This window comes from Micromonospora inyonensis (assembly GCF_900091415.1).
Taxonomy (GTDB): Bacteria; Actinomycetota; Actinomycetes; order Mycobacteriales; family Micromonosporaceae; genus Micromonospora; species Micromonospora inyonensis.
In genome coordinates this window covers 224,239-1,146,984 of the sequence record NZ_FMHU01000002.1, presented here as the reverse complement: position 1 = coordinate 1,146,984, position 922,746 = coordinate 224,239, and the positions used below count along the sequence as shown (strand labels likewise).

Sequence of the window (922,746 nt, the reverse complement as noted above, 5' to 3'; positions counted from 1 at the left end):
GTCCGGTCGGCGAACCAGGCCAGCAGCTGGGGCTTGATCTTCCGTTCGTAGATGTCGGGCTTGAACCGCTTCGCCATGGTGTCGGTCTCGGGATCGTCGGCCATCTCCGGCTGCCCGAACATCGCACAGGTCAGGCGCCAGAACTTGTCGGTGTAGCCGCCGAAGAAGACGAAGCCGTCCTTGCACGCGTAGAGTTCGTAGGGCTTGACGAACGGGTGGTTGTTGCCCAGCGGCGTCGGCACCGTGCCGTCCACGGTGTATGAGACGACTGCGTTCTCGGTGAGGCTCAGGACAGAGTCCTGCTGCGAGACGTCGACGAGCTGCCCTTGCCCGGTCGCCTCCGCATGGCGGAGCGCCGCGAGCGTACCGATGACGCCGTACATGGTTGCGGCGAGGTCTCCGATGATGGTCCCGACCCGGATCGGTGGCCGATCGGGGTAGCCGTTCATGGACCACAGACCGCCGGTGGCCTGCGCGGAGTTGTCGTAGGCCGGCCTGCGCCGGTACGGCCCTGTCTGCCCGAACCCGGACAGCGCCGTGTAAACGAGCGCCGGGTTGATCTTGTGCAGTTCCGCGGCGCCGACACCGTGTTTGTCCATCGTGCCGGGGCGGAAGTTCTCGACCAGGACGTGTGCCCGCTTGACCAGCGTGCGCAGCACCTCCTTCCCCTGCTCCTGGGACAGGTCCAGGGTAAGCCCGAGCTTGTTGCGGTTGAACTGGGCGAAGAATGCGCTGAAGCCGCTGTGTTCGTCACCGCCGAAGAACGGGGGGAAGCCGCGGGCGTAGTCCGGATCTTTGGGGTGTTCGATCTTGACGACCGTCGCGCCGAGGTCCGCCAGGATCTGCGAGCAGAAGGGGCCGGCGACCACGCGGGTGATGTCGAGGACGACCACGCCCGCGAGTGCGCCCGACGCGTTCCGTCCTGCCAGCAAGCCGTCCAGGCCGGCGAGCGGAGATGTCATGGGAGTTCTCCTTCTGCAGGGCCCCGGTCTGGTCGTACGCGGGGAGCTGGATCTGACGGCGGTGCGAGTGTCACCGACCGGCTCGGCGGAGGCTGCCGACCGCTGCCGGGCCGGAGCCGTCCGACGGCTCGCGCGAGCAGGATGGTCATGCTCGCGCGACGCGATCGGTCAGGTGGACGGCAGTGGCTGCTCGTCGGCGACGCGGATCCGCGTCTCGAGCAACGTTCCGCAGGTGGGGCTATAGTACTCGTCGATCAGGACCGCGGGGGCGGCGCGTCGATCGCGGACCCGGACCCCGAGCTCGCCCAGCCGCGCGGCGGCGTCGGTCGTCCGCTGGACAGCGTCGGTACGCCAGTCCTCTGCCTCGCTGATGCGTGATCCGCTGGCCGGGCAGTACCACCCGTCGGCGTCCCGTCGCGGCGCCGACGCCGAGGTGCCGATCGCCTCTGGGCGTACGGGCGCGCTCGGCTGAACGCCGCCGAGCCGGTCTGCTCGCAGCTCGGCCCGGCAGGCGGCGGTGCGAGCCTCGTCGACCTTGCCGTCGGCGATGATCACCCCGTAGACGTCCCGGGCCACTGCGGCGGTGATGTAGGCGTCGTCGAGATCGGCGGCGACGCGGGCGGGGTCGCGCAGAAGTGGATCGCCGTATCCACCGCCGCCGGCGATCCACTGCACGAAGACGTCTCCTGCCCGGATCGTCACGCCTGACTGGTTGATCGCCAGCAGGTCCTGGCTCCTCGACCTGAGCTCACCCGGGCTCGGCACGACGGCCTGATCCAGCAACTGACCGACGTTGGTCTCCCGCCAGATCTCGTGCCCGCAGCCGCCGGCGGGCAGTCCGCCACCGAATCCGTCCGGTGGGACCTGGGCGCTCGGAGAGAAGACGGTCTGGGTGACGGTTTCGGCACCGTGCAGGGTCCATGCGAAGTCGAGACCCAACCCACCGCGGAATGCGCCGTGCCCGGGGCTGGCCAGGTTGAGGCGCTTCCACAGGTAGAGCACCGGGTAGAGCATCTCATTCATCTCGACGTCCGGCAGGGCGTTGTTCACCTGGGTCATCATGCCGGCGCAGTCGAGGCCGTCCCGCTCTGGCTGGGCACCGGCGCCGATGCCGCCGCCGTCCATGTTGAACAGCACGAAGAAGTCGCCGGCGTTGGTGTTGCCGGCTGAGATGCCGCCGGTCCAACTGTCGGCCCAGACGCCCTGGCTGCGCTGCCGCATCTGCGGGTCGCTGCTGTGCTGGCATGCCTGGTTGAACAGCTTGGTCACCAGGCGGCTGACCCGAGCTCCGGTCGTGAGGTGGCCGTTGCTGATCGGGGCCGGCGGGGACGGGTTGACGATCGAGTTGTCGTCGACCAGGACGTCGAAGGCGGTCATGACACCTTCGTTGAAGGGGACGTCCCAGGCGATGATCGGCACGACGGAGGTGGCGATGCTGCCGACCAGCGCGCCGTAGCTGCAGTTGATGAAGCCGCCGGTCTGCGGGCTGGAGCCTCGGAAGTCGAGGGTGATGTGGTCGTCCTGCTTCGTCATCGTGCAGTGGACGCGGAACAAGTCGTCGTCGTGCCCGTTGTGTTCGGTCCACTCGTCGTCGGTGTATACGCCGTCGGGCAGCCGCCGGATGCGTTCGCGCACCACCTGCTCGGCTAGTTCGAAACTCAGCCGGGTGTACTCGCGGAATCGGTCGAGGCCGAACTCCTGCACCGTGGCCAGCAGTCGCTTGATCCCGGTGTTGTTGCTGGCGACCAGGCTGCGCACGTCGTTCCAGTAGAGGACCGGCACGCGCACGTTGTTGAGCAGCAGCCGGCGCACCGACTCCACGGGCTGGCCCCGGTCGTAGATCTTCACGCCGGGGGGCAGGCGCAGCGCCTCGGCGTAGCAGTCCAGTGCTGAGGGCGCGAAACCACCGGGCGTCATGCCGCCGACGTCGACGAGGTGGGCCTGGGACTGGGCCCAGCCGATCAATTCATCGCCGTAGAAGATCGGGGAGATGACGTTGGTGTCCGGTGGGTGGCTTGCACCGGCGGTGTGCGGGTCGTTGCTGATGAAGGCGTCGCCGGGGTGAAGCGGCTCTCCCTCGACAGCCTTGATCAGGTTCTGGACGGCCACGCTGCCGGACCCGATGTGAAACTGGACGTAGTCGGAGTAGGACCAGATCCGGCCCTGGGCGTCGAAGAGGGCGGTGTTGAGGTCCCCGGCCTCGGTTATGACTGGTGATCCGGAAGAACGGATCATGGCGATTCCCATCTCCTCGACGATGGAGTCGAGGCGCATGCGCACGACCTCGAGGGTCACGGGGTCGTAGCCGGCGGGGATGCTGGTCGGTGCCACGGTCTCTCCTTCGGGCGGTCAGGCGTTGTCGAGGCGGATGAGGAAGTGGCCTCCGTCGACCACCTCGACGGTCGCTCGGGCGGGGACGAAGACGGTCGTGTCGGGCTCTTCGAGCAGGCAAGGGCCCTTGGCCTTGCCGACCGTGCGGAAGCCGCGGTGCACCTCCACGGTCATCAGCTCTGCGGTGGCCGGGTCCACGATCTGCCTGCGGTCGACGCGGTGTTCCTCGACGTCGGTGTCATCCAGGATTTGCTGGGAATCGGTACGGCCGATGCCGCGAACCCGGCTGTTGACCAGGAGGATCTCCGCCTCGGTCCAAGCGGTGCCGGAACCGAACTCTGCCTCGTAGTCGGCGATGAAACGGCGCCGCAGATCGTCTTTGTGGTGCTCGCCGAAGCGGTCACCGGACAGCCGGGTGGTGACCTCGAAGATCTGACCGGCGAACTTCATGTCCGCCTCCCGGTAGAGCTCGCGCCGATCGTGCGGGATGCCCTCGGACTCAAACCACGATCGCGCGCGTTCCTCCAATGCCTGGAACGACTCCTCGAGAAGTTCGGCCGGTTGGTCGAAGGTCCACGGCGAGGTTTGGACGGCGGAGAAGACCGAGTCGGCGTGCATCAGCCCGAAGGCGGAGAAGACCGCCGCGTTGCGCGGCAGCACGATCTCGCTCACGCCCGTCTCGGCCGCGATGGCCGCCGCGAACAAACCGCAGGCGCCGCCGAACCCGACGAGCGTGAACTCTCGCGGGTCGTGACCGCGATTGACCGTGACTTTGCGCAGTGCATTGGCCAGCTGCGACGCGGTCAGCCGGTAGATGCCCGCCGCGGCCTCTTCCTCGGTCAGGCCGAGCGGTCCGGCAACCTCGGCACGCAGGGCCTCCCGGGCCTTCTCGGGGTAGAGCGGCACCGACCCGCCGAGGTAGTAGCCGGCGTTGATCAAACCCAGGACGAGCGCGGCGTCGGTGACGGCCGGCCGGTTGCCTCCCCTGCCGTAGCAGGCGGGACCGGGTGTGCTGCCTGCCGAGTGCGGGCCCACGCGCATGACCCCGCGGCCGTCGACCCAGACCAGGCTGCCGCCGCCGGCGCCGATGGTCTCGATGTCGACGGCGGTGAGGCTGGTCTGCAGCCCACCGATCTGCGCGCGGGGAAGGACCCGCAACTGGCCGTCGATGATGGCCGCCGCGTCGAGGCTGGTGCCGCCCATGTCGGCGGTGAGAATGCTGCGTCGGCCCAGTCGCTGGCCGAGCAGCCGCGCGCCGGTGACGCCACCGACCGGCCCGGAGTTGAACATGGCGATCGGCGCCTTGCCGGTCTCCTCGACGGACAGGAAGCCACCGTGTACCTGCATGATCTGTATCCGCTGCTGCAGGCCACGCGCGGCCAACTCTTTGGCGAGTTGGTCGAAGTGCTCGGCGACCAGCGGCTTCACCGCGGCATCCAGCGCGGTGGTGACCATGCGCTCGTACTCGCGGTAGACCGGTGTCAGCTCGCTGGACAGGGTATAGGGCACGCCGGGGTGGTGGGCATCGAGGTATCGGGCGATGGCCTGCTCGTGGGTCGGGTTGCGGAAGGACCACAGCAGGCAGACGGCGAGCGACTCAGCGCCCGCGGCGAACACCTTGTCCACCGCTGCGGCAATGCTCGCCTCGGCCAGCGGCACCAGGACGTTCCCTCGTGCGTCGACCCGTTCGGGCACCTCGACGATCCGGCGACGTGCGACGATCTCAGGTGCCGGGGCCATGGCGTGGGGGTTGCGCTCATCAGTGCGCGCCGAGCGGGCGATGCGCAGGGTGTCGCGGAAGCCCTGCGTGGTCAGCAGGCCCACGGGTGCGTACTTCTGCTCATCGACGGCGTTGGTGACGATCGTGTTGCCTAGCACCAGCCGGTCGACGGAGGTGTAGAAGGCCCGCTCCTGCATGCCGAGGCGCTGCTGGAGAACGCTCAGGGCGGCGAGGATACCGCTGGTGATGTCCTTGGTCGAGAAGGCCTTGCCACGCACGGCACGGCCGTCGATGACGGCGACAGCGTCCGTGAAGGTCCCGCCGACGTCGATACCCACGTACAGAGTCATGTCTCTCCTTCGGGAACGGTGCTTGGCGGAGCCGACGGTCGGGTCACTGAGCGGCGCGCAGCTCGGCGAGGACCATCTCGGCGTGCTCGCTGCGAATGGCGCGGTCGCTGATCAGCCGCGCAACGACCTTGTCGACCTCGTCGCCGCTCGCGCCCGCGGTCACCGCGATGTTGCGGGCGTGCAGCGACATGTGGCCGCGCTGAATGCCCTCGGTGGCGAGGGCCCGCATCGCGGCGAGGTTCTGCGCCAGCCCGGTGGCGACGATGACGTCAGCCAACTGCTGAGCGGTGGTGACGCCGAGGATGGCCAGGGCGGCCCGCGCCACCGGGTGGGCTTTGGTGGCGCCTCCGACGAGACCGACCGGCATCGGTAGTTCGAGGACACCGACGAGGTCGCCGTCGGCGTCCTTCTCATAGTGCGACAGCGAGGTGTACCGGCCGTCCGGGCCGACGGCATGCGAGTGCGCGCCGGCCTCCACCGCGCGTGTGTCGTTGCCGGTCGCCAGCACGACCGCGGTGATGCCGTTCATGATGCCCTTGTTGTGCGTGGCAGCCCGGTAGGGGTCGGCCTCGGCGAGCGCGGCGGCGTGCACGAGGTTGTCGACGATTTCGGGGCCGCCGAGGCTCTCGGCATCGAAGACGGCACGGGCCCGTGTGACGCGAAGATCGGCCTTGTTCGTAAGGATGCGCAGCAGCGGCCGTCCGCCAGCGATCTCACCGACGCGGCTGGCGACGGCCTCCGCCATGGTGTTCACCGCGTTCGCGCCCATCGCGTCCCGGACATCGACCACGAGGTGCGCGACCACGTAGGTCTGCACCTGGGAACGGACCAATCGGACGAGCAGCTCACGCGCGCCGCCGCCGAGCCGGATCAGCAACGGGTCCTGATCGTTGGCCAGTCGGAGGATCTCGTCTGCGGCCTCGAGTAGCCGAGCGCGAGCGGCCTCGGGGTCGACGACGTCGAGCACTTGCACCTGGGCCTGCATCAGCGGTGCCGTGCTCGAGGTGGTGAAGCCTCCTCGTACGCGGGCGATGCGGGCGGCGTTGCTGGCCGCCGCGACCACCGACGCCTCCTCGGTGGCCATCGGCACGAGTACGTCACGGCCATTGATCGTGAAGTTGGTGGCCACGCCGACCGGGAGGCTCATCACGCCGATGACGTTCTCGATGAGGTGATTGGCCTGTTCCACCTGCAGCCCAGACACGGGTTCCAGCACGTCAAGACGCGCCAGTTCCACGCCGGTGTTCTCTGCGATGAGCCGGCGCCGCTCCGCTACCGTACGGTCACGCAACCCGGCCAGCCTGCTGGTGGTGGAGGTGGTGGTCATCGTTCCTCCTCGCGCAGCGAAGGCCGCGCCTGTGGTTTGCCGACAGCGAACTGGTTCCGCCTGTCGACCCACGCTAGAAGCGAGTGATTCGCACCACCATAGATCAGAAATCCAGTGTCAAGCAGCAACAGGTAGATGTTTCATCCATGCAGGGGCGGTCAGGTGGTCACCAGGCGGTGCAGCCGCACGGCGATGGCGACGCGGAACCGCCGCTCCGGCGTCCGCCAGTCCGCGCCCAGGAGCTCGTCGACCCGATCCAGCCGCTGCAACACCGTGTTCACGTGGACGCCAAGCGCGCGGGCGGTCCGGGCCGGGCTGCCCTGCTGATCGAGGTACAGGGCCAGCGTTTCCAGCAGCTCGGTGTGCCGTTCGGCGTCCCAGGTGAGCACCGGGCCGATCAGTTCGCGGGTGAACGCCTTGACGGCCACGGCGCTGTCACCGAACAGCGCGAGGTAGGGCGTGTAGGCGTCGACGCTGGTGACGCCGGACGTCACGCCGAGACGATCCAGCAGCCGCACGCAGTCGGCAGCCTGGGACCACCGGTGCGCGAGATCACTCAGCGCGCCGGGCCGGCCGACGACGACAAGGGGCTCCCGGCCGGTCGCGGTACGCACCCGCCGAGCCACGGCCGCGCCGGCCCGCTTACCGCTCTCGTCGGGGGACAACACGGCGACCAGCGGGCCCTGCTCGCCGGCGAGCAGGGCGACAGCCGGGTCCTGCAGGGCCCGCACAGCCGCCGACCGGTCGTCGTCGCGGACCCACACGGCGATGGGCACGCGCGCGGCCTGCAGATCGACATGGCGGGCGCGGGCCCGTTGGCGCAGGTGCGCATCGTGTGGCCGTGACGAATCCAGCAGGTCGGCGAGCAGCTCACCACGGACCTGCTCCTCGGCGCGTACGACGGCGTCCTGCTGCAGGGTTTGCAGCGCCAGGATGAGCCCGGCACGCTCGACCGTGCGCTTGTCGACCGCGCCGAAGTCTTCCGCACCCGAGCCGACGATGATGGCGCCCAGCGTCGACCGCCCCGCCACCGCCGCCGCCACGCCGTACACGTCGGCCGAGGACACCTCGACGAGCTGACCCGACCAGCTGCTCTCGTCGAGCGCTGCGGCGATCGCGGTGGTGGATTGGAAGGACAGCGGGACCGGGCTGCCGTTCGCGTCGGTCGCGGCCACCGCCATCAGTGAACGGTCGGTGATCACCACGGCGCGGCGCAAGGCGCGGCTGAGGGTTACGGCGATGCCCCCGGCGTCCCCGCCGCCGACCACCACAGCAGTGAGCTCCTCGTGCACCTGCGCGGCCCGCTCCACCGCAGCCGCGTGCCGCGCGGCCTCGGCCGACGCCTTCTCGGCCTCCCGCGCCGAGCGATGGGCAATCTCCAACAGCTCGACGGTCTGCAACACAACCGCCGCGTGATCGGCGAAGGCGGACAGCAGCGCCACCTCGTCGGCGGTGAAGCGGTGGTCGCTGCGATAGGCGGCGAACAGCACGCCGAGCACCTCGTTCCCGGCCAGCAGCGGCACCCCGAGCAGCGAGACCAGTCCTTCGCCCGCCACCGCGGCGTCGATCTGCGGGTCGTGGCGGACCTGGGCGGTCGGGTAGCCGCTGATCCAGCGCGGCGCCCGGGTCTGCGCCACCTCGCTGGCCAGGCCCGCGCCCGGCGGGACACGCAGCCGCCGAAACGCGTCGGTGATCGCCCCCAACGTCGAGCTGACCCGCAGCTCACCAGTTTCTTGGTCGAACTCCGACAGGTACATCACGTCGCTGCCCACCAGATCGTGAGCGCGTTGCACCAGCCGATCCAGCAGCGGGCCGACGCTGCGCAGCTCGGCCAGCTCCCGGGCGCTGGAGAACAGCGCCGACAGCTGCTGGTCGCGGCGCCGCCATCGGCTGACCGCGGCGTGAACCTCGCCGACCCGGCGTCGCAACTCGGCGCCCTGCGCCGCCGTGCCACCCTCACTCAACCGGTCCAACACATCCGCTGGGATCTCCTGGCCAGCCGTCAACCCGTCGAGCAGGGCCAGCACGGCGTCGACGCCGCCGGCCTTTGGCCGCCGGCCCTGCCCCACCGCCAGCTTGCTAGACGGATCAACCATTAGCTGTCCCTCCCGACTGGATGACTCACACATGGTCGCACACGTCATGTCATTTCAACGTGTCCCGAAATCCGCCATCAGCCTGGGCCGCTGCTGCACGCGGTGGACAGCATCAAGCAGGTCCTGGTACTGGTGTTCCAGTGCACCGGCACCGCCCGGCAGTACGTCGAGGGCCATTCAAAGGTAGGCCGGCGTCCATGGATGTCACGGTGAGTAGGATCGGTGTGCGCTCGCGACCGGGTTCGGTCTCTTCCGGCGCCGGGCCGGTCACCGGGGCCGCGGTAGCCGTTGCGCCAGCGCGAAGCCGGCGCTGCTCAACAACAGCAAATCGGATCACCTCAAGCCGGGATAGCTGCGTGACCTCGTCACCGAGGGACTCGGGCTTCCCCGGGAAGGCTGCATCTGCTGAAGAGGTGCGTGGATGAGCGGGAGATCGCGTGGGCGCTGCTGTCGCTGCCGGCTTCGTCATAGTGGGCTTTCTGGCCTTCGCTGTGCCTGCGGCAGCGTTGTGCTGGGGAACCGCGCCGGGGTCCGGGGTGTGGCCTGGGGGTCCAGAGACGCCGCGCGCAGCGCCAAGGCCGCAGCCCGGTAGTGGGCCGCGTCGACCCGCTCGGCGGTCTGCATCCGCGGCCTGAACCCCCTCGGCTACCGGGTCACCCTCCAACCCGCCGTATAACCACATCAGCAACCCTCATCCCAGCTCCGCCTCGCTGCGCCGGGATGCTGCCGCGCGTCCAGGAACGGTCATTTTCGGATTAGGATTCGCGGCCGGGACCGGCCAGCACGAGGCGGCCCGGCCCCCGCATCGACAGGCCTTTTGCGTCGGCCAGGTAGGCGGCCTGGCCCGGGCCGAGCTCGAGCCGGCCTTCGCCGTCGATGAGTTCGACCGGCCCTTCGACACAAAGGGCGATCTGCTGTCCGGCCAAGGAGAGCGGCACGGGCTCCGGGCTCGCCGCCGTGGCGTCCAGAAGCGCGAATTCCGTCACCGCAGGGGTATAAAGCCGTCCTGCGTCGTGGTGCCGCGAAACCTCGACGGCCGCTTCGCTGTCGAAATTGACACACCGCATGAGCGCGTCCACGTCGACGAGTTTGGTCGTCAGCCCGGCCCGCAGAACCGTGTCGGAGTTGGCCATGACTTCCAGTGCCAGGCCCGAGGAATAGGCGTGGATCATTCCGGAGGGCACGAATACCACCTCCCCGGGCGCCAGGACGAACCGGCGCAGCAGGACGGCTGCGGCGACTCCGGCGTCCCCGGGGTATTGCTCGGCGAGGTCGGCCAGCCAGGGAAGCTCGCCGCCGAATCCCTCTACCTCGTCGGCGGACGCGCCGAGGGCAGTCTGCAACGCGCGGCGCCGTCGGTCGCCATCGGGTCCCGGGCCAGTGAGCTCGGCCCGCATGCGGCGAGCGAGGTCCGCGTCGAGCCGGTCGAGGTCGCGAACGCATTCGGCGACGGGGCGAAAGCCGACCAGGCCGGTGAACGGCGTCAGGGCGAAAACCATCTCGGGCTTGTGGACCGGGTCCTTGAACCGCCGCCGGGGATCGTCCCGCGGAATGCCCCACGCCTCGTCCTCGCGGAAGCCGGCCTCGGCCAGGTGCTGCTCGGGGTGGACCTGCAACGAGACGGAACGAGCCGGGGCGAGCAGCTTCACCAAGAACGGAAGCCGGTCGCCGACCAGGTCGAGAAGGGTCTTGTCACTGTCGGCCACGGGACTGGGCGCGTCCTCGTGGGCTCCGAACCACACCTCGGCCACCGGCTGGTCAGGATCGGGCGGATCGCCCAGGAACGCGGGGATGGCGGTCGGCGATCCCCAGTCGTAGTGCCGGGTGACGCCCAGGATGCGCTGCACTGCCGTGTCCTTTGAGGTTGTTGGGGTGACCGGTCTAGCGGCGGCGGACGACGTTGAAGGCGATCTCGCTGCTGCGGTGGTAGTCGATGGCGTACAGCAGCCGGTTGCCCTCGCGGGTCACACAGGTCTCCTCGACCAGCAGCCAGGGGTCGTACCGGGCCAGATCGTAGGCCTTCGAGTACTCGGCCGGGAGGTTCGCGGCGGACAGCCGGGCGATCGAGAAGGCGATGTAGTGCCCGTGCCCTTCCAGGCTCTTGGTGACGGACGCGCCCCAGTTGCGGAACTTCAGCGGTCCGGGCAGGGCATCCCGCCGGACGATGTTGATGCTGAAGACCATGGGCTGGTCGTCGCCGAGCCGCAGGCGCACGAGCCGGATGACCGGGTCGCCCTCGTTCAGCTGCAGCTCGCGGGCGACCCGGGCGTCCGCGGTCCCCTCTTCCACGCTCAGCACCACATTGGTGACCTTGTAGCCGAGTCCCTGCAGCAACGCGGTGATGCTCTCGTAGATGTTCACCGGCCGCTCGATCGGCACTGAACCCAGGGCCGACACGAACCGACCCCGTCCCTGGATCGCGGTGACCAATCCGTCCTGCTCCAGCAACTTCAACGCTTCCCGGATCTTGTTGCGGGAAACTCCGAAGTGTTCTGACAGCTCGGGTTCGGTGGGCAGCTGATCGCCCGGCCCCATCTCGTCCCGAGTGATGAGCTGGCGGATTGCCTCTTTGAGCTGGGGAGCCATGGTCGAGCGCTTGGCGGGGCCAGTGCCGGCTGGAGGCGTCAAGGTTCTCTCCTCGTAAGAGCGCGGCCACGGGGATGGACGCGTGGGCCACTGTACGTTCAGTGGCCGAACCGCCCGTCTGAAGACTGCTGCTGACTGTTGCACCAGGCCAGCGCGGCGCGGGCGAGGAAGGCAGCGGACAGGGCGATGTTCTCCAGCAGCACGCGCTCGTCGGCCGCATGAGCACGACGGACGTCGCCGGGCCCGCACACCAGGGCCGGGATCCCCATCGCCTCGTAGAAGTTGGCGTCGGACTGCGCCGCGGCCGTGACCGGCGCGGCCAGCGGATTGACCCGCGCGTCGGCACTCGCCAGACGCGCCCGCTCGGCCATCATCTGGCGGACGAAGTCGCTGTCGGGGTCGGTGTAGGCCGGGGGCCAGGTGTCGGTCCAGGTGAACTCGACCGGGTGCTCGCGCAGCCACGGGTCGAGCTCCGAGGCCGTACGGATGTGATGCTCGATCTCCGCGCGGATCTGCTCGGAGGTGTTCCCGGGCGGGAAGGACAGCAGGTAGTCGATGCGCGCCCGGTCGGGGAAGAACGGCGCCGCCTCGACGCCCACGTCCGCGCGCAGGACACCGGGATGAATGATGAAGGCGCCCGGCGGAAAGGCCGGGTGCGTCTTGCTGAAGGCCCACTGCTCCTCGAGCTGGCGCATGGCGTGGTAGACGTAGACCGCCTTGTCGATGGCGTTGACGCCGATCGCGTCGCCCGAGCCGCCGGCCCGGATGGCGAGATTACGCGCGGCCCAGTGCGCGGACTTGCCGCGAACGGTCAGCGAGAAGAGGTAGTTGCCCGCCGCGACGTTGGAGATGTCAAGGACCCGTGGCTCTGGCGACGTGGGCTCCGGCACCAGAGCACCGTCCACCGTGTAGCCGGCTTTCAGCACAGCGGTCGTGCCGATTTCGTGGCTCATCGTCTCTTCGCCGACCACAGAGTGGATGTGCAGGTCTCCGGCCAGCGTGACGCCGGTGTCCCGGAGGGCCTTGGCGGCGAGCCACATGGCCGCGTGCCCGGCTTTCATGTCGGTGGCGCCGAGTCCGTACAGGTAGCCGTCCTCGATGACCGCCTTCCAGGGGTCGTCGAAGCGGCCCTGCTGCGGGGCCACGGTGTCGATGTGCCCGTTCAGCGCCAGGGAGCGACCGCCACCGCGGCCGGGCCGCACGGCGACCAGGTTGGGCCTGCCCTCGGCCTCCTCGACCCAGTTGAGGTCGAAACCCAGGGGACGCAATGCCTCGGCCAGGACCTGGTTGGCGCGACGTTCCCCGCCCTCGTAATCAGCTGCGTCGACGCCGGGCTGCAACGGGTTGACGCTGCGGCAGGCGACCAGGTCGACGAGCAGCTGTTCGGCGTCTCCGGCGGAGGCGGCGATCGAGGCGTCGATCGCCGCCAGGGTGCCGTCAAGGTCGTTCACCGTGACTCCTTGTCCAGTGGCAGGTGGGGCCAGCCCGAGCGGTACGCGCAGGTGGCCGCCGCGAAGCGGGCCCCCGTCTCCAGCGCCTCGGGCAGGGGTCGGCGGCTGAGGCGGGCCGCGATGAAACCGGCGATGAAGCTGTCGCCGGCGCCGGTGGTGTCGACGATGATCGCCGGTAGGGCGGCCTGCTCGTACCAGCGGTCTCCGCTGAGACAGACCGAGCCCTCGGCGCCGCGCGTCGCGACGGCCACTCCCACTCCGGCGGCGGCCGCGCCGGCGGCGAGCTCGCGGGCGTCGCCGGTCTCACCCGCCGAGAGGAACGCGACATCGAGGTCGGTCAGCCCGGCGGCGACCGCGCAGTCCTGGCTGACGGTGGTCCGGCCAGCCAGCGCCTTCCGCAGCCGGGTCGCCTCCGGCAGCATGCCGATGTGCACCCAGCCGGCCTCGGCGATCTGATCGAGCTGCGCTTCCGTGGGGAAATAGTCGGCGGTCACGCCGAAGTCCTCCCGATCGAAGGTGCGGTCGCCGTTGGCGGCGACGCTGATCTCCGTGACCGCCGTGGGGCCGTCGAGCACGGTGAGGTCGTCGGTGGAGATACCGTTGACCTCGAGCCCGGACCGGATGACCGCTTGCCGCGCGTCGGTGCCCACCGCGCCGAAGTAGCGCACCGCCACTCCGGCCCGGGCGAGGTGGACCGCCACGTTAAAGGCGTTGCCCCCGGAGTAGTCGCGGTCCTCGCTGCCCCGGTAGCGGTCGACGCAGTTGTCGCCGACGACCGCGACCCAGGGCTGTCGTCCGGTGCTCATAAGGTCTGCGCTCCGGTCATGATCGCGACGGCGTCGGTCATCGAGTGGCTCTGCGGGGTGATGGTGCCGGCGCACTTCCCCAGGCGCTGAATGTGGATGCGGTCGGCGACCTCGAACACCTGGGGCATGTTGTGGCTGATCAGAATGACCGCGGTGCCCCGGTCGCGCAAGGTTCTGATCAGCTGGAGCACCTGGTTGGACTCGCGCACCCCGAGCGCGGCGGTCGGCTCGTCCAGCACGACGACTTTCGATCCGAAGGCCGCGGCCCGGGCCACCGCGACGGCCTGACGCTGGCCGCCGGAGAGGTTCTCGACCGGCACGGTCACGTCCTGCAGCGTCGAGATTCCCAACGCGGCCAATTCGGCCCGAGCCCGCTCGCGCATTCTCTTGACGTCGAGGGCCCGCAACATCGTCCCGGCGAGGCCCTTGCGCCGGATCTCCCGCCCGAGGAAGAGGTTGGAAGCGACGTCGAGCGTCGGGGAGACCGCCAGCGTCTGGTAGACCGTCTCCAGTCCCGCGTCCCGCGCGTCCTGGGGCCGCTTGAAACTGACCGGCGAGCCGTTGACGAACAGCTGACCCGAGGTAGGGGTCTCCGCACCGGTCAGGCACTTGATCAGCGTGGATTTGCCGGCGCCGTTGTCGCCGACCACGGCGAGGATCTCGCCCGGGAAGAGCTGGAGCCCGACTCCGTCAAGGCCGACCACCCGTCCGTACGTCTTGACCAGGTCCCGTGCCTCGAGGACGGGCATGCGGGCAACTGTCTCGGCCGTCATGACTTCGCCTTCCGGATCCACTGGTCGACTGCCACGGCCGCGATCACCAGGATTCCGACCGTCAGGGTCTGATAGAGGACGTCAAGGCCGGCGAGTGCCAGGCCGTTGCGGAACACACCCACGATGAGGGCGCCCAGCAGCGTGCCCCAGATGACGCCCCGGCCACCGAACAGGCTCGTCCCACCGATGACGACCGCGGTGATGGAGTCCAGGTTGAGGTCGATGCCGGAGTTCGGGCTGGCAGCGTTGGTACGCCCGATCTGGATCCACGCGGTGACCGCGATGATCGCCCCGGCGACGAGGTAGACCGAGGCGAGCACCCGGTCCACGCGGATACCCGAGAGCCGCGCGGCTTCCTTGTCGTCGCCCACGGCGTAGACGTGCCGTCCCCACGCCGTCCGGTTCAAGACGTACGCGATCAGGATGTAGAGGGCGAGCATGATGAGCACGCCGATGCTGATCTTGATGCCGAGCACCGGAAGAGTGTTGCCGGTGAGGGTGAGCGTGTCGGACAACTGCGAGCCGCGCACCGTGTTGCCGCCGCTGTAGAGCAGTGTCAGAGCGGTGAAGATGCTCAGCGTCCCCAGTGTCACGATGAACGGCGGAAGCTTGAGACGGGTCACGAGCAGCCCGTTCAGGCCGCCCGCGGCGATGCCGGCGAGGAGCCCGAGCACCAGGCTGAGCGTCGGCGGTACACCGGTGGACGACGCCGACTGAGCCATCACCATGGCTGCCAGGATCATGGCCGCGCCGACCGAGAGATCGATCCCCGCGGTCAGGATGACCAGGGTCTGCGCGATCGCGAGGGTGCCGACGACAGCGACCTGCTGGGTGATCAGGGAAAGGTTGGCCGGAGCCAGGAAACGGTCGTTGAGCAGTCCGAACACGAGCACCGAGACGACGAGGACGACGGCGGGGCTGATGGCGGGATGCCGGTGCAGCAGGTCGCGCAAACGAGAAAGAGGTGTCGAGCGGTCGAGAAAGGCCGAAGACAGATCTGGTGCCGCGGTCGGCGGCGGTACCGTGTTGGTCATCTGAGTTCTCCAGAACTGAGCCGGGCGGGGGTGCTCACGCAACCCCGCCCTCCCGCCGTCAGAAACAATCCTTGAGGCCCTCGGTCGTGTCGATGCTCTTCACGCCGTCCTGAGGGTCTTGGGTCACGAGGTTGACGCCGGTGCTGACGAAGTCCTTGCCCTCGTCCGACTTCGGCTCCGTGCCGTTGACCACCAGGTCGTGGATGGCCTTGACGCCCATCTCCGCCATCTTCAGCGGGTACTGCTGGGCGGTGGCCTGCAGGATGCCGTCCTTGACGTAGTTCACGCCGTCGCAGGCGCCGTCGATCGAGACCGTGATCAGGCCCTCGGTCTTGCCCGCCGCCTTCAGCGCCTGATAGCCGCCGTACGAGGCCGGCTCATTGATGCCGTAGATGACGTTGATGTTCGGGTTCTTGCTGAGCAGCGTCTCGGTCGCGGTGCGGCCGCCGTCCTCGGTGCCCTTCGTCGGCAGGTTGCCGACGATGGTGTACTTGCCGCCCTTCCCGCCCGTGTAGTTGCCGGTCTTGGCCTCGTCGCCGTTGACCTTGCGGTCCGCCACGTCGATGCCCATTCCGGTGAGGAACCCCTGGTTCCGGTCGTAGTCCACGGTCAGCACCTTGTCGCCGAACAGGTCGAGAAGGGCGATGGTCGCGTCCTTGCCGTCGAGCTTCTTCGCCGTCCACTCGCCGACCAGGCGGCCCGCCTCGAAGTTGTCGGTGGCGTAAGTCGTGTCGACCAGCGACGCCGGGTCCGGCACCGTGTCGAGGGCGATGACCTTCACGCCGGCGTCCCGCGCCTTGGCGATGGCGTCGAAGACTCCCGGCCCGTTCGGGGTGATGAGGATGCCCTGGTCGCCGCGGGAGATGGCGTTCTCGATGGCCTGGATCTGGGTTTCCTCATCGCCGTCGACCTTGCCGGCGGCGACGGTCAGGTCCACGCCCAGGTCCTGCGAGGCCTTCGTGGCGCCGTCGGCCATCTTCTTGAAGAAGGAGGTGCCCTGGGTCTTGATGATCAGCGAGACCGACACCTTCTTGTCGTCACCGTCGGCTGAGGAGCCGCTCTCCGACGAGCAGGCCACGAGGCCCATCATGAGGAGCGCCGCGCTGGAGGCGGCGAGGGCCTTCCGATTAACCATGGGGGTTCCTTATCTGGGTCAGTAGTCGATGCGGCGGTAGTACCGTCGGGTCGTCAGAGGGTGGTTGCGGACCTTCTCGAGGTGGGCGCTGAAGCGCTCGAGAACGGTCGCGTGCACGACGTGGCTCACGAGGGCGCGCAGTCCGGCGCCGACGCCGGGCATCGCGAAGTCGGCCGTGTCGATGACGGTGAACGTGTCGGTCACGGTCGGGACGAAGCGCTCGACCCGCTCGGCGAGCTCACGGGTGGGGCCTTCTCCCTTGAGCAGAAAGACGCTGACGCCCTTCTCGACGAGTTCCAGCGTTCCGTGGAAGAAGTCCGAGGCGTGCACCGGCCGCGTCCGGATCCACTGCATCTCCTCCAGGATGCAGGTGGCGAAGTACCACGACTCGGTCCAGGACGGGCCGGCCCCGGTGAGGATGTGGTAGCGCTCGTCGGAGAACTGGATGGCCAGCTCGGCGGCGCGACCCTCGAACGCGCGCTTGATCTCGAGCAGGTGGCCCGGCAGTGACTTCAGTCCGCTCACCAGCTCGGCGTAGTCCTCCCGCTCGCCGCGGTGCTTCTGGATCGAGAGGGCGATCAGCAGCGACTGCAGATAGAAGGACTCGGACGAGGTGTCGTCGGCGGCCCGGACGGTGAAGTTGTGATCGGCCGCCTTCGCCAGCGGGGACTCGTCGTTCCCCGTCAGCGCGACGACCGTGGCGCCCCTCTTCTGAGCGAACTCGCTGATTGCCAGGGCCTCCCTGGTCGTGCCCGACAGCGAGGGGATGACGACGATGGACTGCGGGCCCAGGTTCTTCGAGTCCACGGCCAGCAGCTCCGCCGCGTTCTCGAGGAACGTGGGGAACGCCGACTCACGCTGCATGAGCTGCGCCGCCGGTTGCATGAGGACACCGGCGCCGCCGGCACCGAGGAAGAAGAGATTCTGGGCGCCCATGTTCAGCAGCCGGCCGACGAGGGCGTCGATCGACTCGGCCAGGGCGACCGCGGACGCCTGGATGGCCACGAAACGGGCTTCGTCGAAGTTCAGCAAGGCTCTGGCTCACTTTCGTGCGGAACGCGTGGTGCTCGCGCTGAGCGATCGGGCTTCCGCCCTGTTGTCCCTGACTTGCAATGCATCACCGACCTCAGTTGTCTGATGACTCGGCAAGTCGATGGACGATAGTTTCGTGTTGTCTGATGAGCATGTCAAGAGTGTGAACGAGCTCGTAATTGGATCTAACAGATGGGCAATGCTCCGTTACGCACGGTGCCCCCGGAGCCGGAGATTTGCTCCGCAACGACGAGGGCTCTCAGCGCACACCCGGGGAACTACCGTAGACGTGGCGCCATCCGTCCGATACGACCATGTTTGGCGTCTTCAGTGCGCTCTAGATGCAACGCCGCTCGGTTAAGGCGTTGTGGTGGCTGTCGAGGGGTGTGTCGTTCGGGCATGAGGAAGCGGAGTTCCGGTATTGAGGTGAGTCACTCCAAGACACCCTCGAGACCAGGAACTCCGCTTTGGTCGATCAGATTGCCATAACCCGTACGGTGAGGGTAGCCGCGGGTGTGTTCGCACCGGGTCATCTGGGTGAGTTGACCCAGTTCATACCCTTCGAGATGGTCGATGAGATCCTCGCTGCGACCCGCCGTACGCAGCAGCGGATCCGACTGCTGCCGGCCCGGGTGGTGGTCTATCTCGTTCTGGCAGGTTGTCTGTTCGCCGAACTCGGCTACGGGCAGGTGTGGCAGAAACTGACCGCCGGTCTGGCCGGGCTGGGCCTGGCCGAGCCGTCCTCGGGGACGTTACGTGAGGCACGGCAGCGGCTCGGGTCCGCGCCGCTGCGGGCGTTGTTTGATCTGCTCCGTGGCCCGGCCGTCACCACGGCGAACCATGCCGTGCGCTGGCGGGGGCTGCTGGTGACCGCGATCGACGGGACCATGATGTCGGTAGCCGACGCCGAGGCGGTCCGGGACCGTTACCGCAAACAACGGGGTAACCACGGCGGGGCCGGCTACCCGGCAGTGAGGCTGAGTGTCCTGCTGACCTGCGGCACCCGCTCGATCATCGACGCCGTGTTCGGCCCGGTCAGCACCGGTGAACTCGACCAGGCCCGCACCCTGGCCCGTAGCCTGCGGGCCGGGATGCTGTTGCTGGCCGACCGTAACTATGCCGCCGCCGACCTCATCACCACACTCGCCGCGACCAGGGCCGACCTGCTGATCCGCTGCAAGAACGGCCGCCGCCTGCCCGTGATCACCCGCTACCGCGACGGGTCCTGGCTCTCGACCATCGGCACGGTACGGGTGCGGGTCATCGACGCCCAGATCAGCGTCACCACCACCGACGGCATCCGCACCGGTGGCTACCGGCTGATCACCACCCTGCTCGACCCGCACACCCATCCCGCCGGCGAATTGATGAAGCTGTATCACCGCAGATGGGAGATCGAAACCGCCTATCTGGAGCTGAAATCCAGCATCCTCGGCGGCCGGGTCCTGCGTGCCCGCACCCCCGGCGGCATCGACCAGGAGATCTACGCCCTGCTCACCGTCTACCAGGTCCTCCGCACCGCTATGACCGATGCCACCGACAGCCAGCCCGCCACCAGCCCCGACCGGGACAGCTTCACCATCGCCCTGAACACCGCCCGCGACCAGATCACCAACGCCGCCGGCGTCATCGCTGACACGGTCATCGACCTGGTCGGCGCCATCGGCCGCGTGGTCCTGGCCCACCTGCTACCCGACCGCCGGATCCGGGTGAAAACCCGGATGATCAAACGCTCGAACTCCAAGTACCAAGCCCGCGGACCCAACATAGACCGGCGCAGCTACAAAGCCACCATCGCAATCGACATCATCACAAACCATTGCGAAACACCCGCCGGACCTTAACCGAGCGGCGTTGGTCCTAGACCTCATCCGGCAACGCCGCCCCGCTGGTTCCGCCGTACCGGTCCGTCGCTTGCTCGGTTACGTCCCCGCAGGTGGTGTAGGAGACGGCCACTGAACCTGGAGTGGCGGCAGTCGGCTCAGGCTGCGTGATCGCGTGGCAACGCCTCTGCGGGCAGAACCAGTACCTTCCCGTCCGCCCGCTGGACGAGGCCGATCTCGACATCGGAAAGCTCCGAGGCGACCACCGACTCCTCGGCCGCCAGTTGTCGCAGGCGTCCCGGCCAGGCGAGCAGGTTGTTCACTTCGCCTTGCGTCAGCAGGCGGTCCGTGAAGCTCTTGGTGGGAGCACGGAGCCGGAGCTCCGCCAAGTCGACCAGAAGCCCGCGCAGCTCGCTCTGGAGTTCGTCCACGCTTCGCTGCTCGTCCTGCAGCATCGCCGTGAAGCGACGGAAGTCGAGCTCCGGAGACTTCTGGGCGTGCTCCACGGCTTGGAGAACCGCGACACGTCGCTTCGTGGCGATCGCCAGCGAGGCGAGCCGGAGCTCGACGCGGAAGGCGCCGTTGGGCTGGTCGATCCCGGGGAAGGCCTTGACGAGGTCAGCGATCTCCACACCTTCGGACGAGAACGCTGCGAGTTTCGCCCGCCACGCGCCGGCCCGGCGGGCGGCCGCAGCGATGGCGGTGTCCACGGTGTGCACCGCGGGTTCCAGGCCCAGGGAATGTCCAACCTCACCCTTGTCGAGCAGAAGCGCCGTCGCTCTCTCGACGGCTGTCGTCGCGCCGTTGAGGCGATCGCGCTCCGCGTCGAGATTGTCGGCGGTCAGCTCCTCGAGAAGCTCGGTGACTCTCTCCATGGCCTTACGGCGCTGCTCTTCGGCGTACACGCTCGCAGCGGTGGCGACGGCGAGGAGAGGCACACCGACTGCCGAACGGGGCGAGCGGGGCGGAGCCGCCGTAGTACTCCGAGCCGGGGAGAGCCCGGTGCATGGGGAAGGGCGGCAGCGGATTTGCGAAGGGAGGAGGCTGTAATGCCGAAAGATGCCTCGGTGAACACCGGGGCCGCGCAGGAACAGGGCTCGTCAGGGCCGTCCCGGCGGGTATCGGAGATGCAGGCCAAACTTCACCGTTGGGCGGTGGCCGACTGTGGCCGCCGGTTCGACGACTTGTTCAACCTCGTGCACGATCCGGCGACGCTGATCATGGCATTTGACCGGGTCGCCGGCAATCAAGGAGCACGAACCGCCGGCGTGGACGGCCTCACGGTCGCCGACGTCGAAGAGCGGATCGGTGTTCCGGGGTTCCTGGACGATCTGCGGGCCCAGCTGAAGGTGGGCACGTTCCGGCCGCTTCCGGTGCGGGAGAGAAAGATTCCCAAACCGGGTGGGTCGGGGAAGGTACGGCGGCTGGGGATTCCCACGATCGCCGACCGGGTTGTTCAGGCCGCGTTGAAGCTGGTGCTGGAACCGATCTTCGAGGCCGACTTCAAGCCGGTCTCTTAGAGACTGTCGGGTAACCAGACAGCTACACGGCGAGAAGTCGTTCAGCGTTGATGCGTCGGGCGGCTTCGCGGTCGATGGCGTTGTTCCACCGGATCGTCTGTCCGGCCAGGCGTATCGTCATGAGTCGAATCATCGCGACCTTGATCATGGCCTCTGAGTTGACGGTCAGCCTTTCGTAGTCCCGGGCCAGGCGCCGGTTACGGACCAGCCAACCCAGCGTCCTCTCTACCACCCACCGGCGCGGTAGGACCTTGAAGCCCTTGACGTCGTCGTTGCGCTTGACGATCTCCACCAGGATGCCGAGCTGCTCTTTCGCCCAGGTCAGCAGAGTGGAGTCGATGCTGTTGGCGTAGCCGCCGTCGGCCCACACGAGGGCGATGGTGGTGAACGCCTCGGCCAGCCGCGCCAGGATCCGCCGGCCACCGGGACGGTCGTTGACGGAGGCGGAGGTGACCATCACCACCAGGATCAGCCCCATCGTGTCAACGACCAGGTGCCGTTTGCGGCCGGTGGTCTTCTTCCCCATGTCGAACCCACGGCATTCGCCACCCTCACTGGATTTGATCGACTGCGCGTCCAGGACCGCCGCGGACGGCTCTGGCTCACGACCAGCGGCCACCCGCACCCGCCGGCGAAGCTCGTCATGGATCGCATCCCACGTCCCGTTCTTCCGCCACGTCGTGAACCAGCGATGCGCCGCGTCCGGCGGCGCCAGATCGCGAGGCATCATCCGCCACGGACAGCCCGACCGCAGCACATAGAAGATCGAATCCAGGATCAGCCGATCGCCGTACTTGCGGGGCCGGCCGCCTTTACGCAGGTCGCGTACCGGCATCAAGGGCGCGAGGACCGCCCACATCGCATCGGTCAAGCTCGACGGATAGCATGAACGAGCGTCATCCCCGCCACAGTCGCAGTTGCGCACACAACGCGATCATGGCGGGGATGATCCATTTGTCGAGCACTTGACATCGACGTGTCTCGCCGTAACGCAACGCCCCGAACTGGTTACCCGACAGTCTCTCAGTGAAACGCCCCGGGGCAAACGCGATCCCGGGGCAAGCCCGATGAGACAGATCTCAGCCACCTGTCTCACTCAACCTGCTCCAGCGCAGATCAGCGCCGACTCACCGGGGCAACTTCACTGAGACAGGACACGGGCCGCCCGGTCCCGGCCGGCGAGCACAGCCGGGGAAGCCGGCACGGAAGCCCCCGGGGAAGCCCTCACGGAAGTCTCCGGCGTGATCTGTCAGCGGGCCACCGGGGTCAGGGCGGACCTGACCCCGGCCGGTGTCGTTGGACAGGCCATGACGGATCGAGTGCGACAGACAGACCCGGGCCGCTACTACGAGGCGTTGGGGCGGGTCATGGCCGCCCTGCGCGACAGCCGGGCCCTCGACGGCGCCCACTCCCTCGACTGGTGGCCGGGCCTGGGCGGGATCACCTGGGAAGTCGAGTGGCAGGAAGGCCCGTTCGCGTACGAGGCCGTCGACGTGGTGCTGCGCGCCATCGACGGCGAGGAGGGCCCGGCCGGGCACGCGCTGCGCGGCGTCGTCCAGGAAGGGCCCGAACCGGACCGGCACTACGCGCAGCACCTGCTCGTGCTGGGCGTGCCGGTGACGCTGCGCGCGTTGACCCCGGTCGGCTCCCGGGAAGTCCTGCGCCGCATGGCCCAGCCGTCCGGGTAGCGGCCGAGTTCCGGGACTTTCGAGACGCGCCTACGCGCGCGAGGGCTGGGCGGTCATTCGCACGTGCGAACCACAAAAACGCGCGCGCGACCGGTGCCGGCCACCACCGCGGCCCCGGTGTGACCGGTCGAACCGCAAAACGCGCGTGCGCGGGGAGCTGCTCGCCGCTCCTGGGTGGTACGTCGGCCGCCACGGCGGCCCGCTCGAGGAACCGGGGCGACCGCCCGCAGTGGAGCCCGTCCGGCCGGCGACACCCGCCCCGGTCGGCCGGCTGCTGACCGAGTTTTGCGAGTTTCGCGAGGCGCTTACGCGCGCGTGCGCGAGGGCCTTGGCGCTCGTGGACCCCCGGGCCCCGGGCCCCTCCCCCGGTGCGTCGGCGGCCACCGGGACGGTCGGGCACCCGCTGTCCGTACGGGTTAGAAAACTTCGGGGGCAGGGTTTCCGGAGTTTCCGGAGCCGCCCTCCCGCGCGCGGGCGCCCGAGGAACCGAGGACGCCGCCGGCACCCCTGAGGTAAGCCGTGGAAATTCTGACTGCCGAACGGTCGGCGGCTGGTCCGGACGACCGCCAAACGCGCGCGGACATCCTTCCCACGAGGAACACATCCTCACAGGTCAGGAGTCAACCGAACCGGGGGCAGTCCCGTCCCTGCGCACAGTCCCCGGTGGTGAACCCACTGCCAGGATTCAGTCGTGGGGTAACGGGGGGGTGGTGGGATGAGCGCGTTGAGCGATGAGGAGCTGTTGGTCGAGGTGTGTGCGGCCCTGGATTTCAGGGCGAGGCGGTGGGCCTCTGTCGTTGTGTCTGGGTGAAACGGAGGCCATCGGTTCCGAGCTGGTTGCGGACATGAGTGGCGGTGCGCGGGGCTGCTTCGCGTGGGAACGAGATGGCCGAGGGCCGAGGCGTTGGTGCGCTGCTGGGTGATTGGCATTGAGTGCCCCTGGTGGGGGTGGGGAGGGGGCGTTGGCGGTGGCTGAGGCCGCGGTTCCTTCCGTGGGTCTCAGTGAGTCGTCGAAGCAGGCCCTGGAAGCGTTCACCGGGATGCGGTTGCACCGGTCGAATCTGCCGGTGTTGGCGTACGACCTGAACGCGTTGGAGGTGCTGGCGGATCGGGTGCGGACCCTGTTGGTTCCGGAGCTGATCCAGGTGATCAAGGCGGTTCGGGCGGCGGGAGAGGGTGAGGTCTACGACCGGTTCGTGGCGCAGACCGCTCCGTTCGTGGAGTTGTTGGACGGGGTCGCCGACGTGAAGGTCAACCTGGCTCAGGCGATGCGGGGCTTCCTGAACCAGATGGAGCTGACGGATCGTCAGGCGCTGGTCATGTTCATCTTCATGATGACGGAGTTGGCGGTCGCGTTCGCGATGGCGTTTGTCCTGCCGGTGGAGGCGGCGGCGCACATCGTGAAGACCCGGACGATCATCCAGACGATCCTGCGGTCGTCGATGGTGCGGGCGGCGGCGAGCAGCACGGCGATCCAGATGTTGTTCATGCCGGGGTCGTCGTTGTTGGCGCAGATCAGCATGCTGGCTGATGGTCTGGTGCCGGGGGTCGACTGGGCGCAGGTCGGTAAGCAGGCGTTGTACGGGTTGGCGGTGGCGGGTGTGACCACGGCGGCCGGGCCGGCGTTGGGCCGGTTCGCCGGGGTCGTGGGTGGTGCTCTGGCGAAGTTCGAAGTGTCGGATGCCACGCGTGACCTGCTGACCCGTTTGTGGATGGTGCCGGTGTCGGAGGTCGGCCTGGAGGTGGTCGGCGACGTCGCCGCCAGCTACATGGTCGACGGGACCTACGACCCCGGTGGTCTCGGTATGGCCGTGATTTCCGGGGCGTTGTCGGGGTCGGGTGAGTTGGGCGCGTCCGGGGCGGGGGCCGCTGCGCGTCGCGTGGCTGTCGGTTTGGGGTTCAATCCGACCCGGCCCCGGTGGAACATGCCCGCCGGTACCGGTTTCACCGCCGACGGCAGGCCGGTCGCTCCGGTCACTCCGGCACCGTCCACGTATCAGCCGGAGGTCGACGATCCGGCGGGTGCGGGCTCTGGCGGGCCGGCCCCGGTGCCCGTCCCGCCGGTGCCGGCACCGGCCCTTTCGGCACCGGACCTGTCCGCGCCGGCGTGGTCGGCACCGGACCTGTCCGTGCCGGCGTGGTCGGTGCCGGACCTGCCGGTGCCGTCGTGGTCCGTGCCGAACTTCTCGGTGCCGACGGTGCCGGTGCCGGAGTGGGTAGCGGCCGCTGGTGCGCTGGTGGTGGAGCAGTGGCAGCGGTTCCAGCGGGAACTGGTGGACCACTATGGTGGACTGCTGGCCGGGATGGGGCAGGCGCGGCAGTTCCTGGCCGCGCTTCCCGTGTCGGTTGAGCGGGTGTTCGCCGGGTGGGTCGACGCCCGGCGGGGTGATCGGGCTGTTGCGGCTTTCCTGTCCGCTGTCGCGCTTCCTGTGCCGGTTGAGCGGGTGTTCGCCGGGTGGGTCGACGCCCGGCGGGGTGATCGGGCTGTTGCGGCTTTCCTATCCGCTGCCGCGTTGACCGAGGGGTATCTGACGGGTGTCCGGCAGCGGGCGGTGGCCCGGGTGGTCGAGGCGTTGGCGTTCTCCGGTGGGCGGATCCCGGCCGAGGTGCGGGCGCGGCAGGTGATCGCCGGGCTGCCGGCGGAGTTCGACCGGCAGGCGCTGCGCTCGCTCGCGCACCTGGCCGTTCAACACCACATCGACCAGTACCTCGCCGCCGGCCTACCCACAGGCCCCGGCACGCCGACAGGCGCTGGCACGCCGACAGGCCCCGGCACGCCGACAGGCGCTGGCGTGTCGGGAGGCGCTGGCGTGTCGGGAGGCGCTGGCGTGTCGGGAGGCGCTGGCGTGTCGGGGGGCGTGGGGGCGGTGGTGCCGTCCGCTGGCGTGCTCAGGGCGGTCGAGGGCGGCGTGTGGAGCCAGGTGGACCGTGGGGTCGATGTGATCCTCGGTGCCCCTGCCGTGCTGCCGGGTGTGGTGGCGGGTCCCGACGCCGGGCAGGTCAGTGCCGTGGCGAGGGTGGTCCGGCAGGCGGTTACCGACCTGTCCGCCCGTTTCTCGGCCGTGACGGTCCCCGGTGTCACCGGGGCGGCCGCCGGTGTGGCTACGGTCGATGTCGAGGAAGGCGGGCGTGTCGGCGGGCCGACGGTGCCGGTGATGTCCGAGCGGCACACCGCGGCGGCGGCTGGTCTGGCGCAGGCCCAGTTCACCGCGCTGGCCCGCCGCTACGGTGTCGATCCGGCCGGTCATGCGGCGTTGGTCACCTCGTTCCAGCGGGAGTGGGTGGACGGGTACCACAAGGTGCTCGTGTCGGCCGGCGGCAGCGTGACGCCCGGGACGGCGGATGTGGTCGGGGCCCTCGGTACGGTGCCGGGTGGTGTCGGCTCCCGTGTCGGTGGCATGTCGATCGTCGACGTCGTCAGCGTCGGTGATACGGCGTCGGTCAGTGACGTGTCTGTGGCAAGCGGTGGAGTGTTCAGCCCCGATCTCGGCTCCCGGGACACGGATTCGACCGGTTTCAGGGACTCGGGTTCGATCAGTGGTGTGTCGTTGCTGGACGAGTCGATCAGTGCCGGCTCTGGCGGTCTCGGCGAGCGGGCCGTCGCGGCGACTGGGCCGGCCGTGGAACGAATCCACGATCTCGCCAGCGGCGGCTACGGCCGTGCCAGCGACGCTCAGCTGCGCCGGCTCGCTGCGGACCTCGGTATCCAGGCGGCGTCGCCGGACGGGGTCCTGCCGCGGCTGTTCGAGGTGTCCAGGGATGTCGTCATGGCGGACACGTTCAGCGGTGTGTACTTCGCCGACCCGGTGGTGGCGGATCTGGACGCGGCGGCGGATCGCACGGCGGCGCAGGCGCTGCCGTCGGTGGAGGGATGGTTCACCATCGCCGGGCACCGGAACCTGGCCGAGCGGCTGGCCGACGATCCGGTGCGTCAGGCCTTGTTCCTCCGGATGATCACCGCCTCGCCCGCCTGGCAACACGCCGTCGCGCAGGCGCGACAGCGGGGCGGCGGCATACCTGACATCTTGCTGGTCTGGTGCGACGGGGCATGGCGGGGACCGGGGCAGGCCACCTCCTTCGGTGGATGGTTGCGCACCCAGCTCCGTGCCCGGCGGTTGATGTCGTCCACGCACGAGGTGGACCAGATACCCGGCGAGCTGCGGCCACACGGGGACGAGCCGGTGCGGTCGGTGTTGTTCTCGGATGGTTCGGTGGAGTTGTTCGGGCCGGATCTGGTGGAGGCGGTACGGACCGCGGACATCGTCGAGAACGGTCAGGAACCCGGCGTGCGCTGGCCGGATCAGGAGGACTTCGCCGCCGCTGGCGGCCGGCACCGGTGGGCCGGCAACACCTCAGGCGGGCAGTCGCCCGATCCAGCGGAAGGCGGCGACCCGTCTGGTCCTGGCCCGGTGTCCGCCGCCCAGTGGGTGTGGGGCCCGTCGCGGGATCCAGGGGCGCAGTTGCCGGTGCCGGGCCCTGCCCTCGGACCGGACCACCCGCAGGGTGAGGACCTGTCCTGGCTGGACGACTGGGGTATGTTGCCGATGTCCGGGCTGGTACCTTCCCCGCCGGCGGGCACGGGTCTGCCAGGGCTGCCCGGGCCGTTGGACGACCCGTACGCCCCCACCGCATCGTCCTGGCCGGCAGGGCCGGCCGCGTCGTCCTGGCCGGCGGGGTGGGCGGAACCGGGGTGGCCGGTACCCGGCATGGGCGTGACCGACGGGCACGGTGCGGCGATGTCCACCGACTTCGACCAGCCGAGCATCGACAATCAGGCCAGCGACGGCGGGAACCTCGGCGACTGGGCCGGCGACGGCGGGAACCTCGGCGACTGGGCCACCTACCAGGGGCCGGACATGGACTGGCAGCCATACCTCGCGTCCTGGCCAGCGGTGGCCCGCACCGACGCCGGCACTGTCCACGCCGGCGACACCCTCCATCACCCGGCCGACGAGCCACCCACCACGCCCGCCTCGCCGCAACCCGACCAACCCCAACCCCAACCCCAACCCGCTGCGGGCAGCCGGCGGGTGCGCGACCCGGGCGAGGCCCGGGCGCTGTTCGACCAGCACGCCGGCCACATCGCCACCACAACACGGCAGCGGGAACAGCTGCGGCAGTTGTGGAACGCCCTGATCGACCGGATGGACGACAACGGGATCATCACCGCCAGCGAGTCAACCCTCGCCGAGGCGACATTCACACAGCAGCAGACGGTGCATGCCCGGATCGGGGTATTGCGCGGCAGTGCTCTGCTGCAGCTGGTGCAGGAAGGTCACGGTGGCGTGGCGGCGCGGTACGGGGTGAGCGATCCGGGTCAGCCCCAGCAAGCACCACTGCCGGCCCCTCCCGAAGGCAGCCAGTGGCTGCGCGACCCGGGCGGGGCCCGGGCGCTGTTCGACCAGCACGCCGACCACATCGCCACCACAACACGGCAGCGGGAACAGCTGCGGCAGTTGTGGAACGCCCTGATCGACCGGATGGACGACAACGGGATCATCACCGCCAGCGAGCCAGACCTCGCCGAGGCGACATTCACACTGCAGCCGACGGTGCATAACCGGATCGGGGTATTGCGCGACCGTGGTCTGCTGCAGCGGGTCCAGGAAAGTCGCGGTGGCGGGGCGGCGCGGTACGGGGTGAGCGATCCGGGTCAGCCCCAGCAAGCACCACTGCCGGCCCCTCCCGAAGGCAGCCAGTGGCTGCGCGACCCGGGCGGGGCCCGGGCGCTGTTCGACCAGCACGCCGACCACATCGCCACCACAACACGGCAGCGGGAACAGCTGCGGCAGTTGTGGAACGCCCTGATCGACCGGATGGACGACAACGGGATCATCACCGCCAGCGAGTCAGACCTCGCCGAGGCGACATCCGCACCGCAGCCGACGGTGCATGACCGGATCGGGGTATTGCGCGGCAGTGCTCTGCTGCATCTGGTGCAGGAAGGTCGCGGTGGCGGGGCGGCGCGGTACGGGGTGAGCGATCCGGGTCAGCCCCAGCAAGCACCACTGCCGGCCCCTCCCGAAGGCAGCCAGTGGCTGCGCGACCCGGATGAGGCCCGGGCGCTGTTCGACCAGCACGCCGGCCACATCGCCACCACAACACGGCAGCGGGAACAGCTGCGGCAGTTGTGGAACGCCCTGATCGACCGGATGGACGACAACGGGATCATCACCGCCAGCGAGTCAGACCTCGCCGAGGCGACATTCACACTGCGGCAGACGGTGCATGCCCGGGTCGGGGTATTGCGCGGCAGTGCTCTGCTGCATCTGGTGCAGGAAGGTCGCGGTGGCGGGGCGGCGCGGTACGGGGTGAGCGATCCGGGTCAGCCCCAGCAAGCACCACTGCCGGCCCCTCCCGAAGGCAGCCAGTGGCTGCGCGACCCGGGCGGGGCCCGGGCGCTGTTCGACCAGCACGCCGGCCACATCGCCACCACAACACGGCAGCGGGAACAGCTGCGGCAGTTGTGGAACGCCCTGATCGACCGGATGGACGACAACGGGATCATCACCGCCAGCCTGTCAGACCTCGCCGAGGCGACATCCGCATCGCAGCCGACGGTGCATAACCGGATCGGGGTATTGCGCGACCGTGGTCTGCTGCAGCGGGTCCGGGAAAGTCGCGGTGGCGGGGCGGCGCGGTACGGGGTGAGCGATCCGGGTCAGCCCCGGCAAGCGCCGTTGCCGGGCCCTGCCCTCGGACCGGACCGCCCGCAGGGTGAGGACCTGTCCTGGCTGGACCACGGGGCTACGGTGCCGATGTCCGGGCCTGCACCTGCCTCGCCGGCGGGTACGGGTCTGCCAGGGCTGCCCGGGCCGTTGGACGACCCGGACGCCCCCACCGCGTCGTCCTGGCCGGCGGGGTGGGCGGAACCGGGGTGGCCGGTACCCGGCATGGGCGTGACCGACGGGCACGGTGCGGCGATGTCCACCGACTTCGACCAACCGGGCATCGACGATCAGGCCAGCGACGGCGGGAACCTCGGCGACTGGGCCGGCGAGGGCGGGAACCTCGGCGACTGGGCCACCTACCAGGGGCCGGACATGGACTGGCAGCCATACCTCGCACCCTCCCCAGCGGTGGCCCGCACCGACGCCGGCACTGTCCACGCCGGCGACACCCTCCATCACCCGGCCGACGAGCCACCCACCACGCCCGCCTCGCCGCAACCCGACCAACCCCAACCCCAACCCCAACCCCAACCCCAACCCGCTGCGGGCAGCCGGCGGGTGCGCGACCCGGGCGAGGCCCGGGCGCTGTTCGACCAGCACGCCGACCACATCGCCACCACAACACCGCAGCGGGAACAGCTGCGGCAGTTGTGGAACACCCTGATCGACCGTATGGACGACAACGGGATCATCACCGCCAGCGAGTCAGACCTCGCCGAGGCGACATTCACACTGCAGCAGACGGTGCATAACCGGATCGGGGCATTGCGCGACCGTGGTCTGCTGCAGCTGGTGCAGGAAGGTCGCGGTGGCGGGGCGGCGCGGTACGGGGTGAGCGATCCGGGTCAGCCCCAGCAAGCACCACTGCCGGCCCCTCCCGAAGGCAGCCAGTGGCTGCGCGACCCGGGCGGGGCCCGGGCGCTGTTCGACCAGCACGCCGGCCACATCGCCACCACAACACCGCAGCGGGAACAGCTGCGGCAGTTGTGGAACGCCCTGATCGACCGGATGGACGACAACGGGATCATCACCGCCAGCGAGCCAGACCTCGCCGAGGCGACATTCACACTGCAGCCGACGGTGCATGACCGGATCGGGGTACTGCGCGGCAGTGCTCTGCTGCAGCGGGTCCAGGAAAGTCGCGGTCGCGTGGCGGCGCGGTACGGGGTGAGCGATCCGGGTCAGCCCCGGCAAGCACCACTGCCGGCCCCTCCCGAAGGCAGCCAGTGGCTGCGCGACCCGGATGAGGCCCGGGCGCTGTTCGACCAGCACGCCGGCCACATCGCCCCCACAACACGGCAGCGGGAACAGCTGCGGCAGTTGTGGAACGCCCTGATCGACCGGATGGACGACAACGGGATCATCACCGCCCGCCTGTCAGCCCTCGCCGAGGCGACATCCGCACCGCCGCCGACGGTGCATGCCCGGATCGGGGTATTGCGCGACCGTGGTCTGCTGCAGCGGGTCCGGGAAAGTCGCGGTGGCGGGGCGGCGCGGTACGGGGTGAGCGATCCGGGTCAGCCCCGGCAAGCACCACCACTGCCGGCCCCTCCCGAAGGCAGCCAGTGGCTGCGCGACCCGGATGAGGCCCGGGCGCTGTTCGACCAGCACGCCGACCACATCGCCACCACAACACCGCAGCGGGAACAGCTGCGGCAGTTGTGGAACACCCTGATCGACCGGATGGACGACAACGGGATCATCACCGCCAGCGGGTCAGACCTCGCCGAGGCGACATCCACACCGAAGCAGACGGTGCATAACCGGATCGGGGTATTGCGCGACCGTGGTCTGCTGCAGCTGGTCCGGGAAGGTCGCGGTCGCGTGGCGGCGCGGTACGGGGTGAGCGATCCGGGTCAGCCCCGGCAAGCACCACTGCCGGGCCCTGCCCTCGGACCGGACCACCCGCAGGGTGAGGACCTGTCCTGGCTGGACCCCGGGGCTACGGTGCCGATGTCCGGGCTGGTACCTGCCCCGCCGGCGGGCACGGGTCTGCCAGGGCTGCCCGGGCCGTTGGACGACCCGGACGCCCCCACCGCGTCGTCCTGGCCGGCGGGGTGGGCGGAACCGGGGTGGCCGGTACCCGGCATGGGCGTGACCGACGGGCACGGTGCGGCGATGTCCACCGACTTCGACCAACCGGGCATCGACGATCAGGCCAGCGACGGCGGGAACCTCGGCGACTGGGCCGGCGACGGCGGGAACCTCGGCGACTGGGCCACCTACCAGGGGCCGGACATGGACTGGCAGCCATCCCTCGCGTCCTGGCCAGCGGTGGCCCGCACCGACGCCGGCACTGTCCACGCCGGCGACACCCTCCATCACCCGGCCGACGAGCCACCCACCACGCCCGCCTCGCCGCAACCCGACCAACCCCAACCCCAACCCCAACCCGCTGCGGGCAGCCGGCGGGTGCGCGACCCGGGCGAGGCCCGGGCGCTGTTCGACCAGCACGCCGGCCACATCGCCACCACAACGCGGCAGCGGGAACAGCTGCGGCAGTTGTGGAACGCCCTGATCGACCATATGGACGACAACGGGATCATCACCGCCAGCGAGTCAGCCCTCGCCGAGGCGACATTCACACCGCGGCAGACGGTGCATGCCCGGATCGGGGTATTGCGCGGCAGTGCTCTGCTGCAGCTGGTCCAGGAAGGTCGCGGTGGCGGGGCGGCGCGGTACGGGGTGAGCGATCCGGGTCAGCCCCAGCAAGCACCACTGCCGGCCCCTCCCGAAGGCAGCCAGTGGCTGCGCGACCCGGGCGGGGCCCGGGCGCTGTTCGACCAGCACGCCGACCACATCGCCACCACAACACCGCAGCGGGAACAGCTGCGGCAGTTGTGGAACGCCCTGATCGACCGGATGGACGACAACGGGATCATCACCGCCAGCCTGTCAGACCTCGCCGAGGCGACATCCGCACCGCAGCGGACGGTGCATGCCCGGATCGGGGTATTGCGCGACCGTGGTCTGCTGCAGCTGGTCCGGGAAGGTCGCGGTCGCGTGGCGGCGCGGTACGGGGTGAGCGATCCGGGTCAGCCCCGGCAAGCACCGTTGCCGGGCCCTGCCCTCGGACCGGACCGCCCGCAGGGTGAGGACCTGTCCTGGCTGGACCACGGGGCTACGGTGCCGATGTCCGGGCTGGTACCTGCCTCGCCGGCGGGCACGGGTCTGCCTGGGCTGCCCGGGCCGTTGGACGACCCGGACGCCCCCACCGCGTCGTCCTGGCCGGCGGGGTGGGCGGAACCGGGGTGGGCGGAACCGGGGTGGCCGGTACCCGGCATGGGCGTGACCGACGGGCACGGTGCGGCGATGTCCACCGACTTCGACCAGCCGGGCATCGACGATCAGGCCAGCGACGGCGGGAACCTCGGCGACTGGGCCACCTACGAGGTGGACCCAGCCCGTTCGCTCGATGTGGACCCGGCCGATCTGCTCTATCTGCTTGAGGCCGTGGGCACGGAACCCGACCCCGCGCCGCAACCGATGGATCCGCCCCGGCCGCAGGCCCCGCCCGGCCCGGCATCATGGTCGCCGCCCAACGGCGACCAGCCCAGCCAGTTCCCAGGGACTCAGTCGTTCCCGCCCGGACCGGGCATGCAGGATCCGGCACCTCAGTCGCCGATGTCCGGGCTGGTACCTGCCTCGCCGGCGGGCACGGGTCTGCCAGGGCTGCCCGGGCCGTTGGACGACCCGGACGCCCCCACCGCGTCGTCCTGGCCGGCGGGGTGGGCGGAACCGGGGTGGGCGGAACCGGGGTGGCCGGTACCCGGCATGGGCGTGACCGACGGGCACGGTGCGGCGATGTCCACCGACTTCGACCAGCCGGGCATCGACGATCAGGCCAGCGACGGCGGGAACCTCGGCGACTGGGCCGGCGAGGGCGGGAACCTCGGCGACTGGGCCACCTACGAGGTGGACCCAGCCCGTTCGCTCGATGTGGACCCGGCCGATCTGCTCTATCCGTTTGAGGCCGTGGGCACGGAACCCGACCCCGCGCCGCAACCGATGGATCCGCCCCGGCCGCAGGCCCCGCCCGGCCCGGCATCATGGTCGCCGCCCAACGGCGACCAGCCCAGCCAGTTCCCAGGGACTCAGTCGTTCCCGCCCGGACCGGGCATGCAGGATCCGGCACCTCAGTCGCCGATGTCCGGGCTGGTACCTGCCTCGCCGGCGGGCACGGGTCTGCCAGGGCTGCCCGGGCCGTTGGACGACCCGGACGCCCCCACCGCGTCGTCCTGGCCGGCGGGGTGGGCGCAACCGGGGTGGCCGGTACCCGGCATGGGCGTGACCGACGGGCACGGTGCGGCGATGTCCACCGACTTCGACCAGCCGGGCATCGACGATCAGGCCAGCGACGGCGGGAACCTCGGCGACTGGGCCGGCGAGGGCGGGAACCTCGGCGACTGGGCCACCTACGAGATGGACCCAGCCCGTTCGCTCGATGTGGACCCGGCCGATCTGCTCTACCTGCTTGAGGCCGTGGGCACGGAACCCGACCCCGGGCCGCAACCGATGGATCCGCCCCGGCCGCAGGCCCCGCCCGGCCCGACATCATGGTCGCCGCCCAACGGCGACCAGCCCAGCCAGTCCCCAGGAACTCAGTCGTTCCCGCCCGGACCGGGCATGCAGGATCCGGCACCTCAGTCGCCGATGTCCGGGCTGGTACCTGCCCCGCCGGCGGGTACGGGTCTGCCAGGGCTGCCCGGGCCGTTGGACGACCCGGACGCCCCCACCGCGTCGTCCTGGCCGGCGGGGTGGGCGCAACCGGGGTGGCCGGTACCCGGCATGGGCGTGACCGACGGGCACGGTGCGGCGATGTCCACCGACTTCGACCAGCCGGGCATCGACGATCAGGCCAGCGACGGCGGGAACCTCGGCGACTGGGCCGGCGAGGGCGGGAACCTCGGCGACTGGGCCACCTACGAGGTGGACCCAGCCGGTTCGCTCGATGTGGGCCCGGCCGATCTGCTCTATCCGTTTGAGGCCGTGGGCACGGAACCCGACCCCGCGCCGCAACCGATGGATCCGCCCCGGCCGCAGGCCCCGCCCGGCCCGGCATCATGGTCGCCGCCCAACGGCGACCAGCCCAGCCAGTTCCCAGGGACTCAGTCGTTCCCGCCCGGACCGGGCATGCAGGATCCGGCACCTCAGTCGCCGATGTCCGGGCTGGTACCTGCCTCGCCGGCGGGCACGGGTCTGCCAGGGCTGCCCGGGCCGTTGGACGACCCGGACGCCCCCACCGCGTCGTCCTGGCCGGCGGGGTGGGCGCAACCGGGGTGGCCGGTACCCGGCATGGGCGTGACCGACGGGCACGGTGCGGCGATGTCCACCGACTTCGACCAGCCGGGCATCGACGATCAGGCCAGCGACGGCGGGAACCTCGGCGACTGGGCCGGCGAGGGCGGGAACCTCGGCGACTGGGCCGGCGAGGGCGGGAACCTCGGCGACTGGGCCGGCGAGGGCGGGAACCTCGGCGACTGGGCCACCTACGAGGTGGACCCAGCCGGTTCGCTCGATGTGGGCCCGGCCGATCTGCTCTATCCGTTTGAGGCCGTGGGCACGGAACCCGACCCCGCGCCGCAACCGATGGATCCGCCCCGGCCGCAGGCCCCGCCCGGCCCGGCATCATGGTCGCCGCCCAACGGCGACCAGCCCAGCCAGTTCCCAGGGACTCAGTCGTTCCCGCCCGGACCGGGCATGCAGGATCCGGCACCTCAGTCGCCGATGTCCGGGCCTGCACCTGCCCCGCCGGCGGGCACGGGTCTGCCAGGGCTGCCCGGGCCGTTGGACGACCCGGACGCCCCCACCGCGTCGTCCTGGCCGGCGGTGGCCCGCACCGACGCCGGCACCGGCACCGGCACCGGCACCGGCACCGGCACCGGCACCGGCGACACCCTCCATCACCCGGCCGACGAGCCACCCACCACGCCCGCCGCGCCGCAACCCGACCAACCCCAACCCCAACCCGCTGCGGGCAGCCGGTGGGTGCGCGAGCCGGGCGAGGCCCGGGCGCTGTTCGACCAGCACGCCGACCACATCGCCACCACAACACGGCAGCGGGAACAGCTGCGGCAGTTGTGGAACGCCCTGATCGACCGGATGGACGACAACGGGATCATCACCGCCAGCGGGCCAGACCTCGCCGAGGCGACATCCGCGCAGCAGCCGACGGTGCATGACCGGATCGGGGTATTGCGCGACGGTGGTCTGCTGCAGCGGGTCCGGGAAAGTCGCGGTCGCGTGGCGGCGCGGTACGGGGTGAGCGATCCGGGTCAGCCCCGGCAAGCACCACTGCCGGCCCTTCCCGCAGGCAGCCAGTGGCTGCGCGACCCGGGCGGGGCCCGGGCGCTGTTCGACCAGCACGCCGGCCACATCGCCACCACAACACGGCAGCGGGAACAGCTGCGGCAGTTGTGGAACGCCCTGATCGACCGGATGGACGACAACGGGATCATCACCGCCAGCGAGTCAGCCCTCGCCGAGGCGACATCCGCACCGCAGCCGACGGTGCATCACCGGATCGGGGCATTGCGCGACCGTGGTCTGCTGCAGCGGGTCCAGGAAAGTCGCGGTGGCGGGGCGGCACGGTACGGGGTGAGCGATCCGGGTCAGCCCCGGCAAGCACCGCTGCCGGGCCCTGCCCTCGGACCGGACCGCCCGCAGGGTGAGGACCTGTCCTGGCTGGACCACGGGGCTACGGTGCCGATGTCCGGGCCAAATATTTGATCTTGCAGGTAGCAAGGCGGACCCGGTCCCCTGGCGTTGTCCGGGTACGGGGTTGAGGAAGATCGATCAGCCTGCTTAGCGTTGTTTTTGGTCTGGAAACTACAACCGCCGCGTATTCGATCTGATGCGAATACAAGACAGTTCGCGTGCGAACTGCGGCTGAGGTTTGCGCTGCTGGTCGCGTGAGTAGCGGTTTCGCCGGCTGTAGACCTCGTGGATGCGGTTCCTTGCTGCAAGGGTGCGAATCCGCCCCTCCTGACCTGCACGTTTGACAAGCGTGTCGCATTGGATGCGAAGATCTCGCATCCAATGCGAGTGGCGGGAGGTCACTGTCGGTGGACGTGGAACGCGCCGCGCCGGGATCGGCGGCCCTGCAACTGGCCGACGGTGTGCGACTGCTGCGACCGGACGAGCAGGTCTTCACCGCGATGCTCGACGGGTGGCGTAACCAGCAACTCGCGCGGAACCTGTCCTTCGGCACCGTGGAGAGCCGGCAGCGGGCGGTGCGGGCGTTCGCCGAGCACGCGCAGGCGTTGCCGTGGCGGTGGACTCCGCAGCTGGTCGACGAGTGGTGCACCGATCTGCGGGCTGTGCGCCGGGTGCGCCGCTCGACGCTGCGTGGCTATCAGGAGGCGGTCCGGCTGTTCTGCGCGTACCTGACTGATCCGGCCTACGGCTGGGTCGGTGAGTGCGAGAAGCGCTTCGGTACGCACCCGGTGCAGGTGGGCCACGAGTGGAACGCCGCCGTTCACGTCGCCGCGGCCGAGGGCGACCCGGCCAAGCGCGCGTTCACGCTCGACGAGATGCAGGCCCTGCTGGACTACGCCGACGAGCAGGTCACCCGGATCCGGGCGGCCGGGCGCAAAGGCTGGCTGCCGGCGTTCCGCGACGCCACCCTTGTTCAAGGTTGCCTACGGCTACGGGCTGCGGCGCAACGAGACCCGGATGCTCGACGTGGCCGACTTCGGCCGCAATCCGCACGCCGACGAGTTCGGCGAGTACGGCGTGCTCTACGTGCGCCACGGCAAGGCGATGAAGGGCTCGCCGCCGAAACGGCGCAGTGTGCTGACCGTCTGGGCATGGGTGCCGGAGGTCCTCGCCGAGTGGGTCGAGGAGATCCGGCCGCTGCTGGCCGTCGAGGGCAACCCTGCGCTGTGGCCCTCGGAGCGGGTGTCACGGGTCGGACTGGCCCAGCTCAACGCGCGGCTGTCGGCCTACCGTGACGCCCTCGGCCTGGACGCCGCGCTGGACTTCCATTCCCTGCGCCGCTCGTATGTCACTCACCTGATCGAGGCCGGTTGGGATCCGTTGTTCGTGCAGCAGCAGGTCGGTCACGAACACGCCTCCACCACGGCGATCTACACCTGCGTGTCGTCGGACTTCCGCACCCGCACGTTGCGGCAGGCTCTCGACGCGACCATGAACGCGGCACTACGACCGGCACGGAGGGCCCGATGAGTATGAAACGCCAGGTCAGCTACCGGTGGCGGCTGCGGGAGATGATGGCCGCCCGCGGCGTGTTCACCGCCACCGAACTGGTGCCGTTGCTGCACGAACGCGGCATCGACCTGTCCTCCTCCCAGGTTCACCGTCTCGTCACCGGCACACCCGAGCGGCTGTCGCTGCCAGTGCTGGCCGCGCTGTGCGACATTTTGGAGGTCACCCCCGCCGACCTGGTCGTCACGACGGCGGCCAACGTCGCGCCGCGCAAGGCGGTCGCTGGCGCCGCCCCGGCGCCGGTGGACCTGGCCACGGTCCGGCCCCGCCGGGCCCGCGTGCGCCCCGACTGATGGACCGCCCCTACGCCACCGCCGAGCAGTACGAACGCTGGTTCGTCCGCGACTGCGCCCGCTGCGGCCGCCGAAGCAGTTCCACCGCCCGGTGGCCCGACGGGCAGGTCTGCCGCACCTGCCAGGACCGGGCGTTCCGCGCCCACGGTCGCTGCCCCGGCTGCGGCGACGACCGGGTCCTGGCCGGACGGCGCACCGAGGACCAAGCTCCGATCTGCACCAGCTGCGCCGGATTCTCCATCTCGTATGCCTGCGCCGAGTGCGGGCAGGAGGGCAAGCTGCACGCCGGCCGCCGTTGCACCCGCTGCACGTTCACCCGGCGCGTCGCCGAACTCCTCGACGACGGCACCGGCCGCATCCGCCCTGAGCTGGCACCGCTGACCGAGCTGCTGACCAGCATGAACAACCCGCTCACCGGCCTGGCCTGGATCTCTTCCCGGCACGGCCGCTGCGCCCCGGCCGCTGATCTGCTACGAGGTCTGGGCTGCGGTGACATCGAACTGAGCCACGACGCGTTCCACCGTCTGCAACCATGGCGGGCCGCCGCTCACCTGCGGGAACTGCTCATGCAGTGCGGTGTCCTGCCCCTGATCGACAAGCAGATCCTGCTGTTCGACAGATGGTTGCTCGAGCAACCTGGACACCACCACCGACGCCGAACAGCGCCGACTGCTGCGCCAGTACACCACCTGGTATCTGATGCCCTGGCTGCGCCGCCGCGCCGAACGCGGGCCCGTGAGCCGCCACACCCGCAGCGAACTCGGGCAGCAAGTCTTGCGGGTTGGTGACTTCCTCGCCGGGATCCAGGAGCAGGGACTCACCCTTGCCCGGCTCCGGCAGGACGACCTGGACCACTGGATCGTCACCCACCAGCCGCGTCAGCGGCAGCTCCTCAAACCGTTCCTCACGTGGGCCGCCAACGCTGGACACATGCCGCGGCTACACGTTGCTCCGCACCGGTCCGGCCAGCGATCCCCGATCACGCAGCACCGACGCATCGGACTACTGCGCAAGCTGATCACCGACGACACCGGCGAGCTCCGCGCCCGCGTCGCCGCGATCCTTCTCCTGCTCTACGCCCAACCGCTCGGCCGCATCCTGCGCCTGACCATCGACGACATCGACACCACCGGCTCCGACGTCCTGCTCCGGTTGGGCGACCCGCCGACGCCGGTCCCGGAACCTGTCGCCGAACTATTGCTGACGCTACGTGACCAGCGCACCAACATGCGCACCGCCACGAACCGCGACGCCCGCTGGTTGTTCCCCGGCCGCCGCGCCGGCCAACCGTTGACCACCCGCACGATCGCCCCACTCATCCGCGACCTCGGCGTCCCCACCGTTCCCGGCCGCCTGGCCGCACTGCACCAACTCGTCCTCCAATCCCCGGCACCGGTCGTCGCCCAGGCCCTCGGCTTCCACCACACCACCACCCACCGCCACCACGCCGCTGCCGGTGGAACCTGGAACCGCTACAGCCCTAGCCGCAACACACTGTGATCAGCGGACAGGGAATACAGGACAGTCGGATTACCGCACCCTGCCAGTCGGGCGGTCCTACTTGGCCGGGGCCGGCTGGCATGGGAGATGGCGCGATGAGCGAGGACGTGGTCCGGGCGGCTACGGAAATCCCACTCAGGCACCACGCTGCTGCCCCCCGGGATCGGCGGGCAGCAGCGGTCAGGAAACTAAGTGCTTCAGTTCGCAAGTCCTTCGGGGGTTGACGGTTCGGTGCTTGGATGCGGCCAGTCGGTGATCGGGCTGATGAGGACGTCGCAGACGAAGTCGAGTGCTTCTTCGGTGGTGCCGCTGAACCAGTACTGGTCTTCGTAGCTGTTGTTACTGGCCCGGTAAGTGGCGAGGCTCCAGCGGTGGGCGGATCCGCTGTAGCGCAGTCGCATCACCGGCAGTTGCTGGCCGCCGGTCAACTCGACGGTGACGTAGGCGAACTGACCCTGGTAGCGCACGTGCACCGCGGCCAACTGCGGCCAGTTCGCCCTGGCCCGTGCCCGCAGTCGCTGCGGCAGGGACGTCTTCGTGGAGGCAGGGATGACCGGCATAGGTTCACATCCTGCCGCCTCCGGCGTGTCCTGTCGGGTTGCGGCCCGCCTGACCGGCATCCTCGACCAGCCCTGAACGAGATCATCTCCAACGGAAGCTGGCCGGTGCCTGCCCCTCACGCTCGCCCGATTACCCTGACCGCCGCCGAACGGCGCGGGCTCACCGCTCTGGCCTACTCCCACACCGCCGCATATCAGCAGGTCGTCCGGGCCCGGATCGTCTGCGATGCGGCCCGTGGGCACTCCAACGCCGCGATCGCCCGCCGACACGACCTCACCGTTGATACCGTGCGGCGCTGGCGCGGCCGGTTCGCCGACGAAGGCCTCGCCGGCCTCACCGACCGGCCCCGCCCGGGACGGCCACCACGGTTCACGCCGGTCCAGGTCGCCGAGGTCAAAGCCCTGGCCTGCCAGTTGCCGGCCGAGACCGGCACACCACTGTCGAAGTGGACGTGCCCGGACCTGGCCGCTGAAGCCGTCGACCGGGGCATCGTCGCGGCGATCTCGGCGTCCACCATCCGCCGGATCCTGGCCCGCGACACGCTCAAGCCCTGGCAGCACCAGTCCTGGATCTTCATCCGCGACCCGCAGTTCGCCGTCAAAGCCGCCCGCGTGCTCGGCCTCTACGCCCGCACGTTCGACGGCGTCCCGCTCGGCGATGACGAGTACGTGATCTCCAGCGACGAGAAGACCAGCATCCAGGCCCGCTGCCGCTGCCACCCCACCCTGGCACCCGGCGTCGCCCGGATGATGCGGGTCAACCACTTACGCCCCGAACCACTAAGTACGGGTCATCGGGCATGAGGTCGCGTACGTCGCCTGGTTCTGTCTGCCGTGCGGTGGGCTGCCGGTCACGCCACGTGCAGAACCCCGACTGATTCAACCCGCGCGCCCGGCAGGTCACCGCGTGCGGCACGGCGTGCTCGGTCCTCTGGGAGGAGGCGATGAACGCCGCGACACCCACGTCGTCGCCTCCTGGGGAGCACCGCATGCAACCGGTGAATGACCTTGGGAGCGGGTACCTTCCCAGGGTTGGCCGGGACAATATCAAACAAGGCCGGCCCGGGCGGCCCGGGCATCGACGATCAGGCCAGCGACGGCGGGAACCTCGGCGACTGGGCCGGCGAGGGCGGGAACCTCGGCGACAGTTGATCTTGCTGGTAAACGACGGCGGGAAAATCTCCCCAGGGCCGGGGAGCCGGCTGGTTGACCGCACGGGTCAGCCGGTGACCGTGCCGATCACTGTCCGGATCACCAGGGGGTGTCAGGTCGGGCCTGACCCCCGCATCCCTGGGGAGAGAGTGTCCCTCCCCCGTGGAGGGTGTCTGACTGTCGCCGGTCGCGGTGACAGACGTTGACAGAGCCGGTGACCTGCGCGGTGAGCCCACGGTCAACGGCGCCCGGAATCCGGCGGCAGGCACGGCCGGGGAAGCCCTCACGGAAGGCCCAGGGAAGCCCGCACGGAAGCCATTCGGGACTTTCGAGACACGCCTACGCGCGCGGGCGCGAGGAGCCGTGGCCTGCGGTGTGAACGTCCTCGTGATTGCGCCAGGAGATGAGCTGGCTGGTCGAGTGACAGACGTGCCGGGCGTTGGACCTGTTCCCACTCCCGCCGCCGGCCGTCACCGTCACCGTGCTCGAACACTTCTTCTGCCGCCAGGTGTTGTCGGTGTACCACTCGTACAAGCAGTTGTAGACGTTAGCCGTGTTGTTGGTGCACGTTCCCTTGCCGTAGGTTCCATGACCCGAGACGTCAGGCGTCGTGTAGTGCGGATTGTCAGCTCCGTTGCCCGGTGTGCAGCCAATGAGCAGGGCACGGCCTGCTACTCGGTCGGCGTCCACCCCCCCCGCATCGACAGAACGTTGCCCTTCTCGTCGAGGTACGTGCCTTCCGCGCCGGGGGGCGCCAGTCCTGGTCGAGCCGCAGTGGGCGACGGATCCGATGCCGGTGGAGAGGCTACGGCGCTCGCTCCAGTCGACAGCAAGGCGACGGCCAGGGCGATGGCGAAGCTCCCTCCACGCATACTCCTGATCAAGGTCATTCCTCCCGTTGCGGCGCACGCGCCGTGACCGGCGCATGCATCAATGGCGCGACGATCACCGAATTTAACGAGATGAATTCCTTCAGTCAATGAATCCCAAGTGTTTCATGATAGATGCCAGCCGATATTTGCGCCACAAGTTGATTGGCGCATATCGGTCGTCAGTGATCGCTGCCCGGCCGCGATTCGCGCTGACGGTGACAGAGCCAGCAGCCTGGACAGGGCATGCCACCCGCGCCCCGCGGTTCCTCGAGAGCGGGGCCGCCGTGGCGGCCGACGTACCCAGGGAGCGCGAGCAGCTCCCCGCACGCGCGCGCGTTTTGCGGTTTGACCGGTCACACCGGAGGCCGCGGTGACGCCCCGGCGCGGTCGCGCGCGCGTTTTAGGGGTCTGAACGTCGACGTCATCGACGAGGTCGACGACGGCAACAATCCCTACAGGCAGGCCGACGTCTACTGCTTGGTCAACTAGCGGGGGGTCTATCATTGAGACGATGGCACTTCAGCCCACTGACGATCTCTCTGCTGCGGCGTGGCTGTATGCGACCGATGTCGACCCGACACGGTTGATCACGTTCGGGCCGGCCTCGTTCCCCGCGTACGCACGCCTTCGCTACCTGCCCGATCCGGGCCGTCCGAATATGCGCGAGTCGGACGTGCGGCTGCCATCCCGCCGAACCACCGAGATCGACATGGCCCGAACAGCGTTGGAAGCCCTCGCCGACTACAGCTCCTCCACGCGCGACTGCTATGTCTGCGTGTGGGAGGGCGGCGCGACGTTCCGGAATCCTGCTCTGACTGGTGGACACATGGTGGACCTTCAGCACCGGCGATACGTCCTGTTCACCGGCACCCTGGGCGACTTGATGGGGTGGAGCGACCTGTTCGACTCCGAGGTCCACTCAGCGCCGGCATTCGTCTGGCCGGCGGATCATGCGTGGTGTTTCGCCAGCGACGTCGACCCTCATTGGGCCGGCATAGGAGCCGACTGTGGGGTTGTCGACCGCCTCGTCGCGGACAGGAACCTCGACGTCGTGCATGCGGACCCGGAAGAGCGGCAGCCGACGTATTACTAATTCAGGTCGGTCCGTCGGTCAGGGCCTCTGCAGGATAGAGGTTTGACCGTTTCACGCTATTCCGAGGAAATGTAGCGGTCGGCGGGGGTTGCGGCTGTTGCGGCGTAGGACTTTGCTCCTCGCCTGGTGCGCCGGCTGCGGCGCCGTGAACAAGGCGGCCCGTGCGGGCCGGCGCTTGAGGACTAACGTTCGGGAAAGTCACGCTAACCTCAGTCTTTCATTTGGGCGGCCGTTCATGGCTGCTATTCGATGAAGTCGGTTCGGGGTTCGGGCGTCAGCTTGGTTGGCATGCTGACGGCCCGGCGCGGGGCCGGGTTCCTCCGTGTTGCTGGTCGGGGCGTGGGGTGTGGGGTCAGCCGGCGGGTCTCGGTAGTCCGGCGAGGCGGTGGAACGCGCTGGTCAGCAACGCGGCGCCGTCTTCGAGGCGCACCATGGTGCGCGAAGATTCGGCGCCGGTTGCTGGTTGTGGTCCGGCTGTGTTCGGGCGGATGGTGGTGGGGTTCGTCGTGGTCGACCCCGAATGCTCTGTGGTGCTGATGAGCCTGTAGGTCAGCATGGTGGCGGAGGGCTTCCACGGGAACCGTGGATTGGTGCCAGTGAGCCCGTGCGTCAGACTTTCGAATCTCCCTGCCCTCCCCGCGACGGACGCTGTGGTCCGCGTGTGAGGAGGCTGGTCATGGAAGTCGTTCACGCCCGCTGTGCAGGGATGGACATCTCGAAGAAGGACGCCAAGGTGTGCGTCCGGATCGCTGGGGCTGGTCGTCGTAAGACGACTGAGACGGTCACGACCTGGGGGTCGATGACCAGCCAGATCCTCACGTTGCGTGAGCACCTGGTCGATCAGCAGGTGACGTGCGTGGTGATGGAGGCGACCAGCGACTACTGGAAGCCGTTCTACTACCTGCTCGAAGACGCCGGCTTCGAAGTCATGCTGGTCAACGCCCGGCATGTGAAGACGCTGCCAGGACGCAAGACCGATGTAGCGGACGCGACCTGGCTTGCCCAACTCGGTGCGCACGGCCTGGTGAGGGGCTCGTTCGTGCCGCCCGAGCCGATCCGCCAGTTGCGGGACCTGACCCGGACACGTGCGGCGATCACGAGGGAACGTGGCCGAGAGGTCCAGCGGCTGGAGAAACTGCTGGAGGACGCCGGGATCAAGCTGTCCGCGGTCGCGTCCGACATCCTCGGGGTGTCCGGGCGGGCGATGTTGGAGGCGTTGATCGGTGGTGACAGGGACCCGGCCGCGCTCGCGGATCTGGCCCGGCGTCGGCTCCGGTCAAAGATCCCGCAGCTGACCGAAGCGTTGAACGGCCGCTTCACCGAGCACCACGCGTTCCTCGCCCGTGTGCACCTGGACCTGATCGACCGGCATACGGCAGCGATCAACATGCTCACCGAGCGGATCGAGGTGATGATGGAGCCCTAATGAGTTCTGGGAGTGAGCCATCCGGCAAACTCCTGGTGGGTAGGTAGCCGCCGGCAGGCGAGCACTCGTGGTGCCTGGACGTGGAGTCCTGATGAAAGAGCGTGCCGCTGTCGGTCGGTGTGGAGAGTTGATCGCTGATGGGATGTCGTGCCCGCCCGGTCGCGGCGTGAGCACTGCTTCATTAGGTCGCTGATGGTTCTCCTCCTGGCTACCGAAGGTGATCGGCTCGGAAGGTGGGAGACGTGTTGCTGTTCGTGGGAGATGACTGGGCGGAGGACCACCACGACGTCGAGGTGATGGACGCGTCCGGTCGCCGGCTGGCCAAGGCCCGACTGCCGGAAGGCATGGCGGGCATGACGAGGCTGCACGCGATGATCGGTCAGGCGCTCGGTGACGACATCGATGCCGAGGACGTGTCCGGGCGGGTGAGGATCGGTATCGAAACCGATCGGGGTCCGTGGGTACAAGCGCTGGTCGCCGCCGGATACACGGTGTATCCGGTGAATCCGTTGCAGGCGGCCCGTTACCGGGAGCGCCTGGCGGTGTCCGGGGCCAAGAGCGACGCGGCGGACGCGCACATGCTGGCGGACATGGTGCGTACCGACTCGCACCAACTGCGCCCGATGGCCGGTGACAGCGCTGATGCGGAGGCGGTCAAGGTCGTCTCGCGGATGCACAAGACGCTGATCTGGGAACGTACCCGCGCCGGCCAGCGGCTGCGGCATGCGCTGCGGGAGTACTTCCCGGCCGCCCTCGCCGCGTTCGAGGACCTCGACGCCGCCGACACCCTGGAACTCCTGGCGAAGGCGCCGGACCCGGCCAGCGCCGCCCGGTTGAGCCTGGCGCAGATCAGCGCGGCCCTCAAACGGGCCCGCCGGCGTGACATTCCGGCCAAGGCGGCCGCGATCCAGACCACGCTGCGCGCCGAGCACCTCGGCCAGCCCGCCGTGGTCACCGCCGCCTACGCGGCCTCGGTCCGCGCGCTGATCGCGCTGCTGTCCACCCTCAACGAGCAGGTCAAGGTCCTGCAGGGGCAGGTGGAGGCCCATTTTGGCCGGCACCCGGACGCTGAGATCATCCTGTCCCAGCCCGGACTGGGCACGGTTCTCGGTGCCCGGGTGCTCGCTGAGTTCGGTGACGACCACGCCCGCTACGTCTCGGCGAAGGCCCGCAAGAACTACGCCGCGACCAGCCCGATCACCCGCGCGTCCGGGAAGAAGAGGACCGTCGCGGCCCGGTTCGTGCACAACGACCGGCTCATCGACGCGCTGATGACCCAGGCGTTCTCCGCGTTGAAGGCCTCCCCGGGCGCCCGCGCCTACTACGACCGGCAACGCGCCCGCGGCGCCAGCTACAACGCCGCGCTGCGCCAGCTCGCCAACCGACTCGTCGGCATCCTGCACGGATGCCTCAAAACCGGCACCCCGTACGACGAGGCAACCGCCTGGTCGCATCACCTCAACGAGGCTGCTGCTTGACATTCAAGCTCCTGGGATGTCTTTCAGGGCTTCCGTGACCTGATCCGCTCCATCCCTGGCATCGGTGTCCTCACCGCCGACGTGATCATCGCCGAGACCGGCGCCGACATGACCCGCTTCCCGACCGCCAAGCACCTGGCCTCGTGGGCCGGCACGACACCAGGCAACAACGAATCGGCGGGCAAGGTGAAGTCCAGCCGAACCCGCCCCGGCAACCCCTACCTCCAGGGAGCGCTAGGAGCCGCGGCCATGGCGTGCGCCCAGAACCCCCGGACCTATCTCGGCGCCCGGTACCGGCGTATCGCCTCACGTCGCGGACCGCAGAAGGCCAACGTAGCCATCCAACACTCCATGCTCATCGCGATCTGGCACATGGGCACCACCGGCGCCTTCTACGACGACCCCGGCGCTGACTACTTCACCCGCCTGCACCCGGACCGATCCAAGAAGCGAGCCATCCATCAACTCGAAGCCATGGGGTACCACGTCACCCTGGAAAACGCATCATGAAACTACGCAACCACCTCTGACGCGAAGGGGAATCTTCGCGTCAGATCCTTTGTGATCTTGCGCGCCCGAAGGGACTCCAACCCCTAACCTTCTGACTCAGACTCCGCTCTCGCCCTGTCCGGCCGTGTCGGCTGGCGGCAAACCGATTATCGATGCTCTCCGGGGCCAGCAGGCCCCCGTCCAGCGGCTACCAGGGCAACGAGGGCGACCAGGGAGCCGGCGATCATGTATACCGCGACCGGCCACGAACTGTTCGCCCAGGCGTACAGCCCGGCCGCCACGAATGGTGCGGGACCGCTGGTCAACACGGCGTTCAGCTGGTACGACAGGGCAATGCCGGAGTAGCGTACCGGAGCGTCGAACAACTCGGCGAGAAAGCTCGTTAGGACGCTGAAGGTCACTGCCGTGCCGACTGCCAGCACCAACAACAGCGCCAGGCCAATCAGCACGGGTTCGCCTGTTTCGAACAGCCAGAAGAACGGGAACGCGATGAGTGCCATGTAAACCGCGCCAGCCTTGAGCACCCGGATCCGGCCCAGCCGGTCGGACAAGGCGCCGAGCAGCGGGATCAGCGGTACCGCCACCAGCGCCGCGACCACCGTACCGGCCAGGATCATCTGCGGCGACATGCCGAGTTGCTTCGGTCCATAGGACAGGGTGAACAGGGTGGCGATGTAGAACGGGATGGTTGCCGCCGTCAGCGCGCCCATCCCGATCAACAGGGCCCTCTTGTGGTGCCGCAGGATGACGGCGATCGGGACGCCGGCCCGCTGCCCCGACTTGCGGATCTTGTGGAACTCCGGCGTCTCCAGTACCCGCAGCCGGACATAGAGTCCGACCAGCAGCAACACTGTGCTAGCCAGGAACGGGATGCGCCAGCCCCAGCTCAGAAGCGAATTCCCGGTCAGGTGAACCACCGACAGATAGGCCGCACTGGCCAGCGCTAGGCCTGCGTTCACCCCCTGTGTTGGCCACGAGCCGTAGTAGCCGCGACGCTTGGCGGGCGCGGGTTCGACAGCTATGAGGATGGCGCCACCCAGTTCGCCGCCGGCCGACAGCCCTTGCACCAACCGAGCGATCAGCAGCAGGGCTGGTGCCCAGATCCCGATCGCACTGTAGGTGGGCAACAGGCCGATGACACTCGTGCCGACGGCCATTATCAGCAGCGTGAGGATGAGCGTCGCCTTTCGCCCGATCCGGTCCCCGATATGCCCGAACAGCACGCCGCCTAGCGGTCGGGCGATGAAGGCCACGGCGAAGGCTGCGAAGGAAGCGAGGGTGCCCGCCGTCGGATCGAGTCGGGGAAAAAACAGACGGTCAAACACGGTCGCCGTGACCAGCCCGAACAGGAAGAAGTCATACCATTCAATAGCGGTCCCGACGAAGCTTGCCGCGGTCGCCCGCCGTAGTTGCGCGGCGGTCGACGCGGACCCGCTGCGCGCGGCGGTCGACTCAGCGGGCATGCCCGAATTGTCGCATGTTAGGTAGCTTGCCATATCGCTTTTGTGGAAGGTCCCACACGTCGCGCAACCTGGCGGCGAGGCCCAGGACCCCGGCGCTGTTCCGCCGCCGACGCCGCCGAGTTCGTCCGCGCCAGCCTCGGCAACCTGCCCCGCCCGTACCGCCGGACGAGTTGGCGGTGTCGTAGAGGTTACGTGCAACCTGGGGTGGAGGCGTTAGTCGACGCGGGTAGTGATCGCCCTGCAACTCGCTCAGTACGGTCGCGTCTACCCCGACCTGGCCCGCCACGCCGACCGCGCCATGGAATGGACCCAGGCCGCGATCGGCGCGTTCGGCCCCCAGAATGTGCGCAGTACCGTGCTCAACACAGTCGGGCTGTGCAGTGCGCTTGCGCTGGCCGGCGAATCAGACCGGCCATCACCGTCGGCTCCACCGTGATCCGCCAGGGCAGCGGTTGACGTCGCGAGAACCTGCGTCGGCCAGCCACCTTCGGACAGCCGGTGTCAGGTCGGGTGCTCGTCGTGTCCTGGTCGAGATCACCGTGGCGTCGGCAGCGCAGAGCTGCGGCAGAGCGTGAATGGTGCTTGGGCGTCGGCGTCGCTGATGTTGCCCCGGACGCCGGCCATGATGACCAGGTCGGCGGGCACCGCCTGCCGGTATGAGGCGAGGTCAACGGCGTCGGTCGGCGCAACGGTCACCGTGTCGAGGCCCTCGACGATTGCTCGGGTCCAGGCCGCAGCGACGTTGCGCGCTTCATACTCGACCAGCGTGGCGCTGACTTCCCTGGCGTCCGAGCGCGACGCCGGCACGGCCAGAATGTCGTGACCTTGGCCTGCGCACATGCTGACCACGGACACCGGTTCGCCAGATCGCTCATCGAGCCACGCGGCGATGTGCTGCTGGACCAGCCTCAGTCGGCGTGCCAGGGGCGCGCCGGGACCGCGGTACTTGTCAAGGCCGGTGAGACCAGTGGGTGTTACGCCGCTTGGGGTAGTGGTTGATCGGTTGCTGGTTCGGGCGGGTTGATCCAGACGGCGTCGGGCAGTTGCAGCGCTTTCGGTCTGGGCCGGCGGGAGAAGCGTTCGGGGTGGGCGGTCCAGGCGGTGTCGAGGGCCTGCTCGCGTTGCTTTTGTTGGGTCGCGGCGTGGCCGTAGTGGATGTCGGCGGGGGTGTGCAGCCCGATCCCGGCGTGGTGGTTGAGTCGGCCTGGAGCGCGGTGCTGGTGTTGCCACCAGCCCGTCTCTCCAGGCCGCTCGCCGAACCCGCCGTGCGCCTCTCAACGCAACGGGCTCTCCACAAGTCACGTGGTCGTGTGGTCTGTCCTCATCCGCCCGCCGGCCAGGGGGTTGGGATGGCTGTTCCCCGGTAGCGGTAGCGCGTGGTGCGTACCTTCGCCGGATCGAACAGTTCCCGTTCCTGGCCGTGTGGCCACCACCGTCCGTCGCAGTAGCGGCGGCGGAGGTCCTTCCAGTTGGTCTTGGGGTGCTTGCGGCGCAGCCATCCGATAACCCGTGCCCAGGTGTAGTGGCTCAGGTAGTGGAAGGCGGCGTGCGAGACCCCGGGCCGGAAGTATGCGCACCAGCCCCGCAGTTGCCGGTTGAGTTGCAGCAGCAGGGCGTCGAGCGGCTGGTTGATGTCCAGTTCCCGGCACCACGTGCGCACCTTGTCCATTGCGGCCTTGACGGCCTTACGCGAGGGATAGGTGTAGATGTAATGCCGGTCGGTTCCTCGCTTGCGGTGGCGCTGGATGTGCCATCCGAGGAAGACGAGGCCGTCGTCGATGTGGGTGATCAGTGTCTTCTCCTCCGACAGGCGTAAGCCCATCGGTGCCAGCACCTCGGCGACGTCGCCGCGTATCTGCTCGGCGTGTTCCCGGGTGCCGGAGACCAGCACGAGGAAGTCGTCCGCATACCTCACCAGCCGGTAGTTGGCCTTCCCGTGCCGTCGTCGCTTGGCCCGCTCCACGCGGGGTGAGCTGGGGCCGCCGGGGATCTGGGCGAAGTGCTCGTCCAGGACCGACAAGGCCACGTTGCTCAGCAACGGCGAAAGGATCGATCCCTGCGGGGTGCCGGTGTCGGTGGCTCGCAGTTGGCCGTCCTCACTGAGGATGCCCGCCTTGAGGAACGCCTTGACCAGGGCCAGGACGCGCTTGTCCGCGATCCGTGCACGCACCCGACCCATCAGGGCCGTGTGGTCGATCTCGTCGAAGCACGCCGTGATGTCGCCCTCCACGATCCACTCGTAGCTCTTGGATGTGAGCAGGCGAGTCTCGGCGATCGCGTCATGGGCCCGGCGCATCGGGCGGAACCCGTAGGAACACGGGTGGAAGTCCGCCTCGAAGATCGGCTCCAGCACCAGCTTCAGGGACGCTTGGACCGTCCGGTCGGCCACGGACGCGATCCCCAGACGGCGGAGCTTGCCGTTCGCCTTGGGAATCATGCGCTCGCGCACCGGGATCGGACGGAAACTGCGGTCCTTGACCTGCGACCGTAGTTCGTCGAGGAAGTCCTCGACGCCTCGCACGTTCTCGACGTAGAAGACGGTGCGACCGTCCACGCCGGGCGTGCGCGCCCCCTTGTTGCCACGCACCCGCATCCACGCGGTCAGCAAGAACGCGGGGTCAGCAACGAGATTGAAAAGGTCATCAAACCCGCGATGAGGGTCTTCACGTGCCCAACGGTGCAGCTTGGCCTGGATCTCCAGTACCCGGCGCTCCGCCCGGTAGGCGGCGGCCTCCAGATCGTCGGTGTTCACCAACGTCCTCCCGGCATTCCAGCATCCTCACTGCCGACTTGCTGGCCCCCTTCGCCATGTGACCGGCTTTCCCAGCCTCGGACTACTACGGGGCCTCCGCCCCGCCCCACGGCCACCAGTCGGCGACAGACCTGCCCCCGAGACGGACTGGATGCCCGCACCAGGGGCGACCAGGGACGGTTCCCACGTTCACCACATGACCGATCGATCAGCACGGTGCCCAGCTCTATCCCGGCAGCATCGCCGCGGCTACGCCGCAGTCCTTCACCGCGGCCTCCGGACCGGCCGACGCATCCGGCCTCGGAGACGTCCCCTCGAACACCCAGGGGTACGAGCGCTGCAAACCGGCCCAGATCCACCAGGTTCGAGCCGGCACAACCATTACGGGACTTCAGCCGCTGGTTCACTCGCATTACACCCTCTGATCTCGCTTGCCGAACCCGGCCCGTCTGGCAGTTCCGAACCGTTCCGGCGTTGTCGGGGCCGCTTCCCGCCCTCCCCGGTGTCCCCCGGCTCAGGCTGCCCCCAGCTTCTACCGAGCCGCTGCGACGGCCCGGCGACGGTGGTCTTTCACCTCCGTACGGTCATATGGCGCCTCGTGGCGCACGTGTTCGTGGTTGTACCAGCCGAAGAACGTGTCGCAGAACGCGCGGGCGTCGGCCAGTGACCCGAAGCGTTCGGGGAACGTGGGGTGGTACTTCACGGTCTTGAACGCGGCTTCGGAGAATGGGTTGTCGTTGCTCACGCGCGGGCGGGAGTGCGATCGGGTGACGTGGAGGTCGGCCAGCAGCGCCGCGACGCGTTTGGAGGTCATCGAGGTGCCGCGGTCGGCGTGCACGACCTGTGGGACGCCGTGCATGGCGATGACCTCGGTGATGAAGTCGTGGGCGATCTCGGCGCTTTCTCTGGCGGCGACGTGGTGCCCGACGATGTACCGCGACCAGATGTCGATCATGACGTAGGCGTCGTAGTAGACGCCCTTGGTCGGGCCGGGCAGTTTGGTGATGTCCCAGGTGAACACCTGCCCCGGCCCGGTGGCGGTCAGCTCCGGGCGGGCCCGGGTGGGGTGTCGGGCCTGGCGGCGCCGGTCGACGACCTGATTGTTGGTGCGCAGGATGCGGTAGAGGGTGGAGATCGAGGCCAGGTAGACGCCTTCGTCGAGCAGCGTCGCGAATGCCTCGGTCGGGGTGGTGTCGACGAACCGGTCGCTGTCGAGCACGGACAGGATCCGGGCGCGTTCGGCGTCGGACAGTCGGTTCGCCGGCACCGGCCGAGGTGTGGGTGCGTACGTCACCGGGGTGCGGGAGCGTCGGTGCGCGGTGCTGCGGGCGATCCCGGTCAGCCGGGCCGCTGCACGCGTCGACGTCCGCGCGGCCAGCAACGCCGTGTGGGCATCGGTCAGGGCTTGGTCGGCGTGGTGTCGGTGTCCGCGCTCTCGGAGATCTCGGCCAAGAGCGCGTGTGCTGATCCGAAAATGGACGGTGAGTGGGCAGGCGGCAGCGTCCCGGCGGAGCCGGGACGGGTTCCTGATCTGGGGCGGATGCTCCTCTGGATGTCAAGCTGCGAGTTCAAGATCGTTTGATGTGATGATCTGGTAGAGCTCGCGGGCGACGTAGCGCTTCAGGCATCGAATGATCTCTTTCTTGGCAGTCCTTCTTTGGTGCGTCGCTCTGCGTAGGCGCGGGTGCGGGGATCCCAGCGCAGGCGGCAGAGCACGACGCGGTAGAGGGCGGCGTTGGCCTGCCGGTCGCCACCGCGGTTGAGGCGGTGCCGGGTGGTCCTGCCGGACGAGGCGGGGATCGGGGCGACGCCGCAGAGCATGGCGAACGCCGGCTCGGAGGTGAGCCGGTCGTGGTTCTCGCCGGCGCTGACCAGCAGTTGGCCGGCGGTGTCGGCGCCGACGCCGTTGGCCCCTCGGCCTCGCCCGCCACGTAGCCGGCCGGCTTCGGCGCCTGGTTCCCACGCCGACGTGGGAGGATGACCGCGCGGCTGGTGTGAAGCGCCAGCGGAGCAGCCAGCCGCACGGCCCCGGACGACGGCGCGAGCGGGCCCCGTGGGGCCACGCAGCCGCACTCCAACCTCAGTGAATCATCTACAAGCGGATCCGTGAGCAGCGACAGTCGAAGAGGACAAGACATGCCGAGCAGTAAAAAGCGTAAACGTCGGGACGGCTCAGTCGTGAAGTTCCGGGGAGCCGCGAGTATGACGACGAGCGTGCCACCACAGAGACGGTCTCATGAGGTGGACGAAGATGACGACTATTTCGTGGTGAGCTCCGGCGGGGCCGCGCACACTCGGTCTGCTCGACCGGCGGTCAGCATTGGCCCTGACACCCGCCGGACCCACCTCGAGAACACGGTGGTGCGCTTGACGAATCAAGCCAGAGCTAAGGCTGGCGTGCCCCCACTGAAAATCAATGAACTGCTTCGCCAGGCGGCGCGCAGCCACAGCACCGACATGGCGCGGCGCGGCTTCTTCTCCCACAACGACCCAGATGGCGTTACGCCCTTCGACCGGATGCGGTCCCACGGGTACGCCCAGCCCGCCGCAGAAAATATTGCCAAGGGTCAGCGGCAGCCGCACGAGGTGATTCATTCCTGGCTGAACAGCCCTGGACATCGCGCTAATCTACTGAATCCTGAATTCTCCGTTATTGGCGTCGGCTTGCACCTCGACGGCGGCCCCTGGTGGACACAAAACTTCGGCTACCCGGCCCAGGCGTAATTTTCAGCCCCGAGCCAACGGTAACGCTGGTCAACTGGTCGTCGGCACTACAGATCGGGAAAGACATCCCACGAGCTTGAATGTCAAGCAGCGGCCTCGTTGAGGTGATCAGACCAGGCGGTCATCTCGTCGTAGAGCGCGCGGCCGGCGCGGCCACACGCCGGTCGTGCCGGTGTCGGGCAAGGGCTCCGGTCGGGTCTCGATCCGGGGTTTGACCTGCTACAAGCCCGGCCGACGTCCTCGGTTGATCTACCGCACCGTCACCCACCGCGGCCGCAAGGGTGAGCGGCGCAGTTTCGCCGAGGCCGACTACATCGCCCTGCTCGATGCCGCGCACCAGCAACTCGGCGGCCCGATCGTGTTGGTCTGGGACAATCTGAACACCCACATCAGCGCAGCGACGCGCCAGATGATCGCCGGCCGGGACTGGCTGACCGTGATCCGGTTGCCCGCCTACGCCCCGGACCTCAACCCCACCGAGGGCGTCGCAGCCGGGCGCCCAATCGTGCGGAACTCAGCAGCGTGCCGGGAGCGGCGCCGGGGAACAGCCACCGGTTGGGTGCGGTGCGGCCGGTGGCCGCGTGTCCGACACGGCGGTCGACGGTTTCGGTGACGAGGCGGTCCAGCGGTGGTGGGAGCCGGACGGGACTGCTGCCCAGGTGGAGGTGGATGCCGTCGCCGTTGGCGTCGACGCAGTCGACGGTCAGCGCGGTGATGCGGTTGAGGGGTTGGGCGTAGAGGAGCACGACCCGGTCGACGATGTGCAGGTCCTGGTTGTGCAGCAGGCGGCGGACGAGTTGCCAGCGTTGGTCGGTCAGCGGGAGATCTCGGCGGGCCACCCGGCGTGAACCGGGGGGCGAAAGCATCGGGCTGAATACCGCTGTCGGCTGCGGTGGCGGCCGTCGTTGCAGGCGCCCGGTCGGAAGGCCGGGATACGGGCGAGCGGTCAGCCCTACCAGGGCGGTCACTCAGGACAGGATTCTCGGGTCGGGCACGAGACGCGGGGGCGACACCGTCCACTCGACGTCGGGCAGCCGCAGCCCGGTCTCCTCCTCCAGCTCCCGCACCGCGGCGGCGGGCAGCTCGCCCGGGTCGATCCCGCCGCCCGGCAGCGCCCAGCCGTGGCCGTCTTCGCGTTCGACCAACACGATCCACCGGCTGCCGTCCGGGCCGGTCGCGGTGACCAGCGCGTCGGCGGCCCGGCCCTCACCCCAGTGGCCCAGCTCGCCCCGCCCGTACCGGATGCCGGTCGGTGCACCCGGGTTGACCGGCCGCCCGTCGACGACCTGGAACGGGATCGCGGCGTCCGCGAGCCGCGCCCTCCAGTCGATCCGGGTGGGGTCGAGTGCTACCTGCCCGAGCGGGCCGCGGTGGACTCGGCCAGGTTGCGGCACCTGGGTGCGCGGCGGGCTCGGCTGGTCACCGAGGCGACCGCAAGTGTCCAGCAGATCACCGACCTGCTGGCTGCTGCTGGCCGGCGGTCCTCGCCGCCGCGGCCAAGCCCCTGGACTCCACGACGTGGCTGGCCTGCCTGCGGGTGGTCGTCGACGCCGGCGGTGACCTGCCCGGCCTGGCCCGTGGTGGGCTGGACGCGTTCACCGCCGCCGCCCGCGCCCAGCTGCCCCGTCTGGGCGCCACGCGGCTGTACTACGCCATCGTGCGTGGGTTCTTCGCCGCGTTGGCCGATCCGGCCGGGGCGGCCACGCAGCGACCCGGCGCGTTGGAACGCGTCGGGTTCCTGTTCGACGACTGGGAGCACACCGCCAGCAGGCTGGCCGAGGTCGAAGCGCGCATGGTCGGCGTGCTGGACGCAATAGGCCTGACCGCCCTGGTCACCTCGATTCCCTGACCGTCCGCGGTCGGCGCGGCGATCATCCTGGCCGAAACAGGGGACCTGACCCGATTCGCCTCGGCGCGCAGCGTGGTCAAACACGCCGGGCTCAGCCCGGCCGAGCACACCTCGGCCACCCTGCGCGGGCAGACCACCATCAGCCGCCGGGGCCGGCCAGCCCTACGACTGGCCGCCTGGCGGACGGTGTGGGGCGCCCTGCCGCACAACCCGGTCCTGGCCGCCCGGTTCGCCCACCTGACCCGCCGCGACCGCGACCGGCTCACCCCCGCCGCCGCCCGCGCCGCGTGCGCGGCCAGCCTGCCGCGCTGGCTGTACGCGGTCGTCACCCGACGCGAGGCGTTCAATCCCGACATCGCCGCCGACCGCACCCGTCGTGAGGTCCTCGCCCCGGCGGCCTGACCAGCACACCTGCATAACTACACAGACCCCCTCCCCGGCGGGGCGAGCCCGACATGACGTAGAGCCACCAAGCTCGTAACTGACCAAGGGCCGCCCCGCCCCGCCGCGCCCCGCCCAAGCTCGGTTACACGCTGTCGGGCCCCCGCACCAGCTGGGGACGAACCCGTTTGATGATCTACGTAGAGACGCGGGACGCGCGGCGGAGCCCCCACCACCCAGCAGTGGTCACCCCAACGTCGGCACAGCTGACCGGCGTCACGCCGGCCGGCTCGACCCGCAATGCCGACCAGCGTGAAACACCCAAGCCCAACCAAGCCGACAACGCCAAACCCCTGGTCAACCACCCTCACCAGCCGAGCTTGACAACCGCTGCTTACGTTGGTCAGCCCAGTCGGAGGGTGGCCGTGTACATCGGAAACGTGTCGTCCTCGTCGAGGTCGCAGAGCGTCCAGCCGGTGCCCTCGGCCAGTCCGCCCAGCTCCTGCGGGGAGAGCAAGAGCAAGTCGAACCAGTCGCTGCTGACATCCTCGAAGCGGGCCCGCATCCGGTACTGACCAAACATCCGGCCGGCGGCGACGTTGCCTTCGCCGTACCGCTGGTGGGCGGCGTGGGTGAGGCGGTACGGGTTTATTCCGGTTCCGATTATCCGGGCGCCGGACCGTGCCAGCCGGGTCAGCGAGGAGAGGATGTGACGACCCGCGGCGCGGCTGCCCAACAGACCGAGGTTGCCGCCCAGCAACAGGAAGGTGTCAAAGGTGCCCAGATCGGCGGGGAGCGCGCCCAGATCGGCGAGTTCGACATCAACGCCGAGGGAATGGGCCACGGCGACCATACCGGGCGAGTTGTCGACGCCGCGGACGTCGAGTCCCCGCCGCATCAGCGCCCGCGCATGCCGCCCGGCTCCGCAACCTAGGTCGAGGACCATCCCGGTAGCCGCCAGCGGGGCACGCCGCTCGACCTCGGACCAGGTGGTGTCCTCAGACAGGTAGACCGCGGCGTCGTTGACGGTCAGCATCCCGTCGTCGCGCTCGAGCACCGCATGGGCGATCCCGGCAGAGGACCCTGCGCGGTGACACGCCTGGACCGCCGCCCCGATGGCGTCACCGCCGGCGGGCGCGACCGTCGTTGTCGTCGTTGTCATGGCGACCTCTCTCAATCCGGAGTGGAGGTGCCAGGGCGCGCTCAGTCGCGCCCTGGCACCAGCGGGCCGCCATGATGGTCAGTGCCCGCACCTCGGCTCGGTTGTCGGACCGGACTCGGATGAGCCGGACTTAGCCGTCGATGAGGTCCTCGACCGAGGCGCTCACCTCGTTGGTCACGTAGTACTTGGCGATCTCCTCGGCGCGCCTGTCACCGGAAAAGATCTCGTCGAGTTCGGCGTCCGAGGGCGTACCAGTCGTCTTGATCATGGATCTTCCTTTCGTAGCGGCGGCCGCCGTCCGATTCCGGGGCCAACTGTTATGTGATTACTGCGTGGTGCCGTTTTTGGTAGAACCCGTGGCGGCTGGTTCCCGGCACCAGCCGGGTGACCAGTGCCGGAGGCGTCACCTGTGCGACAGGTGCGCGCCGTGAGCGCCATCGTCGGACCGAAGGGAAGTGCCGTCGCCATACCGGAAGAAGAGGTAGTACGGCTTGGCCGCCGCGATCACGCTGTCGACGGCGCCGAGACCGCGGTCCAGGGCCGCCAGAGGCAAGTCCTCGCGCGTGGTCTCCCAGCATGTGGCCACCATGTCGAGCACAAGATCGTCGTTGATCGCTGCGATGCTGAGACCGTCCCGCTGTGCGGTGATCCTGTCGTTGATCTCCCAGGCCCGGTCGTTGATGTCTCCGGCGTTCGCCCAGGCGGGCTGCGTCCGAGCCCAGGCCAGCGCCGCCTCGTCCGGCAGCACTCCCGGGCCCCAGCGATAGCTACGCACCAGGAACCTGACGAGCTGTTCCCGGACGGACAGCCGGGACCTCTCCCCCGCGGTAGTCCACTCCTTGAGGAACGGCAGCTTGGCGGCACCCCCGGGCCATCGATAGAAGCCCCGGTGCGCACCGTGCCGCAGCGCGGTCTCCGTGGTGTCGCCGGCCGGCTCGGCTCCTCGATCGCCGCACTGTGCACGACATTCTGCCTCGATCCTCTCCAGCACGAGCTCTTCGTAGCGGCGGGGATAGTCCTCCCCCATAAGCTGCATGACTCGCAACCGGTTGATATCGGCCGTACGCGCGCCCGGGTCGCCCGCCGCACGGCCGGCCGCGGCGATCTCCCAGACGTGCAGGTAACTCGTCCGTGCGCAGCGCTCCGGCAGCACCGGAGCGGTGGTGTCACGCTCCGGCATCCCGGTCATAACCTTGATCAGGGCCCAGGCGTCGTCCCGCTTGGGATCCTGGCGGTGGCTTCTGCAGAACCGCATGAGCTCCTCCGCCCGCGCCGCCGGCATCCCTATCGAGGTGGCGAGCGACGGAAGCAGGCCGTAGGACCGATCCGAGAAGTGCCGCCGAGACAACGCACTGACCAGATCGTCGCACTCCGCTTGATCGCACACGCCGTCCCCGACCGCCAGTGCGAGCGTAGCCCTCATCGCCACGAGCGTCTCGGATAGCGGCCGGAAGTCCTCCTCAGCCGGGCTGTGCAGGAGGCAGACTTCGTCGTCGGCCTCCAGCTCACCGTCCCGGTATGCGGCGAATATCCCACCGATCCCGACCATCCCGAAGGGATGCAGCTCCACGGCGCGCAGGGCGCCCATGCTCGACGCGCCGAAGACACGAACGCCGCGGTCGAGCAGTAGCAGAATCTCCTTGTGCCGGACAGCACCGACCTGGTGAAAATAGCCGTCGATAATGCCTACGACGTCGCCGGCGCGCAGGTCGCTCCGGAGCAGATCGCCGGCGACGACCGGCGGCAGCACTTTTATACCGGTGTCGCGCAACAGATCGGCCGCGCCGGGCAGGGTAGGCCCGACATGAAGAATACGTTGCACTCTTTCCTCGTCTCTCAACGTTTCCGAGACAGTTCAGTGAAGTGCCTTGTATCGCATTCCAGGGCACACCGCCAGCACCACGGGGACACCCATGTCGTCGCGGGTGAGATTCACGTAGACAGGCGGGGCGCCAGTCGAATTCAGGATTCGACTGGTGAGCTCGCGCACCTCTTCGGCGGTGTCAGAAATGCGCACAGATTCCACGGCGGTGAAATCTAGCCGGTCACTCTCGTATGACGGTCGCGCCGCCGGCGGCGTGCCTGTCGATCGGTAAGGCTTCTTGCCAAGGTCGTCGCGCGATCCGGCTATGGCGGTCGTCCGCGATTGAGCCGCCTCCGTCAGTGCCCGGGAAAGCGCGACCGCGGCGTCGAGATGCGAACCGATCCCACGAAACGATACGGGGAGGGCATCGTCCCAGATAATCGCGTCGAAGGTCGGCACGGCAACCTGACTCGGCAGCCGGCGCACGCTGACGTTCACACCCGCGACGCCGAACAGCTCCAGCGTGGTGCGGACAGACGGCGCATCGACCGTGGACAGGTCCAGCTTCTGTGGCCGCGACCCGTCGCCGCCGAACGCCGCCCGGACGATCGCGTCGCGCTCGATCACTTCGTACATGCCGTGCAGCAGCGCTTCGTCGAGCGTGTTCCCGCTGGCCAGGCCGTTGCTGCTCGGGTAGAACAGGGGTGGCTCCCAGGTCCGGGAAACCCGTCCGTCCAGGACGAGTAGTTGCGCCGGCACATGGGTGGGAGTCCCGGTGTCCACGCTCTGGGCCGGCAGCCAGGTCACGCGGCAGTCGTCGTGCAGGAAGTGCCGCTCGGCGAGGGTCAGCTCCTCCGGGTCATAACCGAGCCCCGGACGCATTTCCCCGACAGTGGCCTCCGTGGACGGCAACGCGGGGCGCTCCGCATGCCATACCTCAATGCCTTCCATGACTGCGGAGATTCGCGCGAGCAATGGAGTGACGCCTTTTCCCTGAGAAACCGACAGCGACCAGCTGTTGGGCCGTATAGCCTGATAGACTGAAATGCCGATGGTATCCAGCCAGGTTACGTCGGCAATCCTGGTGATGCCCACTCTGGGTAACACCGGCTTAATCCATTCCCAGGTCTCCTCGGGCGCCCGAGTCCGATGAGTTCCCTCTACTATGACCTTTTTTGTTCGCGCAGCCGGGACAAGCAAGTGGCCTCTCCCCCCACGTCAATGCAAGAACGAAAAGGACCCTTACGGCCGATGTTCAAAGACTATTGGCTGCGATGCGAATCCGTCAAGGGGTGTTGCTACGTAACGAACGTGCGACCAGGGATCAAAAAGTTGATCAATGTCGGCGGGATGGTCTTGGGACAATGCCACGTAGCCTAATTTGATCATGTTGTTGTGCTGGTCGTTTGTGCCCGGACGGGCTTCCGGCGGGTGTGGTGCGGCGGGCGGGTCAGCGTGTCCGGGCTGTGGTGTTGACGCCGGCTGGCTGGGCGGGTCTGGCCGGGTGTTTCTGGTAGTCCTTTCTGGCTGGTGGCGGCGGGCGGGTCCGCCGGTGGTGGGGGTTTGAGGCCCCAGAACCGGATGGTCGCTGGGCCGTCGTGGCGGATGCTGGCCGGTTCGTGGTGTTTCTTGACGCGGTAGCTGTTGTGGCGGGCTCGTTTGACCGCCCGGGGGCAGCTGCGGTGCCGGCGGGGCGGTAGCGGCTTGCGGCCCAGCTCGGCGAGTGCGTGGGGCAGGTGGTCAGTCCAGTCTCCAGGGGGGAATGCCCGCCGTCCCGGTGGCGGTACGGCGGGCGATTCGCAGCGCGCGGGTGAAGCTGATCCGGTCGGGGTCGAGGTCGGCGGCTTCGGCCGCGCGGGTGATCAACGCGGCGAGGGCGTGGTGGACGATCAGCCAGGCCCAGATTTCCTGGTAGGCCAGCTCCGGCAGCCTTGAGCGCAGCAGACGGCCCGGGCCGCGTAGGTGCGTCTTGAGCTGGTCGTTGCTGGTCTCTTCTTCCCAGCGCAGGTGGTAGGCCTCGGCCAGCTCGTCCGCGTGGGCCTCGGCCGGGTCGAGGACGGTGGTCAGCAGCACGATCAGCTCGCCGGTGCCGTCGCCGTCGCGGTCGGGCACGTCGTACTCGACCACTCGTACCAGATACGCCAGCTCAGGGGCCAGATCCTGCCCAGCGCGGGCAGCGGCGACGACGCGGTCCCGGCGGGCGCCGCGGATCTTCGGGTTGATCACCACGGACACATACGTGCCGTCGGCCAGCACCCGCACGACCGGCAGCCGCAGCCCGGTCGGCGCCCGCCACAGCAACGCCGCCCCGGTGCCCGCCGCAGCAGACCAGGCGTCGAAGGAGTAGAACCCCCGGTCGGCGGTCAGCAGCTCATCGCGGCGCAGCCGCGGGTACAGCCGCATCGCCAATGTCTGCTCCCCGGTGCCATAGCCGGACACCTCCCCGGCCAGGAACGCGTGCGTGCCGCACTCGGCCAACGCCACCACCCGCGCCTTCGGATACGCCGACCGGTTGCCCCCCGAGCCGGCGTAGCCAAACTCGGCGGCGTTACCCGGCGTGTCCGGCAGGTCCACATCGAAGCCGTCAATAGCAAGGACTCGCCACCGCCGCAGCCACGCCCCCCGCGTATCAGTCGTGCCCACCGGCTGCACCACCGACTCGAAGATCTCCTCCATGACCGGCGCGCCCAGCCGCTGCCGCGCCTGGCTGATCCCCGACGCGGTCGGCACCGACCAAGCGGCGTCCCAGCAGCCGAACCGGGTCAACGCCCCGGTGACCTTCGTGGCGACCTCTTCGTAGTCATCCTCACCGAACAGGCACAACGCCATCGTCAGATAGGCCACCACATGCGGCGGAAGCTTCCCATCCGACCGCTTGGCCCCAACCCCAAACCGGGCCACCGCCGCGTCCACCGCATCCCGCGGCACCGCGGACACCAGCACCCCCAACGACACCTGATCCGCCGTCACCGCCACCGTCTCGGACATGACCGGCAAGCACACCAGCACCCGACCTGCCGGTCACGCCACCACGCCGACCATCCACAAAGACCCAGCACAACAACATGATCAAATTAGGCTACGTGGCATTGGGTCTTGGGATGATCGTGACGGAATGATGTCGGCCTGTGTCGCGCCTTCCGGAAAGCGGCGAGGCCGGACGGCAGGGTCTTCGCAAGGTTGAGATATGACCGGATAGCCGGTTGTGGGGTAGTCACGCCGGTTCTGGTGGGTGCATAGAAGAACGCGGTCTTCTGGTGATCATTCAGGGTGTCTAGGCTGGATGATCGAGAAGGACCGCGTTCGTGGAAGCATCATCGTTGATCGGCGGGCTGTCCGCACGTCTGTCCGGCGTGTCGCCGCTGTCGGAACAGGACGCGCCGGGGCTGTTGCAGGCCCTCGCCCAGGTCCCGGACCCGCGAGACGCACGGGGTCGGATCCATCCGCTGCCGGGGCTGCTCGCGATGGCGATCGCGGCGGTGGTATCGGGTTCCAGCCGGGTCGTGGAGATCGTCGAGTGGGCCGCTGACCTGCCGGACGTGGTGTGGGACCGGCTCGGCGCCACTCGCGACGCGTTCACCGGCGTGCGGCGGGTGCCTGACGACAGCACCCCGTCGCGGGTGCTGACCGGCATCGACGCCGACTCTCTGGACGCCGCGGTGTGTCGCTGGCTGCTGGAGCGGGCGGGTCTGACCGGCGCGGGCCGACGGGTGATCGCGGTCGACGGCAAGACACTACGAGGCAGCGGCCCGGCCGGCGCCCAGGTGCATCTGCTGGCCGCGCTGGATCAGGCCGAACAGATCGTCCTGGCGCAGATCGACGTGGACGGGAAGACGAACGAGTCACCCTGTGCCGAGCACGCCGCTATGGCGTGAAAAACTGCGCTTCGGTCGCCCGCCGACGCCGATGGGATCTTGGCACTTGAAGCCGTTAACGAGTCTGGCGCGGGGCCCGACCTGGATGGGTCGCACACTGTTGCTTCGAGCACGCCGGTCAGATTTCTTGGTTCCCGACCGTGGCCCACGGGCGACCTCCCACCCCCTTCTACTCATGGAGCCCGGTGGCATGTCACGAGAACCTGAAGAGATCCACGACCCTGACCATGAGATCCGGCTCGAGCGGGTCGCCGCCATCGACGTCGCGAAGGCGTCCGGAAAAGTCTGCACCCGGTTGCCGCATCCGACTCAGCCGCACCGCAGGGTGACGCTGGTCTGGGACGTCGTGTCCACGACCAACGAGCTCTGCGCCTTGGCCCAGCGGTTGGTCACCGATCAGATCGAACGTGTCGTTCTGGAGTCGACCGGCGACTACTGGCGGCCGTTCTACTACATCCTGGAAGCCCACGGTGTGACCGTATGGCTGGTCAACGCCAACGACGTCAAGCAGGTCCCTGGCCGACCGAAGACCGACAAGCTCGACGCGGTCTGGCTGGCCAAGCTCAACGAGCACGGGATGCTGCGGCCCTCGTTCGTCCCGCCCAAGGCGATCCGGGACATCCGCGACTACACCCGACTGCGCCACGATCTCGTCGCGGACCGGACCCGATACAAGCTGCGCTTGGACAAGCTGCTGGAAGACGCTCTGATCAAGCTGTCCACGGTGGCCACGAACTTCCTCGGGCTGTCCGGGCGGGCGATGATCGACGCCCTGGTCGCGGGTGAACGTGATCCCCACCGGTTGGCCGAGCTCGCCCTGGGCAAGCTGCGGGTCAAACGTCCCGCCCTGGTTGAGGCGTTGACCGGCCGTTTCGACGACCATCACGCCACGATCGCAGCCGTCCTGCTGCAGCAGATCGATGCCCTCGACGCCGAGATCGACAAGCTCACAGTCAAAATCGATCAGCTGATCGTCGCTCTGCCTGCGGCTGGCACCGATGAAGGCCGCCGTGCCGCTGCGGCCATGATGCCTTCGGTCTTGGAACGGCTCGACGAGATCCCCGGCGTCGGGTCTCGAGTCGCTCAGATCATCATCGCGGAGACCGGCGGGAACATGGCCCAGTTCCCCACGGCTGGCCACCTGGTGTCCTGGACGAAACTGTCCCCTCGCACCATGCAGTCCGGGCCGAAGACCCGGCGCGGACCGACCGGCCACGGCAGTCCTTACCTCAAAAGCGTGCTCGGCGACGCCGCCGCCGCGGCCGCCCGCACCAACACCTTCCTCGGCGAACGCTACCGACGCCTGGTCAAACGCCGAGGCAAGGCCAGAGCCCTGGTCGCGATCGCCAGATCCATCCTGACGATCGTCTGGCACATCCTGGCCGACCCGACGGCCAGATTCATCGACCTTGGCCCGGATCACTACGCCACTCACATCAACAAGCACCGCAAGACCCGTAGCCTCATCCGCCAGCTCGAAGCCCTCGGCCACATCGTTCAGCTCCACCCCGCCTGACCAGCACCGCACCCGCCGGACAAGTTCACAACCTCGTCGGGGCTCCGCCCCGACGCTGCCGCCTGCCCACTCACGGTTGTTTTTCCGGTCAGATCAGCCGGTTCGTGCCACTGCTCGACGGTCTGGACCTGGCCGGGGCGATCGTCACGGCGGATGCGTTGCATACCCAACGTGAGCATGCCCGCTGACTGGTCGAAGAGAAGAAGGCCGGCTACGTCTTCGTCGTCAAGCGCAACCAGCCGCGACTGTATCGGCAGGTCAAGTCCCTGCCCTGGGCGAAGATCCCGGCACTGGACGAGACCCGCGAGCGTGGGCACGGCCGCTACGACATCCGCCAGTTGCGGGCCGTACCTGCCTCGGGCCTCTCGCCCTGGACTTTCCGCACGCGGTTCAGGCGTTACGGATCCGGCGCCGACGGTACAACGCGGCCACCGGCCGGTGGTCCACCGTCACGGTCTACGCCATCACCAGCCTCACCGCAGCCCAGGCCAGCCCCGACGAGCTGACCGATTGGCTACGCGGACACTGGGCAATCGAGGTTCTTCACCACATCAGGGACACCACCTACCGCGAGGACGCCAGCCGGCTACGAACCGGCAACGCACCCCGCGCACCCCGCGTACTGGCCACCCTCCGCAACACCGCGATCAGCCTTCTCCGCTTGGACGGCGTCACCTCGATCGCGCCGACCTTACGCCGAAACGGCCGAGCCCCGTACCGATCCCTACGCCTCCTCGGACTCACCTAAAACGGGCATACCTCGACCTTGCGAGAGCCCTGGGGGCTGACCTGACCCGCGCTACCCAACGGATCGCCAAGCATCAGGGCCAGATCGAGGTAGGCGTCGCGGCTCACCGGCTATCCCGCACGATCACCGCCGCTGCCCGCCGACGCTGCTTCACCGCCTCATCAGCCCAAGGCCAACACAACCGTCGTGCCCGCCATGCCCGCCGCGGCGACGGCGGAGCGCCCGGATCAGGCCGCGACCGCCGTCGCAACAGGCCAACTGATGCCGCCGCCATCACTGCTGAACCCGATCTCACAAGCCGATGACCTGCGGAAACTCGGGACTCGCGGAAAACAGGGTTAGCTAACCGCCCTGGAGAAACGTACCGGCTGGCGGTACTCGATCGTCGCCACCAACATCCGCCGCATCCACGGCGTGGCCGGCTCCCACCAGCCGCAATGGCTCGACGTGCTGCACCGTTCGCACGCAGGAGTGGAAGATCGGGTACGCACCAACAAGGCCATGGGCCTGCGAAACCTGCCCTCGAAAACCTAGACCGTCAACCGCGGCTGGGTCCTGGCCGCGAACATCGCCGCCGATATGGCCGCCTGGACCCGACTGCTCGGCCTGCACGACCAGCCCGACCTCGCCGACGCCGAACCCCGCACCCTGCGCTACCGGCTGCTGCACCTACCCGCCAAGCTGACCAGCCCCTCCCGCCGGAAGATCCTGTCCATCCCCGACACCTGGCCCTGGGCTGAGGCGTTCCTACTCTGCTGGCACCGCCTTGGCCTGATACCCCCGCCGACCTGACCCGCCACCCCGGCCCTACCAGCAGAGAGATCACCCGGACCCGGAGACCCGGCGCCCACGCAGCGACACGCGCCGACCCCGCCCCCCATCGCATGAGACAAAACGGTCAAGCTAAAACGGACGACGAGGGATCAAAACCCTCTGACGAATCGAGGCTGAAATGATCTTCAAAATGCCAGGCCAAAGCCACTAAACGAGTTTTGGCACGGTACAGCGGTCAGGTCGGTGGGGACGTGGTGTCGGGTTCTTGTTTGATGGGTTTGATGGATGGGAAATTCTCTTCCTCGTCGTAGTAGCGAGGGCCGTAGTCGGCGATGACGATGCGATGGGGGTTGATAGTGGGGTCGAATAGGTTGTTCAGACCGAAGAGCACCATGATTTCTTGTCGGCGGATTCTGTTGTTGTTGTCGGGGATCCTGGCGGTGAATTGCAGGTACACCGAGTTGGTGCGGTAGATGTCGGGTTCCCTGGCGTGGGGTTTGAGTGCGGTGTTGGCGAAAACAATGGAGTTTGCGAAGCCTTCGGCGCTCATGGAGATGGTGCGCTTGACTCGTCGTGGAGCCACAAGTCGCCGACCGCGAGACCGACGACCATGACCTCCGTAGGAAGGGCGGGAGGTTTCGAGGCTAATCGAATAGGATGGGTACAGCCGGTAGTCTCGTTCCCAGGTCGACATTTGTCGCGCATTTTCGAGTACGGCGCCGGGGTACACGCCGAGCAATTCCATAAGGAATCGTTGCGGGAGGGCGCCCAGGGTCAATCCGAACTTGCCTTCGAGTACGTCGGGTCCGCGTTCGTGAGGCTCCAGAAGGTCTGCGGTCATGCGGAGGACTTCGACTCGTGGGTTTTCCAATGATTCGCCGAGGACCAGTCGGCGGATCTCCGCTGCGACCATCTGCTCGAGCAGGGGCCACAGGCGCTCCAACTCCTCGTCCGGTACGTCGGGTAGCCGGGGATCGTCCGGGTTTCTGGCGATGTCCCTCAGGAACTGTTTGTCCGAGTCCATGCTGGCGGTGATGCGGTCGGCGTTGGCACGGACGACGGGGTGTACCTGGCCGTTCTCGTCGGCGAAGGGCGCATAGACCCGTCCGCGCGGGTCGTCAGAGTCGCGCCAGGGAAAGGCGTCGTCCATTCCCGGGACTGGTTGGACGCTGTCTGTGATCTCTCGCAACAGCACGAGGTCTCGTTCGGCCGACACTTCCGCGGGCGTGGCCCAGATGATCTCGGTCCGTACCTTGTCGAGGTGACGCCGCTGCAGTGGTGTGGTGCGTGGTTCCGGGTTCGGTTGGTCGGGGTCGGGCCGCGACCTGATAGTGGCCGTCAGCCGGGGAGGCGACGAGGTCCGCGCTGCCGGCGGCCCCTGACCGACCTGCACCTGCCACGGCTGGGTGTCGACCGGCGCGGACGTCGCGGGGGAAGCCCCGGCGCCCTGTCGACCGTCATTGACCGCGGCCGCGTTGTAGTGGTTGACGATGGTCGGGTTGTTCGGGTCGGCCGCGACGTGGTACAGGTCGGCCGGCCGGCCGGCGGCCGGACCGTACTCGTCGCTCATCGTCGGTTGCGCCCCCCACCCGGATTCCCGCCAGATGGTGACCCGGCGGCCGGTGGCGTGGGCCAGCAGGGGGCCTAGAAACTCCCCGGCCGGGGCGCTCCACTGCTGTTTCCAGTTGTCCACCACTGCTCGGACCACGGCGAGCTCGTCGGGTTCGAGCTGACGGTCGGACTGGCTCAACACGACGACCAGATAGTCACGGGCCGTGCCCGGTTCCAGGACGTCCACCGGGAAGCCTTGGCCGTGCTGCGTGAGGAAGTCCAGTTGCCGCTGCGGCGCGTCCGTCGGCTCGCCGAGATCCAGCGGCCCGCCGGACAGCATCGCCGCGGCACGCACCGCCTGGTACCGGTGCTCGATCACGGCCGTAGGCAGCATCCCGGCTTCGGTGACGTAAGGGCTGTCAAGGTAACGCAGCCAATTCAGCACCTGCTGGTCGTCCAGGGCCGCCACCTGCCGCACACGCTCTTCGCGGAAGTTGATCCGCTGCCTGGTCACATCGGCGGGCAACCGCCCGGCGTTGCTGTCCAGGTACCCCCGGACGTGGGCCTGCAACAGCGCGCTCACCCGCGTCAGCGCAGACTCGCGGGGTACCTCCGAGCCGACCAGCCCCACCACGCTGGTACGCACCCGGCCGGGATCGGACAGGAACTGGGCCAGGTCCACGGGCAGGTGCGGGTGCAGCACGTCACGGACCCCGATCGGATCGGTGGCGATGAAGGCGTACAGCATGCAGTACCCGTCACCCGGCACCGGCAACATCGGATCCGGGCCGGCCACCGACGCGACGGCCGGCCGCTGGACAGACACCAACGACGGCCTGTCCACCACCACATCCCAGAACGCGTCGGCTGGTCTCTGCGTAGCGCCAGCCTGCCCGGCCGCCTGCGGCCAACCCTCCAGCGGCTGCGGCGCGGGGGCGGCCATCGGAGTCCGCACTGCCGGTTGCCCCCGGTCGACCTGCGCGCTCGCCACCCCTGGCCGCTGCTGGCCCTGCGCCGGATTCCCGACCGCCGGACGGGCCCACGACCCGTCAACCGGTGGGATCGGGTCGTCTGTGTGGGATCCGGGGACAGGTACCGCGTCGTCCCGCACCGCCTGGTATGCCATGCCCACGGATCCGGTTGACGCGGGTATCACCGCGGCGGCATTGTCGCTGGACCCACCGGTCAGCAGCGGCGGGCCCCCCGCCGTCCACCCGGCCGCACGCTCGGTCGTGCTCTCGTAGTTCTTCAGCCTGTTCAGGTCGTCCTCGGTGGGGGCCGGGTCCAGCCACCGCCAGAACGGGCCGCCGTCCCGGTCGTTCAGGCTCCCGACCTTGATCCACGCGGCCGGCTCACCCTCAGGCGACCCGTCCGTGCGGCGGCGGCCGAACCAGACCGTCGCCTCCCGGCCCGCAGCGACCACACCGACACCCGCCGTCTTGCCGCCCAGCCTCATCGCCAGCCGCCCATACCGGTCGACCTGGACCTCTTTGGTGTACCCGCCGGTCAGCTGCGGCGGGCTCCCCGCCGTCCACCCGGCCGCACGCTCGGTCTTGCTCTCGTAGTTCTTCAGCCTGTTCAGGTCGTCCTCGGTGGGGGCCGGGTCCAGCCACCGCCAGAACGGGCCGCCGTCCCGGTCGTTCAGGCTCCCGACCTTGATCCACGCGGCCGGCTCACCCCCAGACGACCCGTCCCTGCGGCCGAACCAGACCATCGCCTCCCGGCCCGCAGCGACCGCACCGACACCCGGCATCTTGCCGCCCAGCCTGATCGTCAGCTGCCCAAGCCGGTCGACCCGGACCTCTTTGGTGTACCCGCCGGTCAGCTGCGGAGGGTCCCCCGCCGTCCACTCGCCCGCACGCTCGGTTTTGCTCTTGTAGGTCTTCAGCCTGTTCAGGTCGTCCTCGGTGGGGGCCGGGTCCAGCCACCGCCAGAACGGGCCGCCGTCCCGGTCGTTCAGGCTCCCGACCTTGATCCACGCGGCCGGCTCACCCCCAGACGACCCGTCCCTGCGGCCGAACCAGACCATCGCCTCCCGGCCCGCAGCGACCACACCGACACCCGGCATCTTGCCGCCCAGCCTGATCGTCAGATGCCCATACCGGTCGACCTGGACCTTTTTGGTGTACCCGTCGGTCAGCTGCGGAGGGTCCCCCGCCGTCCACCCGGCCGCCACATCAGCTGGGAGTCTTGCCCGATCGCCTGAATCCTGGACCATCGACTCGGAGCCGAACTCACCGGAGTCGGGCCCGCCGTGCGCTGCCGCCGGTCCCCGGCCCGCAGACCGGCGCAGGCGCCCCTGACCGGTGCCGGCACGAGCAGGACCAGCACCCTGATCGTGCCTGACGGTCTCGCTGCCGAACACCGCGATCAGGTCGTCCTCGGTGGGGGCCGGGTCCAGCCACCGCCAGAACGGGCCGCCGTCCCGGTCGTTCAGGCTCCCGACCTTGATCCACGCGGCCGGCTCACCCTCAGGCGACCCGTCCGTGCGGCGGCGGCCGAACCAGACCGTCGCCTCCCGGCCCGCAGCGACCACACCGACACCCGGAATCTTGCCGCCCAGCCTGATCGCCAGCCGCCCTCGCTGGTTGACCTGGACCTCTTTGGTGTACCCGCCGGTCAGCTGCGGCGGGCTCCCCGCCGTCCACCCGGCCGCACGCTCGGTCTTGCTCTTGTAGGTCTTCAGCCTGTTCAGGTCGTCCTCGGTGGGGGCCGGGTCCAGCCACCGCCAGAACGGGCCGCCGTCCCGGTCGTTCAGGCTCCCGACCTTGATCCACGCGGCCGGCTCACCCCCAGACGACCCGTCCCTGCGGCCGAACCAGACCGTCGCCTCCCGGCCCGCAGCGACCACACCGAAACCCGGAATCTTGCCGCCCAGCCTGATCGTCAGATGCCCAAGCCGGTCGACCCGGACCTCTTTGGTGTACCCGCCGGTCAGCTGCGGAGGGTCCCCCGCCGTCCACTCGCCCGCACGCTCGGTTTTGCTCTTGTAGGTCTTCAGCCTGTTCAGGTCGTCCTCGGTGGGGGCCGGGTCCAGCCACCGCCAGAACGGGCCGCCGTCCCGGTCGTCCAGGCTCCCGACCTTGATCCACGCGGCCGGCTCACCCCCAGACGACCCGTCCCTGCGGCCGAACCAGACCATCGCCTCCCGGCCCGCAGCGACCACACCGACACCCGGCATCTTGCCGCCCAGCCTGATCGTCAGATGCCCATACCGGTCGACCTGGACCTTTTTGGTGTACCCGTCGGTCAGCTGCGGAGGGTCCCCCGCCGTCCACCCGGCCGCCACATCAGCTGGGAGTCTTGCCCGATCGCCTGAATCCTGGACCATCGACTCGGAGCCGAACTCACCGGAGTCGGGCCCGCCGTGCGCTGCCGCCGGTCCCCGGCCCGCAGACCGGCGCAGGCGCCCCTGACCGGTGCCGGCACCAGCAGGACCAGCACCCTGATCGTGCCTGACGGTCTCGCTGCCGAACACCGCGATATTGATCCCGAACGCCTCCAGGACCAGGTGCGGCAAAATCTGCGTCAGGCCGGGCACAGACCTCTCCCTGGAATCCAACGCCTGCCGCAGCACCTCCAAGGAAGGACTGGACAACTGCAGACGCTGCCGGATATCCGTACGCTGGACGATCCGGTCAAGCTCGATGGCCAGATAATGGCGGACATCATCAACCTCCACCGTCGGCAGACCGAGCGTCTCCGCCACCTGGCCCCCCGCCCTGTCCAGCACCTGCTGAAAGAAGCCATCCCACGCCCGGGATGCCACGATCTCGGGCGGGGCCAGGGCAGTCGTCACCGGCGGTGGCACCGGCGTCCACGGTTCGGCGTCCACCTCCATCACAACAACCCGCCCGGCGCCGGTCGGTGGCTCACCGCCGGGATTCAACGGCGCGTCAGAAACCCCCGACTCGTAACCGGGGAATCCCGGTGGCACGGCGTAACCATCGCCGTCCGACAGCTGCCCGCCTGCGTCGGAGTCGGCGTCGGCCGCGGGGTGCCATTCCATCGCCGCCGGCCGGCCCGGCAGCGAATCGGAGACCTGCTCCGACGACCCCGAGTCCGACTCGGGCGACCGAGCCGGCCGGGGCGCGACCGTGGGAGCCACATACGAAGCGGCCGTCGCGCGGATCTGGTCGAGTTCCCAGCCGGTGAACCCCGGCTCGTGCAGATGGTCGTCACCCACGCTCCTGGACGTCCTGAGCAGATCATCCGGCGAACCGTCGTGCGGGACCCCGGCGAAGTGCTTCAACTCATGCCCGTAGGCGCGGGACGGAAGACCCGCAAGCCAGTGCAACTGGTCGATCCGACCCGCCGAGCCGTCCCTGCTGACCCAGACATCATCACTGTCCCGCAGGTCACTGCCGTAGGAGCTGAGCCGAACCTCCGTCCCAGCCTCCGGGTCGAACACCACCGCCACCGCCTGCGGCCCGCGCTCCGGCCGCACCCGCTGGTTGGTCTGCACCACCCACTGCTCGACCGCACGCAACGTGCCCAGGATCGAGTCCCGATCCACGTTCGGGTCAGGATTCAACCGGAGACGGAACACCACCGTCCCCGACTCACCGTGCACCCAATGGTCGACGTGGACCCGTACCCCCGCATTCTTCCCCGCCGTCTCCACCCGGAACGGACGCTGCTCCCCCGGCGTCGGCACAAACCGCAGCGGCTCCGGGCCCTGCCACGTGAACCGATCGGAATGCACCCGCGTCATCTCGCCCCACGAAGGCAAACCCTCCACGCTGCGATACGACACACGCCAACCACCGTCAACCCGCTCCACCGACGGCGCCACCCCAGCCGCCCAACCCGACGACGACCCGGCCTCCACGCCCACACCAGCCGAGAACGAGCCCACCCCAGCACCCCACCGCAACGCCGCCGGCCCGGTCGCCGCGACCGCCGGCTCCGGTGCCGTGCTGGCCGGCTCGCCGCGTCCGACCGGGTCACCACCGACCGAGTCGCCCAACGAGGACACGTCACTGAACGGAGCCCTGTCCCCGACATCGCGCCCGACCGGGGTCCCGCTGATCAACCCGTCCCGCGAAGAGGCGTCACCGAACGAGTTCGTGTCCCAGAAATCGCGCCTGACCGGCTCACCATCGACCGAGTCGGCCAACGAGGACACGTCACTGAACGGATCCCTGTCCCCGCTGTCGGGCTTGCCCGGGCCGCGACTGATCGGCCCGTCCAGTGAGGACAGGTCACTGACCGTGAAGGTGTCGTCGGGCCTGCCATCGCGGCTGAAGATGCTGTCGTCGCCGGAGGCGGACATGTCACTGACCGGCGTCCTGTCGCTGGTGTGGTCGTGGTTCGGCGTGCCGTCGGTGCGGGGGGCAACACCACCCGGCACCCTACTGGAGGCGCCGGCCGCCTCCGGCGTGGCCGGCGTCCCAGCCGTGCCCGGAGTGCCCGGCGCGCTGAGGGTGCCCGGAACCCCGGACGTGCCCGGCACGCTGGGGATGGCGGGCGCGGCGTTGCCGGTGGCCTGGGCGAGTACCTGGTGGTATCCGTTGGCCCAGTCCCGTTGGAAGGAACCGGCGAGGGTGTCGTGGCTGGCCGGGGCGACGCCGTACTTGCGGGCCAGGGCGGTGAACTGATCTTCTGCCTGGCTGGTCGCTGCTGCGGTGTGCTGCTCGGGAGTCACCGGCGGCAGGTCAGCACGCCGGTGTGCCGAGGTGTCCGTGCCGGAAGGGGTGGTGTCCGGTGCGGTGGTGTGCGGTGCGGTGGCGTCGGGGATGGCCGCGGCCGTGACACGGGCCGGCAGGTCGGTGACCGCCTGCCGGACCACGTCCGCCACGGCGCTCACCTGCGCGGCGTCGGGCCTGACCACCGCCGCCGACGGCACGGTCACTGGTGCGGTCAGTGGTGCGGCGGGTAGTGGGGTGGCGCCGAGGATCGCGTCGAGACTCCGGTCCACGTGGGCCCGCACCTCCCGCTCGACCGCGGCCCGCACGGCGTCCGACGGCGGCGCCGCCGCCCCGGAACCCCCCGGCACGCCAGCCACCCCCGGCGGGACGACGCCCCCTGGCGGGACGACGCCGCCTGGCAGGACGACGCCCCCGGGCAGGACGACTCCGCCGGGCAGAGGGGCGGTCGCCGGTGCGCCCGTGGTGAAGTACTGATCGAGGTGATGCTCGACGGCCAGGTGCGCGATCGAACGCAACGCCTGCCGGTCGAACTCCCCGGGCAGCGCCGCGACAACCTGCTCCGGGCGTACCGCCGCCGGGATCTGCCCGCCCGCCGGGATCGACCCCGCGAGCGTCTCGGTGATCCGGGCGACCGCCCGGTCCCGGACACCGAACAGGAACTGACTGGTCAGGGCGGTGGCGGGCAGACCGACCTGAGACAGGAAAACGGGGACGGCCGGGTCGTTCTGCCGGGCGTCGGCCCACTCGGTGAACACCTGCTCGACCGGCACGGGAAGCCCGGCCAGGAACTGCCGCGCCTGCCCCGTCCCGGCCAACAACCCACCGTAACGGTCCACCAGTTCCCGCTGGAACCGCTGCCACTGCTCCACCACCGGCGCACCAGCGACCGCTACCCACTCCGGCACGGGCACCACCGGCACCGTCGGCACCGTCGGCACCGAGAAGTTCGGCACAGACCACGACGGAACCGGCAGGTCCGGCGTCGACCACGACGGCGCGGGCAGGTCCGGTGCCGACCACGACGGCGCTGGCATCGGTTCAGGCGCCGCAGGTGCCGGTGGCGACAGCGACGGTGCCGGTGGTGACAGCGCCGGTGCCGGCACCGGCGGGACGGGCACCGGGGCCTGACCGCTGGAGCCCGCACCCGCCGGATCGCCGACCTCCGGCTGATAGGCGGACGGGTCCGCAGTGACCGGGATGGGCGGCGGCACCGGCGCGACCGGCTTGCCGTCGGCGGTGAAACCGGGACCGGCGGGCATGTTCCACCGGGGCCGGGTCGGATTGAACCCCAGACCGACAGCCACGCGACGCGCAGCGGCCCCGGCCCCGGACGCGCCCAGCTCACCCGTCCCCGACAACGCCCCGGAAATCACGGCCATACCGAGACCGCCGGGGTCGTAGGTCCCGTCGACCATGTAGCTGGCGGCGATATCGCCGACCACCTCCAGGCCGACCTCCGACACCGGCACCATCCACAAACGGGTCAACAGGTCACGCGTGGTATCCGACACTTCGAACTTCGCCAGACCACCACCCACGACCCCCGCGAACCGGCCCAACGCCGGCCCGGCCGCCGTGGTCACACCCGCCACCGCCAACCCGTACAACGCCTGCTTACCGACCTGCCCCCAGTCGACCCCCGGCACCAGACCATCAGCCAGCATGCTGATCTGCGCCAACAACGACGACCCCGGCATGAACAACATCTGGATCGCCGTGCTACTCGCCGCCGCCCGCACCATCGACGACCGCAGGATCGTCTGGATGATCGTCCGGGTCTTCACGATGTGCGCCGCCGCCTCCACCGGCAGGACAAACGCCATCGCGAACGCGACCGCCAACTCCGTCATCATGAAGATGAACATGACCAGCGCCTGACGATCCGTCAGCTCCATCTGGTTCAGGAAGCCCCGCATCGCCTGAGCCACGCCGACCTTCACGTCGGCGACCCCGTCCAACAACTCCACGAACGGAGCCGTCTGCGCCACGAACCGGTCGAAGACCTCACCCTCCCCCGCCGCCCCAACCACCTTGATCACCTGGGCCAGCTCCGGAACCAACACGGTCCGCAACCGCTCCGCCAACACCTCCAACGCGTTCAGGTCATACGCCAACACCGGCAGATTCGACCGGTGCAACCGCATCCCGGTGAACGCCTCCAACGCCCGCTTCGACGACTCACTGAGACCCACGGAAGGAACCGCAGCCTCAGCCACCGCCAACGCCCCCTCCCCACCCCCACCAGGGGCACTCAATGCGAATCACCCAGCGGCGCAGACCACCGCCCCAGCCCTCGGCCATCTCGCCTCCGCGGATCAACCCCGCGTGCCACCACTCATGTCCGCAACCAGCTCGGCACCGGTGGCCTCGGCGTTCACCCCGACACAGCGAACCGGGTCCGCCTCCTCGCCCTGAAATCCACCGCCGCACGCATCTCCGCCAACAGCTCCTCGTCGGTCAGCCCGATCATCCCCGTCACCCCCCTCTGTTGCCTCACGACTGAATCGCGGCAGTGGGTTCACCACCCCGACCGCACGTAGAGACCAATGGCCAAGGGTCCGCCCGAGGCCGGGACGGCAGGCTGACCTGCGGTGACCGCTCGGGCAGCAGCCGGCCTCGCCGTCGAGGTTGGCTGCCCCGTCCGACAAGATCACGAAGTATCACCGCCGTACTAGTGTGCTGAGTCGTTAATTCGTTGGTAGATTGCGGGTATGGGTGATGGCCGTGGTCCGAAGCTGGCGCCGCTGGAGTTGACCGCCGAGGAGCGGGAGGCGCTACGAGGGCTGGCTCGGCGGCCGAAGACGGCGCAGGCGTTGGCGGTGCGGGCGCGGATCGTCCTCGCCTGCGCGGAAGGCCTGTCCAACAGCGAGGTGTCTCGCCGGCTTGGGGTGTCGCTGCCGACGGTCGGCAAGTGGCGTAAGCGGTTCGTGGCCGATCGGGTGGACGGGCTGCGCGACGAGCCGCGACCGGGCGCGCCACGGAAGATCGGCGACGCCCAGGTCGAGGCCGTGATCACGAAGACGCTCGAAGAGCTGCCGCCCGATCAGGACAGTCATTGGTCGACGCGGTCGATGGCCACGGCGGTGGGGCTGAACCAGACCGCGGTCTCGCGGATCTGGCGGGCGTTCGGCCTCAAACCGCACCAGGTCCAGAGTTGGAAGCTGTCGACCGACCCGCTGTTCATCGACAAGGTCCGCGACATCGTCGGGCTGTACCTGGACCCGCCGGAGGCCGCCATGGTCCTCGCCGTGGACGAGAAATCGCAGATCCAGGCCCTGGATCGGACCGCGCCGATGCTGCCGATGATGCCCGGTGTCCCCGGCCGGGTGACCCACGACTACGTCCGCCACGGCACCACCAGCCTGTTCGCCGCCCTCGACGTGGCCACCGGCAAGGTCATCGGCCAAACCCAACGCAAACACCGCCACCAGGAGTTCCTGCGCTTCCTGCGCACCATCGACCGGGCAACCCCGCCCGACCTGGAGCTGCATCTCGTGCTGGACAACTACGCCACCCACAAGACGCCCGCCATCGGGCAGTGGCTACTCAAGCACCCCCGGTTCCACCTGCACTTCACCCCGACCTACTCGTCCTGGCTCAACCTCGTCGAGCGCTGGTTCGCCGAGCTAACCAACCGCAAACTCCGCCGATCGACCCACCGCAGTATCGCCGCACTGGAAGCCGACGTCACCGCCTGGATCGAGGCGTGGAACGCCGACCCGAAACCGTTCGTGTGGACCAAGACGGCAGACAACATCCTCGAAACGATCGCCGCATATTGCCAACGAATTAACGACTCAGCACACTAGCTTGATCTTTAACCTGGGGTCGGTTGCATCGCCCCCCGGGCGATCATGGCCGCAGCCCTTGATCGATCATTCCTCTTGTCTAGGGAAGAAGATCAGGACCAAGGGCTGCGGGATGATCAGTGTGCATGACGCCGCGCGTGGAAGCGCGGTTGGGGACCTCGCGACGTTCCGTACGGAACTGCATCGCTGTCTGAGCGCCAGAGCTGATGCGCTGTTCGAGTTGGCCGACGCGGTGTTGTGCGCGGACGGGCCGGTACGGTCGCTGCCGGCCTTGTCCCTGGTGGCGGAGCACCGTCGAGGTCACGGCGCGTTGTACGACGCGCTTGGCGCCGGTCGGATCGATGTGGAACGGTTGCGGACCGTGGTGGCCTCGATGCCGATCCCACGGGCCGCCGACGGGCGGATCGTCCTGGCCGTGGATGTCACCTGCTGGCTGCGGCCGGAAGCGCACACCGTGCCGGAGCGGATCCTGTGCCACACCTACGGCCGTGGCAAAGACCAGCACATCGGTGTGCCGGGCTGGCCGTACTCGTTTGTGGTGGCCCTGGAGTCCGGGCGCAGTTCGTGGACCGCGCCGCTGGACGCGGTCCGGCTGGCCCCGGGCACCGAGCTGGCCGCGGTCACCGCCGAGCATCTGCGCGCGGTGGTGGACCGGCTGATCACCGCTGGGCACTGGCACGCCTCGGACGACTCACGCCCATCGAGTTTGAGACAATCAACAGGCACGCACACGCGGCCTGAACCACTCAACCCCGCGAGTCAACCAAACCCGGGGCAGTCCCGTCTCGGACCAGACGGTTTCGCAGATGGCGTGGTGTCGGTGGGTGATGTCGGCGTCGGCGACGGGTGCGGGGTTGTTGGTGAAGAACGGGTGGTACCGCCAGACCGGGAACAGGGGGTCCTGGGTGTTGGCGTCGGGGACACGGCGGACGATGAGCCGGCCGGTGATGCGGTGGCGGATGTCGGCGAAGGCGGTGTAGGGCACTTCGGCGACGTGGGCGTCGGAGATCAGCTCGCCGGTGTCGGGATCGACGACCGCGCCCGGGTAGCGCACCGGCGTGTAGGCGTGGTCGCCGATGGTGGCGATCGCGGCGGCGACGGCCGGGTTGCGGGCGATGGCGAACGAGAACCGCGCTCCGGCTTTGACGACTGCGGTGATGACCTTGCCGCTGCAGGATGCGGAGTCGCCGCGTACCAGGATCTTCGCCGGGTCCGCGCCACAGGCGATGGCGGTGTTGATGCCCTCGGTGAGCATGGACGCGGCACCTTTGCCGGAGCCGGCGCGGCCGGCCCGCAACCGCACACCGGCCAGCACGGGTGCCGCCGTCGCGGTGCAGATCGTGACCGCCAGTGGGGACAGGCCCCGGCGCAGGATGGTCTTGCCCGCGATCTTCGTGTGCCCGAACGAGGCGCCCTGCTTGGCGTGCCCGTACACCGGACGCAGCAGGGAGTCGATGTCGATGAAGGTGCGGTCGTCGATGCCGTCCAGCACCGGCGTGCGCTGGGCGAGGGCGACCAGGTGCCGGCGCAGTACCGCCGACAGTTGCCGGGTATGGCCGTGGGTGAACTCCCGCAGGAAGATCCCCAACGTCGCGGCCGCGTAGACCCCGCCGAACAGTTTCTTCATCCCACCGGCCCGGATGGTGTCCAGGTCGCTGATGCTGTCCGCGCCGGCGGCCATCCCGGCGATGATCGAGGTCAGCTTCGGCGTCGGCTTCGCCGCACCGGATTTGACCCGCTCGCAGGCGAACTGGACGTGCTCGTCCAGCAACCGGGACAACCCGGCCTGCTCGGCCAACTCCAGCACGGGCACCAGCCCCGCACACGACACGAGATTGTCCTCGTCGAACACCGCGCTGTCCGCACGCCAGGCATGAGATCCTCGCACCGAGAGTGCCCTTCTGGGTTGGTGTGATCTGAGTTCTTGACAAACCCGATCATCCCAGCTCAGAGGGCACTCTCGTCACATATTCGCGCTGTTCCGGCCACAGTGGATCCCCCGTCGTCCACGGATCGAGGCTGAGTCCCTGGGGACTGGCTGGGCTGGTCGCCGTTGGGCGGCGACCATGATGTCGGGCCGGGCGGGGCCTGCGGCCGGGGCGGATCCATCGGTTGCGGCGCGGGGTCGGGTTCCGTGCCCACGGCCTCAAACGGATAGAGCAGATCGGCCGGGCCCACATCGAGCGAACCGGCTGGGTCCACCTCGTAGGTGGCCCAGTCGCCGAGGTTCCCGCCCTCGCTGGCCTGATCGTCGATGCCCGGCTGGCCGAAGTCGGTGGACATCGCCGCACCGTGCCCGTCGGTCACGCCCATGCCGGGTACCGGCCACCCCGGTTCCGCCCACCCCGGTTCCGCCCACCCCGCCGGCCAGGACGACGCGGTGGGGGCGTCCGGGTCGTCCAACGGCCCGGGCAGCCCTGGCAGACCCGTACCCGCCGGCGAGGCAGGTGCAGGCCCGGACATCGGCACCGTAGCCCCGTGGTCCAGCCAGGACAGGTCCTCACCCTGCGGGCGGTCCGGTCCGAGGGCAGGGCCCGGCAGCGGTGCTTGCCGGGGCTGACCCGGATCGCTCACCCCGTACCGCGCCGCCACGCCACCGTGACTTTCCTGCACCCGCTGCAGCAGACCACGGTCGCGCAATGCCCCGATCCGGGCATGCACCGTCGGCTGCAGTGTGGATGTCGCCTCGGCGAGGTCTGACTCGCTGGCGGTGATGATCCCGTTGTCGTCCATCCGGTCGATCAGGGCGTTCCACAACTGCCGCAGCTGTTCCCGCTGCCGTGTTGTGGTGGCGATGTGGCCGGCGTGCTGGTCGAACAGCGCCCGGGCCTCTTCCGGGTCGCGCAGCCATCGGCTGCCTTCGGGAGGGGCCGGCAGTGGTGCTTGCTGGGGCTGACCCGGATCGCTCACCCCGTACCGCGCCGCCCCGCGACCGCGACCTTCCTGGACCAACTGCAGCAGACCACTGCCGCGCAGCAATGCCCCGATCCGGCGATGCACCGTCGACTGCTGCGCGGATGTCGCCTCGGCGAGGTCTGGCTCGCTGGCGGTGATGATCCCGTTGTCGTCCATATGGTCGATCAGGGCGTTCCACAACTGCCGCAGCGGTTCCCGCTGCCGTGTTGTGGTGGCGATGTGGCCGGCGTGCTGGTCGAACAGCGCCCGGGCCTCGCCCGGGTCGCGCACCCGCCGGCTGCCCGCAGCGGGTTGGGGTTGGGGTTGGGGTTGGTCGGGGTGCGGCGAGGCGGGCGTGGTGGGTGGCTCGTCGGCCGGGTGATGGAGGGTGTCGCCGGCGTGAACAGTGCCGGCGTCGGTGCGGGCCACCGCCGGCCAGGACGACGCGGTGGGGGCGTCCGGGTCGTCCAACGGCCCGGGCAGCCCTGGCAGACCCGTACCCGCCGGCGAGGCAGGTACCAGCCCGGACATCGGCGACTGAGGTGCCGGATCCTGCATGCCCGGTCCGGGCGGGAACGACTGAGTCCCTGGGAACTGGCTGGGCTGGTCGCCGTTGGGCGGCGACCATGATGCCGGGCCGGGCGGGGCCTGCGGCCGGGGCGGATCCATCGGTTGCGGCGCGGGGTCGGGTTCCGCGCCCACGGCCTCAAACGGATAGAGCAGATCGGCCGGGCCCACATCGAGCGAACGGGCTGGGTCCACCTCGTAGGTGGCCCAGTCGCCGAGGTTCCCGCCCTCGCCGGCCCAGTCGCCGAGGTTCCCGCCGTCGCTGGCCTGATCGTCGATGCCCGGCTGGTCGAAGTCGGTGGACATCGCCGCACCGTGCCCGTCGGTCACGCCCATGCCGGGTACCGGCCACCCCGGTTGCGCCCACCCCGCCGGCCAGGACGACGCGGTGGGGGCGTCCGGGTCGTCCAACGGCCCGGGCAGCCCTGGCAGACCCGTACCCGCCGGCGAGGCAGGTGCAGGCCCGGACATCGGCACCGTAGCCCCGTGGTCCAGCCAGGACAGGTCCTCACCCTGCGGGCGGTCCGGTCCGAGGGCAGGGCCCGGCAGCGGTGCTTGCCGGGGCTGCCCCGGATCGCTCACCCCGTACCGCGCCGCCCCGCCACCGTGTGCTTCCTGGACCCGCTGCAGCAGACCACGGTCGCGCAATACCCCGATCCGGGCATGCACCGTCGGCTGCAGTGTGGATGTCGCCTCGGCGAGGTCTGACTCGCTGGCGGTGATGATCCCGTTGTCGTCCATCCGGTCGATCAGGGCGTTCCACAACTGCCGCAGCTGTTCCCGCTGCCGTGTTGTGGTGGCGATGTGGCCGGCGTGCTGGTCGAACAGCGCCCGGGCCCCGCCCGGGTCGCGCAGCCATCGGCTGCCTTCGGGAAGGGCCGGCAGTGGTGCTTGCCGGGGCTGACCCGGATCGCTCACCCCGTACCGCGCCGCCACGCCACCGCGACCTTCCTGCACCAGCTGCAGCAGACCACTGCCGCGCAGCAATACCCCGATCCGGTCATGCACCGTCGGCCGCAGTGTGAATGTCGCCTCGGCGAGGGCTGACTCGCTGGCGGTGATGATCCCGTCGTCGTCCATCCGGTCGATCAGGGCGTTCCACAACTGCCGCAGCTGTTCCCGCTGCCGTGTTGTGGGGGCGATGTGGCCGGCGTGCTGGTCGAACAGCGCCCGGGCCTCATCCGGGTCGCGCAGCCACTGGCTGCCTTCGGGAAGGGCCGGCAGTGGTGCTTGCCGGGGCTGACCCGGATCGCTCACCCCGTACCGTGCCGCCCCGCGACCGTGACTTTCCTGGACCCGCTGCAGCAGAGCACTGCCGCGCAGCAATGCCCCGATCCGGCGATGCACCGTCGGCTGCGGTGCGGATGTCGCCTCGGCGAGGTCTGACTCGCTGGCGGTGATGATCCCGTCGTCGTCCATCCGGTCGATCAGGGCGTTCCACAACTGCCGCAGCGGTTCCCGCTGCCGTGTTGTGGTGGCGATGTGGCCGGCGTGCTGGTCGAACAGCGCCCGGGCCTCGCCCGGGTCGCGCACCCGCCGGCTGCCCGCAGCGGGTTGGGGTTGGGGTTGGGGTTGGTCGGGGTGCGGCGAGGCGGGCGTGGTGGGTGGCTCGTCGGCCGGGTGATGGAGGGTGTCGCCGGCGTGGACAGTGCCGGCGTCGGTGCGGGCCACCGCCGGCCAGGACGACGCGGTGGGGGCGTCCGGGTCGTCCAACGGCCCGGGCAGCCCTGGCAGACCCGTACCCGCCGGCGAGGCAGGTACCAGCCCGGACATCGGCGACTGAGGTGCCGGATCCTGCATGCCCGGTCCGGGCGGGAACGACTGAGTCCCTGGGAACTGGCTGGGCTGGTCGCCGTTGGGCTGCGACCATGATGCCGGGCCGGGCGGGGCCTGCGGCCGGGGCGGATCCATCGGTTGCGGCCCGGGGTCGGGTTCCGCGCCCACGGCCTCAAACGGATAGAGCAGATCGGCCGGGTCCACATCGAGCGAACGGGCTGGGTCCACCTCGTAGGTGGCCCAGTCGCCGAGGTTCCCGCCGTCGCTGGCCTGATCGTCGATGCCCGGCTGGTCGAAGTCGGTGGACATCGCCGCACCGTGCCCGTCGGTCACGCCCATGCCGGGTACCGGCCACCCCGGTTCCGCCCACCCCGCCGGCCAGGACGACGCGGTGGAGGCGTCCGGGTCGTCCAACGGCCCGGGCAGCCCTGGCAGACCCGTGCCCGCCGGCGAGGCAGGTACCAGCCCGGACATCGGCGACTGAGGTGCCGGATCCTGCATGCCCGGTCCGGGCGGGAACGACTGAGTCCCTGGGGACTGGCTGGGCTGGTCGCCGTTGGGCGGCGACCATGATGTCGGGCCGGGCGGGGCCTGCGGCCGGGGCGGATCCATCGGTTGCGGCGCGGGGTCGGGTTCCGTGCCCACGGCCTCAAACGGATAGAGCAGATCGGCCGGGTCCACATCGAGCGAACGGGCTGGGTCCACCTCGTAGGTGGCCCAGTCGCCGAGGTTCCCGCCCTCGCCGGCCCAGTCGCCGAGGTTCCCGCCGTCGCTGGCCTGATCGTCGATGCCCGGCTGGTCGAAGTCGGTGGACATCGCCGCACCGTGCCCGTCGGTCACGCCCATGCCGGGTACCGGCCACCCCGGTTGCGCCCACCCCGCCGGCCAGGACGACGCGGTGGGGGCGTCCGGGTCGTCCAACGGCCCGGGCAGCCCTGGCAGACCCGTGCCCGCCGGCGGGGCAGGTGCAGGCCCGGACATCGGCGACTGAGGTGCCGGATCCTGCATGCCCGGTCCGGGCGGGAACGACTGAGTCCCTGGGGACTGGCTGGGCTGGTCGCCGTTGGGCTGCGACCATGATGGGCCGGGCGGGGCCTGCGGCCGGGGCGGATCCATCGGTTGCGGCGCGGGGTCGGGTTCCGTGCCCACGGCCTCAAACGGATAGAGCAGATCGGCCGGGTCCACATCGAGCGAACGGGCTGGGTCCACCTCGTAGGTGGCCCAGTCGCCGAGGTTCCCGCCGTCGCTGGCCTGATCGTCGATGCCCGGCTGGTCGAAGTCGGTGGACATCGCCGCACCGTGCCCGTCGGTCACGCCCATGCCGGGTACCGGCCACCCCGGTTGCGCCCACCCCGCCGGCCAGGACGACGCGGTGGGGGCGTACGGGTCGTCCAACGGCCCGGGCAGCCCTGGCAGACCCGTGCCCGCCGGCGAGGCAGGTGCAGGCCCGGACATCGGCACCGTAGCCCCGTGGTCCAGCCAGGACAGGTCCTCACCCTGCGGGCGGTCCGGTCCGAGGGCAGGGCCCGGCAGCGGTGCTTGCCGGGGCTGACCCGGATCGCTCACCCCGTACCGCGCCGCCACGCCACCGCGACCTTCCTGCACCCGCTGCAGCAGACCACGGTCGCGCAATACCCCGATCCGGGCATGCACCGTCGGCTGCAGTGTGGATGTCGCCTCGGCGAGGTCTGGCTCGCTGGCGGTGATGATCCCGTTGTCGTCCATCCGGTCGATCAGGGCGTTCCACAACTGCCGCAGCTGTTCCCGCTGCCGTGTTGTGGTGGCGATGTGGCCGGCGTGCTGGTCGAACAGCGCCCGGGCCTCGCCCGGGTCGCGCAGCCATCGGCTGCCTTCGGGAGGGGCCGGCAGTGGTGCTTGCTGGGGCTGACCCGGATCGCTCACCCCGTACCGCGCCGCCCCGCGACCGCGACCTTCCTGGACCAACTGCAGCAGAGCACTGCCGCGCAGCAATGCCCCGATCCGGCGATGCACCGTCGACTGCTGCGCGGATGTCGCCTCGGCGAGGTCTGGCTCGCTGGCGGTGATGATCCCGTTGTCATCCATCCGGTCGATCAGGGCGTTCCACAACTGCCGCAGCGGTTCCCGCTGCCGTGTTGTGGTGGCGATGTGGCCGGCGTGCTGGTCGAACAGCGCCCGGGCCTCATCCGGGTCGCGCAGCCACTGGCTGCCTTCGGGAAGGGCCGGCAGTGGTGCTTGCCGGGGCTGACCCGGATCGCTCACCCCGTACCGCGCCGCCCCGCCACCGCGACCTTCCTGCACCCGCTGCAGCAGACCACGGTCGCGCAATACCCCGATCCGGTGATGCACCGTCGGCTGCGGTGCGGATGTCGCCTCGGCGAGGTCTGACTCGCTGGCGGTGATGATCCCGTTGTCGTCCATCCGGTCGATCAGGGCGTTCCACAACTGCCGCAGCTGTTCCCGCTGCGGTGTGGTGGTGGCGATGTGGTCGGCGTGCTGGTCGAACAGCGCCCGGGCCCCGCCCGGGTCGCGCAGCCACTGGCTGCCTTCGGGAGGGGCCGGCAGTGGTGCTTGCTGGGGCTGACCCGGATCGCTCACCCCGTACCGCGCCGCCCCGCCACCGCGACTTTCCTGGACCCGCTGCAGCAGACCACGGTCGCGCAATACCCCGATCCGGTTATGCACCGTCGGCTGCAGTGTGAATGTCGCCTCGGCGAGGTCTGGCTCGCTGGCGGTGATGATCCCGTTGTCGTCCATCCGGTCGATCAGGGCGTTCCACAACTGCCGCAGCTGTTCCCGCTGCCGTGTTGTGGTGGCGATGTGGCCGGCGTGCTGGTCTAACAGCGCCCGGGCCTCGCCCGGGTCGCGCACCCGCCGGCTGCCCGCAGCGGGTTGGGGTTGGGGTTGGGGTTGGGGTTGGTCGGGTTGCGGCGAGGCGGGCGTGGTGGGTGGCTCGTCGGCCGGGTGATGGAGGGTGTCGCCGGCGTGAACAGTGCCGGCGTCGGTGCGGGCCACCGCCGGCCAGGACGACGCGGTGGGGGCGTCCGGGTCGTCCAACGGCCCGGGCAGCCCTGGCAGACCCGTGCCCGCCGGCGAGGCAGGTACCAGCCCGGACATCGGCGACTGAGGTGCCGGATCCTGCATGCCCGGTCCGGGCGGGAACGACTGAGTCCCTGGGAACTGGCTGGGCTGGTCGCCGTTGGGCTGCGACCATGATGCCGGGCCGGGCGGGGCCTGCGGCCGGGGCGGATCCATCGGTTGCGGCCCGGGGTCGCGTTCCGTGCCCACGGCCTCAAACGGATAGAGCAGATCGGCCGGGTCCACATCGAGCGAACCGGCTGGGTCCACCTCGTAGGTGGCCCAGTCGCCGAGGTTCCCGCCGTCGCTGGCCTGATCGTCGATGCCCGGCTGGCCGAAGTCGGTGGACATCGCCGCACCGTGCCCGTCGGTCACGCCCATGCCGGGTACCGGCCACCCCGGTTCCGCCCACCCCGCCGGCCAGGACGACGCGGTGGGGGCGTCCGGGTCGTCCAACGGCCCGGGCAGCCCTGGCAGACCCGTACCCGCCGGCGAGGCAGGTGCAGGCCCGGACATCGGCACCGTAGCCCCGTGGTCCAGCCAGGACAGGTCCTCACCCTGCGGGCGGTCCGGTCCGAGGGCAGGGCCCGGCAGCGGTGCTTGCCGGGGCTGACCCGGATCGCTCACCCCGTACCGCGCCGCCCCGCCACCGTGTGCTTCCTGGACCCGCTGCAGCAGACCACGGTCGCGCAATACCCCGATCCGGGCATGCACCGTCGGCTGCAGTGTGGATGTCGCCTCGGCGAGGTCTGACTCGCTGGCGGTGATGATCCCGTTGTCGTCCATCCGGTCGATCAGGGCGTTCCACAACTGCCGCAGCTGTTCCCGCTGCCGTGTTGTGGTGGCGATGTGGCCGGCGTGCTGGTCGAACAGCGCCCGGGCCCCGCCCGGGTCGCGCAGCCATCGGCTGCCTTCGGGAAGGGCCGGCAGTGGTGCTTGCCGGGGCTGACCCGGATCGCTCACCCCGTACCGCGCCGCCACGCCACCGCGACCTTCCTGCACCAGCTGCAGCAGAGCACTGCCGCGCAGCAATACCCCGATCCGGTCATGCACCGTCGGCCGCAGTGTGAATGTCGCCTCGGCGAGGGCTGACTCGCTGGCGGTGATGATCCCGTCGTCGTCCATCCGGTCGATCAGGGCGTTCCACAACTGCCGCAGCTGTTCCCGCTGCCGTGTTGTGGGGGCGATGTGGCCGGCGTGCTGGTCGAACAGCGCCCGGGCCTCATCCGGGTCGCGCAGCCACTGGCTGCCTTCGGGAAGGGCCGGCAGTGGTGCTTGCCGGGGCTGACCCGGATCGCTCACCCCGTACCGCGCCGCCCCGCGACCGCGACCTTCCTGCACCAGCTGCAGCAGAGCACTGCCGCGCAGCAATGCCCCGATCCGGCGATGCACCGTCGGCTGCGGTGCGGATGTCGCCTCGGCGAGGGCTGACTCGCTGGCGGTGATGATCCCGTCGTCGTCCATCCGGTCGATCAGGGCGTTCCACAACTGCCGCAGCTGTTCCCGCTGCCGTGTTGTGGTGGCGATGTGGCCGGCGTGCTGGTCGAACAGCGCCCGGGCCTCGCCCGGGTCGCGCACCCGCCGGCTGCCCGCAGCGGGTTGGGGTTGGGGTTGGTCGGGTTGCGGCGAGGCGGGCGTGGTGGGTGGCTCGTCGGCCGGGTGATGGAGGGTGTCGCCGGCGTGAACAGTGCCGGCGTCGGTGCGGGCCACCGCCGGCCAGGACGACGCGGTGGGGGCGTCCGGGTCGTCCAACGGCCCGGGCAGCCCTGGCAGACCCGTGCCCGCCGGCGAGGCAGGTACCAGCCCGGACATCGGCGACTGAGGTGCCGGATCCTGCATGCCCGGTCCGGGCGGGAACGACTGAGTCCCTGGGAACTGGCTGGGCTGGTCGCCGTTGGGCGGCGACCATGATGCCGGGCCGGGCGGGGCCTGCGGCCGGGGCGGATCCATCGGTTGCGGCGCGGGGTCGGGTTCCGCGCCCACGGCCTCAAACGGATAGAGCAGATCGGCCGGGTCCACATCGAGCGAACCGGCTGGGTCCACCTCGTAGGTGGCCCAGTCGCCGAGGTTCCCGCCGTCGCTGGCCTGATCGTCGATGCCCGGCTGGTCGAAGTCGGTGGACATCGCCGCACCGTGCCCGTCGGTCACGCCCATGCCGGGTACCGGCCACCCCGGTTCCGCCCACCCCGCCGGCCAGGACGACGCGGTGGGGGCGTCCGGGTCGTCCAACGGCCCGGGCAGCCCTGGCAGACCCGTGCCCGCCGGCGGGGCAGGTACCAGCCCGGACATCGGCGACTGAGGTGCCGGATCCTGCATGCCCGGTCCGGGCGGGAACGACTGAGTCCCTGGGAACTGGCTGGGCTGGTCGCCGTTGGGCTGCGACCATGATGCCGGGCCGGGCGGGGCCTGCGGCCGGGGCGGATCCATCGGTTGCGGCCCGGGGTCGGGTTCCGCGCCCACGGCCTCAAACGGATAGAGCAGATCGGCCGGGTCCACATCGAGCGAACGGGCTGGGTCCACCTCGTAGGTGGCCCAGTCGCCGAGGTTCCCGCCGTCGCTGGCCTGATCGTCGATGCCCGGCTGGTCGAAGTCGGTGGACATCGCCGCACCGTGCCCGTCGGTCACGCCCATGCCGGGTACCGGCCACCCCGGTTCCGCCCACCCCGCCGGCCAGGACGACGCGGTGGAGGCGTCCGGGTCGTCCAACGGCCCGGGCAGCCCTGGCAGACCCGTGCCCGCCGGCGGGGCAGGTACCAGCCCGGACATCGGCGACTGAGGTGCCGGATCCTGCATGCCCGGTCCGGGCGGGAACGACTGAGTCCCTGGGGACTGGCTGGGCTGGTCGCCGTTGGGCGGCGACCATGATGTCGGGCCGGGCGGGGCCTGCGGCCGGGGCGGATCCATCGGTTGCGGCGCGGGGTCGGGTTCCGTGCCCACGGCCTCAAGCAGGTAGAGCAGATCGGCCGGGTCCACATCGAGCGAACGGGCTGGGTCCACCTCGTAGGTGGCCCAGTCGCCGAGGTTCCCGCCCTCGCCGGCCCAGTCGCCGAGGTTCCCGCCGTCGCTGGCCTGATCGTCGATGCCCGGCTGGTCGAAGTCGGTGGACATCGCCGCACCGTGCCCGTCGGTCACGCCCATGCCGGGTACCGGCCACCCCGGTTGCGCCCACCCCGCCGGCCAGGACGACGCGGTGGGGGCGTCCGGGTCGTCCAACGGCCCGGGCAGCCCTGGCAGACCCGTACCCGCCGGCGAGGCAGGGGCAGGTACCAGCCCGGACATCGGCACCGTAGCCCCGTGGTCCAGCCAGGACAGGTCCTCACCCTGCGGGCGGTCCGGTCCGAGGGCAGGGCCCGGCAGCGGTGCTTGCCGGGGCTGACCCGGATCGCTCACCCCGTACCGCGCCGCCCCGCCACCGCGACTTTCCTGCACCCGCTGCAGCAGACCACGGTCGCGCAATACCCCGATCCGGGCATGCACCGTCGGCTGCAGTGTGGATGTCGCCTCGGCGAGGTCTGACTCGCTGGCGGTGATGATCCCGTTGTCGTCCATCCGGTCGATCAGGGCGTTCCACAACTGCCGCAGCTGTTCCCGCTGCCGTGTTGTGGTGGCGATGTGGCCGGCGTGCTGGTCGAACAGCGCCCGGGCCCCGCCCGGGTCGCGCAGCCATCGGCTGCCTTCGGGAAGGGCCGGTAACGGTGCTTGCCGGGGCTGACCCGGATCGCTCACCCCGTACCGCGCCGCCCCGCGACCGCGACCTTCCCGGACCAACCGCAGCAGACCACTGCCGCGCAGCAATGCCCCGATCCGGTGATGCACCGTCTGCCGCAGTGTGGATGTCGCCTCGGCGAGGTCTGGCTCGCTGGCGGTGATGATCCCGTTGTCGTCCATCCGGTCGATCAGGGCGTTCCACAACTGCCGCAGCTGTTCCCGCTGCCGTGTTGTGGTGGCGATGTGGCCGGCGTGCTGGTCGAACAGCGCCCGGGCCTCATCCGGGTCGCGCAGCCACTGGCTGCCTTCGGGAAGGGCCGGCAGTGGTGCTTGCCGGGGCTGACCCGGATCGCTCACCCCGTACCGTGCCGCCCCGCGACCGTGACTTTCCTGGACCCGCTGCAGCAGAGCACTGCCGCGCAGCAATGCCCCGATCCGGTGATGCACCGTCGGCTGCTGCGCGGATGTCGCCTCGGCGAGGTCTGGCTCGCTGGCGGTGATGATCCCGTTGTCGTCCATCCGGTCGATCAGGGCGTTCCACAACTGCCGCAGCTGTTCCCGCTGCCGTGTTGTGGTGGCGATGTGGCCGGCGTGCTGGTCGAACAGCGCCCGGGCCTCATCCGGGTCGCGCAGCCACTGGCTGCCTTCGGGAGGGGCCGGCAGTGGTGCTTGCCGGGGCTGACCCGGATCGCTCACCCCGTACCGCGCCGCCCCGCCACCGCGACCTTCCTGGACCCGCTGCAGCAGACCACGGTCGCGCAATACCCCGATCCGGTTATGCACCGTCCGCTGCTGCGCGGATGTCGCCTCGGCGAGGTCTGACTCGCTGGCGGTGATGATCCCGTTGTCGTCCATACGGTCGATCAGGGCGTTCCACAACTGCCGCAGCTGTTCCCGCTGCGGTGTTGTGGTGGCGATGTGGCCGGCGTGCTGGTCGAACAGCGCCCGGGCCTCGCCCGGGTCGCGCACCCGCCGGCTGCCCGCAGCGGGTTGGGGTTGGGGTTGGTCGGGTTGCGGCGAGGCGGGCGTGGTGGGTGGCTCGTCGGCCGGGTGATGGAGGGTGTCGCCGGCGTGGACAGTGCCGGCGTCGGTGCGGGCCACCGCTGGGGAGGGTGCGAGGGATGGTTGCCAGTCCATGTCCGGCCCCTGGTAGGTGGCCCAGTCGCCGGGGTTCCCGCCGTCGCCGGCCCAGTCGCCGAGGTTCCCGCCGTCGCTGGCCTGATTGTCGATGCCCGGTTGGTCGAAGTCGGTGGACATCGCCGCACCGTGCCCGTCGGTCACGCCCATGCCGGGTACCGGCCACCCCGGTTCCGCCCACCCCGCCGGCCAGGACGACGCGGTGGGGGCGTCCGGGTCGTCCAACGGCCCGGGCAGCCCTGGCAGACCCGTGCCCGCCGGCGGGGCAGGTACCAGCCCGGACATCGGCAACATACCCCAGTCGTCCAGCCAGGACAGGTCCTCACCCTGCGGGCGGTCCGGTCCGAGGGCAGGGCCCGGCACCGGCAACTGCGCCCCTGGATCCCGCGACGGGCCCCACACCCACTGGGCAGCAGACACCGGGCCAGGACCAGACGGGTCGCCGCCTTCCGCTGGATCGGGCGACTGCCCGCCTGAGGTGTTGCCGGCCCACCGGTGCCGGCCGCCAGCGGCGGCGAAGTCCTCCTGATCCGGCCAGCGCACGCCGGGTTCCTGACCGTTCTCGACGATGTCCGCGGTCCGTACCGCCTCCACCAGATCCGGCCCGAACAACTCCACCGAACCATCCGAGAACAACACCGACCGCACCGGCTCGTCCCCGTGTGGCCGCAGCTCGCCGGGTATCTGGTCCACCTCGTGCGTGGACGACATCAGCCGCCGGGCACGCAGCTGGGTGCGCAACCATCCACCGAAGGAGGTGGCCTGTCCCGGTCCCCGCCATGCCGCGTCACACCAGACCAGCATGATGTCAGGTATGCCGCCGCCGCGCTGTCGCGCCTGCGCGACGGCGTGTTGCCAGGCGGGCGAGGCGGTGATCATCCGGAGGAACAAGGCCTGACGCACCGGATCGTCGGCCAGCCGCTCGGCCAGGTTCCGGTGCCCGGCGATGGTGAACCATCCCTCCACCGACGGCAGCGCCTGCGCCGCCGTGCGATCCGCCGCCGCGTCCAGATCCGCCACCACCGGGTCGGCGAAGTACACACCGCTGAACGTGTCCGCCATGACGACATCCCTGGACACCTCGAACAGCCGCGGCAGGACCCCGTCCGGCGACGCCGCCTGGATACCGAGGTCCGCAGCGAGCCGGCGCAGCTGAGCGTCGCTGGCACGGCCGTAGCCGCCGCTGGCGAGATCGTGGATTCGTTCCACGGCCGGCCCAGTCGCCGCGACGGCCCGCTCGCCGAGACCGCCAGAGCCGGCACTGATCGACTCGTCCAGCAACGACACACCACTGATCGAACCCGAGTCCCTGAAACCGGTCGAATCCGTGTCCCGGGAGCCGAGATCGGGGCTGAACACTCCACCGCTTGCCACAGACACGTCACTGACCGACGCCGTATCACCGACGCTGACGACGTCGACGATCGACATGCCACCGACACGGGAGCCGACACCACCCGGCACCGTACCGAGGGCCCCGACCACATCCGCCGTCCCGGGCGTCACGCTGCCGCCGGCCGACACGAGCACCTTGTGGTACCCGTCCACCCACTCCCGCTGGAACGAGGTGACCAACGCCGCATGACCGGCCGGATCGACACCGTAGCGGCGGGCCAACGCGGTGAACTGGGCCTGCGCCAGACCAGCCGCCGCCGCGGTGTGCCGCTCGGACATCACCGGCACCGTCGGCCCGCCGACACGCCCGCCTTCCTCGACATCGACCGTAGCCACACCGGCGGCCGCCCCGGTGACACCGGGGACCGTCACGGCCGAGAAACGGGCGGACAGGTCGGTAACCGCCTGCCGGACCACCCTCGCCACGGCACTGACCTGCCCGGCGTCGGGACCCGCCACCACACCCGGCAGCACGGCAGGGGCACCGAGGATCACATCGACCCCACGGTCCACCTGGCTCCACACGCCGCCCTCGACCGCCCTGAGCACGCCAGCGGACGGCACCACCGCCCCAGCGCCCCCCGACACGCCAGCGCCTGTCGGCACGCCAGCGCCTGTCGGCGTGCCGGGGCCTGTGGGTAGGCCGGCGGCGAGGTACTGGTCGATGTGGTGTTGAACGGCCAGGTGCGCGAGCGAGCGCAGCGCCTGCCGGTCGAACTCCGCCGGCAGCCCGGCGATCACCTGCCGCGCCCGCACCTCGGCCGGGATCCGCCCACCGGAGAACGCCAACGCCTCGACCACCCGGGCCACCGCCCGCTGCCGGACACCCGTCAGATACCCCTCGGTCAACGCGGCAGCGGGCAGACCGACCGCGGACAGGAAAGCCGCAACAGCCCGATCACCCCGCCGGGCGTCGACCCACCCGGCGAACACCCGCTCAACCGACACGGGAAGCGCGGCCAGGAACTGCCGCGCCTGCCCCATCCCGGCCAGCAGTCCACCATAGTGGTCCACCAGTTCCCGCTGGAACCGCTGCCACTGCTCCACCACCAGCGCACCAGCGACCGCTACCCACTCCGGCACCGGCACCAGCGGCACCGAGAAGCTCGGCACGGACCACGACGGCACCGGCAGGTCCGGCACCGACCACGCCGGCACGGACAGGTCCGGTGCCGACCACGCCGGCGCGGACAGGTCCGGTGCCGACAGGGCCGGTGCCGGCACCGGCGGGACGGGCACCGGGCCCGGCCCGCCAGAGCCCGCACCCGCCGGATCGTCGACCTCCGGCTGATACGTGGACGGTGCCGGAGTGACCGGAGCGACCGGCCTGCCGTCGGCGGTGAAACCGGTACCGGCGGGCATGTTCCACCGGGACCGGGTCGGATTGAACCCCAAACCGACAGCCACGCGACGCGCAGCGGCCCCCGCCCCGGACGCGCCCAACTCACCCGACCCCGACAACGCCCCGGAAATCACGGCCATACCGAGACCACCGGGGTCGTAGGTCCCGTCGACGATGTAGCTGGCGGCGACGTCGCCGACCACCTCCAGGCCGACCTCCGACACCGGCACCATCAACAGGCTGGTCAACAGGTCACGCGTGGCATCCGACACTTCGAACTTCGCCAGACCACCACCCACGACCCCGGCGAACCGGCCCAACGCCGGCCCGGCCGCCGTGGTCACACCCGCCACCGCCAACCCGTACAACGCCTGCTTACCGACCTGCCCCCAGTCGACCCCCGGCACCAGACCATCAGCCAGCATGCTGATCTGCGCCAACAACGACGACCCCGGCATGAACAACATCTGGATCGCCGTGCTGCTCGCCGCCGCCCGCACCATCGACGACCGCAGGATCGTCTGGATGATCGTCCGAACCTTCACGATGTGCGCCGCCGCCTCCACCGGCAGGACAAACGCCATCGCGAACGCGACCGCCAACTCCGTCATCATGAAGACGAACATGACCAGCGCCTGACGATCCGTCAGCTCCATCTGGTTCAGGAAGCCCCGCATCGCCTGAGCCACGCCGACCTTCACATCGGCGACCCCGTCCAACAACTCCACGAACGGAGCCGTCTGCGCCACGAACCGGTCGAAGACCTCACCCTCCCCCGCCGCCCCAACCACCTTGATCACCTGGGCCAGCTCCGGAACCAACACGGTCCGCACCCGATCCGCCAGCACCTCCAACGCGTTCAGGTCGTACGCCAACACCGGCAGATTCGACCGGTGCAACCGCATCCCGGTGAACGCCTCCAGGGCCTGCTTCGACGACTCACTGAGACCCACGGAAGGAACAGCGGCCTCAGCCACCGCCAACGCCCCCTCCCCACCCCCACCAGGGGCACTCAATGCCAATCACCCAGCAGCGCACCAACGCCTCGGCCGTCGGCCATCTCGTTCCCACGCGAAGCAGCCCCGCGCACCGCCACTCATGTCCGCAACCAGCTCGGAACCGATGGCCTCCGTTTCACCCAGACACAACGACAGAGGCCCACCGCCTCGCCCTGAAATCCAGGGCCGCACACACCTCGACCAACAGCTCCTCATCACTCAACGCACTCATCCCACCACCCCCCCGTTACCCCACGACTGAATCCTGGCAGTGGGTTCACCACCCGGGACTGCGTAGGATTTCGGCCCTGTCTCACATTCGGTGGTGACGGAGAGTCGTGAGGGTCGTCGACACTGGCGTGAAGGATGTCGATGAGCTTGCGCGGACGGTGTTTTCGGGTCTTTCTCCGCTGGTCGTAGCGGACGTGGCCGACGAGGGCGAGCGGATCGTGGTGCGGGCCCCGACGCCGCAGGACACCGCGGTCTGCCCGACGTGCGGGGCCTCGTCGGAACGGGTCCACGGCTATCACTGGCGGACGGTGGCCGACGTTCCGGTCGACGGGCGTCGGGTGGTGGTCCGCGTGCGGGTGCGGCGTCTGGTGTGCCCGACGCGCGGCTGCCGCCACACCTTCCGCGAACAGGTTCCCGGGGTGCTGGAGCGATACCAGCGACGCACGGCCCGCCTGTCCCGGCACGTCAAGGCCGCGGCCAAGGAGTTAGCGGGCCGGGCAGGAGCCCGTCTGCTGGCGACACTCGCCATGGGCCTGTCCCGTCACACGGCCCTGCGCGCCCTGCTACGCATCCCGTTGCCCACCGGGCGGACACCCCGCGTGATCAGCGTGGACGATTTCGCTCTGCGCCGGCGGCACCGCTACGCCACCGTGCTGATCGACGCCGAAACACGAGCGGATCGACGTGCTGCCCGACCGCACCGCCCACACCCTCGAAGCGTGGCTACGCGAACATCCGGGCGTGCAGGTCGTGTGCCGTGACGGCCCCGCCACCTATGCCAAGGCCATCCGCCGCGCCCTGCCCGACGCGGTGCAGGTCGCCGACCGGTGGCACCTGTGGCACAACCTGTGCGAAGCCGCCCTGAGCGAGGTGAAGGCATCCAGCACCTGCTGGGCCGCCGTGCTGGACGCGCCCCTGTATGACGGGCCCCGCGCGCGGACGACCCTGCAACACTGGCACCAGGTCCATGACCTGCTCGACCAGGGCGTGGGCCTGCTGGAGTGCGCCCGCCGCCTGCAGCTGGCCCTGAACACCGTCAAACGCTACGCGCGCACCGACCGGCCCCAGCGGATGCTCCGCGTCCCCAAGTACCGGGCCAGCCTCGTCGACCCCCACCGCGAACACCTGCGCAAACGCCGAGCCGAAGACAGCGGTGCGGGCGGTCGCGGTGATGAACGCCGGAGCGACCGGGTCGATGTGTGAGCTGTCGTGTTCGCGCAGCACAATCCGACGCAGGTGGTCCTGCTCCAGGAGTGCGATGCCCCGGCCGTAGCGTCGGCGGGCCTCACGGGCGGCGGTCGTCTTCCCGCTACCGGAGTTCCCGCGAACGACGACAAGGGTCGGCTCGGTAGCGGTCACCGCTGATCCCCGGCGGTCCAGGTGATCGCGGCGGTGGTGTGGTGGCGAGGAACGAGTAGTTGTGGTTGGGCGGTGGGCGGAATGGTGACGCCGGTGGGGTACACCCTGATGTCCGGGCCGGGCTGCTTGCGGTGGTCACGGTCCCAGACGGTGATGAGGTCGACGACGAGCTGGGTCAGTGGTGCGGCGTCGGATCCGTAGCCACGGGCGCCGAACTCCCAGGTGCTGTCGTCGAGCTGGCGGATGGTGAGGTAGGCGATGCTGTCGCCCGTGAGAAGGGCAGGGCAGGAGACCCAGTTCTGCGGGTCCATGTCCGCAGCGCGGTCCCGGTCCACGGCGAGGAGACCGTACGGGTGGGGTTGGCTGGCCAGCCAGAGGTGCAGCGACTCGAACGGCGTCGCGGGTGCGATGGTCACCTCGGACCAGGCATCGACCCCGGGACCGTCCAGCGCCGGGGTCAGGGCGTCGAGGTCGAGGGCTCGGGTCTCGGGGTCGTCGATGCGCAGGGTCACGTCGTCACCGCGCAGCGCCCGCCGCGTCACGGGGTTGGCGCCAGCGCCTTGCATGGGCACGAAGCCGCAGAGGATCGCATCGGTGGCGGTGAGATGGTCGCCGTCGCGGGCGAGCGTGAGGCATCGGGTGTTGCCGCGCATCCGAAGCGGTACGACGAGGACCCCGTCGGAGGCGAGCTGATCGGTCCAGGCGGGTGGGATGTCGCTGGCCTCGACGGTAACGACGATCGCGTCGTACGGCGCCCTTGCCGGCCAGCCAGTGTCCGCGTCGGCCTGCACCACGTGGACGTCCGGGTACCCGGCGATGTCGAGGGCGGTCCGGGCATTGGCGACGATGTCGGAGTCGATGTCGATGCTGGTGACCATGCCGCGCGGGCCAACGGCCTCGGCGATGAGCGCGGCGTTGTAACCGCCGGAACCGATCTCCAGCACACGCCCACCGGGGCGTAGGCGGGCGGCTTCCAGCATCATGGCCTGCAGCCACGGCGCGGAGATGGAACTGGTCGCGCGCCCGTCCGGACCACGTTTCGTGATGACCACGTCGTCGGCGTACGCGGCGTCGACGCTGACCCCGCCGGGGGCGAACAGGTGCCGCGGCACCCGACGAAACGCCGCCTCCACCTCCGGTGAGGTGATCCGGCCGTCAGCGAGCAACAGGTCGACCAGCCGGGCCCGGGCCTCCTCCGGGCTACTGTCGATTTCCGAGATGGTGTCGAGCGCGGAACCAGCCATGATCAAAACCTCCGGTCGGTGGGGTCTCTGCACGAACGGCGCGACAATATAGGGCGCATGCGACATAAAGCGCCTTTCCCGTCGGGTCGTGGCGCTCACGTCGATGTGCCGGCAGTGAGTGCTACCCGGATGACGGCTTCGGCGGTGTCTAGGGCGTCGGCGATTTCGGTCAGCAAGCGCGCGGGTATATGGCCGGCGTCGAGTCCGCAGGCGGTGACCTGCTCGGTGAGTTGTTCGGCCTGTCGTTGGTTGAGGATGGCGCGGCATCCGGGGTGGGCGAGGACGTCTCGGGCGGCGTATCCATCGCCGTTGGCCCGCTCGATGAGGTCGGCGGTGATGGCCTGTACCGCAGGCTGCTCGACGCCGCCGAGCGCGTCGGCGAGGCACATCCCCAGGCGGGTGTGGAACACGACGAGGTTTGCTGCTGTGGTGTCCAGCCTCTGGTAGGCGGCGACGGCGTGTCGTTGGGTGGTGCTGGTGATGGCGGCTTGCTGGCACAGCAGGGTCAGGGATGCGGTGACGGCGCGTTCCCACGGTTCGCCTGGCTCGGTGTCGTGCAGTAGCTCCAGGGCGCGGGCACGTCTGCCTGCGGTGGCGTGGGCTATGACAGCGACCTGCCGGCCGTCGAGCATGCGGCGGCCGATGCCGTTGTGTTGTTGGAGCCGGCGGTAGGCGTCGTCCCATCGGCCGGCGGCGGCGAGGGCGTGCGCGCCGCTGGACAGCAGGACCGTCCAGAGCCATTGGCGGAGTTTGCGGTGTGCGGTGGGCTCAGGCGTCAGGTGTGCGGCGGGGACGGTGATGCCGTCGATGGTGGTGTCGGTGCGGGATGCGATGGCCCGGTAGAGGGTTTCGAGGAGCCGCCATGCTCCGGTGCCGTCGCCGGCGCGGGTGCGTAGCCGGGCGAGGTTGATGATGGGTTCGAGGCTGTGACTTGCTGTTTGGAAGTCGGGTGCGGGGTGGACGAGCGCGGAGCGGGCGAGCCGTGCTGACCATTGCCGGGCCAGGTCGGATCGTCCGCAGTCTGATGCGAGCAGGGCGGCGAGGTTGACCACGGCGGTTGCGGCGGCAGGGTCGTCGTTGCGGGTGGCGGCGGCAGCGCGGCGGGTCAGGTCGGTTACCCGCTCGGGCAGTGGGGTGCAGGCGGGTCGGGGCCGGGCGACGAGGGGGAATCTACGGGCTTGCGCGCCGGTCGGGTCCATTAGCCGGTTCCCGCTCTGGCTGCGGTGACCGTCGCGTGGGCGTGCTGGTAGGTGGCGTTTGTGGCTGGTTGGACGGTGGGGTCTGGGCCGAAGATGACGGTGGCGGCGTGGGTGGCGAGGACGGCCTGGGTGGTCGCGGGGAGGCCGATCCGGTTCATCGCGAAGATGACGTGGTGGGCGAGGATGTCGCGCAGCCCACGGCGGAGGTTGCCGGTGCCGGCGAGGTGGGCTAGGTCGTGGCCTGCGGTGGTGAACGCGGCAGCCCAGTCGGCACCCATCAGGTGCGGCGATGCCGGTTGGTTGAGGTTGGTCAGGTCCGTGCTCATCAGCCGGCGCAGCCTTGCCTGGAAAGCCGGGGTCTTGTCGGGGCTGGGGTTGTCGGGCGGGGTCCGGTGGTGGGCGATCTTGGACCAGACGTCGCCTTGCTCGTACCAGTCCAGGCCGGCCGCGCGTAGCAGGGTGCTGGCAAGCAGGATCGCGAGTTCGCGGCGGCGGCGGGTGGTGGGGTCTGCTGCGGTGGTAGCGAGGTAGCCGAGTACGTGTCGGCTGTCGTCGTGCCACAGTTCATGCGCGACGGCCATCGCTTGGTCACCGCCGAAGGCGCGGGTTTCGGGTTCGTAGACGGCCTCAACCGCGCGGGTGATGTGCCGTTCACGGATGAAGGCGTCGAGGCGGGTGAAGAGGTGCTCCCGCGCGAGGGTGGTCTCCTCGGTGGGGAGGTAGCGCAGCCGCCACTGGGGTGTCTTTCGATGAAGAACCAGCCAGCGATGCGCCTGTCGGCTTCCGCCTTCATGAGTACGGGGGCGAGGTGGGTGACGGCGGTGTGCTCGGCCCGGTCCGGATCGGGCAGCTCGATGGTGATCTGGAGCCATGGCGACGGCATCATCGCGTTCCTTTGGCGGTGAGTGCGGTTTGCGGGTCGGGTGTTGTTAGGCGAGTAGGAGGACTGCGTCCCACGCGGACATGGGTGGGGTGCCGGTGCCGACGGCGTGCAGCGCGAGGGCGGCTCCGGCCGCGCCGTCCATGAGTTCCGGTTCGGTTATCGGCTCGCGGAGTAGTTGGGCGGCGAGGTGGCCGGCCAGGTCGGGTAGTTCGGCGGCCAGTACCGGGCTGCGGGCGTCGACTGCCATGCGGAATGCGGCGTGGAGCAGGCCGGCTTTGCCGTGGCACAGGCCGATCTCAGGGAGTAGGGCGGGTCGGGTCGGTTCGCGCAGTGCGGCCAGGATCCCGCGTTCGGCCGTTGCCTGTCGGCGGGCGTCGCCGAGCGCGATGCCGGCCAACTGTTGGGCCCGGGCGGTGCCCGCGATGCCGTAGCACCAGGAGGGCCGGGGACGAAGCGACGGTTCGAGGCGGCCAGTGTGGTCGATGGTGAGGTAGCCGGGCCACCACGGGCCGGCGTCGTCGTCCCGGCGCCACTGATCGGTCCAGGCGCAGAGCCGGGCGAGAGCGTCGCGCAGGCTGGTGGTGGTCAGGTCGTGAAGGACAGCGAGGGAGAGCAGCGCGATGACGGCGCTGATGCCGTGGGCGACTCCCAGGTTCCCGTGCCCGTTTGGGTGGTCGGAGTCGGGTTCGCCGGACAGCCCGACCGGCATCCACCACGGCGGCAAATTGGTGGTGCCGCGTTGGCCGGGGAGAGGGCGGGTGAGGCGGACCAGGTAAGCGAGTACGTCGCGGGTGACGGGGTGGCCGGGGTGGCGGTGCAGGTGGTAGACGCCGAGTCCGGTCAGGCCGTGGATCAGGTCGAACTCGCGCATCAGCAGCGGGTCGCCCCGGTCGATGCGGGCGTTAGCGTCGGCCAGGCGCCCTCGGGTGAGGGTGATGGTGGTGTCGTCGAGCGCGGCCAGCGCGCGCCGGTACCGGGTCGTGCCGGCGGCGTGCAGGGCGAGGCCGAGGGCTGGTGTGCCGTGGAACAGGTTGGCGTTGCCGCCGGCGCTGATCGGCTGGGACGCGGCGAGTTTCAGCCAGGTGTGGGCTACGGTGTCGTCGCCGTGGCCGGTGCGGGCGCGTTCGATGTGCAGCAATGCGATACCGACCGCGCCGCCCGCGAGGGATTGTGGCCTCGCTCGCCCCTGGAATGCGGGCTGGATGGCTTGTGGGTCGGCCAGTGCCTCGGCGATGGCTGTCGATGCCGCGAGCGCGCTCGGGTCCGTGGGGCTCATGGTTGGCTCCGGGCGCGGGCGGTCCAGCTCAGCGCGGCGGCACGGGCCAGGTGCAGGCAGGCGCGTTCGCTGTCCGGATCGGGGCCGATCATGCGGGTGTGGTGCAGGTGCAGCAGGTCAGGCAAGACACTGTCCACGGCGGCTCCTGCGGTGTGCAGGGCGTCGCGGTAGGTGTTCAGCGCCTCGCGGCGACGCTGCCAGACAGTCCGCAGTTCGGTGCCGTTGCCGAGTATGTCCAGGCCGGTCTGGTCGGGGTTGGCGAGCGCGACCGTGCGCTGGTAGACGTCGCGGGGTGGGGCGGGCCGGTGCGGGCGCGTGTGGTCGATCAGCCATCGCATACCGGTCCTGGTATCGCCGATCACTGCGGTAGTGATATCCAGCAGGCTCGCCGCGGTCACCGCACGGACAGCGGGTGCCAGCCTGCTATCGATGGCGAGCAACTGCGTGAGCGCGGCTGCGGAGTCGGTGGCGAAGACCTCGTCGGCGGCGGTGCCGGCGGTGGGTCCGCCGAAGCGAGCGGTCTCCGGGTAGTCGGTGTCAACCTGTACCCGCGCGAGCAGGCCGACGCGGCGCAGGTCGCGTGTCCACTCGGCGAGCGTCGCGGTGCTCGCGTCGCCCGTCAGTCTCAGCCTCAGGTGCGGTTCCGGGTCGCCGTAGCGCAGAAACCACCACCGTGCCTGTGGGCTGAGCTGGCGGATCAGGGACGGAAGGTGTCGGGTAAGGATCGGTGTCTGCCGGTCGGGATGGCCGTACAGCTTGACGAAGAGGCGGTCACCGCCGCCGGGGAGGTGTCCGTATTCGCGGACGTCAACCACGGGTGCGGTGGCAAGCGTGCGTGGTGGTGCTGCCGGGTCGACCGTCGCGGCCAAGGAGACGACGATCTCGTGGGCGTGCCCGCCCATCCAGCCAGCCGTGTCAGGCGGAGGCGCGGCGCGCAGCACGGCGGTCGGGGTGCGACGCAGGTGGTCGCGCAGCAGTGCCTGATGAGCCGGCTCGGCGAGATCCAGGTGGATGCGTTGGTCGCTCTCGCCGAGGTACACCCCCGGCGGGCAGCCAGCCGTGTCGCGCCAGGAGGCCAGGGCCCGGCTCCACTCCTGCCAGCTCGTGGCGGGGGCGGGTAGGGCGCTTGCCGGTAGCAGCCAGCGTGCTGGCGACAGGATGCTCCGCTGGTAGCGCAAGGCGGGTAGGAACGGCAGACCGCTGGCAGCACCCCAGTCGAACCCGCCACACGGTGTCGTGAAGGCGGTGGGGGCCTCGGTGAGGAACCGCACGATCGGCAGGGTGTAGTGCACCTGCTCGACCGCGTTGAGCACGGTCGGCTCCACCACACACCGCTGGGAGACCGACACCAGGTAGACCCGGTCGGCGTTAGCAGTGACCGCGATGTCGTCCAGCGCGATCCGGTTGGGTGCGTTGACGTGGTACTCCCCGAGCGAGACATGGTGCGGCATCACTTGTGGGGCGCGGGCCACGTCCTCGGTGACCGTGTAGGGGGTCACCGCCGACACCTGGACACGCAATGCACCACGGGTCACGCCAGGTAGGGCCGCGTACTGGCTGGCGATGCGCTGCCGATCCGCAGGGTCGAGCAGGTCGATGAACCGGCCGGTGACGGTGCCGGCGTTGCGGGACACTCCGACCACCTCCAGCAGAAACTCACCCCGGTCGAGGTCCTGCGCGGTACGGGCGTGCACGGTGACGGTCAGCTCGGTGCTCGGCTGGACGTGCCTGACCGGTGCGCTGTCGGCGAGGTCGGTGATGGCGGCGTCATCGAGCACGATCTCGCGTTCGCGTCGCAGCGCCGCTTCCTGGGCAAGGGTCAGCAGCTTCCGATCACGCGTGGTCAGGGCCGGTGGCGGTGTGGGAGTGGTGCCGTGGTAACCGGCGGGGTAGCCCAGGCCAAGGTCGGCGTCCACCGCGTCACGGACCGGCACGACCGCATGGGGTCCGTAACGCTCGAGGAAACGGCGGTGCCAGGCCGCCCACCCTCCTCGACCGACAGTCGCGAGACGCACCAGGGCACCGGCCGCGCTCGCCGCCTCTACCGCGACGATCTCAGGAACACGTACGTCGGCGTCCAAGCGCAGATCGACTGCGACAGGTGACTCGTCGGCGGGGTGTAGACCGGTCATCGTCTCGGCCACCTGCGCGCGCTGCCGTGCGCCGGTCGTCGCGGTGTCCGGCGCAGCCCGCTGCGCGAGGGTGTGCAGTACGCCGAGCGTCGCACGTGCCCGGGCGAGCGCGCCGTCGTCTGGGGTGCTGTCGGCGGCGTCGGCCACCGCCTGCTGAAGGGCGGCGGTGACGGCGGACAGGGGATCAGTGCAGGTAGTCGCCGGCCGTAGCGCGCTCAGCAGGAGCCGTTGCGACACCATCTGCGCGAGCAGCGCGTGCACAACGTGAATGGGCACGGCGTGGTCGGTGGCGAGTTTGCTGGCCAGATCGTCCAGTCGAATCGGGTCCGCCGCTGCCGTCAGCGCCGCGAGTACCGGGCCGGTGGCGCGTACCTGTACCTGGGTGGGCGGCTCCCCGAGATTCTGGTGGGGGCGGTGCTCCAGCACGATCTGCCCATCCCGGCGCGCTAGGAGGTTGTTGGCGCGGACCGTCAGATGCGGCCGAAGCACCGGATCGGCCTCCAGCCGGTCGACCAGGCCCGAAAGCCACGCCGCCCGTACCCGAAGCACCGCTCGGTGTCCGTCACCGAACCGGACGGCGGCGGTGGGGGCCAAGCGGGCGGCGGCGACCCCGGCGAACAAGCCGTACGGCGTCGCCCGGCCACGCGCCCGCAGCAGGTACCGCAGGACCGACACGACTACCCGCCGCGCCTCCCCCTCCCCGACGCGGCCGGCACAGACCGCGCGGACACGGTCGGCGAGCACGGGGCTGGCCAACTCCACCGCCGCCGCGAACCGCGGCACCGCGGACACCTGCTCCAACCATCGCTGCCACGACCCTGCAGCCTCCGCGCCGGTCAGGTCCGGCCAACCGCCGACCAACCAATCGGGAGAGCAGGTCGACGCGCGCACCACCAGCGCATCCAGGTACCGGTACACATGTCCTCCCCTGGGAACGGGAGGCGTCTGGCCACGCGGACGAAACCCACCTGGCCAGACGCCCCAGGTCTCCGGCCTACGCCGGGCAGGTGGTGCTGCAGGCGGACTGGCAGGTCTTGCCGCACCCGTCGTTCGTCATGTAGATCAGCTTGTCGACGCTCTCGCCGGACTCGACGAACGTGATGTCCAGCTCCCAGTCGTCCGGCCCGAACTCGTCCTTCTTCCCGTCCACCGCCACCGGCGACGCCAGCGGAGCGGTCCGCTCCTCGGTCATGATCGACACGACAGCCTCCTTCGAAAGGGTTGTGATCCATCCGGTGCCCCGGCTGGGACGCCGGTAGCTGTCAGCGCCAGGACACCGCGACGGCACCGTGGCGCTTCGGCACGTACCAGCCGTCCGGCACGCCTGCGCTGGTGGGCAGGTACTCGATCCGCGCGGCCCCGCGACGGCGGAAGTCGGCCGCCCAGCGGCGCAACAGCCCGACATACCTGTCAGCGACCGCCTCGGCCTGCGGGCCGTAGGCGTAGACACCGCTCTCCCATCCGCCGAGGCCCTCGTTCCCGCGTTTCGTCCGGTAGGCGAAACTGCCGCCCTCGACCACGGCGGCCGTGCCGTAGGTCACCGCCGGGCTGAACACACCCTGGTCCACCAACTGCTGGCTCGCGTACAGGAACGGAACGTGGGACGCGCTGGTCACCACGAACAACTCCAGCTCGTCGGGCATGTCGAACGCCGCCCCGGACCACCGCTCGATCCTCGGTGCGTGAACCGCCTTGCGTAGCGCTGGCACGTCGAAGCCCGGGTCCGGCCCGTCCACGCGCAGCGTCGCCTCTCCGTTGATCGGCACCAGCGTCTCGGAATAGGCGCCCGCGCCCTGCATCGGCACGAACCCGCCAAGGCAGTAGCTGTGACTGACGAGGTGCCCTCCGGTCAGGTCGAAGGCGACGCAGCGGGACAGGCCGGCAAACCGCAGTGGCACCACGATCCGGCCCCGTTCGGACAGCTGGGCGATCCAAGCCGGTGGGATGTCCCACGCCCCGACCGTGACGATGATCCGGTCGTACGGTGCCTGCTCCGGTACACCGTATTCGGCGTCGGCCTGCACGACCCGCACCCGGTCGTAGCCGGCGGTCTGCAAGCAGGCGCGGGCCCGAGCGACGATCTCCGGGTCGATGTCCACCGACGTCACCGCACCCTGCGGACCGACCAGCTCCGCGATCAGCGCCGCGTTGTACCCACCCGAACCGGTCTCCAGAACCCGCATCCCCGGCTCGATCTCGGCCTGCTCCAGCATCACCGCCTGAATGTGCGCCGCCGACACCGAACTGAGCGCCGTACCGTCCGTACCGGTCTTCGTCACCAACGGGGTGTTCGAGTCGTACACCACGTCCAGAGACTCGCCAGGGGCGAACAGGTGACGCGGCACGACCGAGAACGCGGCAGCCACCGCCTCCGACCTGATCGTGTCCTCGCTCAGCTCCGCCACCATCGCCGTCCGCAGCGCCATGGGATCCCGTGCACCTCTCCCACTTGCGGTAGTCATGTGGCTCCTATCCTGGTTATGGGTTGTTGCCGTCGCCGGCCTAAGCCGACCTGCAGGCGGCTTCGCCAGAGGTTGCGAAGCAGTCGCCGTCGCACCGGCCACTTGGCATACCTCCTCCGCCCGAATCCCGGTGCGGCATCCGTAACGCAGGAACCAGTAGACGCAACCAGACGCATGTCGAACACCCTCGACATCGGTTTTCGACACGGCCCCATCGGCCCTCGAACGCCTCAACCACACACGCTGGGTTGAGCGCGGCGCGCTGGCTGACTCGCACCGCTGCATCGGCTAAGGTCAGGTCGCCGTACGTCGACCCGTTGCATTCCAGGCGACGCGCCGCGGGAATGACCGTGCGGAGGAGGGCTATCGGGGGCGATGCACGCTCGGGTGGCGGGAGGGCTCATGATCGATCGCCAGCAACTCCAGGAGGCCAGGGAAGCCCTCGGCAGAATGCTCGCCACGCGGCGCAAGGCACGCGGAATGATCCAGAGCGAGGTCGCCCGAGCCGTTTTCACCACCCGCAGCACAGTGGGGATGGTGGAGCGGGGGAGACAGATAGTTGACCGGGTGTTCTGGCAGCAGTGCGAGTCGGTGTTGAGTGCCGGGGGCGAGCTCGTCGCCGCCTATGACGCCTACCGGCAGCTCGAACGACAGTTCCGGGCAGAGCAGGAGTCGGCCGCGCGCAAGGCCCGGTGGGGTGCGCTCGCCAACACGGACGTGCCCGGACCCGTCCTCACCACGGCATTGCCTGATAAGGCCGACCTGCGCCAGCCTCCGGCGGACGCTGACCGTCGCGACGACGCGCCGTCGCGTCTGCTGGCCGAGCTACGCCGTCACCTGCTCGCTCCTGCCGCATCGAAACAGACGGTCGAGCCCACCACGCTTTCGGAGGTCCGTCAGCGGGTAGCCCACGTCCACAGCCTCTATCAGCGTGGCAACTACGCCGAGACGGTCCGCGCGCTGCCCGACACTCTGGAGCAGGCGCACCTCCTGACCCGCACCTGCACCGACACGCAACGGCTCCGAGCTGCCGCCATACTGGCGGCAGCGAACCTCGCCGCTGCCAAGCTCGCCGTCAAACTCGGCGATCCCAGCCTCGCCTGGGTAGCCGCCGACCGCGCCGCGTGTATCGCGGCCGACCAGACCGAGGACGCTGCCCTCGTCGCGGCTACAGCATTCTCGGTGGGCACTGCGCTACTGGCCATGCCGAACCGCGTCGACGACGCCGAGGAGGTGGTGCTCTCCGCCCTCGGCCGGGTCAGAAGAGACCCAGTATCGACGCGACCACGTGTCCTGTCGACCCGCGGAGCGTTGACCCTTCTCGCGGGACTGATCGCCGCTCGCCAGGCCCAGCCCGCCGCAGCCGGTCAGCACCTCGACGACGCCTACGCTCTGGCCCGGCTACTCGGCAGTGATCGCAACGACCTGTGGACCGGGTTCGGACCGACAAACGTCATGATCCACCGCATCTCCATCGCTGCGCGAACGGACAGGCCGCAGCTAGCCATCCATCTTGGAGAACGACTCGACACCTCGTCGCTGCCGGCAGCCCTGGTCAGCCGCCGCGCCCAAGTCCACCTCGACCTCGCGGCCGCCTACGCGACATCGCCCGACAACGACCCCGCAGCCGTCCTGCACCTTCTCGAAGCCGAACGAATCGCACCCCAGAAGGTCCATACGCACGGCAGGACGCGCCGCATGATCGGCGACCTACTCGCCCGCGAAAGGCGTGCCATCACTCCCGGCCTGCGGGCACTCGCTGAGCGCGCCGAGGTCACCGCCTAATGTCCGGCTCCGCGGACACCCGTCTCCTCCACCTGGTGGTCTGCGCCGCTCCACCGGCCCGGCACATCGCCGAGCTGATCGAGCCGGTACAGCACGACAACTGGAACGTGCACATCATCGCGACGGAAACCGCACACACCTGGCTTCCCACCGAACGGCTGGCCACCATCACGGGGCAGCCCGTCAGCTACCGACAACGGCACCCCGACGAGCCGAGCGTCCTATCACGCGCCGACGCCATCGCCGTCGTCCCGGCCACCTTCAACACCATCAACAAATGGGCCACCGGCATCAACGACAGCCTCGCCCTCGGCATCCTCAACGAATCCTTCGGCGCGGGCCTACCGATCATCGCCTCCCCCTACGTCAAACCCACCCTCGCCCGCCACCCCGCGTTCACCACCAACCTGCGACTACTCGCCGACCACGGCGTACGCCTCACCCCCACCCAAGCGCTACGCCCAACCCAGGACGATCAACCCTTCCGCTGGGAGATCATTCTCGACGAACTCCAGAAACTGACCGCTCCGTAGGAACAGCGCCGGTTGGCAGTCTGCCGACTTGGCCAGTCGTTGGCCGCAGGGCATGGAGGTCGGCGGGCAGGTGCTGCTGGACGAAGCAGCCGACGGTGACGACGGTCTTCTACCCCTACCCCTACCCCTACCCCGGCTACCGCTGCGGTGTCACGGCCGAGCATCCCTCAAAGCGGGAACGGCCGTCGTCCCACAACCGGAGAACCAGCCCCACCCGTTCGGCAGCATCGACCCCTAACCGGCCCCAGACAGACGGGACCGGACGAGGCGGGACGCAGGGGATGCTCGTCGCACGAGCACCCATCGAGCACTCAAACGTCCACAAGGGACGGAAAAGCAGAGGGGCCTGACCCGCGTTTCCACAGGTCAGGACCCTTGCATCTTGCGCGCCCGAAGGGACTCGAACCCCTAACCTTCTGATCCGTAGTCAGATAGGCCAACAGCGAGGCGCCTCTCAACAACCGGCGGTCCAACGTGCCCTGCTCAATGAGTGGCCAGTGCCCAATGCACTGGCCACTTCTCTTTGCCCACCAGAACGACCGGCACACGGCCAACTCTCGGAGGACATCCACCAATGGCGGCCCACCAATCCGCTACGGCACGACTCGCCGACGCATCAGACAGCCTCGCCGCCTCGCCCGCTCGCGGTGCCGGCACCAACATCCCGCCCACTCCCTTGCCCACCGGGACAGCAGAGGCTCAGGAGCGAATCACGTGCAACCACCGACCTGCCTCCCGACTGGGTCAACCGCCGGATGGAGGCGAATGAGAACGCCTCCCAAACATCAAAACCCCAGGAAGGCCAGTCTGGCAACGGCTGCGACCCACGACAAGCGACTTGACCGGACGACCGAAGACACCGGTTCATGGACGGTCGACAACGACGACCATGCCGCAACCAACGGGGTCATCTCCGTGGTGACACCCAGCGAACCAGCCGAACTGCACCCCGGGGCAGCCGCCGCCCTACTGAACCTGCTCAGACGAGTCAACGACCGCCGTACCAACACCACCGACCAGGAGAACCAATGACCACCCCTCGACCAAAACCCTTCGCCTTCTACGGCCGTGTGTCGACAGAGGACAACCAGGACCCCGAATCGTCCCGAAGCTGGCAACTCAGCCGGGCGACCGCACTCATCCAACCCCACGGCGGCCGCATCGTCGCCGAGTACTTCGACATCGGCCAGAGCCGCTCCCTACCCTGGCAACGCCGCGTCCAGGCCAGCCAACTCCTCACCGCGCTACGCACCCCGCAACGAGGATTCACCGCCGTCGTCGTCGGCGAACCCCATCGAGCCTTCTACGGCAACCAGTTCGGCCTCACCGTGCCACTGTTCGCCCACTACGGCGTCGAACTCTGGGTACCCGAGATCGGCGGCCCCATCGACCCCGACAACGAGGCCCACGAACTCGTCATGTCCGTCTTCGGCGGCATGAGCAAGGGCGAGCGCAACCGCATCAAGCTCCGCGTCCGCACCGCCATGGCCGCCCAAACCCTCCTCGAAGGCCGCTACCTCGGCGGCCGCCCACCATACGGCTACACCCTCCGCGACCTCGGCCCTCACCCCAACCCTGCCAAAGCCGCCGACGGCAAACGTCTACGCGCGCTCACTCCAGACCCCGACACCGCGCCGATCGTCCGCCGGATCTTCGATGAATTCCTCGCCGGCTACGGACTCTTCGCCATCGCCGAAGGGCTGACCGCCAACCACGTCCCGTGCCCCTCAGCCCACGACCGCGCCCGCAATCCACACCGCAGCGGCATCGCCTGGTCCAAGAGCGCCATCCGCGTGATCCTCACCAACCCCCGCTACACCGGACGGCAAGTCTGGAACAAACAACGCACCGACGAGGTGCTCCTCGACGTCGACGACGTCGCCCTCGGTCACACCGGCGTCATGCGCTGGAACACGCGCGACAAGTGGATCATCTCCAAAGAGGTCGTCCACCCGCCCCTCATCGACGACGCCACCTTCGAACAGGCACAGACCCTGCTCGGCCAACGCGCGCGACGAGAATCCGGCAACCAACGGCTCCGACGCGCCCGCAACCCGTACGTGTTCCGCGGACTCGTCTACTGCGCCGCCTGCCAACGCCGCATGCAGGGCCAACACAACCACGGCGACGCCTACTACCGCTGCCGGATCCCCCAGGAATACGCCCTGGCCAACGACGTCGACCACCCCCGCAACGTCTACCTCCGCGAAGACGCCCTCATCGCGCCACTCGACACCTGGCTCGCCACCGCCTTCACCCCCGGCCGCATCGCGGACACCATCACCGCGATGGCCAACACCGAGCCGGACCACACCCCCACAGCCACCGCCGCCGCCCGCGCCGCAATTGCCGACTGCGACGCGAAACTCGAACGCTACCGAGCCGCCCTCGACTCCGGAGCGGACCCCGCAGTGGTCACCGGATGGATAGCCCAGACACAAGCCGAACGAACCCGAGCAGAAGCCCACCTACAGATGATTCAAACGACCGGACCGCGTCCCATGAGCCGAACAGAGATCACCAACCTGGTCCACGCCCTGGGCGACATCACCACCGTGCTCCGCGACGCCGACCCCGCCGACAAGGCTAAGGTCTACCGACAACTCGGCCTCCGCCTCGTCTACCATCCAGAAACACAAACGGCCCGCGCTGAAGTGAAACTCAACGCGGACCGTGGGTGTATGGATCGTGTCCGAGGGGGGACTTGAACCCCCACGCCCTATACGGGCACTAGCACCTCAAGCTAGCGCGTCTGCCATTCCGCCACCCGGACCTGCTCGTCCAGCCTACCCTGGCTGCCGGAGGGGTCTTCGACCGCCCTCTGGCTGCCCGGCGGGCCGCACGGGGCATTACTTTACACCGCCGGACTCGATCATGCACATCGCCTTCTCCCCGACCCTTCGCACACACATTTTCCCAGCTCAGGTGCTTGAGGTCCGAGATCTTCTACGGGAATCCCACGTGACCGGAGAATCGCGGACAGGACGTCGCACACCCGGGGTGGCGTTACACGGCCGGCTACCGGCAGCATGACGGAGTGTCCCAGCCGTCTCCACTGTCCGCCGTCCGCAACCGGGCGCTCGCCCTGCGCGCCGGGGGCGACCTCGCCGGTGCCCGCCAGCTTCTCGCGGACACCGTCGAGGCGGCCCGTCCACAACTTGGCGAGGACCACCCGGACCTGCTGGGCACCGCCCACCTACTCGCCCGGTTGCATCGGGAGGCCGAAGACCCGACCGGGGCACGGCGGGTCCTGGAGGAGGCGTTCGCCGCCGGGGAACGCCGGTGGGGGCACAACGACCCGTTGATGGTCGCGATCGCGTTCGACCTCGCCTGCGTCGCGGAGGAACTCGGCAACCGCCACGAGGCTCGCCGCAACTACCAGCGGGTGGCCACCCACGGTCCCGGTGTACTCGGTGACGACCATCCGGCGGTCCACACGGCGCGTGCCTACCTGGGCCTGGCCACGGCCACTCCGGCGATACCGGGCCGGGGGGAGCCGACGGTCGCCCTGCCATCCGTTCCCACCCCCCGCCAACCCGAGGTCGCCGTCCCGGCTCCGGCCGGCGTCGCGTGGCCGCCCCCGTCTCCGACTTTTCCCGTACCTCGGCCACCGGAGCTACCGACGACGCCGATCCCTGCCCGGCACCAGGGAGAGCCGACGCCGGACACGCCTCCCGCGCACCCCGTCCCCCCGCCCACGCCGCCCGCGCCGCCCGTACCGCCCGCCGGGGATTCCACCGGCCGGACCGTCCCGCGCCCCCGCAGCGCGCCGCCGGCGCCGTCCGGGCCCCCGGCGGCGCCGTCCGCTCCGCTCGGACCACCTGCCCCTGTCCCGGCGACGGGCAGTGGGCCGGCATCCGGTGGGGCACCGCGCCACCCGACGACGTCACCGCACGCGCCGGCTGGTCCGGCCGACAGCCCACCACGGCCAGAGCCGGCGCACGGAGCGCCCCGGCCCTTGCCGGCCCGGGAGTGGGACGAGCCGACGGTGCAGGTTCGGCAGATCAGTACGTCGGATGAGGTACCACGGCCGGTGGACGGGGCGTCGGGCGGCAGGCAGGCGTCCGTACCACAGCAGGCGGCCGGGATCTCGCCGGTCAGCGGCCCGCCGAACCTTCCGACCAGCGGGGCACCGTACGCGTCGCCGGTGAGCGGTGCCCCGTACGCGCCGGTCGGTGGTCCGCCGCACCTGGACCCGGCGGGCGAGCCGCCGACGAGCGGGCCGCCGCACCTGGTCTCCCCGGTCAGCGCACCGCCCGCCGGTGTGCCCCCGCGCACCGGCGTCCCGCCCGGCGCCCCGCCGCCCGCCGCTCCCCTTCTCGGCCCACCAGCGCACGGCGTTCCGCCCGAACCGGCGGACGGTGAACGTGTCGTAGACCTCGTCGACCGTCTCGCCGCGCAGTGCCGCCCGCAGGAAGCGCAGCATGTCCCGGGTGCGCCGGAACGGCTCGGTGAAGGGCACCGCGTTCCAGTCCCGCACCACCGTCGGGGAGGACGCGCCGATGCCGAGGCTGAACCGTCCGGGTGCGGCCTCCGCCAGCGACGCCGCGCTCATCGCCAGCAGCCCGGGCCCCCGGGTGAACACCGGCGTCACCGCCGTGCCGAGGCGTAACCGGGGTTGCCAGGCGGCGGCGAGCGCCAGCGGCGTGACCGCGTCGGTGCCGTTGACCTCGGCGGACCACACGTCGGTGAACCCGGCCCGGTCCAGGGCCGCGTAGACCGCGGCGTGGTCGGCCAGCGGCACACCGGTGAGCGGGACCGTCATACCCCATCGATTCGTCACCGGACGATCGTCCCGCCGAGACCCCGGTGACGGCAAGATCCTCCGAGGGCCCGGAACGGCACCGACCGGGCCGGTCAGCCGGCGAAGAGAAGCCTCCGGAACCCGGCGGCGGCCAGCAGGGCCCGTTCCGGTTCGGTCAGCGGGGACCGCCCGGCAAGCCGCTCGACCAGGGTCAACCGGTCCCAGGCCAGACCTGCGGGGATCTCCCGGCCGCCGGTGAGCAGCCCGGCGACGACCTCCGCCGCGGTGGGGGTCAACCAGGGGGTACGCCCCAGCGCGGCGGCCAGGTCGAGGCCGTGCACACCGACTTCGACCACCCGGGTGGTCAGGAAGTCGGCCAGGGTCATCGCGTCGCCGTGCCGGGTGCGGACCAACCGTCCGGGCGGCTGCGCACGGACGGCGGCGTCGGTGGCCCGCCAGGCCCGGTCGAAGTCGGCGGCCAGGACGTCGCGGCCGGGCAGCGCCGCGGCCTCCCGACGGGCGTCGGCGACCCGGTCGGCGTCCACCGACGGGGTGAACTTGGCCGCCCCGAAGTAGTCGGCGGCGTCGACCTCCGCCCGGGGCGGGGCGGGAGCGGCGAGCATGCCGGTGAGCCGGCCGACGCCGGTGCGCACGTGCGCGAGGAGTTCCCGGACGGTCCAGGGCGGGCAGCCGGTGGGCCGGTCGAGGTCGCCGTCGTCGAGCGTGCGCAGGACCGCGCCGAGCTGCGCGCACTCGTCGCGGAACGCCATCTGCGCCGGGGTCACCGGCGTACCCTCTCACGCCGTTTCGGCGGGGACCTGGCGGGTACCCGCGGCCGGACGAGGAAGGGGAGGTGCGATGGCCGGCATCATGCTGCGCAGCACGGCGTTCAACGACCACGACCTGTTGCCGGGGCGGTTCTCCCGGGACGGCGGCAACGTGTCGCCGCCGTTGCAGTGGGCCGAGGTCCCCGACTCGACGCGTGAGTTGGTGCTGCTGGTGGAGGACCCGGACGCCGGGAGGACACCGTTCCTGCACTGGCTGGTGACCGGGATCGACCCCGCCTCCGGCGGGACGGACGAGGGCGCGGTGCCGGTGGGCGGCCGGGAGTGGCCGAACGACTTCGGCGAGACGGGCTGGTCCGGGCCGCACCCTCCGCCGGGCGAGGAGGCGCACCGGTACTTCTTCCGCCTGTACGCGCTGGACCGGGCGCTGGAGCTGCCGGCGACCCCGCACGCGCCGGACGTGCACCGCGCGCTCGCCGGTCAGGAGATCGCCAGCGGAACGACGGTCGGCACCTTCTACCGCTGATTCGCGTCCGTCCGCGACACCGCCGGGCGGGTCGGCCCGGCGGTGGTCAGCCCTTGACCCGGGGCACCAGCCGGTGCACCGAGGCGAGCACCAACGCCATCACCACACCCATCACCCCGACGATGCCGGCGGCGCTGCCGGCGTACCCGACGAAGAGGGGCCGCCGGCTGAGATCGCTCACCGGCGCCTCAGGCTGGCCGTCGAGCCAGGCCAGCGCGACCGTCGCGACGATGATCGCGACCAGGCCGGCGATGCCCAGCACCAGGGCCGGCGTGCGGTGTGAGTCGGCCGGTTCGACCTGGGCCTGCTCCCGCTGGGTGAACAACAGCAGCAGCCCGCCGAGAGCCGCCCAGCCGCCCACGACCAGGAACGCGGCGACCGCGTCGCTGGGGCGGTGCCAGCCGGCCGAGAGGGTGGCCACCCCGTTCACGGCGGCGTACCCGGCGCCGAGGAACGCACCGAGCACCCGGACCTTGCGGGGCAGGACGAGGACCAGCGCGACCGCCACCGAGGCGGCCACGCAGGCGTGCCCGCTGGGCAGGCTGTTGCCGACCTCGGCCCGCTGCGGGTCGATGCCGTACTCGGGCCGGTCGAGGCCGTACTTGAGCAGCTGGGTGGTGACGTTCGCGCCGACGACCAGCGCGGTGGCGGTGACCGCCAGGGCGATCCGCCGGCGCAGCAGCGCGATGAACCCGATCACCGCGGTGGCCGCCAGCAGGGACACCACGGACACCGCGTCGAGCACCCGGTCGACGGGCTCGTCGATGCGGTCCTGCCCGATCTGGTTACCGGTCAGCGCGACCGTGTCCAGCCACTGGCCGGTCTGGGTGTGCAGGGCGAGCCGCCAGATCGTGAGCAGCGCCAGGACGTGCATGACCGCCAGCAGCACCAGCCACGCCCCGGTCCAGACCCTCGCCGACCCTCGCACCCGGACACGGTAGCGCCTCGTCCGGTCGGCCCGACCGGTGGGCCGACGACGGCTCGGCGCTAGGTTGGGACGGTGTCGAGCAGGAGGTGACGGTGACCGGTACACCACAGACCGATCGGCCGCCCGCGCCTGACCAGCCGGGGCCGGAGTCCCTGGCCGACCTGCTCGGCGGGCGCCGGGGAGCGGTGGACGCCACCCTGCCCCCGCTCGCCTTCGGCGTGGGATGGCTGCTGGGTGGGGACTCGCTGTGGGGCGGCGTCCTCGCGGCGCTGCTCACCGGGACGGCGGTCGCCGGGTGGCGGCTGCGCCGGGGCGACCGGCCCCGGTCGGTGCTCATCGGGCTGCTCGCGGTCTGCGTGGCCGCGCTGATCGCCCTGCGGACCGGTCGGGCGACCGACTTCTTCCTGCTCCAGGTGCTCGCCAACGTGTCCAGCGCGCTGGCCTGGGTGGTCAGCATCGTGGTGCGCTGGCCGCTGCTCGGCGTGCTGGTCGGCTTGGCGCTGGGGCAGCGGACCCGCTGGCGGCGGGACCCGGCGCTGCTGCGCGCGTACGGTCGGGGCAGTTGGGCGTGGGCGGCGTCGTACGCGCTGCGGGTGGCCGTCTTCCTGCCGCTGTACCTCGGTGGGCAGGTGGTCGCGCTGGCGGTCGCCCGGGTGGTGCTGTCCTGGCCACTGGTGGCCGCGGTGCTGGCGGCGAGCTGGTTCGTGGTGCGCCGGTCGTTGCCGGCCGGGCATCCGGGGCTGCGGCACCCGGTCGTACCGCCGGACGCGGGCCCGACCCGTCCCTGAGGCGTCCTCCCCGGTCCCCGGTGGACCGGGCGGCGATCTCGCGGTCAGGGGTTCGTGAGGAGGCCGGTGACCGAAAAGGGAGAGGCCGCCACGGGGGGAGCGGCCTCTCCGCGACCTACGGTACTCCGTCGCGGGCTTCCTGTCCCCCCGCATCCGGCAGGTTTTCCGCCCCGCGGGAAGGACGCGACGCCTCGGGACGGGTGTGGCGGGCCGGCACTGTGCCGACCGGCCGGCCCACCACCGCCCGAGGGGTGGAAGTCGGGCGTCCCGCGTGGACCGGGCCGCTGTTCCCCTCGTCGGCCCGGTCCTGCTCCCGGGTGGACACCGTCCACCCGGGAGAGCCGGTGACCCGGGCGGACGCCAGAGCGCCCACCCGGTGGATCAGCCGTTCGGGAACAGGTGGCCGTAGTCGGCGTACGCCATGGCGACGTCGGCCTGCGCCCAGAACCGGTGGTAGTTGAACGTGAGCTCCGGGCCGCCCTTCAGGTACGCCTCGACCTTCGGCCAGTCGGGGTCGTTCTTGCCGATGGTGCCGTCCGGGTCGCTGGCGGTCGCGCTCAGCGGCACGTCGGCCGGCGCCTCGAACGGCCCGGCCGGCACGGACAGCGCCACCGTCGGCGGCTGCGGGTTGCCGACCCCGCCGCAGGTCACCCCGTTGATCGAGAACGACGTGGGCTTCGTGTCGGTCCCGGTGTGACTGCCGTTGAAACCGATGCTGGTGGACGCGGCGGTCGGCAGACTGCCGTTGTACGACTCGTTGGTGGCGGTCACCTCGGTGCCGACTGGCTCCACCTGGCCGACCAGCCCTGGAGGAGCTGCTGGCCGGAGGGGAAGGTGAACTTCAGCGTCCAGCCGTTGATCGGGTCACCGAGATTCTTGATGGTGACGTTGGCGGTGAAGCCGTTGTTCCAGTCGCTGGTCGCGTAGACCACGTCGCAGGCCGGAGCGGCCTGCGCGACGCCGGCCGGCAGGGCGACCCCGCCGATGGCCAGCGTGGTGGCGGCGAGCATCGCCAGGCGGCGACGTCTGGCCAGTTGTCTCATGAGCGCGATGTCTCCTCGGACCAGGCCGGGGCCGGTGGGGCCCGCGGCGGGCGCCTCCACGCGACAGGTGCGCGGGGGTGGGAGGCGCGGTGATGGGGTCGGCCCGCCCGGACCGGGCTACGGGGACGGAGAGCGAGTCGCCCGTCCCGCCGTCGGGGTGCCGTCCGGTCGATGACCGGCTGCCCTCGGCGACCCGCTCGCGCGTTCTGGCTCCGCGTAGTCGCAGTGTGGCATGGGAGCGCTCCCGTAACAAGACCGGGAGTGAACGGCCGATGGCCGGCACGCATCGCCGCAGCCAGGCGCCCCACATTGTGTCGATCTCATTTGGGGACTTTCACAAAGCGGTGACGAGCGTTACAGTCGGCATTATCGATGGGAGCGCTTCCATCGATAATGCTCACCCGCTACTCGTCCACTCCGGACCACTCTCCCGGGAATGGTCCGGCACAGCCCGACGGCTGACGGCGGGCCAGCCCGGACTCCGCCGCCAGCCGGATCTCATTCACAGTGAAGGGAGGTGAACCAGAGCCACTCGCGTCGCCCGGCTCCCGCGCGGCACGTACGACAGGACGCCCATTCCGCTCGTACGTGCACATGCACCAGAAGTGGGGACGGGGGTTGCCCTCCCCGTCCCCACACACTAGACCCCCACCCACGCAGGGAAAAGAGGCCGACGGGACTGGCGCGCGCGCCGCCCGGACGGCCTCGCTCGCTGTTGCCGCCCGGATCGGTTCCCGCACGATCCGCCACGCCGCGATCCCGCCCCGCCCCCACCTGCCGCGACCGGCACCGGAGCCATCGGGCGCAGCGCGGCCGACTCACCCTGCCCTACGCTGGGAGCGCTCCCGGTCGCTCGGTGGCGGGGCCCCATCCACGAGGAGAACGTCCTATGTCGATAGTCACGCAGTGCCCGTCGCAAAGCGTCGCCCCCGCCGGTGTTCCCGCCGGAGCCGAGCTGACCGCGACCCCGGTCGCCCCGGCGGCCACCGAGCCCGCCGGGGACGTCCCCCTCCCGGATCCCGCACCGGGCACCGCCGCGCTCACCGACACCCACCCCACGCGGCACACGGCGGCCGACGCCCGGCTCGGCCTGGAGTTCCCACCGGACTTCGGCTGGGGCGCGGCGACCTCGGCGTACCAGATCGAGGGCGCGGCCAAGGACGACGGCCGGGGCGAATCGATCTGGGACACCTTCAGCCGCACGCCCGGCCGCACCCACGGCGGCGACACCGGTGACGTCGCCGCCGACCACTACCACCGCTACCCCGCCGACCTCGACCTGATGGGCGACCTCGGGCTGCGCAGCTACCGCTTCTCCGTCGCCTGGCCACGCGTCCAGCCCGACGGCACCGGCGCGCCCAACCAGCGCGGTCTCGACTTCTACCGCCGCCTCGTCGACGGCCTGCTCGAACGCGGCATCACGCCGATGGCCACGCTCTACCACTGGGACCTGCCGCAGGCCCTCCAGGACACCGGCGGCTGGGAGAACCGGGACACCGCCCACCGCTTCGCCGACTACGCCCGTACCGTCTTCGACGCCCTCGGCGCACAGGTGCCCACCTGGCTGACGGTGAACGAGCCGAAGACCGTGGTGCAGAACGGCTACATCATCGGTCACCACGCCCCCGGCCGGCGGGACACCGACGCCGCCTACCTGGTCGCCCACCACCTCCAGCTCGCCCACGGCCTCGCCGTCCGGCAGCTGCGCGACACCGGCAGCCGCAGCCGGATCGGCCCCGCGCTCAACCTGCACCCGTGCTACCCGGCCGACGACTCGGTCGCCACCGCCGAGGCGACCCGCCTCTACGACGGGTACGAGAACCGCCTCTACCTCGAACCGATCTTCACCGGCAGCTACCCGGCCGACGTCCTCGCCGACCTCGGCCCCGACAGCCGGCTCGCCCGCGGCATCCGCGACGGCGACCTGGCGGCCATCTCCAGCCCGGTGGATCTGCTGGCCGTCCAGTACTACACCCCGATCTACGTCACCGCGACCGGGGGAACCGAACGGCGCTGGCCCACCTCGGTGGCCGCCTGGCAGCAGATCTTCCCCGACGGGATGTACGACATCCTCACCCGGGTCACCCGCGACTACGGCCCGGTGCCGATCACGGTCACCGAGAACGGGCTGCCCACTCCCGACGCCCTCGCCGCCGACGGCACCGTCGACGACGCCGGTCGGGTCTCGTTCCTCCGTGACCACCTCGCCGCCGCCCACCGGGCCATCGCGGCCGGGGTGCCGCTGGAGAGCTACCACGTGTGGTCGCTGATGGACAACTTCGAGTGGGAGCAGGGCTACGCCCAGCGCTGGGGCCTGATCTACGTCGACTACGCCACCCAGCGGCGGGTCCTCAAGCGCAGTGCCCACTGGTACCGCCAGGTGATCTCCGACAACGCGATCTGAACGCGTCTCCCGGGGACGGGTCCGGCGAACCGGCGACGGGCCCGTCACGGCCGCCCCGGCCCACGGCCACGGGCCGGGGTACGGCACCCACCGACGCCGGCCCACCGCCCCTCAGCGCGGCAGTGCCTGCTGCAACTCCGCCCGCAGCGCCGGGGTCAGCATCTCGCCGGCCTGCTTGGCCAGCCGGGCCATCTCGTACCCGACCACGCCGATGTCCGCGTCCCCCGCCACCAGAGTGGCCAGGATCGAGCCGTCACGGATCTGCATGACGAGGAAGTAGCCCCGGCCCATCTCCACCACCGTCTGCTTGACGATGTCGCCGTCGAACATCTGGGCCGCCCCGGCCGTGATGCTCATCAGTCCGGAGGTCACCGCGGCCAGCTTGTCGGCGTTGTCCCGAGGCAGGTGGTCGGAGATCGCCACCAGCAACCCGTCGGAGGAGACCACGATCGCGTGCGCGACACCGGGCACCCGTTCGGTGAACGCGCTGACCAGCCAGCTCAGGTCACGTGCCTCTTGACTCAGCGTCATCAATGTTGCTCCCCTTCGCTGCGCACGCCGGTCGGCGGCACGGGAATCTCCCGGGTGTCGTCCGGCATGGTGATCTCCCTGGTGTCGTCCTCGGCCTCGGCCCGGCGCACCCCGCGGTAGAGCCGGGACAGCATGCCGCCGACCGCCTCCGGATCCGGATCGTGCCGGGGCGGCGGCGCGGCCGGTTGCGCCGACCGGGTCACCGCGGCGAGCTGCGCCATCGGCACCCGCACCGGCAGGCCGCGTGCGTTCACCCCGCCGGTCACCGGAGTGGCCGGCTGCGTCGGCGTCCCGACGCCCGAGGTGGCGGCCGGCGGCCCCTTCCGCGACCACCAGCTGCTCGTTCCCGACGCCGCCGCACCGTTCGCCGGGGCGAGGACGTCCTCGGCCCGCGTCGGCACCGGTCGTGGCCCGGTCGCCGGGTCCGGCAGCCGTCCGGCGACCGGAAGCCCGGCCGAGCGGGGCTCGCCCCCCGGCTCGATGCCGGCGGTGCGGGTGGGACGCAGGGCCGCACCCGCGCCCCGGCCGGTGCGCCGGGTCACCGGGGCCGCGCCCGCCGCGCCGGCCACCGCGGCGGTCAGCATCCGCCGCGACGCCGGGGCGTGCACGTCCCGCTCGGGAGCCGGCGCCAACAGCACCGCGGGCAGCGTCACGCGGGCGACCAGCCCTTCCCGCCGTCCGTCGCAGAGCCGCACCTCGATGTCGTGGCGGGCGGCCAGGTGCCCCACCACGAACAGCCCCATCCGCTCGGACGCCGCCACGTCGGCCAGCGGTGGGCTGGCCAGCAGCCGGTTCGTCTGCGCCAGCACCGACGGGCTCATGCCCAGTCCCTCGTCGGCGATCTCGACGACCGCGCCGTCGGCCACCGCGCGGGCGTTCACCCGCACGACGGTGTCCTTCCGGGAGAACGCGGTGGCGTTCTCCAGCAGCTCGGCCAGGAGGTGCACCAGCTCCCCCACCGCGTGCCCGACGACGTACAGGTCGGCCACGGACTCGTGCCGCACCCGCTGGTACTGCTCGATCTCGGCGCCGGCGGCGAGCAGCACCGCGTCCAACCCGACGGGCTGTTTCCAGCGGCGGCGCGAGTCCGAGCCGGAGAGCACCAGCAGGCTCTCGTCGTTACGACGCATCCGGGCGGCCAGGTGGTCCAGCTTGAACAGGTTCTCCAGCTGGTCCGGGTCGCTCTCCTCCCGTTCCAACTCGTCCAGCAGCTCCAACTGCCGCTCGACCAGCACCTGACTGCGCCGGGCCAGGTTGACGAACATGGCGTTGACGTTGCGGCGCATCGCCGCCTGCTCCATCGCGACGCTGACCGCGCTGCGGTGCACCGCGACGAACGCCTCGGCCAGCTCACCGATCTCGTCCAGCGAGCGGACCACCGCCGGGGCGACCTCGATCTCGGGTACCCCACCGGTGACAGTCCGCAGGCGTTCCAGCGTCTCGGGGAGTTCGAGCTGGGCGATCCGCAGCGCCTGGCCGCGTAGCAACCGCATGGACCGGGCGATCGACCGGCCGATCAGCATCGAGATCAGCAGTGCCACCAGCAGCACCGCGACGATCGCACCGAGCACCAGCAGGGTCTGCCGCAACTGCGCCCCGCGCGCCTCGGCGGCCTGGGTCACCGCGTCCTCCAGCACTCCCGCCTCGACCTGCCGCAGCAGCTCGTGGCGCTGCTCGCTGGCCGCCCACCACTGGGTGGCCGGCAGGACGGCCGGATCGGCGCCGCCCACCGGCAGACTCTGCTCCTCCAGCCGGGTCGCCGACACGAAGGCCGGGTCCAGTGAGGTCTGGTCGTAGCGGCGGATCTGGTCGGGGGTCGCCGCCACCCGGAAGGCACCCAACGCGGTGAGCTGTTGGGCCCGCAGGTCGGTCAGGAGGACCTGGTCCTCCACCCCGTACCGGCCGGCGCGGCCGGCGACGTAGAGCTGGGCCCGGATCCGGGAGGCCAGCTCCTTGACCCGGGCGAGCTGTACGTAGCGCAGCACCGCGTCGCTGAGCGCGGGCGCGTCCGGACCCGGCGAGGGCTCGGCCAGGAGGTTGAGCAGCTCGTCGATGAGCCGGTTGTAGTTGCCCAGGATCGTCTCGCTGCTTAGCACCCCCGGGGCGATCGCCGATCGGATGTAGGCGACCTGCTCGTACGCCTCCAGGACCTCCGAGTACGTCACCCGCCACGCCGCGTCGGAGTCCGCAAGCGGTTCGGCGGCCCGCCGGAGCCGCTGCATCGCCGCGTCCGTCGCGGTCTGCAACGGCTTGAGCGTAACCACCGGGTCGCTGCGCACCGTCTCCGCGCCGTTCACGCGGGTCCCCGCCAGCTCGCCCGCGGAGTGGTCCCGCTCCTGCTGGAGCTGGTGCACCATGTCGGTGATCTCCCGACCGATCGTCACCTGCTCGGCGAACCCGTTGAGCACGCCGGCCTGACCGACCAGACCCCGGCTCTGGACGCCGGCCAGCACGAGGAACGCCACCGACGGGATGATCAGCACAGTGGTCAGTTTGGTCCCCATCCGCCAGTCCCGCAGACGGAACGGGGACCGACGTCGGTGTGGTACCACCCGGACGTCGAGTCGGCGTCGCCGGTGGTTCGACACCGCGCTGTCCGCCGGGTCCGGACCGGTCCCCACACACGCCTCCTACGTACCTCGCGTCCGCCGCGAGCCGGGGAGCGGAGTCCATCCAACCAGGCCAGAACCTACTGTCAACGGTCCAGCCTGACGACAGACTCAGGGACGTGATCCTCCTGCCGGCCCCGGTGACGGCTGATCATCCGTCCGGCCGATGCCCGTAGGGTCGGCCGGATCAGCCAACCGGCCGAGGGCGACCAAGGCAGCCCCCGTCGCGCCGATCTCCGGGTTCGGTTCGTGCCGGACCGTACGGGGAGCCAGCGCGGAGGCGAAAGCCCGCCGCCACCAGGGCGACGCGGTCACCGCTCCCCCACCGAGCACCACCTCGACCGGCTGGTCCACGGTGGACTCGATCGCGGCGAGGTCGTCGGCGACCCGAGAGCAGACCCCGGCCATCAACCCGGCCAGGATCTCCACGGCGGTCGTCGAGAAAGCCAGGCCGTGCAGTTTCCCCGAGGCTGCCGGGGCGAGGCCGGGCGGCCGGTCGCCGCCGAAGCGGGGGTCGGCCGGCACGCCGCCGTCGGGCGGGACCCGGTCCAGGGCGGCGTCCAGCTCCGCGCCCGACGGCAGCCGCAGCTCCCGGTTCGCCCAGGCGAACAGGTTGCCACCGGAGGAGTACGCGGCACCGGTGACCACGTGCTCGTGGTCGACCCGGTAGCGCCACAGGCCGCCGGGCAGGGGCGGCAGCGGTACACCGGCCGGAGCCGGCTGGATCAGTCGCACCGCCGCGGACGTCCCGACCGTGACCGCGGCCCGGCGGGGGTCGACACAGCCCGACCCGACGTTGGACGCCGCGCCGTCACCGATCGGCGCGCTCCACGCCGCACCGGTCAGCCCCGGCCAGCGCCGGACGAACTCCGGCAGCAGCCCACCCCGCCAGCCGGCCGGGGCCAGGGGTGGCAGTTCCCCGCCCCGCACGCCGGCCAGCTCGCACGCCTCGGCGTCCCAGTCGAGGGTGCGCAGGTCGAGCAGGCCCGTGCCGGACGCCTGCGACACGGACATCGGCGCCTCGCCGAGCAGCGCGCCGAGGACGTACTCGGCCAGCCCGACGAACCGGACCGCCGGCACCCGGGCCCGTAGCCACGGCAGGCGCACCGTCCAGTAGCAGCGGTGCCACCAGGTGCCGGTGCGCTGGTGGAACGCCTCGGCGTCGGCCGGTCCGGACCGGTCCGCGGGTGGCTCCGGGCGGGTGTCCAGCCAGGTCAGCACCGGCCCGAGCGGCGCACCGGCGGGGTCCAACGGCAGCACCGAATGCCACTGCGCGCTCACCGCGACCATGCTGACGTCGCGAAGGTGCCCGGCGGCCTGCAACTCGTCCAGACACTCCACGAGGCAGGCCAGGTAGCCGGGGCCGTCCAGCGTGCCCGCGCCGTCGTCGTCGACCGCGAGCCGCATCTTGCGCCGGGCCAGCGCGCCGGGCAGCGGGACGGTCCGCTCGTCGAGCACGAGTCCGCGCACCGACGAGGTGCCCAGGTCCAGAGCGAGAATGTTCATCGCCGGTCACCGTACCCGCCCGGCCGCCCGCCGACGCCAGACCACGTCCGCCGGGGAAGCCCGAGCTTCCCCGGCGACGCCGTCACCGCGTAGGCTGACGGGCGTGACCGCGCACCTGACCTCCTGGTGGCCGCCGACCTGGCGGTCCCCGAGCGCGGGTAACTAACTTCCCACGTGGCCGCCCCCGAGGCGGCCACCGGTGCTCCCACCGGCCCCGGACGCCCACCGGCGGCCCCCGGCCCGAGGAGCCCACCCCGATGACCGATCTCACCACCCTCACCGCTGTCGTGGCCGCCGGCGGTGATCCCGGCCCGTTCGCCCTCCTGCGCCGCGCGGGCGGCGACCACCTCGAGTTGTTCACCGGGCCGGTACGCCCGGTCGGGCGGCTCGCCGACATCCCGCTGCCCGACGACGGCCCCGGCCCCCGGACCCTCGCCCTGGTCCCGTACCGGCAGATCGTCGAACGGGGTTTCGCCTGCGTCGACGACGGCACGCCGCTGGAGTGTCTGGAGATCACCGGAAAGGGGCGCAGCACCCTGACCGAGGCGCTGCGCACCCTGCCGGACACTCCGGTGGTCACCTCCGGGGCGGCGTTCGACCTCGACGACGACGAGTACGCCGCGATCGTCGACCGGGTGCTTCGCGACGAGATCGGGCACGGCGAGGGGGCGAACTTCGTCGTCCACCGCACCCTGCGGGCCCGGGTGCAGGGGCCGCCCCTGGTGGCGGCCCTGGCCGCACTGCGCCGGCTGCTGGTCGCCGAACGGGGCGCGTACTGGACCTTCCTGGTGCACACCGGCACCCGGATCCTGGTGGGCGCCACCCCGGAACGGCACGTCAGCGTCGACGACGGGCTGGTGATGATGAACCCGATCAGCGGCACCTTCCGGTACTCCGGCGGGGTCGCCGACCGGGACGCGCTGCTGCGGTTCCTCGCCGACGACAAGGAGGTCGAGGAGCTGTACATGGTGCTCGACGAGGAACTGAAGATGATGGCCACCGTGGCGGAACGGGGCGGCCAGGTGGTCGGGCCGTACCTGAAGGAGATGGCCCACCTCGCGCACACCGAGTACCTGCTCGCCGGCCGGGGCACCCGGGACGTCCGGGAGGTGCTGCGGGAGACGATGTTCGCGCCGACCGTCACCGGCAGTCCGATCGAGAACGCCTGCCGGGTCATCGCCCGGCACGAACGCACCGGCCGGCGCTACTACGCCGGCGTGCTCGCGCTGCTCGGCCGGGACGCCGAGGGGCGGCAGACACTGGACGCGCCGATCCTCATCCGCACCGCCGAGTTCACCCGTGACGGCGAGCTGCGGGTGCCGGTCGGGGCCACGCTGGTGCGCCACTCCACCGCCGCGGGTGAGGTGGCCGAGACGCACGCCAAGGCCGCCGGGGTGCTCGCCGCGCTCGGCCTGCGCCCGGACGCCCCGACGCCCGGCCCGGAGCCGGTGGCCCGTCTCGCCGACGACCCCGACGTCCGCGCCACGCTGGCCGCCCGCAACGGCCGGCTGGCCCGCTTCTGGCTCGACCAGCGCGCCCCGGCGGCGACCCCGCCCCGCCACCGGGCGTTGATCGTCGACGGTGAGGACACCTTCACCGGCATGCTCGCCCACCAGCTCGCCGCGCTCGGCCTCGCCGTCGAGCTGCGTCCCTGGCACCGACCCGGCCCGGTCGACGGCCACGACCTCGTGGTGGTGGGGCCCGGCCCCGGTGACCCGCGCGCCGACGGCGACAAGATGGTGGCGCTGCGGGCCACCCTGGGCACCCTGCTGGACGCCGGCCGCCCGACCCTGGCGGTCTGTCTCGGCCACCAGCTCCTCTGCGGCCTGCTCGGGCTCCGGCTGCACCGCCGCGAAGCCCCCTACCAGGGGTTCCAGCGGGAGGTGGGGCTGTTCGGCACGGTCGCGCGGGTCGGGTTCTACTCCACGTTCACCGCGCTGGCCGACACCGACCGGCTGGACACCGCGTACGGGCCGGTGGAGGTGGCCCGGGACCGGGCGGACGGTGCCGTGCACGCGGTGCGCGGCCCGGGTCTGGCCGGGGTGCAGTTCCACCCGGAGTCGGTCCTCAGCACCGACGGCCTGACGGTGCTGGCCGACCTGCTCGGGCACCTGCTGCCGGCACCGGCGCATACTTCGCCGCGACGGGGGTAGGGCAGGACCCGACCGGTGGTTCCGGACGGGTCGAGAGCCCCCGTCCGGGCCACCGGTCACCGGTCATCCCGCCGTGCCCTGGCGCAGCCGGGCAGCCACCTGCACCGCCCGCTTCGCGGTGAGCGCCGTCGCGGTCAGCGCGACGTCGTCCGGGGCGGTCTCGCCGTTGTTGCTGGTGTGCGAAGCGCCGTAGGGGTTCCCGGCGACGAACTGGCTGGGATCGGTGTAGCCGGGGGTGACCACGATCCCACCCCAGTGGTAGAAAACGGTGTACAGCGACAGCAGCGTGGCCTCCTGGCCCCCGTGCGCGGTCGCGGTGGAGCAGAACCCGGTGTAGACCTTGTCGGCCAGCGCGCCCTGCGCCCAGAGCGGGCCGCTGCTGTCGATGAACTGCTTGAGCTGTGCGGCGACCATGCCGTACCGGGTGGGCGAGCCGAAGATCAGGACGTCGGCCCAGGAGAGGTCGTCGAGCTGGACCTCGGGCACGTCCTGGGTCTCCAGGTGGTGGGCGTGCCAGCCGGAGTTCGACCGGATCGCCTCCTCGGGCGCCAGCTCACGCACCTTCCGCAGCCGCACCTCGGCACCGGCCTCACCGGCAGCCTCGCACGCCGCCTGCGCCATCTGGTACGTGACGCCCGTCGCGCTGTAGTAGATCACCGCTGCCTTGATCCGGCCGTCCATCAGGGGCCCCTCCTTCTGCTGATCGGCGCGGGCGACTACCCGGTGGTCCCGGCACAAAACGCCGTGCGGGTCCCCGGGTGGGGCTGGCATGCTCGTCGCCATGCTGATCAGGGACGCCGACACCGGGGACTGGCCGGGGATCTGGCCCTTCCTGCGGGAGATCGTCGCGGCCGGGGACACCTTCACCTGGCCCCGGGACGTGACCGAGGAGCAGGCCCGGCAGATGTGGATGCCGCCGCCACCCGGCCGGACGGTCGTCGCGGTCGGCCAGGACGGCACGGTGCTCGGCTCGGCGAAGCTCCTGCCGAACCAGGCCGGGCCGGGGGCGCACGTGGCCAATGCCAGCTTCATGGTCGACCCGGCCGCCGCCGGTCGGGGGGTCGGCCGCGCCCTCGGCGCGCACGTGCTCGACCTGGCCCGCGCCGACGGCTACCGGGGGATGCAGTTCAACGCGGTGGTCTCCACCAACACCCGGGCGGTCGGGCTGTGGCGGTCGCTCGGTTTCGAGGTGGTCGGCCGGGTGCCGGAGGGCTACCACCTCCCCGACGGCCGTTACGTGGACCTGCTGGTGATGTACCGACCCCTCGGAACGCACCTCCGGCCTTGACCTTCATCGATGGAATTGTGCTCAAGTCTTGCGCACGTTCCGCCCCGCGCGGCAGTCGGCCGGCACCTCCGGCGCGATGCTTTCTGCATCGACGTCGGTGAACGTCACCCACCAACCGCACGTCGGCAAACCTGAACGGGGGATCGCGCTCCGCCAGCCCGGGTGCCGGCGGAGCGCGATCAGGGGACGCCCGCGGCCACCCCGCCCGCTCAGGTCCGCGTCGACCAGAGCCTGGGCCGGTTGACCGGACCGTCGACGGCCGCCATCGCCAGACCGATCGCGAAGAACATCACCGACAGGTTGATGTCGGTGTAGCCGTAGAACGGGGTCACCCCCAACGCCACCACGGGCACCGCACTGAGCCAGACACCCCCCGGCGAGACGGCGGTGGCCAGCCGCCGCGCCACGACGAGGAAGAACAGCACCAGCGCCAGGAGCGCGGGAATGCCGTGGCTGTACATGATCAGCCAGATCTGGCCCTGCGTACCGAGTGGCTCCGCCACCTTGATGGTGTCCACGAACTGCGGGGCGCCGTACCCCAGCAGCGGTGACTCCGCGACGGCGACGAGCGTGCGGCGGTAGATGTCCAACCTGTCGGTGGTCGAGTCGGTGTTCTCCACCCGGTTGCTGATCAGGTCGCCGACCGGCACGAAGAACGTCACCAGGACGGCCAGGACCGCCACCCCCGCGATGGAGGCGATGATGCGCACGTCGCCACGGAGCAACGCGCGCACGCCGACGTAGCACAGCCCGATGCCGACCCCGACGAACATGCCCCGGTTCAGGGTGAGGAAGGCCGGCACCAGCGCCAACGGCAGCGACACCATCAGCGCGGTCCGCATCAGCCCCCGCCGGAAGGACGTGATGTACGCCAGCACACACGGCACCATCACCGCGAAACCGGTGCCCCAGTTGTTGGTGTACGGGTACGGCGCCGCCGTCCGGTAGTACGGGTTACGACTCAACGGGTTGTGCTCGGTGGCCTTGAGGTGGGTCAACGCCTGCACCATCCGCTCCGCCGAGATGCTGCGGGGCAGCAACATCTCGACCGGGGTGGTCAGGGAGAGTTTAGGCGCGATCACCGCGAGCCAGCCCAGAGCCACCACCGTCAGCCAGAACAGGCAGAGCGGATGGAACAACGCCTGCCACGACACCCCGTTCCGGGCGGCGTTGTAGACGTAGAGGTAGACCACGAACGCCGCCACCACGAACCCGAACCGCAGCACGTAACCGACCAGCCCGTTGCCGCCGAGCCGGAGGAAACTGAGCGCGATCAGCGCCACCAGCAGCATCCAGAGCGCGGACCCGGTGGGCAGGCGTACCCGGCCGTGGACCAGCAGGACCGCCGCCAGCACCACCGCCAACGGCGCCCAGAGCAGGTAGAGCCCGCCGAGCAGCCACCAGACCAGCGCCAGCCCGAACATCAGGTACAGGGGCCAGACCGGCAGGCCGGGACGACTGGACGGCTCGGCGTCGGGGTCGACCGGGGGCCGGGCCCCGATCGGCGGCGTCGGACGGGGAGCGGTCACAGGAGGCAACCTATCCCGCGCCCGACAGCCGGACCACAGTGCCGGTCGTCGGGCGGGCGTACCGGGACGTCCCGCCGGGCGTGGGTGCCGCCACGCCCCGGCGACGTCGACTCAGCGGGGCAGATCGTCCCGCAGGTCGGTGACCCGCCGTTCGAGGCGGTCGACCGCGTTCTCGTTGTTGAGGAAGGTGCTGATGCCGGCGGCCAGGGCCAGGGCGAGCAGCACGGCCAGGATGCTCAACACCAGGCCGCCGATCGCGACCCCGCGTCCGGTCACTCCGGGTCGCGTGGCCATCCGCAACCCGACCACACCGAGGACGATGCCGATGATGCCGAGCACCAGACCGACCGTCGCCAGGATCGCGGTCAGCACGCTGATCAGCGCGGAAACGCCGAACACCAGGGCGAACGTCGCCGCCGCGCTGGTCTTCACGCCAGCCGCGGGCTGGGCCTGTATCGGGTGGTCGGGCGGTCGGGGAGCGCCACGGACGGGTCGCTTGGACGTGGTCATGTCTGTCCTTTCCTCGTGTTCACCGCAAGCCTCTCGGCGCGGCGGATCCCCGTTGCGGTGACGCTTATGCGTCCGGGCCCCGGGTGCGCCGCCACCAGCAGCGGGGCCGATCCGGCGGCGTCGGCGGGTGTGGCCCGATCCGGCGGCGTCGGCGGGTGTGGGCCGGGGCCCGCCGGGTACCCGGGCCGTGAACCCGAGAGGAGGACGACCAGTGAATCTCACCGAACAGCAGATCCGTTCGCTGTACGGCCAGGACGTCCAGGACCGGTCGGGCGCCCGGATCGGCAGCGTGGGCCAGGTGTGGGCCGACGCCGCCGGGGAGCCCACCTGGGTCAGCGTGAAAACGGGTGTCATGGGGCATCACGAGTCGATGGCCCCGCTCACCACGGCCCGGATGCAGGAGGGCCGTCTGTCGGTGCCATACGACAAGGCGACCGTCAAGAGCGCGCCGACGGTCGACGCCGGCACCGACGAACCACTGGGCGCCGACCAGATCGCCCAGCTCTACACGCACTACGGCATGGGCCAGCAGTCGGCGCCGAAGCCGAAGCCGCAGCCGCCCAAGCCGGGACCGCAGGGGCGTCGTGCGGCGCACGACCAGCAGGACCTCATCCGCTCCGAGGAGCGGCTGCGGGTCGGCACGGAGAGCGAGCCGGCGGGCACCGCCCGACTGCGCAAGTACGTCGTCACCGAGGACGTGCACACCACCGTGCCGGTCGAGCACGACGAGGTGCGGGTGGAGCGCACGCCGATCACCTCGGCCGACCGGGACGCGCGCCCGGACATCGGCGAGGCGGAGCGGGAGCTGACGCTGCGGCGTGAGCACCCGGTGGTCCGCAAGGACCAGATCCCGGTCGAGCGGGTCCGGCTGGCCCGGGACGAGGTCGTCGAGGACCAGCCGATCGACGAGCGGGTACGCCGCGAGCGGATCGACGCCGAGATCCCGCAGGCAAGTCGCCGGCGCGCCTGACCGACGCCGGCACCTCGCGCCCTGAGTCGGGTGTGAGGAGGGGCCCCCTGCTCACCAGAAAGCGTGAGCAGGGGGCCCCTGCAGGCACCTCAGCCACCGAGCACGCGCAGGGCACCTCAGCCGCCGAGCGCACCCCCCGAACGCCCCTCGTGCAGGGTGAGGTTGCGCCCGTTCGTCGGGTCGAACAGGTGGATCTTCTCCAGGTTGAACCAGACCCGCCGGTTCTCCCCCTCGGTCACCGTCGACTCGGCCGACAGCCGGGTCACCAGACTGGAGCCGGCTCCCGCGAAGTCCGCGCCGCTGTCGGCGGCCAGCTCCTCCAGCTCGGCCGCGCTGGCCCGCTCCCCCTCGACGGTGAAGTAGACGTACTTGTCGGAGCCCATCGACTCGACGATGTCGACCGGCGCCTCGAACTCCATGCCCCGCTGACGGGTGTCGTCGTCGACCAGTTCGGCATCCTCGAAGTGCTCCGGTCGGATGCCGAGGTTGACCTGGAAGGCGCCGTTGCCGGACTGGAACTCCAACCGGACCGGGTCCTCGGTGGCGTTGCTGAACGACGCGGAGACCACCCCCGAGGTGGCCAGCCGCTTGAGCTGTTCGAGGGCGCGCACCGCGCCGGCGTCCAGCACGGCCTTCTCGCCGTCGGAGCTGACGATCTCGCCGCCCGCGCTGGCGACCATGGTGTTGTAGAGGACGACCAGGCCCTCGTACTGCGCGCCCATGGTGAGCACCTGGTACGGCTTGCCCTGGTCCTTCAGCGCGCGGGCCTGCTCGATCATCTCGTCCCAGGTTCTCGGCGGCTGCGGCACCAGGTCGGCGCGGTACCACAGCAGCTGGACGTTGGTGTTCTTCGGCGCGGCGAAGAGCTTGTCCTCGTAGCGGGCCGTCGCCAGCGGGCCCTCCAGGGTGCCCCGCTCGACCTCGGCCCGGTCCTCGCCGGTCCACTCCCGGATCCAGTCCGCGCTGGCGAACTCCTGGGTCCAGGTCACGTCGAGGCCGAGCACGTCCATGCCGCTGTCCTGCGCGGCGAGCCGCCGGACCATCTGCACCCGCTGCTCGTCGGCCTGTCGCGGCAGCACCTGGTACGCGATGCGGTACCGGCCCTGCGCCTGGGCGTTGCAGTCGTCGACCACCTTCTGCAGGTTCTGCTCGGGCGGGTAGTACAGGTTGATCGTCGGCGGTCCACCGTCCCCGCCGGAACTGCACGCGGCGGTCGGCGCCAGCAGCGTCAACGCGGTGGCCACCGCCACCGCGCGGGCCCGGGACCGGCGCCGGACGCCGGCACCGTCAGGCTCGCTCATTCGCCCCTCCCCCTCTCCTACGGCCGTACCGGGGAGGGAAACCGCGCCCCGGCGCGCGGCGAGACGATGCGGGACGGCAGCGGTTGCGGATCGCAGTCGCCCCGCGGGCGTTTCGTGGCCCCTCACTGCCCGTAACGTCGCGTAGCGAAACCTGAGTGATCCCGGTCCCCTGATAACCGGACAGGAGCGGACGAAACCTCAGACCTGCGGGGCGTTCCGGAGGCGTCTACGCTCGGCCGATGGACGTCACCTTCTTCTTCGACCCGGCCTGCCCGCACACCTGGCGCACCTCCCGGTGGCTGGTGACCGTGGGTCAGGCGCGCGACCTGCGGATCGAATGGCGGGCGTTCAGCCTCGCCATCCTCAACGAGGGGCGGGTCGCCCTGCGGTTCGCCGAGGCGCTCGCCGCCTCCGGCCGGGCCCTGCGGCTGGTCGAGGCGCTGCGCGCCGAGGGACGCGGCGACGACATCGCCCGCTTCTACGCCGAACTCGGCGCGCGTAGCCACGACGTCGGCAGCCCGCTGGCCGACCCGGCGGTCACCGGGGCGGTCGAGGCGGCCGGTCTCCAGGCGGACGCGCCAGCCCTCGACGACGACCGCTGGGACGAGGCGGTACGGCAGTCGCACGCGCTGGCGTACGCGTCGGCGGGCCCGGACATCGGCTCGCCGGTGCTGACCCTGCCGGACGCCGACCGGGGCGTGCACGGGCCGATCGTGACCGAGGTCCCCGGCACCGACGAGGCCCTGCTGCTGTGGGACTCGCTGCTCCCGCTGGTGCGGATGCCCGCCTTCCACGAGATCAAGCGGGGTCGGCGGTGACCGCCGCCCCCGGCCGGGCCCCGCAGCGGGTCTCCGGGGGAGGCGAGTCGCCGCTCGCCCGGTTCAAGGACCTCTGCCTGGACGCCGTCGACCCGCACGCCCTCGGTGACTTCTGGGCCCGGATCCTCGGCGGCGACCTGGTCGACCTGCGCGACGGGGACACCCGCGTCGACGGACGACCCGGCCGTCCCGGACCGGAGTCGATCTGGGTCAACCGGGTCCCGGAACCGCGTACCGGCACGACACGTGTCCACCTGGACCTGCGGATGGACCGGCCCGACCCGGGCGGCCTGCTGGCGGCCGGGGCGCGGCTGGTCCGGGAGCCCGACGACGAGGTCGCCTGGTGGGTGCTCGCCGACCCGGACGGCAACGAGTTCTGCGCCTTCGCGCCCCGGCCGGACACCGCGCCCGGTCCGTTCGAGAGCACGCCCGGCCCGTTCGAGCTGGTCGTCGACGCCCGGGACGCCACCGCCCAGGCGACCTGGTGGGCGGGGGTGCTCGGCGGACGGGTCGACCACGACGGCGACGGAGCCGCCTCGGTCGTCGGCGCTGCCGGCTTCCCCTGGGAGTACTGGGTCTTCGCCCCGGTGCCCGAACCGAAGTCGGTCAAGAACCGGCTGCACTGGGACGTCGACCTCACCGGCGCCGACTGCACGGCGCTGCTCGACGCCGGGCGACCCTGCTGCGCGAACCGGACGACGACATCGACTGGTGGATCCTGGCGGACCCGGAGGGCAACGAGTTCTGCGCCTTCGCCCCGCAGCGCTGAGCGGCGCCCCCTCGCCGGCCCGAACGGTGGATGATCGCGGAATCGTCCGTCCCGCGCGCCTCCGGTTGGGCAGGATCCCAGCAGAGGAGGTGCCGACGTGCAGGACACCCGCGCTCTCGCCCTGACGTTCGAGGTGAGCGGCCTGCCTCCGGTCCGGGCCGAGGCCCTCTCGATCCTCGCCGCCGGTCACCGGCAGGCGGTCCGGGTACGCACCCTGCTCCAGGCCGCCTGCGCCGCCGCGCAACGCACCGGCTGGACGCCCCTGACCGGGCCGGTGGAGGTCGACCTGGCCCTGCGCTGCCCACCCGGGCACCGCACCGCGGACGTCAGCACCCTGCTCGGTGGGGTCTGCGCCGTCCTCGCGGACAAGAAGCGCGTCTCGACCATCGGCCTCGCCCACCTGGGTGTGCTGGTGGACGTCGCCCTCTACACCGACGACCGGCAGATCCGTCGCCTGGCGTACACCGAGGAGCCGGCGGAGGATTTCTCCTATCGGGTACGGGTCGCCGAGATACCGACCGTGGTTTGACCGACGCCCGCGGTGGGGTACCGCGGACGCCGACGAAGGGAGCGCCGATGTCGGAGCCACACGTCACCCTCGACCCGAGAGGGCTGGACCCGGTTCAGCAGAAGCTACGCGGGCCGCTGGAGGAACAGCTCACCTCGGCGTTGCAGGCCGCCACCGGACGGGTCCGCGCCGACTACGCCGGTGAGCCGGTCGAGCAGGTCTGCCAGCGGCTGCTGGACGAGACCCGCGCCGGGCTGCACCCGGACATCGCCGCCGGCTTCAACCCGGACATGGACGAGTTCTGCCGGGTCGCCGTGGCGATCGTCCGCGGCGACGAGGGCTGACCCTCAGCCCTCTGACCCTCAGCCCTCGATCGGCGTGGGCTGAGTCCGGCACCGGGCAGCGGCGACCGGCAGGGCCAGCCCCGGCTCCCCGCGCCGGTCGCGCCGCCGCTGCCCGGGCACCGTGGCCACCTCCACCGCGTACTCGCGTACCAGGGCCGGTAGCCGGTAACCGTCCGACCCGGCCCGGCTCGCCAGGTGGGTCTCGACCAACTCCTCCAACGCCCGTCGCGCCCGCGCCGGGGAGACACCGAGCTGCGCCGCCGCCCCGTCCGGCACCGCCGGTTCGTCCGGCGCACCGCCCAGCATCTCGACGATCCGGCCGGCCACCTCGTCCCCGGCCCGGACGGCGGCACACGCGGTGGCCAGCCGCTCCCGCACCGACAGGTCGTCACAGGCCAACCAGTCGAGCCGGTGCCGGCCGTCACGAAGCCGCTCCACCAACGCCCTGACCGGCGACTCCGGCCGGCCAGTCAGGCGCGATCCGACGATCCGCACGGCCAGCGGCGACCCGGCGCAGATCCGTAGCAGGCCAGTGGTGGCCTGGGGATCGTCGTCCAGCCGGTCGCGGCCCACGAGTGCGCCGAGCAGGGTCCGCGCCTCGTCGGGCAGCAGGCCGTCGACGGTCACCTGCGGTACCCCGTCGAGACTGGGCAGGTGCCGCTGCCCGGCCACGATCAACGCCGGGCCGGGCCCTGCGGGCACCAACGGGCGTACCTGGGCGGCCCGGGTGACCCCGTCCACCACCAGGAGAATCCGCCGGTCGGCCACCAGCGAGCGGAACCGGCCGACCCGCTCGTCGGCGCACTCCTTGACATCGGCGGGCGGGACACCGAGCGCCCGCAGCACCCGCCCGAGCACCTCCTCCGCACCCACCGTCGGCCGGTAGCCCAGGTCGACGAAGACCTGACCGTCCGGGAAGTCGGCGGCCACCGTGTGGGCCGCGCGTACCGCGAGGGCCGACTTGCCGTAACCGACCGGCCCGGAAACGACCACGGCGGCCGGCGTCCCGCCGGTCACGGCCGCCACCACGGCCGCGACCTCAGCGGTACGCGCCACGAAAGTCACCAGGTCCGCCGGGAGTTCCCTGGGCACCGGAGCGCCCCTTCCGACCGGTGGCGACTCGCCAGTCGGGGCGGGCATCGCGCCGGCCGGCACCGTCAGGTCCGGTGACCGGTCGAGCATCGCCCGGTGCAGGGCGACCAGCTCCTCGCCCGGCTCGAGACCGAGCTGCTCGTCGAGGATCGACCGGGCGTCCCGGTACGTTGTCAGCGCCGCCGTAGTGTCGCCACAGCGGTAGAGGGCCAGCATCAGCTGCGCCCAGGCGCGTTCCCGGAGCGGGTGGGCGGCCAGGTGCTGACGGAGGCCGGCGAGGAGGTCGGCGTGCTCGCCGAGATCCAGCCGGGCCTGGGTCAGCTCCTCGAAGACCTGGAGGCGCTGCTCCTCCAGGGTCGCCCACCGGTTGTCCAGCGCCGTGCCGGTCGGCAGGCCGGAGCCGGCAGGCCCACGCCAGAGGGCGAGTGCCTCGGTGAGCTGCCGGACCGCAGTCACCGGATCTGCGGAGGCGAGACTGGCCCGCCCCTCCCCGGCCAGGCGCTGAAATTCCGTCACGTCCAGCCCGGCGAGCCGCAGTTCGTACGCGTGGGAACGGGCGATGATCCGCTCACCGAGGGCCTGGCGGAGCGCGGAGATGTGCGAACGCAGGTTCGCCACCGCCGAGGCGGGCGGAAAGTCGCCCCACACCATCCGGGCCAGCCGGTCCAGTGGCACCGGACGATTGGCCTCCAGGGCCAGGGCGGCGAGTGTCGCCCGTTGCTTGGCACCGCCCGCCTTGACGGACTGGCCGTCAACGCTCAGCTCCACGGTGCCCAACAGTCGAATCTGAAGTTGCATGTCACCGCTCCCCCGTTGAACCTTGAAAGCGAGCGGCGCCGGCGGCCGGTGCAGGACGATCTTCTCCTTCACCGCGGTGGCGGTGACGTCGTAGACGACGTCCGCGCCACCGGCCACACCCGGGTAGGTGACCGTCGAGCCGGCGACCCGGGGCGTGACGCCCTTCGCCGCGCCCACCAGGCCCAGCTCGACACTGCGGCCCTGCTGCTCGAACCGCACCAGATCGTCGGAACTGTTCCCGAAGAGACTGGTGAAGCTGTTCGTCGTGTTGCCCTGCACGTAGCCGTCACGTCCGGTCGGCCGGACCCGGGTGTCGATCGACTGCCAGCGGCCCTTCGCGTCCCGGTAGTGCAACGGCGCGGCCGAGATCTCCGCCTGGAGGCGACCGTCGGAGAGCTGGTACACCCGGCTCGTGGCGGTACGCCGGTCGGTGATCTCCCGGACGCGCTTCTGCGCCGGCCACACCTTCCCCGGCAGGGCCTTCTCGTGCACCGCCAGCCCGGCGGTGACCGGCTCGGTCCGGCCCCGGGAGCCGCCGTCGACCAGGTTCCGGGCCGCCTTCCCGAGCTGGTCCAGAAGGCCCTCGTCGTGCCCGTCGGCACTCGCCGTGCTCTGCGGCCGGTCCCGGGCCGCCATGGTCACCACCCCGCCGAGTGTGGCCACCAGGGCCAGCACCAGCACCAGCACCAGGATCAGGGGTCCCCGAACCCTCGCCCTCACATCACTCTCCGTCCACCAGCCCGTTACGACGAGTGGAGAGTAGGAATGACGTATATACAAGCACCTATGGCCGCACTATGGGCACCGGGAAAAGAGGTCGCCTTCGCGCGCCGCCGCGGCAGGAAATCCGGAAAGGAGATTCGGAAATAGAATCGGTCAGGACCGGGTCCGCAACTCCCCGGTCCTGACCTCAGCCGTCCGGCGTGGCAGCGGTTTCCGCCTACCGGACCCACGGGTGTGGCACGACACCCGGTGCAGGGTCCTGTGGCGAGCCGGCCCGCATGCACTCAGCTCCACGGTGCTCCACCACCGGACTGCTGTCGCGTCTCCGGCTCACCCCGACGAGCCGTCAACGCGGCCCCAAGACTAGGCAGAGAACGATTCATCGGACAAGGAGATCCGATCGCGTGAAATGGTGATCGACGTCTACCGCGAAAACCGGCAGGTCGATGTAACAAAATCGGTCGCCCCGACGCTGCTCGTGGTTGGGAACAGCACCCGTGACAGTTCTGAAGAAAGTGGCCAGCGATTCTACGATCGCACGTCCCCGGCCGGGAACCGCCACCATCCCGGAATTCAGAAGTGCCGGAGCAGGTCGGGAAAGGCGGTGAGGTGCAGCACCCGGTCGTCGGCCGGGTCCACCTCGTCGTGCTCCAGCACCCAGGTGTTGTCGTTCGGGATGAACACCGCGCTCATCCCGGCCGCCCGGGCCGGCAGGATGTCCGACTTCGGCGAGTTGCCGATCATCCACGCCACCGCCGGGTCGAAGGGGTGGTCTCGCGCCAGCCGGCGGTAGGTCTCCGCGTCCTTCTCCATCACCACGTGCGCGGCGCGGAAGTGGTGCAGCAGGCCGGAGGCGTCCAGCTTGCGCTGCTGCTCCTCCGGGTCGCCCTTGGTGAGCAGGAGCAGTTCGTGCCGCCCGGCCAGTTCGTCGAGGGTCTCGGCGACGCCCGGCATCAACTCCACCTCGTGGTGCGCCAGGGCCGCCGCGAGGTCGTCGATCTCCCGGCGCTCCCGCTCGGTGGCCGGACGCTCCCGCAGCCGCTCCAGGCACTCGGCGAGGCTGCGCAGGAAGACCTTGCTGCCGTACCCGTGGACCACCGTGTTGGCCCGCTCGATGTCGTCGAGGATGGCCCGGATCTCGACCCGGTCGAGGGTGGGATGGTCCACCCAGCCCAGGAAGTCGTCGATGACCCGCTCGAACAGGACGTTGTTCTCCCAGAGTGTGTCGTCGGCGTCGAAGACGAGCACCCTGCCGTGGTGACGCTGTCCCTGGTCCACGTTCCACCCCTCCCGCATGCGGCCCGGACACCGTACTAGCCGGGACCGACCCGACTCATCCCCGTTTCGGGCCGCACGCGGGTCCTCAGCGGCGCAGGGTGAGGATCAGGTCGGCGACCAGGGCCGTCCAACCCGTCTGGTGCCACGCGCCCAGCCCCGCGCCGTTGTCGCCGTGGAAGTACTCGGGGAAGGCGATCAGGTCCCGCCAGTCGGGGTGGGTCTGGAAGAGCTGGCAGGCCCCGTAGATCGGTCGCCGTCCCCAGCCGTCCCGGGTGAACAGCGCGATCAACCGGGCGGAGAGGTCGTCGGCGATCTCGTCGAGAGTGCGCTTCACCCCGGAACCGGTCGGGTACTCGACCTGGAGGTCGTCGCCGAAGAAGCCGGCGTAGTCCCGCAACGCGCTGATCAGCAGGAAGTTCGTCGGCATCCAGATCGGCCCGCGCCAGTTGGAGTTGCCGCCGAACAGTCCGCTGGTCGACTCGGCCGGCTCGTAGCCGACGCTGAACTCCTGCCCGCCGAGGGTGACCGAGAACGGGTGGTCGGCGTGGGCGCGGGAGAGGGTGCGCAGCCCGTACTCGGAGAGGAACTCGTCGGGATCGAGCATCCGGGTCAGCAGCCGGACCACCTGCTCCGGACCGACCATCGACAGCAGGCGCTGCTGCCCGCCGTCCGGGCCGATCCGGCGGGCGCCGACCACGTCGGCGTACTCGGGGCGGTTGGTGAGGAACCAGCGCAGCCGCGCGTTCAGTTCCGGCAGGCGGCGCAGGGTCCGCGCGGTGAGCCGGGTGGTCGCCGCCAACGGCAGCAGCCCCACCACCGACCGGACCTTCAGCGGCACCTTCGTGCCGTCGGCCAGCCGCAGCACGTCGTAGAAGAACGCGTCCTCGGCGTCCCAGAGCCCCTGGTCGTACGCGGCGGCGGCGATGTAGGCGAAGTGCTCGAAGAACTTCGTGGCGACGTCCACGTAGGCCCGGTCCCGCTCCGCGAGGATGATCGCCATGTCGAGCAGGTTCAGCGCGTACATGCCCATCCAGCCGGTGCCGTCGGACTGTTCCAGCACCCCGGCCACCGGCAGCGCGGCCGACCGGTCGAACGGGCCGACGTTGTCCAGCCCGAGGAACCCGCCCTCGAAGACGTTGCTGCCGCCGGTGTCCTTGCGGTTGACCCACCAGGTGAAGTTGAGCAGCAGCTTGTGCAGCACCCGGGCGAGGAACTCGTGGTCCCGGCTGCCGTCGATCTCGAACACCTTGAGCGCCGCCCAGGCGTGCACCGGCGGGTTCACGTCGCCGAACGCCCACTCGTACGCCGGGATCTGCCCGTTGGGGTGCATGTACCACTCGCGCAGCAGGAGCAGCAACTGTTCCTTGGCGAAGCCGGGGTCGACCCGGGCGATGCTGACACAGTGGAACGCCAGGTCCCAGGCGGCGTACCAGGGGTACTCCCACGGGTCCGGCATGGAGATGACGTCGAAACTGTTCATGTGCCACCAGGCGCTGTTGCGCCCGTGCCGCCGTCCGGCCGGTGGCGGGGTGGAGCCCGGGTCGCCGTCGAGCCACCGCTTCACGTCGAAGTGGTAGAACTGCTTGCCCCACATCAACCCGGCGATGGCCTGCCGGGCCACCAGGGCCTCGTCCTCGCTCGCCCCGGCCGGGATGACACCGGCGAAGAACCGGTCCGCCTCGAACCGCCGGGTCCGCAGCGTCGCCTCGAAGTCGGCCCCGAGGTCGAGGGCCGGGACGGGGGTGCCACCGGGCGGCGGCGCGGTCCGCGTCAGCCGCAGCCGGATCTGCCGCTGCCCGCCGGCCGGCACGTCCAGCACGTAGTGCAGCGCGCCCTTGGTGCCGGTGCGGTCGGGGTTGACGGTGTCGGCCCCGTCGACCACGTGGTCGTTGATGCCGTCCTTCGGGTAGCGGGACCGGCCCGGCAGTCCCCAGAGCCGCTCGGCGTTGCTCTCGTTGTCGCAGAGCAGCGGGGTGGGCGTGCCGTCCCCGGCGAGCACGAGCTGACCGAGCACCCGGTGCTCACCGACCAGCCGGCCGTCCGCGCCGGCCATGGTCGGCATCCGGTCGCTGCCGGGCAGCCCCCACGACCAGGTGTTACGGAACCAGAGGGTGGGCAGCACGTGCAGCTGGGCGGCCCGGTCGCCCCGGTTGGCCACCGTGACCACCATGCACAGGTCGGTCGGGGACGCCTTGGCGTAGTCGACGGTCACCGCCCAGTACCGGTCGTCGTCGAAGATGCCGGTGTCGACCAGCTCGTACTCGGTGTCGTCCCGGCTGCGCAACGCGTTCACCGCGACCAGTTCGTCATACGGGAAGGCGGCCTGCGGGTAGTGGTAGCGCCAGCGCATGTAGGAGTGGGTGGGGGTGGAATCCTCGTACCACCAGTAGTCCTTGGCGTCCTCGCCGTGGTTGCCGCCGTCGCCACCGAGGCCGAACATCCGCTCCTTGAGGATCGGGTCCCGGCCGTTCCAAAGTGCCAGCGCGAAGCAGAACGTCTGCCGGTCGTCGCAGACGCCCGCCATGCCGTCCTCGCTCCACCGGTACGCTCGGGACCGCGCGTGGTCGTGGGGAAAGTAGTCCCACGCCGTACCGTGTTCGCTGTAGTCCTCCCGCACCGTCCCCCAGGCCCGTTCGGAGAGATAGGGACCCCATGCGCGCCAGTCCTGCTCCCCCGAGTCGGCCCGGGTCAGGCGGCTCCGCTCGGCGTCGGGAGACGGCGGGATGGGAGGGGACACGTCAGTGATCACCTGCACATCTTTAACGCCGCGCGGCCACTTGACCACCGCGGCCACCGTCGTCGTGGCGTGTAGCACGTCGCTGCTGGAGGAAAGTTGATCGACATCGGTTTCGGTCCGCAGGTCTGTGGCGACCTCACCGGCGGGGCCACCCGCGAGTGGCTGGTGCCCGACGGCCGGGGCGGGTACGCCATGGGCACCCTCAGCGGGCTGCGTACCCGCCGCTACCACGGGCTGCTGGTGGTGGCCGGCGAGACCCCGGCGACCCGGCGGGTCGGGCTGGCCAGCCTGGACGCGTCGGTGCTGCTCCCCTCCGGCGCGCGGGTGCGCCTCGGCACCCACGAGTGGTCCTCCGGCGAGGTCGACCCGCGCGGGTACGAGCTGCTGGAGCACTTCGCCCTGGTCGACGGCCTGCCCCGCTGGCGCTGGCGGATCGGCGACGTGGTGGTCGAGCGGGAACTGGCCATGCTGCCAGGTCAGCCCTGCGTGGCGGTGGTGCACCGGTTGGTGTCCGGTCCGCCGGTCCGCCTGGAGCTGGCGGCGGTCTGCACCTGGCGGGACGCACACGGCGAGCGCCGCGCGGACGGCCCCGCGCCCCGGATGGAACCGGTCGACGGCGGGGCCGTGATCGAGGGCGCGTTCCGCCTCGCCGGTCCGGACTGGACGCCCGAGGGCCAGTGGTGGCTGGGCGTGCACCACCGGGAGGAGGCCGCGCGGGGCCTGACCTGCGAGGAGGACCTCTGGTACGCGGGCCGGTTCGCCGGGCGGTTCGAGCGCCCCGGCGACACGGTCTCCGTGCTGGCGTGGGCCGACCAGCTCGACTGGCAGCCGCCACCGGCGACCGAGGTGGTGGCGACCGCCCGGCGACGCAACCGGCGGGTGGTGTCCGCCGCCCGACCGGCCGACGCGGTGGAGGCGACGCTGACCCTGGCCGCCGACGCGTTCGTGGTCCGCACCGACCGGGCACCGGTCGACGTGGTCGCCGGCTACCCGTGGTTCGGGGCGTGGTCGCGGGACACGATGATCTCGTACGAGGGGCTGTTCCTCTGCACCGACCGGGCCACCGAGGGCCGGGAGCTGCTGCGGTCGTACGCGGCGACCCTGTCCGAGGGGATGTTGGCGAACACCGCCGACACCGGGCGGGTCGAGTACAACACGGTCGACGGGACGCTGTGGTTCCTGCACGCGGTCGCCCGGCACGTCGCCGTCACCGGGGACACCGACCTCGCCGACGAGCTGCTGCCGGCGCTGCGCGGGGTGGTCGACGCGCACCTGGCCGGCACCCGGTACGGCATCGCGGTTGATCCGGCCGACGGGCTGCTCACCCAGGGTGGCACCCCCGGCACCGCGCTGACCTGGATGGACGCCCGGGTGTACGGGGTGCCGGTGACCCCGCGTACCGGCAAGCCGGTCGAGGTGAACGCGCTCTGGGTCAACGGGCTGGCCGGGCTCGCCGAGCTGACCGAGCTGGCCGGGCAGGACGCCGGGGAGCTGCGGCGACTGCACGAGCGGGCGAGGACCGCGTTCCGGGAGCGGTTCCCCGCCCCGACGGGCTGGCTGTACGACGTGGTGGACGGGCCCGCGCCGACCTACCCGTTGGGCGGTGCACCGCACCACGACGACGACCTGCTCCGCCCGAACCAGCTGCTCGCCTGGTCGCTGCCGTACGCGCCGCTGGAGCCGGACGAGGCGACGCTGCGCCGGGTGGCGGCCGGGCTGCTCACGCCGCTGGGCCTGCGCAGTCTCTCCCCCGACTCCACCGGCTTCTCCGGGCGGCACCGGGGCGGACCGGCCGAGCGGGACGGCGGGTACCACCAGGGGACGGTCTGGCCGTGGCTGCTCGGCCCGTACGTGGACGCCTGCCGGCGGAGCAAGCTTTCAGTTGATGAGGTTTTCATGGCTATTGAGGCACATTTGACCGAATATGGCCTAGGCTCGGTCAGTGAAACGGCTGACGGCCTGCCGCCGCACGGCGCGACCGGCTGCCCGTTCCAGGCATGGTCGGTCGCCGAACTGCTGCGCTGCCGGCGCACCCGATAGGGCCGCTTTACAGAGCCGCAACGGCGATGTCGCCGCGGGTTATCGAGCCGGCGGCAGGATTGGCTCCGACCAGGGCGCGGTGACGGGATTCCGGGCAGCGGAGGCCGTCGCCGCGCGCAGGGGACAACTCCAGGGGGCAGCATGTCACCGAACGCCGATGTGATCGACATCCACCCCGCCCGGCAGCAGCGGGTGCTGATGCTCTCGTGGGAGTACCCGCCGGTGCTCGTCGGTGGACTCGGCCGGCACGTGCACGCCCTCTCCGTGGCCCTGGCCGCCGCCGGTCACGAGGTCACCGTGGTCACCCGGCACGCCGAGGGCGCGCCGTTGGAGGAGTACGCCGAGGGGGTCCGGGTCCTGCGCGCCCCCGAGGACCCGGTGGCCTTCCCCCTGGCCACCCCGGCCCTGCTCGCCTGGACGATGGCGTTCAACCACACGCTCACCCGCACCGCGCTGCGCGCCGCCGAGTCCGGCGAGTACGACGTGGTGCACGCCCACGACTGGCTGGTCGCACACACCGCCGTCACCATCAGCGAGCACCTCGACCTGCCCCTGGTCACGACGATCCACGCCACCGAGGCCGGCCGGCACCAGGGCTGGCTGCCCGAGGAGATGAACCGCACCATCCACGGCGTCGAACACTGGCTCAGCACCTCGTCGGCCCGGGTGATCGCCTGCTCGGGCTACATGCGCGACCAGGTCACCACCCTCTTCGACGTCCCCGCCGGCCGGGTCGACGTGGTCCCCAACGGCGTGGACGCCCGCGCCTGGCAGGCCCGCCCCCGCGCGGTCACCGCCGCCCGTGCCCGGTTCGCCGCCGACGGTCCCCTGGTCGGATACGCCGGCCGCCTCGTCTACGAGAAGGGCGTCCAGCACCTGGTGGAGGCCGTGCCGCACCTGCGCCACCGGCACCCCGGCCTGCGGGTGGTGATCGCCGGGGACGGCCCGTACAAGGACGAGCTGCGGGCCAGAGTGGACGACCTGGGGCTGACCGACACGGTCCGCTTCACCGGCTTCCTCACCGAGTCGCAACTGCCGGCGATGCTCGGGGCCACCGACGCGACCGTGGTGCCCAGCCTCTACGAGCCGTTCGGCATGGTCGCGCTGGAGGCGGCGGCGGCCGGCGCGCCCCTGGCGGTGGCCGCCACCGGCGGGCTCGCCGAGATCGTCGAGCCGGGCGTGACCGGGATGACCTTCCCGCACAGCGACCCCGACGCCCTGGCCGGGGCGGTCGACCGGCTCGTCGGCGACGAGGTCTTCGCCCGCCGGGTGGCCCGCCGCGCCCGCACCATGGTCGGCGAGCGCTACGGCTGGCAGACCATCGCCGCCTCCACCGCCGCCAGCTACGCCACCGCCTGCCGGGAACACGTGCCGCTGCGGGTCCGCCGGACCGCCACCCCGCTGCCCGGCGTACGGCCGAAGTTCGCCATCCCGGAGGGCAACCTGCTCGCCGTCTGACCTCCTCGGCAGGGGGCCGTTCAGCCGGACGCGCGCGGGTCACCGTCGCAGGTACGGTTCGGTGCCGGCCGGCGCAGGTGCTCGACGTAGGCCATCGCGACGGTCACCGCCACCGGCACGGCGAGCGCCCACCACGTGCCGTACACGGCTCCGACCACGATGGCCACCGGAATGCCGAGTCCCAGCGCCAGGCAGCCCGCCAGAACTCCGGGTGGCATGTCCTCGTCGGCTTCGGCAGGAGCCTCGGCGGACGGCAACTGCGGACGGGGCGCCGGAAGGTCGGCGAAGATCCTCAGCAACTCGGTCTGGTCGACCGCCTGCTCACATGCCGCGACCCTGCGCGCGAACCCGTCGGCGTCCAGTCGTTCCGCGTCGAGATGAACCTGGAGGGCGTCCCGGGCCACCTGACGCTCGGGGCACCGATACGCAGGGCCGGTGGGGGGTAGGTTCCGGGCCCGTCGGCGTTGGTCACGGCGGGAGCGTAGCGACGCGACCGGGCCGGGGCGAGGGGAGTCCGAGGGCCCCGCCTGGCAGCGACAGGGCGCGCCGGATCGCGGCGCGGGCCGTCACCCGCCCCGGGACCTGGGCGGGGCGACCAGTTCCACTGACGACGGACGAGAACCCGACAGGCACAATGTCACCCGGGTGCCGTAACTTGTCGATCACGATCTCCGGGGAGGATGACCGACATGATGGGACCGTCGCACGCGCTGTCCGGCGCGGCGGTGTGGCTGACCGGGTCGTTGGCGCTGGAGCACTTCGCCGGCTACGAGCAGTCCACCCTGGCGCTCGCCGTGGGCACGGCGGTCTGCGCGGGTGGCGCGCTCTTCCCCGACCTCGACCTCTCCGGCAAGGTGACCCGTAACCAGGGTGGCGCGACCGTCGCCCGCACCTTCGGGGTCTTCTCGCTCTTCGTGGCCGAGGTGATCGAGAAGCTGTCGCTCGGCGTCTACTACGCCACCAAGCTCAGCCGTGACCCGAAACGCAGCAACGGGCACCGGACGCTGACCCACACCCTCCCGTTCACCGTGCTGGTCGGCTGGGGCACCACCGCGCTCTGCGCCGCGTACGGCAAGTGGGCCGTGGTCGGCATCCTGTTCTTCATGATCGGCCTGGCGCTGCGCGGTCTCTTCGACCGGTGGGCGGAGCGGGCCGGCTGGGTGATCGTCACGCTGACCTCGGCCGCCGCCGCCTGGTACACCTTCGCCAACCTGCCCGGCGACCGGGGGTACCCGCTGATCGGCCTCGCCGTCGGGGTCGGCTGTTTCGTGCACATCCTCGGCGACATGGTCACCAAGGCCGGGGTGCCGATCCTCTGGCCCATCCCGATCAAGCGCCGGATGTGGACGATGATCGGCCTGCCCAACGGCATTGCACTGCGCGCCGGCAGCAAGACCGAGGTCGTGGTGGTCCGCTCGGTGCTCACCGTGATCTCGGTCCTCGCCGCCATCGGCCTGGTCGCCCCCTCGGTGCTGGACCGCTTCACCACCGAGGTCTGAGCCGAGGACCGCGTCAGCGGCCGCCGATACCGTGATTTCTGTCGAACGGGCACGCGCCGCTTGCCCCTTGGTTAGATAACTGTCAAGCTAGGCGCATGTCGGCTCCTTCCGCCCGCGAAACCACGGTGACGCGCGACTGCTGCCCCTCACTGGGGGCACAGGCGCTCGCACCGCAGGTCGCCGGCGAACTCGCCCCCCTGTTCAAGGCGCTCGGCGATCCGGTCCGCCTCCGTCTGCTGTCGCTGATCGCATCTAACCCCGAGATCTGCGTCTGCGACCTGACCGGCGCGTTCGACGTCACCAGCGCGACCATCTCCCATCACCTGCGGGTGCTCCGCGAGGCCGGCATGGTCGACACCGAGCGGCGCGGCACCTGGGTCTACTACCGGGCCCGCCGGCAAGCGCTCGCCCTGCTGGGCAACCTGCTCACCGGCACCGCGCCGACGCCGGCCCCCTCCGGCGTTCCCGGCCCCCTCCCGGCGGACGACAGCCGTCCATCCGCAGATCAGGTTCCACTGATATCAGCCAAACCTGATGTTGTGCGGCTGCTGGCCGACCCGCTGCGGGCGCGGATCGTGCAGATCCTCGCCGACGGCCCGGCCACCACCTCGCAGCTGGTCGCCGACACCGTCGCCAAGCAGCCGAACGTGTCCGGGCACCTCAAGCAGTTGCGCGAGGCCGGTGTCGTGGTCGCCGAGCCGCGCGGCCGGTTCACCTACTACCGCCTCGTCCCCGAGGCCCTCCAGGGCGCCGCCCTGCGCCTCGCCGACCTCGCCGCCCACGCCCGGGCCACCTCCGACACCCTCAGGACCTGCTGACATGACCCACACCGCCACCGCCAGCGGCGAAGCGCCACCGGCAGTCGTCGCGCGCCTGTCCCGCCTGGACCGGTTCCTGCCCCTGTGGATCGGCCTGGCCATGGCCGCCGGGCTGCTGCTCGGCCGGCTCGTGCCCGGTCTGGACACCGCGCTGGAGGCGGTGGCGATCGGCGGCATCTCCCTGCCGATCGCCGTCGGCCTGCTGATCATGATGTACCCGGTCCTCGCCAAGGTCCGCTACGACCGGCTCGACACGGTGACCGGCGACCGTCGCCTGCTCCTGTCGTCGCTGCTGCTCAACTGGGTGCTCGGTCCGGCCGTCATGTTCGCCCTCGCCTGGACCCTCCTGGCCGACCATGCCGAGTACCGCACCGGCCTGATCATCGTCGGGCTCGCCCGCTGCATCGCCATGGTCATCATCTGGAACGACCTGGCCTGCGGCGACCGGGAGGCCGCCGCCGTCCTCGTCGCGCTCAACTCGGTGTTCCAGGTCCTCGCGTTCGGCCTGCTCGGCTGGTTCTACCTCTCGGTGCTGCCGGGCTGGCTCCACCTCGACGGTGCCCGGCTGGAGGTCTCCGGCTGGGAGATCGCCGGCAACGTGCTGGTCTTCCTGGGCGTCCCCCTGCTGGCCGGCTACCTGACCCGTCGCCTCGGCGAACGGGCCCGAGGCCGCGCCTGGTACGAGTCGTCCCTCCTGCCGAGGATCGGCCCGGTCGCCCTCTACGGCCTGCTGTTCACCATCGTCATCCTGTTCGCGCTCCAGGGCGACGCCATCGCCGACCGACCGTGGGACGTCGCGCTGATCGCGGTGCCACTGCTCGCCTACTTCGCGATCATGTGGGCCGGCTCCTACGCCCTCGGCCGCGCCATCGGCCTGGGTTACGAACGCACCACCACGCTCGCGTTCACCGCCGCCGGCAACAACTTCGAACTCGCCATCGCCGTGGCGATCGGGACCTTCGGCGTGACCAGCGGCCAGGCTCTCGCCGGGGTGGTCGGTCCGCTCATCGAGGTCCCCGTGCTCGTCGCCCTCGTGTACGTGAGCCTCGCCCTGCGCCAGCGCCTCTTCCCCGCCACCAACCGATAGGGAGCCCCGGTGTCCGACAAGCCCAGCGTCCTGTTCGTCTGCGTCCACAACGCCGGCCGTTCCCAGATGGCCGCCGGATGGTTGCGCCACCTCGCCGGGGACCGCGTCGAGGTGCGCTCCGCCGGATCCGCCCCCGCCGACCAGGTCAACCCCGCCGCCGTCGAGGCCATGCGCGAGGTCGGCATCGACATCACCGACCAGAAGCCCACACTGCTCGGGTACGACACCGTGGAGTCCTCCGACGTCGTCATCATGATGGGCTGCGGCGACGTCTGCCCGGTCTTCCCGGGCAAGCGCTACGAGGACTGGAAGCTCGACGACCCCGCCGGCAGGGGCGTCGACGCCGTCCGTCCGATCCGCGACGGGATCAGGGCCCGCGTCGAGGAGTTGCTCGCCGGCCTGCTCCCGGCCGACCGGCCGTGACGGCTCCCCCCGCTCAGGCCGGGCAGCCGCAGCTGGCCCGGATCACCATCTCGGTGTCCAGCTGCACCGTTGCCGGGGTCCGGGCTCCACCGATCTGCTCGAAGAGCAGCCGCGCGGCGGCCGCCCCCAGCTCACGCATCGGCTGACGCACCGTGGTCAGGCGCGGCGAGAGGTGGGCGGCGTGGGTCACGTCGTCCCAGCCGGTGACCGCGAGGTCCCCGGGGACGGTCCGCCCGACCTCGGCCGCGGCCCGGTAGACCCCGGAGGCGAGTTCGTCGTTGGCGCAGAACACGGCGTCCACCTCCGGGTCACGGAGGACATCCAGGCCCGCCCGGTAGCCGCTCTCCGCTTCGAGGCGCTCGCAGGCGACCGGCCCGGCGGTCAGCGGGACGCCTGCCGCGGCGTGCGCCCGGCCGAACCCGGTCCACCGTTCCTGCACGTCCGGGGTGCCCTCCGGGTCGCCGACGAAGCGCAGCCGACGCCGCCCGTGGTCGAGCAGGTGCCGGGTCAGCGCCTCCGCCGCCTGGACGTTCTCGCAGCTCACCGTGGTGACGGCGGGCAGCGCCGGCCGGGCCAGCAGCACCACCGGCACCTGCGCGACCACCTCGTGCAGGGTCGGCTCGGGGACGCTCTCGCCCATGACGACCAACCCGTCGATCCGGGACGCGAGTTCACGCACCAGGCGCTCGGAGGCGGCCCGGCCGTGGGTGGCCAGCACCATGACCACGCTGTCCCGTCCGACCACCTCCGACTCGAACCCCGCGACCACCTGGGCGTAGTAGGGACCGGCGAGGTCGGGCATGATGATCGCCACCGCGTCGTGCGCCTCCCCGGCCAGGGTCTGCGCGGCCCGGCTCGGCCACCAGTTCAGAGCCCGGGCGGCGGCCAGCACCCGTCGCCGGGTCTCCGGTGCCACCGGCTCGTCGGCGCGCAGGGCACGGGAGACCGTGGCGATCGACACTCCCGCCCGCTCCGCCACCTGGTAGACCGTCGGGCGACGGCGGTGCGGGCCATCCGCCCGTCCGACCGCCTCGTTCTCCGGTTTCGTCACCCAGCACTCCGCGTCGTCGAACACTCCCGTCGTCCAGGCTACGGCGTCCCGCCGGGTCCGCCCCGGTCACGGTGGCCACCGGACCAGCCGCCGGTGCGGCGGTCGCCGGGACCGGGGAGCCGTCGTCGTACGTTCAGTCGAGCGGCACGAGTTCCAGCAGCGAGAAACCCGGCATGGGCAGCGGGAAGGCCCACTCGAGGACGCCCCCGGCCGGGCGTGCCTCGGTGTCCGGCTCGTACCGCTCGAGGCCGTCGGCCGCCCGCAGCAGCGGCCACTGGGCGTCGCCGGGCCAGTCCCCGCCGCCGAGTCGCGCCCAGATCGCCTCGATGTTGGAGTGCGTGGCGTCGACCCGCCGGTGCGTCATCCGGTACGGTCGGTCGGCCAGCCCACCGACGTCGACGCGTACGTCCCGGTCCAGCACCGGCGCCCCGTCCGCCTTCGACTGGTCCAGGGTGCCGTTCCAGACCAGCACGTGCACCCGGCCGTCGGGGTGCCGGGCCGCCCACGACTCGACCAGGGAACCCGCCCCGTCGCCGTCGACGGTCACCGGCAACTGGTCGTCGCCGAGCCGATCGAGCGCGGCCAGCGCCCAGAACCGGGGCTTGCGGAGATTACCCACGGTCAGCAGGCCGAAGCCGCCGTGGAACAGCCGGGGCGGCCGGCCCAGCTCCTCGAAGTGGTCGGAGACCACCCAGTAGGCCAGCGCCTCGATCCGGCCGGCTGCCGAGCGCATGCCCCGCAGCAGGAAGGTCGCGGCGAACACTCCGTCGGTAACCGGGTCGAAGTGGGTGGGGGTGATGCCCCACTCGGTCCAGAGCAGCTCCAGGTCGGGCCGGCCGGCGGCCGCACAGAGCGGGCGCAGGTCCAGCGGTGGGCTGCCGTAGGTGTGGGTGGAGAGGAAGTCGATCGGGGCCCCGGTACGGGCGACGTGCTCCAGCAGCGCGCCGTTCCCCGCGGCGGCGGCCGACCCGGGGCCGCCGACCCGCAGTGCGGCGTCGACGTCCCGTACGGCACGGGCGGACACCTCGTACAGGCGCAGGTACTCCTCCCGGGTGCCGGCCCAGAACACCTCCAGGTTCGCCTCGTTCCACACCTCGAACTCCCAGCGGCGGACCTCGGCCAGCCCGTACCGGTCGACAAGGTGCGTGACGAGGGCGCGGACCAGGTCGGCCCAGCGGTCCCAGTCCCGGGGCGGGGAGATGATCGCGCCGTAGGCGAACACCGTCCTGGCCGGGTCGCGGGCCAGGTCGGCCGGCATGAAGGACAGCTCCACGACCGGACGCAGGTCGAGGCCGAGCAGTGCGTCGTAGATCTCGTCGACACGGGAGAAGTCGTACACCGGTTCGCCGTCGACCTCCCGGTAGACCCCGACGTCGTCGTGCAGGATGGCGTGCGCGCGGACCGACTCGACGCCCAGTTCCCGGCGCGCGATCGACAGGGCCTCGGCGAACTCCACGCCGATCGGCCGTCCACCGGTGGTGTCGGCGCAGCGCAGGTGGCTGAGGCGTTCGGAGCCGACCATGCGTCGCCACGGGCGGTGCACCGGTCCGTCGGAGCCGGCGGCGTCGACGGTGACCCGGACGGCGGCCGGACCGTCGGGGGTCGACGCCCCGGCCACGCCGGCTCCCGGCTGCCCACACACGTCCACGTCGGCGAGCGCGGCCACCGCGTAGTGGTAGGTGCGGCCCGGCTCACCCGTGGTGTCCGCGTACGGCGGGTGCGGCACCGCCAGCACGTCACCGCCCTGGTGGTCCAGGGGCAGGTACGGCCCGTCCGGCCGGTCCGACCGGTGGACGAGGTAGCCGACCGCGCCGGGCACCGGCTCCCAGTCGAGGGTCACCTGCCCCCGCCCACCGGTGGCGCGCAGCCCGGTCGGCGGCGGCAGCGGGTCCCGGTCGCCGCCGCCCTGCCGGCGCAGGCCGACGCGGGCCGCCCAGTCGGCGCGGGCGTTCCCGGCCGTCGTGGCCACCTGCTCGTCGCCCATCCTCGTCCTCTCCCTCGTGGTGGTGTGCCGTCAAACTCCGGATGCGTCCTCCCTCGGGTGGTGGTCACCCGACCGGTACGGCGAACTCCTCGATCCCGAGCAGCGGGCGGAGCCGTTCGGTCGCCGGGCCGGGTGCGAACCGACGCCGCAGCACGTCCCCGGCGAGCAGGTTGCCCAGCGCGCCCAGCACCATGCCCTGGTCCAGGGCGAGGTGCCGGTGGGCGACGGCGCCGCTGCGCACCGCCACCGCGTCGTGGAAGCCGCCGGGGCCGTAGCAGTCGAAGTCGGCGCGGAGCCGGGCCAACTGGTCCACCGCCTCAGCCGGCGCGTACGGCAGGGCGAGGAAGACCGCGTGCGGGGTCACCACGCCGTCGCCGTAGCCGGTCGGGAGCGGTTCGGCGTCGCGGCACCCGTCGAACCCGAGGTTGACCCGGGTGCGCTCCTGGTCGCTGGGGTAGCCGTCGGGGTCCAGGCCCATCGGGTCGACGCCGTACTCCCGGTAGCCGCCGGCCGGGTTCGACGACGGCGAGAAGCCCCAGTGCCCGTACCGGGCCTCGTGCAGGCCGTGGTCGATCTGCCCCTGAACGAACACGGGGTGGTTGCGCCCCCAGCTGTCCGGGGCCCACCGGGCCTCCGGCACGAGCAGGTCCGGCATCAGCGCCTCGAACATGGAACCACCCCAGCTCGGCACGTACTGCCGTCCCCGGTGCCGGTACGCGCCCTCGAAGACCCGGATGCCGAGCAGCTCGCGGTCCTCGCCGACCGGTTTCAGCTCCTGCCACGACCAGTCGCAGTTCGGCTCGAAGGTGCGCCACATGGCGAAGTAGTGCTCCCGGGGCACCTGGCCGAGCGCGATCGCGACGTAGCTGCCGATCCGGGTCTCGCTGTTGAGCGTGCCGTAGTGATGGCCGGTGTACCAGACGTTCGGGCCCCGCCCCCGGTAGTTGTCCTCGACGCCGCCGTTCGGCGGGCGTTCCGGCCAGAACCCGCCGCGCAGCAGGCCGGCGCCGAACTCGGCGCCCCGGGCGTTCGCGTCGTAGTAGAAGCCGAAGTCCATCCCGGCGAGGAGCCGCCCGGCCGACGCGCGCAGCGCCGGGTCGTCGTTGCCGGCCACGATCAGCGCGGCGGCGAGCCAGGCGTTGTCCACGCTGGACAGGAAGGGGTGCACGGTCGAGCCGTCCACAGGCCAGGTGCGCAGCAGCTGCCCGGTGGCCGGGTCGTACCAGTTGTAGAACATCCCGGAGTACGGGTGCCGTTCCAGGCAGGCCAGCGCCTCCAACGCGGCGCGGACCCGACGCCGGGTCTCGCCCCGGGAGACCAGGCCCAGCTCGCGCGCGACGACCGCCGACCAGATCAGGCAGCCGATGTTGGTCGGCGAGGTGTACCGGGACCGGCTGGTCGCGCTGAGGTCGGCGTCGACGTTGTCCGCCGGCAGCCCGGTGCCGGGGTCGACCATGGCGGTCATCGAACGCCAGGTGTCCTCGGCGTACCGCAGCAGCAGCTGTCGGGGCGGGTCCGCGAGCGGCGGGGCGGGAACCCCGACGGGCGTGCCGGCGCGGGCGGCGGGCGGGGTGAGCAGCGCCGCCGGCACTCCGGCCGCCAGCGTCAGTACGGACCTGCGTCTCATCGCGGACCTCCGCTCGAAGGGGTACGGGGTCATTTCAGGCCGGTGGTGGCGATGCCCCGCACGAAGTGGCGTTGCAGGACCAGGAACACGAGCAGGACCGGCAGCACCACCACGACCGAGCCGGCCAGCAGCAGGCCGTACCGGGACTGGTTCTGCCCGACGCTGTAGAGGGCCAGGGCGACCGGCAGCGTGTACTTGTCCTCCGTGGTCGCCACCGCGAGCGGCCAGAGGAAGTTGTTCCACGAGCCGAGGAAGGTCAGGATGCCGACGGTGGCCATCGGGGCGCCGGAGAGCGGCAGCACGATCCGCCAGAAGACGCGCCACTCGGAGGCGCCGTCGATCCGGGCCGCCTCGAGCAGGTCGTCCGGGATGGAGAGCATGAACTGCCGCATCAGGAAGACGTTGATGGCCTGGGCGATGTTCGGCAGCACCAGTCCGGCGTACGTGTTGACCAGGCCGAGGTTGCTGACCAGGACGAAGACCGGGATGAACCACACCACCGGCGGGACCATGACGGTGCCGACCACGGCGGCGAAGAGCCCGCCCCGGCCCCGGAAGGGGAGCTTGGCCAGGGCGTAGCCGGTGGCCGCGCAGATGAGCACGTTGCCGACGGTCACCCCGACGGCGACCAGCGACGAGTTGGCGAAGTACTGCGGGAAGTCGAGCCGGCTGAACAGCTCCCGGTAGTTCGCCAGGGTCGCCGCCTCCGGCCACCAGGTCGGGGGCACCCGGCGGACCTCGGCCTCGGGCTTGAACGACGAGACGAGCATCCAGACGAACGGGCCGATCATGAGCAGCAGTCCGCCCCCGAGGAGCAGGTGCAGCAGGCCCGCCACGAGCCGGTCCCGACGCCGGCCCGGATGCGGGACGGACGCCGCCGGCGCGGGGGTGCGCCGCCGTCGGTGCGGGGCGTACGCGGGCAGGGCCACCGTTCCTCCTCACCCGTCGCTTCGCAGCAGGCGGAACCACCCCACGCCGAGCACCGCGACGGCGAGGAAGAGCACGTAGCTCATCGCGGAGGCGTAACCGTAGTTGCCGAAGCCGAACTGGCTGTAGACGTACTGGGAGACCGAGACGGTCGAGTGCAGCGGACCACCCCGGGTCATCACGAAGGGTTCCTCGAAGACGAGCATCAGGCCGACGGTCCCGATGACCGCGGAGAGCAGCAGCGTGGGCCGCAGCGACGGCAGGGTGATGTGGCGGAACTGCTGCCAGGTGCTGGCCCCGTCGAGCCGGGCGGCCTCGTACAGGTGGGCGGGGATGGCCTGGAGGCCGGCGAGGAAGATCACCATCTGGAAGCCCAGGCCCCGCCAGACGATCATCACGATCAGGGCGGGCAGGGCCAGCGTGGTGTCGGCCAGCCAGTTCGGCCCGTCCACGCCGACCAACCCCAGCGCCCCGTTGAGCAGCCCGGAGTCCTGCTGGTAGACGAATCGCCAGACCACCGAGATGGCCACGATGCTGGTGACCACCGGCAGGTAGTAGCCCACCCGGAAGAGCGCGGTGAAGCGGGTCAGGCCGGAGTTGAGCCCGAGCGCCACGGCCAGACCGAGCCCCACCGTCAGCGGCACCCCGACGAGGACCACCACGGCGGTGTTGCGGACCGCCCGGCCGAAGAGCTCGTCGTCGAGCAGCCGCAGGTAGTTGTCCAGGCCGACCAGCTCCACCGCGAGCGGGTCACGCAGGTCGGCGCTGCGGATGTCGGTGAAGCTCATCGCCAGTGAGACGAGCACCGGGCCGACCATGAAGATCGTGAACGGGATCGCGAACGGCAGTGCGAAGCCCCAGCCGGCGAGGGTCCTGCCGGGACGCCGCCCGGGTGCCCGCCGCTGGTGCGGGGAGCGGACTTTCACGTCAGGACCCCGCGCCGATCGCGGTCGCCTTCCGTTGCATCTCCCGGGCCGTGTCCTGCGGGCTCGCACCGGTCCGGGTGAGGCGCTCGATCTCGCTCTCCAGGCCGGCGGCGACCTGCTCCCAGGTGGCGATCGCCGGGGGCGACTTGGCGTCCTCGAGTTGCGCCCCGAAGGCACGCAGCTGCGGGTCGTCCCGCAGGACCGGGTCCTCCCAGGCCCGCTTCACCGACGGCAGGTCGCTCGCCGTCCGGTACCAGGTGACCTGCACGTCCGGCCGGGACAGGTAGGAGACGAACTTCCAGGCGCCCGCGCGGTTCTTCGCGTCGGAGAAGACGGCGAGGTTGCCGCCGCCGACGAAGGAGGTGGCTGCCTTGCGGCGGGGCATGTGCCAGAGCTGGAAGTTGTCGCCGGCCCCCTGCTCCTTGAGGACCCCGATGTGCCAGGGGCCCGAGACGAAGGCACCGATCTCGCCCTTGACGAACCCGGGTTCCAGGGCACCCTGCGCCAGGTCCTTCGGGGCCAACCCCTCGTCGAAGAAGGACCGGTAGTAGGCGAGCGCCTCGACGGTCTCCGGGCGGTCCAGCGTGAATACCCCGTCGGCGCGCACGTCCCCGCCGTTCTGCCAGACGAAGGGCAGGACGGCCTGCCAGGAACCGGGGCCGCCCGGCGGGAGGGAGACGGCCCACTTCGCCCCGCCCCGGGTGCGCAACGCGGTGAGGGCCGACTTCAGCTCCTCCCAGGTGGTCGGCGCGTGGGTGATCCCGGACCGGGCGGCGACGGCCTTGTTGACGTAGAGCAGCCGGGTCTCGACGTACCACGGGACGCCGTGGGACGTGCCGTCGACGACCGTGGTGTCCCAGGCGCCGGGGAAGAAGGCATCCTTGTCGACCAGGTCGGCCGGGGTCGGGTCCAACCCGCCGGTGCCGGCGAACTCCCCCATCCAGGTCGTGCCGACCAGGCTGACGTCGGGGGTCTGCCGTCCGGCGATGGCGGTGGCGATCTTGTCGTGCGCCCCGTCCCAGGGAATCGGCGTCACCGTGACCTTGGCGTCCGGGTTCTCCTTCATGAAGGCGTCGGCGAGGACGGAGAGCTTCTCCCCCTCGGTGCCCATCGCCCACACCGTGAGCTCTCCGGTGGCCGGGCCGTCGCCGATGCTCCGGCCCGGGCCCGTCGGGCCGTCACTGTCGTCACGTCCGCACCCGGCGGCCATCACGACGGCGGCCAGGCCCAACGCGACCAGGGATCGTGTCCACTTCGCCATTGGTTCGTCCTCCCGGGGGACCGCCCTCGACAGGCGACCCGGACCGGGCCGTGAACTGCGGTGAGAGCGAGGACTGAAAGCGCTTACAGGATTCTGGAATAATGGTAAAAACATCTATCGATGTCAAGGCTTGCAATCAGGAAAATCGATGCGGATGGTCGAGGTGCCGGGATGCCTGCGACTCCGCCGGGGCGGCCGGACGTCAGCCTGCGCGGCTGAAGTGCTGGTAGTCGGGGTTGGACCAGACACCACCCCACGACCATCCGACCGCCGCGAAGGCCCGGACGAGCACGCCGTCCGGCACCGCCATCCCCGGCCGGTACGCGCCCCGGTCGACGTACGCGACGCCGGCCGGTGGGAGCACCCGGTCGCCGAGCAGGTACGGATTCTCCACCGGGTTGACGTCGATCGCCCGCCCGTACGCGTGGGTCGACCAGCTCGCCGCCCCCTCGGTCACCGCACGGCGGCAGTTGAACCCGGAGGTGTTGTCGGCCGCCATCGACGCGGCGTCGTCCCCGTCATAGACGTCCACCGGGCGCATCTGCCGGATCGGGAACCGTTGCCGGAAGAGGGCGTCGAAGACGGTGACCACGTCGACGGCGACCGCCTCGTGCACGACCAGGGTGCCGGTGCGCGACTGTCCCGCGAAGTCCCAGTGGGTCAGCCGGACGAGCCGCAGCCGGTCCGGGGCGACCGGGCAGCCCGGCCGCCAGCTGCCCGCCAGGTCCGCCCCGGTCACCGGCCGGATCTCGCTGGCGAAGGCGGGTGGGGTGGGCGACGGCACCGGGGCCGGCGGCGGCCGGCGGGTGCAGGCGGCCACGGTCAGGACGACGACCAGCGGCACCGCCCCGCGGACGGCCTCAGGCACCCATCCGCTGGGGCGGGACGGTGAGGCCGTAGAGCGTCATCAGCTCCGGGGAGTCGACCCGACTGCCGTCGGCCACCGCGTCGCAGGCGATGTCGACGATCAGGTCCTTGTGCGCGAGCAGGTACGGCCGCGCGCCGACGTCCGCGCGGGCCAGGGTGGCGATGCCGGCCCAGTGCCGGCGACCGAAGAGCATCGGGTAGCCGCGCAGACCGCCGTAGGTCGCGCAGACCAGCACGTCCGGGTACGGCAGGGCGACCACCCGGCGCACCGCCTCGACGGTGAGGCCGGGCATGTCCACCGGGACCACCACGACGGCCTCGATGGCGTCGTCGGTGAGCGCGGCGAGACCGGCCCGGATGGAGGATCCGACCCCGGTCCCCCATGCCCGGTTGACCACCACCGTCGCCCCGTCCAGGTCGGCGGTCCGGCGCACCTCGTCGGCGGCCGCGCCGAGGACGACCACGGTCGGGGCGCAGCCCGCCTCGGTCATCGTGTCGATCATCCGGTCCACCAGGGGTCGCTTTCCGAGCCGCAGCAGCGCCTCGGGTCCACCGATCCGCCGTCCCCCGCCTGCGGCGATGATCATTCCTGCGATTCGCACACCGGGTGCAACGACCGCGCCGGCCGATCGGTGGCGGGAGCGAATAGGATATTTAGTACAACGCAGGCAGATTGGCCCCCGATCGACCCGCCGGCACGCCCGCCGCGGCCCTAGCGCTCGCCCACCACCGTCACCGCGTGCACGACGACATCGGCGCAGCCGGACCCGTACCCGCCGCCGGGCACCGGGGCGTCGACCGGGACCATCAGCGGGCCGTACCAGCTGATCCTGCCGCCGGCCGGATCGGCCGGACACCTCATGCTGGGTGCGACCTGGCCGGAGCGGTTCGCCGTCCGCGACGCGGAGCGGCTCTCGGCCCGGACCGGTGGGCCCGTGCTGGTCTGTCGCGTGCTCGACCACCAGCACTGGCACTGACCGTCGACCCCGTCACCATGGCACCCGGCACCCGGCACCCGGCACCCGGCCGACGGTCAGTCGGCGTCGGCGTAGCAGTCGACCACCGACAGGTCCAGGGGGAACCGGACCGGGGTGTCCCCGAACAGCAGCGCTCCCGCCCGGGTGCCCGCCTCACCCACCGCCTGGACGACCGCATCCGCCTGATCCGCCGGACAGTGCACGACCACCTCGTCGTGCTGGAAGAAGACCAGCTCCGCATCGGTGCCGGCCAGCGCGGTCCGCAGCATGGCGAGCAGGGTGGACGCCCACTCGGCGGCGGTCGCCTGGATGACGAAGTTGCGGGTGAACCGCCCCCGTGACCTCGCCGCCCGGGACCGGGGACTCTGCGGGTCGCCCCCGGGCTCCTCCCCCGGCCCCTCCTCGGCGAACCCCGTCGACCCGGGCGGCGGGCAGGTCCGGCCCAGCCAGGAGCGGACCAGCCCGCCGGCCTCGCCGGTGCGCGCCGCCGCCTCGACGTACCCGAAGGCGGTGGGATAGTGCCGACGCAGGGCGGCCAGCGCCGGGACCGCCGCCCCGCCGGTCTGCCCGTACATCGCGCCGAGCAGGGCCAGCTTGGCGCGGCCCCGGTCTCCGCCGAAGGCGTCCCGGGCCAGGGCGGCGTAGAGGTCACCCGCCCCGCCGGCCGCCGCCAGCCGGCGGTCGCCGGAGACCGCGGCGAGGACCCGGGGCTCCAGCTGACCGGCGTCGGCGACCACGAACCGCCAGCCCGGGTCGGCCACCACCGCCCGGCGGATCACCTTCGGGATCTGCAACGCCCCGCCGCCCCGGGTCGCCCAGCGGCCGGAGACCACGCCGCCGGGCACGTACTCGGGGCGGAACCGGCCGTCGCGTACCCAGGCGTCGCACCAGGCCCAGCCGTGCGCCGTCCAGATCCGGTAGAGCTCCTTGTGTTCCAGGACCAACGGCACCGCCGGATGCTCCACCCCGCGCAGCACCCAGGCCCGGGTGTTCGGCAGGTCGATGCCGGCCCGGGCGAAGGCGCGCAGCAGCTCGGCCGGGGAGTCGGCGTGCAGCTGGCGCAGCCCGAACGCGTCGGCGATCCGGGTGGCCAGCTCGGCCAGCCGGCGCGGCAGCCCGCCCACCGGGGACGGCTCGCCGAGCAGCGCGGTGAGGATGGCGTCGTGCACGTCGACCCGCCAGGGCAGGCCGACCGCCGCCATCTCCACCGCGATCAGCGCGCCGGCCGACTCGGCGGCCACCAGCAGCCGGAACCGGCCCGGATGGGTGGTCGCGGCGATCCGGGCAAGCTGGTCGGCGTACACCCGGGTCAACGCGTCGATGCCCGGACCGGGCGGCCCGGACGGCGCGTCGAAGAGCGCACCCTGACCGTCGCCGGGCGGCGCGGCCTGACGCGGCGGCGGGTCGGACGGCACCTGCGCGCCGGTCAGCCGGGCCCAGGCCGCCGCCAGCGAGCGCGGCTCGCCCCAGCGGCCGGCGTAGCCGAGCAGCAGGGCCTCGGTCAGCTCGACGTCGTGGCAGCGCTCGACCCGGACCCCGGCGCGCAGCAGCGCGGGGTAGAGCGTCGCGCCGGACGCCCAGACCCAGCGGGGCCGGGCGGCGGCCTCCCGCGCGGCGACGGCGGCGGCGAGGTCATCGACCGGCTCGGGCGGCCCGGCCGGCTGCCCGTCGGGGCGCAGCGGGCAGAGCACGCCCGCGCCGTCCTCCCCCGCCGTGACCGCAACCAGCACGCCCCCATCCTGCACCCGCCCACCGACACGCCTTCCGGTCCGGTGGGGTGGCCCGCGTACGGCGGCACTTCGACACCGGCCCTAACGATTTGCGGGGGTGGCGCATGTGACCACCCATGCGCCAGGTCAGGGCTTGCTCGGGGCCGGCGCCGACCAGCATGTAGGGCCAGTTCCAGTAGCGCGACACCCTGGGAACGTGGGGGAAGACGACGTCGTGGGCTCCGGCGGTGAGGATGACCCCGGACGAACGCCGCCGGTACCCGGGGGGGCGGCGAACCACTGGGAACCAGGGTGAACCCATCGCCACGGCCAGCCGTGCAACAACTAAGGAGGTATTGGAATGAGCACCTTGTTGAGCGAAGAGGAACTGTTGGCGGAGATGCGATCGGCCCTGGCGGACGTGGAGGCCACGGCCGATCAGGTAGGCCGACGCGGAGCCCGGGGGAAGACCGCCGTGGAGGACAAGAAGAAGCTGCTGTCGGTGACCGTGGGCGGGCACGGCGTGACCCGGATCACCTTCAACGGGGACGCCTACCGGGAACTCGCGCTGGCCGAGCTGGCCGAGCTGGCCGATCTGATCGTGACCACGGCGCGTACCGTCCGCGAGGAAGCCCAGCGCAAGACGGTGGCCGGTGCCGCCGAGTTGATGGGTGACCTTTCCGGGCTCGGCGTAACCGTCGAGGTGCGGTAGGGCCAGACGGGATGCCCACCCCTCGGCGACGGCCTGCGGACCTGGCTGCGCGACGGGCGACAGTCGGTCGCACCTGGCGGCGATCGGGCAGCCGCCGCCGCGACCACGGTGGACTACTTGACCGCCCCGGCCGTGAGGCCGGACTGGATCTGCCGCTGGAAGAAGGCGTACACGATGATCATGGGCAGGATGGAGAGGGTGAGCGCCGCGAAGAGCGCCGCCCAGTCGGCCTGGTAGCCGGCGGACGTGGAGATGCTGGCGATGCCCTGGGTGAGCACCCACTTGCGGTCCGCCCCCTCGCCCTGCATCAGCGCCACCGGCAGCAGGTACTGGTTCCACTGCCCGATGATGTTGAAGATCGCGATGCTGACCAGGGCGGGCCGGGCCATCGGCATCATCACCTGGAAGAACAGCCGGGTGTGCGAGGCGCCGTCCATCATCGCGGCCTCGGCCACCGACTGCGGCAGCGTCTTGAAGAACGCGGCCAGGAAGAACACCGTGAACGGCAGCGAGTACGCGATGTAGACCAGGATCAGCCCGGTGTACGTGTTGAGCAGCCCGAGGTTGTTGACCACCAGGAAGAGCGGCACCAGGGCGAGGAAGACCGGGAACGCCAGCCCGGAGACGAACAGGTAGTAGATCACCCGGTTGCCCGGGAACGGGTAGCGGGCCAGCACGTACGCGGCCATCGCACCGAGCAGCATGGTGCCGGCGGTGCTCAGCGTCACCACGAACACGCTGTTGAGGAAGTACCGCCCGACGTTCGCCTCGCTCCACGCCCGGCGGTAGCTGCCGAAGGTGAACTCCCCGGGCAGCGCGAACGGGTTGCCGAGGAAGATCTCGGTGTTGCTCTTGAACGAGGCGAGAACCGTCCAGAGCAGCGGGGCGATCACCAGGATCGCCCAGACCAGCAGGGCCAGGTGGCCCAGCCCGGTCAGCAGCCCCACCTCGGAACGTTGCCGGCGGGCGGCGGTGTGCTTACGGCCCGCCGGGGCGGACCCGGCCGGGGCGGCCGGCGCGCTGGGTGCGATCTCCGTGGTCATCGGTGCCGCCTCTACAGCTCGATCGTGTCACGCTTGCTGACGCGCAGGGTGAGCGCCGCGAACGTGATCGTCAGGAAGAACAGCGCCACGCCCATCGCCGAGGCGTAGCCGAACTGGGAGTAGCTGAACGCGTTGCGGTAGATCTCCATGCCGAGCACGGTGGTGGCCCCGTCCGGGCCACCCTGGTCGACCGAGAGCACCTGCACGATGGCGAACGCGTCGAAGGCGGCGATGCCCAGGTAGACCCAGGCCACCTGGAGGGTGTCCCAGAGCAGCGGCAGGGTCACCCGGAAGAACATCGCCGCCCGTCCGGCCCCGTCGATGGTGGCCGCCTCGTAGATGTCCTTCGGCACCGAGGACATGCCGGCGGAGAAGAGCACCACGTAGAAGCCGACCGCCTGCCAGACCAGCACCGCGATGATCGACCAGAGCGCGATGTCCGGATCGGCCATGAAGAGCACCGGGTCGATGCCGACCGCGCTCAGCGCACCGTTGAGCAGGCCGCTGTCGTCCGGGGCGTAGACCCGACTGAAGATGACCCCGACGATGACCACGGCCAGGACCTGGGGGAAGAAGAACACCACCCGGTAGAACCTCGACCCCCGGACCCCGGTCATCACCCCGCCCCGGCTCCCTCCGCCGACGTTGAGCATAAAGGCGAAGAAGAGCGCGATGGCGATGGTGAGCAGCGGCAGGGCGAGCAGCAGGAGCCCGTGGTGCCGGATGGCCTTCCAGAAGACGTCGTCGTCCAGCAGTCGGCTGAAGTTCTCCAGACCGATGAACTCCGGGTTCGCGCTGACCCCGCGCCAGTTGGTGGTCGCGAGGTAGAAGGCCTGGGCGTACGGCCCGAGGACGAAGGTCACGTAGATCGCGACCGGCGCCGCCAGGAAGCCGACGATGAACGGGTACCTGCCATGCCGCATGGTTGTCTCGTCTCCGCTCGCCTCGCTACGCCCGGGTCACCGCTTGAACTTCTCGATCGAGGAGTCCTTCTTCACCGCGTCGGCGGCCTTCTGCATCCGGTCGCAGAACTTCTGCGCGGAGCCCCCGGAGAACATCAGCTCGTTGGTGGCGGCACGGGCCTCGTCGTCGAGCTTCTTGTACCAGGTGTCGAAGCGGTAGCTGAAGTAGTCCTTGCCGGCGGCGCCGAGCATGGCGTTGCCGCTGGTCAGGCCGGGCGAGATGTCGAGGCCGTCAACGGCGCCCTGGACCACGGTGAGCACCTTCGTCAGCTCGGTGAAACCCTTGGCCCCGGCCTTGGAGAGCATGTGCCGCAGGTACTCCATGCCACCGCGCGGGTTCTTGCCCTTGGCGGGCACGAAGTACATCTCGCCGGCCGCCGCGTAGATCGCGGTCTGCGGCAGCGCGTCGGAGGCCGTCACGCTCGGGACCGGCGTCACCGCGTACTTGAAGCCGGGCGGGGTGTCCTTGGCCTGCTCGTTCTCCAGCCAGGACCCGCTCGGGTAGAAGGCGACCTTGCCCTGGTTCTGCTGGAGCTGGACCTCGGTGTGCTTCAGGCCGAGGTGCGCCTTGTTGCCGTACTTCGCGCCGATCTCGGCCCACGCGGCGGCGGCCTGCTTGACCGGCTCGGCCTGCCAGGCACCGTCCTCCAGGTTGTCGATGTTCTTGAGGACGTCCGGCCCGCCGATCTTGGCAGCGCTGGTGAGCAGGACCAGGTACTGGTAGTAGGCGGCGTTCGCCCCCGCGTACGAGTACGGGGTGATCCCGGCGGCCTTGATCTTGTCGCAGAGAGCGGTGAAATCGGCCCAGGTCTTCGGCGCGGCCCAGCCGTTCTTCTCGAACAGGGCGGCGTCGTACCAGAGGCCGAAGACGGTGAAGGCGTAGTTCAGCACGAACGGCTTGCCGTTGAAGGTGCCCTGCTCGACGGTGCCGGGGACGAGCAGGTCCCGCACCTTCTTCGACGGGTCGTTGAGCGACGGGGCGTCGAGGAGATCGGTGAGGTCCTGCACCTGGCCGGCCTGCACCAGGGCACCCTGGTCGAGCAGCTTGGAGCCGGCGTTGTTGACCATGTCCGGCGGGGTGTTGCTGGTGAACCGGGGCTGGAGGACGGTGCCGACCTCCTCGGTGGCCGAGTGCTTCACCTCCGCCTTCGGGAACGCCTTCTTGTACGACGGGATGTGCACGTCGGTGGCGTACTTGGTGCCCAGTCCGCCGTTGAAGATGACCACCTCCAGCGGGGCGTCCTCCTTGACGCCCAGCGGGTTGGTGGCGGACTTCTCGCCGGCGGCCTGCTCGACCGGCTCGTCGTCGCCGCCGCCGACGCAGCCGCTGAGCAGGCCGACGGCCGGAGTGGCCAGCAGGCCCGCGGCGGCGGCGCGGCGCAGCACGGTACGGCGGCTCAGCTCGGCCGGAAGCTCGGGGGTAACGGACATCGTCGTCTCTCCTTGACATGGGAGTCGGATCGGGCCTGGCGTGGAAGTCGGATCGGGACGAAGGGTCGATCGCCCCCGGGTCGGGTCAGTCGGTGCGGCGGGCCGGCCCGGTGGGGCACCGGTCGTGGGTCATGGCAGGGCCCCCCGCGCGGCCTTGTGCCCGTCGACCGCCTGCGCGGTACGTCGGAACGCCGCGTGGGCGCGGGCGTGGGTGCGTTGCGCGACCGCCACGTAGAGCAGGTCGAGCACGACGAGCTGGGGGTGGCGGGCGGACAACGCGTCGGGACGGAAGGTGGTGGCCTGGCTGGCGGTGAGCAGCACCACGTCGGCCAGTTCGGCCAGGGGTGAGCGGGGGAAACCGGTCAGCGCGACGGTGGTCGCGCCCCGGCTGCCCGCCTCGGCGAGCATCTCGATGGTCTCCCGGGTCTGCCCGGTGTGCGAGATGCCCAGCGCCACGTCGCCGGGGCGCAGCAGCGCGGCACTGGCCAGCCCTTCGTGCACGTCGTTCCAGGCCCACGCGGCCACGCCGATGCGGTGCAGGCTGAACTGCATCTCCTCGCCGACCAGCGCGCTGCCGCTGGCCCCGAAAATGTTCACCCGATCGGCTCCGGCGACGGCGACGGCGGCCCGTTCCACCTCGGCCAGGTCGAGCCGGGCGGCGGTGTCGTGCATGGCCCGGGTGTCGGCGGCCATGATCTGCCCGAGCACCCGTTCGAGCGGGTCGCCGGGCTGGATCTCCCGGCCGATGTCGACCGTCCAGCCCGCGGAGCGGGCCCGGCCGGTCTCGGCGGCGATGCCGAGCCGCAGGTCGGCGTAGCCCTCGAAGCCCATCGCCCGGCAGAACCGGGTGACCGTGGCCGGTGAGGTGCCGCTGCGTTCGGCGAGTTCCACGATGGTGGCCCGGGCCGCCGCCTCCGGGTCGCTGAGCACGTGCTCGGCGACCCGGCGCAGCGCCCCGGTCAGCTCGTCCACGCCGGTGCGGACGCGGGCGAGCACACCGTCGGAGGCGACCCCGAGCGGAGCCCGGCGGTCGGGCCCCTCGGTGTCGACCACCGCGGCCGCGGTGGCGTCCACCTCGTGACCGACCATCGGAGCCCGCCTTTCCGAAAAGAGTGTTAACTGTTATTGGTAAAAGTTCTTACTAAAGGGCCCTCCGTGTCAAGACCGTGGGCGAAGTTTTCAAACTGTTACCCGGGCCACACGCTCCGTGGCCCGGCCGCCCCTTGCCAGCCGCACGCCGGTCGACCAGCATGAATCGCCCCCGTCACGATCTCCCGGAGGTTCATCGGCATGTCCGCCAGCGTCGTGGTCGGTCTGGACGTCGGCGGCACCTCCACCCGGGCCACCGTGGTCACCACCACCGGTGATCGCCTGGGCACCGGACGTGCCGGCGGCGGCAACCCCACCAGCCACGGCGCCGACCGCGCCGCCGCCGAACTCCGCACCGCCCTGCGCGCGGCGCTGGCCGGCACCGACCCGGCCGGGGTCGCCGCCGGGGTGATCGGGCTGGCCGGGGCGGGGCGGCTCCTCGCCGACCCCGCCGGGCGGGACGCCTTCGACCGGGCCTGGCACGACGTCGGGCTGCGCTGCCCGTACACGGTGCACAGCGACGCCCTGATCGCCTACGCCTCCGGCAGCCCCGACCCGGACGGCACGGTGCTCATCGCCGGGACCGGAGCCATCGCCGCCCGGGTACGCGGACTGCGGCTGGACCGGGTCGCGGACGGACACGGCTGGCTGCTCGGCGACGCCGGCTCCGGCTTCTGGCTGGGGCGTGAGGCGGTCCGGCGGGTGCTGGCCGACCTGGACCGGGCCCACCGGCCGGGGCCCCTCGGCGTCCGCGTCCTCACCGAACTGCTCGGGCACGCCGAGATCGCGCCCCGCCCCCGGGACACCGTCGACGCGCTGGTGCAGGCGGTCACCCGACGTCCCCCGGTCGAGCTGGCCCGGCTGGCCCCGCTGGTCGTCGACGCCGCCCGGCGCGACGAGGCGACCGCCGTCGCCCTGGTCGGCGAGGCCGCCGGGCACCTGGCGGAGAGTGCCTCACGGATCCGCCCACCGGACGCCACCGGTCCGCTCGTCCTCGGCGGCGGACTCCTCACCGGGGACACCCCGCTGGCCACCGCGCTCCAGGTCGAACTGCGCCGCCGCTGGCCGGAGGCGCTTCTGCGCCGGGCCGGCGACGGCGCGGGGGCCGCCGCCTGGCTCGCCGCCCGCGACCTGCCCGGGGTGACGGATCCCGAGGCGCTGCACGGGCTGCTTGTGCCACCGGTGGCGGGACCGGGTTTCGGCGCACCGGACCGGTGTCCGGTGGCATAGCCTGACGCCATGCGCCGCCTGCGGCAGCTCGCGGAGCGGACGCCGGCCGACCGGGAACGCCTCGTCGACCTGCTCCGGGCCGTGGCGATCGCCATGGTCGTCCTCGGCCACTGGACGGTCACCGTGCTCGGCCACGACGCGGCGGGCCGCCCGACCGCGCGTTCCGCCCTGCCGGAGCTGCCCTGGGCGTACCCGCTGACCTGGCTGGCCCAGGTGATGCCGGTCTTCTTCCTCGTCGGCGGCTACGCCAACGCCGCCTCGCTGGCCGCCCGCCGGGCCCGGGGTGGCGACGCCACCGACTGGTTGCTCGACCGCAGCGCCCGGCTGATCCGGCCGACCACCCTGCTGCTCCTGGTGCTCACCGGCGGGGCCCTGGTCGGCCGGCTGGCCGGTGCGGAGCCCTCAACGGTGCGTACGGTGGTGTGGTTCGCCACCGTGCCGCTGTGGTTCCTCTCCGCGTACCTGGCGGTCGTCCCGCTCGCCCCGCTCACGTACGCCCTGCACGAGCGCTCCGGCTTCGCCGTGCCGGTGGCGCTGGCGGCCCTGGTGGCGCTGGGCGACCTGGGCCGGGCCACCGGTCCGGCCACCCTCGCCCTCGGCAACTACCTGCTCGGCTGGCTGGCCGTGCACCAGCTCGGCTACGCCTGGTACGACGCCCGGCACGGCGTCGACCGGCCACTGCGCCGGCTACCGCCGACCCCACGGGTGGGCTGGGCGCTGCTGCTCGGCGGGGTGGCCGTGCTGGTGCTGCTGACCACGGTCGGTCCGTACCCGGTGAGCATGCTCAACGTCCCCGGCGAGCGGCTCGACAACGCCGCACCGCCGAGCCTGGCGCTGCTCGTCCTCGCCACCGCCCAGCTCGGGCTGATCATGGTGCTCCGCGCCCCGGCCGAACGCTGGCTGCGTCGCCCCGGCCCGTGGCAGGCGGTGATCGCGGTGAACGCGGTGGTGCTGACCGTCTTCCTCTGGCACCTCAGTGCGGCGATCCTGCTGGTCGGCGGGCTCGACGCGGTGGGTCTGCTGCCCACCCCGCCGGTCGACTCGCCGGCCTGGTTGGCCTGGCGGGTGCCGTGGCTGCTGATGCTCGTCGTGGTGCTGGCGGCGCTGGTCGCGGTCTTCGGCCCGGTGGAGGCCCGCGCCGGCCGGCGCGGCGGCGGCCCGACCGGCGCGCGGCACCGGGCCGGCCGGGGCCTCGTGGGCCGGCGCGTCCGGGGCGGATTGACGGTGGCCGGGTACGGGGCCGTGGTCGCCGCCCTCGTGGTCAACGCGGTGACCCCGAAGGACGCGCCCGAGCCGCTGGGCCTGCCGGTCACCGCGCTGGTGGCGTACCTGGTGGGGGCGGGGCTGCTGCGGCTGCTCCGCTCCGCGACAAAGCACCGTACGTAACATCCCGGACAATTAGAGTGGAGGCGTGTCGCGGCTCAGGCAGATGATCGGGGCGCGGATCCGGCGGGCGGCGGCCGACGACCACGACCTCGTCCGACTGGCCGCGGTCCGGTGGCTGCGACCACACGAGCTGACCCGGACCGGCACCAGAGCGCTACTCGCCAGCATCTTCGGCCAGTACGCCGACAAGCGGGAGGCGCAGCAGGGGGCGGCGTTCGACCAGCCGGTCTTCCGGCACGACCAGGGCACCGGCGACTTCTGGTTCGACTACGTCGCCGACCTGGGCGACGGCTTCGACGCGACGTACTCGGTGGCCAGCCTGATCGCCAGCGACCTGCCGCTGGACACCGACGGCGGCGTCCTGCCCCGGGGCACGGCGCTGATCATGGGCGGCGACCAGGTCTACCCGTACGCCGACGCGACCGGCTACGAACAGCGCACCACCCGGGTCTACACCGCCGCGTACCCGTGCCCGCCGGACGGTGCCGACGGCCACCGTCCCTGGCTGTACGCGGTGCCCGGCAACCACGACTGGTACGACGGCCTCACCGCCTTCCTGCGGGTCTTCGGCCAGCAGGACCAGATCGGCGGCTGGCGGACCCGGCAGAGGCGCTCCTACTTCGCCCTCCGGCTGCCCCACGGCTGGTGGCTGCTGGCGATCGACATCCAGCTCGACACCTACATCGACCGGCCGCAGCTGGAGTACTTCCGGCAGGTCGCCGCCGGCATCGAGCCGACCGCGTCGATCATCGTCTGCACCGCCGTGCCGAGCTGGTACCAGGGAACGGGCACCTCCACCGACCGGCTGGCGCACTTCCTCAGCGCCGGCCTGGGCGACCGGGCCCGCCAGGTCCGGGTCTTCCTGACCGGGGACACCCACCACTACGCCCGCTACCAGCGGCGCAGCGGCGACGGGCCGATGCTGATCACCGCCGGGATCGGCGGCGCGTACACCGCGGCGACGCACCTGCTCCCGGAACGGATCGCGGTGTCGGCCCGCCTGCTGGATCCGGACGCCGACAAGACCGCGCAGATCGGCTACGTCCGGGTCGGCGGGACCTGGCCGTCACCGGCGGACTCGCGCCGGGAGGCCCGCCGGGTCCTCTGGCGACTCCCGCTCCGCAACGTCGCCCTGCTACCGGTCTTCGCCACCCTCTACGGGCTGCTCGGCATCTCCGGCCTGACCCGGTCCTGGCTGTGGAGCGGGGCCCTGCTCGCGGTGGCGTTCGCCGGCTGCCTCGCCTTCGCCCGGCCCCGGTCGGGCGGGCGGCTGCGCCGGCTCGCCTTCGGCACGACCCTGGCACTGGTCCAGGTGCCGCCCGCGCTGGCGGCGGTGGTCGGCTTCGCCACGGTGGTCACCGACTGGCGGTGGCCCGCCCGGGCCTGGGCGGTGGCCGCCGTCACGGTCGTCGGCGCGGTCCTCGCCGCGGTCCTGCTGGCCGCCTGGCTGCTGGCGGTCTCCGCGTGGCGGGTCAACGAGAACGAACTGTTCGCCGCCCAGGCCATCGAGGACTACAAGGGCTTCCTGCGGCTGCAGGTCGGCACGGACGGCCTGCTCACCGTCCACCCGATCGGGGTACGCCGCTCGGTCCGCGCCTGGCGTCCGGCAGACGGGGACGCCGGGCCCCGGCTGGTCCCCGCCGGCCCCGGGCGGCTCGAACCCCAGCTCATCGAAGCCCCGGTACGGATCCCGCCCACCCCCGGCCGGCCGCACTGACCGGTCGGCCGTCCACCCACTCCCGGCCGGCCGCACTGACCGGTCGGCCGTCCACCCCCGAGCCGCCACGCTGACCGGTCGGCCGGCGGGGGCCGACGTGCCGCCGGCCCGTCCCGGTCAGGCAGTCCGGCCGACCGTCACCCGGTCGCCGTAGACCTCCCACAGCTCGCCGAGGAAGAGCCGCCCGAAGCGGGCCAGCGCGGCGGCCGGCTCGGGGCCCTCGGTCCGGAAGGTCGTCAACTGACGCAGGAAGTCCGGCAGGTGCAGGGCCAGCCGCCCGGCGGCCAGCACGTCGCCGTCGTCCCGGCCGGGCCCGACGTGTCCGCGTACCAACCGGGTCGCCAGCGTCGAGGTGTCCCGCCACACGTCGAAGCCGGCGTCGTCGTGCACGTCCTTGCGGCCGAGCAGGGTGAGCGGCATGTCGTCCGGGCCGCGCAGGTGCAGTCGGTAGCACATGCTGCGGCGCCCCGGCCCCCCGTCGGACACGAAGAGGTTGAACCAGCCCTGTAGCACCGGCAGCCGGCCGCCCAGCGCCGGCGCGTCGACCCAGCCGGTGGCACGCGCCTCGTGACCCGGGTCGGCGACGAACCAGTCGATGTCGTCGGCGGTGATCGTCAGATGGAACCCGAGCGACTCGTCCCGGGCCCGACCGACCTGCTCGCCCCGTACCGGGTCGGCCACGCCGCGGGCGACGTGGCCGCGCATCTCCTCGGTGAAGGAGAGGCTGGTCGCCACCCGACCGGTCAGCGGGGTCACCGGACCCGGCGCCCCGGGCCCGGCGGCCACCGACCGGCCGGCGGGCGCCAGGGCCCGCTCGGCGAGCCGGTCCGCCCAGGCGGCGATGGTCAACGAGGGGTTCGCGCCCACCGCACCGGGCATCGCGGCCCCGTCGGCGACGTACAGGCCGGGATACCCGAACACCTGGCCGTCGGCGTCCACCACCCCCTCGCCGGGGTGCCGGCCCATCGGCGCACCGCCCAACGGATGCACGGTCACGGTCTTGCGCAGCAGGCTCAACGGGTTGTCGTGGAAGTCACCGCGCAGGGCGTCGGCGATGTCCCGCATGGTGGCGCGCAGCGCCGTGAAGTACCCGGTCGACGTGGCGGTGGTCCAGTCGACGTCGAGGTGGCCCCGGCGCAGGCGCATCACCCCGTCCGGTACGTCGCGTCCCATGCCGAGCAACGGCAGCGACCCGTCGGACAGCTCACTGAGCCCCATCAGCGCGGCCAGTCGGGCCGACACGTTGGTCCGGGCCGAACCGAGGACGAACGCGCCGAGCCGGTGCAGCGCGAAGACCACGGCCCGCCGGACCTGCCCGGAGAGCTGGCTGGACTCCGCCAGCCAGTCGGCGAAGACCGGGTAGCCGGCGTCCTCGACGTAGTAGCCCCGGCCGGGCGGCCCGCCGTCGAGCTGGTCCGGCACCCGGATCCGGCTGGTGATGACCGGGCCGTTCGAGCCCTCCAGGGACCGGTGCCCGTCGCCGACGTGGTGGGCCCGGGTGACGAAGCTGAGCAGGTCGCCGTTGCCACTGAACCGGGTGCCCAGCGCCCGGCTCAACCCCGGAAACGCCGCCCGGTTGCGCAGCAGCAGCCAGGTGGTGCCGAGGGTGCCGGCGGCGAGCACGAGACGGTCGCAGGTGAGGGTACGCAGCGGCAGTCGCCGGGTCGCGGTGCGCCGCCCCTGGCGGGCCGGGTCGTGCACCACGTACGACACCCGGTAGCCACCCTCCGGGCGGGGGGCGAGTTCGCGCACCTCGCACCGGGTCCGCAGGTCCGCGCCGTGGTGCCGGGCGGCGGAGAGGTACGTGTGGTCCAGGGAGTTCTTCGCGCCCTGGTTGCAGCCGATGTCGCACTCGCCGACCAGGGTGCAGGTGCGCCGGGGCAGGCCGTGCAGGTTGCCGTACGGCGGGTCGGGGATCGGCGCGCCCGGCACCGGAGGGTCCCCGGGGCGGGGAGCGAACAGCACGGCCAGCGGCGGTAGGTCCCAGTCCAGTCCCAACCGGGCCGCCGCGTCCCGCATGGCGACCGTCTTCGGGGTGTCGTGGTACGGGGCGACGGCCAGCGGGTAGCGCTGCGGAGCGAGCATCCGCTCCACCTCGTCGTAGTGCGGGTCCAGGTCGGCCCGGCTGATCGGCCAGTGCTCGTAGCCGCCCCGGGGCAGCGGGGACTCCTGGACGAACCACTTCTCGTCCTTGCGCAGCAGCACGTTCGCGTAGATCAGTGATCCGCCGCCGAGCCCGCTGCTCACCACGGCGTCCAGCCCCCGGAAGCTCCACACGTCGAACAGGCCGTGCAGGCCCTCGCTCGGGTCCCACAGGTTACGGCCGAGGCCGGCAGGCGCGCGGGGGAAGCTGCCCGGCGGGTACGCCCGGCCGCGTTCCAGCACCACCACCCGCCGGTCCGCACGGGCGAACCGGTAGGCCGCCACCGCGCCGCCGAATCCGGACCCGACCACGACGACGTCGACGTGTTCGTCCTGTCCCATTCCCGCCCACCCGCCCTCTCCGGCCGCGTCCGGTCACCGGTGCCCGTTCCGCTGCCCGGTGACACCATTCGGCGGGCCGCCGGATCTCCTGTTGTGCCGGTACGGACAACGACCACAGAATATGGTTGGCAGCAGCCCCGAGTGGCGATTTCCGACACCTCCGGGAGTGACTGTGCCGCACCTCAGGACCACCGATCACGTCGTGCCGTTCCAGGCTGACGACGGCCGTCCACTCAATCTCGTCAACGTTCGTGGCGACCGCCCGCCCAGCCGAGGCCCGGTGCTGCTGGTGCACGGGGCCGGAGTCAGCGCAGAAATCTTCCGCGCTCCGATACGCACCACGCTCGTCGATGCGCTGATCGCCGCCGGATACGACGTGTGGTTGGAGAACTGGCGGGCCAGCACCGCCCTGCCACCCTGCGAGTGGACGCTCGACCAGGCTGCCCGCCACGACCACCCGGCCGCCGTCCGAACGGTCGTGACCAGGACCGGAGCGGACCGGATCAAGGCGGTCATCCACTGCCAGGGATCGACGTCGTTCATGATGTCCGCCTGCGCCGGGCTGGTCGGGCAGGTGGACACGATCGTGGCCAGTGCGGTCAGCCTGCACACCGTGGTGCCGGCCTGGTCGCGGGCCAAGCTGCGGTGGGCCGTGCCGGTGGTGCGCCGGTTCCTCGAATACCTGGACCCGTCGTGGGGGCGCGTCCGCCCCGACGAACCGCTCGCCCGACTGCTCACCGCACTCGTCCGGCTGACGCACCACGAATGCGACAACCTGGTGTGCAAAATGGTGAGCTTCACCTACGGCAGCGGTTTTCCGGCACTGTGGCGACACGAGAACCTCAACGCCGCCACCCACGACGAGTTTATTCCGTACGAATTCGGAAAGGTGTCGATGGCGTTCTTCCGGCAGATGGCCCGCTGTGTCGAACGGGGACACCTGGTGTCGTACGAGCGGCTGCCCGGCCTGCCCGAGGACTATCTGCGGCAGCCGCCCCGGACCGACGCCCGGATCGTCTTCATCGCCGGGGAACGCAACCGGTGCTTCCTGCCCGAGAGCCAGATCCGCACCCACGCGCTGTTCTCCCGCCGGGACCCGGGCCGGCACGCGCTGCACGTGCTGCCCGACTACGGCCACCTGGACCTGTTCTTCGGCCAGGACGCCGACCGGGACGTCTTCCCGTTGATCCTGCGGGAACTGGCGGCTCCGATCCACGTCTGACAAGGAGGCACGATGTCGTTCTCCCGCCGGGAACGCCGGCTGCGCGGCCGGTACGCGAACGTCGACGGGATCCCGTTCCGGATGCCGGTGGCCACCGGGAGCAGCCCGTCGCTGACCGCGCTGTTCCGGGCCGACGCCGACGCGGTCCGGAAGCTGCTGCCCGGCCGGGAGCTGCGTCCACTGCGGATCGGCCGGCACGCGCTGCTGCTCGTCACCGTGGTCGACTACCAGGACACCGACATCGGCCGGTACATCGAACTCTGCGTCGGCGTGCCCTGCCGACGCGGCCTGACCGGTCTCGGTGTCTACATCCACGACCTGCCGGTGAGCACGGAGATCTCGGTCAAGGGCGGCCTGGGCATCTGGGGCATGCCCAAGCGACGGGCCAGCCTCGACTTCCTCGTCGACGCCGACACGGTGAGCAGCCAGTACGACCTGGACGGGCGGATGGTGCTGCGGATCGACGCGCCCCGCCCGGCGCGTACGCCGCTGCCGGTCCGGTTCCGGACGGTCGGCTACGGCTCTTTCCGCGGCCTGCTCGTCAGGTCCCGGATCCGGCTCGCGGGCCGGGTCGGGCTTCGGCGGGGCGGCCGGCTGACCCTCGGCGATCATCCGCGCGCCCGCGTACTGCGCGACCTCGGCGTCGGTTCCCGGCCGTTGGTCACCGCGTTCCTGCCGGCGATGGTCGGGGTGCTGGACGACCACGTCGAGTCCTGGTTCCTCACCTTCGACGCCCCGGTGCCGCCCGCCGTCCCCGGCCTGCGCGACGTGGTGGACCTGGGGTTGGGCCAGGAGTGGCCGCCGCCGCCGGACCGGGCCGCCGCCGACCGTCGGCGGCAACCACCCGTCGGGCAGGTGCCGGGCCGGTGAGACGTCCCCGTGCCGGCCGGCCGCGTGGCAGGCGGAATAGGGCTCGCGGGCGACGACCGGCCGGGCCTAACATCGGCCGGTGATCGACCACGGGCTCCACGACCGGACCGGACGACGCGTCACGCTGCGCGACGTCGACGACGAGAACTGGCGCGCCGTCGCCGACATCGCGCCCCGGGACGACCAACGTGCCTACGTCGCCGCCCTGGCGGCCCGCTACCTGCTGCTGTCCACGCGCGAGAACGTCTGGACCTCGTTGGCGGTCTGTGCCGACGACACGGTGGTCGGGCACGTCATGTGGGGCGTGGACGACGAGGACGGTGCGTACTGGCTCGGTGGCATGCTGATCGACGCGGCCGAGCAGGGCCGGGGACTCGGGCGTGCCGTCCTGCGGACCGTCACGGCCTGGCTGGCCGCGCAGCCGGAGTGCCGGGTGATCCGGCTGTCGTACCACCCGGAGAACACCGCCGCGCGACGGCTCTACGAGTCGGCGGGCTTCACGCCCACCGACGCGGCCGAGGGCGACGAGGTCGTCGCCGAGTTCACCCCGGCCGCCACGCCCGCCCGACCCTGAGGTCGGCGTCCACCGGCTCAGGTGAGCAGGCGCAGCAGCGCGGCGGTGCCCGCGCCGAGCGCGACCACCAGCAGGAAGGGCGCGCGCAGCAGCACGGCCACCAGGGCGACCGCGAAGCCGGCCGCCCGCGCGTCCAGCACCAGGTGCCCTCCGGTGGCGAAGGTCTGCACGGCGACGAGGGCGGCGAGCAGCGCCACCGGGAGCACGGCGGAGGCCTCCTCCACCTGCGGCTTCTCCAGCACCGACCGCGGGACGGCGAGGCCGGCGAGTTTGAGCAGGTAGACCCCGAGGGTGCCGAGCAGGATCGCGGTCCACATCAGCGGTCACCACCGCGACCCGCGCCCGGTACCGGTGCAACCTCGGCACTCTCGCGCGAATCCGCGCGGCGGGTGGCAGCGTCAGGCCGGTCCCGCCGGCCGCGCAGGGCCACGACCACCGCGACCAGTCCGGCCGCCAGGACCGGAAGACCCGCGGGCAGCACCGGAACGGTGAGCAGCGCCGTCGCCGCGGCGGCGACGGCGACCGCCCACAGCCGCCGGTCGCGCAACCGGGGCATCAGCAGGGCGAGGAACGCCGCCGGAGCGGCCACGTCGAGCCCGAGCGCCTCCGGGTCGGGCAGGACCTGCGCACCGAACGCACCGGCCAGGGTGGCCAGGTTCCAGAGCACGAAGACCGAGACGCCGGTGGCCCAGAACGCCAGCCGGGCCTGCCGGGGCTCGTCGCGGGCCAGCGCCATCGCCGAACTCTCGTCGATGACGAGTTGCGCCCCGAACAGCCGGCGCAGGCCGCGTACCCGCAGCAGCGACGAGAGGTTCAGCCCGTACAGCGCGTTGCGCACGCCCAGCAGGGTGGCCGTGGCCGCGCCGGTGAACGCTCCTCCGCCGGCCGCCAGCACACCGATCACCGCGAACTGCGACGCCCCGGAGAACATCAACAACGACAGCGCGCACGCCTGCCACACCGAGAACCCGGACACCACGGCCAGGGCCCCGAACGACAGCCCCAGCGCACCGACCGCCACCCCGACCCCGGCCGCGTCGGCCAGCACCGCCCGCCGGGCCTTCGGCCAGTCCTGGTCGACCACCGCGACGCCCACACCGTCCCCCTCCCGCCGGAACCGCCAGGTCTCCCGGCGCCCGACCGCGCCCATCATGCCGGAGGGCGGAAAGGGCAGGTCAGGCGGTGTCTCGGACGGCCTCCGCGAAGACCTCGGAGCGGTGTTCGAAGTTACGGAACCGGCCATAGCTGGGCGCGGCCGGGGACAGCAGCACCACCCCGTCGGCGGGGGTGAGCTTGCGGGCCAGCCGGACCGCCGCGACCAGGTCGTCGGCGAGTTCGGTACGCACCCGGGGCAGCCCGGCCAGGGCCTCGACGATCCGGGGACCGCTGTCGGGAATGCCGATCACGGTGATCTCCCGCTCGGCCAGGTGCTCCCGCAGCGGGGTGTAGTCCAGTCCCCGGTCGGTGCCGCCGACGATTACGGTCAACGGGCGGGCCTCGTACGCGTCGATCGCGTGCATCGCCGCGTACGGGCTGGTGGCGAGGGTGTCGTCGACGAAGGTCAGCCCCGACGGGTCGGCGATCTCGGTGAGCCGGTGCGCGAGTCCCCGGAACGCGGCGACCGCCGCCGCGACCTCGTCGGACCGGGCCGGCACGTCCACGCCGAGCGCGTCGAGCACCGCCAGGGCCACGCACAGGTTGCCCTCGTTGTGCCGCCCGACCAGCGGCAGCGTCGTACGGCCGAAGAGCGGACGGTCGGCGGCGTGGAACCACGGCGTGCCGTCCGGACCGGGGGCGACGTGGAAGCCGTCGGGACGGCCGGCGCGCACCGCCGGACGGTCGCCCAGCTCGGCGGCGAGCCGCTCGTCGGTGCCGTTGACCACCACCGTCTCCGGGCCGTGGGCGAGCAGGTTGAGCTTGTCCCGGTAGTACTCCCGCTCGCCGCCGTGCGCGTCGAGGTGTTCGGGGAACAGGGCGGTGACCACCGCGACCCGGGGCGAGTCGGTCAGGTCGCTGCACTGGTAGCTGGACAGCTCCAGCACGTACAGCTCGGCCTCGGGCAGGTCGAGCAGGGGCACCCCGATGTTGCCGCCGAAGACGTTCGGCCGGCCGAGCGCGGTCAGCAGGTGGCTGATCAGACTGGAGGTGGTGCTCTTGCCCTTGCTGCCGGTGACCCCGACGGTGCGCGCGGCGTGGTCGGCCATCCAGAGCGCGCTGCCGCCGGTGACGGTCACCCCCCGGCGGCGCAGCTCGACCAGCCACGGGTGGGTCTGTGGCACACCCGGCGAGCGGACCACCACGTCGGCGGCGGCCAGCCGGGCGAAGCCCTCCTCCCCGGTGACCAGCGGCGCGGCCTCGGCCAGCGGCCCGGACCAGTCCAGCGAGAGGAAGTTCGCGCTGTCGTCGACCGCGACCAGCTCCGCCGGGCCGTGGGCGGCGACGGCGGTCACCGCCGCCCGGCCCTCCCGGCCGGTGCCCCAGACGGCGACGGAACGTCCGCGCAGGTCAGACAGGCGCACAGGGGATCTCCTCCAGCCGGGTACGGGCTCATTTGTCACGGCCTAGTATGGCGTGTGCCCAACGAACAGCTCCGGCGGATGGACGCCTTCACCTTCCCGTCCCGCTCGATCGACCCGGCCACCGGCGAGGTACGGCTGGACTACGCGCTGACCGGCCCGGACGGCGAGCTGCGCTTCACCGAGGTGATCACCCTCCCGCCGCCGCCCGAGCCGCCGTCGCAGGCCACCCTCGCCACCCTCGACCGGGTGCTCGACCTGCTGCACCTGGCCGCCGGGGTGAGCTACTACAAGGCCGCCGCCCCGCCCCGCCTGGTCGCGCCCGCGCCGCTCGGCCCGGCCGCCGCCGCGCTGCTCACCGCCGTCTACACCAAGGGCCTCGCCGAGTACGCCTACCGCAACCAGCTGCCGTACGTGCTGGAGCTGGCCCCGGAGATCCCGACCGGCTCGGTGCCCCCGGTGGCCACGGTGGACACCACCGACCGGCGTCCCCTCTCGGCGGTCGGCGGCGGCAAGGACTCCATCGTCAGCCTGGAGGCGCTGCGCCGGGCCGGCATGGACCCGGTGCCCTTCTCGGTCAACCCGAACCACGTGATCGACGCGGTGAACGCGGCGTCCGGCCTGGCCCCGGTGGCCGCCCGGCGGCGGCTCGATCCGGCGCTGTTCGCGCTGAACAAGGCGGGCGGGCTCAACGGCCACATCCCGGTTACCGCGATCAACTCGCTGATCGCCGTCGCCACCGCCGTCCTGCACGGACTCGGGCCGGTGGTGATGTCGAACGAGCGCTCCGCGTCCGACCCGAACCTGGTCTGGAACGGTCACGAGATCAACCACCAGTGGTCCAAGGGCGTCGAGGCGGAGGGGCTGCTCCGCGCCGCGCTCGCCGAGCACGCCGGGCTCACCGAGCCGTACTTCTCGCTGCTGCGCTCCCTGTCGGAGCTGCACATCGCCCGGCTCTTCGCCGCCTTCACCCGGTACGACGACGTGGTGACCAGCTGCAACGCCGCGTTCAAACTGCACGACCCGAGCGCCCGCTGGTGCCGGAACTGCCCGAAGTGCCGGTTCGTCTTCCTCGCTCTCGCCCCGTTCGTGCCCCGGGAGCGGATCACCCACATCTTCGGCGGCGACCTGCTCGCCGACGACACGCAGATCCCCGGCTACCGGGAACTGCTCGGCGTGGACGGGCACAAGCCGTTCGAGTGCGTCGGCGAGGTCGAGGAGTCGGTGGTGGCGTTGAGCCTGCTGGCCGAGCAGGAGCAGTGGCGGGACGCGCCGGTGGTCCGCGCTCTGGTCGAGGCGGTCCCGGAGACCGCCTGGTCGGCGGCGGCGGACTCCGACGTGTTCACCCCGGGCGGGCCGAACTTCGTCCCCCCGGCGTACGCCAAGGCCCTGGACGCGCTCACCTGATCAGGTGCGGTCGGTCAGAAGGTCGTCGAGGGCGGCGATCGACTCCCGCCAGCCGGCGGGACGGTCGTAGGCGACCCAGTTCCGCTCCGCCAGCGCGTGTAGTACCTCGTGGACATCCAGCCGCCGGTGCTCGTCAGGGCCGTCGACGCCGTACCCCTCGACCAGGACGGTGGTGTCGGCGGGTCGGTGCTGGCGTACGTGCAGCCGGGTCTGGGCCAGGTCGCTCAGCGGGTCGTTCCAGGACGCGCGTTCCAGGTCGACGGCTCCGCAGAGCAGGGGCTCGCCGGTGGCCGGGACCAGCAGGTTGCTGTCGATGAAGTCGTTGTGGCACAGCACCGGCCCCGGGCATGAGGCCATTGCCGGCCGGTGGCGCTCGACGAAGCGTCGGATCCGGTCGGCCAGGTGCGGCGGGCCGCCGGAAGCCAGGTGCTCCGCGATCAGGTCACCGGTCCGGGCCGCCACGCGGTCCCACGCGGTGGGCCACCACGGGCCGTCGTCGAGCAGGTCACCGAACTGTCGACCGGCCACCGTGTGCAGCCGTCGTAGCGCCCGGCCCACCTCGCGGGTCAGCGCCGTCGTCTGCGCCGGGTCGAGATCCGCGCGGCGGTCCGCCCACCGCACCCCGTCCAGGCGGGTCATGAGCAGGAAGCTGACCCCCGCCGCTCCGTCGAGCTGTCCGTGCCCCACCGGTCGAGGCCCCACGATCCCCGGTACGTCACCCAGCAGTCGCTGGGCCAGCAGCTCGGTGTCCCGTCGTCGCCGGGCGGTCGCGGGATAGACCTTCAACACGTACGGCGACCCGACCCCGTCGCGCACGCCGACGACCTTCCCCACCGCGCCCTGCACCGACGGCGCCCACCCGTCCCCTCGAGGCCCGGCACCTCCGGACGTAACCGGTCCAGAACGTCGGCGAGCACCAGCGGATCAATGGCCATTGGCACCATCCTGCCGCTCGGCCCGCCGGCCGACCCCGCCAGCCCGCGCACACATCGACGGATGCCAACGACCCACATGGCATTGACAGCATCCGAAACATGGATGAAGTTTCTGCGAAACAGGACGTCAATTCGCTGGCAGTCGAGCGGGGCGGGGTCTTGTGGATGCCATTCTCATGTTGATGCCGCCGGGGACGCGACTGCGGCCGCCTGCGCCGTCGCGGTCGGTGTCGCACCGCCGCCGCGCCCGCAGTCCGCGTCGTCCCGGTTCCGTCCCGACCCACGTGAAGGAGAATTCGTGGAAAGAGTGAACCGGCGGGCCGTGTTGAAGATCGCGGCGGCAGGGACGTTCGGTGTCGCCGCAGCGCCATGGATCGGCGCCGCCACGATGGCGGGCACGACAGCCGCCTCCCCGCAGCAGCCGCAACCGCGCACCGAAGCAGTGAGCCGGCCGGACCAAGGCCCTCGACCAAGATCCGACTGGCTCAAAACTGCTCTACAGGATTCAAGAGCGGCCCCGGCCGAAGCCGGGGCCGCGCGCACGCGCTACAGGCCTACGGCCCCGCGCGCACGCCCGCCACTACCGAGTCGATCAACTACTGTAGCCGGGGACGACCCACAGGTAGTGGCCGTAACGATCCCTTCACAATGCAACCTGGACGAGTGGTTCCGGGGATCGACGCCGCACCGCTACGCGGCACGGCACCGCACGCCCCTCGGGCAGTCGACTCCGGCGACTTCCCATCGCTAGATTTAGATGCATGCGATGTGTGTGACGGCAACCCTGACGGCAACCGGGACAAGCATCGGCAGACGTGAGCGCCCGTGCAGGCACCCTGGGTAAGCAGCGCCAGTGCGAGTTCAACGTCAATTTCTTGCGATCGGCACCCACTCCGCTCGCAAGTCTCGGCACGCCACCACTATTGTTCCACCCGTCATCTGCACCTCATGCAAGCATCCGTTAGGCGCTGGCAGCACTTCATCAAGCTGTACGTCTCCTAGGCGACGACTCTCTGGCCAGATACGCACACCCTCGCCGAGAATGCCTACTGATATCTCCCACCGGGTCACGTCCGCATACCGAATCAGTAGAGATGCATCGTGCTTGAATTCGTTAGCCTTGAAATCAATATCGATGCTGATCTGCGCATGCCCAGCTTCCCGCAGAGCTATAGACCCTATCCTAAGATCCTTAACACAGCGCAGCGAGGCGAAGTCGTAGTGGCCCGGGTCCGATGCATAAGCACGTGCACCCGCGGGGAGCTGCGGCAGGAGCTCCGGCAGAGCCTCTAGGTACGGAGCCGGATCGAGAACATTAGAAGGCCAACCCTCGGGCTCTGATCGGATGTTCACGAACTGCATCAGCAGCCACCACCCGTTCCGATCATCGGGCGCTTCCAAGCATCACCCTTGATGTCAGCCCCAGGAGGAAGCTGGCCAAGCTTCCGCATCTGGTATACCGCGATACCCCTTGAGTCGATTGTGCACCTGATCGGGCACATTGACCTTGCTGGCATCTACTCCATGCTTATTGAAGAACCCGTTACTGCCATAGATGCCAACTTCAGAGCCGCAGTGGTATACGTGAACTCCAAAAGATGCCTGTCCTCGCACGTTAAATTGATCCACTCGCGCCGTGTAATCGCCGTAGAGGCGGATGTCGTCGCCGAGGCCCCCGCCGCCCGCGTTATGTACCAACACCGGCGTGTTGCCGGCCATCACATAGTACGTGTGGCGTTGTTACGGCGGCTGCGGCGATGTCATGGCTTCGATCTTGGCAGGGAGCTGGGCTTTCGCTTAACCACCTGCCGACACCTCATCGATGGTCGGCGATTTTGACAGCAGTCGTGACAGCAACGTGGGCGGACGTCGGGCTGAGCGCGGCGTCGGTCGGCCGTCTACTCGGTCGATCGTCTCGTGCTGGTTGCGTGCCTCTTCTGTGCATGGCGGTCGATGAGGCGGTCGACTGCGGTGATGCGGCGGTGGAGGCGTGCGGACCCGGTGTCGATGGCGGTGGCGTCGATGCGGTGCAGGACCTCACGGGCGGCGTCGAGGTTGCCTGCTCTGGCGTGGCCTTCGGCGAGCCAGGTTTGGTAGAGGGCGACTTCGCGGGCGTGGTCGTGGTTGTAGCCAGCGAGGGCTCTTGTCAGCAGGGGTTCTGCGGTGGCGGGTTGGCCGAGTTCGATGAGGCAGCGGGCGGCCATGACGTCGATCTCGGTGCGGTTGAGCCAGTACACCCATTCGGGTTCGACCAAGCCGTCGGAGCGCTGGTCGTAGACGTCGTTGACGGCGTCGAGGGCGCGGCGGGTGGTGTCGGTGTCGCGAAGGCGGGCGGCGGCCCAGGCGAGGCGTTCCAGCAGCAGGGCCCGCACAAGTGGACTGGCATCGGGGACACCGGTGACGGCGGAGCGGGCGATGAGCAGCGCGTCTTCACGTTTGCCGACGTTGGTGATCTGGTAGGCGAGGCTGGACAGCAGTTGCGCGCCCAGCGCCCTGTCTCCTGCCGATTCGGCGGCGGTGACGCCGGACAGGTAGAGCCGTTGGGCGTCGGGGTAGCGGCCGGCGTCGCTGGCGACCCAGCCGGCGAGTTGGGCGAGTTCTCCGATCACGGTGTACAGCCGTTTACCGGCGGCATCGGTGTAGGAGGCGGTGCGGGCGAGGTGTTCGGCCTGGTCGAGTTCCGTGCGGATGACGGGGAGCAACATGCGGCTGCCGACGGTGTCGTCCAGGTGCCGAAGTTCGATCACCCGGGATTCCAGCGTCTCGATGAGCCCGGTGCCGATACGACGGCCGGCGCGTAGCTGCCTGGGGACGGGTGGGTCGCCGATGAGCCATTCGTGGGTAAGCCGGACCGGGTCTGATGGGGTGCCGATCGGCACGCCGAGGGCGTGTTCGTAGCGTTCGACGACGTCGGGGGTGGCGGGGCGGCGGCCGGTTTCGACGAGACCGAGATAGGGCTTGCTGAAGTGGGTGAGCGCGGCCATGCCGGCAAGGCTGTGCCCGGCGGCCTCGCGGGCGGCCCGCAGCTTCGCGCCGAGGTCGGCGGTGTCGGGTGTAGACGGGGGAAGACCCTGCGGTGGTTCCATGGTCATCTCATTCCGCTGATCCTGGTGGCAGGCCCAGCGGGGACGTGCATCGAGTCCGGACCTGGCTGGTGCTGTTCCGGGAGGGCCGGGACGGGCACGAAGATCGGCATTCTTCATACCCGGGTGCGTGCCCGGCCCTCCCACCGTAGACCACGTACGTTCCGGAGGGTTGAGCAGCGATGTCGATGCACCTGCCGGTTCGCCCGGCCTGGACCTGCGCGGGGTGTGGGCAGGCGTGGCCGTGCCTTACCCGCAAACGTCAACTGTTGGCCGAATTCGCCGGGGCGCGGGTGTCGCTGATGCTCTACCTGTCGCGGTTCTTCGTCGCGGCGTGCGTGGACATGCCGGCCACCACGTCGGGGACCCTGTATCGCCGGTTCTTCACCTGGCCGTACGAGCCATCCGACGGCCGCCACAGTAGCGAGAGCGCCCCGCCGGGGCGGTGATCCCGGCGGGGCGCGTTCTCGGTTGGTCGGGTTCAGTCGTCGGAGCCGTTGTCGGGGTCGTCGTCGGGCTGGTCGGATTGCAGCGCCTGGTCCATGGATTCGACGGCGTGGCGTTGCAGGCGGAGCCGGACGTGGGAGTAGATGTCGGCGGTGGTGTGGATCTGCGCGTGGCCGAGCAGGTCCTTGATCGTCACCAGGTCCACGCCCTGTTCAAGCAGCAGCGTGGCGCAGGTGTGTCGCAAGTCGTGGAACCGGATGTAGCGGACGTCGGCGAGTTCGCAGATGGCCTGGTGGTGGCGGTGCACCGCGGCCGGGTCCATCGGCCCGCCCGTGCTGGTGGTGAACACGAGCCCGGTTTCGGTCCAGTCGTCGGCGGCCTCACGCCGGTCGATGTCCTGCCGTGTGCGGTAGCGCTTGAGCGCGGTGATGCAGTCGCGGGGCATGACGATGCGCCGTGCGGAGCGGTGGGTCTTGACTGGTTGGAAGGTGGGGCCGCCTCGGGTGCGGGCCAGGGTGCGCCGCACGTACAGGTGGCCGGCGTCGAGGTCGATGTCGTCCCAGCGTAGGCCGAGCAGTTCGCCCCGACGTAGTCCGGTGCGTAGTGCCAGTTCGAACAGGGGGCCGTGGCGGTGGTAGGCGGCGGCGAGGAGGTAGCGGCGGGCCTCGCCGGCGGTGAACGGTTGGAAGTCGCTGCGCGGGGTGGGTAGCCGTACCGAGCTGGCGACGTTGCGGCCAAGGAGGTCTTCGCGGACGCCGTCGGCGAGGGCGGCCGAGAGGACTGCCCGGATGTAGCGGACCGTTGCCGGGCGGATGTGCTTGCGGCAGCAGTTGCCGATCGCGCAGCAGCGCGGCCGGCGGGCCTTGACCGGATGGTCCGGGTTCCGCTTGGCGTCCCAGCCCTGCGCGCAGCACTGGCACACGCCCGGAAGCCGGTCAAGGAAGGTCCGCACGTCCCGGACCGTGAGCGTGCCGAGTTTCCGCGCGCCGAGACCGGGGATCAGGAACCGACGGACCAGGGATTCGTAGGTGACGTACGTGGTGGCCCGGAGCCGGTGCCGGGCCAGGCCGGTCAACCACGCGGTCAGGTAATCGCCGACGGTGAGGTTGGGGTCGGCGGCCACGACCAGGCCCCGGTTCGAGTCGGCCAGCTTCTCGGCAAGCTTGTCCGCCGCCTGGCGGCGGGTGGCGCCGTAGACGTAGATGCGCTTGCGGCTGCCGTCGGCGGCGAGGACGTAGCCAGCGCCGCACCAGCGGCCATCGGCCCGCTGGAAGATGGTGCCTTCGCCGTTGGCCTTTCTACCGGCCATGGTCGGCCTCCTTGTTCAGTGAGTCGAGGTAGCCGGCCAGGGACCGGGCCGGGATGCGGCGGCAGCGGCCGATGCGGACGGAGTGCAGCCGGCGGGAGCGGATCAGGTCGTAGACGGTGTGCCGGCCGACTTGCAGACGGGCCATCACGTCGGTGACGGTCAACAGGTCGGGGCTGCTCACGCGTCCTCCCCGAGTTGGCCGGTGTAGCGCCAGTCCCCGACGGCGAGCAGGTCGGTGGTCAGGTCGACACCGACAGCGGCGGCGTGTCGGGTCAGCCGCCACCGGCGCCGTTCACCGCGTAGCGCGGCGAAGGTGGTCGAGTAGGCCAGTGACTTGCTGGTGACGTGGCCCCGGTAGCCGAGCTGGTGCGCCCAGCGGCGCAGCCGCAGCCCTCGCAGTTCGGGCAGTCCGCCGAGCCGCCAGCAGGTTTCCACCAACAGGCGGCCGTGCGCCGGGAGCTGGTCGAGGCTGACGCCGGGACGTCTGCCGGTGCCCGAACACACCCGGCACCAGAGTCGGAGCCCGTCGCCGGGGCGTAGGCCGTCGCCTCGGCAAGCGCGGCAGAACAGCGGCGGCAGGTCGACGCCGACGGCCTCGGCGGTCTTCATGGCGTACTTCGCCACATACCGGGCCACCACCACATCCCCTGCGGGAAGCGGCTGAATGTCAACCTGCCGGCCCCACCGCAATACAGGCCCGCCGACCACCGCTGGCATGGGGACGGCGACGACGGGGACCGCCCGGCGGATCGAGCTTTCCAGCACGTCGCTGGTCGCCCAGGTCGGCGGCGGGGTGGGCAGGCCGTCCGGTCCGTCGAGCCGGACGATCGCGTGGAAGTGGACCACTCCCCGCGCCTGGAACTCGGCGACCTTGGCGAAGGCCATCCGGACCTGCCGGGCCGCCTCGCGCCGGGACAGGCCAGCCACGGCGTTCATGAACAAGGACACGGCCGCCGCCTGGCAAGCCACCGAAGAACTCGCCACCCTCCAACAGACACACACCGACCTCGCCGACGACCTCGCCGCCTACGAAGCCAACCTCGGACGAGCCGCCGGCACCACCAGCAGCGCCCCTGCCGCCGACAGGCCAGCAGTGAAGCGACGCCGCAACCCCAAGGCGTAGCCCAGCAGCCCCGCCACCGACGGAGCCACTGGGCTAAGAACTGCTTCACCAGATCAAGACGGCCCGGCTGACGCCGGGCCGCGCGCCCGCGCTACAGCCTTCGGCCCGCGCGCACGCGGCCGCCGCGAGCGGAGCGGCCAATCGACGCCTCCCAGCCGACGCGATCAAGGCCGTGACGATCCCTTCACGGGCCAACCACGGCGATGGGTTCCGGGGATCGACGCCACGCCGCTACGCGCCGTGCCACCGGAGCCCTGCGCCGGCAAGGTGTCGCTTGAACGAGCTTCACGCCTCGGAAGGACAACCCGCAGCTTCATCGAGATACTTGCATGTATGCCAATTGCCTGACATCGACAGTGACAGCAACGCAGGCAAACGGCCGCACCCTTCAGCGCCCACCGCAACGACGAAAACACGTTCCGCAAGAGGGCTCAACCAAGCTGACGCCCCTCCTTATCACACGAGGTCGATGTTAATGCCGTAAGTCTGACTCAGCTCTTCAACCAAACGCGCGCCAGCGTAACTTACGATTCCACGATTCCACCATTCATCCATAGGGGCCCTTGGAAAAGCATCAGTGCGCAGGATTCTGCGGAACTCTTCATCTATTTCTAAGACCGCCCGCCGCAGATCATCCAGTTCAGGAAAATGAGCAAGGGCCGATTCTCGCATCGCGCGCTCCAGGCCATCACGCGCCGTCAAATCATTGAAATAGTCTTCAGCGTCACCTTTATAGCCACGGATACAGGACTCTACGAATCCCGACCATCGCGCTAGGAGGGCATCCGGCTCGCAGTCTCGCCAGCGCCCTGTGTCACGCATGAACTGGGCGAACACCTGGGCGAAGCTCGCATCTCGCACCGTCATCTGGCAGCCTCGCGAGCGAAGTACGCCGCTGGGTCATCAGGACGGAAGTATGTAGTAATCACGTTACCTTGCCTAATTCCGACCCTGCCGGACGAGTCAAGTCGAATGATGGCTCCGTCGCTGCTTCGTACAGCCTGCCGCGCTCCCGCTGGGCAGGAATTGCCGCACATCAGCTTCTGCGCATCGGATACGAAGTCCTCGAATCCGCCGTCATAGTCATACTCTGACATATCCGGCTTGCGCGTTGCATTGCCGGCATCATCGAGGCCAAGAACATGCTTGTCGTATTTCTCGTCAGCCACCCCGGGCTTGAAATTGCAGTTGTGAACGAGCACCGGAGTTTCGCCGGCCATCACATAGTACGTGTGGATGTCGTCGATGGTGAGGTTGTGGACCTGTTGGGGTTGGGTCCATCGGGCGATGGAGGTGATCTGGACGTGGGTGCCCGCTGAGGTCTGGAGGAGTTGGCCGGCGTGGAGGTTGGTGGCGTCGATCCACTGGTGGAGTTCGGGCACCCAGAACGGGTGGTTGTCGGTGGCCACGACGGACGCGGTAGCCGTGCCGGCCTCGCCGTCGAGGTCGATCGTGACCTTGACCAGGTGCTTCTCACCATCACCGGTGATCGTGGCGACCACTGTCTTGGCGACGGTCTCGCCGGTTTCGGGATCGGTGGCGAGCACCTGCTCCCCGGTGGTGATCTCCTCGATGGGTTTGCGTGAGCCGTCGGCCATCAGTACGAGGGTGCCGGGGAGGAAGCTGTTCTTGCATGATTTCGCCGTGATGAGTTGTCTGACTCCGCTGACGAGGTCGCCGAGCAGGCCCTTGACCTTGTTGCCCAGGGCGACCCCGTCGTCCCACTTCCACGGGGGCCCGTACTTGCGGGCGAATTTGGCGACCAGGCCGCCCACGAAGGAGGTGGCGAGGTCGATGGCGGTGTTGAGACAGCCGTCGAGGTCGCCCTTGGTGAGGCAGTTCAGGGCGTCGGTGATGCCGAGTTCGTCCATGGCCACCTTGGCCAGGGACTTCGCGGCCTCGAGGATCTTCTGTTTCGCTCGGGCGATCCGCGCCTGACGCTCCCGCTCCGCCGCTTCGGCCGCCGAGTCGTTCCCGCCGTCGTTTCCACGATCGCGCTTGGTGGTGGAGGCTGGGGGGAGGTTCAGCGGCTTCCCGGTCACGGTGATGCCGGTGTCGGTCTGGTAGCCCTGCTGTCCGTCGCCGTCGTTGCCTTCCTCGTGGTAAAGGCCGGTCGGGTCGGAGAAGGTTGCCGGGCTGTTGTTCGCGTACGCGTACCCGTGCATCTGTTGCGGGTCGTTGACGTCGATGACCGGGTCGACCGAGATGAACCGCCCGATCTTCGGGTCGTACTCGCGCGCCCCGATGTTGATCAGACCGGTCGTGGGGTCCAGGTTGCCGCCGACGAAGCCCTTCTGTGTGGGCCACTGCCCCGGTGCCGGCTGGGTGCCGCGTGGATTGCCGAACGGGGTGGAGCGGCGGTGGACGATTGCGCCGGTCTTGTCGATCGTGGCCTGTCCGGTGCCGTGGTGGTCGGGCTGGACGTAGTGCAGGCCGTTGAGCTTCCGGACCATCGTCCCGCCGCCGGGCAGACCGTAGAAGTGGGTTCCCTCGGTAGCGCGGGTGGTGTGGTTGAGGCGTACTTCCATGCCCGGCAGGTAGAGCGTCGTGGCGTCCGGCTCCTTACGGAGGATCCGGGACCCGTCGACGTCGTAGACGAAGCTCGTCTTCGCACCAGCGGCGTCGGTGACCGAATCGAGGTTGCCCTCGGCGTCCCAGACCAGGGTCTGGTCCTCACCCACCTCGGTACGCGTCGTGGTGTTCCCCGCGTTGTCGTACTGGTAGGTGTGGAGCCGCGTCCCTTGCACGGTGGTCTCGGTCATCTGGCTGAGCGTGTGCGGCCGGGGCTGGCCGGGCGCAGGGTACTTGTACTCCCGCTCGGTGAGCAGGCTGCCGCCGACCGCGTGCTGGGTCTCGGTCTTCCGGTTGCCGACCACGTCGTAGGTGTACGAGTGGCGGTAGGGGGCGATCCCACCGACACCGGTGGTGGCCGCGCCGCCCGCGCAGGGATCGGTCGCCGTGCTCGCCGAGGTCCACGCCTCGGTCATCCGGCGCAGGTAGTCGTACGTGAAGCACTGCACGTCACGGACGTTGCCCGGAGTGTCCGCGATCTGGGTGACGTTGCCCGCCGGGTCGTACGAGTAGAGAGCGTCGACGTCGTAGGTCGGCCCGCTGGTGCGGCTCAGGGTGTGGCGGCTGAGCCGCCGCGTGCCCTCCTCGTACGCGTAGGTGGCGAAGACGTTTCCGGTGCCGAGTGGTGCTTGCACCCGGGTCACCTCACCGGTCGCCTCGTACTCGGCGCTGAGGAGGTACGCGGTGGAGCCCTCCATGGCGGTCAGTCGCTCAAGGTTGTCGTACGTGTAGGCGATCGACTCGAAGGGCAGGCCGCCGCCGTCGGACACCCCGATAGCGTTTACGGTGCCGTCCGGGTTGTACTCGGTGCCGAAGGCGTACATGGTGGCGAGTTCGGCACCAGCGTGCGGTGGTACGTAGTACTGGGTGCCGTGCGGCCGGTAGAACTCGTCATACCCGACGTAGTACGTGGAGTAGACGGCATCGTCGACGTACCGGTTGGTGCCGGAGAGCGTCCCCAGCAGCTCCAGATCCCAGGTCCAGTCGCTGAGCAGCTCACCGGTGGCCGCCGAGCCCTCGTAGGTGGCGAGCTTGCGCCCGATCAGGTCGAAGGAGTGACTGACCGTGGCACCGGCCCCGTTCGTCGTGCTGGTCAGGCGGTCGAGGTCGTCGTAGCTGAAGGACGAGGTGCCGGCGTCCGGGTCGACGGATCCGGTCTTCCGGCCCCGCTGGTCGTACGTGTGCCGCCACACGTTGCCCGCAGGGTCGGTCACGGTCTGCAAGTGACCTGCCGGGGTGTACGTGTACGTGGTCGTGTCGTAGGCGGTGCTGGGGTCGGCACCCTTGTGCTGCCGCAACTCGGTGACCTGGCCGAGGGCGTTGGTGACGGTGGTGCGGGGCGTGCCGCCCTGCGGCGGGTCGACCGCGACCCGGTCTCCGCCGTAGGTGGTCGTGGTCCGCCACTTCTCAGCGCCCCGGACGATGAAGACTTCGGCCTTGACGCGGTCCGCGCCGTCGTAGAGGTATTTCGTCTGCCGCTCCACCGAGCTGAGGACCGTGCCGACGATCTGGTCGCTCGGGGCTCCGGCAGCCTGGTACGTGGCGTACGTCCGGTCGAGCTTGCCGGTCCCCGTGTAGAAGGTGTCGGCGACCATGCGGGTCCCGGTTGGCCCCTCGTTCTGGATCTGCCGGGGACGCAGGAATCCGTCGTAGAGCGTGTACTGCACGCTGTAGGACTGGTCGTTCTGCCTCTTCTCGGTCTTCACCGCGACCGGCTGGTCGGCGCGGACCAGGTAGGTGTACTTGATGTTCGGCGCGGCGGCCCCGCCGACTCCGCTGGTGTCCGGCAGCCAGACCTTGGTCAGCCGGCCGAGCGGGTCGTACTGCAACTCGGTGAGCAGGTCGTTCGGGTCGCTCTGGCTGACCGGGCTACCCCAGGCCGGGGCGTACCGGGTGGTGGTCTCGTGTCCCAGCGGGTTGCGCTCGACCAGCGTCGTGGTCAGACCGTTGGTCTCCGTGTAGGTCATGTGGGTGACCGAGCCGACGGCGTCGGTGGCGGTCTTCGGGCGGCCGTACTGGTCGAAGGTGCCCTCGGCGACCCGGACGTAGGTCGCGGTGGTGCCGTCGTGGCTGGCCAGCCGCTCGGTGCGGGTCGGGTTCCCCAGGGTCGGGGACACGCCGAACGCGTTTCCGTCGTACCGGGTCCGGTCGTCGGAGATGACCTGCGTACTCCGGTCCGGGGTGGCCGAACAGAGCACGGACACCGACTCCACCCGCGAGACGAGCGCGTAGAGGTAGACGGTCGAGCTGTCGGCATAGCTGGTACGGACGCAGGACTCGTCGCCGGTCTTGCCGACGTCGCCCTCGTGTTCCGTGCGGATCGGCCGGCCACGGACGGAGTCGAAGGTCGTCGAACTCTTCGTCTGCCTCCATCCGCCGGCGGCCAGCGCGGTGAAGTTCCGGGTCGTGGCGGTGTTGACGAAGGCCGCCGTCTTGCTACCCCACGGATGCGACTCGGTCGCGCTGACGTAGCGCCAGGGCGTCGTGATCGTCTTGTTGACCTCGGTGGGGCCGTCGAAGGTCGTGCCCTCCAACTGGAAGCCGACGAGCTGGTCGTGATCCGTGTAGCTGGCATTGGTGGAGTCGCTCACGGTCACCGAGCGGGTACCGCCGGTCGGTGACTTGTCGCCGTGCATGCCGCGGAAGTACCGGAACTCGTCCTTGGTGGTCATCACCGCGCCGTCGCCCCGGATGACCTGGACCCGGCCGTAACCGCGCCACTCGCTCCACGTCTGGTCCTCGACCTTGCTGATGCCGTCCGGCTCCGCGTGCCGCCAGGCGGCACCGTCGAGGTAGTCGTACTGGGTGACCATGTTCGGCGCGGCACCGGTGCGGTCGACTTCCTTGACCTCGGCGACGACGTACTTGTGGAACCAGTCGGTGGTCTGGCCGGCGCTGCCGAGCGGGTTCCACTTGACCGGGAAGCAGCGCCGGGTGCTGTTGCCCTCGGTGGGCAGGGTGCTCTCCGTGCAGTCGGGATCTTCGTAGAGGATGTCGATCTGACCGCCGGTGTCGGTGTAGATCGTGCTCATCCGGGGGCGGATCAACGGCGCGATGAAGTCGCCGGTACGGTCGATGCGATTGGGCAACTGTTGCGCCTCGAGCTTTACGACCGGCATGGCGGCGCTGCCGTTGACCAGGCCGGTGTGCGTGATCTTCTCCAGCCAGAGGCTGCGGCTGCCATCGGAGTTGTCGAGGAAGATGTGGCCGAGCTTCCACTGGTCGACCGGGATCCAGGCGGTCGCACCCCGGATCTCGGTGGTGATCGTGGTGAGCCGCTTCCGGGTCCAGAAGGTCGGGGTGATCTGGTCGGCCCGGCAATGGGTGTTCGCCGCGCAGTTCCGGTCGAACGGCACGTCCGGCCAGTGGGACGCGGTGGCGTCGGTCAGGTCCGCCGGGTCGCAGTCGACGCCGGTGGTGGGCAGGCAGCGTTCGTCGGTGCCGAACTGCACCCGGGCCGGGGCGTTACTCGTGTAGACCGCGCCGTCACGCTGGCCGTAGTCGATCCGCTTGAGCCACCCGCCACGGTGATAGGGCACCCCGTTGACGTCCGTCCGCTTACCCCGGGCGTAGTGGTTCGTCTCGCGCCCGTAGAAGTAGGAGGTGACGTTCCCGTGGCGGTCCTTGACGTAGTCGAGGTTCCACCGCCAGCCCTGGTCGCAGTACGACTCGGTGAAGGTCGCCTTCTTGCAGGGTTCGTCGGCATCGTCGCCGTAGATCGGGACGGTCCAGGTGGAGCTGGTCTCCTCCTTGCCGGATGTCCAGCCGGGCAGCCGGTTGAGGCCGAAGTAGTACTGGGTGCCCTCGGGGGTCGTCACCCGCCAGTGCTCGCCGGTGTCGCCAGCGTCGCCGACGTTGGGGCTACCGCTGTCCCCGTTGACCGCGCCGCGCAGTCGTTCGACCTTCGAGTTGTCGTCGTCGGCGAACCGCCAGGTGTGCGCGCCGACCTTGACGAGTTCGGTCGACTTGCCGTTGATCAGGATGGTGGCGTTGTCGTACGCCCAACACTGGTCGGCGTACTGGGTCTGGCCGTCGTCCGCGCAGGGCTTGTAACGGCGCTCGATGTATCCGGGTTCGTAGGTGAACCCCTCGCCGATCCAGGAGCCCTGGTTGTTGGTGGTGGTGGTGCGGCCGTCTACCGCCTGGGAGGAGTAGCTGAGCGCGGTCCCGGGTCCGCCGCCACCAGGCACCGGGGGCGTCCGCATCGGGTACGACCAGGAGAATCCGCCGGTCGACGGGGCGACGGACCACTTCGAGGAGGGCGCCAGGCTGGTGGCCGCGTAGCTGCCCTGGGCCGACGAGTCCGTGGCCGTCAGGGCGAGGAGGGCGTTACCCGTCGCGGGGGTCGTCAGGTCGGCCGAGACGGTCCGGTTCTCGCCGTCGTTCACGGTCGGCAGGGACTGCGCGGCGCAGTCCGGGCGGTCCGGGGTGCTGAGCGCGCACTCCGGGAGGCGGACCAGGCGCAGCCGGGCGCCGAAGTCACCGCCGTAGGCACCCGCGATTCCCGCGTATCCCGCGCCGAACCGGATCGCGCCCGCATCTTCCCGACCGTCCGAGCGGCTGACCCGGAACACCGGACCGTTCACTCCGGCCCGTGCCGACCACGCCCGGTCCAGGACCTGAACCCGAACCTTGCCCGGAACCGACGGCTCCCGGTCGGTGGTACGCGGCGACCGCTGTTCACCGGGCACCGTCACCGAGACGGCGAGACCGCCGACCGTGGCACCGGTCGAGGTCGGGACGGCGATCTCCTCGGTGGCAGGAGTTGGCCAGGTTACCTTCACCGGCGGGGCGGCCGTCGCACCGCTGGCTGGTGTGCGGGGCTTCACCGGCAGCGGCGGAAAGGCGGGGGGAGGTTTGCGGTCCGTGGCCTCCGGACGGCCTGGGCGGTCCGGGGTGGCGTCGGCGGGTGGAGCAGTGACCTGCATGAGGCTGACCGCCATCACGGTGGCCATCGACCAGGCAACCGGCCGGACCAGCCGACGGCGGAGCATCCCGGGCACGGTCATGACGCGGGAGAACATCAACCCTCCAAGGGGTCCACGACGGGATGAAGGTTGAGGGCGTCCGGGACAGGGGGCCCCGGACACCGGTCGTCAGATGGTCGGCTGTTCCCTGATCGAGATGGTCAAGCGCTGTACGAGGGTGGTGTCGGCGACGCCGTCGTAGACGCGGACGTCGTCCACTGCCGCGGAGAGGTGTTCGCGGTAACCGTCGTCGACAAAGGCCCGGCCCAGTTGCAGTCCGCCGGTGGCGGTGAACGGCGTGATCAGTTCGATCGCGTCGGTGGGCACGCCGTTGACGTAGAGCAGCATCTCACGGGTGTAGCCGTTGTAGACCAGTGCGAGGTGGTCGCCCTTGCCCAGGGTCCTGGGCCTGGTTCCGGTGTCCACCGCCGTCGAGGTCGCGCCGACCGTGTCCGTGCCCGGAACCGCCATCTCCCAGGTTCCTGCCGCGTTGCAGCGGACGATGACGGAACTGTTGTGCGTGCCCTTCTGGGACAAGACGGTCATGGGCGTACCAGCACAGTTGCTGGTCAGCTTCACCCGAGCCGCGATGGTGAAGCTGCCGGCCATGTCGGCGGAGGTCGGCGTGCTGGCGTAGCTTCCCGGCTTGGCGGTGAGGGCGAGGTGACCGCCACCGAGCAGCGACAGCGCCGGGTGCTGGTAGATGGTCGCGTCGACGCCGAGGGTCATACCGGCACCGTTGCCGTGTTCCGGGCTGACCTTGCCGGACTCCGCGTTCAACCGCCAGTACGCCTTCCGGCTGGGCGCGGTCTTCTTCAGGCCGGTGACCTCGCTGGCCAGCACCAGCCGGTCGAACACCGAGATGTCGGCCATGTCCCCGGCCCAGTAGTCGGCATAACCACCCTTGACGATCCGTCGGCCGAGCTGGACCGGACCCAGCGACCGGGCGAGGGAACGGCGCTGCGCGGTGACCGGGGCCGCTGCCCCCACCTGCAACGACATGACCTTCTGGACCGCGTCGAAGCTGGCTGCCACATACGTCCACCCGGTGGTGGCACCCGGCGCGGTGACCTTCCACTCGCCGAGGGAGTCGACGGCGGTGACCGGCATCCGGAACACCCAGGAACCCGCCTCGACGCCGAGGGTGAAACCGGGTTCACCGACGCCGTCCTGGCTCACCGCCGTCTGTCGCCGGGTCGTGTCGTCGACCTTGAACCAGCCACTGACGGCGAAGCTCGCCGAGGTGTTGAGGACGTTCGTAGTGGTGGCCAGGTAGCCGTTGGCCGTTCCGTCGAAGCTGGCGGCGGAGTCGGAGGCGCCGCCCGGCCCCTCCACCCCGAGGGTGACGCCGCTGCCCACGGTCGCGTCGTGGCCGCCGAACTGGTCGTCGGCGACCGGGTCTCCGGCGACATCCGACAGGGACCACTGCGCGGCCGGCGGACGCTTGCCGACCCGGAAGGTGCAGGAGGCGATGCTGCTGAGCCGGCCGGCCCGGTCCACCGCCTGGACGTTGATGCGCTGCGGCCCCTCTCCGGTGGGCGTCCAGTTCGCGAGGGTCACCGGACCGCCATCGGTGGCTGGGCGCAGCACGTTGGTGGGCGATGGGTTGACGTTGAAGCCGTACCGGTACTCGACCACGTCGGTGGCGGCGGAGTCGAAGGTGAAGCTGCCCGGCACGCCGATCGACCCGTGCCAGTCGTCGTCCTCGATGCATGCGGACGCGTTCGCGGTTCCGTTGTCGGCCGTGTCCGCGGGCAGGTAGGTCACGGAGTCGACGTCCGGCGCGCTGGGGTTGGTGGTGTCGTACCGGAACTGGCAGACCTCCCGGGACCCGTCCGAGCTCCACGGTCCCCAACTCGTGCCGTCGCTGGCGCGGACCTCCCAGGAGATCGGAACGTTCTGGGCGATACCAGGTGGTGCGGTGACGGTGAAGGGCGACCCGCTGCTCAACAGCCCGGTAGTCAGGGTGTGACTCTGCAACGTGCCGCCAGCCGGCGTCCAGGTGACCCGGAACTCGGCTTTGATCTTCTCGGTGTGTGCCGAGGAGTGGTCCGGGTCACGGAGCACCGCGACGAGCTTCGGCGGCACGTCGACGTACGGCGCCGCAGAGCCGTAGACGCACTGGCCACCGGGGGAGGTGGTCAGCTCTGACTGGTTCGCGATCAGCGGTGCGCGGTTGTAGCGGACGGAGAGCAGACCGTTGTCGCAGAACCGCTTGCTGTGGGTCGAGTCGGACTCGTTGGCCGCTCGCAGGCCAAGTGTGATCGTGCTCCACCGGTTGACGACGGCGAGGTCCACGGCGGCCTTGACGTTCCAGGCGACGTTCTGGTTCGTAGCGGTGCAGGTCGACTGGGTACTCGTGGGAGACTTCGTGTCCTGGAGGATCGCCCCGCTCCAACTCGCACCGCCCGGCTGGTTGCTCCAGTTGGTAGCGGTGCTGATGCCGGACGACATCAGGTAGACGGCCGCCGCCCGGGCGGTGGAGTTGTAGGCGTGCTGCATGGTCACCCGGAACTCGGCGCTGAGGATGGTGGTGCCGGCGTACGGGGTGGCCAGGCGATAGAAAAGCCGCTTCACCTGGGAGTTGTCGCAGAGGCTCGGGCACCGGCCGATTCGTTCGTGCCGCTTTCCGTCGAACTTCCAGTACTCCTCGGACGGGTAGCCGCTGTCCACCATCGCCCACGCGCTGTTGGTGCTGCTCTGCCATACCGGGTCGATGTACACGGGGAAGGTGGTTTCCGGATCGTCGAGCATCCCGGCGTCCGGTGTAAGGGTGAGATTGCCGCTCGCGTACTCCAGATCCACCGAAGCCACCGCCGAGCTGTCGCCGGGACCCCGTGGCGAGGCATCCTCCGGGTCGGACGCGGTCGACAGAGACCGCAGCGTCCCACCCTCGCCGCTGCCGCTGTCCCACATGGTCGGCGCGTCCGCCTCCAGCACCGGGTTGCTGGTCGCCGGGTCGAGCGCCACGACCCCGCCGCCCTCGGTCTCCTCGACGGTCAGTCCGTCGGCGGTCACGCCGAGCCGGAGATCCTGCAACTCCGGCAGGTTGGCCGCCTCCGGGGTCTTCAGCACGAGGACGTTGGAGAAACCCTCCACCGACACGTTCGTGACCAGGTCGACGTCCTGGAGGACGTCGGGATAGACAGCCTGGTCACCGCTGAGGACTGGGGTCGGCAGCGGGCCGTGCGGCCAGGTGAGGGTCATGCTCTGCTGGTCCCGCATGACCACCATCAGGGGCGTGGTGCCACCTGGGGAGAGCCGCATGTCGATGAGCGCCGCAGTGGGGGTGATCGAGCCGTCCGGCTGCGTGACCAGGGCCGCGTCCGCCGGTACCCAGGCGTCGCCGCGAGTCACGCGGACCGGCTGCGCGTGGTCGTTGGCGATCAGTGTGCCGTCCGGCTGTGCGAACACGTCCCGGTACTCGCTGCGGTGCGCGAGCACCTCGACCGGCTGGTTCAGCGCGGCGGCGGCGACCAGGGCCTCGGCCTCGGTGTCCCGGACCGGATTCTCCTCGACCTGCGCGATCGGGGTGGTGGCCGGAGACGTGTGTTCCGGTACGAACGCCACCGTGAACATCAGGCCGGTGAGACCGACCATGAGGCCGAACGTGACGAGTCGACCTCGCTTCCGGCTACGACTGGCCACGACCTGGTCGCCTCCACTGGAGATGTGTGTGTTCATCCGTCTCATCACCCGATCGCCGCGCCAAAGGCAGTTTCCCCGGCCGGAATGCCTCCGGAACCGGGTGCCCAGGTCAGCACCGGAACCACCGACCCGCCGGCCAGGTCTGCCCAGGTGAATCCGTAGACGGCCGGGGTGCCGTACGGCGTGCCGACGTAGAGGCGTTGGCTGGTGCCGGCGAGTGACGTGCCGATCAGTTCGTGCTGACGGGGCTGGCCGGGAATGCTCGACGACCGACGGTGGATGCTCAGCGGTGTGCCAATCGGGTCGGCCAGGGCCGGGATGACCCTGATCTGCCCCGAGTCGGGCACGGACCAGACGTCATCCCCGGGTACGCCTACCGCGATGAACATCGTCGACAGGTTCGCCTCGCTGGCCGGTGCGGTGTTGATTACCAACACCCGCTCACCGAGGTAGGTTCCGTCCTGTGAACCGTAGATGGACGGCAGTTCGGTGACAGTGTTGTCCGGCTTGACGTGGAAGCGGTGGACCAGGCCGGCGTCGATCCGGGGACTGCCGCTTGACGCGGTCAGGTCCTCGCCGGGCACGCCGACGACCACGAGTGACTCCGCCTGCCCAGCCGGCGTCCCGGCCGGACGGTAGGGCGCGATCGAAACTGCCTTGCCGAAGGTGTCATCGGCCTCGGCGGCGTTGGATACGTTCACCGCGTCCTGGTGCAGTGCGCCGACGGCGGTGGGCTGCCCGGAGGCCAGGGTGTGACTGAATACGCTCACCGCTCCGGCGAAGCCCGCGCCTCCGATCGACTCGCCCGGCGAACTCGCCGCCCAGTGGTACGTCGACGCCGCCACCGCGTACCCGGCGCGGTCATCGGTCTCCGCCGTTCCGGGAATTCCTGCACCCTGAGCGAGGGCCACGCTGACCGGTCCCCGAAGGTAATGCGCCAAGCCGGCATCCGTGACGGTGCCGACGTCCTCACCGGGCACACCGACGACCAGGTAAGGCTGCCCGGTGACGGTCCGGTTGCCAGCGACCGAGAAGCCGAACCAGTCGCCGGGCTCCGCGACGTCGGGTACCGAGGAGACGCCCTGGTGGTAGACGTGCGAGGCCGGACCCTTGGCGAGACCGGACGGAGTGCCGAGCAGAACGTAGGCCAGCCCGGCATCTGCCTGACCGTTGACATCCTGGTATGGGACGCCGACGAGGAGGTCGCCGCAGCCGTCGTTGTTGGCGTCGTAGGCGGAGACCGAGGTACCGAAGCCGTCATCAGGCTCGGCGGTTCCCGGTACCTGCTCGACGCCTTCGTGGAGGGTCTGGACCGTGCCGGTGCCGCCGTACGTGACGTGGATCAGGCCTGCCTTTGCCTGCCCGCTCGCGGTGGCCTGCGGGTCGGCGATCGCGATGTCGCTGACGCCGTCACCGTTGAAGTCGCTGTCCGCGCCACTGGTGCACCCCAGGACGGGCGGAACCGTTGCCCAGACGGTCATCTCACAGAACGACGACCAGCGGTCGCTCCCGGCGACGCCATCGGCGGCCTTGACCCGCCACTTGTAGGAGCCGCCTTCGGCGAAGGAACCGGCCGTCACAGTCGCGCTCGCGGTCGCCCCGGATGCCACACCGGTGAAGGTACGAGCTCCGATGGCGGAACCGCCGTCGAGCGCCCACCACTCGAAGACGACCGACATCGCCGTGCCGTCGGCGTCGTTCACCGTCGCCTTGAGCTGCGGGGTCAGGGTGTTCACCACCGGCCGGCCGGCACCGGTCGCGCAGGTGGTGGCCGGGACGGTCTCCCGAGCGGTGACTGTCGGCCAGGAGTTGTAGGTGACCGACGCCCTCGGATCATGGGACGGGTCGGTCCCCTCCCGGGACGCGAACTGCGTGAAACCCGTGGGCGACGCCTCGTCGGCGGCGCGGAGACCCATGCCGGCACGCGTCTTGTTCTCGTCGGACGCCCGTTGGAAGAACGCGACGCCGTTGATGGTGGCCCACCCGTCGGCGCAGTCGGTGGAACCGTGCGTGGCTGTCGAGCTCGCTTCGGGTGCCGTTCCCCACGTTGGTTGGTTGGCGAAAGTGGTCGTGTACGTAGCGGGATCCGTCGACCAGATCTCCCATGCCGTGGGAGCGCAGGTGTGCGACCACCAGTTCCACAGCGAGACCGTGGCGGCCGTAATGTGCTTGCCGGCGAACAACGTCGTGTCCCAGGTGATGAACGACCTGGTCAGTTTCGCTGGTGATTCCGGGAGGAGACCGATCCGCAGATCCTTGGCCCCGTTCAGGTCGGCGGAGACCCCCTCCTCGACGTACGTGTCGAAGGTGGTGCCCACCGGGTCGACCGTCGGGTCGATGGTGACCGGAAAGGCCGTGGAGCGGCTGTTCAGCCAGGCTGCGTCGGGGAGGAGTGCCAGCTCCGTCCGCCCCTCGCCGTGCGTCAGGTCAGTGCGGACGGACCTGCGCGCCAGCGGCTCACCGAGTTGGTTCTTCTTCGCATCCCACATCAACGGCGCCGGGATACGGAAGGTGACCTGGCCAGTCCGCCCGGTCAGGGTGATCGCACCGTCCGGCTCCCGGCTGGCTCGGGCCGCCCCGGGTCCAGTGAGCGGAAGCGTCACCTGTCGGACCTGCGCGACAGCGGCGCGCTCCTTCACCACGAGGAACTGCTCGAAGCCGAGTCGGGTCGCCTCGACGACAAGGTCCACACCCGGTAGGGCGTCCACGTAGACAGCCCGGTGCTCGTCGAGCACCGGGGCCGGAAGCGGGCCCCGCCACCCCATCGCGATCCTTCGGTCATCGGTGCCCACGGACGCCAACTCGTGCCCGCCTGGCCCCTTCGCGCCGGAGACGCGCAGGTCGTTCGGGTGCGCCACCGGTGCCACCGAGCCGTCGGGAGTGGACCGAAGGGTGAGGTCCACCGGCACCCATTCGCCTGCGCGGCGGAAGCGCTGCACGCCGGTCGAGATGTCGGCACGGAACTGTCCGTCGGGCAGTGCCCACACCTCGGTCGTCTCCGAGGTCAGGCTGTCGATCCGGACCGGCTTCCCGGTGGACTGGGCGATTCGCAGCGACCGGGCCTCATTGGACCGGTTCTCGACGCCGCCCGCCACTCCATCGGGCCCAGCCGCCAGGTGCACCCGCGGCTCACCCGTTATGCCACCCAATGTCACTGCCGTCAGCACGATCGCGCCCACCGCAAGGCACGAACGAACCGTGGCAGTCCTACGACTGGCCACCGATCCTCCCCCGCGTATCCATGTATCGAGCTTCATCAATCTAGCGGCACCGAGACTGTTTGCACAAGATTGACTACATTCGGTGGAAAAGAACACACCCGAGGCCGCCACCTCGGCTTCGCCGGCAGGAGGACCGATCTCCCAACCGGCGTAACGGTCCGTACATTTTGGTGATGAGGGGTGCCCGGCGGTCAGCGGGTGCGGACGGCGTCCAGGGCGAGCAGGGCGACGTGCAGGGAGAGGCAGGCGTCGACCGAGTCGAGATCGGCGTCGAGGATCCGGGCGATCCGGGCCAGCCGTTCGTAGAACGCCGGCCGGGACAGGTGCGCGGCGACCGCCCCGGCGGACTTGTTCCGGCCCTGCTCCAGATAGACCCGGAGTGTCCCGAGCAACTGGTCCCGGGGGTGCCGGGCGTCGTACGCCAGCAGTGACCCGAGTTCCCGCTCCACGAAGACCTGCACCCGGGGATCCTCCCGCAGCAGGTGCAGCAGCCCGGCCAGGCCGACGTGCGGCAACCGGAACACCGGCAGGTCCCGCCGGTCCCGACGGGCGGCGTCGGCGACCTGCCGGGCCTCGACCAGTGACCGGTGGGCCTCGCGGAGGCTGCCCACCCCGGAACCGGCCGCCACGATCACCGCGCCGGGCGTGCCGGGGGCGGGACGGGCGTCGACGCGTGCCCGGCGCAGCGCGGTGGCGAACGCGGCCAGGGCCTTCGCCTCGGCCGCCGGGCCGGCGAGCGCGAGCAGCGCCCCGACCGAGCGCACGGGCCCGCAGGGCCACCTCGTCGACCGGTCGGGAGTGGTCGAGCAGGGCGGTGAGCAGGGTCCGGTGCAGCTGCCGTTCCAGCCCTTCGGCGTCCCGGCGGATCAGCCGACCGAGCGCGAGGGTGGAGGCGGCCCGTTCGACCAGGATGGTCAACCGGGTCGGCGGAGCGGTTCCGCCGGGCGGGGCGGTGGCCGCCTCCCCACCGGGCCAGCGCAGCAGCAGCCGACCCCAGTCCTGTTCCCGCGCGCCGACCGTGGTGACCAGCCAGCCGCTGTCCACGTCGTACGCGGTCCGCCCGGCGGGCTGGATCCGCCGGGAGTGCTGTTCCCAGCCGTCCAGCAGCAGCTCGGCGCTCTCCCCCGCCGGGTCGTACGCGAGCACCTGGCGGGCCAGGTTCTCCAGCACCACCGGGCAGCCGGCCAGCTCGGCGGCCTGCCGGACCACCTCCTGCGGCCCCGCCCCGGAGACCGACAGCTCGGTGAACCGCTGGTGGATCTCCTCGGTGGCGCGCAGCTCGTGCAGCTGGGCGTCGACGATCAGCGCATGCACCGCCTCGGTGATCCGGACGAACGGGGTGGCCCGGCGCAGTTCCACCAGGGGCAGTCCACGCCGCGCGGCGGCGGCCACCATCACCCGGGGGACCCCGCCGAAGTACCGGCGGCCCAGCTCGACGACGAGGCCGGAGACCTCGACCTCGGCGAGCGTGTCGATGAACGCGCGCAGGCCCGCGTCGTCGGCGGGCAGTCCGATGCCGGTGGTCAGGACCAGCTCGCCGCCGCGCAGCAGGGTGGCGATGTCGGGCACCTCGGCGACGTGCACCCAGCGCACCCGCCGGTCCACCGCCCGCTCCCCGGCGACCAGGCGCGGCGCACCGTGCCGGACCGGGTCCAGCGCCAGAACCTCACGGACGGTAGGGAACACGGGCGACACGCTACCGTGCGTGACACGGCCCGGCTGGCCAGGCCCGACGGCCTCAGAGCGGGTCGTCGCGGCCCAGTTCCCAGCAGGCCACCGCAGTGGCGGCGGCGACGTTGAGGGAATCGACGTTGCGGCGCATCGGGATCACCACCCGGACGTCACTGGCGGCCTGCGCGGCCCGGCTCAGCCCCGGGCCCTCCGCGCCGAGCAGCAGGGCGGACCGGGCACGCTGGTCGGCGGTGAGCCGCTGGATCGGCACCGCGTCCGGCGCGGGCGTCATCGCCAGCACCGTGAAGCCGGCCGCCCGGACCTGCGCCAGGCCGTCCGGCCAGGGCTCCAGCTTGGCGTACGGGACGGCGAACACCTCGCCCATGCTGACCCGGACGCTGCGCCGGTAGAGCGGGTCGGCGCAGGACGGGGAGAGCAGTACCCCGTCCACCCCGAGCGCGGCCACCGCCCGGAAGATCGCCCCCAGGTTGGTGTGGTTGTTGACGTCCTCGAGGATCACCACCCGCCGGGCGGCGGTGAGCAGCTCCGCCGGGCTGGGCAGGGGCAGCCGCCGGAACGAGGCGAGCACCCCCCGGTGCACGTGGAAGCCGGTGGCCCGTTCCAGCACGTCCGGGGTGGCCGCGTAGACCGGGGCGTCGCCGGTGTCCAGGTCGGCGAGCTGGTCGACCCGCTTGGCGTCGACCAGGAACGACCGGGGCGGGTAGCCGGCCCGCAGCGCCCGGCGCAGCACCAGCTCCCCCTCGGCGATGAAGAGCCCGTGCGGCGGCTCCCACCGGGTGCGCAGCTCGACGTCGGTCAACGCCCGGTAGTCGGCGATCCGGTCGTCGTCGGGGTCGGTGATCTGGTGGACGGGCACCGGAGGATTCTGCCCAATTCCCACGCCGGCCCGGTCACCGGGCGGTCACCGGACATCCGGGAATTGAAATGCGTTGCCGGCGACGGCATGATTGCCAGCCACGCACCAAGGGAAGCGGGATCGGGTTGGGCGCACCAGCAGAGGTGGACCGGGCGTGGGGGGACCTACGGCTCGTGGCCACCGCACACGCCGTGTCGACCTTCGGCAGCTTCCTGAACCTGGTGGCGCTGGGCCTGTTCGTCCTGCACCTGACCGGTTCCACGGTGCAGACCGGCGCCTTCATGGCCGTCCGCCTCGCTGCCGGGTTCCTCACCGGGCCGGTCGCCGGGCGGCTCGCCGGCCGCCACCGTCGCCGTACCTGATGATCGGTGCCGACCTGGTCCCAGCCGGCATGCTCGTCCTGCTGGTCACGGCCCCCGCCGACGCGCGGACCGCCGTCCTGTACGGACTCGCGGTGGCGCTCGGTGCCGGCCAGACGCTCTGGGGTATGGCGATGCGCGCGCACCTGCCCACCATGGTCGGTCCGGACCGGTTGACCCGGGCCAACGGCCTGGTGGTCACGCTGCGCTCGGCGGGGATGCTGCTCGGGTTCGCCTCGGCGGGCGTGCTCGTCGGATGGCTCGGCTACCACGTGGCGTTCCTGGTGGACGCCGCCACCTACCTGCTCTCCGCCCTGCTCCTGCTGCCGGTGGCCCGGCGTACCGCCGCCGTCGGTCGGCCGGCCACCGCCGGGCGTCCCGCCGTCGAGGGCCGCGCACCCGGTCGGTTCGGGCTGCTCCGGGCCGTCGCCCCGGTGGTGCCGGCGATGATCGCGGTACGCGCCGCGGACGCCCTCGGCTCCGCGTCGCACAACGTCGGGCTGCCGGTGTACGCGACCCTGGTCCGCCCCGACTCCCCCGCCACGTTCGCCGCCGTCTTCACCACCGCCTGGGCGGCGGGCAGCCTGCTCGCCGGCCGCTGGGCCGCCCGGCGGGCGAAACGCGCCGGGCGGGGCCCGACGGAGCTGCCCTTCGGCGTGGCCACCTGCCTGATGTCGGTCTGTTTCGTGCTCGCCTTCACCGGCCTGCCGGTCTGGCTGCTGGTCCCGGTGACCCTGGCGGCCGGCGCGGCCGACGGCTACGCCGAGATCAGCTACACCACCCGCCTCCAGGCGGTCGACGGCGACCTGCGGCCCCGCCTGTTCGGCTTCGCCAGCGCGGCGCAGAACGCCGGCTTCGGGCTCGGCATGATCATCTGCGCCGTGCTGCTGGACCGGTTCCCGCCATTCCCGGTCGTCGGGGTCGCCCACGGGCTGGCGCTGGCCGCCGCGCTCGCCTTCCTCGTCGTCCACGTCCGCCTCCGGGCCGCTGCACGCCGACCACCAGCCGAGGTAGCCCCGTGACCGTTCCCCACCCGTCCGGCCGCCGTCCCGCCGTCAGCCACGGGGGTGACCTGCCCGACGACCCGGAGCATCCGCGGACGCTGGGCGAGGCGCTGGCCCGCGCGGCACAGCGGTTCCCGGACGCCGGTCTCCACCTGGTCGCCGCCGACGGCGGCACCGACTTCCTGGCCCACCCCGACCTGCTCGACCGGGCCCGCGCGGTCCGCGACGCTGCGGGCCCGGGGCGTGCCGCCCGGCGGGTACGCGATCCTGCGCGTCGGCGCGGCCGTCGAGTACTGGCCGGCGTTCTTCGGCTGCGTGCTGGCCGGGGTGGCGCCGCTGACCACCGCCGCCCTGCCCGAGGGCACCGGGCACTCCTCCCCGGCGCTCGACGCGCTCCGGCACGCGTGGCGGACGCTCGGTGAGCCGGTCGTGATCACCGGGAGCGCCGACGCGGCGGGGCTGCGCCGCCTGTCGCTGGCCGGGCGGGTGGTCACCGTGACCGAGCTGGCCGACGGCCACCGGCCGGTGCCGGACGCCGACCACCGCGCGGCGCGCCGACCCGCCCGGCTACCGGCTGCCGCCACCATAGAGCCAGCCGGGCGACGTCCGCGAGAGCGGGGGATGCTCTCCAGCCGCTCCTCGACGACGCTGGTCCGGTCCGCCAGCGGGCGGCGCCGAGCAGGCGCGGAACTCCGTTCAGCGGGGCGTACGGAGACGGTCGAACCACTCGCGGAGGTCGAGGTCGTTCTCGTCGTCGCCGGAGCGGGTGGGCGGTGCGCGCCGCTCGGGTTCGTCGCCGAGGGCGAGATCCCGGCTCGGCGGGGTGAAGTCCGCCTCCGGTCTGCCCTCGGTCGCGGCGACGATCACCCGGGCCACCGCCTCCACCACGCCGGACTGCGCCGCGATGCCCACCCGGTCGGTGGGGTCGTCGGGGTTCGCCGCGATGCCGGCGACGGCGACCTGCGGGGTGTACGCGACGAACGACTTGGTGGCGTCCTGGTCCGAGGTGCCCGACTTGCCGGCCAGCGGGCGGCCGTCGACGATCCGGTCCGCAGCGGCGGCGGTGCCGCCGGTGCACCGACCGTACGCGGGATCCTGGCCGACCGGACAGCGGGCCGCGTCGGTGGCCGCCCGCGCCACGTCGGCGTCGAGCACCCGGCGGCAGGACGGGTCGCCGACCGGCAGCTTCGTGCCGTCCGGGCCGGCGACCGAGAGCACCGGCAGCGGAGCGCAGTACGTGCCCTCGGCGGCCACGGTGGCGTACGCGGCGGCCAGGTCGAGCGGGGTGGTGGCCGACACGCCGAGGGTGAACGCCCCCCAGTCGGCGGCGTCGGTACGGGCCAGCTTCTCGTCGAGGTCCGAGCGGAACGTGATGCCGAGCCGCTGCGCCATCTCGACCACCTTCGCCGGGCCGACCTGCTCGGAGAGCCGGACGAAGTACGTGTTCACCGACCGGCCGAAGGCGTCCCACATGGTCCGGTAGCCGTTCATGCTGGCCGGGTCGGCGTTGGCCGGGCACCACCGGTCACCGCAGACCGCCGTCGACCCCTCCGCCGGGTACCGGGTGGGCAGCCGGGTCGGCGCGTAGTACTCGGTGTCCAGCGGCAGCCCCGACTCCAGGGCGGCGAGCATGGTGAACAGCTTGAACGTCGACCCGGCCTGGTAGCCGTCGATGGCCCCGCCACCGGCCACGAGCTGGTTGACCGTGTTCGGGCGGTTGTCCTGCCCGGCGGGATTGGCGGCGAGGCTGTAGTTCCGGTTGACCGCCATCGCCAGCACCCGGCCGGTGCCCGGCTCGACGGCCGCGATCGGCAGGGCCCGGGGTTCGTCGGAGTCGAAGACCGCCAGCGACTGGCGTAGCGCGCTCGCCTGCACCGTCGGGTCCAGCGAGGTGACGACGGTGTACCCGCCCCGACGCAGGGCCTGTTCGCGTTCGGCGACGGTGCCGCCGAACGCCGGCTGCGCCAGCCACCAGCTGCGCAGGTAGTCGCAGAAGAAGCCCCAGTCCGCGTGGCTGCCGGGGATCGCGGTGCAGCCGTTGGGCTGCTCGGTCGGGTCGAGCGTCAGGTCCTCGGCGCGGGCCCGGTCCGCCTGTGCGGTGGTGATCGCGCCGGTGACCACCATCGAGTCGAGCACGTACGAGCGGCGCACCAGGGCCGCGTCGCGGTCGCCGTCGATCGGGCTGTACTCGTTCGGCGACTGCACCAGACCCGCCAGCAGGGCGGCCTGGGCGAGGGTCAGCTCGGCCGGGGTCACGCTGAAGTACCGTTCGCTGGCCGCCGCGATGCCGTACGCCCCGGAACCGAAGTACGCGATGTTGAGGTAGCGGGCGAGGATCTCGTCCTTGTCGAGGGTCTGCTCCAGCGCGGCGGCGTACCGGATCTCCTGGAGCTTGCGCCCGGCGCTCACCTCGGTCGCGCTCTGGCGTTCCTCGGCGGTGCGCTCCGGGTCGCTCTTGAGCACGTTGCGGACGTACTGCATGGTCAGCGTCGAGGCGCCCTGCGTCGTCCCCTCCTTGGCGTTGGTGACCAGTGCGCGGGCCACTCCCCGCAGGTCCACCCCGCCGTGGGAGTAGAAGCGCCGGTCCTCGGCCGCCACGATCGCCTGGCGCATCACCGGAGCGATCTCCGTCAGCGGCACGTCCCGGCGGTCGACGTCGTAGAAGTTGGTGATCAGCGTCCGTCCGTCGCGGGCGTAGACCGCGGTGCGCTGGGCGGTGGCGGGAGCACGCAGTTCCTGCGGCAGGCCACCCCAGGCGTCGCTGGTCGCCTTCACGGTCAGGCCGAGGAAGAGGTTGCCGGGGAAGGCGGCAGCGGCCAGGACGAGCCCGGCGAGGACACCGCAGAGCACCACGGCGGCCAGCCGGCCCACCAGCGATCGGGAACGCATTTCTCCAGGTTGACGCGGTTTTGCGAGCATCGCCCACTCCCTGGCGCGGGTTGCCAGGAAACTCACGGCGACCCGCCGGTGCCGGCCCCACCGGTCGGGGCGCGGGGCGGGGCGGTGTCCGGTCCGTCCCGGATCCCCGGTCATCGGGTGCCGGCCGGGGGCGTGGGGGTGGCCAGACTCGCGGCGGCGGCGTCCCGGACGATCTGCCGGGGCACCAGCCGGCCCGCGCGGTAGGCGACGCCGATCCCGGCCACCAGCGCGAACATCGCGCCGAAGGTCTGCAACGAACCGACCAGCGCGCCGCCGAGGCCGAGCAGGGGCGCGGCGATGACCAGCATCGCCCCGTCCCCGATGCTGAACACCCCGGAGCGGGCGACCGCCCATCCGGTCAGCGCCCAGCCGGCGCTGTAGCAGGTCGCTCCGACCAGGACCAGACTCCGCGCGGTGGTGCCGAAGACCGGGGTCTGCTCGGTGAGCCCGGCGAACGGCAGCATCAGCACCGTCCCGGCCAGGCTGACCAGCAGACCGGCGGCGGCGCTGCGCCGGCTGCGGGTGGTCACCAGCAGACCGGCCAGCGCCAGCAGGGCGAGCAGGCCGATCCACACTGCGCCGACCCAGCCGATCAGGTAGAGCGGTCGGCCGTCAGCCGGGTACGGATCGTTGCCGGCGCCACCGTCGCTGGCCAGCGCCACCGTGCCGTAGAGGATCGCGTACGCCGGCAGCAGCCACACCGACGCACGGGCGAGCCGTCGCATCGACCAGGCCCAGGTGGCGTCGGTGGCCGGGCCGGCCGGGGTCGGTTCGACGACGAAGGGCAGCACCCCGAACCCACCACCGGTACGACGCGAGCCGATGGGTCCTGTCGGGTCGTGCGCCCCGGGCACCGCCGCGCGGGAACGGACCGGTCTCGTCGGATCGTTCATGCGTCACCTCGCTCACTGCTCCGGGGCCGGCGGGCCCACCGACCATACGGTCGGCGAGATGGACCGGCCCGGCGGCCAGGGACGCGTACGGCGCCCCGGCACCTGGTCACCTTCGGTCCTCGAACCGATCGTGGCAGGCACCGGAGCGCCGTATGAGCGATATTCGCTTTTTGCCCCCGGAGCCGGAGGCGGCGCCGTTCGCCCTGGTCAGCCCCGTTCGCGCTGGTCGGCCGGGTCCTGGAGCAGGCTGTTCGGGGACACCGGCTCCGGCGCGGGCAGCCCCTGCGGGCCGTGGCCGCCGGTGGCCTGCGCCTCGGCGACGCGTACCTCGTCGTGGATCTGCCGGGCGGCGGCCGCCGCGGCCTGCGCGGCCTCGGCGGCCTCCCGCTCCACGTCGCTCGCCCCGGACGAGGCCTGCGCCGTCGGGGCGTCACCGACCATCTGGCTCAGCCCGCCGAGCGCGCCGCCCATGCCCTCCAGGGCCTTGGTCAACTCGGCCGGAACGATCCAGACCTTGTTGGCGGTGCCGTTGGCGATCTGGGGCAGGGCCTGGAGGTACTGGTAGGCGAGCACCTTCTGGCTCGGGTTGGCCTGGTGGATCGCGTCGAAGACGGTCCGGATCGCCTTCGCCTGCCCCTCGGCCTGGAGGATCCGCGCCTGCCGGTCACCGTCGGCCCGCAGCACCGCCGCCTGCTTCTCACCCTCGGCGGTGAGGATCTGCGACTGCTTGTGCCCCTCGGCGTTGAGGATCGCGGCCCGGCGGTCCCGCTCGGCGCGCATCTGCTTCTCCATCGAGTCACGGATGCTCGGCGGCGGCTCGATCGCCTTGATCTCCACCCGGGTCACCTTGATGCCCCAGCGGCCGGTGGTCTCGTCCAGCACACCGGACAGGTGCCGGTTGATCTCCTCCCGGCTGGTCAGCGCCCGCTCCAGGTCCAGCGAGCCGATCACGTTCCGCAGCGTGGTGACGGTGAGCTGCTCGATCGCCTGGAGGAAGTTCGAGATCTCGTACGTGGCCCGCGCCGAGTCGATCACCTTGAAGTAGAGCACGGTGTCGATCGAGACGACCAGGTTGTCCGAGGTGATCACCGGCTGCGGCGGGAAGCTGACCACCTGCTCGCGCATGTCGACCTTGGTACGTACCGCGTCGATGAACGGGACCAGCAGGTTCAGCCCGGGGTTCAGGGTGCGCTTGTACTTGCCGAGCCGCTCGACCACGTCCTGACGCTGCTGCGGCACGATGCGCACCGCCTTGGCCAGAGCGATCACCGCGACCAGCGCCATGGCGCCGAACAGCACCGCGATCACCAGTTCCATACGTTCTCCCTTTCGACTGGGGAGAGTTCCCCGAAGAAATGTCGTCCTGCCGGGCCAGGGCGGTCGCGCCCCGTGGCCCGGGTCACCTGGATGCCGTCCCCCGCACCGGGCGGGAGGACGCGGACCCGCCCGTCACCGTCGGCGCGCATCTGCTTCTCCGTCGCGTGAGGGATGCGCGGGCGACGGCTCGACCGCCGTGATCTCCACCCGGGTCACCGTGACGCCCTACTGGCCACTTTGACCAGAGCGACCAGCGCCACCGCGCCGAGCAGCACCGCGATCACCCGGTCCATACCCTCACCCTCCCGACCGGGGAAGCTCGCCGGGGGAGATGTCGTCCTGCCAGACCAGGGCGGTCGCGCCCCGGACCTGGATCACCTGGACGCGCTGCCCGGGCACGAAGACGTGCGTCGCGTCGTACGAGCGGGCGCTCCACAACTCGCCGTCGATCTTCACCAGGCCACCCTCGGCGTCGACCTGCTCCAGCACCAACGCGTTGGTCCCTTCCAGGGCCTCCACCCCGAACGGCTGCTCGCCGGTGGAGAGCGCCGAGCGGCGGTGCCGCTGGATCGTGGGACGGGCCGTCAGGACCGTCAGTGCGGAGACCGCCGCGAAGACGATCGCCTGCACCCCGACCGGCGCGCCGAGCGCCGCCGCACCCGCCGCGGCGAAAGCTCCGGCCGCGAACATGATCAGGAAGAGCGTCGTCGTGAAAATCTCCGCGACAGCGAGCAGCGCACCCAGCACGATCCAGAGCAACGTGTCCACGTCACCGATCGTGCCACGTGCGTGCACCCCACCACGAACGACGAAGATCAGTAAGCTCGGGCCAGCCGGTCAGACCGGCATGTCCCCACCGAAAAGGAGCGAAATGTCCCTGCTGCCGGAGACCGCCCGCCAGGTGGATGCCCTCGTCACCACGGCCCAGTCCACCGGGCGCACCCCCTCGCTGGTGATCGGCGTGGTACGGGGCGGGACACTGGCCCATCTCAGCGTGGCCGGCGAGCATCCCCGCCCCGACGCCGACCTCCAGTACCGGATCGGCTCGATCAGCAAGACCATGACGGCGGTCCTGGTCATGCAACTCCGCGACGCCGGGCGACTCGCGCTCGACGACCCGCTGGAACGGCACCTGCCCGGCACCGGAGTCGGCACCCTGACCCTGCGTCAACTTCTCGGCCACGCCAGCGGCCTGCAACGTGAGCCGGACGGGCAGTGGTGGGAGCGCGCCGAGGGCAGCGATCTGGCGACCCTGCTCACCGGGGTGACGGCGGAGAAGCTGGCCTACCCGCCGCACCGGGGCTACCACTACTCCAACCTGGCGTACGGGCTGCTCGGTGGGGTGCTGGAGGCGGTCACCGGTACGCCGTGGTTCGCCCTGCTGCGGGAGCGGATCCTCGACCCGCTCGGCATGCGCCGCACCACGTACCAGGCCACCGAGCCGTTCGCCCGGGGCTACGTGGTGCATCCCTGGCACGACACGCTGCGGGAGGAACCGCGGACCGACACCGGGGCGATGGCCCCCGCCGGGCAGCTCTGGTTCACCGCGACGGACCTGGCGACCTGGGCGGCCTTCCTCGCCGACCCGGCACCGGAGGTGCTCGCCCCGGAGAGCCTGACCGAGATGTGCGCCCCCGTGGTGATCAGCGACCTCGACTCCTGGCGTAGCGGGCACGGCCTCGGGCTGGAGCTCCACCGCCAGGGCGACCGGGTGTACGTCGGGCACGGCGGCTCGATGCCGGGGTACGTCGCCGCGCTGGCGGTGCACCGTCCGTCCCGCACCGGCATCGTCGGCTTCGCCAACTCGTACGGCTTCCGGAACGGCGGGATCGGCACGCTCGGCCTGGAGGTGCTCACCACCGTGCTGGACGCCGAGCCGACCCCGGCGGCGCCGTGGCGGCCTGCCGCCGCACCACCGCCAGCGGAGGTGGCCGAGCTGACCGGGCGCTGGTGGTGGATGGGGCACCCGACCGACGTCACCTGGGACGGCGGCGCGGGTCACCTGGTGGCGTACCGGCGGGGCGAGCGGATGCTCCGGTTCGCGCCGGAGGCGCCGGACCGCTGGCGGGGCTGCTCCGCCGAGGAGGACGGCGAACTGCTCACCGTGCTGCGCGACGGCAGCGGACACGCGGTCGCCCTGGACGTGGCGACCTTCGTCCTCACCCGCAGTCCGGACGAGGAGCCCTGATCGTCGGCTGCGCCCGGTTCTGGTGGAAGCAGGGGACCCCTGCACGACAAAAAGCGGTAACAAGGGGCCCCTGCTACCACCCCAACCCAGCCCAGCCCGCCCCACCCCAGCCAGCCGACGCCTCAGCCGGGCTCGGTGACGAAGTCGATGAGGCGTTCCATCGCGTTGATCAGTGGAGTCTCCACGTCGGCGAAGCTGTCGACCCGGGAGAGGATGTGCCGCCACATGTCGGCGGGCCCGGCCACCCCGAGCGCGGCGCAGACCCCCTCCTTCCAGGGCCGCCCCGGCGGCACCACCGGCCAGGCCCGGATGCCGAGCGCCGCCGGTTTCACGGCCTGCCAGACGTCGACGTAGGGATGCCCGGTCACCAGCACGTACGGCGAGTCGACCCGGGCGACGATCCGGCTCTCCTTCGAGCCGGGCACCAGGTGGTCGACGAGCACCCCGAGCCGTCGGGTCGGGCCGGGGGCGAAGGCGCGCACCTCGGCGTCGAGGGCGTCGATGCCGTCCAGCGGCTCCACCACGACCCCCTCGATGCGCAGGTCGTCGCCCCAGATCCGCTCCACCAGGGCGGCGTCGTGCACCCCCTCCACCCAGATCCGGCTGGCCTTTGCCACCTGGGCGCGTACCCCCTCGACGGCGATCGAACCGGAGGCGGTGCGGCGGCGGGCGGCGGGCACCGGCGCGCGGGTCGGCCGGCGCAGCGTGACCGGTTCGCCGTCGAGCAGGAACGCCGCCGGCAGCAGCGGGAAGTTGCGCCGTCGGCCGTGCCGGTCCTCCAGCACCACCGCGCCGGCCTCGAACCCGACCACCGCGCCGCAGAAGCCCGAGTCGGCCTCCTCGACCACCAGGTCGGGTTCGGCGTCCACCTCGGGCACCGCCCTGCGCCGCCGCCAGTCCCCCGACAGCACGTCCTCGCCGTATCGCCTCCCCATGGTCGTGACGGTAACCGCCGGTCCGCCCCGGACGACGCAGGCACGCCGCCCACCGCCCGGGTCACCGCGGGTCGGAACGGGGCAAGCTGGGGCAGGCGGTACGGCCCCCGCGACGGTCGAGACAGAGCCGCCGTCACGACGTACCCTTCTCTGCATGTCTCCCGCAACGGGCGCGGTCGCTCTTGCTCCGCGCCGGTCGAGCCGGTTCGTGGCCTGGGTGCGCGCGTGGCGCGCCGGGCTGGTCCCGTTCGACGAGGTGCCCGACGCGGTCGCCGGCGACGAGGAACATCTCGTCGCCGACGCCCCCGGCACCTGGACGGACGTGCCGTTGCGCGACGCGCTGCCCACCCTGGCCCGGCTCTCCCCGGACGAGATCCGACTGGTGCTGCCCGCACCGGGCGACCCACGGGGCCTGCCCGGCCCGGGCGACTTCACCGGTGCGGCGCTGCTCGCCGGTGAGGCGGTGGTCGCCGGTGGGCTGGGCCTGATCCCCCAGGTCCGGACGCACACCTCGGGCTCCGGGATGACCTGGGAGACGGTGCTGTGGCGGTTCTATCCGCTGCCGGCCGAGGCCCCCGCCGCGTCGCTGACGATGCCCTGTGCCGCCGAGGCGGAGGCGGAACTGGCCACCGCGCTGGCCGAGACCACCGCCGCGCTGACCCGGCTGGACGTCGCCCAGTGGCGGCCCGAGCTGGCCGGCGCGCTGGCCGCGCTGCGCCGTCCGGATGGCGCGACCGACCTGCCACCCGGCTTCGACCCACGGTCACGGCGACTGTTCGCCCGCGCCGCCGTGCTCGACCGGGTGCTCGCGCTGGCCGAACACGCCGCACCGGGCGGAGCGGTCAACGGGTACGAGGCACAGCAGCGCGACGCCGCCCTGCGCCCACTGACCACCGCGTGCCGGCGCGCCCTGGTCGCCGCCTGCAACGCCCCACTGCGTCCCTGATCCGGGACGCACGGCCCCACCGACCGCCGGCGGATCAGATCTCGTCGATCAGGTCGACCACCGAGCCGACGATCCGCGACGGCCGGTACGGGTACCGCTCCGCCTCGGCCCGGGTGCTGATGCCGGTGAGCACGAGGATGGTCTCCAGCCCCGCCTCCAGGCCGCAGAGGATGTCGGTGTCCATCCGGTCGCCGATCATCGCGGTGCTCTCGGAGTGCGCCTCGATGGTGTTCAGCGCCGACCGCATCATCATCGGGTTCGGCTTGCCCACGAAGTACGGCTCCACCCCGGTCGCCTTGGAGATCATCGCCGCGACCGAGCCGGCCGCCGGCAGCGCCCCCTCCACCGACGGGCCGGTGACGTCCGGGTTGGTGCAGATGAAGCGGGCACCGCCGTTGATCAGCCGGACCGCCTTGGTGATCGCCTCGAAACTGTAGGTGCGCGTCTCCCCCAGCACCACGTAGTCCGGCTCGAAGTCGGTGAGCACGTACCCGACCGCGTGCAGCGCGGTGGTCAGCCCCGCCTCACCGATCACGTACGCGGTGCCGCCGGGGCGCTGGTCGGCCAGGAACTGCGCGGTGGCCAGGGCCGCCGTCCAGATCGCGTGCTCCGGCACCTCGAAGCCCATCCGGTTGAGCCGGGCGCACAGGTCGCGGGGCGTGTAGATGGAGTTGTTGGTCAGCACCAGGAACGGCTTGCCCGAGGCGCGCAGCCGGTTGACGAACTCCGGGGCGCCCGGCACCGGCTGGCCCTCGTGCACCAGCACGCCGTCCATGTCGGTGAGCCAACTGGCCACCGGCTTCCGCTCGATCATCGGGTTCCTCACGGCTGGTCGGGGCTGGCGTCGGTGACGGGTCGGGGGCGGCGGGGCGGGACACAGCACGCCGTCGGGCAGGTGTCCCAGCAGGGCACCTCCCCGAGCCGGCGGCGGGCGGTGGTGTCCGGGTCGAGCCGCTCGGTGACCAGTTCGCGGACCATGGCCACGAACCGGGGGTCGGTGCCGGGGGTACCGGCCCGGACGAAGTCCAGGCCGAGCTGCCGGGCCGTGCTCAGGGCCTCGGTGTCGAGATCCCAGACCACCTCCAGGTGGTCGGAGACGAACCCGACCGGGCTGACCACCACGCTGGTGACGCCCTCTCCGGGGAGCTTGGCCAGGTGGTCGTTGACGTCCGGCTCCAGCCACGGCACCTGCGGCGGCCCGGAGCGGCTCTGCCACACCAGGTCGTACGCCAGGTCCGGGGCCGCCGCCGCGGCGACCAGCCGGGCGGTCTCGTGCAGTTGGGCCTCGTACCGGCCGCCGTGCGGGCCGGCGGTGGCCGCCATCGAGGTGGGTACCGAGTGCGCGGTGAAGACCACCCGGGTGGTGGCCCGCTTCGCCGGGTCGAGCCGGTGAAGCGCCGCGGTGACCGCGTCGGCGTGCGGCTGGACGAAGCCGGGATGGTCCCAGAACTGGCGGAGCTTGTCGACCACGGGCGCATCCGGGCCGACCGCCGCCCGGGCCGCCGCGATGTCCTCCTGGTACTGCCGGCAGGAGGAGTAGCCGCCGTACGCGCTGGTGACGAACGCCAACGCGTGGCGCACCCCGTCGTCGCGCATCTGCGCGACGGTGTCGGCGAGCATCGGGTGCCAGTTGCGGTTGCCCCAGTACACGGGCAGGTCGAGCCCGTGGGCGGCGAAGTCGGCCCGGACGGCGGCGAGCAGGTCGCGGCACTGCTGGTTGATCGGGGAGACCCCGCCGAAGTGCTGGTAGTGCTCGGCCACCTCGGCGAGCCGCTCCGGGGGGATCCCCCGGCCCCGGGTCACGTTCTGGAGGAACGGCATCACGTCCTCGGGCCGCTCCGGACCACCGAAGGAGACCAGCACCACCGCGTCGTACGCCATGGCCCCATTGTTCCCCGAGCACCGGGGCGACCTCGCGACGGCCCCTCGTGCCCCCGCGCGACGACGTCCCCGCTGTGGCGCAGCCGACAGCGGGGGCGTCGTGCGAAGGGTCAGGCGGCCCCGAGGGCGTGGTACCCGCCGTCGACGTGGACGATCTCGCCGGTGGTGGCCGGGAACCAGTCGGAGAGCAGGGCAAGGCAGGCCCGCGCGGCCGGCTCCTGGTCGTCGAGGCTCCAGCCCAGCGGTGCCCGCTCGCTCCACGTCGTCTCGAACTGCTCGAACCCGGGGATGGACTTCGCCGCGATGGTGCGCAGCGGGCCGGCGGCGACCAGGTTGCTCCGGATGCCCTTCGGGCCGAGGTGCAACGCCAGGTAGCGGGAGGCGGACTCCAGCCCGGCCTTGGCCACGCCCATCCAGTCGTAGACCGGCCAGGCCTTGGTGGCGTCGAAGGTGAGGCCGACCACCGCACCGCCCGGGGACATCAGCGGCAGCGCCGCCATCGCCAGCGACTTGTAGGAGTACGTGGAGACGTGCAGCGCGGTGGCCACGTCCTCCCAGGGGGCGTCGAGGAAGCCGCCGCCGAGGCAGCTCTGCGGGGCGAAGCCGATCGAGTGGACCACCCCGTCCAGGCCGTCGACGTGCTCGCGGACCTTGTCCGGGAGGCCGGCGAGCTGCTCGGCGTTGGTGACGTCGAGTTCGATCACCGGGGCCGGCTGGGGCAGCCGCTTGGCGATCCGTTCGACCAGCGAGAGCCGGCCGTACCCGGTGAGCACGACCTGCGCGCCGTTCTCCTGGGCCAGCTTCGCCACCGAGAAGGCGATCGAGGCGTCGGTGATGACGCCGGTGACCAGCAGCCGCTTACCGGCCAGCAGTCCGGACATGGGGATATCCTCCGTCGTTGTGTCGGTGCGGGTGGCCGGTGTCAGTGGCCCATGCCCAGGCCGCCGTCGACCGGGATGACGGCGCCGGAGACGTAGGCCGCGCTGTCGCCCGCCAGCCAGGTGACCACCCCGGCCACCTCCTCGGCGGTGGCGAACCGGCCGGCCGGAATGGCGCCTAGGTACTGGTCGCGCCGCTCCTGCGGCAGCGCCGCGGTCATGTCGGTGTCGACGAACCCGGGTGCGACGACGTTGGCGGTGATGTTGCGGGAACCCAGCTCGCGGGTGATCGACCGGGCCACGCCGACCATGCCGGCCTTGCTGGCGGCGTAGTTGACCTGGCCCATGCCGCCGTAGAGGCCGACCACCGAGGAGACGAAGATCATCCGGCCCCAGCGGGCGCGGAGCATCTTGCGGGAGGCGCGCTGGGCGCAGCGGAACGCGCCGGTCAGGTTGGTGTCCAGCACCCGGGTGAACTGCTCCTCGGACATCCGCATGAGCAGCGTGTCGTCGGTGATGCCGGCGTTGGCCACCAGCACCTCGACGCCACCCAGTTCCGCCTCGACGGCGGTGAACGCCTCGTCGACCGAGGCGGAGTCGGTGACGTCGCAGCGGACCCCGAACAGCCCGTCGGGAGCGTCGCCGGAGCGGTGGGTCACCGCGACCCGGTCGCCCTGCTTGGCGAAGGCCTGCGCGATGGCCAGGCCGATCCCCCGGTTACCCCCGGTCACCAGCACGGTACGGGCCACGAGTCCCCCTTGCGCGAAAAACGAGTGCACAGACGGGTTGGAGACTAGGGGTTACCGGCAGGTAAGCGTGAACTCGGGAGGGGCCCTGCGCGTGGCGCGACCCGGCGGGGACCACACCGGACGCGGGTGTAAGATGATCCGCGTTCCGGGCCCCGTCGACCGCTGGAGGTGATCGCTGTGCGAGATAGCGATCCTCCCAGTCGTGGCCGGGCCCCTCGTCGGCTCCACTGAGTCACGACTCAGTTCACGCTGACCCGCTTTCGCTCCCCGCGTTCCGCACCACCGCTGCGGCCCATCCGGCCATGGCACCGGTCGCTCCGCCCTTCCCCGGGCGGTCGCGGGTAGAGTCCCCCGGTCACGACTGGTGTGCGCGTCCTGTCCCCCTCCCCCGGTCCGGCCCCCGCCGCCGACCGTCGAGTCGCCACCGGAGTGCGTCCATGAGCCGCTACGTCGCCCCGCTGGGCTTCACCCTCGCCGCCGTCTGGGTCGCCGTCCTCTTCGTCCTCACCAGCGGAAGTCACTGAACCCACCAGCCGAACCTCCGCCACCGGCGCGTGATCGCGGCACGGTGGCGGGACCGCCGTCGGCGCACCGCGTCGACGGCGGTCCCGCACCGGCGTGCGTGGCCCGGTTCAGAAGATGCGGGAGGTCCAGAGCAGACTCGCCCCGGCCGCCACGAGGGCGAGCAGCAACGCCACTCCCGCGTACCACTGGGTGATCTCCCGGGGTTCGGTCCGGAAGCCGATCGAGCTGCCCATGTCCTGGTACACCTGCTTCAGCTCGGTCACCGACGCCGCCTCGTAGAAGTACCCCTCGGTGGTCTCCGCGAGGTCCGCCAGGGCCAGCCGGTCCACCGGCACCCGCTGCACCTGGCCGCCGATGTCCACCTGCCCGGAGTCGGTGCCGAAGGCGATCGTGGAGACCGGCACGTTCGCCGCCTGCGCCGCCGCCGCGGCCTCCTCCACGGACCGGCCGGCGGTCCGGAAACCGTCGGAGAGCAGCACGATCCGGGCCGGCGGGATGCCCGCCGCACCGTCGGCCGGCACCGAGCGGATCGCCTCCAGACAGGTGAAGACCGCCTCCCCGGTGGCGGTCGCCTCGGCCAGCACCAGCCCGTCGATGGCGGCGGTCACCGCCGACCGGTCCTTCGTCGGCGGCACCAGCACGTTCGCCGACTTGGCGAACGAGACCAGCCCCAGGTTGTACGTCTCGGGCAGTTCGCTGACGAACTGCTTCGCCGCCTCCTGGGCCGCCTGCAACCGGTTCGGGGTCACGTCGTCGGCCTGCATGGACAGCGACACGTCGATGGCGAGCATGACGGTCGCCCGCTCCAGCGGCTCCCGGGTGTCGATCGCCGGCCGGGCGGTGGCGGTGGCCAGGGTCAGCAGGCAGAGCAGCAGCGCGACCGCCCCGACGTGCCGCCGCCAGCCCAGCCCCCGGGGGGCGAGGGTACGCAGCAGGTCCACGTTGGTGAACCGCATCGCGTACGCCCGGCGGTGGCGTTGCCGCCAGACGTACAGCGCGGCGAGCGCGAACACGGGCAGCAGGGTCAGCAGCCACCACGGTTGCAACAAACGGATCATCGAGTCGTCCCCCGGGTGCGGGCGTGCCGCTGCGCGGCCACGAAACGCACCATGTCCAGCAGCCAGTCGGTGTCGGTACGCAGACGCAGGTGGGCGGCACCAGCCGCCCGCAGCTCCCGGGCGATCGCCGCGCGCTGGGCGGCGGCCGCCTCGGCGTACCGGCGGCGCAGCCGGGGATCGGCGGTCTGCACCTCGTGCAGCTCCCCGGTCTCCGGGTCCACCACCGGCAGCACCCCCACGTCCGGCAGGTCCAGCTCACGCGGGTCGACCACCTCGATCGCCAGCACGTCATGCCGGACCCGCAGCTTACGGATCGGTCGTCCCCACTGCTCCGGCGGTGCGAGGAAGTCGGAGATCACCACCGCCACGCCCCGCCGCCGGGGCGGCCGGTTGAGCACGTCGACCAGGGCACCGAGGTCGGCGCGGCCCGGCCCGATCTCGATCCCGGCGACGGCGCGTACCAGACCCTGGGCCTCCTTCCGCCCGCTGCGGGCCGGCAGCCGCCGCACGACCGGGACGGCGTCGGGCGTCCGGCCCCACCGCCGGGGCGCGGAGGGCGCGCCGCCGGTGCCGACCACCGCGCCGATCCGGTTGCCGCCCCGGACGGTCAGGTGTGCCAGGGCCGCCACCGCCGCGATCACCACCTCGCGCTTGAGCCACTGCCCGGTGCCGAAGTCCAGGCTCGCCGAGAGGTCCACCGCGAGCCACGTCTCCAGCTCCCGGTCGGCCACCGTACGCCGCACGTGCGGCGTCGTCGTCCGCGCGGTCACCGGCCAGTCCATCCGACGGACATCGTCACCGGGGCGGTACTCGCGGGACTCCCCCGCCTCGCTGCCCGGCCCGGGCAGCAGCCCGGCGTAGTCGCCCTGGAGCAGACCGTCGAGTTTGCGGGTGACCAGGAGCTGGAGCCGGGAGAGGACCGCCTCGCTCCGTCCGGGGGTGGCGCCGGTCGACCGGCGGGCGGGTGGGGTCACGGCCGCTGCCCGGGCCAGCCCGCGCCCGGCGCCGGGCCGGCGGGCGACTGCGCGCCCGGCGGAGGACCTGCCGGCGGCGTGGCCTGCTGCCGGGGCGCCACCGACGGCAGCGGGATGGTCGACATCACCCGGTGCACGATGTGGTCGGCGGGGACGTCGTCGGCGAGGGCGTCGTAGCTGAGCACCAGCCGGTGGCGGAGGATGTCCGGGGCGATGTCCTGCACGTCCTGGGGCAGCGCGTAGTCCCGGCCCCGCAGCAGGGCCAGCGCACGGGTGGCCCGGACCAGGCCGAGCGACGCGCGGGGGCTCGCGCCGTACTGGATGAGCTGGGCGACGTCCGGCATCCCGTGCTCGGCCGGGGTACGGGTGGCCAGCACCAGCCGGACCGCGTAGTCGACCAGCGCGTTGTGCACGAACACCTGGTCGGCCTTGCGCTGGAGGGTGAGCAGGTCGGTGGTGGTGAACACCGGCGCCGGTACGGGCGGCGCCACCCCCATCCGATAGACGATCTCCCGCTCCTCGGCGTCCGTCGGGTAGCCGACGACGATCTTCATCAGGAAGCGGTCCCGTTGCGCCTCGGGCAGCGGGTAGACGCCCTCCTGCTCGATCGGGTTCTGGGTGGCCATCACCAGGAACGGGTCCGGCACCCGGTGGCTCTCCCCACCGATCGACACCTGGCGCTCGCTCATCACCTCCAGCAGCGCCGACTGCACCTTCGCCGGGGCGCGGTTGATCTCGTCGGCGAGCAGGAAGTTGACGAAGACCGGTCCCAGCTCCACATCGAACTTCTCGCTGGACTGCCGGTAGATGCGGGTGCCCATGATGTCGGCGGGCACCAGGTCGGGGGTGAACTGGACCCGGGCGAAGGAGCCGCCGACGACCTTGGCCAGGGTCTCCACGGCCAGGGTCTTGGCCACCCCGGGCACTCCCTCCAGCAGGCAGTGGCCCCGGGCGAGCAGGGCGACGAACATCCGCTCGACCATCCGGTCCTGCCCGACGATGACCCGCTTGATCTCGAACAACGCCCGCTCCAGCAGGGTCGCGTCCTCGGCGGGTGTGCTCGGTGGCGCCGGGGCGGCGTCGGTCGCGGTCGGTTCGGGCGTGGTCGGCTGGGCCACCGGTCCTCCACAGCGTGCTCGTGATCTCGGGCGACGTGGTGCGGGTCAAGCCTCGCATGCCCGGCTGAACGTCAACCGGGCGAGAAGCCGATTGTCACCACGCCGCGTCCGGCCACCGAATCGCCGGCCAGGGGTGTCCGAACACCGCCACCGCGTGTACGATTGCGCCGTCGCCGGGCGGCTCCCCCCGTGGCCGCCCGGCGCTCATTCTCCCGGTGCGCGCCGCCTAGACTGGCACCGGTGACCGACTCCCCCGCTCCCACCGATCCACCCGTCTGTTCGGCGCGCGGCTGCCGGGCGCCGGCGGTTTGGGCCCTGCGGTGGAACAATCCCCGGTTGCACGACCCCGACCGACGCAAGACCTGGCTCGCGTGCGCCGAGCACCGGAGCACCCTCGGTGACTTTCTCACCGCGCGGAGCTTTCTCCGGGAGGTCGAACCGCTGCCCGGATCGTTACGCTCGTGGGGTGAGTGATCGCAGCGGGGCAGACCGGTGAACACGGAGAACGCCGACGGGCCCGTCCCCACCCCGGCCGACCCGCTCGAACCATGGCCGGAGACAGTCGCCTGGCAGCGGGTCTCCACCGACCTGATCCGGGTGGAACTGGTCCGGCTGGGCATCGGTGTCCTCGTCGTGGTGGTCGGGCTCGCGGTGGCCTGGGGCTTGAGCGGACACTGGCTGTTCGGGGCCGGACTGGCGCTGGTCGTGCTGCTGAGCCTCTGGCGGTCGGTGGCGATCGTGCGGGCCGTCCACGCCTGGGGGTACGCCGAACGCGACGACGACCTGCTGGTCCGGCACGGGCTGCTGGTACGCCGGCTGTCGATCGTGCCGTACGCCCGGATGCAGTTCGTCGACGTCACCGCCGGCCCGCTGGAGCGGGCCTTCGGGCTGGCCACCGTGCAGTTGCACACCGCCGCCGCCGCGAGTGACGCCCGGGTGCCCGGGCTGCGTCCGGCGGAGGCGTCCCGACTGCGCGACCGGCTCACCGCGCTGGGCGAAGACCGCGCGGAGGGGCTGTGACCGGCGGCCCGGCCGAGGAGTCCGGGCCGGACGCAGCGCACCCCTGGCCCGTCCCGGCCGCCCCGGTGCCGGAACACGTCGAGCCCCGGCAGCGCCTGCACCCGTTGAGCCCCGTCCTGCACGGGGCGAAGTCCCTGGTGGTGGTGATCGCCGGGCTCTCCTGGTCGACCCTGTCCCGGGTCGGTCTCGGCACCTTCACGGCGATGGTCGCGGTGCTCGCCCTCGGCGCGACGGTGCTCTCGGTGGTCAGCTGGTACAACACCGGCTACCACGTGGTCGGTCGCGAACTGCGGGTCCACGAGGGTCTGCTGTGGCGGCGCACCCGGGCCATCCCGCTGGAGCGGTTGCAGGCCGTGGAGGTGGTCCGTCCGCTGCTCGCCCAGCTCACCGGTCTGGCCGAACTACGGCTGGAGGTGGTCGGCGGTGGCAAGACCGAGGCGCCGCTGGCGTTCCTGAGCGTGGCCGACGCGACGGTCCTGCGGACCCGCCTGCTCGACCTGACCGGCCACGCCCCGCGTGACGTGCCCGCGCCGGAGACCGCGACGGCCGCGTTACCGGTGCCGCCCGGCCGGCCACTGCACACCGTCGGCAACCGCGACCTGCTGGTCAGCCAGCTGCTCACCCCGCAGGCGTTCATGCTGCCGGTGGGCGTGGCGTTCGTGGTGGCACAGTTCCTCTCCGAGGGTTCCTGGTCGTTCATCGCGGTGGCGAGCACGATCACTGCGATGGCCGGCGTGCTGCTGCAACCGATCCGGCGGGTACTCGACGACTGGAACTTCCGGCTCGACCGGGACGGCGACCGGCTGCGGATCGGCAACGGACTGCTGGAGACCCGGGCGCAGACCGTCCCGCTCAACCGGGTGCAGGCGGTCGGGGTGACCTGGCCGCTGCTGTGGCGGGCCAAGGGCTGGCTGCGGCTGCGGCTGGAGGTCGCCGGCTACTCGGCGGCCGAGCCGGACGACCGCAACCGCCCGGACCGGCTCCTGCCCGTGGGTGACCTGGCGACCGGCGAGATGATCACCGCGGAGGTGCTGCCCGGCGTGGTCGTCTCCGCGCTGCCGCTGACCGCACCGCCGCCGCCGGCCCGCTGGCTGCGGCCGCTGAGTCGGCGCGTCCTCGGCGCCGGCCTGGCCGAGCGGGTCTTCGTGGTCCGCTCCGGCCTGGTCACCCGACAGCTCGCCATCGTGCCGTACGCCCGGATCCAGAGTGTCCGGGTGGTCCAGGGGCCGCTGCAACGGCGGCTGGGCCTGGCCACCGTGCACGCCGACACCGCGGGCGGTGCCGGCGCGGCGGCGGTGCACCGGGACCTGGCCGAGGCGTGGGCCCTCGCCGACGAGCTGACCTCGCGGGCCCGCGCCGCCCGGCTCAGCGGCTGACCGGAGCCGTCGGCTCCTCGGTCGGGGACGGCCCGGTGGTCCCGGCCACTCCGGCGTCCGCCCCGGTCCCGGGGCCGGCGGGCGCCGGCCCGGTCGGGGCGCGACGGGCCCGCCGGGCCGCCCACCGCCGCTCGGCCAGGCCGACCACCAGGAAGGTCATCCCCACGTACGCCCAGCCGACCAGCACGTCGATGATGTAGTGCTCGCCGGAGTAGACCAGGGTGAAGGTCATCGCCAGCGGGTACGACAGCAGCAGCGGCCACCAGCGGCGGCGGGTCGAGGTGAGGAAGAACAGCACCACGAACAGCGCCCAGGCAGTGTGCAGGGAGGGCATCGCGGCCACCGGGTTCGAGGCGATCTGCCCGGCGTTGAGCATGTTGCCCGCGCCGTGCATGCCGAACTCCTTCCACCCCCGGGTGGAGATCCGGGCGACCTCGCCGAGCAGCCCGTTCTGCGCCGCCCACCACGGCGGGGCGGCCGGATAGAGGAAGTAGGTGGCCAGGCCGGCGGCGCAGAGGAAACCCCACCGCCGCATGTAGGCCCCCCAGCGGGCGCGGTCACGCATCCAGAGCACCACCGCCGCCGCCAGCGTCACCACGAAGTGCGAGAAGTAGACCCACGCCGCCACCACGTCCCACCACTGCACCTGCGGCCGGTATAGCCGCTCCTGCAACCAGATGGTGGGGACCTCGCCCCCGGTCGCCCAGCCGACCAGGAACCGGTCGGCGACGATCAGGTCGTAGGAGTACGGAATTGCGCCGTTGTCGGCGAAGCCCCGGGAGAGGTTGTAGGCGGCGAGGAGCAGCACCACCGGCAGCCAGTCCCGGGCGAAGCCCAGGTGGCTGCGCCACGGGCGACCCCAGTTCCAGGCGATGACGGCGGACCAGATCCAGACGAAGGCGTACGCCGGGTCTGTCGGCAGGCCGATCGTCAACCAACCGGCGACGAACAGGGCGCTCCAGATCGACATGGCGACCACGCGGGGGCGTCCGCCCTCGGGTGACGACACCGGCGGACCGGACGGGGCAGGGGGCTGGGGGTCAGTGACAACGGCCATCACCGTTCAGGTTAACGGCGGCCGGCGCATCGACGAACGCCGACCGGCGCTCCGGTGGTCGGCGTAGGCTGTCGCCATGCCGGAGCAGACTGTCACGCCCGGGCTCAAGGCCCGGGTCGAACTCACCGTGACCGACGCCGACACCGCCCAGGCGGGCGGCTCCGGTGACGTGCCGGTGCTGGGCACGCCCCGGGTCCTCGCGCTGGCCGAGGCGGCCACCGTCGCGGCCACCGCGCGGCACCTGCCGCCGGGGTCGACCACCGTCGGCGTCCGGGTGGAGCTGGAGCACCGGGCACCCACCCCGGTGGGCCGGACCGTCGCCGCCGAGGCACGGCTGGACGAGGTGGACGGCCGGCGGCTGCTCTTCACCGTCACCGTCACCGACGGTGCCGAGACGGTGGCCCAGGGGCGCGTCGAGCGGGTGCTGCTGGACCGGCAGCGCTTCGTGGAACGCGCCGCCGGGGCGTCATGACCAGTCGATTCGTCGAGATCGGCACGGGCGTGCACGTGCTGCGCGAGCCGCTGCTCGACGTCAACGTCACGCTGGTCGTCGGCGACGGGGCGGCGCTGCTCGTGGACACGCTCTCCACGGCGGCGCAGGCCACCGCGCTGGCCGCCGCCGTCCGGGCGGTCACCCCGCACCCGTGGACGCTGGTGAACACCCACCACCACTTCGACCACTGTTTCGGCAACGCCACGCTCGCCGAGGACCCACCCCGCCCGGTCTACGCGCACGAGCTGACCGCCAGGTGGCTCCGCGACCGTCCCGACGAGCTGCGGCACCTCGCGTACGAGGAGATGCGCGCGGAGCAGCCGGCGCTCGCCGCCGCGTTGGCCCGGACGCCGCTGCTGGCACCGACCCACACCGTGCACACCGAGACGGTGCTGGACGTGGGCGGTCGCCGGGTGCTGCTGCGCCACCCCGGCCGGGGACACACCGCCGGTGACCTGGTGGTGTACGTGCCGGACGCCGACGTCCTGGTCGCCGGGGACCTGGTGGAGCAGAGCGGTCCGCCGGCCTTCGAGGAGTCGTACCCGTTGCAGTGGCCGGAGGCGGTGGCGGCCCTGCTGCGCCTCACCACGCCGGCCACGACGATCGTGCCCGGCCACGGCGACCCGGTGGACGTCACGTTCGTCCGGGCCCAGCACGGGCAGCTCGCCGACCTGGCGTGGCTGATCCGGGCCGGGCACACCGGCGGTGCGCCCCCGGAGCGGGTCGCCGCCGAGGCGCCGTTCGGAGCGCGCGCCGCGCTGGTCGCCACCCGGCGTGGGTACGCCGAACTCGACGGCACCGCCTGACCGGCGGACCGACAGGCCCGCGACCGGCGCCGGTCGCGTCCTGGCGCGCGGTGGCCTGCGTCACCGGGCGGCCCCGCGCCGTCCTCCCACCGCCACCGGCCGTCCTCCCACCGCCACCGGCCGCCCGGCCGTCCTCCCACCGCAACCGGGCCGGGCCGCCATGCCCCGCCCTGCCACCGCCACCGGGCTGCCGCCGCGCGGAGGACGGACCAGCCGCGCGGAGGACGGACCAGCCGCGCAGAGGACGGACCAGCCGCGCGAAGGACGGACCCACCGCACGGAGAGCGGAGCAGGTCGACCGGGCCGGCCTGGCGGCAGCGCCGCCAGGGGCAGGAGCCCGTCAGGCGGGAAAACGGCGGGCGACCTCGGCCCGGGTGGGCATGGCGACCGCACCGCCGGACGATTCGCAGGCCAGACCGGCCACCTGGAGCGCGAAGGCGGCCCGGTCGGTCCAGCCGGCCGGTTCGGTGGGCGGGCCGTCGACCAGCAGGCCGGCGACGAGGGCCGCCATCACCGAGTCACCGGCACCGGTGGCGTCGACCGCGCGGATGGTGGGAGCGGGTACGCGTACCGGCTCGGCACCGGCCGCCACCAGCGCACCGCGCGGGCCGAGAGTGACCACGACGGTGCCGGCACCCAGCTCGCGCAACCGGGCGGCGACCCGCTCGACCGGTTCGCCGGGGTAGAGCACGTCGGCGTCGGCGGCGCTGAGCTTGACCAGGTGCGCGGTGGCGGCGAACTCGGCGGTCGTGTGGCGGACCGCGTCGAGCGCGTCCGGCCCGGACAGCAGCCGGGGGCGGATGTTCGGGTCGAACACCCGCACGCCGGTGGCCAGACGCCAGGCCCGGCGGGCGGCGGCGAGGGTCGCCGGGCAGAGCAGCACGATCGACCCGCAGTAGAGCACGTCCGCGCCCTCGACCAGCGCGACGTCGAGGGCGTCGGCGGTGAGCTGCCCGTAGGAGGGCGGTTCACCGTAGAAGCGGAAGTCCGGTTCCGCCCCGGCGAAGGTGGCCACGGCGAGCGCGGTCGGCGCGGGCACGGTGACCGTTCCGCTGACGTCGACCCCGGCCGCGGTGAGGAACTCCCGGATCCGGTCGGCGAGCACGTCGTCGCCGAGGGAGCCGACGAACCGGGCGTCCCCGCCGAGGCGGGCCACCCCGACCGCGACGTTGAGCGGCCCGCCGCCGATCGCCTGCCGGAAGACCGGCTCGCCGGCACACTCGGCGTCGAGCAGGTCGACCAACGCCTCACCGAGCACCACCGCGTACCCCACGCCCCCTCATCCCTCTCCGCACCGTCGGGAGGTGCCTCGACCGTGGTCAGCGCACCATGGAACCGACCACGGGCTTGGTCAGCAGCGCCGACTGGTTGCGCTGGATGCCCGGGTCGAGGGTCTTGGCGACGAAGATGGCGTGCCAGATGCAGAAGATCAGCACCGTCCACACCTTGCGGGAGTGGTCCGCCTCCTCGCGCTTGTGCTCCTCCAGCAGCCGCATCGCGTACGACAGGTCGAGCAGCTCACCCGCGCCGGAGGTGGAGAGCACCCAGCGCGCCCACTCGTACATCTCGCCGCGCAGCCAGACCCGGGTGGGCGTCGGGAAGCCGAGCTTGCGCCGGTTGACGATGGCCGGGGGCACCACGCCCTGCAACGCCTGGCGCATGGCGTACTTGGTGGCGTCCGAGCGGGGTGGCAGCTTCAGGTCGACCGGGATGCCGGCGGCCACCTCGAAGACGTCGCGGTCCAGGAAGGGCACCCGGACCTCCAGCGAGTGCGCCATCGAGATCCGGTCCGCCTTGACCAGGATGTCGCCGCGCAGCCAGGTGTAGAGGTCGACGTACTGCATCTTGGTGACGTCGTCCAGCTCGGTGCACTCGGCGTAGATCGGCGCGGTGACGTCGGTGTAGCGCACCGAGGGGTCGTACCGGCGCAGCAGGTGCTGCTTCTCCTCCTCGGTGAACATCCGGGCGTTGCCGTAGTAACGCTGCTCGATCGGGGTGGTGCCGCGTTCCAGGAAGCTCTTGCCCTTGACGCCCTGCGGGATGGCCTTGGAGACCGCCCTCAGGCCCTTCTGCACCCCGTCCGGCAGTCCGTTGACGCTGCTCAGGGACAGCGGCTCCCGGTAGATGGTGTACCCACCGAAGAACTCGTCGGCGCCCTCGCCGGAGAGGACCACGGTGACGTGCTCGGCGGCCTTCTTGGCGACGAAGTAGAGCGGCACCAGCGCCGGGTCGGCGACCGGGTCGTCCAGGTGCCAGACGATCTTCGGCAGCGCCTCGATCATGTCCTGCGGCCCGATCTTGGTCGGGATGGTGGTCACCCCGAGGTGCCGGGCCGACTCCTGGGCGACATCGATCTCCGAGTAGCCGGGGACGTCGTACCCGACGGTGAAGGTCAGGATGTTCGGGTTGAACTCGCGGGCCAGGGCCACCACGGCGGTGGAGTCGATGCCGCTGGACAGGAAGGAGCCGACCGGCACGTCCGACCGCATGTGCATCCGGACGCTCTCCCGCAGCGTCTCCCGGATCTGGTGGTAGAGGCGCTGCTCGTCGGAGACCGGGGCGGGCCGGAACACCGGCCGGTACCACCGGCGCACGTCGATCCGGCCGCCCGGGGTCCAGCTGAGGTACTCACCGGAGCCGATCCGGCTGATGCCCTGGTGCAGGGTGCCGGGCTCCGGCACGTACTGCAACGTCAGGTAGTGCGAGAGGTTGGCGGTGTCCACCCCGGCGTCCCCGGCGTACGCGGACTGCGCGAAGGGCAGCAGCGCCTTCTTCTCGGAGGCCAGGTAGAGGCCGTCCATGGTCTCCAGGTAGTGCAGCGGCTTGATGCCGAAGTGGTCGCGCGCGCCGAAGGCCCGCCGCTCCTGCCGGTCCCAGATGACGAAGGCGAACATGCCGCGCAGCCGGGTGAGCACCTGCTCGCCCCAGTAGTGGTAGCCGGCGACGATCACCTCACCGTCACCGGCGGTGGCGAACTGGGCGCCGAAGTTGCGGATCAGCTCCTCGCGCAGCTCGATGTAGTTGTAGATCTCGCCGTTGAAGGTGAGCAGGTACCGGCCGCCCGCGTACGGCAGCGGTTCGTGGCTGGAGGCCACGTCGATGATGGCGAGCCGCTTGTGGGCGAACACCCCGTCCGCGTACCGGCCGGTGGCGTCACCGACCAGCTCGACACCGGTCTCGTCCGGCCCGCGGTGGTGCAGGCATTCCAACGCTCCGGCGATGGCATCGCGGTGCGCGCCGGCATCGCCGCGCGCGCTGAAAAAGGCCAGGAGTCCGCACATGTTGGCCATCTTTCCACGCGCCCGAACGCTCCGTCGCGGCACCACGGGCTCTCGCCGCGCCACCCCCGCGCGGTACCGTCTGCACCAGCGACGCCACCGGAGGGAGCGGATCATGGCTGAGAAGCGGACCGACACGAAGCCGACGGACGGCACCGAATCGCACGACCCGGATTTCCCGGAGGCCTTCCTGGCCTTCATGCGCCAGGGCTGGCGGGACACCACCCTGCCGGTGGGTCCGCGCCCCGAGGTACCCAACTACGCCAAGCGGCGGGCCGCGCTCTCCGCGGCCTTCGCCGGCGAGACGCTGGTCATCCCGACCGGTGGCGAGAAGGTACGCGCCAACGACACCGAGTACCGCTTCCGCGCCGGCAGCGACTTCGCCTACCTCACCGGCGACCACGACCCGGACAGTGTGCTGGTGCTGCGGCCGAACGGGTCCGGCCACGACGCCGTCCTCTACATGCGGCCCCGCTCCTCTCGGGAGAACGACGAGTTCTTCCGCAGCCGGCACGGCGAGCTGTGGGTGGGCCGGCGGCACACCCTGGCCGAGAAGTCGACCGAACTCGGCCTGCCCACCGCCGACCTGACCGAACTGGACGCGGTGCTGGCCGACCTCGCGCCGGGGCGTACCCGGGTGCTGCGGGGCTTCGACGCCCGGGTGGACGCGGCGGTCCGGCAGTGGGACGGCGCGCGCGCCGAGGGGCAGCCGGCGCGGGACCGGGAGCTGGCCATCGCCATCTCGGAGCTGAAGCTGGTCAAGGACGAGTGGGAGATCGCGCAGCTCCAGGACGCGGTCGACGCCACCGTGCGGGGCTTCGAGGACGTCGCGCGGGCGCTCCCGGCCGACCGGGGCGTGTCCGAGCGACTGCTGGAGGGGATCTTCGCGTTGCGGGCCCGCCACGACGGCAACGACGTGGGGTACGGCTCGATCGTCGGGGCCGGCGAGCACGCCACGATCCTGCACTGGGTGCACAACCACGGCACCACCCGACCGGGTGAGCTGCTGCTGATGGACATGGGGGTGGAGAACCGCCACCTCTACACCGCCGACGTCACCCGGGTCCTGCCGGTGGGCGGCCGGTTCAGCGCCCTCCAGCGTCAGGTCTACGACGTCGTGTACGCCTCCCAGCAGGCGGGCATCGACGCCATCCGACCGGGCGTGACGTTCAAGGACGTCCACCGGACCTGCATGCGGGTCCTCGCCGAGGGGCTGGCCGACCTGGGCCTGTTGCCGGTGAGCGTGGACGAGGCGATGGACGAGAAGTCGACGGTCTACCGGCGCTGGACGCTGCACGGGTTCGGGCACATGCTCGGCATCGACGTGCACGACTGCGCCAACGCCCGCAAGGAGATGTACCGGGACGGCACCCTCGGCGAGGGGTACGTGCTCACCGTCGAGCCGGGGCTCTACTTCCAGCCCGAGGACGACCTGGTCCCGGAGGAACTGCGCGGCATCGGCATCCGGATCGAGGACGACGTCCTGGTGACCGCCACCGGCGCGGTGAACCTCTCCGCGGGTCTGCCCCGCCGGGCGGACGAGGTGGAGACCTGGCTGGCCGAGCAGCGCGAGGCGGGTCCGCGCCTGCCGGGCTGACCGCCCCGTACGACCTGCCCGGTTCGCCTGTCCGGGAACTCCCCGTCCTGTGGACTTTCCCCGGAAAAGGGGCGTGCCGGGGGGATCCTTCTCCTACGGTGTGTTCGGAAACTTCTTCCCCTTCGTGGCGGTCCGGAGGCTTCGCCCGCGAGGCGTCCCGACCGTCCCGGTCCATCCCGTGTCGGCGCGTCCGCGCGGGTCCTCCGCCGGCAGACCGGCTGATCCACATAGATGACGACGGCCCCTTCCCCGATCGGCGGGGAGGGGCCGTCCGCCGCTCGGGCCGTTTCGCGCCGGTTGGGTCGGACGTCCCCTCGTCACCGGAAATCGCGCTAATACGGGCAAGTTTCAGATTTCGCCTCAGAGCGAGGAAACTTCTCATACGGTGTGGTTCAGCAGCTACAACCGATTTGTAGCGAAGGGCGCCTCGCATGGCGGAGCGACCTTGTCTGGTACGAGGAGAGGGCAGAGAGCTCCGATGTCCAACTACCTATCGAACAACGAAGCCTCCGACCGGGCGGCGGTGGCCCGGCGCCGCCGCCGGCTCTGGCTCGCCAGTGGTGTGGCGGGGTTGACGGGTGTGGTCAGCATCGCCGCGGTGGGCGTCGCCGCCACCGCCGGGGCGGTCGGAGCGGGTGGGCTGAGCTGGTCCGCCGCGCAGCAGGCCATCACCGGGGGCGACCAGGGCCAGCCCGGCAAGGGCAGCAAGGAGAGCCCGGAGGGCAGGAACGGCAAGGACGACAAGAGCGGCAAGGACGACAAGAAGGGGTCCGGGCGGGACCACGAACGCGGGAAGGAGGTGCCCTGCGACACCGACAAGCTGATCCAGGCGATCGTCCACGCCAACAGCAGCGACGGTGGCCTGCTGAAGCTCGCCAAGGGGTGCACCTACGACCTGTCCCGCAACCAGGACGGCAACGGTCTGCCGGTGATCACGGAGGACATCACCCTCAAGGGTGACCACACCACGATCAGCCGCGAGGCCACGGCCGACTACTTCCGGATCCTCAACGTCGGCGCCGGCGGTCACCTCACCCTGAAGGGCCTGACCATCAAGGGTGGGCAGACCTCGCAGTACCTGACCGCTCCGACACCCGAGGCGGTCTGGTCGCTGTACTCGAACTCGGTCGAGATGACCAGGGCTGCCGCCGCCGGGAAGCCGGTCGAGCAGGCGGCCGTCGGCGCGGACAAGGTCAGGACCACGAAGAAGGCCGTGGTCAAGGCCACCCCGCGCGCCGGTGTGGCCCGGCCGCTGGTGGAGGAGCCGGGCGTCGCCGACGGTGCCGGCATCCTGGTCCAGCCGGGCGGCAGCGCCGACATCGTGGACACCGCGATCGTCCACAACCACTCGGGTGGCAACGGTGGTGGCCTGGCCAACTTCGGGACCACGAAGCTCAGCCACAGCACCGTCGCCCACAACAGCGCCTTCTTCTTCGGCGGCGGCATCCTCAACGCCGGCCTGCTGAAGGTCACCGACTCGAAGGTCTCGGACAACAGCGCGATCATCGGCGGTGCCGGTATCGCCAACGGCGCGCCGCGCATCTTCGACGAGGACATCGACGCCGGGACCATCCTGCTCGAGAAGACCAAGATCACTGAGAACGAGACGCTCGGCTTCGGCGGCGGCCTGCTCGACATCGGGGGCACCACCAACGCCCACTACACGCAGTTCAGTGGCAACTCGGCGCTGCTGGCCGGTGGCGGCGTGGCCGCGATCGACGCCCAGGTGACCCTGAGCCACACCACGGTGGACAAGAACAGCACCGCCGGTGTCGGCGGCGGCCTGGCCGTGGCGTTCGACAGCGCGGTCACGCTGGACAACGTCGCGGTCAAGGAGAACAAGGCCGGATTCTTTGGCGGCGGCATCTTCAACACGCTGAGCGTCGTCACCATCCGGCACAGCCACATCACCGGCAACGAGGCCGTCGGGCCGTTCGGTGTCGGCGGCGGAATCTTCAACATCTTCGGCCGGGTGACGCTGGACTCGTCGAAGGTCACCCACAACTTCGCCCGGCTCACCGGCGGCGGGATCTTCACCTTCCCGAACGGCGTGGAGGTGGACGAGGAGTCGGCGATCACCGCCAACCGTCCGAACAACTGCGCGGGCTCTCCCGTGCCGAACTGCTTCGGCTGAGGCGGTCTGCGCCGTACGGCCGGCACCGGCGGCACGACGGGGCGAAACCGGAACCGGCCCCCTTTCGCGAGACGCGGGAGGGGGCCGGTTCACGTCGTCTCACTTCTGGACGAAGACCGCCACACTGCGGGCCGGGACGGTGAACGTCCCGTCGGCCGGGTCGAAGGCCGCGGTGCGCAGCGCCGGGTCCGCCGAGTCACGCAGCACCGGGTGCAGCGACACGTCCGCCCCACGCAGGCCGGTGACCTGCTGCTTCGCCGCCTTCGGTGTGGTGTTGAAGACCACCGTCACCGACGTCCACTGTCGGTCCAGGCCGCGACCGTCCAGCGTCATGGTGAGCACACCGGGGGTCTCCCGCGGGCCGGAGAGCGGGAAGGCGACCCGCTTCTGCACCTCACTGGCGTCGGTCAGCCCGAACACCGGCGAGGAGGCCCGCACCCGCAGCAGCTCGGCGTACCGGGTGTCGGTCAGGTTCACCGCCGCGCAGTCCGGCACCAGCGTCGCGTCCGCCAGCAGCGGCTTGGCGTACGACCACTTGTCCTGGTTGTCCTGTGCCGGGGGCAGGCCGGCACCGAACCCGTTGCCCTGGGCGCAGTCCCACCGGATCTGGTTGAACCAGTCACCGGAGTTGTACGAGTTACGGTCCAGCGACTTCGACCGCAGCCGCTCGGTGCCGGTGGTGACGAAGCCGCTCCCCTGCCCGAGGACCACGGTGGAGAGGGCGAGCACCTGCATCCGGGCCCGGTCCGTCATGCCGGTGCCCTGCGGCAGCTTGTACGCCAGCGCGTCGTACAGGATCTCGTTGTCGTGCGCGTCGACGTAGGTGACCGCCTCCCCCGGCGCGGCGGTGTAGCCGGCGGGCGAGCCGTTGTAGTCGACCTGCGCGCCGGTCACCGTCCGGCCCGAGGTGTCGGTGAACCGGTAGCCGGCGAGGTTGCCGACCAGGCCGACCTTGATCTGGTCGTGGGCGTGCAGCAGCCGGGCGCACTGCTGCTCGGCGGTGCCGTTGACCGGGTCGCCGTTCGGGTCGGTGAACAGCCCGGAGGCGAAGCCCTGCACGCGCGGGTTGGCGTCGAACGGGCCGCCGCCGCGCACCGCGTCGCGGAGCCGGTCGTTGAAGGTGCCGATGCCGGTGCCGGCCATGTTGGCCTGGGTCGCCTGGACGAACCGGGCGTCGTTCGCCACCTCGCCGAAGTTCCAGCCCTCGCCGTAGAGCAGGATCGAGCGCCCGTCCACCCCGTCCCGGGCGACGGTGAGCTTGTCCAGCGCCGCCCGGACGGCGAGCATGTTCGCCTTCGGGTGGTGACCCATCAGGTCGAACCGGAAGCCGTCCACCTTGTAGGCCCTCGCCCAGGTGACCACGGAGTCGACCACGAGCTTGCCCATCATGGCGTGCTCGGGGGCGGTGTTGGCGCAGCAGGTGGAGTTGGCGACCGTGCCGTCGTCCAGCAGCCGGTGGTAGTAGCCGGGCACCACCTGGTCGAGCACCGACTTCGGGTCGGTGCCGGCGGCCGAGGTGTGGTTGTAGACCACGTCCATCACCACCCGCAGGCCGGCGGCGTTGGCCCCGGCGACCATCTGCCGGAACTCGGTGGTCCGCTTCGCCCCGGTCGGGTCGACGGCGTACCCGCCCTCCGGGACGGTGTAGTGCAGCGGGTCGTACCCCCAGTTGTAGCCGTCGGTGTCGGCGACCGCCGCGACGCACTTCTGCTGCTGGTCGGAGTCCGGCGGCAGCTTCGCCAGGTCGCAGGCGGGCTGCTTCTGCTCGCCGCGCCGCTCGGGGATGGTGGCGAAGTCGAAGGCGGGGAGCAGGTGCAGGTGGGTGACCCCGGCGGCACCGAGCTTGCGCAGGTGGGTCATCCCGGCGGTGGCCGGGTCGGTGAAGGCGAGGAAGGTGCCGCGCCGCTCGGCCGGCACGGTGGTGTCGGCGATCGAGAAGTCCCGCACCGACAGCTCGGTGATCTGCACCTTCGACGACGGCACCGCCGCCGGCTTGCGCAGCGTCGCCCACCCGGCCGGGGCGAGCGCCGGGTCGGTCAGGTCGACGATCTGGCTGTGCGTGGAGTTCGGCGCCAGCGCCACCGAGTACGGGTCGGTGACCGACGCGGTGACCAGTTTCTGTGCCGCCGGCTGCCAGGTCCGGACCCGGTAGCGGTAGTACTTCCCGGTCCACTCCCGCGCCCCGCGCACCGACCAGACGCCGGTGCGGTCGTCCCGGCGCATCGCCACCGTGGTGGGCTGCGCGGTCGGCGAGTCGGACAGTTCGAGCGCGACGGTGTGGGCGGTGGGTGCCCAGACCGCCAGGGACGGGCGGGTGCCGTCGAAGGTCGGGCCGAGCTTCGCAGACGTGGCGCGGGCGTAGACGTCGTCGAGGACACCGGGGATCTGCACGCCGGTCGCGCCGAGCAGGGTGCCCTCGTGGTCCCGTTCGGTCACCAGGAGCTGGCCGCGCAGCGCGGCCGGCACCTTCGCCAGGTCACGGTCGGCGAGGGTGAACGCCCGGTGGGCCCACAGGTGCGGGAACCGCGCCCGCTGGGCCTCGGTGAGCCCGTTACGCGCCGCGGTCAGCGGCAGTGAGGTGTACGTCCCGGACAGCTCGCCGTCGACCACGGTCACGCCGCCAGCCGCAGCGGTGACCAGGGCGTACGTCTTCCCGTCGGTCGGGCCGGTCGACCACGCGACGGTCGACCGGTCGATCCAGTGCGCCTTCTGCTTCGTGATGTCGACGTCCTTCGCGGTGCCGCTGGTGGTCGCCGGGAGCAGCCGGCCCGGGGTGGCGGCGAGCAGCCACACCTCCCGTCCGGCGCTGGCGAAGTCGAGCCGCTGGTCCTGCGGGAGGTCCTTCTCGTCTCCGGAGTGGATGATGTAGCTCAGCCCGGTGGCTCCGGCCGCCAGCGGCACCCGGAACACCGCGCCGAACGCGTCGACCGTCGTCGGGGCGAGCGGCGACGCCCAGTCGGTCGGGTTGGCCGCGCCGTCCCAGAGGTGCAGGCCCCAACCGCCGTAGTTGTTGTCGGCGCGACGGTAGTGGAGGACCGCGACGCCCTCCTCGACCGGCGGGGCGGGCTGCCCGGTGGCGTCGGAGTAGCTGGTGTGGACCGTCGGGTCGCCCTGTTTGATCCAGATCTCCCCGGTCCGGGTGACGTCGATGGTCCGGTCCTGGGCGACGTCCTTGTTGCCGTCGGAGTCGACCACCAGGAAGCCGACGGACTTCGCGCCCGGCTTGAGCTTCACCCAGGCGAACCGGCCGTAGGCATCCTGGCCGGCGAACGGCTGCCCTTTGGGCCACTCGGTGACGTACGCCGGGTCGATGTCGCCCCAGGCGTAGATCCCCCAGTCGGCGTAGTCACCGTCGGGGCGCTGGTAGTGCACGATCGCCCAGTCCCGGGAGGCTCCCTGGTCGGGGGTGCCCACGGTGGCGGTGGAGCGGGTGCTCGCGGTACGGCCCCTGCTGTCGCGGACCACGGCCTTGTACTCGATCCGCGTGCCGCCGGGCAGCCCGGTCAGGTCGTGGTGCAGCGTGTACGGGGCCTGCTCGGCGGTGCCCAGCAGCGTCCACTTCCCGCCGTCGACCCGGGCGGCCACCGCGACGGTGGCGAGCGGGTCCCCGGTGACCGCGGCGCTGACCGCGGCGCGGGTGACCACGGCGGCGTCGTCGGCCGGGGCGGTGATGGTGATGCCCGGGGCGGCGGCCGGCTGGGGGATCGGCGTGCCGGCCCGGTGCACCACCGCCGACAGCGGCGGCACGGTGAGGGTCAGCTTGCCGTCCCCGGTGGCGGTGGTGGTGCCGGTGGCACCGTGGACGCCGGTGAAGGTGGCGTTCGCCGACCAGGTGTCCACGATGACGGTCTGCGGCGTGGCCGCGTTGTTGACCGCGACGACGTACTCGACACGCTGCTTCGGGTCGATCCGGGAGAACGCGAAGACCCCCGGGCCGTCGGCGGCGTGCCGGGTGACCTGGATGCCGTCGCGCAGTGCGGGGTGCGCCTTCCGCAGCGCGCCCAGCTCCGCGATGGTGCGGTAGAGCGGGTGGTCGCGGTCGTACTGGTCGGCGGCGTGCGTGCGGTCGGTGCCGATCAGGTCGTCGTCGAGGTAGTCGGGGGTCTTCGAGGCGAACATGTCCTGCCGGGCGTCCTTGTCGCCGCCGGGGCCGGTGAAGCCCTGCTCGTCACCGGAGTAGACCACCGGCTGTCCCCGGGTGAGGAACATCAGCTGGTGGGCGAGCTGGTCGCGGCGCAGGTGCGTGCCCGGGTCGGTGCCGGCGCCCGCGATGAACGAGCCGATCCGACCCATGTCGTGGTTGCCGAGGAAGGTGGGCAGCCGGTCGGCGTCGGTGTCCCGGGAGGAATAGAGGTCGTCGCGGGCGTACACGTCGGCGAGGGCCTTCGCCGACCCGTTGCCGGCGGTGTAGCCCCGGGCCGCCTCCTGGAAGGCGAAGTCCAGGGTGGCCGGCAGGCCGCCCTGCCGGACGTAGCCGGAGGTGATCTCCGGGTCGGCGCTGTAGACCTCACCGAACATGAAGAAGTCCTTCTTGCCGGCCTGCTCGGCGGCGCGCTCCACGCCCCGGCTGAACTGCGGCCAGAAGTCGAGGTTGACGTGCTTGACGGTGTCCAGCCGGAACCCGTCCACCCCGGTGCCGGCGATCCAGTCGCCGTAGACCTTGGTCAGCCCGCGCACCACCTCGGGACGCTCGGTCCACAGATCGTCGAGGCCGTAGAAGTCACCGTACTCGCTGTTCTCGCCGGCGAAGGTGGAGTCGCCCCGGTTGTGGTACATGGTCACGTCGTTCAGCCAGGCCGGGACCTTGACGGTCCGGTCCGCCCCGCTGGCGAAGGTCGGGGTGTACGGGCCCGCGTCCGCGTTCACCGTCGGGAAGTCACGGGTCCCGTCGGCGTAGTTGCGGTCCTCGAAGGCACGCCCCCGCGCGTCCGTGTACGGGCTGGTCTTCTTGTCGACGTACGCGTACTTGTCCTCGGCGTACTTGATGACGTCGGCGGTGTGGTTCACGATGATGTCCAGGAAGACCCGGATCCCCCGCTGGTGGGCGAGGCGGACCAGCCTCCGCAGTTCCTCGTTGGTGCCGAAGTGCGGGTCGACCTGGGTGAAGTCGGTGATCCAGTAGCCGTGGTAGCCGGCGGAGACGTCGTCGCCGGTGCCCTGCACGGGACGGTTCTCGAAGATCGGGGCCAGCCAGATGGCGGTGGTGCCGAGCCCCTGGATGTACTCAAGCTTGTCGATCAGGCCCTTGAGGTCGCCGCCGTGGTAGAAGCCCTTGTCGGCCGGGTCGAGGCCGGTGTTCAGCCGGTCCCCGGTCAGGCCGCCACGGTCGTTGCGCGGATCGCCGTTGGCGAACCGGTCCGGCAGGACGAAGTAGAACTGCTCGGCGCGGGTGGAGTCGGCACCGGCGCGGAGCATCGCCTCGGCGGAGGGCTCGCTGCGCCACTGTGGCGCGCCGGCCGCGGCGAGAGGGTCGGGACGCGCGGTGGCGTCGGCCCCGAGCTGGTCGACGACGACGGGGGTGCCGACGAGAGCCAGGGCGAGCAGGGAGAGCAGGCCGAACCGGGCCTTGCGGGATGTTGGCGGGGGTTTCATCGACGGCCTTTCCGTGGTCGTAGATTGGCCCGCACGCTAGTCCTTGCCGAAACGTTCTGCAATACCTTGCAAACCACGTCGAAATATTGCGGTCACCTTGCAGAACCACGGTCCCCCACAGTCGACCGCAGCGACGCGGAGGCACCGGAGGCCAGGCCCGCACCGCTGGTGAAGGTTGGTCAACCGCACCTCGCCGATGAACGCTCCGCGTCGTAGGTCTCCACCGGCCGGTAGGTCCCCGTCACCCGCGCCGGCGAGGGCTGCTGGTTCTCCGGCCGGGGTCACCCGGTCCGACGGTTGGACCGTCCGACCGGTCCGGCCGCCGACGGGTCAACCGGCCCGGACGACCGTGCAGATCACCAGTCCGTCATCGGTGGCGCGGAGCAGGTAGCGGTACCGCTCACCCGGCACCGCCCGCCCCAGGCTGTCCAGGAACTCCCACTGCACCGCCACCAGGGTCAACAGCGGGGAGAGCGGTTCCACCTGGAGGATCACCGCGTTCGCGGCGACCAGCTCACGCTCCCGGTAGTCGGGGGCGGCACCCACGAAGGACAGTGCCACCGCGGCCGGCGAGCTGAACGAGAAGCTGTAGGTGTCGGCCACCACCAGGCCGGGCAGGGCATAGCAGCCGGCGATGGCGGAGACGTCGCCGGTGGTCAGCGCCACGCCGTACCGGTCGAAGAAGTCGCTGAGCGTGCCGAGGTCGGTGGAGGCTGTCACGGCGTCAGGAGTTGCCGCCCGGACGTCCGAGCAAACCTCAGCGGGACGGGATCCGCACCTCGATCTCGGCGCCGAGCGTGGCACCGGCCTCGAGGCCGAGGTCGTCGCCGCTCCAGAACCGGCCCGGGTCGTACCAGTTCGGCCGCCGTCCCGGCGGGAGCAGCCCCATCGCCTCGTAGGTCACGGCGACCACCTCCGCGCAGTACGCGGTCTCCAGGGACCGGTCCGTGACGCCCGCCGGCTGGTCCGGTGGGCCGGCGGGCACGGGCGCGGGTCCACGCCGACCGGGCAGCGCCGGGCGGGGGATCGCCGGCACCCGGCCGCGCAGCCAACGCCAGGCCAGCTGCGCGGTGGACGGGAAGGGCGTGCCGTCGAGCCGGGCGACGGTGCGCAGCACGGCGTCCTCCATCGCCGCGTCGGCGGGCGGTTCGAGCTGCCGCAGCCAGCCCCGCTGGCCGTACCGGTTGGCCCAGACGCAGACCGCGTCCCGCAGGTCGTGCAGCTGCACGCCCCGCTGGTGGGTGCCGGTCCACAGGTCCGGCAGCGAGCGCCCCAGCTCCGCGTGCCACATCAGCGGGGGCAGGTCGTCCAGCACCACCGCCATGCCGACGTGGTTGACCGGACTGTTGGTGGTGAGTTGGATGGCCCGGTCCGGCACGCTGCGTCCCCGGAACACCCACACGTCGCCGGTGCGGGTCAGCTCGACCGCCTCGTCCAGGCTGATGCTCATGTGGCACTACCCTAGGCCCATGCGGCAACGGATGCAGTGGTGGAAGCTCCTCGGGCTGGCCGGTGTGGTGGGGGTCGCGGCGACCGGGGTGGTCGTCGCCCGCGCGGAACGGCGACGCCGGGCGTACACCCCGGAGGAGATCCGGGCCCGGCTGCGTGACCGGCACGCGGAGGCGGCCACGACTCCGCCGGCCGACGCGGAGAGCTGAGGCGGACCCGGCCGGCCGGCCGTCCGCCGGTCCGGATCCGTCAGTCCGTCAGTCCGTCGTGGCGGCGCGCCGTACCGCGTCGGTCAGCGCCTCCGGGGTACGGCCGACCACCGCCCCACCGTCGTCGAGCAGCAGGATCGGACGCTGGATCAGCTCCGGCGCGGCCACCATCGCCTCGATCCAGCGAGGTACGGACGCCTCGTCGCGCGGCCAGTCGGCCATGCCCCGCTCGACGGCGGCGCGCTCGCCGAGCCGGCAGACGTCCCAGGGCCGGGCGTCCAGCCGGCGCAGCACCTCGGCCAGCTCCTCCGCGCTCGGCGGCTGCTCCAGGTACGCCCGCAGCCGGTAGGGCACCCGGGCGGCGTCCAGGCTCTGGCGCGCACCGGCGCACTTCGAGCAGGACGGGTTGTGCCACATCTCCATGCCCGGAATGGTGACATGCGACCGCCCTGCTTCGGCGGTACCCCCGCACGCACTCGCCACCGGTGCCTCAGCCACCTCGCCGCCCGGGGCGCACCTCGGCGAAGAACGCGCGCAGTGCGTCGGCTGCCAGGTCGGGGGCACTCGTCGTCGCGAAGTGCGACTGGCCCGGCCAGATCACCCGGCGTACGGCGGGAAGAGCCGCAGCCAGGGCATCCATCGTGGTCGGCATCGGCTCCCAGGTGTCGGCGCCCTGCATCAGCAGCGTCGGGACGGTGACAGACGACCAGCGGGCCGGGTCGGTGCCGTCGTCGGCCAGCGCCTCCAGGTCGTGCAGCCAGCCGATCGCCGCGCGCCGGGCCTCGGCCGGGTCGGGCCGTCGGTCGCCCGCCGCGGCCACGAACGCCGCGACGACCGGGGGTGGCACCCGGGTGACCTCGTTGAGCACGGCGAACATCTCGCCCGCGTCGTCCCGCTCGAAGGCCGCCCGGTAGCGGTCGAGCAGCGGCCCAATCGACTCCCCGGCCGCGTAGAGCGGCGGCTCGAAGACGGCCAACGAGCGCAGCCGGCCCGGCTCGGCTGCCGCAGTGTGCAGCGCCAGCGTCGCGCCGTAGGAGCCGCCGACCAGGTGCACCGGCTGCCCCACCGCCTCGATCACGGCGACCACGTCGGCGACGTCGTCCTTGAACGACTTACGGCCGGGCGAGACACCGCTGGGGCCGTACCCACGCCGGGCTGGCATCCACAGCTCGTACGACCCCGCGAGCCGCTCGGCGACCGGAGCCCAGGAGTGCAGGCCGCCGCCCGAGCCGTGCAGAAGGACGACGGGGTCGCCCGCACCCACCCGCCGAACCACCAACCGGGTGCCGTCCGCCGACCGGATCTCCTGATCGGTGCTGTTCAACGTTGCTCCCCCTCGGTCGTGGGCCAGTTGTCGAGTGCCCTGTGGACGGCGTCGATGACGCAGCGCCAGGACGCGTCGAGGTCGCGGGGATGCCCGAGCCCCTCGGCCGTCTCGAGCGTCGCGAACCCGTGGAGCGTGCTCCGCACGAACCGGATCGCATCGGTCAGGACGGGCTCGTCGAGCCCGTACCCACGCAGCGTCGCGTAGCTCAGCTCGATCAGGCGCAGGTGCCCCGCCGAGTTCCTGCCCACGTCGGGCGGGAGTTGGAGCTGGGTCGCGGCGTACTGCCCGGGGTGGGTGACCGCGAACGCCCGGTATGCGTCGGCGAAGCCGATCAGTGCCTGGCGTCCGGAGCAGCCGGCCACCGCGAGCCCGAGACGGTCGGCGAACGTCGCCGCGGCCCGGACCGCGACCTGGTGCAGCAACGCCTCCCGGCTGCGGACGTGCCCGTAGACGCTGGCGTCGGCGACCCCGAAGTGGCGGGCGACGGCCGCGACCGTGAGCCGTTCCAACCCGAGCGAGTCGGCCAGCTCGGCTGCGGCCGCCACGACGCGAGCGGTCGTCAAACCCTGTCGTGGCACGGCGCATCCTTTGGCGTATCGGCTGAATGCTAGGACCCCTAGGATAGCGGTCGGAATCCGACCTCGACGCGGTGGGTCGGGGAAACCCGCCGAGCGACGGCGAGCGGGCATGCGACCGGTCCGTCCGTGCCGCCCGCGTCGTCGCCGGCAGCGACGCCTGTCCGGTTTCGCCCGGGGGATCCCCGGCGTCCGGATGCACGCGCGGGCACCGGCCCGTGGCGTGCGGTGCGGCCTGCCCGGTGCGCTCTGCCGGTGCGGCCTGCCGCCGGGAATCGGGTGGGGGTCGGTGGCGTTGGACCCGGCTCACCCCCGAGCACCACCGCTTCGCCCCCGGGGCCGGGCCCACCGGATCCGGAATGCGGGCCGGGTCGGCGGCGTTGTACATGGCTGGCGCACCCGCAAGGGCCGAGCCCCGGGTCCGCCCCACACTTTGCCGCCCGTGCCACCCCCGTGCCACGCGACGGAACCCCCGCGCCCCACCCGGTGGACCCTCCCCCGCCGTGGCGCCCCCGCGCCGCGCATCCCCCGAACGGAAAGGCAGGACACCCCCATGACCACGCTGATCCGTAAGGCCGCCCTGACCATCGCCGGCGCCACCCTGACCGCGGGCGCCCTCGCCGGCCCCGCCACCGTCTTCGCCGATCCCGCCTCGGCGGCCACACCCACCTCGGCCGTCTCCGTCACCGCCGACCGCGACAACGACCGCGGCAACCGCGACGACGACCGCCGCGACGAGCGCAACGACCGCCGTGACGAGCGTCGTGACGACCGCCGAGACGACCGTCGTGACGACCACCGCGACGACCGTCGTGACGACCGCCGCGACGAGCGTCGTGACGAGCGTCGTGACGAGCGTGGCGACCGTGGGAACGGCCGTAGCGAGCGGGAACTGCGCGTGCGCTACGAGGCGCAGCCGAACTTCTACTACTGCGGCCCCGCCGCCGCCCGGAACGCCCTGTCCACCATGGACCGGAACCTCTCCCAGGACGACCTGGCCAAGGAGATGGGCACCACCGAGAACGGCACCGACTCCGCCCACCTGATCACCAAGGCCCTCAACGCCAAGACCAGCAGCGGCACCTACCGCACCATCGAACTGCCCACTCCGACCGCTGACGACAAGCAGACCGACCAGATGCGCCGGGACATCGTCACCGCCATCGACAACGGCCGCGCCATCGTCGTCAACATCGCCGGCACCGCCACCGACACCGACGGCACCCCCCACTCCTTCGAGGGCGGCCACTACATCAGCGTCGTCGGCTACCGCGACAACGGCGACACCGTCAAGATCGCCGACTCCGCCAACCCCGCCCAGGCCTCCTACTGGATCACCACCGAGGCCCTCGCCGACTGGACCGCCACCCGCGGCTACTCCGCCTGACCCACACCGAACACCCACCCACACCACGACGGGCCGGCCCCCACACCAGGGGACCGGCCCGTCGTCGCGTTTCCGTCGGAGGCCGCGGGCGGCCCGTCGGCCGCTGGCCCCCGCACCCCGGCGGAGCGCGGGCCGCCTGCTCACCCCCGGTTCCGCGACCCGCGTGAGCCCGACGGCCCCCGGTCGTGGATCATGGGTGACCTCCCGTCCCAGAGCCTGACACCCGGTTGCACGAATAGCAAGACGGACGTACGGTTTTGTAGGACTGCGGAATCGCTGGTTAGTGTCGCCTAACCGGGGCGGCACCCCGACCGGTGCGACAGACTGCTCAGGACTACTCACGGTCGCTGGTGTGAAGGAGTACGACGTGGCGAGCCTCGACACCTTCGGTGCGAAGACCCAGCTACGCGTCGGAGACGCGAGCTACGAGATTTTCAAGATCAGCAAGGTGGAGGGCCACGAACGACTGCCCTACAGCCTGAAGATCCTGCTGGAGAACCTGCTGCGGACCGAGGACGGCGCGAACATCACCGCCGACCACATCCGCCAGCTCGGCGCGTGGGACGCCGCCGCCGACCCGAGCGTGGAGATCCAGTTCACCCCGGCCCGGGTGCTGATGCAGGACTTCACCGGCGTGCCCTGCGTGGTCGACCTGGCCACCATGCGGGAGGCCGTCCGGGACCTGGGCGGCGACCCGGCCAAGGTGAACCCGCTCGCCCCGGCCGAACTGGTCATCGACCACTCGGTCATCGCCGACCTGTTCGGCCGCGAGGACGCCTTCGCCCGCAACGTCGAGCTGGAGTACGAGCGCAACCGCGAGCGCTACCAGTTCCTGCGCTGGGGCCAGACCGCGTTCAACGAGTTCAAGGTCGTCCCGCCGGGCACCGGCATCGTGCACCAGGTCAACATCGAGTACCTGGCCCGCACGGTGATGGAGCGGGGCGGTCAGGCGTACCCGGACACCGTCGTCGGCACCGACTCGCACACCACGATGGTCAACGGCCTGGGCGTGCTGGGCTGGGGCGTCGGTGGCATCGAGGCCGAGGCGGCCATGCTCGGCCAGCCGGTCAGCATGCTCATCCCGCGCGTGGTCGGCTTCAAGCTCTCCGGTGAGATGCCGGCCGGCACCACCGCCACCGACCTGGTGCTGACCATCACCGAGATGCTGCGCAAGCACGGCGTGGTCGGCAAGTTCGTCGAGTTCTACGGCCCTGGCGTGGGCGCGGTGCCGCTGGCCAACCGGGCCACCATCGGCAACATGTCCCCGGAGTACGGCTCCACCGTGGCGATCTTCCCGGTCGACGCCGAGACCGTCCGCTACCTGGAGCTGACCGGCCGGAGCCCGGAGCAGGTCGCGCTGGTCGAGGCGTACGCCAAGGAGCAGGGCCTCTGGCACGACCCGGCGGCCGAGCCCGACTACTCCGAGCGCCTGGAGCTGGACCTGGGCACCATCGAGCCGTCCCTGGCCGGGCCGAAGCGCCCGCAGGACCGGGTGCCGCTGGGCAACGCCAAGACGCTGTTCCGCTCGGCGCTGACCGACTACGTGGCCGCCGACGAGACCGGTGGCGACGACCGGAAGCCGGGCGTACCGCAGCAGGAGAAGCCGTTCGGCGTGCAGGGCCGCGCCGACGAGGCCAGTGCCGAGTCCTTCCCGGCCAGCGACTCGCCCGCCGTCGACGGCACGAACGACCCCGCCGACGCTCCCCGCGAGCTGGTCAACGGCGCGGTCGGCTCGGGCGGCCGGGCCAGCAACCCGACCCGGGTGACCGGGGCCGACGGCACCGAGTTCGAGCTGGACCACGGCGCGGTCGTGATCGCCGCCATCACCTCCTGCACCAACACCTCCAACCCGCAGGTCATGATCGGCGCGGCGCTGCTGGCCCGCAACGCGGTGGAGAAGGGGCTGACCCGCAAGCCGTGGGTGAAGACCACCCTGGCCCCCGGCTCCAAGGTCGTCATGGACTACTACGAGCGGGCCGGCCTCACGCCGTACCTGGAGAAGCTCGGCTTCCACCTGGTCGGCTACGGCTGCACCACCTGCATCGGCAACTCCGGCCCGCTGCCGGAGGAGATCTCCGCCGCCGTCAACGAGGCCGACCTCGCGGTCGTCTCGGTGCTGTCCGGCAACCGGAACTTCGAGGGCCGGATCAACCCGGACGTCAAGATGAACTACCTGGCGTCCCCGCCGCTGGTGGTCGCGTACGCGCTCGCCGGCACGATGGACATCGACCTGGCCAACGAGCCGATCGGCGAGGACAGCCAGGGCAACCCGGTCTTCCTGCGGGAGATCTGGCCGAACAGCGCCGAGATCCAGGACGTCATCGCCTCCGCGATCGGCGCGACCGGGTTCAGCGCGGCGTACGCCGACGTCTTCGCCGGTGACGAGCGCTGGCAGTCGCTGCCCACCCCGACCGGCGACACCTTCGCCTGGGAGGGCGAGTCCACCTACGTCCGCAAGCCCCCGTACTTCGAGGGCATGGAGAAGGACCCGAAGCCGGTCGTCGACATCACCGACGCCCGGGTGCTGGCCAAGCTGGGCGACTCGGTCACCACCGACCACATTTCCCCGGCCGGCTCGATCAAGGCGGACTCCCCCGCCGGGACGTACCTCGCCGAGCACGGCGTGCCGCGCCACGAGTTCAACTCGTACGGCTCGCGCCGGGGCAACCACGAGGTGATGATCCGGGGCACCTTCGCCAACATCCGGCTGCGCAACCAGCTCGTGCCGGGTGTCGAGGGTGGCGTCACGGTCAACCACCTGACCGGTGAGCAGACCTCGATCTACGACGCCTCGGTGGCGTACCAGGAGGCGGGCGTCCCGCTGGTCGTGCTGGCCGGCAAGGAGTACGGCTCCGGGTCGTCGCGGGACTGGGCGGCCAAGGGCACCATGCTGCTCGGCGTCCGCGCGGTCATCGCCGAGTCGTACGAGCGGATCCACCGGTCGAACCTGATCGGTATGGGCGTGCTGCCGCTCCAGTTCCCGGCCGGCGAGACCGCCGACAGCCTGGGCCTCACCGGCACCGAGACCTTCTCGATCGCCGGGGTGACCGCGCTGAACGACGGCGAGACCCCGCGCACGGTGAAGGTCAGCACCGACACCGGCGTGGAGTTCGACGCCGTGGTCCGGATCGACACCCCGGGCGAGGCGGACTACTACCGCCACGGCGGCATCCTCCAGTACGTGCTGCGCCGGATGATCGCCAGCTAGCTCGTACCCGCTCTTCGTGGTTGCAGGGGCCCCTTGTTCATCGTGTTTGGTGAACAAGGGGCCCCTGCAGTGTCCGGGGCGCGGTGCCCGGAGGCGGACGGGTGGCGGTCGCCTGAAGGTCAGATCCGGCCCACAGCGGCGCCGACGGTCACCAGGGCGGGCACGTTCGCCGCAGAGTCGAGGGTGTACGGGTACGTCCGCGGCTCGGTCACCGTACCGGCGGTCTCCGGGGTACCCGAGTTGGCGAAGACGTTGCTGCGCTGCACCGCGCGGCCCGGACCGCTGTCGGCGTAGCCGCTGGCCGAGTACATCGGGTGCGGTACGTCGCGGGAGTAGGTGCCCTCCACGACGACCCCGGCGTTCTCGGTGGAGGCGATCCCGTGCAGCTCGCCGTCACCGGCCCGGCCGAGATCCTCGCGGTGTCACGGCACCTCACCGCCGACGGCGGCGCGGCGGTGAGGTCCAGCGGCGGCACCACCGGACGACCGGAGTTGACCTCCGTCGCCCACCACCAGGCCAACGTCGATGCAGGTGCGCCCGGTGGTGGGCACCGCCGTGATGGGCGCGGTAGCCGCCCCGTGAACCCCGGTTCCGGTCCCCGTCACGGCACCCCTGTTCCCGGTCAGCGGCCTGCGGTCAGCCCCCCGGCGGCGCTGCGCGCGGCCCGGACCTTCATGGCGTGCTCCAGCAGGGTGATGAGCACCTCCTTGCTGGACTGCCGCTGCCGGGCGTCGCAGAGCAGCACCGGCACGTCCGGGTCCAGGTTGAGCGCCGCCTGCACCTCGTCGAGCCGGTACCGCCGGGCCTCCTCGAAGCAGTTCACCGCCACCACGAACGGGGTGCCCCGTCCCTCGAAGTAGTCGATCGAGGGGAAGCAGTCGGCCAGGCGACGGGTGTCGGCGAGGACCACCGCGCCGAGCGCGCCGAGCGCCAGCTCGTCCCAGACGAACCAGAACCGGTCCTGGCCCGGCGTACCGAAGAGGTAGAGCACCAGGTCGTCGCTGATGGTGATCCGGCCGAAGTCCATCGCCACGGTCGTGGTCGCCTTGTCCTCCACCCCGGACAGGTCGTCGATGCCGACCCCCGACTCGGTGAGGACCTCCTCGGTACGCAGCGGCCGGGTCTCGCTCACCGCGCCGACCATGGTCGTCTTGCCCACGCCGAAACCACCCGCGATCAAGATCTTGATAGCGGTGGGCACCGTCTCCACCGGCTGCTCAGAGTGCCCGTAGTCCATTGATAACCGCCTCGAAAATGCTGTCGTCGGGAAGGCCGCCGGTGGCCCGCGGCTCACGGACCTGCACCAGGTTGCGGGCCACCAGGTCACCCAGGAGCACCCGGATGGTGCCCACCGGCAGGTCGAGATGCGCCGCTATCTCCGCGACGGACTGCATCCGTTGACAGAGCCCCACGATCGCGAGGTGCTCCGGCCCGAGACCCGCCTCCGGCGTGACATCCGACTGGATCGCCGTCACGAGGGAGATCAGGTCGAACGTGCCGGTGACCGGCCGGGCCCGTCCGCGAGTCACCGCGTACGGGCGCACCACCGGTCCCGCATGATCGTCCACCCACTGCTCTTCCATCGGCCCCCCGGTAACGGTCATGACGGGCTACTTCTCGACGGTGGCCGACTGCTCGGACAATCGGGACGGCGAGGCGACGTACTTGCCGACCCGGGTCACCAGCATCGCCATCTCGTACGCGATCAGCCCCACGTCGGCGTCCTCCGAGGCGAGCACGGCGAGACAGGCGTTACGACCGGCCGCCGTGACGAACAGGAACGCCGACTGCATCTCGATGATGGTCTGCTGCACCTGCCCGCCACCGAACCGCTTGCCCGCCCCACGGGCCAGGCTCTGGATGCCGGCCGCCATCGCCGCCAGGTGCTCGCCGTCGTCCCGGCTCAGCCCCCGGGACGAGGCCATCATCAGGCCGTCCGTGGAGAGAGCGATAGCGTGTTCGGCCTGCTTCACCCGGCCGACCAGATCATCCAACAACCACGTCAGGTCGGCACTCGAAGCCGTCTTCTGCGCCACTCGTCGTCCTCTTCTCAACCCGGCTGGTCGCCGTGCTCGTCTGGGCTCACTCCAGGGCCGGTGGACGGGTTCGCCCGCCACCGCGCCCCGCTCACGTCGCTTGCCGGTCCTCGTCGTCCGGCGCGTCCGCCGGCTCCGGACCGCGGGCCGGACCACCCAGCAGCCGGGCCGCGTCGGTACGGCCGCGCCGGGTACCGGTCTGGTACGAACTCATCATCCGCCGGACCTGCTCGGGCGGGCGAACCGCCTCGTCGTCCTCCGGGGTGTCCACGACGGGCGTCTCGTCCCGCAACTCGGGTGCGAGGTTCGCCTGGCGGACCCGCATCGGCAAACCGGACTCCGTGCGAGGCGGTTCCGCCGCCGGGCACGGGGTCGGACCACCGTGCTCCGCCTTCCGCGCGGGCTCGGTACGCGGGACGGCCATCGGCAGGCCGGTCGGGAAGGTGGGACCGTCCAGCGCGGACTGCTCCGACCAGAGTCGGGAGCGGGTCGGCAGGCCGGTCCCGCTCTCGGCCGGCGTGTCCTGCCGTGCCAGGGGGCGCTCCAGCGTCGTCCGTACCCGGGTGGGGAGCTGGTCGGGCTCGTCGCCGGTGCCCTCGGGCACCCGGCGCGGCGACCCCGGCTCGGCCAGCGCCGCCGGCAGGGCCGGACGCGGACCGGACGGCTCGGTCCCGGTCAGGGCGGGCCCGACCGGCGGCTCGACGGCACCGGCGTGGGGGGTGCCCGGCCCACCGGGCTCCTCCTCGTCGGCGGTGACCAGCGCCAGCGGGATCAGCACGACCGCCGTGGTGCCGCCGTACGGGGACTCCTTCAGGTGCACCCGGATCCCGTGTCGTTCGGTCAGCCGGCTGACCACGTAGAGGCCGAGCCGGGTGGCGTTGGCGAGGTTCAGCTCCGACCGGTCGACGATGCGCTCGTTGGCGGCGGCCAGGTCCTCCTCGCTCATGCCCAGGCCACGGTCCTCGACCTCGAGGGCGAAACCGTTGGCCACCAACTGCCCGCGCACCTCCACCGTGGTGTGCGGCGGCGAGAACGACAGACCGTTCTCGATCAGCTCGGCGAGGAGGTGGATGATGTCACCCACCGCGCGACCGGCCAGCGAGACCTGCCCCAGCGGCAGCACGTTGACCCGCGTGTAGTCCTCCACCTCGGCGACCGCGCCCCGGACCACGTCGACCATCGGGACGTTGCGTCGCCACGCCCGGCCGGGCGTGGAGCCGGAGAGGACGATGAGGTTCTCCGCGTTACGCCGCATCCGGGTGGCCAGGTGGTCGACCCGGAACAGGTCCTCCAGCTCCTCGGCGTCGTTCTCCCGCCGCTCCATCGCGTCGAGCAGGGTGAGCTGCCGGTGGACCAGGGCCTGGGTCCGCCGGGCCAGGCTGAGGAAGACGTCGCGGACGTTGCGCCGCAGCTCGGCCTGCTCGACGGCGGTCCGGATCGCGGTCTCCTGCACGACGTTGAAGGCCTGGCCCACCTGCCCGATCTCGTCGTCGCCGAACTCCAGCGGAGGCGCCTCGGCGGCCACGTCGACCTCCTCGCCCCGGCCGAGCCGCTCGACCACGTTCGGCAGCCGCTCCCGGGCGAGCTGGAACGCGGCCTCCCGCAGGCGCTCCAACTGCCGCAGCAGCGCCCGCGCGGTGGTGATCGAGACGATGATCGAGGCGACGACGGCGAGCAGACCCAGACCGGTGGCCAGCACCAGCCGGGTGATGACCCCGACGGCCACCGGCGTGGCCCGGTCCACCACATCGTCGCCGCCGGCACCCACGACGTCGTTGAGCTGCTGCAACGCCGGGTCGACCGCACCCCGCCACGCCTCCAGCTCGACCGGGGCGCGCGACTCGGTGTTGCGGGCCCCGATGACCCGGTCCTCCAGGGTGCGCAGGCGCTGGTGCGCCTCCCCCTGGGACATCTGCTGGTAGCGGTTGCGGTCCGCCACGGGCAGGGCGCTGATGGTGCTGGCGGCGATGTACCGCTGAGCGCCCACCATCTGCGCGAACCGCGCCTGCTCGGCGGACGTGACCCGACCTGCGGCGAGGGCGCCGTGCAGCAGCGCGTCCTCCTGGGACAGCAGTTCCCGGGCGCGGTTGAGCTCGATCAGGGCAGCGGTGTCGTGGGCGACCTGCTGGTCGTCGAGACCACCCAGCTCGTCGTAGAGCCGGAACATCGCGTCGACCACCTCCACGTAGGAGGTCAGGGCCGTTGCCCGGTCGATGCTCTTGTCGTCGATCGCCGTCCGGGTCCGGGAGAGTTCGTCCAGGCCGGTGAGCACGTTGTCGACCGCCCGCTCGACCTCGGTGCTCGCCGGGATCTCGGTACGCCAGTTCACCGCGGACGCCTCGAACGCGCGGGCCAGTTCGTCGGTGCGGTCCCGCTCCGCGCGCAACGCCTCCAACTGCCCGGCCTCCGGCCGTCCCAGGTACGCCAGGGAGAGACGACGTTCCTTCTGCAACTGCAGCAGTAGCGGTTCGCTGGGCGCGAAGACCCGGGCGTTGAGGGTCTGGACCCCGAGCAGGTTGAAGCCGTCCCCGACGGTCACCCACGCCGCGAAGGCCCAGAGCGCGACGAGCGACGCGAGCAGTGCGACGACTTTCGTACGGAGATTCGTACTGCGGGAACCCATTACACCGTCCTGGCCGGGTATTCGATTGACGTGCCCGAGCGTGGGCGGTCGACGCACCGATCGACCCCGGCGCACGCTAGCAGCGTCGGAAGGTTCACTCAAGCGATCCTGATCATGGCGCTACGGGAAGACGGGCCCGCCTCGACCGGATCCGGACCAGCCGACGCGCGTCCCCACCAGGTCACCGCGAGCGCAGCCGCGCGGACGATCAGTGACGGACGATACAGATCCTTGTCGTGCCAGAGCGCCGGTCCACCGTCGGAACCGTCCATCGTGACCAGCCACCGCCAGCCCCGTGCGATCGCCTGGGCACACTGGTCGGACGAGGTCTGCCCGGCCGCGAGCAGCACCTGGAGGGCGTACGAGGTCTCCTCGGCCGTACCGCCCCACCGCCCCCAGGAGCCGTCGGGGTGCTGACCGGCGAGCACCCAGCGCACCGCCCGCCGTACCACCGGTCCCACCGACGCGCCGACGCCGTACCCGTACAGGGCGAGCACCGCGCAACTCGTGGCGTAGTACGGCGACGCGTGCCAGCGGTCGGAACTCCACGAGCCTTCCGGTGCCTGCCGTTCGGCGAGCCAGGTGGTCAGCCGGCGCACCACCGGGGCGAGGTGGTCCGCCCGCGCACCGCCGTGTCGCAGGTGCCAGCCGACGGCGTCCAGCACGTGCGCGTTGGTGGTGATGGAGGCGCCGTCCTCCTTCGGCCAGGTGCAGAAGTGCTCCCCGGTGTCGAAGGACCGGAGACTCGACGGGTCGACCGGCTGACCGGCGCGGGCGAGCGCGTAGAGGGTCACCGAGGTGGTGTCGGCGTCCACCGGCAGACCGGGGGCGGTGGCCGTGCCGGCCGGGCCGAGCGCGTCCCGCAGGCTGGCCAGCACCGGCGGCGGGGCGCTCAACGGCACCCCGGCCCTCGACAGCGCACTGAGCACCCACGACCGTTCGAAGACGCTGATCGGGCTGGTGCACGGCACCGGCCCGCCGTGCTGGCGGACGACCCCCTCCAGGTACGCCCGCGCGGCCGAGGTGGTGGCGTCGGGGACGCCGAGCCAGGCGGCCGTCGCCGCTGGTGAGGCGCCGACCGTGCCCGGCCCGACCGGGACGACCCCGGCGGCCCGGCGGGCCGCCGGACCGGCGACCTCCAGCGCGTGCATCAGCTTCTCCGGCAGCGGGTGGCCCGACGTCAGAGCCGCGCGGACCCGGGCCAACCGGGTGGGCGTCATACCCGGCGGCAACGGCAACCGGGGCGCGGTGCGCCACCGCTCCAGTCCGTTCACCGGGTCGTCCCGCATCGCGTCCAGGTGGACGGTGAGCGCCTCCACCAGGGCCGGTACGATCAGGTCGATCGCCGGCATGTCCGGCAGGGCCGACGCGGGAACGGCGGCGAGCCGCTCACCGAGGACGGCCAGTCCCCGGTCCACTGCGGCGACCGCGCCCCGGTGGAGCGGATCCGACGTCCCGGCCAGGTCACCTCGGCGCAGCGCGGCGAGCAGTCCCTCGGTGGCGCTGAGCGTCGGTGCCAGCCCGTAGCCGCCGGGGCCTCCCCAGCCGCCGGTCGGGTGTTCCGCGTCGAGCAGGTAGCGGATCCGCGCGGCGTGCAGCGTCAACCACGGCGACAGGCTGACCAGGCGCCCGGTCTCGTACACCGACACCGAGGACTGTCCCGTCGGTGTCGCCGTCATCTCGCCGAGCAGGTCCCCAACGGCGGCGAGGATGCTCACCGAGCCTCCCCTCCGTTCGCGACTGCGGGGCTCCGCTCCGCTGCACTCCTCGCGCTCACCACACCACCACTGTTCGCGACTGCGGGGCTCCGCTCCGCTGCACTCCTCGCGCTCACCGAGCCCCCCAGAAGTCCGTGGAACCGTAGAAGCCGCTGGTGAAGCCGAGCTGCCGGGCGAGGTACGTCGCCTGCCGGGGGCACTCCTCCGTCAGGGGGGCCAGCAGCTCGTGGCATCCTCCGGTAAGAACCTCGACCCGCTGCTCGACCTCCGCCCGGTCGGCCACCAGCATGATCGCGTTGAGGTCGCCCCACTCCAGGTCCCGCTGGTACGTACCGAGGTCGTTGACCAGCCGCAGCACCCGCTGCACCTCGTCGCTGGCCTCGACCAGGCGGGGTAGCGAACGGTGGGTCCCGTCGTCGCCGGTGTGGATCCAGTGTGCGACGTTGACCACCGTGCAGGCCAGGTTGTCGGCGTTGGCGAGGTACTCCTCGAAGGTCGGCAGCGTGCCGGTGAGGTCCCGCCGGGCCGACCGCCACTCCCACTCGACCGCCATCGCGGCCAGCGTCCGGTGCACCGCGGCCCGCCACGCGTCACGCAGGCGCGGGTAGGCCGGCGCGGCGGCCAGGTCGGCGCAGAGTTCGGCGAGGAACCGGGCGAACGGGTCGTCCGATGCCGGGGTGGCACCGTCGACCACCGCGAGGCTGGTCTCGGTCAGACGGTCGATCTCCGTCCGGGACTTAGCCAGGTAGTCCACCTGCCAGTCGAGGGCGAACCCCCACAGCACGGCACGGTTGGTGACCCGCAGTTCCTCCAGGCTGCACCAGGGCGCGCTGAACGCCATGGCCATGGCGATGTTGCCGAACAGGGCGGCGTCGAAGGGCGCACCGGAGAACAGCTCCGGGTACCCGGCCGCGAGCTTCTGCAGATCGCGCTGCCCCCGGGCGGCGAGGGCACAGATCCGGCCCTGCTCGACGGCCTCCGCGGCCTGGGTGGTGAGGTCCATTCTGTCCGCTCCGCTCAGGCGGCGGCCGAGGGCGCCGCGCCGGTGAGGGTCAGTTCCACCCGGCGGCGGGGACGCAGCGCGGCCGCCAGCCGCAGCCCGGGCACCCCGGGCTGCGCGAGCCGGAACCGGTACCGGCTCAGCATCGTGGCGACGATGAGCTGCGCCTCCAGGTAGAACAGGTACATGCCGAGGCACTGGTGCGGGCCACCGCCGAAGGGGAAGTGGGCGTAGCGGTGCCGGGCCCGGACGCGCTCGGGGCGGAACCGCTCCGGGTCGAACTCGTCGGGCCGGTCCCAGAACGCCGACATCCGTTGGGTGATCAGCGGGCTCGCCACCACCGTCGCGCCGGCCTCGATCCGCACGCCGCCGACCACGTCGGCGGCGACCGCGCGGCGGGGAATCAGCCACCCGATCGGGTACAGGCGCAGCAGTTCGTCGAGGACCATCCGGGTGTAGCGCAGTTCGCCGAGGTGCTCGCGGCGGACCGGTTCGTCGCCCACCACCCGGTTGATCTCCTCGTAAAGTTGGTCGGCGACCTCGGGGTGCTCGTCCAGGTGCGGCCAGAGCCAGGTCAACACGTTGATGGTGGTTTCCGTGGTGGCCGCGAACATCGCCACCGTGTCGTTGCGGACCTGCCGCTCGTCGAGCTGCCGGCCGTCGTCGGTACGCGCCCGCCACAGGGTGGAGATGACGTCGTCGCCCTCCCCCGCCGTGGCCCGGGATTCCCGCACGATGGGCACGAGGACGTCGTCGACGACCCGGACGGCCCGGCGGAAGGTCCGGTCGCCGGGCATGGGCAGCGACAGCGGCGCGAAGGGCACCACGATCCGGGGGATCACCGCGCTGGCGATGGCGTCCTGCGCGTCGACGACCCGCATGGCGTCGGCCACCGAGATCTTGTCGGCGAAGAGCACCTTCATGATCGCCCGGCAGACGATCCGGGCCTGCTCGGCACCGATGTCGACCGGTCGTCCGACGCGGGACGGGGTGCCCAGCTCGTCGACGGCGTCGGAGATCGCCTCGGCCATCCCGTCGATCATCGACTCGACCCGCTTGGCGGTGAACATCGGCTGGAGCATCCGGCGGCTGGCCGACCAGATCTGCCCCTCGCCGAGGATCCCCTCGCCGAAGAGCCGCTTGACCGGTCGCCAGAACAGCCCGTCACCGGCCCGCTCGTAGTTCTCCGCCCGTTCCCGCAGCACGTGCTGCACGTGTTCGGGATGGGTGACCAGATAAGGGCGGAACGAGCCGAGGTTGATGCGGGCGAGGTTGCCCCCGGTCCGGTTACCCGCGTCGATGAGCGCGCGGGCCGGATCGCGGACCAGAGCGGGCAGCATCCGGCGCAGGGGGACCCTCGCGGGACGACTGACATGCGCCGGGGAGGGATGCGGTGTTCCCACCTTAGGGGCTCCTCCCGGTATCACCACTGAGTCGCGGAACCGTCATTCCGAGTCACAGGACCCGCTGAGCATGCCATCACGATGTCCGATTCACCAGAGCGGGGGCGAGAAATTTTCGTTGACAACAATTGCGGCATCCATAAAGGACAATTACGCAGGTCCTCAGCGGAACAGCGTCCGCCGGTACCGCCACTCGGCGGCCACGGGGACGTACCCGAGCCGGCGATTGATCGCCAGCATCGCCTCGTTTCCCGCATCGTTGCTGGTCAGAGCGGTCGCAAGGCCCGCCTCGGCAGCGCGGCGCAGGGCGGCGCGCTTCACCGCGCCGGCCAGCCCGCGCCCCCGGTACGCCCGCCGTGTCCCGGTCATCCCCGACTGGAAGCGGTTTGAGCCATCAGTCAGCGCAAAGGTGAACGCCGCCACCACCCCGCCGCAGATCGCCACCGTCGTCAGTGTCCGGTCCAGGTCCGGACGGTCCCAGTAGGCGGTCCGCCAGTCGGCATAGCCGGCCGCGTCCATGCCCACGTCACCCGGCTCGTCCCGGGAGGCGTCCAGGTCGGCCTCGTACAACGGACGTGGGTCCCCGGCCAGCGTGGCCGCGCTGGCAATCCGTACCCCGGGCCGGGCCGGCGGTGCGGGCAGCGCCCCGGTGGTCAGGTCCAGCCGCAGGTGGGTGGTGGCCCGCCCGCGCCGGTAGCCGTGCCGCTCGGCGAAGCCCACCGCCGCCGGGTCGTCGGTCACCTTGGCGTACGCCACCCGCGCGCCGATCGCCCGCAGTCGTTCCTCGGCGGCGGCGAGCAGGGCCGAGCCCACTCCCCCGCCCCGCCGCTGCGGCAGCACGTTCAGGTTGGCGTAACCCAGTCCCGGCTCGGCGCTCTCGTGCAGCAGTCCGGTCCGGGCGACCCCGACCACCTCGCCGCCGACCTCGGCGAGCAGCATCCGGTGCCGCGCCGCCGGCGCCCCGTTGGCCGCCTGCCAGCGCAGCGCCGCCGCGCTGAACACCCAGTACGGCGCGGCGACCCGGAGCACCGCGGCCACATCGGTGGTGTCCTCGGGCCGGAACCGGCGGATGGTGACGGTCATCGGCTGGCAACCTACCCGAACCGTCGCCGACGCGTGGGAAGCCGGGCGCGGCCCGGCGGCCTGTGCCAGGCTCGACACATGGACGACAAGACCATCCTGAACCGCATCGCCGAGCTGGTCGACGAGGAGCACCGGCTCCGGGCGGACGCGCAGTCCGCGCAGGCCGGCACCGACGACGACGCCCGCGCGCGGCTGCGCGAACTGGAGGAGGGACTGGACCAGTGCTGGGACCTGCTCCGTCGCCGCCGGGCGGCCCGGCAGACCCACAACGACCCGGAGAGCCAGGGCGTCCGGCCCGTGCCGGAGGTCGAACGTTACCTCCAGTGACCCGGTGTGGGCCGGCCCCGCCCGGTCGGCGGGGCCGGCCCGTGCACCGGTCGGCGCGGTCCGGCAGCACGTGACGACTGCCCGGTCAGCGCAGTCCGGCCTCCCGTAACAACTGCCCGGTCAGCGTGGCCGGATCGGCCAGCTCGGCCGGGAGTCCCCGGGCTGCGAACCAGGTGCTCACCACGCGGACGTCCCGGGCCAGGAACTCCGCCCCCTGCGGATTCGCCACCACGTCGACGGCCTGCGGCAGGTCGATGAGGACCAGCCGGCCGTCGTGCACCAGGAGGTTGTACGGCGACAGGTCGCCGTGGGCGTGACCGGTGCGGGCCAGCACGACCAGCACGTCCACCAGCTGCTCCCAGAGCCCGCGCAGCTCGTCCGGCTCGGGCCGCAGCTGGGCGAGCCGGGGAGCGGCCTGCCCCTCGTCGACGTCGCCGATGAACTCCAGCATCAGCTCGGTGCCGATCAGTTGCACCGGGTACGGCACGGCGACCGTGCCCAGGGAGACCCCGATCTCCCAGAGCCGGGAGAGCACGGCGAACTCGGCTGCCGCCCACTGCCCGGCGATCATCTGCCGCCCGAAGCTGGTACGGCCGGCCATCGCCCTGGTCTCCCGCGAGCGCCGCACCCGGCGGCCCTCCAGGTAACCGGCGTCCCGGTGGAAGAGCCGGTGCTCCGGAGCACGGTAACGCTTGACCGCCAGCAGGCAGGAGCGGTCGGTGTCGGGCACCGCACGTCGGACGAGGTGGACGTCCGCCTCCTTGCCCGTCTTGAGCACCCCGAGTTCGGTGTCCTGGGCGGCGAGTTCGGTGACCACCCAGTCCGGGTACGGCTCGGGGCCGTGGACCGCCTGGTCCCAGGTCGACCAGCGGTCACCGACCAGCGGATGGTCGGGGTCCCCGTCGTCGGAGACGGGTGCCGGCCGGGGTTGCCGGCCGTGCTTCAGGAACGGTGTCTCGTCGTCGTCGAAGCGGCGTTTGCCGCGCGGTCGGCGCTCGCGCGCCGACGGGTCGATGTCGTGTTCACGCACTGGGTCGGTGATCCCTTGATCGAGGCTGATTGAGGCAGGTGGATGGACCCTGCAAAGACGGCCATGACCGACCCCCCTCCTCGACCGGGCGACGCCCGGAGTGCGTTCTGCGCGGACCATGCTCGCCACCGTGCGCCCGGATGGCAACCGATTTACCGCCGCCGGATTGCGGGCGGTTTGACGGTCGTGGGCTCAGCCGGCGACCAGGTTCCGCTCGGGTCCCTGGTCGGGCAACCGGTCGACCAGCATCGGGTGGTCGGCGCGGGTCCGGGCCAACTGCTCCGGATCGAGCGTCGCCGGCAGGAAAAGCTCGGGCAGGACCACGAGCCGGGCGGCGGAGTCGACCGCCCGACGCACCAGCCGGGCGGCGCTCGACGCGTTGCCGGCCACGTCACCCGGCACGGGGTCGGCCTGGACGGCGGCCACGGTCAACGTGGCGGAGGGCAGGGACGTCATCCCGCGATCGTAGGCGGCGCTCCGGCGGCCGGACAGGGTCTCAAGCCGTACGTACGGTTTGCATCAGGGCGGGGCACCTGGAACGATCGGGACGTGCCCAGAGTAAGCCAGGACCAGCTCGACGCGCGCCGCCAGGAGATCCTCGCCGCCGCGCGGGCCTGCTTCGCCCGGCACGGCTACGAGGGAGCCACCGTCCGCCGGCTGGAGGAGGCCACCGGTCTCTCCCGGGGGGCGATCTTCCACCACTTCCGGGACAAGGACTCCCTCTTCCTCGCCGTCGCCGAGGACGACGCGGCGGCGATGGTGGAGACCGTGGCCCGCAACGGCCTGGTGCAGGTCATGCGGGACCTGCTCGCCCGCGCGATGTCCCCGGACACCGCCGGATGGCTCGGCAGCCAGCTGGAGGTCTCCCGCCGCCTGCGGACCGACCCGTCCTTCGCCCGCCGCTGGGCCGAGCGCTCCGCCGCGATCGCCGAGGCGACCCGGGAGCGGCTGGCCCGCCAGCGCGAGGCCGGCGTGCTCCGCGAGGACGTGTCGATCGACGTACTCGCCCGCTTCCTCGAACTGGCCTACGACGGCCTGGTGCTGCACCTGGCGATGGGGCGCCCCGCCGGTGACCTCGGTCCGGTTCTCGACCTGGTCGAGGAGGCGGTGCGTCGCCGCTGACCGGCTCCGGCGCGCTCCGCCGCTACCCGACGACCCACCCCGACGACCCACCCCGACGACCCGCCCCGGCGTACCCGTCGCGACCGGAGCGTCGGCATCGCCGGATCGGCGCATGACGGCAGCTCACCGGCGGTTCCCTCGCTGGCGGGCCTACTCCACAATGGGGCCGCCACCCCTCGCGGACAGGAGCAGAGACGATGACCCTACTGGCGGCACCGGGCGACACCTGGGGTATCTCCGGCCCCACCTTCCTCGCCGGCTACCTCCTGGTCGCCGCGCTGGTGGTGCTCGGCTCGGCCCTCCACCGCGCCTGGCTCTTCGACGGTCGCCGGCCGCCCGGCTTCGACCACCTCCGCCCGGAGCAGGCGGCATACCTCAACGGCGGCGCGCGGCTGGCCGTCTACAGCTCCATCGGCGCGCTGCGCAGCGTCGGCGCGGTCGGGGCGGACCGGCGCAAACTGCTACGGGCCACCGGTCCGCTGCCCGCCGGTGCCACCGCGCTGGACCAGGCGGTGCACCACGCGGCCGGGCGGGGCATCCGCACCGGCGACCTGCCACAGGACCACTGGGTGGCCACCGCGCTCGGCCAACTGCGCCGGGACCTGGAGAACCGGGGGCTGGCCCTCGACGCCGACCGGCGTCGTGCCGCACGGTTCGGTCCGGCGCTGCTGTTCCTGCTGCTCCTCGTTGGCGTCCTGCGCCTGTTCGCCGGGATTCGGAACGACCGGCCGGTGGGCTTCCTCGTCGCCGCCATGGTCGTGCTCGCGGTGATCTTCGTGGTGCAGGCCGCCCGGGTGCCGTACCGGACCCGCGCCGGTCGGACCGCCCTGAGCAACCTGCGGGCCCACTACCGGTACCTGACGCCCTCCGCCTCGCCCGCGTACGCCACCTACGGCGCGGCCGGGGCGGCGATGGGCGTGGCGCTGTTCGGCGCAGCCACGCTCTGGGCGTTCGACCCCGACTTCGCCGACGCCGCCGCGATCCAGCGGCAGGCCGCCAGCAGCGGCACCAGCGCCGGGGGCGGGGACAGCGGCGGCGGGGACAGCGGTGGCAGCAGCTGCGGTGGTGGGAGCAGCTGCGGTGGCGGTGGCGGGTGCGGGGGCGGGTGCGGGGGATGACCGCACCACCCCGCGCGTCCGGACGCACCGGCACGAGCCGGGCGGCGGACCCGGCCGGTGTCGGCATCGGGTGGCGGCCGGAGATCGCCGGCTTCGTCGCCGGCCTGCCCGGCCTGCGCTTCGTCGAGGTGATCGCGGAGGGTGTCGCCCCGGCCGGGCCACCGCCGGCCGGGCTCGCCGAGTTGCGGGCGGCCGGCGTCACCGTCGTACCGCACGGGGTGCGGCTCTCCCTCGGCGGCGCGGACCCGGTCGAGCCGACCCGGGTGGCCCACCTGGCTGCGGTCGCCGACCTGCTCGACGCCCCACTGGTCAGCGAGCACATCGCCTTCGTCCGGGCCGGCGGGGTGGAGGCCGGTCACCTGCTACCGCTGCCACGCACCCGGGAGGCGGTCGAGGCGGTGGCGACCAACGTCCGGCGGGCGCAGGAGGACCTGCCGGTGCCGATCGCGCTGGAGCCGATCGCCGCCCTGTTCGACTGGCCCGACGACGAACTGGACGAGGGGGCGTTCGTCACCGAGATCCTCGAACGCACCGACGCCCTGCTGCTGCTCGACATCGCCAATGTGTACGCCAATGCCCGCAACCGGGGCACCGACCCGGTCGCGCTGCTCGACCGGCTCCCACTCGAACGGATCGCGTACGTGCACGTCGCCGGGGGCGCGGAGCACGACGGGCTCTACCACGACACGCACACCGACCCGGTACCGCCGGAGGTCCTCGACCTGGTCGGCGCGCTCTGCGCCCGGCACCGCCCGCCCGCGCTGCTGCTCGAACGGGATGGGCGGTATCCCCCGGCAGCGGCGCTGCGCGCCGAGTTGGACGCCCTGTCCACGGCGGCCGGCTGGCCGGTGGTCACGTGAGCCGGGACGCCGCCGCACCGTCCGGTGCCGAGCACGCTCCGGCCGCCGCTGAGGTGGAAGCAGGGGACCCCTGTTACCGCTTTTTGTGTAGCAGGGGTCCCCTGCTTCCACACGACGGTGCGGGCGAGGTGGCCCGGACGGGCGTACGCGGGGACCTGGCCGCCCGGCAGGCAGCGCTGGTCGCGGCCCTGGTCGCCGGTGCCGACCCGCCGCCCGGCTTCGACGCCCGCCGGCTCGGTGCGGCCCGGGCGGCGTTGCTGCGCAAGCGCGCCGGAGAGGTCGCCCGGCACTGGCCCCTGCTCGCCGCCGGACTCGGCGGCGACTGGCCGGCGGCCTTCGTCCACTGGGCGGCGACCCGTCCCACCCGGGGCGGGTTGCGCGACGGCTGGGACCTCGCCCGCGAGCTGCGAACCGAGGGTGGGCTGCCGCCGATGGCCGCCGGGGAACTCGCCGCCCGCGAGGCCGCGAACCGCTACGACGGTGAGCGGTCCCCGCGTCCGCGCCGACTGCCGGCGGTCGTCCGGATCGGCGACGCCGTCGCGGTGCAGATCGCCGGCCGGGTACACCTGCGCGACGCCCGGCGGTGACGACGCCCGGCGACAGCGACAACAGCACCGGCGGCACCGGCGGCACCGGCCCCAGCGACAGGACAGCAGCACCGGCGACAGGACAGCAACACCGGCGGTAGCAGCCCCCACGACAGCAGCGGCCGGCGGTGGTGACGGCACCCGGCGCAGCGGTCCTCGCCGGCTGCGGCAGGATCGACGGCATGGATCTCGGACTCACCGACCGGGTGTACGTGCTGACCGGCGCCTCCCGTGGGCTCGGCTACGCCACCGCCGAGTGTCTCGTCGCGGACGGGGCGAAGGTGGTGCTCTCCGCCCGGGACGCCGAGGCGGTCTTTGCCGCCGCCACCCGGCTCGGTGGCCCGGCGTACGCTGTGGGGATCGCCGGTGACCTGGCCGACCCGGCCCTGCCGCAGCGGTTGGTCGACACCGCCCGGGAGCGCTTCGGCCGACTGGACGGCGCGCTGGTCTCCGTCGGCGGACCGCCCCCGGGCACCGCCGCGAGCGTCCGCGACGAGCAGTGGCGGGAGTCCTTCGAGACGGTGTTCCTCGGCACGGTCCGTGCGGTCCGGACGGTCGCCGCCGCGCTGCCGGCCGGCGGCGCGATCGGGCTGGTGCTCTCCACCTCGGCGCGGTATCCCATCGCCGGCCTCGGCATCTCCAACGGGCTGCGCCCCGGCCTCGCCGGTGTGGCCAAGGACGTCGCCGACGAGTACGGTCCCCGGGGCGTCCGGGTGGTCGGGCTGCTGCCGGGACGGATCATGACGGACCGCAGCCGCCAGCTCCTCGCCGCGAGCGGCGACGCCGAACGGGCCCGCGCCGAGGCGGAGGCGGGCATCCCGCTGCGCCGCTTCGGTGATCCGGCGGAGTTCGGCCGGGTCGCCGCGTTCGTCCTCTCCCCCGCCGCCGGCTACCTGACCGGGGTGACCGTCCCGGTCGACGGCGGCGCGACCCGCGACCTGTGACCGGCGCGCGCAACGGCGACCGACGCGGTTTCCGGTCGTCCCGGAGCGGTGGCCCGGTGACCGCACCGCCGGTGCCGTCCCCCCGTCCGACCCGGGAGCAGCTCGCCGCCGCGGCGGACCTGACCATCCCCGACGTTCTCGCCGACGGGTTGGACGTGCTCTTCGTCGGCATCAACCCGGGCCTGTGGTCGGCGGCGACCGGCTGGCACTTCGCCCGCCCCGGCAACCGGTTCTGGCCCGCCCTGCACCGGGGTGGGTTCACCCCGCGCCAACTGCACCCCAGCGAGCAGGACGAGCTGCCCGCCCTCGGTCTCGGCATCACCAACATGGTGGCCCGGGCCAGCGCCCGCGCCGACGAGCTGACCGCCGCCGAGCTGCTGGCGGGGGCACGGATCCTCACCGACAAGGTCGTCCGGCATCGGCCCCGGTGGGTCGCGGTGGTCGGGGTGACCGCGTACCGGACCGGTTTCGCCCGGCCGAAGGCCACCTTCGGTCCGCAGCCGGAACCCCTCGGCAGCGCGCGGCTCTGGGTGCTGCCGAACCCGAGCGGCCTGAACGCCCACTTCACCGCCGAGACGCTCGGCGCCGCCTTCGGCGAACTGCGGGCCGCGGTACGCGAATCGGCCTGACCGACGGCGGACCGGCCGGACCAGCGGCGGAACCACCGACGGGCAGCCGATCGGCCCGACCGGTGGGGTCCCTCCGGCCTGACCGGCGACGTACCCGCCTGATTCAGTTGGCGGCGGACGGCGGCAGGGCCTGCTCGGCGACGTACGCGGCCATCGGCACCGTGGTGACCACCGGCTCCGGGCCGGTCGCGTCGACGTACGGGCTGGGCGAGTCGGCCACCGCGAACTGCGTGCGGTACAGCTCGGCGTAGAGACCGCCCACCGCGACCAGCTCGTCGTGGCGGCCACGCTCGACGATCCGCCCCTCGTCGAGGACGAGGATCTGGTCGGCGTCCCGCACGGTGGAGAGTCGGTGGGCGATCACCAGCGCGGTACGCCCGGCCAGCGCCACCGACAGCGCCCGCTGCACCGCCGCCTCGCTCTCCGAGTCGAGGTGGGCGGTGGCCTCGTCGAGGATCACGATCGACGGGGCCTTCAGCAGCAACCGGGCGATGGCGATGCGCTGCTTCTCGCCGCCCGAGAAGCGGTAGCCCCGCTCCCCGACCATGGTCTCCAGCCCGTCGGGCAGGGCGCGCACCAGGTCGGCCACCTGCGCGCCGGCCAGCGCGTTCCAGAGTTCGTCGTCGGTGGCGTCCGGCTTGGCGTAGCGCAGGTTCTCGGCGATCGTCTCGTGGAACAGGTGGGAGTCCTGGGTCACCACCCCGATCTCGTCGCGCAGCGAGGCGAGCGTGGCGTCGCGGACGTCCACGCCACCGACCAGCACCTGCCCCTCGGTGACGTCGTAGATCCGGGACATCAGCATCGACAGGGTGGACTTCCCGGCACCGGAGGGCCCGACCAGGGCGACCATCTGACCCGGCTCGACGGTGAACGAGACGCCCCGCAGCACCGGCTCGTTGGCCCGGCGGTCCAGCGCGGCGACCTCCTCGAGGGAGGCCAGTGACACCTCGGCCGCGCTCGGGTAGCGGAACCGCACGTCGCGGAACTCGACCCGCCCGTTGTCGCGCGGCACGGCCACCGCGTCCGGCTTCTCCTCGATGCCCGGCTTCAGGTCGAGCACCTCGAAGACCCGGTCGAAGGAGACCAGCGCGCTCATCACGTCGACCCGGACGTTGGAGAGCGCGGTCAGCGGCCCGTAGAGGCGGGTGAGCAGCAGGGCCAGGGTGACCACGGTGCCGGCGCTGACCGCGCCGGTGACCGCGAGCCACCCGCCGAGGCCGTAGGTGAGCGCCTGGGCCAGCGAGGCGACCAGCAGCATCGCCACGAAGAAGGTCCGCGAGTACATCGCCGACTGGATGCCGATGTCGCGCACCCGCTCGGCCCGGCCGGCGAAGCGCCGGGCCTCGACCTCGGGCGCGCCGAAGAGTTTGACCAGCATCGCCCCGGCCACCCCGAACCGCTCGGTCATGGTGGCGTTCATCTGGGCGTCGAGGTTGTACGACTCACGGGTGATCTCGGCCAGCCGCTTACCGACCCGGCGGGCCGGGATGATGAAGATCGGGAGCAGAACCAGTGACAGGGCGGTGATCTGCCAGGAGAGGGTGAACATCACCGCGGCGGTGAGGACCAGCTGGATGACGTTGCTGACCACGCCGGACAGGGTCGACGTGAACGCCCGCTGGGCGCCCATCACGTCGTTGTTGAGCCGGCTGACCAGTGCTCCGGTCTGGGTACGGCTGAAGAACTGCAACGGCATGCGCTGGACGTGGTCGTAGACCCGGGTGCGCAGGTCGAGGATGATGCCCTCGCCGATCCGGGCGGAGTACCAGCGCTGGGCCAGGGAGAGCAGCGCGTCGGCGACGGCCAGGCCGGCGATGAACAGGGCCAGGCGGACCACGGTCGCGCCGGCCCCGGTTCCGCTCCCGGTGATCGCGTTGATGACGTCACCGGCGAGCACCGGTGTGGCGACCCCGATGATCGCGGCGAGGACCACGGTGACCAGGAAGACCGTGATGTCCCGGCGGTACGGCCGGGCGAACGCGACGATCCGCCGCCCGGTGCCCCGGTTGAGCCGGTGGGCGGAGACGTCGTCGGAGTTGCGCATCGACCGGAGCATGCTCCAGCCGCCCATGCCACCCATGCCACCACTGGGATTCACGCGTCACCTCCGGGTCGCGCGGGACCGTCCGCGCTGTCAGGTCGATTCTCCCGACGCCTACGACAACCTCGGCGGTAATCCGATTCTTCCCGACGGGTCCTTACATCATGCTCCGCGTCCGGTCCTGGACATCATTCCCCGCGCCCCGCCAGGTCCCGCAGCCGCCGGACCTGTGCCTCGCGCTCGGCACGCTGCTGGTCCGCCGGGGTTCGGCGCGCCGCGCCGGCGAGCAGGGCCTTGATCTCGACCACCGCGTCCCGGTTGCCGGTCAGCAGAGCGGCGGTCAGGTCACTCGTCGCGTCCGCCAGCTCGGCGGTCGGCACCACCACGGTGGCCAGGCCGATCCGGTCGGCCTCGGCGGCGTCGATCCGGCGACCGGTGGCACAGATCTCCAGGGCCCGGGAGTAGCCGACCAGGTCGACCAGACGACCGGTGCCGGCCAGGTCGGGCACCAGCCCGAGGGTGACCTCGGCCATCGACAGTCGCGCGTCCTCGGCGAGCACCCGCAGGTCGCAGGCGAGCGCGAGCTGGAAGCCCGCACCGATGGCGTGCCCCTGCACCGCCGCGATGGAGACGACGTCCGGCCGGTGCAGCCAGGTGAACGCCGACTGGAACTCGGCGATCCGGTCGGCGCACTCCGGCTCGGGCAGGGTGGCCAGCTCGGCGAAGGAACCCGGCCCGGTCGCGTTGGCGACCGACAGGTCCAGCCCGGCGGAGAACGCCCGGCCCTCGCCGCGCACGACGACCACCCGGACGTCGCCGGGGAGGCTTCGGGAGAAGTCGCTCATGGCACGCCACATGGCCGGTGTCTGGGCGTTGAGCACGTCGGGACGACACAACGTCACGGTGGCCACCGGGCCGGCGCACTCCAGCCGTACCCCGGGCCCGGTCGTCACCGGGCGGTCCGGGGCTTGGCGGGACGGAACGACGTTGGCGGGCGGATCACGCCTTCTTGCGGCGACGGGCGCCGCCGCGCTGCCGGAGCTGCACCCCGGACTCGGTGAGCACGCGGTGGATGAACCCGTAGGAACGGCCGGTCGAGGCCGCGAGGGCGCGGATGCTCTCGCCCCCGGTGTACCGCTTTACGAGGTCCTTCGCGAGTGTCTGACGCTCGGCTCCGACGATCCGGCGACCCTTCTCAGTGCTGGTGGCTGTGCCAGTGGCTGCCATGCTGATTCCTCACGTCGCAGACTGTGCGGTTCGGATAACGGTCCAACCTATTAGACCGCCTCGAACGATCATGCGCCAGATATCAACTCTTCGCCAATCGACACGCTATGCAGTGTCAGGTTCCCGATAGAGTCATGACACGGCCGGGTGACCGCACGTCTACCGCGAACGCCCACCCACGCTGACCAGGGTGGATGTCGGTGCGCACCGGAAGCGGGACGGAGCGCGTACCCTGCCCCCGTGACCGACCCCCTCGGCACCGCGGCCGGCGCGGCCGTGGTGTTCGCCGCGACCAACGTCGACGACATCGTGGTACTCACCGTGCTCTTCGCCGCGGCCCGCGCCACCGGTCGCCCCCGCCGGTGGCAGATCGTCGCCGGCCAGTACGCCGGCATCGCCGCGCTGGTCGCGGTCGCCGTGGTCGTCGCCGCCGGCCTGCTGGTGCTGCCCGAGCCCTGGACCGGCCTGCTCGGCCTGCTCCCGGTCGCGCTCGGCGTGCGGGCGCTGCTGCGCCGGGACTCCGACGAGGCTCCGGCGGTGGTCGGCGGCGCGGCGGGGGTGGCCGGCGTGACCATCGCCAACGGCGCCGACAACATCGCCGTGTACGTGCCGGTGTTCCGTACCCTCGCACCCGCCGAGGCCCTGGTGTTCCTGCTGGTCTTCGCGGCCGGGGTCGGGCTGTGGTGCCTGGCCGGGGCCCGGCTCGGCGGGCACCCCCGGGTGGTCCGGCTGGTGGAACGGGCCGGACACTGGCTGGTGCCGGTGATCTTCGTGGTCATCGGTGTGGTGATCCTGGCCGGTTCCGGGGTGGTCGGCCACCTGGTCGACCGGCTCGGGTGAGAGGAGAGAAACGTGTTCGCCGTCCCGCTCACCGAGGACGCCCAACTCCGCCCGCTGGAACCATGGCAGGCGGTCGAGTTCCTCGCGCACATGGACCGGGCCCGGGAGTACGTCGACCCGTGGGTCCCGTTCGCCGGGCTGAGCACCGACCTGGAGTCGGCCCGCGCGGTGCTCCAGCGACACGCCGACCGTCGGGCCGCCGACACCGGCGGGATCTACGGCATCTGGCGCGACGGCGTCCTGGTCGGCGGGACGCTCTTCGTCAGCCTCGACGCCCACAGCGGCACCTGCGAGGTGGGCTGCTGGCTGGAACGCTCCGCCGAGGGGCACGGACTGGTCACCCGGGCGATCCGCCACATGATCGACTGGGCGTTCCACGAGCGCGGCCTGCACCGGGTGCAGTGGGTCAACGCGGCGCACAACGTCCGCAGCGCCGCCGTCGCCCAGCGGCTCGGCATGCACCTCGACGGCGTGCTGCGCTCGGCGTTCCCCTACCGGGGCCAGCGGCACGACAACCAGGTCTGGTCGGTGCTCGCCGACGAGTGGCCGAAAAAGCCGACGGCAGCCGGCGCGATAAGCCCCGAGGACGTACGCGTACCCGCCGAGCGTGACCCGGCGGAGCCCACGCCCGCCTGACCGCGCACACCGGCGGCCGGAGCCCGTACTCCGGGCCCGGCCGCCGGCCAGGGCAGCTCGACCAGCCGCCCGCTCAGGCCAGCTCGACCAGTTCGAGCAGGTCGTCGCTCAGGCCAGCTCGACCAGTTCGAGCAGGTCGTCGCTCAGGCCAGCTCGACCAGTTCGAGCAGGTCGTCGCTCAGGCCAGCTCGACCAGTTCGAGCAGGTCGTCGCTCAGGCCAGCTCGACCAGTTCGAGCAGGTCGTCGCTCCAGGCGTCCTCGTCGCCGTCGGGCAACAGGATCGCCCGGTCCGGCTTGAGCGCGGTGACCGCCCCCGGGTCGTGGGTGACCAGCACGATCGCCCCCGGATAGCGGGCGATGGCGTCGAGGACCTGTTCCCGGCTGACCGGGTCGAGGTTGTTGGTCGGCTCGTCGAGCAGCAGCACGTTCGCCCCGGAACAGACCAGGGTGGCCAGCGCCAGCCGGGTCTTCTCGCCACCGGAGAGCACGCCGGCCGGCTTGTCCACGTCCTCGCCAGAGAAGAGGAACGCGCCGAGGATCTTTCGTAGGTCGGTGTCGGACTGCTCGAACGCGGCGCTGCGCATGTGCTCCAGCACCGTCCGGTCCACGTCCAGGGTCTCGTGCTCCTGCGCGTAGTAGCCGAGTCGCAGGCCGTGGCCGGCGTCGACGGAGCCGGTGTCCGGCTCCAGCAGGCCACCGAGCATCCGCAGCAGGGTGGTCTTGCCGGCACCGTTGAGCCCGAGGATGGCCACCCGGGAACCCCGGTCCACCGCCACGTTCACGTCGGTGAAGATCTCCAACGAGCCGTACGACTTCGACAGGCCGGTGGCGGTCAGCGGGGTCTTGCCGCACGGGGCCGGGGTGGGGAACCGCACCTTCGCGACCCGGTCGGAGACCCGTACCTCCTCCAGCCCGGAGAGCAGCCGTTCGGCCCGGCGGGCCATGTTCTGCGCGGCGACGGTCTTGGTGGCCTTGGCCCGCATCTTGTCGGCCTGGGCCATCAGCGCGCCGGCCTTCTTCTCGGCGTTGGCCCGCTCCCGGCGGCGGCGGCGCTCGTCGGTCTCCCGCGCCTCCAGGTACGCCTTCCAGCCCAGGTTGTAGACGTCGACCACGCTCCGGGTGGCGTCGAGGAACCAGACCTTGTTGACCACCGCCTCCAACAGTGAGGCGTCGTGGCTGATCACGATCAGGCCGCCCTTGTGGTTGGCGAGGAAGCTGCGCAGCCAGGTGATCGAGTCGGCGTCGAGGTGGTTGGTGGGCTCGTCGAGCAGCAGGATGCCGCCGCCGTTCTCACCCGCGTCCCGGAACAGGATCCGGGCCAGTTCGATCCGGCGTCGCTGGCCGCCGGAGAGGGTGCCGATCGTCTGGGCGAGCGCCCGGTCGGGCAGGCCGAGGTTGGCGCAGATCCGGGCGGCCTCCGCCTCGGCGGCGTACCCGCCGAGGGAGGCGAACTGGTCCTCCAGCGCGCCGTACCGGCGGACCATGCGCTCGTCGGCGCCGTCGGCGAGCTTGGCTTCGATCTCCTGCATCTGGGTCATCAGCACGTCCAGGCCGCGCGCGGAGAGCACCCGGTCCCGGCCGGTGACCTCCAGGTCGCCGGTACGCGGGTCCTGCGGGAGGTAGCCGATGTTGCTGCGCCGGTCGATCTGGCCGGCGTACGGCTGCCCCTCCCCGGCGAGCACCTTGAGGGTGGTGGTCTTGCCCGCGCCGTTCCGGCCGACCAGGCCGATCCGGTCACCCGGCTGTACCCGCAGGGTGGTGTCGGACAGCAGGATCCGGGCGCCGGCGCGCAACTCCAGGCCGGTGGCAGTGATCATTGTGGCGAACTCGCTCTCAGGGGCCAAAGGGCTGACTCAGGGCACGCGAAAGCGCCGGCGGGATCGATTCACCCGTCGGCGCGGGGCGGTTCAGCCTTCGCAGAGCAGCACGATCCGATTGTACCGGGCGGCCCGTTCGGCCCGGCCCGGATTACCTCACAAGATCATCGGGTACCGGAACCTCGTCCGTCACCTCATCCCGGAGCTGGCAGAGATCGGGGTCACCATGGAGCTGAACGAGAACGCGCGCATCGACACCAGTCAGGTCGACGACCGGCGAGGGTCCGGCGGCGGAGGCGGCCTCGGCATCCCCATCCCGGTCGGCGGCGGGGGCAGGGGCGGGCTGGTCGGCATGATCATCGCGGTGGTGGTGGCCCTGGTGGGTGGCGGCTTCGGGCTGAACGCGGCCATCGACGGCGGCGGGTCGGAGCAGGGTGACAACTCGTCGCTGGAGCAGAAGTGCTCCACCGAGAACGCCCTCGACCAGCTCGACTGCCGCAACACGCTCTACGTCAACTCGATCCAGGCGTACTGGCAGACGGCGCTGCCGGAGCGGTTCGGCGAGCGGTACCAGGCGGCCGACACGGTCTTCTTCAGCCAGGCCGTCTCCACCGGCTGCGGCAACGCCGACTCCGGCGTCGGCCCGTTCTACTGCCCCGCCGACAAGCAGGTCTACATCGACCTCACCTTCTACCAGGTCCTCGCCGACCAGCTCGGCGCCTCCGGCGAGTTCGCCCAGCCGTACGTGCTGGCCCACGAGTACGGCCACCACGTGCAGACCCTGCTCGGCACCGAGCAGCAGGTGCGCCGCCAGCAGCAGCGCGACCCGAACAACGCCAACGCGCTCTCGGTGAAGATGGAACTCCAGGCCGACTGCTACGCCGGGGCCTGGGCGAAGAACGCCACCGGCACCGCCGACGCGAGCGGCCAGAAGATCTTCACCAGCATCAGTGAGCAGGACATCAGCCAGGCCATCGACGCCGCCGAGAAGATCGGCGACGACGCCATCTCGAAGCGGGCGAACCGGCCGGTGAACCCGGACGAGTTCACCCACGGCACGTCGGAGCAGCGCCGCGAGTGGTTCACCCGGGGGTACGAGTCCGGCGACCCGAAGCAGTGCGACACCTTCAGCGGCAGCGTGTGATCCACGCCGGTCGGCAACCGGTCATCCTGCCCGTCGTCCGTACCGTAGCGGCGTGAACACTCGGCGACACTGTCGCCGCGCGGGGTGTCGGACCTGTATCAGGTAATTCGTCGGCCCATGTCACGTCAGCCGGACATGGGCCGAATGCCGTCGAACGGGACCCGGAACTGCTCACCGGACAGCGGCCGACGGACGCCATGTCATAGCGCGTTGACAAGACGGGCGAGGGGCGGCCTGGGACCGTTCATCATCGATTCCCGCCCCTCGGCATTTCTCGATCTTGCGCTTGGCTACGACGATGTCCCGCTCCCACTCCAGCACGTGCCACCGGATCGCGCGGGTCAGGAACTGCCGCGGGCGACCGCTCGAGATCTGCAGCCCGACCTCTATCCGCTCGAAACACCACAGCAGGGTGAAGTAGGCCCGAGTAGCCTCCACGCTGGACGTGGCGTCAAGAGCCCTGTCACTACGCACCAGACCGCCAAGGATGTCGCGAGCCTGCGCCACTTCACCGCTGGTGAGATCCTGGTGCAGGGAGCGGGCCAGTTCGAAGTCCTCCCGGCGGCGCTGGCCCCACTGCACCACGAGAGAGACGCCCAAGGCAACCAACGACACCGCCACTGAGGCTACGGCTACCAGATCCCTGAGCATGCGCCTCCGGCTCCGATGCAATCACTCTGGACAGAGACGTGCGGGTCGAACACGCCAATCTCCTCAGCAGATTCGTGCAGCACCAAACGACCGCCCGGCTCCTCGCGGCCTTCGCCACGCCTACCAGACATCAGGAACCACCAGGCTCACGGTTCCCGCATCCAGAACGCAGGATCGTTGACGAACACACCCTTGCCCTGGTGTCGCCAGATCACCCGTAGAGCTTCGAGCCGCACGTAGACCTGCTTGACCGTCGACGGACTGACCTTGTACGTCGCCGCGAGCTGCGTGATCGAGGGCAGCTTCTCGCCCGGCTTGAGCTTCTGGGCTCGAATGTCGGCGACGATGTCGTCGGCGATACGGATGTAGTCGGCGGTGATCGGCATGACTCCCCCTGCGCGGCACACCAATTCGATCACGCATGGACACGCCTCGACAACTCTGGGTTTGACTCAGGCGACTGGGACAGCTAAGTTGGCTCGTGCCTCTCCCCTTGCGTGGCAACGAGGAAGGAGGGGTTTCCGCTGGTCGGGGTTGGCTGCCCGTGCCTGCCCCGACCCCGGACCGCGCTGTCTCCGTACCGGTCCCCTGCGCCACGAGGATCTGTCCTTAGTGGAAAGATGGACGTCATGGCTGAGAGTCTGCGCCAGCTGGCGGAGTTGCTGCGGGCCCGCGAGGAGCTGGACGACCAGATCACGGCACTGATCGGGCGTCCCGCCCACCCCGGCAACATCGGCGAGTTCATCGCCGCGCGGGTGTTCGACATCGATCTCGCCAGCAACGCGGTGCAGGCCGGCTACGACGGCGTCTTCCGCTCCGGTCCGCTCGCCGGTCAGACGGTGAACGTAAAGAACTACGGCGACGCCCTCTCCGGCCTGGACATCAGCTCCCACCCGTGCGATTACTACCTGGTGCTGAGCAGCCGGCCCCAGCCGCTGGGCAACACGCGGCACCACCGTTGGGGGATCGCGGCGGTGTACCTCTTCGACGCCCACCAACTGCGCGAGACGTTGACCGATCGGGGCGTCAAGATCGGCACCGCGACGAGCATCCGGCTCGCCGACCTCCACGCGGCACAGGTCTTTCCCGCCACCAACCCGGCCGGCCCGCTGCTCCTGTCGCCCGAGCAGGCGGCCCTGCTCTCCCTCTTCGCCCGCCAGGCGTCACCGGCGCCCGGCTGACCAGCCGTCCTGGGGCCTCTCAGCCCCAGAAAATCGCGGTGGGGTCCCGCTCCACCTCGGTGAGCAGGGTGCCGATGTCGCCGCTCGGCGGGGCCGGAGAGTAGCGGTGGAAACGGAGATCGCGGTCGCGGTGGTACAGCGCCCAGGTGTCGGTGCTTCGGGTGTAGTGGAAGCGGGCCACCGGCAGCCTCGTCCACTCGGCTTCCGGATCCGCGTCCCAGGGCGGTCGGCACTCCACCACGGTCAGGTGGCGGGGCGCCTCCTCGCACTCGATGCGCACCTGGTCACGGACATGCTCGGGCACCCGCTCCGCGCACCAACGGCGCACCTGAGCCACCGCTGCCTCGGGTAATCCTCGTGCTGCCATGGTCAACCACCCTCCGAGCCCACGATGTCACCCGCGACCGAGTATGACGGTCAGGTCGCGATCCTGGGCCGTGTGGGGTGCGCCCGGTCCAAAGGCGTCATCCAAGGGGCGCGATGCCGGTCAGGTCGCGCGGCTGGCAAGGATGGCCAGGGTTTCCCGGCGTACCTGGTCGACCTCGTGCACGAGGCGGCGGTGGGCGAAGCGGACCACCAGGATGCCGATGGTCGCCAGCAGGGCGTCCCGGCGCAGGTCGACCTCCCGCTGTCGCGGGTCGCCGTGCGTGGTCGCGCCGTCGAGTTCGATGTTGACGCGTTCCCGCTCCGCGAACATGTCGAGGTACATGGTGCGCTGCCCGACGGTGATGCGGACCTGCCGCTGGAAGGGTGGCATTCCGGGGACCGTGAAGACGTGCTCGTGTCCCCAGATCTCCAGCGGGCTGCGGCAGCCCTCGGCGAGCCGGGTCAGCAGGGTCCGGAGGGCGGCCCGGTCGGTCAGTTTCGGTGTGCTGTCCAAGGCGTGGCGCAGCCGTTCCGGGGTGGTGTGGCGGTCGTTGACCGCTCGGATCACCGGTGCCCGTCGGTCGTCCGTCGGCAACAGGGGCCACGAGTCGACCAGGGTCTGGTCGAGGCGGGTGACCGGCAGGCCGTTCCTTTGCACCACCTGAGGCGACTCGACGACAAAGCCGTGCCGTCGGTGCACGCGTACGCCGGCACGGGTGCGGATGGTGGGGTTCAGTGCTGCGCTCAGGTGCAGGACGTCGCCGGTCGTCTGCTGACGCAGGCCCCACACGTGGAGCGCGCTGAGGTGGCTGAGCGCGGCCCTGCCGCCGGCCCAGGCGCAGACCGCCCGGTGCCCGAGTGCGGGGTGGAGGCGGCTGAGGGTGGGAAGCCCGGGGTGCGGGCCCAGCAGGTGCGCTGCGGCGAAAACCTCGGGCAGCACCCGTACCAGGTGTCCGGTGGCGCACGCGTACTGGAGCGTCCACGGCGGCACCACCTGCGTCGCCACTGCGCGGGTGACCAGTCCGCCGCTCCGCTCCACCAGGTCCCGCAGCACCTCGTTCACGCCGTCGACCCTGCTGACTCGTGCGGCACGGTGCAACCAACCACCGCGTGTGGCTGAGCTGTCAGGAAGTGGGGTGGCGGCGGCTCCGGCGCGCGTGTCCGATCGAGGACAGCCGAACGTCTTCCCCCGTTCCCGCCCTTGCCCCTGCTCATTCCACCGGACGACGCTGGAGCCACACTTTGCCCGACTTGAGGGGATACCACCGGCATGAGAGCTATGCGAATTTTGCTCACCACGACAGTCACCGCGGCAGTGGTCCTCGCAGCCGCCCCACCGGCCGCCGCGAAGTGGGCCACCACCACCCGGGTCAGCGTCTCCACCACCGGCTTCCAGAGCAATGACCGTAGCGACGACCCGGCGATCAGCGCCGACGGCCGCTACGTCACCTTCGACTCGGACGCCTCCAACCTTGTACCCGACGACACCAACGGCGTCAGCGACATCTTCGTTCGGGACCGGATCACCGGCACCACCACCCGCGTCAGCGTCTCCACCACCGGCGACCAGGCCAACCAGTTCAGCCGGGCTTCGGCGATCAGCGCCGACGGCCGGTACGTCACCTACCAGTCCCTGGCGACCAACCTCGTACCCGACGACACCAACGACGAGATCGACGTCTTCGTCCGGGACCGCGCCACCGGCACCACCAGTCGCGTCAGCGTCTCCACCAACGAATACCAGGCCAACCACTACAGCGAACTCCCGGCGATGAGCGCCGACGGCCGCTACATCACCTACCACTCCCTGGCGACCAACCTCGTACCCAACGACACGAACAGCGCCTACGACGTCTTCGTCCGGGACCAGATCAACGGCACCACCCGCCGTGTCAGCGTGTCGACCGCCGGCGACCAGGGCGACGGAGACAGCTTCGATCCGGCGATCAGCGCCGACGGCCGTTATGTCAGCTACACCTCGGGTGCCTCGAACCTCGTCCCGGACGACACCAACGGCGACCTCACCGACGTCTTCGTCTGGGACCGCACCACGGGCACCACCCGCAGGATCAGCGTCTCCACCACCGGCAACCAGGGCGACAACAGCAGCTTCACCTCGGTACTCAGCGCCGACGGCGGCTATGTCAGCTACGCCTCGGACGCCTCGAACCTCGTCGCCGACGACAGCAACGACGCCACCGACATCTTCGTCTGGAACCGGGCCACCGGCACCACCCGCAGGATCAGCGTCTCCACCACCGGCAACCAGGGCGACAACGTCAGCCGAAGCCCGGCGATCAGCGCGAGCGGCCGCTACGTCACCTACCAGTCCCTGGCGACCAACCTCGTACCCGACGACACCAACGGTGTCACCGACATCCTCGTCCAGGACCGGATCACCGGCACCACCCGCCGCGTCAGCGTCTCCACCAGCGGCAACCAGGCCAACCAGCACAGCGAATTCCCGGCAATCAGCGCCGACGGCCGCTACATCAGCTACCAGTCTCCGGCGACCAACCTCGTACCTGACGACACCAACGGCGTGACCGACATCTTCGTCCGGAACCGGGGCGGCTTCTAGGTTCCGGAGTCAGGGTCGCGGACGAGGACGTGGACGGCGTGGGCGGCGGGGATCGCGGCGAGCAGGACGGCGTGCCGGGGTTCGGGGACGTCGAGCAGGCGCTCGGCGCGCAGCGCCGCCAGCGGGGCGAGGCGACGGTCGGCGAGGACGGTGTCGATCGCCCGCCGGTCGCCGCCGGTCACCAGGGCGGTGAGTCTCGACGCCTCCGGGAGCAGAAGGCGGACGGCCAGGTCGGCGGCCTCGTCCAGGACCGCCTTGGCCTGGTTGTCGCGGCGACGGGCGAAGCGCTGCTGCGACCAGCCCCCGGCGGCGGTACGCCCCTGCACGTAGCGCGTGTCGACCTTCGAGGCGGTCAACGTGTCGCCGTCGGCCACCCCGATCGCCACCCCGCCCTTGCGCACCAGCAGCAGGCCGACCCGGCGGGACGTGGTGGCCGCCGCCGCGAAGCCCGGCACGTCCGGGGTGGGGGGCGCGCCGGGCGGGGCGTGCAGTTCGGCGGTGGCGCCGTCGGGCGCGGTGAGCAGGAGGCCGTACGGCTGGGGGCTGACATCCGGTGTGCCGTGCCGGGTGGTGAACCCGTCGACCCAGCGGGTGATCCGGGCCGGTTCGACCTCGACCCAGCGTCCCCCACCCGCTGCCGGCCAACTGCGCATGCCGCCGTCCCTCCGCTCGCGTCCGTCCCGTCGACCGGGCTCCCCCAGGAGACCACCTAAGCACGCCCGCGGCACCGCCCATCGCCCCGCTCTCAGCCGAGCAGCATCACGACGGCGAGGACGGCGATGATCGTGCTCGACGCGAGGGCGGTGACCAGCCGGCCACGGGGGCCGGTCAGCGCGCGGCCGACGAGGCTGCCACCGGCGGCGACGAGGAGTTGCCAGCTCGCCGAGGCGAGGAACGCGCCGAGCACGAAGAGTCCGGCGGCCAGCGGTTCGGCGGCGTCGGAGCGGCCGAGGACGAGCGCCGCGAAGTAGACGATCGTCGCCGGGTTGAGCAGGGTCAGCGCCAGGACGCCGAGGAAGGCCCGCGACGGGGTGTCCAGTCCGCGCCGGGCCGGTGCCGTGGTGGCCGGCGCGCGCCGGCGCAGTGCCCGCCACGCGCCGTGGACGGCGAGGGCGAGCAGGACCCCGGCGGCGACCAGCCGCAACGGGCCGGCGACCGGAGTGACCAGCCCGGCGACCACGGTCCCGCCCAGCGTGGCGACGGCTGCGTAGAGCCCGTCGGCGGTGGCGACACCGAGCGCGGCGGCGGCTCCCACCCGGAACGAGGTACGCGCGGTCAGGCCGACGACCAGCACCGCGATCGCGCCGACCGGTACGGCCACGCCGTAGCCGGCGACCAGGCCGGCGAGGAAGGCGGTCACGACGGCAGGTGGGGACACGGGCCGGAGCACAGCGGCGTGCGCTGTCGGCCGGCGGCGAGCGCCGGAGCGACAGGGGCACTGCTGCGGTACGACTCGTGCATCCGGTCATCGTCGGCCCCGGAGTGCCGTCCCCGCGACCGCTTTTACGCCAGAATCGTCGAGGGTGCCGCCCCGGTGCGGGGCGACACCCTCGACGACGAGTGGTCGGTCAGACGTTGAAACCGAGTGCGCGGAGCTGCTCCCGGCCGTCATCAGTGATCTTGTCGGGGCCCCATGGCGGAATCCACACCCAGTTGATCCGGAAGTCGTTGACCAGTCCCCCACCGGGCCCGGTGGTCAGCGCCTGGCGGCACTGGGCCTCGATCTCGTCGGTCAACGGGCAGGCCGCCGAGGTCAGGGTCATGTCGATGGTGGCGATGTTGTCGTCGTCGACGTGCACCCCGTACACCAGGCCGAGGTCGACCACGTTGATGCCCAGCTCGGGGTCGACGACGTCCTTCATCGCCTCCTCGATGTCGGCGAGGGCGGCCTTGCCGCCGGTAGCCCCGGCGGTCGTGACCTCTCCGGCCGACGCCGTGGTGGCGTCCTCGGCCGACGAACCCGCAACCCCCTCGGCCGACGCCGTCGCGGCGCTGTCGGGCGGCGTCACGGCCGCCTCGGGCGACGGCGTGGGGGCCGTCGCGGTGTCTTCGGAACTCATGCCTTCACCTCCGGGCTCGCGCCCACCCCCGCGCGTGCCGCGGCGTCCTTGAACGCCATCCACGGCAGCAGCGCGCACTTGACCCGGGCGGGGTAGCGGGCGACACCCGCGAACGCTACCCCGTCACCGAGCACGTCCTCGTCCGGCGTGACCTGGCCACGACCGGACAACAGCTCGACGAACGCCTCGTGCACGGCGAACGCCTCGTCGGCCGGGCGACTCGTCAGCAGCTCGTACAGCACGCTCGCGGACGCCTGGCTGATCGAGCAGCCCATGCCGTCGTACGAGATGTCGCGCAGCACCGTGCCGTCGGTCGCGACCCGGACGGTCACCTCGTCCCCGCAGGTGGGGTTGACGTGGTGCGCCTCGGCGACCCGGTCCCCCGGCTCGGCCGGGTCGCGCAGGCCGCGACCCTGCGGGTGTTTGTAGTGGTCCAGGATGATCTCCTGGTAGAGCTGGTCGAGCTGCATCAGGCGAACACCTTCCGTGCCTGCTCCAGTCCCGCCACCAGGGCGTCGATCTCCCCGGTGGTGGTGTAGAGGTAGAACGAGGCCCGGGTCATCGCCGGCACCCCGAACCGGGTGCACACCGGGCGGGCGCAGTGGTGGCCCACCCGCACCTGCACGCCGAGCGAGTCGAGCACCTGCCCGACGTCGTGCGGGTGCACGTCGCCGAGGGCGAACGAGATGGTGCCGCCCCGGCCCACCGGCACGGCCGGACCGAAGATCCGCAGCCCCGGCACGGTCGCCAGGGCGTCCAGCGCGTACGCGGTCAGTTCCTTCTCGTGCCACTGGATGGCCCGCATGCCGACGCCGCTGAGGTAGTCCACGGCCGCGCCGAGTGCCACCGCCTCGGCGATCGGCGGGGTGCCCGCCTCGAACCGGGCCGGCGGCGCGGCGAACGTCGACCGGGCCATCGTCACGGTCTCGATCATCGAACCACCGCCGAGCACGGGCGGCATCGCCGCCAGCAGTTCCGACCGGCCCCAAAGCACGCCGATGCCGGTCGGGCCACACATCTTGTGCCCGGTGAAGACGATGAAGTCCGCGTCGAGGTCGACCACGTCGACCGGCATGTGCGGCACCGACTGCGAGCAGTCCCAGAGCAGCAGCGCCCCGACCTCGCGGACCCGCTGGGTGATCCGGGAGGTGGGGTTGACCGTACCGAGGATGTTCGACACGTGCACCAGCGAGACGATCTTCGTCCGTTCGGTGACCAGGTCCGCCAGGCCGGAGTCGTCGAGCCGGCCGTGCTCGGTGACCGGGAACCAGCGCAGGGTCGCGCCGGTGCGCTCACAGAGCAGCTGCCACGGGACGATGTTCGAGTGGTGCTCCATCTCGGAGATGACCACCTCGTCACCGGGGCCCAGCCGGAAGCGCGGATCGGCGTCGGCGCGCAGCGAGGCGTTGGAGAAGGCGTACGCCACCAGGTTGATCGCCTCGGTGGAGTTCTTGGTGAAGACCACCTCGTCCACGCTGGGCGCGTTGACGAACCCGGCGATCTTCGCCCGCGCCCCCTCGTACGCCTCGGTCGCCTCCGTGCCCAGGGTGTGCACCGAGCGGGACACGTTGGCGTTGTGCATCGCGTAGTGCTCGGCGAGGACGTCGAGCACCTGGCGCGGCTTGTGCGAGGTGTTCGCGCTGTCGAGGTAGACCAGCGGGTGCCCGTTGACCTCCCGGTCGAGGATCGGGAAGTCCGCGCGCACCGCCGCGACGTCGAAGCGGGGCACGTCGTCGTACTGCGGCATGCCCGCCGGGATCGTCAGGGAGGTCATCGGTGCCTCAGACCCGCGCCGCGCCGGCTCCGGCGACGTACCGCTCGTAGCCCTCGTCCTCGAGCTTGTCGGCCAGCTCCGGGCCGCCCTGCTCGACGATCCGCCCGGCGACGAAGACGTGCACGTGGTCCGGCTTGATGTAGCGCAGGATGCGGGTGTAGTGGGTGATCAGCAGCAGGCCGGTGTCGCCGGTGTCACGGACCCGGTTGACCCCCTCGCTGACCACGCGCAGCGCGTCGACGTCGAGGCCGGAGTCGGTCTCGTCGAGGATCGCGATCTTCGGCTTGAGCAGTTCGAGCTGCACGATCTCGTGCCGCTTCTTCTCACCGCCGGAGAAGCCCTCGTTGACGTTGCGCTGGGCGAAGGCCGGGTCCATCTGGAGCCGCTCCATCGCGCCGCGCAGCTCGCCGCCCCAGGTGCGCAGCTTCGGGGCCGTGCCGTCGATGGCGGTCTTGGCGGTGCGCAGGAAGTTCGCCACCGAGACGCCGGGGATCTCCACCGGGTACTGCATGGCCAGGAAGAGACCGGCGCGGGCCCGCTCGTCGACGCTCATCGCCAGTACGTCGACACCGTCGAGGGTCACCGTGCCGCTGGTGATCTCGTACTTCGGGTGACCGGCGATCGAGTACGCCAGGGTCGACTTGCCGGAGCCGTTCGGGCCCATGATGGCGTGCGTCTCGCCCGACTTCACGGTCAGGTCGACGCCGTCCAGGATCGGCTTGAGCTCACCCTCGGGCAGCTTGACCGACACCTTCAGGTCGCGGATCTCCAGGGTGCTCATTATCGGGTCACTCCATTGCTCGGCGTGAGACTGACGTAGATGTCGCCGTCGCGGACTTCGACGGGATAGACGGGTACGGGTTCGGTGGCGGGCAGTCCGCTCGGCTCACCGGTACGCAGATCGAAACGCGAGCCGTGCAGCCAGCATTCCAGCGTGCAGCCGGACACCTCTCCCTCGGAGAGGGCCACGGCGGCGTGCGAGCACTCGTCGTACACGGCGTAGAAGACGTCGTCCTCGCCGTGCACGACGGCGAGCGGGGTGCCGTCGACGTTCGCGCTGATCACGGTGCCCTTCGGCACGTCCTCGGTCGAGCAGATCTTGATCATCAGGCGCCGGCCTTGGTCAGTCGCGCCTCGATCGCCTCGCCGAGCCGCTCCCGCAGCGACTCTACCGGGATCTTGTTGAGGATCTCGGCGAAGAAGCCCCGGACCACCAGGCGGCGGGCCTCGGCCTCCGGGATGCCCCGGGCCATCAGGTAGAACAGCTGCTCGTCGTCGAAACGACCGGTCGCGCTGGCGTGGCCCGCGCCGGCGATCTCGCCGGTCTCGATCTCCAGGTTGGGTACGGAGTCGGCGCGCGCGCCGTCGGTCAACAGCAGGTTCCGGTTGATCTCGTACGTGTCGGTGCCGGTCGCCTCGGCGCGGATGAGCACGTCACCCACCCAGACCGTACGGGCGCTGGCGCCCTGCAACGCGCCCCGGTAGCCGACGTGGCTGCGACAGTCCGGGATGCTGTGGTCGACCAGTTGCCGGTGCTCCAGGTGCTGCCCGGAGTCGGCGAAGTAGACGCCGTACAGCTCGGCCTCCCCGCCCCGGCCGGCGTACTCCACGCTGGTGAACTGCCGGACCAGGTCGCCGCCGAGGGTGACCTGCACGTGCGTCACCCGGGCGTCACGCCCCAGCCGGATCCTGAGGTGCTGGGCCTGCACCGCGTCGTCGGCCCAGTCGGCGACGGTGACCAGGGTGAGCCTCGCGCCGTCACCGACGGACACCTCGACGTTCTCGCCGAGCGTGCCGCTGCCCACCTGCTCCACCACGACGACCGACTCGGAGAGCGCGCCCGCCTCGACGAAGGTGTGCGCGAAGGAGAGCAGGTCGTGGGGGCCGCCCTGCACGGTGACGGTCACCGGCTCGCCGACCACGGCCTGCGGGGCGATGCGGATCAACCGGCCGGGGCCCGCCTCACCGTAGGCGCGGGCACTCACCCGGTCGAACGGGGTCAGCACGCTGCCCCGGCGCGGGTCGTCCTCGGCCAGCGTGCCGACGGTGACCCCGTCCGGCAGCGGGCCGACGTCGACCGCGGGCCAGTGCGCGGACTCGTCGGTGACAGTCCCGTCCAGCAGCCCCCGCAACCGCTTGAGCGGGGTGAAGCGCCACTCCTCCTCGAGGCCGGTGAGGGCCGGGAAGTCGGCGACGTCGTACGAGCGCAGCGCCTGCGACTTGGTGCTCGGCGGTGGCGCGGAAGCCTGGGTAGTCATTTCTTCCTTGATCAGTTCTCGCGTCAGCGGGGTCCGGTGTGAGATGGCGGACGGGCCGGTGTGGACCGGCCCGCCCGTGGGACGGGACGGCGTCAGCCGACCGCGCCCTCCATCTGCAGCTCGATCAGGCGGTTGAGCTCCAGGGCGTACTCCATCGGAAGCTCCTTGGCGATCGGCTCGATGAAGCCGCGCACGATCATCGCCATCGCCTCGTCCTCGCTCATGCCCCGGCTCATCAGGTAGAAGAGCTGGTCCTCGCTGACCTTGGAGACGGTCGCCTCGTGCCCCATCGACACGTCGTCCTCGCGGATGTCGACGTAGGGGTAGGTGTCCGAGCGGGAGATGGTGTCGACCAGCAGGGCGTCGCACTTGACCGTGCTCGCGCTGTGGTGCGCCCCCTCCATCACCTGGACCAAGCCCCGGTACGAGGTGCGGCCGCCGCCCCGGGCGATCGACTTCGACACGATGGTGCTGGACGTGTGCGGCGCGGCGTGCACCATCTTCGCCCCGGCGTCCTGGTGCTGGCCCTCGCCGGCCATCGCCACCGAGAGCACCTCGCCCTTGGCGTGCTCGCCGGTCATGTAGACCGCCGGGTACTTCATGGTGACCTTGGAGCCGATGTTGCCGTCGATCCACTCCATGGTCGCGCCCTCGTGGCAGACGGCGCGCTTGGTGACCAGGTTGTAGACGTTGTTCGACCAGTTCTGGATGGTCGTGTACCGGCAGCGGGCGTTCTTCTTGACGATGATCTCCACGACCGCGCTGTGCAGCGAGTCGGAGGAGTAGATCGGTGCGGTGCAGCCCTCGACGTAGTGCACGTACGCACCCTCGTCGACGATGATCAGCGTCCGCTCGAACTGGCCCATGTTCTCCGTGTTGATCCGGAAGTACGCCTGGAGCGGGATCTCCACGTGCACGCCCTTCGGCACGTAGATGAACGAGCCACCGGACCAGACGGAGGTGTTCAGCGCGGCGAACTTGTTGTCGCCGACCGGGATCACCGTGCCGAAGTACTCCTTGAAGACGTCCTCGTGCTCCTTGAGGGCGGTGTCGGTGTCGAGGAAGAGGACACCCTGCTCCTCGAGGTCCTCACGGATCTTGTGGTAGACCACCTCGGACTCGTACTGCGCCGCGACACCGGCGATCAACCGCTGCTTCTCCGCCTCGGGGATACCCAGCCGGTCGTAGGTGTTCTTGATCTCCTCGGGCAGGTCCTCCCAGCTGGCGGCCTGCTTCTCGGTGGAGCGGACGAAGTACTTGATGTTGTCGAAGTCGATCCCGGTGAGGTCGGCGCCCCAGGCCGGCATGGGCTTGCGGCCGAACAGCCGCAGACCCTTCAGGCGCAGGTCGAGCATCCAGGCCGGCTCGTTCTTCTTGGCCGAGATGTCCCGCACCACCGCCTCGTTGAGGCCACGCTGGGCGGTCGCCCCCGCGACGTCGGAGTCGGCCCAGCCGTACTCGTAACGACCGAGGGCGGCGAGCTGCTCCTCCTGGGTCAGGGGCTGGACGATCTGCTCGGTCATCTATCTGTCCTCACAGTGGAGACGGTCTTACCGGACGGAACACGCCCCGGTTGGCCCGGGATGTGCGTGGTGCACACCCCGTCGCCGTGGGCGATGGTGGCCAGACGCTGCACGTGCGTGCCGACCAGACGGGAGATCACCGAGGTCTCGACCTCGCAGAGCTGGGGGAACTCGGCGGCCACGTGCGCCACCGGGCAGTGGTGCTGGCAGAGCTGGCCGCCGGACGCGATCGTGGACGCGTTGGCCGCGTAGCCCTCGGCGGTCAGCGCACCGGCGAGCGCCTCGGCGCGGGCGAGGGGGTCCTCCCCGGCGCCCTCCATCGCCGCCCGGCACCGGCGCTCCAGCGCGGCGACCTGCTCGGCGGCGAACGCCTCGACCGCCTGGGGGCCGCCGGTACGGGCGATCCAGCGCAGCGCGGCGGTGGCCATGTTGTCGTAGTGGTGGGTGCCGCAGCGCCCCCGGGCGGCGTCGGTGAGCACGAAGACCTTGGCCGGACGGCCCCGGCCCCGGTGGGCCCGCACCGCCTGCTCGCGGGCGACCACGTCGCCGTCGGCGAGCATCGCGTCGAGGTGGCGGCGGATCGCCGCCGGGCTGAGGCCCAGCGCGTCGCCGAGCTGCACGGCGGTGGTCGCACCCCGCTCCAGCAGGAGCTGGGTGACCCGCTCACGGGTGGAGACGTCGGCCGCGGAAGCGGGCACCCCGACGACCGGACCGGCCGCCGGCCGCTGCCCGGAGAGCGCCGCCGTGTTTTTCACAACGCCCACGTTACGTAATTCGCGGGACGGCCGCAAACCCGGGTCCCGGTGATCCGAACCACCGCGCTCGTGGAGCCACCGGAGACCCGAGCACTACAGTGCGTAGGATTCGCGGTGTGATGCGACCCGCCCGGTTCCCGGTCTCCGCCGCCCTGCTGCGCCGACTCGCGCTCGCCTCGATCATCGCCAACGTCGGAATCGTGGTCACCGGCGGGGCCGTCCGACTGACCGACTCCGGTCTCGGCTGCCCCACCTGGCCCCGGTGCACCGACGAGTCGTACACCGCGACCGCCGAGATGGGCATCAACGGCGCCATCGAGTTCGGCAACCGGCTGCTCACCTTCGCGGTCGGGCTGATCGCGCTGGCCACCCTGCTCGCGGTGCTGCTGCACCGGTCCCGCCGGCGCAGCCTGCTCCCGCTGGCGGTCGCGGTCTTCCTGGGCATTCCGGCCCAGGCGGTGATCGGCGGGATCACCGTGCTGACCAACCTCAACCCGTGGGTGGTCGGGCTGCACTTCCTCGCCTCGATGGCGGTGATCGCGGCGGCGTACGCGCTCTGGCGGCGCACGAAGGAACCGGACGGCCCGACGGTGGCCGTGGTGCCGGCCCCGCTGCGCACCCTGGCCTGGCTCACCACCCTGGTGAGCGTCGCGGTGCTGGTCATCGGCACCTGGGTCACCGGCAGCGGCCCGCACGCCGGCGACCACGGCGCGGCCCGCAACGGGCTGGACCCGGAGTCGATCGCCCAGGTGCACGCCGACAGCGTCTTCCTGCTGATCGGCCTCTCCGTGGCGCTCGTCTTCGCCTTCCGGGCAGTCGGCGCGACCGGCGCGGCCCGGGCGGCGCTGGTGCTGCTGGCGGTGGAGCTGGGTCAGGGGCTGATCGGTTTCGTGCAGTACCTCACCCACCTGCCGGCGTTGCTGGTGGGCGCGCACATGCTCGGCTCGTGCCTGGTGCTGCTGGCCACCCTGTCGGTGCAGTGGTCGACCCGCGAGCGGCGCCCCGCCCCGGCTTCGGCAACCTCCACCGAGGCGACGGACGCCGAGCTGCACCCGGTCGCCGCCGCACACAGCTGACCCCCCGCCGCACCGGCTCCACTCCCCCGCTGCCGCCACCCGGCCGCTGTCTGCCCACCCGCCCCGCGCCTGCCCGCGTGTTTGCAGGGGCCCCCTGCTCCTCAAAAAGCGGCAACAGGGGGCCCCTCAGCGGCGGCAGCGCGCGTGCACGGGCGAGGGTGCGGGTACGGGGTGCGGGGTGCGGGTTCGGGGTGCGGTGGGGTGCGGGCGGTGGGACGCGCCGGTCAGGCGGTCGCCCGTAGGCGGGACACGACCGCGTCGGCGAAGCGGTCGGCGGCACCCTCGGCGGGACCGAGGAAGAGCGACGGCTCGGTCAGTTCCAGCTCGACCAGGACCGGCGTGCCGTCCGGGCCGGGGATCAGGTCGACCCGGGCGTAGAGCAGCCGCTCCGCACCACCGGGCACCGCCGCGAGCGTCCGCTCGGCCACCGCGAGCTGCTCTCCGGTGGCGGTGCGCGGATCGATCCGCTCGGTCCGGAACAGTTCTTCGGACGGCAGGTCGGGGCCGGCGAGCATGGCGCCCTTGCGGATCGCGTGACTGAACACGGGGCCGGTGGGCCCCCCGGCGAACAGCAGCGCGGTCTCCCCCGCCGTGTCGACCCCGTGCAGGTACGGCTGCACCATGGCGACCCGCCCCGCGGTGCCGAGCCGGGTCAGGTGGTCGGCGGCGAGCTGACGGTGCCCGGGGTCGCCCAGGTCGTACCGGCCGCTGTCCAGGCTGCCCGCGCTGACCGCCGGCTTGACGACGTACTCGCCCCGCTCAGGCAGCTGCCCGGTCTCTCCGGGCGCGACCCAGGTGGTGGGTACGGTCGGCACCCCGGCGGCGGAGAGCGCGTCGAGGTAGCGCTTGTCGGTGTTCCACGCGACCACGTCGGCCGGGTTGGCCAGCCGGGGCACGGTGTGCGCCCAGGCGACGAACTCGTCGCGACGGACGGCGTAGTCCCAGGTCGAACGGATCACGACCAGGTCGTAGCCGGCCCAGTCGACGTCCGGGGCGTCCCAGATGACGGTGTCCACGTGCACGCCGCGGGCGGCCAGCGCGGCCCGCAGGAGCCGGTCGTCGGGTTCGAGGTCGGGCAGGTCGGCGCAGGTGACGAGAGCGACCCGGGGTTCCCCCCGGGTCGGCTGGTGGTCGTGGGTCAAGGTCGTCCGACCGTCTATCGCGCCATGGTCCGGCGGGCCATCGACCGCCACAGGTCGTTGCTCGGCCGCATCTGGTCCATCAGCTCACGCTCCCAGGCGTTCTCCACGGCGACCCCCGCCAGCGCGCAGGCCTGTCGCGCCACGTCGGTGCCCTCGGCGAACTGGTCTCCCCACTCACCATCGGAGCCCAGCAGCACGATGCGCGCGCCCCGCTTGCCGACGTACTCGATGACCGCCGTCGCGCCGCCGTGCTCGGCGGCGAACGACCGGATGCCGGAGACCAGGCCGCCGTGCGGGGCCTCGCCGGAGGCGGTCTGATCAGCCGTCAGCGTCGTATCGGAACCATCTGCCATGCCCGGCAGCGTAAGCAGATGCGGCCACGGATGGGCGAGAACGATGAACTATTTGTGATGCCAATTACCCCGAGGTTTTAGAGGTCGCGCGGAATGGTGGGTTGATCGGCGCGCCTGAACGGATGCAGGCACAGAACTGGTGATCATGAAGTTGCTGACGCTCCGTGATCACGGGAGGTTCTGTGCCTGCCATTCCAGCATGGCTGATCGAGCCGTTGTGGGTCCAGTTCGCCGCGCTGCTCCCCGATCGGCCGACCTACCAACCGACACATCCGCTGGGCTGTCACCGCAAGCGGATCGATGACCGCATCGTGTTCGACAAGCTGGTCCAGGTGTTGCGGTTCGGCTGCGCCTACGAGGCGATCGCCGATGCCACCTGTTCGGCCACCACGATCCGCGGCCGCCGTGACGAGTGGATAGAGCTTGGGGTGTTCGCCCAGCTCAAACAGATCGCCCTGGACGCCTACGACCGGCTCGTCGGCCTGGTCCTCGACGACATCGCCGTGGACGGCTGCATCACCAAGGCTCCCGGCGGCGGCGAGGCCGCCGGACGCTCACCGGTCGACCGGGGCAAGCAGGGCATGAAACGCTCGTTGATGGTCGACGGCTACGGCATCCCCCTCGGCCGGGTCCTGGCCGGCGCGAACCGACACGACTCACCCCTGCTCGGCCCCACCCTCGACCACCTCGACGACCTCGGCCCACTACCCCAGGCCATCACGGTGCACCTCGACGCCGGATACGACTCCCAGGTCACCCGCGCCCTGCTGGCCGAGCGCGGCCTGACCGGTGAGATCGCCCACAAGGGCGACAAGGCGCCCATCCAGGCGAGCCAACGGTGGCACGTCGAACGGACGAACAGCTGGCACAACGCGTTCAACCGGCTGCAACGCTGCTACGAACGAACAGAGAAGGTCATCGACGCCTTCTTCGACCTCGCCGACGCGATCATCACCGTCCGCAGCCTCATCCGGCGTGCATGGACCCTCTACCGGTGGAACAACCGACCCGCCCGCCGCCGATGATCAACAACCATTCCGCGCGACCTCTAAGGTGAACCACAGACAATTCGACACGACATGTCATGATCTTTCGGGTAAATCAGGCGCGGAATATGACAACAAGATGACAGCGCCCTGACCCGCTGCGGGCCGGTGCCTACAGCAGCGCGTCGAGCGCGACGGCCGCCGCCAGGATGGTCAGGTACGTCGTGGACCAGTGGAACAGCCGCATCGGCTTCACCGCCTCGCCCCGGACGGAACGCCGGCACAGCTTGTGCGCCTCGACGATGAACACCGCCCCGACCACCAAGGCGACCGCGCCGTAGATCGGGCTCATGCCGAGCGGCCAGAGCGCCAGCGAGGAGAACACGGTGAGCCAGGTGAAGATGATGATCTCGGCGTTGACCCGACGGGTGGAGGCCACCACCGGCAGCATCGGGATGCCGGCGCGGGCGTAGTCCGCCTTGTACTTGATGGCCAGCGCGTAGAAGTGCGGCATCTGCCAGAAGAAGACCACGGCGAACAGGGCCCACGCCGCCGGGGCGAGCGAGTTGGTCACCGCCGCCCAACCGATCAGCACCGGCGCCGCGCCGCAGGCCCCGCCCCAGAACGTGTTCTGCGGGGTGGTCCGCTTCAGCCAGAGCGTGTAGACCAGGTCGTAGTAGACGATGGCGGCAAGGGTCAACCCGGTGGCCAGCCAGTTGGTGAAGACCGCCATCAGGACCACCGAGACGGCCGCCAGGACGAGCCCGAAGACCAGGGCGTTACGCGGGGTGACCGTGTGGGTGGGCAGCGGGCGGCGCTTCGTCCGCCGCATGACCTGGTCGATGTCCCGGTCGATGTAACAGTTGATCACGCTGGCCGCGCCAGCGGCGAGGGCGCCGCCGACCACCACGACCGCGATCAGCCAGAGCGACGGCATCCCCTCGGCGGCGAGCATCATCGCCGGGACGGTGGTGACCAGCAGCAGCTCGACGATGCGCGGCTTGGTGAGGGCGACGTACGCCGCGACCACCGCCCGCGCGTTCCGCCGCGCACCCACGCCCTCCGACGTCACCTCCGCCGCAGGCCGTGCGGCGGGACTGTTGACGGGGCGTTCGGTGATCATGCTCACGGACGGCCACCTTCCGGCATCGGCAGGAGATCGGCTCGGCGGCGGCCGGTTGGCGGACGCACACACCGACCGACAGCCTACGCGGCGTGATCCGCGCAGCCCGTTCACCCCGTCCCCCGTGCCCGTCATCACATCCGTACGGCGTTCCGGAACGCCGAACCCCCGCGCGCGAGCGACCCGGACGCCCCGGGCCAAACCGCATGCAGAGATCCCCGGGCGGGGGTTTACCCCCGCTCGATAGGGTCATCTGTCGAGGGTTCCGCCCATCTGCCGAGGAGCACAACCATCGTGGCTGCCAACCGACCCGAACAGACAACCCTGACCTGGTCCGATCTCGACCGGCGGGCCGTGGACACCGTCCGAGTGCTGGCCATGGACGCCGTGGAGAAATCCGGCAACGGCCACCCCGGTACGGCGATGAGCCTCGCGCCCGCGGCGTACCTCCTCTTCAACAAGGTGATGCGGCACAACCCGGCCGACCCGAACTGGCCCGGGCGGGACCGCTTCGTCCTCTCCGCCGGCCACTCCAGCCTCACGCTCTACATCCAGCTCTTCCTCACCGGCTACCCGCTGGGCCTGGACGACCTGAAGGCGCTCCGGCAGTGGGGCTCGCTCACCCCGGGCCACCCCGAGCACGGGCACACGCCGGGCGTGGAGACCACCACCGGCCCCCTCGGGCAGGGGCTGGGCAACGCGGTCGGGATGGCGATGGCGGCCCGCCGTGAGCGCGGCCTGTTCGACCCGGACGCCGCCGGCGGCGCGTCGGTCTTCGACCACCGCATCTGGTGCATCGCCTCCGACGGCGACATCGAGGAGGGCATCAGCCACGAGGCCAGCGCCCTCGCCGGTCACCAGCAGCTGGGCAACCTCACGCTGATCTACGACGACAACGAGATCTCCATCGAGGACGACACCCGGATCGCCAAGAGCGAGGACGTCGCCGCCCGCTACGAGGCGTACGGCTGGCACGTGCAGACCGTCGACTGGCGGCGCGGCGACGCCGACCAGGGCGAGTACCACGAGGACGTCGAGGCGCTGCACGCCGCGCTGCTCGCCGCGAAGGCCGAGACCGACCGCCCCTCGTTCATCGCGCTGCGCACCATCATCGGCTGGCCCGCGCCGAACAAGCAGAACACCGGAAAGATCCACGGCTCGGCCCTCGGCGCCGACGAGGTCGCCGCCACCAAGAAGCTGCTCGGCTTCGACCCGATGCGCACCTTCGAGGTGAGCGAGGAGGTGCTCGCGCACACCCGCACGACGCTCACCCGGGGTACGCAGGAGCAGCAGGAGTGGCAGGCCGCGTTCGACGGGTGGGCGAAGGCCGCCCCGGAGCGCAAGGCCCTCTACGACCGGCTGGCCACCCGTACCCTGCCGGAGGGCTGGGCGGACGCGCTGCCCACCTTCCCGGCGGACGCCAAGGGCGTCGCCACCCGGGCCGCCTCCGGCAAGGTCCTGGAGGCCCTCGCCCCGGTGCTGCCGGAGCTGTGGGGCGGCTCGGCCGACCTGGCGGAGAGCAACAACACCACGATGAAGGGCGAGCCGTCCTTCGTCCCCGCCAGCCACGCCACCAAGGAGTTCCCCGGCCACGAGTACGGCCGCACGCTGCACTTCGGCATCCGCGAGCACGCCATGGGCGCGATCCTCAACGGCATCGCCCTGCACGGCGGCACCCGCCCGTACGGCGGCACCTTCCTGGTCTTCAGCGACTACATGCGTCCGGCGGTGCGGCTCGCCGCGCTGATGAAGCTGCCGGTGGTCTACGTCTGGACGCACGACTCGATCGGCCTCGGCGAGGACGGCCCCACCCACCAGCCGGTGGAGCACCTGACCGCGCTGCGGGCCATCCCCGGCCTGGACGTGGTGCGCCCGGCCGACGCCAACGAGACCGTCTGGGCCTGGCGGGCGGCGCTGGAGCACACCGACCGGCCGACCGCGCTGGCGCTGAGCCGCCAGCCGCTGCCGACGCTGGACCGCTCGGCCCTGGCCGGCGCGGAGGGCGTGGCGAAGGGCGGCTACGTGCTGGCCGAGGCGAGCAACGGCAAGCCGCAGGTGATCCTGATCGGCACCGGTTCGGAGGTGCAGCTCTGCCTCACCGCGCGGGAGCGGCTGGAGGAGCGGGGCACCCCCACCCGGGTCGTCTCCATGCCCTGCCAGGAGTGGTTCCACGCGCAGGACGAGGCGTACCGCGAGTCGGTGCTCCCGCGCGGCGTGAAGGCCCGGGTCAGCGTCGAGGCGGGTATCGGCATGTCCTGGCGGGGCGTCGTCGGCGACAGCGGCGAGTCCGTCAGCCTGGAGCACTACGGGGCCAGCGCCCCGCACTCGATGCTCTTCGAGCAGTTCGGCTTCACCCCCGACCGGATCGTGGCCGCCGCGCACGCGTCGCTCACCCGGATCGGCGACATCACCGGTTTCACCACCGGCAACTGAGGGGAGCGTGAACGGTATGACTGACAGGTTGCGCGAGTTGACCGCCGCAGGTGTGGCGGTCTGGTTGGACGATCTCTCCCGGACCCGGCTCAGCTCGGGTGGGCTGGACCAGCTCCGGCGGGAGAAGCACGTGGCCGGGGTGACCACCAACCCGACCATCTTCGCGAAGGCGCTCAAGGACGCCGACGAGTACGACTGGCAGGTGCGGGACCTCGCCGCGCGGGAGGTGCAGGTCGAGGAGGCCGTCCGCATGCTCACCACGTACGACGTGCGCTGGGCGTGCGACGTGATGCGCCCGTCGTACGACGGCAGCGCGGGGGTGGACGGCCGGGTCTCCATCGAGGTGGACCCGCGGCTGGCCCACGACACCCTGAAGACCGTCGCCGAGGCCAAGGCGCTCTGGTGGCTGGTCGACCGGCCGAACCTCTTCATCAAGATCCCGGCGACCGAGGCCGGACTGCCGGCGATCACCGCCACCCTCGCCGAGGGGATCAGCGTCAACGTCACGCTGATCTTCGGGCTGGACCGCTACTCGCAGGTGATGGAGGCCTTCCTGGCCGGGCTGGAGCAGGCGAAGGCGAACGGCCACGACCTGTCGACGATCGGCTCGGTCGCCTCGTTCTTCGTCTCGCGGGTGGACAGCGAGATCGACAAGCGGCTGGAGAAGATCGGCTCCGCCGAGGCGAAGGGGCTGCGCGGCAAGGCCGCCGTGGCGAACGCCCGGCTGGCGTACGAGCGCTACGCGGAGGTCTTCGCCTCCGACCGCTGGCGAGCCCTCGCCGACGCCGGAGCGCACCCGCAGCGCCCGCTCTGGGCGTCCACCTCGACGAAGAACCCGGACTACCGGGACGTGATCTACGTCGAGGAGCTGATCGCCCCCGGCACCGTCAACACCATGCCGGAGCCGGTGATCCACGCGTACGCCGACCACGGCGAGACCCGGGGCGACACGGTCACCGACGGGTACGACGAGGCCCGGCAGGTCTTCGCGGACCTGGAGTCGATCGGCGTGGACATGGCCGACGTGATCGCCACCCTGGAACGTGAGGGTGTGGAGAAGTTCGAGGCGAGCTGGCAGGAGCTGCTCGACGGGGTCCGGACGTCGCTGGAAGCGGCGCAGCGAGGAGGCAAGGCGTGAGTGACCTGCTGGACGGCCCCGTGGAGGCCGCTGCCGGATTGGCCGTGTACGGCGCTGCGGCGGTGGACGCCGCCGGCGCCGCCTCCACCCGGGACGCGCTGGTGCGCGACGGCGTGCCCGGACGACTGGCGCAGAAGGACGCCACCATCTGGGGTCCGGACGCCGAGCAGGAGGCCAAGATCCGGCTCGGCTGGGTGGACACCCACCGCCGCAGCCGCGACCTGCTCCCCCAGCTCGCCGAACTCAAGACCGAGCTGGGCGACCTGGACCACGTGGTCCTCGCCGGCATGGGCGGCTCCTCGCTGGCCCCCGAGGTGATCGCCCGGACCCTCGGGAAGCCGCTGACCGTGCTGGACACCACCGACCCGGGTCAGGTCCGGGCGGCGCTGGCCGACCGGCTGGAACGGACGGTGGTCGTGGTGGCCAGCAAGTCCGGCTCCACGGTCGAGACCGACAGCCACCGGCGCGCGTACTGGCAGGCGTTCCTCGACGCGGGGATGACCGAGGCCGAGGCCGGGCGGCACTTCGTGGTCGTCACCGACCCGGGCTCCCCGCTGGAGGCCACCGCCACCGAGATGGGCGCCCACGTGGTGCTCGCCGACCCGGAGGTGGGCGGCCGGTTCTCCGCGCTGACCGCCTTCGGGCTGGTGCCGTCCGCGCTGGCCGGGGTCGACGTCGCCGCGCTGATCGACGAGGCCGACGCGCTCGCGGAGAGCTTCGGTGGCGAGCGCGACAACCCGGGCCTGGCGCTCGGGGCCGCGCTCGGCGCCGCCGCCACCCAGGGCCGGGACAAGGTCGCCCTGGTCAGTGACGGCACCGGCATCGAGGGGCTCGGCGACTGGGCCGAGCAGCTCGTCGCCGAGTCGACCGGCAAGGCCGGCGTCGGCATCCTGCCCGTGGTGGTGGAGGCACCGGACAGCCCTGGCGTGACCGGGGACGACGTGCTCACCGTCAGCTACGGCGGGGCGCTGCCGGCCGGGGCGATACCCGGCGGCGGGGCGCAGCCGCACGTCGCGGTCAACGGCCCGCTCGGCGCGCACTTCCTGACCTGGGAGTACGCCACGGCGGTGGCCGGGGCGGTGCTCGGCATCGACCCGTTCAACCAGCCGAACGTGACCGAGAGCAAGGAGAACACCAACCGGATCCTGGCCGCCGGCCCGGTCACCGAGGAGCCGTCGTTCACCTCCGGCGCGATCGAGGTGTACGCCCCGGCGGGTGCCCCGGGCGACGTGACCGGCGTGCTGCGCTGGCTGCTCGACGGGCTGGCCGACGGCGGCTACCTCGCGGTCATGGCGTACCTCGACCGGTTCGCCGACACCGACGCGGCCGAGCTGCGGTCGCTGCTGGCCGGGGCGGCCGGACGGCCGGTCACCTTCGGCTGGGGACCGCGCTTCCTGCATTCCACCGGCCAGTACCACAAGGGCGGCCCGCAGGTCGGCAGCTTCCTCCAGCTCACCGGAGCGGTCGCCGAGGACCTGCCGGTCCCCGGGAAGCCGTACACCTTCGGGGAACTCCAGGCGGCGCAGGCCGCCGGTGACCGGCAGGCCCTGGCCGGCCGGGAGCGTCCCCTCCTGCGGCTGCACCTGACCGACCGGGCGGCGGGCGTGGCCCAGCTGCTCGACGCGGCCCGACGGCTCCGGACGTGACGATGACCAGAAAGGATCCAGCGGAGCGAGGAGGCGGCGTGAACCCGCTGCGCGACCCGCAGGACCGGCGGCTGCCGAGGATCCCGGAGCCCTGCGCTCTGGTGATCTTCGGCGTCACCGGCGACCTGGCCCGCAAGAAACTGCTGCCCGCGGTCTACGACCTGGCCAACCGGGGGCTGCTGCCCCCGGGGTTCGTGGTCCTCGGCTTCGCCCGCCGGGACTGGGGCGACGGCGACTTCGCGTCGCTGGCCCACGAGGCGGCCAAGAAGCACGCCCGGACCCCCTGGCGGGAGGAGGTGTGGGCGCGGCTGGCCGGCAACATCAAGTTCGTCGGCGGGTCGTTCGACGACGACGCCGCGTTCGACCAGCTCGCGGCCACGCTCGACGAGCTGCGCGACACGCACGGCATCACCGGTAACGCCGCCTTCTACTTCTCCATCCCCCCGGCGGCGTTCCCCGTGGTGCTCAAGCAGCTCGCCCGCACCGGGATGGCTGACAACGCCAAGTCCGGCGGATGGCGGCGGGTGGTGGTGGAGAAGCCGTTCGGGCACGACCTGCCCTCGGCGAAGGAACTCAACGACCTGGTCGACGACGTCTTCACCAGCCAGGACGTCTTCCGGATCGACCACTACCTGGGCAAGGAGACGGTCCAGAACATCCTCGCCCTGCGCTTCGCCAACAACCTGTTCGAGCCGCTGTGGAACTCCCACTACGTCGACTCGGTGCAGATCACCATGGCCGAGGACGTCGGCATCGGCAGCCGGGCGGGGTTCTACGACTCCGCCGGGGCCGCCCGCGACGTGGTCCAGAACCACCTGCTGCAACTGCTGGCCCTGGTGGCGATGGAGGAGCCGACCAGCTTCGGCGCCGACGAGATCCGGGCCGAGAAGCTCAAGGTGCTCCGGGCGATCACGCTGCCGGAGGACATCAGCCGGGGCACCGTGCGGGGCCAGTACCTGCCCGGCTGGGTCGGCGGCCAGCGGGCGGTCGGCTACCTGGACGAGGAGGGCGTCCCGGCGGACTCCACCACCGAGACGTACGTCGCGGTGCGGCTCGGCATCCAGAACCGCCGCTGGGCGGAGGTGCCGTTCTACATCCGCGCCGGCAAGCGGCTCCCCCGGCGGGTCACCGAGGTGGCCATCATGTTCAAGCGCGCCCCGCACCTGCCGTTCAACGACGCCGACATCGAGATGCTCGGCAACAACCAGCTCGTCATCCGGGTCCAGCCGGACGAGGGCGTGGTGCTGAAGTTCGGCTCCAAGGTGCCCGGCACCACCATGGAGGTCCGGGACATCGCCATGGACTTCCAGTACGGCGAGGCGTTCACCGAGGCCAGCCCGGAGGCGTACGAGCGGCTGGTGCTGGACGTGCTGATCGGCGACCGCACCCTCTTCCCGGACGCCGCCGAGGTGGAGCAGAGCTGGCAGGTGGTGGACCCACTGGAGCGCGCCTGGGCGGGCACGAAGCCGGAGCCGTACCGGGCCGGTGAGTGGGGTCCCCGGGCGGCCGACGAGATGCTGGCCCGCGAGGGCCGGGCCTGGAGACGAGCATGATCGGGCTGTGGGACACCACCGGCAACGAGGTGGTCAAGGCGCTCGCCGCCGAACGGCGCAGCGCGGGCGGGGTGGCCAGCGGTATGGCCCTCACGTTGATCGTGGTGGTGGACGAGAAGCGCGTCCGGGAGGCGGAGGCGGCGGCCACCATCGCCGCCGCCGCCCACCCGTGCCGGCTGCTGGTCGTGGTCCGATCGGACGTGGAACGGGAGCACAACCGGCTGGACGCCGAGATCGTCGTCGGCGGCCGGCTCGGCCCGTGCGAGGCGGTCGTCACCCGGATGTACGGCCGGCTCGCGCTGCACGCCGAGTCCGTGGTGATGCCGCTGCTGGTGCCGGACGTGCCGGTGGTGACCTGGTGGCACGCCGAGCCTCCCGAGGAGATCGCCACCGACTTCCTCGGGGTGGTCGCCGACCGGCGGATCACCGACGCCGCCCAGGCGGCGGACCCGATCGAGGCGCTGCGGCAGCGGGCCCGGGACTACGCCCCGGGCGACACCGACCTGGCCTGGAGCCGGATCACCCCGTGGCGCACCCTGGTCGCGGGGGCTTTCGACACCACCCAGGCGCGGGTCACCGAGGCAACCGTGGTGGCACCCCGGACCGACCCGACGGCGGCGTTGATGTGCGGCTGGCTGGGTGGCCGGCTCGGCATCGAGCCGCGCTGGGAACACGCCGACGACCAGCCCCGCATGCGCGAGGTGCAGCTGCGCTGCGCCAACGGCGACGAGCTGACCCTGACCCGGGAGGACAGCACGGCGAAGTTCCGACGTACCGGCCAGGCCGACCGGGACCTACCGCTGGTGCGGCGGCCGCTCGGTGACGAGCTGGCCGAGGAGCTGCGCCGGCTGGACGCCGACCAGGTGTACGCCGAGGCTCTCGGCGCGGCGGCGGGGCTCTCCGGGCTGGACGACCGTCCCGCCCAGCGGGTGCACGTGTGGAAGGACCCGGCCACCGCGCGCCGCGCCGAGGCGGGCGTCACCACGCACGCCTCGACCAACGCGCCATCCTGACCACCGGGCTGTCCCGCCCGTCACGCGATCCGGGTGACGGGCGGGACGGCCCGGCCACGACCACCACGGGCGGGGCCGCCCGGGCGACGAGACGTACCGTCGGGCGGGATGCCCTGCGGTCGACGAGAAAAAGGCACGTGATGAGTGAGGCGAGTGTCGCCGTACACGCCGACGCCGACCTGCTGGCGCAGGCGGTCGCGGCCCGGTTGCTGGTGAAGCTGCTCGACGCGCAGGCCGACCGGGGCCAGGCGTCGGTGGTGTTGACCGGGGGGCGGATCGCCGCCGCCGTGTACCGGGCGGTGGTGGCCCTGCCGGCCCGGGACGCGGTCGACTGGGCACGGGTGGACGTCTGGTGGGGCGACGAGCGTTTCCTACCGGCCGGACACCCGGAGCGCAACGAGACCCAGGCGCGGTCGCAACTGCTCGACCTGCTCCCCCTCGACCCGGCCCGGGTCCACCCGATGCCGGCCTCGGACGGCCCGGACGGGGCGGACCCGGAGGCGGCAGCCGCCCGGTACGCCGAGGAACTCGCCGCCGCGGCCCGTCCCGGGCACGCCACCCTGCCCCACTTCGACGTGCTGCTGCTCGGCGTCGGCGAGGACGGCCACGTGGCGTCGGTCTTCCCCGAGCACCGGGTGCACTACGAGAGCCGGCCGGTCAGCGCGGTCCGGGGCAGCCCGAAGCCGCCGCCGGTGCGGATCACCCTGACCCTGCCGGCGATCAACACCGCCGAGGAGGTGTGGCTGGTGGCCAGCGGATCGGACAAGGCGGCGGCGGTCCACATGGCGCTCGACGGCGCCGGCCCGGTGCAGCTGCCGGCAGCCGGGGCGGCGGGCGTCAGCCGTACCCTCTGGCTGCTCGACCGGGCCGCGGCGGCGGACGTACGCCCCCGCTTCCGCAGCCTGCGCTGAATGGTTGCCGGGGGCCCTTGCTACCGCTTTCCGCACGGCAAGGTGCCCCGGCAACCAACTGGAGCGCAAAAAACTGCGCGCGGCCCGTGGGTACGGGCCGCGCGCAGGTGCCTACGACGGGAAGGCTCGGTCAGGCGGCAACCGCCAGCTTGAGCCAGAGCCCGAGGCCGATGATGCAGGCGAACCAGACGATGCCCACCAGGACGGTGTAGCGGTCGAGGTTCTTCTCGGCCACGGAGGAGCCGGCGAGGCTGGAGCTGACTCCGCCGCCGAACATGCTCGACATCCCGCCGCCCTTGCCCCGGTGCAGCAGGATCAGCATGGTGAGCATGGTGCTCGTGATCGTCAGCAACACGATCAACGTGTATGCGAACCAAGTCGGCATGGCTGGGGTCAGTCCTCTCGTTGCGATCCTCGCCCCGCGCGTGTCGGGCGTGCGGCACCGACCGACGGACGGGCGGAGTCAAGGATAGCGAGCGATCAGCGGGTGATGTGCTCCGGGAAGCGGCAGATCTGTGCGAATTCCTCGGCGTCGAGGCTGGCGCCGCCGACGAGCGCGCCGTCCACGTCCGGCTTGGCCATGATCGCGGCGACGTTCGACGCCTTGACCGACCCGCCGTAGAGGATCCGGACCTGGTCCGCGGTCGCCTGGTCGTACAGCTCGGCCAGGCGCTCACGCACCGCCCCGCACACCTCCTGGGCGTCCTCCGGGGTCGCGGTCTTGCCGGTGCCGATCGCCCAGACCGGCTCGTACGCGATCACGACCTTGGTGACCTGCTCGGCGCTGAGCCCCTTCAGGCCGGCGGTGAGCTGGTCCTGGCAGTGCACGACGTGCCGCTGCTCGTCCCGGACGTCCAGTCCCTCGCCGACGCAGAGGATCGGGGTGAGCCCGTTGCCGAGCGCCGCGGTGACCTTGGCGTTGACCAGGGCGTCGTCCTCGTGGTGGTACGCGCGCCGCTCCGAGTGCCCGACCACCACGTACGAGCAGCCGAGCCTCGCCAGCATCGCCCCGGAGATCTCCCCGGTGTACGCCCCGGACTGGTGCGGGGAGAGGTCCTGGGCCCCGTAGCCGATGAGCAGCTTGTCGCCGTCGACCGCGGTCTGCACCGTCCGCAGATCGGTGAAGGGCGGCAGGACGACGCACTCGACGTCGGTGAGCTGCTTCTCGTCGAGGCTGGCCGCCAGCTTCTGGAGCAGGAGGTTCGCCTCGAAGTGGTTCAGGTTCATCTTCCAGTTGCCGGCCATCAACGGCCGGCGGGTGACCGCCGCCATCAGTCCTCCAGTGCCGCGATGCCGGGGAGGGTCTTGCCCTCGAGGTATTCCAGCGAGGCGCCCCCGCCGGTGGAGATGTGCCCGAACGAGGACTCGTCGAGCCCGAGCGCCCGCACCGCGGCGGCCGAGTCACCGCCGCCGACGACGGTGAACGCGTCGGTCTTGGTGATCGCCTCGGCGACCCCTCGGGTGCCGTTCGCGAACGCCGGCATCTCGAACACGCCCATGGGGCCGTTCCAGAAGACCGTCTTCGCGTCGGCGAGCGCGGCGGCGAAGCCGGCGACCGTCTCCGGGCCGATGTCCAGGCCGAGCCGCTTGGCCGGGATCGCGTCGGCGGCGACGGTGTCGTGCGCCGCGTCCGGGGCGAAGGCGTCCGCCGCCACCACGTCGACCGGGAGCATGATCTTGCCCTCGGACCGCTCCAGCAGGTTGCGGCAGGTCTCGACCATCTCCTCCTCCAGCAGCGAGGTGCCCACCTCGTGGCCCTGGGCCTTGAGGAAGGTGAAGCACATCCCGCCACCGATGAGCAGCCGGTCGACCTTCGGCAGCAGCGCCTCGATCACCGCGAGCTTGTCGGAGACCTTGGAACCGCCGAGCACGACCACGTACGGGCGCTCCGGCTCGCCGGCCAGCCGACCGAGCACCTCCACCTCGCGCAGCACGAGGCGGCCGGCCACGTGCGGCAGCCGCGCCGGGACGTCGTACACGCTGGCGTGCCTGCGGTGCACCGCGCCGAAGGCGTCGTCCACGTAGGCCTCGCCGAACCCGGCGAGCTGGTCGGCGAAGGCGGCCCGCTCGGCGTCGTCCTTGCTGGTCTCCCCCTTGTTGAAGCGGAGGTTCTCCAGCAGCGCGACCTGGCCGTCGGCGAGGGCCTCCACCGTCGAACGGGCGGAGTCGCCGACCGTGTCGGTGGCGAAGTGCACCGGCGCGCCGAGCAGCTCACCGAGCCGTCCGGCGACCGGACGGAGGCTGTACTGCGGGTCCGGCGCGCCCTTCGGACGGCCCAGGTGCGAGCAGACGACCACCTTCGCGCCGGCCCGCACCAGCGCGTCGAGGGTCGGCAGCACCGCGCGGATGCGCCCGTCGTCGGCGATCCTCATTCCGTCCGGAGTGCCGTGTCGCGGCGCGGAGGCGGAATTATGATCGGCGATCTGGCCGGTCTGCTTGTCGAGTGGCACGTTCAGGTCGGCGCGTACCAGGACGCGCCGACCCGAAACCCCCTCGGCGAGCAGGTCATCGAGGGTACGGATGGTCACAGCGACGAACCCACCAGCTTGACCAGGTCGACCAGGCGGTTCGAGTAGCCCCACTCGTTGTCGTACCAGCCCACGACCTTGACCTGGTTGCCGATCACCTTGGTCAGCGGCGCGTCGAAGATGCAGGACGCCGGGTCGGTGACGATGTCGGCCGACACGATCGGGTCCTCGTTGTAGACCAGGACACCCTTGAGCGGACCCTCGGCCGCGGCCTTGATGGCGGCGTTGACCTCGTCGACGGTGGTCTCCCGGCCGACCTCGACGGTCAGGTCGGTGGCGGAGCCGGTCGGGATCGGCACGCGCAGCGCGTACCCGTCGAGCTTGCCCTTGAGCTCGGGCAGGACCAGGCCGATCGCCTTGGCGGCGCCGGTGGAGGTCGGCACGATGTTCAGCGCGGCGGCGCGGGCGCGGCGCAGGTCCGAGTGCGGCGCGTCCTGGAGGTTCTGGTCCTGCGTGTACGCGTGGATCGTGGTCATCAGGCCCTTCTGGATGCCGAAGGTGTCCTGGATGACCTTCGCCATCGGGGCCAGGCAGTTGGTGGTGCAGGAGGCGTTCGAGATGATGGTGTGCTTGGCCGGGTCGTAGTCGTCGTGGTTGACGCCCATGACGACCGTGACGTCCTCGTTCTTCGCCGGGGCGGAGATGATGACCTTCTTGGCCCCGCCGTCGACGTGCGCCTTGGCCTTGGTGGCGTCGGTGAAGAACCCGGTGGACTCGATGACCACGTCGACACCCAGGTCGCCCCAGGGCAGCTTGCCCGGGTCGCGCTCGGCGTACGCCTTGATGGTCTGGCCACCGACGGTGATCTCGTCGGCGGTGGCCTTGACCTCGTGCGGGAGGCGACCGAGGATGCTGTCGTACTTGAGCAGGTGGGCGAGCGTCGCGTTGTCGGTCAGGTCGTTCACGGCGACGACCTCGACGTCCGCGCCGGACGCCAGGACTGCCCGGAAGAAGTTGCGGCCGATGCGGCCGAAGCCGTTGATGCCAACCCGGATGGTCACAGGTCCCATCTCCTCGCGTTCTGGTCCGCCGGCGCCAGACGGCGGCCGGCGAGTTGATGTGCGCCGACCGTTGGAGCCGGCCGTTGACAGTTCATCTCGGCCACCCCGCCGCGGTCCGACGGACCAGACCGCCGAGGCGGTGGATACGGCGGGGGAAGCCAGTTGCCGGCCCCCTTGCCGTACGCTGCGACCCTATCCGAGCGCACGACGGCGCGCTGCGCCGGGGCGTGGCCCGGACCCGTCAGCGCCCCACCGTCCTATCAGACCACGAGCATGTCGGGCGTGACGGCCGCTTCGGTATCGGGGATACCGAGGTCGCGGGCGCGCTTGTCGGCCAGCGCGAGCAGCCGGCGGATCCGGCCGGCGATGGCGTCCTTGGTCAGCGGCGGGTCGGCCAGCGCGCCGAGCTCCTCCAGGGAGGCCTGCCGGTGCTCCAGGCGCAGCCGGCCGGCGGAGGTGAGGTGATCCGGGGCGTCGTCGGCGAGGATCTCCAGCGCCCGGGTCACCCGGGCGGCGGCGGCGACCGCCGCCCGCGCCGACCGGCGCAGGTTGGCGTCGTCGAAGTTCGCCAGCCGGTTGGCCGTCGCCCGGACCTCACGCCGCACCCGGCGCTCCTCCCAGGCCAGCACGCTGGAGTGGGCACCGACCCGGGTGAGCAGCGCGGCGATCGCGTCGCCGTCCTTGACCACCACCCGTTCCACGCCGCGCACCTCACGGCTCTTGGCGGTGATCCCGACCCGGCGGGCCGCGCCGACCAGCGCCATCGCCGACTCCGGGCCGGGACAGGTGATCTCCAGTGCGCTGGACCGGCCCGGCTCGGTCAGCGAGCCGTGCGCCATGAACGCGCCCCGCCAGGCCGACACCGCGCAGCAGGCGTTCGCGGCCACCACGTGCGGGGGCAGGCCGCGCACCGGACGGCCCCGGACGTCCAGCAGCCCGGTCTGCCGGGCCAGCGACTCGCCGTCCTTGACCACCCGGACGATGAAGTGACTGCCCTTGCGCAGGCCGCCGGAGGCGAGCACGTGGATCTCACTCGAGTAGCCGTAGACCTCGGCTATCTCGCGGCGCAGCCGTCGGGCGACCGCCCCGGTGTCCAGTTCCGCCTCGACCACCACCCGACCGGAGACGATGTGCAGCCCACCGGCGAACCGCAGCAGGGCGGTCATCTCCGCCCGCCGGCAGCAGGGCTTGGGCACGTCGACCCGACTCAGCTCGTCCTTGACCGCAGCCGTCATCGCCATTGTGCGTCCCCTCACGGACCGGTTCCGGCGTGCCGCCGGTGATTACGTAGGTGCTTAACGACCGGTGATTACGTAGGTGCTTAACGAGCGGCGCCCAGGACAGGCACCAGGGCGGCGCCCAGGGCGGCCGGATCGTGCCGGGGACTGCCGTCGGCGACGGCGACCGGGGCGAGCACGAGCCGGGCACCCAGCGATTCTGCCGCACGGGCCAGCGACTCCGGATCCGTCACCACCCGGTCGTCGGCGAGCACGCAGTCGACGACGAGTTCCGGGAGGTAGCGACGCAGCGCGGCGAGGTGGCCGGCGGCGGAGAGCCCCTGGGTCTCCTTCTCGGCGGAGAGGTTCAGGGTGACCAGCCGCCGGGCCGGGCTGGCGACGACCGCCTCGGCCAGGCCGGGCACCAGCAGGTGCGGCAGGACGCTGGTGTACCAGCTCCCCGGTCCGAAGATCAGCCAGTCGGCGTCCCGGATCGCGGTCACCGCCTGCGGGCAGGCGACCGGTACGGCCGGGGTGAGCCGCAACGCCTCCACCCGACCGGTGGTGACCGCCACCTGGTGCTGCCCGCGTACGGTGCGCACCTCGTCCGGGCGGGTCGGATCCACACCGCGCACCTGCGCCTCGATGCCGACCGGCTCGCAGGACATCGGCAGCACCCGGCCGACCGTGCCGAGCATGGTGCCGGCGTGTTCCAGCGCGACCACCGGGTCGCCGAGCAGTTCCATCAGGCCGAACAGCACCAGGTTGCCGACCGCGTGCCCGTCCAGGCCGTCGGCGCACCCGCCGGGCCCGTCCCCGTTCCCGGCGGCGGCGAACACCCCGGTCGACGCGCCGCGCCGGGGCCGGGTCACCGGGGCCTCGGCTGCGGGCGTACCGCCGGCCACCGGGACACCGGCACCGACCGCGACGTCGGCCGGAGCGGCGACGACGTCGGCACCGGTACGCGCGAACCGGTGCTGGAACAGCCGCGCGCTGCGGCGGGTGGCCGGGTGGTCCCCGGCCAGCGCGACCAGCGCCTGCCGGAGGTCACCGGGGGGCAGCCCGCCCCGGGCTGCGCGCAGCCGGCCGCTGGAACCGCCGTCGTCGCCCACGGTCACCACGGCGGTGATGTCGAGATCGAGTTCGGGAGCGCACCGGCGCAACGCCCGCAGCGACGCGGACAGGCCGTGCCCGCCGCCGAAGGCCACCACCTTCGTCGCCGTCATTCGCGCCCCAGGTCCCGGTGCTGGGCGTTGGCGGCGAGACCGGACTGGCGCAGCCGGGCGGCCAGCTCCTCGGTGATCGCGACGCTGCGGTGCTTGCCTCCGGTGCAGCCCACCGCCACCGTCAGGTACCGCTTGCCCTCCCGCTCGAAACCGGCGGTGGTGGCGTTGACCAGGTCGGCGTAGGCCGACACGAACGCCTCGGCACCCTCCTGGCCGAGCACGTACTCGCTGACCGGCGCGTCCCGGCCGGTCTGCTCGCGCAGGTCCGGCACCCAGAACGGGTTCGGCAGGAAGCGGGCGTCGAGCACGAAGTCGGCGTCCGGCGGCAGGCCGTACTTGAAACCGAAGGAGAGCACGGTGACCCGCAGCCGCCGGGCGTCCTCCTCGCCGAAGAGCTCCTCGATGCGCCGGCGCAGCTGGTTGACGTTCAGGTGGCTGGTGTCGATGATCACGTCGGCCTGGTCGCGGGCCTCCTCCAGCAGGCTGCGCTCGACCGCGATGCCGTCGGCCAGCCGGCCGTCGCCCTGCAACGGGTGCGAGCGGCGGACGCTCTCGAACCGTCGGATGAGCACCTCGTCGTCGGCGTCGACGAAGACCACGCGCGGGGAGAAGCCGCGCTCCTTCAGCTCCCGGATCGCGCCGGCCAGGTCGGTGGAGAAGGCCCGCGAACGCACGTCCAGCACCATCGCGGTACGCCGGGCCGCGCCGCCCGCCTTCGACGCCAGCTCGGCCATGTCGAGCAGGAGCGCCTGCGGCAGGTTGTCGACCACGTAGTAGCCGACGTTCTCCAGGGCCCGGGCCACGGTGCTCCGACCACCGCCGGAGAGCCCGGTGACCACGACCAGGCTCGTCTCCCCCTCGGCGTACGGCTGCGCCGGTGTGGCGCCCTCCGCCACCGGAGCCTGGCCTGTCAGCGCCTCGTTCACCTGCTACCCCCCGGTGGTGGCCCCGCGGCCACCACCGACCGCGAACGTCAGTGAGCGACTCTATCCCGCCCCCGGCCTGTCGACCCCGGACCGTTCCTCGGCCGGCCCGGCGTGCCTTGGCCGCCGTGCCGGGTTCACCGCCGTGCTGGCCGAGCCGTCCGTCGGCCCGGCCAGCACGTACGGGTGGTTTCGCCGTGACGGGTCGCACGCCACCTGTCAAAACCCGATGTAACGTCTACGGAATCCGGCGGAGCCCACTTCGTGGCCCCATTCGTGGCGGTGGCGCCCCTTCACCCCGCCGACCCACTTTTTCCGGACTTGCCTCCCGGCCCCTGACCCACTCGGCGGGCAACCCCTCTCAGATCTGATGCGCCCCCGGCCGCCCGGATTCGACGAAGAACGATCCGAACGTCGACTCCGGCGCGTCCGCCCGGCTCACGGTGGTCACCATCTGCAGGTCCGTCCGCATGCCCGACGCGTCCAGCTTGCAGCGCACGTAGCCGCGGCGGTCCCCGTCGAAGAACTTGATGTGCGGATTGAAGCCGATCATCGGACCGTAATAGGGGCCGTAGACCTTGCCGTCGCCGTTGCTGGAGATCGACGTCCCGACGAACTCGGTCGCCACCACCGGCGACTGCGGGTCGTCGAAGTCCCGCAGGACGTCGTTGACGAATGTGGAATGCCAGTCACCGGTCACGACGACGGGGTTCGACACCTGGTGGCGTACCCACGCGTCGGTCAGCCGGTTCCGCGCGGCCGGGAAGCCGTCCCACGCGTCGTGCCACAGCCGGTCGCCCGCGGGCCCGTCGTGGTCGAGACGCGCGAGCATCACGTTGCTCGCTAGCACGTTCCACTGCGCCGACGACGCCGCCAGGCCGTCATAGAGCCATCGCTCCTGCTCCCCGCCCAGCATCGTCACCTCCGGGTGGTACGCCTCGGGGCCGGCGTCCGCCTCACCCCACCCACGCGGCGGGATGCTGCGGTACTGCCGCCCGTCGACGACGTCGATCTGCGCCAGCCGGCCCCACCGAAGCCGACGGTAGATCCGGGGACCGTTCGGGCCGGGAGCCGCGGGCGCCCGCACCGGCTGATGCTCGTACCAGGCCTGGTAGGCGGCCGCACGCAGGGCGCCGATGTCACCCTCGTACTGCGACTGCGTGTTGGCGTAGTCGTTCTGCACCTCGTGGTCGTCCCAGGTGACCGCCCACGGGAAGCGCGCGTGCGCGGCCCGCAGATCCGGATCGCTCTTGTAGAGCGCGTACTGCATCCGCCAGCGCTCCAGGTCTCGGGGCGCGGCGCGCAGGATCGACGGCGTGGGCGTACGCCGATAGCCGCCGTTGGCGGGAATGCCGCCCTCGTAGACGTAATCCCCGAGGTGCAGGACGAGGTCGAGGTCCTCCCGCGCCATGTGCCGGAAGGACGGGTAGTAGCCGGCGGTCCAGCTCTGGCAGGACGCGAACGCGAAGGCCAGCGACCCGACTGCGGCGCGGACATCCGGCGCGGTCCGGGTGCGACCCACCGGGGACACCTCCCCGCGGTAGCGGAAGCGGTAGAAGAACTCGCCGTCCGGGCGCAGGCCGTCGACCTCGACGTGCACGGAGTGCGCCAGCGACGGCAGCGCCCGCGCGGCGCCCGCCCGGACGATCCGGCGGAACTGGGCGTCCTCGGCGACCTGCCAGTCGACGGAGACAGCCTTCGGCGGCATGCCGCCGCCCGGCTCGAACAGCAGCGGGACGAGGCGGGTCCAGAGTACGAAGCCGGAAGACGTCGGGTCGCCGCTGGCGACGCCGAGCTGGAACGGATAGTCGGCCGGGCGGGGCGCGGCAGTGGCCTCGCCCGCGGACAGCTGAGCGAACGCGGCGGCGCCCGCCACGGTCGCGACACCCGTGAGGAAACGTCGCCGGTCGACGGACGCGGCCTGGTCATGCAGGTAAGAACGGCTCATGCCGGCTAGGTGTAGTGGGGCGTTGTGGCCAACGCGTGGCCGTCCGGTGAGCAGCCGGCGGTCCCAGCATGGCGGCTGTCTGCAGCAGGTACGAACTCGGCGACCGTGACCAGTTCACACACGGGGAAAGGGGCCGGGCCCGGCAGCCCGGGCCGTCCGGTGAGCGACCGGCCGGACGAGCCGGACGACGACACCGGCCCCGACGCGGACGACGACCAGAAGCAGCCGTTCGGGACCAGCCGGCACGCGCGAGCGCAAGGCGTCACCCGGCGCTCGTACAATCCCCCGATGGACTTCCCCGCCGCGCTGCGTACCGAGACCCCGCTGGACGTGCTGCGGCGGGTCTTCGGCTACGACTCCTTCCGGGGTTTCCAGCAGGAGGTCGTCGAGCACGTGGCCGGCGGCGGCGACGCGCTGGTGCTGATGCCCACCGGTGGCGGCAAGTCGCTCTGCTACCAGATCCCGGCGCTGCTACGCGACGGCGTGGCGGTGGTCGTCTCGCCGCTGATCGCGCTGATGCAGGACCAGGTGGACGCGCTGCGCGCGGTCGGCGTCCGGGCCAGTTTCCTCAACTCCACCCTCGACCCGGACACCCGCCGCCTGGTCGAGGCGGAGTTCGTGGCCGGCGAGATCGACCTGCTCTACCTCGCGCCGGAGGCGCTGGGCAGCCGGGCCACCCTGAACCTGCTCGACCGGGGCCGGATCGCGTTGTTCGCCATCGACGAGGCGCACTGCGTGGCGCAGTGGGGGCACGACTTCCGCCCCGACTACCTCGCCCTGTCGATGCTGCACGAACGCTGGCCGGGGGTGCCGCGCATCGCGCTCACCGCCACCGCGACCTCCGCGACCCGGGCCGAGATCGCCACCCGACTCGACCTGACCGACGCCCGGCACTTCGTCGCCAGCTTCGACCGGCCGAACATCCAGTACCGGATCGTGCCGAAACGGGAGCCGCGCAAGCAGCTGCTGAGCCTGCTCCGCGACGAGCACCCCGGCGACGCCGGCATCGTCTACTGCCTCTCCCGGGCCTCGGTGGACAAGACCGCCGAGTTCCTGGTGGCCAACGGGATCGCCGCGCTGCCGTACCACGCGGGACTGGACGCGGTGACCCGCGCCGCGCACCAGCGGCGGTTCCTGCGGGAGGAGGGGCTCGTGATGGTGGCGACCATCGCCTTCGGCATGGGCATCGACAAGCCCGACGTCCGCTTCGTCGCCCACCTGGACCTGCCGAAGTCGGTGGAGGGCTACTACCAGGAGACCGGCCGCGCCGGGCGGGACGGGCTGCCGTCCACCGCCTGGCTGGCGTACGGACTCCAGGACGTGGTGCAGCAGCGCAAGATGATCGACACGTCTGAGGGCGATGCCACGCACCGGCGTAACCTCGCCGCCCACCTGGACGCGATGCTCGCCCTCTGCGAGACGGTCCGCTGCCGACGCGGACAGTTGCTGGAGTACTTCGGCCAGCCGGCGACCGGGCCCTGCGGCAACTGCGACACCTGCCTGACGCCCCCGGAGTCCTGGGACGGCACGGTGGCCGCGCAGAAGCTGCTCTCCACGGTCTACCGGCTCGACCGGGAACGCAACCAGCGCTTCGGCGCGGGGCACTGCATCGACATCCTGCTCGGGCGGAGCAACGACAAGATCGTCCAGCACCGGCACGACGCGCTGAGCACCTTCGGCATCGGCACCGACCTGCGCGAGGCCGAGTGGCGGGGCGTGGTGCGCCAACTGCTCGCCGAGGGGCTGCTGGCCGTCGAGGGCGACTACGGCACCCTCGCACTGACCGAGGCGAGCGCCGAGGTGCTGGGCCGGCGGCGCACGGTGATGATGCGCCGCGAGCCGGAGCGGCCGGCGTCGACCGGGAAGACCGCGAAGGCGGCCCGGGGCGGGGCGACCGCCGTCGTCGAGCTGTCGCCGGAGGCCGCGCCGGTCTTCGAGCGGCTGCGGGCCTGGCGCGCGGCGACCGCCAAGGAGCAGGGCGTACCCGCGTACGTGATCTTCCACGACGCCACGCTGCGCCAGATCGCCACCGACGCGCCGACGTCCCTGGCCGAGCTCTCCGGGATCAGCGGCGTCGGGGAGAACAAGCTCGCCAAGTACGGCGAGCAGATCCTGGCCATCCTCGCCGAGTGACCCGACCTCAGGATCGGGCGGGCTGTTCGTCCGCGCCGAGCGCCGCGAGGATCGCCTCGGCGGTGCGCGGGCCGATCCCGGGGACCTCGGTGATCTCGTCGACGCTGGCCGCCGAGAGCCGCTTCAGCGAGCCGAAGTGGCGCAGCAGCGCCTTGCGGCGGACCTCACCGAGGCCGGGGACGGTGTCCAACGCGGACTCTGTCATCCGCTTGGAGCGGCGCTGCCGGTGGAAGGTGATGGCGAACCGGTGCGCCTCGTCGCGGACCCGTTGCAGCAGGTAGAGCGCCTCGGAGGTGCGCGGCAGGATGACCGGGAACTGGTCGTCGGGCAGCCAGACCTCCTCCAGGCGCTTGGCCAGGCCGCAGAGCGCCACGTCGTCGACGCCCAGGCTGGCGAGGGCCGCCGCAGCGGCGGCCACCTGCGGCGGGCCGCCGTCGACCACGACCAGCTGCGGCGGGTACGCGAACTTGCGTGGCCGGCCAGTGGTCGGATCGATGCCGGGGCGGTCCGGGTCGGCGGCCGTCTCCTCGCCGATCTCGCCGGTCTCGGCGCGGGTGTCGAGGTAGCGGGCGAAGCGGCGGCGCAGCACCTCGGACATGGCCGACAGGTCGTCGGTCGCGCCCCGCACGATGAACCGGCGGTACTCGCTCTTGCGCGGCAGGCCGTCCTCGAAGACGACCATGCTGGCCACCACGTCGGTGCCCTGGTTCTGGGAGACGTCGTAACACTCGATGCGCAGCGGGGCGGTGTCCATCGCCAGCGCCTCGGCGATCTCGTCGAGCGCCTTGCTGCGGGTGGTCAGGTCGCCGGCGCGACGCAGCCGGTGCCGGGCGAGGGCGTCCTTCGCGTTGCGGCCGACCGTCTCCAGCAGGGCCCGCTTGTCGCCGCGCTGCGGCACCCGGAGGGTGACCCGGCTGCCCCGCCGCGCGGAGAGCCAGTCCGCCAGGGCGTCGGCGTCGCCGGGTAGCTCGGGCACGAGCAGTTCACGGGGCACGTCGGCCTCGCCCTGCTCCCCGCCGTACACCTGGGTGCAGAAGTGGTGGACGAGGTCGCCGGGGGTCAGCTCCTCGGTCTTCTCCACGACCCACCCGCGCTGGCCCCGGACCCGGCCGTCGCGGACGTGGAAGACCTGTACGGCGGCCTCCAGGGGGTCGTCGGCGAAGGCGACCACGTCGGCGTCGGTGCCGTCACCGAGCACGACGGTCTGCTTCTCCATCGCCCGGCGCAGCGCGGCGACGTCGTCGCGGAGCCGGGCGGCGCGCTCGAACTCCAGCTGCCCGCTGGCCTCGGTCATCTCCCGTTCGAGCTTGCGGACCATCGTGTCGGTGCGACCGGCCATGAAGTCGCAGAAGGCGTCGACGATGTCCCGGTGCTGCTCGGCGCTGACGCTGCCGACACAGGGCGCGGAGCACTTGCCGATGTACCCGAGCAGGCACGGCCGGCCGACCTGACCGGCCCGCTTGAACACCCCGGCCGAGCAGGTCCGCGCCGGGAAGACCCGCAGCAGCAGGTCGAGCGTCTCCCGGATCGCCCAGGCGTGCGAGTACGGCCCGAAGTAGCGCACCCCCTTGCGCTTGGCGCCGCGCATCACCTGGAGCCGGGGGTACTCCTCGTCGAGGGTGACCGCGAGGTACGGATAGGACTTGTCGTCCCGGTAGCGGACGTTGAAGCGCGGGTCGAACTCCTTGATCCAGAGGAACTCGAGCTGGAGCGCCTCGACCTCGGTGGCCACCGACGTCCACTCCACCGACTCGGCGGTGAAGACCATCTGCCGGGTGCGCTGGTGCAGCCCCACCGGGTCGGCGAAGTACGAGTTGAGCCGGCTGCGCAGGTTCTTGGCCTTGCCGACGTAGATCACCCGTCCGGTGCCGTCGCGGAACCGGTAGACCCCCGGCGACTCGGGGATGGTGCCGGGGGCGGGGCGGTACGTCGACGGGTCGGCCACACGTGCGAGCCTAGCCGCTGGGACCGACACTCCCGGTGACGTGCGGGCCGCCCCGACGGGTCGCATGCCCGCCGGCCGGTCCCCGTCACCCGGTGGTCAGCCGGCGAGGCTCCAGGAGAACCACGCGGCGTGCGGGTAGTGGTCGGACAGCGGTTCGCCGGCCGGGTCCAGGAACCGCTGGTGCTCGTTGGCGTAACGGACCAGGTCGAGCTGGACCGACGCGTTGCTCCGGTAGAGGATCTTGTCGACCACCTCGCAGGCGTTGGTGACGTTGGCCGGGTCGCAGGTCAGCGCCGGGCTGCCGAGCGCCGGAGGCACGCCGCCGCGTTCCTGCTCCACCCAGACGTCGGTGAGGCCGTTGGCCGCGACCAGCTCCCGGATGGTGTCGCCGGTGCGGGTGTAGCGGACGTTCAGGTCGCCCATCACCACCACCGCGTTGCCGGCGGAGTTGGCCGTGATGTACGCCGAGAGCTGGGCGAGGTTGTCCCGCCGGGCGGCGAGGTCCCACTCGTCGCTGCCGGCGTTGGCGTGCACGTTGTAGAAGTCGACGAACACCCCCTCGGCCAGTTGGATCCGGGAGGCGGTGAAGCCCTTCGGGGTGAGGCAGTCGGTGCCGGCGCACCGGTTCCAGGTCACCCGGTGGAGGTTCGAGTACGGCAGGTTCGACATCGTGTTCAGGCCACTGCCGAACGGCACGGGCCCGCTGGTCCGGGTCCGGTACGGGTGCCGGTCGGTGGCGTACAGGTCGGTGTGGTAGTTGAAGTCCTCCTGGACGTGCACGACGTCGTACGCGTTGACCCGCTCGCCGATCGGGCCGGTGTTGACGGCCGGGTTGCTGTCGGAGAGCGGTTCGGGCAGGCCGGCGATGTTGTAGGTGAGCAGCGAGAAGGTGCCCGTGGCGGCTGGCGCGGACGCCGCCGCGGCGGGTGTCGCAACGGGGACCAGGGCGGCGAGCAGCGCCGCCGACGCGAGCAGGCGTACGGAGATCATCCGGCTTCCCTTCCCGACGTGGGCCGCGCCCGTCCCGGCGGCACCAGAGATCGAAGGCTATCGAGCAATCGCCGCACACTCAACAACCTCGGGCCAGGACCTCGATTGACGTCTTCCAATGCTGGCCGGTCCGGCCTACCATCCGGTAACCGAACGATCCTCACGTCACACCCGGCACTCCCGTCCCGCGTCATGATCCCCAGCCTGCGGAGGATCACATGCCCCGTCCCACCACCACCCGCCGTCTCCTGGCCGGCGCGACCGCCGTCGTCGGCCTCGCCGCCCTGCTCGTCTCCCCCACCCCCGGCCCGGCGGCCGGCGCACCCGCCGTCGTCGCACAGGCCACCAGCACCACCACGTACGCCGCCAACGACTACTGCCTCGGTGAGTGCGGCGACATCGTGCCGCCCGGCCAGAACGGCAACGCCACCCTGGTCGAGATCCTCGCCCACCAGACGCTGGGCACCCTGCCCCGGCACTCCGGCGACCAGCTCGGCCGGTACGCCGACCTCGTCTACGGCTACGCCGGGCTCCGTCAGGACCAGGTCGGGTCCTTCTTCAACGACGCGTCCTTCGGCGTGCCGCCCAGCCAGGTCGAGCGGGAGTACTCGCCGCGCGCGGACGTACGGATCGTGCGGGACAAGGCCACCGGCGTCCCGCACATCACCGGCACCACCCGGGGCGGCACCATGTACGGCGCCGGGTACGCCGGCGCCGAGGACCGCCTCTTCACCATCGACCTGCTGCGACGCGTCGGGCGGGGCATCCTCACCCCGTTCGCCGGCGGCGCGCCCGGCAACCGGGCCCTGGAGCAGAGCGTCTGGCGCAACTCGCCGTACACCGAGGCCGACCTCCAGGCCCAGGTCGACGCGCTGCGCACCAAGGGCCCGCGCGGCGAGCAGCTCTACGCCGACGTGCAGGAGTACATCGCCGGTATCAACGCCTACGTCCGCGACTGCATGGACGACCGCAACTGCCCGGGCGAGTACGTGCTGACCGGGCACCTCGACGCGATCACCAACGAGGGCGGCCCGGAGCCGTTCACGATGACCGACCTGATCGCCATCGCCGGGGTGGTCGGCGGCCTGTTCGGCGGCGGGGGCGGCTCGGAGATGCAGTCCGCGCTGGTCCGGATCGCCGCCCGCGCCAAGTACGGCCCGACCGAGGGCGACCGGGTGTGGAACGCGTTCCGCGGCCAGAACGACCCGGAGGCCGTCCTGACCCTGCACGACGGGCAGAGCTTCCCGTACGGAGCCGCCGACCCGAACGCGGCGAGCGTCGCGCTGCCGGACGCCGGCTCGGCCCGCCCCGAGCCGGTCTTCACCGACCCCACCGGCTCCGCCGGCAGCACCGCCACCACCCGGGGCGCGGACCTGGCCGCCGCGCTCTCCGGGCTGACCATCAGTCCGGCCCACCGGGGCATGTCCAACGCCGCCGTGATCTCCGCCGCGCACTCCGCGACCGGCCACCCGATCGCCGTCTTCGGCCCGCAGACCGGGTACTTCGCACCCCAGCTGCTGATGGTCCAGGAGTTGCAGGGGCCGGGGATCAGCGCCCGGGGTGCCGCCTTCGCCGGGCTGAACCTCTACGTGCTGCTCGGCCGGGGCCAGGACTACGCGTGGAGCGCGACCTCCGCGGTCCAGGACATCACCGACACGTACGCGGTGCCGCTCTGCACCCCCGACGGCAGCACGCCGACGCTCGGCAGCGACCACTACCTCTTCCGGGGACAGTGCCTTCCGATGGAGAAGCTGTCCCACGTCAACGCGTGGAAGCCCACCCTGGCCGACAGCACGCCGGCCGGGTCGTACCGGCTGGTCGTCTGGCGGACGAAGCTCGGCCTGGTGGCCTGGCGCGGCACCGTGGGCGACCGACCGCACGCCTTCACCCAGCTGCGCTCCACCTACCGGCACGAGGCCGACTCCGCGATCGGCTTCCAACTGTTCAACGACCCGGCCCAGATGGGCTCCGCCGACGCCTTCATCGCCTCGGCGAACAACGTCGACTACGCCTTCAACTGGTTCTACGTCAACTCGACCGAGTCGGCGTACCTGAACTCGGGCCTCAACCCGCTGCGCGCCGCCGGGTCCAATCCGAACCTGCCGATGAAGGCCGAGCCGGCGTACGAGTGGCAGGGCTTCGACCCGGCCACCAACACCGCCCGGTCCGCGCCGCTGTCCGCCCACCCCCAGTCGAAGAACCAGGACTACTACGTCAGCTGGAACAACAAGCAGGCGAAGGACTTCGGCGCGGCGGACGGCAACTTCAGCTTCGGCGCGGTGCACCGGGGTGACCTGCTCGACAAGCCGATCAAGGCGGCGATCGCGGCCGGACAGAAGTTCGACCGGGCCTCGCTCACCTCGCTGGTGGAACGGGCCGGCCTGACCGACCTGCGCGGCGCCGAGGTACTCGACGAGCTGATCCGGGTGCTGGAGAGCCAGCCGGTCACCGACGCCACCCTGGCCGCCGAGATCAGCCGGCTCAAGGCGTGGCGGCAGGACGGCGCGCTGCGTTTGGAGACCGCGAAGGGCTCGAAGGTCTACCGGCACGCCGAGGCGATCCGCACCTTCGACGCCTGGTGGCCGCTGCTGGTCCGGGGGATGTTCTCCGCACCGCTCGGCGCGGACCTCTACCAGGCGCTGGTGAACACCCTCGCGGTCAACGAGTCCCCCTCCGGCCACCAGTCCGGCGACAGGTCGACCCTGCCCGGGTCGGCCAGCACGACCCAGACCCACAAGGGCTCCGCGTTCCAGTACGGCTGGTGGGGCTGGGTCGACAAGGACCTGCGCGCGGTGCTCGGCGACCCGGTCGCGGGCGGCCTCGGCCGCACCCACTGCGGCGACGGCAGCCTCACCGGCTGCCGGCAGATCCTGCTCGACACGCTCGGCGCGGCGGCGGCCACCCCGGCCACCCAGACCTACCCGGGGGACAGCACCTGCGCGGCCGGTGACCAGTGGTGCGCCGACGCGATCGTCCAGTCGCCGCTGGGCGGGATCACCCACGCCCCGATCGCCTGGCAGAACCGGCCCACCTACCAGCAGGTCGTCTCCTTCCCGGCGAAGCGCGGCGACGACCTGACCAACCTGGCCGCGCAGCGGCCGGTGACCGCGTCGAGCAGTCAGCTCGGCTACCCCGCCGCGCGGGCGGTGGACGGGGATCTGGGCACCCGGTGGTCCAGCTCCAAGGCCGACGACCAGTGGCTCACCGTCGACCTTGGCTCGGCCCGGCCGGTGGGCCGGGTGGTGCTGGCCTGGGAGGCGGCGTACGCGCGGTCGTACCGGGTCGAGGTCTCCACGGACGGGACCACCTGGCGCACCGCCTGGTCGACCACGGCCGGCGACGGCGGCACCGACGCGATCGTCTTTCCCACCGAGAACGCCCGGTACGTGCGCATGCGCGGCCTGACCCGGGCCACCACCTACGGCTTCTCGCTCTGGGAGATGGCCGTGTACACCCACTGACACCGTGGCGGGAACACCCGACGCCGCGTCTTGGAAGGCCGGTGCGGCCGGCACGGTCCCGCGTGCCGGCCGCACCGGTGTCCGTCAGGCCAGGCGGATCTGGTCGCCGTCGACGACGATCTCCTTCGCCGGCAGCGGCTGCTTGGCCGGGCCGCCCTTGACCGAGCCGTCCTCGATCGAGAACTTGCTGTTGTGGCAGGTGCAGATGATGGTGCCGCCGTCGATCCGGGACACCGGGCACTTCTGGTGGGTGCAGATCGGGCTGAACCCCTTGAACACCCCGGCGCTGGGCTGGGTGACCACCACGCCCTTGCTGGCGAAGATGACCCCGCCGCCGACCGGGACGTCGGCGGTGCCGACGATGGCGTCGGCCGCGCTCCGGTCGCCGCCCGCGTCGGCGCTGGGCGACACGCCCGGACCACCGCTGGTCGGGGCCGCGGAGCCGGAACCCGCCGGCTCGTCGTCACCGCCGCAGGCGGTCAGGACGACCGCCGCGCCGACCGCGCCGGCCCCGGCGAGCAGGGTTCGTCGGGTGGCCGGCCCGGTCAGCCCGTTGTCGTCACTCATGCCCGACCTCTCTCTCGCACTCCGTGCCGCCCTCCATGGTCCGCGGCCATGCCTGCAAGTACGGACCACTGTCCCGGACGGTTCAACCACCGCCCGGGCGACACCCCGCCCGCCCTCAGCGGGACCGGGCCGGCGACCGCCGGGTGGTGCTGGCGCGGGACCGACCGGCGTTGGCCTTCGCCGCCCGGCCGGTGGCCGCCGTCGCGCCCCGGGCCTCGCCGTCGAGGCCGAGCACCGGGCGCAGGAACTGACCGGTGTGGCTCTCGGACACCTCGGCGACCTCCTCCGGGGTGCCGGTGGCGAGCAATGTGCCACCCCGGTGACCACCCTCCGGCCCCATGTCGATCAGCCAGTCGGCCGTTTTGATCACGTCGAGGTTGTGCTCGATGGTGATCACCGTGTTGCCCTTGTCGACCAGCCCCTCCAGGACCATCAGCAGCTTGCGGATGTCCTCGAAGTGCAGGCCGGTGGTCGGCTCGTCGAGCACGTAGACCGTCCGGCCGGTGGAGCGCTTCTGCAACTCGGAGGCGAGCTTGACCCGCTGCGCCTCGCCGCCGGAGAGGGTCGGCGCGGGCTGGCCGAGGCGGACGTAGCCGAGACCGACGTCGACCAGGGTCCTCAGGTGGCGGTGGATCGCCGGGATGGCGGAGAAGAACTCGGCCGCCTCCTCGATCGGCATGTCCAGCACGTCGGCGACGGTCCTGCCCTTGTAGTGCACCTCCAGGGTCTCCCGGTTGTACCGGGCCCCCTTGCAGACCTCGCAGGGGACGTACACGTCGGGCAGGAAGTTCATCTCGATCTTCAGGGTGCCGTCGCCGGAGCACGCCTCGCACCGGCCGCCCTTGACGTTGAACGAGAACCGGCCCGGGCCGTACCCCCGGACCTTGGCCTCGGTGGTCTCGGCGAAGAGCTTGCGGACGTGGTCCCAGACCCCGGTGTAGGTGGCCGGGTTCGACCGGGGCGTACGGCCGATCGGGGACTGGTCGACGCCGACGACCTTGTCGACGTGCTCCAAGCCGGTGATCCGGGTGTGCCGGCCGGGCACCAGCCGGGCACCGTTGATCTGGTTGGCCAGCACCGTGTACAGGATGTCGTTGACCAGGGTCGACTTGCCGGAGCCGCTGACCCCGGTGACCGCGATGAGCTGCCCCAACGGGAACGACACGGTCAGGTTCCGCAGGTTGTGCTCCCGTGCGCCGTGCACGACCAGTTCCCGGCCGGGGGTCTGCGGCCGGCGCCGCTGCGGCGTCGGGATCGACTTCCGCCCGGACAGGTACGCCCCGGTGACCGACTCCGGGTTGTCGAGCAGGGCGGGCACCGAGCCGGAGTGCACGATCCGGCCGCCGTGCTCGCCCGCGCCCGGCCCGATGTCGACGATCCAGTCGGCCACCCGGATGGTGTCCTCGTCGTGCTCGACCACGATCAGCGTGTTGCCCAGGCCGCGCAGCCGTAGCAGGGTCTCGATCAGGCGGTGGTTGTCCCGCTGGTGCAGGCCGATCGACGGCTCGTCGAGCACGTAGAGCACGCCGACCAGGCCGGACCCGATCTGGGTGGCGAGCCGGATCCGCTGCGCCTCGCCCCCGGAGAGCGTGCCCGCCGGACGGTCGAGGGAGAGGTAGTCCAGGCCGACGTCGAGCAGGAACCGCAGTCGGGCGTTGATCTCCTTGAGCACCCGCTCGGCGATCATCTTCTGCCGGTCGGTCAGCTCGATGCCGGCGAGCAGGTCGGCGCACTCCCCCACCGACAGGTTGCAGACCTCGGCGATGCTCTTGCCGGCCACGGTGACCGCGAGCACCTCCGGCTTGAGCCGGGCACCACCGCAGGCCGCGCAGGGCACGTCCCGCATGTAGCCCTCGTACTTCTCCCGCGACCAGTCCGACTCGGTGTCGGTGTGCCGGCGTTCGATCCACTGCACCACGCCCTCGAAGCCGGTGTAGTAGGAGCGCTCGCGGCCGTACTTGTTGCGGTAGCGCACGTGCACCTGGTCGCCGGAGCCGTGCAGGATGGTCTTCTGTGCCCGCGCGGGCAGCGCCCGCCACGGGGTGTCCAGGTCGAAGTGCTCGCTCTCGCCGAGCGCCTCCAGCAGCCGGAGGAAGTACTCCAGGTTGTGCCCGCTCCCCCAGGGCTGGATCGCGCCCTCGCGCAGGGTGCGCTCCGGGTCGGGGATGATCAGCTCCGGGTCGACCTCCTTCTTGGTGCCCAGGCCGGTGCACTCCGGGCAGGCACCGTACGGGGCGTTGAAGGAGAACACCCGGGGTTCCAGGTCCTCGATCGCGAGCGGGTGGTCGTTCGGGCAGGCCAGGTGCTCGGAGTAACGGCGCTCGCGCTCCGGGTCGTCCTCGGGGAGGTCGACGAAGTCGAGCAGGACCAGCCCGCCGGAGAGCCCGAGCGCGGCCTCGACCGAGTCGGTCAGCCGCTGCTTGGCGCTGGGCTTGACGGTAAGCCGGTCGATCACCACCTCGATGGTGTGCTTCTCCTGCTTCTTCAGCTTCGGCGGCTCGGTCAGCGGATGCACCACGCCGTCGACCCGGGCCCGGGCGTACCCCTTGCCCTGGAGTTCGGCGAAGAGGTCGACGTACTCGCCCTTGCGCCCGCGCACCACCGGCGCGAGCACCATGAACCGGGTGCCCTCGGTCATCGCGAGCACCCGGTCGACGATCTGCTGCGGGCTCTGCTTGGAGATCCGCTCGCCGCAGACCGGGCAGTGCGGCTCGCCGACCCGGGCGAAGAACAACCGGAGGTAGTCGTAGACCTCGGTGATGGTGCCGACGGTGGAGCGCGGGTTGCGCGAGGTCGACTTCTGGTCGATCGACACTGCCGGGCTGAGGCCCTCGATGAAGTCGACGTCGGGCTTGTCCATCTGGCCGAGGAACTGCCGGGCGTACGAGGAGAGCGACTCCACATAGCGCCGCTGCCCCTCGGCGAAGATCGTGTCGAAGGCCAGGCTCGACTTGCCCGACCCGGAGAGCCCGGTGAAGACGATCAGCGCGTCCCGGGGCAGGTCGAGACTGACGTCACGCAGGTTGTGCTCGCGGGCGCCACGGATTGTCAGACGGTCGGCCACTGTCCGATTACTCCAGGATTCAGGAAGATGAGGTGATCTGTCCCGCTCTGACGGCAATCCGAGCGGTCGGTCGGCGCAGGGAAAGCGCCCCGGCAACTCTAGCCCCGGGGTACGACACTTTCCCGCGCCGACGCATTCCCCCAGCTCATCCGGCCCGTGCCCGGCCCGGCCGCCCGCCGGTCTACAGGTTGTCGGTCACCTCGAAGCCGGCACCGTAGACGTCTCCGGGATCGGCGGCGTCCCGGGCGCGGAGGTCGGCGAGGATGTTCGCCGAACTGGTGTAGACGAACTGCGGAACACCCAGGATGATCCCCTTGGTGATCCCGGCCCACGGCCCCTCGGCCTGGAAACCGTTGCCCTCGGACGGGTAGTCGCTGCCCGGCACGTGCCAGATCGCCGGGCCACCCGAGTCGCCCGCCCGGTGCTTGGCCCAGCACTGGTAGACGCCGTCGGTGTTGTTCGTGACCCGCCCGTACCAGACACCGAGCTGGCCGGACACGACGAGTTCGTTGGTGTTGAACCACGCGACGCCGAGCAGCCGCTCGTTGTCCGGCGCGGGGCTCAGGGCGTTCGGGCTGGGAGTGCCGCCGGGCACCTCCAGTTCACCGGCCTGCCGGAGGTGGGGCCCCTGCGCCGACGGCGTCACCCCGGCAACGAGTTCGATGATCATGTAGTCCCTGGTCAGGTGGCCGGTCATCGACCCCTCGGGATCCTTGAAGTACCGCACGTACCCGATCGGGCCGAACGCGACGTCCTGCCGGTGGTAGACGGGGGCGACGTTCTCGTGGATCTCCCGGTCGGCGTACTGCGGGTCGCGCAGGCAGTGCCCCGCCGAGATGGCGATCTTCCGCCCGTAGTCGTCCGTACCCACCGCGCCGATCGTGCAGAACGAGTCCGGGTACGACGGGCTGAAGATGATCTGCATCGCGTTGTGGACGCGTTTCTCCGGTTCGGCCCGCGCGGTGCCCGGACCCGCGACCAGGGTGAGCACCAGCCCCGCGACGAACGCTCCCCGCCATCGTGCGCGCATACGACTCCGCCTCGCGAGGAAGCGACGACATCCCGACAGTCGTCGATGCCATCATGATGGCATCGCCCACGCCGGACCAACCACCCGCCCCGACGAGGGCCGGGCCGCCGGGGCGGGGTCAGGGCCGGGCGGTGTGCCGTCGCCCACGTCGCCAGCCACCCCGCCGGTCGGCGGCCAGCCGGGCCTCCCGCCGCCGGCTCTCGACCGCCAGCTCCCGCTGGAGCTTGCGCCAGCTCTCCCAGCGCCGGGCGGTCAACTCGCCGGTCTCCAGCGCCGCCCGGACCGCGCACCCCGGCTCGACAGCGTGCCCGCAGTCGGCGAAGCGGCACGTCGACGCGAGCGCCGTGACGTCGGCGAACGCCCGGTCCAGGCCGTCGACACCATCCAACAGGCCGACCGCCCGTACGCCCGGGGTGTCCAGGACCGCGCCGCCGCCGGGGATGGGCACCAGCGCCCGCCAGGTGGTGGTGTGCCGCCCCTTGCCGTCGACCCGCCGGATCGCCTGGGTCGGCATCACCACCGCCCCGGCCAGCGCGTTGACCAGGCTCGACTTGCCCGCGCCGGAGATCCCCAGCAGCCCGAGCGTCCGGCCCGGGGCGACCTCGCCGCGCAGCGGGTCCAGCCCCGCCCCGCGCTCCGCGCTGACCGGCAGCACCGGCACGCCCGGCGCGACCTCGGCGAGCTGGCGGGCCACCGCCGCCGCGTCCGGCGCCAGGTCTGCCTTGCTGAGCACGACCAGCGGCCGGGCCCCGGAGGCGTGCACCAGGGAGAGCAGCCGTTCCAGGCGGGCGACGTCCGGCGCGGGGTGCACCGGCTCGACCACGGCGACCGCGTCCAGGTTCGCCGCCAGCACCTGCCCGCTGGCGTCCCGGCCGGCGGTACGCCGGACGAGCGCCGTCCGGCGGGGCAGCACCTTCTCCACGGTCACCGGCCCGTCCGGCCAGGTGCCCAGCAGCACCCAGTCCCCGGCACACGGCAGGTTGGTCAGGTCACGTGCCGCGGCGGCCAGGACCGCACCGCCCAGACTCGCCCGGACCGGCCCCTCGGCGCAGAGCACCGTGCAAACCCCCCGGTCGACCCGGGCCACCCGGCCGGAACGCTGCCCACGCCGGGTGGCCGCCGCGCGGGCGGCATCCCAGCCGAGGGCGGTGAGATCGATCGTCATGGCATCCCCATCGGTTGCGAACGAGTGGTCGGCGGGCACCCGGCCAGTGGAAACGACACCCCGTGGCGAACCGTCGCCTGCGTCGACGTCGACGGTAGGTGGCACGCCGACACGCCGAAACCGATTTCCACCGCACGCCGGCACCGGGTGGGGATAGGGTCGGCCACGTGACCGATCCGCTTCTGCTCATGAGCGAGGTGGACGCCGCCACGGACCGCCTGCTCCGCACCGCCGCCCGCTTCGACGCCGCCGGCCTGGCCGACGCGTCGCTGCTGCCCGGCTGGACACGGGGACACGTCCTGGCCCACCTGGCCCGCAACGCCGACGGGCTGGTCAACCTCCTCACCGCCGCCCGCACCGGCGAGCACGTCCCGATGTACGCCAGCGACGCCGCCCGCGAGGCGGACATCACCGCCGGCGCGACCCGACCGCCCGAGGCCCACCTGGACGACCTGCGCCGGTGCACCGAACGGTTCGCCGAGGCGGTCGCCGCCATGCCGGTCGAGGCGTGGGCCGCCAGCGTCCAGGGGCGACGCGGCCCGCTACCGGCGGCCACGCTCGTCTGGGGCCGGCTGCGGGAGATCGAGGTGCACCACGTCGACCTCGCCGCCGGCTACCGGCCAGCCAACTGGTCGGAGGCGTTCGCCCACCGGCTGCTGCACGAGGTGACGGCCGGCCTGGCCGACCGGACCGACGCCCCGGCCATGGTGCTGCGGTTCGACGGTGCCCGGCACCGGCTCGTCGTCGGCGTCCCGGAGGACGCCCCCACGATCACCGGTCCCGCTCCCGAACTGGCCGCCTGGCTCACCGGTCGCGCCGACGGCCGGACACTCACCGTCGATCCCGACGGCCCTCTCCCGCTCCCACCCGAATGGATGTAGAACCCCGATGACCTACCGCGGAGACGTCACCCCCGGCGGCCCGCCGGCCGTACGCGAACTCGACCGGCTCACCATCACCAAGCTGTCGGTGGGCCCGATGGACAACAACGCCTACCTGCTGCGCTGCCGGGCCACCGGTGACCAGGTGCTCGTCGACGCGGCCAACGAGGCACCCCGCCTGCTCGACCTGGTCGGCGACGCCGGCCTGACCGCCGTGGTCACCACCCACCGGCACATGGACCACTGGGTCGCCCTGGAGGAGGTGGTCGCGGCCACCGGCGCCCGGTCCCTGGTGCACGCGGACGACGCCGAGGGGCTGCCGATCAAGTCGGAGGCGCTGACCGAGGGCGACACCGTGCCGGTCGGCGACTGCGCGCTGGAGGTGATCCACATCGTGGGGCACACCCCCGGCTCGATCGCCCTGCTCTACCGGGACCCGGCCGGCATCCCCCACCTGTTCACCGGCGACTCGTTGTTCCCGGGCGGGGTCGGCAACACCGACAAGGACCCGGAGCGGTTCGCCTCGCTGATCGACGACGTCGAGCACAAGCTGTTCGACCGGCTGCCCGACGAGACCTGGTTCTACCCCGGCCACGGCAAGGACTCCACGCTCGGCGCGGAGCGCCCGGCGGTGCCGCAGTGGCGGGCCCGCGGCTGGTAGGTCACCGTTCGTGGCCAGGAGGCTCGGGGCCGACCGTCGTCGGATCCGGGCCTTTCGCGTTCGCACGCAGCCACTACCGGCCGCCTGGACCGGTCAGTGGGACCGCTCCGAACCCCTGCGCTACACCCAGGTTGAACCGACGGTTGTGGTCCGACGGTGAGGTGGACACCGCCTACGAGCACGGCCGCTGAGGGCACCACGTCCGCTACGCACGGACACGCCCCGACCTGTCCATCTACGACCTACCGCTCCTCATCGGCGACGACCCGTTCGGCACGCCAGCACCTCAGCAGCCAGAGTGCTAGCAGAATGAAAGGCCAGCCGATGAACCACACAACCCCGGAACCGCTGCTACAGCTACCCGAGCCACCACCGCCACGCTGCCGATGCTGCCGCCGGCCCGTACCCACCCGGCGGCTCCACGACGGCTACGGCGAAGAATGCGCCCGGCAGCGCGGCCTACTCCCACCCTTCATCCCCCGACCACGCTCGGAACCTGACCCGGACGCGCCCACCCTGTTCGACCTCCCGTAGTCCGCCTCACCGCGACCACATGCGGATGAAGAAGATCACCCAGTTCGCGCCCGCCATCACCAGAAACAGCAGCACCGCGCCGACGATCGCCTGCCTGCGGTTACCCCGCCCGGCGACGGTCATGGCGTACGTCATTCCGACGGCTGCTACCACGACGACGGCGAAAGTCAGGATCGCAATGATGATCCACCGGTTGGCGTTGAGGTAGCCGCCGGCCACCGCCAGCAGATAGATGATCGACGCGGCGACGAGGTTCGCCACCACGTTGACCCCCACATCGCGGGCCAGCCGACGTCACCGGTTCGGAGAACCGAACCGCTCCGAGACGATCCGCCCCTTACTCGCCTGCGCTCTGCGCCATTGGAAGAAAGGATGACCCCCACCACCGGGTCGCGTCCCGCTGGTGGTTCGGGCTGGGCATCGTCCTGCTGGTTCTGGTGGCGGGTTTGCAGCGTCAGCACGGCTGGTGGTGACGTCGTCCTGGTGTGCGTCGAGGTCCGCTGACCACTGCGCCGCCTCAGTGCGGCTGACCTCCCCGCGCAGAAGAGCCTTGTACGGGCAGAGGTGGCGGGTGCGAATCTCGGCCACCCCGGTTGTCAGCGGGTGTTCTCACTGCTCAGGCCGCATGCTGACAGCCTATCGGTCGACGTTGTCGCGGTCGCAGACGAGCCACAGCCAGGGAGCGGGCGTCACCGGCGGGTCCTCTTCCGGGCACGGGTGCGTCGGAATGGTCGGCGGTTGCCGGCACCCAGGCGGCCCCACAGGGCGAGAGCCCACGCGATGGAGGCGAGGATCGCGGCGTTACGTGGTTCTTCCCAGCCGGTCCAAGCGTTCCGGCCGAGCCACCACAGAACAGCCCACAGCAGCAGCCACAGCGCGGCCCACGCGGAGATGGCGGTCTGGTACTTCCTCCACCAGCGGGTGAGCTGCGAAGGGGGTGCGGTGCGTCGGACTGGGCGCGGTGCGGCAGTGGTTCGGGGTGCCCGCTGGCGGGGCACCCGTACGTTCCGCTGCGGCTGCACCCAGCCGGGGTCGCGGGCCTGCCGTTGGAGGACTGCCCGGCCGGGTGGGATCCGGCCTGGGTTGGCCAGGTTCCCGTCGACGTTGTACAGCGGTAGCTCGGTTTCGATGGCCCTGCGCTCGGCGGCCAGCACGGAAGCCTTGTGGGGGAAGGTGATGGGGTCGACCTCCCACACGAGGATGGTGTCTGCCCACGGCTGCTGGTAGATGTGCTCCATCAGCCGCTGGAACGGCAGCCGTCCGGTCTCCCCGATGTACCCGAGGGCGCGCTCACCGGTTTCGGGGTGGCGCACCCAGAACCGGTAGAGGGCGCAGTTCCGTTGACCGGAAACAGCCGACGCGGAACGATCAGTCATCAGGCAGCCACCTCCCGGTTGTCAGCCAGCACATACTGACCGTCACCGGCCGATCGCACCACCCCGTGCGTCTCCACCAGCTCGTTGAGCACGTTGTACACGTGACGTCCGGGGTAGTCGGTCGCCTCCGGGTCGCCACGCCCTACCTGCGTCGCCGCACCTTCGGTCGCGACACCCGGAATATGTGGCGAGAACTCCACCGACAGGCACCGCGGCGAAAGTAATGCCCCCACCGGTCTCCGTATGCTGGCTTACCCCACCGAAGAGCGGAGAGTAGCTTGAACTGGATCAATGCCGACCGCTGCCGTCATCGTCGCCGCCCTCGCGCTTCTCACATCCATCGCCGCCGTGATCGTGGCGATCATCTACGGTGGCCGGTAGTCAAGAATCGCAGCAGCGGCCAAGGAAGAGGCACGCCGTTCCGCAGACGCCGCCGAAAGGCAGGCGAACATCGCCGCAGAGGCGAAGGGGCAGCGGACGCCTCCGTCGCTGAGGCCCGCACGATGAGAAGGATGGAAGCCCGCCGGCAACACAGAGAAGGCGCTCTCAAGGACCTCAAGCTCCGCCAAGTCGAGCTACGCCACAGTCGTGGCAGCCGGTCCACGTTGCTGCTCGAGCTCACCAACGAAGGCAGTCAGCCGTACGACTACGACATCGCCAACGACCATCAAGCGCCCAGCGCACGACTCGCAACCCGAGGCACCATCAAATCAGGAGAATCCAGAGAAATCACCATACATAGGATTTTCCCCGACATCCGGATTGAAGGTCTCTTCAACGGCGAATGCCCATGCGACGAGCCACACAGCGCGCGATGGCACTGGCGCACCACCTATGAGGTCAACCCTGAGCGAGAAGCCACCTCTGCCGAATAGCAACAGCTCACCGTCGAGCCTGTGCACACACGCTTGCGACACAGCCCCAACCCTGCGCCGCAGGCCTGCCCGTGGGTAAAGAGCGTCACCGGTTCAGCGAGGGCGGCGGACGGAACCAGTCGGCTTGACGATCACCGCCACCAACGGGCAGACCGTGCACCTCGGCATGGTCCTCGGAGCCTCCACCACGATGGCCGTGCACTGCGAAACCGAAAGGCTGGGCGCAGGATACGCTTCGGGCGGACCGGTCGACGCCAGCCCGGCCGACCACATCGGCTCGTCGGTGGGACATGCCGGGTGATAGCTTGGCGGTGGCCGTCGACGATCCGGAGTGGACCGGCGAGTTCCTGCGCTGGCTGCGCGGCGACGCGAACCTGCGCAGCGCGGCTCTCGTCGGCGCGTTGGAGGCCGCCAAGGCCATGGTGTCGGCCGGGATTCCCGGTTCCCGCCGTATCGTCGCCGACGTGCTACAGCGGGCGGACGAGCCGGGTGAGGCACTCGCCTACTGGACGTCCCGCCACGGCCGCGCCGTGCCCAAGCCGGTCAAGCGGGGCGTGGCCGATTCCCTGCTCCGCCTGTACACCGAGCGGTCCCTGCTCAAGTACGACACCGCCAGCAAGGGCTTCCGGTTCGGTGACGTCGTCGACCTCGTGCACCCGAGCGCGGACACCACGTGGCGGGGTGACCTCTTCGCGCACGCCCTGGACCGCCGGCACCACCGCGACAAGCCGATCCCGGACTCGCTGCCGGTGCTCCACCGCAACGTCGCACTGCGCTCCGCCGCCGTCGCCGACCCGACGGTGCTGCTCGACGCCGACCGGCTCCGCGAGGCGGGCATGACGTGGGAGGACGCCCTGTCCCTGGCCGGTGACCGGGTCGACCGGGCGAAGCTGTGGGAGGCGCTCGTCCCGTCCATGGGCTACATGGCGCTCCTGCGGAACCTGCGGAACTTCGACCAGGCGGGCGTCTCCGACGAGGTGGCCGCGACCGTGGCCGCCCGGCTGGCCGACCCGGCCGAGGTGGCGCGGTCCCGGCAGATGCCGATGCGGTTCCTGTCCGCGTACCGGGCCGCCCCGTCGCTGCGGTGGTCCCACCCGCTGGACCGGGCGCTCACCCATGCCCTGGCCAACGTCCCGTCCCTTCCCGGTCGGACGCTGGTCATGGTCGACACGTCGGGCAGCATGACCGACACGTTCTCGAAGGACGGCACCGTCCGGCGCTGGGACGCCGCCGTCGTCTTCGGGGTCGCCCTCGCCCAGCGGTGTGCCCGCGCGGACGTGGTGTCCTTCTCCTCGACGGCCCGGAGCTGGGGTGACCCGGAGCGCGCGTACACGAAGGTGTTTCCGCTCCGGACGGGCGAGTCGCTGCTGCGGTCGATCGAACGCTGGCAGGCGGGCGGCTGGTTCCTCGGCGGTGGCACGGCGACCGCCGCGGCGCTGCGCAAGCACGTCGGCCGGCACGACCGGGTGGTCGTGCTGACCGACGAGCAGGCCGGTGTCGGCGGCGACGAGGTGACCCGGTCGGTGCCAGCCACCGTGCCGTTGTACACCTGGAACCTGGCCGGCTACCGACGGGGTCACGCCCCGTCCGGCGTGGCAACCGGCACGTGTTCGGGGGGTTGACGGACGGCGCGTTCCGGATGGTGCCGCTGACGAGGGGGGCCGGGCGGGTGCGTGGCCGTGGGTGCGGAGCCGGTGACCCTCGCGGCCACGCCGCCGGACCACCCCGGGTGACCGGCCACCCGGTCCGGTGCGGCCCCGGCCGGCGCGGTCGCGCCGTCCCGTCGTCTCGTCGCTACGAGGCGTTGGCGGCGACGGCCGCGCCGCGCAGCCGGCGACGGCTGGCCAGGAGCACCACCGTGCCGAAGATCATGCCGAACCCCAGGGTGCCCCAGGCTGCGGAATCCCCCGGCAGCAGGCCACCCAGCGACCGGGCCAGCGAGCCGAGCACGACGTAGAGGCCCGCCCAGAGCACCGCCCCGGAGGCGGCACAGGCCACGAAACGGCGGTACGGCATCCGCAGGCCGCCCGCCGCGAGCGGCAGCAGCGCGTTGAACACCGGAAGGAAGGGCGCGACCAGCACCATCCGGCCGCCGCCCCGGTGCAGGATCCCCTCGGCGGCCGCCCAGCGGTCCTCTCCGATCCAGTCCCCGATCCGGCTGGCCCGCAGCCGTCCCCCGTAGTGGCGACCGACCAGGTAGCTCGCGGACCAGCCGGCCAGGCAACCCCCGACGACCGCAGTGAACGAGGCGAACGTCGCGGCGGGCTGCCCCACCCCGACCGCCGCCAGCACCGCCACGTCGCCCGGGACGAGCACACCGAGCAGCGGGATTGCGTCGAAGAGCATGACCACCCCGAGCACCCCCATCAGCAGCACGGTGGGGAGCTCTCCGATCTGGGCCAGCCGATCCGTCACGCGGATGAGGCTATGCCGGGGTCACCACCGTACACATGGGGCTTTGGCCCCGGCTTTTCCCTGAGAACGACCCGGACCGGGGCTCGGGTGTCACCCGGGACGGCGGCGCGGGCGCATGATCCGCACCCGGCGCACCGGCGCCTCGACGGCGACCTCGGTGCTCGGGACCCGGTAGACGGCGAGCGCCTCCAGCCGTTCCTCCGGCAGGTAGCCCCGGCCGGGGTCGCCGACCAGCACGTCCACGCCCCGAGCGGCGACCCGCTCCAGGAAGGGCAGCACCCGGTCGGTCATCGGCCGGTCGTAGAAGACGTCCCCGGCCAGCAGCAGGTCGACGTCACCGCCGTCGGTGTCGAGCAGGTCGGTGGCGCTGGCGTCGACGGCGACCCGGTTGGCGTGGGCGTTGAAACCCACGGCGGCCACGGCGTACGGGTCGATGTCGCTGGCCCGCACCTGCGCCGCCCCGGTCAGGGCGGCGGCGATGGCCACCAGCCCGGAGCCGGTGGCGAGGTCGAGCACCCGGCGTCCGGCGGCGACCCGGGGATGGTCCAGCAGGTAGCGGGCCAACGCCTGGCCACCGGCCCAGGCCGAGGCCCAGTACGGGGCGGGCAGCCGGTGTCCGGCCGCGGCCTCCATCCGGGCCCACCAGAGGATGGCGTCCTCGGCGACGTGCAGCCGCACCTCGGGCACCAGGGGGGTCGGTGCCAGTCGCAGCCGGTCAGGGCCGTGTCCGGGTGCGTGGATTTCCCGCCGCAACGCGGCGGCGGCGTCCCGCGTCGCGCCGTCCATTCGGGCAAGCATGCCGTCATCGACCCGGCGACGGGGCGGTTTCACGAATCGACCCGGCACTTCGGCCAGCGTACGGGGGCGCGGGAGGCTACTGTCGGGGAGGTACAGGGCGATCATCGGCCAGACGCCGGTGGTCACCCATGGCAACAGGGAGAGATGCATGGCAACCGGCACGGTCAAGTGGTTCAACTCTGAAAAGGGCTTCGGCTTCATCGAGCAGGATGGCGGAGGGCCGGACGTCTTCGTCCACTACTCGGCGATCGCGACGAGTGGCTACCGGGAGTTGAACGAGGGACAGAAGGTCGAGTTCGAGGTGACCCAGGGTCAGAAGGGTCCGCAGGCGGACAACGTCCGCCCGCTGTAGACCGTGCCGGTGGCGGCGCACCTTCGGGGGCGCCGCCACCGCGTGCGTCACGGCACCGGCAGGTGCACCGCCGACGGGTGCGCCGGGTCGTGCAGCACCTCCCGCCAGCCGGCCCGCAGGGTGACCGCCGTACCGAGCGGTTCGCCGGTGCCGGGGTTGCGGGCGTACCGGGGGTGGGCGCCGCCGGTGACCTGCACCCGTAGCCGGTGGCCGGGTGCGAAGCGGTGCGCCACGGGCCAGAGCGGCACCGGCACCCGGACCGCGCCGGTGTCGTCGGTCGGGAAGCGTCCCGGCCAGAGCCGCACCAGCCCGTCGCAGACGTTCCACGACCGGCCGCGCGGGTCCACGTCGCAGAGGCGGACGAAGACGTCCAGGTACGCCAGTTCGCTGCGGACGTACACGTCGGCGTGCACCGGGCCGACGACCTCCAGCGGCGCGGCCAGCGGGGCGCTGGTGAAGGTGACCACGTCGGGACGGGCTTCGACCGGACGGTTGTCCACCGGTCCGGCCCGCTGCGCGACCAGCAGCGGCCCGCCCAGGGACGGGGTCGGGTCCGCCGGATCGTAGCGGAACCGGTCGGGGGGCGACTCCGTCGACGGTTCCGGTCGCAGCGCCGCGCCGGGGTGCAGGTGCCAGCTGCTCCGTTCACCCGGCGGCGGCCAGTCCGGCAGGACCCGCCAACCGCCGCCGTCCCCGCCGACGTGCACGCGGACCCCGGCGGTGTCGGCGACAGGGCGACGACCGGCGAGGTGGGTGTCGAGCCAGTCCAGCCCTTCCCGCAGCGCGGCGAGCAGCAGCCCGGGGCTGCCGTGCGTCCACGGGCCGACGGTCAGCCGGCACGGGGTGCCGGCGGCGCGCAGGACGGCGTGGTCGGCGAGCTGGGCGGGGAGGAAGATGTCGTGCCACCCGCTGACCATCAGCACCGGGGCGCGCACCTCGGCGAGCCGGCTGTCGAAGACCCGGTCCCGCCAGTACGCCGCGTCGGGCGTGTGGTGGCGCAGCCACTCCTGGAAGAACGGGACGGTGACCCCGGTGGCGATCCGGTCCGCCTCGGCCAGCGGCAGGTGGGCGAGGGCGGCGGCGAGGCGGGGCTGACCGCGTTTCAGTTCCCACTGCCGGGCCAGCCAGGGCACGGTCTGGGCCTGGAGCAGTTCCGCCCAGGTCAGTACGGTGTCCAGCGAGAACGACTCCCCCGCGTACGTGGAGTCGCGGGTGGTGGAGGCGGTCACCACCGCGACCATGGCGCGCAGCTCGTCGCCGGCCTCGGCGGCCAGCGCCCACTGCACGAAGCCCTGGTAGCTGGCGCCGAACATGCCGAACGCGCCGGTGTACCAGGGTTGCCGGCGTAGCCAGTCGAGGGTGTCGAGGCCGTCGGCGCGCTCGTGCACGAGGGGCTCGAAGGCGCCGCCGGAGCCGTAGGTGCCGCGGCAGGACTGGACGACCACATGGTAGCCGTGGGCGGCGACGAGCCGGCCGAGCAGCCGCATCGGCCCGCCCCGCCCGTACGGGGTGCGGATCAGCACGGTGGGGGCGTCGGGTGGGTCGGGCGCGTAGTGGTCGGTGCGCAGGGTCACCCCGTCGCGGACGCGCACCGCGATGTCCCGCCTCAGGGTGACCCGGGCGCGGGCCGGGGGCAGTCGCAGCAGGCCGGAGGCGAGCCGGGTGAGCATCTACTCCGCCCGGCGTCGGGCCGGTTCGCCGCGGGCGGCGCGGACGTCGTCGCGGTGCTGCCGTAGCGAGGCGCTGATCCCCACCATGAACCGGTGCACGATCTCCAGCTCGTCGTCGGTGAACCCGGCCATCACCGCGTCGGTGCGCGCGCCGAGCGGCCGGAAGAACTCCATCGCGACGGCGGCGCCCTGCTCGGCGTAGTGCAGCAGGATCTTGCGCCGGTCGGTGGTGTCCCGGTCGCGGCGGAGGTGCCCGGCCCGTTCCAGGCGGTCGACCAGGGCGGTGACCGAGCCGGAGGAGAGGTCGAGCTGCTCGCCGAGGCGACCGGGGGTGATCGGGTCGCCGCGCAGTTCGGCGTCCATCACCGCGATCAGCGCCTGGAGGTCGGTGCCGCCGAGCCCGTGCAGGCCGGCGAAGGCGTGGGCGACGTGCTGGGCGTCCACCGCGTACCGCCGGAGGTCGTTGGTGATCTCGGCGACCAGGTGCTCGCGTGGGGTGTCGCGCCGCCGGTACATCCCGTGCCCTGCCACGTTGCGTCGCTTCTCCCCGTGTCGTTGTCCCGGTTGCAGCATAACTCAGCAGTCGTTAATCTCGGCCATCAAGATACTTGGTGGCTGAGAATTTACCCGTTAAGAGACCGTGAGGCAGCCCGATGTCCGTCTTCACCCGCGTCGCCCGCAGCCGACTGGCCGCGTGGCTCACCGTGGCGGCCGCGATCGTGATCGCCGGAACCGTCTTCGGTCTCCCCCGACCCGACAATCCCGCCCCCGTCTCCGCCACCGGCCTGTCGGCCGAGTGGGAGTCCACCCAGGCCGAACGCCTCCAGGACCAACTGCCGTCCCGCGACGTCCAGGCGGCGATCGTGGTGGTCAGCCGCGCCGACGGCGGCCCGCTCACCGGGGCCGACCGCGACCGGGTCACCGGGGCCGTCGGCGACCTGGGCCGCTTCGCCGTCGGCGGACGGATGGCCCCACCGCAGGTCTCCCCGGACGGCACGGTGGCCCTGCTCGCCGTGCCGATGTCCACCACCGACGGCCTGGAGGCCGTCGCCGCGCGCGTCGGCGACCTGCGCGACAGCCTGACCGGCCTGCCCGACCCGTTGCGGGCCGAGGTCACCGGGGCACCCGCCTTCGCCACCGACCTCAGCCAGGTCTTCGAGGGCGCGGACGTCACCCTCCTCGCGGTCACCGCCGGTGTGGTGGCGGTGCTGCTGCTCATCACCTACCGCAGCCCGTTCCTGTGGCTGGTGCCGCTGGCCATCGTGGCCGCCACCGAACAGACCACCATACGGGCCATCGAGACCATCGTCCCGGCGGTCGGCATCAACCTCCAGAGCGGCGAGGTCACCGGCATCGCCAGCGTGCTGGTCTTCGGCGCCGCCACCGACTACGCCCTGCTGCTCATCGCCCGTTACCGGGAGGAACTGCGTCGCGAGGCCGACCGGTTCGCCGCGATGCGGGCCGCCCTGCGCCGTACCGCCGAGCCGATCCTGGCCAGTGGCGGCACGGTGGTGCTCGGGGTGCTCACCCTGCTGCTGTCCGAGCAGGAGACCAACCGGGCGCTCGCGGTGGCCTGCGCCACCGGCGTGGTGTTCGCCATGCTCTCCGCGCTGCTCGTCCTCCCCGCCGCGCTGCTGATCTTCGGCCGGGGACTGTTCTGGCCGTTCGTGCCCCGTGTCGGTGGCGAGGCCCGCGAGGGCCGGCTGTGGGGCCGGCTCGGCGAGGCGGTCATCCGCCGGCCACTGCCGGTCGCGGCGCTGGCCACCCTCCTGCTCGCCGGCCTCGCGCTGGGCGGGCTCGGCATCCGCACCGGCCTGTCCGAGACCGAGCAGTTCCGGGTGGAACCGGAGGCGGTCGCCGGGGCGAAGACCCTCGCCGGCGCCTTCCCGGCCGGTGCCACCCAACCGGTCGCCGTCCTCACCGCCCCCGGCGCGGTGCGGGCGGTCACCGAGGCCGCCGCGGCCGTACCGGGGGTCTCCTCCGCCCGCCCCGGCGACGCCGGGCAGGCCGTCGCCCAGGTCGACGTGGTGCTCGACGCCGAACCCGGCACGGCCGCCTCCGACCGCGCCGTCGAGGCGCTACGGGACGCGGTCGCCGCCGTGCCCGGTTCCGCGCCCCCGGTCGTCGACGGCGTCGGGGGGTTCTCCGGCGCGGTGGTCGGCGGCACGGTCGCCGCGACGTACGACTCCGACCGGGCCGACGACCGGGACCGGCGGCTCATCCTGCCGATCATCCTGCTGCTGGTCCTCGCGGTCCTGGTGGCCCTGCTCCGCGGGCTGCTCGCGCCGCTGCTGCTGGTGCTGACCGTGGTGGCGTCGTTCTTCGCCAGCCTCGGCGGGGCGTGGCTGCTCTTCGACCACGTGCTCGGGTTCCCGGCGCTGGACAGCGGTGTCCTGCTGATCGCCTTCGTGTTCCTGGTGGCCCTCGGGGTGGACTACAACATCTTCCTGGTCACCCGGGCCCGGGAGGACGCCCGGCGGACCGGCACCCGGGACGGGATGCTCTCCGCGCTGCGGGTCACCGGCGGGGTCATCACCAGCGCCGGGGTGCTGCTCGCCGCGGTCTTCGCCGTCCTCGGCGTCCTGCCACTGATCCTGCTCACCCAGATCGGCGTCATCGTCTGCGTCGGTGTCCTGCTCGACACGTTGCTGGTCCGCACGGTCCTGGTGCCCTCGCTGGCGTTCCTGCTCGGCGACCGGTTCTGGTGGCCGGGGCGGATCCGCCGGGAACCCGCCGCCGACGCCGCCACCGACCGGGCACCGGTGCCCGCCCGGGACTGACCCCGCACCGGGTGGACGGCGGAGGAGAGCCGGCCACCCGGTGCGGCCCGTCAGACCCCGAGCCGGGCCCAGTCGCCCCAGATGGCGAAGGTCATCCCCCGGCTTGCCTGGATGTTGACGAACAGGGTGTGCCCGTCCGGACTGAACGTCGACCCGGCGAACTCGTCGTTGGACCGGTCCGCACCGGTGCTGCTGGTCAGCCGGTTCAGGGCGATGTCGAACAGGTCCCCGCGCGGGGTCAGCCCGCGGATGAAGTTGTCCGACGTGTTGTCCTCGCAGACCACCAGCGTGCCGCGCGGGCTGGTGGTGACGTTGTCCGGGAAGTCCAGCACGTCCGGGCCGGGCGACTCGTAGACCAGGCGCAGCACCTGCGACCGGCAGTCGTACGCCCACACCTGGCCGTGCCCGTTGCCGTAACCGTCGACGATCGGCCCGACGGACGTCTCCGCCGCGCCACCGCCCTGGGTGGAGGTGAAGTAGACGACGCCGTCGTCGTACACCGCCCCCTCCAGGCGGGAGAAGTACGCCGCCCCCTGCGCCCAGCCCTGCCGCGCGACGTGGGTCAGCGCGGTGTCGTTGCTGGTCGGCGCGGGCTGCCCCGGCGTGTACGGGAACGCCGGCGCCGGGTCGTCGACGTCGACCCACTCCACCCGGTACGTCGCGTGCCGCCGCTGCGCGGCGGCCAGGTTCCGGTTGGGCCGCCCCCGCACCGCCAGCATCTGCAACCGGCCCCCGTCGGCGAGCCGGCCGGTCCGCATCGGGTCCTGCGGCGGGGTGTACCGGTAGAAGCCGGAGGCGTAGCCGAAGTTGTCCTCGGTGAGGTAGAGGTGCCCGCCGCGCGGGTCGTACGCCACCGACTCGTGGCAGAACCGGCCGGCGGCGGTGACCGGCTGCCGGTCGCCGCGCCCGTCGGCGGGCACCTCGAAGACGAACCCGTGCCGCTTGGTCAGCGACACGTTCGGCGCGCCGGTGTAGTCCGGGCCGACGTCCGGCCCGTTGACCGTCTCCTCGCAGGTGATCCAGCTGCCCCACGGCATCCGCCCGCCGGAGCAGTTCATCATCGTGCCGTTCAGACTGGTCCAGGAGCGCCGGACCTCACCGAACCGGGTCACCTCGACGGTGGTGGTGCCGCCCGGGCCATCGGGTCGTACGCCTCGGCGGCGTCACCGAAGGCCGGAACGGGCCCGTTGATCTCGTGGTTGCGGACCAGCCGCACGGTGCCCCCCGGCCCCGGGAAGGCGCCCATGCCGTCGTGCCGGCCGGGCAGGACGGTGCCGTCGTCGAGCGTCACCGGGGACTCGGTGTCGTGGAAGGACCGGTACTGGAAACCGTCGGGCAGCCAGAGCCGCACCTTGCCGTCCCGCAGGTCGGCCACCGGTTCGAGAGCCGGACGGGGGCGGGGCCGCCGGCCGGCCGCACCGGCGGCGTCACGGGCCACGAACCCGAGGAACGGACCACCGAGGACCGCGCCGCCGGCCACCACGGCCGCACCGCGCAGCAGACCACGCCGGTTCACGTCGGACATGAGGGGACTCCTTCGTCGCCGGGTCGGTCAGCGGACACCGACCGCCCCCGTGATCCTCGCCATACCGATCGACGTCGGCAACCTCACGGCCACCCGGAGTTCACGCCATTGTTCGCCCGGATGTCAGTAGTCCAGGCAGACGCACTCGGTCATCAGCGCCCGCACGTTGCGCACGTACCCCGGGTTGGGCACGGTCAGCGGCTCGCCCTCCCGGGCGACCGCGTGGTGGCCGTAGTTGTACGCGGCGATCACCGCGTTGAGCAGGCAGGAGTCCAGTTCGGCCGAGCACAGGTCGGCGTCGAGCCGGTAGTCGGCGTCGAAGTACATGTCGCCGATGTACTTGGTCAGCCACGCCAGGTACGTGCCACCCAGGTAGGCGTTGTCCCGGTAGTCGCGCACGTCGTACGACTGGCCGAAGCGCTGGTTCATCCAGTCCGCGGTACCCGGCATCACCTGCATCAGCCCGATCCCGCCGTCGCAGGCGACGATGTTCGACTGCCAGCCGCTCTCCTGCCAGGCGGTGGCCTTGACCAGGTTCAGCGGAATCCGGATGTCCGGCGCCGACGTCGGCCAGTACGTGCGCGCCGCCGCGTCGGCCAGCGCCGACTTCACCTGCGCACGGCTGGCCTGGGTGCCGGAGTACGTCGGCTGGCATCCGCTCGGGGCGGGCTTCGGCGGCGGTGGCGGCACCTTCGTCTCGATCGGCGGCTACGGGGTGGCCCGTGGCCCGGCGGTGCGCCTCGGGGCGGGTTTCGCCGTCGGCGACGGCGCGAACACCCGCATGCCCCCACCCTTCCCCCCGTGTCGAGGCCGCATCCTAGCAGCCATCCGGCCGTCCGGATGTCCCGTACGCGAGCGGGCCGGGTTCGTCGCCACCGGCCGGCGAGGACGGCACGGCACGGCCGTCGACGGGTGGGGCGTGGGCACCGTCCACAACGGCCGGACCGGCCGGTTCGGGCGGGCGGGGGGCGGGGGCCAGCGCCTCGGTGCGCTGGGCACGGTCGTGGGTGGCCCAGGCGACCACGAAGACCACCGTCCAGAGCACCCCCAGCAGGACCGAGCTGACCGCCCCGCTGGCCGAACTCAGTCCCAGGTAGAGCCGGGCCAGACCGATGCCGGCGCTGCCGACGACCGCGCCCGTCCACCCGGCCACCGCCACCGGCCAGCGGGCACCCCGGGCCAGCAGCCACGCCAGGGTGCAGAAGCCGGCCGAGACCACCGCGATCTGGGTGGGGAACAGCAATGCCTCCGACGGCGAGGTGAGATCGGTCACCACCGCCAGCACCACCAGCGGCACGAACGCCCCCACCGTCCCGAGCAGGCCGAGCAGGTCCGCCCGGTAGGTCCGTCGCCGCCAGGCGAGCACCCCGGCGACCAGTGCGACCACCAGGATCAGCACCGGCCCCCGGAACGCCGACACCACGGCCAGGGTGACGTCCACCGCCCCCGGGGTGCGCCGGGACGCGAACCACTGCGCGATCGCCGCGTCCACCGAGGCCAGGCCGCTGTGCCGGACGACCGCGCCGAGCAGCCAGGCGATCACCAGCCCGGCACCGAACAGCAGCGCCAACCCGGCCGTCACGTTCAGCAGCAACGCCCAGATGGCGCCGATGCGGGTGCCGAGCAGGAACAGCAGGATGCCGTACCGGCGGGTCACCCAGCTCAGCGGCGGCACCGCCAGCGCCCGGTCGAACAGCGCCCGCGCCGGGTCCGGGTTGCGCCCCAGCCAGCGGCCGGCGAGCACGATCGCCAGCACGCACCCGGCCAGCACCAGCACCGCGCCGGTGGCCCGCCCCAGGTACGCCGAGACCGTCTCGTACGACTCGCCGGCCAGGTAGCCGACCAGCACCGAACCACCCACCCAGGTGACCACGCCACCGACGTTCCAGGGGAGGAACCGGCGGTACGGCAGCCCCGCCGCCCCCGCCAGCCGGGGCACCAGGGTGCGGGCGAAGGCCACCCAGCGGGCCGCGAGCACCCCCCGCCCGCCCAGCCGCTCCAGCATCGCGTCGGCACGCCCCCACCGGTGCGGACCGACCCGGGCACCCCAGCGGGAGGCGCGCAGCCGGGGGCCGTACCGCCGACCCGAGCGGTAGGCGAGGGTGTCCCCGAGCACCGCGGCGGTGATCATGACCAGCATCGCCGGTCCCAGGCGCAACGTGCCGGTGAACGAGAGGAAGCCCACCAGCAGCAGCGTCGCCTCGCCCGGCGCGACCAGGCCGACGAGCAGCGCCGTCTCCCCGGCGACGATCAACGCCGCGGCCAGGTAGATCAGCTCGGCCGGCAGGTGTTGCAGCAGGTTCACCAGATCGTGCACTCAGGCCCCCGACACACGACGGTCAGCATGCCAGCACCTGTACCGAGTGTGACAGGAGTTTCACGGGGAATCCGGGCCCGCTCCGGGGTGACCCCGACGCCGCCCCTGATCCGGCGGACGAGAGGATGGAAACCATGCAGCTTCGCACCGACCTCCGCAACGTCGCCATCATCGCCCACGTCGACCACGGCAAGACCACGCTGGTCGACGCCATGTTGCGGCAGGCCGGCGCCTACGGCGCCCGTGGCGAGACGACCGAGCGGGTGATGGACTCGATGGACCTGGAACGGGAGAAGGGCATCACCATCCTCGCCAAGAACACCGGGGTGCGTTACCTCCCGGCGGACGGCTCCGGCCCGGTCACCATCAACATCATCGACACCCCCGGCCACGCCGACTTCGGCGGCGAGGTCGAGCGTGGGTTGACCATGGTCGACGGGGTGGTGCTGCTCGTGGACGCCAGCGAGGGCCCGCTGCCGCAGACCCGCTTCGTGCTCCGTAAGGCGTTGAAGGCGCGGATGCCGATCATCCTGGTGATCAACAAGGTGGACCGCCCGGACGCGCGGATCAAGGACGTCGTCGACGACACCTACGAGCTCTTCCTCGACCTCGACGCCGACGAGGAGCAGATCGACTTCCCGATCATCTACGCCTGCGCCCGCGACGGCATCGCCTCCCTCACGCAGCCCGCCGACGGGGCCGTCCCCGACGACAGCCACAGCCTCGAACCGCTCTTCCGCACCCTGCTCGACACCATCCCGCCGCCCACGTACGACGAGGACGCCCCGCTCCAGGCCCACGTCACCAACCTCGACGCCTCCCCGTTCCTCGGCCGCCTCGCGCTGTGCCGGGTCCGGCAGGGCACCATCCGCAAGGGCGAGACCGTCGCCTGGTGCCGCACCGACGGCACCACCGCGCGGGTCCGCATCTCCGAGCTGCTGATGACCGAGGGCCTGGAGCGCAAGCCCGCCGACTCCGCCGGGCCGGGCGACATCATCGCGGTCGCCGGCATCCCCGAGATCATGATCGGCGAGACCCTCGCCGACGCCGAGGACCCCCGCCCGCTGCCGCTGATCACGGTCGACGAGCCGGCCATCTCGATGACCATCGGCACCAACACCTCCCCGCTGGTCGGCCGGGTGAAGGGCGCCAAGGTCACCGCCCGGATGGTCAAGGACCGCCTGGACAAGGAACTCGTCGGCAACGTGTCACTGCGGGTGCTGCCCACCGAGCGCCCGGACGCCTGGGAGGTGCAGGGCCGTGGCGAGCTGGCCCTGGCCATCCTGGTCGAGCAGATGCGCCGGGAGAACTACGAACTGACCGTCGGCAAGCCGCAGGTGGTCACCCGCGAGATCGACGGAAAGACCTGCGAGCCGGTCGAGCGGCTCACCATCGACGCCCCCGACGATTACCTCGGTGCGATCACCCAGCTCCTCGCCACCCGCAAGGGCCGGATGGAGCAGCTGGTCAACCACGGCACCGGCTGGATCCGGATGGAGTGGCTGGTCCCGGCGCGCGGCCTGATCGGCTTCCGCACCGAGTTCCTCACCGAGACCCGGGGCACCGGCATCCTGCACCACGTCTTCGAGTCCTACGAGCCGTGGTTCGGGGAGCTGCGCACCCGCAACAACGGCTCCCTGGTCGCCGACCGCGCCGGCGCGGTCACCGCGTTCGCCATGACCAACCTCCAGGAGCGCGGCCAGCTCTTCGTCGAGCCGGGCACCGAGGTGTACGAAGGCATGATCGTCGGCGAGAACTCCCGCTCCGACGACATGGACGTCAACATCACCAAGGAGAAGAAGCTCACCAACATGCGCTCGTCGACCGCCGACGAGACCGAGAAGCTCATCCCGCCCCGCAAGCTCTCCCTCGAGCAGGCGCTGGAGTTCTGTCGCGAGGACGAGTGCGTCGAGGTCACCCCGGCCGCCGTCCGCATCCGCAAGGTCGTCCTCGACCAGACCCAGCGCGGCCGGATGGCCGCCCGGCGCAAGCACGCCGGCTGAGACACCGGTCGCGGGGGCCGCGCCGGCCCCCGCGACCCGCCGGCCATCGGCTACGGTCACCGCCATGACCTGGGACGACCTCGACGCCCGCCTGGCGGCTGTGCCCGGCACCGTCTCGGCACACGTCGGTCGCCCCGGCGCCGACCCCACCTGGACCCACGCCGCGCACACCCCCCACTACGCGGCCAGCACCATGAAGGTCGCCGTCCTCGCCGCCCTCTACCGGGCCGCCGACGCCGGCACCCTCGACCCGGACACGGCGGTGCCGGTGCAGAACGACTTCCCGTCCGCCCACCCCGACGGGCCGCGCTTCCGCCTCACCCCGGACTACGACAACGACGACGCCGTCTGGCAGCGCCTCGACCGCACCGCCCCGCTGCGCTGGCTCGCCGAGCGCATGATCGTCCGCTCCAGCAACCTGGCCACCAACATCCTCCTCGGCCATGTCGGGTTCCCCGCCGTCGCCGACGTCTGGACCCTGGCCGGCGCCCGGCACAGCGTCACCCGGCGGGGCATCGAGGACTCCGCCGCCCGCGCCGCCGGCATCACCAACCTGGTCACCGCCGCCGACCTCGCCGCCCTGCTCGGCGCGCTCGCCGTCGGCGCCACCCGCCCCGGCCCGGTCGCCACCCCCACCAGCTGCGCCACCATGCTCGACGTGCTGTGCGCCCAGGAGTTCCGCGAAGACCTTCCCGCCGGACTCCCCGCCGGGGTGCCCATCGCCCACAAGAACGGCTGGGTCACCGGCGTGCGGCACGGCGTCGGCGTGGTCCTCCCCCACGACGCGCCCCCGTACGTGCTCGCCGTCTGCACCACCACCGACCTCACCGACACCGACGCCTGCCGGCTGCTCGCCGACGTCTCCGCCCGGGTCTGGGCCGCCCGCCACGACCTGCGCCCCGCTCCCTGACCCGGTGCCGGCGACCGGCCCGGCCGCCACCCCACCCCGCTCCCCACCCCCACCAGGAGCCCCAATTGGGCCACCACCGGCTGCCGCTGCTCGTCTTCGCCGTCCTGACGGTGGCGAACCTCACCGCCGTCGCCACCGACCACCGCCTCGGCGTCCTGCTCAGCAAACCGCTGCTGATCCCGGCGCTCGCCGCGTACCTCACCCTGGCCGCCGCCGCCCACGGTCGGCGACCGGACCGGCTGGTCCTCGCCGCTCTGGTCCTCTCCACCGGCGGCGACATCGCCCTCCTCGTCGACGGCACCGCCGCGTTCCTCGTCGGCATGGCGCTCTTCCTCGGCGCGCACCTGTGCTACATCACCGCGTTCACCCGCCACGGCGCCGCCCGGCGGCTGCTCCGCCCGCCACTGGTCGCCATCCCGCTCGGGTACGCCGTCGCCACCACCGCCGCCCTGGCCTGGATGTGGCCCGGCCTCACCGACACCGGACTGGCCCTGCCCGTCGCCGGCTACGCCGTCGCGCTGGCCACCATGGCCACCACCGCCGCCGCGCACGGCCCCCGCGTCGCCCTCGGCGGCGGGCTCTTCCTCCTGTCCGGCCTGATCATCGCCACCGGCGTGGCCGACGTCGGCCAGCTCCCCGGCCACGGGGTGTGGGTGATGGCCACCTACTGCCTCGGGCAGGCGCTCATCGTCACCGGCTGGGCCGCCCGGCTCACTCCAGCAGGTTCGCCCGCACCGCGCTGACCAGCTCGTCGGTCACGCCCAGCCCGTCGCGCAGGTACGCCTCGAACGACCCGTGCACCCGGGCCACCTCGTCGTAGGCGGCGTCCAGGTACTCCGGCCGGACCTCCAGCACCGGCCGCACCGCGTCCACGTCCAGCTCCGGCCGACGCCGCCGCATCGCCTCCAGCAGCACCTCCCGCAGGCTCACCGTCAACTCGTTGTGCCGCAGGTAGTCGGCGCGGATCGCCGCCCCGTCCACCCCCAGCACGGTCAACAGCACCACCGCCAGCCAGCCCGTGCGGTCCTTGCCCGCCGAGCAGTGGAACACCAGCGGCAGGTTCGCCGGGTCGGCAGCCAGCCGCAGCGCGGCACCGAACCCGCGCCGCGCCGACTCCCCGGTCACGAACCACCGGTAGATCGCCGCCATCGCCGCCGGGGTGCCCCGTTCCGCCAACGCCCCGTACGCCTCCAGGTCATGCCCGAGCAGCAGCGCCGAGACGTAGGTGAAGACCGGGTGCGCCGCGTCGTGCACCGGCAGGTGCACCACCGTCGGCCCACCGGGCAGCCGGTCCGGCGGAGCCTGCGCGATCTCGGCGGCATACCGCAGGTCGACCACGCACGCCGGGGCCAGCGTCGCCAGCACCGGCAGGTCCTCGTCGGTCAGCCGCCCCAACGCCGGCGTACGGAGCAGCAGCCCCGCCCGCACCCGCCGCCCGTCCGCGCCCACCAGACCACCCAGGTCCCGCGCGTTCGGCGCGCCCACCAGTTCCCACTCCCGCACCGTCATCCGGCCCCCCCTACCCGCGTCCGTCCGTATAGGGTGCCGCAATGTCGATCGCTGCTGTCCGCACCCACCGACTCTCCGCCCCGCTGCACACCCCCTTCGTCACCGCCCTGCGCCGCACCACCACCGTCGAGACCCTCGTCGTCGAGGTCGTCGACGAGGACGGCCGCTCCGGGTTCGGGGAGGCCCCGCAGGTCTGGCAGGTCACCGGCGCGTCGATCGACGGCTCCCGCGCCTGCGTCCACGAGATGCTCGGCCCGCTGATCGCCGGACGCGACGCCGACGACCCCAACGCCCGCTGCGCCGAGATCCAGCGCGCCGTCGCCGGCAACGAGGCGGCGAAGGCCGCCGTCGACACCGCCCTGCACGACCTCGCCGCCCGCCGTCTCGGCGTACCCCTGGTGCGGCTGCTCGGTGGCACCAGGCGGCGCGTGCCCACCGACGTCACCGTCTCCGCCGGGGACGCGGTCGACCTGGCCGCCACCGCCCGGCACCGCGCGGCCGACGGCTTCACCGTGCTCAAGCTCAAGGTCGGCACCGACGCCGCCGGCGACCTGGACCGGGTCCGCGCGGTCCGCGCGGCGGTGGGCCCCGGGGTGCGGATCCGCCTCGACGCCAACCAGGGCTGGACGCCCCGCGAGGCGGTCCGGGTCATCCGCGGCATCGAGGACGCCGGGCTCGACGTCGAACTGGTCGAACAGCCCGTCGCCCACTGGGACCTGGACGGGCTGGCCTGGGTCAGCGACCGGGTGGACGTGCCGATCCTCGCCGACGAGTCGGTCTTCGGGCCGCGCGACCTGGTCGAGGTGATCCGCCGCCGCGCCGCCGACCTGGTCAACGTCAAGCTCGCCAAGGCTGGCGGACTGCGCCCAGCCCGTGCCCTGCTCGACCTGGCCGCCGCCCACGGCGTCGGCACGTTGGTCGGGTCGATGATGGAGAGCCAGATCGGCGTCGGCGCCGCCGCCAGCCTGGTCGCCGCCTACGGCACCACCGTCGTGCCCGACCTCGACGCTGCCTGGTGGCTGGCCTGGTCGCCGGTGCGCGGCGGCATGCGGTACGACGGCGCGACCGTGGTGCTCCCCGACGCACCCGGTCTCGGCGTGAAGGGCATCGATGAAGCAAAGATTCAGCCACGTGCTTGATGACCGTCGGAATCTTTCATAGGGTCACCGCAACGCCCCCCGACGCCTGGGAGTGCACGTGGAACTGCGAGCCGGCCAGCGGGCCGTCGTCCGGGTCGGCGTAGCGACCCTCTGGAGCGGCCCCGAAGCGGTCCGCCCGATCGACGCCCCCGCACTCGGCGCGCACGTCGACACCGCGGCCTGGATCGCCGGCATGGACACCGACCAACAGGTCGGCGACTGCGTCCTGAGCCAGCTGCTGCTCGGCGAGGAGGTGCTGGTCACCGAGACGGGCCCCCACGGCTGGGTGCGGGTCGTCGCCGTCGAACAGCCCGCCGTCGACCTCGACCCACGCGGCTACCCCGGCTGGTTGCCCACCGGCCAGCTCGCCGCCGCGCCCACCGGCACCCCGGCCGTCACCGACCCGCTGGTCGTCGACGCCACCGACCCACTGGTCGTCGACGCCACCGTCACCGCCCTGCACGCCACCCCGCACGGCGACGTCCGGATCTCCGGCGTCGTCCTCGGCACCCGGCTCACCCCCGCCGGTCCGGCCGTCGACGGCTGGCGACCGGTACACGCCCCCGGGCATCCCGAACCGCTCTGGCTCCCCGACCACCACACCGTCCCCCTGCCGACCCACCCCCCGGCCCCGGAGGAGGTGCTCGCCGTCGCCGAGCGCCTCCGCGACGTCGTCTACATCTGGGGCGGCACGTCCCCCGCCGGGATCGACTGCTCCGGTCTGGTGCACCTGGCCTGGCGGCGGTTCGGGGTCCGGCTGCCCCGCGACGCCGGGGAGCAGGCCGCCGCGACCACGCCCGTGGAGTTCGGCACCGAACGCGTCGGCGACCTGTACTTCTTCGCCCGGAACGGCAGCGGGATCCACCACGTCGGCATCGTCAGCGCGCCACCGCGCCCCGGCGACGACCGCCGCATGCTGCACGCCTGCTACCAGCGCCGCCGGGTGCTGGAGGAACGCCTCCCCGACGACCGGACCGCCACCCTGGTCGGCGTGCACCGCGTCTGAACCCGGCGGTCACCGGCCGACACCCCGGCCCGCAGACGCCCCGAGGCGTCCGTCGGATCCGGCGGACGCCCCGAGGCGGCGAGTCGGTCAGTGCTTGACGACCAGCAGTTCGCGGCGGCGGTCCCGGGACGACTTGATCAGACTGGCGATCGTCGCCACGGCGAGCGTGCCGAGGATGACCGTCAACGAGAGCCAGATCGGGATGTGCGGGGCCCAGCTGACGTGCTCGCCACCGTTGAGGAACGGCAGGTTGTTCTCGGCGAGGGCCTCCAGCATCAGCTTGACGCCGATGAAGCCGAGCACCACGGCCAGTCCGGTGCTGAGGTAGATCAGGCGGTCGAGCAGACCACCGAGCAGGAAGTAGAGCTGCCGGAGCCCCATCAGCGCGAAGACGTTCGCGGTGAAGACCAGGTACGGCTCCTGGGTGATGCCGAAGATCGCCGGGATCGAGTCCAGCGCGAAGATCAGGTCGGTGGTGCCGATCGCGATCATGACAATCAGCATCGGGGTGAAGAGGCGCTTACCGTACAGCCGCGTGGTCATCTTCGCGCCGTCGTAGCCGTTGGAGATGGGCAGCGCGCGCCGGCTCCACCGAATCAGCACGTTCTCGGTGAACTCGTCCTCGTCCGGCTCGCCCTGCCGGGCCAGGTTGATCGCGGTGTAGATGAGGAACGCACCGAAGATGTAGAAGACCCAGGTGAACTGCGAGATCAGCGCCGCGCCGGCCGCGATGAAGCCACCCCGCATGATCAGCGCCAGCACGATGCCGATCAGCAGCACCTTCTGCTGGTACTGCCGGGGCACCGCGAACCGGGCCATGATGATCACGAATACGAAGAGGTTGTCCACCGAGAGGCTGTACTCGGTGAGCCAGCCGGTGTAGAACTCACCGGCCACCTTGCCGCCGCCGAACACCCAGAGGCCGACGCCGAAGAGCAGGGCCAGACCGACGTAGAATCCCACCCAGAGGCTGGACTCGCGGACGCTGGGCTCATGGGGGCGACGGCCGATTACCAACAGGTCGAAAACCAGGATCGCGGTCAGCGCGATCAGGGTCACGGCCCAGACCAGTCCGGACACGTTCACAGCATATCCTCCGGCAGACACACAGCGACAGGCACACCGCAACCCCGTCGGACAAGGGGCATGGCAGGGCTCGGTGTGCCGGTGACGCTGACGTTGGTGACTGTCGGAGGTCTCTCCCGCCACCGCTCCGCGGACGGATCGGTGACCGATGGTGCCGGGTCGACCGTCGGGGACGTTCGACCGTGCTGACGACACCGTCGCGAGGGATACTCCCCTCCTCAGCGGTCATTGTTCACCATGCACGCCTCCCGGCGCATCTTCCGGCACGACGAATGCCGACCACGTCACGTTCTCTTGCCTGTCACCGGCTCCGGGGCTCCGGAGCGGGCGGCCCGGCGTTCCGGCGTGCCACCAGGGGTGATGCGCGCGGTAGGGCGCGAGGTGACACATCGCGTTTAGCGTCCTAGGAGGCTAGGTGCAAGCTGGCGAACCCCGGGGCTGTTCGGGGGCGACCGGCACAGCCGACATCCCCTGTCCAGCACAGCCGTCGCCCAGCCGGTGTCGGACGGGACCGCACCGCCGCTCGGGGCCGTCGAGCGGCATGGCAGGCTGCGGGGCATGGTGCTTGAGGTCGCGCTCATCGACGTACTGCCCGGACACGAGGACGCGTTCGCCTCCGCGTACGCCCAGGGCCACCCGATTCTCGCCAGCACGCCCGGCTGCCGCTCGGTGCGGATGACCCGGGGCGTCGAATCGCCGTCGCGGTTCGTGCTGCTCGTCGAGTGGGACTCCGTCGAGGCCCACGAACGCGAGTTCCGGGGCACCGAACGGTTCACGCAGTGGCGGGCCCTGATCGGGCCGCACTTCGCCAACCCTCCGCGGATCGAGCACTTCGTCGACGTACCGGCCTGACGGCGCCGCCCGGCGTCGACGAGGAGGTCCGGAGGGCGGGCCCGGGCAGCGAAAAGGCCATCGTGTCCGCCCGGCACCTGTGGTTGGCTCGCGGGCATGACCGAGCGCGTGGCCCTGGTGACCGGAGTCAGTCGGAGCATCGGCATCGGCGCGGCGGTCGCCCGGGCGCTCGCGACGACGGGTCACCGGCTCCTGCTCACCGGCCTGCCCCGCTACGACGACGCCCAGCCCTACGGCGGCGACCCGCAGGGCGTGCCGAACCTCCTCGCCGAGCTGGGCGGAGCGGCCCACCACGTCACCGCCGACCTGCTGGACCCGGCCACACCGGCCGCCCTGGTTGCCGAGACCGTCCGGCGGTACGGCCGGCTGGAAACGGTGGTGGCGGTGCACGCCTACTCCACCCGCACCTCGCTCGGCACGCTGGAGGCGGACGAGATCGACCGGCACCTGTTGGTCAACGTCCGGGCGACCCTGCTGCTGGCCGAGGCCTTCGCCGCCGCGTTCACCGGCGGTGACGGCGGTCGGTTGGTGCTGTTCTCGAGCGGCCAGCGGCTCGGCCCGATGCCGGACGAACTGGCGTACGCGGTGAGCAAGGCCGCCGTGGAGAACCTGACCACGCAGCTCGCGCCCCTGCTGATGCCCCGGGGAATCACGGTCAACTGCCTCAACCCCGGCCCCACTGACACCGGTTACGCCCCGCCCGAGGTGCACGCCGCGGTCGCCCGCCACTTCCCCGGCGGGCAGTGGGGCACGCCGGGGGACGCGGCGCGCCTGGTGGCCTTCCTCTGCTCACCCGAGGCCCGCTGGATCACCGGTCAGGTCATCGACTCGGAGGGCGGATTCCAGCGGCACGCCCGGTGACGTCGGGGACACGGCCCGGCTGCCGGCTCACTGGTCGGCCTCCTGTCTGGTGAGCAGCTCGATCGTGTCGGCGGCGGACAGGGCCGCGTCGAGCAGCCAGCCGGCGATCTGCTCGTAACGGCGGACGTCCGGCTCGGCGGTCAGCCGCAGGTCGGTGGTGAGCGCCTCCAGCACCACGGTGCGCGGGTCGGCCGGATCCGGAAAGGCGTAGCAGGAGAAGGGCGTCAGCGGGTGCATCACGCTCCCGGCCACCGGGACGCCCCGGGGCAGGACCCGGATCGTCACGTTCGTCCGCCGGGCCGCCGCCACCAGGTGCCGCGCCTGGTCCCGCCACACCGGGTCGGCGAGGCCGGCACCGGTGAGCACCGCCTCGTCGAGGACGGCGGTGTAGCGGGGCGCATCCGCCCGTTGCAGCACGTCCTGGCGGGCAGCCCGGGCCCGGGTGTCCGCCTCCACGTCGATCTCGGGGTCGATCAGCCGGCCGGCGGCCACCCGCAGCCGCGCGTACGCCCGGGTCTGGAGCAGCCCCGGCACCACCGCGGGCTGGTACTCGAAGATGGTGGCCGCCCCCGCCTCCAGCTCGGCGTAGGTGCGCTGCCGCTCCCCCATCTCACCGAGGGCCTTCCACCAGCTCCGGTTGGTCGCGGCGTCCCGGGCGATGACGATGAGCGCCTCCCGCTGCGCCACCGGGACCTCGTAGACGTCGAGCAGGTCGAAGACGTCGGCCAGGTCGGGGCGGCTCTGCCCCAGCTCGATCCGGGACAGCTTGGAGGTGGAAGCCCAGCCCAGCCGTTCGCAGACCTGCTCGAGGGTGAGCGCCGCCTGGCGACGAAGCTGGCGCAGCTCCGCGCCCAGGCGCGCCCGGCGGATAACGGGACTCGTTGGCAGCGGCATCCGGCCTCCCACCGTCGGAGACTACGGGCGGCGGAAACCCCACGCAATACCCTGCTCACAGAGAGCAACAAGCGGTGCCGGCGCGTCGCCTACGGTCCGGCGACCCGGGACGCGAACGGGGCTACGGCGGTCCGACGATCGGGACACCCTGCCCACCGACCGGTGAGCCGCCCCAGGACGTCACTTCACCCCGGCCGCGTCCATGCCCCGCAGCTCCTTCTTGAGTTCGGCGACCTCGTCCCGGATCCGGGCGGCCAGTTCGAACTGCAACTCCCGGGCAGCGGCGAGCATCTGGTCGTTGAGTTCCTGGATGAGCTGGGCGAGGTCGGCGCGGGCCATCCCCTCCCGGGACGGGCCGGCAGTCACCCGGGAGCGACTGCGGGTCTCCTTGACCGGGGCCTTGCCCCGGGAGAGCTGGCGGACCGCACCGCCCACCCGGTGGTCGGTCTCGGTGTCCTCCGCCTCGCGGTAGATGTCGTCCAGGATGTCGTGGATCTTCTTGCGCAGCGGTTCGGGGCTGATCCCGTGGGCATCGTTGTGCGCGACCTGCTTGGCCCGCCGCCGGTTGGTCTCGTCGATCGCCTCGGCCATCGACGGAGTGATCTTGTCGGCGTACATGTGCACCTGACCGGAGACGTTCCGGGCTGCCCGGCCGATGGTCTGGATCAGCGACCGGCCGCTGCGCAGGAAGCCCTCCTTGTCGGCGTCGAGGATCGCCACCAGGGAGACCTCGGGCAGGTCGAGACCCTCCCGGAGCAGGTTGATGCCGACCAGCACGTCGTAATCGCCCTTGCGCAGCTCGCTCAGCAGCTCCACCCGGCGCAGCGTGTCGACCTCGGAGTGCAGGTAGCGCACCCGGATGCCGTTCTCCAACAGGTAGTCGGAGAGATCCTCGGCCATCTTCTTGGTCAGCGTGGTGACCAGCACCCGCTCGTCGCGTTCGGTCCGCAGGCGGATCTCGTGCATCAGGTCGTCGATCTGCCCCTTGGTGGGCTTCACGACGACCTCCGGGTCGACCAGCCCGGTCGGACGGATCACCTGCTCGACGTACTCGCCCTGTGCCTGCTCCATCTCCCAGGGGCCCGGGGTGGCGGAGAGGAAGACCATCTGGCCCACCCGCTCCAGGAACTCGTCGAAACGCAGCGGCCGGTTGTCGGCCGCGCTGGGCAGCCGGAACCCGTGGTCGATCAGCATCCGCTTGCGGGAGGCGTCACCCTCGTACATGCCACCGATCTGCGGGATCGTCACGTGCGACTCGTCGACGACGGTGAGGAAGTCGTCCGGGAAGTAGTCGAGCAGGCAGTGCGGGGGGCTGCCGGGCAGCCGACCGTCGATGTGCATGGAGTAGTTCTCGATGCCGGAGCAGAAGCCGACCTGCCGCATCATCTCGAGGTCGTAGGTGGTGCGCATCCGCAGCCGCTGCGCTTCCAGCAGCTTCCCCTGCCGTTCCAGCTCGGCGAGGCGCTCGGCCAGCTCCGCCTCGATGTCGCGGACGGCCCGCTCCATCCGCTCCGCGCCGGTGGCGTAGTGCGAGGCCGGGAAGATCAACAGAGTGGGGATCTCCCGCACCACGTCGCCGGTGACCGGGTTGAGGTAGTAGAGCTTCTCCACCTCGTCACCGAAGAGCTCGATCCGCAGCGCCAACTCCTCGTACGCCGGGATGATCTCCAGGGTGTCGCCCCGGACCCGGAACGTGCCGCGCTGGAAGGCCATGTCGTTGCGGGTGTACTGGATCTCGACCAGTCGCCGCAGCAGTTGGTCGCGGTCGACCTCCTGCCCGACGGTGACCCGGACGGCCTGGTCGAGGTACTCCTCCGGGGTGCCCAGGCCGTAGATCGCCGAGACCGTGGCCACCACGATCACGTCCCGCCGGGTGAGCAGGGACATCGTGGCCGAGTGGCGCAGCCGCTCGACCTCCTCGTTGATCGAGGAGTCCTTCTCGATGTAGGTGTCGGTCTGCGGGATGTACGCCTCGGGCTGGTAGTAGTCGTAGTAGGAGACGAAGTACTCCACCGCGTTGTGCGGGAGCAGCTCGCTGAACTCCTTGGCCAGCTGGGCGCAGAGGGTCTTGTTGGGGGCGAGGACCAGCGTCGGCCGTTGCAGGCGCTCGACCAGCCAGGCCGTGGTGGCGCTCTTGCCGGTGCCGGTCGCGCCGAGCAGGACCGTGTTCCGGTCGCCCCGGCGGACACGCCGCTCCAGGTCGTCGATGGCGGCGGGCTGGTCGCCGGCCGGTTGGAAATCGCTGACGACCTGGAAACGTCCGTCGAGACGGGGGATGTCGAGCGCCATGACCCAACGGTACGCCGCGGGTGTGACACTCCGACCCGAACCCGGGACCCGCCCTGACCAGCTTCGATATTCTCGTTGTGGGCTACATCTCACCACGCTAGGGTGTGCTCCGTAGGCCGCTCGCGGCGGCCGACCGGGCCGGGCCCGGCCCTCGTCGGCCGACCCGCCCGGCGCAGGGGTCGCGGCACCCAGGTCGACCGGCGTGCGCCCCCGGTGCGGTCGCGCCGAGCGCGCAGACCGGCCGCCGCGAGCGCCCCTGCTCGTCACCCCAGCCCGGTCGGGGCGTTTCACCACTCGTGGAGACATCGCCCGAGCCGGGACCCGGACACGCGCCCGCCCCGGGCGACGCCGATCCGGCCGTCCGCAGCGACCCGGACGCCACCACCCGGACCGTCCGTCGAGGTCGGGACGCCACCACCCGGACCGCTCGTCGCGACCCGGGTGCCGACGGCCGGGCGGTCCGGTCCACGCGCCGGCGCCACACCCGCCTGGTCGGGCTCGGCGTCGTGGCGGCCGTCACCGCCTCGGCCCTGGTCGCCGGGCTGCTCACCTGGCAGCCCGACCCGCCCGCCCCGACCCGTGCGCTCACCGTCGCCGAGGCCGAACGGCTGGCCGCCGTCCGGGTCACGAACTACCGGGACGGACGGGCCGGGGTGCGGGCCACCGTCGGCCGGGGCGGCGACCGCGTCGAGGCGGTCGGCTGGGTCGACTGGACCCGGCCGTTGGTGTACCTCGACGTCGGCGGCCCGGGGGCCGGTCCGCTCCGCGGGCTGGTACAGGCGACCCCCGACCTCATGGCGGTCCGTCCCGACCCGGCCGCCGTGCTCACGCCGGCCGTCCCGCCACTGGTGCCCCCCGCCGACAACTGGCGGATCCGCGACCTGCCGGACCGCCCGCCGGTGGCCGCCCTCCTCGATCTGCTCCTGGCACTCGCCGCCGACCGGCCCGACCCGGTCGCGCGGTTGCCCGGTGCCCGCTGGGTGGCCCGGGACACCGTCGGCCGCAGCCCGGTGGACGTGTTCCGCATGGCGGACCTGCCGGTCCCGCCCGACTCCCCCGCCAGCGGCACGCCCACCCGACCCCCGCCCGACGACGGGTGGCGCTACTGGGTGGATCGGGACGCCCGACTGCACCGCCTGACGGCCCGGCTGCCCGACGCGGTACCGGTGACGCTGGACCTGGACCGGTCGCACCGCCCGCCGCTGCACCCGGTGGCCGCCCTCGGGGGAGCCCGGGGGCTGCCCCGGGACCTGACCGGGGAGGAGGCGGAGCGGCTGACCGCGATGCCGGCCCGGAACCGGGCCCTCGGAGGCACCGCGCTTACCCTGGCCGCCCCCACCGGCACCGGCGCGAACCTGCGGGGTGGTGGCTGGCTGGACTGGCGTGGACAGGTCGCCTACCTCGCCACGACCGACCTCGACGCGCCCGAGCAGCGCACCCTCACCCGCCACGACCGGTCGGGGGTGGCCCGGACACAGGTCCCGGTCGGGGACGAGGCCCCGGATGCCCGGCCGCCCCTGCCGCCACCCCGCGACGCCCGCTGGCAGCGGGGCCGAACGGGCCCGGGTGAGCTGGACCTGCTGGTCGGTTCGGCGTTGCGGGCCGGCCGGGAGCCGCCGGACCCGGACCGGGCCACCTGGCTGCGGCGGGACAACGCCGGCAGGCAACCGGTGGACGTCATCGAGGTGTACGGCGGACGACACGCGCTGCGGTACTGGCTCGACCGCTCCGGTGTCCTGCGCCGGCTGGAGTTACGGACCGGGACCGGCGCGTGGGCCCAACTGGACCTGGTGCAGGCGCCGGTACCCCGACTGCCCCCGGTCCCCCGCTCATCGACCCGCTGACCCCACCGTGCCGGCCGGAGGTGTCGCGCCCCGGGAGGCGACGCCGACCGTCCGGTCAGGGACCCCAGCCGGTACGGGCGGCCCATGCCTCGGCGCGGACCTGCTCCTCGTCGAACCATGGTTCCTTGGCCGTGGTGTACCCGACGTTGTCCGGGGCGGTTGCCGCCACGGCGCGCTTCATCGCCAGGTAGGCCGCCCGCTGTTCCGGGTCGGCCCGCAGGTGGTCGCGCATCAGCAGCGCGTACCGCCAGCCCGGTGAGCCGGCCTCACGAACATGCAGGTGGACCGGCCGACCGGGGTCGGCACTGCCGTGCAACCGCTTCGGCCAGGGCTTCCCACCCGGAGGGCGGGGGCTGTCCCACCACTCGCCGGGGAACCGGGGGAACCCGGCGGCGGCGAGCCGCTCGGCGACCACGCCGTCCGCCTCGTCCAGCGAGGACACGGCGAGCTGGACGTCGATGACGTCCTTGGCGGGCAGGCCCGGAACCGAGGTCGAGCCGATGTGGTCGATCCGGACGTCGGCGGGGCCCAACGCGTGCCGGATCCGGGCGGCGAGCCGGTCGTACTGCTCCGGCCAGGTCGGATCGGGCTCGGTGAGCCGGACCTGCCCTACCCGGACCACCCGGCGCCGGCGCAGGTTCTCCTCGTACGGCACGAGTCGCTCGTGCCAGAGCGCGTCCACCGCGGCGTGCAGGTCGTCGAGGGTGGCGTCGTTGGCGAGCACCACGTCGGCGACGACCCGGCGGCGGGCGTCGTCGGCCTGCGCGGCGATCCGCCGCTCGGCCTCCGCCCGGCTCATTCCCCGGTCCCGCGCCAGCCGGGCCAGCCGGATCTCCGGCGCCGTCCGCACCACCACCACCAGGTGGTACGTCGGGGCCAGCCCGACCTCGACCAGCAGCGGTACGTCGTTGACCACGATCGCCTCGGGCGACGCGGCGGCGGCCAGCTCGGCGGAACGGGCCCGCACGCGGGGGTGGGTGATCGCCTCCAGCCGACGGCGCGCCGCCTCGTCGCCGAAGACCAGTGCGCCGAGCGCCGGCCGGTCGAGGGAACCGTCGGGGGCGAGCACCCCTGCGCCGAAGGTGGCGACGATCTCGGCGAGCCCCTCGCTGCCCGGGGCGACCACCTCCCGGGCGATCCGGTCCGAATCGACGACCACCGCGCCGAGTCGCGCGAAACGCGCCGCCACCGCGCTCTTACCGGAACCGATGCCTCCGGTCAGGCCCACCTTCAACACCGCACCAGTGAACCCGATCGACCTCGTCCGGTCCAGGCGAGGTGGACCGACGACGAGGCGGCCCCGGGTCGGATCGGTCGGGTCGGTGGGGTCGGTCGGGTCGGTCGGTTCGGGAAAAGGGGAAGGCCCCGTCCGCCGTGGGGAGCCGGGGACGGGGCCTTCGGGTGGTGCCTGTGGATCACTTGCCGCCGGCGAGCTTCTCCCGCAGTGCGGCGAGCGCCTCGTCGGTGGCCAGCGTGCCGGACGGCTCCTCGGTCTGCCGGCTCGGGGCCGGGCTGGTCGAGGAGGTGGTGCCGGCGGTGACCGCAGGGGCCGGGTTGGCAGCGGCCTCGGCGTCGGCGGCCCGGGAGTTCTGCACCTGCTTGGTGTGCGCCTCCCAACGCTGACGAGCCTCGGCGTACTGGTTCTCCCAGGTCTCGCGCTGCTTGTCGTACCCCTCGAGCCACTCGCCCGTCTCCGGGTCGAAGCCCTCCGGGTAGATGTAGTTGCCCTCGGTGTCGTAGGTCGCCGCCATGCCGTAGAGGGTCGGGTCGAAGTGCTCCTCGCCCTCGACGAAGCCCTCGTTGGCCTGCTTGAGCGAGAGCGAGATCCGCCGACGCTCGAGGTCGATGTCGATGACCTTGACCATGACCTCGGAGCCGACCTGGACGACCTGCTCCGGGATCTCCACGTGGCGCTCGGCCAGCTCGGAGATGTGGACCAGACCCTCGATGCCGTCGTCCACCCGGACGAACGCACCGAACGGCACCAGCTTGGTGACCTTACCCGGCACGATCTGCTGGATCGCGTGGGTGCGGGCGAACTGACGCCACGGGTCCTCCTGGGTCGCCTTCAGCGACAGCGAGACCCGCTCACGGTCCAGGTCGACGTCGAGAACCTCGACCTCGACCTCCTGGCCCACCTCGACGACCTCGGACGGGTGGTCGATGTGCTTCCAGGACAGCTCGGAGACGTGCACCAGACCGTCCACGCCGCCGAGGTCGACGAACGCGCCGAAGTTGACGATCGAGGAGACGACGCCCTTGCGGACCTGCCCCTTCTGGAGCTTGTTGAGGAACTCGGTACGCACCTCGGACTGGGTCTGCTCGAGCCAGGCCCGGCGGGACAGGACCACGTTGTTGCGGTTCTTGTCCAGCTCGATGATCTTGGCCTCGAGCTCCCGGCCGACGTACGGCTGGAGGTCACGCACGCGACGCATCTCGACCAGGGAGGCGGGCAGGAAGCCACGCAGCCCGATGTCGAGGATGAGGCCGCCCTTGACCACCTCGATGACCGAGCCGCGGACGACACCGTCCTCGTCCTTGATCTTCTCGATCGTGCCCCAGGCCCGCTCGTACTGCGCCCGCTTCTTCGAGAGGATCAGACGCCCCTCCTTGTCCTCCTTCTGGAGGACGAGGGCCTCGATCTGGTCACCGACCGACACCACCTCGGCCGGGTCCACGTCGTGCTTGATCGACAACTCCCGAGAGGGGATGACACCCTCGGTCTTGTAGCCGATGTCGAGCAGGACCTCGTCCCGATCGACCTTGACGACGGTGCCTTCGACAATGTCGCCGTCATTGAAGTACTTGATGGTCTCGTCGATCGCGGCGAGGAAAGCTTCCTCGGAACCGAGATCGTCGTGGGTGACCCGGGTGGCGCTCGAGGGGGCCTCGATGCTGCTCGTCATGTGGGCGGTTGCTCCGGTCGGATGGTTTGTCACAGCAGGCTTGTGTCGCAGTGACCTGTTCGCGCCAGCGGATCCGCCTCCGGGCACACCGAACGATCGTCTACTGAGATCATGATGTGGCTCCGTTGACCGCGCGCCTGCTCCCTGCCGAGACACACGATCCGCGAGCGCATCGTCTAGCCTACCGGGTGCATTACCACAGCGTGCAAGCCCTCCCATCCTCTCCGGGGCGCGTCAGCTGCAAAAGCCGATGAATCGCCAGCAATCCCCCACTTCTGTAACAGGCGTCACACCCGTGGGTCGGCACCGACGACGGCCGCCCGGTGGGTGGGGCCTAGCGTGGGCGCGTGGACGACAACCGGGTACTGCGCCGCCGGGTCGGCGACGCCGAGGCGCGCCGGGCCAACCGCCGCTGGTGGGACACCGACGCCGACGACTACCAGGCCGAACACGGCCACTTCCTCGGCGAGGTGGATTTCGTCTGGTGCCCGGAGGGACTGCACGAGGCCGACGCCCGGCTGCTCGGCGACCTCGCCGGCCGGCGGATCCTGGAACTCGGCTGCGGGGCCGCCGCCGCCCGGTGGCTGGCCACCCAGGGGGCCAGGCCGGTCGCCCTCGACCTGTCCGCCGGCATGCTCCGGCACGCCGCCCAGTCCGCCGACCGCAGCGGGGTACGCGTCCCGCTGGTGCAGGCCGACGCGCTGGCCCTCCCCTTCGCCGACGCGGCCTTCGACACGGTCTGCACGGCGTTCGGCGCGATCCCGTTCGTGGCCGACTCGGCGGCGGTGATGCGCGAGGCGGCCCGGGTGCTACGCCCCGGGGGGCGGTGGGTCTTCTCGGTCACCCACCCGATCAGGTGGGTGATTTTGCTAGTATTGACATATGACGCTGTTAAGAGGTCGCGCAAATTAGGTGGGCTTCATGGCCGGCGGGTGGGGCGGGTGTCCCACCGGTACAAGATCCATGCGTGACGGATGAGGCTACGGATGGTGATGATGGCGTCGGCGAGGTCGAAGTAGGCGTTGACCACGTCTTCTTTAGGTTCGTAACAGCGTTGCAGCCGGTTGAAGGCGTTGTGCCAGGCGTTCGTGCGCTCGACGTGCCACCGCCGGGTGGCCTGGATTGGGGCTTTGACGCCCTTGCGGGCGATCTCGCCGGTCAGCCTGCGGGCGGTGAGCAGGTCGCGGGTTTTCTGGGAGTCGTACCCGGCGTCCAGGTGCACGGTGATGGTGGCGGGCAGCGGGCCGAGGTCGTCGAGCCGGTCCAGGGTGGATGCCAGCAGCGGGGAGTCGTGGCGGTGGGCGCCGGCCAGGACGCGACCCAGTGGGATGCCGCGGGCCTCGACCATGACCGAACGTTTCATGCCTTGCTTGCCGCGGTCGACCGGTGAACGGCCAGCGACCTCGCCACCGCCGGGCGCCTTGGTGATGCACCCATCGACGGCGAGGTCGTCCAGCAGCAGCCCGACGAGACGGTCGTAGGCGTTCAGCGCGATCGTCTTGAGCTGGGCGAACACGCCCAACTGGATCCACTCATCGCGGCGGTTGCGGATCGTGGTGGCCGAGCAGGTCGAGTCAGCGATGCCCTGGTAGGAGCAGCCGAAACGCAGCACCTGCAGCAACTTGTCGAACACGATCCGGTCGGCGACCCGCCGGCGGTGACAGCCCAGCGGATGGGTGGGGTCGGTAGCGGGACGGGGTGGCAGCAGCGCGGCGAACTGGTCCCACAAGGGGTCGCTCAGCCATGATGGGACAGCGGGCACAGGCGTTCCAGTGATCATTAGGCGTAGGAACCTTCATGATTACTGATGCCTGTGCCCGTCTCCTACCCGGCTCATCCCCGCTGACCTATCTGCGCGACCTCTAAGCAGCCAGGAGAGGCGAGCCGCGATCTGCCTCCGCCTTTCCGACGACCCGCACAAGGGCACGAGCCGCGAAGGGGAGGGCATCGCCCGGCAGGGTGAGGACTGCGAGGCCCACGCCGACTACAACAGGTGGCCGGTGGCGCACCGGCTCGTTGACAACGACAAGACCGCGCTCCGTCGGCGGCCCGGATTCGAGAAGCTGCTCAAGCTGATCGCGTCCGGTGAAATCAATGTGGTCATCGCCTGGTCCAGTGAGCGCCTTCTGAAGACCAAGACCGACGAGTATCGGTTCTACGAGACGTGTCTTGCCGCGCCTCAGCCGGTAGTCGTCTCCTACGCTCGCGGGATGACGTTCGACCTCTCGACACCGCAGGGGCGAAAGTTCTTCGACAACGCGGCAAGTGACGCCCGGTACGAGACGGAGTTGAAGTCGGAGCGCCAGAAGCGGGCGAGCCGCCAGCACGCCGAGAAGGGGCGACCGGCACCCGGTCCTCGGCCGTTCGGCTACGAGCCTGACCGTGTGACGCTACGCGAGAGTGAGGCCAAGGCGGCCAAGGCCGTCTACCGTGCGATTCTCGCCAAGAGCAACCTCGCGTCCCAGGTGCGCGCGCTGAACGATGCTGGACTGCGGACCGGCCAAGGGAACCTGTGGCGCACGGAGACGCTACGCAAGTGGCTTGTGAGCCCGCGCAACGCTGGCTTGCGGTCCCATCGCGGAGAGGTGGTCACCAAGGCCGCGTGGCCAGCTCTGGTGGACGAACCGACGTGGCGCGCTGTCAAGGCCATCTTGGAAAGCCCGGCGCGGAAGATGAAGACCGGCAAGTCCGCCATGGGCCTTCTCACCGGAATCGCCCGATGTGTCTGTGCGGCGAGTCAGTCAACATGAGCGGCCAGTCGAGGACGGGAGCCAAGAACTACACCTGCCGCACCGGCAAGCACGTCAGCCGGATGACGCAGCCGGTGGACGACCTGGTGAGCGATGTCGTGATCGGCCTAATCGAGCGTGATGGGGCTGATCTGCTCATCGACCACGACCGGCCCGATGTAGACGCTCTCCGCGAAGAGTTGGAGGCTTCGCGGGTCCTGCTCAAGCAGCTCGGCGTTGACTACGCGAAGAAGCGCATCCCGAGGTCAACGATGTTGGCTGGCATCGAGGCAGCCGAGGCGGACATTGCCGAGATCGAGGCGAAGTTGGCGGATGTGGGGCGAGTGGACATCCTTGGTCCGGCCGTCGCAGCCCCTGACGTACGCGCGTGGTGGTACTCACACGACGTGACCAACGACCAGCGCCGCCACATCATTGACACACTGATGGATGTGACGATCTTGCCGGCAGTACGGGGGCGGAAGGGGTTTGACCCGGGGACGGTAAAGATCGCTCCGAAGGACTCTTCGCGCAGGGCGGGCTGAACCACCGTGCGGCAGCATGGCGGGCTATCCGTCATGCTGCCGCACGGTCCGGTGACTGCACGAGTAGCGCTAGCGTCGAGCGTTGTTCCTCTGTCAGCGGTGGCCATCCGTCGAGGATTTTGCGTACGTGTTCAGCCTGGTCGGACCGCTGTTCTCTCCTGCAGGCGGGTGTTTGAACGCTGACGGCCCGCTCCGTGTTCGTCGATGCGGGTTCAAGGCTCATCGCGCTCACCACCTGTGCGCGCCTCGTGGGCGGCTTCGCGGGCGGTTTGGAGGTCGTCTGCGATGGCGTCGGCGAACATGGCTTGTCCGGGGGTGTGGCCGTTGCCGGTGTAGGTCCAGTGCTTGTCGGTGATGGTGTCGATGTCGTCGAGCGCTTCCTTCTGGTCGTTGTGGTCGCGGCGGTGCTGCTCACGTGCGGCGCGGAGGGCGGTGTAGCTGGTGGAGTAGGCGCGGCTCTTGCTGGCGATGTGTCCTCGGTAGCCGAGTTGGTGCGCCCAGCGCCGCAGGTTCAGCGCCTTGTATTCGGTCCGGCCGCCGAGGGTCCAGCAGGTGCGGATGAGGGTGCGGGCGTGGTCGGTGACGGGGAGGACGGAGATGGTGATGGCGTCGCGGATGGGCCGGTCAACGGTGATGCCGGCGACATCGGGCTTGGTGACGTACTTGGCGATGTAGGAGGCCACGGCCCGTTCGGTGAGATCGTCGTCGCTGCCGTTGCCGGGCAGGATGGGCCGGATGTCGAGCTGCGCGCCGAACCGCAGGATCGCGTCCAGGCCGGGCACGGCGAGGTGGACACGGCGGGTGGCGGTGCGGATGGTCTGGGTCAGGAGTGCGAGGGTGGCCCAGGCCGGGGGTGGGGTGTCGGGGGTGGGGCCGTCGAAGCGCATGACGGCGTGGAAGTGGATCGACCCACGCCGTTGGTACTCCGCGACTTTGGCGTAGGCGACGCGGACGGATTTTCGTGCGGCGGTGCGGGAGATGCCCCGACTGGTGGCGATGGCTTCGTACAGGTTGCGGTGTAGGCGTTGCCACAGGTCGCGGGTGTGGGCGTTCCAGAGGACGGCGGCGGGGTGGTCGTAGCAGTCGCCGCAGATCGGCGAGCCGGTGAGTGGGTTGTCGCTCGGGTGCCGGTCGAGGCACCACAGGGGCCGGCCGTGGGTGCAGACGAGGCCACGGCCGGGGCGGGGTGGCCGGCACGGGTGGTCGGCAATGTGCCGGTGGACGGGGCCGAAGCTGGGCGCGGTGAAGGTGACGAACACGCGCGGGTGCGCCCTCACGGTGTCGGGGATGCCCTTGCCTCCGGCGAGCCCTGACACGACGAGTTGATAGGTGTCGCCTTGGTGTAGCCGGGCGCAGGGTTCGCAGCGGGATTGGCGGCGGTTGCCGCAGGCGATGGTGAGTCGGCCGTGTGGCTGCTCCGCGCTGGTTAGGGCATGCACGAGGCGGCCGGTGGCGGCGTCCACGGTCAGGCTTTGGCCGACGAGGTGCACGGGGTGTTGGCAGCCGCCGATGTGGCGGATGCGGGCAAGCCACGCCCTGAAGTCGGGGTGAGTGGCGGTGGTCAGAATCTCGCGGTCGGTGAAAGTCAAGCCTTGCAGATCTCCACTTGGGTGGATGCTGTTCATGGGAATCCCCGTTCAAGCAATTCTGGCTCTGGTAATCGCTGAAGAATGTCGGAGCCCAACTCCGACAATCGATGTCCTTGTTTGCCGGCAAGCGCAGCGATAGCGTTCGATCAGGCACGGGGCGTCTGTCGAGTAAGGGCCCTGGACTCCTGTGTGCCCCATCCCCCATATCGAGGTGGACGGCGAGCGACCCAACGGTTATTGCCGAACGCCCCCTACGGAAGAAGAGGCGATGGTCAAACGGTTCGTAAGACTGCTACTCACCGCAGCACTGGTGATGGTCGGAGGGCTCAGCGCGAGCACCACTCCGGCAGTCGCAGGCTCCATTCCGACCACTACGACGAAGGCATACATCGGAGCCGTGACCGCATCCGGGGCCGACCAGTGCTCCAGTCCGGTTAGCGCACGGAAGGGCGCATGGGTCTGCCCGGACACGTCGAAGGTGCGGGCCGACGGTGGAACCTGCTCGGCGTTGGGGTGCTGGTACTACGTCGCGAACTACTGGGCCGAGTTCAGTGGCGATGGCATCTACGGCTACAACGGGACCACGCTGGGAAGTACCGAGTTCTTCATCGAAGTGCAGTTCAGCGGAGGCTCTTCCACGTCGAAGCCCTTCCAGTTCGAGTCGACGCGCGGCACGAAGCAGGTCCGGGCGTCGGGTGAGCGGCTGTACCTCAGCAGTGCCCATCCCGAGGGCTACCCCGTGAGTGGGGGGTCGACGCGGCGGACCTGGAGCGGTGGCCCGTATGGGGCCGGAGCCTTGGTGAACTGCTTCGGCTCCGGTGGCTACGTCGGCTATGAGAGCACCGTCGCTCATGCCGGCGTGGCTCATCAGTTCGACTGGACGGACCCGTCCAGTTCGTACCCGGGGCGCTGGTACACCTTCATCAAGAGCCCGAAGTTCCACCGCAACTCTGCCGGGGCGTACAACCTGGACGACCCGCCGCAGATGGGGAGCGCCTGGTACGGCTCGGGGTGGGATCCGTCCTGACGCGGCCAGGGCGAGCGGTGCCTGAGTAGCACCTGACGGTCGAGCCCCGCATGATCAACGTAAGTGATCACGCGGGGCTCGATCCGGTTCCGGGTTCGGATCGCAATCAGTCCGCTAGTATCCGCCGTATGGAGCAACCTCGCCGCCGCACGAACGCCTATTATCTTCCGCCAGAGATTCGTGACGAAGAAATCGCGCCCGCGCAGGTGATAACCGATCCCCGCCCCGGGCAAGGCACAGTCTATATACATAAATGCCGCAACCTGGAACGGGAGATTGTCTGGGCTGCAAAGTGGGTAGACGAGATGCCAGGTGGTCAGACGGCAGGGGTGGCGGGAATTGAAGGGACCCGCGAGGAGGTTCTGAGGTGGGCGAGGTCGCGTCCGGCAGCGGCCCTCGTTGTACCGGTTGAACGGGAACCGTACTGGATTCCGGCACCTGACAATGACGACGAGATTGATCTCTAAGAGGTCGCGCAAATAGGTCAGCGGGGATGAGCCGGGTAGGAGACGGGCACAGGCATCAGTAATCATGAAGGTTCCTACGCCTAATGAGCCTTTCCGCGTAACGGTGTGAGTGCGGCGCGTAGCGGCGTTGGTGGGCGGTGCGGACACGCCCGGACCCGTTGTGGTGCAAGGGAAAGACGCAGAGCCCCGGTATGAAGTGGTCCTTCCACAGATCAACTTCAGTAGGGGCCCTGCGTCGCCATGAGTGTCACATACACCGCCGAGCTGTCCGTGCGCGAGGAGACCGTGTTGTTCCTGTCCGGGCTTCTGCATGGGCAACGGCAGCGGCTCGGGACCCGTTCCGGGACGCGGTCGCTGAGCTGCTTCAAGCAGGCGATCCTGGTGATCCGCTGGTTCCTCGACGGCACTCGGGTCAAGCAGTTGGCCATCGACAACCAGGTCAGCTCGTCGACCGGCTACGCCTACCTGCACGAGGGCATCCGGGTCCTCGCCGCGCACGCGCCGGGCCTGGAATCGGTGCTGTTGGCGGCGAAGATGGCCGGCTACGCCCACGTGAACATCGACGGGACCCTGATCGAGACCGACCGGTGCCGCACACCGGGGCCGACGCCGGGAGTGGACCTCTGGTGGTCCGGCAAACACGACAACCACGGCGGTAACGTGCAGGTCATCACCGCCCCGGACGGGTGGCCGCTGTGGACCTCACCAGTGCGTCCCGGCCGGGAACATGACACGACCGCCCTGCGCGAACACGGCATCCTGCCCCTGCTGACCGCCTGGACCAACGACCAGCGGCGGGTTCTCGGCGACCTTGGCTACGAAGGCGAAGCCGACACGATCACGACCGCGTTCAAGAAGCCGCGCAACGGCACCTGCACCGACGTGCAGCAGCAGTTCAACAAGGCCCACAACGGTGTCCGCGCCATCGGCGAACGCGGAAACTCCCTGCTCAAGACCACCTTCAAAGCGCTGCGCAACGTCAGCCTGTGCCCGTGGAACATCGGCAGGATCACCGCGGCGGCCCTCGTGCTCCTGCACGTCGAGCACAACCGCACAACCTGATCACCCAACGCCACGACCCGTTACGCGGAAAGGCTCAATGATCACTGGAACGCCTGTGCCCGCTGTCCCATCATGGCTGAGCGACCCCTTGTGGGACCAGTTCGCCGCGCTGCTGCCACCCCGTCCCGCTACCGACCCCACCCATCCGCTGGGCTGTCACCGCCGGCGGGTCGCCGACCGGATCGTGTTCGACAAGTTGCTGCAGGTGCTGCGTTTCGGCTGCTCCTACCAGGGCATCGCTGACTCGACCTGCTCGGCCACCACGATCCGCAACCGCCGCGATGAGTGGATCCAGTTGGGCGTGTTCGCCCAGCTCAAGACGATCGCGCTGAACGCCTACGACCGTCTCGTCGGGCTGCTGCTGGACGACCTCGCCGTCGATGGGTGCATCACCAAGGCGCCCGGCGGTGGCGAGGTCGCTGGCCGTTCACCGGTCGACCGCGGCAAGCAAGGCATGAAACGTTCGGTCATGGTCGAGGCCCGCGGCATCCCACTGGGTCGCGTCCTGGCCGGCGCCCACCGCCACGACTCCCCGCTGCTGGCATCCACCCTGGACCGGCTCGACGACCTCGGCCCGCTGCCCGCCACCATCACCGTGCACCTGGACGCCGGGTACGACTCCCAGAAAACCCGCGACCTGCTCACCGCCCGCAGGCTGACCGGCGAGATCGCCCGCAAGGGCGTCAAAGCCCCAATCCAGGCCACCCGGCGGTGGCACGTCGAGCGCACGAACGCCTGGCACAACGCCTTCAACCGGCTGCAACGCTGTTACGAACCTAAAGAAGACGTGGTCAACGCCTACTTCGACCTCGCCGACGCCATCATCACCATCCGTAGCCTCATCCGTCACGCATGGATCTTGTACCGGTGGGACACCCGCCCCACCCGCCGGCCATGAAGCCCACCTAATTTGCGCGACCTCTAAATTACAGCTTGGCATAGCCCGACCCGCAGAAGTCAAAACCTTGAGATGGCGATCCGCCATCCGCGACCGGTCGCGGACCTCCACCCGAACGAATGACCGGCCGTGCAGTCGCCCGGCGAAGCCTGAGAAGGTCGAACACGGTCCAGCTAGCCGCGCCGATGCGCCGCACCCGCAGCCGACCCGGCGCGGTAGGTTCTTGTCGTGCTTCCGATGACCCTGCAAGAGATCACGGCCGTTGTCGGCGGAGCCGTCCACGACGCCCCCGATACGGTGACCGTGACGGCCCCGGTGGTGTTCGACAGCCGGCGCGTGGAGCCCGGCGGCATGTTCGTGGCACTGCCCGGTGAGCGCGTTGACGGGCACGACTACGCCGCCCAAGCCATCCAGGCCGGGGCAGCGGCGGTGTTGGCGTCTCGACCGGTCGGCCTCCCGGCGGTCGTCGTCGACGACATGCCCGGCGCATACGGGCGGCTGGCCCGCGCGGTCGTGGACCGACTCCCGCAGACCACGGTGATCGGCGTGACCGGCTCGGTGGGCAAGACATCAACCAAGGACATCCTGGCGCAGGTGCTCCCCGCGTTCGGCCCGACCGTCGCCAACCGAGCGTCGAACAACAACGAACTCGGGTTGCCCTACACCGTCACCCGTGCCACCGCAGACACCCGCTACCTCGTATTGGAGATGGGCGCTCGCGGGATCGGGCATGTGGCGTACCTGACCCGCATCGCCCCGCCCACGGTCAGTGTCGTCACCCGGGTCGGGCACGCGCACCTTGGCGAATTCGGGTCGGTGGAGAACATCGCCCAGGCCAAAGGCGAGATCGTGGAAGCACTCCCCGACGCGGGCGACGGTGGCCTAGCCGTCCTCAACGCCGACGACGAGTTGGTGACCGCCATGGCTGCCCGCACGGCCGCCCGGGTGCTCCGCTACGGCATCGAACAGCCGGCCGACGTACGCGCCGAGAACGTGACCGTGGACGAGCTGGGCCGCGCACGCTTCCGGCTCGTGCACCACGGCAAGTCCGCCGAGGTGCGGTTGCGGCTGTACGGGTTGCACCAGGCGTCCAACGCCCTGGCCGCCGCCACCGTCGCCCTCGGGCTGGGCCATCCGATCGAAGCGGTGGCCGACGCACTGTCGCTGGCGGAGGCGGTGTCACCGGGCCGGATGCAGGTCACCACCCGCCCCGACGGGGTGACGATCATCAACGACGCCTACAACGCCGCACCCGACGCCATGCGCGCCGCACTGCGGGCACTGCACGCCATGACCGGTGACGGCCGGCGAGCGGTGGCCGTGCTGGGTGAGATGGCCGAGCTGGGCGACCACGCCGCCGAGGTGCACCGGGAGATCGGGCAGCAGGTGGCCGAGATCGACGCGGGCTGGCTGGTCGCCATCGGCGGCACGGACGCCGAGCAGTATGCGGCCGGAGCCGCCGGCACCGCCACGGCAGTGGATCGGGCGGCCGACGTGGCCGAGGCATGGGAGCTACTACGCGACGGGTTACGGCCGGGGGATGTGGTGTTGGTCAAGGCAGCCAACAGCGCCGGACTCCTCGCGCTCGCAGACAAGCTGGTCGAGGAAACCGGCGCCGTCACCGCCTGACCCGAAACAGGGGTCAGGCGGACAGGGCGACCTCGGATCGGCTGCCCAGGCTGTCCAGGATGGCCGCACCGTAGCCGGTCACATCGCCGGTGCCCATCGTCAGCACCACGTCACCGCGGCCGGCCATCCGTGCGACCACCCGGCCCGCGTGGTCCGGGCCGAGCGGCATGCAGCACTGACCGTCCCGCAACCACGGCATGATCCCCGCCGCATCCGCCACGGGCCGCCCCACCGGCACAGCGCCGTGCACGTCGAGCAGCAGAACGTGATCGGCCTTGTCCGCCAGGACCCGGCCGATCCGCTCCCCGAATGCCAGAACGCGGGCGTGCCCGGACGGCTGGAACACCACGATGACCCGTCCCCGCGCCAGGGCCCGCGCGGCGTCCAGGTCGGCGGCGATCTCGTTCGGGTGGTCGGCGTAGGAGTCGATCAGCGTCACCCCGGCCCGCGTGTCCACGTGCTCGAACCGGCGGCGCACCCCGCCGAACGCGCACGCCGCCCCCGCCACGTCAGCCGGATCGGAGCCGAGAGCCACCGCGCACGCCACCGCCGCCGCCATGTTGTCTAGGTGGTGGGCGGCCGGAGTCGGCAGGGTCAGCCGTACCTCGGTGCCGTTCGGTACCCGCACCGTGGCCGAAGCGCTCCACCCCCGCGCCTGCACGTCCAGCAACCGAACGTCCGCCGCCCGGTCCCGCCCATACCGCAGCACCGTCAGATCAGGCCGCTCGTCGGCGATCACGTCGGCGGCCACCGTCGCGCCCACGCAGTCGGCGTTGACGATCAGGAACCTGTGCGGCGCGAGCCGGCAACCGAACCCGACGTAGGCGCGCATCACGTCGGCGTGGCTCGCGAAGTTCTCCGGATGATCGTCGGTGACGTTGGTGATCACCGCGAACGACGGGGTGAGGAAGTGGAACGACCGGTCCGATTCGTCTGCCTCCGCCACCAGCAGCCGCGACGTACCCAGGTGAGCGCCGGACCCAGGGCCGGTCAGGTCGGCCCCGATCAGGTACGTCGGGTCCTGCCCGAGGGTACGCAGGATGTGGGCGAGCATCGCCGTCGTGGTGGACTTGCCGTGCGAACCGGAGACGGCCACCAGCCGCCGCGACCCGGCCAGCCAGTCGAGAACCTGCGCCCGGTGCACGACCGGGGCTCCAGCGGCGCGGGCCGCAATCACCTCCGGCGCGTTCCGCGCGACGGTGGTGTAGACGACGCAGCTCGCCCCGTCGATGTGCGCGGCGTCGTGCCCCACCCGCACCCGCACGCCGGCCGTGCGCAGGCCCGCCAGGGCGGCCGAGTCGGTCACATCGCTGCCGCTTACCTGGTAGCCCAGCTCGGCCAACAGCCGAGCCAGGCCGGACATCGCACTCCCGCCGATCCCCACGAAGTGCGTACGGGACAGGTTGAGGCGGCCGGTGTACGCCTCGATCGTCGGGTTACCAGTGATCGTGTCGGTCATGGTGCCGTGTCTCCATTCTGGGTAAGAGCTGACGAGTTGGTGCCATGAGCTGACGTGCTAGAGGGATTCACTCCTTTCACTCGTGCGATTCCTTGCGCACGGCGGAGTTGGCCTCGGGTCACCAACTCGGCCGCGCGGGTCCAATCGATCTGCGTCGGCCAATCCACCGGCCCGAACCCCGCAGGCGACGGCATCGCGTCGCCACCAGAAGCCGGGACAGCACCAGCGGACGGCACCACTCCCGGACGGGGAACCTGCCGCTCTCGCTTCCGCGCGGTGCGACACCCCGGGCAGGCACACGGCCGACCACCCGGGAACCGACGTGACCGATGCGGGCGATGCCTCGGCCGGATCAGATCCGCATCGTCGTCATCCATGATCACTTCCGTTCATCGTCATGGATGCAGCGGACGGACTGCCGAGGGGTAGCGACGCGCCGGGCTCAGTGAACAGCCGTTGAAGATCAAGGCACACGCAGCCCGGGACCGGCTGCGCCAGCCGCTGCCGGATCAGCTCCGCCGCCTTTTGATCACGCAGCCGGCGCGACAACGCCTCCGTCCGCGCCCACCCCAACACCAACAGCTCACCCGCGCCCAACACGACATCACAGGCGGCCCAAAACTCCCGAAGAGTCACCTGCCGCCCCGTCTCCACATTGGCGACCGTGCTCCGGGACCACCGCACCTTCGTGGCAAGCTGATCCTGAGTGAGGCCAACACCTCTCCGCATTGCTGCCAACTGAGCCCCCAGCAGCCTGCGAGCGTCCGCCAACTCACCCGGCGTCACCAGGTCCACCGACACCCGATCCGAGGTCGAGCCCTCCGCAGACGCAAAACGGCTCACGGGGCCACCGCACCGAGCATCACAGAGGCATTGCCGGACGAGGCGGCGCTGACTGAATCGACGTCCGACACGTCGATCAAAACCCGTAGCGGACCAGCCATCACCGCGACGCAGCCGGGCCGCCCGTCGTGGCACATCAACCTGACCGCCGCGCCAGCGTTCACGCTGACCTGCACCGCCGCCGCGACGGCCGGCACTACCCGGAGCCCGCCGCCTGCCTCCCGGGGAGACGCGATTCCCCTACGGGTAGCCACGGGCACCGTGGCGCGAAGGTCGGCCGGCGCAGCGTCAGACGGACCGGTACTCCGGGCCGGCTCGACCCGGATCCCGTCCGGATCCTTGGCGTGCCCCTGGATGATGAAGAAGCCGAGTTCCGCATCCGTGGCCTTGCCCAGCACCGCCCGCAATCCCGTCCGGTAGTGCGCGGACGGCCACCGAGTAGTACCGCGTTCAAGAGTGCCGATGTAGCGGGCATGAACGGCAAACCGGCGTCCCGCGTGCTCGTACAAGTACGCGTTGACCGCCTCGGCCAACTCCTGCCGCGACATCGGCCGACCCGACCCCGAAGGGGACCGCAGCGCCAGCCGCGCCGCGCGCAGTAGATCGTTCGGTCCTGGTTGATACGCCACAATGAAAGTCCGTTTCCTGGTCGCCGCTGGTCAAGCGCCGTTCAAGCTGGGCCGGTCGAGCAAGCCGCGCGAGGCAGGACCGTTGCGAGTCCTACGACTCGCGCGGCATGCCGACCCTCACCCGCACGGAGTCAACAGTCACGAACGGGCGGGGAGACGAACTGCTGTAACTAGCCGATCGCTTATCGTTAGAACAGGATGCCGAGGGCTCGACCTTGCGCAACATGACAGAGGGCGGATGTCGATATGCGTCTCATGCATAAGCACAACCGGCACTCGGATGGGATCATCAAGTTGCACCGCATACCATCTAGGCTCGGCTGCCACACAAGGACGCCACGATGACAGCTACCCACGAGGCTCGCTATTGCCGCTGCGGCGTACGTCTTGCACGCGACAACACCAACGGGTGCTGCTCGCCCTGCTCGTCCTACAGCCGGCAACATCCAGGTGCAGCGCCGGAGGTTCCGGCCGACTTCTGGGATGAGATCGTCCTAGCCCAAGCACTTCACAGTCGGCACATGGGCCGGGTGATCCGGGCGTGGCGGACGCACCCCTACCACGGCCGCCATCCAATATCTCAAGATCAGGCCGCCTCCTGGATTGGCATGAGCCAAGCTCAGTTAAGCCGGGTGGAGAACGGTCCCCCCTTGGTCCACCTTGATCGCTTGGTGCAATGGGCGACGTTGCTACGCATACCGGAGAATCGGTTGTGGTTCGCTCTGCCGGCCACCAGCGGGGAGCTGGACGAGAAAGAGCGTGAAGTGAACCGTCGCCAGTTTTTCGCCTCGACGGCCGCCACTGCGGCCAGCGGCTTCCTCTGCGACCAATCGGTGTCCGCCCGTTTGATGGGCGACCACGAGGCCGTTGAGTGGCTCGCATGGCAACTTTGGCAGCACCGAACGAACGAACTGAACCCTTCTCAAATTCCGCAGTCTATTTCACTACGCCTCAACACGCATCCACACGTCATGCGGAACGCAAGCGGGTCATACCGATTTACAGACCCCGCGCTGACAGACGTGCTCGTCGCCCACCGAGTCTTCGGCGACATCGCGCAGGGCAGTGGACATCTCCTTGCTACCGCCCAGACCAGTCACGCTACCGATCTGACGATTAGCGCACTAGCGGCCGACAGCGAAGGAGCGCGGCGAGGGCTGACCGCATGGATGCGCACGGGGGCTACAGCGGTCCTGCGGGTCAACTCTGCCGGTATCCTCGCCAAGGTAGGAGCGGCCGGGTTGGGCGATGCCGCAATCTCGGCCATCCGCAGCGATCAAGACGCCCGCCACCTCTACCTCACGGCCGTTGCCAGCCGAGTCTTGGAACTGCCATGGGAGCGGGCAGCGCACCTGTCCGGCGTGACAACTCAAGCAGCAGGGCGGATTCTTGGCGAGAGCAACCACCCAAGAGAATGGGTATCGCAACGGCTCACCGCCGAGCTTGAGAATGGCCGCGACGCTGCCGCCCGATGGTGCAGCGCTGTACTGCTCGCCAGCTGCATAGATGTCGAGGACACTCGGACCCGATCTGCTCTCATGTCCGCTGTGCAGCACGAAGAGTGTCGTGAGAACCTGCGAGCATATGCGGCTGTACTGGCAGGAATTACCCCTCTAGCGATTGGATAGGAATATGAAGCTGTTGCGCGTCAAGCCCGGTGAAGAGGTAATCGAGACGCTGACCAGACGGGCCGCAGAAGAGGGGATAACGAATGGCGCTATCGTTTCGCTGATCGGCGCTGTCGATGAGTGTGCAATCAGCAACATGCTCGCGGGCGACGCGGGCACGGACATCGTCAACGAGTACCGTCAGCCGCTTGAGCTGAGCGGCACGGGAGAAATCCGGGATGGCAAAGTCCATGTGCATGTAGTCCTCGGTCAAGAGGGCGACAAGGCACTTGCCGGCCACCTGCACCGAGCACGGGTCGAAACCTTCTTCGTGCACGCATACACGATCGCTCTGGAGGAGGGGTAAGGAGCGGGTCACCGGCCGTGAGCGGCGATGGCTCAGGGTGTCACCCAAGCTGACGCTGCGCGAGCAGGGGCGGGCCTGAACGAACCGCCCCCTGCCCGTCTTGACACCCGCCGCTTTCCCGGTTACTGCGATCCGTACCGTTACAAGCATGACCGAGCCCCCAACGCCCCCCGAACCCGTCGTCAGTCGCCGTACGGTGTCCGACGCAGAGGGCAGGGCGGCGAGCCGACGTTGGTGGGACGAGGACGCCGACAGCTACCAGGCGGAGCACGGCGCATTCCTGGGGGATGTCGACCTGGTGTGGTGTCCCGAGGGCCTACGCGAAGCAGACGTCCGGCTCCTCGGCGACGTCAAGGGAACTCGGGTCCTGGAGATCGGCTGCGGTGCGGCTGCGGGCTCGCGGTGGCTGGACGGCCAAGGGGCCGACGTGACAGCTCTAGACCTGTCTGCTGGCATGTTGCGGCATGCCAGACTGGCCGCCGACCGCTCGGGCGTACATGTGCCGCTCATACAAGCCGACGCCCTAGCGATGCCGTTCCGGGCAGACACGTTCGACACGGTGCATACCGCGTTCGGCGCTGTGCCGTTCGTCGCAGACTCCGAGGCACTCATGCGCGAAGTGTTCCGGGTGCTGCGCCCCGGCGGAGCGTGGGTCTTTGCCGTTACTCACCCCATTCGCTGGATTTTCTTGGACGACCCCGGCGAGGCTGGCCTGACCGCTGTACACTCCTACTTCGACCGCCGCCCGTACATCGAACAGGATTCGGCAGGGGTGCCCTCCTACATCGAGGCGCACCGCACCTTTGGCGACCGGGTCCGAGAACTGACGGCCGCCGGCTTCATTCTCTGTGACGTAGTTGAACCGGAGTGGCCGCCAGGACACGAAGAGGTGTGGGGCCAGTGGAGTCCGATACGCGGTCGGCTGTTCCCGGGCACCGCCATCTTCGTGGCCCGTCGTCCAGCCGCGCCGTAACCCAGGCGCGAGGTACGGCGGGACGTATGGCGAGTGGGCATCCCAGGCGCGAGCAGGCGTTATTGATGTAGCAAGATCACACCCACTTGATGCGCTGGATCTTCTACGACGACCCGGGCGAGGGCGGGCTGACCGCCGTCCACTCCTACTTCGACCGCTCCCCTTACGTGGAGCAGGACGAGGAGGGCGTCGCGACCTACGTCGAGCAGCACCGCACCCTCGGTGACCGGGTCCGTGAGCTGGTCGGCGCCGGGTTCCGCCTGATCGACCTGGTCGAACCGGAGTGGCCGGAGGGGCACGAGGGGATCTGGGGTCAGTGGAGCCCGCTGCGCGGGCGGCTCTTCCCCGGCACCGCCATCTTCGTCGCCGAGAAACCCACGAGCTGACCAACGGTTCGACACCGGGCCGCCGGGCCGCCGGACCGCCGTGATCACGCCCTGACACCGGCGGCCCGGTTTCCCGGCACCGGCGCCGGGTACCCGGCGGGCATGGCCGACAGGGAGTTCCGCGAGGGCGACCACGTCTCCTGGGCCAGCCACAGCGGCCGGGCCCACGGCGTGGTCAAGGAGAAGCTGACCGACCGGACGCACGTACGGGGACACGCGGTGAACGCGTCCCCGGAGCATCCGCAGTACCGCATCCGCAACGACGACTCGGGCCGGGACGTCGCACACAAGCCGGAGGCGCTGCGCCATGAAGAACGATGAGCAGGACCGGGACACCTACCGGGAGTTCACCGAGGCGGTGAACATGTCACCCACCGAACTCTCCCGCTGGCTGGAGACCGAGGAGTCCAAGCACGTCGGCTGGCACAAGGAGGGCACCAAGGGCGGCGAGTCGGTCGGCCACGACTCCGGCCGGAAGATCGTCAACCTGCTGCGACGCAAACGCTCCGAGCTGTCGGAGGCCGACCTCAAACACATGCGCAAGGTCGTCGGCTACGTCCACCGGCACATGGCCCAGCGTCCCTCCGGCGACGTCCGTGACACGAAGTGGCGGTACTCGCTGATGAACTGGGGCCACGACCCGCTCAAGGAGCCGCTGCCGCCACCCGGCGGCCCGTCCCGCCGCGCTCTGGAGCGCCACGGCGCCCCGCCCAAGTCCCGCGGCGGCCCGGCCGGCTAGCCCCAGCCCAGAACCCCTGGCCCCCACCGATCATGGAGCCGAGGCACGTGATTGGTGGCGATTGCGCGGTTCGGGCAGTGCCGGAAGTCCATGATCGACCGGGCGGTGGGGGCGCGGGACGAGGGCGTCAGTGGCCGGCGCTGTTCCAGTCCCGGCCGTCGCCCACCGACACCTCCAGCGGCACCGAGAGCGGGTAAGCCCCGCCCATCTCCCGCCGCACCAGCGCCTCCAGCGCCTCCCGCTCGCCGGGTGCCACCTCGAAGACCAGTTCGTCGTGCACCTGCAACAGCATCCGCGAGCGCAGCCCGGCGTCCCGCAGCGCCGTGTCGACGTGCAGCATGGCGAGCTTGATGATGTCGGCCGCGGACCCCTGGATCGGGGCGTTGAGCGCCATCCGCTCGGCCATTTCCCGGCGCTGCCGGTTGTCGCTGACCAGGTCGGGCAGGTACCGGCGACGGCCCAGCACGGTGGAGGTGTAGCCGTCCTGGCGGGCCTTGTCGACCACGGTGCGCAGGTAGTCGCGGACGCCACCGAACCCGGCGAAGTAGTTCTCCATCAGGCCCCGGGCCTCCTCGGCGGTGATCCCGAGCTGCTGGGCGAGACCGAACGCGCTGAGCCCGTACGCCAGGCCGTAGTTCATCGCCTTGATCTTGCGCCGCTGGTCGGCGGTGACCTCCCCGACCGGTACGCCGAACACCGACGAGGCGGTGGCCGCGTGGAAGTCGGCCCCGGAGTTGAACGCGTCGATCAAGGCGTCGTCGGCGGAGAGGTGCGCCATGATCCGCATCTCGATCTGGCTGTAGTCGGCGGTGAGCAGGCAGTCGTACCCCTCGCCGACCACGAACGCCCGGCGGATCCGCCGCCCCTCCTCGGTGCGGATGGGGATGTTCTGGAGGTTCGGCTCGGTGGAGGAGAGCCGGCCGGTCGCGGCCACCGTCTGGTTGAAGGTGGTGTGGATCCGGTCGTCGTCGGAGACCGACTTGAGCAGGCCGTCGACGGTCGACTTCAGCTTGGCGACGTCCCGGTGCCGCAGCAGGTGCGCCAGGACCGGGTGCTGGGTCTGCGCGAAGAGCCACTGGAGGGCGTCCGCGTCGGTGGTGTACCCGGTCTTGATCTTCTTCGTCTTGGGCAGGCCCAGCTCGCCGAAGAGGATCTCCTGGAGCTGCTTCGGCGAGCCGAGGTTGAACTCCCGCCCGATCTCGGCGTACGCGGCCTGCGCGGCCCCCTTCACCTCACCGGCGAAGTGCGCCTCCAGCTCGTGCAGGTAGTCGGTGTCGGCGGCGATGCCGATCCGCTCCATCGCGGCCAGCACCCGCATCAGCGGCAGCTCCACCCCGGCCATCAACCGGGCGGACTGCTCGCCGTCGCGGGACAGCTCGGCGTCGATCGCGTCGGCCAGGTCCAGGGTGGCCCGCGCCTGGAGCATGAGGTTCTGCTCGGCGGCCCCGTCGTCACCGAAGCCGTCCAGGGTGAGCTGGCCGTTCTCCGGGGCGTCCACCCGCAGCTCCCGGTGCAGGTAACGCAGCGCCAGGTCGGTGAGGTCGTACGAGCGCTGGTCGGGACGGGCCAGGTAGGCGGCGATCTGGGTGTCCCGGTGGATGCCGGCGAGTTCCCAGCCGTGCGCCGCGAAGGCCAGCACCGCCGGCTTGCTGTCGTGCAGCACCTTGGGCCGGGCGGCGTCACCGAGCCAGGCGGCCAGCGCCGACTCGTCGGCCGGCGTCAGGCGGGCCGGGTCGCACCAGGCCGCCGCGCCCGCCCCGGTGGCCAGGGCCAGGCCGACGACCGAGGCGGTGTGCCGGCGGTTCGGGCCGGTGTCGAGCTTGACCGCCATCCCGACCGGGACGTCGGCCGACGCGTGGTTGCCCAGCCACCCGGCCAGGGCACCCGGCCCGGTGAGCAGCTCGCCGGTCAGCTCGAAGCCGGCCTCGGCCTCCGGCTCGACCGCTTCCAGGTACTGGTAGAGCCGGTCGCGCAGGATGCGGAACTGGAGCGTGTCGAAGACCTGGTGCACGGCCTCCCGGTCCCAGCCGGTCCAGCGGGCGTCCTCGGGGCGCAGCGGCAGGTCGAGGTCGGCGACCAGGCAGTTGAGGTCGTAGTTGCGGAGCACGTCGGCGAGCCGCTCCCGCAGGTTGTCGCCGGCCTTGCCCTTGATCTGGTCGGCGTGCGCGACGACCCCCTCCACCCCGCCGTACAGGTTGATCCACTTGGCGGCGGTCTTCGGGCCGACGCCGGGGACGCCGGGGAGGTTGTCGCTGGTCTCGCCGACCAGCGCGGCGAGGTCGCGGTAGCGCTCGGGGCGGACGCCGTACTTCGCCTCGACCGCGTCGGCGTCCATCCGGGCCAGGTCGGAGACGCCCTTGCGGGGATAGAGCACGGTGATGTGGTCGTCGACGAGTTGGAAGGCGTCCCGGTCGCCGGTGGAGATCAGCACCGACATGCCCTGGTCCCGGGCCTGACAGGCGAGGGTGGCGATGACGTCGTCGGCCTCGTACCCCTCCTTCTCCACCACCGGGACGCGCAGCGCGGCGAGGACCTCCTTGACCAGGCTGACCTGGCCGGCGAAGTCGGCCGGGGTCTCGCTGCGACCGGCCTTGTACTCGGCGTACTTCTCGGTGCGGAAGGAACGACGGGAGACGTCGAAGGTGACCACGATGTGGGTGGGCTGCTCGTCGCGGAGCACGTTGATCAGCATCGAGGTGAAGCCGTAGACCGCGTTTGTCGGCTGCCCGGTCGTGGTGGAGAAGTTCTCTACCGGCAGGGCGAAGAAGGCCCGGTAGGCCAGGGAGTGGCCGTCGACGAGGAGCAGGCGCGGGGTCGTAGCTGTCACGGAGGCGACTCTAGCCCGTACCCCCGACAGCGCCCGGTGCGACCGGCCCGCCGCGTGCTGCGGGCGCCGCGGCGGTCGGTTCCCGCCGCGGCACCCGCGTCACAGCACCCGGGCCAGGAAGTCCCGCGTGCGGTTGTGCCGGGGGTTGGCCAGCACCTCCCGGGGTGGACCGGACTCGACCACCACGCCGCCGTCCATGAAGACCAGCGAGTCGCCGACCTCGCGGGCGAAGCCGATCTCGTGGGTCACCACGATCATCGTCATGCCGTCGCGGGCGAGGCCCTTCATCACGTCCAGCACCTCACCGACCAGTTCCGGGTCGAGCGCGCTGGTCGGCTCGTCGAAGAGCATCAGCTTCGGCCGCATGGCCAGTGCCCGGGCGATCGCCACCCGCTGCTGCTGGCCGCCGGAGAGCTGACCCGGGTAGTTGCCGAGCTTGTCGCCCAGGCCGACCCGGTCCAGCAGGGCGGCGGCGCGCTCCCGGGCCGCCGCCTTCTTCTCCCGGCCCAGCTGCACCGGGGCCTCGATGACGTTCTCCAGGACGGTCATGTGCGGGAAGAGGTTGAACCGCTGGAAGACCATGCCGATGGCGCGGCGCTGGGCGGCGACCTCCTTCTCCCGCATCTCGTGCAGCTTGCCGCCCCGCTCCCGGTAGCCGATCAGCTCGCCGTCCACCCAGATCCGGCCGGCGTTGATCTTCTCCAGGTGGTTGATGCAGCGCAGGAAGGTGGACTTCCCGGAGCCGGACGGCCCGAGCAGGCAGCACACCTCGCCCGAGCGCACCTCCAGGTCGATGCCCTTGAGCACCTCGATCGACCCGAACGACTTGTGCACCTGCTCGGCCCGGACCATCAGGTCCGGCGCCCCGGCCGATGTCTTCGCGGTCGGCTCAGTCACCCTGCACCACCTCCCCGGTCCGGCCGCCGGTCTCGGCGGTCACCCCGCGCAGCGTGGTCTTCGCCCGGGCGCTGCGGCCGACGCCCCGGGAGAAGTGCCGTTCCAGGTAGTACTGCCCGACCAGCAGCACGCTGGTGAGCAGCAGATACCACAGGCACGCCGCGACGTACATCGGGAAGACCTGGAAGGTCCGGGTGCCGACGCCCTTGAGCTGGAAGAACAGCTCGGTGGAGACCGGCACGAACGCCACCAGCGAGGTGTCCTTGAGCATCGCGATGGTCTCGTTGCCGGTCGGCGGGATGATCACCCGCATCGCCTGGGGCAGCACGATCCGGCGCAGGATCTGCGAGCGGCGCAGGCCGAGCGCCTGGGCGGCCTCGGTCTGCCCCTCGTCGACGGACTGGATGCCGGCCCGGACGATCTCCGCCATGTACGCCGCCTCCGAGAGACCGAGCGCCAACATGCCGGCGACGAGACCGGTGAGGATGTCGACGGCGGAAAAGCCGAAGAGCCGCGCCTCGAAGTCGTCCACGCCGAAGAGCGCGCCGAGCTGCCGGTCGAAGGGGAGCCCGACCTCGATCCGCGACCAGAGGATGCCCAAATTGCCGAAGAGGATCGCCAGCACCAGGCGCGGCACCGCCCGGAAGAACCAGGTGTAGACCCAGGAGACCCCGCGCAGGATCGGGTTCTCCGAGAGCCGCATGATCGCGATGACGATGCCGAGCCCCACGCCGATCAGCATCGCCAGCACGGTCAGCGCGATGGTGCCCCGCAGCCCCTCGATGATCGGCGGACGGAACATCTCGTCGACCATGAACGACCAGTTGAACGCCTTGTTCGTCACCAGCAGGTGCACGAACATGGCGACCAGCACCCCGATGACGAAGACCGCGATCCATCGTCCGGGACGCCGCACGGGCACGGCGCGGATGGGTTCCGGCCGTGCCCGCTCGGATGGTTCGGTTCCGACCGACATGGATCAGCTGGTCGGGTTCAGTGCCGAGGTGGTGATGCCGCCGCCCTCGACGCCCCACTTCTTCAGGGCCGCCTCGTACGTGCCGTCGGCGATGACCGCCTGCACGGCCTCCTTCAGCACCTCGGCGAAGGCCTGCTGCTGCCTGTTGACCGCGTAGCCGTACGGGGCCGACTCGTAGATGTCCCCGACCAGCTGGAGCTGACCGTTGCTCTGCTTCACCGCGTACGCCACGGCGGGCGAGTCGGCGAGCATCGCGTCGTTCTTGCCGCTGACCACGGCGGCGGTCGCGTCACTCTGCCCCTGGTACTGGTCGATGGTGATCGCCGGCTTGCCGGCGTCGGTGCACTTCTTCGACCGGGCCTTGAGGTCGTCCACCTGGACCGCACCGGTCTGCACGGCGACCTTCTTGCCGCAGGCGTTCTCGATGTCGATCGTGGCGCCGGCCTTGGCCAGCCACTGGGTGCCGGCCGAGTAGTAGCTGACCATGTGCACGCTCTGCACGCGCTCGGCGTTGATGGTGAACGACGAGACACCGATCTCGTACTTGCCCGACGAGACGGCGGGCAGGATCGCGTCGAACGGGGCGGACTCGTACTCGGCCTTCAGGCCGAGCTTCTGGGCCACCGCGTTGAACAGGTCGATGTCGAAGCCGATCACCGTCTTGCCGTCGGTGTCGAGGTACTCCGCCGGGGCGTAGGTGGAGTCGGTGCCGACCTTGATCACGCCGTCGGCCTTGATGGCGTCCGGCACCTTGCCGGCCAGGGCCGCGTCGACCGACGAGGTGACCGAGGGGCCGGCACCGGGCTCGTTCCCCGTCTCCTCCTTCTCGCCACAGGCGGCGAGCGGAAGGGCGAGCAGCACCGCGCCGGTGGCGCCGAGCAGCGCGCGGCGGCCTCCGTTGGTCCTGAACATGTGTGGGCTCCTTGGAATGAGGGGTGACGGGCCGGTCAGGCCACGCCGAGGTACGCCTCTTTGACGGCCGGGTCGTGCAGGAGTTCGGCGCCGGTGCCGCTCTTGACGATCCGGCCGGTCTCCAGCACGTACGCGCGGTGCGCCCGGGCCAGGGCCTGCTGCGCGTTCTGCTCCACGAGCAGGATGGTGGTGCCCTGCTGGTTGATCTCCGTGATGATGGAGAAGATCTGCTGGATCAGCATCGGGGCCAGACCCATCGACGGCTCGTCCAGCAGCAGCAGCTTCGGCCGGCTCATCAGCGCCCGCCCCACGGCCAGCATCTGCTGCTCACCGCCGGAGAGCGTGCCGCCGGCCTGCTTGCGCCGCTCGGCCAGGCGCGGGAACAACTCCAGCACCCGCTTCAGGTCCTGCGCGATCCCGGCCCGGTCCCGGCGGGTGTACGCCCCCATGTCCAGGTTCTCCAGCACCGTCATGCCCGGAAAGATGCCCCGGCCCTCCGGCGCCTGGCAGAGGCCGCGTCGCACCCGCAGGTCGGCACGGAGCTTGGAGATGTCCTCGCCGTTGAACCGGATGCTCCCGGACGCGATCGGCCGGATGCCCGAGATGGCCCGCATGGTGGTCGTCTTGCCGGCGCCGTTGGCCCCGATCAACGCGACGACCTCGCCCTCGTCGACGGTCAGGCTGATGCCGTGCAGCGCCTTGATCCGCCCGTAGAGCAGGCTCATGTCCTCGATCTCAAGCAGCATCGTCCGGTACCCCCAGGTACGCCGCGATCACCTTCGGGTTGTCCCGCACCTCGGCGGGGAGCCCCTCGGCGATCTTCTTCCCGAACTCCAGCACCACGATCCGGTCGGTGACCCCCATGACCAGGCGCATGTCGTGCTCGATCAGCAGGACGGTCACGCCCTGGTCCCGGATCTGCCGGATGAGCTGGAGCAGCTCCTCCTTCTCCGCCGGGTTGAACCCGGCGGCGGGCTCGTCCAGGCAGAGCAGCACCGGGTCGGTGGCCAGCGCCCGGGCGATCTCCAACCGCCGCTGCTCGCCGTAGGAGAGGTTGCGGGCGTACTCGTGCAGCCGGTGCGGGATGCCGACGAACTCCAGCAGCCGCTGGGCCTTCTCGCGTCCCTCGCGCTCCTCCCGGCGGTGCCGGGGCAGCCGGAACAGCGCCGAGATCACGCTGGTCTTGTGGTGCGCGTCCGCCCCGACCTGCACGTTCTCCAGGGCGGTCATCTCCGGGAACAGGCGGATGTTCTGGAACGTCCGCGCCATGCCCATCTGGGTGATCTGGTGCCGCTTCTTGCCACTGATCTTCTCGCCCCGGAACCGGATCTGCCCCTCGGTGGGCTGGTAGATGCCGGTCATCGCGTTGAAGCAGGTGGTCTTGCCCGCGCCGTTGGGGCCGATCAGGCCGAGGATCTCACCCTTGTAGAGGGTGAAGTCGACCTTGTCCAGCGCCACCACGCCGCCGAAGCGGAGCGTGACGTTGTCGACCTCCAGCAGCGGCTCGCGGTTCTTCATCGTCTCGGCGGCCGGAGCGGTCGCCTGCGCCGGCACGACCGGCTTCTGCTCGATCTCACTCACCGACGGTCACCTCCTTGCGGCGGTCCTTGAACTCCGCCGCTCGTCGTCGGTTCGGGATCAGACCCTCCGGCCGGAAGATCATCATGATGACGAGGACCAGGCCGAAGAAGAGGAACCGGTACTCGTACAGCTCGACACCGAACAGCTCGATGCCCCGGAACCGCTCGATCATGTACGCGACCAGGCCGCCACCGACGATGGCCCCGAAGATGTTCCCCGAGCCACCGAAGATCACCGCCGCCAGGATGATGATCGAGTTGAGCAGCTCGAAGTTCTGCGAGTTGACGAAGTTCTGCTTACCGGCGAAGAGCGCCCCGGCCAAACCGGCGATGGCCGCGCCCGCGGCGAACGCCCACAGCTTGAACTTGAACGTCGGCACGCCCATCAGCTGGGCCGCGTCCTCGTCCTCCCGGATCGACACCCAGGCCCGGCCGACCCGGCTGCGCTCCAGGTTCCGCACCCCGATGACCACCAGGATGATCAGGGTCAGCACCAGCCAGTAGTACGGTCGCGCGTCCAGCACGCCGAAGAACGGCTTGCCGTCGGCGTACTTGCCCGGCGGGTGCGGGATCTGGTTGAAGCCCCGCTGCCCCTTGAGGAACTCCGAGCTGACCGCGGCGATCCGGATCATCTCCGCGAACCCGAGGGTCACGATCGCCAGGTAGTCACCGCGCAGCCGCAGGGTGGGGGTGCCGAGCATCACGCCGGAGAGCATGGTCAACGCGATCGCGAGCGGCACGGCGAGCAGCCACGGCCAGAGCGTCTTCAGGTCGCTGGTCGGCGAGGTCAGCACCGCCACCGTGTACGCGCCCACGGCGAAGAAGCCGAAGTAACCGAGGTCCAGCAGGCCGGCGAAACCGACCACGATGTTCAGACCGACGGCCAGCAGCACGTAGATCGAGACGGTGAAGAGCACCTGGGTGAAGTTCGAGCCCGTGGTCGGGATCGGCCCGAGGTACTGGTAGAACTCCTTGTTCGGCAACGCGTAGAAGAACACGATCACCGCGGCCAGGACCGCCCAGCGCACCCAGCGCGGCATGTCCCGCCAACGTTCCCCGGCCGCCTGACGGCCGGAGCGCACCCGCTCCAGTACGGTCGTCATGCCCGTGCCCTCCCCAGCGATTCACCCAGCAGGCCGGTCGGCCGGAACATCAGCAGCACCACCAGGACGGCGAACGCCGCGAAGTCCTTCCACTCCGAGCCGAACAGGCCCGAGGCGTAGTTCTCCACCACTCCCAGCAGCAGGCCACCGACGAGCGCGCCACGCAGGTTGCCGATCCCGCCCAGCACGGCGGCGGTGAACGCCTTGAGCCCGAGGAGGAAGCCGACACTGTAGGTCAGGTTGCCGATCCGCACGTCGTAGAGCAGGCCGGCGACACCGGCCATCGCGCCGCCGACGATGAAGACCATCAGGATGATCCGGTCCTTGTTGACGCCCATCAGGGCGGCGGTGTTCGGATCCTGGGCCACCGCCCGGATGCCCCGGCCGATCCGGCTCCGGTTGATGAAGAAGTCGAGCGCGATCATCATGGCCAGCGCGGCGACGATCGTCAGGATCTGCACCTTGGTGATCGGCACGCCCGCGACGGAGAGGACCGTGTCGTTCGCGACGATGGTCGGGATGCCCTGCGGCAGCCGGCGGGTGTAGATGCCGAACGCCTCGGCGATCGCGATCGACGCGCCGATCGCGGTGATGAGGAAGGCCAGTGGCGGGGCGTTACGCTGACGCAGCGGCCGGTAGGCCACCCGCTCGATCACCGTGGCGGTCAGGGCGGACGCCGCCGCAGCCGCGAGCATCGCCACCAACAGGTAGAACACGATCGAGCCGAACCCGGTGACCACCGAGTCCTGGTCGAGGCCGAACGCACCCCACGTCCACAGCGCCGCGAAGGCACCCGCGATGAACACCTCGGAGTGGGCGAAGTTGATGAGTCTCAGCACGCCGTACACCAGCGTGTACCCCAGCGCGACCAGGGCGTAGATAGCGCCCTGCGTCAGGCCGGTCGTCGTGAGTTCCCCGAAGTTGGAGAACAGGCCGTCGAAGTCCAAGGGAGGGACGCTCCATCAGGTCTGGAAAGAGTTCGGGTGCGACCGGGAGCGAGCTCCCGGCCGCACCCGCGATCACGAATTCAACCGCTTCAGCAGCGACCGGCCGTCAGGACTTCGGGATCTCCTGGTCCGGGACGACCTTGCCGCCCGTGACCTTGAACGCCCAGACCTTGACCTGCGCCGGGTCCAGCTCGCCACCCTCGACGAACTTGTACGTCGCCGCGACACCCTCGCCGCTGTAGCCCTTCACGAACTCGAGCAGCGCCGGACGGGTCGTCTTGCCCGCCTTGATCCCGGCGAGCAGGATGTTCGCCGCGTCGTACGCGGTGTCGCTGTAGGTGCCGGGCTCGACACCGGTCAGCGCCTTGTACTCCTCCTTGAAGGTGCCCCGCGCCTCGGTGGCCGGCTGGCACGGGCAGGTGAGGATGGTGCCCTCGGCGGCGGCCTGACCGGCGGAGGTGATGTAGGCGGCGTCGTTCACGCCGTCGCCGGCGACCAGCGGCGCGGTGACCCCGGCAGCGGTGAGCTGCTTACGGATCAGACCGGCCTCCTGGTAGTAGCCACCGTAGAAGACCGCCTTCACGCCGGCGGCCTTGACCTTGGTGACCACCGCGGAGAAGTCCGTCTGCTTGCCCTCGCCCTGGACCTTGTCCGAGCCGACGACCACCGGGCCGAGGATCTTCTTGACCTCGTCGGCCAGGCCCGCGCCGTACGCCGACTGGTCGTCGATGACGTAGACCTTGTCGGCCTTCATCACGTTCTTGATGTAGTTGCCGGCCGCCGGGCCCTGGCTGAAGTCGTTGCCGACCGCGCGGAAGAAGGTCTTCCACTTCTGGTCGGCGAGGCTCGGCCGGGTGGCGGACGGGGTGATGGTGACCAGGCCGGCCTCGTTGAACAGCGGGCCGGCGGCCTCGGACTCACCCGAGTAGGCCGGGCCGACGATGCCGAGGAGCTTCGTGTCGTCGATGGCCTTCTGCGCCAGACCGGGCGCCTGGTCCGGGCTGCCCTGGGAGTCGAGGGGAACCAGCTCGACCTTGCAGTCGGGGTTCGCCTTGTTGTACTGCTCGACCGCCAGCTTCACGCCATTGTTCTCGTTGATACCGAGAGCGGCGGAGCTACCGGTCAGTGCGCCGAAGAACGCGATCTTGTTGCCGCACGCGTCCCCACCGGACGCGGTGTCGTCGCTGCCGCTGGAGCACGCGGTGCCACCCGCGACGAGCGCCATCATGGCCACGCCGCCGATCACGCGTGCGAGCTTCTGCCTCAAGGCCCGAACCCTCCTCCGTCCCATGGCCCGAACCACCCGCTTCAAACTGGCTCTTGCGGGGGCGGACGAACCAGACCGTCGTCGCCGGTCTGGGGCGGGACGTTATCCCACGCTGAGCTGTGACGTAAGACCCGGCAGTTGTCGTTGACCGAACCGTTACAGACCGTGGTGAATGAAAGACGGTGGCTGTAAGAGTGGGCGATTCACCGGATTGGCCAGCCGTCCGATCCGTGTGCCCATCGGGCCAACGGCCCGCCCGACCTACCCTCCGGAGCCCTGGACCCGCACCGACCAGACCCGCGACGACGCACCGTCGTCGGACACCAGGACGAGCCGGTCGCCGGCACCCGCCACGGCCATCGCCGAGTCGCCGCCGTCGGGCACCGACGACGGCAATCCCACCGGCCGCCACGATTCGCCCGCGTCCGGCGAGAGGCACATCCCGTACCCGCCGCCGTCCCCGGCCACCGCCACCACCTGCGCCCCGACCACGGCCAGCCCGTCCACCCACGGCACCCCGGGCCCCGCCGCTGCGCCTGCCCCGTGCCGGAGGACGCCGGCAGCATCCACCGGCGCCACGTCACCGCGTCGCCGGACGTCCAGGCCACCGGTAGGAGCGAACCGCCACCGGCAGGCAGGAGGGAACCGGCGACGAACCAACCGGCGGACGGGCCGCCCACCGCGTCGTGGGCGGAGGTACGGCCCCGGCCGTCCCCGGCCAGCTCGGCCACCCCTTCCCGCAGCTCGAACCGGGCGGCGTCGGCCGACGACCAGACCGCCGCGCCGTCCCGGCGGCTGCCCGCGATCAGCCAACCCGCCGGGCCCGCCGTGATCCGGGCCACGTTCACCGCGCGTGGCCCGCCGAACAACTCGAACGGGGCGGTGGTCTCGGTCAGTGACCCGTCCGGCAACTGCCGCCAGGTGCTCGTCCGCGGGTTGCCGTGCGCGCCGCCGCTCTTCGCCCCCAGCAGCGCGACGCGGCCGTCCCGGCAGGCCACCGAGTACAGCACGTGCTGCCGGCCGTAATGTGACTGCGGCAACAACCGCAGCGCCGTCCAGAGCAGACCGTCCGGGCTGGACCAGGCCACCGGCCGGGTGTCACCGGCCGCGTCGGCGACCGCACCACGTACCACCGGTCGGCGCAGGCCACCACGTCACGTACCAGCAACCGACCGGGTGGCCCCGACGGCGCGGGCAGGTTCACCGGCTGCCAGGCGAGCGTCAAGGGCCGGACGGCGGCGTCGTCCGCGTCTCGGCCCGGTGACCGTCCGCAACCGGACGGCAGTACGGCGAGCAGAGCGAACAGCGCCACCGCGCGCCGGCTAGACATGGACGAGATGCTATCGGTCCCGCCCCCGACCCGGTGGTCCCGGCGCCGTCGTGGTCACGACGGCGTCGGCGCCGCCTCACCACCCGAGGTCTCCGCCAGGATCCGCTCGGCGACCTCCTTCATGGTCATCCGGTGGTCCATCGCCGTCCGCTGGATCCACTTGAAGGCCTGCGGCTCGGTCATGTTGTACGTGGTCATCAGCGCACCCTTGGCACGCTCCACCGTCTTGCGGATCTCCAGGCGGTCGGTCAGACCGGCGACCTCGGCCTCCAGCGCGGCGATCTCCGAGTAGCGGGAGAGGGCGATCTCCACCGCCGGCACCAGGTCGCTCTTCTGGAAGGGCTTCACCAGGTACGCCATCGCACCGGCCGCCCGCGCCCGCTCGACCAGGTCGCGCTGGCTGAACGCGGTCAAGATGATCACCGGAGCGATCCGGGCCCCGGCGATCCGCTCGGCCGCCGCCAGGCCGTCCATGATCGGCATCTTGATGTCGAGGATGACGAGGTCGGGCTTGAGTTCCTCGGCGAGCCGGACGGCGGTCTCGCCGTCGCCGGCCTCCCCCACCACCTCGTAGCCCTCCTCGACGAGCATCTCGGCCAGGTCGAGCCGGATCAGCGCCTCATCCTCGGCGATCAACACGCGCCTGCGCGCGGCATCCGTCTGCGTCTCGGCCACCAGCCCAACTCCCACCGTCGATCATCAAACCGCCACCACCCATGTTCTCGCAGAAGCCTAGTCCGGTACAGTTAGGTCCACCCGCCGGGATGGTGGAACGGCATACACGGAAGTCTCAAACACTTCTGCCCGAAAGGGCTTGCGGGTTCGAATCCCGCTCCCGGCACTCCTGTCCTACAGGCGTTCGATGAGGACGCCGTGCACGCTCCCGACGTCCGCGACCGCGCCCGACGGCTCCACCCGTCCGGGCATACGGTCGCCGAGGCCCCACGTGCCGTCGGCCTTCCCTACGCGACCGTGCGGCACCGGTGCAGGGACCGCCATGCGGCGCGTGCTGGCCGGGGCGTTCCAACGCATCCGGAAGCAGGGCTGCGTGGCGGTGCAGGGTTACGCAGCTCACTGGCCGTTCCTGCTGCCGCAGCACGGGCCCGGCAGGAAGCACGAGCGGCCGGATCGTCCTCGCCGACTGGCAACAGGAGACCCCGAAGTCCTGACCGGGTCGGCCCGCACACCGGGCAGGGCGGCGCGCACCCCGCTTCCGCGGAGCCACAGCTGTCAGCAGAGGCCCAGCCGGCCGCGCAGGAACCGGCGCTCGGCGTCGGTGGGGGGCCAGGTCGAGCGCCGTCCGGTAACCGTCCGCCGCCTCCACGGTCCGGCCGGCGCGGCGCAGCAGGTCGGCGCGGGTGGCGTGCAGCAGGTGGTAACCGTCGAGCTGCCCGGTGGCGACGATCGCGTCGACCAGGGGCAGTGCCACCTCCGGCCCGTCGGTCATGCCGACCGCGACCGCCCGGTTCAGGTCCACGATCACGCTCGGGGCGACGCGGGCGAGGTGGTCGTACAGCCCGACGATCTGCGGCCAGTCGGTCTCGGCCGCGACCGGCGCGGTGGCGTGGCACGCCGCGATGGCCGCCTGGATCTGGAACGGCCCGGCGCGCCGGTGGCGCAGGGCACGTTCGCAGAGGGCTGCACCCTCGGCGATCCGGTCCCGATCCCAGCGCGAGCGGTCCTGGTCGGCCAGGGTGACCAGGTCACCGGCGGCGTCGGTACGGGTATCCCGCCGGGCGTCGTGCAGCAGCATCAGGGCGAGCAGGCCGAGGGCCTCGGGTTCGTCGGGCAGCGCGGCGGTCAGCACCCGGGCGAGCCGGATGGCCTCCCGACTCAGCCGGGCCTTCTCCGGGTCGCCGTAGCCGGCGTTGAACAGCAGGTAGAGCACGTGCAGGACGGCAGAGAGCCGATCCGGGAGCAGGTGCGCCGGCGGCACCCGGAACGGGACGCGGGCGTGGGCGATCTTCTGTTTGGCGCGGAAGAGGCGCTGGCCCATGGTGCGTTCCGGCACCAGGAACGCCCGGGCTGTCTCGGCGGTGCTCATGCCGGTCAGGCTGCGCAGGGTCAGCGCCACCTGGGCGTCGAGGTTCAGCGCCGGATGGCAGCAGGTGAAGAGGAGTTCCAGGCGTTCGTCCGGGATGTCGCTGTCGCTGTGGTACGGCGGCGGCTCCGGGCCGGTCGCGGCGATCTGCCGTAGCTTGGCGGCCTCGGTCGACGCGCGGCGCATCCGGTCGATCGCGCGGCGCCGGGCGGTGGTGGTCAGCCAGGCCACCGGCTGGTCGGGTATGCCGGATTCCGGCCATGTCCGCAGGGCCTGGGTGAACGCGTCCTGGGCGCACTCCTCGGCCAGGTGCCAGTCGCCGCCGGTGAGCCGGATCATGGTGGCCACGATCCGGCTTCACGCGTCGGCGTAGATCCCGGCGATGCGTCCGGTCACCTCAGCCGGCACCGGCGTCGTCCGTTTCCGTGGTCACTCCTCGTCATCGGGCCAGAACGGGCGGAGTTCGATTTTCCCTGCCCAGGCCATCGGGTGCCGGGACGCCACCTCGACGGCCTCGTCGAGGTCGGCGCACTCGATGATGTCGAAGCCGGCGATCTGGTCCTTGGTCTCGGCGTACGGGCCGTCGGTCAGCAGGACCTGGCGGTCGCGGACCCGGACGGTGGTGGCGTCGCTGGCCGGTCGGGTCCGGCTACCCATCAGCCGGACACCCCTGCCGTCCATCTCGGTGACCCAGTCGCCGACGTCCGGGGCAGCGTCGTCCGGGCCGGGCTGGTGGTCCGGGTCGGTGCAGACCAGCATCAGGTACCTCATCGGGTGGCCCTCCTCGCGGTGCCGGCGGTGCTCGTGGTGACCGGGTCCATGGTCGCGCTCCTCTCGGTGTTCGTCGACGCGGGGTGACGAACGGGGTTCGTCGGTCCGGTCGACGAGGGTTTCGTCAGGTGGATGACGAACGGGAGGGGCGTTCCACTACCACCGCCGCATCAGAATTTCAGGCCGTCGACCGAGTCGAACGCCTGGGCGAGGTCGGCGCGTAGGTCGTCCGGGTCCTCCAGGCCGACGGAGACGCGCAGCAGTCCGGCGGCCGGGCGGGCGTCCCCCGTGACGGGTCGGTGGGTCAGCGACGCCGGGTGCTGGATCAGGGTGTCCACGCCACCGAGCGAGACGGCGTGGGTGATCAGCCGGCAGGCCCCGGCGACGGCGGAGGCGGCGGGCGCGCCACCGCGTACCTCGAAGGCGAGCAGGCTGCCGGTGCCGTACATCTGGCGGCCGACCAGCCCGGCGGGGTCGGCCACGCTGGGGTGGTGCACCCGGGCGACAGCCGGGTGGCCGGCCAGCCAGGCGGCGAGTTTCTCCGCGCCGGCCTGCTGGGCCCGGACCCGCAACGGGAGGGTCTGGAGGCCACGGTGCAGCAGGTACGCGCCGAGCGGGTGGAGGATCGCGCCGGTGAGGGCCCGGACCTGGCGCAGCCGGGCGGCCCAGGTGCGGTCGCAGGCGACGACCCCGGCGAGGACGTCGCCGTGGCCGCCGATGCTCTTGGTGGCGCTGTGCAGCACGAGGGTGGCGCCGTGCCGGGCCGGTCGTTGGAGGACGGGCGTGGCGACGGTGTTGTCCACCAGCAGCGGCACGGCGCCGGCGGCGGTGGCGAGGGCGGTCAGGTCGACGAGGTCGAGGGTGGGGTTGGCGGGGGTCTCGACGACGACCAGTGCGGTGTCGGGACGTACGGCGGCGGCGACCTCGTCCGGCCGGGCCCAGGTGACCTCGGTGCCGAGCAGCCCGGTGGCGAGCACGTGGTCGGTGCCGCCGTAGAGGGGGCGGACGGCGACGACGTGCCGGTTCCCGTCGCGGGTGGCGGCGAGGAGGGCGGCGGTCAGGGTGGCCACGCCGCTGGCGAAGGCGACGGCGTCGGTGGTGTCCTCGAGTTCGGCCAGGGCGGTCTCGAAGCGGGCGACCGTGGGGTTCCAGAGGCGCTGGTAGACGGCGTTGCCGCCGGCTGGCAGGGAGCCGCCGGCGGCGAAGGTCTCGTACGCGTCACCGCCCTGTTCCACCGAGGGCAGCGGGTTGGTGGTGGAGAGGTCGATGGGCGGCACGTGGACGCCGAGGCCGGCGAGGTCGTCGCGGCCGGCGTGCACGGCCCGGGTGTCCAGGGCGGTCATGGCGGAAGCCTCGAACATCATGGCAATGCAGAGCAAGTGATCCGTAGAAGATTCTGTGTCGCTGCTTGAGCATCGACGGATCTTCGGCGGATCATGGGTGGATGGCAGTCGCACCGAATGATGTACGGCGGTTCGCCGCCCTGGACGACACCGACCGGGCGATCCTCGCCGTGCTCGCCGGGGACGGGCGGATTCCGAACAACGCGCTCGCCGAACGGGTGGGGGTGGCGCCGTCGACATGCCTGAGCCGGGTCCGGGCGTTGCGCGGGTGCGGGGCGATCCGGGGGGTCCACGCGGACGTCGATCCGACGGCGGTGGGCCTGCCGTTGCAGGCACTGGTGTCGGTGCGGTTGACCGCGCACGAGCGGGCCGCGGTGGACGCGTTCCGGGCCCGGTCGGTGCGGCTGCCGGGGGTGGTGTCGGTGTTCCACGTCGCGGGAGCGGACGACTACGTGCTGCACGTGCGGGCGGCGTCCGGGGACGCGCTGCGGGACTTCGTGCTGGATCACCTGGCGGTCGATCCGGCGGTGCAGCACACCCAGACGAGCCTCATCTTCGAACAGGTCCGGGGACTGGGCTGACGGCCTGACAGGCCGGGCCGGGCCGGGCCGGGTGGTAGCAGGGGCCCCTTGTTCGACAAAAAGCGGTAACAGGGGACCCCTGCTGGAACAAGACGGGGGTGGGCCGGGTTGGTCAGGCGTGTGATCGACGTACCGTTGTCTGTTCTTGATCTTGCTCCGGTCGCCGCCGGGACGTCCGCCGGGGCGGCGCTGGCGCACACCACCGAGCTGGCCCGACGGACCGAGGAGCTGGGCTACCACCGGTTCTGGGTGGCCGAGCACCACAACATGCCGGCGATCGCGAGTTCCGCGCCGGCCGTGCTGATCGCCCACCTGGCCGCGCACACCTCGACGATCCGGCTGGGCTCGGGCGGGGTGATGCTGCCCAATCACGCGCCCCTGGTGGTGGCCGAGCAGTTCGGCACCCTGGAGGCGCTGCACCCGGGCCGGATCGACCTGGGGATCGGCCGGGCGCCGGGCACCGACCAGGTGACCGCGCTCGCGTTGCGGCGGACCGTGGAGGGGCTGTCGGCGGAGGGGTTCCCCCGGGAACTCGCCGACCTGATGAACTACTTCAGCGGGGAGCGGCCGGGGCCGATCGTGGCCACGCCGGGACGGGGTGAACAGCCGGCGGTCTGGCTGCTGGGGTCGAGCGGGTTCAGCGCGCAGCTGGCCGGCGCGCTCGGTCTGCCGTTCTCGTTCGCGCACCACTTCAGCGCGGCGAACACCGAACCGGCCCTGGCGCTGTACCGGCGCAGCTTCCGGCCGTCGCAGTGGCTGGAGCGGCCGTACGCGATGGTGGCGGCGAACGCGGTCTGCGCGGAGACCGACGAGCGGGCACGGTGGCTGGCCGCGCCGGCAGCCCTGTCGTTCCTGCGGTTGCGCTCGGGCCGGCCCGAGCCACTGGCCACCCCGGAGGAGGCGGCGGCGTACCCGTACACGGAGATGGAGCGCCAGTTCGTGGCGCAACGCGGGGAGGGCCAGCTGATGGGCTCGCCGGAGACGGTGCGCCGGCAGCTCCACGGGCTGCTGGAGCGGACCCGGGCCGACGAGCTGATGCTGACCACCCTGGTGTACGACGTGGCCGACCGGGTGCGGTCGTTCGAGCTGATCGCGGAGCGGGTGGCCGGCGGCCTGCGGCGCGCGGGCTGATCCAGACCGCCGTGCTGCTGGTCCGGCACGGGCGGACCCGGGCCGGCGAAGAGGGCTCCGCACCGTGGAGGACAGGAGACCTGATTCCGGGGCACGACACCCACTCCCCCAGCTCGGGCAAGATGCCCGAAACACGATCTTCACACCGGCTTTACCCACCGGTGGCGGGGGTCGCCTAACGTAAGTTCCGGTGGTGGTAGGGCATCCCCCGGTCGGGACGGGTCGGGGGTGCTGCGGTGTGGTGCACCGGGCCGGAGCTGTGCGGATTCCGCGGCTACCGGCCCGGTGCCTGCCGTTGGGGGCACGTCACACCTCCTTGCCTCCGGAACGGATTGTTGGTCGACTCGTCGGGTGGCAGCTCACATGGACCCGGAGGAGTTCCGCCGCGCCGGTCACGCGGTGGTGGACTGGATCGCCGACTACTGGTCGACGCTCGACGCGCGCCCCGTGACGTCGCAGGACCCGCCGGGGACGGTCGCCGCCGCGCTGCCCACCGGTCCGCCGACGGCCGGCGAGTCGATCGAGGCGGTGCTCGCCGATCTCGACTCGGTGGTCACCCCGGGGCTCACCCACTGGCAGCATCCCGGGTTCTTCGCCTACTTCCCCGCCAACACCAGCGGCCCGAGCGTCCTCGGTGACCTGGTCAGCTCGGGGCTCGGCGTGCAGGGCATGCTCTGGGCCACCGGGCCGGCCTGCACCGAGTTGGAGACGAGGATGCTCGACTGGCTGGCCGGGCTGCTCGACCTGCCGGAGCGGTTCCACTCGTCCGGCCGGGGCGGCGGGGTGATCCAGGACTCGGCCTCCTCGGCGGCCCTGGTGGCCACCCTGGCGGCCCTGCACCGGGCCAGCCGGGGCCGGTGGCGCGGCGTGGGCGTCGACCGCCGCTACCGCGCCTACACCTCCACCCAGGGCCACTCCTCGATCGAGAAGGCGGCCCGGATCGCCGGCCTGGGCGACGAGGGGGTGCGCCCGGTCGAGGTGGACCCGGAAACCCAGGCCATGTGCCCGGCGGCGCTCCGGGCCGCGATCGAGGCCGACCTGGCTGCCGGCGAGGTGCCCGCGATCGTGGTGGCGACGATCGGGACCACCTCCACCAGCGCCGTGGATCCGCTGCCGGAGATCGGCGCGATCTGCGCCGAGTACGGCGTCTGGCTGCACGTGGACGCGGCGTACGCGGGAGCGGCGGCGGTCTGCCCCGAGCTGCGCTGGTCGCACGCGGGTCTGGAGTACGCCGACTCGTACTGCTTCGACCCGCACAAGTGGCTGCTCACCGGCTTCGACTGCGACGCGTTCTGGGTGGCCGACGCGGCGGAAGTGGTCGAGGCGCTGACCGTCCTGCCGGAGTACCTGCGCAACGCGGCCACCGAGTCCGGAGCGGTGATTGACTACCGGGACTGGCAGGTGCCGCTGGGCCGCCGGTTCCGGGCGCTGAAGCTCTGGTTCGTGCTCCGCTGGTACGGCGTCGAGGGACTGCGGGCGCACATTCGCTCCGGGGTGGCCCTGGCCGCCCGGTTCGCCGACCGGATCCGCGCCGACGACCGGTTCGAGCTGACCGCCCCGCATCCGTTCTCGCTGGTCTGCTTCCGGCTGCGGGCCGGGGACGAGCCGAGCGCCGCGCTGCTGGAGCGGGTCAACGCCACCGGCCGGGTGTACCTGACGCACACCCGGGTTGGGGGCCGGTACACGTTGCGCCTCGCGGTCGGCTCCCCGCAGACCCGCGAGGAGCACGTCGACGAGGCGTGGGAACTGCTGCGCACCACGGCGGACGGTCTGCTCCCCGAGGGCGACCGCCCGACGCGCTGACCTCTGCGACCACGCGGCCCGAGGCGTTCCCGACCGGGTCAGCGCTCGGCGACGACCAGGGGCTCCGACCCGGTGGCGGCCGCAGCGGGCTCCGACCCGGTGGCCCGGGCGGAGCGCGCGGCGGACCGGGTTCGCCGCAGCACGCGGACCGCCAGGACGAGGGCGGTCAGCCAGCCGAGGCCGAGGAGCACGTAGACGACGACCGGGGCCGGCCCGTCCAGACCGACGGCGCGGACCAGGCTGCGGGCGTTGGTCAGCACGATCACCCCGCCGACGGCCGCACCGAGCAGTTGGGCCGGGACGATGCGGACCAGCCAGGCGGCCACCGGGGCGGCGATCAGCCCGCCGGCCAGTAGGGCCGCCACGATCGGCAGCACGAAGCCCTCCGAGCCGAGGCCGAGCAGGAAGCCGACGCTGGCGGCGCTGGCGACGACGAACTCGGAGGTGTCCACCGAGCCGATCACCTTGCGGGGTTCCATCCGCCCGGAGACCAGCAGCGCCGGAGTGGCGACCGGGCCCCATCCCCCGCCCCCGGTGGCGTCGACGAAGCCGGCGACCAGGCCGAGCGGACCGAGGAACCGGCCGCGCAGCCGACCCGCCTGCGGGTTCGTGCGCAGCGGTCGGGAGAAGCGCACCAGCAGGTACGCGCCGAGAGTGAAGAGGATGCCGGCCATCCAGGGGGCGGCGGACGTGGTGGAGAGGGAGCTGAGCAGGGTGGCCCCGGCGAAGGCTCCGACCGCGCCGGGCAGGGCGATCCGGCTGACCACCCGCCAGTCGACGTTGCCGAACCGCCAGTGCGCCGCCCCGGCGGCGAGGGTGGTGCCGATCTCGGCGAGGTGCACCGACGCGGACGCCGCGGCGGGGGCGACCCCGGCCAGGAGCAGCAGTGTCGAGGAGGTCAGCCCGTAGGCCATGCCGAGCGAGCCGTCCACCAGTTGGGCGGCGAGGCCGACCAACGCCAGTACCACCAGCTTGCGCACCGCATCCTCCCAGCTTTTAGGTATCTCCTATCGGCTTGGTCGACAATGCGGCACGTGGCGGCTCCGGGTCAAGTGCTGTTTGCGGAGTGGGACAGGACGGGCCGTACGACGGGTACCGGGTCAGCTCCAGGCGCTCGGGTCTGCGGCGAGCTGGTTGACCCGCTCGGGCAGGCTCCCGAAGGCCACGTCGGCGACGGTGACCAGTTCGAGGATCTCCCGCTCGCTGGCCCGCAGGGCGATCCACACCTCCTGCAACGACCGCGCCGCCCCGTGGTACCCGACCTGCTCCGGACGGTGCCCCCGGACGTGCGCGAGCGGGCCGTCGATCACCCGGATCACCTCGGCGAGCGAGATCTCGGCGGCCGGGCGGGCCAGCCAGTAGCCGCCCTCGGGGCCACGCTGGGCGTGCACGATGCCACCCCGGCGCAGTTGCAGCAGGATGCTCTCCAGGAACTTCGGTGGGATGTCCTGCGCCCGGGCGATCTGCTCGGCGGTGACCGGGCGGGTCCGTCCGGGTCCGTCACCGGCGACCGCCGCGAGTTCGGCGGTCGCACGCAACGCATAGTCGACCCGGGCGGAGAGGCGCATGTCAGAGAGGTTACCGGCCAGTCGGACCGGCTCGCCGATCGCCCCGGCAGGTCATCCCTCGACCCGGCGCAGCAGCCCCTCCTGCACGGCGCTGGCGATGTGCCCGCCGTCGGTGGTGAACATCCGCCCGGTGGCGAGCCCTCGCCCGCCCGAGGCCGACGGGCTCCAGCAGTCGTAGAGGAACCACTCGTCGGCCCGGAACGGGCGGTGGAACCAGAGCGCGTGGTCGAGGCTGGCCCCGACCACGCCGCCGGGCCCCCAGACCTCGCCGTGCACCGACAGCACCGAGTCGAGCAGGGTCAGGTCGGAGGCGTACGTCAGGGCACAGGCGTGCAGCAGCGGATCGTCGGGGAGCTTGCCGTCGATGCGCATCCAGACCCGCTGGTGCGGGTCCGCGGGCCGGTCGCCGGGGCGCACCCAGCCGGGTTCGCCGACGTAGCGGACGTCGATCGGTCGGGGGATCATCGCCCAGATGCCGAGCCGCTCGGGGTAGCGGGCGAGCCGGTCGGTCATGGTGGGCACGTCCTGGGGAACGGGCACGTCCGGCGGGGTGGGGGCCTGGTGGTCCAGACCCTCCTCCCGGTGCTGGAACGAAGCCGACATGAAGAAGATCGGCTTCTCGTGCTGGTACGCCACCGACCGGCGGACCGAGAAGGACCGCCCGTCGCGGACGTTCTCCACCTGGTAGTCGATCGGCTCGTTCGGGTCACCGGGACGGACGAAGTAGCCGTGCAGCGAGTGCACGAACCGCTCCGGGGCGACCGTACGGCCGGCGGCCACTAGGGCCTGACCGGCGACCTGGCCGCCGTACACCCGCTGCGGACCGACCGGGGGGCTGATCCCCCGGAAGGACGTCGCGCCGGTCGGCGCGAGGTCGAGGACCTCCAGCAGCTGGTCGACGGCGGCCTGGCCGGTCAGGACGTCGGTCACTGCAAGGCCCGCGCCGAGGCCGCGTCCACGAGCGATCCGAGCTGGTGCACGCGCAGCGTGTTGGTGGAGCCGGGCGTGCCGGGCGGGCTGCCGGCGACGATCACCACGTAGTCGCCGGGGTTGGCCCGGTTGAGCCCGAGCAGCGCCTGGTCGACCTGACGGAACATGTCGTCCGTGTGCTCCACGAACGGCATCAGGAAGGTCTGCACGCCCCAGGAGAGGGCGAGCTGCCGGTAGACCTCCGGGACCGGGGTGAACGCCAGCAGCGGCAGGTCGCAGTGCAGCCGAGAGAGCCGGCGCACGGTGTCGCCGGTCTGCGAGAAGGCGACCAGCGCCTTGGCGCCGATGGCCCGGGCGATCGACGAGGCCGCCGAGGTCAGCGCGCCGCCGTGGGTACGCGGGTCGTGCTGGAGCCGGGGCACCGCGAACGAGCCGGCCTCGGTGGTGGTGACGATCTTCGCCATGGTGCTGACGGTCAGCACCGGATACTTGCCGACGCTGGTCTCGCCGGAGAGCATCACCGCGTCCGCGCCGTCGAGCACCGCGTTGGCCACGTCGGAGGCCTCGGCCCGGGTCGGCCGGGAGTTCTCGATCATCGAGTCGAGCATCTGGGTGGCGACGATGACCGGCTTGGCGTTCTCCCGGCAGAGCTGCACCGCCCGCTTCTGCACCAGCGGGACCTGGTCCAGCGGCAGCTCGACACCGAGGTCGCCCCGGGCCACCATCACCCCGTCGAAGGCCAGCACGATCGCCTCGAGGTGGTCGACCGCCTCGGGCTTCTCGACCTTGGCCAGCACCGGCCGGTGCACCCCGACCTCGCTCATGATCCCGTGGACGAGCTTGATGTCCTCGGCCGAGCGGACGAAGGAGAGCGCGACCAGGTCGACCCCGAGCCCGAGGGCGAAGCGGAGGTCCTCGGCGTCCTTCTCCGACATGGCCGGCACGCTGACCGCCACGTTGGGCAGCGAGACGCCCTTGTTGTTGGAGACCGGGCCGCCTTCGGTGACCAGGCAGCGGATGTCGTTGCCGGTGACGTCGGTGACCTCGACGGCGACCCGGCCGTCGTCGATCAGCAGGCGGTCGCCCGGCTTCACCTCCTGCGGCAGCTTGCGGTAGGTGCAGGACACCCGGTCCTTGGTGCCGAGCACGTCGTCACCGGTGATCACCACCGAGTCGCCGCTGCGCCACTCGTGCGGCCCGTCGGCGAACTTGCCGAGGCGGATCTTCGGGCCCTGGAGGTCGGCCAGGACGGCGACCGGACGGCCCGCCGTCTCGGCTGCCTCCCGGACCAGCCGGTACACGGCCTCGTGGTCGGCGTGGCTGCCGTGGCTGAAATTCAGCCTCGCCACGTTCATGCCCGCCTCGACCAGCCCGCGGATGCGTTCCGGCGAGGCGGTGGCGGGACCGAGAGTACAGACGATCTTCACGCGGCGTGTCACGCCCATCAGGCTAGTCTCTCCCCCGGGCCGGGCTGGGGGCCGACCCTCTTGCAGAATGCGGAACAGTTCTCCAACGACGCGCGGGGCGCGTATGGCCGGCGGGCGACGCCACACCGGGACGTTGAGGTGGCGGGCATCAGCGACCGCGCGCCGGAAATCGTACCCCTCGCCGTCCTCCTCCGGTGGGTCGTCCCTCGGCACGACGGCATCCGCGACGCCGCGACCCATCCGGCCAGCCCGTTCGTCACCACTCCGTGCGGCGACGCGCGGGGCCGTACCGCTGCGGGGTGGCCGCGCGGCCACGGGCGGCCCCGGCGATCCGGCGGTGGCCGGCGACCGACCCCCCGATGTCCGGTGAGTGACCGACCGGCTACGGTCTGATCCATCGATCGCCGACCGGGGGTCCAGTGTGGAAGAGTTCGACTACGTCGTGGTCGGCGCGGGCACGGCGGGCTGCGTGCTGGCGCACCGGCTCAGCGCGGACCCGGCCACCCGGGTGCTGGTGGTCGAGGCCGGCGGTTGGGACAGCAGCCTCTTCGTCCGCATCCCGAAGGGCTTCTCCAAGCTCATGGACGACCGCAGCACGGCCTGGCACTACCCCGCCACCACCTCCACCGGGCAGCAGGAGGTGTGGCAGCGGGGGCGGCTGGTCGGCGGTTCCAGCTCCATCAACGGCATGATCTACGGCCGGGGCGCTCCGGCCGACTGGGACGCGCTGGCCGACCGGGGCAACGCCGGCTGGGGTTGGGACACGATGCGCCCGGTGTTCCAGCGCATCGAGGACAGCCCCTACCGCACGGCGGACGCCGGTACGGACGGCGGCCCGCTGCGCCTGTCCACCGCCGTCGACACGAACGAACTCTGCGAGGAGATGATCGACGCCGGGGTACGGCAGGGGCTGCGCCGCACCGACGACCTCAACGACGGCGACGACGAGCGGATCGGCTACACCACGGCGACCATCCGGGACGGCCAGCGGGTCAGCGCCGCCGACGCCTTCCTGCACCCGGTGCGCGACCGGCCGAACCTGACCGTGCTGGTGCGCACGGTCACCCAGCGGGTGCTGGTGGACGGGGGCCGGGCGGTCGGGGTACGGGTGCACCGCGCCGGGCGCAGCGTCGACCTCTACGCCCGCGCCGAGGTGATCCTGGCGGCCGGCGCGATCGCCAGCCCGCAACTGCTCCAGCTCTCCGGGATCGGCCCGGCCGACACGCTGCGCGCCGCCGGGGTGGCGGTGCTGGCCGACCGGCCCCGGGTCGGCGCCGGGATGCGGGAACACCGGATGATGGCCCTCCAGTACCGGCTGACCGGTCAGATCGGATACAACCCCCTGCTCAACAACATGCTCGGGCAGTCGCTGGCGGCGGTGCGCTGGCTGGTCGCCAGGCGGGGGCCGCTCGCCCTGCCGGTGCACGACGTGGCCGCGTACCTGCGCTCCGGGCCGGACCGGGAGCGGCCGGACGCGCACCTGCTGATGGCCCCGTTCTCCGCCGCGCCGCCCCGACCCGGCCACGCGCTGGAGCTGGAACGGGAGGCCGGACTGATGTGCCTGGGCGGGGTGACCCGTCCGGAGAGCGAGGGCAGCCTGGAGATCACCGGTCCGACCCCGGCGACCGCGCCCCGGATCCTGGTGCGCTACCTGACCGACCCGTACGACCGGGCGGTGGCGGTGGCGACGTTCCGCCGGATGCGGGAGTTCTTCGCGACCGGGCCGATCGCCCGGCGGATCGTGGCGGAGACGCTGCCCGGTCCGACCGTCCGCGGCGAACAGGAGATCCTCGGCGCGGCGCTGGCGCACGGGTACTGCGGCTACCACGCCGTCGGCACCTGCGCGATGGGCCCGGACGACGCCGACGTGGTCGACGCGGATCTGCGGGTGCGCGGGGTGGACGGGCTGCGGGTGGTGGACGCCTCCGTGCTGCCGGTGCTGGTGTCCGGGTGGATCAACGGCCCGGTCGCCGCGCTGGCCTGGCGCGCCGCCGACGCGATCCTCGGTGCCCGCGTCTGAGTCGGCGCCAGCCCCTCCCGAGGTGGTAGCAGGGGTCCCCTGCTCACGTTTTCTGTCGAGGAAGGGCCCCCTGCAACCACCCCGCGCACAATTCTGACGGTGCCCGGAGGCACACCCGGTGGGGGCATCGGGGGCGGTGTGCCGGGTAAGACGGACGAACAGGCGCGGCGGGACGGCCGCCGGTGGGCGGTGCGACGTACGGGAGGAACCTGGATCATGGCAGTCGGAGCGAGCGGTCAGCCGGCGAAGGCGTCGGGTCGGTACCGGATCGGCGGGGACCTGCCCGTCGACCGCCTCGGGTACGGGGCGATGCAGCTCACCGGGCCGGGGGTGTGGGGTGATCCGAAGGACCCCGCCGAGGCGGTGCGGGTGCTGCGCCGGGCGGTGGAGCTGGGCGTCACGTTCATCGACACCGCCGACTCGTACGGGCCGTTCGTCAGCGAGATGCTGATCCGCGAGGCGCTGCACCCGTACGCCGACGACCTAGTGATCGCGACGAAGGCCGGACTGACCCGCTCCGGCCCGGACGACTGGCGCCCGGTCGGCCGGCCGGAGTACCTGCGCCAGCAGTGCGAGCTGAGCCTGCGTCACCTGGGTCTGGAGACCATCGGCCTCTACCAGCTGCACCGCGTCGACCCGCAGGTGCCGCTCGCCGACCAGCTCGGTGAGCTGGCCCTGCTCAAGCAGGAGGGCAAGATCCGGCACATCGGGCTCTCCGAGGTGACGGTGGAACAGATCGAGCAGGCCCGCGCGATCACGCCGATCGTGTCGGTGCAGAACCTCTACAACCTGGCCGACCGGCGGGCCGAGCCGGTGCTGGAGCACTGCGAGCGGCACGACCTGGCGTTCATCCCGTGGTTCCCGATCGCCACCGGCGACCTGGCCCGCCCCGGCGGCCCGCTGGACGCGGTCGCCGCCGACCACCACGCGACGCCCGCACAGCTCGCGCTCGCCTGGCTGTTGCGCCGGTCGCCGGTGCTGCTCCCCATCCCGGGTACGTCGTCCGTGGCGCACCTGGAGGAGAACGTCGCCGCCGCCGAGGTGACCCTCACCGACGAGGAGTACGACGCGCTCAGCCGGGCTGCCTGAGCGGGACGGATACCGGCCCGGACCCCGCACAGGTCACCGGGTCCTGTGTGTGCGGCGGTGGAGGTGTTCACCGTGCCCGACTGCGCGACGTCGTCCGTCGCGGTGCCGGTGCACACCTCCACCGCCGCTCGACTCCGGGACAGGCGGAGCTGTCCCGTCTCGACGTCCTACGGCCAGTAGCAGTTCGACACGTTGCTGGCGGGGACCCAGCCGTCCCGCGTCGGCGCTTCGGCCCCGTGGCCGTACAGCCACATCACGCCCGAGCCGTTGTCGGAGCCGGCGCCATGCCACCGGAACCCGCGCCCCGCCGTCAGCGTGAGCAGCACACTGCCGTGCGGTTCGTCCCGCAACCACGTGTTCTGGTTGAGAACGCAGATGGCGCCGTAGGTGTCGCTGGCCGCCGCCGGCGAGGCGGCCACGGTCGAACCGGCGAGCGCCAGGCCCGCCACCGTCAACGCGCCGAGAATCCTGTGCTTCACGAGTGTCCTCTCTGGAGGAAGCGTTGTCGGCGACGATTGTGGAACCCGCCCCACACCCCGGTGCGGGCCCGGTCGGGCGACCTACCCACCGGCGATGTGATAGGAGTCCCGGTCACGATGCGTAGGCGGCACCGTGGCGCACGTTGGCGGCTCCGGTGACGGCGGCTCCGGCCGGCGTCCAGCGGACGGCTCGTCAGACCGCGAAGCAGTTCGGCGTGATCGCCCGGTCGGCGAGGGCGTCCTGGACCATGGTGTACGTGGTGCCGTCGAGCACCAGCCCGAGGTGTCCGACGATCCGTACCGGACACCAGGTCTGGACGAGGGCGTTGACCGCGCCGTCGGCGAGGGTGGCGTTCTGGGTGGGCCGGACCAGTTCGTCCTGGAGGGTACGGATGGTGGTGTAGCGGACCGTGCCCGGCGTGTCGTCCCCTGCGTTGAGGTCGTTGAGGAACGCCGAGCCGATGGCCATCTGCTGGCAGGCGACGATCCCGATGCAGTCGCCGAGACCGAGGAACGTCGCGATGTCGGCGATGTAGGTGCCGTAGTGCGGGCTGCCGAGGGTGCTCAGCCGGCCGACCGAGCCGGTGCCGCCCAGGTACTTCAGGTAGTACCGGGAGACCAGACCGCCCTCGGAGTGGGCGACCAGGTCCACCTTCGCCGCGCCGGTGTTGGCGCGCACCTGGGCGACGTACCCGCTGAAGGAGCGGGCGGAGGCGGCGATGTCGCCGAGCCCGAGGCCGGGAAGTTGGTAGATCGAGACCCGGTGGCCGTCGCCGCGCAGTCGGGCGGCGAGCGGCTCGTAGGCGATGGCGACGCCGGAGAGGCCGCCGACGACGATCACCGGGTTGGTGGCGGACGCGCCGACGTCGCTCGTCGCGGTCGTGCCCGTGGCGGCGTCGGCGGGGACGGGTGTCGGGGCTGCGGTGGCGGCGGTGGCCGGCACCAGGATCGCGGCGGCGGCCGTGGCGGTGACGAGGATCTTTCGGAGCAGCATGGCTGCGCCCTCCGTGGGGGTGGTCCCGGTGGTGGCGGGAGGCGGGCGGGGACGTCCGATCGATCGTGGACACATGATGCCCGCAATAATTCGTAACCGTCAATGAAGAGTTACGGACGGGTAATCCTCGGTCTCCCCCGGACCGCACGGGGGGTCCCCCGACCCGGGAGACCCCCCTCGCCGTTCCGCCAACTGCTCAGCGCACCACGCGCAGCCAGAGGTTGGTGGCCGGTGGTGCCTCGCTCACGCCGACCGGTTCGAGCCGGACGGTCCTCCCGCCCGGGTGGTCGAACAGCCGCACCCCGTCGCCGAGCAGCACGGGTACGACACAGACCAGCACCTCGTCCAGCAGGTCGGCGTCGAGGCACTGCCGGGCGACGTCCCCGCCGAGGACGTTGACGTACCCGTCACCGGCCGCCTCGCGCGCCCGGGTCACCGCCGTGTGAAGGTCGGTGACGAAGGTGACGCCGGGCACCGGGTCGGCCGGCGGGTGGTGGGTGAGCACGAACTGCGGTCCGCTCCAGCCCCCGCCGAACGCCTCTCCCTCCCCCGGCAGATCCCGGTAAGGGTCGTCACCTCCGAACGTCCGCCGGCCGACGAGCAGCGCACGGGTCCGCGCGGCCACGTCGTCCATGGTCGGGTTCGGACCGAGGTACGGGGTCAGCCACGACATGTCACCGCCCGGCCCGGCGATGAACCCGTCGATCGACATCGACGCTGAGTAGAGCATCCTGGCCACGTCGCCACCTTCGTGCTCGGTGCGGTCCCGTAACGTCCCGCTCGGGGCCGACTCCCTGTCGGCCCGTCCATTCTTGACGTACGCCGGGTGACCTGACCTGACCTGACGCGGAGCGCCCGACGATCCACCTGCCGGGCCGGCGAGCGCAATCGACGGCTTCGGCGTCAGTGGGCCCCGATCGGCGTGACCGCAGTGGCGACAGCCACCACCTCCGGTTGGCCGCCGACCGCCGCGTCGATCAGGACGTCGACCGCGACCCCGGGCGTGACCAGCCAGAACGCTTCCGTCTCAGTGTCGCCCAGCGTGGCAAGCGTGGACGTCCCGGTCCGGCGCACGACACGCCCGCCCGCAGGGACGGGTACGGCCGGCGGCACCGGGTGGTGCGGCCGGCCGTACCCGTGGCGGGTCAGCGCGCGGCGAGCGGCCGCGTGGAGGCGGTCACCGGCGCGGGGAGCGTCCCCGCGCCGCCGAGGTGGGCGTGGATCGCGGCGGCGGCGGCCCGGCCCTCGGCGATCGCCCAGACGATCAGGGACGCGCCCCGGTGCATGTCACCGGCGACGAAGACCCCGTCGGCGTCGGTCTGCCAGTCGGGGCGGGCGTCGACCGCGCCCCGGGTGTTGCGGGTCACCCCGAACTGGGCGAGCAGCGGCTGCTCCTCGGTGCCCTCGAAGCCGATCGCCAGCAGCACCAGGTCGGCCGGGAGCTCCCGCTCCGAGCCGGGCACCGGCGTGACGATCCGCTGGCCGTCGCGCTTGGTGACGGTCACCTCGGCGATCCGGACCGCCCGGACGCCGCCGGTGCCGTCGTCGACGAACTCCTGCACGGCGACGGCGAAGACCCGCTGGCCGCCCTCCTCGTGGGCCGGGTAGCTGCGCAGCAGCCACGGCCAGGTCGGCCACGGGTCGCGGGCGGTGTCGCGGGTGTGCGGCGGCTCCGGGTACAGGTCGAGCTGGTGGACGCCGAGCGCGCCCTGCCGGTGCGCCACCCCGAGGCAGTCCGCCGCGGTGTCCCCGCCGCCGATGATTACCACGTGCTTCCCGGCCGCGTCGATCGGGGTCGGTCCGACCGGCCCGTCCCCCGCCTCGGCGACCGCGCGGTTCGCCGCGACCAGATGTTCCATCGCCTGGTGGACGCCGCGCAGCCCACGGCCCGGGGTCTGCGGGGTGTCCCGGCCGGCGAGCGCACCGCACGCCAGCAGCACCGCGTCGTACCCGGCGCGGAGCTGCTCGGCGGTGACGTCCACGCCGACGTTCACGCCGGTGCGGAACTCCACCCCCTCGGCGGCGAGCTGGACCAGCCGCCGGTCGATGTGCCCCTTCTCCAGCTTGAAGTCGGGGATGCCGTACCGGAGCAGGCCGCCGATCGCGTCGTCCCGTTCGTACACGGTGACCGCGTGACCGGCGCGGACCAGTTGCTGCGCGGCGGCCAGGCCGGCCGGGCCGGAGCCGACCACCGCGACCCGCCGGCCGGTCGGCGGGGCGACCGGCGCGGGGACGACCAGGCCCTGGTCGAAGGCGGCGTTGGCGATCTCCACCTCGACCTGCTTGATGGTCACCGGGTCGTCGCCGATGCCGAGCACGCAGGCCGCCTCGCAGGGCGCGGGACAGAGCCGACCGGTGAACTCGGGGAAGTTGTTGGTGGCGTGCAACGAGCCCACCGCCGCCGCCCAGTCCCCGGTGCGGACCAGGTCGTTCCAGTCCGGGATGCGGTTGCCCAGGGGACAGCCGTCGTGGCAGAACGGGACGCCGCAGTCCATGCACCGGGTGGCCTGCTCGCGCACGAGGCCCTCCCCGGCGGGCGGGTACACCTCCCGCCAGTCGCTGATCCGCACCGGCACCGGGCGGCGCTCCGGCAGCCGCCGGGGATAGCGCAGGAAACCGTTCGGGTCAGGCACGAGCCACCTCCTGGGCCGCCACCGTCCGGTGGGCCGGCGCGGCCGGCGCGGACAGCGCGGTCATCACCGCATCGTCGACGTCGCGGCCGGCGGCTTCGGCGGCCCGCATGATGTCCAGCACCCGGCGGTAGTCCCGGGGGACCACCGCGGTGAACTCCTCCACCGCCTCCGGCCACCGCTTGAGCAGATCCTCGGCGACCGTCGACCCGGTCTCGGCGACGTGCCGGCGGACCAGGTCGTGCAGCAGCTCACGCTCCTCGTCGCGCAGCGGCGCGAGGTCCACCAGTTCGGTGTTGACCCGACGGCGGTCCAGATCGTGCACGAAGGCGAGACCACCGGACATGCCGGCGGCGAAGTTGCGACCGGTCGGGCCGAGGACGACCACCGTGCCGCCGGTCATGTACTCGCAGCCGTGGTCGCCGACACCCTCGACGACCGCCGTCGCGCCGGAGTTGCGGACCGCGAACCGCTCCCCCACCCGGCCACGCAGGAAGACCTCACCGGCGGTGGCGCCGTACAGGATGGTGTTGCCGGCGATGATCTGGTCCTCGGCGCGGTCGCCGGGCGCGGCCTGGGCGGACACGAACGGGGCGGCCCGGTCCGGGGTGACGACGATCCGCCCCCCGGAGAGACCCTTGCCGACGTAGTCGTTGGCGTCGCCGTGCAGCCGCAGGGTCACCCCGTACGGCAGGAACGCGCCGAACGACTGACCGGCCGTGCCGCGCAGCACGAACTCGACGGTGTCGTCGGGCAGACCGGTGCCGCCGTACCGGCGGGTCATCTCGCCGCCGAGCATCGCGCCGACGCTGCGGTGCTCGTTGCGCACCGCCACCTCGACCCGGACCGGGGTGCCGTCGCGCAGGGCCGGACCGGCCAGCCGGATCAGCTCGTTGTCCAGGGCGTGCTCCAGGCCGTGGTCCTGGGCGCGGACGCCGCGCCGGGCGGCGCCGGCGGGCAGCTCCGGCAGGTGCAGGACGCGCCCCAGGTCGAGCCCCTTGGCCTTCCAGTGCTCCACCGCCGGGGCGACGTCGAGCAGCTCGACCTGCCCGATCGCCTCTTCGATGCTGCGCAGCCCCAACTCGGCCAGGTAGCCCCGGACCTCCTCGGCGAGGAAGAGGAAGAAGTTCTCCACGAACTCCGGGCGGCCGGTGAAGCGCTCGCGCAGCACCGGATTCTGGGTGGCGATGCCGACCGGACAGGTGTCCAGGTGACAGACGCGCATCATCACGCAGCCGGCGACGATCAGCGGTGCGGTGGCGAAGCCGAACTCCTCCGCGCCGAGCAGCGCCGCGACGAGCACGTCCCGGCCGGTCTTGAGCTGCCCGTCGACCTGCACGGTGACCCGGTCACGGAGCTTGTTGATCAGCAGCGTCTGCTGCGCCTCGGCCAGGCCCAGCTCCCAGGGGGTGCCGGCGTGCTTGAGCGAGTTCAGCGGGGACGCGCCGGTGCCGCCGTCGTGGCCGGAGATCAGGATGACGTCGGCCTTGAGCTTGGCGACGCCGGCCGCCACGGTGCCGACGCCGACCTCGCTGACCAGCTTGACGTGCACCCGGGCGGCCGGGTTGACGCACTTCAGATCGTGTACGAGCTGGGCGAGGTCCTCGATCGAGTAGATGTCGTGGTGCGGCGGCGGAGAGATCAGGCCGACACCCGGGGTGGCGTGGCGGGTCCGGGCGATCCACGGCCAGACCTTGTTGCCGGGGAGCTGCCCGCCCTCGCCGGGCTTGGCGCCCTGCGCCATCTTGATCTGGAGGTCGTCCGCGTTGACCAGGTACTCGCTGGTCACCCCGAACCGGCCACTGGCGATCTGCTTGACCGCCGAGCGGCGTACCGGGTCGTAGAGGCGGTCGGATTCCTCGCCGCCCTCGCCGGTGTTGGACTTTCCGCCGAGGCGGTTCATCGCCACGGCCAGGGTCTCGTGCGCCTCCGCCGAGATCGACCCGTACGACATCGCCCCGGTGGCGAAGCGCTTGACGATCTCGCTGGCCGGCTCGACCTCCTCGATCGGCACCGGGGGCCGGACGCCGGTGCGCAGCGTGAACAGGCCGCGCAGTGACCCGGCCCGCGCGGCGAGCGCGTCGACCTTGCCGGTGTACTCGCGGAAGATGTCGTACTGCCGGCTGCGGGTGGCGTGCTGGAGCAGGAAGACCGTCTCCGGGTTGAACAGGTGCAGCTCGCCCTCGCGCCGCCACTGGTACTCGCCGCCCACCTCCAGGCGGGGCGAGGCGGGGGTGCCCGGGGCGGGCCAGGCCAGGGCGTGCCGGGCGGCGACCTCGGCGTGGATGCCGTCCAGCCCGATGCCGCTGATCGTGCTCGGGGTGCCCCGGAAGTACCGCTCGACGAGTTGGGTGTCCAGCCCGACGGCCTCGAAGACCTGCGCGCCGCAGTACGACGAGACGGTGGAGATGCCCATCTTCGACATGATCTTCAGGACGCCCTTGCCGAGCGCCTTGACGTAGTTGCGGACCGCCTTGGCCGCCAGCTCCGATGGCGGTTCGTCGGCTCGGTTGGGGGCCACTCCGGTCAACACTCCGGTAGCGATCATGTCCTCGACGGACTCGAAGGCGAGGTACGGGTTGACCGCCGCCGCGCCGTACCCGATCAGCACGGCCGCGTGGTGCACCTCCCGGCAGTCGCCGGACTCCACCACCAGCGCGACCTGGGTGCGGGTCTGTTCGCGGACGAGGTGCTGGTGCACGGCGGCGGTGAGCAGCAGTGACGGGATCGGGGCCAGGTCGGCGTTGGAGTCCCGGTCGGAGAGGACCAGGATGCGCACGCCGTCCTCGATCGCCTCGGAGACGTGCCGGCAGATATCGGTCAGCCGGGCCTTGATGCCCGCCCCGCCCTCGCGGAGCCGGTACAGGCCGGAGACCCGGACCGCCTTGAAGCCGGGCTGGTCCCCGTCGTCGTCGACGGAGAGGAGCTTGGCCAGCTCGTCGTTGTCGATCACCGGGTACGGCAGCACGATCTGCCGGCAGCTCGCCGGCCCCGGGTCGAGCAGGTTGCTCTCCGGGCCGATGGTGGTCTGGAGGCTGGTGACCAGCTCCTCCCGGATGGCGTCCAGCGGGGGGTTGGTGACCTGCGCGAAAAGCTGGTGGAAGTAGTCGTAGAGCAGCCGTGGCCGGGTGGAGAGCGGGGAGATCGGGGTGTCGGTGCCCATCGAACCGATCGGCTCCGCGCCGCTGCGGGCCATCGGCGCGAGGAGGATCTTCAGCTCCTCCTCGGTGTAGCCGAAGGTCTGCTGCCGGCGGCGCACCGAGTCGTGGGTGTAGACGATGTGCTCGCGGGCGGGCAGGTCGTCCAGCTCGATCAGCCCCGCGTGCAGCCAGTCGCCGTACGGCTGGGCGGCGGCCAGCTCGGCCTTGATCTCGTCGTCCTGCACGATCCGACCGGCGACGGTGTCGACCAGGAACATCTTCCCCGGCTGGAGCCTCCCCTTGGCGATCACCCGGGCCGGGTCGAGGTCGAGCACGCCCGCCTCGCTGCCGAGCACCACGAGGCCGTCGGCGGTACGCCACCAGCGGCCCGGTCGCAGGCCGTTGCGGTCCAGCACCGCGCCGACGACCGCGCCGTCGGTGAAGGCCACCGAGGCCGGCCCGTCCCACGGCTCCATCAGGCTGGCGTGGAACCGGTAGAAGGCGCGCTTGTCGGCGCGCATGTCCGGGTCGTTCTCCCACGCCTCGGGGATCATCATGAGCACCGCGTGCGGGAGGCTCCGCCCGCCCAGGTGCAGCAGTTCGAGGACCTCGTCGAAGTTGGCCGAGTCGGAGGCGGCCGGAGTGCAGATCGGGAACAGCCGGCGGATGTTGCCCGGCAGGTTCGCCGTCCGCAGCAGCGCCTCGCGGGCCTGCATCCAGTTCCGGTTGCCCCGGATCGTGTTGATCTCGCCGTTGTGGGCGATGAACCGGTACGGGTGCGCCAGCGGCCAGGACGGGAACGTGTTCGTGGAGAACCGGGAGTGCACCAAGGCGATCGCGCTGGTCACCCGACTGTCCCGCAGGTCCGGGTAGTACGCCGGGAGCTGGTCGGGGGTGAGCATCCCCTTGTAGACCATGGTGCGCCCGGACAGCGACGGGAAGTACGCCGGCACGCCCCGCTCGGCGGTTTCCCGTTCGGTCTGCTTACGGACGCAGAACGCCACCCGGTCCAGGTCGAGACCGGTCAGCGGGGTGCCGGCAGGAGCGTCCGGGGAGCCGGTGAGCCGGCTCGCGGCGAGGAAGAGCTGACGGACCCGGGGCATCGCCGCCAGGGCGGTCTCGCCGAGGTCGGCCGGGTCGACAGGCACGTCCCGCCAGCCGAGCACCTCGGCCCCCTCGACCAGGGCGTACTTCTCCAGCACCCGGCGGGCGCGGGCTTCACCGGCGTCGTCGTCGGGGAGGAAGACCAGACCGGTGGCGTACTGCCCGACGGGCGGGAGGGGGAAGTCCACCACGGCGCGGAGGAACGCGTCCGGCACCTGGATCATGATGCCCGCGCCGTCGCCGGTGTTGGGTTCCGCGCCCCGGGCGCCCCGGTGGTCGAGCCGGCACAGCGCGCCGAGGCCGTTCGCGACGACCTCGTGGGAGCGTCGCCCGTACAGGTCCGCCACGAAGGCCACACCGCAGGCGTCGTGCTCGTTCGCCGGGTCGTAGAGGCCCTGGGCGCCAGCCGCGCCGGCGGGCGGGCGCGGGCCGGCGGACGGGGCGGACTGGGGGTGGGGAGGGTACGGAAAGGCCACCGGGCCTCCTGTCGTCGCTCAGGTGGTGACACGGTCGGGACGACGTCGGCCCTCAAGGGTCTATTGAGTCTACGTTAGGGCGCGACCCGCAAGACCAGTAAGGATTGATCACACTTCCAACATCTGGGACATGTAGTCTCGCGCGGTGGATCACGTACCCGTTGGGCTGTTCGACCGCTTGGAACGCTTCTACGACGCCGTGCCCCGTGACGCGGCCCGTGTCGAGTCCTTCGGCGCGCTGGTGCTTTTCGTCCGGGAAGGTGGCGGATGGCCGTTTTACGCGCGACCCCGGCTCGACGCCACCCGAGCACCGTCGGTCGCCGACATCGACGACGTCCGGGCGCGGCAGCGCGAACTGGGGCTGCCGGAGGCGTTCGAGTGGGTCCACGAGACGACCCCGGACCTGCTGGCCGTGGCCCGTTCGGCGGGACTGGCCGTGCTGGAGGCCCCGCTGCTGGTCCTCGATCCGGCGGCGTGTCCCGACCCGGCCGGGCTCACCGACGTACCGGTCCGGCTGCTGGATCCGGCGGCGCCGGACTTCGCCGCGCAGGTGGCCATCCGGCGGGCGGTGGCCGCGGTCGGTTTCAGCACGCCCGGCACCGGCGCGGGCGACGCCGGCCCGCGCGAGCGGGATGCCGCCGTCGAGGAACTGGATCTCGCGGCGGTCGAGGAGGAGACCACCCGCACCGCCGACGGGCGGCGCGTCTCGGCCCTCGCCGGTACGCCCGAGGAGGGGGTGCTGGCCTGCGGAATGGCGATGCGCGTCGACGACGTGGCCGAAATCGCCGGGGTGGCCACCCTGCCGGTCGCCCGGGGTCGGGGCCTCGGCGCGGCGGTGACCGCCACCCTGGCCCGCGCGCTGCGGGACGCCGGCACCGACCTGGTCTTCCTCTCCGCCGGCAGCGAGGAGATCGCCCGGGTGTACGTCCGGGTCGGTTTCCGCCGGGTCGGCACCGCCTGCATCGCCGAGCCTGCCCCCGTGCTGCCCTGAGACGGCGTCGTACCGCCTGGGCTGCGCGGCCGCCGGTCCGGGTGGCTGGGCGGCGCAGGTTCAGGCGGACGACGCGGGCGGACGCCACTGGGCGGCCGACGAGGCGGCGCTGCCCAGCAGGCGGGTGGTGATCGGGCCGAGCGCGGCGTCCCGGGCCCGGAGCGCGAGACGCCCCCGGGTCTGGAGCACCGCCGACATCCGGCGGGTCTGCCGGACCACGGCGGCCACGCGCGGCCGACGGGTCCGGTCGTACCCGGTGACGGCGTCGGGCAGCCGGGCCTCGCGGAGCAGGGACTGGAGGGTCGCCGCGTCCTCGAAGGCCAGGCAGGCACCCTGCCCGAGGTGCGGGGGCATGGCGTGCGCGGCGTCGCCGAGCAGCACCACCCCGCCGGGCCCCGACCGGAAGGCGTACTGGCGGGGCAGCGGACGCAGCTCGCGGACCTCCTGCTGCACCAGGTCGGCGGGCTCGGTGGCGGCGAGCAGCGCGTCGACCGGCGCGGGCCAGCCGGCGAACCAGCGGCGGAGCAGGCCGAGCTGCGTCTCCGCCGGTTCCGGACGGGGCGCGCCAGCCGCGGTGGCCACCCAGTAGACCCCGCCCCGGGCGGTCCCCCCGGCGGAGCCCCGGTCCCCCAGCGAGGCGGAGACGAAGCGGTAGCCCGCCCCGAGGATCTCCCCGCCCAGCGGCTGGTCGGCGGGGATGCGGGGCGCGCGGTACCACGGGATCACCGCCCGCCAGGTGGCGCTGCCGGAGGCGACCACCCCGGCCTCGGGGGCGAGCTGGCGGCGGATCACGCTCTCCACGCCGTCCGCCGCGACGATCAGGTCCGCCTCGTGCTGCTGGTGACCGTCACCGACCCAGGGACGCCCGTTCCCGCCAGTGCGCACGGTGCGCACGGTCACCCCGGTGCGCAGGTCGACCCGGTCGCCGAGGCCGGCGACGAAGGCGTCGTGCAGGTCCTCCTGGTGCACCACGACCGGTGTCCGCTCCGGCGGGGTGGCTCGGGGTTGCACCAGCCAGTGCCCGTCGGGGCGGCGGATGCCCCCGTCGGGCAGCGGGGTGGCGACCGCGTCGAGGCCGGCACCGAGGCCGAGCGCGCGCAGCGCCCGGACACCGTTGGGCCAGAGCACCACGGCGGTCGGCTCGGGGCGTACCCGGTCGGCCTGTTCCAGGAGGGTGACCTGCCAGCCGGAGCGGGCCAGCGCACCGGCGACCGCCAGGCCGCCGATGCCGGCACCCACCACCACGGCGGTCCGCACTGCCATGTCCGCCTCAGCTGTCGCGGTCGGTGGAACGCGGGCCGGCGTCGGTGTCCGGGGAGCTGTCCACACCGCGGCGGCCGCCGGCCGGCTCCGGCTCCGGCGCGGGGCCGTCCGTTCCGGCGGGTCCGTCGGGCAGCGTGCCGGTTTCCCGGTACGCCCGGAACTGTTCCTCGGCGACCACCCGGTAGCCGCGCGGGGCGGCCAGGTCGGAGCTGGTCTCGGTGCGGGACAGGTCACGCTGGGAGACGTTCCCGCCGTCGGTGACCGCGGCCGGCGCGTCGGCCGGGATCGGCACCAGGTACTCGCGGGGGCCCCGGGCCCGCAGGAAGTAGGCCAGCGCGCCGAGGAAGACCAGCACCGAGGTCCAGACGTTGAGCCGGACGCCGAGGATCTCGGTGGCCTCGTCGGTCCGCATCAGCTCGATCCAGAACCGGCCGGCGGTGTAACCCATCACGTAGAGGGCGAACGCCCGGCCCCGCCCCAGCCGGAACCGGCGGTCGACGGCGAGGACCAGCAGGGCGACGCCCACGTTCCAGAGCGCCTCGTAGGCGAAGGTCGGGTGGTAGAGGCCCGGTTCGAGGATCGGCTGGCCGGCCTCGTCGCGCAGTGCCCGGCCGGGGATGTCCGGGTCCATCCGGTGGATCTCCAGCCCCCAGGGGAGGGTGGTCCGGCCACCGTAGAGCTCGTTGTTGAACCAGTTGCCGAACCGTCCCACCGCCTGGGCCAGCGGCAGCCCGGGGGCGAGGGCGTCGGCCACCACGGCGAACGGGATGCCGAGCTGGCGGGCGGCGAGCCACGCGCCGACCGCGCCACCGGCGACGGCGCCCCAGATGCCGAGGCCGCCCTCCCAGATGGCGAAGGCCGCCAGCGGGTCGCCACCGGTGCCGAAGTACTTCCCCGGAGATGTGATCACGTGGTAGATCCGCGCTCCGATGATGCCCGCCGGTACGGCCCAGACCGCGATGTCCAACACCGCGCCCGGAGCCACCCCCCGGCGACGTAGCCGGTACTCGGTGACCAGACAGGCCACCACGATCCCGGCGACGATGCACAGCGCATACGCCCGGATCGGCACCGGACCGAGCTGCCAGACGGCGGTGCTGGGGCTGGGCAGGGCCGCCTGGGGTGTCAGCGAGGCGAGATTCACGGGTGCACACGCTACCGCTGTTTCCCGTGTGGGTGACATCCCGGTCCGGTGCCCACTGCCAGCGGATGACTTCTGGTTTAGGGGGCCGTAGGCTGTTTGTCCATGAGGTCGCTCACCTGGGCTGTCGCGGCGGTCGTCACCGACGACGCCGGGCGGGTGCTGCTCTGCCGGCAGGGCCGGCGGACGGCACGGTGGGCGCTGCCGGGTGGCCGGTCCCGCCCCGACGAGAGCCCGGGTCAGGCGATCGTGCGCGACGTGTACGCCGAAACCGGCCTGACCGTCGAGGTCGTGGATCTCGTCGGGATCTACCACCTGCCCTCGGCACCGGTCCTGCCGCCGGCCGGGCGGGCCGGCCCACGGCCGGACGTTCTGGTGCACGTGCTCCGGGCCCGGGTCCGGGACGCCGCCCCGGCTGGCGTACCGGGCGAGGGTTGCCGGTTGTCCTGGCACGACCCCTGCGGCTTGCCGGAGGCGGTCACCCCGGTCACCCGCTGCGCCGTGGCCGACGCGACGGCTGGCCGCTCCGGCGTGCTCCGCGAGGTGGCACCGCACCCCGGTCCCGGACTGCCCACGGCCCGCCCGGGAGAGCCGGCACCGGTCACCCCCCGCGCCAGCGGGGAAGCGTCCGCCGACGACACCGCACACCCGGCGGAGGTTGCGTGACTCTCCGCCGCCCGTGACGGTCCCGGCTCCGGTGGCTCGTCCGGACCGTCCGGTTGTCGGTCGCCACCCCGGCCGGTCACCGGCGCCGGCGGACCGGTCAGCGGGTCCGGACGCCCTCGGCCAGTTCGGCGGAGAGGGTGCGCAGCGCGGCCAGGCCGGTGGCCCGGTCGGGGGCGTCGAGCAGGCAGCGGATCAGCGCGCTGCCCACGATCACGCCGTCGGCGTACCCGCCGACGGTGCCGGCCTGCGCGCCGGTGCCCACGCCGAGCCCGACCCCGACCGGCAGGTCGGGGGTGACCGCACGGACCCGGGCGACCAGGGTCGGCGCGGCCTCGGAGGTTTGCGCCCGGGCACCGGTCACGCCCATGACGGCGGTGGCGTAGACGAAGCCCCGGCAGTGTCCGACGGTCATCGCCAGCCGCGCGTCGGTGGAGGAGGGCGACACCAGGAACGTGCGGTCCAGGCCGTGCGCGTCGGAGGCGGCCAGCCACTCGTCGGCCTCGTCCGGGATCAGGTCCGGCGTGATCAGGCCGGTGCCGCCGGCGGCGGCGAGGTCCCGGGCGAAGGCGTCCACACCGTACTGCTCGACCGGGTTCCAGTAGGTCATCGTCACCACCGGCGCGCCGGTGGCCGCGACGGCCTCGACGATCCGCAGCGTGTCCGCGGTCCGCACGCCACCGGCGAGGGCGATGTCGCTGGCCTTCTGGATCACCGGCCCGTCCATCACCGGATCGGAGTACGGGATCTCCACCTCGATGACGTCGACGCCCGCCTCGGCCATCGCGGTCATCGCCGCGATGCTCCCCTCGACCGTCGGGAAGCCGGCCGGCATGCAGCCGATCAGCAGGGCCCGGCCCTCCGCGCGCGCCTTGTCGAAGGCGACCCCGATCCGGCTCATGTCACTCCCTGTCGAGGATGCCGAAGTACCCGCCGGCCGTGTGGACGTCCTTGTCGCCCCGGCCGGAGAGGTTGACCACGATAACCGGCTCCCGGCCCAGCTCGGCCGCGAGCCGGGGGGCGATCTTCATCGCGCCGGCCAGGGCGTGCGCGCTCTCGATCGCCGGGATGATCCCCTCGGTGCGGCAGAGCAGCTCGAACGCGGCCATCGCCTCGTCGTCGGTGACCGGCTCGTACGTCGCCCGGCCGCTGTCGTGCAGCCATGCGTGCTCCGGCCCGACGCCCGGGTAGTCCAGGCCGGCGGAGATCGAGTGCGACTCGATGGTCTGCCCGTCGGCGTCCTGGAGGACGTAGGTCCGGGTGCCGTGGAGCACGCCGGACGTACCGCCGGTGATGCTGGCGGCGTGCCGGCCGGTCCGGACGCCCTCGCCGCCGGCCTCGAAGCCGTAGAGCCGGACGTCCGGGTCGGTGACGAAGGCGTGGAAGACGCCGATGGCGTTGGAGCCCCCGCCGACACAGGCGGCGACCGCGTCGGGCAGCGCCCCGGTGAGGTCGAGGCACTGCTGCCGGGCCTCCTCGCCGATGCCCCGGACGAAGTCCCGGACCATCGCCGGGAACGGGTGCGGGCCGGCGGCGGTGCCGATCAGGTAGTGGGTGTCGTCGACGTTGGCGACCCAGTCGCGCATCGCCTCGTTCATCGCGTCCTTGAGGGTGCGCGAGCCGTTGGTGACCGGAACGACGGTGGCGCCGAGCATCCGCATCCGGGCGACGTTCAACGCCTGCCGCTCGGTGTCGACCTCACCCATGTAGACGACGCACTCCAGGTCGAACAGGGCGGCGGCGGTGGCGGTGGCCACGCCGTGCTGCCCGGCGCCGGTCTCGGCGATCACCCGGGTCTTGCCCATCCGTCGGGTGAGCAGCGCCTGACCGAGCACGTTGCGCACCTTGTGCGCCCCGGTGTGGTTGAGGTCCTCCCGCTTAAGCAGCACCCGCGCGCCGACCTTGGCGGAGAACCGGTTCGCCGCGTAGAGCCGGGACGGGGTGCCGGCGTAGTCACGCAGCAACGCGTCGAACTCGGCGAGGAAGGTCTCGTCGGTCATCGCGTGCCGGTACGCCGCGTCCAGTTCGTCCAGCGCGGCGACGAGCGCCTCGGGGACGAACCGGCCACCGAACCGGCCGAAGTGGCCGGTCGGGTCGGGGAGCAGACCGGCCGCGCCGGGCTGCGCGTTGGCGCTCATCGGTGGTCTGGTCCTCTCGGTGCTGACGGGCTCGGGCGGGTCCGGTGCGCCTCAGCGCACCGGACGTGGGGTGGCCGGGTGGTTGCCGGCGTTGACCAACTCCGACACCGCCTCGCGGGGGCTCTTCTGGGTGACCAGGCCCTCGCCGACCAGGACGGCGTCCGCCCCGGCCGAGGCGTACCGGATGAGGTCGTGCGGGCCGCGCACGCCGGACTCGGCGATCTTGACCACGCTGCTGGGCAGGCCCGGCGCGATCCGCTCGAACACCGACCGGTCGACCTCCAGGGTGCGCAGGTCGCGGGCGTTGACCCCGATCACCTGGGCACCGGCCTCCAGGGCCCGGTCGGCCTCCTCCTCGTCGTGCACCTCGACCAGCGCGGTCATCCCGAGCGACTCGATCCGCTCCAGGAGCCCGACCAGGGCGTTCTGCTCCAGCGCCGCGACGATCAGCAGCACCAGGTCGGCGCCGTGCGCCCGCGCCTCGTGGACCTGGTAACTGGAGACCACGAAGTCCTTGCGCAGGACCGGGACGTTCACCGCGGCCCGCACGGCGGCCAGGTCGTCCAGCGACCCGCCGAACCAGCGCCCCTCGGTGAGCACGCTGATCGCCCGGGCGCCGCCGGCGGCGTACTCCCCCGCCAGGTCGGCGGGGTCGGCGATCTCGGCGAGTTGCCCGCGTGACGGCGAGGACCGTTTCACCTCGGCGATCACCGCCACGCCGGGCCGCCGCAGGGCCGCGTACGCGTCCAGCGGTGGTGGGGCGGCGGCGGCGAGTTCGCGGATCCGCTCCAGCGGGATCTGCTCCTGCCGGCGGGCGACGTCCTCACGTACGCCGGCCAGGATCTCGTCGAGCACGCTGGCGGGCGCCGTCGGACCGGCCTCGTCCCCCTCCGCGTGCTCATGCTCAGCAGTCACCAACGGACTCCCCTCTCCGGGTGTCATGGGCCGATGCTAGGTGGCGGCGCTGAACCCCAGGTGGGGGGGTATGGCGCGCCTCACGAGATGGGCTGGGGCATAATGACCGACTTCCGGTGAGTGGAAAAACACGCAGCGCGGCCGGCCGAGTCGACCACCGCCATCGTCCCCACCGCCCGCCGCCACCGGCTCATCGATCATCCTCATCATCATGACACCACCGCCGGCCGTTGTCCGCGCGAGGCGTCCCGTCCCCGGCCCGCGGGCGCAACCGCCAGGTCCGGTGTGACGAAGGTCAAGGACCAACGACCCTGACCACGGCGTTCGCTCCGACGGAGTGTTGATGCGGCGGTCATCACGGCGAAACGTGAAGCCGGCAGCATCAGCTTCGGGCAGACTCGGAAACGGGCCCGCCCCACCGACCCGACGATCCCGTTGCGGAGTGATCATGAGTACTGGCCAGCCTCCATCGACCATCGGACTCACCACGATCTCCCGGACGGTCGCCTCGCTCGCCGTCGGCGTGGTGCACACCCTGGAGCGGGCGGTCGTCGGCGAGGAGCGGATGCGCACCTCCCGGGGCAACGCCTGGGAGGCGGTCTGCGCGGACCGGGCCCGCGCCGACCGCCGTGCCGAACTGAACCGCCTGGTGGAGGAGCTGGCGGCGGCCCGAGCCGCCGCCCGGGCCGACGAGCGGCAGCCGGTCAGCTGACCGTCGGGTCCTCGCCCCGGTCCAGCGCGTCCCACGCGTCGGTGGTGCCCCTCCCCCGCGTCGGTACCACCGCACCGGGGGCCGCCGGCCCGTCGGCGGTGGTGGCACCGCCCCGGGCCGGGCGCTCGTAGCGGGCACCCATCGCCGGCCAGGCCGACCCGCGCCGGGCCGTCCACGCCCCACCGACCGCCGCGAGCAGGCCGCCGAGCAGGCAGAGGGCCGGCCACTGTCGACTGACGTCACCGGCGAACCCGGCGGCCAGGGCGTACCCGCCGCCGGCCGCCACGGCCGCGCCGAGCACCAGGATCAGCAGCCCGACCAGGCGACGCAGCCCGCCCCGGGTGGCGAGCACCGCCCCCGCGCCGGCCAGCGCGACCACCGCCAGCGCGGGCAGCCAGGGCAGCAGGGCGGCCCCGGACCGCTCCTCCCGCAGCGCCGGGAGCGGCACCGGCCGGGGCGTCACCTCGACCGCCCAGGTCCGGGTCGCCGCCCAGACCGCCAGCCCCGCTCCGGCCAGGCAGAGCAGCACCGCGTACGTCATCTCGCGCCGCCCGGCCGGCGACGGCGGCGTACTCACCGGGCCGGCCGGAGGGTCTCGGCGGCGGCGATGGCGGCGAGCACCGCGGCGGCCTTGGCCCGGGTCTCCCGGTCCTCGGCGGCGGGATCAGAATCGGCCACCACCCCCGCACCGGCCTGGACGTACGCCCAGCCGTCCCGGATCAGGGCGGTCCGGATCGCGATCGCCATGTCCAGGTCCCCACCGAAGCCGAAGTAACCGACCGTGCCGCCGTAGAGGCCCCGGCGGACCGGCTCCAGCTCCTCGATGATCTCCATCGCCCGGACCTTCGGCGCACCGGAGAGGGTGCCGGCGGGGAAGGTCGCGGCGAGGGCGTCGAACGCGGTGGCGTCCGGACGGAGTGTGCCGACCACGGTCGAGACGATGTGCATGACGTGGCTGTACCGCTCGATGGTGGCGAACTCGGGCACCTCGACCGAGCCCGGCCGGCACACCCGGCCCAGGTCGTTGCGGCCCAGGTCGACCAGCATGACGTGCTCGGCCCGCTCCTTCGGGTCGGCCAGCAGCTCGGTGGCGAGCCGGGCGTCGTGCTCCGGGTCGACGCCCCGGGGCCGGGTGCCGGCGATCGGGTGCAGCAGCGCCCGGCGCTGCCCGTCGTCGCTGCCGGTGACCTTCAGGTGCGCCTCCGGCGAGGAACCGACGATGTCGAAGCCGTCGAAGCGGAGCAGGTACATGTACGGGCTGGGGTTGGTGGTGCGCAGCACCCGGTAGACGTCCAGCGGGTCGGCGTGGGTGCGCCGCTCGAAGCGCTGCGCCAGCACGATCTGGAAGCACTCCCCGGCCCGGATGGCCTCCTTGGCCGCCTCGACCGCCTTCGGGTAGCTCCCCTCGGCCGTCCGGCAGGTCACCGCACCGACCGGCGGCCGGTCGACCGTGGAGATCATCGGCGGGTTCGGCCGGGAGAGCGCCGAGGTCATCGCATCGAGACGACCGATCGCGTGGTGGTAGGCGGCGGTCACCTCGGCCGCCCGGTCCGGCTCGTCGGGCGGCGGCAGGACCGCGTTGGCGATCAGGATCGCCGAGCCCTCGTAGTGGTCCAGGACGACCAGGTCGGTGGCGAGCATCATGCCCAGCTCGGGCACACCGAGGTCGTCCTCGCTGAGCGTGGGCAGCCGTTCCAGGCGACGGATCAGGTCGTACCCGAGGTAGCCGACCATGCCGCCGGTCAGCGGGGGCATGCCGCTGGTCGGGTCGAACGCCGGTCCGGCCAGCGCGGTCACCGTGTCGCGCAGCACCCGGGCCGGGTCGCCCCCGGTGGGCAGGCCGGCGGGGGGCTGCCCGAGCCAGGTGGCCCGGCCGTCCCGCTCGACCAGGGTGGCGCTGCTGCGCACGCCGATGAAGCTGTACCGGGACCAGGCCAGCCCGGCCGACCCGACGCCCTGCTCGGCGGATTCCAGCAGGAAGGTGCCCGGGCCACCGGCGAGCTTGCGGTAGACCCCGACCGGGGTCTCGCCGTCGGCCAGCAGCCGCCGGACGACCGGAACGACCCGCCAACGGGCCGCCAGGTCGGTGAAGGTGGCCAGGTCGGGGCTCACCACGCCGTCGGTCATGGCGTACCCACCGCGCCCTCGGTGACCGGCAGGTCCCCGCTCGGCTCGCCGGCCGGCAGCTCCCCCGGGCGGCCGGTCACCGGCAGTTCCGCGGAGAAGCAGCTGCGCCGGCCGGTGTGGCAGGCCGGGCCGACCTGGTCGACGCTGACCAGCAGCGCGTCGCCGTCGCAGTCCAGGGCCACTGAGCGGACGTACTGGTGGTGGCCGGAGGTGGCGCCCTTGACCCAGTACTCCTGGCGACTGCGCGACCAGTAGGTGGCCCGACCGGTGGTCAGCGTGCGGTGCAACGCCTCGTCGTCCATCCAGGCGACCATCAGCACCTCACCGGAGTCGTGCTGACGGACCACGGCGGCGACCAGGCCGTCGGCCCCCCGGCGGAGCCGGGCGGCGATGGCCGGGTCGAGCCGGGACGGGCGGACCGGCCCGGTGGGGGCGGGGTGGTGCGGGCGGGCGGGGACGCCGGTCACCGGCGCGTCAGGTACGGGCACAGTCACCCATTGTCCCGCACGCTGTGCGGACGCACCCAGCCCGTCCCGATTCCAGGGACCAGCCCGTCCCGGTGCCGGGGACGCCGCAGGACGACACGGCGGGCCGGCGTCCGGGGACGGCTGATCGGAACCGGTCGGCGGCGGCGTGGCAGGAGGGGTCCGTTGTGCACGCCCGAGAAGTCATCTACCGTTGAGTTCAACGGGTGATGAATTGAAGGGAGGCGGGATGGACAACGCGATCACCCTGGACGGCCTGGTGGTCGACCGGGGCGGGCGCCGGGTCCTGGAGGGCGTGAGCTGCGCCGTACCACGCGGCACGGTGACCGGGCTGCTCGGCCCGAGCGGCAGCGGCAAGACCACGCTGATGCGCGCGGTGGTCGGGGTGCAGACGGTCAGCTCCGGCACGGTGACCGTGCTCGGCCGACCGGCCGGGACGGCGGCCCTGCGGCGGCAGGTCGGGTACCTCACCCAGGCACCGAGCGTCTACGCCGACCTGACGGTCCGGGAGAACGTCCGGTACTTCGCCGCGGTGCACGGGCGCGGCCGGGCCGACGCCGACCGCGCGGTGGCCGAGGTCGGGCTCACCGAGGCGGCCGGGCAACTCGCCGGCGCGCTCTCCGGCGGGCAGCGCAGTCGGGTCTCGCTGGCCTGCGTCCTGGTCGGCCAGCCGGAGCTGGTGGTGCTCGACGAGCCGACCGTCGGGCAGGACCCGGTGCTCCGGGCCGACCTCTGGGCCCGGTTCCACGAGCTGGCCGCCGCCGGCACCACCCTGCTGGTCTCCAGTCATGTGATGGACGAGGCCGCCCGCTGTGACCGGCTGCTGCTGATCCGGCAGGGCCGCCTGCTCGCCGACGACACCCCCGACGGGGTGCGCGCTGCGGCCGGCGTGACGGACCTGGACGAGGCCTTCCTGCGCCTGATCCGGGCGACCGAGGCGCGCGCCGGACGGGAGGAGTCGTGAACCCGCGCATCGTGGCGGCCACCGCCGGACGGGTGCTGCGTCAGCTCCGGCACGACCCCCGGACGATCGCCCTGCTGCTCGTGGTGCCGAGCCTGCTGCTGGCACTGCTCTACTTCATGTTCTCCGAGCAGCCCACTCCACCCGGGCAACCCTCCACCTTCGACCGGGTCGCCCTGGTCATGCTGGGCGTCTTCCCGTTCACCATCATGTTCCTGCTGACCAGCATCGCGATGCTGCGCGAGCGCACCACGGGGACGCTGGAACGGCTGCTCACCACCCCGCTGAGCAAGCTCGACCTGCTCCTCGGCTACGGGCTGGCGTTCGGGTTGGCCGCCGCGGTGCAGGCGATGGTGGTCGCCGTGGTGACGTACGGGCTGCTCGACCTGGAGACCGCGGGCAGCGCCCCGCTGGTGATCGTGATCGCCGTGGTGACCGCCCTGCTCGGCATGGCACTGGGGCTGCTGTGCAGCGCCTTCGCCCGTACCGAGTTCCAGGCCGTACAGTTCCTTCCGGTCGTGGTCTTCCCCCAACTCCTGCTCTGCGGGCTCTTCGTCGCGCGGGAGCAGATGGTGGGCTGGCTCCAGGCGGTCAGCGACGTCTTCCCCCTGTCGTACGCGGTCGAGGCCTTGCGGGAGGTCGGCGCGCACGCCGAGCCCACCGCCACGATGTGGCGGGACCTCGCGGTGCTGGCCGGGGCGGCACTGCTGGCCCTGGTGCTCGCCGCGGCCACGCTGCGCCGGCGCAGCGGTTGACGAGGACCGGACACGGTCCGCCCGCCGGCAGCGGACCCGACACCGGCCGGCGGGCGGGGTGACGAGCGAGAGGCGGCGATGAGCGGACGGACCGGACGACGGCCGGGCAACCCGGAGACCCGGGAGGCGATCCTCACGGCGGCCCGGACGGCGTTCGCCGCACGGGGCTTCGACGCGGCGTCGATCCGGGCGATCGCCGGGGCGGCCGGGGTCGACCCGGCCCTGGTCCACCACTACTTCGGGAGCAAGGACAAGCTCTTCCTGGCCGCGATGAACGCGCCGATCGATCCGGGGCGGCTGCTGCCCGGCGTGCTCGACGGCGATCCGGAACGGATCGGCGAACGCCTGGTCCGGGCCTTCCTCGCGGTCTGGGACTCACCGGCCGGCATGGCCGGGGTCGCGCTGCTGCGCTCGGCGGTGACCACCGAGTGGACCGCCCGGCTGCTGCGGGAGTTCCTGGTCACCCAGGTGCTGCGCCGGGTGCTCCAGCACCTCGACGCCGATCCGGCCGAGCTGCCGCTGCGCGGCTCCCTGGCCGCCGCCCAGATGGGCGGGCTGGTGCTGATGCGGTACGTCATCCGGCTGGAGCCGCTGGCCTCCACTCCGCCGGAGACCCTGGTCACCGCGATCGGTCCCGGCGTGCAGCGCTACCTGACCGGGCCACTGGACGGGGTCTTCCCCGGCTGACCCGTCAGGCCGGACGGGGCGACGCCTGGCGTCGGCAGAGCACCGGGTGCAGCAGCCGAGCCAGGTCGGCGTGGTCGGCGACCGGCCGGGGGAACGCCAGTCGGGCCCGCTGCCGGGCGCCGGGCCCGCCGAGGGACACCACCAGGCCGTACCGGTCGACGCGGACGATCCGGGGCGGCGCGCCGGCCCGCTCGACGAGCCGGCCGAGCTGCCGTCGTAGATAGGCGGCGACCTGGTCACCGTGGTGTTCGGCGAAGTCGGCCAGGAGCGCGCCCTCCACCGGGTGCAGGGGGTCCGGGTCGGCGGCGGCGTACTCGTCGCGCGGGACGCGTCGCACCTCCCCGGCGACGTCCAGGCGGGCCTCGGCCACCTCGAACCGGTACAGCCGGAACCGGGTGCCGACGTCGAGCAGGTCACCGGTCGGCTCCACGGCGGCGAAGTCCACCGCGGCGTCCCGGGCGTCCGCTCCGCGAAGGGGCGCCGCCCAGCCGGAGACCCAGGCCCGGCCCAGCGACGGCGCGCCCGCCGCCGGGGGCAGGTCCAGCACGTCGAGCACCACGGCGACGTCGCCGGTGGGGCACAGCGCGGCGGCCAGGTCGCTGACCACCGGCACGAGCATCAGCACCCGGCCGTCGGGGTCGGTGACGTGCCGGACCTGGTACGGCCCCGGACGGTGCGCCAGGTGCACCAGCCCGGGGAGGCGGCCCGCGACCAGGGTCCGGACCGTCTCGGCGCTGCTCGGTCGCATGATCGCCCCTTTCCGTAGGTTAGGCTAACCTAACCCGGAAGGTTAGAGCACCCGGACACGGGCGTCCAGCCGATCCGCCGCCGACCGCCGCCGGGTCACCGCGTCTGCTCCAGCCAGGAGGCGTAGAGCAGCCCGTACACCGAATCCGGTTCCCGGATCAGCTCGTCATGCGGGCCGCGCTGCACCACCCGGCCCCGGTCCACCACGATCACCTCGTCGGCCGCCTGCGCCGTGGAGAGCCGGTGGGCGATGGCCAGCGTGGTCCGGCCCCGGGTCACCGCGTCCAGGGTCCGCTGGAGCCGCACCTCGGTGGCGGGGTCGACCGCGCTGGTCGCCTCGTCCAGCACCAGCAGATCCGGGTCGGCGACGTACGCCCGGGCGAGCGCGACCAGCTGCCGCTCCCCCACGCTGAGCGCCTCGCCCCGCTCCCCGACCGGGGTGTCCAGCCCGGACGGCAGCCCCTCCAGCCAGTCGACGAGCCCCAACTCGGTGAAGGCCGCGACGAGCTGCTCGTCGCTCAGGTCCGGCCGGGCGAAGCGGACGTTCTCCCCCACCGTCGCGTCGAAGAGGAAACCGTCCTGCGGCACCATCACCACCCGGGAGCGCAGCGAGTCGAAGCGCACCTGCTCCAGCGGCACGCCGGAGAGCAGCACCGTGCCCGTGGTCGGGTCCATCAGCCGGGTGAGCAGCTTGGCGAAGGTGGTCTTGCCACTGCCGGTCTCGCCGACCACCGCCACCCGGGTCTTCGCCGGGATCTCCAGGTCGATGTCGTGCAGCACCGGCGGCCCACCCGGGTACGCGAAGCCCACCTGCGCGAACCGGACGTCCAGCGGGCCCGGTGGCAGCTGGCGCCCCTGCTCCCCCGGGTCGGCCACGTCCGGGGTCAGGTCCAGCACGTCCAGCACCCGCCGCCAGCCGGCGATCGCGTTCTGCGCCTCGTTGAGCACCTCGGTGGCGATCTGCACCGGCTGGATGAAGAGGGTCACCAGGAACAGGAACGCGGTGATCTGACCGACCGAGAGCGTCTGGTCCGCGCCGAGGCTCACCCCGACCACGACCACCCCGGCCAGGGCGAGACCGGCCGCCAGTTCCCCGACCGAGCTGCCCAGGATGCTGAACCGGATGGCCCGTTGCTGGGCCCGCCGGTGGCCGTCGATCGCCTCGTCCAGCCGCCGCGCCGTCCGGCCGGCGATCCCGTACGCCCGGATGACCGACGCACCGACCACGCTCTCCGCGACCGTGGCGAGCAGCGCGCCCAGCCTCTGCCGGACCACCCCGTACGCGGCGCCGAGGCGACGCTGGAGGGCCCGGATCACCAGGACGGCCGGCAGGAAGGCGGCGAAGACCACCAGGGTCAGCTGCCAGGAGTAGACGAACATGACGATCGTGGTGACCACCAGCTGACCGAGGTTGATCATCAGGATCACCCCGCCCCACTGGAGGAACTGGGTGATCTGGTCGACGTCGCTGGTCACCCGGGAGACCAGCGAACCGCGCCGCTCGGACTGCTGGTGCAGCATCGACAGGTCGTGCACGTGCCGGAACGCCCGGGTCCGGACGTTGGCCAACGCCGTCTCGCTGACCGTGAACAGCCGACGCATCATCAGGTAGCCGCAGAGCGTCGTCATCACCAGCGTCGCGGCGGTCAGCGCGACCACCGTCCCGACGGTGCCCAGGTCGACCCCGTCGACCAGGCCCCGGTCGATGCCCTGCTGCACCGCCACCGGCACGGCGGCCCGACCGACCATGAAGACCAGCGCCAGGGCCAGGGTGCCGGCCAGGCCGACCCGCAGCTCCGGGGAGAGGGCCAGACCGCGGCGCAAGGTGCGCCAGGCCGTCTCGGCCCGCTCCGTCGGCTGGCCCGTCCCGCCCACCGGCTCCACCTTCTCCTCCACCACGACCGCGCTCACCGGATCAGCCTCTCGTTCGCGACTGCGGGGCTCGCAAGCTCACTCCTCACGCTCACCGGGCCGTCGCTGTTCGCGACTGCGGGGCTCGCAAGCTCACTCCTCACGCTCACCGGTCCATCTCCACTTCGAGGCCGGTGGCCACCGGGACCACCGCCGGATCCTGGTAGGTACGGGCCTGCTCGCGGTCGGTCTCCGCCTGCTCGTACGCGGTGACGAGGTCCACGTAGCCGGGCACGGTGGCGAGCAGCTCGGCGTGCGTGCCCCGGGCCACCACCCGGCCCTGCTCGACGTAGATGACCTCGTCGGCCAGGGCGATGGTGGCCCGCCGGTACGCCGCCACCATGATCGAGGTGCCCGGACCCGTTCCGTCGGTCGCCGACGAGCGCAGCCCGGCCAGGATCGCCGCCTCGACCCGGGGGTCGACCGCGCTCGTCGCGTCGTCGAGCACCAGCAGCCGGGGCCGGCCGGCGAGCGCGCGGGCCAGGGTGAGTCGCTGCCGCTGACCGCCGGAGAGCGAGGTGCCCCGCTCGCCGACCCGGGTGTCCAGCCCTTCGGGCAGGGCCGCGACGAACCCGTCCGCCTCGGCCAGCCGCAGTGCCGCCCAGACGTCGTCGTCGCTGATCCCCGGCCGGTCCAGGGTGATGTTGGCGCGCACCGTGTCGTCGAAGACGAACGGCACCTGGGCGACCAGCGCGACGTTGCCGGCCAGCGAGGCGGCGGTCAGCTCCCGCAGGTCGACCCCGTCCAGGGTGACGGTGCCCGCGTCCGGGTCGACCAGGCGCACCGCCAGGGCGGTGATGGTGGACTTGCCGGCCCCGGTCGGGCCGACCAGGGCGACGGTGCGCCCGGCGGGCACGGTGAAGGTGACCCCGCCGAGCACCTCGGCGCCGGGCAGGTGCGCCTCGGCCGGCTCGTACCGGAAGGAGACGTCGGTGAAGGCGAGCGTGGCCGGCCCGCCGTCGGCCGGGTCGGCGACCCGGTCCCCGTAGGCCATCTCGCCGGTGGCGCGGAGCACCTGCTGCACCCGGTCCCACCCGGCCACGCTGCGCGGCAGTTCGGCGAGGACCCAGCCGATGGCCCGCACCGGTACGGCCAGCACGGTGAACAGGAAGGCGACGCTGACCAGCTCGGCGACGGTGATGGCGTCCTGGCGCAACCGGACCGCCCCGACCACCAGCACCGCCAGGGTGCCGATGCTGGGCAGGGTCTCCAGCAGCGGGTCGAACAGACCGCGCAGCCGGCCGACCGCGATCAGCGCGTCGCGCAGCTCACCCGCGCGGGCGGCGAACCGGCGGGTCTCCTGCGCCTCCCGGCCCATCGTCTTGACCACCAGCGCGCCGTCGAAGCTCTCGTGGGCGATGCCGCTGACCTCGGCGCGCAACTGCTGGGCGCGGGCCTGCCGGGGGGCCATCCGCCGGGAGTAGACCACGTTGAGCGCGAACAGGGCGGGGAAGACGGCCACCCCGACCAGGGCGAACGCCCAGTCGGTGAGGAAGAGCGTGACGACCGCCCCGACCACCATCACCAGCGTCCCGACCGCGAAGGGCAGCGGCGCGATCGGGTACCAGGCGGCCTCCACGTCGGAGTTGGCGTTGGAGAGCAGGGTGCCGGTGGCGTGCCGCTGGTGCCAGGCCAGCGGCAGCTCCAGATAGCGTCGGGTCACCCGGCGGCGGTAGGCCGCCTGGAGGCGGTACTGCATGTAACCGGCGCCGAGACGCCGCCCGAAGATGCCGATCACCCGCAGCACGCTGATCCCGAGAAGGGCGGCGGCGGCCAGCGCCAGCACGCCGGCCTCCACCGAGCCCCGGGTGATGGAGGGCACCACCACGTCGCCCACCACCGCGCCGATCACGTACGCGCTGCCGATCACCATCGCGCCGAAGAGCACGCTGCCGCCGACCGCGATCGTGAAGATCCGTGGTTGTTCCCGGACGGCCCGCCCGAGGACCCGGAGGCCCCGGATGAGCACGGCCGTACTCGTCCCGCTCGACACGCTCTACTTCCCCCGCCGTAAGCCGCAATTATCTCCCTCATCCTTACCGGTCGGCGTCCCGCACGCCGACCCGGGTTCGGAATTGTCCGGTGTGGCACGAGTGCGCCGCGCCATGTCGGGTGGTGCGGCGGGGCGCGGCCTACCATCGGGGAATGTCGCGGTACGCCCGATCGGAGCGCCAGGCGCTCGCCGACCTCATGCTGGCCCTCGGCCCCGACGCGCCGACCCTGAACGAGGGCTGGGTGGCCCGGGACCTCGCCGCCCACCTGGTGGTCCGCGAGCGCCGGCCGGACGCGGCGGGCGGGATCCTGCTGCCCCCGCTGCGCGGGTACGCCGAGCGGATGCGGCTGCGGATCGCGGCGCGTCCCTGGGCCGAACTGGTGGCGCAGGTGCGCCAGCCGCCGGTGTGGAGCCCGCTGAGCAACCCGCTGACCGACGAGTTGGTCAACACCATGGAGTTCTTCATCCACCACGAGGACGTCCGGCGGGCCGACCCCGGCTGGCAGCCGCGCGACCTGCCGGTCGGGCTGCACGCCGCGCTGTGGAAGCGGGTCGCCCCGATGGCCCGGTTCGCGCTGCGCCGGTTCCCGGCGAGCCTGCTCGTCCAGGCCCCGGGGCACGGGGAGGTGCGCTGCGGGCGCGGCGGCGAGGCGCTCCGGCTGGTCGGCGCCCCCGGCGAACTGACCCTCTTCCTCTCCGGGCGTCAGCGCGCGGCCCGGGTGCAACTGGACGGACCGGCGGCGACCGCCGACCGGCTGCGTACCGCCAAGCTGGGCCTCTGACCGACCCCGCGGCCGGCCACCGGGCCGCCAGGCAGGGGCGCGACCGTTCCGGACCGGGGCGGGGGCGAACGGAAAGAACAAGTCCGATATCTTGCCCCCGCACGGATTTGTCGGTCCGCCCCGCCCGGGACGGTGTGGCAGGGGGTGGCATGCGGAGTTTCGCGCTTTCTACGCTACGGGAACCACCGTTCCCGGGCCGGTGTCACCCGGCGGTCGCCGAGGTCGCCCGGGAGAGCGCCGACTGGGCCGACCGGCTGGGCCTGACCAGGTCCGCCGAGAGCCGACGACGGCTCGCCGGGGCCGCCGCCGCCGACCTGGCCGGGCGGGCCTGCCCGGAGGCACCGGTGGCCCGGCTCCGCCTGCTGACCGATCTGATCACCTGGCTCTTCGCGGTGGACGACGCCTGCGACGAGGACGGGCTGGGCGACACCCCGACCCGGTTGGCCCCCACCGTGGCCGGCCTGCTCGACGTGCTCGACCTGCGGGGCGACCCGGCGCCCCCGGCGCTGCTCGGCACCGCAGGTCCGCGCGGGGTCGCGCTGCACGACCTGTGCCGACGGGTCCGCGCGCACGCCCGTCCGGCGGTGCTGCTCGCCTTCACCGGGCAGCTGCGGGAGTACCTCCTGGCGTTGCTCTGGGAGGCAGCCAACCGGGAGCACCGGCGGGTGCCCGGCGTCGCCGAGTACGTGCAGATGCGCCGGCACACCGGCGCGGTCCACCCGAGCTTCACCCTCACCGACCTGGCGTACGACGGGCCGCCGCCGGACGAGCGGACCGACCCGGCGCTGGCCACCCTGGAGACCCTCGCCGCGAACCTGGTCTGCTGGTGCAACGACGTCTTCTCCTACGGCAAGGAGTACCGGTCGACCGGCGACGGGCACAACCTGGTCGCCGCCATCGCCGGGGAGGAGCAGCACGCCGAGCAGGCCGCCCTGCTGGCCGCGGCGGAGCTGTTCAACCGGGCGCTGACGGCGTACACCGAGCGGGAGACGGCGCTGCTGCGCACGGCCGACCCGGCCACCCACCGGTTCGTGGCGGCCCGCCGGGGTTGGATCCGGGCCACCTGGGACTGGTCACTCGCCGCCTCCCGGTACGCCTGACGACCCGGGACACGGCCCCGGAGGACCGGGGCTAGCCGATGACCGGGTGTACGCAATACCCTTCGGTAACCGCAGACCAGCGTGACCACGATCACGTCACCACCCCTGAAGGCGGTTACAGCGATGGCTCTCGATGTACCGTACCGTTCGATCCCGGACATGTTCCTCAAGCGCGTGGCGGCCACCCCGGACCGCCCCGCCTTCGCCCATCCCGCCCCCGACGACTCGGGACCGGTCTGGCTGACCTGGGAACAGGTGGGGCACCGGGCCAAGGCGGTCGCCGCCGGCCTGCACGGTCTGGGTGTCGGACTCGAGGACCGGGTGGCCATCCTGGCCAACACCCGGCTGGAGTGGGTCGTCGCCGACCTCGGCGTCATGTGCGCGGGCGGGGCGACCACCACGGTCTACCCGACCACCGAGCCGGAGGACACCTGCTACATCGTCGCCGACTCCGGCTCGCGGGTGCTCTTCGCCGAGAACCCCACCCAGGCTGCCAAGATCGCCGGGGCCGACCTGCCCGCGCTGACCCACGTGGTCCTCTTCGACGGCACCGCCGACCCCGGCGCGGCCGTCCCCCAGCTCACCCTCGCCGAGCTGGAGGAGCAGGGCACACGGGCGCTGGCCGCAGAGCCGGGCCTCGTCGAGGGGATCGTCGAGAACCTCGGACCGGACCACCTGGCCACGCTGATCTACACCTCCGGGACGACCGGCCGCCCCAAGGGCGTCGAGCTGCTGCACGGCGGCTGGTGCTGGGAGGGGGTCGCGCAGGCCGACGTCGGGCTGCTCCGCAGCGACGACCTCCAGTACCTCTGGCTCCCGCTGTCCCACTCGTTCGGCAAAACCCTGCTCTGCGGGGCGACCCACGTCGGCCTGCCGACCTACGTCGACGGCCGGGTGGACAAGCTGGTCGAACTGCTCTCCGTGGTCCGTCCGACGCTGATGTGCGGCGCGCCCCGGGTCTTCGAGAAGGTCTACAACAAGTCGGTCACCACCGCGCGGGACGCCGGCGGCGTGAAGGCGAAGATCTTCGCCTGGGCGGTCCGGGTCGGCAAGGAGAAGGTCGCCCTGGAGCAGGCCGGCAAGCCGGTCCCGGGCGGGCTCCGGCTGCGCCACCGGCTGGCCGAGAAGCTGGTGTTCAGCAAGATCCAGGACCGGCTCGGCGGCCGGATCCGCGTGCTGGTCTCCGGGTCCGCTCCGCTGAGCCCGGAGATCGCCACCTTCTTCGCCGCGGCCAACCTGCCGATCTCCGAGGGGTACGGCCTCACCGAGACCAGCGCCGGCAACTTCGTCAACCGGCCGGACGGGCTGCGGATCGGCACCGTCGGGCAGGCCATGGGCGACCTGGAGTGCCGCATCGACACCGACGGGGAGATCCTGCTCCGGGGCCGTCCGGTGATGCGTGGCTACCACAACCTGCCCGAGGAGACCGCCACCGCCTTCACCGAGGACGGGTTCTTCCGTACCGGGGACATCGGCACGCTGGACGCCGACGGCTACCTGAAGATCACCGACCGGAAGAAGGACCTGTTCAAGACCTCCGGCGGCAAGTACGTCGCGCCGTCGCACATTGAGGGCATGTTCAAGGCGATCTGCCCGTACACCTCGCAGGCTCTCGTGATCGGCCAGGCCCGCAACTTCTGCACGATGCTGGTCACCCTCGACCCGGACGCGATCAAGGGCTGGGCGGCGGGCGGGCCGCTGGCGGGTCGCGACTACACCGCGATCGCCACCTCGCCGCAGGCGAAGGATATGGTCGAGGGGTACGTCGCGGAGCTGAACAGCAAGCTCAACCGCTGGGAGACCATCAAGAAGGTCACCATCCTGCCGCGCGACCTGACCATCGAGGACGGCGAGATCACCCCGTCGCTCAAGATCAAGCGGCGCGGGGTGGAGAGCAACTTCGCCACCGAGATCGAGAAGATGTACGACGGCGCGCTCGCCGAGATCTGACCCACCACCCGGCCCCGGGCGGACCCTCGTCGCGAGGGAACCGCCCGGGGCCAGCCCGTGTCCCGGCCGGACGAGGGGTCCGTGCGCCGGACGGTTGCCCGGGGGCGGCGCTCAGGCGATGACGGAGGGTTCGCGCCACTGCGGACGGCCGGCCCGGTCCAGGTCGTACCGGACCGCGGCGATCCGGTGCACGGCGTCGACCAGATCGGCGGCGGGCAGGGTGAACGGCAGCCGCAGGAAGCGCTCCAGCGTGCCGTCCAGCCCGAACCGGGGGCCGGGTGCCAGGCGTACGCCGACCTCCTCGGCGGCCCGGGCCAGGGCGCTGGAGACCGGCCCGTCCAGTTCCGCCCAGAGGGTCACCCCGCCGCGCGGCACGGTGACCCGCCACTGCGGCAGCCGCTCGGCTAACGCGGCCAGCAGCGCGTCCCGTTGGTGGGCGAGCTGCGTCCGGCGGGCGGCCACGATCGTCGCCGCGTCGGCGAGCAGGTGGACCGCGACGAGCTGGTCCAGCACCGGGCTGGACATGTCGACCCCGATCCGGGCGGCGGCCAGCCGCTGCACCTGCGGGGCGGAGGCGCGCACCCAGCCGATGCGCAATCCACCCCAGTACGGTTTGCTCATCCCGCCGATCGTGATCACCCGCGAGTGCCGGTCGAAGGTGGCGGTCGGCGGGGGCACCGGCGTGCCGTCCAGCGGCAGGTCGACGAAGGACTCGTCGACCACCAGGTCGGTCCCGGCCGCGTGGGCCGCCCCGACCACCCGCTCGCGCAGGTCCACCGGCATGAGGTGGCCGGTCGGGTTCTGGAAGTCGGGGATCAGGTAGGCCAGCCGCGGTCGGGACTGGCGGATGCTGGCCAGCAGCAGGTCCGCGTCCCAGCCGGCGTCGAGCGCGAGCCCGTGGGTGGCGATCCGGGCCCGTCGCGCGGCGAGCGCGGCGAGCGCGTTGGGGTAGGTCGGCGACTCCACGAGCACGCTGCCGGCCGGGGCGAGCGCCAGCCGCAGCACCAGGTCCAACGCGTGCTGGGTGCCGTTGGTGACCATGATCTGCTCGGGGCTGGTGGGCAGGCCACGCTCGGCGTACGAGCGGGCGATCGCCTCCCGCAGCTCGATGATCCCGGTCGGGTGGTAGCCGGCGCTGCCCAGGTAGCGGGGCAGGTCCTCGGTGGCGGCCCGGGTGGCCGGGACCAGTTCCGGCGGGGCGGCCAGCGCGGCGATGCCCAGGTCGATCATGTCCAGGTCGTCCTGGGGGGTCCACAGGCCGGAGCTGGCGACCCGGTGACCGCCGGGAAGCATGGTCCAGCTCCCCGCTCCGCGGCGACTGGTCAGGTGCCCGCTCTCGCGCAACGCCCGGTAGGCGGCGGTGACCGTGGTCCGGCTGATCCGCAGCGCCTCGGCGAGTTCCCGCTCGGCCGGCAGGCGTACCCCCAGCGGCAGGCGGCCGTCGGCGAGCAGGCCCCGGACGGCGGCGGCGAGAGCGGCGTAGTCCGGGGACCGGCGGCGGCCCGGCAGCGCATGCCACTGACCGAGCAGGCGGGCCAGTTGTCCCCCGCGAACCTGGCTGGTCATGGCCACTCCCTCCCAATTGGCTCTCTCGAACCGCCGCGATTGGCCCTTAGGTTGGCATGCATGGCCCCGACTGGCAACCTCCGTGACCGGCTGCCCCGACGCCTGGTCCAGCTCTTCGCCGGACTGGCGCTCTACGGCGTCAGCATGGCCTTCATGATCGAGTCGAACCTCGGGCTGAACCCGTGGGACGTCTTCCACCAGGGGCTGGCGCGACACACCGGGCTCTCCTTCGGCACCGCCACCATCCTGGTCGGATTGCTGGTGCTGCTGCTCTGGCTGCCGCTGCGGCAACGTCCCGGCCCGGGCACGGTGAGCAACGTCCTGGTCGTCGGTCTGGTGATCGACGCCAGCCTCGCGCTGCTGCCCGACCTCCGCCCGGTCGCCGCCCGGACCGCGCTGCTCGCCGCCGGCATCCTGCTCAACGGCCTGGCCACCGCGCTCTACCTCGGCGCCCGACTCGGTCCGGGGCCGCGCGACGGGCTGATGACCGGGTACGTGGCCCGTCACCCGGGCCGGTCGGTCCGCCTGGTCCGAACCGTCATCGAGGTGGCCGTACTCGCGCTGGGCTGGCTGCTGGGCGGCACGGTGGGCGTCGGGACGGTCGCCTACGCGCTGGCCATCGGCCCGCTGACCCAGGCGTTCCTGCCCCTGGTCACCGTCTCCGGCGCCGACGCGCCGGTACGACCACTGGCCGAACCGGTCTGAGCTGGGCGTCCCGCGAGCGCCGAACCGGGTGTTTTACTCCGGGCCACTCAGCCGGCATCATTTTCCCATGGGGGCTGAGGGATGGCGTTGGTCGGACGCCTGGATCTTCGTGGCACTGGTGATCGCCAGCGGAGCCGGACGGCACCGCCGGGCCCCGTCGAGCCGGCGGCCGGAGGGGGTCCGCCTCACCGACGTGCTCTCCACCGCCGACCACCTCAACCAGGCGATTCCGCAGCGGCACGAGGTGGAGACGGCGGTGCGTCGCCTGGCCGGTGCCGGTCTGGTCAGCGTCACCGACGGCTGGTTCCGGATCACACCGGCCGGTGAGCAGCTCTGGCGGACCCGACCGGCCGCCGGGCTCTCCACCGCCGTCGACACGGTGCAGACCGCGCTGGGCCGGCGGCACGCGCCGGGACAGGCCGACTGGGTGCTGCCGGAGGAGGAGCACGCCGCCGCCGTCCACGAGTACGTCAAACGGTCGATTCCGACCCCACGCCGCTCGCCGGAGGGCGGCGGTCCGGACCGCGACCGGGGCTGATCCGCCCACCCGGGGGGGACTCCGACGGGCCGGGGCCACCGGCTCCAGCTGGAGACGTCAGGCCTCGGCGGGCACCCCGGCCGGGGCGGCCACCGGCAGCCGGACCGGGTGCCCGGCGGCGTGCAGGGCGTCCTTGACGTCACCGATGCTCAGCTCACCGAAGTGGAAGACACTGGCCGCGAGCACCGCGTCGGCGCCCGCCGCCACGGCCGGCGGGAAGTGTGCCACCGCCCCGGCCCCGCCGGAGGCGATCACCGGCACGTCGACGACCGCCCGCACGGCGCGGATCAACTCCAGGTCGAAGCCGGCCTTCGTGCCGTCGGCGTCCATCGAGTTGAGCAGGATCTCGCCCGCCCCGAGCACGGCCACCCGGTGCGCCCACTCCACCGCGTCCAGGCCGGTGCCCCGCCGTCCGCCGTGGGTGGTCACCTCGAACCCGCTGTCGGTGGTGCCGGCCGGTGCCCGTCGCACGTCGAGGGAGAGCACGAGCACCTGCCGGCCGAACCGCTCGGCGATCTCGGCGATCAGCTCGGGACGGGCGATGGCGGCGGTGTTCACTCCCACCTTGTCCGCGCCCGCCCGGAGCAGCACGTCCACGTCGGCGACGCGGCGCACGCCCCCACCGACGGTGAGCGGAATGAAGACCGACTCGGCGGTCCGGCGGACCACGTCGAGCATGGTGCCCCGGTCGTCGGAGGAGGCCGTCACGTCGAGGAAGGTCAGCTCGTCCGCGCCGGCCCGGTCGTACGCCGCGGCCAGCTCGACCGGGTCGCCGGCATCCCGCAGGTCGACGAAGTTGACGCCCTTGACCACGCGTCCGGCGTCCACGTCCAGACAGGGAATGACCCGTACCGCCACCGTCATGCCGCGAGCCTACCGCCCACCCCGTTCCGCCACCCCGGCCCGCCGACGCCCCCGGCCCGTGCCGGCACACGCCGGGCGCCGGGCGACGCGTGCCGGGCACCGGGCGACGCGTGCCGGGCACCGGGCGACGCGTGCCGGGCACCGGGTGCCGGGTGCTGGGTGCCTGCAGGGGTCCCCTCCTCGACAAAAAGCGGTAACAGGGGACCCCTGCTTCCACCTGGGTCGGTGAGGTGGGCGGAAGCCCTGTTTCCACCCGAGGGGTGGGTGGAATCTCGGCTACCAGCCGGGTGGGGTGGTGGATCTCACAGGCGGACGAGCATCTTGCCGAGGTTCTCGCCGCGGAGCAGGCCGAGGAAGGCCGCCGGGGCGTTCTCGATGCCGTCGACCACGGTCTCGTCCTGGTGCAGCCGACCCTCCCGCAGCCAGCCGGACGCCTCCTCGACGAACTGCCCGCGCAGGTGGCCGTAGGAGTTGACCAGGAACCCGCGCAGGGTGAGCTGCTTGCCGATCACCAGCGCCAGGTTGCGCGGGGCGGGCGGCGGCTCGGTGGCGTTGTAGTGGGCGATCATGCCGCAGATCGCCGCCCGGCCGTGCGGGCGCAGCACGGCGATGGCCGCCTCCAGGTGGTCGGCACCGACGTTGTCGAAGTACACGTCGATCCCGTCCGGGGCGGCGGCGCGGAGCTGGTCGCGGACCGGGCCGTCGTGGTAGTCGAAGGCGGCGTCGAAGCCGAGCGCGCGCAGGCGCTCGACCTTGGCGGGTGAGCCGGCGCTGCCCACCACCCGCGCCGCGCCCCGCAGCTTCGCGATCTGCCCGACCAGGCTGCCCACCGCACCGGCGGCGGCGGAGACGAACACCGTCTCGCCCGCACGCATGCCGGCGACCTCCAGCAGGCCGGCGTACGCGGTCAGGCCGGTCATCCCGAGCACGCTCAGGTACGCGTTCACCGGCGCGAGCGCCGGGTCGACCCGGCGGGCGGAGCCGGCGTCGAGCAGCGCGTACTCCCGCCAGCCGAGGCCGTGCAGCACCAGGTCACCGGGGGCGTACCCCGCGGCCCGGCTCTGCACCACCTCGCCGATCGCGCCGCCGTCGAGCGGGGCGTCGAGCCGGAACGGCGGGACGTAGGACTTCACGTCGTTCATCCGCCCCCGCATGTACGGGTCGACGGACATGACCACGTTGCGGACCACGAGCTGGCCGTCCCCGGCGGTCGGGACGGACGTGGAGACCAGACGGAAGTTCTCCGGGGTGGGCCAGCCGTCCGGCCGGGACGCGAGGTGGATCTCCCGGTTCACCGTCATGCGGCGTCCCGGACGGTCAGGGTGGTGTCGATCGCGCCCCGGGTGGCGTTGGAGTACGGGCACACCTGGTGGGCCCGGGCGACCAGGTCCTCGGCGACGGCACGCGGCACCGACGGCAGGTCGACCACCAGGCCGACGGTGAGGGTGAAGCCGCCGTCGCCGTTCGGGCCGATGCCCACCTCGGCGTCCACCACCGAGCCGCTGACGTCGGCCTTGGCCCTGCGGGCGACCAGGCGCAGCGCGGAGTGGAAGCAGGCGGCGTACCCGGCGGCGAAGAGCTGCTCGGGGTTGGCCGCGCCGCCGGCGCCACCCATCTCCTTCGGCACGGCCAGATCGAGGTCGACGGTGCCGTCGGAGGTGCGGACGTGGCCGTCGCGGCCGTCGCCGGTGGCGTGGGCGGCAGCGGTGTAGAGCACCTGCATGGTGGTCACTTCCCCTTGTGTCGGTGGATGGTCTCGGTCACCCGGGTGAGGGTGTCGCGGAGCGCGACCAGCTCGTCGGGGGTGAGTCCGGTGGACGCGGCGACCCGGTGCGGCACGTCGCAGGCCCGCTCCCGCAGTGCCCGGCCGGCGGCGGTCAGCTCGACCTCCACCCGTCGTTCGTCGCGGGCGGCCCGGCGGCGGACCAGCAGCCCCACCCCCTCCAGCCGCTTGAGCAGCGGGGAGAGCGTGCCGGAGTCGAGCCGCAGGTCGGTGCCGAGTTCGGAGACGGTCGGAGCGGCCTCGCCGCGTTCCCAGAGCACCAGCAGCACCAGGTACTGCGGGTAGGTCAGCCCCAGCTCGTCGAGGATCGGCCGGTAGACGTCGGTGACCGCCCGGGAGGCGGTGTAGAGCGCGAAGCACACCTGTCGGCGCAGCACCAGGTCGTCGTCCACCCGGAAAAGGTAGCGCGCAATTCGATTGCGCACAACTCAATTGGCTGGACGGGACCCGGCCCGGTGGGTGCCGGGCCGGGGTGCCGGGTCAGGCGTCGGCGAGCACGCGCAGCGCCTCGGCCACCGTGAACGCGCCGGCGTAGAGCGCCTTGCCGGCGATCACGCCTTCTACGCCGACCGGCTCCAGGGTGGCCAGGGCCCGCAGGTCGTCCAGGGTGGAGACACCGCCGGAGGCGATCACCGGGGCGTCGGTACGCGCGCAGACCTCGCGCAGCAGGTCCAGGTTCGGCCCGCGCATGGTGCCGTCCTTGGTGATGTCGGTCACCACGTACCGGGACGCCCCCGCCTTGTCCAGCCGCTCCAGCACCTCGTAGAGGTCGCCGCCGTCGCGGGTCCAGCCCCGCGCGGCGAGGGTACGGCCCCGCACGTCCAGCCCGATCGCCACCCGGTCGCCGTACTCGCCGCAGACCCGGTCGCACCACTGCGGGTCCTCCAACGCGGCGGTACCGATGTTGACCCGGGCCGCACCGGTGGCCAGGGCGGCGCGCAGCGAGGCGTCGTCCCGGATCCCGCCGGACAGCTCCACCTTCACGTCCAGCCGCCGCACCACCTCGGCGAGCAGCGGGGCGTTCGACCCCCGACCGAAGGCGGCGTCGAGGTCCACCAGGTGGATCCACTCCGCGCCGTCGTTCTGCCAGGCCAGCGCCGCCTCCAGCGGGTCGCCGTAAGTGGTCTCGCTACCGGCGGCGCCCTGCACGAGACGGACGGCCTGCCCGTCGGCGACGTCCACGGCGGGCAGCAGGGTCAGACTCAACGTGTTCTCCTCGGATCAGGTACGGCGGTCCAGGGCGATCACCACGATCGCCGGGAGTACGAGCAGTAGTAGCACCATCAGCAGCACCCGCAGCGCGGGATCGGGCACCAGCGTCCAGATCGACCCCAGCACGGCCAGGGTCAGCACCACGATGCCGGCGCGCTCGGCCCGGCTCCGGCGGGCCAGCAGGCGGCCGGTACGCCGCCGCCCACCCGGCCTCAGCCGGCGCAGCAGCGCGCGACGGCGTTCCCGCCGGGCCACCCGGCGGGCCCGTACGGCCCGGTCCCGTTCCCGTTCGGCCTCCCGGGCGGCCCGCAGCCGGGCCCGTTCCTTGCTCACCGGCCGACCCGACCGTGCTCAGCCATCGCCGGTCACAGCGTGCCCAACCAGTTGCGCAGCAGCAGGGCACCGGTGTCGGCCGACTTCTCCGGGTGGAACTGGGCGGCCGAGAGCGCGCCCCGCTCCACGGCGGCGACGAAGTCGTCCCCGTGCCGGGCGGTGGTCACCACGGCACCGGCGGCGGTCAGCGCGGCCACGTCGGCGACGGCGTACGAGTGGACGAAGTAGAACCGTCCCCCCTCCGGCAGCCCGGCGAAGAGCGTCGATTCGGCCGGCGGGCGCAGCGTGTTCCAGCCCATGTGCGGCAGCCGGGTGGCGGCCAGCCGGGTCACCCCGCCCGGCAGCAGACCCAGCCCCCGGGTCACCACCCCGTGCTCCTCGCCATGGGAGAAGAGCACCTGCATGCCGACGCAGATGCCGAGCACCGGTCGCCCGGCGGCGACCCGGTCGGCGATCACCGGGCCGGCACCGAGCGCCTCGATCCCGGCCATGCAGGCGGCGAAGGCCCCGACGCCCGGCACCACCAGCCCGTCGGCGGCGGCCGCGGCGGCCAGGTCGGCGGTGACCGTCACGTCCGCACCGGCGCGCTGCAACGCCCGCTCGGCGGACCGCAGGTTGCCCGACCCGTAGTCGAGCACCACGACGCGGCTCACGAGGTCACCACCGGGATCAGCCAGAGCACGCCCCCGACGCCCGCGAGCAGGGCGAGCAGGGCGGTCACCACGACCACGCCCCGGGCGGCGCCCTGCCGGTGCAGGGAGACCGCCCCGCCGACCAGGAGGCCGGCGAGGATCAGCAGCAACGAGGGGAGCACCGTGTCCATCAGCGGCACCCCGTTGCGGCGGTCACAGCGCCCCCTTGGTGCTCGGCACCACGCCGGCCGAGCGCGGGTCGACCGCGGTGGCCTCGCGCAGCGCCCGGGAGACCGCCTTGAACTGCGCCTCCACCACGTGGTGCGCGTCCGGGTGGCCGCCGGGCCGGGCCGCCCGGAGCACGTCCACGTGCAGGGTGATCCGGGCCGCCTGCCCGAACGACTCCCAGATGTGCCGGGTCATGCTGGTCGGGTAGACCGGCCCGATGTACGGGGTGAGCAGCGGCTCGTCGTGCACCACGTACGGTCGGCCGGAGAGGTCGACGGCGGCGCGGACGAGCACCTCGTCCATCGGGACGGTCGCCGAGCCGTACCGCCGGATGCCGGCCTTGTCCCCCAGCGCCTGGTCGAACGCGGCGCCGAGGGCGAGCGCGGTGTCCTCCATGGTGTGGTGGGCGTCGATCTCCAGGTCGCCGACGGTCCGCACGGTGAGGTCGAAGCCGCCGTGCCGGGCGATCTGGTGCAGCATGTGGTCGTAGAAGCCGACCCCGGTGCTGATCTCCGCCGCGCCGGTGCCGTCGAGGTCGATCTCGACGAGCACCCTGGTCTCCTTGGTGGTCCGCTCCACCCGGGCGGTCCGGCTCATGCTGGGTAACCTCTCGTTCGCGACTGCGGGGCGCACGCTGTCCTCACCGGATCTCCTCCATCGCGGCCAGGAAGGCGTCGGTCTCGGCCGGGGTGCCGGCGGTGACCCGCAACCAGCCGGCCAGGCCGACGTCCCGGACCAGCACACCCCGCTCCAGCAGGGCCCGCCACGCCACGGACTGGTCTCCGCCGACCTCGAAGAGGACGAAGTTGGCGTCGCTGTCGGCGACCCGCAGGCCCCGGTCACGCAGGGTGGTGACGATCCGGTCGCGCTGCACCTTGATCGCCGCCACCGTGCCGAGCAGGGCGTCCCGGTGGGCCAGGGCCGCCCGGGCGGCGGCCTGGGTCAGCGCGGAGAGGTGGTACGGCAGCCGCACCAGCTGCACCGCCGCCACCACGGCCGGGTCGGCGGCCAGGTAGCCGAGACGCCCGCCGGCGAACCCGAACGCCTTGCTCATCGTCCGGGTCACCACCAGACGCGGATGGCCGGGAAGCACCGCCAGCGCGCTGACCGTGCCGGGGCGGGCGAACTCGGCGTACGCCTCGTCGACCACCACCATGCCGCCGGCGACGTCCAGGACGGCGGCCACCACCTCGGGGTCGAGCGCGGTGCCGGTCGGGTTGTTCGGTGAGCAGAGGAAGACCACGTCCGGACGGTGCTCGCGGACCTGCGTCACCGCGTCGTCGACGGTCAGCCCGAAGTCCGCGCCGCGCCGGGCCGGCTGCCAGGCGGTGCCGGTGCCCAGCGCCAGCAGCGGGTGCATCGAGTACGCGGGCGTGAAGCCGAGCGCCACCCGCCCCGGGCCGCCGAACGCCTGGAGCAGCTGCTGCTGGATCTCGTTGGAGCCGTTCGCCGCCCAGACCTGCTCGCCGGTCAGTCCGTGGCCCAGGTAGCCGGCCAGGTCGGCGCGGAGCGCCACCGCGTCCCGGTCCGGGTAGCGGTTGAGGTCACGCAGTTCGGCGGCGAGCGCCTTGCCGATCGCCTCGACCACCGGCCCCGGCACCGGGTAGGAGTTCTCGTTGGTGTTCAGCCGCACCGCCACGTCGAGCTGCGGCGCGCCGTACGGGCGCATGCCGCGCAGGTCGTCGCGGATCGGCAGGTCGTCCAGTCGGGTCCGGGCCGGGTCGGCGGGGCCCGTGCCGACCGGCCGGTCGTCGGGGGCGGTCATGACAGGGCCTCCCCGGGGAAGCGTGCCCGCACCGCCTGGCCGTGCGCGGGCAGGTCCTCCACGGTCGCCAGGGTGACCACGTGCCCGGCCACCTCGCGCAGCGCCGCCTCGGTGTACTCCACCAGGTGGATGCCGCGCAGGAAGGACTGCACGGAGAGACCGGAGGAGTGCCGGGCGCAGCCGCCGGTGGGCAGCACGTGGTTGGAGCCGGCGCAGTAGTCGCCGAGCGACACCGGCGACCAGGGGCCGACGAAGACCGCCCCGGCGTTGCGCACCCGCAACGCCCACTCGCGGGCGTCGACGGTCTGGATCTCCAGGTGCTCGGCGGCGTACGCGTCGACCACCCGCAGCCCGGCGGCGAGGTCGTCGACGAGGACGATGCCGCTCTGCTCCCCGGTGAGCGCGGTGGTGACCCGCTCGACGTGCTTGGTGGCGGCCACCTGGCGGGTCAGCTCGCGGTCCACCGCGTCGGCCAGCGCCACCGAGCAGGTGACCAGGACGCTCGCCGCCAGCGGGTCGTGCTCGGCCTGGCTGACCAGGTCGGCGGCGACGTGCGCCGGGTCGGCGGTGTCGTCGGCGAGGATGGCGATCTCGGTCGGGCCCGCCTCGGCGTCGATGCCGACCACGCCGCGCAGCAGCCGCTTGGCGGCGGTGACCCAGATGTTGCCCGGCCCGGTGATCATGTCGACCGGTGCGCAGCGGGTCGTCCCGGCGGCGTCGGTGGTCGACCCGTACGCCAGCATCGCCACCGCCTGGGCGCCACCGACGGCGTACACCTCGTCGACGCCGAGCAGGGCGCAGGCGGCCATCACGCGCGCGTCGGGCAGGCCGCCGTTGTCCTGCTGCGGCGGACTGGCCACGACCAGCGAACGGACCCCGGCGGCCTGGGCCGGGACCACGTTCATCACCACGGTGGACGGATACATCGCCAGGCCACCGGGGACGTAGAGACCGACCCGGTCGACCGGCACCCAGCGCTCGGTGACCGTACCGCCGGGCACCACCCGGGTGGTGTGGTCGGTGCGGCGCTGGTCGTCGTGGACCCGGCGGGCCCGGGCGATCGACTCCAGCAGCGCGGCGCGCACGTCCGGGTCGAGCGTCCCCTCGGCGGCGGCGATGGCCTCGACCGGCACCCGCAGCTGTTCCGGGGCCACCCCGTCGAACCGTTCGCTCGCCTCCCGGATCGCCGGGTAACCATGCTCCCGCACGGCCTCGACGAGCGGGCGGATCCGCTCGACCGCGGCGGAGACGTCGAGCCGGGCGCGGGGCAGCAGGCGGCGCGGGTCGGTGTCGCTCCCCCGCAGGTCGATCCGATTCAGCACACCGCGAGTCTAGGCGGCCGGGCGCGCGGGGGCCGTGGGGCGTCCGAACGCCGGGACGGTGAGGCGAGCCACGCCCCACCGGATCGGGCTACCCTCGACGGCGTGACCGCACGGCTGCCGGTGTTCCCGCTCCAGACGGTGCTCTTCCCCGGACTGGTGCTGCCGCTGCACATCTTCGAGGAGAGATACCGCGCGCTGATCCGCCACCTGGTCGCGTCTCCCGAGGGTGCCTCCCGGGAGTTCGGGGTGGTGGCGATCGAGCGCGGCTCCGAGGTGGCCCCGCCCGCACCGGCCGACGGGTCGCCGCCGGGGCTGGCCGGGATGACGTTGCACGAGGTGGGCTGCACGGCCGAGCTGCGCCAGGTCACCGAGCTGGCCGACGGCGGCTTCGACGTGGTGACCGTGGGCCGGCGGCGGTTCCGGCTGGCCCGGGTCGACGAGCACGCCGCGCCGTACCTCACCGCCGACGTGGAGTGGCTGCCCGAACCGGAGGACCCCGACGAGGCCACCGGGCTGCTGGCGGCCCGGGTGATCGCGGTCTTCCGGCAGTACCTCGCGCTGATCCGACCGGATCCGGAGGCGATCGCCGAGCAGTTGCCCGACGACCCGACGGTGCTGTCCCACCTGGTCGCGGCGACCGCCGCGCTGACCGTGGCCGATCGGCAGCGGCTGCTCGCCATCGACGAGACCGCCGGCCGGCTCCGCGCCGAGCTGCGGCTGCTCAACCGCGAGGCGGCTCTGCTGCGTCAGGTGCGGGCGGTTCCGGTGCCGTTGCGGGAACTGGCGTCCCCGCCGGCACCCAACTGACCTGCTCCGGCTCCGGGCGCAGCGACGGCCACCGGGACCAGCCGGCCAGCAGGGTGTACGTCACGGCGACGGCGAACGCCGGCAGCAGCAGGTTGCCGTGCGGCACCGGCAGCACTCCGAGCACCTGGTCGACGCCGCCCGCGCGCAGGTCGACCGGTTTGTCGAAGTGCCGCCCGACGGGTGCCTCGACCAGCAGCCGCTGGAACTCCGCCAGCCCGATCCGCCGGCCGAGCTGCCAGGCGACCACGGCCGCGCCCAGGCTGCCGAGAACGCCCACGAGCAGCCCCAGTGGACCCCGGTGCCGGCGCAACAGGAACCACAGACCGAGCGCCACCAGGATTCCGAACCCGAGGCCGAGGAGGCTGAACCAACCGTCCGCCGCGATCGGCTGCTCCGGCTGGGCCTCGGCGTAGACCGCCCCGTCGGCGCTCTTGATCACCGGCGTGCCGGGGGCGAGTGCCGCCCAGAGCAGCCCGAGGGGGACGCCCAGCAGGGTCAGTAGTCCGAGCGCAGCCACCATCCGGCCGGGCGCCCACCGGGCCGGCGCGACCGGTACGTCGGCTCCGGCCGGCAGACCGACGCCACCGGGTCCGTCGACGCCGATCGGTCCGCCTGCGCCGGCCGGCAGGCCGACGCCGGTCGGAGGCGCGGCGACAGCCGGTCCGTCGGCGCCGGGATGCGGGGGGTGTGCCGCGTCGGCGGGGTCGACGGGACGGTCGGGATCGGGGCTTGCCGGGCTCACCCGGTGATCCTCTCAGGCAGCCCGACGTGGTGGCACGGCGGTGGCCGACCACGACGTCACCGGGCGAAGGGCTCCAGCATCACCGCGGCGGCGCTCAGCCACGCCTCGCGGGTCGCCGGCTGGAGCTGGTGGTACTCGATCGACGAGCCGGTCTCCAGGGCCGGGTCGTAGGGCACCACCGCGACCGCCCGGGTCCGCGTGGCGAAGTGCCGTTGCAGGTCGTCCAGGAGCGGGGAACGGTCCGGGTTGGGACAGGAGAGCAGGGTGACCGCGTTGTCGGCCAGCTCGCCCATACCGACCTCGTGCAGCAGGTCCAGCATCCAGTCGGCGCTGAACGCCGCGTCCTCCCGGGGCACCGTGGTCAGCACGAGCTGGTCGGCGGCGTTCATCACCGCCCGCCAGTTGGGGCTCTCCACGTTGTTGCCGGTGTCGACGCAGATCACGTCGTGGGTACGGCGGAGCAGGTCGAGCACCCGCTGGACGGTGTACTTGTCGAGCTTCTGGGCGAAGCGGGGGCTCTCCTCTCCGGCCAGCACGTCGTACGAGCCGTCGGAGGCGTGCCGCAGGTAGTCGTCGAGCTGCTCCACCAGGTCCGGGCCCTGGCTGATCTCGATCGTGGCGAGGTCGGCGATCAGGTGCCGGATCGTCCGGGCGTGTCGCGCGCTGCCGGCGCGCAACCCGAGGGTGCCGCGCAGCTCGTTGTCGTCCCAGGCCAGCACACCCCGCCCCCGCACACTGCCCACCGTCGCGGCGGCCAGCACGGTGGCGGTGGTCTTGTGCACCCCGCCCTTCGGGTTGGCGAAGGCGAGCACCCGGGGGGTGCCGAAGTCGCGCCGCAGGATCGCCGCGGCGTGCTCCTGCTCGCTCTCGACGGACTGCGGGCGCCACTCCAGCCGGGCCGGGTAGCTCCGGTCGACGACCGCCGGCACCGCCGCCCGCGCCACCGGCGGCGGGTACGCGGGCTCCGGCTGGCGGTAGCCGCCCTCCAACGCCCCGTAGCGGCTCTCGGCGGGGTAGGGGTTGTGCCGGTACTGCTCCAGCAGCGCGTACCGGGACTCCGCCGACGGGGCCGGCTCCCGGTACACCGGCTCGACCGGGTGGGCCGGCTCGGGCTGGTAGACCGGCTGCACCGGCATCACGTAGGCCGGCTCGACGGGGTAGGCCGGCTCCGCCCGGTAGCTCGGCTCGGCGGGGTACGCCGGTTCCGCCGGGTACGCCGGCTCGGGCTGCCGGTAGGCCGGTTGGGCGCGGTAGCCGTCGTCGGCGCGGTAGGCGTCGCCGGCGCGGTAGCCGTCGTCGGCGCGGTAGCCCTCGCCGGGCCGGTAGCCGTCGCCGGAGCGGTAGCCGTCCTCGGACTGGTAGCCGTCCTCGGCGCGGTAGCCGTCCTCGGCGCGGTAACCGGAACCCGCGCGGTAGCCGGAGTCGGCGTCGGTGCGGTAGGCGGGCTCGACGCGGTAGGTCGACTCGGCCGGGTACGCCGTTCCGCCCTGGTAGACCGGTTCCACACGGTACCCAGGATCAGCCCGGTATCCGGAGTCGGCACGGTACGCCGACTCGACCGGACGGTCGGGCTCCACCGGGTACCCCGGATCCGAGCGGTACTCCCCGCCGGACGCCGGCTCGATCGCCCGCGCCCGCCCGGCGTAGCCGTTGCCACCACTGCGCCGGGGCAACGGGTCCGGTGCCGGCGGCAGGAACGGTGCGTCCACCTCCCGGTCGGTCTCGACCTGCTCCCCGCCGCCGCGGCCACCGAGCCGAGCCCGGTCGAGCAGCGTGCGCCAACGTGGTGCTGGTTCGGCTGACCGACCCCAACCGGTCTCGGTGCCGTCCAAGGCTCGCCCTCCCCAGCGCCATCGGTCTCCGCCTGACAGGCTACGAAGCCAACCCTATTCGGACCACACCCGTGCGCGCACCTCCCCGTCGCCGGCTTCACGGTGTCGGTTCGGAACCGTCCCCGTCGATCGCCGCGGACGTGCTCGCCCCGGACGGCTCCGGCGGGACCGTGGCCGTCCCGCCCGGTCGGGGCGGGCTGGTCGGTGCCGTCGGGGCCGGGGCGCTGGTCACGGTACCTTCCGGTGTGCCGGTGGCGGTAGGGTCGCCGGTGGCCGTAAAGGACGGTGGCGCGCTCGGCAGCCGCTCGTCGGTGGGCGGGCGGACCAGGTCCTCCTGCTCGGGCAGGGGCGGGGTGAAGACCGCCCGGTCCAGCCGATCGACCTCGGGTGCCGGGTCCACCGCCCGGACGCCGGGGCGGGCCGCCACCGTCCGCAGCCGGGGCGGCTCGGCCCGCACGACCGCCGCGTACACACAGGAACAACCGGCCCGGTACGCCGCCGCCTCGGCCGCCGACACCTCGGCACCGCTGTCGTAGAGCTGGCGCAGCTCCCGCTCGCGCGGCCCCTCGCCGGTCAGCTCCGCGCTGCGGGTCCGGTAGTCGGCCGCCTCCCGGTCCTTGCGGTCGGCGAGTTCGACCATCCCGGCGCGTACGTCCTCGGGGACGCGCAGCGCCGGAATGCGCACGATCTGAGTCTGCCGTCCGGGCAGCGGCACCCGCCCGAAGACCGCGGAGACCGGAACGTCCCCGAGCACCGGGGCGAGCCGGTCCGGCGGCAGGTACTCCGCCAGGGAGACCAGCGCCCAGGTCGACCCGGCGGACGCCGACGGGGCCGGGTCGGGCAGCGCGGCGAGTTCGTCTCCGGCGGAGCGCAGGTAGCCGGGAATCGAGTCGCCCTGGCCCACTCCGACCCGGGTCACCTCGCCCACCGTCCGGTCGCCGGTCGGCGGGCGGTCGGTGGTCCAGACCGCGGTGAGCAGGACCGCGCTCACCGAGACGAGCGCGACCCAGCCCAACAGCCGAGGACGGGGGGCGCGGCCGTCCACGGCCCGGGCCAGCGACGGCAGGAACCGCTCGTCCAGCTGACGCAACAGCTCACCGGCGCGCACGGCGACCGCCCCCTCCTCGGATGGGTGACCGGTGGACCGCGCCGTGGCCGGGACGTCAGTCGCGCAGGCGTCCCAGCGCGCGATCCAAGTCGTCAGGGTAGTCGCTGACGAAGCGGACCTCGTCCCCCGTTCGGGGGTGCAGGAAGCTCAGCGCGCGGGCGTGCAGCCACTGTCTGGACAGGCCGAGCCGGGCCGACAGGGTGGGGTCGGCGCCGTACGTGAGATCGCCCACGCACGGGTGGCGCAGCGTGGAGAAGTGCACCCGGATCTGGTGGGTCCGACCGGTCTCCAGCCGGACGTCGACCAGGCTGGCCGCCGGGAACGCCTCCACGGTGTCGTAGTGGGTGATGCTCGGCTTGCCGCCGGAGACCACCGCCCAGCGGTAGTCGTGGTGCGGGTGCCGGTCGATGGGGGCGTCGATGGTGCCGCGCAGCGGGTCCAGGTGCCCCTGCACGACGGCGTGGTACTGCTTGTCGACCTCGCGGTACTTGAAGGCCCGCTTCAGCGCGGTGTACGCCTGCTCGCTCTTGGCCACCACCATGATCCCGGTGGTACCCACGTCGAGCCGGTGCACCACCCCCTGCCGCTCGGCCGCGCCGCTGGTGGAGATCCGGTGGCCGATCGCGGCGAGCCCGCCGATCACGGTCGGCCCGGTCCAGCCGGGGCTGGGGTGGGCGGCCACGCCCACCGGCTTGTCCACCACCACGATGTCGTCGTCGGCGTAGACGACCCGCAGCCCCGGCACCGCCTGCGGCACCACGGTCGGCGCGGCGGCCGGCGCGGGCAGGGTCACGTCCAGCCAGGAGCCGGCCTTGACCTTGTGCGAGTTCGCCCGGGCCACCCCGTCGACCAGGGCGTCGCCCGCGTCGACCAGGGCCGCGGCGGCGGTGCGGGAGAGCCCGAACAGCCGGGCCACGGCCTGGTCCAGCCGCATGCCGTCCAGACCGTCGGGGACCGGCAGGGACCGGTGGTCGCCGCCACCGTACGACGTGGTGCTCATGCCCGCTCCCGCTGCTCGACGTCGGTTGTCTCCCGCTGGTCCTCGACGGAGGTCGTCTCCCGCCGTCGGGGAACGTCGGTCGACTCCTTCGGGCTCCCGGCGGCCGGCGCGGAGCCGGCCCCCCGGAGCCGGGTGCCGTCGCGTTGCCGACCGGTGAGTTCGAGGACGACGGCCAGCGCCACTCCGCAGACCAGCACGCTGTCGGCGAGGTTGAACACCGGCCACACCCGGCCGTACGGGTCGAAGAGGCTCACCATGTCGACCACGTGGCCGACGAAGTGCCCCGGTGCCCGGAAGATCCGGTCGGCCAGGTTGCCGAACGCGCCCCCGAGCACCAGGCCGAGCGAGAGCCCCCAGGGCACCGACCGCAGCCGGAGCGCCATCCAGCCGATCCAGCCGACCACCGCGAGGGTGATCACGGAGAAGATCCAGGTGTGGTCGGCGCCGAGGCTGAACGCTGCCCCGCTGTTACGGGTCAGGGTGAGGTAGACCGTCCCGCCGAGCAGGCGGACCGGGTCACGGTCGTCCAGTGTGGCCAGCGCGAGGTGTTTGGTGGACTGATCAGCCAGGAAGGCGAGCCCGGCGGTGCCGGCGAGGACCACGATCGCGCGGCGTCCGGGCCCGCCACCGCCCGGCTCGGCGGTTCCGGGCCCGTCCGGCCCTGCTGCCGTCATGTGCTCCCCATCGACGCTCCGCGGTGATCGCTCACCGACCTCGGCCCGGCCGCCGGGGAGCGCGCCTCAGCGCCGCTCCTCCAGCTGCTTGCAGGTCACGCAGAGGGTGGCCGACGGGAAGGCGGCGAGCCGCTCCACCGGAATCGGGTTGCCGCACCGCTCACACCAGCCGTAACCGCCCTCGTCGAGCCGCTCCAGCGCCCGCTCGACCTGCGTGATCCGCTCCAGGATGTTGTTGGCGAGAGAGATCTCCTGTTCCCGCTCGAAGGTCCGGGCGCCGGTGTCGGCCGGGTCGTCGCCCGCCGAGTCGGTCAACCGGTCGCGCTGGAGTTCGGTGATCTCGCTCAGGGTGTGATCGTACTCGGCGCGCAACTCGTCACGCCGTGCCGCCAGGGCCGCCCGGATCTTCTCGGTCTCGGCGGCGCTGCGGGGGGACTTCGCCGTCGGTTTCCGGCCGGCGGTCCTGGTGTCTGGCTTCGCCATCGTCACTCCCTCGGCCGCGGCAGCCGCGGCGGTCCCCGGTGCCTGGACGGGGTCCGCCAGCGGTGGCGTCCCCCATGAACAAAAGGGGCGCGCGACGGTCGTCGCGCACTCCAGAGATTCAGAAGAATACGGAACGTACAGGCGTCCGACAACGTGCCGCACCGATATCCCCTATTTCATCCCCGAACAATCCTCAATAGGGGCAAAAGGACAATACCAGGTCAGTCGCTCCGGTCATCCCCACTTTCCCCGAACCACCGCGCCAACCGGCCCCGGCGGCTGACCGCCCGCAGCCGCCGCTCCGTCTCGTCCCGCACCCCGGCCGTCGCCACGATCAACAGGCTGTCCCCGACCTTGAGCCGGGTGTCCGGGCCGGGCACGAATCCGGTGCCGTCCCGCAGCACCAGGGTCACCGACGCCCCGAGCGGCAGCCGCAACTCGTCGACGTGCACCCCGGCCAGCCGGGAGCCGTCCGGCACCTCCAGCTGGAGCAGGTCCGCCCGCATCCGCTCCAACGGGGCCGTCTCCACCCGGATCTCCGCCGCCTCGGCCGGCGCGGTCACCCGCAGCCGGCGCGCGACCGGAGCCAATGTCCCGGCCTGCACCAACGTGAAGATCACCACAAGCACGAAGACCGAGTCGAAGAGCCGGTCCGCGTCGGGCACCCGGGTGGAGAGCGGAATGGTGGCGAGCACGATCGGCACCGCGCCCCGCAGCCCCGCCCAGGAGAGGAAGGCCTGCTCCCGTACCCCGAACCGGAACGGCAGGGCCGAGGCGGCCACGCTGAGCGGACGGGCGACGAAGAGCAGCGCCAGGCCCGCCACCACGGCCGGCAGGATCGCCTCGTCCAGCCGGGCCGGGGTCACCAGGAGGCCGAGCAGCACGAAGAGGCCGATCTGCGCCAGCCAGGCCAGCCCGTCGGCGAAGCCGAGGATCGCCTGCCGGTGCGGTAGCCGGGCGTTGCCGAGCAGCACCCCGGCCACGTAGACGGCGAGGAACCCCGAGGCGTGCACCGACGCCCCGACCGCGTACGCCAGCACGGTGAACCCCACCACCGCGATCGGGTAGAGCCCCGCCGAGGGCAGCGCGGCCCGGCGCAACGCCAGCCGGCCGAGGTACCCGGCGGCGAAGCCCACCGCCGCCCCGGCCGCCAGCTCGTAGCCGACCAGCAGCAGTTCGTACCACCACGGGTGGGCCAGCGGGAAGCCCCGGGACAGCAGCACCACCAGCAGCACCACCGGGGCGTCGTTCATCCCCGACTCCGCCTCCAGGGTGGCCACCAGCCGGGGCGGCAGTCGCAGCCGGCGCAGGGTGGCGAAGACCGCCGCCGCGTCGGTCGAGGAGAGCACCGCGCCGTAGAGGAGGGCCAGCCGCCAGTCCAGGCCGAGCAGGAGGTGGACGGCGAACCCGACCACCAGGATGCTCACCAGCACGCCCACGGTGGAAAGCGCGGTGGCCAGCCCGAGCACCGGACGAAGGGTGCTCCACCGGGCGGTGAGGCCGCCCTCGGCGATGATCACGATGAGCGCGCAGAAGCCGAGCATCCGGGTCAGCTCGGCGTCGTCGAACCGGATGCCGAGACCGGACCGGCCGATCACCATGCCGAGCGCCAGGTAGACCAGAAGACTCGGCACACCCAGCCGGGTGGAGAAGCGGACCGCGCCGATGGCGACCAACAGGACCGCCGCGCCGACCAGCAGCGCGACGTCCAGGTTGTGCGTCACGGGCGTCCGCCCCGGACGGCCGTCACCCGTCCGGTCCGTCGCGCAGCCGGGACAGCAGCGCGGACACGGCCGGCTCGGGGTGTGCCACCAGGAAGAGCTTGTCGCGGCTCGCCGCGCCGGCCCGCAGGGAGACCGCAGCCGGTCGTACGCCGAGCGCACGGGCCAGCGCCCGACGGGCCGCCTCGGTCGCCCGGCCGTCCACCGCCGGGGCGTTCACCGCGATCACCAGGGCCGGCCCGTGTGGACCGTCGAAGCGCCCACCCACCCGCGCCCGGGACGCGCCGGGCTTGACCCGGACCGCGACGGACACAGTCTCCTCCCCGGGCACGGCGACCGGTCAGGACGGGCGGAAGTCGGCGAGCAGGGCGGTATCCGGCGCGCAGTCCGCGCAGGGGGTGAAACCCAACTCGACGGCCTCGGAGGCGGGCAGCGGCTCGGGCTCCCGGTCGAGCAGGTGCAGACAGTCGGCGACGTGGTAGCGGGGCCGACCGTCGACCACCTGGACCTCGGTGGCGAGGCGGGCCACCCGGGCCGCGTCGGCCGGGGAGACCTCCTGCACGCCGGGCTCGTCGGCCGCTGCCCCGGGGTCGTCCTCCCGGGGCGCGTCGACCGGCGAACCGGGCGGGGCGTGCGGCTCCGGGCTGGCCACCGGCGACCCGGGCGGTTGCCGCCACCCGCTGCCACCGGTGCCGTCCGTCGCGGAGGCGAACTGGGCCGGTACGGTCGGCCCGGCGGTACGCCGGGCGTCAGTCGACGTCGTCCCGGTCGCCGCCGGCGCACGCCTACGGTCGGCCGGACGGGCGGGAGGGCCCGTCGGATCCGCCGCCGCGCGGGCGGCGGCCACCTGGCGGGCACCCACCACGAGAGCCACGGCGGCCAGGAGGCTGGCCGCGATGGAGGCGATCAGCAGGACGCTGGAGCCGCCGACGAGACCGGCCACCAGGAGCACGACGGCGACGAGGATGAGCAGGAGACTTCCCACTTTCACGGCTCACCCCCGTCGCGTCGTGCTGATCCTGATCAGCTGGTCGAGGGCTCAGTGGCCGGCTTCGAGAGCGTTGGTGCGGCTCCCGCTGTACGACCCGCCGAGACCGGCGGTCGCCAGACCACCGCTGCCGACGCTGCGGCCACCCTCGCCGCCGTTGATGTCGGCCTCGATGTCCTGCCCCCGGGCACCGAGGTCACGCAGCTGGCTCTCCAGGTACGCCTTGAGCCGGGTGCGGTACTCCCGCTCGAACTGCTTGAGTTCCTCGATGTGCTTGGACAGGGCGGTGCGCTTGGCGTCCAGCCCGCCCATCGCCTCCTGGTGCCGCTGCCGGGCGTCCCGCTCCAGCGCGTCGGCCTTGTTGCGGGCCTCGCGGGTGACCTCCTCGGCCTTCGTCCGGGCCTCGGAGAGGAGCTGGTCGGCCTCGCGGCGGGCGTCGGAGAGGTGGTCGTCCGCGGTGCGCTGGGCCATCATCAGCACCCGCAGCGCCTGCTGCTCGCCGTCCCCGGCGGGAGCCGGGCCACCCTGGGAGCGGACCTGCTCCAGCTCGGCCTGCATGGCGCGGGCGGCCTGCTCGGCGGCAGCCTTGTCCCGCTGCGCCCGGTCGAGCTGGGCCTTGATGTCGTTGAGCTCGGCGGCGAGCCGGGCGTCGGCACCGGGGCCGGCCGGGGCACCACCTCGACCACCGCGCTCCACCTGGGCGCGGAGCTCGTTGTTCTCCTCGATCAGACGGGCCAGCTCGCGCTCGACCTCGTCCAGGAAGGCGTCAACCTCCTCCTCGTCATACCCCCGCTTGCCGATCGGCGGCTTTTTGAAGGCGACGTTGTGGACGTCGGCCGGGGTCAGCGGCATCGAAACTCCTCGGGTCAGTTGCGGCCGCGTAGCGGGCTGTCACCGGGCACTCACCCGAGGATCAGCCGCCTTAACACGAACTCCATCAGCACGAACAGGATAACCAGGAGCACAAGGGAAGCCAGGTCGATGCTCACGGTACCAATCCGCAGCGGAGGGATCACCCGCCTCAACGCCCTGAGAGGCGGATCAGTGACGCTCCACACGGATTCCAGTCCCGCCGACGCTCCCCGACCGGGCTGCCAGCGGCGACCGTACTGGAGGACGGCGCTGAGCACGAAACGGGCCAGGAGGAGGAGCAGGAAGACGTACAGGATCAGGTACAGCACTTGGAGCAGGATCGACAACACAGCAGGCGACGTCCCTCGGTCGGGGGGTGTTACCCCAGGCTGAAAAAGCCACCCTCAGCGATCTTGGCCTTGTCCTCCGCGGTGACCTGGACGTTGGCCGGTGAGAGCAGGAACACCCGGTTGGTCACGCGCTCGATCGTACCCCGCAGCCCGAACGCCAGACCGGCGGCGAAGTCCACCAGACGGCGGGCATCCGCCTCGTCCATCTCGGTGAGGTTGATGATCACCGGAACGCCGTCGCGGAAGTGCTCACCGATGGTCCGGGCCTCGCGGTAGGTCGTCGGGTGCAGCGTGGTGATCTGGTAACGCTGCTCCTCCTCGGCGACCACGGTCCGCTCCCGGGGCTGGGTCTGCGGTGCCAGGGCGAGGTTGTCCCGGGTGTGGTAGGCCACGCCGGAACCCTCACCGGCGCCGGAGCGGGTGATCGAGCGGACACTCGCCCGCTCCGTCCGGTCGGCACGCTCCAACCGGTCGCCGTCCCCCCGGTCGCTCTCCGTGCGGGTGGTCGCCCGCTCGCCCACCCGGGTCCGCTCACCCGGCCGTGGCCGGGGAGCCGGCGGGTCGTCGGCTTCGTCCTCGTCGTCCTCGGCGAACTCCTCGGCGTACCGGCTCTGCCGGTACCGCGAGTCGCGGTAGCCACCCTTCTCGTAGCCGCCGTCGTCGTAGCCCCGCTCGTCGTCCTCTTCGACGAGACCGAGCCAGACCCCCGCCTTGCGCAGTGCACCCATCGCCGCGCCCTTCCGTCCGCAGTGCGGCACGCGCCCCCGTGCCCGTGTCGCGTGTCGCGTGTGGGACTCCCCTTGCCCACCGGACCGGGCCGGCAACCACAGCGGACGATTCGCGGTCGTCCGCCTGACCCCCGACGTGGGACGCCGGCCCAAACAACACTGATGTAATTTGCCTTCCCGCGAAGGCTACCGCAGCGTGGGACGCATTCCGAGCAACGCGCTGCCGACGCGGACATGTGTCGCGCCGTACGTGATCGCGACCTCCAGGTCGCCGCTCATGCCGGCGGAGAGTGCGGTGGCCCCCGGATGGACGGTCCGGAACTCCTCGGCCACCTCGGCGAGCCGGGCGAACGCCCGCCGCGGCTCCCAACCCAGCGGCGCCACCGCCATCAGCCCCGCCAGCCGCAGCGGACCGGCCCCGGCCACCGCCTCGGCCACCCGGTGCAGGCCCCGGTCCGGGTCGGCGGAATCCGGCAGCGCTCCACCCCGGCCGGGGTCACCGTCGATGCTGACCTGGACCAACGTCTCCAGTGGTTGGTCCCGCTCCCGGCTGGCCGCGGCACCGAGCGCGTCGGCCAGCCGGACGCTGTCCACCGAGTGGACCACGTCGGCGTAGCGGACCACCGAGCGGCACTTGTTGCGCTGGAGCTGCCCGATGAAGTGCCACCGGGGACGCACCCCGGCCGCCGCCACCTCGGCGGCCTTGCCGGACGCCTCCTGGTCGCGGTTCTCCCCCACGTCCACGACGCCGAGCCCGGCCAGCGCGAGCACGTCGCCGGCCGGGTAGGTCTTGGTCACCGCGATCATCGTCACCTCGGCGCGGTCCCGCCCGGCGGCGGCACACGCCTCGGCGATCCGCGCCCGGACCCGGGCCAGCCCGGCGGCGAGTTCGGCGCGGCGGTCGGGTCGTGCCGGGGTGGTCCGGTCGGTCATGGGCGCGGCTCAGGACCCGTTCTTGAGGAAGTCGGGCACGTCGACGTCGTCGAAGAGGACCCGGCGCGGCGACTGGGTGGGCGGGGGCATCGTGGTCTGCGGCGGCACCGGCGAGGGCGGGGTGGTCGGCTGGTTCTGGTTGCTCTTGCGCCCCGACTCGACCGCCTTGTACGCCGGTGCGCCACCGTCGAAGCCCGCCGCGATCACCGTCACCCGCACCTCGTCGCCGAGGGCGTCGTCGATGACCGCGCCGAAGATGATGTTCGCGTCCGGGTGGGCCGCGTCGGTGACCAGCTGGGCCGCGTCGTTGATCTCGAACAGGCCCAGGTCGGAGCCGCCGGCGATGGAGAGCAGCACGCCGCGCGCGCCGTCCATGCTCTGCTCCAGCAGCGGGCTGGAGATGGCCGCCTCGGCCGCCTCGACCGCGCGGTTCTCGCCCCGGGCGCTGCCGATGCCCATCAGCGCGCTGCCCGCGCCGCTCATCACGCTCTTGACGTCGGCAAAGTCCAGGTTGATCAGACCGGGCGTGGTGATCAGGTCGGTGATGCCCTGCACACCGGAGAGGAGCACCTGGTCGGCCTGACGGAAGGCGTCCATCATGCTGATGCCCCGGTCGCCGAGGGCCAGCAGCCGGTCGTTCGGGATGACGATCAGCGTGTCGCACTGGTTGCGCAGTTCCTCGATGCCGGACTCGGCCTGCACCTGCCGCCGCTTGCCCTCGAAGGAGAACGGCCGGGTGACCACACCGATGGTCAGCGCCCCCAGCTTGCGAGCGATGTTGGCCACGACCGGCGCGCCCCCGGTGCCGGTGCCGCCGCCCTCGCCGCAGGTCACGAAGACCATGTCGGCACCCTTGAGGACCTCCTCGATCTCGTCGCGGTGGTCCTCGGCGGCGTTCTTGCCCACGTCGGGGTTGGCGCCCGCGCCGAGCCCCCGGGTCAACTCACGACCGACGTCGAGCTTGACGTCGGCGTCACTCATCAGCAGCGCCTGCGCATCGGTGTTGATCGCGATGAACTCGACGCCCTTGAGCCCAACCTCGATCATCCGGTTGACGGCGTTGACGCCGCCACCCCCGATGCCGACGACCTTGATGACCGCCAGGTAGTTGTGCGGAGGTGTCATCTCCGGTCCTTTCCCTTCGAGATTGGCCACGCCGACCGACGGCTCGCCCCGGATCGCCGTCGACGTCAACTATCACCCGTGAAGACGAAGGGCTAACCTTCACCCTCTACTAGAGGCTTACAGTTATGTCAACTACTGATCCTCTTCCGGGCAACGTAAGCGTCCCTGCCCGATGAGCCAAGGACCTGACCGGCGTGTCGTCGTGGAGAGCGGGCAGGCTCACCCTTCCCGGCGTCCCGGATCACCGGAACGTCACCACGTCGGGTGCGCTGACGTCGATGGTGTCGGCATTCCGACCGAGCAGGGTGGTCGCCACCCGGGCCTTGTCCTCGCCCCGGGTCGCGTCACCCCAGACGATCGTGCGTCCACCGGAGAGCCGGACCGTGATCCGGGCCAGCCCCTCCACCGTGACGTCCACCAGCGCCTCGCGCAGCTGCGGGGTGAGCGCGGCGAGGACCTCCAGCGCCGCCCGGGTCTCCGGGTCGTCCGGCCCGGGGCGGGCCACCCGCGCCAACGGCAGGCCCGCCGGGCGCGCCGGTTCCGTACGGAACGCCACCCCGGACCGGTCCACCACGACGAACCGTTCCCCCTGTGGGACCACCGCCACCGGCGTCCGCTCCACCACCCGTACCACCAGGGCGCCCGGCCAGTCCCGGGTCACCGTGGCGCGCTCCACCGGCGGCAGCTCGCCGATCCGGCGGGCCGTGTCCGCCAGGTCCACCCGGGCCAGCGGGACACCGTCCGGCACCGCCGCCGCCTGACGGACCTGTACCGGGGTCACCAGTTCGCCCCCGACCACCCGCACCTCGCGGACCCCGAACAGGCCGGTACCGAGCAGCACCCAGGCGACCAGCCCGGCCAGGAGCAGCACCCCGCCCGCCAGCGCCCACGGCAGCGCGGCGCGCAGCCGACGCTGCCGGGCCCGTTGCATGAACCGGCGGGTCGACGGCGGCACCGCGTCCGTGCCGGCCCGGACCAGCTGCCACCGGCGGGCCGGGCCGCGCCGGCCCCCGGGCTCCGCGCCGGCCGTCCGCCCCCGCGCCGGGCCGGGACTCATCCGGCCGCGGGCGACGCGCCGTCCGTACCGGCGGCCGGGGCGTCCCCGGTGGCGTCGGTCACCGGGGCGGTGGTGGTGCCGACCGGGGCCCCGGAGACCGCCGGGCCGCCCGCACCGGGGGCGCCCGTGCGGGCCAGCAGCGCGTCGAGGAGCTGGTCGCCCATCAGCGAGATCGGCGGCGCGCCCATGGTGACCACCACGTCGCCGGGCCGGGCCCGGCGGGCCACCTCCACCGGCGCCGCCTCCCACGAGTCGACGAAGACCTTCCGCTCGCCCGGCAGGTCGATCGCCTCGATCAGGGCGGCCGACCCCTCCCCCGGCTGGCGCAGCTCACCCGGGCCGAAGACCTCCAGCAGCACCACCTCGTCGGCCACGGCCAGCCCTTCGGCGATCTCCGCCTGGAGGTCGCGGGTGCGGTAGAGCCGGTAGGGCTGGAACACCACGATCAACCGGCCGTCCCCGGCCACCTCGCGCAGCGTCCGCAGGGCGAGGGTGATCGAGGTCGGGTGGTAGGCGTACTCGTCGTAGACCAGGACGCCGTCGGCCACGCCCTTGCGCTCGAACCGCCGCCGGACGCCGGGGAAGGCCGCCAGCGCGTCCGTGGTGGCGGTCAGCGGCAGGTCCAGCAGATACGCGGTGAGCACCGCGGCGGCGCTGTTGAGTCCCATGTGGCGGCCGGGCACCGGCAGCCGGATCTCCCCGAGCGCGTGTCCGTCCACCTCGGCCAGGTAGCGGGCCCCCCGGGCCGACGACGACATGTCGGTCAGCCGCAGGTCGGCGTCGGGCGACTCACCGTACGTGTACACCCGGCGCCCCTCGGCCCGCAGCGTCGCGGCCAGGTCCCGGGCGGCCGGGTCGTCCGCGCAGGTGACGATGAAGCCCGCCGGGTCGGTGAGTCGGGCGAAGTCGGCGAAGGCCGCCTTCAGCGTCGCGAAGTCGCCGTAGGTGTTCAGGTGGTCGGGCTCGATGTTGGTGATCACCGAGACGAAGGGCCGGTAGATCAGGAACGACCGGTCGCTCTCGTCGGCCTCCACCACGAAGTACTGCCCGGTGCCGTGGTGCGCGCCCGATCCCACCTCGGAGATCTCCCCGCCGATGACGAACGACGGGTCCTCCCCGGCCTGCTGGAGCACCATCGTCACCATCGAGGTGGTGGTGGTCTTGCCGTGGGTGCCGGCGATCGCCACCGCCCGCCGGCCGGTCATCGCCGCCGCGAGCGCCTCGGAGCGGTGCAGCACCCGCAGGCCGCGTCGCCGGGCCTCCACCATCTCCAGGTGGTCGGCCGGGATGGCCGACGAGTAGACCACCGTGTCGACACCGTCCAGGTTGGCCGGCTCGTGGGTCATGTGGATGGTGCCGCCCAGCGCGCGCAGGCCGGCCAGCGAGGGCCATTCGCGCAGCTCGCTGCCGGTGGTGCGGATGCCCCGGGTCAGGAAGAGCCGGGCCAGGCCACTCATGCCGACCCCACCCACCCCGATCAGGTGGATGGTGCCCAGGTCCTCGGCGGTCAGTGTGCCGGCCGGGGAGAACTGCGCGGTGTTCATGAGAGGTACCTTCCCGTCGCGGTCGCCCGGCTCACCGGGCCGTTCGTGGTCGCCCTGCGCACCGGGCCGTTCGCTATCGCCCGGCTCACCGGGCTGGTCGGGTTCGGCCGGCTCACCGGGCTGGTCGGGTTCGGCCGGCTCACCGGGCTGGTCGGGTTCGGCCGGCTCACCGGGCCACCGCCTCGTGGACGAACCGGAGCAGCGCCTCGTCGCCGTCGCGCCGGCCGTAGTTGGCGGCGGCGGCACCCATCGCGGCGAGGCGATGCGGATCGCGGATCAGCGGGATGACCGTCCGCTCGATCCAGTCCGGAGTGAGTTCGGCGTCGTCCACCAGCAGCCCGCCGCCGGCCTCGACCACGGGCAGCGCGTTGCGCTTCTGCTCCTGGTTGCTGTGCGGGTACGGCACGTAGAGGGTGGGCAGACCGATCGCGGCCACCTCGGCGCAGGTCATCGCCCCGCCCCGGCCGAGCATCAGGTCGGCGGCGGCGTAGCCCAGTTCCATCTCGGACAGGTAGGGCAGGGTGACGTACGGCACCGGCAGGTCGGTGGGGACCGGCACCGGCTCGTTGCGGGCACCGATCACGTGCAGCACCTGCACGCCGTACCGGGCCAGTTCCTTCGCCGCCCCGGATACGGCCAGGTTGATCGAGCGGGCGCCCTGCGAGCCGCCGGCGACGAAGAGCACCGGCAGGTCGGGACGGAGCCCGAAGCGGGCCCGGGCGGCGTTGCGGTACGCGACCCGGTCCAGCCCGGCGATGCCGCGCCGCAGCGGCACCCCGACCACGCGGGCGTCCCGCAGCGCCTCGGCCTGCTGCGGCTGGTGCGGGAAGCCCACCGCCACGTGCCGGGTGAACTTCATGCCGAGCCGGTTGGCCACCCCCGGCGGCACGTTGACCTCGTGGATGACGATGGGCAGGTCCCGCCGCCAGGCGGCGAGGTAGCCGGGCACCGAGACGTACCCGCCGAAGCCGACGACCACGTCGGCGCGCACCTCGTCGATCACCTTGCCGGCGGCGCGGGCCGCGGTCCACATCCGACCGGGGGTACGGACCAGGTTCATGTTGACCGAGCGCGGCAGCTGGTAGGCGGGAATCGTGCGCAGGTCGTAGCCGTGCGGTGGGATCAGCTCGTTCTCCAGGCCCTTCGGTGTGCCCAGGCAGGTGATCCGGACGTTCGGGTCGTGCCGGCGGAGGCAGTCGGCGAAGGCGAGCAGGGGGTAGATGTGTCCCCCGGTGCCCCCTCCGCAGAGCACCACCGAACGCAGCGGACCCATCAGCGTCTCCTCTCACTGGCCGACCCGGCGCGGGCCCGGGTGCCCCGGGCGCCACGCGGCGCGGTCTCGTCGTCGTCCTCCCGCCGCGCTCGCGCCCGGGGTACGGACCCACGGTCGGCCGGGGGCGTCGCCGGTCGACGACGCCGGCCGGGAAGCGGCGGCAACGGGGCCCACACTAGTCGGACCCATCGGGCAGGCGGACGGGCGTGCAGGGCCCGCGCGGCGTCCGGCTCGGCTCGGGCGAACGAGGCGAGCATCCCGACCGCGGCGAGGGTGACCACCAGGGCGCTGCCACCGTCGGAGATGAACGGCAGCGGCAGACCGGTGATCGGCAGCAGCCCCACCACGCCGCCGATGTTGATCACGGCCTGGCTGACCAGCCAGGTGGTGACGGCGGCGGCGGCGAGCCGGCGGAACGGATCCTCGACCCGGCGGGCGATCCGCAGCCCGGTGTACGCGAGCACCGCGAACAGCACCAGCACCACGACGCAGCCGACCACCCCGAGTTCCTCGGCGATGACCGCGAAGATGAAGTCGTTGCCGGCGGCGGGCAGCCAGTTCCACTTGGTCCGGCTCTGTCCGAGCCCGGTGCCGAACCAGCCGCCGAGGTCGATGGCGTACCGGGCCTGGTCGGCCTGGTAGCACGGGTCGCCGCACTCGTCCGGGGGAGGCCGGTTGATGAAGTAGGTGAGCCGGGCCAGTCGGTAGTTCTTTGCGCCCTTCTCGCCGGAGCCGGCGCCGAGCGAGGCCACCGCCACCAGCAGGGCCACCCCGGCCAGCCCGAGCACCGACAGCACGGCGAAGACCCGCTTGCGGACCCCGGCCGCCCAGAGCAGGCCGATCACCAGCGCCAGCAGACAGAGCATGGTGCCCAGGTCGTTGTAGCCGACCAGGACGAAGAGCAGGCCGACGACCGGGAAGAGCGGGGTGGCCAACTCCTTCCACCAGCCCAGCTTGGCGCCCTTGCGGGCGATCACGTCGGCACCCCAGAGCACCATTCCGAACTTGGCCAGTTCGGAGGGTTGCAACTGGATCGGACCGAGGTAGAGCCAGAGCAGGTTCGCCTCGAGCGGCCCGATCTTCGGGGCGGTGTCGAACAGCGACCCGTAGGCCAGCAGGAGGTTGAGCAGCAACAGCAGCACCACCGACAACCCGAGCACCGGCCCGCCGAGCACCCGGAAGGTGCGCGCCGGCAGCCGTTGGCAGGCCCAGAAGGCGACGATGCCGATCACCGCGAAGATCGCCTGCTTGGTGAGCGCGGCGAAGGCGGTCCCCTCCTCGGCGTACGCCTTCACGCTGGTCGCGGAGAAGACCATGGTCAGCCCGATGACCAGCAGCAGACCGGCGCTGGAGATCAGCAGGTAGTAGGACGCCAGCGGCCGGGCGAGCAGGCCGCGCAACGCCGCCAGCCCGCCCACGGCGTCCAGGCCGCGCGGCGACGCGGGCGGGTCGGCGGTACGCCCCGCGCCGGCTCCCCGTGGCTGCCCGTCGACTGTCCTGCTGTTTCCTCGGTCCTCCCCCACCCGCCCATCATCGCCGCTGCCGTCGCCCGCTTCGCGCGGAACCCCCGACTCTCGGCGTGTCGGCTTGCCGCCTTAGGCGGTTGCAGGGGCCCCCGGCTACCGCTTCTTGTGTAGCAAGGGGCCCCTGCAGTCACCCGAGGAGCGGTCAGCTGACGTTGGCGAGGAACTCGCTGTAGAAGAGGCCGAGCGCGATGGCCACCCCGATCCCTGCGATGATCCAGAAGCGGACCACGATGTTGACCTCGCTCCAGCCGGCCAACTCGAAGTGGTGCTGGAGCGGGGACATCCGGAACACCCGTTTACCGGTGGTGCGGAAGGAGATGATCTGGATGACCACCGACATCGTGATGATCACGAAGAGGCCGCCGATGATCGGCAGCAGCAGCACGGTACGGGTGGACATCGCCATGCCGGCGATCAGCCCGCCCAGCCCGAGCGCGCCGGTGTCGCCCATGAAGATCCGGGCCGGTGAGGTGTTCCACCAGAGGAAGCCGACACAGGCGCCGGCCCCCGCGCCCGCGATCAGCGCGATCTCCAGCGGGTCCCGGACGCTGTAGCAGTAGTCCTCGGTGTAGTTCGGGTCGGCGCACCAGTGCCGGTACTGCCAGAACGCGATCACCGCGTACGCGGCGAGCACCATCACCGACGCGCCGGTGGCCAGGCCGTCCAGACCGTCGGTGAGGTTCACGCCGTTGGTCGCCGCCATCACCACGAAGATGAAGATGACCACCGAGGCGATCTTGCCGACCTCCAGCGCCGGGATGTCCCGGATGAAGCTCAGCGTGGTGCTGCCGACGGTCTCGACGTTGGTGATCACACCAGTCGGGTCGGTCATGCTGCTGGGGAAGTAGAGCGCCACCACGCCGAAGACCGCGCCGACCAGGATCTGCCCGAGCAGCTTGCCGCGCTTGTTCAGCCCGGCGCTGTTGCGCTTGCGCACCTTGAGGAAGTCGTCGATGAAACCGACCGCGCCGGAGAAGACCATCAGACCGAGCAGCACCAGCGCGGTGATGGTCGGCTCGACTTGGGCGATCTGCTGGTCCGGCAGCGTGGTCAGGGCCAGGTGCCCGGCGACGTACGCGATGACCGTGGCGACGATGAACACCACGCCACCCATGGTGGGCGTGCCCTTCTTGCCCTGGTGCATGATCGGGCCCTCGGCCCGGATCGGCTGTCCCGCCTTCAGTCGGGTGAACACCCGGATCGCGATCGGGGTGGTGAGGAGCGAGACCAGGAAGGCCACCCCGATGGCCACGATGACGGCCCTCATGCGGCGTCCCCACCCCCGGTGTCGACGCGCAGCGCGTCGACCACCTCCCAGGTGCGGTACCGGGAGCCCTTCACCAGGACCACGTCCCCTGGTCGTAGCTCGCTGCGCAGCACCTCTACGGCCGCCGCCTGATCGGTGAGCAGCACCGATTCTCCTCCCCAGTTTCCTACCGCTGTCGCGCCTGCTTGGATCGGTGCCGCCGCCTCGCCCACCACGAGCAGCCGGTCGACACCCAGTTCGGCCGCGAGTCGGCCGACCTCCCGGTGCCCGTCGACCTCGAACAGGCCCAGTTCGGCCATGTAGCCGAGCACCGCGATCGTCCGCCCGTCCCGACGCATGCCGGCCAGCGCGCGCAGCGCCACCGCCATCGACGCCGGGTTGGCGTTGTACGAGTCGTCGATCACCGTCACCCCGTCGGGACGGTCGAAGACGTCCATCCGCCGGGTCGAGACCAGCCCCAGCCCACCGAGCGCCTCGGCGAGGTCGGCCAGGGGCATGCCCAGTTCCCGGGCCACCGCCGCGGCGGCCAGCGAGTTGGAGATCTGGTGGCGGCCGGTCAGCCCGAGCCGCACCGGTACGGCACCCTCCGGCGTGACCAGCGTGTACGAGGGGCGCCCCCGGTCGTCCAGCGTCACATCGGTGGCGCGCACGTCGGCGTCGACCGCCTCGCCGTAGCGGACCACCCGGCCCCGGGTGCGGGTGGCCATCGCGGCGACCAGCGGGTCGTCGGCGTTGAGCACGGCGAGCCCGTCGACCGGCAGCGCCTCGACCAGTTCCCCCTTGGCCATGGCGATCGTCTCCCGGGAGCCGAACTCCCCGATGTGCGCCACCCCCACGTTGAGCACCACCGAGATCCGGGGTGGCACCACGTCGCAGAGGTAGCGGACGTGCCCCACCCCGCGGGCGCCCTTCTCCAGCACCAGGAACCGGGTGTCCGGCCCCGCCTGCAACGCCGTGTACGGGTGTCCCAGCTCGTTGTTGAACGACCCGGGCGGGGCCACCGTCGGGCCGAGCCGGGCGGTGAGCTGGGCGATCAGGTCCTTGGTGGTGGTCTTGCCGGAGGAGCCGGTGATGCCGATGACGGTCAGTTCCGGCAGCCGGTCCACCACGGCGCGGGCGAGGCGGCCCAGCGCGGCGAGCGCGTCGGCGACCAGCACCATCGGTACGCCGGGCACCTCCCGGGTGCCGAGGACGGCGACCGCGCCGTCGGCCACCGCGCGGGCCGCGTAGTCGTGCCCGTCGACCTTCTCCCCGTCGAAGGCGACGAAGAGTCCGCCGGGGGGGACCTTGCGGGAGTCGAACTCGACCGCGCCGGTCACCGTGGCGGTCGGGTCGGCGCCGACCAGCCGCCCGTCGACGGCGGCGGCCAGCTCGGCCAGGGTCAGTGTGATCACGACTGCTCCACCCGGTCGCCGAAGCGGGCGCGCAGCGCGTCCGCCAGTTCCGTACGGTCGTCGAACGGCAGCACCTCGCCGCCGACCTCCTGACCGCGTTCGTGGCCCTTGCCGAGCACGGCCACCACGTCGCCCGGCCCGGCCATCCGGACCGCCTCGTCGATGGCGGCGCGCCGGCCGGCCACGTCGAGGACGGTCGCCACCCTGCCGGCGGTCGTCTCGGCACCGGCCCGGACCTCGGCCCGGATCGCCGCCGGGTCCTCGGTACGCGGGTTGTCGTCGGTCACCAGGACCACGTCGGCTCCCCGGGCGGCGGCCGCCCCCATCACCGGGCGCTTGCCCCGGTCCCGGTCCCCGCCGGCCCCGATGACGCAGATCAACCCGCCACCGCCGGTGGTCAGCTCACGCAGCGCGGTCAGGGCGGCGACGATCGCGTCCGGCTTGTGCGCGTAGTCGACCACGCCCTTCACCGGGCCGGGCGCCCGCACCAGCTCCAGCCGCCCCGGCACGCCCAGGCACTCGGCCACCCCCGCCGCGGCGGTACGCGGGTCCACCCCGACCGCCACCAGGCTGGCGATGGCGAGCAGGGCGTTGGCCACGTTGTGCCGGCCGGGCAGCGCCACCCCGGCGGAGAGGGTCAGCCCGTCCGGGCCGTGCGCGGTGAACCGCTGGGCGTAGCCGGCGTCGTCGACGTCCGAGGCCCACCAGGTGGCGGACGGGTCGCCGGCCGCCGAGTAGCTGACCGTGGCCGGCCGGAAGAGCGATCGCAGCGCCGGGTCGTCGAGGTTGAGCACCTCGGCCGCGCAACGGCCGTCGAAGAGCCGGGCCTTGGCCGCGAAGTAGTCGGCGGTGTCGGCGTGGAAGTCCAGGTGGTCGGAGCCGAAGTTGGTGTATCCGCCGACGGCGAACCGGACGCCGCCGACCCGCCCCATGGCCAGCGCGTGGCTGGAGACCTCCATGACCACCGCGCTCACCCCGCGTTCCCGGGCGGCGGCGAGCATGGCGTGCAGGTCGGTGGCCTCCGGGGTGGTCCGCACGCTCTCCACCACGAGGTCGCCGAGGCGGGTCTCCACGGTGCCGATCAGGCCGGTGGTGTGCCCGGCGGCGCGCAGCCCGGACTCGACCAGGTAGGCGGTGGAGGTCTTGCCGGCGGTGCCGGTCACCCCGATGACAGTGAGCCCCTCGGTCGGGTCGCCGTAGACGGCGGAGGCGAGCGGGCCGAGCGCCTCGCGCGGGTCGGCGACGACCAGCGCCGGCAGCCCGGCGGCGGCCACCGCCGCCCGTCCGGCCTCGTCGGTCAGCGCGGCCACCGCCCCGGCCGCCGCCGCACCGGCGGCGAACTCCGCGCCGTGCCGGCGTGCGCCGGGCAGCGCGGCGTACAGGTCGCCAGGGCGGACCTCCTGGCTGGCGTGGGTCACCCCGGTCACCGACACGTCCGCGACCTGCGCCGGCGGCGCGACACCGAGTCGCGCGGCGAGTTCGCCGAGCCGGATTCCGATCACGGTACGGGGGCGTGGATTGCCGGGCACGGCGTCAGACCCTACCCGGTCGGTCGGCAGGGACCGCACAGCCGCCCCGGTGGTTCGCCCCCACTCACCGATGATGTCCCGGTGTGCCTGGTCAGCGCGGATAGACCGTGAACTCCGGTCGCTTATCGCCGGTCGGTGGCACCTTGAAGTGGCGCAGGGTGAAGCCCATCATGTCGCGGAAGGCCGGGCCGGCGATCGCGCCGCCGCCCCCACCCGGGGTGTGCGCGAAGACGGCAATCACGTAGCGCGGGTTCTCCGCCGGGGCCATCCCGATGAACGAGGCGACCTCACCGGGCTGCTTCTTCCCGTCGACCAACCGCCAACCGGTGCCGGTCTTGCCGGCGACCCGGTAGCCCGGGATCGCGGCCGTCAGGCCGGTGGCGTCCTCGACGGTGGTCACCGCCTCCAGGATGTGGCGCAGGGCGGCGGCGTTCTCCGGGCTGAGCACCTTCCGGGTGGCCGGTGCCTTGGTCGGGGTGCGCTTGCCGTTCGGGTCGATGGTCTCCTTGACCAGGCGCGGCTGGACCCAGGTGCCGTTGTTGGCGATCGTCGCGTAGACGGCCGCCATCTGCAACGGGGTGGCGTCCACGCTGTGTCCGATCGGCACCGACCCGTACGACGAGTCGCTCCACTCCGACGGCGGCAGCAGCCGACCGGGCGCCTCGCCGGGCATGCCCACCTCGGTGCGCTTGCCCAGCCCGAAGCGCTGCTGGTACGCGTAGAGCTTCTCCTTGCCGAGCTGGTCGGCGATCTTGATGGTGCCGACGTTGGAGGAGTAGGCCATCATCCCCGGCAGGCTCATCCGCCGCCCGTCCGCCGGATGGCTGTCGGAGAAGCGGGTGTCCCCCTTCACGATGGAGTTCTCCACCGGAAACGCCGTGTCGGGCTTGATCACGCCCTCCTGGAGCGCCGCGCCGAAGGTGATCGCCTTGTGCACCGAGCCGGGGTCGACCACGAAGCTGGTGGCCGCGTCCTCCCGGTCGGTGGGCTTGCTCTTGTCCGGAGCGGCGGCGTTGTAGGTGGGGTGGCTGGCCTGGGCCAGGATCTCACCGGACGGGATCTCGATGACGACCGCCGCGCCGGTGCTGCCGCTGACCTTCGCCATCCGGTCGCTGAGGATCTCCTGCGTGCGGTACTGGAGGTCCCGGTCGGTGGTGAGGGTGAGCGAGCTGCCCGGCTTCGCCTCGGTGGTCTCGCGGTAGCCACCGGGGATCGGCGCGCTCAGGTCGCCCTTGCCGATCTCGAAGACCCGCTTGCCGTCCTCACCGGCGAGCAGGTCGTCGTAGCGGGCCTCCAGGCCCTCCAGCCCGACCATGTCCTGGCTGGTGAAACCGATCAGGTTCGCCGCCAGGTCACCGCCGGGCACCTCGCGGCGCTCGTCGCGGTGCGCGCCGATGCCGGACAACTCCAACGCCATGATCTTCCGGGCTGTGTCGATCTCGACGCCCCGGGCGAGGTACTCGAACTCTGACTCCCGGCCGTCCTCGCGGGTGCGCGGGGCCATCCGCTCGGCCAGGTCCGAGGCGGGGATGCCGAGCAGCGGGGAGAGCGCCTTGGCGGTGGCCGGGATGTCCTTCACCCGCGTCGGGTCGGCGAAGACGTACCGGGCCTCGACGCTGTGCGCCAGCGGGTTGCCGTCCCGGTCGTATATCGCCCCGCGCGCGGCCGGCAGTTCCACCGTACGCAGCCGGTCGGCGACGCCACCCCCGGCGTACGCGGGGGCCTCCACGGCCTGGAGCGCGACGAGGCGGATGCCGATGACGGCGAACAGGGCGAGGGTGAGGACGGTGCCGAGCCGTAGCCGGCGGCGTGAGTCGGCGAGCAGCGGCGCACGGCGCGGCTTGCGCACGGGCCGTCGCACGGCGGACGCCGGCCGTGGGGTACGACGACGCGGCGGCGGGGTTTCCTCGCTCCCCGGGGCGCCAGCCGGGTCGACGGTGCGGATCACAGTGGTACGGGTGGCCGTCGCGGCCCGACGGCCGGTGCGCCCGGCCCCGGTCCGCCCTCCGTCGAGCACCTGGAGGGCCGGGCGGAACGGGTCGGCGGAGCGCCCGCCGCGCGGGTTGCGGCGCTGGTCGGCGCCGGTGGTACGGCGGGCGGCGGCGGTGCGTTCCTCGCGCTCGCTGCGGCCCGGCAGCCCGGTCTCGCGGGCGGCGCGGTCCTCCCGACCGGTCCCCCGCGCGAACCCGGCGCGCTCGTCGCGGCTCTCCCGGACGGTACGGCCCCGAGGCGTGTACGAGCGCGCGTCGGAGATCCCGCCGACGCCCGGCTCACGTGGCTCGCCACCCCGGTTGCCCGCGGCACGTGACGAACCGCGCCGGGAGCCTGTGGCGTCCCGGCGCGGTTCCTCTGGTCTCGGGGCCACGGGTCAGTCTCCCGCGCCCTGCTGGCTCGTGATGGCCGGCCGGCCGCCCGCCGGGCGGGGCACGCCGATCATCCGGCCGTCGGGCAGCTGGATGAAGGCCGGGTCGTCCGACTCGACCAGACCCAGCTTGCGGGCCTCGGCGGTCAGGTTGCCCGGTGCCTCGTGCTCGGCGATCTGCTTCTTCAGCTGCTGCTCGTCGACGTCGAGTTTGGCCTGCTGCTGCTGGAGCTTCTCCAGCCGGAAGGCGTTCTCGTTGATCTTGGTGTTGACCAGCAGGATGCCGAGCACCCCGCCGACCACCAGGACCAGGACCAGGCCCACGAAGGGCGCCCGCGGCACGGAGACCGGCGGCGGCGGGGCGACCCGCAGTCGCGGCGCGGTCGGCCGCGCGGCACTGGCGCTCCGCTCCGCCGGTCGCAGCGCGGCACTGCCCTGGGTCGGGAACTCGCGCGCCCCCCGGGCGCGAGTCTCACCCTGCCGCCGGGCCCGGTCCGATCCGGTTGCGCCGGTTCCCACCGACGCGGTCCGCGCCGCCACGGTCCGGCCCCCCGACCGCGGTGTACGCTGCCCCGCGCCGGGAAGGTCCCGGCGGTCGCGCTTGTTGACGTTCATGATCCCTCCCCCTTTTCGTCGTCCGTCGTCGTGCCGTCGTCCGGGGCTTCCCGCAGGTCCACTGTGGAACCCGTGGTCAACCCCGCCCCCTGGTGCATCGCCCTGACCCGCCGGCGGTACCGTTCGCGTTCGGCACCGCGTGGGCGTTCCGCGTCGGGATCGATCCGCTCCGCGGCACGCAGCCGCACCGAGGCGGCCCGTGGGTTCGCCGTGACCTCCGCCTCCCCGGCCAGCTCGGCGCCCCGGCTGAGCAGCCGGAACGTCGGGCCGGTGCCGGGCAGTTCGACCGGGAGGTCGACCGGACCCTGACGTCGGGTCCGCTCGGCGAGCGCCGCCTTGGTGAGCCGGTCCTCCAGTGACTGGTAGGACAGGACCACCATGCGGCCACCCACGGTCAGCGTGTCGAGCGCGGCCGGCAGCGCCGTCTCCAGCGCTGCCAGTTCTCTGTTTACCTCGATCCGTAAAGCCTGAAACGTTCTCTTTGCCGGGTGACCGCCCGTCCGTCGCGCCGGCGCCGGAATGGCCGCCTCGACCAGTTCCGCCAGCCGGGCCGTCGAGGTGATCCGCCCCCGCTCCCGTTCCCGGAGGATCGCCGAGGCGATCCGACCGGCGAAGCGCTCCTCGCCGTAGGTCCGCAGGACGCGGGCCAGGTCCGGATGGGAGTAGGTGTTGACCACCTCCTCCGCGGTCGTCCCCCGGGTCTGGTCCATCCGCATGTCCAACGGAGCGTCCCGCGCGTAGGCGAACCCGCGGTCGGGTTCGTCCAGTTGCAGCGAGGAGACCCCGAGATCGAAGAGGATCCCGTCGACGGCCGGGACACGCAGCCGCTCGAGCACCTCGGGCAGTTCGTCGTAGACGGCGTGCACGAGATGGATCCGGTCGGCGAAGCGGGCCAGCCGGGCCCGGGAGTGCGCCAGTGCCTCGGTGTCCCGGTCAAGCCCGATCAGGGTGGTCCGGGGATGTGCCTCGAGCACCGCCTCGGCGTGTCCGCCCAGACCCAGCGTGGCGTCGACGTGGACCGTCGCCCCGGGCCGGTCCAGCGCGGGGGCCAGTAGCTCGAGACACCGCTCGAGCAGTACCGGCACATGCGTGCCGCGTAGCTCCCCCATGTCGACCCCCACTGGTACCGGACCTTCTCTCTCGTGTTGTCTGTGTCGCCGCTCCGACGCCCCGTCGTACCGCCAGATCCCCATCCGCTCCCGCCCGCTCCCCGACCGCGGCTCGAGGAGACCGGATCGTGCCCCTGGCACCGGGGAAGGGGTGCCAGGAACGCGAAGCGGCTGGAGATCTCGCAGTACGTCGGGCGCCGTCACGCCCTACAGACCGCCGGGCAGCACCCCCTCCGGTATGTCGGAGAAGTCCTCCTCGCCGACCGCGCTGTAGGTCTCCCAGGCGGCCCGGTCCCAGATCTCCACGCGGGAGTACTCGCCGACCACCGCCAGGTCGCGGTCCAGGTCGGCGTAGGCCCGCAGGTGGGCCGGGATGGTGATCCGCCCCTGCTTGTCGGGAACCTCGTCGTGCGCGCTGGCGAAGAAGATCCGGCTGTACGCCCGCATGGCCCTGTTCGTCATCGGTTGCTGACGCAACTGGTCGGCGATGCGCTGGAACTCCGGCGTCGGGAAGACACAGAGGTAACGTTCTCGCCCCTTGGTGATCACGACACCCCCCGCCAGTCCGTCCCGGAACCTCGCCGGAAGGATCAACCGGCCTTTGTCGTCCAGGCGCGGAGTGTGGGTGCCGAGAAACACGGCCCTACCCCCTCGCCCTTCGACGGCGTTCGCGGCGCCGCTGACCCCCCGGGCCGGTGGGCCCTCCCGGCCTCACCATTGGGCTCCACTCTACTCCACTTCCCTCCACCTGCAACCGGAAACGACCCTTCGGCGCGTCGCGCCGGAAGACAAAACTGCACGTCAGATGGGGTGGATCGACGTGGGGGCCGGAAACGCCCCGCCACCGGCGTCCGTTTTCCGACATTGATCGACTCCATCCGGTGGATCAAGATCCACCCGGCCGGCGCGCGGGCCGCCTCCGGCCGGCGGGCCCCGCGCGTCCGCCCGGCCACCCGGCCGCCCCGGCGGGTGGGGACACCCGCCCGAACGGTTCGCCGTCGGCGGCGATCTGACGGAGTGACCGGTCCGGTAACCTCGCTCGGGTGACGGACGCGAAGATGCCCCTGCGGGCAAAGGTGGCCAGCTCCGTGTCGCGCACTGCCGCGGCACTGTCGCGGGCCGCGGGCCGCGGGGACGGCTCGGTGATCGGTGGCTGGATCGGCCTCAAGATCGACCCGGACCTGCTGGCCCACCTCTCGGCGGGGCGGGCCATCGCCCTGGTCTCCGGCACCAACGGCAAGACCACCACCACACGGCTCACCGCCGCCGCGGTCGGTGTGCTCGGCACCGTCGCCACCAACTCGTTCGGGGCGAACATGCCCACCGGGCACACCTCCGCCCTGGCCAAGGCCGGCAGCACCCCGTACGCGGTGCTCGAGGTCGACGAGCACTACCTGGCCCAGGTCATCGAGGCCACCGAGCCGCACGTGGTGGCCCTGCTCAACCTCTCCCGCGACCAGCTCGACCGGGCCAAGGAGGTCGCCATGATGGCGCAGCTCTGGCGGGCCGCGCTGGTCCGCCACCCGGAGCTGCACGTGGTGGCCAACGCCGACGACCCGATGGTGGTCTGGGCGGCCACCCCACCGGCCAGCCACGACCACCGGATCACCCCACCCGCGGTGGTCTGGTTCAGCGCCGGCCAGCGGTGGCACGACGACTCCTGGGTCTGCCCCGAGTGCGGTTCGTCCATCCAGCGCTCCGGCGAGCAGTGGTGGTGCTCCGGCTGCCCGCTGCGCCGTCCCCAGCCGCACTGGGTCGTCGAGGACGACGGCGTCGTCGACCCGACCGGCGCGTGGCATAAGGTCGTCCTCCAGCTGCCCGGACGGGTCAACCTCGGCAACGCGGCCACCGCGCTCGCCGTCGCCGCCGAGTTCGGCGTCCGCCCGGTCGACGCGGTCTCCCGGCTCTCCGGGGTCACCTCGGTCGCCGGCCGGTACGCGCAGGTCGACCGGGACGGTCGCAACATCCGGCTGCTGCTGGCGAAGAACCCGGCGAGCTGGCTGGAGGCCTTCGACATGGCCGACCACGCCCCGACACTGCTCTCCATCAACGCCCGTGACCCCGACGGCCTGGACACCTCCTGGCTGTTCGACGTCGACTTCGGCCCGCTGCGCGGCCGGCAGGTGCTGATCACCGGTGACCGGGCCTACGACCTGGCCGTCCGTCTCGACGTCAACGACGTACCGTTCCAGTACGTCCGCTCGTTCGACGAGGCGGTCCGCAGCGTCCCTGCGGGCCGGCTGGAGGTCATCGCCAATTACACCGCGTTCCAGGACATCCGAGCGGAGTTGGACCGTGTCAACTGAGAGCCTGCGCATCGTCTGGATCTACCCCGACCTGCTCTCCACCTACGGCGACCGGGGCAACGTGCTGATCCTGGCCCGTCGGGCGCAGCAGCGCGGGATGCCGGTCGAGGTGCTGGAGGTCCGCTCCGACCAGCGGCTGCCCACCGCGGCCGACATCTACCTGATCGGGGGTGGCGAGGACGGCCCGCAGGCGCTGGGCGCGCAGCGGCTGCTCGCCGACGGCGGGCTGCACCGGGCGGTCGCCCAGGGTTCGGTCGTCTTCGGTGTCTGCGCCGGCTACCAGCTGCTCGGCACCTCGTTCTTCGCCAAGGGCACCCGCTGCCAGGGGCTGGGCCTGCTCGACCTCCAGTCGGACCGGGGTCCGTCCCGGGCGGTCGGCGAACTCGCCGGGGACGTCGACCCCCGGCTGGGCCTGCCCCCGCTGAGCGGCTTCGAGAACCACGGCGGACGTACCCACCTGGGGTCGGGGGTCGCGCCGCTCGCCCGGGTCACCGCCGGCGTGGGCAACGACGGCCAGTCCGAGGGAGCCTGGCGGGGCAAGCTGCTCGGCACCTACTCCCACGGTCCGGCGCTGGCCCGCAACCCGGCCCTGGCCGACCTGCTGCTGAAGTGGGCCACCGGGGCGCACCAGCTCCCCCCGCTCGACGACACCTGGCCCGAGCGGCTGCGCGCCGAACGCCGGGCCGCGGTGGCCGCCGCCCGGCCGTGATCCCGGCGGTCCGGCGGCTGCTCGCGCAGCGGTCGGCCGTCCGGTTCGCGTCCCTGCTGCTCCTGCTGGGATGCTTCGCGCTGCTGCTGGTGCTGGTGCCCCGGCCGGAGCTGGCCGACCTGCCGGCGCACGCCGACCGGCTGGGTGCCGCCGCCCCGGTGGCCGCCATCGTCGGCGGCGCGGTGCTGCTGGTCGCCCTGGTGCCCCGCACCTTCGTCACGCTCGCCTCGGGGGTGCTCTTCGGCGCGCTCGAAGGGGCCGTGTACGCCCTCGGCGCCGCGCTGCTCGCGGCGGCGCTCGGGTTCGCGGTCGGCCGGCTCCTCGGTCGGGAGTTCGTCGCCGAACGGATCCGGGGACGGCTCGCCCGGCTGGACCGCTGGTTCGCCCGGCAGAGCGTGTTCGGCGTGATGACCGTACGGCTGCTGCCCATCTCCGGCTTCGGACTGGTCAGCTACGGCTACGGCACCACCGGCGCGCGGCTGCTGCCGTTCCTGGTCGGCAGCGTGCTCGCCTCGGCACCCACCGCCTTCGGCTACGCGGCGCTCGGCGCGGCGGTCAGCACCCCCGACGAGGTGAACTGGCTGACCGTCGCCCCCGCCGGGCTCGGCCTGGTCGCCACCGTCGTGCTCGGCCACACCTGGTGGCGGGCGGAACGTCGCCGCCGCACCGGCGGGCAGGTCAGCCCGCCGGCGTGACCAGTCCGGCGCGGTCGCGGTGGGCGGCGAGTACGCCTCCGGGCTGTTCCGGACGACCTTCACGGCGGTGCCCGCCCGGGGATCCGTGGCCGCCGCGAAGCTCGTCGTGCTGACCGCCGCCACCACGGTTCTGGTGACCCTCGGCTCGGCGATCGCCTTCGCGATCGCCCCGGGCGGTCCTGTCCGGCCGGGGTGGCATCTCGGTCGGTGAGCCGGGCGCACTGCGGGCGATCGGCGCGTCCGCGCTGCTGGTCCCACTCTGCACCCTCGTCGACACCGGGCTCGGCGCGCTGGTCCGTCACACCGCGCCCGCGATCGTCACCGCCGCGACGGTCCTGCTCCTGCTGCCGACCGCGATCGACGACAACAGACGGTGACCGCCCTGCTGCTGGCCACCATCGGCCGCAGCTCCAAACCTGTTCCGGCACGCGATGCCGGTGCCCGCGTGGCAGCGCCTGCTCGAACGGCGCGACCCGCCGCCCTGGGCGGACGTCGCGCAGCGGGCCACGGTCGGCGGCGCGTGGGCCGCCTACGCCGGCCACGCCGGGCGGGTCGGGTGGTTGCAGGGGCCCCCTGCTCGCCAAAAAGCGGTAACAAGGGTCCCCTGCAACCAACAAACCCCGTCGCCGGGTCAGGCGACCACCGACACCATCCGGCCCTTGACGACGATGACCTTGCGGGGCTCCTTGCCGGCCAGCGAGGCGGCGACCACCTCCAGAGCCGCCGCCCGCACCGCGTCCTCGGACGCGTCGGCGGGCACCTCGACCCGGCCCCGGACCTTGCCGTTGACCTGCACCGGGTAGGTGACCGTCTCGGAGACCAGCAGGCCCGGGTCGGCGGTCGGGAAGTCGGCGTACGCCAGCGAGCCGGTGTGGCCCAGCCGCTGCCACAGCTCCTCGGCGATGTGCGGGGCGAACGGGGCCAGCATCAGCACCAGCGGCTCGGCCACCTCACGCGGGGTGGCGGTCAGCCGGGTCAGCCCGTTGGTCAGCTCGATCAGCTTGGCGATCGCGGTGTTGAACCGGATCCCCTCCATGTCGGCGCGGACCCCGTCGATCACCTTGTGCAGCAGCCGGCGGGTGGCCTCGTCGGCCGGGTCGTCGGTGATCCGCAGGGCGCCGGTGGACTCGTCGACCACCGTCCGCCAGACCCGTTGCAGGAAGCGGTACGAGCCGACCACCGCCCGGGTCTCCCAGGGGCGGGAGACCTCCAGCGGGCCCATCGACATCTCGTACACCCGGAACGTGTCCGCGCCGTACGCCGCGCACATCTCGTCCGGGGTGACCACGTTCTTCAGCGACTTGCCCATCTTGCCGTACTCCCGGCGCACCTTCTCCTCGCCGTGGACGTACCGGCCGTCGACCTCGACGACCTCCTCGGCGGGCACGTACACGCCCCGGGCGTCGGTGTAGGCGTACGCCTGGATCATGCCCTGGTTGAACAGCCTGCGGAACGGCTCGAACGACGACACGTGGCCCAGGTCGTACAGCACCTTGTGCCAGAACCGGGCGTACAGCAGGTGCAGTACGGCGTGCTCCTGGCCGCCCACGTACAGGTCGGTACCCCCGCAGTCGCCCTCGCCGCGCGGTCCCATCCAGTACCGCTCGTTCTCGGCGTCGACGAACCGCTCGGTGTTGGTCGGGTCCAGGTAGCGCAGCTCGTACCAGCAGGAGCCGGCCCACTGCGGCATCACGTTGGTCTCCCGGGTGTACCGCTGCGGGCCGTCCCCCAGGTCCAGCTCCACCTCGACCCAGTCGCGGCGGCGCGACAGCGGGGTCTCCGGGTTCGAGGTGGCGTCGTCCGGTGCGAACGTCTTCGGCGCGAAGTCGTCGACCTCGGGCAGCTCGACCGGCAGCATCGACTCGGGCAGCGCGACGGCGGCACCGGTGGCGTCGTAGACGATCGGGAAGGGCTCGCCCCAGTACCGCTGCCGACTGAACAGCCAGTCGCGCAGCCGGTAGGTGACCGCGCCGGTGCCGTGCCCGTTCGCCTCCAGCCACTCGATGATCCGGGCCTTGGCGTCGGCGACCCCCAGACCGTTCAGGTCCAGGCCGCGGTCGGGCGCGGCGCTGTTGACCGCCGGCCCGTCCCCGGTGTACGCCTTGCCGTCGAAGCCCTCCGGCGGCTGAACGGTCCGGACGATCGGCAGGTCGAACGCCTCGGCGAAGTCCCAGTCCCGCTCGTCCTGCGCCGGCACCGCCATGATCGCGCCGGTGCCGTAGCCGGCCAGCACGTAGTCGGCGATGAAGATCGGGATCTGCCCGCCGGTGACCGGGTTGGTGGCGTACGCGCCGACGAAGACGCCGGTCTTCTCCTTCGTCTCGGCCTGCCGCTCGGTCTCGGTGCGGGCCGCCGCCGCCTTCCGGTACGCCTCGACCGCCGCGCGCGGGCTGGCGTGTCCACCGGTCCAGGCGTCCTTCGTCCCCGCCGGCCAGGCAGCCGGCACCAGCGCGTCGACCAGCTCGTGCTCGGGAGCCAGCACCATGTACGTCGCCCCGAAGACGGTGTCCGGCCGGGTGGTGAAGACCCGGATCGGGGCCGCCGGGGTCGGGAAGTCGATGTGCGCGCCGGTGGAGCGGCCGATCCAGTTGCGCTGCATCAGCTTGATCGGCTCCGGCCAGTCCAGCGTCTCCAGATCGTCGACCAGCCGGTCGGCGTACGCGGTGATCCGCATCATCCACTGCTTCAGGTTGCGCTTGAAGACCGGGAAGTTGCCCCGCTCCGAGCGGCCGTCCGCGGTGACCTCCTCGTTGGCCAGTACGGTGCCCAGCCCCGGGCACCAGTTGACCGGCGCCTCCGAGACGTACGCCAGCCGGTGGTCGTCGACGACCTTCCGCTGCTCGGCGGCGGTCAGCTCGGCCCAGGGGCGGCCGTCCGGGGTGGGCCGGGTGCCGGCGGCGAACTCGGCGACCAGGTCGTCGACCGGACGGGCCTTGCGTGCCTCGGGGTCGTACCAGGAGTTGAAGACCTGCAGGAAGATCCACTGGGTCCAGCGGTAGAACCCGGTGTCGATGGTGGCCACCGAGCGCCGGTCGTCGTGGGCCAGGCCCAGCCGGCGCAGCTGCGCCCGGTACCGCTCGATGTTCGCCTCGGTGGTGGTGCGCGGGTGGGTGCCGGTCTGCACGGCGTACTGCTCGGCGGGCAGGCCGAACGCGTCGAAGCCCATCGCGTGCAGCACGTTGCGTCCGGCCATCCGCTGGTAGCGGGCGTAGCAGTCGGTGCCGATGTAGCCCAGCGGGTGTCCGACGTGCAGGCCCGCGCCGGACGGGTAGGGGAACATGTCCAGCACGTAGAGCTTCTCCGCACCGGCCCGGGGGTGTCCGGGGTCGGCCAGTGGGCCGCTCGGGTTCGGGGCGCGGAACGTCCCCTCCCGCTCCCAGGTGTCCTGCCAGCGCTGCTCGATCTCGTCGGCCAGGGCCGCGGTGTACCGGAACGGGGGGATGTCGCTCGCGGCTGCCTCAGTCATCGCGTGTCCTCGCTTCGCTCGTGGCCGCCGGGGCCGAGCCTCGGCCGTGCTGGTGACGCCCCGTCGCGGGGCGTCGGTGTCTGTCGTGCCCCGTGACGGGGGCGTCATGCTGGTGACGCTCCGTCGCGGGACGGAGGTCAGGTCTCGGTTCGCCGTGGTCTGCTCGGGGCACAAAAAAGCCCCTCGCGCAGGAGGGGTCGCCGTGCTGTCGCGCGTTCAGCGCATCAGCACGGCCCGGTAAGGAGCAGCTGGAAACCGGCCATGAACGGCAGTGTACCCGCCGCCGCCCGGAGCGTGCCGCAGGCTTCCACCCGACGGGACCGCCACCGGCGACGACGGTGGCGGTCCGCCCGCGGACGGGCCACCGGCAGAATCCGCCACGCCACCGCCGCGACCGGCGGCGCAATTCCCCCGCCAGACGGTTATTCGGTGGGTAACCCGACCGTCTACCTGCGGCGTTCGGCGCGGGCGGGAAACATGGTTAGCCTGAGTTGTCAGTGATTCCTGCGGCAATAGAGGCTCGACGCGCGAACCCCACGGCGGGTCCAGGTGCTCTATACAGAGCTGCCGTCCAGGCGACGAGAGGGAGGCCCGTTGACACAACAGACCTGGGACGAGGTGGGCGGCGTCCTGCCGCACGACGAGTTCCGCGCCGCCAGTGAAGCCATCGTCGCCAATATCGAGCAGGTCATCGAGGGTAAGACAGCCACCGTGCGGCTCGCGCTGGCGGTGCTGCTCGCCGAGGGTCACCTGCTCATCGAGGACGTTCCCGGGGTCGGCAAGACCAAGCTCGCCAAGGCGATGGCCCGGTCCATCGACTGCACGGTACGCCGTATCCAGTTCACCCCCGACCTGCTCCCCAGCGACGTCACCGGGGTCAGCGTCTACAACCAGGAGACCCACGACTTCGAGTTCCGCCCCGGTGCCGTCTTCGCCAACCTGGTCGTCGGCGACGAGATCAACCGGGCCTCGCCGAAGACCCAGTCGGCGCTGCTGGAGTGCATGGAGGAGCGGCAGGTCACCGTCGACGGCGTCACCTACCAGCTCCAGACCCCGTTCATGGTGATCGCGACGCAGAACCCGATCGAGATGGAGGGGACGTACCCGCTCCCCGAGGCGCAGCGCGACCGGTTCACCGCGCGGATCGCCATGGGCTACCCCGGCCCCGAGGCGGAGCTGGCCATGCTCGACGGGCACGGCGCGGTCGACCCGCTGGACGACCTGCGGCCGGTCTCCGACGCGGCGATCGTCCGGCAGCTCATCGCCACGGTCCGCGAGGTGCACGTCGCCGACGCGGTGAAGCAGTACGCCATCGACCTGGTCACCGCCACCCGCGAGGCCCCCGAGCTGCGGCTGGGCGCGTCCCCCCGGGCCACCCTGCAACTGCTGCGCACCGCCCGCGCGGTCGCCGCGCTGGAGGGGCGCGACTACGTCCTCCCCGACGACCTCCAGGCGTTGGCGGTCCCGGTGCTGGCGCACCGGATCATCCCGACCGCCGACGCGCAGCTCGCCCGGCGCACCACCGACGCGATCGTCTCCGACCTGGTGCACCGGCTCACCGTTCCGCAGGACCGCAGGCGCTCCCCGTACGACACCCGGCCGACCAGCGGGAACGGTCGCTCGGCGTACGAGCCGCGGAGGCGGTGACCGTGCGCGACGGGCTGCGCGGGCTCACCACCCGCGGCCGGTCCTTCCTGGCCGCCGCCGTGGCCGCCGCGATCTCGGCACTGCTGCTCGGGGAGCGGGACCTGCTCCGGGTCGCGGTGCTGCTGGCCGTGCTGCCGCTGCTCGCCGCCGCGTACGTCGGGCGCAGCCGCTACAAGCTCGCCTGCGTCCGGTCGATGGACCCGCACCGGGCGCCGGTCGGGGCCAGTTCCCGGGTGGTGCTGCGGTTGCAGAACATGTCCCGCCTGCCCACCGGGACGCTGCTGCTCGAGGACCGGCTGCCGTACGCGCTGGGCAGCCGTCCCCGGGTGGTGCTGGAACGGCTCGGCGCGTTCCAGGCCAGCTCGGTGGCGTACACCGTCCGCGCCGACGTGCGCGGCCGGTACGAGGTGGGCCCGCTCGGCGTGCGGATGACCGACCCGTTCGGCCTCTGCGAGCTGAGCCGGGCCTTCCCGAGCACCGACCGGCTCACGGTGATCCCGCAGGTCACGCCGCTGCCGCCGATCCGGCTCCCCGGCGAGTACGCCGGCAGCGGCGACAGCCGGGCCCGCTCGGTGGCGGTGCACGGCGAGGACGACGCGGCGACCCGCGAGTACCGGATGGGCGACGACCTGCGCCGGGTGCACTGGAAGTCGACCGCCCGCACCGGGGAGCTGATGGTGCGCCGGGAGGAACAGCCGTGGGAGAGCCGGGCGACGGTGGTGCTGGACACCCGCGCGTACGGGCATCGCGGCGACGGGCCGACGGCGAGCTTCGAGTGGGCCGTCTCGGCCGCCGCGAGCATCGCCGTGCACCTGCGCCAGGCCGGCTACAAGCTGCGCCTGGTGACCGGCTCCGGAGCGGACGTGGACGCGACGGAGGCCGCCGGTGACGGGGTGCTCCTCGACCACCTCGCCGAGGTCCGGCTGGAGCAGCGGGGCGAGCTGACCACGCTGGTCGAGCGGGTACGGCAACGCGCCGACGGCGGGCTGATCATCGCCCTGCTCGGCTCGCTCAGCACCGCCGAGGCCCACCTGCTGGCCGCGTTGCGGGGCAACGGCGCCACCTGTGTGGCCTTCCTGCTGGACAGCGCCGGTTGGCTCAACCTGCCCGAGCGGGCCCGCGCCGAGGCCCAGCAGGCCCACGGTGCCGCCGCGCTCGCCCTGTTGCAGAGCGGGTGGCGGGTGATCGGGGTGGAACACGGCAGCCAGCTTCCGGTGCTCTGGCCGCAGGCGGCCCGCGGCTCGCAGGGGTTCGCGATGCGCGCCGCGCTGGCCGAGACGGTGGCCGGTGGCGTGAAGTGAGGGGGGACGAGTGATCGCGAACCGTGGGCTCGGCCTGGTGGCGGCGGCCGCGACGCTGCTCGCCGCCGCGCCGTTGTCGGCGATCTTCCAACGCTGGACGTGGCTGGTGCAGTCGGCCATCGCGGTGGCGGTGGTCGCCGGGGTCGCCGCGCTGCTGCGGCTGGTCCGGGCACCGCTGTGGGGGCAGGCGCTCGGCATGGCGGCCGGGCTGCTGATCGCACTGACCTGGATGTTCCCCAGCGGCAGCGAACTCGCCGCCGTGCTGCCCACGCCGGGCACCTTCGCCCACTTCGGTGAGCTGGTCGGCGGCTCGGTGCAGGACATGCGCTCGTACGGGGTGAAGGTCCCCGACACCGACCCGCTGCTCTTCATCACCGTGCTCGGGGTGGGCGGGGTGGCCGTGGTGGTCGACCTGCTCGCGGTGGGGCTGCGCCGGCCCGCCCTGGCCGGTCTGCCGATGCTCGCCATCTACTCGGTACCGGTCGCGGTCTACGTCGAGAGCGTCCCGCCGGTGCCCTTCGTGATCGGCGCGGCCGGCTACCTCTGGCTGCTGGTCAGCGACAACATCGACCGGGTCCGCCGGTTCGGCCGCCGGTTCACCGGTGACGGCCGGGACGTCGACGTCTGGGAGGCCTCCCCGCTGGCCAGTGCCGGTCGTCGGCTGGCCGTGGTGGGGGTGGTGCTGGCCGTCCTCGCGCCGCTGGCGGTGCCCGGGATGACCGGCGGACTGCTGGACCGGCTCCAGTCCGGCACGGGCGACGGCGACGGGCGGACCGGGGTCGGCGGCAGCCCCGGCCGGGTGGACCTGTTCGCCGCGCTCAGCGGCGAGCTCAACCAGTCCGAGGTGGCCGACCTGGTCAAGGTCACCACCAACGAGCCCAATCCGTTCTACCTGCGTTTCGGGGTCGCCGACGACCTGCGGCCGGAGGGTTTCCGGGTGCGTAACCCGTCCGGCCGGGCGGTCACCCGTGCCCTGCCCGACCCCACCAGCGGGGTGAGCGGGGTGCAGCAGGACCGGTACCGGGCCACCGTCGAGACCACCCGCGACCTCAACATGCCGCTGATGCCGGTCTACGCCGCGCCGGTCCGCACCGACGGGCTGAACGGCAACTGGCTGTACGACCCGAACCTCCAGATCGTCTTCTCCAACAAGGAGAACTCCCGCGGCAAGCGCTACGAGTTCGACTACGTCCGTTCCCGCTACACCCCGGAGCTGCTGCGCCGGGCCCCGTCGCTGTCCCCGTCGGACGCGATGGTGCAGCGGTTCACCGACACGCCGCCGGCCGGCGAGGTCGACGCGCTGGTGGCGGAACTGATCGCGGGACGCCAGACCGACTACGACCGGGTCCGGGCCATCTACGACCACTTCTCCGCCCGGAACGGGTTCCGCTACTCGCTGAGCACCGAGGGAGGCACCAGCGGCCGGGACATCGTCGACTTCCTCACCAACAAGGCCGGCTTCTGCCAGCAGTACGCCGCTGCGATGGCCTGGCTGGTACGGGCGGCCGGCATCCCGGCCCGGGTGGCGTTCGGCTTCACCAACGGCAGCAGCCGGGACGGGGACACCTACGTCCTGACCAACCGGAACCTGCACGCCTGGACCGAGGTCTACTTCGAGGGCATCGGCTGGGTGCCGTTCGACGCCACCCCGGCGTACGGGGTGCCCGGCAACGCCCGCTCGGACTGGGCGCCGGACAACGACGCGCCCGACCCGGTCACCCCGTCGGCCGGTGCCACGGCCGCGCCGGGCGAGACCGACCCGTCGGCCGGACCGGCCGGGCCGGAGGAGGCCAACCGGAACGTCGACGAGGGGGTCGTCCCGACCACGGGCGCCTCGACGGAGCAGGCACCGATCTGGCCGTGGTGGGTGGCCGCCGCCGTGGCGCTTCTGGTGCTGCTGGCCGTGCCGGCGTTGCGCCGGGTGACGCTGCGCCGCCGACGCGGAGCCGCGCCGGCCGCCACGCCGGTCGCCACGGCGGCCGGCGAGGCCAGCGGGGCCGGTCCGCTGGTGGTGGTCGAGGCGGACGCCGACAGCGCCCGGGCCCGCGCGCACGCCGCCTGGGACGAACTGCTCGACACCCTGGTGGACTACCGGGTCCGGGTGGACCGGACGGAGACCCCCCGGGCCACCGCCGACCGGCTGGTCCGGGAGTCCCTCGCCAAGGACGAGCCGGCCGCCACGGCGGTCCGCCTTCTCGGCCGGGCCGAGGAGCGGGCGCGCTACGCTCGCGACCCGCTGGTGGACGGTGAGCTGCACCCGGCGCTCGGGACGGTCCGCCACGCGCTCGGCGTCCAGGCGGACCGGCGTACCCGGCTCGTCGCGGCGGTCCTGCCGCCGTCGGTGCTGCTGCGCTGGCGCACGGCGGTCACCGACACCTCGTCCCGGCTGGTGACGGCGACCGGACGGGCCCGGACCCGACTGCTGCGGTGGAGCCCCCGGCGGCTCCTGGCGGGCCGAGCGGCCCGCTGACCGCAGAACGGTGTCGGATGTCAGACCCGCCCCGCGTGCACAAGGCGGTGGTCGGTGGAGCCGCCAGGGGCCAGGCCACGGGAGCAGGTAGCGCCGGGCGTGGCGGATTTCGCGTCCGCCACCGACGGGGAGCCCAGAGGCCCGGCACAGTGCCGACGCCGGCCCTGGGCGCGGTGGTACGACGCGGGAGCGGGGCGCGGTCGGCCCCGCCCTCGTCAGCCGATGGTCAGCGGTGTCCCTCCGGACGCTGCCGCCATCGGTCCTCCAGCCGGTCCAGGAGCGACGACCGGCGACCGGCACGCCCCGCCCGGGGACGCCGCCGACTGGTGGTGCCCCCGACCACGTGCAGGTCGGGCGACTGCGCCCGGCGGTGCGACTGCACCGCGAACGCCGCTGACGCCAGCATCACGACGAAACCCGCCACCGCGAGCGGCGGGGTCTTGATCACCGCGCCGTAGACCACGAGGGCCAGGCCAATGATGATCACGCCGGCAGCGACGAGCAGGCGACGCCGCGTGTGGAAACGCGGGTCGCTGGCGCGCACGGCCGAGGCGAATTTGGGGTCCTCGGCAAGCGACCGCTCGATCTGCTCGAACAGCCGCTGCTCGTGCTCCGAGAGCGGCACGGCACTCCTCCCCGGTCACGTTGGTCGGCCCGTTCGGACCGACAGACCGTGGCAGCCGACCGGCTGCTTACCCGCAAGTCTACGAGGGCCCTCGCGCGTCGGAAAGCGGGACGACCTACGGCTGGGATGGTTTTTCCCGTTGGCGCCGATCACGGCCCTCCAGAAGACTGGCCGGACCTATGACGGACCGCCCGAAACGGGCAGCCGCGGCGTCCGCCGCCGCCTCCGCCTCCCGCCACCCGTGCTCGGGAGCACCCAACGCGAGCTGCCGCGGGGTGGCCTCGGCGGCACTGAGCCCCTCGACCCGTACGCCCACCAACCGGACGAGTTGCCCCGGGTCGAGAGCGGTGTACAGCGCCCATACCGTGTCGAATATCTCCCGGGTGACGTCGGTCGGCACGTCCAGGGTCCGAGAACGACCCACCAGGGTGAAGTCGGCCAGCCGGACCTTGAGAGCCACCGTCCGCCCCACCTGGCCGGCCCGGCGCAGCCGGCCACCCGCCTTCTCGGCGAGGGCGAGCAGTGCCCGGCGGACCTGCCGGGGATCACCCACGTCGGTGTCGAACGTGACCTCCGCCCCGATCGACTTCTCCACCTGCTCGGGGCTGACCCGGCGGGGGTCCCGTCCGTGCGCCAGCTCGCGCAGGTGCGCCGCGGCGGCCTCCCCCATCGCCCGGCGAAGCATGCCCGCCGGGGCCTCGGCGAGGTCGCCGATGGTGGCCAGCCCGAGGCGGCGCAGCGTCGCGGCGGAGCGCTCGCCCACGCCCCAGAGCGCGTCCACCGGCAGCGGGTGGAGGAACTCCAGCACCCGGGCGGTGGGGACGACGAGCATCCCGTCCGGCTTGGCCCGCGTGGAGCCCAGCTTGGCCACGAACTTCGTCGGTGCCACCCCCACCGAGCAGGTCAGCCCCTGCTCCTCGGCGACCCGGGCGCGGATCAGCCGGGCGATCTCGGCGGGACGACCGAAGAGGCGTCGCGCGCCGGCCACGTCGAGGAACGCCTCGTCCAGGGAGAGCGGCTCGACCAGCGGGGTGACGTCCCGGAAGATCCGCATCACCGCCCGGGAGGCCGCCGAGTAGGCCGGGAAGTCCGGTGGGAGGAAGACCGCGTGCGGGCAGAGGGACCGGGCCCGCGCGGTGGGCATCGCGCTGCGGACGCCGTACCGCCGGGCGGGGTAGCTGGCGGAGCTGACCACCCCGCGCGGGCCGACACCGCCGACCACCACCGGCCGCCCGCGCAGCTCGGGACGGCTGCGGACCTCCACCGACGCGAAGAAGGCGTCCATGTCGACGTGCAGGATCGGGCAGTCGGTGTCGTCGGCGTCCGGGCCGAAACGCGGGTCACCGCCGCGCGGCAACGACTGACTACGCCCCATCCCCGCAGGCTAACCGGCGGGTACGACACCTCAGCCCCGGACCACCAGCAACGGGATGGTCATCTCGGTGGCGGTGTCCGCGCCGTGGTAGCCGATCAGCCGTGACTCGATCGGCTGCTCCGAGCGGGTCGCCACGATCGCCCAGGTGTCCCGGCAGACCGCCACCACGTCGCCGATCCGCTGGAGGTGCGACTCCGGCACCGGCCCGAACCAGCCGGTCGCCACCGCCTCGTCGCGGGTCAGCACCCGGGCCGCGTCGCCGAGCACCGCCGACCAGGTGTCCACCACGTCGGCGACCGCGCCGGGTGCGACGTGCAGGTAACGGACCCTCGACTCGCCGGCCACCACCCGCACGCCCGCCCGCAGCCGGGGGTCGGCGTCCAGGTCGACCCGGTGGTCCTGGGGAACGTTGAGCTGCCCGTGGTCGGCGGTGACCAGCAGCGCCGCGTCGCCGGGCAGGCCGTCCACCAGACGCACCAGCAGCCGGTCGACCTCGGCGGCGGCGACCCGCCAGGGTGGCGAGTCCACCCCGTGCAGGTGGCCCTGCCGGTCCAGGTCGGGGTGGTAACCGGAGACCAGGGTGGGCCCGTCCCCGGTGGCGAGCGCGGCCAGCATCTCGGTGGCGAGCGCGTCCGCGCCGGCCGCACCCCGGTAGTCACCGCCCCGGTTCGCGGCCACGGTCAGGCCGCTGCCGTCGTACTCGGGACGGCTGACGACGGTCACCGTCACCCCGGCCGCGCGGGCCCGTTCGAGCTGGGTGGGGACCGGCTGCCAGTGTCGCGGCTCCGGTTCGCGGCCCCACTCGATGTGGCTGAGCAGCCGGTCGGTCTCCGGCACCCGGACCCGGAAGCCGAGCACCCCGTGCGCGCCGGGCGCCACCCCGGTGCCCAGGCTCACCAGGCTGGTCGGCGTGGTCGACGGGAAACCGGCGGTGAGCCGCCGGCCGAGCAGGGAGTAGAACCCGAACAGGGTCGGGGCGTACGGACGCGCGGTGGGGATCTGGTACCAGCCGAGGCCGTCGACGAGCAGCACGGCCACCCGGCGGATCCCGTCGAGGTCGGTGGTGAGGCCGAGCGGGTCGGGGCTGCCGGGCACGCCGAGCACGGCCAACGCGCTGGGCAGCACGTCGGCGAGGCTGCCGGAACCGTAGCGGGGGGCCACCGGGTCCAGCGGTCCGGTCGGGCCCGGACTCGGCATCGCGGTCATTCCCGGGGCCGGACGGGTCGGTCGGACGGGGTCACCCGGTCGGACGGCGTCACCCGGCCGGACGGCGTCACCCGGCCGGACGGCGTCACCCGGCCGGACGGGGTCACCGGCCGGCGGGCGAAGAGGTGCAACTGGGCGGCGAGGTCACGGTAGGGCGGCTGCGCCGCCAGAGCCCGTTCCAGCTCCAGCAGGGCGGCCGGCTGGCCGTCCGCGACCGCCGCCGGGAGCAGGTCGGCCAGGACGCGTACCCCGTGGATCTCCTCGACGGTGAGCCCGGCGGCGCGCAGCAGCGCGGCGGCGGAGTCGGCATCGTAGCGTCGGCGCAGGGTGTCCCGGGGGCCGGCGCTGCCGCACGGGTCGGCGGCGAGGGTCGCCGCGGCGGTGAGGTGGCCGTTCATCGCCCGGCCGAGCACCGCGGCGGCCCGCCCGGCGACCAGCACACTCGCCGCGCCGCCGGGACGCAGCGCGGTGGCCAGGGCGGTCACCACCGGCGTCGGGTCGTCCACCACCTCGAGTACGGCGTGGCAGAGCACCAGGTCGACGCTGGCCGGCTCGACCAGGTCGGCGAGCGCGTCCCCGTCGCCCTGCACCGCCCGCACCCGATCGCCGACGCCGGCCTCGGCGGCCCGGCGGGTCAGCGCGGCGAGCGCGTCCGGGCTGGCGTCGACCACGGTCACCCGGTGCCCGGCGTGGGCCAGCGGCACGGCGAAGCCGCCGGTGCCGCCGCCGACGTCGAGCACGGTCAGTTCCTCGTCGCCGCGGCGGTCCAGCTCGGCCCGGAGCACCGACCAGATGACGGCGGTACGGGGGGTCAGCGGCGGCCCGGTGAACCGGCCTCGTGTCTGCTCCACCCGATCGAGCCTAGTGCTGCGGTGAGGCGTGCGCAGGGCCCCCTCCGCTGCCTCACGGTGTGTGCACCCCCACCCCTGCGGCGGTGCTCCCCCGCCCTGCGGTGGTGCTCCCCCGCCCTGCGGTGTGTGCAGGGGTCCCCTGCTCGACAGAAAACGTGAGCAGGGGACCCCTGCTACCACCCGGGCGGGTGGATCAGCAGGACTCCGTCGCCCCGGTCTCGTCCTCGACGACCTGAGCCCGGCGGTCGTTGGCGACCGGGCCGGCGGTGACCGGGTACTCGCGCGGTTCGGCGTGGTGGCTGGGCACCCAGCCCGCGCCGAGGCGGGTCCGGCGGGTGTTCGCGACGGCCTGGGCCGACTGGCGAATCATCATTGATCCCCCTAGTGGTAGACGAAACGGTTGCTGGTTCAGCATGATCACAAAGACCAGTCGGGTAGTTCTCCACCGGGTCGGCACTGAAACAGCCCCGGGGTGTGTTCTTCCCCGCTGGACCGGTCCTCCAGTGGCGCCCGTTGCTCGTCGTGCGTCGATGCGTCACGCTCTGCGGGTGCTCCTGTCGATCGCCGCCTTCGGCATCGTGCTCCTCGGTGCCTTCGCCCAGTCGGTGAGCGGCTTCGGGTTCGCCCTGGTGACCGTGCCGCTGCTGGCCACGGTCATCGATCCGCGTACCGCGGTGGTGGTGACCGCGCTGACCGACATCGGGTTGACCGTGGTCGCCGCCGTCCGGGAGCGCCGGTACGTGCGCTGGCGGGTGACCGGCGCGCTGACCGCCGCCGCCCTGCTCGGTGTGCCGATCGGGCTGCTGGTCCTGGTGACCTTCCCGGAACGACTGCTCAGCGCGCTGATCGCGGTCGTCGTGCTCGGGTGCGTCGCGCTGGTCTGGTCGGGCGCGCGGGTCCGCACCGGACCGGTCGGCATCGGCGCGGTCGGTGTCCTGGTGGGGGTGCTCACCGCCGCCACCGGCACGAACGGGCCACCGCTTGTCGCCGCGTTCCACTCCCTCGGGTACGACCCGCGCACCTTCCGGGCCACCCTGGCGGCGGTCTTCTCCGGGGCGGGGCTGATCGGGCTGGCCGGGTTCGCGCTGGCCGGCCGGATCGACGCCGAGGTACTCCGGCTGAGCCTGGCGGCCCTACCCGCCGTGCCGCTGGGTTGGTGGCTGGGAAACCTGCTGTTCGACCGGATCCCGCCGCTGGTGTTCCGCCGGATCGTGCTGGTCGGGCTGCTGGGCAGCGCGGGCGCGGCCCTCGCCGCCGTCGCCGGCTGAACCGGCCACCGGACCGGGTCCGGGCTCGCGCCGGGTTCAGATGAGGCCGTGGGCGAGCATCGCCTCGGCCACCCGGCGGAAGCCGTCGATGTTCGCACCGGCGGCGTAGTTGCCGGGCATCCCGTACTCCTCGGCGGTGGCGTGGCAGCGGGCGTGGATGTCCCGCATGATCTCCCGCAGCCGCTGTTCGGAGTAGGTGAACGTCCAGGAGTCACGGCTGGCGTTCTGCTGCATCTCCAAGGCGCTGGCGGCGACACCACCGGCGTTGGCCGCCTTGCCGGGGGCGAAGCGGACACCGGCCGCGGTGAAGGCACGGATTGCCTCCGGGCTGGTGGGCATGTTCGCACCCTCGACGACGATCCCGCAGCCGCCCTTGACGAGCGCGGCGGCGTCGGCTGCGGCGATCTCGTTCTGCGTCGCGCACGGCACGGCCACCTGGCACGGCACCTCCCACACGGTGCGGTCCGCGACGAAGGAGGCGTGCGGGCGGTGCGTCAGGTACGCGTCGATCCGGGCACGCCGGACCTCCTTGAGGTCCTTGAGCAGTTCGACGTCGATGCCCTTGTCGTCCCGGACGTAGCCGGAGGAGTCCGAACAGGCGATGACGGTGCCGCCGAGCTGGTGCACCTTCTCGATCGCGTAGATCGCCACGTTGCCCGACCCGGACACCACCACCCGTTTGCCGTCGAAGCTGTCACCCTTGGCGCGGAGCATCTCGTCGGCGAAGAACACCGCGCCGTAGCCGGTGGCCTCCCGGCGTACCTGTGCGCCGCCGTAGGTCAGCCCCTTCCCGGTGAGGACTCCGGACTCGTACCGGTTCGTGATCCGCTTGTACTGGCCGAAGAGGTAACCGATCTCCCGACCGCCGACGCCGATGTCACCGGCGGGCACGTCGGTGTACTCGCCGATGTGCCGGTACAACTCGGTCATGAACGACTGGCAGAAGCGCATCACCTCCCGGTCCGAGCGGCCCTTCGGGTCGAAGTCCGAGCCGCCCTTGCCGCCCCCGATCGGCATACCGGTCAGCGCGTTCTTGAACACCTGCTCGAAGCCGAGGAACTTCACGATGCCCAGGTACACCGACTGGTGGAAGCGCAGGCCACCCTTGTAGGGGCCGAGCGCGCTGTTGAACTCCACCCGGAAACCGCGGTTGATGTGCACCTCGCCGCGATCGTCCTCCCACGGCACCCGGAAGATGATCTGCCGCTCCGGCTCACAGATCCGTTCGATGATCTTCGCCTCGGCGTACTCGGGGTGCTTGGCCAGGGCGGGGGCGACGCTGTCGAGCACCTCGTGCACCGCCTGGTGGAACTCCGCCTCGCCGGGATTACGCCGCACCACGTCGGTGAAGATCGTCTGGATCTTGTCTCGTGAAGTCACCGGGGTCCTTCCGGGTACGTAGGGGCACCCTGGTTTCCGAGCCTACGACATCCACCAGCTGGGACGACTCCACCCGAGATGGTCCACCCGCCGACGGTGGTCGCCGACCGTCGGTTCACCGGAAGTCGCGGGAGGTGGGGGTGACCGGGGCGTCGATCGGGTCGAGGCGGTCGGCGGTGAGGCTGGTGACCCCCTCGTGCCGGTGCAGGATGCCCCGGACCACCAGGGCGTTGCTCGTCTTCGCCACCCGTCGGTAGCGCTGCCACAGCCCCGGTGAGCAGCTCACGTTGAGCATGCCGGTCTCGTCCTCCAGGTTGAGGAAGGTGACCCCGCCGGCCGTGGCGGGGCGCTGCCGGTGGGTGACGATGCCGCCGACCCGGATCCGCCGGCCCGGTTCGACCTGACCGAGCCGGGCGACCGGCACCGCGCCGAGCGCGTCCAGCCGGTCCCGGAGGAAGCGGGCCGGGTGGCTCTCCGGGGAGAGACCGGTCGCCCACACGTCGGCGACCAGGCGATCCACCGCGTCCATGCCGGGCAGGGTGGGGGCGGTCACGCCGGTCACCGTGCCGGGCAGCCGGTCGGGCCGCTCCTGGGCCGCCGCGCCGGCCGCCCAGAGCGCCTCCCGCCGGCTCAGCCCGAAACAGGCGAAGGCGTCCGCGGTGGCCAGGGCCTCCAGGTGCGCGGCGGTGAGACCGACCCGCCGGGCCAGGTCCGGCATGTCCCGGTACGGCCCGTGTGCCGCCCGCTCGGCTTCGATCCGCTCGGCCACCCCGTCGCCGAGGGTACGCACGCTCGACAGCCCCAGCCGGACCGCCGGCCCGCCCAGTCCCCAGGAGTGCGGCGGCTCCCCCGGGCCACTCCCCCACCGGGTGTCCGGGGCGGACTCCAGGGTCGCCTTCGCGCCGCTGGCGTTGACGTCCGGACGGCGTACCTCGACGCCGTGCCGGCGGGCGTCCTCGACCAGGGTCTGCGGCGAGTAGAAGCCCATCGGCTGGGCGTTCAGCAGCGCGGCCAGGAACGGGGCGGGGTGGTAGCGCTTGAGCCAGGAGCTGGCGTACACCAGGTAGGCGAAGCTCATCGCGTGGCTCTCCGGGAAGCCGTAGCTTGCGAAGGCGGAGAGCTTGCGGTAGACGTCGTCGGCCAGGTCGCCGGTGATGCCCCGACCGGCCATGCCGGCGTAGAGCCGCTCGGCGATCCGGGCCATCCGCTCCGCCGAGCGTTTCGCCCCCATCGCCCGGCGCAGCTGGTCGGCCCCGGCCGCGTCGAAGCCGGCCAGGTCGATGGCGAGCTGCATCAGCTGCTCCTGGAACAGCGGCACGCCGAGGGTCTTCTCCAGCGCGTTGCGCATCAGCGGGTGCGGATAGGTCACCGGTTCCACGCCGTTCTTGCGCCGGATGTACGGGTGCACCGAGCCGCCCTGGATCGGGCCGGGACGGATCAGCGCCACCTCCACCACCAGGTCGTAGAAGCAGCGGGGTTTCAGCCTCGGCAGGGTGGCCATCTGGGCGCGGCTCTCCACCTGGAACACCCCGACCGAGTCGGCCCGGCAGAGCATGTCGTAGACCTCGGGGTCGTCCAGCGACATGTCGCCCAGGTCCAGGCTCATCCCGATCATGTCGTACCCGTAGTGCAGCGCGGAGAGCATGCCGAGGCCGAGCAGGTCGAACTTGACCAGGCCGACGGCGGCGCAGTCGTCCTTGTCCCACTGGAGGACGCTGCGGCCGGGCATCCGCCCCCACTCCACCGGGCAGACCTCGATCACCGGCCGGTCGCAGATCACCATGCCACCGGAGTGGATGCCGAGGTGCCGGGGGAAGGTCTGGAGTTCGTTGGCGTACGCCACCACCTGCTCGGGGATGCCCTCGACGTCGACCGAGGCGACCGTGCCCCAACGGTCGATCTGCTTGCTCCAGGCGTCCTGCTGGCCGGAGGAGAAACCGAACGCCTTCGCCACGTCCCGCACCGCCGACCGGGGCCGGTACGAGATGACGTTGGCGACCTGGGCGGTGTGCTCCCGGCCGTACCGGGTGTAGACGTGCTGGATGACCTCCTCCCGGCGGTCGGACTCGATGTCCACGTCGATGTCGGGCGGGCCGTCGCGCTCGGGGGCGAGGAAACGCTCGAAGAGCAGCCGGTGCCGGACGGCGTCCACGTTGGTGATCCGCAGCGCGTAGCAGACCGCCGAGTTCGCCGCCGAGCCCCGCCCCTGGCAGTAGATGTCCTGCTCGCGGCAGAACGCGACGATGTCGTAGACCACCAGGAAGTAGCCGGGGAAACCCAGTGCCTCGATCATGCCCAGCTCGTGGTCGAGCTGCGCGTACGCCTCGGGATGCGCCGCGCGCGGACCGTAGCGTTCCCGCGCGCCCTCCTCGGTGAGGTGGCGTAGCCAGCTCATCTCGGTGTGCCCGGTCGGCACCGGGTACGCCGGCAGTTGCGGCGCGACGAGCTGGAGGTCGAAGGCGAGTTCCCGGCCGAACTCGGCGGCCCGCGCCACCGCGCCCGGGTAGGCGGCGAACCGGGAGGCCATCTCGGCGCCACTGCGCAGGTGCGCGGTGCCGGCGGCGGGCAGCCACCCGTCGATCTCGTCCAGGCTGCGCCGGGCCCGCACGGCGGCGAGCGCGGTGGCCAGCCGCCGTCGACCCGGTGTCGCGTAGTGCACGTTGTTGGTGGCCACCGTGGGCAGGCCGGCGACGGCGGCCAGCTCGGCGAGGGCGTCGTTGCGGTCGGCGTCGACCGGGTGGCCGTGGTCGGTCAGCTCCACCGCGACCGTCTCCGGGCCGAACAGGGCGGCCAGCCGGTCCAGCTCCCGGGCGGCGGCGTCGACGCCGGAGGTGAGCAGGGCCGCCGGCACGTGCCCCTTGCGGCAGCCGGTGAGCACCAGCACGTGGTCGCGCAGCTCGGCGGCGACCTCCTCCAGATCGCCGTAGTCCGGGCGGCCCTTCTCGCCACCGCGCAGCTGGGCCCGGGAGATGGTGGTGGCGAGCCGGGCGTACCCCTCGGGGCCGTGCGCGAGCAGCAGCAGATGCCGGCCGAGCGGATCCGGCTCGCCGCCCTGGGGGCCGGGCAGGCCGAGGGAGAGTTCCGCGCCGACGACGGTGGGCAGTCGCAGGGCGCGGGCCGCCTCGGCGAAGCGGACCACCCCGTAGAAGCCGTCGTGGTCGGTGACGGCGAGCGCGGTGAGCCCGAGCCGGGCGGCCTCCTCGGCCAGTTCCTCCGGGTGGCTGGCCCCGTCGAGGAAGCTGAAGTTGGTGTGCGCGTGCAGTTCCGCGTAGGGCACCACGCCGTCGGGGCGGGGCAGCTCGGGCGCCTCGTAGTGCGGGCGCTTCCGGGTCCAGGCGGGGGCGTCCCCACCGTCGCCGTCGACGGCGAGGGGATCCACCACGTGCAGGTGCCGCTCCCCGGGGCGGCCGCCACCGCCAGACCGCCCGGAAAGCACCCGTTCCAGCTCCGACCAGGGCAGCTTCGGGTTGTGGAAGCTCACCGGCCCCACCCGCGCTCAGTCATAGATCGCCTCCACCAGCCACTGGCCGGCCTCGACCGCCATCAGGAGGGCGGCGCCGTCGGCGAGGAGGAGTTGGAAGCGGGCCGCACGCCGGGCCTCGGCCGGAGCCCACCACCGTTCGTCGACCGGCCACGGCCCGGCCCAGCCGACGATCTCCACCGGTGCGGCGGAGTCGACGGCCACCCGGGCCGGCGCGGCGGTGAGCTGGAGCCGGGCGCTGACCCCGACCGGCTCGCCGGTGGCGTCGTGCACGGTCGCGGCGAGCGGGGCGGGCAGCACCACGGCCGGTGCGGGGGGCGGCAGTCGCCCCGGCCACGGCGGCAGTTCCGGACGCGTCGTCCGGCCACCCGGACCCGGCCGCCGCCCCACCCGGCCGCCGGTGCCGCGCACCGGAGCCGTCCGGTCCGCCGGGACGGGCTCCACCGGCCGGTCGGAGCCCGTCGGGCCGGTGGCGGGCCAGCCCGGTTCGCCGGGGCGCGCGGGAAGGCGTTCGTCGCCCCACGGCACCAGTCGGACCTGGTCGGCCGGGGAACGCCCGCCACCGAGCACCGCGGTCACCACCGCCTCCGGGCCGAGCAGGCCCTGCACCCGGCTCAACGCGCGGTGCGCCCGCTCGCGTTCCGCACCGGTGGCACCCCACAGGCCAGGCTGCAACCCGACCTGGACGAGCACCCCGTCCGGAACGAGTCGTAGCCGGATGATCCCGGCGGTCGGACGGCCCGGACGGCCGGCGCCGCCGGAGAGCCAGCCGTCGAGTTGCCAGCGGAGCCGGTCGGCGATGGCCCCGGCGGTGAGCAGGCCGTCGTGCCGCCAGACCCGGTGCAGTTCCTGGCCGTGCGCGGTGACCGCCTCGACCCCGAGCCGGGTGCAGGCCAGGCCGTGCGCGGCCAGCCGGTCGTGCAGCCGCTCGGCCAGTGCCCGGGCGGCGAACGCGGCGGCGTCCACCCGGCCGAGCGGCTCGTCGTAGTCGGCGCCGACGGTCAGGTCGGCCGGGGGCACCCGGACGGCGAGCGGACGGTGGTCCCGCCCGGCGGCGAGATGGTGGGCCAGCGCCGCGTCGAAACCGAACCGGGCCAGCACGTCCCCGGCGGGCAGCGCGGCGAAGTCACCCAACGTCCGGATGCCGAGCCGGCGCAGCAGGTCGGCCAGGGCCGGACGACCGAGCGCCTCGACCGGCAGGACGGCCAGGAACCCCGGTGTGTCGCCGGGTGGCACGACCTGCCCGGTACGGGCGGCGAGCCCGGCGGCGAAGACCCCGTCGGCGATGCCGACCTGGCTCTCCACCCCGCACGTCTGGGCGACGTGTTCGATGATCCGCTCGGCCGCCACCTCCTCACCGCCGAGATACCGGGCCGGCCCCCGGACGGCCACCGCACAAGCCCCGGGCCGGACCACCTCCACCCCGGCGACCAGTTCCTCGACGGCGGCGACCACCGGCTCGAACGCGCGGGTGTCCCGCGACGGGTCGTACTCGACCACGGTCAGCCCGGGGCAGCGGCCCTGCGCCTCCCGCTTCCGCAGACCGCGCCGGATCCCGTCGGCGCGGGCGCGTTCCGAGCAGGCGACCACCCGGTTGGCGTGCAGGACGGCGACCGCACCGGTGGCGGGAACCCCCTCGACGATCTCGGCGGCGATCACCGGCCAGTCCGGGCACCAGAGCAGCAGGGTCCGGACCGCACGGGTCACGCCGACCCGACCAGGGTCAACGGGCCCCGGCGGGACACCACGGCGGATGCGGCCGGGAGGGTGGTCGTGGGCCGGGGAACGATCCGGGTGCGGCCGTCGCCGGGAAGCCAGACGGTGATCTCCTTCGGTCGGGCCGCCGCGCCCCGGCCCCGCGCGGAGACGGTCACCTCCCGCCTGCGGAGCCGACCCCGCCCCGGTCCGATCCCCTCCCAGACACCCCGGACCACCTGCAACGTGACGTCGGCCCCCGTCCACCGGCCGTACGGGACGAGGACGCTGCCGCGCTGCCGGGCCCGGGCGGCCAGCCGACCGGCGACCGAGGCGGAGACCGTGGCGGGGACCGCGGTGACCACGACGTCGACCCCGTCGATCAGGGCGGCGACGACGGTGGCCCACTCCGGACCGGGATGGGGCACCAGGGCGAGCCGGTCCAGGGCGATACCGGCCTCGGCCGCCGCCACCGCGCCGAAGGCCGGCACCCCGACCACAGCGCACCAGGAGCCGGCCCGGGACGCCTCGGCGAGCAGCGCCAGCATCAGGGACGTCCCACCGCTGCGCCGGGGCTGGCCGGTGGCGACCGAGACCGTGCTCCCCCGACGCAGGCCCCGGTTGGGCAGCAGCCCGGTGAGTTCGGGCAGGACCGGCAGCACCCGCTGGGCGTCCGCCGGGTCGGGCGCGCTCGCCGGACGGACCAGACCGGCCAGCGCGGCGGAACCGAGCACCATCCGGCCCGCCATGGACAAGCCCCCCGTCGTGTCGTAGCTGGAGATCAGTGCTGTGCGAGGCCACCCGGGCCGGACCGGGCGGCACGGGTCAGGCGGCGAGCCCGTCGAGGGCCGGCTGGTGCGTCACACCGAGCGCCGTCTCCACCACCATGACGAACTGTTCGGCGGCGCGGAGCAGGTCGTCGGCCTCACGGGCGGTCACCACCCGGGGGATGCCGGCCTCGGCGGCGGCCCGTTTGCCGGCACCGGCGGCGAAGAAGGCGGCCCACTCGCCCAGCTCGGGGGCGACCCCGACGAGCAGGACCCAGACACTGGTGATCCGGTTGCGCCGGGCGGGTGCGGGACGGGCGCGGGCGGCCAGCAGGGCCGCCGCCGCACGCAGCGCCGCCAGATGGGCGGCGGCGTAGCGCAGACCGTCGGGGCGGGTCTGGGCGGCCTCGACCAGCCCGCGACGGGCCACGGCGAGAAGTTGGGCCGGGGTGCGGTGCGGCAGCACGTGCGCGGGCACCGTGGGTGCCGGAGCCGGGTTGGACGGCATGACTGTCTCCTCCGCGTCGCCGAGGCGACCACGCCACCGGCGGAGACGGATCCGTCCGGCGGCGTGGCCCGGGTCTGGGGCGGGTGCGGAGGAAGACGCACCTGGTACGGCCGGCCGGGTGTGGACGCTTCCCCACACCACACCCGGCCGGCTTGACCGGCGGGTTCGTCGCCCGCCGCCCGGGGGTCGTGGGCGGCGGGCGACGATCCTGCCTGACGGGACCGGGCTCGCGACTGCCCGGTGCCCGGTGCGGTCCGCGGCACCGCACCGCCCCGGGAGCAGCGCCGCGAAACACCCCTCCCGGGTAGTGGGAACCGGCGCCCGACTCAATCGAACACCCGTTCTAACCACTGCTGACAGTACACCCTGCCGCCGGGGAAAACGCAACGTGTGACACGACGCGACCTCGCCGGATCTCGCCTGCGGGCACCCCCTCCGACCTCGGTAGCCTCGCAGCGTGCGCACACCCCGTCCCGCCCTCGGCGTCGTCATGGTGCTCTGCTCGGGCGTCCTCTTCGCCGTCAACGGCACCGTCTCCAAGCTGGTGCTCCGCACCGGTATCGACGCACCGCAGCTCACCCTGCTCCGCGCGGCCGGCGCGTTCACCGTCCTGCTGGCGCTGAGCGCGCTGCTCCGCCCCGGCATCCGGCGGCTACGGGTCACCGCCGGGCAGGTCCCGCTGCTGGTCGGGTACGGACTGACCGGCTTCTTCCTGGTGCCGATGCTCTACTTCGTCGCCATCTCCCGACTGCCGGTCGGCATCGGGCTGCTCTTCGAGTACTCCGCCCCGCTGCTGGTCGCCCTCTGGGCCCGGTTCGGGCAGCGGCACCCGGTCCGACCCCGGCTCTGGGCCGGTCTGGTGCTGAGCCTGGTCGGGCTGGCCTGCGTAGCGGAGATCTGGGGGGAGTTCACGCTCGACGGCCTCGGGGTGCTGGCCGGTCTCGGAGCCGCGTTCTTCCTCGCCTTCTACTACGTGCTCGGTGCGCGGGGGGTCGAGGGACGGGACACGGTCTCGCTCTGCACCTGGGCGTTCGGCGCGGCCGCCGTGGCCGGTCTGCTCACCCGGGCGGTCACCGGCGTCGGCGACTGGACCCCGCTGGCCGGCGCCAGCCGGGGCGTGCCGGTCGTGCTGCTGCTCGGGTACGTGGTCGTGCTCGGCTCGGTGGTGCCGTACCTGCTGGTGGCCGGGGCGATGCGACACCTCCCGGCGACCAGCGTCGGGATCGTCGGGATGGTCGAGCCGGTGATCGCCTCGGCGGTCGCCTGGGTGACCCTCGGCGCGACCGAGGCACTCAACGCCGCCCGGATCGGCGGGGGCCTGCTGGTGCTGGTCGGGGTCGCGCTGGCCGAGACGGCCCGGGTCGCCCCGGGCCGGACGCCCCTGTCGTCGGAGACCGACCGGCCCGGCCCGCCGGACGTGGTCGCCGTGGTCACCGCCGGTCCGGCCGAACCCGGGCGCCGCGCCTGAGTGCGGACCGAACCCTCACCCCGGCCTGGCGTGGCCGGCGCGACGGGCGGCGGCGTACCGGGGAGAATGGCCAGCATGCAGCCACACCCCACCGTGCGGGCGGTGCAGGACGCGCGCGACGGTTCCGGCGGGCTCGCCCCGCTCGGGCATCCCGCCCTGCCGCGGATGACCGCCGGCATCCCGGCCGGGGTGGCGTGAACGAGCGCCCCGGCCGGGATGACGTGTCCGGACCGCCCTCCGGCCCGGAGCCCGTCGGCGGGCTGGTCACCCTGCACGTCTGGCAGGTGGGTCGGAGCGACCTGCCCCGGGTGCTGCCCCGGATGGCGCTCGGTCCGCGCCGGCTGCGCGCCACCGACGGGGTGCGCTTCGCCAAGCTGCTCGGCACCGGAACGGGCACCGGGTTCGGCCCCGGCGACGTGGACCCGACCCGCTGGGCCGCGCTGACCGTCTGGACGTCGGCCGAGGCGGCGGCCGGCTTCGACGACTCCCCGGTCGGCCGCTCCTGGGCCCGGCTCGCCCGCGCGAGCGTCCGGCTCGACCTACGTCCGGTGGCCAGCCGGGGTGAGTGGTCCCGCCGACGGCCGTTCGGCGCCCCGGCCGGCGGGCGGGTGACCGGACCGGTGCTGGCGCTGACCCGCGCCCGGCTGCGCCCCCGGCGGGCGCTCACCTTCTGGCGGGCCGTCCCCCCGGTGGCCGCCGCGCTGCACCACGCGCCCGGCCTGCTCGCCCGGTTCGGCGTCGGCGAGGCCCCGCTGGGCTGGCAGGGCACGGTCAGCCTGTGGCGTGATCCGGCGAGCCTGGTCGAGTTCGCGTACCGTCACCCGGAGCACCGGGCCGCGATCGCCCGCACCCCCACCGAGGGCTGGTACGCGGAGGAACTGTTCGCCCGGTTCGAGGTGCGTGCCGTGACCGGGGCCCGGGCGGTGCTGGGCTGGACCGGTGACGACACGGAGACGGTGGAGGGCGGGCGCGCATGAGGTTGGTGCGGTGGACCCCGGACGATCTCGTCCGGCGGCTGGACGACGTGGTCGCCGTCTACGGCGAGGCGATGGGGTACCGGCCGGACCTGCTGGAGTCCCGGCGCGGCTACATCGCCACCCACGTCCGCCGGCCGGGCTTCCGCGCGGTGGCCAGCCTCACCAGCGAGGGCCACCTGGCCGGCTTCGGGTACGGCTACCTCGGCACACCCGGGCAGTGGTGGCACGACCAGGTCAGTCGGGCGCTGGACCCGACCCGGCGCGGGCTCTGGCTGACCCACTGCTTCGAGGTCGTCGAGCTGCACGTCCGGCCTTCGGCACAGGGGCACGGCCTCGGCGCGGGGCAGCTGCGGGTGCTGCTGACCATGGCCGAGGGGAGCACCACCCTGCTGTCCACCCCGGAGGCCGACGAGGAACGCTCCCGTGCCTGGCGGCTCTACCGCCGGTTCGGCTTCGTCGACGTCCTGCGGAACTTCCACTTCCCCGGCGACGAACGCGCGTTCGGCGTGCTCGGTCGGACCCTTCCGCTGCCGCCACCGGCGCCCTCCGGCCCCACGGCGTCCGCCGGGCCGGCCGTCTCCGGCCCGTACCCGTCGTGAGCGGTGACCGGGCCGCATCCGCCGTAGCCGGCGGCGACCGGTCCACCGACGGACCCCGGCCCGGACGGGGTGTCGACGGGGACGCCCGGCCACCCCGGCTGAGCTGGGTGCTGCTCGGCGTCCTCGTCCTCGCCCAGATCGGCTACCCGCTGACCGGCGGGGGCACCCGGGCGGCGTTGACCGTGGCCACGGTCGTGCTCGGCTACCTCCTCTCGGTCGGCCACGCGCTGCTCACCCGGGGGCCCCGGACGGCGGCGGCGCTGGTCGCGGTCGCCACCGGCGGCGGGTTCGCCATCGAGGCGCTCGGCGTGGCCACCGGTTTCCCGTTCGGCAGCTACGACTACTCCGGTCACCTCGGCCCGAAGCTCGCCGGGGTGCCCCTGATCATCCCGCTGGCCTGGACCTGGATGGCCTGGCCGGCGTGGCTCGCCGCGGTACGGCTGGTCCGGCCCGGCGTACGGCGGATCGCGCTGGCCGCCGTCGGCCTGGCCACCTGGGATCTCTTCCTCGACCCGCAGATGGTCGCCGAGGGGTACTGGCGCTGGCGGGACGCCGCCCCGGCGCTGCCCGGACTGCCCGGCGTCCCGGTCAGCAACTACCTCGGCTGGCTGCTGTTCGGGGTGCTGATGACGACGCTGCTGCGCCCGCTGGCCGGAGCGTCGGCCGACCGGACCGGCCCGGCGGACCACCCGATGTACGCGCTGTACCTGTGGACGTACTTCTCCAGCGTGCTGGCCCACGCGGTCTTCCTCGGGCTGCCCGCGTCGGCGTTCTGGGGCGCGGCCGGCATGGCGGTCGCGGCGGTGCCGCTGGCGGTGACGCTCGCCCGGGGCCACCGACGACGTCCACCGGCCGGCACGGGGAACGGCTCCGGCCAGCCGCGGGTGGACGCCACCGCATGACCGGTCCGGTCGTCGCCGTGCTGGTCCCGCTGGCCGTGCTCGCCGCGCTGACCGGACACACCCTGCTCAACGCCACCCGCTGGTTGCGCCGACCGGCCGACCGGCCCGCCGAGGTCGGCGAACCGGTGGCGGTGCTGCTGCCGCTGCGCGACGAGGCCACCCGGGTCACCCCGTGCCTGCGGGCGCTGCTCGCCCAACGGGGCGTACCGGACATGCGGATCGTGGTGCTCGACGACGGCTCGACCGACGGCACCGCCGAGGTGGTGCGCGCCGTGGTCGACGGCGACCCCCGGGCCACCCTGCTGACCGGGGTGACCCCGCCACCGGGCTGGCTGGGCAAGCCGCACGCCTGCCACCAGCTCGCGCAGCGGGCCGACCCGGCGGCCACCGTGCTGGTCTTCGTCGACGCCGACGTCGTCCTCGCCCCGGACGCGGTGGCGGCGGCCGTCGGCGAGCTGCGCGCCGCGCGGGTGACGCTGCTGTCGCCGTACCCGAGGATCCTGGTGACGACGGTGAGCGACCGGCTGGTCCAGCCGCTGTTGCAGTGGCTGTGGCTGACCTTCCTGCCGCTACGCGCGATGGAACGCTCGGCCCGGCCCTCGCTGGCGGCGGCGGGCGGGCAGTTCCTGGTGGTCGACCGGGCCGGCTACCGCGCCGCCGGCGGGCACGCGGCCGTCCGGGACCGGGTGCTGGAGGACATCGAGCTGGCCCGCACGGTCAAGCGGGCCGGCGGCCAGATCGCCCTGGCCGACGGCTCCCCGCTGGCCGACTGCCGGATGTACGACACCTGGCCGCAGCTGCGCGACGGCTACACCAAGTCGCTCTGGGCCTCGTTCGGCCACCCGGGCGCGGCGGCGGCCGTGGTGGCCCTGCTCGGCCTGCTCTACGTGGCGCCACCGCTGCTGGTCGTGGCCGCGCTGCTGGTCGGCGCGCCGACGGTCGCCACGCTGGCGGGGACCGGCTACCTGCTCGGTGTCGCGGGTCGGGTGGTCAGCGCCCACGCGACCGGGGGCCGGTGGTGGCCCGACGCGCTCGCCCACCCCGTATCGGTCGTGGTCCTCGGTTGGCTGACCATCCGGTCGTACCATCTGCGGAAGCGACGCCGCCTCTCCTGGCGCGGTCGCCCGGTCGGCTAGGAGGGCGCGACACATGGCTCGGGTTGTGGTCGTCGGTGCCGGGGTGGGTGGGCTCGCCACCGCCGCCCGGCTGGCCGCCGCGGGACACGAGGTGACCGTCTTCGAGCAGGCCGACACGGTCGGCGGGAAGCTCGGCCGGTACACGCGCGACACACCCGCCGGGCCGTTCCACTTCGACACCGGCCCGAGTCTGCTCACCCTCCCCGAGGTCTTCACCGAGCTGTTCGAGGCGACCGGGGCGAAGCTCGACGAGTACCTGAACCTCGTCCCGTTGGACCCGATCGTGCGACACGTCTTCCCGGACGGCACGGCCCCCGGCGGGGGCACGACCCTGGACTCCTGCGCCGACCCGGTGGAGTTCACCGAGCGGATCGGCGCGGCGTTCGGGGAGCGGTCGGCGGCCGACTGGCGGGGGCTGTGGCGCCGCGCCGGCCGGGTCTGGGAGACGTCCTGGCAGCACATCCTGCGCCGGCCGGTCGACTCCCCCCGGGACCTGGCCGCGCTGGCCTGGCGGCTCGGCGACCTGGCCGCGATCGCACCCGGCCGGACCCTGCGCGGGCTGGGCCGCCGCCACCTGAGCGACCCCCGGATGCGGATGCTGCTCGACCGGTACGCCACCTACACCGGCGCGGACCCGCGTCGCGCCCCGGCCGCGCTGGTCGCCGTCCCCTACGCCGAGCTGGCCTTCGGCGGCTGGTACCTGCGCGGCGGGCTGGGCACGCTCGCCGACGCGCTGCTGTCGCGCTGCCTGGACCTCGGTGTGGTCGTGCAGACCGGCACCGCGGTCACCCAGATCGACGCGGCCGGCGGGCGGGTCCACGGGGTACGCGTGCGCGGCATCGCCGCGCCGGTCCCCGCCGACGTGGTGGTGGCCAACGTCGACGCGCTGACCGTCTACCGGGACCTGCTGCCCAGCCCCGGCCGGCTCGCCGGGCTCGCCGACCGCAGCCTCGCCGGGTTCGTGCTGCTGCTCGGGGTACGCGGGCCGACCGGCCTGGCCCACCACAACGTGTTCTTCCCCCGCGACTACGACGCCGAGTTCGACGCGGTCTTCGGTGACCCGGGGCGGGGTGTCCGCGCCCGGCCCGCGGTCGACCCGACGGTCTTCGTCACCGTGGCCGACGACGCGGTGGTCCGCCCGGCCGACCACGAGGCATGGTTCGTGCTGGTCAACGCGGCGCGACACGGCACCGCCGCGTCCGCCGTCGACTGGCGTCGCCCGGGGCTTGCCGAGGCGTACGCGGACCGGATCCTGGACGTGCTCGCCGAGCGGGGCATCGACGTGCGGGACCGGTTGCTGTTCCGCGAGATCCGTACCCCGGCCGACCTGGGCAGCGCCACCGGCGCGCCGGGCGGCGCGATCTACGGCACGGCCGGCGGGCTGCTGCGTCCGGCCAACCGCGCCCCGGCGTACGGCGTGCACCTGGTCGGCGGCTCCACCCACCCGGGCGGCGGCCTGCCCATGGTGACCCTCTCCGCCCGCATCGTCGCCGACCGGATCGGCCCGGCCTGACTCACGGCCACCCCTGCCCGGTGGTTGCAGGGCCGCCCCTGCCCGGTGGTTGCAGGGGTCCCCTGCTACCGCTTTTTGTCGAGGAAGGGCCCCCTGCATCCACGCCACGCCACGCCACACCAACCAACCACCACCCCTTCGGCACAGGCACGGGCACCGGCACCGGTGGCAGACCGGGCGGTGTCAGCGGACGTGGGCCGGACCGGGGGCGTCGGCGGCGAGCAGGGCGCGACGGACGGCGGAGAGGAGCTGCCCCAGCCCGAAACCGGCGAGCAGCACCCAGACGGCCGTCGCCAGGGTGATCGTGCCGGCGGCCAACTCGGGCCGGACCAGCCCGGTCAGCCCGGCCACCAGCAGCCCGACCAGCGCGACACTGACCCGGGTCGGCCGCTCCCCTACCGTCACCGCGCCGATCTCGCGCATGCCGGCGGCGACGGCGCGGGCGCGTACGTACTCGTGCAGCCAGGAGAGCGCGCCTCCGGCCACCACCAGTGCTCCCGGCGCCCCCATCAGCCAGAACGCCAGCAACCAGGCGACCTCACCGAGCCGGTCGGCCAGCGAGTCGTAGACGTAGCCGAGGCGGGTGTTACGACCGGTCACCACCGCCACCGCGCCGTCCACGCTGTCGGCCACCGCGGCGAGCAGGACGAAGAGCGCGCCCAGGAACGGGCCGTCGGAGGGGCGTACGGCGAGCAGCGGCACGCAGAAGCAGAGCAGCACCCCGGCGGCGGTGACCGCCGTCGGGTTGACCCGCAACCGGCCCAGCAGATAGCCAACGTGGTACGCGAAACGCAGCCAGCCGCGGACCACCGGGGCTGCCGTCCGGGGATCGAAGCCCCCGTGCAACCGGGCCCAGGCGGTCGCGTAGTCGTCCCATCTCAGCGGAGTGCCCACCACGGATCAACCGTAGGAGGGCTCGTCGGGTGTCGCGGTCGGCGGTACCCGGTCGTGGTCCGCGCCGGGACACCCGGTGCCGCTCACACCCGCGCGCCGACCTGGATGTTCCGCCAGACCTCCCGGGTGGCGGTGGAGCGGTTCAGGGTGATGAAGTGGATGCCCGGCACGCCCTCGTCGAGCAGCCGCCGGCACATCTCACTGGCCTGCTCGATGCCGAGCCGACGGACCGCCTCCGGGTCGTCGCCGACCTTGGCGAACCGCTCGGCGAGCGCGGGCGGGAAGGGTGCCCCGGAGAGCTGCTCGGAACGGGCGATGGTGGCGAGCTGGGTCACCGGCATCACCCCGGGAAGGATCGGGGTGTCGCAGCCGGCGGCGGCCACCCGGTCACGCAGGCGGAGGTAGTCGTCGGCGTCGAAGAACATCTGGGTGATCGCGAAATCGGCTCCCGCCCGGCACTTGCGGACGAAGTAGTCGGTGTCGGAGGCGATGTCCGGCGAGCGGGGGTGGCGGTACGGGAAGGCGGCGACCCCGACGCTGAAGTCACCGGAGTCACGGATCAGCCGCACCAGGTCCTCGGCGTAGTGCACCCCCTCGGGGTGCGGGACCCACTCCCCGGTGGGGTCTCCGGGCGGGTCGCCCCGGACCGCCAGCACGTTGCGCACGCCCACCCCGGCCAGTCGCCCGATCACGTGCCGCAGTTCGGCGACGGAGTGGTTGACGGCGGTGAGGTGCGCCATCGGCAGCAGGGTGGTCTCGGTGGCGATCCGTTCGGTGACCGTCACGGTGGTGTCCCGCGTCGAGCCGCCGGCACCGTAGGTGATCGAGACGAACGAGGGACGCAGTGACTCCAGCTCGCGGATCGCCTGCCAGAGCAGGGTCTCGCCGGCCGGGGTCTTGGGCGGGAAGAACTCGAACGAGAAGGTCGGCTGACAGTCGCGGATCAGCTCCCCGATCGACGGCTGGGAGTTGGGAAGGACCGAGGGAAGACCGAGCGCCACTCCACGACTCTACCGGGCGGGGGCATCTGCGGGCGGCCCCCCGACGGGCGGTCCGGTCGAGGCACGCCGGACCCCCGGTCGAGGCGCGCCAGCCCCTGGGTGGCGGACGGGTGGCGGACGGCGGACGGGTGGCGGCGGTCCCGCCGCGGCGGATTCGTCGTACCCCTCGGGTAGGCAGGGGGGCAGCACGGTGAGCCGATGGGGGTCGGTCGCCAGCCGTGCGGGGGTCCGCAGTCTGAATCGACGGCGCACCGGTCCGGGCCACCCGGCCGCCGGGGCCGCCGCGCCGACCTCCCGGAGGCCCCATGATCCCGCCCCCGTCGCCCGGCCCGGAGCTGTTCGGGCCCCTGCTCGCCCGGCTCCGGCTGGCCCGGGGCTGGAGCCAGGCCCAGCTCGCCGCCCGGCTCTGCGCCGCCGCCGGGGTAGCCACGCTCAGCCGGCACGAGGTCTCCCGCTGGGAACGGCAGGTGCGCGTGCCCGGGGAGTTCTGGCTCGGTTGGCTCGCCGTCGTGCTGGCGGTCCCCCGGGTACGGCTGGTCGGGGCCGCAGTGGCGAGCCGCCGCACCGACGCGTACCCGGTGACCGACGGGTCCCGGGAGCGACGGGCGCTGCTGGCCCTGGCCCAGCGGTGGCTGGCCGACCCGGAGGGGTCGCTGCCGCCACCCGGCCCGACGGGCTCGCGGGGCCACCCCACCTGGTCCTGGGACGACCCGACGGGCTCGCGGGGCCACCCCACCTGGTCGTGGGACGACCCGACGGGTTCATGGGACCAGCCCGCCCGGTCGTGGGACGACCCGGCCGGCTGGCTGGACCGGCTGCGCCGGCTCGACGACCTGTCCGGCGGCACGGACCTGGCCGGGCTGGGCGCGTCCCGGTTGCGGCGGGTGGCCCGCGCAGTCCGGCTGGCCGGCCCGTCCGGGCGGCGCCGACTGCTGCCGGTGCTGGGCGAGGCGGCGCAGCTCGCCGGGTGGCTCGCCGCCGACGCCGGTGACCCGGCCGGTGGGCTGGCCGCGTACCGGCTGGGGTTGCGGGCCGCCGCGGCGGCCGGTGACCGGGCGCTGGCCGGGCACGTGCTCGGCTCGGCGAGCCACCTGCTCGCCGGTATCGGTGACCCGTCCGGCGCGCTGCTGCTGGCCCGCGTCGCGGACACCGGGGCCGGTCCGGGCGCCCCGGCCGGGCTGCGGGCGGTGCTGTCGCACCGGACGGCGGTGGCCGCCGCGCTCGCCGGCCGGCACGCCACGGCCGGACAGGCGCTCACCGTCGCCCGGCGCGCCGCCGACCGGCACGACCCGCGCCGGGAGCCGCCCTGGCTCTACTGGCTCGACCCGGCGGAACTGGCCGCGATGACCGGCCGGACGCTGGCCGTGCTGGGCCGACCCCTGCGCGCCGAACCGCTGCTGCGCGCCGGCTGCCGCCCCGGGCAGCCGCGCGCCACGGCGATCTACGGAGGCTGGTTGGCCCGCGTCTACCTCGACCTCGGCGAGGTCGAACAGGCCTGCGCGGTGGCCGGAGAGGCCCTGCTCGCCACCGTCCGGGCCGGATCCGCCCGGGCGGCCGGTCACCTCACCGAGGTGGGGCGCCGGCTCGCCGCGTACCGGGCCGAACCGGCCGTACGCCGGCATGCCGCGCTGGTCACGGCCGCCCGTCCGTACCTTCCCCGGCGCGTCACACCCCCGGTGGTGCGCGGTCGTCGACGGCGACCGGCTAGCGTCGTGACGTGACCCACGCAGCTCCCGTATCCCCTGTCGACCGTGCCTGCCTGCGACAGCGCGTCGACAAGGCCCTGACCGGATTCCTGGCCACCCAGCGGGGTTGGCTGACCGGGGTCGACGAGGCACTGGTGCCGGTCGCCGAGGCGGTCGAGGCGTTCGTGCTGCGGGGTGGCAAGCGGCTGCGGCCGGCGTTCGGCTACTGGGGCTACCGGGGCGCCGGAGGGGTGGATTCCGACCATGTGGTCGCCACCCTCGCCGCGCTGGAGTTCGTGCAGGCCAGTGCCCTGATCCACGACGACCTGATGGACCGGTCGGACACCCGGCGGGGCGAGCCGGCCGTGCACCGCCGGTTCGCCTCCCGGCACCGCGCCTCCGGGTGGACCGGGGACGCGGAGGGCTTCGGCGACGCCGCCGCGATCCTCCTCGGCGACCTCTGCCTGGTGTGGTCCGACGAGATGCTGCACGGCGCCGGGCTCGACGCGCGGACCCTGGCCCGGGCCCGGCCGGTCTTCGACGAGATGCGCACCGAGGTCACCGTCGGGCAGTACCTGGACGTGCTGACCCAGGCCACCGGGGACACCTCGCTGGAGCGGGCCGGGAAGGTGGCCCGCTACAAGTCGGCCAAGTACACCGTCGAACGGCCGCTGCTGCTCGGTGCCGCGCTGGCCGGGGCGACCGCCGAGGTCGAGGCGGCCTACTCGGCGTACGGGCTGCCGCTGGGCGAGGCGTTCCAGCTCCGCGACGACGTGCTCGGGGTGTTCGGCGACCCGGCGCAGACCGGCAAGCCGGCCGGCGACGACCTGCGCGAGGGAAAGCGGACGTACCTGGTGGCGGCGGCCGTGACGGGGACCGACGACGCGGGACGGGCGCTGATCGACCGGCACCTGGGCGATCCCGGACTGGACGGGGCCGGGGTGGCGCGGCTCCGTGAGGTGATCACCGCCAGCGGGGCACTGGCGCGCACCGAGGAGCGGATCGCCGCCCTCACCGACAGCGCGCTGGCCGCGCTCGCCACCGTCGATCTGGAGACCGAGGCCCGGCAGGCCCTGGTCGACCTCGCCATCGCCGCCACCTGTCGCGCCGACTGACCCTCCCCCGGTCAGGGGCGGCGACCCAGGAGGCGGAGCAGGCGGCTGCCCTCGCCGGCGGTCGGGGTGCGCTGCACGCCCCGGCGACCGAGCCAGATCCACACCGACAGGGTCAGCAGCACCAGCGCGAAGCCGAAGACCAGGTCCTCCACCGGCGCGTACGCCAGCCGGACGCCGATGATCGCCCCGGGGTCGTACCGGACGATGTTCCGACCGGTCAGGATGCCGTTGGAGACGAGCTGGAAGAACACGATGATCGGGTAGGTGGCCCAGAAGACCGGCCGCAGCAGCAGCCGGGTCCGCAGTACGTACAGGTCGATCACGGCCGCGCCGGCCGCGCCGAGCAGGGCGGCGACGGTGTACGTCATGCCCGGTCCCCCGTCCCCGGCGTCACCGGGCCGGACGGCGACCGCGCGCCGTCCGGCACCGCCGCGGCCGGTCCGACCGGCGGGCCGGCGGGTTCGTCCCCCGCCGGCCAACGGTTGACCGCCCGTACCGCCTCGAAGCCGAGGATCGTGCAGACCGGTACGACGACGAAGAAGAGCAGTTCGTCCAGGGGCAGGTCGCCGGGGAGGAGCACTCCGGTGGTCTGCTCCGGGTCGAAGGTCCAGTGCCCGGCGGCGATCGCCGCGAGGTCCCAGAGCGCGAAGACCAGCACCACCGGCACCAGGGTCAGCAGCAGCCGACGCCAGCGGCGCAGCACGTTGACCCGGAACACCGGCTCCAGCCAGAGCGCGCAGAGCAGGCAGCCGACCAGCACCCCGAGGTAGACGAACTGCCGCACGGTCAGAACCCGAGCGCCTGGGCCCGGCGTTTGACCTCGCGGGCCAGGTCACCGCCGAGGGCCACGGCGGGGGTGCCCGGCAGGGTGTCGTCCGGCTCGTACAACCAGCGCAGCGCGGCGTCGTCGTCGTAGCCGGCGTCGGCGAGCAGGTTGAGCACACCCGGCAGGTGCTTGAGCACGGTCTTGTTGGCGACCAGGTCGACGGGGATCTTCCGGATGCCGTCCCGGCGGACCGCGACCAGTTCCCGGTCGCGGATCATCTGGTGGACCTTGCTGATCGACACGTCGAGGCGTTCGGCGACGTCGGGCAGGGTCAGCCAGGCGTCCTCGGCGGCGGGACCGGGGCCCGGGACGGCCCGGTCGGCGGGTACGGATTCACTCACCCGATCACCCTGCCACGTCGTGCCGTCCACCGGCGAACGGGATCGCCCGACGGTGCACCGAGGTGACGATCTGGCGGCACTATGGCATCCTGTTCTGCCGCCGCCCCCCGGAGACATAGACTGCCCCCCGATGGACACACAGGTCGCCGACACGTTGCTGGGCTCGCTGATCGAGGGGCGCTACCGCATTCGCGGTCGCGTGGCCCGAGGCGGCATGGCGACCGTGTACACCGCCACGGACGAACGTCTCGAGCGCACGGTCGCTGTCAAGATCATTCATCCCACCCAGGCGCCCGATCCCCGGTCCCCCCTGGCGGGCTTCGTCGAGCGGTTCACCGACGAGGCCAAGACCATCGCCCGGCTCACCCACCCCAACGTGGTCGCCGTGTACGACCAGGGCACCCACCAGGGCCTGCCCTACCTGGTGATGGAGTACGTCCGGGGCCGGACCCTGCGGGACGTGCTGGCCGAGCGTCGCCGGCTCAACCCGGACGAGGCGCTGGCCATCACCGAGCAGATGCTCGCCGCGATCGGCGCGGCACACCGGGCCGGTCTGGTGCACCGGGACGTGAAACCGGAGAACGTGCTGGTCGCCGAGGCTCCCACCGGCGGCGCGGCGAACCTGGTCGACAGCGTGGTGAAGGTGGCCGACTTCGGCCTGGCCCGCGCGGTCGAGGCGAGCGGGAGCGAGGAGCAGGGCAACCAGCTGATGGCGACCGTCGCGTACGTCGCGCCGGAGCTGGTCACCGACGGACACGCGGACCCGCGGACCGACGTCTACTCGGCGGGTGTCGTGCTGTTCGAGATGCTCACCGGTCGGGTGCCGTACGACGGTGACCGCCCGGTCGACGTCGCCTGGCAGCACGTGGACCGGGACGTACCGGCCCCGTCCACCCTGGTGTCGGGGCTGCCGAAGGTGCTCGACGAACTGGTCACCCGGGCCACCCGCCGCGAGCCGGGAGCCCGTCCGACGGACGCCGGGGCGTTCCTGGCCGAGGTGCAGATGGCCCGGGAGGACCTCGGCAGCAACGCGCACACCGCCGTGCTGCGCCGGATCACCGACGACGTCGTCCCCGCCGTCGCCCAGCCCACCATGGCCGTCGCGCCGATCCGCCCCACCGAGCGTCCCGCCTGGGCCCGGCTGCCCGAGACGAAGACCGGCCGCCGGTCGCGGACCACCGGCGCGCCGGACCGACCGCACCGGCGGCGGGCCGCACCCCAGGGGGACAACCCGTGGGCCCGGCTGCGCCGACAGCTGGCGGCGGCCCCGCCGGGCCGACTGCCGTTGATCGCCGCCGTGGTGGTAGTCGCGCTGCTCCTCACCGGCGCCGGCTGGTGGTTCGGCTTCGGGCGGTACACGACCACTCCCGAGCTGGTCAGCCTGACCAAGGCCCAGGCGGAGTCGCAGGCGTCCCGCGCCGGGCTGTCCCTCACCTACGCCAAGCCGAGGTACGACGCGAAGGTGCCCCGCGACAGCGTCCTGGCGCAGGATCCGGCGTCGGCCGACCGCATCATCCGGGGGGGCACGATCACCCTCACCCTCTCCCTCGGACCGGATCGCCTCCCGATGCCGGACGTGGTGGGCAAGGAGTACGAACTCGCCGAGGCGGACCTTCGCCACCTGGGTCTGGAGGTGGTCAAGGGCAAGGCCCAGTACGACGACAACCTGCCGGCCGGGGTGGTGCTGGACACCAACCCGAAGCCGGGCACCGAGGTGAACGTGGGCACCAAGGTCACCGTGGTGCTGAGCCGGGGACGCGCCCCGATCACGGTGCCGAACCTGGTCGGCAAGAGTGTCACCGACGCCCGGGGGGCGCTCCAGCAGCTCGGCCTGGTGCCGGTGGAGACCTACCGTGACTCGGACCGGCCGAAGGACGAGGTGATCGGGCAGTCGCCCGCCGACGGCTCCAGCGTGGAGAAGGGCGCCGAGGTCAAGCTGGAGGTCAGCAAGGGGCCGGCCCCGGTGGTCGTACCCCGGGTGGTGGACATGCCCTGCCCGCAGGGCAAGCAGGTGCTGGAGAGTCAGGGCTTCCCGGTGGTGGTGCAGTTCAACCCCAACGGCGTGGTCCGCTTCCAGAACCCGGGCGAGAACTCCCAGGTCGCCCCGGGCACCCCGGTCACCATCGGGTGCTTCTAGATGGCCTCCTGCGCCGACCGGCCCGTCGGCTCGCACACCCCCACCTCCGGAGGGCTGGCGAAGGCAGCCCTGCCGTACGCCGACGCCGCCGGCTCGGAGGTGGTGCAGGTCTACGTCTCCAACTCGCGGGGCTGGGCGCTGCCACCCGGTGACCCGGTCCAGGACGCCCTCTTCCGCGACGGCTGCGCGGCCCGGGACATCGCGGTCTTCATCCACGCGTCGCTGCTGGTCAACCTCGGCTCCCCCACCCCGGCCACGGTGGCCCGTTCGATGGAGACCCTGGACCACGCGCTGCGGCGCGGCGGGGCGATCGGCGCGCGGGGGGTGGTGTTCCACGCCGGCAGTTCGGTGGAACCCGCCCACGACGCGGCCGCGATGCGGCAGGTACGCGAGTCCCTGCTGCCGCTGTTGGACGCCGCCGCGGCGACCGGCGGGCCGATGCTGCTGGTCGAGCCGAGCGCCGGGGGCGGCCGGTCGCTGGCGTCGCGGGTGGAGCAGCTCGGGCCGTACCTGGACGCGGTGGACCGCCACCCCTGGCTCGGGGTCTGCTTCGACACCTGTCACGCCTGGGCAGCCGGGCACGACCTGGCCGCCGAGGGCGGAATGAGCGCGACCCTGGACACCCTGGTGGCGACCATCGGGGCGGACCGGCTGCGGTTGGTGCACGCCAACGACTCGAAGGACCTCTGCGGCTCGACCCGGGACCGGCACGAGAACATCGGCAAGGGCACCATCGGCGAGCCGGCGTTCGCCGAGCTGATGGCCCATCCGGCCACTGCCGGCGTCCCGGTGGTCGTGGAGACCCCCACCGAGAAGCACGTCGGCCACGCCGCCGACATCGCCACCCTCCGCCGCCTGCGCCCCTGACCCCAGTCCACCGCAGCCGGCCACGAGTCGTCCGTCGCGTGGCAGTTCACGCCCCACCCGCCCGCACAGGGCAGGCCGGGCCAGGCGGCGCGCCCGGATCAGCGGGACAGGATCCGGACCAGCACGGCGACAGCCCGGTCGATGCCGGCGTCGTCGACGTCCATGTGGGTGACCAGACGGGCGGTACGCGGCCCGAGCACCGACACCAGCACCCCCTCGGCACGGGCGGCGGCAGCCAGCGCGTGCGCGTCCAGCGACGCCTTGGTCAGGTCCAGCGGCACGATGTTGGTGCGGACCGTGGCGGCGAGCAGCCCGAACGGAGCGATCGCCTCGGCCAGTCGGGCGGCCTTCGCGTGGTCCTCGGTCAACCGGGACACGTGGTGGGTCAGCGCGTACCGCCCGGCGGCGGCGAGGACGCCGGCCTGCCGCATGCCGCCGCCCATCCGCTTGCGGATGAAGCGGGCCCGCCCGATCTGCTCCGCGCTGCCGATGACCAGCGAGCCGACCGGAGCGCCGAGTCCCTTGGAGAGGCAGACCGACAGGGTGTCGAAGAGCGCGCCGTACTCCGCCAGGGGCACCCCCTCGGCGACGTGCGCGTGCCAGATCCGGGCGCCGTCGCAGTGCAGGGCCACCCCGGCGTCGTCGGCGACCCGACGCAGCGCGTGCAGGGTGGCCAGCGGGATCACCCCACCGCCGCCCCGGTTGTGGGTCTGCTCCACGGCGATCGCCCGGGTGGGCACCGCCCAGTAGCCGTCCGGGCGGACCATCGCGGCGACCACGTCCGGATCGACGTCCCCACCGACCGCCGGCCAGGTCCGCGACGAGATACCGCCGTACGCCGCCGCGGCGCCGATCTCGTACGTGACCACGTGCGCATCGGCGTCGCAGAGCAACTCGTGGGCCGGGGGCACCACCAGTTGCAGGGCGATCTGGTTGGCCATCGACCCGGTGGGGGCGAGGAGCGCCGCCTCGTGCCCGAAGAGCGCGGCGACCTCGGCCTCCAGCGCGTTGACGGTCGGGTCCTCGCCGTAGACGTCGTCGCCGACCTCGGCGGTGGCCATCGCCTCCCGCATCCCGGCCGTGGGCCGGGTGACGGTGTCCGAACGCAGGTCGACGATCGGGTCCCCGTTCGCGCCTGTCGCCTGGTCCTCAGCCACCGTGCTGCCTTCGGCTGCCGACTGCGGGGCTCGCAAGCTCACTCCTCGCGTCAGCCACCGTGCTCCCCTCCGCTGCCGACTGCGGGGCTCGCAAGCTCACTCCTCGCGTCAGCCACGGAGCATCTCCGCCACCAGGAAGGCCAACTCCAGCGACTGCTGGGTGTTCAGCCGAGGGTCGCAGGCGGTCTCGTACCGGCCGGGCAGGTCGAGGTCGGCGATGTTCTGCGCGCCGCCGAGGCACTCGGTGACGTCCTCACCGGTCAGCTCGACGTGCAGCCCACCGGGGTGGGTGCCCAGGTTGCGGTGCACCTCGAAGTAGCCGAGCACCTCGTCGACGATTCGGTCGAAGTGCCGGGTCTTGTAGCCGTTGGAGGACTCGTGCGTGTTGCCGTGCATCGGGTCGCACTGCCAGACCACCTTCGCCCCGGCGGCGGCGACCTTCGCGACGATCGGCGGCAGCGCGTCCCGGACCTTGTGGTTACCCATCCGGCTGATCAGGGTGAGCCGGCCGGGGACGTTCTCCGGGTTGAGCTTCTCGCAGAGTTCGAGCGCCTCGTCGGGGCTGGTCGTGGGGCCGAGCTTCACGCCGATCGGGTTGGCGATCCGGGAGATGAAGTCGACGTGCGCGCCGTCGATCTGCCGGGTCCGCTCGCCGATCCAGAGGAAGTGCCCGGAGAGCCCGTACGCCCGGCTGTCGGAGACCCGCGTCAGCGCCCGGTCGTACTCCAGGGCGAGGGCCTCGTGGGAGCAGTAGAGCGTAACGGTGCGCAGCGCCTCCTCGTCGGTCATGCCGCAGGCCCGGATGAAGGCCAGAGCCCGGTCGATCTCCCGGGCGATCGCCTCGTAGCGCTCGCCGGCCGGGGAGTTCCTGACGAAGCCCTTGTTCCAGTCGTGCACGGCGTGCAGGTCGGCCAGCCCGCCGGCCAGGTACGCCCGGAGCATGTTCATCGCCGCGGCGGAGTTCGCGTACGCCCGGATCATGCGCTGCGGGTCGGCGACCCGGGCCTCCGGCGTCGCTTCCAGCGAGTTGATCATGTCGCCGCGGTAGGCCGGCAGGCCACGCGCGTCGGTGGGCAGAGACCGGGGCTTGGTGTACTGCCCGGCGGCCCGGGCGACCTTGACCACCGGCAGGGACGCGCCGTAGGTCAGCACGATCGCCATCTGGAGCAGGGTGCGGGCGTTGGCGAGCAGGTGACTCTCGGTGTTGTCCGCGAACGTCTCCGCGCAGTCGCCCCCCTGGAGCAGGAATGCCTGCCCCTCGCACACCAGCGCCAGCCGGTGACGCAACTGGTCGACCTCGTACGGGGCGACGACCGAGGGGACGGTGTCGAGCACCGTGCAGACCTCGGCCACCGCGGCCGGGTCGGGCCACGGCGGGGTCTGGGCGCGGGGAAGGCTCCGCCAGTGGTCCAGGCCGAGCGCGGCGTCCTCGGCGGAGTCCGCGGTCGGGCGGCTGGTCTGGAGTCCGGGGCCGCCGACGGCGGGATAGCTCAGCTGATGCCACTCATGGCGCATGCCCGAAAGCCTACGGCGACGACGGCGACCGGCCCCCGCCGAGGGGGCGGGTTCCGATGGTTGGGAGGCCACCGGACGACGCGTCCACCGGGGTCGGGGCACCACCCCCGGGGGTCAGGGCACCACCTTCCCCGCGGGACCGCCCTCGGGGTCCGGGCCTTGCCCGGGGTCGGAGGTGGGGCGTTCTCGGGGCGTCGCCGGGGTGAAATCCCGCCGGGCGTCAGGGCCTGCGGCGGGCGGGACCCCGCCGGGCGTCAGGGCGCCGTGGTCGGGGTGGGGGCCGGGGAGGCGCCCTCCGACGGGCCGCCCGGCGCGGACGGGTCGCCCGGGGCCTCCTCGGCGATGCACCAGTCGGCGCCACTGCGGGTCACCGTGAACAGCAGCGCGCGGGTGGTCGACCGTCCGCCGACCGAGACCGTCACGGAGGTGCCCACCTCCTGCCCACGCGATCCGGGCCGAACGTCGGTGACCGTCGCCTCCGAGACGGTGAAGTGCGCGGCGAAGTCACCGTTCGGGCTGGTCGCGGCGGCGTCGAAGGCCTCGTGTGCGGTGGCGCAGAACTGGCTGCGCCCGGCGGCGACGTCCTTGGCGACCATCGCGTCGAGGTACGCCTGCACCCGCTCCCGGGACCGGGTGGCCGCCTCCTCGGCGGGGGCCCGGTCCGGCTCCTCGGCCGGCTCGTCGTCCCCGATCCCGCACCCGGGCAGGGCGAACGTCAGCGCGGCCAGCACAACCGCCAGGGACACCGTCCCCCGTCTCACCGCCATCGGAGCCCCCTCACACGTCACGTCGAGCCGACCGAGCCGCGAGTCTGTCACATCGACCCTTCTGCATGGTGACGTCACCAGCGACCCAGGCGTCCAGCTGCCTCCGCCCGCCGTCGACGGAAGCGTCTGATGGACCAACGACGCAGCGCCCCCACCGTCGCCGCCACGACCACCGCCCCCCGTCGACGGTTCGCCCCGCCCTCCGGGTGGAAGCAGGGGTCCCCTGTTACCGCTTTTTGTCGAGCAGGGGGCCCCTGCAGACACCCGACGCGGGCGGTGGCGGCAGGTGAACCGGACGACGTCGGGGGTGGGGAGCGGACGGGCCGCTCCCCACCCCCGACGGGTGGTGCGCTCGGGTCAGCCGAGGCCGCCCTTGATGGCGCCGATGAGTTCACCGTTGCCGGTGTCGCCGGAGAGTTCCCAGAAGAACGCGCCGCCGAGGCCCTGGTTCTTCGCGTACGTCATCTTGCCGCCGATGGTGGCCGGGGTGTCGTAGCTCCACCAGTTGCTACCGCACTTGGCGTACGCCGTGCCGGCGACGGTGCCGGTCGCCGGGCAGGTGTTCTTGAGTACCTTGTAGTCCTCGATGCCCTGCTCGTACGTGCCCGGGGCGGGACCGGTGGCGGTACCGCCGGGCGCCGTCTGCGTGACGCCCGTCCACCCCCGGCCGTAGAAGCCGATGCCGAGCAGCAGCTTGTTCGACGGGATGCCCTTGCTCTTGAGCTTCTGGATCGCCGCGTCGGAGTTGAAGCCCTGCTGCGGGATGCCGGTGTACGAGTACAGCGGCGAGTGCGGGGCGGTCGGCCCCTGGGGGTTGAACGCGCCGAAGTAGTCGTAGGTCATCACCATGAACCAGTTGAGGTTCGACGCCGCGCCGGCGTAGTCGGTGGCATCGATCTTGCCGCCGCTGCTGCCGTCGGCGGTGATCGCGCTGGTGACCAGTGCCGAGGTGCCGAACCGGGACCGCAAGGCGGAGATCACGTTCTTGTACGCGTTCGGGCCGCTGGCGTCGCAGGTGAGGCCGCAGGCGTTCGGGTACTCCCAGTCGATGTCGATGCCGTTGAAGACGTCCGCCCAGCGCGGGTCCTCGACCAGCCTGTAGCAGCTGTCGGCGAAGGCGGCCGGGTTCTGCGCGGCCTGGGTGAAGCCGCCGGACCAGGTCCACCCGCCGAAGGACCAGATCACCTTCAGGTGCGGGTACATCTTCTTCAGCTTGCGGAGCTGGTTGAAGCTGCCGCGCAGCGGCTGGTCCCAGGTGTCCGCCACGCCGTCCACGCTGTCGGCCGCGGTGTACGCCTTCTCGTAGTCGGCGTAGCTGTCACCGATCGTGCACCGACCCCCGGTGGTGTTGCCGAAGGCGTACATGATGTGCGTCATCTTGGCGGCCGAGCCGCTGGTGTGGATGTTCTTGACGTGGTAGTTCCGGCCGTAGACGCCCCACTGGGCGAAGTAGCCGACCACCTTCTTGTCCCCGGTCGGCGGTGGCGTGGTCGGCGGCGGGGTCGTCGGGGGCGGGGTGGTCGCCGTGGCCGTGGGGGTCGGCCCGGTGCCGCCGCCGCAGGGCGCGCCGTTGACGGTGCAGTTGAGCGGGGCCCGGTACGCCCCGGTGCCGTTGTAGCCCCAGCTGAACGTGCCGCCCGGCGCGATGCCACCGGCCCAGCTCTTCTTGACCGCGATGTAGTGGTCGCCGCTGCGGGTGACGTCGGCGTCCCACGAGCTGCTGATGCTGGTGCCCGAGGGAAGGTCGAACTCGATGCGCCAGGTGCTGACCGGGGCGTCCGAACCGTTGGTGATGGTAACCCGCGTCTCGTGACCGGTGCCCCAGTCCTGCACCTTCGTAAAGGTGGTGGTCACGCTGCCGGCGCCGAAGGCCGAGGTCATCGGGACCGCAGCAACGGTCACGGCGACCACGGCGCTGGCCCAGAGGGCTCGGCGGAGTGATCTTCTCATGCGGCGTCTCCCTGAACAGTTAGGAAACTTTCCAAAAGGTTAATTGAGACGTTACTCACGCTGTCATGAGTTCGTCAAGATGTACGTGTATGGATTTCCCTACCGGATCTCCGCCCGTCAACGGGATGAACCCGGTCCGTGACCGGGCATCGACGCGGCGTCGGGCCGCGGCCACCCGGTGTCCACCCTCCCGGTCGGCCCGGTGCCTGCCGGCGTACGGCTACGCGACGGTAGCCTCGCCGGCATGAGCGTCTTCGACATCGGGATCAACGCCCTCGCCGGCGGTCCGGCCAACCTCTCCGACCACCGGGGGCGCGCGCTCCTGGTGGTGAACGTGGCCTCCCAGTGCGGCCTCACACCGCAGTACGCCGGCCTGCAGAAGCTGTACGACGCCTACGCCGGGCGCGGGCTGGTGGTGCTCGGGGTGCCGTGCAACCAGTTCGCCGGACAGGAGCCCGGCACGGCTGACGAGATCGGCGAGTTCTGCCGGGTCTCCTACGGGGTGAGCTTCCCGTTGACCGAGAAGGTCGAGGTGAACGGGCCCGACCGGCACCCGCTGTACACGCTGCTCACCCAGGCCACGGACGCCGACGGACACACCGGCGACGTCCGCTGGAACTTCGAGAAGTTCCTCGTCACGCCGGACGGCACGGTGGCCGCGCGGTTCGCGCCCACGGTCGAGCCGGACGCCCCGAAGTTGCACGCGGCGATCCAGCGGGTCCTGCCGGCCACGACCTGAGCCGGGGCACCCGCCCTACACCTCGCCTCGACCGGGTCGATGGCACGTCCGTCCACACTGCGGAGGCGACCACCGTCCCGCACATCGACGACCCGGGAGTGCCATGAAACCGACCAGCCGGCCCATCGGCTACTGGCTACGCCACCTGCACAACCTGATCGAGGCGCAGTTCGAGGCCGCGCTCGCCGAGGAGCGGCTCGGCCGGCGGCACTGGCAGACCCTGCACCTGCTGCACGAGGCCCCACGGACGTCCGCCCAGTTGGCGGAGGCCCTGGCCCCGTTCGGCGCGGACGGTGGCGGCACCGTGGACGATCTGACCGCACGGGGCTGGGTGGCCCGGGGAGACGATGGCCGGCTCACCCTGACCACGGAGGGCCGGACCGCCCACACGCAGGTGGCCGCCCGGGTCGAGGCGGCCCGCGACCTGCTGATGCGCGGCCTCACCACCGAGCAGTACGTGGAGACGGTACGGGTGCTCGCGGTGATGGCCGGCAACCTCGAGTCGGCCCGGTCGACGGCCGCCACGGAACGTCGGTAGCCGCGTCCACACGCAACCGGGCCCGCCGCGTCGGTACGCGGCGGGCCCGGCGCGGCGCACGGTCCGGTCAGCCCGCGATGGAGCGGAAGACCGGGTAGTTGCCGCCCGACTGGCCGGCCGCCGTCGGGTGGTAGGACACCCCGATGTCGAGGATGTTCAACGCGTGCAGCCACTTCTCGTAGTAGCTGCACAGCTGATGGCCCACGAAGGCGCTGCGCACGTCGGCAAAGCGGAAGCCGTGCGCGCCGGCCCGGCTACGGATGATGTCGTCCACCAGGTTGATGCCCTCGTTGATCTTCGCCCGCGCGGTGTCGCTGAGCCCGACGCACGGGGTGTTCAGCTGGTAGAAGACCGGGTAGCCGACGACCACGACCCGGGCCGAGGGGGACCGCGTCGTGATGCCGTTGTAGACGTTGTCCAGCAGGCGGGGCAGGTCGTTGCGCGCCTTGACCATGGCGGCGTCCACCGCGGCCACGCACTGCGTCGTGCCGTAGAGCACGCAGGAGGTCATGATGTTGGCGAAGCCGACGTCGTTGCCGGCCGACCTGGACGCTGACCAGGGTGGTTGTCGAGGTCAGTGCCGAGAGCTGGGTGTTGATGACGCTCGTGGTGGTGGCACCCGAGCAGGCGACCGAGCGGTAGGAGGCCGGCTTCACGTTGGTGGCGTACAGCGCGGGGTAGGCGTTGTTGCTGCGCTTACAGCTGCCACTCTCGGTCGTTTGACGATCTCTCCGTCCTAAAGGGCGGAGATTCCCTCCACGCTGCGCGTGGAACACGCGGCGTCCGGGCGGATTCCTGCTTCTCGACGCGAGGTCGGCCGCGGTGCCGGCACAAGTGCCGGTCTTACCCGAGTTCCACAGGCGTTTGAGTTGTCCCAGCGTCCCTGGGCCAACACGTTGATCGCCGCATTGACGTCCCGGTCGTGGACCGCGCCACACAGGCAGGCCCACGACCGGACGGACAGCGGCTTGGGTCCGTCGATCCGGCCGCATACCGAGCACGTCTGTGACGTCGGTGCGAACCGGTCGATCTTCCCGAAGGTTCGCCCCCAGCGGGCGGCCTTGTACTCCAACATGCCGACGAACGACGACCATCCGGCGTCGTGGACGGACTTCGCCAGCCGGGTCCGGCCGAGACCGACGACGCACAGGTCCTCGACGTACACCGCTTGGTTTTCGCGGATGATCCGTGTCGAGAGCTTGTGCTGCCAGTCCCGCCGGGTGTCGGCGACCCGAGCATGAGCGCGGGCGACCTTCACGACGGCCTTCTTGTGGTTGTTGCTGCCCCGCTGCTTGCGGGTCAGATCCTGTTGCAGCCGCTTGAGCTTGCGCGCCGCGCGGCGCAGGAACTTCGCCCGCGGCGACCTTCGTGCCGTCCGAGAGCACTGCGAAGTGCGTCAGGCCCAGGTCGATCCCGACCTCGGAGTCCAGCTCGGGCAGCGCCTCGGCCGTCGTGGTCACCACGAACGAGGCGAAGTGCCGGCCCGCCGCGTCCTTGACGATCGTGACCGAGCTGGGGTCGGACGGCAGGCCCCGTGACCAGCGGACGTCCAGGTCGCCGATCTTCGGGAGCCGGAGCCGGCCGTTGTCCAGCACCGTGAAGCGGGCGTTGGCGGTGAACCGGATCGCCTGCCGGTTGTCCTTCCGCGAGCGGAACTTTGGCGGGGCCACCCGGCGTCCCTTGCGCTTGCCGGTGACCGAGGCGAAGAAGTTGCGGTACGCCACGTTCAGATCGGCCAGCGCCTGTTGCAGGACGACGGCGGAGACCTCGCCCAGCCACTCCCGCTCCGGGGTCAGCTTGGCCTGGGTGATGACCTGCTTGGACAGGTCCCCGTCCGAGACGTACGGCAAGCCCTGCTCGCGGGCCTCCTGCCGTGCGCGCAGCCCGTCGTTGAACACCACCCGCGCGCACCCGAACGCCTTCGCCAGCTCGATCTGCTGGCCGGGCGTCGGATAGACGCGGAAGGTGTACCGGAGCTGCACGGACGACACTGTATCATGTTGGTTTATGGCTGATCTTGGAGGCATCCGCACTGGTAGACACTGTGTTTTCGCGATGCACGTCCACTTGGTTTTCGTGACGAAGTTCCGGCACAAGGTGTTCGCCGACCTGCACCTCTCCCGCATGGAGGCGATCATGCGGGACGTGTGCGCCGACTTCGAGGCCGAGCTGGTGGAGTTCAACGGCGAGAACAACCACGTCCACCTGCTGGTCAACTTCCCTCCCAAGGTGGCGGTGGCCCGGCTGGTCAACTCCCTCAAGGGCGTCTCCTCGCGCCGCTTGCGACAGGAGTTCCCCGACCTGACGCGGCACTACTACCGGGCCAACAAGCTCTGGTCGGGCTCGTACTTCGCAGGCTCCGTGGGCGGGGCACCGCCCAGCGTCGTGAAGCAGTACATCGAGCAGCAGAACCAGCCCGGTTAGGGCACTGCTCGGGCCTTGGCGGCCCTCCCAGCGCGGGCCTTCACCCCGGCCTGAAGGCCGGAGCACTGGCCCGCATTCCGGTAGCTGCCGGCACCGACGCCGGAGGCGTACGAGTCGCCGAGCGCGACGTAGCGGTCGGTGGCCGCCGCCTGGGCGGGAACGGCCGTCACAATGGTGGCGCCGAGAGCCGCTGTCAGGCTCAGGGCGAGGGTTACCAGGCGGGATTTCCGCACGTCGCACACTCCCGGGGGCTAGGAGAAAGATCAGCAAGAGATAGATATCACTTAATAGCCTCGTACCTGCGCGGCTTCGGGTTCCTGCTGGCGGCGTTGCTGGTCTCGACCATCCTCGGCCAGGTGGGCGACGTCATCGGCATCGTGGCGATCGCGGCGATCGTGGGCCTGGCCATCTGGGTCGTCCGCAGCTACCTCCGGTTCCGGGCCGCACGGGAGGCCGACCGGCAACGGCTGGAGAAGAGCACCGCCCGGTACCGGCGGGACCGGGACCGCTGGCGACACAGCTGGTTCTGCAGCGCCTGCGGGGCGAAGGCCGTGGAACGGAAGCCGAACCACCGTTCGCCGGCGGACTCCGGCACCACGTCGACCAGTCAGCGGGGTGACGGGCACCCGCAGCGTCCGCCGAGGTCCCGGCGGCGCAACCCACGTCCCTCGCGAGCGGACTGACGCCGACCGGAGCGGCCTGGCCAGAGCGGGCCACCCCGGTCGGCTCCGTGGTCAGGCGGAGGTGGCCATCTCCTTCTCGCGCGCCCCGCCCTTGCGCCGGCTCAGCAGGTGGTCCAGAGTCCAGCGGCCCGGGCCGAGGACCGCGATGAGCAGGAATCCCCAGCAGAACAGCACGGCGGGTTCGCCCCGGTTGTTCATCGGCAGCAGCCCCGTCGGCTGGTGCACGATGAAGTAGGCATAGGCCATCGATCCGGAGGCGAGCACGGCGGCCGGTCGGGTGAAGAGGCCGATCAGGACGAGCGGGCCCGTGATGACCTGGATCAGCGAGCCGTACCAGTCCGGCCAGAGGCCGACCGGGATGGCCTCCCCGGTGCCCGCGAAGCCCTCGAACATGCCGAAGACCGTAGACAGCCCGTGCGACGTGAACAGCAGTCCGATGACTATTCGGAACAGGTTGTACACCGGCTCGGTGAGACGGTTGGCAGCCACAAGCATCCCTTCGTCGATACATACCCACAGGCGTTGCACTGACCGGTGCCGGCTCTCGTGGCACCTACGGACCTTTCCGTCTCCTCCGCCAGCGCCTCGGGTGACACCCGGCTGCGGCCCGGCACTGTCGAAAGAGTCGAATGTTGACTCAGCAAAAATCCGCTACATCCTTTATGCGCCATTGATGCTGTTAAGTCAATAGATGCGCGGCCAGTGACGGGAGGTCCCGAACCGTAGGTGGGGCACGGCATTCCGCCGCCGACCGGATCCTCCCGCACCGATGTCTACGATGGAGGATGGCGTTCGGTTCACGTGCCGCACCGACGACTAGAAGGTTCGCCGCCGGCCAGCAGCCGATCCACGCGGCTCTCCGCCCCCGGCAGCGGGTACCTGCCCGATCTGGGTTGAGCTGCCCCGACGTGTCGGATTGGGGGATTGTCACCCCACGCGCGGGCACGGGCGAGAGTGGACATTCGCGCCGGGGCCAGCACCAAACCGGAGGGCACCGCGCAATCCGGCGTCGGACACAATGGACAGTCGGACGGACACGCCGGACGGCCAGGGGCCAGCGGGATCCGCGCCCGCCGGCTCCTGGGTCGAGCGGTGGTCAGGTGGCCTGCGCGGCCAGTTCCCGGGCCCGGTCGCGGGCCGCCTCGAGTGCGGCGAGCAGCGCCGCGCGTACGCCGTGCTTCTCCAGCTCGCGCACGGCGGAGATGGTGGTGCCGGCCGGCGAGGTGACCGCCTCGCGGAGCTTCACCGGGTGTTCGCCGGAGTCGCGCAGCATCACCGCCGACCCGATGGCGGTCTGCACGATCAGTTCGTGGGCCACCTGGCGGGGCAGGCCGAGCAGGATCCCGGCGTCGACCATCGCCTCGACCAGCAGGTAGAAGTAGGCCGGGCCGGAGCCGGAGAGGGCGGTCACCGCGTCCTGCTGCGACTCGGGCACCCGGATGGTCGCGCCCAGCGGCTTGAACATCTCCTCGGCCAGGGCGAGGTGTTCCCCGGTGGCGTGCGCGCCGGCCGAGATGGCGGTCATCGCCTGGTCGACCAGGGCCGGGGTGTTCGTCATGACCCGGACGACCGGGGTGCCGGCGGGCAACCGCCGGCTGAAGAAGCCGGTGGGCAGGCCGGCGCAGAGCGAGATGACGAGCTTCCCGTCGGGGATCCGGGGGCCGACCTCGTCGAGCAGCACCCCGGCGTCCTGCGGCTTGACCGAGATCGCGAGCACCTCGGCGTCCCGCACCGCGGTCAGGTTGTCGACCACGCGGACGCCGTACCGGGTGGCGATCTCCTCGGCGCGTTCCGGGCGACGCGTGGTGGCCAGCAGCCGGTCGGCCGGCCAGCCCGAGCGCAGCAGCCCGGAGAGCATCAGCTCGCCGATCTTGCCGGCGCCGATCACCGCGACCGTGTGCACCCCAGTCGACATCCCGCCGTACCCCTTTCGTGTCGCCTACGCCGACCCCGCGCCGCCGTCCCGGCGAGCCGGTGCGCGCGGGGCGGCGGACGCCGGAACGCCCGCCGCCCCACCCGGTCAGCTGCCGAAGAAGACCTCGGCCTCGGCGTACCGCTCCAGCGGCACGGTCTTCAGCTCGCGGGTGGCGTCGGCGAGCGGCACCCGGACGATGTCCGTGCTCTGCATGGCGACCATCTTGCCCCAGTCGCCCTCGTGCGCGGCGTCGATCGCCTGCAGGCCAAGGCGGGTGGCGAGCACCCGGTCGAAGGCGGTCGGGGTGCCGCCGCGCTGGATGTGGCCGAGCACGACGGTGCGGGCCTCCTTGCCGGTCTTCGCCTCGAGCTGCTCGGCCAGCCACTGGCCGATGCCACCGAGCCGGACGTGCCCGAAGGAGTCCAGCTCCTGGTTGTGCAGGACCATCTGGCCGTCGAGCGGCTGCGCGCCCTCGGCGACGACGACGATCGGGGCGTACTGGTGCTGGAAGCGCTTCTCGACGTAACCGGCGACCTGCTCGACGTCGAACTGCCGCTCCGGCAGCAGGATCACGTTCGCGCCACCGGCGAGGCCGGCGTGCAGCGCGATCCAGCCGGCGTGCCGCCCCATCACCTCGACGACCAGCGTCCGGTGGTGGCTCTCGGCGGTGGTGTGCAGCCGGTCGATCGCCTCCATGGCGATGTTGACGGCCGTGTCGAAGCCGAAGGTGTAGTCGGTGGCGCCGAGGTCGTTGTCGATGGTCTTCGGCACGCCGACGACCTTGACGTCCAGCTCGTGCAGCTTGGTGGCGACGCCGAGGGTGTCCTCGCCGCCGATCGCGATCAGGGCGTCGACGCCCTGCGCGGCGAGGTTCTCCTTGATCCGCTCGACGCCGTTCTCGATCTTGAACGGGTTGGTGCGGGACGAGCCGAGGATGGTGCCGCCCCGGGGCAGGATGCCGCGGACCTCCGCGATGCCCAGCGGGCGGGACAGGCCCTCCAGCGGGCCCTTCCAGCCGTCCTGGAAGCCCACGAACTCGTGGCCGTACGTGGCGACGCCCTTGCGGACCACCGCCCGGATCACCGCGTTGAGACCGGGGCAGTCGCCACCGCCGGTGAGCACGCCGATACGCATGATCTGCTCATCCTCCTGGAGCCTCGGTTAGCCCAAACAAAGCCCCAGGATATGGGTCGGATCCGACCATCGGCGCCGTTGCCGGCCCGGGGCGGGCCGTCAGAGCGCACTGTAGCCGCCGCTGTCCTGCGCCGACAGCGCGCCCCGGAAGGTGTCCACCTGCCGCCCCCGGCTGTTCACGGCTCAGTAACTGACTGTGTGGTTGCCGCCGGGCCGGGGCGTCCGGCCGGTCACCGCCGCCCGGGCGGCACCGAGCAGGTTGACCACCGTGCTGCTCGGCGAGTCCCAGTACTCGGCCGAACTGGCGTGCACCTTGATCAGCGTCAGTCCGGGCGTACCCGGGCCGTCCGGGAACCACACCCGCAGCGCCGGGTGCCAGAGCCGCTCGACGTCGGCCCGGTCGCTCTCCTCTCGGGCGGTGCCGGAGACGGAGAGCCAGGTCTGTCCCCGCTGGTCACCGAAGGCCGCGTTGACCTCCGGATTGACCCGGATCTGCCGGACCTTGGCCGAGTCCGCCCGGGTGAGGAACCACAGGTCACCGTCGAACTCCGTCTCCTGAAGCACCATCGGACGACTGACCTGCCGGCCGTCGACGGCGATCGTGGTGAGCATGCAGACGCGTGCGGCGCGGACCAGTTCGGTGATCCGCTGCCGGGCCTCGGCGTCCGTCGTCGGCTCAGAACCCATGGCGACACTCCCTCGCGTCGGTTCCGCGCGGACCGGGGTGCTCCGCCCCGCGCCGGCTCGACGAACCGGTGCCCGGGACGGAACCGCCCAAACCTGGTACGACCGACCCGACGCCAGGACGGTCGGAGATGTTCCGCCCGACACGTGGCGACCACGTCACCGCCGGTCACCGGGGCGCGCCGGTCGCCGGTGCGGTCGACTCAGTCGCCGGTCATCGCCCGCCAACGGGCGAGGTTGTGCCGGGCGTCGACCAGCGCGTCGTGCCGGGCCGCCTCGGCCGCCGGCAACGACGGACGACCCCGGTCGTCCCAGAGCTGACGAAGCTCCTTGGTGAACCGGGGGATCTCCCGGGGCAGGGTGATCATCGAGCCCCAGAGCTGGGCGAGCGCCACGTGGTCGTACGCGGCGTACCACGCCCAGAGTTCGATCTGCTCGTCCGGCCGGCCACGGACCGGTTCGACCAGGAAGTCGAGCAGGTCCGCCCGGATGCGCTCCCGGGACCGCCACGCCCTGTCGGCGGGCGAGGGCAGCTTGTCGAGCACGTTGCGACGCACCCAGGGCACCGCGCGGGTGTCGTCGAACTCGGTGGAGACCGCGTAGAACTCGCGGCCGAACTCGTCGACGACGCCGATCGACACGAGGTCGATGGTGCGGCCGTCCTCGATGAACTCACAGTCGTAGAAATAGCGGTAGACCATCCCGGTCATCCTCGCGTACCCCGGTGGCGGCCCGACCGGCGGGGGCGGCGTCCACCCCCCGGTCCACCGCGCCCCCGCGCGGTCGCCGCCCGACGCCGGACCGACCCCCTCACCATGCCATCCGCCGCAGCTCAGGATTGTCACGGAAGTGATTTCAGGGGTGTACAGCAAGCGACATGGACGTCATGATCTGATGTGTACCGCTACCGGACGCCGAACCGGTGTCAGTTCACCTCCACCCAGGGGCTGTCAGGTTCACCCGGCTGCGAGTTGTGGTCCTTGACCGGGGAGGGGTTGGGCCGTGGAAATGCGCCTGCCGGAGCCGGGTGACGCGCTCACGGGAGTGGAGATGTTCGCCGGCCTGGAGCCGGAGGTCCGTCAGCGGGTGATCGCGGCGGCGGTACCGCGCACCTACCGCAAGGGGCAGTTGCTCTTCGTGGAGAACGACCCCGGCGAGTCTTTGATCGTGCTCCGCAGGGGCGCGGTCGCGGTGTTCCGAACCGCCCCGACCGGGGAGCGGGCCGTGCTGTCGGTGATCCGGCCACCGGACGTGCTCGGCGAGGTTTCCCTGCTCGACGCCTCGACCCGCTCGGCGTCCGCCGAGGCGATCGAGGACTGCAGCGCCCTGGCGCTGTCCCGACCGGCCTTCATGGAGCTGGTGCACTCCAACCCGCGCATCCTGGACGCGGTGATGCGCTCACTGGGCGCCCTGATCCGCCGGCTGACCGAGCAGAACGCCGATCACGTCTTCCTCGACCTGCCCGGACGGGTGGCCAAGACGCTGGTCCGGCTGGCGGGGGAGAGCCAGGCTCCGATGATCACGATCGAGCTGAACCAGTCCCAGCTGGCGGAGATGGCCGGCGGCTCCCGGCAGAGCGTCAACCAGGCGATCGGCTCGTTCGCCAGCCGGGGTTGGCTGCGGACCGAGGGACGCCGGATCGTGGTGACCGACGTGGCGGCGCTCCGCCGCCGGGCGGGCATGGCCGACCGCTGACCGGCCCCGTACGGTCCCGGGCGTGGCCCCCGCGCGGTCCCGGGACGGTCGCCCCCGTACGGTCCAGGATGGCGGTTGCGGCCGGGCTACCGGGGGCGGATACGACGGTGTCCCGCGCACCGGGTGGTACGCGGGACACCGGACGCGGTGCGTCGGTCAGGGCTTCGTGCTGGTCGGCCCGACCCACTCGGTGCTCGCGTCGCCGCCCGACTTCGGGACCTCGGTGACGACACCGGCGGCCTGGAGCTCGGCCAGGGTGGCGGCGTCCACGTCGACGGTCTCCCCCGCGGCGTGGTTCACGCCGTCGCCGTCGGTCCACTCGGTGTTCAGCCGGACGTACACCATGGAATTTTCCCCCTGTGTGTTCGAATCTGGGCTGACTGAATGTAGCCGTTCCTCGCGACAAAGACACTGTCCGTAAGCCAACAGGCGGGTACCCGACAGCAGCCCGTAACCGCGATACTGAGCAGTGGACGGTCCCGGTGGGCCGTCGACCGGCCACTTTCGGTCACCGCCGCCCCGGCGTGACGCGCCCGGCCGGCTCACTCGGCTCGGATCGTCCCGGGAGGTTGGCATCGCCGCCCACTGTGTCCAGTGCGGCCGACGCACTGCGCCCGATGACCGCTTCTGCGGTGGCTGCGGTGCGGGACTGGCCCTCACCTGCGAGCACTGCGACCGGCCGCTCGCCCCGGACGCGGCCTTCTGCACCGGCTGCGGCCGGGCCCGGTCGAACCGCGACGCGCACCCGGCGGTCCGGGTCGGCGGCCCCGCCCCGACCACACCGGGGCAGGAGGACCGGCGCCGGGTCAGCGTCCTCTTCGTCGATCTGATCGACTTCACCCCGTACGTGGAACAGTCCGATCCGGAACTGGTCCGGGGGTTGCAGACCGGCTTCTTCTCCGCCGCCCGACGGGTGATCGGCCAGTACGGCGGGGTGGTGGAGAAGTACATCGGGGATGCGGTGATGGCCCTCTTCGGTGCGCCGGTCGCGACCGAGACCGACGCGCTGCGCTGCGTCCGGGCCGGGTTGGAGCTGCAACGCGTGTTGGCCCGCTTCGCTCCGGTGGGTGCCGACGGACTCCGCTTCCGGGTCGGAGTGGCCACCGGCGAGGCGCTGGTGGACGTGGCCGCCGCACACCACGGCGGTCAGGCCATCGTGGCCGGGGACGTGGTCAACACCGCCTCGCGCATGCAGTCGGTCGCCCCGCCCGGCGGCGTGCTGGTCTGCGGTACGACGTACGGGCTCACCCGGGGCGCGATCCGCTACGAGCAGCAGCCGGCGGTCACCCTGAAGGGGCGCTCGTCGCCGACCGAGGTGTGGCTGGCGCTCGGCGCGGCCCAGCGGCGCGCGCCGGACCGGGAACCCGACGCCACTCCGCTGATCGACCGGGAACACGAACTGGGCCTGCTGGTCAACGCGCTGGACCGGGCGACCCGGGAGCGGATGCCGCAGCTGGTGACGGTGTTCGGCCGGGCCGGGATCGGCAAGAGCCGACTGGTGCGGGAACTGTACCGGCACACCCGGGCCAGCGCGGACGCGTCGCTGACCTGGCGTACCGGTCGGTGCCCGCCGTTCGGCGAGAACGTCACGTTCGCCGCGCTGGCGGACATCGTCAAGTCCGAGGCCGGCATCCTCGACACCGATCCGGCCACGGCCGCCGCGCCCCGCCTGCGGGCCGCGGTGGCCGACCTGGTCGGGCCGGGCGAGGCGGACCGGCTGGTGGACGCGTTGTGCCCGCTGGTCGGCCTGCCGGGGCCGACGCTGCCGGCCGAGGAGACCCAGTCCGCGTGGCGACGGTTCCTGCTGGCCCTGGCCGCCCGCCGGCCCACCGTGCTGGTCTTCGAGGACCTGCACTGGGCCGACGAGAAGATGCTGCGCCTGGTCGAGCTGCTCGGGGCCTCGGCGCGCGACGTGCCGCTGCTGGTGCTCGGCACCGCCCGGCCCGAGCTGATCACCCGGGACCCGACCTGGGCGGGCACCATCGCCGGGTCGCTGACCATCACCCTGCCGCCGCTGCGTCCGAGCGGGATCACCTCGCTGTACGCGCACCTGTTCGGCCAGTCCGCCTTCTCCCCCGACCTGATCAACCCGCTGGTCGAGGTCGCCGACGGCAACCCGCTCTACGCGCACGAGTACGTGCGGATGCTGATCGAGCAGGGCTTCCTGCGCCAGTCGGGGCGGGGCTGGCTGTTGAAGAAGCAGGACGGGCTACCGATCCCGGACAACGTGCACGCGGTGATCGCCAACCGGGTCGACCTGCTCGATCCGGCCGACCGGGCGGTGCTGCTGGCCGCCTCGGTGGTCGGCAGCCAGTTCTGGCCCGGTGCGGTCGCCGCCGCGCTCGGGCAGCCGGTCGAGGCGGTGGAGCGGGCGTTGCGCCGGCTGGGTCAGCGGGACTTCGTCGTCGAACTGCCCGCGTCCACCATGGCCGGGCAGGCCGAGTACCAGTTCCGGCACATCCTGGTCCGGGACGTCTGCTACCAGCGGCTGCCCCGCACCGAACGGGTCGCCCGGCACGAGCGGACCGCCTACTGGATCGACGCGCTGGCCCGGGGGCGGGACACCGACCTGGCCGAGGTGCTGGCCAACCACCGCTGGGCGGCGCACGAGATCGCCCGCACCCTCGGGCTGGACACCGTCCGGTACGCCGCGGCGGCGCGCGAGGCGCTGCACCGGGCGGCGCGGCGCGCGTACACCCTGCACGCCCTGGACGCGGCGGCGCACCACACGGCCCGGGCGCTCGGCCTGGCCGACGGCGCCGACCCGGTGGACCGGCTCCAGCTGGAGCTGCTCGGCGCGGAGATCTCGTTCTTCCGCGACGGCGCGGCGTTCCTCGACGCCGGTGGCACCGAGACCCTCACCGACCTGGCCGAGCGGCTCTTCACACACGGCGATGTCGGCTGTGCCGCGCGGGCCTGGACGCTGCTCGGTCGCGCGGCGTGGATCCGGGCCGACCGGGACACCGCGCTGGGCCGGCTGGCCCGGGCGGTCCAACTGTTCGAGGGGCTGCCCGACACCGAGCAGAAGGCGGACGCCTACGCCGAGCTGGGACGGCTGCACATGCTCAACAACGAGAGCGCGGAGGCGGTGGCGGCGGCCAGCACCGCCGCCGGGATCGCCGAGCGCCTCGGGCTGGTGGAGGCCCGGGTGGACGCGCAGATCACCGCCGCCACGGCCCGCTACCAGGCCGGCGACCGGACCGGGGTGGACGAGCTGCACGCGGCGTTCGAGACCGCGCGGGCGCAGCGGCTGCTCGCCCTGCCCCGGGCGATGCAGAACCTCGCCTACGTGGTCTGCGAGGAGGGCGACTGGGTCCGCTCCAACGAGCTGCTCACCGAGGCGGCGGAGTTGTCCGGCTCCCCCGGGCTGACCACCGGGTACTCCGGCGAGGCGATGCGGGCGTACTTCGAGGGCGGGTTCAAGGCGCTGCTGGCCGCCGCGGACGCCTTCGTGGACACCCCGACCGGCCGGTGGGACATGCAGGTCCGCGGGTTGCGTGCCTGCCTGCGGATCCTCCGGGACGAGCCGGTGCCCGGCGAACGGGGCGGGTCCGGGGCGGGCGAGCGGGGCGGCCGGGCGGGCGGGCCGGGACCGGTACTGACCGCGGTGGACCCCCAGGCGCCCCGGCCGGCCGACGACGTCAGCGACGCGCTGGACACCGCGCGGCGCAGCGGGTTCCGGCGGTTGCACTGGACCACGCTCGGCATCAGCGCGCTCTGCCGGGCGTTGCAGGGCCGTACCGGCGAGGCCTCGGAGCTGCTGGCGGAGCTGGACGACTCGTGGTCGGCGGTGCCGGCGCTGCTCAGCGGTGAGTGGATCGCGGCGGCGGCGTACGCGGCGGTGCTCTGCGGACGGGACACGGCGGTGCAGGTACGCGGGATGCTGGACCGGGCTCCGCACCGGACGCCGTGGACCGACGCCGCGCGGCAGACCGTGACCGCGGCGCTGGCCGCGACCGACGGCGACCACGGTCGGGCCGGCCAGCTCTACGGTGCCGCCGCCGAGCTGTACGGGCGGATCCCGGCGGTGACCGACCGGATGCTGGCACTCGCCCTCGCCGCGAAGGAGCTGGAACGGGCGGGCGACCCGGCGGGTGCGGCCACCGTCCTGGGCGAGGTGCGCGCGTTCGCGCTGCGCAACCGCGCCCCCGGTCTGCTCCGCCTCGGCGACCCGGCCCGTCCCACCTACTCCTCCCCCACCCTGGCCTGCTGACCCCGCCCGCCCCTCTGCGGGACGGGGCGGATCAGGCGGGGACGGGGGTCGCCTGCTGGTTCTTGATCTTCTGGGCGTAGATGTCGACGTACTCCCGACCGGAGAGTTCCATCAGCTCGTACATGATCTCGTCGGTGACCGCGCGTTCGACGAAGCGGCCACCGGCCATGCCGGCGTACCGGGAGAAGTCGAGCGGGGCGCCGAAGCGGATCTTCACCTGGGCGACCTTGGGCAGGAGCTTGCCCGGGGGCTGGATCTCGTCCAGGTTGAGCATGACCACCGGCACCACCGGGGCACCGCTCTCCAGGGCCAGCCGCGCCACGCCGGTCTTGCCCCGGTAGAGACGGCCGTCCGGCGAGCGGGTGCCCTCCGGGTAGATGCCGGCGACGCCGCCGGCCCGGAGTATCGCGAGCTGCGCGTCCAGCGCCGCCTGCGCGGCCCGGCCGCCGGAGCGGTCGATCGGCAGGGTGCCGGTGCCGACGAAGAAGAGCCGGGTCAGCCAACCCTTGATCCCCTTGCCGGTGAAGTACTCGGCCTTGGCGACGAAGGTCACCCTCCGGGGCACGATCAACGGCAGGAAGATCGAGTCCGAGAAGGAGAGGTGGTTGCTGGCCAGGATCACCGGCCCGGTGGCGGGCAGGTGCGCGAAGCCCTCGACGTGAGGTCGGAAGATCAGCCTCAGCCAGGGACCGAGGATGACGTACTTCATCAGCCAGTACAGCACCGGGTGTCCTTCCCGAAGGGGTCCGTGGCGGCGCGCCGGGCGTCCGGCGCGAACGCCGGGTCGACCGAGGGCTCACGGACTGTCGTCCCTGAGCCTACGAACCGGAAGCGAGGGCCCACAACGGGCGCCCCGCAACCTTCGGGGACGGGTAGGTCACACCGGGTCTCCCGGCCCGCCGCATGCTCGCACCTCCCGCACAAACAGACAAAATTCCATGGCCGCGACCTGCGGCGGTGTCGTTGACTTTCGGCAACGCGCCACAACGCACTCCCGGAACCGGGGGCGGACGTGTCACGATTCAGGACACGGCGTGCGGGCGGGGGCGCCGGAGGACCTGCGCCGTCAGGCGCGAGGAGGAGGACGCCGGTGTCAGCGGGTGGGGCACGCCGGGGACGGCGGGACAACGGGCTCGACGCGAGCGAGTACGCCGTCGCGGGCGACGTGGATCCACGTGTCGGTGAGCACCTGCTCGACGTGCTCGCCGCGGGCGGCATCGCCGCCTACCTGCAACCCTCGGCCGACCTGAACCCGGTGACCCGGACGACCACCGTGCCCGCCCGCCCGGTGGACCGGCTCTACGTCGACCGCTCCCACCTGACCACCGCCCGGGACTACCTCACCCAGCTCAGCGACGAGGGCGTCAGCGGGCAGACCCGCCCCGGCGAGCCCGACGTGGAGGCCGAGTGGGCCCGGATCGTGGCCGGCTTCCACCGCGCCCCGTCGCCCGGTCCCTCGCCCTGGCCGGCCGCCGAGGAACTGGACGACACCCCGGAGAGACCGGGCGGCGCACTCGGTCGTACCGAGGAGGGCACCGGCCCGACCGTCACCGGTGTCCGGCCGCTCCCGTCCGCCACCGACATCTCCGGTGTCTCGGTCGGACGGCGACGGCCCGACGAGCCCTCCCTGCTGGACGGCCTGGACACCTTCGGCGCGGACCTGCCCGACGGCCCGGACGACGAGGGCTACACCCCGCCGCCGCCCCCACCACTGCCTCCGGTCTCCAAGTACGCCGTGGCCGGTGTGCTGGCGGTCGTGGTCGGCTTCGTGCTCTTCCTCTTCCCGTCGGTCCTGCCGGTGGACCGCGCGGTGGTGACCCTGCTCGGATTCACCGGTATCCTCGCCGGCTTCGTCACGTTGATCTGGCGACTGCGTCCCGGCGACGCGGAGGACCACGACCCGGACGACGGCGCGGTCGTCTGATCGGTTCCGTCCCTGACCCGGTTCCGCCGCGGCTGTCCGCATGGCGGGACATCCGGCACCCGGCCAGGGGAAGTAACAGCGGTGTAACTTACGGTCAGTAGGAATACGGTTGTAGCGTCACGTCCCCTCGCTGACTGCCCGCTTCCTCCCCACGCGGGCGGTCGACCCCGCGGCAGATCGGAACGACCGAGATGCGACAGAGTTCCCTCGTGGTGATGGCCAACCGCCTGCCCGTCGACGACAGCGTGGCGCCCGACGGTGCGTGCGAGTGGCGCCGCAGCCCCGGCGGCCTGGTGAGCGCCCTGCACCCGCTGCTGAAACACACCCCCGCGACCTGGATCGGCTGGGCCGGCGGCACCGGTCCGGCGCCCGCCCTGCCCGACGTGGACGGCGTCCGGCTGCACACCGTCCCCCTCACCCCGGAGGACTTCCGGGACCACTACGAGGGCTTCGCGAACGCCACCCTCTGGCCGCTCTACCACGACGCGGTCGAGCAGCCCGAGCACCACCGGCGCTGGTGGGAGGCGTACCAGCGGGTCAACCGGCGGTTCGCCGAGGCCGCCGCCGCGGTGACCGAGCCGGGCGGCGTGGTCTGGGTGCAGGACTACCACCTGCAACTGGTGCCCGCCCTGCTCCGCGACCTCCGCCCCGACCTGCGGATCGGCTTCTTCCTGCACGTGCCGTTCCCACCGCCCGAGCTGTTCATGCAACTCCCCCGCCGGGCCGAGCTGCTGCGCGGGATCCTCGGCGCGGACCTGGTCGGTTTCCAGCGCGCCCATGCCGCGCACAACTTCGCGCAACTGGTGGCCAAGGTCATCGGCGTGCCCGCCACCGACCGGCAGGTCGAGGTGGACGGCCGCACCGTGCGGGTGGGTGCCTTCCCCGTCTCCATCGACACCGCCGAGATGGCGGCGCTGGCCGCCCGGCCGGACGTGGTGGCCCGTGCCGACCGGCTCCGCAACGACCTCGGCGACCCGGAACACGTGATCCTCAGCGTCGACCGGATGGACTACACCAAGGGCATCGAGCAGCGGCTCAAGGCGTACAGCGAGTTGATCGCCAGCGGTGACGTCAAAGTCCAGGACACGGTCATGGTGCAGGTGGCCGTGCCCAGCAGGGAGCGGGTCGGGCAGTACCAGATCCTCCGGGACCGGGTCGAACGCGAGGTCGGGCGGATCAACGGCGAGTTCGGCCGGGTCGGCGAGCCGGCGATCCACTACCTCACCCAGCCCTTCGACCGGGCTGAACTGGCCGCCCTCTACCGGATGGCCGACGTGCTGGCGGTGACCCCGCTGCGGGACGGGATGAACCTGGTGGCCAAGGAGTACGTCGCCGCCCGCGTGGACGACTCCGGGACCCTCCTGCTCAGCGAGTTCGCCGGGGCGGCGGCGGAGCTGTCCCAGGCCTACCTGGTCAACCCGCACGACCTGGAGGGACTCAAGCAGGGCTTGCTCGCGGCCCTGCAGGCCGACCCGGCGGACGCGGCTGCCCGGATGCGAGCGATGCGCGAACACCTGCACCGGTACGACATCCGTTCCTGGGCCCGCTCCTACCTCAGCGCGCTGGACGAGAACGGTTCACTGCTGCACGAAATGATCACCGACTGAGCCTCGATCCACCGACGCGGTTGCCGCCGAACATCAGTTGTTCATTTCGGTATCGGGGGATTCGGCGGGTGTACGGGATCGCCGATCACGCGATCGGCTTGCTCCGGATGTACTCGTTCGGCGTGGAGCGGGTTGTGGCCTGTGGCCCGACCGGGCCGGACCGAACCCGATGCCCTGCTCCTGCTTGCCGTGTACCCGGCGCAGCATCGGATCGACATCCACAAAGGTCAGCACGACAGCCGACACATCCGGATCCTGGGCGCCACCGCTCACCCGACCGTGGAGCGAACCGTCCAGCCCGGACGCGACGCTTCGCCGCTGTGACGAGTGCGAGCGGGACGGTTCAGGCTGGCGGGAAGGCCCGTCATGGCCCGAAGGCGCCCTTCACCGGCCCGCAGGCTGGGCGACGGTCGCCCGTTCGATAGGTTGGGTCTGCTATGGACAGACCAACCAAAAAGCGGGGAGGACCGTTGCGCCAACCGACGGTTCGGTACCAGAACGAGGTCATGGACAGCGGACGGTGGGAGGGCTTCCCGTTCCGCGAAGGTGACATCGTGGTTTCGACCCCCGCGAAATGCGGGACGACGTGGACCCAGACGATCTGCGCCCTGTTGATCTTCCAGACACCGGAGCTGCCGGCACGGCTGGACGACCTCACCTACTGGCTCGACATGTTGACTCGCAGCCGGGACGACATCTTCGCGTTCTACGAGGCGCAGCGCCATCGCCGTATCATCAAGACCCATACGCCCATCGACGGACTGCCCATCCATGATGGGGTGACCTACGTCGCGGTCGGTCGGGATCCCCGGGACGTCGCGATCTCCTGGGACGCCCATTTCCAGAACGTCGCCCAAGAGGCCTTCGGCGCGATGCTGGCGGCCGGCGGTAGCCCGACCCAGGAGCCCGCCGATACGGCTCCGGCGCCTGCGGAGTCCGCGTACAACCGGTTCTGGGCCTGGCTGGAGGACACCAGTGTGCAGGTGGGCCTGCCGTCGATGCTGCACCACCTGTCGGGGTTCTGGGCCGAGCGGGAGCGGCCCAACGTGCTGCTGCTGCACTACGACGATCTGAAGTCAGATCTTGAAGGCCAGATGAGGTTCCTCGCCGAGCGCCTCCGAATCGAGGTGCCGGAGTCGCGGTGGCCGGATCTGGTGCGGGCGGCGACATTCGACTCGATGCGCGGCCGGGCGGAGGCGCTGACCCCGGTCACGGCGATGTGGCGCGATCCGAAGCGGTTCTTCAACCAGGGTGTCAGCGGCCAGTGGCGGGACCTGCTCGACGAAGATGACCTGCGACGATACGAGGATCGGGTCGCGAAGCTGGCCGAGCCCGACCTCATCGACTGGTTGCACCGCGGCCCCATCGTCCCCGCCCGCTGACCCTACGCCGCCCTCCTCCTCGCTATCCCGCCTTAACCAGTCGTAGTTGTGTGGTCTGGAGTATTACCAGCTCATCGGCATGATCCGTGCCGAGGTACGCCGACAGGGAAACTGTCGATGTCGATGCTACGGGTCCGGCCGACGGGGCGATCGCACTGTCGGTCTGTTGTGTTCGGTCGTCGGACGGGCAGGCTCTTGCGCTTGTGTTGACCGATGAGATCGTCCGGTGGCGGACGGGTCTGGACGACCTGCGCGGCCGGCTCGCGCACCGGTTCGGCCGCTCGGAGCCTCGCCGGCAGACCCTCAGCTATTCGGTCGGGTTGCTGTCGCCGTTGGCGGCGAAGAACGGCTGGACCCTCGCGGAGGCGGCCGGTGACGCGACTCCGGACCGGATGCAGCGGCTGCTGGGCTCCACACGCCACGCCGAGCAGAAACTGATGAGTCTCCTCCGGCAGTAGCACCTGGGTATCCGTGCAGAGCACCACCCGGATCCAGCCCGGCACCTTGTCCTCGATGACCATGAAGAAGTCCTCCGCGTCCCTGAAGGAGTCTGCGGCGACGAACGGTGTCGGCCATGGCGGCACGGACAAAGCCGGCGTCCACGGCCGTGGCGCGTCCCGGCACCTCCCGTGCCCGCCGTATGTCGTTGAAATAGCAGGACAGCGAGAGCTCGGCGCCCCGCTCCCTCCCGGCGGACCGGATCAGCTCTCCGACCTGGTCGGGGTCGTACACACCGTTGCTGTAGGCAGTCATGGACGCGGCCAGCGTGGCGCGCACCACCTCGCCGAAGGTCTCCCCCGTCAGGTCGAGCGTGACCAGGACCTCCTGCTGCAGATTGGCAACCGCGGCTCGCAGTTCGGGAACGAAACGGTTGGCGACCAACAGCCGGATCGCGCATGCGGGCAGACCGGCGAGATGGCCGAGCAGCAGGGCCACCGCGGACAGCATGACCGCGGAGGTACTGGTCCGGTACCGGTCGGCGAGCACGGGAAGTGCCATCGCCACCGCCTTGGATTCCATGGCCGCGCTGTAGAACCGCGGTGCGGACGGCTCGTCGCGGCGGTAGGGGAACATCGTGGTCGGCGCCTGCGCGAGCTGCCGCCGCCAGTACGCGTGCGACCTGTCCAGGGCCTGCTGCCCCCGCGGTGAGCGCTCGTACTCAGCCTGTTCGACGGGCTGTCGGCAGGCAGGGGGCACAGGCGCTGACTGTCCCGATACACGCGCAGACAGCAGCCGGGTCAGTTCGCTGGCCAGCAAGCGCAGCGACATCAGGTCCGCGACGAGGTGCGAGACGCCCAGGGAGGCCAGCACCGGGACGTCGTCGGACAGGATGACCAGGGACCGGAACAGCGGACCCGTCTGCAGGCTGAAGCTGCGGTGCCGCAGGCTCTGCTGCCAGGTGGCGGCCACGGTCTTCGGGTCCTCCCCGGAGCCTGCCCACCGGATGTCGGTCTCGAAAGAGCCGGTCCGCAGCACCCGTTGCATCAGCGCTCCCGTCTCGTCCCGGTGGAAGGCGGTGCGTAGCGACTCATAGCGATTCACCAGTTCCGCGAGCACGGCGATCACATCGTCCACCCCGCCCGGTCCCCGCAGCTCGACCGGGTAGACCTGGTCGTAGAACGTCGAGTCCGGCATAGCGCGCTGGATCAGCCGCCACATGTCCCGCTGGGCACAGGTGGCCGGCGCGGTGACGAAACGCCGCCCGGAGAAGGGGACTTGACGCCGGAGGGATTCGGTCATGGATCTCGTCTTTGAACATGCTGGACAAGCCGAGGCGATGCGTTCTCGCCACGCCACCTCACACCGGGACGACGGCGGGCGCGGGCTCCTTGACCAACCAGTCGAGGATCGCGTCGACCGGTTCCTGCCACCGCGCGTCCAGCATCAGGTCGTGCCCCATGCCGGGAAAGAGCAGTGGGGCCGAGCCGTACCGGCGGGCGGTGCGGGTCAGTGCCGCCGCCGGGACGACCCGGTCGTCCGGGCTGCCGAGCACCAGCACCGGCGGGCGGCCCACCGCCGGTTCGAGCGCTCCGGGGAAGAGCAGCCGCCACTGGGCACGTCGACCGGCCCGGCCCAGTCGGGCCAGGTGAGCCCGGGCGACCGTCCCCGGCAGCTCCGGGCTGAACAGCTGTCGCTGGTTGAGCCGCAGCCGGCCGCCCCAGAAGGCGGGGAGCGTACCGACCGGGTTGCGGCGCAGCGCCGCGCCGAGCGTGCCCCAGCCACCGAAGACCGGTGCGACCAGCACCCCGGCCCGCGCCGGGTAGCGGGCCAGCGCGTGCGCCACCACCAGGGCCCCCGCGCCGTGCCCCACCAGCACCGCCTGGCGCGGTAGCTCCGCCGCCACCTGGACCACGTCGTGGGCGTACGCCCGCAGCGACGCCTCCGGCGCCGGTTCGCTGCCACCGTGCCCGCGCAGGCTCAGCGCGTACGCCGGGAAGCCCCGGGAGGCGGTGTGCTCCAGCCAGTGCTCGGCGAAGGCCCACGCCCCGTGACCGAAACCCGGGACGAAGAGCAGCGGCGGCCGCCCCTGCTCCGGGTCGGGCAGTGCGCTGAGCACCTCCCGGCGGGCGGGGCGCACCGGCCGGGCCCACTCCCGACCCCGGACGATCCGCAGCCGCTCCCCACTCAACCGGACCACCTTCCGTTCACGACTGCGGGGCTCGCAAGCTCACTCCTCGCGCTCACCGAACCGCCTCCAACTCGTTCAGGGCGCGCTGGACGGCGCGCAGGTAGTCGACGTGTCCCACCTCGAACCAGTGCCGGCTGCTGTCCTCGACCCGGCCGGAGTAGCGCTTCCCGGCCCCGGCGGCGACCGCCGCGGCGAACGCCTCCGCCCGCTCGGGGCGGTACTGGCGCAGCAGCAGCAGTCGGGCGACGAGCACCGCCTGCCAGTGCGAGATCGGGAAGAGCCCCGAGTCCGGCTGGACCAACCCGACGACGGCGAGCGTCGGATGGTTCGGGGGGAAGGCGTTCAGGTGGAGCGCGGGTCGTCCGACGCCGGCCTCGTCGCCGAGGATCCGCGCGTCGAGGAACTCGAAGCGGGGCAGGTAGCCGGTGGCGAAGACGACCAGGTCCGGATCGATCTGGCGGCCGTCGGTCAGTTCCACCGCGTACGGGTGGAAGCGCCGGACGTCCGGCGTGGGGGTGATCCGGCCGTGGCCGACGTAGTAGACGAGCTGGCTGTTGGCGATGGGATGGGTCTCGTAGACCCGGTGGTCGGGTCGGGGCAGCCCGAAGCGGGTCAGGTCACCGACGGTCAGCCGCAACGTCCGGTGGTAGAGCCACTGCCGCACGCGCAGGGGCACCCGCAGCGCGAGCAGCAGGTCGTTGACCTGGTCGGCGGGGCGACCGAGGACGTACTTCGGCGCGTACCAGTAGCCGCGCCGGGTGGAGTGCCAACAGGTGGCGGCCTGCTGGGCGGCCTCCACCGCGATGTCGCAGCCGGTGTTGCCGGCGCCCACCACCAGCACCCGCTTGCCCCGCAGCTGGGCCGGGTCCTTGTACGCCGAGGCGTGCATCGTCTCGCCCCGGAACTCGGCCAGCCCCTCGTACTCCGGCAGCTTCGGCGACCAGTTGTGGCCGTTGGCGACGACGACGGCGGCGTACCGGGAGGTGCGCTCCGGGCCGTACCCGCCGGTGCTGCGGGTGGTCACGTCCCAGCGGTCCCCGGCGACGGGCTCGACCCGGACCACCTCGGTACCGAACCAGATGTGCTGGCGCAGGTCGAAGTGGTCGGCGTACCGCTCGAAGTACGCCAGCAGCTGACTGTGGTGGGGGTAGTCCGGCCACGAGTCGGGCATCGGGAAGTCGGGGAACTGGGTGAACGGCCGCGACGAGATCAGGTGGGTGCTCGCGTAGACCGGACTGCGGTCGTGCCGCCAGTTCCACGCGCCGCCGACGCCGGTCTCCCGCTCGTAGCAGTCGACGCCGAAGCCGTGCTCCTTCAGGTTCTTCACCGTGGTGAGGCCGCTGGCCCCGGCGCCGATCACACAGACGGTGTCGCCGCGGTCGGAGACCGGACGACCGTCGGGGGTGAGGGCGAGGGTCGCCGACGGGTCGTCGGGACCGTCGTGCTCGGTGGGGGTGGACACCGGGTATCTCTCCTTGGGGGAACGCGTAAGCGTGCCGGGTCGCCGCCGAATCCTCTCCACTTCGGAGAGTGTTTGTCCAGCCCTGGCCGGTGAACCGGTCAGTCGGTGACCGGCAGCAGCAGGTCCACCAGGACGGGGAAGTGGTCACTGGCCCGGCGGGTCTGCGGGGTGTCGACCACGTCGTAGTCGACCACGGTGATCCGGGGATCGACGAAGAGCGCGTCGATCCGGCGGCGCGGCTCCGCGCAGGAGTAGGTGAGCCGGTCGGCCCGGTCGGCGGCGACGGCCGCGTCGGTCAACCCGTCGGCGATCGTCCGCCAGGCGGCGCCGCCCGGCCCCTCGTTGAGGTCCGCCCCGACCAGCACCGGCCACCGCGCCGCGTCGACCTCCTCGCGGAACAGGACCGCCTGGGCGGGGCGTTCCGCCGGATCGGTCGACAAATGGGTGCCGGCCACCACGAAGCGGGCCCCGCCGACCGCGCACTCGGCGAACGCCGCGCCGCGCAGGTGCCGGCCGGGGGTGAGCGGGAACCGCTGGCACCTGGTGGCATGCACGCGTACCCGCAGACTGGTCAGCAGCAGGTTGCCCAGCGCCGGCAGCCCACCGGCGCCCACCACCAGGCCGAACGACTCGGCCAGGGCGGCGCACCTACGGCGCCAGCGGAACCGGCGCGGCCCCTCCTGCACGATCACCACGTCCGGGCCGACGGCCCGGACCACCTCCGCCAGCGCGGCCCTGTCGTCCCGTTGCGTGTGGATGTTGTACGACACCACCCGTAACGGCACGCCCGCCATCAGATGCGCCGGGCCAGGTCGGCGGCGCCGATGACGCCGGCGGTGTTACCCAGTTCGGCGGGACGCACCTCGGCCACCGGGAGGCGGCTCCGCTGCGCGAGCGCGTCGGCGAACGACCGCCGGGTCGGACCGAGCAGCAGGTCACCGGCCTCGATCACACCGCCACCGACGACCAGCACCTGCGGGTCGAGGATCTGGGCCATGTCGGCGAGGCTGGTACCCAGCCAGCGCCCGATCTGGGCGAACGCCTCGGAGGAGACCGGGTCGCCCCCCTGCGCCGCCGCGGTGACCATCGGACCGGTGATCGACTCGGCGTCCCCGCCGGCCAGGGTGAGCAGTGCGGCGGCACGCTGCGGCTCCTGCCGCGCACCGGCCCGGGCGAAGCGGACCAGCGCGTTGCCGCTGGCGTACTGCTCGATGCAGCCGAGCCGGCCGCAGCCGCACTGGTGGCCGTCCGGCACGGTGAGCATGTGCCCCAGTTCGGCGGCGATGCCGTGGGCACCCCGGACCAGCTCGCCGCCGAGCACGATGCCGCCTCCGACGCCGGTGCCGATGGTGAACATGACCATCGAGTCCTCGGCGTGGCGGGCGGCGCCGTAGCGGAACTCCGCCCAGGCGGCCACGTTGGCGTCGTTCTCCACGATCACCGGCAGGCCGACCGCGGCGCTGACGTACGCCCGAAGCGGCTCGTCCCGCCAGGCCAGGTTCGGGGCGAACAGCACGGTGGACCGGGTGGCGTCGATCCAGCCGGCCGCGCCGATGCCCACGCCCGTGATCTGGCGTCCGGCGGCCAGCTCGGTGACCACCTCGATGATGACGTCCCTGGTCTTGCCCACATCCTCGGCGGGGGTGTCCCGTCGGGTCTGCACCAGTACCCGGCCGGTGTCGTCGACCACACCGCCGGCCACCTTGGTGCCACCGACGTCGACTCCGATGGTCAGCGTCACCGCCGCCACTCCCCTCTGCTGTGCTGCCCGGACCACCGGCCGGTGGCCGGTGGCGGGATGTCGTGGGTCAGGCCCCGTCGCCTGGTGGAGCCCCGTCCACGCCTTCGGGTGCGCGCGACGCGGGCACCACGGGACGCCCTGCCGGGGCTGACGCCGGGTCGACCCCGGCCGGCCCGGCGGCGTCGACGGGCGGTTCGGCGACGGACGGGCTCGCCCCGTCCTCCGCGCGGGTCGCGGCGGACCAGACGTCCCGCGCGGGCGCCGGTTGGGAATCATGCCCGGTACGGGTGGCCTCGCGCCACACCTGATCATCGGCGACCGGGCCCGGCTCGGGGGTGGTGGTCGCCGACGCCTCGGTAGCGAACGCCCGGAGCAGGCTCGCCACACCGGCGGCCAGGTCACCCGCGCCGGTGGCCAGGCGCTCGGCGAACTCAGGACTGGGGTCGCGCAGGGCGCGCATCGCGCGACAGACCGGACAGACGTCGCATTCAGCCCCACCGGTGGCGAAGCCGTGCGGAGCGCCGGCCCCGGTGGCACCGCCCGGAGCGCCACCGGCCCCGGCTCGCCCACTGTGACCGAGGACACCGGCGAGCATCCCACCGAGCGGACCCCACGACCCGGTCGACGTGCCGGCCGCCGTGAGGCGCGCGGCGGCCAGCACGGTGGCGACCAACCGCTCCGCCTCTTCCCGGGCCGAACCCGGATCGGTGCCTCCCATGTTCGGCTCCTCTACCCCGGCGACACCGCGCCGGTCGGATCAGCGGGTCGCACCGGGTGCTTCTACCCGGTGCTTCAACTGCTTCAACGCCGTGTCCATGATCATTTTCTCGGCCTTGCGCCGGAACATCCCGAGCATGCCCACCGAGAGCTCCACCTCCAGGGTGTAGGTCACCGTGGAGGTGCCGTCGGGGTTGCCGATCACGTCGTACGAGCCACGCTGGGCGCGCTGCATCCGGGACGGGGCCACCAGGTGCCACTCGATCCGGGAGAGGTCCTCGGCGTACTCGTAGGCCAGCACGTACTCGTCGGCCATCACCTGGGCGTCGATGGTGAACCGGACCTGGCTGGCGTAGCCGTCCTCGTACTCCTCGACCACCTCGGCCCGGCGCACCGCCTCGGTCCACTCGGGGTAGCGGGCGAAGTCGCAGATGACCGCGACCACCCGGTCCGGGGGCGCGTCGATGGTGATCGACTGGGTGGAGGAGTCCGCCATGGGGGGAGGCTACCCGGCCGGGCCCGATCCCGCCCCGGTCCACCCCCGCGAACCCGGTCCACCGGGTGGCCGGGGGATGCGGGTAGGTTTCGACGAGGCCGTCCATCTGCGCCGGCCCCACCGTTGCGAGCACGAGGAGTGCAGGTGCGCGAGTTCTCCGTTCCGCCGGTCGTCACCGTCGGCGACGCGGCCAACCTCACCGATCCGGTCTGGGCGAACGCCGACGCCGCCCCGGACGCGGTGCAGTTCGCGCGCCGGGTGCCGACCGCCGACGGGACGGGCCGGGCCTGGACGGACGTGACCTGCCGGCAGTTCCGCGACGAGGTGGTCGCGGTCGCCCGGGGCCTGGTCGCGGCCGGCATCACCCGGGGTTCCCGGGTCGGGCTGATGAGCCGCACCCGGTACGAGTGGACCCTGCTGGACTACGCCATCTGGGCGGCCGGCGCGGTGACCGTGCCGATCTACGAGACCTCCAGCCCCGAGCAGGCCGCCTGGATCCTGGCCGACTCCGGCGCGGTCGCCTGCGTGGTGGAGACCACCGCGCACGCCACCCTGGTCGCCGGGGTCGCCGACCGGCTCCCCGAGCTGGACCGGGTCTGGCAGATCGACCTCGGCGCGGTGGATGAGCTGGTCACCCTGGGCGCCCCGGTCGACCCCCGGGAGATCGAGCGGCTCCGCAAGGAGGTCCGCGCCGACGACGTCGCCACCATCATCTACACCAGCGGCACCACCGGCCGACCCAAGGGCTGTGTGCTCACCCACCGCAACATGTACGCCGACATCGCCAACGCGGTGCCGGTGCTGCCGAACCTGTTCAACGCCGGCGCGTCGACCCTGCTCTTCCTCCCCCTGGCGCACGCCTTCGCCCGGCTCGTCCAGATCGGCATGGTGCACGCCCGGGCCACCATGGCGCACTGCGCCGCGACCACCAACCTGGTCGCGGAGTTGCAGGAGTTCCGCCCGACCTTCGTGCTCTCGGTGCCCCGCGTCTTCGAGAAGGTCTACAACGGGGCCCGGCAGAAGGCCCAGGCCGAGGGGAAGGGCGGCATCTTCGACCGGGCCGAGGCGGTGGCGATCGCCTGGAGCGAGGCGCAGGACCGCCCCGGCGGGCCCGGGCTGCGGCTGCGGGTACAGCACGCGCTCTTCGACCGGCTGGTCTACCGGAAGCTGCGCGCCGCGCTCGGCGGGCGCTGCCGGGACGCCATCTCCGGCGGCGCTCCGCTCGGCGCCCGCCTCGGGCACTTCTTCCGGGGCGTCGGGGTGACGATCCTCGAGGGCTACGGCCTCACCGAGACCTCCCCAGCCGCCGCCGCCAACCTGCCCGACGCCACCCGGATCGGCTCGGTCGGACGGCCGCTGCCCGGGGTCACCGTCCGCATCGCCGACGACGGCGAGATCCTCATCGCCGGTGACCTGGTGTTCCAGGGGTACTGGCGCAACGAGGCGGCGACCGCCGAGGTGCTCGTCGACGGCTGGTTCCGCAGCGGCGACCTGGGCCGACTCGACGCCGACGGGTACCTCACCATCACCGGTCGCAAGAAGGAGATCATCGTGACCGCCGGCGGCAAGAACGTCGCCCCCGCCGTCCTGGAGGACCAGGTGCGCGCGCATCCACTGGTCAGCCAGTGCGTGGTGGTCGGCGACCGGCAACCGTTCATCGCCGCGCTGGTCACCCTCGACGAGGAGGCGCTGCCGAAGTGGCGCGAGGCGGCCGGCCTGCCGGCCACCGCGACCGTCGACGAACTGCGGGGGCACGAGGCGCTGCGCGCCGAGATCCAGGGCGCGGTCGACGCGGCCAACCAGACCGTGTCGAAGGCCGAGGCGATCAAGGTGTTCCGGATCCTGCCGCGCGACTTCAGCGAGGCCACCGGGGAGCTGACCCCGTCGCTGAAGGTGAAGCGGAACGTCGTGCACGAGACGTACGCGGCCGACATCGCCGACATCTACGCCCGCTGACTACGATCCGCCACGTGTCCGCCTCCACAGCCACCCGGCTCCAGCCGCACCCGCTGGCCATTACCGCCCGCGTGGTCATGCTCGCGCTGGTCGCCGTCCTCACCCTGGTCCGTACCCGGGAGGTCGACCAGCTCTGGTGGATCGCCCTGCTCGCCCTGGCCGGTGTGCCGGCCCTGCTCGCTCCGGGCGACCGGCGGCTCGGCCTGCTCAGCCGCGCCGCCGAGGTGGTGGTGCTGGGGCTGGCCGCCAGTCAGGTCGCCGCGGCCGACACCGTCAACGGTCCGATCGGCGGGCTCGGCGCCTCGGCGGTGCTGCCCTACCTGGCCGTACCGGTCACCGTGACCGCGCTGCGCCGCCAGTTCCGCGAGGGTGCGGCGCTGCTCGGGGTCACCGCGGCCACGCTGGTGGTCAGCGGGGCGCTGACCGAGGTCGGCGGGGAACGTCAACTCGGCCAGCTCGGCTATCTGGTGGTCTGCGCGCAGTGGCTGATCCTGGCCGGGCTCGGGCTCTACGCGGCCAGCACCCTGCACCGGGTGATGGCCGTCCGCACCCAGGTCAAACCCCAGCCCCAGCCGTACGCCGAGGCGACCCGGCTGCTGACCCAGCTGCGCAGCGTCGCCCGGCAGCTCCCCGGCGCCACCCTGGACCCGGGGGGCATCTCCGAGCACCTGCTGGAGGATCTGCGCACGATGACCCGCGCCGACCGGGCCGCGGTGCTCTCCGCCAGCGGCGGTGGCCGGCTGGTGGTGCTCGCCCAGGTGGGCGTGGAGCGGGTGGACTGGGAGACCACGCTCGACGCCGACTCGGCGATCGCCGACGCCTGGGCCAGCCAGCAGCCACAGACCGCCAACCGGTCGCAGTCCCGGTCACACCGGGGCGGGGACGTCTCCGCGTTGATCGTGCCGCTGGTCGCCGGGGTCCGGACGGTCGGGCTGGTGGCCCTGGAGGCGGACGTGGCGCAGGCGTACCCGGCCCCGGTGGTGGACCGGGTGACCGCGCTGACCCGCCCGGCGGCGCTGCGGCTGGAGGCGGCGCTGCTCTTCGACGAGGTGCGCTCGCTGGCCACCAACGAGGAACGGCAACGCCTCGCCCGGGAGATCCACGACGGGGTCGCCCAGGAACTGGTGATGGTCGGCTACGGCATCGACAACGCCCTGGCCACCGTGCACGACGACACCGAGGAGACCGCCGAGAGCCTGCGCACGCTGCGCGGTGAGGTGACCCGGGTGATCCAGGAGCTGCGGCTGAGCTTGTTCGAGCTGCGCAGCGAGGTGGACCGGCACGGCGGGCTGGCCGCGGCGATCGCCGAGTACGCCCGTACCGTCGGTGCCTCCGGCGGGCTGCGGGTGCACCTCTCGCTGGACGAGTCGACCGCCCGGCTGCCCGCCGCCACCGAGGCCGAACTGTTGCGCATCGCCCAGGAGGCGGTGACCAACGCCGGTAAGCACGCCGGAGCCGCCAACCTCTGGGTCACGTGTGAGGTGGATCCCCCGTACGCGCAGATCGAAGTGTCGGATGACGGTCAGGGGATCGCCGACCAGCGCCCGGACGGGCGGTACGGCCTTGCGATCATGGCGGAGAGGGCGGAACGTATCCGGGGCCGGTTGGAGATCCGGCCGCGCCAGCCCAGTGGCACGACGGTGGCGGTGGTTCTCGGCACCTCGCCCCGACGCGATAACGTGCGCGGTAGCGCGACCGCAGGAGAAGGGGAGTAACCCGAGGATGACCACCAGTCCGATTCCGGCCACCCGTACCAAGGTCCTCCTTGTGGACGATCATGACCTGATCCGCAAGGGCCTGCGGCACGCCTTCGAGCGGGACCGGCAGTTCGAGGTCGTCGGTGAGGCCGCCACCGCCGCCGAGGGGGTCCGGCAGGCCGGTGCGCTCCAGCCCGACGTGGTGATCATGGATCTGCGCCTGCCCGACGGGAGTGGTCTGGAGGCGACCCGGGCACTGCGCAAGTCCAACGCGACGATGGGCATCGTGGTGCTCACCATGTACGCCGGTGACGACCAGCTCTTCGGGGCCCTGGAGGCCGGGGCGAGCGCGTTCGTGCCGAAGACCGCGCCGGCCGACGAGGTGGTGGCCGCCGCCCGGCACGCCGCCTCCTCCCCCAGTGCCTTCACCGCCGCCGACCTCGCCGAGGCGATGAAGCGCCGGCTCGCCCCGTCCGGTCCGCAGCTCTCGCCCCGGGAGGGTCAGGTGCTCCGGCTCCTGGCCGACGGGATGAGCGTCGCCGGCATCGCCAAGCAGCTCTTCGTCAGCGAGTCCACGGCGAAGACGCACATCTCGAAGCTCTACGAGAAGCTCGGTGCCGCCAACCGCGCCCAGGCCCTGATGACCGCCCTGCGGCTGGGTCTGCTGGAGGCTCCGGACGCGCCCAAGTTCTAAAGGCCACTGGTCGACCGGGAGGTCCACGTCCACCCGAGGTGGTGGACGCGGGCCTCCCGGTGACTTTCCGGCGCGGCCAACATGAACCCGATTTGCCGCAGTCTGGTCACTCGGGCGGTGAACGGGCAGAATACCCGGGTGGCCCACGGGGGCGACCGTTGTCGTGTACGTGTCAAAAGGGGTATGGCAATGCGGCCGGACTGGGCACCCGACACCATCGACGTCGAACGCCCCAGCGTGGCCCGCATGTACGACTACTACCTCGGCGGGTCGCACAACTTCGCCGCCGACCGGGCCGCCGCCGGGGCGATGATGGCCGCCGTCGCGGAGGCTCCGCTGATGGCCCAGGCCAATCGGGCGTTCCTGCGGCGGGCCGTGCACTTCCTGGCCGAGTCGGGCGTACGGCAGTTCCTCGACATCGGGTCGGGCATCCCGACCGTCGGCAACGTGCACGAGGTCGCCCAGCGGGTCGCGCCGGACTCCCGGGTGGTCTACGTCGACGTCGACCCGGTGGCGGTCGCCCACAGCCGGGAGATCCTCGCCCGCAACGACCGGGCCGTCGTGTTCCAGGAGGACCTGCGCCGACCGGAGCGGATCCTGGACCATCCCGACCTGCACGCCCTGCTCGACCTCTCCGAACCGGTCGCCCTGATGATCGTCGCCGTGCTGCACTTCGTCGCGGACGACGACCGGCCGGCGGAGATCCTGCGTACCCTCCGGGACGCCCTCGTCCCGGGCAGCTACCTGGTCCTCTCCCAGGCCAGTGACGTCGGCCAGTACGGCGACGCCCGGGCCGACGCGGAGCGGGTCTACCGCAACACCGACAACCCGCTCATCCTCCGCGACCGCGCCGAGCTGACCGGGTTCTTCGACGGGTTCGAGCTGGTCGAACCGGGCCTGGTGTGGGTGCCGGCGTGGCGGCCGGAGTTCCCCGAGCACGCCGAGGACGCCGCCCGGTCGGGCTTCCTGGGCGGGGTGGGGCGGCTCGGTGGGTGAGCCGGCCCCGGAGGCGGGATCCGACCCCTGTCCCGGTTCCTTCGCCCGGGCCTGGGCCAGGGCGGTCTCCGGCACGAGCTACCTGCCGATGACGCAGGAGCAGCTGGAGGTCTTCCTCCAGCGGCTCACCGAGCGGCTCGCCGCCGCGCTGCGCGCCGAGCCCTTCGATCCCCGCGTCGGCCACCAGGTGGGGGTCGACCTGGTGACCGCGCACGTCGCCTCGGCCGAAGGGCTCGGTCGGACCATCGAGGTCATGCAGCTCCGGCTGCTGCACGACCTCGGGCTGGTCGCCGACGACGCCGAGAACCGGCTGGCCCGGCTGCTGGCGACCGTCGCCACCGGGTACGCCCGCGCCCTGCGGGACCGGACACTCGACGCCCAGGAGTCGCTTCGCCGGGCCGCCATGGTGGCCCGCGCGGAGGCCGAGCGGGCGCTCCGGGAGAGCGAGGCGCGGTTCCGGCACCAGGCCACCCACGACCCGCTGACCGGCCTGCCGAACCGCACCCTGTTCACCGAGCGCCTGGCGACGGCGATCAGCCGGCCTGAGCGCGACGGCCAGCGGGTCGGGCTCTGCTTCCTCGACCTGGACCGTTTCAAGGTCGTCAACGACACGCTCGGCCACCAGGTTGGCGACTCGCTGCTGGTCTCGGTGGGCCGGCGACTGCGCGAGGCGGTCGGTGACCACCTGGTGGCCCGGCTCGGTGGTGACGAGTTCGTGATCCTCGTCGAGCGGACCACCGGCACCGAGGACGTGGTCCGGGTCGCCGAGGCGGCGCTGCGCGGGATCAACCGCCCCGCCCTGGTGGACGGACACGAGCTGACCATCTCGGCCAGCATCGGCATCGTCGAGCGTCCGGTGGCCGGCACCACCCCGAGCGACCTGATGCGGGCCGCCGACAGCACGCTGCACTGGGCGAAGGGAGCCGGCGGGGGTCGCTGGGAACTCTTCGACGTCGACCGCAACCGTCAGGAGCTGGCCCGGTACGCGCTCTCCGCCGCCATCCCGACCGCGCTGGAGCGGGGCGAGTTCTACCTGGACTACCAGCCCCTGACCTCGCTGCACGACGGCACCGTGGTCGGGGCCGAGGCGCTCGTCCGGTGGCATCACCCCGAGCTGGGCGAACTGCGGCCGGACCGCTTCATCGGGCTGGCCGAGGAGACCGGCCTGATCGTCCCGCTCGGCGGCTGGGTGCTCGCCGACGCGGCCCGCGAGGCGGAGGGCTGGCCAGCGGGCGGGCGGCCGCGCGCGCCGTTCGTCAGCGTCAACCTGGCGGTCCGGCAGGTGCACGGTCCGGGCCTGGTACGGCAGGTGCGCGACCTGCTGGAGGAGACCGGCCTGCCGCCGGAGCGACTCCAGTTGGAGATCACCGAGAGCGCCATGATGAGCACCACCGGGGAACCGGTGCACGCGCTGCGGACGCTCGCCGACGCCGGCGTCCGGATCGCCATCGACGACTTCGGCACCGGCTACTCCAACCTGGCGTACCTGCGCGACCTGCCGGTGACCGAGCTGAAGATCGCCGGGAACTTCGTCGCCGGGCTGCGGGACACCCCGGTCGCCCCGGCCAGCCACACCGACGAGCGGATCCTCGCCTCCCTGGTGGCGCTGGCGCACGCGCTGGACCTCACCGTCACCGCCGAGGGGGTGGAGACGGCCGCGCAGGCCGAACGGCTGCGGGCGATCGGGTGCGACGCGGCCCAGGGCTGGCACTTCGGCCGGCCCGGTCCGGCCGGGCAGATCCTCGACCTGCTGCACCGCGAACGTCAGGTCGCGCCCACCGTCATCGCCGCACCCCGCTAGGCGACCCCGGCGGGATCAGCCGGCGAGGAGGGCGGCCAGCCGCTCGGCCTGGGTCTCCCAACGCCACTCCCGCTCCACCCAGGCCCGCCCCGCCGCACCGAGCTGACGGGCCAGGTCCCGGTCGGCGAGCAGGGTCGCCACCCGGTCGGCGAGCTGCGCCACGTCCCGGCCGGGTACGACGTACCCGGTCTCGCCCTCCCGGACGGCGTCCGGCGCGCCGCCGGAGTCCCCGGCCACCACGGGCAGGCCGGTGGCGGACGCCTCCAGATAGACGATGCCCAGGCCCTCCACGTCCAGCCCCCGGTTGCGGGTACGGCAGGGCATCGCGTACACGTCACCGGCGGCGTAGTGGGCCGGCAGCTCGGCGGCGGGAACGGTGCCGGTGAAGACCACGTCCCGTTCCACCCCGGTCTGCCGGGCGAGCTTCTCCAGGGTCCCCCGGTACGGTCCGCCCCCGACCACCAGCAGCGCCGCGTCGGGCACCCGGCGACGGATCTGGGGCAGGGCCCAGATGAGGGTGTCCTGTCCCTTGCGCGCCACCAGTCGGGAGACGCAGACCACCACCGGCCGGTCGGTCAGCCCCAGCCGGGCCCGGACCGCCTCCCCGTCCACGTCCGGGTGGTACGCCTCCACGTCCACCCCCGGCGCCAGCCGCCGCAGGTCGGTGAGCCCGTGCAGGACCCGTTCGAGGCGTACCCGGGTGTAGTCGCCGAGGTAGGTGACGACGTCCGCGCTCCGGCCGATACGCCGCAGGGCCGTCCGGGCGACCGGCAGCGCCGCCCAGCCGACCTCGTGCCCGTGGGTCAGCGCCACCACCCGGCGGATCCCGGCCCGACGGCTCAGCCCCGGGGCGAGCAGCCCGAGCGGGGCCGCCGCCCCGAACCAGACGGTGTCGCAGTCGTACCGCCGGGCCAGCGCGGCGGCGCGGCGGGCGACCAGCGGCGTGGGCAGCAGCACGCGGGTGCGCTCCCGGACGACCTCGAACGGCTGGTCGGCATCGAACTTCCCGGCGTCGGGCCAGGTCGACGCGTAGACCACCACCGATCCAGCGGGCTGGTGCAAGGCCAGGTTGTGGACGAAGGACTGGATGCCCCCGGGGCGGGGCGGGAAGTCGTTCGTGATCAGCAGCGTACGGCTCACCGGCCGGTCTCCCTGGCGTGTGCGCGGGCGGCGGCCATCCGCTCCACGGTGGACGGGTGCGACGCCGAGTAGAGGTACTCCCAGCGGGGCGGGTCGGGGTCGGCGAGGTTCGCCCCGGCCAGCCGCCGCTGCATCGCCTCGAACGTCGCCGGGTCGCCGGTGAGCGCCATCGCGTGCGCGTCGGCCCGGGCCTCCACCCGGCGGGACAGCATCGCCTGGACCGGGGTGCTCACCACCCCGACCAGGGCGACCAGGGCGACCAGCAGGCCGAACGCCCGGGGGTCGCGGATCGAGTCGACCCCGGCCAGGCGCAACAGCCCGCCCCACGAGCCGAGCAGGTAGAGGGCGATCACCGCCGCCGCCGCGCCGAGCGCGCCGGTCACCGTGCCGACCAGCACGTCCCGGTGCTTCGCGTGGGCCAGTTCGTGGGCGACCACGCTCGTCACCTCCTGCGGCGTCGCCTCCCGCAGCAGGGTGTCGTAGACGACGATCCGGCGCGTCGGGCCGAAGCCGGAGACGTAGGCGTTGACGGCGCGGGTGCGGCGGGAGGCGTCGGCGACCAGCACGTCACGGACCGGCACGCCGTCCCGGGCGGCCAGGTCCATCACCTCGGTCCGCAGCGGGCCGGGTTCCATCGGGGTGAACCGGTTGAAGACCGGTTCGACCAGCACCGGCAGCACGAAGGAGAGGAGGAGCACCAGCCCGGCCGCGCCCGCCGCCCCGAACGCCCACCACCAGCGCGGGGCGAGCCGGAGCACGGTGTAGAACCCGAGCAGCGCGACCGCCCCGACGACCGCGCTGAGCGCGTACGACTTGAGCAGGTCGACCGTCCAGCCGCCCCAGCCGTTGGTGCTCATCCCGTACCGGGTGAGGACCGCCTGCCGCCAGGCGGCGAACGGAAGGGTGACCAGGTCGGCGAGGAGCACCACGGCGAGCCCGCCGGCCAGCGCCTGGGCGGTCCAGTGCCCGCCGAAGGGACGCCCGGCCAGTTCGACCAGGCGCGCGCCCAGCGGGGTGAGCCCGAGCAGGAGCGCCACCAGCAACCCGACGGCCAGCGCCGCCCAGCTGCCGGGGCGCAGCGCGGCACGGAACTCACGGGCCCGCTCCACCTGCTCGACGGGCAGCTCCCGCAGGGCGGCGAGCTGGTCGGCGCGGGGTGCGGGCGGACGACTTCCCGGGACGAGCAGCGCCACGGTGAGCAGGCCGGCGGTGACCAGGACGGCCAGGGTGAACACCGCCCAGCCACGCGGGCTCACCGGCGCGCCCCGCCGAGGCCGCGTACCCGAACCATGCCGTCTCCCTCTCGCCGTGACCGCCCATCCTAGGGCCCGGCCCGAGGGGGTGCGGCTCCCGGTGGAAAGTGACCCGGACGCCGTCGGTCCGCGCTACGCGGCGCGGAACGGACGGGCGGGCGTGGCCGGGGCGGTGGCGGGCAGGATCTCGACCTCGAAGCCGGCGCGGGCGAAGACCTCGACCGCGTGCTGCTCGGCGGCACCGAGCCCGGCGACCTGCTCCGGCATGTCGAACAGCACGGTGACCAGGCAGTCGGCACAGCCGCGACCCCGGATCTCGCACCTGGCGCAGTCGATGAGCATGGCTTCCTCCTGAAGCGATGCGGTGCGGCACCCGGCCCGCCACGCGGCCGGAGGGCCACACGCGACCCGGACACCGTCGGTCACCTGGACGCTACGCCGGGGGTACGACCGTTCCGGGCCGCGTCGCTTTAGGAGCGGGCCAGTCGGCGCAGCAGCGCGTCCGCGCCGAGGGGGTACGCGCCGTGCCGGCGGACGCCGTCGGCGACCTCCCGGTCGGAGGAGACCACCACGACCGGACGCCCCGGCGGCTCGGCCCGGACCAGCCGGCGGATCAACTCGTCGGCGGTCTCGCCCTTGCGGGAGAAGAGCACCCGCACGCCACGCGGTGTCGGCGGCAGCCCGTGCATCCGCTCCGCGCCGTCGAAGACCACGGTGACCTCGTCCCCGGTCTGGGCGGCGATTCCGCCCAGACCGGTGATCAGGCGCTTGCGCTGCTGTTCCAGGGACATCTCGCCGAAGCCGCGCTTGGTGACGTTGTAGCCGTCCACCACCAGGTGCGCCTTGGGCAGGGCGAGCAGCTGGTCCAGCCGGGCCGGGTCGTCGGTGTCCCGGGCGCGGGCGGACGGGCTGGCCGGGGCGGTGGTCGGTTGGTCGGCGAAGGCGTCGGCGACGAAGTCGGCGGGCAGCCGGTCCACCGGGTCGAGGGCCAGTTCCCGGCGCAGACCGAGGGCCGCCTGGCCGATCGTCTCCAGCAGCAGCCAGAGCTTCGCGTCGTCGACCGAGCGGGCCTCCTTGGCGCTGGCCCGGGCGGCCCCGGCGGCGGCCTCCACCTCGGCCAGCCGGTTCCGGACCCGGCGCAGCTCGGCGTCGGCGTCCGCGGCGGCCCGCGCGGCCCGGCCGCGTTCGGTGGCGAGCAGTTCGTTGGCCCGGCGTTCCCGGGTCTGGGTCTCTCGCAACGTACGGGCCAGCACCCGGTGTTCCTCCCGGAGCTGCCCCAGCTCGTCGCGGACCCGGGCCAGCTCGTCGCGGAGCTTCTCCGCCTCCACCCGCGCCACGGCCCGGTCGTGCTCGGCCCGGGTGGCCCGCTGTTCGGCCTCGCGGACCAGCTCGGCGACGACCGCGCTGTCCGCCTCGGCACGCACCGCCGCACCGCTGGCGTCGACCAGGTCGCGCCAGCCCACCGGCCGGGCGAGATACGCCAGCGCGGCCACCTCGACCGGGTCGGCGGCGGCCGGGGCCGTCCCCTCGACGACGGCGGCACCGAGGTCACCGGCGTCGGCCAGCACCCGGGCGGTGACCCGCTGGCGGAACAGCGGATCGGCGGTGAGCTGGGCGGCGATGGCCGGCGCGCCGAGCCGGGCGCGCCGGTTGGGGGCGAACTTGGCCACCCGGCGCAGCGGCACGGGCACCTCGTCGACGGGCAGGCCGGGCAGCACCGCCGCAGTGAGCGTGACGATCCGCTGCCGGACCGGCTCGGGCAGCACCGGCTCGGGTTCCGCGGGCGCCACCTCCGGTGCAGCCTCGTGCTCGCCACCAGCGGTGGCGTCGAGCCCCGTGCCGACCGCCCCCGCGTCGGGGGTGGGGTCGTCGTACGGCTCGGTGAGGGGCATGTGGCAAGTCTCCCACCGCGACCGGGCCCACCGCCCGGTGAGTGAGCCGATCTCTCATCCTAGTCGCGTGGTAACGGCTGGGGCACGTGTTGCGGGAGTGTCGCACCCCGGCGTTAGCGTGCCGCCCGTGACCGCAGGGGAATACGTGCAGGAGACGCTGGCCGGGCTGGGCCCGACCGGCGACGGGGTGGATCCCGCGCTCCCCCTGCACGCGGTGACCTTCGTCGTGGTCGACCTGGAGACCACCGGCGGCCCGCCGGACGGCGGCGGGATCACCGAGATCGGCGCGGTGAAGGTACGCGGCGGCGAGGAACTGGGCGTGCTCGGCACCCTGGTGAACCCCGGTCAGCCGATCCCGGCGTTCATCACCGTGCTCACCGGCATCACCGAGGCGATGCTGCTGCCGGCGCCCCCGATCGAGACGGCGCTGCCGACGTTCCTGGAGTTCCTCGCCGACGCGGTGCTGGTGGCCCACAACGCCCCGTACGACGTCGGGTTCCTCAAGGCCGCCTGCGCCAGGCACGGCTACCGCTGGCCCAACCCCCGGGTGCTCGACACGGCCGCGCTCGCCCGGCGGGTGCTGACCCGCGACGAGGTGCCCAACCGGAAGCTGGGCACGCTGGCCGCGTACTTCCGCACCGCCACCCAGCCCACCCACCGGGCGCTCGACGACGCCCGGGCGACGGTGGACGTGCTGCACGGGCTGATCGGCCGGCTCGGCGGGCACCGGGTGCACACCCTGGGCGAGGCGATCGAGTTCGCCCGGGCGGTCACCCCCACCCAGCGCCGCAAGCGCTACCTCGCCGACGGGCTGCCCAAGGCCCCCGGGGTCTACATCTTCCGGGCCGCCGACGACCGTCCCCTCTACGTCGGCACCTCCGGCGACATCGCGACCCGGGTGCGCAGCTACTTCACCGCCGCGGAGAAGCGGGCCCGGATGTCGGAGATGCTCGGCGCCGCCGAACGGGTCGAGGCGATCGAGTGCGCGCACTCCCTGGAGGCCGAGGTGCGCGAGCTGCGGCTGATCGCCGCACACGCTCCGCCGTACAACCGGCGGTCGAAGTTCCCGGAGCGGATGCTGTGGCTCAAGCTCACCGGCGGGCCGTACCCGCGACTGTCGGTGGTCCGGGAGATCGGCCCGGCCGACGAGGCGTACCTTGGGCCGTTCGGCTCCCGCCGGTCCGCGGAACTGGCGGCGGCGGCCTTCCACGACGCGCTGCCGCTGCGCCAGTGCACCCACCGCCTCTCGCTGCGCGTGGTGACGCCGGCCTGCGCACTGGCCGAGCTGGGTCGCTGCCCGGCGCCCTGCGAGCACCGGATCACCCCCGAGGAGTACGACCACCGCGCGGCGGCGCCGTTCCGCGCCGCCACCGCCGCCGACCCCCAGCCGGTGGTGGACGCGCTGCTGGCCCGGATCGAGGCGCTCGCCGGGGCGCAGCGGTACGAGGAGGCGGCGGTGGTCCGCTCGCGGCTGGCGGCGGCACTCCGGGCGACCGTACGGATGCAGCGGTTGGCCGGGCTGACCCGGATCGCCGAGCTGGCCGCCGCCCACCCCGCGCCCGGCGGCGGCTGGGAGCTGGCCCTGGTACGGCACGGCCGGCTCGCCGGAGCCGGCGTCTCCCCGCCCGGTGTCCACCCGCGACCGACGTTGCAGGTGATCCGGGCCACTGCCGAGACGGTCTCCCCCGGGCATGGTCCGGTCCCCGCGGCCACCGCCGAGGAGACCGAGCGCATTCTGTCCTGGTTGGAGCGACCGGAGACCAGGCTGGTGGAGTCCTCCGCCGGTTGGTCCTCTCCGGTGGCCGGCGCGGCCCGGTTCCGGGCCCTGCTGGAGAAGGCAGATCAGGCGGTGTCGGCCCAACTATCGACCGAACGCCCATGAGCAACTGACCGATCGGATGACGCCACCTCACATAGGCTGTTAGAGAAGTGCAGTCCTGCCCGATTCGTGGGCCTGCTCCCGGTTGCCGGACACCGGCGGCCGTGGGGCCGGGGTGAGGAGGTGTCCCAGGTGGACGTCGACGCCGGACACGGCGCCGCCCTGGGGGGCGCCCTTCCCACATCCGCCGGCGAACTGCCGCTGGCCCGCCGACTGCGATCCCTGCTCTCCTGGCCGACCACCGACAACGATCCGGTCAACCCGCTGGTCCGGACGCACCGTGGCATCCACCCCGGCGCGGACACGGCGGTGCTGCGCAAGGCGTACTCGATCGCGGAGAACATGCACCGCGGCCAGTTCCGCAAGAGTGGCGAGCCGTACATCACCCACCCGTTGGCGGTCGCGGAGATCTGCGCCGACCTCGGCATGGACACCACCACGCTGGTCGCCGCGCTGCTGCACGACACCGTGGAGGACACCCGCTACACGCTCCAGGCGCTCGCCGAGGACTTCGGTCCCGAGGTGGCCCACCTGGTCGACGGGGTGACGAAGTTCGACAAGGCGTTCTACGGCAAGGCCGCCGAGGCGGAGACCACCCGCAAGATGATCATCGCGGCCGGCAAGGACGTCCGGGTGCTGATCATCAAGCTGGCCGACCGGCTGCACAACATGCGCACCCTCGGCGTCCGCTCGGCGGCGTCGCGCAACCGGATCGCCACCAAGACCCTCGACGTGCTGGTGCCGCTCTGCGACCGGCTCGGCATCCAGGCCCTCAAACGGGAGCTGGACGACGTGGTGCTGCTGCACCTTCAGCCCGAGGAGTACACCCGCATCCAACGCCACGTGCACGACCGGCCGGGCTGGGACGCCTACCTGCGCGAGGTGGTCGCCCGGACCCGGGTGGCGCTGCGCCGCAGCAAGGTGGACGCCGCGGTCGCCCCCCGCCCGCGCCACCTCTACTCGATCTGGAAGGACACCGTGGCCCGTGGCCACACCGTCCCGTTCGACCTGCCCCGGATCGCGATCGTGGTGGACGGCCCGGCCACCGACTGCTACGCGGCGCTCGGCGCGGTGCACGGCCTCTGGCGGCCGGTACCGGGCCGGTTCAAGGACTTCATCGCCTCCCCGAAGAACAACCTCTACCGGTCGCTGCACACCACCGTGTGCGGCCCGCAGGACCGCACGGTCGAGGTGCTGATCCGCACCGAGGAGATGCACCGCCTGGCCGAGTACGGCGTCGCCGCCGACTTCCGCTTTCCCCGTACCGACGGGACGGCGGTACGCGCCCGGCAACTGGACTGGCTACGTCGGGTGCTGGACTGGGAGCAGGACGCCCCCGACCCCAACCAGTTCCTCCACACGCTGCGGTGCGACCTCGCCGAAGCCCAGATCCAGGTCTTCGCCGAGGGGCGACAGGTGGTGCTGCCGGCTGGGGCCACCCCGGTCGACCTGGCGTACGAGCTGAGCACCGAGCGGGGCGACCGATGTCTCGCCGCCAAGATCAATGGTCGACTCGCGCCGCTCTCCTCCGAACTCGAGGAGGGCGACGTGGTGGAGATCTTCACCGAGACCGACGACAACGCCTTCGACGCACTGGCCGCCCCCCGGGGTCCCCGCCGCGAGTGGCTGGACTTCGTCAAGTCGCCACACGCCCAGATGCAGATCAACCGGTGGTTCGCCGAGCACACCGAACCGGGCATCTCGATCGCTGACAAGGTCCGCCTGGGCCGGGCCACCATCGGGCTGGCGTTGCGCAAACACGACCGGGGCCTCGCCAGCGACCTGCCGCTGCTACGCCTCTCCGAGGAACTGGGCTACCCCGACCTGGAGACGATGCTGGTCGCCGTCTTCGACCGGGTGCTCGACCCGGACACCGTGGTCACGCAGCTCATCGACCTGGTCGACCACCGACAGTAGGCTTTCTGCTCCCCCGGTGACCCGGTCGGTCCGCTCCGGCCACTAGCCTGGGGTCATGATCCCCCGCTCCCGTGCGGTCGCTCGGGCCGTCGTCTACCGGACCTTCTACCGCCTGCCGGTGTCCCTGCGCCGGCGGCTGGTCCGGCTGGCCGTGCCGAAGTACATCGTCGGCGCGGTCACCCTGGTCCGGGACACCGAGGCGGACGGCGCGGGTCGCCTCCTGCTGCTGCGCCAGCCTCCCGGCCACAGCTGGACCCTCCCCGCCGGGCTGCTGCGCCGGGGCGAGGCCCCGGTGGTGGGCGCGGCCCGCGAGCTGGCCGAGGAGTCCGGAATCCGGCTCTCCCCCGACCAGCTACGCCCCGCCGTACCGAACGCCGTGGTACATGCCCTGGGTTGGGTGGACGTGGTCTTCGAGGCGGAGGTACCGGCGTCGCGGACCGAACTGGTGGTCGACGGCGCGGAGGTCTTCGAGGCCGCCTGGCACCCGCTGGACGACCTGCCCCGACTGAGCCGGGCCACCGCCCGGTTGCTCGGGTACTACGGCATCGGACCGCTGGCCGGGCAGGCCCCGCCGGACGGGCGGCCCGCGACGTGACCACGCCCCGTCCACCGCTACCCGGCACGCACCTGGCAGGTCAGCCCCGCCCCCGTCCCGTCGGGGAGGTCTGCGCGGTGGTCCTCGCCGCCGGGGAGGGCACCCGGCTGCGACCGTTGACCGAACGGGTGCCGAAGGCGCTCTGCCCGGTGGGCAACGTCCCGCTGCTGGACCGGGCCCTGGCCCGGGTCGCCGGCCTCGGACTGACCGGCCCGGACACGGTCGCGGTGAACGCCTGCTACCTGGGCGAGCAGGTGGTCGCCCGCGTCGGCGCCCGCGCACACCTGTCGGTCGAGCCAGGCGACCCGCTCGGTACGGCCGGTGGGATCGGCAACCTGCGGGACTGGATCGACGGCCGGGGGGTGCTCGTCGGCAACGCCGACGCCTACCTGGCCACCCCGGACACCGCACCCGGGCCGGACATCGCCGCCCTGCTCGACGGCTGGGACGGCGAGACGGTCCGGCTGCTCGGCCAGCCGGTCGCCGACCCGCGTGAGCCGGGCACCTTCGACGGTCACCGGTTCGTCGGCTTCTCCCTGCTGCCCTGGCGGCGGGTCCGCGACCTGCCCCCGACCTTCGGTGACCTGGTCCGGGCCGTCTGGCGGCCGGCCGAGGCGGCCGGGGCGCTGGAGGTGGTGCCGTTCGCCGGCACGTTCTACGACACCGGCACCCCGGGCGACTACCTGACCGCGAACCTGCACGCCGCCGGGGACGGCAACCTGGTCGACCCGGCCGCCACGGTGACCGGCCGCTGCACGCGGTCGGTGGTCGGCGCGGGCGCGGTGGTCGCCGGCACGGTGACCCGCTCGGTGGTCTGGCCCGGATCGACGGTCCGCCCCGACGAGCGGCTGCACGGCGTCATCCGGGCCAACGACGACCTCACCGTCACCGCCCCCCACTGACCCCTCTCCGTGCCGAGTCGCCCGAACGGCCGAAGCAGCCGACCGGGGCGCTCAAGTGGAAGCAGCCGACCGGGTGCTCCAGTGGAAGCAGGGGTCCCTTGTTACCGCTTTCTGTCGTGCAGGGGTCCCCTGCTTCCACCCAGCGCCCGCCGGGCGGCGGGGCGGCGGGCGGAGTCCGGGGACCCGGCAGCCACTAGCATGGGCGTGACGTCGACGAACGGAGAAGTTCCCCGTGATCACCGCCATCGTGCTGATCGACTGTGCCACCGACGCGATCCCCGAGGTGGCCGAGGCGCTCGCCGCCCTGCCCGGGGTCAGCGAGGTCTACTCGGTGGCCGGTCACGTGGACCTCATCGCCATGGTCCGGGTACGCGAGTTCGAGCAGATCGCCCAGGTGATCGCCGGCCGCATCTCCAAGGTTCCCGGGGTGCTCAACACCGAGTCGCACATCGCCTTCCGGGCGTACTCGCAGCACGACCTGGAGGAGGCGTTCGCGATCGGGCTGGCCAACGCCGACTGAGCCGAAGCACGCGCCCCGGACCCACCGGAGCGCGGCGGGCACCGGTCCCGGGGACACACGTACGCCGGCCCACCCGGAGGTGGACCGGCGCTCGTGCAGTTGATCAGCTACCCGTCGGGGCCGGCGTCTCGGTGACGCCACCCTGCCCCGGACCGGTGGTGCCACCCGGGGCCGGCGTGGTGGCCGTACCACCCGGGGCGGACGGCGTGGTCACCGACGGAGCCGGCGCGGGCGTACCACTGGTGCCCGGACCCGGGGTACCGCTGGCACTGGCCTGCGGAACCGGCACGCCCAACTCCTCCGCCAGGGACACCAGCTCGTCGTAGTGCGCCTGGAGCACCGGCAGGGCGTCCTGGGCCAGCTGCACCACGGACTGCTCGGTGCCCTGCGAGATCTCGGTCTGGGTGGCCTGGATGGCCTGGACGTGCCCGGCCAGCTCGGCGGTCACCCACTGCCGGTCGAACTCGGCACCGTTGACGTTGTTCAGCTGGTCCACCACGGCCTGCTGGTCCGCGGTCGGCTCGGTCGGCAGCTCGACGCCGAGCTGCTTCGCCGTGTCCTGCACGGTCTGGTCGAACTGGGTGTGGTCGGTGACGAAGCGGGCACCCAGGTCCTTGACCCGCTGGTTCTGCCCCTTCTGCTGGGCCAGTTCGCCGGTGACGATCTCGGCCAGGTTCACCTGGTGGACCGCCTGCAGGTACTGCCGGTCCTGCGTCGACGGCTGGGCCGCCTGGGCCGCGGCGGCGGGTGCCAGCCCGACCAGGATCAGGGCAGCCAGCACCCCGAGCCGTTTGATACCCAACATGTTCCCTCCCCGTTGTCGTTGGACCGCACGGATACCCGGCTGACCGGGTTTAACCCCCGGTGCCGCGCCGGACGGCGGGCGGGGAGCCGGGCGGGAAACGGAAGCCGGAACGGGTGGGAGTCGGCGGGAGATGGGAGCCGGAACGGGCGTGGCGCCCGCCGGAATTCCGGCGGGCGCCACGGGTGCTGCGGTGGTTCTGGCGATCAGTGGCGGCTCGGGCCGCTGCCGATCTCCTGCCGCTCCGGTCGGGGCTCAACGGGCGGGTGTCCCGGCGAGACCGGCGCCTCGACCGGCTTCTCGATCGGGTAGAAGAAGCCCCGGATGGCCGGGCCCAGGGCACCGAGCCGGTTCATCTTCTTCGGCACCACCCAGCCGACGTACTCCAGCTCGCCGTGGCCGTCGGCGTGGCCGTCCGCCGCGCTGAGCGGCTGGTGGACCTCCTCGAACCGGCCGTCCGGCAACCGCCGGATGATGCCGGTCTCCACGCCGTGGGCGAGGACCTCGCGGTCGTGCTGCTGGAGACCGAGGCAGATCCGGTACGTCACGTAGTAGGCCAGCGGTGGCAGGACCAGCAGGCCGATCCGGCCGGCCCAGGTCATCGCGTTCAGGCTGATCTGGAACTTGTCCGCGATCACGTCGTTGGCGCCGGAGAGCGTCAGGACCAGGTAGAAGGCGACGGCCATGGCACCGAGAGCGGTGCGGTGCGGCACGTCCCGCGGACGCTGGAGCAGGTTGTGCGCCCGGTAGTCCTTGAGCTGGCGGGCCTCGACGAACGGGTAGAGCGTCGACAGACCCACCAGGATGCCGGGCAGCACCACCGTCGGCCAGAACAACGGCGGGATGACGTAGCCGTCGCCGATCGGGATGTTGATCTCCCAGGCGGGCATCAGTCGGGTCGAGCCGTCGAGGAACATGACGTACCAGTCGGGCTGGCTCGCCGCCGACACCACCCACGCCTCGTACGGACCGAACAGCCAGATCGGGTTGATCTGGAACAGGCCGCCCATCAGCGCGATGACACCGAAGACGACCATGAAGAAGCCGCCCTGCTTGAGCACGTAGCGCGGGAACATCCGTTCGCCGACCACGTTGTCGTTGGTCCGGCCGGGACCGGGCCACTGGGTGTGCTTCTGCTTGAAGACCAGCCCGACGTGCGCGCTGATCAGCGCGACCAGCAGACCCGGGATGAGCAGCACGTGGGCGATGTAGAACCGGCTGATGATGATCTCGCCGGGGAACTCACCGCCGAAGATCGACGACGTGACCCAGGAGCCGACCACCGGAATGGAGAGCATGATCCCCGAGGCGATCCGCAGGCCGGTGCCGGAGAGACCGTCGTCCGGCAGCGAGTAGCCGGTGAATCCGGCCAGGAAGCCGACCCAGAAGAGCAGCGAGCCGATGATCCAGTTCGTCTCACGCGGCTTGCGGAACGCGCCGGTGAAGAAGACCCGGAGCATGTGCACGACGATCGCGGCCATGAACAACAGCGCGGCCCAGTGGTGCATCTGCCGCATGATCAGGCCGCCCCGGACGTCGAACGAGATGTCCAGGCTGGAGGCGTACGCGGCCGACATCGGCGTGCCGCGCAGCGGTGCGTAACTGCCGTTGTAGATGACCTCGGTGAGCGCGGGCTCGAAGAAGAAGGTCAGGAAGACACCGGTCAGCAGCAGGACGATGAACGAGAAGAGCGCGATCTCGCCCAGCAGGAACGACCAGTGGTCCGGGAAGACCTTGTTGAGCACCCGGCGCAGCGGGGTCGACACGCCGAAACGGTCGTCCACCCCGGCAGCGGCCTTGCCAGGCACCGCTGCCATGTCAAACTTTCGGCGCTTCATGGCCGCTCCCAGAAGTCGGGCCCGACGGTCTCGGTGTAGTCGGACTTTGCCACGAAGAAGCCCTCGTCGTCCACCTCGATCGGCAGCTGCGGCAGGCGCCGGCTGGCCGGGCCGAAGATGGGCCGGGCGTTGTCGGTGATCAGGAACTGCGACTGGTGGCAGGGGCAGAGCAGCCGGTTGGTCTGCTGCTCGTAGAGGCTGGCCGGGCAGCCCGCGTGCGTGCAGATCTTGGAGTAGGCCGCGTAGTTGCCCCACATGTAGCCGCCGCGGCCGACCCGCTCGTTGGACTGACGCGCCTCGATGGCGTCGGACTCCCGCAGGTGGATCAGGAGGGTCACCGAATCGGCGTGCTTGTTGCTCACGCCGTGCTCGATGCCCGGGAAGACGGTGATCTGGCCACCGGCGCTGATGTCGGCCGGGCGGACCGGCCGGCCGTCCTCACGGACCAGGCGGATCCGCTCGCCCCGCTCGCCGGGGTGGAAGCCGGTGGTGAACATCTGGTTGTTCTCGTGCGGCTGCTTGATCAGACCGCCGATCAGCGGCGCGGCGGCGACCGCGCCGACCGGCGCGAGACCGGCCAGCAACGAGATCCCCAGCAGCGGACGACGCTTCACGCCCAGCTCGTCGGCGACGTAGAGCATGGTCTGCCCGGTGATCTTGCGACCCTCCTGGTCGACCTCGCCCTCGTGCCGGTCCTGGATGGCGACCTCCTTGGGCAGCAGCTTCTTGCCCCAGGTGAGGATGCCGAAGCCGATGCCGAGCAGGGCCACGCCCAGGGTCAGGCCGAGCAGCGGGGTGTAGAGCTTGTCCCCGCCGTTGCCCGGCTCGTACTGCCACGGCCACCAGATGTAGACGACCAGGAAGGCCGTCGCGGCAAGCCCGGTGAGCAGGAAGAACGAGGCGACCAGCCGGGTGGTGCGGCGCTCGGCCTTGCTGCCCGGGACGAACTGCGGCTCGTAGTGGACGATCTCGATGTCGTCGCGGCGCAGGCCCTCCTGGACGACATCGAACCGGGTCAGCTCGGGGTCGTCCAGGTCGATCGGCTCCCGGGCCGGCTTCTCGGTGTGCGTGCTCATGCCGTCACCTCGCTACGGGCGGTGCCGAGCGCGGGCACCACGGCGCTGAATCGAACGATTCGCTCGGTCACGACTTGCCCGCAATCCACAGGCTAGCGAAGACGAGCGCGACGATGCCGACCAGGAAGATGGCCAGTCCCTCGGTCGAGGGGCCGTACCGACCCAGGTTGAACCCACCGGGGTCCTGGTCGTTCTTCAGGGTCTCCTGGATGTAGGCGATGATGTCCGCCTTCTGGTCCGGGGTGATCTGGTTGTCGCCGAACACCGGCATGTTCTGCGGGCCGCTGAGCATGGCGGCGTAGATCTGCCGGTCGCTGGCGGGCCGGAGGCTGGGCGCGTACTTGCCGGAGGAGAGCGCGCCGCCACCACCGCCGAAGGCGTGGCACTGGGAGCAGTTGATCCGGAACAGCTCACCACCGGTGGCGAGGTTGGCGTCCGTGCGGAGGTCACCCTCGGGGACCACCGGACCGCCGCCGAGCTCCTGGATGTACTGGGCGAGCTGGCGGACCTCCTCGTCGGTGAAGACCGGGGTCTTCCGTTCCGCCTGCGCCTCCTGCCGAGCCATCGGCATCCGACCCGTGCCGACCTGGAACTCGACCGAGGCCGCGCCGACGCCGATCAGGCTCGGCCCGCGCCCCTCGACGCCCTGCGCGTTCCGGCCGTGGCAGGTCACGCAGCTCACGTCGAACAGCGCCTTGCCCTCGGCTGCGGCACCGGTGAGCGGCGGGTTGTCCTGCGCCTGGGCACCCGGGGCGAAGACGGTGTAGGCACCGCCGGCCAGCATGAGCGCGGCGATCAGCCGGACCGCGGCACCCAGCCGGCGGCGGCCCCTGCTGGGTGCCACGGACCGCTGGCGGCGCAGCCGCGCGAGCAGGCCGCGTCGGCGGTCGTTGTCAGAAGTCATGACCTGTGTCCTTAACCGGTTGGACCTTAGTGTCTCGGGACGGAGCGGCGCCGCGGCGCCAAGATCACTGGAGCCAGTAGATCATGGCGTAGAGCCCGATCCACACGACGTCGACGAAGTGCCAGTAGTACGACACGACGATCGCCGACGTGGCCTGGGCCGGGGTGAACCGACCCATGGTGGTGCGGATCATGAAGATGATGAAGGCCACCAGGCCGCCGGTCACGTGCAGGCCGTGGAACCCGGTGGTCAGGTAGAACATCGACCCGTACCCGTCCGAGTTGATCTTGATGCCCTCGTGGACCAGCTCGCGGTACTCGTTGAGCTGGCCGAGGACGAAGATCAGGCCCATCACGAAGGTGAGCGTGAACCAACGCCGGAGCGCGTGCACGTCGCCCTTCTCCGCGGCGAACACGCCGAGCTGGCAGGTCACCGAGGACGCCACCAGGATCAGCGTGAAGGTCGTCGCGTACGGGACGTTGAGTGCCTCGGTGTGCTTCTCCCACTGCTCCGGCGCCGCCGCGCGGATGGAGAAGTACATCGCGAACAGCGCCGCGAAGAACATGAGCTCGCTGGAGAGCCAGACGATCGTCCCGACACTGACCATGTTGGGTCGGGTCAGGGAATGGATCCTGCTCTTGTCAATGGCTGGGGCCGCAGTCACGCGGTCATTATTGCGCCCGATCAGGTTCGGCGAGCATCGGGGTGGCATAACGGTCGTTCCGGCGGGCCGACGGAGGGCGTCCGGTTCGCCTGGCCTAGCCTGAAAAACGTGTGGTACCTCGATCCGATCATGACCGCCGCCCCGGCCGCCGGAGCGGAACCCGTGCTCGCCGCCGAGGCGCCGCCGCCGTTCGAGATCATCCGGGTCTTCACCGAGACCCGGCTCGACTCCTGGCTGGCGGTCGGCCTGGTCCTGGCCGCCGGCCTCTACCTCTACGGGGTGCACCGGCTGCGGCTGCGCGGCGACCGGTGGCCGGTCGCCCGGACGGTCTTCTTCCTCGGACCGGGACTGGGCGGCATCGCCTCGGTCACGGTGACCGGACTGCACGCGTACGACACCGCGTTGCTGTCGGTGCACATGGTCCAGCACATGGTGCTCTCCATGATCGCGCCGATCTTCCTCGCGCTCGGCGCCCCGCTCACCCTCGCGCTGCGCACCCTGCCGAAGGGTCCCCGCGCCCGGCTGCTGGCGGTGGTGCACAGCCGGGTCGCCCGGATCTACACCTTCCCGCTGGTCGCCTTCACGATCTTCGTGGTCAACCCGTTCGTGCTCTACTTCACCGACCTCTACCGGTACACCCTGGAACACGTGTGGGCGCACGAGGTGGTGCACGCGCACTTCATCATGACCGGCTGCGTGTTCTTCTGGCCGCTGCTCGGCCTCGACCCGATCCCGAACCGCTGGCCGTACCCGGGCCGGGCACTGCTGATGCTGCTCTCGGTGCCGTTCCACACCGTCCTCGGGCTCACCATCATGCAGAGCAGCACGCTCTTCGGCGGCGACTGGTACCCGTCGCTGAACCTCAGCTGGGCCGACCCCTGGGACGACCAGGTCGTGGCCGGGGGCATCCTCTGGGCCGGCGGCGAGTTCGTCAGCATCACCATGCTCGCGGTACTGGTGGTGCAGTGGGTCCGCCAGTCCGAGCGGGAGGCCCGTCGGATCGACCGCGACCTGGACCGCAAGGAGGCCCGGGACCGCGCCGCCAGCACCCCGGCCTGACCGGGGCCGTCGGGCCGCCGTGGGCACCGACGCCGACCGACCCGACCCGACCGGTACGATCAGCGGGCAGCTACGACGTGGGAGCCAAGCCAGCGATGAGCGATCGTCTTTACACCGTCCTGCTCTACAGCGACGACCCGCAGGTGCGTGACCGGATGCGGCTCGCGGTGGGCACCCGTCCCGCCGCCGACCTGCACGTCGAGTTCACCGAGGCGGCCAGCTACGGCGAGTGCGTCCGGCTGGTCGACGACTACGAGATCGACCTGATGCTGCTCGACGGCGAGGCGACCCCGGCCGGGGGCATCGGCATCGCCCGCCAGATCAAGGACGACCGCACCGACGCTCCCCCCACCTGCGTGGTGATCGCCCGCGCCGCCGACCGCTGGCTGGCGGCGTACGCCGAGGTCGACGCCACCCTGGTGCACCCGCTGGACCCGGTGACCACCGGCGCCACCGTCGCCGAACTGCTGCGTCGGCACGCCGGCGCCGGCCGCGCCGCCTGACCCGGACGTCCGCGTCCCCACGGTTCGGGCCCGCCCGGGGCCGGACCGTCCGGCCCGGTCCGTCACCGTCGACGCCGATGCCGTCACCCGCATCCCACGCCTGATCGGGAGGCCCACCATGGGCGATCGGACCTGGCCGCACCTGCTCGCCTCGCTGTTGCGCGGGGAGGAGCTCTCCACCGCCGACACCGCGTGGGCGATGGGCGAGATCATGACGGGTTCGGCCACACCGATCCAGATCGCCGCCCTCGCCGTCGGTCTGCGGGCCAAGGGCGAGACCCCGACCGAGCTGGCCGGCCTGGTCGAGGCGATGCTCGGCAACGCGGTCCCGGTCGAGCTGCCGGAAGAGGTCCGGGCCACCGCGCTGGACGTGGTCGGCACCGGCGGCGACCTCGCCCACACGGTCAACATCTCCACCATGGCGGCCCTGGTGGTGGCCGGGACCGGGGTCCGGGTGGTCAAGCACGGCAACCGGGCCGCCTCCTCCTCCTGTGGCACGGCCGACGTGCTGGAGTTCCTCGGCGTCCCGCTGGAGCTCGACCCGGCGGGAGTCGCCCGCTGCGTCACCGAGGCCGGCATCGGCTTCTGCTTCGCCGCCCGTTTCCACCCGGGTATGCGGCACGCCGGCCCGGTCCGCCGCGAGATCGGCGTGCCCACCTTCTTCAACTTCCTCGGCCCGCTGACCAACCCGGCCCGGCCACGGTCCGGCGCGGTCGGCTGCTTCGACCCACGGATGGCACAGGTGATGGCCGCCGTCTTCGCGGCCCGGGGCGACTCGGTCCTGGTGATGCGCGGCGAGGACGGGCTGGACGAGTTCAGCACCGCCGCCCCCACCCGCTTCTGGGTGGCCCAGCAGGGCACCGTGAGAGAGGCGCTGATCGACGCGACCGACCTCGGGGTACCCCGGGCCACCCTGGCCGACCTCCGGGGCGCTGACGCCGCGTACAACGCCGGTGTCGTACGGCGACTGCTCGCCGGCGAGCGGGGTCCGGTGCGCGACGCGGTTCTGGTCAACGCCGCCGCCGCGCTCGCCACCCAGGGGCCGCTCGACGGCGATCTGCTCACCGCCGTCCGGAGCGGGCTGGACCGGGCCGCCGAGTCGATCGACTCCGGCGCGGCGGCGCGGACCCTCGACCGCTGGATTGAGGTGGCCCGCTCCGTCTGAGCGGCCGAAAACGGCGGTTCCCGGCCGGCCGCCGACGGGGTCGTCAGTTCGGCTGCCGGCCGCTCGCCAGCGGACGGGTCACCGCCGACGTGGGAGGTTTCGGTGAGGGGGCCCTTGTAGCTGCCCCCGAACGAGTCGTCGCCTTCGCCACTCACCGGACTGGGCCGTACTGTGTGTCCATCGTGGTCGGCCGGCGTGGGCGTGACACTCGGGTGGATGAGGACGAGTTGGGTATGCCTGTCGACGAGGGCCCTGGCGCTCAGGACGGACAGCGTCGGCACCGGGCATGGTGAACGTGTGTGGTGTCGGGGTGGTGAACCGCCGCCACGGTCGGCCGTGAGGTAACCAGAGGAGGGTGATCGGGATGAGCGTGTTGGGCGACGAGGAACTGGTCGCCGAGATGCGCCGCCCTGACTTCCAGTGCGAGATGGTGGGCTCTGTCGCCGTGTCGGGGGAGAACCTCGCCGCCACCCGCGCGGAGTTGGTTCCGGACATGAGCGGCGGTACGCCCGGCTGATCCGCGCGGGCGGGCAGGCATTCGGTGGACCGCAGCCGTCTGGAGCTATGAGGTAAACGTGGGTATGGTCGCGGGTTGAGTGGGTGGTCAGCGCCGCTGACTGATTCGTGCTGAGTCCCAGGTTCGCAGGAAGGGGGAAGGTGTCCGCGATGGCTGAGGCTGCCGTTCCTTCCGTTGGGCTCAGTGAGTCGTCGAAGCGGGCGTTGGAGGCGTTCACCGGGATGCGGTTGCACCGGTCGAATCTGCCGGTGTTGGCGTACGACCTGAACGCGTTGGAGGTGCTGGCGGATCGGGTGCGGGCCCTGTTGGTTCCGGAGCTGGCCCAGGCGATCAAGGCGGTTCGGGCGGCGGGCGAGGGTGAGGTCTACGACCGGTTCGTGGCGCAGACGGCTCCGTTCGTGGAGTTGTTGGACGGGGTCGCCGACGTGAAGGTCGGCGTGGCCCAGGCGATGCGGGGCTTCCTGAACCAGATGGAGCTGACGGATCGTCAGGCGCTGGTCATGTTCATCTTCATGATGACGGAGTTGGCGGTCGCGTTCGCGATGGCGTTCTTCCTGCCGGTGGAGGCGGCGGCGCACATCGTGAAGACCCGGACGATCATCCAGACGATCCTGCGGTCGTCGATGGTGCGGGCGGCGGCGAGCAGCACGGCGATCCAGATGTTGTTCATGCCGGGGTCGTCGTTGTTGGCGCAGATCAGCATGCTGGCTGATGGTCTGATGCCGGGGGTCGACTGGGCGCAGGTCGGTAAGCAGGCGTTGTACGGGTTGGCGGTGGCGGGTGTCACCACGGCGGCCGGGCCGGCGTTGGGCCGGTTCGCCGGGGTCGTGGGTGGTGGTCTGGCGAAGTTCGAAGTGTCGGATGCCACGCGTAACCTGCTGACCAGCCTGATGATGGTGCCGGTGTCGGAGATCGGCCTGGAGGTGGTCGGCGACATCGCCGCCAGCTACATCGTCGACGGGACCTACGACCCCAGTGGTCTCGGTATGGCCGTGATTTCCGGGGCGTTGTCGGGGTCGGGTGAGTTGGGCGCGTCCGGGGCGGGGGCCGCTGCGCGTCGCGTGGCTGTCGGTTTGGGGTTCAATCCGACCCGGCCCCGGTGGAACATGCCCGCCGGTACCGGTTTCACCGCCGACGGCAGGCCGGTCGCTCCGGTCACTCCGGCACCGTCCACGTATCAGCCGGAGGTCGACGATCCGGCGGGTGCGGGCTCTGGCGGGCCGGCCCCGGTGCCCGTCCCGCTGGTGTCGGCACCGGCGCTGTCGCCACCGGCGCCTGCGGCGCCTGCGGCGCCTGAACCGATGCCCGTGCCGGCGTGGTCGACGCCGGACCTGCCGGTTCCGTCGTGGTCCGTGCCGAACTTCTCGGTGCCGACGGTGCCGCCGGTGCCCGTGCCGGAGTGGGTAGCGGTCGCCGGCGCGCCGGTGGTGGAGCAGTGGCAGCGGTTCCAGCGGGAACTGGTGGATCACTACGGTGGGCTGCTCGCCGGGACGGGGCAGGCGCGGCAGTTCCTGGCCGCGCTTCCCGTGCCGGTCAAGCAGGTCTTCACCGAGTGGGCCGCCACCCGGCAGGACGACCCGGCCGTTCCCGCGTTCCTGTCGCAGATCGGCCTACCGGCCACCGCTCTCACCGGCCAGTATCTGACCGGTGTCCGGGACCAGGCCGTCGCCCGGATCACCGAAGCCCTCGCGGGGTCGGTCACCACCGGTGGGCCGATCCCGGCCGCGGTACGGCCGGAGCAGGTCGTCGCCGCGTTGCCGGCGGAGTTCGACCGGCAGGCGCTGCGCGCGGCCGTGCATCTGGCCGCCCAGCACCACATCGACCAGTACCTCACCACCGGCACACCGGCGACCGCCACCCTGCCAGACGGCGTCGTCCGACCAGGGAGCGCTCAGGTGCCGGGGGACGCTTACGTGCCGGGGGCCCCTGGTCTGCCGGGAGGCGCCGCCCTGCCGACAGCCGTCGGCACGTCAGGGAGCGCTGGCGTGCCGGGAGGATCCGGGGCGGCGGCGGTCCCGTCGGACGCCGTGCGCGCGGCGGTCGTCCGTGACGTGCGAACCCACGTGGACCGGAGCCTCGACGCGATCCTCGGCACCACTCCCCTACCCACCGCACCCCTCACCGTGCCGCCCAGCGTGTTGCCGGCTGCGGCGAGCAGTCCGAGCGCCGCGCAGGTCAACGCCGTGGCGGACGTGGTCCGGCAGGTGGTCACCGACCTGCCCGCCCGGGTCACGGCCGCGAGCATCCCCGACACCACCGCACCGGACACCGCCCCGTCCCCGGTGGAAGCCCCGGCGAGCCGGCGCACCGACGTGCCCACGGTGCCGGCGACCCCCGAGCAGCACACCGCGGCGGCGGCCAGCCTGGCGCAGACCCAGTTCAGCGCCCTGGCCGACCAGTACGACGTCGAGCCGGCCCGCCACGACACCCTCGCCAAATCCTTCCAAGAGGATTGGGTCGACGGATACCACCAGGTACTCGCCCAGGCCACTGCCACCCTCGGCACGCCCGCCACCCCCGGTACGCCGGTTATGCCCAGCACGGCGGGCACGCCGGACGCGGTCGGTGTCCGCAGCACGGTGCCGGGTGGCGCACCCCTTCGCGTCGACAGCACGCCGAACCACCACCACGCCAGCGACACAGCGTCGGTCAGTGACCTGTCCGTCTTCAGTGACGACATGTTCAGCCGTGACAGCGACTTCAACGACACCATGACGGTCAGTGACGTTTCCTCGCTGGACGAGCCGGCTGGTGGTGGCCCTGCCCAACCCGACGGCTCGCGCGACCCGTCGACCCTCACGCACCACACGGACGTGGCAGCACCAGCCCCGTCCACAGCGACCCCGCCACAGCAGCCGCCACCCCCACCGGACGTGGCTGTTGCGGCGGGACGCGGGGATGTGCCGCTACCGAGTCAGATGTCGGCGGTTGAGGTGTCGGTCCGGTTCGGTTGGCTGGGCGGTGTGAACCCGGGCCGTGGAGGCGACTACGCCACCAACTGCGTTCTGACGGCGATCGGTACTGACATGTCGCTGGCGGACAGAGCGGGCTGGACGGTACCGCCCGAAGTGAAGCTGCCGGTGGTGTGGCTGCAGCGGTACGCGGGGCGGCCGTTGGTGGAGGTGGCCGACTACGACGCGGTGGTGGCGGTCATGGCCGCGGCGGAGCCCGGCGCCCGGGGTGTGCTGGTCATGACCGGTGAGGACGGCACGATTCAACATGCCGTCAACGTGGTGCACGCCGATGACGGGAGGGTGGTGTTCCTGGACGGTCAGCGGGGCGGGCTGGCCCGGGGGCCCGCCCGTCCTGCCCGGTTGCGGTTCGTGGGGACCACCGACGGGGTGGGTGTCCCACGGTCGCCGTCGATGGTGGGAGACGCCGCGACCGTCACCGTTCCGGAACACCGGGATCTGGCCGGGATGGATGGGGCTGCCCGGCCCCCGTCGTTACCCTCCCTGCCGGTCGGGCTGGTGCGGTCAGACGCGTGGGACCGGTTGTTCACGCAAGTCATCGAGGTGGCGCGGGTGGAGGTCACGGCGTCCTTGGGTGAGCGGATATCGGCACCATCAGCCGTAGATGTCCGCGGATATCTGCACCACGAGTTCGACCGGATCGTCGGCCGAACGGACCTCGCGGAAAGGGCTGGTCTGTCCGAGGCGGACGTGGACACGTTGCGGCAGGCCCTCGCGGCGCGCGGAACGTCGGTTCCCCACCTCACGAGGGCGCTCCTACATCTGATGTCCGAGGCGTTCGCCGTCAACATCACCGTGCCCCCGGCCGAATCGGGGTACCACGACAACGACGGTGTCGCAGGGCCCTGGCACCGCCGGACCGTCGCCCTGAACCTCCCCGCCACCCCGGTCACGCCCGGCCCGGCAGTTGTCCAGGCGACGGCATCCACGCCGGACCGTGGTGAGGTGTGGACCGAGCTGGTCGCGCCACCGGCATCCACGCCGGACGGTACGGGCCAACCGGCAGCGCCGCACCCCTCACCCGCATTCCCGACCGTGGCACCACTTTCAGAACGGCTACCGGATGTGGCCACGTGGCGGTCCCTCGACGATGGATCCGCCACCCTTCGGGCGTACCTGGAGACGGTGCGGCTCGGTGATGCCGCGGGGCTGGCGGGGTTGCCCGCCGTGCCGGGTGGGCGGGTTGCCGCGAATGACGACCCCGAAGCGGTGACCGCGACCAGTGTCGGGGAGTTGAGTGGCCGGCTCGGCCGGGTTGAGGCAGCGGAGTTGGACCAGCCCGTCGGACAGGCTCCCACCGATGCTGCCACACCGTCGGCGGTGGTGTCCCCGCAGCTGCTGACCGGCCACACTGACGCGGTGTCGGCGGTGACGTCGTGGCAGGAGACGCCGGGCGAATGGCGGGTGGCCTCCGCCGACGAGGACGGGACGGTGCGGATCTGGGACGCGACCACCGGCCGCCAGGTCCACACGTTGCAAGGCCACACCCACGGGGTGATGGCGTTGACGTCGTGGCAGGAGACGCCGGGCCAGTGGCGGGTGGCCTCCGCCAGCCGGGATCAAACGGTGCGGATCTGGGACCCGACCACCGGCCGCCAGGTCCACACGTTGCAAGGCCACACCAACACGGTGTCGGCGTTGACGTCGTGGCAGGAGACGCCGGGCCAGTGGCGGGTGGCCTCCGCCAGCACGGATGAGACGGTACGGATCTGGGACCCGGCCACCGGCCGCCAGGTCCAGACGTTGCGAGGCCACACCGGCTGGGTGTTGGCGTTGACGTCGTGGCAGGAGGCGCCGGGCGAATGGCGGGTGGCCTCCGCCAGCGAGGACGAGACGGTACGGATCTGGGACGCGACCACCGGTCGCCTGCTCCAGACGTGGGAAGGCCACACCAGCGGGGTGTCGGCGTTGACGTCGTGGCAGGAGACACCGGGCGAATGGCGGGTGGCCTCCGCCAGCTGGGACGGGACGGTGCGGATCTGGGACGCGACCACCGGTCGCCTGCTCGAGACGTTGGAAGGCCACACCGACGGGGCGTTGGCGTTGACGTCGTGGCAGGAGACACCGGGCCAGCGGCGGGTGGCCGCCGCCGACGGGAACGGGACGGTGCGGATCTGGGACCCGGCCACCGGTCGCCAGGTCCACACGTTGGAAGGCCACACCGGCTCGGTGTTCGCGTTGACGTCGTGGCAGGCGGGGTCGGGCGGGCGGGTGCTGGTCTCCGCCGGCACCGACCAGACGGTGCGGTTGTGGCCCCTGTCCGATGCCGCGGGGCTGGCGGGGTTGCCCGCTGTGCCGGGTGGGCGGGTTGCCGCGAATGACGACCCCGAAGCGGTGACCGCGACCAGTGTCGGGGAGTTGAGTGGCCGGCTTGGCCGGGTTGAGGCAGCGGAGTTGGACCAGCCCGTCGGACAGGCTCCCACCGATGCTGCCACACCGTCGGCGGTGGTGTCCCCGCAGCTGCTGACCGGCCACACCGGCCAGGTGTTGGCGGTGACGTCGTGGCAGGAGGCGCCGGGCGAATGGCGGGTGGCCTCCGCCGGCGAGGACGAGACGGTGCGGATCTGGGACCCGACCACCGGCCGCCAGGTCCAGACGTGGGAAGACCGCACCAGGGTGAACGCGTTGACGTCGTGGCAGGAGGCGCCGGGCCGGTGGCGGGTGGCCTCCGCCAACTGGGACGGGACGGTGCGGATCTGGGACGCGACCACCGGCCGCCAGGTCCAGACGTGGCAAGACCGCACCAGGGTGAACGCGTTGACGTCGTGGCAGGAGGCGCCGGGCCGGTGGCGGGTGGCCTCCGCCGACGAGGACGAGACGGTGCGGATCTGGGATCCGACCACCGGCCGCCTGCTCCAGACGTGGGAAGACCACACCGACGAGGTGTCGGCGTTGACGTCGTGGCAGGAGGCGCCGGGCCAGTGGCGGGTGGCCTCCGCCGGCGAGGACGAGACGGTGCGGATCTGGGACGCGACCACCGGTCGCCTGCTCCAGACGTTGCAAGGCCACACCGACGAGGTGACGGCGTTGACGTCGTGGGAGGAGGCGCCGGGCCAGTGGCGGGTGGCCTCCGCCAGCTGGGACGGGACGGTGCGGATCTGGGACGCGACCACCGGTCGCCTGCTCCAGACGTTGGAAGGCCACACCGACGGGGCGTTGGCGTTGACGTCGTGGCAGGAGACACCGGGCCAGCGGCGGGTGGCCGCCGCCGACGGGAACGGGACGGTGCGGATCTGGGACCCGGCCACCGGTCGCCAGGTCCAGATATTGGAAGGCCACACCGGCTCGGTGTACGCGTTGACGTCGTGGCAGGCGGGGTCGGGCGGGCGGGTGCTGGTCTCCGCCGGCGAGGACCAGACGGTGCGGTTGTGGCCCCTGTCCGATGCTGCGGGGCTGGCGGGGTTGCCCGCCGTGCCGGATGGGCGGGTTGCCGGCAGCGGGAACCTCGGCGACTGGGCCACCCACCAGGGGCCGGACATCGACTGGCAACCCTCCCTCGCACCCTCCCCGGCGGTGACCCGCACCGACGCCGACACTCTCCACACCGGCGACACCCTCCATCACCCGGCCCACGAGCCACCCACCACCCCCGCCCCACTCCACCCCGACCAACCCCAACCCCAACCCACTGCGGGCAGCCGGCGGGTGAGCGACCCGGCCGAGGCCCGGGCGCTGTTCGACCAGCACGCCGGCCACCTCGCCACCACAACGAGGCAGCGGGATGATCTGCGGTATTGGTGGCACGCCCTGATCGACCATATGGACGACAACGGGATCATCACCGCCAGCGAGTCAGCCCTCGCCGAGGCGACATCCACACCGCGGCGGGCGGTGCATGACCGGATCGGGGCATTGCGCGGCATTGGTCTGCTGCAGCTGGTCCAGGAAGGTCGCGGTCGCGTGGCGGCGCGGTACGGGGTGAGCGATCCGGGTCAGCCCCGGCAAGCACCGGTGCCGGGCCCTGCCCTCGGACCGGACCGCCCGCAGGGTGAGGACCCGTCCTGGCTGGACCACGGGGGTACGTTGCCGATGTCCGGGCCTGCACCTGCCTCGCCGGCGGGCACGGGTCTGCCAGGGCTGCCCGGGCCGTTGGACGACCCGGACGCCCCCACCGCGTCGTCCTGGCCGGCGGGGTGGGCGGAACCGGGGTGGCCGGTACCCGGCATGGGCGTGACCGACGGGCACGGTGCGGCGATGTCCACCGACTTCGACCAGCCGGGCATCGACGATCAGGCCAGCGACGGCGGGAACCTCGGCGACTGGGCCACCTACGAGGTGGACCCAGCCGGTTCGCTCGATGTGGACCCGGCCGATCTGCTCTATCTGCTTGAGGCCGTGGGCACGGAACCCGACCCCGCGCCGCAACCGATGGATCCGCCCCGGCCGCAGGCCCCGCCCGGCCCGACATCATGGTCGCCGCCCAACGGCGACCAGCCCAGCCAGTCCCCAGGGACTCAGTCGTTCCCGCCCGGACCGGGCATGCAGGATCCGGCACCTCAGTCGCCGATGTCCGGGCCTGCACCTGCCCCGCCGGCGGGCACGGGTCTGCCCGGGCTGTCAGGCCCGCTGGACGACCCGGACGCCCCCACCGCGTCGTCCTGGCCGGCGGTGGCCCGCACCGACGCCGGCACTCTCCACACCGGCGACACCCTCCATCACCCGGCCCACGAGCCACCCACCACCCCCGCCCCACTCCACCCCGACCAACCCCAACCCCAACCCACTGCGGGCAGCCGGCGGGTGAGCGACCCGGGCGAGGCCCGGGCGCTGTTCGACCAGCACGCCGGCCACCTCGCCACCACAACGAGGCAGCGGGATGATCTGCGGTATTGGTGGCACGCCCTGATCGACCATATGGACGACAACGGGATCATCACCGCCAGCGAGTCAGACCTCGCCGAGGCGACATCCACACCGCGGCGGACGGTGCATGACCGGATCGGGGCATTGCGCGGCATTGGTCTGCTGCAGCTGGTCCAGGAAGGTCGCGGTCGCGTGGCGGCGCGGTACGGGGTGAGCGATCCGGGTCAGCCCCGGCAAGCACCGGTGCCGGGCCCTGCCCTCGGACCGGACCGCCCGCAGGGTGAGGACCCGTCCTGGCTGGACCACGGGGGTACGTTGCCGATGTCCGGGCGGCCGGTACCTGCCTCGTCGGCGGGCACGGGTCTGCCAGGGCTGCCCGGGCTGCCCGGGCCGCTGGACGACCCGGACGCCCCCACGGCATCGTCCTGGCCGACGGGGCCGGTTCCCGGCATCGGTGTGACCGACGGGCACGGTGCTGCGACGTCCGACGACTTCGGCCAGCCGAGCATCGACAATCAGGCCGGCGACGGCAGCGGGAACCTCGGCGACTGGGCCACCCACCAGGGGCCGGACATGGACTGGCAACCCTCCCTCGCACCCTCTCCAGCGGGAAACGACCCCGAAGCGGTGACCGCGACCAGTGTCGGGGAGTTGAGTGGCCGGCTTGGCCGGGTTGAGGCAGCGGCTATGGAGGTGGACCAGCCCGTCGGACAGGCTCCCACCGATGCTGCCACACCGCCGGCGGTGGTGTCCCCGCAGCTACTGACCGGCCACACCGGCACGGTGTGGGCGTCGACGTCGTGGCAGGAGACGCCGGGCCAGTGGCGGGTGGCCTCCGCCGGCAGGGATCTGACGGTGCGGATCTGGGACCCGGCCACCGGTCGCCAGGTCCACACGTTGGAAGGCCACACCGGCCCGGTGTCGGCGTTGACGTCGTGGCAGGAGACACCGGGCCAGTGGCGGGTGGCCTCCGCCAGCAGCGATCGGACGGTGCGGATCTGGGACCCGGCCACCGGTCGCCAGGTCCACACGTTGGAAGGCCACACCGGCACGGTGTTGGCGTTGACGTCGTGGCAGGAGACACCGGGCCAGTGGCGGGTGGCCTCCGCCAGCGCGGATCGGACGGTGCGGATCTGGGACCCGACCACCGGCCGCCAGGTCCACACGTTGGAAGGCCACACCAACGTGGTGAGGGCGTTGACGTCGTGGCAGGAGGCGCCGGGCCAGTGGCGGGTGGCCTCCGCCGGCAGGGATCTGACGGTGCGGATCTGGGACCCGGCCACCGGCCGCCAGGTCCAGACGTTGGAGGGCCACACCAGCGGGGTGGAGGCGTTGACGTCGTGGCAGGAGACGCCGGGCCAGTGGCGGGTGGCCTCCGCCAGCGCGGATCGGACGGTGCGGATCTGGGACCCGACCACCGGTCGCCAGGTCCACACGTTGGAAGGCCACACCAACGTGGTGAGGGCGTTGACGTCGTGGCAGGAGACGCCGGGCCAGTGGCGGGTGGCCTCCGCCGGCAGGGATCTGACGGTGCGGATCTGGGACCCGACCACCGGTCGCCAGATCCAGACGTTGGAAGGCCACACCGGCCCGGTGTTCGCGTTGACGTCGTGGCAGACGGGGTCGGGCGGGCAGGTGCTGGTCTCCGCCGGCCACGACGCGACGGTGCGGTTGTGGCCCCTGTCCGATGCCGCGGGGCGGGCGGGGTTGCCCGCCGGGCCGGGTGGGCGGGTTGCCGCGGGTAACGACCCCGAAGCGGTGACGGTGGCCTCTGGTGAGCCGTTCCTGACGGTTCGGGGTGTCGCCAGTGCTGCCGGGGACGCCGAGGCGGTGGTGGTGTATCCGGATGGTGTGGGCGCTGAGGTTGATCCGCGGGGTCTGTCTGTGGTGGCGCAGCGGCAGGCGGTGACGGATGCCGAGGCGTGGTCGGCGAGGGCGAGTGAGAGGACGGATCGGCCTGCGGCTGTCCTGCTGGACGAGGCGCAGGGCCGTGGTGGGGTGTGGCGGGTGGTGCTGGCGTTCGCCGATCGTGGGCCTGAGGGTGTGCTGGATCTGGTGGCGCGGTTGCTTGATGGTGGGTTGGGGGTGAGTGTGCCCGCGGCGGCGGTTGTCGAGTTGTCGCCGTACGGTGCTGATCCGCGGGTGGAGCCTTCGACGTTGGTCCGGGTCGCGGCGCTACGGGCGGCGCGTAACCAGTCGGGGGCGGTGGCGATCCGTGCCCGGTATGTGGCGGGCGCGGTGGCGAGGTCTGTTCCTGAGGGCCTGACGCCTACCGATTTCTCGGGTCGGGACACGTTCGCGGGTGGGGCGTTGCTGTGGGAGTTCCAGGCCCGTCCGATGCGTCCGGGCGAGGCCCGTGCGGCTGTGTTCTGGCGGGAGGTGGCGGGATTGGCCGGTGAGCATGCGCCGTACCTCCTGCCGACGGATCGGCGTTGGGCGCGGTTCGGGCAGCGGGCGGCCTCGTATATGCGGAATTGGGTGTTCCCTCCGGTGCCGTCGTCAGGGCTTGGTCGTTGGCGGGTGGTGGAGCTGCGGCAGGCGGAGTTGCACGGGGAGAGTGTGGCCTCGGCGACGCCGGACGTGGGGCCGGTGGGGTGGGTGCCGGATGGTGCGCGGGTGTTCGTGGTGGGTGTGCCGCAGTCGCGTCCGGTGCATCCCGGGGCGGTCGTGTCGACGTTGTTCGACACGTTCCTGAACAGTGCGTTGCCGCCGGTGGAGTCGGGGTTGCGGGAGCCGGTGTATGTGGTGGTGCACGGGTTCGGTGGGCTGGCGTCGCCGGTGGTGTTGGCGCATGTGGCGGAGGACGACCTGTGGCCGGTGCGGATGGGTGAGATGGTCACCGGCCAGCCGCCGGTCGGCATACGGGAGGTGTCGAATCTCGCCGAGGCGGAGGGGTGGACTCGTGTGCGGGCCGAGTTGCCCACGATCGCGGCGGCGGTGCGACCGGGCGGGGCGGCTGAGGCATGGCGGGCTCGGGAAGCGGAGCTGACGGTAGCGCTTCCCGATGTGACCGTGACGGATCCGGTGGCGGTCGACCTGTCAGACCCGGACACCGACGGCACGGTCGGGGTGCGGGCGCATCGCCGGATGGGTGAGCGGGTGGGTCAGCTGGCGGCGTTGGGTGAGCGGTTGGTCCAACATACCCACGGGTGGGTGGATGAGGCCGCGGGAACGGATCGGCTCGATCTGCGGCTGGAGGCGTGGGCCAGGCACCCCGACAATCAGCGGTTGGTGACGGCGTTGCCGCCGACGCGGTTGACCGATGAGGTCGAAGGCCTGATCGCGGAGCAGATCGAGCGGGTGTGGGCCGCGGCGGCGGCACCGGTGACCGGCTCGCCCCGAGGGGACGCGACGGTCCCGGACGCCGTCCGGGACGTGTTACGGGCGGTGTATCTGGCCGCCTGGGCCTTCTCTCGGGCACCGGACCGGCCGGTCGTGCTTCACGCACTCGATGGGCGGCAGTATGTTGATCTGTCCCGCGTGCGGTCTCAGAACGGGGAGGAGTTCACCCGGTTCCTGGCTGATCATGGCGGGGACGTGGCGTTGTTGTGGTCGGCGGACGGTCCGCTAGAGCAGGTTGGCCGGCTGCGGGAGAACCTTGGCGTGCCGCTACTACCCGAGCGGGTGAACGTGGTGGGGCGGGTGCCGGATCTGCCCGAGCAGCGGCGCGCCGAGTTGTTCTCCGCGGTGAACGCGTTCGGGCTGGCGCGGCAGTGGTTGGAGGATCAGATCCGGTTGTTGCCGGCTCCGGCGGCGGTGTCGCAGGGGCAGACCGGCGTGACCACACCACCACCCGCACCGACACCACCGGTCGGGAATGGCCGGGTTGTTCACGAGTGGGTGGCCGGGCCGCAGGGCGTGGCTCCGGTCGGAGGGCAACCGTCGGCGGGGGGTCTGCCGGAGTGGATGCACCGGGGTGACCGCCGGGGTGAGGGACTACTGTGTCTGCTGGACTCGTTGGCGCAAACCCTGAATGCCGTGCGGCCGGGCGCGTATCCCGGGTTCGACAACGAGGAGACCCGCGCGACGGCGCTGCTGAACCTGATGGAACAGCGGCTGGGTTCCGATCATGTGGTGATCCAGGATCTGCGGTCCGGGCGCGGCGCCGACGTGTACTCGGGTGGGTTCCTGAACGAGTTGGCGGAGTTTTTCCAGGTACGGGTCCAGGTCGTCGAACAAGGAGACGACCGCGGGTGGTATGGACACCCGGTGGTGGGACGGGACGGGAACACCCCGTTGTTGTTGGTCGAGTTCGTGTCACCCGGTTCCGGTGGCCGGCTCGGCCCGTCCGCCGAGGAAATGGGCACGTTCTATCCGTTGTTCGTCGATGACGTTCATGCCTCCGCTCTCGGTGGTGCGGCCACCTTCACCGGGCACCTCATCCAACGGTGGGAAGCGCTTGGCCGTAGCCACGCGGATCGCATTGACAGGCTTCAAGCCGCTGAAAGGGCGCTACCGCCCGCGACCGACCGCGGCCAGGACGACAGCCAGGAGCGGTCCGTCCTGGATGGGCTGTCCCGCCGGTACCTCAACGGGATGCGGGACCTCAGACTCGCGCGGCAGTCGCAGGACATCAGCGAGTACGTCCCATCGGTGTCCGACACCGCGGCGTTGAGTGGACGGCTTGGCCGGGTTGAGGCAGCGGCCGCGGAGTTGGACCAGCACCTCGGACAGGTGGGAGCCGGTGCCGCCACACCATCAGTGGACGTGGTCGACGGTGTGGAGTTCCGGACTTTGGAGGGCCACACCCGCGCGGTGGAGGCGGTGACGTCGTGGCAGGGAGAGTCGGGCCCACGGGTGGCCTCCGCCGGGGGCTGGGACCGGACGGTGCGGATCTGGGACGCGGTCACCGGTGAGGAACTCCTGACGTTGAGAGGCCACACCAGCGCGGTGCGGGCGGTGACGTCGTGGCAGGGAGAGTCGGGCCCACGGGTGGCCTCCGCCAGCAGGGACCGGACGGTGCGGATCTGGGACGCGGTCACCGGTGAGGAACTCCTGACGTTGGAGGGCCACACCAGCGCGGTGCGGGCGGTGACGTCGTGGCAGGAGACGCCGGGCCAGTGGCGGGTGGCCTCCGCCAGCGAGGACCGGACGGTGCGGATCTGGGACGCGGTCACCGGTGAGGAACTCCGGACGTTGGAGGGCCACACCGACTGGGTGCGGGCGGTGACGTCGTGGCAGGCGGGGTCGGACTGGCGGGTGGCCTCCGCCAGCGAGGACCGGACAGTGCGGATCTGGGACCCGGTCACCGGTGAGGAACTCCGGACGTTCGAGGGCCACACCGACACGGTGGGGGCGGTGACGTCGTGGCAGACGGGGTCGGACTGGCGGGTGGCCTCCGCCAGCAGGGACCGGACAGTGCGGATCTGGGACCCGGTCACCGGTGAGGAACTCCTGACGTTCGAGGGCCACACCGACACGGTGGGAGCGGTGACGTCGTGGCAGACGGGGTCGGACTGGCGGGTGGCCTCCGCCAGCAGGGACCGGACAGTGCGGATCTGGGACCCGGTCACCGGTGAGGAACTCCTGACGTTCGAGGGCCACACCGACACGGTGGGAGCGGTGACGTCGTGGCAGGACGATTCGGGCCGGCGGGTGGTGGTCTCCGCCGGCGACGACCAGACGGTGCGGTTGTGGTCCCTGCCCGACGGTGCTGCCGGGCCGGCGGGGTTGCCCGCCGTGCCCGGTGGGCGGGTTGCCGGCAGCGGGAACCTCGGCGACTGGGCCACCCACCAGGGGCCGGACATGGACTGGCAACCATCCCTCGCACCCTCTCCAGCGGGAAACGACCCCGACCCCGTGACCGCGACCAGCGTCGTCGAGCTGACGGACCAGTTCGGCCAAATCGGGACAGCGGCCGCGGAGCGGGGCCAGCACCTCGGACAGGTGGGAGCCGGTGCCGCCACACCATCAGTGGACGTGGTCGACGGTGTGGAGTTCCGGACTTTGGAGGGCCACACCCGCGCGGTGGAGGCGGTGACGTCGTGGCAGGGAGAGTCGGGCCCACGGGTGGCCTCCGCCGGGGGCTGGGACCAAACGGTGCGGATCTGGGACGCGGTCACCGGTGAGGAACTCCTGACGTTGGAGGGCCACACCAGCGCGGTGCGGGCGGTGACGTCGTGGCAGGGAGAGTCGGGCCCACGGGTGGCCTCCGCCAGCGAGGACCGGACGGTGCGGATCTGGGACGCGGTCACCGGTGAGGAACTCCTGACGTTGGAGGGCCACACCAGCGCGGTGTGGGCGGTGACGTCGTGGCAGGCGGGGTCGGACTGGCGGGTGGCCTCCGCCAGCAGGGACCGGACGGTGCGGATCTGGGACCCGGTCACCGGTGAGGAACTCCTGACGTTGGAGGGCCACACCAGCGCGGTGCGGGCGGTGACGTCGTGGCAGGAGACGCCGGGCCAGTGGCGGGTGGCCTCCGCCAGCGAGGATCGGACGGTGCGGATCTGGGACGCGGTCACCGGTGAGGAACTCCGGACGTTGGAGGGCCACACCGACTGGGTGCGGGCGGTGACGTCGTGGCAGGCGGGGTCAGACTGGCGGGTGGCCTCCGCCAGCAGGGACCGGACAGTGCGGATCTGGGACCCGGTCACCGGTGAGGAACTCCTGACGTTGGAGGGCCACACCGACACGGTGGGGGCGTTGACGTCGTGGCAGGCGGGGTCGGACTGGCGGGTGGCCTCCGCCAGCGAGGACCGGACGGTGCGGATCTGGGACGCGGTCACCGGTGAGGAACTCCGGACGTTGAGGGACCACACCGGCCAGGTGCACGCGGTGACGTCGTTGCGGGGCGAGTCGGGCCGGCGGGTGGTGGTCTCCGCCAGCGGGGACCGGACGGTGCGGTTGTGGCCCCTGCCCGATGGTGCTGCCGGGCCGGCGGGGTTGCCCGCCATGCCGGGTGGGCGGGTTGCCGGCAGCGGGAACCTCGGCGACTGGGCCACCCACCAGGGGCCGGACATGGACTGGCAACCATCCCTCGCACCCTCTCCAGCGGGAAACGACCCCGACCCCGTGACCGCGACCAGCGTCGTCGAGCTGACGGACCAGTTCGGCCAAATCGGGACAGCGGCCGCGGAGCGGGGCCAGCACCTCGGACAGGTGGGAGCCGGTGCCGCCACACCATCAGTGGACGTGGTCGACGGTGTGGAGTTCCGGACTTTGGAGGGCCACACCCGCGCGGTGGAGGCGGTGACGTCGTGGCAGGGAGAGTCGGGCCCACGGGTGGCCTCCGCCGGGGGCTGGGACCAAACGGTGCGGATCTCGGACGCGGTCACCGGCGAGGGACTCCTGACATTGGAGGGCCACACCCACATGGTGATGGCGGTGACGTCGTGGCAGGGAGAGTCGGGCCCACGGGTGGCCTCCGCCAGCAGGGACCGGACAGTGCGGATCTGGGACGCGGCCACCGGCGAGGAACTCCTGACGCTGAGAGGCCACACCAACACGGTGTGGGCGTTGGCGTCGTGGCAGGCCGGGTCGGACTGGCGGATAGCCTCCGCCAGCAGGGACCGGACAGTGCGGATCTGGGACGCGGCCACCGGCGAGGAACTCCTGACATTGGAGGGCCACACCGACCCGGTGGAGGCGTTGGCGTCGTGGCAGGCAGGGTCGGACTGGCGGATAGCCTCCGCCAGCAGGGACCGGACAGTGCGGATCTGGGACGCGGCCACCGGCGAGGAACTCCTGACATTGGAGGGCCACACCGACACGGTGGAGGCGTTGGCGTCGTGGCAGGCGGCGCCGGGCCAGTGGCGGGTAGCCTCCGCCAGCGAGGACCAGACAGTGCGGATCTGGGACGCGGCCACCGGCGAGGAACTCCTGACATTGGAGGGCCACACCAACCCGGTGCGGGCGGTGACGTCGTGGCAGGCAGGGTCGGACTGGCGGGTGGCCTCCGCCAGCGCGGACCACACGGTGCGGATCTGGGACGCGGCCACCGGCGAGGAACTCCTGACATTGGAGGGCCACACCAACCCGGTGGAGGCGGTGACGTCGTGGCAGGCAGGGTCGGACTGGCGGGTGGCCTCCGCCAGCGCGGACCACACGGTGCGGATCTGGGACGCGGCCACCGGCGAGGAACTCCTGACATTGGAGGGCCACGACGGCGCGGTGTGGGCGTTGACGTCGTTGCAGGGCGAGTCGGGCCGGCGGGTGCTGGTCTCCGGCAGCGCCGACCGGACGGTGCGGTTGTGGTCCCTGTCCGATGGTGCTGCCGGGCCGGCGGGGTTGCCCGCCGGGCCGGTTCACCCGGGAGACGACTCCGAATCGGTCGGGTCGGACTCCTCAGCGGATGTGGCTGGCGAGGCGGGACGCGGTGACGTGCTGCTGCCGCTGCTGCCGAGTCAGATGTCGGCGGTTGAGGTGTCGGTCCGGTTCGGTTGGCTGGGCGGTGTGAACCCGGGCCGTGGAGGCGACTACGCCACCAACTGCATTCTGACGGCGATCGGTACTGACATGTCGCTGGCGGACAGAGCGGGCTGGACGGTACCGCCCGAAGTGACGCTGCCGGTGGTGTGGCTGCAGCGGTACGCGGGGCGGCCGTTGGTGGAGGTGGCCGACTACGACGCGGTGGTGGCGGTCATGGCCGCAGCGGAGCCCGGCGCCCGGGGTGTGCTGGTCATGACCGGTGAGGACGGCACGATTCAACATGCCGTCAACGTGGTGCACGCCGATGACGGGAGGGTGGTGTTCCTGGACGGTCAGTCGGGCGGGCTGGCCCGGGGGCCCGCCCGTCCTGCCCGGTTGCGGTTCGTGGCGACCACCGACGGGGTGGGTGTCCCCCGGTCGCCGTCGACGGTGGGAGACGCCGCGACCGTCACCGTTCCGGAACACCGGGATCTGGCCGGGATGGATGGGGCTGCCCGGCCCCCGTCGTTACCCTCCCTGCCGGTCGGGCTGGTGCGGTCAGACGCGTGGGACCGGTTGTTCACGCAAGTCATCGAGGTGGCGCGGGTGGAGGTCACGGCGTCCTTGGATGAGCGGATATCGGCACCATCAGCCGTAGATGTCCGCGGATATCTGCACCACGAGTTCGACCGGATCGTCGGCCGAACGGACCTCGCGGAAAGGGCTGGACTGTCCGAGGCGGACGTGGACACGCTGCGGCAGGCCCTGGCGGCGCGCGGGACGTCGGTTCCCCACCTCACGAGGGCGCTCCTACACCTGATGTCCGAGGCGTTCGCCGTCAACATCACCGTGACCCCGGCCGAATCGGGGTACCACGACAACGACGGTGTCGCAGGGCCCTGGCACCGCCGGACCGTCGCCCTGAACCTTCCCGCCACCCCGGTCACGCCCGGCCCGGCAGTTGTCCCCACGACGGCATCCACGCCGGACCGTGGTGAGGTGTGGACCGAGCTGGTCGCGCCACCGGCATCCACGCCGGACCGTACGGGCCAACCGGCAGCGCCGCACCCCTCACCCGCATTCCCGACCGTGGCACCACTTTCAGAACGGCCACCGGATGTGGCCACGTGGCGGTCCCTCGACGATGGACCCGCCACCCTTCGGGCGTACCTGGAGACGGTGCGGCTCGGTGATGCCGCGGGGCTGGCGGGGTTGCCCGCCGTGCCGGGTGGGCGGGTTGCCGCGAATGACGACCCCGAAGCGGTGACCGCGACCAGTGTCGGGGAGTTGGGTGGCCGGCTTGCCCGGGTTGAGGCAGCGGCCGCGGAGTTGGACCAGCACGTCGGACAGGCTCCCACCGGTGCTGGCACACCGCTGGCGACGGTGTCCCCGCAGCTACTGACCGGCCACACCGACGCGGTGTTGGCGTTGACGTCGTGGCAGGAGACGCCGGGCCAGCGGCGGGGGGCCTCCGCCGACGAGGACGGGACGGTGCGGATCTGGGACGCGACCACCGGTCGCCAGGTCCACACGTTGGAAGGCCACACCGACGAGGTGACGGCGTTGACGTCGTGGCAGGAGACGCCGGGCCAGTGGCGGGTGGCCTCCGCCAGCTGGGATCAAACAGTGCGGATCTGGGACGCGGCCACCGGTCGCCTGCTCCACACGTTGGAAGACCACACCAACGAGGTGACGGCGTTGACGTCGTGGCAGGAGACGCCGGGCCAGTGGCGGGTGGCCTCCGCCAGCTGGGATCAAACAGTGCGGATCTGGGACGCGACCACCGGTCGCCTGCTCCACACGTTGGAAGACCACACCAACGAGGTGACGGCGTTGACGTCGTGGCAGGAGACGCCGGGCCAGTGGCGGGTGGCCTCCGCCAGCTGGGATCAAACAGTGCGGATCTGGGACGCGACCACCGGTCGCCTGCTCCAGACGTGGGAAGACCACACCGACGGGGTGTTGGCGTTGACGTCGTGGCAGGAGACGCCGGGCCAGTGGCGGGTGGCCTCCGCCAGCGCGGATTGGACGGTGCGGATCTGGGACGCGACCACCGGCCGCCAGGTCCAGACGTTGCGAGGCCACACCGACGGGGTGTCGGCGTTGACGTCGTGGGAGGAGACGCCGGGCCAGTGGCGGGTGGCCTCCGCCAGCGCGGATGAGACGGTGCGGATCTGGGACCCGGCCACCGGTCGCCCGGTCCACACGTTGCAAGGCCACACCGGGCCGGTGTTCGCGTTGACGTCGTGGCAGGCGGGGTCGGGCGGGCGGGTGCTGGTCTCCGCCGGCGAGGACCAGACGGTGCGGTTGTGGCCCCTGTCCGATGCTGCGGGGCTGGCGGGGTTGCCCGCCGTGCCGGGTGGGCAGGTTGCCGCGGGTAACGACCCCGAAGCGGTGACGGTGGCCTCTGGTGAGCCGTTCCTGACGGTTCGGGGTGTCGCCAGTGCTGCCGGGGACGCCGAGGCGGTGGTGGTGTATCCGGATGGTGTGGGCGCTGAGGTTGATCCGCAGGGTCTGTCTGTGGTGGCGCAGCGGCAGGCGGTGACGGATGCCGAGGCGTGGTCGGCGAGGGCGAGTGAGAGGACGAATCGGCCCGCGGCTGTCCTGCTGGACGAGGCGCAGGGCCGTGGTGGGGTGTGGCGGGTGGTGCTGGCGTTCGCCGATCGTGGGCCTGAGGGTGTGCGGGATCTGGTGGCGCGGTTGCTTGATGGTGGGTTGGGGGTGACGGTGCCCGCAGCGGCGGTGATCGAGTTGTCGCCGTACGGTGCTGATCCGCGGGTGGAGCCTTCGACGTTGGTCCGGGTCGCGGCGATGCGGGCGGAGCGTGGCCAGTCGGGGGCGGTAGCGGTCCGTGCCCGGTATGTGGCGGGCGCGGTGGCGAGGTCTGTTCCTGAGGGCCTGACGCCTACCGATTTCTCGGGTCGGGACACGTTCGCGGGTGGGGCGTTGCTGTGGGAGTTCCAGGCCCGTCCGATGCGTCCGGGCGAGGCCCGTGCGGCTGTGTTCTGGCGGGAGGTGGCGGGATTGCCCGGTGAGCATGCGCCGTACCTCCTGCCGACGGATCGGCGTTGGGCGCGGTTCGGGCAGCGGGCGGCCTCGTATATGCGGAATTGGGTGTTCCCTCCGGTGCCGTCGTCAGGGCTTGGTCGTTGGCGGGTGGTGGAGCTGCGGCAGGCGGAGTTGCACGGAGAGAGTGTGGCCTCGGCGACGCCGGACGTGGGGCCGGTGGGGTGGGTGCCGGATGGTGCGCGGGTGTTCGTGGTGGGTGTGCCGCAGTCACGGCCGGTGCATCCCGGGGCGGTCGTGTCGACGTTGTTCGACACGTTCCTGAACAGTGCGTTGCCGCCGGTGGAGTCGGGGTTGCGGGAACCGGTGTATGTGGTGGTGCACGGGTTCGGTGGGCTGGCGTCGCCGGTGGTGTTGGCGCATGTGGCGGAGGACGACCTGTGGCCGGTGCGGATGGGTGAGATGGTCACCGGCCAGCCGCCGGTCGGCATACGGGAGGTGTCGAATCTCGCCGAGGCGGAGGGGTGGACTCGTGTGCGGGCCGAGTTGCCCACGATCGCGGCGGCGGTGCGACCGGGCGGGGCGGCTGAGGCATGGCGGGCTCGGGAAGCGGAGCTGACGGTAGCGCTTCCCGATGTGACCGTGACGGATCCGGTGGCGGTCGACCTGTCAGACCCGGACACCGACGGCACGGTCGGGGTGCGGGCGCATCGCCGGATGGGTGAGCGGGTGGGTCAGCTGGCGGCGTTGGGTGAGCGGTTGGTCCAACATACCCACGGGTGGGTGGATGAGGCCGCGGGAACGGATCGGCTCGATCTGCGGCTGGAGGCGTGGGCCAGGCACCCCGACAATCAGCGGTTGGTGACGGCGTTGCCGCCGACGCGGTTGACCGATGAGGTCGAAGGCCTGATCGCGGAGCAGATCGAGCGGGTATGGGCCGCAGTGGTGGCACCGGTGACCGGCTCGCCCCGAGGGAACACGACGGTCCCGGACGCCGTCCGGGACGTGTTACGGGCGGTGTATCTGGCCGCCTGGGCCTTCTCTCGGGCACCGGACCGGCCGGTCATGCTTCACACACTCGATGGGCGGCAGTATGTCGACTTGTCCTCCGTGCGGTCTCAGAACGGGGAGGAGTTCACCCGGTTCCTGGCTGATCATGGCGGGGACGTGGCGTTGTTGTGGTCGGCGGACGGCCCGCTAGAGCAGGTCGGCCGGCTGCGGGAGAACCTTGGCGTGCCGCTACTACCCGAGCAGGTGAACGTGGTAGGGCGGGTGCCGGATCTGCCCGAGCAGCAGCGCGCCGAGTTGTTCTCCGCGGTGAACGCGTTCGGGCTGGCACGGCAGTGGTTGGAGGATCAGATCCGGTTGTTGCCGGCTCCGGCAGCGGTGTCGCAGGGACAGACCGGCGTGACCACACCACCACCCGCACCGACACCACCCGCCGGGGATGGCCAGGTTGTTCACGAGTGGGTGGCCGGCCCGCAGGGCGTGGCTCCGGTCGGAGGGCAACCGTCGGCGGGGGGTCTGCCGGAATGGATGCACCGGGGTGACCGCCGGGGTGAGGGACTACTGTGTCTGCTGGACTCGTTGGCGCAAACCCTGAATGTCCTGCGGCCGGGCGCGTATCCCGGGTTCGACAACGAGGAGACCCGCGCGAGGACGCTGCTGAACCTGATGGAACAGCGGCTGGGTTCCGATCATGTGGTGATCCGGGACCTGCGGTCCGGGCGCGGCGCCGACGTGTACTCGAATGGGTTCCTGAACGAGTTCGCGGAGTCTTTCCAGGTACGGGTCCAGGTCGTCGAACAAGGAAACGACCGCAGGTGGTATGGACACCCGGTGGTGGGACGGGACGGGAACACCCCGTTGATGTTGGTCGAGTTCGTCTCACCCGGTTCCGGTGGCCGGCTCGGCCCGTCCGCCGAGGAAATGGGCACGTTCTATCCGTTGTTCGTCGATGACGTTCATGCCTCCGCTCTCGGTGGTGCGGCCACCTTCACCGGGCATCTCATCCAACGGTGGGAAGCCCTTGGCCGCGGCCACGAGCAGCGCGTTGACAGGCTTGGAACCGCTGAGAGGGCGCTACCGCCCGCGACCGACCGCGGCCAGAACGACAGCCAGGAACGGTCCGTCCTGGACGCGCTGTCCCGCCGGTACCTCGACGGGATGCGGGACCTCAGACTCGCGCGACAGTCGCACGACATCAGCCAGTACGTCCGATCGGTGTCCGACCTCACGGCGTTGACCGGCCGGCTTGGCCAGGTCGAGGCAGCCGCCGCGGAGTTGGACCAGCACCTCCGACAGGCGGGAGCCGGTGCCGCCACACCACCAGCGGACGTGGTCAACGGTGTGGAGTTCCAGACGTTGGAGGGCCACACCAGCACGGTGTTGGCGTTGACGTCGTGGCAGGCGGCGCCGGGCCAGTGGCGGGTGGCCTCCGCCAGCACGGATCAGACGGTGCGGATCTGGGACGCGGTCACCGGTGAGGAACTCCTGACGTTGGAGGGCCACACCGACACGGTGGGGGCGGTGACGTCGTGGCAGGCGGCGCCGGGCCAGTGGCGGGTGGCCTCCGCCAGCACGGATCAGACGGTGCGGATCTGGGACGCGGTCACCGGTGAGGAACTCCTGACGTTGGAGGGCCACACCGACTGGGTGTGGGCGGTGACGTCGTGGCAGGCGGCGCCGGGCCAGTGGCGGGTGGCCTCCGCCAGCACGGATGAGACGGTGCGGATCTGGGACGCGGTCACCGGTGAGGAACTCCTGACGTTGGAGGGCCACACCGACTGGGTGTGGGCGGTGACGTCGTGGCAGGCAGGGTCGGACTGGCGGGTGGCCTCCGCCAGCGCGGACCGGACGGTGCGGATCTGGAACGCGGCCACCGGCGAGGAACTCCAGACGTTGGAGGGCCACACCGACACGGTGGGGGCGGTGACGTCGTGGCAGGCGGCGCCGGGCCAGTGGCGGGTGGCCTCCGCCAGCACGGATCAGACGGTGCGGATCTGGGACGCGGTCACCGGTGAGGAACTCCTGACGTTGGAGGGCCACACCAACCCGGTGGGGGCGGTGACGTCGTGGCAGGCGGCGCCGGGCCAGTGGCGGGTGGCCTCCGCCAGCACGGATCAGACGGTGCGGATCTGGGACGCGGTCACCGGTGAGGAACTCCTGACGTTGGAGGGCCACACCAACCCGGTGGGGGCGGTGACGTCGTGGCAGGCGGCGCCGGGCCAGTGGCGGGTGACCTCCGCCAGCGAGGACCGGACAGTGCGGATCTGGGACGCGGTCACCGGTGAGGAACTCCTGACGTTGGAGGGCCACGACGGCGCGGTGGAGGCGGTGGCGTCGTTGCAGGACGATTCGGGCCGGCGGGTGGTGGTCTCCGCCGGCTGGGACCGGACGGTGCGGTTGTGGTCCCTGCCCGATGGTGCTGCCGGGCCGGCGGGGTTGTCCGCCGTGCCGAATGGGCAGGTTGCCGCAGGAAACGATCCCGACCCCGTGACCGCGACCAGCGGCGTGGAGCTGACGGACCAGTTCGGCCGGATTGGGACAGCGGCCGCGGAGCGAGGCCAGCACCTGGGACAGGTGGGAGCCGGTGCCGCCACACCATCAGTGGACGTGGTCGACGGTGTGGAGTTCCTGACGTTGGAGGGCCACACCCGCGCGGTGGAAGCGGTGACGTCGTGGCAGGAGACGCCGAGCCAGTGGCGGGTGGCCTCCGCCAGCTGGGATCGGACGGTGCGGATCTGGGACGCGGCCACCGGTCGCCAGGTCCACACGTTGCAAGGCCACACCGGCCCGGTGTTGGCGTTGACGTCGTGGCAGGAGGCGCCGGGCCAGTGGCGGGTGGCCTCCGCCAGCTGGGATCAGACGGTGCGGATCTGGAACGCGGCCACCGGCGAGGAACTCCAGACGTTGCAAGGCCACACCAGCGCGGTGTGGGCGGTGACGTCGTGGCAGGCAGGGTCGGACTGGCGGGTGGCCTCCGCCAGCGAGGACCAGACGGTGCGGATCTGGAACGCGGCCACCGGCGAGGAACTCCAGACGTTGCAAGGCCACACCAGCGCGGTGCGGGCGGTGACGTCGTGGCAGGGAGAATCGGGCCCACGGGTGGCCTCCGCCAGCGAGGACCACACGGTGCGGATCTGGGACGCGGTCACCGGTGAGGAACTCCTGACGTTCGAGGGCCACACCGACTGGGTGCGGGCGGTGACGTCGTGGCAGGCAGGGTCGGACTGGCGGGTGGCCTCCGCCAGCGAGGACCAGACGGTGCGGATCTGGGACGCGGTCACCGGTGAGGAACTCCTGACGTTCGAGGGCCACACCAACCCGGTGCGGGCGGTGACGTCATGGCAGGCAGGGTCGGACTGGCGGGTGGCCTCCACCAGCGAGGACCAGACAGTGCGGATCTGGGACGCGGTCACCGGTGAGGAACTCCTGACGTTCGAGGGCCACACCAGCGAGGTGTGGGCGGTGACGTCGTTGCAGGGCGAGTCGGGCCGGCGGGTGCTGGTCTCCGGCAGCGCCGACCGGACGGTGCGGTTGTGGTCCCTGCCCGATGGTGCTGCCGGGCCGGCGGGGTTGCCCGCCGTGCCGGTTCATCCGGGAGACGACTCCGAATCGGTCGGGTCGGACTCCTCAGCGGATGTGGCTGGCGAGGCGGTACCCGGTGACGTGCTGCTGCCGCTGCTACCGAGTCAGATGTCGGCGGTTGAGGTGTCGGTGCGGTTCGGTTGGCTGGGCGGTGTGAACCCGGGCCGTGGAGGCGACTACGCCACCAACTGCGTTCTGACGGCGATCGGTACTGATATGTCGTTGGCGGACAGAGCGGGCTGGACGGTACCGCCCGAGGTGACGCTGCCGGTGGTGTGGTTGCAGCGGTACGCGGGGCGGCCGTTGGTGGAGGTGGCCGACTACGACGCGGTGGTGGCGGTCATGGCCGCGGCGGAGCCCGGCGCCCGGGGTGTGCTGGTCATGACCGGTGAGGACGGCACGATTCAACATGCCGTCAATGTCGTGCACGCCGATGACGGCAGGGTGGTGTTCCTGGACGGTCAGCGGGGCGGGCTGGCCCGGGGGCCCGCCCGTCCTGCCCGGTTGCGGTTCGTGGCGACCACCGACGGGGTGGGTGTCCCACGGTCGCCGTCGATGGTGGGAGACGCCGCGACCGTGACCGTTCCGGAACACCGGGATCTGGCCGGGATGGATGGGGCTGCCCAGCCTGATTCCACCGACCCGGCGGATTTTCGGGAGGGGCAGTCGTCCGAGCCAGTGGGCGCCGGATCAGGTGAGCAGACGGTGCAGGTTTCCGCCGCCGAGGTCGCCGCTGCCCGTGAGGATCTGATCGGGCGGTGGGAGGCTGTTGTCGTTGGCCACGCGGCGCGTATGGACCTCGTTGGGCCGTCGGAGCGTAGGACCGACGTCTTGGCTGGGCTGGTCGACCGGTACCTGGATGCGATGGATCTCAGCCGTGCGTGGGCGTCGCGTACCGTGGACGCCTACGTCAGATCGTTGCCTGCGGACAACCTCGGAGAGCTGGGGGTCCGGCTTGGCGAGGTTGAGGCAGCGGCCGCGGAGTTGGACCAGCACCTCGGACAGGCTCCCACCGGTGCTGGCACACCGCCGGCGGTGGTGTCCCCGCAGCTGCTGACCGGCCACACCGACGCGGTGTCGGCGTTGACGTCGTGGCAGGAGACGCCGGGCGAATGGCGGGTGGCCTCCGCCGACGAGGACGGGACGGTGCGGATCTGGGACGCGACCACCGGCCGCCAGGTCCAGACGTGGGAAGACCACACCGGCGGGGTGTTGGCGTTGACGTCGTGGGAGGAGACGCCGGGCGAGTGGCGGGTGGCCTCCGCCAGCACGGATCGGACGGTGCGGATCTGGAACCCGGCCACCGGCCGCCAGGACACGTTGCAAGGCCACACCAACACGGTGTCGGCGTTGACGTCGTGGGAGGAGGCACCGGGCCAGTGGCGGGTGGCCTCCGCCAGCACGGATCGGACGGTGCGGATCTGGAACCCGGCCACCGGCCGCCAGGTCCAAACGTTGGTAGGCCACACCGGCGGGGTGTTGGCGTTGACGTCGTGGCAGGAGGCGTCGGGCCAGTGGCGGGTGGCCTCCGCCGGCATGGATCAGACGGTGCGGATCTGGGACGCGACCACCGGCCGCCTGCTCCAGACGTGGGAAGACCACACCAACGAGGTGCCGGCGTTGACGTCGTGGCAGGCGGGGTCGGACTGGCGGGTGGCCTCCGCCAGCTGGGACGGGACGGTGCGGATCTGGGACGCGACCACCGGTCGCCTGCTCCAGACGTGGGAAGGCCACACCGACGGGGCGTTGGCGTTGACGTCGTGGCAGGAGACACCGGGCCAGCGGCGGGTGGCCGCCGCCGACGGGAACGGGACGGTGCGGATCTGGGACCCGGCCACCGGTCGCCAGGTCCAGATATTGGAAGGCCACACCGGCTCGGTGTACGCGTTGACGTCGTGGCAGGCGGGGTCGGGCGGGCGGGTGCTGGTCTCCGCCGGCGAGGACCAGACGGTGCGGTTGTGGCCCCTGTCCGATGCTGCGGGGCTGGCGGGGTTGCCCGCCGTGCCGGATGGGCGGGTTGCCGGCAGCGGGAACCTCGGCGACTGGGCCACCCACCAGGGGCCGGACATCGACTGGCAACCCTCCCTCGCACCCTCCCCGGCGGTGACCCGCACCGACGCCGACACTCTCCACACCGGCGACACCCTCCATCACCCGGCCCACGAGCCACCCACCACCCCCGCCCCACTCCACCCCGACCAACCCCAACCCCAACCCACTGCGGGCAGCCGGCGGGTGAGCGACCCGGCCGAGGCCCGGGCGCTGTTCGACCAGCACGCCGGCCACCTCGCCACCACAACGAGGCAGCGGGATGATCTGCGGTATTGGTGGCACGCCCTGATCGACCATATGGACGACAACGGGATCATCACCGCCAGCGAGTCAGCCCTCGCCGAGGCGACATCCACACCGCGGCGGGCGGTGCATGACCGGATCGGGGCATTGCGCGGCATTGGTCTGCTGCAGCTGGTCCAGGAAGGTCGCGGTCGCGTGGCGGCGCGGTACGGGGTGAGCGATCCGGGTCAGCCCCGGCAAGCACCGGTGCCGGGCCCTGCCCTCGGACCGGACCGCCCGCAGGGTGAGGACCCGTCCTGGCTGGACCACGGGGGTACGTTGCCGATGTCCGGGCCTGCACCTGCCTCGCCGGCGGGCACGGGTCTGCCAGGGCTGCCCGGGCCGTTGGACGACCCGGACGCCCCCACCGCGTCGTCCTGGCCGGCGGGGTGGGCGGAACCGGGGTGGCCGGTACCCGGCATGGGCGTGACCGACGGGCACGGTGCGGCGATGTCCACCGACTTCGACCAGCCGGGCATCGACGATCAGGCCAGCGACGGCGGGAACCTCGGCGACTGGGCCACCTACGAGGTGGACCCAGCCGGTTCGCTCGATGTGGACCCGGCCGATCTGCTCTATCTGCTTGAGGCCGTGGGCACGGAACCCGACCCCGCGCCGCAACCGATGGATCCGCCCCGGCCGCAGGCCCCGCCCGGCCCGACATCATGGTCGCCGCCCAACGGCGACCAGCCCAGCCAGTCCCCAGGGACTCAGTCGTTCCCGCCCGGACCGGGCATGCAGGATCCGGCACCTCAGTCGCCGATGTCCGGGCCTGCACCTGCCCCGCCGGCGGGCACGGGTCTGCCCGGGCTGTCAGGCCCGCTGGACGACCCGGACGCCCCCACCGCGTCGTCCTGGCCGGCGGTGGCCCGCACCGACGCCGGCACTCTCCACACCGGCGACACCCTCCATCACCCGGCCCACGAGCCACCCACCACCCCCGCCCCACTCCACCCCGACCAACCCCAACCCCAACCCACTGCGGGCAGCCGGCGGGTGAGCGACCCGGGCGAGGCCCGGGCGCTGTTCGACCAGCACGCCGGCCACCTCGCCACCACAACGAGGCAGCGGGATGATCTGCGGTATTGGTGGCACGCCCTGATCGACCATATGGACGACAACGGGATCATCACCGCCAGCGAGTCAGACCTCGCCGAGGCGACATCCACACCGCGGCGGACGGTGCATGACCGGATCGGGGCATTGCGCGGCATTGGTCTGCTGCAGCTGGTCCAGGAAGGTCGCGGTCGCGTGGCGGCGCGGTACGGGGTGAGCGATCCGGGTCAGCCCCGGCAAGCACCGGTGCCGGGCCCTGCCCTCGGACCGGACCGCCCGCAGGGTGAGGACCCGTCCTGGCTGGACCACGGGGGTACGTTGCCGATGTCCGGGCGGCCGGTACCTGCCTCGTCGGCGGGCACGGGTCTGCCAGGGCTGCCCGGGCTGCCCGGGCCGCTGGACGACCCGGACGCCCCCACGGCATCGTCCTGGCCGACGGGGCCGGTTCCCGCGTTCCTGACGGTTCGGGGTGTCGCCAGTGCTGCCGGGGACGCCGAGGCGGTGGTGGTGTATCCGGATGGTGTGGGCGCTGAGGTTGATCCGCGGGGTCTGTCTGTGGTGGCGCAGCGGCAGGCGGTGACGGATGCCGAGGCGTGGTCGGCGAGGGCGAGTGAGAGGACGGATCGGCCTGCGGCTGTCCTGCTGGACGAGGCGCAGGGCCGTGGTGGGGTGTGGCGGGTGGTGCTGGCGTTCGCCGATCGTGGGCCTGAGGGTGTGCTGGATCTGGTGGCGCGGTTGCTTGATGGTGGGTTGGGGGTGAGTGTGCCCGCGGCGGCGGTGATCGAGTTGTCGCCGTACGGTGCTGATCCGCGGGTGGAGCCTTCGACGTTGGTCCGGGTCGCGGCGCTACGGGCGGCGCGTAACCAGTCGGGGGCGGTGGCGATCCGTGCCCGGTATGTGGCGGGCGCGGTGGCGAGGTCTGTTCCTGAGGGCCTGACGCCTACCGATTTCTCGGGTCGGGACACGTTCGCGGGTGGGGCGTTGCTGTGGGAGTTCCAGGCCCGTCCGATGCGTCCGGGCGAGGCCCGTGCGGCTGTGTTCTGGCGGGAGGTGGCGGGATTGGCCGGTGAGCATGCGCCGTACCTCCTGCCGACGGATCGGCGTTGGGCGCGGTTCGGGCAGCGGGCGGCCTCGTATATGCGGAATTGGGTGTTCCCTCCGGTGCCGTCGTCAGGGCTTGGTCGTTGGCGGGTGGTGGAGCTGCGGCAGGCGGAGTTGCACGGGGAGAGTGTGGCCTCGGCGACGCCGGACGTGGGGCCGGTGGGGTGGGTGCCGGATGGTGCGCGGGTGTTCGTGGTGGGTGTGCCGCAGTCGCGTCCGGTGCATCCCGGGGCGGTCGTGTCGACGTTGTTCGACACGTTCCTGAACAGTGCGTTGCCGCCGGTGGAGTCGGGGTTGCGGGAGCCGGTGTATGTGGTGGTGCACGGGTTCGGTGGGCTGGCGTCGCCGGTGGTGTTGGCGCATGTGGCGGAGGACGACCTGTGGCCGGTGCGGATGGGTGAGATGGTCACCGGCCAGCCGCCGGTCGGCATACGGGAGGTGTCGAATCTCGCCGAGGCGGAGGGGTGGACTCGTGTGCGGGCCGAGTTGCCCACGATCGCGGCGGCGGTGCGACCGGGCGGGGCGGCTGAGGCATGGCGGGCTCGGGAAGCGGAGCTGACGGTAGCGCTTCCCGATGTGACCGTGACGGATCCGGTGGCGGTCGACCTGTCAGACCCGGACACCGACGGCACGGTCGGGGTGCGGGCGCATCGCCGGATGGGTGAGCGGGTGGGTCAGCTGGCGGCGTTGGGTGAGCGGTTGGTCCAACATACCCACGGGTGGGTGGATGAGGCCGCGGGAACGGATCGGCTCGATCTGCGGCTGGAGGCGTGGGCCAGGCACCCCGACAATCAGCGGTTGGTGACGGCGTTGCCGCCGACGCGGTTGACCGATGAGGTCGAAGGCCTGATCGCGGAGCAGATCGAGCGGGTGTGGGCCGCGGCGGCGGCACCGGTGACCGGCTCGCCCCGAGGGGACGCGACGGTCCCGGACGCCGTCCGGGACGTGTTACGGGCGGTGTATCTGGCCGCCTGGGCCTTCTCTCGGGCACCGGACCGGCCGGTCGTGCTTCACGCACTCGATGGGCGGCAGTATGTTGATCTGTCCCGCGTGCGGTCTCAGAACGGGGAGGAGTTCACCCGGTTCCTGGCTGATCATGGCGGGGACGTGGCGTTGTTGTGGTCGGCGGACGGTCCGCTAGAGCAGGTTGGCCGGCTGCGGGAGAACCTTGGCGTGCCGCTACTACCCGAGCGGGTGAACGTGGTGGGGCGGGTGCCGGATCTGCCCGAGCAGCGGCGCGCCGAGTTGTTCTCCGCGGTGAACGCGTTCGGGCTGGCGCGGCAGTGGTTGGAGGATCAGATCCGGTTGTTGCCGGCTCCGGCGGCGGTGTCGCAGGGGCAGACCGGCGTGACCACACCACCACCCGCACCGACACCACCGGTCGGGAATGGCCGGGTTGTTCACGAGTGGGTGGCCGGGCCGCAGGGCGTGGCTCCGGTCGGAGGGCAACCGTCGGCGGGGGGTCTGCCGGAGTGGATGCACCGGGGTGACCGCCGGGGTGAGGGACTACTGTGTCTGCTGGACTCGTTGGCGCAAACCCTGAATGCCGTGCGGCCGGGCGCGTATCCCGGGTTCGACAACGAGGAGACCCGCGCGACGGCGCTGCTGAACCTGATGGAACAGCGGCTGGGTTCCGATCATGTGGTGATCCAGGATCTGCGGTCCGGGCGCGGCGCCGACGTGTACTCGGGTGGGTTCCTGAACGAGTTGGCGGAGTTTTTCCAGGTACGGGTCCAGGTCGTCGAACAAGGAGACGACCGCGGGTGGTATGGACACCCGGTGGTGGGACGGGACGGGAACACCCCGTTGTTGTTGGTCGAGTTCGTGTCACCCGGTTCCGGTGGCCGGCTCGGCCCGTCCGCCGAGGAAATGGGCACGTTCTATCCGTTGTTCGTCGATGACGTTCATGCCTCCGCTCTCGGTGGTGCGGCCACCTTCACCGGGCACCTCATCCAACGGTGGGAAGCGCTTGGCCGTAGCCACGCGGATCGCATTGACAGGCTTCAAGCCGCTGAAAGGGCGCTACCGCCCGCGACCGACCGCGGCCAGGACGACAGCCAGGAGCGGTCCGTCCTGGATGGGCTGTCCCGCCGGTACCTCAACGGGATGCGGGACCTCAGACTCGCGCGGCAGTCGCAGGACATCAGCGAGTACGTCCCATCGGTGTCCGACACCGCGGCGTTGAGTGGACGGCTTGGCCGGGTTGAGGCAGCGGCCGCGGAGTTGGACCAGCACCTCGGACAGGTGGGAGCCGGTGCCGCCACACCATCAGTGGACGTGGTCGACGGTGTGGAGTTCCGGACTTTGGAGGGCCACACCCGCGCGGTGGAGGCGGTGACGTCGTGGCAGGGAGAGTCGGGCCCACGGGTGGCCTCCGCCGGGGGCTGGGACCGGACGGTGCGGATCTGGGACGCGGTCACCGGTGAGGAACTCCTGACGTTGAGAGGCCACACCAGCGCGGTGCGGGCGGTGACGTCGTGGCAGGGAGAGTCGGGCCCACGGGTGGCCTCCGCCAGCAGGGACCGGACGGTGCGGATCTGGGACGCGGTCACCGGTGAGGAACTCCTGACGTTGGAGGGCCACACCAGCGCGGTGCGGGCGGTGACGTCGTGGCAGGAGACGCCGGGCCAGTGGCGGGTGGCCTCCGCCAGCGAGGACCGGACGGTGCGGATCTGGGACGCGGTCACCGGTGAGGAACTCCGGACGTTGGAGGGCCACACCGACTGGGTGCGGGCGGTGACGTCGTGGCAGGCGGGGTCGGACTGGCGGGTGGCCTCCGCCAGCGAGGACCGGACAGTGCGGATCTGGGACCCGGTCACCGGTGAGGAACTCCGGACGTTCGAGGGCCACACCGACACGGTGGGGGCGGTGACGTCGTGGCAGACGGGGTCGGACTGGCGGGTGGCCTCCGCCAGCAGGGACCGGACAGTGCGGATCTGGGACCCGGTCACCGGTGAGGAACTCCTGACGTTCGAGGGCCACACCGACACGGTGGGAGCGGTGACGTCGTGGCAGACGGGGTCGGACTGGCGGGTGGCCTCCGCCAGCAGGGACCGGACAGTGCGGATCTGGGACCCGGTCACCGGTGAGGAACTCCTGACGTTCGAGGGCCACACCGACACGGTGGGAGCGGTGACGTCGTGGCAGGACGATTCGGGCCGGCGGGTGGTGGTCTCCGCCGGCGACGACCAGACGGTGCGGTTGTGGTCCCTGCCCGACGGTGCTGCCGGGCCGGCGGGGTTGCCCGCCGTGCCCGGTGGGCGGGTTGCCGGCAGCGGGAACCTCGGCGACTGGGCCACCCACCAGGGGCCGGACATGGACTGGCAACCCTCCCTCGCACCCTCTCCAGCGGTGACCCGCACCGACGCCGGCACTCTCCATGCCGGCGACACTCCCCATCACCCGGCCCACGAGCCACCCACCGCCCCCGCCCCACTCCACCCCGACCAACCCCAACCCCAACCCACTGCGGGCAGCCGGTGGGTGCGCGACCCGAATGAGGCCCAGACACTGTTCGACCAGCACGCCGACCACATCGCCACCACAACACGGCAGCGGGAACAGCTGCGGCAGTTGTGGAACGCCCTGATCGACCATATGGACGACAACGGGATCATCACCGTCAGCGAGTCAGCCCTCGCCGAGGCGACATTCACACCGCGGCGGACGGTGCATCACCTGATCGGGGTATTGCGCGGCAGTGCTCTGCTGCGGCTGGTCCAGGAAGGTCACGGCCGCGTGGCGGCGCGGTACGGGGTGAGCGATCCGGGTTAGCCCCGGCAAGCATCGGTGCCGGGCCCTGCCCTCGGACCGGACCGCCCGCAGGGTGAGGACCTGTCCTGGCTGGACCACGGGGGTACGTTGCCTTTGTCCGGGCGGCCGGTACCTGCCTCGTCGGCGGGCACGGGTCTGCCTGGGCTGTCAGGGCTGCCCGGGCCCTTGACGCTGTCGAGGTGGACGAACAGCCCGTCGTCGCGGCGGCGGATCGACAGGTCAACGCCGTAGACGGTGATGACGACCTGCTCGCCCCGGTCGTCGGTGCCCGGGGCGGTCGGGTGGTGCCCGGTCCTCGTTCCGCCAGGATCATCCCGCCGGCCGGAACGTCCATACGACGAAGGCCGCCTCCCCTCCGGGAGGCGGCCTTCGTCGTGGTCGGACGACGCCGGTCAGTGCTCGGCGGTACGCCGGGTGCCGGTGTAGTACTCGAAGAGCAGGCCCGAGGCGGCCAGCACGACCGCCACCAGGCCCAGGCCGATCAGCCAGTACTGCCAGATCACCAGGCCGAAGCCGGCGATGGCGGCGGCGAGCGCCAGCCCGAACGGCCAGTAGCTGCCGGGGCTGAAGAAGCCGATCTCGCCGGCGCCGTCGGCGATCTCACCGTCGGCGCGGTCCTCCGGGCGCAGGTCGATCCGGCGGGCGACGAACCAGAAGAAGCCGCCGCACATCGCGCAGAGCATGAACGACAGCAGCAGGGCGACGGTGCCGACCCACTCGACCCGACCGGCGTCACCGGCCGTCCAGGTGCCGTAGAGGATCGTGACGAAGAGCAGGAACGCCGCGATGACGGAGAAGATCTTCCACTCGGTCCTCATGCCCGCCCCCTCAGCGTCCCGCGCCGGCCGGCGTGCCGGCCGCGTTGTTGAAGTTGCTGTTGGTACGCCGGGTCTCGAACGGCTCGGTGGTCGTCGCGTACGGGTCCTCGCCGATGGACTGGAGCGCCTCCTGCGTCGACCGGCCGTCCCGCTTCGCGGCGAGGAACCGGTCGTACTCCTCCGGCGACACGACCCGCAGCTCGAAGTTCATGAAGGCGTGGTAGCTGCCGCACAGCTCGGCGCAGCGGCCCACGTACGCGCCCTCGGTCACCAGCTCGGAGATCTCGAACTCGTTGCGGATCTTGCCGGGGAAGACGTCCCGCTTGAAGAGCAGCTCCGGCACCCAGAAGGAGTGGATGACGTCCTTGCTGGTCTCCTCGAACCGGATGGACCGGTTGGTCGGCAGCACCAGGACCGGGATGACCTCACTGGTGCCGAGGACCGAGGCGACGGTGTTGGCGTCCTTACCCAGGCCGTCGCGGTAGTTGAACTGCCAGTTCCACTTGAACGCGACGATCTCGACGACGACGTCCGGGTTCGCCGTGCGCCTCTCCACGTCGGTCTGGACGACCGCAGTGTAGTAGAAGAGCACCGAGACGATGAGGATCGGCGCGATGGTGTAGAGGAACTCCATCGGCATGTTGAACCGGGTCTGCACGGGCAGCTCGTTACCGCGCTTGCGGTAACGGATGATGCACCAGAAGATCAGGCCCCAGACGAAGACGCCGACCGCGAGCGCCGCGATGCAGGACGCGATCCAGAGGTCGTACATCCGCCGGGACTCGGCCGAGACGCCGCCCTGCGGCCAGCCGAACCCGTCGAACGCCGCACCGACGTCGCACCCCGTCAGCAGGACCAGCGTCGCCGCTGCGCCGAGACCGAGACCGGCGAGCCGCCCGGCACCCCGTCCCCGACGCCCACCGGCTCCCGGGGAAGTGCTGTGCCGTACGGCCGTCGGCCGTACCTCCGAACTCCTTGCGACCACCTGGTCCTGCCTCCCTAGCGCGCCGCGGTGTCTGGCCCGGTTCCGCCGGCCCGGCCGGCGGAGTGACAGCACCGCCGGCAAAGGCGTCACCGACGGTCGCAGATTACTCGACCGGGGCGGACCGGACCGCCCTGGGGTCGCGTGTCCGCCCCGGTCGAGGGATCCCGAACGGCTCCCACGCGCTACGTTGGCACCCGTGAGCGCTGCTTCGGTCTACCTGGACGCGGCCACCGCCGCCCCGTTGCACCCGGTAGCCAGACAGGCGCTGGGCGCCGCCCTGGCCGACGGTTGGGCCGACCCCGGCCGGCTCTACGCCCAGGCCCGCCGGGCCCGCCAACTCCTCGACGCGGCGCGGGCCGCCGCCGCCGAGACCCTCGGCGTACGCCCCGACGAGCTCTCCTTCACCGCCAACGGCACCACCGCCGCCCACGGCGCGGTGCTGGGCGGGTTGGCCGCCCGCCGGCGGGTCGGGCCGGTGCTGGTGCACTCGGCGATCGAACACTCCGCCGTGCTGCACGCCGCCGAACGGCACGTGGCGGGCGGCGGCGCGGCGGTGCCGGTGCCGGTGGACCGGCTGGGCCGACTCGACCTCGACGGCTGGGCGGCAGCGGTGCGCGCCCCCGGTGTGGCCTGGGCCAGCCTGATCGCGGCCAGCCACGAGGTGGGCACCGTGCAGCCGGTCGCCGAAGCCGCCGCCGCCTGCGCCGGGGCGGGGGTGCCGCTGCACGTCGACGCGGCCCAGGTGGTCGGCCGGGCACCGGTGCCCGCCGGCTGGTCGGTGCTGACCGCCAGCGCGCACAAGTGGGGCGGCCCGTCGGGCGTGGGGCTGCTGGTGGTCCGCAAGGGCACCCGCTGGGAGTCGCCCTGGCCGGCCGACGAGGCCGAGGCGGGGCGTACCCCCGGGTCGCTGAACCTGCCGGCGGTGGTGGCGGCGGCGGCGAGCCTGCGCGCGGCGGCGGCCGACGCGGCGGCCGAGGCCGCCCGGCTGACGCCGCTGGTGGAACGGATCCGGACCCGGGTCGCGGTGGAGGTGCCGGACGTCGAGGTGGTGGGCGATCCGGTGGACCGCCTCCCCCACCTGGTGACCTTCTCCTGCCTCTACGTCGACGGCGAGGCGCTGCTGCACGCGCTGGACCGGCGGGGCTTCGCGGTTTCCTCCGGGTCGTCGTGCACCGCGTCGACGTTGCGACCGTCGCACGTGCTGGAGGCGATGGGGGTGCTCTCCCACGGCAACGTCCGGATCAGCCTGCACCGGGAGACCACCGAGGCGGACGTCGAGCGGTTCCTGGCCGAACTGCCGGGGATCGTCGCCGACCTGCGCGCCGAGGCCGGCGTGGTGGGGCTGTGACCCCCGCCCGGCCCGCCGGGGCCGACCCGCGACGAGCCCCGACCACTGAACCGGGCGCGACCGCCGAGCCGGGCGAGGTGCTGGATTGTCGCGGGCAGCGCTGCCCGCTGCCGGTCATCGCCCTCGCCCGCCGCCTGCCGGACCTGCCGGTCGGCGCGGTGCTGCGGGTGCTCGCCGACGATCCGGCGGCGGCGGTGGACATCCCGGCCTGGTGCCGGATGCGCGGGCAGGAGTTCGTGACCGCCGTCGAGGGCCCCGGCTACGACGTCCGCCGCATCCACTGAGCCCCGCACCCTGGCCCGTCGAGCGGGCCTGGTCACGGACGCCTGGTTTCAGATTCTTCGTCCGGGGCAGAGGTTCTCCCGACCGAGTGGAACAGGGTGAGCCGATGCCCGCTCGGTCCCACGCCGTGACCGAGCGATGGCACGCCCGCGTGCCCGGAATGGAGCTGACGTGAGTGCACCCGATCTGACGCCCCTGTCGATGGACGAGTTGGCTGCCGAGTCGGCAACCGCGCTGCCGACCAAAGAGGTGATCTCGCTCCTCGACCTCAACGTGGACCTCGACCTCGCGCTGGACCTCGCGGCCCCGATCGACCTCGCGGTCGCCGCCAACGCCAACATCGCGGCCCCCATCGACGCCGCGGTCGGCGCGAACATCCTCTCCACCGGCTCGGAAGCCGCCGCCCTGTCCGACCAGGGCGTCCTCATCGAACAGACGCTCTCCGGCGAGGCGATCGCCACCGCTCCCCAAGACAGCACGATCGACCAGTCCGACGACGTCGTGGACCCGGGCAGCGGCGAACCCACTCCCACCGACCCCGGTGACCCCGGTGACGTGACCGTGCCGACCGACCCGACCTCGATGCTCGACGGTGACCTGCTCAACGTCGACGTGAACGTCGCTCTTGACGCCGACCTGGCCGCCCCGGTCGCGGGCGCCGTCGCCGCCAACGCCAACGTCGCGGCCCCGATCGACGCCGCAGTAGCCGCGAACGTCGCGTCGGTGGACTCCAGCGCGACCGCGATCTCCCAACAGGACGCCATCATCAACCAGCACCTCGACGACGTGACCGCGGAAGCCACGGCCGACCAGACGGCCGAGATCACCCAGTAACAGACATGAGTGTCATCGCGCCGATCGACACGAACGACTCCTCGGGGCGGGGCGCTGCCAGCACGGCGCCCCGCCCCGACGGGCGGCGGCCGGACAGCGGCGATCACCTCCCGGAGGGGTCGGAGGATTCCCGGCCAGAGGTGGTCCCGGCCCACGCTCCGGGACTGGAACTGCTGGGTGAGCTTCCCGGCTCCGGCTACCGTCAGCCACCTGGGCTGGTCCGACGCGCCGACGGGCAGACCTGCCAACTCACCCGACTGCTCTATCTGCTCCTCGAGGCGGTCGACGGAGAGCGGACATACCCGGAAATCGCGGAGATCCTGACCCGCACGACGGAACGGTTGGTGACGGCGGACAACGTCCGCATGCTGGCCGAGCGAAAGCTGGAGCCGCTCGGCCTCCTCCGGTCGGCGGACGGATCGGCTCCGGCGGCACCAAGGTCCAATCCCCTGCTGGCACTCCGGTTCCGGTTCGTGGTGTCGAACCCGCAGGTCACGCAACGGATCACCGCTCCCTTCGCGCTGCTGTTCCGGCCGTTCGTCGTCGCCGTCATGCTCGCCGCGTTCCTGCTGTCAACCGGATGGGTCCTTTTCGACAAGGGGCTGGCCTCCGCCACCCACCAGGCGTTCGACGAGCCCGGCCTGCTGCTGCTGGTCTTCGCGATCACGGTCGTCTCGGCCGGTTTCCACGAGTTCGGTCACGCCGCGGCCTGCCGGTACGGCGGCGCGATGCCCGGCACGATGGGCGTGGGCCTCTACCTGGTCTGGCCGGCCTTCTACACCAACGTCGACGACAGCTACCGGCTCGGACGGGCCGGCCGGATCCGGGTCGACCTCGGCGGGCTGTACTTCAACGCGATCGTCGCCGTCGCGATCTTCGTCACCTGGGCGGTCACCCGGTGGGACGCGCTACTGCTCATCATCGCGGCCCAGGTGCTGCAGATGATCCGCCAACTGGCGCCGTTCGTGCGCTTCGACGGATACCACATCCTGGCCGACCTGACCGGCGTACCCGACCTGTACTCCCGCATCAGGCCGACGTTGCTCGGGCTGCTGCCGACCCGATGGGGCCGGGCCGAGTCGAAGGTGCTCAAGCCCTGGGCCCGGGTGGTGGTCACCCTCTGGGTGCTGACCGTGGTGCCGCTGCTCCTCGTGTCGCTGGTCCTCGTGGTGACCGCGCTCCCCCGGGTAGCCGCCACCGCGTGGCAGAGCCTGGGGAACCACGCCGGACTCCTCGCCACCCACTGGGCGGCCGGTGACGTTCCCCGGATCGGCGTCGGCCTGCTCGCGATGCTCGCGATCTGCCTGCCGCTGCTCGGCATCGCGTACCTGCTGGTCCGCCTCGTGCGGCAGACGGTCACCGCCGTGTGGCACGCCACCGCCGGCAGGCCGAGACGCCGTGCCGCCGCGGTCGTCGCCGGCGTTGCCGTGGTGGCGGCGTTGGTCTGGGCGTGGTGGCCGGACAGCGCGAAGTACCAGCCCATCCAGAAACACGAACGCGGAACCGTCGCCGACGCCCTGCCGATGGCGAACCGGCAGCCCACCGTGCCGCCGGTGGACCGCCCACTGCAGGTGGGTCAGCGGCGCACCGTGACGACCGTCTGGCCGACGGCAGCCCCGCCACCCACCGAGGAACAGCGCCTCGCGCTCGTCATGGTGCCCCGGAACCCGGACCAGCCGGGCAACGGCACGCCAGCGCCCACCTGGGTCTTCCCGTTCAACCCGCCCGAGGCACCCCGCGCCGGGGACAACCAGGCTCTCTCGGTCAACACCCAGGACGGATCCACCGTCTACGACGTCGCGTTCGCCCTCGTCTGGGCCACCGGCGACACCGTCGACAACCACAACGAGGCCTACGCCCTGGCCAACTGCCAGAACTGCCAGACAGTCGCGGTCGCGTTTCAGGTGGTGCTCGTCGTCGGTCCCGCAGACGTGGTCGTGCCCCAGAACATCTCGGCGGCCGTCAACTACTCGTGCCGGGACTGCGTCACCTACGCGCTGGCCTCGCAGTTGGTCGTCACCCTGCCCGAAGGGTTGAGCGACGAGGCCAAGGCCAGGTTGAACACGCTGTGGGAGGAGATCGAACGGTTCGGTCAGCGCATCGAGGGGCTGTCCCCGCAGGAGATCGAGGCCCAACTGGCGAGTTGCAAGGAGCAGATCCTGGCCATCATCGAAGCCGACGCACCGGCCGCACCGGCCCCGAGTGGGGCACCCACCACGACCGCTCCGCAGAGCCCGTCGGCGACGGCGACCCCTACCGGCAGCCCCACGGCCACTCCGTCCGCCAACCCTTCCCCGGCTACGCGTCCGACGACGCCGGCCCCGAATCCGACGCCGCCGGCCACACTCACGAGCACTCCGACGCCACCGGACCCGAGCACGGAGGGAACGCCACCGGACCCGAGCACGGAGGGAACGACACCGGAACCGACCAACGAGCCGACGCCGTCAGCCGCCTCGGAGCAGTCACCGATCCCGTGATCCCCGCCCTGCGAAAGAGGGCTGGCCGGTAGCTCCGCCGTTGTGGAGCTACCGGCCAGCTTCATGTGGGGAGGCTCGGTGGGGCCGGCTCGTCAATCCAGACCAGGCGTAGCCGGCGACCGACCCGGCTGAAGATCCGTACGGCGCTGTCAGCACTCGGGAAGCGTCCGGCGTACGCCCGCTGGTCGCCACAGAGCAGGACCCCGTCGGGGAACGCGATGCCCCAGGCGAACACCGCCCCGTCGATCCGGTCGCCGTACTCCTCGCAGATAGCGAACCGGCGAGGTGCGAACTCGGTCACCAGGTCGACCAACATCTGGTGGAACTCCTCCGGTGTGCCCAACGGTCGCATGGCTCCGTCCCACATGCATGCCCTCCACCTCTTGAGATAGCTATACATATAGCGCGTTCACTTGCGTAACGAAAGCCTCACGGAGAGGATGTGTCGGTAGGTGCACGACGAGGAGGTACCAGGGTGGGGCCACGGAACGACCCGTCCGCGTTGCGCTGGTTGATCGGCGCCGAGCTGGCCCGCTACCGACGGGAGGTGCCGATGTCGCTCAGCGAGTTGGCCGCCGTCACCGGCATCGGCAAGCCGAAGCTCGGCCACATGGAGAGCGGGCGCTACCAGCAGTTCCCGGAGGACGTGGCGACGATCCTGCGCGCCTGCGGGGCCGACCAGCCGGCAACCGACCGGCTCATCTCGCTGACGGGTCGGGCCGACGCGAAGACGTGGTGGGCGCCGTGGGCGAACGTCGTACCGGACTGGTTCCGCACCTACGTCGGCCTCGAAGGGCTGGCCGACACCGCGTTCGTCTTCGAGTCCATGGTGGTGCCGGGGCTTCTGCAGACCGAGGAGTACGCACAGGCGCTCACCCTCGGAACCGGCTTCGTCCGGCCGGACCACGCCGAACGGTTCGTCTCGTTCCGGCAGACCCGCGCCCGGCGGCTCACCGACGAGGATCCGTTGACCCTGCACGCGGTGATCGGCGAGGCGGCGCTGCGGCTGCGGGTGAACGGCGAGGAGACCCGCCGGGCCCAGCTCCGCCACCTCGCCGCGATGTCCGAGCTGCCCAACGTCACGGTCCAGGTGCTCCGCCCCGAGGACGGGCCGCACGCGGCAACGCCACTGGGCAAGTTCGTCGTGCTGGACTTCGCGCACGTCCGGCCGATCGCCTACACCGAGGTGCTCGACGGGGCGATGTACGTGCAGGACCCGGACGGGGTGCGAACCTATAGCATGGTGGCCGACAACCTGCGCCAGGTCGCCCTCTCCCCCGCCGAGTCGCGCGCGTTGATCACGGAGTTGGCTGGCGCCCGATAGCCACGGAGGCCGACATGCCCACCCCCGACCTGTCCCGGGTCCGTTGGTTCACCAGCAGCCGGAGTGCCAACAACGGCGACTGCGTGGAGTGCGCGCTGTTGCCCGACGCGGTCGCGGTCCGTGACAGCAAGGACCCGTCCGGTCCGGTGCTCACCTTCAGCGCGGCCCAGTGGGCCACCTTCGTGGCCGCCCCGCCCCGCCGGCCCTGACTCAACCGCCGGCCCTGAGTCGACCGCCGGCCCTGAAAGTCGACCGCCGGCCCTGAGCCAACCGCTGGCACCGGCGGTCGACACCGCACCCCTCCGGACGGCCACCGAGATGCGACGGCTGCCCGGAGGGGTGCGCAGGCGGTCAGCCGAGCAGGTGGGGGCGGACCTCGTCGGCGACGGCGTCGCCGTACTCCTCGGCGAGGCGCTTGACGAAGGCGTCCCGGCGGATCTCGTACTCCTGCGCCCCCTGGTTCTCCAGCACCAGCGCCGCCGAGAGGCAGCCGACCTGGGCGGCCCGCTCCAGGGTCAGCCCCCAGGAGAGTCCGGCGAAGAATCCACCCCGGAAGCCGTCGCCGACCCCGGTCGGGTCGATCTCAGGAACGTCCCGAACGGCCGGCACGTGGATGCGCGGGACGTCCCGTCCCTCGATCTCCACGCCGTCCTTGCCGAGCGTGGTGACCCGGATGGTCACCCGGTCGAGGAGCTGGGCGTCGGTCAGGCCGGCCTTGCTCTGCAGCAGCGACTTCTCGTACTCGTTGGTGAGCAGGTAGGTAGCGCCGTCGATCAGGCCGGCGACGTCGCTGCCCTCCATCCGGGCGAGCTGCTGGGACGGGTCGGCGGCGAAGTGGTAGCCCCGTTCCCGGCACTCGGCCGAGTGGCGCAGCATCGCCTCGGGGTCGTTGGCTCCGACCAGCACCAGGTCGAGACGGCCGATCCGCTTCGCGACCGGGGCCAGCTCGATGTTGCGGGCCTCGCTCATCGCCCCGGCGTAGAAGGACGCGATCTGGCACATGTCGGTGTCGGTGGTGCAGACGAACCGGGCGGTGTGCGCGACCTCGCTGACGTGCACCGAGTCGCAGTCGACCCCGTGCCGCTCCAGCCAGGAGCGGTAGTCGGCGAAGTCGGCGCCGACCGCGCCGACCAGCACCGGGGTCAATCCGAGCTGGGCCATCCCGAAGGCGATGTTCGCGGCCACGCCACCGCGCCGGACGATGAGGTCGTCGATGAGGAAGGACAGCGAGACCTTGTCCAACTGGTCGGCGATGAGCTGGTCGGCGAACCGCCCGGGGAAGCTCATCAGGTGGTCGGTCGCGATCGAGCCGGTCACGGCGATCTTCATGTCAACCCTCGCGGTCGGGGAGCAGAGCGCCGGTCAGCCTACCGGCCCGGCCATCTTCGCACCGGCCGGCCGGTCGGGACATGGCCCTTCGAGCGGTGCTCGAGAGCATGGGCGGCCACACGGAGGTGGCGGGTGTCGGCGCGGGTGGTAGGAGGGGTCCCCTGCAGTACGGAAATCACCTGCAAGGGGCCCCTGCTACCAGCAAAAAGGGGCGGGGCGGGGCGCGGATGACGGGCGGTACGAGAAACGGCGGGGCCGCCCCCGTGAGGGGCGGCCCCGCCGTCGGGCCCGGGTGGTGGGACTCAGCTGAACGAGTCGCCGCAGGCGCAGGAGCTGCCCGCGTTCGGGTTGTCGATGGTGAAGCCCTGGGCGTCGATCCGGTCGGCGAAGTCGATGGTGGCGCCGGTCAGGTAGGGGGCGCTCATCCGGTCGACGACGACCTCGACACCATCGAAGTCACTGACGATGTCCCCGTCGAGGGAACGCTCGTCGAAGAAGAGCTGGTACCGCAGGCCGGAGCAGCCGCCCGGCTGCACCGCGACCCGGAGCCGCAGGTCGTCGCGGTCCTCCTGCTCGATCAGGGCCTTGACCTTCTGCGCCGCGACGTCGGTGAGGACGACGGTCGTGGGGGCCTTGGCCTCGGTCGAGTCGGTCTGCGCTGGCGTGGTCACGTGGAATTCTCCCTGCGCGTCGGTGTGGTCTCTCCTGGCCAACGTCCTCGCCGGTCCAGTGATTCCCACTGTGGTCCAGGTCTGATTGTAGGCCGCCCCGGGGCGGGACGGCCCGGTCGGCGGGTCAGCCGCCCGAATGCCACAGGCACCGACGGCCGTCAGCGGCTCCACTGCCGGGCCAGCCGGGCACCCAGCGCCCGCAGTCCCTCGGCCGGGCGACCCATGGCCGCCTCGATCCCGCCATGTTCCTCCCCACCGAAGTGTTCGACCAGGCTGTACGTGTCGGTCACCCCGGCCGAGGCGGCCTCGCGCCGGCCGGTGCTGACCCGGCCCGCCACCACCACGCAGGGCACGCCCCGGTCCCGGGCCGCGCCGGCCACCCCGGCGACCACCTTGCCGCGCAGCGACTGGTGGTCGAACGAGCCCTCACCGGTGATCACCAGGTCCACCGCGTCGAGCGCGGCGTCCAGGCCGATCGCCCGGGTGACCAGCCCGATGCCGGACTCGCACCGGCCGCCGAGGGCGAGGACCGCCGCGCCGAGTCCGCCGGCCGCGCCGCCGCCGGGCAGCGCGCCGAGCCCCGCCGGGCACCCCGGCAGGTCCCTCTCCAGTACGCCCGCGAACCGCTCCAACGCCGCGTCGAGCAGCAGCACGTCCTCGCGGGTGGCTCCCTTCTGCGGGCCGTAGACGTTGCTCGCCCCGTGCAGCCCGAGGAGCGGGTTGTCCACGTCGGTGGCGGCGACCAGGGTGGCGTCGCGCAGTCGGGGCGTCCCGTCCAGGCCGGCCACGGCGGCCAGCGCCGCCCCGCCGTACGGCAGGGCGTGGCCGGTGTCGTCGAGCGGGGTCGCGCCCAGCGCGGCGAACATCCCGGCGCCGGCGTCGTTGGTGCCGGAGCCCCCCAGCCCGACCACCACGGTCCGCGCGCCGTGCTCGACGGCGGCGGTGACCAGCAGCCCCAGCCCGTACGACGTGGTGGCCTTCGGATCGCGCTCGGCGGCGGCGAGCAGGTGCAGCCCGCACGCCTGGGCGCTCTCGAGGTACGCGGTCCCGTCGTCGGTGAGCAGGATCTCCCCCGTCGTCGCACGGCCCAGCGGGTCGACCGTCGGTACGGGCACCCGCCGGCCGCCGAGCGCGTCGGCGAGGACCGCGACGAAACCGGGCCCACCGTCGGCGAGGGGACGGATGAGGAGTTCGTCACCGTCGGCGACCTCGCGCCAGCCGGCGGCCACCGCGTGGGCCACCTCCTGCGCCGGGAGGGTGCCGGCGAACTTGTCCGGACAGAGCAGCACACGCATGCCCAGCAGTGTGGCAGCCCACATCCGGGGAGGCTGCGCCACGGCCGTGCTGTGGGACCATGGGGTCGTGACTTCGACCTGGGTGGAACCCTCCAACACCGCGACGGCGCTGCTCCTTCTCGGCCGGGGCAGCGATCCCGCCACCGAGCGTGGCGTGGAGTGTCCGGGTGACCTGCCGGCGCCGAGCGACCCGGATCTGGTGGCCCGCGCGGCGGCGGCCAAGGCGGCGCTGGGCGACCGGGTCTTCGTGCTGGGCCACCACTACCAGCGCGACGAGGTGATCCAGTTCGCCGACGTGACCGGCGACTCGTTCAAGCTGGCCCGGGAGGCGGCGGCCCGCCCGGACGCCGAGTACATCGTCTTCTGCGGTGTGCACTTCATGGCCGAGAGCGCCGACATCCTCACCTCGGACGCGCAGAAGGTGATCCTGCCCGACCTGGCCGCCGGCTGCTCGATGGCCGACATGGCGGTGCTCTCGCAGGTGGAGACCGCCTGGGACGTGCTGACCGAGCTGGGCATCGCCGCCGACACCGTCCCGGTGACGTACATGAACTCCTCGGCCGACATCAAGGGGTTCGTCGGCCGCAACGGCGGCGTGGTCTGCACCTCGTCGAACGCCAAGCGGGCCCTGGACTGGGCGTACGAGCAGGGGTCGAAGGTGCTCTTCCTGCCCGACCAGCACCTCGGCCGCAACACCGCCGTGCTGGAGATGGGCTTCTCGCTGGACGACTGCGTGCTCTACGACCCGCACAAGCCGAACGGCGGGCTGACCCCCGGGCAGCTGCGGGACGCGCGGATGATCCTGTGGCGGGGGCACTGCTCGGTGCACGGCCGGTTCACCCTGGACAGCGTCGACGACGTCCGGCAGCGGGTGCCCGGGGTCAACGTGCTGGTCCACCCGGAGTGCCGGCACGAGGTGGTCAACGCCGCCGACCTGGTCGGCTCGACCGAGTACATCATCCGGACCATCGAGGCGGCCCCGGCCGGCTCGGCCTGGGCGGTGGGCACCGAACTGAACCTGGTCCGCCGGCTCGCGCTGGCCCACCCGGACAAGCAGATCATGTTCCTCGACAAGGCGGTCTGCTACTGCTCGACGATGAACCGCATCGACCTGCCGCACCTGGTGTGGGCGCTGGAGGAGCTGGTCGCCGGCCGGGTGGTCAACCAGATCACCGTCGATGCGGACACCGCCCACCACGCCCGGGTGGCACTGGACCAGATGCTGGCCCTCCCCGGGGCCTGACGACCGTCGGTGACGTGTGGGTGCGGAAACGTACCCCCCGTCACCCTTTCACAGCATGCGATGCGGTCTGCCCGAGTCATTCTCGTCACCGAGGGCTATGCTGCCCGAGCGACGACTGATCGAGCCGTTTACCACCGGCCGCAGTCCGGGTAGCGACGAGTCGCCGGCCCCTCAATCACCCCACACGGCAGCACCGACGCGCTGGAGGTTGCGTTGACCAACGACGTCCTGGTCGTACACGGAGGAACTCCGCTGGAAGGGCGGATCCGCGTGCGCGGCGCGAAGAACCTGGTCTCCAAGGCGATGGTCGCCGCCCTGCTCGGCGACAGCCCGAGCCGACTCTTCGACGTACCGAGGATCCGGGACGTCGAGGTGGTCCGGGGCCTGCTCGGCCTGCACGGCGTGAAGGTCAGCGACGGCCAGGAGGATGGCGAGCTGGTCTTCGACCCGGCGAACGTGGAGAGCGCGAGCACCGACCAGATCAACGTGCACGCCGGGTCGAGCCGGATCCCGATCCTGTTCTGCGGCCCGCTGCTGCACCGCCTCGGTCACGCGTTCATCCCCGACCTGGGTGGCTGCCACATCGGCCCCCGGCCGATCGACTTCCACCTCCAGGCACTGCGCGAGTTCGGCGCGACGGTCGACAAGACCCCGGAGGGGCTGCACCTGTCCGCGCCGAACGGGCTGCACGGCACCAAGTTCGCGCTGCCGTACCCGAGCGTCGGCGCGACCGAGCAGGTGCTGCTGACCGCGGTGATGGCCGAGGGCGTCACCGAGCTGCGCAACGCGGCGGTGGAGCCGGAGATCATCGACCTGATCTGCGTCCTCCAGAAGATGGGCGCGATCATCAAGGTGCACACCGACCGGGTGATCGAGATCCAGGGCGTGCCGAAGCTGCACGGCTACACCCACCGGCCGATTCCGGACCGGATCGAGGCGGCGAGCTGGGCGGCAGCGGCGCTGGCGACCCGGGGTCACGTCGAGGTGCTCGGCGCGCAGCAGGCCGACATGATGACCTTCCTGAACGTGTTCCGCTCGGTCGGCGGCGAGTACGAGGTGACCGACACCCGTCCGCCCCGGTTGGGTGACCTCGGCCAGGAGGGCGGCATCCGGTTCTGGCACCCGGGCGGCGAGCTGCACGCCACCGCGCTGGAGACCGACGTGCACCCCGGTTTCATGACCGACTGGCAGCAGCCGCTGGTCGTCGCGCTGACCCAGGCCCGGGGCCTGTCGATCGTCCACGAGACGGTCTACGAGCAGCGGCTCGGCTACACCGAGGCGCTCAACGCGATGGGTGCCAACATCCAGGTGTACCGGGACTGCCTGGGCGGCACCCCGTGCCGCTTCGGCCGGCGCAACTTCAAGCACTCGGCGGTGATCGCCGGACCGAGCAAGCTGCACGCCGCCGACCTGGTCATCCCGGACCTGCGGGCCGGGTTCAGCCACCTGATCGCCGCGCTCGCCGCCGAGGGGACCTCCCGGGTGTACGGCGTCGACCTGATCAACCGGGGCTACGAGGACTTCGAGGCGAAGCTCGCCGACCTCGGCGCGCACGTCGAACGCCCCTGACGGCGTACGCGACGAGGGGCTGGACCCGTCGGGCGGGACGTCGCGCCGGCGTGCGGGTGGGGTCGTGAGCCACCCGCCCGGCACGGCGCCGAACCGCCCCGTGCGGGCGTGACCCGTCCAACCCGACCGGCGGCCAGTGCACCGTGATGTGCACCGGCCGCCGATGGTTGGCTACCCTTCACCACGTGCCCTCGCTGTTTCGCCGCAAGTCCACCGCCGTCGCCGACGAGTCCGTCACCGAGGTGACGGTGGAGGAGACGTCCGCGTCTGCCCGCTCCCGGGGCTACACCCCGGCCAAGGGGCGCGAGACGCCGAAGCGCCCCACGGCCAACCGCCGGGTCGCCGCCGCCACCAAGCCGTTGAGCAAGGAGGAGGCCAAGGAGCGACGCCGCCGGCTGCGGGCCGAGGCGGCGGAGGAGTTCCGCCGCGAGGGCGGCCCCCGGGACCGGGGACCGGAGCGGCTGCTGGCCCGTAACGTGGTCGACGCCCGGCGTACCGTCGGCACCTGGTTCTTCGGCGGCGCGCTGGTCGTGCTGATCGGTTCGTCGGCCGCGATGCCGCCGACCGTGCGCCTGGTCTCGAACCTGCTCTGGGCGGCGCTGGCGATCGGCGTGGTGATCGACTCGATCCTGATCAGCCGCAAGATCAAGAAGCTGGTCCGCGAGCGCTTCCCGAACAGCGGCGAGCGGATGGGCTCGCTCTACCTCTACGCGATCATGCGCTCGATCACGTTCCGCAGGATGCGGGCCCCGGCTCCCCAGGTGAACCTCGGCGATCCGGTCTGACGTCCTTCCCAGGTGGTTGCAGGGGTCCCCTCCTCGCCAGAATGCGGTAACAGGGGACCCCTGCAACCACCACACACGCCCGCGCACCCCGCTCAGGTGCCGGTGGAGACCGCGGTCGCCCTGGCCGGCTGTCCGGTCCGGTAGAGGCGGGCCACGACGTCCTCGATGTCCGGCTCGACGATCGAGAGGTCGCGGAGCGTGGCGAGCCCGGCCAGCCCGGCGACCACCTCGGCCGCGCCCGCCGACTCCAGCGCGAAGACCAGCCGGTGCCCGTCGGCCTCCACCCGCTGCAACGGCGCGCCGGGCAGCGTCGGCGGATCGGACAGGGGGACGTCCAGCTCGGCGACCACCAGTCGGCGGGAGCCGTACCGGCGGTGCAGGGCGGCGATCGAGCCGTCGTGGACCACCCGGCCGTGGTCGATCACCACGAGACGCTGGCAGAGCCGCTCGATGTCGGCCAGGTCGTGCGTGGTCAGCACCAGTGTGGTGTCCCCGGCTCGGCCCAGTTCGGCGAGGAAACCCCGCACCGCCTGCCGGCTGACCACGTCCAGCCCGATGGTCGGCTCGTCGAGGAAGATCACCTGCGGGCCGTGCAGCAGGGCGGCGGTCAGCTCCCCGCGCATCCGCTGGCCGAGCGAGAGCTGACGGACCGGGGTGTCGAGGAAGGCGTCCAGGTCGAGCAGGTCCCGGCAGCGGCGCAGCCGGGCGGCGTGTGCGGCGGCCGGCACCCGGTAGACGTGCCGCAGCAGGTCGAACGAGTCCCGCAGGGGCAGGTCCCACCAGAGCTGGGACCGCTGCCCGAACACCACGCCGATGCCCAGAGCCAGCCGGGTCCGCCGGGCGACCGGCTCCAGACCGCAGACCCGCACCGTACCGCCGGTGGGGGTGAGCACGCCGGTGAGCATCTTCAGCGTGGTGGACTTCCCGGCCCCGTTCGGGCCGATGTAGCCGAGCATCTCGCCCCGTTCCACCCGCAGGTCCACGCCGTCGACGGCGGTGACGACCCGCTTGTGCCGGCGCAGCCGGCCGGCCCGGACCCGTACGGTGAACTCCTTGCGCAGCTCGTGCGCCTCGATGACGGTTCCGCTCATGACCCCGTACTCCGGTAGTGTCGGACACCGGTCCGCCACGCCGTGGCGGCGATCGCGGCGGCGACCACCGCGACGCCCGGCGAGGCCCAGCCCACCCAGGCCGGCAGGCCGAGCGGGTCGTCCCGGCCGAGCAGCGCCAGCGCCGGGTGGTAGCTGACGAAGGCGAAGCCGAGACCGTACGCGAAGACGGCGCGGAACCAGCCCCCGAAGACCGTGATCGGGTACGAGGTGAAGTCCCGCCCGCCGTAGGTGACCGAGTTGGCCAGTTCCCCCGACTCGACCCAGTAGAACGAGACGGTCGCGGTGGCCACGAAGACCGAGCCGAAGAAGACCACCCCGGCCAGCGGGGCGAGGATCACCAGCGCCGCCCGCGCCGGGGTCCACTCGATCCCGGCCGTGCCGACCGCCACCACCAGGACTGCCAGCCCGAAGACCACCCGGGAGACCTTGCGCAGCGGCAGGTCCATCAGCAGCAGTTGCGGCAGCGCGCCGAGTGGGCGCAGCAGCACCGTGTCGAACAGGCCGGTGCGCACGTACCGGGGTAACCGCTCGATGTTGCCGACCAGCAGGTCGGCGGTGGCGAAGGCGCAGGCGGAGAGGGCGACCATCACGAACGTCTCGCGCAGGGTGAAGCCGCCGAGTTCGCGGGTCACCCCGAAGAGGACGAAGACGGTGAGCACGTCGAAGACGGTCGCCCCGACGTTGCCCAGCAGGTCGACGGTGAACGACACCCGGTACGCGGTCTGCGACCGTGCCTGCGCGCCGAGCAGCGCCCGGTACGCGGCGAGCGTCGTGCCGGCCGGGTCAGCCACCCTGCACCACCAGCCGACGCTCGGCCCGGCGCTGCACCACCCGGCAGGACGCCAGGATCAGCACCGTCCAGACCACCTGGATCCCGACCAGGGCGAGCGAGACCGGCGGCGGGTCGACCTCGACCAGCACGTCGAGCGGGGTCTGGAAGAGACTCGGGAACGGGGTGACGATCCACAGCGTCTGGTGGAGCCCCTCCGGCAGGAAGCGCAGCGGGAAGTAGAGCCCGGCCAGCAGACCGGAACTGAGCGTCCAGAGGATCATCGGGCCCCGGACGTCGTGCAACCAGTAGGCGGTGGCGTTGACCAGGTACCGGCAGCCGAAGCTGGCCACCACCGCCAGCAGCACCGACAGCAGGAACAGCAGCGCGGTGGACCAGCGGGTCGGCAGGTAGACCTCGAAGAAGAGCGGGCCGACCAGCACCGGCGGCACCATGCGGGCCAGCACCGCGTAGCCGGCGCGGCCCAGGTCGGTGGCGAGGTGGCTGGTCACCGGATCGACCGGGCGGAGCAGGTCGCTGACCACGTCCCCGGTGCGGATCCGGTCGGCCAGTTCGGTCCAGCCCCAGAGCAGGACCACGGTGAGCAGTCCCTGCCCCATCCAGACGAAGGTCGCCAGCCGGGCCGGGTCGTAACCGGCGACCGAGCCGGCCTGCCGGGCCACGGCGAGCAGGAGGTAGCAACGGAGGAAGCCGAAGACGGTGTTGGTGACGACCCCGGCCACCGCAGCCTGCCGATACGTTGAGTAACGCCGGAATCCCGATCCGACTATCGCGGCAAATGTCCGAAACCATAGGATAACGTGTGAGTGCCGGGCCGGTCCCACAGTGGCGGTGACGGAGCCCACGCCGTTACCCTCCTTCCGCAGCCACGCAGTGCCGGACCGGGCGACTCTACCGACACGCCCGGACTGCCAGCGCGACAATTTCCGACGAGGTGACACCGCCGTGAGCGACCGACGCGATCCGGCTCCCCGGGCGCGGCGCGCGGGCGGGCGGAAGGTCACCGGATGAGCGGGTACGACCGCTGGCGTGACCTGGGCGAACCTTCCTGGATGGTCGAGCCGACCAGGGAGTGGCACCCCCAGTTCCCGGGGCAGCGCTACCCCGGCGACATCGGCATCCAGCAGGTCCCGTTCCGCGGCGACCGGCACCGGGGCACCGCCACCGGCCGGGCCGAGGTCGTCCCGCTGGTGCCGCTCGACCAGGACGGCCGGTACCGGCGACCGCCGCTCTGGGACGACCATGGCGACCCCGACGGGCAGGGCTGGCACGGCCGGCGGGACGAGCACCGGGTCGAGGACCCGTACGCCCGGCCGCCCGCCGGATGGCCGGCGCCGCCGGAGCGCCACCCGGCGGAGCCACCCGCGACCACGGGGTGGCGGACCGACCCGCCGGCCGACCCGCCCCGTGCCGACATCCGGCACCAGGCACCCGGCTGGACCGTCGACCGCGAGCGGCCCCGGGAACCGGACCGCACCGTCGGCTGGCACGGCGACCGCCCGCACCACGGTCCCGACGGGTGGGCGACGACGGCCCGCGACGTCCGGCCACACCCGCCGGTCTCCCCCGCGCCCCGCCACGAGCCGGGTTGGCTGCCGGAGCCCGGAGAACTCCCCCCGTACGGCGCGCGCCGGCACGACGCGCCCGACCACATCGTGCCCGGGTACGACCGTCCGGCCGGCGGGGCGGACGGCCACCGGGACGGCGGGAACGCACGCCGCGCCCCGGAGCGGGAGTCGTTCCGACCATCGGTCGCCCCGGAGCGGGAGTCGTTCCGACCGCCGGCCGCCCCGCCCGAACCGCCGGCGGGCACCACCTCCGCATGGCCCGACCGTCCGGCCAGCGGGCCGGACCGGCGATGGTCAGGTGAGCGGAACGAGGGCCGCGCCCACCAGCAACGCTCCCCGGAGGACGGTCACGCCCGTCCGCAGTGGTTCCGGGACGACCCCCGGGCCTACCCGCGACGGCCCGCCGGCCGGGACGAGCTGTCGCCGCGTCCACCGTGGTCGGCCGGTCGACACGAACCCGCACCCCGTACCCCGGACTGGCCCCGGGGGGACGACGAGACCACCCAGGCGTGGTCGTACCCGGGACGGCCGGGTGTGCCCGAAGCCGCCCGGTCGCAGCCGCAGGACGCCCCCGGGCACACCCGACCGGGAGACGTGCCGGAGGACGCCCGATCGTGGAGCGCGCCGGAGGCCGCCCACCCGCCGTCCCGGACTGCCCCGGAGGACGCGTCACTGCCGTGGATCGCCCCGGACGACACCGGGTCCCGAGGGTGGGGCACCCGGCCGGCGGAGCCGACCGCGACCCACCGGGAGTGGTCCCCGGAGGTCGAGGACACCGCACGCATCGTCTCGGCCCGGTCGGCGGCTCAGGACGAGAAGCGCGTGCCCGACGAGGACCGCCTGACGGCGGAGGATCTGCGCCCGGTCACCTCGCCACCGGTGGCACCACCCGCCACCACGCCGACCGTGCCGCCGGCGCCCTCCCCGGTCTCCGACGAGGCCCCGCCACCGGTGGCGGGGTCCGCCGCCGCCGTACCGGTCCACGGTGGACCCGCGATCCCGTCGGCCGCCGCTCCGCCCCTCGGTGGACTCCGCCTGGGGTTCCTGCCCTCCCCCGGAGCCGGACGCGCCACCGGCCCCGAGCCGGAGGACGACCACCATCAGCCGGAGCCGGCCCGCCCGACGTCGGTGGCGGCGGATACCAGCCACGCCGAGGCGGTGCCCGGCCATGACCGCCCCGCGCCGGACACCGGGGACGTCGTCCCCGGGACGCCGACCGACCGGACCACCGACGCACCGGACGTCGGAGTCGACGCCGACGGACCGGACGGCGGGGTCGACGTGGACGTTTCCGAGCGCACCGGCTCCGGCGTGCCGTCGGACGACGCCCGCCCGGAGGACGACACCGCGGAGGCGACGGACGACCGCCCCGGCACGCCGGGCCCGGCCACCGCCACCGCCACCGCCACCGCCACCGCCACCGACGAGCCGATGCCGGAAACGGCGGTGGTGGAGCCGACGACCGACACTGTCGACACCCGACCGGAGCCGGATCGACCCGAGCCCGTCGGGACCACCGGGCCGGCGACGCCGAACGGTGACACCCACGGAGCCATCCGGGACGCTCCCGACGCCGGGCCGGACGACGGCGCCGACACCGGACACGAGTTCACCCGGAGCCTCGGCCACGAACGAGGGCCGGACGGCGTTTCAGCCCAGCCCCGCCAGGTCGCTGACCGTGAGCCGTCGGACGGACCGCGTCAGGCCGCCGGCCACGGCCACGTCGACCCGACCGGCACGCCGGACGATGACGCGGTCGCCCCTGCTGCGCCGGAGCCGGCCGGCGCGACCGCACCGGTCGCCTACGCGGCTGACGGCGTCGGGCCCGTGTCACCGGTCGGGCCGGTGTCCGCCCCACCGACGGGCGACACACCCGGGTCGGCTCCCCCGGTCTGCGCCGTACCGGTGTCCGCTCCCCCGGTCTCCGACGCGTCCGGGGCAGCGTCGTCGGTCCCGCCCACCGAGGAGGCGACCGCGGAGCCGCAGCCAGAGGCCGCTGCCGACGGGTCGACACCGGACGAACCGGAACCCGAGGCGTCCACAGAGGATTCTCCGCCTCCGGCGGCCACGACGGCGGTCCCGGTCTCGTCCCCCGTGATGCCGGTGTCCGGAGACCGGGCTACGGACCAGGCCGTCGAGGACCGGCCGGTCGGAATGGCGCCGGCACCCACCGGGTGGAGTGCTCCGGCGGTCACGCCGTCCCACCCGGTTCCACCGCCCGGCGGTCCGGGGCCGACGTCGGCTGCCCCAGCCCCGTCGGACCCGTCGCGGCCGGACACGTCGCCGTCGGACACGTCGCGACCGGACTCGTCGCGACCGGACACGCCGCGACCGGACACGTCGCCGTCGGCACCTCCGGTCGCGGCCGAGTTGCAGGGTGCCGACGCCTGGTTCCGCCCGAAGCAGCCGGTACGCCCCACGTCCCCGTCGACGCCCGAGCCGGATGGGCGGGGTCCGGTGCCCGGTCCCCAGCCGGATCTCCCTCCCGCCACCGCCCAGCCTCCCGCCCCCACCCCGGCGTCCCCGGTTTCGGCACCCCCGGCCTTCCGCCCGGCCGTCGCGCCCGGAGGATCCGCCCCGACCCCGCCGGGGCGTCCCGTCTCCGGGCCTCCGCACCGACCGGTCTCCGCGCCGTCCGGCCAGTCCCTGTTCACGCCGTCCCCGGGACGGGTGTGGGGCGGCCCGGCACCGGGGTGGACGAGCCCGTCCCGGTCCGATCCGGAGAAGTGGCTGGCCGGACGCCGCTGGCGGCTCCACCCGGAGACGCTGCGGGAGGTGGTGGACGCGCCGGACGCCCTCCGGGAGGCCCGGCACGGCCTGACCGAGATGCTGGGCCACGTCGCCGACGACCGGTCACGCGCCCGGCTGCTCAGCCTCCGGGCGGTGGCCAACCGGCTGTTGGGTGACCTCGACGACGCGCTCGACGACGGCCGGCACGCGCTGACCCACGCGGAAGCCACCGGCGAACTGCGACGCACCGCGCTGGTGCGGGCCCGGCTGGCCCGGGTGCTCCAGTGGCGGGGCGAGTATGCCGAGGCCGACTGCCTTCTCACCGAGGCGAACTCCCCGGAGCTGCCCGACCGCCTCCGGGCCACCCTGCACGAGCACCTCGCCCGCTCCTGCTACGAGCAGGGTCGGCACGTCGAGGCCTGCCAGCACTTCGAGCGGGCGCTGGACCTGCGTCGGGGCGAGGACCGTGAGCTGATCGCGCGCACCGGGGTGGCGCTGGACGCGGTCCTCGCGAAGGCCGCCGCGGAGGGTTTCGGGCCGCTGCCCCGGGCCCGCGAGGAGATCCTCCGCACGCACCGGCCGCCGGTGCCGACCCTGGACGAGGAGCGGCAGCTCTGGGGGTACGCCGACGTCGAGGGCGAGCTGGTCGTCGCCGCCGGGTACGCCGAGGTGCAGCCGTTCCGCGAGGGGGTCGCCTGGGTACGCCGTCCGGACGTCGACGGCTGGGAGCTGATCGACGACACCGGGACGACCCTGATCGATCCGTCCTACCTCGCCGTCCGCTCGTTCTCCGACGGCCTGGCCTGGGTGTCCCGGGACGGCTCCGGCGGCTGGCAGGCGGTCGACACCGCCGACCGGGTGGCCGTCCCGTCGCGCTTCGACGACGTGCGGCCGTTCCGGCGCGGGGTCGCGGCGGTCCGGGTCGACGGCGCCTGGGGCGCGGTCGACCGGTCCGGGCGGATGGTCGTGCCGCCGAGGTACGACGGCTTCACCACCCCGCTCGCCGACGGGCGGTACGTCGACGGCTTCACCGACGAGGGGCTGGCCGTGGTGGATCTGGGCGGCCGGCGCGGGGTGCTGGACCGGTCCGGCCGGACGGTCGTCGCACCGGAGCACACCGCGGTGGTCGTCCACCCGGTCGCCTTCCTGGTGCGGGACGCGGCCGGCCGGTGGGGCGCGCTGGACCGGCGGGGCGAGCCGCTGATCGAGCCGGCACACGGCAGCCGGGACCGCCTGACGGCGGAGATCGAACACCTGCTGGCGGACACCGAACCGCTGCTCTGACCGGACCCGGTGCGCCGGGTCGGCCCGCCTGGCGGGACCGGATCCGGGCTAGGGTCGGGGCATGAAATTCCGTCACCTGGGCCGTTCGGGCCTGATGGTCAGCGAAATCTCGTACGGCAACTGGATCACCCACGGGTCGCAGGTCGAGGAGGAGGCCGCGCTGGCCTGCGTCCGGGCCGCGCTCGACGTCGGCATCACCACCTTCGACACCGCCGACGTCTACGCCGCCACGCGTGCCGAGGAGGTCCTCGGGCGGGCGCTGCGTGGCGAGCGCCGCGAGGGGCTGGAGATCTTCACCAAGGTCTTCTGGCCGACCGGTCCGGGGCGCAACGACCGGGGGTTGTCCCGCAAGCACATCATGGAGTCGATCAACGGCTCGCTGCGCCGGCTGGGCACCGACTACGTGGACCTCTACCAGGCCCACCGGTACGACTACAGCACCCCGCTGGAGGAGACGATGGAGGCGTTCGCCGACATCGTCCACTCCGGCAAGGCGCACTACATCGGGGTCTCGGAGTGGAAGGCGTCGCAGATCCGCGAGGCCCACCAGCTCGCCCGTGAGCTGCGCATCCCCCTGGTCTCCAACCAGCCGCAGTACTCCATGCTGTGGCGGGTCATCGAGGCCGAGGTGATCCCCACCAGCGAGGAGTTGGGTGTCGGTCAGATCGTCTGGTCGCCGATGGCGCAGGGCGTCCTCTCCGGCAAGTACCTGCCGGGGCAGCCACCGCCGGCCGGTTCCCGGGCCACCGACGAGAAGTCCGGCGCGGCGTTCGTCGCGAGGTTCCTCACCGACGAGGTGCTGACCGCCGTGCAGCGGCTCAGGCCGCTCGCCGAGCAGGCCGGGCTGAGCATGGCCCAGCTCGCGATCGCCTGGGTGCTCCAGAACCCCAACGTCTCGTCCGCGATCGTCGGCGCCTCCCGCCCGGAGCAGGTGCACGACAACGTCAAGGCCAGTGGCGTGAAGCTCGACGCGGACCTGCTCAAGGCCATCGACGAGATCGTCGGCCCGATCACCGAGCGGGACCCGGGCAAGACGGAGAGCCCGGCCCGGCGGCCCTGAACCGCCGTACCGGTCCGGGGCCCGTCGGCGTGGTACCGACACGGCCCCGGACCGGCCCTGGGGCGCAGCTCGCGGACCGGCGGCCGGTGACGGCCGCGAAAGGGCGGAACCGGCCGGGTCAGGACTCCCAGAACCGGATCAGGTCGAGCCCGTGCGCGTAGAGCGGCGCGGGCAGGCCGAGGACGTCGCCGACGGCGAAGACCGCGCCGAAGAACCACCCGGCGATCCGCGGGTTCCACAGCAGGGCGAAGAGCAGGATGAACCCGTACGGCGCGAACAGGTCGTACATCCGTCGCCACTGGGGGTTGAGCCACGGCTGGAGCATGTTGCCGCCGTCCAGCCCCGGCACCGGGAGCAGGTTGAGCGCGCTCGCGGTGACCTGGAGGAACGCCAGCAGCGCCAGGGCCGCCAGGAACTCCAGCGGGGCGGGGCCGGTCAGCCGCAGTGCCAGGATCAGCACCAGGGCGAACAGCACGTTGGTGGCGGGACCGGCGAGGCTGACCAGGGTGTGCCGCAGCCGGCCGGGGATCCGGTGCCGGTCCACCCAGACCGCGCCGCCGGGCAACCCGATGCCGCCGAGCAGCACCACCACCACCGGCAGCACGATCGACAGCAGCGGGTGGCTGTACTTCAACGGGTTGAGGGTCAGGTAGCCCCGGTGCGCCCCGCTCCGGTCACCGGCCCGGAAGGCCACGACCGCGTGGGCGTACTCGTGCAGGCAGAGCGAGACCAGCCAGCCGGAGACGACGAACAGGAACACGTCCAGCCGGACGTTGCCCACCCGGTGCCAGGTGAGCACGGCACTGGTGACGAAGAGCGCGACCAGGGCGAGGAAGACCGGACTGGGCCGGAACGCCGCCCGGGGCACGCCGAGCACCAGCGCCTCGCCCTCCGGGCGGTCGTACCCGGTCACTCGGCCGCGGGCGCGAGGCTCATCCGGTACTCGACCCGGTCGTCCTCGACCAGGTCGACCGCGGTGACACCGGACGAGGCGAGCTGCCGCCAGGTCTGCCCGATCCAGGACTCGGCGTCCGCCTGGCTGCTGAACGTCTCGGTGGGCCCGTCCACCGACTCGCCGTTCGCGCCCTCGTACCGCCAGCTCCACGGCATGCCGTGTCTCCCCTCGCTGATGCGTCCCGCCCGGGACGGCCGTTGCCAGCCTAGTCGGCGTACCGGCTCCGGGACATGGACGGCCGTCCCGCCCGGTGCCTAGTGCAGCAGATCGCAAGTCCTGTTCCGGTTGCTGGTGACGCTGTGTGACGGTCATGCGGCCTTGGCTAGGTCGTCCCGGGTGGGCTTTTGGTGCTGGGGGTGGCGTGCGAGGTAGCGGGCGTGCTCGGCGTCGGCGTCGTAGCGCCAACGGTAGGGGCGGGCGGTGCGGTTGTAGCGGATGGTGAACGCGGTGATCTTGGCTTCGAGGTCGTCGCGGGATGTGAAGTCGCCGCCGCGCAGGACGCGGCGGGTCAGGGCGGAGAACCACTGCTCGATCATGTTCAGCCAGCTGGCGTGCTTGGGAGTGTGGGTCACGCTGAAACGGGGGTGGGCGGCGAGCCAGGCGCGGGTGGCCTTGGACGTGTGGGAGGAGCCGTTGTCCATGACCAGGTGGATGCGCAGGGCGGGGTCGGTGTTGCGGTCGAGCATGGCCAGGAAGCGGATGAAGTGCGCGGAGTCGTTGCGCTCGATGCGCTCGGCGACCACCTGGCCGGTGGCCACGTCCATGGCGGCGACGATGGAGACGGTCCCGTGGCGCTTGTACTCGAACTCCACGCGCCGGTCACGGCCGGGCAGCGGGCTCTGGGTGGGGCGGATGCGAGAGCGGGCCTGGATGCCGGTCTTCTCGTCAACGCTGACGAGGAGAGTGTCAGCGGGGATGTCGAGGTAGAGGCGGCACACAGCGCCGGCCTTGGCCCAGAACGCGTCATCGTCGGCACGGTTGAGCCAGCCGCGGACCTTGTGTGGGCGCACCCTGGCCTCGGTCAGGGTGCGGCGCACGGTCGCGCGCGAGAGCGCCATGCCTCGTTCGGCCAGATGCTCGGCGATCAGCGTCTGAGTCCAGCGGGCGGCCCCCTCGGGAGGCAGGGAGGTGGCCACGGCGATGACGGCCAAGCGCTCGCTGGGCCCGTACCGTTCGGGCCGCCCGCTGCGCGGGCGGTCGAACAGGCCCGGCACGCCGCGGCGTACGAAGCGCAGCCGCCACCGGCGCACGGCCGGCTCGCTGCAGCCCACTTCGACGGCAATCGCGCTGTTGGCCAGACCGTCGGCGGCCAGCAGCACGATCCTTGCGCGCAGCGCGACTGCCTGCGGGCAACTCGCGGCGCCGACCATGGCCAGCAGCTTGCGCCGCCGACGGGCGCTCAGATGCAGCGCGGCGGCGGGCGGATGGGCCATCGGGGACACTCCGGGACGAGAGAGGACAGGGGTAGCAGCCATCATGCCGCGCGCGTCCCCGGACCCGGCCGGACCGGCAGTGCGCGACACTCTCCCCGTGCCCGTTCCGCCACGCCCGCTCAAGGAAGAGGTCGACGACCACGTCGACCACCGCGCCATCACCAGCGGCCGCTGGCCCGCCCTCACCGAAGTCGACACCCGCTGGCGCGGCTCCTTCGGCTACTTCGCGGCTCTGATCGGCCCAGAGGAAAAGCAGGAGCGCATCCCGCTGTGCCGCATCGAGTACCTCGGCGGCAACCGGTGGGCCTTCGCCCTCTACGACCCCGCCTCCAACTCCTACACCCCCCAACACCTGCACACCGGCCAGTGGGAGGGCAGCCCCGACGACGCCTTCGACACGGCCGCCCTCGTCCACCTCGCCGACTACGAAGCGTAAGCAAACACAGGACACTCATCCCGAACAGGACTTGCGACCTGCTGCACTAGCATCCCGCGCCGCCCGGCGCGGTGGTTTGCGGGTTCCCCGCCGCCACCGCCACCGGCCGCGTCATGCTCGCCCCGGGGCCGTCGGTGCGGGACTGGGGGTGCGGTGGTGCGGGACGTGGCGGTGACGCCGGTGGTCAGCGGCGTCGGGGCCGGCGGACTGGCCGGCATGGTGTGGGAGAACGCCCGCCGGGACCCGGAGGCGGTGCAGTTTCTCCGCCCGGACCCGGACCACCGGGCCTGGCCGTCGCCGCAGCGGACGGTCGACGCCGCGCCGGTGACCTGCCGGCAGTTCCGCGACGAGGTGACCGCCCTGGCGCGGGGATTCGTGGCGGTCGGGGTGGCGGCCGGGGACCGGGTGGGACTGATGAGCCGGACCCGGTACGAGTGGACCCTGGTCGACTACGCCCTCTGGTCGATCGGCGCGGTGCCGGTGCCGGTGTACGAGACGTCGAGCGCGGACCAGGTGGCCTGGATCCTCGCCGACTCGGGAGCCGTGGCATGCGTGGTGGAGACCCCCGGCCACGCCCGGACGCTGGCCGGGTTGCGATCTGACCTGCCGGCGCTGCGGCGGGTCTGGCAGATCGACGCCGGCGCCTTGGTGGACCTGGTCGAGCGGGGGCACGCCGTCGACCCGGAGGCCGTGGCCGCCCGGCGGTGCGCGGTGGGTGGCGACGACGTCGCGACGATCATCTACACCAGCGGCACCACCGGTCGACCGAAGGGCTGCGTGCTGACGCACCGCAACATCCTGCTCGACGTCGGCAACGCGACCGCCGTCCTGCCGGAGCTGTTCCGCGCGGAGGCGTCCACGGTGCTGTTCCTGCCCCTGGCGCACGCGTTCGCCCGGCTGGTCCAGCTCGGTGCGGTACGGGCCCGCACGACGCTGGTGCACGTCGCCGACCCGACCGGGGTGGTCGACCAGCTCCAGCGGTTCCGTCCGACGTTCGTGCTGGCGGTGCCGAGGGTGTTCGAGAAGCTGCACGACCGGGTCCGGCAGCGGGCTGGCGACGGGCGGCGGGCCACGGTCCGGGGGTGGGCGACCGAGGTCGCGTACCGGGTCGCGGTGGCGTACAGCCGCCGCCTGGACACCGCCGCCGGCCCGGGGACGGCGCTGCGCCTGGCGCACCGGCTCTGCGACCTGGTCGCGTACCGGCGGGTGCGACGGGTGCTGGGGGGCCGGTGCCGGCTGGCGTTCGTCGGCGGCGCGCCGCTGAGCGAGGGGATGGCGCACTTCTTCCGGGGAGCCGGGATCCTCCTGCTGGAGGGGTACGGGCTGACCGAGACCTCCCCCGCGCTGACGGTGAACCGCCCCTCGGCGCTGCGGATCGGCACGGTCGGCCGGCCCCTGCCCGGCGTCCGGCTGGCGATCGCCGGTGACGGGGAAATCCTCGTCCAGGGCGACGTGGTGTTCCGGGGGTACTGGAACAACCCGGAGGCGACCCGGCAGACGTTCACCGCCGACGGGTGGCTGCGCACCGGTGACCTCGGCAGCCTCGACGCCGACGGCTACCTGCGGATCACCGGGCGGAAGAAGGAGATCATGGTCACCGCGTCCGGCAAGAACGTGGCACCCGCGCCGATCGAGGCCCGCGTCCGCGCGCACCCCCTGGTCAGCCAGTGCATGCTGGTCGGCGACGGGCGACCGTACGTGGCCGCGCTGATCACCGTCGACCCGCAGGAGTTCTCCCGGTGGCGGGACGCGCGCCGGCGGTCGGGTGCCACGGTGGCCGAGCTGCGCGAGGACCCCGCCCTGCGCAGGGAGATCCAGACCGCGGTCGACCGGGCCAACCGGTCCGTCTCCCACGCGGAGGCGGTGAAGACCTTCCGGATCCTGCCCCGTGATCTCACCGAGGCCGCCGGGGAGCTCACCCCCACCTCCAAGATCCGGCGGGACGTGGTGCGCGAGCGGTACGCCGCCGACGTGGCCGCCCTCTACCCCGACCGCTGAGGTACGTCGCACCTGCGGGGTCGGAACGCGAACGGTGGCCTAAGGTACGGGCATGTCCGTAGACGGGTGCAACACGGTCCTGGTGCTCGGCGGTACCCGATCCGGGAAGTCCGAGTTCGCCGAATCGCTGGTGGCCGACGCGGCCACGGTCCGCTATGTGGCGACCGCGGCCGGGGCTGATCCCGACGACGCGGAGTGGGCGGCCCGCCTGGAGGCGCACCGCAGCCGACGCCCGGAGACCTGGACCACCGAGGAGACCGGCGACGACCCGCGCCGGCTGGCCGACGTGATCGCCTCCGCGCAGCCGCACGAGACGCTGCTCGTGGACGACCTCGGTGGCTGGGTGACCGTGCTGCTCGACCCCGTCCACCAGCCGGCCGACGACACGGCCACCATCGCCGAACTGGCCGACGCGGTCCGGTCCTGCCCGGCGCGGCTGGTGCTGGTGAGCCCCGAGGTGGGGCTCTCGCTGGTGCCGACCACCCCGCTCGGGCGGGCCTTCACCGACGCGCTCGGGTCAGCCAACCGGGCCGTCGCCGACGCCTGTGACGCGGTGGCGCTGGTGGTCGCCGGCCAGCCCTGCTGGTTGAAGGCCGGCACCCCGCCGACCATCTCGTCCACGGCCGGCACGATCTCGCGGAACGCGACCCGGGCGAGCGTCCCGGCGCAGGCCGGCCGGTCGGACGCCGCCGCCGGCCCGGACACCGGCGCCCCGGCGGTGGAACCCGACCTGCCCGACGTGCTCACCCCGCTCGTTCCGCCGGCCGCGGAGCCGGCGGACGGGACGGCCTGGGCCGCGCCGACCATGGCACTGCCGATGATCGCCACCGGCCTGGTCATTCAGAACGGCATGGAGCTGCCGCTGCCGGACGAGTACGCCGGCCCGCAGGCCGTGGACCGTCTCGCCGCCCGGGACCTGCCGGGGGCGGGGCTGGGGGTGCTGGAGCGGGTGGTCGGCTTCGCCGCCGCCACCCAGGGCACGCCGAACCCGCAGCCGTGGGGGTCGGTCCGGGTGTTGCTGCTGCACGGCGACCACCAGGGCGGGGTCTCCGCCGGAACGCCCGCTGGCGAGTCGGCCCGACGGGCCGCGCAGGCCCGCACCGGCGTCGGGGTGCTGGCCCGCCTCGCCGCCGAGAACGGCGCGACCCTCCAGGTGGTGGACGCGCCCACCGCCGCGCCGATCGAGAACGGTCCGGCGCTGACCGCCGAGGCGGTCGAGTCGGCACTGCGGCACGGGTGGCGGCTCGCCGAGGAGGCCGCCGACGCGGGGATGCACCTGCTGGTGCTGGCGGCGTGCGGCGCCGGCACGGAAGCCGCGGCGGCGGCGGTGCTGGCCGCGACGGCCGGCGCGGAACCGCCGGCCGTGCTCGGCCGGGTGGTGCGCGACGGCACGGTCGACGACACCGCGTGGATGACCCGCTGCGCGACGGTCCGCGACGCCCTGCACCGGACCCGCCGCTCGTCCCGCGAGGCGAAGGCGGTCCTGGCCGAGCTGGGCGGCGGTGACATCGCGGTGGCCACCGGCATCCTGCTCGGCGCGACCGCCCGGCGCCTGCCGGTGCTGCTGGACGGCCCGGTGGGCCTGGCGGCCGGCATGGTCAGCCGGGACCTGGCCGGGCAGGCGCGGCACTGGTGCCTGCTGCCCGACCACGGCGGGCAGCCGGCCGTCCGGCTCGCCGCCGACGTGCTCGGTCTGGTTCCCCTGCTCGACCTGCGGCTCGACCTCGGTGAGGGGGCGAACGCCCTGGCCGCGCTGCCGCTGCTGCGCTCGGTGCTGGCGCTGGCCGCCGCGCTCCCCGCCCGCGGCGACGACGCCGACCCCACCGGCGAGCCGGCCGACGACGAGGAGGCATCCGAGTTCGCCGAACCGGAGCCGACCGGCCCCGGACCGGCCACCACCGGCTCGGACGACGAGGAGCGGGCGTACGTTCCCGGCCGGCATGCCGGCTGAGCCACCGACCACGCCCTGCTGCTCATCACGCCCGGGCAGTCCGGTGCGGGTCGCCGCCGCGGTCCGCCATGCCGACTGAGTCCCGGCTCGGTGCCGGCCTGCGGCTGGCGGTCACCACGTTCACCACCGCGCCGGTGCGTCCCGGCCGGGTGGACCGGGCCACCGCCGGCACGGCGATGGCCGTCGCGCCGCTGGTCGGGGCCGTACTCGGGGTGGTCCTGGGCGGGGTGCTGCTCGGCCTGTCCGTCGTGGCCCCGCCGCTGGTCGCCGCCGTGGTGACGGTCGGCTGCGGCGCGCTGCTCACCCGGGGCCTGCACCTGGACGGGCTGGCCGACACGGTCGACGCGCTCGGGTCGTACCAGCAGGGGCCCGCCGCGTTGGAGATCATGAAGAAGCCGGACGTGGGGCCGTTCGGGGTGGCCGCGCTGGTGCTCGTCCTCCTGGTGCAGAGCGCGGTGCTCGCGGACCTGGCCGCCCGGTCGTGGCCGGCGGCGCTCGCGGCGGTGGTCACCGCGACAGCCGCCGGCCGGCTCGGGGTGACCGTCGCCTGTCGGCACGGGGTCCCGGCGGCCCGTCCGGAAGGGCTCGGTGCGCTGGTGGCCGGCACGGTCGGGCCGGTCACGGTCGCCGCCGGGGCGGTCGCCGTCGCGCTGCCGGCGCTCGCGGCGGTTCCGGGCCGCCCGTGGCAGGGGCCGCTCGCCGTCGCCGTGGCACTCACCGCCGTCCTCGCGCTCCTGCGCCATCTGGTACGCCGCCTCGGCGGAATCACCGGCGACGTGCTCGGCGCGAGCGTCGAGGTCGCCACGACCCTGGTCTACCTGGGAGTCGTGCTGTCCGGCTGAGAACGGCTCACCATGCCGGGTAGCGTTCTCCCCCGACAGCACCGGCGCGGCGATGGGGGACGAATTGCTCATCACGGACGACTTCCTGCCCGTTCCGGTCCCGGAGACACTGACCGCGACCTATCTGGTGCCGATGCGCGGGCTGCCGAGGGTGAGCCCACGGACGGCGGTGACAGCCCTGGCCGGACGGCTGGCCGAGCCGGCGTACGGGCTGGCCCGGCAGATGCTGGCGAGTCCGCTGATGAGCGTGGACACCCGACCGATCGACGAGTTCCCCGCGCTCCCGCCGGATTTGCTGACCGCGTTCGGTGCGACCCGCGAGCAGTTGGGGCGGCTGGCCGAGGCGACGCACGTGGTGGTGGTCCGGGCCGAGTACCGGCCGGGATGGCCGCCGGCACACGAGTGGGCGGCCCGGGCGGTGGCCGCCGCCGTCGCCGAGACCGTCGACGGGGACGTCGTGGACGTGTTCGGGTTGCAGTTCCTCGACCCGGCGACCGCGCTGCGTTCGCTCCCCGACGCCCACGGCCGGGTACGCCTGGTCGACTGGGTGCTGGTGCCGTACTCCTCGGACGCCGACGGGCTCTGGTTCACCACCAAGGGGCTGCGCCGGTTCGGGCTGCTGGAGTTGCAGACCCAGGGCGTCCCGGACCACCTGACCCGGGCCTGGGGGGCGGTGCTGACCGGGGTGGCCAGTCGGCTGCTGCGGACCTGGACCGACGGACTGGCCGGCGAGGAGGTGCCGGCATTCGTCCAACTGCCGGTGCTCACCACGGTCACCGGGCACGACATCGCGGTGGCGTACGGCAACCCGGAGCAGCACGGGGCGACCGCGCCGGTGCTGCTCCGGCTGGAGCTGGACCCGGCGACGGACCCGGAGGCGGACTCGTTTCTCAGCCTGCACCCGCCGGCCGGGCAGCCCGGGGCCCCCGGGCGGTACTTCGCCTCGGCGTGCGCCACGCTCTTCTCCGGCATCCAACCGGACGTGCGGTACGCCCGCCGGGGCGACGCCATGTCGAAGGCGGTGGCCACCGCCCGCGCCTCGCTGCCGGACGTCCGGGCCCGCTACCGGGCCGGGGCACTGCCGGCCGAGGCGCAGCTCGTGGTCAAGTACGGCCTGCCCGGCGACGAGGGCCCGGAGTTCGTCTGGGCGGCGGTGACGTCGTGGGAGACCCCGGAGCGGATCAGCGGCACCAGCGCCAGCGACGCCACGAACGACCCGGAGGTCCGCATCGGCACCCCGGTCGTGGTGGAGGCGACGGACGTCGTCGACTGGGCCCTGCTCGGCCCCACCGGGGTCATCGAGGGCGGCTGGACCCAGGCCGTCCTCGACTCCGGCGACCACCCCCGCTGACCCGAGGAGGGTGGCCGCCGGGCCGGTTCACCTGACGGAGGGGTCGACGAAGGGGGGCCGGGTGACGCGCATGCGGGCGCGGCGCCCCCGGACGTCGACCTCCACCTCGTCGCCGTCGGCCAGGCCGACCGCCGTGTCGAGCAGGGCCAGGGCGACGCCCTCCTTGCGGGTGGGCGAGAAGGTGCCGCTGGTGACCGTGCCGACCTCGGCGTCACCGACCCGCACGACCATGCCGGGACGGGGGATCGCCCGGTCGACCGCCACCAGGCCACGCAGGGTACGCCGGGGGCCGGCGGCCTTCTCGGCGCGCAGCGCGTCCCGCCCCCAGAAGGCCGGCTTGTCCCAGCCGACCGCCCAGCCGCAGCGCGCCTGCACCGGGGTGATCTCCAGCGACAGGTCCTGCCCGTGCAGCGGGTACCCCATCTCGGTGCGCAGCGTGTCCCGGGCGGCCAGGCCGCAGGCCCGCAGCCCGAAGTCGGTCCCGGCGGCGTGCAGGGCGTCCCAGACGGCGACCGCGTGCGCGGCGGGCACCACCAGCTCGTAGCCGAGTTCGCCGGTGTAGCCGGTGCGGCAGACGGTCAGCTCCACCCCGTCCAGGGTGGCGGTGGAGAAGCTCATGTAGTCGTGCCCGGTGGGCAGGCCGAGGGCGTCCAGCAGCGCGGCCGAGCGCGGCCCCTGCACGGCCAGCACGGCGTACGCCTCGTGCTCGTCGGTGACGGTGACCGACGACGGCGCGGCGGCGCGCAGCCGGCGCGTCACCTCGGCGGTGTTGGCGGCGTTCGGGATGAGGAAGACGTGCCCGTCGTCGTGCAGGTAGGCGATGATGTCGTCGACCACCCCGCCGGTCGCGTCGTCGCAGCAGAGGGTGTACTGCGCCCGTCCCGGGCCGATCCGGCCCAGGTCGTTGCTGAGGCAGGAGTTGACGAACCCGGCGGCGCCGGTTCCCGTCACCCGTACCTTGCCGAGGTGGGACACGTCGAAGACACCGACGGCCTCCCGGACGGCGGTGTGCTCCTTGAGCACACCGCCGCCGGCGTACTCCAGGGGCATCTCCCAGCCCCCGAAGGGAGCGAACTTCGCGCCTGCGGCGGTGTGCCGCTCGTGCAGCGGGGAACGACGCGACCGGGTCGCGGTCGCGTCGGAGGTCACGTCGGTCATGGTGGCAACTTACCGGGGACCGCACCGCTGGTTGGCATCGGCGGGACCCGCCGTATCCACGGGCGGGACAACCCTGTCCCCCGGCGGGTAGGTTGCCCCCGAAGACCATCACCGCCGGACGCAACCCGCGACCGGCCCGGCCCGCCCGGAGTAGCTTCAGTGACATCGCCCAGCACCACCCTGAGCCTGGTCGACACCGACCCCGCCGAGCTTGCCGTCGACGCCATCGTGATCGGCGTGCACAGTCAGACCGGTGAGCAGGACGCCGCCAGCGGCCCTGTCGGTTCCCTGCTCCTCGGCAGCGGCGCGGAGAGCATCGCCGCCGCCTTCGACGGCAAGCTGACCGAGACGCTGGCGCTGCTCGGCGCGACCGGCGCTCCCGGCGAGGTGATCAAGCTCGCCACGCTGGGCACGATCACCGCACCGATCGTCGCCGCGGTCGGGCTGGGCGCGGAGCCGACCGGCGCCGCCCCGGCGCCGGAGACGCTGCGCCGGGCCGCCGGGTCGGCGGTGCGGGCGCTGGTCGGCGCCGGCCGGGTGGCGCTGAGCCTGCCGCTGCCGGACGACGCGGACGCCCCGGCGGCGCTGCGCGCGGTCGCCGAGGGCGCGCTGCTGGGCGGATACCGGTTCGCCGGCTACAAGACCAAGCCGCAGCCGGCCCGGCGGGAGCCGGTGGCGGAGGTGCTGGTGGCGGTGCCGGACGCCGGGGACGCCACCGCGCAGGCGGAGATCGCCCGGGCGGCCACGGTGGCCGGCGCGGTGCGGCTCAGCCGGGACTGGGTGAACACCGCCCCCAACGACAAGCGCCCGCCGGCCTTCGCCGACACGGTGGCCGAGGCCGCCCGGGCCGCCGGCCTGACCGTCGAGGTGCTCGACGAGGCGGCCCTGGTTGAGGGGGGCTACGGCGGCATCATCGCCGTCGGGCAGGGTTCGGAGGCCCCGCCGCGACTGGTCAAGATCACGTACACCCCGGAGGGCGGGGCGACCGGCAAGCGGGTGGCGCTGGTCGGCAAGGGCATCACCTTCGACACCGGCGGCATCTCCATCAAGCCGTCGCAGGGCATGTGGGAGATGAAGTCCGACATGGCCGGCGCGGCGGCGGTCGCGGCGACCATGCTGGCCGTCGCGGCGCTGAAGCCGTCGGTGGCGGTGAGCGCCTACGTCCCGATGGCGGAGAACATGCCGTCGGGTACGGCGTACCGGCCGGGCGACGTCATCACCATGTTCAACGGCAAGCGGGTCGAGGTGCTCAACACCGACGCCGAGGGACGGATGGTCCTGGCCGACGCGATGGCGCGGGCCTGCGCGGACGGCTGCGACTACCTCGTCGAGACCTCCACCCTGACCGGCGGGCAGGTGATCTCCCTCGGCAAGCGGGTCGCCGGGGTGATGGGGACGCCGGAGCTCTGCGAGCGGGTGAAGGCGGTCGGCGACGCGGTCGGCGAGCCGGCCTGGCCGATGCCGCTGCCGGACGACGTGCGCAAGGGCATGGACTCCGACGTCGCCGACATCTCCCAGGTCAACGCCGGGATGGACCGGGCCGGGCACATGCTCCAGGGCGGCACGTTCCTGCGCGAGTTCGTCTCCGACGACGTGGCCTGGGCGCACATCGACATCGCCGGTCCGAGCTACCACTCGGGCGAGCCGACTGGATACTGGACCAAGGGCGGTACCGGCGTGCCGGTCCGGACCCTGGTGCAACTCGTCGAGGACATCGCCGCCGAGGGCTGAGGTGGTAGGAGGGGACCCCTGTTACCGCTTTTCGGTTAGCAGGGGTCCCCTGCACACACCCGGGCGCCGTGCAGACGCCCACGGACCGGAGCCGAGGGTGCGGGGGCGTTACCTCAGTACCGCTCGGGGCGGCGCTTGCGTCGCTCGTTGAAGTCGCGCATCCGTTGCGGGTAGCCGACCAGGCGCACGTCGTAGATGGGGACGGCGAGCCGGTGGGCGAAGCGGCGGGCGTTCTCCGGCGAGTCGATACGGCGGCGGGTCCACTCCCCGTCGTCGGCGATCAGCATCACCGTGGTCTCGGTGACGGTGGTCCGGGGTTCGATGAACGCCTCGACCCCACGCCTGGTCCGGACGAAGTTCTCCAGGTGCTCAAGATCGGCACGGCTGGCCGCGCGTCCCGGACCCGTGTCACCGCTGGGCTTGCGTCGTCGCCGGAACAGCGCCACCGGCCATCCCCTCCACCCGCCGTCTCGAGACACCTTCCGCCAAGCGTACGTGTCCTCGACGTGTCGTTGAGCACCTGACTACGCGCGCTGCGAGGGCAGGTGACAAGATGACCGAGGCGAGTATGCCCTTTTCCTGGCATGACCCTCGTAGCAGCGACGCGACCTGGGAGTTGAGTGTGAGCGAGCCGAACGACGCGACCTTCGACGTTGTCATCCTCGGAGGAGGCAGTGGCGGCTATGCGGCGGCGCTGCGCGCCGCCCAGCTGGACCTCAAGGTCGCGCTGATCGAGAAGGGCAAGCTCGGCGGGACCTGCCTGCACAACGGCTGCATCCCGACCAAGGCCCTGCTGCACGCGGCCGAGATCGCCGACAACACCCGCGAGTCGGAGCAGTTCGGCGTCAAGGCCGAGCTGGTCGGCATCGACATGGCCGGGGTCAACTCGTACAAGGACGGCGTCGTCGCCCGCCTGTACAAGGGCCTCCAGGGCCTGGTCGGCAGCTCGAAGAACATCACCTTCGTGTCGGGGGCCGGCCGACTGGTGGGGCCGAACGTCGTCGAGGTCGACGGCAAGCGCTACACCGGCCGTAACGTGGTGCTGGCCACCGGCTCGTACGCCCGCAGCCTGCCCGGCCTGGAGGTCGACGGCGAGCGGGTGATCACCAGTGACCACGCGCTGACCCTGGACCGGGTTCCCGCGTCGGCGATCGTGCTCGGCGGCGGCGTGATCGGCGTCGAGTTCGCCAGCGTCTGGAAGTCCTTCGGGGTGGACGTGACGATCATCGAGGCGCTGCCCCGACTGGTCGCCGCCGAGGACGAGGAGTCGTCGAAGGCGCTGGAGCGGGCGTTCCGCAAGCGGAAGATCAACTTCAAGGTCGGCAAGCCCTTCGAGAAGGTCGAGAAGACCGAGAAGGGCGTCAAGGTCACCATCGCCGGTGGCGAGACCGTCGAGGCCGAGCTGCTGCTCGTCGCCGTCGGCCGTGGCCCGGTCACCGCCGACCTCGGGTACGAGGAGCAGGGCGTCAAGATCGACCGCGGGTACGTGCTGACCGACGAGCGGCTGCGCACCGGTGTGCCGAACGTCTACGCGGTCGGCGACATCGTCCCCGGTCTCCAGCTGGCGCACCGCGGCTTCCAGCAGGGCATCTTCGTCGCCGAGGAGATCGCCGGCCGGAACCCCACCGTGATCGACGAGGCGGGCATCCCCCGGGTCACCTACTGCGACCCGGAGCTGGCGTCGGTCGGCCTCACCGAGGCCAAGGCCAAGGAGCAGTACGGGGCGGACAAGATCAAGACCTACAACTACAACCTGGGTGGCAACGGCAAGAGCCAGATCCTCAAGACCACGGGCTTCGTCAAGCTGGTCCGGGTCTCCGACGGTCCGGTGGTCGGCGTGCACATGGTCGGCGCCCGGGTCGGTGAGCTGATCGGCGAGGCACAGCTCATCTACAACTGGGAGGCCTACCCGGCCGAGGTGGCGCAGCTCGTGCACGCCCACCCGACGCAGAACGAGGCCCTCGGCGAGGCGCACCTCGCCCTGGCGGGCAAGCCGCTGCACGCGCACGCCTGACCACACCCACATCCGCGACGTCCGGCGGCAAGCGGGCGAGGATCCGTACCCAGGCCACGAAGGAGTCTTGAAAGATGCCGGTATCGGTCACCATGCCCCGGCTCGGCGAAAGCGTCACCGAGGGCACCGTCACGCGCTGGCTCAAGCAGGAGGGCGACACGGTCGAGGTCGACGAGCCGCTGCTCGAGGTCTCGACCGACAAGGTCGACACCGAGATCCCGTCCCCCGCGGCGGGGGTGCTGAGCCGGATCGTGGTGGGCGAGGACGAGACCGCCGAGGTCGGCAGCGAGCTCGCCGTCATCGCCGGTGAGGGCGAGGAGACCGGCGGCGGCGCTCCCCAGGAGGAGCAGGAGGCTCCGGCGGAGAAGGCCGAGCCGACCGCCGCCGCCGAGGGCACCGGTCCCGAGCCGGAGCAGCCGAAGGAGCAGGAGCAGCCGAAGTCCGAGGCCGCCCCGGCGCCGTCGGGCGAGGGCACCCCGGTGAAGATGCCGGCGCTCGGCGAGAGCGTCACCGAGGGTACGGTCACCCGCTGGCTCAAGCAGGTCGGCGACACGGTCGAGGTCGACGAGCCGCTGCTCGAGGTCTCGACCGACAAGGTCGACACCGAGATCCCGTCGCCGGTGGCCGGCACCCTGCTGGAGATCACCGTCCCCGAGGACGAGACCGCCGAGGTGGGCGCCACCCTGGCGGTGGTCGGCACGGCCGGTGCCGCCCCGGCCGAGGCCAAGCCGGAACCGAAGCCCGAGCCGGCCGCCCAGGAGCCGACCCCGGGCCTGTCCTACAACGAGCCGTCCGCCGAGGCCGAGGCGGCGGCGCAGCCCGCCAAGGCCGAGCAGCAGGCCACGCCGGCCGCCCCGACGGCCGCCCCGCAGCGGCCGGCCGCACCGGCCCAGGGTGGTGGCGAGGAGGCCGCCGGTTACGTGACCCCGCTGGTCCGCAAGCTGGCCAGCGAGCACGGCGTCGACCTCTCCTCGATCAGCGGCACCGGTGTCGGTGGCCGGATCCGCAAGCAGGACGTGCTGGACGCGGTGGAGAAGGCCAAGGCGGCCAAGGCCGCACCGGCCCCCGCCGCCGCTCCGGCTCCGGCCGCGGCGGCCCCGGCCAAGCCGAAGGCGCAGCCGAGCGCCAAGCGGGGCACCACCGAGAAGATGCCCCGGGTCCGCGCGGTCATCGCCAAGCGGATGCAGGAGTCGCTGCACGAGATGGCGCAGCTCACCACGGTGGTCGAGGTGGACGTCACCAAGGTCGCCAAGCTGCGGGCCCGGGCCAAGGACGCCTTCCTGGCGCGGCACGGCGTGAAGCTCTCCTTCCTGCCGTTCTTCGCGCTGGCGGCGGTCGAGGCGCTCCAGACGTACCCGGTGGTCAACGCCAGCATGGACCTCGACGCCGGTACGATCACCTACCCGAAGTCGGAGAACCTCGGCATCGCGGTGGACACCGAGCGGGGCCTGATGGTGCCGGTCGTGCACGACGCCGGTGACCTCAACCTGGGTGGGCTGGCCAAGCGGATCGCCGACCTGGCCGACCGCACCCGGACCAACAAGATCAGCCCGGACGAGATCGCCGGGGCGACCTTCACCCTCACCAACACCGGCAGCCGGGGGGCCCTGTTCGACACCCCGATCGTGCCATCGCCGCAGTCGGCGATGCTCGGCACCGGTGCGGTCGTCAAGCGCCCGATCGTGGTGAACGACCCGGAGCTGGGCGAGGTGATCGCCGTCCGGTCGATGGTCTACCTGGCCCTCTCCTACGACCACCGGCTGATCGACGGTGCCGACGCGGCCCGCTTCCTGGTCGCCGTCAAGGAGCGCCTGGAGGCCGGCAACTTCGAGGCGGAGCTGGGCCTGTCCTGACCCGCTGAGCACACCGCCGCAGGGGCGTCCCCGACCACGGGGGCGCCCCTGCGGCGTATCCCACGGTGTCCGCTCCCCGTAACCGGAGCAACCCACGGCGATGCCGTCGCACCTCGTAGCACACCTGCCTCAAGCTGCTCTGCGGTCATTCCTTTGTGGATTGTCAACACCTTGCGGCATGTCTATCGGAAGGTCGACAATCGCTCCCCGGCACCAGGGCAGGGTCGATCGGATCGGGTTAGATGTGATGATCACGCCACCCCCGGGCAGGTAGCTTTGGCCGATCGTCACGCCCTTCTCATCGGTGTTCCGACCTACGATGCGGATCTCTTTCCGTCGATGCGCGACGTCGTCAACGCGGACGTCGCCCGGATGGCTGACGCCCTTGGCCGCTCCGGCTACCACATCGAGTTCTGTGGTGCCGGCAGCAGTGCCACGGCGGAGCCCACCGGCGGGCGGATCAAGGCGGCCATCCTCCGGGCGTGTGCGGCGGTACCACCGGACGGAGTCCTCCTGGTCTACTTCTCCGGCCACGGGGTCACCCTCGGCGGGGAGAGCTTCCTCGTCCCCTGCGACGCCTACGAGACGATGTCCGGGGACCTACCAGCCCGCGACAGCCTCGTACCGGTCATCCCCAACGGTCTCCGTCAGTGCCAGGCTCGGCTCGTCGTCTTTCTCATCGACGCGTGCCGCCAGGATCCAGCCGCGGACGCGGTGACGCCGATTGGCGGCGGGAACCTGTCCTGGCTCGAACATGGTGACCTCGCGCTCATCAACAGTTGTCGTCCGGGAGAGCAGAGCGGCTACTCCGACACCGGCAGCTTCTTCACCACTGCGCTGGCCGAAGTGGTGGACCGGCGTAACCCCGCCCGGACCCTGCGCGATGTGTTCACCGCAGTCGAGATCCAGATGGCCCGCAAGACGGCCCGTACCGACGGGCTCCGCCAACGCCCCCACCTGGCACTGGCCACCGGACGGAGTGGACCGGGTTCCCCGGACGACGTCGTCATCTGTGACGGTGACCAGGTCAGCGAAGCGTGGCGCCGAGCCGTGGAGAACACCGCCCTGTGGCAGCACGGCACCTCTCCGGAACACCACGAAACGGTACGGGCAGCGCTGTTGAAGCTGGTGGCCCAGGGCGCACGTCAGTGGCAGGACGTCCAGGACCTGCTTCCGGAGAAGGCGAGCGCACGGGACCCCTGGTCGGCGCACAACTACCCGATCCGGGTTCTGACCGAGATGGAAGGTTGCCTCACCGAGCACGCGACACTGGGTCCCCTTGAACTGGGCATGTTGATAGCCGCGCCGTTCCTGCGGGAGATCGCTCTCTCCGCCGGGCTCCGAGAGGCAGCCGGGATCGGGCCGACCCTCTTCGAACGCACCTACCAGGACGGGCCCCGCCACGACCTGGAGATCACCCATGCCATACACGAGCATGTCTGCCGCCGAGCCGAAGGGCTCGCCCGGCGGGGCAAGAACGACGCCCGGGATGCGCTCGCGCTCTGGCTGGTGCACGGCTGGCTCAACGGGCGTACGGCGACCTGGGACGCCCCTGCCCTACACCAGTCCGCCCGGCGACTGGCCACGGTGCTCACCTGCCTTCCCGGTGCCACCACGGTCACCGAGAACGAGGTCACATCCGTGCTACGGGTGTTGGCCCGTGCCGTCGGCGCGGGCGCGGAGGACGCCCTGCTGTCGGAACGGCTCCGGTGGGACGACTTCGCGCCGCGAACCCGGGCGCTCGGGGCACTGCTCATGGTGGCCGGCGTGATGGCCGCCGACCTGCGCCGGATGCCGACCGTGGTCGTCGACCACGTCGGCACCGGTTCGCAGCTGCAGATCGCCACGCTGCACGAGGCGGCCATGCGATTGAGGTGGCACCGCTGTGCGGGTAGGCCCATGACTAACGATCTTGCGGAAACTGGCGCTAAGGGTCTGGGCTGAGGGGTCAGGGCCAGGCGACGGGTATTAGCTCCGGCGGGATGTCGCGTAGTTTGATCGTTCGTGTCTGAGGTGGACGAGCAGCAGGTCGGGGATGGGGACGAGAGGTCGTTTCTGTCGGCGCGGCAGGTCGCGGCGTACGGGTGTTTCGACGGCCCGCCGTCGGTGGAGGATCTGGAGCGGTTCTTCTTCCTTGATGACGCTGACCGGTTGTTGCTGGCCAAGCGTCGGGGCGACGGCAACCGGCTGGGGTTTGCGCTGCAGTTGACGACGGTGCGGTACCTGGGCACGTTCCTGGATGACCCGATCGATGTGCCGTCGGTTGTGGTGGACGTGCTGGCCACCCAGCTCGGGATCGCGGACGCCTCGTGTGTGAAGACGTACGTGGAGCGGGCGAACACGAAGTGGGAGCACCGTCGGGAGATCGTTGTGGCCGACGGGTGGCGGGAGTTCGCCGATGTCCGCGAGGACTTGACGGCTTGGATTGATCATCGGGCGTGGACGACGGGTGCGGGCCCGAAGGTGATCTTTCAGGGGGTGCTGGCGTGGTTGCTGGCCCGTCAGGTGCTGCTGCCTGCCGTGCGGGAGCTGGAGCGGCTGGTGGCCCGGGTGGTCCGCTTGTCGCACGTGCGGCTGTGGACGACTCTGGCGGCGATGGTGTCTGCGCGGCAGGCCGGTCTGCTCCTGGATTTGGTCGAGGTGCCGGCGGGTCGGCGGGTGTCACCGCTGGAGAGGTTGCGTCAGGGGCCGGTCGACCGCACCGGCAAGGCGATGGCGGGCGCGTTGCGGCGGGTGGCTGAGGTCGCGGAGATCGGCCTTGGGGAGGTGGACCTGGGTGTGGTGCCGCGACGGCGGGTGGTGGACCTGGCCCGCCGTGGCATGTCGGCGAACGCCACGGACCTGCGCCGGACGAGCCCGTATCCGAAGCGGCTGGCGACGTTGTTGTCGACGATGGTGTACCTGGAGGGCAAGGCCACCGATGACGCCCTGGAGCTCTTCGATGTGATCATGACAAGTGAGTTGCTGGCGCGCGCCGAGCGTCAGTCCAACGCCGATAAGGCGAGGCGGTACCCGCGGGTGGCCCGTGACGCCTCCAAGCTGGCGGCGGCAGTGGCGGTGCTGCTGGAGTCCGAGGACTGGGGCGAGGACCTGACAGTTGGGCGGTTGTGGGACGCGATCGAGGACGTGGCCTCTCGGGCGGAGTTGCGCGGCGCGGTGGAGCGGGTGCACCAGGTGGTGCCGCCGGGCGTCGACCCGGATGGTGAGTGGCGGGCGGCGTTGTTGACCCGCTATCCCCTGGTCCGGAGGTTCATTCGGCTGCTGGCCACCACTATCGAGTTCGGGGCCACCACGGACGCCGCGCCGGTGCTGTATGCGCTGACCAGCCTGCCGGACCTGCTCGACGCCGACGCGACCAAGCGGGTGCCGGCCGGTTATCTGGACGCCCGCAAGGTCGCCATCGAGGTGATCACCCCTGGCTGGCGGGACCTGGTGCTGCGCAAGGACCGCCCGGCGGAGACGGTGGACAAGATCGCCTACGTGTTCTGTGTACTCGACCAGTTCCACCAGCGGCTACGCCGCCGTGACATCTTCGCCGCCGCCTCCTCACGCTGGGCCGACCCGCGGGCGCTGCTGCTGTCGGGCGCTGCGTGGCAGGCCCGGCGCGCGGACCTGATGGACTCCCTGCAGCTGCCCGACGACCCGGCCGACCTGCTGAACGCGTACGCGGCTGAGCTGGACGGCATGTGGAAGCACATGGCGCGGCGGGTCGAGGCGGGGGACGTGACGGTCGACGGCGAGGGCCGGGTGCGCGTCGCCGCGGTGAAAGCCGTACCCGAACCGGACTCGCTGGGCGAGCTGCGGGAGCGGTGCGAGGCGATGATGCCGGAGGTCGACATCGGGGAGTTGCTGCTGGAGGTGTGATGGGCTGGCACCCGGGCTTCGCCGGCGCCTACACCCACGTCTCCGGTGGCGCCCGCCTGGACGCCGGCATGGACCTGACCCTCGCCGCGGTGCTCACCGCCCAAGCCCTCAACGTCGGCTGGAAGCCGGTCATCACGCCAGGTAACCCGGCGCTGACCCGCTCGCGGATCAGCCACGTGTACCAGAACTACGTCCGCGCCGACACCCACGCCGTGGCCAACGCGGTGCTGATCAGCGGGCAGGCCGGGATCGGCACGGCCGAGGTGTGGGGCGGCGGGCTGGTCGCCGCCGTCGACGGCACCCGGTTCGTGGTGCCGGTGCGCTCGATCCACGCCCGGCCGAATCCGAAGTACTTCGGCCGCAAACGCGGCGCCACCTACCTCAACATGATCAACGATCAGGGGGTGGGAATCGCGGGCATGGTGCTGTCCGGTACCCCGAAGGACTCCCTGTACGCGGTGGACCTGATGTACCGCCGCGACGGCGGGCCACGGCCGGAGGTGTTCGTCTCCGACACCGGTTCCTACTCCGACATGGTGTTCGGCCTGCTCAAGCTTCTCGGTGTGGACTACCGTCCGGAGCTTGCCGGCCTGCCCGAGCAGAAGCTGTGGCGGGTGAACCCGACCGCCGACTACGGGCCCCTGAACACCGCGGCGCGCGGGAAGATCGACCTGGCGAAGGTCCGCCGGCACTGGCCGGACATCTGCCGCATCGCCGCCTCGGTGCACTCCGGCGCGATCAGCGCCTCCGACGTGATGCGGATGCTGCAGCACGGCGGCAACCCCACCCAACTCGGCGACGCCCTCGCGCACTTCGGCCGGATCTTCAAAACGCTGCACGTGCTGTCCTACGCCGACAGGGAGGGCTACCGGCGCGACATCAAGCGGATCCGTAACCTCCAGGAGGAACGCCACGGCCTGGCCAAGCACGTCTTCCACGGCCGCAAGGGCGAGCTGCGGGAGGCATACCACGCCGGGATGGAAGACCAGCTCGGCGCGCTCGGCCTGGTCGTCAACGCGATCACGCTGTGGAACACCGTCTACCTCGACCGGATCCTGACCATACTGCGCGCCGACGGCTACCCGGTGCGCGATGCCGACGTCTCCCGGCTTCACCCCTACTGGCTCAAGCACGTCAACGTCCACGGCCACTACAGTTTCACCCCGCCCGACCTCGACGCCGACGGCCGCCGCGCCCTGCGCGACCCCGACCAGCCCGACCCGGACGACGGCTGACGCGCCGGTTGGCCGACCGGACGACCAGCCGTCCCGAGCTGGGCCTATGGCTCGACACCGACGGATTCCCCTGTGCTGGGGACGCGAAACGGAGAGGAACTGTTGGCGCCATCGGCCGGTACGCTGGAGACCTTAGACACAAAGACCCGGAAGCAGGCGATCATGGACTTTCCGACGCTGCTGATCTCCGCGCTGCGCCTGCTCCTGCCCGCCGTGGTGGTGGCTGTGGTGCTGCTGGCGCTGTTCTGGTGGCCGGGCCGGATCCGTCGACGGCTTCACGCCCGGCGCCAAAGGAGCGAATCCGCCGGCGAGCAGTAAGCCTCGTCAGATGGCTTGCTGCTCGCCGGCCGGACGATGGGTCAGCGTTGCGCGTCGATCAGCGCCTGCCGCGCGACATCACTGGCGTCGGCGGACATGAGCAGCGCGGAGTCGGAGCGGACCACCAGAGGCAGGTAGCCCAACGCCTCGGCGAGTTTGTTGATCCAGGCGACGCCGTCCTCGACATCCCGCGTTGGCACGCCGATGGCGGCCGCGACGTCGCTCGCGGTGGCTGGCCGCCCGGGGCGCGCGGCGAGGTGGCCGACGATGTCGCGGCCGGTGCTGCTGAGCTTGCGCAGCAGTGCCCGAGCGTCGAACGCCACATCCGGACCGCCGACCACCCACTGGCGGGTCGGATCGTTGGCGGGGTTCTCGTCGATCATCATCGCTCCCATCGCCGCACCGGTCGGGGCGCCGCACTGGCCGCTGACTACATGTCGCAGTAGTCGGTGGCCCGGCCGATGTACCCGTTGGTCGCCTTGTAGTACGCCGTCACCCACAGCATGTGCCGCTTGCGGATCAGGCCCGGTCGGCGTGCTCCACGACCCGGTTGACGAGGTGTACGGCCAGTCCGTCGTGGTCTTCCACCACTGGCCGTCGATGAAGAGGTCCCGGAAGACCTCCAGTTGCTGGTTGGCCTGGGCGTCGACTCCCCACCCCTTGTCCTTCACGTACATGGTGGGAACGTTGTAGCAGTTGATGTCGGCATAGACGATGGCGGCCGTGGTCTGCGGCGGATTCGACTTCGCCAGGGCCAACCTCGCCAAGGCACCTCGCTCGTCGGCGCGGAAGAGGTCGGAGGATGCAGCAGGATCGGCCTCGCCCTGTCGGTCCTACGCAGCAGCGGGCGCAACGGTTACGGCCAGGACGGAAGCGACAACGAGTAGGACCACGCTTGCGCGACGTCCCACCCGGTGCATCACTCTTCGCATTGATCACCCTCCCTAATGTGATGTAGGCCCGGCCGATGCTGCCACAAGGCATAGAGGCATGGGAGTTTCTAACTGCCATTACGTCTGGCACCATCTACTCAAAGGGCCAACCGTCGGTGGGCGAGTCATCTGACGCGTTCCGGGAGATTCGCCGTCAGACCTGCATTCGACTCTCTGCGAGCCGGCTCACTGCTGCCGGGACGCCACGAACGCCGAGCCGACGATCACCAGCTCCAGGGAGAGCAGCATGGCGACATGGTCGCGTCCGACCCTGTCGACATTCAGTACGGCGATCAGCATGCCCACCGCCACCAGCGCGATACCCCAACGGCTCTACTGCTCATGCTCTCGCCTTACCGCGTCCACGGGGTGAGAAGCTATCGTCGCGGTGGCCTGAGCACGCTCCAGCACCCGGTACACCGTCTGCCGCGACACCTCGAACAACTCGGCCAGCTCGACGATGGCGTGCTCCCCGGCGGCGTGCAGCTTGAGCAGATGCGCCTGCCGGGTGGCCGACAGCTTCGGCGCCCGGCCCTTGAGTTTGCCCTTGGCCCGGGCGATGGCCATGCCCTCCCGGGTCCGCATCCGCAGCAGGTCGACCTCGAACTCGGCGAACGTGGCCAAGATGTTGAAGAACATCTTGCCCATCGGGTCGGTCGGGTCGTAGACCATCGTGCCCAGCTGCAGCCGGATGCTGCGCGCGGCGAGGGAGTCACCGATCTGCCGGGCGTCCGGCACGGAACGGGCGAGCCGGTCGAGCTTGGGCACCACCAGGGTATCGCCGGTCCGCACGGCGGCGAGGGCTTGGTCCAAGCCGGGCCGGGCGCGGGTGGTGCCGGAATACGCCCGGTCGAGGTAGATCCGTTCGGCCGGCACCCCGAGGTCGAGCAAGATCTGTCTGTTCGCTTCCAGGTCCTGCTTGTCAGTGGAGCAGCGGGCGTATCCGATCAGCACGGCGGTCACGGCCGCAGCGTAACGGATAGCCCCCCATCACCGGACAGATCACCGGACACCCTATCTGTGACAGCACCTGTCGCTGGTAGGCGCGTCTCGTGCCACGGCCGCCGGCGTGTCCGTTGAGGGTTCCCCTAACGGACAGCAGAGCCCCCACCAGTTGCCAGGATCAGGAACCTGGCGGCCTGGGATAGCCCAAGCGCAGAAGATGGCCTCCCGGCGAGGCAGGGCGAGCCATCCACAGAACGACCGCCCTTAGCGCCAGTTTCCGCAAGATCGTTAGTCATGGGCCAAGGAGCAGCCGAATGGCTGACACCAGCATCGAATGGGCCACCGCCGTGTGGAACCCGACGACCGGATGCGACCGGGTCTCGCCGGGGTGCGACAAGTGCTACGCGCTGACGATGGCCCGCCGTCTCAAGGCGATGGGGTCGGCGAAGTACCAGGTGGACGGCCACCCGGCCACGTCCGGCTCCGGGTTCGGGCTGACCCTGCACCCGGACACCCTTACCGACCCGCTCGGGTGGCGCCGCCCGGAGCGGATCTTCGTCAACTCGATGAGCGACCTGTTCCACGCGCGGGTGCCGCTGGCGTTCGTGCAGCAGGTGTTCGAGGTGATGGCCGCGACCCCGCAGCACACGTACATGGTGCTGACCAAGCGGGCCGGCCGGTTCCCCCGGGTCGCCCCGCGGCTGTCGTGGCCGTCGAACCTGTGGGTGGGGGTCAGCGTCGAGAACGCCGACTACCTCGGCCGCGTCGACGAGCTGCGCGCCGTGCCGGCCGCCGTCCGGTTCATCTCCGCCGAGCCCCTGCTCGGCCCGCTCGACGGGTTGGACCTGGCCGGGATCGACTGGCTCATCGCCGGCGGCGAGTCCGGGCCCGGCGCCCGCCCGATGTCCCTGGCGTGGGTGCGGGACCTGCTCGCCATGTGCGACAGGTGCGACACCGCCCCGTTCGTCAAGCAGCTCGGCGCGGCGTGGGCCCGGCAGCACGGCGCCGACAGCAAGGGCGGCGACTGGACGCACTGGCCGGCCGACCTTCGGGTCCGCACCTACCCGGCCCCGGTCGGGGCGGTGGCGCGGTGAAGCCGGCCCGGATCCAACGCCGGCGTACCGCCGGGTGGCGGATGCCCGCCGGCGCCGTCTACGTCGGCCGGCCGACCCGGTGGGGGAACCCGGTCGTGGTGGTCGACGGCGACCGGGCCGCCGCGGTGCAGGCGTACGCGCAGCTGCTCGACGTCCGCCCGGACCTGGTGGCCGCCGCCCGCGCGGCGCTGGCCGGGAAGACCCTCGTGTGCTGGTGCCCGGTCGGGCAACCCTGCCACGGCGATGTGCTCGCCGCGGTGGCCGCCGGCGCCAGCCCGCAGGACGTGCTGCGCGCTCTCACCGACCCGCCCGCGCAGGCGGCCGGCCATGGCGCGACGTGACGCCCAGCCGACGGTGCTCGACTGGCGGCACTGCACCGTCGGCGACCCGGAACCGTGCGTGATCTGCGGGAAGCCCGCCATCAGCCGCAGTCCCAAGGGCGTGCCGTGCCACAAGACGTGCGCGGAGGCGTGGAACACGGAGCACCAGAAGTAACCGTCACCAGCGGCAGGGCCGGGGCCCACCAGCCCCGGCCCGCCCCGCGTGTGCGACAGGTGCGAGACGTGCCCGCCGTGCTCTACCGCCAGCGGTCCCTGTCGCAGGACGTCGACCTGGGGCAGCCCTTGCCCGCGACCAGCAGCCCCGGCATGGCGGAGCCCAGGACGACGACCTACCGCAGGGTGGACCCGATGGCACCGCAGCTCTACACCGCCGAGCAGGTACTCGCCATCGCCACCGAGGCGTACCTCCGCGGCCGGTACGACGCCGACGTCAACGACCTGCACGGCACGTGGGCCGAGTTCGACGAGCCCCGCGCCACCCGTGAGCAGCGGGTCGCCGCCCGCCTGGCCGACATGGACCACCGAGCCCGCGTGCGGGCCGCCCGTGAGGGCCGCCCCTACCGGATCTATCGAGGTGGCCCCGTCGACTGGGACACCGGCCGTCCCGCCCAGCACCGCATCGCCAGCTGACCCCCTACCGTCACCAGGAGGAACCGACCATGGCCAGGGACGACATGGAACTCACTGACAGCGGTCCGGAGCTGGTGGTGCTGATCGGCGCGGCCGGCGCTGGCAAGTCCACCTGGGCCGCAGCCCGCTACCGGCCGTCGCAGGTGGTCAGCCTGGACGGGCTGCGCGCCGTGGTGGCCGACGACGAGTGCGACCAGGACGCCACCGCCGACGCGGTGGCCCTGCTCGTGACGATCGTGAACGCGCGTCTGTCGCGCCGGCTGACCACCGTGGTCGACGCGACCAACGGCGTGCTGACCGAGCGCGCCGAGCTGCTCTCGGCCGCAGCCCGCCACCAGGTGCCCGCCGCCGCCGTGGTGTTCGGCACCCCGCTGGAGACGTGCCTTGACCGGCAGCGCCACCGCCCCGCAGCCCTGCCCGGCCGGCGGTGGGGCCGCGCCGTGCCCGACTCCGTCGTGCGCAACCAGCACCAGCGCACCCTGGACAGCCTGGCCACTCTGACCGCCGAGGGCTTCGCCCGGGTGGTTCGGGTCGGCTGACCAGCGCGGACTGCGAGATTGTCGGTGCCCACGGCTACGATGCCGGGCAGGTCGATGCACCGGCCCGACTCCGAGCCCAGTTGATGCGCCCACGCCGCGTCCAGGGCAACGACGACAAGCGGCACAGCCACGTGCGAGGCAGCAGCTCTCTTCCCGCACACCCATGGACGCCGCGGCCGAGAGGGTGGGTTTCGGCCGGACAGGACACGTCATGGTGGACAAGGACAAACGCGCCGCCCGAGAACTCGCGGCCCGCGACGGAATCCCCTACGCGCGAGCGCTGCGCCAGGTGCGCCAGCAGCCGAGGCCGCCGATCCCCCCGGAAGCGATCGCCGCCCTGGAAGTCGACCCTGCCGCTGGGTACGCCGGGGACGACTGGAGCTTCGAGGCCCGTCACGCCCGCGAGGAAGCCCGGACGTTGGCCTACTGGGCCTCGCCGTAGTTTCCAGCGAAAAAGCAACGCCAACCCTGGTCGCGGCACGGTACGAACGCCCCGGGAACTTGGGTCCCCATCACGTCCTTGACCAGCGTTGGAGTTGTTTTTGGTCCGGAAACTACCGGCGGGCCTCTGGTGTGGGTGGCCAACTACCCCACGCGTCTGTCGTCCGCCGCACCCGCCATGGAAATCTTTGCAGGTACGTACCAGATGAGTCGTTCCTGTCCGTCTTCGCTGAGCAACGCGTAGCAGTCGTAGTCGATCAGACCGCGCTCGGGATGGCGCAGTCTCTTCGTCTCGCTCCGGCGGATGGCGACGTCCTGCTGAGCCCACAGCCGTGCGAACCAGGAGCTGTGCGCGGTGAGCACCTCGATCAGCGCTCTCGCGTCAGGATCACCCGGTCCGCGGCGAGCGACACCTATCCGCAGATCTGCGATGAGCGCTTCGGCTTCCACTTCGTGGTAGCTTTCATCGAACTGTGCCCGCACGGCCGGATCAAGGAACCACCGATACACGTAGCTGTCCGTCAGCTCCGAAGACTCGGGAACTGGGCCGTGCAGTTCGGCTGCCGCGTCATTCTGCGCGAGAACGATTTGCAGATCCGTGGTGACGTAGGCGGGAATGTCGTCCCCGAAACGGCCCAGAAGATCCCGCATAGCGGGGTGCAGGGCCGCCCTGGACGAGCGGCGCGGCTGGCGCCGCCCAGCAAGGGTGAACGCGTGAGCGCGCTCATCATCACTCATTCTGAGCACCTCAGCGAAGGCATCGAGAACTGCCGATGAAGGTTGAGCCGTTCCGCGCTCGATCTCGATGTAGTAGTCGGTGGAGACGTGCGCAAGTTCGGCTACTTCATCCCGGCGCAGGCCTGTCACCCGCCTGCGGGAACCCGTCGGCAGCCCCACGTCGGCGGGGCGCACCCTGTCGCGACGTGAGCGCAAGAACGCGCCGAGCTCCGGAAGATTCATCGCAGCCCAGTATGCGGGACCAGCACCGGCGTTTCCAACGCATCGGCTGCCCCAAGGGAGGGGTTAGCGTCCCCTGGTTCGGGCCTGGTCACGCAGATGAGGCTGGACGCATGGACGAAGAACAAATATCCAAGGTCCTCGACACGATCGCCGCCAATTTCCGCGGCAGCCAGCGCGCTCCGGTCATCGGTACCCCCGGCGACCTTGGGCTGGCGTACGAGGACGTGACCTTCCCCGCCAGCGACGGAGTGCCGCTGGAAGGCTGGTTCCTCCCCGCCGCCAGCGACAAGCTCGTCATCGCGAACCACCCGATGGGCTTCACCCGCACCGGCCTGCCCAGCCACCTCGATCCGTGGTGCTCGATCTGGGCGCCCAGCGGCAACAACATCGAGATCCCCTTCATGCCGGACTACCAGATCCTGCACGACGCGGGCTACAACGTCCTCACCTATGACCTGCGTAACCACGGCTTCAGCGGGTCCGCGAACGGCGGTATCACCTCCAGCGGCATCTACGAGGCCCGCGACGTCATCGGCTCCCTCACCTACGCACGCACCCGCCCCGACACCAGCTCGATGCGGATCAGCCTGTTCAGCCGCTGCCTCGGCGCAAACGCGACGTTCGCGGCCGCCTACCAGGACCCGGCCGCGTTCGAGGGCATCGACTCTCTCGTGGCCGCCCAGCCGGTGACCACCAAGGTCATCATGACCCACCAGCTCGGCCTCATGGGCATCCCCGCAGTGCGTGTGGACGAACTCGACCGCCGCATCCAGCTGGTGACCGGCCTCGGATTCGACGCGCAGGACCCGGTGCCGTGGGCCGGCGCGGTCAGCGTGCCGACGTTCATCTACCAGATCCGCGACGACAACCTCGTCACCCCGCACGACGTGCAGTCGATGTACGACGCGATGCCCACGAAAGACAAGCACCTGCACTGGATCGAAGGCAGCAAGCGCCGCTGGGACGGCTACCTCCAGTTCCAGCGCAACCCGCGGCCCATGCTCGACTGGATCATCCAGCACACCGCCTAAGAGGGAGCTATCGGGTCAGCCGCTGGCAGACTCGGTGCCTGGTAGCCGCTGGTGGGTGAGCACTCTCTCCGCCTGGATCTTGAGTCCTAGGGTCAGATCGTGCCCTCACCGGTGGTCAGGGGTCTTGATCGCTGATGGGATGTCGTGCACGCCCAGTGGTGGCGTGAGCACTTGTCTTGTCCATTAGGTCGCTGACTGGCTCCTGCGGGCTCTGCTGGAACCGTCGTCGATCATGGAGGTTGGCGTGTTGTTCGTCGGGGATGACTGGGCTGAGGATCACCACGATATGGAGGTGCAGGACCAGGACGGCAAGGTCCTCAAACGGGTGCGGCTGCCCGAGGGGATGGTCGGGATGTCCCGGTTCCACGAGCTGGTGGGACGGTTCGTGCCCGAGGACCCAGAACCGGCGGATGTGCTGGTGTGCATCGAGACCGACCGGGGCCCGTGGGTACGGGCACTGCGGGCGGCGGGATATCGGGTGTTCGGGGTGGATCCCAAGCAGGCCGCCCGGCACCGCGAGATCCTCGGCAGTTCGGGAGCCAAGAGCGACAAGGGCGACGCGCACGCGCTGGCGGACATGATCCGCACCCGCCGCCACCAGCTGCGAGAGGTCGCTGGTGATTCTGAGGTCGCCGAGGCCGTCAAGGTCGTCACACGCGCGCATCAGACGCTGCTGTGGGAACGGACCCGGCACATGCTCCGGCTGCGGGTCGCGCTGCGCGACTACTTCCCCGCCGCGCTGGAGGCGTTCAAACCCCTCGGCCTGACCTCGGACGCAGTGTTGGCGTTGCTGGTCAAGGCCCCGACCCCGACGGCGGCTACGAAACTGACGATCAGTCAGATCAGCGCGGCGCTCAAGGGCCGTCGTGACATCCCCGGCAAGGCCGCGACCATCCAGCAGGCGCTGCGCAGCGAGCAACTTGGCCAGGCAGGCCTCGTCACCGCCGCCTACGCCTCGACCGTCCGAGCGCTGGCCGCGGTCATCACCACGCTCAACACCGAGATCAGAACTCTCGAAGGCGAGGTCGAGGCCCATTTTGGCCGGCACCCGGACGCTGAGATCATCCTCAGCCAGCCCGGCATCGGCGCCGTTCTCGGCGCCCGGGTGCTCGCCGAGTTCGGGGACGCCCCACGGCCGCTACATCAGCGCGAAGGCCCGTAAGAACTACGCCGGAACCTCACCGATCACCCGACAATCCGGCAAGATGCGGACGGTCCACGCCCGGTTCGTCCACAACGACCGACTCGTCGACGCCCTCCACCTCCAAGCAAGCTGCGCGATCCTCCACGACCCGGCCGTACGCGCCTACTACGACCAACTCAGAGCACGCGACGTCAGCCACAACGCCGCCCTCCGCCAGGTCGGCAACCGGCTCGTCGGCATCCTCCATGGCTGCCTCAAGACCACCAGCCACTACGACCAGGCAACCGCATGGTCACACCGCCACCACGACCTCGCCGCTTGACATTCAACGTCCAGGGATGTCTGACCCGGGGAACACTCGCCGCTCACGAGCACATTGCTCGTGGTCGGCGAGCCCCACGTCCGGGCCTCGCCGTAGTTTCCAGCGAAAAAACAACGCCAACCCTGGTCGCGGCACGGTACGAACGCCCCGGGAACTTGGGTCCCCATCACGTCCTTGACCAGCGTTGGAGTTGTTTTTGGTCCGGAAACTACCGGCGGGCCTACTGGGGGTGCCGGTAACGAAGGTGTCACCAGCCGCCAAATTGTTGATCTTGGTTGACGGCGTGGCCGCAGTCGAGAGGTGTTCGTGCTGGTGTCCCGTTAGAGGGTCCTTCACCGGGCGCCTCGCGCCAGGTTTCTGAGGGCGTCGCGTCGCAGGTCAGGCCGTCATGTAAGACCCGCCCGGTAAGGTGCCCGGTGAGCGGGGGGTAAACGCTACAGTCGCTCGGTGACGGCTCACGAGTGATCATCCTGGTCACCCTCCGAGCAGCTGCGCACTACCCAGAAACAAGATCAACTTTTTGGCGGCTGGCGACACGTTCGTTACTGGCACCCCAGCAGGTGCCGCAGCTCGCGCCCGTCCTGACGGAACTGGCCTGGGACCACCAGCAGGTCGAGGCATCCGGCGCCGGGTGACGGAGCTGGCCGGTGCCGTTCCGCGACCGGACCCGGCCGCCGTACGGGCCGAACTGGACGGCCTGGCCGCCGTCCTGGAGTCGCACTTCACGTACGAGGAGAAGAAGCTCGTCGCGGCCCTCAACGCCCTCGACCCGACCAGCGCCAGCACGGCGGACCTGCTGGGTCTCCCCCTTCCGACCGACCCCTCCGGCTGACGAGGACGAACGATGTCGACCACCGCACAGACCGTCATCAGCACCGACGCCGACCTGGTCACGTTGATCAACGTGTTCACCGTGGCGCCCGAACGGCAGGCTGAACTGGTCCAGGCCCTCGACCGGACCACCCGGGCCTTCTTCGCCACGGTGCCGGGATTCCGGTCGGCCACCGTGCACGCCAGCCAGGACGGCACCCGCGTGGTCAACTACGCGCAGTGGGCCAGCGCGGCGCACTTCCAGGCGATGCTCCGGATGCCCGAGGCCCGTCCGCACCTGGCCGAGATCGGCGCGCTCGTCGAGCAGAGCGACCCGAAGCTGTACGAGGTCCGCAGCACCCATCACCGCGCGCCCTGAGCGGGGACGACCCGCCCGGGTGGGTCGTTCGCCACCACCCTCGTCCGGCGACACCGGATCTGGGCGAAGATGGGGCATGCGGATCCTCATGGCCGGTGCGTCCGGCTTCCTGGGCACCCGACTGGCCGCCCGGCTCGCCGACGACGGGCACGAGATCACCCGACTGGTACGCCGTACCCCACGCGGCTCCGGCGAGGTGCGGTGGGACCCCCGAACCGCGCAGCTCGACCCGGCCGTGGTGGCGGGGGTCGACGCGGTGGTCAACCTGGCCGGCGCGGGGGTCGGCGACAAGCGCTGGAACGACGCGTACCGGGCGCTGATCCGGTCGAGCCGGGTGGAGAGCACGAGCACCCTCGCCATCACCATGGCCGGGCTGCCCGCCGAGGACCGTCCGACGGTGCTGCTGAACGGCTCGGCCGTCGGCTGGTACGGCGACACGGGCGACCGGGCCGTGGACGAGGACGCCCCGGCGGGTGAGGGCTTCCTCGCGGACGTCGTCCGGGTGTGGGAGGCGGCGACCCGCCCGGCCGAGGATGCCGGGGTACGGGTGGTGCGGCTGCGTACCGGGCTGCCGCTGCACCGCGACGGCGGCCTGCTCAAGCCGCAGCTCCTCCCGTTCCGGCTCGGCGTCGGCGGAAAGCTGGGCAACGGCCGGCAGTGGATACCGTGGATCTCGATGGTCGACTGGCTCGACGCGGTGGTCCACCTGCTCGACCGGGTCGACGTGGCCGGCCCGGTGAACGTCGTCGGCCCGAACCCGGTCCGGAACGCGGAGTTCACCCGGGAACTGGCGCGGCAACTGCACCGGCCGGCGGTCATGCCGATCCCGGCGGTGGCGTTGAGAATCGCACTGGGCGGCTTCGCCCAGGAGGCGTTGACCAGTGCCCGGGTTCTGCCCGGGGTGCTGACCCGGGCCGGCCGCCCCTACCGCTCCGGTTTCCCCTTCCGCCACCCGGACCTGCCGAGCGCCCTGCACGCCGCCCTGCACGAATAGCCGTCCGCCTCCGCCCCGTCCCCCCGCCCCGTTCCCCGCCCTGTTCCCCGCCCCGGTCGGGCCGCGCCCTCCGAGGGTGGATGCAGGGGCCCCCTCCTCGACAGAAAGCGGTAGGAAGGGACCCCTGCAAACACCTCAGCCACCTCAGCAGCCGATCACCCAGTAGCTCGGGGCGGTCTGCTTGAGGGTGGTGCTGGTGAAGGTGTTGTACAGCCCCATCCGCTGCTGCGAGCCGACCGCGTAGGCGTACCCGCCGGACTGGTAGGCGCGGCCGGCGGTGACGTGCGCGTAGTTGCTGGCGGTGACGCAGGTGGGGGCGGCCGTCGGAGACAACGTGGGGCTGGCGGTCGGGACCGGGCCGCTGGAACCTCCGTCGAGGCCGAACCAGAGCGCGTCCCGGTACGCCGAACAGATGGTGTCCAGGAAGTACGCTGCCGCGGTGCCGCACTGGTCGGTGCCGCTGCCCGGGTCGACCGCGGTCCCGTGCCCCATGCCGGAGACCCGGTAGACGCGTACCAGGTCGTTGCCGTAGGTCTCCAGTGTGGTGCCGGCGGGCAGCGTGGTGGTGCCGGTGGGGGTCTGCGAGACACCGGCCACGTTGGTCCACTGGTCGCGGGACTCGGTGGCGTTCGCCGTGGCCACGGTGTAGTCGGCGGTGCCGTGCCAGATCGCCACCTTCGGCCGGGCACCGGTGTAGCCGGGGTGGGCGGCACGGACCAGATCGCCCCACTGGGCGGGGGTCTTGTTCACACCCGGGTTCATGCAGGAGAACGCGTTGATCATGCTGGTGGCGCAGCGGTACGGCACACCCGCGACGATCGAGCCGCCGGCGAAGACGTCCGGGTACGTGGCGAGCATGGTGGCGGTCATCGCACCCCCGGCGGAGAGGCCGCTGACGTACACCCGGTTCGCGGCGATGCCGTAGTCGGCCCTCGCGTGGTCGATCATCTGCTTGATGGACAGCGCTTCACCCTGACCCCGGGTGGTGTCGCCGGTCTCGAACCAGTTGAAACACGAACTGGAGTTGTTGCCGGACCTCTGCTCGGCCAGGATCAGCGCGAACTGCCACTGGTCGGCGTACTTGCGCCAGCCGGAGTTGGTGAAGTAGCCGGCGGCGTTCTGCGCACAGCCGTGCAGCAGCACCACGGCGGGGGCCCCGGCCGGCAGGCCGTCCGGCCGGTAGGCGTACATGGCGAGGTTGCCGGGGTTGGAACCGAACCCGGTGACCGGGGTCAGGCTGGCGGCCTGCGCGGGTGCGGCGACCATGGCGGCCGCCGTGACGGCGAGGACGGCTCCGGCCAGCGCGGCGGCCAACCGGGTGAGGACGGACGGGGGTCGACGCACGGCGGCCTCCACATTGTGAACTGGGTCACCAAGAATTGCCGCGACGTTACGCCCCGATGACGAAGACGTGACATGGCCGCCGTTCACACATTCACCATCCTCGACGTGTGGACAGGTGACGACGCCCCGGTCGCCCTCGCCCCGCCCACCGCCGCGCTCCCGGAGGTTCCGTGTCCGGCCGGTCTGTCCCCGGACGGTTGGTAACGTCCGCTCCGTGCCGACTTCCCCGTCCCTGGTCACCGGGCCACCCGCACCGTCGTCCGCACCGACCCGGAGCCGGCGGGCGGACCTGGTGATGACGCTGGTCGCGCTCGTCCTGGCGGTCTGGGTGACCAGCGGACTCTGGTGGGACCCGAACGGACGGGCGATCACCGTCAACTCCAGCGACCAGGCGCTCTTCGAGTGGCTGCTGGCCTTCGGCGCGCACGCGCTCACCCACGGCGACAACCCGCTCTTCACGTACCTGCTCAACGTCCCGGACGGGGTCAACCTCGCGGTCAACACCTCGATCACCGTGTACGCGGCGGTGTTCGCGCCGCTGACGTACCTGATCGGCCCGCCCGCGACGTTCCTGGTGATCCTCACCCTCAACCTGGCCGCGACCGCGCTGGCCTGGTACTGGCTGCTCTCCCGCCACCTGGTGCGCACCCGGCTCGCCGCCGGTGCCGGGGCACTGGTGATCGCCTTCTCCCCCGGCATGATCTCGCACGCCAACGCGCACCTGAACTGGACCGCCGGCTGGCTGGTGCCGCTGCTGGTCTGGCGGCTGTTCGCGCTCCGTCAGCCGGGCCGCTGGCTGCGCAACGGGGTGATCTTCGGGGTGCTGGTAGCGGTCGCGTTCTCGATCGCCGCCGAGGGGCTGTTCTTCACCGCGCTCGCTCTCGCCGTCTTCCTGGCCGTCTGGGCGGCGCACCCGGCGAACCGGGCCACGGTCCGGGCCGCGCTGCCGGACTTCCTGCGCGGCACCGCGGTCACCGCCGTGGTCGCCGGGGTGCTGCTGGCGTACCCGCTCTGGCTGCACTTCGCCGGGCCGCAGCGGTTCCACGGCACCGGGTTCGACCCGGTGGTCCACTCCGAGGACATGGCGGCGTACCTGGCGTACCCGCGCCGGTCGGTGGCGGGCGAGGCCGGTCTCGGCACCTCGCTGGCCCCGAACCCGACCGAGGAGAACTCGTTCTTCGGCATCCCGTTGCTGCTGCTCGCCCTGGCCTGCTTCGTCTTCCTCTGGCGACACGCCGTCGCCGCCCGCCGGGCCACCCTCCTCGCGCTCGGGGTGACCGCCGTGGTGTTCACCGTGCTCTCCTGGGGGCCGCAGGCCGTCGTCGACGGCGAGCGGACGGGCGTCACGCTGCCCTTCGAGTGGCTGGGCCGACTACCGGTGATCAACGCCGCGCTGCCCGCCCGGTTGGCGCTGGTGGTCGCCCCGGTGATCGGGCTGCTGCTGGCGTACACCGTCGACCGGCTGCGCACCGATCCACCCCGGCACCGGTCGACCGGGCTGGCCTGGGCGGTCGGGTACGCCGTGGCGCTGCTGCCGCTGGTGCCCACCCCGCTGCTGACCGTCGCCCGGGAGCCGATCCCGGACTTCATCACCACCGGCACCTGGCGCGAGCACGTCTCCCCCGGCGGCGTGCTGACCCCGATCCCGCTGACCGTGGACGTCACCCCGGACGGGCAGCGCTGGCAGGCGTACGCCCTGTCCCACCGGCAGGGGGAGTTCGCCCTGCCGGCCGGCTTCTTCCTCGGCCCCGGCGGACCGGACGGGCGGGGTCGGATCGGGCCGGTGCCGCGTACCTTCGACTCGCTGATGGACCAGGCCGGACGGACCGGACGGGTGCCGATCGTCACCGAGGGCACCCGGGAGCTGATCCGGGAGGACCTGCGGCGCTGGCGGGTCGAGGCCGTGGTCCTCGCCGACCGGGTGCACGGCGCGAAGTACGACCTCGACGAGGAGTCGCTGCGCCGGGCGGCCACCGAGCTGCTCGGTCCTCCCCAGCGGGTCCGCGACGTCTGGCTGTGGAAGATCCCACCGGCGTGAGCCCGAGCCGGACGCCCCGCCGGCCCGACCGCGGCGGGCCGGGTGAGCCGGCTCACCGGGGGCGGCGGGTCCGGCCGGTACTACGCTGGACGACGTGACCACGACGACGTCCGGCCTGACCGCTGTCCGTGCGGGTTCCCTCGACTACCAGGCTGCCTGGGACGAGCAGCGTCGGCTGCACGAGGCGGTGGTGGCCGGGGCGAGCCCCGACACCGTGCTGCTGCTGGAGCACCCGAGCGTCTACACCGCCGGCAAGCGCACCGAGCCCTGGGACCGTCCGATGGACGGCACCCCGGTGATCGACGTGGACCGCGGCGGCAAGATCACCTGGCACGGGCCGGGTCAGCTCGTCGGCTACCCGATCGTGCGGCTGCCCGACCCGGTGGACGTGGTCGCCTACGTACGCCGGACCGAGCAGCTGCTGATCGACGTCTGCGCCGAACTCGGGCTGGCCGCCGACCGGGTGGAGGGACGCAGCGGGGTCTGGGTGCCGGCCGACGACAGGGGTCCGGCCCGCAAGGTCGCGGCCATCGGCATCCGGGTCTCCCGGGGCGTCACCCAGCACGGCTTCTCGCTCAACTGCGACTGCGACCTGACGTACTTCGACCGGATCGTGCCGTGCGGTATCCGGGACGCGGGGGTCACCTCGCTCAGCGCCGAGCTGGGCCGCCCGGTCACCGTGGCCGACGCGCTTCCGGTGGTCGAGCGGCACCTGCCCACCCTGCTCGGCTGAGCCCACCCTTCCTCCCGCTCCACCACGGCCATCACGGCCGGTGCCGCTTCCGCTACCACTCCCGCTGCCACCGCCGCTGCCGCTGCCGCGCTGCGTCGCGTGGCCGCCGCAGGGCCGCGTCGGTGCGCCCGGGGTGGTTGCAGGGGACCCCTCCTCACCAAAATCCGGTAACAGGGGTCCCCTGCTTCCACCCCACCCCGCCGCACACCACGCCGGACCGGTGGCGGGCGGCCGGGGCGGTGCGGTACACGAGGGCTACGGCGTCAGCCGGTGCAGGTCGCGGGGGAAGGCGGTCACCTCGCGGACATTGGCCGCTCCGACGAGGCGGGCGACCAGGCGTTCCAGGCCGATGGCGAAGCCGCCGTGCGGCGGCATGCCGTGCCGGAACGCGTCGACGTAGTCCGCGTACGGCTCGACCGGCTCGCCCCGTTCGGCCAACGCCGCCAGGTAGTCCGCGTGCCGGTGCAGCCGCTGCCCGCCGGTAACCAGCTCGACGCCCCGGAACAGCAGGTCGAACCCGTTCGAGTGGGCCGGGCGGGCCGGGTCGGGGTGGGTGTAGAAGGGGCGTTTCGCCATCGGGTACCCGGTGACGAAGAGGAAGTCGGAGCCGTGTTCACGCCGGGCCCACTCGCCCAGTGCCCGTTCGTGCGCCGGGGCGAGGTCGGGCTCGTCGGCCGGGGCGTCCGCGATGGCCAGCGCCTCGGTGAAGTGCACGGCGGGGATCTCCGCCGGCACCGGCGGGACGGCCGCGTCGAGCAGCGTCAACGCCGGCCCGGCCCGGTCGGCGACGGTGTCGAGGAGCCCGGCGAGGGTGTCCCGGAGCACGGTCATGACGTCCCGGTGGTCGGTGACGAAGCCCAGCTCGGCGTCGAGCGAGGTGTACTGGGCCAGGTGCCGGGCGGTGTCGTGCGGCTCGGCGCGGAACACCGGCCCGACCTCGTAGACGCGTTCGAGGACGCCGACCATGAGCTGCTTGTAGAACTGCGGCGACTGGGCCAGGTAGGCTGGCCGCCCGAAGTAGTCCAGGGCGAAGACGTTCGCCCCGCTCTCGGTGGACGAGCCGACGATCTTCGGGGTGTGGACCTCCACGAAGCCCCGGGCGTCCAGGGTGGCCCGGAAGCCGGCGACCGCCGCCGCCGCGACGCGCAGCGCCGCCGACCGACGCGGGTGGCGCAGGGCCACCGGGGCGTGGTCGAGCTGCGTCGGCAGGGTCGCGCCCAGGGTCGGCCGGAACAGGTCGAACGGCGGCGGTACGGCCGGTGGGCCGAGTGGTCGTACCGCCGGGTCGGTCAGCTCGACCCCGGCGGGGGCCGTCGGGTTGGCGGTGACCGTGCCGACCACCTCGACGACGGTCTCCTCGGTCAACGCCTCGACGGCCGCGCGCACGGCCGGGTCGGTGACCACCACCTGGGCCGTCCCGGCGGCGTCCCGGACGATCAGGAAGGCCACCGACTTGAGCAGCCGGCGACGGTGGGTCCAGCCGGCGATCCGGACGGTCGCGCCGACGTGGGTGGGAAGTTGGGCGGAAAGGATGCGTTGCACGCTGGTTACCTCCTCGATCAATCGCAACGCGATCCCCAGGGAGGTGCGGGCGAGCGGGAACCTCGCGGTGCCACCACACCTTCGCCCCCGCTGTGGGCGGGAGCCTCGTTCGTCGCCTTTTCACCGAGGCCAGCCGGGCGGGGTCTACTGGGCGCGGGGCGTCCCGCCGCCGTTCTTCCCGCAGCTCGGGAGGGTCTTCACGCACCGCCGCCAGACCGCCTCGCAGCACTTCGGCGGCTCTCTGCACTGACGTCGTCGGCGCGCTACTCGGCTCCGTCGTCACTCGTGGGGCACGCTACCGCCACACCGTCGACACCGACAGCGTTTTCCCGGCGGTGGCCGGGTGAGTGGCCTCACGTGGCCGGGGGCGTGACGCCGGTCGCCCGATGTGCATCGACAGGCGCCAGCGGGCGTAGGCTCGATCGCGTGACCATCGAGCAGTCCGCGCCGACCACCACCCAGGCTCCGCGCTCCGCGACCGCCGCTCCGGAGGGGCGGCGCCTGCTGCGGATCGAGGCACGCAACGCGGAGACGCCGATCGAACGCAAGCCACCGTGGATCAAGGTCAAGGCCAAGATGGGGCCGGAGTACACGTCCCTGCGGGGGCTGGTCTCCCGGGAGGGGCTGCACACCGTCTGCCAGGAGGCCGGGTGCCCCAACATCTACGAGTGCTGGGAGGACCGGGAGGCCACCTTCCTCATCGGCGGTGACCAGTGCACCCGGCGCTGCGACTTCTGCCAGATCGACACCGGCAAGCCGGCCGACTTCGACGCCGACGAACCGCGCCGGGTCGCCGAGTCGGTGGCCACGATGGGGCTGCGCTACGCGACCATCACCGGCGTCGCCCGGGACGACCTGCCCGACGGCGGCGCGTGGCTCTACGCCGAGACGGTCCGGCAGATCCACGCCCTCCAGGCCGGCTGCGGCGTCGAGCTGCTGATCCCGGACTTCAACGCGGTGCCCGACCAGCTCGCCGAGGTCTTCGGGTCCGGGCCGGAGGTGCTCGCGCACAACGTCGAGACGGTATCCCGGATCTTCAAGCGGATCCGGCCGGCGTTCCGCTACGACCGTTCCCTGGACGTGATCCGGCAGGCGCGCGCCGCCGGTCTGGTCACCAAGAGCAACCTGATCCTCGGCATGGGCGAGGAGCGCGCCGAGGTCTCCCAGGCGCTGCGCGACCTGCACGAGGCGGGCTGCGAGCTGATCACCATCACGCAGTACCTGCGCCCCACCCCGCGCCACCACCCGGTCGAGCGCTGGGTCAAGCCGGAGGAGTTCGTCGAGCTGCGCTCCGAGGCCGAGGAGATCGGGTTCGCCGGGGTGATGAGCGGGCCGCTGGTGCGCTCGTCGTACCGGGCCGGCCGTCTCTACCGGCAGGCCCTCGACGCGCGCGCGGCCAGTCCGGTCGGCTGATCGCCGCCCGGCCCGACACGTCGACGTGTCGGGCCGGACACTCTCCGCTACGGCGTGTTAGATTCCGCGCGTCCCACCCGCGGCCGCGCCGTCCCACCCTTCGATTTGACGGTTGCCCACACACGTCGAAGGTGATGAATTTATCTCATGGCCACTCCGCCGCACACCGTCGTCATCGGAGCCGGCCCCGCCGGCCTCACCGCCGCCTACGAGCTGAGCCGACGCAACGCGCCGGTCGAGGTCTTCGAGGCCGACGACGTGGTGGGCGGCATCAGTCGGACCGTGGAGCGCGACGGCTGGCGGTTCGACATCGGCGGGCACCGGTTCTTCACCAAGGTCCCGCGGGTCGAGGAGTTCTGGCACGAGGTCCTGCCGGACAGCGACTTCCTGCTGCGGCCCCGGATGAGCCGGATCCACTACCGGGGCCGGCTCTTCGACTACCCGCTGCGCGCCGGCAACGCGCTCGGCAACCTGGGGGTCGTCGAGGCGGTGCGCTGCGTCGGGTCGTACGTCTGGACCCGGATCCGGCCGCCGAAGGACCAGAGCCACTTCGAGGGGTGGGTCTCCGCCCGCTTCGGCACCCGGCTGTACCGGATGTTCTTCAAGACCTACACCGAGAAGGTCTGGGGGATACCGGCGACCGAGTTGCAGGCCGACTGGGCGGCCCAGCGGATCAGGAACCTCTCGCTGGCCGGGGCGGTGCGCAACGCGCTGCTGCCCAAGCGCAACCAGACGGACATCACCAGCCTGATCGAGGAGTTCCAGTACCCGAAGTACGGGCCGGGGATGATGTGGGAGCGCTGCGCCGAACTGGTCGCCAAGGCCGGCGGCACGGTCACCCTGAACACCTGGGCGCGTACCGTGCACCGGGCCGACGGACGCGCGGTGGCGGTGACCGTCGCCGATCCGGACGGTCACCGCCGGATCGAGGTCGACCACGTCGTCTCCAGCATGCCGATCTCGGACCTGGTCCGGGCGATGGACCCGCCCGCCCCGGAGCCGGTGCGGGCCGCCGCCGACGCGCTGCGCCACCGGGACTTCCTCACCGTGGCCCTGGTGGTACCGGCTGAGGCCGGCTTCCCGGACAACTGGATCTACGTGCACACCCCCGGGGTGCAGGTCGGCCGGATCCAGAACTTCGGCTCCTGGTCGCCGTACCTGGTGCAGGACGGGACGACCTGCCTGGGCCTGGAGTACTTCGTCAACGCCGGGGACGACCTGTGGACGTCGACCGACGAGGATCTCGTCGCGCTCGGCACCGCCGAGCTGGAGCGGCTCGGCCTGGTCCGGCCGGGCGCGGTCCGCACCGGGTACGTGGTCCGGATGCCGAAGGCGTACCCGGTCTACGACGAGGGGTACGAGCAGGCCGTCGACACGATCCGCCGGTGGCTGGCCGAGGCGGTGCCGAACGTGCACCCGGTCGGACGCAACGGCATGCACCGCTACAACAACCAGGACCACTCGATGCTCACCGCGATGCTCACCGCGGAGAACATCCTCGACGACGCCGGCCACGACATCTGGGCGGTCAACGTCGAGGAGGAATACCACGAGGAGAAGGCCACCGGCCGGCACGGCACCGGCCGGGCGGCGCCGGTGTTCCCCCGCCCCGCCGCCGGCTGACCGGCGGGCTGCCGGCCGTGGTGATCGGTCCGTACGGCGACCACTACACTTTGCGCCATGGCAAAGCCCCAGGAGAAGGTCTCGTTCGGCCAGCGGCTGAAGCAGATCGGGATGGTGTTCAGTTTCACCGCCAAGCAGGACCGCTGGTTCGCCCCACTGGTCGCCGGCGCGGTGCTGATCCCGCTCGCGCTGACCGTGGTCGCGGTGCTGAACTGGGGCTGGCTCTGGCTGCCGCTGGGGATCCTGTTCACCCTGCTCGCCGTGCTGGTCGTGCTCAACCTGCGGTCCAACCGGGCGATGATGAACGCCGCCGAGGGGCAGCCCGGCGCGGCGGCCTCGATCATGGAGAACATGCGCGGTGACTGGCGGGTCACCCCGGCGGTCAGCTCCACCACGCAGATGGACATGGTGCACCTGGTCATCGGCCGCCCCGGGGTGATCCTCCTCGCCGAGGGCCACCCGCAGCGGGTGCGCGGCCTGCTCGGCCAGGAGAAGCGACGCCTGTCCAAGGTGATCGGCAGCGCTCCGCTGTACGACTACATGATCGGCAACGACGAGGGCGAACTGCCGATCCGCAAGCTGCGCATGACGCTGATGCGGCTACCCCGCAACCTCAGCGGCAAGGACGTCAACGCCCTGGACAAGCGGCTCAAGGCGCTCACCGCCCGGCCGCAGTTGCCGAAGGGCGCCATCCCCAAGAACATGCGGCCCAGCAAGGGCCAGTTCCGCCAGATGCGCGGCCGCTGAGCACGCTTCCGGCACGAACCACCGACGGCGCCCCGCCACGAGGTAAACCCTCGGCGGGGCGCCGTCGTCGTTACCGGTGATGGAAGACCTCGACGCTGTCACCCCGGCTGACACGGACTCGTTCGACGAGTTCGTCCGTACCCGCTCGCCCGCGCTGCTGCGCTCGGCGTACCTGCTGACCACCGACCGGCACGCCGCGGAGGACCTGCTCCAGGAGGTGTTGGAGCGCCTCTACGCCCGATGGCGGCGGGCCCGGCAGGCGCCGGACGCGTACGCCCGGCGGATCCTGGTCAACCGGGCCATCGACCGCTGGCGGTGGCGCGGCCGGCGCCGGGAGGCGGCCCTCGCGGACGTGGCGGGGCCGGTCGTCGGCGACCACGCCGAGGAGGTCACGGTCCGGCAGGCCGTGCTCACCGCGCTGCGGTCGCTGCCGCCCCGGCAACGTGCCGCGGTGGTGTTGCGATATCTCGACGGGGCCCTGGCGGTCGTACTCCTGGCCGGTGGCCTCTCCGCCGCCGGGCACGCGAACCGACCGCCCAGGGTGACGACGCTCGCGGCGACCATCGGCGAGCGGCTGCTGGCGGGGCCCACCCGGGGTGACCTCGCCACCCACGCCGACTATCTGCGTGCGGTGACCGAACTACACGAACGCACCCGGTACGACGCGCCGCTGCGCGGGCTGATGAACGCCCGGGAGCCGGCCGGTCCGGCACACGTCACCTGGGCCGGGACGACCCAGTCCGGGCGGGCGGCGGTGGTCGCCCAGCGGATGCGGCTGGTGGAGGGCGACGGGGCGGTGCTGGTGACCTTCGTCGGCACCGGCGTGGACGGCCGGCCGGAAAAGGTGGGCGCCGACGTCTACGGTTCCGGTGGCCGTACCGGCTGGCAGAGTGTGGCGTTCCTGACCGGGCCGGAACGGTCGACGCTGGTGGTGCCCGACGTGGGAATCGAGGTGGAGTACTCGGTGGCCCGCCGGTACACGGCCGACGCGGTGACCCGCGACGACTGGCAACCGGTGCCGCCACCCGTCGACGGTGCCGCCCTGATCACCATCGGGCCGCAACGGGACCGCTGGACGGTGGCGGTCCGGCAGCGCGCCGGCGCGTACCTCGGCATCGGGAACCTGACCGACCCGACGGGCACCGCACCGGAGCGGGGCTGGCTGGGGTGGCGCCGACCGGCGGACGCGGACCACCCGGCCGCCCGACCGGCGTACCTGGTGCTCGGAGGGAGCGGAAGGACGGACGACCTGCCGGATGTCACCGAGGGTCGCCGGGCGCTGGCGGAGACGCCCGTCGGTGACGTCGAACCGCAGGCCCCACCCTGGCTGGGAATGGACTGGATCGCGGTGGGCCGGACCCCGTCCGGTGAGGAGATCGTCGCCGGCGACCTGAGGATGGGCAGCGATCCGGTGCGTACCCTGGTCCGCCTGCACCGACCCGGCGAGGCTTCGCTGGCGGTGGTGGGCCCGGTGGTGGATCCGGCGGCCTACCTGCCGGTGGTCGTCCGCCTCCCGGACGGGCGGGGGTGGCTGGTCGCACAGCCCGGCGCCGCGCTGAGCTGGTCCGACGGGCGCGGCGACTGGCGACAGGCCGGCCGGGACGCGGCGTTGCTGCCCGCCGGGGCGACGCAGGTCCGGGTGGGTACGGTCACCGTCCGGCTCGGCTAGGTCGACCGCGGGGCCGGAACGATCACCGAGCCGGCCAACCGGTCGTGTACGCCGCGCCGGTGCTCGTCCATCACCAGGGCGGGGACGACCAGGGCGAGCAGCACACCGCGCAGCAGCGCGCGGCCGACGCCGATCCGGCCCCCGTCGGCCCAGGAGAGGCAGCGGATCCGGGTGACGTACATGCCCGGGGTCCGGGCGAAGAGGCCGAGGAAGAAGCCGTACTCGACGACCAGCACCAGCACCGGCGCCCACCCGTCGGTCAGCGGGTCGGCGAAGAAGTTCGACACCAGCAGGCAGAGAACCCAGTCGACCACCAGCGCGCCGAAGCGGCGGCCCAGGCTGGGTGCGGTGAAGTCGGGGTCGGTGGCGGGCGGCACCGGGCGATGGGGCAGGCTCACAGCCGCCAAGGCTAGTCGGGACGCGTACCCCGCCGGGTCGCCGGGGTTCCGGCCCGGGTGGGACCGGCCGGGCGCCGATCGGCGGTGCCGGTCGGCCCGGGCGGGTATCGTCCGAACGGGGGCCGGGGACGGCCCGACGACGCGCCCCACCCGCCTCCACCGGACGCCCCACCGCCTTCACCGGCACAAAAGAGCAGCCAGAGCGGGTCTTAACACGGCAGAAACAGTAAGGACATGGCCGAGCAACCCCACGGCCATAGCGTCGCCAAGCAGCCAGCCACCCGTGGACGTGCCAGGAGGACGTGTGTTCGCCAATCCCGAGGAACTCCTGCGATACCTCAAGAACGAGGACGTGAAGTTCGTCGACGTACGGTTCTGTGACCTGCCCGGCGTGATGCAGCACTTCAACCTGCCGGTCGAGTCCGTGGACGACGCCTTCTTCACCGAGGGCCTCGCCTTCGACGGGTCGTCGATCCGGGGCTTCCAGGCGATCCACGAGTCGGACATGCTCCTGCTCCCGGACGTCGCGACCGCCTTCATCGATCCCTTCCGCGCGCAGAAGACCATCGCGCTGAACTTCTTCATCCACGACCCGTTCACCCGTGAGGCGTACTCCCGGGACCCGCGCAACGTGGCGAAGAAGGCCGAGGCGTACCTCGCGGCCAGCGGCATCGCCGACACCGCGTACTTCGGCGCCGAGGCGGAGTTCTACATCTTCGACTCGATCCGCCACGAGACCTCCGCGCACCAGTCGTTCTACTACATTGACTCGATCGAGGGCGCGTGGAACAGCGGCCGCGAGGAGGCCGGTGGCAACCGCGGATACAAGACCCCGTACAAGGGTGGCTACTTCCCGGTGCCGCCGGTCGACCACTACGCCGACCTGCGCGACAGCATCGTGCGCCGGCTGGTCGACGCCGGTTTCGCCGTGGAGCGCTCGCACCACGAGGTGGGCACCGCCGGTCAGTCCGAGATCAACTACCGGTTCTCCACCCTGCTGCACGCCGCCGACCAGCTCCAGCTCTTCAAGTACATCGTGAAGAACGAGGTCTGGGCCAACGGCAAGACCGCCACCTTCATGCCCAAGCCGCTCTTCGGTGACAACGGCTCCGGCATGCACACCCACCAGAGCCTCTGGCTCAACGGCGAGCCGCTGTTCCACGACGAGACCGGCTACGCCGGCCTGTCGGACACCGCCCGCTGGTACATCGGCGGCCTGCTGCACCACGCGCCGTCGCTGCTGGCCTTCACCAACCCGACGGTCAACTCGTTCCGCCGGCTGGTGCCGGGCTTCGAGGCGCCGGTCAACCTGGTCTACTCGCAGCGCAACCGCTCCGCCTGCACCCGGATCCCGGTCACCGGCAGCAACCCGAAGGCCAAGCGGGTCGAGTTCCGCGTGCCGGACCCGTCGGCCAACGTCTACCTCGCCTTCTCGGCGATGATGATGGCCGGCCTGGACGGCATCAAGAGCAAGATCGAGCCGCCGGCGCCGATCGACAAGGACCTGTACGACCTGCCGCCGGAGGAGTGGGGCGACGTCAAGCAGGTCCCGGGCTCACTGCCCGAGGTGCTCGACGCGCTCGAGGCCGACCACGACTACCTGCTCGACGGCGGCGTCTTCACCCCGGACCTGATCTCCACCTGGGTGGACTGGAAGCGGGCCAACGAGGTCGACCCGGTGCGCCTGCGCCCGACCCCGCACGAGTTCGCGATGTACTTCGACTGCTAGAAGCTCGTAGAGGAAGCCCCCGGGATCCAGCTTCCCGGGGGCTTCCTCGTGCTCTGCCAGGAATCGGCCCAGGGTCCCTCCCGGAACGCCCTGGATCACGCCCCCGAGGCGGGCGGTGGGTCAGGAGGCCGTGGCGGGCTTCCTGGTGGGGTCGACCGGGGTGGTGCCGTGAGTGGGGCGGCGGGTCAGGACCTGGGGGCCGGAATCCGTGATGGCGACCGTGTGTTCGGAGTGGGCGGTACGGGACCCGTCGGCCGAGCGGATCGTCCAGCCGTCGTTGTCGAACCTGATTTTGTCGGTGGAGCGGCAGAACCAGGGCTCGATGGCGATGGTGAGGCCGGGGGCGAGTTTCATGCCACGGCGGGCGCGACCGGTGTTGGAGACGTGCGGGGCCTCGTGCATGGTGCGGCCGATGCCGTGCCCGCCGAACTCGGCGTTGACGCCGTAGCCGTAGGAGTGGGCGACCTCGCCGATCGCGGCGGAGATGTCGCCGAGGCGCCCTCCGGGCTGGGCGGCGGCGATGGCGGCCTCCAGTGCGACCTCGGTGGCCTCGATCAGCCTCAGATCGGCCGGGTCGGGGGTGCCGACGACGACGGAGAGCGCCGAGTCGGCGACCCAGCCGTCGATGCCGACCGCCATGTCGATGCTGAGCAGGTCACCGTCGCGCAGGACATAGTCGTGCGGCAGGCCGTGCAGCACCGCGTCGTTGACCGACAGGCACAGCACGTTGCGGAACGGGCCCCGGCCGAACGAAGGGGCGTAGTCCCAGTAGCACGACTCGGCGCCGCGTTCGGAGATTCGGCGGCGGGCGAGGTGTTCGAGGTCCATCAGGTTGACGCCGACCGCGGCGACACCGCTCAGCTCGGCGAGCAGTTCGCCGACGAACTGGCCGGCCACCGCCATCCGGCCGATCTCCTCGGCGGACTTGAGCTCGATCACGACAGCCTCCCTCTCCGTATGCGGTATTTTTATACCACGCCGGTCGGGGGCACTCCGGAGGGCTATCCTGCTGGAATGGTTCGCCAACCACTCACCCCCGAACAGATCGCAGCGGGCCAGCGCCTCGGAACCGCCCTCCGGGCCGCGCGCGCCGGCCGCAGCCTCGTCGAGGTGGCCCTGGCAGCCGGCATCTCCCCCGAGACGCTGCGCAAGATCGAGGCAGGCCGCCTACCCGCACCGGCGTTCGGCACCGTGGTCTGCCTCAGCCAGGCCCTCGACGTCCCCCTCGGCGACCTGGCCGACGTCTGGCTGGCCGACATGCCCATCCGTCAGGCGTCCTAGCGACCAGCCACCCGGGTGCTCCGCCGTTCCGGTGAGGGCCGGCTCCGCACCACGCGGAGCCGGCCCTCACGCGTCGGGGGTGTTGCCGGCGCGGGTGTGTGCCCACGCCAGCCCGCCCCAGCCCGACTCACTCGGCGAGCACGCGGGTGAGCACGTCGTGCACCACGTCGACGAGCAGGTCGACGTCCGCCTCGGTGGTCCGCCAGTTGACGATCGCCGGACGCAGCGCCACCCGGCCGTCGTACACGGTGGTGCCGACGTAGACCCGCCCGTCGGCCAGCAGTGCGGCACCGAGCCGACGGTTGAGGTCGTCCAGCTTCTCCTCCGGGACACCGGCCGGGCGGGCGCGGAAGCAGACGATGCTCAGTGGCACCTCGGCGAGTCGTTCCAACCGGGGTGCCGCGTCGACCAGTCGGGCCAGGTGCTGCGCCAGATCGAGGTGGCGCTCGACCATCGCGCGGTACCCCTGCCGGCCGTACGCGGCAAGGGTCGCCCAGATCGGCAGTGACCGCGCCCGGCGCGACGACTCGGGGCCGAGCACGGCGTAGTCCGGCCCGGCACCGGCGGCCGGCACCGCGCTGGTCGCTCCCGGCAGGTACGCCGAGCCCGGCATGCCGAAGGCACGCGGAAGTCGGGCCGGATCCCGGAGGAACGCGAACCCGCTCTCGTACGGCACGTTGAGCCACTTGTGCCCGTCGCCGGCGATCGAGTCGGCCCGGTCCAGCCCTCGGACCAGGTGGGCGGTACGCGGTGACAGCGCGGCGAAGATGCCGAAGGCCGCGTCCACGTGCAGCCAGGCACCGTGCCGTTCGGCGATGTCGGCCAGCTCGTCCAACGGGTCGAAGTCACCGGTGTTCACCTCCCCGGCGTTGGCGATGACCACGGCCGGGGCGTCGATAGTGGCGAGGCGGCTCTCCAGGGCGACCAGGTCGACCCGGCCCACCTCGTCGCGGGCAAGGACCTCGACCGCGTTGCGTCCGTGGCCGAGCAGTTGCAGCGCCTTACGGTCGCTGGCGTGCACGTACCCGCCGCTGAGCACCGGCATCCGCGGCAGTCCGCTGAGCCCGTCGGCGGCGACGTCGACACCGTGCCGCTCCCCCCACCAGTGCGTCGCGACGGCCAGCCCGGTCAGGTTCGCGAACGTGGCGCTGGCGACGAGCGCCCCGCCGAGTGCCTCCGGCAGCCCGAACAGCTCCCGCAGCCAGGTCAGCGCGATGGTCTCGGTCTCGGCGGCGAACCGGGAGGACACCTGGAAGGACGCGACCTGGTCGAGAAGCGCGGCGGTCCAGTCGGCGGCGAGCGCGGCGGGGGTCACCCCGCCGGTGACGAAGTGGAAGAAGCGCGGCCCGGCCGAGTGCGTGGCGGTGGCCGTGCCGACGCGCAGCAGCCGCTCGATCGCGGCGGCCGATCCGGTCCCGTCCTCCGGCAGCGATCCGCCGTCGGCAGAAGGCGCCGCGCCGCCCACCGTGGGGGGCAACGCGCCGGCCGTGGGAAGCGCACCGCCGGGCGTGGCGGGTACGCCGGTGGCCGGCTGGCGGAGTTCGGCGAGCAGCGGCAGCATGGCCGGGTCGTGTACCGGCCGGTCGGCCAACGACGCCAGGTAGGGCCCCGCAGCCTGGTGGACCTGTCGGAGCGTGGCGTCGACCTCGGCGTCCAGCAGCGGATCGGTCACGGATGCGCCTCCTTCGGGTGGTCCGGCGACGTGGACCGGCGCAGCCGCCGGCCGCCCCACCCTGGCACCGCCGGGCCGAGGGACGCGCCGGCCAATCCGGGGACCGTGGCCCGCGGCTACGACACGGCGACGGGCACCCGTGGCTCGATCGTGAGCACGGCCTCCGGCTCGGCGACGGTACGGGCGCAGCTGCCGGGCCCCGTGGCGTCGACCGGCACCGGCTCGACCACCCTCACCGGTGCCGGGTGGTAGCAGGGGACCCCTGCTCATCACCAGACGACCGCAGGGGGCCCCTGCTACCACCAACCGAGCGGGCGGCGGACACCCCGAGCCCGATCACCAGGGCGGTCATCAGGAGGGCACCGGGGGCCTTGGTGAACCGGGCCAGGTTGGTGCCGTCGGGGAGGGTCAGGAAGGACGCCACCGCGCAGGGCACCAGGAACCAGGTGGTCCGGGTGGCGGCCACCGCCAGCACCGCGAGCGGCCAGACGGCGTACCAGGGGTGGAAGACCGGGGCGAGGGCGACCGTGGCGGCCAGCGCCAGCCCGCCCCCGGTCAGCGCCGCGCGGGGCCGCGCGGCGGCCAGCCGGGCCACCCGCTGCCGGACGCCGCTGAGCCGGCGCAGCCCGTGCCAGGCCCGGAACCAGAACGCGACCAGCAGCACCGCCAGCAGCACGACCGCGACCGCCCGGACGACCGGCACCGCGTTCGGGTCCCGGCCGAGCAGCCGGCCGGCGTAGTCGACGGTGAAGCCGACGGCGGTCGCCGGTGACGTCCACTGCTCGGAGTCGCCGCTGCGGGTCAGCCCGCCGATCCAGCCGAACCCGAGCCCGGAGGCCGCCGAGGTGGCCAGCAGGGCGGCCACCGCCCCGGCGACCACCCAGAGCCCGTCGCGCAGCAGCGCCCGGACGGTGACGATGCCCGCCACCGCGGCCAGGGCCGCGAAGGGCAGCACCACCAGCGCGGTGACCTTCACCGCCACGGCCAGCCCGAGCAGCGCCCCGCCGGCCAGCAGCCGGGGGCGCTGCCCGGGGTGGCGGACCACCAGCAGCAGACCGGCGAGGAGCAGGCCGACCATCACCGCGTCGTTGTGCGCCCCGGCGACCAGGTGCACCCCGACCAGCGGACAGGCCAGCACCAGCCAGACGGCCCGCCGCGCGGGCACCCCGGCGGCGCGGGCCAGCGCCGGCAGGCAGGCGGCGGCGAGGAGCACCCCGAGCACGGCGACCACCCGCAGCAGCGCGACGGTGCCCAGCAGCGAGCCTCCGAGCGCGGCGGCGGCCCCGGCGAGGAGCACGAAGACCGGCCCGTACGGGGCCGCGGTGTCCCGCCAGATCGGGGAGATCGCGTCCGCCCAGGGGCACCCGGCGGCGGCCACGCCTCCGGCGTACGGGTCACCGCCGGAGGCGTACACCCAGCCCTGGCAGGCGTACGAGTAGACGTCGCGACTGCCGGTCGGCACGGTGGCCAGCAGCGGCAGTGTCCACAGCCCGGCGGTGAGGTACGCCCAGCGTGTCGACGGGACGTGGTGGCGGGCCGTCCACCACGCCACGACCAGCCCGGCGGTGCCGACCAGCCAGGCGGTGAGCAGCAGCGGCCCGTGTTCGCCCCGCCAGATGCCGAGCGGGGTGACCCCGGACCGGAAGTCGGGGAAGACCCCGCCGAGCCAGGAGGCGACGGTGAGCAGCACCGCACCGGCCAGCCCACCCCAGCGGACCAGCCGCAGCCGACCCGCGCCGGCCGGGCCGGTCCCGGGACCGGCGGATGACGCGCCCTCGGTCGTCCGGGTCACCTCAGCATCCTCCCCGGGGGCGCAGTGAGCTGGTCAGCCGGTACTCCCCCGCACGGTCGACCCGGACGGTGACCCAGTCGTCCGGGCCCCGGGTGAGGCAGCCGCCCGGCCCCTCCAGGCTGAGCCACCGGGACCACCGGACGCGGACCAGCAGGTCACCGGCATCCGCCGGGGCGGTGAACCGCACCTGACCCGGGTCGGCGGCGACCAGCCGACCGGGGGCGGCCACCAGCAGCGTCGGGTCGGCGACCGCGTAGAGCCGCCAGGTGTCGTCGCGCCACACCTCGCGCAGGTACGGCAACCCACCGGCGACCAGGGTGGCCTCCTCCCGGGCCCAGCGGTCGGGCACGCTGTCCGGGGCGAGAGCGACGTACTGCACGGCGTTGCGGCGCAGCCAGTCGGCGTAGGTGTCGGCGTCCAGGCCGGTGCGGTAGAAGAGCCCGTTGCGGTCGGTGTCGACCTGCCGTTCCCAGCCCCGGGCCAGCGGCACGGTCGACGGCAGGTACGCCGACTCCCAGTGGTCACGCAGCGGCACCACCTCGACCCGCCCGACCGGGGCGCGGCGGGCCAGTTCGTCGGCGAGCGGCCGGTGGAAGGCGGCGGACGTCTCCGCCGAGCCGGCCCGGCCGAGGTCGGAGGTCATCACCGGGGACTGCCACCAGACGGCGGCGGCGAGCAGCGCGGCCAGCCATCGGGCGGGCAGCGGCGCGTACCCGGCCAGCACCGGCAGCGCGAAGAGCATCGGCAGTCGCAGCGCGTTCGACCCGATCGGGGTGGGCACGTAGTGGGCGGCGACCAGCAGCAGCACGGTCAGCGCCGCCCCGGTGCGCAGCACCCGGCGCCGCCGGGGCAGCACGAACAGGACCAGCACGGCCAGCGCCACGTTGATCCGCATCGACTCGGCGGTGTACGGCTGGGTGCCGCCGTTGCCGAAGAGCACCGCCATCGGGGCGAGCGCGACCGCCGGTGCGACGCAGAGGGTCAGGCTCTCCGCCAGCGGGCGGTCGGTCCGCCAGCCGCCGGGCAGCGGCCGGGCCCCGACCGCCGCGGAGTGCGGGCCGTCGACGTCCGGGCCGCTCCCCGGTCGCAGGCTGGCCAGCAGCAGCGCCGCGCCGGCCAGGCCGGTGAAGAGTCCGGCGACCGGGCTGGCCCAGGTGGCGAGCGCGGCGAGCAGCGCGGCCAGGGTGAGCCGCAGCGGGCGCGACAGCCGCTCGGCGGAGACCGCGACCAGGGCGGCCAGCCCGAGGGCCAGCCCGACGGCGAAGGTGATCCGGCCGCTGGCCAGGTTGCCGACCAGCACCACCGCGCCGAGCAGCCCGGCCAGCAGCGGTCGCCGGGCGCGGTGCCGGACGAACAGCCAGCCCAGCGCGGCGGCGGAGAGCACCGCGGCGACCGCGCCGACGACCCGTACCCCGAACAGGGTGCCCAGGCCGGCGGTGAGCAGGCTGTAGCCGTACTGGTGGACCCCGCCGTACCAGCCGAGGTCGACCGGGGTGGTGCCGTGCCGGTCGACGAAGTCGGCACGGGCGACCTGGGCGGCCAGGTCGGTGCCCATCGGCGGGGCGAGCAGGAACGCCGCCGCGAGCACCAGCGCCGCCCCGGTGACCAGCAGCGGGACGCCCCGACGCCGACCGGACGCCGGTGCGGCGACCGGCCGGGTGGCGGCGGCACCGGCGCTGGTGACGGACTCGGGGCCGGCGGCGGTGCCGGCGAACCGGAGGGCAGCGGCTGGGACCGCCGGGCGTGGCGCCGACTCAGGCATCGAGGACGTGTTCCATGGCGGTGCGGCAGCGCCGGGCGGTGCGCAGGTACTCGTCGAGGAACTCGCCCGGGTCGTCCGCCCCGAACAGCTGGACCACTCCGGCCAACTCCACGCCGTGCCGGGGGAGCTGGTCGCCGTCCCGGCCACGGACCAGCATCAGCGCGTTGCGGACCTGCGCGGCCGTCGTCCAGCCGGCGGCCATCGCGGCGGCGTCGGCCGGGTCGACCAGCCCGGCGTCGCGGGCGGCGGCCAGCGCCCCGAGGGTACGCGTGCCGCGTAGCTCCGGGTGCCGACCGGCGTACCGGAGCTGGAGCAGTTGCACCGCCCACTCGACGTCGGCGAGTCCGCCCCGGCCGAGTTTGGTGTGCGTGGCCGGGTCCGCGCCCCGGGGCAGGCGTTCGGTCTCCACCCGGGCCTTGATCCGTCGGATCTCGACAACCTGTTCCCGGCTGAGCCCGTCGGCCGGGTAACGCACCGGCTCGATCATCGCCTCGAACTCGGTGCCGAGGTCGGCGTCCCCGCAGACGAAGCGGGCCCGCAGCAGGGCCTGCGCCTCCCAGACCCTGGACCAGCGGGCGTAGTACTGGGCGTAGGCGGCGAGGCTGCGCACCAGCGGGCCCTGCCGGCCCTCCGGGCGCAGGTCGGCGTCCACCCCGAGGGCCGGGTCCGGGGCGGGCATGCCGAGCAGCCGCCGCAGCTCCTCGGCGATGCCGTGCGCGGCGGCGCTGGCGGCGCTCTCCTGGACCTCCGGTGGGGCGTCGTAGACGAAGAGCACATCGGCGTCGGAGAGGTAGTTCGACTCGTAGCCGCCGAGGCGGCCCATGCCGATCACCGCGAACCTCAGGCCGGGCACGTCCGGGCGGGCGGCCCGGGCGGTACGCAGCGCGGCGGTGAGGGTGGCGTCGGTGACCGCGGCCAGGGCCGCGCCGACGGCGCTGACGTCCGGCGGGGTCTCCCGGGCGGCCCGGGGGGCGAGCGAGCCGGCCCGGCTGAGCACGTCGGCGCAGGCGAGCCGGACCAGCTCGCGGCGGCGCAGCGCGCGGACCGCGCGGGTGGCCTGCACCGGGTCGGTGTGCCGGGCCGCCGCCGCGGTGAACCCCTCGCAGAGCACCTCGCGGGGGCGCGGGGTCAGCTCGCTCTCCTCGGCCAGCAGCCGCAGCGCCTCCGGCTCCCGGGAGAGCAGGTCGGTGGCGTACCGGGACAGCGACAGCACCCGGGCCAGCCGGCGGGCCACCGGGCCCTCGTCGCGCAGCAGGCGCAGGTACCAGGGGGTGCTGCCGAGTTTGTCGGACACCTGCCGGTAGTTGAGCAGGCCCCGGTCCGGTTCCGGGGCGTCGGCGAACTCGCTGAGCAGCACCGGCAGCAGGGTGCGCTGGATGGCGGCGGTACGACTGACCCCGCCGGTGAGGGCCTGGAGGTGCCGCAGCGCCCCGGCCGGGTCGGCGAAGCCGAGGATCTCCAGCCGGTTCCGGGCGGCCTCGGGGGTCAGCCGCAGCCCGTCGGCGGGCACCCGGGCCACCGACTCCAGCAGTGGCCGGTAGAGCAGTTTGGCGTGCAGCCGGCGTACCTCGGTGGCGTGGGTGACCCAGTCGGCGCGGAACGCCTCGACGGCGCTGCGCCCCGGTTCGGCGGTGTAGCCGAGCGCGGCGGCGAGCCAGCGCAGCCCGGCCGGCTCGGCCGGCACGGTGTGGGTGCGGCGCAGTCCCTGGAGCTGTAGGCGGTGCTCGACGCCGCGCAGGAAGCGGTACCCGCGCAGCAGCCCCTCCCCGTCGGCGCGGCCGACGTAGCCACCGGCGACCAGCGCGCGCAGCGCCGGGATGGTGCCGGCTTCGCGCAACGACTCGTCGCCCCGGCCGTGTACCAGTTGCAGCAGCTGCACGGCGAACTCGATGTCACGCAGGCCACCCGGACCGCGCTTGATCTCGCGCTCCAGCTCCTTCGGCGGGATGTTCTCGATGATCTTCTTGCGCATCGAGCGGACGTCGGAGACCGCCTCCGGCCGCTCGGCGGCCCGCCAGAGCAACGGGGCGAGCTGCTCGATCCACTCGCTCGCCAGGGCCAGGTCACCGGCGGCGGGGCGGGCCTTGAGCAGGGCCTGGAACTCCCAGGTACGCGCCCAGCGGCGGTAGTAGGCGAGGTGGCTGGTGAGGGTGCGGACCAGCGGCCCCCGGTTGCCCTCCGGACGCAGCGCGGCGTCCACCGGCCAGGCGACCAGCCCGCAGACGTGGATCAGCCGGGTGGCGATGATGGTGGCCACGGCCAGGTCGGCGTCGTCGTCGGCCACGAAGATCACGTCGACGTCGGAGACGTAGTTCAGTTCACCGCCGCCGCACTTGCCCATCGCCACCACGGCCAGCCGGGGCACCGGCGCGCCCTCGGGCAGTTCGCCGACCGCGATGTCGTACGCGGCGGACAGGGTGGCGTCGGCCAGCGCGGAGAGCGCCGCCATGGACTGCTCCAGGGCACGCCCGCCGGTCAGGTCGGCCGCCGCGATCCCCAGCAGCGCCAACCGGTACGCCGCGCGCAGCGCCGGGATCGGCTTGCCCTCCCCGAGCGGGCCGAGCCGCCCGGCGGCGGAGGGGGCGAGCCCGTCCGGGGCGGTGGCGAGCACCCGCCAGTGCTCCGGATTGGCCACCAGGTGGTCGCCGAGCGCCGAGGACGCGCCCAGCACCGCGACCAGCCGGCGGCGCAGCCCCGGGTCGGCGTGTACCGCGGCCAGCAGGGCGGAGCCCTCGTCGGCCCGGGGCGCGGTGCGGCGTTCCGCCTCGACGATCCGGTGCAGCTGGCGCAGGGCCAGGTCCGGGTCGGCGGCGCGGGAGAGCGCGGTCAGCAGCTCGGCGGCCGGCTCGTCGACCGGCTCCTGCGACTCGGGCCGCCACAGGCCGAGCCCGTCCGGGCCGAGCAGGTCGGCGGCGCGCACGCCCCCGTCGTCACCGACCCCGAACCCGTACCGGGCGAGGCGGTTGGTCCTGGTGGATCTGGCCATGCCGCTCAGTGCCCGAGCAGGGGCAGGGTGGGCCGGGGCGTGCGGTCGTCGTCCAGCTCGCCGAGGGCGAGCGCGGCGAACCGGGCGGCGAAGGGCTGCCAGACCTCCTCGATGTCGGCCATCACCGCGTCGCAGGCGGCCACCACCACGTCCGGGTCGTAGCCGAGCCGGGCCAGGAGCCGGGAGTCGGTGGCCCAGGTGGCGATCATGGCGGTGTCGCACTCGATGTGGAACTGGAAACCCCAGGCCCGGTCGCCGAGGCGGAACGCCTGGTGCGGATAGCGGGTGGAGGCGGCGAGCAGGGTGGCGCCCCGGGGCAGTTCGGTGATCTCGTCCACGTGCCACTGGATCACGTCGGGGATCAGCGGCACGTACCGGAAGAGCGGGTCGGTCTCGGCGGCGTCCCGCTTGCCGACGACGCACGGACCGACCTCGGGACCGGACGGGCTGCGCACCACCTCGCCGGCGTGCGCGGTGGCGAGGAGCTGGCCGCCGAGGCAGATCCCGAGGGTGGGCACCCGGTGGCGCACCGCCTTGCGCAGCAGCCCCTCCAGGGCCGGGAACCACGGCGCGCCGGGGGTGCCGTCCGGCTGCGGGTACGGCTGCCGTTCGCCGCCGAGCACCACCAGGGCGGCGTACCCGTCGAGGTCGGCGGGGAGGTCGTCACCGGCGTACGGGCGCAGGACCCGCAGCGTGAGCCCAGCCTCGGTCAGCCACTCCCCCAGGCGTCGGGGGTCGTCGGTCGGGTCGTTCTCGATCACCAGCGCGGTTGCCACGACGTCGAGGCTATCCGGTGGCCCTCGGCGGGCCGGATAGGCTCTGCCGCTGTGAGCCGTGCCCCCGCCGACGTGGTCCGTCCGCCCGCCCTGCGCCCGGGCGACACGGTCATGCTGGTGTCACCGTCCGGGCCGATCCGGCCGGAGCGGCTCGCCCGGGGCGTCGAACTGCTCACCGGTTGGGGACTGCGGCCGGTGCCCGCTCCGAACGCCCACGCCCGACACGGCTACCTGGCCGGCACCGACGAGCTGCGCGCCGCCGACCTGAACACCGCGTTCGCCGACCCCGAGGTGCGCGGGATCGTCTGCACCCGGGGCGGGTACGGCGCACAGCGCGTGGTGGACGCGATCGACATGGCCGCCGTACGCCGGGACCCGAAGGTGGTGGCCGGGTTCTCCGACATCACCGCCCTCCAGTTCGCGCTCTGGCGGGGCGCCCGGCTGGCCAGTGTGCACGGGCCGGGTGCCGCCTGGCGGGACGAGCGCACCCCGCTGCGCTCGGCGGAGTCGCTGCACGCCGCGCTGACCACCACCGAACCGGTCACCGTGGCCGCCGACCCGGCCGAGGGGACCTTTCCGGTACGCGTACCGGGACGGGCCAGCGGGACGCTGCTCGGCGGGAACCTCTGCCTGATCGTCGCCTCGCTCGGCACCCGGGACATGCCGGACCTGACCGGGGCGGTCCTGCTGGTCGAGGACGTGCAGGAGCCGCCGTACAAGGTGGACCGGATGCTCACCCAGCTCCGCCGGGCCGGGGCGCTGGACGGCGTCGCCGGGGTGGCGGTCGGCCAGTTCACCGGCTGCGCCGACGGCTGGGAGACGACCGTCGTCGACGTGCTGCTCGACCGCCTCGGCGACCTGGGCGTCCCGGTGCTGGGGGGCCTGCCCGTCGGGCACGGCCCCGGTCAGCTCACCGTGCCGGTGGGCACCCCCGCCACCCTCGACACCGACGCCGGCACGCTGACCGTCTCCCCCGCCGTCCGCTGACCCGGCGGCTGCTCTCCCGCCGGCCTCCCCTGGATCGGACCGGGGGTCGTCTTTCCGACTGGACGTCCGGTTTGCAGCTGACGTGTGCCCGAGATTCCCAGCGGAATGACAGGCTCACCACGGGTGGCCCCCAGTTGTGCCGGGCACCGTCGTCGGGTCAACGGCACACCGAGCAGCAGGAGGAACCATGGCCAGGAAGCACCTGATCGCCGGGCTCGTGGCGGCCGGCGCACTCGGGCTGGGGATCGCCGCGCCGGCGGTTGCCTCCGCCGGGAACGGCGAGACGGCCAGCCCCAGCACCAGCGAGAGCACCGACCGGACCGCACGGCAGAGCGCCTTCGCCGAGGCGCTGGCCGAGGAACTGGACGTACCGGCCGACAAGGTGACCGCCGCCCTGGAGAAGCTGCGCGAGGAGCGCAAGGGTGACCGCCCGGAGCGGGGCGGCTGGCGCGGTGGTGGGGACGCCACCGACCGGCAGGCCGCGCTGAAGGAGCGGCTGGCCCAGGCCGTCAAGGACGGCAAGCTCACCCAGGCGCAGGCCGACGCGATCACCGCGGCGGTCGAGGCCGGGGTGTTCCCCGGCGGCGGCTGGCACCGCTTCGGCGGTCAAGCCGGGAAGTGACCGCCGGCGTCGTCCGCTCTCCGACGACCGGACCGGTCAACCGTTCCGGTCGTCGGGGCTCGGGGGTGCGGCGTCGCGAGCAGGTCCGGCCGGTGCCGGGCCAGCACCGCCACCAGGCGGTTCGCCGTGCTCGCCGGCAGCACGCCGTCGTCGAGCAGGCCGAGGTCGGCGAGCCGGCCCAGGGCGTGACCGACCAGGTCCCGATCGTCCCGGCCCGACCGGTCGGAGAGTTCCGACACCGCGTGCACGATCTGGGCGGCCAGCCCGTCGTCCACGTCGGCGCCGCGCTCGACGACGGCCAGGCTGGCCCGGACGTACGCGGAGAGGGCCCGCACCTCCCAGCGGCTCATCCCGTGGATCCCGCCGAGCAGCTCCGTCCCGAGCGCGGGCGGCACCGCGTGGTCCACAGCGAGCCGGTCGAAGAGCAGGGTCGCCAGATCCGACTCCTCGAAGGGCGACCGCTCCCGGTCGAGGTGCCCGATCATCCGCGCCACCGCGCCGTACACGCGGGCCCGTCCGGCCGCGTCGGCGCCCTGGAGGGGCAGCAGCAGCATCGCGAGCAGGTGGTGCGCCACCGACCGGTGGCCCGTCGACGGCACCAGCGAGTCCAACGCCGACGGCAGGCGGGTCAGCAGGGGCTCCAGGGCGTGCGTCACCGCGTCGCCCTGCGGATCGCACTCGAAGTGCACCGTCCGCCGCAGCACCGGCGCGCCCCGGTTCGGCAGTACGTGGATCGTCCCCGACTCCGCACGTTCCGCCGGGGCGTACGTCCACTCCGGGTCGACCGGCGGCGGCTGCCAGGCCCCGTCGGCGAGGCGGAGCCGGACGTCGCGGCGTCCACCGTCGCCGAGCCGGTCCAGCGCGACCGCGTTGACCAGGCCGCGGTACTCGTCGTCGGTGAGCTGGGAGCGCCAGAGCAGCGCCTGCCGGGTCCACGACGACCGCACGTCGGCACCGGGGTAGAGCTGGCGACCGGAAACCTGACCGGCCAGGCAGACCAGCAGCACCAGCAGGTTCGCGCTGTACGCGGCGTGCCGGGCCGGGACCGGCAGCGCCCGGGGCCGGTACGCCGCGAAACGCCGGGGAGGCCGGTCGTCGTGCACGCCGTGGAAGAGGCGGAGCAGCACCTCGGTGGCGGCGTCACGTCGCTCGGCGGGCCACGACCGGAGGGTCTCGGTGAGGAAGGTGACCACCGGGGCCCGGCCGGTCAGGGTGGCCGAGGAGAGCAGCGCGTGCAGCGGGTCGTCGTCCACGTCGCGGCGCAGGCTGACCGCCGCGGCGACGGCGGCCATCTCGCCGAGGACCAGGGCGGCCGTCCGGGCCACCAGGAACTCGCCGAAGGTGGCGTGCAGGAACTCGTACGTCGCGCGCCGGTCGTCGTCCCGGTTCGCCTGCGAGCGGTGCACGAAGAAGAACCGCCCGAGCAGCATCCCGGCGGGACGCAACGGAACCCGCAGGTCGTTGCCGGACCGGCTGGCCGGCGGTGCGGCGAGGAAGGGCAGGGCGGCCAGGTCCGTTTCGAGGTCCTCCTCGGTGACCCACTGGACGCCCCGGTTGAACATCCCGTACGCGACCACCGCCAGCCGTCGTAGTTCCTCTTCGGCGGCCCGCGCCAGCTCCCGTTCGGGCAGGTCGGGGCGGTGCTTGCCGACCTCCCGGCGGGCGAAGCTGCGCAGCAGCCGTTCGTACAGCTCGCTGCGGCGCAGCTCACCGGCGGCGGTGAGGTCGTTGCCGGCGGCGGCGTACAGGGCGAGCATCATCAGCAGCAGGGGCTGCTCGGCCAGTTCCCGGTGGGCCAGCACCGCCTCCGGGTCCAACGGTCGGACCCCGAGCCGGGCGAAGTGGTGCACGTTGACCGCGTTCCACACCTGCACCCAGCGTCCCACCCGGGCCCGGTCGAACGGTTCGAGCCGCAACGCCACCGCCCCGGGTGGGGGCTTGGCCCGGTCGGCGACGCTGGTCCGGCTGGTGACCAGCACCGCCACCGGTCGTCCCTGGTCGGCTTCCCGGCGCTGGAACGCGGCGACCCGCAGCAGGTAGTCGGTCTGGGTCACCCCGGTGGCCTGGAGCAGCTCGTCGAAGCCGTCGAGGAGCACCACGGGCAGCGCGTCGCCGGCCGAGCGCACCAGCGCCGGCCAGTCCAGCCGTTCCCCGGTGGCGTACCGGACGCTCTGTTCGATCTGCTCCTGGAGGTCCGTCTCGACGCGGACCTCGCGGAGCACCACCCGGACGACCAGGAAGTCGGCGGCCGGCAGCTGGGCCGCCAGGACCCGGGTGAGCACGGACTTGCCCGAGCCGGGTTGGCCGAGCACCAGCAGCGGCGCCCGGGTGGCCATCGCCGAGGTGAGGTACCAGGCGAGCAGGTCGGGCAGGTCGTGCCGGACCGGCTGCCCCCGCCACCACACCTCGTCGCTGGGGCGGGCCTGCCCGTCGAGGGCCGCGACCCGGCACAGCGGCGGGACGTATGCCTCACCGAGGGTGGGCACCTCCATCCCGGCCGGCACCTCTCCCGCCTCGACGATCGGCCGGTCCAGTGTCGCGGTGTACGCGCGGGCCAGCGCGGCCGGCCACCCCTGCGGCGGTCGTCCGGTGGAGACGTCGGTGAGCACCCGACGCAGCTCGGCGAGACCGAGGGCGACCTGGTGCACCTCCTGGCGGGTGGCCTCGTGCTCGTACCGCCCCGACCAGTACGCCACCTCGGGGAACTCCACCGCCAGCGCGAGACTCAGGTCCCGGTACCGGCGCACGGCCAGGCGCGGGACGGCCGCCAGCGCCTCCCGGAACGCCCGTTGCCGGGTGGTGTCGAGCCGTTCCCAGGCGGCCAGTCCGGTCACGTGCACGGCGAGCTGCTCGGCGATGGCGCGGTAGTACCGGTCGAGCGCCTCACCGAGCCGGGCGGGGGGCAGGTGCGGGCCGGGCACCGGGGCGGGCAGCGCGAACATGCTCCGGGTGACCGCCCTCGGGTCGGCCGGCCCACCGCCGGCCACGGCGAGTTGCTCGGTCTTTCCGATCTCCAGGTCGGCGAAGGCGAACGGCAGGTCGACCTCGTGCAGCACCTCGAAGAAGGCGGTGACCGCGATGACCGCGTGCGCCGCCTCCAACCGTTCGGTCCGGCCGTACCGGGACAGCCCGGAGCGCTGTTCGGTGAGGTGCCGCAGCAGGTCCCGGCCGAGCCGGACGAACTCCCCCTTGGCGTCGAAGATGCCCAGCAGCGCCGGCACCGGTACCGCCCCGGCGAGCAGCGCCCACCCGGCCAGCCGGTCGAACGTCTCGACGAACCGGCTGCGCTCGCCTCCGAGCAGGCGTACGGCGTCGGCGTAACTGAGTTCGTCCGGCACGGTCCGCTTCCCTCCCACGACTCCCCGGAGTCAGCATGCCGGACCCGCGCACCCGGTCGTCCACCGGCCGGGCGACCTTGGGCAGGTGCCGTCCGGATGCGACGTCAACTGTCCAAGGTCGCAGGCGATCCGGGCGGAGGGTCAGGAGGCGGGTGGGGTGAAGACGCCGATGTGGTTTCCCGTCGGGTCGATCAGGTTGGCGAAGGTGAGCCCGCTCGGGGCCGTGGTCAGCGGCACCAGCACCCGGCCGCCGGCCGCCTCGGCCCGCCGGCAGGTGTCGGCCACGTCGGCCACCTGCACGTAGAAGATCGCGTAGTTCGGGGTGCCGTCTGTCGCGCGGATCGCACCGCCGATCCCGCCGCCCGTGCCGCCCTCGGTCACCCGGTAAGACCTGCCCGGCGCACCCTGCTCCTCGAAGGTCCAGCCGAACAGCTCGCCGTAGAAGCGTTCCGCCTCCTCGGGGCGGTCGCTGCCGATCTCGAACCAGTTCACGACGTTGGTCGTGGTCATGTCTGCCTCCCGTACGTCGCGCCGGCCGGTCGACCGGCGCTGTCCACGGTCAGCCTCGACCCGCACCGCGACACCGTCCTGTCGGTGTTTCCCCCGCAGTTTCGCGAACCGGACGGAGCCCGGCGGGAGATTCCGCGGATTCAGGCCAGGGAGACGTGAATTCAGGCCAGGGAGAGTTGGCGGACCACCTGCTGCGGGATGTCCAGGTCGTCGGGGCGCAGCTCCCGGGTGACCGGCTCGGGCAGCGCGGTCACCGTGACGATCCGGTCGGTCCGGAAGGCCCTCGGGCCGTCGCGCAGCCGGCACCAGGCCAGCAGATACCAGTGCCAGGGGTTGCCGAGGAAGCCCAGCGGCTCGACGACCCGCTCGGTGGCGACGCCGGCCCGGTCGGCGTACCCGATGCGCAGGACCCGACGGGCGATGACCGCACCGGCGACGGCGGCCGGGACGGGCTCGGCCGGCCCACCACCGACGAGGTGCACCCGCCCGGCCAGCCGGCGGGCCTCGGCGGCGTCGGCCGGCGGCAGCACCGCGAGCAGCTTGCGCAACGCCGAAGCGCCCGCCTCGGCGAACGGGCCGCCGCCGAGGCGGTGCAGCGCGACGGCCATCGCCACCGCCTCGACGGCGGTGAGGTTGACCGGTGGCAGCGTGTGCGCACGGTCGACGACATACCCGCCGGTGCGGCCCGGCTCGGCCCAGATCGGCACGCCGGCCTGCTGCAACGCGCCGATGTCGCGCTCGATGGTGCGCGCGCTGACCTCGAAGCGCTGCGCGAGCCAGCGTGCACTGCGCGGCCGGGGCGAGACCGCCCGCAGCTCCTCCACCAGGGCGTAGAGACGGTCCGTCCGGTTCACACCCGGACGCTAGCCTCCGGGTACGACAGGGCGGGTCAGGCGATGCAGGCGCAGACGATCAAGGCGGCCCCGAAATGGGTGGCCGCGCTGACCCGGGCCGCCGGGTGCGGCTCGTCGGCGCAGATGATCGCGCCCAGCCGGCCCGGGGTGAGCAGGTCGAGCGCGAAGAACGCCAGCGCCATGATCAGCAGGCCGACCAGCCCGAAGACCGTCGTCGAGGCCAGCCCCTTGGCGAAGTCGTCGTAGCTGGTGAAGATCGCGGTGAACACGATCGCGGCGATGCCGAGCTGGTTGGCGGCGAGCAGCAACGCGGCGTTGCCGTTGCGCTGCACCCAGATGAGATCCCGGAGCTTGCCGGGGGTGAGCACGTCGACCAGGCCGAAGCCGGCCGCCATCAGCACGACACCGACGATTCCGTAGACGACGCTCTGCATCGCTCCGGTGAGCAGGTCCTCCAGCACCGACTGCCTCCCACAGGGGGTGCCGGTCAGGGGATGCCGGCACGTGGTGGCACACGATAGCGGCAGGCCGCAACCAGGTCAGAGGGAGAGGTAGCGTTGCCGCTCGTAGGGGGTGACCTCACGGCGGTACTGCTCCCACTCGGCGCGCTTGTTGCGGAGGAAGAAGTCGAAGACGTGCTCACCGAGCACCTCGGCGACCAGCTCGGAGCCGGACATCACGTCGATCGCCTCGGCCAGGTTCTCCGGCAGGGCCTCGTACCCCATCGCCTTGCGCTCGGCGCTGGACAGCGACCAGACGTCGTCCTCGGCGCCCGGCGGCAGCTCGTAGCCCTCCTCGATGCCCTTGAGCCCGGCGCCGAGCATGACCGCGAAGGCGAGGTACGGGTTGGTCGCCGAGTCCAGCGAGCGCACCTCCACCCGGGCCGAGTTCGGCTTGCCGTAGGCGGGGACGCGGACCAGCGCGGAACGGTTGAGGTGACCCCAGCAGACGTACGCCGGGCTCTCGGTGATCCGGTCCGGCAGCGCCAGCGGGAAGAGCCGCTTGTAGGAGTTGACCCACTGGTTGGTCACCGCGGTGTACTCCCGGGCGTGCATCAGCAGGCCCGCGATGAAGGACTTCGCCACTTTGGAGAGTTTCATCGGGTCTTCGGCGTCGTGGAACGCGTTGCGCTCCCCCTCGAACAGCGACAGGTGGGTGTGCATGCCGCTGCCGGGCTGGTCGGTGAAGGGCTTCGGCATGAAGCTGGCCTGCACGCCGGTGGAGAGCGCCACCTCCTTCACCACGTGCCGGAAGGTCATGATGTTGTCGGCGGTGGTCAGCGCGTCGGCGTAGCGCAGGTCGATCTCCTGCTGGCCGGGGGCGACCTCGTGGTGGCTGAACTCGACCGAGATGCCGATGCGCTCCAGGGCGAGCACCGCCTGCCGGCGGAAGTCCCGGGCCACCGCGTGGGTGGTGTGCTCGAAGTAGCCGCCGGTGTCCACCGGGAGCGGCACCGAGCCGTCCTGCGGGCCGTTCTCCAGCAGGAAGAACTCGATCTCGGGATGGGTGTAGAAGGTGAAGCCCTTGTCCGCCGCCCGGGACAGCGCCCGGCGCAGCACGTGCCGGGGGTCGGCCCAGGACGGGCTGCCGTCGGGCAGGAGGACGTCGCAGAACATCCGGGCGCTCTCGCCGCTGACCCCGCCCTCGAAGGGGAAGACCTGGAAGGTGGTCGGGTCGGGCATGGCCACCATGTCGGACTCGAAGACCCGGGCGAAGCCCTCGATCGCCGAGCCGTCGAAGCCGATCCCCTCCTCGAAGGCGGCCTCCAGCTCGGCGGGCGCGACGGAGACGCTCTTGAGCGTGCCGAGCACGTCGGTGAACCACAACCGGACGAACCGGATGTCCCGCTCTTCCAGCGTACGGAGGACGAACTCCTGCTGACGGTCCACTGCCACCCCTCGCACGTCGCACGCCCGCCGCCGGAACACCCCGGGACGGCCTGACCGACCAGTCTCCACCGGCCTCGTTACGCCGACGTTACGCGACCGCCGCCCGGCCATCCGCCGGACCTCCACCGGCTCCGAGCGGGCCGCCCGCCGCGCCCGCCCCGGCCGGCTGGGGCAAGATGAGGACATGCCCACCCTGCGCCTCGCTCTCGCCCAGGTCAACCCGACGGTCGGCGATCTCGCCGGCAACGCCGAGCTGGTCCGCCGGTGGACCCGCCGGGCGGCGGACGCCGGTGCCCGGCTGGTCGCCTTCCCGGAGATGGTGCTGACCGGCTACCCGGTCGAGGACCTGGTCTTCCGTCGCTCGTTCGTGGCCGCGTCCCGGTCGGCGCTGCACTCTCTCGCCGCCGACCTGGCCGCCGACGGCCTCGCTGACCTGCCGGTCGTGGTCGGCTACCTGGACGCCGACGGACCGCCGCAGGTCAGCGTCGATGCCGAGCCGGGCCGGGGGGCGCGCAACGCGGCGGCGGTGCTGCACGGCGGCACCGTGGTGGCCACCTACTTCAAGCACCACCTGCCCAACTACGGCGTCTTCGACGAGGACCGCTACTTCGTCCCCGGCGACACGCTGACCGTGGTGCGGGTCGACGGCGTGGACGTCGCGCTGACCATCTGCGAGGACCTCTGGCAGGTCGGTGGGCCGTTCGCGGTGGCCCGGCAGGCCGGGGTGGGGCTGGTGGTCACCATCAACGGCTCGCCGTACGAGCTGAACAAGGACGACATCCGACTCCCGCTGGTCGGCCGCCGGGCCGTCGAGGCCGGAGCCGCCATCGCGTACGTCAACATGGTCGGCGGCCAGGACGAGCTGGTCTTCGAGGGCGACTCGATGGTGGTGGCCGCCGACGGCACGCTGCTCGCCCGCGCCCCACAGTTCGTCGAGCACCTGATGGTGCACGACCTGGACCTGCCGGCCGCCCCGGAGTCCGGCACCCCGGATTCCGGGGAGCTGGCCGACGGGATGCGGATCAGCCGCACCCGGATCAGCGAGGCCGGGGCCGCACCGGCCGGACCGCCGGCCGCCGGGGGATCGTCGAGCCGGTCGCCGACGAGGCCGAGGTGTGGCAGGCCCTGGTGCTGGGGCTGCGCGACTACGTCGACAAGAACCGGTTCCCCTCGGTGGTGCTCGGCCTCTCCGGCGGCATCGACTCGGCGGTGGTGGCGGCCCTCGCGGTCGACGCGCTCGGCCCCGAGCGGGTGATCGGGGTCTCCCTGCCCAGCCAGCACTCCTCCGAGCACTCCCGGGAGGACGCGGCGGAGCTGGCCAAGCGGACCGGACTGGACTACCGCGTCGAGCCGATCCAGCCGATGGTGGACACCTTCCTGGCGAACATGTCGCTGTCCGGCGTCAGCGTGGAGAACCTCCAGGCCCGGGTCCGGGGGGTGATCCTGATGGCGCTGTCGAACCAGGAGGGGCACCTCGTCCTCACCACTGGCAACAAGAGCGAGCTGGCGGTCGGCTACTCCACCCTGTACGGCGACTCGGTCGGCGGCTACAACCCGGTCAAGGACGTCTGGAAGACGCTGGTCTGGCGACTGGCGAAATGGCGCAACGCCGACGCGGCCAGCCGGGGCGAGACGCCGCCGATCCCGGAGAACTCGATCGGCAAGCCGCCGAGCGCCGAGCTGAGCCCCGGCCAGCTCGACAGCGACACCCTGCCCGACTACCCGGTGCTCGACCCGATCCTGATCGGTTACGTCGACGGCGACCTGGGCCGGGACGGGCTGGTCGAGGCGGGTCACGACGCGGCGGTGATCGACCGGGTGCTGCGGATGGTGGATACCGCCGAGTACAAGCGCCGGCAGTCCGCCCCGGGCACGAAGATCTCCATGAAGGCGTTCGGCCGGGATCGGCGGCTGCCGATCACCAACCGGTGGCGCGAGCACGGCTGAGGCACCGCGCCCACCGGCTGTGAATTCCTCCACTGCGCTCTGCCGGGCCGCCCTCGGGCGGTGCGACGATGCGGGTGACCCGGGGACCGCGAGGGCGGCCTCGAGGCGAGAGGAGCGGACATGTCCGATGTAGTGAGCGGTGCCGTGCCCACCGGGCCGGCCGGCGGGACGTCGGCGGACCCGCCGGCCGAGGTGACGGCGCTCTACGGCGGGCCGGCGACCCGGCGGGTACGCACCCGGGACCTGCTCGCCGCCAAGGAGCGCGGCGAGCGGTGGCCGATGCTGACCGCGTACGACCAGTACACCGCCGCGATCTTCGACCAGGCGGGCATTCCGGTGCTGCTGGTCGGCGACTCGGCGGCGAACAACGTCTTCGGGCACGAGACGACGCTGCCGGTGACCGTCGAGGAGATGCTGTCCCTGGTCCGGGCGGTGGTCCGGGCCACCCGGCACACCCTGGTCGTGGCCGACCTGCCCTTCGGCTCGTACGAGGAGGGGCCGACGCAGGCGCTGCGCACGGCGGTGCGGTTCATGAAGGAGGGCGGCTGCCACGCGGTCAAGCTGGAGGGCGGCCGGCGCTACGCCCCGCAGATCGAGGCGATCACCGGGGCGGGGATCCCGGTGATGGCGCACGTCGGCTTCACCCCGCAGCGGGAGCACGTCATCGGCGGGTACCGGGTGCAGGGACGCGGCGAGGCCGCCGAGGAGGTGCTGGCCGACGCGCAGGCGGTGGCCGGGGCGGGAGCCTTCGCGGTGGTGCTGGAGATGGTGCCCGGCGAGGTCGCCAAGCGGGTGACCGGTGCGCTGACCATCCCGACCGTCGGCATCGGCGCCGGCCCGGACACCGACGCTCAGGTGCTGGTCTGGCAGGACATGGCCGGCCTGCGCACCGGTAGGGCCCCCCGCTTCGTCAAGCGCTACGCCGACCTGGCCGGCGCGCTGACCGACGCGACGCGCCGCTTCGCCGACGAGGTCCGTGCCGGCGAGTTCCCGGCCGCCGAGCACACGTTCTGAGGCCGCTGTCGGGCCGGGTGCCGCCCGGCCCGACACCGTCCGTCGACGACGCGGCCGTCGCGGTGACGGTGGTCGACGGCCACAATCGGCGGATGGGCGACTTCGGGATCCCGGGCTACCGGGCGCGGTGGCTGACCGGGCGGACGGCCGTGGCGACCGCGCACGGGTCACGGCTGGCCGGGTTGACCGGCCGTACGCTGACCCGGGCCTGGCTGGCCTGGGACCTGGCCGACGACTCCTGGTGGGCCGACTGCCCGGTGCTGCTGGACTTCGCCGGTGAACAGGTCGAGGTCAACCACTGGAAGTTCGACGAGATCGCGATCTCCTGGAACACCGTCGACCCGGCGCGCGACGTCCGGTGGCTCGGCATGGGGGACGCCCCGATCGCCTGGCGTCCGGAGCCGCTACCCGGGCTGGCCGGCCTGGTCGGCCGGCCGCTGGTCGGGGTCGAGCTGCTGGAGTGGCACGGCGCCCCGGACGACCTGGCCAACGGGACCGTGGCGCTCGGGTTCGACTTCGGTGACACGGTGCTGGTCGTCTTCAACGCCCTCGACGAGAACGGCCTCTCCGTCGGCCCGCTGCCGCCCGGCTACCGGCGTCACCGGCTCACAGGTCGGTGACCCGGATGCCGGCGTGCGCCTTGTAGCGCTTGTTGATGGCGATCAGGTTGGCGGTGAACGCCTCGATCTGGTGCGCGTTGCGCAACCGGCCGGCGTAGATGCCGCGCATACCGGGGATCCGGGCGGCCAGCGCGGCGACCACCGCGGCGGCGTCCCGGTCCTCGGTGCAGATGAGCACGTCGAGCTGAATCCGGTCGATCTCCGGGTCGGCCAGCAGGGGCGCGCTGACGTGGTTGAACGCGGCGCACACCCGGGAGTCGGGCAGCAGGGCGGCGGCCTGCTGGACGGCGCTGCCCTCCTCGACGGTCAGCGCGTACGGGCCCTGCTTGTCGAAGCCGAGCGGGTTGACGCAGTCGACGACGATCTTGCCGGCGAGCGGCTCGGCCAGGGCGGTGACGGTGGCGGCGTGCCCGTCCCACGGCACCGCCACGATCACGACGTCGCCGCGTCGGGCCACCTCCTCGTTGCCGGCCCCGGTGACGCTGGCGTCAGCGGCCACCCCGGGCAGCGAGGCGATCTCCCGCGCGGCCTCCTCGGCGCGCCCGGCGGACCGGGAGCCGATCAGCACGGTCTGCCCGGCCCGGGCGAACCGGTAGGCGAGCCCCCGTCCCTGGTCACCGGTGCCACCGATGATGCCCACGGTCAGCCCGGACACATCGGGCAGCGCGCTCGCGTCGTATGCCATGCGCTCATCCTCGCAAACGGCCGTCGGGCCGGCAGCGCCGCCGGTGGTGAGAAACCCCGCAGCGGGTCGGCCCGCCGGGGCTGCTCCGCCCCGGTCAGGCGCGGGCGAAGGCCACCCGGCGGGTGGTCGGATCGGCGGTGACCAGGCGGACGGTGACCCGCTCCCCCAGCGGCAGCTCGCCGGTGCAGCGGGCCCGCACCGGCGGCGAGTCCAACGCCACCGTCCCGCCGGGCTGACGGCCCGGCCGGCTGGTGGTGGCGTCCACGTCCAGCACCGCCGCCTCGAACGTCTCCCCCACCCGGTCGGCGAGCAGCACCGCCTCGGCCAGTTCGACGGCGCCCCGGGTGGCCGCCGAGGCGGTCCGGTCGGTGGTCGCCATCGTCTCCGGCAGTCGCGGCAGCGCCGCACGCGCCCACTCCGGCACCGGCCGGTCCTCGTGGAGGGCGAGGCAGACCTCGGTGGCGTACCGGTCGGCGAGGCGCCGCAACGGTGCGGTGACGTGCGCGTACGCGGCGGCCACCCCGCCGTGTCCCGCCTCGGCCGGCACCTCTGCGTCGAAGGCCGTGTACGCGGCCCCGCGCATCAGTTCGGCGGCCTGGTCGACGAAGGCCGCCGCCCGGGGCCGGGCCGGGTCGAGCCGGGCGATCACCTCGCCGACGGACATGCCCTCCGGCCAGTCCACGCCGAGCGGAGCGGCGGCGGCGCGCAGCCGGGCCACCGCCTCCGGTCTCGCGGCGGGCATCGTCCGCAGCAGCCCGATCCGGCCGGCGAGCATGAGGTCGGCGGCGGCCATCCCGGTCAGCAGCGAGATCTGGGCGTTGTGGTCCTCCATCGGCACCGGCCCGCGCAGCACCAGCCGCCAGCCGTCGCCGTCGGGTTCGACGTCCTGCTCGGGCAGGGGCAGGTTGACCGCCCCGCGCCGCAGTCCCCGCGCGGTCAGCAGGGCACCCAGTTCGGGCAGGAGGGCGATCGGCTCGGCCAGCCGCCCGGCGTCGGCGTCGGCCTGCACGCCCCGGTAGTCGAGCTTGGCGCGACTACGCACCCGGGCCCGTTCCAGGTGCACGCCGACGGTGGCCGCGTCGGCGTCCAGGTCGATGGTCCAGAGCACGGCCGCCCGGTCGACGTCGGGCAGCAGGCTCGCCGCGCCCTCGCTGAGCGTCTCCGGGTGCAGCGGTACGTTGCCGTCGGGCAGGTAGACCGTCTGCCCCCGCCGCCAGGTCTCCGCCTCCAACGCCCCACCGGGGCGGACGTGGGTGGCGACGTCGGCGATGGCGTACCGCACCCGGTAGCCGCCACCCGGTCGCCGGGTCAGGCACATCGCCTGGTCCAGGTCCCGGGAGGTGGCCGGGTCGAGGGTGACCAGTGGGACGTCGGTCCGGTCGGCGAACGCCGGCAGGGGGCGCGCCGCCGCCTCGTCCGCCTCCCGCTGCGCCTCGGGTGGGAACCGGTCGGGCAGCCCCAGTTCCCGCCGGAGCGCGCCGAAGTCGATGCGGGGTGCCAGTACGCGTCGGATGACCACGGGACCAATCCTGGCAGCGCGGCAGCGGTTCCGCTCGGGAGGAATCGCCGCCGGTCCGGCCGGCGCGGCGGCCGGTGCCGGTGCGCGTACGCCGGAGGAACCCCGACGCGGGTCAGTCGGCCGGGCTGGCCTTCCGGGCGCGGGCCGGGGCGCTGCGGGTCGCGGGCTTGACCGTCGAACGGCCCGCGACCACCTTCCGGCCGGCGGCCTTGCCGGCCGAAGTGGTCCGCTTCGTGGTGGCGGTCGACGTGCTGGTCCGGGCCTCCCGCCGGGCAGCGGCCGAGGTGGCGGCGGTCCGGGCCGGAGCCTGCTTCGCCACCGACGCGGTGCCCGCCGGCCGGCGGGAGGTGGCCTTCTTGCGGATCGGGGCCTCGGTGGACGTGGTCGCCTTCCGGACCGCCGGACGGGTCGCCGTCGTCGCCTTCCGCGTCGCCGTGGCGGTCTTCCGCGCCGCGGTGGTCGCCTTCCGGGCGGCTGCCGTCGTCTTCGCGGCGGCGGACCGGGCGGCCGTCGTGTTCCGGACGGCTGCCGGAGCCTTCGTCGCCGTCGTCGAGGCGGTTCGTTTCGCGGTGGTCGCCTTCCGGCCCGTCTCAGCGGCGCGGTCGCCCGCGCCCGCGGCGGTCCGCTTCGCCGCGCCCACGGCGGCCCGCTTCGCCGTCGTCGTGGTCCGCTTCGCCGCACCGGCGGCGGTCCGCTTCGCGCCCGTCGCGGTCCCCTTCGCGGTCGTCGTGGTCCCCTTCGCGGTCGTCGTGGTCCCCTTCGCGGTCGTCGTGGTCCCCTTCGCGGTCGTCGTGGTCCCCTTCGCGGTCGTCGTGGTCCCCTTCGCGGTCGTCGTGGTCCGCTTCGCCGCGCCCGTGGCGGCCCGCGTCGCGGTCGTGGTGGTCTTCGGGGCGGCCGGGGCAGCCTTCGTCGTGCCCGTGGCGGGTGCCTGCCGGGCAACCGGGCCGGTCCGCCGGGCGGTGGTGGCACTGGTCGCCGTCACCCCACCCGCCGGGCCCCGGTGGGCCGCCGTGGTGGACTTACGGACCGGGGTGGTCCTGCTGGCGCCGGTGTTCCGCTCCGCCGCGGCGGTCTTCTTCGCGGTGGTACGGGTGGCGGCCGGGCGGGTGGTGGCCTTGCGTGCGTCGGCCATGTCGTCTCCCTCCTCGGGGACATGCGCTCCCGGGGCTCCGTCCGGAGCCCGGGGTTCCTCGACGCGGGGTGTCCCGCGTCGTTCATCTGTCCTCCCCGGCCCAACGGGCGTCCTCCGCCTCCCACACCTCGTTCCGCTCCTGCACCCTCTCCAGGGCGCTCTGGGCGTCGGCGGTCGAAGGGTACGGACCGAGCACGAACTTCGCCGGGCACTTGTCGGCCTCGGTCTCGACCCGGTGGTGTCGCAGGCACCAGTAGTAGCTTCCGCGTCCGCTGTCACTCATGGGATCACTGTGCACCCGGACACGACCGGCCGCCACCGGATCATGCGCAGCCGCCGATGTCATCCACAGTAGACGTGCTCCGGCCGGCCCGGGGCCGAATCGACGAAGAACGCCGACGGGGTGCCCCGAACGGGCACACCACGGTCTCCTAACAGACGCCGCCAGCCGGAGCCATCCGCCGGACGGCATGTTGTCCCTGGTCAGTGGGGCACTCCCGGCCGGCTGGTCGAACGGTTGGACCGTTGCCGTGGTGCGCTGGCCCAGGCGATGTGAAACCCTCGTTGCAACGTTCCAAAGACGTGGTGCCGACCGGGGTCGACCGTCCCCGGCACCGTACCTGCCGGCGGCAGCGCCGTCCCGCTGACTGGGGGAAGCCCGTGGCGAACCTTGACGTCGCCCTGAAGAACGCGATGCAGATCGAGGGGGCCATCGGTGTCGCGGTGGTGGACTACACCAGCGGCATGACGCTCGGCGTCGCGGGGGGCACCGCCGAACTGGACCTGACGGTCGCCGCCGCCGGCAACACCGACGTGGTCCGCGCCAAGATGCGCACCATCGAGATGCTCAAGCTCAACGACGAGATCGAGGACATCCTCATCACGCTCGGCACGCAGTACCACGTGATCCGACCGTTGACCGGTCGCCACGGCAAGGGTCTCTTCCTCTACCTGATGCTGAGCAAGAGCCGCGCCAACCTGGCCCTCGCCCGGCACCAGCTGCGCACCATCGAGGAGAACCTGGAGTTGTGAGCGCCCTCGTCCCGGGTGAGACGGCCCTGCCCCGGCGGGTCCGGCAGGCCGGCACCCTGCCGCCGCCGGAACGTCACCTCCCGTCGCTGGCCGGAAACCGGTCCCTGCCGTACGCGGCGATCGACACCGAGCTGGCCGAGCTGCGGCTCCAGGTCCCGGGCGTGACCGGTTGCGTCCTGGGTGGGGTCGACGGCCTGCTCATCACCCACACCATGCCCGACGGGTCGAGCCCCGACGACCTGGCCGCGCTCGCCGCCAGCACCTTCGGCCTCGGCCGGCAGGTCGGCCTCAGCCTCGGGCAGGGTCCGTTCCGGCAGTCCACCGTCCGCAACGCCACCGGCTACCTGAGCGTCTACGCGGTGAACGGCCAGGCGCTGCTCGCCGTGGTCGGCGAGGACACGGTCAACGTGGCCCGGCTGCACCTGCACGCCCCCGGCGTGGCCGAGCGCCTCGCCGACCTGCTGACCGGCGCCTGACCCCACGGCGATCTCCACGTCCCGGCCCACCACCCCAGGAGCCGCTCCGGGCGGACCCGGCCGGCCGCCACGCCGGGCCGTCACCGCACGCTCGTCGCAGGCGAATCCGCTTCCGCCCGCGACGGCTGGCCGTGACGGCCGGCTCCGGGGTGGTTACGCCCTCGGCAGACCGGACGCGCATGCCGACCGCCACCGGCCGATGATGGGACGGAAGCCCGGTGGCGGCTCCGGGCCCGGTCCCGGAGGTGCGGCACGATGACGGTGATTGGCGAGGTACGCCATCCGGCGGACTGGCGTGGCGACCAGATGACCCGCGACCGCGGATGGCGGCTGATCCTGACCGAGGCGCACCGTGCCGAACTTCTCGCCGCGGTCGACACCGTGGCGACGGCCGGCGTACCCCTCGGTGAGGTCTCCCCCCGGGTCTTCCCACTACCGACGCTCGGGCCCCCGCTGGCGGGGCTGGCCGCCGAGGTGACCGAGGGTCGCGGCTTCGCCCTGGTCACCGGGGCGCCGGTCACCGGCCTGACCGAGCACCGGTGCGAGATCCTGGCGCTGGGTGTCGCCAGCCACGTCGGCACCGTCGTGCCCCAGGGACCGCAGCGGGTGCCCGTGCTGCACGTACGCGACGAGGGCGCCGACCCGGCCCACCCGACGACCCGCAGCTACCAACACCGCCAGCGGCTCGGCTTCCACGCCGACCCGACCGACGTCGTGGCGCTGCTCTGCGTCCGGCCTGCGCGCTCCGGCGGGCTCAGCACCATCGTCAGCTCGGTGGCCGTACACAACGAGATCGTGCGTACCCGTCCAGACCTGGCGGACCTGCTCTACCAGCCGTGGTGGCACGACCGCCGCACCGGCGACGGCCCGGAGAGCTTCCACCAGCAGCCGATCTACCAGCGGGACGACGCGGGCGGGCTGGTCGCCAGCTACGGTCCGGACTACATCCGGTCCGCCCAGCGTGGCGCGCACGTACCGCCGCTGAGGCCGGCCCAGGTCGAGGCGATGGCGGTGCTCGACCAGCTCACCAACGACCCCCGCCTCACGCTCACCATGGACCTGCGCCCCGGTGACATGCAGTTCCTCAACAACCGGGTGGTGCTGCACAGCCGCACCGCGTACGAGGACCACCCCGATCCCGCACTGCGGCGGGACCTGATCCGGCTCTGGCTGAGCACGGGCCGGGCCGGCAGGATCGCGGTATGACGAAACGAGGACGACCGCCACCGTGCAGCCGGCCAGGGCGAGCCACTGCCCCGCGCCGCCCGCCTCGGCGAGCAGCACGACGTTCACCGCGAACACGTACGCCCACCAGGACGCGAGCAGGAGCACGCTCGCGACGATGCTGGTCGGCCGACGCAGCGGCCCGCGCGCACCGGTCGACAGGCGGGGGTGCGACGGATCGCCGGTCATCGCCGGATCCGATGGTCCGGGTCGGTTCTCGTCATCGGTGTGCTCATCCGCACCTACGGTCGCATACCCGATCTCTGCAGGCATCACGAACACGTCCCCCGCGCTCGCCGGACGAGTCCCGTAGATCCAGGACAACGCACCCGGCGGTCGCCGGGCGGGATCAGGCGACAAGCAGGCGGAGGCCAAGCTCTGCGGCGTCGAGATCGACGAGTTCACGGTTGCGTTCCGCCCACCGGCCCGAGGCGAGGTCGTCACGAAGGCCGTCCACTGCCCGCTGCTCGGCCTCCGGCCCGACTCTGGCCCAGACAGACATGCCGCGACGGACGTTCTCGTCCAGGTATGCCTCGGGGCGGCGCCAGTAGGCCTCGAAGAAGCCGTCAGCGCAGTCCCACGGAACGGGCACCGGCTCCGTGCGGGCTCCGATCGCGTCGGCCAGCTCGGTCAGCGGAGGCCGGTCGACCACGAGGTCCGCGGCCTCAGGCAGGTAGTCGCGCGTGAGCCAGAACCGACGGAGCCATCCGGCGTCACTCGTGTCGTGCGTGAACACCACCACCCGGCGGGCAACGCGCCGCATCTCGCGGAGGCCCGCGATCGGGTCCCGCCAGTGATGAACGGTCGCGAAGGCCATCGCGGCGTCGAAGGACCGGTCGTCGAACGGCAGGCTTTCGGCAGAGCCCACCAGGCAGGGTGCTGCCCCTGGTCCGCGCTGCGAACGCATCAGCGCCGACGGTTCCACCGCGAGGACGTAGCGGTCGGTGGGCTCGTAGGAGCCGGTGCCGGCCCCGACATTCAACACCGTCCGCGCATCGCCGAGCGCAGCCCAGGTCCTTGCGGCGATTCGCGGCTCGGTGCACCGCGTCACGGTGTACGTGGCTCCGATGGTGTCGTACAGCTGCGCGCCGGACATGTCGCTCCCTCTCTGGCCGTCGTGAGCCCTGCACCGCGCAGGTGGCCTGGTGTCCCTACCCTGTTCGCCCTGGCGTCCCCCGGCCCGCCCCACAGCGCCCGGCGGCGGACCCGTGGAGACGACGAAGGACCCGGCCTCTATGGTGGACCAATGGCGTCGGTCAGGCAGGTCCAGATCACCTTCGACTGCGCAGACCCCGAGCGCGTCGCTCGTTTCTGGTGCGAGGTGTTGGGGTACGTCGTACCGCCGCCACCGCAGGGCTTCGCCACCTGGGACGACTACGATCGCACGCTGCCGCCGGGGCGGCAGGGTTCGTCCTTCGCGTGCATGGATCCCTCAGGCGTCGGCCCGCGACTGTTCTTCCAGCGCGTTCCGGAAGGCAAGGTCGTCAAGAACCGGCTGCATCTCGACGTGCGGGTCGGCACCGGGCTCGTGGGTGAGGAGCGCGTGGCCGCACTCGAGGCCGAATGCGCACGACTCGTCGCGCTCGGCGCGGTCCGCGTGCGGCTACTGCTCGCCGACGACGAGAACGAGTCGTGCCTCGTGATGCAGGACGTCGAGGGCAACGAGTTCTGTCTCGACTGAGTGGCCGCCGCCGGGCCCGAGATCTCCCCCTGCCGCAGCCCACACCCCGCGCGCCGAGGTCGACTGTCGGCCAGTACGGCCGGACCAGGCCACCGCCGATGGGGCATCGGCGGCCCGCCAGCACCCGCCCCCAACGTCACATTCGGCATCAAGGAAGCCGCGTTCCGCCGACCCGACGCCGACGAGATCGTTGCCCGACTCGCTTCCGGGTTACGGACGCCATCGTCGGCGTTCTCGGAGAACGCGCCCGCGCCGGCCTACGGGTCGATCTCTTGGGCACCCCGGGCCTCCGCGACGCGCATAGAGGATCATGTCGGGCATCAGGCAGGACGCCAGTGCCGGCGGAGGCGGTCGTGGCGGTCTTCGCCGATCAGCCGGCCAGCTTCTCGAAGAGCTCGTTCGGCGTGTCGTAGTACCTCGTCGTCCGGCCGAAGTGCGTCATGCCGAGCCGCCGGCAGACGGCCTGGGAGGCACGGTTGTGCGGGTGCGTGACCGCGATGGCCCTCGTCAGACCCCGGCTGAACGCGTCGTCCAGGACCGCCGCCGCTGCCTCGGTGGCGTAGCCGTGCCCCCATGCGTCCGGATGCAGGTGCCAGCCGACCTCGACATCGGTCGGCCCGCCGGCCGGCTCCCCGGCCGACAGGGGAACCGGCTTGAGCAGAAGGTTTCCCACCAGCCGGCCGTCCGCCGCCGTGGTGATGGCCCAGATCCCGTGGATCGGATCGTCGATGGCGCGTCGGCGTGCGATCGAGGCGAGAGCATCCTCGCGGTCTTTCATGATCGTGGGCCGCGCGCCCAAGAATCGCACGACCTCCCAGCACGACTCGAGATCCAGAAGGAAGTCGGCGTCCTCATCGCGCCAGGGGCGCAACAGGAGTCGGTCGCTCGCGATGGTGCGCATGCGACCTAACCTAGCCAGCACCGAGCAACCCGCCTCAAGGGCGGGCCGCAAGCGGCCCGCCGCCGTGTCGCGCCGGGGCGCGCATGCGGCCTGGCGGCCGGTCACGCCCCGGCGCACGGCGCAGCAGGAGCTAGAACCGACCACCGCCCGACCGCGGCCCCGAGAATGCCCCGCAAGGCACGAGCGGCAAGCCCCAAGCATGGGGGCGATGTCCGCCGTGCCCGAGCAGACGACCCCCACGCCAGCCGCTACCGCAGTCCAGCTCAGGTCAAAACCGGCACCTGGGAAGGGGGTGGTGGCCGCCGTGGTCGGGCCGATCGCCCAGGAGCCGGCCCCGCAGCCGGTCGCGGTCAGGTCAAGTACGCCGCTGTGGCGGTGTCCGCCGGGGGCAGGGTCCGCGACACGAGAGCCTACTACTGGATCTGTGGGTGAGGGCTGCGTACGGCGCGCCGCTCAGCCAAGGCCGCACAAGACCACACCGCAACTCATAGATCGACGCTGATTCGGTCCGTCCAAGATCAGGACGTCTCCAGGCCGTCAGGCCGTCGCCAGGCCGTCAGGCCGTCGCCAGGCCGTCAGGCCGTCGCCAGGCCGTCAGGCCGTCGCCAGGCCGTCAGGCCGTCGCCAGGCCGTCAGGCCGTCGCCAGGCCGTCAAACGCCGGCCAAAGTTGACCAAGAACGACCATCGACACCCGAACATAAAACCAGCTCAGAGCCTTGATCAAGGCTCTGAGCTGGTGGGCGACGGACGAGTCGACCTGTACGCCGGATTCTGTGCGCGCCGCGTACCCCTGGGGGTCCGCGACGGCGGCGGCCATCCATCTCGGCCTGCCGTCGCCGGCAGGCTCCTGCGGCCTACCCGCAGACATCGGGCGGGCCGCCCTCAAGCGTCTGCGCAGGCTGCCGTCCTCGCGGTCGGCGGCCCTTCTTGGCCTTGCTCCGGGTGGGGTTTACCGAGCCATCCCGGTCACCCGGGATGCTGGTGGGCTCTTACCCCACCGTTTCACCCTTACCGCGCCCGATGGGCGCGGCGGTCTGTTTTCTGTGGCACTGTCCCGCGGGTCACCCCGGGTTGCCGTTAACAACCACCCTGCCCTGTGGAGTCCGGACGTTCCTCGGCGGCGGGCACCCGGCCCGCCGACGCGACCGCCCGGTCGACTCGTCCGTCGCGCTCTCATCCTAACGATGCGGCGTTGCCGGATATTGCCGGCCTGCTCCACCGGGGCGAACCGGTCGGACCGGACGGGCGGGACGTACCCGGCGGCAGCGCCCACGGCACCCGTCAGCGGGACGGGCCGGCTTCGGCGGCGCGGAGGAGGGGCACCCCGTCGACCTCCCGCCAGGGTCGGTAGTGCTCGGCGAGGATCCGTCCGACCTGCCCGGTGCGGTCGACCCGCGCCGGGTCGTGGTTGAGCACCACCACCCGGGGGCGGTCCGCCCCGTCGAGCATGGCCCGCAGCCGGGGCAGCGCGTCCGGGATCTTCTCGATCGGTTTGCCCCACAGGTACGGGTAGTCGGTGCGCCGCCCGGCGAGGAAGTAGATGTCCGCCTGGGAGACCAGCACGAAGATCTCGTCCTCGGGCCGGGTGCCGGCGCGGATCGCCGCCGCGATCCGGGCGTCACGCCGGGCCGCCTCGGCGTACGGGACGGCCCGCTGGCGTTGCGTGGGGGTGGCCGGGAGCAGCGCCGCCAGCCAGGCGACCTGCGGTAGCAGGACGGCTCCGAAGGCAACGGTGCGCAGGGCGGAGCGGTGCGCGCCGACGGTGGTGACGGCGACGGCGGCGAGCACGGCCAGCGGGGGCAGGAGCTGGACCCAGTAGTGCGGCCAGTACGAGCCGCCCAGGTTGACGCCGACCAGGCCACCGGCGAGCCAGGCGGCCACGGTGATGGTGGCCGGCCGCTGCCGGCGTACCGACCAGAGGCCGACGCCGGCCGCGACGCCGAGGGCGGCGAGTTCCGGCGCGGCCGTGCCGAGGCTGCGCAGCAGGGCGGTCGCACGGTCGTCGGCCCCGGTGTCCGGGCCGCCGAGCGCGGCAAGCTGGTAGCCGGCGAGGGCGTGCCAGTACCGCGGGCCGCCGACCGTCCAGCCGTGCCATGCGCAGAGCCCGACTGGCAGGGCGGCCCCGGCCAGGAGGACGGCGTACCCGCGCAGGTGGCGCCCGGTGGTCGCCGCGAGGACGGCCAGGGCGGCGGTGAGGCCGTCGAGCCCGGAGGGTTTCATGGTGACCGCTCCCCCGGCGGCGATGCCGGCGACGACCAGCCAGGCCGGGGTGCGGCGCCGCCGCCAGAGCAGCGCGGCGGTGACCGCGAGGGTGGCCGGGACGCTGGCGAGCAGTTCGCCGTTGAGGGTGAAACCCTCGATCCGGGGTGCCACGCCCACGACCGCGTAGAGCGCCGCCGCGATCGCGCCGGTGCGCCGGCCGGCGAGCAGCCAGCCGGTCACCCCGACCAGCACGGTGATCAGCGCACCGGCGGCCACCGCGCCGCCCCGGATGGCACCGCCGTCGTGGTCGAGCGCGAGCAGCATCCGGTACGTCAGCAGCAGTCCCTGCGGCCGGTCGAGCCAGGCCTGGCGGTACAGCGGCACTCCCCGGGACCATTCCCGGGCGACGTGGGCGTACCCGCCCTCGTCCATGGAGAGCCCGGTGCGGACGAACGGAAGGCGGAGCAGGGCGGCGAGAACGGCGCAGGCCAGGATGGCACCGGCGGCACGGCGGGTCTCCCGTGGTCGGGGCTGGGCCATGTGCGGCTCTTCCCGTTTCCCGGGCGCGCAAGCACGGCCGGCGTCGACCGGCCGGCTGTCCCCGGCGGAGGCCCGGGTGAGGCCCCGCAGCCCCGGGGACGTGGGCGGGGGGCTGCGGGGTGCGCCCGGGTGCCGTCCTGGGTAGCCTCGGTTCGCCATGGATGTCTACGACGTCGCGTTGCTGCTCGTCGCCGGTCTCGCCGCGGGCACGGTCAACGCGGTGGCCGGCGGGGGTTCGCTGATCACCTTCCCCGCGTTGATCGCGGTGGGCCTGCCGCCGGTGGCGGCGAACGTGAGCAACTCGGTGGCCGTGTGCCCCGGCTACCTGGCGAGCGTGGCGGGGAGTTGGCGGGACCTGCCGCCCCGGCGCACGGTGGTGGCGCTGCTGCCCACCGCCGTGCTCGGTACGACGATCGGGGCGCTCCTGCTGCTGAACACGCCGGCCCGGGCGTTCGAGCTGGTCGTACCGTTCCTGGTGCTCGGGGCGACGGCGGTGCTGGCGTTCCAGGATCCGCTGCGCCGGCTGGTGGGCCATCCGCGTGACCTGGGTACGCGCCGCCGGGTGGTCACGCTCCAGACGATGGTCCTGCTCGGCACGGTGTACGGGGGCTACTTCGGTGCCGCGCTCGGGGTGATGCTGATCGCCGGGCTGGCCCTGGTGCTGGACGAGACACTGGCCCGGGTGTCGGCGTCGAAGAACCTGCTCTCGGCGGTGGTCGGGCTGACCACGGTGGGGATCTTCGCCGCCTTCGGGCCGCTGGACTGGGCTGCGGTGGCGGTGGTCGCCCCGGCGACGCTGGTCGGCGGGTACGCGGGCGCGCGGCTGGTGCGCCGGCTGCCACCGGTGGTGTTGAAGTCCCTGATCGTGGTCTTCGGCACGGTGATCGGCGGCTACCTGCTCTACCGCGCGCTCCGCTGAGCCGCCCGCGCCGGCCGGGCCGGTGCACGCGGGGCCGGTGCGCGGGCGGGGCGGTCAGGCGCGGACCAGGGTCGCCGGGCAGATCCCTCGCCGGGTGCTGGCGATGCCCTCGGAACGGAACTGGCCGTACCAGCGGTCCATCCGGTCCAGCGCCGGTTCGTCGGCGCGGGTGACGCTCAGCCGGCGGGCCGGGCCGACCAGGGTGAAGACCCGGTCGGCGGCGTGCAGCCGCAGCACGCCGTCGTCGGTCCAGAGCACCGGGCCGGACTCGACCGCCTCGACCAACGTGCGCCAGTCGGCGTCGGCGGCGGTCACCGTGAGCCGGCCACCGCCCCGCGGCCGGCTTCACGTTGGTGACCAGCGTGATCTGCTCGCCCTCCGTACGGCCCGGACGCTCCTGCACGAACACGTGGTACCGGGAGCCGGAGATCACGTAGTACCTCGACCCGTCCCGGCCGTCGCGCTCCTCCACCCGGAGGCCGGCGGCCAGGTCGGCGGCGACGTCGCCCCGGTCGACCGTGCCCACCCAGGGGAAGTTCCCGGCCCAGGACAGGACGACGGAGTAGCGCTCCAGGCCGACCGGGTCGAACAACCCCGGGTCGCTGGTCCGGCTGTGCTCCTCGACCCACTCCGACGGGATCCCCAGCGTCACCGGTCCACTCGCAGGAAGCGCAGCTCCGCCAGGAGGTTGTCGAGGTCACCGCCGTCGCCGTGCCGGGCCCAGTACCCGGTCAACAGCTCGGCGGCCTCCTTGCGCAGCTCGTCGGTGTCCGAGGCGGAGATCGCGGCCGTACCGTGCGCCAGGACCGACTTGTTCCGCGCCCTCGTTCGCTCCTGGAGCCGCTGCAACCGGCCCAGGTCCGGCGTCCCGGACGCGTCGGTGAAGCCGGCGGTGGCCATCATGTCGTCCGCCTCGGCGACCAGGAGCTGCGCCGCCGCGAAGAGCGTCATCTTCGCCGGTGGCCCCTGGGTCAGGCCGCTGCCCAACGCCCGGCCGAGTTCCTGGTAGCGGCGTCTCACCCGGTCGGGCGCGTCGATCAGGCCGTAGTCGCAGTTGTCCGGGTCGAAGCCGGGGTACCGCGCCCGCAGGCGGCTGGTCAGGCACGCCTCGATGGTGCGGTAGAAGAGCAGCGCGGCGAAGTCGTGCCGGCTCACCTGCTGGTAGTGCCGGCCCAGCAGGTAGAAGCAGACCACGAAGGCGGTCGGCTCGCCGGCGGCCAACCGCTCGGCGAAGGCGAGCTGAGCGTGCAACGTCCCGGTCAACGCCGGTGACACCTCGCGCTGTACGGCCGGCAGGCTGTCGCGCACCCCGGCCACCGCCGCCGGCAGGGCGGGCAGGTCCAGGTCGCACCAGGTGCGGTAGAGCTCGGCGACGGACCGCATCAGCCGCGCCCGCCCGGGCACGGCCACCCGCTCGCAGATCTCCGCGTAGCGCTGCCGGGCCGCCTCGTACGCCCCGGACCGGAAGGTCTCCAACGCCCGCTGCATCTCCTGGTCACCGAAGAGCGTGGTCGGGTTGTCCAGCGTGATCAGGCGGTCCTCGCCGGGCAGCGGTTTGCGGGTGACCGGGTCGTAGCGGTTCTCCACGTACGTCATGCGCAGGTTGAGCTGCCACGCTGCCAGGGCCGCCGCCGCGCTCATCACCTTCCGTCCGCCGGTGATGTCGATGACCGCGTCCCGGCCGTCCCGCCCGCCGAGCCACTTGGAGATCTTGGCGTACATGTCGAGCGGGTCACTCGGGTCGACGGTCTCGTGCTGGAAGGTCTCGAAGTCGAGCTTGCCGCTCATCACCAGGTGCCCGCCGATGAGGTTGACGCTCTCCGCCGCGTCCTTGGAGCGCAGCACCAGCAGCCGACGCGGCTGGAGCAGCTCGGAGGCCAGCACGGTGGGGGTGGCGGCGAATCCGCAGAGGCTGATCAGCAGGTCGACCCGGCGGGTCGGCAGGACGCTCGCCGCGCGGGCCCGCCGGACGGCCTCGTCGAGGAGGTGGTCCAAATAGAACCGGGTGGCCTGGAGCGCGGCACTGCCCTCGCCGTAGCGCTCGTCACCGCGTTGGATCCGGGCCATCTGCGCCGCGCGGTCTACAAAGGACGTGCCCATGGAGGCACCCTACCCACCCCCGGGTGCCCGGCCCAGTACCGAACGCCGGAATGCGCCGGGGTGGATGCAGGGGCCCCCTGTTACCGCTTTTTGCGTAGCAGGGGGCCCCTGCAGACACCTCAGGCGACGGGTTCCGGAGCGGCGTCGGCGTCGGCGTTCGGGCCGGGGCTGACGCGGGGGTCGCCCTCGTCGGCGAAGTAGTCGTCGGGTGTGGTGCCGTCGGTGCCCTCGGCCACCTTGGCGGCCCGTAGCAGGAGCGTGCCGAGGGCGGCGACGAGCAGGTTGGCCAGCACCGCCACCATGCCGACATAGATCGTCTTCTTGGTGTCGAAGCCGAACTCGGCCAGCGGGAAGGCCGAGCCGCCGAAGTGCTTCCGACCGGTCGCCGCGTTGGGGATCTGGTAGAGCATCCACATCCCGAGCCCCATGCCGACGGCCCAGCCGGCGATCAGCGCGCCCCGGTGGAACCAGCGGGTGTAGAGGCCGAGCGCCACGGCGGGCAGTGTCTGGAGGATGATCACGCCGCCGATGAGTTGCAGGTCGATGGAGAACTGCGGGTCGAGGAAGACGATGCAGGCGACCGCGCCGACCTTCACCACGAGGGAAGTGATCTTGGAGACGTGCGCCTCCTGCGCCGGGCTGGCGTCCCGCTTCAGGTACTCCTTGTAGATGTTGCGGGTGAACAGGTTGGCTGCCGCGATCGACATGATCGCCGCCGGCACCAGGGCGCCGATGCCGATGGCCGCGTACGCCACGCCGGCGAACCAGTCCGGGAACGCCTGGTCGAACAGGACCGGCACGACGGTGTTGCTGTCGACCGTGCCCTCCTTCGCGCCGGGCAGCGGCTTCACCCCGGCGGCGATGGCCATGTAGCCGAGCAGCGCGATCAGCCCGAGCAGCAGGCTGTACGCGGGCAGCGCGGACATGTTCCGCTTGATCACGTTCCGGTTCCGGCTGGCCAGCACGCCGGTGATGCTGTGCGGGTAGAGGAACAGCGCCAGCGCCGAGCCGAACGCCAGGGTGACGTACTGGAGCTGGTTGTTGGCATTGAGCAGGATGCCGTCGTTCGGGTTCTCCGAGGCGGCGAACTTCGCGTCCGCCGCGTCGAAGATCTCCCCCCAGCCGCCCAGTTTGTAGGGCAGGTAGAGCACCGCCACCAGGATGACGACGTAGATGAGGGTGTCCTTGACGAACGCGATCAGGGCGGGTGCCCGCAGCCCGGACTGGTAGGTGTAGGCGGCGAGGATGGCGAACGCCACGATGATCGGCAGGTGCCGGGCCAGCGCGCTCTCCCCGCTCACGCCCATCGTCTTGAGCACCGCCTCGATGCCGACCAGTTGCAGCGCGATGTACGGCATGGTGGCGACGATCCCGGTGATCGCGACGAGCAGGGCCAGCACCGGTGAGTCGAAGCGCTTGCGGACGAAGTCGGCCGGGGTGACGAAGCCGTGCCGGTGCGACACCGACCAGAGCCGGACCAGCACCAGGAACACCATCGGGTAGATGACGATGGTGTACGGCACGGCGAAGAACCCGGCCGCACCGGCGCCGAAGATCAGCGCCGGCACCGCGACGAAGGTGTACGCCGTGTAGAGGTCACCGCCGACCAGGAACCAGGTGATCCAGCCGCCGAAGCTGCGCCCGCCCAGCCCCCACTCGTCCAGGTGGGCCATGTCCTTCGGTGCCCGCCACCGGGCCGCGACGAAGCCCATCGCGCTGACCAGCAGGAACAGCAGCGAGAAGACGATGATCTCGGTGAGGTGGTCACGCCACATCACGGCACCACCTTCGTTCGCGGCCGCGGGGCTCGCAGGACCGGCTCACTCCTCGCGCTCACCGCACCCGCCTTCGTTCGCGACTGCGGGGCTCGCAAACCCCGCTCACTCCTCGCGCTCACCGCACCCGCCTTCGTTCGCGACTGCGGGGCTCGCAAACCCCGCTCACTCCTCGCGCTCACCGCACCCGCCTTCGTTCGCGACTGCGGGGCTCGCAAACCCGGCTCACTCCTCGCGCTCACCGCACCCGCCTTCGTTCGCGACTGCGGGGCTCGCAAACCCGGCTCACTCCTCGCGCTCACCGGCCACCCCGCTTCCTGGTCATCTGGTAGACCAGCGTGGTGGTGGCGACACCGAGCAGGATGTACGTGAGCTGGAGCCAGTAGAAGCGCGGGAACCCGAGGATCCGGGGCGAGTCGCCGTTGAACAGCACGGGGATCAGCGGTACCACGATCGGGACGAAGAGCAACCAGTTCCAGGGACTGTGGTCCTTCGCCCGGGAACGTGCCGTGGTCGACGGCCGGGTCGTGGCCGGCGGCTCCGGGTCGGTCGCGGCCATGGGCGCACCTCCGGGAGGTCGTAGTGCAGAGACGGCCCGGAGGTTATCGATGCCGTGACCACCGTCACCTTTTGTCGCCGATCACTGCGCTCAGCGGTCTCCCGGCTGCGCCGAGCGGCACATCACCCGTCCACCGCGCAACAGGCCGGGTGGTTGCAGGGGACCCCTGCTCGACAGAAAGCGGTAACAGGGGACCCCTGCTACCACCTCACCCCCGCCAATCGCCGGCTCAGCCGAGGTGGGCGGTGTCGTTGACGGACCGGACGGCCACCCCGCCGTCGGCCCAGACGTCGAGCACCGACACCCCGGCCGGGTCGAGGTAGAGCCGGTGCAGGAAGGCGTCCCCGGCAGCCAACGCGTCCCGAAGGAGGATCTTGATCGGGGAGACGTGCGAGACGACCACCACGGTCTCCCCCGGATACGCGGCGAGCAGCCCGTCCAGCGCCCGGCGCACCCGAACGGTGACGTCGGCGAACGACTCCCCGTCCGGCGGGGCCACCGCCGTGGAGGCGAGCCACGCGTCCAGCTCTCCGGGCCACTCCTCGCGCACCTCGGCGAAGGTGCGTCCCTCCCAGGCCCCGAAGTCGCACTCGACCAGGTCGTCGGAGGTACGCAGCGGAACCTTGCCGAGCGCGGCGGCGATCGGTCGGGCGGTGGCCGTACAGCGGGACAGGGGTGAGCTGACCACGGCCGCGACGGTCGGCGCGAGGGCGGCCACCCGGGCGGCGGTGGCCCGGGCCTGGTCCCGTCCCCGCTCCGACAGCGGCACGTCGCCCCGGCCGGAGTAGCGGCGCTGCGCGGTCCACTCGGTCTGACCGTGCCGGACCAGGATCAGCCGGGTCGCCTCGCTGGTGCCGCGCGGCTCCCACGAGGCGGGTGCGGTCGCCGGATCGGCGCCCGCACCCGCCGTCGCCTTCCCGGCGGCGCGGGCGGCGGCGTCCCGCGCGGCGGCCCGGGCGGGCGAGTCCGGGGCGGCCACCTCGCGGGGCGGCTCGACGATCCGGGGAGCCGTGACGGTCGGACCGGACGGCCCTCGGCCGGCGGCCGCGTCCATCGCCGCGTTGGCCAGGGCGTCGGCGTGCCGGTTGCGTTCCCGGGGGATCCAGGTGAAGGTCACCGCCGCGAAGCGGCGGACCAGCACGGCGGCCTCGGCGGCCAACGGACGCAACCCCGGGTTCTTGATCTGCCAACGGCCGGACATCTGCTCGACGACCAGCTTGGAGTCCATCCGTGCCTCGACCCGGGTCGCGCCGAGCTCGGCGGCGGCGGTCAGCCCGGCGATGAGGCCCCGGTACTCGGCTACGTTGTTGGTGGCGGTGCCGATCGCCTCGGAGCGTTCGGTCAGCACCTCACCGGTGGTCGCGTCGCGGACCACCGCGCCGTAGCCGGCCGGGCCCGGGTTGCCCCGGGAGCCCCCGTCGGCCTCGACGACCACCGCGGCCAGGCTCACAGGCCGGATTCGTTCGTGCGGACCATGATCCGACGACATTCCTCGCAGCGGACCACCTCGTCCGGGGCGGCCTTGGCGATCCTGGTCCGGTCGGCTCCGGAGAGGTCGAGGCGGCAGCCGCCGCAGCGGCCCCCGCGCAGCAGGGCCGCGCCCAGCCCGGTCGACTCGCGGATCTTGTCGTAGAGGGTGACCAGCTCGGCCGGCAGGTCGGCGGCGAGCGGCTGCCGGGCGGAGCGCCGGAACTCTTCCTCCTTGGCGATCTCGGCCAGGCTCTCGTCGCGCCGCCGCTCGGTCTCCGCGCGCTTCTCGCGCGCCTCCGCCAGCCGCTGCTCGACCCCGTCGAGGACGGCCTGCGCGGTCTCCCGCTGCTCCATCAGCTCCAGCTCGGCGTCCTCCAGGTCGCTCTGCCGCCGGTTGAGCGAGGTCAGCTCGTGCTGGAGCGCCTCCAGTTCCCGGGCCGGGCCGGTGCCGGCGGCGAGCCGGTCCTCGTTACGACCCTTGCGGGTACGGACCTGGTCGACGTCCTTCTCCAGCCGGGCGATGTCCCGGTCGAGGTCGTCCACCGCCACCTGGGCGCGGACCCGCTGGTCCTCCAGGGTGGACAGCTCCCGGGCCAGGGCCTCCAGTTCGGCGCGCTCGGGCAGGGTGCGCCGACGGTGGGCGAGCTGGGCCAGGGCGGTGTCGATCGCCTGGAGGTCGAGCAGGCGGCGTTGGACTGCCGGTTCAGCCTTCACGGTCGGGGCTCCTTGTCGTCCACGGCGGGGTGGAGGTCGTCCTGGTCGGGTGCGGTACGGCCCCGGGTGGTCGCGGTGGCGCCCGGGACGGGGGTGTGGTTCTCCTGCGGCGTGGCCTCCGGCGCCGCCCCGGTGGGCGGGGCCGGGCTCGCGGCGTGCACGCTCCACGGGTCGGTGTCCAGGTCGGACACGTACGTCTCGACGTCCAGCGCCGCCCGCAGGTGCGCGGCCAGGTCGTCCAGCCAGGGACGCTCGGTGGCCCAGTGCGCGGCGTCCAGCAGCGCCGGGCCGCCCTCGGCCAGGTGTTCCCCGGCCGGGTGGTGGCGCAGGTCGGCGGTGAGGAACGCGTCCACCCCGGCGGCGGTCGCGTCGGCGAGGAACCCGTCGCCCGCGCCGCCGCTGACCGCGACGGTGCGGATCACGCGGGCCGGGTTCCCGGCGGCGCGCACCCCCCAGGTCGTCGGCGGCAGCACGGTGGCGGCGTGCCGGGTCAGTTCGGCGAGCGCCATCGGACGGGGCAGATCGCCGATCCGGCCGATGCCGCGTCCCCCGCCGTGCGCCGGGCTGCCCGGGGCGGGCGGATGCAGCGGGCGGAGCCCGGTCAGGCCGAGCCGGGCGGCGAGCGCGTCGGAGACCCCGGGGTTCGCCACGTCGGCGTTGGTGTGCGCCACGTAGAGCGCCACGTCGGCGCGGATCAGCTGGTGCACGATCCGGCCCTTGTACGTCGTCGGTGCGACCGAGGACACCCCGCGCAGCAGCAGCGGGTGGTGCGCGACGATCAGGTCCACCCCGACGGCGAGCGCCTCGGCGACCGTCTCCGGGACCACGTCGACCACGCAGGCGACCCGGCGGACGACGGCGTCGGGCTCACCGAGCACCAGCCCCACCCGGTCCCACTGCTCGGCCCAGGCCGGCGGGTAGCGCCGTTCCAGCAGGGCCACCACGTCGGCGACCGTCGGTGGTGGGGATCCGCTTGTGCTCACGGCGGGCCAGCTTACCGGCGTCGGGCCGGGCCGGGCGCGACCCGGCTCGCAACACGTCGCTTCCGAGCCGTGGCGGGTCGCGCCGACACCGGATGTGCAGGGGCCCCCTGCTACCCAGAAAGCGGTAACAGGGGGCCCCTGCTCACACCCGGGCCGGCCGGCCCGGGAGGAGGATCAGGCGTAGTAGTTGACGCTGACCGGCCAGGTGCCGGTCCACGGGACCCAGCCCTGGAGGGCGGCGGAGATCCCCACCCGGGTGCTGCAGTTGATCACCTGGAAGTGCAGGTGCGGCGCGGTGGACGCCCCGGTGCTGCCCGAGTAGCCCACGATCCGGCCCTGCGGGACCCAGTCGCCGGGCCAGTAGAAGGACTGGTTCAGGTGCGCGTAGTGGGTGCACGTGCCGTTCGAGTGCCGGATGATCACCTCGATGCCGTTCTGCCAGTACGGCGACCAGTCCGAGTAGACGATGGTGCCGGCCTGCGCGGCGGACACCTCGTAGTTCGCCGGGAGACCGAAGTCCCAGGCGTACCGGTTGTAAGCGTCGGTGTGCGAGAACGAACCCCCCGGCCCCTGTGTCACCATGTACGACTCGCCGGCGGGGTACGGCAGTTCGTAGGAGTAGTTCGCGGCCGAGGCCGGCGTGGCTCCGGTGAGCGTGAGCGCGGCGGCGGTCACGACCGCGCTCACCACGGCGGCCACCCTGCGTACAACCTTCGATGCGCTCTTCACGGTTTCCCACTCCTGTGCAACCGACGGAGATTCAGCCCCGTCGTTCGACAACCCTCGTGGCATCTAAGCAAGCGGCACGCGAATGATCAATGTCAGCTGAGCCAGGAGGGGGCTACACAGCGCGACCGGCGTCGACGTCTACCGGGCTGTGGGGCAGGCCGGGGCGGGCAGCGCGCCCAGGGCCCGTTCCCAGGGAAAGGTGTGCAGGTGGCGCTCACCGATGCCGGGCGCGTGCAGGGGGTACACGTCGTCGCCGAAGAGCACCGTCACTCCCCACTCCCCCAGGCGGTCCAGGGCCGCCCGGAAGGCCGGATGGGTCGCCATCGCGTTGTTGGTGAAGGGCACCGCCACGATCGGCACGCCGAGTCCCTGCGCCTCCACCAGCAGGCCGAGCGCGAGCGTGTCGGTGATCCCGGCCGCCCACTTGTTGACCGTGTTGACGGTGGCGGGACAGACCACCATCGCGTCCGCCGGCGGCAGGACGTCCGGGTCACCCGGGCTCTTGTAGGTGGTGCGGACCGGGTGACCGGTCGCCCTGGCCAGTGCCGCCGGGTCGACGAACTTCGCCCCGTCCGGTGTGGTGACCAGGCAGACGTCCCAGCCGTCGGACTGGGCAAGCTCGACCAGCCGGCCGACCCGGCCGGCCAGCGGCGAGCCACAGACGATCACGTACAGCACCGGCCGGCGGTCGTTCGCCGAGGGGACGACCGCGGTCATATCCCGACTCCCATGTGTTCAGCCAACTCCGCGATCGGCGATGACGGCGCACCCCGTGTGCGACGCAGGATGTCGGACATCACCTCGTGGGCGATCGGACGGCAACGGATCTCGGACGGCGCGAGCCGGTCACCCTTCAGCAGCATCTCCCCGGCGCTGGCCAGGTCGCCGATCTGGGCGAAGCCCCGGGCGATGTCGAGCATGTGGTGGGCCCGCCGCTCCGGCAGCAGCGCGTTGAACGCCGGCAGCTCGATGGAGTGGTGGGTCTCCACGGCCCGTCCCCCGTCGCCCAGCTCGACGGCGGCGGCGGCCCGGTGCAGCTTCAGGTTGGTCGGCCCGAAACAGGTCCAGTAGTGGTTGTGGTCCCCGCCGAGCCGGTTCGCGGCCTCCTGCGCGCCGTCGAGCAGGTCCTCCACGGTGGCCGAGTCCCCGCTCCGGGCCGCCGCCATCGCTCCCTGGAGCAGCAGCATCCCGTAGACCGAAAGACGTGCCGGGCTCTCCTCGTTGCCGCCGCCCGGGGCGAGCCGGTTGGCGATGCGCACGTTCAACTCCAGCGCCGATCGGGCCCGACCCATGGCGAGCAGCGCGTTGCCGACCCGGGTGGTGGCGATGCCGGCGAGGAACTGGTCGTCGGCGCGCTGGGAGACCGCGAGCGCCCGGTCGGCGGCGAGCCAGGCCAGCTCGCACTCGCCGAGCTTGCGCAGCACCGACGAGGTGATCTGGTAGATCTGCCCGAGCAGGTGGGCCGCCTCACGCCCCTGGTCGTCACCGCTGTACGCGGCGTCGGCGGCCTGCGCGTCGCGCAGCAGCTTCGGCAGCGCCCGGGTCAGCATGCCGTACCGGCCGTACTGGTAGGTGAGCCAGGCGTGGGTCACCGCCTTGCGCATGTCACCGAGCATCGGCGGGTACGGCACCGCGTCGAAGTACGCGCTGAGCGCGTCGTACCGCTCCAGGGCCGCCCGGATCTGGTCGACCTCGACCTGGTCGATGCAGTTCAGCGCGTCGCTGCGCCGCTCCGGGTCCCTGCCGACCAGCAGTTGCACCTCGACCTCGAGGATGTCGGCGATCTCGTAGAGGACGGAGAACTTGTCGAGCCGACGGACCCCGCGCTCGATCTTGTCGACCCAGCTCTTGGACTTGCCCAACCGATCGGCGAACACCTGTTGCGACATCTTGCGTCGCCCACGCCAGTAGGCCACCCGCCGCCCGATCGGTAACTCGTCCATCTCCGCTCCCTTCCTGCCCGGCATCTTCCGGGAGTTCCACCGCAGGCGACAATCCGTCTGGTCTGGTTTGTCCTGGTCGCACAGTCTGTGCGGCACTCGCCAAACCCGACCCCATAGCTTCCGTGCAACTTGCAATTCGCCTGTCGAACGAGCACCGGTGACGGTAGTGACGGGGCTCGACGCCCGACGTGACCGGACCGTGACACCCGAGAGGAGCACACATCATGTGGGGGACCGTCGGACCGCGCGTCGTTCATCTGTCGCCACTGGAACGGGTGCGGCTGCGCCGGATCGCGGTCCGGTACGCGATGCACGGCTGGGAGGTCACCCCCGGTGCCTGCCTCGCCCGCAGCCGCTTCGTCTGTGGCCGGGCCGGCTGCCCGACCGTGGGCTGCCACCCCGCCCTCGAGAACTGGGAACTCGCCGCCAGCACCGATCCGGCCCGGGTGGCGACCTGGTGGCACAACCGCCCGCACGGGGTGCTGCTCCCCACCGGCCGGGCCTTCGACGTGCTGGAGGTGCCCTCGTACCTCGGCCAGCACGTGCTCGACGCGATCTCCGACCACCCCGCCGACCGGTCACGTGGTCCGGTCGCGGTCACCCCCACCGGGCGGTGGATGTTCCTGGTCCTCCCCGGCGACCCGCTCCGGCCCGAGCTGGACCACTGTTTCCACGTCGTCCGGCACGGGGTCGGCTCGTGGATCCCCGCCCCGCCGACCCGGCTGCCGGAGGGACCGGTGCGCTGGGCCCTCGCCCCGGAACAGGCCCGCTGGCGGCTGCCCGACTCCTACCTGGTGCAGAAGGTGATGGTGGACGCGTTGCGGGCCACCGGCATCGCCCTGACCGCGGACCTGCTCCCCGGTCAGCTCCCGCTCCCCCGCCGCGGCTTCTGACCCCGCGCCACGTCCCGCCGGGGCGGCGCGTCGTTGGTCCAGGTGGGGGCGCGGTCGCGCCCCGATCGGGGGAACGATGTCCATCGACGATCCGGCCCGGCGAGCCGAAGGTGCCGACCCACCACCGCAGCGGCGGCCGTACCGCCGGGTCGGCACGAGACCAGCCGGCTCCCGCCCCGGCCGCCCACGTCCCTTCGGCACCCGTCCCGCCGGCAGCCGCCCGCCCCGCTGAGGTCCACCCGCCTCCCGAGCCCTCCGGCGCGTCCCGTCCGACGGTGCCCGGCGGCAACGGGCACGGGGGGGCCAGGCGGCGGGCACGATCAGGCGCGGGAACGGGCACGGCACGGCACGGTCAGGCGGTGGGCAGGCGCGGTGAGCGCAGGCACCGTCCGGTGTCGGTGACCACCGCGTGTTCGTGCCCGGCCAGCCGACCGAGCCAGCCCACCCCGGCCGAACCCATCGCGACGGCCGCCGTGGCGTAGGCGTCGGCCACACCGAGATCCGGGCCGACCACGGTCACCGAGCGCAGCCCTCGGGCCGGCTCACCGCGTCGCGGGTCGAGCACGTGGTGCCCCCGCTCGTAGACCCCGGAGGTGGCGACCGCCAGGTCGGTGCCGGTGAGCACGAGGAAGGTGACGGTACGGTCCCACGGGTGCTGGATACCGATCCGCCAGGGGCGGCCGGCCGGGGAGAGGCCGCGCACCCGGACGTCCCCACCGGCGTTGAGGCAGTGGTTGGCGGCCCCGGCGGCGAGCAGCCGGTCCGAGGCGACCTGCGCCGCCCAGCCCTTGACGTAGCCGGACGGGTCGAAGGCTCCGGTGGCGTACGCGTCGAACCAGCCGTCCGTCGCCCCCCAGAGGTCCGCGCAGCGCTCCAGCACCAGCCGCAGGTCGGGTGACGCCTCGGAGAGCAGCACCTCGCCCCGGTCGAAGCGGGACACCTCGCTGTCGGCCCGGTACGTGCTGAACCGGGCGTCGACCTCGCGCAACCAGCCGAACACCTCGTCGGCCAGGTCGTCGAGGGTGGCCCGGGGCAGGTCGTCGGCGAGATCCAGGCTGATCGGCGTACCCATGACCTGCTCGACCCGGCGCAGGCCGGGACGGACCGTGGGTGGGGCGGCGGCGGTGCGGGACGTGGCCATCTCAGCGCCGCACGGCGTCGATGGCGGCCTGCAACGACTGCTGGTACGCGTCGCTGGTCGCGGTCGCCCCCGAGACCGTGTCCAGGTCGGCGTCCTGCCGCCGCACCACCTCCCCGTCGGTGCCGCTGTACCGGTCGTCCACCGACGAGCTGCGCCGGTCGGACTCGGCGGTCTCCTCCGGCAGCTCCAGGGCGACCACGTCGACGATCCGGTCACCGGCGAGGGTGATCCGCACCTGCACGTTGCCGTACTCGTTGCCGACCACCGGCCCGGTGACCGTACGCCTCGTCGACGGCGGGGCGGTGGTCCGACGCGGGGTGGGCGCCGCACTGGTGGTCCGGCTGCCCGGGGCACGCGGGCTCCGGCCCGCCGCGGGCGTGGACGGTTCGTCCGACGGCCCGGCACTGGTGGAGGCCCGTGGCGCTGGGGTCCGACCGGGGCTGGCCGGCGCGGAGCCGGTGCGCGTCGGACCGGCGGGCGCGGGGACCACCGACGGACGCTCGGGTGCGGCGACCTCGGCGACCCGGCTGGTCTCCGGCGCGCCCTTGAGCACGACCAGCAGGGTCGTGCCAGCGGCCAGGCCGGTGACGGCGAGGAACGCGCGACGCATGGGAGAACCTTCCTACAGCTCGAACGTGGCGAGGTGGATCTGGCGGCGGGGCACGCCGGCCCGGCGCAGCGCCCGCACCGTCGAGGTGACCAGGCCGGGCGGCCCGCAGAGCCAGACGTCCCGGTCGGCGAGGTCCGGCACGAGCTGGCGCAGCCCCTGCGGGCTCATCATCCGTCGGGGACCGGGGTCGTCGCGGGAGCCGATGACGTACCAGACGTCGGTGCCGTAGGCCTCGGCGAGCCAGTCCAGCTCGCGGTGCAGCAGTACGTCGGCCGGGGTCCGGGCCCGGTAGATCAGCGCCGCGCCCGGCGGCAGTTCCTCCAGCAACGCCCGGATCGGGGTGATGCCGCTACCACCGGCGATCAGCAGGGCCCGGTCCCGGGTCCGGTGCGCGGCGGTGAAGACACCGGAGGGGCCCTCCGCCCAGACCCGGGTGCCCGGCGCCAGGCCGCGCAGGCCGGCGGTGTGCCGACCGACCACCTTGACGGTCAGGCGCAGCCACCGGCCGTTCCCGGCCGCCGACGGGGAGAACGGGTGCGCCTGCCACCAGCGGCCGGGTGTCAGGAACCGCCACCGGAAGAACTGCCCCCCACGCAGGTCGAGCAGGTTCAGCCGGCGGCCGGTCAGGTAGATGGAGATGGTGTCCGGATTCTCCGCGACCACGTCGGCGACCCGCAGGTCGTGCCGCAGGGTGAACCGCAGCGGCGCCACCACGCGGCCCCATGCCAGCGCGGCGACCACCAGCACGTACGCCACGATCCAGCCGGTGCGGACCGGCCCGGGACGGAAGAGCTGCTGGCCGTGGGCGAACTGGTGGCCGAACCCGAGCAGCAGCACCAGGTAGCTGGTCAGGTGCAGGTGGTGCCAGAGTTCGTAGGGCAGGGCGGTGCGGACGGCCCGGATCCCGGTGAGGCCGAGCAGGGCCAGGATGCCGGCGGCGGCGAACGCGGCGAGCATGTCCTCGTAGTCGCGCAGCAGCACCCCGGCCTCGGCCAGCACCGACTGCCTCTGCAACCGGGCGTAGCCGGTCAGGGTCAGCGACACGTGGGCGAGCACCGCGGTCAGCAGGGTCACCCCGAGGTCCCGGTGCCAGCGGGCGATCTGCTCGCCACCGAGGTGACGTTCCAGCACCGGCAGACGGCTCATCAGCAGCACCTGCACCAGCAGCAGGTAGCCGGCGACCAGACCGGTGATCCGCCCGGCGGCGGTCAGCGTGGCGGTGGTGGTGCGCAGCGAGTCGTCCGGGGTCTGCCACCACCACGGCAGCACGGCCAGGGCCAGCCCGGCCCAGAGCACCGCGAGCACCGCGCGGCGGCCGGCGGGCCCGCGCCGGGGTGGCACCCGCGGTGGTACGGCCGCAGCCGACCGGCCGCCGGAGCGGGACATCGTCCCGCCGCGACGGCCGGCGGCGTGGGTACGGGGATACGTCACGCGTACAGCTTGATCGGGGTGTACTTCATCCGGGGGAAGATCTTGTCCACCTCCGCGTTGGTCAGCCCGAAGCGGCCCTGTGCGACGGAGCCGTAGACGTTGAACATGTTGTTGTACTCCGGCACGTCGCCGCTGTCCAGGTCGTCCAGCCCCTGCCAGGTGCCGAGCAGCGAGCCGGCGAGCTTACGGCCGGACAGGACGGTCACCACCCCGCCGTGTCCGTGGTCGGTGCCGCCGCTGTTCGAGGCGACCCGACGGCCGAACTCGCTGGAGACCATGACCGTCACGTCGGCGGCCTGGTCACCGAGGTCGGTGAAGAAGGCGGCCATCGCGGAGGCCAGCTCGTTGAGCCGACGCCAGAGCTGACCGCCCTCCCGGGTGCCCTGGTTCTCGTGCGTGTCGTAACCGCCCATGCCGATGGTGGCCACGCGCACGTTCGCGCCACCCTTGATGAGTTGGGCGAGCTGCTTGAACGAGTTGCCGACGCCCTGGTACTCGACCCCCTCGGCGGCCTGGTACGGCGTCGCGGCGAGTTTCTGGGCGGTGGCCAGCGCGCCGAGGCCGTCCTGGACGGCCTCCTCGACCGGATGGTTGATCCCGGTGAAGAGTCCCTTGATGGCCTTCTCGGTGGCGGCCCGGTACTTCTCGTCGCCGTTGAGCCGCAGCGAGCCGACGCTGCCCAGCGAGAGCGCGCCGTTGGTGCCGACCAGCGACCGGGGCAGGGTGCTGCCGATGCCGACGCTGCGGAACGCGGTGCCCTTGCCGAGGTGGTCGACCAGGCTGTCCAGCCAGCCCCGGCCGCCGGTCTCGCCGGGCAGGCCGCCCAGGTTGCACGCGTCGGCGGCCTGGAAGTGGCTGCGGGAGAGCCGCTCGTCGGAGACGGCCGGGACGAAGCCGAGCTGCCCGGCCCTCAACCACTTCTCCAGCGGCTTGAACGCGCTGGTGAGCTTGAAGCCACGGGACAGGGCGAGGGAGTCGGAGCCGAGCAGCAGGTCGGGGCGGGCCTTGCGGAGCACCGGGTCCTCGGCCGGGGCCACCAGGCTCAGCCCGTCCAGTCCACCGTAGAGGAAGACGTGGATCAGGGTGCCGGTCCTGGTCGCGGCGAAGGACGCCGAGGTGGTGACGAACTGCGCGGTGGCCAGCGCGGTGGCGGTGGCGGCGGCCCCGGCGACGAAGGTCCGCCGGGTCACCCCGCGGCCGTCCTGCTGGGCCTCCTCCTCCGCCTCCAACCGCAGGTAGCGGTCCCGCTCGGCGGCGTTCTCGGCGGCCACGACGTCGGCCTCCGCCCGCAGCAGCGCCTCGGCCGGGTCGTCCGCCAGCCGCCGCAGATCCGGGCATTCGGGGTGCAGGGGGTACGAGTACACAGTCTTCTCCATCGGGTGCCTCACCGGAGGTGGTGCTGGGGGGACGCGAGGATCGCCCGCGCGACGGCGGTGACGGCCCCGTTGAACGACGCGTCGACCCTGGTGCCGGCCGACACCCCGGCGACGCCGAGGATGAGTGCCTTCTCCCGGTCGGTCAGCTCCTGGTGCACGAGGCGCTGGGCGAGCGCGTCCACGTACGCCCCGGCGGTGGTCGGCGGCTTCGCGACCAGCCGTTCCGGCTTCACGTAGGAAAACTCCCGGCGGTAGCCGTGGATCACGTCACCGACCTCGTTCCAGCCGTTGACCATCGTGCCGGCCGAGGTCCAGGCGACGTAGCCGTCGGGGTACCCGTCCGGGGTGGGCTGGCCCATCGGGTAGTGGCCCAGTTCCCGCAGCTTGTCGGCGATCCGGCGCAGTCCCCGGGCGTACGGGGTGCGCTTGTTGTCGCCGGCCTCGTAGTCGGCGGACGCCTCGGGCGAGACGCCGAGCACCCGGTACGTGGCGATCAGGTACTCCATCGGACGGCGGACCTTCTGCCCCACCGACGCCCAGAACTCCGAGGAGCTGAACAGGGTCATCAGCACCGGCTTGATCAGGCCCTGGTTCGCCGTGTACGTCTTGGCGAGCCGGTCCACCAGGGTCTTCGGCGGAGTGTCCGAGACGAAGCGGGTGGCGAGGCTCTGCCCGACGTACCGCGCGGTGGAGGGGTGCAGCGCGATGTAGCGGATGTACGCGTCGATCGCCGCGTCGGCCTTCTTCGGGTCCCGGGAGTTGTTGGCGTGGGTGAAGCCGAGGATCTTGACCTTGCCGACGTAGTGCCGGTCCTCGCGGAAGACGTACTCCCCGTCGGAGACGCCGCGTCCGGTCTGGAGCATCGCCGCCTGCCGGACGTCGGACTCGGTGTAGCCGCCGTCGACGCCGACCGAGTACAGCTCGAGGTTCTCCCGGGCGAGGTTCTCGTTGACCGCGTCGGCGCGGGAGTCGTTCTGGTTGAGGTAGAGCAGCAGCGCGGGGTGCTTGTTCGCGGCGACCAGCATCTCCGGGTAGCTGGTCAGGGCGTACTTGCGGACCACGTCGACGTCGAAGGAGTGCCGGTACACCTCGCCCCCGTCGACGTCGGCGGCGACGTGCAGGAAGTCGTTCCAGAAGTCGACCATCACCTCGAACAGCTGCCGCTCCGACCAGATCTGCCGGGAGATGGTGGCGTCCACCATCTCCTTCTCCGGCTGCGCGCCGCGCTCGTTGAGCTGCTCGCGCTGCTCGCGGAGCTGCTTCGGGGTCATCCGGAGGGTGGGCAGTTCGCTGAGCTTCAGCTCCGCCTTCGTCGGGGCGATCTTGTCCGGGTCGAGCTGCCAGCGCAGCCAGGCGTCGATGCCCATCCGCTCGATGTCGGCGAGCACCTTGGGCGTCGCGCCGAAGGTGGTCCGGGTGGCCAGGTGGCGGACCGGGTCCTTGGCCAGCACCGTCTTGACGGTGACCTCGGTAGCGGCCGAGGCGGCGGCCGGGCCGGAGAACGTACGGCCCCCGGCCGGGGTGTTCTTCTTCAGCGCCGCACCGGCCCGGGAGCCCATGTAGCTCTCGTTCTGCTCGGTGTAGGTGCGCACGGTACTCGGCTGCTGGCCGCTGGGGCGGTTCACGTTGCCGTCGGTCACCTTGGCGCCGGTCGCGTCGCCGGCCGGGGCGTCGTCACCGAAGAGGCCGCGCACCTGCGGGGTCATGGCCAGCGCGGCGCCACCGGCGACCACCGCGGCGGTCCCGCCGAAGGCGGCGAGGGCCCGGCGGCGGCTGCGACGGCGACCGTCCGCCTCGTCGTCGTCCAGGTTGGGGAGTCCGGGATCACCACCGGGTACCGGTCCACCGGTGCCGGCCGGACCGATCCACTGCGGCCCCCGGCGGGCGGTCGACGCACCCGCACCGGGCCAGGAGGCGGGTGCCGGCTGCGTCCGGCCCGGCCACGGGGCGTACGACGCCCGGGGATCGCCCGGTTGTCCGGCGTACGTGTGGTGGTACGGATCGGTCGACCCGGAACCGGACGGGGCGTACGGCGGGGCCGGGTACGGGTCGTGGTACGCGTCCGGGGTGCGGTGCTGTCGTCCGTCCCAGCGGCCCTCGTCCCGCGGCCGGCGTGGTGGCACGTTCTGGTCGGCCATGTACCAATCCTGTTTTCTGCTGAATGGCCACCCGGGACCGGCGTCGGTTGCGGTGCGACGGTGCTGGGCGGCTGCTGCCTGGGGGAGGTTGCTACGGCACGGTAACCAAGCGGTAGAGGGCCATCAAGGTGCGCGAACGCGGCCGCGAGGGCCACTTAAGACAGGCTTGCAGGAGGGTTCGGGCGGGTGGGATATCCGCCGGTCCGGTCGCAGCCGTCCCGAGCAGGCCCGACATGGGCGCGCCCGTCCCGAACGCGACGTTTCCCCGGGTCAGGGCGCGGACCGCCCAGGTCGGCGGCACAGTGAAACTTAAGGTTGCACTAAGTCGATGCTGAGTCGCCCCGATCCGGCGGGTCCGGGCCGCCCAGGGTCGATACGCCCCACGCCGTCCGGGCCCCGCGCCCGGGCAAAGGGAAGCAGCAGGAGGGGCGTGAGCCGCCACCGCAGCGGGTATGCCGCCGGACCGCTGAACCGCATGAGGGGAAGGCACCGCCATGCTCAGCAAAGAGGATCAGCGCAGGTTCGAGCAGATCACCCGGTACCTCCGGGAGAGCGACCCGGCGTTCTTCGCCCGCCTGGACCAACGGGCGCGGGCGAACCGGGGCCGCTACCTGGTGCTGTTGACGATCGTGCTGTGGGCCGCGCTGCCGGCGATGACCGTGCTCGCCGGCCGGGTGGCCGGTGCGATCTGCGCCGTGGTGCTCCTGGCCAACTCCGCCCTGTTGTGGCGCTACCGACGGCGATGGTTGTGACGTTCCGCCGGCACCACCGGGGCCGCCGTCACCCCCGGTCGGCGTCGGGATCCGCGCCGGACGGACCGGGGTCGGTCGCGCCGAAACGCCGGTACGCCCGGCGCAAGCGCTCGGTCAGGCCCGGCCCGCCGAGGGCGCTGTCGGGCGGCCCGAGTTGACGCAGCAGCAGCTCCGCATCGGTGACCAGGGTGGGCGGCCGGTCGGGCAGGGGCACCGGGGGCAGCCAGAACCGGTCCACCTGGTCGGCCAGAGCCGGGGTGGGCAGGTCACCGAGCACCCGTGCCGTACCGGCCGCGCGTGGTGCCGCCGACCCGGTCGTGGAGGTGGCGGCCGGCCGCCCGGTGGCCGGTCCCGTCGACGTGCCGGCCGACGCGGTGCCGGCCGGGTCGCGGAGGGGGACGGCCCCGCCCCGTAGGGCGCGAAGCCGGTCGAGCAGCTCGTCGCGGCCCCGGCCGCGCCAGTGCAGCAACCGGAACGGGTCGGCGTCGAACGCCTCGGCCAGCAGGTAGAAGGTGGCCGCCAGGTGCTTGCAGGGCACCGCTACGTCGGGACAGGAACAGCGCTGGGCCAGCTCGTCGACACCGGCCGGGAACAGGGGCGCATCGGCGGCGGCGAAGAGCTCCTCCAGTTCCCCGGGAAGGTCACCGGCGAGCAGCCGGGCGCTGAAGAACGCCTGCCCGGCCAGGGCCTCCTCCAGGCGCGTCCAGACCGGTTCCGGAAACCGGGCCAGCTCGATGCGGACCTGGTACGGCCGGGGCCGGGAGCCCTGCACCTCGGCGGTGACCGCGCCGGGCGCGACCTCCAGGGTGAGCACCTGGCCGGCGCGGGCGTAGGCGCGCCCCCGGGTCAGCCGGGTGCCCAGCGCGAAGGACTCCAGCACCTCCAAGAACCGCCGGGACCACCAGGACTGTCCGATCGCGCCCCGGCTGCTGCGGGCGCGCAGTCCACCGGAGACCCGGCGGGGCGGACCGTAGTCGGCGAACCGGTCGGCGGGGCTCACTCGGCCACCGCCTGGGGTGCGAGGGTGAACAGGTCGCGCAGGTCGGCGGTGGACAGTTCGGTGAGCCACTGTTCGCCGCTGCCCACGACCCGGGCGGCCAACCCACGCTTCTCCGTGATCATGGCAGCCACCTTCTCCTCCACGGTGCCAGCGCAGACGAACTTGCGGACCTGGACGCGGCGGCGCTGCCCGATCCGGAACGCCCGGTCGGTCGCCTGGTCCTCCACCGCCGGGTTCCACCACCGGTCCACGTGCACCACGTGGTTGGCGGCGGTCAGGGTGAGCCCGGTGCCGCCGGCCTTGAGGGAGAGCACGAACAACGCGGGGCCGTCCGGGGACTGGAAGCCGGTGACCATCTCGTCCCGGTCCGCCTTGCCGACCCCGCCGTGCAGGAAGAGCACCTCCCGGCCGAACCGGGCCGACAGGTGCCCGCGCAGCATGCCGCCGAACTCGGCGTACTGGCTGAACAGCAGCGCCTTCTCCCCCGCCGCGAGGACCTCGTCGAGAATCTCCTCCAGCCGGGCCAGCTTGCCCGACCGGCCGGGCAGCGCCGAGCCGTCACGCAGCAGGTGGGCCGGGTGGTTGCAGACCTGCTTCAGCTTGGTCATGGTGGCCAGCACCAGGCCACGCCGCTCGATGCCGTCACTGGACTCGATCTTCGCCAGCATGTCGTCGACCACCGCCTGGTAGAGCGCGGCCTGCTCGGCGGTGAGGTTGCAGAGCACCTCCATCTCCAGCTTCTCCGGCAGGTCCGAGATGATCGACGGGTCGGTCTTGAGCCGCCGCAGCACGAACGGACCGGTGACCCGGCGCAGCCGGCCGGCGGTCTCCTCGTCGCCGTGCCGTTCGATCGGTTCGGCGTACCGCCGACGGAAGGTGGCGGCCGGGCCGAGCAGGCCGGGGTTGGCGAACTGCATGATCGACCAGAGGTCGGCGAGGCGGTTCTCCACCGGGGTGCCGGTGACCGCGATCCGGTGCCGGGCGGGCAGCGCCCGCACCGCCTCGGCCTGCCGGGTCGCCGCGTTCTTGATCGCCTGCGCCTCGTCCACCACCACCCGGTGCCAGTCGACGCCGGCCAGGGCGACCGCGTCCCGGGCGGCCACCGCGTACGTCGTGACCATCAGGTCCGTGTCGTTCACCGCCTCGGCGAACCGCTCCCCCCGGGCCCGGTCCGCGCCGTGGTGCACGTGCACCCGCAGCTTCGGGGTGAACCGGGCGGCCTCCCGCTGCCAGTTGCCGACCAGCGACATCGGGCAGACCAGCAGGGTCGGTCCAGCCTCCGGTGGGTCGGCGGCCAGGAGGGCGAGCAGCTGCACCGTCTTGCCGAGCCCCATGTCGTCGGCGAGGACCGCGCCCAGCCCGAGGGACTGGAGGAAGGCCAGCCAGGCCAACCCCCGTCGCTGGTACGGCCGCAGCTCGCCGATGAAGCCCGGTGGCGGGTCCAGCGGGGTGAGCCGCCGCTCGGCCTGCCCGGAGAGCAGGTCGCCGAGCGCACCGTCGGCGTTGATCTCCAGCACCGGCAGGGCCGCGTCGTCGCCGTCGGCGAGGCCGAGCCGGAGCAGGTCGGCCACGGTCAGCTCACCGGAGGTCCGGAGCAGGCGCAGTCCGGTGGCGAGCCGCTTCGGGTCCAGCTCGACCCACTGCCCCCGTAGCCGGACCAGCGGGCTCTTCCGTTCCGCCAGCGCGACCAGCTCCTCGGCGGTCAGCGGCTGGTCGCCCAGGGCCAGCTCCCACCGGTAGTCGACCAGGGCGTCCAGGCCGACCCCGCCGGCGGTCGCCACGGTGCCCGGGGCGGTCCGGCTGCGGGCCTGCAACCGCGCGCCGAGCCGGGCGGCCGGGCGATGCCACCAGCCGGGCAGCAGCACCCCGAAGCCGGCCGCGTGCAGCACCGGGGCACCCTCGCGGAGGAAGCGGTGCGCCCCCTCGGCGTCGAGTTCCAGGGCCTCCGGCGTCGCGGTGCGCAACGCGCCGTCCAGCTCCGGCCAGAGCCGGCTGGCCCGGCCCAGCTCGGCCAGGAGCGTTTCCTGCGGGGCGTCGACCCGGTCGGCGAACACCCTGGCGCTCTCCGGGTCGTGCCAGATCGGGCCGGCCCCGACCAGCAGGCCCGGCTCGTCGGCGGCCTGCAACCCGAACTCGAGCCGCCAGGTGCCCGGATCGACGGTCCCGTCCGGCTCGGTGCGGATGTCCGGAGCGTGCGCGTCACCCGGAAGGAGCTCGACGTCGAGGGCGAGGGTCAGGTCCGGGGCGGGCGGTTCGGTCAACCGGAAGCTGGCCCGGACCGGGTTGCCGACCGCGTCGCGCTGCCAGGCCTCCAACCCGGCACGGAGCGCCGCGCGGTCGGCCGGGTCGACGGTGAACCCGCCCCGGGGGCCGGTGAGCGCGGTCGACCAGGCTGCGACCGAGTCGCGCCGCCCGGTGCCGGGCAGCCGCAGACCGTCCAGGGCGGTCCGGGCGGCGGCGTCGGTGAGCGCGTCCAGCGCGTCGGCGACCACGTCGGCCGGGCCCGGTCCACCGTCGGCCCCCTGTCCCGGCCGGATCGACGGGCCACCGGCGGACCGGGTGCCCTCGGTGACCCGTCTCGCCGGGCTCGTCCGACGGGCGGCGACGACCGGCCCGGCGGCGCGCGCCGACGGCGGCAGGGCCAGCGTGAGGGCGCGCGCCCAGCCGGCGTCCACGCCGGTGAGCAGGGGATGCCAGCAGGCGACCGCCGTGCTGGTGAGGCCCCGGCCCGGCCGGTCGTCGTCGGCCACCACGGGCAGGACGCGACCCCGGGCCACCAGGTCGGTGGCGAAGGCGGCCAGCTCGGCGAGGTGCCGCAGTCCGGCCCCGGGCACTGCGGCGTACCCGTCGACACGGCGGAGCACGGCGAGGGCGTCGGGCGGGGCGTACGCCAGGATGGGCACCCGCCAGCGGGCCAGGGTGACCGCGCCGCGGGCCGGGTCCACGGCGGCGGTGCGGACCAGTTCCGGCGAGTCGAGCGGCGCGCCGCCCCGGGTGGGCAGGGTGAGCGCCACCGAATCGCGGCTGGCGGACGTGGCGGCCGGACCGAGCGCGTCGGTCAGCGCGGCGTGGTCGGCGGCGAAGGGATGCGGACGTTCCCGGGGCGGACGGCCGGCGCGACGGGGCGGACGCGCCGGAGCGGTGCTCTCCTCGGCCCAGAGGGCGAGCCCGACGCCGACCAGCCACACCCCGTGTACGACCAGCACACGTCCCCCCTCGTCTCGCCCCGGCACAGGATAGTGAGGCGGTACGGGATAGCGTCGGCACCGTGTCCGACCTTCTGGTGATCGGTGGTCTCGGGGTGGACGTGCGGGTACGGGTGCCCGCGCTGCCGCTGCCCGTGGTCGACTCCCTCCCGGTGGACCCGGTCGACCTGCGGATCGGCAACACCGGAGCGGGGATGGCGCTCGCCGCACACGCGCTCGGGCTGCGGGTGACCGTGGTCGACGTGGTCGGCGACGACCCAGCCGGCGACGTGGTCCGGGCGGCGCTGTCCCGCACGGGTGTGGCGACGGTGCTGCGGACGGCTCCGCAGGGCACCCGGCGCTCGGTGAACCTGGTCGACCCGGCCGGACGCCGCATGTCGCTGTACGACTCCCGCCCCTGGCAGGGGCCGCCCCCGTTCGCCCCCGACGAGCTGGCCGGACTGGTCGCCCGAGCGGCCCACGTACACCTGTCGATCATGGACTGGGCGCGCGACCTGCTGCCGACCCTGCGCGCCGCCCTCCCCGAGAACGTCCGGGTCTCGACGGACCTGCACGACTGGGACGGCCGGAACCCCTACCACCGGCCCTTCGCCGAGGCTGCCGACCTGGTCTTCGTCAGCGGGGTACGGCTGGGCGCGGTGGCGGCCGGGACCGCCGCCGGGCTGGCTCCCCGGACCGTGGTGGTCACCCACGGCGCGGACGGCGCGACGCTGCACCGCCCGGACCACCCACCCGTACACCTGCCGGCGGCGACACCACCCGCGCGGGTGGTGGACAGCAACGGCGCGGGGGACGCCTTCGCGGCCGGGTTCGTCGCCCGCCGGCTGCGCGGCGACACCCCGGAGGCAGCCGCCCGGTACGCGGCAGAGGTGGCGGCGGCGGCCTGCACCCACGACGGCATGGAGTACCCGTCGGGACTGCTCCCGCCGCCCTGAGCACCGTATCGGCGCGGCCGGTTCCGGCTCCGGACCACGTCGCCTGCCGGCCCGGTCGCGGTCACACCGCTCCGGTCGCCCCGTCGGTCAGTTCCCGCAGGATGTCGGCGTGGCCGGCGTGCCGGGCGGTCTCCTCGATCATGTGCACGTAGATCCAGCGCAGGTTCACCTCCCCGAGCTGCGGCTGCGGCACCACGTGGTCGAGGGGGAACCGGGCGGCGACCTCCCGGGACCGGGCGCAGGCCGCCTCGTACGCGGCGGCCAGCGCCTCCACGGTGTCCTCCGGGCCGACGCTGAAGCTCTGCCGGCCCGCCTCGGCGGAGAACACGTGCTCCTCGCCGGGTTCGGGGGCGAGCAGCCAGGGAAACCAGTTCGCCTCCACCATCGTCAGGTGCTTGACCACCCCGGCGACGGTCGTGTCGGAGGGCACCAGCCGGCGGGTCGCGTCGGCCGTGGTGAGGCCCCGCAGCTTCTTCAGCACGACCCCGCGGTGCAGGTCGAGGAAGGCCGCCAGCACGGCCCGCTCGTCGCCGGTACGGGCGATCACCGGAGCGAGGGTGGGATCGATGGACGGGTGGATCGAGGTCTCGGCCATGCGCCGACCGTAGTGGAGACGGCGGACACCCGGTGGCCCCTTTTCACGCTCCGGAAGCGCCACCTCCCCGCCCGGCACCCACCACACGACGTGCCCCGTCGGGTGCCGGTGGTCCCCCGTCACGGCATAGCCGTGCGGGTCGACCATGGTGGGTGCAGGATGGGGACCATGGCATCCACGGCAGAGATTCCCCTGGTGGGCGGCGCCTTCGACGGGGAGACCATCACCGTCGAACTGGACCCGAACGGCCGCCCGCCGTTGACCCACCACCACCTCGGCGCCGCCGGGCTGGCCGGCGCGGAGATCTACGAACTTGAGTCTGCCGAGGGCGAATCCGCGTGGCGCTACTGCTGGCGCGGCCCCGCCACCTGAGCCGGTCCTTCGCGTGGGCGCGGGGTGGGGGTGCGGGGCGGGGCGGGGGTGCGGTGGTAGCAGGGGTCCCCTCCTACCGTTTTCTGTCGAGGAAGGGCCCCCTGCACACACCTGCGCCGCGAAGCGGAGCGAGCCGGAACGACGCTCAGGCGGTGACCCGGGCGAGGGCGCGGGAGCGCAGGCCGTCCAGCACCGCCCGGGTCACGTGGGAGGTGCTCCGGGCCTGCTCGCACATCTCCGCCACCCGCAGGGAGACGGACTCGGCACGCCTGTCCCGTTCGTCCCAGAGCCGGTCGACCTCGGCCAGCAGCGGGCCCTCGACCTCCCGGGCCACCCCCTTGAGCGCCGGCACGCCGAGCCGCTGGGCCAGGTCGAAGACCTTCCCGGCGTAGGGCAGGGGCAGAAACGGGATGTTCGCCATCGCCGCGAAGATCAGGAAGTGCAGGCGCATCCCGACGGCCAGGTCGAAGTGCCGCATCAGCCCCAGCACCTGCGGCGGTGAGTAGTCCCCGTGCAGGATCCGGCCCCGGTCGGCGGCGGTCATGTGGGACATCACGCCGTGCGAGTGGCGGATGTCGTCGCGTTCCATCGGCACGAAGACCACGTCGGCGTCGATCCGGTGCACCAGGAAGTCGCCGACCTGGGCGAGCAGGCGGTGGTACGCGTCCACGTCCAGCCGTTCGGCGGCCCGGCCCGGTTCCCGCACACTCATCCCGACCAGCCGCTTGCCGTCCGGTACGCCCTCCTCGCGCAGGAGTCGGGCGGGGAAGTCCTCCGGTTGCAGCAGGAACGCCGGGTCGGCGGTGACCGTGATCGGGGTGAGCAGCCCCGCCTCCTCCAGGACCACCCGGGACTCCTCGTCCCGTACGGTCACCTCGGTGGCGCTGGTCAGCGTCTCGCGGACCATGCCGCAGTCCACGGCCTCGGTCAGTGGCCCGACTCCGACCGCGTACGTCAGCAGCGGCAGGCCGCGTTCCTGGGCGACCCGGACCACCCGCAGGTAGCGACGGGCCTCCCGGTCGTAGAGGATGCCACCGCCGCCGAGGATGAGCAGGTCGAGCCGGTCGAGGACCGCCGCCGAGTCGACCCGGCTGACCCCCTCCCAGGGCACCGCCTCCACCCCCGGATGATGCGCCAGGGTGTGCGTGGGGTTACGGGAGAAGACGACGATCCGGGCGTGCGGCTGCTGGTTGCGCAGGTCGGCCAGGAGAGCCGTCAGGATCGCCTCGTCCCCGAGGTTGCGCCCCCCGTACGAGCCCAGCACGCCGATGGTCAGCTCCCCCATGCCGCCCTCCCCCGCCGGTTCCCCACCGCCTACCCGTTGCTGCCCCGGCCATGCCTGGTCGCGGGTGCCGGTGCCCACCGCCGGAGCGACGGGTCGTACCACCCGCGGGAACCGGACGGCGACGGCCCGCCGGTCGCGATCGGCGCCAATCCGCTTGCCCGGCCGGGGCTGGCCCGGTCACCGTGGACCGATGAACGCCACCACGAACAGCCGGATCGGCTGGACCGATCTGCCCGCCGGGGTGCGGGTGGCGGTGGAGCGGATCATCGGGGGTGAGGTCGTGGCGGCGGTCTCCCAGCCGGGCGGCTTCTCCCCCGGCACCGCCGACCGGGTGCGTACCGCCGACGGCCACCGCGCCTTCGTCAAGGCGGTGGGCTCCGCCCAGAACGACCGCAGCCCCGACATGCACCGTCAGGAGCCCCGCAACGCCGCCGCCCTGCCGGGGCCCCTGCGCGCGGACACCCCTCGCCGCCGCAGACGGTTGCAGGGGCCCCTTCCTACCGCTTTTTGTCGAGCAGGGGTCCCCTGCAACCACCTCCGGCAGCCACAAGGGCACAGCCGGGCCGGTGACGCGGCACCGGCGGAGAGGATCAGCCGGGTGGGCGGATCGGGTGGGTGAGAAAGGGCAGCACGACCGCCGACAGTGCGGGTGAGCCGACGATGTCGTGGTGGGTGTGGCCGGGCAGGACGGCCAGGCGGGACGCGGGCCGGTCGGTGCCGTCCGGGCCGGCGTCCCGGTGACCACCGCCGACCAGGCCGAAGAACTCCACCATGTGGGTGGTCCGCACCGCGTCGGCGTCGGCGAAGACCAGCAGCGTCGGTACGGTCAGGGCGGCCACCTCGGCGGACCAGTCGTAGTCGCGCCGCAGCAGGGCACCGAGCTTCGTCCAGAGCACCGGCCAGTCCTGCGGTCGCGGCGCGACCCGCGCGTGGTGCGCGTACGTGGGTGACGCCCGCGCCTCGACGGCGGTCGCCTCCCCCATGGCCGCCATGCCGGTGAGCACCCGGGGGTACCACCCGTCGCGGCGGTACGGGACGGAGACGCAGACCAGCCGTCGGACCAGCCCCGGATCCTGGATGGCGACCCGGAGCGCGACCGCACCGCCGAGGGAGTACCCCAGGACGTCCGCGCCGGGCAGCCCGAGGTGGCGGAGCAGGGCGGCCACGTCGTCGGCCAGCGTCTCGTGGCGCAGGGGACGGTCCACGTCGGGCGTGCGTCCGTGCCCCTGGAGGTCGACGGTGATCACCCGACGGTGAAGGGTGAACGCCGGCAGGAGCGGGGCGAACATCTCCCCGGAGCCGATCCCACCGTGCAGCAGCACCAACGGCGGACCGGAGCCGTGCCCCTCGTGCCACAGGCGTACCCCGTTGACGTCGGCGTAGCTCATGGTCCCCTCCGGCTCGCGGATCGGTGGGCCCTCAGGGGGTTCCCCGCGACCGGCCGGTCAGTCCGGTCGGTAGCGGTAAACCGGTTGCCCGGATCCCACCGGATTGGCGCGCTCCGGGAGTACACCGATCGGGGAGAGTGGGGGTGACACGCCGTGAGCGGTCAACCGCCACGCCGGTGCGCGTTCCGGGTCCACTCGGCGCGGAGCAGCGCGTAGACGTACTCGTCCCGCCACTCCCCTTTGCCGAACGCGCACTCCCGGAAGTGCGCCTCCCGACGCATGCCCGGCCGCTCCATCAGCCGGGCCGACGCGATGTTCCGGGTGGCGCACCGGGCGACGATCCGGTGCAGGCCGAACGTCTCGAAGCCGTACCGGAGCATCGCGACGGCGGCCTCTGTCGCGTAGCGGTGACCCTGGTGACGGGGGTCGAGAACGTAACCCAACTCGCCCCGCCGGTGCGCGCGGCTGCGCCACACCAGTTCCACATGGCCCACCACCCGGCCGGTGTCCCGTCGGACGACCGCCAGGGTCAGGCAGTCGCCCTCGGCGCGGAGCCCGTCCTCGCGGACCATCTGCTCCACGGAGCGGCGGGACTGCTCCCGGTCGCGGGCGGACCAGGACATGAACCGGGCCACCTCCGGCCGGCGCTGGTAGGCCCAAACGTCGTCGAGGTCGGCCAGGGCGAAGGGACGCAGGACCAGACGCGCGGTGGAGAAGGGACCGACCACCCGTCGAGCCTATGCGCCGCGCCGGGAAGCCCTTCCCATATACGGCAGGGGATCTCCGGTGCGAGACTCGCCGGGGTCGGGAAACCGTAAGCCGAAAGGGAGATGCATGAGGCGGAAACGTCTCAGCGTGGTCGCCGCTCTGTCGATCGCCGTTGGTGGCGGGACGCTCGCCACGGCGAGCCCCGCACACGCCCACGGCACGTTCGGTCTGCTCTGCAACCTCAGCTCGGACGGATGGCTGTTCGCCTCGTACGACAGTTACGGAGGGGTCGGCTACCTGCGTACCCTGCACGCCGGTCGCGGGTTCCGCTACCACCTGTCGAGCATCCGGGACGTCCACGGTCGCATCTGGATCTTCGGTCATGGCGCCGAGGCGGACACCACGGACGGCTGGATCCTCGAAAGCCACGTGCACTGCGGCTGATGCCTGACCCGCTGTGGCCTCGCCGCAGCCAGCCCTCCGACTTGTCATGTCGGGACCGATGGACACAATCGGTGCGCTCGCAAGGCACCCAAACGAGAGGAAGCGCATGAAGCGCAATGTGGTAAGCGTGCTGGCGGTCATGACCGTCCTCGCCACCGGGACGGCAGTGGCGGCCACGCCGGCCGTCGCCAGCGACACCCCTGGTGACATCTGCGTGACCAACCAGTCCACCTGGCTGCGCGACCAGCCCTGGGGCAACGTCCTCCGTACCCTGAGCCCCGGACGGGGCTTCCGCGTGCACTCGATCTACGGCGGCAGTGACATCCAGACGTGGTACTACGGCCACGGGGCCGAGGCGCCGGGGCAGGACGGCTGGATCCCGGCCGCCAACTGCAACTGGTAGGTAGGGACCTCCGCCCCCTCACCGTCGTCTCGGCTGCTCGCAGGAGGCATCCTCGCTCGGGGTGCCTCCTCTGCGCTGTGTCGACGATGGGCAACACAGCCGGACCAGTGACCTCTCTGGCGTCACCTGTCAGCGAGGCCGCTCGACAGGCGTGCCGTTCGCGTTCATTCGGCTACCGAGGGCCGTTCGGGTCGGATATGGTCCGTTCGTCTGCGGTGCTTCGCCGCTGCGATTCTTCGGCGGTGCGCAGGAGGTTGCGGGCGGCGGTGACCACCGGACAGTCTGCGGTCCGGCAGATCGGGCAGCGTCCATCGGGTTCGGGTCGGTGGTCGCGGAGGAACGCTCGGGCGGTGAGGAGCAGCCGGATGCCGACCTGTTGCCCTACGCCGGTTCGGCTACGGACGCCCACCTCGGAGCTTTGCCACCCACACTGCTCTACGGCGCGACAAGCGGATCTCGCCGCCCGCAACAGCGCCACCTACAACGCGCCGGGCATTACTCGGTCGAGGCTTGCCGATTCGAGTAGGCGAGTACTGTCTGTGCGACTAAGGCTGACCAACCCAGGCCGATCAACCTCTGTTTTCGCAGGTAGAGGGGGGTGTGTGGGCGCGGCAGGTTTCGAACCTGCGACCCCTCGCTTGTAAGGCGAGTGCTCTCCCACTGAGCTACGCGCCCGGACGCCCGTACGGCAGGCCGGTGGCTGGCAGCTTACCTGCCGGCCACCGGCCCGGTCGAACCGTATGCCGGGTGGGATCAGGCGGCGGCGGTCTCCGCCAGCGCCTTGCGCCAACCCTGCTGGTCGCGGGCCTCACCGGGCATGTTCATCTCGGCGAAGCGGACCACACCGGCCTTGTCGATCACGAAGGTGCCCCGGTTGGCGATGCCGGCGACCTCGTTGAAGACCCCGTACGCCTGGGCGACCGCCCCGTGCGGCCAGAAGTCGGCCAGCAGCGGGAATTGGTACCCCTCCTTCTCGGCCCAGATCTTGTGCGCGTAGACCGAGTCGACGCTCACCGTGAGGACCTGGACGTCGTCGTTGACGTACTCGTTGAGGTTGTCCCGCACCTCGCAGAGTTCGCCCTGGCAGATGCCGGTGAAGGCGAGCGGGTAGAAGACCAGCAGCACGGCGCGCTTGCCGCGGAAGTCCGAGAGGCGGACCTCCTGGTTGTTCTGGTCCTTGAGCACGAAGTCCGGCGCCTCGGCGCCAACCTCGATCGGCATACAAGCTCCTTGGTTAGTCAGGGGTGGGACCAGCCTGCCACACCGGTGGCGGAACTGTGTTACTTCTTGCTCTTGGACCCACGTCGCGGAACGAGACGGGCACCGCTCCAGTCCCGGCCGGCGTTGACGGTCGACGTCTGCTGGAGGCCGGCGGTCTGGGCGGACTCGGCGACCTCACTCGGCTCGGCGTGCCCCTCCCGCCCGGCCTTGGGCGTCAGCAGCCAGACGACACCGTTGTCGGCCAGCGGGCCGAGGGCGTCGACGAGGAGCTCGAAGAGGTCACCGTCGCCGTCCCGGTACCACACCAGCACCGCGTCGACCACCTCGTCGGTGTCCTCGTCGACCAGCTCTCCACAGCGGTCGGTAAGGGCGTCCCGGAGATCGTGGTCGACGTCCTCGTCGTACCCCATCTCCATGACGACCATCCCCGGCTCGATCCCGAACCGGTCCGCCAGGCTGCGTACCCCGTCGGCGGCCTGACCAGCGGTCGCGCTCACTGTCGCGTGCCTCCTCATCTCATCGCTGCTCCCGGCATCTCCTCCGACACCGTTAGGCAAAGTCCACACACTCGAGCCCTCCGGCGCAAGTGGCGCACCGGGTGGAACGGAATTTACCGCGCCAGCAGCGTACGGGCACCCTGGGTAATGGCTTCCTCCGACACCAGGACCTGCCGCGCGGCCGGACCTAACGGCACAAAAGAGTCGACTGCGGCAACTCTCCGGGCAGAACCGACATAACCGCCGTCGACCAGGGCCGCGATCACCCCCTCGCCGACCCCGCCGGAGCGCCTCGTCTCGTCCACCACCAGCACCCGACCGGTTGACGAGGCCTCCCGGACGATGTCCGGCACGGGCAGCGGCGCGAGCCAGCGCAGGTCCACCACCCGGCTGCCGACCCCCTCGGCGGCGAGGTGGGCCGCCGCGCGCAGGGACATCCGAACGCCGTTACCGAACGTGATGATGGTGATGTCCTCGGCGGATCCGACGCCGTACACCCGGGCCCGGCCGATCGGCACGTGCGCGCCGGCCCAGCCGCCCGGCCCCTGGTACGGGTCGAGCCACTCACCGTCGCCCTCGGCGTAGAGGTCCCGGGTGTGGTAGAGCGCGATCGGCTCCAGGAAGACGCAGACACTGCCGTCCACCGCCGCGCTGGCCAGGCAGGAGCGCAACATCGGCGCGGCGTCGTCGGCCCGCGCCGGGACCGCGACCACCAGACCGGGCACGTCCCGCAGTACGGCCACCGAGTTGTCGTTGTGGAGGTGCCCGCCGAGTCCCTCCTGGTACGCCAGCCCCGCCACCCGGACCACCAGCGGGTTGCGGAAGGCCCCCTTCGAGAAGAACTGCGTGGTGGCGGCCTCACCGCGCAGCTGGTCCTCGGCGTGGTGCAGGTTCGCGAGGTGCTGGATCTCGGGCACCGGCAGCATCCCGGCCATCCCCGCGCCGAGGCCGAGCCCCAGCACCGAGGTCTCGTCGAGAAGCGTGTCGAACACCCGCGATACGCCGAACCGGTCGCGCAACCCCCTGGTCACCCCGTACACCCCGCCCTTGGCGGCCACGTCCTGGCCGAAGACGGCCATCTCGGGGTGGTCGAGCATGCCGTCGGCGAGTGCGGCGTTGACGCTCTGCGCGAGGGTGAGCGGCCCGGCCAGCTCGGGGAGCTTCCCGTCGAACGCGGCAGCCCGGGCCGCCGCTCCGGGGCCGCTGGCCCGCGCGGCGGCGTCCGCGATCGCCCGGGCCACCCTGAGCGGCCGGCGGGGCGCGAGCGGGGCGACGACGTCGGCCGCCGAGGCGAGCTTCGGCTCGGCGAGGACCTCCTCGGCCGCATTGCGGACCTCCCAGCCGATCTCGTCGTACCGGGCGATCAGTTCGGCGGGATCGGCGAGGCCGGCGGAGACGAGCAGCCGCGCGGTGGCCAGCACCGGGTCCCGGTCCAGGTCGGCGGCGATCTCGTCGGTGCTGCGGTACGCGGCCTCGTCGTCCGGTCCGGCATGTCCCATCAGCCGGACGGTGTCCAGGTGCAGCACGGCCGGACGCCGGTGCCGGCGCACCCAGGCCACCGCCTCGGCCGCCCCCTCGTACGCCGCCACCAGGTCGCACCCGTCCGCCCCGAAGTAGCGGATTCCCGGCCGGGACCGGAGCATCGCCTCCGCCCAGCCCTTCGGGGAGCGGACGCTGAGGCCGAGCCCGTTGTCCTCGCAGACGAACAGCACGGGGACCCGCAGCCCGGTGTGGTCGCACCAGCCGGCGGTGTTGAGCGCGGCGGTGGCGCTGGCGTGGTTGATCGAGGCGTCGCCGAAGGAGCAGACCACCAGCGCGTCGGACGGCCACGCCGGTCGGCCGACACCCACGCCGCCGGCCCGCCGGCCGATGCCGTCGAGCCGGCGCAGCCGTTCCAGCGCCAGCCCCATACCGACCGCGCGGGGCAGGTGGGAGGCGATGGTCGAGCTGGTCGGAACGATGGCCAGGTCGGCCCGGCCGAACACCTTGTGCCGGCCGCCGGTGATGGGATCCTCGGCGGAGGCGACCACGCCACGCAGCACGTCCCGCACCGCACCGGCGTACGGGTCCCGCGTCGCGCCGTCACCGCCACCGTCGTCCGCCGCCGCGGCGTCCGCGTCGGTCTGCCCGGTCGGGAGGACCTGGGCGGCGGCCCGGACGCAGTAGAACGCGCCGGAGCGGTGGTGCAGCAGCGCCGGGTCGGTGGGGCGGAGCGCCGCGGCCACCGCCGCGTTGCCCTCGTGCCCGGCGGAGCCGATCGTGTGGTAGCCCTCACCGAAGCTGCGCAGCCAACGCGCCGCCAGGTCGAGCTGCCGGCTGGTGACCTGCGCGTCGAAGAGTTCCAGCGCTCGCGTCCCGGTCAGCGTGGCGCCGTCCCGGACGGGTTGGTCCGGGTCCCGTCGCTGCGCCGCACCGGCCAACGCGGCCAGGCTCTCCCGGAACCGGTCGTCGAGATCTTGCGGGGTGGTCACGTCGGACAGCATTACCGACAACGGCCGACCCTGCCCAGTCGGACACGGACCCGACGGCGGGGATCACCCGGCCGTCAAGGCCAGCTGGGCGGCGATTCCGGCCCTGGCCCGCGCGTTCCGACCGGTCAGCCGGGTGCCGCCCTGCGGCGGAGTGCAGCTGCCGGAGACCTTTTGCACGAGTCCGCACAGCGCGGCCAGTTCCTCGGTGCCGAGGTCGGCGAGCAGTCGGGAGTCCGACAGCACCTGGTGCACCCGGACGCGCACCTGTCGGCCCGCCTCGGTCACCACCAGGGTCTTGAGCCGCCGGTCGGCGGGGTCGACGCGGCGCTCGACCAGCCCGGCCCGTTCCAACTTGTCGACCAGGGCGGTCAGGTTGGAACGGTCGCAGCGGAGCTGTTCGGCGAGGTCCCGGGCGGACACGGGGTGGTCGGGGTCGAGTTCGTACAACGCTCGGGCGACCGCCGGGGTGAGGCCCAACTCCGCGATGTCGACGTCCTGGCAGTGACGGATCGCCGAGGCGAGGTGCATGATCCGGCGCACCGCGTCCCCGGCGAGCCCCGCGCGGTCGCCGAGAGTGGCGGAGGTCACGGCGCCCTGAGTCAGGTCTTACATCCTACGGCTCGATCATCCACCGGCATCGTTTAGCTGTATGGTTTATTCAGAACTTTCTGAACGGATGGAACAGTGATCGAACCCCTGATCGAACTGCCACCCCGACGCCGGTACGCCGAGGACGCCGCCGTCGTCCTCGCCGGCATGGGACTGCCCCCCGCGTACGGGAAACTGCTCGGCTGGCTGCTGGTCTGCGACCCGCCGTGGCAGACCAGCGCCCAGCTCGGCAACGGCCTCGGGCTCTCCAAGGGTTCGGTGAGCACCGGCATGCGGATGCTGGAGAGCAGCGGGCTCGCCCGACGGGTGCCGGTGCCCGGGCACCGGGGCCATGCCTACGAGATCCAGCCCGACGCGATCATCCGGATCGCCGCCGAGCCGACCAAGTTCCGGGCGTTCCGGAAGCTGATGGAGCGTGGGCTCGACCTGGTCGGCGACCCGGACGCACCGGGCGCGGAACGCCTGCGCGTGATGCGCGACTTCTACGCCTTCATCGAGCGCGAACTACCCGCGCTCGTCACCCGTTTCCAGGCGGAACGACTGCGGAAGGGAGAGGCCGATGGATGAGTCGGCCATCAGCACCGAGGCCCTGGTCAAGACGTACGGCCGCAGCCGCGGCCTGACCGGGCTGGACCTGCGGGTCGAACGCGGCGAGGTCTACGGCTTCCTCGGCCCCAACGGCGCCGGGAAGTCCACCACCATCCGACTGCTACTCGACCTGATCCGTCCCACCAGCGGCCGGGTGACCGTGCTCGACGTCGATCCCCGCCGGGACGGCGTGGCGCTGCGTCGGCGGGTCGGTTACCTGGCCGGTGACTTCACCGTGGACGGTCGGCAGACCGCGCGGGAGCTGCTGACCTACCTCGGCAACCTGCGCGGCGGCGTGCCGGCGGCACGGATCACCGAACTGGCCGACCGGCTCGACCTGGACCTCAACCGACGGATCCGGGCGCTGAGCAAGGGCAACCGGCAGAAGGTCGGGGTGATCCAGGCGTTCATGCACACGCCCGAGCTGCTCATCCTCGACGAGCCGACCAGCGGCCTGGACCCGTTCCTCCAGCAGGAGTTCGTGGCGATGGTCCGCCAGGCCCGTACCGCCGGCCAGACCGTCTTCATGTCCTCGCACGTGATGAGCGAGGTGCAGCAGACCGCCGACCGGGTGGGCATCATCCGCGAGGGCCGGATGGTCACCGTGGAACGCGTCGAAGAGCTGCGGGAACGGGCGGTACGGCACGTCGAGATCCACTTCGCCGACCCGGTCGCGGCCGGGGAGTTCGCCGCGCTGCCCGGGGTGAGCGAGGTGACCGTCACCGGATCGACCCTGCGCTGCCGGCTGGACGGCAGGGCGGACGCCCTGGTCAAGGCCGCCGCCGGGCACACCGTGGTGAGCCTGCTCTCCGAGGAACCCGACCTGGAGGAGCTGTTCTTCGGCTACTACGCCCGCGAGGAGGCCCCGCATGTTGCTGCGTGACCCGTTCACCAAGGCGCTCCACGACGCCCGCCGCTCGCTGCTCGGCTGGGCCTTGGCGATCGTCGCGGTGGGCACGATGTACGCCTCCTTCTGGCCGACCATGCAGAGCCCCGAGATGGCCGAGGCGATGGCCGCCTACCCGGAGGGGCTGCTGGAGGCGTTCAACTACCGCGACCTGACCAGCGCGGCCGGCTACCTGGGCAGCGCCGTCTACGGTCTCCTGATCCCTCTGCTGGTGGCCGTCCTGGCGATCGCCGGCGGCACCCGCGCCGTCGCCGGGGACGAGGAGGCCGGCACCCTCGACCTGGTGCTGGCCCACCCGGTCGGCCGGGTCCGGCTGGCCCTGCACCGCTTCGCCGCGCTCGCCGTCGGGGTGGTCGGGGTGGTCGTCCTGCTCGGGCTGGCGATGGTCGCGCTGAGCGGGGCGGTGGAGTTCGCCGGGGTCACCTCCGCGGGCTTCGCCGCGATGACCCTGCACCTGGCCCTGTTCGGGGTGACGTTCGCGGCGCTGGCCTTCGCGGTCGGCGCGGCCACCGGTCGGCGCGTCGCCGCACTCGGCACCGCTGCCGGGGTGGCCGTGCTCGGTTACCTGGCCAACTCGGTCCTGCCCCAGGTCGACGGGCTGGGCTGGGCCCGGGAGGTGTCGCCGTTCCACTGGTACCTCGGCGGCGACCCACTGGTAGAGGGCGTGCAGCCCGCCGGCGCACTCGCCCTGCTCGGCACCACCGCCGTCCTGGTGGCCCTCGGGACCTGGCGCTTCACCCGCCGCGACCTGGCCACCTGAGATGGCCCGCCCTGACCCGGCCACCTGAGATGGGGCGGAGGAGCCCCGGACGCTCACCCGGGGCTCCTCCGCGATCCTGCGGGTCAGTCGCGCCAGCCGGCGAGGTCGACGCCCTTGGCCACCTCCACCCGGAAGCCCAGGGTCACCTCGCCGGTGCCGCCCGGCGCGAGCCGCAGCCGCCAGGTCAGCTCACCGAGTTCCGTACGCTCGTCCGGGGTCGGGTCGAGCCGCGCCTCACGGACCACCACGCCCTCGTCCCGGGAGACCGGCAGCTGGTCCCGTACGGTCACCGTCGCCACGCGCGGCGTGTGGTTGGCGACGGTGACCACGTACTCCACGTCCCGGCGCCGCGTCGAGCCCAGCGTGGCGCGGGTGTCGCTGCGCCGGGTCAGCTTCCGTTCCACCCGCACCCGGTCGTCCACGCCGAGCGCCAGCTCGGTCTCCTCGCCCGGTGCCCAGGCCCGCAACCGGGTGCTGCCGACGAAGTCGGCGCCGTGGAAGATCGCCGCCGGGCCGGGCAGGAGGGTGTGCGTGGAGGTGTTGCGGACGGTCGCCCGCAGGTAGGCCGTGGGCTCGCGGACCGGCGCGGTGACGTGGTCCAGCGTCGCCGGCAGGTCCAGCACCGCGACCGTCGCCCGGTGCGCGGTGCCGTCGGCCGGCACCGCGACCGGTCGGGCCGGCCGGTACGTCGCGGCGGCGAGCCCCTGCTCCACCTCGGCGACGCTCTGCCGCACCGGGGCGGACCGGGCCGTGCCGGCCCGGGCGGATTCCGCCGCGCCGAACGCCCCGGGCGGCGCGGCGGGCTTCGGGAGCCCACCGCCGGGCATCGCCGCCATCGGCATCGGCGGCGGGGGCAGCGGCCGGACCCGGTCCAGGTACCAGGGCGACAACTCGGGCACGGTCGCCGTCACCGCCGGTCGGGCGGTGGAGAGTTCGAGCCGGCACTCCGGCCAGTCCTCGCCGGTCTCCTGGCTGACCAGCCCGAACCAGGTCAACGTGACCACCTCGTCGACCAGCCGCAGGTCGTACGAGGGTTGCCAGCGGGCGCCGTCCACCACGTACGTCAGCTCCAGCTCCAGATCGGCGACGGAGGCGGCCGTGGACCCGGCGGCGGTGGGGGTGGTCTCGCGGGTGGTCTCGGCGGTGACCTGGACGGTCACCTCGGCGAACAGGCGGTCCGGCGCCCGCTTGGCGCGTACCTCCTGGAGTTGCCGGTCGACGACGGCGAGCGACTCGGACACGTCGGTCCGCCGCCGGGCCAGCTCCCGCTTCCGTTCGTGCCCGGCGGTGAGCTGCCCGGCGACCTGGTCGGCGAAGGCGACGGCGTCCGCCGGGGCCGCGTCACCGCTGGCCAGTGCCCGGGCGTACGTCCCACCGGCGCGCTGGGACAGCAGGGTGAGGAACTCCGCGCGCTGGGCCTCGACGGCGTCCGCGCCGTCCAGCGCGGCCAGTTCGTCGGTGAGCGCCCGACGGCGCTGCTCCAGCTCGGCGGCCTGCTCGTCGGTGCTCCGCGACTGGTGCCGGGTGACCAGGTCGACCCCGAGGACGGTGGCGGGCCCCCGGCCCCCGACCCGCAGTGAGTCGCGGCGCAGGCCGAGCGGGAGTGGCCCGATCCGCAGCCGGTGCTCACCGGCGTCCAGGGGGACGGTGCCGCGCCGGGTCACCCGGGCCCGGTCGGCGTAGACGGTCACCGCGGCGATGGGTGCGTCGACGTTCTCTGCCTTCATCGGCGCGAGCGTAGTCGCGTTCCGCACCCCGGCCGCACCCCGCACCGGAGGAGGCAGGTCAGCCGGGGAGGAAGGAGAAGCGGACCTGCCGGGTCGGGTTGTCGCCGTTGGTGTCGACCAGACAGATCGACTGCCAGGTGCCGAGGGCGAGCCGGCCACCGAGCACCGGCACCGTCGCGTACGGCGGGACGAACGCCGGGAGCACGTGGTCCCGGCCGTGCCCGGGTGACCCGTGCCGGTGCCGCCACCGGTCGTCGGTGGGCAGCAGGTCGTCGAGTGCGCCGAGCAGGTCGTCGTCGGATCCGGAGCCGGTCTCGATGATCGCCAGCCCGGCGGTCGCGTGCGGCACGAAGACGTGCAGCAGTCCGTCGCCCTGACCGGAGACGAACCGCTCGGCCTCGGCGGTGATGTCCCGGACGGTGGGCCGGGAACCGGTCTGGACCGTGATCACCTCACTGCGCATACGCCGATTCTGCCGCAGCCCGCGCGGCCCGGGGCGGGTCCGTGGAGTCGCCCCGCGGCGGGTCCGTGGAGTCAGCCCGCGGCGGGTCCGTGGAGTCAGTAGCTGTCGCCGCCGCCCGACCAGCCACCGCTGTCGCCGCCACCCGACCAGCCGCCCCCGGAGGAGCCGCTGTCACCGCCACCCGACCAGCCGCTTCCGGAGGAGCCGCTGTCGGAGCCACTGTGGTGGGCACCGTCCGAGGCGCCCGGGTGGCCGCTGGAGGGGCTCCGGTGGGAATGGTCGGTGTCGGCGGGGCCGTACCACCCGACGTCCCCGGTCGGGGCGGCGTACGGCTGTCCGGCGGCGACCACGTACCCGCCGCGCGGCCAGCGGGCACCGGGCCGCGACCGACGGGGATCGGCCAGCAGCCGGATGCCCACCCCGCCCAGCACCAGCCCGAGGAACGCGAACGGCGCCAGGGCGCCGTTGCCACCGAGCATGCCGAGAACCGTCACCATCAGGGTGAGGCCACCGACCAGGACGAGGGCACCGGCCAGAGCACGTCGGATCGTCATGCGCCCACGGTAGGAACGGCAGGCAAGCCATCCAGCGCGGACACCGCCGGGGCGGGGCCGTCGGCCGACGCTCGGGGCATGGACCGGGGCCCGGCCGCCGGCTCGGGAAGCGTACCTCCGGCCAGGCGGGCGAGCGGTCGCGACCCGCTCGAAAGTTACTGGCCGGTATCTGTGTTCAGCGTCGCGTCTCGGGGAGACAGACGTGACGAGGGACGCCACCAGAGGGCAGGATGATGCTAGAGACCTATCCCACACACAACTGAGGGAACGCCTGTGGCCACGGAACGCAAGCGCCCGGTGATCACCGCCGGTCTGCCGAGCCAGCTTCCGGACATCGACCCTGACGAAACCAGCGAATGGGTCGAGTCGCTCGACGGTGTCATCGACGAGCGCGGGAACAAGCGCGCGCGCTACGTCATGCTGCGCCTGCTGGAGCGGGCCCGCGAGCGTCAGGTGGGGGTGCCGTCGCTGACCACCACCGACTACATCAACACCATTCCGCCGGAGCGCGAGCCGTGGTTCCCGGGTGACGAGCACGTCGAACGGCGGATCCGGGCGTACATCCGGTGGAACGCGGCGATGCTGGTGCACCGGGCGCAGCGCCCCGAGATCGGCGTGGGCGGGCACATCTCCACCTTCGCCAGCTCCGCCTCGCTCTACGAGGTCGGCTTCAACCACTTCTTCCGGGGCAAGGACCACCCGGGTGGCGGCGACCACATCTTCTACCAGGGGCACGCCTCCCCGGGCATGTACGCGCGCGCGTACCTGGAGGGGCGGCTGAGCGACGACCAGCTCGACGGCTTCCGCCAGGAGCTGTCCCACCCCGGTGGCGGGCTGCCGTCGTACCCGCACCCCCGGCTGATGCCGGACTTCTGGGAGTTCCCGACGGTCTCCATGGGTCTCGGCCCGCTGAACGCGATCTACCAGGCCCGGTTCAACCGCTACCTGCACCACCGGGGCATCAAGGACACCAGCCAGCAGCACGTCTGGGCGTTCCTCGGTGACGGCGAGATGGACGAGGTGGAGTCGCTCGGCGCGATCGGCGTGGCCGCCCGCGAGGAGCTGGACAACCTCACCTTCGTGATCAACTGCAACCTCCAGCGGCTGGACGGACCGGTCCGGGGCAACGGCAAGGTCATGCAGGAGCTGGAGGCGTTCTTCCGGGGCGCCGGCTGGAACGTGATCAAGGTCGTCTGGGGTCGGGAGTGGGACCCGCTGCTCGCCGCGGACACCGACGGCGCGCTGGTCAACCTGATGAACACCACCCCGGACGGCGACTACCAGACCTACAAGGCGGAGTCCGGGGCGTACGTGCGGGAGCACTTCTTCGGCCGCGACGCGCGGACCCGCAAGATGGTCGAGCACCTCTCCGACGACGAGATCTGGAACCTCAAGCGGGGCGGGCACGACTACCGCAAGCTCTACGCGGCGTACAAGGCGGCGATGGAGCACACCGGGCAGCCGACGGTCATCCTGGCCAAGACGATCAAGGGCTGGACGCTGGGCTCGCACTTCGAGGGGCGTAACGCCACCCACCAGATGAAGAAGCTGACGCTGGAGGACTTGAAGACCTTCCGCGACCGGCTCTACCTGGACATCCCGGACAAGGCGCTGGAGGAGAACCCGTACCTCCCGCCGTACTACCGGCCCGACGACTCCTCCGAGGAGATGTCGTACCTCAAGGAGCGGCGTCAGCAACTCGGCGGCTACCTGCCGTCCCGCCGGACGGAGCAGAAGTCCCTGGCCATCCCGGGCAGCGAGCGGTTCGCCGACGTCAAGCGTGGGTCCGGCAAGCAGAAGGTGGCCACCACGATGGCCTTCGTCCGGCTGCTCAGGGACATCATGAAGGACACAGAGTTCGGCAGGCGCTGGGTGCCGATCATCCCGGACGAGGCCCGCACCTTCGGGATGGACTCCCTCTTCCCGACGCAGAAAATCTACTCGCCGCACGGGCAGAAGTACACCTCGGTCGACCGGGAGCTGTTCCTGTCGTACAAGGAGTCGACCACCGGGCAGATCCTGCACGAGGGGATCAACGAGGCCGGTTCGGTGGCGTCGTTCACCGCGGCCGGCTCCGCGTACGCCACGCACGGCGAGCCGATGATCCCGCTGTACATCTTCTACTCGATGTTCGGGTTCCAGCGCACCGGCGACGGGTTCTGGGCGGCGGCCGACCAGATGGCCCGGGGCTTCGTGCTCGGCGCGACCGCCGGGCGGACCACGCTCAACGGTGAGGGCCTCCAGCACGAGGACGGTCACTCGCACCTGATCGCCGCCACCAACCCGGCGGTGGTCGCGTACGACCCGGCGTTCGCGTTCGAGATCGCGCACATCGTCGAGAACGGCCTGCACCGCATGTACGGCGAGGCGCAGGAGAACGTCTTCTACTACCTGACCATCTACAACGAGCCGATCCTCCAGCCGGCCGAACCCTCCGACGTGGACGTCGAGGGGCTGCTCAGGGGGATCTACCGTTACTCTCCCGCGCCCTCGGTGAACTCCCACGGCGAGGCCCCCCGGGCGAACATCCTGGCCTCGGGCACGGGCATGCAGTGGGCGCTGAAGGCCCAGCAGCTGCTCGCCCAGGACTGGGGGGTGGCCGCCGACGTCTGGTCGGTGACCTCCTGGACGGAGCTGCGCCGCGACGCGGTGGAGTGCGAGGAGCACAACCTGCTCGACCCGGGCGGGGATCAGCGGGTGCCGTACATCCAGCAGAAGCTGGCCGACGCCCAGGGGCCGAAGGTCGCGGTCAGCGACTGGATGCGCGCCGTACCGGACCTGATCTCCCGCTGGGTACCGGGCGACTACACCTCGCTGGGCACCGACGGGTTCGGCATGTCGGACACCCGGCACGCGCTGCGCCGGCACTTCCACGTCGACGCCGAGTCGGTGGCCGTGGCGACGCTGCGGCAGCTGGCGCTGCGCGGTGCGGTGCCGGCCGAGGTCCCGGCCGAGGCGGCCCGCAAGTACGCGATCGGAGACGTCAACGCCGCGCCGGTCGGTGAGACCGGCGGCGACTCCTGACCGACACGTACGACGGGAAGGGCCCGGCGTGGTGGAGACCGCGCCGGGCCCTTCCCGGTCCACGCCGGGCACCCCCCACCAGTGACGGCGAACGACGGTGGCCCGGGGTCCCTGGCGGGGACGCCGGGCCACCGTCGTCGCGGGTGACGCCGGGATCGGGCCCGACTCAGCCGACGGCGGCCAGGTCGGTCAGCCGGGCGAGCGAATCCTCCAGGTCGGCGCCGACCCGACGCAGGCCGAGCCGGAGCAGGGCCGCCTTGACCGGACCGGCCGGCCAGCGGACGACGATGAGGCGGACGACCGTGCCGCCCTCCTCCTCGTCGGCGGTGAGCTGGACGTAGATCTCGGTGCGCGCCTCCGCCCGGGCACCGGCGCCCTTGGCCCGTTCCCGCCAACCGATGAGGTTGGGTTCCTGGAAGGCGATCACCTCCGCCTCGTGCGCCGCGCCGCGCCCGGCCTGGACCAGTTGCCGGCGACCGTAGCCCTCTCCCGAGAGCACCTCGGCCGCTCGTACGCCGGCCAGCCAGGCCGGCAACTGCTCGGCCCGCTGCACCACGTCCCAGACCGCTTCCACCGGCGCCGCCACGTGCGCACTGCGTTCCACGAGGATCATCTCTGTCTTCCCCCACTGAGGACATCCCACGATATTCCGCACTCTATGCGCCAAAACGGACAGATGTGGACGGGTTTGGAAAAGACACGCCGAAATCCCTTGACGAAAACGTCCCGGCACCCCATGGCGCATCCCCGCGCGGCGATCTAGAGTCCTGAATACGTTTCACGTTGCGTGGAGGGTGCATGCAGACGCCCGTGTTCCCCGCCGGCTTCCGTTGGGGAGTGTCCACCTCGGCCTACCAGGTCGAGGGCGCCGCCGACACCGACGGTCGCGGCCCGTCGATCTGGGACACCTTCGCCCACCGGCCGGGACGGATCGCCGACGGCAGCAGCGGGGACGTCGCCTGCGACCATTACCACCGGTACGCCGAGGACGTCGCCCTGATGGCCGGGCTCGGCATCTCCGCGTACCGGTTCTCGGTCGCCTGGCCCCGGGTGCAGCCATCCGGTTCCGGCCCGGCCTCGCCGCGCGGCCTGGACTTCTACGACCGCCTGGTGGACGCGCTGCTGGCCCGGGACATCGACCCGGTCGCCACCCTCTACCACTGGGACCTGCCGCAGCCTGTCGAGGACGCGGGCGGCTGGCTGCACCGGGACAGTGCCGGACGCTTCGCCGAGTACGCCGACCTGGTCGCCGCCCGCCTCGGCGACCGGGTACGCCTCTGGATCACGCTCAACGAACCGTTCGTGCACATGAGCTTCGGCTACGGCCTGGGCACCCACGCCCCCGGCCGGCAGCTCCTCGTCGACGCCGTACCGGCCGCCCACCACCAGCTCCTCGGGCACGGCCTGGCCGTCGCCGCCCTGCGCACCCGGACGACCAGCCCGGTCGCCCTTACCAACAACTACGCGCCGGTGCGGGTCCTCGGCGACACCGACGCCGACCGGGCCGCCGGGGAGGCGTACGACGCGCTGCACAACCGGCTGTTCACCGACCCGGTGCTCGGCCTCGGCTACCCGCCCGGTCTCGACCCCGGGCCGGAGGTCGTCCGCGACGGGGACCTGGCGACCATCGTCGCGCCGATCGACGTGCTCGGCGTCAACTACTACAACCCGACCGCCGTCCGCGCCCCCGAGGAGGGCTCGCCGCTGCCGTTCGAGCTGGCCGAGCTGGACGGGTACCCGCGCACCGCCTTCGACTGGCCGGTGGTCCCGGAGGGGTTGCGCGAGTTGCTGGTCGGCCTGCGTGACCGGTACGGCGACGCACTGCCCCCGATCGAGATCACCGAGAGCGGCTGCGCGTACGACGACGAACCCGACGCCGACGGGCGGGTGCACGACCCGGAGCGGATCGCCTACCTGGACGGTCACCTGCGCGCGCTCCGGGCCGCCGTCGACGAGGGCGTGGACGTGCGCGGCTACTTCGTCTGGTCGCTGCTGGACAACTGGGAGTGGGCGGAGGGCTTCACCAAGCGGTTCGGCCTGGTGCACGTCGACGCCGACACCCTCGCGCGCACCCCGAAGTCGTCGTACGCCTGGTACCGGGACGTGATCGCCCGCAGCCGACGACACGGGGCGTGACCCGGTGGACCGGGTGATGGTGGGCGGCGGGCCGTGGTGAGCGCCGTCGACCCGATCCCCGGTGCGCCGCCGGCCGCGCTCGCCGAACCGACCGTGCCGGTACGGCGCGGCTGGATCGCCCTGCTCGTCGCCGCCAACCTCGGCCTCTGGATGGCCTTCTTCACCCCACTCCAGGTGCTCCTGCCGCAGCAGGTCGAGCGGATCGCCCCGGACGCCAAGGAGACGATGCTCGCGGTGGTCACCGGGGCCGGGGCGCTCGCCGCCGTGCTGGCCAACCCGCTGGCCGGCGCGTTGTCGGACCGTACCGGTGGCCGGGTCGCCGGCCGGCGCCTCGGTCGCCGGCACCTGTGGACGGCCGGCGGCGCGCTGGTCGGCGCTCTCGCCCTGGTGCTGCTGGCCCAGCAGCGGACCATCCTCGGCGTGACGGTGGTCTGGGTCGCCGCCCAGGTCTGCTTCAACGCGATGCTGGCCAGCCTCACCACGGCCGTGCCGGACCGGGTTCCGGTCGCCCAGCGGGGCGCGGTCTCCGGTTGGGTCGGGATCCCCCAGCCGCTCGGACTGGTGCTCGGGGTGCTGCTGGTTACCACGCTGGTCACCGGCCACGCCGCCGGCTACCTCGCGGTCGCGGTGGCCGTGCTGGTGCTCGCCCTTCCCTTCGCCCTGTTCACCCCGGACGACCCGTTGCCCCGCGCGCACCGGCCCCCGCTGAGCCCCCGCGCGCTGCTGGCCGCCGTCAGCCCGCGCCGGCACCCCGACTTCGGCTGGGCCTGGATCACCCGGTTCCTGATCCAGCTCGGCAACGCGCTGGGCACCCTCTATCTGCTGTACTTCCTCACCGACGGGGTGCGCCACCCCGACCCGGACGGCGCGCTGCTCGTGCTGATCCTGCTCTACACGGCGGGACTCGCCACCACCACCGTGCTCGCCGGGTGGCTGTCGGACCGGACCGGCTGGCGGAGGGTCTTCGTGGTCGTCGCCGGGGTGGTGATCGCGGGAGCCGCGCTGCTGCTCGCCGCCGCGCCGGTCTGGTCGGCCGTGGTGGTCGCCGCGCTGCTGCTCGGCGCGGGCTACGGCGTCTACCTGTCGGTGGACGCCGCGCTGATCACCCAGGTCCTGCCGGCCGCCGCGGACCGCGCCCGGGACCTCGGCGTGATCAACATCGCCAACTCCGCACCCCAGGTGCTCGGTCCGGCGATCTCCGCCCCGATCGTGGTGCACCTCGGTGGCTACCCGGCGCTGTACGGGGCGACCGCGCTGGTGACCCTGCTCGGCAGCGTCCTGGTGCTGCGGATCCGTACGGTCCGCTGAGCAGCCGCCCGCCGCCGCTCCCCGCGCCGGTGCCACCGTCCCTCAGTGCCGGTCCGTGGCTGACGATCTGGCACGATCGAAGCCCATGCACCCCTTTGAGCACTTCCTCCTCGACGGATTCCAGCAGGTGGCTGCGGACACCTGGGCCAACGACGAGCGGATCATCATCCAGCCGGTCTTCTTCAACCTCGTTCCCGACCTGCCCGCCCCGCTGACGGACCTGCCCGCCCTCCAGCGTGGGCTGGCAGGGACGGCAGCAGGGCAGGGCGGTGCGCTGATCGAGGCCGACGTCATGTCGGTCGGCGGCCAGCCGGCGCTCCGCCAGATCATCAAGGTCAAACTGCCCCACCAGCCCCACGGTCAGGCCTTCCTGGGCAGCTACATCGTGCCGAAGGCGGCATGCAGCGCGGTGCTGCGGGTGCAGGCCGCCGAGAGCGGGCCGACCGGCCAGCGGGAAGCGTTGGTCATGAGCCAGGTCGGTCCTGCCGACTACTTCAGGCCCCACCCGTACGGACCCGACGGCGAGGGCGGCCTGCCGTCGCACGTCGCCGACGACCCGGCGTACGACGCGCAGTTCCCGCAGCATCCCCTGAGCCGGGTACGTCAGGTGATGGCCCAACTCGCCCAACAGGTCGAGCTGCATCCCGACTTCGCCGCGCTGCCGGCCTTCGCTCGCTGACACGGCGGCACGGGCGGTGGCGGCAGGTTGTGCGGTCGCGCCGCCGAGGTGGTAGCAGGGGCCCCCTGCACGACAAAAAGCGGTAACAAGGGGCCCCTCCTTCCACCAGGACGCAGCAGCCGTACGCTGGACGGCGTGACGGTACGTGTGCGATTCGCCCCCTCTCCGACCGGTATGTTCCACGTCGGCGGTGCCCGCTCCGCCCTCCAGAACTGGATCTATGCCAAGCAGCAGGGCGGGGTGTTCGTGCTTCGCGTCGAGGACACCGACGCGGCGCGGAACAGGCCGGAGTGGACCGAGGGCATCCTGTCGGCGCTGGACTGGATCGGCATCGCGCGCGGCTCCTACGAGGGGCCGTACTTCCAGTCGCAGAACGCCGGTGAGCACCGGGCCGCCGCCGGGCGCCTGCGCGAGTCCGGCCGGGCGTACTACTGCGACTGCACCCGGGAGGCGGTGCAGGCCCGCAGTGGCTCCCAGTACGCCGGCTACGACGGCTTCTGCCGGAACCGGGGCCTGGAGCCGGGCGAGGGACGGGCGCTGCGCTTCCGCACCCCGGACGAGGGCGTGACGAAGGTGGTCGACCTGATCCGGGGCGAGCCCACCTTCGAGAACAAGCTCATCGAGGACTTCGTCATCGCCCGGGGCGACGGCTCGCCGGTGTTCCTGCTGGCCAACGTGGTCGACGACATGACCATGGGGATCACCCACGTGATCCGGGCCGAGGAGCACCTGCCGAACACCCCCAAGCAGCAGTTGCTCTGGGAGGCGCTCGGCGTGCGGCCGCCGGTGTGGGCGCACGTGCCGGTGGTGGTGAACGAGAAGCGGCAGAAGCTCTCCAAGCGCCGCGACAAGGTCGCCCTGGAGGCGTACCGGGACGAGGGCTACCTCGCCGCCGCGATGCGCAACTACCTGATGTTGCTCGGCTGGGCGCCCTCCGGCGACCGGGAGATCGTCCCGTGGTCGGTGATCGAGGAGGAGTTCCGGCTGGAGGAGGTCAACCCCTCCCCCGCCTTCTTCGACGAGAAGAAGCTGCGTGCGTTCAACGGTGAGTACATCCGGGCGCTGCCGGTCGAGGAGTTCGTCGCCGCCTGCCAGCCGTGGCTCACCGGCACCGCGACGATCCCACCGCCGCCGTGGCAGCCGGCGGAGTTCGACGCGGACGCCTTCGCGGCGGTCGCCCCGCTGGCGCAGACGCGGATCGCGGTGCTCAGCGAGATCGTGCCGAATGTGGACTTCCTCTTCCTCGCCTCGCCGCTGGTCGACGAGGCGGCCTGGGCGAAGGCGATGAAGGAGGGCTCGGGCGCGCTGCTGGACGCCGCGACCGCCGCCTTCGAGGCGCTGGAGACCTGGGACGCGGAGTCGCTCAAGTCGACCCTGGAGGCGGTCGGCGCGGAGCGTGGGCTCAAGCTCGGCAAGGCCCAGGCCCCGGTCCGGGTCGCGGTGACCGGCCGCAGCGTCGGGCTGCCACTGTTCGAGTCGATGGAGGTGCTCGGCCGCGACCGCACCCTGGCCCGGTTGCGCGCCGCCCGGGTCCGGCTTCCCTGACCGTACGCGTCACGACAGCCGGCGGGCGGGCCCGCCCGTACGGCGGCTGTCGCCGTCGGTCCCCGATCCTGGTGGTTAATTACGGGTCATGCAGCGAGGCCGAGTTCGAGGCGTGAGAGGTGGCTGGTTCTTCGTCGGTCCAGTGGTGTTCCGTTCCAGAAGGCTTCGAGGCGGAGCAGGTTGAGGGCGCAGGCCATGAAGATGTGGTCGAGGCGGGTCTTGGGTAGTCCGCGGTAGCGGGCGCGGCGGGCGCCGTGGGAGATGGCTTGGTGGATGGTGCCTTCCACTCCGGCACGGCGGGCGTAGTCGGCTTGGAAGCCGAGGGTGTGTTCGGCGGCCCGGATGGTGGTCTGGGCCTCGGCCAGTTCCCGGGGTAGTAGGGACAGTTGTCGTCGTCTTCCGGTGGTGCATAGGGTCCGGGCGGGGCAGGGGCCGCAGTCGCTGGTAGCGAAGGTGGCCACGATGGCGGGCTTGCCGTACTGGGTGCACGGTGTCCAGGAGGTGGCCTTTCTGCCTTGTGGGCAGGTCACGGTGCGCGTGTCGTAGTCGATGGTGAAGTCGGCGCGGGCGTAGCCCTTGCCGGCGCGGGCCTGGGCGGAACAGTCGGCCAGCAACGGGCCGATCAGCGTGATGCCGTGCCGGGCGAGTTCGGAGACCACGAGCGCGGCGGACAGGTAGCCGGAGTCGAGGTAGTGCCGGCCGGGGGTGAGGCTCATATCGGCGAGGGCGTCGTGGATGGGTTCGGTCATCCGGTTGTCGGTCACGGTCGCGTCGGTGGTGGCTACATGCGTGATCAGGTTCGGCCGTAGCTGTGGGCAGGCGGCCTCGTGCCTGTCGCCGGTGCGCCCCGGTCGCCCTGCCGGGGTGTGCCCGCCGGGCTGTCGGCAGCCGCACGGCGCAGCGTCGTCGCAGGTCTCGGTGACGTGCAGTTTGTAGCCCAGCCAGAACTCTTCTCGTTTGACACCCCACCGGGCATCGGTGTCGTACGGGGAAGCGATGCGGATATGGCCGGGCGGGAGACCGTCGCCCTCAGGCGCTTTCTCCCGCCGGGTAATCACCTCCCGCCCGCGACTGGTGACCGTGCGGGTGTAGTGCTGCACCAGTACCTGGCGCAGCACGTCCACCGCCGGTATCTGGGCCAGCCAGGCCGGTGCGTGCTGGTCGTGGACCGCCTCCAGCAGCCGGTAGCCGTCGCGGGCGTAGACGATCGCCAGTGCGTCGCGTTTGGCCTGCGAGACCGGCGGCCGCCAACCGGTCATCGGGCTGCCATAACGATCGGCGAAATCCGGCACGCAGATCCGCCCGGCCAGCCACTGTGGATGCGCCGCGGCCAGGGCCTCCAAAGCCGCCCGGATGCTTTCCCCGACCAGTTCCAGACGGTTGAGCGCGGCCACCGCCGCGGCGACATGTGTGGAATCGGTGCGCTGCTTGCCGCCAGCGGAGAGCAGACCAGCCTCGGCCAGCCGGGTCAGCAACGCGTCCAGCACGAGGTGTTCCAGACCGGCGTCGGCCACCCTGGTGCGGAACTCGGCCAGCACCGTGTGGTCGAACCCTGGATCGTCCAACGGCAGACCGAGCAGATACTGCCAGTCCAGCCGGTTACGCGCCGCCTCGGCCGCTTGCCGGTCAGTGAGATTCTCCACCCGCTGCAACACCGTCACCAGCGCCAACCGCGACGGCGACCAACCCGGCCGGCCACGAACCCCGAACGCCGCGACGAAGTCCGCATCATGCAGCCATTCACCCAGCCGGTCACGGATCTGCACCGCCAACGGCCGGGCACGCCGACCCCGATACTTCGCCGCGATCGCCGCCGCGATCCGCCGGTCCGGCTCCGGCCACGGCGCGGGCTGCACAGACACCACAATCCCCATCCCGCAGCCGGGACGAAGGGAGAAACACCGGCAGCGAACCGACACCATCACCCACACTACGGCCCGGGGCCGTCACCCCGACCGGCGCGTCGCGAATTAACCACCAGGATCGTCCCCGGGGTCAAAACCCGGTGGGCCGTCGCGGCACGCGACCGCTCAGCCGGCCGACCGGGGACGGCGGCGGACCAGCAGCACGGCGACGAGCCCGGCGAGCACGGCGACGGCGCCGACTCCCCAGGGCCAGGCGGGCGTGCCGTCGTCGTCACCGGGGTCGGTGTCGGCGGCCGGCGCGGCCGAGGCACCGGCGGTCGACGGGGTGGGGTCCACCGGGACCGGCGTGGGTGGCGGGGGTGGCCCGGTGACCGCCGTGGGGGACGGTGACGGGTCGGCCGGGGTGCCCGTGGTCAGCGTGAACCGGATCTCGCCACTGACCGGGTGGCCGTCCGCCGAGCTGACCCGGTAGTCGACGATGTAGAGCCCGGCCGCGCCCGGCACGAAGGTCACGCGCACCCGGGAGCCGTTCACCGTCGGGGCACCCCGGGACGCCGGCACGTTGTCCGGTCCGGTTACTGTGATCTTCGTCCTGTTCGGATCGAGTCGAGCGAGGAAACGCAGCTCGATCCGGGTCGGAGCCTGCGCCAACCGTGCACCGTCAGCAGGGCTGCTGCCGGTCAGCGAGTTGTGCGCGGCGGCCGGTGCCGCCGACCACAACGACACCACCAGCGCCACGCCGATCGTGACCAGCCAACCCGCCAGCCGTAGGACCCTGCCCCCCATGCATCCCTCCGTAAAGGTACGATCCGCCCACCGATCACACGTCCTGTCGTTAGTCGGGCTGAGATCGCACATAGTTCAAAATACTGTTCTGGAAGCTGCAACCGATCGACGGCCGGCGGAGTCTGAGAGATGTACTCCCGGCCCTGCCCGGCGTGCTCGTGCCATCCCCAGTCAGCGCGTGACCTGCAGCAAGGCCATCCATCGAAGCGGGGCGAGGAGGCGGCAGTGGTCCGGAGGGTGAGGCGGCTACTCGTCGCGGCGGTCGGGGCGGTCCTGGTGGCGATGATGCCGGTCGAAGCGGCGCACGCCGCGCCCAAGCCCGCGCCGCCCGGGGTGGACATCACCGGCGAAGGGCTGGCCGAACCGCTGCGGTTGCGGGCCGACGTCGACCCGGCCCACGTGACGGCGGTGATCGACCAGGTCAACTGGTTCGCCGCCGACGGCGCGCCCTCGGGTCCCAAGGCCGCCGACCTCGGCCCGAAGTACACGGTCGTGGTGCTGGCCGGCGACCAGCCACGGCAGACCTTCGACCTCTACCCGCTCGCCAGGGGCGGTCCGCGGGCCTACCGTCCGGCCAAGCAGCCCAACGCGGTCAAGGCCCACGCGGGCTGGTTCCTCGGCCGGCTCAACATGTCGGAGACCCTGCGGACGGCCGGCGTCCCCCTGCCCCGGCAGATCGAGACGGTCAGCGGCGGGGTCGGCGGTGGCGAGCGGATGCTCCCGGAGGAGTCCCTCGACCCGGGCCGGGACATCGACCAGGCGCTCGGCGAGTTGCAGCGCCTGCTGCTGCTGAACGCGGGCGTGGTGATCGTCATCACGATCGGGCTGGCCGGCATCGCGCTGCTGATCCGGCGCCGCACCCGCTGACCACCGACGTCCCGTCCCGACGCCGGGTGTTCCCACCGGGGGCGCCCGGTGTCGTGTCGTGACCGGCCGTGTCGCCCCGATCGGCGGTCGCGGGCGGTCGTGGCGGCTGGTCAGCACCAGCGTCGCGGCGGACGCTCCCGTCGGGTGGCGCGCTGGCTCGGCCGGACCGGCCCGTGCCGGTGGGCACCGGCCCAGCCCGGCAGGTCGCTGCGGCAGGACGCCTGGGGCACCGGTTCCGGGTCGACACAGTCAGCGACCCGCTGGCGGGGCACCGGGGGATCCTCCTCGGCGGGCCGGACGACCGGCTCGGCCAGCTGCGGCGTACCCACCGGAGACCGGCGGTGGACGTGGTGCTTGCCGGGCGACTGCTGGTCGTGGTGACCCGACCGGCAGGGGTCGCCCTGGGCGCAGCCGTGCTCGGCCTCCCCGTGCGGCATCTCCGGTCTCCTCACGCTCGCCCCCGGCCCTGTTCCACCCCGTCGCCCGCTCACGCCCGGCGACGGATCGCACGATCACGTCCGTGGAATTTCCACGCGCCGTGCCGTGCCCTGTCACCGTACTGGCCGGACGCGTCCAGCGGTACGTCGCATGCGCAATGTCCATCGACGCGTGATCGGGTGGGGATCCTCTCCCCGCAGGGGCGGACCGCAGGTCGACCGGGGCGACGAACGGCCCCCGCGCAGGGCCCTTCAGGACCGCCCGGGCGGGGCGGTCAACCCGCCCGGGCGGGAGCCCGCTCCCGGACGGCGTACGCGACGAGCGGCACGACGACCAGCGCCAGCAGCCAGCCACCGAGGACGTCCGTGGGCCAGTGTGCCAGCAGCGCCACCCGGGTCAGGCCGACGAACACCGCGAAGGCCGTGGCCGCCGTCACCACCACGAGCCGCCCGGTGCGGGCCAGCCGGGGCCAGGCGAGCAGCACGACGACCAGGGCGGCGGCAGCGGCGTTGCTGGTGTGCCCGCTCGGGAACCCGTTGCTGGTGACGGTGACGAAGCCGTCCAGCGGACGTGGACGGTGCAGCAGCCAGTGGGCCAGTCCCCAGAGCACGGGCACGGTCCCGGTGACCGTGGCGCAGAACACGGCCGCCGCGCGGCGGCCCCGGGCGAGCAGGGTGAGGGCGGCGAGCCCGCCGGCGGCCAGGAACGGGATGGTGGCGGCCACGTCGGTGAGGATCCGCAGGGCCGAGACCAGCCCGGGGCGGTGGTCGCCGTACCCCCGGAAGGTCTCGCTGAGCGCGCGGTCGGCGCGGTGAAGCGGCACCCAGTCGGTGAGGACCGGAACCGCCAGCACGAGCAGGGCGGTGAGGGCGAGCAGCGGCAGGAACAGCGGCGGGCGCGCGATCATCGTCAATGATGGCACGTCGCCGGGACTCGGAGGCCGGGGCCGGCGGGGCGCGTGTCAGGCTAGGGCGGTGGGAACCGAGCCGGGGGGTACGCAACTGCCCGCCACGCTGCGCCGGATCGAACGCGCGGCGGGAGCCCTGGCCACGGCGAGCGTGGCCCGGATGGACGAGACCGTGCCCTGGTTCCGGGCGCTTCCGGCCGACCAGCGGTCCTGGGTGATGCTGGTCGCCCAGGCCGGCGTCCGCTCACTGGTGCAGTGGCTGCGCGACGGTGGCGGTCGGGCGGACAGCACCCAGGAGGTCTCCGACGAGGTCTTCGCCATCGCCCCGCAGGCCCTCGCCCGGTCGATCAGCCTCCAGCAGACCGTCACGTTGATCAAGGTGACCATCGACGTGGTGGAGGAGCAGGTCCCCCACCTGGCCGCCGACGGCGAGGAGCAGCAGTTGCGCGAGGTCGTACTGCGGTTCTCCCGGGAGATCGCCTTTGCCGCCGCGCGGGCGTACGCACGCGCCGCCGAGGTGCGGGGCTCCTGGGACGCCCGGCTCCAGGCCCTGCTGGTGGACGCGCTGCTGCGCGGGGACTCCTCGGACGTGCTGGCCAGTCGGGCCGCCGCGCTGGGCTGGGCGGACGCGCCCCCGGTGGCGGTGGCGGTGGGCCGTTCCCCCGGTGGGGAGGTGGCCGCCGTGCTGCACACCGTCTACCGGCTGGCCCGGCGGATCCGGGTCGGGGTGATCGGCGGGGTGCACGGCGACCGGCTGGTGGTGGTGCTCGGCGGCGCGGCCGACCCGCTGGCCGCCACCGAGAAGCTGCTGCCGGCGTTCGGCGACGGGCCCGTGGTGGTCGGTCCCGCCGTGCCGAGCCTGGACGAGGCGACCGAGTCCGCGCGCTCGGCGCTGGCCGGATACCGGGCGGCTCCGGCCTGGCCGGCGGCGCCGCGCCCGGTGGAGGCCGCCGCCCTGCTGCCCGAGCGGGCGCTGGCCGGGGACGCCGAGGCCCGCCGCCGGTTGCGTCAGGACTACTACGCCACCCTGGTACGTGCCGCGGGCGAACTGCTGGAGACCCTGGACGCGTTCTTCGCCTCGGGCGGGGTGCTGGAGAGCACGGCACGCGCTCTCTTCGTGCACCCGAACACGGTGCGGTACCGGTTGCGCCGGATCGCCGAGGTGACCGGTTTGTCCCCATTGGTGCCCCGGGACGCCTTCGCCCTCCAGGTGGCGCTGACCGTGGGCCGGTTGGACCCGGTCACGCCGGTACTCCCCGGGCCGCCGGGAAGCGAGCGCGGCAAGGACCGCTGAGCCCGGACCGGACGACACCGAACCAGGGGTTTTTGTAGGATCCCTCCAAAGGTTCTAGTGCGGTTTGGTGCCTGCCGACACCACACGGTCGCCAAGATTCAGACAGAGTCATAGACGTGCTCGCCGTACTCTCTCCTGGCCAGGGTTCGCAGAAGCCCGGCTTCCTGACCCCGTGGCTCGACCTCAGCGGCACCGAGGCCCGGCTGCGGTGGTGGTCGGCGCTGTCCGGTGTCGACCTGGTCCACCTCGGCACCGCCGCCGACGCCGACGAGATCAAGGACACCGCCCGCACCCAGCCGCTGCTCGTCGCGGCGTCGCTGCTCGCCGCCGAGCACCTGCCGATGCACGACGTCGGCCTCACCGCCGGCCACAGCGTCGGCGAACTGGCCGCGGCCGCGCTGGCCGGGGTGCTCCCCGCCGAGGCGGCGATCGCCCTGGCGGGCGTCCGTGGCCGGGAGATGGCGGCGGCGTGCGCGCTGGAGTCGACCGGCATGGCGGCCGTGCTCGGCGGAAACGTCGACGAGGTGCTCGCCGTCATCGAGAAGCACGGGCTGCACCCGGCCAACCGCAACGCCACCGGTCAGGTGGTGGCCGCCGGTGCCACCGAGGGCCTCGACAAGCTCGCCGCCGAACCACCGTCCGGCGCGCGGATCATGCGGCTGAAGGTGGCCGGGGCGTTCCACACGCCGTACATGGCTCCGGCCGAGGCCGCGCTCGCCGCCGTCGCCGCCGGTATCACCACCCGGGCCCCGGCCCGGATCCTGCTGTCCAACCTCGACGGCACCGCCGTGGCACACGGCCCGGAGATGGTGCAGCGCCTCGTCCGTCAGGTCACCGCCCCCGTCCGGTGGGACCTCTGCATGGCGACCCTGGTCGACCTCGGGGTGACCGGGGTGATCGAGCTTCCCCCGGCCGGCACCCTGAACAACGTCATCAAGCGGGAGTTCAAGGGCTCCGACGCACTGCCGGAACTCGTCACCCTGAACACCCCGGACGACCTGCCGGCCGCCCGCGACCTGATCGCACGGCACGGCAGTGCACCCCGCCGCGAGCCGACCAGCCGGCTCCGCGTGGTGGTCGCGCCGGTGGCCGGCACCTTCGCGCCGGCCGGGGGTCTCGCCGAGGGCGGGACCGTCGAGCCCGGCCAGGTCATCGGGCACGTCTCGACCCGGCAGGGGCCGGTCGACGTGACCGCGCACGACGGCGGGCTGCTCACCGAGTGGCTCGCCCACCACGACGACCCGGTCGCCCCGGGCCAGCCGCTCGTCCGTATCGGAGGACACCAACCGTGAGCGGAAGCCGGATCCTTTCCCTCGGCCACTACCAGCCCTCGCGGGTGGTGACCAACGACGAGATCGCCCAGCTCGTGGAGACCAACGACGAGTGGATCCGGGACCGGGTGGGCATCGCCAGCCGGCGGATCGCCGACGGTGAGACGGTGGCCGACATGGCCTCCGCCGCCGCGGACAAGGCGCTGGCCAACTCCGGGCTGACCGCCGCCGACATCGACCTCGTGGTCGTGGCCACCTGCACGTCGGTCGACCGCAGCCCGAACGTCGCCTGCCGCGTCGCCGCCCGGCTGGGCATCCACGCGCCGGGCGCGTTCGACCTGAACACCGCCTGTTCGGGCTTCGCGTACGCGCTGGGCACCGTCGACCACGCCATCCGGGCCGGCGCGTCGCGCAACGCGCTGGTCATCGGCGCGGAGAAGCTCTCCGACTTCGTCGACTGGACGGACCGCTCGACCTGCATCATCTTCGCCGACGGGGCGGGTGCGGCGGTGGTCACCGCCACCGCCGAGGGCGAGCCGGCCGGGGTCGGCCCGGTGGTGTGGGGTTCGGTCCCGGAGAAGGGCGACGCGGTCCGGATCGAGGGCTGGCGGCCGTACGTCCAGCAGGAGGGGCAGGCGGTCTTCCGCTGGGCCACCACCGAACTGGCCCCGCTGGCCCTTCAGGCCTGCGAGCGGGCCGGCGTACGCCCGGAGGAGTTGGCCGCGTTCGTGCCGCACCAGGCCAACGCCCGGATCATCGACGGCATCGCCCGACGGCTGGGCATCACGGACGCCGTCATCGCCAAGGACATCGTCGAGTCCGGCAACACCTCGGCGGCGAGCGTGCCGCTGGCCCTGTCCAAGCTGGTCGAACGGCGGGAGGTGCCCTCGGGCGCCCCGGTGTTGCTGTTCGGCTTCGGCGGTGGGCTGACCTACGCCGGTCAGGTCGTCCGCTGCCCCTGATGTCCGGCGCGGCCCCACCGCGTCGCCCTGATGTCCGGCGCGGTCCCACCGCGTCGTTCCCACCCGGCCTTACCACCGCCGGGTGCGTGCGTACAACCCACATGGAGAGGAAACACAACCAATGACCCGTGACGAGATCACCACCGGCCTCGCCGAGATCCTCGAAGAGGTGGCCGGGGTGAACCCGGACGAGGTGGCCGAGGGGAAGTCGTTCACCGACGACCTCGACGTCGACTCGCTCTCCATGGTCGAGGTCGTGGTGGCGGCAGAGGAGAAGTTCGGCGTCAAGATTCCCGACAACGAGGTGCAGAACCTCAAGACCGTCGGCGACGCCGTCAGCTACATCGAGGCGCAGTCCTGACATGAGTCGCACCGACGTCGTCGTCACCGGGCTCGGCGCGACGACCCCGTTGGGCGGGGACGTCACGTCGACCTGGGACGCCATGCTCGCCGGCCGCTCCGGGGTGAGTGCGCTCACCCAGGAGTGGGCCGGACAGATGCCGGTCCGGATCGCCGCGCAGCTCGCGGTCGACCCGGCCGGACTGCTGGACCGGGTGAAGCTTCGCCGGCTCGACCGGTCCGAGGCGATCGCCCTGATCGCCGCGCACCAGGCCTGGGCGGACGCCGGCCTGGCCGACTCCGGGCTCGACCCGGAGCGGCTGGGGGTGAGCGTCGGCTCGGGGATCGGTGGCGCGGTGACGCTGCTCAACCAGGACGACATCCTCGAGAAGTCCGGCCCTCGCCGGGTTTCCCCGCACACCGTGCCGATGCTGATGCCGAACGGTCCCGCCGCGTGGGTGGGGCTGGAGCTGGGTGCGCAGGCCGGCGTCCACGCGGTCGCCAGCGCCTGCGCCACCGGCGCGGAGGCGATCGCACTCGGCCTGGACATGATCCGCGCCGGCCGGGCCGACGTGGTGGTGGCCGGCGGCACCGAGGCGGTCATCCACCCGCTGCCGATGGCCGGTTTCGCCTCGATGCGGGCCATGTCCACCCGCAACGACGATCCGGAACGCGCCTCCCGGCCGTGGGACAAGGGCCGCGACGGCTTCGTCCTCGGCGAGGGCGCGGGCATCGTCGTCCTGGAGCGCGCCGACCACGCCGCCGCGCGCGGCGCGCGGGTCTACGCCCGGCTCGCCGGTGCCGGTATCACCTCCGACGGGTACGACATCGTGCAGCCCCACCCGGAGGGCGCGGGCGCCATCCGGGCCATCGGCAAGGCGATCGTCGACGCCGACGTGGACCGGCAGGACATCGTGCACGTCAACGCGCACGCCACCTCCACCCCGGTCGGCGACATGGCCGAGGTGGTGGCGCTGCACAAGGCGCTCGGTGACCACCCGGTGCTGACCGCGACCAAGTCGATGACCGGGCACCTGCTCGGCGCGGCCGGCGCGCTGGAGTCGATCGCCACGATCCTCACGATCCGCGACGGTGTCATCCCGCCGACCGTCAACCTGGACGACCCGGACGACGGCCTCGACCTGGAGGTGGTCGCCAACAAGGCGCGCCACATGGACGTCCCCGCCGCGCTGAACAACTCGTTCGGCTTCGGCGGGCACAACGTGGCGCTCGTCTTCACGCGGGTCTGAGGTCACGGCGTCCACGGGGACACCCTGCGGTGACGGGTCACCGCCCGACGGATTCCGGGCCCCACTGTCGGCCGCGACAGCGGGGCCTTTCCGCACGGTCCGGCCGGTCAGCGCATGACGAGGCCGCCGTCGATCACCACGGACTGGCCGGTCATGTAGTCCGAGTCGGGACCGGCCAGGTAGGAGACGAAGGCGGCGACGTCCTCCGGGGTCTCGACCCGGCCGAGCGGGATCCCGCCCGCGTACTTCTTGAGCGCCTCGCCCTGCTCCAGGCCGAGGTAGCCGCTGAGCTTCTGGTCGATGGCCTCCCACATGTCCGTGCCGACGATCCCGGGGCAGTAGGAGTTGACCGTGATCCCGAACTGCGCCAGCTCCTTCGCCGCGGCCTGGGTGATCCCGATCACCGCGAACTTCGTCGCCGAGTACGCGCCGAGGTAGTCGAACGCGGAGTGCCCCGCGATCGAGGCGGCATTGATGATCTTTCCGCCACTGCCCTGCTTCTGCATCTGCGCCACGGCGGCCTGCATGCAGTAGAGGACGCCGAAGACGTTCAGGCGGAAGAGCGGCTCCAGGTCCTGGGAGGTCACCTCGGTCAGCGGCTTGATCTGCGCCATGCCGGCGTTGGAGACCATGACGTCGACGCGACCGAGGTCGTCAGCCACCTTCGCCATCATGCCGAAGACGGTGTCCCGGTCGCTGACGTCGGCCGGCACCGCGACGGCCCGTCGGCCTCGTGCCCGGATCTCCTCGGCTACCGCCTCGGCCCCCTCGGCCCGAACGTCGTTCACGGCCACGTCGGCACCGTCGTCCGCCAGCCGCAGGGCGATCGCCCGACCGATCCCCCGACCCGCTCCCGTAACGACCGCAACTTTGCCCTGAATGCCCATAATCGCCCCCTTTGTGCCTTGGAGCGTAAACGTCAGCGGGTAGCCGGTGGGCGTTTTCTCCTGAAGGAGGCGCCTGCCCGCCGCAGCGCGGCCGTGGCCGCCCCTTCTGGCCCCAGCCGAACCGTTCTGCCGCTTCCTGCGCTCGGTCCGCCGTCCGCCCCTGCCCCGCTGGTAGGAAGGGCACCTTGCAGTGCAGAAATCGCCTGCAGGGGGCCCCTGCTACCGAAGCAGCCCGGGCAGGCAGGGCGCCGGGGCGGGGATGGTGCCGGGGCGGGCGCGGTTAGGGTGAGTGCGCCCGTTCTGCGAGGAGTACGTGTGGAAGCGACCGAGATCCGCAAGCTCGCCGCGCTCGAGGACACCCACTGGTGGTACCGCGAGCGTCGGGCGCTGCTGGCTCGGGCGCTGCGCCGGCTGTCCACCTCGGGTCAGCGCCCCGGCCGCGCGTTGGACATCGGCGCGGCCGGCGGCGGCAACACCCGCGTGCTGCGGGCGTACGGCTGGCGACCGGTCGCGCTGGAATACAGCGCGGAGGGCGCCGGGGTGGCCCGGGAGCGGGGACTGGACGTGATCCGGGCCGACGCCCGGCACCTGCCGGTCGGCTCCGCCAATTTGGACCTGGTGGTCGCCTTCGACATCCTCGAACACGTCGACGCCGACCATCTCGCCGCCGCCGAGATCCGCCGGACGCTGCGGCCGGGCGGGACCGCGCTGATCGCCGTACCGTGCGACATGCGGCTCTGGTCGGCGCACGACGTGGCGGTCGGGCACGTCCGCCGCTACGACCGGGAGTCGCTGCGGGCGACGGTGGAGAAGGCCGGCCTGGTCGTCGACGAGCTGTGGAGCTGGAACGTGCTGCTGCGGCCGGTCGCCGCGTGGCGGCGGCGCACCTCGACCGGCAGCGACCTGGACGACCTGCCCGCCGTCGTCAACCTCGGGCTCCGGGCGATCATCACCGCCGAACGGTACCTGCCGGTGAAAGGGCTGCCCGGGGTGTCGCTGGTGCTGCGCGCCCACCGTCCCACCGACGACTGAGAGCTTGAGTCTCCAGTGGCTGGAGGGTGCACGCTGTGGTCGTGGACGACCGTACCGAGCTGTTCACCATCGGGCAGCTCGCCGACCGCACCGGTCTGACCGTACGCACCATCCGGTTCTGGTCGGACGAGGGACTGCTGCCGCCGACCACCCGGTCCGGCGGCGGCTACCGGCTCTACGACGCCGCCGCCGTGGCCCGTCTGGACCTGCTGCGGACGCTGCGGGACCTCGGCATCGGCCTGGACGACGTCCGGCGGATCCTCGGCCGGCAGGCCGGCGTGCCGGAGGTGGCGCGGGCGCACGTCCGGGCGTTGGACGCCGAGATCCGGACGCTGCGGCTGCGTCGGGCGGTGCTGCGGTCGGTCGTCCGTCGCGGAAGCACGACCGAGGAGTTGAGACTCATGCACGACCTGGCCCGACTCTCCGCCCGGGAACGGCAACAGATCATCGACGACTTCGTGACGGAGGTGTTCGCCGGCATCGACGCCGACTCCCGTGCCGGCGGCATCGCCACGGCGATGCGGGGAGCCGTCCCGGCCGACCTGCCGGACGACCCCACCGACGAGGAGGTGGACGCCTGGGTGGAGCTGGCCGAACTGGTGCGCGACCCGGCGTTCCGTCGCCGGGCCCGGGAGATGGCGGTGGCCGGGGCCGCCGGTGGGGACACCCCGCCGGAGCCGATGCCCGACGTGACCCCGGCCCGGGAGGCGCTCGCCGCCGGCATCGCCCCGGACTCCCCCGCCGCCCGGGAGGTCGTCGACCGCATCGTCGACCCGGCCCTCTCCACCGGGGAGCGGGTCGCGCTGGCCGACCGGATGTCCACCTTCACGGACCGACGGGTGGAGCGGTACTGGGAGCTGGTCGGGGTGCTCCACCGACGGCCACCGTTCCCGCCGATGGTGCCGGTGTTCGAGTGGCTGATCGAGGCGCTGCGCGCCGCCCGCTGACCGCCGCCGTCCTCCCGGTGCCGGCGTCCCCCTTTGCACACGCCGGCGTCGGGGGGGGCGGTCAACGGGACGCGGGCACCGCCTCCCGGGCGAGGATCACCGCACCGTGCAGGGCGGCAGCGTCGGCGAACCGGGAGAGCACCACCTCCGGCCGGTAGGGCAGCACCGCACCAAGTCGCTCGGTCAACAGGCCCCGGATCAGGCCGCTGCCGGCCACCCCGCCGACCAGCACCACCCGTTGAGGGTCGAGCAGCCGGCAGCAGGTGGCCAGGTGGCGGGCGAACTCGTCGACCCGGGCGGTGAGCGCGTCCCGGGCCGGGCCGGGACGCGCGGCGGCGGCGGACAGCCCGGCCGCGCCACCCGGCACCCCCTGCTCGTCGGCGAGCCGGTCCAGCGACGGGACGCGCGCTCACCGGGCTGCTCGCTCGGCGGCGACGGCGTCGAGCGCGGCGTCGGCCCGGGCCAGCCGGTCCCGGACGGTGCCGAGCCGGTCGGCGACGGCGTCGAAGGCGACCCGCAGGGTCGCCACCTGGGCCCGTACGGCCTGCGCGCCGGGACCGTCGACCTGGGCCCGGTCGAGCACCTGCTCGGGACGGACGGCGGCGGCGATCAAGACCTCAGCTCGCAGTCCCGGCTGGGCTGGTCCACCTTCACGGGGGTACGGGCCGACCCGTACCGGTACGGTCTGGTGACGCTGCCCGGCTACACCCCGGCCGTCCGGGAGCCGAGCAAGCCGATCTTCCCGGCCACCGCCGCCCGGAGCGTGCACAGCCCGCAGACCATCGCGCAGTCCGCGGTGGACGGAGTGGCCCCGGCCGCCGTGGCGAAGCTGCCCGAGAAGGCACTGCGGGTGACCGACCCGCAGGTCACCGCGGACGGGGTACGGGTCACCCTGCGCGCCGACCGCGCCGGTACGGCGTACCTGTACACCTGGGACGGTGAGCGTGCCCTCGGCACCCGCACCGTCGAGCTGACCGCCGACGGTCAGGTGACCGTCGTGGTTTCGGTCACCGGCGGTACGGCCAGCTCGCTGCTGGCCGCCATCGAGTCCGGCGACGCGGCACGGGCCTACCAGGTTCCCCTGCGCTGACCGATCCGGCCAGCTCCCACCGCGCCAGGTGGTAGGAGGGGTCCCCTGCTCACGCTTTCTGGTGAGCAGGGGACCCCTGCTCACGCATTTGGTGGGGGGGGTGTCCGGAGGGGCGTCAGCGGATGCGGTAGACGCTCATCCGGTCGTTGCGGAACCGCAGGTCGGCCAGGTCCGCCAGCGCGGACGACTCCGGGGTGACCACGCGGTCGAGAACCAGCCAGCGGACGCCGTACCGGTCGCGCAGCCCGGTCAGCCCGGCGGCGGTGGGCGTGGTGAACGCCGCGTCGTTGGCGCTCAGCCGCTCGGGGTCCCAGAACGGCGCGTAGGCACCACCGGGCCGGCCGACCATCCGGGGGGCGAAGGACCACCCCTCCACCAGCACCGCGCGCTCGGCGTACCCGCTGAGCCAGAACGAGCGGGCGTCACACCAGCCGTCGGTCACCACCCGGCAGTGCACGTTGGTGGCGAGCACGTCGTCCGGGGCACTGTGCTCCCGCACCCAGCGGGCCGCCTCCACCCGGGACGCCGGCATCGGCACCACCGCGTAGGCCCCGCCGTTGGGGAAGCGCCGGGCGGCGGCGGCGTCGGCCACCAGCCCCGGGGCACCGGCCACCAGGACACCGGTCAGCAGCACCGCCGCACCCCGTCCGGCCAGGGCCGTCCAGCCACCCACCAGCGCCGGCCAGAGCAGTCCCAGCACGGTCGCCACCACGGCCAGCGCGACCGCCCAGCGCAGCAGCGGCAGCACCGGCCCGTACACCGGGCCGGACCCGACGGTCGCCGGGTGCCGGAGCTGGATCACGGTGAGCAGCAGTGCCAGGCCGGCCGCCCCGACGGCGAGTGCCGCCCGCCCCCGGCCCCCCAGCGCGGCCCGGTCCAGCACCTCGGCGTACCCCCAGGCGGACAGGATCACCCCGAAGGCGAAACCGGCCCGGACGAAGTACTGGTTGCTGCTGCCCGGGTGCCCGACCAGCAGGTAGATCGCCGGCCCGGCGAGGGCCCCGCCGAGCAGGAGGAGCTGCACCGGCTCCAGCCGGCCCCGGCGTACCCCGACCAGGGCCAGCACCCCGGCCAGCCGGAGCTGGAGGTTGAGCAGGAACGCGACGGTCACGGCGACCCAGACCAGCGCGGTGGCCGAGCCGGACGACGGCACGTAGGGGCGCAGGCCGGAGAACGGGTCGACGGTGACCCCGTGGCTGACGAAGCGGAACAGCACGGCGGTGGCGAACAGCTGCGCGGCCAACGCCAGCCCGACGGCCCCGAGCAGCGCGCGGGGCACCCGGCGGCGTACCGCCAGCAGGACCACGGCGGTGAAGCCCAGCGCGCCGAGCGCCACCGGTACCGAGCTGGCCTTCGCGCCGGTGGAGGTGGCCAGGAACAGCGCGGCGAGCACCCACGCGCCCCGGCCCACCGGCGGCACCCCGCTGCCCCGGGCCCGGCCGACGACCTCGGCCAGCGCGGCGAGCAGCGGCAGCAGCAGCACCCAGGAGTACGTCATCGACGGGCTGCCCCAGACGATGAAGGTGGCCTGCGTGCCGAAGAGCTGGCGCACGCCGTTCTCGTAGCCGAACTCGCCGACGGTGAACATCAGCGCCGCCGCGCCGACGCCCACGTACGCCCGCCCGCTGACCCGCCAGCCGACCACCGCGACCAGCACGGCGGCCAGCGCGCAGAGCGCCGGTACGGCCAGCCGGAAGAAGACCGTGGGCAGGTCCACCCCGCTGACCAGGCTGGCCGACGCCAGGTGGGCGAAGCCGAACCAGTGGTAGTGCAGCGGCTCCCCGGCCACCTGCGGCACCTCGGGCGGCACCTGGTGGGTGGCCGCCCCGGCCAGCGAGAGCTGGAACGCCAGGTCGATGTACTGGGCCTGGCCCTCGCGGGTGGGGAGCACCGGGTTGGGGCGGAGGAACGACTCGGCCAGGTACCAGGTGAAGCCGGCGACCACGGCGGTCAGCGACCACGCCCAGCCGGTCGGCACCGGGGTGTGACCGGTGACCCGCCAGTGCCGGCGCAGCCGGGGCACCGCCAGGAACGGCGCCACCACCACCAGCGGCCAGAGCCGGAGCAGGTGCGGCACGCCGAGCGCGGTGCACACCGCCCAGGCGGCCAGTTCCAGCACCAGCCCGACCGCCGCGCCGACCGCCAGGTCCTCGACCAGGGTGTGCGGGCGGGCACGCAGCGCCCGGTAGACGAGCGTGCCGGGCAGCAGCACGCCGAGCAGCGCGTACCCGGTGAACCGGGCCAGGTCGACGGCGGGCGTGCCGGTGGCGAGCAGGACGGCCGCGACGACGGCGTACCCGACCAGCGGTGGGGCGACGCGGGCGGCGACCGGACGGCGGGTCGGCGCGACGTCCGGTGGGGTTCCGGTGGCGAGCGCGGTCACCGCAGGCTGTCGGCCAGGGCGGTCGGGCCACCGGCCCCGCGGGCGGCGACCTCGCCGGCCGTGGCGGCGGGCTCGTCGACCGGGCCGTCGGCGGTAGGGTCGCCCGGTTCGTCGGCGGCGGTGTCGACGGCCACGACGTACGCGGGGCGTCCCTGCACCACGGTGTAGATCCGCCCGACGTACTCACCGAGCAGACCCAGGCAGAGCAGTTGCACCGCACCGAGGAAGAGGATCGCCACGTAGAGGGAGGGCCACCCGTCGACGGTGGCCCCGAGCGCCCAGGCGACGACGGTGAAGACCACCAGCAGACCGCAGACCGCCACCCCGACGAGCCCGAGCCAGGTGGCGAAGCGCAGCGGCGCGGCGGAGAAGCTGGTGACGCTCTGCGCGGCCAGCCCGGCCATCCGGGACAGCGGGTACTTGGTCCGTCCGGCGGCCCGCCGGTGGCGGTGGTAGGTCACCTCCCCGCTGGGGAAGCCCAGCCAGGGGACCACCAGCCGGAGCACCGGCGCGGGCTCGGGCAGTTCCCGCAGCGCCTCGACGACGGCCCGGCTGAGCAGCCGGAAGTCGCCGGCCTGTGCGGGAACCTGCTTGCCCACCAGGCGACGCATCAGCCGGTAGTAGCCGGCGGCGGTCCACCGCTTGAACGGACCGTCGGTGCTCCGGTCGGCCCGGACGCCGTAGACCACGTCGAGGTCGTCGGCGCGGGCGACGCGGAGCATCTCGACGATCGTCTCGGGCGGATCCTGGAGGTCCGCGTCGATGCTGACCACGTGCCGGCCCCGGGCCCGGAGCACCCCGGCGACCAGGGCGGCCTGGTGTCCGCTGTTGCGTCGCAGTCGCAGCACCCGCAGCTGCGGCCAGCCGGCCCGCAGCACGGTCAGGCCGGTGGCGGTGCCGTCGTCGCTGCCGTCGTCGACCGCCACCACCTCGTACGCCTCGCCGAGGTCGTCGAGCACGGCACGGAGGCGTCCGGCCAGTGCCGGCAGCACGCTCTCCTCGTTGTACATCGGCACCACCACGGAGAGGGCGGGCTCCGGTCGCTTCACCGCACTCGCCCCCGTTCACCCGCTCCGCCGGTGCTCGGAGCGAACGCTACCAGCCGGGACCCGGCCGCCGGGCCGAGAGCGCGCGAGCTCCCACCCGACGGCACACACGCAGGTCAGCGGGGGCAGGTCGGGGCGCGCAGTCCGGTCACCGACATCGGGGCGCGACCGGTCGGGCGGGCCTTGCCGGCCAGCACGGCGGCGAGCCCGGCCATCGACACGCGGCTCGACGACCAGGTGGCCAGCAGCGTCGGTGAGGTCGCCTTCGCCAGCACGTACGGGGTGTCCATGGCGACCGTCACGTCGGCGTCGGCACGCAGGTCACCGGCACCGTCGCCATAGCCGACCAGGTGCACCACCGTGCCACCGCTGGGCACCACCCGCACCCCGGCGGCGGTCAGCGCCTCGGTGAGCGCGGCGCGGGTCCGCTCCCGCCCGCCGGAGGCGGTGACGGTGACGGTGACCGGCCCGGTGACCCTCGCGGCGGTGCACGAGCCGCGCAGCACGGTCACCGCGGCGGCTGCCAGGTCACGGGCGGCCTTGTCGTGGACGTCGTCGGTCAGGGTGGACATCTCCGGAGCGGGCCGGTCGGCCAGCCGGAACTTCAGGGTCAGCACCCGGGTGACCGCCTCGACCAGCCGGGTACGGGGCAGCGAACCGTCCCGCAGGGCGGCGAGCAGCCCGTCGTAGGCCTGGGTCACGTTGGGCGGCATGAGGATCAGGTCGTTGCCGGCGTTGAGCGCCCGCACCGCCGCCTCGCCCGGCGGGTAGCGCTTCGCGGGGGCCATGTTCATGCCGTCGGTGATCACCACGCCCTGGAACCCGAGCTGGCCGCGGAGCACGTCGGTGAGGAGCTTGCGGGAGAAGGTGCCCGGGGTGCCCGGGTCGACGGCCCGGACGTCGAGGTGGGCGGACATGACCGCCCAGGCTCCCGCGTCGATGCCGGCGGCGAACGGGGGCAGCGCCCCGGTGTCGAGGGCCTTCCGGGACTGGGTGAGCACCGGCAGCTCGGCGTGCGAGTCGGCGGAGCTGTGCCCGTGCCCGGGGAAGTGCTTGAGGGTGGCCGCCACGCCCGCGCCCTGGAGTCCCCGGACCGCCCCGCCGACCTGGGCGGAGACCCGCTTCGGGTCGGCTCCGAAGGAGCGGGAGCCGATCACCGTGCTGCGGGTGGCGAGCACGTCGGCGACCGGGGCGAAGTCGAGGTTGATCCCCATGGCGGCGAGTTCGGTGCCGGCGGCCCGCCAGGCGGCCTCGGTGAGCGCCGGGTCGTCGGCGGCCCCGGCGGCGAGGGCGCTGGGCAGTTGGGTCACCCCGTCGGTGATCCGGGTGACCACGCCGTACTCCTGGTCGGTGCCGATCAGGAAGGGCGCCGTGCCGGCGGGGAGCTTGCCGGCGGCGGCGCGCAGTCCGGTGGTCAGCCCGTGGACCTGTTTCGGGTTGTCGACGTTGGTGGTCTCCTGGTTGCCCGAGGTCGGGTCGTCGGCGGAGAAACCGACCAGGATCAGCCCGCCGAGCCGGTACTTCGCGATCATCTCGGCCGGCGTGGCGACCCCGGCCAGGGCCTTGTTGCCCCGCGCCGACCCGGCGGAGACGTCCGTGGCCGAGCTGCCGTAGGCGTACGGCATGAGCACCTGGCCGACCAGGTCCTCGTCGCCGAGCGTGGCGACCAGCGCGGCGGCCCGGGCGGCGGGGTCGCCGGCCGGTGCCGGTGCGGCCGACGGGCTCGCCGCGCCCGAGGTCGCCGGGGCGGCGGGGCGTTCCGCCGTGCCCGTGCACCCGGCAGCGGTCAGGACGGCCAGCAGGACGGACGTGACGCCGACGCGTCGGAGGAGACTCGGCACGCGCCCCATCCCATCAAACTCCCTCCGCACCCACCAAATCCGTCCCACTCCCCCCGTACCTACCCCACCGGCACCCGCTGCCGGGGCGGAAGTCCGCGCCGGTCACCGGCGTGGGGGACCACCCGGACCGACCCGCGCCCCGGCACCGGCGCGACCACGCCGGACGACGTACGCGACCGCAGGGGCGGTGGGGCCGGTCAGCCGACCCGGGTGAGCAGGGTCACCGGCGCGCCGTCACCGGCGTAGCGGTACGGCTCCAGCTCGGCGTCCCAGGCGGTGCCGAGGGCCTTGTCCAGGGCGTGGGCGAGCGCCTCCGGGCCCCGGGCGGCGGCCATGATGCTGCGCAGCCGGTCCTCGCCGAGTTGGATGTCCCCGGCCGCGCCGACCGTGGCCCGGAACAGTCCCCGTCCGGGCACGTACATGAACCGTTCGCCGTCGACGCCCGAACTGGGCTCCTCCGTCACCTCGTAACGGATCATGGGCCACTGCCGGAGGGCAGCGGCCAGTTCGGCGCCCGTACCGGGACGGCCGGTCCACCCGCACTCGGCCCGACGGGCGCCGGGCTCGACGGGCTGGGCCGTCCACTGGAGATTGACCGGCGCAACGAGGACGCGCGCGATCGCCCACTCGACGTGCGGGCACACGGCGAGCGGGGTCGAGTGGACGTATACGACGCCACGCGTAGGCACGGTGGAACCTCCCGGAGAGCGAGGTGCGTCTTCCCCTACGACCTCGATCACCAAGTGGTACCAGGACACACATGATGACTGGTGTGGCGGATGGTGCGCCAGGGAATCGGAAAATTCGCCACCGGAATAGCCGGGCGGACACCTCCCGTCACCGGCCTGGCACACCGGCGCAGCCGGATGGCGTGGTCGTGTACAGTTCACTCGGCGGTCTGTGCCGCCGTGCATCACCTCGCGGCTCGTCGCCGCAGGTGACCGCGGGCTCGCCTCCTTCCCGGGGGTCGTCCGCACCGCCCCCGGACGTTCCGTCCTCCCGTACGTCTTGCAAGGAGTACCTCCGTGGCGAGCAACACCTCTAAGACCGCGCGCGCGTCAGTCCGGGCCGGCCAGGCTGGCCAGGGTGGCGCCCTCAGCGTGCTGGGCGAGTTCAAGTACCTCATCCCGCTCAACGGCGGCAAGCACGCCTACGTGCGGAACTTGACCAACGGCAAGACCGCGCACCTGCGCACCGACTCCGAGGCCTTCGTCGAGGAGATCCGGGTGCTGGCCGCCGCCGGCCACGCCGCCAAGATCCGGGCGGAGCTCAACAACCTGAACGCCTCCCACCCGGGCGACGGCTGGGACGCGACCGAGAAGCGCCTGGTCGAGGCCGGCGTCTTCGAGGCCTGAGCCGCCCCGCACGCGACACCGAGAGCCGCCCGCCGGAGATCCGGCGGGCGGCTCTGTCGTGAACGACATTCGCATCGGTAGATCTCCCTCGGGGCGCGAACCCGGGACGGCGATTCTTCCCGTCGGACGATTCGCGTGGTGCCATGGCGGGTAGCCGTTGGGTTACCGCCGGGTACCCCCCCCGCGCGGGTCGGGCCGGCTGGTGGGAGGTAGTGATGCCGGAGGGGTTCGAGGTGCCGCTTCCGGACGGCGTACGGCTGCACGTGGAGACGGCCGGGCCGACCGACGCCGAGGTCACCGTGGTCATGGTGCACGGCTGGACGCTGGACGGGCGCAGCTGGCACCGGCAGCTCGACGGGATCGGCCGGCAGCTCGGCGACCGGGTGCGCGTGGTCACCTACGACGCCCGGGGGCACGGGCGGTCGAGCTGCATGGCACTGCGCACGGCGACCCTGGCCCAGCTCGGCGACGACCTGTCTGCCGTGCTGGACCACGTCGCGCCGACCGGGCCGGTGGTGCTGGTCGGGCACTCCATGGGTGGCATGACCGTCATGGAGTACGCCCACCGCCACCCCGGGCACTTCGCCGCCCGTACGGCGGGCCTGGTCTTCGTGGCCACCACCGCCGAGGGGCACACCCACACCGCGTACGGGCTCTCGCCCCGGATCGCCCGGCTGATCCGGCTGGCCGAGACCACCGGGGCCGGAGTTCTCGCCCGGTGCGGCTCGTGGCGGCCACCCCGGGCGCTGCTGCGCGCCCTGCGGCCGTCCCTGCGCTGGCTGCTCTTCGGCGACCGGTGCGACCCGACCGACATCCGGCTGGTCACCTCGGCGGTGGCGCGCGCGTCGCTCCGCTCGATCGGCGGCTTCCGGGCCTCGATCGGGACGCAGCACCGCCTGGACACCCTCGCCGAGCTGGGGGACGTGCCGGCCGCGGCGCTGGTCGGCGACCGGGACCGGCTCACCCCGCCACCGTGCGCGGAGTCGATCGCACAGGTGCTGCCGACCACCGAGCTGACCGTCTGCCCCGGTGCCGGCCACATGCTGATGATGGAGCGCCCGGACGAGGTCACCGCGGCGATCGTCACCGTGCTCCGGCAGGCGCTCGCCACCCCCGACGCCACCGCATCCAAAGGGGCATAACGGGACTTATCACGTCGGGATCGGGATGCCCGACCGCCGGTCGAGCCACGGCCCGTACCCTCGGCCGGGTCAGGTTGGCGCGGGTCCGCGCCGTCCGCCACCGACAGCACAGGAGCCCGTGCGTGACCGACCAGAGCACCCTCGCGCAGGAGATGGCCGCCGAGCAACGGCATCTCGACCGGGTGTACGCCCGGCTGGCCGAGCTGCGGCGGTCGGCCGCCCGAGCCGAACGCGACGGCTACCGCCTGGCCCGGGTGGGCAACTTCGGGGCGCTGGTCGAGCGGGACGCGATGGTCTTCCACGCCGCCCAGCGCCGGTACGCGCTCGACGCCGAACACGAGGGGCTGGTCTTCGGCCGGCTCGACCTGCGGGACCGTTCGGTGCTGCACGTGGGACGACTCGGGGTGCGCGGCGAGAACGCCGAAACCCTGGTGGTGGACTGGCGCGCCCCCGCCGCGGCGGCGTTCTACCAGGCCACGCCGGCGCAGCCGCTGGGCGTGGTCCGCCGCCGCACCATCGGGTCCTCGGGCGAGCGGGTGACCCGCATCGAGGACGACCTGCTCGACCCGGCGGCGGCCCCGCCGGAGATGCCGGTGGTCGGCGACGGCGCGCTGCTGGCCACCCTCTCCCGGGCCACCGGGCGCGGGATGCGGGACATCGTCGCCACCATCCAGCGTGAGCAGGACGAGGCGATCCGCTCCCCCGGCTCGGGCGTCACGATCGTCTCGGGCGGACCGGGCACCGGCAAGACGGCGGTGGCCCTGCACCGGGCGGCGTACCTGCTCTACTCCGACCGCAGCCGGTACGCCGGGGGCGGCATCCTGGTGGTCGGCCCGTCGGCGGTCTTCGTCGAGTACATCGCCTCGGTGCTGCCGTCCCTCGGCGAGGAGACGGCCACCCTGCATTCCCTCGGTTCCCTCTTCCCCGGCATGTCCGCCATCCGCTCCGACCCGCCGGAGGTGGCGGCGGTCAAGGGCTCGCTACGGATGCGCCGGGTGCTGGAGCGCGCGGTCCGGGACGCGGTCCCCGACGGTCCGGACGAGCTGCGCCTGCTCTACCGGGGGCAGCTGCTCCGGCTGACCCGGCCTGAGCTGGACGCGATCCGCACCCGGGCGCTGCCCCGGGGCGCCCGCCGCAACGAGGTGCGCCGGGCCGGCTTCGACGGGATCTTCGCCGCGCTCTGGGCGCAGGTCCGCCGGCTGGGCGTACCCGGCCTGCCCGAGCAGCGGGCCTTCGAGGACGAGCTGGCCGACCGGACGGAGTTCCGGGAGTTCCTCAAGGCGTGGTGGCCGCGCCTGCACCCGCGCCACGTGCTCGGGTGGCTGGCCCGGCCGGATCGGCTGCGGTCGTACGCCGGGGGGATCCTCTCCGGCGCGGAGATCCGCGCGCTGACGGCGGCCTGGCGGACGCTGGACCGCGACGGGCTGACCATCGCCGACATCGCCCTCCTCGACGAGCTGGACGCGCTGCTCGGCCAGCCGATGAAGCCGGCCCGCCGTCGGCGCGACCCGTTCCAGCTCGCCGGCGGGGTCCGGGAGCTGAGCACCTTCACCGACCGGCAGCGCGCCCAGCGGGCGGCGGCGCGGGAACGCCCGGCCGACTACCGCGACTACGCGCACGTGGTGGTCGACGAGGCACAGGACGTGTCGCCGATGCAGTGGCGGATGCTCGGCCGGCGGGGCCGGCTGGCGTCCTGGACGGTGGTCGGCGACCCGGCGCAGACCGCCTGGACCGGCGACCCCGAGGAGCTGGCCCGGGCCCGCGACCAGGCGCTCGGCCGGCGTAAGCGGCACGAGTTCGCCCTGACGACGAACTACCGGAACTCGGCGGAGATCTTCGCGGTGGCGGCGGCCGAGATCCGCACCATCCACCCGGACCTCCCGCTGCCGACGGCGGTCCGGTCCACCGGCGTGCACCCGGTGGCGCTGACCGTGCCGATGGCGCAACTGCCGGCGCGGACGGTCGAGGCGGTCACCGCGCTGCTGGCCCAGGTGGCCGGGACGGTGGGCGTGATCACGCCGGTGCCCCGCCGGGACGAGGTCGCCGGCTGGCTGGCCCACCTGGACTCGCCGCGCCTCCAGGTGGTGACCAGCCTCCAGGCCAAGGGCATGGAGTACGACGGGGTGGCACTGGTCGCGCCGGGCGAGATCCGGGCGGAGCCGGGTTCCGGCGTTCGGACCCTCTACGTGGCGCTCTCCCGGGCCACCCAGCGGCTCACCACCATCGATCCGGTCGACTGACCCGTCCGCCCCGCCCCGGCCGGCTGCCCCTCCCCCGCCGCTTCCGTTCCGGGCGGGCGACCCGCCCTTACTTGCATACATAGCGATGTGAACATACATTGGGTCCGGGCCGAACGGGGAACGGAGGGTGGGGGCGTGGGCGCAGGTCATGACCACCACGGCGGGATCGCACACGCCGCACAGCGACACACCGGCCGCCTCTGGGCGGCGTTCGGGCTGCTCGCCGCCCTGATGGCGGTCGAGGCGGTGACCGCGCTCGGCACCGGGTCGCTGGCCCTGCTCTCCGACGCCGGCCACATGTTCACCGACGTGCTCGGCATCGGCATGGCGCTGGCGGCGATCACCGCCGCCCGACGGGCCGGCCGGGATCCGCAGCACACCTTCGGCCTCTACCGGCTGGAGGTGCTCGCCGCGCTGGCCAACGCCGTCCTCCTCTCCGGGGTCGCGGTCTACGTGCTCGTCGAGGCGGTCCGCCGGTTCGGCGACCCGCCGGAGGTGACCACCGGTCCGATGCTGGTGGTGGCGGTGCTCGGCCTGCTGGCGAACCTGGTCGCCTTCGGGCTGCTGCGCGAGGGCGCGAAGGAGAGCATCAACCTGCGCGGCGCCTACCTGGAGGTGCTGGGCGACCTGCTCGGCTCCGTCGGCGTGATCACCGCTGCGGTGGTCATCGCGCTGACCGACTGGTGGTGGGCCGACCCGCTGGTCGCGGTGGCGATCGGGGTCTTCATCCTGCCGCGCACCTGGCGGCTGGGCCGGGCGGCGCTGCGCATCCTGGTCCAGGCCGCGCCGGAGCACCTTCAGGTGGGCGCGGTGCGCGACCGGCTGGGCGCCGTCCCCGGCGTGGTCGAGGTGCACGACCTGCACCTCTGGACGCTCACCTCGGGGATGGAGGTCGTCTCGGCCCATTTGACCACGGACCCGGCGGCCGAGATCGGCACCGTGCTCGCCGCCGCGCGGACGGCGCTGCACGAGGACTTCCACATCGAGCACGCCACCCTCCAGCTCGAGCCCGGTCAGTCGCCCGGCGTCTGCGACCGGGTCGAGTGGTAATTAGGGCAAACTTAAATCTCGGCGTGTATTGTCCGGCTATGTCGGATATGCCGGTGGAGATTCCTGGGAGTGGTGTGGCCAACGCTGCCCCTGGGACACCGGCTTCGGTAGTCTCGGATCCGGTCAACGCCAGGCGGCGCCCTCCGGCGCCTGCGGTGACCGCCGCCTAATCGCCGATGACGGCGAGCCGGGGAACCACGTCCTTGGGGTGCATCCGCGTGAGCGGTAGGGATCTTCCGTCCCGAACCCGTCAGCTAACCCGGTCGGCGGCTGACGGAAGGACATGTGCATGCCAGTAGTGGCACCCGTACGACGTACCGCCGCCCGGATGGCGGCCCTGATCGCCGCGACGCTCGCCCTCGGGGTCGCGGCCACGCCGGTCGCCGTGGTCCCCGCCGCGGCGGCGCCTCCGCTGGCGGCCAAGGCCCCCGGCGACGACCCCGAGGGAGGCACCCCCGCCCTGCGCGCCCAACTCGAGGCGGCCAGCAAGGGCTGGCTCGACGCGAAGGACGCGCTCGCGACGTCGGTCGCCCGCCAGCAGAAGATCAACGAACAGCTCACCACCATCGAGAAGGACCTGGCGGTCCGGGACCAGAAGGTCGGCGTGATCGCCGGGCTGGCGTACCGGACCGGCCGGCTCGGACCGGCCTCGGCCCTGCTGGCCAGCGACTCGCCGGACAACTTCATGGACCGGGTCGCCGCGCTGGACGCGGTGGCCGCCAACGAGGACCGCGAGCTACGTGGCCTGCTGACCACCCGGGAACAGGCCAACCGGGCGAAGACGGCACTGAACCGGGAGATCACCGAGCAGCGCAAGCAGGTCGCGGTGATGGAGAAGCGCAAGCAGCAGGCCGAGCAGGCCCTGGTGGTCGCCAACCGGAAGACGGCGGCCACCCGCCCCAGCGGGGGCAGCGACTCGAGCCGGTCCGCCACCGCGAAGCCGGCGCCGCGCAACCCCGACGGGTCCTGGCCACCCGAGTCGTGCAGCGTCAACGACCCGACGCCCGCCGACGGCTGCATCACCCCGCGTACGCTGCACGCGCTCAACCAGGCCAAGGCCGCCGGCTTCACCCGGTACGTCTCCTGCTACCGCCCCGGCGGTTCGGGTGAGCACCCCAAGGGGCGGGCCTGCGACTTCGCCGCACAGAAGAGCGGCTTCGGCGGCGACGCCACCGGCGGCGACAAGACGTACGGCGACAACCTGGCGGCGTACTTCAAGAACAACGCCAGCCGGCTCGGGGTGCTCTACGTCATCTGGTACCGGCAGATCTGGCTGCCCAGCAGCGGGTGGAAGTCGTACAGCGGGGCGGGCGGCGATCCGTCGAGCGACCACACCAACCACGTCCACCTGTCGGTCTACTGAGCCACCCGGCGCGGCCCGTCGTCCCCACCCGGGGGTGGCGGGCCGCGTGCCGTACCGCCCCGGCGGGACGACCCGGACACCGTCCTCCACAACCCCCTGAAAGGGGTCGCATGAGCGACACCGGGCGGGGAACCCGGGCCGCGCGAGCGGACGAGAGGCGGGCACCATGGACGGTCCCGACGGGTACGTGATGGTCTTCGCGCCGGCACCCGTGCTGACGGTCACCATCGACCAGCCGAGCGACGAGACCGAACTCCACCTGCACCCGGGCGGGCAGGGGGTCTGGCAGGCCCGGATGATCATGTCGCTCGGGGTGCCCGTGGTGCTCTGCGCCAGCCTCGGTGGCGAGATCGGCCAGGTGCTGGAACCGCTGCTGATCACCGAGGGGGTGCGGCTGAAGCGGGTGCTGCGGGACACCGCCAGCGGCGGATACGTGCACGACCGCCGCAACGGTGCCCGGCAGGAGGTCGCCGACGTCCCCGGCCATCCGCTCCGCCGGCACGAGCTGGACGAGCTGTACAACCTGGCGCTCGGTGAAGGGCTACGCGCGCCGGTCAGCGTGCTCAGCGGGCCCGGCGAGCCGTCCCTCGTCCCGCCCGACCTCTACCGCCGGTTCGCCGCCGACCTCGGCGCGAACGGTGGCCGGGTGGTCGCCGATCTCTCCGGCGAGCACCTCGACGCGGTGCTCGCCAGCGGGTTGTTCTTCCTCAAGGTCAGCCACGAGGAGCTGCTCCGCGACGGACGGGCCCGCTCGGCGGACGAGGACGAGCTGACCCGCGCCATGTACGACCTCCATGCGGCCGGGGCCGAGACGGTGGTGGTGAGCCGGGCCGAGCAGCCGGCGTTCGCCCTGGTCGACGGGGAGGTCCTCGAGGTCGTCATGCCCCGGTTGGAGGCGGCCGACCCGCGTGGCGCGGGCGACTCGATGACCGCCGGGGTGGCCGCCGTCATCGCCCGCGAGGGCGACATCCGGACCGCGATCCGCACCGGCGCGGCGGCCGGGGCGCTGAACGTCACCCGGCACGGCCTGGGCACCGGGCGTCTCGACTCGATCGCCGGGCTGGTGGACCGGGTGCGGCTGGTCCCGGCGGGCAACCGCCCACAGGAACGGACCACCCCGGAGGAACTGGCCGACCGGGCGGCCGGACGATGAGCCCGCGCGTGCTGGTCACCAACGACGACGGCGTGGCCGCGCCGGGACTGGCACGGCTCGCCCAGGCGGCGGTCGCGCGGGGGCTGGACGTGGTGGTCGCGGCTCCGCTGGAGGAGGCGAGCGGCACCAGTGCCTCGATGACCGCGCTGGAGCGCGAAGGGCACGTGGTGGTCCGGGCCCATCCGCTGCCGGAACTGCCGGACGTGCCGGTGTACGGGGTCGGCGGCTCCCCCGGCTTCATCGTCCTGATCGCCGTGCACGGCGCGTTCGGACCACCCCCGACGGTGGTCCTCTCCGGCGTCAACCGGGGAGCGAACGCCGGCCGGGCGGTGCTGCACTCGGGCACGGTGGGCGCGGCGTTCACCGCCGCCGCCAACGGCTGCCGGGCGATGGCGGTCTCCCTGGACGTGCTCTCGGCCGCCGACGTCACCCCCGGCAGCGGCGGCGCGGCGGTGCACCCCGCCGTGCGGGTACGCGACCCCGAACGGCACTGGTCCACGGCTGCCCGGGTGGCCCTGGACCTGCTGCCCCGGCTGACCGCCGGACCGGCGGAGAGCGTGCTCAACGTCAACGCCCCGGACCTGCCGTACGAGCGGCTGCGAGGGGTGCGCCGGGCGTCCCTGGCCAGCTTCGGTCAGGTGCAGATGACGGTCGCCGAGGCTGGCCACGGGTTCGTCCGCACCTCGCTGGAGGAGCCGGGACAGGCGGTGCAGCCGGGCACCGACCTGTTCTGGCTCGCCGAGGAGTACGCCTGCGTGACCGCGATCCGGGCGGTCATCGAGGTGGCCGACGTGGACCTGTCGGGACTGAGTGGCGAGGAATGGCGACCGGCCTGAGCCACCGGCCACGGCCCGGGCACGACGCGGCGGGACCGGCCACGGTCCGCGGACGGGCCGGTCAGGCGCCGGGCAGCACCTCGGGCTCGGGCGCGACGGCGGCACCGGCGAAGTACGGCTCCGGCGCGCCGAAGAGGCCGAGCAGGCCGGTCACCCAGAGCTGCCGGTGGACGAACCGGCTGGGCTCGGTGACGACCAGCTTGACCCCGCTCACCTCGGCGGTCTGGAACCCGGCCACCATCGCGCTGATGCCGACCGAGTCGATGAAGGTCACCAGCCTCATGTTGAGTTCGATCCGCGTCGGGCGACTCTTGGCGAGCACCTCGACAACGGCTTCGCGTACCTCGTACGCGGTGTCGACGTCGATCTCACCGCGCGGGACGATCTCGACGACGCCACCGGTCAGGACCGACTTGACAATCGACAGGCTCACGCGAGCACCTCCACTCGCCCGTCTCCGGGCGCCTCATCAGTACGCGGGCCGCGACCGAGAGTATTCCTCCGACAGCCTCGGTCGCCACCCCCGGGGGTGAGTAATTCGCGGATCAGGAGCGACAAGTCGCCCATTTCCGACTCTCCTCCCTCCTCGAACACCCGGTCCGGGGTTCCCACGCACCAGGACCAAGGGTAGCGGTCGCCTTTCGGGGCGGTGCGCAACCATCCGTCCGGGCGCGCCCACCAGCGGGGCCGCCCGCCGACCGGCCATTGACCGACCTGCCTAGCATCAGCCCCACGCAACCGACGGCGTCGACGAAGGAGCCAATAATGATCAAGAGACTGCTCGGACTGGCGGGTGTGGGTGCCCTGCTCGCCCTGGTGCTGGCCTGCGGCTTCGGCGGCGCGGGCGACGACGATGACGACGGCGACGACGACTTCGCCCGCGGCACCGCCGTGGTCACCCTGCGCTGACCCGAGGACGCCGACAGATGTCGGTCACGGTCGGGGGCAGCGCTCACCGTCGGTGATCGACATCGCCGGACGGGTTTGCCCGCGCGACGGACGGGGCACGAGGTGTTCGCGTTCACCCGACCGGTACGTCACGGGCGGGTAGGCGCGAACCGCGCCGACCCGACGCCGTGGGTCCGACGTGACGCCGGCTTCGGTACCTGAGGAGGTAGCCAGGATGATCGGATCCACCCTGCTGGAACGCCGCAGCAAACCCGAGCGGATCGCCGACCAGGCGTGGCGGCACCTGACGTCCGCGGTCAACTCGGCCGGTGACAGCGTGCGCGACACCGCCCGGTCCGCGCGGCGCAACGGTCTCACCTTCGCCGACGACGCGGGTGACCTGGTCGGCGGTGCGGCCGAGGAGGCCCGCCGCCGGGCGGTGCTCGCTTTCGACGCGCTCGCCGGACGCCGACCCGCCCTGCCCTGGGCGCTGCTCATCGGCGCCGCCCTGGCCGGTGCGGCGATCGGGTGGGCGGCCGGCTCGGCGGCGCGGGCCGTCGGCAGCCGGAGCGACCGGGACCCCGACGACATCGAGTTCGTCGACGTCGACCGCCCCAACTCGCCGGCCGGCCTGGACACCTGAGCCGGCTCCGACGTCGAACCCCTGGCCACCGCCGTGGTGACCAGGGGTTGGCTCCCGCAGCCGAGGAAGGACCTCACCCTACCGGTCAGAGCCGGGCTTGGAAACGCTCCCAAGCGAGTCGTGCCACCCCGGAGCGGTCCGGTCACCCCAGGTGGTACACGAACCCGTCGCCGACCTGCTCCCGCCGGATCCCGAGCCCGTCCACCGGCCGCGACGCCGCGTCCTGCCACGGGGTGCCGGCCGCGTACCCGGGCAGCAGGACCACCGTCCGGATCCCCCGCTGCCGCAGGTACGCCACCGAACTCGCATCCGGGAAGCTGAGGCTGGCCGCCCGGGCCTCGGCCTGGCTCGCCGGAGTGAACGAGGCGAGTCCGTTGACCATCCGGGGAAACCCGTCAGTCGACCAGAGCATGACGTGCAGTTCCCGGATGCCGTCGCTGGGCAGCACCAGCAGCGGCCCCGACACCCCACGCAGCGCCGCCGGCTGCTCCGGCACCGGCACGTGCGGGGTCCGGTTCGCCCCCTCCAGCAGCACCAGCGCCAGCGGTACCACCAGCACCAGCCGCCCCCAGCGGGCGAAGCGCCCACCGGTCGGCGCGTCCGGTGCGGTCGGCTCCGCCACCCCGGCCCCGTCCGCCCGCCCGGCCGGTTCCGCCGGTGCCCGCCCGACCGGCTCCTGGGCCCCGGGGCCGCCGGACGGTTCGCGGGTGAGCGCTCCGGCGGCCAGGATGCCGAGGAGCAGGGTGCTCCAGAGCACCAACCGACCGGGGGTCCGGATGCCGTCCCAGCCCGGGGCGTGCTCGACCAGGGTGGCGTAGCCCGGATCCCCGTCGCCGAGGAACGCGGTGCCGGAGGCCAGCGCCACACTGACCAGCACCCCGGCCAGGAGCAACAGCCGGTGCCGCAGCCGCCAGGCGGAGAGGAAGAGCCCGGAGAAGGCCAGCCCGAGCAGCACCACCCCGGGCAGCAGGGTCATCTCGCCCGGGAAACCGAGCGCCTCCCGGGCGGTCGCGTGCCGCTCACCCCAGAGCCAGTTCTCCGGCGGCGCGGTCAGGAACCCGCGCAGCGGCGGGGAGAACATCGCGATGTGCTCGACCGTCCGCCGCCCCTCCGGGTGGCGTTCCACCACCTCGAAGTAGGGGGCCGCCATCAGCAGGGCCACCCCGGCGAAGAACACCCCACCGGCCAGGTCGGCCAGGAGCAGGCCGCGCGGGAAGGGCGGCCGGGCCCGTTGCCAGGCCGACCAGGCGTACCGGGCCGCCGCGACCAGGCAGACCAGCGCCAACACGTACGCGAAGGGCAGGCCGATGCCGAAGCCCAGGCTGATCTGCCAGGCGGCGACCAGCCACCCGGCCGCCGCCCAGCCGGGACGCGCCCGCTCCGGCCGGTAGCCGTGCCGCAGCGACCAGCCGTGCCCCCGGGCCAGCATGGCCAACGACAGCGCGATCCCTCCCACGGAGAGCACGTGCAGGTGCCCGGCCTGCGCGAGCTTCCACGGGGCGTACGCGAACGCGGCCCCCGCCACCGCCGACCCGGCCCGCCCCGCCCCCAACTGCCGGGCCAGCGCGTACGCCCCGACGAACGCCAGGGCGTGCACCAGCACGTAGAGCAGGTTGTACCGGACCACCGCGGCCACCGGGCCGTCCCCGACCATGCCGAACGGCGCGTACCCGAGCAGCGTGTCCGAGTACGCGTAGGTGTACGGCTCGGGGTGGAAGGTGTTGGAGTGCCAGAGGTTGCCCGGGTCGGGAAGCAGGGCGTGCCCACCCCAGGCGACCTGCCAGGCCTGGAGGGTCGGGTCACCGGTGTCCTGGGGGATCGTCCCGGCCAGGTCCCGCAGCGTGGGCCAGGTCAGCACCGCCGCCAGCAGCAGCGAGCCGAGCACCACGAGGGTCCGTTCGTGCCGGGCCAGCCGCCACAGCGTCCACCCGACCCGGTCCCGGACGCGGGCCGGGGTGGGTGCCGTCTCCCGTTCGGTGCTCATCGCCCGCCCCCGTCGCCGACTGTGACCCGATCGATCCAGATCGTGCCGTACCGTGGCCCGACTGTCACCCCCGTCCCACCCGACCCGGGTGAGGGCGGCTCACCCTCCCCGGGGGCAGCATCGCGGCCGGCGGGCAGGGACACCACCGTGGGCAGCGTCGCCGCCGGTGGGCAGGGAAACCACCGCCCGCCGGAGAGGAGCCTTCCGATGAGGAGCGCGACGACCACCCGTACCGACCAGGACATCCAGGCCGACGTGCTGGACGAGCTGGCCTGGGAACCCCGGGTCCAGCCGCACGAGATCGGCGTGACCGTCGCCGAGGGCGTGGTGACCCTCACCGGTCGGGTCGACGGCTACGCCAAGAAGTGGGCCGCCGAACGGGCCGCCCACCGGGTCGCCCGGGTGCGGGCGGTCGCCAACGACCTGACGGTGCGGCTGCCCACCTCCGCCCGGCGCACCGACCAGGAGATCGCCCTCGCCGCCGTCCGGGCCCTGGAATGGGACGCCTTCGTGCCGGTGGAGGAGCTGGACGTGACCGTCGCCGACGGCTGGGTGACGCTGCGCGGCCAGGTCGAGTGGGAGTACCAGCGGCGGGCCGCCGAGCGGGCGGTGGGGCGGCTCACCGGCGTGCGCGGGGTCAGCGACGGCATCGCCGTACGGCCCCGGACCGCTCCCCCGGGACCGGAGGTCGCCGCCGGCATCCTGCGGGCGCTGGAGCGCGGCGTCGCCGCGGACCCCGCCCGCGTCTCGGTCGACGTGTCCGGCGACACGGTCGTCCTGGACGGGGTGGTCCGGTCGACGGCGCAGCGGGAGGACGCGGAGCGGGCCGCATGGTCCGCGCCGGGCGTTTCCGAGGTGCACAACCGGCTCGTGGTGCGAACCACCCCGGCGGGGTGAACCGCCCTCACCCGGCGGGTCACCAGGCTGGAACGCGTGACCGGTCCGGCCGGCCGCGCCGACCGGCGCGAACCCCCGGGCCGGGCCGACCGGGAGGAGGTGAGCGGCGCCGATGACCACGCCGCTCCAGGTCACCGTCGTCCGACTGCGGGTGCCGGTCACCGAGGCCGACCACGTGCGGGGGCCGGTGGACGCACCGGTGACCCTCGTCGAGTACGCCGACTTCCAGTGCCGCCACTGCGGTGCGGCGTACCGGAACCTGCGCGACGTGCTACGCCAGCGCGGCGACCTGGTCCGGCTCGTCCACCGGCACTTCCCGATCGCCAACATCCACCCGTACGCGGAGCACGCGGCACAGGTCGCCGAGGCGGTCGGCCGGCGCGGCCGGTTCTGGGAGATGCACGACTGGTTGTACGAGCACCAGGACCAGCTCGACCCGGTGCACCTGACGGTCGGCGTCGAGCAGCTCGGCGTCTCCCCCGACGAGGTGAGCGTCGAGGTGGAGCAGCGGGTGCACGCCGACCGGGTCCGGCGGGACTTCGTCGGCGGGATCCAGAGCGGGGTGACCGGCGTGCCGACCCTGTTCGTCAACGGCGTCTGCCACGAGGGCGGGTACGCCGTCGCGGACCTGCTCGCCGCCGTCGACCAGGTGGGCGAGGAGTGACGTCCCGGCCCCGCCCGCACCGGTGCCCCGGCCACGCCGTGTGCAGGGGCCCCCTGGTACCACCACCTACCACCCGAGCGGTCAGATCAGGTGGAGTTCGCGGGCCCGGCGAACCGCCTCCCGGCGTCGGGTGGCGTCGAGCTTGCGATAGATGTTGCGGACGTGCGTCTTGACGGTGTTCACCGACAGGCACAGCTCGCTGGCGATCTCCACGTTGGACAGGATGCTCTGGAGATACCGCAGGATGGTCAGTTCCCGCTCGGTCAGCGGCTCGTCCAGTCCCCGCTCGGGTTCCCCGCCGCCCCGCACCGGCTCGCCGGCACCGGCCGGGTCACCGTCGCGGAGCAGGTCGGCGACGAACGGCCAGTGCGCGGTGCCGGAGTCCAGATGCTCGGCGAGCAGGTCCCGCACGCCGGGCACGGCCCGGGTGAGCACCCGTCGGTGCCCGTCCTGCGCGGCCAGTTCCAACACCCGTTCCACCACCCGGCCGGCCCGGCGGGGGTCGCCGCCGTGCCGGGCGAGCAGGGCGTCGAGCAGGCCGGCGTCGAGACGTACCGGCACCGGCCACCGGTCGGCGTCCGCCGTGTCCCACCGGGGCAGGGCGCGGCCGGCCGCCGCCGGGTCACCGGCGTACAGCTCGACCCGGGCACGCGCCACGGCCAGCTCCGGACCGACCTGCGCCGGAACGGCGGCGGCGTCCAGCAGTTCCCGGGCCGCCGCCGGGTCGCCGCGTGCCGCGCAGTGGTCGGCCTCGGCGGCGAGCAGCCGGTCGGCCAGCGCGCCGGCGCGGGCGCGGTCGGCCAGCCGGTGACGTGCCCCGGCCAGGGTGCGCTGCGCGGTCGCCGGGTCGCGGCCGAGCTGCGCCCGGCAGAACGCGGCCACCGCCGCCACCGTCGGGTCGTAGCCGGGGCCGTCGGCCCGGGCCAGGTGCACCTCGGCCTCGCCGGGCCGGTCGCGGTAGAGCGCCACCACCGCCAGGGCCAGGTACGCATGGCTGCGGTCTGCCGGGGTGACCGGTCCGCCGAGCGTCTCCCGGGCATCCTGCTCCGCCTCGCGGAGCCGACCGTGCCAGGCTGCTGCCAGGGCGGCCCGGCTGCGACAGAGCAGCTCGGTGCCGGCCCGTCCCGCCTGCCGGGCCTCGGCGGCCAGCCGGTCGAAGGCGGCCCCGGCCCCGGGCAGGTCCCCCTCGGTCAGGTCGGCGAGCGCGTCGGCGGTGCCGGCGACCAGGTGCCCGTCGGCCCGGTCACCGGCACCGGAGCGGGGATCGTCGGCGGGGCCGGCCGGCGAGCCGGTCAACGCGCGCAGCCGGGCGGCGGCACCGCGTACCCCGGCAGGGTCACCGGCCAGGCGGGCCAGGGCGACCTCCACCGCGGCGACCAGCCACCGGAGGCGGTCGCGGCGCGGTGCGGGCAGGTCACGGGCGGCGGCGACCGCACCGCGCAGGTGGTCGGCCGCGGCGGAGGGATCGGCGGACCGGGCCTGGTCGACGGCCAGGGCCAGGGCCAGTTCCGGGTCCCGGCCCACCCGGTCGGCCGGCGGGGCGGCCGGCGGTGGTCCGGCCGGTTCCGGGTCGTACGGGACCAGCTCCGGCCAGCCGACGAGCACCAGCTCGGTGGCGCGGTCCCAGTCCTCGGCGGCGAGCGCGTGCCGCAGCGCCTCCCCCGACCGGCCCTGCCCGGCGTACCAGCCGGCGGCCCGGGAGTGCAGTCCGCGCAGCTGCCCGGCGGAGGACCGGGCCAGGTCGGCGCGGAGCAGATCGGCCAGGAGCGGTTGGCAGCGGTACCAGCCGGGGCGCAAACCGTCGGGGCGCAGGAACCCGGTGGACCGGGCGAGGCCGGCGAGGCGGCCGTCGTTCGCGGCCGGCCCGGCCAGCGCGGCGGCCAGGTCGCCGCAGACCGTCCCGGTCACGGCGAGCCGGCGCAGCAGGTCGACGTCGTCGCGGGACAGCTCGGCGAGGACCTCCTCGCGCAGGTAACCGGCGACGTCCGGCTGGTCCCCGCCGAAGCCGGTGACCACGGCGGCCGGGTCGGCGGCGGACCGGGCGGCCAGCGCGGCGAAGCACACCCCGGCCGGCCAGCCGCCGGTGCGCTCCCGCAGCGTCGGCACGGAGGCGGGGGGCACCACCACCCCGTGCGTGGCCAGCAGGTCGGCGACCTCGTCGGTGGTGAAGGCCAGCTCGTCGGCGTCGATCTCGGTCAGCTCCCCGCGCAGCCGCCACCGGTGCAGCGGCAGCGCGGGGTCGCTGCGCGCCGCGACCAGCAGACGCAGCCGCTGCCCGGCGTGCCGCAGCAGGAACTCCAGCCCGGCCAGGGCCGCCGGTTCGGTCACCCGGTGCAGGTCGTCCAGGATGAGGACGACCGGCCGGTCCCGGCCGGCGAGGGCGGCCGCGAGGTGGTCTGGTCGGTCGGCCGGCAGGTCCGCCGCATCGAGCGCGGCGGCCAGGTACGACCAGAGCCGCGCGGCGGTGTCGCCGGTCTCCACGGATACCCAGGCCGACACCGCCCCGGCGGCCCGTGCCCAGGCGGCGAGCAGGGTGGTCTTACCCCAGCCGGCGGGCGCCCGGACCAGGGTGACCGGTCCGTCGGTTCCGGAGTCCAGCCGGCGCAGCAGCCGGGGGCGGAGCACCACCGGCTCCGGCGACGGCGGTGCGGTCAGCCGGGACGCCAGCAGTGGCACGGGCGGACACACCCCGCTCGACTCCTCCGGCATCGGTCGGCCTCCCCCATGGTCCCCGGTCGCGGCCGCCGGTTACCCGGCCACACGCCGTTCACCCCTTCCGGGGGAACCGGCTTCACCCGCCCCGTCCGCAGGGTGCGGGGAGGAACCCCGGACCGCGCCGCGACGCCGGGACGGACGACGAAGGCGGGTGACGACCGTGGTACGCGCGAGGCGGCCCGTGCCGGCCGGACGGTGGCAGGTGGCACGCGGAAGACGGCCCGCGCCGGCCGGACGGTGGCAGGTGGTGACCGTGGGCCGTCCGGCGGACGAGGTGCTGCCCGGCGGTCGGCTGCCGGAACCGCTGGCCCGGCTCGGCGACGGGGTGCAGGTGCGGGTGCGCCCCGCCCCCGGTGACCAGGGCACCGAGCTGGCCGCCCGCGCCCCGGACGGCCGCTTCGCGGGGCTGGCCGCGCACCTGGTCGGCGACGACCCGGACCAGGTGCTCCGGGCCGCACTGCGCGAGGTGCGCCAGCTCGCCGAGACCGGCGAACCGCTCCGCCCGGACCGTCCCCGCGTCGAGCGGTTCCCGGGACGCGGCAGCCGCTGGCCGGGCGGGCGGGCGGTGCCCGGATGAGGGCGCTGTGCTGGCAGGGTGACCGCCTGGCCGTCGCCGAGGTCCCCGACCCGGAGCTGCGCAACGGGCACGACGCCATCGTGCGGGTCCGCCGCAGCGCCGCCTGCGGCACCGACCTGCACCTGATCGACGGCGGCGGGTTGGCCCCCGGGGACGTGCTCGGGCACGAGTTCCTCGGCGAGGTGGTGGAGGTGGGCCCACGGGTACGCCGGCACCGGGTCGGCGACCGGGTGGTGGTCGCCTCCGTGGTGGCCTGCGGCCGGTGCCGGTACTGCCGGCAGGGGCGGCACTCCTGCTGCGACAACGGCAGTGTCGACCCGGTCGCCGGCGAGCTGGCCTGGGGGCAGGCGCCGGCCGGCTGCTACGGTCACCCGTCGGCCGGTGGCGGCTTCCCCGGCAGCCACGCCGAGTACGTGCGGGTGCCGTACGCCGACGTCGGGGCGTTCACCGTGCCGGACGGGGTACCCGACGAACGGGCGGTGTTCGCCTCGGACGCCGCACCGGCCGGCTGGACCGGAGTGGACGTCGGCGGGGTGCGCCCGGGGGACGTCGTCGCGGTCTGGGGTGCCGGCGCGGTCGGGCAGCTGGTGGCCCGGGCGGCGGTGCTGCGCGGCGCGGCGCGGGTCGTCGTGATCGACCGGTACGACGAGCGGCTGCGCATGGTCGAACGGCACACCGGCGCGGAGACGGTGCACTACCACCGCGCCGACGTCACCGCCGAGCTGCGTGAACGCAGCGGCGGGCGGGGGCCGGACGTGTGCGTCGAGGCGGCCGGCGCGGTGGACGGTTCCCGTTCCCTGGCCGAGCGGCTGCGCCGCGCTCCCCGCACCCCGTTGGCGCTGCGGGAGGCCGTGCACGCCTGCCGCAAGGGCGGCACCGTGGTCGTCCTGGGCGACATCACCGGCTTCGTGGACACCTTCCCGGTCGGCGCGGTGGTGCAGAAGGAGCTGACTGTACGCGGGGCACGCCCGCACGGCCCCCGGCACATCCCGGAGCTGCTGGACCGGATGGCCCGGGACGAGCTGCGCACCGAGCACCTCGCCACGCACCGGTTCCCGCTGGCGGAGGGGGCGACGGGGTACGCCCTGTTCCGCGAGCGGGCGGACGGCTGCGTCCGGGTGGTGTTCACGCCCGGCTGAGGTGGTTGCCGTCCCCCGGCTGAGGTGGTTGCAGGGGCTCCCTGCTACACAGAATGCGGTAACAGGGGTCCCCTGCTACCGCGCAACCCGACCCTCGGCCGGGTGGGAGACTCGTCGGGTGCCCGACGACCGCCCGTACGACCTCGTCCTGTTCGGCGCGACCGGTTTCACCGGCGCGCTGACCGCCACCTACCTGGCCCGCACCGCCCCGGTCGGGCTCCGCTGGGCGCTGGCCGGGCGGAACCCGGAGAAGCTGGCCGGGGTACGCGACCGGCTCGCCGCCGTCGACCCGGCGCTGGCCGGGCTACCGCTGCTGACCGCCGACGTGACCGATCCGGAGTCGCTGCGCGCGGTGGCGGAGAGCAGCCGGGTGGTGGTCACCACCGTCGGCCCGTACCTGCGGTACGGGGAGCCGCTGGTCGCCGCCTGCGCCCGCGCCGGCACCGACTACGTGGACATCACCGGTGAGCCGGAGTTCGTCGACCTGATGTACCTGCGGCACCACGCCGAGGCGGCGCGGACCGGGGCCCGACTGGTGCACACCTGCGGCTTCGACTCGGTCCCGTACGACCTGGGGGTCTGGTTCACCCTCAAGCACCTGCCGACGGACGGGCCGGTCGACGTGGACGGGTTCGTCCGGGCCGGCGGCCGGTTCTCCGCCGGGACGTACCACTCGGCGCTGACCGCGTTCGAGCGGTCGACGCAGATGAGCCGCACGGCGCGCCAGCGCCGGGCCGCCGAGCCCCGGCCGGCGGGACGCCGGGTGCGGGCCGTACCGGGGCGGCTCGGTCGCCGCACGGAGCTGGGCTTCTGGGCGGTGCCGCTGCCGACCATCGACCCGCAGGTGGTCCGCCGCTCGGCGGCGGCCCGGCCGGAGTACGGCCCGGACTTCACCTACCGGCACTTCGCGGCGGTGCGGCGGCTACCCACGGTGCTGGCCGGGGCGGTCGGCCTCGGTGCCGTGACGGGGCTGGTGAAGCTGCCGCCCACCCGGCGGTGGCTGCACGGCCGGCTCGCCTCCGGGCAGGGGCCGACGCCCGAGCAGCGGGCGAGGTCCTGGTTCCGGGTGCGGTTCGTGGGCACCGGTGGCGGGCAGCGGATCGTCACCGAGGTCGCCGGCGGCGACCCCGGTTACGACGAGACCGCCAAGATGCTCGCCGAGTCGGCGCTCTGCCTGGCGTACAACGACCTGCCGGCCACCGCCGGGCAGGTGACCCCGGTGACCGCGATGGGGGACGCGCTGCTGGAGCGCCTGGTCCGGGCCGGAATCACCTTCCGGGTCGTCGACCCGGCCGCACCGGGTGGGGTCGGCGGGACGGTTTGACCCTCGACAAGGTCGAGGGACCAGCATCGGTACCCGTGGAGAGGGAACTGCTCAGCATCGGCGAGCTGGCCCGGGCCAGCGGCCTGACGGTGAGCGCGCTGCGCTTCTACGACCGGGGCCGGGTGCTGACCCCGGCGTGGGTGGACGCGCACACCGGGTACCGCTGGTACACCGTCGACCAGGTACGCACGGCCCGGCTGGTGGCCGGGCTGCGCCGGGTGGGGATGCCGCTGGCCGGCATCACCGCCGCCGTCGCGGTCGCCGAACCGGCGATGGTGCACGGGCTGCTCGACGCGCACCTGCGCCGGCTGGAGGACGGGCTCGCCGACGCCCGCCGTGAACTCTCCCGAATCCGTGCCCTGCTCGATCACGAGGAGACCGTCATGACCACCCGACTCACCCTGCCCCGCACCGCCCTGGCTGCCGCGTTCGACGCGGTCCGCTTCGCCGTCGGCGACGATCCGCAGCTGCCGCAGCTCGCCACCGTCCTGCTGGACGTGGGGCCGGACACGCTGACCCTGGTCGCCACCGACCGGTTCCGGCTGGCGGTGGCCGGCGCGTCCGCCGCAATCACCGGACCGCCGGTGCGCGTGCCGGTGCCGGTCGACGTCGCCGACCGGGTACGCGAGCTGCTCGCCGCCGCCGACACCGGGGAGGCGTCGTTGACCCTGGACGCCGAGGGGATCACCGTCGGCGTCGGCGACCAGCGGATCACCGGCCGGGCCGTCGACGCCGACTACCCCGACCACCGGCGGCTGCTGCGCGACCGGGTGGCCGCCGCGCCGGCCCGCCGGGCCACGGTGGACGTGCCCGCGCTGCGGGCCACGCTGGGCGGCGCGCCGACCGTCCTGCGCGAGCACGACGGCATCCGGTACGAGGTGACCGTGCTCAGCGTGGACGACCGCGGTGGCCTGCGCGTGGTCGGCGACGACGCCCCGACCGGGGACGACCTGCGGATCGGGGTGAACCGGGAGTTCCTGCTCGACGCCCTGGACGCGGCGGCCCGGGGGCAGCTCGTGCTGGAGTTGGACGGCCCGATCACCCCGCTGGTCGTGCGCCGCCCGGACGACGAGCTGACCTACTCGCTGCTGATGCCGATCCGGCTCTGACCGTCCCGGCGGTTCCGGCGACATCGACGAGCCGCCGCCGATCGAGAAGGCCCGACGGCCGGGCGCTGGTGCCGGAGGTGCCTGCCCATCGCTCTGGTCGAACCGCTGCGGGTGTACCGGAGATTCATACAGCTCACGGTATAGCGGGGTCCGCTGTCGACGTTCTCTCCGCAGAGCGCGGTCATCCCGATCAAGCCAGACGAGGAGTACCGCCACGGGTACACGATGTACCCGATTCGGCTGAGGTGACTCCATGGTCCGTCAGGAGCAACCGACACCAGGACAACGTGTCGAGCGGCTTCGCCGAGCCGCCGGCCTCTCCCGCGAACGCCTCGCCGGGCTGGCCGCGCTCAGTCCGACCACGTGAAGTTCATCGAGAACGGCCGGCGCGGTCTTACTTTGCAGGCGGCCCAGCAACTCGCTCCACACCTCGGCGTATGCGATCCGGCCGACCTCTTCGGCACTACGTCGAGCTGGCCCGCTCGGCCGACCTCGAAGGCGCTGGCGGAGGACGGGTAGGCAGAAGAATGCCCCGCTCGCCGGTCAGAAGTCGTCAGCCGCGTGGTCGAGGCGAACCATAGGCGCAAGCCTCAGCGCGAGCCAGAGCGGAAGGTCTCCGACTTCGGTCGGCCGACCGCGGACCTTCTCGAACTTCTTGAGCCGTTGCGTCACCGTGTTTGGATGCAAGTGGAGCTGGCGGGCGGTCCGCGTCGGGCTGGCTCCGGTTTCCAAGAAGACCTGAACTGTCTGGATCAGGTCGAGACCGGCCGGCCACTGGTGGAGTAGAGCGCCGAGTTGCCGATGAACCAACCGTCGCGCTGCCTGGTGGTCCTGAAGCGCCAGCGTCTCGGCCTCGACATCAGGGAAGCACAGCGGCGATGCGGATGGATTGGCCTCCAGCAGAGGCGCGGCACTGAGTGCCTCCTCCCGAACACGTCGGAACCCGACGGCGCCATACTGCTCACTGCTGAGTGCGACCATGGCCCCCTCGGGTGGACGCGACGGCAGGCGTGACCCGAATGCTGTCCAGGAACCTTCGCGCACCGTGACCCACACCAACGCCGACCGGGCATTCAGGGCCATCGCCAGGAATGGACCGCCCAGCATGCTCGCGACATGGGAGACCGCAGCGTCCAATCGACCGGCCGGAAGGTCCGGCGCGGTAGCGACGACAAAGGCGACGTGGGCACTGCTGGCGATCGAGTATCCGAGGAGTTCCTCAGCGTGTGCGACGTCTATGTCTCCAGCGATGAAATTGTCCAGCGTTTCCCGGACTTGGGCACCCTCGCGGTTGCTCAGATGAGCCGTTCTCGTGGAGTAGATCTCGACGACCTGCGCGGTGATGTCCTGGAGGTAGTCGGAGGTCCAACTCATGACGACCTCGAGCAACGCCAGCCGGAGGTCCGCGGACAGCGCCTCGTGGGACTTCGCCCGCACGGCTTCCAGGAACGCCTTCCAGATCTCGACCTTGCCGATCTCGTATGCCATCAGCAGCGACTCCAGCGGTGCGCCGCTGTCCGCCTGAGCGATGACGAGCGCGCGAGCCGGCTTCGGTATCGTCCACCTCCGAGGGCGAGCCACCAAACCAAAGCTCCGGAACGCCGGCAGGTGTGACATGACAGATGCCCTCAGTAGAGCCCGATCGACGTCATCGGGCACCATCCTCGGAACGCGTTCCGTAAGCAGACTGGCCAGACGTTCGAAGACAGATTCGCCCTGAGCCTCTATCCACTCCCGATAGAAGCCCCACCGATCTGTCGTCTCCGCCACTCCTGCAGTCGCCTTCAATCGGTGTCCGGATCGAACGGATCCAACACATCCTCGCCGCTGATGCGGCGAGCGATCGGGAGGAACCCGTGAGCGATGTGCGTCTCGATGGCTGCGGCAGCCCTGTCTGGATCGCCAGCGCGCACCGCCTCGAGTATGGTGTGATGCTCCTTCCTGGAGGCTTCAGCACGGTCGGGTGCGCCGATCACGAGATCCCACGGGAATGACGCCCATAGCGAGGCGAGGTGGTCCGACAGCCCAGGGATTCCGCAACGATCGTAAAAGTAGAAGTGAAAGTCGCGATTCGCCTGTCGGACGCAAAGCTCGTTGCCGGCGACAGCCGCATCCTCGATCTTGAGAAGTAGTTCCTGTGCCCGTTTGATATCGCGGAGGCTGAACCGGGTGGCGGCACGACGCATGGCATAACTCTCAGTCAGACGACGCACGATATAGGTCGCCTTCACCCGGTCAAGGTCGATCCCTGCAACCCGGGTCCCACGATGCGGCGCTGATACGACGAGACCTTCTGCCTCCAGGACGCGCAGCGCCTCGCGCACCGGGGTAATGCTGCTGTTGAACCTCTTGGCGAGCTCGTCCTGCGGCAGGCGACTCTCGCGTTCGAGCTCGCCCGAGACGATGAGCCGTCGCAGCCCATCGACAATCGCGTCCCGCTTGGTCGCACTGTTTACCACGGTTATCGCTTCGCCCGTCTTGATGTGGCACCATTCGGGCGGATCATACCCGGCGATGCTCTGGTGATTGTTCAGAACGCCCCATCCCTCTCGAGAGCACGGATGCCCACGGCGTTGTACCCCAGTTCTTCGAGCAGGTCGTGGGTGTGTTGGCCGAGGCTGGGGACAGGTCCCATTCGCGGTTCGCGGCCCTCGACGGTGATCGCGGGCAGCGTCGCCTGGATGGGGCCGGCAGGCGTTCCGATTTCGCGCCACCGATCGCGCGCGGTGAGCTGGGGATGGTCGATGACGTCGGCGACCTCGCGCTGTCGCGCATTGGCGATGCGTGCACTGTTGAGTCGCTCAGCGAAGGTGGCCCCGGTGATCCGAGACAGCTGCTGGTTGATGAGGGTGTCAAGCTCGACGCGATTGCTCACTCGGCGGCTGCCGGTATCAAAGCGTGAGTCTTCTGCCAGTTCGGGCATGTCGAGCACGACGTCACAGAACGCCTTCCACTCTCGCTCGTTCTGGATGGACAGCACATACTGCTGGCCATCGGCGCAGGCGTAGGTGCCGTACGGAGCGATGGCCGCGTGGCTGGTGCCGGTGCGGTTGGGTGCCTCTCCGCCGTATCGCGTGTAGTACAGCGGGTAGCCCATCCACTCGATGAGTGAGTCGAAGAGGCTGATGTCCAGCTTGGTGCCCTCGCCTGTGCGTTCCCGGTCATAGAGGGCGGACAGGATGCCTGCGAACCCGTACATGCCGGCGCCGATGTCGGCCGCTGGGATACCGCTCTTGGCGGGTGCATCGTCGCTTCCGGTGACTGAGACCAGTCCGGTCTCCGACTGGATCAGCAGGTCGTAGGCCTTCGCATGGCGGTAGGGCCCGCTGGTGCCGTAGCCCGTGATCGAGCAGGTGATGAGCCGCGGATCGCGCGCCCGAAGCGCGTCGGCTCCCAGGCCCAGCCGCTCGGCAGCACCAGGCGCGAGGTTCTGGACGAACACGTCGGCGCGGTCGATGAGCCGGTGCATGACCTCCAGTGCTGGCGGCTGCTTGAGGTCGAGGGCGATGCTCTCCTTCGAGCGGTTGAGCCAGACGAAGTGGCTGGACATGCCAAGGACCGTCTCGTCGTAGCCTCGGGCGAAGTCTCCGCTGCCGGGACGCTCGACCTTGATGACACGTGCCCCGAGGTCCGCCAGCTGACGAGTGGCGAACGGCGCAGCCACCGCCTGCTCACACGAGACAACGGTGACGCCGGCCAGTGGCAGCCCGGTCATCGCGTCCCCACCGCGATGGCCTTGGTCTGACTGTAGCCAGCCAGGCGTTCGCACCCCTTCTCACGGCCGGCAGCTTCGATCGGCTTGACCCCCCGCTGGGCGCCCTCGAGGTCCGGGTCCGCGATCACGACACCGGCCCCGAACTCGGCCAACCGCTCCGCGGGGCTTGCCCGAGGCCGCTCGCACCGCCGGTCACGATCGCGACCCAGCCCTGCAGGTCAACCATCTCGATGCTCCTTCGACCCTTGTAGTGGCCACCACGCTAGCCGACACTATGTGCGACAGCAACAGGTCATGCATACTTCGTGGAATGATGCCTAATCCGAAGGTGGCCCTCTTTGACAACCGATCCGTCCGCGCCGAGCGGAGCTCTCCTCTTCGTACCGGGTGATCGACCTGACCGCTTCACGAAGGCGTCCGCCACCGGCGCCGACCACGTGATCGTCGACCTCGAGGACGCAGTGGCCGCGGCCTCGAAGCATGGCGCACGCCAGTCCACCGCAGCTTGGCTGGCTAGCGGGCGCGAAGCCATCGTCAGAGTCAATGGCGTCGGCACCTCCTGGCATGAACCGGACCTACGCATGGTCTCCGGGCGTGCCAGCTTCGTCCTGCTACCGAAGTGTGAGGACGCGGGCGATGTCAGCCGCTTCGTGAGCTCGTGCGACTCCCCCACCTTGGCCCTGATCGAGACTCCGCTCGGGCTCGCGGCTGCCCACGAGATCGCGGCCACCGGAGTTGCCGGCCTGGTCTTCGGCAACGTCGACTTCGCCGCCAACATCGGAGTGGATCCGGCGTCACAACCCGCCCTACAGCTCGCTCGCTCCCAGCTGGTCTACGCCAGCGCGGCCGCCGGGCTGCCCGCGCCGATCGACGGCGTCACCACGCGACTGACCGAGAGCGAGGCGCTCGATGCAGACCTCACGCATGCACGCGAGCTAGGATTCGGTGGCAAACTCTGCGTCCATCCCAGCCAGGTCGCGCCCACTCAGGTCGCCTTCCTTCCCACCGAGGAGGAGGTCGCCTGGGCCGTCGCGGTGCTGGACGCCTCACCGGGCGTGGCAGCAGTGGCCGGGCAGATGGTGGATGCGCCGGTCGTCATCCGCGCCCAGTCGATCCTGGACCGGCACCGCAAGAACGACAGGACGCCCGATGGCGACTGAACCTGGACCACTCGCCACGGGGCCCGATTACGACGACCCGGACTTCGACTACACGCCGATCCTGCCCAGAGGCACGGATACGGTGGAGTTCGTCGCCATCGACGCACCGCCACCGGAGGTGGTCGATCTCTATGGGGACACACTCCTGAAGGTGTCGGACCTCACCCTCACCCGGCTCGCCGACGTCGCGTTCACCCGCGTATCCCATCAGCTGCGGACCTCGCACCTGGAGCAGTTGCGGAGTATCCTCGACGATCCTGAGGCCAGCGCGAACGACAAGTACGTCGCCACCGAGCTTCTTCGCAACGCCGCGATCTCGGCCCAGGGCATCCTGCCGATGTGCCAGGACACCGGCACTGCGATCGTGTTCGGCCAGCGGGGGTCCCGTGTGCTCACCGACGGACGGGACGCGCGCCATCTCAGCCGGGGCATCCACCACGCCTACAAGACGCTCAACCTTCGCTACTCACAGCTCGCACCGCTGAGCACTTACCGCGAAGTCAACACGGGCACCAACCTGCCTGCACAGATCGAGATCCTGGCCGAGGGCCACGACACCTACGAGTTCCTGTTCATGGCCAAGGGCGGCGGCAGCGCGAACAAGAGCTTCCTGTTCCAGGAGACCCGAGCCCTCCTGGACGAGCAGAGACTTCTCTCCTTCCTCACCGAGCGGATCAGTGCTCTCGGAACCGCAGCCTGCCCTCCGTACCATCTGGCAGTCGTCATCGGCGGCACCTCCGCCGAGTACGCGCTCAAGACCGCGAAGCTGGCCTCTGCCCGGTACCTGGACACATTGCCCACCTCGGGCTCACCCTCGGGCCACGGCTTCCGCGACCTCCAGCTGGAAGAACAGATCCTCTCTACCACTCGCCAACTCGGCATTGGCGCACAATTCGGCGGCAAGTACTTCTGTCACGACGTGCGAGTAGTTCGGCTCCCGCGACACGGAGGCTCCTGCCCCGTGGCAATCGCGGTCTCATGCTCGGCAGATCGGCAGATCCTTGGTCGCATCACGGCCGAGGGCGTATTCCTGGAGAAGCTTGAGGAGGACCCCTCTCGGTTCCTGCCCGAGGTGACCGATGCCCACCTCGTCGGGGAGGTCGTGGCGGTGGATATCTCAGCGCCTATGACCCAGATCCGAGCCAAGCTGTCGGGACTGGGCGTTGGAACCAGACTGTCGTTGTCTGGTGAGCTCGTCGTCGCGCGCGACCTCGCGCACGCCGAGATCAGCGCCCGCTTGAAGGCAGGCGAACCGCTGCCGGGATACCTGCGCGACCACCCCGTCTACTACGCCGGCCCCGCCAAGACACCGAACGGGATGGCCGCGGGATCCTTCGGTCCCACCACGGCAGGGCGCATGGACACCTACGTGGAGGAGTTCCAGGCGGCCGGTGGATCGCTGGTCATGCTCGCCAAGGGCAATCGGTCTCAGACGGTGGCGAACGCCTGCCGCCGACACGGGGGCTTCTACCTCGGATCCGTCGGAGGCCCCGCCGCGCGGCTGGCCCAGGACTGCATCAAGAGCGTCGAAGTCATCGACTACGAACACCTCGGCATGGAGGCCGTGTGGAAGATCCGGGTCGACAACTTCCCCGCCTTCCTCGTCATCGACGACCAAGGAAATGACTTCTTCGCCCCAAGGACGCGTGCCCTGCTCCAGATCCAGACGAGCGATGATCAGAACCTGTAGATGGCTCTCGGCGAGGTGACATGAAGCGGGCGCACCTCCCGAGCGAGATCGAAGCCCAGTAACCGTCTGATCAGGGTCGGCGTTGGCGCGCCCGCTCGGGGAAGGTGCACCCTCAAAGTAGTCCACGACGCCGCGGCGTCCCACGAGCCGGCCGGTGGGTCGTTGCTTGACGAGATCGTGCGTGACGGCGCGCGGCAGATGCTGGCCGCGGCGTTGGGAGGCTGAGGTCGCCGCGTACGTCGAGGCGTTCCGCGAGGAGGTCGACGAGCACGGCCATCGGCTGGTGGTCCGCACCGGTCATCACGCGCCGCGGGTCAACGACAAGCGGATCGACGAGGCCACCGGGCAGCGGAAGCGGTTCTCCGGACGACCCAGCCACTGCCCGGGCGATGGTGCTACCGGATGACCTGCAGTTCCGCACCAAAGGACAACTGGCGATCGACATCTGCACCGACGCGTACGCCGACGGGGTCCGCTTCGACGTGATCTGCGCAGACGAGACCTACGGCGGCTGCACCCAGTTGCGGGAGGTCTTCGAACAGCAGCAGGCGTACGTGCTGCGGATGGCCTCCACGTTCATGATCGTGTTCGGCGTCGGGGTCCGGTTGACCTGCCGGCAAGCCGCGCAGCAGGTGGACCACCGCCAGTGGGAGGTGCGCTCCGCCGCACCGGGTCCAAGGGACAACGGTGGTACGCGTGGGCGAGCATCGCCACCGCGAGCCTGAGCATGTCCTGCTGGTACGTCGGCGCCTGCGCACCGGCGAGTTGGCCTTCCACTACTGCTACCAGCCCGAGGGGCAACCCGCGGCCGTGACCAGGCTGATCCGCGCCGCAGGGCTGCGCTGGCCGGTCGAGGAAGACTTCGAGTTCGGCAAGGACCAGTTCGGCCTCGACCAGTGCCAGGCCCGCCTCTATACCGCGATCCGCCGGCACACCGTGCTGGTCATGGCCGTCCTGGCCATCTGCGCCGTCGCCGCCGCCCGGCTGCGCGCCCGAACCGACACCCAGGCACCACCACCGGCCACCCCCGACCAGGCCCCGCCACCAGACCCCGGCCTGATCCCCCTGACCGTCCCCGAAACCCGACGGCTCCTGGCGGGACTCCTGCACCAGGCGACACCGCCCCAGCACGCCGACCACTGGATGACCTGGCGCCGCCGTCACCAAGCCCGCTCACGCTGGTTCCACCAACGCACCCGACCCGGCCGCGAATACGCCCTGGTCAACTAATCAATGGCGGCTGCAGCGCCGCAGATCACCGCTTTCCTGACATCCGTCACAGCCGTTCACCACGACTCCGGGCCATCAGAACCGCCGAGAGTGCTACAGCCACCACGACCACGGCGCCGGTGAAGGTCGGCTCGACCCAGTCGTCGACGCCGGAGAGTGTCAAGCCGTTGACGGCAACCGCAACGAAGAAGACGCCGACGATCGCTCCGGCGACGGTGAACCTCCCCGGCTTGATCGTGGTCGACCCCAGGAACACTGCTGCCAACGCCGGCAGCATGAATCCTTCGCCGCTCCCGGTCGAAGCCGAACCGGTACGGCAGACCAATAGCACCGCGGCAACCCCGGCGAGAGCACCAGCGATCACGAAACTGAACGCCACCATCCGCGAGACCGGAACGCCGACCAGCTTGGCCGCCTTCTCGTTCGAGCCGATGAGGGAAAGGTGCCTACCAGCGACGGTGTACCGCAGCAGCACCGTCACCGCCAGGACGCAGATCAGCAGCAACCATGCTGGTTTCGGAAAGCCCAGGAAGGACGTCGCCCCGAAGTCCGTCATGGAGTCGGACACGCCGAGGATGATGTCGTACCCCGAGAATAGTGCGCTCAACCCGCTGAGAAGCGTCGCTGTGCCCAGCGTGATCACCAGCGAGTTGGCTTGGAAGAGCGACACCAGCAAACCGTTCACGAGACCGATTAATGCCCCAGTGCTGATCCCGATGATGACGCCAACGGCCGTTGGAACCTCCCAATAAGCGACGGCGTGAGCAGTCGCGATCGCCGAGACTGTGACATTTGCCCCCAAGGACAGATCGAAGCGCAACGCCACCAAGGGGACCAATGCGGCCAGCGCGACGATGCCGACAACGGATTCGCTGGCCACGATCGTCTGAACATTCGTCCAGCTTGAGAACGTCTCGGACGTTTGCGGAGAGATAGCGAAGTAGAGCGTCAGGCCCACCAAGCTGGCGACGAGTGCGTACTTGGACAGGAAGTCGACCACCGCTGCCTTGGACCCCGACACCTGCCTAGATGGGATTTCAGCCGTCTTCGACACGCGTGATGCCTCGTGCCCGGGGACTTCGGTCCGTTGGTTCATCGGAGGTCCGCTTCCTCGTTCATCTCGTAAACCAGATTGATGAGTTCGCTCCGTGCGAGTGATTCGGTCGGCCTGCTGAAGGAAATAACGCCTTCGCGAAGGCCCACAATCCGGGTGCAGTGCCCCAGGAGTTCCTCGATGTCGGAACTGACAACAATCACCGCGGCGCCCGATTCGGCAGCGGCGCCGATGAAGCGATAGATGTCTGCCCGAGCCCCGATATCCACACCCTGCGAGGGCTCGTCCAGGAGCAGCACTCGCGGCAATAACGACATCCAGCGCGCGATGACGACCTTCTGCTGATTTCCTCCTGAGAGAGCAGAGACCGGCGCATCCAACCCGGGCGACTTGACGCCGTACTGGGCATGCGCCCGCGCTGCGGCCCGGCTCGCCTTGCGTGGTCGGAACACCCCCGATCGGGTGTAGCGACGCAGCGCATTGGATACGACATTGTCCGATACCGACATTTCCGGGAACAGGCTCAGACGAAGACGATCTTCGGGCACGTAAGCGACGCCGTTGGCCAGCATCATTCGGAAGTCAGCGCCCGACAGTTCTCGACCGGCAACCCTCACCGAGCCGCCAAGGTGCGGGTGCAAACCCGCGATCGTTTCCAACAGACTGGTCCGGCCACTTCCGACCAGGCCTGCGACGCCGACGACCTCACCGGCCCCGACCTGCAGGTCCACTCCGCGGAGCGGCCCCCCGAGAAGCCCGGACACCGAGAGCACTTCTCGATGCTCAGCGTCCGCCCCCCTTCCCCGGACGTTCGCGCTGTCGACCTGTCGGCCGACGATCGCCTCTACGAGCTTGGGTCGGGCCAGATCCGCCGACGGGCTGTCGAGCACCTTCACGCCGTCGCGCAGCACTGTGACCGCATCACAGACGTCGAGTACCTCGTCCAGTCGGTGTGAGACGAAGACGATGCTGTGCCCGCGGCCGGCGTACCCACGCAAGCGTTCCAACAACTCACTCACCTCGCCGTGCGGAAGACGAGCCGTCGGTTCGTCGAGGAACAGGACCCCGCCCGCGACCCCACCGGACGGCACCTCGAAATCGGAGAGGGCGCGCGCGATGGCAACCAACGTCTGCTCGGCAGGCCGCAACTCACGCAGGTCCCGAGATACGTCGATATCCAGCTCGAACCGGTCGAGGATGGACCTGGCCCGCTGACGCAGCGACTGCCGGTTGAGGAAGCCTGCCGTGGTGTCCCCCGGTGCGAGAACCGGCAGCAAGTTGTCCGCTACCGACAGGTCCTCGAAGAGGCCGAGGTCCTGATGAACGAACCGAAGCCCCAACTGCCGGGAGACCGACGGCGTGATCTGGTCGGCCGGCTCGCTCCGGATCGCGGTGGCCACTTGGCCACCCCGATCCGGCCGGACGACTCCGGCAAGGACCTTGATCAAGGTGGACTTGCCGGACCCATTTCCCCCCACGAGGGCGTGGACGCTCCCTCGGGCGACGTCGAAGTCCACCTCAGCCAGAGCGCGTGACGCGCCGTATGTCTTCGACAGAGAAGCGACCCGCAGTATGTAGTCGTTCGATCGCACTGTTACTTGCCTTGCCAGATCCTGATGTAGTTCTGCTGGTAGGCACCGGCGTTGCCGTCGTACTCCTCGACGTCCGGTACGCTGTCGGAGTTCATCGACTTGATACCGATACCCGAGTCGACAACGTCCTCGCCAGCGAACAGTCGGTTCAAGGAGTCGGCGGCAGCCCAGCCCAGCCAGGTCATCGGTCGACCGACTGCGAAGTTCTGCACACCCGACCGCAGCAGCTTGAGTGACGACGGGCTACCTTCGTGGCCGGTCAACAGGAGGTCGGAGCGACCCGCCTTCCGGGCCTGCTCGACAGCAGCTCCCACACCAACCGGAATGTTGGCATCCAAGGGCGACATCACCACGTTGGCCTTCGGGAACTTCGAGAGCCCGGCCGCAGTCTTGCCCTGCAGTTTGCCGCTGAAGATGTCCCCAGACGTGTACGGGATCGACTCGACCCTGCACGTCGAGCACTCTGCCATGCGAGCCCGGAACGACTCGCCGACGTGGCGCGTAACAGCCAGGTCGTCCTGCTTCAGCTCCACCACAAAGGCTTTACCGTCGGTCTCCGCAATCACCCAGTCGGCGATTGCCGGTCCGACCACCGTGCTCAGGAACTGACCATAGGCGTCGAGGTTCTTGCCCCACGGGAGATAGCCGTCGAACATCCGCTCGCCGCCACCTGCGAACTTGTCGTCGCAATCGAGGGCGTTGGCGCCGAACACGACGACCCCAGCCGCCTGGGCTTCCGAAATGGCTCCCTTTGTCGCTGCGCAATCCACCGAGAACAGCATGATCGCGTCAGCCTTGTCCGCGATGGCTGCTCGAATCTGCTGGTTGTAGACGTTGGGGTCGAGCTTGCCATCGACCACCTTCACGTCCCAGCCCAGGTGCTTGCCTGCTGCCGCGGCACCTTTGGCGGGCAGCGCACATCCAGAACCTTGGAGTGAGCATGCAATCGCCCAGACCTTCTTGCCGGGTACCGCCTTCGGCCCGGTCTCGGGCAGCTTACGGTCCGTGCCGGCGAGGTTGGCCTCGGTTGCCTTCTTGGCCTGCGCGACAACGGCTGCAACGTCAGCATCGCTGGCACGATTCCCGGAAGGACCATTCTCACCGCATGCTGTCAGGAGGACCATCGCCGCCGCAGCGGCGATCGCCGATCTTGCATACCTCATACCTGCGCCCACTTTCCCTTTTCACAATTCACAGAAGGACCACTACGACGTAGAGGGACTGCCACCAGATGACCTCGATTCGTGGTCGGGGATCACCGATTCGGACCTCGCCAGGCGGGCTAGACGATCGTTGAGAATCTCGCCCGCTTCGTGAGTCGCATGACTGATCTGGTGCGACATGAAATGGAATTTGTGGAACTGCGCCTCCCCCCGGAGGTCCGCCAGATACTGCAGGCTCTCCTTGGACAGTTCCAACGCTTGCCGAGGCGCACGCAGGAGCCGCTCGATGAGCCACGCCAACTTCGAGTCAAGGTCATCGTCCGGGACAACCCATGTCACCAGGCCCGCCTGCCGGGCCTGCTCGGCCGACAGTCGCTCGTCCAACCAGAACACCCGTTTGGCCCAGCTCTCGCCAACTTTCGATGCGAAGTTGGGGACCTCTGCCTCGTTGACCCCCATGTGCATCAGGATCGGGGACCCGAATATCGCGGACTCGCCCGCAACGACAAAGTCAGTCGCCGCGGCAAACATGAGGCCGGCAGCCAAACAATGACCTTGGATTCGACACACGGTGGGTATCGGCAAGTGGCGGAGCTTCTCAACCGGGTCGACGAACCAACGCTTCTCCTGCTCCTTGCGGGTCTCCACCTTCGAGAAGTTGCTGAAGTAGGTCTCGTCCTCGCCCATCATCCGAAGGTCGTGGCCCGAGCAGAAGCTCCGCCCCGCGCCCGCGATCACCAACACCCTGACAGAGCGGTCGGCTGCCACCTCGTCGATCGCGGCATCGAACTCACGCAACATCTCGAGATTCTGCGCGTTGTGAACCTCAGGACGATTGAAGGTGATTGTCCGGACACCGTCACGATCATCGACCAGGATCGGACCACTGTCCCACCGGGCCGACCGCCCGACGGGACTTGTTGCCGCTGCCCCGCCGTCCACGTCCGGCGCCTCGGATGCCGGCGCAGCGGACAATCGACTTGCCAGCTCGCGCAGTGCGGCCACATCAGGCTTGCCACCGGGCGTCCTGGGCACCTCCGGGACCACCTCAATCCACTTGGGGTGTTTGAAGCGAGCCAACGTCCGACGGAGCCGACCTCGAATGTCCTCGATCAGTTCGGGGTCGGCATAGAACTCCGGCTCCGGCTCCACGAAGGCCACGACGGACTCGCCGAACTCGGGGTCGGGGCGGCCGACGACCACTGCGTCAGCCACTTTGCGATGGCCAACCAGCGCGTTCTCGACCTCCTGGGGATAGATGTTCACACCGCCGGAGATGATCACGAAGGACTGCCGATCGGCGAGATAGAGGTACCCGTCGGAGTCCAATCGCCCAACATCCCCAACGGTGACCCACTCCGGATCCTCCGGGAGACGGGAACGAGCGGTCTTTTCCGGGTCACCGAGGTACTCGAAGGGGCGCGCGCACTTGAAGTAGATCGTTCCGACCCGGCCAGCTTCGAGTGCGGCACCACTCTCGTCGCAGATCCGCACCAGCTCCGGATCAGGTCGCCCTACCGATCCTGGTCGCTCGGACCATTCCTTCGGGTCGAGGAACGCCCGACCGATGGCTTCCGAGGCGCCGTAGAAGTCCCAAAGGATCGGGCCCCACCATGACACCATCGCACGCTTGGTTGCGTCCGGGCAGGGTGCAGCCGAGTGAACGGCCACGCGCAACGACGAAAGATCGTAAGCGTGCCGAACTTCTGAGGGCAGCTGCAGCATCCGGACGAACATCGTCGGGACCCACTGGCTGTGAGTCACCTGATGCTGCTCGATCGCCTTGAGCGCTCCCTCGGCGTCGAACTTCTCCTGTACCACCACCGTGCCGCCCAGCACGTGCGTCGCAGCGCAGAACCGCAGTGGGCTTGCGTGGTACAGCGGCGCCGGACTCAGGTAGACATCGCCGTCCTCGAAGCCAAGTTCAGTCTCATACACTGAGGCCAAGGAGAACGTCCGCTCGTCGATGGCTGCGTTCGGATCGATCGGCCGCCAGATACCCTTGGGAGTTCCGGTGGTGCCCGACGAGTAGAGCAGCTCGTTTCCTAGCCGCTCCCGGTCCGGGCGTTCAGTCGATACCGCGGCGAGGGCCTCCCGCATGTTCCGGTACCCATCGACCAGGCCCGTCCCTACTGCCAGCCTGAGTTTCAGGTGGTCGATCTCGTCGAACCTCGCCGCTGTGCCTTCGAAGTCCGTGCCGACGATTACGCCACTCGCATGGCAGTCCCCCACGATGTATGCGGCTTCATCTGGTGTCAGTTGGGTACTGAGCGTCGTGACGCGGTGGCCGGCTCGGAGGATGCCCCAGTACGCCACGAAGTACTCCGGGCAGTTCCCCAAGAGGATCGCGATCGGACTACCTTCGGGGAGGTTGGCTGCTTGGAGAACATTGGCCAACCGAGCCGAGTCGTCGGCGAGTTCACGATAGGTCATGGCCGCACCTGATGCAGCCATCACGAGAGCGACCCGGTCAGGGGGCGCAACGAATGGGTGTGCTGGCCGGTCAGTCATGGATCGGCCGCACCGCGCTCTGCCAGTCGAACTCGCCACCAGCAACTGTGCCGCCAACTTCCTTGGCGGCGTGGTTGCGCATCGCGCCAAAGACATCCTCGTAGGACATACCCTCGCGCGGACTGACCTTCTCCAACTTGGACAACGTCTCCAACGGCGGGATCCCCTCGAAGGACACCCCGAGGTGGTCGGCCCACTTCTGGGTGCTGTTCCGGAAGAGGCGGGTGTGCATTGGTGCTGGAAGCGCGTTCAACGGATCCCGCATCCCTTCCTCGAGCGATACGAACTCGACTCCGGCCGCGACCAGAGCCTCAAGCATCGGGCGCACCGAATCGGACGTAACAGCTGTACCGTGAAAAACCGAGATGAAGATCGGGTCGCGGCCGAACATCTCGCGAGAAACCGCCGCGTGGCGCCGGAGCTGGTCGACCGCCGTTTCTGCGTAGGTCCGCACCAGCCAAGCGGCCGCGTCGGAGTCCGCGCTCTCGACCGACCGCCAGTACGGCGCAACGAACTGAGCGTCGTAGAACCAGTAGCTGACCGGCGCCGGGATGTAGTTCTCCCTGGCCAGGAAGTGGTGGATGTCGGCAACCTTGTCGGCCTCGGCGCCCCACATGTCCATCGGATACCGGAAGTACTTCACCGGAGCCGCCTCGATGAAGCTGCCGATATAGTACTCGGAGAGTTTGATGTCGTCAGTGAATGCACTGGCCGTTACCCAATCGGGGCTGACGTGATTGTGCGTATGGTTTCCGACGTGGTGCCCTGCCGCACACCACGCTTCGACTTGCTCGCGCAGACTCGGATCCTCCTCCATTGGACCCGTGCTGAAGAACGCATAGCAATCGGTGATCCCGAAATCAGCGAAAGCCGAGGTCAACGACGACACCACGCGCTCAGCGCTGTACCCGGTCGGGAACGGCACCATCTTCCACTGCAGGAAGTCGTCCACCGTAATGGCTACTTTCACCGGGCCGTTCGGAGAAATCGGTTCACCCACAATTGCCTCCCTGTGGCGTCGTTCACAGCGACGAAACGAATGCTGCTCCTGGTGCTGCACCGAATCAACGTGCCCGGGCACCACAGTCCGATGGCATGTCCCCACACATTCGGCTCAGGCCGACACCTCAACGAGCAAGCCGATCCAGACCTGACCACTCGCGAGGGATACGAACGGGGTGTTCGTCCGCAACGGGAAACGGGCGTTGCCCCCTGAACCTGGACACTTGAACCTTGGATCGATGGTCCGGGGAGATCAGCAGTCCCCTGACAGATGGTGAACGAGCACTACCCCTGCGCAGTCCAAGGCCGACGCGTGGCATTGTGACCGCTGGGTCCGCGCCGATGATCAACGGACGGGCCTTCGCCGCCGCCTGCCAGACGGCCGGCGCGCGACAGTCGATGAGCGCGGTCGGTAGCTCCGCCGACAACGCCGCCGCCAAGTCGTTCGACGCCACCTTCAAACGCGAACCGCCGCTTGCACGGCGAGCTCGGGCACGTGCCACCCGCCGAACACGAGGCACTGCACGCGATGACCCACCCGGTCACCGCACCCCTGAAAACCAGCTGACCAACTCTCCACCAAACCCGGGGCTTGACTACCCGCCCGTTGGCACTGGGGCAGGTCTTGCAGCCGCCGGGCAGCCGAGATGGGCAGGAAAGACGTATGTCCATGCGTTGACGCCCCCTGCAAGGCGCTTGTAACATTTCCGAAACCTTTCAGAGCCGCGGCAAGAAGCGGCACCGCAATCCTGGCGCGTCCACCATCCGTCCCCCGTACCCCCGTCAGGAGTTCAGGATGTTTCGACGTCGACGCCATTCGGCGCTGCTGGCCGTGGGCCTGCTCGCCGGCCTGCTCGCGCCGGTCACCGTGGCGGCTCCCCCGGCCGCCGCGACCCCGTCCGGCAGCAAGAAGGTCGTCGCCAATCTCTGGGAATGGAACTGGTCCTCGGTGGCCAGCGAGTGCACCACCGTGCTCGGCCCCATGGGCTACGGGTACGTCCAGGTCTCCCCACCACAGGAGCACGTCCGGGGCAACCAGTGGTGGGTGGCCTACCAGCCGGTCAGCTACCGGATCGAGTCGCGCAAGGGCACCCGGGCGCAGTTCCAGTCCATGGTGAACACCTGCCACGCCGCCGGGGTCAAGGTGATCGTGGACGCGGTGGTCAACCACATGTCCGGCCAGGACGCGGGCGGGACCGGCTGGGCCGGCTCGTCGTACCAGCATTACGACTACCCGGGCGTCTACCAGTCCCAGGACTTTCACCATTGTGGACGCAACGGCGACGACGACATCGCCAACTACGGCGACCGTTACGAGGTGCAGAACTGCGAGCTGGTCAACCTCGCCGACCTGAAGACCGAGTCGGACTACGTCCGGAGGCGGATCGCGGCGTACCTCAACGACCTGCTCTCCCTCGGCGTGGACGGCTTCCGGATGGACGCCAGCAAGCACATGCCGGCAGCCGACATCACGGCGATCAAGGGCAAGCTCTCCCGCCCGGCGTACATCGTGCAGGAGGTCATCTACGGCGCGGGTGAGCCGGTCCTGCCGACCGAGTACACCGGCAACGGCGACGTGCACGAGTTCCGCTACGGCAAGGACCTGGCCCGGGTGTTCCGCTCCGAGCGGCTGGCGTACCTGAGGAACTTCGGCGAGGGCTGGGGCCACCTGCCCGGCGGCGTGGCGGCGGTCTTCGTGGACAACCACGACACCCAGCGGGACGTCGGCGGCGTGCTCACCTACCAGGACCGGGGCATCTACGCGCTGGCCAACGCCTTCATGCTGGCCTGGCCGTACGGGTCGCCGTCGGTGATGTCCAGCTACACCTTCACCGACCGGGACGCCGGGCCGCCCTCGGACGCCACCAACAAGACCCTGAACACCACCTGCTACTCCGGCTGGGAGTGCGAGCACCGCTGGCCGGTCATCGCCAACATGGTCGGCTTCCGCAACGCCACCGAGGGTACCGGCGTCTCGAACTGGTGGGACAACGGCTACCAGCACATCGCGTTCAGCCGGACCGGCAAGGGCTTCATCACCATCAACGACGAGGACTTCGCGGTCAACGGCCGCTCCTACCAGACCGGCCTGCCCGCCGGCCGGTACTGCGACGTCATCCACGGCACCCTGAGCAACGGCTCGTGCAGCGGCCCGGTGGTCACCGTCGACTCCGCCGGCTGGTTCGCCGCGAACGTCGCGGCCCACGACGCGATCGCCATCCATGTGGGCGCTCGACTGTCCTAGCGTCACCGGCACGCGGACCACCGGGGGCGGCATCCGGAAATCCTCTCCCCGCATCGGCGCGGGAGAGGGCTCCGCCGGTCGGTTCCGCTGGCCGACGCCTCGACCCCGACCCCCGTCCCGGTCGCCCCGTCCCCGACGCCCCACGCGGCCCCGACCGTCGGCCCGCTTTCGCCGCCCACACCGAGCCGGATCCCGGTCCCTGCGCCCGCGCCGGAGGACCTCCCCGTTGTCACCTACCGGTCGCCACCGGACGGGTTCCCCGCCGACCCGGACCCGCTCGACACCACACCACTGGTCGAGCGCATCCGTCCCCTGCGGCGGCTTACCGCGCATACCGCGCCGGGTGGTCGTCCGCTGGCCTTCAGGTCACCCCGCTCGGACGGACCTTCGTGCTGGCCCGCACCCCACCCGCCGAGACGGCGTTCGGCGGGGTGGACGCGGTGGTGGTGGTCGAGCGGCTGTCCACGTCCCGCTGACCACCCGGGGCGGCGTCCGGCCGGAATGCTCCGCGCCCGATGGGGTATCCGTCCGCCCATGAGGGCGAGTTTCCGGCTCGGCCGGGTCGCCGGCGTGCCCGTCGGCGTCAACTGGAGCGTCCTGGTCATCTTCGCGTTGATCGCCTGGGGGCTGGCCGCGCGACAGTTTCCGCGCGCCTACCCAGGGGAGCCGCTCTGGGCGTACGTGCTCGCCGGGCTCGCCGCAGCGGTGGTCTTCTTCGCCGGCCTGCTCGCCCACGAGGTCGCCCACGCGGTGGTGGCCCGTCGCAACGGGCTAGGGGTCGAGGGCATCACGCTCTGGCTGTTCGGCGGGGTCTCCGAACTGAAAGGTGAAGCGCCCGACCCGGGCGCGGAACTGCGCATCGCCGGCATCGGGCCGCTGGTCAGCCTGATCATCGGCGTCCTCTTCGGCGGCGCCGCCGTCGCGCTCGCCCTCACCGGGCAGCGTGGGCTGCCGGTGGGCGCGCTCTCCTGGCTGGCCGGGATCAACCTCCTGCTCGCCATCTTCAACGTGCTGCCGGCCGCCCCGCTCGACGGCGGACGGCTGCTGCGGGCCGCGGTGTGGAAGGCCACCGGCGACCGGACCCGCGCCTCGGTGGTGGCGGCCCGCGCCGGCTGGGTGCTGGGCGCGCTGCTGATCGGGCTGGGCCTCTGGCAGTTCCTGGTCGGGGCCGGCATCGGCGGGCTCTGGCTGGTGCTGATCGGCTGGTTCCTGATCGGGGCCGCGACCATGGAGGAACGGCAGGCCCGGGTCGGCTCGGCGCTGCGCGGCGTACGGGTCGCCGACGTGATGACCCCGCAACCGCAGACCGCCTCGGCGGAGATGACCGTCGGCGACTTCGTCGACCACTACCTCTTCGCGTACCGGCACTCGGCGCTGCCGCTGACCGAGGACGGGCAACCGGTCGGCCTGGTCACCCTGGACCGGGTCCGGCACGTCGCGGCCGATCGACGCGGCGCGACCACCCTCGCCGAGGTGGCCTGCCGCGCCGACGAGCTGGTGCTGGCCCAGCCCGAGGAACCGTTGACCGACCTGCTCCCCCGGCTGAGCGAGTGCGCCGACGGCCGGGCTCTGGTGGTGGTCGACGGGCGGCTGGTCGGGATCGTCTCGCCCAGCGACATCAGCCGGGCGGTGCAGCGCAGCAGCATGCGCGAGCAGCTCGCCGCCCCGCGGTGACGCCGCCCGCCGGGACGGGCGGGACGGGCGGTCAGCCGGGCGGGCGGTCAGCCGGTGCGGGTGGGGCGGCGGACGGGGCGGCGGTCCAGCCACCACTGCGCGGCCAGCAGCGGAAGCGTCCAGCCGAGCCAGGCGGTCGCCCCCGCGACCATCCAACTCATCAGCTTCTCGTCACCGTGGAAGGTGGTCTCCAGTTGCGGGTGCAGCAGCAGGAAGAAGACCACGCCCCAGATCCGGTTCGTGATGATCGACACGGTCAGCGCGAAGCTCCGGACCATCCACCGGCGGTGGTCGGCGAACCGGCGCTGCCGGGCCCGCCGCCAGCCGACGATCGTGCAGATCAGCCAGAGGGGGGCCAGCACCACACCGCTGACCCGCGCCACCGGCCCGAACGGGGTCACCGCGCCGAGGTAGAAACCGATCACCCCGGCGGGGAGCACCCCGGCGAAGACGTAGATCCGGCCGATCCGGCGGTGGGCGGCCGGGAAGCGTTGCCGGAACCAGCAGGCCAGCGTGGCGACCGAGGCGAAGAGGACGTGCGCGACCAGCAGCGGGTGGTAGAGGGGCACCCCCTCCGGCGGCGTGATCCGCGACTGCTCCGGGTCGAGGCTCAGGTACGGGGGCAGGGAGAAGGCCACGAACAGCACCAGCACCACCCCCAGAGGTGCCATCCAGGGGCGACGCCACCACCGGCGGGCCGGTGGCCGGGGCGCGTCTGCTCCGTCCGGGACCGGGGTCCGGTCCGGGCGGCATCGGGGCGGTCTGCGTCGTAGCGGCGTCGGCCACAGCCGGCTCCTCGTCGACAGGGAACGGTGTGCTGCCGCCGAGGGTGGTCGGCCACGCTGACCGGACGCGCACCGGATGCTGACCGGACGCGCTGCCGCCGGTCAGCGCGGCGTACGCCGGGCGGGTGGGCCGCGTACCACGTCGACGGCGGGCCGCCCCGCCTGCCGGACGCGGGCGTGCCGCGTAGGCGGTGGCACGTGGCGGTCAGGTCCGGATCAGGGCCCGCAGGGCGGCCCGGCCCTCGGTGTGACTGAGCGCGGCACCCCGGGCGAGGGCGGCGACGTAGCCGGCCTCGCCGAGCGCCGCCCGCGCACCGTCGACCACCACGGCCACGTCCCGGCAGGCGGTCACCCGCAGGCCGCGTACCGCGGTGGCCACCCCGAGCAGCCACGCCGCCCGCTCGGCTGCCCCCTCCGCCAGCAGCACCCCGGCCAGCCCCTCGGCCGCGTCGGCATCGGTCGACCCGTTGTGCCGGCGGAGGGCCGCGTCGAGCGCCTCCCGGTGCCGTCGGCGGGCCTCGGCGGGATCGTCCCCGGCCTGCGCCACCCGGCCCAGCGCGGTCAACGCGGCGACCCGGACCTCGGCGTCCGTCCATCCCGCCGAGACCCGGGCCAGCGTCTCCGTCTGCCACCGACGCGCCTCCGCCAGGTCACCGGCCAATCGGGCCACCTCACCGAGGCCCCACGCGATCTGCGCCGCCGTCGTCGACATGCCGCCACGGCGGACGAGATCGACGGCCCGCTCGTACTCGGCCCGGGCGGCGTCGGCGTCACCGGCCCGCAGCAGCCGCTCGGCCCGCCGGCAGTGCAGGTCCGCCACCTCCTCGTAGGCGTCGAGTTGCCGGACCAGTTCCAGAGCCTCGTCACGCAGGGCGAGGCCCTCGTCGTCCGCGCCGCGCCAGGCGGCGATGGTCGCCAGCCCGTCCAGCGCCTGCGACACGCCCCACCGGTCGCCCACCGACCGGAACCCGGCCAACGCCTGCCGTAGCTCCGACTCGGCCGTGTCGACGATGCCCTGGAACAGGGCGAGGAAGCCGTTGCCGAAGTGGCCGAGCGCCTGCGACCACGGGTCCGCGCCGATCAGCCGCCTGCGCCGGGGCAGCTCCGCGCCCGGGCGGTCCGGCGAACTGTGCCCAGAGGACGTTGAGGAACGGCTGCCGGGGCGGGCGGTCCATCGCGTCCATCAGGGCGGTCGCCCGTCGTACGTGGTCGGACAGCCCGGCACCGGCACCGCCGGACACGGCGTACACCACGCAGAGCACGTACTCCTCGGCCAGCCCGTCGGGGGATTCCGCGCCGACCGCGCGCAGCAACTGCTCCGCCAGCGGCGCGATCTCGCCGCGCAGGCCACGCAGATACCAGTAGGCGCTCAGCGCGCCGACCAGCCGCATCGCCAGCGGCGGGTCGGCGGCGACCGCCCAGCGCAGGGCGGCGTCCAGGTTACGGTGTTCGGCACGGAGCCGGTGCAGCCAGTCCACCTGCTCCTCCCGGCGCAGGTAGCCGTCCGCCGTCGCGGCCAGGCGGAGGAAGTACGCGGCATGCGCCCGACGGAGAAGATCGTCTTCGCCGGCCTCGACGAGCCGCTCGGCACCGAAACTCCGCACCGTCTCCAGCATCCGGTACCGGCCGGCGGTGTGTTCGAGCAACGACCGGTCCACCAACGCGGCGAGCAGTTCGGCGGTGTCCGGCCCGCGCCGGGTGGTTGCAGGGGGCCCTTCCTCCTCAGAAAGCGGTAGCAGGGGACCCCTGCTACCACCGCAGACCTGCTCGGCCGCGGAGACCGTCTCCCCGCCCGCGAAGACGGTCAGCCGGCGCAGGAGTCGCCGTTGCGCGTCGTCGAGCAGGTCCCAGCTCCAGCGGACCACGGCGTGCAGCGTCTGGTGCCGGAGCGCGGCGGTCCGGTCACCCCGGGAGAGCAGCCGGAAGCGGTCGTCCAGCCGGGACGCCACCTCGGCCAGCGGCAGGGCACGCACCCGGACCGCCGCCAGCTCGATCGCCAGGGGCAGGCCGTCCAGTGCGGCGCAGATACGCCGTACCGTGTCGACGGTGCCGCTGTCGAGGACGAAGTCCGGACGTACCGCGCCGGCCCGGTCGGCGAAGAGGCGCATCGCCGGGGCGGTGACGGCGGTCCCGGGCGGCACCTCCCGGTTCGGCACGGGCAGCGGGGCCAGCGGGCAGAGCAGTTCCCCGGTGAGGCCGAGCGGCTCCCGGCTGGTGGCCAGTATCCGCAGGTCGGGGCAGGCGGCGAGGAGACGGCGTACGACCGGCGCGGCGTCGCCGACGAGGTGCTCGCAGTTGTCGAGCACGAGCAGCATCCGCCGGTCCGACAGCGCGGTGACCAGGCGGGCCACCGCCGGATCGGCACCGCCGGAGGGCACACCGACGGCGGACGACCCGCCGGCACCGGACAGGCCGCCGGCTGGGCCGGTAGCAGGCCGACCGGCATCGGGTGGGCCGGACATCGGTACACGGTTCACGCCGGGCAGGCCGAGCCCCGACTCGCGCAGGCCCAACGCGTCGAGCAGGACGGGCGCGACCCGCGCGCCGGAGGGCAGCGGAGCGAGATCGACGAAGCAGGTCTCACCGGTACGCCGTCCGGCCGCCGCGACCGCGAGCCTGGTCTTGCCGACCCCACCCGGTCCGGTGACGGTGACCAGCCGCCCGGCGTCGAGCAGTCCCGCCACCCGGGCCAGGTCGTCCTCCCGGCCGACGAAGCTGCTCAGCTGGGCCGGAAGCCGGGCCGGCGGCGGGGACACCCGGTCGTCGCGCTCGTCGCGCAGTACCGCCAGGTGCACTGCGGCCAGCTCGGCGGAGGGTTCGACGCCGAGTTCCCCGGCGAGCGTACGGCGCAGGTCGGCGTAGACCCGCAGCGCCTCGGCGGACCGGCCGGCGGCGTGCAGCGACCGCATGAGCTGCCCACGGGGGCGTTCCCGCAGCGGGTGGCGGGCGACCACCTCGCCCAGTGCGACGATCGGTGCGTCCGGGTTCCCGGCGGCAAGGGCCGCCTCGGCGTACTCCTCCACGATGCCCAGCCGCAGCTCGGTCAGGCGGGCGATCTGCGCGGCGGCGAACGGTGCGGCGGCCACGTCGGTGAGTGGCTCGCCCCGCCAGAGCGTGAGCGCCTCACCGAGCAGGGCCACCGCCCGCGCCGGGGCCCCGGCGGCGAGGGCCTGCCGACCGGCCCGGCCGAGCCGGACGACCCGGTGCACGTCGACGTCCTCCCGGTCGACGGCGAGCCGGTACCCGGCCGGGTGCGCCTCGACCAGCGGCGCGGTGCCGGCGTCGCGCAGCGCCCGGCGCAGCCGGGACACCTGGGACTGGAGCGCGTTCGCCGCGCCGACCGGCGGGTGTTCGCCGTGCAGCCCGTCGATCAGGCGGCTGGTGGTGACCACCCGGCCGGCGTCGAGCAGGAGCAGGGCGAGCAGGGCCCGCAACTGCCGCCCGCCCAGGGGCACGGACGTCCCGTCGACGGTACGCGCCTCGACCGGGCCCAGGATGCCGAAGAACACGGCCCCGATTCTGGCGTACCCGGTCCCGGCCGCCTGCGGCGTCGTACGCCCTCAGCGCGGAAGGTAGCGCTCCAGCAGGTCGTTGCGGAACTTGCCGGTCGGGTCGGCGGCGACGGTCGCGGCGACCGCGTCGGCGAACCGGGGATAGGCGGCGGCCACCGCCGTCGGGGTGAGCCCGAAGACCTTCCCCCAGTGCGGACGGGGCGCGAACGGGGCCAGCCGTTCCTCGACGGCTGCCACCACCGGGGCGACCGCCACGGCGTCGGCGATCCAGGTGAAGTGGATCGAGCACGTGTCCCGGTCGTACTGCGGGCTCAGCCAGAGCCGGGTCGGCGGCGACCGTCCGCAGCTCGCAGATCTGCAACACCGACGCGATCCGGTCGCGGACGCCGTCCAGCGCGGCCAGTGCCTCGACCGCCGCCGCCCTCGGCACGTGGTACTCCGACTGCAACTCCGCGCCACTGCTCGGGGTGAAGCCGGGCCGGAAGTGCGGCAGCCGCTCGTACCAGGGTCCGGGCACCCCGAGCTGCGCGGTGCAGGGGTCGGCGGACAAGCCCGGCACCGGGTGCTGCGGCGCGTCGGCCGCCCTCGCGCCGAGCCACCGGGCCGGCGGCGGCTCCTGGTCAACCAGCTGCTTGCGCCACACCTGGTCGAAACCGGTCCCCCGCCAGCTGGTGAAGAGGCTGACGCTGTACGCCGAGGCCAACGCCTCGTCCATCGCCTCACGGGGCAGGTCCAGGTGGACGTACTGGCGCATCTCGAAAGCCGGCACCAGCGCCAGGGTGAGCCGGGTGACCACCCCGAACGCGCCGAGACCGACCACCAGGGCGGCGAAACGTCCGTCGGAGGAGTCCACCCGGACCAGGGCACCGTCGGCGGTGACCAGTTCCACCGCGACGACCGACGTGGCCAGGTTGCCGTTGCGCACGCCGGAGCCATGGGTGGCGGTGGCGACCGCCCCGGCGACCGAGATGTGCGGCAGGGAGGCCAGGTTCGCGCAGGCGTACCCCCGCTCGTGCAGGCGTTCCGCGACCTCGCCATAGCGGAGGCCGGCCGCCACCGTCGCGGTGCCTGCGGCCGGGTCGACCTCGACGGTGGGCGGCAGGCCGTCCACCGCGACCAGGTCGCCGCTGGTGTCGGCGAGGAGGTTGAAGGAGTGCCGGCTGCCGACCGCCCGGACCCGCCGGCTCGCCGCCACCAGATCGCGCAGCTCGTCGACCGAGGTGGGCCGGTGCCGGCGGGCCGCCGACCAGGTGACGTTGCAGGCCCAGTTCCGTGGGGGCACTCCGGTGTCCGGTCTGCCGCGCCCGTCCACTGCCATGACCTCTCCCCTCGGTCGTCGGCGTGCCCGGAGCCGGGACCGCCGCTGCCGTCGGCACCGGTGGTTGCCGCTGCCGTCGGCGTCCACGCCGGGTCGGCCACCGCGGCGACCGGCTCAGACGTGCGGCATGACCTCGGCGGCGACCAGGTCCAGGTGGTCGAGGTCGGCCAGATCCAACACCTGGAGGTAGATCCGCTGGCTGCCGACGGTCGCGTACCGGCCGATCGTGTCGACGATCTCGGCGGGCGAGCCGGCGAGTCCGTTCTCGCGCAGCTCGTCCGGGTCCCGGCCGATCGCCTCGGCCCGCCGCCGGACCTCCGCGTCGTTCCGGCCGCAGCACAGCACCAGCGCGTTGGACCAGCACAGCTCCGCCGGGTCCCGGCCGATCGCCGCACAGGCGTCGCGGACCCGGCCGAACTGCGCGGCGGTGTCGTCGACCGCGACGAAGGGCAGGTTGAACTCGTCGGCGAAGCGGGCGGCGAGCCGGGGCGTACGCTTCGCACCCATCCCGCCGAGCAGGACCGGTGGCCGGGGCGACTGCACCGGCTTCGGCAGTGCCGGGGAACCGGTGAGGGTGTAGTACTTCCCGGAGAAGTCGAAGGTCTCCCCGGCCGGCGTCCGCCACAGGCCGGTGATGACCGCGAGCTGCTCCTCGAGCCGGTCGAACCGCTCGGCGAGCGGCGGGAACGGGATGCCGTACGCCTGGTGCTCCGCCTCGAACCAGCCGGTACCGACGCCGAACTCGACCCGGCCGCCACTCATCGCGTCCACCTGGGCCACGGTGATGGCGAGCGGGCCGGGAAGCCGGAAGGTGGCGGCGGTCATCAGTGTGCCGAGACGGATCCGGCTGGTCTCCCGGGCCAGCCCGGCCAGGGTCGTCCAGGCGTCGGTGGGGCCGGGTTCCCCGCTGACCCCGCCCATCTTCAGGTAGTGGTCGGAGCGGAAGAAGGCGGCGTAACCGGCGTCCTCCGCGCAGCGCGCCACGGCGAGCAGCTGGTCGTAGCTGGCCCCCTGCTGGGGTTCGGTGAAGACGCGCAGTTCCATGGACCCGAGCATAGGGAGCCGGCGGGCGCACCGGACGGGGTCCCGGTGGGCGGGCGCCGGGCCGCGCCCGCCCACCGGTGTCACGGCGACGCTCTCGCTGGCTGGAACGTCCGCAGTCGCAGGCTGTTGGAGACCACGAAGACCGAGGAGAGCGCCATCGCGGCACCGGCGATCATCGGGTTGAGCATGCCCACCATGGCCAGCGGCAGGGCGCAGAGGTTGTAGGCGAACGCCCAGAACAGGTTGCCCTTGATCACCCGAAGGGTGCCGCGGGAGAGGTGCAGGGCGTCCACCACCGCGAGCAGGTCCTCCCGGACCAGGGTCAGGTCCGACGCCTCGATGGCCACGTCGGTGCCGCTGCCCATCGCGATCCCCAGGTCGGCCTGGGCCAGCGCCGCCGCGTCGTTGACCCCGTCGCCGACCATGGCGACCGTCCGCCCTTCGGCCTGCAACTCCTTGATGATCTGCACCTTCTCGGCCGGCAGCACGTCGGCGATGACGTCGGCGATGCCGACCTCGGCCGCCACCGCCCGGGCCACCTTCTCGTTGTCCCCGGTGAGCAGCACCGGCACCAGGCGCAGGGCCTTCAGCTCGGCGACCGCCCGGACGCTGGTCTCCCGGACGGTGTCGGCCACCACGAAGACGCCCCGGACCGCACCCGCCCAACCGACCAGCACGGCGGTGCGACCGGCCGCCTCGGCCGCCTGTCGGGCCTCGTCGAGCGCGGGCGGGATCTCCAGCCCCGCCTCGGTGAGCAGCCGGGACCGCCCGACCAGGGTCGGCCGGTCGGCGACCGTGCCCCGGACGCCGAGCCCGGGGAGGTCGGCGAAGTCGGTGACCGGCAGCAGCAGCGCCGGGTCGCCGGCCCCGGCCACGATCGCCCGGGCCACCGGGTGGTCCGAGGCGGACTCCAGCGACGCGGCGACCCGCAGCACCTCGTCCCGTTCGGCGTCGGCGACCACCACGTCCAGCAGGCTCATCCGGCCGGTGGTGACGGTGCCGGTCTTGTCCAGCACGACGGTGTCCACCTGACGGCTGTTCTCCAGGATCTGCGGTCCCTTGATCAGCACTCCCAGCTGGGCACCCCGGTTCGTCCCGACCAGCAGGGCGGTGGGCGTGGCCAGGCCGAGCGCGCACGGACAGGCGATGATCAGAACGGCCACGGCGAAGGCGAAGGACGGCGAGCCCATCCCGGTGCCCAGCCAGAAGCCCAGCGTCCCGACGGCCAGCCCGATCACCACCGGGACGAACACCCCGGCCACCTGATCGGCCAGCCGCTGCACCGGCGCCTTGCCCGACTGCGCCTCCTCGACGAGCTTGGCCATCTGCGCGAGCTGCGTCTCGGCACCGACGCGGGTGGCGCGGACCACGAGCCGTCCGCTGCGGTTGACCGTCGCCCCGGCGACCTCGTCGCCCGGCGCGACCTCCACCGGTACGGACTCCCCGGTGAGCATCGACACGTCGACGGTGCCGTTGCCCTCCTCGACCACCCCGTCGGTGGCGATCTTCTCGCCGGGCCGGACGACGAACCGGTGCCCCACCACCACCCGGTCGATGGGCAACCGGACCTCCGCCCCGTTCTGCAGGACGGACGCCTCCTTCGCGCCCATCTGGAGCAGGGCACGCAGCGCGTCCCCGGCGCGACGCTTCGCCCGGGCCTCGAAGTAGCGGCCGCTGAGGATGAACATGGTGACCCCGGCGGCGACCTCCAGGTAGATGCTGGCCGCCCCGTCGGTCTGCGACACGCTGAGTGAGAACTCGTGCCGCATGCCCGGCGTGCCCGCGGTGCCGAGGAACAGCGCCCAGACCGACCAGCCGAACGCGGCCAGCGTCCCGAGCGAGACCAGGGTGTCCATGCTGGCCGCACCGTGGCGCAGGTTGACGAAGGCCGCGCGGTGCATCGGCCAGCCGCCGTAGACCACCACCGGGGCGGCCAGGGTCAGTGACAGCCACTGCCAGTAGGTGAACTGCCAGGCCGGCACCATGGCCAGCGCGATCACCGGCACGGAGAGCGCGATCGAGACCAGCAGCCGCTTCCGCGCGTCGTCCAGTGGGTCCGCCGGCGCGACGCCGCGGTCCACCTCCTCCGGCGGGGGCGGCACCTCGGCGGTGTAGCCGGCCTTGACCACCGTGGCGATGAGGTCCGCCGGGGTGAGGTCGTCGGGGAACGCGACGGTGGCCTTCTCCGTCGCGTAGTTGACCGTGGCGTGGACCCCGGGCAGCCGGTTGAGCTTCTTCTCGATCCGGCTCGCGCACGCCGCGCAGGTCATGCCGCCGATGACGAGGTCGATCCGGTTGGTCGCGGGGGACGCCTCGGGAGGCGTGGCGACGCTCATCGCGCCCCCTCCCCCGGTTGCCCGGCGGTGGCCACGGCCACCTGCCCGGTGGACATCATCATGTCGTGGCCCTCACCGCTCTCCGCCGGTGAACTGATCGGACCGATGAGCCGGCCGATGATCAGCATCACCGAAAAGACCACGAGCAGGACGAGCAGGTAGGTGCCGAGTCGCCAGATCGCGTTCATGACAGATCCTTTCCGGGAGAGCCCGACACGGTGGCGACCACCCTCGGATATGGACGGCACATCATGTTCCACACTCCAGCCCAGCGGGCTCCGGTGGCGGGGGCGTACCGCCCCCGCCACATCCGGCCGGTCCCGACGACACGGCACCCCCGACCCATTACCGTTACATTCCTAACTGATAATCCGCAGCTCGGATCCGGTCTCGGCGTCACGTACGCCGATCGCGCTGACGGGGCAGACCTCCGCCGCCGCGACGACCAGCGGATCGCCCTCCGGAACCACCTGCTCCACCGGCTCCGACCATCCGTCCACCAGCCGGAAGCGGTCGGGCGCGGTGGCCAGACACACCCCGGAGCCGATGCACGAGGAATCGACCTCCACCTTCCACTGTCGCGCAGTCATCGCCGGCCCTCCTACCACTCGACCGGCAGGGCCGAGGGGCAACGGGCGATCAGACCGGGCTTCCACGGCACCTCGTCCGCGGGCACGGCCAACCGGAGCTGCGGGAAGCGCTCGATGAGCCCTTCCAGGACGAGTTGAAGTTCCAGTCGCGCGATCGACGCGCCGAGGCAGTGGTGCGCCCCGTGCCCGAACCCCAGATGGGGATTGTGCGACCGGGTCAGGTCGATCTCCTCCGGATTGTCGAAGATCCTCTCGTCACGGTCCGCCGAAGCCCGCTGGAAGACCACGGTCTCACCGGCGCGAATGGTGACCCCGGCGATCTCGACGTCCTCGACCGCCACCCGGGGGAAACTGCCCACCGAGCGGAGCGGGATGACCCGCAGCATCTCCTCGATGGTGCTGTGCACCAGGCGCGGGTCGTCGCGCAGTTGAGCCCAGAGTTCGGGCTGGGCCAACAGCAGGTAGAGCACGTTCGCGATCATGCTGAGCGACGTCTCGTGGCCCGCCATCAGGATCCCGATGCCGGTCCGCAGCATCTCCGTCTCGCTGAGCCGGTCCTTCTGCTCGAACGCCTCGAGCAGGGTCGTGACGAGGTCCTCCCTGGGCTCCCGTCGGCGCTGCTCGGCGAGCTCACCCAGGTACGCCTCCAACTCGTTGCGCGACCGCTCGATCTCCTCCGGCGGTGCCCCGCTGGTGGCGACGAAGATGTCCGAGAATTGCCGGAACCGGTCCCGGTCGTCGTACGAGATGCCGAAGAGTTCGCAGATCATCGTCACCGGCACCGGAACGGCGAGGTATTCGACCGCGTCCACCGGGGCACCGTGCTTCGCCATCGCGTCGAGCTGCTCGTGCACCACCTCTTTGATACGCGGCGCGAGGGCGTCGATCCGACGTTTGGTGAAGGCACCGGCGACGACCCGCCTGATCCGGGTGTGCTCGGGCGGATCCATCGAGAGCAGGTTTCCCTTGCGCAGGGGCAACGGGGTCACCCGGGCGGTGTCCGGTTCGGTGGCCCGCAGCGAGCTGAATCGGCGGTCGGCGAGGAACTGCTTCAACTCGGTGTAGCCCGTGATCAACCATGCCTCACCCCCGTAGGGCATGCGGACGCGGGTGATCGGTTCGGTGCGGCGCAGCTCCGCGTATCGGGGATGGAGATCGAGCTTGCTAACCGGCCCGAAAGGGTAGGCGGGCGCTTCGGTGGTGTGGTCAGCCGTCATCGTGCCCCTCTAGCAGCAATCAGCGGGGTCGGCCCGCGCCGACCCCGGCGGGAACGAGGACGAACATGGATTGCCGGTGGCCGGTCAACGTCGACACGGTCGAGTGGCACGGCCTTGCGCCGACATGCATCCGCGCGTCCCCAGGTACCGCAGCAATCTACCAGCAACATCGACGAACATCCCAGGGTAAAGACCGCGACAGCGAGATTGCCGACATGTCATTTCAATCATCACGGACTATTTTTATGATCGATGCGAGTAGAGTCTTTGACCCAATCTGCCGGCATTTCGGCCGCCTTTGTTCGACCATCTATGGGCATGATCGATACGCCCGCGACAGGGCGGGCGTGACGACCCCGACGATTTCGGCGTTACATCTGACTCACCCGTGACGCGTCCGACGGCTTGCAGCTCCAGTGACAGGACCGGGCGGGGCAGACACACAGCGGACGGGTGTTCAGCAGTGCCCGGCCGGTGTCGGCGTCCGTGTCGATCCGGCCGTCGACCCCGAAGACCGTCCGGAGGATCGCGGGGGTGATCGTGCTCTCCGCCGCGCCGGTCGCCACGACCCGCCCCTCCTGGAGGACGACGACCGAGTCCGCGTAGGTCGCGGCGAGGTCGAGGCTGTGCAGCGCGGCCACCGTGGTCACCCCGAGACCCCGGACCAGCTCCATCAACTCCAGCTGGTGGCGGATGTCGAGGTGGTTGGTCGGCTCGTCGAGCACCAGCAGCCGCGGTTCCTGCGCCAGGGCGCGGGCGAGGAGGACCCGTTGCCGTTCCCCTCCGGACAGTTGCCCGACCCGGCGGTGCGCCAGGTCCACCAACCCGGTCTGCTCGAGAGCCTCCTCCACCACCTGACGGTCCACGGCGCGGAAGCGGTCGAACGTACCCAGGTGCGGCGAGCGCCCCAGGCAGACGGTCTCGAAGACGGTGAACTCGAAACCGGAGTGCTGCTCCTGGGCCAGCACGCCGGTGTGCCGGGCCGCCTCCGCCGCGGTCATCTTCCAGACGTCACGGCCACCGATCAGCATCGTCCCGGCGTCGGGGCGGTAGGCCCGGTAGACCGTGCGCAGCAGGGAACTCTTGCCACTGCCGTTCGGCCCCACGAGCGCGGTGAAGTCACCCGCCCGGGTCGACAGGCTCACCTCGCTGAGGATCTTCCGGCCACCCCGCGTCACCGACACCCCGTCGACGGACAGGTCCATCACATCTCCTCTCCGGCCAGGCCCCGGGCCCGCATGACCAGCAGGAAGAACGGCACGCCCAGGAACGCGGTGAGGATGCCGATCGGCAGCTCCGTCGGCGAGATCAGCATCCGGGCGGCGACGTCCGACCAGATGAGGAAGAGCGCCCCCAGCGTGACGGTCACCGGCAGCATCCGCTGGTGGTCGGCCCCGACGAGCATGCGGGCCAGATGCGGCACGATCAGACCGACGAACCCGATCCCGCCGGACACCGCGACCACCGTGCCGGTCAGGAGCGTGACCAGGATCAGCAGCTGACGCCGCAGGACGGTGGCGGAGACCCCGAGCGCCGCGCACGCCTCCTCGCCGAGCACGAGGACGTTCAGCCGCCGGCTCACCAGCATCAGCAACGCCGTGCCGACCAGGACCACCACGGCGGGGGCCCCCAGCGACTCCCAGCGCGCTCCGGAGAGGCCGCCGAGCAACCAGAAGATGATCTGCTGCTGGACCGCCGCGCTGTCCGAGCGGGTCAGCAGGAAGGAGGTCACCCCACCGAGCAGGTGCGCGCACGCCACCCCCACGAGCACCAGCCGCAGGGGCAGCAGCCGGCCGTGCTGCCGCGCCAGGATCAGCACCACGGCCATGGCGGCGGCCGCGCCGAGAAAGGCCGCCGTGGGCAGCGTCAGGGCGCCCAGCACGGCCAGGCCGGTGGTCAGCACGACCACCGCGCCGACCGACGCGCCGGAGGACAACCCGAGAAGGTACGGGTCGGCGATCGGGTTGCGCACCACGCTCTGCACCACGGCGCCGGAGAGCGCGAGCCCGGCGCCGACCACGGCACCGAGCAGCACCCGGGGGAACCGGATCCGCCACACGATCAGATCCGAGGTCGACGCGCTGTCCCCGCCGCCGGTCAGGTGGTGCAGAAGGATCCGGCCCACCTCGTCGGCCGGCACCCGGACCGGGCCGATGCCGGTGGCCGCGACCAGCGACACCAGCAGCATGGCGAACAGTCCACCGAGCACCACGGCGTACGGGACACGTTCCGGACGCCGGCCGATCCGCCGCTTCGCCTCCCTGCCGGGGGTGGCGGGCGCCTCCGCGACCGTCACGGCCGCCCCGTCCACAGCCCGGCCGCGAGTTGCTCCAGGCCGTCCAGGTTGAGCGGGGTCGGGAAGGAGACCAGGAACTGTGAGGTGCCGACGACCCGGCCCTGCCGGACCGCGCTCGTGTTGGCCAGAAGCGGGTTCGCCTTCACCTGCCGCAGCAGTTCCTCACCCTTCACCTTGGCGAACGGATAGTCACTGATCACCCAGATGACCTGCGGGTCCCGCTTGAGGACCTCCTCGGGTGAGACGTCCGCGTGCATCGACGTCACGTCGGTGAAGGCGTTCTGGCCGCCGGCCGCCTCGATCAGGGCGTGGGCGATCGTCACCGTGCCGGAGGTCTTCAGCGGCTGCCCGGCCACCGGGTTGTCCTGGAGGATCAGCACCCGCGGTCGGTCCGAGCGCCGTTTCGCGGCCACGGCCTGCTCCCGGGCGCGCAGTTCCCCGACGACCTGCCCGGCCCGCGCCTCGACCTGGAACACCTGGCCGAGGCGGGTGAGGAAGTCGTACGTCGAGGCGAGACTCGCCGGGGCGCCCTTCTTCTCGTCACCCAGGCAGGCGGCCAGGCCCTTGGCCCTCATCGTCTCCAGGTCGGCGTCGCTCGGGCTGCCCGGCGCCTGGCCGAAGCTGGAGAAACCGGTCAGCACGAGGTCGGGATTGGCGGCGGCCACCACCTCCGTGGGCGCCACGTTCCGCCCGAGCACGGGCAGCTTCTCCAGCTCACCACGGAAGGGCTGCTGGTCGGAGCCGAACGGGGCGGGGTAACCCGTTCCCACGATCCGGTCGGCCAGTCCCAGTCTCGCCATGGCCTGGGCGGCGTAGCCGTCGAGCGTGACCACCCGGCGCGGCGACGCGGGCACGGTCACGTCCCTGCCCTGACAGTCCTTGATGGTCACCGTGCCGGTCGCGCTGTTCCCGTTGTCCGGGCCGGTGCCGCCGCAGCCGGCCAGCACCACCACGCCGCTCACCATGACGGCCAGCCAGGAGGCGGTCCTCGGGAACCGGTGCCGCCGGTCGGCACCGGATGGCCGAGACCGACGCGCCCGTCCCACGCGAGGGAAAGGACAGGCTGTCCGCGCAGCTCGGGCGGCCCGCCTCCCTGCCAACATCTCAGTCATGTTCCGTTAGTCGCGCTCCGTACCCGGGAAGTTCCCGACGGTTGTGCGATCAGCATCGGACATACCAGTCCCGCGGCAGGAGGCGGGGACATTCAAGAATCTCGTGATCCTCGTGAACCAAATCCGGTAGCGGAGCGACTACCTTCAGACACAGCCCCCCGACGACCGCGTGGATGGAGCAGGAACGTGACGCAGAGCCGGGAGATCGCACCTCCGCCGAACGGACCAGCCGAACCGCGCCAACGCAACAGCTGGGCGGTCGTGCTCACCGCGGGTCTGATCTCCTTCCTCGTGATGTTGGAGATCAACGTCGTACACGTCGCGCTCCCCGTCATCCAGCAGGAACTCGGGACCACCCAGGGCGTGACCCAGTGGGTCGCGGTCGGCTACCTCCTGCCGGCGGTGATCCTGGTCCTGCCCTGTGGACGCTGGCTCGACCAGATCGACCGCCGGGCCGCGTACGCCGTCGCGGTCGGCGGTTTCGGGCTCACCAGCCTCGTCGCCGGCGCCGCCCCGGGGATCGAGGCCCTGATCACCGCCCGGGTCCTGCAGGGCGTCTTCGCCTCGATGATCTTCGCCATGGCCCCCGCCCTGGCCGCCCTCGCGGTACGCGCCGACGCGCACGGCCGGGCGATGAGCGTCATCGCCACCATGGGACCGCTCGGCGCGATCACCGGCCCGTCGCTCGGCGGATTCCTGCTCGACACGATCGGCTGGCGCGCGGCCTTCCTGGTGGTCGTACCCGTGTGCGCCGTGGTATTGCCGATCGGCCTCCGCACGATTCCCGCCACCGGCAAGGCGTTCCGGCTGCCGGACCGGGAGTGGCTGCTCGCCGCCGGACTGATCGCCGTGGCGGTCGGCGCGCTGCTGGGCGGTGTCACGCTGGCTCCGGACCGCGGCACGGCCTGGCTGCTGCTGTCGCTGCTCGCCGTGCCGGCGCTCGTGCTCTGGCACCGGTTAGGCACCAACCGGCCCGTACTGGACCTACTGCGCACGCGGGAGATCTCGGTCGCGACGCTCGCGATCGTCACCGGTTCGCTGGGGTACGCGATGCTGGCGTTCATCGTGCCGTTCTTCCTGCTCCAGGTGCTCGGCACGAGCGCTGCCGTCGCCGGCCTGACGGTGCTGGCGTACCCGCTGGCCATGGCGGTCTTCGCACCGGTCGGCGGCACCCTGGCGGACCGCTGGTCACCCGGGCCGGTGGCGCTCGTCGGGGCGCTCCTGGTGGCGGCCTCCGTGCTGCTGGTCCAGCCGCTCGACAGCGACTGGACCCCGGCGGACCTGGCCTGGCGGTTGGCGGTGGGTGGGGCCGGCACCGCCCTGTTCGGCGGGCCCTCCCAGGCCATGGCGATGCGGGCCGCCCCGCGTGCCCTCGCCGCCACCGCGGCGGGTGCTCTCCAGTCCGGGCGGATGCTCGGCTTCACCCTCGGTCCGGCCGTCGCGACGGCCGTCTGGGCCGCCTCCGACCACTCGGTAGCCGGCATGCGGAACGCCCTGACGACCGCGCTCGTCATCGCCACGCTCACCGCCGTCGTCCTCGCCGTGGGCCTGTGGCTGGCGGCCCGCCGTACCCGGCCCGCCGTGGCCAACCCGATCGAGGTGATGCCCGAGAAGGCGCTCGACTGACACCGCCCGGCACCTGTTTCCACCGTGGAAGGACACATCTCAATGGACGTGATCGGGGTCGGCTTCGGCCGGACTGGCACCCTCTCCCTACAGGCAGCCCTCGTGCAGCTCGGCTTCGACCCGTGCTACCACTTCAGCACGCTCTTCGAGGAGCCGGATCATGCCAAGTACTGGCTGGCCGCGGCGGAGAACGACGTCAGTTCCCTCCGGACGGCACTCGACGGTTACCGCGCGAGCGTGGAGTGGCCGGGGACCGCCTTCTGGCGTGAACTGATGCAGGAGTACCCGAACGCCAAGATCATCCTGACTACCCGGGACTCCGCAGCCTGGTACGAGTCGATGGAGAAGACCATCCTGAACGTGCTGCGGCGGGGCGAGGGGAGCACCGCGCTGGCGACCCACTTCCCGGACCGGCCCGCGGAACCACTCGTCCAGACCGCCACCCTCGTCGGGCACCGGGTCATCGTGCCGCGCTGCTTCGACGGCCGAATCGACGACCGCGACCACGTCATCGCCTGCTACGAGCGGCACAACGAGGCGGTCCGCCGGGAGGTGCCCGCCGACCGCCTTCTCGAATACCAGCCGGGTCAGGGCTGGGAGCCGCTCTGCCGGTTCCTCGGCGTGGCGGTGCCGGACAATCCGTATCCGCATCTGAACGAACGACCGAGCGACCTGCGCGGCCCCGGCCGCTGACCGTCCGGGCCGGATGGCGGGAAGCCGGCGGCGGGTCCGACGGATCCGCCGCCGGCCACGCCGGCCGGCATCCGGCGGAGCGGTGGATGATCGCCCGCCGCCGGCCTGCCGCCCGTTCCGCCCCGGCGACCGGTCCGTCGGTTCGGCCCCGAAAGCCCCTGGACGCACCGCCGCTGCGTCCACGGCCGATCGCCGCCCGTTCCCGGCGGTGACCGCAGGGTCTCCGTGGACAGGCGAACCTCCGCCCCGCCGGTCGTCCCCGGCTCCGGGTCACCCGCACCGGCGTGAGCGTGCCGGGGCTGCCGAGCCCCGTCCATGACGGGCGACTCCCGGCCGGCGGGACGCGACACACCTCGGGCAGGCGCCCACGTCGGCCACCCTGACAGCGGAACGTCGCCCACCGCGTCCGCCGGCGCGGCCGTACCGTGATCACCAGAGCCCGCTCCGGTCGGAGCCGGTGACGCCCCCGCGCAGCCACGGAGCCCCGAGCACGCCTCCACCTCTTCCCGGCGGCCGCCCCGCAGACGCCTGACGGTGATTGATGGCGAGATTTCCCGACACTGCCCGCATCCGTTTACATATTTGTATATTTCATTTTATATCGGGCAGTCGTTGATGACCTACAAAAGGTTCCCGCACACATCTTCCGCCATAGGAACATCGGACACTACAGACTCCGCCCCTCGGCACGACAGAAGCAGCTGCGCACGGCCCGCGCCGGGCCATCGTCACTGGACGACAAAAAACGCGTGCAAAATGCGGCAAAGACGGCGCGTCGAGCGCAACGTTGCCGAATGAACATTCACCTCAAGCCCTCGTGTGAAGATTCCGTCACCTCGATCAAGGTCATTAAGTGAGTGATTAACTCGTGATGGAGCGTTACATTTCCTGGGGGAAGCTCCACCCGACAGATGATCCGTCTGATCGGGTGGAGTCCACCCGCTAGATAGACTTGCGCCGATATCAGAGGAGATCGGATGCACAAAATCAAGCGGCGGACGTCGTGCAGCCACGACCTCCGGTCGAGGCGTCGCCCGCCGCACGGGGGCAGCACTTCGAACGGATGGGACGCCACCACGGCGACGCCAGGAACGGGGCTTTCCGCGGTCATGACCGCGCTCGCACATCCGACCGGTCCGACGCGGCGACACCCCTTCCGGCGCGCGGACGGGCAGGCCGAATCAGCAACAACGCCGCAGGTCAGGGCGCGTGCTCGCTGAGGACAGCCCGAGGCCGGACGCCGTCCGGCCAGCTGCTCTCCTCACCGCCGGGCCGATCTGCGGAGCATGCCTGGCCACTTCCTGGAGTCAGGAACAGGCGTGACCTACCGCATGTCACATCGCACCGACGACGCCGCAGAAAAAACCATTTCCCGAGCTGGGCCGAGCGCGGCCGGCGTCGCCCGTGACGTCGGTGACCCACGGGTGATCCGGACGAACACCATCCGCGCCGCCAGTTCCTTCCCTGGAGACATCGATGACCTCAGAAAAGCCGTATCCGCTCTACGGGCCGGAGTTCAAGCGCTGCCCGTACACCGCTTACCAGCAGCTACGTGACAAAGGCGAGGTCCATCCCGTCGAGTTTCCCAGCGGGGTGACCGGCTGGCTCGTCACGGGATACGACGCGGCGGTACGCACCCTGACCGATCCACGGCTCGGCAAGAACCACGACCTGGGCAACGACGCCTGGCGCCGGCTCGCCGCCATCATGCCCGAGCCGCAGCACTCGCAGCTCCAGGTCCACCTGCTGCACCAGGATCCGCCCAAGCACACGGAGATGCGGCGGTTGGTCACCGAGGCGCTCCACCCACGGCGTCTCGAGGCGCTCCGGCCGCGGTTCCAGGCGATGGCCGACGAACTCCTCGACGAGCTGGCGCCGGTGGGGCACGGCGACCTGGTCGAGGGCTTCAGCGCCCGGTTCCCGTTCCTGGTGCTGAGCACGGTGATCGGCCTGCCGCCCCACCTCGCGCGCCGGTTCCGGCGGGAGTGGTGCCGGGTGGTCCAGCCGGTCGGCCCCCGGTCGCCGCAGCGGGCGCACTACATCGGCCTTTTGCACGGCCTCCAGGCGTACATCGCCGACGTGGAGGCGGACCGGCGGGCGAATCCCGGCGACGACCTCCTCTCCAAGCTGGTCGAGGCCAACGACGACGGCCGCCTGAGCAACGAGGAACTCTCCTCGATGATCTTCCAGCTCCTGGTGGCCGGTCAGGAGCCGATGACCAACCAGATCAACACCGCGATGGTGGCCCTGCTGACGCATCCGGAGGCGCTGGAACGACTGACCGCCGATCCGGCACTGCTGCCCCGCGCCGCCGAGGAGCTGATGCGATACGACAGTGCCTTCGAGTTGACCACCTGGCGGTTCTTCCGGGAGGACAGCGACCTGTTCGGCACCCGGATCCCCGCCGGTGACTCGGTCATCGTGTCCCTGGCCGCGGCCAACCGGGATCCGGCCCGGTTCGAGCGGGCGGACGAACTCGACCTCGACCGCTCGCCCAACCCCCACATCGCCTTCGGGCACGGCATCCACTTCTGTCCGGGCGCCGGTCTGGCCCGTACCGAACTCCAGATCGCGCTGGAGACGATCCTCCGGCGCCTGCCGCACCTGAAGCTCGCCGCCGACCCGGACGAGCTGGGGTGGATCCCGGCCGTCCTCGGCCGGGGCGTGGAACGCCTACCGGTGACCTTCACCGCGACGCCCTGAACCGCCCGGATCCCGTCCGACGACCATCCCACGCGGCCGACGCCGGTCGGCCGTGCGCGAACGCGCGCGTTCCCGAGCTACCAGGCCACCCGCGCCTGGCCACCGACGACCGTCGGCTCGGGCCCCTCCCCTTCAATAGCGTGATGTCAGCTGGGAGAAGACCATGCCAAGCTCCACCCCCACCGTGCCGCAGGGCCACACCCTCGGCAACGACAGTGCCGAGCTGATCTCGAACGTCATCCTGCGGTTCCTCCTGCCGCACCGCCGGTCCGAGGCCGGCGAGCACGAGCACACCGACTGTTTCGCCGAGCAGCTCGCCGCCATCCGCCACTTCGTCGACCGGCAGGAACCGATCCTGTTCACCCTGCCGGCCTTCCCGTGCAAGTCGCCCAACCGGCGCAAGGTCCTCGGTCACCTGCCCGACATGGGGGAACTGCTCTCCCTGCAGTTCCTCAACCAGCTCTGCGACCAGGTCGCCAAGGTGCACACCCCCGGGGCGCGGATGCTGCTCTGCTCCGACGGGCACGTCTTCGGCGACCTGATCCGCGTGCCGGACGACCACATCACCCAGTACGGCGACGAGATCCAGGCGATGGTCGAGCGACACGGGCTGTCCCACATCGAGGCGTTCAGCCTCCAGGACGTCTACCCGGGACACGACTACGACGGCAAGCGCAAGCTGCTCACCGAGCAGTACGCCCAGTCGCTGGAGAGCCTGCGAGAGGAGGTCCGCTCCGACGACAGGACGTTGAGCCTCTACCGGGGGATCACCCGGTTCCTCGTCGAGGACGTCAGCGAGTGGCACGACAGCAAGGCCGCCCTCCAGCGGGACTGCCGCCAGCGCGCGTACGGCGTGATCCAGCGAAGCCGCGCCTGGGGCGACCTGATCGCCGACCACTACCCGGTGTCGGTCCGGCTCTCCATCCACCCGCAGCCCTGCGGGGCGGCGAAGTTCGGCATCCGGATGCTGGAGATCCGGGACATGTGGCTGACCCCCTGGCACTCGGTGGCGGTGCTGCGGACCGACGGCCGGTTCGCGCTGATGCCCCGGGCCGAGGCCGAGAAGACCGGCAAGCTGGTGCACCGGGACGGCCGGCCGAGCCACTTCGTGGTTGACTGCGCTGAGTGACCACTGTGGAGACCGGCTCGTGGCGTGACGACCGCCCGCTGGTCGAGCGCTACCGGACGATGCTGTTCGACCTGGACGGCGTGGTCTACCGCGGTGCCCTCGCGGTGGACCACGCCCCGTCGGCCATCGCCCAACTGGCCGGGCGCGGACGGGAGCGGATCTTCGTCACCAACAACCCCTCCCGGACGCCACCCGAGGTGGCCGCCCTGCTGGACCGGCTCGGCGTCCCGGTGCCGGCCTCGTCGGTGGTCACCTCGGCACAGGTCGCGGCGGCGATGGCGGCGGCCACCGTGCCGGCCGGGTCCCGGGTGCTCGCAGTGGGCGGGGCGGCGGTGCTGGCGGCCCTGCGCGAGGAGGGGCTGATTCCGGTCCGCACCGCCGCCGACGACCCGGTGGCGGTGGTCCAGGGGTCGGCCCCCGAGGTCGACTGGCGGCAACTGGCCGAGGCGTCCTACGCCGTGGCCCGGGGACTGCCCTGGATCGCCACCAACATGGACCTCGCGGTGCCCCGGGAGGGCGGGATGGCACCGGGCAACGGCGCGCTCGTGCACGCCGTGACGTTGGCCACCGGGCGGGTGCCGCTGGTCGCCGGCAAGCCGGAGCCGGCGATCTTCGGGTACGCCCGCCGACGCGGGCCGGGCCCGCACGTGATGGTCGGCGACGGGTTGACCACCGACGTCGAGGGCGCCCGGCGCAGCGGCCTGGACAGCGTGCTCGTCCTGACCGGGGTCACCCGCGTCGACGACCTGCTCGACGCGCCGCCCCCGCAGCGGCCGACCCACGTCGTCACCGACCTGCGCGGTCTCTTCCGGGCGCCGCCGCCGGTGCGGGGTGCGGACGACTCGTACGCCTGCGGCCCCTGGCGCACCCGCCGGCAGGGCGACGAGATCGTGCTGACCGGTGGCCCCGGGGACCCCGCCGACGGCGTCCGGGTGCTGTGCCACACGGTGTGGTCCGCCCGGGACGAGGGGCGTCCCGCCGTCGTCGCGGCCGACTCCCGGGACCTGCTCCGACCGCGACACCGGGAGAGCCTGGCGAACGTGATCTCGACTCGCGATGGAACCGGAGGGGCACGAGGAACGACTCCTACTCGTATGGCCTGAGTAGAGGAGTTCCGAATGCCCCGATGGTCCGGCCCGGCCGGCCTGGTGATCCGACAGGTGGGAGCGGCGGTGGCCGCCGTGGTGGCCGTGCTGACGGTCTCCGCGACCCCGGCCAGCGCGCATGCCCGCCTGGTGACCACCTCCCCCGCCGAGGGCTCCACCATCTCGACTCCACTGGAGTCGGTGGAGTTCACCTTCGACGACCGCGTCCGGGAACGGTTCGTCACGATCGTGGTGGCCGGTCCGGAGGGGCGGTCGTACCTGCGGGGCGCGGTCGAGGTCGACCAGTTCCGGCTGCGTCAGCCGGTCTACCCGCTTGGCTCGGGCTCGTACCGGGTTGCCTGGCGCGTGGTCGGCTCCGACGGGCACCCGGTCCAGGGCGAGTTCCGCTTCCGGGTGGCCCTGCCTCCCGGCCAGGAGCCGGCGGTGCTGCCGCCGGCCGAGGCGACGGCGGACGCCACCTCGCGCTCCGGCACGCCCTGGGTGCTGGTGGCCGGTGGTGGGCTGGTGCTGCTGGCGGCCGGCGTGGCCCTGGCCTCCCGTACCCGGATTCCCCGCCGGCCGACCAGGAAGCTCCCGAGGTGACCCGGATCGAGCAGCGCCCGGTCGACCCGCCGGTCGTCGTCCGGCGTGCCCCCGGCGTCGGCACACTCGTCGCCGCGACGGCGGCCGTCGCGTCCGTGGTCCTCGCCGTCGCGCTCTGGTTCGGCGGCGGCACGGACCGCGAGCAGATCCTCGGTCTCCCCGACGGCGGCGCGTTCACCGCGTGGGCCCTGCCGGTCGCCCGGGCCCTGAGTTACGTGGGGGCGGTCCTGACCGTCGGCTGGACGGTCGCCGCGGCGTTCCTCCTGCCCGGCCTGGACCGGCTCGTCGGTCCGGCCGGGTACCAGCTGATGCGCCGGGCGTCCTGGACGGCGGCGCTCTGGCTGGCGGCGACCGTGGTCGCGCTGCCGCTCACCGCCTCCAGCCTGCTCGGTAACCCGGTCGACCAGGTCACCGCGGTCACCGTGCTCAGCCTCGCCATGTCGGTGTCCCAGGGGCAGGGCCTGGTCATCGCGGCGGCCATGATCGCCGTGGTGCTCGCCGCGACCCGCTGGGCGATCACCCGTACCGGTGCCGCGGTCACCGCGCTGCTCGCCGTGGCGGCGACCCTCCCGGTGGTGCTGACCGGCCACTCGGCCGGCTCCGGCAACCACGCTATCGCGGTCAGCAGCGTCGGCGTCCACACGGCGGCGGTGGTCCTCTGGGTCGGTGGCCTGGCCGCGCTGCTCACCCTTCCCGGCACCCGTGACCTGCCCCGGGCGGCCCGGCGCTACAGCACGATGGCGCTCTGGTGCTTCGTGCTGATGGGGTTGAGCGGGATCGCCAACACCGTGATCCGGCTGTACCGGCCCGACGAGCTGTGGAGCACCCGGTACGGCGTGCTCGTGCTGGTCAAGAGCGTCGTGCTGGTGGCACTGGGTGCCTTCGGGGCCGCGCACCGACGGCGCACGCTGCCCCGGCTCGCCGCCGGTGGTGCGGGCGCCTTCCGTCGGCTCGCCGCGGTCGAGATCCTGGTGCTCGCCGGGATCGTGGCCGTCGGGGTCGCCATGTCCCGGGCCCCGTCGCCGGTCACCGTCGACCCGGCGGAGCCGGACGTCTACACCGAACTCCTCGGCTTCCCGCTGCCGGCCGCGCCGACCGTGGCCCGGCTGCTGGGGCAACCCGTCCCGGACGCGTACTTCCTGCTCATCGCCGTGATCGGCGGCGGCCTGTACCTCGCCGGCGTGCGCCGGCTGCGCCGGGCCGGCCGGGTCTGGCCGCCGGCCCGTACGCTCTGCTTCCTCGCCGGCATGCTGGTGCTGGCGGCGGTGACCTGCCTGGGCTTCGCCCGGTACGCGGCGGTGACCCACGCCCACCACATCGCCCAGCACCTGGCCCTGCTGGTGGTCGTCCCGCTGCTGGTCGGCGGCGGCGCGCCCGGCGCGCTGGCCGGGGCGACGCTGCGGTCCGGGCCGACGCCCGACCTCCACGGGGCGCTCGAGTGGTGGGAGACGCTGCGCCGCAGCGGCCCGGCGCGGGCCCTGGGTCACCCGGTCACCGCGGTGGCCGCCTTCGTGGCCTGCCTCTACCTGCCCTACTTCGCCCCGGTGTTGAGCTGGCTGATGCAGCGCCACGTGGGACACCTGGGAATGCTCACCGCGTTCTTGCTCGCCGGCGGGGCGGTCACCACGGTGCTGCGCCACCGGCCCCGCCGCGTCGGCGGGATCGTCCTGGCGCTCGACACGGCAGCGCTGCTGCTCTTCGCCCTCCTGGTGCGGCGCAGCGACCGGCTGCGCTCGGGCGAATGGTTCGACCTGGTGCGGACGGACTGGGCACCGGTGCCGTCCGTCGACCACCGGTACGCGGCCTGGACGGCTGCGGTGGCGGCGGTGGTGCTGGTGGCCGCCGGGCTCGCCCAGCTCGGGCGACCCGCCGCCGCGCCGACCGACGGCGGGCCCGGCGGGGCGAGCGGGACGGACGAACGGGGTTGACCGCACCGGCCTCCCGCAGGCGACGCGGGCGCGTCCCGCCGGGAGGCCGGTGCGGTGGCGGGGCGGTGCCGGTCAGCCCGGCTTGACGGCGGTGTAGACGCCGTAGTGCATGACGTCCTTGTCGTACGCCTGCTTCATCAGCGGGACGGAGTTGAGGAAGCGGAAGATGTCGGCGCCCTTGGCCCGGACCAGCTTCCACACGTACGACGGGTCACGCATCAGCGGCTTGACGATGTCCGCCGACAGCGCCCAGGTGGCCCGGACGTTCTCGGTCCAGTCGGCGGTCCGCACGTCGGTGTAGCCGAGTTCACCGCAGAGCCGGGCGTAGTGCTCCAGCGGCAGCACGTGCGAGATGGCGAAGTCCCGGTAGAGCCGGCGCAGCAGCTTGACCTCCTTCGGGTCGAGCCGGTCGTCGCGGCTGGTCCAGGTGGCCACCACGAGCCGGCCGCCCGGCTTGAGGATGCGCAGGTTCTCCGCGAGGTAGGCCCGCTTGTCCGGCATCAGCTCGCAGCTCTCCATCGACCAGACCACGTCGAAGGTGTCGTCCGGGTAGTCGGTGTGCATGGCGTCCAGCACCCGGAACGACAGCCGGTCGCCGACGCCGGCCTCCGCGGCCTTCCCGGTGGCCCGCTTGACCTGCTCGTGGCTGAGCGTGATGCCCTCGACGGTGCAGCCGAGGTCGGCGGCGAGCATCACCGCCGACGCGCCGATGCCGCAGCCCGAGTCGAGCACCCTCGCGCCCTGCGGGATGCCGCCGAACCGCATCAGTTCCTGGGTGGTACGCCGCTGCGCGACGTCCCGGGACACGTTCGGCGCGTCGAGGTCCCAGTAGCCGTGGTGGATGTGCTCGCCCCACAGGTCCTCGTAGAGGTCGACCAGCTTGTCGTAGTGGTCGCGCACGGCCCGGTGCAGGTCCTCGACCGAGCCCTCCTGGCTCATGCCGGTGTCGGTGGTCTGGGTGCTCACGTGGCGCTCTCCTTGTCGCGAATGGGGTGGGTCAGGCGCTGGGAACCAGGCGGGCGGCGGAGCCCCGGCCGGCGAAGTCGGTGACCTGGCCGACCAGGATCGTCAGCCGGCGCATCAGTCGGGCGTCGGCGCGGATACCCGCGTCCACGTCCTCGAGGGCGGCCAGCTCGATCGAGTTCACGCCGACGGCCATCGGCGTGACCCAGCCGCGTAGCGACGTCACGGTGGTGCGCAGCGCGGCGACCGCGGTGGCCGCGCCGTGCTCGCTCCAACCCACGGCGACCGATCCGACCACCTTCCCGTCGAGGTAGGCGGGCCGGTCGGAGGCCAGGTCCTCCAGGTGGTCCAGGGCGTTCTTGAGCAGGCCGGACATGCCGCCGTGGTAGGTGGGTGTCACGACGATCAGGCCGTCGGCCCGGCGCACCGCGGCCAGCAGTTCGGCGGCGGCCGGCCGGCGGTGCGTGGCCCCGGGCTGGTAGAGCGGCAGATCCAGGTCCGCCGCGGTGAGCACCGTGCAGCGGGCACCACGGTCGGCGGCGAGGTCGGCGCAGGCGCGCAGCACCCGCTCGCTCACCGACCCCGGCCGCAGCGACCCGCCGAGCAGTGCCAGCTCCACGCCGGTCACGGAAGCGATCCGGCGGCCACCATCCCGGCCACCTGGGGGCGCTGGAGCTTCCCGCTGGAGGTCTTGGGCAGGGTACGGGGGCCGACCACGACCACCCGTCCGGGACGTACCCCGGTTAGGTCGCTGACCGCGCGCTCGACGGCCCGGGCGGTCCCGGCGGACCGCTCGGGATCCCGGTGGTTCCTGCTCTCCACCACCAGCACCAACCGCTCGGTGCCGCTGCGCGGATCCGGTACGCCGACCGCCACCGCCCCGCCGGCCTTGACCCCGTCGGCGGTCTCCGCGGCCCGCTCGAAGGTCTGCGGCTGGTAGTTCCGTCCGGCCAGGATGATCAGGTCCTTGCTCCGGCCGGTGACGAAGAGTTCACCGTCGAGCAGGAAGCCGAGGTCTCCGGTGTCCAGCCAGCCGTCGCGCAGTTCGAGCAGCGGGTCGGCGGGGCCGTTGAGGTAACCGGTCATCATCGACTCGCTGGCCACCAGCACCCGGCCGACGTGCCGGTCGGGCAGGTCCACGTGGTTGGCGTCGGCGACCCGGACCTTGGTGCCGGGCACCGGGATGCCGGAGGAGACGTAGTGGTGGCTGTCCTCCTCCGACTCCGGGGCCAGCGCCCGGCCCTGCTCGGCCATCGCGGCCCGGGAGACCGGCTCGGTCCGGGGCGCGGTGCCGATCGGCGAGAAGGTCGCGGCGAGCCCGAGTTCGGCCATGCCGTAGCAGGGTCGCAGGTGCTCCGGGCGGAAGCCGAGCGGTGCGGTCGCCGCCAGGAAGTCGCGCAGCGTCGCCCCGTCGACCACCTCCGCCCCGTTGAACGCCGCCCGCCAGCAGCTCAGGTCCACCCCGGTCAGGTCGACCTTCCGGGCCAGCGCGGCGACCAGCCGGTACGCGAAGTTCGGCGCGGGCGAGATGGTGGCCCGGTACTGGTGGATCAGCCGAAGCCAGCGGTCCGGCCGGGTGCCGAAGGCCAGCGGCCGGATCAGCACCGACGGCAGGGAGAGCAGGAACGGCGTCATGGTGGCGCCGACCATGCCCATGTCGTGGTGCAGCGGCAACCAGCTCGCCATCACGTCGTCGGCGTAGAACGGCCCGCCGAGGCCGATCGCGGAGGCCGCCGCGAGCACCGCGCGGTGGCTGAGCACGATGCCCTTCGCCGCCGAGGTGGTGCCGGAGGTGAACTGGATGAAGGCGGGCTCCTCCGGTCCGGCCTCCAGCACCGGGTCGGCGACCACCCCGTCGCCGAACGGCGGGCTGATCACCGTGACGTCCAGGCCGGTGAGGGCCTCCACGGTGGCCTCGCGCAGTTCCTCGTCGCAGACCAGCACCTCCGGCTGCGCGACCGCCACGATGTGCCGGACCCGGTCCAGCCAGAGCTGCTTGCGGCCGGCGCTCAGCGGCGGCTCCAGCACCGACGGGACGGCACCGAGCAGCTGCGCCCCGAACAGCCCGGCCAGCAGTGGGGCGGAGGTGTCCAGGCAGAGGCAGACCCGGCCGCCCCGGCGCAGCCCGGCCGCGGCCAGGGCCGCGCGGGCGGCGTGCGCCCGGTCGAGCATCCCGGCCACCGTGATCCGCTGGTCGGCCTCGGACTCGTCCGGCAGGTAGTAGGCGACGGCGTCGGGTTGCCGGCGCGCCCGTTCCACGAGCGCGCCGGCCACCGTGCCGGCCGGGGTGAGCCGGGCGAGCCCGGCGGCGGGGTCGGGGGTGAAGCCCCGCCGGTCGGGGTGTATCGCGAGGTCGGTGCCTGTGCCGCTGTCGATGCTCATGATGGGCTCCGATGGGTGGCGAACGATCAGGGAATGACGAACGGGAAGTCGTTGCGACCCATCTCCCGGGCCGCGTCGATGACCGCGTCGCAGATGGCGTCCACGTCGGCGTCGGAGTGCGCGTCGCCGGTGTAGAACATCGGCATGCTCAGCGTGTAGACGCCACGCTTGCGCAGCATCAGGGTGAGCACGGCCGGGCCGAGCGGGTTGGCCGCCGCGCCGAAGTCCCGGTAGGTGTCGTAGGAGTCCCGGGCGGTGAAACCGAAGGTGCCGGCGAAGGCGCCGAATCCGAGCAGCCGCAGCGGGATGCCGGTCTCGGCGCGGAAGTCCGCCAGGCGGGACTGCACCCGGGCCACCTTGGCCTCGGTCCGCTCGTAGAAGGCCGGTCCGGCGTCGCGGAGCATGCTCAGCGAGGCGTACGACGCGGCGATCGACAGGTGGTTGCCGGAGTGCGTGTTGACCACGAAGGTCTTGCTGCCGATGTCGGTCAGCGGCATCCCGGAGGTGTGCGCCACCTCCAGCAGCTCCGCCTTGCCGCCGATGGCCGCCAGTGGCAGGCCGAGACCGGAGACGACCTTGCCGTAGCAGTGCAGGTCGGCGGGGATGTCGAAGTGACCGGCCGCGCCCGCGGTGCCGAACCGGAAGCCGGTGAGCACCTCGTCCAGGATGAACGGGACGCCGAGGTCCTTGCAGCGGTGCGCGACCTCGCGCAGCTCCGGGATGGTCTGGTCGGTGAACGGCCAGGACTGGCAGGCGGCGTCGGCGATGACGCAGGCGAGGTCGTCGGCGTACTTCTCGACCAGCTTGCTGGCGGCGGCCGCGTCGTGCGGCAGGATCAGCATCTCCAGCTGCGGCACGCCGGTGAAGGCGGTCAGCGGCTCGATGCCGTCCGGGCCGATCTCCGGGAACGGGTTCACCTTCGGGTGGCCGTGGGCGAAGAACGAGGTGTTGTGGGCGGCCACGTCGCCGGTGCCGTGCCAGCAGCCCTCGAACTTGGCGACCAGGCGCTTGCCGGTGTACGCCCGGGCCAGCCGGGTGGCGATGGTGATGGCGTCGGTGCCGGAGTTGAGCAGGGCGAACTTCTCGCAGTGCGGGACGAGTTCCTTGAGCAGCTCGCCGAGCTTGCCCTCCAGCGGGTTGAGGTAGCCGTTGCCGGTGCTGCGCAGCGCCTGCTCCCGGACGAACTCGACCACCTGCGGCGGGTTGTGGCCGAACAGCGACTGCCCGCCGAAGCCCAGGTGGGAGTCGATGTAGGTGTTGCCGTCGACGTCGGTGAGCCGGCTGCCCTGGGCCTCGGCCACGCCGAGCGGGAACATCGGGGCGTGGAAAGGCAGGAACACGTGGTTGGTGACCACGTGTTCCCGCACCTGTTCGGCCAACGCCAGGGAGTTCTGCTGCCGCTGGGTCAGCTCGGCGAAGAGGTCGCCCACCCAGGGCTGACTCATGACATCGGCTAGGATCTCGGCCGGGGTGCGGGTGTCGGGGGTGGTGTCGCTGGTCGTCATTGGCGTTGGCCCATCCGTGTTCGAGGGGTTGAGTGGTCAGGCCGGGAGCACGAACGGGAATCCGTGCTTGTCCAGCTCCCGGGCAGAGTCGAGGACGGCGGCGAGCAGTTCCTCCACGTCCGCGTCGCTGTGCGCGTCACCGGTGAAGAACATCGGCAGGCTGAGCGTGTAGATGCCGCGCTGCCGCAGCATCAGGGTCAGCAGGAACAGGCCGATCGGGTTCACCGAGGCGGCGAACTCCCGGTAGTCGTCGTACGACTCGCCGGCGACGAAGCCGAACGAGCCGATGAAGTCGCCGAAGCCGAGCAGCCGCAGCGGGATGCCGGTCTCGGTACGGAACTCGGCAAGCCGGTTCTGCACGGTGGCGACCTTGGCCCGGGTCCGCTCGTAGTAGGCCGGTCCGGCGTCGCGGAGCATACTCAGCGAGGCGAACGAGGCGGCCAGCGAGAGGTGGTTGCCGGCGTGGGTGGTCTGCACGCAGGTCTTGCGGCCGAGGTCGGTCAGGGGCAGACCGGTGGTCTGCATGTTGTCGATGATGTCGGCGCGACCCGCCACGATGGACAGCGGCAGGCCGAGTCCGGTGACCACCTTGCCGTAGCAGTACAGGTCGGCCGGGATGTCGAAGTGACCGGCGGCGCCGGAGAGCCCGTAGCGGAAGCCGGTGAGCACCTCGTCGAGGACGAACGGCACCCGGAGGGTCCGGCAGCGCTCCGCGACCGCCTTGATCAGCGGGACGGTGTGCTCGGCGTACGGGAACGACGAGGAGACCGCCTCGCCGAGCACGCAGGCCAGCTCGTCGCGGTGCTTCTCGATCAGGGCCAGCGCGGCGGCGGTGTCGTTGGGCAGGATCAGCAGTTCGGTCCGATCCGCCGGGGCGACGCCGGTGAGCGCCGGCATGGGCGCGATGCCGTCCTCGGTGACCTCGGGGAAGGGCTGCGTCGGGTGACCGTGGTACCAGAAAGCCGTGTTGTGCGCGGCCAGGTCGTGCACACCGTGCAGGGCGCCCTCGAACTTGGCCACCAGCCGGCGGCCGGTGTGCGCCCGGCAGAGCCGGATCGCCGCGTTGGTGGCGTCGGTGCCGGAGTTGAGGAAGGCGAACTTCTGGCAGTGCGGCAGCATGTCCTCGAGCAGGTCGACCAGTTGCAGCTCGGTCAGGTTGAGGTAACCGTTGCCGGTGGAGCGGCCCAGGTGCTCCCGGACGTGCTCGACCACGGCCGGCGGATTGTGCCCGAACAGCGCCTGCGCGCCGAAGCCCAGATGCGAGTCGAGGTACGTGTTGCCGTCGATGTCGGTGATCCGGCTGCCGGCCGCCTCGGCGACGACCAGCGGGAACTGCGGGGCGTGGAACGGCCAGAAGACGTGGTTGGACGCGGCGCGCTCCCGGACCTGGCCGGAGACCTCGATCGACTGGCGCTGACGCTCCCCGATCTCGGTGAACATGTCGATCACCCAGGACTGGGTGAGCAGGTCGGCGACCAGGTTCTCGGTCGGGTTGGGGGTGGCCATGGGCCGGCTCCGTTTCTCGGGTTTCTCGGTGGGCTGGCGGGGTCGGACGGACCGGGCCGTCAGAAGCGGACCAGGGCGGATTCCATGGTCAGACCGGGTCCGAAGGCCATCAGGACGCCGTACTCCCCCGGCTTCGGGCGGGAGGTGCGCAGGATCTGTTCGAGGATCAGCAGCACCGTCGGTGAGGAGCAGTTGCCCCAGGAGTTGAGGATCTCCAGCGACGGACGCAGCGCCGCGACCGGAAGTTCCAGCCGGTCGCCGACGAAGTCGATGATCTTCGGACCGCCGGGGTGGATGCCCCAGTGCGTGACGTCGCCGACCTCGAGGCCGTGCGGTTCCAGGAGCCGCCCGACGAACGGCCGGATCGTCTCGGCGAGGTAGAGCGGCACGTACGGCGAGAGCGTCATCCGGAACGCGTCGTCCATGACCTTCCAGGTCATCGCCGCCGAGGTCTCCGGGTGGGTCTCGGTGTGCGTGCCGAGGACCACCGGCCCCTCGACCGCGTCGACGTCGCCCTGCACCGCCTCCAGCAGCAGGGTGGCGGTGGCGTCGCCGAAGAGGCCGGTGACCACGACCTGCTCCTTGGTCGCCTCGGGACGCAGGTGCACCGAGCAGACCTCGGCGCAGGTGACCAGGGCGAGCTGGTCGGGACGGCCGGCGAGGGAGTCCAGGGCGACCTTCAGACCGTTGAAGGCCGCGTAGCAGCCCATGTGGCCGACGAAGGTCCGGCGCAGGTTCTTCCGCAGGCCGAACTCCTTGGCCAGCAGCATCTCCGGGGTCGGGCCGGCGTAGCCGGTGCAGCTGACGAAGGTGAAGCTGCCCACCCGGTCGGCCTCGACGCCGTCGAGCACCCCGCCGACGGTCTCCCGCCCCATGGCCAGGACGCCCTGCTCCCACGCCTCGATCCGGGCCTGCATGCCGGGCCAGCCGTCGCCGTAGTGGGCCTTCGGCGGCCAGAGCAGCCGGCGCTGGTTGACCTGGGTGCTCATGAAGAGCTTCTCGGCGTCCGGGACGTCGACGTAGAGGCCCTTGTAGAAGGAGTCGAACATCTCCCGCTGGGAGATGGCCGGGCCGGCCTGCGCGGTGCGCAGGCCGACGATCCGCGCCGGCCGTATCGGCTCCGTCGCCGTGATCATCCGGACACGCTCCCCGACTCCACCGCCTCGCGAATCGCCTTCACGAAGCCGCCGGTCACCTCGTCGCTCTCCTTCTGTGCGAACGGCTCGATCAGCACGACCACCACCCGCGCGACGTCGACGGACGCCTCGGAGCGGGTGTCGATCTCCAGCACCTGCTCCTGCGGGGTCGGGCCATCGGTGATCCGGAACGTGCCCCAGGAACGGAAGTTGGACTCGCCCACCGGCTCCCAGGTGATGGCGTCCGGGTCGGAGGTGTCGAACCGGGCGGTGTACTCCGGGGTGAACCGGACGACCCCGTTGGAGACCTCGGCGAGCCGGTAGTGGTAGAGGTCGTCGCCGACCTGGGACAGCTCCTCCACGCCCGGCATCAGCCGGCCGGTGCCGACGATGTCGAGCATCACCTTGCGCAGCTCGTCGCGGCTGGTGCGGATGACCGTGTCGCGCTTGGTCTTGGTCCTGATCCAAACCATGTGTCAGCTCTCCTGGGACTTGACGGCCTGGCCGATGTAGCTCACGGCGGTGGACGGGGTGAGGTGGAAGGGACCGACCGCCCGGCCGCGCAGCGTGGCGGGGACGAGCTTGTGCGGCAGCGCCACGGGTTCGAGGCCCTTGGTCTCGGTGAGGGTCAACCCGTGCTGGGCGAAGACCGCGCGCAGCTCGTCCGGGCGGATGAACATCTTCCAGTTGTGCGTACCCGGGTAAATGATCTTGAGAATCTTCTCGGAGAGCACGATCGCCTTCAGGTAGCTCGCCACCGTGCGGTTGATCGTGTCGAAGACGACGATCCCGCCGGGACGCAGCACCCGGGCGATCTCGGCCACCGCGCCGGGCAGGTCGTGCAGGTGCTCCAACACGTCCGAGATGACCACCAGGTCGACCGCGCCGTCGGGCTTCGGCAGCTCGTACGCCGAGCCGACCTGGTAGTCGACGGTCACGCCGCTCGACGCGGCGTGCCGGCGGGCGGTCTCGATCGAGCCGGCGGACAGGTCGACGCCGGTGACCTGGTAGCCCAGCGCGGCCATCCGCTCGGAGACCAGCCCGCCGCCGCAGCCGATGTCGAGCACCCGCACCCGCGAGCGGTCCTCACCGAACGCCCCCCGGGCGGTGGCGTCGAAGTAGGCCACCCGGGCCGGGTTCATGTCGTGCAGGGCGCGCAGCGGGCCGGTCGCGTCCCACCAGGAGTCGCCGACCTCGTGGTAGTACTCGTTGTCGATGGCGACCGCGTTCGGGTCGAGCGCGGCCAGGTGCCGGTCGTTTCCCGCCATCACACCCACCTCGGGGTCTCGTCCGGGTCGATGCCGAAGGCGGCCTTGCCGACCAGTTCCCGGGCGAGCGCCCCGGGGACCGGGGCCGGGCTGGCCTTCAGGTCGTGCCAGAGCTGGCCGATCCGCGTCGCGCCCTCGGCGTCGTCGGCGACCAGGTCGTACGCGGCGGAGACCACGGCCTCGGCCTCGGCGGCCAGGAACAGCCCGGCGGTGCACGCCTCGGCCAGCGCGGCGGCGTCCCCACCGACGGCCCGACCGGCCTGCCGGTCCAGCAGCGCGGTCATGGTGTCCAGCGACCCGCGCATCCGGGCCACCGCGAACTGCGGGCCGGGCTGCCGGGCGACGTTGCCGGCCTGCCGGACCCGCTCGACGGCCACCGCGTACGCCCGTTCGGCCAGGCCGAGCTGGACGGCGGCGTGGTGCAGCACCGCCTCGGCCCGGCCGGCGGCCAACGCCGCGCCCAGGGCGAAGGCGGTCGCCCCGCAGCCGGCGGCCACGGTCCGCAGCACCTGCCGCCGCTGCACGCCGTCGGTGACCGTCGCGGCGGTGACGCCGGCGGCGGCCAGGGCGGCCAGGTTCTCGGTGACCAGGTCACCGGCGTCCACCCGGCCGGCCCGGCGCTTCTCGAAGTCCACGGCCAGGTCGGCGGCCACGCCCACACCCGCGCTCGACATTGCGGTCCCCTCGTTGGTCGTCGTGGTCATCCGGCTCACCCGACCCAGCGCGGCTCGGCGAAGATCGGCACGTCCAGGGCGAGCTTGCCGGCCCACTCTCCGACGACGTCGGTGGCTGGCGGCACCAGCAGACCGGCGACGACGTCCCGGTACATGCGCTGGAGCGGGTCGCTGGAGGCCAGGCCGGAACCGCCCTGCACCTGCATGCCGAGGGTGACCACCTCGTGTGCGAGCCGGGTGACGGTGGTCTTCATGACGCTCATGTCGATGTAGTGCCGCAGCGGGTCCACGTCGTCGTGCTCGGCGTGGATCGCGGCCTCCAGGTGCGCCCGCGCGGCGGCGACCTTGGCGGCCATCTCGGCGACCTTGAACTGGATGCCGGGCAGGTGCGCGTTCGGCTTACCGATCACGCTGATCACCCGCTGCTGCTGGGTCCGCACCACGTGGTCCAGGGCCGCGCGGGCGATGCCGACGAAGCAGGACGCGAAGCTGCACCAGGCCCAGTGCACGCCCATCATGAACAGCATCGGCAGGTTGCCGCGCTCCCCCACCATCCACCTCTCGTCGATGAGAAGGTCCTCCAGCGCCAGCGAGTGGCTGCCCGTGGCGCGCATGCCCGCCGCGTCCCACTCGGCGGTGACCCGGACGCCCTTCTCCGGCTTGGGGATCAGGAAGGCCATCGGCTGCGGCAGGCCGCGGTCGTCGATGGTGGCGGCGGAGAGGAAGAGGTGCGTCGCGCCCGGGAAGCCGGTGAAGAAGCCCTTCCGGCCGTTGAGGACGTAGCCGCCCGCCACCTCCTCGGCCCGGGTGGTCGGGTGCCACCAGTTGCCGCCCACGCCCGGCTCGCTGAAGCCGCCGGAGATCACCGCGCCGTCGAGCACCGCCTTGCAGGCCCACTCCGCGCTCGGCCCGCCGAGACGGGCGATCATGGCGAGACCGTGGACGTGCATGTTGACCGCGAACGCGGTCGACGCGCAGCCGCCGGCGAGGACCTGCTGCGCCTCGCACAGCTCGGCGAGGCTCGCCCCCGCCCCGCCGAACTCCGGCGGCACGGTCATCGCGGTGTAGCCGGTGCGGACCAGCTCGGCCATGTTCTCGTGCGGGAAGCTGAGGTCCCGGTCGTGCTTCGCCGCGTTCTCGGCGAACGTCGGCGCCAACTCGTGGGCCAGGGCCACGTAGTCGGTACGGGACACGGCTGCCGTGCTCATTCCTTCTCCTCCCCGGCGGCGGCACCGGAACGCGCCAGCAGCTCCGCCATCGACCCGACGCTGTCCACCTCGGAGGACATCGCGTCCTCCAGCCAGCGCAGCAGGTCGAAGTCCGGATGCTCGTCACGGATGCGGGCGGACAGTTCGACGAGGTCCAGCGAGTCGAAGCCGAGATCGCGCGTGATCGACAACTCCGGTCGGATCTCCTCGGGACGCAGGGTCGGCTTCACCGCGACCAGGTCGTCGACGAGCGCCCGCACGTGTTCATCGAGACCGATCATCATCCCTCCACGCAAAAAGTGATAAGGTCGCAGCGATGCTGCTGAATCACGCAAAGTCTTCCGAGCACGTGGTTGTCTCCGATCCGTAGCAAAAAGGACGCCTTCGGAGGTTGGCGCGGCGATCGGAGCACCCTGAGGCGACACACTCCCGGGGCTGGCGACCTCGGCCGTGCTGGCTCCGCAACGGGCTTGAATGCTTGGACGGCCCACTCGTTAATCACTCAAGGCTCACTCGAGGATGCCTCAACAACTACTCAGGGTGCATGAGATCCGCAGTGCCGTTACACGTAGGGTAGCTACGTGTAGACATCTTCAGCGCGCCTCTAGTGCGATGCGAGTCAGTCACGAGACACTGCTGCGCGGCGATCGGGTGGGTCGGTCGCCCCCTCCGAGAGCGACCTGGGAGCAGAACGTCCGTGAACGCCGTCGTCCGGTTCTCCATAGCCCGTCCGAAAACCGTCATCGCGATCTGGGTCGTGCTCGCCGCGATCTGCGTACCACTGATGATCGCCCTCACCGGCGCACTGAAGGCCGGTGGCTTCGACAACCCCCGGGGTGAGGCCGCCGCCGGGCAGAAGGTCATCGAGCGCACCTTCGACGAGGCCCCGGAGAGCCTCCAGGTCGTACTGACCAAACCGGACGGTGACGTGACCGCCGAGCTGGCCGAGGCGACCCGGGTGGCCGAGGCGACCCCGCACGTGGCCTCGGTGCAGGACTACCGGCAGGACCCGAAGTGGCTCTCGCCGGACAAGCACACCACCTTCCTCCAGCTCGGTTTCCTCATCGACAAGTCGACGATCCAGCACGAGATCGACGGCCTCCGCGAGCGGATGACCGAGACGATGCGGGACCGGGGCGTCCAGGTGCACGTCACCGGCGCGCAGGCCCTCGACTACGACCTCAGCGTGCAGTCCGAGAAGGACGCGGTCACCGCCGAGATGATCGCCTTTCCGCTGCTGATCGTCGTCCTGCTGGTGGTGTTCCGCTCGGTCGGCGCGATGCTGTTGCCGATCGTGCTCGCCGGCCTCGCGCTGGTGGTCGCCTCCGCGATCGGCTACCTGATCACCTTCATGACCGACCTCTCCACCCTCTACACCAACGCGGTGTCCCTGATCGGCATCGCCGTCGCGGTCGACTACTCGCTCTTCATCATCAAGCGGTACCGGGACGAGCTGGTCGCGGGCGACACGTACGTCCCGGCGCTGCGCACCGCGATGCGGACCGCCGGGCACGCGGTGCTCTTCAGCGGCCTCGCCGTGGTGGTGGCCCTGCTCGCCCTCTTCATCCCCCGGATCATGGTGTTCAGCAGCATGGCCATCGCCGGCGTGGTGGTCACCCTGGTCGCCCTGGCCATGTCGATGACCCTGCTCCCGGCCGCGCTCACCGTGATGGGACGGCGGATCAACTGGCTGTCGCTCAAGCCACGCGCCGCGCGGGCCGGGCAGGGCGGTCCCGGCCTGCTCACCCGGCTCCAGCGCAAGCCCGCCCTGGTTCTCGCCGTCCTGGTGGCGATCTTCGGGGTGATGGCCTGGCCGATGAGCGACATCCGGCTCCAGTCGCCGGTGGCCAGCGCGACCATCCTGCCCGAGGACGCCGACTCCCGGCAGGGCATCGAGCGGCTCCAGGCCGCGCTGGAGTTCCGTAACCTCTTCCCGGTGCAGGTCGTGGTGAGCGCACCCGAGAGCACCTCGCCCGCCACGCTCCTCGACGCCGTACGCGCGGTCAACGAGACGGTCCGGGAGCAGCAGGGGATCGACACGGTCACCGACGTGACCAGCATCGGGCTGCCCGCCGAGGCGGTCACCGCCGCGGTGAGCGGTCAGTCGGCGGGGCTGCCGCCCGAGGCGAAGGCCGGCTTCGACCAGCTCTGGGGCGCCGACGGCGACCGCCAGGTCAGCCGGGTCGTGGTGATCCCCAGCTCCGACCCGGACAGCGACGCCGCCCACGACCTGATCCACGACCTGCGCGACGAGCTGCCCGGGGCCGTCCCGGACGGGGTCCGCGTCCAGGTGACCGGCGCGACCGCCACCGGCGTCGACTTCGACGAGGTCCTGATCGACACGCTGCCGGCCATCCTCATCGCGGTCGCGTTGATCACCATCGCGCTGCTGGCCCGGGCGTTCCGCTCGTGGCTGCTGCCGCTGCTGGCGCTGGCGCTCAACGCGCTGGTGGTCGCGGCCAGCCTCGGCCTGCTCACCGCGATCAGCCAGAACTGGCTCGACCAGCGGATCGACAGCACCACCCCGGCGCTGGTCTTCGCCATCATGTTCGGGCTGAGCATGGACTACATGGTCATCATGATCTCCCGGATGCGGGAGCACTTCGTCGAGCACGGTGACCACCAGGCGGCGGTCACCGGCGGCCTGCGCGAGACGGCCGGCCTGGTGAACGGCGCCGCCCTGATCATGGTGGCGGTCTTCGCCTCGTTCCTGGTGGCGGAGGTCAGCGTCGTCCAGCAGCTCGGCCTGGGCCTGGGTATCGCGGTCATCCTCGACGCCGTGGTCATCCGACTGCTGGTGATGCCCGCCGCACTGAACCTGATCGGCCCGCGCGTCTGGGGCCGCACGGCGCAGCACGCCACCCGTGTCCAGCGGAGCACCGCCCCGGAGCCGAAGCCCGCCGCCTGACCACGCGGAGCGTCCCCCACATTGCCGGATGGTCCACCGGTAGATCCATCGTTACGCCCGGGCGGGCAGCCGTTGACGCGGCTGCCCGCCCGAACTGTGACGAGAACCGATCAGCACGCTCGTCAGCACAGGTGCGCGGTCAGGTTCGGGTCAGGCCGATGGTGGTGGCGAGGCGGGTGACGTCGGCCGGGGTGGGTCCGGCGCGGAGGACGGCGGCCAGCGCGGCGTGGGCGGCGGGTCGGAGGCGCACTCTGGCGGGGGCGATGTGGTCGGCGGTGACCAGGGTGCGGCCGGCGGCGTGGTGGTCGCCGGCGTCGAGGCGGACCCGGGTCATGTCGATCATTGTGAACCTGGCCCACTTGTAGGTCAGTTTCCACAGGTGGGCGTCCAGCGCGCCGAAGGCGCGTTTGGACACCCCGATCCGGTAGTAGGCGGCCCACCCGTTGATGATCGGGTTGAGCCTTCCGATCACCGCGTCGGCGTTCGACCCTCGAAGGGCCCTCACCTCGGTGGACAGCCGTTTCCGGATCCGCCGCGACGCATCGTTGCTCGGCTTGGTCAGCAGCTTGCCGTTGGAGTAGCGGCGAATATTGAAGCCCAGGAAATCCACACCTTCACTCAGGTGCAGGATGCGGGTCTTGTCCTCGTTGAAGACCAGACCCCTGGGCGTCAACCACGCCCCCAGCCGCGCCTTGACCTGCTCGGCCTGCTCACGGGAGTGGCACAGCGCGAGAAGATCGTCGGCGTAGCGGACCACCACCGGGCAGCCATCCACCGTCTGTCCGGCACGGGTGCCGGTGACGTGGTAGCGGACCCCGGCGGCGGCCTCCATGCCATGCAGAGCAACGTTCATGAGCAACGGGCTGATCACCCCACCCTGCGGAGCACCCTGGTCGGTTGGGGTGAACCGGCCTTGCTCGACCACACCAGCCGTGAGCCACTGCCGCACCATTCCCCGTCCGGGGAACATGCCCAGCGACTCGCTGATGTGCTCGTGGTCGAGCCGGTCGAACGCCGCCGCGAGATCAGCGTCGAGCACCCACAAGCGCTTCGCGTCCGCGCGGCTCGCCGTCGCGTGGATAGCCACGATCGCGTCGTGACAGCCACGACCCGGCCTGAACCCGTAGGACTTCGGTTCGAACCGGGCCTCCCACTCGGGCTCCAACGCGTTGACCGTCAGGGCCTGCAACGCCCTGTCAGCGATCACCGGAATCCCGAGACCACGACGACGCCCGTTGCTCTTGGGCACATACACCCGCTTGACAGGCCGCGGTGACCACGGCCGCGCGCGGTGCTGAACCCAGTCAGCCAACTCGGCTTTCTGCTGCCCGTTCACCACGATCAACCCGTCCACCCCGGCCGTCTTACGGCCAGCGTTGAGCTGCGTGACCCGCCGCACCGCCACCAAGGCGTTGCTGCGGGACCGCAGCATCAACTTCTGCAAATTCCGGACCTGTTTCAGGTCCCCCGCCCGCGTGGCCGTGAAGATCCGCTGCCGCAGCCGCCGTACGTTGTCCTCGCAGGCCCGCCAGTCGATGGCGTCCCAGTCGGGGACCTCGCCCTCCGGTCCGTTCACTCCGAGGCCCGCCATCGCCACCGCGAAAGCCATCGCCGTCATCGTGTCCAACTTGCCCTTCGGCTCCGGTGCTGTGACCAGCACGATTCGTCACAGGTTCACCCGACCCGCGTCAGCGCCCTTTCAGGCCAGGGCATCAGCCCCTATCCGGCCGGTTATCCGGCAACCACTGGCGAAGGAGCCAGCCCGGCTGTTCCCGGTTTCCCGTCGCCTTTCGGCCACCGGCATTCGCTTCTCGGGTCGTCCTGCGCCCGCTGGGACTTCACCCACCCTCACAGGTGGCCTACCAGCCAGAGCAGTTCTCCGCCTGGATCCCATCGGGGTTGTCACGTTCCGCACGCAACAGATACGACCGGGGTGGGTGCCCCCTGAACCCCGGGGACGGTGGTGCGCTCCCGCCCGGCAAAGTCCCTCCGGGCGGCACCCGCCGCCTTGCAACGGCCGGCCCCTGTCTCCCGCTGGTGCGTCCCATCGAGCGAGAGTGGTAGTGACGAGGCGTCATCGAGGGTTCACATCATTCACCCGTCCGGCCTTCTCCAGCCTGTAACCCCCGGATGGAACGAGGATCCTTGGGCACGCCCTCGGGCTCCGCACCCCGCAGTTACCCGCGACGCACGCCGAGGTGGAGACGGTCCTTACGCACTGGACCGAGCACTACCCCTTCGACAACACGCCGAACCTCCTTCGGAGAGTGCCACTGCTCTCATGCGACCTCGTGTCGCACGACCTTGTCGACCCAGCTCTTCGAACGGCCGATCCGGTCGGCGAAGACCTGCTGACTCATCCCCCGGCGAACCCGTAACTGCGCGACCCGCCGCCCGATCGGCAGCTCACGGTGACCGTCCTGCCGGCCCGGCGCGGTCACCGCCGCACCGCCCGGTGCAGCGCCTCGGTCGACTGCCCCGCAGCGCGGACACCACCGGGACTTCACCCGGAACGCGAACAGTCCCAGCAGGAACCCCAGCGTGAGGCCAGCGAACACGATCATCGAGATCCCGAGCACCACGAGCGCGCTCACCTCCCGGCCCCGGTAGCCGAGACAAACGGCACTCGCGGCGAACAGCACGACATGTGACCAATCATTTTCAGGGAGTCACGGACGGTGAAACCGTCCACATGGGAGCATCAAGGGACGTCTACGAAAGGTCCCTGGTGGTCGTGGCGCGGAATGACGTACTCAGGCAGGCGTTGGCGGTGGCCGGCCTGACCATCGCTGATCTCGCAGAGAGATGCGATGTGGATGCGAAGACCGTGGAACGGTGGGTCAGTCGGGGGCGGGTGCCCCACCCCCGTTCCAGAGTGCGGGCGGCCGAGGTGTTGGGCGAGGATGTGGGAGTGTTGTGGCCCGAGATAGTACGACGTACCGTTAAGACCGGAACTGATCGTGACTTGGTCGGCATCTACCCTCGACGCGCCGACCTCCCACGATCGGTCTTCCGCGAGGCGATCGAGCGTGCCAACTCCCGGCTGTGGTTCGGTGGGTACACCAGCTACTTCGTGTGGCTGGAGGTGCCCGGCGCTACCGCCACCCTCGGCGCGAAGGCCAGCGCTGGCGCTGATCTGCGATTCCTGCTCGGCGATCCGGACAGTCCGGTCACCACCGAACGGGATCGGGTCGAAGCGACCCCGCTCACCCTGGCCACGCGCATCGCGATGACGCGCGCAGAGATCGACAAGGTTGACGCCGCCATCCCGGTTCGCCGGTCCCACCGACACATCGCGATGTCGGTGTGGGTCTTCGACGACGAAGCCATCGTCGCCACGCACATCGGTGCGGGACTCGGGCAGGACTCCGTGACGCTGCACCTGCGGCGCGGACAGGACGGGGGAGCCTTCGACCGGTACGTCGAGCACTTCGAGTCCCTGTGGGCCGACGGGAAACCCGCTGACCCACAGCGCTGAGGCAGACGATTTCGGTGCCCGGACCTTTTGGCGAGACCCGTCGGCCCCGCCACCATCCGTTGGTCAGCCGTCGGTGGCCAGGGCGGCGACCGGGCTGACCCGGGCCGCGCGACGGGCGGGCAGCAGGCCGGCCTCCACGGTCAGCATGGCCCGGAGCCGGTGCCGGGACATCCCGACCGCCCGCAGCAGCCCGGACAGTACGGGTCACCCGTGCCCCTGACTGGCTGCTGGTGCGGATCGGCGACGACGGACGCGGGCAGCGCACCGGCTGGACCCGCTCGGTAGATGGTGCCGCCTCGGTCACCCTGGAACCAATGCCACGTAGCCTAATTTGATCATGTTGTTGTGCTGGTCGTTTGTGCCCGGACGGGCTTCCGGCGGGTGTGGTGCGGCGGGCGGGTCAGCGTGTCCGGGCTGTGGTGTTGACGCCGGCTGGCTGGGCGGGTCTGGCCGGGTGTTTCTGGTAGTCCTTTCTGGCTGGTGGCGGCGGGCGGGTCCGCCGGTGGTGGGGGTTTGAGGCCCCAGAACCGGATGGTCGCTGGGCCGTCGTGGCGGATGCTGGCCGGTTCGTGGTGTTTCTTGACGCGGTAGCTGTTGTGGCGGGCTCGTTTGACCGCCCGGGGGCAGCTGCGGTGCCGGCGGGGCGGTAGCGGCTTGCGGCCCAGCTCGGCGAGTGCGTGGGGCAGGTGGTCAGTCCAGTCTCCAGGGGGGAATGCCCGCCGTCCCGGTGGCGGTACGGCGGGCGATTCGCAGCGCGCGGGTGAAGCTGATCCGGTCGGGGTCGAGGTCGGCGGCTTCGGCCGCGCGGGTGATCAACGCGGCGAGGGCGTGGTGGACGATCAGCCAGGCCCAGATTTCCTGGTAGGCCAGCTCCGGCAGCCTTGAGCGCAGCAGACGGCCCGGGCCGCGTAGGTGCGTCTTGAGCTGGTCGTTGCTGGTCTCTTCTTCCCAGCGCAGGTGGTAGGCCTCGGCCAGCTCGTCCGCGTGGGCCTCGGCCGGGTCGAGGACGGTGGTCAGCAGCACGATCAGCTCGCCGGTGCCGTCGCCGTCGCGGTCGGGCACGTCGTACTCGACCACTCGTACCAGATACGCCAGCTCAGGGGCCAGATCCTGCCCAGCGCGGGCAGCGGCGACGATGCGGTCCCGGCGGGCACCGCGGATCTTCGGGTTGATCACCACGGACACATACGTGCCGTCGGCCAGCACCCGCACGACCGGCAGCCGCAGCCCGGTCGGCGCCCGCCACAGCAACGCCGCCCCGGTGCCCGCCGCAGCAGACCAGGCGTCGAAGGAGTAGAACCCCCGGTCGGCGGTCAGCAGCTCATCGCGGCGCAGCCGCGGGTACAGCCGCATCGCCAATGTCCGCTCCCCGGTGCCATAGCCGGACACCTCCCCGGCCAGGAACGCGTGCGTGCCGCACTCGGCCAACGCCACCACCCGCGCCTTCGGATACGCCGACCGGTTGCCCCCCGAGCCGGCGTAGCCGAACTCGGCGGCGTTACCCGGCGTGTCCGGCAGGTCCACATCGAAGCCGTCAATAGCAAGGACTCGCCACCGCCGCAGCCACGCCCCCCGCGTATCAGTCGTGCCCACCGGCTGCACCACCGACTCGAAGATCTCCTCCATGACCGGCGCGCCCAGCCGCTGCCGCGCCTGGCTGATCCCCGACGCGGTCGGCACCGACCAAGCGGCGTCCCAGCAGCCGAACCGGGTCAACGCCCCGGTGACCTTCGTGGCGACCTCTTCGTAGTCATCCTCACCGAACAGGCACAACGCCATCGTCAGATAGGCCACCACATGCGGCGGAAGCTTCCCATCCGACCGCTTGGCCCCAACCCCAAACCGGGCCACCGCCGCGTCCACCGCATCCCGCGGCACCGCGGACACCAGCACCCCCAACGACACCTGATCCGCCGTCACCGCCACCGTCTCGGACATGACCGGCAAGCACACCAGCACCCGACCTGCCGGTCACGCCACCACGCCGACCATCCACAAAGACCCAGTCCAACCCCATGATCAAATTAGGCTACGTGGCATTGACCCTGGAACAGCCGCCGGCTCCGGGAATAGCGGAACCCCCGGCCTACCCAAGCCGGGGGTTCCAGGTTTCCGCCCATGTCGCACGCCGGACGCGTTTAAAGCCGTGGGTCAGTTTGAAAGTCGTCGCCTCTACCATTGGGCTACCGCGCCACGAAGAGAGGCGCGGGTAGGATTCGAACCTACACTCCACGAACCCTTTCCACGGCTGCTCCATCCGACGATCGGCGGTAATGCTGAGTCTGGAGCGAGAGTCTGAGATTCATTCGACGGTCGCCTCTACCAGTTGGGCTACCCCGGCCCGGGTGCCGGGGGCAGGACTCGAACCTGCACTGAACACCTCCAGCTCAGTCTGACCTTCAGTCTCAGCTTTTCGCGCTTGTCGCGCGTCCCTCCGCGCTCCCACGGAGGGAGTCTTCGAGGCTACCCGAACAGGTAGCCGAACACCCACTCACCGGCCTTCATGTCCTCTACCTCGGTCATGTTGGCCTGCTCGCGGGCGAACTTGACCGCCTGCTGGAGCTTCGCCACCCGCTCCCGCAGCTCCTTGACCCGGGTGGCGGGCAGGGCGCCGGAGAGCTTCACGGTCGTCCAGTAGCCGACCGGGACGTCCTCGGTGTACACCTCCACCTGGGCCGGGTGCTTCTCGGTCGCCTCGGCCTTGACGTGGTTGCGCATCACCTTGCGGCTGCGCACCGTCTTCACCGGGTCCGAGGCGTACGCCCCGGCGGCGTCGTTGAACGTCCAGCTCTCGGCCGGGTCCAGCACGGGCAGCTTGTCGACGAAGGAGTACAGCTCGACGAGCTGCTTCTCCAGGAAGAGCAGGTACGTGACCGGCACGTCGGCGAGGATCGTCCGGCCGTCCACCACCACGTCGGCCTTCGCCCGGGTGTTCGCGACGTCCTGGGTGAGGACCAGGTCGAAGAGGCGGGTCAGCGACGTCGACACCTCGGCGATCACGTCGGTGGCCGACACCTGCACCCGGGTCGACTCCGGCGGAAGCTGCTCGCCCTCCTCGTCCTTCGGCTGGTAGCTGCGGGAGATGCCGGACAGCAGCGGCGCCTTCTGGACGTTGCGGTGTGCCTCGGTGAACTCCCGGGTGGTCTGGGCCTTCACGCCCTTGGTGACCGCGATGATCTGGTTGAGCTTCGCCATGCCGATCTTCCCTTCAGCCGGGCGGGACATTACCAACGACGGTCCGTTGGCGGCGAACCGGTTTCCGGGTCACCGGACGACGGTCGGCTGCGCATCAGTCGCCGCTCAGGTTCACCTGGATGCCCTCGTTGGCGCACGCCGTCTTCAGGCCGGCCATGTGCGTGCTCATCGGACCGATGTACGCCAGCGCTCCGGCCGCCTCGTCGCCCTCCATCTTCGACACCTCCCACACGATGTCGATCAGAGCCGTCCCGTGCTCCCGGATCTTCTCGTGGTCGGAGTCGGCGAACTGCTCCCGCAGTTTCTTGTATTCGGCCTCGCTCAGCTCGTCGTCCCCTTCGTCGACCGGCTTCTCGCCCTCGCCGCCGGCCGCCATCGCCTTGCAGGCGGTGATGCCCGAGTCCTCCTTGACGGCCTGGTAGATGCCGGTGCCGGCGACCACCGCCAGGAGCAGGCCCAGCACCGCGCCCGCCGCGACGAGCGGCACCCGGTAGGCGGCGAGCGGACCGGGGGCGGGCTCGCCGAACGGGGCCGCGCCATCGGCGGGGACGAAACCGGGCGGCACCTCCGGATGCGTGGGCTGCGGCGGCACGGCAGCCTGGTCGGAACCGGCCGGCTGCGGCGGTGAGCCGACGTGGTCAGGGCCCGCTGGCTGCGACGGTGGGCCGACGTGGTCAGGGCCGGCCGGCTGCGGCGGTACGGCGGCGTGGTCGGGGCCGGACGTGACGGTGGGGTCGGGGCCGGGCTGCTGGTCGGTCACGGGTTCTCCTCGGTCGGAACGAACTGCTCGATGTGTCCTTCGCACCCGTTCCGCACCGCCCGAGGGGGCATACCGACCGCGAGGACCGTCGGGTGTGGATGGTAGCCCTGTGCGCCGGTGGCGTCGCGGGCCGTACGGGGGCACCTCCGGGACACCTCGGTCTGAACCCCCGCCCTGGCCGGCCCACCCTCGCCCAGCAGCGAATTCATGGGAGTTGTCCGGTCTCAGGGGGTCAGTTCAGGGGTCACCGTGCGGCGCGATCTCCGACATCATCGAGACCTGGGACAACTGCCCCCGTCCACGGGCCGTCGGTTGGCCGCAACCCACCGCGAGGCTCCTAGGAAAGGACAACCGTGTCCACTCGTCGTCAACTGCTGCGCCTCACCGCGGCGTCCGGCGTCATCGGCGCCACCGGTGGCCTGGCCGGCCTCGTCGAACGGTCCGGTGCGGCCCCCGCCGCGGCGGCACCCCCGGCTCCGGTGAGGTTGGCGGGCGGCACCCTGACCCCGTTCACCGTCCCGTTGACCGTGCCGCAGACCCTGCGGCCGGTGCTGCGGACCGCCACCACCGACTACTACTCGGTCACCATGCACCGGCGGCGGCTGGAGATCCTGCCGGGCACCCGCACCGAGGTGTACACGTACAACGGTGACCTGCCGGGCCCGACGATCCGGGCCACCTCGGGGCGGCGGGTGGTGGTACGGCAGCGCAACCGGCTGGGTATGCCGACAGCGGTGCACCTGCACGGTGGCGCCACCGCGCCGGGTGACGACGGCTCCGGCACCGCCACGATCCCGCCCGGCGGGGAGCGGGTCTACACGTACCCCAACCAGCAGCCGCACGCCACACTCTGGATGCACGACCACACCCACCACATGGAGGCCGAGCACCTCTACCGGGGCCTGTCCAGCCTCTATCTGCTCAGCGACCGTACCGAGGCGGCGCTGCCGCTGCCCCGGGGCCAGTTCGACGTGCCGCTGGTGCTGCGCGACGCGCACCTGGACGCCGATGCCCAACTGGTCTGGAACATGGACGACGCCGACAACCGGACCACCCTCCTGGTCAACGGCCGGCCCTGGCCGCGCTTCGAGGTGCAGGCCCGCCGCTACCGGTTCCGCCTGGTCAACTCCAGCAACCTGCGGTTCTTCCTGCTCCAGTTCGCCGACGCCGCGGAGATCACGGTGATCGGCTCCGACGGTGGACTGCTGGAGGCGCCGGTCACCGTGCCGTACGTGCTGCTCTCCCCCGGTGAACGGGTGGAGGTGGTGGTCGACTTCTCGCGCTACCAGCCGGGTACGTCGGTGGTGCTGCACAACCTCATGGGGCCGGGCCCGTTCGAGCAGGTCGGCTCGGTGATGCGCTTCGACGTCGTACCGGCGCGGGGCGGGGGACCGCAGCTCGGTGCCGCAGAAGCTGCGTACCCTGCCGGCGCTGCCGACGCCGACCGTACGGCGCACCGTCGAGCTGCGCATGGACGAGTTCGGCACCGGGCACCAGGCGTACATCGACGGAAGGTCTTCGACCCCGCCCGGATCGACACCACCATCGCCTGGGGCAGCACCGAGGAGTGGACGGTGACGAACGGCAACGTCTTCATGCCGCACAACTTCCACATGCACCTGGTGCAGTTCCGGGTGCTCGGCCGGGGCGACGGTCCGCCCGACCCCACCGAGTCCGGCTTGAAGGACACCGTGGTCGTCTGGCCCGGTCAGCCGGTCCGGCTCCGGGCCACCTTCGACACCTGGCGCGGCGTCTACCCGTACCACTGCCACATGGTCGACCACAGCGCGATGGGCATGATGGCCCGAATGAAGATCGTCTGATCCCCGCGTCGCACCCGCCCGGAGCCCCGGCTCCAGGCGGGTGGCGTCACCTCACCCGACGGCCCGACGGCCCACCGACACGACGATGCCCCCGCCCGACCCGGACGGGGGAAGTCACGATGAACAACCACCGGTTCGCACATTGGTGCGGTCGGTGGGGCGGGCGGGGCTCGAACCCGCGACCGAGGGATTATGAGTCCCCTGCTCTAACCTGCTGAGCTACCGCCCCATGCCGGCGCCGGGATACTAACCCGGTCGCCCCAACACCGGCCACCACCATGCGCAGCGACGGCGCGGATCTTCCGGCACGATGGGCAACGCGAGGATAACAGCCTGCATCGACCCCGGCTGCCCCTCCACCCGCTCCCCGGTCCGTCCATCCTGCCGGGCGGTCGAGGGGGCTCGGAGGAAACGACCGACCCGCTGCGGGGCCGACGGCGGTGACATGACCAGCGCGGCGGGCCGCCCGGAAACAGCGCCGCCCGCCGGGCGGTGCCGGCGGGCGTTGGTGGAGAAGCTCCCCCGATTGGACTCGAACCAATAACCTGCCGGTTAACAGCCGGCTGCTCTGCCAATTGAGCTACAGGGGATCGCTTCCCGGAACCGGATCTCTCCGGCACCGTGCGACGGGGACAAGAGTACAGGACTTCCCCGGGTGTTGGTCCAGGGGGTTAACGCCGAAGTTTGAACCGCAAGAAGTGGGACAAATCGCCATCCGGACACAAGGAGGCATGAGCAGAGAGCAGGATGGGTAGTTAGCTGCGGACAGAGGACGCAGGCGCGACACGACGGCTCCCGACCGGGTCCTCCCGGTACGGGGTCGGTAGCGCGTCAGGTACGAAGGGAGCCGCCATGCGCGGAAAGATCATGTTCCTTGGCGGGCTGGCTGCGGGATTCGTCCTGGGCGCCCGTGCCGGCCGGGAGAAGTACGAGGAGCTGGTGGTCCGGGGCCGCAAGGTGCTCGACCACCCGACCGTGCAGGAGGCGGCCGGCGTCGCACAGGCCCAGGCAACCCGGCTCTACAGCGAGGGCAAGGACAAGCTCAGCAACTCCAAGCTGGGCGAGAAGCTCCACACGGGGGGCGGCAACCAGGAGTTGACCGCCGCCGACGACGCCTTCGCCGGCACGCCGGCCACGGTCGGAGCGAAGACCGGCAGCAGCACCACCGGCACCGGGTCGACGGGCAGCAGCTCGACCGGCACCGGCACCAGCTCGGCCAGCAGCACCAACCGGAGCAAGTCGTCCGGCACCGGAGCCAACGGCAGCGCCTTCTGAGCAGAGGTGTCTCCGACGGGCCGGCCGCTTCCGCGGCCGGCCCGTCGGGCGTCGTACGCCCTGCGAGGTCAGTCGCGGCCGCTGCTGAAGGCCGCGTCGAAGGCGGCGGCCGGGGCGTCGAAGGCGAGCCGACGGACGAACTGGAGCGCCTCGGGCGCGCCGACGAGCCGGTCCATCCCGGCGTCCTCTCACTCGATCGAGATCGGGCCGTCGTATCCGATGGCGTTCAACGCCCGGAAGCAGTCCTCCCGGGGCACGTCGCCGTGTCCGGTGGAGACGAAGTCCCAGCCCCGCCGTAGGTCGGCCCAGGGCAGGTGGGAGGAGAGCCGGCCGCGCCGACCGTCGCCGGTACGCACCTTCGCGTCCTTGCAGTCGACGTGGTAGATCCGGTCGGCGAAGTCGAGGGTGAAGTTGACCGGGTCCAGGTCCTGCCAGACGAAGTGGGACGGGTCCCAGTTGAGGCCGAAGGCGGGGCGGTGCCCGATCGCCTCCAGGGTCCGCCGGGTGGTCCAGTAGTCGTACGCGATCTCGCTGGGGTGGACCTCGTGGGCGAACCGCACCCCCACCTCGTCGAGGACGTCGAGGATCGGGTTCCACCGGTCGGCGAAGTCCTGGTAGGCGCGCTCGATCATGGCCGGCGGCACCGGCGGGAACATCGCCAGGGTGTGCCAGATCGACGAGCCGGTGAAGCCGACGACGGTCCGTACCCCGAGCTTCGCCGCCGCGCGCGGTGTCCTTGATCTCCTCGGCGGCCCGCTGCCGGACCCCCTCGGGCTCGCCGTCACCGCAGATCCGGGCGGGCAGGATGTCCTGGTGCCGCTCGTCGATCGGGTGGTCGCAGACCGCCTGGCCGATCAGATGGTTGGAGATGGCGGAGGCCTGGAGGTTGTGCTTCGCCAGCGTCTCGCGCTTGCGGTCGACGTACGACTCGTCGGCCAGGGCCTTGTCGACCTCGAAGTGGTCGCCCCAGCAGGCGATCTCCAGGCCGTCGTAGCCCCACTCGGCGGCGTGCCGGCAGACCTCGTCGAACGGAAGATCGGCCCACTGGCCGGTGAAGAGCGTGATCGGTCGCGCCATTGTCCTTCTACTCCCCTGTGGTGATGGGGATTCCGTGGGCGGGACCGGGGCGAGGGCGACCGGGCCCGGACGAGGGGCCACGCCGGAGGGAGGGACCGGTGGGTGCCTCCCCGCCGGGTCGACGGGTGCACCTGGCACCCGGCGGGTTGCGCCTCCCGCCGGATCACCGGCCGCCTGTCACGGCTGCCGTCCCCCACTCTAGGACCGGCGTGGCCCGGTGCGGAAAGCTTCACGCCACCGGCGGGTGGTGGGGCGGGGGTGGTGGCAGGGGGCCCTTCCTCACCACCAGGCGGTAGCAAGGGACCCCTGCCACCACACGTCACGGCAGAACCCACCTCTGGTTCGCACCACCCACCGCCCCCGCCACGTACGCGGCGGGGGCGGTGCGACGGTACGGGTGTCAGCGGACGTTGGGGCGGCGCTTGCGCTCCTGCTCCCGCTTGCGGGCGTTCTTGCGGAGCTTGCGGTCGTCACGCAGCTCGACGTACGGCTCCTTGTCCGGGGAGTGCCCGGCCGCGATCGCCCGGCTGCGTTCGAGTTCGGCGTCGAACTCCGCACCGAGCAGGATGGCGATGTTGGTCAGCCAGAGCCAGATCAGGAAGACGATCACGCCGGCCAGCGCCCCGTACGTCTTGTTGTACGAGCCGAAGTTGCTGACGTAGAGCGCGAAGAGACCCGAGATGGCCAGCCAGATCACCACCGCCAGCACGCCACCCGGGCTGACCCAGCGGAACCCGCCGTGCCGTGCGTTCGGCGAGGCCCAGTAGAGGAGCGCGAACATCAGGCTGACCAGCACGAGCAGCACCGGCCACTTGGCGATGTTCCAGACCGTCACCGCCGTCGAGCCGAGCCCGATCGCGTCCCCCGCCGCCTCGGCCAGCCGACCGGTGAAGACCACGATGACCGCACTGGCCAGCAGCATCACCCCGATCACCGCGGTCACGCCGATCCGGATCGGCAGGGTCTTCCAGATCGGCCGGCCCTCCGGCACGTCGTAGATCGAGTTGGAGGCGCGCATGAACGCCGCGATGTAGCCGGAGGCCGACCAGAAGGCGGCGAGCAGACCGAGGACGGCCGCCACGCTGGCCAGGCCGCCGGACGCGCTCGCCTGGTCGATGGCCCCCTCGATGATCCGGCGGGTGTTCTCCTCCGGCACCACCTCGGTGACCGTGTCCCGGACCTCGTTCGTGGCGCTATCGCCGAGCAGCCCGAGCAGCGAGATCAGCACCAGCAGGCCGGGGAAGATCGAGAGCACGCCGTAGTAGGTCAGTGCCGCCGCCCAGTCGGTCAGGCTGTCCTCGGAGAACTCCCGCCCCGTCCGGCGCAGCGTGGCCAGCCACCCCGTGCCGGACAGGTCGGTGGGGCTGTCCGGTCCGTCGTCCGGCCCCACCGGGCGGTTGCGGCTCGGCGCGGCGGGGGTCGGCTCCGCGTCCGCGCGGGACTCGTCCGGCGCGTCGCCGGGTGCGCGCCGGGCGGTGGTGGCGGAGCGGTCGCGGTGCGGCCCGCCCCGGCCGGGGGACTCGTCGGAGGCCATGCGCCCCTCCCTCAGGTCGGCTGTCTCCCCCTGCTCATGCCCCGCCCCGGCCCCGGGTAACCACCCTCCGCGTCCCACCCGGCCGTGCTCCGGCCGGCCGCCGGACTACCGGTAGAGCAGGCGGGACGTCCGGCGGGACGCCACGACCAGACACAGCACCGTCAACCCGACCAGGTAGAGCACGTCGACGAGCCAACCCCCGCCGCCGGTGCCGAGCGCGGCGCCCCGGATCAGATGCACCGCACGGTAGAGCGGGGTCACCTCCACCACCCAGCGCAGCACGTCCGGGTACGCCTGCGCCGGGACGAACGTGCCGGAGAAGAGGAACAGGGTGAACTGCGCCGACCCGAGCAGGTCGAAGTCCTGCCAGCTGCGCATCAGGGTGGCGACGGTCATGCCCAGCGCGCCGAACGCGAAGCCGACCAGCAGCGCCGCCGGCAACGCCGTCGCCGCCCGCGCCACGGTGGTCAGGTCCATCGTCACCATCACCACGAGGAACGCCGCCGAGTAGAGCGAACCGCGCAGCATCGCCCAGGCCAGCTCGCCGAGGGCGATCTCGAACGGCTGCACCGGGGTGGCGATCACCCCGTCGTACAGCTTCAGGTACTTCATCTTGCCGAAGAAGTTGAAGGTGGTCTCGGCGAGCGCGCCGGTCATCGCCGACGAGGCGAGCAGTGCCGGGGCGACGAACGTCGCGTACGACACGACCCGACCGTCGGGAAGGGTGAAGTCACCGACCAGCGCCCCGACCCCGACGCCGATGGAGAAGAGGTAGAACACCGGCTCCAGGAAGCCGGAGACGAGCACCAGCCAGTACGCCGTACCGAGCGTGTCGACGTTCCGCCAGGTCACCGCGGACGAACGGCGGGCGGCGGCTCGGACGTCGAGCAGCCGGGGCAGCACCAGAGCGACCACGGGTCCTCCCTAGACGACGAGGGTGCGGTGGAACACGCGCCGGGCCAGCACCCAGCCGGCCACCGCCCAGACCGCGAGGTACAGCAGGTGCCCGGTGGCCGACCACTGCGGGGCCGCCCCGAGCGTGGCGGCCCGGCACAGGTCGACGCCGTGCCAGAGCGGGGTGAGGTACGCCAGCCAGCGCAGACCGACCGGCAGCGACTCGACCGGGAAGAAGACCCCGGCGAAGAGGGTCGCCGGGATCACCGCGAACCGGAACAGCAGCGCCAGGTAGCTGTCGCCGGGCACGCTGCCGGCGAACGCGAAGACCGGTGCGGCGACCGCCAGGCCGAGCAGCAGCACCACCGGCAGGGCGAGCAGCACCCACCCGGAGCGCACCGCCCCGAACACCGCCGCGACCAGCAGGAACGCGGCAGCGGAGGTGAGCACCCGGAACAGGACGAAGATCAGGTGACCGCCGAGGATGTCGCCGACCCGCAGCGGGGCGGCGCTCTGCGCGTAGTAGAGCTTGGTCCACTGGAAGTTGCCGTACACCGGCCAGGTCGACTCGCTGACCGCGACCTGGAAGGCGGTCGAGGCGACCAGTCCCGGCAGGATCCAGTCGAGGTACGGCACCCCGTCGACGCCCTGGTCGACGTACGCGCCGACGCCCACGCCGAAGCCGAGCACGGTCAGCACCGGCAGCAGGAACGACGAGAAGACGCTCGCCCGCCAGGTGCGCCGGTATCCGACCAGGTGGTACGACAGGACCGCCAGCGCCGGCACCCGGGGCAGGGTCGGCCGGACCGCCTCCCGGCGGGCCTGCTGCCGCGTCACGCTCATCCGCGCTCCCCCGTCCTCAGTCGACCAGGGTGCGACCGGTCAGGCGGAGGAAGACGTCCTCCAGGCTGCTGCGCCGGACCAGCACGCTCGCCGGGGTGAGCCCGCGCGCGTGGACCTCGGTGACCGCGTCGTCGCCGTTCGTGACGTAGAGCAGGACCCGGTCGGGCAGCACCTCGACCCGTTCGCCGACACCGTCGAGCTTGCCGGCGAACGCCTCCTGCGACTCGGCGGCGAAGCGCAGCTCCACCACCTCGCGGGTGGAGTACCGCTCGATCAGCGCCCGGGGCGACCCCTCGGCGGCGATCCGGCCGCCGTCCATCACCACCAGGCGGTCGCAGAGCTGCTCCGCCTCGTCCATGTAGTGCGTGGTCAGCACCAGGGTCACTCCCTGCTGCTTGAGCCGGAACAGCCGTTCCCACACCAGGTGCCGGGCCTGCGGGTCGAGCCCGGTGGTCGGCTCGTCGAGCAGGACGATCTCCGGCTCGTTGACCAGCGCGCGGGCGATGGTGAGCCGGCGCTTCATGCCGCCGGAGAGCGGCTCGACCTTGCTGTCGGCCCGCTCGGTGAGCTGCACGAAGTCGAGCAGCTCGGCGGCGCGGTCCCGGGCCACCCGGCGGGGGATGCCGAAGTAGCGCGCGTAGGTGGTGAGGTTCTCCCGGACGGTCAGCTCCGGGTCGAGGTTGTCCAGCTGCGGGCAGACGCCGAGGCGGGCCCGGATCGCCGGCCCGTCGCGGACCGGGTCCATGCCGAGGATACGCAGCTCGCCGCCGCTGGGCGGGGAGATGCAGCCGACCATCCGCATGGTCGAGGACTTGCCCGCCCCGTTGGGGCCGAGGAACCCGAACGCCTCCCCGGCAGGTACGTCGACGTCGATCCCGTCCACGGCGGTGAAGTCACCGAACCGTTTCACCAGGCCCCGGGCTCGGATCAACACCTCTGCCGTCACGCGGACGACCCTAGCCGGCCCCTCCGACCGGCCCCACCCCTTTTCCGGGTCCTCGACCGGAGGCGGCGGCCACCACGTCCCCTACAGCGAACCGGGGGCGGTGGCGACCCGCGCGGCGGCCACCAGGCGGTCGGTCTCGGCGACCACCTCCGGGTCGTCGGCCGGGGTGCCGGGGTCGTAGCGGACCGTCCAGGTCAGGCCGTCGACGCCGGGCACCCGGCGGGCGGCGATCCGGCCCGCGCCGCCGGGCACCGGCTGGTGTTCGGTGTACGCCACGGACTTGGTCACCCGGGCGCGGACCTGGTGCGGCAGCTCCCCCGGGTCCAGGAGGAGGAAGGTCTCGGTGGGCGCGTCGGCGATTACCAGGTACCCGTCCCGCTCGGCGACCGGCTCGGCCGGGGTGACGGTCAGTTCCCGTCCGGACCAGACCGCCTTGAGGATGTCGTGCCAGCCCAGCCGCGCGGTCCGGCCGGGCAGCCAGAGCCCCAGGTTGGTGGCGACCGCGGCGGCTTCCCCGCCGTCACCCACCCCGGCCCAGGCGAGGACCCGCTCGTCGGCGGCCAGTTCCGGCCGGTGCCGGACGGGCAGCTTCGGCCGGCGGTTGAACAGTCCCATCTACAGTCCTCCCGCGGCCTGTTCGCGCAACGCCCGGGCGTGCTGCTCCAGCGAGAGCAGCTCGCCGAAGAGCGCGAAGTACTCGTCCTTGTGCGCCACCGGGTTCACCCGCTGGATCTTGGACTTGAGGTCCTTGATCCGGCTGGTCACCGACCCCCACTGCAACTGGGCGAGAGTGATCGAGACGTACCTCGGGTCGGGCTCGCCGTCGATCCGCAGCGGTTCCACGGCCAGCTCCGCGACGAGGGCCTGCGCGGCGAGATCGGCGCAGGCGTCCTGGACCCGGCCGACCCAGACCGCGCCGCCGGTCGCCGAGGACACCCCGCCGGCCTCCGCGACCGCCGCGCGCACCACCTGGTGGACCGGGTGGCGGTACTCGTCCGCGCCGACCGCGTCGAACATCGGACCGGCGAGCACCGGCTCCTGGAGGGCCAGCTTCAGCGCCTCCCGCTCGACCATCGACTGCGGGCTGTCCACGGCCGGCTCCCGCCGGGCCGGTGCGGAGCGCGACGCCTCCCGGCCGGTCGGGGCGGCCCCGGCGGCGAGCACCGCCCGCTGCACCGGTTCGATCTCCATGCCGAGGTCACCGGCGAGCTTGCGGACGTACTCCGGGCGCTTCTCGGCGTCCTTGAGCTTGGCGACCAGCGGGGCGGCGCGGCGCATCGCCTCCACCCGGCCGTCGACGGTGTCCAGGTCGTACCGGCTGATCACGTGCCGGAGCGCGAAGTCGACAAGCGGCTCGCGGCGGGCGACCAGGTCCCGCACGGCCAGGTCCCCCTTTGCCAGCCGCAGCTCGCACGGGTCCATGTTGTCCGGGCTGACCGCGATGAAGGTCCGCCCGACGAAGCGCTGGTCGTCGGAGAAGGCGCGCAGCGCGGCCTTCTGCCCGGCGGCGTCCCCGTCGAAGGTGAAGATGATCTCGCCGGCCACGTCGTCGCTGTCCAGCAGGAGCCGGCGCAGCACCCCGATGTGGTCCGCGCCGAACGCGGTGCCGCAGGTCGCCACGGCGGTCGTCTCGCCGGCCAGGTGGCAGGCCATCACGTCGGTGTACCCCTCGACCACGACCACCCGGCCCTGCTTGGCGATCTCCCGTTTGGCCTGGTCGATGCCGTAGAGCACGTGCGACTTCTTGTAGATCGGGGTCTCGGGGGTGTTCAGGTACTTCGGGCCGTCGTCGTCGGCGAAGAGCTTGCGCGCGCCGAAGCCGATCACGTCGCCGCTGAGGTCCCGGATCGGCCAGAGCAGCCGGCGGCGGAACCGGTCGATCAGCGAACCGGAGCGGGCCGGCCGGGACAGCCCGGCGGTGACCAGCTCGTCGTGGCTGAAGCCCTGCTGACGCAGGTGCTTGGTGAGCAGGTCCCAGGCGTCCGGGGCGAAGCCGCAGCCGTACCGCTCGGCGGCGGCCCGGTCGAAGCCGCGCTCGGCGAGGAACTCGCGGGCCGGACGCGCCCCGGCGGTGGTGAGCTGCGCGGTGTAGAACTCGACGGCGGCGGCGTGCGCGGCGACCAGGCGCTGCCGCTGCCCCTGCTGCTGCCGGAGGCGGGGGGCGGGCTTGCCGTCCTCGACGTAGCGCAGCTGGATGCCGGCGCGGTCGGCGAGCCGCTCGACCGACTCGACGAAGCTGAGGTGGTCGGCGTCCATCAGGAACTTGATCGCGTCGCCGCCCGCGCCGCAGCCGAAGCAGTAGAAGACGTTGCGGGCCGGCGAGACGTTGAACGACGGGCTCTTCTCGTCGTGGAACGGGCAGAGGCCCTTGAGGTTGCCGCCGCCGGCCGACTTCAGCGTCACCGTCTCGGAGATGACGTCCGCGATCGAGGTGCGTTCGCGTACCAGCGCGATGTCCTCGTCCCGGATCCGCCCAGCCATCGGCCACCTCCTCCGGCGTACATCCTGCCCTGCGCGGCCCGGGATCGGCCCGGCGGGGGCACGGCGTGTGACGGACTCCTGCCGGGGTCGGGTGATCCGAGCAGAAAGCGGCGATCAACTCAACCGGCTGCTCCCCCCTTGCCTACCTGCCCTGTACAGCGATGCGAGTTCGAGGTGCTCAGGGACAGTCGACGCGATCTGTGGGCACCAGAACCCTCATCCCCCGACCATGAAAAGCACAGGACTCCAACTTTCTACCGACGTTTCACACTCGAAGGAGCCGCGATGCGAAAAAATCGTCACCATGCTCCGCCTCTCAGAGACTGTCGGGTAACCAGTTCGGGGCGTTGCGTTACGGCGAGACACGTCGATCGCGCAGGTCCGGCTCGCAGAGGGTCTGTCGGCGATGGAGGGGTTACAGTGAACGGCGGCGATACTCGCCGCACACTGCAAGGCTACGCAGCCATTCGGACAGCGGCTCCACAGGCAGCGGAGTTGCATCTCGGTTAACCAGGAATTCGGGCCGGGTCGGCGATGCAGGCGCGTTGCTCACCGCATTATAGGTGAGGATCATCATCGCGCGGCGATCCGCTGACAGGTTACTCGACGAGGCATGGACGAGGCTCGGATGAAAGGCACAGACCCTCCCGGCCGGCGCGAGAAGTATCTGCTCACCTCGCTCTGCCACCAGTTGCTTCACGATCTCGGCCGGGATGGTGTACGCGAGGTCAGCGGAGACATGGCTCCGCCAGTCTGCGCGCCGCTCGTTACCGCCCGCCAAGTCCTCGAGGACGACGTGTGTTCCGGGAATCAGCCTCAGCGGCCCGTTGGCTTCGTGCGCGTCGTCTATGAACACCATCAGGTTGACAGCCTTGGGTAGCGCCATCCCGTCCTCGTTGTGCCAGAACGTGAAGTCCTGGTGCCACGGCCAAGCCGCACCCTCGAAAGGCAGCTTCATATTGATTTTGAACTGGTACAGATAAACGTCTTCGCCGAGGATTGCCTGGGCGAGTTGCACGAACTGCGGATGCCGGACGATGCGACCGAAGAACGGATCGTACATGTGACATCCGTGCACGGCGCGAACGACATCGGTGCCACTCTCGAAGACGACCTCGGATCGCCGCTGCGCGGACACCCGCAGGATGCCCTCGCGCAGCGCCTCCAGGAGATCGTCATCCAGCGAAAAGTCGGCCATCAACCAGCCCTGCTCCCGATACTGGTCAAGATCAGCCACGACGTCAGCCACGGTGCTCCTCCTCATTTCTCCACCGGCTCGCACTGCTGTGGAAGCCGTTGCGACAGCAGGCGCCTCTCCCTTGATCGGTCGATCAGCCATTGTTTGTAGAGTCCCCCGTACAGATGTCGGTGAGCGGGAACGGCTCGTGGCGGGCGGCGGGGTCGGGGGTGAGCGACGCGAAGGCCACGGCGGCGGGGGCGTCGTGCCGCGCCAGCTCGGCCGCCAGGTCGGCCAGGACCGGCGTGCGGAACAGGGTACGCAGCGACAGCTGCGCCGACATGCGCTGATTGACGGCGTGAACGAGCCGCGAGGCCAGCAGCGAGTGCCCGCCGAGGGCAAAGAAGTTGTCGTACGCCCCGACGCGGTCGCGGCGCAGCACCTCCGCCCAGATGGCGGCCAGCTCGGCCTCCCGCCCGTCGCGCGGCGCGACGTAGGCGGCGTCGTCCGCCTGGTCCGGCGCCGGCAGGGCGCGGCGGTCGAGCTTGCCGTTGGCGGTCAGCGGCAGCCGGTCCAGCACCGTCCAGCGGGTCGGCACCATGTACTGGGGCAGCCGCAGCCGCAGGTGGTCGCGGGCCGCCTCGGCGGTGGCGTCGCCGACCAGGTAGCCGACCAGGTGCGGGTCGCCGGGCGAGTCCTCGCGCAACAGGACGGCCGCCTCGCGTACGCCGGGGACGTCCCGCAGGGCGCTCTCGATCTCGCCCGGCTCGACCCGGAAGCCGCGTACCTTGACCTGGTCGTCGGCGCGGCCGACGAAGTCGATCACGCCGTCGGCCCGGCGGCGGACCAGGTCGCCGCTGCGGTACATCCGCTCGCCCGGCCCCGCGTACGGGTCGGGGCGGAACCGTTCCGCCGTCAGCGCAGGCCGGTTCAGGTAGCCCCGAGCCAGAGCGATGCCGCCGATCCACAGCTCGCCGAGCACCCCGTCCGGCACCGGGTCGAGCCGGTCGTCGAGCACGTAGAATCGCGCGTTGGCGATCGGCCGGCCGATCGGCGGCAGCGCCGGCCAGCTGGCCGCGTCGGCGGTGGCCAGGGCGTACTGGCTGACCACGTGCGTCTCGGTCGGGCCGTAGTGGTTGTAGAGGTATCCGCCGCCGAGGCCCACGAGCAGGGCGCGGACGCTGTCGTCGATCCGCAGCGCCTCGCCGGAGGTGACGATCTCGCAGCCGGACGCGAGCGGGGGTTCGTCCGTGGTCAGGCCCGCCAGCTGGTGCAGCACCGCCGTCGGCAGGAACGCGCGCCGTACGCCCTGTTCGGCGATGAGGCGGCGCAGCCCGCCGAGGTCCCTGGCTTGTTCCTCGTCGATCAGCACCAGCGTGCCGCCCTGGCACAGGGTGCTCCAGATCTCGTGGGCGGACATGTCGAAGCTGATCGAGGCGAACTGCAGCACCCGCTCCGGTGCCGGGCTGCCGGGCGCGGCGTACCGGAGCTGCCAGTCGATCAGGTTGTCGAGGCAACGCCAGGTCTGCGCCACGCCCTTCGGCCGGCCCGTGGAGCCGGAGGTGTAAAGGACGTACGCGAGGTGGTCGGGCCCGGCGACCGGGCTGGGGTCGTCGGTGGGCTGCCCGGCCCAGCGTTCGCCGTCCGTGGCGAGGTTGACGGCAGGCAGCGCGCCGGCGACCTCGGTGACGGTCGCGGTGTCGGCGTCGGTGAGCAGGAGGACCGGCGCGCTGTCGTCCAGCATGTACGCGAGCCGCGGGGCGGGGTAGGCCGGGTCGAGGGGCAGGTACGCGCCGCCGGCCTTGAGGATGGCCAGCAGCGCGACGATCAGGTTCGGCGACCGGCGCAGGCAGACCGCGACCAGCGAGTCGGGGCCGACGCCGAGGTCGCGTAGGTGGTGTGCGAGTTGGTTGGCGCGGGTGTTCAGGTCGCCGTAGGGCAGCGACCGTCCCTTGAACGTCACCGCGATCGCCTCGGGGTTAGCCGCCGCCCGATCCTCGAAGCGCGCCCGGATGCCCTGCGCCACCGGCGACGTGGAGCCCTGGCGCACCAGCCGCTGCCGCTGCCGTCCATCCATCAGGGACAGTTCGCTGATGGGCTGGTCGGGCTGCTCCGCCATCTGGGTGAGTACGTGGTGGAGGTAGCGGGTGTGTTGGTGGGCGGTGGTGCGGTCGAACAGGGCGGTGGCGTATTCGAAAGTGCCGGTGATCCGGCCGTCGTGTTCGGTGAGGGAGAGGTTGAGGTCGAACATGGCGCTGGGGTGGGCGGTGGGCAGGGTGGTGACGTCGATGCCCGGCAGGTCGAGGTCGTTTTCCTCGTTGTTCTGCCAGGCGAACATGACCTGGAACAGGGGCGCGTGGGCGAGGTTGCGGGTGGGGTTGACGATCTCGACGACCTGTTCGAAGGGCAGGTCCTGATGTTCGAGGGCGGCCAGTGACAGGTCGCGGACGCGGTGGAGTAGTTGGGTGACGGTGGGGTCCCCGTCGAGGTTGACGCGGAGAGCGAGGGTGTTGACGAAGAAGCCGATGAGGTCTTCGAGTTCGGTGCGGCGTCGGTTGGCGGTGGGGATGCCGATGACGAGGTCGTGCTGTGCGGCGAGGCGGGACAGGACGATGGACCAGCCGGTGAGGAGGGTCATGAACAGGGTGCCGCCGGTGTGATGGGTGAGGGTGTGCAGGGCGGCGGTGAGGTCGGTGTCGAATTCGACGGGCAGGTGGGCGCCGTGGTGGTCCTGTTCGGCGGGTCGGGGCCGGTCGGTGGGTAGTTCCAGGAGTGTGGGGGCGTCGGTGAGGGTGTGGCGCCAGTAGGTTTTCTGGCGGGTGAGGGTGGTGTCGGAGAGCCATTGGCGTTGCCAGGTGGCGTAGTCGGCGTATTGGACGGCCAGTGGTGGCAGTGGGTTGGGCTGGTGCTGGTGGAATGCGGTGTAGAGGGTGCTGAGGTCGCGGGTGAGGACGCCCATGGACCAGCCGTCGGCAGCGATGTGGTGCATTGTGAGTAGGAGGATGTGTCGGTCGGGGGCGAGGGTGACGAGTCGGCCGCGGATGAGGGGGCCGGTGGTGAGGTCGAACGGGGTGGCGGCTTCTTCGTCCCGGATCTGGGCCAGACGGTTGCCGGCGTCGGTGCGGCCGGTGAGGTCGTAGGTGTGGAGGGTGAGGCCGACGTCGGGTGGGTCGATGTATTGGTAGGCGTCGGCGCCGTTGGTGACGAAGCGGGTGCGGAGGGCTTCGTGGCGGGCGACGAGGGCGTCCAGGGCGGAGGTGAGGGCGTCGCGGTCGAGCCAGCCGTCCAGTTGGAGTGTCAGTGGCAGGTGGTAGGCCAGGCTGACCCTGCCCAGGCGTTCCAGGAACCACAACCGCTGCTGCGCGAACGACAGCTCCAGCGCCCCGGCGCGGTCGACCGGGCGGATCGGCGGCAGCACGTCCCGGCCGTCCGGCGTCAGCCGAGCGACGAACGTGGACAGCACCGGTGCCGCGAAGACCGCCGCTGGCGACACCTCCCAGCCCAGCGCCTGCCGGATTTTCGACACCAGGCGCATGGCGAGCAGCGAGTGGCCGCCCAGGGCGAAGAAGTCGTCGTGGCGGCCGACCCGCTCGACGCCCAGCACCTCCGCCCAGATCCCGGCGACCATCGTCTCCAACAGGCCCACCGGTTCGGCGTAGCCGCGCTGGCCGAACGCCTCCCCGTCCGGCGCCGGCAGGGCCGCCCGGTCGAGCTTGCCGTTGGGCGTCAGCGGCCACGCGGCGAGGTGGACGTACGCCGCGGGCACCATGTACTCGGGCAGCTCGGCGGCGAGCCGGTCGCGCAGCTCGGCGGCGGTCGCCGGCTGCCCGGCGGCGGCCAGGTGATAGGCGATGAGCCGCTGGTGGCCGCTGGTGTCGGGGCGGGCGACGACGACGGCCTCGCGGACGCCCGGGCAGGCGGCCAGCCGGGCCTCGATCTCGCCGAGTTCCACCCGGAAGCCGCGGATCTTCACCTGGAAGTCGTCCCGGCCGAGGAACTCGACCTGCCCGTCCGGCAACCGGCGGCCCAGGTCACCGGTCCGGTAGAGCCGGTCACCCGGCACGAACGGGCTGGCGGTGAAGCGCTGTGCGGTCAGTTCGGGCCGGTTCAGGTAGCCGCGCGCCACGCCCGCGCCGCCGATCCAGATCTCGCCGACCACCCCGACCGGCACCGGCTCGCCGGCCGCGTCGAGCAGGTAGACCCGCACGTTGGGCAGCGGCCGGCCGATCGGCAGGCGCACCACGTCGGCCGCATCGGCGGGGAGCAGGTGGCAGGTGCTGTCGACGGCGGCCTCGGTCACGCCGTACGCGTTGACGATCCGCACCCGCGGGCCGCACAGCGTCCGCAGCTGGACGGCGTTCGCCGCCGTCCACGCGTCGGAGCCGCAGACCACCGTCTCCAGGCCGGCGAGGGTTCCGCCGACGGCGTCCAGGTACGCCATCAGCGGGTTGAGCACCGCCGGCACGAAGTCGGCGAAATCGACGTCGTGCCGGCGCAGCAGCGCGTACAGGCCCGGGCTGTCCAGCAGCAGCGGGCGCGGGCAGAGCACGAGCCGCCCGCCGAAGCCCAGCGCGCGCACCACGTCGGCGGTGAACACGTCGAAGGAGAAGCTGGCCATCTGCAGGTGCGTCAGGCCGGGGCGCAGGTCGAACAGGCGCTCCCAGGCGGCGGCGACCGCCACCAGCTGTCGGTGCTCCACCAGTACCCCGTTGGCGGCGCCGGAGGTGCCGGACGTGTAGATCACATACGCCAGGTGGTGCGGGGCCAGGTCGGCGACGACCGGGCCGGTCGCCGGCAGGTCCGCCCAGGCCGCCGCGTCGAGGTCGAGGTCGACGACGGGGGTGTCGGTCCCGGCCAGCGCGGCGTGCAGCCGGTCGCGGGCCGGGCCGTGGGTCAGCGCCGCGACGGGCGCGCTGTCGGCCAGCATGTGGGCGAGCCGGTCGACCGGGTAGGCCGGGTCCAACGGCAGGTACGCGCCGCCGGCCTTGAGGACCGCGAGCAGGGTCACCACCGTGTCCAGCGAGCGCTCGACGCAGATCGCGACCACCCGGTCGGGGCCGACGCCGCGGTCGCGCAGGTGGTGCGCCAGCCGGTTGGCCCGCGCGTTCAACTCGCCGTACGTCAGCTCTTCGTCGTCGAGGACGAGCGCCACAGCGTACGGGTCCCGCGCCGCCTGGGTTTCGACGAGGTGGTGCACGCACCGCCCCGGCGGGTACGCCACGGTCGAATCGTTGCCGTCCGCCAGCAGCCGGCGCCGCTCGGCGGGCGGCAGGACGTCGAGCCGGCCCGCCGCCGCGCCCGGTGCCCGCTCCAGCGCCTCGGCCAGGGTCTCCAGCGCCCGCTCGACCATCGCGCAGACGCGGTCGGCCGGAATCTCGGCCGTGGCGGCGACCGTCAGGACGAAGTCGTCGCCCAGGTCGTCGACGTCCAGGGCGAGGGGGTAGTTGCCGCGCTCCTCGGCGGCCAGGTAGGTCAGGTCGTCCGCGCCGACCGTCGCCGTGGTCTCGGGCTTGGCCAGCACCGCGGCGTGCCGGTAGTTCAGCAGGGCGGTGAACAGCGGCGCGGGCGGTGCCACCCCGCTGCACGACTGGGCCAGCGCCGGCGGCGCGTTCTCGTGCCGGATCAGCTCCGTCAGCGTCTCGTGGGTGCGCCGCACGGCGTCCGCGGCGCCGGTCCCGCCGAGGGTGACCCGCACCGGGAGGGTGTTGATGAACGGCCCGAGCATCTGGTCGCTGCCGACGCCGCCCTGCATCCGGCCGAACAGCACGGTGCCGAACACCACGTCCCGGCGGCCGCTGGCCCGGGCCAGCACCTGCGCCCAGGCGACGTGGAAGAGACTGGTCACGCTGACCTGGAGGGCCTGCGCCCGGTCGCGCAGCCGCCGCGACAGGCCGGCGTCGACGCGTACCCGGGCGTCGCGCATGACGCGGACGTCGCCGTGGATGTCGAGCAGGCCGAAGGGCGCGGTCGGTGCGTCGACGTCGGCGAGCATCCCGCGGAAGAACGCCTCCTGCGCCGCCCGGTCGACGCCGCGCCGGATCCGGGCGACGAAGTCGCGGAACGGCAGCGGTGGCGGCAACCGGTCGGCCTGACCGGCCAGGTGTGCCTGGATCTCGGCGTTGAGCTTCTTGAGCGAGGTGTCGTCGATGATGTGGTGGATCAGCTCCAGGGCGAGCCACCTGCCGTCGTGCGGGTCGCGGGCGACCACCAGCAGCAGGGGGGCATGGTCCAGGGGCAGGCGGCCGTACCGCCGATCGAAGTGTTCGCGCAGCTGCCGGCCCGGGTCGCCGCCCGCCGGGTCGAGCGTGACCTCCTCCACCAGCAGGGGCACCCGCCGCCACACCACCTGGACCGGCTCGTTGACGCCCTGCCAGACGATCCCGGTGCGCAGGATGTCGTGCCGGGCGATCACGGCCTCCAGCGCGGCCCGGTAGCGGTCGAGCCGGTCCCGGTCGGCGAAGCCGATCAGGCTGGTGACCAGGTGCGGGTCACTGTCGCGGGCCGTCAGGTGGTGGAACAGGATCCCTTCCTGCATCGGGGCCAGGGGATAGATGTCCTGGACGTTCGGCGCCCCGCCGGGGACCGTGGCGACGACCGCGTCGATCTCCCGCTGGCTCAGGTCGACCAGCGGCAGCATGTTCGGGGTGATCCGGGTGCAGTCGGCCGGGATCAGGTTCGGCGGGACCTCGGGACCGGACCAGTCCGGCAGGGGCTGGATCTCTGCGGTTGTCCCTGCCTGATCAGGGGCCGAATTGTGAAACGAATGATCGTGCGGCAACGTGCCCCCTCGACTCATACTGACCAGCTGCTAACGCCTCGCATCTTGCGTCCTACAGGCAACACGTCATGAAACGTCTTATGGTCGTAGTCAAGGAAACGCAGGCAGCCCACCCGGGAAGCCAGCCCGCCTCGATCGGCGCGCAGGTGATCGCCCTCCGGCTCCAGCCCGAGGAGGGTACGCAGAGCAGAATGGTCGCGCCGGCCGAAACGGCGTGAGGGCTGCACGCTCGCGGGTACGGCACCGGCCGGCGGGTGCGGGCCCGGTCGTGCCCGCAGAGGGCATGGCGCCCCAGTCCTCGCCGGGCCCGAGCGACACGTGGAAGATCATGCCACCGACGTCGACCTGGGCCGGCTGGCTGGAGTACACCGTCACCTGCCGCCGGAAGTGCCCCCGCTCGAAGGTCGATCTGAGCCGGTCGTCGCCCACGTCCACGACGATGCCCTCCCGGGGGCGGAATTCGCCCAGGCGGACCTCCGCGAGGTCGGCGAAGTCGGTTTCGATGGTGAGCCGGACCAGCAGGTCGACCCGCTCCGGGGCGTAGTTGGTCACGGTGATCTGCCCGGAGAGGATGTCACCGGCCCGTTCGAGGTCGATCCGGATCGTGGCGTTTACGCACGGTGACCGCATCTGCGGCTGCTCCTGCACCCGCTCGGAGAGCTCGCTTGTCCGGTCCGGTACATCTGACACATTCACCAGTCTCCCATCCAATGGCCCGGGTCGACCCTCATCCGGGGGGACGATGCTGAGTGACTGGTCAGTGGAAGTGCCGCCCCAACCAGCCATTCATTGCTGAACGGTGCAATCTTTCGGGCGGCGGGCTCCGTCCGGTATCGGCCGCACGGCGACTGCCCTACCGGCACGGGCGTCTTGCCTGGACGCGATGAGGTGTGGTGCTTCACGCCGGCTCTGGCATGTCCCGGCGGCTACGGAGGGTGGCGACGCCTTGTGCACGGCTGTCCGATGCTGATCACGCCGTGGCGGTGGGGTCCGTGTCCCTGTGCCGTCCGGCAGACCGGCGCGGACGTCATCCGGTGCCGCGATGACAGGCAGCGTGGTGGCGTCGACGTGCTTGTCGGGACGGCACCGGTTCAACGGCCCGTACTCGGCGGCCAGCCGATCGAGGTGGGGATCAACGTGGTGGACCCACCAGACCGACATGCCGGTCGGGTCGGAGGCGCGTAGGGCGTCCCATGCCTGCCAGCCGGCGTGCAGACGGGAGACGGCCTCGGGGTGGGCCCACCAGCGGGGGCACCAGTACATGCCAGCGCCGGCCCCGGTGGCCACCCGCCGCTCGACGATGGGGACGAGGTGGTTCGCGCACCCACTGGTCGAGGTCGCCGCCGGCCTGCCCTCGGCGATGCCGCATGCGCGTCGGGGCTACCGGGCTACCGGGTTGTGGATCATGGCTACGCTCGGGGGCCGGAAACGGACGGAGGACCATGCCCGAGGAACCGGACGCACCGCTGACCATCGCGCTGGCCGAGTACGAGCACCTGCGGGAGGCCAGTCGCGCCATCGACGACCAGACGACGGCCCGGTTCACCTTCTTCCTGACCGTGGCCACCGCCGCCACCGCCGTCTCCGCCGGCCTGGTCACCACCGGTACGCCGGCCGGGGCGGTCCGGCCGACCGTACTGGCCGGGCTGGGCGTGCTGGTGCTACTGCTGGGCAGCGCGGTCTTCGCCCGACAGGTGGAGCTGAACGCCCGGGGCCGGCGGTACGCGGTCGCCGCGACGGTACTGCGCACGTACCTGGCCCGCCGCGCGCCGGACCTGGCGCCGTACCTGATGATGCCGACGCTCGACGACCCGGGACCGTTCGCGCCGGAGCCGTTCCGCCGGCACTGGCTGCGCGACCTGGTCGGCCAGGCCGGCACCATCGGCCTGATCAACAGCGTGGTGGTGGCGGTGGCCGCCGGGGCCGGACTGGCGGCGGTGGCACCGGGCTGGCTCGCGGTGGTCGCCGCGGTCGCGGCCCTCGCCGGCTCCGTCGCCGTGCACCTGGCGGTGGTACGCCGCCGGGTGGCCCAGTCCGCCCGGCTGGTCGGTGAGGTGCTCGCCCGTCGTGCCGACCTGCATCTTGACGTCGACCCGGTACACGAGCCGTTCGCGCGGAAGTAACCGCAGGTCACGGGGCTGTTCGCGGACGGACCCTAGGTTGGCCACCATGATCATTTCTAGGATCGGGCCGACCTCGGCCCGGCGGCGCGCGGTCGCCGGCCTGGCCACGCTCGTGGTCGCCGGTGGCCTGCTGACCGCGCTGGGCGGAGCCACCCCCGCTGGCGCCGAGCCGGGCGACGTCGCGGTCGCCGAGAACTTCGACAGCGGCACGCTCCCCGCCGGCTGGCGAGCGGTCGACGGGGACTGGAAGGTGGTGGACGGCCGGCTGGTCGGCACCGCCACCAGCGGCACCCGGAAGATCACCTTCGGCCGGCACCTCGAACACTTCCGGTTCTCCGCGACGGTCCGTTTCGACAAGGTCAACGAGGCGACCCGGTGGACGGCGCTCGGCCTCGACGTGCCGGCCAGCGGTGCCACCCCGTGGTGGATCGCCACCATGCGCAGCGGCAGCACGGCCGCGAACGGGCTGGAATTCGCGCAGCTCACCCCGGCCGGGGCCTGGAACGTCACGAACGCCACCGCCGCGCCGTACGCGGCCGGGACGGGGCGGGACGTCAAGCTCGCCATCGAGGTGCACGGCAACCAGGCCCGCTGGTTCCTCGACGGGCGTCAGCTCATGCGGACCAGCAGCCTCCAGCGCTCCACCGACGGTGGGCAGGCCCTGGTGGTCAACGGCGCGACCGTCTCGTTCGACGACGTCAGGGTCACCGAGCTGGCCCCGAACGGGCTGCTCCGCCCGGACGGCGCCCCGCTGACCGTGATCGCCCACCGGGGAGCCTCGGCGGCGGCCCCGGAGAACACCCTGGCCGCCCAGGAGGTCGCCCGCCGGGCCGGGTCGGACTGGATCGAGAACGACGTGCAGCCCAGCAAGGACGGCGTGCCGTTCGTGCTGCACGACGGCACCGTGGACCGCACCACCGACGGCACCGGCGCGATCCGCAACCTCACCTCGGCGCAGCTCAAGGCGCTCGACGCCGGATCCTGGTTCGCCCCGCACTTCGTCGGCGCGCGGCTGCCCACCCTCGCCGAGCAGCTCGCCGACCTGCGGAACCGGGGCGGCAACCTGCTGCTGGAGATCAAGGGCGCGCACACCCGCGACGAGGTGGCCCGGATCGTCGAGGTGATCCGCGCCGAGCGGATGACCACCCGGGTCTTCGTGCAGAGCTTCGACGTGGAGACCCTGCGGCACACCCGGGCGCTCGCCCCCGAACTGCCGTTGGGACTGCTGCGCGGCACCCTCGACGCCGATCCGGTCGCCCTGGCGAAGGAGCTGGGCCTGGCCGCGTACAACCCGAGCGACGCCGCCCTGGTCGCGCACCCGTCGGTGGTCGCGGACCTGCACGCCGCCGGGGTGGCGGTGATGGTCTGGACGGTGGACTCGGCCACCGCCTGGCAGCGGCTGGAGGGGTACGGCGTGGACGGCATCATCACCAACCGGCCCGCCGAGCTGGCCGGTTGGAACGCCGCACAGCTCCAGGGTGGGCTGGGGCGGCCGACCGTCACCGTCTCCTCGCCGGCCGACGGGGCCCGGCTGGACCGCGCCCAGCGCCCGGTGCTCGGCGTCGTCACCGGTAACGCGGACGCCGTCACGGTGACCCTGGACGGCGAGCCGGCCACCCCGGGCCGGGTGCTCGACCCGACCCGGCTCGCCGCCGGCGCGCACACGATCCGCGTCGAGGCCACCGGGCCGGGCGGCCGGACCACGGTGACCACCACCTTCACCGTGGTCGCCGACCCGACCGGCCTGGCCCATCTGGTGCTCGCCTCGGAGGCCGCGGCCGGCGCCCGGCACGCGATGCTCAACCTCCTGGCCGACGGCCGGTACGACCAGCTCGCCGCGTACGCCGAGCAGCAGGCCGGCAAGCAGGTCCCGACGGCGGTGGCCGCCGTGATCGCGGCCGACGCCCGCAGCCTCGCCGACCGCTGACCCACCCCACCCGGGTGACCGGGCCGGGCCATCCCGGTCCGGCCACCCGGGTCCGTCCGGGCGGCCGTCGGATGTTGCCGCCAGCCGCACGGGGGGCGTCCCCGGGCCGCCTACCGGCGCCGGCACGCGACGCGGGCCGGTCAGGCGATGCGGTCGTAGCGGTCCTGGTTGAGGAAGCGGGCGAAGCCACGCCAGGAGTTGGGGCCCACACGCCGTCGATCGGGCCGGTGTAGCCCCAGCGGGAGGCGAGCCGCTGCACCGCCGCCCAGGTCTGCGTCCCGGGCACGCCGTCGATCGGGCCGGTGTAGCCGTACCCGCGCATCGCCCGCTGGAGGGCGGCGTAGGTGTTCGGTCCGGGCACCCCGTCGATCGGTCCGGTGTAGCCGTGCTCCATCCGCAGCCAGTTCTGCGCCCGCTGCCACAGGATCGGGCCGGGGATGCCGTCGGACTCGGTGGAGGTCTTCGGCAGCGTGCCGCCGAGACCGGCGAGGTAGGTGAGCGGGTTGATCCGCACGCCGGACGGATCGATCATGTGCCAGTGCACGTGCGGGCCGGTGGAGGAGCCGGAACCGGGCGCACCGGCCGCGCCACCGGCAGCCCGACGATGCCTCCGGCCCCGACCGACGCGCCGTTGCTCAGGCTGAACGCGGACAGGTGCATGTACTGGGTGCGGTAGCCGTTGGGGTGGTAGATCGTGACGGTGTGCCCGCCGGTGCCGTTGTACGGGATGTTCTGGATGGTGCCGCCACCGCAGGCCGGAAGCCGGGTGCCCACGCTCATCACGTAGTCGATGCCGCCGAGGGAGCCCCGGTCGAGGTGCGCCTGCCAGCCGTCGGAGATCGGGTAGGCGGTGAACGGGTTGTAGAAGCCGGAGGCGTGGGCCGGGGCACCCACCGCGAGCGCGCCGCCGAGGCCCACCGCCGCGCCGCCCGGCACCACCGCGCCGGCCGCGGCCCCACGCAACAGTGTCCGCCGGTCGACCCCGTGGTCCGTCTCGCACATGGCGCCCCTCCTCCGGTCCCGGCCGCGATGGCCGTCACGTGCCGCCCAGGTGCCGGACGGAGGGTCAATATATCGACGATCATAAACGTCGATCAAGGGCTGCGGACGCCACTCACCTAAGTTGGCGGCTGGCCCCAGTCGGCTTCGGTGGTAGCAGGGGACCCCTGCTACCGCTTTTTGCGGAGCAGGGGGCCCCTGCAACCACCCCGGCCCGGGGCAACCCACGTCCGACCGGGCGCGGCGGGCCACCGCAGACTCAACCGACCAGCCGGGCGTGCCAGGCCACCGCCGCCGGGTCGGTGAGCGAGGCGACCTGGTCGACCACCGCCCGCAGTCGGGCGGGGTCGTCCGGGGCGGCCCGCCACAGCGGGGCGAAGACCGGGTCCAGGGCGTCCGCGCCCCGGTCGGCGAGCACCCGGACCAGCTCGGCGAGGACCTCCCGCTGCCGGGCGTAACGGGCCTCCGCGCCGGGGCGGCGCATCACGTACCGCAGGGCGATGCCCTTGAGCAGCGCGCACTGGGCACGGATCCGCCGGGGCACCACCAGGTCGGCGGCGTAGCGGCGGTGCGGGCCGGGGCCGTGGCGGTCCCGGGTGGCGCGAACCGCCTCCGTCACGAACCGCCCGGTCAGCGTGCTGGTCGTCGCCTTCAGCGCGACCTGTGCCCGGTGGCTGCCGTCGTAGTCGACGACCGGCCCGAGCACCGGGTCGGCGAGCAGGTCGACCAGCACTGCCCCGAGGTCGGCGGCGCTCTCGGCGGAGTAGACGGCGGCGACGTCGGCGCAGAGGGCGGCCCGCTCGTCGGCGTCGCACAGCAGTGGCCGGAGCGTCAGGTAGCCGCCGTGGATGCCGTCCTCCACGTCGTGCACCGAGTACGCCACGTCGTCGGCCCAGTCCATCACCTGCGCCTCCAGGCAGCGTCGCCGGTCGGCGGGCACGCCACGGCGCAGCCAGTCGAAGACGGCCCGGTCGTCCGGGTACACCCCGAACTTGCGCTCGCCGGCACGACGCGGCCAGGGGTACTTGGCGACCGCGTCGAGCGAGGCGCGGGTCAGGTTGAGTCCGGCCGAACGGCCGTCCGGGCCGAGCACCTTGGCCTCCAGCCGGGTGAGCACCCGCAGGGTCTGCGCGTTGCCCTCGAAGCCGCCGCAGTCGGCGGCCAAGCCGTCGAGCGCCGACTCCCCGTTGTGCCCGAAGGGCGGATGCCCGAGGTCGTGGGCGAGCCCGGCGGTGTCCACCACGTCGGGGTCGCAGCCGAGCCGGGCGCCCATCTCACGGGCGATCTGGGCCACCTCGAGCGAGTGCGTGAGCCGGGTCCGCAGGAAGTCGTCGGTGCCGGCGGTGTGCACCTGGGTCTTGGCGGCGAGCCGCCGGAACGCCGCAGAGTGCAGCACCCGCGCCCGGTCCCGCTCGTACGGGCTGCGGCCGTAGCCGGTGTCCTTGGGCGACTCGGGCACCCACCGCTCGCGGTCCGCCGGGGCCGGTCCCCCGCCGACGTCGGTGCCCAAGCCGCTCAGCCGGCCAGGTCGCGCTGCCGCAGGACGCGGAACTCGTTCCCCTCGGGGTCGGCGAGCATCGTCCACCCGGGGTCGTCCCGCCCGACGTCGACGTGGCGCGCGCCCATGTCGACCAGCCGTTCCACCTCGGCCTCCTGGTCCTCGGGACGCAGGTCGAGGTGGAGCCGGTTCCGCGCGGTCTTGCCGTCGGCGACCGGGACGAACACGATCGCGGGTGTCCGTGGCGCCGCACCGCGGATCTCCACGCCGTCGGGTCGCTCCTGGACGACCTGGTAGCCGAGCGCCTCGGCCCACCAGCGGCCCAGCCGGGCCGGGTCCTCGGCATCGATCGTCAAGCTCTCCCAGACGCTGGTCATGCGCCCTCCTCCGTCTGCGGGACAGCGGTGTCACCGGCCAGCACAGGTTACGCCCGCCGCGTCGCCGGGGCTCGACGACGAGGCCCGGGGCGGCCCGGCCACCGGATCACCGGCCCGGTCCGGGTGCACTGCCGTTCGGCGGACGGCACATCGACCGATCGGACCTGAGTTGCGGACCGATCGCGGCCCGTTATGGGATCGCGGCCTTCCGTGGCCGGCGGTAGCTTCCCAGGAGCGGAACGTCACCGGCGTCACCCGACCGGTGCGTCGGACCGACCCTGGGGAGGGCGATCGTGGACGCTGGCACCCTGATGGACGCGGAGCTGCGCCGGTTGCGGTCGAACCGGCCGGAGGTCTGCGGCACGGTCCTGGCCGGCACGGACGGCCTGTTGATCGCCAGCGACCTGCCGGCGACGGAGGCGGCCCACCTCGCCGCGCTCGCCGCCGCCAGTTTCGGTCTCGGCCAGCGGGTCGCCCAGGCGGCCACCCGGGGCGAGTTCCGCGAGCACGTGGTCCGCACGACGGACGGGCAGGTGGCCATCTACCCGGCCGGCGAGCACGCGCTGCTCACCCTGGTCGCCGGCCCGGACGCCGACCCGGAGGCCCTGCACGAGGAGGCACGGGCGGTGGCCCGGCGCACCGGCGGTGTCTTCGACGCCCACCGACGGGGATACGACGAACCCCAGCCGCCGATCACGCCCGGGCGGTTGACCGTCCGCACGCCGATGGCGACGATCCCGACCCACCTGCGTCAGCGCAGCGCCCAAGACGGCTGGCCCCGCCCGCTGTTCTGATCCGGTGCCGGTGGACCGGTGGGGACGGGCGAGCCCCCACCGGTCCCGGGCAGGTCAGCGGCTGTCCGAGCCGGTGGTCTCCACGGCGGCGCGACCCGCCTCCAGCCGGGCGACCGGCACCCGGAACGGCGAGCAGGAGACGTAGTCCAGGCCCACCTCGTGGAAGAAGTGCACCGAGTCCGGGTCGCCGCCGTGCTCGCCGCAGACGCCGATCTTGAGGTCCGGCCGGGCGGCCCGGCCCTCCTCGGTGGCGATCCGGACCAGCCGGCCCACCCCGTCCCGGTCGATCGACTCGAACGGCGAGATGCCGAAGATGCCCAGCTCCAGGTAACGCCAGAAGAACGCGCCCTCGACGTCGTCCCGGGAGAAGCCCCAGCCCATCTGGGTGAGGTCGTTGGTGCCGAAGGAGAAGAACTGCGCCGCCTCGGCGATCTGGCCGGCGGTAAGCGCCGCCCGGGGCACCTCGATCATGGTGCCGATCAGCACCTCGACGCCGCTTCCCCCGACCACCTCGGCGATGATCCGCTCCGCCTCGGCACGTACCGTCTCCAGCTCCTGGACCGCGCCGACCAGCGGGACCATGATCTCCGGCCGGGCGGTGACGCCGTCGCGGGCACACTGCACGGCCGCCTCCGTGATCGCCCGGACCTGCATCGCGAACAGGCCGGGGATGACCAGGCCGAGACGGACGCCCCGGAGGCCGAGCATCGGGTTCTCCTCGTGCATCCGCCGTACGGCGGCGAGCAGCGCCTCCTCCTGCGCCACGTCCTCGCCCCGTTCCTGGGCCACCGCGACGTTCACCGCGAGCTGCTCCAGCGGGGGCAGGAACTCGTGCAGCGGCGGGTCGATCAGCCGTACGGTGACCGGCAACCCGTCCATCTCGCGGAAGATCTCCACGAAGTCGGCCCGCTGCAACGGCAGCAGCGCGGCGAGCGCCTGCTCCCGTTCGTCGTCGGTACGGGCCAGGATCAGCCGCTCGACCAGTTCCCGCCGGTCACCGAGGAACATGTGCTCGGTGCGGCAGAGCCCGATGCCCTGCGCCCCGAAGCGCCGCGCCCGGGCGGCGTCCGTGCCGGTGTCGGCGTTCGTCCGGACGGCCAGCCGCCGACGCTGGTCGGCGTGGGTCATGATCCGGTGCACGGCGCGGACCAGCGCGTTGTCGATGTGCTCCGGGTCAAGGCTCCCCTCGAAGTACTGCACCACCTCCGACGGCATCACCGGCACCTCGCCGAGGAAGATGTTCCCGGTGGTGCCGTCGATGGAGACGACGTCCCCTTCGGTGAGGGTCTGCCCCGCGACGGAGAACCGCCGCCCCGGGACGTCGACCTCCAGCGCGTCCGCGCCGGAGACGCAGGTCTTGCCCATGCCCCGGGCGACCACCGCCGCGTGGCTGGTCTTGCCGCCCCGGGAGGTGAGGACGCCCTGGGCGGCGATCATGCCCTCGAGGTCGTCCGGGTTGGTCTCCCGGCGGACCAGGATCACCCGTTCCCCTCCGGCGGCCAGCTCGACGGCGCGGGCTGAGGTGAAGACGACCCGGCCGACGGCGGCGCCCGGCGACGCCCCGATGCCCCGGGCCACCGGCTGGATCTCGTGGTCGAGCTGGAAGCGGGGGAACATGAGCTGGGCGAGCTGCGCTCCGGTCACCCGGTGCACCGCCTCGTCCAGGTCGATGAGCCCCTCGTCGACGAGCTGCCCGGCGATGACGAAGGCCGCCGCCGCGGTGCGCTTGCCGACCCGGGTCTGGAGCATCCAGAGCTTGCCGCGCTCGATGGTGAACTCGATGTCGCACAGGTCGCGGTAGTGCCGTTCCAGCCGGGCCATGATGTCGAGCAGTTCGTCGTACGACCGCTTGTCGAGCCGCTCCAGCTCCTGCAACGGGATGGTGTTGCGGATACCGGCGACCACGTCCTCGCCCTGGGCGTTGGCCAGGTAGTCGCCGTAGATGCCCTGCGCGCCGCTGGCCGGGTCCCGCGTGAAGGCGACCCCGGTGCCGGAGTCCGGACCGAGGTTGCCGAAGACCATGGCGACCACGTTGACCGCCGTGCCGAGGTCGGCGGGGATGCGCTCCTGCCGCCGATAGAGCACCGCCCGCTCGGCGTGCCAGGAGTCGAAGACCGCTCGGACGGCCAGGTCGAGCTGCTCGCGCGGCTCCTGCGGGAAATCCCGGCCGGTGTGCTTGCGGAAGATCTTCTTGTACGCGTCGACCAGCCCGCGCAGGTCGTCGGCGTCCAGGTCGACGTCGTCCCGGATGCCCCGGGCCCCCTTGACGTCCTCCAGGGCGTGCTCGAACTCCTCCCCCGGCACCTCGCAGACGGTCTTGCCGAACATCTGGATCAACCGGCGGTACGAGTCCCACGCGAACCGGTCCGCGCCGGCCGAGTCGACCTGACCCCCCGAGCCGGCGGCCTGCAGGGCCAACCCGACCACGCTGCGGTCGTTGAGGCCGACGTTCAGGACGGTCTCCATCATGCCGGGCATGGAGAACTTCGCCCCGGAACGGACCGACACCAGCAGCGGGTCGTCCGGGTCGCCGAGACGCCGGCCCATCGCCCGCTCCAGGGCCGCCAGGTGGGCGGCGACCTGGTCGGCCAGGCCGTCCGGCTCCCGGCCGGTGGTGAGGTACTCCTGGCACGCCTCGGTGGTGATGGTGAAGCCGGGCGGGACGGGCAGACCGAGGTTGGTCATCTCCGCCAGGTTCGCCCCCTTGCCGCCGAGCAGGTCCTTGAGGTCCTTGTTCCCCTCGGCGAAGTCGTAGACGTACTTGCGTTCCACGGTTCCCTGCACTGCCACCAGACCCTCCACGCGCACGCCGTCGGACACTTAACGAAGGTTCAGTCGCCCATGTACCCCGAGGTCACCGGCCGGTAATCCGGGGTGGAAGGGCGCCGGTGGGCGAAGGTTAAGCGACCGGGCGGGTAACGGGGACCATCCGGTGACAATCGGCACAGTCATCACGACTGTGTGCGTCCGTACGGGTTGGTGGGAACGGTTCCATGCGCACGTTCACGCAGCTCAGCCGTCCTCTCGTACGCTTGGCGCACCCACCTCGGCCGAGGTGGGTTTGCCAGAAGCGTCGCGGTTACACCCCCTGCCCCCGGGAAGGTCCCCGTGCCCACCACCCCCTCGCCGGTCCCGCCCGTCGTCACCTCCGTCTCCGGCCGGACTACCCCGGTCGCGCTGGGCGACGTGCTGCCCGTGCCGGCCAGCGTCCGTCCGGAGCCCGGCGCGGACTTCCCGTTGACCGCCGACACGGTGATCCGCGCCGAGCCGGCGGCCCGCGCGGAGGCCGACCGGCTCGCCACGCTGCTCCGGCCGGCCACCGGCCACCCGCTGCCGGTCACCGTCGACCCGGCCGCCCCGGCGGCCGGCGCGCTGACCCTGGCCCTGGCCGACCCCGGTCTCGGCCCCGAGGGCTACCGGCTCGACATCACCCCCACCGGGGTACGGCTCACCGCCGCCACCCCGGCCGGGCTCGGCCACGGGGTCCAGACGCTGCGCCAGCTCCTCCCCGCCGCCGTGGAGAGCCCGACCCCGGTGGCCGGGCCCTGGTCGCTGCCCGGCGGGACGATCGCCGACCACCCCCGGTACGGCCACCGGGGCGCGATGCTCGACGTGGCCCGGCACTTCTTCGGCGTGGACGAGGTCCTGCGGGTCGTCGACCACCTGGCCCGCTACAAGCTCAACCACCTGCACCTGCACCTCACCGACGACCAGGGCTGGCGGCTCGCGATCGACTCCTGGCCCCGCCTGGCCGAGATCGGCGGGGCCACGGCGGTCGGCGGCGGCCCCGGCGGCTGGTACAGCCAGGCCGACTACCGGCGGATCGTCGGGTACGCGGCCGAGCGGCACGTCACCGTGGTGCCGGAGATCGACCTGCCCGGACACACCCACGCGGCGCTGACCGCGTACGGACGGCTCGCGCCGGACGGGGTGACGCCGCCGCCGTACACCGGCACCGAGGTCGGCTTCAGCTACCTCGACCCGGACCGCGAGCTGACCTACTCCTTCGTCGCCGACGTGCTCGGCGAGGTCGCCGCGCTCACCCCGGGGCCGTACCTGCACGTCGGCGGGGACGAGGCGTTCAAGGTGCCGGCCGACGCGTACGCCCGGTTCGTCGACCGGGTGCAGCGGATCGTCGCCGACACCGGCAAGACGGTGCTGGGCTGGCACCAGATCGCCCCGGCCCCGCACTCGCCGGGCCGGGTGCTCCAGTACTGGGGGCGTACCGCCACCGACCCGGTGGTCGCCGACGCGGTCCGGCGCGGCGCGCGGTTGCTGATGTCCCCGGCCGACCGGACCTACCTCGACATGCGGTACGCCCCGGACAGCCCGGTCGGGCACGACTGGGCCGGCGCCATCGACGTACGCCGGGCGTACGACTGGGACCCCGCCGGTTACCTGGACGACGTGCCGGCCGAGGCGGTGCTCGGCGTCGCCGCGCCCCTGTGGACGGAGTACGTCACCTCACGCGCCGAACTCGAGTACATGCTCCTCCCCCGGCTGCCCGCCCTGGCCGAGCTGGGCTGGTCACCGCGCGCCACCCACGACTGGGCCGGGTTCCGTCGCCGGCTGGCCGCCCAGGGTCCCCGCTGGGAGACCGCCGGCGCCGGCTACCACCGTAGCCCGGAGGTGCCCTGGCCGGTGGCCGCCGTGCCCGCGCCCCGCACCCCGGAGAGCTGACCGAGCCCGGCCTGCCGGGCGCGGCGGACGGCCTCGCTGCGGTCGGTGGCCTGGAGCTTGTGCAGCACCGTGGAGAGGTGGTTGCGGACGGTCTTCGGGCTCAGTCCCAGCCGCCGGGCGACCAGCACGTTGGTCAGCCCCTGGGCGACCAGGTCCAGCACCTCCCGCTCGCGTCCGGTCAGCTCGGGCAGGGGCGGCGGACCCGCCACGCGTTCGCCGGTGAGCCGCCCCACCGCCCGCCCGGCGATCCCGGGGCCGAGCAGCACCTCGCCGTTGGCCACCGCCCGCACCGCCCGCTCCAGTTCGGCCGGGGCGGCTCCCTTGAGCAGATAGCCCCGGGCCCCGGCGCGGAGCGCGGCGACCACCGACTCGTCGTCGTCGAGCGTCGTCACCACCAGCACACCGGTGCGCCGGTGGCGGGCCACGACGTCCCGGACGGCCGTGGCACCGGCCCGGCCGCCGAGATGCGGGTCGATGACCACCACGTCCGGGCGGTGCCGGTCCACCAGGGTGAGCGCGGTGGCGACATCGCCGGTGGCGCCGACCACCCCCAGATCGGCCAGGGAGCCGAGCAGGGCCGCCAGGCCGAGCCGGAACACCGGATGACCGTCGACCACCACCACCCGGATGACCGCGGCGGCCGGGTCGCCCACCCCGGTCAGGGCCCGGTCCGGTCCGACCGCCGCCGGTCCGACCGCCGCCGGTCCGACCGCCGCCGGTCCGACCGCGTCCTCCGGGCAGGACGGCAGGACGGCCAGGTGCCGGGCCAGAGCGGGACGGCCGACCCGCACCGTGCGCCGCCGGATCGGCCGCTGCCGGATTCGCGGCTCCCCCACCGGCGCGTCCGGCACCGGCCACGCCGGCACCTCCGCGCTCACCTGCGACACCATCACGGTCATCTCTCCATCTCGTGCTACGGACGTGGTACGGGTCCGGCGGGCGGGGGTGGGGGAAGCCGGACGTGCGGGCAGAGACTGTCAGAAATCACTCGCAATCCGCGTGCAGAGCCCTGGCAACCATCCGACGGCGTCGACGCGTCCGGGACTAGAGCCGGCGACTGTGCGACGTGACCGCCGGCGGGGACGGCCGACGGCCGTGAGGGGGGACCGTGGAGTTCTGGATCCTGGGGCCGATCGAGGTCACCGACGGTGGGCGGAGTCTCGCCATCGGCGGCCCCAAGCCGCGGGCGGCACTCGCCGCGCTGCTGCTGGAGGCGAACCGGATCGTCTCGGTGGAGGGTCTCGTCGACGCGATCTGGGGTGAGCAGCCACCGCCGAGCGCGCGGAACGCACTCCAGACGTACGTGTCCCGGCTGCGCCGGGTGCTCGGGACCGACACCCTGTGCCGGCACCCCGCCGGCTACCGGCTCGTCGCCGACCCCGACATGATCGACGCGCACCGCTTCGAGCGGCTCCTCGCCGAGGGGCGCGCGGCCCTGGCCGCCGGGAACCCCTCCGTCGGTCACCGGGCCGTCGAGGAGGCGCTCGCGCTCTGGCGTGGCCCGGCCCTGCTCGACGTGACCGACGTGCCCTTCGCCCAGTCCGAGATCGCCCGCCTCGGCGAGCTGCGGCTCGTGGCCGCCGAGACGCGGGTCGAGGCGATGCTCGCCCTCGGGGACGTCACCGGCGGCGTCGCCGCGGCCCGCGCGCTCGTCGCCGACCACCCCCTGCGGGAACGGGGCGTCGCGCACCTCATGCTCGCGCTGTACCGGGACGGCCGGCAGAGCGAGGCGCTGACCACGTACCACGAGGCCCGGCGGCTGCTCGTCGACGAGTTCGGCCTCGACCCCGGCGACGACCTCGCCGCGCTCGCCCAGGCGATCCTGCGGCAGGATCCGGAGCTGCTCACCACACCGAGCGCGCCGTCGACGGTGTCGCCGACCGGACCCACCGCGTCGCCGACGGTGTCGCCGACCGGACCCACCGCGTCGCCGACCGCCGGACCGGCCGGTGCGCCGCCGTCAGCCGTACCCGCCACCGCGCCCCCGTCCGCCGGCCCGGTGACGCCCGCGCCGGCACGGTCCCGGCTGGTGCTGCCCCTGGACCGGTTCGTCGGGCGGGACCGCGAGCTGGACGAGGTCCGGCGGCTGCTTCAGACGTATCGGCTGGTCACCCTGACCGGTCCGGGCGGCAGCGGGAAGACCCGCCTCGCCCGGGAGGTCTGCCGCCGGCTCCCCCAGCCGGTACAGGTGATCGAACTGGCCGGACTGCACGACGCGGGCCTGCTGGAGGCGACCGTCGCGCAGGCGTTCGGCCTGGCCGTCCTCTCCGGACTGGACGCCGTGGCGGCGACCGTCGGTGACGCCGAGGTCCTGCTGCTGCTGGACAACTGCGAACACCTGACCGGGACGCTCGCCGACGTCGTGCTGCGGCTCCTCACCGACCTGCCCGGTCTACGCGTCCTCGCGACCAGTCAGCGCCCACTCGGCGTGAAGGGCGAGCGCCGCTTCCCGGTGCCACCGCTGCCGGTCGACCCGACAGCGGTGGAGCTCTTCCTGGACCGGGCCGGCGCGGTCGCCCCGGACTGGACCTGCGACCCGGAGGATCACGAGGTCGTGGCGCGGATCTGCGCCCGGCTGGACGGTCTGCCCCTCGCCGTCGAGTTGGCCGCCGCCCAGGTGGCGGTCCTCTCCCCGGCGCAGATCCTGGATCGGCTCGGCCGTTCCCTGGCCTTCACCAGCACCCGCCCGGACCTGCCGGACCGGCACCGTAGCCTCGACCGGACCATCGACAACAGCTACCGGCTGCTGGACGACGCCCAGCGGGACCTGTTCGCCCGGCTGAGCGTCTTCGCCGGCACCTTCGACCTGGACGCCGCCGAGGTGGTGGCCGGCGCGGGCGCGGACGTCCTGGCCCCGCTCACCGGTCTGGTCACCGGCTCGCTGGTGGCCAGCACCCCGGCCGGCGCGGCACCGCGCCGGTACCGGCTGCTGGAGATCCTGCGCGAGTACGCCGACCGGCTGCTCGACCCGGCCGACCGGGACCGGCTGCGGCACCGTCACCTGGACTGGGCGCTGGGTCTGGCGCGCGCCGCCGACCAGGGGTTGCGCGGGCCCGACGCGCTGCGCTGGTACCGCACCCTCGGGGCCGAGCAGGCCAACACCCGGGCCGCGCTGGCGTTCGCCCTCGCCGCCGACCAGCCGCTGGCCGGTATGCGGCTGGCCACCGACCTGTCCTGGTACTGGTACCACCGGGGCCACCTGCGGGAGGGCGTCCGCTGGCTGCGGGAGACCATCGACGCCGCTGCCGGGGCGCCCCCGGTCGACCGGGCCCGGGCGCTGACCGCGCTCGCCTCCCTGCTCTACCTCGCCGGGCAGTTGGAGGAGAGCGGGGCGGCCAACCGGGCGGCGCTCGACCTCGCCCTGACCACCGACGACCCCGCCCCCGTCGCGCGCGCCTACGTCTACCAGGCGTACCACCTGGCGATGCGGGGCCGGATCGCCGAGGCGGCGGTCGCCGGGGAGAACGGGGTACGCCACGCCCGCCGGTCCGGGGTGGACTGGCTGCTCTCCGAGGCGCTCTCCACCAACGGCTACCTGGCCCGCGCCCGGGGCGACCTGGAGACCGCCGCGGCGACCCTGGACGAGGCGATCCGGGTCGGCACCCGGATCGGCTACCGCTGGTCGGTCAGCTCCTCGCACTGGTTCCGCGCGAAGGTGGCGGCCGACGCCGGGGCGGCCGACGACGCGTACCGGGCGGCGCTCACCGCGACCCGGGGACTGGACGACCTGGAGGACGTGACCGGCTGGCTGGCCGCCCTGCACCTGCTCGCCGGGACGCTCGGCATGACCGGCCGCGCGGCCGACGGCGCGGTCCTGCTCGGCGCGGTGGCGGGCATCGGGGGTCGGGCCGGCTACTCCCCCGAGCTGATGGACCCGTACGACAGCCCCCGCGAGGTCGCCGCGGTCGTCTCCGCGCTCTCGCCGACCGAGTACGCCCGTGCCCGGGCGCTCGGGGAGACGATGGACCGGGTGGCGGTACGCGCCTTCGTCGACCAGCTGGCCGATCCTCCCCTGCCGCCGAGCTGACCGGAGTCGTCCCGGAAACCGACCGACGGGTGACAGAACCCCGCCTCAGCCGCCGGACTCGGCCAGTTCGGCGCCCTCGGGGACGGTGTCGTCGTCCCGGCTGGCCAGCCAGCCGTCCGGCAGGAACACCTTGCCCGGCGAGTTGGTCCGGCCCCGGGGCTGGCCGAGTGCGCCAAGCGGGAACGGCTCCGCCGGGTCGAGCTTGCCCAGCAGGTCGTCGAGCTGCGCCAGGCTCTCGATCATGGCGAGGGAGCGGCGCAGCTCACCGCCGACCGGGAAGCCCTTCAGGTACCAGGCGACGTGCTTGCGGAAGTCGGTGCACCCGTCCCGCTCGCCCCGGGCCGGCGTCCGCGACCCGCCGGTGAACTGCTCCACCAGCAGTGCGGCGTGGCGGCGCATGGTCGTCGCCACCTCGCCGAGGGTGGGCAGCCGCCGTTCCGGCCGGCCGTCGAACGCGGCGTGCAGGTCGGCGAAAAGCCACGGCCGCCCCAGGCAGCCGCGCCCGACCACCACCCCGTCGACCCCGGTGTGGGCGACCATCCGCAGCGCGTCGTCGGCCTCCCAGATGTCGCCGTTGCCGAGCACCGGAACGTCGAGCGCCTGCTTGAGGATGGCGATGGCGTCCCAGTCGGCGGTGCCGGAGTAGCGCTGGGCGGCGGTCCGCCCGTGCAGGGCCACCCAGGCGACCCCGGCGTCCTGGGCGGCCAGCCCCGCCTCCACGTACGTCAGGTGGTCGTCGTCGATGCCCTTGCGCATCTTGACCGTGACCGGCACCCCGGCGGGTGACGCGGCGTCCACGGCGGCCTTCACCAGCCGGGCGAAGAGCCGACGCCGCCACGGCAACGCCGCACCGCCGCCCCGGCGGGTAACCTTCGGCACCGGGCAGCCGAAGTTGAGGTCGATGTGATCGGCGAGGTCCTTCTCCACCACGATGCGCACGGCCGCGGCGGTGGTCTCCGGGTCGGTGCCGTAGAGCTGGAGGCTGCGCGGCCGCTCCTCGGGTCCGAAGGCGATCATGCGCAGCGTCTTCGGGTTCCGCTCCACCAGGGCCGTGGTGGTGATCATCTCGCAGACGTAGATGCCACCGCCCTGTTCCCGACAGAGCCGGCGGAAGCCGACATTGGTGATGCCGGCCATCGGCGCGAGCACCACCGGCGGCCACACCTCGTGCCGCCCCAGCCGCAACCCACCCGACACCCCTGCTCCACTCACCGCTCAAGTGTAAGGAGGGGTCCCCTGTTACCGCTTTCTGTGTAGCAAGGGCCCCCTGCAACCACCTCAGGCGGGCACGCCACACGCCGCAGGACAGGGCCGCATAGCACACGGTGGGCGGTGGGCGGTGGTCGTCCACAGGAGGCCCGGTTGTCCACAGCCGGGGCCGACGGGGCGGACGGAGCGCCGGCCCGGCAGGCACCCTGCCGCCATGAGCCAGCGCCACACCCTCGAAGAGACCGCACGAGTCCAGCACCAGATCGTCACCCGGGCGCAACTGCTCGCCGCCGGGTTCGCCGACAACCACATGTGCCGCCAGGCCAAGCGGGGCATCTGGCAACGCGTGCTCCCGGCCACCTACGCGCTGGTCACCGGAACGTTGACCGACGAGCAACGGCTGATCGCCGCAGCGCTCTACGCGGGACCGGACGCCCAGGTCACCGGCCTGGCCGCACTGATCTGGTACGGCTTCCGCCAGGGTCCCCGGACGCCGGACGTCCACCTGGTGGTGCCGCACCACGCACGGCGACGCTCGACCGGTCACGTGGTGATCACCCGTGCGCTCACCCTGGACGCGCGGGCCCGGCGCACCCGGCTCTATCCGGTCTGTTCGCCCGCCCGGGCGGTGGTGGACGCCGCCCGCTGCCTGCGGCAGATCCGGCCGGTACGGGCCATCGTCACCGAGGCGATCCAGCGGGAGTTCACCGACTTGAACTCCCTCGACGAGGAGATCCGTCGCGCCCGGCGAAGCAGCACCGCCCTGGTGCGGCGGGCGTTCGCGGAAGTCGTCGCCGGTGCGCGGTCCGCGCCCGAGGCGGAGCTGCGGCAGTGCCTCGGTGCCAGCCGGGTGCTGCCGGCAATCCACTGGAATCCGCAGCTGCGGACCACGGACGGCGGCGTGCTACCCACGCCCGACGGGTACCTCGACGATGCCGCGGTGGCTCTGGAGGTGGACTCCCGGGAGTTCCACTTCTCGCCCGACGACTGGGCCCGGACGATGCGCCGGCACAACGAACTGGGTCGGCACGGCATCCTCGTCCTGCACTTCACCCCGGCGCAGATCCGTGGTGAGCCGGAGCAGGTGCGGCGAACCGTCGAGGACGCCTACCGCTCCCGACGTGGGCTGGGCGCAAGCGTCGGAGTCGTGGTGTCGCCAGCCCGGTGACGCCTCCCCGCGAAAACCCCGCCGCACGGCCACACCCCGCCACCGCCACCGCCGCACCGCCGCACCGCCGCACCCCGCCACCGTCGCACCGCGACACCCGGCGTCCCAGGTGTCTGCAAGGGACCCCTGCTCCGCAAAAAGCGGTAACAAGGGTCCCCTGCTACCAACCAACGCAGCAGCCGCCGAAGCCGCTCAGCAGCCGGGGAGGCGCTCGATCAGATAGCGCTCGACCTGGTCGAGGGAGACGCGTTCCTGGGTCATGGTGTCCCGGTCCCGGATGGTCACCGCGTCGTCGTCGAGGGTGTCGAAGTCGACGGTGACGCAGAACGGGGTGCCGATCTCGTCCTGGCGGCGGTAGCGGCGGCCGATCGCCTGCGAGTCGTCGAACTCGACCACCCAGCGCTTGCGCAGGGTGGCGGCGAGGCCCCGGGCCTTCGGGGAGAGCGCCTCGTTGCGCGACAGCGGCAGCACGGCCACCTTCACCGGGGCCAGCCGGGGATCGAAGCGCATCACCGTACGCTTGTCCACCCCGCCCTTGGTGTTCGGGGCCTCGTCCTCGTCGTACGCCTCGAGCAGGAAGGCGAGCACCGCCCGGGTGAGGCCGGCGGCCGGCTCGATCACGTACGGGACCCAGCGCTCGCCCTTGGTCTGGTCGAAGTAGGACAGGTCGACGCCGGAGTGCTTGCTGTGCGTGGAGAGGTCGAAGTCGGTCCGGTTGGCCACACCCTCCAGCTCGGCGAACTCCGTGCCGCCGAAGCGGAAGCGGTACTCGATGTCGACGGTCCGCTTCGAGTAGTGCGAGAGCTTTTCCTTCGGGTGCTCGTAGAAGCGCATGTTCCCCTCGGAGAGGCCGAGGTCGACGTACCAATTCCAGCGCTCGGCGAGCCAGTACTCGTGCCACTGCTCGTCGGTGCCTGGCTCGACGAAGAACTCCATCTCCATCTGCTCGAACTCGCGCGTACGGAAGATGAAGTTGCCCGGGGTGATCTCGTTGCGGAACGACTTGCCGGTCTGCGCGATGCCGAACGGCGGCTTCTTGCGGGCCGTGGTCGCCACGTTGTTGTAGTTGACGAAGATGCCCTGGGCGGTCTCCGGGCGCAGGTAGTGCATGCCCTCGTCGCTCTCCACCGGGCCGAGGTAGGTCTTCATCAGGCCGTTGAACATCTTCGGCTCGGTGAAGGTGCCCTTGTTGCCGCAGTTGGGGCAGTTCAGCTCGGACAGGGAGGCCGGCGGCTTGCCGTGCTTGGCCTCGTACGCCTCCTCCAGGTGGTCCGCCCGGAACCGCTTGTGGCAGGACTGGCACTCGGTCAGCGGGTCCACGAAGGCGTCGAGGTGGCCGGAGGCGGCCCAGACGTCGCGGGCCAGGATCACCGCCGAGTCGAGACCGACCACGTCGTCGCGCTGCTGGACCATGGTCTTCCACCACTGCCGGCGGACGTTCTCCTTGAGTTCCACGCCGAGCGGACCGTAGTCCCACGCCGACCGGGTACCCCCGTAGATCTCACTGGAGGGGAAGACGAAGCCCCGGCGCTTGGCGAGGCTGACGACGGCGTCGATACGGTCGGCGGACATGTTTCCTCCTACGCCGGCTGGCGGTCGGCGGGGACACAGGGAGATTCCGGACAGGTTCGGGACTACGGTACGGCCACCACCGCCCCGAGCCCAGCAGGATACTCCCGGTGAGCTGTCCGCCCGCGTGGCGGGCCGGTCCCGGCGCCGCTGGTCACGGCGTACGTCGCGGTGGGCCGGTCACGTCCGCCCGTCCCGCCCCGGTCAGCTGACCCCGCAGACCTCGAGCTGACCGGTGGAGCTGCTCTGCGCCAGGGTCACCCGCTGGGTCTCCCGGCCGCCCCCGTCGAGGACCACGTCGACCGGGACGGTGAGGTCGTTCAGGTCGACACCACCGACCCGGTAGGAGGTGATGGCCGGTTCGGCGGTCACCCGCCGCTCGAACTCCGCCCGGGACTCCCGCTCCTTGAGGTCGCGGCAGAGCAGGTCGTACGCCTCGGCGTACCGGTCGTCGACGAGCGCCCGGTAGTAGTCGCCGGTGACCGCGCGGCCCTGCTCGTCCAGTGCCTGGGTGCCGGCCACCGCCAACCCGACCAGGGTCGCCGTCCCGCCGCCGCAGCAGAGCAGCAGGGCGAGCCCCCCAGCACCGAGGCCGAGCCACATCCGGACGCTGCGCCCCTCGGTGGGCGGCGCGGCGAACGGCGGGGCGACCCCGGGGCCGGCCGGTGGTGCGGGTACGCCGTTCCCCTCCGGCCCGTCGGGGAGCACGGGGTACGGCGACGGGGCGGCCGGTCCGGGTGCGGTCATACCGGAGAGGGTAGTGCCCGGGTGTCAGCGGTACGGACCAGCGGCCCGATCGCTCGTGGAGATCGTCACCGCGCCGTCCGGCCCGGCACTGGCCAGCGTCTCGTACGCCGATGGCTCGTCGACGGACTCGGCCAGCAGCGGGGTGGCGTGGACCTTGACGTCGAAGCCGCCCAGGGCCCGCCGGTACGCCCCCACCGACTCCCATTCGGTGACCAGGCACCAGTAGCGGGGGTCGTCGAGGGCGCGCAGCAGTTCCCCGCGCAGGTAACCGGGGCGGGCGGCGAGCGCGGCGAGGGCGGCGTGCGCCCGCTCGGTGAAGGTGGGGGCGACGTCTTCGTCGACCACGAACCGGTTGGTGACGAGCACCGGGCGTCCTCCTCGTAGAGTCTGTGGGATGCAGCGTACGCAGAGCCCCCTGCTGGCCCGCCTGTCCCGGGTGAATCCGACCGGGGTGTTCCTGGCCGCGCTCGCGCTGGTGCTGGTGGGCCTGCTCACGCCGGGCGTCGTCGGCGGGTTGCCGCTCCTGCTGCTGGCCGCCGCGCTGGTGGCCCTGCTGCGGCTGACCTGGCCGGTGCAGACCCCGACGACCCGGCTGATCCGGCTGCTGATGCTCACCCTGCTGGTCGGCGTCGCGCTCGCCAAGCTGCTCTGACCCACCCACAGCGCGCACCGCCCCCGCACCGCGCCCACAGCCAGCGCCGCCCCCGCACCGCACCCGCACCGCGCCCCATCGCGCCCGCCCCAGGTGGTTGCAGGGGGCCCTTCCTCATCAAAAAGCGGTAACAGGGGACCCCTCCTTCCACCGCACCCCTCCTTCCACCGCACCCGGCCTGCGGCGACTTGACGGCGCTCACATGCAAGCATGCGTTTTTGACAATCATTGTCGTTGCAGCGGAAGGTGGGGAACATGAACAGCCGTCCCACGTCGCGTGTCCTGGCCGCCGCTTCCTCCGCCCTGCTCGCTCTCGGTGCCGTCTCGGCCTGCTCCTCCGACGAGGTGGCCGGCGCCGACCCGCAGCGGGTCGACGTGGTGGCCGCGTTCTACCCCCTTCAGTTCGTCAGCGAGCGGGTCGGTGGGGACGCGGTCACCGTGGTCAACCTGGCGAAGCCCGGCGCGGAGCCGCACGACCTGGAGTTGAACCCGGGGCAGGTCGGCCAGGTCAGCGAGGCTGAGCTGGTCGTCTACCTCAAGGGCTTCCAGCCGGCCGTGGACGAGGCGGTCGAGCAGAACGGCGGGGACCGGACGTTCGACGTGACCACCGTGCAGCCGCTCCTGGACGCCGCGGCGGGCGGACACGACCACGGCCACGAGGGCGAGGAGGGCCACGAGGAGGAGAAGGAGGAGCCCGCCGGGGAGAAGGACGGCGCCAAGGACCCGCACGTCTGGCTCGACCCGACCCGGCTGGCCACCATCGCCGACAAGCTCGCCGAGCGGCTCGGCAAGGCCGACCCGGACCGCGCCGCCGACTACACCACCCGGGCGAAGACGCTCCGCACCGAGCTGGAGAAGCTGGACGCCGAGTTCACCCAGGGCCTGAAGACCTGCCAGCGGCGGGAGATCGTGGTCAGCCACACCGCCTTCGGCTACCTCACCGAGCGCTACCAGCTGGAGCAGATCGGCATCTCCGGCCTGAGCCCGGAGAACGAGCCGTCCCCGCAGCGCCTCGCGGAGGTCACCGAGGAGGCCCGCGAGCACAAGGCCACCACCATCTTCTTCGAGGAGCTGGTCAGCCCGAAGGTCGCCGAGACCATCGCCAAGGAGGTCGGGGCGAAGACCGCGGTGCTGGACCCGATCGAGGGTCTCTCCGCCGACAACACCGGTGGGGACTATTTTTCGGTGATGCGCAGCAACCTGGAGAACCTGCGGACGGCATTGGGCTGCTCGTGAGCGAACCCGTCGTGAACGTGGAGCACGGGGTGGTCGGCTACGACGGCCGACCCGTGCTCCGTGACGTCTCGCTGGCGGTCTCCGCCGGTGAGGTCGTCGCCGTGCTGGGGGCCAACGGCTCCGGCAAGTCCACCCTGATCCGCGCGGTCCTCGGCCTGGTACCGCTCAGCGCCGGGCAGGTCACCCTCTTCGGCACCCCGCTGCGCCGCTTCCGGCAGTGGCACCGCATCGGGTACGTCCCGCAGCGGCTCGGGGCCGGCAGTGGCGTACCGGCGACGGTGGCCGAGGTCGTCGCCTCCGGCCGGCTGGCCCGGCGGGGCGTCCTGCGGCCGGCCGGTCGGGCCGACCGGGCGGCGGTCGCCGAGGCGCTGCGCGCGGTGGGGCTCGCCGACCGGGCCGGTGATCCGGTGGCGACCCTTTCCGGCGGGCAGCAGCAGCGGACCCTGATCGCGCGGGCGCTGGCCGGAGCACCGGAACTGCTGGTCCTCGACGAGCCGACCGCCGGGGTCGACGCGGTCAGCCAGGAGGCCTTCGCCGAGGCGCTGCGGGGGTTCGTCGACGGCGGCGGCACGGTGGTGCTGGTCGCCCACGAGCTGGGTCCGCTGCGTCCGCTGATCAGCCGGGCGGTGGTCGTCCACCAGGGCGGCATCGCGCACGACGGCGCGGTCCCGGAGCCGGCCGGTCACCACGCGGATCCCGACCACGACCACGTGCACCCGCACGGTCCCGAGGAGCCCGCCGGGCTGTGGAGCACGCCGTGAGCCTCTTCCAGTACGACTTCATGCTCCGCGCCCTGGTCGGCGCGCTGATCATCGGTCTCGCCGCCCCGTCGCTCGGCATCTACCTGGTGCAGCGACGGCTGGCGCTGATCGGCGACGGGATCGGCCACGTGGCACTGACCGGGGTCGGGGCCGGTTTGCTGTTCAACCAGTCACCCGTGCTCATGGCGGTGGTCGCCGCCGCCCTCGGTGCGGTCGTCATCGAGCTGGTCCGGGAACGCGGCCGCACCTCCGGCGACCTGGCCCTGGCGCTGCTCTTCTACGGCGGCATCGCCGGTGGCGTGATGCTGGTCGGGCTCTCCGACGCGAGCAACGCCAACCTCAACGCGTACCTGTTCGGCGCGCTGACCACCACCTCCCGCACCGACCTGGTCACCATCGCGGTGCTCGGGGTGGCGGTGCTGGTCACCATGGTCGCGTTGCGCCCCGCCCTCTTCGCGGTCTGCCACGACGAGGAGTACGCCCGGGTCTCCGGCCTGCCGGTCCGTACGCTCAACCTGCTGCTGGCGGTGACCACGGCGGTGACCGTCACGATCGCCATGCGGGCGGTGGGCGTCCTGCTGATCAGCGCGCTGATGGTCGTCCCGGTGGCCACCGCGCAGCAGGTCACCCGGGGTTTCCGCAGCACGATGGCGATGGCGATGGCGGTCGGCCTGCTGGCCGCCGGCAGTGGGGTCTGGGTGGCGGCGGTCGCGGACACGGCCCCGGGCGCGTCCGTGGTGGTGCTCGCGATAGCCTCCTTCCTCGTCGTCGCGGTCGGCGCGGCGGTCTGGCGGACGGTGCTCCGACGGCGTACCCCGGCCGCGCCCGCCCCGACGGAGCCGCACGAGGTGGTGCTGCGCTGATCCTGATCGCCCGAGGCGTGCCGGCATTGGTTACCGTTGCAGGGTGACCAGCACCAACGGCTACGACGCGTACGAGGGCGCGGGAGACCTGCTGCGCGCCCTCTCCGCGCCGATCCGGCTGGCCATCGTCAGCGAGCTCGCCCAGGGTGAACGCTGCGTCCACGAGCTGGTGGAGAAACTCGGCGCCACGCAACCTCTGGTCTCCCAGCACCTCCGGGTGCTGCGCGGGGCCGGTGTGGTGCGGGGTTCCCGGCGTGGCCGGGAGATCGCCTACACCCTGGTCGACGAGCACGTCGCGCACATCGTGGCGGACGCGGTCAGCCACGCCGGGGAGGGGACATGAGCGACCAGAGCGAGCGGACCGTCGGGGCCGGGCCCCGCGTAGGGGTCGGTGTGAGGGAGGCGGTGGCGTGAGCGAGAGCGGTACGGCCGTGCGCAACACCCGGCAGCGTACGGCGGTCAGCGCGCTGCTCGCCGAGGTGGAGGGCTTCCACAGCGCGCAGGACCTGCACGCGATGCTCCGTGAACGGGGCGAGCGGGTCGGCCTCACCACCGTCTACCGGACGTTGCAGGGGCTGGCCGACGCGGGCGAGATCGACGTGATGCGCCCGCCGGGCGGTGAGCACCTCTACCGACGGTGCAGCGAGGGACACCACCACCACCTGGTCTGCCGCTCCTGTGGGCGCACGGTGGAGGTCGCCGGCCCGGCCGTGGAGACCTGGGCCGAGCGGGTGGCCGCCCAGCACGGCTACTCCGACGTCAGCCACACGCTGGAGATCTTCGGCACCTGCCCGTCCTGCGCCGCCGGCTGACCGCCGGGGTACGTCGTCCGCTGCGGTCCTGCGGCGGACGGCGCGGCGCCAGGCTGCCCGGTCGGCGGTGGCGGGTGCCGCGTGGCACGCTGTGCGGCGTGAGGATCTACGCCGATCGTTTTCCCACCGCCATCCGTCAACTCGTCACCGATCTGCTCGTCGTGGCCTAGGTGTACGCCGCGATCCGGGGCGCGATGTGGCTGCACGACCTGGTGCAGCGGCTCGCCGTACCCGGGAGGAAGCTGGAGTCCGCCGGTGGCGGCCTGGCCGACAACCTGGCCGACGCCGGCGGCACGATCGGCCGGGTTCCGCTGGTCGGCGACGAGTTGACCACGCCGTTCGAGCGGGCCGCCGAGGCCGCCCGGGCGGTCGCCGAGGCCGGCCGCGACCAGCAGGAACTGGTCGACCAGCTGGCCCTGGCCCTGGCCGTGGCGGTGCTGGTGTTCCCGCTCGGCCTGGTCCTGTTCGGCTGGCTGCCGCTGCGGCTGCGCTGGATGCGTCGGGCCGGCGCGGCGGCGGCCCTGCGGTCCATGCCCGCCGGCCGGGACCTGCTCGCCCTGCGGGCGCTGGCCGGGCAGCCGCTGGGGCGGCTCACCCGGATCGCGCCGGACGTGGCCGAGGCGTGGCGGCGTGGCGACCCGGCCACCGTCGACGCGCTGGCCGCGCTGGAACTGCGTGAACTCGGCCTGCGGGCGGACCGCTAAGGTCGACCGGTGCTCTACTTCCTGATCGTCATGGCCCTGCTGCTGTTCGGCTACGCCGGCTACCTGATGAGTCTCGCCCGGCGCGGGCAGAAGATGCCCTCCACCGCGTACGTGGTGCTCGGCGTGCTCAACGCGGTCATCCTGGTGGCCGTGCTGGTCTGGGCGGTCAACCGCTGACCGGGCCCCCACCGTGCCCCGCGGCAATCGGTGGGGTTCGGCGGCTGGTCCTCAGTCGCCCTGGCCCGAGGGCGGATCGTCGTCCTCGTCGTCGAGGTCGTCCTCACCCCAGTTGCGCCGCGCGAACGGCAGGATCACCCAGAAGGTCAGGAACCACAGGCCGGTGGCCGCGCTCAGGACGAAGGCGACGCCCCGGTTCAGGATGAAGTCGGTGATCAACAGCACCGCGCTGACCATCGAGACCAGCATGAAGGCGAGGCCACCGCTGGCCATCCGGTGCGCGAAGCGGACCAGCTCCGGTTTGCGTCCCTGGCGGAACAGCGCCCGGTGGAACGCCACCGGCGAGATAATCATCGCGGTGGCGGCGGCGGCGGAGAGGAGCGCGACGACGTAGACGTCCTTCTGGAAGCCGGTCGTCCGGGTGAAGCCGGCACTGAAGGGAAGGGTGAGCAGGAAGGCGAAAAGGATCTGCACCCCGGTCTGGGCGACCCGCAGCTCCTGCAACAGGTCGGCGAAGTTGCGCTGCCAACGCTGCCGTTCGGTCTCCTTGGACAAACCGCCACCTCCGCACCGGGGACTGAGAACCGGCGGTACGTCCCGCGCCGCCGGCAGCACAGCGATTGCCCCGTGCCGCGCGCCGCGAAACGCATTCACCTGTCCGCTTCCGGACCCCGACGGCAGGACCGGGACACCGTGGGACAGCGCCCGCGATCCGGACACCGGGGCCCGGATGCCGCACCGGGTCAGGTGCCGCGCCGCAGGCGGCCGGCGTACCGGGCCTCCAGTTCGGAGTTGTGCGCGTCGCCGTGCGGCACGTTGGCCGACAGGTAGACCGGGGGCGACTCCCCCGCCGCCAGCAGCCGGGCCACCACCTCCGCCACGATCTGCTGCGCCAGCAGGGCGGCGGTGATCGAGGAGACCGCGCCGACCGCGCCCCCGCCGGGCAGCGGCAGGGTCGCGTCGCCGTATGGGGCGCCGTTGTCCAGCAGCACGTCGGCGAAGTCGACGAGCCGACGCCCGCTCGGGTGGCGGGACGGCACCCGGGCCGAGTGCTCCGCCGAGACGATCGCCACCAACCCGTGCCCGTGCCGCTTGACCAGCGAGGCGAACTCGACCACCGCGCCGTTGATGCCGGAGTTCGAGGCGATCACGAACACGTCCGGCGGGCGTACCGGGGTCAACTCCCAGAGCCGGTGCGCGACCGCCGGATCGCGCTCCAGGGTGGGGTCGAGGACGTCGACCGGCGCGCCGCCGTGCAGCACCAGATCGCGCAGGGCGATCCGGTTGGTCGGGACCAGGCCGCCGGCCCGTCCGGCGATCTCCATCGCCAGCGCCTCGGAGTGCCCGGTGCCGAACGCCTGCACCACCCCGCCGGCCCGGAGCGCGTCGGTGACCAGGTCGGCCGCGCGGGCCACCGCCGCACGCTGGCCGGCGGCCACCCGGGCGATCGTCGAGGTGACGACGGCCAGGTAGCTCTCGGCACTGACCGGCGGGGTCGTCGCGTCCGGCCCGGAGGTGTCCACCGGGCCGGTCACCCCACCGCCTCCACCTGGGCCAGAACGGCCTCGGCCAGCGCGCCCGGAGCCTCGTCCGGGATCCAGTGGCTCACCCCGGTCAGTTCGACGAACCGGTACGTCCCGGTGACGTACGCCGCGCACGCCTCGGCGGCGGTCCGGCCGACCGCGGTGTCCCGGTCGCTCCACACGTAGGTGGTCGGCACCGACACCGGTCCGGTGCCCACCAACTCCCGACCGGACATCGCCCGGTACCAGTTAAGCGCTCCGGTGAGCGCGCCCGGCTCCCGCATCGGCCGCACGTACGTCTCGATCCGTTCCCGGTTCCCCACCCCGCCGAGCAGCTTGCGCAGGGCGGCACCGTGCCAGGCGAGCAGTACCTTCTCGGCCTTGCCCTCCTTGCGGAACAGCGCCATGTACGCCGACCGGGCCTTCTGCTTCCGGTCCCCGGCGATGGTCCGGGCCATCGCGGCCGGGTGCGGCACGGAGACGGCGGTGAGGGTGCGCACCCGGTCCGGGTGCCCGGCGGCCAGCGCCCACGCCACGATCGACCCCCAGTCGTGGCCGACCACGTGCGCGGTGGGCACGTCGAGCGCGTCGAGGACGGCGACCGCGTCGGCCACGCACTCGGCCAGCCGGTACGCCTGCACCTCCGTGGGCCGGGCCCCGGGCGAGTAGCCCCGCTGGTCCAGCGCGTACGTCCGCAGCCCGGCGGCGTGCAAGGCCGGCAGCAGGTCCACCCACTCGCCGCTGTGCTGGGGGAACCCGTGCAGCAGCAGCACCGGATCACCGTCGGCCGGGCCGTCGGCGTGGACGTCGAACGTCAGCCCCCGCGCATCGATCTTCATCCCCAGAGCCTACCGTGACGCGGCGCGTCGGAGCGGACACGCCGACGGCGGGCAGCCCTACTCGTACTGCTGCTTCGGGGTGGGCACCTGACGCCACGACTCGACCTCCAGGTACGGCACCTCGGCGTCGTTGACCGGATCCCGGCCGACCTTGTGGGTGTAGCGGCCGGTCACCTCCACCCAGGTGTCGTCGGCCAGGCCGGTGGGCGGGTCCCCGGTGAGGCCGAGCTTCACCGGGCGGCCGTCGGCGGCGCAGCAGGACAGGATCATGCGGGCCAGGATCGGCTGCCCGTCCGGGCCGGTGACGACGAAGCCGGTGAGCTGGACCCGACGGTCCCCGATGGACCGTCCCCGCTCGAACAACGCCCGGGAGGCGTAGTCCAGCACGGTGATCCGGGCCGGGTCCCCCTCGGGCAGCGGCGGGTAGTCGGACGTCACCCGGTCGGGCAGCACCGTCCCGGCCTGCCCGACGGCGTACGAGCCGAGGGCCGGCGGGGCGACCAGCAGCAGGCCGAGCACCGGCAGGAGGAGCAGCCACCCGACTCGCGGGCCGTGGTGGTCGTGGTCGTGGTCGTGGTCATGGCCGTGATCGTGGCCGTGGCCGTGGCCGTCCGGGTCGTCGGGCGCGGCGGGGCGCAGCTCGTACCAGAGGGTCATCGCGGCGGCGGCCACCAGCAGCAGCCCGGCGGCGACCAGGAAGGGTTGCAGCCCCGCCTTGACGTAGCGCAGGTGCAGGTCGGTGAGGCTGGCCCGCAGCACCGCACCCCCGAGCAGCAGCAGAACGACCGCCTGGGCCTGCCGGTTCACTCAGACCACCACCGTTCCGACGCCGACGGCCACCAGCACGGCCACCACGAAGGTCGTCGGGGCGAACCGGGACGCGAACCGCCGGCCGAACGCCCCGACCTGCATCGAGACGAGTTTCAGGTCCACCATCGGCCCGACCACCAGGAACACCAGCCGGGACGTCAACGAGAACTGGGACAGCGACGCGGCGACGAACGCGTCCGCCTCCGAGCAGATGGAGAGCAGGACGGCCAGCACCGCCAGGGCCAGCACCGAGAGCACCGGGTCGTCGGCCAGGGTCTGCAACCAGCGCTCCGGCACCAGCACGTTGATGCTGGCGGCGGCCATCGCACCGAGCACCAGGAACCCACCGGCGTGGACGACGTCGTGGCGTACCGCCGACCAGAACGCCGCGCCCCGGCCCAGGCCGTCCAGGTCCGGTCGGTGCGGCAGCCGGATCCAGTCGGCGCGGCCCAGCCGCAGCCAGAGCCAGCCCATGATCATGGCGACGACCAGGCTGGCCAGGCCCCGGCCGAGGACCATCTCCGGGTTGTCGGGAAAGGCGACCGCGGTGGCGGTGAGCACGATCGGGTTGATCGCCGGGGCGGCGAGCAGGAAGGCCAGCGCGGCGGCCGGGGTGACGCCCCGGCGGATCAGCGACCCGGCGATCGGCACCGACCCGCACTCGCACCCGGGCAGGACCACTCCGGCGGCACTGGCCACCGGCACGGCGAGCGCGGGATGCCGGGGCAGCGCCCGGGCCCAGAACGAACGCGGCACGAAAACCGCGATCACCGCCGAGAGCAGCACCCCGAACACCAGGAAGGGCATCGCCTGCACCATGACCGAGACGAAGACGGTGGTCCAGGTCTGGAGGCGGGGCGCGGAGATCGCGGTGCCGATCGGTTCGCGGAAGACCACCAGCAGGACCAGGAGCCCGGCCAGGACCTCCACCGAGCCGACCCGCTCGCCGAGCCACCGGCCCGGCCCGCCGCCCGGGGCGTCCCGCTCGGGCCCGCCGGGTGCCGGCTGCTCCCCCGGTACGCCGGGCGCGACGACGCCCAGCGGTGACGTCGCCGGGTCGGACCGGACGGCGTCGTCGGGCGACGCGGCGGGCCCGGGTCGACCGGGGCGCGGGGTGGCCTGGCCGGCAGAGGTCACGGTGGTCTCCGGGTCGACGGGTACGGGGAGCAGCTCACCCTAACCCGGACAGTGACGTGGCCGACTCTCTCCACGCGACGCGCCCCTGGGTTCCGGCCCGTCCCGGTGCTAGCGTCTGCGCAGACAACTTCACATCCGACAGGGGAGCGCACAGCGCTGAGAGTGCGGGCCACGGCCCGCAGACCCTCGAACCTGATCTGGGTAATGCCAGCGCAGGGAGTTCGGTCAGTCTCCAGCCGCGTCGTCGTCCGGTGCCACCGGGCGTACGACGTGCGTCTTGCCTGGTTCGCACACGGACTGGGAGCACGTATCCATGAGCAAGCTCGACAACCCCCGCTGGCGCACCATCGACATCGTGGTCGCCTCGGTGATCGCGGTCGCCTTCGGCGTCATCTTCTGGGCCTGGGGCCTGGTGTGGAGCGCCACATCCGGCGCGTTCGCCTTCTTCCCACCGGCGCAGGCCCTCATCTACGGGGTCTGGCTGATGCCGGCCGTGGTGGGTGGCCTGGTGATCCGCAAGCCCGGCGCGGCCCTGTACTGCGAGACCGTCGCGGCGGTGCTCTCCGCGCTGCTGGGCAGCCAGTGGGCCGGCACGGTCATCCCGCAGGGCATCGTCCAGGGTCTCGGCGCGGAGCTGGCCTTCGCCGCGTTCCGGTACCGCTCGTTCCGGCTGCCGACCGCACTGCTCGCCGGGGTGCTGACCGGCGTCAGCGCGGCGGTGTTCGACTTCTTCGTCTGGAACGCCAAGTACGACCTGACCAGCTACCGCATCCCGTACGCCCTGCTCACCGTGGTCAGCGCCGCGGTCGTGACGGGTGTCGGCGGGTACGCCCTGACCACCGCCCTGGCCCGCACCGGGGCCCTGGCCCACCTCCCCGCCGCCCGCGACCGCACCCTCGTCTGATCCGGTGAGTGGGGTCTCCGTACGGCTGCGGGGGTTCGGGTGGCGGCACGCGGGCCGGCGGGCCTGGGCCGTCCGGGACGTCGACCTGCGCATCGAGGCCGGCGAGCGGGTGCTGCTGCTCGGCGCGTCGGGCGCGGGCAAGAGCACCCTGCTGGCCGCGCTGGCCGGCCTGCTGCCGGAGGACTCCGGCGAGCGGGCCGGTGACATCGAGATCGACGGTCTCCCGCCGCAGGAGGCGCGGGACCGGGTGGGCATGGTCTTCCAGCATCCGGAGAGCCAGCTCGTGATGGCCCGCAGCGGCGACGACGTGGCGTTCGGGTTGGAGAACCGGGGGGTGCCGGCGGATCGGATCTGGCCCCGGGTGGACGAGGCGCTGGCCCGGGTCGGCTTCCCGTACGGCCGGGACCGGCCGACCGCCGCGCTTTCCGGTGGGGAGCAGCAGCGCCTCGCCCTGGCCGGGGCGCTCGCGTTGCGTCCCGGACTGCTGCTGCTGGACGAGCCGACCGCCAACCTCGACCCGGCCGGGGCGGCCCTGGTCCGGCGGGCGGTCGCCGACGCGGTGGACGCCCACACCACGCTGGTCCTGGTCGAACACCGGGTCGCCGAGGCGCTGCCCCTGGTCGACCGGGTGGTCGTCCTCGCCGCCGGGGGCAGTGTGCGGGCCGACGGGCCGCCCGAGCGGGTCTTCGCCGAGCACGGTGCCGCGCTCGCCGCCGACGGGGTCTGGGTGCCGGGCCACCCGGTGCCGCCGCGCCGGGCGGTCGCGCCCGCCGGGGAGGTGCTGCTCACCGCCGACCGGCTCGGCCTGCCGCCCCGGCTCGGCCCCACCGACCTGGCGGTACGCGCGGGCGAGGCGCTCGCCGTCCTCGGCCCGAACGGGGCGGGCAAGTCCACCCTCGCGCTGCTCCTCGGCGGGCTGCTCCGACCGGGGAGCGGCCGGGCGACCGCCAGCCCGGAACTGGCCGACGCCGACCGGCGCACTCCCCCGCACCGCTGGCGGGCACCCGCCCTGGCCCGGCGGATCGGCTCGGTCTTCCAGGACCCGGAACACCAGTTCGTCACCGGTACGGTCTTCGACGAGCTGGCGCTCGGGCCGCGCCGCACCGGCCGCCCGGAGGCGGCCGTCCGCGCCACCGTGGACGAGCTGCTGGACCGGTTACGGCTGGAGCGGCTGGCCAGGGCGAACCCGTACACCCTCTCCGGAGGGGAGTCGCGGCGGTTGAGCGTGGCGACGGCCCTGGCCACCGCACCCCGCCTGCTCGTCTGCGACGAGCCCACCTTCGGGCAGGACCGGCGCACCTGGTCGGAGCTGGTCGACCTGTTCGCCGGGCTGCGCGACGCCGGGCACGGCGTCGTGACGGTCACCCACGACGCGGACTTCGTCGACGCCATCGCCGACCGTCGGTTCACCCTGGAACGGGCGACCCGGAGCACGGAGGAGCGGCCGTGATCAGCCTGGAACCGGTCGCCGACCCGACCGCGCCGCTGGCCCGCCGGAACCCGGTGGCGAAACTCGCGGCGGCGCTGCTCTTCTCGTTCACCCTGGTCGCCACCCTCGACCCGGTCGCCCCGGCCATCGCCATCGCCATCGAGCTGGCCGTCCTGCCGCTGTTCGGGGTGCGGTACGGGGTGCTCGCCCAGCGGGCCTGGCCGCTGCTGCTCGGCGCGGTCGGCATCCTGGTCACCCTGGTGCTCTTCGCCGCCGAGCGGGAGGGCCGGGTGCTCGTCGAGGCCGGTCCGGTGCTGGTGACCTCGGGGGTGCTGGTCACCGCGCTCGGGCTGGTGCTGCGGACGTTCGCGGTGGCGCTCCCCGGCGTGATCGTCTTCGCCACCACCGATCCGACCGACCTGGCCGACGCGCTGATCCAGAACGCCAAGGCCCCGCCCCGGTTCGCCATCGGCGCACTGGCCGCGTTCCGGCTGGTGCCGATGCTCGGCCAGGAGTGGCAGATGATCAGCCTGGCCCGACGGGCCCGGGGCGTGGACGCCGGCCGCAACCCGCTGGCGAAGCTCCGGCTCTTCGTCTCCACCGCCTTCGGGCTGCTGGTCGGGGCGATCCGGCGGGGCACCCGGCTGGCGGTGGCGATGGACGCGCGCGGCTTCGACGCCGGCACCCCCCGTACGGTCGCCCGCCGGCAACGGTTCACCGTCGCGGACGGGCTGCTGGTGGTGGGGGCGGCCGTGCTGGCCGGCGGGGCGCTGGCGGTCAGCATCGCGCTCGGCACGTTCCGCCCCCTGGTCGGCTGACCCGACCGGTGGCCGGGGCGTGACCGCCCCGGCCACCGGGGCCGATCAGCTGCGGCGGAAGGCGTACTGGCGGCCCTGCGCGGCGGGTCGGCCGCGGTTGGCGACGAAGGCCGCGCCGCGCTGGGGCGGCCCGGCCTTCGGAGCCTGCGGCGGAGTGGATCCGGTCGAAAGACTCACCGGAGCCACCTCGATCGTGTCCAGGTCCGGCGGGGTCACGTCCCGCAGGGTCGGCTTCGGCGCGGACGGACGGGATTTCTTCGGCTTGCGCTTGGCAGGCATACGGTGCCTCCTTCGGTGAGGGACCGTCCGGCAGCGGCCGGTACGGTCGGCGAGCGGGGAACGGGAGTGCACCGGGACGGCCGACCACATGTCGCGACAGCGACGAATGGGGAACGCGCACGCCCGGCGGCACGGTCCACGGCAACGGCGGTGGACCCGGCTCGGCACAAGGGCGTCAGTAGCGCATGTCCTGGACGCTATCCCACGCTTCCCTGGCGCGCACCCGAATTACCGGAGACGATCAGCGACATGCTGATCGCGTTCTCGATTACCCCGCTCGGCGTCGGGGAGTCCGTCGGTGACCTGGTCGCCGAGGCGGTCCGGGTGGTCCGTGAGTCCGGCCTGCCGAACCGTACCGACGCCATGTTCACCACCGTCGAGGGCGAGTGGGACGAGGTGATGGCCGTGGTCAAGCGGGCGGTCGACGTGGTCGCCGCGCAGGCGCCCCGGGTGAGCGTCGTGCTCAAGGCCGACGTCCGGCCGGGCGTGACCGACGCCCTGACCAGCAAGGTCGCCCACATCGAGGCCCGCCTCGCCGAGGGCTGATGTCGGCACGGTTGCGCCCATCAGAACCCCGACTGACAGTCCGGTGAGCTGGGTGTCGTCGGTGGGCTGTAGGGCAGTCGACGGCAGGGGCGTCTGGCCACGCTCGATGTGTCAGCCCTGGTCGTCGACGTGGATTCCGGCGGCGTGGGCGAGGCTGTATGAGAGGCTGAGCAGGTCGGTGTGGTGCAGCACGGCTCCTTTCCAGCTGGTGATGTCGCCGACCCCGGCCAGGGTGCAGCCACGGAAACGGGCTCCGGCCATGGTGGCGTGATGGAATACCGCGCCGGTGAGGTCGCAGTCACGGAACACCGCGCCCCGCAGGTCGGCGTTGGTGAAGTCGGCGCCGGCGAGGTTGCAGTCCACGAAGTGCACCGCGTCGAAGGTCGTCATCCGCCAGGACGACAGGTCCGCGCGGCAGCCGGTCGCCGTGACGTCGCGCAGCAGCCCGTCTGCCCACGTCATCCCGGTCAACCGGGACTGGGCAACACGTACCCGGGTCATGCTGGCACCGTCGGCGCGCAGGTTGGCCCAGTTCGAGTCGGTCACCAAGCAGTCGGTGACAGCCAGTTGGTCCAATCGGCACCCGGACAGGTCTGCGCCCCGGAACCGGCACTGCGCGAACGCCACCGCCGAGGCGTCCTGCCCCGCGAGACAGGACCGGTAGAACGCCCAGCGCTCCCACTGTGATTCCGGCTCCACCTCAATGGCCTCGAACAGCTTCAGCTCATCCGGCGGCACCGGATTTTGGGGCTCCCGTGGTGAACGGGCAGACGAGCGCCGCGTCACGGCCTGTCGAGCACGCACCCGACCACACTAGGGCACACGGCCGCACCCCCACCCAGCAACACGAGCGCGCACCCGCACCACGCCCGCCAGCAGCCGACTGCATCAATCTGCGTGCCGTATCCAGGGATGGTTCAGCGGCCAGAGCTGGAGATTGACTCAATGGTGGCTTCGCGCCAGGGCCACGAGGCCCAGACGGTCAGCTGCCGGCTCTTCAATCTCTTGACATGGGTCTAGCAGCCGAGCCGACCGGCTTTGATGCCCGAGACGAAGCCGACCCACTGCGCGGGCGTGAACGACAGCACCGGCCCCGTCCGGTCCTTGCTGTCCCGGACCCGTACGACGTGCGGCGGCGCGGCGACCTCGACACAGTTGCCGCTCGAACCGGACCTGGTGCTCTTTCGCCAGGCGTGACGCGGCAGGTCCATGCGGTGCCCTCCTACGTGTGCAGTTCGGCGGCAATCGACCGCAGCGTATCCCGGGTGGGCCCCGGAGCGAGGGCGAGGGCTTGCAGTTGTTCGTGGGCTGCGGCGTATGCCGCGACCTCCGAGGGCCGTTCGAGGTAGAGCGCTCCCGTCAGCGTGTCGACGTACACCGTGCGGTCCTCGGCCGCGTCCGGGTACGGCTCGGGCAGCGGCGGAAAGTCGAGGATCACGAAGCTGCCGTCGAAGCCGACGCCAGCGGAGTACGGCAGCAACTGGATCTGCACGTAGCTCCTGGTCGACTGCTCGATCAGGTGGAGGAGTTGACGGTGCAGCACCTCGGGACCGCCCACCATCCGGCGGGCTGCTCCCTCATCGATGACCACCCGCAGCAGGGGTGGATCGTCGCTGGTCAGAATGGCCTGCCGCGCCAGACGCAACGCGACCTGGCGCTCCACCTCGTCGTCCCGCATCGGTACCGGCGCACCCCGGAAGGCCGCTCTGGCGTAGTCCTCGGTCTGCAACAACCCGGGCACCATCTGGCACTCGTAGGTGCGGATCACCGAGGCTTCCGACTCCATCCCCACGTACGCGGCGAACCAGTCGGGTAGCACGTCGCTGTACCGCTGCCACCAGCCCCGCTGCTTCGCCTGACGGGCTACCGCGATCACCGCTTCGGCCTGGTCGCCGGCCACGCCGTAGAGGGTGAGCAGCGCCCGTACGTCATTCGGGTGTGGCCTGACCTCGGCGGTTTCGATCCGGCTGAGCCAACTCGCGTCGTGGTCGACTCGTCTGGCCGCCTCGGCCGAGGTGATACCGGCACGCTCGCGGAGCTGGCGCAGCGTGAGCGCCAGACGCCGCCGACGGACGGTGGGGCTCTGTCGTGAGGACACGCCCCCATCCTGCCATGCGATCAACCAGACTGTATTTCGCATATCCCCTCCACGCAATGCGGCAGCTCGCATATTGCGTATTGCCGTACTGCGTGCGAGGGTGGCTGCGGAACGTGATGGCTGACGACAAGACGGCCGTCGCTCAAGCGCAGGAACGGTGGGCAGCCAGGAGGTGGGATGACGCGACGCGTCCAGTACGGCGATTACCTGGTGGCGGTGGCCATGACCCTTGCGCGTCGACATCGGCCGGTGTGGTCGTGGACCAGGTGGCGGCGGATCTGCCGGTGCGGGGCGGAGCTGCCCTGCCGGGCGCGGCACCGCATTCCGATCAACCGGGGGCACTGGCCGGGTGAGCAGGGATGACCACGCACGCGCCGGTGCTCCCCTTGTGGACCTGCGGTGGTTGCGGTGCGCCGTGGCCGTGCCGCACCCGACGTCGTGAACTGTGCGCCGAGTACGACCGGGCACCCGCATCGCTGGCCCTCTACATGGGGTCGTGCCTGGTGGCGGCGAGTCAGGATCTCAGCTGGGCTCCGGCTGGTCTGCTGCACCGCCGGTTCGTCGGGTGGTTGGCGTGACCCCGGCACGCGGCTCCGGCGGTGGGCGGCACGGGCTCCGGGCCGGCGATCTGCTGCACGTCACCCGGGCGGCGAGCGTCCAGTTCGGGAAGCCGTTCTTCTTCCGGCTGATCCGGGTGCTCGACTGGCCGGTCTTCGACGGTTGGCTCTGGCTGGAGGGCTACCAGCTCGACGCCGGGGGCGAGGCGGTCAGCCGGCGGACGATCCTGGTCCAATCGGCGGGGTTGCGGCGAGCGGTCGGAAACCGGCCACCACAACCCCGCCGAACGTCCAACGAACCCCCTCGTACGCCGGACGGACCCCGCCGTGCGCGGAACGCGCGCGGCGGCGGGACCGGTGGGATCACCAGAACCGACGCCGCCGCTTCGCCCGCTGCGGGCGGAGCAGGTCGGCCCCCTTGCTGAGCATCCGGCTGATGCCGGACGGGCCGCGCCGGGCCTCGATCGTGTGGCTGATGCGCCGCGCGCCGGCAGCCGCCAGCGGCACCGCGACCGCCATGATGGCCCACTGTCCGATCCGCTTCTGGATCATCGTCGGTACACCTCCCTGGATAGCTGCTGACCAGGCAGTACCCAGGACGGGCCGTCGGTAAGCACCGGCGCCGGCCGCAACGGCCGGAAACCGGGAGCCGCCCCGCCCAGGGACGACTCAGCCGACCGGGGCCGGCGGGGCGACCGGGTTGGGCAGCGCGCCGCCAAAACGCCGGTCGCGCTGGGCGTACAGCTCGCAGGCGTACCAGAGGTGGCGGCGGTCGAAGTCTGGCCAGAGGGTGTCCAGGAAGACCAGCTCGGCGTAGGCGGTCTGCCAGAGCAGGAAGTTGGAGATCCGCTCCTCGCCGGAGGGACGGAGGAACAGGTCCACCTCGGGGACCTCCGGGTGGTAGAGGTACTTCGCGACGGTCTTCTCGGTGACCTTCGCCGGGTCGAGCTTCCCCGCGGCGGCGTCCCGGGCGATCGCGGCGGCGGCGTCGGCGATCTCGGCCTGGCCGCCGTAGTTGACGCAGAACTGGAGGGTCAGTGTGGAGTTGTCCTTCGACATCTCCTCGGCGGTCTGCAACTCGCTGATGACGCTCTTCCAGAGCCGGCCGGCCCGTCCCGACCAGACCACCCGCACGCCCAGGTCGACGAGCTGGTCGCGGCGACGCCGGATGACGTCCCGGTTGAAGCCCATCAGGAAGCGGACCTCGTCCGGGGAGCGCCGCCAGTTCTCGGTGGAGAACGCGTACGCCGACAGGTAGGGGATGCCCAGCTCGATCGCGCCCTCGATGGTGTCGAAGAGGGAGAACTCCCCCGCCTCGTGGCCCCTGGTGCGCGGCAGCCCCCGCTCCTTGGCCCACCGGCCGTTGCCGTCCATCACCACCGCGACGTGCTTCGGCAACGCACCGGCGGGCAGTGCCGGCGGCCGGGCCCCGGACGGGTGCGGCGTCGGCGGCGTCGGCGTGCGCCGGCCCGTCCTCATCGATCGGATCACTCGAAACTCTCCCTGCTCACACCCGCTCCACCGGTCCGTCACTGCCACGCGACGGGGTCGGGCCGGCCGGCGGTACGCCCCGGTCGACCAGCGGCAGCGAGCGTAACGCGCGCTCCAGGTGCCATTGCAGGTGCGCCGCGACGAGCCCGCTGCACTCCCGGCGTACGCCGGTGGGGGTGGCGTCGGCGACCACCCAGTCGCCGGTGGTCAGCGCGGACATCAGGTCGACGGTGGCCGGGGCCGGGTGGGCCGCGCCGGGCGGTCGGCAGTCCGGGCAGACACAACCCCCGGCCGGTACGGAGAAGGCCCGGTGCCGCCCGGGCGTGCCGCAGACCGCGCAGGCGGTCAACGCGGGCGCCCAGCCGGCCATCGCCATCCCGCGCAGCAGGTACGCGTCGAGCACCAGCGTGGTGTCGTGGTCGGCGCGGGCCAGCGACTTCAGCGCGCCCAGGGTGAGCTGGAAGAGCCGCAGCGAGGGCTCCCGCTCGACCGGGGTGAGCCGCTCGGCGGTCTCGGCGATCGCGCTGGCCGCCGTGTAGCGCGGATAGTCGCCGAGGAACCGTTTGCCGTACAGGTCGATCCCCTCGACCTGGCTGACCGTGTGCAGCGAGCTGCCCTGGTTGCCCTTCGGGTCGCCGGCGAGCTGGAGGTCGACGTGGCCGAACGGCTCCAGCCGGGCGCCGAAGCGGGAGGTGGTGCGGCGCACCCCCCGGGCCACCGCGCGCAGCCGGCCGTGCCGGCGGGTCAGCAGGGTGATGATCCGGTCCGACTCGCCGAGCTTCTGGACGCGCAGCACCACCGCGTCGTCGCGGTAGAGCTGTCGGCGGTACCCGGCCATCGGACCATTCTCCCCGCCGGCCGCATGCCCCGGTGAGCCGGGTGGTGGGCGGTCAGCTCACCCGGACCGGGGTGGCCCCGGCGGACGGCGTGGCCTCCGTGGCGGCCGCGACGCGGGTCTCGGCGACCGCGGCGCGGGGAGCGGGCACGACGACCGGTCCGGAAGGCTGGGTACGCCGCCTGCCGGGCAGCAGTTCGGGCGGACGTCGGGCGGCCACGTCCTCGACCCAACCGACCAGCACCGTCACCACCCCGACCAGGAGGAAGACCAGCACCACCCGGATGGCGAGACCGAGCAGGTCCTGATGGGACCAGCCGACCACGTCGACCAGCGGGGTGAGCGCGACCACGAAGGGCATGTGCCAGAGGTAGACGGTCAGCGCCCGACGGTTGAGCACGGTCACCGCCCGGCCGAGGATGGCGTTCCGGTCCACCCAGGCCGCACCGGAGGGGGCGAACCCGAGGGCGACCAGGATGAACGCCGCCGCCCACAGGGCGTTGCCGATCCGGATGTCGTTGAGGTCGTAGCCGCGCGCTCCCGGGTGGGTGAGGATCCAGGTGCCCCCGGCGGTGGCCAGCAGCCCCGCGACGGCGACCAGCACCCGCCGGGACAGCCGGCGCAGCATGCCGTCGTGGTGGGCGAAGCCGAGCAACCACGCACCGAAGTAGAGCCCGAAGTCGCGCAGCACGACCGGAGCGCCCGGGAAGCCCGACTCGACCACGACGAGCAGCACGTACGGGGTGAGCAGGGTGGGCAGCGGGGCCCGCCGGAACAGCCAGAGGGCCGCCGGTGAGGCGAGCACGAACCAGAGGTAGTCGCGGAGGTACCAGATCACGCTGAGCGCGAGCGCACCCCAGCCGTTCGCCGGTGGATCGGTGATCGGGAAGAGCCAGAGCGCCAGACGCCAACTCGCCGGCAGGCCCCCGGCGAGCAGCATGGCCGGCACGAAGATGGCGGCGACCACCCAGAGCGAGGGCAGCAACCGGCGCAGCCGGCGACCGACCGCGGACGGACCGGAGCGGTCGAGCGAGGCGGCCATCAACGAGCCGGCCAGCGCGAACATCACCGACATGGCCGGAAAGACCAGGGTGAGGGTGGCCCACCCGGTGACGTGGTAGACCACGACTCGGATGATCGCGAGGAAGCGCAGCAGATCCAGGTATCGGTTTCGCATCAGCCTGTATCTATGTCCGGGGGCAAGGACAGGTCGCGATTCCTACCCTGGCCACCCTCGGCTGCAAACGTCCTGCCCGGGGGTATCGAAAGTGAGCAATCCCACACACGCCGGCGAGAGTGGCACGGACGGGCGGCGGGTCGGACCCGGTCCGACCCGCCGCTGTCGACCTCGGACCGGCGTCAGAAACCGAGCCGACGCAGCTGCTTCGGGTCGCGCTGCCAGTCCTTCGCCACCCGCACGTGCAGGTCGAGGTAGACCCGGGTGCCGAGCAGCTCCTCGATCTGCCGGCGGGCCCGGGTGCCCACGTCCTTCAGCCGGCTCCCCCGGTGACCGATCACGATCGCCTTCTGGCTGGGGCGCTCGACGTACACGTCGGCGTAGATCTTCATGACCTGGCCCTCCGGGATCATCTCCTCGACGATCACCGCGATCGAGTGCGGCAGTTCGTCCCGGACGCCCTCCAGGGCCGCCTCGCGGACCAGTTCGGCGACGAGCACCTGCTCCGGGTCCTCGGTGAGCATGTCGTCCGGGTAGAGCTGCGGCGACGGCGGCAGGTAACCGGTCATCACCTCGACCAGGGTGTCCACCTGGTGCCCGGAGACCGCGCTGACCGGCACCACGTCGGCGAACTCGCCCATCTCGCTGACCGCGAGCAGTTGCTCGGCCAGCCGCTTCTTGTCGACCAGGTCGGTCTTGGTCACCACCGCGAGCACGGTCGCCTTCAGCTCGGCCAGCTCACCGGTGATGAAGCGGTCCCCGCGCCCGACCGGCTCGTTCGCCGGGACGCAGAGGCCGATCACGTCGACCTCGCTCCAGGTGGAACGGACCAGGTCGTTGAGGCGCTCGCCGAGCAGCGTCCGGGGACGGTGCAGACCGGGCGTGTCGACCAGCACGAGCTGGGAGTCCGGACGGTGCAGGACGGCCCGGATCACGTGCCGGGTGGTCTGCGGCTTGTTCGAGGTGATGGCGATCTTCTGCCCGACGATCGCGTTGGTGAGGGTGGACTTGCCGGCGTTCGGCCGACCGACGAAACAGGCGAAGCCCGCCCGGTAGGGCCGGTCCCCGCCGGCCGCCCCGAGGGCCGCCCCCTCCGGCTGGGCCGACTCGTCGCGCCGGGTCACTCGACCACCGTGCCGAGGACGGTGCCGTCCGGGGCCGCCAGGTGGATCGGCGCATCCGTCGTGAGGTCCCGTACGGCGGCGTGCCCGGCGGGGTCCAGGGTCGACGCCTCGGTCACCACCACCGCCGCCTCCAGCCGGGACGCGCCGGCCGCCGCCGCGGAGGCGACCGCCAACTGGAGGGCGGTGACCGTCAGCGACGGCAGCGCGACGGTCGCGGCGGCGTACGTCCGGCCGTCCTGGTCACGGACCGCCGCCCCCTCGACGGCACCGACACGGCCCCGCGCCCCCCGGGCGAGGATGACCAGCTTGGCGTCCTCGACGCTCAACTCGGTCGGGGCGGGAAGAGCGGACGGTACGGCGGGTGACTCAGGCATCGGCGGGTTGCCTCTCCTCGGATCGGTTCGGGTTTCCTCCCCGGGGCTCGGCCTGTTCACCCCGCCCCGGGTTCTCCTGCTCGTCGCTCGGCCCGACCCGGCGCACCAGCACGGTGTCGATCCGGTTCCGTCGACCGGTGGTGCCCTCCGCGACCAGGTGCAGCCCGGCGACCTCCGCCTCCGCGCCCGGGATCGGCACCCGACCGAGCGCCTGGGCGAGGAGGCCACCGACGGTCTCCACCTCGTCGGCGGGAAGCTCCACGTCGAACAGCTCGCCCAGATTCTCCACCGGCAGGCGGGCGGTCACCCGCACCGCCCCCTGCTCCGGCAGGTGCTCGACCGGCGGGCGTTCGATGTCGTACTCGTCGGTGATCTCACCGACGATCTCCTCGAGGATGTCCTCGATGGTGACCAGGCCACCGGTACCGCCGTACTCGTCGACGACGATCACCAGGTGGTTGCGGGCCGCCTGCATCTCGGAGAGCAGGTCGTCGACCGGCTTGGACTCGGGCACGAAGGTCGCCGGGCGCATCAGCTCGGCCACCGGTGTCCTTTCGGCCTGCTCGCCGCCGCCCTGGGTACGGCGGATCAGGTCCTTGAGGTAGAGCACGCCGAGCACGTCGTCGACGTTCTCGCCGATCACCGGGATCCGGGAGAACCCGGAACGCAGGAAGAGCACCAGTGCCTGGGCCAGCGTCTTGTGCTCCTCGATCCACACCATCTCGGTGCGCGGCACCATCACCTCGCGGGCGATGGTGTCGCCGAGGGCGAAGACCGAGTGGATCATCTGACGTTCGCCGTGCTCGACCACGCCACGCTGCTCGGCCAGGTCGACCAGTTCGCGCAGTTCCACCTGGGTGGCGAAGGGACCCTCCCGGAACCCCTTGCCGGGGGTGACCGCGTTGCCGATCAGGATGAGCAACGAGGCGAGCGGGTTGAGCACCCGCCCCAGCCAGCGGACCAGCGGGGCGACCGCCCGACCGACCACGTACGCGTGCTGCCGGCCGATGGTGCGCGGACCGACCCCGACCACCACGAAGCTGATCACCGTCATCGCCCCGGCGGTGACCAGGGCGGCCCGCCAGCCCGCACCGAAGGTGTCCACCGCGACCAGGGCCACCAGGGTGGTGGCGGTCAGCTCGGCCAGCAGCCGGAGCAGCAGCAACAGGTTGAGGTGCCGGACCACGTCCGTGGCGAGGACCTGGAGGGTACGCGCGCCGCGGACGCCGTCCCGGGCCAGCTCGGCGGCGCGGGCCGGTGAGACGGCGGTCAGCGCCGCCTCGGTCGCCGCGATGATCCCGGCGAGCACCACCAGCCCGGCCGCGAAGACGAGCAGTTGCAGGTCGGGCAGGCCGGCGGCGCCGGCCGCCAGTGTCGGGGTGGTCATCACCGGGCTCGGGTCGACCGCCAACTGGCGAGCAGCCTCGCCTGGAGCCCGAACATCTCGCGCTCCTCCTCCGGCTCGGCGTGGTCGTACCCGAGCAGGTGCAGCACCCCGTGCACGGTGAGCAGGTGCAGCTCGTCGGCGGCGCTGTGCCCGGCGGTGGCCGCCTGTTTGGCCGCCACCTCCGGGCAGAGCACGATGTCACCGAGCAGGGCCGGCTCGCCGGCCGGGCCGCTGCTCTCCCCCGGCCCGTGGTCGACGCTCCCCTCGTCCATGGGGAAGGCCAGCACGTCGGTCGGCCCGTCGCCGCCCATCCAGCGGTGGTTCAGCTCGGTCATGTAGTCGATGTCGACCAGCAGCACGGAAAGCTCGGCGAGGGGGTTGACCCCCATCTCGTCGAGGGCGTGCCGGGCGACGGCGAGCACGGCGTCGGTGTCGACCGGGACACCGGACTCGTTGGCGATCTCGATGGACACGTCTTTCCTCTGCTCTAGCGGCGGCGACCGGCGCGGCCGCCGCCCTGGGCGGTCCGGCCCGGTACCGCGTGCACGCTCTGTGCCTGCTGGTTCTCCCGCTCGGCGTCCCAGCGGGCGTACGCGTCGACGATCTCCCCGACCAACCGGTGACGGACCACGTCCGAGCTGGAGAGCTGGGCGAAGTGCACGTCCTCGACGTCGGTGAGGATCTCCCGGACGACGCGCAGTCCGCTGCTCGTCCCGCCGGGCAGGTCGACCTGGGTGATGTCGCCGGTGACCACGATCTTGGAGCCGAAACCGAGGCGGGTCAGGAACATCTTCATCTGCTCGGGCGTGGTGTTCTGCGCCTCATCGAGGATGATGAAGGCGTCGTTCAGCGTCCGGCCGCGCATGTAGGCCAGCGGCGCGACCTCGATCGTGCCGGCTGCCATCAGCTTGGGGATGGACTCCGGGTCGAGCATGTCGTGCAGCGCGTCGTAGAGCGGGCGCAGGTACGGGTCGATCTTCTCGTTGAGGGTGCCGGGCAGGAAGCCCAGCCGCTCCCCCGCCTCGACCGCCGGTCGGGTGAGGATGATCCGGTTGACCTGCTTGGCCTGCAACGCCTGCACGGCCTTCGCCATCGCCAGGTAGGTCTTGCCGGTACCGGCGGGGCCGATGCCGAAGACGATGGTGTGCGCGTCGATCGCGTCGACGTAGCGCTTCTGCCCGAGCGTCTTCGGGCGGATGGTGCGCCCGCGCCGGGAGAGGATGTTCAGGGTCAGAACCTCGGCGGGCCGCTCCGCGCCGCCCTGCTCGAGCATGCCGACGGTACGCCGCACGGCGTCGGTGGTCAGTGTCTCGCCTTTCTCGATCAGTTCGAGCAGCTCACCGAAGAGGCGCTCGGCGAGGGCGTTGTCCGCGGGCGCACCGGTGATGGTGATCTCGTTGCCGCGCACGTGCACGTCGCTGTCGACCGAACGCTCGACGAGCCGCAGGATCTCGTCGCCCGCGCCGAGGAGGTTGACCATGATCTTGGGATTGGGGACGGTGATCCTGGTCTGCGCCCGGGGCGGGCCCGGAGGTGGGGTGCCGGTCATAGTTCGGGCCGTCGGGCCCTGCGCCACCTGCTCTCGCTCTCGGCGCCGGCCTGAGCTGGCTCGGCGTACGGACGTTGGTCCCATGGTATCGGGTCGACACCGGAGACACCCGGCCCATTTCCCCCGTCCCCACCTCGGCAGACTCGGGACGACCGCCAGGAAAGCCATGATCACGACATCAGGTCAGGATTATATCTGGTCAACACCAAAACGGGCAGATTGATATCGATGCACGTCCATATCTAGGATTCGCTCACCCGCCGTTTCCCCTCACGAACGGAGTGTGACCCGTGTCCCCACGAAGGATCGGTCGCCGCCTCGCCACCCTCGTCGCCGGTGCCGCCACCGTGCTGGGCCTCGGCCTGGCCAACCCCGCCCCCGCCGCCGCCGAGGTCGTCACCGCGACGGTCTGCTACAACACCAGCCAGGCCGGCCCGTACGCGGGCGTCGCCGACCAGGCCGCCGGGATCTGGAACGCGTACACGAACAACCTCAACATGTCGAAGTGCGGCTCGAACCTGATGATCTACTACACCACCGGTGGCGGCTCCTACGCCGTCCGGCGCAGCCTCGGCAACGGCTACGTGGTGATCGACACGATCCAGGCCCAGCAGTACAGCGTGCTGCGGATCATGACCCACGAGATCGGCCACATCCTCGGCCTGCCCGACAACTACAACGGCCAGTGCTACCTGCTCATGTCCGGCGGCAGCGCCGGCACCGGCTGCACCAACCCGTACCCGTACAGCACCGAGGCGGCGCAGGTCGACCGGAACTTCGGCGGCTTCGGCGCCGAGGGCACCCAGGTCTTCCGGGACAGCTGGCCGGCGCTGGCCACGATCGGCTGAACCGCCCCGTCCCACCGGGGTCCGGGCCGCACGCCAGCTGAACCGCCCCGTCGTGTGACCGGTCGAACCGCCCCGGCCGCACGACCAGCTGAACCGCCCGCCGCAGGACCGGTTGAACCGCCCCGCCACACGGGCCGGGATCGGCACCCGCCGACCCGGCCCGTTGCGCGCCCGCCGTGCAGGCGGACTCCGGGCCAGCGGGCCGGTGCGGCGCGGTCAGGACATCCGCCGGTCGGGCGGCCCGCCCCCCAGGGGTCAGCCCCGGTCCGGCCAGCGCACGTCGTACCCGTCGAAGGTCTGCTGGTCGCGGGTGAACCGGTAGGTCGCCCAGTGCATCCGGCGCACCGCCCCCCGCTCGTCCCGGGTCAGCCGGAGCAGCTCCCCGACCTCCCGCCCGGAGATCGTCCGCAGCACGTCGGGCCGGTCCGGCAGCGGCGCGAAGACCGCCGCCGGCTTACCCGGCGGATCCCCTGCCCGGCGGGCCCGCAACGCCCCGTCCCGCCAGAGGAAGACGTACTCGAAACCCTCTCCCCACCAGCGCCCCAGCACGTCCCGGTACGCCGCCGGGGCCGGCTCGCCCGGCGACCACGGCTCGATGTCGGCCGGGTCGTGCTCGACGGAGGTGGCGAGCAACCGGTGCGGCAGGTCGAAGATCGCCCCGGCGGTGCCGGCCGACCCGAGCACCGCGCAGCCCATCGCCCCCGGTGTCCCGTCGCCGCCCCGCCGGCCGTAGACCGAGGCGAGGAAGCCGGGCATCGCCCCGTCGTGCCCGACGTGCAGCACCCGGTTGGGCTGCGGCACGAGGATCAGCCCGAGGCCGAAACCGTCCGCCCAGTTCGTCTCGTCGGTGACCGTACGCGGCCAGCGCATCTCGTCCAGGGTGCCCGGGGCGAGCACCGCGCCGGTCGGATCCAGCGCCGACGGGTCGGCGAGGAAGGCCGCCCACCGGGCCATGTCCCCGGCCGTGCTCCAGAGCTGCGCCGCCGGCCCCACCGCGCCGAAGTCGGTCGGCGGCTCCGGCCGGGCGTGGTCGGAGTACGCGTCGACCAGGAAGCCGGTGGCCGCGTGCGGACCGGGGCGGGTGGTGGTGGCGGCCAGCCCGAGCGGGGCGAGGATCCGGTCGGCCAGCACCTCCACCCAGGTGCCGCCACGCAGCCGCCCGACCAGTTCCCCGAGCAGGGCCATGCCCAGGTTCGAGTAGTGGAACCGGCGGGCCGGGGGCAGCACCCGCTCGGCCCGGGCGAGATCGGCGAGGAGCTGTTCGACCCCGGGGGCGCGCAGCGTGTCCCAGATGTCGCCGTAGGGCTCGCGTTGCAGACCGGAGGTGTGCGACAGCAGCCGGCGCACGGTCAGCTCGCCGTGCGCGGGCACGTCGAGGTGCCGCCCGACCGGGTCGTCCAGGTCGAGCAGCCCCTCGTCGCGGCACTGGAGCACCAGCACGGCCGTGAAGGTCTTGGTGACCGACCCGATCCGGAACGGGGTCTGCGGCGTCAGCGGGGCGTCGTTGCCGGTGGCGCCGACGGTGAGGCCCCACAGGGGCCGGTCGGCCCGGTGCAAGGCCACCGACAGCGCCGGCACCCGCGCGCCGGCCTGCACCTGCCGCACCATCCGCCCCAGGCGCACGTTGATCTCCACCACGCCGCCAGTGTAAGGAGGGGTCCCCTGTTACCGCTTTTTGATGAGCAGGGGACCCCTGCTACCACCCCGGCAGGGTGTCGAGCCTCAGCGAGCGGCGGGAGTTCAGCGGGCGAGCATCGGGCCGAGCGGAGCCCCGCCGAGCAGGTGCGCGTGCACGTGGAAGACCTCCTGGCCGCCGTGCCCGCCGGTGTTGAACATCAGCCGGAAGCCGTCGGCGAGCAGCCCCTCGGCCTCGGCCACCTCGGCGGCCGTGGCGAGCACCTGACCGGCCAGCTCCGGGTCGGCCTGGCCGAGCGTGGCCACGTCGGCGTGGTGCTCCTTCGGGATCACCAGCACGTGCACCGGGGCCTTCGGGTCGATGTCCCGGAAGGCCAGGGTGGTCGCGGTCTCCCGGACGATGGTGGCCGGGATCTCCCCGGCGACGATGCGGCAGAACAGGCAGTCGGAGGTCATCGACGCATGGTAGGACCGTCGCCCCGGGCCGGCATCTCCCCACGCCACGCCGGCATGTCCCCGCAGGTCCCGGCCCCGGCCACCGGGCCCCGGACGGACGGGGACCGGACCCTCGGGGATCATGGGGCGGGTGGACTCTCGGGCGGTACTGGTGACGGGGGCCTCGCGCGGCATCGGCCGCGCGGTGGCCCGCAGGTTCGCGGCGGGCGGCGACCGGGTGGCGATCCACCACCGCGACTCGGCGGAACTGGCCGAACGGCTCCGGGCGGAACTGCCCGGCGACGGGCACGTCGTGGTCGCCGCCGACCTGGCCGACCCGGACGCGGTCCGAGCCGCCGTGGACGAGGCGGCAACCCGGCTCGGCGGGCTGGACGTGCTGGTCAACAACGCCGGGGTGTTCGGTCCGGCGGACCCGCCGCACCCGGTCTTCGAGACCACGTACGAGCAGTGGCGGCAGCGCTGGCGGCAGATCGTCGACACCAACCTGCTCGGCGCGGCCAACGCGGCCTGGTGCGCCGCCCAGCACATGCGGGACCGGGGTGGCCGGATCGTCAACGTCTCGTCCCGGGGTGCCTTCCGCGGCGAGCCGGGCAACCCGGCGTACGGGGCGAGCAAGGCGGGGATGAACGCGATGGGGCAGTCCCTCGCGGTGGCACTGGCCCCGTACGGCATCGCGGTGGCCACGGTGGCACCCGGTTTCGTCGAGACCGACATGACCAACGAGCACCTCAAGTCGCCCCGGGGTGCGGCCGTGCGGGCGCAGAGCCCGTTCGACCGGGTGGCCCGGCCGGAGGAGATCGCCGCCGCGGTGCACTGGCTGGCGTCACCGGAGGCGGAGTGGGCCTCGGGCACCATCGTCGACCTCAACGGCGCGTCCTACCTGCGCTCCTGAAAAAGCCCCGCCTCCCTGCGCTCCCGAGGGTGGCCTCCCAGCGAACTCCCAGCTTCCGGGGCGGATGACCGGACCGGGCCGGGGTAACGGTCTCCGGCATGGCCGATGCCGCGCTGCTGGACCTCTCCGCTGACTACCAGGTGGTCGACGACCACGACGACGACCCGGTGCTGCTCCGCTCGGACGGCAGCCCGGTGGACACCTGGCGCGAGGACTACCCGTACGACGAGCGCCTAACCCGCGAGGAGTACGACCACCACAAGCGCCTGCTCCAGATCGAACTCCTCAAGCTCCAGGAGTGGATCAAGGAGAGCGGCGAACGACTGGTGATCATCTTCGAGGGGCGGGACGCCGCCGGCAAGGGCGGCACGATCAAGCGCTTCATGGAGCACCTGAATCCACGCGGGGCCAAGGTGGTGGCCCTGGTGAAGCCGAACGAGCGGGAGGCCACCCAGTGGTACTTCCAGCGCTGGCTGGCACACCTGCCGGCGGCCGGCGAGATCGTGCTCTTCGACCGGTCCTGGTACAACCGGGCCGGAGTGGAGCGGGTGATGGGCTTCTGCACCCGCAAGGAGTACCTGGAGTTCCTCCGCCAGGCTCCCGAGTTGGAGCGGATGCTCGTCCGCTCCGGCATCCGCCTGGTCAAGCTCTGGTTCTCGGTCTCCCAGAACGAGCAGCGCACCCGCTTCGCGGTCCGGCAGGTCGACCCGGTACGGCAGTGGAAGCTCTCACCGATGGACATCGCCTCGCTGGACAAGTGGGACGAGTACACCGAGGCCAAGGAGGCGATGTTCTTCTACACCGACACCGCCGACGCGCCGTGGACGGTGGTCAAGAGCAACGACAAGAAGCGGGCCCGGCTGGAGGCGATGCGCCACGTGCTCCACCGCTTCGACTACACCGACAAGGACCGTGAGGTGGTCGGCGTACCCGATCCGCTCATCGTCGGCCCGGCCGGGCTGGACCTGAGCCCCGACGACCAGCCCGTCCAGGTCTTCCCCCGCCTCTAACCCCGCGCCCGGGTCAGGGGAGACCGAGCGCGCGGGGGCGTCGCGTCACCAGCGGGCGAGGCGGGTGGCGAGCACGCTGAGCGCCGCCACTCCCGCCGTCGAGGTACGCAGCACCGCCGGCCCCAGGCGCACCGGCCGGGCCCCGGCGGCCCGGAAGGCGTCCACCTCGGCCGGGGCGATCCCGCCCTCCGGCCCCACCACCAGCACGATCTCGCCGGCTGTGGGTAGCTCGACGGTGGTCAGCCGCTCCTGCGCCTCCTCGTGCAACACGAACCCGGCGGCGGCCCCGGAGATCCGGGCCACCACCGTCGCGGTCGACTCGTCGGGAGCACCGGCCACCACCGGCAGCCAGGCGCGGCGGGCCTGCTTGGCCGCCTCGCGGGCGGTCGCCGCCCACTTCTCCCGGGCCCGTACGCCCCGCTCGCCCCGCCACTGCGCCACCGAGCGGGACGCCGCCCAGGGCACGATCTCGTCCACCCCGACCTCGGTCATCGCCTGGACGGCCAGTTCACCCCGGTCGCCCTTGGCGATCCCCTGCACCACCACGATCCGGGGCACCGACGCGTCGACGTACCCCCGGGAGGTGACCGCCAGGTCGAGGGTGCCCCGGCCGACGGCGGTGACCACGGCGACGGCCGTGCCGCCCCGACCGTCGGCCAGCAGCAGTTCCTCGCCGACCCGGAGCCGCTGCACGGTGGCCGCGTGGTGGCCCTCCGGGCCGTCCAGGGTCAGCGTGTCGGCGACGGGCAGCGACTCGACCAGGAACAGCGGGGCGGACACTCAGCCGTGCCCGTTGAACGCGTCCCGCATCCGGGAGAAGAAGCCGCCCTGCTTGCTCAGCTCGGCGACCTCCTCCCCCCGGGTCTTGGCGAAATCACGGAGCATCCGCTCCTGGTCGGCGTCGAGCTTGGTCGGGGTCCGCACGTCGAGGTGGACGTAGAGGTCACCCCGGCCGGTCCCGCGCAGGTGGGGTACGCCCCGGGCGCGCAACCGCATCGTGCTGCCCGGCTGGGTGCCCGCCTTGACGTCGACGATCTCCTCGCTGTCCAGCGTCTTGATGGTCAGTCGGGTGCCGAGCGCCGCCGCGGTCATCGGCACGGTCACCCGGCAGTGCAGGTCGTCGCCCTTGCGGGAGTAGACGTCGTGCGGCCGTTCGTGGATCTCGACGTAGAGGTCGCCGGCGGTGCCGCCACCCGGGCCGACCTCACCCTGCTGGGCGAGGCGGATCCGCATGCCGTCCTCCACGCCCGCCGGGATCTTGACGGTCAGCGAGCGACGGGTCCGGACCCGACCGTCACCCGCACAGGTCGCGCAGGGGTGCGGGATGGTGGTGCCGTACCCCTGGCAGACCGTGCAGGGCCGGGCCGAGACGACCTGGCCGAGGAAGGTGCGCTGCACCGACTGCACCTCGCCCCGGCCACCGCACGCCTCGCAGGTGGCCAGGTGGGTGCCGGCGGCCGTGCCCGCGCCGGAGCAGGTGGTGCAGAGCACGGCGGTGTCGACGGTGATGGGCGCCTCGACGCCGAACGCCGTCTCGTGCAGGTCCAGTTCCAGCCGCAGGATCGCGTCGGCCCCCGGACGGGTACGCGGACGCGGACCCCGCGAGCCGGTGGCTCCACCGAAGAAGGCGTCCATGATGTCCTGGAAGCCGACGAACGGTCCCGCGCCGCCCGGCCCACCGGGACCGGCCCCGCCACCACCGGGGGCGAGCGGATCCCCACCCAGGTCGACGATCTGCCGCTTCCGGTCGTCCGAGAGGACCTCGTACGCGGCGTTGATGTCCTTGAACTTCTCCTGTGCCTCCGGGTCCGGATTGACGTCCGGGTGGAACTGCCGCGCCAGCTTGCGGTAGGCGCGCTTGATCTCGTCGTCGGAGGCTTCCCGGCTGACGCCGAGGATGCCGTAGTAGTCCCTGGCCACTGCGTTCCGTGTCCTCATGTTCGTCTCGCGTTGCGCCGGTCGTCGGCCCGAGTCGGCCGTCGGCCCTGACTGGTCAGTTCTGGGCCAGCAGCTCGCCCACGTAGCGTGCCACGGCACGTACCGTGGCGATGGTGCCGGGGTAGTCCATCCGCGTCGGGCCGAGCACGCCCAACCCACCCACGATGGTGGCACCTGGACCGTAACCCGTGCTGACCACCGACGTACCCCGCAGGTTGTCGATCTCGTTCTCGTCGCCGATCCGGATCCGCGTCGTGCTCGGCTCCACCTCACCGATCAGCTTGAGCAGGATGACCTCCTCCTCGAGCGCCTCGAGGATGGGGCGCAACGAGCCCTGGAAGTCGAGCAGGCCACCCCGGGTCAGGTTGGCGGTGCCGGCGAGGGCGATCCGCTCCTCGTGCCGTTCCACCAGGGTCTCCAGCAGGACGGTGGAGAGCGTGGTCATCGCCGGGCGCAGCCCGACGCGCACCTCCTCCACCAGCGCCTGCACCAGCGGCGGGGTGTCCGACAGCCGGTTGCCGCCGAGCTTCTCGTTGAGCAACCGGCGCAGGTCGGTGACCTCGTCGGCGGGGACCGGGGCGGGCAGTTCGACCAGGCGCTGCTCGACCCGACCGGTGTCGGCGATCATCACCAGCATCAGCCGGGTGGTGGAGATCGGCACCAGTTCCAGGTGGCGCACCGAGGATCGGGCCAGGGACGGGTACTGCACCACCGCCACCTGGCGGGTGAGCTGCGCGAGCAGCCGGACCGTCCGGTTCACGACGTCGTCGAGGTCGACCGCGCTGACCAGGAAGCGCTCGATCGCCCGGCGCTCGGCCGGGCTGAGGGGCTTGACCCGGCTCAGCCGGTCGACGAAGAGGCGGTAACCGCGATCGGTGGGGACCCGTCCGGCGCTGGTGTGCGGCTGCCGGATGTAGCCCTCCTCCTCCAGCACGGCCATGTCGTTGCGGACCGTGGCCGGGGAGACGCCGAGCTGGTGCCGCTCGACCAGCGCCTTGCTGCCGACCGGCTCCTGGGTCGCGACGTAGTCCTCGACGATCGCGCGCAGCACGGCGAGCTTGCGGTCGTCGAGCCCCACTCTCCCCACCTCCTACGCTGCCGACGCCCGGCCCAGGCGGTGCGTACCCACCACCGGCGACGACCGGCGGCGGTCGCCGACCGCGACGGACCGCGCTACTGGCACTCGACTGTAACGAGTGCCAGTCTACGTCGATCCACCCGTGGGACGCGATGATCGGTGTCGACCTGCGCCCCGCCCCGCCCGGCACTCCGGGCCGTTCGTCCGGGTGATCCGCACGGTGTCCCACTGGTCACGGCTTGCCCGGTACCCCTACCGTGACCGGCATGACTGAACCGCCGCGCCCGCCCGGTGCGGGCGACGCCGGCCGGTACCCGCCGGAGCCGACCATGCCGCTCGCCCCGTCCGGGTCCCCGTCGACGCCCGACGAGCCCACCACCCCACTGTCCGGCGCGGCCAGGGCGTCCGGGTATCCCCCACCCGGCGGTTCCACTCCGCCCGGCGGCTGGTCCGCGCCGTCCCATGAGCCCCCCACCGAGAACCTCTCCGCGTCGTCCCCCGAGCCGCCGACGGAGAACTGGTCGGCGTCGTCCCACGAGCCGACGGAGTACCTGGCCCCGCCGCCGACGGAGAACTGGTCCGCACCCGAGCCGCCGACCGAGCACCTCGCCGCGCCGTCGTACGAGCCGCCCACGGCCGGCTACGGCCCACCCGGCCAGGCCACGGCAGCTGACCACCCGACCTCGGGCGGGCACTTCGCCGCCGCGGGCTACCCGCCCCCGGCCGACCAGGGCAGCTACCCGCCCCCGGGCGCGAGTGGGCCGCACCCGACGCCCGGTCCGATCGGTGGCGACGACCGGACGTGGACGGTGCTCGCCCACGTGGGCGGTCCGATCGGCATGGTGGTGGGTGCCACCCTCTTCGGCTGGGTCGGCCCGCTGATCGTGCTGCTGGTCCGGGGTCAGCAGTCCCCGGCGGTACGCGCGCACGCCGTCGCCGCGCTCAACTTCCAGATCACCTGGGCGGTCGCGATCCTGGTGGGTTGGCTGCTCACCGCCATCACCTGCGGCCTGCTCTTCTTCGTGCCACTGCTGCTCGCGATCGTGCCGATCGCGTTCGGCCTCGTGGCCGCCCTCAAGGCCAACCAGGACCTGCTCTACCAGTACCCGATGACCCGGACCTTCGTGAAGTGAGCCCACCCCGGCCGGGTTCGGTCCGACCGGACCCGACCGGTCCCGGAGGGCGTCCGCCCCGGAAAACGGATCGACGAGTCCGGGACGAACGGCCGGCGGGTGTGGCCGCGCTCAGGGCAGCAGGTCGCGGACCACGGCGTCGGCGAGCAGCCGGCCCCGCAGGGTGAGTACCGCCCGACCGGCGGCGTACTCGGCCCCGGTGAGCAGCCCGGCGGCGAGGGCCCGCTCGGCACCGGCCCGACCGGCGGCGTCGAGCACCGCCAGCGGCAGCCCGGAGGCGAGCCGGAGCCGGAGCATCACGTCCTCCATGTGCGCCTCGTCGGCGGTGAGGATCTCCCGCGCGTGGCCGGGTGACGCCCCTGCGGCGAGCCGCGCCGCGTACGCGCTCGGGTGCTTGACGTTCCACCAGCGCACCCCGCCGACGTGGCTGTGCGCCCCCGGACCGAGGCCCCACCAGTCCCCGCCGGTCCAGTAGAGCAGGTTGTGGCGGCACCGGGCGTCCGGCGTCCGGGCCCAGTTGGAGACCTCGTACCAGGAGAAACCGGCCGCGTCGAGGGCGGCCTCCGCAGCCAGGTAGCGGTCCGCCGCGACGTCGTCGGAGGGGTACGCCAGCTCGCCCCGGCGCATCCGGGCGGCGAGCCGGGTGCCCTCCTCCACGATCAGGGCGTACGCGCTGACGTGGTCCACCCCGGCGGCGACCACCTGGTCGAGCGAGGCGGCGAAGTCCTCGGCCCGCTCCCCCGGCGTACCGTAGATCAGGTCGAGGTTGACGTGGTCGAACCCGGCGTCGCGGGCCTCGGCCGCGGCGGCGGTGGCCCGCCCGGCGGAGTGCTTCCGGTCGAGGACGGCGAGCACCCCCGGCGCCGCCGACTGCATGCCCAGCGAGATGCGGGTGTAACCGGCCGCCCGCAGCGTCTTCAGCGACTCCGGCGTCACCGACTCCGGGTTGGCCTCGGTGGTGACCTCGGCGTCGGCGGCCAACCCCCAGGCGCGGTCGATGCCGTCGAGGATCCGGGCCAGGTCGTCGGCGGGGAGCAGGGTCGGCGTACCGCCGCCGACGAAGACGGTGTCCACCCGGGGCGGCGGGGTGTCCCCGAGCACCCGGGCGGCCAGCCTCAGCTCGGCCAGGACGGTGTCGGCGTAGGTTTCCCGGCTCGCCCCGCCGCCGAGCTCGCCGGCGGTGTAGGTGTTGAAGTCGCAGTATCCGCAGCGACTGGCGCAGAAGGGCACGTGGACGTAGACGCCGAACCCGCGCGCGCCGACCGCGCGCCGGGCGGTCGGCGGGAGCGATCCGTCGGTCGGTACGGATTCGCCTTCTGGAAGGACGCCGGGCATGGCCACTAGTGTGCCCTCACATGACCTCTCCCGACGCACTCGTCCGGGTGTCGACGACCCGTGGGGTGACCACGCTCACCCTCGACAGTCCGCACAACCGCAACGCGCTCTCCACGCCCCTGATGACCGAGCTGCTCGACGGGCTCGCCACGGCGGTCGCCGACCCCTCGGTCCGGGTGGTGGTGCTCGACCACACCGGTCCGGTGTTCTGCTCCGGCGCGGACCTGAAGGAGACCGCTGCGGCGTACGCGAGCGGGAGCGTGCCCGCCGGGAAGCTCGGCGACGTGCTGGCGGCGGTCCGGGAGTGCCCGAAGCCGGTGGTGGCGCGGGTGGCCGGGCCGGCCCGGGCCGGCGGGCTGGGCCTGATCGCCGCGGCCGACCTGGCGGTCTGTGTGCAGGAGGCGACCTTCGCCTTCACCGAGGTGCGGCTCGGGGTGATCCCGGCGGTGATCTCGGCGACCGTCCTGCCCCGGCTGACCTCCCGCGCCGCGGCCGAGCTCTACCTGACCGGGGACACCTTCGACGGCCGGCGGGCCGCCGAGGTCGGTCTGGTCACCACGGCGGTGCCCGCCACCGAGCTGGACCCGACGGTGGCCCGGTGGTGCGCGGCCCTGGTCCGGGGCGCACCGGGCGCGCTGGCCGGTGCGAAGGAGCTGCTGCGCCGAACCTCCGAGACGGACCTGCGCCGCGAGCTTGCGCACCTGTCCGCCGTATCCACCGGCTACTTCCTCTCCGAGGAGGGCCGGGAGGGGGTGCTGGCCTTCCGGGAGAAGCGGCCGACCCGGTGGGTGGCCGCCCTCGACGCCGGGTAGGAGGAAGGGGCCCGGTGGGCGGGCGGCGACGCCCGCCGATCGGACACGGGGGGTGAACCTGGGACACCGACAACAGAACCGGTCGACGGAGCGGACCGGTGGCAAGCGGGACGTACGCTTGGCTGACTGTCGATCAGGGGGTGTGGGTGCGAACTCGGGCAATCGTGGCGACCAGCCTCGTCCTCGCCGTCA

At 72.1% G+C, this 922,746-nt stretch carries 734 protein-coding genes, 6 tRNA genes, 1 other RNA gene, 43 pseudogenes and 2 riboswitches (2 of these 786 cut by a window edge); of the genes and pseudogenes, 323 read left to right on the top strand and 461 right to left on the bottom strand.

Going from position 1 to position 922,746, the window contains the following annotated elements; genetic code table 11:
• The 5 genes from GA0074694_RS19925 to GA0074694_RS19905 form a co-directional block, all read right to left on the bottom strand.
• Positions 1-962 carry the 5' portion of a CaiB/BaiF CoA transferase family protein gene (locus GA0074694_RS19925; RefSeq protein WP_091460608.1) on the bottom strand. It extends 295 nt beyond the left edge of the window, so the window shows 962 of its 1,257 coding nt (coding positions 1-962); its start codon is at positions 960-962; its stop codon lies off the left edge, out of view.
• 168 nt (positions 963-1,130) lie between these two features.
• Positions 1,131-3,293 carry a hydantoinase B/oxoprolinase family protein gene (locus GA0074694_RS19920; protein ID WP_218105739.1) on the bottom strand — a complete coding sequence of 721 codons (2,163 nt, stop codon included), beginning with the start codon at positions 3,291-3,293 and terminating at the stop codon, positions 1,131-1,133.
• Between the two features lie 18 nt (positions 3,294-3,311).
• The gene (locus GA0074694_RS19915; protein WP_091460605.1) at positions 3,312-5,363 is read right to left on the bottom strand and encodes a hydantoinase/oxoprolinase family protein; all 2,052 of its coding nucleotides are present in this window, start codon (positions 5,361-5,363) and stop codon (positions 3,312-3,314) included.
• Positions 5,364-5,406: 43 nt separating this feature from the next.
• Entirely contained in the window at positions 5,407-6,690 is a 1,284-nt protein-coding gene (locus GA0074694_RS19910) for a hydroxymethylglutaryl-CoA reductase, degradative (protein ID WP_091460603.1), read from the bottom strand.
• A gap of 158 nt (positions 6,691-6,848) precedes the next feature.
• Entirely contained in the window at positions 6,849-8,786 is a 1,938-nt protein-coding gene (locus GA0074694_RS19905) for a helix-turn-helix domain-containing protein (RefSeq protein ID WP_176738022.1), read from the bottom strand.
• A gap of 51 nt (positions 8,787-8,837) precedes the next feature.
• Here GA0074694_RS19905 and GA0074694_RS33050 point away from each other — a divergent pair, with 51 nt between their 5' ends.
• The gene (locus GA0074694_RS33050; RefSeq protein ID WP_425413663.1) at positions 8,838-8,999 is read left to right on the top strand and encodes a DUF6244 family protein; all 162 of its coding nucleotides are present in this window, start codon (positions 8,838-8,840) and stop codon (positions 8,997-8,999) included.
• 542 nt (positions 9,000-9,541) lie between these two features.
• Here the strand turns inward: GA0074694_RS33050 and manA are convergent.
• Genes manA through GA0074694_RS19865 form a run of 8 tightly spaced genes read right to left on the bottom strand, consistent with a single transcriptional unit; the run spans position 9,542 to position 17,603 of the window.
• Complete coding sequence (gene manA / locus GA0074694_RS19900; RefSeq protein ID WP_091460599.1) at positions 9,542-10,633, bottom strand: mannose-6-phosphate isomerase, class I; 1,092 nt, start codon at positions 10,631-10,633, stop codon at positions 9,542-9,544.
• Between the two features lie 34 nt (positions 10,634-10,667).
• Positions 10,668-11,414 carry a GntR family transcriptional regulator gene (locus GA0074694_RS19895; RefSeq protein ID WP_218105738.1) on the bottom strand — a complete coding sequence of 249 codons (747 nt, stop codon included), beginning with the start codon at positions 11,412-11,414 and terminating at the stop codon, positions 10,668-10,670.
• 56 nt (positions 11,415-11,470) lie between these two features.
• Positions 11,471-12,823, bottom strand: a complete 1,353-nt coding sequence (locus GA0074694_RS19890; RefSeq protein ID WP_176738021.1) for a M20 family metallopeptidase — start codon at positions 12,821-12,823, stop codon at positions 11,471-11,473.
• Positions 12,820-13,629, bottom strand: a complete 810-nt coding sequence (locus GA0074694_RS19885) for a PfkB family carbohydrate kinase (protein ID WP_091460593.1) — start codon at positions 13,627-13,629, stop codon at positions 12,820-12,822. Before GA0074694_RS19885 ends, GA0074694_RS19890 begins: the two co-directional genes overlap by 4 nt.
• The gene (locus tag GA0074694_RS19880; protein WP_245714813.1) at positions 13,626-14,423 is read right to left on the bottom strand and encodes an ATP-binding cassette domain-containing protein; all 798 of its coding nucleotides are present in this window, start codon (positions 14,421-14,423) and stop codon (positions 13,626-13,628) included. The genes GA0074694_RS19885 and GA0074694_RS19880 overlap by 4 nt, the downstream gene beginning before the upstream one ends.
• Positions 14,399-15,436 (bottom strand): ABC transporter permease, encoded by a 1,038-nt coding sequence (locus tag GA0074694_RS19875; RefSeq protein WP_091460588.1) that lies wholly within the window; start codon positions 15,434-15,436, stop codon positions 14,399-14,401. Before GA0074694_RS19875 ends, GA0074694_RS19880 begins: the two co-directional genes overlap by 25 nt.
• A 58-nt stretch (positions 15,437-15,494) precedes the next feature.
• Positions 15,495-16,571 (bottom strand): substrate-binding domain-containing protein, encoded by a 1,077-nt coding sequence (locus tag GA0074694_RS19870; RefSeq protein WP_091460585.1) that lies wholly within the window; start codon positions 16,569-16,571, stop codon positions 15,495-15,497.
• An 18-nt stretch (positions 16,572-16,589) separates the two neighbouring features.
• On the bottom strand, positions 16,590-17,603 hold the full coding sequence (locus GA0074694_RS19865; RefSeq protein WP_091460583.1) for an SIS domain-containing protein: 1,014 nt from the start codon (positions 17,601-17,603) through the stop codon (positions 16,590-16,592).
• A gap of 497 nt (positions 17,604-18,100) precedes the next feature.
• Here GA0074694_RS19865 and GA0074694_RS19860 point away from each other — a divergent pair, with 497 nt between their 5' ends.
• Positions 18,101-19,447: an IS4 family transposase gene (locus tag GA0074694_RS19860; RefSeq protein WP_281190138.1), complete on the top strand. Its 1,347-nt coding sequence runs from the start codon at positions 18,101-18,103 to the stop codon at positions 19,445-19,447.
• A gap of 137 nt (positions 19,448-19,584) precedes the next feature.
• On the opposite strand, the gene GA0074694_RS19855 is transcribed toward GA0074694_RS19860, so the two are convergent.
• Complete coding sequence (locus GA0074694_RS19855) at positions 19,585-20,331, bottom strand: hypothetical protein (RefSeq protein WP_245714811.1); 747 nt, start codon at positions 20,329-20,331, stop codon at positions 19,585-19,587.
• 144 nt (positions 20,332-20,475) lie between these two features.
• On the opposite strand from GA0074694_RS19855, the gene GA0074694_RS19850 reads away from it, so the two are divergent.
• Positions 20,476-20,946 carry a reverse transcriptase family protein gene (locus GA0074694_RS19850; RefSeq protein ID WP_245714810.1) on the top strand — a complete coding sequence of 157 codons (471 nt, stop codon included), beginning with the start codon at positions 20,476-20,478 and terminating at the stop codon, positions 20,944-20,946.
• A gap of 103 nt (positions 20,947-21,049) precedes the next feature.
• On the opposite strand, the pseudogene GA0074694_RS19845 reads toward GA0074694_RS19850, so the two are convergent.
• Positions 21,050-21,871 (bottom strand): annotated as a pseudogene (locus tag GA0074694_RS19845) (IS5 family transposase); the annotation flags it as partial.
• A 394-nt stretch (positions 21,872-22,265) separates the two neighbouring features.
• Here GA0074694_RS19845 and GA0074694_RS19840 point away from each other — a divergent pair.
• The 6 genes and pseudogenes from GA0074694_RS19840 to GA0074694_RS31805 all read left to right on the top strand — a co-directional run bounded on the left by GA0074694_RS19840 (position 22,266) and on the right by GA0074694_RS31805 (position 39,324).
• Positions 22,266-22,634: a hypothetical protein gene (locus GA0074694_RS19840; protein WP_141714209.1), complete on the top strand. Its 369-nt coding sequence runs from the start codon at positions 22,266-22,268 to the stop codon at positions 22,632-22,634.
• A gap of 992 nt (positions 22,635-23,626) precedes the next feature.
• Complete coding sequence (locus tag GA0074694_RS19835) at positions 23,627-36,034, top strand: hypothetical protein (RefSeq protein WP_091460572.1); 12,408 nt, start codon at positions 23,627-23,629, stop codon at positions 36,032-36,034.
• Positions 36,035-36,462: 428 nt separating this feature from the next.
• Positions 36,463-37,492 (top strand): annotated as a pseudogene (locus GA0074694_RS19830) (tyrosine-type recombinase/integrase).
• The gene (locus GA0074694_RS19825; RefSeq protein WP_091460570.1) at positions 37,489-37,824 is read left to right on the top strand and encodes a helix-turn-helix domain-containing protein; all 336 of its coding nucleotides are present in this window, start codon (positions 37,489-37,491) and stop codon (positions 37,822-37,824) included. The pseudogene GA0074694_RS19830 and the gene GA0074694_RS19825 overlap by 4 nt, the downstream one beginning before the upstream one ends.
• Entirely contained in the window at positions 37,824-38,612 is a 789-nt protein-coding gene (locus GA0074694_RS33045; protein ID WP_245714809.1) for a hypothetical protein, read from the top strand. Before GA0074694_RS19825 ends, GA0074694_RS33045 begins: the two co-directional genes overlap by 1 nt.
• The gene (locus tag GA0074694_RS31805; protein ID WP_176738020.1) at positions 38,599-39,324 is read left to right on the top strand and encodes a site-specific integrase; all 726 of its coding nucleotides are present in this window, start codon (positions 38,599-38,601) and stop codon (positions 39,322-39,324) included. The genes GA0074694_RS33045 and GA0074694_RS31805 overlap by 14 nt, the downstream gene beginning before the upstream one ends.
• A 197-nt stretch (positions 39,325-39,521) precedes the next feature.
• Here the strand turns inward: GA0074694_RS31805 and GA0074694_RS19815 are convergent, their stop codons facing one another.
• Entirely contained in the window at positions 39,522-39,884 is a 363-nt protein-coding gene (locus GA0074694_RS19815) for a hypothetical protein (RefSeq protein WP_176738019.1), read from the bottom strand.
• Between the two features lie 105 nt (positions 39,885-39,989).
• Between GA0074694_RS19815 and GA0074694_RS19810 the strand changes: the two genes are divergently transcribed.
• The 6 genes and pseudogenes from GA0074694_RS19810 to GA0074694_RS19790 all read left to right on the top strand — a co-directional run.
• Positions 39,990-40,688: a helix-turn-helix domain-containing protein gene (locus tag GA0074694_RS19810; protein ID WP_218105737.1), complete on the top strand. Its 699-nt coding sequence runs from the start codon at positions 39,990-39,992 to the stop codon at positions 40,686-40,688.
• Between the two features lie 198 nt (positions 40,689-40,886).
• Positions 40,887-41,036, top strand: coding sequence for a hypothetical protein (locus GA0074694_RS31800; protein WP_176738018.1), 150 nt, complete (start codon positions 40,887-40,889; stop codon positions 41,034-41,036).
• Between the two features lie 1,383 nt (positions 41,037-42,419).
• The gene (locus tag GA0074694_RS32300) at positions 42,420-43,001 is read left to right on the top strand and encodes a hypothetical protein (RefSeq protein ID WP_218105736.1); all 582 of its coding nucleotides are present in this window, start codon (positions 42,420-42,422) and stop codon (positions 42,999-43,001) included.
• Between the two features lie 676 nt (positions 43,002-43,677).
• Positions 43,678-44,424 (top strand): annotated as a pseudogene (locus GA0074694_RS19800) (IS110 family RNA-guided transposase); the annotation flags it as partial.
• A 248-nt stretch (positions 44,425-44,672) separates the two neighbouring features.
• Entirely contained in the window at positions 44,673-45,905 is a 1,233-nt protein-coding gene (locus GA0074694_RS19795) for an IS110 family RNA-guided transposase (RefSeq protein ID WP_091458445.1), read from the top strand.
• A 39-nt stretch (positions 45,906-45,944) separates the two neighbouring features.
• Positions 45,945-46,415 (top strand): annotated as a pseudogene (locus GA0074694_RS19790) (transposase); the annotation flags it as partial.
• Positions 46,416-46,561: 146 nt separating this feature from the next.
• On the opposite strand, the gene GA0074694_RS19785 reads toward GA0074694_RS19790, so the two are convergent.
• Positions 46,562-47,878 (bottom strand): MFS transporter, encoded by a 1,317-nt coding sequence (locus GA0074694_RS19785; RefSeq protein WP_091460568.1) that lies wholly within the window; start codon positions 47,876-47,878, stop codon positions 46,562-46,564.
• Positions 47,879-48,122: 244 nt separating this feature from the next.
• Here GA0074694_RS19785 and GA0074694_RS31010 point away from each other — a divergent pair.
• Positions 48,123-48,328 (top strand): annotated as a pseudogene (locus GA0074694_RS31010) (hypothetical protein); the annotation flags it as partial.
• 84 nt (positions 48,329-48,412) lie between these two features.
• Here the strand turns inward: GA0074694_RS31010 and GA0074694_RS19780 are convergent.
• The 3 genes and pseudogenes from GA0074694_RS19780 to GA0074694_RS19765 form a co-directional block, all read right to left on the bottom strand.
• Complete coding sequence (locus GA0074694_RS19780) at positions 48,413-48,733, bottom strand: methyltransferase type 12 (protein ID WP_176738017.1); 321 nt, start codon at positions 48,731-48,733, stop codon at positions 48,413-48,415.
• Positions 48,734-49,199: 466 nt separating this feature from the next.
• Positions 49,200-50,630 carry a group II intron reverse transcriptase/maturase gene (ltrA, locus tag GA0074694_RS19775; protein WP_091460565.1) on the bottom strand — a complete coding sequence of 477 codons (1,431 nt, stop codon included), beginning with the start codon at positions 50,628-50,630 and terminating at the stop codon, positions 49,200-49,202.
• 598 nt (positions 50,631-51,228) lie between these two features.
• Positions 51,229-52,095: pseudogene (locus GA0074694_RS19765) on the bottom strand (transposase); the annotation flags it as partial.
• Between GA0074694_RS19765 and GA0074694_RS31795 the strand changes: the two are divergent.
• Positions 52,018-52,212 (top strand): hypothetical protein, encoded by a 195-nt coding sequence (locus tag GA0074694_RS31795; RefSeq protein ID WP_176737952.1) that lies wholly within the window; start codon positions 52,018-52,020, stop codon positions 52,210-52,212. The pseudogene GA0074694_RS19765 and the gene GA0074694_RS31795 sit on opposite strands and share 78 nt — an antisense overlap.
• Here GA0074694_RS31795 and GA0074694_RS19760 read toward each other — a convergent pair.
• Positions 52,186-52,520 (bottom strand): annotated as a pseudogene (locus GA0074694_RS19760) (transposase); the annotation flags it as partial. The gene GA0074694_RS31795 and the pseudogene GA0074694_RS19760 sit on opposite strands and share 27 nt — an antisense overlap.
• Before the next feature lie 351 nt (positions 52,521-52,871).
• Here GA0074694_RS19760 and GA0074694_RS19755 point away from each other — a divergent pair.
• Positions 52,872-53,354, top strand: a complete 483-nt coding sequence (locus GA0074694_RS19755; protein WP_218105735.1) for a CAP domain-containing protein — start codon at positions 52,872-52,874, stop codon at positions 53,352-53,354.
• A 166-nt stretch (positions 53,355-53,520) separates the two neighbouring features.
• Positions 53,521-53,781: pseudogene (locus tag GA0074694_RS33040) on the top strand (transposase domain-containing protein); the annotation flags it as partial.
• A gap of 40 nt (positions 53,782-53,821) precedes the next feature.
• On the opposite strand, the gene GA0074694_RS33035 reads toward GA0074694_RS33040, so the two are convergent.
• Both GA0074694_RS33035 and GA0074694_RS19740 read right to left on the bottom strand, forming a co-directional pair.
• Positions 53,822-54,193: a hypothetical protein gene (locus GA0074694_RS33035; RefSeq protein WP_176737951.1), complete on the bottom strand. Its 372-nt coding sequence runs from the start codon at positions 54,191-54,193 to the stop codon at positions 53,822-53,824.
• Positions 54,194-54,334: 141 nt separating this feature from the next.
• Positions 54,335-54,700 (bottom strand): annotated as a pseudogene (locus GA0074694_RS19740) (NUDIX domain-containing protein); the annotation flags it as partial.
• A 191-nt stretch (positions 54,701-54,891) separates the two neighbouring features.
• Between GA0074694_RS19740 and GA0074694_RS19735 the strand changes: the two are divergent.
• Both GA0074694_RS19735 and GA0074694_RS19730 read left to right on the top strand, forming a co-directional pair.
• Positions 54,892-55,203 (top strand): hypothetical protein, encoded by a 312-nt coding sequence (locus GA0074694_RS19735; protein ID WP_091460551.1) that lies wholly within the window; start codon positions 54,892-54,894, stop codon positions 55,201-55,203.
• Between the two features lie 21 nt (positions 55,204-55,224).
• On the top strand, positions 55,225-55,605 hold the full coding sequence (locus tag GA0074694_RS19730; protein ID WP_091460548.1) for a transposase: 381 nt from the start codon (positions 55,225-55,227) through the stop codon (positions 55,603-55,605).
• Between the two features lie 382 nt (positions 55,606-55,987).
• Here the strand turns inward: GA0074694_RS19730 and GA0074694_RS19725 are convergent, their stop codons facing one another.
• The 5 genes from GA0074694_RS19725 to GA0074694_RS19710 form a co-directional block, all read right to left on the bottom strand.
• Positions 55,988-56,641 (bottom strand): class I SAM-dependent methyltransferase, encoded by a 654-nt coding sequence (locus tag GA0074694_RS19725; protein WP_176738015.1) that lies wholly within the window; start codon positions 56,639-56,641, stop codon positions 55,988-55,990.
• A 235-nt stretch (positions 56,642-56,876) separates the two neighbouring features.
• The gene (locus tag GA0074694_RS31785) at positions 56,877-57,014 is read right to left on the bottom strand and encodes a hypothetical protein (protein WP_168215350.1); all 138 of its coding nucleotides are present in this window, start codon (positions 57,012-57,014) and stop codon (positions 56,877-56,879) included.
• A gap of 135 nt (positions 57,015-57,149) precedes the next feature.
• Positions 57,150-58,568 (bottom strand): TfuA-like protein, encoded by a 1,419-nt coding sequence (locus GA0074694_RS19720; protein ID WP_176738014.1) that lies wholly within the window; start codon positions 58,566-58,568, stop codon positions 57,150-57,152.
• Between the two features lie 33 nt (positions 58,569-58,601).
• Entirely contained in the window at positions 58,602-59,750 is a 1,149-nt protein-coding gene (locus GA0074694_RS19715) for a YcaO-like family protein (RefSeq protein WP_091460541.1), read from the bottom strand.
• 540 nt (positions 59,751-60,290) lie between these two features.
• Positions 60,291-61,538 carry an IS4 family transposase gene (locus tag GA0074694_RS19710; protein ID WP_091463424.1) on the bottom strand — a complete coding sequence of 416 codons (1,248 nt, stop codon included), beginning with the start codon at positions 61,536-61,538 and terminating at the stop codon, positions 60,291-60,293.
• A 317-nt stretch (positions 61,539-61,855) separates the two neighbouring features.
• Between GA0074694_RS19710 and GA0074694_RS19705 the strand changes: the two genes are divergently transcribed.
• The 3 genes from GA0074694_RS19705 to GA0074694_RS19690 all read left to right on the top strand — a co-directional run bounded on the left by GA0074694_RS19705 (position 61,856) and on the right by GA0074694_RS19690 (position 65,481).
• On the top strand, positions 61,856-62,425 hold the full coding sequence (locus tag GA0074694_RS19705; protein WP_245714806.1) for a transposase family protein: 570 nt from the start codon (positions 61,856-61,858) through the stop codon (positions 62,423-62,425).
• 190 nt (positions 62,426-62,615) lie between these two features.
• A complete protein-coding gene (locus GA0074694_RS19700) occupies positions 62,616-63,941 on the top strand; it encodes an IS110 family RNA-guided transposase (protein ID WP_091460538.1) in 1,326 nt (441 codons plus the stop codon).
• Positions 63,942-65,268: 1,327 nt separating this feature from the next.
• Complete coding sequence (locus tag GA0074694_RS19690) at positions 65,269-65,481, top strand: transposase (RefSeq protein ID WP_091460536.1); 213 nt, start codon at positions 65,269-65,271, stop codon at positions 65,479-65,481.
• Positions 65,482-65,698: 217 nt separating this feature from the next.
• On the opposite strand, the gene GA0074694_RS19685 is transcribed toward GA0074694_RS19690, so the two are convergent.
• Positions 65,699-74,857, bottom strand: coding sequence for a hypothetical protein (locus GA0074694_RS19685; RefSeq protein ID WP_091460533.1), 9,159 nt, complete (start codon positions 74,855-74,857; stop codon positions 65,699-65,701).
• A gap of 519 nt (positions 74,858-75,376) precedes the next feature.
• On the opposite strand from GA0074694_RS19685, the gene GA0074694_RS19680 reads away from it, so the two are divergent.
• On the top strand, positions 75,377-76,474 hold the full coding sequence (locus GA0074694_RS19680) for an IS630 family transposase (RefSeq protein WP_091460531.1): 1,098 nt from the start codon (positions 75,377-75,379) through the stop codon (positions 76,472-76,474).
• Positions 76,475-76,586: 112 nt separating this feature from the next.
• Positions 76,587-77,162: pseudogene (locus GA0074694_RS19675) on the top strand (transposase); the annotation flags it as partial.
• A gap of 96 nt (positions 77,163-77,258) precedes the next feature.
• Here GA0074694_RS19675 and GA0074694_RS19670 read toward each other — a convergent pair.
• Together GA0074694_RS19670 and GA0074694_RS19665 are read right to left on the bottom strand one after the other, a co-directional pair.
• Positions 77,259-78,362: pseudogene (locus GA0074694_RS19670) on the bottom strand (IS1380 family transposase); the annotation flags it as partial.
• Between the two features lie 59 nt (positions 78,363-78,421).
• Positions 78,422-93,334, bottom strand: coding sequence for a hypothetical protein (locus GA0074694_RS19665; protein ID WP_141714203.1), 14,913 nt, complete (start codon positions 93,332-93,334; stop codon positions 78,422-78,424).
• Between the two features lie 374 nt (positions 93,335-93,708).
• Here GA0074694_RS19665 and GA0074694_RS19660 point away from each other — a divergent pair.
• Positions 93,709-94,729 (top strand): annotated as a pseudogene (locus GA0074694_RS19660) (ISL3 family transposase); the annotation flags it as partial.
• 135 nt (positions 94,730-94,864) lie between these two features.
• Here GA0074694_RS19660 and GA0074694_RS34265 read toward each other — a convergent pair.
• From GA0074694_RS34265 to fxlM (GA0074694_RS19620), 8 genes and pseudogenes are all read right to left on the bottom strand, one after another.
• A pseudogene (locus GA0074694_RS34265) lies at positions 94,865-94,939 on the bottom strand (AAA family ATPase); the annotation flags it as partial.
• Positions 94,936-96,183: a methyltransferase, FxLD system gene (gene fxlM, locus GA0074694_RS19650; protein WP_091460524.1), complete on the bottom strand. Its 1,248-nt coding sequence runs from the start codon at positions 96,181-96,183 to the stop codon at positions 94,936-94,938. The gene fxlM (GA0074694_RS19650) and the pseudogene GA0074694_RS34265, both read right to left, overlap by 4 nt.
• Before the next feature lie 95 nt (positions 96,184-96,278).
• On the bottom strand, positions 96,279-97,382 hold the full coding sequence (locus tag GA0074694_RS19645; protein ID WP_091460522.1) for a hypothetical protein: 1,104 nt from the start codon (positions 97,380-97,382) through the stop codon (positions 96,279-96,281).
• The gene (locus GA0074694_RS19640; RefSeq protein WP_245714805.1) at positions 97,382-98,254 is read right to left on the bottom strand and encodes a thiopeptide-type bacteriocin biosynthesis protein; all 873 of its coding nucleotides are present in this window, start codon (positions 98,252-98,254) and stop codon (positions 97,382-97,384) included. The genes GA0074694_RS19645 and GA0074694_RS19640 overlap by 1 nt, the downstream gene beginning before the upstream one ends.
• 57 nt (positions 98,255-98,311) lie before the next feature.
• Entirely contained in the window at positions 98,312-99,541 is a 1,230-nt protein-coding gene (locus tag GA0074694_RS19635; protein ID WP_091460520.1) for a lanthionine synthetase C family protein, read from the bottom strand.
• Positions 99,538-102,456 (bottom strand): lantibiotic dehydratase, encoded by a 2,919-nt coding sequence (locus tag GA0074694_RS19630; RefSeq protein ID WP_218105734.1) that lies wholly within the window; start codon positions 102,454-102,456, stop codon positions 99,538-99,540. Before GA0074694_RS19630 ends, GA0074694_RS19635 begins: the two co-directional genes overlap by 4 nt.
• Positions 102,457-102,667: 211 nt before the next feature.
• On the bottom strand, positions 102,668-102,865 hold the full coding sequence (locus GA0074694_RS19625; RefSeq protein ID WP_091463422.1) for an FxLD family lanthipeptide: 198 nt from the start codon (positions 102,863-102,865) through the stop codon (positions 102,668-102,670).
• 70 nt (positions 102,866-102,935) lie between these two features.
• The gene (gene fxlM / locus GA0074694_RS19620) at positions 102,936-104,099 is read right to left on the bottom strand and encodes a methyltransferase, FxLD system (RefSeq protein ID WP_218105732.1); all 1,164 of its coding nucleotides are present in this window, start codon (positions 104,097-104,099) and stop codon (positions 102,936-102,938) included.
• A gap of 438 nt (positions 104,100-104,537) precedes the next feature.
• Here fxlM (GA0074694_RS19620) and GA0074694_RS19615 point away from each other — a divergent pair, with 438 nt between their 5' ends.
• Positions 104,538-105,920: a helix-turn-helix domain-containing protein gene (locus GA0074694_RS19615; RefSeq protein WP_176738011.1), complete on the top strand. Its 1,383-nt coding sequence runs from the start codon at positions 104,538-104,540 to the stop codon at positions 105,918-105,920.
• Positions 105,920-106,453, top strand: a complete 534-nt coding sequence (locus GA0074694_RS19610; RefSeq protein WP_091460511.1) for a flavoprotein — start codon at positions 105,920-105,922, stop codon at positions 106,451-106,453. The genes GA0074694_RS19615 and GA0074694_RS19610 overlap by 1 nt, the downstream gene beginning before the upstream one ends.
• Before the next feature lie 385 nt (positions 106,454-106,838).
• On the opposite strand, the gene GA0074694_RS19605 is transcribed toward GA0074694_RS19610, so the two are convergent.
• A tRNA-OTHER gene (locus tag GA0074694_RS19605) sits at positions 106,839-106,904 on the bottom strand.
• Between the two features lie 314 nt (positions 106,905-107,218).
• Here GA0074694_RS19605 and GA0074694_RS31000 point away from each other — a divergent pair.
• Both GA0074694_RS31000 and GA0074694_RS19600 read left to right on the top strand, forming a co-directional pair.
• Positions 107,219-107,485 carry a hypothetical protein gene (locus tag GA0074694_RS31000; RefSeq protein ID WP_141714202.1) on the top strand — a complete coding sequence of 89 codons (267 nt, stop codon included), beginning with the start codon at positions 107,219-107,221 and terminating at the stop codon, positions 107,483-107,485.
• On the top strand, positions 107,482-109,161 hold the full coding sequence (locus GA0074694_RS19600; RefSeq protein ID WP_091460509.1) for a recombinase family protein: 1,680 nt from the start codon (positions 107,482-107,484) through the stop codon (positions 109,159-109,161). The genes GA0074694_RS31000 and GA0074694_RS19600 overlap by 4 nt, the downstream gene beginning before the upstream one ends.
• On the opposite strand, the gene GA0074694_RS19595 is transcribed toward GA0074694_RS19600, so the two are convergent.
• Positions 109,143-109,226 (bottom strand) — tRNA-Leu (locus GA0074694_RS19595). The two genes, GA0074694_RS19600 and GA0074694_RS19595, sit on opposite strands and share 19 nt — an antisense overlap.
• Positions 109,227-109,490: 264 nt before the next feature.
• Between GA0074694_RS19595 and GA0074694_RS34260 the strand changes: the two are divergent.
• Positions 109,491-109,664: pseudogene (locus GA0074694_RS34260) on the top strand (hypothetical protein); the annotation flags it as partial.
• Between the two features lie 1,137 nt (positions 109,665-110,801).
• Here GA0074694_RS34260 and GA0074694_RS19585 read toward each other — a convergent pair.
• Together GA0074694_RS19585 and GA0074694_RS19580 are read right to left on the bottom strand one after the other, a co-directional pair.
• Positions 110,802-111,218 (bottom strand): annotated as a pseudogene (locus GA0074694_RS19585) (LLM class flavin-dependent oxidoreductase); the annotation flags it as partial.
• A gap of 92 nt (positions 111,219-111,310) precedes the next feature.
• Positions 111,311-111,967 carry a maleylpyruvate isomerase N-terminal domain-containing protein gene (locus GA0074694_RS19580; protein ID WP_091463418.1) on the bottom strand — a complete coding sequence of 219 codons (657 nt, stop codon included), beginning with the start codon at positions 111,965-111,967 and terminating at the stop codon, positions 111,311-111,313.
• A gap of 88 nt (positions 111,968-112,055) precedes the next feature.
• Between GA0074694_RS19580 and GA0074694_RS19575 the strand changes: the two genes are divergently transcribed.
• A complete protein-coding gene (locus tag GA0074694_RS19575; RefSeq protein WP_091460507.1) occupies positions 112,056-112,508 on the top strand; it encodes a YbhB/YbcL family Raf kinase inhibitor-like protein in 453 nt (150 codons plus the stop codon).
• A 46-nt stretch (positions 112,509-112,554) separates the two neighbouring features.
• On the opposite strand, the gene GA0074694_RS19570 is transcribed toward GA0074694_RS19575, so the two are convergent.
• Positions 112,555-113,382 carry a phosphatase PAP2 family protein gene (locus tag GA0074694_RS19570; RefSeq protein WP_176738184.1) on the bottom strand — a complete coding sequence of 276 codons (828 nt, stop codon included), beginning with the start codon at positions 113,380-113,382 and terminating at the stop codon, positions 112,555-112,557.
• 146 nt (positions 113,383-113,528) lie between these two features.
• Between GA0074694_RS19570 and GA0074694_RS19565 the strand changes: the two genes are divergently transcribed.
• Positions 113,529-114,224 (top strand): DUF3159 domain-containing protein, encoded by a 696-nt coding sequence (locus GA0074694_RS19565; RefSeq protein WP_091460503.1) that lies wholly within the window; start codon positions 113,529-113,531, stop codon positions 114,222-114,224.
• A 381-nt stretch (positions 114,225-114,605) separates the two neighbouring features.
• On the opposite strand, the gene GA0074694_RS33025 is transcribed toward GA0074694_RS19565, so the two are convergent.
• Positions 114,606-114,710: a glycoside hydrolase family 48 protein gene (locus GA0074694_RS33025; RefSeq protein WP_245715012.1), complete on the bottom strand. Its 105-nt coding sequence runs from the start codon at positions 114,708-114,710 to the stop codon at positions 114,606-114,608.
• A 27-nt stretch (positions 114,711-114,737) separates the two neighbouring features.
• Positions 114,738-115,258, bottom strand: a pseudogene (locus GA0074694_RS19560) (cellulose-binding domain-containing protein); the annotation flags it as partial.
• A gap of 898 nt (positions 115,259-116,156) precedes the next feature.
• On the opposite strand from GA0074694_RS19560, the gene GA0074694_RS19555 reads away from it, so the two are divergent.
• Complete coding sequence (locus GA0074694_RS19555; RefSeq protein ID WP_091460501.1) at positions 116,157-117,671, top strand: GH1 family beta-glucosidase; 1,515 nt, start codon at positions 116,157-116,159, stop codon at positions 117,669-117,671.
• 111 nt (positions 117,672-117,782) lie between these two features.
• Here the strand turns inward: GA0074694_RS19555 and GA0074694_RS19550 are convergent, their stop codons facing one another.
• The 3 genes from GA0074694_RS19550 to GA0074694_RS19540 form a co-directional block, all read right to left on the bottom strand.
• Entirely contained in the window at positions 117,783-118,202 is a 420-nt protein-coding gene (locus GA0074694_RS19550) for a roadblock/LC7 domain-containing protein (protein WP_245714804.1), read from the bottom strand.
• Positions 118,202-120,706: a sensor histidine kinase gene (locus GA0074694_RS19545; protein ID WP_245714803.1), complete on the bottom strand. Its 2,505-nt coding sequence runs from the start codon at positions 120,704-120,706 to the stop codon at positions 118,202-118,204. Before GA0074694_RS19545 ends, GA0074694_RS19550 begins: the two co-directional genes overlap by 1 nt.
• Before the next feature lie 216 nt (positions 120,707-120,922).
• Complete coding sequence (locus tag GA0074694_RS19540; protein WP_091460495.1) at positions 120,923-122,317, bottom strand: gluconokinase; 1,395 nt, start codon at positions 122,315-122,317, stop codon at positions 120,923-120,925.
• Between the two features lie 257 nt (positions 122,318-122,574).
• On the opposite strand from GA0074694_RS19540, the gene GA0074694_RS19535 reads away from it, so the two are divergent.
• The gene (locus GA0074694_RS19535) at positions 122,575-124,470 is read left to right on the top strand and encodes a chorismate-binding protein (protein WP_091460494.1); all 1,896 of its coding nucleotides are present in this window, start codon (positions 122,575-122,577) and stop codon (positions 124,468-124,470) included.
• Positions 124,471-124,533: 63 nt separating this feature from the next.
• Here GA0074694_RS19535 and wrbA read toward each other — a convergent pair whose 3' ends face one another.
• On the bottom strand, positions 124,534-125,151 hold the full coding sequence (gene wrbA, locus GA0074694_RS19530) for an NAD(P)H:quinone oxidoreductase (protein WP_091460491.1): 618 nt from the start codon (positions 125,149-125,151) through the stop codon (positions 124,534-124,536).
• A 100-nt stretch (positions 125,152-125,251) separates the two neighbouring features.
• Here wrbA and GA0074694_RS19525 point away from each other — a divergent pair, with 100 nt between their 5' ends.
• Entirely contained in the window at positions 125,252-125,758 is a 507-nt protein-coding gene (locus GA0074694_RS19525) for a GNAT family N-acetyltransferase (RefSeq protein WP_218105731.1), read from the top strand.
• A 209-nt stretch (positions 125,759-125,967) separates the two neighbouring features.
• On the opposite strand, the gene GA0074694_RS19520 is transcribed toward GA0074694_RS19525, so the two are convergent.
• Both GA0074694_RS19520 and GA0074694_RS19515 read right to left on the bottom strand, forming a co-directional pair.
• Complete coding sequence (locus tag GA0074694_RS19520; RefSeq protein WP_245714802.1) at positions 125,968-127,287, bottom strand: O-antigen ligase family protein; 1,320 nt, start codon at positions 127,285-127,287, stop codon at positions 125,968-125,970.
• A 111-nt stretch (positions 127,288-127,398) separates the two neighbouring features.
• Complete coding sequence (locus GA0074694_RS19515; RefSeq protein WP_091460487.1) at positions 127,399-127,797, bottom strand: DUF4190 domain-containing protein; 399 nt, start codon at positions 127,795-127,797, stop codon at positions 127,399-127,401.
• A 211-nt stretch (positions 127,798-128,008) separates the two neighbouring features.
• Between GA0074694_RS19515 and GA0074694_RS19510 the strand changes: the two genes are divergently transcribed.
• Positions 128,009-128,767: a YsnF/AvaK domain-containing protein gene (locus tag GA0074694_RS19510; RefSeq protein WP_091460485.1), complete on the top strand. Its 759-nt coding sequence runs from the start codon at positions 128,009-128,011 to the stop codon at positions 128,765-128,767.
• A 116-nt stretch (positions 128,768-128,883) separates the two neighbouring features.
• Here the strand turns inward: GA0074694_RS19510 and GA0074694_RS19505 are convergent, their stop codons facing one another.
• Positions 128,884-130,068: an extracellular solute-binding protein gene (locus GA0074694_RS19505; RefSeq protein ID WP_245714801.1), complete on the bottom strand. Its 1,185-nt coding sequence runs from the start codon at positions 130,066-130,068 to the stop codon at positions 128,884-128,886.
• Positions 130,069-130,307: 239 nt separating this feature from the next.
• Here GA0074694_RS19505 and GA0074694_RS19500 point away from each other — a divergent pair, with 239 nt between their 5' ends.
• From GA0074694_RS19500 to GA0074694_RS19485, 4 genes are all read left to right on the top strand, one after another.
• The gene (locus GA0074694_RS19500; RefSeq protein ID WP_091460482.1) at positions 130,308-130,886 is read left to right on the top strand and encodes a DsbA family protein; all 579 of its coding nucleotides are present in this window, start codon (positions 130,308-130,310) and stop codon (positions 130,884-130,886) included.
• Positions 130,883-131,689: a VOC family protein gene (locus GA0074694_RS19495; protein ID WP_176738010.1), complete on the top strand. Its 807-nt coding sequence runs from the start codon at positions 130,883-130,885 to the stop codon at positions 131,687-131,689. Before GA0074694_RS19500 ends, GA0074694_RS19495 begins: the two co-directional genes overlap by 4 nt.
• 63 nt (positions 131,690-131,752) lie before the next feature.
• Positions 131,753-132,184, top strand: a complete 432-nt coding sequence (locus GA0074694_RS19490; protein ID WP_091460480.1) for a RusA family crossover junction endodeoxyribonuclease — start codon at positions 131,753-131,755, stop codon at positions 132,182-132,184.
• Between the two features lie 47 nt (positions 132,185-132,231).
• A complete protein-coding gene (locus GA0074694_RS19485) occupies positions 132,232-132,507 on the top strand; it encodes a hypothetical protein (protein ID WP_091460478.1) in 276 nt (91 codons plus the stop codon).
• An 18-nt stretch (positions 132,508-132,525) separates the two neighbouring features.
• Here GA0074694_RS19485 and GA0074694_RS19480 read toward each other — a convergent pair whose 3' ends face one another.
• The 3 genes from GA0074694_RS19480 to GA0074694_RS19470 form a co-directional block, all read right to left on the bottom strand.
• The gene (locus GA0074694_RS19480; protein WP_245714800.1) at positions 132,526-135,117 is read right to left on the bottom strand and encodes an AfsR/SARP family transcriptional regulator; all 2,592 of its coding nucleotides are present in this window, start codon (positions 135,115-135,117) and stop codon (positions 132,526-132,528) included.
• A 576-nt stretch (positions 135,118-135,693) separates the two neighbouring features.
• Positions 135,694-136,416 carry an HAD family hydrolase gene (locus tag GA0074694_RS19475; protein WP_091460475.1) on the bottom strand — a complete coding sequence of 241 codons (723 nt, stop codon included), beginning with the start codon at positions 136,414-136,416 and terminating at the stop codon, positions 135,694-135,696.
• A 67-nt stretch (positions 136,417-136,483) separates the two neighbouring features.
• A complete protein-coding gene (locus GA0074694_RS19470) occupies positions 136,484-139,147 on the bottom strand; it encodes an MGH1-like glycoside hydrolase domain-containing protein (RefSeq protein ID WP_245714799.1) in 2,664 nt (887 codons plus the stop codon).
• Between the two features lie 84 nt (positions 139,148-139,231).
• Here GA0074694_RS19470 and GA0074694_RS19465 point away from each other — a divergent pair, with 84 nt between their 5' ends.
• Entirely contained in the window at positions 139,232-141,175 is a 1,944-nt protein-coding gene (locus tag GA0074694_RS19465; protein WP_091460473.1) for an amylo-alpha-1,6-glucosidase, read from the top strand.
• 141 nt (positions 141,176-141,316) lie between these two features.
• Positions 141,317-142,633, top strand: a complete 1,317-nt coding sequence (locus GA0074694_RS19460; protein ID WP_091460470.1) for a glycosyltransferase family 4 protein — start codon at positions 141,317-141,319, stop codon at positions 142,631-142,633.
• Positions 142,634-142,653: 20 nt separating this feature from the next.
• On the opposite strand, the gene GA0074694_RS19455 is transcribed toward GA0074694_RS19460, so the two are convergent.
• The gene (locus tag GA0074694_RS19455; RefSeq protein ID WP_091460468.1) at positions 142,654-143,037 is read right to left on the bottom strand and encodes a DUF1707 domain-containing protein; all 384 of its coding nucleotides are present in this window, start codon (positions 143,035-143,037) and stop codon (positions 142,654-142,656) included.
• Between the two features lie 285 nt (positions 143,038-143,322).
• Between GA0074694_RS19455 and GA0074694_RS19450 the strand changes: the two genes are divergently transcribed.
• From GA0074694_RS19450 to GA0074694_RS19435, 5 genes and pseudogenes are all read left to right on the top strand, one after another.
• Positions 143,323-144,132 (top strand): metal-dependent hydrolase, encoded by an 810-nt coding sequence (locus GA0074694_RS19450; RefSeq protein WP_091463410.1) that lies wholly within the window; start codon positions 143,323-143,325, stop codon positions 144,130-144,132.
• A 95-nt stretch (positions 144,133-144,227) separates the two neighbouring features.
• Positions 144,228-144,587: pseudogene (locus GA0074694_RS33020) on the top strand (ArsR/SmtB family transcription factor); the annotation flags it as partial.
• A gap of 84 nt (positions 144,588-144,671) precedes the next feature.
• Positions 144,672-144,950 (top strand): ArsR/SmtB family transcription factor, encoded by a 279-nt coding sequence (locus tag GA0074694_RS33015; protein WP_245715011.1) that lies wholly within the window; start codon positions 144,672-144,674, stop codon positions 144,948-144,950.
• A gap of 1 nt (position 144,951) precedes the next feature.
• The gene (gene arsB, locus GA0074694_RS19440; protein WP_091460464.1) at positions 144,952-146,037 is read left to right on the top strand and encodes an ACR3 family arsenite efflux transporter; all 1,086 of its coding nucleotides are present in this window, start codon (positions 144,952-144,954) and stop codon (positions 146,035-146,037) included.
• Positions 146,038-146,046: 9 nt separating this feature from the next.
• Entirely contained in the window at positions 146,047-146,460 is a 414-nt protein-coding gene (locus tag GA0074694_RS19435; protein WP_091460461.1) for an arsenate reductase ArsC, read from the top strand.
• 13 nt (positions 146,461-146,473) lie between these two features.
• Here GA0074694_RS19435 and GA0074694_RS19430 read toward each other — a convergent pair whose 3' ends face one another.
• From GA0074694_RS19430 to GA0074694_RS19390, 10 genes are all read right to left on the bottom strand, one after another.
• Complete coding sequence (locus GA0074694_RS19430) at positions 146,474-147,511, bottom strand: LacI family DNA-binding transcriptional regulator (protein WP_176738009.1); 1,038 nt, start codon at positions 147,509-147,511, stop codon at positions 146,474-146,476.
• Positions 147,512-147,644: 133 nt separating this feature from the next.
• Positions 147,645-149,495, bottom strand: a complete 1,851-nt coding sequence (locus GA0074694_RS19425; protein ID WP_091460455.1) for a GH39 family glycosyl hydrolase — start codon at positions 149,493-149,495, stop codon at positions 147,645-147,647.
• Positions 149,496-149,559: 64 nt separating this feature from the next.
• Entirely contained in the window at positions 149,560-151,122 is a 1,563-nt protein-coding gene (locus GA0074694_RS19420; protein WP_091460452.1) for a glucoamylase family protein, read from the bottom strand.
• Positions 151,123-151,151: 29 nt separating this feature from the next.
• Positions 151,152-152,051, bottom strand: a complete 900-nt coding sequence (locus GA0074694_RS19415; protein WP_245714798.1) for a carbohydrate ABC transporter permease — start codon at positions 152,049-152,051, stop codon at positions 151,152-151,154.
• Between the two features lie 9 nt (positions 152,052-152,060).
• A complete protein-coding gene (locus tag GA0074694_RS19410) occupies positions 152,061-152,975 on the bottom strand; it encodes a carbohydrate ABC transporter permease (RefSeq protein ID WP_245714797.1) in 915 nt (304 codons plus the stop codon).
• 1 nt (position 152,976) lies between these two features.
• Positions 152,977-154,236 (bottom strand): sugar ABC transporter substrate-binding protein, encoded by a 1,260-nt coding sequence (locus tag GA0074694_RS19405; protein WP_091460450.1) that lies wholly within the window; start codon positions 154,234-154,236, stop codon positions 152,977-152,979.
• 202 nt (positions 154,237-154,438) lie between these two features.
• A complete protein-coding gene (locus tag GA0074694_RS19400; protein WP_091460447.1) occupies positions 154,439-155,104 on the bottom strand; it encodes a M15 family metallopeptidase in 666 nt (221 codons plus the stop codon).
• On the bottom strand, positions 155,097-155,690 hold the full coding sequence (locus tag GA0074694_RS19395; RefSeq protein WP_091460444.1) for a nucleotidyltransferase family protein: 594 nt from the start codon (positions 155,688-155,690) through the stop codon (positions 155,097-155,099). The genes GA0074694_RS19400 and GA0074694_RS19395 overlap by 8 nt, the downstream gene beginning before the upstream one ends.
• Positions 155,691-155,815: 125 nt before the next feature.
• Positions 155,816-155,965 carry a hypothetical protein gene (locus GA0074694_RS31780; RefSeq protein WP_176738008.1) on the bottom strand — a complete coding sequence of 50 codons (150 nt, stop codon included), beginning with the start codon at positions 155,963-155,965 and terminating at the stop codon, positions 155,816-155,818.
• A gap of 171 nt (positions 155,966-156,136) precedes the next feature.
• The gene (locus GA0074694_RS19390) at positions 156,137-157,810 is read right to left on the bottom strand and encodes a bifunctional 3'-5' exonuclease/DNA polymerase (RefSeq protein ID WP_091460441.1); all 1,674 of its coding nucleotides are present in this window, start codon (positions 157,808-157,810) and stop codon (positions 156,137-156,139) included.
• A 340-nt stretch (positions 157,811-158,150) separates the two neighbouring features.
• Here GA0074694_RS19390 and GA0074694_RS19380 point away from each other — a divergent pair, with 340 nt between their 5' ends.
• Positions 158,151-158,501: a hypothetical protein gene (locus GA0074694_RS19380; RefSeq protein WP_091460436.1), complete on the top strand. Its 351-nt coding sequence runs from the start codon at positions 158,151-158,153 to the stop codon at positions 158,499-158,501.
• Positions 158,502-158,614: 113 nt separating this feature from the next.
• Here GA0074694_RS19380 and GA0074694_RS19375 read toward each other — a convergent pair whose 3' ends face one another.
• From GA0074694_RS19375 to GA0074694_RS19360, 4 genes are all read right to left on the bottom strand, one after another.
• Positions 158,615-159,544, bottom strand: a complete 930-nt coding sequence (locus GA0074694_RS19375) for a carbohydrate ABC transporter permease (RefSeq protein ID WP_091460433.1) — start codon at positions 159,542-159,544, stop codon at positions 158,615-158,617.
• Positions 159,545-159,555: 11 nt separating this feature from the next.
• Positions 159,556-160,467 carry a carbohydrate ABC transporter permease gene (locus tag GA0074694_RS19370; RefSeq protein ID WP_091460431.1) on the bottom strand — a complete coding sequence of 304 codons (912 nt, stop codon included), beginning with the start codon at positions 160,465-160,467 and terminating at the stop codon, positions 159,556-159,558.
• Between the two features lie 36 nt (positions 160,468-160,503).
• Positions 160,504-161,937 (bottom strand): N-acetylglucosamine/diacetylchitobiose ABC transporter substrate-binding protein, encoded by a 1,434-nt coding sequence (ngcE, locus tag GA0074694_RS19365; protein ID WP_091460428.1) that lies wholly within the window; start codon positions 161,935-161,937, stop codon positions 160,504-160,506.
• A gap of 129 nt (positions 161,938-162,066) precedes the next feature.
• On the bottom strand, positions 162,067-163,026 hold the full coding sequence (locus tag GA0074694_RS19360; protein WP_091460426.1) for a MurR/RpiR family transcriptional regulator: 960 nt from the start codon (positions 163,024-163,026) through the stop codon (positions 162,067-162,069).
• A gap of 201 nt (positions 163,027-163,227) precedes the next feature.
• On the opposite strand from GA0074694_RS19360, the gene GA0074694_RS19355 reads away from it, so the two are divergent.
• The 3 genes from GA0074694_RS19355 to GA0074694_RS19345 are packed head-to-tail and all read left to right on the top strand — an operon-like array spanning position 163,228 to position 167,359.
• Positions 163,228-164,256 (top strand): N-acetylglucosamine kinase, encoded by a 1,029-nt coding sequence (locus tag GA0074694_RS19355; protein ID WP_091460423.1) that lies wholly within the window; start codon positions 163,228-163,230, stop codon positions 164,254-164,256.
• Between the two features lie 9 nt (positions 164,257-164,265).
• Positions 164,266-165,642 carry an acyltransferase family protein gene (locus GA0074694_RS19350; RefSeq protein WP_091460420.1) on the top strand — a complete coding sequence of 459 codons (1,377 nt, stop codon included), beginning with the start codon at positions 164,266-164,268 and terminating at the stop codon, positions 165,640-165,642.
• A gap of 25 nt (positions 165,643-165,667) precedes the next feature.
• On the top strand, positions 165,668-167,359 hold the full coding sequence (locus GA0074694_RS19345; protein ID WP_141714200.1) for a metallophosphoesterase: 1,692 nt from the start codon (positions 165,668-165,670) through the stop codon (positions 167,357-167,359).
• 117 nt (positions 167,360-167,476) lie between these two features.
• Here GA0074694_RS19345 and GA0074694_RS19340 read toward each other — a convergent pair whose 3' ends face one another.
• A complete protein-coding gene (locus GA0074694_RS19340) occupies positions 167,477-169,843 on the bottom strand; it encodes a GMC oxidoreductase (RefSeq protein ID WP_091460417.1) in 2,367 nt (788 codons plus the stop codon).
• 172 nt (positions 169,844-170,015) lie between these two features.
• Between GA0074694_RS19340 and GA0074694_RS19335 the strand changes: the two genes are divergently transcribed.
• The 3 genes from GA0074694_RS19335 (at position 170,016) to GA0074694_RS19325 (ending at position 172,509) form a co-directional block, all read left to right on the top strand.
• Positions 170,016-171,065, top strand: a complete 1,050-nt coding sequence (locus GA0074694_RS19335) for an alpha/beta fold hydrolase (protein ID WP_218105730.1) — start codon at positions 170,016-170,018, stop codon at positions 171,063-171,065.
• A gap of 12 nt (positions 171,066-171,077) precedes the next feature.
• Positions 171,078-171,935, top strand: a complete 858-nt coding sequence (locus tag GA0074694_RS19330) for an acetoacetate decarboxylase family protein (RefSeq protein ID WP_091460414.1) — start codon at positions 171,078-171,080, stop codon at positions 171,933-171,935.
• Positions 171,936-172,014: 79 nt separating this feature from the next.
• Complete coding sequence (locus tag GA0074694_RS19325) at positions 172,015-172,509, top strand: GNAT family N-acetyltransferase (protein ID WP_091460412.1); 495 nt, start codon at positions 172,015-172,017, stop codon at positions 172,507-172,509.
• Positions 172,510-172,526: 17 nt separating this feature from the next.
• Here the strand turns inward: GA0074694_RS19325 and GA0074694_RS19320 are convergent, their stop codons facing one another.
• From GA0074694_RS19320 to murD, 3 genes are read right to left on the bottom strand one after another with little or no spacing between them, the layout of a single operon-like run.
• Positions 172,527-172,826 carry an AzlD domain-containing protein gene (locus GA0074694_RS19320; protein ID WP_091460410.1) on the bottom strand — a complete coding sequence of 100 codons (300 nt, stop codon included), beginning with the start codon at positions 172,824-172,826 and terminating at the stop codon, positions 172,527-172,529.
• Entirely contained in the window at positions 172,826-173,662 is an 837-nt protein-coding gene (locus tag GA0074694_RS19315) for an AzlC family ABC transporter permease (RefSeq protein ID WP_245714796.1), read from the bottom strand. Before GA0074694_RS19315 ends, GA0074694_RS19320 begins: the two co-directional genes overlap by 1 nt.
• 22 nt (positions 173,663-173,684) lie before the next feature.
• Positions 173,685-175,028, bottom strand: a complete 1,344-nt coding sequence (gene murD, locus GA0074694_RS19310; RefSeq protein WP_091460408.1) for a UDP-N-acetylmuramoyl-L-alanine--D-glutamate ligase — start codon at positions 175,026-175,028, stop codon at positions 173,685-173,687.
• Positions 175,029-175,082: 54 nt separating this feature from the next.
• On the opposite strand from murD, the gene GA0074694_RS19305 reads away from it, so the two are divergent.
• Positions 175,083-176,432, top strand: coding sequence for a MurL-like N-terminal domain-containing (locus GA0074694_RS19305; protein ID WP_091460405.1), 1,350 nt, complete (start codon positions 175,083-175,085; stop codon positions 176,430-176,432).
• Here GA0074694_RS19305 and GA0074694_RS19300 read toward each other — a convergent pair whose 3' ends face one another.
• The 3 genes from GA0074694_RS19300 to GA0074694_RS19290 all read right to left on the bottom strand — a co-directional run bounded on the left by GA0074694_RS19300 (position 176,433) and on the right by GA0074694_RS19290 (position 180,459).
• Positions 176,433-177,248, bottom strand: a complete 816-nt coding sequence (locus GA0074694_RS19300) for a phosphotransferase family protein (protein ID WP_176738007.1) — start codon at positions 177,246-177,248, stop codon at positions 176,433-176,435.
• A gap of 1,535 nt (positions 177,249-178,783) precedes the next feature.
• Entirely contained in the window at positions 178,784-179,086 is a 303-nt protein-coding gene (locus tag GA0074694_RS30995) for a hypothetical protein (protein WP_141714199.1), read from the bottom strand.
• 179 nt (positions 179,087-179,265) lie between these two features.
• Positions 179,266-180,459, bottom strand: a complete 1,194-nt coding sequence (locus GA0074694_RS19290) for a helix-turn-helix domain-containing protein (protein ID WP_091460400.1) — start codon at positions 180,457-180,459, stop codon at positions 179,266-179,268.
• Between the two features lie 173 nt (positions 180,460-180,632).
• On the opposite strand from GA0074694_RS19290, the gene GA0074694_RS19285 reads away from it, so the two are divergent.
• A complete protein-coding gene (locus tag GA0074694_RS19285) occupies positions 180,633-180,899 on the top strand; it encodes a flavin reductase (protein WP_091460398.1) in 267 nt (88 codons plus the stop codon).
• A 32-nt stretch (positions 180,900-180,931) separates the two neighbouring features.
• Here the strand turns inward: GA0074694_RS19285 and GA0074694_RS19280 are convergent, their stop codons facing one another.
• From GA0074694_RS19280 to GA0074694_RS19270, 3 genes and pseudogenes are all read right to left on the bottom strand, one after another.
• The gene (locus GA0074694_RS19280; RefSeq protein ID WP_091460396.1) at positions 180,932-182,206 is read right to left on the bottom strand and encodes a tyrosine-type recombinase/integrase; all 1,275 of its coding nucleotides are present in this window, start codon (positions 182,204-182,206) and stop codon (positions 180,932-180,934) included.
• Positions 182,196-182,387, bottom strand: a complete 192-nt coding sequence (locus GA0074694_RS19275; protein ID WP_091460394.1) for a helix-turn-helix domain-containing protein — start codon at positions 182,385-182,387, stop codon at positions 182,196-182,198. Before GA0074694_RS19275 ends, GA0074694_RS19280 begins: the two co-directional genes overlap by 11 nt.
• Positions 182,384-183,136 (bottom strand): annotated as a pseudogene (locus GA0074694_RS19270) (replication initiator); the annotation flags it as partial. The gene GA0074694_RS19275 and the pseudogene GA0074694_RS19270, both read right to left, overlap by 4 nt.
• Before the next feature lie 4 nt (positions 183,137-183,140).
• Between GA0074694_RS19270 and GA0074694_RS19265 the strand changes: the two are divergent.
• The gene (locus GA0074694_RS19265; protein ID WP_091460392.1) at positions 183,141-183,329 is read left to right on the top strand and encodes a hypothetical protein; all 189 of its coding nucleotides are present in this window, start codon (positions 183,141-183,143) and stop codon (positions 183,327-183,329) included.
• 456 nt (positions 183,330-183,785) lie between these two features.
• Here the strand turns inward: GA0074694_RS19265 and GA0074694_RS19260 are convergent, their stop codons facing one another.
• The 6 genes and pseudogenes from GA0074694_RS19260 to GA0074694_RS19235 all read right to left on the bottom strand — a co-directional run bounded on the left by GA0074694_RS19260 (position 183,786) and on the right by GA0074694_RS19235 (position 200,308).
• Positions 183,786-184,196, bottom strand: a complete 411-nt coding sequence (locus tag GA0074694_RS19260; protein WP_245714795.1) for a hypothetical protein — start codon at positions 184,194-184,196, stop codon at positions 183,786-183,788.
• Positions 184,193-190,924, bottom strand: a complete 6,732-nt coding sequence (locus tag GA0074694_RS19255; protein ID WP_091460390.1) for a polymorphic toxin-type HINT domain-containing protein — start codon at positions 190,922-190,924, stop codon at positions 184,193-184,195. Before GA0074694_RS19255 ends, GA0074694_RS19260 begins: the two co-directional genes overlap by 4 nt.
• 72 nt (positions 190,925-190,996) lie before the next feature.
• A complete protein-coding gene (locus tag GA0074694_RS19250) occupies positions 190,997-194,467 on the bottom strand; it encodes a LamG domain-containing protein (protein ID WP_176738182.1) in 3,471 nt (1,156 codons plus the stop codon).
• 92 nt (positions 194,468-194,559) lie between these two features.
• Positions 194,560-197,694 (bottom strand): DNRLRE domain-containing protein, encoded by a 3,135-nt coding sequence (locus GA0074694_RS19245; RefSeq protein WP_425413626.1) that lies wholly within the window; start codon positions 197,692-197,694, stop codon positions 194,560-194,562.
• A gap of 233 nt (positions 197,695-197,927) precedes the next feature.
• Positions 197,928-199,422, bottom strand: a pseudogene (locus GA0074694_RS19240) (PucR family transcriptional regulator).
• A 52-nt stretch (positions 199,423-199,474) separates the two neighbouring features.
• On the bottom strand, positions 199,475-200,308 hold the full coding sequence (locus GA0074694_RS19235) for a TrmH family RNA methyltransferase (protein ID WP_245714794.1): 834 nt from the start codon (positions 200,306-200,308) through the stop codon (positions 199,475-199,477).
• 149 nt (positions 200,309-200,457) lie between these two features.
• On the opposite strand from GA0074694_RS19235, the gene GA0074694_RS19230 reads away from it, so the two are divergent.
• Genes GA0074694_RS19230 through GA0074694_RS19220 form a run of 3 tightly spaced genes read left to right on the top strand, consistent with a single transcriptional unit; the run spans position 200,458 to position 202,069 of the window.
• Positions 200,458-200,646, top strand: coding sequence for an MFS transporter (locus GA0074694_RS19230; RefSeq protein WP_141714197.1), 189 nt, complete (start codon positions 200,458-200,460; stop codon positions 200,644-200,646).
• Positions 200,646-201,665, top strand: a complete 1,020-nt coding sequence (locus tag GA0074694_RS19225; protein ID WP_091460378.1) for an MFS transporter — start codon at positions 200,646-200,648, stop codon at positions 201,663-201,665. The genes GA0074694_RS19230 and GA0074694_RS19225 overlap by 1 nt, the downstream gene beginning before the upstream one ends.
• Positions 201,662-202,069 (top strand): hypothetical protein, encoded by a 408-nt coding sequence (locus GA0074694_RS19220; protein ID WP_091460376.1) that lies wholly within the window; start codon positions 201,662-201,664, stop codon positions 202,067-202,069. Before GA0074694_RS19225 ends, GA0074694_RS19220 begins: the two co-directional genes overlap by 4 nt.
• Before the next feature lie 274 nt (positions 202,070-202,343).
• Here the strand turns inward: GA0074694_RS19220 and GA0074694_RS19215 are convergent, their stop codons facing one another.
• The 4 genes from GA0074694_RS19215 to GA0074694_RS19200 form a co-directional block, all read right to left on the bottom strand.
• A complete protein-coding gene (locus GA0074694_RS19215) occupies positions 202,344-204,566 on the bottom strand; it encodes a transglycosylase domain-containing protein (RefSeq protein ID WP_425413625.1) in 2,223 nt (740 codons plus the stop codon).
• A 110-nt stretch (positions 204,567-204,676) separates the two neighbouring features.
• Positions 204,677-205,459: a hypothetical protein gene (locus GA0074694_RS19210; RefSeq protein WP_091460371.1), complete on the bottom strand. Its 783-nt coding sequence runs from the start codon at positions 205,457-205,459 to the stop codon at positions 204,677-204,679.
• A 207-nt stretch (positions 205,460-205,666) separates the two neighbouring features.
• On the bottom strand, positions 205,667-206,776 hold the full coding sequence (locus tag GA0074694_RS19205; protein WP_091460369.1) for an SPFH domain-containing protein: 1,110 nt from the start codon (positions 206,774-206,776) through the stop codon (positions 205,667-205,669).
• 297 nt (positions 206,777-207,073) lie between these two features.
• Positions 207,074-207,544 (bottom strand): NfeD family protein, encoded by a 471-nt coding sequence (locus GA0074694_RS19200; RefSeq protein WP_091463401.1) that lies wholly within the window; start codon positions 207,542-207,544, stop codon positions 207,074-207,076.
• A 103-nt stretch (positions 207,545-207,647) separates the two neighbouring features.
• Between GA0074694_RS19200 and GA0074694_RS19195 the strand changes: the two genes are divergently transcribed.
• Positions 207,648-208,964 carry a serine hydrolase domain-containing protein gene (locus tag GA0074694_RS19195; protein ID WP_091460366.1) on the top strand — a complete coding sequence of 439 codons (1,317 nt, stop codon included), beginning with the start codon at positions 207,648-207,650 and terminating at the stop codon, positions 208,962-208,964.
• 122 nt (positions 208,965-209,086) lie between these two features.
• Here the strand turns inward: GA0074694_RS19195 and GA0074694_RS19190 are convergent, their stop codons facing one another.
• Entirely contained in the window at positions 209,087-209,899 is an 813-nt protein-coding gene (locus tag GA0074694_RS19190; protein WP_091460364.1) for a DUF3097 domain-containing protein, read from the bottom strand.
• A 154-nt stretch (positions 209,900-210,053) separates the two neighbouring features.
• Between GA0074694_RS19190 and GA0074694_RS19185 the strand changes: the two genes are divergently transcribed.
• Positions 210,054-210,845, top strand: coding sequence for a hypothetical protein (locus tag GA0074694_RS19185; protein ID WP_091460361.1), 792 nt, complete (start codon positions 210,054-210,056; stop codon positions 210,843-210,845).
• A 34-nt stretch (positions 210,846-210,879) separates the two neighbouring features.
• Here the strand turns inward: GA0074694_RS19185 and GA0074694_RS19180 are convergent, their stop codons facing one another.
• The 7 genes from GA0074694_RS19180 to GA0074694_RS19150 form a co-directional block, all read right to left on the bottom strand.
• The gene (locus GA0074694_RS19180) at positions 210,880-211,749 is read right to left on the bottom strand and encodes an HAD-IIA family hydrolase (protein ID WP_176738181.1); all 870 of its coding nucleotides are present in this window, start codon (positions 211,747-211,749) and stop codon (positions 210,880-210,882) included.
• Positions 211,668-212,726: a ferrochelatase gene (locus GA0074694_RS19175; RefSeq protein WP_091460356.1), complete on the bottom strand. Its 1,059-nt coding sequence runs from the start codon at positions 212,724-212,726 to the stop codon at positions 211,668-211,670. The genes GA0074694_RS19180 and GA0074694_RS19175 overlap by 82 nt, the downstream gene beginning before the upstream one ends.
• A gap of 110 nt (positions 212,727-212,836) precedes the next feature.
• Entirely contained in the window at positions 212,837-213,607 is a 771-nt protein-coding gene (gene fabI, locus GA0074694_RS19170; protein WP_091460353.1) for an enoyl-ACP reductase FabI, read from the bottom strand.
• Between the two features lie 41 nt (positions 213,608-213,648).
• Positions 213,649-214,353: a beta-ketoacyl-ACP reductase gene (fabG, locus tag GA0074694_RS19165; protein WP_091460351.1), complete on the bottom strand. Its 705-nt coding sequence runs from the start codon at positions 214,351-214,353 to the stop codon at positions 213,649-213,651.
• Positions 214,354-214,985: 632 nt separating this feature from the next.
• The gene (locus GA0074694_RS19160; RefSeq protein WP_091460348.1) at positions 214,986-215,936 is read right to left on the bottom strand and encodes a VWA domain-containing protein; all 951 of its coding nucleotides are present in this window, start codon (positions 215,934-215,936) and stop codon (positions 214,986-214,988) included.
• The gene (locus GA0074694_RS19155; protein ID WP_091463399.1) at positions 215,933-216,928 is read right to left on the bottom strand and encodes a DUF58 domain-containing protein; all 996 of its coding nucleotides are present in this window, start codon (positions 216,926-216,928) and stop codon (positions 215,933-215,935) included. Before GA0074694_RS19155 ends, GA0074694_RS19160 begins: the two co-directional genes overlap by 4 nt.
• Complete coding sequence (locus GA0074694_RS19150; protein ID WP_091460345.1) at positions 216,907-218,028, bottom strand: AAA family ATPase; 1,122 nt, start codon at positions 218,026-218,028, stop codon at positions 216,907-216,909. Before GA0074694_RS19150 ends, GA0074694_RS19155 begins: the two co-directional genes overlap by 22 nt.
• 492 nt (positions 218,029-218,520) lie before the next feature.
• Between GA0074694_RS19150 and GA0074694_RS19140 the strand changes: the two genes are divergently transcribed.
• A complete protein-coding gene (locus GA0074694_RS19140) occupies positions 218,521-219,048 on the top strand; it encodes a PH domain-containing protein (RefSeq protein ID WP_091460340.1) in 528 nt (175 codons plus the stop codon).
• Positions 219,045-220,424, top strand: coding sequence for a PH domain-containing protein (locus GA0074694_RS19135; RefSeq protein WP_425413624.1), 1,380 nt, complete (start codon positions 219,045-219,047; stop codon positions 220,422-220,424). Before GA0074694_RS19140 ends, GA0074694_RS19135 begins: the two co-directional genes overlap by 4 nt.
• Here GA0074694_RS19135 and GA0074694_RS19130 read toward each other — a convergent pair.
• Entirely contained in the window at positions 220,414-221,481 is a 1,068-nt protein-coding gene (locus GA0074694_RS19130) for a phosphatase PAP2 family protein (RefSeq protein WP_091460337.1), read from the bottom strand. The genes GA0074694_RS19135 and GA0074694_RS19130 overlap by 11 nt on opposite strands.
• Positions 221,482-221,557: 76 nt before the next feature.
• Here GA0074694_RS19130 and GA0074694_RS19125 point away from each other — a divergent pair, with 76 nt between their 5' ends.
• Both GA0074694_RS19125 and GA0074694_RS19120 read left to right on the top strand, forming a co-directional pair.
• Positions 221,558-221,953, top strand: coding sequence for a thioesterase family protein (locus GA0074694_RS19125; protein ID WP_091460335.1), 396 nt, complete (start codon positions 221,558-221,560; stop codon positions 221,951-221,953).
• Entirely contained in the window at positions 221,950-222,780 is an 831-nt protein-coding gene (locus GA0074694_RS19120) for an MBL fold metallo-hydrolase (RefSeq protein ID WP_091460333.1), read from the top strand. The genes GA0074694_RS19125 and GA0074694_RS19120 overlap by 4 nt, the downstream gene beginning before the upstream one ends.
• A 340-nt stretch (positions 222,781-223,120) precedes the next feature.
• Here GA0074694_RS19120 and GA0074694_RS19115 read toward each other — a convergent pair whose 3' ends face one another.
• Together GA0074694_RS19115 and asnB are read right to left on the bottom strand one after the other, a co-directional pair.
• Positions 223,121-224,053, bottom strand: a complete 933-nt coding sequence (locus GA0074694_RS19115) for a carbohydrate kinase family protein (RefSeq protein WP_091460331.1) — start codon at positions 224,051-224,053, stop codon at positions 223,121-223,123.
• 46 nt (positions 224,054-224,099) lie between these two features.
• Positions 224,100-226,061, bottom strand: a complete 1,962-nt coding sequence (gene asnB / locus GA0074694_RS19110) for an asparagine synthase (glutamine-hydrolyzing) (RefSeq protein ID WP_091463395.1) — start codon at positions 226,059-226,061, stop codon at positions 224,100-224,102.
• 112 nt (positions 226,062-226,173) lie between these two features.
• On the opposite strand from asnB, the gene GA0074694_RS19105 reads away from it, so the two are divergent.
• Entirely contained in the window at positions 226,174-227,655 is a 1,482-nt protein-coding gene (locus tag GA0074694_RS19105; RefSeq protein WP_091460328.1) for an aminopeptidase P family protein, read from the top strand.
• A 478-nt stretch (positions 227,656-228,133) separates the two neighbouring features.
• Positions 228,134-229,789 (top strand): hypothetical protein, encoded by a 1,656-nt coding sequence (locus GA0074694_RS19100; RefSeq protein WP_091460325.1) that lies wholly within the window; start codon positions 228,134-228,136, stop codon positions 229,787-229,789.
• A gap of 99 nt (positions 229,790-229,888) precedes the next feature.
• Here GA0074694_RS19100 and pulA read toward each other — a convergent pair whose 3' ends face one another.
• The 3 genes from pulA to GA0074694_RS19085 form a co-directional block, all read right to left on the bottom strand.
• Positions 229,889-235,381: a pullulanase-type alpha-1,6-glucosidase gene (gene pulA / locus GA0074694_RS19095; protein ID WP_091460323.1), complete on the bottom strand. Its 5,493-nt coding sequence runs from the start codon at positions 235,379-235,381 to the stop codon at positions 229,889-229,891.
• 330 nt (positions 235,382-235,711) lie between these two features.
• Positions 235,712-236,101, bottom strand: coding sequence for a hypothetical protein (locus GA0074694_RS19090; RefSeq protein ID WP_091460320.1), 390 nt, complete (start codon positions 236,099-236,101; stop codon positions 235,712-235,714).
• Between the two features lie 37 nt (positions 236,102-236,138).
• On the bottom strand, positions 236,139-236,831 hold the full coding sequence (locus GA0074694_RS19085) for a hypothetical protein (protein WP_091460318.1): 693 nt from the start codon (positions 236,829-236,831) through the stop codon (positions 236,139-236,141).
• A 19-nt stretch (positions 236,832-236,850) separates the two neighbouring features.
• Here GA0074694_RS19085 and GA0074694_RS19080 point away from each other — a divergent pair, with 19 nt between their 5' ends.
• Complete coding sequence (locus GA0074694_RS19080) at positions 236,851-237,039, top strand: hypothetical protein (protein WP_091460316.1); 189 nt, start codon at positions 236,851-236,853, stop codon at positions 237,037-237,039.
• 48 nt (positions 237,040-237,087) lie between these two features.
• On the opposite strand, the gene GA0074694_RS19075 is transcribed toward GA0074694_RS19080, so the two are convergent.
• The 3 genes from GA0074694_RS19075 to GA0074694_RS19065 all read right to left on the bottom strand — a co-directional run bounded on the left by GA0074694_RS19075 (position 237,088) and on the right by GA0074694_RS19065 (position 238,944).
• Positions 237,088-237,462, bottom strand: coding sequence for an ArsC/Spx/MgsR family protein (locus GA0074694_RS19075; protein WP_091460315.1), 375 nt, complete (start codon positions 237,460-237,462; stop codon positions 237,088-237,090).
• Positions 237,463-237,529: 67 nt separating this feature from the next.
• Positions 237,530-238,363: an alpha/beta fold hydrolase gene (locus GA0074694_RS19070; protein WP_176738006.1), complete on the bottom strand. Its 834-nt coding sequence runs from the start codon at positions 238,361-238,363 to the stop codon at positions 237,530-237,532.
• Complete coding sequence (locus GA0074694_RS19065) at positions 238,360-238,944, bottom strand: TetR/AcrR family transcriptional regulator (RefSeq protein ID WP_091460312.1); 585 nt, start codon at positions 238,942-238,944, stop codon at positions 238,360-238,362. The genes GA0074694_RS19070 and GA0074694_RS19065 overlap by 4 nt, the downstream gene beginning before the upstream one ends.
• Before the next feature lie 761 nt (positions 238,945-239,705).
• Between GA0074694_RS19065 and GA0074694_RS33950 the strand changes: the two are divergent.
• Both GA0074694_RS33950 and GA0074694_RS19055 read left to right on the top strand, forming a co-directional pair.
• Positions 239,706-240,328, top strand: a pseudogene (locus GA0074694_RS33950) (C39 family peptidase).
• Positions 240,329-240,680: 352 nt separating this feature from the next.
• Complete coding sequence (locus GA0074694_RS19055; RefSeq protein WP_091460306.1) at positions 240,681-243,536, top strand: aconitate hydratase; 2,856 nt, start codon at positions 240,681-240,683, stop codon at positions 243,534-243,536.
• Between the two features lie 119 nt (positions 243,537-243,655).
• Here GA0074694_RS19055 and GA0074694_RS19050 read toward each other — a convergent pair whose 3' ends face one another.
• From GA0074694_RS19050 to GA0074694_RS19010, 9 genes are all read right to left on the bottom strand, one after another.
• Positions 243,656-243,883, bottom strand: coding sequence for a hypothetical protein (locus tag GA0074694_RS19050; RefSeq protein ID WP_091460303.1), 228 nt, complete (start codon positions 243,881-243,883; stop codon positions 243,656-243,658).
• 275 nt (positions 243,884-244,158) lie between these two features.
• Positions 244,159-244,773, bottom strand: coding sequence for a GTP-binding protein (locus GA0074694_RS19045; RefSeq protein WP_091460301.1), 615 nt, complete (start codon positions 244,771-244,773; stop codon positions 244,159-244,161).
• Entirely contained in the window at positions 244,754-245,140 is a 387-nt protein-coding gene (locus GA0074694_RS19040; protein ID WP_091460300.1) for a DUF742 domain-containing protein, read from the bottom strand. The genes GA0074694_RS19045 and GA0074694_RS19040 overlap by 20 nt, the downstream gene beginning before the upstream one ends.
• Positions 245,141-245,146: 6 nt before the next feature.
• Positions 245,147-245,572 (bottom strand): roadblock/LC7 domain-containing protein, encoded by a 426-nt coding sequence (locus GA0074694_RS19035; RefSeq protein ID WP_091460297.1) that lies wholly within the window; start codon positions 245,570-245,572, stop codon positions 245,147-245,149.
• A 91-nt stretch (positions 245,573-245,663) separates the two neighbouring features.
• A complete protein-coding gene (locus GA0074694_RS19030) occupies positions 245,664-248,195 on the bottom strand; it encodes a sensor histidine kinase (protein WP_091460295.1) in 2,532 nt (843 codons plus the stop codon).
• 98 nt (positions 248,196-248,293) lie between these two features.
• A complete protein-coding gene (locus GA0074694_RS19025) occupies positions 248,294-249,913 on the bottom strand; it encodes a prenyltransferase/squalene oxidase repeat-containing protein (RefSeq protein WP_245714793.1) in 1,620 nt (539 codons plus the stop codon).
• Between the two features lie 112 nt (positions 249,914-250,025).
• The gene (locus GA0074694_RS19020; protein ID WP_091460292.1) at positions 250,026-250,916 is read right to left on the bottom strand and encodes a terpene synthase family protein; all 891 of its coding nucleotides are present in this window, start codon (positions 250,914-250,916) and stop codon (positions 250,026-250,028) included.
• A gap of 14 nt (positions 250,917-250,930) precedes the next feature.
• Positions 250,931-252,253, bottom strand: coding sequence for a cytochrome P450 (locus GA0074694_RS19015; protein ID WP_091460290.1), 1,323 nt, complete (start codon positions 252,251-252,253; stop codon positions 250,931-250,933).
• Positions 252,254-252,478: 225 nt separating this feature from the next.
• Complete coding sequence (locus GA0074694_RS19010) at positions 252,479-253,399, bottom strand: GNAT family N-acetyltransferase (protein WP_091460287.1); 921 nt, start codon at positions 253,397-253,399, stop codon at positions 252,479-252,481.
• A 78-nt stretch (positions 253,400-253,477) separates the two neighbouring features.
• Here GA0074694_RS19010 and GA0074694_RS19005 point away from each other — a divergent pair, with 78 nt between their 5' ends.
• Positions 253,478-253,726 (top strand): DUF2630 family protein, encoded by a 249-nt coding sequence (locus tag GA0074694_RS19005; RefSeq protein ID WP_091460285.1) that lies wholly within the window; start codon positions 253,478-253,480, stop codon positions 253,724-253,726.
• An 85-nt stretch (positions 253,727-253,811) separates the two neighbouring features.
• Here GA0074694_RS19005 and GA0074694_RS19000 read toward each other — a convergent pair whose 3' ends face one another.
• Both GA0074694_RS19000 and GA0074694_RS18995 read right to left on the bottom strand, forming a co-directional pair.
• Positions 253,812-254,756, bottom strand: coding sequence for a serine protein kinase RIO (locus GA0074694_RS19000; protein ID WP_091460282.1), 945 nt, complete (start codon positions 254,754-254,756; stop codon positions 253,812-253,814).
• A 192-nt stretch (positions 254,757-254,948) separates the two neighbouring features.
• Positions 254,949-255,212 (bottom strand): nitrilase-related carbon-nitrogen hydrolase, encoded by a 264-nt coding sequence (locus GA0074694_RS18995; protein ID WP_091460279.1) that lies wholly within the window; start codon positions 255,210-255,212, stop codon positions 254,949-254,951.
• A 93-nt stretch (positions 255,213-255,305) separates the two neighbouring features.
• On the opposite strand from GA0074694_RS18995, the gene GA0074694_RS18990 reads away from it, so the two are divergent.
• From GA0074694_RS18990 to mug, 6 genes are all read left to right on the top strand, one after another.
• On the top strand, positions 255,306-255,878 hold the full coding sequence (locus tag GA0074694_RS18990; protein ID WP_091460277.1) for a TetR/AcrR family transcriptional regulator: 573 nt from the start codon (positions 255,306-255,308) through the stop codon (positions 255,876-255,878).
• A 197-nt stretch (positions 255,879-256,075) separates the two neighbouring features.
• Entirely contained in the window at positions 256,076-256,996 is a 921-nt protein-coding gene (locus GA0074694_RS18985; RefSeq protein ID WP_091460275.1) for a TIGR04222 domain-containing membrane protein, read from the top strand.
• Positions 256,993-257,856 (top strand): MbnB/TglH/ChrH family RiPP precursor modification enzyme, encoded by an 864-nt coding sequence (locus GA0074694_RS18980; protein WP_091463389.1) that lies wholly within the window; start codon positions 256,993-256,995, stop codon positions 257,854-257,856. Before GA0074694_RS18985 ends, GA0074694_RS18980 begins: the two co-directional genes overlap by 4 nt.
• 128 nt (positions 257,857-257,984) lie before the next feature.
• The gene (locus tag GA0074694_RS18975) at positions 257,985-258,443 is read left to right on the top strand and encodes an SCO6045 C-terminal-like domain-containing protein (protein ID WP_091460273.1); all 459 of its coding nucleotides are present in this window, start codon (positions 257,985-257,987) and stop codon (positions 258,441-258,443) included.
• 182 nt (positions 258,444-258,625) lie between these two features.
• Positions 258,626-259,387: an SDR family oxidoreductase gene (locus GA0074694_RS18970; protein WP_091463388.1), complete on the top strand. Its 762-nt coding sequence runs from the start codon at positions 258,626-258,628 to the stop codon at positions 259,385-259,387.
• 56 nt (positions 259,388-259,443) lie between these two features.
• On the top strand, positions 259,444-260,016 hold the full coding sequence (gene mug, locus GA0074694_RS18965) for a G/U mismatch-specific DNA glycosylase (RefSeq protein WP_091463387.1): 573 nt from the start codon (positions 259,444-259,446) through the stop codon (positions 260,014-260,016).
• Between the two features lie 103 nt (positions 260,017-260,119).
• Here the strand turns inward: mug and GA0074694_RS18960 are convergent, their stop codons facing one another.
• From GA0074694_RS18960 to GA0074694_RS18950, 3 genes are all read right to left on the bottom strand, one after another.
• Positions 260,120-262,096 carry an ABC transporter ATP-binding protein gene (locus tag GA0074694_RS18960; RefSeq protein ID WP_091460271.1) on the bottom strand — a complete coding sequence of 659 codons (1,977 nt, stop codon included), beginning with the start codon at positions 262,094-262,096 and terminating at the stop codon, positions 260,120-260,122.
• A 149-nt stretch (positions 262,097-262,245) separates the two neighbouring features.
• Entirely contained in the window at positions 262,246-263,010 is a 765-nt protein-coding gene (locus tag GA0074694_RS18955; protein WP_091460269.1) for an enoyl-CoA hydratase/isomerase family protein, read from the bottom strand.
• Between the two features lie 46 nt (positions 263,011-263,056).
• The gene (locus tag GA0074694_RS18950) at positions 263,057-263,284 is read right to left on the bottom strand and encodes a helix-turn-helix domain-containing protein (protein ID WP_007072022.1); all 228 of its coding nucleotides are present in this window, start codon (positions 263,282-263,284) and stop codon (positions 263,057-263,059) included.
• 240 nt (positions 263,285-263,524) lie between these two features.
• Between GA0074694_RS18950 and GA0074694_RS18945 the strand changes: the two genes are divergently transcribed.
• Together GA0074694_RS18945 and GA0074694_RS18940 are read left to right on the top strand one after the other, a co-directional pair.
• Positions 263,525-264,124: a cadmium resistance transporter gene (locus tag GA0074694_RS18945; RefSeq protein ID WP_091460267.1), complete on the top strand. Its 600-nt coding sequence runs from the start codon at positions 263,525-263,527 to the stop codon at positions 264,122-264,124.
• Positions 264,125-264,136: 12 nt separating this feature from the next.
• Positions 264,137-264,760 carry a GNAT family N-acetyltransferase gene (locus GA0074694_RS18940; RefSeq protein WP_091460265.1) on the top strand — a complete coding sequence of 208 codons (624 nt, stop codon included), beginning with the start codon at positions 264,137-264,139 and terminating at the stop codon, positions 264,758-264,760.
• Positions 264,761-264,973: 213 nt separating this feature from the next.
• Here GA0074694_RS18940 and GA0074694_RS18935 read toward each other — a convergent pair whose 3' ends face one another.
• Positions 264,974-266,578: an ABC-F family ATP-binding cassette domain-containing protein gene (locus GA0074694_RS18935; protein WP_091460262.1), complete on the bottom strand. Its 1,605-nt coding sequence runs from the start codon at positions 266,576-266,578 to the stop codon at positions 264,974-264,976.
• A gap of 226 nt (positions 266,579-266,804) precedes the next feature.
• Between GA0074694_RS18935 and ypfJ the strand changes: the two genes are divergently transcribed.
• Positions 266,805-267,722, top strand: a complete 918-nt coding sequence (gene ypfJ, locus GA0074694_RS18930) for a KPN_02809 family neutral zinc metallopeptidase (RefSeq protein ID WP_091463386.1) — start codon at positions 266,805-266,807, stop codon at positions 267,720-267,722.
• A 171-nt stretch (positions 267,723-267,893) separates the two neighbouring features.
• Here ypfJ and GA0074694_RS18925 read toward each other — a convergent pair whose 3' ends face one another.
• The gene (locus GA0074694_RS18925) at positions 267,894-268,337 is read right to left on the bottom strand and encodes a hypothetical protein (protein WP_141714195.1); all 444 of its coding nucleotides are present in this window, start codon (positions 268,335-268,337) and stop codon (positions 267,894-267,896) included.
• A 182-nt stretch (positions 268,338-268,519) separates the two neighbouring features.
• Positions 268,520-268,759 (bottom strand): winged helix-turn-helix domain-containing protein, encoded by a 240-nt coding sequence (locus GA0074694_RS18920; protein ID WP_091460257.1) that lies wholly within the window; start codon positions 268,757-268,759, stop codon positions 268,520-268,522.
• A gap of 243 nt (positions 268,760-269,002) precedes the next feature.
• Here GA0074694_RS18920 and GA0074694_RS18915 point away from each other — a divergent pair, with 243 nt between their 5' ends.
• The gene (locus GA0074694_RS18915; protein ID WP_141714194.1) at positions 269,003-269,554 is read left to right on the top strand and encodes a hypothetical protein; all 552 of its coding nucleotides are present in this window, start codon (positions 269,003-269,005) and stop codon (positions 269,552-269,554) included.
• A gap of 19 nt (positions 269,555-269,573) precedes the next feature.
• On the opposite strand, the gene GA0074694_RS18910 is transcribed toward GA0074694_RS18915, so the two are convergent.
• Together GA0074694_RS18910 and GA0074694_RS18905 are read right to left on the bottom strand one after the other, a co-directional pair.
• Positions 269,574-269,921 carry a DUF3024 domain-containing protein gene (locus GA0074694_RS18910; RefSeq protein ID WP_091460252.1) on the bottom strand — a complete coding sequence of 116 codons (348 nt, stop codon included), beginning with the start codon at positions 269,919-269,921 and terminating at the stop codon, positions 269,574-269,576.
• A 120-nt stretch (positions 269,922-270,041) separates the two neighbouring features.
• Complete coding sequence (locus GA0074694_RS18905) at positions 270,042-270,983, bottom strand: DUF559 domain-containing protein (protein ID WP_091460250.1); 942 nt, start codon at positions 270,981-270,983, stop codon at positions 270,042-270,044.
• A 207-nt stretch (positions 270,984-271,190) separates the two neighbouring features.
• On the opposite strand from GA0074694_RS18905, the gene GA0074694_RS18900 reads away from it, so the two are divergent.
• Positions 271,191-272,501: a TolB family protein gene (locus tag GA0074694_RS18900; protein WP_141714193.1), complete on the top strand. Its 1,311-nt coding sequence runs from the start codon at positions 271,191-271,193 to the stop codon at positions 272,499-272,501.
• On the opposite strand, the gene GA0074694_RS18895 is transcribed toward GA0074694_RS18900, so the two are convergent.
• The 10 genes from GA0074694_RS18895 to GA0074694_RS18850 form a co-directional block, all read right to left on the bottom strand.
• Positions 272,498-273,154 carry an acVLRF1 family peptidyl-tRNA hydrolase gene (locus GA0074694_RS18895; RefSeq protein WP_091460245.1) on the bottom strand — a complete coding sequence of 219 codons (657 nt, stop codon included), beginning with the start codon at positions 273,152-273,154 and terminating at the stop codon, positions 272,498-272,500. The genes GA0074694_RS18900 and GA0074694_RS18895 overlap by 4 nt on opposite strands.
• A gap of 92 nt (positions 273,155-273,246) precedes the next feature.
• Positions 273,247-273,879 (bottom strand): LysE/ArgO family amino acid transporter, encoded by a 633-nt coding sequence (locus tag GA0074694_RS18890; RefSeq protein WP_091463385.1) that lies wholly within the window; start codon positions 273,877-273,879, stop codon positions 273,247-273,249.
• 190 nt (positions 273,880-274,069) lie between these two features.
• Positions 274,070-274,561 carry a metal-sulfur cluster assembly factor gene (locus tag GA0074694_RS18885; protein ID WP_245714792.1) on the bottom strand — a complete coding sequence of 164 codons (492 nt, stop codon included), beginning with the start codon at positions 274,559-274,561 and terminating at the stop codon, positions 274,070-274,072.
• Positions 274,558-275,031, bottom strand: coding sequence for a Fe-S cluster assembly sulfur transfer protein SufU (gene sufU, locus GA0074694_RS18880; RefSeq protein ID WP_091460242.1), 474 nt, complete (start codon positions 275,029-275,031; stop codon positions 274,558-274,560). The genes GA0074694_RS18885 and sufU overlap by 4 nt, the downstream gene beginning before the upstream one ends.
• Positions 275,031-276,335 carry a cysteine desulfurase gene (locus GA0074694_RS18875; RefSeq protein WP_091460239.1) on the bottom strand — a complete coding sequence of 435 codons (1,305 nt, stop codon included), beginning with the start codon at positions 276,333-276,335 and terminating at the stop codon, positions 275,031-275,033. Before GA0074694_RS18875 ends, sufU begins: the two co-directional genes overlap by 1 nt.
• A gap of 7 nt (positions 276,336-276,342) precedes the next feature.
• A complete protein-coding gene (gene sufC / locus GA0074694_RS18870; RefSeq protein ID WP_091460236.1) occupies positions 276,343-277,116 on the bottom strand; it encodes a Fe-S cluster assembly ATPase SufC in 774 nt (257 codons plus the stop codon).
• Positions 277,116-277,442, bottom strand: a complete 327-nt coding sequence (locus tag GA0074694_RS18865) for a non-heme iron oxygenase ferredoxin subunit (protein WP_091460234.1) — start codon at positions 277,440-277,442, stop codon at positions 277,116-277,118. Before GA0074694_RS18865 ends, sufC begins: the two co-directional genes overlap by 1 nt.
• On the bottom strand, positions 277,442-278,593 hold the full coding sequence (gene sufD / locus GA0074694_RS18860) for a Fe-S cluster assembly protein SufD (RefSeq protein WP_091460232.1): 1,152 nt from the start codon (positions 278,591-278,593) through the stop codon (positions 277,442-277,444). The genes GA0074694_RS18865 and sufD overlap by 1 nt, the downstream gene beginning before the upstream one ends.
• Positions 278,594-278,685: 92 nt before the next feature.
• Entirely contained in the window at positions 278,686-280,116 is a 1,431-nt protein-coding gene (gene sufB, locus GA0074694_RS18855) for a Fe-S cluster assembly protein SufB (RefSeq protein ID WP_091460229.1), read from the bottom strand.
• Positions 280,113-280,871 carry a helix-turn-helix transcriptional regulator gene (locus tag GA0074694_RS18850; protein ID WP_091460227.1) on the bottom strand — a complete coding sequence of 253 codons (759 nt, stop codon included), beginning with the start codon at positions 280,869-280,871 and terminating at the stop codon, positions 280,113-280,115. The genes sufB and GA0074694_RS18850 overlap by 4 nt, the downstream gene beginning before the upstream one ends.
• 98 nt (positions 280,872-280,969) lie before the next feature.
• Here GA0074694_RS18850 and GA0074694_RS18845 point away from each other — a divergent pair, with 98 nt between their 5' ends.
• A complete protein-coding gene (locus GA0074694_RS18845) occupies positions 280,970-281,947 on the top strand; it encodes a COX15/CtaA family protein (RefSeq protein WP_176738005.1) in 978 nt (325 codons plus the stop codon).
• Positions 281,948-282,171: 224 nt separating this feature from the next.
• Here the strand turns inward: GA0074694_RS18845 and GA0074694_RS18840 are convergent, their stop codons facing one another.
• Entirely contained in the window at positions 282,172-283,089 is a 918-nt protein-coding gene (locus GA0074694_RS18840; protein ID WP_091463383.1) for an ATP-grasp domain-containing protein, read from the bottom strand.
• Positions 283,090-283,103: 14 nt separating this feature from the next.
• Entirely contained in the window at positions 283,104-283,442 is a 339-nt protein-coding gene (locus GA0074694_RS18835) for a hypothetical protein (protein WP_091460221.1), read from the bottom strand.
• A gap of 182 nt (positions 283,443-283,624) precedes the next feature.
• On the opposite strand from GA0074694_RS18835, the gene GA0074694_RS18830 reads away from it, so the two are divergent.
• A complete protein-coding gene (locus GA0074694_RS18830) occupies positions 283,625-284,467 on the top strand; it encodes an IS5 family transposase (protein WP_091453604.1) in 843 nt (280 codons plus the stop codon).
• A 133-nt stretch (positions 284,468-284,600) separates the two neighbouring features.
• Here GA0074694_RS18830 and GA0074694_RS18825 read toward each other — a convergent pair whose 3' ends face one another.
• The gene (locus GA0074694_RS18825; RefSeq protein WP_091460218.1) at positions 284,601-285,557 is read right to left on the bottom strand and encodes a heme o synthase; all 957 of its coding nucleotides are present in this window, start codon (positions 285,555-285,557) and stop codon (positions 284,601-284,603) included.
• 288 nt (positions 285,558-285,845) lie between these two features.
• Here GA0074694_RS18825 and tkt point away from each other — a divergent pair, with 288 nt between their 5' ends.
• The 6 genes from tkt (at position 285,846) to pgl (ending at position 294,245) form a co-directional block, all read left to right on the top strand.
• Positions 285,846-287,984 carry a transketolase gene (gene tkt / locus GA0074694_RS18820; protein ID WP_091460215.1) on the top strand — a complete coding sequence of 713 codons (2,139 nt, stop codon included), beginning with the start codon at positions 285,846-285,848 and terminating at the stop codon, positions 287,982-287,984.
• 16 nt (positions 287,985-288,000) lie between these two features.
• Positions 288,001-289,122 carry a transaldolase gene (gene tal / locus GA0074694_RS18815; protein WP_091460212.1) on the top strand — a complete coding sequence of 374 codons (1,122 nt, stop codon included), beginning with the start codon at positions 288,001-288,003 and terminating at the stop codon, positions 289,120-289,122.
• Positions 289,119-290,768, top strand: coding sequence for a glucose-6-phosphate isomerase (locus tag GA0074694_RS18810; RefSeq protein ID WP_091460209.1), 1,650 nt, complete (start codon positions 289,119-289,121; stop codon positions 290,766-290,768). Before tal ends, GA0074694_RS18810 begins: the two co-directional genes overlap by 4 nt.
• Before the next feature lie 2 nt (positions 290,769-290,770).
• Entirely contained in the window at positions 290,771-292,321 is a 1,551-nt protein-coding gene (gene zwf / locus GA0074694_RS18805) for a glucose-6-phosphate dehydrogenase (RefSeq protein WP_091460207.1), read from the top strand.
• Entirely contained in the window at positions 292,318-293,334 is a 1,017-nt protein-coding gene (locus tag GA0074694_RS18800) for a glucose-6-phosphate dehydrogenase assembly protein OpcA (protein ID WP_091460204.1), read from the top strand. The genes zwf and GA0074694_RS18800 overlap by 4 nt, the downstream gene beginning before the upstream one ends.
• A 140-nt stretch (positions 293,335-293,474) precedes the next feature.
• Positions 293,475-294,245 (top strand): 6-phosphogluconolactonase, encoded by a 771-nt coding sequence (pgl, locus tag GA0074694_RS18795; RefSeq protein ID WP_091460202.1) that lies wholly within the window; start codon positions 293,475-293,477, stop codon positions 294,243-294,245.
• A gap of 130 nt (positions 294,246-294,375) precedes the next feature.
• On the opposite strand, the gene secG is transcribed toward pgl, so the two are convergent.
• From secG to GA0074694_RS18750, 8 genes are all read right to left on the bottom strand, one after another.
• Entirely contained in the window at positions 294,376-294,630 is a 255-nt protein-coding gene (gene secG / locus GA0074694_RS18790; protein WP_091460199.1) for a preprotein translocase subunit SecG, read from the bottom strand.
• A gap of 95 nt (positions 294,631-294,725) precedes the next feature.
• Positions 294,726-295,517: a triose-phosphate isomerase gene (gene tpiA, locus GA0074694_RS18785; protein ID WP_091460197.1), complete on the bottom strand. Its 792-nt coding sequence runs from the start codon at positions 295,515-295,517 to the stop codon at positions 294,726-294,728.
• The gene (locus tag GA0074694_RS18780) at positions 295,517-296,773 is read right to left on the bottom strand and encodes a phosphoglycerate kinase (RefSeq protein ID WP_091460194.1); all 1,257 of its coding nucleotides are present in this window, start codon (positions 296,771-296,773) and stop codon (positions 295,517-295,519) included. The genes tpiA and GA0074694_RS18780 overlap by 1 nt, the downstream gene beginning before the upstream one ends.
• A complete protein-coding gene (gap, locus tag GA0074694_RS18775) occupies positions 296,770-297,774 on the bottom strand; it encodes a type I glyceraldehyde-3-phosphate dehydrogenase (protein ID WP_091460192.1) in 1,005 nt (334 codons plus the stop codon). Before gap ends, GA0074694_RS18780 begins: the two co-directional genes overlap by 4 nt.
• A 260-nt stretch (positions 297,775-298,034) precedes the next feature.
• Positions 298,035-299,015 carry a DNA-binding protein WhiA gene (gene whiA, locus GA0074694_RS18770; protein ID WP_091460190.1) on the bottom strand — a complete coding sequence of 327 codons (981 nt, stop codon included), beginning with the start codon at positions 299,013-299,015 and terminating at the stop codon, positions 298,035-298,037.
• Positions 299,016-299,095: 80 nt separating this feature from the next.
• Positions 299,096-300,217 (bottom strand): gluconeogenesis factor YvcK family protein, encoded by a 1,122-nt coding sequence (locus tag GA0074694_RS18765; RefSeq protein ID WP_091460187.1) that lies wholly within the window; start codon positions 300,215-300,217, stop codon positions 299,096-299,098.
• Complete coding sequence (rapZ, locus tag GA0074694_RS18760; RefSeq protein WP_091460184.1) at positions 300,214-301,113, bottom strand: RNase adapter RapZ; 900 nt, start codon at positions 301,111-301,113, stop codon at positions 300,214-300,216. Before rapZ ends, GA0074694_RS18765 begins: the two co-directional genes overlap by 4 nt.
• A 388-nt stretch (positions 301,114-301,501) precedes the next feature.
• Positions 301,502-303,088 carry an alkaline phosphatase D family protein gene (locus tag GA0074694_RS18750; RefSeq protein ID WP_091460180.1) on the bottom strand — a complete coding sequence of 529 codons (1,587 nt, stop codon included), beginning with the start codon at positions 303,086-303,088 and terminating at the stop codon, positions 301,502-301,504.
• Between the two features lie 288 nt (positions 303,089-303,376).
• On the opposite strand from GA0074694_RS18750, the gene recQ reads away from it, so the two are divergent.
• The gene (gene recQ / locus GA0074694_RS18745; RefSeq protein WP_091463382.1) at positions 303,377-305,221 is read left to right on the top strand and encodes a DNA helicase RecQ; all 1,845 of its coding nucleotides are present in this window, start codon (positions 303,377-303,379) and stop codon (positions 305,219-305,221) included.
• 7 nt (positions 305,222-305,228) lie between these two features.
• On the opposite strand, the gene uvrC is transcribed toward recQ, so the two are convergent.
• Positions 305,229-307,166, bottom strand: coding sequence for an excinuclease ABC subunit UvrC (gene uvrC, locus GA0074694_RS18740; protein ID WP_091460178.1), 1,938 nt, complete (start codon positions 307,164-307,166; stop codon positions 305,229-305,231).
• A gap of 96 nt (positions 307,167-307,262) precedes the next feature.
• Positions 307,263-308,156, bottom strand: a complete 894-nt coding sequence (locus tag GA0074694_RS18735; RefSeq protein WP_091460175.1) for an exonuclease/endonuclease/phosphatase family protein — start codon at positions 308,154-308,156, stop codon at positions 307,263-307,265.
• 218 nt (positions 308,157-308,374) lie between these two features.
• Here GA0074694_RS18735 and GA0074694_RS18730 point away from each other — a divergent pair, with 218 nt between their 5' ends.
• Entirely contained in the window at positions 308,375-311,617 is a 3,243-nt protein-coding gene (locus GA0074694_RS18730) for a penicillin acylase family protein (RefSeq protein WP_091460173.1), read from the top strand.
• Positions 311,618-311,701: 84 nt separating this feature from the next.
• Here GA0074694_RS18730 and GA0074694_RS18725 read toward each other — a convergent pair whose 3' ends face one another.
• From GA0074694_RS18725 to rsgA, 4 genes are all read right to left on the bottom strand, one after another.
• The gene (locus GA0074694_RS18725; protein WP_091460170.1) at positions 311,702-312,184 is read right to left on the bottom strand and encodes a Rieske (2Fe-2S) protein; all 483 of its coding nucleotides are present in this window, start codon (positions 312,182-312,184) and stop codon (positions 311,702-311,704) included.
• Positions 312,185-312,299: 115 nt separating this feature from the next.
• Positions 312,300-315,248, bottom strand: coding sequence for an excinuclease ABC subunit UvrA (gene uvrA / locus GA0074694_RS18720; protein WP_091460168.1), 2,949 nt, complete (start codon positions 315,246-315,248; stop codon positions 312,300-312,302).
• Between the two features lie 181 nt (positions 315,249-315,429).
• Entirely contained in the window at positions 315,430-316,278 is an 849-nt protein-coding gene (locus GA0074694_RS18715; protein ID WP_091460166.1) for a hypothetical protein, read from the bottom strand.
• Positions 316,279-316,396: 118 nt separating this feature from the next.
• Complete coding sequence (gene rsgA, locus GA0074694_RS18710) at positions 316,397-317,443, bottom strand: ribosome small subunit-dependent GTPase A (protein ID WP_091460164.1); 1,047 nt, start codon at positions 317,441-317,443, stop codon at positions 316,397-316,399.
• Between the two features lie 188 nt (positions 317,444-317,631).
• On the opposite strand from rsgA, the gene GA0074694_RS18705 reads away from it, so the two are divergent.
• Together GA0074694_RS18705 and GA0074694_RS18700 are read left to right on the top strand one after the other, a co-directional pair.
• Positions 317,632-318,324 carry a maleylpyruvate isomerase family mycothiol-dependent enzyme gene (locus GA0074694_RS18705; protein WP_091463381.1) on the top strand — a complete coding sequence of 231 codons (693 nt, stop codon included), beginning with the start codon at positions 317,632-317,634 and terminating at the stop codon, positions 318,322-318,324.
• 7 nt (positions 318,325-318,331) lie between these two features.
• Positions 318,332-318,985 (top strand): MBL fold metallo-hydrolase, encoded by a 654-nt coding sequence (locus GA0074694_RS18700; protein ID WP_091460161.1) that lies wholly within the window; start codon positions 318,332-318,334, stop codon positions 318,983-318,985.
• A 540-nt stretch (positions 318,986-319,525) separates the two neighbouring features.
• Here the strand turns inward: GA0074694_RS18700 and GA0074694_RS18695 are convergent.
• From GA0074694_RS18695 to GA0074694_RS30980, 3 genes are all read right to left on the bottom strand, one after another.
• A complete protein-coding gene (locus tag GA0074694_RS18695) occupies positions 319,526-319,780 on the bottom strand; it encodes a hypothetical protein (protein WP_141714192.1) in 255 nt (84 codons plus the stop codon).
• Positions 319,781-320,208: 428 nt separating this feature from the next.
• Positions 320,209-320,895 (bottom strand): hypothetical protein, encoded by a 687-nt coding sequence (locus GA0074694_RS18690; protein WP_091460157.1) that lies wholly within the window; start codon positions 320,893-320,895, stop codon positions 320,209-320,211.
• Positions 320,895-321,095, bottom strand: a complete 201-nt coding sequence (locus GA0074694_RS30980; RefSeq protein ID WP_141714191.1) for a hypothetical protein — start codon at positions 321,093-321,095, stop codon at positions 320,895-320,897. The genes GA0074694_RS18690 and GA0074694_RS30980 overlap by 1 nt, the downstream gene beginning before the upstream one ends.
• A gap of 312 nt (positions 321,096-321,407) precedes the next feature.
• On the opposite strand from GA0074694_RS30980, the gene GA0074694_RS30975 reads away from it, so the two are divergent.
• From GA0074694_RS30975 to GA0074694_RS18685, 3 genes are all read left to right on the top strand, one after another.
• Entirely contained in the window at positions 321,408-321,770 is a 363-nt protein-coding gene (locus GA0074694_RS30975) for a hypothetical protein (protein WP_141714190.1), read from the top strand.
• Positions 321,771-321,894: 124 nt separating this feature from the next.
• A complete protein-coding gene (locus GA0074694_RS31770; RefSeq protein ID WP_176738004.1) occupies positions 321,895-322,071 on the top strand; it encodes a hypothetical protein in 177 nt (58 codons plus the stop codon).
• A 10-nt stretch (positions 322,072-322,081) separates the two neighbouring features.
• Entirely contained in the window at positions 322,082-323,392 is a 1,311-nt protein-coding gene (locus tag GA0074694_RS18685) for a TROVE domain-containing protein (RefSeq protein WP_245715010.1), read from the top strand.
• A gap of 172 nt (positions 323,393-323,564) precedes the next feature.
• Here GA0074694_RS18685 and GA0074694_RS18680 read toward each other — a convergent pair whose 3' ends face one another.
• The gene (locus tag GA0074694_RS18680; protein WP_091460155.1) at positions 323,565-324,185 is read right to left on the bottom strand and encodes a DedA family protein; all 621 of its coding nucleotides are present in this window, start codon (positions 324,183-324,185) and stop codon (positions 323,565-323,567) included.
• 90 nt (positions 324,186-324,275) lie between these two features.
• Complete coding sequence (locus GA0074694_RS18675; RefSeq protein WP_245714791.1) at positions 324,276-324,971, bottom strand: class I SAM-dependent methyltransferase; 696 nt, start codon at positions 324,969-324,971, stop codon at positions 324,276-324,278.
• Between the two features lie 160 nt (positions 324,972-325,131).
• On the opposite strand from GA0074694_RS18675, the gene GA0074694_RS18670 reads away from it, so the two are divergent.
• Entirely contained in the window at positions 325,132-325,335 is a 204-nt protein-coding gene (locus tag GA0074694_RS18670; RefSeq protein WP_088983014.1) for a cold-shock protein, read from the top strand.
• A gap of 47 nt (positions 325,336-325,382) precedes the next feature.
• On the opposite strand, the gene GA0074694_RS18665 is transcribed toward GA0074694_RS18670, so the two are convergent.
• Positions 325,383-327,005 (bottom strand): CocE/NonD family hydrolase, encoded by a 1,623-nt coding sequence (locus GA0074694_RS18665; protein ID WP_091460152.1) that lies wholly within the window; start codon positions 327,003-327,005, stop codon positions 325,383-325,385.
• Positions 327,006-327,521 carry a MarR family winged helix-turn-helix transcriptional regulator gene (locus GA0074694_RS18660; protein WP_091460149.1) on the bottom strand — a complete coding sequence of 172 codons (516 nt, stop codon included), beginning with the start codon at positions 327,519-327,521 and terminating at the stop codon, positions 327,006-327,008.
• Positions 327,522-327,658: 137 nt separating this feature from the next.
• Between GA0074694_RS18660 and GA0074694_RS18655 the strand changes: the two genes are divergently transcribed.
• Entirely contained in the window at positions 327,659-329,785 is a 2,127-nt protein-coding gene (locus GA0074694_RS18655; RefSeq protein WP_091460146.1) for an MMPL family transporter, read from the top strand.
• Positions 329,786-329,835: 50 nt separating this feature from the next.
• Here the strand turns inward: GA0074694_RS18655 and GA0074694_RS18650 are convergent, their stop codons facing one another.
• The 4 genes and pseudogenes from GA0074694_RS18650 to GA0074694_RS18640 form a co-directional block, all read right to left on the bottom strand.
• Positions 329,836-330,897, bottom strand: coding sequence for a PhoX family protein (locus tag GA0074694_RS18650; RefSeq protein WP_218105728.1), 1,062 nt, complete (start codon positions 330,895-330,897; stop codon positions 329,836-329,838).
• A complete protein-coding gene (locus tag GA0074694_RS32285; RefSeq protein ID WP_218105727.1) occupies positions 330,894-331,310 on the bottom strand; it encodes an alkaline phosphatase PhoX in 417 nt (138 codons plus the stop codon). The genes GA0074694_RS18650 and GA0074694_RS32285 overlap by 4 nt, the downstream gene beginning before the upstream one ends.
• A gap of 123 nt (positions 331,311-331,433) precedes the next feature.
• Positions 331,434-332,246: pseudogene (locus GA0074694_RS18645) on the bottom strand (lytic transglycosylase domain-containing protein).
• Positions 332,227-333,627, bottom strand: a pseudogene (locus GA0074694_RS18640) (DedA family protein); the annotation flags it as partial. The pseudogenes GA0074694_RS18640 and GA0074694_RS18645, both read right to left, overlap by 20 nt.
• A 134-nt stretch (positions 333,628-333,761) precedes the next feature.
• On the opposite strand from GA0074694_RS18640, the gene typA reads away from it, so the two are divergent.
• From typA to GA0074694_RS18625, 3 genes are all read left to right on the top strand, one after another.
• Entirely contained in the window at positions 333,762-335,630 is a 1,869-nt protein-coding gene (gene typA / locus GA0074694_RS18635; protein ID WP_091460140.1) for a translational GTPase TypA, read from the top strand.
• A 64-nt stretch (positions 335,631-335,694) separates the two neighbouring features.
• Positions 335,695-336,540: a serine hydrolase gene (locus GA0074694_RS18630; RefSeq protein ID WP_091460138.1), complete on the top strand. Its 846-nt coding sequence runs from the start codon at positions 335,695-335,697 to the stop codon at positions 336,538-336,540.
• A gap of 65 nt (positions 336,541-336,605) precedes the next feature.
• Complete coding sequence (locus GA0074694_RS18625) at positions 336,606-337,283, top strand: lysoplasmalogenase family protein (RefSeq protein WP_176738003.1); 678 nt, start codon at positions 336,606-336,608, stop codon at positions 337,281-337,283.
• Here GA0074694_RS18625 and GA0074694_RS18620 read toward each other — a convergent pair.
• Complete coding sequence (locus tag GA0074694_RS18620) at positions 337,252-338,049, bottom strand: tyrosine-protein phosphatase (protein WP_091460132.1); 798 nt, start codon at positions 338,047-338,049, stop codon at positions 337,252-337,254. The two genes, GA0074694_RS18625 and GA0074694_RS18620, sit on opposite strands and share 32 nt — an antisense overlap.
• A gap of 41 nt (positions 338,050-338,090) precedes the next feature.
• Between GA0074694_RS18620 and GA0074694_RS18615 the strand changes: the two genes are divergently transcribed.
• Both GA0074694_RS18615 and GA0074694_RS18610 read left to right on the top strand, forming a co-directional pair.
• Entirely contained in the window at positions 338,091-339,188 is a 1,098-nt protein-coding gene (locus tag GA0074694_RS18615) for a mandelate racemase/muconate lactonizing enzyme family protein (RefSeq protein ID WP_091460130.1), read from the top strand.
• Between the two features lie 58 nt (positions 339,189-339,246).
• Complete coding sequence (locus GA0074694_RS18610) at positions 339,247-340,194, top strand: C40 family peptidase (RefSeq protein WP_091463379.1); 948 nt, start codon at positions 339,247-339,249, stop codon at positions 340,192-340,194.
• Between the two features lie 87 nt (positions 340,195-340,281).
• Here the strand turns inward: GA0074694_RS18610 and GA0074694_RS18605 are convergent, their stop codons facing one another.
• Complete coding sequence (locus GA0074694_RS18605) at positions 340,282-341,280, bottom strand: TerC family protein (RefSeq protein WP_091460128.1); 999 nt, start codon at positions 341,278-341,280, stop codon at positions 340,282-340,284.
• A gap of 558 nt (positions 341,281-341,838) precedes the next feature.
• Here GA0074694_RS18605 and GA0074694_RS18600 point away from each other — a divergent pair.
• The gene (locus GA0074694_RS18600) at positions 341,839-342,132 is read left to right on the top strand and encodes an antibiotic biosynthesis monooxygenase family protein (RefSeq protein WP_091463378.1); all 294 of its coding nucleotides are present in this window, start codon (positions 341,839-341,841) and stop codon (positions 342,130-342,132) included.
• Between the two features lie 96 nt (positions 342,133-342,228).
• Positions 342,229-342,993 carry an SDR family oxidoreductase gene (locus GA0074694_RS18595; RefSeq protein WP_091460125.1) on the top strand — a complete coding sequence of 255 codons (765 nt, stop codon included), beginning with the start codon at positions 342,229-342,231 and terminating at the stop codon, positions 342,991-342,993.
• Positions 342,994-343,020: 27 nt separating this feature from the next.
• Here the strand turns inward: GA0074694_RS18595 and GA0074694_RS18590 are convergent, their stop codons facing one another.
• Together GA0074694_RS18590 and uvrB are read right to left on the bottom strand one after the other, a co-directional pair.
• Positions 343,021-343,887: a helix-turn-helix domain-containing protein gene (locus GA0074694_RS18590; protein WP_091460122.1), complete on the bottom strand. Its 867-nt coding sequence runs from the start codon at positions 343,885-343,887 to the stop codon at positions 343,021-343,023.
• A 180-nt stretch (positions 343,888-344,067) separates the two neighbouring features.
• Positions 344,068-346,176, bottom strand: coding sequence for an excinuclease ABC subunit UvrB (gene uvrB, locus GA0074694_RS18585; protein ID WP_091460119.1), 2,109 nt, complete (start codon positions 346,174-346,176; stop codon positions 344,068-344,070).
• A 296-nt stretch (positions 346,177-346,472) separates the two neighbouring features.
• On the opposite strand from uvrB, the gene GA0074694_RS18580 reads away from it, so the two are divergent.
• Positions 346,473-348,020, top strand: coding sequence for a hypothetical protein (locus GA0074694_RS18580; RefSeq protein ID WP_091460117.1), 1,548 nt, complete (start codon positions 346,473-346,475; stop codon positions 348,018-348,020).
• Positions 348,021-348,075: 55 nt separating this feature from the next.
• Here GA0074694_RS18580 and coaE read toward each other — a convergent pair whose 3' ends face one another.
• Both coaE and rpsA read right to left on the bottom strand, forming a co-directional pair.
• Entirely contained in the window at positions 348,076-349,257 is a 1,182-nt protein-coding gene (coaE, locus tag GA0074694_RS18575) for a dephospho-CoA kinase (protein ID WP_091460114.1), read from the bottom strand.
• A gap of 178 nt (positions 349,258-349,435) precedes the next feature.
• Entirely contained in the window at positions 349,436-350,926 is a 1,491-nt protein-coding gene (gene rpsA, locus GA0074694_RS18570; protein ID WP_091460111.1) for a 30S ribosomal protein S1, read from the bottom strand.
• 347 nt (positions 350,927-351,273) lie between these two features.
• Between rpsA and GA0074694_RS18565 the strand changes: the two are divergent.
• Positions 351,274-351,795, top strand: a pseudogene (locus GA0074694_RS18565) (class I SAM-dependent methyltransferase); the annotation flags it as partial.
• Between the two features lie 50 nt (positions 351,796-351,845).
• On the opposite strand, the gene GA0074694_RS18560 reads toward GA0074694_RS18565, so the two are convergent.
• Positions 351,846-352,688, bottom strand: coding sequence for an IS5 family transposase (locus tag GA0074694_RS18560; protein ID WP_091460097.1), 843 nt, complete (start codon positions 352,686-352,688; stop codon positions 351,846-351,848).
• A gap of 49 nt (positions 352,689-352,737) precedes the next feature.
• On the opposite strand from GA0074694_RS18560, the gene GA0074694_RS18555 reads away from it, so the two are divergent.
• Together GA0074694_RS18555 and GA0074694_RS18550 are read left to right on the top strand one after the other, a co-directional pair.
• Positions 352,738-353,676: a recombinase family protein gene (locus tag GA0074694_RS18555; RefSeq protein WP_342670954.1), complete on the top strand. Its 939-nt coding sequence runs from the start codon at positions 352,738-352,740 to the stop codon at positions 353,674-353,676.
• On the top strand, positions 353,673-354,200 hold the full coding sequence (locus tag GA0074694_RS18550) for a hypothetical protein (protein WP_091460104.1): 528 nt from the start codon (positions 353,673-353,675) through the stop codon (positions 354,198-354,200). The genes GA0074694_RS18555 and GA0074694_RS18550 overlap by 4 nt, the downstream gene beginning before the upstream one ends.
• Before the next feature lie 212 nt (positions 354,201-354,412).
• Here GA0074694_RS18550 and GA0074694_RS18545 read toward each other — a convergent pair whose 3' ends face one another.
• The gene (locus tag GA0074694_RS18545; RefSeq protein ID WP_091460102.1) at positions 354,413-355,789 is read right to left on the bottom strand and encodes a replication initiator; all 1,377 of its coding nucleotides are present in this window, start codon (positions 355,787-355,789) and stop codon (positions 354,413-354,415) included.
• A 268-nt stretch (positions 355,790-356,057) separates the two neighbouring features.
• On the opposite strand from GA0074694_RS18545, the gene GA0074694_RS18540 reads away from it, so the two are divergent.
• From GA0074694_RS18540 to GA0074694_RS18525, 5 genes are all read left to right on the top strand, one after another.
• On the top strand, positions 356,058-356,816 hold the full coding sequence (locus GA0074694_RS18540) for a hypothetical protein (protein WP_141714189.1): 759 nt from the start codon (positions 356,058-356,060) through the stop codon (positions 356,814-356,816).
• 50 nt (positions 356,817-356,866) lie between these two features.
• Complete coding sequence (locus GA0074694_RS31765) at positions 356,867-357,283, top strand: hypothetical protein (protein WP_176738002.1); 417 nt, start codon at positions 356,867-356,869, stop codon at positions 357,281-357,283.
• Between the two features lie 240 nt (positions 357,284-357,523).
• Positions 357,524-358,345 (top strand): HARBI1 family protein, encoded by an 822-nt coding sequence (locus GA0074694_RS18535; RefSeq protein ID WP_091456042.1) that lies wholly within the window; start codon positions 357,524-357,526, stop codon positions 358,343-358,345.
• Between the two features lie 55 nt (positions 358,346-358,400).
• Positions 358,401-359,243, top strand: coding sequence for an IS5 family transposase (locus GA0074694_RS18530; protein WP_091460097.1), 843 nt, complete (start codon positions 358,401-358,403; stop codon positions 359,241-359,243).
• Between the two features lie 237 nt (positions 359,244-359,480).
• Positions 359,481-360,872, top strand: coding sequence for a UDP-N-acetylmuramoyl-tripeptide--D-alanyl-D-alanine ligase (locus tag GA0074694_RS18525; RefSeq protein ID WP_091460094.1), 1,392 nt, complete (start codon positions 359,481-359,483; stop codon positions 360,870-360,872).
• A 13-nt stretch (positions 360,873-360,885) separates the two neighbouring features.
• Here the strand turns inward: GA0074694_RS18525 and murC (GA0074694_RS18520) are convergent, their stop codons facing one another.
• The 3 genes from murC (GA0074694_RS18520) to GA0074694_RS18510 form a co-directional block, all read right to left on the bottom strand.
• Positions 360,886-362,331 carry a UDP-N-acetylmuramate--L-alanine ligase gene (gene murC / locus GA0074694_RS18520; RefSeq protein WP_091460091.1) on the bottom strand — a complete coding sequence of 482 codons (1,446 nt, stop codon included), beginning with the start codon at positions 362,329-362,331 and terminating at the stop codon, positions 360,886-360,888.
• Positions 362,332-362,700: 369 nt separating this feature from the next.
• Positions 362,701-363,174 carry a helix-turn-helix domain-containing protein gene (locus tag GA0074694_RS18515; RefSeq protein WP_091460089.1) on the bottom strand — a complete coding sequence of 158 codons (474 nt, stop codon included), beginning with the start codon at positions 363,172-363,174 and terminating at the stop codon, positions 362,701-362,703.
• The gene (locus GA0074694_RS18510) at positions 363,171-363,707 is read right to left on the bottom strand and encodes a hypothetical protein (protein ID WP_141714187.1); all 537 of its coding nucleotides are present in this window, start codon (positions 363,705-363,707) and stop codon (positions 363,171-363,173) included. Before GA0074694_RS18510 ends, GA0074694_RS18515 begins: the two co-directional genes overlap by 4 nt.
• 806 nt (positions 363,708-364,513) lie before the next feature.
• On the opposite strand from GA0074694_RS18510, the gene GA0074694_RS18505 reads away from it, so the two are divergent.
• The 6 genes and pseudogenes from GA0074694_RS18505 to GA0074694_RS18480 all read left to right on the top strand — a co-directional run bounded on the left by GA0074694_RS18505 (position 364,514) and on the right by GA0074694_RS18480 (position 367,875).
• A complete protein-coding gene (locus tag GA0074694_RS18505) occupies positions 364,514-365,431 on the top strand; it encodes a hypothetical protein (protein ID WP_091463377.1) in 918 nt (305 codons plus the stop codon).
• 4 nt (positions 365,432-365,435) lie between these two features.
• Entirely contained in the window at positions 365,436-365,777 is a 342-nt protein-coding gene (locus GA0074694_RS18500) for a PPC domain-containing DNA-binding protein (RefSeq protein ID WP_091460087.1), read from the top strand.
• A 148-nt stretch (positions 365,778-365,925) separates the two neighbouring features.
• Complete coding sequence (locus GA0074694_RS18495; protein WP_091460085.1) at positions 365,926-366,750, top strand: class I SAM-dependent methyltransferase; 825 nt, start codon at positions 365,926-365,928, stop codon at positions 366,748-366,750.
• An 80-nt stretch (positions 366,751-366,830) separates the two neighbouring features.
• Positions 366,831-367,136 (top strand): annotated as a pseudogene (locus GA0074694_RS18490) (SAM-dependent methyltransferase); the annotation flags it as partial.
• A gap of 102 nt (positions 367,137-367,238) precedes the next feature.
• Positions 367,239-367,457 (top strand): hypervirulence associated TUDOR domain-containing protein, encoded by a 219-nt coding sequence (locus tag GA0074694_RS18485; protein WP_088982992.1) that lies wholly within the window; start codon positions 367,239-367,241, stop codon positions 367,455-367,457.
• Positions 367,444-367,875, top strand: coding sequence for a DUF3140 domain-containing protein (locus GA0074694_RS18480; RefSeq protein WP_091460082.1), 432 nt, complete (start codon positions 367,444-367,446; stop codon positions 367,873-367,875). The genes GA0074694_RS18485 and GA0074694_RS18480 overlap by 14 nt, the downstream gene beginning before the upstream one ends.
• 127 nt (positions 367,876-368,002) lie before the next feature.
• On the opposite strand, the gene polA is transcribed toward GA0074694_RS18480, so the two are convergent.
• The 10 genes from polA to GA0074694_RS33005 form a co-directional block, all read right to left on the bottom strand.
• Positions 368,003-370,702, bottom strand: coding sequence for a DNA polymerase I (gene polA / locus GA0074694_RS18475; protein ID WP_091460079.1), 2,700 nt, complete (start codon positions 370,700-370,702; stop codon positions 368,003-368,005).
• 99 nt (positions 370,703-370,801) lie between these two features.
• Positions 370,802-371,554, bottom strand: a complete 753-nt coding sequence (locus GA0074694_RS18470; protein ID WP_091463376.1) for an amino acid ABC transporter ATP-binding protein — start codon at positions 371,552-371,554, stop codon at positions 370,802-370,804.
• 37 nt (positions 371,555-371,591) lie between these two features.
• Entirely contained in the window at positions 371,592-372,575 is a 984-nt protein-coding gene (locus GA0074694_RS18465; RefSeq protein WP_091460077.1) for an amino acid ABC transporter permease, read from the bottom strand.
• A gap of 3 nt (positions 372,576-372,578) precedes the next feature.
• Positions 372,579-373,487, bottom strand: a complete 909-nt coding sequence (locus GA0074694_RS18460) for an ABC transporter substrate-binding protein (protein ID WP_091460075.1) — start codon at positions 373,485-373,487, stop codon at positions 372,579-372,581.
• 35 nt (positions 373,488-373,522) lie between these two features.
• Positions 373,523-374,233, bottom strand: a complete 711-nt coding sequence (locus GA0074694_RS18455) for an ABC transporter ATP-binding protein (protein ID WP_091460073.1) — start codon at positions 374,231-374,233, stop codon at positions 373,523-373,525.
• Positions 374,223-375,005 carry an ABC transporter ATP-binding protein gene (locus GA0074694_RS18450; protein ID WP_198501252.1) on the bottom strand — a complete coding sequence of 261 codons (783 nt, stop codon included), beginning with the start codon at positions 375,003-375,005 and terminating at the stop codon, positions 374,223-374,225. Before GA0074694_RS18450 ends, GA0074694_RS18455 begins: the two co-directional genes overlap by 11 nt.
• Positions 375,006-375,060: 55 nt before the next feature.
• Positions 375,061-376,170 carry a branched-chain amino acid ABC transporter permease gene (locus tag GA0074694_RS18445; protein ID WP_091460069.1) on the bottom strand — a complete coding sequence of 370 codons (1,110 nt, stop codon included), beginning with the start codon at positions 376,168-376,170 and terminating at the stop codon, positions 375,061-375,063.
• A complete protein-coding gene (locus tag GA0074694_RS18440; protein ID WP_091460066.1) occupies positions 376,167-377,117 on the bottom strand; it encodes a branched-chain amino acid ABC transporter permease in 951 nt (316 codons plus the stop codon). Before GA0074694_RS18440 ends, GA0074694_RS18445 begins: the two co-directional genes overlap by 4 nt.
• A gap of 106 nt (positions 377,118-377,223) precedes the next feature.
• Positions 377,224-378,384, bottom strand: a complete 1,161-nt coding sequence (locus GA0074694_RS18435; RefSeq protein WP_091460064.1) for a branched-chain amino acid ABC transporter substrate-binding protein — start codon at positions 378,382-378,384, stop codon at positions 377,224-377,226.
• A 261-nt stretch (positions 378,385-378,645) separates the two neighbouring features.
• The gene (locus GA0074694_RS33005) at positions 378,646-378,891 is read right to left on the bottom strand and encodes a hypothetical protein (RefSeq protein WP_245714789.1); all 246 of its coding nucleotides are present in this window, start codon (positions 378,889-378,891) and stop codon (positions 378,646-378,648) included.
• 36 nt (positions 378,892-378,927) lie between these two features.
• On the opposite strand from GA0074694_RS33005, the gene GA0074694_RS33000 reads away from it, so the two are divergent.
• Positions 378,928-379,410, top strand: coding sequence for a hypothetical protein (locus GA0074694_RS33000; protein WP_245714788.1), 483 nt, complete (start codon positions 378,928-378,930; stop codon positions 379,408-379,410).
• Between the two features lie 358 nt (positions 379,411-379,768).
• Here GA0074694_RS33000 and GA0074694_RS18425 read toward each other — a convergent pair whose 3' ends face one another.
• The gene (locus GA0074694_RS18425; protein WP_091460062.1) at positions 379,769-380,389 is read right to left on the bottom strand and encodes an ANTAR domain-containing response regulator; all 621 of its coding nucleotides are present in this window, start codon (positions 380,387-380,389) and stop codon (positions 379,769-379,771) included.
• A gap of 83 nt (positions 380,390-380,472) precedes the next feature.
• On the opposite strand from GA0074694_RS18425, the gene GA0074694_RS18420 reads away from it, so the two are divergent.
• Positions 380,473-380,555: transfer RNA gene (locus GA0074694_RS18420), tRNA-Leu, on the top strand.
• Positions 380,556-380,944: 389 nt separating this feature from the next.
• Here the strand turns inward: GA0074694_RS18420 and GA0074694_RS18410 are convergent.
• The 3 genes and pseudogenes from GA0074694_RS18410 to GA0074694_RS18400 all read right to left on the bottom strand — a co-directional run bounded on the left by GA0074694_RS18410 (position 380,945) and on the right by GA0074694_RS18400 (position 383,887).
• Positions 380,945-382,094 (bottom strand): annotated as a pseudogene (locus tag GA0074694_RS18410) (RNA polymerase sigma factor).
• A 90-nt stretch (positions 382,095-382,184) separates the two neighbouring features.
• Positions 382,185-382,526 carry a YciI family protein gene (locus GA0074694_RS18405; protein WP_091460060.1) on the bottom strand — a complete coding sequence of 114 codons (342 nt, stop codon included), beginning with the start codon at positions 382,524-382,526 and terminating at the stop codon, positions 382,185-382,187.
• Between the two features lie 170 nt (positions 382,527-382,696).
• Complete coding sequence (locus tag GA0074694_RS18400) at positions 382,697-383,887, bottom strand: trans-sulfuration enzyme family protein (protein ID WP_091463375.1); 1,191 nt, start codon at positions 383,885-383,887, stop codon at positions 382,697-382,699.
• 83 nt (positions 383,888-383,970) lie between these two features.
• Here GA0074694_RS18400 and GA0074694_RS18395 point away from each other — a divergent pair, with 83 nt between their 5' ends.
• The 3 genes from GA0074694_RS18395 (at position 383,971) to GA0074694_RS18385 (ending at position 387,384) form a co-directional block, all read left to right on the top strand.
• Positions 383,971-384,450 (top strand): Lrp/AsnC family transcriptional regulator, encoded by a 480-nt coding sequence (locus tag GA0074694_RS18395; protein ID WP_091460058.1) that lies wholly within the window; start codon positions 383,971-383,973, stop codon positions 384,448-384,450.
• Between the two features lie 120 nt (positions 384,451-384,570).
• Positions 384,571-385,581, top strand: coding sequence for an LLM class flavin-dependent oxidoreductase (locus GA0074694_RS18390; protein WP_176738000.1), 1,011 nt, complete (start codon positions 384,571-384,573; stop codon positions 385,579-385,581).
• Positions 385,582-385,932: 351 nt separating this feature from the next.
• Positions 385,933-387,384 carry a pyridoxal-dependent decarboxylase gene (locus GA0074694_RS18385; RefSeq protein ID WP_245714787.1) on the top strand — a complete coding sequence of 484 codons (1,452 nt, stop codon included), beginning with the start codon at positions 385,933-385,935 and terminating at the stop codon, positions 387,382-387,384.
• A gap of 38 nt (positions 387,385-387,422) precedes the next feature.
• Here GA0074694_RS18385 and GA0074694_RS18380 read toward each other — a convergent pair whose 3' ends face one another.
• The 4 genes from GA0074694_RS18380 to pyk form a co-directional block, all read right to left on the bottom strand.
• Positions 387,423-388,364 carry a sulfite exporter TauE/SafE family protein gene (locus tag GA0074694_RS18380; protein WP_091460051.1) on the bottom strand — a complete coding sequence of 314 codons (942 nt, stop codon included), beginning with the start codon at positions 388,362-388,364 and terminating at the stop codon, positions 387,423-387,425.
• A gap of 120 nt (positions 388,365-388,484) precedes the next feature.
• The gene (locus GA0074694_RS18375) at positions 388,485-388,952 is read right to left on the bottom strand and encodes an RrF2 family transcriptional regulator (protein WP_091460049.1); all 468 of its coding nucleotides are present in this window, start codon (positions 388,950-388,952) and stop codon (positions 388,485-388,487) included.
• Between the two features lie 51 nt (positions 388,953-389,003).
• Positions 389,004-389,882: an acyl-CoA thioesterase gene (locus tag GA0074694_RS18370; protein ID WP_176737999.1), complete on the bottom strand. Its 879-nt coding sequence runs from the start codon at positions 389,880-389,882 to the stop codon at positions 389,004-389,006.
• Positions 389,879-391,327, bottom strand: a complete 1,449-nt coding sequence (gene pyk / locus GA0074694_RS18365) for a pyruvate kinase (protein WP_091460045.1) — start codon at positions 391,325-391,327, stop codon at positions 389,879-389,881. The genes GA0074694_RS18370 and pyk overlap by 4 nt, the downstream gene beginning before the upstream one ends.
• A 403-nt stretch (positions 391,328-391,730) precedes the next feature.
• On the opposite strand from pyk, the gene GA0074694_RS18360 reads away from it, so the two are divergent.
• Both GA0074694_RS18360 and GA0074694_RS18355 read left to right on the top strand, forming a co-directional pair.
• A complete protein-coding gene (locus tag GA0074694_RS18360; protein ID WP_091463374.1) occupies positions 391,731-393,329 on the top strand; it encodes a GMC family oxidoreductase in 1,599 nt (532 codons plus the stop codon).
• Between the two features lie 216 nt (positions 393,330-393,545).
• Positions 393,546-394,418 carry an aldo/keto reductase gene (locus tag GA0074694_RS18355; protein WP_091460042.1) on the top strand — a complete coding sequence of 291 codons (873 nt, stop codon included), beginning with the start codon at positions 393,546-393,548 and terminating at the stop codon, positions 394,416-394,418.
• Between the two features lie 167 nt (positions 394,419-394,585).
• Here the strand turns inward: GA0074694_RS18355 and GA0074694_RS18350 are convergent, their stop codons facing one another.
• The 6 genes from GA0074694_RS18350 to gltB all read right to left on the bottom strand — a co-directional run bounded on the left by GA0074694_RS18350 (position 394,586) and on the right by gltB (position 403,241).
• On the bottom strand, positions 394,586-394,897 hold the full coding sequence (locus tag GA0074694_RS18350; protein ID WP_091460040.1) for a hypothetical protein: 312 nt from the start codon (positions 394,895-394,897) through the stop codon (positions 394,586-394,588).
• Positions 394,898-395,090: 193 nt separating this feature from the next.
• Entirely contained in the window at positions 395,091-395,891 is an 801-nt protein-coding gene (locus tag GA0074694_RS18345; RefSeq protein ID WP_091460038.1) for a lipase family alpha/beta hydrolase, read from the bottom strand.
• Between the two features lie 196 nt (positions 395,892-396,087).
• Positions 396,088-396,621 (bottom strand): dihydrofolate reductase family protein, encoded by a 534-nt coding sequence (locus GA0074694_RS18340; RefSeq protein WP_245715007.1) that lies wholly within the window; start codon positions 396,619-396,621, stop codon positions 396,088-396,090.
• 173 nt (positions 396,622-396,794) lie between these two features.
• Entirely contained in the window at positions 396,795-396,965 is a 171-nt protein-coding gene (locus GA0074694_RS31760; protein ID WP_176737998.1) for a hypothetical protein, read from the bottom strand.
• 71 nt (positions 396,966-397,036) lie between these two features.
• Positions 397,037-398,524: a glutamate synthase subunit beta gene (locus tag GA0074694_RS18335; protein WP_091460033.1), complete on the bottom strand. Its 1,488-nt coding sequence runs from the start codon at positions 398,522-398,524 to the stop codon at positions 397,037-397,039.
• Positions 398,517-403,241 carry a glutamate synthase large subunit gene (gene gltB, locus GA0074694_RS18330; RefSeq protein WP_091460031.1) on the bottom strand — a complete coding sequence of 1,575 codons (4,725 nt, stop codon included), beginning with the start codon at positions 403,239-403,241 and terminating at the stop codon, positions 398,517-398,519. Before gltB ends, GA0074694_RS18335 begins: the two co-directional genes overlap by 8 nt.
• 145 nt (positions 403,242-403,386) lie before the next feature.
• Here gltB and GA0074694_RS18325 point away from each other — a divergent pair, with 145 nt between their 5' ends.
• The gene (locus GA0074694_RS18325) at positions 403,387-404,232 is read left to right on the top strand and encodes a GNAT family N-acetyltransferase (protein WP_245714786.1); all 846 of its coding nucleotides are present in this window, start codon (positions 403,387-403,389) and stop codon (positions 404,230-404,232) included.
• 60 nt (positions 404,233-404,292) lie between these two features.
• Here GA0074694_RS18325 and GA0074694_RS18320 read toward each other — a convergent pair whose 3' ends face one another.
• Positions 404,293-405,489, bottom strand: coding sequence for an FAD-dependent oxidoreductase (locus tag GA0074694_RS18320; protein WP_091460028.1), 1,197 nt, complete (start codon positions 405,487-405,489; stop codon positions 404,293-404,295).
• A gap of 13 nt (positions 405,490-405,502) precedes the next feature.
• Positions 405,503-406,639, bottom strand: coding sequence for a prolipoprotein diacylglyceryl transferase (gene lgt, locus GA0074694_RS18315; protein WP_091460025.1), 1,137 nt, complete (start codon positions 406,637-406,639; stop codon positions 405,503-405,505).
• A 102-nt stretch (positions 406,640-406,741) separates the two neighbouring features.
• On the opposite strand from lgt, the gene GA0074694_RS18310 reads away from it, so the two are divergent.
• Positions 406,742-407,302, top strand: a complete 561-nt coding sequence (locus GA0074694_RS18310) for an NUDIX hydrolase (protein WP_091460023.1) — start codon at positions 406,742-406,744, stop codon at positions 407,300-407,302.
• 97 nt (positions 407,303-407,399) lie between these two features.
• Here GA0074694_RS18310 and trpA read toward each other — a convergent pair whose 3' ends face one another.
• From trpA to trpC, 3 genes are read right to left on the bottom strand one after another with little or no spacing between them, the layout of a single operon-like run.
• The gene (gene trpA / locus GA0074694_RS18305) at positions 407,400-408,200 is read right to left on the bottom strand and encodes a tryptophan synthase subunit alpha (protein ID WP_091460021.1); all 801 of its coding nucleotides are present in this window, start codon (positions 408,198-408,200) and stop codon (positions 407,400-407,402) included.
• Position 408,201: 1 nt separating this feature from the next.
• Complete coding sequence (gene trpB / locus GA0074694_RS18300; protein WP_091460018.1) at positions 408,202-409,437, bottom strand: tryptophan synthase subunit beta; 1,236 nt, start codon at positions 409,435-409,437, stop codon at positions 408,202-408,204.
• Between the two features lie 51 nt (positions 409,438-409,488).
• The gene (gene trpC, locus GA0074694_RS18295; protein ID WP_176738179.1) at positions 409,489-410,292 is read right to left on the bottom strand and encodes an indole-3-glycerol phosphate synthase TrpC; all 804 of its coding nucleotides are present in this window, start codon (positions 410,290-410,292) and stop codon (positions 409,489-409,491) included.
• 508 nt (positions 410,293-410,800) lie between these two features.
• Here trpC and GA0074694_RS18290 point away from each other — a divergent pair.
• Positions 410,801-411,064 (top strand): hypothetical protein, encoded by a 264-nt coding sequence (locus tag GA0074694_RS18290; protein WP_091463371.1) that lies wholly within the window; start codon positions 410,801-410,803, stop codon positions 411,062-411,064.
• Here GA0074694_RS18290 and GA0074694_RS18285 read toward each other — a convergent pair.
• From GA0074694_RS18285 to hisI, 3 genes are read right to left on the bottom strand one after another with little or no spacing between them, the layout of a single operon-like run.
• On the bottom strand, positions 411,057-411,605 hold the full coding sequence (locus GA0074694_RS18285) for a Trp biosynthesis-associated membrane protein (protein WP_091460016.1): 549 nt from the start codon (positions 411,603-411,605) through the stop codon (positions 411,057-411,059). The two genes, GA0074694_RS18290 and GA0074694_RS18285, sit on opposite strands and share 8 nt — an antisense overlap.
• A 32-nt stretch (positions 411,606-411,637) precedes the next feature.
• Positions 411,638-413,191: an anthranilate synthase component I gene (locus GA0074694_RS18280; RefSeq protein WP_091460013.1), complete on the bottom strand. Its 1,554-nt coding sequence runs from the start codon at positions 413,189-413,191 to the stop codon at positions 411,638-411,640.
• Positions 413,188-413,679, bottom strand: a complete 492-nt coding sequence (hisI, locus tag GA0074694_RS18275; RefSeq protein ID WP_176737997.1) for a phosphoribosyl-AMP cyclohydrolase — start codon at positions 413,677-413,679, stop codon at positions 413,188-413,190. Before hisI ends, GA0074694_RS18280 begins: the two co-directional genes overlap by 4 nt.
• A gap of 226 nt (positions 413,680-413,905) precedes the next feature.
• Between hisI and GA0074694_RS18270 the strand changes: the two genes are divergently transcribed.
• The 3 genes from GA0074694_RS18270 (at position 413,906) to GA0074694_RS18260 (ending at position 416,079) form a co-directional block, all read left to right on the top strand.
• Positions 413,906-414,640, top strand: a complete 735-nt coding sequence (locus GA0074694_RS18270; RefSeq protein ID WP_091460008.1) for an ABC transporter ATP-binding protein — start codon at positions 413,906-413,908, stop codon at positions 414,638-414,640.
• Positions 414,637-415,392 (top strand): ABC transporter permease, encoded by a 756-nt coding sequence (locus tag GA0074694_RS18265; protein WP_091460005.1) that lies wholly within the window; start codon positions 414,637-414,639, stop codon positions 415,390-415,392. Before GA0074694_RS18270 ends, GA0074694_RS18265 begins: the two co-directional genes overlap by 4 nt.
• A gap of 78 nt (positions 415,393-415,470) precedes the next feature.
• The gene (locus GA0074694_RS18260) at positions 415,471-416,079 is read left to right on the top strand and encodes a TetR/AcrR family transcriptional regulator (RefSeq protein WP_091460002.1); all 609 of its coding nucleotides are present in this window, start codon (positions 415,471-415,473) and stop codon (positions 416,077-416,079) included.
• 4 nt (positions 416,080-416,083) lie between these two features.
• Here GA0074694_RS18260 and GA0074694_RS18255 read toward each other — a convergent pair whose 3' ends face one another.
• The 3 genes from GA0074694_RS18255 to GA0074694_RS18245 form a co-directional block, all read right to left on the bottom strand.
• Entirely contained in the window at positions 416,084-416,827 is a 744-nt protein-coding gene (locus tag GA0074694_RS18255) for a DUF2470 domain-containing protein (RefSeq protein ID WP_091460000.1), read from the bottom strand.
• Positions 416,828-416,922: 95 nt separating this feature from the next.
• Positions 416,923-418,701: an ABC transporter ATP-binding protein gene (locus tag GA0074694_RS18250; protein WP_091463370.1), complete on the bottom strand. Its 1,779-nt coding sequence runs from the start codon at positions 418,699-418,701 to the stop codon at positions 416,923-416,925.
• 142 nt (positions 418,702-418,843) lie between these two features.
• The gene (locus GA0074694_RS18245; protein ID WP_091459997.1) at positions 418,844-420,730 is read right to left on the bottom strand and encodes an ABC transporter ATP-binding protein; all 1,887 of its coding nucleotides are present in this window, start codon (positions 420,728-420,730) and stop codon (positions 418,844-418,846) included.
• Positions 420,731-420,882: 152 nt separating this feature from the next.
• Here GA0074694_RS18245 and GA0074694_RS18240 point away from each other — a divergent pair, with 152 nt between their 5' ends.
• From GA0074694_RS18240 to GA0074694_RS18230, 3 genes are all read left to right on the top strand, one after another.
• Positions 420,883-421,512 carry a TIGR03085 family metal-binding protein gene (locus tag GA0074694_RS18240; protein ID WP_091459994.1) on the top strand — a complete coding sequence of 210 codons (630 nt, stop codon included), beginning with the start codon at positions 420,883-420,885 and terminating at the stop codon, positions 421,510-421,512.
• Between the two features lie 149 nt (positions 421,513-421,661).
• On the top strand, positions 421,662-422,612 hold the full coding sequence (locus tag GA0074694_RS18235) for a terpene synthase family protein (RefSeq protein WP_091459992.1): 951 nt from the start codon (positions 421,662-421,664) through the stop codon (positions 422,610-422,612).
• Positions 422,613-422,735: 123 nt separating this feature from the next.
• On the top strand, positions 422,736-424,562 hold the full coding sequence (locus GA0074694_RS18230) for an AMP-dependent synthetase/ligase (RefSeq protein WP_091459989.1): 1,827 nt from the start codon (positions 422,736-422,738) through the stop codon (positions 424,560-424,562).
• Positions 424,563-424,673: 111 nt separating this feature from the next.
• On the opposite strand, the gene yczR is transcribed toward GA0074694_RS18230, so the two are convergent.
• On the bottom strand, positions 424,674-426,128 hold the full coding sequence (yczR, locus tag GA0074694_RS18225; protein ID WP_091459987.1) for a MocR-like transcription factor YczR: 1,455 nt from the start codon (positions 426,126-426,128) through the stop codon (positions 424,674-424,676).
• A gap of 60 nt (positions 426,129-426,188) precedes the next feature.
• Here yczR and yczE point away from each other — a divergent pair, with 60 nt between their 5' ends.
• Together yczE and GA0074694_RS18215 are read left to right on the top strand one after the other, a co-directional pair.
• Positions 426,189-426,833, top strand: coding sequence for a membrane protein YczE (gene yczE, locus GA0074694_RS18220; protein WP_091459984.1), 645 nt, complete (start codon positions 426,189-426,191; stop codon positions 426,831-426,833).
• A 67-nt stretch (positions 426,834-426,900) separates the two neighbouring features.
• Complete coding sequence (locus GA0074694_RS18215; protein ID WP_091459982.1) at positions 426,901-427,371, top strand: hypothetical protein; 471 nt, start codon at positions 426,901-426,903, stop codon at positions 427,369-427,371.
• Between the two features lie 57 nt (positions 427,372-427,428).
• Here GA0074694_RS18215 and hisF read toward each other — a convergent pair whose 3' ends face one another.
• The 11 genes from hisF to hisD all read right to left on the bottom strand — a co-directional run bounded on the left by hisF (position 427,429) and on the right by hisD (position 435,510).
• On the bottom strand, positions 427,429-428,235 hold the full coding sequence (hisF, locus tag GA0074694_RS18210) for an imidazole glycerol phosphate synthase subunit HisF (RefSeq protein WP_091459979.1): 807 nt from the start codon (positions 428,233-428,235) through the stop codon (positions 427,429-427,431).
• Positions 428,236-428,537: 302 nt separating this feature from the next.
• On the bottom strand, positions 428,538-429,536 hold the full coding sequence (locus GA0074694_RS18205; protein WP_091459977.1) for an NADP-dependent oxidoreductase: 999 nt from the start codon (positions 429,534-429,536) through the stop codon (positions 428,538-428,540).
• Complete coding sequence (locus GA0074694_RS18200; protein WP_091463369.1) at positions 429,533-429,958, bottom strand: organic hydroperoxide resistance protein; 426 nt, start codon at positions 429,956-429,958, stop codon at positions 429,533-429,535. Before GA0074694_RS18200 ends, GA0074694_RS18205 begins: the two co-directional genes overlap by 4 nt.
• A gap of 5 nt (positions 429,959-429,963) precedes the next feature.
• On the bottom strand, positions 429,964-430,410 hold the full coding sequence (locus GA0074694_RS18195; RefSeq protein WP_091459974.1) for a MarR family winged helix-turn-helix transcriptional regulator: 447 nt from the start codon (positions 430,408-430,410) through the stop codon (positions 429,964-429,966).
• A gap of 88 nt (positions 430,411-430,498) precedes the next feature.
• Positions 430,499-431,224 (bottom strand): bifunctional 1-(5-phosphoribosyl)-5-((5-phosphoribosylamino)methylideneamino)imidazole-4-carboxamide isomerase/phosphoribosylanthranilate isomerase PriA, encoded by a 726-nt coding sequence (gene priA / locus GA0074694_RS18190; protein WP_091459972.1) that lies wholly within the window; start codon positions 431,222-431,224, stop codon positions 430,499-430,501.
• A 15-nt stretch (positions 431,225-431,239) separates the two neighbouring features.
• The gene (locus GA0074694_RS18185) at positions 431,240-431,563 is read right to left on the bottom strand and encodes a hypothetical protein (protein ID WP_091459969.1); all 324 of its coding nucleotides are present in this window, start codon (positions 431,561-431,563) and stop codon (positions 431,240-431,242) included.
• A 32-nt stretch (positions 431,564-431,595) separates the two neighbouring features.
• On the bottom strand, positions 431,596-432,216 hold the full coding sequence (gene hisH / locus GA0074694_RS18180) for an imidazole glycerol phosphate synthase subunit HisH (protein ID WP_091459966.1): 621 nt from the start codon (positions 432,214-432,216) through the stop codon (positions 431,596-431,598).
• Positions 432,213-432,386 carry a hypothetical protein gene (locus GA0074694_RS31755; RefSeq protein ID WP_176737996.1) on the bottom strand — a complete coding sequence of 58 codons (174 nt, stop codon included), beginning with the start codon at positions 432,384-432,386 and terminating at the stop codon, positions 432,213-432,215. Before GA0074694_RS31755 ends, hisH begins: the two co-directional genes overlap by 4 nt.
• A gap of 22 nt (positions 432,387-432,408) precedes the next feature.
• Positions 432,409-433,020, bottom strand: coding sequence for an imidazoleglycerol-phosphate dehydratase HisB (hisB, locus tag GA0074694_RS18170; RefSeq protein WP_091459962.1), 612 nt, complete (start codon positions 433,018-433,020; stop codon positions 432,409-432,411).
• A gap of 43 nt (positions 433,021-433,063) precedes the next feature.
• Positions 433,064-434,188: a histidinol-phosphate transaminase gene (locus GA0074694_RS18165; protein ID WP_091459959.1), complete on the bottom strand. Its 1,125-nt coding sequence runs from the start codon at positions 434,186-434,188 to the stop codon at positions 433,064-433,066.
• The gene (gene hisD, locus GA0074694_RS18160) at positions 434,185-435,510 is read right to left on the bottom strand and encodes a histidinol dehydrogenase (RefSeq protein ID WP_091459956.1); all 1,326 of its coding nucleotides are present in this window, start codon (positions 435,508-435,510) and stop codon (positions 434,185-434,187) included. The genes GA0074694_RS18165 and hisD overlap by 4 nt, the downstream gene beginning before the upstream one ends.
• Before the next feature lie 102 nt (positions 435,511-435,612).
• Here hisD and GA0074694_RS18155 point away from each other — a divergent pair, with 102 nt between their 5' ends.
• Positions 435,613-436,317, top strand: coding sequence for an LON peptidase substrate-binding domain-containing protein (locus GA0074694_RS18155; RefSeq protein ID WP_091459954.1), 705 nt, complete (start codon positions 435,613-435,615; stop codon positions 436,315-436,317).
• Here GA0074694_RS18155 and GA0074694_RS18150 read toward each other — a convergent pair.
• From GA0074694_RS18150 to mraZ, 25 genes are all read right to left on the bottom strand, one after another.
• Entirely contained in the window at positions 436,232-437,059 is an 828-nt protein-coding gene (locus tag GA0074694_RS18150; RefSeq protein ID WP_091459952.1) for a hypothetical protein, read from the bottom strand. The two genes, GA0074694_RS18155 and GA0074694_RS18150, sit on opposite strands and share 86 nt — an antisense overlap.
• Positions 437,060-437,115: 56 nt before the next feature.
• Complete coding sequence (locus GA0074694_RS18145) at positions 437,116-438,891, bottom strand: MinD/ParA family ATP-binding protein (protein WP_091459950.1); 1,776 nt, start codon at positions 438,889-438,891, stop codon at positions 437,116-437,118.
• Positions 438,892-438,988: 97 nt separating this feature from the next.
• Entirely contained in the window at positions 438,989-439,999 is a 1,011-nt protein-coding gene (locus tag GA0074694_RS18140; RefSeq protein ID WP_091459947.1) for a hypothetical protein, read from the bottom strand.
• Between the two features lie 55 nt (positions 440,000-440,054).
• Positions 440,055-440,999 (bottom strand): RluA family pseudouridine synthase, encoded by a 945-nt coding sequence (locus tag GA0074694_RS18135; RefSeq protein WP_091459944.1) that lies wholly within the window; start codon positions 440,997-440,999, stop codon positions 440,055-440,057.
• Positions 440,996-441,673, bottom strand: coding sequence for a signal peptidase II (gene lspA / locus GA0074694_RS18130; RefSeq protein ID WP_091459942.1), 678 nt, complete (start codon positions 441,671-441,673; stop codon positions 440,996-440,998). The genes GA0074694_RS18135 and lspA overlap by 4 nt, the downstream gene beginning before the upstream one ends.
• 66 nt (positions 441,674-441,739) lie before the next feature.
• The gene (locus tag GA0074694_RS18125) at positions 441,740-442,156 is read right to left on the bottom strand and encodes a TraR/DksA family transcriptional regulator (RefSeq protein ID WP_091463368.1); all 417 of its coding nucleotides are present in this window, start codon (positions 442,154-442,156) and stop codon (positions 441,740-441,742) included.
• A 221-nt stretch (positions 442,157-442,377) separates the two neighbouring features.
• Positions 442,378-443,880, bottom strand: a complete 1,503-nt coding sequence (locus GA0074694_RS18120) for a potassium/proton antiporter (RefSeq protein WP_091459940.1) — start codon at positions 443,878-443,880, stop codon at positions 442,378-442,380.
• 22 nt (positions 443,881-443,902) lie between these two features.
• Complete coding sequence (locus GA0074694_RS18115) at positions 443,903-444,190, bottom strand: DUF167 domain-containing protein (protein WP_425413623.1); 288 nt, start codon at positions 444,188-444,190, stop codon at positions 443,903-443,905.
• 27 nt (positions 444,191-444,217) lie between these two features.
• Entirely contained in the window at positions 444,218-444,868 is a 651-nt protein-coding gene (locus tag GA0074694_RS18110) for a hypothetical protein (protein WP_091459927.1), read from the bottom strand.
• Between the two features lie 48 nt (positions 444,869-444,916).
• A complete protein-coding gene (locus GA0074694_RS18105) occupies positions 444,917-445,717 on the bottom strand; it encodes a DivIVA domain-containing protein (protein WP_091459924.1) in 801 nt (266 codons plus the stop codon).
• A gap of 50 nt (positions 445,718-445,767) precedes the next feature.
• Entirely contained in the window at positions 445,768-446,067 is a 300-nt protein-coding gene (locus GA0074694_RS18100; RefSeq protein ID WP_091459922.1) for a YggT family protein, read from the bottom strand.
• Positions 446,068-446,096: 29 nt separating this feature from the next.
• Positions 446,097-446,795 (bottom strand): cell division protein SepF, encoded by a 699-nt coding sequence (locus GA0074694_RS18095; RefSeq protein WP_091459919.1) that lies wholly within the window; start codon positions 446,793-446,795, stop codon positions 446,097-446,099.
• A 186-nt stretch (positions 446,796-446,981) separates the two neighbouring features.
• On the bottom strand, positions 446,982-447,728 hold the full coding sequence (locus GA0074694_RS18090; protein WP_091459917.1) for a YggS family pyridoxal phosphate-dependent enzyme: 747 nt from the start codon (positions 447,726-447,728) through the stop codon (positions 446,982-446,984).
• Between the two features lie 9 nt (positions 447,729-447,737).
• Complete coding sequence (gene ftsZ / locus GA0074694_RS18085) at positions 447,738-448,853, bottom strand: cell division protein FtsZ (protein ID WP_091459915.1); 1,116 nt, start codon at positions 448,851-448,853, stop codon at positions 447,738-447,740.
• A gap of 241 nt (positions 448,854-449,094) precedes the next feature.
• Positions 449,095-449,910: a cell division protein FtsQ/DivIB gene (locus tag GA0074694_RS18080; RefSeq protein ID WP_091459912.1), complete on the bottom strand. Its 816-nt coding sequence runs from the start codon at positions 449,908-449,910 to the stop codon at positions 449,095-449,097.
• A complete protein-coding gene (gene murC, locus GA0074694_RS18075) occupies positions 449,907-451,454 on the bottom strand; it encodes a UDP-N-acetylmuramate--L-alanine ligase (RefSeq protein WP_091463367.1) in 1,548 nt (515 codons plus the stop codon). Before murC (GA0074694_RS18075) ends, GA0074694_RS18080 begins: the two co-directional genes overlap by 4 nt.
• Positions 451,455-451,620: 166 nt before the next feature.
• Positions 451,621-452,727 carry an undecaprenyldiphospho-muramoylpentapeptide beta-N-acetylglucosaminyltransferase gene (gene murG / locus GA0074694_RS18070; RefSeq protein ID WP_091459910.1) on the bottom strand — a complete coding sequence of 369 codons (1,107 nt, stop codon included), beginning with the start codon at positions 452,725-452,727 and terminating at the stop codon, positions 451,621-451,623.
• Positions 452,727-454,154: an FtsW/RodA/SpoVE family cell cycle protein gene (locus tag GA0074694_RS18065; RefSeq protein WP_425413662.1), complete on the bottom strand. Its 1,428-nt coding sequence runs from the start codon at positions 454,152-454,154 to the stop codon at positions 452,727-452,729. The genes murG and GA0074694_RS18065 overlap by 1 nt, the downstream gene beginning before the upstream one ends.
• Before the next feature lie 241 nt (positions 454,155-454,395).
• On the bottom strand, positions 454,396-455,520 hold the full coding sequence (gene mraY / locus GA0074694_RS18060) for a phospho-N-acetylmuramoyl-pentapeptide-transferase (RefSeq protein ID WP_091459908.1): 1,125 nt from the start codon (positions 455,518-455,520) through the stop codon (positions 454,396-454,398).
• Positions 455,517-456,914: a UDP-N-acetylmuramoyl-tripeptide--D-alanyl-D-alanine ligase gene (locus tag GA0074694_RS18055; protein ID WP_091459906.1), complete on the bottom strand. Its 1,398-nt coding sequence runs from the start codon at positions 456,912-456,914 to the stop codon at positions 455,517-455,519. The genes mraY and GA0074694_RS18055 overlap by 4 nt, the downstream gene beginning before the upstream one ends.
• Entirely contained in the window at positions 456,911-458,482 is a 1,572-nt protein-coding gene (locus GA0074694_RS18050) for a UDP-N-acetylmuramoyl-L-alanyl-D-glutamate--2,6-diaminopimelate ligase (RefSeq protein WP_091459903.1), read from the bottom strand. The genes GA0074694_RS18055 and GA0074694_RS18050 overlap by 4 nt, the downstream gene beginning before the upstream one ends.
• 52 nt (positions 458,483-458,534) lie before the next feature.
• The gene (locus tag GA0074694_RS18045; protein WP_091459901.1) at positions 458,535-460,808 is read right to left on the bottom strand and encodes a peptidoglycan D,D-transpeptidase FtsI family protein; all 2,274 of its coding nucleotides are present in this window, start codon (positions 460,806-460,808) and stop codon (positions 458,535-458,537) included.
• 3 nt (positions 460,809-460,811) lie between these two features.
• The gene (gene ftsL / locus GA0074694_RS18040) at positions 460,812-461,420 is read right to left on the bottom strand and encodes a cell division protein FtsL (RefSeq protein ID WP_091459898.1); all 609 of its coding nucleotides are present in this window, start codon (positions 461,418-461,420) and stop codon (positions 460,812-460,814) included.
• Positions 461,417-462,529, bottom strand: coding sequence for a 16S rRNA (cytosine(1402)-N(4))-methyltransferase RsmH (gene rsmH / locus GA0074694_RS18035; RefSeq protein WP_091463365.1), 1,113 nt, complete (start codon positions 462,527-462,529; stop codon positions 461,417-461,419). The genes ftsL and rsmH overlap by 4 nt, the downstream gene beginning before the upstream one ends.
• Before the next feature lie 207 nt (positions 462,530-462,736).
• On the bottom strand, positions 462,737-463,168 hold the full coding sequence (gene mraZ, locus GA0074694_RS18030) for a division/cell wall cluster transcriptional repressor MraZ (RefSeq protein WP_091459897.1): 432 nt from the start codon (positions 463,166-463,168) through the stop codon (positions 462,737-462,739).
• A 419-nt stretch (positions 463,169-463,587) separates the two neighbouring features.
• Here mraZ and GA0074694_RS18020 point away from each other — a divergent pair, with 419 nt between their 5' ends.
• Genes GA0074694_RS18020 through GA0074694_RS18005 form a run of 4 tightly spaced genes read left to right on the top strand, consistent with a single transcriptional unit; the run spans position 463,588 to position 466,450 of the window.
• Complete coding sequence (locus GA0074694_RS18020; protein ID WP_091463364.1) at positions 463,588-464,835, top strand: MurT ligase domain-containing protein; 1,248 nt, start codon at positions 463,588-463,590, stop codon at positions 464,833-464,835.
• Positions 464,825-465,544, top strand: a complete 720-nt coding sequence (locus tag GA0074694_RS18015; RefSeq protein WP_091459894.1) for a type 1 glutamine amidotransferase — start codon at positions 464,825-464,827, stop codon at positions 465,542-465,544. Before GA0074694_RS18020 ends, GA0074694_RS18015 begins: the two co-directional genes overlap by 11 nt.
• Complete coding sequence (locus tag GA0074694_RS18010) at positions 465,487-466,239, top strand: TVP38/TMEM64 family protein (RefSeq protein ID WP_425413661.1); 753 nt, start codon at positions 465,487-465,489, stop codon at positions 466,237-466,239. Before GA0074694_RS18015 ends, GA0074694_RS18010 begins: the two co-directional genes overlap by 58 nt.
• Before the next feature lie 19 nt (positions 466,240-466,258).
• Positions 466,259-466,450 (top strand): hypothetical protein, encoded by a 192-nt coding sequence (locus tag GA0074694_RS18005; RefSeq protein ID WP_091459890.1) that lies wholly within the window; start codon positions 466,259-466,261, stop codon positions 466,448-466,450.
• Positions 466,451-466,870: 420 nt separating this feature from the next.
• Here the strand turns inward: GA0074694_RS18005 and leuS are convergent, their stop codons facing one another.
• The gene (gene leuS, locus GA0074694_RS18000) at positions 466,871-469,705 is read right to left on the bottom strand and encodes a leucine--tRNA ligase (protein ID WP_091459888.1); all 2,835 of its coding nucleotides are present in this window, start codon (positions 469,703-469,705) and stop codon (positions 466,871-466,873) included.
• 594 nt (positions 469,706-470,299) lie between these two features.
• Between leuS and GA0074694_RS17995 the strand changes: the two genes are divergently transcribed.
• From GA0074694_RS17995 to GA0074694_RS17985, 3 genes are read left to right on the top strand one after another with little or no spacing between them, the layout of a single operon-like run.
• Positions 470,300-471,352 carry an AAA family ATPase gene (locus GA0074694_RS17995; protein ID WP_091459885.1) on the top strand — a complete coding sequence of 351 codons (1,053 nt, stop codon included), beginning with the start codon at positions 470,300-470,302 and terminating at the stop codon, positions 471,350-471,352.
• A 2-nt stretch (positions 471,353-471,354) separates the two neighbouring features.
• Positions 471,355-472,653 carry a DUF58 domain-containing protein gene (locus GA0074694_RS17990; protein WP_091463363.1) on the top strand — a complete coding sequence of 433 codons (1,299 nt, stop codon included), beginning with the start codon at positions 471,355-471,357 and terminating at the stop codon, positions 472,651-472,653.
• A 10-nt stretch (positions 472,654-472,663) separates the two neighbouring features.
• On the top strand, positions 472,664-475,123 hold the full coding sequence (locus tag GA0074694_RS17985; RefSeq protein ID WP_091459882.1) for a transglutaminase TgpA family protein: 2,460 nt from the start codon (positions 472,664-472,666) through the stop codon (positions 475,121-475,123).
• Positions 475,124-475,349: 226 nt separating this feature from the next.
• On the opposite strand, the gene GA0074694_RS17980 is transcribed toward GA0074694_RS17985, so the two are convergent.
• The 5 genes and pseudogenes from GA0074694_RS17980 to GA0074694_RS17960 all read right to left on the bottom strand — a co-directional run bounded on the left by GA0074694_RS17980 (position 475,350) and on the right by GA0074694_RS17960 (position 479,550).
• The gene (locus GA0074694_RS17980) at positions 475,350-475,748 is read right to left on the bottom strand and encodes a DUF3040 domain-containing protein (protein ID WP_091459879.1); all 399 of its coding nucleotides are present in this window, start codon (positions 475,746-475,748) and stop codon (positions 475,350-475,352) included.
• Positions 475,749-475,863: 115 nt separating this feature from the next.
• On the bottom strand, positions 475,864-477,123 hold the full coding sequence (locus GA0074694_RS17975) for a DNA polymerase IV (protein ID WP_091459877.1): 1,260 nt from the start codon (positions 477,121-477,123) through the stop codon (positions 475,864-475,866).
• Between the two features lie 30 nt (positions 477,124-477,153).
• Positions 477,154-478,329 (bottom strand): alkaline phosphatase family protein, encoded by a 1,176-nt coding sequence (locus tag GA0074694_RS17970; protein WP_091459874.1) that lies wholly within the window; start codon positions 478,327-478,329, stop codon positions 477,154-477,156.
• A 110-nt stretch (positions 478,330-478,439) separates the two neighbouring features.
• Positions 478,440-479,180, bottom strand: a pseudogene (locus GA0074694_RS17965) (methyltransferase domain-containing protein); the annotation flags it as partial.
• A gap of 193 nt (positions 479,181-479,373) precedes the next feature.
• Entirely contained in the window at positions 479,374-479,550 is a 177-nt protein-coding gene (locus GA0074694_RS17960; RefSeq protein WP_245714785.1) for a hypothetical protein, read from the bottom strand.
• 178 nt (positions 479,551-479,728) lie between these two features.
• Between GA0074694_RS17960 and GA0074694_RS17955 the strand changes: the two genes are divergently transcribed.
• Positions 479,729-480,448: a sulfite exporter TauE/SafE family protein gene (locus GA0074694_RS17955; RefSeq protein ID WP_176737994.1), complete on the top strand. Its 720-nt coding sequence runs from the start codon at positions 479,729-479,731 to the stop codon at positions 480,446-480,448.
• A gap of 36 nt (positions 480,449-480,484) precedes the next feature.
• Here the strand turns inward: GA0074694_RS17955 and gdhA are convergent, their stop codons facing one another.
• The 5 genes from gdhA to GA0074694_RS17930 form a co-directional block, all read right to left on the bottom strand.
• Positions 480,485-481,828 (bottom strand): NADP-specific glutamate dehydrogenase, encoded by a 1,344-nt coding sequence (gdhA, locus tag GA0074694_RS17950; RefSeq protein ID WP_091459867.1) that lies wholly within the window; start codon positions 481,826-481,828, stop codon positions 480,485-480,487.
• Between the two features lie 115 nt (positions 481,829-481,943).
• Positions 481,944-485,309, bottom strand: coding sequence for an error-prone DNA polymerase (locus GA0074694_RS17945; protein WP_091463361.1), 3,366 nt, complete (start codon positions 485,307-485,309; stop codon positions 481,944-481,946).
• Between the two features lie 15 nt (positions 485,310-485,324).
• A complete protein-coding gene (locus GA0074694_RS17940) occupies positions 485,325-487,016 on the bottom strand; it encodes a DNA polymerase Y family protein (protein WP_091459866.1) in 1,692 nt (563 codons plus the stop codon).
• Positions 487,013-487,753, bottom strand: coding sequence for a hypothetical protein (locus tag GA0074694_RS17935; RefSeq protein ID WP_091459863.1), 741 nt, complete (start codon positions 487,751-487,753; stop codon positions 487,013-487,015). The genes GA0074694_RS17940 and GA0074694_RS17935 overlap by 4 nt, the downstream gene beginning before the upstream one ends.
• Before the next feature lie 76 nt (positions 487,754-487,829).
• On the bottom strand, positions 487,830-488,279 hold the full coding sequence (locus GA0074694_RS17930) for an SAV_6107 family HEPN domain-containing protein (protein WP_091459861.1): 450 nt from the start codon (positions 488,277-488,279) through the stop codon (positions 487,830-487,832).
• A gap of 457 nt (positions 488,280-488,736) precedes the next feature.
• Here GA0074694_RS17930 and GA0074694_RS17925 point away from each other — a divergent pair, with 457 nt between their 5' ends.
• The 7 genes from GA0074694_RS17925 (at position 488,737) to GA0074694_RS17900 (ending at position 494,874) form a co-directional block, all read left to right on the top strand.
• Positions 488,737-489,747, top strand: a complete 1,011-nt coding sequence (locus GA0074694_RS17925) for an EamA family transporter (RefSeq protein WP_141714185.1) — start codon at positions 488,737-488,739, stop codon at positions 489,745-489,747.
• A 75-nt stretch (positions 489,748-489,822) separates the two neighbouring features.
• A complete protein-coding gene (locus tag GA0074694_RS33695; protein ID WP_281190101.1) occupies positions 489,823-489,945 on the top strand; it encodes a hypothetical protein in 123 nt (40 codons plus the stop codon).
• Between the two features lie 23 nt (positions 489,946-489,968).
• Positions 489,969-490,724: a monooxygenase gene (locus GA0074694_RS17920; protein WP_091463360.1), complete on the top strand. Its 756-nt coding sequence runs from the start codon at positions 489,969-489,971 to the stop codon at positions 490,722-490,724.
• The gene (locus GA0074694_RS17915; RefSeq protein ID WP_091459856.1) at positions 490,721-491,323 is read left to right on the top strand and encodes a GNAT family N-acetyltransferase; all 603 of its coding nucleotides are present in this window, start codon (positions 490,721-490,723) and stop codon (positions 491,321-491,323) included. The genes GA0074694_RS17920 and GA0074694_RS17915 overlap by 4 nt, the downstream gene beginning before the upstream one ends.
• Before the next feature lie 98 nt (positions 491,324-491,421).
• On the top strand, positions 491,422-492,225 hold the full coding sequence (locus GA0074694_RS17910) for a carotenoid biosynthesis protein (RefSeq protein WP_091463359.1): 804 nt from the start codon (positions 491,422-491,424) through the stop codon (positions 492,223-492,225).
• The gene (locus GA0074694_RS17905) at positions 492,222-493,361 is read left to right on the top strand and encodes a glycosyltransferase family 2 protein (RefSeq protein WP_091459853.1); all 1,140 of its coding nucleotides are present in this window, start codon (positions 492,222-492,224) and stop codon (positions 493,359-493,361) included. Before GA0074694_RS17910 ends, GA0074694_RS17905 begins: the two co-directional genes overlap by 4 nt.
• Positions 493,362-493,374: 13 nt before the next feature.
• Complete coding sequence (locus GA0074694_RS17900) at positions 493,375-494,874, top strand: phytoene desaturase family protein (RefSeq protein ID WP_091459851.1); 1,500 nt, start codon at positions 493,375-493,377, stop codon at positions 494,872-494,874.
• A 183-nt stretch (positions 494,875-495,057) separates the two neighbouring features.
• Here the strand turns inward: GA0074694_RS17900 and GA0074694_RS17895 are convergent, their stop codons facing one another.
• Both GA0074694_RS17895 and metF read right to left on the bottom strand, forming a co-directional pair.
• A complete protein-coding gene (locus tag GA0074694_RS17895; protein WP_091459846.1) occupies positions 495,058-495,771 on the bottom strand; it encodes a CDP-alcohol phosphatidyltransferase family protein in 714 nt (237 codons plus the stop codon).
• Between the two features lie 80 nt (positions 495,772-495,851).
• Positions 495,852-496,769, bottom strand: a complete 918-nt coding sequence (gene metF / locus GA0074694_RS17890) for a methylenetetrahydrofolate reductase [NAD(P)H] (RefSeq protein ID WP_091459843.1) — start codon at positions 496,767-496,769, stop codon at positions 495,852-495,854.
• Between the two features lie 305 nt (positions 496,770-497,074).
• Between metF and GA0074694_RS17885 the strand changes: the two genes are divergently transcribed.
• Together GA0074694_RS17885 and GA0074694_RS17880 are read left to right on the top strand one after the other, a co-directional pair.
• A complete protein-coding gene (locus GA0074694_RS17885; RefSeq protein WP_091459840.1) occupies positions 497,075-498,490 on the top strand; it encodes a helix-turn-helix domain-containing protein in 1,416 nt (471 codons plus the stop codon).
• A complete protein-coding gene (locus tag GA0074694_RS17880; RefSeq protein ID WP_091459837.1) occupies positions 498,487-499,569 on the top strand; it encodes a polyprenyl synthetase family protein in 1,083 nt (360 codons plus the stop codon). Before GA0074694_RS17885 ends, GA0074694_RS17880 begins: the two co-directional genes overlap by 4 nt.
• An 11-nt stretch (positions 499,570-499,580) precedes the next feature.
• Here GA0074694_RS17880 and GA0074694_RS17875 read toward each other — a convergent pair whose 3' ends face one another.
• Genes GA0074694_RS17875 through GA0074694_RS17865 form a run of 3 tightly spaced genes read right to left on the bottom strand, consistent with a single transcriptional unit; the run spans position 499,581 to position 500,736 of the window.
• Positions 499,581-499,937, bottom strand: coding sequence for a lycopene cyclase domain-containing protein (locus GA0074694_RS17875; RefSeq protein WP_091459835.1), 357 nt, complete (start codon positions 499,935-499,937; stop codon positions 499,581-499,583).
• Positions 499,934-500,353: a lycopene cyclase domain-containing protein gene (locus GA0074694_RS17870; RefSeq protein ID WP_091459833.1), complete on the bottom strand. Its 420-nt coding sequence runs from the start codon at positions 500,351-500,353 to the stop codon at positions 499,934-499,936. Before GA0074694_RS17870 ends, GA0074694_RS17875 begins: the two co-directional genes overlap by 4 nt.
• Positions 500,354-500,355: 2 nt before the next feature.
• Complete coding sequence (locus GA0074694_RS17865) at positions 500,356-500,736, bottom strand: Rv2175c family DNA-binding protein (RefSeq protein WP_091463358.1); 381 nt, start codon at positions 500,734-500,736, stop codon at positions 500,356-500,358.
• Positions 500,737-500,866: 130 nt separating this feature from the next.
• Here GA0074694_RS17865 and pknB point away from each other — a divergent pair, with 130 nt between their 5' ends.
• Positions 500,867-502,873, top strand: a complete 2,007-nt coding sequence (gene pknB, locus GA0074694_RS17860; RefSeq protein ID WP_091459830.1) for a Stk1 family PASTA domain-containing Ser/Thr kinase — start codon at positions 500,867-500,869, stop codon at positions 502,871-502,873.
• Positions 502,874-503,740 carry a deoxyribonuclease IV gene (locus GA0074694_RS17855; RefSeq protein WP_091459827.1) on the top strand — a complete coding sequence of 289 codons (867 nt, stop codon included), beginning with the start codon at positions 502,874-502,876 and terminating at the stop codon, positions 503,738-503,740.
• Positions 503,741-503,838: 98 nt separating this feature from the next.
• Here the strand turns inward: GA0074694_RS17855 and GA0074694_RS17850 are convergent, their stop codons facing one another.
• From GA0074694_RS17850 to GA0074694_RS17835, 4 genes are all read right to left on the bottom strand, one after another.
• Positions 503,839-504,858 (bottom strand): threonine aldolase family protein, encoded by a 1,020-nt coding sequence (locus GA0074694_RS17850; RefSeq protein ID WP_091463357.1) that lies wholly within the window; start codon positions 504,856-504,858, stop codon positions 503,839-503,841.
• 147 nt (positions 504,859-505,005) lie between these two features.
• Complete coding sequence (locus GA0074694_RS17845; protein ID WP_091459825.1) at positions 505,006-506,412, bottom strand: class II 3-deoxy-7-phosphoheptulonate synthase; 1,407 nt, start codon at positions 506,410-506,412, stop codon at positions 505,006-505,008.
• Positions 506,413-506,666: 254 nt separating this feature from the next.
• Positions 506,667-507,179, bottom strand: coding sequence for an outer membrane protein assembly factor BamD (locus tag GA0074694_RS17840; RefSeq protein WP_091459823.1), 513 nt, complete (start codon positions 507,177-507,179; stop codon positions 506,667-506,669).
• 357 nt (positions 507,180-507,536) lie between these two features.
• Positions 507,537-509,129, bottom strand: a complete 1,593-nt coding sequence (locus tag GA0074694_RS17835; RefSeq protein ID WP_091459820.1) for a glycosyl hydrolase family 18 protein — start codon at positions 509,127-509,129, stop codon at positions 507,537-507,539.
• 244 nt (positions 509,130-509,373) lie between these two features.
• Between GA0074694_RS17835 and GA0074694_RS17830 the strand changes: the two genes are divergently transcribed.
• Entirely contained in the window at positions 509,374-509,868 is a 495-nt protein-coding gene (locus tag GA0074694_RS17830; protein WP_091463356.1) for a glutathione peroxidase, read from the top strand.
• A 103-nt stretch (positions 509,869-509,971) separates the two neighbouring features.
• Positions 509,972-510,406: a MarR family winged helix-turn-helix transcriptional regulator gene (locus GA0074694_RS17825; RefSeq protein ID WP_091459817.1), complete on the top strand. Its 435-nt coding sequence runs from the start codon at positions 509,972-509,974 to the stop codon at positions 510,404-510,406.
• Between the two features lie 67 nt (positions 510,407-510,473).
• On the opposite strand, the gene GA0074694_RS17820 is transcribed toward GA0074694_RS17825, so the two are convergent.
• From GA0074694_RS17820 to GA0074694_RS34255, 3 genes and pseudogenes are all read right to left on the bottom strand, one after another.
• Entirely contained in the window at positions 510,474-510,917 is a 444-nt protein-coding gene (locus GA0074694_RS17820) for an SGNH/GDSL hydrolase family protein (RefSeq protein ID WP_245714784.1), read from the bottom strand.
• Positions 510,918-511,142: 225 nt separating this feature from the next.
• On the bottom strand, positions 511,143-511,721 hold the full coding sequence (locus GA0074694_RS33690; protein WP_281190367.1) for an RNA-guided endonuclease InsQ/TnpB family protein: 579 nt from the start codon (positions 511,719-511,721) through the stop codon (positions 511,143-511,145).
• Positions 511,722-511,836: 115 nt separating this feature from the next.
• Positions 511,837-512,433 (bottom strand): annotated as a pseudogene (locus tag GA0074694_RS34255) (RNA-guided endonuclease InsQ/TnpB family protein); the annotation flags it as partial.
• Between GA0074694_RS34255 and tnpA the strand changes: the two are divergent.
• Positions 512,414-512,830, top strand: coding sequence for an IS200/IS605 family transposase (tnpA, locus tag GA0074694_RS17810; RefSeq protein ID WP_091459815.1), 417 nt, complete (start codon positions 512,414-512,416; stop codon positions 512,828-512,830). The pseudogene GA0074694_RS34255 and the gene tnpA overlap by 20 nt on opposite strands.
• On the opposite strand, the gene GA0074694_RS34250 is transcribed toward tnpA, so the two are convergent.
• The gene (locus GA0074694_RS34250; RefSeq protein ID WP_176737993.1) at positions 512,827-513,063 is read right to left on the bottom strand and encodes a hypothetical protein; all 237 of its coding nucleotides are present in this window, start codon (positions 513,061-513,063) and stop codon (positions 512,827-512,829) included. The two genes, tnpA and GA0074694_RS34250, sit on opposite strands and share 4 nt — an antisense overlap.
• A gap of 96 nt (positions 513,064-513,159) precedes the next feature.
• Here GA0074694_RS34250 and GA0074694_RS17800 point away from each other — a divergent pair, with 96 nt between their 5' ends.
• A complete protein-coding gene (locus tag GA0074694_RS17800; protein ID WP_091459811.1) occupies positions 513,160-513,513 on the top strand; it encodes a hypothetical protein in 354 nt (117 codons plus the stop codon).
• 51 nt (positions 513,514-513,564) lie between these two features.
• Here the strand turns inward: GA0074694_RS17800 and GA0074694_RS17795 are convergent, their stop codons facing one another.
• From GA0074694_RS17795 to GA0074694_RS17775, 5 genes are all read right to left on the bottom strand, one after another.
• Complete coding sequence (locus GA0074694_RS17795; RefSeq protein WP_091459809.1) at positions 513,565-514,002, bottom strand: DoxX family protein; 438 nt, start codon at positions 514,000-514,002, stop codon at positions 513,565-513,567.
• Positions 514,003-514,609: 607 nt separating this feature from the next.
• Complete coding sequence (gene proC / locus GA0074694_RS17790; RefSeq protein WP_091459806.1) at positions 514,610-515,428, bottom strand: pyrroline-5-carboxylate reductase; 819 nt, start codon at positions 515,426-515,428, stop codon at positions 514,610-514,612.
• Between the two features lie 105 nt (positions 515,429-515,533).
• On the bottom strand, positions 515,534-516,562 hold the full coding sequence (locus tag GA0074694_RS17785) for a 6-phosphofructokinase (protein ID WP_091459803.1): 1,029 nt from the start codon (positions 516,560-516,562) through the stop codon (positions 515,534-515,536).
• Positions 516,563-516,745: 183 nt separating this feature from the next.
• Positions 516,746-517,249, bottom strand: a complete 504-nt coding sequence (locus GA0074694_RS17780; protein WP_091459800.1) for a pyridoxamine 5'-phosphate oxidase family protein — start codon at positions 517,247-517,249, stop codon at positions 516,746-516,748.
• 200 nt (positions 517,250-517,449) lie between these two features.
• Positions 517,450-517,947, bottom strand: a complete 498-nt coding sequence (locus GA0074694_RS17775) for a polyadenylate-specific 3'-exoribonuclease AS (RefSeq protein ID WP_091459797.1) — start codon at positions 517,945-517,947, stop codon at positions 517,450-517,452.
• Positions 517,948-518,248: 301 nt separating this feature from the next.
• Between GA0074694_RS17775 and GA0074694_RS17770 the strand changes: the two genes are divergently transcribed.
• Positions 518,249-518,941, top strand: coding sequence for a Crp/Fnr family transcriptional regulator (locus tag GA0074694_RS17770; RefSeq protein ID WP_091459794.1), 693 nt, complete (start codon positions 518,249-518,251; stop codon positions 518,939-518,941).
• 156 nt (positions 518,942-519,097) lie between these two features.
• Here GA0074694_RS17770 and GA0074694_RS17765 read toward each other — a convergent pair whose 3' ends face one another.
• Complete coding sequence (locus GA0074694_RS17765; RefSeq protein ID WP_091459792.1) at positions 519,098-519,286, bottom strand: hypothetical protein; 189 nt, start codon at positions 519,284-519,286, stop codon at positions 519,098-519,100.
• A gap of 124 nt (positions 519,287-519,410) precedes the next feature.
• Between GA0074694_RS17765 and GA0074694_RS17760 the strand changes: the two genes are divergently transcribed.
• Positions 519,411-523,154, top strand: a complete 3,744-nt coding sequence (locus tag GA0074694_RS17760; protein ID WP_245714783.1) for an ATP-binding protein — start codon at positions 519,411-519,413, stop codon at positions 523,152-523,154.
• A gap of 31 nt (positions 523,155-523,185) precedes the next feature.
• Here GA0074694_RS17760 and GA0074694_RS17755 read toward each other — a convergent pair whose 3' ends face one another.
• Complete coding sequence (locus GA0074694_RS17755) at positions 523,186-523,878, bottom strand: lysophospholipid acyltransferase family protein (RefSeq protein WP_091459789.1); 693 nt, start codon at positions 523,876-523,878, stop codon at positions 523,186-523,188.
• Between the two features lie 366 nt (positions 523,879-524,244).
• Between GA0074694_RS17755 and GA0074694_RS17750 the strand changes: the two genes are divergently transcribed.
• From GA0074694_RS17750 to GA0074694_RS17735, 3 genes are all read left to right on the top strand, one after another.
• Positions 524,245-525,078 (top strand): hypothetical protein, encoded by an 834-nt coding sequence (locus GA0074694_RS17750; protein WP_091459787.1) that lies wholly within the window; start codon positions 524,245-524,247, stop codon positions 525,076-525,078.
• Positions 525,079-525,269: 191 nt separating this feature from the next.
• On the top strand, positions 525,270-526,685 hold the full coding sequence (locus GA0074694_RS17745) for an alpha,alpha-trehalose-phosphate synthase (UDP-forming) (protein ID WP_091459785.1): 1,416 nt from the start codon (positions 525,270-525,272) through the stop codon (positions 526,683-526,685).
• A 554-nt stretch (positions 526,686-527,239) separates the two neighbouring features.
• Positions 527,240-528,067, top strand: coding sequence for a sulfotransferase domain-containing protein (locus tag GA0074694_RS17735; RefSeq protein ID WP_245714782.1), 828 nt, complete (start codon positions 527,240-527,242; stop codon positions 528,065-528,067).
• 303 nt (positions 528,068-528,370) lie between these two features.
• On the opposite strand, the gene GA0074694_RS32985 is transcribed toward GA0074694_RS17735, so the two are convergent.
• The 7 genes from GA0074694_RS32985 to GA0074694_RS17695 form a co-directional block, all read right to left on the bottom strand.
• Positions 528,371-529,807, bottom strand: a complete 1,437-nt coding sequence (locus GA0074694_RS32985) for a condensation domain-containing protein (RefSeq protein ID WP_091459778.1) — start codon at positions 529,805-529,807, stop codon at positions 528,371-528,373.
• 58 nt (positions 529,808-529,865) lie between these two features.
• On the bottom strand, positions 529,866-530,696 hold the full coding sequence (locus tag GA0074694_RS17720; protein WP_091463354.1) for an alpha/beta hydrolase: 831 nt from the start codon (positions 530,694-530,696) through the stop codon (positions 529,866-529,868).
• Between the two features lie 52 nt (positions 530,697-530,748).
• Positions 530,749-532,158, bottom strand: a complete 1,410-nt coding sequence (locus GA0074694_RS17715) for a flavin-containing monooxygenase (RefSeq protein WP_091459775.1) — start codon at positions 532,156-532,158, stop codon at positions 530,749-530,751.
• A 98-nt stretch (positions 532,159-532,256) separates the two neighbouring features.
• Complete coding sequence (locus GA0074694_RS17710) at positions 532,257-532,952, bottom strand: endonuclease/exonuclease/phosphatase family protein (protein ID WP_091459773.1); 696 nt, start codon at positions 532,950-532,952, stop codon at positions 532,257-532,259.
• Complete coding sequence (locus tag GA0074694_RS17705; protein ID WP_091463353.1) at positions 532,952-533,899, bottom strand: ROK family glucokinase; 948 nt, start codon at positions 533,897-533,899, stop codon at positions 532,952-532,954. The genes GA0074694_RS17710 and GA0074694_RS17705 overlap by 1 nt, the downstream gene beginning before the upstream one ends.
• A gap of 67 nt (positions 533,900-533,966) precedes the next feature.
• Positions 533,967-534,617 carry a hypothetical protein gene (locus GA0074694_RS17700; protein ID WP_091459770.1) on the bottom strand — a complete coding sequence of 217 codons (651 nt, stop codon included), beginning with the start codon at positions 534,615-534,617 and terminating at the stop codon, positions 533,967-533,969.
• Positions 534,618-534,656: 39 nt separating this feature from the next.
• Positions 534,657-535,112 carry an SRPBCC family protein gene (locus tag GA0074694_RS17695; protein WP_091459768.1) on the bottom strand — a complete coding sequence of 152 codons (456 nt, stop codon included), beginning with the start codon at positions 535,110-535,112 and terminating at the stop codon, positions 534,657-534,659.
• 144 nt (positions 535,113-535,256) lie between these two features.
• Between GA0074694_RS17695 and GA0074694_RS17690 the strand changes: the two genes are divergently transcribed.
• The 5 genes from GA0074694_RS17690 (at position 535,257) to GA0074694_RS17670 (ending at position 542,256) form a co-directional block, all read left to right on the top strand.
• Positions 535,257-537,068, top strand: a complete 1,812-nt coding sequence (locus tag GA0074694_RS17690) for an AMP-dependent synthetase/ligase (RefSeq protein WP_091463352.1) — start codon at positions 535,257-535,259, stop codon at positions 537,066-537,068.
• Between the two features lie 77 nt (positions 537,069-537,145).
• Positions 537,146-538,783, top strand: a complete 1,638-nt coding sequence (locus tag GA0074694_RS17685; RefSeq protein WP_425413660.1) for a sensor histidine kinase — start codon at positions 537,146-537,148, stop codon at positions 538,781-538,783.
• Positions 538,784-538,790: 7 nt separating this feature from the next.
• Positions 538,791-539,459 (top strand): response regulator transcription factor, encoded by a 669-nt coding sequence (locus GA0074694_RS17680; RefSeq protein WP_091459766.1) that lies wholly within the window; start codon positions 538,791-538,793, stop codon positions 539,457-539,459.
• A 189-nt stretch (positions 539,460-539,648) separates the two neighbouring features.
• Positions 539,649-540,455 carry an SAM-dependent methyltransferase gene (locus GA0074694_RS17675; protein WP_091459764.1) on the top strand — a complete coding sequence of 269 codons (807 nt, stop codon included), beginning with the start codon at positions 539,649-539,651 and terminating at the stop codon, positions 540,453-540,455.
• 88 nt (positions 540,456-540,543) lie between these two features.
• Positions 540,544-542,256: a putative bifunctional diguanylate cyclase/phosphodiesterase gene (locus tag GA0074694_RS17670; RefSeq protein ID WP_091463350.1), complete on the top strand. Its 1,713-nt coding sequence runs from the start codon at positions 540,544-540,546 to the stop codon at positions 542,254-542,256.
• Between the two features lie 15 nt (positions 542,257-542,271).
• On the opposite strand, the gene GA0074694_RS17665 is transcribed toward GA0074694_RS17670, so the two are convergent.
• The 4 genes from GA0074694_RS17665 to GA0074694_RS17650 all read right to left on the bottom strand — a co-directional run bounded on the left by GA0074694_RS17665 (position 542,272) and on the right by GA0074694_RS17650 (position 546,541).
• Positions 542,272-543,396, bottom strand: coding sequence for a glycosyltransferase family 4 protein (locus GA0074694_RS17665; protein ID WP_091459762.1), 1,125 nt, complete (start codon positions 543,394-543,396; stop codon positions 542,272-542,274).
• Positions 543,393-544,652: a M48 family metallopeptidase gene (locus GA0074694_RS17660; RefSeq protein WP_091459759.1), complete on the bottom strand. Its 1,260-nt coding sequence runs from the start codon at positions 544,650-544,652 to the stop codon at positions 543,393-543,395. Before GA0074694_RS17660 ends, GA0074694_RS17665 begins: the two co-directional genes overlap by 4 nt.
• 129 nt (positions 544,653-544,781) lie before the next feature.
• Positions 544,782-544,991, bottom strand: coding sequence for a hypothetical protein (locus GA0074694_RS17655; protein WP_091459757.1), 210 nt, complete (start codon positions 544,989-544,991; stop codon positions 544,782-544,784).
• Positions 544,992-545,119: 128 nt separating this feature from the next.
• Positions 545,120-546,541, bottom strand: coding sequence for an NYN domain-containing protein (locus GA0074694_RS17650; protein WP_091459755.1), 1,422 nt, complete (start codon positions 546,539-546,541; stop codon positions 545,120-545,122).
• Positions 546,542-546,668: 127 nt separating this feature from the next.
• Between GA0074694_RS17650 and GA0074694_RS17645 the strand changes: the two genes are divergently transcribed.
• The 5 genes from GA0074694_RS17645 (at position 546,669) to GA0074694_RS17625 (ending at position 552,354) form a co-directional block, all read left to right on the top strand.
• Positions 546,669-548,423 (top strand): DEDD exonuclease domain-containing protein, encoded by a 1,755-nt coding sequence (locus GA0074694_RS17645; protein ID WP_091463349.1) that lies wholly within the window; start codon positions 546,669-546,671, stop codon positions 548,421-548,423.
• 129 nt (positions 548,424-548,552) lie between these two features.
• Positions 548,553-550,337: a RelA/SpoT family protein gene (locus GA0074694_RS17640; RefSeq protein WP_091463348.1), complete on the top strand. Its 1,785-nt coding sequence runs from the start codon at positions 548,553-548,555 to the stop codon at positions 550,335-550,337.
• Between the two features lie 55 nt (positions 550,338-550,392).
• Positions 550,393-550,932, top strand: coding sequence for an NUDIX hydrolase (locus GA0074694_RS17635; protein ID WP_091459752.1), 540 nt, complete (start codon positions 550,393-550,395; stop codon positions 550,930-550,932).
• A gap of 32 nt (positions 550,933-550,964) precedes the next feature.
• Complete coding sequence (locus GA0074694_RS17630; RefSeq protein ID WP_091463347.1) at positions 550,965-551,834, top strand: nucleotidyltransferase family protein; 870 nt, start codon at positions 550,965-550,967, stop codon at positions 551,832-551,834.
• A 232-nt stretch (positions 551,835-552,066) separates the two neighbouring features.
• Positions 552,067-552,354, top strand: coding sequence for an Lrp/AsnC family transcriptional regulator (locus tag GA0074694_RS17625; RefSeq protein WP_091459751.1), 288 nt, complete (start codon positions 552,067-552,069; stop codon positions 552,352-552,354).
• Positions 552,355-552,457: 103 nt separating this feature from the next.
• Here the strand turns inward: GA0074694_RS17625 and GA0074694_RS17620 are convergent, their stop codons facing one another.
• The 5 genes from GA0074694_RS17620 to ctaE form a co-directional block, all read right to left on the bottom strand.
• Positions 552,458-553,159 carry a DUF4142 domain-containing protein gene (locus tag GA0074694_RS17620; RefSeq protein WP_091459749.1) on the bottom strand — a complete coding sequence of 234 codons (702 nt, stop codon included), beginning with the start codon at positions 553,157-553,159 and terminating at the stop codon, positions 552,458-552,460.
• A gap of 203 nt (positions 553,160-553,362) precedes the next feature.
• Positions 553,363-554,994: a cytochrome bc1 complex cytochrome b subunit gene (gene qcrB, locus GA0074694_RS17615; protein WP_091459747.1), complete on the bottom strand. Its 1,632-nt coding sequence runs from the start codon at positions 554,992-554,994 to the stop codon at positions 553,363-553,365.
• A complete protein-coding gene (gene qcrA, locus GA0074694_RS17610; RefSeq protein WP_091459745.1) occupies positions 554,991-556,070 on the bottom strand; it encodes a cytochrome bc1 complex Rieske iron-sulfur subunit in 1,080 nt (359 codons plus the stop codon). Before qcrA ends, qcrB begins: the two co-directional genes overlap by 4 nt.
• Positions 556,071-556,137: 67 nt before the next feature.
• Entirely contained in the window at positions 556,138-556,974 is an 837-nt protein-coding gene (gene qcrC / locus GA0074694_RS17605) for a cytochrome bc1 complex diheme cytochrome c subunit (protein ID WP_091459742.1), read from the bottom strand.
• Positions 556,975-557,038: 64 nt separating this feature from the next.
• Positions 557,039-557,638, bottom strand: a complete 600-nt coding sequence (gene ctaE / locus GA0074694_RS17600; RefSeq protein ID WP_091459740.1) for an aa3-type cytochrome oxidase subunit III — start codon at positions 557,636-557,638, stop codon at positions 557,039-557,041.
• A gap of 129 nt (positions 557,639-557,767) precedes the next feature.
• Between ctaE and GA0074694_RS17595 the strand changes: the two genes are divergently transcribed.
• From GA0074694_RS17595 to GA0074694_RS17580, 5 genes are all read left to right on the top strand, one after another.
• Entirely contained in the window at positions 557,768-558,697 is a 930-nt protein-coding gene (locus tag GA0074694_RS17595; protein WP_091463346.1) for a cytochrome c oxidase assembly protein, read from the top strand.
• A 95-nt stretch (positions 558,698-558,792) separates the two neighbouring features.
• Positions 558,793-559,200 carry a response regulator gene (locus tag GA0074694_RS17590; RefSeq protein ID WP_091459736.1) on the top strand — a complete coding sequence of 136 codons (408 nt, stop codon included), beginning with the start codon at positions 558,793-558,795 and terminating at the stop codon, positions 559,198-559,200.
• Positions 559,201-559,318: 118 nt separating this feature from the next.
• On the top strand, positions 559,319-560,365 hold the full coding sequence (gene trpD, locus GA0074694_RS17585) for an anthranilate phosphoribosyltransferase (RefSeq protein WP_091459733.1): 1,047 nt from the start codon (positions 559,319-559,321) through the stop codon (positions 560,363-560,365).
• Positions 560,366-560,729: 364 nt separating this feature from the next.
• Positions 560,730-560,882 carry a hypothetical protein gene (locus tag GA0074694_RS31740; RefSeq protein WP_176737991.1) on the top strand — a complete coding sequence of 51 codons (153 nt, stop codon included), beginning with the start codon at positions 560,730-560,732 and terminating at the stop codon, positions 560,880-560,882.
• Between the two features lie 149 nt (positions 560,883-561,031).
• Positions 561,032-592,864 (top strand): toxin glutamine deamidase domain-containing protein, encoded by a 31,833-nt coding sequence (locus GA0074694_RS17580; RefSeq protein ID WP_141714182.1) that lies wholly within the window; start codon positions 561,032-561,034, stop codon positions 592,862-592,864.
• A 392-nt stretch (positions 592,865-593,256) separates the two neighbouring features.
• Here GA0074694_RS17580 and GA0074694_RS17575 read toward each other — a convergent pair whose 3' ends face one another.
• A complete protein-coding gene (locus GA0074694_RS17575; protein ID WP_091459728.1) occupies positions 593,257-593,682 on the bottom strand; it encodes a cytochrome c oxidase subunit 4 in 426 nt (141 codons plus the stop codon).
• A gap of 10 nt (positions 593,683-593,692) precedes the next feature.
• Complete coding sequence (gene ctaC, locus GA0074694_RS17570) at positions 593,693-594,667, bottom strand: aa3-type cytochrome oxidase subunit II (RefSeq protein ID WP_091459726.1); 975 nt, start codon at positions 594,665-594,667, stop codon at positions 593,693-593,695.
• Positions 594,668-594,863: 196 nt separating this feature from the next.
• Between ctaC and GA0074694_RS17565 the strand changes: the two genes are divergently transcribed.
• The 4 genes from GA0074694_RS17565 to GA0074694_RS31735 all read left to right on the top strand — a co-directional run bounded on the left by GA0074694_RS17565 (position 594,864) and on the right by GA0074694_RS31735 (position 599,611).
• Complete coding sequence (locus GA0074694_RS17565; protein WP_091459723.1) at positions 594,864-596,015, top strand: cysteine desulfurase family protein; 1,152 nt, start codon at positions 594,864-594,866, stop codon at positions 596,013-596,015.
• A gap of 77 nt (positions 596,016-596,092) precedes the next feature.
• Positions 596,093-596,299: a sulfurtransferase TusA family protein gene (locus tag GA0074694_RS17560; RefSeq protein ID WP_091463345.1), complete on the top strand. Its 207-nt coding sequence runs from the start codon at positions 596,093-596,095 to the stop codon at positions 596,297-596,299.
• A gap of 169 nt (positions 596,300-596,468) precedes the next feature.
• Positions 596,469-597,131 carry a hypothetical protein gene (locus tag GA0074694_RS17555; RefSeq protein WP_218105725.1) on the top strand — a complete coding sequence of 221 codons (663 nt, stop codon included), beginning with the start codon at positions 596,469-596,471 and terminating at the stop codon, positions 597,129-597,131.
• Positions 597,132-597,136: 5 nt separating this feature from the next.
• On the top strand, positions 597,137-599,611 hold the full coding sequence (locus tag GA0074694_RS31735) for a zinc metalloprotease (RefSeq protein ID WP_091459717.1): 2,475 nt from the start codon (positions 597,137-597,139) through the stop codon (positions 599,609-599,611).
• Between the two features lie 61 nt (positions 599,612-599,672).
• On the opposite strand, the gene GA0074694_RS17545 is transcribed toward GA0074694_RS31735, so the two are convergent.
• Positions 599,673-599,978 carry a hypothetical protein gene (locus tag GA0074694_RS17545; protein ID WP_091459713.1) on the bottom strand — a complete coding sequence of 102 codons (306 nt, stop codon included), beginning with the start codon at positions 599,976-599,978 and terminating at the stop codon, positions 599,673-599,675.
• A 108-nt stretch (positions 599,979-600,086) separates the two neighbouring features.
• Here GA0074694_RS17545 and GA0074694_RS17540 point away from each other — a divergent pair, with 108 nt between their 5' ends.
• Positions 600,087-600,935, top strand: coding sequence for a helix-turn-helix domain-containing protein (locus GA0074694_RS17540; RefSeq protein WP_091459710.1), 849 nt, complete (start codon positions 600,087-600,089; stop codon positions 600,933-600,935).
• A 14-nt stretch (positions 600,936-600,949) separates the two neighbouring features.
• Entirely contained in the window at positions 600,950-601,144 is a 195-nt protein-coding gene (locus tag GA0074694_RS17535; RefSeq protein ID WP_091459707.1) for a DUF397 domain-containing protein, read from the top strand.
• Positions 601,145-601,286: 142 nt separating this feature from the next.
• On the opposite strand, the gene GA0074694_RS17530 is transcribed toward GA0074694_RS17535, so the two are convergent.
• The 3 genes from GA0074694_RS17530 to GA0074694_RS17520 form a co-directional block, all read right to left on the bottom strand.
• A complete protein-coding gene (locus GA0074694_RS17530) occupies positions 601,287-602,264 on the bottom strand; it encodes a carbohydrate kinase family protein (RefSeq protein ID WP_091459705.1) in 978 nt (325 codons plus the stop codon).
• 302 nt (positions 602,265-602,566) lie between these two features.
• The gene (erpA, locus tag GA0074694_RS17525; protein WP_091459703.1) at positions 602,567-602,935 is read right to left on the bottom strand and encodes an iron-sulfur cluster insertion protein ErpA; all 369 of its coding nucleotides are present in this window, start codon (positions 602,933-602,935) and stop codon (positions 602,567-602,569) included.
• A 158-nt stretch (positions 602,936-603,093) separates the two neighbouring features.
• Positions 603,094-604,254, bottom strand: a complete 1,161-nt coding sequence (locus GA0074694_RS17520; protein WP_176737990.1) for a glycerate kinase family protein — start codon at positions 604,252-604,254, stop codon at positions 603,094-603,096.
• 43 nt (positions 604,255-604,297) lie between these two features.
• On the opposite strand from GA0074694_RS17520, the gene nadA reads away from it, so the two are divergent.
• From nadA to GA0074694_RS17505, 3 genes are all read left to right on the top strand, one after another.
• On the top strand, positions 604,298-605,473 hold the full coding sequence (gene nadA / locus GA0074694_RS17515; protein ID WP_091463343.1) for a quinolinate synthase NadA: 1,176 nt from the start codon (positions 604,298-604,300) through the stop codon (positions 605,471-605,473).
• 213 nt (positions 605,474-605,686) lie between these two features.
• On the top strand, positions 605,687-607,042 hold the full coding sequence (gene murA, locus GA0074694_RS17510; protein ID WP_091459700.1) for a UDP-N-acetylglucosamine 1-carboxyvinyltransferase: 1,356 nt from the start codon (positions 605,687-605,689) through the stop codon (positions 607,040-607,042).
• A 146-nt stretch (positions 607,043-607,188) separates the two neighbouring features.
• Positions 607,189-607,827, top strand: coding sequence for a DUF3043 domain-containing protein (locus GA0074694_RS17505; RefSeq protein ID WP_091459699.1), 639 nt, complete (start codon positions 607,189-607,191; stop codon positions 607,825-607,827).
• Positions 607,828-607,919: 92 nt separating this feature from the next.
• Here the strand turns inward: GA0074694_RS17505 and GA0074694_RS17500 are convergent, their stop codons facing one another.
• From GA0074694_RS17500 to GA0074694_RS17490, 3 genes are read right to left on the bottom strand one after another with little or no spacing between them, the layout of a single operon-like run.
• Positions 607,920-608,918: an ABC transporter ATP-binding protein gene (locus GA0074694_RS17500; protein WP_091459698.1), complete on the bottom strand. Its 999-nt coding sequence runs from the start codon at positions 608,916-608,918 to the stop codon at positions 607,920-607,922.
• Positions 608,915-609,730 (bottom strand): ABC transporter permease, encoded by an 816-nt coding sequence (locus GA0074694_RS17495; RefSeq protein ID WP_091459697.1) that lies wholly within the window; start codon positions 609,728-609,730, stop codon positions 608,915-608,917. Before GA0074694_RS17495 ends, GA0074694_RS17500 begins: the two co-directional genes overlap by 4 nt.
• Positions 609,723-610,574, bottom strand: a complete 852-nt coding sequence (locus GA0074694_RS17490; RefSeq protein WP_091459696.1) for an ABC transporter permease — start codon at positions 610,572-610,574, stop codon at positions 609,723-609,725. The genes GA0074694_RS17495 and GA0074694_RS17490 overlap by 8 nt, the downstream gene beginning before the upstream one ends.
• A 162-nt stretch (positions 610,575-610,736) precedes the next feature.
• Between GA0074694_RS17490 and GA0074694_RS33680 the strand changes: the two genes are divergently transcribed.
• Together GA0074694_RS33680 and GA0074694_RS17480 are read left to right on the top strand one after the other, a co-directional pair.
• Complete coding sequence (locus tag GA0074694_RS33680; RefSeq protein ID WP_281190091.1) at positions 610,737-615,311, top strand: WG repeat-containing protein; 4,575 nt, start codon at positions 610,737-610,739, stop codon at positions 615,309-615,311.
• 61 nt (positions 615,312-615,372) lie between these two features.
• A complete protein-coding gene (locus GA0074694_RS17480) occupies positions 615,373-616,371 on the top strand; it encodes an aldo/keto reductase family protein (protein ID WP_091459695.1) in 999 nt (332 codons plus the stop codon).
• 118 nt (positions 616,372-616,489) lie between these two features.
• On the opposite strand, the gene GA0074694_RS17475 is transcribed toward GA0074694_RS17480, so the two are convergent.
• The 3 genes from GA0074694_RS17475 to GA0074694_RS17465 form a co-directional block, all read right to left on the bottom strand.
• A complete protein-coding gene (locus GA0074694_RS17475; RefSeq protein WP_091459694.1) occupies positions 616,490-617,284 on the bottom strand; it encodes a site-2 protease family protein in 795 nt (264 codons plus the stop codon).
• The gene (locus tag GA0074694_RS17470; protein WP_091459693.1) at positions 617,281-617,481 is read right to left on the bottom strand and encodes a hypothetical protein; all 201 of its coding nucleotides are present in this window, start codon (positions 617,479-617,481) and stop codon (positions 617,281-617,283) included. The genes GA0074694_RS17475 and GA0074694_RS17470 overlap by 4 nt, the downstream gene beginning before the upstream one ends.
• A 153-nt stretch (positions 617,482-617,634) precedes the next feature.
• Positions 617,635-618,759 carry an IS630 family transposase gene (locus GA0074694_RS17465; protein WP_245714574.1) on the bottom strand — a complete coding sequence of 375 codons (1,125 nt, stop codon included), beginning with the start codon at positions 618,757-618,759 and terminating at the stop codon, positions 617,635-617,637.
• Between the two features lie 97 nt (positions 618,760-618,856).
• Between GA0074694_RS17465 and GA0074694_RS17460 the strand changes: the two genes are divergently transcribed.
• The 5 genes from GA0074694_RS17460 (at position 618,857) to GA0074694_RS17440 (ending at position 625,337) form a co-directional block, all read left to right on the top strand.
• Positions 618,857-619,195, top strand: coding sequence for a hypothetical protein (locus GA0074694_RS17460; RefSeq protein WP_141713988.1), 339 nt, complete (start codon positions 618,857-618,859; stop codon positions 619,193-619,195).
• Between the two features lie 156 nt (positions 619,196-619,351).
• Positions 619,352-621,193 (top strand): AMP-dependent synthetase/ligase, encoded by a 1,842-nt coding sequence (locus GA0074694_RS17455; protein ID WP_091463341.1) that lies wholly within the window; start codon positions 619,352-619,354, stop codon positions 621,191-621,193.
• Positions 621,194-621,245: 52 nt separating this feature from the next.
• Entirely contained in the window at positions 621,246-623,144 is a 1,899-nt protein-coding gene (gene cobU, locus GA0074694_RS17450; protein ID WP_091459692.1) for a bifunctional adenosylcobinamide kinase/adenosylcobinamide-phosphate guanylyltransferase, read from the top strand.
• A gap of 68 nt (positions 623,145-623,212) precedes the next feature.
• A complete protein-coding gene (cobS, locus tag GA0074694_RS17445; protein WP_091459691.1) occupies positions 623,213-623,986 on the top strand; it encodes an adenosylcobinamide-GDP ribazoletransferase in 774 nt (257 codons plus the stop codon).
• 64 nt (positions 623,987-624,050) lie between these two features.
• The gene (locus tag GA0074694_RS17440; protein WP_091463340.1) at positions 624,051-625,337 is read left to right on the top strand and encodes a DUF2314 domain-containing protein; all 1,287 of its coding nucleotides are present in this window, start codon (positions 624,051-624,053) and stop codon (positions 625,335-625,337) included.
• 27 nt (positions 625,338-625,364) lie between these two features.
• Here the strand turns inward: GA0074694_RS17440 and gcvT are convergent, their stop codons facing one another.
• On the bottom strand, positions 625,365-626,495 hold the full coding sequence (gene gcvT / locus GA0074694_RS17435; protein ID WP_091459690.1) for a glycine cleavage system aminomethyltransferase GcvT: 1,131 nt from the start codon (positions 626,493-626,495) through the stop codon (positions 625,365-625,367).
• A 159-nt stretch (positions 626,496-626,654) separates the two neighbouring features.
• Here gcvT and GA0074694_RS17430 point away from each other — a divergent pair, with 159 nt between their 5' ends.
• A complete protein-coding gene (locus tag GA0074694_RS17430) occupies positions 626,655-628,226 on the top strand; it encodes a leucyl aminopeptidase (protein ID WP_091459689.1) in 1,572 nt (523 codons plus the stop codon).
• 113 nt (positions 628,227-628,339) lie between these two features.
• Here the strand turns inward: GA0074694_RS17430 and GA0074694_RS17425 are convergent, their stop codons facing one another.
• Complete coding sequence (locus GA0074694_RS17425; protein ID WP_091459688.1) at positions 628,340-628,672, bottom strand: hypothetical protein; 333 nt, start codon at positions 628,670-628,672, stop codon at positions 628,340-628,342.
• Between the two features lie 122 nt (positions 628,673-628,794).
• Between GA0074694_RS17425 and lpdA the strand changes: the two genes are divergently transcribed.
• The 6 genes from lpdA (at position 628,795) to GA0074694_RS31730 (ending at position 637,510) form a co-directional block, all read left to right on the top strand.
• Positions 628,795-630,240, top strand: coding sequence for a dihydrolipoyl dehydrogenase (gene lpdA / locus GA0074694_RS17420; RefSeq protein ID WP_176738176.1), 1,446 nt, complete (start codon positions 628,795-628,797; stop codon positions 630,238-630,240).
• A 74-nt stretch (positions 630,241-630,314) separates the two neighbouring features.
• The gene (gene sucB, locus GA0074694_RS17415) at positions 630,315-632,093 is read left to right on the top strand and encodes a 2-oxoglutarate dehydrogenase, E2 component, dihydrolipoamide succinyltransferase (protein WP_091459686.1); all 1,779 of its coding nucleotides are present in this window, start codon (positions 630,315-630,317) and stop codon (positions 632,091-632,093) included.
• Positions 632,094-632,246: 153 nt separating this feature from the next.
• Positions 632,247-634,037, top strand: coding sequence for a caspase family protein (locus tag GA0074694_RS17410; protein WP_342670938.1), 1,791 nt, complete (start codon positions 632,247-632,249; stop codon positions 634,035-634,037).
• A gap of 60 nt (positions 634,038-634,097) precedes the next feature.
• A complete protein-coding gene (locus tag GA0074694_RS32270; protein WP_218105724.1) occupies positions 634,098-635,957 on the top strand; it encodes a DUF4158 domain-containing protein in 1,860 nt (619 codons plus the stop codon).
• Complete coding sequence (locus GA0074694_RS32265; RefSeq protein WP_218105723.1) at positions 635,957-637,192, top strand: Tn3 family transposase; 1,236 nt, start codon at positions 635,957-635,959, stop codon at positions 637,190-637,192. Before GA0074694_RS32270 ends, GA0074694_RS32265 begins: the two co-directional genes overlap by 1 nt.
• Before the next feature lie 162 nt (positions 637,193-637,354).
• Positions 637,355-637,510: a hypothetical protein gene (locus GA0074694_RS31730; protein WP_176737988.1), complete on the top strand. Its 156-nt coding sequence runs from the start codon at positions 637,355-637,357 to the stop codon at positions 637,508-637,510.
• Between the two features lie 41 nt (positions 637,511-637,551).
• On the opposite strand, the gene GA0074694_RS17395 is transcribed toward GA0074694_RS31730, so the two are convergent.
• Together GA0074694_RS17395 and GA0074694_RS17390 are read right to left on the bottom strand one after the other, a co-directional pair.
• The gene (locus tag GA0074694_RS17395; RefSeq protein WP_141714180.1) at positions 637,552-638,277 is read right to left on the bottom strand and encodes a hypothetical protein; all 726 of its coding nucleotides are present in this window, start codon (positions 638,275-638,277) and stop codon (positions 637,552-637,554) included.
• 498 nt (positions 638,278-638,775) lie between these two features.
• Complete coding sequence (locus GA0074694_RS17390) at positions 638,776-639,405, bottom strand: recombinase family protein (protein ID WP_091459682.1); 630 nt, start codon at positions 639,403-639,405, stop codon at positions 638,776-638,778.
• Between the two features lie 296 nt (positions 639,406-639,701).
• Here GA0074694_RS17390 and GA0074694_RS17385 point away from each other — a divergent pair, with 296 nt between their 5' ends.
• From GA0074694_RS17385 to GA0074694_RS17365, 6 genes are all read left to right on the top strand, one after another.
• Positions 639,702-640,481 (top strand): DUF5131 family protein, encoded by a 780-nt coding sequence (locus tag GA0074694_RS17385; protein WP_091459681.1) that lies wholly within the window; start codon positions 639,702-639,704, stop codon positions 640,479-640,481.
• Positions 640,478-640,822, top strand: coding sequence for a DUF4326 domain-containing protein (locus GA0074694_RS17380; RefSeq protein WP_091459680.1), 345 nt, complete (start codon positions 640,478-640,480; stop codon positions 640,820-640,822). The genes GA0074694_RS17385 and GA0074694_RS17380 overlap by 4 nt, the downstream gene beginning before the upstream one ends.
• Complete coding sequence (locus GA0074694_RS31725; RefSeq protein ID WP_176737987.1) at positions 640,809-640,976, top strand: hypothetical protein; 168 nt, start codon at positions 640,809-640,811, stop codon at positions 640,974-640,976. The genes GA0074694_RS17380 and GA0074694_RS31725 overlap by 14 nt, the downstream gene beginning before the upstream one ends.
• Before the next feature lie 68 nt (positions 640,977-641,044).
• A complete protein-coding gene (locus tag GA0074694_RS17375) occupies positions 641,045-641,452 on the top strand; it encodes a hypothetical protein (protein WP_091459679.1) in 408 nt (135 codons plus the stop codon).
• Positions 641,453-641,481: 29 nt separating this feature from the next.
• Positions 641,482-641,991 (top strand): AAA family ATPase, encoded by a 510-nt coding sequence (locus tag GA0074694_RS17370; protein ID WP_091459678.1) that lies wholly within the window; start codon positions 641,482-641,484, stop codon positions 641,989-641,991.
• Positions 641,992-642,202: 211 nt separating this feature from the next.
• Positions 642,203-642,433 (top strand): hypothetical protein, encoded by a 231-nt coding sequence (locus GA0074694_RS17365; RefSeq protein ID WP_141714179.1) that lies wholly within the window; start codon positions 642,203-642,205, stop codon positions 642,431-642,433.
• Positions 642,434-642,576: 143 nt separating this feature from the next.
• On the opposite strand, the gene GA0074694_RS17360 is transcribed toward GA0074694_RS17365, so the two are convergent.
• Positions 642,577-643,392 carry a helix-turn-helix domain-containing protein gene (locus GA0074694_RS17360; protein ID WP_091459676.1) on the bottom strand — a complete coding sequence of 272 codons (816 nt, stop codon included), beginning with the start codon at positions 643,390-643,392 and terminating at the stop codon, positions 642,577-642,579.
• 110 nt (positions 643,393-643,502) lie between these two features.
• Here GA0074694_RS17360 and GA0074694_RS17355 point away from each other — a divergent pair, with 110 nt between their 5' ends.
• From GA0074694_RS17355 to GA0074694_RS17335, 5 genes and pseudogenes are all read left to right on the top strand, one after another.
• Positions 643,503-644,423, top strand: coding sequence for an alpha/beta hydrolase (locus tag GA0074694_RS17355; RefSeq protein ID WP_091459675.1), 921 nt, complete (start codon positions 643,503-643,505; stop codon positions 644,421-644,423).
• A gap of 244 nt (positions 644,424-644,667) precedes the next feature.
• Positions 644,668-645,889: pseudogene (locus GA0074694_RS17350) on the top strand (IS110 family RNA-guided transposase).
• A gap of 631 nt (positions 645,890-646,520) precedes the next feature.
• Positions 646,521-646,721 carry a hypothetical protein gene (locus tag GA0074694_RS31720; RefSeq protein WP_176737986.1) on the top strand — a complete coding sequence of 67 codons (201 nt, stop codon included), beginning with the start codon at positions 646,521-646,523 and terminating at the stop codon, positions 646,719-646,721.
• Between the two features lie 12 nt (positions 646,722-646,733).
• The gene (locus tag GA0074694_RS17340) at positions 646,734-647,078 is read left to right on the top strand and encodes an antibiotic biosynthesis monooxygenase family protein (RefSeq protein ID WP_091459674.1); all 345 of its coding nucleotides are present in this window, start codon (positions 646,734-646,736) and stop codon (positions 647,076-647,078) included.
• 76 nt (positions 647,079-647,154) lie between these two features.
• Positions 647,155-648,072, top strand: coding sequence for a TIGR01777 family oxidoreductase (locus tag GA0074694_RS17335; protein WP_091459673.1), 918 nt, complete (start codon positions 647,155-647,157; stop codon positions 648,070-648,072).
• 144 nt (positions 648,073-648,216) lie between these two features.
• Here GA0074694_RS17335 and GA0074694_RS17330 read toward each other — a convergent pair whose 3' ends face one another.
• Complete coding sequence (locus tag GA0074694_RS17330) at positions 648,217-649,416, bottom strand: extracellular catalytic domain type 1 short-chain-length polyhydroxyalkanoate depolymerase (RefSeq protein WP_091463339.1); 1,200 nt, start codon at positions 649,414-649,416, stop codon at positions 648,217-648,219.
• A 72-nt stretch (positions 649,417-649,488) separates the two neighbouring features.
• Between GA0074694_RS17330 and GA0074694_RS33675 the strand changes: the two genes are divergently transcribed.
• The 3 genes from GA0074694_RS33675 (at position 649,489) to lipB (ending at position 652,187) form a co-directional block, all read left to right on the top strand.
• Positions 649,489-649,620 (top strand): hypothetical protein, encoded by a 132-nt coding sequence (locus GA0074694_RS33675; RefSeq protein ID WP_281190087.1) that lies wholly within the window; start codon positions 649,489-649,491, stop codon positions 649,618-649,620.
• Between the two features lie 10 nt (positions 649,621-649,630).
• Positions 649,631-651,454 (top strand): DUF6311 domain-containing protein, encoded by a 1,824-nt coding sequence (locus GA0074694_RS17325; protein WP_091459672.1) that lies wholly within the window; start codon positions 649,631-649,633, stop codon positions 651,452-651,454.
• A 94-nt stretch (positions 651,455-651,548) separates the two neighbouring features.
• On the top strand, positions 651,549-652,187 hold the full coding sequence (gene lipB, locus GA0074694_RS17320; protein WP_091459671.1) for a lipoyl(octanoyl) transferase LipB: 639 nt from the start codon (positions 651,549-651,551) through the stop codon (positions 652,185-652,187).
• A gap of 255 nt (positions 652,188-652,442) precedes the next feature.
• On the opposite strand, the gene aspS is transcribed toward lipB, so the two are convergent.
• Positions 652,443-653,729, bottom strand: a complete 1,287-nt coding sequence (gene aspS, locus GA0074694_RS17315) for an aspartate--tRNA(Asn) ligase (protein ID WP_091463338.1) — start codon at positions 653,727-653,729, stop codon at positions 652,443-652,445.
• 369 nt (positions 653,730-654,098) lie between these two features.
• On the opposite strand from aspS, the gene lipA reads away from it, so the two are divergent.
• The 4 genes from lipA (at position 654,099) to GA0074694_RS17295 (ending at position 659,181) form a co-directional block, all read left to right on the top strand.
• Positions 654,099-655,142 (top strand): lipoyl synthase, encoded by a 1,044-nt coding sequence (lipA, locus tag GA0074694_RS17310; RefSeq protein ID WP_176738174.1) that lies wholly within the window; start codon positions 654,099-654,101, stop codon positions 655,140-655,142.
• 147 nt (positions 655,143-655,289) lie between these two features.
• Positions 655,290-656,765, top strand: a complete 1,476-nt coding sequence (locus tag GA0074694_RS17305) for an NAD(P)/FAD-dependent oxidoreductase (RefSeq protein ID WP_091459669.1) — start codon at positions 655,290-655,292, stop codon at positions 656,763-656,765.
• A 57-nt stretch (positions 656,766-656,822) separates the two neighbouring features.
• The gene (locus GA0074694_RS17300; protein ID WP_091459668.1) at positions 656,823-657,512 is read left to right on the top strand and encodes a DUF4191 domain-containing protein; all 690 of its coding nucleotides are present in this window, start codon (positions 656,823-656,825) and stop codon (positions 657,510-657,512) included.
• Positions 657,513-657,591: 79 nt separating this feature from the next.
• Entirely contained in the window at positions 657,592-659,181 is a 1,590-nt protein-coding gene (locus GA0074694_RS17295; protein WP_091459667.1) for a sigma-70 family RNA polymerase sigma factor, read from the top strand.
• Here GA0074694_RS17295 and GA0074694_RS17290 read toward each other — a convergent pair.
• The gene (locus tag GA0074694_RS17290; protein ID WP_091459666.1) at positions 659,178-659,579 is read right to left on the bottom strand and encodes an RDD family protein; all 402 of its coding nucleotides are present in this window, start codon (positions 659,577-659,579) and stop codon (positions 659,178-659,180) included. The two genes, GA0074694_RS17295 and GA0074694_RS17290, sit on opposite strands and share 4 nt — an antisense overlap.
• Positions 659,580-659,883: 304 nt before the next feature.
• Here GA0074694_RS17290 and glnA (GA0074694_RS17285) point away from each other — a divergent pair, with 304 nt between their 5' ends.
• Positions 659,884-661,308: a type I glutamate--ammonia ligase gene (glnA, locus tag GA0074694_RS17285; RefSeq protein ID WP_091459665.1), complete on the top strand. Its 1,425-nt coding sequence runs from the start codon at positions 659,884-659,886 to the stop codon at positions 661,306-661,308.
• A gap of 120 nt (positions 661,309-661,428) precedes the next feature.
• On the opposite strand, the gene map is transcribed toward glnA (GA0074694_RS17285), so the two are convergent.
• A complete protein-coding gene (gene map, locus GA0074694_RS17280) occupies positions 661,429-662,247 on the bottom strand; it encodes a type I methionyl aminopeptidase (RefSeq protein ID WP_091459664.1) in 819 nt (272 codons plus the stop codon).
• Positions 662,248-662,322: 75 nt separating this feature from the next.
• Here map and GA0074694_RS17275 point away from each other — a divergent pair, with 75 nt between their 5' ends.
• Complete coding sequence (locus GA0074694_RS17275; RefSeq protein ID WP_091459663.1) at positions 662,323-662,589, top strand: helix-turn-helix domain-containing protein; 267 nt, start codon at positions 662,323-662,325, stop codon at positions 662,587-662,589.
• Positions 662,590-662,716: 127 nt separating this feature from the next.
• Here GA0074694_RS17275 and GA0074694_RS17270 read toward each other — a convergent pair whose 3' ends face one another.
• The 5 genes from GA0074694_RS17270 to GA0074694_RS17250 all read right to left on the bottom strand — a co-directional run bounded on the left by GA0074694_RS17270 (position 662,717) and on the right by GA0074694_RS17250 (position 671,577).
• Positions 662,717-664,261, bottom strand: a complete 1,545-nt coding sequence (locus GA0074694_RS17270) for a pyridoxal phosphate-dependent decarboxylase family protein (RefSeq protein WP_218105722.1) — start codon at positions 664,259-664,261, stop codon at positions 662,717-662,719.
• Between the two features lie 232 nt (positions 664,262-664,493).
• A complete protein-coding gene (gene mptB, locus GA0074694_RS17265) occupies positions 664,494-665,987 on the bottom strand; it encodes a polyprenol phosphomannose-dependent alpha 1,6 mannosyltransferase MptB (RefSeq protein WP_141714312.1) in 1,494 nt (497 codons plus the stop codon).
• Between the two features lie 67 nt (positions 665,988-666,054).
• Positions 666,055-667,608, bottom strand: coding sequence for a hypothetical protein (locus tag GA0074694_RS17260; protein ID WP_245715003.1), 1,554 nt, complete (start codon positions 667,606-667,608; stop codon positions 666,055-666,057).
• A 199-nt stretch (positions 667,609-667,807) separates the two neighbouring features.
• On the bottom strand, positions 667,808-670,801 hold the full coding sequence (locus tag GA0074694_RS17255; protein ID WP_091459662.1) for a bifunctional [glutamine synthetase] adenylyltransferase/[glutamine synthetase]-adenylyl-L-tyrosine phosphorylase: 2,994 nt from the start codon (positions 670,799-670,801) through the stop codon (positions 667,808-667,810).
• Positions 670,802-670,806: 5 nt separating this feature from the next.
• The gene (locus GA0074694_RS17250; RefSeq protein ID WP_091459661.1) at positions 670,807-671,577 is read right to left on the bottom strand and encodes a type 1 glutamine amidotransferase; all 771 of its coding nucleotides are present in this window, start codon (positions 671,575-671,577) and stop codon (positions 670,807-670,809) included.
• 111 nt (positions 671,578-671,688) lie between these two features.
• Here GA0074694_RS17250 and GA0074694_RS17245 point away from each other — a divergent pair, with 111 nt between their 5' ends.
• Together GA0074694_RS17245 and GA0074694_RS17240 are read left to right on the top strand one after the other, a co-directional pair.
• Positions 671,689-672,564: a S66 peptidase family protein gene (locus GA0074694_RS17245; RefSeq protein WP_091463335.1), complete on the top strand. Its 876-nt coding sequence runs from the start codon at positions 671,689-671,691 to the stop codon at positions 672,562-672,564.
• A 187-nt stretch (positions 672,565-672,751) separates the two neighbouring features.
• Complete coding sequence (locus GA0074694_RS17240) at positions 672,752-673,186, top strand: hypothetical protein (RefSeq protein WP_091459660.1); 435 nt, start codon at positions 672,752-672,754, stop codon at positions 673,184-673,186.
• Here GA0074694_RS17240 and GA0074694_RS33670 read toward each other — a convergent pair.
• The 5 genes from GA0074694_RS33670 to glnA (GA0074694_RS17215) all read right to left on the bottom strand — a co-directional run bounded on the left by GA0074694_RS33670 (position 673,171) and on the right by glnA (GA0074694_RS17215) (position 679,777).
• Positions 673,171-676,524 (bottom strand): NACHT domain-containing protein, encoded by a 3,354-nt coding sequence (locus GA0074694_RS33670; protein ID WP_091459659.1) that lies wholly within the window; start codon positions 676,522-676,524, stop codon positions 673,171-673,173. The two genes, GA0074694_RS17240 and GA0074694_RS33670, sit on opposite strands and share 16 nt — an antisense overlap.
• A 141-nt stretch (positions 676,525-676,665) precedes the next feature.
• A complete protein-coding gene (locus tag GA0074694_RS17230) occupies positions 676,666-677,034 on the bottom strand; it encodes a VOC family protein (RefSeq protein WP_091463334.1) in 369 nt (122 codons plus the stop codon).
• 161 nt (positions 677,035-677,195) lie between these two features.
• The gene (locus GA0074694_RS17225) at positions 677,196-677,888 is read right to left on the bottom strand and encodes a helix-turn-helix transcriptional regulator (RefSeq protein ID WP_091459658.1); all 693 of its coding nucleotides are present in this window, start codon (positions 677,886-677,888) and stop codon (positions 677,196-677,198) included.
• Between the two features lie 35 nt (positions 677,889-677,923).
• Positions 677,924-678,349: a DUF350 domain-containing protein gene (locus GA0074694_RS17220; protein ID WP_091459657.1), complete on the bottom strand. Its 426-nt coding sequence runs from the start codon at positions 678,347-678,349 to the stop codon at positions 677,924-677,926.
• Positions 678,350-678,427: 78 nt separating this feature from the next.
• Complete coding sequence (gene glnA, locus GA0074694_RS17215) at positions 678,428-679,777, bottom strand: type I glutamate--ammonia ligase (RefSeq protein WP_091459656.1); 1,350 nt, start codon at positions 679,775-679,777, stop codon at positions 678,428-678,430.
• A 184-nt stretch (positions 679,778-679,961) separates the two neighbouring features.
• Between glnA (GA0074694_RS17215) and GA0074694_RS17210 the strand changes: the two are divergent.
• The 3 genes and pseudogenes from GA0074694_RS17210 (at position 679,962) to GA0074694_RS17200 (ending at position 683,358) form a co-directional block, all read left to right on the top strand.
• A pseudogene (locus GA0074694_RS17210) lies at positions 679,962-681,724 on the top strand (NAD+ synthase).
• A 120-nt stretch (positions 681,725-681,844) separates the two neighbouring features.
• The gene (gene panB / locus GA0074694_RS17205) at positions 681,845-682,738 is read left to right on the top strand and encodes a 3-methyl-2-oxobutanoate hydroxymethyltransferase (protein WP_091459655.1); all 894 of its coding nucleotides are present in this window, start codon (positions 681,845-681,847) and stop codon (positions 682,736-682,738) included.
• Positions 682,739-682,830: 92 nt separating this feature from the next.
• The gene (locus tag GA0074694_RS17200; RefSeq protein WP_091463333.1) at positions 682,831-683,358 is read left to right on the top strand and encodes a hypothetical protein; all 528 of its coding nucleotides are present in this window, start codon (positions 682,831-682,833) and stop codon (positions 683,356-683,358) included.
• On the opposite strand, the gene npdG is transcribed toward GA0074694_RS17200, so the two are convergent.
• From npdG to GA0074694_RS17180, 4 genes are all read right to left on the bottom strand, one after another.
• On the bottom strand, positions 683,345-684,043 hold the full coding sequence (gene npdG / locus GA0074694_RS17195) for an NADPH-dependent F420 reductase (RefSeq protein WP_091459654.1): 699 nt from the start codon (positions 684,041-684,043) through the stop codon (positions 683,345-683,347). The genes GA0074694_RS17200 and npdG overlap by 14 nt on opposite strands.
• Before the next feature lie 94 nt (positions 684,044-684,137).
• Positions 684,138-685,562, bottom strand: coding sequence for an RNB domain-containing ribonuclease (locus tag GA0074694_RS17190; RefSeq protein WP_091459653.1), 1,425 nt, complete (start codon positions 685,560-685,562; stop codon positions 684,138-684,140).
• Positions 685,563-685,674: 112 nt separating this feature from the next.
• The gene (locus GA0074694_RS17185; RefSeq protein WP_091459652.1) at positions 685,675-686,694 is read right to left on the bottom strand and encodes a hypothetical protein; all 1,020 of its coding nucleotides are present in this window, start codon (positions 686,692-686,694) and stop codon (positions 685,675-685,677) included.
• Between the two features lie 82 nt (positions 686,695-686,776).
• The gene (locus tag GA0074694_RS17180; protein ID WP_245714779.1) at positions 686,777-686,977 is read right to left on the bottom strand and encodes a hypothetical protein; all 201 of its coding nucleotides are present in this window, start codon (positions 686,975-686,977) and stop codon (positions 686,777-686,779) included.
• A 377-nt stretch (positions 686,978-687,354) separates the two neighbouring features.
• On the opposite strand from GA0074694_RS17180, the gene GA0074694_RS17175 reads away from it, so the two are divergent.
• The 3 genes from GA0074694_RS17175 (at position 687,355) to GA0074694_RS17165 (ending at position 689,408) form a co-directional block, all read left to right on the top strand.
• Positions 687,355-687,726: a hypothetical protein gene (locus GA0074694_RS17175; protein WP_091463332.1), complete on the top strand. Its 372-nt coding sequence runs from the start codon at positions 687,355-687,357 to the stop codon at positions 687,724-687,726.
• Positions 687,723-688,202 carry a roadblock/LC7 domain-containing protein gene (locus GA0074694_RS17170; protein ID WP_245714778.1) on the top strand — a complete coding sequence of 160 codons (480 nt, stop codon included), beginning with the start codon at positions 687,723-687,725 and terminating at the stop codon, positions 688,200-688,202. The genes GA0074694_RS17175 and GA0074694_RS17170 overlap by 4 nt, the downstream gene beginning before the upstream one ends.
• Positions 688,203-688,457: 255 nt before the next feature.
• Positions 688,458-689,408, top strand: coding sequence for a TauD/TfdA family dioxygenase (locus GA0074694_RS17165; protein ID WP_091459650.1), 951 nt, complete (start codon positions 688,458-688,460; stop codon positions 689,406-689,408).
• 367 nt (positions 689,409-689,775) lie between these two features.
• On the opposite strand, the pseudogene GA0074694_RS17160 reads toward GA0074694_RS17165, so the two are convergent.
• A pseudogene (locus GA0074694_RS17160) lies at positions 689,776-690,516 on the bottom strand (class I SAM-dependent methyltransferase); the annotation flags it as partial.
• Positions 690,517-690,672: 156 nt separating this feature from the next.
• Between GA0074694_RS17160 and GA0074694_RS17155 the strand changes: the two are divergent.
• Positions 690,673-691,107, top strand: coding sequence for a VOC family protein (locus GA0074694_RS17155; protein WP_091459648.1), 435 nt, complete (start codon positions 690,673-690,675; stop codon positions 691,105-691,107).
• A gap of 370 nt (positions 691,108-691,477) precedes the next feature.
• On the opposite strand, the gene GA0074694_RS17145 is transcribed toward GA0074694_RS17155, so the two are convergent.
• From GA0074694_RS17145 to GA0074694_RS17135, 3 genes are all read right to left on the bottom strand, one after another.
• Positions 691,478-692,008 (bottom strand): GNAT family N-acetyltransferase, encoded by a 531-nt coding sequence (locus GA0074694_RS17145; protein WP_091459647.1) that lies wholly within the window; start codon positions 692,006-692,008, stop codon positions 691,478-691,480.
• A 745-nt stretch (positions 692,009-692,753) separates the two neighbouring features.
• Positions 692,754-693,170, bottom strand: an RNA gene (gene rnpB, locus GA0074694_RS17140) — RNase P RNA component class A.
• Positions 693,171-693,290: 120 nt separating this feature from the next.
• Entirely contained in the window at positions 693,291-694,751 is a 1,461-nt protein-coding gene (locus GA0074694_RS17135; protein ID WP_091459646.1) for a hypothetical protein, read from the bottom strand.
• A gap of 157 nt (positions 694,752-694,908) precedes the next feature.
• Between GA0074694_RS17135 and GA0074694_RS17130 the strand changes: the two genes are divergently transcribed.
• Positions 694,909-695,670 (top strand): sulfite exporter TauE/SafE family protein, encoded by a 762-nt coding sequence (locus tag GA0074694_RS17130; protein ID WP_091459645.1) that lies wholly within the window; start codon positions 694,909-694,911, stop codon positions 695,668-695,670.
• Between the two features lie 54 nt (positions 695,671-695,724).
• On the opposite strand, the gene GA0074694_RS17125 is transcribed toward GA0074694_RS17130, so the two are convergent.
• The 10 genes from GA0074694_RS17125 to GA0074694_RS17080 form a co-directional block, all read right to left on the bottom strand.
• Complete coding sequence (locus GA0074694_RS17125) at positions 695,725-695,985, bottom strand: hypothetical protein (RefSeq protein WP_091459644.1); 261 nt, start codon at positions 695,983-695,985, stop codon at positions 695,725-695,727.
• A 333-nt stretch (positions 695,986-696,318) separates the two neighbouring features.
• Positions 696,319-697,770 (bottom strand): TIGR02710 family CRISPR-associated CARF protein, encoded by a 1,452-nt coding sequence (locus tag GA0074694_RS17120; protein WP_091459643.1) that lies wholly within the window; start codon positions 697,768-697,770, stop codon positions 696,319-696,321.
• Positions 697,771-697,889: 119 nt separating this feature from the next.
• Positions 697,890-699,545 carry a monocarboxylate uptake permease MctP gene (gene mctP, locus GA0074694_RS17115; protein WP_091459642.1) on the bottom strand — a complete coding sequence of 552 codons (1,656 nt, stop codon included), beginning with the start codon at positions 699,543-699,545 and terminating at the stop codon, positions 697,890-697,892.
• Positions 699,546-699,843: 298 nt separating this feature from the next.
• Positions 699,844-700,104 (bottom strand): DUF3311 domain-containing protein, encoded by a 261-nt coding sequence (locus GA0074694_RS17110; RefSeq protein WP_091459641.1) that lies wholly within the window; start codon positions 700,102-700,104, stop codon positions 699,844-699,846.
• A 229-nt stretch (positions 700,105-700,333) separates the two neighbouring features.
• Positions 700,334-701,554 (bottom strand): bifunctional RNase H/acid phosphatase, encoded by a 1,221-nt coding sequence (locus GA0074694_RS17105; protein ID WP_091459640.1) that lies wholly within the window; start codon positions 701,552-701,554, stop codon positions 700,334-700,336.
• On the bottom strand, positions 701,551-702,288 hold the full coding sequence (locus GA0074694_RS17100; protein ID WP_091459639.1) for a zinc ribbon domain-containing protein: 738 nt from the start codon (positions 702,286-702,288) through the stop codon (positions 701,551-701,553). Before GA0074694_RS17100 ends, GA0074694_RS17105 begins: the two co-directional genes overlap by 4 nt.
• Positions 702,285-703,271 carry a Nif3-like dinuclear metal center hexameric protein gene (locus tag GA0074694_RS17095; protein ID WP_091459638.1) on the bottom strand — a complete coding sequence of 329 codons (987 nt, stop codon included), beginning with the start codon at positions 703,269-703,271 and terminating at the stop codon, positions 702,285-702,287. Before GA0074694_RS17095 ends, GA0074694_RS17100 begins: the two co-directional genes overlap by 4 nt.
• A 174-nt stretch (positions 703,272-703,445) precedes the next feature.
• Positions 703,446-703,961, bottom strand: a complete 516-nt coding sequence (locus GA0074694_RS33665; RefSeq protein WP_218105721.1) for a M23 family metallopeptidase — start codon at positions 703,959-703,961, stop codon at positions 703,446-703,448.
• Positions 703,962-704,138: 177 nt separating this feature from the next.
• Positions 704,139-704,717: a flavoprotein gene (locus GA0074694_RS17085; protein ID WP_091459636.1), complete on the bottom strand. Its 579-nt coding sequence runs from the start codon at positions 704,715-704,717 to the stop codon at positions 704,139-704,141.
• Positions 704,714-705,943: a helix-turn-helix domain-containing protein gene (locus tag GA0074694_RS17080; RefSeq protein WP_091459635.1), complete on the bottom strand. Its 1,230-nt coding sequence runs from the start codon at positions 705,941-705,943 to the stop codon at positions 704,714-704,716. Before GA0074694_RS17080 ends, GA0074694_RS17085 begins: the two co-directional genes overlap by 4 nt.
• 224 nt (positions 705,944-706,167) lie before the next feature.
• Here GA0074694_RS17080 and GA0074694_RS17075 point away from each other — a divergent pair, with 224 nt between their 5' ends.
• A complete protein-coding gene (locus GA0074694_RS17075) occupies positions 706,168-706,836 on the top strand; it encodes a bifunctional DNA primase/polymerase (RefSeq protein ID WP_091459634.1) in 669 nt (222 codons plus the stop codon).
• Between the two features lie 352 nt (positions 706,837-707,188).
• On the opposite strand, the gene GA0074694_RS17070 is transcribed toward GA0074694_RS17075, so the two are convergent.
• The 5 genes from GA0074694_RS17070 to GA0074694_RS17050 form a co-directional block, all read right to left on the bottom strand.
• A complete protein-coding gene (locus GA0074694_RS17070; protein WP_091463330.1) occupies positions 707,189-707,908 on the bottom strand; it encodes an FAD:protein FMN transferase in 720 nt (239 codons plus the stop codon).
• Between the two features lie 70 nt (positions 707,909-707,978).
• Positions 707,979-708,587, bottom strand: a complete 609-nt coding sequence (locus GA0074694_RS17065; protein WP_091459633.1) for an FMN-binding protein — start codon at positions 708,585-708,587, stop codon at positions 707,979-707,981.
• 12 nt (positions 708,588-708,599) lie between these two features.
• On the bottom strand, positions 708,600-710,018 hold the full coding sequence (locus tag GA0074694_RS17060) for a ferredoxin reductase family protein (RefSeq protein ID WP_091459632.1): 1,419 nt from the start codon (positions 710,016-710,018) through the stop codon (positions 708,600-708,602).
• Positions 710,015-711,394 carry a DUF1501 domain-containing protein gene (locus tag GA0074694_RS17055; protein WP_091459631.1) on the bottom strand — a complete coding sequence of 460 codons (1,380 nt, stop codon included), beginning with the start codon at positions 711,392-711,394 and terminating at the stop codon, positions 710,015-710,017. The genes GA0074694_RS17060 and GA0074694_RS17055 overlap by 4 nt, the downstream gene beginning before the upstream one ends.
• Positions 711,395-711,402: 8 nt before the next feature.
• Positions 711,403-713,532: a DUF1800 domain-containing protein gene (locus GA0074694_RS17050; RefSeq protein WP_091459630.1), complete on the bottom strand. Its 2,130-nt coding sequence runs from the start codon at positions 713,530-713,532 to the stop codon at positions 711,403-711,405.
• 494 nt (positions 713,533-714,026) lie between these two features.
• Between GA0074694_RS17050 and GA0074694_RS17045 the strand changes: the two genes are divergently transcribed.
• Positions 714,027-714,284: a DUF3040 domain-containing protein gene (locus GA0074694_RS17045; RefSeq protein ID WP_091459629.1), complete on the top strand. Its 258-nt coding sequence runs from the start codon at positions 714,027-714,029 to the stop codon at positions 714,282-714,284.
• A 28-nt stretch (positions 714,285-714,312) separates the two neighbouring features.
• Here the strand turns inward: GA0074694_RS17045 and GA0074694_RS17040 are convergent, their stop codons facing one another.
• From GA0074694_RS17040 to GA0074694_RS34245, 3 genes and pseudogenes are all read right to left on the bottom strand, one after another.
• The gene (locus tag GA0074694_RS17040) at positions 714,313-715,284 is read right to left on the bottom strand and encodes an SWIM zinc finger family protein (protein WP_091459628.1); all 972 of its coding nucleotides are present in this window, start codon (positions 715,282-715,284) and stop codon (positions 714,313-714,315) included.
• Positions 715,281-717,434: pseudogene (locus GA0074694_RS17035) on the bottom strand (DEAD/DEAH box helicase); the annotation flags it as partial. The gene GA0074694_RS17040 and the pseudogene GA0074694_RS17035, both read right to left, overlap by 4 nt.
• A 446-nt stretch (positions 717,435-717,880) precedes the next feature.
• Positions 717,881-718,490, bottom strand: a pseudogene (locus GA0074694_RS34245) (ATP-dependent helicase); the annotation flags it as partial.
• Between the two features lie 62 nt (positions 718,491-718,552).
• On the opposite strand from GA0074694_RS34245, the gene GA0074694_RS17030 reads away from it, so the two are divergent.
• Positions 718,553-719,425 (top strand): carbohydrate kinase family protein, encoded by an 873-nt coding sequence (locus GA0074694_RS17030; protein WP_091459626.1) that lies wholly within the window; start codon positions 718,553-718,555, stop codon positions 719,423-719,425.
• 61 nt (positions 719,426-719,486) lie between these two features.
• Here GA0074694_RS17030 and GA0074694_RS17025 read toward each other — a convergent pair whose 3' ends face one another.
• Entirely contained in the window at positions 719,487-719,972 is a 486-nt protein-coding gene (locus tag GA0074694_RS17025) for a DinB family protein (RefSeq protein WP_425413659.1), read from the bottom strand.
• 216 nt (positions 719,973-720,188) lie between these two features.
• On the opposite strand from GA0074694_RS17025, the gene GA0074694_RS17020 reads away from it, so the two are divergent.
• A complete protein-coding gene (locus GA0074694_RS17020) occupies positions 720,189-720,392 on the top strand; it encodes a hypothetical protein (protein ID WP_091459625.1) in 204 nt (67 codons plus the stop codon).
• A gap of 145 nt (positions 720,393-720,537) precedes the next feature.
• Here GA0074694_RS17020 and GA0074694_RS17015 read toward each other — a convergent pair whose 3' ends face one another.
• Positions 720,538-721,677: a polysaccharide pyruvyl transferase family protein gene (locus GA0074694_RS17015; RefSeq protein ID WP_091459624.1), complete on the bottom strand. Its 1,140-nt coding sequence runs from the start codon at positions 721,675-721,677 to the stop codon at positions 720,538-720,540.
• Positions 721,678-721,867: 190 nt separating this feature from the next.
• On the opposite strand from GA0074694_RS17015, the pseudogene GA0074694_RS32965 reads away from it, so the two are divergent.
• A pseudogene (locus GA0074694_RS32965) lies at positions 721,868-722,134 on the top strand (aminoglycoside phosphotransferase family protein); the annotation flags it as partial.
• A gap of 133 nt (positions 722,135-722,267) precedes the next feature.
• Here the strand turns inward: GA0074694_RS32965 and GA0074694_RS17005 are convergent.
• Together GA0074694_RS17005 and GA0074694_RS17000 are read right to left on the bottom strand one after the other, a co-directional pair.
• Positions 722,268-723,065 carry an alpha/beta fold hydrolase gene (locus GA0074694_RS17005; protein ID WP_091459623.1) on the bottom strand — a complete coding sequence of 266 codons (798 nt, stop codon included), beginning with the start codon at positions 723,063-723,065 and terminating at the stop codon, positions 722,268-722,270.
• Positions 723,066-723,226: 161 nt separating this feature from the next.
• Entirely contained in the window at positions 723,227-723,793 is a 567-nt protein-coding gene (locus tag GA0074694_RS17000; protein WP_091459622.1) for a GNAT family N-acetyltransferase, read from the bottom strand.
• Between the two features lie 106 nt (positions 723,794-723,899).
• Here GA0074694_RS17000 and GA0074694_RS16995 point away from each other — a divergent pair, with 106 nt between their 5' ends.
• Both GA0074694_RS16995 and GA0074694_RS16990 read left to right on the top strand, forming a co-directional pair.
• Entirely contained in the window at positions 723,900-724,217 is a 318-nt protein-coding gene (locus GA0074694_RS16995; RefSeq protein ID WP_141714178.1) for a hypothetical protein, read from the top strand.
• Positions 724,218-724,323: 106 nt separating this feature from the next.
• Complete coding sequence (locus tag GA0074694_RS16990) at positions 724,324-724,620, top strand: hypothetical protein (protein WP_141714176.1); 297 nt, start codon at positions 724,324-724,326, stop codon at positions 724,618-724,620.
• A gap of 603 nt (positions 724,621-725,223) precedes the next feature.
• Here GA0074694_RS16990 and GA0074694_RS16980 read toward each other — a convergent pair.
• The 5 genes and pseudogenes from GA0074694_RS16980 to GA0074694_RS16960 form a co-directional block, all read right to left on the bottom strand.
• Positions 725,224-725,295 (bottom strand) — tRNA-Val (locus tag GA0074694_RS16980).
• A gap of 78 nt (positions 725,296-725,373) precedes the next feature.
• Positions 725,374-725,841, bottom strand: a complete 468-nt coding sequence (locus tag GA0074694_RS16975) for a peroxiredoxin (RefSeq protein ID WP_091459618.1) — start codon at positions 725,839-725,841, stop codon at positions 725,374-725,376.
• Between the two features lie 59 nt (positions 725,842-725,900).
• The gene (locus tag GA0074694_RS16970; protein WP_091459617.1) at positions 725,901-726,338 is read right to left on the bottom strand and encodes a DUF3052 domain-containing protein; all 438 of its coding nucleotides are present in this window, start codon (positions 726,336-726,338) and stop codon (positions 725,901-725,903) included.
• 113 nt (positions 726,339-726,451) lie between these two features.
• Complete coding sequence (locus GA0074694_RS16965) at positions 726,452-728,821, bottom strand: thiamine pyrophosphate-dependent enzyme (protein WP_091459616.1); 2,370 nt, start codon at positions 728,819-728,821, stop codon at positions 726,452-726,454.
• Positions 728,822-728,956: 135 nt separating this feature from the next.
• Positions 728,957-729,337, bottom strand: a pseudogene (locus GA0074694_RS16960) (MarR family winged helix-turn-helix transcriptional regulator); the annotation flags it as partial.
• 228 nt (positions 729,338-729,565) lie between these two features.
• Here GA0074694_RS16960 and GA0074694_RS16955 point away from each other — a divergent pair.
• Genes GA0074694_RS16955 through GA0074694_RS16945 form a run of 3 tightly spaced genes read left to right on the top strand, consistent with a single transcriptional unit; the run spans position 729,566 to position 731,673 of the window.
• Entirely contained in the window at positions 729,566-729,985 is a 420-nt protein-coding gene (locus tag GA0074694_RS16955) for a GbsR/MarR family transcriptional regulator (RefSeq protein WP_091463327.1), read from the top strand.
• Complete coding sequence (locus GA0074694_RS16950; protein WP_091459615.1) at positions 729,978-730,889, top strand: ABC transporter ATP-binding protein; 912 nt, start codon at positions 729,978-729,980, stop codon at positions 730,887-730,889. The genes GA0074694_RS16955 and GA0074694_RS16950 overlap by 8 nt, the downstream gene beginning before the upstream one ends.
• The gene (locus GA0074694_RS16945) at positions 730,876-731,673 is read left to right on the top strand and encodes an ABC transporter permease subunit (RefSeq protein ID WP_091459614.1); all 798 of its coding nucleotides are present in this window, start codon (positions 730,876-730,878) and stop codon (positions 731,671-731,673) included. The genes GA0074694_RS16950 and GA0074694_RS16945 overlap by 14 nt, the downstream gene beginning before the upstream one ends.
• 83 nt (positions 731,674-731,756) lie before the next feature.
• On the opposite strand, the gene GA0074694_RS16940 is transcribed toward GA0074694_RS16945, so the two are convergent.
• The 3 genes from GA0074694_RS16940 to GA0074694_RS16930 all read right to left on the bottom strand — a co-directional run bounded on the left by GA0074694_RS16940 (position 731,757) and on the right by GA0074694_RS16930 (position 734,417).
• Entirely contained in the window at positions 731,757-733,400 is a 1,644-nt protein-coding gene (locus tag GA0074694_RS16940; RefSeq protein WP_091459613.1) for a DUF4139 domain-containing protein, read from the bottom strand.
• Positions 733,401-733,458: 58 nt separating this feature from the next.
• A complete protein-coding gene (locus GA0074694_RS16935) occupies positions 733,459-733,863 on the bottom strand; it encodes a YjbQ family protein (RefSeq protein WP_091459612.1) in 405 nt (134 codons plus the stop codon).
• Positions 733,864-733,958: 95 nt separating this feature from the next.
• On the bottom strand, positions 733,959-734,417 hold the full coding sequence (locus tag GA0074694_RS16930; protein ID WP_091459611.1) for a hypothetical protein: 459 nt from the start codon (positions 734,415-734,417) through the stop codon (positions 733,959-733,961).
• Between the two features lie 273 nt (positions 734,418-734,690).
• Between GA0074694_RS16930 and aceE the strand changes: the two genes are divergently transcribed.
• Positions 734,691-737,441, top strand: coding sequence for a pyruvate dehydrogenase (acetyl-transferring), homodimeric type (gene aceE, locus GA0074694_RS16925; protein WP_091459610.1), 2,751 nt, complete (start codon positions 734,691-734,693; stop codon positions 737,439-737,441).
• A 166-nt stretch (positions 737,442-737,607) separates the two neighbouring features.
• Here aceE and GA0074694_RS16920 read toward each other — a convergent pair whose 3' ends face one another.
• Positions 737,608-738,054: an SRPBCC family protein gene (locus GA0074694_RS16920; protein WP_091459609.1), complete on the bottom strand. Its 447-nt coding sequence runs from the start codon at positions 738,052-738,054 to the stop codon at positions 737,608-737,610.
• Positions 738,055-738,239: 185 nt separating this feature from the next.
• Here GA0074694_RS16920 and GA0074694_RS16915 point away from each other — a divergent pair, with 185 nt between their 5' ends.
• From GA0074694_RS16915 to gltX, 4 genes are all read left to right on the top strand, one after another.
• On the top strand, positions 738,240-739,577 hold the full coding sequence (locus GA0074694_RS16915; RefSeq protein WP_091459608.1) for a GH1 family beta-glucosidase: 1,338 nt from the start codon (positions 738,240-738,242) through the stop codon (positions 739,575-739,577).
• A gap of 36 nt (positions 739,578-739,613) precedes the next feature.
• Positions 739,614-740,885, top strand: a complete 1,272-nt coding sequence (locus GA0074694_RS16910) for an MFS transporter (RefSeq protein WP_091463326.1) — start codon at positions 739,614-739,616, stop codon at positions 740,883-740,885.
• Between the two features lie 85 nt (positions 740,886-740,970).
• Complete coding sequence (locus tag GA0074694_RS16905; protein ID WP_091459607.1) at positions 740,971-741,564, top strand: hypothetical protein; 594 nt, start codon at positions 740,971-740,973, stop codon at positions 741,562-741,564.
• Between the two features lie 135 nt (positions 741,565-741,699).
• The gene (gene gltX / locus GA0074694_RS16900; protein ID WP_091459606.1) at positions 741,700-743,109 is read left to right on the top strand and encodes a glutamate--tRNA ligase; all 1,410 of its coding nucleotides are present in this window, start codon (positions 741,700-741,702) and stop codon (positions 743,107-743,109) included.
• Between the two features lie 86 nt (positions 743,110-743,195).
• Here the strand turns inward: gltX and GA0074694_RS16895 are convergent, their stop codons facing one another.
• The gene (locus tag GA0074694_RS16895; RefSeq protein ID WP_176737983.1) at positions 743,196-744,971 is read right to left on the bottom strand and encodes a transposase; all 1,776 of its coding nucleotides are present in this window, start codon (positions 744,969-744,971) and stop codon (positions 743,196-743,198) included.
• Between the two features lie 168 nt (positions 744,972-745,139).
• Positions 745,140-745,760: a copper resistance CopC family protein gene (locus tag GA0074694_RS16890; RefSeq protein WP_091459604.1), complete on the bottom strand. Its 621-nt coding sequence runs from the start codon at positions 745,758-745,760 to the stop codon at positions 745,140-745,142.
• A 282-nt stretch (positions 745,761-746,042) separates the two neighbouring features.
• Between GA0074694_RS16890 and GA0074694_RS16885 the strand changes: the two genes are divergently transcribed.
• Positions 746,043-746,627 (top strand): hypothetical protein, encoded by a 585-nt coding sequence (locus GA0074694_RS16885; RefSeq protein ID WP_245715000.1) that lies wholly within the window; start codon positions 746,043-746,045, stop codon positions 746,625-746,627.
• A 110-nt stretch (positions 746,628-746,737) separates the two neighbouring features.
• Here GA0074694_RS16885 and GA0074694_RS16880 read toward each other — a convergent pair whose 3' ends face one another.
• Both GA0074694_RS16880 and GA0074694_RS16875 read right to left on the bottom strand, forming a co-directional pair.
• A complete protein-coding gene (locus GA0074694_RS16880; protein ID WP_091459602.1) occupies positions 746,738-747,064 on the bottom strand; it encodes a hypothetical protein in 327 nt (108 codons plus the stop codon).
• Between the two features lie 275 nt (positions 747,065-747,339).
• Positions 747,340-747,972: a phosphatase PAP2 family protein gene (locus GA0074694_RS16875; RefSeq protein ID WP_091459601.1), complete on the bottom strand. Its 633-nt coding sequence runs from the start codon at positions 747,970-747,972 to the stop codon at positions 747,340-747,342.
• Between GA0074694_RS16875 and GA0074694_RS16870 the strand changes: the two genes are divergently transcribed.
• The 5 genes from GA0074694_RS16870 (at position 747,929) to fabF (ending at position 753,088) form a co-directional block, all read left to right on the top strand.
• Positions 747,929-749,266, top strand: coding sequence for a PucR family transcriptional regulator (locus tag GA0074694_RS16870; RefSeq protein WP_091459600.1), 1,338 nt, complete (start codon positions 747,929-747,931; stop codon positions 749,264-749,266). The genes GA0074694_RS16875 and GA0074694_RS16870 overlap by 44 nt on opposite strands.
• Positions 749,267-749,382: 116 nt before the next feature.
• Complete coding sequence (locus GA0074694_RS16865) at positions 749,383-750,558, top strand: acyltransferase domain-containing protein (RefSeq protein WP_091459599.1); 1,176 nt, start codon at positions 749,383-749,385, stop codon at positions 750,556-750,558.
• A complete protein-coding gene (locus GA0074694_RS16860; RefSeq protein WP_091459598.1) occupies positions 750,555-751,499 on the top strand; it encodes a beta-ketoacyl-ACP synthase III in 945 nt (314 codons plus the stop codon). Before GA0074694_RS16865 ends, GA0074694_RS16860 begins: the two co-directional genes overlap by 4 nt.
• A gap of 121 nt (positions 751,500-751,620) precedes the next feature.
• On the top strand, positions 751,621-751,860 hold the full coding sequence (locus tag GA0074694_RS16855; protein ID WP_091459597.1) for an acyl carrier protein: 240 nt from the start codon (positions 751,621-751,623) through the stop codon (positions 751,858-751,860).
• 1 nt (position 751,861) lies between these two features.
• Positions 751,862-753,088, top strand: a complete 1,227-nt coding sequence (fabF, locus tag GA0074694_RS16850) for a beta-ketoacyl-ACP synthase II (RefSeq protein WP_091459596.1) — start codon at positions 751,862-751,864, stop codon at positions 753,086-753,088.
• Between the two features lie 107 nt (positions 753,089-753,195).
• Here fabF and GA0074694_RS16845 read toward each other — a convergent pair whose 3' ends face one another.
• Positions 753,196-753,975, bottom strand: coding sequence for an acetoin reductase (locus GA0074694_RS16845; RefSeq protein ID WP_091459595.1), 780 nt, complete (start codon positions 753,973-753,975; stop codon positions 753,196-753,198).
• Positions 753,976-754,290: 315 nt separating this feature from the next.
• Here GA0074694_RS16845 and GA0074694_RS16840 point away from each other — a divergent pair, with 315 nt between their 5' ends.
• Both GA0074694_RS16840 and GA0074694_RS16835 read left to right on the top strand, forming a co-directional pair.
• Positions 754,291-755,007: a class I SAM-dependent methyltransferase gene (locus GA0074694_RS16840; RefSeq protein ID WP_091459594.1), complete on the top strand. Its 717-nt coding sequence runs from the start codon at positions 754,291-754,293 to the stop codon at positions 755,005-755,007.
• 41 nt (positions 755,008-755,048) lie between these two features.
• On the top strand, positions 755,049-755,954 hold the full coding sequence (locus tag GA0074694_RS16835) for a helix-turn-helix domain-containing protein (RefSeq protein WP_091463325.1): 906 nt from the start codon (positions 755,049-755,051) through the stop codon (positions 755,952-755,954).
• Between the two features lie 61 nt (positions 755,955-756,015).
• Here the strand turns inward: GA0074694_RS16835 and GA0074694_RS16830 are convergent, their stop codons facing one another.
• Together GA0074694_RS16830 and GA0074694_RS16825 are read right to left on the bottom strand one after the other, a co-directional pair.
• Positions 756,016-756,321 (bottom strand): ROK family protein, encoded by a 306-nt coding sequence (locus GA0074694_RS16830; RefSeq protein ID WP_091459593.1) that lies wholly within the window; start codon positions 756,319-756,321, stop codon positions 756,016-756,018.
• A 42-nt stretch (positions 756,322-756,363) separates the two neighbouring features.
• Complete coding sequence (locus tag GA0074694_RS16825; RefSeq protein WP_091459592.1) at positions 756,364-756,567, bottom strand: hypothetical protein; 204 nt, start codon at positions 756,565-756,567, stop codon at positions 756,364-756,366.
• A 75-nt stretch (positions 756,568-756,642) separates the two neighbouring features.
• Here GA0074694_RS16825 and GA0074694_RS16820 point away from each other — a divergent pair, with 75 nt between their 5' ends.
• Positions 756,643-757,044, top strand: coding sequence for a hypothetical protein (locus GA0074694_RS16820; protein WP_091459591.1), 402 nt, complete (start codon positions 756,643-756,645; stop codon positions 757,042-757,044).
• A 115-nt stretch (positions 757,045-757,159) separates the two neighbouring features.
• Here the strand turns inward: GA0074694_RS16820 and GA0074694_RS16815 are convergent, their stop codons facing one another.
• From GA0074694_RS16815 to GA0074694_RS16800, 4 genes are all read right to left on the bottom strand, one after another.
• A complete protein-coding gene (locus tag GA0074694_RS16815) occupies positions 757,160-759,427 on the bottom strand; it encodes a hypothetical protein (protein ID WP_091459590.1) in 2,268 nt (755 codons plus the stop codon).
• The gene (locus tag GA0074694_RS16810; RefSeq protein ID WP_281190076.1) at positions 759,424-760,476 is read right to left on the bottom strand and encodes a glycosyltransferase family 2 protein; all 1,053 of its coding nucleotides are present in this window, start codon (positions 760,474-760,476) and stop codon (positions 759,424-759,426) included. Before GA0074694_RS16810 ends, GA0074694_RS16815 begins: the two co-directional genes overlap by 4 nt.
• A 113-nt stretch (positions 760,477-760,589) precedes the next feature.
• Positions 760,590-762,323: a glycoside hydrolase family 3 protein gene (locus tag GA0074694_RS16805; RefSeq protein ID WP_091459589.1), complete on the bottom strand. Its 1,734-nt coding sequence runs from the start codon at positions 762,321-762,323 to the stop codon at positions 760,590-760,592.
• Between the two features lie 188 nt (positions 762,324-762,511).
• Positions 762,512-763,003 carry a DUF3145 domain-containing protein gene (locus GA0074694_RS16800; RefSeq protein WP_091459588.1) on the bottom strand — a complete coding sequence of 164 codons (492 nt, stop codon included), beginning with the start codon at positions 763,001-763,003 and terminating at the stop codon, positions 762,512-762,514.
• A 336-nt stretch (positions 763,004-763,339) separates the two neighbouring features.
• Here GA0074694_RS16800 and GA0074694_RS16795 point away from each other — a divergent pair, with 336 nt between their 5' ends.
• The 7 genes from GA0074694_RS16795 to surE all read left to right on the top strand — a co-directional run bounded on the left by GA0074694_RS16795 (position 763,340) and on the right by surE (position 771,453).
• Positions 763,340-763,669: a hypothetical protein gene (locus GA0074694_RS16795; protein WP_091459587.1), complete on the top strand. Its 330-nt coding sequence runs from the start codon at positions 763,340-763,342 to the stop codon at positions 763,667-763,669.
• Between the two features lie 215 nt (positions 763,670-763,884).
• Positions 763,885-764,811: an alpha/beta fold hydrolase gene (locus tag GA0074694_RS16790; RefSeq protein WP_091459586.1), complete on the top strand. Its 927-nt coding sequence runs from the start codon at positions 763,885-763,887 to the stop codon at positions 764,809-764,811.
• A gap of 122 nt (positions 764,812-764,933) precedes the next feature.
• On the top strand, positions 764,934-767,051 hold the full coding sequence (locus GA0074694_RS16785) for a HelD family protein (RefSeq protein WP_091459585.1): 2,118 nt from the start codon (positions 764,934-764,936) through the stop codon (positions 767,049-767,051).
• Between the two features lie 135 nt (positions 767,052-767,186).
• Positions 767,187-768,101, top strand: coding sequence for a cation diffusion facilitator family transporter (locus GA0074694_RS16780; RefSeq protein WP_091459584.1), 915 nt, complete (start codon positions 767,187-767,189; stop codon positions 768,099-768,101).
• 153 nt (positions 768,102-768,254) lie between these two features.
• Positions 768,255-768,386: riboswitch (cyclic di-AMP (ydaO/yuaA leader) on the top strand.
• A 13-nt stretch (positions 768,387-768,399) separates the two neighbouring features.
• A complete protein-coding gene (locus tag GA0074694_RS16775; RefSeq protein WP_176738172.1) occupies positions 768,400-769,464 on the top strand; it encodes a coiled-coil domain-containing protein in 1,065 nt (354 codons plus the stop codon).
• A gap of 166 nt (positions 769,465-769,630) precedes the next feature.
• On the top strand, positions 769,631-770,617 hold the full coding sequence (locus GA0074694_RS16770; protein WP_245714776.1) for a PfkB family carbohydrate kinase: 987 nt from the start codon (positions 769,631-769,633) through the stop codon (positions 770,615-770,617).
• A complete protein-coding gene (surE, locus tag GA0074694_RS16765; RefSeq protein WP_091459582.1) occupies positions 770,614-771,453 on the top strand; it encodes a 5'/3'-nucleotidase SurE in 840 nt (279 codons plus the stop codon). The genes GA0074694_RS16770 and surE overlap by 4 nt, the downstream gene beginning before the upstream one ends.
• 61 nt (positions 771,454-771,514) lie before the next feature.
• Here the strand turns inward: surE and GA0074694_RS16760 are convergent, their stop codons facing one another.
• On the bottom strand, positions 771,515-771,886 hold the full coding sequence (locus GA0074694_RS16760) for an STAS domain-containing protein (protein WP_091459581.1): 372 nt from the start codon (positions 771,884-771,886) through the stop codon (positions 771,515-771,517).
• Positions 771,887-772,218: 332 nt separating this feature from the next.
• On the opposite strand from GA0074694_RS16760, the gene GA0074694_RS31705 reads away from it, so the two are divergent.
• Complete coding sequence (locus GA0074694_RS31705) at positions 772,219-772,362, top strand: hypothetical protein (protein WP_176737982.1); 144 nt, start codon at positions 772,219-772,221, stop codon at positions 772,360-772,362.
• Between the two features lie 214 nt (positions 772,363-772,576).
• A complete protein-coding gene (locus tag GA0074694_RS16755; RefSeq protein WP_091459580.1) occupies positions 772,577-772,984 on the top strand; it encodes a hypothetical protein in 408 nt (135 codons plus the stop codon).
• A 142-nt stretch (positions 772,985-773,126) separates the two neighbouring features.
• On the opposite strand, the gene GA0074694_RS16750 is transcribed toward GA0074694_RS16755, so the two are convergent.
• On the bottom strand, positions 773,127-774,968 hold the full coding sequence (locus GA0074694_RS16750) for a hypothetical protein (protein WP_176737981.1): 1,842 nt from the start codon (positions 774,966-774,968) through the stop codon (positions 773,127-773,129).
• A 207-nt stretch (positions 774,969-775,175) separates the two neighbouring features.
• Between GA0074694_RS16750 and GA0074694_RS16745 the strand changes: the two genes are divergently transcribed.
• A complete protein-coding gene (locus tag GA0074694_RS16745) occupies positions 775,176-775,865 on the top strand; it encodes a BON domain-containing protein (protein WP_091459579.1) in 690 nt (229 codons plus the stop codon).
• Between the two features lie 112 nt (positions 775,866-775,977).
• Positions 775,978-776,529, top strand: coding sequence for a DsbA family protein (locus tag GA0074694_RS16740; RefSeq protein WP_091459578.1), 552 nt, complete (start codon positions 775,978-775,980; stop codon positions 776,527-776,529).
• 81 nt (positions 776,530-776,610) lie between these two features.
• Here the strand turns inward: GA0074694_RS16740 and GA0074694_RS16735 are convergent, their stop codons facing one another.
• On the bottom strand, positions 776,611-779,238 hold the full coding sequence (locus GA0074694_RS16735) for a winged helix-turn-helix domain-containing protein (protein ID WP_091459577.1): 2,628 nt from the start codon (positions 779,236-779,238) through the stop codon (positions 776,611-776,613).
• A gap of 187 nt (positions 779,239-779,425) precedes the next feature.
• Between GA0074694_RS16735 and GA0074694_RS16730 the strand changes: the two genes are divergently transcribed.
• The 5 genes and pseudogenes from GA0074694_RS16730 to GA0074694_RS33945 all read left to right on the top strand — a co-directional run.
• Positions 779,426-779,821 carry a hypothetical protein gene (locus GA0074694_RS16730; protein WP_091459576.1) on the top strand — a complete coding sequence of 132 codons (396 nt, stop codon included), beginning with the start codon at positions 779,426-779,428 and terminating at the stop codon, positions 779,819-779,821.
• Positions 779,818-780,960: an alcohol dehydrogenase catalytic domain-containing protein gene (locus GA0074694_RS16725; protein WP_091459575.1), complete on the top strand. Its 1,143-nt coding sequence runs from the start codon at positions 779,818-779,820 to the stop codon at positions 780,958-780,960. Before GA0074694_RS16730 ends, GA0074694_RS16725 begins: the two co-directional genes overlap by 4 nt.
• A gap of 118 nt (positions 780,961-781,078) precedes the next feature.
• Complete coding sequence (locus GA0074694_RS16720) at positions 781,079-782,284, top strand: saccharopine dehydrogenase family protein (RefSeq protein WP_091459574.1); 1,206 nt, start codon at positions 781,079-781,081, stop codon at positions 782,282-782,284.
• Between the two features lie 35 nt (positions 782,285-782,319).
• Positions 782,320-783,393 (top strand): DNA polymerase III subunit beta family protein, encoded by a 1,074-nt coding sequence (locus tag GA0074694_RS16715; RefSeq protein WP_425413622.1) that lies wholly within the window; start codon positions 782,320-782,322, stop codon positions 783,391-783,393.
• Between the two features lie 253 nt (positions 783,394-783,646).
• Positions 783,647-783,897 (top strand): annotated as a pseudogene (locus GA0074694_RS33945) (helix-turn-helix domain-containing protein); the annotation flags it as partial.
• A gap of 39 nt (positions 783,898-783,936) precedes the next feature.
• On the opposite strand, the gene GA0074694_RS16705 reads toward GA0074694_RS33945, so the two are convergent.
• The 3 genes from GA0074694_RS16705 to GA0074694_RS16695 all read right to left on the bottom strand — a co-directional run bounded on the left by GA0074694_RS16705 (position 783,937) and on the right by GA0074694_RS16695 (position 787,108).
• Complete coding sequence (locus GA0074694_RS16705; protein ID WP_091459573.1) at positions 783,937-785,163, bottom strand: helix-turn-helix domain-containing protein; 1,227 nt, start codon at positions 785,161-785,163, stop codon at positions 783,937-783,939.
• Positions 785,164-785,177: 14 nt separating this feature from the next.
• A complete protein-coding gene (locus tag GA0074694_RS16700) occupies positions 785,178-785,852 on the bottom strand; it encodes a GntR family transcriptional regulator (RefSeq protein WP_176737979.1) in 675 nt (224 codons plus the stop codon).
• A gap of 71 nt (positions 785,853-785,923) precedes the next feature.
• Positions 785,924-787,108: a CaiB/BaiF CoA transferase family protein gene (locus GA0074694_RS16695; protein WP_091459571.1), complete on the bottom strand. Its 1,185-nt coding sequence runs from the start codon at positions 787,106-787,108 to the stop codon at positions 785,924-785,926.
• A 338-nt stretch (positions 787,109-787,446) separates the two neighbouring features.
• Here GA0074694_RS16695 and GA0074694_RS16690 point away from each other — a divergent pair, with 338 nt between their 5' ends.
• The 4 genes and pseudogenes from GA0074694_RS16690 to GA0074694_RS34240 form a co-directional block, all read left to right on the top strand.
• Positions 787,447-788,268 carry an HpcH/HpaI aldolase/citrate lyase family protein gene (locus tag GA0074694_RS16690; protein WP_091459570.1) on the top strand — a complete coding sequence of 274 codons (822 nt, stop codon included), beginning with the start codon at positions 787,447-787,449 and terminating at the stop codon, positions 788,266-788,268.
• Positions 788,258-789,958 (top strand): FumA C-terminus/TtdB family hydratase beta subunit, encoded by a 1,701-nt coding sequence (locus tag GA0074694_RS16685; protein ID WP_091459569.1) that lies wholly within the window; start codon positions 788,258-788,260, stop codon positions 789,956-789,958. The genes GA0074694_RS16690 and GA0074694_RS16685 overlap by 11 nt, the downstream gene beginning before the upstream one ends.
• A 69-nt stretch (positions 789,959-790,027) precedes the next feature.
• Positions 790,028-790,322 (top strand): annotated as a pseudogene (locus GA0074694_RS16680) (hypothetical protein); the annotation flags it as partial.
• A 4-nt stretch (positions 790,323-790,326) separates the two neighbouring features.
• Positions 790,327-791,188: pseudogene (locus tag GA0074694_RS34240) on the top strand (transposase); the annotation flags it as partial.
• Positions 791,189-791,234: 46 nt separating this feature from the next.
• Here the strand turns inward: GA0074694_RS34240 and GA0074694_RS16670 are convergent.
• From GA0074694_RS16670 to GA0074694_RS16650, 5 genes are all read right to left on the bottom strand, one after another.
• Entirely contained in the window at positions 791,235-792,188 is a 954-nt protein-coding gene (locus GA0074694_RS16670; protein WP_218105720.1) for an ABC transporter permease, read from the bottom strand.
• Between the two features lie 92 nt (positions 792,189-792,280).
• A complete protein-coding gene (locus tag GA0074694_RS16665) occupies positions 792,281-793,759 on the bottom strand; it encodes a sugar ABC transporter ATP-binding protein (RefSeq protein ID WP_176737978.1) in 1,479 nt (492 codons plus the stop codon).
• Between the two features lie 77 nt (positions 793,760-793,836).
• Positions 793,837-794,997 carry a sugar ABC transporter substrate-binding protein gene (locus GA0074694_RS16660; RefSeq protein ID WP_091459566.1) on the bottom strand — a complete coding sequence of 387 codons (1,161 nt, stop codon included), beginning with the start codon at positions 794,995-794,997 and terminating at the stop codon, positions 793,837-793,839.
• 42 nt (positions 794,998-795,039) lie between these two features.
• Positions 795,040-797,508: an AMP-binding protein gene (locus GA0074694_RS31700; RefSeq protein WP_176737977.1), complete on the bottom strand. Its 2,469-nt coding sequence runs from the start codon at positions 797,506-797,508 to the stop codon at positions 795,040-795,042.
• Positions 797,501-798,508 (bottom strand): polysaccharide deacetylase family protein, encoded by a 1,008-nt coding sequence (locus GA0074694_RS16650; protein ID WP_176737976.1) that lies wholly within the window; start codon positions 798,506-798,508, stop codon positions 797,501-797,503. Before GA0074694_RS16650 ends, GA0074694_RS31700 begins: the two co-directional genes overlap by 8 nt.
• A 798-nt stretch (positions 798,509-799,306) precedes the next feature.
• Between GA0074694_RS16650 and GA0074694_RS16640 the strand changes: the two genes are divergently transcribed.
• Together GA0074694_RS16640 and GA0074694_RS16635 are read left to right on the top strand one after the other, a co-directional pair.
• Entirely contained in the window at positions 799,307-800,755 is a 1,449-nt protein-coding gene (locus GA0074694_RS16640; protein ID WP_091459563.1) for an alpha-amylase, read from the top strand.
• Between the two features lie 534 nt (positions 800,756-801,289).
• Positions 801,290-802,429 carry a site-2 protease family protein gene (locus GA0074694_RS16635; RefSeq protein ID WP_091459562.1) on the top strand — a complete coding sequence of 380 codons (1,140 nt, stop codon included), beginning with the start codon at positions 801,290-801,292 and terminating at the stop codon, positions 802,427-802,429.
• 47 nt (positions 802,430-802,476) lie between these two features.
• On the opposite strand, the gene GA0074694_RS16630 is transcribed toward GA0074694_RS16635, so the two are convergent.
• From GA0074694_RS16630 to GA0074694_RS16575, 12 genes and pseudogenes are all read right to left on the bottom strand, one after another.
• Positions 802,477-803,100, bottom strand: coding sequence for a DUF2306 domain-containing protein (locus tag GA0074694_RS16630; RefSeq protein ID WP_091459561.1), 624 nt, complete (start codon positions 803,098-803,100; stop codon positions 802,477-802,479).
• A 319-nt stretch (positions 803,101-803,419) separates the two neighbouring features.
• Complete coding sequence (locus GA0074694_RS32960) at positions 803,420-804,154, bottom strand: tetratricopeptide repeat protein (protein ID WP_141714165.1); 735 nt, start codon at positions 804,152-804,154, stop codon at positions 803,420-803,422.
• Positions 804,078-806,723, bottom strand: a complete 2,646-nt coding sequence (locus GA0074694_RS16620; RefSeq protein WP_091459559.1) for an AfsR/SARP family transcriptional regulator — start codon at positions 806,721-806,723, stop codon at positions 804,078-804,080. The genes GA0074694_RS32960 and GA0074694_RS16620 overlap by 77 nt, the downstream gene beginning before the upstream one ends.
• Before the next feature lie 51 nt (positions 806,724-806,774).
• A pseudogene (locus tag GA0074694_RS16615) lies at positions 806,775-808,044 on the bottom strand (FAD-binding protein).
• A gap of 114 nt (positions 808,045-808,158) precedes the next feature.
• Positions 808,159-809,088, bottom strand: coding sequence for an LLM class F420-dependent oxidoreductase (locus GA0074694_RS16610; protein WP_091463321.1), 930 nt, complete (start codon positions 809,086-809,088; stop codon positions 808,159-808,161).
• Positions 809,089-809,168: 80 nt separating this feature from the next.
• On the bottom strand, positions 809,169-811,424 hold the full coding sequence (locus tag GA0074694_RS16605) for a heavy metal translocating P-type ATPase (RefSeq protein WP_091459558.1): 2,256 nt from the start codon (positions 811,422-811,424) through the stop codon (positions 809,169-809,171).
• Positions 811,421-811,612 (bottom strand): hypothetical protein, encoded by a 192-nt coding sequence (locus GA0074694_RS16600; RefSeq protein WP_091459557.1) that lies wholly within the window; start codon positions 811,610-811,612, stop codon positions 811,421-811,423. Before GA0074694_RS16600 ends, GA0074694_RS16605 begins: the two co-directional genes overlap by 4 nt.
• 171 nt (positions 811,613-811,783) lie before the next feature.
• Positions 811,784-812,014 (bottom strand): ferredoxin, encoded by a 231-nt coding sequence (locus GA0074694_RS16595; RefSeq protein ID WP_091459556.1) that lies wholly within the window; start codon positions 812,012-812,014, stop codon positions 811,784-811,786.
• Positions 812,015-812,025: 11 nt separating this feature from the next.
• Positions 812,026-813,231 (bottom strand): cytochrome P450, encoded by a 1,206-nt coding sequence (locus tag GA0074694_RS16590; RefSeq protein WP_091459555.1) that lies wholly within the window; start codon positions 813,229-813,231, stop codon positions 812,026-812,028.
• A gap of 371 nt (positions 813,232-813,602) precedes the next feature.
• Positions 813,603-814,436, bottom strand: a complete 834-nt coding sequence (locus GA0074694_RS16585; RefSeq protein ID WP_091459554.1) for an ABC transporter ATP-binding protein — start codon at positions 814,434-814,436, stop codon at positions 813,603-813,605.
• A complete protein-coding gene (locus GA0074694_RS16580) occupies positions 814,436-815,527 on the bottom strand; it encodes a FecCD family ABC transporter permease (protein ID WP_218105718.1) in 1,092 nt (363 codons plus the stop codon). The genes GA0074694_RS16585 and GA0074694_RS16580 overlap by 1 nt, the downstream gene beginning before the upstream one ends.
• Positions 815,524-816,492, bottom strand: a complete 969-nt coding sequence (locus GA0074694_RS16575) for an ABC transporter substrate-binding protein (protein ID WP_176737975.1) — start codon at positions 816,490-816,492, stop codon at positions 815,524-815,526. Before GA0074694_RS16575 ends, GA0074694_RS16580 begins: the two co-directional genes overlap by 4 nt.
• Positions 816,493-816,825: 333 nt before the next feature.
• Here GA0074694_RS16575 and GA0074694_RS16570 point away from each other — a divergent pair, with 333 nt between their 5' ends.
• The 7 genes from GA0074694_RS16570 to GA0074694_RS16540 all read left to right on the top strand — a co-directional run bounded on the left by GA0074694_RS16570 (position 816,826) and on the right by GA0074694_RS16540 (position 826,406).
• Positions 816,826-818,265 carry an MFS transporter gene (locus tag GA0074694_RS16570; RefSeq protein ID WP_091459552.1) on the top strand — a complete coding sequence of 480 codons (1,440 nt, stop codon included), beginning with the start codon at positions 816,826-816,828 and terminating at the stop codon, positions 818,263-818,265.
• Between the two features lie 42 nt (positions 818,266-818,307).
• On the top strand, positions 818,308-818,958 hold the full coding sequence (locus tag GA0074694_RS16565) for a sulfotransferase family protein (RefSeq protein WP_218105717.1): 651 nt from the start codon (positions 818,308-818,310) through the stop codon (positions 818,956-818,958).
• 1,476 nt (positions 818,959-820,434) lie between these two features.
• A complete protein-coding gene (locus tag GA0074694_RS16560) occupies positions 820,435-821,661 on the top strand; it encodes a cytochrome P450 family protein (protein ID WP_091459551.1) in 1,227 nt (408 codons plus the stop codon).
• 163 nt (positions 821,662-821,824) lie between these two features.
• Positions 821,825-822,790 carry an L-tyrosine/L-tryptophan isonitrile synthase family protein gene (locus GA0074694_RS16555; protein WP_091459550.1) on the top strand — a complete coding sequence of 322 codons (966 nt, stop codon included), beginning with the start codon at positions 821,825-821,827 and terminating at the stop codon, positions 822,788-822,790.
• Positions 822,787-823,893 (top strand): HAD-IIA family hydrolase, encoded by a 1,107-nt coding sequence (locus tag GA0074694_RS16550; protein ID WP_218105716.1) that lies wholly within the window; start codon positions 822,787-822,789, stop codon positions 823,891-823,893. The genes GA0074694_RS16555 and GA0074694_RS16550 overlap by 4 nt, the downstream gene beginning before the upstream one ends.
• A 15-nt stretch (positions 823,894-823,908) precedes the next feature.
• Positions 823,909-824,478 (top strand): copper resistance CopC family protein, encoded by a 570-nt coding sequence (locus GA0074694_RS16545; protein ID WP_091459549.1) that lies wholly within the window; start codon positions 823,909-823,911, stop codon positions 824,476-824,478.
• The gene (locus tag GA0074694_RS16540; RefSeq protein WP_091459548.1) at positions 824,475-826,406 is read left to right on the top strand and encodes a bifunctional copper resistance protein CopD/cytochrome c oxidase assembly protein; all 1,932 of its coding nucleotides are present in this window, start codon (positions 824,475-824,477) and stop codon (positions 826,404-826,406) included. Before GA0074694_RS16545 ends, GA0074694_RS16540 begins: the two co-directional genes overlap by 4 nt.
• A 72-nt stretch (positions 826,407-826,478) precedes the next feature.
• On the opposite strand, the gene GA0074694_RS16535 is transcribed toward GA0074694_RS16540, so the two are convergent.
• The 11 genes from GA0074694_RS16535 to GA0074694_RS16485 are packed head-to-tail and all read right to left on the bottom strand — an operon-like array spanning position 826,479 to position 837,329.
• The gene (locus GA0074694_RS16535; RefSeq protein ID WP_091459547.1) at positions 826,479-827,372 is read right to left on the bottom strand and encodes a methyltransferase domain-containing protein; all 894 of its coding nucleotides are present in this window, start codon (positions 827,370-827,372) and stop codon (positions 826,479-826,481) included.
• Positions 827,373-827,403: 31 nt separating this feature from the next.
• The gene (locus GA0074694_RS16530) at positions 827,404-827,997 is read right to left on the bottom strand and encodes an NADPH-dependent FMN reductase (RefSeq protein ID WP_176737974.1); all 594 of its coding nucleotides are present in this window, start codon (positions 827,995-827,997) and stop codon (positions 827,404-827,406) included.
• Positions 827,994-829,751, bottom strand: coding sequence for an AMP-binding protein (locus GA0074694_RS16525; protein ID WP_091459545.1), 1,758 nt, complete (start codon positions 829,749-829,751; stop codon positions 827,994-827,996). Before GA0074694_RS16525 ends, GA0074694_RS16530 begins: the two co-directional genes overlap by 4 nt.
• A 26-nt stretch (positions 829,752-829,777) precedes the next feature.
• Entirely contained in the window at positions 829,778-831,256 is a 1,479-nt protein-coding gene (locus tag GA0074694_RS16520) for an aminotransferase class III-fold pyridoxal phosphate-dependent enzyme (protein ID WP_091459544.1), read from the bottom strand.
• A 36-nt stretch (positions 831,257-831,292) separates the two neighbouring features.
• On the bottom strand, positions 831,293-832,762 hold the full coding sequence (locus tag GA0074694_RS16515; RefSeq protein WP_091459543.1) for an aminotransferase class III-fold pyridoxal phosphate-dependent enzyme: 1,470 nt from the start codon (positions 832,760-832,762) through the stop codon (positions 831,293-831,295).
• Between the two features lie 59 nt (positions 832,763-832,821).
• Positions 832,822-833,898 (bottom strand): type III polyketide synthase, encoded by a 1,077-nt coding sequence (locus GA0074694_RS16510; RefSeq protein WP_091459542.1) that lies wholly within the window; start codon positions 833,896-833,898, stop codon positions 832,822-832,824.
• A complete protein-coding gene (locus GA0074694_RS16505; protein WP_091459541.1) occupies positions 833,895-834,371 on the bottom strand; it encodes an SRPBCC family protein in 477 nt (158 codons plus the stop codon). The genes GA0074694_RS16510 and GA0074694_RS16505 overlap by 4 nt, the downstream gene beginning before the upstream one ends.
• A gap of 3 nt (positions 834,372-834,374) precedes the next feature.
• Complete coding sequence (gene ubiG / locus GA0074694_RS16500; RefSeq protein ID WP_091459540.1) at positions 834,375-835,166, bottom strand: bifunctional 2-polyprenyl-6-hydroxyphenol methylase/3-demethylubiquinol 3-O-methyltransferase UbiG; 792 nt, start codon at positions 835,164-835,166, stop codon at positions 834,375-834,377.
• Entirely contained in the window at positions 835,166-835,870 is a 705-nt protein-coding gene (locus GA0074694_RS16495; protein ID WP_141714163.1) for a hypothetical protein, read from the bottom strand. The genes ubiG and GA0074694_RS16495 overlap by 1 nt, the downstream gene beginning before the upstream one ends.
• A gap of 5 nt (positions 835,871-835,875) precedes the next feature.
• Entirely contained in the window at positions 835,876-837,048 is a 1,173-nt protein-coding gene (locus GA0074694_RS16490; protein WP_091459538.1) for an acyl-CoA dehydrogenase family protein, read from the bottom strand.
• Entirely contained in the window at positions 837,045-837,329 is a 285-nt protein-coding gene (locus GA0074694_RS16485) for an acyl carrier protein (RefSeq protein ID WP_176737973.1), read from the bottom strand. Before GA0074694_RS16485 ends, GA0074694_RS16490 begins: the two co-directional genes overlap by 4 nt.
• A 416-nt stretch (positions 837,330-837,745) precedes the next feature.
• Here GA0074694_RS16485 and GA0074694_RS16480 point away from each other — a divergent pair, with 416 nt between their 5' ends.
• Positions 837,746-839,956: an MMPL family transporter gene (locus GA0074694_RS16480; RefSeq protein ID WP_091459536.1), complete on the top strand. Its 2,211-nt coding sequence runs from the start codon at positions 837,746-837,748 to the stop codon at positions 839,954-839,956.
• 139 nt (positions 839,957-840,095) lie between these two features.
• Here GA0074694_RS16480 and ltrA (GA0074694_RS16475) read toward each other — a convergent pair whose 3' ends face one another.
• Positions 840,096-841,565 carry a group II intron reverse transcriptase/maturase gene (gene ltrA, locus GA0074694_RS16475; RefSeq protein ID WP_245714774.1) on the bottom strand — a complete coding sequence of 490 codons (1,470 nt, stop codon included), beginning with the start codon at positions 841,563-841,565 and terminating at the stop codon, positions 840,096-840,098.
• Between the two features lie 685 nt (positions 841,566-842,250).
• Positions 842,251-842,397: pseudogene (locus GA0074694_RS34235) on the bottom strand (helix-turn-helix domain-containing protein); the annotation flags it as partial.
• 524 nt (positions 842,398-842,921) lie between these two features.
• Here GA0074694_RS34235 and GA0074694_RS16465 point away from each other — a divergent pair.
• Positions 842,922-843,434 (top strand): XRE family transcriptional regulator, encoded by a 513-nt coding sequence (locus GA0074694_RS16465; RefSeq protein ID WP_245714772.1) that lies wholly within the window; start codon positions 842,922-842,924, stop codon positions 843,432-843,434.
• Between the two features lie 690 nt (positions 843,435-844,124).
• Here the strand turns inward: GA0074694_RS16465 and GA0074694_RS16460 are convergent.
• The 3 genes from GA0074694_RS16460 to GA0074694_RS16450 form a co-directional block, all read right to left on the bottom strand.
• A complete protein-coding gene (locus GA0074694_RS16460) occupies positions 844,125-845,372 on the bottom strand; it encodes an IS4 family transposase (RefSeq protein ID WP_091463316.1) in 1,248 nt (415 codons plus the stop codon).
• A gap of 525 nt (positions 845,373-845,897) precedes the next feature.
• Positions 845,898-846,629: a DUF7873 family protein gene (locus tag GA0074694_RS16455; RefSeq protein ID WP_091463315.1), complete on the bottom strand. Its 732-nt coding sequence runs from the start codon at positions 846,627-846,629 to the stop codon at positions 845,898-845,900.
• Positions 846,630-846,723: 94 nt separating this feature from the next.
• Positions 846,724-847,389: a hypothetical protein gene (locus GA0074694_RS16450; RefSeq protein WP_091459534.1), complete on the bottom strand. Its 666-nt coding sequence runs from the start codon at positions 847,387-847,389 to the stop codon at positions 846,724-846,726.
• Between the two features lie 353 nt (positions 847,390-847,742).
• Between GA0074694_RS16450 and GA0074694_RS16445 the strand changes: the two genes are divergently transcribed.
• A complete protein-coding gene (locus GA0074694_RS16445) occupies positions 847,743-849,212 on the top strand; it encodes a multicopper oxidase family protein (protein WP_218105715.1) in 1,470 nt (489 codons plus the stop codon).
• A gap of 155 nt (positions 849,213-849,367) precedes the next feature.
• Here GA0074694_RS16445 and GA0074694_RS16440 read toward each other — a convergent pair.
• Positions 849,368-849,441, bottom strand: a tRNA-Ile gene (locus tag GA0074694_RS16440).
• 288 nt (positions 849,442-849,729) lie between these two features.
• Positions 849,730-849,802: transfer RNA gene (locus GA0074694_RS16435), tRNA-Asn, on the bottom strand.
• 262 nt (positions 849,803-850,064) lie between these two features.
• Here GA0074694_RS16435 and GA0074694_RS16430 point away from each other — a divergent pair.
• The gene (locus tag GA0074694_RS16430) at positions 850,065-850,487 is read left to right on the top strand and encodes a hypothetical protein (RefSeq protein ID WP_091459533.1); all 423 of its coding nucleotides are present in this window, start codon (positions 850,065-850,067) and stop codon (positions 850,485-850,487) included.
• A gap of 68 nt (positions 850,488-850,555) precedes the next feature.
• On the opposite strand, the pseudogene GA0074694_RS33935 reads toward GA0074694_RS16430, so the two are convergent.
• From GA0074694_RS33935 to GA0074694_RS16375, 11 genes and pseudogenes are all read right to left on the bottom strand, one after another.
• Positions 850,556-851,564, bottom strand: a pseudogene (locus tag GA0074694_RS33935) (sugar phosphate isomerase/epimerase family protein).
• Positions 851,565-851,964: 400 nt separating this feature from the next.
• On the bottom strand, positions 851,965-853,098 hold the full coding sequence (locus GA0074694_RS16420; RefSeq protein WP_091459532.1) for a YihY/virulence factor BrkB family protein: 1,134 nt from the start codon (positions 853,096-853,098) through the stop codon (positions 851,965-851,967).
• Positions 853,099-853,203: 105 nt separating this feature from the next.
• Positions 853,204-854,013 (bottom strand): ABC transporter permease, encoded by an 810-nt coding sequence (locus GA0074694_RS16415; protein WP_091459531.1) that lies wholly within the window; start codon positions 854,011-854,013, stop codon positions 853,204-853,206.
• A gap of 9 nt (positions 854,014-854,022) precedes the next feature.
• Complete coding sequence (locus GA0074694_RS16410; RefSeq protein WP_091459530.1) at positions 854,023-854,835, bottom strand: ABC transporter permease; 813 nt, start codon at positions 854,833-854,835, stop codon at positions 854,023-854,025.
• A gap of 16 nt (positions 854,836-854,851) precedes the next feature.
• Positions 854,852-855,781 carry an ABC transporter ATP-binding protein gene (locus GA0074694_RS16405; RefSeq protein WP_091459529.1) on the bottom strand — a complete coding sequence of 310 codons (930 nt, stop codon included), beginning with the start codon at positions 855,779-855,781 and terminating at the stop codon, positions 854,852-854,854.
• A gap of 81 nt (positions 855,782-855,862) precedes the next feature.
• Positions 855,863-856,396 (bottom strand): hypothetical protein, encoded by a 534-nt coding sequence (locus GA0074694_RS16400; RefSeq protein ID WP_091459528.1) that lies wholly within the window; start codon positions 856,394-856,396, stop codon positions 855,863-855,865.
• Positions 856,397-858,262, bottom strand: coding sequence for a DNA primase (gene dnaG, locus GA0074694_RS16395; protein WP_091459527.1), 1,866 nt, complete (start codon positions 858,260-858,262; stop codon positions 856,397-856,399). It abuts the gene before it with no gap.
• A gap of 415 nt (positions 858,263-858,677) precedes the next feature.
• Positions 858,678-859,511, bottom strand: coding sequence for a phytanoyl-CoA dioxygenase family protein (locus tag GA0074694_RS16390; RefSeq protein WP_176737972.1), 834 nt, complete (start codon positions 859,509-859,511; stop codon positions 858,678-858,680).
• 82 nt (positions 859,512-859,593) lie between these two features.
• Positions 859,594-866,076, bottom strand: coding sequence for a non-ribosomal peptide synthetase (locus GA0074694_RS16385; protein ID WP_176737971.1), 6,483 nt, complete (start codon positions 866,074-866,076; stop codon positions 859,594-859,596).
• Between the two features lie 231 nt (positions 866,077-866,307).
• Positions 866,308-866,847: a glycogen debranching N-terminal domain-containing protein gene (locus tag GA0074694_RS16380; protein WP_176737970.1), complete on the bottom strand. Its 540-nt coding sequence runs from the start codon at positions 866,845-866,847 to the stop codon at positions 866,308-866,310.
• A 156-nt stretch (positions 866,848-867,003) separates the two neighbouring features.
• The gene (locus tag GA0074694_RS16375) at positions 867,004-867,480 is read right to left on the bottom strand and encodes a DUF4913 domain-containing protein (RefSeq protein ID WP_245714997.1); all 477 of its coding nucleotides are present in this window, start codon (positions 867,478-867,480) and stop codon (positions 867,004-867,006) included.
• 179 nt (positions 867,481-867,659) lie between these two features.
• Between GA0074694_RS16375 and GA0074694_RS16370 the strand changes: the two genes are divergently transcribed.
• Together GA0074694_RS16370 and GA0074694_RS16365 are read left to right on the top strand one after the other, a co-directional pair.
• Positions 867,660-868,340, top strand: a complete 681-nt coding sequence (locus GA0074694_RS16370) for a hypothetical protein (RefSeq protein WP_091459522.1) — start codon at positions 867,660-867,662, stop codon at positions 868,338-868,340.
• 46 nt (positions 868,341-868,386) lie between these two features.
• Positions 868,387-870,267, top strand: a complete 1,881-nt coding sequence (locus GA0074694_RS16365) for a glycerophosphodiester phosphodiesterase family protein (RefSeq protein WP_091463314.1) — start codon at positions 868,387-868,389, stop codon at positions 870,265-870,267.
• Between the two features lie 528 nt (positions 870,268-870,795).
• On the opposite strand, the gene GA0074694_RS32260 is transcribed toward GA0074694_RS16365, so the two are convergent.
• From GA0074694_RS32260 to GA0074694_RS16350, 3 genes are all read right to left on the bottom strand, one after another.
• Positions 870,796-871,269 (bottom strand): M23 family metallopeptidase, encoded by a 474-nt coding sequence (locus tag GA0074694_RS32260; protein WP_218105714.1) that lies wholly within the window; start codon positions 871,267-871,269, stop codon positions 870,796-870,798.
• Positions 871,270-871,525: 256 nt separating this feature from the next.
• Positions 871,526-872,776, bottom strand: a complete 1,251-nt coding sequence (locus GA0074694_RS16355; RefSeq protein ID WP_091459521.1) for a deoxyguanosinetriphosphate triphosphohydrolase — start codon at positions 872,774-872,776, stop codon at positions 871,526-871,528.
• A gap of 5 nt (positions 872,777-872,781) precedes the next feature.
• Complete coding sequence (locus tag GA0074694_RS16350; protein WP_091459520.1) at positions 872,782-873,141, bottom strand: VOC family protein; 360 nt, start codon at positions 873,139-873,141, stop codon at positions 872,782-872,784.
• Between the two features lie 293 nt (positions 873,142-873,434).
• On the opposite strand from GA0074694_RS16350, the gene GA0074694_RS16345 reads away from it, so the two are divergent.
• On the top strand, positions 873,435-873,935 hold the full coding sequence (locus GA0074694_RS16345; RefSeq protein ID WP_176737969.1) for a roadblock/LC7 domain-containing protein: 501 nt from the start codon (positions 873,435-873,437) through the stop codon (positions 873,933-873,935).
• 54 nt (positions 873,936-873,989) lie between these two features.
• On the opposite strand, the gene ppdK is transcribed toward GA0074694_RS16345, so the two are convergent.
• Positions 873,990-876,725, bottom strand: a complete 2,736-nt coding sequence (ppdK, locus tag GA0074694_RS16340) for a pyruvate, phosphate dikinase (protein WP_091463312.1) — start codon at positions 876,723-876,725, stop codon at positions 873,990-873,992.
• Positions 876,726-877,040: 315 nt separating this feature from the next.
• Between ppdK and GA0074694_RS16335 the strand changes: the two are divergent.
• Positions 877,041-878,615 (top strand): annotated as a pseudogene (locus tag GA0074694_RS16335) (beta-N-acetylhexosaminidase); the annotation flags it as partial.
• On the opposite strand, the gene GA0074694_RS16330 reads toward GA0074694_RS16335, so the two are convergent.
• Complete coding sequence (locus tag GA0074694_RS16330; protein ID WP_281190063.1) at positions 878,546-879,514, bottom strand: response regulator; 969 nt, start codon at positions 879,512-879,514, stop codon at positions 878,546-878,548. The pseudogene GA0074694_RS16335 and the gene GA0074694_RS16330 sit on opposite strands and share 70 nt — an antisense overlap.
• A 209-nt stretch (positions 879,515-879,723) precedes the next feature.
• Between GA0074694_RS16330 and GA0074694_RS16325 the strand changes: the two genes are divergently transcribed.
• A complete protein-coding gene (locus tag GA0074694_RS16325; RefSeq protein WP_091459519.1) occupies positions 879,724-882,642 on the top strand; it encodes an AfsR/SARP family transcriptional regulator in 2,919 nt (972 codons plus the stop codon).
• Positions 882,643-882,687: 45 nt separating this feature from the next.
• Here GA0074694_RS16325 and dusB read toward each other — a convergent pair whose 3' ends face one another.
• Entirely contained in the window at positions 882,688-883,854 is a 1,167-nt protein-coding gene (dusB, locus tag GA0074694_RS16320) for a tRNA dihydrouridine synthase DusB (RefSeq protein WP_091459518.1), read from the bottom strand.
• 211 nt (positions 883,855-884,065) lie between these two features.
• Between dusB and GA0074694_RS16315 the strand changes: the two genes are divergently transcribed.
• Complete coding sequence (locus GA0074694_RS16315; RefSeq protein WP_091459517.1) at positions 884,066-885,019, top strand: hypothetical protein; 954 nt, start codon at positions 884,066-884,068, stop codon at positions 885,017-885,019.
• A 192-nt stretch (positions 885,020-885,211) separates the two neighbouring features.
• Here GA0074694_RS16315 and GA0074694_RS16310 read toward each other — a convergent pair whose 3' ends face one another.
• The 3 genes from GA0074694_RS16310 to GA0074694_RS16300 form a co-directional block, all read right to left on the bottom strand.
• Positions 885,212-886,591: a glycine--tRNA ligase gene (locus GA0074694_RS16310; protein WP_091459516.1), complete on the bottom strand. Its 1,380-nt coding sequence runs from the start codon at positions 886,589-886,591 to the stop codon at positions 885,212-885,214.
• Between the two features lie 201 nt (positions 886,592-886,792).
• A complete protein-coding gene (locus tag GA0074694_RS16305) occupies positions 886,793-887,335 on the bottom strand; it encodes a hypothetical protein (protein ID WP_245714771.1) in 543 nt (180 codons plus the stop codon).
• A gap of 24 nt (positions 887,336-887,359) precedes the next feature.
• Positions 887,360-887,701, bottom strand: coding sequence for an antibiotic biosynthesis monooxygenase family protein (locus GA0074694_RS16300; protein ID WP_091459515.1), 342 nt, complete (start codon positions 887,699-887,701; stop codon positions 887,360-887,362).
• A gap of 28 nt (positions 887,702-887,729) precedes the next feature.
• On the opposite strand from GA0074694_RS16300, the gene GA0074694_RS16295 reads away from it, so the two are divergent.
• The 8 genes from GA0074694_RS16295 to GA0074694_RS31695 all read left to right on the top strand — a co-directional run bounded on the left by GA0074694_RS16295 (position 887,730) and on the right by GA0074694_RS31695 (position 892,540).
• Positions 887,730-887,987, top strand: coding sequence for a DUF6703 family protein (locus GA0074694_RS16295; protein ID WP_091459514.1), 258 nt, complete (start codon positions 887,730-887,732; stop codon positions 887,985-887,987).
• A gap of 255 nt (positions 887,988-888,242) precedes the next feature.
• A complete protein-coding gene (locus GA0074694_RS16290; RefSeq protein WP_091459513.1) occupies positions 888,243-889,223 on the top strand; it encodes a metal ABC transporter substrate-binding protein in 981 nt (326 codons plus the stop codon).
• The gene (locus GA0074694_RS16285; RefSeq protein WP_091459512.1) at positions 889,220-889,984 is read left to right on the top strand and encodes a metal ABC transporter ATP-binding protein; all 765 of its coding nucleotides are present in this window, start codon (positions 889,220-889,222) and stop codon (positions 889,982-889,984) included. The genes GA0074694_RS16290 and GA0074694_RS16285 overlap by 4 nt, the downstream gene beginning before the upstream one ends.
• The gene (locus tag GA0074694_RS16280) at positions 889,981-890,847 is read left to right on the top strand and encodes a metal ABC transporter permease (protein ID WP_091463308.1); all 867 of its coding nucleotides are present in this window, start codon (positions 889,981-889,983) and stop codon (positions 890,845-890,847) included. The genes GA0074694_RS16285 and GA0074694_RS16280 overlap by 4 nt, the downstream gene beginning before the upstream one ends.
• A gap of 43 nt (positions 890,848-890,890) precedes the next feature.
• Entirely contained in the window at positions 890,891-891,190 is a 300-nt protein-coding gene (locus GA0074694_RS16275; RefSeq protein WP_091459511.1) for an ArsR/SmtB family transcription factor, read from the top strand.
• A gap of 67 nt (positions 891,191-891,257) precedes the next feature.
• Entirely contained in the window at positions 891,258-891,659 is a 402-nt protein-coding gene (locus tag GA0074694_RS16270; RefSeq protein ID WP_091459510.1) for a Fur family transcriptional regulator, read from the top strand.
• A 170-nt stretch (positions 891,660-891,829) separates the two neighbouring features.
• Positions 891,830-892,363 carry a hypothetical protein gene (locus GA0074694_RS16265; RefSeq protein WP_245714770.1) on the top strand — a complete coding sequence of 178 codons (534 nt, stop codon included), beginning with the start codon at positions 891,830-891,832 and terminating at the stop codon, positions 892,361-892,363.
• Positions 892,364-892,372: 9 nt separating this feature from the next.
• The gene (locus tag GA0074694_RS31695) at positions 892,373-892,540 is read left to right on the top strand and encodes a hypothetical protein (protein WP_176737968.1); all 168 of its coding nucleotides are present in this window, start codon (positions 892,373-892,375) and stop codon (positions 892,538-892,540) included.
• A gap of 51 nt (positions 892,541-892,591) precedes the next feature.
• Here GA0074694_RS31695 and GA0074694_RS16260 read toward each other — a convergent pair whose 3' ends face one another.
• The 5 genes from GA0074694_RS16260 to GA0074694_RS16240 form a co-directional block, all read right to left on the bottom strand.
• Positions 892,592-893,095, bottom strand: a complete 504-nt coding sequence (locus tag GA0074694_RS16260) for a DUF6328 family protein (protein WP_091459509.1) — start codon at positions 893,093-893,095, stop codon at positions 892,592-892,594.
• Positions 893,096-893,283: 188 nt separating this feature from the next.
• A complete protein-coding gene (locus tag GA0074694_RS16255; RefSeq protein WP_281190061.1) occupies positions 893,284-894,075 on the bottom strand; it encodes a sugar isomerase domain-containing protein in 792 nt (263 codons plus the stop codon).
• The gene (locus GA0074694_RS16250; protein ID WP_091459508.1) at positions 894,072-894,902 is read right to left on the bottom strand and encodes an alpha/beta fold hydrolase; all 831 of its coding nucleotides are present in this window, start codon (positions 894,900-894,902) and stop codon (positions 894,072-894,074) included. Before GA0074694_RS16250 ends, GA0074694_RS16255 begins: the two co-directional genes overlap by 4 nt.
• Before the next feature lie 57 nt (positions 894,903-894,959).
• A complete protein-coding gene (locus GA0074694_RS16245; protein WP_091459507.1) occupies positions 894,960-895,709 on the bottom strand; it encodes a TIGR03943 family putative permease subunit in 750 nt (249 codons plus the stop codon).
• Positions 895,710-896,642: a permease gene (locus tag GA0074694_RS16240; protein WP_245714992.1), complete on the bottom strand. Its 933-nt coding sequence runs from the start codon at positions 896,640-896,642 to the stop codon at positions 895,710-895,712. It abuts the gene before it with no gap.
• A gap of 337 nt (positions 896,643-896,979) precedes the next feature.
• A riboswitch (TPP riboswitch) is annotated at positions 896,980-897,085 on the top strand.
• 77 nt (positions 897,086-897,162) lie between these two features.
• Here GA0074694_RS16240 and GA0074694_RS16235 point away from each other — a divergent pair.
• Genes GA0074694_RS16235 through GA0074694_RS16225 form a run of 3 tightly spaced genes read left to right on the top strand, consistent with a single transcriptional unit; the run spans position 897,163 to position 900,000 of the window.
• Positions 897,163-897,753 carry an ECF transporter S component gene (locus GA0074694_RS16235; RefSeq protein ID WP_091459506.1) on the top strand — a complete coding sequence of 197 codons (591 nt, stop codon included), beginning with the start codon at positions 897,163-897,165 and terminating at the stop codon, positions 897,751-897,753.
• 4 nt (positions 897,754-897,757) lie between these two features.
• On the top strand, positions 897,758-899,203 hold the full coding sequence (locus GA0074694_RS16230) for an ABC transporter ATP-binding protein (protein ID WP_091459505.1): 1,446 nt from the start codon (positions 897,758-897,760) through the stop codon (positions 899,201-899,203).
• Positions 899,200-900,000: an energy-coupling factor transporter transmembrane component T family protein gene (locus GA0074694_RS16225; RefSeq protein ID WP_091459504.1), complete on the top strand. Its 801-nt coding sequence runs from the start codon at positions 899,200-899,202 to the stop codon at positions 899,998-900,000. The genes GA0074694_RS16230 and GA0074694_RS16225 overlap by 4 nt, the downstream gene beginning before the upstream one ends.
• A gap of 45 nt (positions 900,001-900,045) precedes the next feature.
• Here the strand turns inward: GA0074694_RS16225 and GA0074694_RS16220 are convergent, their stop codons facing one another.
• On the bottom strand, positions 900,046-900,279 hold the full coding sequence (locus GA0074694_RS16220; protein WP_091459503.1) for a hypothetical protein: 234 nt from the start codon (positions 900,277-900,279) through the stop codon (positions 900,046-900,048).
• Positions 900,280-900,528: 249 nt separating this feature from the next.
• On the opposite strand from GA0074694_RS16220, the gene GA0074694_RS16215 reads away from it, so the two are divergent.
• A complete protein-coding gene (locus tag GA0074694_RS16215) occupies positions 900,529-900,825 on the top strand; it encodes an MTH1187 family thiamine-binding protein (protein WP_091459502.1) in 297 nt (98 codons plus the stop codon).
• Between the two features lie 111 nt (positions 900,826-900,936).
• Here the strand turns inward: GA0074694_RS16215 and GA0074694_RS16210 are convergent, their stop codons facing one another.
• The 3 genes from GA0074694_RS16210 to GA0074694_RS16200 all read right to left on the bottom strand — a co-directional run bounded on the left by GA0074694_RS16210 (position 900,937) and on the right by GA0074694_RS16200 (position 902,923).
• On the bottom strand, positions 900,937-901,629 hold the full coding sequence (locus tag GA0074694_RS16210; RefSeq protein ID WP_091459501.1) for a pentapeptide repeat-containing protein: 693 nt from the start codon (positions 901,627-901,629) through the stop codon (positions 900,937-900,939).
• 212 nt (positions 901,630-901,841) lie between these two features.
• Positions 901,842-902,036: a DUF397 domain-containing protein gene (locus GA0074694_RS16205; protein WP_091459500.1), complete on the bottom strand. Its 195-nt coding sequence runs from the start codon at positions 902,034-902,036 to the stop codon at positions 901,842-901,844.
• Between the two features lie 11 nt (positions 902,037-902,047).
• Positions 902,048-902,923 carry a helix-turn-helix domain-containing protein gene (locus GA0074694_RS16200; protein WP_245714769.1) on the bottom strand — a complete coding sequence of 292 codons (876 nt, stop codon included), beginning with the start codon at positions 902,921-902,923 and terminating at the stop codon, positions 902,048-902,050.
• Between the two features lie 177 nt (positions 902,924-903,100).
• Between GA0074694_RS16200 and GA0074694_RS16195 the strand changes: the two genes are divergently transcribed.
• From GA0074694_RS16195 to GA0074694_RS32940, 3 genes and pseudogenes are all read left to right on the top strand, one after another.
• The gene (locus tag GA0074694_RS16195; protein WP_091459498.1) at positions 903,101-903,286 is read left to right on the top strand and encodes a hypothetical protein; all 186 of its coding nucleotides are present in this window, start codon (positions 903,101-903,103) and stop codon (positions 903,284-903,286) included.
• The gene (locus tag GA0074694_RS16190) at positions 903,283-903,501 is read left to right on the top strand and encodes a hypothetical protein (protein WP_091459497.1); all 219 of its coding nucleotides are present in this window, start codon (positions 903,283-903,285) and stop codon (positions 903,499-903,501) included. Before GA0074694_RS16195 ends, GA0074694_RS16190 begins: the two co-directional genes overlap by 4 nt.
• A pseudogene (locus tag GA0074694_RS32940) lies at positions 903,498-903,809 on the top strand (hypothetical protein); the annotation flags it as partial. The gene GA0074694_RS16190 and the pseudogene GA0074694_RS32940, both read left to right, overlap by 4 nt.
• A gap of 34 nt (positions 903,810-903,843) precedes the next feature.
• Here GA0074694_RS32940 and GA0074694_RS16180 read toward each other — a convergent pair.
• The 9 genes and pseudogenes from GA0074694_RS16180 to GA0074694_RS16140 all read right to left on the bottom strand — a co-directional run bounded on the left by GA0074694_RS16180 (position 903,844) and on the right by GA0074694_RS16140 (position 911,417).
• Complete coding sequence (locus GA0074694_RS16180; protein WP_091459496.1) at positions 903,844-904,032, bottom strand: hypothetical protein; 189 nt, start codon at positions 904,030-904,032, stop codon at positions 903,844-903,846.
• Positions 904,033-904,149: 117 nt separating this feature from the next.
• Positions 904,150-904,959: an isoprenyl transferase gene (locus tag GA0074694_RS16175; protein WP_091463305.1), complete on the bottom strand. Its 810-nt coding sequence runs from the start codon at positions 904,957-904,959 to the stop codon at positions 904,150-904,152.
• A gap of 8 nt (positions 904,960-904,967) precedes the next feature.
• Positions 904,968-905,809: pseudogene (gene recO, locus GA0074694_RS16170) on the bottom strand (DNA repair protein RecO).
• Positions 905,810-905,861: 52 nt separating this feature from the next.
• The gene (locus tag GA0074694_RS16165; RefSeq protein WP_091459494.1) at positions 905,862-906,983 is read right to left on the bottom strand and encodes an acyltransferase family protein; all 1,122 of its coding nucleotides are present in this window, start codon (positions 906,981-906,983) and stop codon (positions 905,862-905,864) included.
• Between the two features lie 182 nt (positions 906,984-907,165).
• A complete protein-coding gene (era, locus tag GA0074694_RS16160; RefSeq protein WP_091459493.1) occupies positions 907,166-908,107 on the bottom strand; it encodes a GTPase Era in 942 nt (313 codons plus the stop codon).
• Positions 908,104-908,481: a cytidine deaminase gene (locus tag GA0074694_RS16155; protein WP_091459492.1), complete on the bottom strand. Its 378-nt coding sequence runs from the start codon at positions 908,479-908,481 to the stop codon at positions 908,104-908,106. Before GA0074694_RS16155 ends, era begins: the two co-directional genes overlap by 4 nt.
• Positions 908,474-909,892: a hemolysin family protein gene (locus GA0074694_RS16150; protein ID WP_091459491.1), complete on the bottom strand. Its 1,419-nt coding sequence runs from the start codon at positions 909,890-909,892 to the stop codon at positions 908,474-908,476. The genes GA0074694_RS16155 and GA0074694_RS16150 overlap by 8 nt, the downstream gene beginning before the upstream one ends.
• On the bottom strand, positions 909,868-910,341 hold the full coding sequence (gene ybeY / locus GA0074694_RS16145) for an rRNA maturation RNase YbeY (protein ID WP_091459490.1): 474 nt from the start codon (positions 910,339-910,341) through the stop codon (positions 909,868-909,870). Before ybeY ends, GA0074694_RS16150 begins: the two co-directional genes overlap by 25 nt.
• Before the next feature lie 14 nt (positions 910,342-910,355).
• Positions 910,356-911,417, bottom strand: coding sequence for a PhoH family protein (locus GA0074694_RS16140; RefSeq protein WP_091459489.1), 1,062 nt, complete (start codon positions 911,415-911,417; stop codon positions 910,356-910,358).
• A 290-nt stretch (positions 911,418-911,707) separates the two neighbouring features.
• On the opposite strand from GA0074694_RS16140, the gene GA0074694_RS16135 reads away from it, so the two are divergent.
• Entirely contained in the window at positions 911,708-912,265 is a 558-nt protein-coding gene (locus GA0074694_RS16135; protein WP_091459488.1) for a snapalysin family zinc-dependent metalloprotease, read from the top strand.
• 255 nt (positions 912,266-912,520) lie between these two features.
• On the opposite strand, the gene GA0074694_RS16130 is transcribed toward GA0074694_RS16135, so the two are convergent.
• Both GA0074694_RS16130 and GA0074694_RS16125 read right to left on the bottom strand, forming a co-directional pair.
• A complete protein-coding gene (locus tag GA0074694_RS16130) occupies positions 912,521-913,873 on the bottom strand; it encodes a serine hydrolase domain-containing protein (RefSeq protein ID WP_425413658.1) in 1,353 nt (450 codons plus the stop codon).
• A gap of 132 nt (positions 913,874-914,005) precedes the next feature.
• Positions 914,006-914,356 carry a histidine triad nucleotide-binding protein gene (locus tag GA0074694_RS16125; RefSeq protein WP_091459486.1) on the bottom strand — a complete coding sequence of 117 codons (351 nt, stop codon included), beginning with the start codon at positions 914,354-914,356 and terminating at the stop codon, positions 914,006-914,008.
• 130 nt (positions 914,357-914,486) lie between these two features.
• Here GA0074694_RS16125 and GA0074694_RS16120 point away from each other — a divergent pair, with 130 nt between their 5' ends.
• Together GA0074694_RS16120 and ppk2 are read left to right on the top strand one after the other, a co-directional pair.
• Positions 914,487-915,248 carry an SDR family NAD(P)-dependent oxidoreductase gene (locus GA0074694_RS16120; protein WP_091463304.1) on the top strand — a complete coding sequence of 254 codons (762 nt, stop codon included), beginning with the start codon at positions 914,487-914,489 and terminating at the stop codon, positions 915,246-915,248.
• Positions 915,249-915,346: 98 nt separating this feature from the next.
• Entirely contained in the window at positions 915,347-916,258 is a 912-nt protein-coding gene (ppk2, locus tag GA0074694_RS16115) for a polyphosphate kinase 2 (RefSeq protein WP_091459485.1), read from the top strand.
• Positions 916,259-916,303: 45 nt separating this feature from the next.
• Here ppk2 and GA0074694_RS16110 read toward each other — a convergent pair whose 3' ends face one another.
• The 3 genes from GA0074694_RS16110 to hrcA all read right to left on the bottom strand — a co-directional run bounded on the left by GA0074694_RS16110 (position 916,304) and on the right by hrcA (position 919,274).
• A complete protein-coding gene (locus tag GA0074694_RS16110) occupies positions 916,304-917,038 on the bottom strand; it encodes a 16S rRNA (uracil(1498)-N(3))-methyltransferase (protein ID WP_091459484.1) in 735 nt (244 codons plus the stop codon).
• Entirely contained in the window at positions 917,039-918,178 is a 1,140-nt protein-coding gene (gene dnaJ, locus GA0074694_RS16105; RefSeq protein ID WP_176738168.1) for a molecular chaperone DnaJ, read from the bottom strand.
• Between the two features lie 73 nt (positions 918,179-918,251).
• A complete protein-coding gene (gene hrcA / locus GA0074694_RS16100; protein WP_091459482.1) occupies positions 918,252-919,274 on the bottom strand; it encodes a heat-inducible transcriptional repressor HrcA in 1,023 nt (340 codons plus the stop codon).
• Between the two features lie 266 nt (positions 919,275-919,540).
• Here hrcA and GA0074694_RS16095 point away from each other — a divergent pair, with 266 nt between their 5' ends.
• Entirely contained in the window at positions 919,541-920,407 is an 867-nt protein-coding gene (locus tag GA0074694_RS16095) for a DUF4870 domain-containing protein (protein ID WP_245714768.1), read from the top strand.
• Positions 920,408-920,518: 111 nt separating this feature from the next.
• On the opposite strand, the gene hemW is transcribed toward GA0074694_RS16095, so the two are convergent.
• The gene (hemW, locus tag GA0074694_RS16090) at positions 920,519-921,742 is read right to left on the bottom strand and encodes a radical SAM family heme chaperone HemW (protein WP_091463302.1); all 1,224 of its coding nucleotides are present in this window, start codon (positions 921,740-921,742) and stop codon (positions 920,519-920,521) included.
• A gap of 20 nt (positions 921,743-921,762) precedes the next feature.
• On the opposite strand from hemW, the gene GA0074694_RS16085 reads away from it, so the two are divergent.
• Together GA0074694_RS16085 and GA0074694_RS16080 are read left to right on the top strand one after the other, a co-directional pair.
• Positions 921,763-922,554 carry an enoyl-CoA hydratase-related protein gene (locus GA0074694_RS16085; protein ID WP_091459481.1) on the top strand — a complete coding sequence of 264 codons (792 nt, stop codon included), beginning with the start codon at positions 921,763-921,765 and terminating at the stop codon, positions 922,552-922,554.
• Between the two features lie 140 nt (positions 922,555-922,694).
• Positions 922,695-922,746: the beginning of a hypothetical protein gene (locus tag GA0074694_RS16080; protein WP_091459480.1), read on the top strand. It continues 812 nt past the right edge of the window; only the first 52 of its 864 coding nucleotides appear in the window; it begins with the start codon at positions 922,695-922,697; its stop codon lies beyond the right edge, outside the window.

Excerpts from the sequence above, each read along its gene's own strand:
- GA0074694_RS19915 (WP_091460605.1), bottom strand. The coding sequence starts at position 5,363 with ATGACTCTGTACGTGGGTATCGACGTCGGCGGGACCTTCACGGACGCT.
- GA0074694_RS19910 (WP_091460603.1), bottom strand. The coding sequence starts at position 6,690 with ATGACCACCACCTCCACCACCAGCAGGCTGGCCGGGTTGCGTGACCGT.
- GA0074694_RS19905 (WP_176738022.1), bottom strand. The coding sequence starts at position 8,786 with ATGGTTGATCCGTCTAGCAAGCTGGCGGTGGGGCAGGGCCGGCGGCCA.
- GA0074694_RS19885 (WP_091460593.1), bottom strand. The coding sequence starts at position 13,629 with ATGAGCACCGGACGACAGCCCTGGGTCGCGGTCGTCGGCGACAACTGC.
- GA0074694_RS19875 (WP_091460588.1), bottom strand. The coding sequence starts at position 15,436 with ATGACCAACACGGTACCGCCGCCGACCGCGGCACCAGATCTGTCTTCG.
- GA0074694_RS19870 (WP_091460585.1), bottom strand. The coding sequence starts at position 16,571 with ATGGTTAATCGGAAGGCCCTCGCCGCCTCCAGCGCGGCGCTCCTCATG.
- GA0074694_RS19850 (WP_245714810.1), top strand. The coding sequence starts at position 20,476 with ATGCCGAAAGATGCCTCGGTGAACACCGGGGCCGCGCAGGAACAGGGC.
- GA0074694_RS19825 (WP_091460570.1), top strand. The coding sequence starts at position 37,489 with ATGAGTATGAAACGCCAGGTCAGCTACCGGTGGCGGCTGCGGGAGATG.
- GA0074694_RS33045 (WP_245714809.1), top strand. The coding sequence starts at position 37,824 with ATGGACCGCCCCTACGCCACCGCCGAGCAGTACGAACGCTGGTTCGTC.
- GA0074694_RS19815 (WP_176738019.1), bottom strand. The coding sequence starts at position 39,884 with ATGCCGGTCATCCCTGCCTCCACGAAGACGTCCCTGCCGCAGCGACTG.
- GA0074694_RS31800 (WP_176738018.1), top strand. The coding sequence starts at position 40,887 with ATGACCTTGGGAGCGGGTACCTTCCCAGGGTTGGCCGGGACAATATCA.
- GA0074694_RS32300 (WP_218105736.1), top strand. The coding sequence starts at position 42,420 with ATGGCACTTCAGCCCACTGACGATCTCTCTGCTGCGGCGTGGCTGTAT.
- GA0074694_RS19785 (WP_091460568.1), bottom strand. The coding sequence starts at position 47,878 with ATGCCCGCTGAGTCGACCGCCGCGCGCAGCGGGTCCGCGTCGACCGCC.
- GA0074694_RS31785 (WP_168215350.1), bottom strand. The coding sequence starts at position 57,014 with ATGATCAAGACGACTGGTACGCCCTCGGACGCCGAACTCGACGAGATC.
- GA0074694_RS19710 (WP_091463424.1), bottom strand. The coding sequence starts at position 61,538 with ATGTCCGAGACGGTGGCGGTGACGGCGGATCAGGTGTCGTTGGGGGTG.
- GA0074694_RS19700 (WP_091460538.1), top strand. The coding sequence starts at position 62,616 with ATGTCACGAGAACCTGAAGAGATCCACGACCCTGACCATGAGATCCGG.
- GA0074694_RS19690 (WP_091460536.1), top strand. The coding sequence starts at position 65,269 with ATGGCCGCCTGGACCCGACTGCTCGGCCTGCACGACCAGCCCGACCTC.
- GA0074694_RS19680 (WP_091460531.1), top strand. The coding sequence starts at position 75,377 with ATGGGTGATGGCCGTGGTCCGAAGCTGGCGCCGCTGGAGTTGACCGCC.
- fxlM (WP_091460524.1), bottom strand. The coding sequence starts at position 96,183 with ATGGCTGGTTCCGCGCTCGACACCATCTCGGAAATCGACAGTAGCCCG.
- GA0074694_RS19645 (WP_091460522.1), bottom strand. The coding sequence starts at position 97,382 with ATGGACCCGACCGGCGCGCAAGCCCGTAGATTCCCCCTCGTCGCCCGG.
- GA0074694_RS19640 (WP_245714805.1), bottom strand. The coding sequence starts at position 98,254 with ATGGCTCCAGATCACCATCGAGCTGCCCGATCCGGACCGGGCCGAGCA.
- GA0074694_RS19635 (WP_091460520.1), bottom strand. The coding sequence starts at position 99,541 with ATGAGCCCCACGGACCCGAGCGCGCTCGCGGCATCGACAGCCATCGCC.
- GA0074694_RS19625 (WP_091463422.1), bottom strand. The coding sequence starts at position 102,865 with ATGACCGAGGAGCGGACCGCTCCGCTGGCGTCGCCGGTGGCGGTGGAC.
- fxlM (WP_218105732.1), bottom strand. The coding sequence starts at position 104,099 with ATGGCGCTGCGGACGGCGATGGTGGCGGAGCTGAGCGAGGACACGATC.
- GA0074694_RS19615 (WP_176738011.1), top strand. The coding sequence starts at position 104,538 with ATGATCGATCGCCAGCAACTCCAGGAGGCCAGGGAAGCCCTCGGCAGA.
- GA0074694_RS19610 (WP_091460511.1), top strand. The coding sequence starts at position 105,920 with ATGTCCGGCTCCGCGGACACCCGTCTCCTCCACCTGGTGGTCTGCGCC.
- GA0074694_RS31000 (WP_141714202.1), top strand. The coding sequence starts at position 107,219 with ATGAGAACGCCTCCCAAACATCAAAACCCCAGGAAGGCCAGTCTGGCA.
- GA0074694_RS19600 (WP_091460509.1), top strand. The coding sequence starts at position 107,482 with ATGACCACCCCTCGACCAAAACCCTTCGCCTTCTACGGCCGTGTGTCG.
- GA0074694_RS19580 (WP_091463418.1), bottom strand. The coding sequence starts at position 111,967 with ATGGCGTTCCGCGACGAGTGCGCGCAGCTCGGCGCGGTCCTGCGCACG.
- GA0074694_RS19575 (WP_091460507.1), top strand. The coding sequence starts at position 112,056 with ATGGCCGGCATCATGCTGCGCAGCACGGCGTTCAACGACCACGACCTG.
- GA0074694_RS19570 (WP_176738184.1), bottom strand. The coding sequence starts at position 113,382 with ATGCACGTCCTGGCGCTGCTCACGATCTGGCGGCTCGCCCTGCACACC.
- GA0074694_RS19555 (WP_091460501.1), top strand. The coding sequence starts at position 116,157 with ATGTCGATAGTCACGCAGTGCCCGTCGCAAAGCGTCGCCCCCGCCGGT.
- GA0074694_RS19550 (WP_245714804.1), bottom strand. The coding sequence starts at position 118,202 with ATGACGCTGAGTCAAGAGGCACGTGACCTGAGCTGGCTGGTCAGCGCG.
- GA0074694_RS19545 (WP_245714803.1), bottom strand. The coding sequence starts at position 120,706 with ATGGGGACCAAACTGACCACTGTGCTGATCATCCCGTCGGTGGCGTTC.
- GA0074694_RS19540 (WP_091460495.1), bottom strand. The coding sequence starts at position 122,317 with ATGAACATTCTCGCTCTGGACCTGGGCACCTCGTCGGTGCGCGGACTC.
- GA0074694_RS19535 (WP_091460494.1), top strand. The coding sequence starts at position 122,575 with ATGACCGATCTCACCACCCTCACCGCTGTCGTGGCCGCCGGCGGTGAT.
- wrbA (WP_091460491.1), bottom strand. The coding sequence starts at position 125,151 with ATGGACGGCCGGATCAAGGCAGCGGTGATCTACTACAGCGCGACGGGC.
- GA0074694_RS19525 (WP_218105731.1), top strand. The coding sequence starts at position 125,252 with ATGCTGATCAGGGACGCCGACACCGGGGACTGGCCGGGGATCTGGCCC.
- GA0074694_RS19515 (WP_091460487.1), bottom strand. The coding sequence starts at position 127,797 with ATGACCACGTCCAAGCGACCCGTCCGTGGCGCTCCCCGACCGCCCGAC.
- GA0074694_RS19505 (WP_245714801.1), bottom strand. The coding sequence starts at position 130,068 with ATGAGCGAGCCTGACGGTGCCGGCGTCCGGCGCCGGTCCCGGGCCCGC.
- GA0074694_RS19500 (WP_091460482.1), top strand. The coding sequence starts at position 130,308 with ATGGACGTCACCTTCTTCTTCGACCCGGCCTGCCCGCACACCTGGCGC.
- GA0074694_RS19485 (WP_091460478.1), top strand. The coding sequence starts at position 132,232 with ATGTCGGAGCCACACGTCACCCTCGACCCGAGAGGGCTGGACCCGGTT.
- GA0074694_RS19475 (WP_091460475.1), bottom strand. The coding sequence starts at position 136,416 with ATGCGGGAGGGGTGGAACGTGGACCAGGGACAGCGTCACCACGGCAGG.
- GA0074694_RS19460 (WP_091460470.1), top strand. The coding sequence starts at position 141,317 with ATGTCACCGAACGCCGATGTGATCGACATCCACCCCGCCCGGCAGCAG.
- GA0074694_RS19450 (WP_091463410.1), top strand. The coding sequence starts at position 143,323 with ATGATGGGACCGTCGCACGCGCTGTCCGGCGCGGCGGTGTGGCTGACC.
- arsB (WP_091460464.1), top strand. The coding sequence starts at position 144,952 with ATGACCCACACCGCCACCGCCAGCGGCGAAGCGCCACCGGCAGTCGTC.
- GA0074694_RS19425 (WP_091460455.1), bottom strand. The coding sequence starts at position 149,495 with ATGGGCGACGAGCAGGTGGCCACGACGGCCGGGAACGCCCGCGCCGAC.
- GA0074694_RS19420 (WP_091460452.1), bottom strand. The coding sequence starts at position 151,122 with ATGAGACGCAGGTCCGTACTGACGCTGGCGGCCGGAGTGCCGGCGGCG.
- GA0074694_RS19405 (WP_091460450.1), bottom strand. The coding sequence starts at position 154,236 with ATGGCGAAGTGGACACGATCCCTGGTCGCGTTGGGCCTGGCCGCCGTC.
- GA0074694_RS19395 (WP_091460444.1), bottom strand. The coding sequence starts at position 155,690 with ATGATCATCGCCGCAGGCGGGGGACGGCGGATCGGTGGACCCGAGGCG.
- GA0074694_RS31780 (WP_176738008.1), bottom strand. The coding sequence starts at position 155,965 with ATGAGGTGTCCGGCCGATCCGGCCGGCGGCAGGATCAGCTGGTACGGC.
- GA0074694_RS19380 (WP_091460436.1), top strand. The coding sequence starts at position 158,151 with ATGAGCACCTTGTTGAGCGAAGAGGAACTGTTGGCGGAGATGCGATCG.
- GA0074694_RS19375 (WP_091460433.1), bottom strand. The coding sequence starts at position 159,544 with ATGACCACGGAGATCGCACCCAGCGCGCCGGCCGCCCCGGCCGGGTCC.
- GA0074694_RS19370 (WP_091460431.1), bottom strand. The coding sequence starts at position 160,467 with ATGCGGCATGGCAGGTACCCGTTCATCGTCGGCTTCCTGGCGGCGCCG.
- ngcE (WP_091460428.1), bottom strand. The coding sequence starts at position 161,937 with ATGTCCGTTACCCCCGAGCTTCCGGCCGAGCTGAGCCGCCGTACCGTG.
- GA0074694_RS19360 (WP_091460426.1), bottom strand. The coding sequence starts at position 163,026 with ATGGTCGGTCACGAGGTGGACGCCACCGCGGCCGCGGTGGTCGACACC.
- GA0074694_RS19355 (WP_091460423.1), top strand. The coding sequence starts at position 163,228 with ATGTCCGCCAGCGTCGTGGTCGGTCTGGACGTCGGCGGCACCTCCACC.
- GA0074694_RS19350 (WP_091460420.1), top strand. The coding sequence starts at position 164,266 with ATGCGCCGCCTGCGGCAGCTCGCGGAGCGGACGCCGGCCGACCGGGAA.
- GA0074694_RS19340 (WP_091460417.1), bottom strand. The coding sequence starts at position 169,843 with ATGGGACAGGACGAACACGTCGACGTCGTCGTGGTCGGGTCCGGATTC.
- GA0074694_RS19330 (WP_091460414.1), top strand. The coding sequence starts at position 171,078 with ATGTCGTTCTCCCGCCGGGAACGCCGGCTGCGCGGCCGGTACGCGAAC.
- GA0074694_RS19320 (WP_091460410.1), bottom strand. The coding sequence starts at position 172,826 with ATGTGGACCGCGATCCTGCTCGGCACCCTCGGGGTCTACCTGCTCAAA.
- GA0074694_RS19315 (WP_245714796.1), bottom strand. The coding sequence starts at position 173,662 with ATGATGGGCGCGGTCGGGCGCCGGGAGACCTGGCGGTTCCGGCGGGAG.
- GA0074694_RS30995 (WP_141714199.1), bottom strand. The coding sequence starts at position 179,086 with ATGGCCGGCAACACGCCGGTGTTGGTACATAACGCGGGCGGCGGGGGC.
- GA0074694_RS19290 (WP_091460400.1), bottom strand. The coding sequence starts at position 180,459 with ATGACCATGGAACCACCGCAGGGTCTTCCCCCGTCTACACCCGACACC.
- GA0074694_RS19285 (WP_091460398.1), top strand. The coding sequence starts at position 180,633 with ATGTCGATGCACCTGCCGGTTCGCCCGGCCTGGACCTGCGCGGGGTGT.
- GA0074694_RS19280 (WP_091460396.1), bottom strand. The coding sequence starts at position 182,206 with ATGGCCGGTAGAAAGGCCAACGGCGAAGGCACCATCTTCCAGCGGGCC.
- GA0074694_RS19265 (WP_091460392.1), top strand. The coding sequence starts at position 183,141 with ATGAACAAGGACACGGCCGCCGCCTGGCAAGCCACCGAAGAACTCGCC.
- GA0074694_RS19260 (WP_245714795.1), bottom strand. The coding sequence starts at position 184,196 with ATGACGGTGCGAGATGCGAGCTTCGCCCAGGTGTTCGCCCAGTTCATG.
- GA0074694_RS19255 (WP_091460390.1), bottom strand. The coding sequence starts at position 190,924 with ATGTTCTCCCGCGTCATGACCGTGCCCGGGATGCTCCGCCGTCGGCTG.
- GA0074694_RS19250 (WP_176738182.1), bottom strand. The coding sequence starts at position 194,467 with ATGGTCGGTCTCACCGGCCTGATGTTCACGGTGGCGTTCGTACCGGAA.
- GA0074694_RS19225 (WP_091460378.1), top strand. The coding sequence starts at position 200,646 with ATGATCGGTGCCGACCTGGTCCCAGCCGGCATGCTCGTCCTGCTGGTC.
- GA0074694_RS19215 (WP_425413625.1), bottom strand. The coding sequence starts at position 204,566 with ATGCTCGCAAAACCGCGTCAACCTGGAGAAATGCGTTCCCGATCGCTG.
- GA0074694_RS19210 (WP_091460371.1), bottom strand. The coding sequence starts at position 205,459 with ATGAACGATCCGACGAGACCGGTCCGTTCCCGCGCGGCGGTGCCCGGG.
- GA0074694_RS19205 (WP_091460369.1), bottom strand. The coding sequence starts at position 206,776 with ATGGAACTGGTGATCGCGGTGCTGTTCGGCGCCATGGCGCTGGTCGCG.
- GA0074694_RS19195 (WP_091460366.1), top strand. The coding sequence starts at position 207,648 with ATGTCCCTGCTGCCGGAGACCGCCCGCCAGGTGGATGCCCTCGTCACC.
- GA0074694_RS19190 (WP_091460364.1), bottom strand. The coding sequence starts at position 209,899 with ATGGGGAGGCGATACGGCGAGGACGTGCTGTCGGGGGACTGGCGGCGG.
- GA0074694_RS19185 (WP_091460361.1), top strand. The coding sequence starts at position 210,054 with ATGTCTCCCGCAACGGGCGCGGTCGCTCTTGCTCCGCGCCGGTCGAGC.
- GA0074694_RS19175 (WP_091460356.1), bottom strand. The coding sequence starts at position 212,726 with ATGGCGTACGACGCGGTGGTGCTGGTCTCCTTCGGTGGTCCGGAGCGG.
- fabI (WP_091460353.1), bottom strand. The coding sequence starts at position 213,607 with ATGTCCGGACTGCTGGCCGGTAAGCGGCTGCTGGTCACCGGCGTCATC.
- GA0074694_RS19160 (WP_091460348.1), bottom strand. The coding sequence starts at position 215,936 with ATGATCCGTTTGTTGCAACCGTGGTGGCTGCTGACCCTGCTGCCCGTG.
- GA0074694_RS19130 (WP_091460337.1), bottom strand. The coding sequence starts at position 221,481 with ATGGCCGTTGTCACTGACCCCCAGCCCCCTGCCCCGTCCGGTCCGCCG.
- GA0074694_RS19125 (WP_091460335.1), top strand. The coding sequence starts at position 221,558 with ATGCCGGAGCAGACTGTCACGCCCGGGCTCAAGGCCCGGGTCGAACTC.
- GA0074694_RS19120 (WP_091460333.1), top strand. The coding sequence starts at position 221,950 with ATGACCAGTCGATTCGTCGAGATCGGCACGGGCGTGCACGTGCTGCGC.
- asnB (WP_091463395.1), bottom strand. The coding sequence starts at position 226,061 with ATGTGCGGACTCCTGGCCTTTTTCAGCGCGCGCGGCGATGCCGGCGCG.
- GA0074694_RS19105 (WP_091460328.1), top strand. The coding sequence starts at position 226,174 with ATGGCTGAGAAGCGGACCGACACGAAGCCGACGGACGGCACCGAATCG.
- GA0074694_RS19100 (WP_091460325.1), top strand. The coding sequence starts at position 228,134 with ATGTCCAACTACCTATCGAACAACGAAGCCTCCGACCGGGCGGCGGTG.
- pulA (WP_091460323.1), bottom strand. The coding sequence starts at position 235,381 with ATGAAACCCCCGCCAACATCCCGCAAGGCCCGGTTCGGCCTGCTCTCC.
- GA0074694_RS19085 (WP_091460318.1), bottom strand. The coding sequence starts at position 236,831 with ATGAGCATCAGCCTGGACGAGGCGGTCGAGCTGACCCGCACCGGCGAC.
- GA0074694_RS19080 (WP_091460316.1), top strand. The coding sequence starts at position 236,851 with ATGCGGCAACGGATGCAGTGGTGGAAGCTCCTCGGGCTGGCCGGTGTG.
- GA0074694_RS19075 (WP_091460315.1), bottom strand. The coding sequence starts at position 237,462 with ATGGAGATGTGGCACAACCCGTCCTGCTCGAAGTGCGCCGGTGCGCGC.
- GA0074694_RS19045 (WP_091460301.1), bottom strand. The coding sequence starts at position 244,773 with ATGGACTACGGGCACTCTGAGCAGCCGGTGGAGACGGTGCCCACCGCT.
- GA0074694_RS19040 (WP_091460300.1), bottom strand. The coding sequence starts at position 245,140 with ATGACCGTTACCGGGGGGCCGATGGAAGAGCAGTGGGTGGACGATCAT.
- GA0074694_RS19030 (WP_091460295.1), bottom strand. The coding sequence starts at position 248,195 with ATGGGTTCCCGCAGTACGAATCTCCGTACGAAAGTCGTCGCACTGCTC.
- GA0074694_RS19020 (WP_091460292.1), bottom strand. The coding sequence starts at position 250,916 with ATGGACCTCACCACCCAGGCCGCGGAGGCCGTCGAGCAGGGCCGGATC.
- GA0074694_RS19015 (WP_091460290.1), bottom strand. The coding sequence starts at position 252,253 with ATGCTGCCCGCTCTGGTCCGCGATCCGGCCCGCGCGCTCATCGACGCG.
- GA0074694_RS19010 (WP_091460287.1), bottom strand. The coding sequence starts at position 253,399 with ATGACCGTCACCATCCGCCGGTTCCGGCCCGAGGACACCACCGATGTG.
- GA0074694_RS19005 (WP_091460285.1), top strand. The coding sequence starts at position 253,478 with ATGGACGACAAGACCATCCTGAACCGCATCGCCGAGCTGGTCGACGAG.
- GA0074694_RS18995 (WP_091460279.1), bottom strand. The coding sequence starts at position 255,212 with ATGACGTCCCTGCCCTCCGCCACGTTGACCGTGGCCGCCGTCCAGGCC.
- GA0074694_RS18985 (WP_091460275.1), top strand. The coding sequence starts at position 256,076 with ATGACCCTACTGGCGGCACCGGGCGACACCTGGGGTATCTCCGGCCCC.
- GA0074694_RS18980 (WP_091463389.1), top strand. The coding sequence starts at position 256,993 with ATGACCGCACCACCCCGCGCGTCCGGACGCACCGGCACGAGCCGGGCG.
- GA0074694_RS18970 (WP_091463388.1), top strand. The coding sequence starts at position 258,626 with ATGGATCTCGGACTCACCGACCGGGTGTACGTGCTGACCGGCGCCTCC.
- GA0074694_RS18960 (WP_091460271.1), bottom strand. The coding sequence starts at position 262,096 with ATGGGTGGCATGGGCGGCTGGAGCATGCTCCGGTCGATGCGCAACTCC.
- GA0074694_RS18950 (WP_007072022.1), bottom strand. The coding sequence starts at position 263,284 with ATGGCAGCCACTGGCACAGCCACCAGCACTGAGAAGGGTCGCCGGATC.
- GA0074694_RS18935 (WP_091460262.1), bottom strand. The coding sequence starts at position 266,578 with ATGATCACTGCCACCGGCCTGGAGTTGCGCGCCGGCGCCCGGATCCTG.
- ypfJ (WP_091463386.1), top strand. The coding sequence starts at position 266,805 with ATGGAGCTGAACGAGAACGCGCGCATCGACACCAGTCAGGTCGACGAC.
- GA0074694_RS18920 (WP_091460257.1), bottom strand. The coding sequence starts at position 268,759 with ATGCCGATCACCGCCGACTACATCCGTATCGCCGACGACATCGTCGCC.
- GA0074694_RS18915 (WP_141714194.1), top strand. The coding sequence starts at position 269,003 with ATGGCTGAGAGTCTGCGCCAGCTGGCGGAGTTGCTGCGGGCCCGCGAG.
- GA0074694_RS18910 (WP_091460252.1), bottom strand. The coding sequence starts at position 269,921 with ATGGCAGCACGAGGATTACCCGAGGCAGCGGTGGCTCAGGTGCGCCGT.
- GA0074694_RS18900 (WP_141714193.1), top strand. The coding sequence starts at position 271,191 with ATGAGAGCTATGCGAATTTTGCTCACCACGACAGTCACCGCGGCAGTG.
- GA0074694_RS18895 (WP_091460245.1), bottom strand. The coding sequence starts at position 273,154 with ATGCGCAGTTGGCCGGCAGCGGGTGGGGGACGCTGGGTCGAGGTCGAA.
- GA0074694_RS18885 (WP_245714792.1), bottom strand. The coding sequence starts at position 274,561 with ATGAGTTCCGAAGACACCGCGACGGCCCCCACGCCGTCGCCCGAGGCG.
- sufU (WP_091460242.1), bottom strand. The coding sequence starts at position 275,031 with ATGCAGCTCGACCAGCTCTACCAGGAGATCATCCTGGACCACTACAAA.
- GA0074694_RS18875 (WP_091460239.1), bottom strand. The coding sequence starts at position 276,335 with ATGACCTCCCTGACGATCCCGGCGGGCATGCCGCAGTACGACGACGTG.
- sufC (WP_091460236.1), bottom strand. The coding sequence starts at position 277,116 with ATGAGCACCCTGGAGATCCGCGACCTGAAGGTGTCGGTCAAGCTGCCC.
- GA0074694_RS18865 (WP_091460234.1), bottom strand. The coding sequence starts at position 277,442 with ATGATCAAGATCTGCTCGACCGAGGACGTGCCGAAGGGCACCGTGATC.
- sufD (WP_091460232.1), bottom strand. The coding sequence starts at position 278,593 with ATGACTACCCAGGCTTCCGCGCCACCGCCGAGCACCAAGTCGCAGGCG.
- sufB (WP_091460229.1), bottom strand. The coding sequence starts at position 280,116 with ATGACCGAGCAGATCGTCCAGCCCCTGACCCAGGAGGAGCAGCTCGCC.
- GA0074694_RS18835 (WP_091460221.1), bottom strand. The coding sequence starts at position 283,442 with ATGGCAGATGGTTCCGATACGACGCTGACGGCTGATCAGACCGCCTCC.
- tal (WP_091460212.1), top strand. The coding sequence starts at position 288,001 with ATGACTGACAGGTTGCGCGAGTTGACCGCCGCAGGTGTGGCGGTCTGG.
- zwf (WP_091460207.1), top strand. The coding sequence starts at position 290,771 with ATGACCAGAAAGGATCCAGCGGAGCGAGGAGGCGGCGTGAACCCGCTG.
- GA0074694_RS18800 (WP_091460204.1), top strand. The coding sequence starts at position 292,318 with ATGATCGGGCTGTGGGACACCACCGGCAACGAGGTGGTCAAGGCGCTC.
- pgl (WP_091460202.1), top strand. The coding sequence starts at position 293,475 with ATGAGTGAGGCGAGTGTCGCCGTACACGCCGACGCCGACCTGCTGGCG.
- secG (WP_091460199.1), bottom strand. The coding sequence starts at position 294,630 with ATGCCGACTTGGTTCGCATACACGTTGATCGTGTTGCTGACGATCACG.
- tpiA (WP_091460197.1), bottom strand. The coding sequence starts at position 295,517 with ATGGCGGCGGTCACCCGCCGGCCGTTGATGGCCGGCAACTGGAAGATG.
- whiA (WP_091460190.1), bottom strand. The coding sequence starts at position 299,015 with ATGGCGATGACGGCTGCGGTCAAGGACGAGCTGAGTCGGGTCGACGTG.
- GA0074694_RS18765 (WP_091460187.1), bottom strand. The coding sequence starts at position 300,217 with ATGACGGCGACGAAGGTGGTGGCCTTCGGCGGCGGGCACGGCCTGTCC.
- GA0074694_RS18750 (WP_091460180.1), bottom strand. The coding sequence starts at position 303,088 with ATGAGCCGTTCTTACCTGCATGACCAGGCCGCGTCCGTCGACCGGCGA.
- recQ (WP_091463382.1), top strand. The coding sequence starts at position 303,377 with ATGGACTTCCCCGCCGCGCTGCGTACCGAGACCCCGCTGGACGTGCTG.
- GA0074694_RS18735 (WP_091460175.1), bottom strand. The coding sequence starts at position 308,156 with ATGATCTCCGTACGCCTGCTCGCGTCGGCGGCGCTGCTCGCCGCCCTG.
- GA0074694_RS18730 (WP_091460173.1), top strand. The coding sequence starts at position 308,375 with ATGCCCCGTCCCACCACCACCCGCCGTCTCCTGGCCGGCGCGACCGCC.
- GA0074694_RS18725 (WP_091460170.1), bottom strand. The coding sequence starts at position 312,184 with ATGAGTGACGACAACGGGCTGACCGGGCCGGCCACCCGACGAACCCTG.
- GA0074694_RS18715 (WP_091460166.1), bottom strand. The coding sequence starts at position 316,278 with ATGCGCGCACGATGGCGGGGAGCGTTCGTCGCGGGGCTGGTGCTCACC.
- rsgA (WP_091460164.1), bottom strand. The coding sequence starts at position 317,443 with ATGACGATCGATCTCACCGCCCTCGGCTGGGATGCCGCCCGCGCGGCG.
- GA0074694_RS18705 (WP_091463381.1), top strand. The coding sequence starts at position 317,632 with ATGAGCGAGGTGGACGCCGCCACGGACCGCCTGCTCCGCACCGCCGCC.
- GA0074694_RS18700 (WP_091460161.1), top strand. The coding sequence starts at position 318,332 with ATGACCTACCGCGGAGACGTCACCCCCGGCGGCCCGCCGGCCGTACGC.
- GA0074694_RS18690 (WP_091460157.1), bottom strand. The coding sequence starts at position 320,895 with ATGACTGATCGTTCCGCGTCGGCTGTTTCCGGTCAACGGAACTGCGCC.
- GA0074694_RS30975 (WP_141714190.1), top strand. The coding sequence starts at position 321,408 with ATGGAAGCCCGCCGGCAACACAGAGAAGGCGCTCTCAAGGACCTCAAG.
- GA0074694_RS18675 (WP_245714791.1), bottom strand. The coding sequence starts at position 324,971 with ATGGACGGCGCGACGCGGGACGCCGCCGCCGCGTTGCGGCGGGAAATC.
- GA0074694_RS18670 (WP_088983014.1), top strand. The coding sequence starts at position 325,132 with ATGGCAACCGGCACGGTCAAGTGGTTCAACTCTGAAAAGGGCTTCGGC.
- GA0074694_RS18665 (WP_091460152.1), bottom strand. The coding sequence starts at position 327,005 with ATGCTCACCCGGCTCGCCTCCGGCCTGCTGCGACTGCCCCCGGCCCGC.
- GA0074694_RS18660 (WP_091460149.1), bottom strand. The coding sequence starts at position 327,521 with ATGTACCGGCGGCGCGACACCCCACGCGAGCACCTGGTCGCCGAGATC.
- GA0074694_RS18655 (WP_091460146.1), top strand. The coding sequence starts at position 327,659 with ATGTCCGTCTTCACCCGCGTCGCCCGCAGCCGACTGGCCGCGTGGCTC.
- GA0074694_RS32285 (WP_218105727.1), bottom strand. The coding sequence starts at position 331,310 with ATGTCCGACGTGAACCGGCGTGGTCTGCTGCGCGGTGCGGCCGTGGTG.
- typA (WP_091460140.1), top strand. The coding sequence starts at position 333,762 with ATGCAGCTTCGCACCGACCTCCGCAACGTCGCCATCATCGCCCACGTC.
- GA0074694_RS18630 (WP_091460138.1), top strand. The coding sequence starts at position 335,695 with ATGACCTGGGACGACCTCGACGCCCGCCTGGCGGCTGTGCCCGGCACC.
- GA0074694_RS18620 (WP_091460132.1), bottom strand. The coding sequence starts at position 338,049 with ATGACGGTGCGGGAGTGGGAACTGGTGGGCGCGCCGAACGCGCGGGAC.
- GA0074694_RS18615 (WP_091460130.1), top strand. The coding sequence starts at position 338,091 with ATGTCGATCGCTGCTGTCCGCACCCACCGACTCTCCGCCCCGCTGCAC.
- GA0074694_RS18600 (WP_091463378.1), top strand. The coding sequence starts at position 341,839 with ATGGTGCTTGAGGTCGCGCTCATCGACGTACTGCCCGGACACGAGGAC.
- GA0074694_RS18595 (WP_091460125.1), top strand. The coding sequence starts at position 342,229 with ATGACCGAGCGCGTGGCCCTGGTGACCGGAGTCAGTCGGAGCATCGGC.
- GA0074694_RS18590 (WP_091460122.1), bottom strand. The coding sequence starts at position 343,887 with ATGCCGCTGCCAACGAGTCCCGTTATCCGCCGGGCGCGCCTGGGCGCG.
- uvrB (WP_091460119.1), bottom strand. The coding sequence starts at position 346,176 with ATGGCGCTCGACATCCCCCGTCTCGACGGACGTTTCCAGGTCGTCAGC.
- rpsA (WP_091460111.1), bottom strand. The coding sequence starts at position 350,926 with ATGACGAGCAGCATCGAGGCCCCCTCGAGCGCCACCCGGGTCACCCAC.
- GA0074694_RS18550 (WP_091460104.1), top strand. The coding sequence starts at position 353,673 with ATGAGCGGCCAGTCGAGGACGGGAGCCAAGAACTACACCTGCCGCACC.
- GA0074694_RS18540 (WP_141714189.1), top strand. The coding sequence starts at position 356,058 with ATGGTCAAACGGTTCGTAAGACTGCTACTCACCGCAGCACTGGTGATG.
- GA0074694_RS31765 (WP_176738002.1), top strand. The coding sequence starts at position 356,867 with ATGATCAACGTAAGTGATCACGCGGGGCTCGATCCGGTTCCGGGTTCG.
- GA0074694_RS18535 (WP_091456042.1), top strand. The coding sequence starts at position 357,524 with ATGAGTGTCACATACACCGCCGAGCTGTCCGTGCGCGAGGAGACCGTG.
- GA0074694_RS18525 (WP_091460094.1), top strand. The coding sequence starts at position 359,481 with ATGACCCTGCAAGAGATCACGGCCGTTGTCGGCGGAGCCGTCCACGAC.
- murC (WP_091460091.1), bottom strand. The coding sequence starts at position 362,331 with ATGACCGACACGATCACTGGTAACCCGACGATCGAGGCGTACACCGGC.
- GA0074694_RS18500 (WP_091460087.1), top strand. The coding sequence starts at position 365,436 with ATGAAGCTGTTGCGCGTCAAGCCCGGTGAAGAGGTAATCGAGACGCTG.
- GA0074694_RS18495 (WP_091460085.1), top strand. The coding sequence starts at position 365,926 with ATGACCGAGCCCCCAACGCCCCCCGAACCCGTCGTCAGTCGCCGTACG.
- GA0074694_RS18485 (WP_088982992.1), top strand. The coding sequence starts at position 367,239 with ATGGCCGACAGGGAGTTCCGCGAGGGCGACCACGTCTCCTGGGCCAGC.
- GA0074694_RS18480 (WP_091460082.1), top strand. The coding sequence starts at position 367,444 with ATGAAGAACGATGAGCAGGACCGGGACACCTACCGGGAGTTCACCGAG.
- GA0074694_RS18470 (WP_091463376.1), bottom strand. The coding sequence starts at position 371,554 with ATGGTCCGGGCCGAGCAGGTGCACAAGTCGTTCGGGTCGATCGAGGTG.
- GA0074694_RS18465 (WP_091460077.1), bottom strand. The coding sequence starts at position 372,575 with ATGTCGGTCGGAACCGAACCATCCGAGCGGGCACGGCCGGAACCCATC.
- GA0074694_RS18460 (WP_091460075.1), bottom strand. The coding sequence starts at position 373,487 with ATGTTCAGGACCAACGGAGGCCGCCGCGCGCTGCTCGGCGCCACCGGC.
- GA0074694_RS18455 (WP_091460073.1), bottom strand. The coding sequence starts at position 374,233 with ATGCTGCTTGAGATCGAGGACATGAGCCTGCTCTACGGGCGGATCAAG.
- GA0074694_RS18450 (WP_198501252.1), bottom strand. The coding sequence starts at position 375,005 with ATGAAGAACCGCGAGCCGCTGCTGGAGGTCGACAACGTCACGCTCCGC.
- GA0074694_RS18445 (WP_091460069.1), bottom strand. The coding sequence starts at position 376,170 with ATGACGACCGTACTGGAGCGGGTGCGCTCCGGCCGTCAGGCGGCCGGG.
- GA0074694_RS18405 (WP_091460060.1), bottom strand. The coding sequence starts at position 382,526 with ATGAGGTACCTGATGCTGGTCTGCACCGACCCGGACCACCAGCCCGGC.
- GA0074694_RS18400 (WP_091463375.1), bottom strand. The coding sequence starts at position 383,887 with ATGTTCGAGGCTTCCGCCATGACCGCCCTGGACACCCGGGCCGTGCAC.
- GA0074694_RS18395 (WP_091460058.1), top strand. The coding sequence starts at position 383,971 with ATGGCAGTCGCACCGAATGATGTACGGCGGTTCGCCGCCCTGGACGAC.
- GA0074694_RS18375 (WP_091460049.1), bottom strand. The coding sequence starts at position 388,952 with ATGCGCCTCTCCGCCCGGGTCGACTATGCGTTGCGTGCGACCGCCGAA.
- pyk (WP_091460045.1), bottom strand. The coding sequence starts at position 391,327 with ATGGGCGTGACACGCCGCGTGAAGATCGTCTGTACTCTCGGTCCCGCC.
- GA0074694_RS18355 (WP_091460042.1), top strand. The coding sequence starts at position 393,546 with ATGGCAGTCGGAGCGAGCGGTCAGCCGGCGAAGGCGTCGGGTCGGTAC.
- GA0074694_RS18345 (WP_091460038.1), bottom strand. The coding sequence starts at position 395,891 with ATGCTGCTCCGAAAGATCCTCGTCACCGCCACGGCCGCCGCCGCGATC.
- GA0074694_RS18340 (WP_245715007.1), bottom strand. The coding sequence starts at position 396,621 with ATGCTCTACTCAGCGTCGATGTCGATCGACGGGTTCATCGCCGGGCCG.
- GA0074694_RS18310 (WP_091460023.1), top strand. The coding sequence starts at position 406,742 with ATGAGGTCGCTCACCTGGGCTGTCGCGGCGGTCGTCACCGACGACGCC.
- trpA (WP_091460021.1), bottom strand. The coding sequence starts at position 408,200 with ATGAGCCGGATCGGGGTCGCCTTCGACAAGGCGCGCGCGGAGGGCCGG.
- trpB (WP_091460018.1), bottom strand. The coding sequence starts at position 409,437 with ATGAGCGCCAACGCGCAGCCCGGCGCGGCCGGTCTGCTCCCCGACCCG.
- GA0074694_RS18290 (WP_091463371.1), top strand. The coding sequence starts at position 410,801 with ATGAGTACTGGCCAGCCTCCATCGACCATCGGACTCACCACGATCTCC.
- GA0074694_RS18285 (WP_091460016.1), bottom strand. The coding sequence starts at position 411,605 with ATGACGTACGCGGTGCTGCTCTGCCTGGCCGGAGCGGGGCTGGCGGTC.
- GA0074694_RS18280 (WP_091460013.1), bottom strand. The coding sequence starts at position 413,191 with ATGACCGACGGCGTGGTGAGCCCCGACCTGGCCACCTTCACCGACCTG.
- GA0074694_RS18270 (WP_091460008.1), top strand. The coding sequence starts at position 413,906 with ATGGACAACGCGATCACCCTGGACGGCCTGGTGGTCGACCGGGGCGGG.
- GA0074694_RS18260 (WP_091460002.1), top strand. The coding sequence starts at position 415,471 with ATGAGCGGACGGACCGGACGACGGCCGGGCAACCCGGAGACCCGGGAG.
- GA0074694_RS18255 (WP_091460000.1), bottom strand. The coding sequence starts at position 416,827 with ATGCGACCGAGCAGCGCCGAGACGGTCCGGACCCTGGTCGCGGGCCGC.
- GA0074694_RS18240 (WP_091459994.1), top strand. The coding sequence starts at position 420,883 with ATGTCGCGGTACGCCCGATCGGAGCGCCAGGCGCTCGCCGACCTCATG.
- GA0074694_RS18235 (WP_091459992.1), top strand. The coding sequence starts at position 421,662 with ATGCGGAGTTTCGCGCTTTCTACGCTACGGGAACCACCGTTCCCGGGC.
- GA0074694_RS18230 (WP_091459989.1), top strand. The coding sequence starts at position 422,736 with ATGGCTCTCGATGTACCGTACCGTTCGATCCCGGACATGTTCCTCAAG.
- yczR (WP_091459987.1), bottom strand. The coding sequence starts at position 426,128 with ATGACCAGCCAGGTTCGCGGGGGACAACTGGCCCGCCTGCTCGGTCAG.
- yczE (WP_091459984.1), top strand. The coding sequence starts at position 426,189 with ATGGCCCCGACTGGCAACCTCCGTGACCGGCTGCCCCGACGCCTGGTC.
- GA0074694_RS18215 (WP_091459982.1), top strand. The coding sequence starts at position 426,901 with ATGGGGGCTGAGGGATGGCGTTGGTCGGACGCCTGGATCTTCGTGGCA.
- hisF (WP_091459979.1), bottom strand. The coding sequence starts at position 428,235 with ATGACGGTGGCGGTACGGGTCATTCCCTGTCTGGACGTGGACGCCGGA.
- GA0074694_RS18205 (WP_091459977.1), bottom strand. The coding sequence starts at position 429,536 with ATGACGGTGAACCGGGAGATCCACCTCGCGTCCCGGCCGGACGGCTGG.
- GA0074694_RS18200 (WP_091463369.1), bottom strand. The coding sequence starts at position 429,958 with ATGCAGGTGCTCTACACCGCTGCCGCCCACGCCACCGGCGACGGCCGC.
- GA0074694_RS31755 (WP_176737996.1), bottom strand. The coding sequence starts at position 432,386 with ATGGACACGGTGCTCCCCTCGTTGCTGCTGATCCTCGCCGGCCTCCTG.
- hisB (WP_091459962.1), bottom strand. The coding sequence starts at position 433,020 with ATGAGCCGGACCGCCCGGGTGGAGCGGACCACCAAGGAGACCAGGGTG.
- GA0074694_RS18165 (WP_091459959.1), bottom strand. The coding sequence starts at position 434,188 with ATGACCGCCCCCGACGACCGGCCGGTCGGCACGGGCCCCGCCGACCCG.
- GA0074694_RS18135 (WP_091459944.1), bottom strand. The coding sequence starts at position 440,999 with ATGAGCACCACGTCGTACGGTGGCGGCGACCACCGGTCCCTGCCGGTC.
- lspA (WP_091459942.1), bottom strand. The coding sequence starts at position 441,673 with ATGACGGCAGCAGGGCCGGACGGGCCCGGAACCGCCGAGCCGGGCGGT.
- GA0074694_RS18125 (WP_091463368.1), bottom strand. The coding sequence starts at position 442,156 with ATGGCGAAGCCAGACACCAGGACCGCCGGCCGGAAACCGACGGCGAAG.
- GA0074694_RS18105 (WP_091459924.1), bottom strand. The coding sequence starts at position 445,717 with ATGCCGCTGACCCCGGCCGACGTCCACAACGTCGCCTTCAAAAAGCCG.
- GA0074694_RS18095 (WP_091459919.1), bottom strand. The coding sequence starts at position 446,795 with ATGGGTGCACTGCGCAAGGCGGGGGTCTGGCTCGGTCTCGTCGAAGAG.
- GA0074694_RS18090 (WP_091459917.1), bottom strand. The coding sequence starts at position 447,728 with ATGACCGACCGGACCACCCCGGCACGACCCGACCGCCGCGCCGAACTC.
- ftsZ (WP_091459915.1), bottom strand. The coding sequence starts at position 448,853 with ATGACACCTCCGCACAACTACCTGGCGGTCATCAAGGTCGTCGGCATC.
- GA0074694_RS18080 (WP_091459912.1), bottom strand. The coding sequence starts at position 449,910 with ATGAGTCCCGGCCCGGCGCGGGGGCGGACGGCCGGCGCGGAGCCCGGG.
- murC (WP_091463367.1), bottom strand. The coding sequence starts at position 451,454 with ATGAACACCGCGCAGTTCTCCCCGGCCGGCACACTGACCGCCGAGGAC.
- murG (WP_091459910.1), bottom strand. The coding sequence starts at position 452,727 with ATGGGTCCGCTGCGTTCGGTGGTGCTCTGCGGAGGGGGCACCGGGGGA.
- mraY (WP_091459908.1), bottom strand. The coding sequence starts at position 455,520 with ATGAGGGCCGTCATCGTGGCCATCGGGGTGGCCTTCCTGGTCTCGCTC.
- ftsL (WP_091459898.1), bottom strand. The coding sequence starts at position 461,420 with ATGAACGTCAACAAGCGCGACCGCCGGGACCTTCCCGGCGCGGGGCAG.
- rsmH (WP_091463365.1), bottom strand. The coding sequence starts at position 462,529 with ATGGGGGAGCTACGCGGCACGCATGTGCCGGTACTGCTCGAGCGGTGT.
- GA0074694_RS18020 (WP_091463364.1), top strand. The coding sequence starts at position 463,588 with ATGCCCCTGCGGGCAAAGGTGGCCAGCTCCGTGTCGCGCACTGCCGCG.
- leuS (WP_091459888.1), bottom strand. The coding sequence starts at position 469,705 with ATGACTGAGGCAGCCGCGAGCGACATCCCCCCGTTCCGGTACACCGCG.
- GA0074694_RS17975 (WP_091459877.1), bottom strand. The coding sequence starts at position 477,123 with ATGGGGCGTAGTCAGTCGTTGCCGCGCGGCGGTGACCCGCGTTTCGGC.
- GA0074694_RS17970 (WP_091459874.1), bottom strand. The coding sequence starts at position 478,329 with ATGACCGCGATGCCGAGTCCGGGCCCGACCGGACCGCTGGACCCGGTG.
- GA0074694_RS17960 (WP_245714785.1), bottom strand. The coding sequence starts at position 479,550 with ATGATTCGCCAGTCGGCCCAGGCCGTCGCGAACACCCGCCGGACCCGC.
- GA0074694_RS17935 (WP_091459863.1), bottom strand. The coding sequence starts at position 487,753 with ATGGCGGGCCGGATGGTGCTCGGTTCCGCCGCGCTGGCCGGTCTGGTC.
- GA0074694_RS17930 (WP_091459861.1), bottom strand. The coding sequence starts at position 488,279 with ATGCCGTCCAACCCGGCTCCGGCACCCACGGTGCCCGCGCACGTGCTG.
- GA0074694_RS33695 (WP_281190101.1), top strand. The coding sequence starts at position 489,823 with ATGCAGCCACACCCCACCGTGCGGGCGGTGCAGGACGCGCGCGACGGT.
- GA0074694_RS17915 (WP_091459856.1), top strand. The coding sequence starts at position 490,721 with ATGAGGTTGGTGCGGTGGACCCCGGACGATCTCGTCCGGCGGCTGGAC.
- GA0074694_RS17905 (WP_091459853.1), top strand. The coding sequence starts at position 492,222 with ATGACCGGTCCGGTCGTCGCCGTGCTGGTCCCGCTGGCCGTGCTCGCC.
- GA0074694_RS17900 (WP_091459851.1), top strand. The coding sequence starts at position 493,375 with ATGGCTCGGGTTGTGGTCGTCGGTGCCGGGGTGGGTGGGCTCGCCACC.
- GA0074694_RS17885 (WP_091459840.1), top strand. The coding sequence starts at position 497,075 with ATGATCCCGCCCCCGTCGCCCGGCCCGGAGCTGTTCGGGCCCCTGCTC.
- GA0074694_RS17875 (WP_091459835.1), bottom strand. The coding sequence starts at position 499,937 with ATGACGTACACCGTCGCCGCCCTGCTCGGCGCGGCCGGCGCGGCCGTG.
- pknB (WP_091459830.1), top strand. The coding sequence starts at position 500,867 with ATGGACACACAGGTCGCCGACACGTTGCTGGGCTCGCTGATCGAGGGG.
- GA0074694_RS17855 (WP_091459827.1), top strand. The coding sequence starts at position 502,874 with ATGGCCTCCTGCGCCGACCGGCCCGTCGGCTCGCACACCCCCACCTCC.
- GA0074694_RS17845 (WP_091459825.1), bottom strand. The coding sequence starts at position 506,412 with ATGCGCCATGAGTGGCATCAGCTGAGCTATCCCGCCGTCGGCGGCCCC.
- GA0074694_RS17840 (WP_091459823.1), bottom strand. The coding sequence starts at position 507,179 with ATGGCGGTGAGACGGGGGACGGTGTCCCTGGCGGTTGTGCTGGCCGCG.
- GA0074694_RS17835 (WP_091459820.1), bottom strand. The coding sequence starts at position 509,129 with ATGAGAAGATCACTCCGCCGAGCCCTCTGGGCCAGCGCCGTGGTCGCC.
- GA0074694_RS17830 (WP_091463356.1), top strand. The coding sequence starts at position 509,374 with ATGAGCGTCTTCGACATCGGGATCAACGCCCTCGCCGGCGGTCCGGCC.
- GA0074694_RS17825 (WP_091459817.1), top strand. The coding sequence starts at position 509,972 with ATGAAACCGACCAGCCGGCCCATCGGCTACTGGCTACGCCACCTGCAC.
- GA0074694_RS17820 (WP_245714784.1), bottom strand. The coding sequence starts at position 510,917 with ATGACCTCCTGCGTGCTCTACGGCACGACGCAGTGCGTGGCCGCGGTG.
- tnpA (WP_091459815.1), top strand. The coding sequence starts at position 512,414 with ATGGCTGATCTTGGAGGCATCCGCACTGGTAGACACTGTGTTTTCGCG.
- proC (WP_091459806.1), bottom strand. The coding sequence starts at position 515,428 with ATGTCGACTGGGGTGCACACGGTCGCGGTGATCGGCGCCGGCAAGATC.
- GA0074694_RS17785 (WP_091459803.1), bottom strand. The coding sequence starts at position 516,562 with ATGCGTATCGGCGTGCTCACCGGCGGTGGCGACTGCCCCGGTCTCAAC.
- GA0074694_RS17780 (WP_091459800.1), bottom strand. The coding sequence starts at position 517,249 with ATGGGTTCTGAGCCGACGACGGACGCCGAGGCCCGGCAGCGGATCACC.
- GA0074694_RS17775 (WP_091459797.1), bottom strand. The coding sequence starts at position 517,947 with ATGGTCTACCGCTATTTCTACGACTGTGAGTTCATCGAGGACGGCCGC.
- GA0074694_RS17765 (WP_091459792.1), bottom strand. The coding sequence starts at position 519,286 with ATGGTGTACGTCCGGCTGAACACCGAGTGGACCGACGGCGACGGCGTG.
- GA0074694_RS17745 (WP_091459785.1), top strand. The coding sequence starts at position 525,270 with ATGCGACAGAGTTCCCTCGTGGTGATGGCCAACCGCCTGCCCGTCGAC.
- GA0074694_RS32985 (WP_091459778.1), bottom strand. The coding sequence starts at position 529,807 with ATGACCGAATCCCTCCGGCGTCAAGTCCCCTTCTCCGGGCGGCGTTTC.
- GA0074694_RS17710 (WP_091459773.1), bottom strand. The coding sequence starts at position 532,952 with ATGGCGGGCGTGCCGTTACGGGTGGTGTCGTACAACATCCACACGCAA.
- GA0074694_RS17700 (WP_091459770.1), bottom strand. The coding sequence starts at position 534,617 with ATGGGAGGCACCGATCCGGGTTCGGCCCGGGAAGAGGCGGAGCGGTTG.
- GA0074694_RS17695 (WP_091459768.1), bottom strand. The coding sequence starts at position 535,112 with ATGGCGGACTCCTCCACCCAGTCGATCACCATCGACGCGCCCCCGGAC.
- GA0074694_RS17685 (WP_425413660.1), top strand. The coding sequence starts at position 537,146 with ATGCTCGCGCTGGTCGCCGTCCTCACCCTGGTCCGTACCCGGGAGGTC.
- GA0074694_RS17680 (WP_091459766.1), top strand. The coding sequence starts at position 538,791 with ATGACCACCAGTCCGATTCCGGCCACCCGTACCAAGGTCCTCCTTGTG.
- GA0074694_RS17675 (WP_091459764.1), top strand. The coding sequence starts at position 539,649 with ATGCGGCCGGACTGGGCACCCGACACCATCGACGTCGAACGCCCCAGC.
- GA0074694_RS17670 (WP_091463350.1), top strand. The coding sequence starts at position 540,544 with ATGACGCAGGAGCAGCTGGAGGTCTTCCTCCAGCGGCTCACCGAGCGG.
- GA0074694_RS17655 (WP_091459757.1), bottom strand. The coding sequence starts at position 544,991 with ATGCTCATCGACTGCGCCAGGTGCGAGATCCGGGGTCGCGGCTGTGCC.
- GA0074694_RS17650 (WP_091459755.1), bottom strand. The coding sequence starts at position 546,541 with ATGCCCCTCACCGAGCCGTACGACGACCCCACCCCCGACGCGGGGGCG.
- GA0074694_RS17635 (WP_091459752.1), top strand. The coding sequence starts at position 550,393 with ATGATCCCCCGCTCCCGTGCGGTCGCTCGGGCCGTCGTCTACCGGACC.
- GA0074694_RS17620 (WP_091459749.1), bottom strand. The coding sequence starts at position 553,159 with ATGTTGGGTATCAAACGGCTCGGGGTGCTGGCTGCCCTGATCCTGGTC.
- qcrB (WP_091459747.1), bottom strand. The coding sequence starts at position 554,994 with ATGAAGCGCCGAAAGTTTGACATGGCAGCGGTGCCTGGCAAGGCCGCT.
- qcrA (WP_091459745.1), bottom strand. The coding sequence starts at position 556,070 with ATGAGCACGCACACCGAGAAGCCGGCCCGGGAGCCGATCGACCTGGAC.
- qcrC (WP_091459742.1), bottom strand. The coding sequence starts at position 556,974 with ATGACTTCTGACAACGACCGCCGACGCGGCCTGCTCGCGCGGCTGCGC.
- GA0074694_RS17595 (WP_091463346.1), top strand. The coding sequence starts at position 557,768 with ATGACCGCCGCCCCGGCCGCCGGAGCGGAACCCGTGCTCGCCGCCGAG.
- GA0074694_RS17590 (WP_091459736.1), top strand. The coding sequence starts at position 558,793 with ATGAGCGATCGTCTTTACACCGTCCTGCTCTACAGCGACGACCCGCAG.
- trpD (WP_091459733.1), top strand. The coding sequence starts at position 559,319 with ATGGGCGATCGGACCTGGCCGCACCTGCTCGCCTCGCTGTTGCGCGGG.
- GA0074694_RS31740 (WP_176737991.1), top strand. The coding sequence starts at position 560,730 with ATGAGCGTGTTGGGCGACGAGGAACTGGTCGCCGAGATGCGCCGCCCT.
- GA0074694_RS17580 (WP_141714182.1), top strand. The coding sequence starts at position 561,032 with ATGGCTGAGGCTGCCGTTCCTTCCGTTGGGCTCAGTGAGTCGTCGAAG.
- GA0074694_RS17575 (WP_091459728.1), bottom strand. The coding sequence starts at position 593,682 with ATGAGGACCGAGTGGAAGATCTTCTCCGTCATCGCGGCGTTCCTGCTC.
- GA0074694_RS31735 (WP_091459717.1), top strand. The coding sequence starts at position 597,137 with ATGAGTGTCATCGCGCCGATCGACACGAACGACTCCTCGGGGCGGGGC.
- GA0074694_RS17545 (WP_091459713.1), bottom strand. The coding sequence starts at position 599,978 with ATGTGGGACGGAGCCATGCGACCGTTGGGCACACCGGAGGAGTTCCAC.
- GA0074694_RS17535 (WP_091459707.1), top strand. The coding sequence starts at position 600,950 with ATGCCCACCCCCGACCTGTCCCGGGTCCGTTGGTTCACCAGCAGCCGG.
- GA0074694_RS17530 (WP_091459705.1), bottom strand. The coding sequence starts at position 602,264 with ATGAAGATCGCCGTGACCGGCTCGATCGCGACCGACCACCTGATGAGC.
- GA0074694_RS17520 (WP_176737990.1), bottom strand. The coding sequence starts at position 604,254 with ATGTGGGCTGCCACACTGCTGGGCATGCGTGTGCTGCTCTGTCCGGAC.
- GA0074694_RS17505 (WP_091459699.1), top strand. The coding sequence starts at position 607,189 with ATGTGCACCGGCCGCCGATGGTTGGCTACCCTTCACCACGTGCCCTCG.
- GA0074694_RS17500 (WP_091459698.1), bottom strand. The coding sequence starts at position 608,918 with ATGAGCGGAACCGTCATCGAGGCGCACGAGCTGCGCAAGGAGTTCACC.
- GA0074694_RS33680 (WP_281190091.1), top strand. The coding sequence starts at position 610,737 with ATGAGCGGGTACGACCGCTGGCGTGACCTGGGCGAACCTTCCTGGATG.
- GA0074694_RS17480 (WP_091459695.1), top strand. The coding sequence starts at position 615,373 with ATGAAATTCCGTCACCTGGGCCGTTCGGGCCTGATGGTCAGCGAAATC.
- GA0074694_RS17470 (WP_091459693.1), bottom strand. The coding sequence starts at position 617,481 with ATGCCGTGGAGCTGGCGGTACGAGGGCGCGAACGGCGAGTCGGTGGAC.
- GA0074694_RS17465 (WP_245714574.1), bottom strand. The coding sequence starts at position 618,759 with ATGGCCCATCCGCCCGCCGCCGCGCTGCATCTGAGCGCCCGTCGGCGG.
- cobU (WP_091459692.1), top strand. The coding sequence starts at position 621,246 with ATGTCCGTAGACGGGTGCAACACGGTCCTGGTGCTCGGCGGTACCCGA.
- cobS (WP_091459691.1), top strand. The coding sequence starts at position 623,213 with ATGCCGACTGAGTCCCGGCTCGGTGCCGGCCTGCGGCTGGCGGTCACC.
- gcvT (WP_091459690.1), bottom strand. The coding sequence starts at position 626,495 with ATGACCGACGTGACCTCCGACGCGACCGCGACCCGGTCGCGTCGTTCC.
- lpdA (WP_176738176.1), top strand. The coding sequence starts at position 628,795 with ATGCCCTTTTCCTGGCATGACCCTCGTAGCAGCGACGCGACCTGGGAG.
- sucB (WP_091459686.1), top strand. The coding sequence starts at position 630,315 with ATGCCGGTATCGGTCACCATGCCCCGGCTCGGCGAAAGCGTCACCGAG.
- GA0074694_RS32265 (WP_218105723.1), top strand. The coding sequence starts at position 635,957 with ATGGGCTGGCACCCGGGCTTCGCCGGCGCCTACACCCACGTCTCCGGT.
- GA0074694_RS31730 (WP_176737988.1), top strand. The coding sequence starts at position 637,355 with ATGGACTTTCCGACGCTGCTGATCTCCGCGCTGCGCCTGCTCCTGCCC.
- GA0074694_RS17385 (WP_091459681.1), top strand. The coding sequence starts at position 639,702 with ATGGCTGACACCAGCATCGAATGGGCCACCGCCGTGTGGAACCCGACG.
- GA0074694_RS31725 (WP_176737987.1), top strand. The coding sequence starts at position 640,809 with ATGGCGCGACGTGACGCCCAGCCGACGGTGCTCGACTGGCGGCACTGC.
- GA0074694_RS17370 (WP_091459678.1), top strand. The coding sequence starts at position 641,482 with ATGGCCAGGGACGACATGGAACTCACTGACAGCGGTCCGGAGCTGGTG.
- GA0074694_RS17365 (WP_141714179.1), top strand. The coding sequence starts at position 642,203 with ATGGTGGACAAGGACAAACGCGCCGCCCGAGAACTCGCGGCCCGCGAC.
- GA0074694_RS17360 (WP_091459676.1), bottom strand. The coding sequence starts at position 643,392 with ATGAATCTTCCGGAGCTCGGCGCGTTCTTGCGCTCACGTCGCGACAGG.
- GA0074694_RS17355 (WP_091459675.1), top strand. The coding sequence starts at position 643,503 with ATGGACGAAGAACAAATATCCAAGGTCCTCGACACGATCGCCGCCAAT.
- GA0074694_RS17340 (WP_091459674.1), top strand. The coding sequence starts at position 646,734 with ATGTCGACCACCGCACAGACCGTCATCAGCACCGACGCCGACCTGGTC.
- GA0074694_RS17335 (WP_091459673.1), top strand. The coding sequence starts at position 647,155 with ATGCGGATCCTCATGGCCGGTGCGTCCGGCTTCCTGGGCACCCGACTG.
- GA0074694_RS33675 (WP_281190087.1), top strand. The coding sequence starts at position 649,489 with ATGGCCGCCGTTCACACATTCACCATCCTCGACGTGTGGACAGGTGAC.
- GA0074694_RS17305 (WP_091459669.1), top strand. The coding sequence starts at position 655,290 with ATGGCCACTCCGCCGCACACCGTCGTCATCGGAGCCGGCCCCGCCGGC.
- GA0074694_RS17300 (WP_091459668.1), top strand. The coding sequence starts at position 656,823 with ATGGCAAAGCCCCAGGAGAAGGTCTCGTTCGGCCAGCGGCTGAAGCAG.
- GA0074694_RS17295 (WP_091459667.1), top strand. The coding sequence starts at position 657,592 with ATGGAAGACCTCGACGCTGTCACCCCGGCTGACACGGACTCGTTCGAC.
- GA0074694_RS17275 (WP_091459663.1), top strand. The coding sequence starts at position 662,323 with ATGGTTCGCCAACCACTCACCCCCGAACAGATCGCAGCGGGCCAGCGC.
- GA0074694_RS17260 (WP_245715003.1), bottom strand. The coding sequence starts at position 667,608 with ATGGGCACCGACCTGGCCGCCCAGGTCGCCCGTGCCGACTTCGTCGAC.
- GA0074694_RS17255 (WP_091459662.1), bottom strand. The coding sequence starts at position 670,801 with ATGGCCAGATCCACCAGGACCAACCGCCTCGCCCGGTACGGGTTCGGG.
- GA0074694_RS17245 (WP_091463335.1), top strand. The coding sequence starts at position 671,689 with ATGCTGGTGTCACCGTCCGGGCCGATCCGGCCGGAGCGGCTCGCCCGG.
- GA0074694_RS17240 (WP_091459660.1), top strand. The coding sequence starts at position 672,752 with ATGGCCAGGAAGCACCTGATCGCCGGGCTCGTGGCGGCCGGCGCACTC.
- GA0074694_RS17230 (WP_091463334.1), bottom strand. The coding sequence starts at position 677,034 with ATGACCACGACCAACGTCGTGAACTGGTTCGAGATCGGCAGCGACCGC.
- panB (WP_091459655.1), top strand. The coding sequence starts at position 681,845 with ATGTCCGATGTAGTGAGCGGTGCCGTGCCCACCGGGCCGGCCGGCGGG.
- GA0074694_RS17200 (WP_091463333.1), top strand. The coding sequence starts at position 682,831 with ATGGGCGACTTCGGGATCCCGGGCTACCGGGCGCGGTGGCTGACCGGG.
- npdG (WP_091459654.1), bottom strand. The coding sequence starts at position 684,043 with ATGGCATACGACGCGAGCGCGCTGCCCGATGTGTCCGGGCTGACCGTG.
- GA0074694_RS17185 (WP_091459652.1), bottom strand. The coding sequence starts at position 686,694 with ATGGCCGACGCACGCAAGGCCACCACCCGCCCGGCCGCCACCCGTACC.
- GA0074694_RS17180 (WP_245714779.1), bottom strand. The coding sequence starts at position 686,977 with ATGAGTGACAGCGGACGCGGAAGCTACTACTGGTGCCTGCGACACCAC.
- GA0074694_RS17165 (WP_091459650.1), top strand. The coding sequence starts at position 688,458 with ATGACGGTGATTGGCGAGGTACGCCATCCGGCGGACTGGCGTGGCGAC.
- GA0074694_RS17155 (WP_091459648.1), top strand. The coding sequence starts at position 690,673 with ATGGCGTCGGTCAGGCAGGTCCAGATCACCTTCGACTGCGCAGACCCC.
- GA0074694_RS17145 (WP_091459647.1), bottom strand. The coding sequence starts at position 692,008 with ATGCGCACCATCGCGAGCGACCGACTCCTGTTGCGCCCCTGGCGCGAT.
- GA0074694_RS17135 (WP_091459646.1), bottom strand. The coding sequence starts at position 694,751 with ATGGCCCAGCCCCGACCACGGGAGACCCGCCGTGCCGCCGGTGCCATC.
- GA0074694_RS17130 (WP_091459645.1), top strand. The coding sequence starts at position 694,909 with ATGGATGTCTACGACGTCGCGTTGCTGCTCGTCGCCGGTCTCGCCGCG.
- GA0074694_RS17120 (WP_091459643.1), bottom strand. The coding sequence starts at position 697,770 with ATGGGCACGTCCTTTGTAGACCGCGCGGCGCAGATGGCCCGGATCCAA.
- mctP (WP_091459642.1), bottom strand. The coding sequence starts at position 699,545 with ATGTGGCGTGACCACCTCACCGAGATCATCGTCTTCTCGCTGCTGTTC.
- GA0074694_RS17110 (WP_091459641.1), bottom strand. The coding sequence starts at position 700,104 with ATGGCCGCGACCGACCCGGAGCCGCCGGCCACGACCCGGCCGTCGACC.
- GA0074694_RS17085 (WP_091459636.1), bottom strand. The coding sequence starts at position 704,717 with ATGACCGCGGTCGTCCCCTCGGCGAACGACCGCCGGCCGGTGCTGTAC.
- GA0074694_RS17080 (WP_091459635.1), bottom strand. The coding sequence starts at position 705,943 with ATGGACGAGTTACCGATCGGGCGGCGGGTGGCCTACTGGCGTGGGCGA.
- GA0074694_RS17075 (WP_091459634.1), top strand. The coding sequence starts at position 706,168 with ATGTGGGGGACCGTCGGACCGCGCGTCGTTCATCTGTCGCCACTGGAA.
- GA0074694_RS17070 (WP_091463330.1), bottom strand. The coding sequence starts at position 707,908 with ATGGGTACGCCGATCAGCCTGGATCTCGCCGACGACCTGCCCCGGGCC.
- GA0074694_RS17065 (WP_091459633.1), bottom strand. The coding sequence starts at position 708,587 with ATGCGTCGCGCGTTCCTCGCCGTCACCGGCCTGGCCGCTGGCACGACC.
- GA0074694_RS17055 (WP_091459631.1), bottom strand. The coding sequence starts at position 711,394 with ATGGAGAAGACTGTGTACTCGTACCCCCTGCACCCCGAATGCCCGGAT.
- GA0074694_RS17050 (WP_091459630.1), bottom strand. The coding sequence starts at position 713,532 with ATGGCCGACCAGAACGTGCCACCACGCCGGCCGCGGGACGAGGGCCGC.
- GA0074694_RS17045 (WP_091459629.1), top strand. The coding sequence starts at position 714,027 with ATGCTCAGCAAAGAGGATCAGCGCAGGTTCGAGCAGATCACCCGGTAC.
- GA0074694_RS17020 (WP_091459625.1), top strand. The coding sequence starts at position 720,189 with ATGGCATCCACGGCAGAGATTCCCCTGGTGGGCGGCGCCTTCGACGGG.
- GA0074694_RS17015 (WP_091459624.1), bottom strand. The coding sequence starts at position 721,677 with ATGGGGGAGCTGACCATCGGCGTGCTGGGCTCGTACGGGGGGCGCAAC.
- GA0074694_RS17005 (WP_091459623.1), bottom strand. The coding sequence starts at position 723,065 with ATGAGCTACGCCGACGTCAACGGGGTACGCCTGTGGCACGAGGGGCAC.
- GA0074694_RS16995 (WP_141714178.1), top strand. The coding sequence starts at position 723,900 with ATGAGGCGGAAACGTCTCAGCGTGGTCGCCGCTCTGTCGATCGCCGTT.
- GA0074694_RS16990 (WP_141714176.1), top strand. The coding sequence starts at position 724,324 with ATGAAGCGCAATGTGGTAAGCGTGCTGGCGGTCATGACCGTCCTCGCC.
- GA0074694_RS16975 (WP_091459618.1), bottom strand. The coding sequence starts at position 725,841 with ATGCCGATCGAGGTTGGCGCCGAGGCGCCGGACTTCGTGCTCAAGGAC.
- GA0074694_RS16965 (WP_091459616.1), bottom strand. The coding sequence starts at position 728,821 with ATGCTGTCCGACGTGACCACCCCGCAAGATCTCGACGACCGGTTCCGG.
- GA0074694_RS16955 (WP_091463327.1), top strand. The coding sequence starts at position 729,566 with ATGGGACTGCCCCCCGCGTACGGGAAACTGCTCGGCTGGCTGCTGGTC.
- GA0074694_RS16950 (WP_091459615.1), top strand. The coding sequence starts at position 729,978 with ATGGATGAGTCGGCCATCAGCACCGAGGCCCTGGTCAAGACGTACGGC.
- GA0074694_RS16945 (WP_091459614.1), top strand. The coding sequence starts at position 730,876 with ATGTTGCTGCGTGACCCGTTCACCAAGGCGCTCCACGACGCCCGCCGC.
- GA0074694_RS16940 (WP_091459613.1), bottom strand. The coding sequence starts at position 733,400 with ATGAAGGCAGAGAACGTCGACGCACCCATCGCCGCGGTGACCGTCTAC.
- GA0074694_RS16935 (WP_091459612.1), bottom strand. The coding sequence starts at position 733,863 with ATGCGCAGTGAGGTGATCACGGTCCAGACCGGTTCCCGGCCCACCGTC.
- GA0074694_RS16930 (WP_091459611.1), bottom strand. The coding sequence starts at position 734,417 with ATGACGATCCGACGTGCTCTGGCCGGTGCCCTCGTCCTGGTCGGTGGC.
- GA0074694_RS16920 (WP_091459609.1), bottom strand. The coding sequence starts at position 738,054 with ATGATCCTCGTGGAACGCAGTGCGCACGTGGCGGCGCCGGTGGAAGCG.
- GA0074694_RS16915 (WP_091459608.1), top strand. The coding sequence starts at position 738,240 with ATGCAGACGCCCGTGTTCCCCGCCGGCTTCCGTTGGGGAGTGTCCACC.
- GA0074694_RS16905 (WP_091459607.1), top strand. The coding sequence starts at position 740,971 with ATGCACCCCTTTGAGCACTTCCTCCTCGACGGATTCCAGCAGGTGGCT.
- GA0074694_RS16890 (WP_091459604.1), bottom strand. The coding sequence starts at position 745,760 with ATGGGGGGCAGGGTCCTACGGCTGGCGGGTTGGCTGGTCACGATCGGC.
- GA0074694_RS16885 (WP_245715000.1), top strand. The coding sequence starts at position 746,043 with ATGATGCCGGTCGAAGCGGCGCACGCCGCGCCCAAGCCCGCGCCGCCC.
- GA0074694_RS16880 (WP_091459602.1), bottom strand. The coding sequence starts at position 747,064 with ATGCCGCACGGGGAGGCCGAGCACGGCTGCGCCCAGGGCGACCCCTGC.
- GA0074694_RS16875 (WP_091459601.1), bottom strand. The coding sequence starts at position 747,972 with ATGATCGCGCGCCCGCCGCTGTTCCTGCCGCTGCTCGCCCTCACCGCC.
- GA0074694_RS16855 (WP_091459597.1), top strand. The coding sequence starts at position 751,621 with ATGACCCGTGACGAGATCACCACCGGCCTCGCCGAGATCCTCGAAGAG.
- fabF (WP_091459596.1), top strand. The coding sequence starts at position 751,862 with ATGAGTCGCACCGACGTCGTCGTCACCGGGCTCGGCGCGACGACCCCG.
- GA0074694_RS16845 (WP_091459595.1), bottom strand. The coding sequence starts at position 753,975 with ATGGGCATTCAGGGCAAAGTTGCGGTCGTTACGGGAGCGGGTCGGGGG.
- GA0074694_RS16805 (WP_091459589.1), bottom strand. The coding sequence starts at position 762,323 with ATGGGGCGCGTGCCGAGTCTCCTCCGACGCGTCGGCGTCACGTCCGTC.
- GA0074694_RS16790 (WP_091459586.1), top strand. The coding sequence starts at position 763,885 with ATGCCGGAGGGGTTCGAGGTGCCGCTTCCGGACGGCGTACGGCTGCAC.
- GA0074694_RS16770 (WP_245714776.1), top strand. The coding sequence starts at position 769,631 with ATGGACGGTCCCGACGGGTACGTGATGGTCTTCGCGCCGGCACCCGTG.
- surE (WP_091459582.1), top strand. The coding sequence starts at position 770,614 with ATGAGCCCGCGCGTGCTGGTCACCAACGACGACGGCGTGGCCGCGCCG.
- GA0074694_RS31705 (WP_176737982.1), top strand. The coding sequence starts at position 772,219 with ATGATCAAGAGACTGCTCGGACTGGCGGGTGTGGGTGCCCTGCTCGCC.
- GA0074694_RS16755 (WP_091459580.1), top strand. The coding sequence starts at position 772,577 with ATGATCGGATCCACCCTGCTGGAACGCCGCAGCAAACCCGAGCGGATC.
- GA0074694_RS16750 (WP_176737981.1), bottom strand. The coding sequence starts at position 774,968 with ATGAGCACCGAACGGGAGACGGCACCCACCCCGGCCCGCGTCCGGGAC.
- GA0074694_RS16745 (WP_091459579.1), top strand. The coding sequence starts at position 775,176 with ATGAGGAGCGCGACGACCACCCGTACCGACCAGGACATCCAGGCCGAC.
- GA0074694_RS16740 (WP_091459578.1), top strand. The coding sequence starts at position 775,978 with ATGACCACGCCGCTCCAGGTCACCGTCGTCCGACTGCGGGTGCCGGTC.
- GA0074694_RS16735 (WP_091459577.1), bottom strand. The coding sequence starts at position 779,238 with ATGCCGGAGGAGTCGAGCGGGGTGTGTCCGCCCGTGCCACTGCTGGCG.
- GA0074694_RS16725 (WP_091459575.1), top strand. The coding sequence starts at position 779,818 with ATGAGGGCGCTGTGCTGGCAGGGTGACCGCCTGGCCGTCGCCGAGGTC.
- GA0074694_RS16695 (WP_091459571.1), bottom strand. The coding sequence starts at position 787,108 with ATGACCGGGCTGCCACTGGCCGGCGTCACCGTTGTCTCGTGTGAGCAG.
- GA0074694_RS16685 (WP_091459569.1), top strand. The coding sequence starts at position 788,258 with ATGGCGACTGAACCTGGACCACTCGCCACGGGGCCCGATTACGACGAC.
- GA0074694_RS16660 (WP_091459566.1), bottom strand. The coding sequence starts at position 794,997 with ATGAGGTATGCAAGATCGGCGATCGCCGCTGCGGCGGCGATGGTCCTC.
- GA0074694_RS31700 (WP_176737977.1), bottom strand. The coding sequence starts at position 797,508 with ATGACTGACCGGCCAGCACACCCATTCGTTGCGCCCCCTGACCGGGTC.
- GA0074694_RS16640 (WP_091459563.1), top strand. The coding sequence starts at position 799,307 with ATGTTTCGACGTCGACGCCATTCGGCGCTGCTGGCCGTGGGCCTGCTC.
- GA0074694_RS16635 (WP_091459562.1), top strand. The coding sequence starts at position 801,290 with ATGAGGGCGAGTTTCCGGCTCGGCCGGGTCGCCGGCGTGCCCGTCGGC.
- GA0074694_RS16630 (WP_091459561.1), bottom strand. The coding sequence starts at position 803,100 with ATGGCACCTCTGGGGGTGGTGCTGGTGCTGTTCGTGGCCTTCTCCCTG.
- GA0074694_RS16610 (WP_091463321.1), bottom strand. The coding sequence starts at position 809,088 with ATGGAACTGCGCGTCTTCACCGAACCCCAGCAGGGGGCCAGCTACGAC.
- GA0074694_RS16605 (WP_091459558.1), bottom strand. The coding sequence starts at position 811,424 with ATGAGCGTCGCCACGCCTCCCGAGGCGTCCCCCGCGACCAACCGGATC.
- GA0074694_RS16600 (WP_091459557.1), bottom strand. The coding sequence starts at position 811,612 with ATGAACGCGATCTGGCGACTCGGCACCTACCTGCTCGTCCTGCTCGTG.
- GA0074694_RS16595 (WP_091459556.1), bottom strand. The coding sequence starts at position 812,014 with ATGACTGCGCGACAGTGGAAGGTGGAGGTCGATTCCTCGTGCATCGGC.
- GA0074694_RS16590 (WP_091459555.1), bottom strand. The coding sequence starts at position 813,231 with ATGACGGCTGACCACACCACCGAAGCGCCCGCCTACCCTTTCGGGCCG.
- GA0074694_RS16585 (WP_091459554.1), bottom strand. The coding sequence starts at position 814,436 with ATGGACCTGTCCGTCGACGGGGTGTCGGTGACGCGGGGTGGCCGGAAG.
- GA0074694_RS16575 (WP_176737975.1), bottom strand. The coding sequence starts at position 816,492 with ATGGTGAGCGGCGTGGTGGTGCTGGCCGGCTGCGGCGGCACCGGCCCG.
- GA0074694_RS16565 (WP_218105717.1), top strand. The coding sequence starts at position 818,308 with ATGGACGTGATCGGGGTCGGCTTCGGCCGGACTGGCACCCTCTCCCTA.
- GA0074694_RS16560 (WP_091459551.1), top strand. The coding sequence starts at position 820,435 with ATGACCTCAGAAAAGCCGTATCCGCTCTACGGGCCGGAGTTCAAGCGC.
- GA0074694_RS16555 (WP_091459550.1), top strand. The coding sequence starts at position 821,825 with ATGCCAAGCTCCACCCCCACCGTGCCGCAGGGCCACACCCTCGGCAAC.
- GA0074694_RS16545 (WP_091459549.1), top strand. The coding sequence starts at position 823,909 with ATGCCCCGATGGTCCGGCCCGGCCGGCCTGGTGATCCGACAGGTGGGA.
- GA0074694_RS16525 (WP_091459545.1), bottom strand. The coding sequence starts at position 829,751 with ATGAGCATCGACAGCGGCACAGGCACCGACCTCGCGATACACCCCGAC.
- GA0074694_RS16520 (WP_091459544.1), bottom strand. The coding sequence starts at position 831,256 with ATGACGACCAGCGACACCACCCCCGACACCCGCACCCCGGCCGAGATC.
- GA0074694_RS16515 (WP_091459543.1), bottom strand. The coding sequence starts at position 832,762 with ATGGCCACCCCCAACCCGACCGAGAACCTGGTCGCCGACCTGCTCACC.
- GA0074694_RS16510 (WP_091459542.1), bottom strand. The coding sequence starts at position 833,898 with ATGATCACGGCGACGGAGCCGATACGGCCGGCGCGGATCGTCGGCCTG.
- GA0074694_RS16505 (WP_091459541.1), bottom strand. The coding sequence starts at position 834,371 with ATGGTTTGGATCAGGACCAAGACCAAGCGCGACACGGTCATCCGCACC.
- ubiG (WP_091459540.1), bottom strand. The coding sequence starts at position 835,166 with ATGGCGGGAAACGACCGGCACCTGGCCGCGCTCGACCCGAACGCGGTC.
- GA0074694_RS16495 (WP_141714163.1), bottom strand. The coding sequence starts at position 835,870 with ATGACCACGACGACCAACGAGGGGACCGCAATGTCGAGCGCGGGTGTG.
- GA0074694_RS16490 (WP_091459538.1), bottom strand. The coding sequence starts at position 837,048 with ATGAGCACGGCAGCCGTGTCCCGTACCGACTACGTGGCCCTGGCCCAC.
- GA0074694_RS16485 (WP_176737973.1), bottom strand. The coding sequence starts at position 837,329 with ATGATCGGTCTCGATGAACACGTGCGGGCGCTCGTCGACGACCTGGTC.
- ltrA (WP_245714774.1), bottom strand. The coding sequence starts at position 841,565 with ATGGCTTTCGCGGTGGCGATGGCGGGCCTCGGAGTGAACGGACCGGAG.
- GA0074694_RS16460 (WP_091463316.1), bottom strand. The coding sequence starts at position 845,372 with ATGTCCGAGACGGTGGCGGTGACGGCGGATCAGGTGTCGTTGGGGGTG.
- GA0074694_RS16455 (WP_091463315.1), bottom strand. The coding sequence starts at position 846,629 with ATGGCGAAGCTCAACCAGATCATCGCGGTCACCAAGGGCGTGAAGGCC.
- GA0074694_RS16430 (WP_091459533.1), top strand. The coding sequence starts at position 850,065 with ATGCGCGGAAAGATCATGTTCCTTGGCGGGCTGGCTGCGGGATTCGTC.
- GA0074694_RS16420 (WP_091459532.1), bottom strand. The coding sequence starts at position 853,098 with ATGGCCTCCGACGAGTCCCCCGGCCGGGGCGGGCCGCACCGCGACCGC.
- GA0074694_RS16410 (WP_091459530.1), bottom strand. The coding sequence starts at position 854,835 with ATGAGCGTGACGCGGCAGCAGGCCCGCCGGGAGGCGGTCCGGCCGACC.
- GA0074694_RS16400 (WP_091459528.1), bottom strand. The coding sequence starts at position 856,396 with ATGGGACTGTTCAACCGCCGGCCGAAGCTGCCCGTCCGGCACCGGCCG.
- dnaG (WP_091459527.1), bottom strand. The coding sequence starts at position 858,262 with ATGGCTGGGCGGATCCGGGACGAGGACATCGCGCTGGTACGCGAACGC.
- GA0074694_RS16385 (WP_176737971.1), bottom strand. The coding sequence starts at position 866,076 with ATGCTGCCGCTGGTCGACCTGAGCCAGCGGGAGATCGACGCGGTCGTC.
- GA0074694_RS16380 (WP_176737970.1), bottom strand. The coding sequence starts at position 866,847 with ATGCGGTCACCGTGCGTAAACGCCACGATCCGGATCGACCTCGAACGG.
- GA0074694_RS16375 (WP_245714997.1), bottom strand. The coding sequence starts at position 867,480 with ATGTACTGGTGCCCCCGCTGGTGGGCCCACCCCGAGGCCGTCTCCCGT.
- GA0074694_RS16370 (WP_091459522.1), top strand. The coding sequence starts at position 867,660 with ATGCCCGAGGAACCGGACGCACCGCTGACCATCGCGCTGGCCGAGTAC.
- GA0074694_RS16365 (WP_091463314.1), top strand. The coding sequence starts at position 868,387 with ATGATCATTTCTAGGATCGGGCCGACCTCGGCCCGGCGGCGCGCGGTC.
- GA0074694_RS32260 (WP_218105714.1), bottom strand. The coding sequence starts at position 871,269 with ATGTGCGAGACGGACCACGGGGTCGACCGGCGGACACTGTTGCGTGGG.
- GA0074694_RS16350 (WP_091459520.1), bottom strand. The coding sequence starts at position 873,141 with ATGACCAGCGTCTGGGAGAGCTTGACGATCGATGCCGAGGACCCGGCC.
- GA0074694_RS16330 (WP_281190063.1), bottom strand. The coding sequence starts at position 879,514 with ATGACCGTGATGGTGTCGCAGGTGAGCGCGGAGGTGCCGGCGTGGCCG.
- GA0074694_RS16315 (WP_091459517.1), top strand. The coding sequence starts at position 884,066 with ATGAGCCAGCGCCACACCCTCGAAGAGACCGCACGAGTCCAGCACCAG.
- GA0074694_RS16310 (WP_091459516.1), bottom strand. The coding sequence starts at position 886,591 with ATGTCCGCCGACCGTATCGACGCCGTCGTCAGCCTCGCCAAGCGCCGG.
- GA0074694_RS16305 (WP_245714771.1), bottom strand. The coding sequence starts at position 887,335 with ATGACCGCACCCGGACCGGCCGCCCCGTCGCCGTACCCCGTGCTCCCC.
- GA0074694_RS16295 (WP_091459514.1), top strand. The coding sequence starts at position 887,730 with ATGCAGCGTACGCAGAGCCCCCTGCTGGCCCGCCTGTCCCGGGTGAAT.
- GA0074694_RS16290 (WP_091459513.1), top strand. The coding sequence starts at position 888,243 with ATGAACAGCCGTCCCACGTCGCGTGTCCTGGCCGCCGCTTCCTCCGCC.
- GA0074694_RS16250 (WP_091459508.1), bottom strand. The coding sequence starts at position 894,902 with ATGAAGATCGATGCGCGGGGGCTGACGTTCGACGTCCACGCCGACGGC.
- GA0074694_RS16235 (WP_091459506.1), top strand. The coding sequence starts at position 897,163 with ATGAGCAAGCTCGACAACCCCCGCTGGCGCACCATCGACATCGTGGTC.
- GA0074694_RS16220 (WP_091459503.1), bottom strand. The coding sequence starts at position 900,279 with ATGCCTGCCAAGCGCAAGCCGAAGAAATCCCGTCCGTCCGCGCCGAAG.
- GA0074694_RS16215 (WP_091459502.1), top strand. The coding sequence starts at position 900,529 with ATGCTGATCGCGTTCTCGATTACCCCGCTCGGCGTCGGGGAGTCCGTC.
- GA0074694_RS16205 (WP_091459500.1), bottom strand. The coding sequence starts at position 902,036 with ATGGACCTGCCGCGTCACGCCTGGCGAAAGAGCACCAGGTCCGGTTCG.
- GA0074694_RS16195 (WP_091459498.1), top strand. The coding sequence starts at position 903,101 with ATGACGCGACGCGTCCAGTACGGCGATTACCTGGTGGCGGTGGCCATG.
- GA0074694_RS16190 (WP_091459497.1), top strand. The coding sequence starts at position 903,283 with ATGACCACGCACGCGCCGGTGCTCCCCTTGTGGACCTGCGGTGGTTGC.
- GA0074694_RS16180 (WP_091459496.1), bottom strand. The coding sequence starts at position 904,032 with ATGATCCAGAAGCGGATCGGACAGTGGGCCATCATGGCGGTCGCGGTG.
- GA0074694_RS16175 (WP_091463305.1), bottom strand. The coding sequence starts at position 904,959 with ATGAGGACGGGCCGGCGCACGCCGACGCCGCCGACGCCGCACCCGTCC.
- GA0074694_RS16165 (WP_091459494.1), bottom strand. The coding sequence starts at position 906,983 with ATGCGAAACCGATACCTGGATCTGCTGCGCTTCCTCGCGATCATCCGA.
- GA0074694_RS16155 (WP_091459492.1), bottom strand. The coding sequence starts at position 908,481 with ATGCCTGAGTCACCCGCCGTACCGTCCGCTCTTCCCGCCCCGACCGAG.
- GA0074694_RS16140 (WP_091459489.1), bottom strand. The coding sequence starts at position 911,417 with ATGACCGGCACCCCACCTCCGGGCCCGCCCCGGGCGCAGACCAGGATC.
- GA0074694_RS16130 (WP_425413658.1), bottom strand. The coding sequence starts at position 913,873 with ATGGTGCGGCAGGTGCAGGCCGGCGCGCGGGTGCCGGCGCTGTCGGTG.
- GA0074694_RS16125 (WP_091459486.1), bottom strand. The coding sequence starts at position 914,356 with ATGACCTCCGACTGCCTGTTCTGCCGCATCGTCGCCGGGGAGATCCCG.
- ppk2 (WP_091459485.1), top strand. The coding sequence starts at position 915,347 with ATGGCCGATGCCGCGCTGCTGGACCTCTCCGCTGACTACCAGGTGGTC.
- GA0074694_RS16095 (WP_245714768.1), top strand. The coding sequence starts at position 919,541 with ATGACTGAACCGCCGCGCCCGCCCGGTGCGGGCGACGCCGGCCGGTAC.
- hemW (WP_091463302.1), bottom strand. The coding sequence starts at position 921,742 with ATGCCCGGCGTCCTTCCAGAAGGCGAATCCGTACCGACCGACGGATCG.
- GA0074694_RS16085 (WP_091459481.1), top strand. The coding sequence starts at position 921,763 with ATGACCTCTCCCGACGCACTCGTCCGGGTGTCGACGACCCGTGGGGTG.